The sequence below is a fragment of the Hufsiella ginkgonis genome (genome assembly GCF_009834915.1).
GTDB classification, from domain to species: domain Bacteria; phylum Bacteroidota; class Bacteroidia; order Sphingobacteriales; family Sphingobacteriaceae; genus Hufsiella; species Hufsiella ginkgonis.
In genome coordinates, this window is sequence record NZ_WVHS01000001.1 from 864,270 (window position 1) to 1,594,936 (window position 730,667).

Annotated in this window: 613 protein-coding genes, 3 tRNA genes, 2 pseudogenes and 1 riboswitch (1 of these 619 only partly in view); of the genes and pseudogenes, 334 read left to right on the forward strand and 284 right to left on the reverse strand. The window is 51.0% G+C overall.

Translation table 11 applies throughout. The annotated features are described in order from the left end of the window. The 3 genes from GS398_RS03685 to GS398_RS03695 form a co-directional block, all read left to right on the forward strand. On the forward strand, positions 1-264 hold the 3' portion of the coding sequence (locus tag GS398_RS03685) for a M61 family metallopeptidase (RefSeq protein ID WP_160905360.1). Its footprint begins 1,581 nt before the window's first position; only the last 264 of its 1,845 coding nucleotides appear in the window; the start codon falls outside the window, past its left edge; its stop codon occupies positions 262-264. A 186-nt stretch (positions 265-450) separates the two neighbouring features. Continuing rightward, the gene (locus GS398_RS03690) at positions 451-1,233 is read left to right on the forward strand and encodes a pentapeptide repeat-containing protein (protein WP_160905361.1); all 783 of its coding nucleotides are present in this window, start codon (positions 451-453) and stop codon (positions 1,231-1,233) included. Positions 1,234-1,380: 147 nt separating this feature from the next. Beyond that, the gene (locus GS398_RS03695) at positions 1,381-1,758 is read left to right on the forward strand and encodes a hypothetical protein (protein WP_160905362.1); all 378 of its coding nucleotides are present in this window, start codon (positions 1,381-1,383) and stop codon (positions 1,756-1,758) included. 180 nt (positions 1,759-1,938) lie between these two features. Here the strand turns inward: GS398_RS03695 and GS398_RS03700 are convergent, their stop codons facing one another. Beyond that, on the reverse strand, positions 1,939-2,517 hold the full coding sequence (locus GS398_RS03700; protein ID WP_160905363.1) for a hypothetical protein: 579 nt from the start codon (positions 2,515-2,517) through the stop codon (positions 1,939-1,941). Positions 2,518-2,634: 117 nt separating this feature from the next. Between GS398_RS03700 and GS398_RS03705 the strand changes: the two genes are divergently transcribed. After that, positions 2,635-3,372 carry a membrane or secreted protein gene (locus GS398_RS03705; RefSeq protein ID WP_160905364.1) on the forward strand — a complete coding sequence of 246 codons (738 nt, stop codon included), beginning with the start codon at positions 2,635-2,637 and terminating at the stop codon, positions 3,370-3,372. Between the two features lie 45 nt (positions 3,373-3,417). Here GS398_RS03705 and GS398_RS03710 read toward each other — a convergent pair whose 3' ends face one another. Next, positions 3,418-4,380, reverse strand: a complete 963-nt coding sequence (locus tag GS398_RS03710; RefSeq protein WP_160905365.1) for a ligand-gated ion channel — start codon at positions 4,378-4,380, stop codon at positions 3,418-3,420. Positions 4,381-4,893: 513 nt separating this feature from the next. Here GS398_RS03710 and GS398_RS03715 point away from each other — a divergent pair. From GS398_RS03715 to proC, 10 genes are all read left to right on the forward strand, one after another. Continuing rightward, on the forward strand, positions 4,894-5,586 hold the full coding sequence (locus tag GS398_RS03715; protein ID WP_160905366.1) for a GNAT family N-acetyltransferase: 693 nt from the start codon (positions 4,894-4,896) through the stop codon (positions 5,584-5,586). A 78-nt stretch (positions 5,587-5,664) separates the two neighbouring features. After that, a complete protein-coding gene (gene argG, locus GS398_RS03720; RefSeq protein WP_160905367.1) occupies positions 5,665-6,870 on the forward strand; it encodes an argininosuccinate synthase in 1,206 nt (401 codons plus the stop codon). Between the two features lie 69 nt (positions 6,871-6,939). Beyond that, on the forward strand, positions 6,940-7,305 hold the full coding sequence (locus GS398_RS03725) for a cupin domain-containing protein (RefSeq protein WP_160905368.1): 366 nt from the start codon (positions 6,940-6,942) through the stop codon (positions 7,303-7,305). Between the two features lie 10 nt (positions 7,306-7,315). Continuing rightward, complete coding sequence (argC, locus tag GS398_RS03730) at positions 7,316-8,350, forward strand: N-acetyl-gamma-glutamyl-phosphate reductase (RefSeq protein WP_160905369.1); 1,035 nt, start codon at positions 7,316-7,318, stop codon at positions 8,348-8,350. Positions 8,351-8,363: 13 nt separating this feature from the next. Further along, positions 8,364-9,494 (forward strand): aspartate aminotransferase family protein, encoded by a 1,131-nt coding sequence (locus GS398_RS03735; RefSeq protein WP_160905370.1) that lies wholly within the window; start codon positions 8,364-8,366, stop codon positions 9,492-9,494. Between the two features lies 1 nt (position 9,495). Next, the gene (locus tag GS398_RS03740) at positions 9,496-10,101 is read left to right on the forward strand and encodes a hypothetical protein (RefSeq protein WP_160905371.1); all 606 of its coding nucleotides are present in this window, start codon (positions 9,496-9,498) and stop codon (positions 10,099-10,101) included. Then, the gene (locus tag GS398_RS03745; RefSeq protein WP_160905372.1) at positions 10,098-11,057 is read left to right on the forward strand and encodes a Rossmann-fold NAD(P)-binding domain-containing protein; all 960 of its coding nucleotides are present in this window, start codon (positions 10,098-10,100) and stop codon (positions 11,055-11,057) included. The genes GS398_RS03740 and GS398_RS03745 overlap by 4 nt, the downstream gene beginning before the upstream one ends. 94 nt (positions 11,058-11,151) lie before the next feature. Beyond that, positions 11,152-11,766: an FMN-binding negative transcriptional regulator gene (locus GS398_RS03750; protein WP_160905373.1), complete on the forward strand. Its 615-nt coding sequence runs from the start codon at positions 11,152-11,154 to the stop codon at positions 11,764-11,766. After that, on the forward strand, positions 11,763-12,551 hold the full coding sequence (gene argB / locus GS398_RS03755; RefSeq protein WP_160905374.1) for an acetylglutamate kinase: 789 nt from the start codon (positions 11,763-11,765) through the stop codon (positions 12,549-12,551). The genes GS398_RS03750 and argB overlap by 4 nt, the downstream gene beginning before the upstream one ends. Before the next feature lie 28 nt (positions 12,552-12,579). Then, positions 12,580-13,398 (forward strand): pyrroline-5-carboxylate reductase, encoded by an 819-nt coding sequence (gene proC, locus GS398_RS03760; protein WP_160905375.1) that lies wholly within the window; start codon positions 12,580-12,582, stop codon positions 13,396-13,398. 11 nt (positions 13,399-13,409) lie between these two features. Here proC and GS398_RS03765 read toward each other — a convergent pair whose 3' ends face one another. From GS398_RS03765 to GS398_RS03775, 3 genes are all read right to left on the reverse strand, one after another. Beyond that, positions 13,410-15,848: an outer membrane beta-barrel protein gene (locus GS398_RS03765; protein ID WP_160905376.1), complete on the reverse strand. Its 2,439-nt coding sequence runs from the start codon at positions 15,846-15,848 to the stop codon at positions 13,410-13,412. 61 nt (positions 15,849-15,909) lie between these two features. Beyond that, entirely contained in the window at positions 15,910-17,751 is a 1,842-nt protein-coding gene (locus GS398_RS03770) for a M56 family metallopeptidase (RefSeq protein ID WP_160905377.1), read from the reverse strand. Between the two features lie 19 nt (positions 17,752-17,770). After that, entirely contained in the window at positions 17,771-18,154 is a 384-nt protein-coding gene (locus GS398_RS03775; RefSeq protein ID WP_160905378.1) for a BlaI/MecI/CopY family transcriptional regulator, read from the reverse strand. Positions 18,155-18,765: 611 nt separating this feature from the next. Here GS398_RS03775 and GS398_RS03780 point away from each other — a divergent pair. The 14 genes and pseudogenes from GS398_RS03780 to GS398_RS03845 all read left to right on the forward strand — a co-directional run bounded on the left by GS398_RS03780 (position 18,766) and on the right by GS398_RS03845 (position 32,069). Beyond that, positions 18,766-18,903, forward strand: coding sequence for a hypothetical protein (locus GS398_RS03780; protein WP_160905379.1), 138 nt, complete (start codon positions 18,766-18,768; stop codon positions 18,901-18,903). Positions 18,904-18,930: 27 nt separating this feature from the next. Next, positions 18,931-19,221 (forward strand): hypothetical protein, encoded by a 291-nt coding sequence (locus GS398_RS03785; RefSeq protein WP_160905380.1) that lies wholly within the window; start codon positions 18,931-18,933, stop codon positions 19,219-19,221. Beyond that, positions 19,199-20,116: a DUF8426 domain-containing protein gene (locus tag GS398_RS03790; RefSeq protein ID WP_160905381.1), complete on the forward strand. Its 918-nt coding sequence runs from the start codon at positions 19,199-19,201 to the stop codon at positions 20,114-20,116. Before GS398_RS03785 ends, GS398_RS03790 begins: the two co-directional genes overlap by 23 nt. Before the next feature lie 47 nt (positions 20,117-20,163). Continuing rightward, positions 20,164-21,183, forward strand: coding sequence for an McrB family protein (locus GS398_RS03795; protein WP_160905382.1), 1,020 nt, complete (start codon positions 20,164-20,166; stop codon positions 21,181-21,183). A gap of 16 nt (positions 21,184-21,199) precedes the next feature. Continuing rightward, a pseudogene (locus tag GS398_RS03800) lies at positions 21,200-22,470 on the forward strand (McrC family protein). A 227-nt stretch (positions 22,471-22,697) separates the two neighbouring features. After that, complete coding sequence (locus tag GS398_RS03805; protein ID WP_160905384.1) at positions 22,698-25,775, forward strand: type I restriction endonuclease subunit R; 3,078 nt, start codon at positions 22,698-22,700, stop codon at positions 25,773-25,775. Continuing rightward, entirely contained in the window at positions 25,772-27,388 is a 1,617-nt protein-coding gene (locus GS398_RS03810) for an HsdM family class I SAM-dependent methyltransferase (RefSeq protein ID WP_160905385.1), read from the forward strand. The genes GS398_RS03805 and GS398_RS03810 overlap by 4 nt, the downstream gene beginning before the upstream one ends. Next, positions 27,378-29,372 carry a restriction endonuclease subunit S gene (locus tag GS398_RS03815; protein WP_160905386.1) on the forward strand — a complete coding sequence of 665 codons (1,995 nt, stop codon included), beginning with the start codon at positions 27,378-27,380 and terminating at the stop codon, positions 29,370-29,372. Before GS398_RS03810 ends, GS398_RS03815 begins: the two co-directional genes overlap by 11 nt. Positions 29,373-29,388: 16 nt before the next feature. Next, entirely contained in the window at positions 29,389-29,739 is a 351-nt protein-coding gene (locus GS398_RS03820) for a hypothetical protein (RefSeq protein ID WP_160905387.1), read from the forward strand. A gap of 264 nt (positions 29,740-30,003) precedes the next feature. Beyond that, a complete protein-coding gene (locus GS398_RS03825) occupies positions 30,004-30,474 on the forward strand; it encodes a JAB domain-containing protein (RefSeq protein WP_160905388.1) in 471 nt (156 codons plus the stop codon). A gap of 234 nt (positions 30,475-30,708) precedes the next feature. Further along, on the forward strand, positions 30,709-30,912 hold the full coding sequence (locus tag GS398_RS03830) for a hypothetical protein (RefSeq protein ID WP_160905389.1): 204 nt from the start codon (positions 30,709-30,711) through the stop codon (positions 30,910-30,912). 2 nt (positions 30,913-30,914) lie between these two features. Next, on the forward strand, positions 30,915-31,520 hold the full coding sequence (locus GS398_RS03835; protein ID WP_160905390.1) for a hypothetical protein: 606 nt from the start codon (positions 30,915-30,917) through the stop codon (positions 31,518-31,520). 11 nt (positions 31,521-31,531) lie between these two features. Then, the gene (locus tag GS398_RS03840) at positions 31,532-31,735 is read left to right on the forward strand and encodes a hypothetical protein (RefSeq protein WP_160905391.1); all 204 of its coding nucleotides are present in this window, start codon (positions 31,532-31,534) and stop codon (positions 31,733-31,735) included. Then, complete coding sequence (locus GS398_RS03845; RefSeq protein WP_160905392.1) at positions 31,692-32,069, forward strand: type II toxin-antitoxin system VapC family toxin; 378 nt, start codon at positions 31,692-31,694, stop codon at positions 32,067-32,069. Before GS398_RS03840 ends, GS398_RS03845 begins: the two co-directional genes overlap by 44 nt. Here GS398_RS03845 and GS398_RS03850 read toward each other — a convergent pair. Both GS398_RS03850 and GS398_RS03855 read right to left on the reverse strand, forming a co-directional pair. Then, on the reverse strand, positions 32,033-32,230 hold the full coding sequence (locus GS398_RS03850; RefSeq protein WP_160905393.1) for a hypothetical protein: 198 nt from the start codon (positions 32,228-32,230) through the stop codon (positions 32,033-32,035). The genes GS398_RS03845 and GS398_RS03850 overlap by 37 nt on opposite strands. A 303-nt stretch (positions 32,231-32,533) precedes the next feature. Then, the gene (locus GS398_RS03855) at positions 32,534-33,940 is read right to left on the reverse strand and encodes an MBL fold metallo-hydrolase RNA specificity domain-containing protein (protein ID WP_160905394.1); all 1,407 of its coding nucleotides are present in this window, start codon (positions 33,938-33,940) and stop codon (positions 32,534-32,536) included. Positions 33,941-34,118: 178 nt separating this feature from the next. On the opposite strand from GS398_RS03855, the gene GS398_RS03860 reads away from it, so the two are divergent. Both GS398_RS03860 and GS398_RS03865 read left to right on the forward strand, forming a co-directional pair. Beyond that, positions 34,119-34,493: a BlaI/MecI/CopY family transcriptional regulator gene (locus GS398_RS03860; RefSeq protein WP_160905395.1), complete on the forward strand. Its 375-nt coding sequence runs from the start codon at positions 34,119-34,121 to the stop codon at positions 34,491-34,493. Next, positions 34,493-35,908, forward strand: coding sequence for a M56 family metallopeptidase (locus GS398_RS03865; RefSeq protein ID WP_160905396.1), 1,416 nt, complete (start codon positions 34,493-34,495; stop codon positions 35,906-35,908). Before GS398_RS03860 ends, GS398_RS03865 begins: the two co-directional genes overlap by 1 nt. Before the next feature lie 121 nt (positions 35,909-36,029). On the opposite strand, the gene GS398_RS03870 is transcribed toward GS398_RS03865, so the two are convergent. The 3 genes from GS398_RS03870 to GS398_RS03880 are packed head-to-tail and all read right to left on the reverse strand — an operon-like array spanning position 36,030 to position 39,593. Next, positions 36,030-36,800 carry a succinate dehydrogenase/fumarate reductase iron-sulfur subunit gene (locus GS398_RS03870; protein ID WP_202405945.1) on the reverse strand — a complete coding sequence of 257 codons (771 nt, stop codon included), beginning with the start codon at positions 36,798-36,800 and terminating at the stop codon, positions 36,030-36,032. 43 nt (positions 36,801-36,843) lie between these two features. Beyond that, positions 36,844-38,778 carry a fumarate reductase/succinate dehydrogenase flavoprotein subunit gene (locus GS398_RS03875; protein WP_160905398.1) on the reverse strand — a complete coding sequence of 645 codons (1,935 nt, stop codon included), beginning with the start codon at positions 38,776-38,778 and terminating at the stop codon, positions 36,844-36,846. Positions 38,779-38,801: 23 nt separating this feature from the next. Then, positions 38,802-39,593 carry a succinate dehydrogenase cytochrome b subunit gene (locus GS398_RS03880; RefSeq protein WP_160905399.1) on the reverse strand — a complete coding sequence of 264 codons (792 nt, stop codon included), beginning with the start codon at positions 39,591-39,593 and terminating at the stop codon, positions 38,802-38,804. 277 nt (positions 39,594-39,870) lie between these two features. On the opposite strand from GS398_RS03880, the gene dacB reads away from it, so the two are divergent. Further along, positions 39,871-41,286, forward strand: coding sequence for a D-alanyl-D-alanine carboxypeptidase/D-alanyl-D-alanine endopeptidase (gene dacB, locus GS398_RS03885; protein WP_160905400.1), 1,416 nt, complete (start codon positions 39,871-39,873; stop codon positions 41,284-41,286). 157 nt (positions 41,287-41,443) lie between these two features. Here dacB and GS398_RS03890 read toward each other — a convergent pair whose 3' ends face one another. The 11 genes from GS398_RS03890 to uvrB form a co-directional block, all read right to left on the reverse strand. Further along, complete coding sequence (locus GS398_RS03890; RefSeq protein WP_160905401.1) at positions 41,444-42,385, reverse strand: lysylphosphatidylglycerol synthase transmembrane domain-containing protein; 942 nt, start codon at positions 42,383-42,385, stop codon at positions 41,444-41,446. Continuing rightward, on the reverse strand, positions 42,354-43,310 hold the full coding sequence (locus GS398_RS03895; protein WP_160905402.1) for a glycosyltransferase family 2 protein: 957 nt from the start codon (positions 43,308-43,310) through the stop codon (positions 42,354-42,356). The genes GS398_RS03890 and GS398_RS03895 overlap by 32 nt, the downstream gene beginning before the upstream one ends. Further along, on the reverse strand, positions 43,307-44,905 hold the full coding sequence (locus GS398_RS03900) for an ArnT family glycosyltransferase (protein WP_160905403.1): 1,599 nt from the start codon (positions 44,903-44,905) through the stop codon (positions 43,307-43,309). The genes GS398_RS03895 and GS398_RS03900 overlap by 4 nt, the downstream gene beginning before the upstream one ends. Continuing rightward, positions 44,902-46,956, reverse strand: a complete 2,055-nt coding sequence (locus GS398_RS03905) for a TonB-dependent receptor (protein WP_160905404.1) — start codon at positions 46,954-46,956, stop codon at positions 44,902-44,904. The genes GS398_RS03900 and GS398_RS03905 overlap by 4 nt, the downstream gene beginning before the upstream one ends. A 34-nt stretch (positions 46,957-46,990) precedes the next feature. Further along, a complete protein-coding gene (locus GS398_RS03910) occupies positions 46,991-48,310 on the reverse strand; it encodes a PQQ-dependent sugar dehydrogenase (protein WP_160905405.1) in 1,320 nt (439 codons plus the stop codon). A 133-nt stretch (positions 48,311-48,443) separates the two neighbouring features. After that, positions 48,444-49,736, reverse strand: coding sequence for an ammonium transporter (locus GS398_RS03915; protein WP_160905406.1), 1,293 nt, complete (start codon positions 49,734-49,736; stop codon positions 48,444-48,446). 343 nt (positions 49,737-50,079) lie between these two features. Further along, the gene (locus GS398_RS03920) at positions 50,080-50,886 is read right to left on the reverse strand and encodes a murein L,D-transpeptidase catalytic domain family protein (RefSeq protein WP_160905407.1); all 807 of its coding nucleotides are present in this window, start codon (positions 50,884-50,886) and stop codon (positions 50,080-50,082) included. Between the two features lie 152 nt (positions 50,887-51,038). Continuing rightward, positions 51,039-53,522, reverse strand: coding sequence for a YfhO family protein (locus GS398_RS03925; RefSeq protein WP_160905408.1), 2,484 nt, complete (start codon positions 53,520-53,522; stop codon positions 51,039-51,041). 562 nt (positions 53,523-54,084) lie between these two features. Continuing rightward, positions 54,085-54,339 carry a DUF4834 family protein gene (locus GS398_RS03930; RefSeq protein WP_160905409.1) on the reverse strand — a complete coding sequence of 85 codons (255 nt, stop codon included), beginning with the start codon at positions 54,337-54,339 and terminating at the stop codon, positions 54,085-54,087. A 61-nt stretch (positions 54,340-54,400) separates the two neighbouring features. Continuing rightward, positions 54,401-54,595, reverse strand: a complete 195-nt coding sequence (locus GS398_RS03935) for a YwbE family protein (RefSeq protein ID WP_160905410.1) — start codon at positions 54,593-54,595, stop codon at positions 54,401-54,403. Continuing rightward, positions 54,592-56,628, reverse strand: coding sequence for an excinuclease ABC subunit UvrB (gene uvrB, locus GS398_RS03940; RefSeq protein ID WP_160905411.1), 2,037 nt, complete (start codon positions 56,626-56,628; stop codon positions 54,592-54,594). Before uvrB ends, GS398_RS03935 begins: the two co-directional genes overlap by 4 nt. Before the next feature lie 117 nt (positions 56,629-56,745). Here uvrB and upp point away from each other — a divergent pair, with 117 nt between their 5' ends. From upp to GS398_RS04005, 13 genes are all read left to right on the forward strand, one after another. Continuing rightward, positions 56,746-57,390 carry a uracil phosphoribosyltransferase gene (upp, locus tag GS398_RS03945; protein ID WP_160905412.1) on the forward strand — a complete coding sequence of 215 codons (645 nt, stop codon included), beginning with the start codon at positions 56,746-56,748 and terminating at the stop codon, positions 57,388-57,390. A gap of 3 nt (positions 57,391-57,393) precedes the next feature. Next, positions 57,394-58,089 carry a YjjG family noncanonical pyrimidine nucleotidase gene (locus GS398_RS03950; RefSeq protein WP_160905413.1) on the forward strand — a complete coding sequence of 232 codons (696 nt, stop codon included), beginning with the start codon at positions 57,394-57,396 and terminating at the stop codon, positions 58,087-58,089. A gap of 323 nt (positions 58,090-58,412) precedes the next feature. Further along, positions 58,413-59,393, forward strand: a complete 981-nt coding sequence (locus tag GS398_RS03955) for a DUF6427 family protein (RefSeq protein ID WP_160905414.1) — start codon at positions 58,413-58,415, stop codon at positions 59,391-59,393. Between the two features lie 205 nt (positions 59,394-59,598). Then, the gene (locus GS398_RS03960; RefSeq protein ID WP_160905415.1) at positions 59,599-60,339 is read left to right on the forward strand and encodes a type III pantothenate kinase; all 741 of its coding nucleotides are present in this window, start codon (positions 59,599-59,601) and stop codon (positions 60,337-60,339) included. Continuing rightward, positions 60,332-61,642 (forward strand): BamG family beta-barrel-assembly machinery protein, encoded by a 1,311-nt coding sequence (gene bamG, locus GS398_RS03965; RefSeq protein ID WP_160905416.1) that lies wholly within the window; start codon positions 60,332-60,334, stop codon positions 61,640-61,642. The genes GS398_RS03960 and bamG overlap by 8 nt, the downstream gene beginning before the upstream one ends. 2 nt (positions 61,643-61,644) lie before the next feature. Beyond that, entirely contained in the window at positions 61,645-62,208 is a 564-nt protein-coding gene (gene lptC / locus GS398_RS03970; protein WP_369410220.1) for an LPS export ABC transporter periplasmic protein LptC, read from the forward strand. Positions 62,209-62,323: 115 nt separating this feature from the next. Next, on the forward strand, positions 62,324-64,417 hold the full coding sequence (locus GS398_RS03975) for a peptidylprolyl isomerase (protein ID WP_369410221.1): 2,094 nt from the start codon (positions 62,324-62,326) through the stop codon (positions 64,415-64,417). A 110-nt stretch (positions 64,418-64,527) separates the two neighbouring features. Beyond that, a complete protein-coding gene (locus GS398_RS03980; protein WP_160905418.1) occupies positions 64,528-65,049 on the forward strand; it encodes a DUF2480 family protein in 522 nt (173 codons plus the stop codon). Between the two features lie 54 nt (positions 65,050-65,103). Next, on the forward strand, positions 65,104-65,883 hold the full coding sequence (locus GS398_RS03985; RefSeq protein ID WP_160905419.1) for a DUF3108 domain-containing protein: 780 nt from the start codon (positions 65,104-65,106) through the stop codon (positions 65,881-65,883). Next, entirely contained in the window at positions 65,880-66,440 is a 561-nt protein-coding gene (locus GS398_RS03990) for a DUF3109 family protein (protein WP_160905420.1), read from the forward strand. Before GS398_RS03985 ends, GS398_RS03990 begins: the two co-directional genes overlap by 4 nt. Positions 66,441-66,465: 25 nt before the next feature. Continuing rightward, positions 66,466-67,353, forward strand: coding sequence for a dTDP-4-dehydrorhamnose reductase (gene rfbD / locus GS398_RS03995; RefSeq protein ID WP_369410235.1), 888 nt, complete (start codon positions 66,466-66,468; stop codon positions 67,351-67,353). 11 nt (positions 67,354-67,364) lie between these two features. Next, on the forward strand, positions 67,365-68,258 hold the full coding sequence (gene rfbA, locus GS398_RS04000; RefSeq protein WP_160905422.1) for a glucose-1-phosphate thymidylyltransferase RfbA: 894 nt from the start codon (positions 67,365-67,367) through the stop codon (positions 68,256-68,258). Positions 68,259-68,399: 141 nt separating this feature from the next. Further along, positions 68,400-71,297 carry a DEAD/DEAH box helicase gene (locus GS398_RS04005; RefSeq protein WP_160905423.1) on the forward strand — a complete coding sequence of 966 codons (2,898 nt, stop codon included), beginning with the start codon at positions 68,400-68,402 and terminating at the stop codon, positions 71,295-71,297. A 1-nt stretch (position 71,298) separates the two neighbouring features. On the opposite strand, the gene GS398_RS04010 is transcribed toward GS398_RS04005, so the two are convergent. From GS398_RS04010 to GS398_RS04025, 4 genes are all read right to left on the reverse strand, one after another. After that, a complete protein-coding gene (locus GS398_RS04010) occupies positions 71,299-72,258 on the reverse strand; it encodes a tryptophan 2,3-dioxygenase family protein (RefSeq protein ID WP_160905424.1) in 960 nt (319 codons plus the stop codon). A 5-nt stretch (positions 72,259-72,263) separates the two neighbouring features. Beyond that, positions 72,264-72,635 (reverse strand): fluoride efflux transporter CrcB, encoded by a 372-nt coding sequence (gene crcB / locus GS398_RS04015; RefSeq protein ID WP_160905425.1) that lies wholly within the window; start codon positions 72,633-72,635, stop codon positions 72,264-72,266. A 115-nt stretch (positions 72,636-72,750) separates the two neighbouring features. After that, positions 72,751-74,043, reverse strand: a complete 1,293-nt coding sequence (locus GS398_RS04020; protein ID WP_160905426.1) for an HAD-IB family phosphatase — start codon at positions 74,041-74,043, stop codon at positions 72,751-72,753. 33 nt (positions 74,044-74,076) lie between these two features. Continuing rightward, positions 74,077-74,997 carry an SDR family NAD(P)-dependent oxidoreductase gene (locus GS398_RS04025; RefSeq protein WP_160905427.1) on the reverse strand — a complete coding sequence of 307 codons (921 nt, stop codon included), beginning with the start codon at positions 74,995-74,997 and terminating at the stop codon, positions 74,077-74,079. Positions 74,998-75,066: 69 nt separating this feature from the next. Between GS398_RS04025 and GS398_RS04030 the strand changes: the two genes are divergently transcribed. Together GS398_RS04030 and GS398_RS04035 are read left to right on the forward strand one after the other, a co-directional pair. Next, positions 75,067-76,248 (forward strand): formimidoylglutamase, encoded by a 1,182-nt coding sequence (locus GS398_RS04030; protein ID WP_160905428.1) that lies wholly within the window; start codon positions 75,067-75,069, stop codon positions 76,246-76,248. A 127-nt stretch (positions 76,249-76,375) separates the two neighbouring features. After that, complete coding sequence (locus GS398_RS04035) at positions 76,376-77,524, forward strand: TlpA disulfide reductase family protein (RefSeq protein ID WP_160905429.1); 1,149 nt, start codon at positions 76,376-76,378, stop codon at positions 77,522-77,524. 163 nt (positions 77,525-77,687) lie between these two features. Here the strand turns inward: GS398_RS04035 and purD are convergent, their stop codons facing one another. Next, entirely contained in the window at positions 77,688-78,962 is a 1,275-nt protein-coding gene (gene purD, locus GS398_RS04040) for a phosphoribosylamine--glycine ligase (RefSeq protein WP_160905430.1), read from the reverse strand. A gap of 147 nt (positions 78,963-79,109) precedes the next feature. On the opposite strand from purD, the gene secA reads away from it, so the two are divergent. From secA to GS398_RS04075, 7 genes are all read left to right on the forward strand, one after another. Continuing rightward, positions 79,110-82,418 (forward strand): preprotein translocase subunit SecA, encoded by a 3,309-nt coding sequence (secA, locus tag GS398_RS04045; protein WP_160905431.1) that lies wholly within the window; start codon positions 79,110-79,112, stop codon positions 82,416-82,418. 117 nt (positions 82,419-82,535) lie between these two features. After that, positions 82,536-82,898, forward strand: a complete 363-nt coding sequence (locus GS398_RS04050) for a response regulator (protein ID WP_160905432.1) — start codon at positions 82,536-82,538, stop codon at positions 82,896-82,898. Positions 82,899-82,968: 70 nt separating this feature from the next. Beyond that, positions 82,969-84,156 carry a M20 metallopeptidase family protein gene (locus GS398_RS04055; protein ID WP_160905433.1) on the forward strand — a complete coding sequence of 396 codons (1,188 nt, stop codon included), beginning with the start codon at positions 82,969-82,971 and terminating at the stop codon, positions 84,154-84,156. Next, complete coding sequence (locus GS398_RS04060) at positions 84,153-85,079, forward strand: hypothetical protein (protein WP_160905434.1); 927 nt, start codon at positions 84,153-84,155, stop codon at positions 85,077-85,079. The genes GS398_RS04055 and GS398_RS04060 overlap by 4 nt, the downstream gene beginning before the upstream one ends. A gap of 73 nt (positions 85,080-85,152) precedes the next feature. Next, entirely contained in the window at positions 85,153-87,105 is a 1,953-nt protein-coding gene (dnaG, locus tag GS398_RS04065; RefSeq protein WP_160905435.1) for a DNA primase, read from the forward strand. Between the two features lie 60 nt (positions 87,106-87,165). Then, positions 87,166-87,531 (forward strand): YraN family protein, encoded by a 366-nt coding sequence (locus GS398_RS04070; protein ID WP_160905436.1) that lies wholly within the window; start codon positions 87,166-87,168, stop codon positions 87,529-87,531. Positions 87,532-87,647: 116 nt separating this feature from the next. Next, positions 87,648-88,700: a glutaminyl-peptide cyclotransferase gene (locus GS398_RS04075; RefSeq protein WP_160905437.1), complete on the forward strand. Its 1,053-nt coding sequence runs from the start codon at positions 87,648-87,650 to the stop codon at positions 88,698-88,700. A 36-nt stretch (positions 88,701-88,736) separates the two neighbouring features. Here the strand turns inward: GS398_RS04075 and pgi are convergent, their stop codons facing one another. Beyond that, positions 88,737-90,386 carry a glucose-6-phosphate isomerase gene (pgi, locus tag GS398_RS04080; RefSeq protein WP_160905438.1) on the reverse strand — a complete coding sequence of 550 codons (1,650 nt, stop codon included), beginning with the start codon at positions 90,384-90,386 and terminating at the stop codon, positions 88,737-88,739. A gap of 115 nt (positions 90,387-90,501) precedes the next feature. Further along, positions 90,502-92,553 carry an LruC domain-containing protein gene (locus tag GS398_RS04085; protein WP_160905439.1) on the reverse strand — a complete coding sequence of 684 codons (2,052 nt, stop codon included), beginning with the start codon at positions 92,551-92,553 and terminating at the stop codon, positions 90,502-90,504. Positions 92,554-92,972: 419 nt separating this feature from the next. Here GS398_RS04085 and prfB point away from each other — a divergent pair. Continuing rightward, a protein-coding gene (gene prfB / locus GS398_RS04090; protein WP_202405946.1) for a peptide chain release factor 2 occupies positions 92,973-94,050 on the forward strand; the annotation gives its coding sequence in 2 pieces (ribosomal slippage) (positions 92,973-93,032 and positions 93,034-94,050; 1,077 coding nt in all). Between the two features lie 50 nt (positions 94,051-94,100). On the opposite strand, the gene GS398_RS04095 is transcribed toward prfB, so the two are convergent. After that, positions 94,101-95,450: a M28 family peptidase gene (locus GS398_RS04095; protein ID WP_160905440.1), complete on the reverse strand. Its 1,350-nt coding sequence runs from the start codon at positions 95,448-95,450 to the stop codon at positions 94,101-94,103. A gap of 133 nt (positions 95,451-95,583) precedes the next feature. Between GS398_RS04095 and GS398_RS04100 the strand changes: the two genes are divergently transcribed. Together GS398_RS04100 and GS398_RS04105 are read left to right on the forward strand one after the other, a co-directional pair. Next, the gene (locus GS398_RS04100) at positions 95,584-97,206 is read left to right on the forward strand and encodes a M28 family metallopeptidase (protein ID WP_160905441.1); all 1,623 of its coding nucleotides are present in this window, start codon (positions 95,584-95,586) and stop codon (positions 97,204-97,206) included. Between the two features lie 99 nt (positions 97,207-97,305). Further along, positions 97,306-98,376: a M20 family metallo-hydrolase gene (locus tag GS398_RS04105; protein WP_160905442.1), complete on the forward strand. Its 1,071-nt coding sequence runs from the start codon at positions 97,306-97,308 to the stop codon at positions 98,374-98,376. 108 nt (positions 98,377-98,484) lie between these two features. Here GS398_RS04105 and GS398_RS04110 read toward each other — a convergent pair whose 3' ends face one another. After that, entirely contained in the window at positions 98,485-99,549 is a 1,065-nt protein-coding gene (locus GS398_RS04110) for an acyltransferase family protein (RefSeq protein ID WP_160905443.1), read from the reverse strand. Positions 99,550-99,735: 186 nt separating this feature from the next. On the opposite strand from GS398_RS04110, the gene GS398_RS04115 reads away from it, so the two are divergent. Next, positions 99,736-100,530 carry an SDR family NAD(P)-dependent oxidoreductase gene (locus GS398_RS04115; RefSeq protein WP_160905444.1) on the forward strand — a complete coding sequence of 265 codons (795 nt, stop codon included), beginning with the start codon at positions 99,736-99,738 and terminating at the stop codon, positions 100,528-100,530. A 279-nt stretch (positions 100,531-100,809) separates the two neighbouring features. After that, positions 100,810-102,045 carry an ABC transporter permease gene (locus GS398_RS04120; protein WP_237488077.1) on the forward strand — a complete coding sequence of 412 codons (1,236 nt, stop codon included), beginning with the start codon at positions 100,810-100,812 and terminating at the stop codon, positions 102,043-102,045. A 12-nt stretch (positions 102,046-102,057) separates the two neighbouring features. Here GS398_RS04120 and GS398_RS04125 read toward each other — a convergent pair whose 3' ends face one another. Further along, the gene (locus tag GS398_RS04125; RefSeq protein WP_160905446.1) at positions 102,058-103,092 is read right to left on the reverse strand and encodes a LacI family DNA-binding transcriptional regulator; all 1,035 of its coding nucleotides are present in this window, start codon (positions 103,090-103,092) and stop codon (positions 102,058-102,060) included. Between the two features lie 269 nt (positions 103,093-103,361). Here GS398_RS04125 and GS398_RS04130 point away from each other — a divergent pair, with 269 nt between their 5' ends. From GS398_RS04130 to GS398_RS04165, 8 genes are all read left to right on the forward strand, one after another. Beyond that, positions 103,362-106,580 (forward strand): SusC/RagA family TonB-linked outer membrane protein, encoded by a 3,219-nt coding sequence (locus GS398_RS04130; RefSeq protein ID WP_160905447.1) that lies wholly within the window; start codon positions 103,362-103,364, stop codon positions 106,578-106,580. A gap of 21 nt (positions 106,581-106,601) precedes the next feature. After that, positions 106,602-108,428 carry a RagB/SusD family nutrient uptake outer membrane protein gene (locus GS398_RS04135; RefSeq protein ID WP_160905448.1) on the forward strand — a complete coding sequence of 609 codons (1,827 nt, stop codon included), beginning with the start codon at positions 106,602-106,604 and terminating at the stop codon, positions 108,426-108,428. Positions 108,429-108,449: 21 nt separating this feature from the next. Continuing rightward, positions 108,450-110,057, forward strand: coding sequence for a DUF5123 domain-containing protein (locus tag GS398_RS04140; protein ID WP_160905449.1), 1,608 nt, complete (start codon positions 108,450-108,452; stop codon positions 110,055-110,057). Beyond that, positions 110,057-111,478 carry a pectate lyase family protein gene (locus GS398_RS04145; protein WP_237488078.1) on the forward strand — a complete coding sequence of 474 codons (1,422 nt, stop codon included), beginning with the start codon at positions 110,057-110,059 and terminating at the stop codon, positions 111,476-111,478. The genes GS398_RS04140 and GS398_RS04145 overlap by 1 nt, the downstream gene beginning before the upstream one ends. A 47-nt stretch (positions 111,479-111,525) precedes the next feature. Further along, a complete protein-coding gene (locus tag GS398_RS04150) occupies positions 111,526-112,290 on the forward strand; it encodes a rhamnogalacturonan acetylesterase (RefSeq protein ID WP_160905450.1) in 765 nt (254 codons plus the stop codon). A gap of 68 nt (positions 112,291-112,358) precedes the next feature. After that, on the forward strand, positions 112,359-113,360 hold the full coding sequence (locus tag GS398_RS04155) for a pectinesterase family protein (RefSeq protein ID WP_160905451.1): 1,002 nt from the start codon (positions 112,359-112,361) through the stop codon (positions 113,358-113,360). Then, the gene (locus tag GS398_RS04160) at positions 113,342-114,976 is read left to right on the forward strand and encodes a glycoside hydrolase family 43 protein (protein WP_160905452.1); all 1,635 of its coding nucleotides are present in this window, start codon (positions 113,342-113,344) and stop codon (positions 114,974-114,976) included. Before GS398_RS04155 ends, GS398_RS04160 begins: the two co-directional genes overlap by 19 nt. Positions 114,977-115,082: 106 nt before the next feature. Continuing rightward, positions 115,083-117,776: a PQQ-dependent sugar dehydrogenase gene (locus tag GS398_RS04165; protein ID WP_160905453.1), complete on the forward strand. Its 2,694-nt coding sequence runs from the start codon at positions 115,083-115,085 to the stop codon at positions 117,774-117,776. 21 nt (positions 117,777-117,797) lie between these two features. On the opposite strand, the gene GS398_RS04170 is transcribed toward GS398_RS04165, so the two are convergent. The 4 genes from GS398_RS04170 to GS398_RS04185 form a co-directional block, all read right to left on the reverse strand. Beyond that, positions 117,798-118,289: a lipocalin-like domain-containing protein gene (locus tag GS398_RS04170; RefSeq protein WP_160905454.1), complete on the reverse strand. Its 492-nt coding sequence runs from the start codon at positions 118,287-118,289 to the stop codon at positions 117,798-117,800. Positions 118,290-118,381: 92 nt separating this feature from the next. Next, on the reverse strand, positions 118,382-119,161 hold the full coding sequence (locus GS398_RS04175) for an exodeoxyribonuclease III (RefSeq protein WP_160905455.1): 780 nt from the start codon (positions 119,159-119,161) through the stop codon (positions 118,382-118,384). After that, the gene (locus GS398_RS04180; protein ID WP_160905456.1) at positions 119,161-119,889 is read right to left on the reverse strand and encodes a peptidylprolyl isomerase; all 729 of its coding nucleotides are present in this window, start codon (positions 119,887-119,889) and stop codon (positions 119,161-119,163) included. The genes GS398_RS04175 and GS398_RS04180 overlap by 1 nt, the downstream gene beginning before the upstream one ends. Before the next feature lie 15 nt (positions 119,890-119,904). After that, complete coding sequence (locus GS398_RS04185; RefSeq protein ID WP_160905457.1) at positions 119,905-120,243, reverse strand: hypothetical protein; 339 nt, start codon at positions 120,241-120,243, stop codon at positions 119,905-119,907. A gap of 166 nt (positions 120,244-120,409) precedes the next feature. On the opposite strand from GS398_RS04185, the gene GS398_RS04190 reads away from it, so the two are divergent. The 3 genes from GS398_RS04190 (at position 120,410) to GS398_RS04200 (ending at position 124,285) form a co-directional block, all read left to right on the forward strand. Further along, a complete protein-coding gene (locus tag GS398_RS04190; protein WP_160905458.1) occupies positions 120,410-120,757 on the forward strand; it encodes a hypothetical protein in 348 nt (115 codons plus the stop codon). 77 nt (positions 120,758-120,834) lie between these two features. Continuing rightward, a complete protein-coding gene (locus GS398_RS04195; protein WP_160905459.1) occupies positions 120,835-123,150 on the forward strand; it encodes a TonB-dependent receptor in 2,316 nt (771 codons plus the stop codon). 121 nt (positions 123,151-123,271) lie between these two features. Further along, positions 123,272-124,285 carry a mechanosensitive ion channel family protein gene (locus GS398_RS04200; RefSeq protein WP_160905460.1) on the forward strand — a complete coding sequence of 338 codons (1,014 nt, stop codon included), beginning with the start codon at positions 123,272-123,274 and terminating at the stop codon, positions 124,283-124,285. An 84-nt stretch (positions 124,286-124,369) separates the two neighbouring features. On the opposite strand, the gene GS398_RS04205 is transcribed toward GS398_RS04200, so the two are convergent. Genes GS398_RS04205 through argH form a run of 3 tightly spaced genes read right to left on the reverse strand, consistent with a single transcriptional unit; the run spans position 124,370 to position 127,988 of the window. Next, positions 124,370-125,356, reverse strand: coding sequence for an esterase-like activity of phytase family protein (locus GS398_RS04205; protein WP_160905461.1), 987 nt, complete (start codon positions 125,354-125,356; stop codon positions 124,370-124,372). A 1-nt stretch (position 125,357) separates the two neighbouring features. Then, complete coding sequence (locus GS398_RS04210; RefSeq protein WP_160905462.1) at positions 125,358-126,614, reverse strand: pyridoxal phosphate-dependent aminotransferase; 1,257 nt, start codon at positions 126,612-126,614, stop codon at positions 125,358-125,360. 39 nt (positions 126,615-126,653) lie between these two features. Continuing rightward, entirely contained in the window at positions 126,654-127,988 is a 1,335-nt protein-coding gene (argH, locus tag GS398_RS04215; RefSeq protein ID WP_160905463.1) for an argininosuccinate lyase, read from the reverse strand. A 255-nt stretch (positions 127,989-128,243) separates the two neighbouring features. Between argH and GS398_RS04220 the strand changes: the two genes are divergently transcribed. From GS398_RS04220 to GS398_RS04285, 14 genes are all read left to right on the forward strand, one after another. Next, positions 128,244-129,023, forward strand: a complete 780-nt coding sequence (locus GS398_RS04220; RefSeq protein ID WP_160905464.1) for a hypothetical protein — start codon at positions 128,244-128,246, stop codon at positions 129,021-129,023. 111 nt (positions 129,024-129,134) lie between these two features. Further along, positions 129,135-130,928: a sensor histidine kinase gene (locus tag GS398_RS04225; protein WP_160905465.1), complete on the forward strand. Its 1,794-nt coding sequence runs from the start codon at positions 129,135-129,137 to the stop codon at positions 130,926-130,928. Position 130,929: 1 nt separating this feature from the next. Then, the gene (locus tag GS398_RS04230; protein WP_160905466.1) at positions 130,930-131,685 is read left to right on the forward strand and encodes a LytR/AlgR family response regulator transcription factor; all 756 of its coding nucleotides are present in this window, start codon (positions 130,930-130,932) and stop codon (positions 131,683-131,685) included. Positions 131,686-131,730: 45 nt separating this feature from the next. Next, on the forward strand, positions 131,731-133,182 hold the full coding sequence (locus tag GS398_RS04235) for a TlpA family protein disulfide reductase (protein WP_160905467.1): 1,452 nt from the start codon (positions 131,731-131,733) through the stop codon (positions 133,180-133,182). 139 nt (positions 133,183-133,321) lie between these two features. After that, positions 133,322-135,088, forward strand: a complete 1,767-nt coding sequence (locus GS398_RS04240; RefSeq protein WP_160905468.1) for a sensor histidine kinase — start codon at positions 133,322-133,324, stop codon at positions 135,086-135,088. Between the two features lie 154 nt (positions 135,089-135,242). Next, positions 135,243-137,486, forward strand: coding sequence for a GH92 family glycosyl hydrolase (locus GS398_RS04245; protein WP_160905469.1), 2,244 nt, complete (start codon positions 135,243-135,245; stop codon positions 137,484-137,486). Between the two features lie 333 nt (positions 137,487-137,819). Further along, positions 137,820-140,843, forward strand: coding sequence for a SusC/RagA family TonB-linked outer membrane protein (locus GS398_RS04250; protein WP_237488079.1), 3,024 nt, complete (start codon positions 137,820-137,822; stop codon positions 140,841-140,843). Between the two features lie 23 nt (positions 140,844-140,866). Then, the gene (locus tag GS398_RS04255) at positions 140,867-142,354 is read left to right on the forward strand and encodes a RagB/SusD family nutrient uptake outer membrane protein (protein ID WP_160905470.1); all 1,488 of its coding nucleotides are present in this window, start codon (positions 140,867-140,869) and stop codon (positions 142,352-142,354) included. Then, complete coding sequence (locus tag GS398_RS04260) at positions 142,338-145,097, forward strand: hypothetical protein (protein WP_160905471.1); 2,760 nt, start codon at positions 142,338-142,340, stop codon at positions 145,095-145,097. Before GS398_RS04255 ends, GS398_RS04260 begins: the two co-directional genes overlap by 17 nt. A 45-nt stretch (positions 145,098-145,142) precedes the next feature. After that, positions 145,143-146,432 (forward strand): SGNH/GDSL hydrolase family protein, encoded by a 1,290-nt coding sequence (locus tag GS398_RS04265; RefSeq protein ID WP_160905472.1) that lies wholly within the window; start codon positions 145,143-145,145, stop codon positions 146,430-146,432. Next, complete coding sequence (locus GS398_RS04270; RefSeq protein WP_202405947.1) at positions 146,429-147,805, forward strand: alpha-L-fucosidase; 1,377 nt, start codon at positions 146,429-146,431, stop codon at positions 147,803-147,805. The genes GS398_RS04265 and GS398_RS04270 overlap by 4 nt, the downstream gene beginning before the upstream one ends. Before the next feature lie 29 nt (positions 147,806-147,834). Continuing rightward, the gene (locus GS398_RS04275; protein ID WP_160905473.1) at positions 147,835-149,202 is read left to right on the forward strand and encodes an SGNH/GDSL hydrolase family protein; all 1,368 of its coding nucleotides are present in this window, start codon (positions 147,835-147,837) and stop codon (positions 149,200-149,202) included. Between the two features lie 120 nt (positions 149,203-149,322). Further along, a complete protein-coding gene (locus GS398_RS04280) occupies positions 149,323-151,743 on the forward strand; it encodes a TonB-dependent receptor (RefSeq protein ID WP_160905474.1) in 2,421 nt (806 codons plus the stop codon). 71 nt (positions 151,744-151,814) lie between these two features. Next, complete coding sequence (locus GS398_RS04285; RefSeq protein WP_202405948.1) at positions 151,815-152,810, forward strand: FAD:protein FMN transferase; 996 nt, start codon at positions 151,815-151,817, stop codon at positions 152,808-152,810. 258 nt (positions 152,811-153,068) lie between these two features. On the opposite strand, the gene GS398_RS04290 is transcribed toward GS398_RS04285, so the two are convergent. From GS398_RS04290 to GS398_RS04300, 3 genes are read right to left on the reverse strand one after another with little or no spacing between them, the layout of a single operon-like run. Further along, positions 153,069-155,264, reverse strand: a complete 2,196-nt coding sequence (locus tag GS398_RS04290) for a PepSY domain-containing protein (protein ID WP_160905475.1) — start codon at positions 155,262-155,264, stop codon at positions 153,069-153,071. Between the two features lie 14 nt (positions 155,265-155,278). Then, positions 155,279-155,773: a DUF2271 domain-containing protein gene (locus tag GS398_RS04295; protein WP_237488080.1), complete on the reverse strand. Its 495-nt coding sequence runs from the start codon at positions 155,771-155,773 to the stop codon at positions 155,279-155,281. Next, positions 155,773-157,365 carry an ankyrin repeat domain-containing protein gene (locus GS398_RS04300; RefSeq protein ID WP_160905476.1) on the reverse strand — a complete coding sequence of 531 codons (1,593 nt, stop codon included), beginning with the start codon at positions 157,363-157,365 and terminating at the stop codon, positions 155,773-155,775. The genes GS398_RS04295 and GS398_RS04300 overlap by 1 nt, the downstream gene beginning before the upstream one ends. A gap of 231 nt (positions 157,366-157,596) precedes the next feature. Here GS398_RS04300 and GS398_RS04305 point away from each other — a divergent pair, with 231 nt between their 5' ends. Together GS398_RS04305 and GS398_RS04310 are read left to right on the forward strand one after the other, a co-directional pair. Then, entirely contained in the window at positions 157,597-160,389 is a 2,793-nt protein-coding gene (locus tag GS398_RS04305; RefSeq protein ID WP_160905477.1) for an outer membrane beta-barrel protein, read from the forward strand. 191 nt (positions 160,390-160,580) lie between these two features. Further along, a complete protein-coding gene (locus tag GS398_RS04310) occupies positions 160,581-160,976 on the forward strand; it encodes a hypothetical protein (RefSeq protein WP_160905478.1) in 396 nt (131 codons plus the stop codon). A 66-nt stretch (positions 160,977-161,042) separates the two neighbouring features. Here the strand turns inward: GS398_RS04310 and GS398_RS04315 are convergent, their stop codons facing one another. Both GS398_RS04315 and GS398_RS04320 read right to left on the reverse strand, forming a co-directional pair. Then, positions 161,043-161,885, reverse strand: coding sequence for an SDR family NAD(P)-dependent oxidoreductase (locus GS398_RS04315; protein WP_202405949.1), 843 nt, complete (start codon positions 161,883-161,885; stop codon positions 161,043-161,045). A gap of 87 nt (positions 161,886-161,972) precedes the next feature. Then, positions 161,973-162,878, reverse strand: a complete 906-nt coding sequence (locus GS398_RS04320; RefSeq protein ID WP_160905479.1) for a helix-turn-helix domain-containing protein — start codon at positions 162,876-162,878, stop codon at positions 161,973-161,975. A 722-nt stretch (positions 162,879-163,600) separates the two neighbouring features. On the opposite strand from GS398_RS04320, the gene GS398_RS04325 reads away from it, so the two are divergent. The 9 genes from GS398_RS04325 (at position 163,601) to GS398_RS04365 (ending at position 180,615) form a co-directional block, all read left to right on the forward strand. Then, complete coding sequence (locus GS398_RS04325) at positions 163,601-164,167, forward strand: NUDIX hydrolase (protein ID WP_237488081.1); 567 nt, start codon at positions 163,601-163,603, stop codon at positions 164,165-164,167. 99 nt (positions 164,168-164,266) lie between these two features. Continuing rightward, positions 164,267-164,986, forward strand: coding sequence for a LamG-like jellyroll fold domain-containing protein (locus GS398_RS04330; protein WP_160905481.1), 720 nt, complete (start codon positions 164,267-164,269; stop codon positions 164,984-164,986). Between the two features lie 101 nt (positions 164,987-165,087). Then, positions 165,088-166,086, forward strand: coding sequence for a polysaccharide deacetylase family protein (locus GS398_RS04335; protein ID WP_160905482.1), 999 nt, complete (start codon positions 165,088-165,090; stop codon positions 166,084-166,086). Between the two features lie 12 nt (positions 166,087-166,098). Then, entirely contained in the window at positions 166,099-168,069 is a 1,971-nt protein-coding gene (locus tag GS398_RS04340; protein WP_160905483.1) for a sialate O-acetylesterase, read from the forward strand. A 299-nt stretch (positions 168,070-168,368) separates the two neighbouring features. Beyond that, positions 168,369-171,458 (forward strand): SusC/RagA family TonB-linked outer membrane protein, encoded by a 3,090-nt coding sequence (locus tag GS398_RS04345; protein ID WP_160905484.1) that lies wholly within the window; start codon positions 168,369-168,371, stop codon positions 171,456-171,458. An 18-nt stretch (positions 171,459-171,476) separates the two neighbouring features. Beyond that, a complete protein-coding gene (locus tag GS398_RS04350) occupies positions 171,477-173,300 on the forward strand; it encodes a RagB/SusD family nutrient uptake outer membrane protein (protein WP_160905485.1) in 1,824 nt (607 codons plus the stop codon). A gap of 22 nt (positions 173,301-173,322) precedes the next feature. Then, positions 173,323-174,999: an endo-1,4-beta-xylanase gene (locus tag GS398_RS04355; protein ID WP_160905486.1), complete on the forward strand. Its 1,677-nt coding sequence runs from the start codon at positions 173,323-173,325 to the stop codon at positions 174,997-174,999. Between the two features lie 198 nt (positions 175,000-175,197). Further along, positions 175,198-179,355 carry a hybrid sensor histidine kinase/response regulator transcription factor gene (locus GS398_RS04360; RefSeq protein WP_160905487.1) on the forward strand — a complete coding sequence of 1,386 codons (4,158 nt, stop codon included), beginning with the start codon at positions 175,198-175,200 and terminating at the stop codon, positions 179,353-179,355. Positions 179,356-179,844: 489 nt separating this feature from the next. Continuing rightward, entirely contained in the window at positions 179,845-180,615 is a 771-nt protein-coding gene (locus tag GS398_RS04365; protein WP_160905488.1) for an SDR family oxidoreductase, read from the forward strand. Between the two features lie 84 nt (positions 180,616-180,699). Here the strand turns inward: GS398_RS04365 and GS398_RS04370 are convergent, their stop codons facing one another. Beyond that, positions 180,700-181,830, reverse strand: a complete 1,131-nt coding sequence (locus GS398_RS04370) for an FAD-dependent oxidoreductase (protein WP_160905489.1) — start codon at positions 181,828-181,830, stop codon at positions 180,700-180,702. A 102-nt stretch (positions 181,831-181,932) separates the two neighbouring features. Between GS398_RS04370 and GS398_RS04375 the strand changes: the two genes are divergently transcribed. Continuing rightward, a complete protein-coding gene (locus GS398_RS04375) occupies positions 181,933-182,886 on the forward strand; it encodes a helix-turn-helix transcriptional regulator (protein WP_160905490.1) in 954 nt (317 codons plus the stop codon). A gap of 40 nt (positions 182,887-182,926) precedes the next feature. Here GS398_RS04375 and GS398_RS04380 read toward each other — a convergent pair whose 3' ends face one another. Both GS398_RS04380 and GS398_RS04385 read right to left on the reverse strand, forming a co-directional pair. Next, positions 182,927-183,337 (reverse strand): hypothetical protein, encoded by a 411-nt coding sequence (locus tag GS398_RS04380; RefSeq protein WP_160905491.1) that lies wholly within the window; start codon positions 183,335-183,337, stop codon positions 182,927-182,929. A gap of 174 nt (positions 183,338-183,511) precedes the next feature. Next, the gene (locus GS398_RS04385) at positions 183,512-185,644 is read right to left on the reverse strand and encodes an ATP-binding protein (protein ID WP_160905492.1); all 2,133 of its coding nucleotides are present in this window, start codon (positions 185,642-185,644) and stop codon (positions 183,512-183,514) included. A gap of 229 nt (positions 185,645-185,873) precedes the next feature. On the opposite strand from GS398_RS04385, the gene GS398_RS04390 reads away from it, so the two are divergent. Continuing rightward, positions 185,874-186,200, forward strand: a complete 327-nt coding sequence (locus GS398_RS04390) for a hypothetical protein (protein WP_160905493.1) — start codon at positions 185,874-185,876, stop codon at positions 186,198-186,200. Positions 186,201-186,202: 2 nt separating this feature from the next. Beyond that, positions 186,203-186,850, forward strand: a complete 648-nt coding sequence (locus tag GS398_RS04395) for a hypothetical protein (RefSeq protein ID WP_160905494.1) — start codon at positions 186,203-186,205, stop codon at positions 186,848-186,850. A 72-nt stretch (positions 186,851-186,922) separates the two neighbouring features. On the opposite strand, the gene GS398_RS04400 is transcribed toward GS398_RS04395, so the two are convergent. The 5 genes from GS398_RS04400 to GS398_RS04420 all read right to left on the reverse strand — a co-directional run bounded on the left by GS398_RS04400 (position 186,923) and on the right by GS398_RS04420 (position 190,930). Next, positions 186,923-187,174, reverse strand: a complete 252-nt coding sequence (locus GS398_RS04400; RefSeq protein ID WP_160905495.1) for a hypothetical protein — start codon at positions 187,172-187,174, stop codon at positions 186,923-186,925. Between the two features lie 270 nt (positions 187,175-187,444). Beyond that, positions 187,445-188,584, reverse strand: coding sequence for a hypothetical protein (locus tag GS398_RS04405; protein WP_160905496.1), 1,140 nt, complete (start codon positions 188,582-188,584; stop codon positions 187,445-187,447). Beyond that, complete coding sequence (locus GS398_RS04410; RefSeq protein WP_160905497.1) at positions 188,577-188,921, reverse strand: hypothetical protein; 345 nt, start codon at positions 188,919-188,921, stop codon at positions 188,577-188,579. Before GS398_RS04410 ends, GS398_RS04405 begins: the two co-directional genes overlap by 8 nt. Before the next feature lie 564 nt (positions 188,922-189,485). Further along, positions 189,486-190,466 carry an FtsB/FtsL family cell division protein gene (locus GS398_RS04415; RefSeq protein WP_160905498.1) on the reverse strand — a complete coding sequence of 327 codons (981 nt, stop codon included), beginning with the start codon at positions 190,464-190,466 and terminating at the stop codon, positions 189,486-189,488. A 95-nt stretch (positions 190,467-190,561) separates the two neighbouring features. Then, positions 190,562-190,930, reverse strand: a complete 369-nt coding sequence (locus tag GS398_RS04420) for a hypothetical protein (RefSeq protein WP_160905499.1) — start codon at positions 190,928-190,930, stop codon at positions 190,562-190,564. A gap of 491 nt (positions 190,931-191,421) precedes the next feature. Here GS398_RS04420 and GS398_RS04425 point away from each other — a divergent pair, with 491 nt between their 5' ends. The 4 genes from GS398_RS04425 to xth all read left to right on the forward strand — a co-directional run bounded on the left by GS398_RS04425 (position 191,422) and on the right by xth (position 193,814). Continuing rightward, positions 191,422-191,922 (forward strand): VOC family protein, encoded by a 501-nt coding sequence (locus GS398_RS04425; RefSeq protein ID WP_202405950.1) that lies wholly within the window; start codon positions 191,422-191,424, stop codon positions 191,920-191,922. 181 nt (positions 191,923-192,103) lie between these two features. Next, on the forward strand, positions 192,104-192,475 hold the full coding sequence (locus tag GS398_RS04430) for a SpoIIAA family protein (protein WP_160905500.1): 372 nt from the start codon (positions 192,104-192,106) through the stop codon (positions 192,473-192,475). Between the two features lie 24 nt (positions 192,476-192,499). Continuing rightward, positions 192,500-192,979 (forward strand): DUF4385 domain-containing protein, encoded by a 480-nt coding sequence (locus GS398_RS04435; protein WP_160905501.1) that lies wholly within the window; start codon positions 192,500-192,502, stop codon positions 192,977-192,979. 46 nt (positions 192,980-193,025) lie between these two features. After that, a complete protein-coding gene (xth, locus tag GS398_RS04440; protein ID WP_160905502.1) occupies positions 193,026-193,814 on the forward strand; it encodes an exodeoxyribonuclease III in 789 nt (262 codons plus the stop codon). On the opposite strand, the gene GS398_RS04445 is transcribed toward xth, so the two are convergent. The 7 genes from GS398_RS04445 to GS398_RS04475 all read right to left on the reverse strand — a co-directional run bounded on the left by GS398_RS04445 (position 193,792) and on the right by GS398_RS04475 (position 204,296). Then, positions 193,792-194,496 (reverse strand): RibD family protein, encoded by a 705-nt coding sequence (locus GS398_RS04445; protein ID WP_160905503.1) that lies wholly within the window; start codon positions 194,494-194,496, stop codon positions 193,792-193,794. The two genes, xth and GS398_RS04445, sit on opposite strands and share 23 nt — an antisense overlap. A 14-nt stretch (positions 194,497-194,510) precedes the next feature. Then, positions 194,511-194,717 carry a DUF2188 domain-containing protein gene (locus GS398_RS04450; RefSeq protein ID WP_160905504.1) on the reverse strand — a complete coding sequence of 69 codons (207 nt, stop codon included), beginning with the start codon at positions 194,715-194,717 and terminating at the stop codon, positions 194,511-194,513. A gap of 724 nt (positions 194,718-195,441) precedes the next feature. Then, entirely contained in the window at positions 195,442-195,891 is a 450-nt protein-coding gene (locus tag GS398_RS04455; protein WP_160905505.1) for a hypothetical protein, read from the reverse strand. Between the two features lie 7 nt (positions 195,892-195,898). Further along, the gene (locus GS398_RS04460; protein WP_160905506.1) at positions 195,899-199,588 is read right to left on the reverse strand and encodes a DUF6443 domain-containing protein; all 3,690 of its coding nucleotides are present in this window, start codon (positions 199,586-199,588) and stop codon (positions 195,899-195,901) included. Position 199,589: 1 nt separating this feature from the next. Continuing rightward, positions 199,590-200,039, reverse strand: a complete 450-nt coding sequence (locus tag GS398_RS04465; RefSeq protein ID WP_160905507.1) for a hypothetical protein — start codon at positions 200,037-200,039, stop codon at positions 199,590-199,592. 6 nt (positions 200,040-200,045) lie between these two features. Beyond that, positions 200,046-203,537, reverse strand: a complete 3,492-nt coding sequence (locus GS398_RS04470; RefSeq protein ID WP_160905508.1) for a DUF5977 domain-containing protein — start codon at positions 203,535-203,537, stop codon at positions 200,046-200,048. A 687-nt stretch (positions 203,538-204,224) separates the two neighbouring features. Then, positions 204,225-204,296 (reverse strand) — tRNA-Gln (locus tag GS398_RS04475). A 116-nt stretch (positions 204,297-204,412) separates the two neighbouring features. Here GS398_RS04475 and GS398_RS04480 point away from each other — a divergent pair. After that, positions 204,413-205,003, forward strand: a complete 591-nt coding sequence (locus GS398_RS04480; protein ID WP_160905509.1) for a hypothetical protein — start codon at positions 204,413-204,415, stop codon at positions 205,001-205,003. Here the strand turns inward: GS398_RS04480 and GS398_RS04485 are convergent. The 4 genes from GS398_RS04485 to cphA all read right to left on the reverse strand — a co-directional run bounded on the left by GS398_RS04485 (position 205,000) and on the right by cphA (position 209,987). Then, a complete protein-coding gene (locus tag GS398_RS04485; RefSeq protein ID WP_160905510.1) occupies positions 205,000-205,911 on the reverse strand; it encodes a hypothetical protein in 912 nt (303 codons plus the stop codon). The two genes, GS398_RS04480 and GS398_RS04485, sit on opposite strands and share 4 nt — an antisense overlap. A gap of 54 nt (positions 205,912-205,965) precedes the next feature. Then, on the reverse strand, positions 205,966-206,553 hold the full coding sequence (locus GS398_RS04490; protein WP_160905511.1) for a 5-formyltetrahydrofolate cyclo-ligase: 588 nt from the start codon (positions 206,551-206,553) through the stop codon (positions 205,966-205,968). A 6-nt stretch (positions 206,554-206,559) separates the two neighbouring features. After that, entirely contained in the window at positions 206,560-207,120 is a 561-nt protein-coding gene (gene efp, locus GS398_RS04495) for an elongation factor P (RefSeq protein ID WP_160905512.1), read from the reverse strand. A gap of 245 nt (positions 207,121-207,365) precedes the next feature. After that, positions 207,366-209,987, reverse strand: coding sequence for a cyanophycin synthetase (gene cphA / locus GS398_RS04500; RefSeq protein WP_160905513.1), 2,622 nt, complete (start codon positions 209,985-209,987; stop codon positions 207,366-207,368). Positions 209,988-210,249: 262 nt separating this feature from the next. On the opposite strand from cphA, the gene GS398_RS04505 reads away from it, so the two are divergent. From GS398_RS04505 to GS398_RS04515, 3 genes are all read left to right on the forward strand, one after another. After that, on the forward strand, positions 210,250-211,158 hold the full coding sequence (locus tag GS398_RS04505; protein WP_160905514.1) for a cyanophycinase: 909 nt from the start codon (positions 210,250-210,252) through the stop codon (positions 211,156-211,158). A gap of 48 nt (positions 211,159-211,206) precedes the next feature. Continuing rightward, complete coding sequence (locus tag GS398_RS04510; RefSeq protein ID WP_160905515.1) at positions 211,207-212,055, forward strand: isoaspartyl peptidase/L-asparaginase; 849 nt, start codon at positions 211,207-211,209, stop codon at positions 212,053-212,055. 125 nt (positions 212,056-212,180) lie between these two features. Continuing rightward, on the forward strand, positions 212,181-213,500 hold the full coding sequence (locus GS398_RS04515; protein ID WP_160905516.1) for an MFS transporter: 1,320 nt from the start codon (positions 212,181-212,183) through the stop codon (positions 213,498-213,500). 7 nt (positions 213,501-213,507) lie between these two features. Here GS398_RS04515 and GS398_RS04520 read toward each other — a convergent pair whose 3' ends face one another. Continuing rightward, a complete protein-coding gene (locus GS398_RS04520) occupies positions 213,508-215,469 on the reverse strand; it encodes a heavy metal translocating P-type ATPase (RefSeq protein WP_160905517.1) in 1,962 nt (653 codons plus the stop codon). A 46-nt stretch (positions 215,470-215,515) separates the two neighbouring features. Then, positions 215,516-215,932, reverse strand: coding sequence for a Fur family transcriptional regulator (locus tag GS398_RS04525; RefSeq protein ID WP_160905518.1), 417 nt, complete (start codon positions 215,930-215,932; stop codon positions 215,516-215,518). Positions 215,933-216,153: 221 nt separating this feature from the next. Here GS398_RS04525 and GS398_RS04530 point away from each other — a divergent pair, with 221 nt between their 5' ends. From GS398_RS04530 to GS398_RS04545, 4 genes are read left to right on the forward strand one after another with little or no spacing between them, the layout of a single operon-like run. After that, positions 216,154-217,554 carry a TolC family protein gene (locus GS398_RS04530; protein ID WP_160905519.1) on the forward strand — a complete coding sequence of 467 codons (1,401 nt, stop codon included), beginning with the start codon at positions 216,154-216,156 and terminating at the stop codon, positions 217,552-217,554. A gap of 9 nt (positions 217,555-217,563) precedes the next feature. After that, positions 217,564-220,848, forward strand: a complete 3,285-nt coding sequence (locus GS398_RS04535) for an efflux RND transporter permease subunit (protein ID WP_160905520.1) — start codon at positions 217,564-217,566, stop codon at positions 220,846-220,848. Between the two features lie 8 nt (positions 220,849-220,856). After that, positions 220,857-221,969 (forward strand): efflux RND transporter periplasmic adaptor subunit, encoded by a 1,113-nt coding sequence (locus GS398_RS04540; RefSeq protein WP_160905521.1) that lies wholly within the window; start codon positions 220,857-220,859, stop codon positions 221,967-221,969. 3 nt (positions 221,970-221,972) lie between these two features. Continuing rightward, on the forward strand, positions 221,973-222,917 hold the full coding sequence (locus GS398_RS04545; protein WP_160905522.1) for a helix-turn-helix domain-containing protein: 945 nt from the start codon (positions 221,973-221,975) through the stop codon (positions 222,915-222,917). Between the two features lie 87 nt (positions 222,918-223,004). On the opposite strand, the gene GS398_RS04550 is transcribed toward GS398_RS04545, so the two are convergent. Then, complete coding sequence (locus GS398_RS04550) at positions 223,005-223,367, reverse strand: DoxX family protein (protein WP_160905523.1); 363 nt, start codon at positions 223,365-223,367, stop codon at positions 223,005-223,007. 102 nt (positions 223,368-223,469) lie between these two features. On the opposite strand from GS398_RS04550, the gene GS398_RS04555 reads away from it, so the two are divergent. From GS398_RS04555 to GS398_RS04570, 3 genes are all read left to right on the forward strand, one after another. Beyond that, on the forward strand, positions 223,470-223,850 hold the full coding sequence (locus GS398_RS04555) for a winged helix-turn-helix transcriptional regulator (RefSeq protein ID WP_160905524.1): 381 nt from the start codon (positions 223,470-223,472) through the stop codon (positions 223,848-223,850). Positions 223,851-223,954: 104 nt separating this feature from the next. Further along, entirely contained in the window at positions 223,955-226,615 is a 2,661-nt protein-coding gene (locus GS398_RS04560; RefSeq protein ID WP_160905525.1) for a glycoside hydrolase family 2 protein, read from the forward strand. A gap of 169 nt (positions 226,616-226,784) precedes the next feature. Further along, positions 226,785-227,237, forward strand: a complete 453-nt coding sequence (locus GS398_RS04570; protein ID WP_160905526.1) for a DUF2147 domain-containing protein — start codon at positions 226,785-226,787, stop codon at positions 227,235-227,237. Between the two features lie 15 nt (positions 227,238-227,252). On the opposite strand, the gene GS398_RS04575 is transcribed toward GS398_RS04570, so the two are convergent. From GS398_RS04575 to GS398_RS04585, 3 genes are all read right to left on the reverse strand, one after another. Next, positions 227,253-230,030: an outer membrane beta-barrel protein gene (locus GS398_RS04575; RefSeq protein WP_160905527.1), complete on the reverse strand. Its 2,778-nt coding sequence runs from the start codon at positions 230,028-230,030 to the stop codon at positions 227,253-227,255. A gap of 168 nt (positions 230,031-230,198) precedes the next feature. Next, positions 230,199-232,220, reverse strand: a complete 2,022-nt coding sequence (locus tag GS398_RS22740; RefSeq protein ID WP_160905528.1) for an HRDC domain-containing protein — start codon at positions 232,218-232,220, stop codon at positions 230,199-230,201. 89 nt (positions 232,221-232,309) lie between these two features. Next, complete coding sequence (locus GS398_RS04585) at positions 232,310-233,386, reverse strand: sensor histidine kinase (RefSeq protein WP_202405951.1); 1,077 nt, start codon at positions 233,384-233,386, stop codon at positions 232,310-232,312. 380 nt (positions 233,387-233,766) lie between these two features. On the opposite strand from GS398_RS04585, the gene GS398_RS04590 reads away from it, so the two are divergent. The 6 genes from GS398_RS04590 (at position 233,767) to GS398_RS04615 (ending at position 242,802) form a co-directional block, all read left to right on the forward strand. Next, complete coding sequence (locus GS398_RS04590) at positions 233,767-234,654, forward strand: dienelactone hydrolase family protein (RefSeq protein WP_160905529.1); 888 nt, start codon at positions 233,767-233,769, stop codon at positions 234,652-234,654. A 341-nt stretch (positions 234,655-234,995) separates the two neighbouring features. Further along, positions 234,996-235,358 (forward strand): BlaI/MecI/CopY family transcriptional regulator, encoded by a 363-nt coding sequence (locus tag GS398_RS04595; RefSeq protein WP_160905530.1) that lies wholly within the window; start codon positions 234,996-234,998, stop codon positions 235,356-235,358. Between the two features lie 4 nt (positions 235,359-235,362). Then, on the forward strand, positions 235,363-236,688 hold the full coding sequence (locus GS398_RS04600; protein ID WP_160905531.1) for a M56 family metallopeptidase: 1,326 nt from the start codon (positions 235,363-235,365) through the stop codon (positions 236,686-236,688). 140 nt (positions 236,689-236,828) lie between these two features. Continuing rightward, a riboswitch (SAM riboswitch) is annotated at positions 236,829-236,939 on the forward strand. Positions 236,940-237,179: 240 nt separating this feature from the next. Continuing rightward, on the forward strand, positions 237,180-240,296 hold the full coding sequence (locus GS398_RS04605) for a SusC/RagA family TonB-linked outer membrane protein (protein ID WP_160905532.1): 3,117 nt from the start codon (positions 237,180-237,182) through the stop codon (positions 240,294-240,296). 10 nt (positions 240,297-240,306) lie between these two features. Beyond that, positions 240,307-241,785 (forward strand): RagB/SusD family nutrient uptake outer membrane protein, encoded by a 1,479-nt coding sequence (locus GS398_RS04610; RefSeq protein WP_160905533.1) that lies wholly within the window; start codon positions 240,307-240,309, stop codon positions 241,783-241,785. Positions 241,786-241,788: 3 nt separating this feature from the next. Next, positions 241,789-242,802: a TlpA disulfide reductase family protein gene (locus tag GS398_RS04615; protein ID WP_160905534.1), complete on the forward strand. Its 1,014-nt coding sequence runs from the start codon at positions 241,789-241,791 to the stop codon at positions 242,800-242,802. Positions 242,803-242,958: 156 nt separating this feature from the next. On the opposite strand, the gene GS398_RS04620 is transcribed toward GS398_RS04615, so the two are convergent. Both GS398_RS04620 and GS398_RS04625 read right to left on the reverse strand, forming a co-directional pair. Then, positions 242,959-243,978, reverse strand: coding sequence for an alpha/beta fold hydrolase (locus tag GS398_RS04620; RefSeq protein ID WP_237488082.1), 1,020 nt, complete (start codon positions 243,976-243,978; stop codon positions 242,959-242,961). A gap of 152 nt (positions 243,979-244,130) precedes the next feature. Then, positions 244,131-244,865: an AAA family ATPase gene (locus GS398_RS04625; protein ID WP_160905535.1), complete on the reverse strand. Its 735-nt coding sequence runs from the start codon at positions 244,863-244,865 to the stop codon at positions 244,131-244,133. Positions 244,866-244,905: 40 nt separating this feature from the next. On the opposite strand from GS398_RS04625, the gene GS398_RS04630 reads away from it, so the two are divergent. Next, entirely contained in the window at positions 244,906-245,073 is a 168-nt protein-coding gene (locus GS398_RS04630; RefSeq protein WP_160905536.1) for a hypothetical protein, read from the forward strand. Positions 245,074-245,343: 270 nt separating this feature from the next. Here GS398_RS04630 and GS398_RS04635 read toward each other — a convergent pair. Next, positions 245,344-245,416: transfer RNA gene (locus GS398_RS04635), tRNA-Phe, on the reverse strand. A gap of 74 nt (positions 245,417-245,490) precedes the next feature. After that, on the reverse strand, positions 245,491-245,862 hold the full coding sequence (locus tag GS398_RS04640) for a helix-turn-helix domain-containing protein (RefSeq protein ID WP_160905537.1): 372 nt from the start codon (positions 245,860-245,862) through the stop codon (positions 245,491-245,493). Positions 245,863-246,114: 252 nt separating this feature from the next. Here GS398_RS04640 and GS398_RS04645 point away from each other — a divergent pair, with 252 nt between their 5' ends. Beyond that, the gene (locus GS398_RS04645; RefSeq protein ID WP_160905538.1) at positions 246,115-246,885 is read left to right on the forward strand and encodes a TspO-related membrane protein; all 771 of its coding nucleotides are present in this window, start codon (positions 246,115-246,117) and stop codon (positions 246,883-246,885) included. Here the strand turns inward: GS398_RS04645 and GS398_RS04650 are convergent. Beyond that, on the reverse strand, positions 246,857-247,609 hold the full coding sequence (locus GS398_RS04650; RefSeq protein WP_160905539.1) for a DUF3667 domain-containing protein: 753 nt from the start codon (positions 247,607-247,609) through the stop codon (positions 246,857-246,859). The genes GS398_RS04645 and GS398_RS04650 overlap by 29 nt on opposite strands. 83 nt (positions 247,610-247,692) lie before the next feature. Between GS398_RS04650 and GS398_RS04655 the strand changes: the two genes are divergently transcribed. Next, positions 247,693-248,229, forward strand: a complete 537-nt coding sequence (locus GS398_RS04655) for a pyridoxamine 5'-phosphate oxidase family protein (RefSeq protein WP_160905540.1) — start codon at positions 247,693-247,695, stop codon at positions 248,227-248,229. Positions 248,230-248,254: 25 nt separating this feature from the next. On the opposite strand, the gene GS398_RS04660 is transcribed toward GS398_RS04655, so the two are convergent. Both GS398_RS04660 and GS398_RS04665 read right to left on the reverse strand, forming a co-directional pair. Continuing rightward, positions 248,255-249,565 carry a M20/M25/M40 family metallo-hydrolase gene (locus GS398_RS04660; protein ID WP_160905541.1) on the reverse strand — a complete coding sequence of 437 codons (1,311 nt, stop codon included), beginning with the start codon at positions 249,563-249,565 and terminating at the stop codon, positions 248,255-248,257. A 99-nt stretch (positions 249,566-249,664) separates the two neighbouring features. Continuing rightward, positions 249,665-250,504: an alpha/beta hydrolase gene (locus GS398_RS04665; protein WP_160905542.1), complete on the reverse strand. Its 840-nt coding sequence runs from the start codon at positions 250,502-250,504 to the stop codon at positions 249,665-249,667. 11 nt (positions 250,505-250,515) lie between these two features. On the opposite strand from GS398_RS04665, the gene GS398_RS04670 reads away from it, so the two are divergent. Beyond that, positions 250,516-250,992 (forward strand): DUF6526 family protein, encoded by a 477-nt coding sequence (locus tag GS398_RS04670; RefSeq protein ID WP_369410222.1) that lies wholly within the window; start codon positions 250,516-250,518, stop codon positions 250,990-250,992. 2 nt (positions 250,993-250,994) lie between these two features. Here the strand turns inward: GS398_RS04670 and GS398_RS04675 are convergent, their stop codons facing one another. Both GS398_RS04675 and GS398_RS04680 read right to left on the reverse strand, forming a co-directional pair. Next, a complete protein-coding gene (locus GS398_RS04675; RefSeq protein ID WP_160905543.1) occupies positions 250,995-251,852 on the reverse strand; it encodes a bestrophin family protein in 858 nt (285 codons plus the stop codon). A gap of 14 nt (positions 251,853-251,866) precedes the next feature. Next, positions 251,867-253,366 (reverse strand): glycoside hydrolase family 10-like protein, encoded by a 1,500-nt coding sequence (locus tag GS398_RS04680; RefSeq protein WP_369410223.1) that lies wholly within the window; start codon positions 253,364-253,366, stop codon positions 251,867-251,869. Between the two features lie 259 nt (positions 253,367-253,625). On the opposite strand from GS398_RS04680, the gene GS398_RS04685 reads away from it, so the two are divergent. Beyond that, a complete protein-coding gene (locus GS398_RS04685; RefSeq protein WP_160905545.1) occupies positions 253,626-254,558 on the forward strand; it encodes a DUF8428 domain-containing protein in 933 nt (310 codons plus the stop codon). Positions 254,559-254,616: 58 nt separating this feature from the next. Here the strand turns inward: GS398_RS04685 and GS398_RS04690 are convergent, their stop codons facing one another. The 3 genes from GS398_RS04690 to GS398_RS04700 all read right to left on the reverse strand — a co-directional run bounded on the left by GS398_RS04690 (position 254,617) and on the right by GS398_RS04700 (position 258,150). After that, positions 254,617-255,192, reverse strand: coding sequence for an RNA polymerase sigma factor (locus tag GS398_RS04690; protein ID WP_160905546.1), 576 nt, complete (start codon positions 255,190-255,192; stop codon positions 254,617-254,619). A 163-nt stretch (positions 255,193-255,355) separates the two neighbouring features. Further along, on the reverse strand, positions 255,356-255,997 hold the full coding sequence (locus tag GS398_RS04695; protein ID WP_160905547.1) for a hypothetical protein: 642 nt from the start codon (positions 255,995-255,997) through the stop codon (positions 255,356-255,358). A gap of 41 nt (positions 255,998-256,038) precedes the next feature. Further along, positions 256,039-258,150 carry a TonB-dependent receptor gene (locus GS398_RS04700; RefSeq protein WP_160905548.1) on the reverse strand — a complete coding sequence of 704 codons (2,112 nt, stop codon included), beginning with the start codon at positions 258,148-258,150 and terminating at the stop codon, positions 256,039-256,041. Between the two features lie 73 nt (positions 258,151-258,223). Here GS398_RS04700 and GS398_RS04705 point away from each other — a divergent pair, with 73 nt between their 5' ends. After that, positions 258,224-260,671, forward strand: coding sequence for a T9SS type B sorting domain-containing protein (locus GS398_RS04705; protein ID WP_160905549.1), 2,448 nt, complete (start codon positions 258,224-258,226; stop codon positions 260,669-260,671). A gap of 49 nt (positions 260,672-260,720) precedes the next feature. On the opposite strand, the gene GS398_RS04710 is transcribed toward GS398_RS04705, so the two are convergent. Genes GS398_RS04710 through GS398_RS04720 form a run of 3 tightly spaced genes read right to left on the reverse strand, consistent with a single transcriptional unit; the run spans position 260,721 to position 266,196 of the window. Continuing rightward, a complete protein-coding gene (locus GS398_RS04710) occupies positions 260,721-261,500 on the reverse strand; it encodes a DUF4397 domain-containing protein (RefSeq protein ID WP_160905550.1) in 780 nt (259 codons plus the stop codon). Between the two features lie 11 nt (positions 261,501-261,511). Beyond that, the gene (locus GS398_RS04715) at positions 261,512-263,098 is read right to left on the reverse strand and encodes a RagB/SusD family nutrient uptake outer membrane protein (RefSeq protein ID WP_160905551.1); all 1,587 of its coding nucleotides are present in this window, start codon (positions 263,096-263,098) and stop codon (positions 261,512-261,514) included. An 11-nt stretch (positions 263,099-263,109) separates the two neighbouring features. Beyond that, entirely contained in the window at positions 263,110-266,196 is a 3,087-nt protein-coding gene (locus GS398_RS04720; protein WP_160905552.1) for a SusC/RagA family TonB-linked outer membrane protein, read from the reverse strand. Between the two features lie 197 nt (positions 266,197-266,393). On the opposite strand from GS398_RS04720, the gene GS398_RS04725 reads away from it, so the two are divergent. Beyond that, positions 266,394-267,161 (forward strand): DeoR/GlpR family DNA-binding transcription regulator, encoded by a 768-nt coding sequence (locus GS398_RS04725; protein ID WP_160905553.1) that lies wholly within the window; start codon positions 266,394-266,396, stop codon positions 267,159-267,161. Between the two features lie 34 nt (positions 267,162-267,195). Here the strand turns inward: GS398_RS04725 and GS398_RS04730 are convergent, their stop codons facing one another. Continuing rightward, complete coding sequence (locus tag GS398_RS04730) at positions 267,196-268,326, reverse strand: AI-2E family transporter (RefSeq protein ID WP_160905554.1); 1,131 nt, start codon at positions 268,324-268,326, stop codon at positions 267,196-267,198. Between the two features lie 254 nt (positions 268,327-268,580). Here GS398_RS04730 and purN point away from each other — a divergent pair, with 254 nt between their 5' ends. From purN to rodA, 7 genes are all read left to right on the forward strand, one after another. Continuing rightward, entirely contained in the window at positions 268,581-269,162 is a 582-nt protein-coding gene (gene purN, locus GS398_RS04735; RefSeq protein ID WP_160905555.1) for a phosphoribosylglycinamide formyltransferase, read from the forward strand. Positions 269,163-269,201: 39 nt separating this feature from the next. Further along, entirely contained in the window at positions 269,202-270,728 is a 1,527-nt protein-coding gene (gene purH / locus GS398_RS04740; RefSeq protein WP_160905556.1) for a bifunctional phosphoribosylaminoimidazolecarboxamide formyltransferase/IMP cyclohydrolase, read from the forward strand. A 195-nt stretch (positions 270,729-270,923) separates the two neighbouring features. Further along, positions 270,924-271,946, forward strand: a complete 1,023-nt coding sequence (locus tag GS398_RS04745) for a rod shape-determining protein (RefSeq protein ID WP_160905557.1) — start codon at positions 270,924-270,926, stop codon at positions 271,944-271,946. 94 nt (positions 271,947-272,040) lie between these two features. Next, a complete protein-coding gene (gene mreC / locus GS398_RS04750) occupies positions 272,041-272,880 on the forward strand; it encodes a rod shape-determining protein MreC (RefSeq protein WP_160905558.1) in 840 nt (279 codons plus the stop codon). Positions 272,881-272,912: 32 nt separating this feature from the next. Beyond that, on the forward strand, positions 272,913-273,392 hold the full coding sequence (mreD, locus tag GS398_RS04755; protein ID WP_369410224.1) for a rod shape-determining protein MreD: 480 nt from the start codon (positions 272,913-272,915) through the stop codon (positions 273,390-273,392). After that, positions 273,392-275,311, forward strand: coding sequence for a penicillin-binding protein 2 (gene mrdA, locus GS398_RS04760; protein ID WP_160905560.1), 1,920 nt, complete (start codon positions 273,392-273,394; stop codon positions 275,309-275,311). Before mreD ends, mrdA begins: the two co-directional genes overlap by 1 nt. Before the next feature lies 1 nt (position 275,312). After that, on the forward strand, positions 275,313-276,572 hold the full coding sequence (rodA, locus tag GS398_RS04765) for a rod shape-determining protein RodA (protein WP_160905561.1): 1,260 nt from the start codon (positions 275,313-275,315) through the stop codon (positions 276,570-276,572). A gap of 7 nt (positions 276,573-276,579) precedes the next feature. Here the strand turns inward: rodA and GS398_RS04770 are convergent, their stop codons facing one another. Next, positions 276,580-277,665, reverse strand: a complete 1,086-nt coding sequence (locus GS398_RS04770) for a DUF8457 domain-containing protein (RefSeq protein WP_160905562.1) — start codon at positions 277,663-277,665, stop codon at positions 276,580-276,582. Between the two features lie 97 nt (positions 277,666-277,762). Between GS398_RS04770 and GS398_RS04775 the strand changes: the two genes are divergently transcribed. Further along, the gene (locus GS398_RS04775) at positions 277,763-278,335 is read left to right on the forward strand and encodes a thymidine kinase (protein WP_160905563.1); all 573 of its coding nucleotides are present in this window, start codon (positions 277,763-277,765) and stop codon (positions 278,333-278,335) included. A gap of 18 nt (positions 278,336-278,353) precedes the next feature. On the opposite strand, the gene GS398_RS04780 is transcribed toward GS398_RS04775, so the two are convergent. The 3 genes from GS398_RS04780 to GS398_RS04790 form a co-directional block, all read right to left on the reverse strand. Further along, positions 278,354-281,209 carry a S8 family serine peptidase gene (locus tag GS398_RS04780; protein WP_160905564.1) on the reverse strand — a complete coding sequence of 952 codons (2,856 nt, stop codon included), beginning with the start codon at positions 281,207-281,209 and terminating at the stop codon, positions 278,354-278,356. Between the two features lie 248 nt (positions 281,210-281,457). Further along, on the reverse strand, positions 281,458-282,531 hold the full coding sequence (locus tag GS398_RS04785) for a lysylphosphatidylglycerol synthase transmembrane domain-containing protein (protein WP_160905565.1): 1,074 nt from the start codon (positions 282,529-282,531) through the stop codon (positions 281,458-281,460). Next, positions 282,521-283,948 carry an alkaline phosphatase family protein gene (locus GS398_RS04790; RefSeq protein ID WP_160905566.1) on the reverse strand — a complete coding sequence of 476 codons (1,428 nt, stop codon included), beginning with the start codon at positions 283,946-283,948 and terminating at the stop codon, positions 282,521-282,523. Before GS398_RS04790 ends, GS398_RS04785 begins: the two co-directional genes overlap by 11 nt. Positions 283,949-284,089: 141 nt before the next feature. On the opposite strand from GS398_RS04790, the gene GS398_RS04795 reads away from it, so the two are divergent. Genes GS398_RS04795 through GS398_RS04810 form a run of 4 tightly spaced genes read left to right on the forward strand, consistent with a single transcriptional unit; the run spans position 284,090 to position 288,722 of the window. Further along, positions 284,090-284,788, forward strand: coding sequence for a L,D-transpeptidase family protein (locus GS398_RS04795; RefSeq protein WP_202405952.1), 699 nt, complete (start codon positions 284,090-284,092; stop codon positions 284,786-284,788). Further along, a complete protein-coding gene (locus GS398_RS04800) occupies positions 284,788-285,567 on the forward strand; it encodes a hypothetical protein (protein ID WP_160905567.1) in 780 nt (259 codons plus the stop codon). The genes GS398_RS04795 and GS398_RS04800 overlap by 1 nt, the downstream gene beginning before the upstream one ends. A gap of 27 nt (positions 285,568-285,594) precedes the next feature. Continuing rightward, entirely contained in the window at positions 285,595-286,533 is a 939-nt protein-coding gene (locus tag GS398_RS04805) for a sugar phosphate isomerase/epimerase family protein (protein WP_160905568.1), read from the forward strand. After that, a complete protein-coding gene (locus tag GS398_RS04810) occupies positions 286,530-288,722 on the forward strand; it encodes a sensor histidine kinase (RefSeq protein WP_160905569.1) in 2,193 nt (730 codons plus the stop codon). Before GS398_RS04805 ends, GS398_RS04810 begins: the two co-directional genes overlap by 4 nt. Here GS398_RS04810 and hisS read toward each other — a convergent pair. Next, positions 288,719-290,122, reverse strand: a complete 1,404-nt coding sequence (gene hisS, locus GS398_RS04815; RefSeq protein WP_160905570.1) for a histidine--tRNA ligase — start codon at positions 290,120-290,122, stop codon at positions 288,719-288,721. The genes GS398_RS04810 and hisS overlap by 4 nt on opposite strands. A gap of 314 nt (positions 290,123-290,436) precedes the next feature. Between hisS and GS398_RS04820 the strand changes: the two genes are divergently transcribed. Beyond that, on the forward strand, positions 290,437-291,573 hold the full coding sequence (locus GS398_RS04820; protein WP_160905571.1) for a PepSY-associated TM helix domain-containing protein: 1,137 nt from the start codon (positions 290,437-290,439) through the stop codon (positions 291,571-291,573). Here GS398_RS04820 and GS398_RS04825 read toward each other — a convergent pair. The 5 genes from GS398_RS04825 to GS398_RS04845 form a co-directional block, all read right to left on the reverse strand. After that, a complete protein-coding gene (locus GS398_RS04825; RefSeq protein ID WP_160905572.1) occupies positions 291,539-292,000 on the reverse strand; it encodes a low molecular weight protein-tyrosine-phosphatase in 462 nt (153 codons plus the stop codon). The two genes, GS398_RS04820 and GS398_RS04825, sit on opposite strands and share 35 nt — an antisense overlap. Positions 292,001-292,015: 15 nt before the next feature. Next, positions 292,016-292,831, reverse strand: coding sequence for a S1/P1 nuclease (locus tag GS398_RS04830; RefSeq protein ID WP_202405953.1), 816 nt, complete (start codon positions 292,829-292,831; stop codon positions 292,016-292,018). 11 nt (positions 292,832-292,842) lie between these two features. After that, entirely contained in the window at positions 292,843-293,331 is a 489-nt protein-coding gene (locus GS398_RS04835) for a fumarate hydratase (protein ID WP_160905573.1), read from the reverse strand. 5 nt (positions 293,332-293,336) lie between these two features. Then, positions 293,337-294,734, reverse strand: coding sequence for a class II fumarate hydratase (gene fumC / locus GS398_RS04840; RefSeq protein WP_160905574.1), 1,398 nt, complete (start codon positions 294,732-294,734; stop codon positions 293,337-293,339). A 303-nt stretch (positions 294,735-295,037) separates the two neighbouring features. Further along, positions 295,038-296,486 carry a DUF5723 family protein gene (locus GS398_RS04845; protein ID WP_160905575.1) on the reverse strand — a complete coding sequence of 483 codons (1,449 nt, stop codon included), beginning with the start codon at positions 296,484-296,486 and terminating at the stop codon, positions 295,038-295,040. A gap of 191 nt (positions 296,487-296,677) precedes the next feature. On the opposite strand from GS398_RS04845, the gene GS398_RS04850 reads away from it, so the two are divergent. From GS398_RS04850 to GS398_RS04860, 3 genes are all read left to right on the forward strand, one after another. Beyond that, positions 296,678-297,892 carry a serine hydrolase domain-containing protein gene (locus GS398_RS04850; RefSeq protein WP_160905576.1) on the forward strand — a complete coding sequence of 405 codons (1,215 nt, stop codon included), beginning with the start codon at positions 296,678-296,680 and terminating at the stop codon, positions 297,890-297,892. A 119-nt stretch (positions 297,893-298,011) separates the two neighbouring features. Further along, positions 298,012-298,407 (forward strand): response regulator, encoded by a 396-nt coding sequence (locus GS398_RS04855; protein WP_160905577.1) that lies wholly within the window; start codon positions 298,012-298,014, stop codon positions 298,405-298,407. Positions 298,408-298,486: 79 nt separating this feature from the next. After that, complete coding sequence (locus GS398_RS04860) at positions 298,487-298,777, forward strand: YbaB/EbfC family nucleoid-associated protein (RefSeq protein ID WP_160905578.1); 291 nt, start codon at positions 298,487-298,489, stop codon at positions 298,775-298,777. 116 nt (positions 298,778-298,893) lie between these two features. Here GS398_RS04860 and GS398_RS04865 read toward each other — a convergent pair whose 3' ends face one another. The 4 genes from GS398_RS04865 to polA all read right to left on the reverse strand — a co-directional run bounded on the left by GS398_RS04865 (position 298,894) and on the right by polA (position 305,679). Further along, complete coding sequence (locus GS398_RS04865; RefSeq protein ID WP_160905579.1) at positions 298,894-300,156, reverse strand: glucose-1-phosphate adenylyltransferase; 1,263 nt, start codon at positions 300,154-300,156, stop codon at positions 298,894-298,896. A gap of 10 nt (positions 300,157-300,166) precedes the next feature. After that, positions 300,167-301,579, reverse strand: a complete 1,413-nt coding sequence (locus GS398_RS04870) for a glycogen synthase (RefSeq protein ID WP_160905580.1) — start codon at positions 301,577-301,579, stop codon at positions 300,167-300,169. Positions 301,580-301,674: 95 nt separating this feature from the next. Beyond that, the gene (locus GS398_RS04875; RefSeq protein ID WP_160905581.1) at positions 301,675-302,718 is read right to left on the reverse strand and encodes a toxin-antitoxin system YwqK family antitoxin; all 1,044 of its coding nucleotides are present in this window, start codon (positions 302,716-302,718) and stop codon (positions 301,675-301,677) included. Between the two features lie 162 nt (positions 302,719-302,880). Beyond that, positions 302,881-305,679, reverse strand: a complete 2,799-nt coding sequence (polA, locus tag GS398_RS04880; RefSeq protein WP_160905582.1) for a DNA polymerase I — start codon at positions 305,677-305,679, stop codon at positions 302,881-302,883. A 211-nt stretch (positions 305,680-305,890) separates the two neighbouring features. Between polA and GS398_RS04885 the strand changes: the two genes are divergently transcribed. Further along, positions 305,891-306,442, forward strand: a complete 552-nt coding sequence (locus GS398_RS04885) for a pyridoxamine 5'-phosphate oxidase family protein (RefSeq protein WP_160905583.1) — start codon at positions 305,891-305,893, stop codon at positions 306,440-306,442. 48 nt (positions 306,443-306,490) lie between these two features. Beyond that, entirely contained in the window at positions 306,491-306,718 is a 228-nt protein-coding gene (locus GS398_RS04890) for a hypothetical protein (protein ID WP_160905584.1), read from the forward strand. Between the two features lie 146 nt (positions 306,719-306,864). On the opposite strand, the gene GS398_RS04895 is transcribed toward GS398_RS04890, so the two are convergent. Together GS398_RS04895 and GS398_RS04900 are read right to left on the reverse strand one after the other, a co-directional pair. Then, entirely contained in the window at positions 306,865-308,118 is a 1,254-nt protein-coding gene (locus GS398_RS04895; protein WP_160905585.1) for an FAD-dependent oxidoreductase, read from the reverse strand. A gap of 407 nt (positions 308,119-308,525) precedes the next feature. Next, the gene (locus GS398_RS04900; RefSeq protein ID WP_160905586.1) at positions 308,526-308,915 is read right to left on the reverse strand and encodes a YtxH domain-containing protein; all 390 of its coding nucleotides are present in this window, start codon (positions 308,913-308,915) and stop codon (positions 308,526-308,528) included. 98 nt (positions 308,916-309,013) lie between these two features. Between GS398_RS04900 and GS398_RS04905 the strand changes: the two genes are divergently transcribed. Together GS398_RS04905 and GS398_RS04910 are read left to right on the forward strand one after the other, a co-directional pair. Beyond that, positions 309,014-310,687, forward strand: a complete 1,674-nt coding sequence (locus GS398_RS04905; protein ID WP_160905587.1) for an amidase — start codon at positions 309,014-309,016, stop codon at positions 310,685-310,687. A 47-nt stretch (positions 310,688-310,734) separates the two neighbouring features. Beyond that, complete coding sequence (locus GS398_RS04910) at positions 310,735-311,271, forward strand: YfiT family bacillithiol transferase (RefSeq protein WP_160905588.1); 537 nt, start codon at positions 310,735-310,737, stop codon at positions 311,269-311,271. Positions 311,272-311,300: 29 nt separating this feature from the next. On the opposite strand, the gene GS398_RS04915 is transcribed toward GS398_RS04910, so the two are convergent. From GS398_RS04915 to GS398_RS04935, 5 genes are all read right to left on the reverse strand, one after another. Next, positions 311,301-312,110 carry a hypothetical protein gene (locus tag GS398_RS04915; protein ID WP_160905589.1) on the reverse strand — a complete coding sequence of 270 codons (810 nt, stop codon included), beginning with the start codon at positions 312,108-312,110 and terminating at the stop codon, positions 311,301-311,303. Next, a complete protein-coding gene (locus GS398_RS04920; protein ID WP_160905590.1) occupies positions 312,110-312,631 on the reverse strand; it encodes a heavy-metal-associated domain-containing protein in 522 nt (173 codons plus the stop codon). The genes GS398_RS04915 and GS398_RS04920 overlap by 1 nt, the downstream gene beginning before the upstream one ends. Before the next feature lie 85 nt (positions 312,632-312,716). Further along, complete coding sequence (locus GS398_RS04925) at positions 312,717-313,064, reverse strand: heavy-metal-associated domain-containing protein (RefSeq protein WP_160905591.1); 348 nt, start codon at positions 313,062-313,064, stop codon at positions 312,717-312,719. An 85-nt stretch (positions 313,065-313,149) separates the two neighbouring features. Beyond that, complete coding sequence (locus GS398_RS04930) at positions 313,150-313,533, reverse strand: HYC_CC_PP family protein (RefSeq protein ID WP_160905592.1); 384 nt, start codon at positions 313,531-313,533, stop codon at positions 313,150-313,152. Positions 313,534-313,640: 107 nt separating this feature from the next. Further along, the gene (locus GS398_RS04935; protein WP_202405954.1) at positions 313,641-314,324 is read right to left on the reverse strand and encodes a YiaD family glycine zipper/OmpA-like lipoprotein; all 684 of its coding nucleotides are present in this window, start codon (positions 314,322-314,324) and stop codon (positions 313,641-313,643) included. Positions 314,325-314,549: 225 nt separating this feature from the next. Here GS398_RS04935 and GS398_RS04940 point away from each other — a divergent pair, with 225 nt between their 5' ends. Beyond that, entirely contained in the window at positions 314,550-315,626 is a 1,077-nt protein-coding gene (locus GS398_RS04940; protein ID WP_160905593.1) for a sensor histidine kinase, read from the forward strand. Continuing rightward, on the forward strand, positions 315,623-316,372 hold the full coding sequence (locus GS398_RS04945; protein WP_160905594.1) for a LytR/AlgR family response regulator transcription factor: 750 nt from the start codon (positions 315,623-315,625) through the stop codon (positions 316,370-316,372). Before GS398_RS04940 ends, GS398_RS04945 begins: the two co-directional genes overlap by 4 nt. Here GS398_RS04945 and GS398_RS04950 read toward each other — a convergent pair whose 3' ends face one another. The 8 genes from GS398_RS04950 to nagB all read right to left on the reverse strand — a co-directional run bounded on the left by GS398_RS04950 (position 316,373) and on the right by nagB (position 326,344). Then, positions 316,373-317,158, reverse strand: a complete 786-nt coding sequence (locus tag GS398_RS04950) for an SDR family oxidoreductase (protein ID WP_160905595.1) — start codon at positions 317,156-317,158, stop codon at positions 316,373-316,375. Position 317,159: 1 nt separating this feature from the next. Further along, positions 317,160-317,861, reverse strand: a complete 702-nt coding sequence (locus GS398_RS04955; RefSeq protein WP_160905596.1) for an ABC transporter ATP-binding protein — start codon at positions 317,859-317,861, stop codon at positions 317,160-317,162. Between the two features lies 1 nt (position 317,862). Beyond that, positions 317,863-319,341, reverse strand: a complete 1,479-nt coding sequence (locus GS398_RS04960) for a DUF5687 family protein (protein ID WP_160905597.1) — start codon at positions 319,339-319,341, stop codon at positions 317,863-317,865. 68 nt (positions 319,342-319,409) lie between these two features. After that, entirely contained in the window at positions 319,410-319,814 is a 405-nt protein-coding gene (locus GS398_RS04965; protein WP_160905598.1) for a DUF3052 family protein, read from the reverse strand. Positions 319,815-319,823: 9 nt separating this feature from the next. Continuing rightward, positions 319,824-322,643 (reverse strand): M16 family metallopeptidase, encoded by a 2,820-nt coding sequence (locus GS398_RS04970; RefSeq protein WP_160905599.1) that lies wholly within the window; start codon positions 322,641-322,643, stop codon positions 319,824-319,826. A gap of 18 nt (positions 322,644-322,661) precedes the next feature. Next, positions 322,662-323,075 carry a DUF2059 domain-containing protein gene (locus tag GS398_RS04975; RefSeq protein WP_160905600.1) on the reverse strand — a complete coding sequence of 138 codons (414 nt, stop codon included), beginning with the start codon at positions 323,073-323,075 and terminating at the stop codon, positions 322,662-322,664. Between the two features lie 76 nt (positions 323,076-323,151). After that, the gene (locus GS398_RS04980; protein WP_160905601.1) at positions 323,152-324,294 is read right to left on the reverse strand and encodes an acyltransferase family protein; all 1,143 of its coding nucleotides are present in this window, start codon (positions 324,292-324,294) and stop codon (positions 323,152-323,154) included. Between the two features lie 127 nt (positions 324,295-324,421). After that, the gene (nagB, locus tag GS398_RS04985; protein WP_160905602.1) at positions 324,422-326,344 is read right to left on the reverse strand and encodes a glucosamine-6-phosphate deaminase; all 1,923 of its coding nucleotides are present in this window, start codon (positions 326,342-326,344) and stop codon (positions 324,422-324,424) included. A gap of 104 nt (positions 326,345-326,448) precedes the next feature. Between nagB and GS398_RS04990 the strand changes: the two genes are divergently transcribed. The 5 genes from GS398_RS04990 to GS398_RS05010 all read left to right on the forward strand — a co-directional run bounded on the left by GS398_RS04990 (position 326,449) and on the right by GS398_RS05010 (position 331,211). After that, complete coding sequence (locus tag GS398_RS04990) at positions 326,449-327,336, forward strand: PepSY-like domain-containing protein (RefSeq protein ID WP_160905603.1); 888 nt, start codon at positions 326,449-326,451, stop codon at positions 327,334-327,336. Positions 327,337-327,490: 154 nt separating this feature from the next. Then, a complete protein-coding gene (locus GS398_RS04995; protein WP_160905604.1) occupies positions 327,491-327,907 on the forward strand; it encodes a hypothetical protein in 417 nt (138 codons plus the stop codon). Between the two features lie 78 nt (positions 327,908-327,985). Further along, positions 327,986-328,672 carry a response regulator transcription factor gene (locus GS398_RS05000; RefSeq protein ID WP_160905605.1) on the forward strand — a complete coding sequence of 229 codons (687 nt, stop codon included), beginning with the start codon at positions 327,986-327,988 and terminating at the stop codon, positions 328,670-328,672. A 35-nt stretch (positions 328,673-328,707) separates the two neighbouring features. After that, entirely contained in the window at positions 328,708-330,036 is a 1,329-nt protein-coding gene (locus GS398_RS05005; RefSeq protein ID WP_160905606.1) for a sensor histidine kinase, read from the forward strand. Between the two features lie 2 nt (positions 330,037-330,038). Further along, the gene (locus GS398_RS05010) at positions 330,039-331,211 is read left to right on the forward strand and encodes an anhydro-N-acetylmuramic acid kinase (RefSeq protein ID WP_160905607.1); all 1,173 of its coding nucleotides are present in this window, start codon (positions 330,039-330,041) and stop codon (positions 331,209-331,211) included. Positions 331,212-331,220: 9 nt separating this feature from the next. Here the strand turns inward: GS398_RS05010 and GS398_RS05015 are convergent, their stop codons facing one another. Next, positions 331,221-332,117: a TraB/GumN family protein gene (locus tag GS398_RS05015; RefSeq protein ID WP_160905608.1), complete on the reverse strand. Its 897-nt coding sequence runs from the start codon at positions 332,115-332,117 to the stop codon at positions 331,221-331,223. A 191-nt stretch (positions 332,118-332,308) separates the two neighbouring features. On the opposite strand from GS398_RS05015, the gene GS398_RS05020 reads away from it, so the two are divergent. Both GS398_RS05020 and pruA read left to right on the forward strand, forming a co-directional pair. Further along, entirely contained in the window at positions 332,309-333,379 is a 1,071-nt protein-coding gene (locus tag GS398_RS05020; RefSeq protein WP_160905609.1) for a fatty acid desaturase, read from the forward strand. 35 nt (positions 333,380-333,414) lie between these two features. Further along, positions 333,415-335,046: an L-glutamate gamma-semialdehyde dehydrogenase gene (gene pruA, locus GS398_RS05025; protein WP_160905610.1), complete on the forward strand. Its 1,632-nt coding sequence runs from the start codon at positions 333,415-333,417 to the stop codon at positions 335,044-335,046. 149 nt (positions 335,047-335,195) lie between these two features. Here pruA and GS398_RS05030 read toward each other — a convergent pair whose 3' ends face one another. The 3 genes from GS398_RS05030 to GS398_RS05040 form a co-directional block, all read right to left on the reverse strand. Continuing rightward, positions 335,196-335,459 carry a helix-turn-helix domain-containing protein gene (locus GS398_RS05030; protein WP_160905611.1) on the reverse strand — a complete coding sequence of 88 codons (264 nt, stop codon included), beginning with the start codon at positions 335,457-335,459 and terminating at the stop codon, positions 335,196-335,198. A 259-nt stretch (positions 335,460-335,718) separates the two neighbouring features. After that, positions 335,719-336,603: a flavin reductase family protein gene (locus GS398_RS05035; RefSeq protein WP_160905612.1), complete on the reverse strand. Its 885-nt coding sequence runs from the start codon at positions 336,601-336,603 to the stop codon at positions 335,719-335,721. A 45-nt stretch (positions 336,604-336,648) separates the two neighbouring features. Continuing rightward, positions 336,649-337,644 (reverse strand): fumarylacetoacetate hydrolase family protein, encoded by a 996-nt coding sequence (locus GS398_RS05040; protein WP_160905613.1) that lies wholly within the window; start codon positions 337,642-337,644, stop codon positions 336,649-336,651. A 343-nt stretch (positions 337,645-337,987) separates the two neighbouring features. Between GS398_RS05040 and GS398_RS05045 the strand changes: the two genes are divergently transcribed. The 4 genes from GS398_RS05045 (at position 337,988) to GS398_RS05060 (ending at position 342,654) form a co-directional block, all read left to right on the forward strand. Beyond that, positions 337,988-339,145, forward strand: coding sequence for a homogentisate 1,2-dioxygenase (locus tag GS398_RS05045; RefSeq protein WP_160905614.1), 1,158 nt, complete (start codon positions 337,988-337,990; stop codon positions 339,143-339,145). Positions 339,146-339,212: 67 nt separating this feature from the next. After that, a complete protein-coding gene (gene hppD, locus GS398_RS05050; RefSeq protein WP_160905615.1) occupies positions 339,213-340,340 on the forward strand; it encodes a 4-hydroxyphenylpyruvate dioxygenase in 1,128 nt (375 codons plus the stop codon). A gap of 84 nt (positions 340,341-340,424) precedes the next feature. Continuing rightward, entirely contained in the window at positions 340,425-341,720 is a 1,296-nt protein-coding gene (locus GS398_RS05055) for a 4Fe-4S dicluster domain-containing protein (protein ID WP_160905616.1), read from the forward strand. A 142-nt stretch (positions 341,721-341,862) separates the two neighbouring features. Further along, entirely contained in the window at positions 341,863-342,654 is a 792-nt protein-coding gene (locus tag GS398_RS05060) for a (Fe-S)-binding protein (protein ID WP_160905617.1), read from the forward strand. A gap of 308 nt (positions 342,655-342,962) precedes the next feature. Here GS398_RS05060 and GS398_RS05065 read toward each other — a convergent pair whose 3' ends face one another. Beyond that, the gene (locus GS398_RS05065; protein ID WP_160905618.1) at positions 342,963-343,430 is read right to left on the reverse strand and encodes a hypothetical protein; all 468 of its coding nucleotides are present in this window, start codon (positions 343,428-343,430) and stop codon (positions 342,963-342,965) included. Between the two features lie 50 nt (positions 343,431-343,480). Here GS398_RS05065 and GS398_RS05070 point away from each other — a divergent pair, with 50 nt between their 5' ends. Then, positions 343,481-343,966, forward strand: a complete 486-nt coding sequence (locus tag GS398_RS05070) for an ABC transporter ATPase (protein ID WP_160905619.1) — start codon at positions 343,481-343,483, stop codon at positions 343,964-343,966. A gap of 9 nt (positions 343,967-343,975) precedes the next feature. On the opposite strand, the gene mtgA is transcribed toward GS398_RS05070, so the two are convergent. The 4 genes from mtgA to rpsF form a co-directional block, all read right to left on the reverse strand. Next, positions 343,976-344,704, reverse strand: coding sequence for a monofunctional biosynthetic peptidoglycan transglycosylase (gene mtgA, locus GS398_RS05075; protein ID WP_160905620.1), 729 nt, complete (start codon positions 344,702-344,704; stop codon positions 343,976-343,978). A 221-nt stretch (positions 344,705-344,925) separates the two neighbouring features. After that, the gene (gene rplI / locus GS398_RS05080) at positions 344,926-345,369 is read right to left on the reverse strand and encodes a 50S ribosomal protein L9 (protein WP_160905621.1); all 444 of its coding nucleotides are present in this window, start codon (positions 345,367-345,369) and stop codon (positions 344,926-344,928) included. Between the two features lie 15 nt (positions 345,370-345,384). Next, positions 345,385-345,648, reverse strand: a complete 264-nt coding sequence (gene rpsR / locus GS398_RS05085) for a 30S ribosomal protein S18 (protein ID WP_160905622.1) — start codon at positions 345,646-345,648, stop codon at positions 345,385-345,387. Further along, positions 345,648-346,013: a 30S ribosomal protein S6 gene (gene rpsF / locus GS398_RS05090; RefSeq protein WP_160905623.1), complete on the reverse strand. Its 366-nt coding sequence runs from the start codon at positions 346,011-346,013 to the stop codon at positions 345,648-345,650. Before rpsF ends, rpsR begins: the two co-directional genes overlap by 1 nt. A gap of 123 nt (positions 346,014-346,136) precedes the next feature. Between rpsF and GS398_RS05095 the strand changes: the two genes are divergently transcribed. Then, a complete protein-coding gene (locus GS398_RS05095) occupies positions 346,137-346,766 on the forward strand; it encodes a hypothetical protein (protein ID WP_160905624.1) in 630 nt (209 codons plus the stop codon). Between the two features lie 34 nt (positions 346,767-346,800). Here GS398_RS05095 and GS398_RS05100 read toward each other — a convergent pair whose 3' ends face one another. Further along, positions 346,801-347,397, reverse strand: a complete 597-nt coding sequence (locus tag GS398_RS05100; protein ID WP_160905625.1) for a porin family protein — start codon at positions 347,395-347,397, stop codon at positions 346,801-346,803. Between the two features lie 156 nt (positions 347,398-347,553). Here GS398_RS05100 and GS398_RS05105 point away from each other — a divergent pair, with 156 nt between their 5' ends. Continuing rightward, entirely contained in the window at positions 347,554-349,332 is a 1,779-nt protein-coding gene (locus tag GS398_RS05105; protein ID WP_160905626.1) for a DNA polymerase III subunit gamma/tau, read from the forward strand. Positions 349,333-349,343: 11 nt separating this feature from the next. On the opposite strand, the gene GS398_RS05110 is transcribed toward GS398_RS05105, so the two are convergent. Continuing rightward, positions 349,344-349,766, reverse strand: a complete 423-nt coding sequence (locus GS398_RS05110; protein ID WP_160905627.1) for a hypothetical protein — start codon at positions 349,764-349,766, stop codon at positions 349,344-349,346. A gap of 320 nt (positions 349,767-350,086) precedes the next feature. Between GS398_RS05110 and GS398_RS05115 the strand changes: the two genes are divergently transcribed. Genes GS398_RS05115 through GS398_RS05125 form a run of 3 tightly spaced genes read left to right on the forward strand, consistent with a single transcriptional unit; the run spans position 350,087 to position 353,910 of the window. Continuing rightward, the gene (locus tag GS398_RS05115; protein WP_202405955.1) at positions 350,087-351,676 is read left to right on the forward strand and encodes a flavin monoamine oxidase family protein; all 1,590 of its coding nucleotides are present in this window, start codon (positions 350,087-350,089) and stop codon (positions 351,674-351,676) included. A gap of 25 nt (positions 351,677-351,701) precedes the next feature. Further along, positions 351,702-352,886, forward strand: a complete 1,185-nt coding sequence (locus GS398_RS05120; RefSeq protein WP_160905628.1) for a pyridoxal phosphate-dependent aminotransferase — start codon at positions 351,702-351,704, stop codon at positions 352,884-352,886. Positions 352,887-352,914: 28 nt separating this feature from the next. Continuing rightward, a complete protein-coding gene (locus GS398_RS05125) occupies positions 352,915-353,910 on the forward strand; it encodes a Hint domain-containing protein (RefSeq protein WP_160905629.1) in 996 nt (331 codons plus the stop codon). 58 nt (positions 353,911-353,968) lie between these two features. Here the strand turns inward: GS398_RS05125 and GS398_RS05130 are convergent, their stop codons facing one another. After that, entirely contained in the window at positions 353,969-355,339 is a 1,371-nt protein-coding gene (locus tag GS398_RS05130; protein WP_237488083.1) for a DNA recombination protein RmuC, read from the reverse strand. 110 nt (positions 355,340-355,449) lie between these two features. Here GS398_RS05130 and GS398_RS05135 point away from each other — a divergent pair, with 110 nt between their 5' ends. From GS398_RS05135 to GS398_RS05145, 3 genes are all read left to right on the forward strand, one after another. Beyond that, the gene (locus tag GS398_RS05135) at positions 355,450-356,805 is read left to right on the forward strand and encodes a Gfo/Idh/MocA family protein (protein ID WP_160905630.1); all 1,356 of its coding nucleotides are present in this window, start codon (positions 355,450-355,452) and stop codon (positions 356,803-356,805) included. A gap of 2 nt (positions 356,806-356,807) precedes the next feature. Continuing rightward, positions 356,808-357,866 (forward strand): DUF6807 domain-containing protein, encoded by a 1,059-nt coding sequence (locus tag GS398_RS05140; protein WP_160905631.1) that lies wholly within the window; start codon positions 356,808-356,810, stop codon positions 357,864-357,866. A gap of 174 nt (positions 357,867-358,040) precedes the next feature. Continuing rightward, a complete protein-coding gene (locus GS398_RS05145; protein WP_160905632.1) occupies positions 358,041-358,736 on the forward strand; it encodes a zinc metallopeptidase in 696 nt (231 codons plus the stop codon). A 79-nt stretch (positions 358,737-358,815) separates the two neighbouring features. Here GS398_RS05145 and apaG read toward each other — a convergent pair whose 3' ends face one another. After that, positions 358,816-359,202, reverse strand: a complete 387-nt coding sequence (gene apaG / locus GS398_RS05150) for a Co2+/Mg2+ efflux facilitator ApaG/CorD (protein WP_160905633.1) — start codon at positions 359,200-359,202, stop codon at positions 358,816-358,818. A gap of 46 nt (positions 359,203-359,248) precedes the next feature. Then, the gene (gene dusB / locus GS398_RS05155) at positions 359,249-360,241 is read right to left on the reverse strand and encodes a tRNA dihydrouridine synthase DusB (protein ID WP_160905634.1); all 993 of its coding nucleotides are present in this window, start codon (positions 360,239-360,241) and stop codon (positions 359,249-359,251) included. A 68-nt stretch (positions 360,242-360,309) separates the two neighbouring features. Here dusB and GS398_RS05160 point away from each other — a divergent pair, with 68 nt between their 5' ends. The 3 genes from GS398_RS05160 to GS398_RS22805 are packed head-to-tail and all read left to right on the forward strand — an operon-like array spanning position 360,310 to position 363,100. Then, on the forward strand, positions 360,310-361,248 hold the full coding sequence (locus GS398_RS05160) for a CPBP family intramembrane glutamic endopeptidase (RefSeq protein ID WP_160905635.1): 939 nt from the start codon (positions 360,310-360,312) through the stop codon (positions 361,246-361,248). Next, positions 361,245-362,051, forward strand: coding sequence for a phosphatidate cytidylyltransferase (locus tag GS398_RS05165; protein WP_160905636.1), 807 nt, complete (start codon positions 361,245-361,247; stop codon positions 362,049-362,051). Before GS398_RS05160 ends, GS398_RS05165 begins: the two co-directional genes overlap by 4 nt. Beyond that, positions 362,048-363,100 carry an energy transducer TonB gene (locus GS398_RS22805; protein ID WP_160905637.1) on the forward strand — a complete coding sequence of 351 codons (1,053 nt, stop codon included), beginning with the start codon at positions 362,048-362,050 and terminating at the stop codon, positions 363,098-363,100. Before GS398_RS05165 ends, GS398_RS22805 begins: the two co-directional genes overlap by 4 nt. A gap of 104 nt (positions 363,101-363,204) precedes the next feature. Here GS398_RS22805 and GS398_RS05175 read toward each other — a convergent pair whose 3' ends face one another. Further along, positions 363,205-363,990, reverse strand: a complete 786-nt coding sequence (locus tag GS398_RS05175) for a hypothetical protein (RefSeq protein WP_160905638.1) — start codon at positions 363,988-363,990, stop codon at positions 363,205-363,207. Between the two features lie 118 nt (positions 363,991-364,108). Between GS398_RS05175 and rplM the strand changes: the two genes are divergently transcribed. From rplM to tsf, 4 genes are all read left to right on the forward strand, one after another. Next, complete coding sequence (gene rplM / locus GS398_RS05180) at positions 364,109-364,552, forward strand: 50S ribosomal protein L13 (RefSeq protein WP_160905639.1); 444 nt, start codon at positions 364,109-364,111, stop codon at positions 364,550-364,552. Positions 364,553-364,566: 14 nt separating this feature from the next. Beyond that, positions 364,567-364,953, forward strand: coding sequence for a 30S ribosomal protein S9 (gene rpsI, locus GS398_RS05185; protein ID WP_160905640.1), 387 nt, complete (start codon positions 364,567-364,569; stop codon positions 364,951-364,953). Between the two features lie 18 nt (positions 364,954-364,971). Next, on the forward strand, positions 364,972-365,829 hold the full coding sequence (gene rpsB / locus GS398_RS05190) for a 30S ribosomal protein S2 (protein ID WP_160905641.1): 858 nt from the start codon (positions 364,972-364,974) through the stop codon (positions 365,827-365,829). Positions 365,830-365,959: 130 nt separating this feature from the next. Next, the gene (gene tsf, locus GS398_RS05195) at positions 365,960-366,799 is read left to right on the forward strand and encodes a translation elongation factor Ts (RefSeq protein WP_160905642.1); all 840 of its coding nucleotides are present in this window, start codon (positions 365,960-365,962) and stop codon (positions 366,797-366,799) included. 52 nt (positions 366,800-366,851) lie between these two features. Here tsf and GS398_RS05200 read toward each other — a convergent pair whose 3' ends face one another. Then, entirely contained in the window at positions 366,852-367,382 is a 531-nt protein-coding gene (locus GS398_RS05200; RefSeq protein ID WP_160905643.1) for a DUF3575 domain-containing protein, read from the reverse strand. 131 nt (positions 367,383-367,513) lie between these two features. On the opposite strand from GS398_RS05200, the gene nagA reads away from it, so the two are divergent. Both nagA and pyrH read left to right on the forward strand, forming a co-directional pair. Beyond that, positions 367,514-368,623, forward strand: a complete 1,110-nt coding sequence (gene nagA / locus GS398_RS05205; RefSeq protein ID WP_160905644.1) for an N-acetylglucosamine-6-phosphate deacetylase — start codon at positions 367,514-367,516, stop codon at positions 368,621-368,623. Between the two features lie 123 nt (positions 368,624-368,746). After that, on the forward strand, positions 368,747-369,451 hold the full coding sequence (gene pyrH / locus GS398_RS05210; RefSeq protein ID WP_160905645.1) for a UMP kinase: 705 nt from the start codon (positions 368,747-368,749) through the stop codon (positions 369,449-369,451). Here the strand turns inward: pyrH and gldD are convergent, their stop codons facing one another. The 4 genes from gldD to GS398_RS05230 all read right to left on the reverse strand — a co-directional run bounded on the left by gldD (position 369,452) and on the right by GS398_RS05230 (position 373,068). Continuing rightward, entirely contained in the window at positions 369,452-370,066 is a 615-nt protein-coding gene (gene gldD / locus GS398_RS05215) for a gliding motility lipoprotein GldD (protein WP_237488084.1), read from the reverse strand. Next, positions 370,054-370,833: a shikimate dehydrogenase family protein gene (locus tag GS398_RS05220; protein WP_160905646.1), complete on the reverse strand. Its 780-nt coding sequence runs from the start codon at positions 370,831-370,833 to the stop codon at positions 370,054-370,056. The genes gldD and GS398_RS05220 overlap by 13 nt, the downstream gene beginning before the upstream one ends. 7 nt (positions 370,834-370,840) lie before the next feature. Beyond that, positions 370,841-371,602: a phosphosulfolactate synthase gene (locus tag GS398_RS05225; RefSeq protein WP_160905647.1), complete on the reverse strand. Its 762-nt coding sequence runs from the start codon at positions 371,600-371,602 to the stop codon at positions 370,841-370,843. A 62-nt stretch (positions 371,603-371,664) separates the two neighbouring features. Further along, positions 371,665-373,068 (reverse strand): tetratricopeptide repeat protein, encoded by a 1,404-nt coding sequence (locus GS398_RS05230; RefSeq protein ID WP_160905648.1) that lies wholly within the window; start codon positions 373,066-373,068, stop codon positions 371,665-371,667. A 210-nt stretch (positions 373,069-373,278) separates the two neighbouring features. Here GS398_RS05230 and amaB point away from each other — a divergent pair, with 210 nt between their 5' ends. Beyond that, positions 373,279-374,820, forward strand: coding sequence for an L-piperidine-6-carboxylate dehydrogenase (amaB, locus tag GS398_RS05235; RefSeq protein WP_160905649.1), 1,542 nt, complete (start codon positions 373,279-373,281; stop codon positions 374,818-374,820). Between the two features lie 36 nt (positions 374,821-374,856). Here the strand turns inward: amaB and GS398_RS05240 are convergent, their stop codons facing one another. After that, a complete protein-coding gene (locus GS398_RS05240) occupies positions 374,857-375,549 on the reverse strand; it encodes a response regulator transcription factor (protein ID WP_160905650.1) in 693 nt (230 codons plus the stop codon). 27 nt (positions 375,550-375,576) lie between these two features. Beyond that, positions 375,577-377,667 carry a sensor histidine kinase gene (locus GS398_RS05245; protein WP_237488085.1) on the reverse strand — a complete coding sequence of 697 codons (2,091 nt, stop codon included), beginning with the start codon at positions 377,665-377,667 and terminating at the stop codon, positions 375,577-375,579. A gap of 149 nt (positions 377,668-377,816) precedes the next feature. Between GS398_RS05245 and GS398_RS05250 the strand changes: the two genes are divergently transcribed. After that, positions 377,817-378,731: a T9SS type A sorting domain-containing protein gene (locus GS398_RS05250; RefSeq protein WP_160905651.1), complete on the forward strand. Its 915-nt coding sequence runs from the start codon at positions 377,817-377,819 to the stop codon at positions 378,729-378,731. Between the two features lie 89 nt (positions 378,732-378,820). Here GS398_RS05250 and GS398_RS05255 read toward each other — a convergent pair whose 3' ends face one another. Further along, positions 378,821-379,186 (reverse strand): DUF3127 domain-containing protein, encoded by a 366-nt coding sequence (locus tag GS398_RS05255; RefSeq protein WP_160905652.1) that lies wholly within the window; start codon positions 379,184-379,186, stop codon positions 378,821-378,823. A 60-nt stretch (positions 379,187-379,246) separates the two neighbouring features. Between GS398_RS05255 and GS398_RS05260 the strand changes: the two genes are divergently transcribed. Together GS398_RS05260 and GS398_RS05265 are read left to right on the forward strand one after the other, a co-directional pair. Then, positions 379,247-380,413, forward strand: coding sequence for a THUMP domain-containing class I SAM-dependent RNA methyltransferase (locus GS398_RS05260; RefSeq protein WP_160905653.1), 1,167 nt, complete (start codon positions 379,247-379,249; stop codon positions 380,411-380,413). A 126-nt stretch (positions 380,414-380,539) separates the two neighbouring features. Next, positions 380,540-381,184: an HD domain-containing protein gene (locus GS398_RS05265; RefSeq protein WP_160905654.1), complete on the forward strand. Its 645-nt coding sequence runs from the start codon at positions 380,540-380,542 to the stop codon at positions 381,182-381,184. Here the strand turns inward: GS398_RS05265 and GS398_RS05270 are convergent. After that, complete coding sequence (locus GS398_RS05270) at positions 381,181-382,494, reverse strand: carboxypeptidase-like regulatory domain-containing protein (protein WP_160905655.1); 1,314 nt, start codon at positions 382,492-382,494, stop codon at positions 381,181-381,183. The two genes, GS398_RS05265 and GS398_RS05270, sit on opposite strands and share 4 nt — an antisense overlap. Before the next feature lie 58 nt (positions 382,495-382,552). Next, a complete protein-coding gene (locus tag GS398_RS05275) occupies positions 382,553-383,131 on the reverse strand; it encodes an RNA polymerase sigma factor (protein WP_237488086.1) in 579 nt (192 codons plus the stop codon). Positions 383,132-383,228: 97 nt separating this feature from the next. Here GS398_RS05275 and GS398_RS05280 point away from each other — a divergent pair, with 97 nt between their 5' ends. The 3 genes from GS398_RS05280 to GS398_RS05290 all read left to right on the forward strand — a co-directional run bounded on the left by GS398_RS05280 (position 383,229) and on the right by GS398_RS05290 (position 386,943). Next, positions 383,229-385,124, forward strand: coding sequence for a vWA domain-containing protein (locus GS398_RS05280; protein ID WP_160905656.1), 1,896 nt, complete (start codon positions 383,229-383,231; stop codon positions 385,122-385,124). Positions 385,125-385,340: 216 nt separating this feature from the next. Then, a complete protein-coding gene (locus GS398_RS05285; RefSeq protein ID WP_160905657.1) occupies positions 385,341-386,093 on the forward strand; it encodes a DUF4197 domain-containing protein in 753 nt (250 codons plus the stop codon). Positions 386,094-386,208: 115 nt separating this feature from the next. Continuing rightward, positions 386,209-386,943, forward strand: a complete 735-nt coding sequence (locus tag GS398_RS05290; RefSeq protein ID WP_160905658.1) for a DUF4197 domain-containing protein — start codon at positions 386,209-386,211, stop codon at positions 386,941-386,943. Between the two features lie 6 nt (positions 386,944-386,949). Here GS398_RS05290 and GS398_RS05295 read toward each other — a convergent pair whose 3' ends face one another. Further along, entirely contained in the window at positions 386,950-388,740 is a 1,791-nt protein-coding gene (locus GS398_RS05295; RefSeq protein ID WP_160905659.1) for a DUF885 domain-containing protein, read from the reverse strand. A gap of 125 nt (positions 388,741-388,865) precedes the next feature. Beyond that, positions 388,866-389,282 carry a Holliday junction resolvase RuvX gene (gene ruvX / locus GS398_RS05300; protein WP_160905660.1) on the reverse strand — a complete coding sequence of 139 codons (417 nt, stop codon included), beginning with the start codon at positions 389,280-389,282 and terminating at the stop codon, positions 388,866-388,868. 111 nt (positions 389,283-389,393) lie between these two features. Here ruvX and GS398_RS05305 point away from each other — a divergent pair, with 111 nt between their 5' ends. The 12 genes from GS398_RS05305 (at position 389,394) to GS398_RS05360 (ending at position 405,684) form a co-directional block, all read left to right on the forward strand. After that, positions 389,394-390,536, forward strand: coding sequence for a DNA polymerase III subunit (locus GS398_RS05305; protein WP_160905661.1), 1,143 nt, complete (start codon positions 389,394-389,396; stop codon positions 390,534-390,536). Positions 390,537-390,539: 3 nt separating this feature from the next. Next, the gene (locus GS398_RS05310) at positions 390,540-391,958 is read left to right on the forward strand and encodes a PSP1 domain-containing protein (protein WP_160905662.1); all 1,419 of its coding nucleotides are present in this window, start codon (positions 390,540-390,542) and stop codon (positions 391,956-391,958) included. Further along, the gene (locus tag GS398_RS05315) at positions 391,958-392,434 is read left to right on the forward strand and encodes a gliding motility lipoprotein GldH (RefSeq protein ID WP_237488087.1); all 477 of its coding nucleotides are present in this window, start codon (positions 391,958-391,960) and stop codon (positions 392,432-392,434) included. The genes GS398_RS05310 and GS398_RS05315 overlap by 1 nt, the downstream gene beginning before the upstream one ends. 65 nt (positions 392,435-392,499) lie before the next feature. Then, the gene (locus tag GS398_RS05320) at positions 392,500-393,225 is read left to right on the forward strand and encodes a phosphoadenylyl-sulfate reductase (RefSeq protein WP_160905663.1); all 726 of its coding nucleotides are present in this window, start codon (positions 392,500-392,502) and stop codon (positions 393,223-393,225) included. 27 nt (positions 393,226-393,252) lie between these two features. Further along, positions 393,253-394,146, forward strand: coding sequence for a sulfate adenylyltransferase subunit CysD (gene cysD, locus GS398_RS05325; RefSeq protein WP_439649212.1), 894 nt, complete (start codon positions 393,253-393,255; stop codon positions 394,144-394,146). 91 nt (positions 394,147-394,237) lie between these two features. Further along, positions 394,238-395,479: a sulfate adenylyltransferase subunit 1 gene (locus tag GS398_RS05330; RefSeq protein WP_160905665.1), complete on the forward strand. Its 1,242-nt coding sequence runs from the start codon at positions 394,238-394,240 to the stop codon at positions 395,477-395,479. Positions 395,480-395,552: 73 nt separating this feature from the next. Then, positions 395,553-399,140: a DUF4175 family protein gene (locus tag GS398_RS05335; RefSeq protein WP_160905666.1), complete on the forward strand. Its 3,588-nt coding sequence runs from the start codon at positions 395,553-395,555 to the stop codon at positions 399,138-399,140. Between the two features lie 2 nt (positions 399,141-399,142). Next, entirely contained in the window at positions 399,143-399,574 is a 432-nt protein-coding gene (locus GS398_RS05340) for an ATP-binding protein (RefSeq protein WP_160905667.1), read from the forward strand. Further along, a complete protein-coding gene (ybeY, locus tag GS398_RS05345) occupies positions 399,574-400,005 on the forward strand; it encodes an rRNA maturation RNase YbeY (protein WP_160905668.1) in 432 nt (143 codons plus the stop codon). Before GS398_RS05340 ends, ybeY begins: the two co-directional genes overlap by 1 nt. 138 nt (positions 400,006-400,143) lie before the next feature. Continuing rightward, positions 400,144-401,991: an ABC-F family ATP-binding cassette domain-containing protein gene (locus GS398_RS05350; protein WP_160905669.1), complete on the forward strand. Its 1,848-nt coding sequence runs from the start codon at positions 400,144-400,146 to the stop codon at positions 401,989-401,991. 62 nt (positions 401,992-402,053) lie between these two features. Beyond that, positions 402,054-403,916 (forward strand): tRNA uridine-5-carboxymethylaminomethyl(34) synthesis enzyme MnmG, encoded by a 1,863-nt coding sequence (gene mnmG, locus GS398_RS05355; RefSeq protein ID WP_160906001.1) that lies wholly within the window; start codon positions 402,054-402,056, stop codon positions 403,914-403,916. A 133-nt stretch (positions 403,917-404,049) separates the two neighbouring features. Continuing rightward, the gene (locus GS398_RS05360) at positions 404,050-405,684 is read left to right on the forward strand and encodes an Ig-like domain-containing protein (protein WP_160905670.1); all 1,635 of its coding nucleotides are present in this window, start codon (positions 404,050-404,052) and stop codon (positions 405,682-405,684) included. On the opposite strand, the gene GS398_RS05365 is transcribed toward GS398_RS05360, so the two are convergent. Then, positions 405,671-406,186, reverse strand: a complete 516-nt coding sequence (locus GS398_RS05365; RefSeq protein WP_160905671.1) for a gamma carbonic anhydrase family protein — start codon at positions 406,184-406,186, stop codon at positions 405,671-405,673. The two genes, GS398_RS05360 and GS398_RS05365, sit on opposite strands and share 14 nt — an antisense overlap. 67 nt (positions 406,187-406,253) lie before the next feature. Here GS398_RS05365 and GS398_RS05370 point away from each other — a divergent pair. After that, positions 406,254-406,326, forward strand: a tRNA-Gly gene (locus GS398_RS05370). 69 nt (positions 406,327-406,395) lie between these two features. Here GS398_RS05370 and nadA read toward each other — a convergent pair. Further along, positions 406,396-407,388, reverse strand: a complete 993-nt coding sequence (gene nadA / locus GS398_RS05375; protein ID WP_160905672.1) for a quinolinate synthase NadA — start codon at positions 407,386-407,388, stop codon at positions 406,396-406,398. A gap of 412 nt (positions 407,389-407,800) precedes the next feature. Here nadA and nadB point away from each other — a divergent pair, with 412 nt between their 5' ends. The 5 genes from nadB (at position 407,801) to thiL (ending at position 413,435) form a co-directional block, all read left to right on the forward strand. After that, positions 407,801-409,387 (forward strand): L-aspartate oxidase, encoded by a 1,587-nt coding sequence (nadB, locus tag GS398_RS05380; protein WP_160905673.1) that lies wholly within the window; start codon positions 407,801-407,803, stop codon positions 409,385-409,387. A 45-nt stretch (positions 409,388-409,432) separates the two neighbouring features. After that, positions 409,433-410,659, forward strand: coding sequence for a dicarboxylate/amino acid:cation symporter (locus GS398_RS05385; protein ID WP_160905674.1), 1,227 nt, complete (start codon positions 409,433-409,435; stop codon positions 410,657-410,659). Between the two features lie 269 nt (positions 410,660-410,928). Continuing rightward, positions 410,929-411,645, forward strand: a complete 717-nt coding sequence (locus GS398_RS05390; RefSeq protein ID WP_160905675.1) for a hypothetical protein — start codon at positions 410,929-410,931, stop codon at positions 411,643-411,645. Further along, entirely contained in the window at positions 411,642-412,352 is a 711-nt protein-coding gene (locus tag GS398_RS05395) for a L,D-transpeptidase family protein (protein ID WP_160905676.1), read from the forward strand. Before GS398_RS05390 ends, GS398_RS05395 begins: the two co-directional genes overlap by 4 nt. A 33-nt stretch (positions 412,353-412,385) precedes the next feature. After that, on the forward strand, positions 412,386-413,435 hold the full coding sequence (gene thiL, locus GS398_RS05400; RefSeq protein ID WP_160905677.1) for a thiamine-phosphate kinase: 1,050 nt from the start codon (positions 412,386-412,388) through the stop codon (positions 413,433-413,435). Positions 413,436-413,443: 8 nt separating this feature from the next. On the opposite strand, the gene GS398_RS05405 is transcribed toward thiL, so the two are convergent. Together GS398_RS05405 and hpt are read right to left on the reverse strand one after the other, a co-directional pair. Then, positions 413,444-414,100: a phosphatidylserine decarboxylase family protein gene (locus GS398_RS05405; RefSeq protein WP_160905678.1), complete on the reverse strand. Its 657-nt coding sequence runs from the start codon at positions 414,098-414,100 to the stop codon at positions 413,444-413,446. Positions 414,101-414,138: 38 nt separating this feature from the next. After that, complete coding sequence (gene hpt / locus GS398_RS05410; protein ID WP_160905679.1) at positions 414,139-414,690, reverse strand: hypoxanthine phosphoribosyltransferase; 552 nt, start codon at positions 414,688-414,690, stop codon at positions 414,139-414,141. A gap of 84 nt (positions 414,691-414,774) precedes the next feature. On the opposite strand from hpt, the gene GS398_RS05415 reads away from it, so the two are divergent. After that, on the forward strand, positions 414,775-415,545 hold the full coding sequence (locus tag GS398_RS05415; protein ID WP_160905680.1) for an ABC transporter ATP-binding protein: 771 nt from the start codon (positions 414,775-414,777) through the stop codon (positions 415,543-415,545). Between the two features lie 6 nt (positions 415,546-415,551). Continuing rightward, entirely contained in the window at positions 415,552-417,252 is a 1,701-nt protein-coding gene (locus GS398_RS05420; RefSeq protein WP_160905681.1) for a hypothetical protein, read from the forward strand. Between the two features lie 20 nt (positions 417,253-417,272). Here the strand turns inward: GS398_RS05420 and GS398_RS05425 are convergent, their stop codons facing one another. Beyond that, positions 417,273-419,447: a biosynthetic peptidoglycan transglycosylase gene (locus GS398_RS05425; protein WP_160905682.1), complete on the reverse strand. Its 2,175-nt coding sequence runs from the start codon at positions 419,445-419,447 to the stop codon at positions 417,273-417,275. 152 nt (positions 419,448-419,599) lie between these two features. Between GS398_RS05425 and GS398_RS05430 the strand changes: the two genes are divergently transcribed. The 3 genes from GS398_RS05430 (at position 419,600) to GS398_RS05440 (ending at position 421,751) form a co-directional block, all read left to right on the forward strand. Then, positions 419,600-420,691 (forward strand): Mrp/NBP35 family ATP-binding protein, encoded by a 1,092-nt coding sequence (locus GS398_RS05430; RefSeq protein ID WP_160905683.1) that lies wholly within the window; start codon positions 419,600-419,602, stop codon positions 420,689-420,691. A gap of 54 nt (positions 420,692-420,745) precedes the next feature. Continuing rightward, positions 420,746-421,024: a NifU family protein gene (locus tag GS398_RS05435; RefSeq protein WP_160905684.1), complete on the forward strand. Its 279-nt coding sequence runs from the start codon at positions 420,746-420,748 to the stop codon at positions 421,022-421,024. Between the two features lie 85 nt (positions 421,025-421,109). Beyond that, entirely contained in the window at positions 421,110-421,751 is a 642-nt protein-coding gene (locus GS398_RS05440) for a peptidase associated/transthyretin-like domain-containing protein (RefSeq protein ID WP_160905685.1), read from the forward strand. Positions 421,752-421,768: 17 nt separating this feature from the next. On the opposite strand, the gene def is transcribed toward GS398_RS05440, so the two are convergent. The 3 genes from def to msrA form a co-directional block, all read right to left on the reverse strand. Further along, positions 421,769-422,338 carry a peptide deformylase gene (gene def, locus GS398_RS05445; protein WP_160905686.1) on the reverse strand — a complete coding sequence of 190 codons (570 nt, stop codon included), beginning with the start codon at positions 422,336-422,338 and terminating at the stop codon, positions 421,769-421,771. Between the two features lie 62 nt (positions 422,339-422,400). After that, a complete protein-coding gene (locus GS398_RS05450; RefSeq protein ID WP_160905687.1) occupies positions 422,401-423,633 on the reverse strand; it encodes a M16 family metallopeptidase in 1,233 nt (410 codons plus the stop codon). Positions 423,634-423,751: 118 nt separating this feature from the next. Next, entirely contained in the window at positions 423,752-424,399 is a 648-nt protein-coding gene (msrA, locus tag GS398_RS05455; RefSeq protein WP_160905688.1) for a peptide-methionine (S)-S-oxide reductase MsrA, read from the reverse strand. Positions 424,400-424,597: 198 nt separating this feature from the next. Between msrA and GS398_RS05460 the strand changes: the two genes are divergently transcribed. The 4 genes and pseudogenes from GS398_RS05460 (at position 424,598) to porD (ending at position 428,002) form a co-directional block, all read left to right on the forward strand. Next, positions 424,598-425,500 carry an outer membrane protein assembly factor BamD gene (locus tag GS398_RS05460; protein ID WP_160905689.1) on the forward strand — a complete coding sequence of 301 codons (903 nt, stop codon included), beginning with the start codon at positions 424,598-424,600 and terminating at the stop codon, positions 425,498-425,500. 11 nt (positions 425,501-425,511) lie between these two features. Beyond that, positions 425,512-425,838, forward strand: a complete 327-nt coding sequence (locus tag GS398_RS05465) for a DNA-directed RNA polymerase subunit omega (protein WP_160905690.1) — start codon at positions 425,512-425,514, stop codon at positions 425,836-425,838. An 80-nt stretch (positions 425,839-425,918) separates the two neighbouring features. Then, positions 425,919-427,109: pseudogene (gene coaBC, locus GS398_RS05470) on the forward strand (bifunctional phosphopantothenoylcysteine decarboxylase/phosphopantothenate--cysteine ligase CoaBC); the annotation flags it as partial. After that, entirely contained in the window at positions 427,106-428,002 is an 897-nt protein-coding gene (gene porD, locus GS398_RS05475; protein WP_160905692.1) for a type IX secretion system protein PorD, read from the forward strand. The pseudogene coaBC and the gene porD, both read left to right, overlap by 4 nt. A gap of 11 nt (positions 428,003-428,013) precedes the next feature. On the opposite strand, the gene GS398_RS22650 is transcribed toward porD, so the two are convergent. The 6 genes from GS398_RS22650 to GS398_RS05500 all read right to left on the reverse strand — a co-directional run bounded on the left by GS398_RS22650 (position 428,014) and on the right by GS398_RS05500 (position 433,299). Beyond that, a complete protein-coding gene (locus GS398_RS22650) occupies positions 428,014-428,154 on the reverse strand; it encodes an EcsC family protein (protein WP_255494182.1) in 141 nt (46 codons plus the stop codon). A gap of 11 nt (positions 428,155-428,165) precedes the next feature. Beyond that, on the reverse strand, positions 428,166-428,756 hold the full coding sequence (locus GS398_RS05480; RefSeq protein WP_255494184.1) for an EcsC family protein: 591 nt from the start codon (positions 428,754-428,756) through the stop codon (positions 428,166-428,168). A gap of 70 nt (positions 428,757-428,826) precedes the next feature. Further along, complete coding sequence (gene rfbB / locus GS398_RS05485) at positions 428,827-429,879, reverse strand: dTDP-glucose 4,6-dehydratase (RefSeq protein WP_160905693.1); 1,053 nt, start codon at positions 429,877-429,879, stop codon at positions 428,827-428,829. A gap of 89 nt (positions 429,880-429,968) precedes the next feature. Beyond that, complete coding sequence (gene galE / locus GS398_RS05490) at positions 429,969-430,997, reverse strand: UDP-glucose 4-epimerase GalE (RefSeq protein ID WP_160905694.1); 1,029 nt, start codon at positions 430,995-430,997, stop codon at positions 429,969-429,971. Positions 430,998-430,999: 2 nt separating this feature from the next. Next, positions 431,000-431,989, reverse strand: coding sequence for a UDP-glucuronic acid decarboxylase family protein (locus GS398_RS05495; RefSeq protein WP_160905695.1), 990 nt, complete (start codon positions 431,987-431,989; stop codon positions 431,000-431,002). After that, positions 431,986-433,299 carry a UDP-glucose dehydrogenase family protein gene (locus GS398_RS05500; protein WP_160905696.1) on the reverse strand — a complete coding sequence of 438 codons (1,314 nt, stop codon included), beginning with the start codon at positions 433,297-433,299 and terminating at the stop codon, positions 431,986-431,988. The genes GS398_RS05495 and GS398_RS05500 overlap by 4 nt, the downstream gene beginning before the upstream one ends. 170 nt (positions 433,300-433,469) lie before the next feature. Here GS398_RS05500 and GS398_RS05505 point away from each other — a divergent pair, with 170 nt between their 5' ends. Next, entirely contained in the window at positions 433,470-434,729 is a 1,260-nt protein-coding gene (locus GS398_RS05505) for a 3-deoxy-D-manno-octulosonic acid transferase (protein WP_160905697.1), read from the forward strand. On the opposite strand, the gene hemH is transcribed toward GS398_RS05505, so the two are convergent. The 8 genes from hemH to GS398_RS05545 all read right to left on the reverse strand — a co-directional run bounded on the left by hemH (position 434,719) and on the right by GS398_RS05545 (position 443,191). Further along, positions 434,719-435,729, reverse strand: coding sequence for a ferrochelatase (gene hemH, locus GS398_RS05510; protein ID WP_160905698.1), 1,011 nt, complete (start codon positions 435,727-435,729; stop codon positions 434,719-434,721). The genes GS398_RS05505 and hemH overlap by 11 nt on opposite strands. 272 nt (positions 435,730-436,001) lie before the next feature. Then, positions 436,002-436,664 carry a fatty acid desaturase gene (locus tag GS398_RS05515; RefSeq protein WP_160905699.1) on the reverse strand — a complete coding sequence of 221 codons (663 nt, stop codon included), beginning with the start codon at positions 436,662-436,664 and terminating at the stop codon, positions 436,002-436,004. Positions 436,665-436,673: 9 nt separating this feature from the next. Beyond that, the gene (locus tag GS398_RS05520) at positions 436,674-437,537 is read right to left on the reverse strand and encodes a 4-hydroxy-3-methylbut-2-enyl diphosphate reductase (protein ID WP_369410226.1); all 864 of its coding nucleotides are present in this window, start codon (positions 437,535-437,537) and stop codon (positions 436,674-436,676) included. Positions 437,538-437,627: 90 nt separating this feature from the next. Continuing rightward, positions 437,628-438,275 (reverse strand): carotenoid biosynthesis protein, encoded by a 648-nt coding sequence (locus GS398_RS05525; protein WP_160905700.1) that lies wholly within the window; start codon positions 438,273-438,275, stop codon positions 437,628-437,630. Further along, the gene (locus GS398_RS05530; protein ID WP_160905701.1) at positions 438,248-439,339 is read right to left on the reverse strand and encodes a glycosyltransferase family 2 protein; all 1,092 of its coding nucleotides are present in this window, start codon (positions 439,337-439,339) and stop codon (positions 438,248-438,250) included. Before GS398_RS05530 ends, GS398_RS05525 begins: the two co-directional genes overlap by 28 nt. 3 nt (positions 439,340-439,342) lie before the next feature. Beyond that, positions 439,343-439,966, reverse strand: coding sequence for a lysophospholipid acyltransferase family protein (locus GS398_RS05535; protein WP_160905702.1), 624 nt, complete (start codon positions 439,964-439,966; stop codon positions 439,343-439,345). Between the two features lie 17 nt (positions 439,967-439,983). Continuing rightward, positions 439,984-441,459, reverse strand: coding sequence for a 1-hydroxycarotenoid 3,4-desaturase CrtD (gene crtD / locus GS398_RS05540; protein ID WP_160905703.1), 1,476 nt, complete (start codon positions 441,457-441,459; stop codon positions 439,984-439,986). Between the two features lie 19 nt (positions 441,460-441,478). Beyond that, positions 441,479-443,191, reverse strand: a complete 1,713-nt coding sequence (locus tag GS398_RS05545) for a M28 family peptidase (RefSeq protein WP_160905704.1) — start codon at positions 443,189-443,191, stop codon at positions 441,479-441,481. A gap of 106 nt (positions 443,192-443,297) precedes the next feature. Here GS398_RS05545 and GS398_RS05550 point away from each other — a divergent pair, with 106 nt between their 5' ends. Then, positions 443,298-443,993, forward strand: a complete 696-nt coding sequence (locus tag GS398_RS05550) for a proline and serine-rich protein 1 family protein (protein ID WP_160905705.1) — start codon at positions 443,298-443,300, stop codon at positions 443,991-443,993. Between the two features lie 89 nt (positions 443,994-444,082). Here GS398_RS05550 and GS398_RS05555 read toward each other — a convergent pair whose 3' ends face one another. The 5 genes from GS398_RS05555 to GS398_RS05575 form a co-directional block, all read right to left on the reverse strand. Then, positions 444,083-444,268 carry a hypothetical protein gene (locus tag GS398_RS05555; protein ID WP_160905706.1) on the reverse strand — a complete coding sequence of 62 codons (186 nt, stop codon included), beginning with the start codon at positions 444,266-444,268 and terminating at the stop codon, positions 444,083-444,085. A 122-nt stretch (positions 444,269-444,390) separates the two neighbouring features. Beyond that, complete coding sequence (locus GS398_RS05560; protein WP_160905707.1) at positions 444,391-445,620, reverse strand: multidrug effflux MFS transporter; 1,230 nt, start codon at positions 445,618-445,620, stop codon at positions 444,391-444,393. 6 nt (positions 445,621-445,626) lie between these two features. Further along, positions 445,627-446,598: a Gfo/Idh/MocA family protein gene (locus GS398_RS05565; protein WP_160905708.1), complete on the reverse strand. Its 972-nt coding sequence runs from the start codon at positions 446,596-446,598 to the stop codon at positions 445,627-445,629. Between the two features lie 12 nt (positions 446,599-446,610). Then, positions 446,611-447,291, reverse strand: coding sequence for a pseudouridine synthase (locus GS398_RS05570; RefSeq protein WP_369410227.1), 681 nt, complete (start codon positions 447,289-447,291; stop codon positions 446,611-446,613). Next, positions 447,288-448,778, reverse strand: a complete 1,491-nt coding sequence (locus tag GS398_RS05575) for an aminotransferase-like domain-containing protein (RefSeq protein ID WP_160905710.1) — start codon at positions 448,776-448,778, stop codon at positions 447,288-447,290. The genes GS398_RS05570 and GS398_RS05575 overlap by 4 nt, the downstream gene beginning before the upstream one ends. 78 nt (positions 448,779-448,856) lie before the next feature. On the opposite strand from GS398_RS05575, the gene GS398_RS05580 reads away from it, so the two are divergent. Further along, entirely contained in the window at positions 448,857-449,255 is a 399-nt protein-coding gene (locus GS398_RS05580) for a GNAT family N-acetyltransferase (RefSeq protein ID WP_160905711.1), read from the forward strand. A gap of 96 nt (positions 449,256-449,351) precedes the next feature. On the opposite strand, the gene GS398_RS05585 is transcribed toward GS398_RS05580, so the two are convergent. Then, a complete protein-coding gene (locus GS398_RS05585) occupies positions 449,352-449,768 on the reverse strand; it encodes a winged helix-turn-helix transcriptional regulator (RefSeq protein ID WP_160905712.1) in 417 nt (138 codons plus the stop codon). Between the two features lie 92 nt (positions 449,769-449,860). Here GS398_RS05585 and GS398_RS05590 point away from each other — a divergent pair, with 92 nt between their 5' ends. After that, the gene (locus GS398_RS05590; protein WP_160905713.1) at positions 449,861-450,502 is read left to right on the forward strand and encodes an NAD(P)H-dependent oxidoreductase; all 642 of its coding nucleotides are present in this window, start codon (positions 449,861-449,863) and stop codon (positions 450,500-450,502) included. A 42-nt stretch (positions 450,503-450,544) separates the two neighbouring features. Next, positions 450,545-451,483 carry a Smr/MutS family protein gene (locus GS398_RS05595; RefSeq protein WP_160905714.1) on the forward strand — a complete coding sequence of 313 codons (939 nt, stop codon included), beginning with the start codon at positions 450,545-450,547 and terminating at the stop codon, positions 451,481-451,483. Positions 451,484-451,637: 154 nt separating this feature from the next. On the opposite strand, the gene GS398_RS05600 is transcribed toward GS398_RS05595, so the two are convergent. Together GS398_RS05600 and GS398_RS05605 are read right to left on the reverse strand one after the other, a co-directional pair. Continuing rightward, positions 451,638-453,995, reverse strand: a complete 2,358-nt coding sequence (locus GS398_RS05600) for a S9 family peptidase (protein ID WP_160905715.1) — start codon at positions 453,993-453,995, stop codon at positions 451,638-451,640. 50 nt (positions 453,996-454,045) lie between these two features. Continuing rightward, complete coding sequence (locus GS398_RS05605) at positions 454,046-454,468, reverse strand: DUF2147 domain-containing protein (protein ID WP_160905716.1); 423 nt, start codon at positions 454,466-454,468, stop codon at positions 454,046-454,048. Positions 454,469-454,511: 43 nt separating this feature from the next. Between GS398_RS05605 and GS398_RS22235 the strand changes: the two genes are divergently transcribed. Both GS398_RS22235 and GS398_RS05615 read left to right on the forward strand, forming a co-directional pair. Then, positions 454,512-455,141, forward strand: a complete 630-nt coding sequence (locus GS398_RS22235; RefSeq protein ID WP_202405956.1) for a hypothetical protein — start codon at positions 454,512-454,514, stop codon at positions 455,139-455,141. A gap of 192 nt (positions 455,142-455,333) precedes the next feature. Further along, positions 455,334-455,708, forward strand: coding sequence for a hypothetical protein (locus GS398_RS05615; RefSeq protein WP_160905717.1), 375 nt, complete (start codon positions 455,334-455,336; stop codon positions 455,706-455,708). Between the two features lie 44 nt (positions 455,709-455,752). Here GS398_RS05615 and GS398_RS05620 read toward each other — a convergent pair whose 3' ends face one another. Both GS398_RS05620 and GS398_RS05625 read right to left on the reverse strand, forming a co-directional pair. Beyond that, entirely contained in the window at positions 455,753-456,259 is a 507-nt protein-coding gene (locus GS398_RS05620; protein ID WP_160905718.1) for a DinB family protein, read from the reverse strand. A gap of 81 nt (positions 456,260-456,340) precedes the next feature. Beyond that, positions 456,341-456,808 carry a YdeI/OmpD-associated family protein gene (locus GS398_RS05625; protein ID WP_160905719.1) on the reverse strand — a complete coding sequence of 156 codons (468 nt, stop codon included), beginning with the start codon at positions 456,806-456,808 and terminating at the stop codon, positions 456,341-456,343. Positions 456,809-456,946: 138 nt separating this feature from the next. Between GS398_RS05625 and GS398_RS05630 the strand changes: the two genes are divergently transcribed. The 12 genes from GS398_RS05630 (at position 456,947) to GS398_RS05685 (ending at position 470,604) form a co-directional block, all read left to right on the forward strand. Next, entirely contained in the window at positions 456,947-459,661 is a 2,715-nt protein-coding gene (locus GS398_RS05630) for a family 78 glycoside hydrolase catalytic domain (RefSeq protein WP_160905720.1), read from the forward strand. A 192-nt stretch (positions 459,662-459,853) separates the two neighbouring features. Further along, the gene (locus GS398_RS05635; RefSeq protein WP_160905721.1) at positions 459,854-460,231 is read left to right on the forward strand and encodes a BlaI/MecI/CopY family transcriptional regulator; all 378 of its coding nucleotides are present in this window, start codon (positions 459,854-459,856) and stop codon (positions 460,229-460,231) included. Positions 460,232-460,234: 3 nt separating this feature from the next. Beyond that, entirely contained in the window at positions 460,235-462,262 is a 2,028-nt protein-coding gene (locus GS398_RS05640) for a M56 family metallopeptidase (RefSeq protein ID WP_160905722.1), read from the forward strand. A 172-nt stretch (positions 462,263-462,434) separates the two neighbouring features. Continuing rightward, positions 462,435-464,093, forward strand: a complete 1,659-nt coding sequence (recN, locus tag GS398_RS05645) for a DNA repair protein RecN (RefSeq protein ID WP_160905723.1) — start codon at positions 462,435-462,437, stop codon at positions 464,091-464,093. Positions 464,094-464,149: 56 nt separating this feature from the next. Next, positions 464,150-464,962 carry an enoyl-ACP reductase FabI gene (locus tag GS398_RS05650; RefSeq protein WP_160905724.1) on the forward strand — a complete coding sequence of 271 codons (813 nt, stop codon included), beginning with the start codon at positions 464,150-464,152 and terminating at the stop codon, positions 464,960-464,962. An 83-nt stretch (positions 464,963-465,045) separates the two neighbouring features. Further along, positions 465,046-466,236 carry a carboxypeptidase-like regulatory domain-containing protein gene (locus GS398_RS05655; RefSeq protein ID WP_160905725.1) on the forward strand — a complete coding sequence of 397 codons (1,191 nt, stop codon included), beginning with the start codon at positions 465,046-465,048 and terminating at the stop codon, positions 466,234-466,236. Positions 466,237-466,254: 18 nt separating this feature from the next. Continuing rightward, positions 466,255-466,890 (forward strand): O-methyltransferase, encoded by a 636-nt coding sequence (locus tag GS398_RS05660; protein ID WP_160905726.1) that lies wholly within the window; start codon positions 466,255-466,257, stop codon positions 466,888-466,890. Between the two features lie 5 nt (positions 466,891-466,895). Beyond that, positions 466,896-467,603, forward strand: a complete 708-nt coding sequence (locus GS398_RS05665; RefSeq protein ID WP_160905727.1) for a glucosaminidase domain and LysM peptidoglycan-binding domain-containing protein — start codon at positions 466,896-466,898, stop codon at positions 467,601-467,603. Between the two features lie 36 nt (positions 467,604-467,639). Next, positions 467,640-468,473, forward strand: a complete 834-nt coding sequence (locus tag GS398_RS05670) for a glucosaminidase domain-containing protein (protein WP_237488088.1) — start codon at positions 467,640-467,642, stop codon at positions 468,471-468,473. A gap of 57 nt (positions 468,474-468,530) precedes the next feature. Continuing rightward, the gene (locus GS398_RS05675) at positions 468,531-469,286 is read left to right on the forward strand and encodes a carboxypeptidase-like regulatory domain-containing protein (protein WP_237488089.1); all 756 of its coding nucleotides are present in this window, start codon (positions 468,531-468,533) and stop codon (positions 469,284-469,286) included. Beyond that, complete coding sequence (locus GS398_RS05680; protein ID WP_160905728.1) at positions 469,283-469,603, forward strand: hypothetical protein; 321 nt, start codon at positions 469,283-469,285, stop codon at positions 469,601-469,603. Before GS398_RS05675 ends, GS398_RS05680 begins: the two co-directional genes overlap by 4 nt. Beyond that, positions 469,588-470,604 (forward strand): DUF3078 domain-containing protein, encoded by a 1,017-nt coding sequence (locus GS398_RS05685; RefSeq protein WP_160905729.1) that lies wholly within the window; start codon positions 469,588-469,590, stop codon positions 470,602-470,604. Before GS398_RS05680 ends, GS398_RS05685 begins: the two co-directional genes overlap by 16 nt. A 331-nt stretch (positions 470,605-470,935) precedes the next feature. Here GS398_RS05685 and GS398_RS05690 read toward each other — a convergent pair whose 3' ends face one another. Further along, positions 470,936-473,374 (reverse strand): DUF5916 domain-containing protein, encoded by a 2,439-nt coding sequence (locus GS398_RS05690; RefSeq protein ID WP_160905730.1) that lies wholly within the window; start codon positions 473,372-473,374, stop codon positions 470,936-470,938. Between the two features lie 166 nt (positions 473,375-473,540). On the opposite strand from GS398_RS05690, the gene GS398_RS05695 reads away from it, so the two are divergent. Beyond that, positions 473,541-474,521, forward strand: a complete 981-nt coding sequence (locus GS398_RS05695; RefSeq protein WP_160905731.1) for a hypothetical protein — start codon at positions 473,541-473,543, stop codon at positions 474,519-474,521. A 93-nt stretch (positions 474,522-474,614) separates the two neighbouring features. Here GS398_RS05695 and GS398_RS05700 read toward each other — a convergent pair whose 3' ends face one another. After that, on the reverse strand, positions 474,615-475,481 hold the full coding sequence (locus GS398_RS05700) for a glutamate--tRNA ligase family protein (RefSeq protein ID WP_160905732.1): 867 nt from the start codon (positions 475,479-475,481) through the stop codon (positions 474,615-474,617). 93 nt (positions 475,482-475,574) lie between these two features. Between GS398_RS05700 and GS398_RS05705 the strand changes: the two genes are divergently transcribed. Further along, entirely contained in the window at positions 475,575-476,813 is a 1,239-nt protein-coding gene (locus GS398_RS05705; RefSeq protein ID WP_160905733.1) for a S41 family peptidase, read from the forward strand. 28 nt (positions 476,814-476,841) lie between these two features. Here GS398_RS05705 and cysM read toward each other — a convergent pair whose 3' ends face one another. The 4 genes from cysM to GS398_RS05725 all read right to left on the reverse strand — a co-directional run bounded on the left by cysM (position 476,842) and on the right by GS398_RS05725 (position 482,691). After that, positions 476,842-477,714 (reverse strand): cysteine synthase CysM, encoded by an 873-nt coding sequence (cysM, locus tag GS398_RS05710; protein ID WP_160905734.1) that lies wholly within the window; start codon positions 477,712-477,714, stop codon positions 476,842-476,844. Positions 477,715-477,716: 2 nt separating this feature from the next. Then, a complete protein-coding gene (locus tag GS398_RS05715; RefSeq protein ID WP_160905735.1) occupies positions 477,717-478,535 on the reverse strand; it encodes a serine O-acetyltransferase in 819 nt (272 codons plus the stop codon). A gap of 80 nt (positions 478,536-478,615) precedes the next feature. Then, positions 478,616-481,510: a M1 family metallopeptidase gene (locus GS398_RS05720; RefSeq protein WP_160905736.1), complete on the reverse strand. Its 2,895-nt coding sequence runs from the start codon at positions 481,508-481,510 to the stop codon at positions 478,616-478,618. A gap of 50 nt (positions 481,511-481,560) precedes the next feature. Beyond that, positions 481,561-482,691 (reverse strand): helix-turn-helix domain-containing protein, encoded by a 1,131-nt coding sequence (locus GS398_RS05725; protein WP_160905737.1) that lies wholly within the window; start codon positions 482,689-482,691, stop codon positions 481,561-481,563. Between the two features lie 70 nt (positions 482,692-482,761). Between GS398_RS05725 and GS398_RS05730 the strand changes: the two genes are divergently transcribed. Continuing rightward, positions 482,762-483,112 (forward strand): VOC family protein, encoded by a 351-nt coding sequence (locus GS398_RS05730; protein WP_160905738.1) that lies wholly within the window; start codon positions 482,762-482,764, stop codon positions 483,110-483,112. Between the two features lie 11 nt (positions 483,113-483,123). Then, positions 483,124-483,660: an STM3941 family protein gene (locus tag GS398_RS05735; protein WP_160905739.1), complete on the forward strand. Its 537-nt coding sequence runs from the start codon at positions 483,124-483,126 to the stop codon at positions 483,658-483,660. Positions 483,661-483,669: 9 nt separating this feature from the next. Here the strand turns inward: GS398_RS05735 and GS398_RS05740 are convergent, their stop codons facing one another. Beyond that, entirely contained in the window at positions 483,670-484,326 is a 657-nt protein-coding gene (locus GS398_RS05740; RefSeq protein WP_160905740.1) for an NAD(P)-dependent oxidoreductase, read from the reverse strand. Positions 484,327-484,597: 271 nt separating this feature from the next. Between GS398_RS05740 and GS398_RS05745 the strand changes: the two genes are divergently transcribed. After that, a complete protein-coding gene (locus tag GS398_RS05745; protein WP_160905741.1) occupies positions 484,598-485,545 on the forward strand; it encodes an alpha/beta fold hydrolase in 948 nt (315 codons plus the stop codon). A gap of 33 nt (positions 485,546-485,578) precedes the next feature. Here GS398_RS05745 and GS398_RS05750 read toward each other — a convergent pair whose 3' ends face one another. After that, the gene (locus GS398_RS05750) at positions 485,579-486,790 is read right to left on the reverse strand and encodes a glycosyltransferase family 2 protein (RefSeq protein WP_160905742.1); all 1,212 of its coding nucleotides are present in this window, start codon (positions 486,788-486,790) and stop codon (positions 485,579-485,581) included. A gap of 120 nt (positions 486,791-486,910) precedes the next feature. Between GS398_RS05750 and GS398_RS05755 the strand changes: the two genes are divergently transcribed. After that, entirely contained in the window at positions 486,911-487,126 is a 216-nt protein-coding gene (locus GS398_RS05755; protein ID WP_160905743.1) for a hypothetical protein, read from the forward strand. A 69-nt stretch (positions 487,127-487,195) separates the two neighbouring features. Here the strand turns inward: GS398_RS05755 and GS398_RS05760 are convergent, their stop codons facing one another. From GS398_RS05760 to GS398_RS05775, 4 genes are all read right to left on the reverse strand, one after another. Continuing rightward, entirely contained in the window at positions 487,196-489,400 is a 2,205-nt protein-coding gene (locus GS398_RS05760) for a sensor histidine kinase (protein WP_160905744.1), read from the reverse strand. 80 nt (positions 489,401-489,480) lie between these two features. After that, complete coding sequence (locus tag GS398_RS05765; RefSeq protein ID WP_160905745.1) at positions 489,481-490,398, reverse strand: outer membrane beta-barrel protein; 918 nt, start codon at positions 490,396-490,398, stop codon at positions 489,481-489,483. Positions 490,399-490,459: 61 nt separating this feature from the next. Beyond that, positions 490,460-491,674: a family 16 glycosylhydrolase gene (locus tag GS398_RS05770; protein ID WP_160905746.1), complete on the reverse strand. Its 1,215-nt coding sequence runs from the start codon at positions 491,672-491,674 to the stop codon at positions 490,460-490,462. 38 nt (positions 491,675-491,712) lie between these two features. Continuing rightward, on the reverse strand, positions 491,713-493,536 hold the full coding sequence (locus GS398_RS05775; RefSeq protein ID WP_202405957.1) for a glycoside hydrolase family 30 beta sandwich domain-containing protein: 1,824 nt from the start codon (positions 493,534-493,536) through the stop codon (positions 491,713-491,715). Positions 493,537-494,384: 848 nt separating this feature from the next. On the opposite strand from GS398_RS05775, the gene GS398_RS05780 reads away from it, so the two are divergent. Next, a complete protein-coding gene (locus GS398_RS05780; RefSeq protein ID WP_160905747.1) occupies positions 494,385-495,290 on the forward strand; it encodes an Abi family protein in 906 nt (301 codons plus the stop codon). Positions 495,291-495,598: 308 nt separating this feature from the next. Here GS398_RS05780 and GS398_RS05785 read toward each other — a convergent pair whose 3' ends face one another. Continuing rightward, positions 495,599-496,168 carry a hypothetical protein gene (locus GS398_RS05785; protein WP_160905748.1) on the reverse strand — a complete coding sequence of 190 codons (570 nt, stop codon included), beginning with the start codon at positions 496,166-496,168 and terminating at the stop codon, positions 495,599-495,601. A gap of 9 nt (positions 496,169-496,177) precedes the next feature. Further along, positions 496,178-496,789, reverse strand: a complete 612-nt coding sequence (locus GS398_RS05790) for a nucleoside triphosphate pyrophosphohydrolase family protein (RefSeq protein WP_160905749.1) — start codon at positions 496,787-496,789, stop codon at positions 496,178-496,180. A gap of 138 nt (positions 496,790-496,927) precedes the next feature. Between GS398_RS05790 and GS398_RS05795 the strand changes: the two genes are divergently transcribed. After that, a complete protein-coding gene (locus GS398_RS05795; protein WP_160905750.1) occupies positions 496,928-497,293 on the forward strand; it encodes a very short patch repair endonuclease in 366 nt (121 codons plus the stop codon). A 959-nt stretch (positions 497,294-498,252) separates the two neighbouring features. Here the strand turns inward: GS398_RS05795 and GS398_RS05800 are convergent. The 6 genes from GS398_RS05800 to GS398_RS05825 are packed head-to-tail and all read right to left on the reverse strand — an operon-like array spanning position 498,253 to position 506,733. Next, entirely contained in the window at positions 498,253-500,013 is a 1,761-nt protein-coding gene (locus GS398_RS05800; protein WP_160905751.1) for a hypothetical protein, read from the reverse strand. Between the two features lie 35 nt (positions 500,014-500,048). After that, on the reverse strand, positions 500,049-501,098 hold the full coding sequence (locus tag GS398_RS05805) for a DUF4407 domain-containing protein (protein ID WP_160905752.1): 1,050 nt from the start codon (positions 501,096-501,098) through the stop codon (positions 500,049-500,051). Then, complete coding sequence (locus GS398_RS05810) at positions 501,095-502,906, reverse strand: hypothetical protein (protein WP_160905753.1); 1,812 nt, start codon at positions 502,904-502,906, stop codon at positions 501,095-501,097. Before GS398_RS05810 ends, GS398_RS05805 begins: the two co-directional genes overlap by 4 nt. A 17-nt stretch (positions 502,907-502,923) precedes the next feature. Further along, positions 502,924-505,194, reverse strand: coding sequence for a hypothetical protein (locus GS398_RS05815; protein WP_160905754.1), 2,271 nt, complete (start codon positions 505,192-505,194; stop codon positions 502,924-502,926). Beyond that, positions 505,181-505,756, reverse strand: a complete 576-nt coding sequence (locus GS398_RS05820; protein WP_160905755.1) for a toll/interleukin-1 receptor domain-containing protein — start codon at positions 505,754-505,756, stop codon at positions 505,181-505,183. The genes GS398_RS05815 and GS398_RS05820 overlap by 14 nt, the downstream gene beginning before the upstream one ends. Before the next feature lie 8 nt (positions 505,757-505,764). Next, on the reverse strand, positions 505,765-506,733 hold the full coding sequence (locus GS398_RS05825; RefSeq protein WP_160905756.1) for a caspase family protein: 969 nt from the start codon (positions 506,731-506,733) through the stop codon (positions 505,765-505,767). 392 nt (positions 506,734-507,125) lie between these two features. Here GS398_RS05825 and GS398_RS05830 point away from each other — a divergent pair, with 392 nt between their 5' ends. The 6 genes from GS398_RS05830 (at position 507,126) to GS398_RS05855 (ending at position 515,075) form a co-directional block, all read left to right on the forward strand. Beyond that, on the forward strand, positions 507,126-507,557 hold the full coding sequence (locus GS398_RS05830; protein ID WP_160905757.1) for a hypothetical protein: 432 nt from the start codon (positions 507,126-507,128) through the stop codon (positions 507,555-507,557). 666 nt (positions 507,558-508,223) lie between these two features. Further along, on the forward strand, positions 508,224-509,027 hold the full coding sequence (locus GS398_RS05835; protein WP_160905758.1) for a sensor histidine kinase: 804 nt from the start codon (positions 508,224-508,226) through the stop codon (positions 509,025-509,027). A gap of 2 nt (positions 509,028-509,029) precedes the next feature. Next, positions 509,030-509,716 (forward strand): response regulator transcription factor, encoded by a 687-nt coding sequence (locus GS398_RS05840; RefSeq protein WP_160905759.1) that lies wholly within the window; start codon positions 509,030-509,032, stop codon positions 509,714-509,716. A gap of 161 nt (positions 509,717-509,877) precedes the next feature. Continuing rightward, positions 509,878-510,468, forward strand: coding sequence for a hypothetical protein (locus GS398_RS05845; RefSeq protein WP_160905760.1), 591 nt, complete (start codon positions 509,878-509,880; stop codon positions 510,466-510,468). A gap of 3 nt (positions 510,469-510,471) precedes the next feature. Further along, the gene (locus tag GS398_RS05850; RefSeq protein WP_160905761.1) at positions 510,472-513,792 is read left to right on the forward strand and encodes an FtsK/SpoIIIE domain-containing protein; all 3,321 of its coding nucleotides are present in this window, start codon (positions 510,472-510,474) and stop codon (positions 513,790-513,792) included. Between the two features lie 308 nt (positions 513,793-514,100). Continuing rightward, entirely contained in the window at positions 514,101-515,075 is a 975-nt protein-coding gene (locus GS398_RS05855) for a GNAT family protein (RefSeq protein ID WP_160905762.1), read from the forward strand. Between the two features lie 910 nt (positions 515,076-515,985). Here the strand turns inward: GS398_RS05855 and GS398_RS05860 are convergent. Beyond that, on the reverse strand, positions 515,986-516,399 hold the full coding sequence (locus tag GS398_RS05860; RefSeq protein WP_237488091.1) for an HPF/RaiA family ribosome-associated protein: 414 nt from the start codon (positions 516,397-516,399) through the stop codon (positions 515,986-515,988). A gap of 16 nt (positions 516,400-516,415) precedes the next feature. Here GS398_RS05860 and GS398_RS05865 point away from each other — a divergent pair, with 16 nt between their 5' ends. Continuing rightward, a complete protein-coding gene (locus GS398_RS05865) occupies positions 516,416-516,916 on the forward strand; it encodes a hypothetical protein (RefSeq protein ID WP_160905763.1) in 501 nt (166 codons plus the stop codon). A 63-nt stretch (positions 516,917-516,979) separates the two neighbouring features. Here GS398_RS05865 and GS398_RS05870 read toward each other — a convergent pair whose 3' ends face one another. The 4 genes from GS398_RS05870 to GS398_RS05885 all read right to left on the reverse strand — a co-directional run bounded on the left by GS398_RS05870 (position 516,980) and on the right by GS398_RS05885 (position 521,697). Next, entirely contained in the window at positions 516,980-517,618 is a 639-nt protein-coding gene (locus GS398_RS05870) for a PAS domain-containing protein (protein WP_160905764.1), read from the reverse strand. Positions 517,619-517,708: 90 nt separating this feature from the next. After that, the gene (locus tag GS398_RS05875) at positions 517,709-519,256 is read right to left on the reverse strand and encodes a carboxypeptidase-like regulatory domain-containing protein (protein ID WP_160905765.1); all 1,548 of its coding nucleotides are present in this window, start codon (positions 519,254-519,256) and stop codon (positions 517,709-517,711) included. Between the two features lie 35 nt (positions 519,257-519,291). Beyond that, entirely contained in the window at positions 519,292-521,247 is a 1,956-nt protein-coding gene (locus tag GS398_RS05880) for a hypothetical protein (RefSeq protein WP_160905766.1), read from the reverse strand. A gap of 183 nt (positions 521,248-521,430) precedes the next feature. Then, on the reverse strand, positions 521,431-521,697 hold the full coding sequence (locus GS398_RS05885; RefSeq protein WP_160905767.1) for a hypothetical protein: 267 nt from the start codon (positions 521,695-521,697) through the stop codon (positions 521,431-521,433). 127 nt (positions 521,698-521,824) lie between these two features. Between GS398_RS05885 and GS398_RS05890 the strand changes: the two genes are divergently transcribed. Then, entirely contained in the window at positions 521,825-522,211 is a 387-nt protein-coding gene (locus tag GS398_RS05890) for a hypothetical protein (RefSeq protein ID WP_160905768.1), read from the forward strand. A gap of 41 nt (positions 522,212-522,252) precedes the next feature. Here the strand turns inward: GS398_RS05890 and GS398_RS05895 are convergent, their stop codons facing one another. Beyond that, positions 522,253-522,720, reverse strand: a complete 468-nt coding sequence (locus GS398_RS05895; protein ID WP_160905769.1) for a DinB family protein — start codon at positions 522,718-522,720, stop codon at positions 522,253-522,255. A 372-nt stretch (positions 522,721-523,092) separates the two neighbouring features. Here GS398_RS05895 and GS398_RS05900 point away from each other — a divergent pair, with 372 nt between their 5' ends. From GS398_RS05900 to GS398_RS05910, 3 genes are all read left to right on the forward strand, one after another. Then, positions 523,093-523,800, forward strand: a complete 708-nt coding sequence (locus GS398_RS05900; protein WP_237488092.1) for a uracil-DNA glycosylase family protein — start codon at positions 523,093-523,095, stop codon at positions 523,798-523,800. A gap of 108 nt (positions 523,801-523,908) precedes the next feature. Continuing rightward, complete coding sequence (locus GS398_RS05905) at positions 523,909-525,471, forward strand: M28 family peptidase (RefSeq protein ID WP_160905771.1); 1,563 nt, start codon at positions 523,909-523,911, stop codon at positions 525,469-525,471. A gap of 141 nt (positions 525,472-525,612) precedes the next feature. Beyond that, positions 525,613-527,562: a carbohydrate-binding domain-containing protein gene (locus GS398_RS05910; RefSeq protein WP_160905772.1), complete on the forward strand. Its 1,950-nt coding sequence runs from the start codon at positions 525,613-525,615 to the stop codon at positions 527,560-527,562. A gap of 225 nt (positions 527,563-527,787) precedes the next feature. Here the strand turns inward: GS398_RS05910 and GS398_RS05915 are convergent, their stop codons facing one another. Then, complete coding sequence (locus GS398_RS05915; RefSeq protein ID WP_160905773.1) at positions 527,788-528,168, reverse strand: hypothetical protein; 381 nt, start codon at positions 528,166-528,168, stop codon at positions 527,788-527,790. A gap of 248 nt (positions 528,169-528,416) precedes the next feature. Between GS398_RS05915 and GS398_RS05920 the strand changes: the two genes are divergently transcribed. The 11 genes from GS398_RS05920 to GS398_RS05970 all read left to right on the forward strand — a co-directional run bounded on the left by GS398_RS05920 (position 528,417) and on the right by GS398_RS05970 (position 538,475). Continuing rightward, on the forward strand, positions 528,417-528,794 hold the full coding sequence (locus GS398_RS05920; RefSeq protein ID WP_160905774.1) for a GxxExxY protein: 378 nt from the start codon (positions 528,417-528,419) through the stop codon (positions 528,792-528,794). Between the two features lie 125 nt (positions 528,795-528,919). Next, on the forward strand, positions 528,920-529,534 hold the full coding sequence (locus tag GS398_RS05925; RefSeq protein WP_160905775.1) for a TetR/AcrR family transcriptional regulator: 615 nt from the start codon (positions 528,920-528,922) through the stop codon (positions 529,532-529,534). A 78-nt stretch (positions 529,535-529,612) separates the two neighbouring features. Beyond that, on the forward strand, positions 529,613-530,875 hold the full coding sequence (locus tag GS398_RS05930) for a TolC family protein (RefSeq protein WP_202405958.1): 1,263 nt from the start codon (positions 529,613-529,615) through the stop codon (positions 530,873-530,875). Between the two features lies 1 nt (position 530,876). Then, positions 530,877-531,023 carry a hypothetical protein gene (locus GS398_RS05935; RefSeq protein WP_160905776.1) on the forward strand — a complete coding sequence of 49 codons (147 nt, stop codon included), beginning with the start codon at positions 530,877-530,879 and terminating at the stop codon, positions 531,021-531,023. A gap of 10 nt (positions 531,024-531,033) precedes the next feature. Continuing rightward, on the forward strand, positions 531,034-531,984 hold the full coding sequence (locus GS398_RS05940; protein ID WP_160905777.1) for an HlyD family secretion protein: 951 nt from the start codon (positions 531,034-531,036) through the stop codon (positions 531,982-531,984). 55 nt (positions 531,985-532,039) lie between these two features. Continuing rightward, positions 532,040-532,996 carry an ABC transporter ATP-binding protein gene (locus GS398_RS05945; RefSeq protein WP_160905778.1) on the forward strand — a complete coding sequence of 319 codons (957 nt, stop codon included), beginning with the start codon at positions 532,040-532,042 and terminating at the stop codon, positions 532,994-532,996. A gap of 2 nt (positions 532,997-532,998) precedes the next feature. Continuing rightward, positions 532,999-533,739, forward strand: coding sequence for an ABC transporter ATP-binding protein (locus GS398_RS05950; RefSeq protein WP_160905779.1), 741 nt, complete (start codon positions 532,999-533,001; stop codon positions 533,737-533,739). Then, a complete protein-coding gene (locus GS398_RS05955) occupies positions 533,732-534,844 on the forward strand; it encodes an ABC transporter permease (protein WP_160905780.1) in 1,113 nt (370 codons plus the stop codon). The genes GS398_RS05950 and GS398_RS05955 overlap by 8 nt, the downstream gene beginning before the upstream one ends. Then, complete coding sequence (locus tag GS398_RS05960; protein WP_160905781.1) at positions 534,841-535,959, forward strand: ABC transporter permease; 1,119 nt, start codon at positions 534,841-534,843, stop codon at positions 535,957-535,959. The genes GS398_RS05955 and GS398_RS05960 overlap by 4 nt, the downstream gene beginning before the upstream one ends. Positions 535,960-536,073: 114 nt before the next feature. After that, complete coding sequence (locus GS398_RS05965) at positions 536,074-536,913, forward strand: glycoside hydrolase family 16 protein (protein ID WP_160905782.1); 840 nt, start codon at positions 536,074-536,076, stop codon at positions 536,911-536,913. Positions 536,914-537,089: 176 nt separating this feature from the next. Next, on the forward strand, positions 537,090-538,475 hold the full coding sequence (locus GS398_RS05970; RefSeq protein ID WP_160905783.1) for an alpha-L-fucosidase: 1,386 nt from the start codon (positions 537,090-537,092) through the stop codon (positions 538,473-538,475). 9 nt (positions 538,476-538,484) lie between these two features. Here the strand turns inward: GS398_RS05970 and GS398_RS05975 are convergent, their stop codons facing one another. The 3 genes from GS398_RS05975 to GS398_RS05985 form a co-directional block, all read right to left on the reverse strand. Beyond that, on the reverse strand, positions 538,485-538,877 hold the full coding sequence (locus GS398_RS05975) for a (deoxy)nucleoside triphosphate pyrophosphohydrolase (protein WP_160905784.1): 393 nt from the start codon (positions 538,875-538,877) through the stop codon (positions 538,485-538,487). Beyond that, a complete protein-coding gene (locus GS398_RS05980; RefSeq protein ID WP_160905785.1) occupies positions 538,864-539,376 on the reverse strand; it encodes a YdeI/OmpD-associated family protein in 513 nt (170 codons plus the stop codon). Before GS398_RS05980 ends, GS398_RS05975 begins: the two co-directional genes overlap by 14 nt. Positions 539,377-539,517: 141 nt before the next feature. Beyond that, positions 539,518-540,846, reverse strand: a complete 1,329-nt coding sequence (locus GS398_RS05985; RefSeq protein ID WP_160905786.1) for an APC family permease — start codon at positions 540,844-540,846, stop codon at positions 539,518-539,520. Positions 540,847-540,914: 68 nt separating this feature from the next. Between GS398_RS05985 and GS398_RS05990 the strand changes: the two genes are divergently transcribed. From GS398_RS05990 to GS398_RS06010, 5 genes are all read left to right on the forward strand, one after another. Then, positions 540,915-541,304, forward strand: a complete 390-nt coding sequence (locus tag GS398_RS05990) for a hypothetical protein (RefSeq protein WP_160905787.1) — start codon at positions 540,915-540,917, stop codon at positions 541,302-541,304. A gap of 4 nt (positions 541,305-541,308) precedes the next feature. After that, a complete protein-coding gene (locus GS398_RS05995) occupies positions 541,309-541,686 on the forward strand; it encodes an SRPBCC domain-containing protein (protein ID WP_202405959.1) in 378 nt (125 codons plus the stop codon). Positions 541,687-541,700: 14 nt separating this feature from the next. Next, complete coding sequence (locus GS398_RS06000) at positions 541,701-542,573, forward strand: PfkB family carbohydrate kinase (protein WP_160905788.1); 873 nt, start codon at positions 541,701-541,703, stop codon at positions 542,571-542,573. An 83-nt stretch (positions 542,574-542,656) separates the two neighbouring features. Further along, positions 542,657-543,145, forward strand: a complete 489-nt coding sequence (locus GS398_RS06005) for a DinB family protein (protein WP_160905789.1) — start codon at positions 542,657-542,659, stop codon at positions 543,143-543,145. Positions 543,146-543,175: 30 nt separating this feature from the next. After that, the gene (locus GS398_RS06010; protein ID WP_160905790.1) at positions 543,176-544,018 is read left to right on the forward strand and encodes a sulfurtransferase; all 843 of its coding nucleotides are present in this window, start codon (positions 543,176-543,178) and stop codon (positions 544,016-544,018) included. A 72-nt stretch (positions 544,019-544,090) separates the two neighbouring features. Here GS398_RS06010 and GS398_RS06015 read toward each other — a convergent pair whose 3' ends face one another. After that, positions 544,091-545,431, reverse strand: a complete 1,341-nt coding sequence (locus GS398_RS06015; protein ID WP_160905791.1) for a sensor histidine kinase — start codon at positions 545,429-545,431, stop codon at positions 544,091-544,093. Positions 545,432-545,589: 158 nt separating this feature from the next. Beyond that, on the reverse strand, positions 545,590-546,945 hold the full coding sequence (locus GS398_RS06020; protein ID WP_160905792.1) for a sigma-54-dependent transcriptional regulator: 1,356 nt from the start codon (positions 546,943-546,945) through the stop codon (positions 545,590-545,592). 445 nt (positions 546,946-547,390) lie between these two features. Between GS398_RS06020 and GS398_RS06025 the strand changes: the two genes are divergently transcribed. Then, positions 547,391-548,647, forward strand: a complete 1,257-nt coding sequence (locus tag GS398_RS06025; protein WP_160905793.1) for an efflux RND transporter periplasmic adaptor subunit — start codon at positions 547,391-547,393, stop codon at positions 548,645-548,647. Between the two features lie 14 nt (positions 548,648-548,661). Here GS398_RS06025 and GS398_RS06030 read toward each other — a convergent pair whose 3' ends face one another. After that, complete coding sequence (locus GS398_RS06030) at positions 548,662-549,048, reverse strand: four helix bundle protein (protein ID WP_160905794.1); 387 nt, start codon at positions 549,046-549,048, stop codon at positions 548,662-548,664. 103 nt (positions 549,049-549,151) lie between these two features. Between GS398_RS06030 and GS398_RS06035 the strand changes: the two genes are divergently transcribed. The 8 genes from GS398_RS06035 (at position 549,152) to GS398_RS06070 (ending at position 565,298) form a co-directional block, all read left to right on the forward strand. Continuing rightward, on the forward strand, positions 549,152-549,829 hold the full coding sequence (locus GS398_RS06035; RefSeq protein ID WP_160905795.1) for an ABC transporter ATP-binding protein: 678 nt from the start codon (positions 549,152-549,154) through the stop codon (positions 549,827-549,829). Between the two features lie 117 nt (positions 549,830-549,946). Next, a complete protein-coding gene (locus GS398_RS06040; protein ID WP_160905796.1) occupies positions 549,947-552,337 on the forward strand; it encodes an ABC transporter permease in 2,391 nt (796 codons plus the stop codon). Positions 552,338-552,435: 98 nt separating this feature from the next. Further along, complete coding sequence (locus tag GS398_RS06045) at positions 552,436-554,910, forward strand: ABC transporter permease (protein ID WP_160905797.1); 2,475 nt, start codon at positions 552,436-552,438, stop codon at positions 554,908-554,910. Positions 554,911-554,953: 43 nt separating this feature from the next. Further along, on the forward strand, positions 554,954-557,371 hold the full coding sequence (locus GS398_RS06050) for an ABC transporter permease (RefSeq protein WP_160905798.1): 2,418 nt from the start codon (positions 554,954-554,956) through the stop codon (positions 557,369-557,371). Between the two features lie 152 nt (positions 557,372-557,523). Beyond that, positions 557,524-559,881 (forward strand): ABC transporter permease, encoded by a 2,358-nt coding sequence (locus GS398_RS06055; RefSeq protein WP_160905799.1) that lies wholly within the window; start codon positions 557,524-557,526, stop codon positions 559,879-559,881. A 138-nt stretch (positions 559,882-560,019) separates the two neighbouring features. Next, positions 560,020-560,367: an ABC transporter permease gene (locus GS398_RS06060; RefSeq protein WP_202405960.1), complete on the forward strand. Its 348-nt coding sequence runs from the start codon at positions 560,020-560,022 to the stop codon at positions 560,365-560,367. After that, positions 560,360-562,771 (forward strand): ABC transporter permease, encoded by a 2,412-nt coding sequence (locus tag GS398_RS06065; protein ID WP_160905800.1) that lies wholly within the window; start codon positions 560,360-560,362, stop codon positions 562,769-562,771. Before GS398_RS06060 ends, GS398_RS06065 begins: the two co-directional genes overlap by 8 nt. A gap of 112 nt (positions 562,772-562,883) precedes the next feature. Next, on the forward strand, positions 562,884-565,298 hold the full coding sequence (locus tag GS398_RS06070; RefSeq protein ID WP_160905801.1) for an ABC transporter permease: 2,415 nt from the start codon (positions 562,884-562,886) through the stop codon (positions 565,296-565,298). A gap of 378 nt (positions 565,299-565,676) precedes the next feature. Here GS398_RS06070 and GS398_RS06075 read toward each other — a convergent pair whose 3' ends face one another. Then, the gene (locus GS398_RS06075) at positions 565,677-566,177 is read right to left on the reverse strand and encodes an anti-sigma factor family protein (protein ID WP_160905802.1); all 501 of its coding nucleotides are present in this window, start codon (positions 566,175-566,177) and stop codon (positions 565,677-565,679) included. Next, positions 566,174-566,743: an RNA polymerase sigma factor gene (locus GS398_RS06080; protein WP_160905803.1), complete on the reverse strand. Its 570-nt coding sequence runs from the start codon at positions 566,741-566,743 to the stop codon at positions 566,174-566,176. Before GS398_RS06080 ends, GS398_RS06075 begins: the two co-directional genes overlap by 4 nt. Before the next feature lie 215 nt (positions 566,744-566,958). On the opposite strand from GS398_RS06080, the gene GS398_RS06085 reads away from it, so the two are divergent. Then, a complete protein-coding gene (locus GS398_RS06085; protein WP_237488093.1) occupies positions 566,959-567,330 on the forward strand; it encodes a DUF6249 domain-containing protein in 372 nt (123 codons plus the stop codon). 39 nt (positions 567,331-567,369) lie between these two features. On the opposite strand, the gene GS398_RS06090 is transcribed toward GS398_RS06085, so the two are convergent. Beyond that, positions 567,370-567,879, reverse strand: coding sequence for a DinB family protein (locus tag GS398_RS06090; RefSeq protein ID WP_160905804.1), 510 nt, complete (start codon positions 567,877-567,879; stop codon positions 567,370-567,372). Next, positions 567,860-569,092 carry a sensor histidine kinase gene (locus GS398_RS06095; RefSeq protein WP_160905805.1) on the reverse strand — a complete coding sequence of 411 codons (1,233 nt, stop codon included), beginning with the start codon at positions 569,090-569,092 and terminating at the stop codon, positions 567,860-567,862. Before GS398_RS06095 ends, GS398_RS06090 begins: the two co-directional genes overlap by 20 nt. Before the next feature lie 67 nt (positions 569,093-569,159). Between GS398_RS06095 and gltX the strand changes: the two genes are divergently transcribed. From gltX to GS398_RS06110, 3 genes are all read left to right on the forward strand, one after another. Continuing rightward, entirely contained in the window at positions 569,160-570,680 is a 1,521-nt protein-coding gene (gene gltX / locus GS398_RS06100) for a glutamate--tRNA ligase (protein WP_160905806.1), read from the forward strand. Between the two features lie 126 nt (positions 570,681-570,806). Next, the gene (locus tag GS398_RS06105; RefSeq protein ID WP_160905807.1) at positions 570,807-570,998 is read left to right on the forward strand and encodes a PLD nuclease N-terminal domain-containing protein; all 192 of its coding nucleotides are present in this window, start codon (positions 570,807-570,809) and stop codon (positions 570,996-570,998) included. Between the two features lie 16 nt (positions 570,999-571,014). Then, positions 571,015-571,227: a PLD nuclease N-terminal domain-containing protein gene (locus GS398_RS06110; protein ID WP_160905808.1), complete on the forward strand. Its 213-nt coding sequence runs from the start codon at positions 571,015-571,017 to the stop codon at positions 571,225-571,227. 9 nt (positions 571,228-571,236) lie between these two features. Here GS398_RS06110 and GS398_RS06115 read toward each other — a convergent pair whose 3' ends face one another. The 9 genes from GS398_RS06115 to GS398_RS06155 all read right to left on the reverse strand — a co-directional run bounded on the left by GS398_RS06115 (position 571,237) and on the right by GS398_RS06155 (position 582,272). Continuing rightward, positions 571,237-572,559 carry a TolC family protein gene (locus GS398_RS06115; RefSeq protein ID WP_160905809.1) on the reverse strand — a complete coding sequence of 441 codons (1,323 nt, stop codon included), beginning with the start codon at positions 572,557-572,559 and terminating at the stop codon, positions 571,237-571,239. Beyond that, positions 572,559-573,245 carry an ABC transporter ATP-binding protein gene (locus tag GS398_RS06120; RefSeq protein ID WP_160905810.1) on the reverse strand — a complete coding sequence of 229 codons (687 nt, stop codon included), beginning with the start codon at positions 573,243-573,245 and terminating at the stop codon, positions 572,559-572,561. Before GS398_RS06120 ends, GS398_RS06115 begins: the two co-directional genes overlap by 1 nt. Before the next feature lie 191 nt (positions 573,246-573,436). Beyond that, the gene (locus GS398_RS06125) at positions 573,437-574,132 is read right to left on the reverse strand and encodes a LytR/AlgR family response regulator transcription factor (RefSeq protein WP_160905811.1); all 696 of its coding nucleotides are present in this window, start codon (positions 574,130-574,132) and stop codon (positions 573,437-573,439) included. Positions 574,133-574,156: 24 nt separating this feature from the next. After that, positions 574,157-575,746: a sensor histidine kinase gene (locus tag GS398_RS06130; protein WP_202405961.1), complete on the reverse strand. Its 1,590-nt coding sequence runs from the start codon at positions 575,744-575,746 to the stop codon at positions 574,157-574,159. 159 nt (positions 575,747-575,905) lie between these two features. Further along, positions 575,906-576,445, reverse strand: coding sequence for an AAA family ATPase (locus tag GS398_RS06135; protein ID WP_160905812.1), 540 nt, complete (start codon positions 576,443-576,445; stop codon positions 575,906-575,908). After that, a complete protein-coding gene (gene pnuC / locus GS398_RS06140; RefSeq protein WP_160905813.1) occupies positions 576,427-577,041 on the reverse strand; it encodes a nicotinamide riboside transporter PnuC in 615 nt (204 codons plus the stop codon). The genes GS398_RS06135 and pnuC (GS398_RS06140) overlap by 19 nt, the downstream gene beginning before the upstream one ends. Beyond that, positions 577,035-579,080: a M13 family metallopeptidase gene (locus GS398_RS06145; protein ID WP_160905814.1), complete on the reverse strand. Its 2,046-nt coding sequence runs from the start codon at positions 579,078-579,080 to the stop codon at positions 577,035-577,037. Before GS398_RS06145 ends, pnuC (GS398_RS06140) begins: the two co-directional genes overlap by 7 nt. Before the next feature lie 130 nt (positions 579,081-579,210). Continuing rightward, positions 579,211-581,679, reverse strand: a complete 2,469-nt coding sequence (locus GS398_RS06150; protein WP_160905815.1) for a ligase-associated DNA damage response DEXH box helicase — start codon at positions 581,677-581,679, stop codon at positions 579,211-579,213. Positions 581,680-581,681: 2 nt separating this feature from the next. Continuing rightward, complete coding sequence (locus tag GS398_RS06155; protein WP_160905816.1) at positions 581,682-582,272, reverse strand: porin family protein; 591 nt, start codon at positions 582,270-582,272, stop codon at positions 581,682-581,684. Positions 582,273-582,398: 126 nt separating this feature from the next. Here GS398_RS06155 and GS398_RS06160 point away from each other — a divergent pair, with 126 nt between their 5' ends. The 3 genes from GS398_RS06160 to GS398_RS06170 all read left to right on the forward strand — a co-directional run bounded on the left by GS398_RS06160 (position 582,399) and on the right by GS398_RS06170 (position 585,534). After that, a complete protein-coding gene (locus tag GS398_RS06160) occupies positions 582,399-582,614 on the forward strand; it encodes a hypothetical protein (RefSeq protein WP_160905817.1) in 216 nt (71 codons plus the stop codon). A gap of 201 nt (positions 582,615-582,815) precedes the next feature. Continuing rightward, positions 582,816-584,522, forward strand: coding sequence for a S41 family peptidase (locus tag GS398_RS06165; protein WP_160905818.1), 1,707 nt, complete (start codon positions 582,816-582,818; stop codon positions 584,520-584,522). A 49-nt stretch (positions 584,523-584,571) separates the two neighbouring features. Then, complete coding sequence (locus tag GS398_RS06170; RefSeq protein WP_160905819.1) at positions 584,572-585,534, forward strand: hypothetical protein; 963 nt, start codon at positions 584,572-584,574, stop codon at positions 585,532-585,534. Here the strand turns inward: GS398_RS06170 and GS398_RS06175 are convergent. The 3 genes from GS398_RS06175 to GS398_RS06185 form a co-directional block, all read right to left on the reverse strand. Then, positions 585,509-586,123 (reverse strand): rhomboid family intramembrane serine protease, encoded by a 615-nt coding sequence (locus tag GS398_RS06175; RefSeq protein WP_160905820.1) that lies wholly within the window; start codon positions 586,121-586,123, stop codon positions 585,509-585,511. The genes GS398_RS06170 and GS398_RS06175 overlap by 26 nt on opposite strands. A 6-nt stretch (positions 586,124-586,129) precedes the next feature. Continuing rightward, positions 586,130-587,869 carry a M14 family metallopeptidase gene (locus GS398_RS06180; RefSeq protein ID WP_160905821.1) on the reverse strand — a complete coding sequence of 580 codons (1,740 nt, stop codon included), beginning with the start codon at positions 587,867-587,869 and terminating at the stop codon, positions 586,130-586,132. Between the two features lie 100 nt (positions 587,870-587,969). Beyond that, positions 587,970-588,323 carry a helix-turn-helix domain-containing protein gene (locus tag GS398_RS06185; RefSeq protein WP_160905822.1) on the reverse strand — a complete coding sequence of 118 codons (354 nt, stop codon included), beginning with the start codon at positions 588,321-588,323 and terminating at the stop codon, positions 587,970-587,972. A gap of 357 nt (positions 588,324-588,680) precedes the next feature. On the opposite strand from GS398_RS06185, the gene GS398_RS06190 reads away from it, so the two are divergent. Next, positions 588,681-589,016 carry a LiaF transmembrane domain-containing protein gene (locus tag GS398_RS06190; RefSeq protein WP_160905823.1) on the forward strand — a complete coding sequence of 112 codons (336 nt, stop codon included), beginning with the start codon at positions 588,681-588,683 and terminating at the stop codon, positions 589,014-589,016. Between the two features lie 6 nt (positions 589,017-589,022). Here GS398_RS06190 and GS398_RS06195 read toward each other — a convergent pair whose 3' ends face one another. From GS398_RS06195 to GS398_RS06205, 3 genes are all read right to left on the reverse strand, one after another. Then, a complete protein-coding gene (locus GS398_RS06195; protein WP_160905824.1) occupies positions 589,023-590,207 on the reverse strand; it encodes an MFS transporter in 1,185 nt (394 codons plus the stop codon). A gap of 20 nt (positions 590,208-590,227) precedes the next feature. Then, positions 590,228-591,199, reverse strand: coding sequence for a glycoside hydrolase family 43 protein (locus GS398_RS06200; protein ID WP_160905825.1), 972 nt, complete (start codon positions 591,197-591,199; stop codon positions 590,228-590,230). Between the two features lie 95 nt (positions 591,200-591,294). Further along, a complete protein-coding gene (locus GS398_RS06205; RefSeq protein ID WP_160905826.1) occupies positions 591,295-592,119 on the reverse strand; it encodes an MBL fold metallo-hydrolase in 825 nt (274 codons plus the stop codon). Positions 592,120-592,330: 211 nt separating this feature from the next. Here GS398_RS06205 and GS398_RS06210 point away from each other — a divergent pair, with 211 nt between their 5' ends. Then, entirely contained in the window at positions 592,331-593,392 is a 1,062-nt protein-coding gene (locus GS398_RS06210; protein WP_160905827.1) for an NADH:flavin oxidoreductase/NADH oxidase, read from the forward strand. Positions 593,393-593,396: 4 nt separating this feature from the next. Here the strand turns inward: GS398_RS06210 and GS398_RS06215 are convergent, their stop codons facing one another. Continuing rightward, entirely contained in the window at positions 593,397-596,033 is a 2,637-nt protein-coding gene (locus GS398_RS06215) for a TonB-dependent receptor (protein WP_160905828.1), read from the reverse strand. A gap of 196 nt (positions 596,034-596,229) precedes the next feature. Between GS398_RS06215 and GS398_RS06220 the strand changes: the two genes are divergently transcribed. After that, entirely contained in the window at positions 596,230-597,123 is an 894-nt protein-coding gene (locus GS398_RS06220; RefSeq protein ID WP_160905829.1) for an aldo/keto reductase, read from the forward strand. Positions 597,124-597,164: 41 nt separating this feature from the next. Here the strand turns inward: GS398_RS06220 and GS398_RS06225 are convergent, their stop codons facing one another. The 7 genes from GS398_RS06225 to GS398_RS06255 all read right to left on the reverse strand — a co-directional run bounded on the left by GS398_RS06225 (position 597,165) and on the right by GS398_RS06255 (position 606,813). Then, positions 597,165-598,439 carry a replication-associated recombination protein A gene (locus tag GS398_RS06225; protein ID WP_160905830.1) on the reverse strand — a complete coding sequence of 425 codons (1,275 nt, stop codon included), beginning with the start codon at positions 598,437-598,439 and terminating at the stop codon, positions 597,165-597,167. Positions 598,440-598,454: 15 nt separating this feature from the next. After that, complete coding sequence (locus GS398_RS06230; protein ID WP_160905831.1) at positions 598,455-601,304, reverse strand: M16 family metallopeptidase; 2,850 nt, start codon at positions 601,302-601,304, stop codon at positions 598,455-598,457. 167 nt (positions 601,305-601,471) lie between these two features. Further along, complete coding sequence (locus GS398_RS06235; protein WP_160905832.1) at positions 601,472-602,092, reverse strand: ABC transporter ATP-binding protein; 621 nt, start codon at positions 602,090-602,092, stop codon at positions 601,472-601,474. Between the two features lie 49 nt (positions 602,093-602,141). Further along, the gene (gene lpxA, locus GS398_RS06240) at positions 602,142-602,921 is read right to left on the reverse strand and encodes an acyl-ACP--UDP-N-acetylglucosamine O-acyltransferase (protein ID WP_160905833.1); all 780 of its coding nucleotides are present in this window, start codon (positions 602,919-602,921) and stop codon (positions 602,142-602,144) included. Next, positions 602,918-604,327: a bifunctional UDP-3-O-[3-hydroxymyristoyl] N-acetylglucosamine deacetylase/3-hydroxyacyl-ACP dehydratase gene (locus GS398_RS06245; protein ID WP_160905834.1), complete on the reverse strand. Its 1,410-nt coding sequence runs from the start codon at positions 604,325-604,327 to the stop codon at positions 602,918-602,920. Before GS398_RS06245 ends, lpxA begins: the two co-directional genes overlap by 4 nt. Positions 604,328-604,338: 11 nt before the next feature. Next, positions 604,339-605,388 carry a UDP-3-O-(3-hydroxymyristoyl)glucosamine N-acyltransferase gene (lpxD, locus tag GS398_RS06250; RefSeq protein WP_160905835.1) on the reverse strand — a complete coding sequence of 350 codons (1,050 nt, stop codon included), beginning with the start codon at positions 605,386-605,388 and terminating at the stop codon, positions 604,339-604,341. A 198-nt stretch (positions 605,389-605,586) separates the two neighbouring features. Beyond that, positions 605,587-606,813 (reverse strand): HD domain-containing protein, encoded by a 1,227-nt coding sequence (locus GS398_RS06255; protein WP_160905836.1) that lies wholly within the window; start codon positions 606,811-606,813, stop codon positions 605,587-605,589. A 208-nt stretch (positions 606,814-607,021) separates the two neighbouring features. On the opposite strand from GS398_RS06255, the gene porX reads away from it, so the two are divergent. Next, on the forward strand, positions 607,022-608,575 hold the full coding sequence (gene porX, locus GS398_RS06260) for a T9SS response regulator signal transducer PorX (protein ID WP_160905837.1): 1,554 nt from the start codon (positions 607,022-607,024) through the stop codon (positions 608,573-608,575). Positions 608,576-608,717: 142 nt separating this feature from the next. Here porX and GS398_RS06265 read toward each other — a convergent pair whose 3' ends face one another. Beyond that, positions 608,718-608,945 carry an FUSC family protein gene (locus GS398_RS06265; RefSeq protein WP_160905838.1) on the reverse strand — a complete coding sequence of 76 codons (228 nt, stop codon included), beginning with the start codon at positions 608,943-608,945 and terminating at the stop codon, positions 608,718-608,720. A 37-nt stretch (positions 608,946-608,982) separates the two neighbouring features. Here GS398_RS06265 and tsaE point away from each other — a divergent pair, with 37 nt between their 5' ends. The 3 genes from tsaE to GS398_RS06280 are packed head-to-tail and all read left to right on the forward strand — an operon-like array spanning position 608,983 to position 611,392. Next, a complete protein-coding gene (gene tsaE / locus GS398_RS06270) occupies positions 608,983-609,435 on the forward strand; it encodes a tRNA (adenosine(37)-N6)-threonylcarbamoyltransferase complex ATPase subunit type 1 TsaE (protein WP_160905839.1) in 453 nt (150 codons plus the stop codon). A gap of 52 nt (positions 609,436-609,487) precedes the next feature. Continuing rightward, complete coding sequence (locus GS398_RS06275; protein WP_160906011.1) at positions 609,488-610,699, forward strand: alanine dehydrogenase; 1,212 nt, start codon at positions 609,488-609,490, stop codon at positions 610,697-610,699. A gap of 18 nt (positions 610,700-610,717) precedes the next feature. Then, entirely contained in the window at positions 610,718-611,392 is a 675-nt protein-coding gene (locus GS398_RS06280; protein ID WP_160905840.1) for a M15 family metallopeptidase, read from the forward strand. Here GS398_RS06280 and GS398_RS06285 read toward each other — a convergent pair. The 3 genes from GS398_RS06285 to GS398_RS06295 all read right to left on the reverse strand — a co-directional run bounded on the left by GS398_RS06285 (position 611,389) and on the right by GS398_RS06295 (position 613,342). Further along, positions 611,389-612,546 (reverse strand): mechanosensitive ion channel family protein, encoded by a 1,158-nt coding sequence (locus tag GS398_RS06285; protein WP_160905841.1) that lies wholly within the window; start codon positions 612,544-612,546, stop codon positions 611,389-611,391. The two genes, GS398_RS06280 and GS398_RS06285, sit on opposite strands and share 4 nt — an antisense overlap. A 65-nt stretch (positions 612,547-612,611) precedes the next feature. Beyond that, positions 612,612-612,962, reverse strand: coding sequence for a 50S ribosomal protein L19 (gene rplS / locus GS398_RS06290; RefSeq protein WP_160905842.1), 351 nt, complete (start codon positions 612,960-612,962; stop codon positions 612,612-612,614). A gap of 113 nt (positions 612,963-613,075) precedes the next feature. Continuing rightward, positions 613,076-613,342, reverse strand: a complete 267-nt coding sequence (locus GS398_RS06295) for a hypothetical protein (RefSeq protein WP_160905843.1) — start codon at positions 613,340-613,342, stop codon at positions 613,076-613,078. A 133-nt stretch (positions 613,343-613,475) separates the two neighbouring features. On the opposite strand from GS398_RS06295, the gene GS398_RS06300 reads away from it, so the two are divergent. Continuing rightward, a complete protein-coding gene (locus tag GS398_RS06300; protein WP_160905844.1) occupies positions 613,476-613,826 on the forward strand; it encodes a hypothetical protein in 351 nt (116 codons plus the stop codon). Positions 613,827-613,830: 4 nt separating this feature from the next. On the opposite strand, the gene trmD is transcribed toward GS398_RS06300, so the two are convergent. The 10 genes from trmD to GS398_RS06350 all read right to left on the reverse strand — a co-directional run bounded on the left by trmD (position 613,831) and on the right by GS398_RS06350 (position 622,821). Continuing rightward, positions 613,831-614,505, reverse strand: a complete 675-nt coding sequence (gene trmD, locus GS398_RS06305) for a tRNA (guanosine(37)-N1)-methyltransferase TrmD (protein ID WP_160905845.1) — start codon at positions 614,503-614,505, stop codon at positions 613,831-613,833. Between the two features lie 35 nt (positions 614,506-614,540). Then, positions 614,541-614,741 (reverse strand): helix-turn-helix transcriptional regulator, encoded by a 201-nt coding sequence (locus GS398_RS06310; RefSeq protein ID WP_160905846.1) that lies wholly within the window; start codon positions 614,739-614,741, stop codon positions 614,541-614,543. Beyond that, the gene (locus GS398_RS06315) at positions 614,738-615,586 is read right to left on the reverse strand and encodes a hypothetical protein (RefSeq protein ID WP_160905847.1); all 849 of its coding nucleotides are present in this window, start codon (positions 615,584-615,586) and stop codon (positions 614,738-614,740) included. The genes GS398_RS06310 and GS398_RS06315 overlap by 4 nt, the downstream gene beginning before the upstream one ends. A 69-nt stretch (positions 615,587-615,655) precedes the next feature. Then, positions 615,656-616,183, reverse strand: a complete 528-nt coding sequence (gene rimM / locus GS398_RS06320; RefSeq protein WP_160905848.1) for a ribosome maturation factor RimM — start codon at positions 616,181-616,183, stop codon at positions 615,656-615,658. Between the two features lie 164 nt (positions 616,184-616,347). Beyond that, a complete protein-coding gene (locus GS398_RS06325; protein WP_160905849.1) occupies positions 616,348-616,872 on the reverse strand; it encodes a 30S ribosomal protein S16 in 525 nt (174 codons plus the stop codon). Between the two features lie 110 nt (positions 616,873-616,982). After that, positions 616,983-618,782: a M2 family metallopeptidase gene (locus GS398_RS06330; protein WP_160905850.1), complete on the reverse strand. Its 1,800-nt coding sequence runs from the start codon at positions 618,780-618,782 to the stop codon at positions 616,983-616,985. Position 618,783: 1 nt separating this feature from the next. After that, complete coding sequence (gene pfkA, locus GS398_RS06335) at positions 618,784-619,767, reverse strand: 6-phosphofructokinase (protein WP_160905851.1); 984 nt, start codon at positions 619,765-619,767, stop codon at positions 618,784-618,786. 82 nt (positions 619,768-619,849) lie between these two features. Next, positions 619,850-621,517 (reverse strand): protein-disulfide reductase DsbD family protein, encoded by a 1,668-nt coding sequence (locus GS398_RS06340; RefSeq protein ID WP_237488094.1) that lies wholly within the window; start codon positions 621,515-621,517, stop codon positions 619,850-619,852. A 54-nt stretch (positions 621,518-621,571) separates the two neighbouring features. Then, complete coding sequence (locus GS398_RS06345; RefSeq protein ID WP_160905852.1) at positions 621,572-622,036, reverse strand: protein-disulfide reductase DsbD domain-containing protein; 465 nt, start codon at positions 622,034-622,036, stop codon at positions 621,572-621,574. Positions 622,037-622,044: 8 nt separating this feature from the next. Next, positions 622,045-622,821, reverse strand: a complete 777-nt coding sequence (locus tag GS398_RS06350) for a biotin--[acetyl-CoA-carboxylase] ligase (RefSeq protein ID WP_160905853.1) — start codon at positions 622,819-622,821, stop codon at positions 622,045-622,047. Between the two features lie 43 nt (positions 622,822-622,864). Here GS398_RS06350 and rsfS point away from each other — a divergent pair, with 43 nt between their 5' ends. From rsfS to GS398_RS06365, 3 genes are all read left to right on the forward strand, one after another. Continuing rightward, complete coding sequence (rsfS, locus tag GS398_RS06355) at positions 622,865-623,239, forward strand: ribosome silencing factor (protein ID WP_160905854.1); 375 nt, start codon at positions 622,865-622,867, stop codon at positions 623,237-623,239. A 122-nt stretch (positions 623,240-623,361) separates the two neighbouring features. Next, positions 623,362-625,455 carry an ATP-dependent zinc metalloprotease FtsH gene (ftsH, locus tag GS398_RS06360; protein ID WP_160905855.1) on the forward strand — a complete coding sequence of 698 codons (2,094 nt, stop codon included), beginning with the start codon at positions 623,362-623,364 and terminating at the stop codon, positions 625,453-625,455. A 171-nt stretch (positions 625,456-625,626) separates the two neighbouring features. Then, the gene (locus GS398_RS06365) at positions 625,627-626,265 is read left to right on the forward strand and encodes a LutC/YkgG family protein (RefSeq protein WP_160905856.1); all 639 of its coding nucleotides are present in this window, start codon (positions 625,627-625,629) and stop codon (positions 626,263-626,265) included. Here the strand turns inward: GS398_RS06365 and GS398_RS06370 are convergent. The 5 genes from GS398_RS06370 to GS398_RS06390 form a co-directional block, all read right to left on the reverse strand. Beyond that, the gene (locus tag GS398_RS06370; RefSeq protein ID WP_160905857.1) at positions 626,262-627,269 is read right to left on the reverse strand and encodes an inorganic phosphate transporter; all 1,008 of its coding nucleotides are present in this window, start codon (positions 627,267-627,269) and stop codon (positions 626,262-626,264) included. The two genes, GS398_RS06365 and GS398_RS06370, sit on opposite strands and share 4 nt — an antisense overlap. Before the next feature lie 12 nt (positions 627,270-627,281). After that, positions 627,282-627,929: a DUF47 domain-containing protein gene (locus GS398_RS06375; protein ID WP_160905858.1), complete on the reverse strand. Its 648-nt coding sequence runs from the start codon at positions 627,927-627,929 to the stop codon at positions 627,282-627,284. A gap of 60 nt (positions 627,930-627,989) precedes the next feature. Next, the gene (locus GS398_RS06380) at positions 627,990-629,015 is read right to left on the reverse strand and encodes a sensor histidine kinase (RefSeq protein WP_160905859.1); all 1,026 of its coding nucleotides are present in this window, start codon (positions 629,013-629,015) and stop codon (positions 627,990-627,992) included. Between the two features lie 61 nt (positions 629,016-629,076). Beyond that, complete coding sequence (locus GS398_RS06385) at positions 629,077-629,466, reverse strand: hypothetical protein (RefSeq protein WP_160905860.1); 390 nt, start codon at positions 629,464-629,466, stop codon at positions 629,077-629,079. 94 nt (positions 629,467-629,560) lie between these two features. Beyond that, positions 629,561-632,092: an ATP-dependent Clp protease ATP-binding subunit gene (locus GS398_RS06390; RefSeq protein ID WP_160905861.1), complete on the reverse strand. Its 2,532-nt coding sequence runs from the start codon at positions 632,090-632,092 to the stop codon at positions 629,561-629,563. 201 nt (positions 632,093-632,293) lie between these two features. Here GS398_RS06390 and ettA point away from each other — a divergent pair, with 201 nt between their 5' ends. The 4 genes from ettA (at position 632,294) to GS398_RS06410 (ending at position 637,012) form a co-directional block, all read left to right on the forward strand. Further along, positions 632,294-633,973: an energy-dependent translational throttle protein EttA gene (gene ettA, locus GS398_RS06395; RefSeq protein ID WP_160905862.1), complete on the forward strand. Its 1,680-nt coding sequence runs from the start codon at positions 632,294-632,296 to the stop codon at positions 633,971-633,973. Positions 633,974-634,020: 47 nt separating this feature from the next. Further along, the gene (ffh, locus tag GS398_RS06400; protein ID WP_160905863.1) at positions 634,021-635,364 is read left to right on the forward strand and encodes a signal recognition particle protein; all 1,344 of its coding nucleotides are present in this window, start codon (positions 634,021-634,023) and stop codon (positions 635,362-635,364) included. A 16-nt stretch (positions 635,365-635,380) separates the two neighbouring features. Then, positions 635,381-635,851: an NUDIX hydrolase gene (locus GS398_RS06405; protein WP_160905864.1), complete on the forward strand. Its 471-nt coding sequence runs from the start codon at positions 635,381-635,383 to the stop codon at positions 635,849-635,851. Positions 635,852-635,935: 84 nt separating this feature from the next. Beyond that, positions 635,936-637,012 (forward strand): PAS domain-containing sensor histidine kinase, encoded by a 1,077-nt coding sequence (locus tag GS398_RS06410; protein WP_160905865.1) that lies wholly within the window; start codon positions 635,936-635,938, stop codon positions 637,010-637,012. A 19-nt stretch (positions 637,013-637,031) separates the two neighbouring features. On the opposite strand, the gene GS398_RS06415 is transcribed toward GS398_RS06410, so the two are convergent. Next, on the reverse strand, positions 637,032-638,561 hold the full coding sequence (locus GS398_RS06415) for a hypothetical protein (protein WP_160905866.1): 1,530 nt from the start codon (positions 638,559-638,561) through the stop codon (positions 637,032-637,034). A 258-nt stretch (positions 638,562-638,819) separates the two neighbouring features. Between GS398_RS06415 and GS398_RS06420 the strand changes: the two genes are divergently transcribed. The 8 genes from GS398_RS06420 to GS398_RS06455 all read left to right on the forward strand — a co-directional run bounded on the left by GS398_RS06420 (position 638,820) and on the right by GS398_RS06455 (position 647,819). Beyond that, positions 638,820-641,267 (forward strand): glycoside hydrolase family 3 N-terminal domain-containing protein, encoded by a 2,448-nt coding sequence (locus GS398_RS06420; RefSeq protein ID WP_237488095.1) that lies wholly within the window; start codon positions 638,820-638,822, stop codon positions 641,265-641,267. Between the two features lie 34 nt (positions 641,268-641,301). Beyond that, positions 641,302-642,174, forward strand: a complete 873-nt coding sequence (locus GS398_RS06425; protein ID WP_160905867.1) for an AraC family transcriptional regulator — start codon at positions 641,302-641,304, stop codon at positions 642,172-642,174. 85 nt (positions 642,175-642,259) lie between these two features. After that, entirely contained in the window at positions 642,260-642,589 is a 330-nt protein-coding gene (locus GS398_RS06430) for an L-rhamnose mutarotase (RefSeq protein WP_160905868.1), read from the forward strand. Continuing rightward, positions 642,586-643,356 carry an SDR family NAD(P)-dependent oxidoreductase gene (locus GS398_RS06435; protein ID WP_160905869.1) on the forward strand — a complete coding sequence of 257 codons (771 nt, stop codon included), beginning with the start codon at positions 642,586-642,588 and terminating at the stop codon, positions 643,354-643,356. The genes GS398_RS06430 and GS398_RS06435 overlap by 4 nt, the downstream gene beginning before the upstream one ends. 10 nt (positions 643,357-643,366) lie before the next feature. Next, on the forward strand, positions 643,367-644,221 hold the full coding sequence (locus GS398_RS06440; RefSeq protein ID WP_160905870.1) for a fumarylacetoacetate hydrolase family protein: 855 nt from the start codon (positions 643,367-643,369) through the stop codon (positions 644,219-644,221). 40 nt (positions 644,222-644,261) lie between these two features. Next, entirely contained in the window at positions 644,262-644,825 is a 564-nt protein-coding gene (locus GS398_RS06445; RefSeq protein ID WP_202405962.1) for a DUF2911 domain-containing protein, read from the forward strand. 72 nt (positions 644,826-644,897) lie between these two features. After that, positions 644,898-647,333 (forward strand): outer membrane beta-barrel family protein, encoded by a 2,436-nt coding sequence (locus tag GS398_RS06450; RefSeq protein ID WP_160905871.1) that lies wholly within the window; start codon positions 644,898-644,900, stop codon positions 647,331-647,333. Positions 647,334-647,336: 3 nt separating this feature from the next. After that, positions 647,337-647,819: a MarR family winged helix-turn-helix transcriptional regulator gene (locus GS398_RS06455; protein WP_160905872.1), complete on the forward strand. Its 483-nt coding sequence runs from the start codon at positions 647,337-647,339 to the stop codon at positions 647,817-647,819. 66 nt (positions 647,820-647,885) lie between these two features. On the opposite strand, the gene GS398_RS06460 is transcribed toward GS398_RS06455, so the two are convergent. From GS398_RS06460 to pepT, 7 genes are all read right to left on the reverse strand, one after another. After that, positions 647,886-650,816, reverse strand: a complete 2,931-nt coding sequence (locus GS398_RS06460; protein ID WP_160905873.1) for a TonB-dependent receptor — start codon at positions 650,814-650,816, stop codon at positions 647,886-647,888. 148 nt (positions 650,817-650,964) lie between these two features. Further along, complete coding sequence (locus GS398_RS06465; protein ID WP_160905874.1) at positions 650,965-653,775, reverse strand: outer membrane beta-barrel protein; 2,811 nt, start codon at positions 653,773-653,775, stop codon at positions 650,965-650,967. A gap of 97 nt (positions 653,776-653,872) precedes the next feature. Next, on the reverse strand, positions 653,873-656,677 hold the full coding sequence (locus tag GS398_RS06470) for a TonB-dependent receptor (RefSeq protein ID WP_160905875.1): 2,805 nt from the start codon (positions 656,675-656,677) through the stop codon (positions 653,873-653,875). Between the two features lie 152 nt (positions 656,678-656,829). Further along, entirely contained in the window at positions 656,830-657,783 is a 954-nt protein-coding gene (locus tag GS398_RS22240) for a hypothetical protein (RefSeq protein WP_202405963.1), read from the reverse strand. Between the two features lie 108 nt (positions 657,784-657,891). Beyond that, positions 657,892-658,617: a LytR/AlgR family response regulator transcription factor gene (locus tag GS398_RS06475; RefSeq protein WP_160905876.1), complete on the reverse strand. Its 726-nt coding sequence runs from the start codon at positions 658,615-658,617 to the stop codon at positions 657,892-657,894. Then, positions 658,614-659,759, reverse strand: coding sequence for a sensor histidine kinase (locus GS398_RS06480; protein WP_202405964.1), 1,146 nt, complete (start codon positions 659,757-659,759; stop codon positions 658,614-658,616). The genes GS398_RS06475 and GS398_RS06480 overlap by 4 nt, the downstream gene beginning before the upstream one ends. Before the next feature lie 105 nt (positions 659,760-659,864). After that, positions 659,865-661,118, reverse strand: coding sequence for a peptidase T (gene pepT, locus GS398_RS06485; RefSeq protein WP_160905877.1), 1,254 nt, complete (start codon positions 661,116-661,118; stop codon positions 659,865-659,867). Positions 661,119-661,161: 43 nt separating this feature from the next. Here pepT and GS398_RS06490 point away from each other — a divergent pair, with 43 nt between their 5' ends. Beyond that, positions 661,162-661,866 (forward strand): hypothetical protein, encoded by a 705-nt coding sequence (locus GS398_RS06490; RefSeq protein ID WP_160905878.1) that lies wholly within the window; start codon positions 661,162-661,164, stop codon positions 661,864-661,866. Here the strand turns inward: GS398_RS06490 and GS398_RS22655 are convergent. Together GS398_RS22655 and GS398_RS06495 are read right to left on the reverse strand one after the other, a co-directional pair. After that, on the reverse strand, positions 661,857-661,991 hold the full coding sequence (locus GS398_RS22655) for a hypothetical protein (protein WP_255494187.1): 135 nt from the start codon (positions 661,989-661,991) through the stop codon (positions 661,857-661,859). The genes GS398_RS06490 and GS398_RS22655 overlap by 10 nt on opposite strands. Positions 661,992-662,334: 343 nt before the next feature. Beyond that, positions 662,335-662,553, reverse strand: a complete 219-nt coding sequence (locus GS398_RS06495; RefSeq protein WP_160905879.1) for a hypothetical protein — start codon at positions 662,551-662,553, stop codon at positions 662,335-662,337. A 305-nt stretch (positions 662,554-662,858) separates the two neighbouring features. Between GS398_RS06495 and GS398_RS06500 the strand changes: the two genes are divergently transcribed. The 3 genes from GS398_RS06500 to GS398_RS06510 are packed head-to-tail and all read left to right on the forward strand — an operon-like array spanning position 662,859 to position 667,669. Then, positions 662,859-664,928 (forward strand): tetratricopeptide repeat-containing sensor histidine kinase, encoded by a 2,070-nt coding sequence (locus GS398_RS06500; protein ID WP_160905880.1) that lies wholly within the window; start codon positions 662,859-662,861, stop codon positions 664,926-664,928. Positions 664,929-664,985: 57 nt separating this feature from the next. Beyond that, positions 664,986-666,182: a DUF1501 domain-containing protein gene (locus tag GS398_RS06505; protein WP_160905881.1), complete on the forward strand. Its 1,197-nt coding sequence runs from the start codon at positions 664,986-664,988 to the stop codon at positions 666,180-666,182. Between the two features lie 5 nt (positions 666,183-666,187). Then, the gene (locus GS398_RS06510; protein WP_237488096.1) at positions 666,188-667,669 is read left to right on the forward strand and encodes a DUF1800 domain-containing protein; all 1,482 of its coding nucleotides are present in this window, start codon (positions 666,188-666,190) and stop codon (positions 667,667-667,669) included. A gap of 94 nt (positions 667,670-667,763) precedes the next feature. Here GS398_RS06510 and GS398_RS06515 read toward each other — a convergent pair whose 3' ends face one another. The 9 genes from GS398_RS06515 to GS398_RS06555 all read right to left on the reverse strand — a co-directional run bounded on the left by GS398_RS06515 (position 667,764) and on the right by GS398_RS06555 (position 679,137). Beyond that, the gene (locus GS398_RS06515; protein WP_160905882.1) at positions 667,764-669,056 is read right to left on the reverse strand and encodes an amidohydrolase; all 1,293 of its coding nucleotides are present in this window, start codon (positions 669,054-669,056) and stop codon (positions 667,764-667,766) included. A 105-nt stretch (positions 669,057-669,161) separates the two neighbouring features. After that, positions 669,162-669,632 carry a hypothetical protein gene (locus tag GS398_RS06520; protein WP_160905883.1) on the reverse strand — a complete coding sequence of 157 codons (471 nt, stop codon included), beginning with the start codon at positions 669,630-669,632 and terminating at the stop codon, positions 669,162-669,164. 35 nt (positions 669,633-669,667) lie between these two features. Then, on the reverse strand, positions 669,668-670,705 hold the full coding sequence (locus tag GS398_RS06525; protein ID WP_160905884.1) for a glycosylasparaginase: 1,038 nt from the start codon (positions 670,703-670,705) through the stop codon (positions 669,668-669,670). 94 nt (positions 670,706-670,799) lie between these two features. After that, positions 670,800-672,545, reverse strand: coding sequence for an aspartate--tRNA ligase (gene aspS, locus GS398_RS06530; protein ID WP_160905885.1), 1,746 nt, complete (start codon positions 672,543-672,545; stop codon positions 670,800-670,802). Between the two features lie 123 nt (positions 672,546-672,668). After that, positions 672,669-673,340: a leucyl/phenylalanyl-tRNA--protein transferase gene (gene aat / locus GS398_RS06535; protein ID WP_160905886.1), complete on the reverse strand. Its 672-nt coding sequence runs from the start codon at positions 673,338-673,340 to the stop codon at positions 672,669-672,671. Between the two features lies 1 nt (position 673,341). Continuing rightward, on the reverse strand, positions 673,342-677,049 hold the full coding sequence (locus GS398_RS22815) for a sensor histidine kinase (protein WP_160905887.1): 3,708 nt from the start codon (positions 677,047-677,049) through the stop codon (positions 673,342-673,344). Between the two features lie 6 nt (positions 677,050-677,055). Then, positions 677,056-677,937, reverse strand: coding sequence for an ACP S-malonyltransferase (gene fabD, locus GS398_RS06545; protein ID WP_160905888.1), 882 nt, complete (start codon positions 677,935-677,937; stop codon positions 677,056-677,058). A 125-nt stretch (positions 677,938-678,062) separates the two neighbouring features. Beyond that, complete coding sequence (gene folE / locus GS398_RS06550) at positions 678,063-678,701, reverse strand: GTP cyclohydrolase I FolE (protein WP_160905889.1); 639 nt, start codon at positions 678,699-678,701, stop codon at positions 678,063-678,065. A 22-nt stretch (positions 678,702-678,723) separates the two neighbouring features. Continuing rightward, a complete protein-coding gene (locus GS398_RS06555; RefSeq protein ID WP_160905890.1) occupies positions 678,724-679,137 on the reverse strand; it encodes a 6-pyruvoyl trahydropterin synthase family protein in 414 nt (137 codons plus the stop codon). 88 nt (positions 679,138-679,225) lie between these two features. Between GS398_RS06555 and mqnB the strand changes: the two genes are divergently transcribed. From mqnB to rfaD, 3 genes are read left to right on the forward strand one after another with little or no spacing between them, the layout of a single operon-like run. Then, positions 679,226-679,897, forward strand: a complete 672-nt coding sequence (gene mqnB / locus GS398_RS06560; protein WP_160905891.1) for a futalosine hydrolase — start codon at positions 679,226-679,228, stop codon at positions 679,895-679,897. Positions 679,898-679,919: 22 nt separating this feature from the next. Beyond that, entirely contained in the window at positions 679,920-680,771 is an 852-nt protein-coding gene (locus tag GS398_RS06565) for a menaquinone biosynthesis family protein (RefSeq protein WP_160905892.1), read from the forward strand. Continuing rightward, positions 680,768-681,733 (forward strand): ADP-glyceromanno-heptose 6-epimerase, encoded by a 966-nt coding sequence (rfaD, locus tag GS398_RS06570; protein ID WP_160905893.1) that lies wholly within the window; start codon positions 680,768-680,770, stop codon positions 681,731-681,733. The genes GS398_RS06565 and rfaD overlap by 4 nt, the downstream gene beginning before the upstream one ends. Positions 681,734-681,791: 58 nt before the next feature. Here rfaD and GS398_RS06575 read toward each other — a convergent pair whose 3' ends face one another. Both GS398_RS06575 and GS398_RS06580 read right to left on the reverse strand, forming a co-directional pair. Next, positions 681,792-683,018 carry an FtsX-like permease family protein gene (locus GS398_RS06575; protein WP_160905894.1) on the reverse strand — a complete coding sequence of 409 codons (1,227 nt, stop codon included), beginning with the start codon at positions 683,016-683,018 and terminating at the stop codon, positions 681,792-681,794. 107 nt (positions 683,019-683,125) lie between these two features. Next, positions 683,126-683,764 (reverse strand): MBL fold metallo-hydrolase, encoded by a 639-nt coding sequence (locus GS398_RS06580; protein ID WP_160905895.1) that lies wholly within the window; start codon positions 683,762-683,764, stop codon positions 683,126-683,128. A gap of 65 nt (positions 683,765-683,829) precedes the next feature. On the opposite strand from GS398_RS06580, the gene frr reads away from it, so the two are divergent. Then, the gene (gene frr, locus GS398_RS06585) at positions 683,830-684,393 is read left to right on the forward strand and encodes a ribosome recycling factor (RefSeq protein ID WP_160905896.1); all 564 of its coding nucleotides are present in this window, start codon (positions 683,830-683,832) and stop codon (positions 684,391-684,393) included. 185 nt (positions 684,394-684,578) lie between these two features. Further along, a complete protein-coding gene (locus GS398_RS06590) occupies positions 684,579-686,345 on the forward strand; it encodes an ABC transporter ATP-binding protein (protein ID WP_160905897.1) in 1,767 nt (588 codons plus the stop codon). Positions 686,346-686,397: 52 nt separating this feature from the next. Here the strand turns inward: GS398_RS06590 and GS398_RS06595 are convergent, their stop codons facing one another. The 10 genes from GS398_RS06595 to GS398_RS06640 form a co-directional block, all read right to left on the reverse strand. After that, the gene (locus GS398_RS06595) at positions 686,398-686,889 is read right to left on the reverse strand and encodes a GNAT family N-acetyltransferase (RefSeq protein ID WP_160905898.1); all 492 of its coding nucleotides are present in this window, start codon (positions 686,887-686,889) and stop codon (positions 686,398-686,400) included. After that, entirely contained in the window at positions 686,886-687,452 is a 567-nt protein-coding gene (locus GS398_RS06600; RefSeq protein WP_160905899.1) for a thiamine pyrophosphokinase, read from the reverse strand. Before GS398_RS06600 ends, GS398_RS06595 begins: the two co-directional genes overlap by 4 nt. Positions 687,453-687,460: 8 nt before the next feature. Further along, complete coding sequence (locus tag GS398_RS06605; RefSeq protein WP_160905900.1) at positions 687,461-688,096, reverse strand: thiamine phosphate synthase; 636 nt, start codon at positions 688,094-688,096, stop codon at positions 687,461-687,463. Positions 688,097-688,182: 86 nt separating this feature from the next. Continuing rightward, positions 688,183-689,823: an alkaline phosphatase PafA gene (gene pafA, locus GS398_RS06610; protein WP_160905901.1), complete on the reverse strand. Its 1,641-nt coding sequence runs from the start codon at positions 689,821-689,823 to the stop codon at positions 688,183-688,185. A gap of 70 nt (positions 689,824-689,893) precedes the next feature. Continuing rightward, positions 689,894-690,991: an acyl-CoA dehydrogenase family protein gene (locus GS398_RS06615; protein WP_160905902.1), complete on the reverse strand. Its 1,098-nt coding sequence runs from the start codon at positions 690,989-690,991 to the stop codon at positions 689,894-689,896. Between the two features lie 56 nt (positions 690,992-691,047). After that, a complete protein-coding gene (gene pnuC / locus GS398_RS06620) occupies positions 691,048-691,662 on the reverse strand; it encodes a nicotinamide riboside transporter PnuC (protein ID WP_160905903.1) in 615 nt (204 codons plus the stop codon). 1 nt (position 691,663) lies between these two features. Continuing rightward, positions 691,664-693,844, reverse strand: a complete 2,181-nt coding sequence (locus GS398_RS06625) for a TonB-dependent receptor (RefSeq protein ID WP_369410228.1) — start codon at positions 693,842-693,844, stop codon at positions 691,664-691,666. Between the two features lie 314 nt (positions 693,845-694,158). Next, entirely contained in the window at positions 694,159-694,362 is a 204-nt protein-coding gene (xseB, locus tag GS398_RS06630) for an exodeoxyribonuclease VII small subunit (protein ID WP_160905904.1), read from the reverse strand. Then, positions 694,355-695,692, reverse strand: a complete 1,338-nt coding sequence (gene xseA / locus GS398_RS06635; RefSeq protein ID WP_160905905.1) for an exodeoxyribonuclease VII large subunit — start codon at positions 695,690-695,692, stop codon at positions 694,355-694,357. The genes xseB and xseA overlap by 8 nt, the downstream gene beginning before the upstream one ends. Positions 695,693-695,712: 20 nt before the next feature. Next, on the reverse strand, positions 695,713-695,937 hold the full coding sequence (locus GS398_RS06640) for a CDGSH iron-sulfur domain-containing protein (protein WP_160905906.1): 225 nt from the start codon (positions 695,935-695,937) through the stop codon (positions 695,713-695,715). Positions 695,938-696,042: 105 nt separating this feature from the next. Between GS398_RS06640 and GS398_RS06645 the strand changes: the two genes are divergently transcribed. The 8 genes from GS398_RS06645 to GS398_RS06680 all read left to right on the forward strand — a co-directional run bounded on the left by GS398_RS06645 (position 696,043) and on the right by GS398_RS06680 (position 702,237). Continuing rightward, positions 696,043-696,741: an HAD family hydrolase gene (locus tag GS398_RS06645; protein WP_160905907.1), complete on the forward strand. Its 699-nt coding sequence runs from the start codon at positions 696,043-696,045 to the stop codon at positions 696,739-696,741. Next, positions 696,738-697,583: a phosphoribosyltransferase family protein gene (locus GS398_RS06650; protein WP_160905908.1), complete on the forward strand. Its 846-nt coding sequence runs from the start codon at positions 696,738-696,740 to the stop codon at positions 697,581-697,583. Before GS398_RS06645 ends, GS398_RS06650 begins: the two co-directional genes overlap by 4 nt. Next, positions 697,573-698,127, forward strand: coding sequence for a TerD family protein (locus GS398_RS06655; protein ID WP_160905909.1), 555 nt, complete (start codon positions 697,573-697,575; stop codon positions 698,125-698,127). The genes GS398_RS06650 and GS398_RS06655 overlap by 11 nt, the downstream gene beginning before the upstream one ends. A 12-nt stretch (positions 698,128-698,139) precedes the next feature. Beyond that, a complete protein-coding gene (locus tag GS398_RS06660; protein ID WP_160905910.1) occupies positions 698,140-698,754 on the forward strand; it encodes a TerD family protein in 615 nt (204 codons plus the stop codon). A 33-nt stretch (positions 698,755-698,787) separates the two neighbouring features. Further along, the gene (locus tag GS398_RS06665; protein ID WP_237488097.1) at positions 698,788-699,888 is read left to right on the forward strand and encodes a toxic anion resistance protein; all 1,101 of its coding nucleotides are present in this window, start codon (positions 698,788-698,790) and stop codon (positions 699,886-699,888) included. A 4-nt stretch (positions 699,889-699,892) separates the two neighbouring features. Further along, positions 699,893-700,855: a hypothetical protein gene (locus tag GS398_RS06670; protein WP_160905911.1), complete on the forward strand. Its 963-nt coding sequence runs from the start codon at positions 699,893-699,895 to the stop codon at positions 700,853-700,855. A gap of 8 nt (positions 700,856-700,863) precedes the next feature. Then, positions 700,864-701,679 (forward strand): TerC family protein, encoded by an 816-nt coding sequence (locus GS398_RS06675; RefSeq protein ID WP_160905912.1) that lies wholly within the window; start codon positions 700,864-700,866, stop codon positions 701,677-701,679. A 96-nt stretch (positions 701,680-701,775) separates the two neighbouring features. Continuing rightward, positions 701,776-702,237, forward strand: a complete 462-nt coding sequence (locus GS398_RS06680; RefSeq protein WP_160905913.1) for a phosphatidylglycerophosphatase A family protein — start codon at positions 701,776-701,778, stop codon at positions 702,235-702,237. A 38-nt stretch (positions 702,238-702,275) separates the two neighbouring features. Here the strand turns inward: GS398_RS06680 and GS398_RS06685 are convergent, their stop codons facing one another. Then, positions 702,276-703,274, reverse strand: coding sequence for a LacI family DNA-binding transcriptional regulator (locus GS398_RS06685; RefSeq protein ID WP_160905914.1), 999 nt, complete (start codon positions 703,272-703,274; stop codon positions 702,276-702,278). A gap of 465 nt (positions 703,275-703,739) precedes the next feature. Here GS398_RS06685 and GS398_RS06690 point away from each other — a divergent pair, with 465 nt between their 5' ends. The 10 genes from GS398_RS06690 to GS398_RS06735 all read left to right on the forward strand — a co-directional run bounded on the left by GS398_RS06690 (position 703,740) and on the right by GS398_RS06735 (position 722,576). Continuing rightward, a complete protein-coding gene (locus tag GS398_RS06690; RefSeq protein WP_237488098.1) occupies positions 703,740-706,883 on the forward strand; it encodes a SusC/RagA family TonB-linked outer membrane protein in 3,144 nt (1,047 codons plus the stop codon). 11 nt (positions 706,884-706,894) lie between these two features. Next, entirely contained in the window at positions 706,895-708,478 is a 1,584-nt protein-coding gene (locus GS398_RS06695) for a RagB/SusD family nutrient uptake outer membrane protein (protein ID WP_160905915.1), read from the forward strand. Positions 708,479-708,500: 22 nt separating this feature from the next. Further along, entirely contained in the window at positions 708,501-709,265 is a 765-nt protein-coding gene (locus tag GS398_RS06700) for a hypothetical protein (RefSeq protein ID WP_160905916.1), read from the forward strand. 70 nt (positions 709,266-709,335) lie between these two features. Further along, complete coding sequence (locus GS398_RS06705) at positions 709,336-711,789, forward strand: glycoside hydrolase family 2 protein (protein ID WP_160905917.1); 2,454 nt, start codon at positions 709,336-709,338, stop codon at positions 711,787-711,789. A 100-nt stretch (positions 711,790-711,889) separates the two neighbouring features. Continuing rightward, positions 711,890-714,241: a PDZ domain-containing protein gene (locus GS398_RS06710; RefSeq protein WP_160905918.1), complete on the forward strand. Its 2,352-nt coding sequence runs from the start codon at positions 711,890-711,892 to the stop codon at positions 714,239-714,241. Next, complete coding sequence (locus tag GS398_RS06715) at positions 714,238-716,814, forward strand: glycoside hydrolase family 95 protein (RefSeq protein WP_237488099.1); 2,577 nt, start codon at positions 714,238-714,240, stop codon at positions 716,812-716,814. The genes GS398_RS06710 and GS398_RS06715 overlap by 4 nt, the downstream gene beginning before the upstream one ends. Positions 716,815-716,824: 10 nt before the next feature. Then, entirely contained in the window at positions 716,825-718,006 is a 1,182-nt protein-coding gene (locus GS398_RS06720; protein ID WP_160905919.1) for an alginate lyase family protein, read from the forward strand. A gap of 27 nt (positions 718,007-718,033) precedes the next feature. Then, positions 718,034-719,914 (forward strand): alpha-L-fucosidase, encoded by a 1,881-nt coding sequence (locus GS398_RS06725; protein ID WP_160905920.1) that lies wholly within the window; start codon positions 718,034-718,036, stop codon positions 719,912-719,914. Continuing rightward, on the forward strand, positions 719,911-721,131 hold the full coding sequence (locus tag GS398_RS06730; RefSeq protein ID WP_160905921.1) for a glycoside hydrolase family 88 protein: 1,221 nt from the start codon (positions 719,911-719,913) through the stop codon (positions 721,129-721,131). The genes GS398_RS06725 and GS398_RS06730 overlap by 4 nt, the downstream gene beginning before the upstream one ends. 44 nt (positions 721,132-721,175) lie before the next feature. After that, positions 721,176-722,576, forward strand: coding sequence for a polysaccharide lyase 6 family protein (locus tag GS398_RS06735; protein ID WP_160905922.1), 1,401 nt, complete (start codon positions 721,176-721,178; stop codon positions 722,574-722,576). Between the two features lie 13 nt (positions 722,577-722,589). On the opposite strand, the gene GS398_RS06740 is transcribed toward GS398_RS06735, so the two are convergent. Further along, entirely contained in the window at positions 722,590-725,481 is a 2,892-nt protein-coding gene (locus GS398_RS06740; protein ID WP_160905923.1) for a tetratricopeptide repeat protein, read from the reverse strand. Between the two features lie 138 nt (positions 725,482-725,619). Between GS398_RS06740 and GS398_RS06745 the strand changes: the two genes are divergently transcribed. The 4 genes from GS398_RS06745 (at position 725,620) to GS398_RS06760 (ending at position 730,269) form a co-directional block, all read left to right on the forward strand. Further along, entirely contained in the window at positions 725,620-727,038 is a 1,419-nt protein-coding gene (locus GS398_RS06745; protein ID WP_160905924.1) for an alpha-L-fucosidase, read from the forward strand. 30 nt (positions 727,039-727,068) lie between these two features. Next, positions 727,069-727,989: a hypothetical protein gene (locus GS398_RS06750; RefSeq protein WP_160905925.1), complete on the forward strand. Its 921-nt coding sequence runs from the start codon at positions 727,069-727,071 to the stop codon at positions 727,987-727,989. Between the two features lie 205 nt (positions 727,990-728,194). Further along, a complete protein-coding gene (locus GS398_RS06755; RefSeq protein WP_160905926.1) occupies positions 728,195-729,733 on the forward strand; it encodes a YifB family Mg chelatase-like AAA ATPase in 1,539 nt (512 codons plus the stop codon). A gap of 62 nt (positions 729,734-729,795) precedes the next feature. Then, positions 729,796-730,269 (forward strand): hypothetical protein, encoded by a 474-nt coding sequence (locus GS398_RS06760; RefSeq protein ID WP_160905927.1) that lies wholly within the window; start codon positions 729,796-729,798, stop codon positions 730,267-730,269. The last annotated feature ends 398 nt before the right edge of the window (positions 730,270-730,667 follow it).

The following is a 730,667-nucleotide window of genomic DNA, read 5'->3' on the forward strand; positions in this document are numbered from 1 at the left end:
CTGTTTGTAAAGATCAACGACATTAACGTTACTTCCGCCAACATCAACGATATCTGGGAAAAGTACTTCCAGGCCAATACTACAGAGCCGGAGGTGAGTTTAACGATCACCCGGAACGGGGAAGCCAAAATATTAAGCGGCAAGCTCGATACCGGCTACTTTAAAATGAAGAACTACCTCGCACCGGCGGAATCTAAAACCGACGGGCAGGATTACCTGCTCAGGCTGATCAGCAACCGGCCGATAGAGGTAAACGGCAACTAGCGTACTACCTGTCCCGTTAGCCCTTCGGCAAGCTCCAGGATAACGCACTGCATGGAGAATCAGGCCGATCCATGCCGACGCACAGGCCGCTTTTATTTATTTCATTTTTTTGTGCAACAAAAAAGAAAATGGTGTCGTCTTATAATCAGCAACAGCAAACGACACTTAACTTTAACCGCATACCAGATGAAAAAGCTCATCCAAATACTCCTCCTGCTTACGCTTCCCGCTATCACTTTCGCGCAAAGCAGTGTAAAAGCAACGGATATCGTTACCAGGATCAATAAAGGAGAAGCCGTTACTTATTCCAACGTTCGCGTAGAAGGCGACCTCGACCTCACACAGCTAAGCAATAAAAAATTAGAGAGCAAAAAAATTTCCGGCATCGGGACTAAAAATTACGTCAGCACCGTAACAGCGCCGGTTTCTTTCACCAACTGCACATTTACAGGTAACGTACTGGCTTACGTATCGCCCAACAACGGCAAGGTCTTTAACAACAGCAACGAAGTGTTTAATACCGACTTCGAGAAAGATGTAACGTTTGCAGGCTGCACCTTCGAAAACGAGTCGGCCTTTAAATATTCGCATTTTAACGGAAAAGTATCCTTCGCGGGAAGCATCTTTAAAGAGGAAGCGCTTTTTAAATACAGCCAGTTCGCCTTTGCCCCGAATTTCTCCAAAGCGCGGTTCGACGAAACCGCTACGTTTAAATATGTGAACTTCCCGCAAGGCACCAGCTTCAGCGCCGCCTCGTTTAACGAACATGCGGATTTTAAATACGCCACCTTTCAACAGGGAGCCGACTTTGGAACATCCAGCTTCCTCGGGCTGGCAGATTTTAAATACAGCTCCTTTAACAGCCCCAAGTTTACGGGCGCCGAATTTAAAGGCAGCGGCGACTTTAAGTACACCAGCCTGAGCGGCGATAAGACGTTCAGCGCCGAAATCAGGGACCGCATCAGGTAACTGCTTATTACTTAAGCTATTTCTTACACCATTTCATCGCACTATTAAGGGGGTTGGACGCTTTAACAGGCCACGCTATTGCCCGGTCTGAAGGGTTGATCTACCTTTGTTCTATCAAATAAAGCAAATACAAAGAAATTAAATATCATGAAAAAGTTCACTACCATCGTTACCGCACTCGTTATCCTCATAGCCACCAATACTTTCGCCGACGATAAAAAGGGCAAAGGAGGCGATAATCCAAAAACAGCATGGGTGATCGAATCGCCGGAATTCGTTTGGGGCGATCCTTCCGAAGTCGACTTCGAACAACCGGAGATCAGCTTCGAAGCAGTTGACCTGCCGGATTTTGAATGGGGAAACCCTGCGGAGATCAGCCTCCAGGCAGAAAACGCACCAGCAGCGGTATTCCTCGGCACTCCTGAATTCGTTTGGGGCGATCCTTCTGAAGAGATCAGCATCACCGGGCCCATCAGCCTGCGGGCATTTGTTTGGGGCGATTCATCCGGCGTAGTGATAGAATAAAAGTTTAGTTAGTTAGTTAGTAATCTGTAGTTAGTTTTAGCAAGTGAGGAAGGCTTCCGGTGGGGAAGCCTTTTTTTGTATGAAAATTCTCATTTCCGTCGGCCTCCGGGTGGATTGCCGGCCAGGCGGTCTTTTAACCGCCCGCATCTACCCGCTAATCCAGGCCACCGGGGAACGGAACTATTTATAAAGGATCACCAGGTAATCCCAATCTGCCGGATTGCCAAACCCTACACTGGGTGTGTAAGCTACCAGGCCGATCTTTTTACCGGCCTGCAGGTATTGACCAACGATCCTGAGGTTAGAAACCGCTTTCCAGATATCGGTATAATCCTTAGGAAGCGCTTTAAATTCCTGCATATAATATACGAACCGGCTATTGCCCGGGTAGCTGATAGCCTTCCCCGACGGGTAATTTGCAGCAGGCTTAAAAGCGGCAGGATACGTAATGGCGCCTTTTCCCATCCAGATCATGGTACCGCTGAACAAGAGCTTATCGTCGGGTTTGAAATACAGGGCGATGCTCCCAAAATCACCCGGCGACTTGTAATCGATGCGGAGCGGGATGCTGTCTGAGGGCGACGAAACCGCCATGACCGATTGCTCGGTACCTCCTTCAAATTTCCTGGTGAGGTAATCAACCTTTAACAACAATACGCTGCTTCCCGCAAGTGCGTCGCCCGGGTTGCCTGCATCGTCGCCTGGCGCACATCCGGCAAACAGGAAAATAATACTCAGTAAACAAAGGATATTCTTCATTATATTGATAATTTTATTGGTCGGCTGTACCAGGTCAGGCATATGATAATACGAAAGCCGGCGTGCAAACGCTACAGCCGGCTAAAAAGCGTTAGTTAAAACTTAAAATAAACCCGTATGAAAACCAAATTTAGCACCCGTTTATTCATCACAACCGTGATCCTGCTGTTTTCTTCCTTGCGAATGATGGCCATCGACTCTAAGGAGCTTGTGGGCGCCTGGGGTTACGGCCCGCCGGAAAACCGTACCGTGATGATCGCCACCGACAAGATCTTTTCGGTGGCCAATTACGACGTCCCGGGGAAAAAATTGCTGGCCACCTACGGCGGCACGTGGCGGATGGAAGGCGATAAGCTCATTGTAAAAATAGAATGGCACTCGGTGAAACCCGAAGTGGCGGGCAACGAATACCCTTACGACACCAAAATAGAGGGCGGCAAGCTCAAAATACCCCAAACACAGGAGGTGTACGATCGCCTCGACGACGGCAAGCCAGGCGCACTGGCCGGCGCATGGATCATTACCGGGAACTACGCGAACGACAAAGTTTCTAAACGCCCCGCACCCTTCTTCCCGAGAAGGACCATGAAAGTGCTCTCCGGGAAGTACTTCCACTGGATCGCATACAACGTAGAAAGCAAGCAATTTATGAACGCCGGCGGAGGCACCTACACTACCGTGAATGGCAAGTACACCGAAAATATCGAGTTCTTTACCAAAACCGCCGAAAGCGTGGGCAAAAGCCTCACCTTCGATTACTCTTTTGTAGATGGCGACTGGCGGCATAAGGGCGAAAAGTCTACCGGCGGCCCCATGGATGAGTGCTGGTCGAAAAGGGAAACGCTGGAGAAATAACGCGCATTGCGGGATCGATCACGGTAATAACTTATCCGGACAGCGTTAGCTTGCCGTAGCCTGCCAGATAAACCACGCGTTCAGCAACACGTACGTTACCAGGAAAATTTGCCCGGTGAACACATCAAAGCGCGTTGCCCGTTTAACCTCTCCGCGTTTGATCATTTTCAGCGACCAGGCGGTAGCGATAATAATGCCCAGGATAAACAGCAGCGTAATGCCGTGCAGCGAATCAACCAGTGTAAAAGCGGTTGATTCCGGCAAGGCCGATTCGATGATATATTTATTGCCGATAACGGCGAAAAGAGCACCCACGCTCAGGCCAAAACGCGAGTCGATACTGTCTGCATGAATATAAAAGCAAACATACGAGATCAGGAACGCCACGTACATCCCCAGGAACATTTTCCAGAAAAGCCCCATGGCGTCGCGCACGATGCCGATGCGCACCCGGTAGCTGCTGTACTCGGTATGCGGCGTATCGATAGAAGCATCGCCAAAGGCGGTTTCGTATTCCTTTATCCCGCTGGATATATTGAGGCTGTCGATCGTCCAGCCGCGTAAGGTGAACCGCGGATCAAAGTGCTTCCCGGGCGTATCGGCCGCAAACACCAGGGCGCTCGCATCATATTGCGAATTTTCAATAGAAAGACGGAGCTTTTGGCGGTCGAAGGGGAAATTATCGATCACCCACGAATCTTTCATCACGCACTGCAGCTTCATCAGCTGGTAAACCTGCCCGCCGGTAGTATCTGTTGTAGAAAACGACTGTACCACTGTTTTGGCGGCCGGCACTTCCAGGTTGTGCAGGAAATCGAAATCACGGTTCTTATATTTGAGCCAGAGCCAAAAGGAAATGGTGTACTCTTTCTGCTTAAAGTCGATATCGTGGATAGAAGTGATGTAGATCCCCGTGCGCACCGTATCAGGCACGCGCGACTGCGGCAACGCGCTGCCCGTAAAAATGAAAACGAATAGAAAAATAATGCCGGCCGCTTTCCTGTACATGGTGTTTTTGCAAGTAATATTACGCGCAGATCTACCCCTAAAATACAAAATACTGCCCGATTGTTTTAGTTTGCACACGCGTTGACAAGCCTGTAGTATGCCCTTCAAAAATGTGCAACTGCGTACCTTCCGGAAGGGCCCCCAACCCGATTTTTACATTTTATCGAAAAAACCTGCTTGCAATACCCAAAAATTATTAGAACTTTTGCACCTTCAATTAGTAAGATAATTCACTGTAAGTCAAACCATGATGAACACATCTGCTTACATACCTGCTTCGATAGTAACGGCCCGCACCGGGTACGTGCTTGTTGCGGCCTGTTGTGAAACATCACAGAGTGAAAAGCTGGTATTGAGACAGCGACGACCATTCATGCCCAGGGTTTGATTACCGGCATTTCCCCAAACACATTCCGCATTCGGCGGTTCCTGTAGTATAAGCAATTAATTTGATCACAATAAAAGACTAAAAGCGTAGTCTTTTCCGCCTCAAAACGGATTTTCTATACGAAGATGGAAGAAAACAATTTTGTTGTAATTCCTGCAACAGAACAACATACCGGTTACGCGCAGCAGATCGTTGATGAAATGGAAGAATCTGCAAAAGCCCGCGGTACCGGGATCGCACGCCGTTCACCCGATTACGTGGCGCAAAAAATGCTCGAAGGCAAAGCAGTGATCGCACTTCATAACGACGGCAGGTGGGCAGGCTTCTGCTACATCGAAACCTGGGGACACGGTGAATTCGTTGCCAACTCCGGCCTGATCGTTAACCCGCAGTTCCGCAAATCCGGCCTTGCCAAAGCCATCAAGAAAAGAATATTTGCGCTTTCGCGCGAAAAATATCCCGACGCCAAGATCTTCGGTCTTACTACCGGCCTTGCCGTGATGAAGATTAACTCGGAGCTGGGTTACGAACCTGTTACCTATTCGGAGCTGACTACCGACGAGAACTTCTGGAAAGGGTGCCAAAGCTGTGTTAACTTCGATATACTTACCATGAAAGAGCGCAAAAATTGCCTTTGCACCGCAATGCTCTGGGACCCCGTTGAAAAACAAAAGGAGATCGAGGAGAAAATACGCCTTGCCGAAGAAGAAAAACGCCGCATCGCCGAAGAGCTGATGACCAAGGTTTCGAGAAAACAGACACTGCTCGAACGCGTGGAGGAGAAGCTCCGCGATTCACTGAAACTCATGCTTACCTAATCATAATTTTATAACCCGGCTTAACCGAGGCTTGCCAATCCGGGCTTGCAGGAGAAAGCCACCAGCCATCAGCTAGTAATGAAGAAAAAAGTTGTTCTCGCATTCAGCGGAGGTTTAGACACCTCATTTTGCTGCATTTATTTAACACAGGACCGCGGGCTCGAGGTGCATTCCGTGATCGTAAATACCGGCGGCTTTTCCGAAGAAGAGCTTAAAACCATTGAAGAACGTGCTTATGCTTTGGGTGTGGCCTCTCATTCGGTGGTCGACGAAACCGAAAGCTACTACCAGGACTGCATCCGCTTCCTGGTGTACGGCAATGTGCTAAAAAATGCCACTTACCCGCTTTCTGTTAGTGCGGAACGTGTGAGCCAGGCTACCGCGATTGCCGGCTATGCCAAAAAGATCGGCGCGGAATACGTGGCCCACGGCTCCACCGGCGCCGGGAACGACCAGGTTCGTTTCGATATGATCTTCAATATCCTGATCCCCGGGGTAGAGATCATTACGCCTATCCGCGACCTCAAACTGAGCCGCGAAGCTGAGATCGAATACCTTAAAAATCATGGGGTAGAGTACAGCGCCGAGAAAGCGCGTTATTCCATTAACAAGGGCATCTGGGGAACTTCCGTAGGCGGAAAGGAAACCTTAACCTCGCATGATACGCTCCCGGAAGAAGCCTGGCCTACGCAGGTAAGCGAAACCGAGCCGCGTAAGATCGAGCTGTCGTTCGAAAAGGGTGAGCTCGTGGGCCTCGACGGAGAAGCGATGCCGCCGGTAAAAGCCATCCAGCAACTGCAGGCCATTGCACAGCCGTACGGCATCGGCCGCGATATCCATGTGGGCGATACCATTATCGGCATTAAAGGGCGTGTCGGTTTCGAGGCAGCTGCCCCGGTTATCATCATTAAGGCACACCACACGCTCGAAAAACACACCTTAACCAAATGGCAGTTAAGCTGGAAGGACCAACTGGCCTCGTTTTATGGCAACTGGCTGCATGAGGGCCAATTCCACGACCCCATCATGCGCGATATCGAAGCCTTTTTAGCCAGCACGCAGGATAAAGTGAGCGGCAAAGTATTCGTAAAGCTGATGCCTTATCGTTTCCAGGTACTTGGCATCGAATCGGCACACGACCTGATGTCGGCCAAATTCGGCAGCTACGGGGAAATGAACAATGCCTGGACCGGCGAAGACGTAAAAGGGTTTTCCAAGATCTTCGGTAACCAGGTAATGATCTGGCATAAAGTGAACGCGGATAAAGCGCAGGCGGAAGATTGATGGATTTCGCTTACGGGTGCATGATATAAAATAAGTTCTTTTTCATAACACATACGTGCTTTCTGCTTTATGGTTTTGCCTGAAAATGTATTTTCCACTGCTACCGTCATCCCCTATAAATGGGGAGCTGATTGCCTCGGCTGGAACTTTATACAGCAGCCCGGCGCAGCGGTAAAACAGGAGCGCATGCCGCCGGGAACCTCAGAAATACTGCACTACCACGAGTTCGCGCAGCAGTTCTTTTTTATCCTGGCGGGAACTGCGGTTTTCGAGGTAGATGGCATCGAAACCATTGTTGGAAAACAGCAGGGATTCTCCGTCCTCCCGGGAGCGAAACATAAAATAACGAACCCGGTAAAGGAGGAATTGGAATTTATCCTGTTCTCTTTTCCTTCTGCGGACGGCGACCGGATTGAATGCGGCGAGCCGCTTTAACTTAAATAAAATGAACACGATCATAAAAGCCGGGATCATTGGCGGCGCTGGTTATACCGGTGGTGAGCTGCTGCGGATCCTGGTAAATCATCCGCAGGCTGAAATCGCTTTTGTGAACAGCAACAGCAATGCCGGCAACTATTTATACGATGTACATACCGACCTGCTGGGCGATACCGACCTAAAGTTTACGGATAAGATACTGCAGGATATCGATGTACTTTTTCTTTGTGTGGGACACGGTGACGCAAAAAAGTTGCTGGCCGCCCACCCGATAAACCAACGTGTCAAAATAATTGACCTGAGCCAGGATTTCAGGCTATCCCCCGCGGTCTTTCATCAACCCGGGACTGCGGTGGGCGATACCGCCGGGGACAGGAATTTCGTATACGGTCTCCCCGAGCTGAACCGCCACGCGATTAAAGAAGCCGCTAATATTGCCAACCCGGGCTGTTTCGCTACCTGCATCCAGCTGGGCCTGCTGCCACTTGCCGGTAAAGGATCGCTAACCGCCGATGTCCACATTAACGCAACTACGGGATCTACGGGGGCCGGACAAAGTTTATCTGCAACCTCGCATTTTACCTGGCGTAACAACAACCTTTCTGTTTACAAAGCCTTCGAACACCAACACTTGCGGGAGATTAAACAGTCGCTGAACCAATTGCAGGCGGGGGCTTATCCTCCTTCGGAGGACGCAGGAGGATTAAACTTCATCCCGCAGCGCGGAGATTTTACCAGGGGGATCCTGGCCGCCATGTATACCGAAAGCTCACTCACCTTACAAGAAGCGGAGAAACTGTACCAGGATTTCTATGCCAGCCACCCGTTCACTCACATCAGCAAGAAAAACATCGACCTTAAACAGGTGGTAAATACCAATAAGTGCTTTATTCACCTGGAAAAACATGGCGATAAGCTATTCATCATCAGCATCATAGATAACCTGTTAAAAGGTGCGAGCGGCCAGGCGGTGCAGAATATGAACCTGCTTTTCGGGCTGGAAGAAACCATGGGATTGAAACTGAAAGCACCCGCTTTCTAGAAATTAACTAAAAATGAAACTCTTCGACGTATATCCACTCAACGATATTGAAATTGTAAAAGCCCTCGAAAGTACAGTCTGGGATGCTGATGGCACCGACTACCTCGACCTCTATGGCGGTCATGCGGTGATCTCCGTCGGGCATACCCATCCCCACACGGTGAAACGCTTAACCGACCAGCTTCACCAGGTGGGCTTTTACTCCAACTCGGTGAAAATTTCCCTGCAGAACCAGCTGGCTGAAAAGCTCGGACAAGTTTCGGGAAAAACCGACTACCAGTTATTCCTGGTCAACTCAGGCGCAGAAGCAAACGAGAACGCGTTGAAACTCGCCTCGTTTTATAACGGCCGCAAAAAAGTGATCGCATTTAAAGGGGCGTTCCACGGGCGCACCTCGCTGGCTGTATCGGCCACCGATAACCCGAAGATCATTGCGCCGGTTAACGAAACAGAAAATGTTATGTTCCTGCCATTTAACGACATCGGTGCATTGGAGAACGCATTCGCGGAATCTGGCAGCGAGATCTCTTCCGTGATCATAGAGGGAATCCAGGGCGTGGGCGGCATCAGGGAGGCTTCTGCCGCATTCCTGCAAACGATCCGGTCGCTTTGCGACCAGCACGACGCGGTGTTTATTGCCGATTCCGTGCAATGCGGCTACGGCAGAACGGGTTTATTTTATTCGCATGACGTTGCAGGCATCAACGCAGATATCTATTCCATGGCTAAGGGCATGGGTAACGGGTTCCCGGTAGGTGCGATCTCTATCGCCCCGAAGTTTAAACCGTGGTATGGTATGCTGGGCACCACTTTTGGCGGCAATCATTTAGCCTGCGCCGTTTCGCTGGCGGTACTCGAGGTGATTGAACAGGATAACCTGATGGCAAATGCGGCATCGGTAGGAGACTACCTCATCACGGAACTGAAAAAATTTGACAAGGTTAACGAAATACGCGGACGGGGGCTGATGATCGGCATCGACCTTCCCGATGAGCTTGCATCCGTGAAAAAGAACCTGCTGTATAAGCACCATATTTTCACCGGGGAGGCGAAACCGAATGTGATCAGGCTGCTCCCGGCCCTAAATTTAACGAAAGCGAATGCAGACAGGTTCCTGGAAGCATTAGCGGAGGAACTAAAGTAATATGAAAAAATGGATCGCCATCGTGCTCGGATCGCTTTTTGCGAAGGCGGGCATAGCGCAGGAATATTACGTAACTATGAAAGGCGATACCGTTCGTGGCGAGATTAAATCATTCGACAAAAATGGGATCAGGTTCAAGCCGGAAGACGGCCCGGCTGCCCAAAAAGTGCCGATCGGGGATGTGAAAGCATTTTACGATAAAAAAGATAAAAGCGTATACTTCAGGCAATACCTTCCCGACGTTAAAGACGATGTTTTTGTGAAGCTGCTCGAGGACGGCAGGATCAGGTTATACGAACGCCTGGATCTGCAAATGCGGTTTGGTGCTCCCACTTTTGGTTTCGGAGGGATCAGTGTGGGGGGAATGAACCAATCTAAACAGAAAAATTGGTATGCTTCCAAAGACGGCAAACCCCTGGAAGAAGTAAAAACCAGCGAACTGCTTAAATCCAAGTCCCGGTCTGAACGTAAGGATTCTTTTTACAGCCTGTTTGACGACGACCCGGATATGATGGAGGTCGTAAAAAAGTCGGGGCAATTTGGCTTCGACGATATCAGGAAGTTTATTAAACAGTATAACGAACTCAACCCGGTTAAATCAAAATGAAACTATTCTCTTCTGTGAACGACGTTGCGAACGTTAGGCAGCTTGTGCAGGAAGCCCTCGATCTTAAGAAGTCGCCGTTTGCTTACCAGGACCTCGGCAAGAACAAAACGATCGGCCTGGTATTCCTGAACCCCAGCCTTCGCACGCGCCTGAGTACCCAAAAAGCCGCCATGAACCTCGGTATGAGCGCCATGGTAATGAACATGGACAAGGAGGGCTGGGCGCTCGAAACCCGCGACGGCGTGGTGATGAACGGCACCACCGTTGAACACATCCGCGAGGCCGCAGCCGTAATGGGCGAATACTGTGACATTTTAGGGTTGCGTTGTTTCCCCAAGCTGGAAGACCGCGGGGAGGATTACAGCGAGGACCTCTTTAACAAGTTCGTTAAATTTTGCGGTATCCCGGTGGTGAGCCTGGAAAGCGCGACGCTGCATCCGCTGCAAAGTCTTACGGACCTGGTTACGATCACCGAAACCTGGAAAAATCCCGCCCGCAAACCAAGGGTAGTTTTAACCTGGGCGCCACATGTTAAGGCACTCCCCCAGGCCGTTCCCAACTCGTTCGCCGAATGGATGTGCCGGGCACAACGAGACAACATGGTCGACTTTGTGATCACCCACCCCGAAGGTTACGGGCTGGCAGAGAAATTCACCCCGGGTGCGGCCATCAACTATAACCAGGATGAGGCACTGGCCGGGGCCGATTACGTGTATGTAAAGAATTGGTCTTCGTACCAGGATTACGGGAAAGTGATCCCCGTAACCGGGAACTGGATGATGGACCTTAACAAGCTCAGCCTGACAAATTCCGCGAAAGTAATGCATTGCCTGCCGGTGCGGCGCGATATCGAGCTGTCTTCCGAGATCCTTGATAGCCCCCACTCGCTGGTTGTCCACGAAGCCGGTAACCGGGTCTGGGCGGCGCAGGCGGTGTTGAAACAGATGCTTATGTAGTTTCCAGTGATCAGTTGCCAGTTCCGGCGAGGCGTTTTAAAGGACTGATCACTAAAAACCGATCACTGAAACTGACAACTCAAACCCTGCCACTATGTACATTCCCAAAAACTACCTCCTCACCGATTTCGCTGCGATCACTTCATTTATGCAGCAATACAGTTTTGGCACGTTGGTATCGAATCACGAAAATATACCGGAAGCAACGCATATTCCTTTCGTGATAGAGGTGATTGGCGACCAGGTGCATATTTCTTCGCACATGGCACGGTCTAACCCGCAGGCCGCCCGCATGGAGAACCAGGAGGTGCTTATCATCTTCACAGAACCGCACGCCTATATTTCGCCCCGCCATTATGAGAAAGAGCAGAACGTGCCCACGTGGAATTACCTCGCTGTGCATGTTTACGGGCGGGTACAGGTTACCAACGATCCGCAGCGTAAGCAGGAACTTCTCGAAAAAATGATCGGCACCTACGAAAAAGGCTATATGGAACAATGGAAACGACTACCCGAACAATTCAAAGCCAATAACATCAAAGGTATTACGGCCTTCGAAATCGAAATAACGGATATCCAGGCGAAGAATAAACTAAGCCAGAACAAAACAGAAACCGAGCGAAAAAGCATAATTTCGGAGCTCGGCAATAGCGGCGATACCAATGAACGGGATATCGCCCGCTATATGTCGCAACTGGAAATCCGATGAAAACGCTTTACGTAATAAAAATAGGCGGCAATGTGATCGACAACTCCGCCAACCTGCATGCATTCCTGGAAGTTTTTTCTGCGCTGGAAGGTTCAAAGATCCTGGTGCACGGAGGCGGCAAGATGGCTACCCAACTCTCGAAAACGCTGGGGATCGAACCGAAAATGGTCGATGGGCGCCGCATTACCGATATCGAAACCCTCCGCGTGGTAACCATGGTGTACGCCGGGCTCATCAACAAAAACATCGTGGCACAATTGCAGCTGCATCACTGTAACGCCATCGGGCTTACGGGAGCAGACGGCAACCTGGTCCGCGCGCAAAAGCGTCCCGTAAAGGAAATCGATTACGGCTATGTGGGCGACCTTCACGAAACATCCGTGGCGTCGAAGAAACTGGGCGCCCTGCTGGAAGAGCAACTGGTGCCGGTATTTTCCGCTATCACGCACGACGGCAACGGGCAACTGCTCAATACCAACGCCGATACCGTCGCTTCGGCGATCGCCGTGGCCATGTCGGCCGATTACGAAACCAGCCTGGTATATTGTTTCGAAAAAAAAGGCGTGCTGGCCGATGTAAATGATGACGCCTCGCTGCTGGCCGAGATCCGTTCCGGCGATTTTGAGGCTCTTAAATCGGAAGGCATCGTAGCCGATGGCATGATACCCAAGCTCCACAACGCTTTCGAAGCTATTAAGAATGGCGTAAAAGACGTTTATATCGGCAAAGCCGGCGATCTCGCCGAATTAGCGACACAATCTTTTGGAACAAGGCTCTTAAGCTGATATCTAACTGACACCTAATTATAAATCCATGGAAACCAACACGCAGATCGCCATCATCGGCAGCGGAAATATCGGCTTATCCCTCGCAAAAGGATTGGTGAAAGCCGGGATCTACCAGGCATCGCAGATCACCTTAACGAGGCGCAACGTCGCTGCCCTGCAATCCTACACCGACAGCGGTTTTATAACCACCAACGACAATGCGGAAGCGGTTAAGAACGCCCGCATCGTAGTGATCGCCGTTCTGCCGCAACAGCTTAACAAAGTACTCGCGGAAGTTAAAAGCGTGGTGCAGGCCGACAAGCAGCTGTTCATTTCCGTGGTTTCCGGCGTAAGTTGTGCCGATATCCGCCGCGAGCTCGAAACAGATTCGCAGGTGGTTCGCGCCATGCCGAATACCGCCATCGCCATTGGCCATTCTATGACCTGTATTGCCAGCGACGACGCTTCGGAAGAAAATGTGGAAATCGTTAAATCGCTGTTCGATACGGTGGGCGTAAGCATCCGGATCAACGAAGAGCTGATGACCTCGGCCACGGCTTTATGCGCCTGCGGGATCGCTTTCTTCCTGAGGTCTATTCGTGCGGCATCGCAAGGCGGAACAGAGATCGGGTTCCATGCCCACGACGCGTTAAAGATGGCGGCCCAAACCGCGAAGGGGGCCGCAGACCTGCTGCTGCAGCTGGCATCGCATCCCGAGCAGGAAATCGACAAAGTGACTTCGCCGAAAGGCTGCACGATTGCCGGGCTCAATGAAATGGAACATAACGGGTTTAGTTCGGCAATGATAAAAGGGATCAGGACATCGGCGAAAAAAGCGGGAGAATTGTATACGAAAAGCGAGTAGCGCCTGCCGCATTAATTTTTCACCCTGCTCTGTTCCGCTTCCGCGCCGTTCGCATCATGGTTCCGCTGGTTAGCGATCGCCTTTCCAAAGCGGTACGATAATGAGAGCACTACCGTGCGGCTATCGTTTGCGTTCGTCCAGTTTGCATCCGTACCGGCCAGGTTATTAATAATACCGTTGTTCTTGAAAGTATAAAACAGGTCGTTCCCCACCAGGCGTACACTGGTAGAGGCCGAGAGCTTTTTGGCGAATGCCAGGTTCACCCTCCCTCTAGCCTTGCTGATGAACTGCGCATTGGTTACGTCAGACTGGTATCCGCCGTCCAGCTGAGCCGTCCAGTCTTTGGGGAACTTGAACGAGAAAACCGGTCGTAAGAAAAAATAGGCGCCCGCATTGTCAAGTTTCCCGGTATAAAAATCGCTCACGGAATGGATCTCAGACACGCGACCGAATAACTTAAAATCGAGCCACGAAACCGCCGCGAACCCGGCATCGAACGCCAGTGTTTTTACGGTCGTGCGGCCTATGTTACCCGGGCGGCTATAATAGATCCCGTCAACGATCTCGATCGTTTCGTTCACTTCGTTATTGGTGCGGTTGTAGCTAAGTGTAACGTTGAGATGGCTCTTGTAGGAATACGTAAGCTCCACGTTATGCCCGAACGAAGGGCGCAGGAAAGGATTGCCCGTATAATAAGTGAACTTATCCAGCGGCGACAGGAACGGGTTCAGGTCCTCGTAATAGGGACGCTCTATCCGGCGGCCGTAATTCATGCGCAATTGGTTGTTTCCCGCGCTGTCAAGCTTGTACTGAACATACGCCGTGGGGAACAGGCTTGTATATGACCTGCTAAATACTGAATCGGGCTTGACCGTATTCCCTAGCTGATGGCCTTTCGAAAACGTACTTTCCATGCGTAAACCACCCTGCACCGAGATCCGTTTGCCTTCCCTGGAAAAATTGGCATACGCCGCATTAATGGTTTCACGATAGATGAAGTGGTTGGTTTTTCCATAGTCGGGGTTGGTGGCACCATTGAGGGTGTAGAAATAATCGGCGATGTTATTCGTGCGGGTGAAGCTCGATTTCAACCCGCCTGAAAGCGAGATGCCTTCTGCCAGCGGGTGATCGTAGTCGGCCTTTGCCGAATAGATATCGATCTTGGCCGGGAGCCCGCCAGATAGTAGATCGCTGATCTTTAATTGGTTATTTGAAGCGTAACTCTTGTTATCGAAGATCTGGTCTTTGTCAGAACTATACCGCAGGTAATCGGCGTCTGCCGCAAGCTGCCGCCGGCTTTTGCCGAAGTGGTACCGGTAGTTCAGGTTCACCCCGCCGTTTTTCGAGGCGCTGTGCTCCTTGTTTTGAGCCACGATGGTAGAATCCAGCGTTCCCGACGGTTTCTGGAAACGGCTGTTCACCGGCGAGTTTACGTTCCTCGGGCTAAATGAACCGGTAAGATTGATACCCCATGTGCTATTTTCCGTAGCGTAATAGTCGAAACCCAGCCGGGTGGAGTAATTCTGACCCTTCCTGCGGATGAGGGAGTTCTGGATAAAATCAGAAGTTGGCGTACCGCTGTTATCGCGGAAATGCCTGTTGATAAGCAGGTCGTTAAAGCCGTTATTGTAATTGAAGCCTGCATTGCCCGTAAGGTTCATCTTCCCGGAGCGGTAGTTAAAATTAGCGTTATCGTTCGTTTTGGCATATTTACCTTGCGTATAAGCGAGATTTATCGCCCCGTTAAACCCCTTCGCTTTGCCGCGTTTTGTGCGGATATTGATCACGCCGCCGTTCCCCGAGGCATCGTACCTGGCCGGGGGGTTGGCCATCAGCTCCAACTGGTCGATGGCAGCGGCCGATAAGGAACGCAAATATGTTTCCAGTTCGGTGCCCGACAGGTATGTGGGCTTGTCGTCTACAAAGATCGTTACCCCTTTGCCGTTCAGGCTGATAGCCCCGTTCGGGTCTACGATCACCCCCGGGGATTTTTCGAGCACATCGAGTGCCGTACCGCCTGCATTGCTGATCAGCGCGTCGGGGTTCACCACCGTGCGGTCGATCTTCTGCTCGGCGAACGGCTTTTGCGCAGTGATGGCTACTTCGCCTATGGCTTTAGCAACCCGCTCGAGGATAATGGTGTTCCATGCCAGGTCGGCGGAAACTTCCGTTGCAGGGCTGTGGTACTCCCGGTAACCCAATGCCTGCACCTGCAATGTGTATTTCCCGGCATTCACCTTTTCGAACGTGAAAGTGCCATCCGTAGCAATGATATTCGTTTTCACCAGCACCGAATCCGGGAACCGGAATAATAAAACGCTCCCGCCGTCTACCGGTTTTTGGTCCGTATCCACCACCGTACCGGTGATCTTTATCGGTTGCTGCCCATATAGAAAAGTCGGGGCAAAAGAGATCCAGGCAGCTATGACAGCCGCAAATTTTAGTTTCATAATGATTCAAATAATGGGGTTACCGTATCACCAGCCGGATGCCGGTCGTTCGCTTTAACGTTTAAAAGTCTTTCACTTCAGTCTTAGAGTCGAAATTGTAATACCAGGCCCATGTTCCCTTTTTGCCTTTTTCGATGGGTTTCACATAAGCCTTTTTATAGCGCTCATAAACCGGTTGCGGCATCCGCCGGCCGTTTACGATAAACTCTTCCGTGCTGAGTTTGAACGACGTCAAGCCGGAAGGCGATTGGATCACCCCATCGCTCACCAGGTCGGCGACCAGCCTGTCACGTTTTGTCCTTTCGTCGGCTTCTTCCTGGTACACGTCACTTCGCGCCTGGTAATTGGCGTGGTAGCCGGCATATGGCTCCCGCGAAGGATAGTTGAGCGGGGTGGTCAGTGTGCCCAGGGAAGCCGTATTTGCGGCAGACAACTGCGATAGCTGGGCCTGGGATTGCAATATTTGGTCGATCCGCGACAGGTGCGGACCGTATTCTGCCGGGGCGATGGTTTTCGCATTTACCTGCATCGACGCGATCCGGTCATTTAACCGGTTCACCTGGTACAGCGTCCCGTCTAATTTTACCACAACGGTTTGCATGTTACCGTTCGCGCAGCTCACCGTAGTATTGTCGCGAAGGTCGCCGGGGTTAAAGATCCTGATCTTTGCGGCCGACTCCTGTGAAGGAACTGTATCCCGTTTCGCTTCCGGCGATGCGGGATCCGGCACCGTTGCCGGCTGTACGTGCGGGATCAAACTTCCGGGTGCCGGTTTGTCTGCGGGCGAAACCACCTTGTTCAGTTGCCTTTCCCCATGGGCCAGGCTTTTTCTCCCGCTTATTTTCGATCCGGCAGCAGGACCGCCCGAAAAAGCGACCGTCAGCACACAAACCATCAGCAGGCATGCAGCCATTACACCTTTTTCAAGACCGTTCAGCGATTGGTTCCTGTTCGAAACCATCCGTTTTACACGGCTAAGCAATACGTTATTTTTACCATGCAGCTGCATCGCGAAAGCGGGAGCCGGCGACTGGTACTCCTGGCAGGCCACCAGCGCCCGGATATAATCCTTTTTATCCGGTACCCGGCGCAGCACCATATCATCGCAGCAGTTCTCCCGTTCATCGCGGATCAGGGCCGAGATCCAGTGTACCGCCGGGTTAAAGAAAAACAGGATCTCCGCCAGGCTCATGAGGAGGTTCGCCAGGTAATCGCGGCGGTAAATATGCGCCAGCTCGTGGAATAATACCGCTTCCGCCTCCGCGGTGGAAAGCGACGACAATAACCCTACCGGGACAAGGATCAGCGGCTTCAGGTAACCGATCGCCATTGGCGCCCGTGCCAACCCCGATTCCATCACACGGACCACGCGGTTGACGCCCATCTCATGTGCCATCCGGGCGAGGCGGCCGTTCCATTCCTGGCTAACCGCGAAAACCAGGTGGCGCCGAAGCCGGTAAACGTCCTGTAAACCCACTCCCAGTTGAACAATACGCAGCGTAACCACCAGCAGCCAGGCCAGCACGAAAACGGTACTGTAGCGTTCCACGAAACCGGATAAGAAATTGCCGGCCTGGTCGAAACTAAGGCCGGAACCGGGCGCCTCGATCTTCGCCGGAGCATGGTTTCCTGTAATATGCACTCTTTTAAGCTCCGAAACGGGGTTACTGGCTGCGATCTTCATAACCCCGGTGCCCAGCGTAACCGCGAACGCCAGCGTATAAAGCCCCAGCAATAACAGCAGCGCGTTATAGCGCGCCGCCGCCCGCGCCCTGCGGGTAACCACTACCACCAACCCCGTGGCAATGGCCAGCAGGATACCTTGCCATAACGAATGAAGCAAGGCTGAACATAAAGCCTTCACCAGGCTGTCGGGCAAACTATGTGTGTTGAAAAAGTCCATGTTATAGTGGGTAAATCAGTTAATCGCCCAGTCCTTTCAATATATTTTTGATCTCGTCCAGTTCCTCCTTCGAGGCTTTGCCGTTGCCGAGCAATTGCATCACCAGCTTACTTGGCGACCCCTGGTACATCGAATCCACGAACTTATCTAACAGGTGAGCCTTGGTTTTTTCCTCCTCCTCGGCCACGCTGTACACGTGTTTCATTTGGCGTTCATCGCGGGTTAGTATGCCCTTTTCGGCCATGATCTGCATGAGCTTGAGGGTGGTGGTATAGTTTACGTCCTTCTTTTTTTGAAGCTCGTCGTTCACGGCGCGTACCGTGGCAGGGCCGGTTTCCCAGAGGACCTGGAGAATTTCCAGTTCGGATTTGGTAGGGTCGGAGGGTTTGGTTTTTTCTTCCATAATGATTACGAAACCAAAGGTAGGAACTTTTTCGTAGGATGCAAATTAAATGTAGGAAATTTTTCGTAGGTTTTTATGGGGTAGGGGAACCCGTAAAAAATATCTCCGGCGACCTGGTATTTTTCTTCCCGGGTATTGAAACTTTTCACTTTTAGCTAATTACCATACATCCTTCATTTAACGAAAGAACGTAATGAAGGATGCCGTAAAGGAGACACCGGCAAGCTGATAGCGAAAGTGTGAAAGTAATAACAAAGATTTTATCTTAGCAAAACAACGTTCTCAATAGAAGAAAATCATTTTAAAACCGAGCTGCTTTTCATAGCCGGCAAGTCTATCTTGATTCATAAGCTAAGGACCGATAATCACTACCTGGTTGATCACCTGAATAATTTGCCAGCGGCACAGCTCGAACAAATCACGGAGAAATACCAAAATAATCCCGGCCCTGTAAACCAGGTCAGGTACGGATCGTATCCGATATAAAATCCGGGCTGCTTACGTTACCTGGCCTTCAAAAATATTATGATGATAATAAGGACAACTTCGCGCCATACAAGGATCTTTTTTCGCTTGTATATACCTTTATTACAGACCATGATAATACCAGGGTGAGGAATTTCCTGCAGTCGCTGGCAAAAGATATCCAGAAAGACCTCGGCATACGTGACGACACTAAAATTACGAAAGCGAACACTTTTGCCGGCGCGAGAAATATCGGCGATGAACATGCCTGGTTTGCGATTTAGAACAACTCCCATCCGAAACAACACACGGTGAAACAACTATTTTTTTCCGTATACGATGGCGGCATTCAGTTCTCGCTGTATGACCGAAAGACAGGCAAGCAGGATAACAGCCCGGTCTCCCCTGCCCATGTTACTTATAATGATATTGTTGCATATTTCGAAAGTGTTAAACAACGGGTGCTGGATGATGTTCCCCCAAAGGTGACAGTAGAGCAGCAAATCCAGGATTTGCATGCTAAACTGAGCGCGGGCAGGATTAAGGCGTGGGTAGTCCGCCCTGGGCTAATGCCTATTTATGGCAAAATTCCAGGACGATGAGGCATTTTATATCGGTTGGGAGGACGTAGTTAAAGACCTGCGTGCTATGCCTGGCTTTACAGAAAACGATGTTACCGGGTTAATTATTGAACGGTACGGTAGTGCCACGGGGAACCCGTTCAACAGCAAAAAAGCGATCGTAGATTTTTTAACGCGGGTGTCGCCGGGCGATTTGATCATAGCATGTAAGGGTCGCCGGGAAATCCTGGGTATTGGCATTACCGACGGAGGCATACAATATAATGAGGAGGAAGACGAGTATTACGGTTACCGGAACGTTGATTGGTTACTTAAAACCACCCCAGAAAACAATAAGAGCCCTTTTACCCTGGCGGTAAAAACCATCACTCCCCTGGCTTCCCCCTATGCCATCCAGGTTTTAAAAGGTCTGCTGGGCGAAACACTAGAAGTAAAAGGCCACCCGTTCCCCGAAACTAAAGAAGAAACGAATTTGCCATTAAACCAGATCTTATACGGCCCGCCGGGCACAGGCAAAACCTATTGTACCATTAACAAGGCACTGGAGATCATTAATCCGCTCGGGTACCAAAAGCTTACGGAAGCTGGCACAGATGAAGAAACCACCCGTATAGAACTGAAGAGGCTTTACACCCGGTATATCGACGACGGCAGGATCAGCTTCTGTACCTTCCACCAAAGCATGAGCTATGAAGACTTTGTCGAAGGCATCAAGCCCATTACCGAAGAAGATGACGATGGCCGCAAGACGATCGGTTACGAAATCGCGGACGGCATCTTTAAGCAGGTGTCGGTGTTAGCCTCATATAAATTACTCACAGCTGCGCAACCAACAAAGCAAGACCTTGCATCTTCTAAAGATGGCAATTTGAGGAACGGTGGGATGCATTGCTTGTTCACGTTGAAAAGTTACTAATAAACCATCAATCAGTCCCGCTGCAAACAAAGGCGGGGACGATCTCGGTGGTCGCCATTTCCGATAAAGGGAATGTCATCCTGAAACACGACGTCCATGGCGCTCTGGCCTATACTGTATCCTTTAACCGGCTCAAGGCACTCTATGAAGGCATCGGTACCCGCGATAAACTTTACGCGCTGACGAACATCAACACAACGATCCGCACCATTATCGGCGGTTGTAACACCACTGCATTTTACGCGGTGCTCGACCAACTTTTCCAGCAAACACCGCAAGAGCAGTCCGAAGAGCCCGGCGAGCTTAAGGACCCGGCCTACGCCGAACAAAAAGACCTGCTGGAGAAAAGCGGGTACCAGTTCCCGCATTCTTTACAGGAAGACATGGAGGCGGAGTGCTATGTACTGATCATCGACGAGATCAACCGGGGCAACGTTTCACAGATCTTCGGCGAACTCATCACCCTCATCGAGGAAGATAAGCGGTTGGGAAATAATGAATCGCTCCTGATCCATTTGCCCTATTCCAAAAAGAAGTTCGGCGTGCCCTCCAATCTTCACCTGATCGGAACGATGAACACTGCCGACCGCAGTGTTGAGGCACTGGATACCGCATTACGCCGGCGCTTCAGTTTCACAGAAATGCAGCCCAACGGTGAGCTGCTTAAAAATAACCTATTTCCTGCCGATTATACATTGGCCGATTTATTGGATACCATTAACGATCGCATTGAATTATTGCTGGACAGCGACCATAAGATCGGGCATGCATATTTTATCAATGTAGGTTCAGAAGAAGACCTGTACAGCGTATTCGCCGCTAAGATTATCCCTTTGTTACAGGAGTACTTTTACGACGATCGTGGCAAGATCGGCCTTGTTCTGGGCGAGGGACTTTTCGAAGTCATACCCGCCGCGACATCCCGGAAGACAAGTCTTGCAAAGTTTTTCAACTACGACACTGACGCTATCGAGTTCCGGGACCGGTATAAGTTGCGGATGCCAGGTAAAGAACCTGGCGCACTTGGAAAGGCATTGAAAATTTTGCTTTCCCTTTCTCCCAATTAGTCAACAGCAACAACCGATGGATCCGGGCAAACCTGAAAATCTGTTCCACCTCGTCGTGTTTGAGCACGAAGTGGTGCGCGTAGATACACGAAATGCACGGAATAAGCAGCTTCAGCGCGCATGTTATGAAGCGCTCTGTGCGTTTCACGGCGAAAATGGCGTCCCTTATTTCCGGTTGGTGCATAATGGTGTCAGGTTCTGTGAATACGTGGGGGTACTACAGGTTGGCCGCTTTACGATCGAGGTACTACCAAAAGCAGATAAAAACGGCGATAACTCTTCCGAAACCAAATGGCAGCGCATCCTGATCCGCATGCTTCGCGAAAGCGGCAATTTCCCGGTGGAAGCTCCAAGTAGTTCAAACCTGAACTTAAAAAGCAATTCTATACTCGATCTATATATTCGTTCGTTCCTTGACCACGTGAATACGCTCATTCACCAGGGCTTGGTAAAAAAATACCGGAAAACCGAAGGAAATATGGGAACGTTGAAAGGGAGGCTCCTGTTTAATCGTCAACTTCAACGCAACCTGGTGCACGCCGAACGCTTCTATACCGCATACAGCGTTTACGACCGCGACCATATTTATCATCAACTCCTCTTTAAAACCCTGAAGCTGATCGCCGGAATCGCCCCGCATAACTTCGCCGGCGAAGCCAGCCGCCTCCAGCTATCGTTTCCTGAACAGGATGACATCCGCGTTACCGAATGCACTTTTTCCCTGCTCAGGACAGATCGAAAAATTGCCCGGTATGCACCTGCGCTGAAGATCGCCCGCCTGCTGTTGCTTAACTACCACCCGGATGTGGCAGGCGGAAGAAATCACGTACTCGCATTGCTATTCGATATGAACAGGGTGTGGGAGGCCTGCGTGCTGCACAAATTCAGGAACTATCACACGAAAATTCGCATATCCGCGTCAGCGGACAAGAAAGCGAAACATTCTGGAATGGCCGCAGCATACGTCCGGATATCGTGGTCCGCCCAACCGGTCATACCCCGATCGTTATCGACACTAAGTGGAAAGCAATTTCCGACCCCGAGCCTTCTATCGAAGACGTACGGCAGATGTATGCATATAACCATCATTTTAAGAGTGTTAAGGCAGTATTGCTTTACCCTGACGTGTACGGGGTGGAGGGTCAATCCGGAAGCTATTCACTGGATAATCTTCACGCGGATGCGGAAGTGAAAAGCCATAAGTGTGAGGTTTTCTTCCTGGGGGTGGGTGCGAATTATGATGACGTGCTGGTTAAGTTAATGAGGTTGGTGGGGGGGAAATTATAATGAATTTCCGGCCATGAGGATGATTGACTCTCTTGGGTAGGTAAAGAACACTTGTTATAGTAATGCCACCCGATCAAAACTTAAATTACTTTCGCGATTCTTGGCTTGAAACCATACTTTTGAATATTCCCACAGTTTGGCGAGAGAAGTACCGTAGCGATTATATCTCTTTAGTGCGCACTCTTGCCTGGGGGTGTCAAACAAGATGTATAAACCAGCTATTCCCAATGGCCTTCAACGAAGATTCAAGAGTAAAAATACCTGCCTTGCTTCATCTGGTTCGGCTGGGATACCAATACATCCCGCGGAAGGCACAAACATGCGCGGAAGAAACCAACATCTTTCCAGCCATCTTTAAAGAAAGTATACAGCGAATAAACCCAGGTTTTACCGACATTGAAGTCGAACAGCTATTAGGAGACTTAACCCTAAAGCTTGATTACGATGACTTGGGTCGCGATTTCTATAAAGCGTTAACAGCAACCTCCGGTATCAAATTAATCGACTTCAAAAACTTTGCAAACAACAGTTTTCATGTTACTACCGAACTGACCTGCAAAAACGGCGATGAGGAATTCCGCCCGGATATCACCGTACTCATCAACGGAATCCCATTAGTGTTCATCGAGGTAAAGAAGCCCAATAACCGCGAAGGCGTATTAGCAGAACGGACCCGGATCAACAGGCGTTACAGCAACCGCAAGTTCAAGCGCTTTGCCAACATCACCCAACTCATGATTTTCTCCAATAACATGGAGTACGAAGACGGCGTAATAGAACCTGTACAAGGCGCTTATTATGCCACCTCCGCTTATGGGGATTTGCATTTCAATTATTTCAGGGAAGAAGATAACCTGGACCTCAACAAAATTTTGCAACCTGAAAACGAAGAGCTTGAGAACGACATCCTAAAAGACAACAACGTTGCGGCGATAAAGTACACCCCTGAGTTCCATACCAATAAGCATTATCATACCCCAACACATCGCATATTAACCTCGCTGCTAAGTAAAGACCGGCTGACGTTCATTCTCCGGTATACGCTTGCGTACGTGGAAGAAAATACCGATGGCATTACTTCCAGGCAAAAGCACGTGATGCGGTACCCGCAGCTATTCGCTACGAAAGCAATAACCATGAAACTGGATGCCGGGCTTAAAAAAGGCATTATCTGGCACACCCAGGGCTCCGGTAAAACGGCGCTCGCTTACTATAACGTTAAGCACCTTACAGACTATTATCAAAAGCAGAACAAAGTCCCTAAGTTTTATTTTATAGTCGACCGGATTGACCTGGCTATACAGGCTGCCTCCGAATTCACTAACCGCGGCCTGCGTGTAAACACCGTAAATTCCCGTACCGATTTTGTAAACGACATCAAAACCGTTGGCGCCATCCACAACGATAGTGGAGAGGCCGAAATTTCGGTCGTAAACATCCAGAAGTTTACGGAAGAAGCTACGGTAACCATCAATCCGGAATACGATATCAACATCCAGCGCATCTATTTCCTGGACGAAGCGCATCGCTCCTACAATCCCAAAGGCAATTACCTGGCTAACCTGATCAATTCAGACAAGCAAGCCATCAAGATCGCCCTCACCGGAACGCCCTTGCTCAAACAGGTGGTGAAGGAATACGATAGCAAGGAACTTTTCGGCGGCTACATTCATAAATACTATTACAACCAGTCGATTGCCGATGGGTATACGCTGCGACTGATCCGCGAGGGCATTGATACCACCTATAAAATGCAGATGCAGGAAATCCTGGAGCAGATCAACATTTTACAGGGGGATATCAAAAAGTCGCAGGTGTACGCGCATCCCAAGTATGTGGCGCCGTTGCTGGATTACATCATCAACGACCTGCAAAAGTTCCAGTTACAGGATCCGTCATTGGGCGGCATGGTGGTTTGCGATTCGGCAGAACAAGCCAAAGCGTTATTCGAACATTTCGAAGCGCGGTTCGGGGTACAAGAAACATCGGCTGCCAACCTCAACCCGATTGGTTCAACTGATACACACTCCAAGAGCTCAACCCGGCCACTTACTGCTGCGCTTATCCTACATGATGCGAACGACAAGAGCGTCCGTAAAGACCTGATCCAGGCATATAAGCACAGCAAAATTGATCTCCTGTTTGTATACAATATGCTGTTAACCGGGTTTGATGCTAAGCGGCTGAAGAAGCTCTATCTCACCCGGGTCATCAAAGATCATAATCTCCTTCAAACCCTCACCCGGGTAAATCGCCCGTACAAAAAATACCGATTCGGGTACGTGGTCGATTTTGCCGACATCACCTCCGCTTTCGATAAAACAAACCGCCTGTACTTCGACGAACTAAAAGCCGAACTGGGCGATGAGATGGAAAGCTACAACCAACTCTTTCGCTCGGCGGAAGAAATTGAAGCCGATATCGCCCAAATCAAGGACGTTCTCTTCCATTACGAAACCACTAACGCGGAGGTATTCCGGCAGCAGATCGAGCAAATCAGGGACCGTGGCACTTTACACGAACTTATTAAGGCGTTACAAAACGCCAAAGAGCTGAAAAACATCATCCGGCTCGAAGGGTTCGACGAATTGCTGCAACGGCTCGACTTCGTAAAGCTGAACCAGTTACTGCGCGAGGCGGAAGGCCAACTGGAAAAGCTGAACCTGATCGAAGCCATCAACAACGATGCCGACACCACCAACCTGTTGAACACCGCGCTTGAGGACGTGATCTTCCTGTTCACCAAGATCTCAGAAAGCGAACTCATCCTTGCCGACGAGCTCAAAAACCAGTTACGGCAAACCCGCGAAGCCCTGCAAAGCAATTTCGACCAACAGGACCCGCAGTTCGTTACCCTGAAAGAAGAGCTCGAACGAATATTTAAGAAAAAGAACCTGGACGAAGTAACGCAGGAGGATATGAAAGAGAACATCTTCTTGCTGCGAGCCATTTACGACAAGGTGAAAGAACTGAACCGCAAAAATGACCTGTTGCGAGCCAAGTACGACCAGGATGAAAAATACGTGCGGGTGCACAAACGGCTGGTAGAGAAAGGAACCCTAACCATTAAAGAAGCTCAACTCCACGATGCATTAAAAGTGATTAAACAACAAACAGACGCGCAGTTGCTCAAAAGCAGGCAACTGACCGAAAATGAGGCATACTTTAAAGACTTCTTGTTAAAACTTGTAGTAAGAGAGGTGAAACAGGAACAAAAGATGGATCTCGATTTTGCTACCACATCAGCGATTAACACACTAATCGTAAACGAATACCTGCAGCTACATAACAACTACGCAAGATGACAGATATAACCTTTATCACGCAGACCAAGCAATTAATAGACAGCCTGAAGAGCGTCTGCGCTAATTATGGGTTAGGGAACGATGGGAATGAGTTTAAGATCATTACCCAAATGTTTTTGTACAAGTTTATTAACGACAAATTCAGTTTCGAAGCAAAAAAACAAAACCCTAAGCTTGAAAAAGCCGGCAACTTTCATGAAGCATTAAAGGCGCTGAACGATGACGAATTCCAGTTCCTCACCGCGTTAATCGGTGCCGGGGTCCCGAAGCTGAAACCAGAGCAGATGATTACGCACTTGTATAACAATCAGAACCAACCCGATTTCGCAGTTTTGTTTGATGCCACCTTGCAGGCCATCAGCGTAGACAACGCAGATATTTTCTCTGTAAAATCAGCCAGCGGTGCGAAAGACAAAATGTTCGACCAGCTGAGCCAATTCATTACCGATCCTTCCCAGCGCGATGCGTTTTGCCGGGCCCTGGTGAACAAGCTATTCGAATTCAGCTTCGAGCGGATGTTTAGCGAGAAGTACGACTTCTTCGCTACTATTTTCGAATACCTGATAAAAGACTACAACACCGATAGCGGTGGTAAATATGCAGAGTACTACACCCCGCACGCGGTAGCACGTATTATGGCTGCCATTATGGTACCCGAACCGGTTGAAAACGTGACCTGTTACGACCCCAGCGCAGGATCCGGCACCCTGCTCATGAACATTGCCCATGCCATAGGGGAAGATAACTGTACGGTGTATTCTGAAGATATCTCTCAAAAGTCCTCGAATATGCTGCGGCTAAATTTGGTGTTGAACAATCTATCACGATCGATTCCAAACATCATTAAAACCAATACGATTTCAGAGCCGTATTACTTAGGTCGCAAATTTGACTATATCGTTTCCAATCCTCCGTTCAAGCTTGATTTTTCTGACTTCCGAGAGACGCTAGAGAAAGATGCTTATAAAGAGCGTTTTTTTGCAGGCATCCCGAAGGTGCCAAATAAGGAAACAACAAAGATGCCGATTTACTTATTGTTCATTCAGCATATCATGACCAGCCTTAGTAAAATGGGGAAAGCGGCGATTGTAGTGCCGACTGGATTTATAACTGCACAAGGTGGAATAGAAAAGAGGATTAGGGAGCAAATGATTGAAGGTAAAATGCTTAAGGGGGTGGTTAGTATGCCTAGTAATATTTTCGCAAGTACCGGCACAAATGTGAGTGTAATATTCCTGGATCGAGAAGCTGACAGCCAAAATATTGTATTAATAGATGCTTCTAACCTAGGCACAGTAGTAAAAGAGAACAAAAATCAACGAACAGTACTTGAATCAATCGAAGAAGAACGCATAGTTTCTGTGATAAATAGCAAAGAGAGTGTTGAAGATTTCTCCGTTGTATTAACAACGGACCTTATCCGAGAGAAAAATTACTCATTTTCGGCGGGGCAATACTTCAATGTAACAATTGAACACGTCAATATTACCCCCACAGAGTTTAAGCAAAGGATTAATACTTATACAGAAACATTAAACCGACTAGCTTTTCGGTCAAATCAGCTCGACTATGAGATTAAAGTGCAACTGAATGGCCTTGGATATGAAAACTGAATTTACAGATAAGTTTATAGAGGAATTATTAGTAAATGAAAAAGGCGCACTCATTTCCGGGCCATTTGGCTCTGATATAAGTAGCAAATTTTTCACACAAGTTGGTGTACCCGTGATTAGAGGGAACAACCTAAGTAAGGAGAATATTAAATTTATTGATGATGGCTTTGCGTTTGTTTCCGAAAAAAAAGCAGATGAACTAGACGCATATGCGATAAAAGATGACATTGTATTCACTGCAGCTGGTACAATCGGGCAAGTTGGGATAATAGACGAAACCGCGAGATATAGCAAATACATAATATCTAACAAACAGATACGGGTTAGATTGGATAAAACCAAAGTTCTTCCTTTATATGCTTACTATTGGCTATCAAGTCCTTGGATCGTTAAGAACTTAATTGCAAAAAATACCGGCAGTACAGTTCCTCTGATAAATCTAGGTGTAATTCGTAAGCTGAACATTAGGATTCCGAAACAGAAAATCATTGAAGAGAATATCGTCCGAATCCTTTCATCAATAGATGATAAAATTTTATTGAATAGAGAAATCAGTACTAACTTAGATGGAATCGCGAAAACGGTGTACGATTACTGGTTTCTGCAGTTCGATTTCCCTAATAGCGTTGGTAAGCCTTTTAAGTCTTCTGGCGGAAAAATGACCTACAACAGCAAATTAGGGTGTGAAATACCAGAAGATTGGACTGTTACGAGCATTACTGAATGTATCGATCATGACAAAAGTGGAGATTGGGGGAAAGAATATCCAGAGGGCAACAATAACTTAGAGGTAGCTTGCATTAGGGGTGCCGACATAAATGGCTTAAATGGAGTCGGAGAGATAAAAGCACCGGTTCGATTCATTTTGAGCAAAAATTCACACAAATTATTAGAAACTCATGACGTAATTGTTGAAATTTCTGGAGGAAGTCCAACGCAATCAACGGGGCGATTGGGTTTCGTAACAGAAGAAACACTTGAACGTTTCGACAAACCTCTTATTTGTTCTAACTTTTGCAAAGCCGTTTCTTTGAAGAACAAAAAACAGCTTTTTCACTTTGCTCAATCATGGAATAATGCCTACCAAAATGGTGTGCTGTTTGGTTTTGAAGGAAAAACTAGTGGTATAAAGAACTTGCTGTTCGATTCATTCGTAAACTCTTATCAGATTGCCGGTCCGCCAGATCACTTGATTGAACAGTTTTACAACCTTATTCTACCCTTTCATAAGCAACAGCAAAATTTGCTTAAGCAAAATCTGGAACTCGCTCAGTTAAGAGATTGGTTGCTTCCAATGCTAATGAATGGCCAAGCTACCGTAGGTGAGAATGCGACAATCACTGAAAACCAGGTTAATCAAACCTCGCAAAACGACACGCTCTGCATTGCACCGGCAAAACAAGGCTTCGCCAAACAAACCCTCGCAGGCAACATCATTTCCCTTTTCAAAGACGATCCCCACTTCACCGATATCAAATTCCAGAAAGTCCAGTTCCTCGCCGAACATATCGCTGAAGCCGACCTCAACCTAAACTATTATTACCAGGCCGCCGGCCCGTATGACAATAAGTTTATGCACACTATTCACACCGATCTTAAGAAAAACCAATGGTTTGACAAGGTCGGGAAGAAGTACGTACCGCTTGCCAAGCAAAATAAAATACAAGAATACTTTCAAGGTTATTTCGCTCCGGCCCAGCAAAAGTTGAACACGTTATTCGGTCTCTTACAGGATACCACCGAAGCAGAAGCAGAAATCATCGCCACAACCTACGCAGTTTGGAACAACCGGCTTATAGAGAAAAGAACCTCCCCTGATAACGAACTCATTGAAGACTTTTTCAAGTGGAGCGAGCGTAAACAGCAATATTCAGCAGAGCAGGTGAAATGGGCGCTGCATTGGTTACGCGAAAACAAGTTTGAGCCAAAGGGATTTGGGAAACTGATTAAGAAAGCAAAAAGTAAAAGCGGCGCGACCGCATAATCAACGTTTATCGATCATGAGTGGCTACAAAATGAATGCATCGGCTACCCAACTACCTGAAAGCAGGTTATGGGATGAATTAAGCCGGAAGCTGGCAGGTACAAAAAGCGTTACGAGTGTAAACGGCATCATTTATAAGTTGGAGAATATTAATAATGCGGAAGTCAGCTATTCCGTCGAATCCCGGAATGGTGGTGAATCTGAACCAATAAGTAAAGAAGATTTCCTTTCTGCAATAAGTCTCCTTAAAAAGATGCGATCATTTAATACCTCGACTATCAAACCGTATTTTTCCGGCCCGCTTTATAAGAAACGGTCACCGCTATTTGCGTTGCTTTTGGCCGCCGGCTTTATTGACCGCGAATAAATTTTAGATGTTCAAATGTAGAAGCCATATAGGTTAGGAAGTTGTGATTATGTTCATGCCAAGCGCCACTTGTCAAAATGATTAATTAAGTATTTATTTCTTTTAAATTAAAAATATCGTTCGCATTTTTATAGTGCGTTACACGCCTGGTCTCATACTCGGTGTCTATTATTAACAACATCCCAGGCAAGCAGGTGTAAGTCCTCGCACTCTTCCGGTAACTCGGCGTGTAACGCGGTGACCTGGGTATTTAAACATTTCGATATGCGTTACACGAAAAAACACCCCCTCAAAGAAGCCGAGCTCCACCTCTCCTTCAAACCTCCCACCAACCCCATCAAAATTTCCAGCTGTACGGATGCCGAACGCGCCTTCCGCTCCATTTGGGATACCCCCCTGCTCCCCATCCAGGAACAGTTCTACGTGATCTACCTCAACCGAGCCAGCCACGTATTGTGCTGGCGCTGCCTCCACACTGGCACCTGTACAGGCGCCACGATAGACATCAAACTGTTATTAGCTACCGCCTACGGATGTTTGGCGCAAAGTGTGCTCATTGCGCATAATCACCCGTCCGGGAGCTTAAAACCCTCCAAAGCCGATCTTAAGCTCACTAACACGATCGATCTGGCGTGCCATTATAATGAGTTGATGCTGCTGGATCATATCATCCTCAATCAAAACAGCTTTATGAGTTTCGTTGATGCGAGGTTGTTATCAGGGTATGACAAGTGATGGTTAAAACGGGTTTGGGTTTCTCGCGCCTTGTCTAAATAGCTTATTTTCAATGGAATACTTGGTTAATAACGCTTTCATGCTGATCTTTGTCATTCTATCGGGATCGTAGCCTTTATCAATGGAGGCACCTGGATACGGTCCCGTTATTTTAAATTCGCCTGTTTCTGCAACCATCGCTGGTAATGGCCGCTACCCGGGCAACATTGTTAAACTTTTTAATACAACCAGATTATGGTAACTTTGAACAACCACTCATTTATGACCGTAGAGGAACAACTTGAAGTACTGGAGGCCGGCTACCGCAAAGTAACCGTATCGCCGGAAGCCGCGTTGGAGTTTCTGAAAAGCTCCGGTCTGCTCGAACTATCTGAACAATCGCGACGATACGACGAGATTGAAGCAGCCCGGCAGAAGAAAAAGCATAAAACTTCCTGATCATGACTCCTTATCAACCCTCGTATCTCATAGGCTACCACGCCTGTGATAAGGAAATTGGCATGCGTATTTTGCAGGGTAATGACGACTTAAATAGCAGCACTAACCCTTGGGACTGGCTTGGGCATGGTGCATATTTCTGGGAACAGGATGTAATGCGGGCCGCTCAATATGCTTATGAAACAGCTGCGGGGATGCAGCGAAATAAGAATGGAATAAAGGTGCCATTTGTTCTTGGTGCGATCATTGATCCCGGGAACTGCTTGAACCTGGTAGAGTCCCGTGCAATGCCAGTGTTAAGCCGTGCTTATGAAATGATAAACAACATCTATCACTTATCCGGCAAATTGCTGCCGACAAATAAAGAGAAGATCCGATTCCTGGATTGTGCAGTGATGAACTATGTTCATGTGATGAATCAGCAGGAACATAGGCCTCCCTACGATACTATACGCTGTGCATTTCCGGAAGGGGAAGCCATTTACCCGGGCTCAATGATCAGTTCCCGGTTACATATACAAATTTGTGTTTGTAACCCTGCTTGTATCAAAGGTTTCTTTGTGCCGAGACCAATTACGGAGTATAGTTCGCATTTGAAAACGGCTTAGCACAATGATATATGGCAAAAGCGATTAAAGTTAACCTATCGGTTACCCGTACTGCGCTGGATAAAAAACTGGAGAAGCTGGAAAAAAAGCGGAAGCCTATCGACCTGGACAAATATGCCGGGAAGGTGAACTTCGGCGTAGATGGCCTGGAATACCAGTTGAAAGTCCGCGATGAGTGGCGATCAGGTAGTGGTCGACACCTCCCTGATCATTAATCTCTTTAATGGCGTACAGGGAGTTCAGCAACTGATCGAAGGCCGGAGCCTGTTCGTATCTGTTGTATCCGAAATCGAAGTGCTTAGCTTTCCTGCGTTGACAGCCACGGGTAAACGGCTGATTAAAGATTTTCTTGCCGAATGTTATGTCGTTGATCCTGAACCAGCTATAAAGGAGCTTACGATTGATATCCGCTCGAAAACCAAGGTAAAACTGCCAGACGCCATCATTGCAGCTACAGCAATTTATTTCGACTTACCGTTGTTTACCATGGATGGTGGTTTTAACCGTGTGAGTCAATTAAGCGCGGTGGTGTTTTCTTTCAAGAAATAGTTGGCAAACCTCCAACCAACCTCATCAAAATTTCCAGCTGCACGGATGCCGAACGCGCCTTCCGCTCCATTTGGGATACCGCCCTGTTCGCTATCCAGGAATAGTTCTACGTGATCTACCTCAACCGCGCTAACCAGGTATTGTGCTGGCGCTGTCTCCATACCGTCACCTGTGTATGCTGGATCATATCATCCTCACTCAAAACAGCTTTATGAGCTTAACTTCGTTGAGGGCTTCGCCGTTTGTTGATACGGGGTTGTTACCGGGGTATGACAAGTGATGGTTAAAACGTGCTTGAACTACCTGTTCCTGCAACCATCTTGGTAATGTCCGCAGCCATGGGTGAACCCCAGGTTAAACATTTTCTTGCCGAATGTAATTGCCGCCCCCAATACTCCCCGCCTTATCTAATGGCATTACCGGTCAACAGGAGAACAACCACGGTATAGCTATAGGCTATCCGGCTAAATATCAATCTTCTGATGCAGCTGCGGGATCTCGATATGGGCAAACCCTGCATCCTCCAAATGCTGCCTGAACCGCGTTTGTACCTCGTACTCGCCATGTACCAGGAAAATCTTCCTGACCAAGGCAGGATCCTGGCACGACATGAACTTGAGCAGATCCTCATAATCGCCATGCGCGCTCATCGATTTGATCGATTTTACTTCCGCCTTCACTTGGTGCTCTTCTCCGAAAATGTACACGACCGGTTGCCCCGCCATCAATTTTCCGCCGAGCGAAGAGGGCTCGCAGTAACCTACCAGCAGGATCGTATTTTTTTCGTGGCCGATGGTATTGCGGATATGATGTTTCACGCGTCCTGCCTCTGCCATGCCGGAAGCGGAGATGATCACGCAGGGACGCGGGTCTTCGTTCAGCGCGCGCGACTCTTCCACACGCTCAATAAACCGGAGCCCCTTAAAAGCGAACGGATCGGCATCGGTCTTCATCACTTCCTTTACGCCATTGTTATATACTTCGGGATGGTCTTTCAGCACCTGTGTGGCTTTTCCCGAAAGCGGGCTATCTACGTAATAGGGGATATCGGGTAACGAACCTTTTAGCTCGAGGCCGTTCAGCGCATACAGGATCTCCTGGGTGCGGCCAACGCTAAACGCAGGGATCACCACCTTTCCTCTCCTGAGCACACAGGTCTGGTGGATGATCTCGTACAGGGCCTGCTCTACCGGCCCAAGGTCCTTGTGCAGCGAATCGCCGTAGGTCGACTCCAGGATCACGTAATCCGCCTGGTCGAAACGCTGGGGGCTTTTTAGCAGGAGGTCGCCGTAACGCCCTACGTCGCCGCTGAACGTGATCCGCGTATATTTTCCCTCTTCGAGGATGGTAAGGTGCACGGCCGCGCTCCCGATAATGTGCCCGGCATCGGTAAACCGGCAGGTAACGCGCGGACCGATCTCAAAATCTTCGTTATAATCCACCACCTTGAAAAGACCGAGGGCCGTGATCACATCTTCCTCGGTATAAAGGGCTTCGATCTCGCCGTCGCCATGCGGGGAGTGATGCTTGCGGCGTTTTGCGTACTCGGCGTCCTGGGCCTGGATCTTCGCCGAATCCAGGAGCAGGATCCGCGCAAGATCCATCGTAGCCGGTGTACTGTAGATGTTACCACGGAACCCTTCCGCCACCAGGCGCGGAACCAACCCGCAATGGTCTATATGTGCATGCGAAAGCACCAGGTGATCTACCGTAGAAGGCTTAAAGCCAAAATAGCCGTTTAACTCATCCGTTTGATCGCCCATCCCCTGGAAAAGTCCGCAGTCTAACAGGATGCGCGTCCCATCGGTAAGTGTGAGCAGGTGCTTGCTTCCCGTAACGTTGCGGGCCGCACCATGAAAAGTGACATTCATTATGGCTATTTATCCGTTAGCATCTGTATAGGTACATTTAACTATATAATAGCTTTTGTGTTTCGAAATAAAATTGTAATGTGCCAAAACCCGCTTTAAATTATTTATTTAAAATAACTAAAAATTTAGTTGCAGAACTAAATCATTAGTTATACCTTTATCTTAACGACCAACGATCATGGAATTTAAAGAACTTACCCGGGCAGAAGAACAGATCATGCAAGTGCTATGGCAGCTTGAAAAGGCTTTTGTGAAAGACATCATCGATGAGCTCCCGGAGCCAAAACCTGCGTACAATACGGTGTCTACCATTATCAGGATTCTGGAGACCAAGGGATTTGCGGACCACGAGGCATTCGGGAAAAGCCATCGCTACTTCCCGCTTACCAGCCGGGAAGCGTACAAAAGCTTCGCCACTGAAAAATTGCTGAGCAACTATTTCGAAAGCTCGGTAGAGAGCATGTTTTCCTTCTTTGTAAAGGAGAAAAAGATCGACCTCCAGGAAGCTGATGAAATATTGAAACTGATCGAGAAACTTAAAAACAAAAGGTGATGAAGGGCTTTCAATATCTCCTCCAGGTTAATTGTTATATCATCCTTTTCTATGGATTTTATTTCCTGCTGCTTCGCAACGAGACATGGTTCCGCTTAAACCGGCTGTATTTGCTGGCCACTATGCTGCTCTCATTCCTGATCCCTGTACTGCGGTCAGACTGGATCCAATCCCTGCTGGTAACTCAACAGGTAAAACATGTTACCCACGTGATGGGTACCGCCCTCTACCAACGCGCACCCGGCATTAAGGCAAGCGTGGCAACTGTTACCCCGTTTTCCTGGCGGATCCGGAGCCTGGCCTTAACGGTATACCTTACCGGCGCTGTTTTCTTCCTGTGCCGGTTTATACGGTCCTTGGCCATCATATATTTCTCTAAACCAGGCAAGGCGAGCCAGGCACACTCTTTCTTTAAAAGGATTGTGGTGCCGGAGTCGGTAAGCTCCCGCGATACGGTTATGAGCCACGAGGAAGTTCATGCCCGGCAATGGCATTCCGCAGACGTGGTCCTGTTTGAGATAGTTATGATTATTAACTGGTTCAACCCGGTTATTCATCTTTCCAGGAAGGCCATCAGGCATATCCACGAGTTTATTGCCGACGAAGAAGCGGCGCGTCACCAGCCCAGTAAGTCAGACTATGCCCTATTGCTGGTAAGCAGCACATTCGGGGTGTCGCCGTCCCGCCTGTTGAACTCCTTTTATACAAAATCACTATTAAAAAAACGAATCGTTATGCTACACAAAACCAAATCAGGGAAGATCGCCTTACTCAAATATGGCCTGTCGGCGCCGTTATTTGCCGGGATGCTGGTGTTTTCTTCCGCAGCGCCTTATGCAGGGCCGATCCGCACTCTCACAGAGAAATTCGACGCATCCGAAACACCTGCGTATGAACTCACATCTTTTAGAAAGCGGAATTCACAGGTGCGCTATAATGTTCCTCCCGTGCCGCCCAAAGCTATCACCAGCGCACCGAAAGCATCGGCAGCGAATAACCACGATGGCGTAGTGAAACTCAGCGAAGTAGTCGTCCGCGAAAACACTACGCATCCGGCCGATACCTTTAAGGTAAGCAAAGAAGACAATTCGGTTCATTCATTTGCATCCATCGACACCTCCCCGATGTACGGAACGAGCTTTCGCGACGTTATTACCTATATCACGAACAATTTTAAATATCCCGAAATTGCTAAAGCAAATGGTGCAGGCGGCAAAGTAATCGCTAGTTTTATCGTGGAGCGGGATGGTAGCTTAACCCAGGTAAAAATAGTCAGGGGTCTCGGAATGGGCATTGACGAGGAAGTTACCCGCATTTTACAGCAAATGCCGCACTGGAAGCCCGCAATTTCTGACGGAAAATCGGTCAGGGTGGCGTTTACCCTCCCAATTGCCATCGAACCTGTAAAAAACTAAGCTGAAAATAAAAATTTAGCAAAAAAACTCACCGAATAGCTATTTTTTTTAAGCACAAAGGCCCCGGAAAATTAATTCCGGGGCCTTTTGTGTAGTAGTCTCCTTGCCTCGTGCAACAAAATTAACGAATTTCTTCCTCTTTAAAGAATTTTGCACTGAAAAACTCCCGGTTCATGCGGGCGATGTTTGTCAGGGAAATTTCTTTAGGGCATTCGGCCTCGCAGGCGCCGGTATTGGTACAGTTACCAAATCCTTCTTCGTCCATTTGCGCTACCATGGCCTGTGCACGCTGGTAACGTTCCTGTTGTCCCTGCGGGAGTAATGCCAGCTGGGATATTTTCGCCGAAACGAACAACATAGCCGACGCATTTTTACAGGCAGCCACGCAGGCGCCACAGCCAATACAAGTGGCGGAGTTAAATGCCTCGTCGGCGATCACCTTAGGGATCGGGATTTCGTTAGCATCCGGAACACCCCCGGTTCCAACTGATACGAAACCACCGGCTTGCTGGATGCGCTCAAAAGCGGCACGGTTGGTGGCCAGGTCCTTAATTACGGGGAAAGCGGCAGACCGCCACGGTTCGATCGTGATCGTTTCGCCGTCGCTGAAGCTGCGCATGTGCAGCTGGCAGGTAGTAATGGCGCGCTTTGGCCCGTGGGGACGTCCGTTAATGTATAACGAGCACATCCCGCAAATCCCTTCGCGGCAGTCGTGATCGAAATAGATCGGGTCTTCACCTCTCTTTACCAGGCTTTCGTTCACTACGTCCAGCATTTCCAGGAATGACATGTCTGGCGAAATATCAGTCGCTTTATAGGTGATAAATCCCCCGCGGTCGTTCTCGTTTTTCTGTCTCCAGACCTTCAGCGTTAAATTCATGTGTCCGCTCATCTTTTTTATGTTATTGCCACAAGCTATAGCTGGCGGCTGATAGCTATTTATAACTTCTTTGTGCCAGTTTAATGTTCTCGAAAACCAATGCCTCTTTATGCAGCGCTTCAGCAACGTTATCACCCTTGTATTCCCATGCGGCTACATAAGCAAAGTTTTCATCGTCGCGCAGCGCCTCCCCTTCTTCGGTCTGGCTTTCCACGCGGAAGTGCCCTCCGCAGGATTCGGAACGATTTAACGCGTCATCTACCATCAGCTCCCCCAGTTCGAGGAAATCGGCTACGCGACCTGCTTTTTCCAGCGACTGGTTCATTTCATCGTTCGTACCCAATACGATGGCGTTCTTCCAAAAATCGGCACGGAGGGCACTGATCAGGCCTTTTGCCTTTGCCAGACCTTCGGCCGTCCTGGCCATGCCGCAGTACTCCCACATAATGAGACCGAGCTCGCGGTGATACTCATCTACCGTTTTGTTACCCTTTAATGAGAGCAGCTTGTCGATACGCTCCTTTACGGCTTTCGTGGTCTCGGCAAATGCCGGATGGTTGGCATCAACCGGTTTCGGACCGATGGTGGCCAGGTAATCGCCCACAGTGGCGGGGATCACGAAATAACCGTCGGCGAGCCCCTGCATCAATGCCGACGCCCCGAGGCGGTTAGCGCCATGATCCGAAAAGTTAGCTTCGCCCAACGCATATAAGCCCGGAACGGTAGTTTGCAGGTTATAATCCACCCACAGGCCTCCCATGGTATAATGCACGGCCGGGTAAATACGCATCGGGTGCTTATAAGGGTTCTCGTCCGTGATCTGGTAATACATATCGAACAGGTTACCATATTTTGCACGCACGGCATCTTCGCCAAGGCGTTTAATCGCATCGGCGAAATCGAGAAACACAGCGATCCCTGAGCCGCCTACGCCACGACCTTCATCCACGGCTTCTTTCGCATTGCGCGATGCCACGTCCCTCGGCACCAGGTTACCGAATGCCGGGTATTTGCGTTCCAGGAAGTAGTCCCGGTCTTCTTCTTTCAGGTCTTCTACTTTTATTTCGCCTTTGCGCAGCCGCTGAGCCAGCTCGGGAGTTCTCGGCGCCCAAACACGGCCGTCGTTACGTAACGATTCAGACATCAGCGTAAGCTTCGACTGGTGATCGCCGGTAACCGGGATACAAGTTGGATGGATCTGGGTATAACATGGGTTCCCGAAGAAAGCTCCCCGTTTATGGGCCTTCCATGCTGCCGTAACGTTACAGCCCATGGCATTGGTAGACAGGTAAAACACGTTACCATAACCACCTGTGCACAATAATACGGCATGGCCGGCATGGCTTTCGATCTTACCGGTAACCAGGTCGCGGGTAACAATGCCCTGCGCTTTTCCGTCGACCACCACCACATCCAGCATCTCGTGGCGGGTATATGATTGCACCGCGCCCTCGTTTATCTGGCGGTTAAGCGCCGAGTAAGCGCCCAGCAGCAGCTGCTGACCGGTTTGCCCGCGTGCATAAAACGTCCTGGAAACCTGCGATCCGCCGAAAGAGCGGTTATCCAGCAAGCCACCGTATTCGCGCGCAAAGGGAACGCCCTGCGCTACACACTGGTCGATAATATTTACAGAAACCTCCGCCAGGCGATGCACATTGGCTTCCCGGGCACGGTAATCGCCGCCTTTGATGGTATCGTAAAATAAACGGTGTACACTATCGCCGTCGTTGCGGTAGTTCTTGGCTGCATTGATCCCGCCCTGTGCGGCGATCGAGTGCGCTCGCCTCGGGCTGTCCTGGAAACAAAATGTTTTTACGTTGTAGCCAAGTTCTGCGAGAGAAGCGGCGGCCGAGGATCCGGCAAGCCCTGTACCTACTACCAGGATGGTGTACTTACGTTTGTTGGCCGGGTTTACCAGCTTCAGGTTAAACTTGTGTTTAGACCATTTTGAGGCTAACGGCCCTTCAGGAATTTTAGCATTCAGCTCCATTTCCGATATTTATTTAGTCCTCGCTAGGAGAATGTTTTGAACAGAAAAAACAAGGGCATTGCTGCAAAGACGATAGGAATAAGCAATCCAAATCCCCATACACCGATGAAACGGATCAGCGGAATGTACTTTTTATGGTCCCATCCGAGTGTTTGAAAAGCGCTCCTGAACCCATGGATCAGGTGAAAAGAGAGTGCGGCCATCGCCAGCACGTAAAATGCCACATATAACGGCGATTCAAACGCGTTCTGCACGATAAGGTAAAGGTCTTTGGCGATCACGACACGGCTGCCGCTCTGCAGGTCTACCGCATCGGTATGTACCGGCTCTACGCTGCTGATGGGCAGGTCAGTAACCTGCACGTGCTCGGGATTTTGCAGCTCGATCACATATTTCTTGTAAGGAACACCGCCCCAATGGTATTTCGCCCAGAACGTATTCATATGGATAATGATAAAAACCAGCAATACCGTTCCCAGGATCCCCATATTGCGTGACGTCCATGGGCTGTTCGCCTTCCCGTTAGTAACCGCATAGCCAATGGGGCGCGCCTTCTTATTCTTCATGGTAAGCACCAGCGCGTAGATGGCGTGCAACACGATGGAAGTGTACAGCAGGTACGACACCACTTTGATGGGCGGAAAATGCGTCATAAAGTATGCATACGTGTTAAACGCCAGGCCGCCGTCGTGCTTAAAAAGCTGAAGGTTACCTACAAGGTGTACAACCAGGAAAGAGCACATAAAAAGCCCCGTAAGACTCATAACCAGCTTTTTTCCCAGCGACGACGAGAATGTATTTGAAAAATTACCCATTATCTTCGTTAATTTTATTTGCTTCGGGAGGCAAAAGTATCTAATAATAACAAAAACTAAGTACCCTCACGGCTGCAGATCACGATTTTGAGCTATTTAGAAACGTTCTAAATTTTGCCGGAATAATTGCAGCGGGGTACACTATCTTCGGCTGAAAGCCGGGCGGAAAAAGCTCCGGTGACCTTCAGAAAACAGGGATGAAAAGCAGCTTACGGGACCCCCGTTATGCTGAAAGTTTCGTTTTAATTTTCTAAGTTGAGCCGTTGCTTTAAATCTCATGAAAAAGAAATTATTAAAGACCTGTCTTCTTTTGCACATGCTGCCGGCCGTGCTTGTCGCCCAGCCTTTAGCTACCCGGCTTAGCGCTGCCTGGCAAAAATTCGAAGCAGATCCCCAGTTGAAATATGCCAGCATCTCGTTAACGGTATTAAACACCAACACGGGCGAAACGGTCTTCACCAAAAATGGGAACACCGGCCTGGCACCTGCCTCTACCTTGAAAACGATCGTTTCGGCTACCGCGTTTCATGTGTTGGGGCCGGGTTTTACCTACCAGACCACCCTGGGCTATAGCGGGTCGATCGATGGCAAGGGCACCCTTACGGGCGACGTGATCATCACCGGCGGCGGCGACCCTACGCTCGGGAGCTGGCGATATACCGCATCGCGCGAGCAGGCGATCTTAAAACGATGGACGGAAGCCATCAGGAGTGCCGGGATCAAAAAAATCGCCGGCCGGATCATCTCAGACGACCGGCTTTTCGGCACACAAACGCTGCCTCCCGGTTGGATCTGGCAGGATATCGGGAATTACTATGGCGCAGGGCCTGCTTCGCTTACCTGGCGCGAGAACCAGTTCGACCTGGTATTTAGCCCGGGAAGCAAGGTCGGCTCACCTGTTTCGCTGGTGAAAACCGACCCAAAATTTCCTTACTTAACCATTGTGAACGAGGTGATTACCGGTCCCGCTGGGAGCGGAGACAATGTATATGCCTATTCTTCGCCTTATACCAATATCATTTACCTCCGGGGAAGCTACGGCATCGACCTCAAAAAGGTGATCTCCGCGTCGGTGCCTGATCCAGCTTTAGAGGCAGCCGGGCGATTGATGGACACCCTTAGCCTGGCCGGCATCCCTGTACAGTCCGTTACTACTGCAAGGATCTTGTCTATGGAGAAGAAAAGTTTCGTTCCCCCTGCCAGGCTGGTAGATACGTACACCTCACCAACCCTCGCGCAGATCATTTACTGGTATAACCAGAAGAGCATCAACCTGTATGGAGAACACCTGGTGAAGGCCATTGCACAACAACTGGGGAAAGAGATTACCACCCCGGCGGGTGCTTCGGCAGTAGTGGCATTCTGGAACACCAAACTCGGTATCGACAAAAATGCATTGAATATGATAGATGGCAGCGGCCTCTCGCCCGGCACCCGGGTTACTACCACCGCAATGGCGCAGATCCTCGCTTCTGCAAAAAAGGAGCCCTGGTTCGCCAGCTATTTCGAAAGCTTGCCGACCTATAATAACATGAAAATGAAGAGCGGCAGCATTAATGACGTGCTGGCTTACGCCGGGTACGAAACCAATAACGGTACGCCACTGGCATTTTCGTTTATCATAAACAACTATAATGGCAGTAGCGCGGCGGTGAAACAAAAGATGTTCAACGTGCTCGACCTGTTAAAGTAAGAAGCGGTTGATTTGGGAAGGGTGGTAGACCATGAGCGATCAATGGTCAGCATCCGGCAGACCGTTCTTCGGCAGGCCCGGGCACCTGGGGGGCTTTCGAAAATTCACGTTAAAACCGTGTAAGTAACCGCTCCTTTACCAACATTCTTTTACAGTGTCAATCTTTCGCCTTCCCTTCAATCAACCGGTCATCAGCTTGTTCCTCGAACGCTTTCGCTTCCTTTTGTTTAGGAGGTGGCGCAAATTCCGTAGAGCGGTACACGTACCAAACGCCGGTTAAAGCGGTGAGCGTAGAGATCACGTAAAAGGTGATGGACATAAACACGGCCAGTCCCTGGTCGATATGAAAATAACCTGCGGTATGTGTCATGGCATATTCACGAAGGCCGATACCTCCCGGGAGGCCGGCAGGAATGTTTGCAGCCAGCGCCGAAAGGAAGTAACTGAACAGGTAAGGAGCAAATTTACCATTGAAGCTTTGCGATAGCAGGATGCAAACAATGGCCGCGAGCTGCAGCGCCTGCACTACAATGGCCTTGCCATGCGTTGATAAAAAATACGTGGTATAATCTTTAAAGAACCGCCGCATCACCAGGTAATAGATAACGGTGCCGGCAACCAGTACCGCGATCGGTATGCCCGCATGGATATCGATCTGGGGGATGAGGATGATCAGCGCCACGGCGAGGAGCCCGATGGCCCATAAACCGCTGAGCCGGTCGAAGAACATGGCGAGAAGGATGCGTTTGGTGGGCAACTCGTATTTTTTCCGCAGGATGTAGATCTTGTAACCGTCGCCGCCGACCCCTCCCGGCAGAAAAACGTTGTAAAACATGCCGAGCATGTATAGCCGGAGGTTGAAACCGGCATCGAGGTTGATGCCGATGCTGCGTATGAGCCCGAGACTCCGCGACGACGACACCAGCTGTGAGCAGATATATAATACCAAGGCCAGCAGGAGATACCATGGATTGCTCCTTAACAGGTACGTTTTAAGCACCCGGACATCGATCTTCTGAAAAACGAAGTACAGCAACGCGAACGTAACCGCTGTTTTGAGTACGATCTTAAGAATGCCCCAAAGTTTCTGCCTGTCCATTGAAAATACGCCTTACCTGGTAAGTTTTGCGGTTGGTTCCTTCAAAATACGTACGAACATTGATTTCTGCAAGTATCCCGATGGTGATCAGCTGGATGCCGCCGAGTAAAAAGATCAGGCCGAGGATCAGCATCGGCTTTCCGCCGATACTCTGCCCCAGAATCTTAAGTGTAAGCAAATAAAGGTTGATGAGTATACCCATGCCCAGCGAGATAAAACCAATAGTGCCAAAGAGGTGCATCGGTTTTTGAATATACTTTCTGAAGAAAATCATGGTGACCAGGTCGGCCATTACCTTAAACGTGCGATTGATCCCGTATTTTGACTTCCCGAACTGGCGGGCGTGGTGCTTTACATCCATCTGCGTGATCCTGGCTCCCTGCATTTTGGCGAGCACGGGGATAAAGCGGTGAAGCTCGCCATAAATACCCAGGTCTTCGGCGATCTCGCGTTTAAATATCTTGAGTGTGCAGCCGTAATCTTTAATGTAAACACCGGTAAATCTCCTGATCAGGGCGTTGGCAATGCCTGAAGGGATCTTGCGGAGCAACATGCCATCCTTGCGGTTTGCGCGGTTACCGGCTACCACGTCCCAATCTTCGTCTTTAAGCCGCTGCAGTAATACCGGGATATCGGTGGGGTCGTTTTGAAGATCGCCATCTAGCAAGGCGATATAATTGCCGTTAGCATGATCGATACCGGCAGTCATTGCAGTACTTTGACCGTAGTTTTTGCGAAGCTCCACCAATACCGTGCGCTCGTCGGCATGTTTCTTAATCTCGGCGCGGGTGCCATCGGTAGAACCGTCGTCTACTAAAATCACTTCGTAATCCATCCCGTCCAGTGCCGCCCTGATCGCGCTTACCAGCGGAGAAATGTTCTCTTCTTCATTTAGAACGGTGACGATAACAGATAGCTCTCTCATTTTATTTCAAATAACTTGAGTCCCCGGTACTCCTTCAGCAGCAAAGCTGATGGGTTTTTTAAATCGCGGTCAAAGGTAAAATAATAACCCGGCTTAATATCCTGTTCGGTAAACTCTACTTTCTTCATACGTGACCTTTCAATGTAAAAGATCAGCCGGTCGTGGAACGGGATGGTAAGCACTTCGGGATGATACTGGTAAAAATAGAAGGGTTTATTGCGGCTGAGGGTGCCCATTTCCGTGGCTGCATGGCGAAAGTAAACGGCGTCACGCCGCTGGAAGCGCTCGGGAAGTACGAACCAGCTGAAGCCCAGCCTCGCCACCAGCAACAAGCCGGCAAACGCTACGATCTTTGCTTTATCCAGGCGGTAAATGAGCCAGGTAAAGAATGCGGCCGACACAAAAATAGCCGCGGTTTTAACACCCAGCAGCGGTACGGCCTGCTGCAGGCCGGCAAATAAAGTCGACGGTACCGCCAACGTGATAATACATGCAATAGCCAGCAGGATATGATTAAATACGCGGTTGGTTTTAGGAAGCGAATCCCGGTAGGTATAGTAGCCGTAACTGAACGTAATGAGCAGCAGCGGGTAGAGCATAAGCAGGTACCGGGGCCGCGTTTCGGGCGATAACCAGTAGATCCAGATATTGGCCAGGAAGGTAATGAGCAGGAACCGGAGAAACGGATGCCCGAAGATCTCTTTCCGCGACGAGCGCTTTACGCAAAACAGTAGCAACAGGCTTGCTGGCAGCAAGTGCACGAGGTGTTCGAACGGAAAGGTAAGCACGTAACCGAACGTTTTCCAGAGACCGGCTCGCACAGCGGTGCGCTGGCTGCTCTGGTCCCAGATGGTGGCGAAATATCCGCCGAGATTGGGATTATACCTCGAGTAATTATAAAAATACGCGCCGATAATAAACACACACAACAATCCCGGTAGGATGTGCTGCCAGCTGAACAGCTTTTTAAGGTTACGGGTATACGCGAGGAGGGCGATCAGCGTCATCCCCTGGAACACGATAGACGGCAGGCCCTTGCACAGGAACGTAACGGCCGTAATGAGGTACGAAAACAGGAATACCTGCAGCCATTGCTCCTTGCGGTAAAAGTGGAAGATCAGCATGAAAGAGCCGAACGTGAGCCACGAGTAAAAAATATCGATATGCCCCAGCATCGAATCATAAAGCAGCATGCGCGAGTTCACCATGAAGAGAATGGCGCTTAACAGGGCGATCCGTTTATCGCGCAGGAAGCAGGCCACGGCTAACCAGATCGTAACGGTAAAAAGGAACAATGGCACAATGGCGGGTAAACGGGTAGCGAACTCCGAGAAATTACCGCTTAACAGGTAGGTAGCGGCAAGTATCCAGTTGTAAAGGGGCGGTTTATTGTAATAGTATTCTCCGCCGATGGTTGGCACCGAATAATTCTTACTGAGGATCATCTCCAGGGCTACGTTCGCACGGGTGGGCTCATCGGCAAATAAAGGCAACAAGCCAAGGTTCACGAAAAATGCGGGAATAGCCAGCACGAGGAGAAAGATAAATGCCTTCCCGGGATCCCGCTCAATAAATTCGTCAAGTTTGCCGATCATAAACCAACGCTAACGCCTGCATAATAATTTCGCCCGGGCGAAGGGTTAAAATACCTTCCGCCGAAGGCGTTGAGGTCATTGCCGAGGCTGTATTTTTCGTTGAGGAGGTTATCGGCGCCGGCATACAATGACAGCGTATATCCCTTTTGCTTCCGGAATCTCCAACCCGTTTTTACCTGGAGGAGGTCAAACTTGTCGGCATAAGCTGTGCCGGCATCATTTAGCGGGATCTTACCGGTGTAGTTATGCTGGCCGAAAATATATACCTGGCCGGGGAAACTAACCTGCAGACTTGTTACCAGCACATCAGACGGCACCCCGGTCAATTTATTACCCGAATAATCTGCCGCCGCATTTTTATAGTCGCTAAACAGGAAATTGCTGTAGGTATAGCTGTTCCTGAGCTCCAGCGCTCTTACCAGCCCGTGTGTTCTTGGTGCGATCACCAAAAAAGAGACTTGCGATTCGACACCGGTTTGCCTGGTACCACCGGCATTAATGTAATACTCCTGGTCGCTGGCGGTAACGCGCCTCACAATGGCTTGCTGCATTTTGTACCTGAATACACTCGCATCGAGCGAAAAGCGGCTGGTGCGGTAGCGTAAACCGGTTTCGTAATTCCAGCCGGTCTCGGGCTGCAGGCCCGTATTAATTACATTATCTGATGCCCGGATCTCGGCAATGGTAGGCGGCGAGTAACCCCTGCTAACAGAAGCCCTCCAGGCGAAGGCCGGTGAGATGAGAAACGACGAGGCCAACCGGGGCATCAGCTGGTTATTTAGCCGCTTTACCACGTTGCCTTTTATGGCAGGGAAACTGCTGCTGTAGCCGAATGAATAAAGGTTGATACTGGCCGCGCCCTCGATCACCAACCGGTTAAACAGGTCGAGAGAAAGATGGGTAAAAGCAAAGTCCTGGTTGGCACGAAGTTTATCTGCCGCCATCAGGCTTCCCTTTATGCCCTGGTTATTGGTATAGTTTTTAAAGTCGGTGTTGGTTTGCTGCGCCTCGAGGCCGGTGTTCCAAAGAATTACAGTACTCCCGGTAGTATCCTTTAGCTCGGCATACGTGCGGAGGCTCCAGGTGTTCTCTTTCCGTGTTTCATAATTTGTAATAAATGGATTTTTGAAATCGGTAAGGAAACCCGATAACGAGATCACATGCTTCCAATTTCGGGTGATGGCGATCTCATGCAGCACACCGCCGAGCACGGTTTTATTATAGATGGCCGCTTTCTGGTCGGCGGCCCCGGGCGCAGTGCCGGCCGGCGGACGTGCAGCTTTTGGATCTGCGGCAGACTGAACGGCGGTGAGGCCGCCCGGCGTTTGATAATCCAGGTCCGAGAAAAGCAGCACTGCCCGTATATTTGCGTTCGGCCTGTATTTCCATTGCTGCGAGAGGTTGGCATATTTACGGTGCAGACCGCTGTTTTGCCGGTAACCGTCCGAACGCTGGTACGCCTGGTTAACAGAAAAATTATATTTGCCTGACCGTTCCTGGAAAAACGCCCGTTCCTGGAAAAGCCCGAAAGAACCGCCGCCAAGATCGATCGAGAATGATTCCCCCGGGCTACCATAGCTTCGCGGGTTAAGCAGGATGGCGCCGCCGGAATTGGCGCCGAAAACGCTTCCTTCGGGGCCTCGTAAAAACTCGATCCGGCCGGTGCTGCCCGCATCAAGCAGGTTCAGGTAAGTATTTCCACCGGCATCCGTTAACGGGAACTCGTCCAGGTAAACCTTCAGGTTCCTGATCCCGAACGGAGACCGCAGAAGACTTCCCCTCACCGAAAGGCGATAGCTTCCCGGCGAACGTTCTTCCATGCGGATACCGGGTAACGCGTTAATCGCCGAAACCAGTGAAGCATTGGGCTGCTTACTTAATTCTGCGGCGCCAATTACGGCCGCCGATGCCGGCGACCTCAGCAAGGGTCGGTCTGAAAAGTACCCTTTTACCTGGACGTCCTCCATGCGAACAACACTATCAGCGCCTTGTTGGGCGAAAAGGCTTCGGGTTAACAGGAAGCAAAGCGCAACGAAGGCAAACTTTTTCATAGCGCGAAATTAGGATTAATAAGCGGAAAGCTTACTATTTAGCCTTCACCAACCACACCGTGCCGCCCGCATCGTCGGCCACCAGGAGCGCGCCTTCGGGGGTAACCGTTACCCCAACAGGGCGTCCGTAAACCTGGCTTTTCTCCTTATCGGCCACAAACCCAGTAAGAAAATCTACGGGCTCGCCAAACGGAACGCCATTTTTAAACGGCACGAACAGCACTTTGTATCCAACCAGCGCCGACCGGTTCCACGACCCGTGCTGGCCCACGAAGGCGCCGTCGCGATAAGGCGCGGGAAAGGCCGTTCCCCTGTAAAACGCAAGACCTAGTGATGCGGTATGGGCGCCTACCGGAACATCCGGCACAATGGCCTTTTTAACCAGTTCCGGATTTTCGCCCTTGCGCCGCGGATCTTCATGCTGCCCGAAATAAGCATACGGCCAGCCATAAAAGCCCCCTTGCTTTACGCTGGTGATGTAATCGGGCACAAGGTCGTCGCCAAGCTCATCGCGCTCATTTACCGCGGTCCAGAGTGTTTGCGTGCCGGGCGCCCAGTCCATCCCCACAGGATTGCGTAAACCGCTGGCGTAGATCCTCTCGCCCGTCCCATCCGGGTGCACTTCCAGGATATTTGCACGCCTTTTTTCGTTCGCCATGCCATGTTCTGCCACATTGCTGCCTGAGCCCACGGAAATATAGATCCTCGAGCCATCGCTATTTGCCAGCAGGTTGCGTGTCCAGTGGTTGTTATAGCCGCCGGCCGGAAGGCGAACGATGGTCTCGCCTTTCCCGGTGATTTTAGTTTGACCCTCCTGGTACGGAAATTTCATCACGCCATCGGTATTGGCTACGTAAAAGGCATCACCGATGATGAGCATCCCGAAAGGCTGTGCCAATCCGCCAAGGAAAGTTTCACGTACTTCGGGCACACCGTCCTTATCCGCATCGCGGAAGAGGATAATGGTGTTGGCGCTATTGCCAGCAGTTTCGGACTTGGATTTACCGGAAATGAGCCCGGCGATCTTTTCCTTTGCCGACCGCTCGGATTGCGAAAGCACCACCAGTATATCCCCGTTAGGTGCGATGTAAATGTTCCTGGGATTCCTGAGGTCCCCGGCAAATTTGGTCACGGTAAATCCGTCTGGTGCGACGGGTGTCTTTCCGTCGGGCCAACCGATCACATTGCTAAAGTTCTTGTGTGATTGCATGGTATCCGGTTCGGGGAGCTCCACCACTTTACTGGCAGGAGTACCCACCGTATCACCGGGTGGTGGCGGATTATTGTTTCCCTGGTTACAGGCTGCACACACCGTGATCATAATTGCGCTTAATAATGATGCATTCTTTTTCATAAGCCGTAGATAGTAGTATTATGAACAAGCCGGTACAGAAACTGTTTAGGCGGCTCATGCGATAGCGCCATAAAAAAACCGCCTCATAGTTAATCTATGAGACGGCTTTTTACAAGGTTAAGGATAAGTAAGGTTACAGGGCTTCGTCGTGCTGGGTAGCATCAAGACCAAGCTCTTCTTCTTCCCTGCTAACGCGAAGCGGGCTGATGATATCAGTCACTTTTAACAGGATAAACGAACCGATAAAGGCGAAAGCCGATACAGACACAAGCGCAACCAGGTGTTTAACGAACAGGGCGGTGTCGCCGAAAGCGAGGCCTTCTGCGCCGGCACCGTTTACGCTCTTAGTGGCGAAAATACCGGTCATTAACATACCTACCATGCCACCCACACCATGACAAGGGAATACGTCGAGTGTATCATCGATACCGGTTTTTGAACGCCAGATAACCACCAGGTTACTTACCACTGCGGCAATGATGCCGATAACAAGCGCACTTGATACGGTAACGAAACCGGCAGCAGGCGTAATGGCCACAAGACCTACAACCGCACCGATACAAGCACCCACAGCGGATGGCTTTTTACCTAACAGGATATCAAAGAAGATCCACGACATGGCGGCAGCGGCCGAAGCGGTGGTGGTAGTAGCCAAAGCGGTTGAGGCGAGCTCGTTAGCTCCCAGCGCAGAACCGGCATTGAAGCCGAACCATCCGAACCAGAGTAACCCAGTACCCAGGATCACATAACTCACACGTGCCGGCGTATGCTCGGGATTTGTTCTTTTCTTCAGGTACAATGCGGAGGCAAGTGCAGCCCAGCCGGCAGACATGTGTACCACCGTACCGCCTGCAAAGTCGAGCACCCCGTATTTGAAGAAATAGCCTTCCGGATGCCAGGTAGCGTGTGCTAAAGGAATATAGATCACCACGATAAATAGCGTGATAAAGATCAGGTAAGAGTTGAAACGGATACGTTCTGCGAAAGCACCCGTGATAAGCGCAGGCGTGATCACCGCGAATTTCAACTGGAACATGGCAAAAAGTACTACCGGGATAGTACCCCAGGATACGCCAAGCGTATTCTGCATCATAAAGAAGGTGGATGGGTTACCAAGAAAACCATATCCGCCAACATCCTCTCCGAAAGCCATGCTAAAGCCGAAAACAACCCAGAGAATGGTAATGAGGCCCATACAAACAAAACTCTGGAGCATGGTAGAGATTACGTTCTTTTTGCGCACCATACCCCCGTAGAAGAAGGCCAGGCCAGGCGTCATTAACAGTACCAGCGCGGTAGAGATCAGCAACCAGGCAGTGTCGGCCTTGTCGATCGCTCCTGCGGGCACTACAGCTTTAGCTCCCGGGTAGAGCAACCCGAGCACTACAACAATAACCAGTAGTGAGAAAGGAAAGATTTTTTTCATTGTGTGATTTAGTTTAGGGTTAAAGGATTGTTTTATGTAATTTATTTAGTACTTAAACTCATTCTATAGGATTGGTATGCAAATTCTGGTTACTTATTGACATTGATCGTCAATTTTGATTTAAAAAGTGTGTTTTGTTTTGTAAATTTTAAATAATTTATTTAAATATCCAATTAAAATAATAAAAATGTAAAAATTAATCGTGATTTATATATAAATAATAAAAATACAGGCTAAACATAAACCTATTTTTTCTAAGTCACGGTGATATTGCGAAATAGCTAAAACGAAAAAAGCCAGCAATAAGAATTGCTGGCTTTTTGTATGAGAATGAGTATTTAACCTAGATTTTTGCCTGTAATGTGGCCACTGTTGGTTGATTAAAAGACGAAAGCGCCTTATCCTGGTCAAGAAATGCTGAATTATACCGTAAATCCTGCCCGTTTATAAAAATAACGCTCTTTCCTTTAACTACGCCGATGATCTTATTGGTGAGATCTACCGGGATGGCGGGACATCCGTAACTTCTTCCCAACCTGCCATGCTGAGCGATAAACTGTTCGCTAACATATTCCGCCCCGTGCAGTACAATAGCGCGATCGCGGGCATTGGAGTTGTAGCCGTTGTCTACGCCGTTAAGCCGCAGCGAGAGACCGTGCTTACCGATATAGGTATCGTCGGTTACATAGAACCCGAGGCTGCTCTGGTGGGTTTCCGCTACGTTCGAAAAACTCTGCGCCATGTCATCGCCACTGCCCTGGCCATGTGCCACCAGTGAATTAAACAGCAGTTTTTTGTCGTCGAGGTTTACGATCCAGAGACGTTTTTCGCGGCTCGAACGGGTAAAGTCTACGATGGTGAGCAATGGCTTCGATACCAGGTTACCCTGTTTTAGGTTAAGGTAACCAGTAACCGCTTTACGGAAGGTGTCGAAATCCAATTTAGTGCCGGATAAACCCGCCGACTCATAGATGCTGGTCACGTACTCTTCAAACAAGGCCTTCCCCGAAGAGGAGCCTGTTGTTACCGCGGCACTATCCGTACCGGTAACTTTGCTGGTTAACTGCGTGTCGGGCGTCCAGCTTAATAATACTGAACCTGCCATCATTACCGCGGCGATCCCGCTTACAATAAAAGAATGTTTTCTCATAATCCCCTCTCTCCTTACCTTAAACGTTAAAATAACAGATTATTGTAATGCATTAATTTTTCTTCCACAAAGATACCAAATACCACCATACGAATTATCTTATAAATGTCAGGTTTTAAGTTATTAAGCAACAAATAAAGCCATTTAATTATTTACGCCATCGCAGGAGTTGATTTCTTTCTGCTTTCCTGGTAGATCCCAAAGCCCAGTGCGAGTACCAGGAGGATCGAAGAGACCAGCGAGATCTTCTCGCCCGTATAATAAGAAGCGGGCTCGAACTTGAACTCAAGCTTATGATTTCCACCCGGAAGTTCAGCGGCACGCAACACATAGTTGGCTCTTACATAACCGATCTTTTTGCCATCTACGTAGGCATTCCAGCCTTTATCATACCAGATCTCGGAGAACACGGCGAAAACATCCTTTCCCGCCGAGTACTCATACGTAAGGTGGTCCGGGTGATAATTTACCAATTTAATAAAGTCATTCGGACCAGGGGCGCCAAGGCGGGCCGCATCAAGCGACGATTTAAATTCGCTGCTGACAAAAGCTACTTTCCTGGGATCGAAGCTGTTGATCGCTGCCATTTCTTCATCAGCATTTTTTACGTAAGTGATCTGCGGAACAAACCACGCATTGCCGGCGGCTGAGGCCCTGTTTTGAATCCGCTGCGACTGTCCGCCTGTTTGCTCCTGCGAATTGGTGATCACATACTTGGTGTTCAGCATGTCGAGCACATCTTCGTTGATGGCGCCGTTAAACTGTTTGAGCAACAGCTCGTTAAAGCGTTTCAGCTTTGCTGCGTGGTAGCCACCCACGGTATTGTGAAAAAAGGTGGCGGTGGCAGATTGCGACCAATCGGGGCTCGTTAAGTCCAGTACGCGATAATCCGGCGACGTATCGCGCATGATCAGCTGGTCAACCTCCCTGGGCTGGTACTGCGCCTTCAGCTGCGTGTCTTCCACGAAGTTATCGTTATTCAGGTAGCGGCGATCGAGCATCCAAAGGTCGGTAAGAATGACCAGGCCAAGCACGATAAACGTAAACTGTGCGGCCATCTTTTGCCTGATCAGCGCCCACATCAGCCCTGCACCCACCAGTACGAAGAACAGGGAGCGCAACGCGTCCATACGGGCGATACTGATCCTGTCTGCAACGAGCGCGTTACCGATAGCCTCGGCAAAATTGCGGTCGCCTACATATTGTACCAATCCTTGTACGAACTGTTCGTGCGTTGATGATTTAAAGCTGAAGAACAAGGTAGGGACAAGCAGCACGATTAACAGGATCCCGCCGGTAATATAGAGTGAGTAAAGCAGCTTTTTAATAAGCGTCTTAGGGTCGGCAGTGTGAAACGCCACCTCTTTTACGGCCAGGATTGCCAATATAGGCACGAGAAAGCCTGCGATGGCGAGCACCGATTCCACTGTCCTGAACTTATTATAAAGCGGGAAATAATTAAAGAACAGGTCGGAAATAAAAGGCAGGTGCCTTCCGAAAGAAAGAAAAAGGCTCAGCACGGTGGCGATCAGGATCCACCATTTAAGACGATCGCGCACAATGAACAAACCGAATATAAAAAGGAAAACCACGATGGCGCCGAAGTAGAAAGGGCCGCTGGTAAACGGCTTCTCTCCCCAATACGTAGGCATCTGCTGTGCAAATCCCAAGGCCTGGTCTGCGGGGACCTGCCGTGCTGTCAGCACTTTTTCAACCTCAGAATCCTTACCCACTTTAGTAGACCGGCCGCCGCCGTAAGCATCGGGAACGAGGAAGGTAATACATTCACCCACTCCCTGGCTCCAGCCATATGCATAATCACGGTCTACGCCACCATTGGACTGCGCCTTATCTGTGGTAAGATTCGACTTACCGCGAATGGATTCCTGTCCGTATTCGTAGGTAGTCCATAACGTGCCCGCATTTACACCGACAGCGATCACCGCCGCCGCGGCCAGCCACCCGATCGACTTCATGAAATCACCCAGCGTTTTCCCCCTGACGGCATGAAAAAGCTCGATGAGGATAAAGATCAGCAGGGCGATAAACAGGTAATAGGTCATTTGCACGTGGTTACACCTGATCTCTATCGCCAGCGCAAGGGCTGTAATACCCGCTCCCATGATATAGTTCTTACGGAAAACCTGGATGAACCCGGCCACGATGGGCGCAAAAAACGCGATGGCAAGCGCCTGGTTGCTGTGACCCGCCTCGATCAGGATAAAATTGTATGAAGTGAATGCGAATGCAACGGCTCCTGCCGCGGCCAGCCATGCGTTCATGCGCAGGGTATAAAACAGGAGGTAGGCGCCCAACATATATAAAAGCACCGTATACAGCGGGTTGGGCAATACCGATGAGAAAAACGAGATCACATACGTGGTGATGTTGCTGGGATATCGTGCCCAGATCTGGTACGCCGGCATACCCCCAAACATGGCGTTGGTCCACAAAGGCGCTTTCCCGTCTTTGTCTTTAAACTGCATGATCTCCCGTTGCATGCCTTGTGCCTGCTGCACGTCCGATTGAGGAAGTACCAGGCCTTTTATCACGGGACTGAAGTAAACAAAGCAGAGCACGAGAAAAATTCCTACCACGGCAAGGTGAATACCATTGCGTTTGAACCAATTAGCCATTGATGTTTATTTTATTGAATGCCAAAAATAGAAAAAGGAAGTAAATTATCGGGGGTTATTTGGTGGGGAAAAACGAAGCTGACAACAGGAGGTGAATGTACAGTTTAAAGAAACTGAGACATTACAATTTTTCTGGTTAATTAACTAATTTATTAATTAATAAATTTCATTTATATTACGCGGGAATTATACTTGTATATTAATAAGTGGGAAAGATGGATCGAGCTGAATTTCTGGGGAGTAGTTTTGGCTGTCAGCTATCAGCATTCAGCCCGTAAGTATACCTTATAAGATAAGTAATTGACGTTGAGCTATTCTAAGTAGCATTCCAGTTTGACAGTGTAATCAAAGCTGATCGCTGAAAGCTAATAGCTCCCAAACTTTTAAGCCTGATCCAGAAAGATGAGTCACCATGATTTTTTGGTCATGCTTGCAGAGATCCTTAGAAAACGGGACATCCAGGCGGAGATAAATGATACGGTTCGTTCAGGATCTCCCTGCCGGAAGAAACGAGGGTGCGGAAGGAAACGGCGGCGATACCGGCCGGGAACCGGGCTGAGTCTTACTTCAGCTCCTCGTAATCAATAAATTCACCCGCCTTGTCTGCAGCTTTTGCTTCTTTATCCTTGGGAGGAATAAAGTCTACCCGGATAGAACCTTCCTGGCTCCGGGTATGCTGCTGCCGGTATTGCTGGCCTGCCTGCTGCTGCGCCTTATTGATCACCCGCTGAAAAAGCATGGGGAGTAATAACCTCACCAAAAGCCTGATAACATATAATACAGTGATCGCAATTAATAAAAACCTGATTAGTCCCATAGTTGTAACGATACAAATATAGACGATATATTAATTAAAATGTTTCAACGCCACTTAAACCTTACAATGGAATAAAGCAGACCCTGCCTACCCGGCCATCCTCCAGCCTTACCTTAATCCCGCGGGAATGATAAGATGCGCTGGTTAGAATATCCTTTACCACACCCGCAGTGCGCTTACCGGAGCGCTGATCTTTTTTGAGAATGATCTCTACCTCCATACCAGCGCTGATCTCGTCCCTGTATTGCCCGCTCATACTTTCTTAAATCGTTCTTCCATCATTTTTTCGAGGGCAAACATTTCATCACGCAGTTTTGCGGCAGTAAGAAAGTCCATATCCTTCGCCGCAGCCAGCATATCTTTTTTCGTGTTATCAATCGATTTCTGGAGTTCTGATTTAGACATATACTGCACGATCGGATCGGCAGCGATACTCATCGCCATTTCTTTTTCCACGTAAGCCTTTTGCACGCCGCCTTTAAAATCCATCACCGAGGTCTGCTCGATGATCGCCTCGCGCGATTTACCCACCGTTTTTGGCACAATGTCGTGCTGAAGGTTGTAAGCGATCTGTTTATCACGACGGCGATCAGTCTCCTCTATGGTGGTTCGCATACTGTCTGTGACCGAATCGGCGTACATGATCACTCTTCCCCGGTCATTCCTGGCGGCACGGCCAATGGTTTGGATCAATGAGCGCTCGGATCGAAGAAATCCCTCTTTATCTGCATCCAGGATGGCCACGAATGAAACCTCCGGGAGATCGAGGCCTTCGCGCAGCAGGTTTATTCCCACCAGTACGTCGAACTCTCCGAGCCTCAATCCACGTAAGATCTCTACCCGTTCCAGCGTTTTCACCTCCGAGTGGATATAGCGCACCTTGATACCCAGCCTGTCCATGTACTTGGTAAGCTCTTCGGCCATTCGCTTTGTGAGCGTGGTCACCAATACACGGTCGCCTTGTTTCACGGTCTTTTCCACCTCCTCCAGCAGATCATCTACCTGGTTCACCGCCGGGCGGATCTCGATCCTGGGATCCAGCAGCCCGGTGGGACGGATCACTTGTTCTACCACCACGCCACCCGATTTTTCGAGTTCGTAATCTGCCGGTGTGGCACTTACATATAACGTTTGCGGCGCCAGGCGCTCAAACTCATTGAAGTTCAGCGGCCGGTTATCGAGCGCGGCGGGCAACCTGAAGCCATATTCCACTAACGACATTTTCCTCGACCGGTCGCCACCATACATCGCCCTGATCTGGGGAACGGTCACGTGACTTTCGTCAATCACCATGAGGTAATCATCGGGGAAATAATCAAGCAGGCAGAACGGCCGCATCCCCGGTGTACGCCCATCAAAAAACCTCGAATAATTTTCGATCCCGCTGCAATAGCCCAGCTCCCGGATCATTTCCAGGTCGTAATTCACCCGCTCTTCGAGCCGCTTCGCTTCGAGAAAGCGTTTTTCATCAATAAACTGCTGCTTCCTGGTCTCCAGTTCCTCCTGTATGGCCCATACCGACTGGTTGAAGCGCTCTTTCGGAGTAACGAATAAGTTCGCCGGGAAAATCGCCATATGGGTCATCTTTTCGATGGTTTTCCCGTTACCGGGATCAATGGCGCTTAGCTCCTCGATATCGTCTCCGAAAAATGACACCCGGTACGCGAAATCCATATAGGCCGGGTATATGTCTACGGTATCTCCTTTTACCCGGAAGGTCCCGCGCTTAAAGTCGGCTGTCGTGCGCGAATACAGGATCTCCACCAACCGGTGCAGGAACGCATTCCGGCTGATCCTCGTGCCTACCGCAAAGCGGAATACCGAGTTGGAAAAATCTTCGGGATTACCCATACCATATATACAGGAAACAGACGAAACAACGATCACGTCCCTTCTTCCCGACATCAGGGCCGAGGTTGTACGAAGCCGCAGCTTTTCAATCTCCTCGTTGATCTGCAGGTCTTTCTCTATGTAGGTATTGGAAGTGGCTATGTAAGCCTCAGGCTGGTAATAATCATAATACGATACAAAGTAATTAACCGCATTTTCCGGGAAGAACTGCTTGAACTCGCCATAAAGCTGGGCGGCAAGCGTTTTATTATGACTAAGTATCAGCGTAGGCTTCTGTGTTTGCTGGATCACGTTGGCCACCGTAAAGGTTTTGCCCGACCCGGTCACTCCAAGCAGGGTTTGATAGTTATCGCCGCCGTTAACGCCTTCCACCAACTGGCGGATCGCCTCTGGCTGATCGCCGGTGGGGACATATTCTGATGTTAATTTAAATGACATACCTATCAAAGGTACAAACTTATGGAGCAATGGTTGCGTTTAAAAAGAATGCCGCGCTACGCGGATGCGGCACACTTTTAATTAAATTGATACTTTTGAGCAATCCTAATCCTCGTCATGATGTTTGTTTTAAGCGATACCCCCACCGTCGGTAACCATTTCCTGGCCGAGTTGCGTGACGCCGGCATTCAGCAGGACACCATGCGCTTCCGGCGAAATATGGAACGCCTCGGCGAAATTTTTGCCTACGAGATCAGTAAGTCCATGCAGTATGTGGAAACAGATTTCGAGACCCCGCTGGGTACCGCCACTGTCCCGGTACTGGAAGAACAACCGGTACTGGCCACCATTCTGCGCGCAGGGCTTCCCCTTCACCAGGGATTGCTGAATTTCTTCGATAAGGCCGATTCCGCGTTCATTTCCGCCTACCGGAAGGTAAACAAGGGCGGGGGATTCTCTATTCAAAGCGATTATGCCGCTACACCCGACCTCGATGGCAAGATCCTGGTGATCTCAGACCCCATGCTGGCCACCGGCATGAGCATGGTGCTTTGCTGCAAGGAGCTGCTTGGCCAGTATACTATCAAGGCGGTGCACATCGTTGCCGTTATCGCCAGCGCCGAGGGTATCAACTATGTAAAAGCTAATCTCCCCAAAGCGCATTTATGGATCGGCGCCATCGACGAAGAAATGACCACCAAAGCGTATATCGTGCCCGGTTTGGGCGATGCCGGCGACCTCGCCTTTGGCGTAAAAATTTAAGCCGTGAAAAAATACCGTCACTTGTTTTTCGATCTCGATCATACGATCTGGGATTTCGACAAAAATGCCGAAGAAACCCTGCACGAACTCTATGGCCGGTATGCCCTTGGGGAGCTTGGGCTGCGGTCGGCCGATATCTTTATCGAAACATATACCCGCAATAACCACGCCCTTTGGGCTGAGTACCACCTGGGGAAAATCACAAAAGACTACTTGCGCGAAACCCGGTTTAGCAGAACTTTTATTGAGCTGGGCTTATCGCCCGAAGTGATCCCGGTTGCTTTTGAAGATGATTACGTGCGGATCTGCCCCACCAAAACAAACCTGTTCCCCGATGCGCATGAAACGCTGACGTACCTGCAGGGCAAATATGTGCTTCACCTGATCTCGAACGGCTTCAAGGAGTCGACCGAGCTCAAGATCGCCAATACCGGGCTCGCAGCTTATTTCCAGTCGATCACCATCTCCGAAATTGTGGGGATCAATAAACCCGATCCTGCTATTTTCGAGTTCGCGCTCGGGCGGGCAGAGGCACAAAAACACAAAAGCCTGATGATCGGCGACAGCCTGGAAGCCGACATCCGCGGTGCGCAGGATTTTGGGATCGATGCCATCTATTTCAACCCTGCCAATAAAGAAAAACCGGCGGATGTGAGCCGCCAGATCCATAGCCTGTGCGAGCTGATGGACATCTTATAAACCGGAAAAAAACTTAACATCTAACTAACATTTTGCTTATCTGTATGTTCCACCTTTGGTTATCGGTTAGCGGTGATCAGCAAGATGTTATGAACACACGGCGTGTGCATAATTTACGCTGGGAACCGGCCGCCGCTCACTGAAACTAATTGGAAAATATGGACCACATCATCCCTGTAGCAATCCTGCTCGTACTGGCCGCACTGGTAGTAATCTATTATTACAGCCCATACGAACTTTCGGTAGAAGAAGAAGAAGATTAGTCTGATCCTTTTTTGAGCCGCTTTTAGTAATATTGCCGTGTTTATACGGCAATCGAGTTCATGATCAACCAGTTCAGGACGCTTAGTCCCCTTAATCTTGCTATCCTGGCAGTTGCCACGCTCGTTTTCCGTATCGGGTTATTTTACCACTTACCCGGGTCTCTCCCGCTTCATATCACCGATCCGCTCGAAAAACTGATGATCCGGGTGCCGGGAAGCCTTTCGGTTTCGGCCACGTCTAATATTCTGATTGCAGCGGCCATCACCTTTTGCCAGGGATTACTGGTGAATAAAATGGTGAATGATTACAACCTGATGGGGAGACCTTCTTTTCTTCCCGCATTACTTTATGTCACCGCTGCCAGCCTGCTAACGCCGTTTCTGACCTTAAGCCTGCCCCTGATCGGTAATTTCTTCGTGATCTGGATCGCCTATAAATTCCTGAGCTTATACCGGAGCGACAGTGCCGGCCCTGTAATGTACGATCTCGGCATGATCGTTGGCGCCGCTACCCTGGTATATTTCCCGTTCATTGCCATGGTACCCCTACTATGGATCAGCCTCATTATCTTCCGGCCGTTTAACTGGCGCGAGTGGTTTGCCGTATTGATGGGGTTCATCACCATTTACTTTTTCCTGGGTTTTATCTATTACTGGAACGACGTTACCGAAAAGTTTTACCGCATCTGGTTGCCGCTCACCAATAAGTTCACACTCGGCATCCAGCTAAACCTCTATGATTATATCGTATTTATCCCGCTACTAATCATTTTTGCCTTGTCGCTGCTCACCATACAGCAAAAGGTTTTTCGCGGATATGTACAAACCCGCAAATCTTTCCAGGCTTTGTTTGCTATGCTCATCCTCGCGATAGTATCATTTTACCTCGAACCGGATTCCGGGATCTCCCACTTCCAGCTCGCCGCCGTTCCCGTTTCCGTATTCCTCGCTTACTACTTCAGCCACGCCAGGATCCGCTGGTTTTACGAAGCCCTGTATATGCTGCTGGCAGGCTGCGTGATCTATTTCCAGTGGTTTTAGGGGGTGGAACGTTATTCGCCGGATATCCCGCATTATACGTTATACGTTTCCGGGAGCGCAGCTGCGCTTTTTTAAGGAGGCGCAGGAACGTACCACCGTTAAACCTAATTAACCTTTTTTAACACTTCCCGCGTTCCCGCAGGGCAAAATTTAGATAGTTTTGTGACATGAAGTATGGGGTAGTACTTTTTATCGGCGCCTGGGGATGAACCTGGTTATTGACAAAGGCAATAGCTCGGCCAAGATCGCATTATTTGAGGAGCGGGCAATGGTGCGAAAAGAGGTATACCCAACGCTTTCCGGCGAAGTGATCGGCCGTTTTCTTGCCGGGCAGCACGTAGAGTTTTCGATCATCTCTACCGTGGCCGGTCTGGCGCCGGAAACGGAGGATTACTTAAACGGTTCGGGTCATTTTATCCGGTTCCATACCGGGCTGAAAACTAAGGTGGTTAACCGTTATGCTACGCCGGAAACGCTTGGTCCCGACCGGCTGGCAGCGGTAATTGGTGCACAGGCGTTGTTCCCAGGCAGGAACGTGCTGGTGATCGACGCGGGTACGGCCATTACCTACGACCTGGCAAGAGCCGACCGCCGGTATGATGGCGGAAGCATCTCGCCGGGCTTGTCGATGCGCTTCCGCGCATTACAGACTTTTACAGGTAAACTGCCGTTAATAAACGCAGATCCGGGTTACGATACAGGATACGGTTACGACACCAGGACCGCTATTCTTTCGGGGGTGCAGGATGGAATTGTGTACGAAGCGATGGGCTTTATCGGGGCATACCGGGCGCTTTATCCTGATTTACAGGTAGTGCTATGCGGAGGTGACGTTAATTTTTTTGAAACCCGTATGAAAAGTAGCATCTTTGCGCCCATTGTCAAAACCGAACCCTCACTGGTGCTTATTGGTTTAAACGAAGTTATTTATCAGTATAATGATTAAAATTTTCAAGTATATATTCCTTGTTATTCTTTTACCGGCAGGCTTCGCGGCTACGGCTCAAACCACCAGCAGCTCGCCCTATTCAAAGTTCGGGCTTGGGAATATCAAGGGTCCTATCCTTCCGCAGAATCGCGCGATGGGCGGTATCAGCACCGGCATCCGCAGGATCGGCGCCTATAACAATGTGAACCTGCAGAACCCGGGCTCTTATTCAGACATCCGGATGACTACCATCGACGTAGGCGCGTTTGGCGGCATTACCAGCCTGAGCAATAACACCACCAAACAGGGAGGGGTGTTTAATGCGGCGCTTAGCCATATCGTGTTCGGCATCCCGGTCAGCAAGAACTCTGCGCTGAGCTTCGGCCTGGTGCCTTATTCCGACCTTGGTTATAATTACACCATTCCCGGTAAGATCGACACCAACAACGTAAATTATAAGTATTCCGGCGAAGGCGGTCTCTCGCAGGGATATATCGGTTATGGATTTTCGCTTGGCAAGCATTTCAGCGTGGGCGCAAACGCCTCCTATATTTTTGGTAAACTTGAAGAAAGCGCTACCACCGATTTCGACGTTTCTACCACCTTTACCAATTCAAGGACCTCCCGGAGCAGGGCCATCGGCGGATTGAGCCTCGAATACGGTGCACAATACTTTACCAACCCTAAGCCTGCCACCAGGCTCATCATCGGGTATTCGGGCACCTCAGGTAATAAGATCAATTCTACCGCCACCAACCTCACCACCCATTTTGCCAAAGTATTTAACCAGGATACCGGTGACCAGGACGAGCTCACCGCTTCAGATACCACTTTCTTTTCCGAAGGTGCAAAATCGAAATTACGCCTGCCTTCAAAAAACAGCCTGGGCTTTACCCTGGAAAGTGCCAACAAATGGCTTATCGGCGCCGATGTAACGGCTACCAACTGGTCATCCTATCGTGACGGCGCCACGAATCCCGGTCTTAACAACAGCTTTACCGTGAACGTTGGCGGGCAGCTCACTCCCGACTTTACTTCGGTAACCAACTACCTGAAGCTTATAGATTACCGCTTCGGCTTTAAATACGATAAGACTTACATCAACATCAAGAATACCGATATCCGGGATGCCGCGGTTACTTTCGGGCTCGGGCTGCCGCTGCCATCCAATCGCGGCGTGTCGTTCTACAAGATCAATTTCGCCACTGAGCTGGGCCAGCGCGGCACATTACAGAACGGGCTGGTGCGGGAGCGGTATGCCAATTTCTACATCGGAATTACACTGAACGACCAGTGGTTCCAGAAATTTAAGTTCGACTAAGCGTGTCGCCGGCCGCCAAATACCTGCTGATCGGCTCATTCGCCGGCGCCCTGCTAGTTACCTCCTGCGAAAACGAGCTGAAGGACGTTCCAAAGGTTTCTTCCAAAAAGGTTCCGATCCTTGTTGACAAGTCACTGGGGGTAGAGATCATTTACAGCGACTCGGCCGTGGTAAAGGCGAAAGTATTCGCCCCGCTGATGCTGACCCACAAAACCACCAATCCCTATTACGAGATGCCCAAAGGGGTAACGGTGATCTTTTACGATGAGAAACTGGAGGAAAAGAACCGGGTAACCTCCGATTACGCCATCCGTCGCGAAAATGAAAAGATCATCGAGTTACGGAAAAATGTAGTTATCCGCACAAAGACCGGCGAAACCATCAAATCCGAAGAGATGTTCTGGAACGAAAACATCCGCAGGTTCTACTCCAACCAGATGGTTACCATCACTTCGCCGCGCGGCGATATCGGTTATGGCACCGGCTTTGAAAGCGACGAAAACTTCAATTACACCCTGAGAGGGGGCAACGGCATCTTCACGGTGCCCGAAAAGGCCATCAAATAACCGCTTAAAACACCCGGGGGCGCCCCTAAAAAAATTCTGTTGTAAATTTTTCAAAAATTGTATCTTGCGCCCTCTTTTTAAAGTATATATAAAATAAAGTAGTAATATGGGAATAATGAGTTTCCTGCGAGAACGGGCAGGATATATCATCATGGGAGCGATTGGGGTAGCAATACTGGCCTTCCTTGTAGGCGACGGCATCCGTTATGGCCAGCCTTTTTGGTCACAACAACAGAACGTAATAGGTGAAGTAGCCGGGGAAAGCATCAAGTATGATGAATTCAGCAAAAAGATCGAGCGTGCCGAAGCCAGCTTCAGGCAGCAGATGGGTGGAACTTTAAACCCCCAAATGGCCGCTTACGTACAGGACAACACGTGGAAACAGGAAGTGTCTACCATCCTGCTGCAAAAAGAGGTGAACCGCCTTGGACTGGTAGTTAGCAAGAGCGAGCTGAACGACCTGGTGAACGGCCAGAACCCCGACCAGCAGATCATACAGAACTTCAGTGATCCTAAAACCGGTCAGTTTAACCGGAGCCAGCTCACCAGCTTCCTGCAAAACATCGATACCCAGCCGGCGGAGATGCAGGCGCAATGGAACCTGTTCCTCGAAGGGATCAAAAACAACCGCCTTTCGCAGAAGTACATGAACCTGGTGAAAAACAGTGTGTACATCACCTCACTGGAAGCGCGCGAAGATTACTCGCAGCGCAACAAGCTTGCGAATTTCAGCTATGTACTGCTTGATTACGCATCTGTAGACAACAGTAAGGTTAAACCAACAGATGCCGATTACCAGGAATATTACAACGAAAATAAAGCGACTTTCAAAAACGAAGAAGAAACCCGCACCGTTGATTACGTGGTATTCGATGCCAAACCGTCCAAAGCAGACAGCGCGGAGATCAAATCGAACTTCGACAAATTAGCCGCGGATTTCAGGGCCTCTACCAACGATTCGATGTTTGTTAGCATCAACTCTGACGCTAAAATGCCGATCTCGTACATACATAAAGGACAGCTCGATCCGGCACTGGACTCGCTGGTGTTTAAAGCTGCTCCGGGCGCCCTTGTTGGGCCGCTCCTCAGCAACGACAAATACCGCATGGCAAAGGTGCTCGATAAACGCAGCAGCCCTGATTCCGTAAAAGCCAGCCACATCCTGATCAACCCTGCTACAGAAGGCGGTGCCGACAAAGCAAAAGCGAAAGCCGATTCTATCGCCAACCTGATCCGCAAAGGGGCCAGCTTCTCTGATCTCGCAAAACAGTTCGGTACCGATGCAAGCAAAGACAAAGGCGGCGACCTGGGCACATTTGGCCGCGGCGCCATGATCCCCGCTTTCGAAGAAGCGGTGTTCAACGGCAAACCAGGAGAGCTTAAAGTATTAACTACCCAGTTTGGCACGCACGTAATCCACATCGATTCGCAAAAAGGATCATCAGTGGTGGCTAAAGTAGCCCTGGTAGAAAAAGGCGTTACAACCAGCAGCAAAACACAAAACGACGCTTATACCCGTGCATCCGCATTCCTGACCTCGGTAAAGGACCCGGACGAGTTTGACGCCGCAGTTAGTAAAGCCGGCCTTAGAAAACTGACTTCACCAGAGCTTTCCGGCGGCCAGGCAAGCATCCCGGGAATTGAAAATCCCCGCAAGATCGCCCAATGGGCATTTAAAGCCAACGAAGGTGACGTAGCGGAAGAGATCTTCTCTTTCGATGATAAATATGTGGTGGCAAAACTTACAGATATCCGTAAAAAAGGCCAGCTTCCCTTAGAGAAGGTAAAGAAATCCATCGAGCCGATGGTGATCAACTACGCCAAAGCAAAAATGCTGAATGAGAAAGCAACGGCCGCTCTTTCAGGCGCAGCCAACCTCAATGCGGTGGCGAGCAAACTGGGTAAGCAGGTGGTTCCGGTACAGAACATCGTTTTTGCGAACCCGATCATCCCGGGCTTGTCGCAGGAAAATAAGGTGATCGGTACCGTGTTTGGCCTGAAACCAGGAAAAATGTCTAAAGCCATCAACGGTGAAGCCGGTGTTTACGTGGTAAGTGCAGCCGGGTTTAACGAGCCGCCTGCACTTACCAATACCTACAAACAAAAAGAGCAGATGATGCAGATGCTTGGCCAGCAGGTTCCTAACCAGGCATTTAAAGCGTTAACCGACAAAGCAAATATTAAAGATAACCGCGTAAAATTCTTTTAAACGGTTATTCAACAGGAATCCGGGAGCCACCGCTCCCGGATTTTTTTTGACCCTATTCTTACAGCATTACGCAACAGATTCCCGACCTTTACTTAAAGAATTCGTTTCAGATGGAGATCCAGGAGAATTTCGTAAATAAAGTAGCGCAGAGCGGATTGATCAGTTTTGATCTCGCCGACCTTTATCCCGCAGGAGAAAGAGTAGAGTACGATATCAGGGATAATCTTTTCCATGGGCTCATGCTTCGCGAAAAGGATTTCAGGGAATTTATCAAAGAACATAACTGGGCGCAATACGCCGGCAAGCATGTGGCCATCACCTGCTCGGCAGACGCGATTGTACCCACCTGGGCTTATATGCTGCTGGCTAACCGGATGACACCTTATGCGGAAACAGTAGTATTTGGCAACCTTTCCGGGTTGGAGAGCGTCTTGTTTAAAAGGGAACTGGATAAACTCGATGCCGGAAAATACCGGGACCAACGGGTGGTGATAAAGGGCTGTGGCGATATTCCCGTACCTGTTTCTGCTTACGTAGACCTCACCGCCAAACTTACCCCCGTGGTGAAAAGTATCATGTACGGCGAGCCTTGTTCTACCGTCCCGGTATTTAAAAGAAAAGAACAGGCTTAAAAGGTATCTTATCCTCATTAAAGCAATAGGGCTATTTTTGTGTTATAACAGGATATGGGAAAATTATATTTGGTAATCCTGCTTTGCCTGCTTACGGGAAGCACTTTCTCGCAGGAGCTGGAGCCCCGTAAAAATGGCGCCTTCCAGCCCGGGGAAAAATTGACCTATAAGCTGAAATATGGCTTCCTCACCGCCGCGGAAGCTACCCTCGAGGTGCAGGAAACCGATGTAAAGTTCGATAACAAGCCAGTTTTTCACCTCGTAGCACAAGGAAAGACCTCGGGTTCATTCGATATATTTTATAAAGTACGCGACCGTTATGATTCTTATATCGACAAAACGGAACTAACCCCGTACCTGTATACAGAAAACATTCGCGAATCCAACTATCGCCGCACGGACCATGTACGTTTTTACCAGGAACAGAAAAAAATAGTCGGCGAGAAAGGCACCTTTAAGGGTGTGAACCCCACGTTCGACCTTATCTCGGCGTATTATTTTGCCCGCAGCCTCGATCTCACCAATATCTCTCCCGGCGATAAGATCAGGATGAACTACTTCCTGAAAGATGAAGTGTCACCTTTCGAGATTCAGTATGTCGGTAAAGAACGGATCAAAACACCGCTCGGGTATTTTAACTGCCTTAAGTTCAGCCCGACCATACAGGCCGGAAGGATCTTTAAAAAAGACAGCAAGCTGTACCTTTGGATCACCGACGATGGGAACCGTATCCCCGTAAAGGCACAGGTAGAGATCCTGCTGGGTTCTGTTACACTGGAGATCCAGGACGCCACCGGCATGAAATACCCAAGTACCGCAACAGACAAAAAATGATCGAAGTACAGCATACGCTTGTCCACGAAGACGTGGTTTCCGAAAATTTCGTTTGCAACCTCGATAAATGCAAAGGCGCCTGCTGTGTAGAAGGCGATTCGGGCGCCCCCCTCGAAAAAAGCGAACTACGCGTACTCGAAGAGATCTACCCGCTGGTAAAGCCCTACATGACGAAAAAAGGAATTGAAACCGTGGAAGAAGCGGGCACCTGGGTAAAAGATTTCGAAGGCGATTATACCACCCCTTGCGTAGATGGCCATAAAGAATGCGCGTACGTAACCTGGGTACACGGCATCAGCAAGTGCGCCATCGAAATCGCGTATGAAGAAGGAAAGGTCGGCTGGAAAAAACCCATCTCCTGCCATTTGTACCCGATCCGGATAACGGCTTATCCAGAATTTGACGTGCTGCACTACGACCGCTGGAACATCTGCAGCCCCGCCTGCTCCTTCGGGAATTCGCTGAAGGTACCCGTTTATAAATTCCTGAAGGAGCCGCTGATCCGCAAATATGGCCAGGATTGGTACAAAGAGCTCGAAGATCACCTGGCCGATTAAGGGGTAGCGGATTCATCGTTTATTAATTGAATTCGTATTTTCGTCGTCAATGAGCAACATAATCGTATTCGGCGCCGCCGGCCAGTTGGGTCAATGTTTAAAACGGGTATCCGAACAAAGAGGGACAACCCTGGTATTCCCCGCGGAAGCCGAGGCAAATATCCTGGACACAACCTCGCTCGAAGCCGTTTTCGCCAGGTATCAGCCAAAGTTCTGCGTGAATTGCGCAGCCTATACCGCGGTTGATAAGGCAGAGGACGAGGCTGACCTTTCTGCCATGGTAAACGAAACCGGTGTGGAGAACATCGCTCGGCTCTGCGCTAAACATGGCACTACGCTTATCCAGATCTCTACAGATTTCGTATTTGAGGGGAACGTGATCAAACTGCTTACCGAAGAAGATCCGGCTAACCCCGTAAATGTTTACGGGCTTACCAAGCTTCGCGGGGAGCAGGTGATCGGCAAATACACGTCCACCTACTTCACCATTCGCACCAGCTGGCTTTATTCCGAATATGGGAACAATTTCGTAAAAACGATGCTTCGCCTGGGGCGCGAAAAGCCTGAGCTTAACATCATCGCCGATCAGGTAGGCACGCCAACGTACGCCATCGACCTCGCCGGCTGCATCCTGGACGTGATCGCGTCAGGCACTGCCGGATACGGCATCTATCACTATAGTAATGAAGGGGTTACTTCCTGGTTCGATTTCGCCCGGTCGATATTCGATATTGCAGGCATAACCGTAAAAACAAACCCGGTACCTACCTCCGCCTACGTTACGCGGGCAAAACGTCCGCAGTTTTCGGTGATGGACAAAACAAAAATTAAAAGTACTTTCGGAATGACGATTCCTTACTGGCGCACCAGCCTCGAGAAATGCGTTGCGAATTTAATGGCAAATGAGCTATAAAACAGTATAACATGAAGGGAATTATCCTCGCCGGCGGATCCGGCACCCGCCTCCACCCGCTCACGCTCGCTACCAGTAAACAAATGATGCCAGTTTACGATAAACCGATGATCTATTACCCGCTGTCGATCCTCATGCTGGCGGGCATCAGGGAAGTACTGATCATTTCTACTCCGCATGATTTACCGAACTTCGAAAAATTGCTGGGCGACGGATCACTGTTGGGATGCAAATTCAGCTATGCGGTACAGGAGGTCCCCAATGGACTGGCACAAGCTTTCGTGATCGGGGCTGATTTTATCGGCACCGACAGCGTGGCGCTGATCCTGGGCGATAATATCTTTTATGGCGACAGCATTTCCAACCTGCTGCAGGATCTCACCGAGCCGCAAGGTGGTGTAGTGTTCGCTTACCAGGTTTCTGACCCGGAACGCTACGGCGTAGTTGAGTTCGATGAGGATAACAAAGCGATCTCTATCGAGGAAAAGCCGTTGGAGCCCAAATCAAATTTCGCTGTTCCAGGCCTGTACTTCTACGACAACAGCGTGGTAGAAATCGCTAAAAACATTCAGCCCTCGCCGCGCGGCGAATACGAGATCACCGATGTAAATAAGGAATATCTCCGGCAGGGAAAGCTCAAGGTAGGCGTATTAAGCCGTGGAACCGCCTGGCTCGATACCGGCACGTTCAATTCGCTGATGCAGGCAGGCCAGTTCGTACAGGTAATTGAAGAGCGCCAGGGGCTTAAGATCGGCTGTATAGAAGAAGTAGCCTATCGGATGGGGTTCATTACTGCCGAAGAGCTTAAAGCGGTAGCGCTCCCGCTGGTTAAAAGCGGCTACGGGCAATACCTGATCGGGCTGCTGAAAAGGCAAACAACAGCCGGTTTAAAGTTGGGAGCTTAAAGCTAAACTTTCAACTTTAAACCTCTAAACCCTAACCCTTTAACAAGATAGTTACTCACATTTTTTGTTTCCCCCCTTTTTCTAATTAAGTTTAAAATTTTTTAGTGAGGTAACTTGCTAAAATTTTATGCTTATCCCTTGATGTTACGTGTCGACAGTTCGAAGCCCTGCAAGTTAGTGTATGCCATTTGTAAGCACGAGTACCTTGGTTTTTTGATCGAACCACATGTGGTTCAGCTAAATCCCGACGGTGATTTCTCGCTTACCTATCAGCGGCTGTTTTCTAACACCGCCAGGGAATTTCATCGCATGCTCGATGAAAACGACTATAAGCTCATCAAAATACTTGAAGAGACCGAACAGGGACACATCATTCGCCGCTTTTATAAAAAGCCCATCAGGCCTTTCGAATTTTTTAGCAAGGTCTTCAATGAGAAGCTGTATGAAGTGATCCGCCCGAAGATCGAGAAAAAGATCAATGAGGCCATGGTCCTGCTTCGCGACAAAGCACTTTACCTGATGAGTAAAGAAGGGTGGCCCGTGGAACGCGAGGTGCATTTTGCAGCCGAACCGGCATCGATCCTTTTCCATTTCCGGAGAACGCCCGAGGAAACCCGTTACTTCCCGACCATCAAGTACCAGGGCATGCGTATCGAATTTATGTTTAAAGAAGCACAGGTGATCAGCAACCTGCCGGCATGGCTGCTGCTGGATGAAGTGCTGTATTACTTCGAAGACGAGGTGGAAGGGAAAAAACTCCAACCATTCCTTAATAAACGGTATATCTCTATCCCTAAATCGTCGGAAAAGACTTATTTCGAGAAATTTATTGCACCACTGATCGAGAAACATCATGTGTATGCCGAAGGCTTCGAGATCAAAACCGAGAAATACCAGGCGTCGCCGGTGTTGAAAGTGCTTTATATACAGGGCGGGACATCGCAACTGCAGCTATATTTCAGGTACGATACGTACATTTTCCCTGCCGGGAACGACAAACAGGTTTCCGTGCGTATGGAAAAACGGGGTGATGAGTACGTTTTTCATCGCGTAAAGCGGTCGATGACCTGGGAAAAAAATAAGATGGATGAGCTTATCGCGATGGGATTAAGGACCTCGGGCACACTGTTCGCCAACCTCGAAGCGGGTCACGATGGCAATACGGAGAGCGATGCTTCCTTCAGCGTGATCGATTGGGTGAACGCGCACCACGACGAGCTCTCCGAAAAAGGATTTACCTTCGAACAGCCCGATGGACAGAAGCGTTTCGTGTTCGGCAACAGCAAGATCGACCTTGAATTCAGGGAGGGGAACGACTGGTTCGACATCCATGCCGTAGTACATTTCGGGCCATACCGCGTGCCTTTTCTCCAGCTCAAACACCATATCCTGAACCGCATCCGGGAGTTCCAGCTGCCTTCGGGCGAAATTGCAGTGATCCCGGAGCATTGGTTCTCGCAATACGGCAACCTGATGAGCTTTAGCGAGGGCGATCAGCACTTAAAGCTAAAGAAACATCATATCGGGCTTATCAGCGATTTTGCCAACAGCGAGCTGGCAGGAATTACCATCGACCGCAAATTGCAGCAACTTGCCAACTTTGAAGAGATCGAGGACATCGACGTGCCGCAGCACTTTAACGGCACCCTACGCGCTTACCAGAAAGCGGGCTATAACTGGTTTCATTTCCTGAGGACCTACAACTTCGGCGGATGCCTGGCCGATGACATGGGTCTCGGTAAAACCGTGCAAACACTCGCCTTCCTTCAAAAGATCAAGGAAGAGAATATTGCGGCGGGCACGGCTAGCACCTCGCTCATCATCATGCCGACTTCGCTTATCTACAACTGGCTGACCGAAGCGCAAAAGTTTGCTCCCGACCTGAAATTACTGGTACATACCGGCACCTTCAGGAACAAAGACGTAAGCCGGTTTATGGATTATGATATCGTGTTTACCACGTATGGCGTTACCCGCGTAGATATCGACCTGATTAGTACGTTATATTTTGGATATGTGATCCTCGACGAAAGTCAGAACATCAAAAACCCGTCATCCAAGGCTTATCACGCAGTAAAACTGCTTAAGTCGAAACACAAGCTGATCCTGAGCGGCACACCGGTGGAGAACTCCGTAAACGACCTGTGGACACAAATGTCATTTATCAATCCCGGGTTGCTTGGTAACCAGCATTTCTTCCAGGGAGAGTTCGTTACGCCGATCGAGAAGAAAAAGGACGAGGAAAAAGCGCGCCGCCTGCAGGCCCTCATCAAGCCTTTTGTGCTGCGGCGCACGAAATCGCAGGTGGCTACCGAGCTGCCTCCTAAAACCGAACAATTGTTCTATTGCCAGATGAGCGAAGAACAAGCCAAGTATTACGAAGAAGTGAAATCCGAATACCGGAACGAGCTGCTGCGCAGCCTTGAGGACGGCACCTTCAATAAATCGCAGGTACAGGTACTGCAGGGACTGATCAGGCTGCGGCAGATCGCCAATCACCCGGGTATGATCGATGAAGGTTACGAAGGCGATTCGGGCAAGTTTGAAAACGTGATACATACCTTGCAAAATGTGCTTTCGCGCGGTCATAAAGTGCTCGTCTTTTCCCAGTTCGTAAAGCAGCTGAACATTTACCGCAATTATTTCGACCAGGAAAATATTGCGTACGCTTACCTCGACGGCTCTACCCGCAACCGCGGCGAGGTGGTAAAGGAGTTCCAGGAAAACGACGGCATCAAGCTGTTCCTGATCTCCATCAAGGCCGGTGGTGTGGGACTAAACCTTACGGGCGCCGATTACGTGTTCATTCTCGACCCATGGTGGAACCCCGCGGTAGAACAGCAGGCCATTGACCGTACCCATCGCATCGGGCAAACCCGGAACGTGTTCATCTATAAGTTCATCACCAAAGACAGTGTGGAAGAGAAGATCCTTTCCCTGCAAAACAGGAAACGGGTGGTGGCAGAGTCGCTTATCACCACGGAAGAAAGCTTCGTGAAATCGCTATCGGCGGAAGATATCAGGGAGATATTGAATTAGGTTATTCCTTCGGCAGGCTTAACACCTCTTCCACCCAACCTTTTCCCCACTCCTCCATTTCTTTTTGCGTCCATAGCTCCGGGTAAAAAATGCGTTTCCGGAAGCGTGGCGGCAGGTATTTCTGCCAGTTGGTGCCTCCCGTGGCCGGGATTTCATGGGGCTGCCGGTGCAGGTAACGCACCGCCGATTTATAGTGTGCCAGCGGCCAGTTCACGTTTACAAACTGGTCAAGCTTGCGCAGCTCCTCTTCAAGCGCGGTGGTATCGTCGCCCGATTGCCTCAGTATGCTAAACAATGCACGGAAGTTCAGCCTTTCGCACGATTTCGCTAACCCGATCAGCGTGGCCGCATATTTATGCTCGAACTGTTTTAACGTAAGCGTTTTATTCCCGGTAGCAAGCTCGGTAGCGCCCGACTTCCAGTAGATGAATTCGAACTGCTCCTCAATCGTGGCATCAGCCATTTCTGCCCGCTTGTCCTGCGCCACCAGGCGGATAAAATCGGTAGCGTAGATCTCGATCATGCGGTATTGCCCGGATTGGAACCCGCTCGCCGGCAGCAGCGACATCCGGAATTTGAGGAATTGCTCCTTATCCATACCGTCTACCATGATATCAAAGGAGCTTACAAGCGCCCTGAAATAGGAGTTGATCCGCTTCAGCCTGGCCACGAAGAAATTCATATCAACCGGCCGCTGTGCTACCAGTTGCTTACATTCATGCAATACCAGTTTAAAATACAGCTCCGTAACCTGGTGATACATAATAAAGATCTCCTCGTCGGGGAAGGGCGTCTTCGGGCTCTGCAGGCTTAGCAGGGTATCCAGGTGAATATAGTCCCAATACGTAAGGTAATCTGCATACAGCAAGCCATCCAGGTACGATACCATGTCCTGCCCCATTGCCCCATACTTTTCCTGGAGCTGCTTTAGCTTTGCCTCAATTTCGGGGGTGATCTCCATAAGTTTCAGAATAATTTCGCTACTAACATGCCCAGGTAAAATGCGGCTACGCTCAGCACGAAATTTAACACGATGTTTGCTAAGGCCATCCCGGTCTTCCCCGACGAGAACAGTCCTACCGTTTCGTAAGTAAATGCCGAGTAAGTGCTAAATCCGCCGCAAAAACCGGTGAGCAATAGTAATTTAGCCGAATCGCTCATGGCCAGTTTTTGCGCAGAAAGGCACACCACGATCCCAAAAACAAAACAGCTCAGGAAATTAGAGGTCAGCGTGGCCAGCGGAAATACCGGCTTCCATTGCAGGTACGCCTTCCCCACCAGGTAACGGGCGACGCTTCCGGTCCCGCCACCGAAAAAGACGATAATGATGTTTTTCATTTCTGGCTGGTTATAAGCTAATAGTAATAGCTGTCAGCCGCTTGTAATTGCGACTATGCTCCGGCCAAAAATAAGCACCCGCTAAACGTCATACAAGAGCTGATCGCTGCCGGCGTTAATAAAGCACCCTAAACTTAATCGTATGCTCGATCTTTTTCAGTTCCTTTAACACCTGCTTGTCGTACTCCGCGCTTACATCGGTAATGGCATAGCCGATCTTCGGGTTCGTCATCAGGAACTGGGCGACAATATTTATGTCGTGGTGTGCAAAGATCTGGTTAATGCGCGCCATAATTCCCGGCACGTTCTGGTGAATATGGATGAGGCGATGCGCGTGATCAACTTTCGGCAGCTGCAGGTTCGGAAAGTTGCCGCTCATATAGCTGTCACCTTTGTTGATAAAACCCGCCATGCGCACCGGGATAAAACGCGCATTCCTAGGGTTTGATTTCGGATCGTCGAACAGCACGATACCCATCGCCGTACATAATTCATGCGAAACCCTGTTACGGCTATTACCCAGGTAACCAATCGTTTTGAGCTTTACCGCGCGTGCGAGCTGCCCGTCGGGGACCCGCTCGTCGCTCGCCAGCAGGAGCATGCCCACATCGGCCACATATTTTTCCTCGAAAGAGGTTTTATGCCGGATGGAAAACCCGTCTTTTTTTAACACCTGGATGGCTTCATCCGGCACATTCCCGATAATGAGGCACAAGATCCGGTTCTTGGGGTATGAAATGGCGCGTGGCAGGTTATTCACATACAGGAACTCGTCGAAGCTTGGCGTTACATGGTCGGCCTTCTCCGCCACCGCTTTGCGCTCGATGTTCTCGGTATACGCAAAAAACTTCCTGATCAGCCCCGACTCTTTCAACTGGAAATCCGAATGCCCGTCGCCGATGCCATAGATATCGCCGTCCAGGTTCATGCTGCGCAGAAGCTTCACCTTTCCGCCTTCATTCGACAACGGGTTTTCGGCATCATAGCCTATGATCTTCCCATCCTCGTCGAAAAGGAAGGTATTTGCATAAATATTTTCCTTTTTAATATGGTAAGGCAGCACCACCGGGGTGATAAACTCCTTGAATCCCCCGGAAACGATCAGCACGTCGTCTGCATGTTTTTCAAAGAAAGTTTTATTGCGCGAGAACGAGGACGATACCTTTTTCTTAAGCCTGCTTACCAGTTGTTTTAGATGGTCGCGGTTGGCTTCCAGCAGCTGCACTCTTTTAGTTAAGCTTTCGCGGAAGGAAAGTTTCCCTTCCATGGCGGCATTGGTGAGGTCTTCTATCTGTACATAGATCGCTTCCCGGTCCGGGTGTTTTCTTAAGGAAATACGGGCCAGCTCGTCCAGCGCTTCTACCTGGGTAAACGTGCTGTCGAAATCGATGATAAAGGTTTGCTTCAAGGTATGTAATTGTAGGTGTAAAAATAGGCCGCGTTATACCAGTTCAATACAAGTTTCGTTAACCACTTCGCTAACCGGCCGGAAAACAATGCCCGGAAGTGCTTCATTGATCTTTTCGGTAGAATACAAATGTTGTTTGGTAAGGCTGTGAACCACGCTCCTGTTCACCAATGCCAGTTTCAGCATCCATGGCCTTACCAGGATGGAAGGCGCGCGGTTGCCGAAAATGGCCGCTGCCTGGGTAAAAAGTTCTTTAATAGAAAGTGTGCCTGCATTTAAGATAAAGCGCTGCCCGGAAATGTCGCTGTTCATTAAGGCGATCATAACACGCGCTACGTCAGCTACGGCAATTAATCCGATACTTCCTCCTGTATAAAAGGAGGTTCCCCGGCGTGCGGTTTCAAAGATCCTGCCGCTTCCCTTATCGCCGGCAGCTCTCCCGATGATCACCGCCGGATTCACGATCACCGCCGTAAGGCCTTCGGCGATACCGCGCCACACTTCCATCTCTCCTTCGTACTTGGAGATCGAGTAACCGTGCTGCAGCCCGGTATATTCCAACAAGTCTTTTTCGGTAACGGCCTGTCCTGGTTTGCCTTCGCCGATGGCGGCCACCGAGCTCACATGTACCAGCTTGCCGATATTATTTTCGAGGCAAAGATTTACCACGTTCGCCGTTCCTTCCGCATTTACCTGGTGCAATCTTTTCCGGTCGGCGGACTTAAATGAGATCATGCCCGCGCAGTGGTAAACCTGCCGCACGCCTTCAAAGGCTGCTTCGAGTGCAAAATGGTCGAGGATATCCGCCGTCACCCATTCTACCGGTTTTCCCTGTAAAATCTTCGGAATCGCTGAACCTTCGCGCTTTATGGCACGAACCCGGGCACCATTCTCAAGCAGCTGATACACAAGCTCCGAACCCAGGAAACCGGTGGCGCCGGTAATTAATATCATCCTAATTTTTTAAAATGCCTTCAAAAGTAATGGATTAAAGTGGATATTTGAACACGTTTACCGATGGCCATGTCCCTGATAGATTTTTTTTCTCCCGTAGATCTGCATAAGATCATGCCCCAGGCAGGGTTCTTTTCCAGCCAGATGGGGAGCCGGACATACATGTTTGTCGACACGTTTCCCGACCTCGACCATGCAATGGTGGATATCGCCATTTTTGGCGTGGCCGACGATCGCAACACCATTGGCAACTCCGGTTGTGCACTCGCCCCCGATCATATCCGCGAACGTTTCTACAGCCTGTACGAAGGACCGTACCTTTCGCGCATCGTCGACCTCGGGAACATCCGCGCCGGCAATACCGTGGCCGATACGTATTTTGCGGTAAAAACAGTGGTGGCCGAGCTCGTTAAAATGGACATCCTCCCCATAATACTCGGCGGCGGCCAGGATATTACCTATGCCCAGTATGCGGCGTACGAGTCGCTCGAAACAAAAGCCGATCTCGTAGTGATCGACTCTCATTTCGATCTCGACGATACTACCGAAACGTCGGTGGAAACTACCTCCGCCTCATACCTCAACAAGATCTTTTTACATGAGCCGAATTTCCTGTTCAATTACAGCAACATCGGCTACCAGACTTATTTTGTGAGCCAGGACAGCCTGCGCTTCATGGAAAAACTGTATTTCGATGTGCACCGGCTGGGAGATTTTACCGGTAAGATAAGCGCCACCGAGCCAGTTATCCGCAATGCGAGCCTGGTGAGTTTCGATATTTCGGCCATTCGTTCTGCCGATGCCTGCGGGAATGCGAACGCCACCCCCAACGGATTTTACGGCGAAGATGCCTGCCAGATCTGCCGCTACGCGGGAATGAGCGATAAGCTCACCTCTATCGGCTTCTACGAGTTCAATCCCGCTTTTGATCAAAATGGCCAGACCGCTATTCTCCTTTCTCAAATGCTCTGGTATTTTATCGACGGGTTTTACAACCGGAAGAAAGATACCCCCCTCACGCCGAAATCGCAATACATGATCTACCGGGCTGCTCTCAAAGAAGACTCGCACGAGCTGGTGTTCGTAAAAAGCAAAAAAACCGACCGCTGGTGGCTGCAGGTGCCGTATCCCGCAGGGACTTCACAGAATGAACGGTTCCACATCGTGCCTTGTACCTACGAGGACTACCAGACCGCCGTATCAGGCGAAATGCCTGATCTTTGGTGGCGAACATACCAGAAGCTGGTTTAAGGATACTTTCGGCATATGCCGATCCCCCTTTTAACAATATTTTAACAATTCTACCCTTCATACTACTGATTTTCAAGGAACAGAACACTATATTTGGTTTATTGAAACCCCAAATACTTAATATATTATGAAAAAATTAATTTTAACAGCAGCACTGGCTCTCCCCGTTATGGCCATGGCGCAGGAAACCTTTACCGTTAGCGGTAAGGTAGGCACCAAAAACGCACCGGTAAAGGCATTCATCTCTTACCGGGTTGGAGCAGATGCTGTTTCTGACTCTGTTGAAATAGTAAACGGCGCCTATAAGTTTACCGGTACCGCTCCAAAATACACGTCGGCATTTGTTACGGTGAAATACCCGCCTGTTCCGGGAGCTGACCCGAAAAAACGTACGCCGGCGGATGCGTTCCAGGTATACCTCGATAAAACGATCATCCTCAACTCTGCAGATTCCATTAAAAAATCGACCGTTAGCGGCTCCAAAGTAAACGAGGAAAATTTCGCGTTTAAAGCGCTGCTCGCTCCTGCAAATGCGGGCATGGCCGCGCTTAACGCGGAATATACCAGCAAAACGCCTGAAGAACGCAAAAACCAGGATTTCATCAAGTCGCTGAATGACCGCGCCGGTGTTCTTAACAAACAGACAGCAGACATCAATAAATCCTATTGGGAGTCACATACCAATACCTATATCGGGCTTGTGGCTTTCCGTTCAGCTATCGGCTATAACATTAATGATGAAGTGGTGCAGCCGCAGTTCGATAAATTCACCGCCGATATAAAGGCGACCGAGCTGGGCAAGAACATCAGCAACATGATCGAGGCCGCCCGCAAAACCAAAATAGGCGCCATGGCCATGAATTTCACGCAAAACGACGTGAACGATAAACCGGTTAGCCTCTCTGATTTTAAGGGCAAATATGTGTTGGTTGATTTCTGGGCTTCATGGTGCGGCCCGTGCCGTGCAGAAAACCCGAACGTAGTAGCTACTTATAACGAGTTTAAAGATAAAAATTTCACCGTATTGGGCGTTTCGCTGGATCAGCCGGGAAAGAAAGAAGAATGGCTAAAAGCAATAAAAGACGACAACCTGAACTGGACACAGGTTTCTGACCTCCAGTACTGGAATAACGCCGTCGCCAAACAGTGGGGCATTAATGCCATCCCGGCCAGCTTCCTGATCGATCCTGCAGGCAAGATCATCGGTAAAAACCTCCGCGGCGACGAGCTGAAGAAAAAACTGGCCGAGGTACTGGCTGCACAGGCGCCGAAATAGTTTTGAGTGATCAGTGCTCAGTTTTAGCGCTCAAAATAATAGACTGGTATAAAAAGAAAGAGGCGGGAATAACACCCGCCTCTTTCTTTTTAACCTGATATCACTATTATCTTATACTACACACCCCTCAAGCCGATCATTGGTTACCGAAACTGGTCACTCTTTACAACAAATCAAACCCGATATCTGTCCTGAAATAACGCGCGTCAAAATAGATCCTTCCCGCATCGGCGGTAGCTTTCTGAACGGCGTCGAACAGGGTATCCTGTAAAGAGGTGATGGCCAGCACACGCCCGCCGGAAGTTTTTACTTCCCCGTTCTCCAGGGTAGCGCCCGCGTAAAATGCATTCGAGTGGCGGAGGTTTTCGACCCCGGTTATTACCTTTCCTTTCAGGTATTCGCCCGGGTACCCCCCGGCCACGATCATGATGGTAACAGCTGTTTTGGGAGAGATCACCAGGTCTACCTGGTCGAGCGTACCTCCTGCAACCGCCTTAAACAGTTCCGCAAGGTCGTTCACAATACGGGGCAGTACGCTTTCGGTTTCCGGATCGCCCATGCGCACGTTGTACTCGATCACGTAGGGTTCGCCGTTCACGTTCATCAGCCCGATAAAGATAAATCCCTTGTAAGGGATATTTTCTTTTGCCAGGCCCTGCATGGTCGGGATCACGATCTTACGCTCTACTTTCTCCAGGAACTCCGGTCCGGCAAACGGGACCGGCGAGATAGCGCCCATCCCGCCGGTGTTAAGGCCCGTATCGCCTTCGCCGATGCGCTTGTAGTCTTTTGCGGCAGGCAATATCTTATAATTCTTCCCATCGGTAAGCACGAACACAGATAGCTCGATCCCTTTCAGGAACTCTTCTATCACAACCGTTTTACCGGCTTCCCCGAACTTGGCATCCTGGAGCATGGCACGCAGCTCAATTTTCGCGTCTTCCGTTGTTTCGCAGATCAGCACGCCCTTGCCGGCCGCCAGCCCATCCGCCTTTAATACTACCGGCAGCGGATGCCGGTCGAGGTAGGCAAGACCATCCTGGAGGGTACTTTCCGTAAAAGATGCCGAAGCGGCGGTGGGGATCCCGTGGCGTACCATAAACCGCTTGGAGTAATCTTTACTGCCTTCCAGCTGCGCGGCTTCTTTCTGCGGACCGATCACCGGGATATGGCGCAGCTCCGGCTGGTCGAGGAAAAAATCGTGCACGCCTTTTACCAGCGGCTCTTCCGGGCCAACCACCACCATGTTTACCCGGTTATCGAGGGCAAACCTGCCAAGTGCAATGAAATCTGTTGGGCTGATAGCCACGTTCGTCCCAAAAACAGCCGTCCCGGCATTACCCGGAGCGATAAACAAATTTGTTACCTGGTCACTTTGCGCGAGTTTCCAGGCGAAGGCGCTCTCCCTGCCGCCAGAACCGAGAATGAGAATGTTCATGCGGCAAAGATAGACTTTGCACGAGAACGATTCCTGCTTCTTCGGCAAAAAACGCTAAATTAGCGCCCCGCACGACCCTGTCAATTTGACTTGTATAGGTTGGTGGCTTAGTTGTTGATGATTAGTGATTTTATTTAACAAAATTCCATGTTAGGTTTCTTAAGCAAGATATTCGGTAGCAAATCGGAACGCGATATCAAACATATTCTGCCCCTGGTAGAAAAAACGAAGGAAGTATACGCCAGGCTTTCCGCTCTTTCTAACGATGAGCTGCGTGATAAAACGCTCGACTTTAAGGCCCGCATCGCGACCGCGCTTGCAGATATCGACCAGGAGATAGCCGGTCTGAAGGCTAAGGCCGAATCTGATGAGCTGGATATCCATGAAAAAACCGGCATCTTCGAAGAGGTGGACAGGCTGGGAAAAGACCGCGACAAACAATTGGAAGTGGTGCTTATGGAGATCCTCCCCGAGGCCTTTGCCGTGGTAAAGGAAACTGCCCGCCGCTTCACCGAAAATAAAACCATCGAAGTTACCGCCTCCCCTTTCGACCGGGAGCTCGCGGCGAAAAAGGCCAACGTGGTGATCTCCGGCGATAAAGCCATCCACCACAATACCTGGAAAGCAGCCGGCGTAGACGTTACCTGGAACATGGTGCACTACGATGTACAGCTGATCGGCGGGGTAGTGCTTCACGAAGGCAAGATCTCTGAAATGGCGACCGGTGAAGGTAAAACGCTCGTGGGTACCTTGCCCGCTTACTTAAACGCGCTGGCCGGACAAGGCGTACACATCGTTACCGTGAACGACTACCTGGCACGCCGCGACTCTGAATGGAACGGTCCCCTGTTCGAGTTCCACGGACTGAGCGTAGATTGCATCGATAAGCACGAGCCAAACTCCGAGGCACGCCGCAATGCCTACCTCGCAGACATCACTTTTGGCACGAATAACGAATTTGGCTTCGACTACCTGCGTGACAATATGACACTCAGCCCGGAAAGCCTCGTACAACGGAAGCTCCATTTTGCCATGGTAGATGAGGTGGACTCGGTGCTGATCGACGATGCACGTACCCCGCTCATCATCTCCGGACCTATCCCGCGCGGCGACGAGCACGAATTTTACGACCTTAAACCGCGTATCGAACGTTTAGTAAATGCACAGAAAAACTATGTGCAGGGCTCGCTTAATAATGCGAAAAAACTGATCACTGATCAAAAGCCAGGCGTAGACGACGGCGGCCTCGCCCTCCTCCGCGCTTACCGCGGCCTGCCGAAAGCGAAAACGCTCATCAAGTTCCTGAGCGAAACCGGCATGCGCCAGCTGCTCCTTAAAACAGAGAACCACTACATGCAGGACCAGAGCAAAGAAATGCCGAAAGTAGATTCGGAGCTTTTCTTTGTGATCGACGAAAAAAACAACCAGGTAGAGCTTACCGAAAAAGGGATCGAGCTGATCACCTCTTCGGGCGAAGATCCGCATTTCTTCGTGATGCCCGATGTGGGCACCGAAATCGCGGAACTGGAAAAATCAGGCTTGTCTACCGAAGAAAAAGTGGCAAAAAAAGATGCCCTGATGCGCGATTTCTCGATAAAATCTGAACGTATTCACTCGGTAAACCAATTGCTGAAAGCATATACCTTATTCGAAAAAGATGTGGAATACATCATCGATGAGGGCAAAATCAAGATCGTAGATGAGCAAACAGGTCGTATTATGGACGGTCGTCGTTATTCTGATGGTTTACATCAGGCGATCGAGGCCAAGGAAAATGTGAAAGTAGAAGACGCTACCCAGACTTACGCCACCATTACGCTGCAGAACTATTTCCGTATGTACCACAAACTTTGCGGTATGACGGGTACGGCAGTAACCGAAGCCGGCGAGCTCTGGCAGATCTATAAACTGGACGTGGTAGAGATTCCTACCAACGTAAAAACCCAGCGTAAAGACCAGGAAGACATGGTGTACCGCACCGTGCGCGAAAAATATAATGCGGTAGCCGATGAGATCACCAAATTGACCCAGGCAGGAAGACCGGTATTGGTAGGTACTACCTCCGTAGAGATCTCCGAGTTATTGAGCCGCATGCTTAAGCTTCGCGGCATTAAACACAACGTACTGAATGCCAAGCTTCACCAGAAGGAAGCGGATATTGTGGCCGAGGCCGGACAGGCCGGAACCGTAACCATTGCCACCAACATGGCCGGTCGTGGTACCGATATTAAGCTGGGCCCGAACGTAAAAGAAGCCGGTGGTTTGGCCATCGTAGGTACCGAGCGCCACGAATCGCGCCGCGTTGACCGCCAGCTGCGCGGTCGTGCCGGGCGACAGGGCGACCCGGGATCTTCCCAGTTCTTCGTATCGCTGGAAGATAACCTGATGCGTTTATTCGGATCTGAAAGGATCGCGAACATCATGGTGCGTATGGGCATCGAAGAAGGTGAAGTGATCCAGCATTCGATGATCACCAAATCGATCGAGCGCGCGCAGAAAAAAGTAGAAGAAAACAACTTCGGTATCCGCAAGCGCCTGCTGGAATATGATGACGTGATGAACTCGCAACGGTCCGTGATCTATTCGCGGCGTAAAAACGCGCTGTTTGGCGATCGCCTGGCCGTTGATATCAACAACACTATTTTCGACGTTACCGAAGACATCGTAACCGAATACAAAGAGCAGTCGAATTACGAAGGCTTTGTGCTCGAGATGATCCGGATCTTCTCGGTAGACCCTGAGATCAGGGAAGACGAATTTGCAGGTACTCAGCTGTCAAAGCTGATCGACCGTACATTCGGGTCGGTAACTGAATTCTACGCGAGAAAATCCGACGGCATTGCCAAGCAAACCTTCCCGGTACTGCAAGGCGTGATGCGCGAGCGTGGTGATTACGTAGAAAACATCATCGTGCCATTTACTGATGGGATCCGCGGCATACAGGCTAATACCGACCTGAAAAAGGCGGTAGAAACACAAGGCCGCGAAGTGTTTAAAACCTTTGAGAAAACCGTAGTGCTGGCCCTGATCGATGAGGCCTGGAAAGAACATCTCCGCGAGATGGACGAGTTAAAGCAATCCGTTCAAAACGCGGTTTACGAGCAAAAAGATCCGCTGATCGTATACAAGATCGAAGCTTTTGAATTATTCAAACAGCTGCTTGCTACCGTAAATAAAGATGTGGTAAGTTTCCTCTTTAAGGGAGGGATCCCGGCACAGCAGGCAGAAGACGTAAGAGAAGCACGTCCGCAGCCGCGCCAGGACCTCAGCAAACTGAAGGTCTCGAAGCCCCAATTGGCTGAACCGTCTGCTCCCGGCCTTCCGCCGATGGAAGATACCCGCGAGCTTCAGAAAACGCAGCCGATCCGGGTAGAAAATAAAGTGGGCAGAAATGACCTTTGTCCGTGCGGAAGCGGCAAAAAATATAAAAACTGTCATGGAGCAGGCGCGGAATAATCGTACAAACACCTGATTTGTAATTATCCTGCAACAAAAGTTTTAACTTATAGGATATTACCTATATTAGCACGGTTTAGATGAGTGAAGGGGCGTCTGTTTCCAACCACATCCAGTATGGGGAAAAAAGTTTTTATTGCAGATGACGATCCGGCGATAGTGGACGTAGTGACCATTATACTTGAAGATGCCGGCTATGAAGTGAGTAGCACCGTACATGGCGAAGACCTGATGGTGCTCAACCATGCCAGTTTGCCTGATCTTTTCCTGCTCGATATCTGGATGTATGGTAAAGACGGGCGCGATATCTGCAGTCACCTGAAAAATAACGAACGCACCAAACACATTCCGGTGATCATCGTTTCCGCCGTACGTGATGTAGACCGCATTGCCCGCGAATACCATGCAGATGGTTTCCTGGCTAAGCCATTCGAAATGGATGAGCTGCTTGCACTGATCAGGCACCACCTCCCTGATTAATTTAACTCCCGGATTTCTGTCCTGCAATCTGCGCAAATCGGTAACTTGCGCTTTTTAACCCCTGCCATTTATGTGGAAAGAGAAGATCCAGCACCTTGCTAAAGAAATTGAACCTGAAGTGGTCCGCCTGCGCCGCCACCTGCATTCGCATCCCGAGCTTTCTTTCAACGAATACGAAACTTCGGCCTTTGTGAAAGCGAAGCTGACGGAGCTTGGCGTTCCGTTCCAGCCCATGGCTGATACAGGCGTAGTGGGTCTTATTACCGGCGAACAGCCGTCGGACAGTATCGTCGCCCTGCGTGCCGATATGGATGCGCTGCCCATCCTGGAAGCCAACGAGGTTCCTTACCGCTCGCAAAACACGGGCGTGATGCATGCCTGCGGGCATGACGTACATACCTCCTCGCTGCTCGGCGTGGCTACCATACTTTCCGCGATGAAGGACCAATTTGGCGGCACCGTTAAACTGATCTTCCAGCCGGCCGAAGAAAAACTACCGGGAGGCGCCAGCCTGATGATCAAAGAAGGCGTACTGGAGAATCCCAAACCCGGTGCGGTGATCGGGCAGCACGTAATGCCGCTGATCGATGCGGGCAAAGTAGGTTTCAGGGAGGGAAAATACATGGCTTCAACCGACGAGATCTATGTAACCGTACGCGGCAAGGGCGGGCATGGTGCCCAGCCCCAGCAAAATATCGACCCTGTGCTGATCACCGCGCACATGATCGTAGCGCTGCAGCAGATCGTTAGCCGCGCCGCAGACCCTAAAATGCCTACCGTGTTGTCTTTTGGAAAAGTGCAGGCCAACGGGGCAACCAACGTGATCCCTAACGAGGTTTACCTGGAAGGAACTTTTCGCACGATGGACGAAGAATGGCGCGCCGAAGCACACCGCCGAATGAAAAAAATGGCCGAAGGCATTGCTGAAAGTATGGGCGGAAGCTGTGAATTCAACATCGTGCGGGGCTACCCGTTCCTGGTGAACGAAGAGAAATTAACCGCGGAAGTACGCAGCTACGCCACAGAATACCTCGGCGACGAAAACGTCCTGGACCTCGACATCTGGATGGCGGCCGAAGATTTTGCTTATTATTCGCAGGCGGCAGACTCCTGCTTTTACCGGCTTGGCACACGCAACGAGGCCAGGGGAATCACCTCATCGGTACATACTCCCACTTTCGATATAGAAGAAAAGGCGCTGGAAACGAGTATTGGCCTGATGTCGTACATTGCTATCAGGCGATTAGGTAACGCATGAAAAAGCTTGCCTTCGTTTTCCTGCTACTGGGCCCCTATGCCGTATTCGCGCAAAACACGCGGTACAACCCCGATACGGTAAAAACCATCGTGATGGATCCGCTCGCCATCACCGTTTCGCGCTTAACCGCCGAACGGTTCATCCGGGAGATCCTCTCAGACACCAGTTTTTACGACGCTTTCCGCAACATGAAAAAATACCAGTTCACCGCGGAGAACTCGCTCTTCACCTACGATAAAAAGAACCGGGTGGAAGGACGTCTTTATCGTAAGATATTACATCACACCCGGGGAAGTAAAGTACAGTATCTCGCCAAAAGCGACAGCGGTAAACTCTTTAAAAAGAATGGCAAATATGACCTGTATACACTGGAAATGTTCGATTACATTTTCATGAATGCCTACCAGTCCGATTACTCCGCCACCAGTTCGCCGGTTAAGAAGGGCGACAATAACTCAGGTTATAAAGCAAAATTAAAAACATTGCTGTTCTCCCCGGGACGGCCCGTTAAAGGGATCCCGCTGATAAGCGGTAAGACGGAGATCTTTACCCCTAACATGCGCCAATATTACGATTACCGGTACTACAGCGGCACTTATCTCGACTCTATCCCCGTTTACCGGTTCAAAGTAACACAAAAAGAGGACCTTTCCGGGTGGACAAAAAGCGGGATCATGATCAAGGAGCTAACCACCATATTCGATAAACGGAACATGCAGATACTGGGACGATACGTAGACATGAAGTACAGCAACATGCTTTTCGACTTCGATATTAAAATGAACATTGAGCTGGGTTATTTCGATGGCGGCGATGTGTTGCTTCCTACGAAAATATCCTACCAGGGTAATTGGGACGTACCCATGAAAAAAGAAGAACGGGCCAGCTTTTTAATTATGCAGAAAGGCTATAGGAGAGAATAGAAAATAGGGAATAGACAAATCTGTTCTCCATTTTCTATTCTCAATTCTCTATATAACCAACTAGTTTTGTACCATGATCCCTAAGGAAACCAAAGAACGCATCATCGAAACCGCCCGGATTGAGGAAGTGGTGGCTGACTTTGTGAACCTTAAGCGGCGGGGCACGAGCCTGATCGGTTTATGCCCGTTCCATAACGAGAAAACCCCCTCTTTTAACGTTTCGGTGGCTAAGGGGATCTATAAGTGCTTCGGCTGCGGCAAAGGCGGTGATTCCGTTCAATTTGTAATGGATCACGAAAAATATTCGTATCCCGAAGCCCTTAAATACCTGGCCAACAAGTACAACATTACCATCGAGGAGGAAGAGCTCAGCCCGGAACAGCTTATCGCCGACGATCGCCGCGAACGCCTCTACACCCTCTCGGCACGTGCCGGGAAGTTCTTCCAGGAAACGATGTGGGAAACGGAAGAAGGCAAAAGCATCGGTCTCAGCTATTTTAAGGAACGCGGTTTCCGCGACGACATTATCCGCAAATTCGAGCTCGGCTATTCGCCCGACGACTGGGACGCCCTGAGCGGCAAAGTGATTGCGGAAGGCTTTAAAGAAGACGTGCTCGAAGCAACCGGGCTTGCCATCCGTAACGACAAAGGTAAACTCTACGACCGCTTTCGCGGGAGGGTGATGTTCCCGATCCATAATTTCACCGGTCGGCTGATCGGCTTTGGCGGCAGAACGCTGAAAACGGAGAAAAGTGTTCCCAAATATGTCAACTCTCCCGAAAGCGACATCTATCATAAGTCGAACGTACTGTACGGCCTGTTCTTTGCACGCAAGGCGATCCGCGACGAGGACAATTGCTTCCTGGTGGAAGGATACGCCGACGTTCTGTCTGTACACCAGGCAGGCGTAGAAAACGTAGTGGCTTCTTCGGGAACATCCTTAACGACCGAGCAGATCAGGCTGATAGGCCGCTTTACCAGGAACATTACCATCCTGTATGATGGCGACGCCGCGGGGATCAAAGCGTCACTCCGCGGGTTAGACATGATCCTGGAAGAAGGGCTGAACGTAAAAGTGGTATTGTTTGCAGACGGGCACGATCCCGATTCGTACGTAAAGCAGTATGGCGGACCGGCGCTTAAGACTTATATCGAGCGCAACCTCCAGGATTTTATCCTCTTCAAAACAACCATGCTGCTCAAATATGCCGGTAACGACCCCATTAAACGTGCCGGTGTGATCAGGGATATCGTAGAAAGTATCGCGAAAATACCGGACGGGATCAAGGCCTCTGTTTTCGTTAGGGAGTGCAGCTCTCTGATGCAGATCGAAGAGCGGGTACTTATTTCGGAGCTCAACAAGATCCGCCTGGCCAAAAGCAAAAAAACAGATCAGTCATCCGCCCGGAAAAACCCCGATTTCTCCGATTACCCCGGGCAGCTGCACCCGCCGGATGAACCCTTACCACCCTTCGCCCCCGCGGAAGAAAAAAAAGACACAGATGAGTTCCAGGAAAAAGAGATCATACGCCTGCTGCTCAACTACGGCCACGAGCTGGTGCATTGGGATGGCATTACCGATACCTACATTGCGCCTTACGTAATCGCCAACCTTGGCGATGTGGTATTCGAGCACCCGGAAAGTATTAAAGTGATCGAAGAGTACCGGCAGCGGCTGGAAAAGGGAGAGCTGCCCAACGAGCAGGATTTTATCAGGCACGAGGATAGAAATATTTCTGAGCTTGCCATCGCGCTGGTTTCTTCGCCCTACACCTTAAGCGAAAACTGGTATGCCAAACGCAAGATTTACGTACGTAACGAGAAAGAAAATCTCCGTGCAACCATTCTTGGCGGTATCTTCCACCTTAAAAAACGAAAGGTCGACCGCATGCTGAATATCATACGGGCAGAAATCCAGCAGGAAACTGACGCCGATAACCAGGCTATCCTCATGCAGCGCTACCTGCGGGTTAAAGAGGTAGAAAAGGGCATTTCGAACTTCCTGGGTTCGGTCATTATAAAATAACTAAATAAAAATTTAACTAAAAGTTATTTTTTAGTACCTTCCCCGATCAAAAGGAAGCGGATGGCAGCACATAACGACTTAGGAAGAAAAGGCGAGGAAATCGCGAAAGACTATCTCGGCTCGAAGGGGTACAAGGTAATTTGCCGGAACTGGCGCCGCAGCCAGGCGGAAGTCGACCTCATCGCCGAATTCGGTCAGCGCTTTATATTTATCGAAGTAAAAACACGCACCGGGACATTCTTTGGCGAACCGGAAACGTTCGTAGGCGCCGCAAAGCAACGAAATATGCAGTTCGCAGCCGAAAAATTCATCGAAATAAGAGATCACCAGGGGGAGATTCGGTTCGACATCATTTCTATTTTGTTCGGGAGCTACGGAAGTTATAACTTGCGGCATATTGAAGATGCGTTCTGGCCTGGATTCTAGCGGACAGCAGTGAGCTATCAGCTATGCCCGGCACCCCTTATTTGAAATTAACAGGTTAATTAATACAAACATGCTGAAAGCTGATGGCTATAGCCGACAGCTGGTAGCTGACGATCATGAAAAAGACACTACTTCTCTTACTGTCCGCCGCACTTCTCGCGTCATGCGATCCTCATAAAAGCGGGGATGAAGCCACTATCCTGTTCCCGGAGGCCGGAGCAAGAGTGCATACGGGAGAGGAGCTGCTGATTGACGTGGACTTTAAAGACCTGAAACCCGATTCCGTTGTTTACCTGCTGGATAACGCCGTAATCGCGCGCAAAACAGACACTACTGCCGTCAGGGTGCCCACGGCCGGCCTTCCGATGGGTTATCGCTTAATCACCGCAAAGGTGTATTCCGGGGCGGCACCGTTAGAGCTTACTTCGAATATCGTGCTGCTTGCCGCGAAGGCGCCCGCCTTTATCAATTTCCAGGTGGTGAAAACTTTCCCGCATGATACCTCTTCGTATGTAGAAGGACTGGAATATCACGACGGCCGGTTATATGAAAGTGACGGAGGCAAGGATTCAACCTTCCATGGCGGCTCGAGCCTGCGCCTGGTAGATTTAACAACCGGGAAGGTGCTAAAAAAGATACAGCTTAACACCATGTTCATGGAAGGTATTACGGTAATAGGCGATAAGATCGTGCAGCTTACTTACCAGGAAAAGCTGATGTTTATATACGATAAGAACAGTTTCAAGAAACTCTCGGAGCTTCCTTACACGCTGAGCAACGAAGGCTGGGGATTAACTTCCGACGGAAAACACATCCTGGCCAGTGACGGCTCCTCCACCGTCCGCTTCCTTAATAAAAACACTTACCAGCAGGAAGGATCGATTGATGTTTACGATGAAAACGGCGCGGTTAACTCCGTAAATGAGCTGGAGTATATTGACGGGATGCTCTATGCCAATCTCTATAACCCAAGCGGCCAGGTCCTGGTGATCGATCCCGCCACGGGCGAAGTAAAAAACAAGATCGACCTCAGCACCTTGTGGCCGCAGGCTCACCGCGGCGACCTTGACTACGTAGCGAATGGCATAGCCTGGGACCAGGCCGGAAAACGACTGTTTGTAACCGGCAAACTCTGGGATAAACTATACGAGATAAAGCTGCTGAAGTAGCGTTTCAATAGGTCTTCTCCGCAACAACCAGACACGCTACGCCTTCCAGCTTTTATAGAGGTTAATGAGCGCATTGGTAGAATTATCGTGCGAGTGCACCGGCCCATCTGCCTTTAGTTCCGGTAAAATTTTATTGGCGAGCTGTTTACCGAGCTCAACTCCCCATTGATCAAAGCTAAAAATGTTCCAGATGATTCCCTGGACGAAGATCTTATGCTCGTAAAACGCGATCAATGTACCGAGCGTTCTTGGCGTGATCTTTTTTACCAGGATCGAATTGGTGGGGCGGTTGCCTTCGAACACCTTAAACGGCGCCAGGGAAGCGATCTCTTCTGCCGACTTGCCGGCTTTTACCAATTCATCCACTACCTCACTTCTTGTTTTACCGTTCATCAGCGCTTCCGCCTGGGCGAAAAAGTTCGACATCAATAATTCGTGGTGCTGCCCGATCGGGTTATGTGACTGCGCCGGTGCGATAAAGTCGGCCGGGATCAGTTTGGTCCCCTGGTGAATAAGCTGGTAGAACGCGTGTTGACCGTTAGTGCCAGGTTCGCCCCAGATCACCGGGCCTGTTTGATACGTTACATGATCGCCGTTACGGTCGACCGACTTCCCGTTACTCTCCATATCTCCCTGCTGGAAATAGGCGGCAAAACGGTGCATATACTGGTCGTAAGGCAGGATCACATGGCTTTCTGCCGCGAAGAAATTATTGTACCATATGCCCAGTAAAGCCAGGATAACCGGCGCATTCTTTTCAAAACTTGTTTCCTGGAAATGTTTATCGGCAGCATGTGCGCCGCCGAGCAGCGCCTTAAAGTTATCGAACCCGATAGCGAGACAGATCGACAGGCCGATGGCGCTCCACAACGAGTACCGGCCGCCTACCCAGTCCCAGAACCCGAACATATTGGCCGCATCGATGCCAAACTCGGTCACCGCTTTTTCATTGGTGGAAAGCGCCGCAAAATGGAGGGCGATATCTTTTTGCCCGGCGCCATGCCCCAGGAACCAGTTGCGGGCAGTATGTGCATTCGCCATTGTTTCCTGCGTGGTAAAGGTTTTGGAAGCTACCAGGAACAGCGTAGTTTCCGGGTCAGTTTTCTTTAGCGTTTCCGCGATATGTGAGCCATCTACGTTAGAAACAAAATGCAGTTTCAGGCGGGTGCCGTAAGATTTCAGGGCTTCGGTAACCATTACCGGGCCGAGGTCGGATCCTCCGATACCGATATTTACCACATCGGTGATCTGTTTCCCGGTATGTCCTTTCCATTCGCCGGAGATTACAGAATTAGAGAACTGTTCCATCTGCGCCAGTACCCGGTTCACCTCGGGCATCACATCCTGGCCGTCTACCATCACCGGCGTATTACTTTGATTTCTCAGGGCGGTATGCAGCACCTGCCGCCCCTCTGTTTCATTGATCTTTTCGCCGGAAAACATGGCGGTGATCGCCTCTTTTAACCCACATTCGTTGGCAAGCCCGACAAGCAGCGTACGGGTTGTTTCGTTGATGCGGTTCTTTGAATAGTCAAGCAGGATCTCTTCAAAATGGATCGAAAACTTATTGAACCGGTCCGGATCTTCACTAAACAGGTCGTGAATATGGCTTTCGGCGATATCGGCAAAATGCTCGGAAAGCGAAAGATAAGCGTCGGTTTCGGTGAAGTTGATACGGGGAAGCATAGCGATTCTATTTGGTCACGAAGATAATGTTCTTCACGATTAGAAAGCCCATCAACAAAAAAAGTGTGCCGCTTATGCCACACACTTTTTTAAATGTTCACGATAGCCGGTTACCTCACTTGTAAATATATTTAGTATCACGGTAACCACCTGCGGTATTGCTGTACCAGTCGGCATAGGCCGAGCCGCCCGATTTAATCCAGTCGTTAAAATGCAGGTACGCCTTCGAGATGCTGGTACCTTCTGTTACATAATCATATGCTTCGGCGAAGCTCAGCGCCCAGGGCTGGTTCTGCCTGCCCAGGTAGGTTTTGCCGGTAAGCGGGTTATAGTCATCGTCGCCCGAGTTAAACAGCTTATTATCCGCTACCGAGGTAGGCGGCGTACCTGGCAAATGCACCTCTATTCCTCTTTTTACATTACTGATAATAAACGGGTTGAACGGAGCCTCGCCCAAAGCCGACTGCGTAATAGGCGATACGAAAGTTACCACCACAACTGCGGTTGTACCGGATACCTTACCTTTGTCAGGATTGGTATTGATCAGCGTAGTGCCCGCCAGCGGTTTAATCAGGTTCTTATAATTGTCGAAAGGAATGATTACCGCGTTCGCCTGTTCCGCCTCGCAGCCGTTGCCCAGGTGCCTGGTGTACCCGGAGGTGACGCTCTGCCCGCTAACCCTGGCAACCTGCGCCGGTGCAAACGGGAACTGTACCCCAAAACCGTCGTCATAGGCCGCACCGGCCGCCACCACGCTGTACTCGCCGGTAAGCTCGATAACGTCATTTTTGGCATTGCTCACAAAGGTGTACCGATAGTTCACCACCACGTCATTAAGGTCATAATCGCCGTTGTTTGGCCAAAGGTCTTCGAACGCCAGGGTCGCCCAGCTGTCTTTTGAAGGGAAATACGTGATAAAAGCTTTAGCTATATCCGAAGGAAATTCGTCGAAAATGTCTGCTACGCCGTCGTTATCAAAATCAGCGTTCGAGGGCTCATCTACCGTGGCCACGTTATCCGGCCCAATGGCCGATGCCGGGTTTGCCGAGCAATAGAACACTACGTCGTTAAAGTCCTGGTCTGCTTCCGGGTTGCTGCGCTTCGATCCGGCAAAGCCGAACATCCAACGATTATCGCCTTTGTCGTTTAATAACACAGAATGTCTTTTAAGCAATTCGTCTGTTTCTGGGTTCAGGGCGTCGCTCGAATAATATTTCTGTACCGCAGGATTTACTTTTTTGCCATCCCAACCATTTTCAAAAAGTACGAAGCCGATGGAAACACCCGCATCAAAGCTGCCAAGCTTTACTCTATCGCCCGAGATCATCTCGCCACCCGATCCTTTGCCCGAAGCATTGGGGAACACGTAAAATACTTCTTTAATATCGTCGGCGGTTTTAGGCGCACTCCCGGTGGGATAAGTGTAAAACCCGATCGTGTTCAGGTTCTCAGAACCTTCGGATACGAAGGTCACCCAGATATCCGATTTCTCCCTGATCGTCAGGGTGTTCACCGTCGTTTTCTTCAGGTCGTCGGGGTGACGAACGGCTACGTCTTTATCTTCCGGCAACGAGATATTTGAGTTCAGCAGGAACTCCCCGCTGATCGCCTCCAGCGTGGCATCGCGGTTGCTCTCAGGCCTTCCGTTCTCGCTGTAGGTGCTCAGGTAAGTGTATTTGGCTTCAGCGATGGTGGCAGGACCGGCTGCGCTCAATATTTTATTTCCCTGCGCTTTAAGTACCACGTTTCCGCTCATCCCGGTGGGCCCGCCAATGACGCAGGAAACCACGCTATTATTAAGATACACCTTTACGTTTTGGCTTAATCCCACATAAGCCGGGTCAACCACCAGCGTATCCATATAAGCAGGCAAATTAAACGATCCCTTTACGAAACCATTGCCATCGCTGATCCCCTTAAACAAAGGCTTCGCATGTTTCTTGTCTTTCACACCGTACAATTTCACCGGAACGCCTTTAATCCCGATTCCGGTGTTTGTTAGCAGGCGGATATTGAGCTCCGCTTTTTTGGAAGTTGCATAAGTAAATCCATCGGGTGCTTTGGCAAGGATACCGTTATTTTTGGCATCCGGCGTTTCCGATTTCCGGCAAGAGGCCGCGGCAAATAAGCAAGTAATAATTACCAGGGAGTAAAAAAATGATCTCATTCTTAATATAAATTAAACGCGGATATCAGTATCTGATCATCACATGATACTAAAGTCGTTCCAAACAGTAAAAATGATCTTTTAATTCAATTCAGCAAGGTTTAATTAGCTATTAGTACTAACACGGGCCCGCTTTGCGGGAAAATCGGGGAGAAATGACACAGGGGAATTATGGGGCGGGGAAAAAACTTGGCAGGAAGCATGAAGTGTAGGATAATCAGGCAACGGGTTAGGATTAATTGATCATAATTGAGTAACGGCGCATTTCCTTAAAGATTGAGTTTGCCTGCTAATTAACGGAATGAAGAACTGCGGTGGGCTCGCGAATAGCTGAATAAACTGGATACACAAATCGCTGTGCGTAAATATTAGCGTCGCTGGAAACGGCCAAAAGCCATTGTCTTTATTAACTTTGCGCCATGACTAAAGAACAATTAGCAGATTTAAGGGACAGATCGGCGGCCCTGAGGAGGCATCTTTGACATCGAAACCAAACTCGATGAGCTGCACCAGGAAGAAGAGCTTACATTAACTCCTACCTTTTGGGACCATCCTAAAAACGCCGAAAAGGTATTACACTCCATTAAAAGCAAAAAGGTTTGGACGGAAGGGATCAAGCAGGTAGACGCTGCGGTGGAAGATACTGCCGTGATGTTCGAATTCTACCAATCCGGCGATGCCACAGAACAGGAGCTAAAAGAACAATACGAAGCGGCCCGCACGATACTCGGCGAACTGGAGTTTAAAAACATGCTTAGTTCTGAAGAGGATCAGCTAAATGCGGTATTGCAGATCACCGCGGGCGCGGGCGGAACGGAAAGCTGCGACTGGGCGGCCATGCTGATGCGCATGTACATTATGTGGGGCGAGAAAAACGGCTGTAAAGTAACCGAGCAGGATCTGCAGGAAGGCGACGTCGCCGGCGTAAAGTCAGTTACCCTCCAGTTTGAGGGCGAATTCGCCTACGGGTACCTGAAAGGCGAAAACGGTGTACACCGGCTGGTGCGGATCTCGCCTTTTGATGCCAATGCCAAGCGACACACGTCATTTGCGTCCGTTTACGTATACCCGCTGGTTGACGATACGATCGAGATCGAGGTGAACCCGGCTGATATCGAATTCGAAACCTTCCGCTCAGGCGGCGCCGGCGGTCAGAACGTGAATAAAGTAGAAACGGCTGTGAGGCTTTATCACAAACCTTCGGGCATTATTATTAAGAACCAGGAATCGCGGTCGCAGCTGCAGAATAAGGAGAATGCCATCCGCCTGCTTAAGTCACAGCTTTACGAAGCCGAGCTGCGCAAGCGCATGGAAACCAGCGCCGCAATCGAGGGCAATAAAAAGAAGATCGAATGGGGATCGCAGATACGCAATTACGTGCTTCACCCGTACAAGCTGGTAAAGGACCTGCGTACAAACCACGAAACGTCAAACGCACAAGCGGTACTTGACGGTGATCTGAACGAGTTCCTGAAAGCGTACCTTATGGAATTTTAACGTTTAACGCAGTAGGTTCGGCGTGAGACGCGGAACCTACTACGTTTAACTTACTGCCTTCCCGGCCTCGGAATAACCACCAGGCTCTCGTGCCCTTCCGCATCAACAGACTGCACGCCAAAAAAGTAGTTGTCCTTCGAGTAATTCAGGGTCGCTGCGGGCTCCGTTACAAAGAATTTCTTCTCCCAAAAGGCGCTGGTAGTTTCGCGCATCACCACATAATACCCGGCCGGTTTTTCGCCTGCCGGCGCTTCCCATTTAATGGAGGTTTTATTGGTAAGACCAGCGGTGAGCATGGTTACGTTAACAGGCTCGCGCGGCGCCAGCGCCAGGCTCGCTAAGGTGGCGAGGTTCATCCGGGCTACTTTTTGAGTGTAATTATAATCTACAAAATCGGGCAGGTCACCGTAGTCTACGCCATTTTCTTTGCGGAGGGTCTGGTGCTGCCGTTCAAAGTTTTCGTTCATTTCGGTTACCCGGATGGCCGCAAAACCTTGCTGCGAAAACGGGGTATGATCGCCGCCGCGCAGGTAGCGGTCTTTTCGATAGATCAGTTTCACGTTCAGCTGGTCCACGTAGCGTTCGCCAACTTCTTTCATATAACGGGCAAACTGCCGGGCGGCGCCGTCGTTCTCCGAGCCGATACTCGACCGGGCGGTCGCCTGTTGTGGTGTTTCCACTGCCGAAGTACCCTCACTAAACACGCGCACGCTGCTGTTGTCTTTCAGGTCCGTTTCCATCCCGTACGAGTTTCCAACAATATCGTTCGTGATCATGCCGGCTACGTTCCAACCCGCTGCCCTGGCCCGCTTGGCCAGGTTCTGGGCGCCGTACAGACCTTGCTCTTCGGCCACCATGGCCACGAATATCAGCGTACAATTATAGGTTCCCTTGCTCATCACACGCGCCAGCTCCATCGCGGTAGCCGTACCGGAAGCATCGTCATTGGCGCCGGGGGCGGTAATTTTTGCGTCCATCACATCGCTGGCGCGCGAATCGTAATGCCCCGAAACAATAAACACGCGATCATCGGCCGGGTTGGAACCGGGGAGGATGGCCAGTACGTTCTTCATCGGCGTTGGATTGGGCATGCGGTTGCCGGCCGGTACCACGAACGAGTCGAACTCCACCTTCAGCTTACCGCCCGAGGCTTTAGCGTACGTCTCCAGCTCGGATTTTATCCAGTTTCTTGCCGCCCCGATCCCTGTTTTCGCATCCAGCGTATCGCTCAGGCTGTGGCGTGTCTGGAAGCTTACCAGCTTACGCACAATGGCCTCGATGTTCTTTGCCGACACTTCGTCGACCATCTTTTTGACATATGGGTCCTGTTTAATAATGTCCTGCGCGTGGATGTTAAGCGACAAGAAAAATGCGGGAATAAGTAGCTTAAAACGTTTCATATCTAAATATGCATTAAACTGGCGCATTTTATATCCCATTAAGCTGCTGTAACAACTTTGTTAAGCAAATGGAAGCTGATTGAGGGGTCAAATTGATAAGTTTGATCATCATAACATTTAAACATTAGAGGAAATGAAAAAAAACTTACTCTTTTCTGCATTCTTCGCAATAGGTGCGGTGTCGCCGCTATTTGCGCAAGAATCTTTTGACGCAGCCGCGGTCCAAAAGATCCGCGACGAAGGAATGAACCGTTCGAAAGTAATGGAAACGGCGTTCACCCTTACCGACGTAACGGGTCCCCGTTTATCCGGTTCGCCCGGTCTGCGTAAAGCGCAGGAACAGGTAGCCGCACAGATGAAGGCGATGGGCCTGCAGAACGTGAAGATCGAACCATGGGGCGAATTTGGCAAAGGCTGGCAGATCGACAAGTCGTACACCGCCATGACGGCTCCTTATTATGATGCGCTCATCGCCTACCCTAAGGCATGGTCGGGCAGCACCAAAGGGGCGGTAAAGGGCGAAGTAGTGATTGTTAAGGCCGACTCCCTGCCTGATCTCGAGAAATATAAAGGCAAACTAAAAGGAAAGTTTGTAATCTATGATTCACAGACTACACAGGCCGCAGGTGACATTTTCCAGGCAGACGGAAGCCGCAACACTGATGCGCGTTTAGCCGAAATGGCTGCTACACAACCCGTAACTCCGGGTGCAGGCCCGGGGGGAAGACCAGGCGCGGGACGTCCGGGTGGTCGCGGCGGCGCTTTTGCAGCCATGGCTTTCCGTCCGAAACTGGCGGAATTTTTAGCTTCTGAAGGTGTCGGCCTCATCATCAACATGGGTCGCGGCACCGATGGAACTTTATTTACCAGCAACGGTAACTCGAGGGCAAAGGATGCGCCAAAGGCAGGCCCTGAAGTAGAAATGTCGGGCGAAGATTACCTGCGTTTACTTCGCCTGGTGAAATCGGGCGCCAAAGTAGAAATGGAAGCCGATATTAAAACGAGCTTCTACACCAAAGACCTGCAGGAATACAACGTAGTAGGCGAAATCCCCGGCAGCGACCCAACCCTGGGCAGCGAACTGGTGATGCTGGGCGCTCACTTTGATTCCTGGCATTCAGGCACCGGCGCAACCGACAATGCCGCCGGAAGCGCCGTGATGATGGAGGCCATGCGCATTATCCAGGCTACCGGCCTGAAGCCGAAACGTACCATTCGCATTGCCTTATGGAGCGGCGAAGAACAAGGCCTGCTGGGCTCCAGGGGTTACGTTACCAACCATTTCGCCAGCACGGCAGACATGGTGCTGAAACCGGAGCATTCCAAGCTTTCCGCTTATTATAACCTGGACAATGGTACCGGCAAGATCCGCGGCGTTTACCTGCAGGGCAACGCAGCAGCAGGGCCGATCTTCCGGTCGTGGCTGGCACCGTTCAACGACCTGGGCGCAACCACTGTAACCATCAGCAATACTGGCGGTACCGACCACCAGTCATATGACGCGGTTGGCCTGCCCGGCTTCCAGTTTATACAGGATGGCATGGACTATAACACACGCACCCACCACAGCAACCAGGATACTTACGACCGGTTAAGCGCCGACGACCTTAAGCAGGCAGCTACCATTATTGCCGCTTTTGCCTATAACACTTCGCAGCGCACAGAGAAAATCCCGCGCAAAGCATTACCGGCCGCAAGACCGCCGCAAACTCCGGGAGGAGCAGGCGCCGCAGGAACCGCTCCTGCAAGGAATTAAATTAGCTGATGGCCGATAGCCGATAGCCAAAAAACTAACTCTTAAAGCCGGTAGCTCCTTAGCTGCCGGCTTTTTTATTTTAGCTATTTTTATCGCAGAATGGCAACTACAGAAATCCTGGCTCATCAGGCGATCGCCTTACTTACCCAATTGATCGCCACACCCTCGTTCAGTAAAGAAGAGGACCAGACCGCACAACTTATTGAGCGGTTCCTGCAGGAAAGTGGCGTACTTACCCACCGGCTTATCCACAATATATGGGCCCGCAACCGCTATTTTGATGCCTCGAAGCCTACTATTCTTCTTAACTCGCACCACGATACCGTAAAGCCGAACCCGGGGTATACCAAAGACCCTTTCAACCCGGTAATAGAGGATGGCAAGCTCTACGGCCTGGGCAGCAACGACGCCGGCGGGTGCCTGGTATCGCTTATAGCCGCCTTTTTGAACTTCTTCCAGCGCCGGGACCTTGCGTATAACCTCGTGCTTGCCGCCACGGCCGAAGAAGAGATCTCCGGTAAGAACGGCATCGAGTTATTGGTTCCGCAGCTGGGCGCGCTCGACTTCGCCATTGTAGGCGAACCTACGGGTATGCACCTGGCAATTGCCGAAAAAGGCCTCATGGTGCTCGATTGCACAAGTTACGGCACCGCAGGCCACGCAGCCAGGGAAGAAGGCGACAACGCCATTTACAAAGCGATTAAGGACATTGAGTGGTTCCGCACATACCGGTTCCCGCGGGAATCGGAAAGTTTCGGCCCGGTGAAAATGTCGGTAACCATTATCCAGGCCGGAACGCAGCACAACGTGGTGCCGGCTACGTGCAGCTTTACGGTGGATGTTCGGGTTACCGATGCTTACCGCAACGAAGAGGTCCTGGAGATCATCCGCTCAAACGTTTCCTGCGAAGTAAAACCCAGGTCGACCAGGCTTAAGCCCTCATCGATCTCCAGGGACCACCCTATAGTACTTTCGGGACTGAAACTCGGAAGGGAAACCTACGGCTCTCCCACTACCTCAGACCAGGCGCTGCTGGATATTCCTTCGCTAAAGGTCGGTCCCGGCGATTCGGCAAGGTCGCATAGCGCGGACGAATACATCCATATTGCCGAAATAGAAGAGGGGATTAAACTTTATATCCGGTTGCTGGAACCATTGTTAAACGCGTAGAAGCGCCTGTTGTAACCTGCTGCTAAAAACACGCCAGCAACCCGAATTCGCCTTGCTGCGCGATGAACACCACCGGCGGTACTTTCCTGCCAAACCTTACCGCCCGTATTAGGTCGTTTTTGCCGGATGCAGTCGCTTTCTCAGCCTGCCGAGCGGCTTCTCCACGGTGTAGTAGCACAGCATGGAAAGCAGCGCCGAGATCACCACCGCGCCCACGTAAAATTTCACCAGCTGCCCGCTGAGCAGGAACGAAGCCAGGGCCGTAAATACCAGGCTGTGGAACAGGTAAATGGAATAACTCAGCTTACCGATATACACGAGCGGTTTCGCCGAAAGCATGTTATTTAACCATTGATACCTTTCAGACTGAACTATTGCCGGTATCAGCACGAACAATGCGCCCCCTTGCAGCGAAAACCGGATGGTATTCCTGAAAGTCTCGTTCCTGATCACCAGCGTTGCCATCATCACCAACAACGCGGTTATAAAAAGCCACGGGCTGGAAATCACGGGTAAGATCTTTTTCGAACGGTCATGGTAAAGCAGCACGCTGGCCAGGCATCCGTAAAGGATGGAATCAAACCGGGTATGCGTGGGGTTATAACAATAAAGCATGGCCCGCTCGGGATCATCGTACATCGCATTCCCGATATACCTTAACACCAGCGGCACCGCCAGCAAAAGACCGATGGCGATGGTCAGCTTACGCGGCGACCTGGCCAGCAGCAGGAAAATAAACGGAAATACCAGGTAAAAATGTTCCTCGACCGCCAGCGACCAAAGGAACAGCAATACCTGTTTACTCTCCGTGCTGTAAAAATTATAGTAATTTACGTAGTAAAACAATGCGGCATACAGTTCCTGCCACGTAAAAGGCAAACCGGTAACCAGGATATAAACCACCAGGAAGCAAAGCATGAACAGCAGCGGCGGGTACAGCCTGAGCAACCGGCGGGCGTAAAACAATTTAAGGTCTACATGGCTGCGCTGCGCGTATTCGGCGAGCAATAAGTTAGTAATAAGGTACCCGCTGATAAAGAAGAACACGGTAACGCCTAGTCCGCCGGGCACGATCTTGTCGAACCCCAGGTGCGCCAGGAATACAAGCATAATAGATAGGGCCCTTAAACCATCGAGGGCGGGGATGTAGGAAGCGTTTGCCGTTTTTGCCATGCGAAATATCTCCGAATATAGGATAACTGCGGGGTGTGCACAAGTGGCTTACACCGGATCGCAGATCATGTTGTTGAACCGTTTTTGCGCGCTCCGTAATCCCAAAATCATAAAACACCGGAACAGCCCATACTGGCCAACAATTGCCCGTGATTGCTGATTATTGTGTGAAACTATTGTTTTAAAATGGATCTTCAACTACAAAATAAGACCGCGTTCGTAAGCGGTTCTACCGCCGGTATCGGCTATGCCATTGCCAAACAACTGCTGCAGGAGGGCGCAACTGTGGTGATTAACGGGCGCACCGCCGAAAGGATCGATGCCGCCATCGCCCGGCTACAGGCAGAGATCCCGGGCGCCGATGTTTCGGGCATAGCCGCTGACTTTTCGAATGCGGAAGAGATCTCGCGGCTGCTGCAGCAACTCCCCGAGACAGACATCCTGGTGAACAATGCCGGTATCTTCGAGCCCACGCCGTTCACCGATATTCCCGATGCAGACTGGTTTCGTTTCTTTGAAGTGAACGTGATGAGCGGCGTGCGGCTCTCCCGGCATTACCTGCCCGGCATGCTGCGGAGGAACTGGGGACGGATCATTTTTATCTCCAGCGAATCTGCCATCCAGGTGCCCGAAGAAATGATCCACTACGGGATGACAAAAACGGCACAGCTTTCTGTAAGCCGCGGACTGGCCGAGCTTACCAAGAAAACCAATGTTACCGTTAACTCTGTACTCCCAGGGCCTACACGCTCCGAAGGCGTAGGCGGCTTCCTGGAAAACCTCGCCCGGGCCGGCAACAAAACCGCGGAACAAGTGGAAGGCGAATTCTTCCAGACGGCCCGCCCTACTTCCATTATCCGGCGGTTCCTGGAAGTCGATGAGATTGCGAACCTGGTTGCATACGTGGCCAGCCCGCTGTCGTCGGCTACTAATGGTGCTGCGCTGCGTGCGGATGGGGGATTGGTGAAAACAATCGTATAAGGATAATATCCCCTATTCCCAGGCGCTGCGAGATAGCCGGATCGTCGCCCATCGCGCATCTTCATCTCGACGGCAGGTGACGGCGTTTCGGTTTACGGAAGGTTTGTGACCGGGCTGCAAAAGTGCATAGCAACAGCTAAGTTTACATATATTCTGATGATAATCGTCCCATGTTTTCCATAAGATCTTCTCCACGTTTTTAGAATAAATCTGTAACAATTTACCTTTTGCTGCCGTCAAACCGACCTTACTTCTTATTTTTATACCATGGCCGTACAAATGAGCTTTCCTGAAAATATCAAGTTATCGCTGCAATCCATCAGCAGCAATAAATTGAGAACGTTTTTAACCGCGCTCATTATCGCCATCGGTCTTACCGCGCTGGTAGGGATCCTCACCTGTATCGACGCCATCGAGAACTCCATCACCGATGCGTTCTCCAGTATGGGCGCCAACTCGTTCACCATCCGCAACCGCGGAACGGGTATCCGCATCGGCGGAAGCGGCCAGCAGCCTAAACGCTGGAAGGCGATCAAATACCAGGACGCCATGGCTTTCAAGGAGAATTTCAAGTACCCTTCGCGGGTTTCTGTAAACGTATTCGCCTCATTCGGCGGAACGGTTAAATACGGCAACCAGAAGACCAATCCAAATATCGCCGTACTTGGCGGAGATGATAATTTTGTATTTACGGGTGGCTATAAGCTTGCCGAAGGCAGGAACTTTTCGGCATCCGAGCTCGAGTTCGGCAGTAACGTGGTCATCATCGGCTACGAGTTGAAAAACACGCTGTTCCCCAAGATCAGCCCGATCGATAAGATCATCAACATAGGCGGCGATAAATACCGGGTAGTTGGCCAGTTCGCCGAAAAAGGGTCGAGCATGGGTCCGGGCGGCGGCGATAAGATCTGCCTCATTCCCCTGGTAAAGGCACGTACCATCATCAGCAATCCCAACCCCTCTTACACCATCGCGGTAATTTCTGATGATGCGGCAAAGTCTGACATCGCCGCGGGCGAAGCCACTTCCGTTTTCAGGAACATCCGCGGGTTAAAGGCCGGTAAAGAGAACAACTTCGAGATCACTAAAAGCGACGCCATTGCGCAAACCATGGTTTCCCAGCTCAATGCCGTCAGGATAGGTGGTATCGTGATCGCGGCGGTAACGCTGATCGGCGCCGCCATCGCGCTCATGAACATCATGATCGTATCGGTAACCGAACGCACCCGCGAGATCGGCATCCGCAAAGCGATCGGCGCCACACCGAAAGTGATCAGGCGCCAGTTCCTTTTCGAGGCCATCGTGATCTGCCTCATCGGCGGGTTTGCCGGCATCCTGCTGGGAATTACGGCAGGCAACCTGCTTTCCTTCGGGATGGGCGGCTCCTTTATCATGCCGTGGGTATCAACCATTATGGGGCTGATCATTTGCGTAGGGGTTGGATTGGTTTCCGGGATCTACCCGGCATTGAAGGCTGCCAAACTGGACCCGATAGAATCGTTGCGGTACGAGTAAACTGCGCCGTGCTTAGCTAACGGCTACCACCTTGTTTTTAATGATCATCTCCGTATCCAGCACCCGGGTCTGGAAATCCGTTACGGGCCTTTTGCTTTCGATCAGCTCGATAAGAAGACTGGTGGCGATCTGCCCCATCTCAAACGCCGGCTGACGCACAGACGTAAGCGACGTAGCGAAAAGCTCCGTGAGGTTCGAATTGGTAAAGCCGGTGATCTTGATACTGGATGCCACCGCCGGATCCGATTTCTTCAGCGCCAGCAGGCAACCGGTGGTAAGCTTATCATTTGCGGCAAAAATAGAATCCGGCTGGTTTTCGAGTTCTATCAGCGAGTTCACCGCCCGCTCCATCTCATCCTGGATCATGCCCCCATGATTACAGTACTGTACGTACTCTTCCCGGAAGGGAATGTGATACTTCCTGAGCGCCTCCTTATAGCCGTCCAGGCGCTCCTTGGTGATAGAAAGGTGCGCCGACGCGGTAAGATGTGCAATGTTCCTGCAGCCCGAATTAATGAGATATTCGGTGGCGTCAAAAGCGCCTTTAAAATTGTTAGCGATCACCTTATGGGTATAGATGTCGTTAGTCACCCGGTCGAAAAACACGATGGGAAGCCCTTTGTCATGCAGCTCCTTAAAATGCGAGATATCGTTCGTTTCCGAAGAAAGCGAAACCAGCAGACCGTCTACCGAGCGCGAGGCCAGGTGCTTCAGGTTGATGACCTCCCGCCCCGCCGACTCATGGCTTTGCGTGATGATGACGTGGTAACCGCTGTTATAAGCGATGGATTCGATGCCGTTAATGGCCTGCGAAAAAAAGTTGTTGGCAATCTCGCAAACGATCACCCCGATGGAGTGACTGCGCCGCTCTTTCAGGCTCAATGCGATGGGGTTGGGCTGGTAGTTGATCTTTTCCGCGTACTCCAATACAATACGCCGGGTTTCGGCACTGATCTCGTACCCGTCCCTCAGCGCCCTGGAAACAGTTGAGGTAGACAGACCCAGCGCCTTCGCGATATCTTTTATGGTGATCGGCTCAAACTTCATCTTCCCGCAAGGTAACTAAATTTAAAGTGGCGTACAAGAGCCGTCCTGTACAGTTATGTCCATCCTGTACTGTCCGGCAACGTTCCCGGCAACGATTGCACAAATTTTTAAGGCGGTACAACACCCCATTAAAGCATTTTTATAATAAACTTGCTATACAATTTACACTAACCATTATACTATTTTACCTAAAGGTCAGTTATTTTCATGTAAGTGTGAGAGATGCTGCTGACCAGAACATTAATAACCAATTTAAAACAATACCAGACATGAAGAGAATTCTACTTCTTTTATCTGTGTTACTTTGCGGCCTTTTTTCGGTCAGGGCGCAAACGAGACAGATAACAGGGAAAGTGACAGACAAGGCAGACGGGCAGCCGGTTATCGGCGCCAGTGTAACAGTAAAGGGCGCTACACAAGGTGCAAGTACGGGCGTTGACGGTACTTTCCGGCTAACCGCGGCTACCGCCGGAAACGTGGTGCTCGTAGTTAAATATATCGGCTACAAAGAACTGGAAGTAACGGTTCCGACGAGCCAAACGGTAGTTAATGTAGCCATTTCAGAGGAATCGGTTATGCTGAACGAAGTAGTGGCCGTGGGTTACGCTACCGTGAACCGCAGGGACCTTACCGGTTCCGTGTCGTCGGTGTCGGCTAAACAACTCAAAGATATCCCGATCAACTCTACCGCCGAAGCATTGGCAGGCCGCCTTGCAGGGGTCCAGGTAACCGGCACCGAGGGCACGCCGAACGCCGAATTCCAGATCAGGGTGCGCGGCGGCGGCTCCATTACACAAGACAACTCGCCGTTATACGTGGTTGACGGTATCCAGGTACAAAACGCTTTGTCGGTACTCTCGCCACAAGATATCGAGAGCATCGACGTGTTGAAAGACGCCTCTTCTACAGCAATTTATGGCGCACGCGGCGCTAACGGTGTCGTGATCATCACCACCAAGGGCGGCAAGGAAATGAAGTCGACCGTTACTTACAACGGGCTTGCCGGGATCCGCCGCCTGGCAAACAAGCTGGAAGTGCAGGACCCTTACCAGTTCGTGCTTTACCAGTACGAACGCAGCCGAGCAAGCAGCGCCGACCAAACGTCGTTTTTAAACACCTACGGTGATTTTGGTGATATCGACCTGTACAAAAGCGTTGCTTTCGCCGACTGGCAGGACAAGCTGCTGGGCGATAATGCGCTGATGCAAACCCACAACCTCGGCCTCACTGGCGGAACAGCTACTACCACTTTTAACCTGAGCGTAACATCGAATAACGAAGACGGCGTGCTTATGGGGTCCGGCTTCGACCGTAAACTGGTGAACTTTAAATTCGATCACAAGGTGAATGACAAGCTGCGTGCCGGGTTTAACGCCCGTTATAACAACACCATCGTGGACGGGGCAGGAACTTCCGATCCGGGCTCGGCATCACTGAACAGGTTACGCCAGGTAGTAAAATACCGCCCACTGCTGGTTAACGGGCAGGATGACAGCGCTTACGACCCCGCCTACGCGTTAGAAACCAACAGCAACAGCTTATCGCTCGTAAACCCGATCCTGCTAAACCAGGCGGAATATAAAAAAACCACCAGCGGAATTGCCAATTTCAACGCGTACTTCTCCCTGAAAGTGCTGAAGGAACTCACCTTTAAAAGCACCCTGGGTTATGATGTGACCAACCGCCGCGACAACGTATTTAACGACTCCATTACCAACGAGTCGAAGCTGAACGGTTCCGGGCAACCTATGGCCTCTATCAGCACGGTTAACCGCCGCACCATCAACAACTCGAACGTGCTTTCTTACACCAATTCCGGCTCAAAGTCCGACTTTGCCAAGATGCATAAGATCGACGCCTTGCTCGGGCAGGAGATCCTGGATGATAAAGACAAGACCTACTATCTCCAGAACCGCCTGTTTCCCTTCGGCATTTCGCCGGAAAGGGCATTCGCAAATATGTCGCTCGGCACTACGCCTGCGGGCGGAAGTACCTCTACCGAATCACCGCATGTACGCACGGCATCGTTCTTTAGCCGGGTGAACTACGCGTACAACAGCAAGTACCTGTTATCGCTGTCGTTAAGGGCCGATGGGTCCACCAAGTTTTCCAAAGGCAACCAATGGGGGTATTTCCCGTCGGGCTCGTTCGCATGGCGCATAACCGACGAGAAATTTATGGAAGGACTGAAAACGACGGTTAACGACCTTAAGCTTCGCGTAAGCTACGGCGAAGCCGGTAACAACCGCATCAGGGACTTCCTGTACCTGTCGCAATTCACGCCTTCCGCTTATTATGACATTAATAACCAGCTGATCACCACCTTTAACTCACCAACGCTATCCAACAACTCGTTGAAATGGGAGACAACCATTTCTAAAAACCTGGGCCTCGACGCGGGGTTCCTCAACAACCGTGTTCAAATCTCGATAGATGCTTACAAGAACAAGACGCGCGACCTGCTGGTAGATGTAGCCATTCCAACTACCTCGGGTTATACTACCCAGATCCAGAACGTAGGCTCCACCAGTAATAAGGGACTGGAATTCCAGTTAAACGGTACCCCCGTGGCTACCAAAAACTTCCAGTGGACCGCCAACTTCAACATATCATTCAATAAAAATAAGATCGAAAGCCTGGGGCAATACCAGAAATCTTTCCTTCAATCGTCAGGCTTCGGCGGCTCTACCGTGCCGGCGGATTACCAGGTGATCGTAGGCCAGGCGGTAGGTAAGATCTACGGCATGGTGACCGACGGTTTTTACACCATCGACGACTTTACCTATAACGCGGGCGTTTATACACTTAAACCGGGAGTGGCCAACAACAGCTCCATCACGGCAGTGGCCCCGAAACCAGGTGTATTAAAATTCAAAGACCTTAACAGCGACGGGCTGGTGGACCTCGACCACGACCGCCAGATCATCGGCGATGCCAATCCGAATTTCCTGGGCGGGCTAAACCAATCGTTCACTTATAAGAACTGGGACCTGAGCGCGTTTGTGAACTTCCAGGTAGGGAACGACGTGCTGAATGCCAACAAGCTCGAGTTTACCAACGGCTACCAGCCTAACTCGAACATGCTGGCCGTCATGAACGGCCGCTGGCGGAACGTGAACGACCAGGGCGTGGTAGTTACCGACCCCACAGCGCTGGCTGCACTCAACGCGAACGCCACCATCTGGTCGCCGCTTACCAGCTTCAGCTCGTTTTATGTACACTCCTGGGCGGTGGAGGACGCCTCTTTCCTCCGCATTAACAACCTCACCCTGGGGTATACGGTTCCGACTTCATTGTTAACCAAAATAAAAGTGAGCCGCTTAAGAGTTTACGGTACGGTAAATAACCTGGCAGTGATCACCAATTATTCGGGTTACGATCCCGAAGTGAGCACCCGCCGCAGCACCGGCCTTACACCGGGCGTGGACTATTCCGCTTATCCCCGGAGCCGGGCGTTTATCTTCGGCGTCAATTTATCCCTGCAGTAAAACCAGTTAACGATTAAAGACATGAAAACACCAATTTTTAAAAGATATACCGGCACGTTACTGATTGCCATCGCAATGATGGGTATCACCGCCTGTCAGAAATACCTGGAGGTTTCGCCGATCTCCTCGTTCGGCCCGGACTATACGTTCAACAGCGTAACCAACGCGCAAAAAGCGGTATTGGGCGCTTATGCCGCCCTCACGGGCGATGCTGGTTACGGTATCCGTTTAAGTATGTACTACCCGTACGACAACGACGAGATGATGGGCCAGGGCGCCACCCCATACCCGGATGGCGAACGCCGCGACATCGCCCATTACAACACGCAGCCATCCAATTCGCAGTTAGCGGGACCGTTCAACCAGCTTTACCACGGTATCGAAATGGCCAACCTGTGTATTTACTACATTCCAAAAATGGAACAGTATACAAGCGGCTCGGCGAGCGACCAAAAAGCGTTGAAGCGCCTTTATGGCGAAGCGCTCGCCCTGCGTGCCCAGTTTTATTTTGAAGTGATCCGCAACTGGGGCGATGTTCCCGCGAGCTTCCAGCCATCGAGCTTTGAGAGCGATCTCTTTAAGGCCCGCACCAACCGCGATACCATTTACAACCGGGTACTCGCCGACCTCGCCACTGCAAGCAACCTCGTTCCATGGAAAACTGAAGACCCATCGGTTACCAACGAGCGCATAAACCAGGGCGGCGTACGTGCGTTACGGGCCAGGATCGCTTTATTCCGTGGCGGCTTTTCACTGAGACAGAGCAAAACGATGGAACGTCCCGCCGACTATAAAACCTATTACCAGATCGCCAAAGACGAATGCGCAGCCATTATGGCCCGCAATGACCATAGGCTGAATGCCAGCTACCAGGCGGTATTTAAAGACGCGCTGGACGCACATGCCAAAGACCCGGCAGGAGAAATTATCTGGGAGGTGGGCATGACCGGCGGGAGCAGCGGCGTAGGCGACAGCAAACTGGGTTACTACAACGGCCCGAGATTGAACGGAGCAACCGGGAACGGCGCGCTGACGATCCTACCTAGCTATTTTTACTCCTTCGACCCGAACGATACCCGCAGGGATGTTACCTGCGCTCCGTACAACATCAGCTCCGCCGGCATTATCCAGCCGCGTACGCTGGTGACCATGGTCGACGGGAAATTCAGGCGCGACTGGATCTCCAACCCGTCTGTGCTAACCTCTACGGCCCAGTATTTCGGGATTAACTGGCCGGTGATACGCTATTCGGACGTACTGCTGATGTTTGCCGAGGCCGACAACGAATTGGCCGGCGCTCCCTCCGCTGCGGCTAAAGCGGCCTTCGAACAGGTAAGAACACGTGGATTCGGCGGTAACGCCACGCTGATAGGCACCACACCTGCCGATAAGACTGGTTTCTTTAACGCGATCGTAAAGGAAAGAGCGTTCGAATTCGGCGCTGAAGGAATCCGCAAGTACGACCTTATTCGCTGGAACCTGCTTAAAACCAAACTCGATGAAGCGAAAGCTCAAATGGCGGAGATGGCAAAACCAGTTGCCGACCGTATTTTACCGTACAAGAATTACCCGCTGAACATGTATTTCCAGGCGAATGCTACTTCGGTGGTGCCGCTTAATTCTTACTATCAGCCGGAACCGGCCACCGCGCCTGCAAATTCCGTTACGGTAGCCTGGGTCACTGCACCTACGGTATCGGGCACCACTACTACCCCGAGCACCATCACGAGTACGCTGCTTACCTATTTTGCCATCAACTTTACACCTAATAAGAGCGAGCTGCTCCCGCTTCCGCAGCAAACCGTTGAAGCGAACCCCATCCTTGGCGGCCAATGGTACGGCTATTAACCTGATATGAACATGAACAGCATGAACACAATAGTTACAACCGGCAAGCGGATCGTCCTTCCGCTGCTGCTTATTATCCTGGCGATCGCGTCCTGTACAAAGGACGAAGACGATACCACCACGCTGCCGAGGCTATTCAGGCCCGGGGCCATAAAGATCACCACTGCGGATACGCAGGTAAAACTGGAATGGAACGCTTCCCTGTTTACCACCCCTAAAGCGGTGAAATACACGGTAGAAGTGTACAAAGATCCCGCATTTACCGGTACGCCCGACTTTACCGGCGTTACCGATACATCAGGATTGGTAATAACCGATGCCAAGCTTTCTATCAAGCAAAAGTATTATGCACGCGTAAAAGCGAACGCCACCGACGTATCCGCCGAATCGGCATGGGTAGCAAGCGCAGACTTCACCATCCCGGGGATCCAGCTGTTTTCTGCGGTGCTGGCCAGCGAGATCATCGACGGCGCGGCCATCCTCCGCTGGAAGGTTACGCCGGGAATTACCAGGCTGGTACTTACCCCGCAACCCGGCACCGCGAAAGACATAGCGCTGGTTGCCGCAGATATTGCCGCCGGCCGGAAACTGGTGGATAACCTCGTGCCAAACACCACGTACATTGCGGAACTTTTTATCGGTACTAAAACCCAGGGAACGGTTACCTTTAAAACGAAGGTATCTACCATCTCCGGCAATATCGTCGATCTGCGCGCCATTACCAACCGTCCGAACGTCCTGGCGGATACGCTGCCGAAGATCCCTTCCGGAAGTACCGTGATCCTGAAAAGAGGACTTACCTACAATATCCCGGTAGCTCAAAACCTTGATCGCACCGTAGTGATCCAGAGTGGCGACGACCTGCTGACGCCAACCATGGCCACTATCTCCATGGTGTCGAACTTTAACATCTCCGCCAGCAGCTCCATCGATTCCATCGTGTTCAGGAACGTAACGCTGCGCAGCGACGGCTACGCATCCAAATATGTTTTCAACGTAAGCAATGCCTGTACCGTCGGAAAGCTGAGCTTCCAGTCGTGCAACGCCGCGGTGTTCAGGGGTATTGTCAGGCTGCAAACCGCGGTGATCAACATGACCGATTTCGTGGTCAATAACTGCATCGTAGACAGCCTCTCTAACTATGGCCTGATCACGGTAGATAACGTGAACTGTAAAGTGAACAACTTCGTGCTCACCAATAGTACTTTTTACAAGTGCGAGAAGATCATTACCAGCCGCCAGAACGCGGTGACCGTAAACATTGCCAACTGTACCTTTAACGAAACGCCCTGGGGCAACGGCGCCAACTACCTGGTCGACTTTAGCACATCGGGAACGAATAACGTAACCGGGGGCATCAAGATCAGCAACAGCATTATGGGCCCCGGCTGGCTCAATGCGGGAAGCACCGTGGTGCGCGGGCTTCGTTACGGTACCGCAGTGGTAGACGTAACAGGGACTTACAATACGTCCGACTACTCGGCGACCGCCAATACGATTCCGAACATGACGTTGTACAACAAGCTGTCGACAGAGCTGTTCACCGATCCGGCCAACGGAAACTTTAAGATTAAAGACACGGCTTTCCCGGGCAAGAGCAGCACCGGGGATCCGAGATGGAGATTATAATGAAACGATCGCTATTGATCCTTATTCCTTTTATTGCCTTAAACGCCTGTGCGGTGCCGAAGAACCGGCCCGCACAAGTACTTAAAGCGGATACCCTTCCCATTGCGTTCCCCGGTGCGGAAGGCTTCGGTAAATATACTACCGGCGGCCGCGGCGGTCGGGTGGTTCGGGTAACCAACCTTGCCGATGCAGGACCGGGGAGCTTCCGGGAAGCCGTGAGTCTGAAAGTCCCGCGGATCGTGGTATTCACCGTGTCGGGGACCATTCACCTGGAAACGCCGCTGACCATCAGGGGTAACATCACCATCGCAGGCCAGTCTGCACCGGGTGATGGCATCTGCCTGGCGGACCACCCTGTGAGCCTCGGGGGCGACAATATCATTGTGCGTTTCCTGCGCTTCCGCATGGGCGATAAAAACCAGAAAAAAGGAATGGTAGACGGAAGCGGCAGCGACGATGCCTTTGGCGGCACACGCCGGAAGAACATCGTAGTAGACCACTGCAGCGTGTCGTGGAGCACCGATGAGCTGATGAGCATTTACGCGGGCGACAGTACCTCGGTACAGTGGAACATCCTGTCGGAGCCGCTCAACTACTCCTACCATTTTGAAACGGGCGACAAGGGCTTCGAGAAACATGGTTATGGCGGGATTTGGGGCGGCAGGCATGCCTCGTTCCATCACAACCTCATTGCGCACTGTAATAGCCGCACACCCCGGTTTGACGGGATCCGCAATGCACCGGCCGAAAATGTTGACCTCAGTAACAACGTGATCTACAACTGGGGCTCCAACAACGTGTACGCAGGCGAAGGAGGTAACTACAACATCGTAAATAATTACTATAGGTACGGCCCTTCGACAAACGAAAAAGTGCGGAAACGTATCGCAAACCCCTATAAGCTGGACCAAAAAATCCCCTACGGTAAATTCTTTATCGAAGGCAACTACGCCGATGGATTCCCGGATGTGACGGCAAATAACTGGAAAGGCGTAGACATGGAAAAAGGCACCGAAGCAGATGCCGTTAATGCAAAGGCAACTACTCCTTTCCCCTCGGAAGAACTCACTGCGCAGCCTGCGGCGGAAGCTTACGAACTGGTACTCCGGTTTGCAGGTGCCATTTTCCCTAAACGCGACACGCTGGACCAGCGGATCATAAACGACGTAAAAAACCGCAGCGGCCGTTTCATAGACGTGCAGGGCGGATTCGCACACGGCACTGCTTATGAGAAAACTGTAAATGCGTGGCCTGCCCTCAAATCCATTCCGGCGCCCATAGATACCGACCAGGACGGAATGCCGGATGATTGGGAAAAAGCCCGCAAACTAGACCCGACAGTAAATGACAGTCAAGGGTTTTCATTAAATAAGAAATACACTAATATTGAGCTGTACCTTAACCAATTGATAAAGCCATAACATACGCATGGATGGCGCATCGTTAGCAAAAAAAAGGGGAAACCCACATGAAAAAGCTTAACTTATTACTGGGCTCCTTACTTGGCATGTTGGTGTTATGGGCGTTCGCGCCGGCGGAAGACAAACTAAAGATCTACCTGATCGGCGACTCTACCATGGCCAACAAGCAGCTGCGGGCGCTCCCGGAAACCGGCTGGGGAATGCCCTTCAGTAATTTCTTCGACGGATCGGTAACGGTTGACAACCGCGCCCAGAACGGACGAAGCACCAAATCGTTTATGGCCGAGAACCGCTGGAAACCGGTGGTGGACAGCCTGCAGCCTGGCGACATAGTGCTGGTACAGTTCGGACATAACGACGAGGTAAAAACCAAAGCCACTTACACTACTGAAGAGGAATTTAAAGCCTACCTCCATAAATACGTGAGCGATGCACGCTCGAAAAAAGCGCTCCCGGTATTGATCACCCCCGTGGCGCGGCGCAACTTCGACGGCAACGGCAAGATAGCCGGTACACACGAGGTATACGCGGAGATCGTGCGGACCGTAGCACGCGAGAACAATGTGCCCCTCATAGACCTCGACCAGGAGAGCCAGGCACTATTGCAGTCCTTCGGCGTAGAAAACTCGAAATTACTGTATAACCACCTGCTGCCCGGCGAACACCCCAACTACCCGGACGGCAAGGAAGACAATACACATTTCAGCGAACTGGGCGCCCGCAAAATGGCGCAGATCGTACTGGCCGACCTGGTGAAGCTAAACGTTGGCAACATCAGTGCGCACGTTTACAAACCGCCAGTAAAGAAATAAAGAAGTCTTTGCGGCTCTTTGCGTGAGTCCCTTTTCGCAAAGGCGTGAAGAAAACCCATTTAGTAACAATGAAAAAATTACTTGCATTTTTACTGCTTACCTTCTCTCCGTTTGCCGGTAGCGCACAGCAAGCCACCTATCCATCCACCTTAACGGTTGCACAGGACGGCAGCGGAAACTACAAAACCATCCAGGAAGCGGTCAACTCCACGCGCGACCTTGGAGCCAAAGTGGTGAAGATCTTCATAAAAAATGGTACTTACCACGAAAAGCTGATCATTCCTTCGTGGAAAACCGCCATCTCGCTGGTGGGGGAAGACAAGGAAAAAACCATCATTACCGGCGACGATTACTCCGGCAAGAACGTACCGGGAGGAAAAGATGCCTACGGCCGCGATAAGTTTAACACCTATACATCCTATACCATGCTGGTACAGGGTAACGACTTTTCGGCCGAGAACTTAACCATCCGAAATACCGCCGGGCGGGTTGGACAGGCAGTGGCGCTGCATGTGGAGGGCGACCGTTGCCGGGTCACCAATTGCCTGATACTTGGCAACCAGGATACGCTTTACCTGGCGTCGGCCAATAGCAGGCAGCTGTACACCAATTGTTACATAGAAGGTACCACCGACTTTATCTTCGGGGAAGCGACCGTGATTTTCCGGGGATGCACCATTAAGAGTCTCACAGACTCGTACGTTACCGCTGCCGCCACCACGCCGCAGCAGCGGTACGGGTTCGTGTTTTTCGACTGTAAACTGGTAGCCGATCCTTCCGTAAAAAGGGCTTTCCTGGGAAGGCCCTGGCGTCCGTATGCAAAAACTGTATTCATTAACACCGAGATGGGCAGCCACATCCTGCCCCAGGGTTGGGATCCCTGGAAAGGTGATGCCATGTTTCCCGACAAGGAAAAAACCGCATTCTACGCCGAATATGGCAGTACCGGCGCCGGCGCGGGCCATACGCGTGTAACATGGGCGAAGCGGCTGACAAAAAGAGAAGTGAAATCCTTGTATACCTGGTCGAAAATCTTCTCTAAACCGAACACATGGGACATCGTTCAATAACATTTCCGGTCCTGCTGGTCCTGCTTGGCATTAGCGCCATCGCGCAGCAAAAGGTGTCGCAGGTTTGGGTAGCCGACCAGGGGAACGGAACTTACAAAAACCCGGTGCTGCACGCTGATTATTCAGACCCGGACGCGATCCGCGCAGGCGACGATTTTTACCTGGTCTCTTCCAGTTTTGAAGACATTCCCGGGCTGCCAATACTGCACTCCAAAGACCTGGTGAACTGGACGATTATCGGCTATGCCCTGAAACGGCAGCCGCCATTCGAGGTATTTGCAAAGCCACAACATGGCAACGGGGTTTGGGCGCCTGCTATTCGTTACCATAACGGCGAGTTTTATATTTATTACCCGGATCCGGACTATGGTATTTACCTCGTGAAAGCTGCCAACCCGGCAGGCCCGTGGAGCGAACCGGTACTGGTAGAGGCGGGTAAAGGACTGATCGACCCCTGTCCCCTTTGGGATGACGACGGCAAAACCTACCTCGTACATGCCTACGCCGGCAGCCGTGCAGGCATCAAAAGCATCATCGTGGTAAAACGGATGAATGCGGCAGGTACCACGGTGCTGGATGAAGGCAAGCTGGTATATGACGGTCACGACACCGACCCAACTATTGAGGGACCGAAAGCTTATAAAAAGAACGGCTATTATTACCTGTTCGCGCCGGCCGGCGGTGTGGCTACAGGCTGGCAGCTGGTGCTCCGCTCAAAAAACATCTACGGTCCTTACGAACGTAAAGTAGTGATGGACCAGGGAAAATCACCAGTAAACGGCCCGCACCAGGGCGCCTGGGTGACCACCCAAACGGGTGAAGACTGGTTCCTGCACTTCCAGGATAAGGGCGCCTATGGCAGGATCTTGCATCTCAATCCCATGAAATGGGTGAATAACTGGCCCGTGATAGGCATCGATAAAGACGGCGACGGCGTAGGAGAACCCGTGCTTACTTATAAGAAACCCAATGTGGGCAAAACCTACCCGGTTGCCACGCCGCCAGAAAGCGATGAATTCGACGGAAACACGCCGGGGCTGCAATGGCAATGGATGGCCAACGCCAAAGCAACCTGGGCGTTCAGCAACCCGGCCAAAGGACAACTAAGGTTATTTTCTGACAAGATACCGGAGGGCGCTAAAAACCTTTGGTGGACACCCAATGTGCTGCTCCAGAAATTTCCCGCCGGGGAGTTCATGGTGACCACGAAACTTACCTTTACCCCCAATCCGAAGCTAGAGAACGAAAAATCCGGCCTGGTGGTAATGGGCTACAGCTACGCCGGCGTTTCGCTTAAGAGCAAAAAAGACGGTATTTACCTGGTTTACACGCATTGCAAAGACGCGGACGGCGGCAAGCCTGAAAACGAATCGACGCTTGGGAAAATAACGGTTCCCACCGTTTGGTTCAGGGTTAAAGTAACCGCCGGTGCAGCATGCCGCTTCAGCTACAGCACGGATGGCACGCAATTTACCGATGCCGGCGACGAGTTTACGGCAGAGACCGGCCGCTGGACCGGCGCCAAAGTGGGATTGTTTTGCACACGCGAAACCCAGATCAACGATTCCGGTTACGCTGACGTAGATTGGTTCAGGGTAGAACCAGTGAGATTTTAACGTCTTCCTGTACAAATCCGGCAATACTGAAAATCGATCGGTCATAAATGGTAACTTTAGCTATATTTATGTGTCATCGATTAGCTAACCATCGCCAGATTCCTGTATGTATCTTCGTTCTGTCGTTAAAGGCGTTTGCCTGCTGTTTTTAACCGCTGCCGGTTCACCCGCATTTTCGCAGGCGCTTACCAAGCCCGCAGATAACCGTTTTACCAAAGTGGTGCTCGTGCAGCGCCTGGAAGAGCCGATGCAATTCCAGGTAATGAAGGACGGGCGCGTAATATACGCCGAGCGCAAGGGCAAGATAAAGGTTTACGATCCGGCTACCGGGCAGCTTACGCTGGTGGCACAATTCCCGGTGAGCACCACCTATAAGAACAAGCAGAGAGAAGTTACCGAGGGCGAGGACGGCTTGCAGGGTATCATTCTCGACCCGGACTACGATACCAATCACTGGTTGTATATTTATTATTCCCTTGCGGGAAACGATCCCAAAAATGTGCTGGTGCGTTACGAATGGTATGGGAAGGAGCTGATAGCCGGCTCGCGGAAAGTAATGCTCGAAGTGGTCACCCAACGCGAGGAATGCTGCCACGTTGGCGGGGGAATGCTTTTCGATAAGCATAAGAACCTGTTCCTGACCACCGGCGATAATACGTTTTCCCGTGCCTCGGATGGTTACACGCCGCTGGATGAGCAGCCGGGACAGTCGCCGCGCGATGCGCAGAAGTCCTCTGGAAATACCAATGACCTTCGGGGGAAGATCCTCCGCATTCACCCCGAGCCCGACGGCACCTACAGCATCCCGGAAGGCAACCTTTTCCCAAAGGAAGAGCCGCTTACCCGGCCGGAAATATATACGATGGGTAACCGTAATCCCTGGCGGCCAAGCATCGACAGCAAAACCGGCTGGCTTTACTGGGGGGAAGTAGGACCCGACGGTTCCGACGAAGACATGGAGAAACGCGGTCCCCGTTCACACGACGAATTTAACCTGGCGAAAAAACCGGGCAATTATGGCTGGCCTTATTTCGTAGGGAACAACAAACCATACGTAGATTACGATTTCGCGACAAAAACTTCCGGCAAACCGTTCGATCCGGCGCAACCCGTGAACGATTCACCAAACAATACAGGCAGGAAAGCGCTTCCGCCGGCAGTTCCGGCCCTGGTGTGGTACTCGAAGAACATTATGCCCGAGTTTCCGCTGATGGAAAGTGGCGGCAACAGTGCTGTAGGCGGGCCCGTCTTCCGCGCCGGCGACTTCGGGAACGCCAGGCGCGTGTACCCTGCCTATTACGAAGGAAAATGGTTCATTACCGATTGGGTACGCGGATGGCTCAACGTAGTGGAAGTGGATGAACAGGGAAACTACAGGGGAATGGAACGCTTTCTCCCCGGCTTGCACCTGAAGGGGCCCATCGATATGAAATTCGGTCCCGAAGGCGATCTGTACGTGCTCGAATACGGGAACGGCTATTTTAAAGATAACCCGGAGGCAGAGCTGATCCGCATCGAATACAACGGCGGCAACCGCAAGCCTGAAGTGCAGGCGGCGGCAACCAAAACGGCGGGCGCGGTTCCCTTAAAAATCAGTTTGTCTGCCGCAGGCACAAAAGATTACGACGAAGGGGATTCACTGCGGTACGAATGGAAGATCACGCGGAACGGCGCGGCTTTCAAAACCATGAAGCAGGCCACGCCGTCTGTTACCTTCACCGCTCCGGGAACCTACAGGGCTACGCTAACGGTTACCGATAGCAAAGGCGCAAAGAACAGCAAGTCGGTGGAGATAAAAGCGGGAAACGAGCCGCCAGTGGTTGGCTTAAAGATCACGTCGGGCAACTCCCGCTTCTTCTTTCCTGGCAAAACGATCACCTATGCCGTAAGCGTTACCGACAAAGAAGATGGCAGCCTGGCCAACAAGCGCATAATGCCTGCACAAGTATCGGTAAGCGCGAATTATCTCTCGGAGGGCTACAATCCCACCGTGATCGCCCAGCAACAATTAAGTTTTGATGCCGCGGCCCAACATGCCGGCGCGCGCTCGATGATCAATAAAAGCGATTGTAAGGCCTGTCACCAAACCACCGGTAAATCGCTCGGGCCGGCATTCACCGCTGTGGCGCTTAGGTACAGGAACGATGCCGCCGCGGTGGAAAAGCTGGCGAAGAAAGTGATTTCCGGCGGCTCAGGGGTGTGGGGCGATGCACAAATGCCTGCACATCCCGCCTTATCCGCGAGTAACGCGCAAGCCATCGTTAAGTATGTGTTGAGCCTCGGAACGCCCGCCAAAGTGGTACGTTCCCTGCCGGTTACCGGCGCCTATACCACCAATATCCCACAGGGGGAAGGCACCGAAGGCAGCTTTATTATCCGCGCCGCTTACACTGACCGGGGAGCGAAAACGATCTCTGCACAAACCGGCGAAAAGGTCGTCGTACTTCAACCGCCAGTGCTTAAACCGTCGAAAGCAGACGAGGCCGGTGGATTTACCTTTAACGCCGACAGCACGCTGGCTACCGTACGCGATGCAGGCGGTTATCTTAAATTCAGCAAGCTCGACCTTACCGGGATAGGGTCCATCGCAGTCATCACCGAGGCAGGCTCCCGGCAGGCAACAGGGAAAATGATCGAGGTACGTTCGGGATCGCCGGAAGGGCCGTTATTGGGAACGATCGATGCGAAACAGGGATCACCGGGCACGGCCATTACCGGGAACCTGGGAACCGCGGATCTTTATCTTGTTTTTCCGGGCCCGATGAGGATAAGATCTGTCCGTTTAGGACCGGCGCACTAGCGGCACGAACCTTGCCTAAGGCTATTTAACCCGCTTATAAACCGGGAGCAGGTTATCTGCCAGGCATGATTCGGCGGGGCCACAAACATAAATGAGCTTAAGCCCGCGACCCTGATCTGAAAACTGAATGGTGACTGGCTTCCGCGTAAGCGGAGCGACGGTAATAATCGGAATTAATTTATCAATTGGAGCATACGGCTCTTTTGAACCGTCGTTTATAAGTTGAGCGAGGTTACTGTAGGACAGCTGGTCTCCTTTTACCTTGTAATTGCCGGTGGTAAGCGAGGTATAGCCCAGCAGATCACCGGATTTAGCTACCACGGAAGTCGTCTCTTTAAACGTACCGTCCTGGTTAAAAAGAAGCTCGCTTCTGTGCACGCTTCCATCGCTGCCCAGTTCCGCGTTATCATATGACCACTTACCTGCAAGGTTCGATTGATAATCTGACTCTTTATCGCATGCAGTTAAAAGCATAAAGGGCAATAACAAGATGAGGATGATCTTCGGTTTCATTTCGTATTATAATGTCGTTAGTGATCGTTTTAGAATCTATACGCCGCTTTTTTCAAAATGAAACAGTTAACGAAAATTATCCAGGGATGAGATTAGCCCGGTTCCCCGTCATGCAGCTCCACCAGTACCGGGCAATGGTCTGAATGCTTCGCTTCCGGCAGGATTACGGATCTTTTCAGTCTTGATTCCAACGGGCCGGACACCAGGCAATAGTCGATGCGCCACCCCAGGTTCTTGCTGCGTGCATTAAAGCGGAAGCTCCACCAGGTATAATGATGCGGCTCCGCATTAAAATACCGGAACGAGTCGATAAACCCCGAGTTCATAAAGCTCTCCATCCATGCGCGCTCTTCCGGCAGGAAGCCTGAGGAATTGGCATTCGATTTAGGGTTATGGATATCGATCGCGCGGTGACAGATGTTGTAATCTCCGCAGATAATAAGATTCGGGTAGGCCACTTTAAGCTTATCGATATAGTTCCTGAAATCATCCAGGAAAGCGTATTTAAATCCCTGGCGGTGCTCGCCGCTGGATCCGGATGGAAAATAAGCGCTCATTACCGAAAAACCGTCGAAGTCTGCGCGGATGATGCGGCCTTCCTTATCGTAGTCGTTAACGCCGCAGCCGTATTCCACGTATTTGGGAGTGCGCCGGGTCAGGATGGCGGTGCCGCTGTACCCTTTTTTCTCTGCCGGGTACCAGTAATGTTCGTAGCCAAGCGCTTCGAGCAATGGAAGATCGGTGAGCTGCTCGGGCGACGCCTTAATTTCCTGCAGGCAAACGATATCAGCATCGGCCGCCTTCAGCCATTCCAGCCAGTTCTTGCTCAGCGCAGAGCGGATGCCGTTCACATTGTAGGTTATGATCTTCATTATTTGGCAGGGCTCATCACCAGCTTGCTTTTGAGAGGATCGTTACGCATCGCTTTTTCCAATTTCTTCGCTTCTTTCTTCTTCAGGATGGTTACGGTCATCTTTACATCTTCCAGCGGCCGGTTCTGCGGATCTGTTTTCACGGCCGCCACCGCATCCACCATTTCAAGGCCCTGCACGATCTCGCCGTAAACGGTATAACCCATGTCGAGGTGCGGAATGCCGCCAAGGGTTTTGTACACTTCGCGTTTCCACACAGGGATCTTTTGCCCCTGAAGCCTGGCTACCTCGAGGCGGTCGAGCTCTTCATCCGTAAAAGTCTTACCCTGCGCGAGGTAGAACTGGCAGGAGCTGGAAGCCTTTTCGGGGTTATTATCCCTTGCCGCGGCAAGCACGCCTTTTTTATGGAACAGGCTGTCGCGAAACTCCGCATCTACCTTGTATCCCAGGTCGCCGTTGCCCAGCAATTGCCCGGGTTTGGCGTTCTTCGAATCCACATCGCCGCCCTGGATCATAAATCCCTGGATCACCCGGTGAAACAAAGTACCGTCGTAAGTATGGTTTTTGGCAAGCTTCAGGAAATTATCACGATGCTTGGGGGTCTGGTTATAAAGCATGACCACGCACTCGCCTTTGCCGGTTTTAATGCGGACATAACTATGGGTTGGTTTTTTTGCGGAAGCCGACAAAGCAAGTGTCAGCATGAATAAGGCCAGGATCTGTTTCATGAAACGGGTTAAAAACTAAATATCTTCAAAGTAACTTACAATCAATGATTTCATCAACATTTCCTGTTCAAGTAAGGTGTAATTGGGCAAAGTTTTTACACGTTTCCAATGCGGCCAACCGTCCTGGTCAACACCCTCGAGCTCATAAAAACCCAATTCACTGAACAGCCGGCAGTTAGCGATGTGCATCAGCTCTTCTTTCTGCCGCTTGCTAAATTTTCTTGGTCCTTTGCCAAGTTCCTGCACGCCGATCAGGAACAGCATCACCTTAATGTCGGGGATATCGGTATCAAACTCGGTAGCGATACGTTCCTGTAAGGCTTTCCATTTAGTGTTTACTTCTGAGGGAGTCATTTATTTTTAAGCTATCAGCCACCAGTTGCCGGCCATCAGCCCTGTTATAGCCGTAAAGGAGCTGAGGGTTGATAGCAGGCTGCTGATAACTCCCCAAATGTATGAGTATTGCCATTGTTACACTTTGATGCGTTAACTTTTTTTCATTTACGTTACTTTTGCGAAGATGGCTCATCCAGGAAGATCATACGGCAAACTTATCAGCGCAATGCTGCTGCTGTGTTTTTCGGTGACGGTACTGCCGCTCGACCTGCTGCACAAGCACAAGGCGCAGCCGGTTTGCCAGGAGGCGGCCATGGGAAAGCAGGCGGCCTGCCATCATAAGCTGCACGTTTCAGCCCGCACTCCTTACTGCTGGGTGTGTGCCATTCATTACGACAAAGCGTTCCTGGGAACCGCCGTTTACGCAACTACCGTTACTGCTGTTACCGCTCCAGTTTTTACGGAGATCCACCTGGACGGCTTTTTTACAAAGCTGATCGCCACTTCGCTTAGGGGTCCTCCTTTGGCTTAACATTTTCCGCACCCTTTTTAATTTTTGGGGAATGTTCCTGTAAAGGAATGCCCCGGTATTTTACTTATTCAATCCATATGAAACTAAAATCCATAGGATGTATCGCTGTACTGGTGATGCTTATCCACTATATATCTTTCGCGGCCCTGCCGAACTATTCCGGTAAAGTAACCGATGCGAACACGAAGGACGCCCTGATAGGCGCCACTGTAACCATTCCCGATCTTCGGATCTCGGTATCAACCGACGTAAATGGCGAGTTTACCTTCAAAAATGTACCGGTAAAGGGAAAGTTCCTGGTACAGGTTTCTTACGTAGGCTACAAGACCCTCACCGCACAGGTAGATGTTGCAGGCATCGGTCCGGCCGATTTTGCACTGCAGCCCACTACCATTGAAGCACACGAAGTGGTGGTTACCGGTTCGGGGTTTAGTTCCGATACCCGGCGCACGAGCGCATCGGTGAGCGTGGTTTCCAAGGCCGACCTGATCACCAGGCCGTCATCAAACTTAATTGACGCGGTGGCGAAAGTTCCCGGGGTTTCACAGATCACTACCGGCAACGGAATTTCCAAGCCGGTGATCCGCGGCCTCAGCTATAATCGCGTGGTAACCATGGCCGGCGGCGTAAAACAGGAAGGACAGCAATGGGGCGACGAACATGGTATCGAGATCGACCAGTTTGGCGCCGAGAAGGTAGAAGTGCTGCGTGGTGCTTCCAGCCTCCTTTACGGCTCGGATGCGCTGGGCGGCGTGATCAACGTGATCGATCCCCTACCCGCACCCGAGGGCACACTTAAAGGCGAATTCATTACCAATTACAGCACCAACAATGGGCAATCGGCCTCCTCCCTCATGCTCTCCGGTAATAACAATGGCTTTGTTTACCGCGCAAGGGGCACCTATAAAAATGCTTATTCGTTTAAAACCCCTGATGGATATTTTCCTAATTCAGGACTCAATGAAACGGATCTGAGCGGGCAGATCGGTCTTAATAAATCGTGGGGCTTTGCACACCTCGATGTTTCGTCGTTCCGTACAAAGCTGGGATTTTATGAGCCGGCCACCAACGCCTCCGGCGAGTTTGTAGACGATAACGGCGATACCTTCAGCGACTCACAGCTAAAAGACCGTTCCCTGGCCTACCCCATGCAGGATATCCGGCACTATAAAGCCGTGCTCTCAAGCAACCTGTTACTGGGTTCCGGGAGCCTGAAATCCACCATCGGCTACCAGCACAACCAGCGCCGCGAACTGTCGGAGCCGGCCGCCGACCCGGAATTGTTCCTCGATCTTAACACCTACAGCTACGATGTTAAGTATTACTTCAAAGAGAAGAACGGCTGGGAGCCATTACTTGGCACATCCGGGCAGTTCCAGAGAAGCGACAATACCAGGGGCGAAGAAGCCCTTATCCCAAGCTACCAGGCCGATAGCTTTGGCGCACTGTTCTATATAAAGAAATCGTGGACCACCAATACATTTAACACCGGGATCCGCGTAGACACCCGCAAGATCACCGGCCGCGGCCTCAATGACGGCGCCACACCGGTATTCACCTCTTTCGATAACAGCTTCACAAACCTTAGCGGCGCATTGGGCTTTACCCACGAGTTTTCTGAAAAAGTAGGCTTCAAAGTAAATGCCGGCACCGCTTTCCGCGCACCGAACATCGCCGAGCTCTCCAGCAATGGCGTGCACGAGGGAGCATTCCGGTACGAGATCGGCAACCAGGATTTGAAACCGGAGCGAAGCTACCAGCTGGACGCTTCCCTTTCCTACGACACGGAACCCCTCAACCTCAGTTTCGGCGGGTTTGTTAATTATGTGAACGATTTCATTTTCTACCGCAACACCAATGGCGAAACGATCGTTTCGGGTGGCGACGTTTACCCGGTATTCCGCTTCCTGCAGGATAACGCCTTTTTCAGGGGGCTGGAGGCGTCGCTCACGCTGCATCCGTCGAAATCCATCCATTTCGAAAACACCTTTGGATACACGGTGGCCACCAACAAAACTACCGGCAACCCGGTCCCGTTTATCCCGGCCGCTTCGCTCCGGAACGAGCTGCGGTTCGAGCCCGCGTCGGCAAGCAAAAAGTTCACGAAAACCTATCTTTCCGTCGGACTCGACAACTATTTTAAACAAACACGGGTCGATGATTTTGAGACTACCACAAGCGGCTATTCGCTCGTAAGCGCCGGCCTTGGCACCACCGTAAAGCTGGGCAAAAACCCGCTCACCCTGTATGCGTCGGCCCGGAACCTGCTGGATAAAAAATATTACGATCACTTAAGCCGGTTCAAGCCAGGCAGGCTCGATGAAACGGATCCATCATTCGGCATCTATAATCCCGGCCGGAACGTAACAATGGGCGTATACCTCAGTTTTTAAGATCCGACGCCCGGACAGCAAGGAGGCCGGAAGCGCGATGCATTACCCTATGCATCCGCCCCGGCCCTTCTTTACGTGGTAAACTATTCTGTAACCTGCGTGTTTTGATGGTATCGTTATTATGGATATCAAGGATAATCAAGCACTATCGGCCCCCGCGCCCGGTATTGCAACCCCTTCGCGCGCAGCGCATACCTGGTTTATCAGCAGCTATACTTTCCTGGCGCTGGGCTGTATTGTGTTTTATTTTATTTTGCGGCTGGACATCCTGAGCCTGGAGAAGCGTTATACAACGATGTTCGCTAAAATCTCGCTCACCGGTTTTTTCGTGTTTCTTGTCCTCGTGCTTTCTAAACTGGCCGAGAAACTGATCGACAAGAATACTCATTCGCTGTCTGTGCGCTACAACATGGTGCGGGTAGTGTGGCTGGTCACCATCCTGCTGATCTTCTTTATCCTCGTTTCTTTCTTCAACTCGAACTGGTATACCGCGGCGGTATCGCTGGGATTGATCTCGCTCATCCTGGGCTTTGCCCTGCAAACGCCTATCGCCTCGCTGATCGGCTGGCTTTACATCGTGATCCGCTCCCCGTACAAAGTTGGCGACCGGATCCAATTGAGCGATTTTACCGGCGATGTGGTGGAGATCGGGTACCTCGACACCACTTTGTGGGAGTTCGCCGGCAATTACATGACGAACGACCTCCCCAGCGGGCGGCTCATCCGTTTTCCTAACAGCCTTGTTTTCCAGGGGCAGGTATATAACTATTCCTGGAACAAATTCCCGTATATCTGGAACGAAATCCCGTTTCACGTGGCCTACGAAAGCGATCTCGGCTACATCGAGCAGGCAGTTCGCCGAATCGCCAAAGAAGAGATGGGCAATGAAATGGAGGCGCGTGTAAAAGAGCTCCGCCAAATGATCGAGCAGACGCCTGTCGACGAGCTTGAAATTAGAGAATACCCTTTCGTGCAGTTCCGCACAAACGCCAACACATGGGTGGAAGTACTGCTGATCTACCTCGTGGAGCCCAAGCTCTCCGGGTCGGTACGAAGCAGGCTCATCAAACGCGTGTTACAGGAGCTCGGCAAGGAACCCGACAAGGCGATGTTCCCGAAAACGAATGCGAGGTAGGGTTGAGGGACAGGGTTGAAAGTTTGGACTTCAGGCCCTAAAGCTCCCTGAAATAAATCCGGCTGGTTTCAAAGCCGGCAAGCGTTAGAGCCTGAACCACTTCAGCACGCTTCCGGGATGTTCATCAGTGATCATAAACACCCCTTTCCTGTACAGCAGAATTCCCTCCCAGTTTTCGCATTGAAAGGTGATCCCGCGTACTTTCTTCCAGCTTACCCGCTGGTTTTTTACGGTAAGGCGGACAATCCGGGTATAGCATGTTTGCCGCAGGCTCTTGCCGTGCAGGGCGGGATCATCGGGGATGCTGTCGTTCCCGATGTACTCGCCATATTCTTTACCGCCCTTATAGTGTAAGTTGATGCCATACAGGCCATTCTTCTTCCCATCGGTGGTCACATCGGTAATGCGGTACATCAGCGGATCGAGCGGGTACGAGGTAACGGAAGTGGTAAGAGAGGTATCGATCACCAGTGCACGGGGCTGCGCATCCGGCTTGTTGTATTCAAAAAAAGCGACCAGTTTCCGTTCGGATGGCAGCCAGGTCATACTCTCGAAACCAGCGTTACTTAACCGCTTGAATTTTGGCAGGGTGAGTATCCTTGCGGGATCGAGCACGATAGACGTACCGTATAGGGTGCCGCCAACCAGGTAACAGTCACCATTTTCGGCGCCTGACTCGATGGCGAAAAAGATGCGGTCGCCCACCACGGCCGTCGCCTCGAAACCCTCGTAGGTCGACCCGATCTTTTGTTTAACCTGGCCAAGGTTCGCAAGTTTATAGGCGACAGCTTCACGGATTGCCGAGTGATCGCTGATCGCCTGGTCAAGCAACCCATCGGCTATGCCATAGATCTCATCTCCAAAACGGTCGGGGTATTGCGGCACCAGCAGGAGAACATCCCGGTAATGAGCCAGCGACGAAAACTCCAGCTTGCTGCTTCTCAATTTTTCGGGCAGCAGCACTTCCAGGCCATCGTCTGCCACGGGAACCCTGTATCGGTGGCTGCCGCAGCATAGCTGAACCAGCGCAACAATCACCAATAGGGAAACCTGGAGGGTCCGGTTCCGCATGTTAGCGCAGCTGGCCCAGGGCCTCCCTGATCCGTGGTATAATGGCTTCGATATCGGCCAGGGTACTGGCGCCCACGGAAGCGCGGAACCAGTTCATTTCCGGACCTGTACCGAATGCCGAAAATGGCACCAGCGCCAGGCCGGCTTTCTTGATCAGGTAGAAGTTAATGTCGGCGCTATCTTTAAGAACGGTTCCTTCCGGGGTGGTTTTACCGGGATAGTCAAGCTTAAGTGTAAGGTAAATGGCGCCCATCGGCTCGATGGCATCCACCGCAAAACCTTCTTCTTTTAGCTGTTTGAATCCTTTATAGAGGGCTTCCAGGCTTTTCTGAATATTATTCTTCATCTCCGAAAGGAAGTTGTCGACTTCGGTATGCTGCTTCAGGAACTCAGACATGGCCACTTGTTCCGCCTTAGGCGCCCAGGCGCCCATATGGCCCACGATGGAGCGCATGCTGGCGATGATCTTTTCGGGACCGAATCCCCAGCCCACCCGCACGCCGGTAGCGGCAAAGCATTTGGAGGCGCCGTCGATATACAGCACGTATTCCTTCAGCTCAGGGCGAAGTGAAACGGGGTCGTAATGTTTGTGGCTGCCAAACGTAAGCATGGCATAGATCTGGTCGTACAAAAGATACAACGGCTTCTCACCGGCTTTGCGGCCTTTATTTTCTTCGATCACCAGGTCGCAGATCTCCTCGAGGTTCGCCTTAGAGAACATAGTACCTGTGGGGTTGAGCGGAGAGCACAGCGCAAGTAAAGCAGCCCCGCTTAAATGTGGCTTAAGCTCGGCTGCGGTAGGCATGAAATTGTTTTCGGCACGCGTATCTACCGCGACGCCCTGCGCACCGGTAAGGTCGCAGTAATGGTTATTATTCCAGGACGGTGCGGGAAAAACCACCTTATCGCCCGGGTCGACCAACGCAAGGAAAGTGGCATAAATGATCGGACGGGAACCACTGGAGATCAGCACCTCGTTAGGCTTCAGCTCCAGCCCGTGGCGGGTCTTTAAAAAACCGGCTACGCTCTCGCGCAGGCTGAGCAACCCGTCTGCCGGCGGATAATTGGTCTGGTGCGCATCATACGCGTTTTTTATGCCGGCTGTTAATGCGTCGGGGATCGGGTAGATCGCCGAATCGAAGTCGCCGATGGTGAGGTTGGCAATTTGGGCGCCGTTTCTTTTTAACTCGTTGATCTCACCGGCGATCTTGATGATCTCCGATCCTTTTAAATTTTGCGCCAGTACGGATAAGCTCATTCCCTTATTAGATTAGTTTTCAAAGATAGGTTAATGTGGTCACTCTGCAAGCAGCGATGCGATGGCGGTATCCACTTTCGCGAAATTAAAGCCCGCCACCACGTTGTTAAAGGCTTCGCGGATCTCTGCATTGCGCAGGTCGCCGATACTGCCTTCGTGGGTATGTTTGATCTCTGCAGGCATTTTAAAAATTCCCTCCTCAATCTCGCGGCCGACGTTTCTATAGGCCTCGCGGAAAGGGACGCCGTTTAATACCTGCTCGTTTACCGCCTCCACGCTAAAGAGGTAGAGGTACTTCGGATCGTCGAGAATATGATCCTTTACCACGATATACTGCAGCATAAAGTCCATAATTTCCAGGCAATCCGTAAGCGATTGGAACGACGGGAACAAGTTCTCCTTCAGCAGCTGCAGGTCGCGGTGATAACCGGATGGCAGGTTGGTGGTCATCAGGGCGATCTCGTTAGGCAATGCCTGGATCTTGTTGCACCTCGACCGGATCAGCTCGAACACGTCCGGGTTCTTTTTATGGGGCATAATGCTCGAACCGGTGGTCAGTTCCTCGGGAAAGCTGATAAAGCCAAAATTCTGGTTAATAAAGAGGCATACATCCATCGCGAATTTCGCAAGCGTTGCCGCAACAGACGACATGGCCTGGGCCACGATCCGTTCGGTTTTACCGCGGCCCATTTGCGCGTATACCACGTTATAGTTAAGCGATTCGAAACCTAGCAGCATGGCGGTCATCGTCCGGTTTAACGGGAACGAAGAGCCGTAACCTGCCGCCGAGCCCAACGGGTTTTTGTTGCAGATCTTCCAGGCGGCCAGCATCAGCTCCATGTCGTCGGCCAGGCTTTCCGCGTATGCGCCGAACCAAAGCCCGAAAGACGACGGCATGGCAATCTGCAAATGGGTATATCCCGGCAAAAGCTTATGCTGATGTTCCTCACTAAGGGTGATCAGGCGATTAAAAAGCTGCGTAGTTAACTCCACCATTACACGGATCTGGCTCCTGAAGAAAAGCTTAAGGTCTACCAGTACCTGGTCATTACGCGAACGGCCGCTATGGATCTTTTTCCCGGCTTCGCCGATACGCTCGGTAAGCATGAACTCTACCTGCGAATGCACGTCTTCCACTCCTTCGGCAATGGAGAAATTCCCGGCAGCAATTTCGCGATAGATGGCTTTCAGCTCCTGCTGGACCAGCTGCAGGTCTGCTGCCGTAAGCAAGCCTATCGACTCCAGCATCCGGGTATGCGCCAGCGAACCAAGTACATCAAAGGCGGCCATCTGCTCGTCGAGCTCGCGGTCTTTACCTACGGTGAAGGTCTCTACCTGTTTGGAAACGTCTTTATCTTTCTGCCAGATCTTCATAACGGTTGCTTGTGGTTAAGAAAAGGCAAAGATGAAAAATTATATCTTAATCGCCCCTCCCGGTAACGATCGGTAAAGTAATTGATGCTTATAATACCGGTTCGCCGGATGCGCCGCCATGTCCTTCGAAGTGAAATGTCACATTCATTCGAACTGGCATTATCTTCCTGAAATAAAAATACCGGATAAAATATTCGTTATTACGAAATATTCGTATATTTACGATATATTCGTATTAAACTTAATCTTACAGTGATGAACCTGCTAAAAAGCTCCCTGACAGTGGTACTCGTGCTGCTTATTCACCCGGACCTTCACGCCCAGAAACTCCCCGGCGAACAAAAAGACGGGCTATATGCCCCCACCAACGTAAAAGCCGATGGTAAAGCGATAGAATGGGGCAACACTTTCCAGGCCTTTAACCGCGCCACCCAGATTTTTTATACGATGGCCAACGACGACGAAAACCTTTACCTGGTGATCCAGGCCGACCAGGAGCCGACCATCGCGAAGATCCTGAGCGGCGGCATCACCCTTTCTATAAAAAGCCGGGTAAATGACAAAAAAACACCCCCGCTTACGCTGATGTACCCCATCATATCCTATCTCGACAAATACACCATTACCACGCCGTTGAGGGAGATCACGAATGTTGAAAAAATGATGACCAAAGTTAACGAGCGATTGCCGCTTGTAGCCAAGCAGATCCGGATCTCCGGGTTCAGTGAAATCACCGACCCCGACATCTCCATTTATAATGAGCTGGGAATTAAGGCGGTATCGCAGGTGGATGCCAGGCGCGCCTATACGTACGAACTGCAGCTCCCGGTGAAGTATTTCCGGCACCTGGTTGACGGGAAGGGCGCGTTCGACTACAACGTGACGCTGAACGGAGTGGTAGACCCACCCGGAACCGTAGTGGTTGGCGGCAGACCGGCTGGCAGCCCTCCCATCACCGGCAGCGACGGCGTACCGGTATTCGACATGTTTAGCCCGACGGATTTTACCGCTACGTATATCCTGGTGAAAAAGTAGTATTGACGGGCCCTCGCTCCTTTCCGGATCCTAAGTATTTCCTGCCAAATTCTCGGTCGCTATTGGCGACAGCGCCGATTTGCCGCATGTTTGTGTCGTAATCGTCACCACATGCGCGTAAAGCTTAAATCGATCCAGGATCTTATCGTCCCACCGTTGCGGGACAGGGCCGGTCAACCGGCCGCATGGTGGCTGATGTGCATCGTGTTTTTAGCAGCCGTTTCGCCGGCATGGGCGCAAACCGGCAACGGCAACAAATTCGGGAACTCCTTTTTTTTCGATATCGTGGTTACCAACAAACGTACCATGGTGAAAGAGCCCGTGTACCTGCCGGTAAGCGATACCGCTGTTTACCGGGTCTTCGACCGGTTTAAGAGCCATGGTAACGACGGGTTCCTGCATACCGAGCCGAAAAGCCCGGTGTTGCTGGGGGTGAAGCTCAACCCCTCGCTGGTTAAGTACTTCTCCGCCTCGGTCCAGTCTATTTCCAAAGAGTACCAGGTATTTGTGATCTCCGACAGTTCAGACGCCGTGCTTGTGGCCCTCGGCATTAACCGGGAAAATGCCGGCGACTTCAGGTACCATGTAGTAGAAAATGACAGCATTGAACGGATACGCTGGTCGCCGATACCACGCCTGGAGAAAAACTATGGGGCTAAACAGCCTTATGGTTTCCTCGGAAAATACAATGCGCCAGGAAAACGCCTTATGGTGGAAGTGATCAACACAAAAAACTACGGCATCCGCGAAGGCGTGATCTTCGATTGGCGTATAAACTTTAAACCTATTGTAAACCAGCTAACGCTGGCGGTACCGGGCGGCTATTTCAATGTTGCCTACCGCGATCTTAATCATGGCTATGCCACCCGGTTCGACAAGGCGACCGGGCTGCCCGCTAACCTTGCGTTCCCGGTAGATAGCGTGCTAAACATGACCTTCCAGTTTAAGAAACAGGAAACGCTGGTACACTCGGTTTACCTGGTGAAAAACATTGCCGGCAAAAAGGATACCGCGTGGCTTGATTTTGTGGACCACTACGGTTATTTCCAGGTAAACAAAGACCGGTTTAGCGAGGCCGGCCATTACGAGCTGGTGATACAGCGCCAGGAGAAATTCCCCGAATGGGATAATGCCCAGCTGCTGCGTATGCCGTTCGATGTGCTGGAGCCGGTCACACGTCTTACCTGGCATGAGCTGGCGCCCTACGCCGCGGCCTTGCTGATCGTACTGATCGCCGCCATTGCCATTTCAAGGTTATATGCAAAGCGAAAAATAGAGCATGCGGAACAGGAACGGAATACCGTTCAGCTAAAACTGCGGTCGATCCGGTCGCAGCTAAACCCGCATTTTATGTTCAATGCGCTCAGCTCCATTCAGAACCTGATGAATAAAAACGAGCTGCTGGAGGCTAACCGCTACCTTTCCAAATTCGCCGCGCTTACGCGTACGGTGCTAAACACCAGCGAACAGGAAATGATCAGCCTGGAAGATGAGCTCAGGATAGCGAACGACTACCTGCAGATGGAACAGCTGCGCTTCGGGTTCCGTTATACGGTGAACGCGGCCGCGGACCTCGATACCGCCAATATCGACATCCCCGCTATGCTGCTGCAGCCTTTTATCGAAAACGCGGTAAAGCATGGCGTTGCCACACTTAAAAAGAGCGGCCTGGTACAGGTTAACGCTGCGCGTGAAGGGCGAACGCTGGTGCTTACCGTTACCGATAACGGGGCCGGCTTAAACCCTGGGCACCAGGAGCCTTCGGGCACAGGGTTCGGTCTGAAGCTAAGCGAACAACGTATCCGCCTGCTAAACCAGGTGCACAGCCACCGGCCTGCGGAGCTAAATATCCGGTCGCTGCCATCGGGCACACGGATCACCATCACCTTAACAAACTGGATCTGATATGGATATCCGCTGCGTTCTTATCGACGATGAGCCTAATAACCTCGAAAACCTGGAAGGAATGATCACCCGGTGGTGTCCCGGTATTGCGATAGTTGGCGCGGCCACAAATGCAGGAGAAGGCCTCCGTGTCATAGAAAAGGAAAACCCCGACCTGGTTTTCCTGGACATCCAGATGCCCGGGCAATCGGGTTTCGATCTGCTTAAAGCATTGAACGAAGTTACGTTCGAAGTGATTTTCGTCACTGCCTTCGATCATTACGGCATCCAGGCGATCAAGTTCTCGGCGCTTGACTACCTGCTTAAACCCATCGACGTTACCGAGCTTCGCCAGGCGATCGAGAAAGCAAGGCTGAAGCTCGCTGCCAAACAGCAAAACCTGAGTATCCAGAACCTGCTGAGCTTTATCAGGAGATCGCAAAAGGACCTCCCTAAGATCGCGTTACCCACCATGCAGGAGACCCGGTATGTTAAGGTAAACGAAATCGTTCGCTGCGAGGCGCTGGACAACTACACCCGCTTTTTTATGCATAACGGCGACAAGGTACTGGTGTGCAAAACCCTGAAAGAATTCGCAGAGCTGCTGCGTCCCTACGATTTCTATCGCACACACCAGTCGCACCTGGTAAACTTTCACTATGTAAAGAGCCTGCTGAAAGAAGACGGCGGGATGCTGCTGCTGGACGATGGCAGCAAAATACCTATTTCGAGACAAAACCTGGAGGCAATAAAAAAAGCGCTAAACAACATGACCTAGGGCCCCGGGACGACAAAGATCCAATCACGTTTAATTATTAATCACATGAAAATTCTATCACTTTTTGTGGTGGCGGCACTTGCTGTGTCCGCTGCCTTCGGTCGCCAGGCCGCAGTAAAACAAGTAACTATTACCGGCAACATGATCCATAAAACCCCATCGACGCCAGAGGTACTCCGCATCCATTTTTTAAACCCTTTCCAGAAACACTCCCCCAGTGTGAAAACGGATGCCGCGGGGGCTTTCATCGCCAGCGGCGAAATGCTGTTCACCCAGAACATGACTGTGCAGTATAACAACACGTTTATTAACCTGTACGTGGCACCCGGGGACTCAGTACACCTTACCATTGATGCGGCGCTGCTAAACAGTCCCGATTTTGCATGGCTAACCATCACCGGGGATCACGCACGCATCAGCACGGAGCTGAATAAGTGCCATTATTTTCTCAGCCAGCTGCCCTATAAAAAATATGATTATTCGGTATCGGTACCCAACATGCGCGCCGCAATACAGGCCGATTACGACCGTTACCTGGCCGCCCTTACCACCTACGCGGAGAGGCACCAAACAGACCCGGTAGTGGTCGCGTTTTCGAAACGCGACATTATCTACGGCATCTCCAACTGGATGAACGATTACGTAAAACTTGGCAGCCCCGAAACCTCCACGATGGCAGAACGCATCGCCCTATTTAATGATCCGCTGTTTGAAGTACACGATGCCGCCAACTTTCAATCGATGATGTTCCCCTATCATCTCAGCGCCTATTCGTTGTGGGTTACGCACGGGGACAGCACCGTGTTAAATGCCGTGAAACAGGAAAGATGGAAAGACGCTGTACACGGCGGCGTCGCGCTGCTGCTTAAAGAGCCCGCAGGAATCAGCCGCGATTACCTGGTGTTCTCATTCCTGCAGGGCCTCGCGGCCATCAATCCGGCCCTCCTGGACGAAATGCCCGAAATAAGCCGCTATTTCACTCAACCGCTTACCTATGAATACTTAAAGAAAGAAATATCGCTGGCGGGCGAAGTATCTTTTCCATCGGCGGTGCTCAAAGGAGTAAGCTACCTGGCGCCCGGCGGCGTGACGAAAGCACTGCCCGGTACCGACGTTTTTAAACACCTCGCGAAACGACATCCAGGTAAGGTAATTTTCGTGGACGTTTACGCCACCTGGTGCGGTCCCTGCCTGGCGGAGATGAAATTCGCACCGGCCCTGCACAAAGAATTCAGTAATAAGGGCGTGGTATTTGTAAACCTTTGTCTTCAATCCGGCCTGGAGGATTGGAAAAAGCTGGTAAAGACAGAGCGCCTTGACGGCGAAAACTACTTCCTGGATACGGATGCGTCGAAGCTTTTTATGGGCAACTACCGGTTGAGCGGCTATCCATCTTACCTGCTGCTGAACAAACAGGGCAAAATTGTGACTGCGCAGGCACCGAGACCGTCGGAGGTAAGGGTACTTAACCGCACGATCGCACAGTTGCTCAAATAAGCCGGTTAAATTTTCGCACGAAGAAACATCCCGGAATCTTTTATGTTATCAAGCAACGACCTCGCTTTCGCTGGTTACCGGAAGTCCGACCAAACTTGCCGGTAACTACGTTTCATTTCTTACTTAAAAGTCCCGATTGATGAAAAAACCTAACAAACGGCTACTTTATGCGATCGAATTATCGGCCGTAGCCCTGGGTATTTTTCTTTTTGGGACTTACGAAAGCATCAGACGTGCCGAAACCATGGAACAATGGGTAGCTCATACCCATAATGTGCTGCTGCATACCGGGAGGATCACCCTTCTTTCCGTGGAGAACGAGATCAATGCGAGAAACTTTATGTTAACCGGCTATGAGAAATATACGGAGCAATTTGACCGTACCCGCGCTGCCGCTCAATGGGAACTGCGGGTGATCGGGGCATTGACCTCCGACAACTACCACAACCGGCTGCTATTTGATTCCGTGTCGTTGTATGTGACTAAGCGGGCTGATTTCTCCGCGCGCATTATCAGCATGCGCCGCGCATACGGGCTGGATGGCTCCGTTAAGCTGGTCCAATCGGGGGAAGGAGAAGGCTATGCCGAAAAGGCCCTCACGTTCATCAGGCGGCTGGAAAAGAACGAAAACCTGCTGCTTGCCGAACGCAGGGCCGGTTCAGACCGCGCTTCGGCCACGATGAATACCAGCATCACGATCTCCATGCTTTTTGTGATCCTCCTGGTAGGCATGCTGCTTTATCGGGCACGAAAAAACTCGGTGCGCCGGGGGGCGCTTATCGAAGAGCTCGAACGATCGGAAGCGAACCTCCATACCATATTCGACCATACCGACATGAGCTATGTGCTGATAGATGCCGAAGTGAAGGTGGTGTCGTTTAATAAACCGGCAATGGCCTATTCCAAGGAGCAGAATCACAAGACGTTGGAGGTGGGCCAATCGGTAATTGACTATTTCCCGCCTTCCAAGCGGCAGGGGATCCGCGAAACGCTTAAAAAAGTGAGCGAAGGTGCAACCATCCGTTACGAATACAGCCTGCTCCAGGCCGACGGATCGTTAAAATGGTTTGAAGTAAAATGGGTGAATGTAACGGGCATCAACAAACAACACCGCGGATTTATCCTGGCCAACAAAGACATTACGGAAAAAAAAGTGGCTTCGCTGGAGCGCGAGAAGATCATCACCGACCTGATTGCCCGGAACAAGACCATGGAAGAGTTTACGTATATCGTGTCCCATAACCTGCGCGCGCCGGTGGCTAACATTATCGGCCTGGGCGAGATCCTGGAGATCCTCGATGCCGATTCCCCGGACAGGGAAGCGGTGACCGGCTACATTTTATCGTCGGTAAACGACCTCGACCAGGTCGTAAAGGACCTTAACCAGGTGCTGCAGGTAAGGGAAGAAGTGAACGAAAAGAAAGAGGCGGTGTTTTTTTCCGACATCGTTAACGAGATCCGGAGCAGCATTCCCCTCATAAGCAGTAAAAACACCATCATCGAATGCGACTTTAGTGAAGCCGACCATATGCACACGCTGCGCAATTACTTGTACAGCATTTTTTACAACCTCATTATCAACAGCGTGAAGTATAGCCGCAAAGATGTTACGCCCATGATCCGCCTCAAAACCGCCCGTAAAGACCACCTCTTAGAGATCTCTTTCGAAGACAACGGAAAAGGCATCGACCTTGAAAAAAACCAAAGCACGCTTTTCGGCCTCTACCGCCGTTTTGACTACAGCGTTGAAGGCAAAGGAATAGGCCTGTTTATGGTAAAAACCCAGGTTGAACTGCTCGGCGGGAACATACAGGTAAAAAGCGAGGTGGATAAGGGCACGGAATTTCGCATCGTGCTGCCTGTTGGTGAGCTTGAGAAGCAATTGGTTACAACAGGCGCCCGGTAGCTTATTCGCGTGCCCGAACATTTTGACGCCCGCCTCTTAACCGGTTTTGATGCAGGCTGCTGCGTTAATCATCTGTTAATCTTTTTTTAAGCGGCCGATTATTCCTTTAAGGTTTTTATCACCTGGTGACGCGCCGGGTAATTCAAACGACCGCATGAACTTAAACTTCTTCAAAACCATTCTTCTCCGTATCGCTTCCGTACTGTTTGTAAGCCTTTTTACCACAGCCATCCAGGCCCAGCAGCTCACCTCTTTCGTGGATCCTTTTATCGGTTCGGGCGGACACGGGCACGTATTCGTCGGCGCCAGCGTACCGTTCGGCGCCGTTCAGCTCGGGCCGGATAACTTCTACAAAGGCTGGGACTGGTGCTCTGGCTATAATTACCAGGACAGTGTGATCCGTGGTTTCGCACATACCCACCTGAGCGGCACCGGCATCGGGGACCTTTCGGATATTATCGTAATGCCGTACACCGGTGAGATCAAAACCGACAAAGGCCAGGAGAAAATTCCGGGCAGCGGATATGCATCGCTCTTCTCCCATAAGAACGAACAGGTAAAACCGGGTTTTTACTCCGTTAAGCTCAACAACGGCGTGAAGGTGGAATTAACCGCTTCCGAGCGGGTAGGCTTTCACCGCTACACCTTCCCGGCAGGAAAAACGGCAAGGGTGATCATCGATTTGAAAGAAGGCATTAACGACCAGGCGTCCGACACTTACATCGAACAGGTGGACGACTATACATTTAAGGGTTACCGCATCTCTTCCGGCTGGGCAAAAAACCAGCTGATCTATTTCGCCATCAAATCGTCAGTACCCGTCAAAAACTTCGGCGTTTACAATAACAACACCCTCCTCCCCGGCAAAAGCGGCAAAGACAAAGCCATTAAGGGGCTGATCAGTTTCGGGCAAGCCCCCGCAACGCTCCAGCTAAAAGTGGGCATTTCGCCGGTAAGCTCAGAAAACGCGCTTGCCAATATCCGGGCAGAAATCCCCGGTTGGGATTTTGCTCGCGTGGTAAGCCAGGCGAATACCAAATGGAATACCGAGCTCTCCAAACTCACCGTTGAAACACAAAACCCGGTAGACAAACGGATCTTTTATACGGCCATGTACCATACCATGATCAACCCTTCGCTGTTTAACGATCACAATGGCGATTACCGGGGTACAGACAGTAAGGTATACGAAAAAGCGCCGTTCGCTAACTTCAGCGTGTTCTCTACCTGGGACACCTATCGCGCGGCACACCCGCTTTTCGTGCTCACGCAGCCGCAGCGGGTGAGCGACATGGTGAATACTATGCTCGCCATCAACGACCAGCAGGGATCGATGCCGGTCTGGCACCTGGCGGGTTACGAAACCGGTACGATGGTGGGCATCAGCAGTCAGCAGATCGTTGCCGAAGCGTACCTGAAGGGGATTAAAGGTTTTGATGCGGAACGTGCGTTTACAGCGCTAAAAACAACCGCCATGTCCGATGCACGCGGGCAGCGCTTCCTGCGCGAACTTAAGCCGCTCCCGTCCGACGCCGGAATTGGCCGCCCCCTTGCACAGGCGCTGGAGCTCGGCGTTTCCGATGGCAGCATCGCGCTGATGGCGAAGGCCATGGGCAAAAAACAGGACTATGAATACTTTAAAAAACGCGGGGAGAACTATAAACTCTATTACGATAAAAGCGTGGGCTTTTTAAGGGGCAGGATGAGCGACGGAAGCTGGAACCCTAACTTCGATCCGCTGAAATCTACCAGGCCTTACGGAAGTGATTTCGCCGAAGGTAACTCCTGGCAATACCTCTGGCTGGCGCCGCAGGATGCCCGGGGCCTCATCGACCTCCTGGGCGGCGATAAACCCTTCGCCGAAAAGCTGGATAAATTTTTCTCTATCCCCCTGGCGGGCGACCTGGTGGACCTTACCGGCGGCATCGGCCAGTACGCACATGGTAACGAGCCGAGCCACCACATCGCCTACCTGTATTCGTATGCCGGCGAGCAATGGAAAACGGCTGAAAAAGTGCGTTACATTATGAAAGAATTTTATCATGATAAGCCCGACGGCATTATCGGTAACGAGGATTGCGGGGCGATGTCGGCCTGGTACGTGTTCTCTGCTATGGGCTTTTACCCAGTCTTCCCCGCTTCGGGCGCGTACGTGATCGGCAGCCCGGTGGTACGCAAAGCGACCATCAACCTGCCTGGTAACAAGAAATTCGTAGTGCAGGCGGTGAACAACAATAAGGATAACATTTATATTCAAAGCCTCATGCTAAACGGGAAACCGTATCAAAAAGGGTATATTCTGCATAGCGATATCGTGAAGGGCGGTACCTTAACGATGGTGATGGGCAATAAACCAGGCGCCGGTTTCGGAAAAAACCCGGAGAACAGACCGCAGTAACAATCATGGGCCGGCGTGTGTTGAACGCAAACCAAGGCAAATTACACTGGGATCTCACTCCGGCCTCCTGGCCCGATGAAATACTGATCGTCCCCGCCGGCGCGTTTCACAATATCCGGGCATATCTGCCGTAAGCTCCACGTAAAGAGCAAGGTGCCGGCCATATCAAGTTCAAAGAACCGTATCCAAGCCACCCAAACAACCAATGGGAACCTATTTGGGACCGTTCCCGGATAGTGGGACCGCTCCCACTCACGTTTATTCGCATTAAGCACTAAGTTGGGCCGGCTGGGATAATAACTTTACTGCCATAACCAATATAAGCTTGATCTTATGATAAAAAAGTTTACCTCTTGGGTAAGTACCGCCTGCATGGTACTCATCCTCTTTATCTCGGCGACCGCCGGCGCCCGGCAGGGCATATCCATCACCGGGCACGTAACAGACGAGAATAATCAACCCATGGTTGGCGTTACGGTAAAAGTGAAAGCCTCTTCTGAAGGTGTATCGACCAATGCGAGCGGCGTTTACGCTATACAGGTGACAGACAGCAAAGCCGTGCTGGTATTTTCCTACCTCGGGTACACCACCAGGGAGGTGGCGGCTGATGGCCGTACTACTCTTGATGTACAGCTTACCCCGGATAAGGCGGCCCTCACAGAGGTGGTGATTGTGGGCTATGGCTCCCAGCGGAAGGCGGCAACTACCGGCGCCATCAGTACCATAAAAGCGGCCGAGCTTACCCAGACTCCGGTAGCCAACCTGGCACAAGGTCTGCAGGGACGCGTGGCAGGGCTCGAAGTAATACAAAACTCGGCAGCGCCGGGCGGCAACTCGAGCGTACGCATCCGCGGCATCAACTCCATTAACGGGACCTCCGAACCACTGTACATCATAGACGGTGTACAGGCGGCTAGCGGCGAAGGCACGGTGCTTACCATGAGCCCGCTTTCGGAGATCAACCCGAACGACATCGAATCCGTCGAAGTACTGAAGGACGCCTCCTCTACGGCCATCTATGGCGCACGCGGTTCCAATGGAGTGATCCTTATCACCACCCGCCATGGCAAAGCCGGTAAAAGCGTGATCAGCTATGACGGATATGCCGGCACGCAACGCAACTCGAAAACACTCGATGTAATGAACGCCGCCGAATTTGCCGTACTCGAAAACGAAGTATATAAAACCACCCTGTATCCCGACCCGGCTTCGCTCGGCGAGGGCACCGACTGGCAGAAGCTGATCTTCCGCAATGCAGGCATCCAGAGCCACCAGTTATCCGTAGCCGGCGGGAACGAAAAAACACAGCTGGCGCTTTCGGCCAACTATTTTGACCAGGACGGGGTGATCCTCAATACGGGCTTTAAACGCTACTCGTTCAGGGTGAACGTAGACCACAACGCCACTAAAATACTGAAAGTTGGGGCGAGCATCTATTCGTCGGTCTCCGGCTATGATGGCGTGGATACGGCGCCTACCAATACCGATGCCGGTAACCAGGGCGTACTTAACGCAGCGCTTACCGCGGCGCCGATGCTGGTACCTTACCGCGATAACGGCAGCCTCTTCCCTTATACCGAACAGTTCAGCGGCCGCTACAAAGAAGCCAGGAGCCCGCTTGCGCTCCTGGCGCAGATGCGTAAAACCACGTCCAACAACACCACCGGTAACGCTTATGCGCAGTTTAACCTGGCAAAGGGCCTTACCTACAAGGCTTCGTTTAACGCAGTGATCGGCAACGGCCTTTATGATTATTACTCGCCGGCAAACTTAGGTCAAACCGACCTTACCGTGGCCGGCGGTGCCGCAGAAAAGAACAATTCACGCAGCCAGACGCTGCTTCACGAGAGTATAGTGGCCTATAACCGCACATTTGGCGAAGACCACAACATAGATGCTACCGCCGTTTACGGCACACAAAGCAATACCACCAGCGGCAGCTTTATTACCGCCAGCAACTTCCCGAACGACGCCACCAAAAATGACGCACTGCAGCTCGCGGCTATTCACAGTGTATCGAGCGTTAAAGCGCGTTCGCGGCTGGATTCTTACGCCGGCAGGCTGAATTACGGCTACAAGAACAAACTGTTCCTAAACCTGACCGGCCGCTTCGACGGATCGAGCAAATTCGGCGCAAACCACAAATGGGGCTTCTTCCCGGCGGTGGGTTTGGCTTACCGCCCGATCGAAGAGAAGTTCATGGAAAATGTTTCCTTTATCTCAGACCTCAAGATCCGCGGCAGCTGGGGCATCACCGGTAACGCCGGAGCCATCAACCCGTACGGTTCGCTGGCCCTGGTATCCTCGGCAGGCAACTATTATTTCGATCATACCAACAAAACCGGTATCAGCCCTGCAGGAATTCCCAACGCCGACCTTCGCTGGGAGCAGGCTAAACAGGTGGACGTGGGTCTCGATATGGGCTTCTTCCGCGATCGCCTGAGCGTGGTGGTCGACGTGTACCGGAAAAACACCGACGGCCTGCTGTTCACCAAGTCGCTTCCGGTATCCTCCGGGAACGCTTCGATCACAGGCAACTACGCCGGCCTGCTTAACCGCGGGGTCGAAGCGTTTGTAAGGGGCAACATCGCCAACGGACCGCTTAAGTTCGATATGTCGGTAAACCTGAGCGTAAACCGCAATAAGGTGACCGGGCTTGACGGGTTTACCCAGGAGCTTTCGGCCTCCAACTACAGCGTGATCCGCGTAGGCGAACCGCTCGGCATGTTCAAAACCTATGTGTATAACGGCATCTACCAAACCGGCGAAACCATCCTTCCGGGATCGGGCAGCCGAATCGGCGGAGTGAAGGTAAAAGACCTGAATAATGATGGCAAGATCGACGCCAGCGACCAAACGCTTACCGGCAACCCGAATGCGAAATATACGCTTGGCTTCTCGCCCCGCCTGCAATACAAGAATATCGACCTGAACCTGTTTGTACAGAGCTCGCAGGGCCGCGACGTATTTAACGTAACCCGTTTTAGCCTGGAGAACCCGCTTGGCGGACGCAACGTTATGCAGGGACTGGTGAACCGCTGGTCGGCTACCAACCCGGGCAACGAGTTTGTAAGCGGTAACCAGGGCGGCCGTAACCCCATTACAGACCGATACGTAGAAAACGGGTCGTTCACCCGGTTCAAAAACCTGTCTGTGGGATACACGGTTCAGAAGCTGAAATACCTCTCGCGGGTAAGGGCCTACCTCAGCGCCAACAACCTGTTCACCAGCACCAAATACAGCGGTTACGATCCTGAGGTGAACGTAAACGGCAGTTCTAACACCCTGCTGGGCGTAGATAACGGTGTTTACCCCGTAGCAAAATCTTATTTGCTCGGCCTGCAGATCACCCTATAACCAACCAACTAAAGAATACGAACATGAAACGACATATAAGGATCCTGATCGCTGCTGCCTGCGTTGCTGTTGGCGCCGGCTCATGTACCAAACTGGAGGAAACCCCGTACTCCACCATCTATACCACTAATTTTTACCAGACGCCGGCAGATGCCGAGGCGGCATTAACCGCATCGTACGCTTTTATCTCGAGCGTGTACAACATCACGGGCACCACGCTTTCTGACTGGAGCGCCGACCAGCTATACCCACGCGCCGTGGTGGGTCGCGACGTGCTTACGCTGATGACCTACGACCCCAACTTTACCGCACAGCGGAGCCTGGGGCGCGTAAACGAATCGCCCGCACAATTCTGGATCAACTGCTACAAAGGGATCGACAAAGCCAACTGGGTGATCGAAAAAGTGCCCGGCATTAACATGGATGCCACGCGCCGCACACAGATCGTGGCCGAAGCTTATTTCCTGCGCGCCTATTTCCACTGGCTGCTCACCAAAAACTTCGGCGATATCGTAGTACGTACCAAAGCAAGCCAGACAGAAGAGGACGCCCTGGCAGGCAAAAGCGTAAAAGCCGACGTATACAAACAGATCTATGCCGACTACCAGGCAGCCGTAGCCGGTCTGCCTTCGCCGGGATTTGCGGCTACCTCCAAAGGCCGCCCTTCCAAAGAAGCCGCGCAGGCGCTGTTTGCCAAAGCCGCCCTCTATAACGAAGACTGGACCAAAGCCCTAAGTCTTGCCAAAGAGGTAATTGCCTCAGGAAAATACGCCATGCTTACCAACTATAAAGATGTATTTGATGTGGCCAAAGAAGACGCCGCCCGCCAGGAGAACATCTGGGCTTATGAAGGCGAAAGCGGTACGCCCTCTAACTACACACAGGTTGGGTATTTATCGGCGCCAACGGGAGCGGTCCAATATTCGAAGGCCGGATCGGGCTCGATGTATGTATACCAGTCGTTTTTCGACTCGTTTAACCCCATCGATACCCGGCGCCAGATGCTCGATACCACGTATATAACCGCTACCGGTGCCGTGGTTAAACAAGCCAGCATCACCCCTATTACCACCAAAGGCGTATTGCTTAAAAAATACCAGGACCCTAACTCCGTGGGCGCTAACCATGCCAATAACATCCCGCTTATCCGCATGGCGGATGTGTACCTCATCGCCGCAGAAGCAGAAGCGCGTTTAAACGGCGGTTCCACGGATGCGTATACTTACGTTAACCTCGTTCGCAAACGTGCCAACCTGGGCAACCTTACCGCCGGTCTCGGCAAAGACGCCTTTATTGATGCCGTACTCCAGGAACGCTCATGGGAGCTCTTCGGCGAAGGCGACCGCTGGTACGACTTAACACGCACCGGCAAATTTATGACCGTGATCCCGCTTGCCACCAACAACGTATACCCGGTGCGTACGGTACAGCAAAAGAACAGGTACTTCCCGATTCCCCAGGAAGAAATCAACGCAAACCCGAAACTCACACAGAATGATCCCTGGAAGTAAGTCGACCGCTTTTTTCCTGGCCCTGTTGCTCATCGCAGCAGGATTTCCTGTTAACGCCGCGTTCACCTGGAAACTAAATAAAGACCGCTCCGTTACCTACAGCACCGATGGCGGCAGAGCTTTCACGCTGTTTCCGAAGTTTACGGTGCTCTACCGTACCGACGATCCTAAACTGCATTACGAAAACTCTACCGGCCCGCTTAAGCAATTCGCCGATGGCGTAAACCTCCCCTGCTGGAATGGCGTCGCCGGCTCGCCTATGACGGCGAACTACTTCGAAGCAGGACTCAACCTGCAGGCCCTGGCCGTGTCGGCAGCGGCAGCCGGCGACAGCGTGACCTGGAAATTCGCACCGCAGCCGCTGTTCGAGCTATCGGCCAGTCTCAGCTTCGCGGGAACAGGCAGCGAGCCGGTGATCAGGTTTGTACTAACCGCTAAAAAAGAAGGCTATTTCTCCGTCGGCTATGCCGGCATGCCGGAACTGAAACCGGCCCTGGCCGATGCCATCTGGCAACCCTGGATCTGGCAGGAAAAAAGGTTCCCGCTCAATTCGTACCTGTCCATCGACGAAATGTGTCCCCTCCCCTCCACCATGGTGGAAAAAGATGGGTGGACCTACGGGCTGGTAACCGATCCGAAGGAGATTCCGTTCCGGCTTCCTTCGCTGGCTGCGGGCACCATCCGCTTTGGCGTGCTGCTGCGCAACAAGGCGGGTAATGCACAACCCATGGTGTTTTCGCCGGTGCTGGGCAACGCCGAATCGAAGCTGCAGCCTGGTGCTGTGTACGCGTTCCGTGTGCGGGTATTGAACCACCATGCCAGCCAGCTTGAAACACATCGCTATGTGGCCGAAAAGATCTTCGCCTTCGGTGATTATCGCTCGAACGTATTCAATAACCTGAATCAAACGGTAGAGAACATGGTGCGCTATGGAATGGACGATGTAACCAGCGGCTGGAACCCCGAACTGAAGGGCTTTGACTACACCGCCGATGTGGCACAAACCGTAAAGGTGGTGTCGGGCATGCATCCGCTGGCGGTTTCGTTCATTACCGACGACGAAAATATTTATCGCCGCCGGGCGGTGCCCATGACCGAATTCAACCTTTCGCGCGAGCGTTTTCTATTTACTATCAACAAAGGGGTAAACGGGCAGAATGCTTCCGGCAAACTGATCGGCCCGGGGGTGGAAGTTGCCGAGCTTGCGGCGCTCAATACTTTTTTTGGCGGACAATCACCCATCTTCCGGTATTTTGCCGATAGCCTGAAGAACACTGAACGCATCCTTAACCTGAAGGTAAAAAGCCCGGGCAACTCCTGGAACAACCTGCTCGGCCTTTACAAAATGAATGGCGACAAAGCGCTGCTGCAGGAAGTCATGCGCAAAGCCGACGAATATATTGCACAACGGGTTAACACGCGGCAAACGGATTTTAAGCTTACCGGCGCCAATGCCGACGGCAGCCTCTCGTCAGAGCTCTCCTCGCAATTCTGGACCGATTATTCGCCCATGTGGATGGAGCTGCTCGACCTTTACGAGGTTACCGGGCAGCAGAAGTACCTGGATGCGGCGGTAACCGGTGCTAAGTTGTATACGGAATACGTGTGGTTCAATCCTGTTATTCCCGCAGGCTCGGTGAACGTGAACGGGCAGCCCGCAGAAGCCTGGCGGGTATCGCAGATCGGTATGACGCCCGAAGCGTCGAACACCTTTAACTGGAACCCGGCCATTTTCCTCACGCATTTTGCGGCACATATGCTGCGGATCGCGCATTACACCAACGATCCTTATTTCAGGAACATCGCCCGCTCGGCCGTCATCGGGCGTTACTCTAACTTCCCGGGCTACCAGGTCTACCGGCAATACAGCGTAAACCCGGCCCGGCCCGATTACCCGTACAACCTCAACTACCACGGCCTGTTCTACTTTAACCACATCTGGCCGCAGATCGCCCTGCTGTATGACTACCTCGTAAGCGATGCATTTGCGCAGTCGAAAGGCGCCATCAGCTTTCCCAACCAGTTCGTGCCATCATATGCCTATCTCAGGAGCAAAGCGTACGGCTATGAGCCGGGCAGTTTTTATACCGACAAAGGGGTTTACCTCTGGATGCCGGCACAGCTGCTTAAATTGTCTAACGAGCAGGTAAACTACATCAGCGGCTACGGCAACAATGCCTTTTACATGGCGCTTACCAACCAAAGTAAAGCCGAAGTACGTACCGAGGTGGCCATTAATCCCACGCTGGTGATGCTGGATCGTAACAAAAACTATTCGGTGCGGGTATGGCGGGATAACAAACCTGCCGAACGGCTTACGCTTACAAACGGAAAAGTGAACGTGGTACTGTCGCCCGGCGGGATTACGGCGCTCGCCGTAGATTCGCTGCCGGTAAATACGCAATTCCACAAAAAGATCTTCGGCACTGCCACGCAGGCAGCGTCTGCCGCATCGTATAAGTTCGGCGACACGCCCTTCGGGAAGCTTTCTGGCGCCATTATCGGCCTGGGAGGCGAGATCAATACCGCGTATATCTGGCTCAACGCGCAGAGCGACAGTTTCCAGGCGGTGAACCTTTCGTACCGGGTGGCGGGCGACGAAAAATGGACCGTCACCAGTGATTCCAGCTACCCGTTCGAGTTCAGCATCCCCTTCGGTAAAAATGCCATCGAATACAAAGCCGATTTTCTGAAAGACAAGGAAATAGTACATACAACAGGTACTTTTACATTGAGGCGTTAACCAATAGCGATCCCGGGGTAAAGCAGCCGCGGAACAGAGCAGCAAATGAATAAGCGCATACGTACAAACAGCCAATTTTATGTCGCCGGAACAAGTATAGCAGCGGCGGCCCTCTTATTTTTCTGCCTGGCGCTTAGGCCGGTACAGCAAGTAACGCCCCAGGCGTGCATCCCGCGCAGCGGATTACCTGGTTTTTTCAGGAAGCTGGAAAAAGGAAAGCCGGTAACCATCGCTTATCTTGGCGGGAGCATTACAGAGGCGCCGGGATATCGCATTCAAACCGAAGAATTTATCAGGAAAACCTACCCCTCAACGAAGCTGAAAACCATTAACGCAGGTGTTGGCGGTACGGGCTCGTATCTCGGCGTGTTCCGGCTGGGGCCTGACGTGCTGAGCCAGCGTCCCGACCTGGTATTTATTGAGTTTGCGGTGAACGATGCCAAAGGCGATTCGCTGAAAATTTGCAACGCGGTTGAAGGCATTATCCGCCAGGTACGCCGGGCGAACAAGCATACCGATATTTGCTTCCTCTATACCATTTACGAACCGATGATTGCCGATTACCGGCGCGGGGTCCTTCCCGCTTCCGTGCGGTACATGGAGCAGATAGCGAAACATTACCAGCTTCCCTCCATCAACCTGGCCTATGATGTGCTGGGGAAAATGAACAACGGAACGCTTGTTTTCCATGGTGAAAAAGATAAGAACTATGGCACGCAGGTAGTTTTCACCCTGGATGGCACACACCCGACTACAGATGGGCACCGGGTATACACGGCGACGATCGCCACGGCGTTCGGACAGCTGAAAAACAGGAAGGAAAAGTCCCGGAAAAATATCCCTCCCTTGTACGCCGGCAACCTGGACCGTACCAGCGTAGTTGCGGCTGCGTCGTTTACCCGCTATGGCAACTGGCGGCCCGGGACGGAATTGCCCGAGCTGAAACCGTTTGTAAAAAGTTTCCCTGACCTGGTGTACACCACCAGCCCGAACGACAGCCTGGTGCTCGAATTTACCGGCGACCGGCTGGGTATCAGTGATGTGATGGGCCCATCGTCGGGAACGGCGCTCTTAAACATAGATGGCAAACCCTTCGCGCGGCAGCGCTTTGATGAGTTTACCACCTATTACCGCCGCAGCTTCTTCTTTATCGACTCGCTGGGCGGGGGAAAGCACCGCCTCACATTGAAACTGGGTAACGCACCGATCGATAAACTAAAAATGCTGCGTCCGGGCGATCCCGGCGAACGCACCCGCTACCAGCGTTACGAGCTGTACGTGGGCAACGTAATGCTCACCGGCAAAGCACTTATTAACCCTGGCACTAAAAAATGATGATGCACCGAACGCTCAGAGCCGCCCTCGTTTGCGGCACCCTGGTCCTCCTTTGCGGCACGGCAAAGGCCCAGCTCCCGGCGGAAACACCCGGGCAAAAAGAAAGCCGCATGAAGTGGTGGACACATGACCGGTTTGGCATGTTTATCCATTGGGGGCTTTACTCCCTCCCGGCCCGGCACGAGTGGGTAAAGAACTTCGAGCGGCTCACAGACAGTGCCTACCAGAAATACTTCGATAATTTTAACCCGGACCTGTACGATCCCGACGAATGGGCCCTCCAGGCTAAAAAAGCAGGCATGAAATACGTGGTGCTTACCGCGAAACACCACGAAGGCTTTTGCCTGTTCGACTCGAAATACACGGACTATAAATCTACCAACACGCCCGTGAAAAAGGACCTGGTGAAACTATATGCCGACGCCTTCAGGAAACAGGGTATCCGCGTAGGATTTTACTATTCGCTGATCGACTGGCATCACCCTGATTTTACCGTAGACCGCAACCACCCCATGCGCGACAATGCCGAAGCCCGGAAACTGAACGCCGGCAAAGACATGAGAAAATACCAGCAATACCTCAAAAACCAGCTTACGGAGCTGCTTACCCAGTACGGGCAGATCGATGAGCTTTTCCTCGATTTTTCGTACCCGGGCAAAGACGGGAAAGGACGCGATGACTGGGATTCGGAAAACCTGCTGAAACTGGTCCGCAAACTGCAGCCCCGGATCATTGTGAACGACCGCCTCGACCTGGCTGCCGTGCCCGGCGGATGGGACTACCAGACACCCGAACAATTTATGCCGCGGGAGTGGCCCGCCATCAACGGTCAGCGCGTACCCTGGGAGACCTGCCAAACGTTCTCCGGCTCGTGGGGGTATTACCGCGACGAATATTCGTGGAAAAGCACTAACCAGCTAATAGCGATGCTGGTAGAAACAGTAAGCAAAGGCGGCAACCTGCTGCTGAACGTGGGCCCAACCGCGCGCGGCGTGCTCGACGAACGTGCACAGGAACGCCTCCAGGGAATAGGCGATTGGATGCGGTTTAACAGCCGCGCTGTTTATGGCTGTACCCAGGCTCCTGATGAGCTTGAAAAACCTGACAATTGCCTGCTCACCTATAACCCGGAAACGCGCCGCCTCTACATCCACGTGCTCGAATGGCCGTTTAAATCGCTTTACCTGAAAGGGTATGCAGGTAAGATCAAATACGCCCAACTGCTCAAAGATGCCTCGGAGATAAAGTTCCGCACTAACACCACCCCCGGGAGCCACACCACGGAAAATACGGCCGCCACCGACGTGATCCTCGACCTGCCGGTAAATAAACCCGATACTGCTATCCCCGTGATCGAAATCGTGTTAAAATAACCAGGGTTATGCGGTCCGGATCGTATTCTATGCTTAAAATTCTCTTCGCAGCAGCGCTCTTTGCCCAAGCCCCGTTAACCCGTGTACTGGCTCAGAACGTTTTTAAAAAGGACGATGTGGTGGTTTTCGTGGGCAACAGCATCACCCAAAACGGGGAATTTCACCACCAGGTGGCGCTGTTTTACGCTACACGATTCCCACAGGAAAAGATCAGCGTTTACAATGGCGGCGTGGGCGGTAATACCTCGGCCGATGTGATGCGCCGGATGCCATATGATATACTGGTACACCGCCCATCATGGTCGGTAGTTAAGCTGGGCATGAACGATGTAAACCGGGAGCTTTACCTTCCGGAAAAGCAAAAAGACCCGGGACTTAAAACAGCAAAACAGCGGATGTTCGGCATTTACAAATCGAACGTAAAGCGCGTGATCGATACGCTGCTCTCCGCCCATAGCCGCGTGATCCTGCAAACACCCGGCATTTACGACCAAACCTCTACGATGCCCGCGCCAAACCTGAAAGGCCGTAACGATGCACTTGGCGACTACAGCAAATTCATCCGCCGAGCCGGTAAGGCCTACGGCTTGCAGGTGATCGATTACCGTACCATTCTTACCCGCCTCAATAAAAAACTCCAGGCAAAAGATCCTGCAGCCACTATTATCGGGCCAGACCGCGTGCATCCCGGGCCTGTGGGGCATTTCGTAATGGCCTACCAGTTCTTAAAAAGTACGGGGGCACCAAAATTCGTATCCCGCCTTTCGGCGGATGCGCGGACGCTGACCGGACAAGCGGAAAACGCCGATCTCACCGATTTAAAAGGCGACCGGCGCAACCTCACGTTTACCAGCGCCGAAAAGTCGCTCCCCTTCCCGGTTACCGCCGCCGTAGGGCCTGCGCTGCGGCTGGTCCCTTTTGTAAGAGACTTTAACCAGGAGATCCTTTGTGTTAAGAACCTCGAAAAAGGGACATACCGTTTATCCATTGATGGCATCACGATCGGCTCGTTCACTTCGGATGCATTGTCCAAAGGCATCAACCTTGCACAGCTGCCATCAACTCCCCAGAACCGGCAGGCGCGGGAAGTGCTTCGCGTAAGCCAGGATTACTGGAAAACAGAGGCCGACCTCCGTGGGATTGCCAGTATGGAGTATAACCAGCTGCGTTCGCGGGAAAAACTCACGCCAGCTGCGGCCGCCACCCTGTACGCGCGCCTGCTGAAAGAGCCTGCCCGCGATTCGGTATCATACCGCACGCTGGTAAACCTCCAGGCTTCCTACCTTAACCTGAAAGCCCGCGAGCCTCAGCTTGAACAGGGGTTAGACAGTTTGCGGAACGAGATCTACCGCGCAAATCAGCCGGTAAGGCATACTTTCAGCATCAACGCCTTATAGGCCCGGGCGGTTATACGGTTATGTATCCAAATTTTTATTTAAAATAATTCTAAATAGTGTGTGAAAATATGGATCACATTCCTACTTTTGCCTCAATTTGTAATTAATCTAAATAAAGACATGAACCGTTTCTACAAAACCTTATCCTGGTGCTTTACCATCATCCTGGTATTGATTGGTATACACACTAATGCCCAGACCCCTGCCGGTTCCATTTCCGGAACCATAACAACCAGCGATGGAAAACCTGCATCCAACGTAACCGTGGGTATAAAAAACGAGAACAAAACAACAGCCACTAAGGACGATGGCTCCTTTATCATTAAAAGCATAAAACCGGGCACTTACACACTAAAGATCTCTTCCGTAGGGCTTACCCCGCAGGAGAAAGAAGTGACCGTAACAGGTGGCGGTAAAACCGATGTCTCTTTCAAGCTCACCGAGTCGCTGGCCCGGTTAGACGAGGTAGCCATCACCGGCTATAGTGCACCCAAGCGGCAGCCGCTAGCGGTAGGTAAAACCGGGATCGCACCAAGAGATCTTCCTCAGAGTGTGCAGACCTTCGGCGCCGAAGTAATTGCCGACCAGCAGGTAAACCGCCTTGCGGATGTGCTGAAGAACGTAAACGGTGTGGCATTAGCCGAGAACCGCGGCTCCGTAAACGAGACATTCGTGGCGCGTGGTTATAGCCTGGGTACCAATAACGTACTCAAAAACGGCGTACGTGCCAACGGTGGCGGTATTCCCGAAGCCAGCACCTTAGAGTCGGTAGAAGTATTAAAAGGCAGTGCCGCCCTGCTTTACGGTGGTGTTACCGGCGGCGCAATAGTAAATATGGTGACTAAAAAGCCTAAATTCAACTTCGGTGGCGAAGTAGGGTTCCGTACCGGGAGCTATGATATGTTAAAACCTTCCGTAGATGTTTATGGCCCCATTTCTGACAAGGTGGCCTACCGCGCTATCGTGACCACGGAGAACGCCAACAGCTTCCGCGATGACGTAAAAACCCGCCGCGTGTATGTTAATCCCTCGATGTTATTCAAATTAGGCAAGAAAACCGAGCTGCTCGCCCAGGGCGATTTTCTGAAAAGCAACTATACCCCCGATTTCGGGATCGGCACGGTAGCAGGTAAGATCGCGAATATCGGTCGCGATGCTTACGTGAATACTGTTTGGGCGTATAATAACACTACTACCTCTACCATGCAGGCAAATATTACCCACCAGTTTAACGACACCTGGAAACTGAACACCATATTTGGCTACCAGGGATATCACCGTAACTATTTCTCCGCAGAGCGCCCTTTCGCCACACTCGCCGACGGGATCGCCGCCCGTAACCTTACCCGTTCAAAGTCACAGGAGTTTACTTACAATCAACAAGTTAACCTGACCGGTGCATTTAAAACCGGGTTTGTTAAACACCAATTCCTGTTTGGCGGGGATGCGGACCAATCCAGGACCACCGCTTACAGCTTTAAGTACGATAACAATACCACAGCCTATTCTTATGGCAACATCAACCTGCTGAACCCTGCTACCTATAATACCCGCACCGATATTCCGAATACAAAGATCGTATCCGATACATTTACGCCGGTTTTCCGCATGGGCTCGTTCGTATCAGACTTGCTTACGCTAACCGAAAAGTTCAAAGTGCTGGCCGGTATTCGTTATACCTTCCAGAAACAGCCGCGGTCCATTCTTCACAACTACGAAACGGGCGCCACTACGCTGTCTAACAACAACATCAACAAGTCGAAAACGGAAGATGCCTGGTCGCCGAAAGTCGGCCTGATCTACCAGCCGATCAAAAGCAGCTCCGTGTATGTAAGTTATGCCAACAACTTTACCAGCAATTCCGGCACCGATGTGAACCTTATCCCGATGACCCCGTCTGTTATCGACCAGTACGAAGCGGGTATCAAAAACGACTTCTTCGGTGGCAGGATGTCGTTTAACGTAACCTGGTATAAAATTGTGAACGATAAATTCGCGCAAACCGCATTGTTTAAGGCAGACGGCGTAACCCCGAATGCCGATGCCAACATCAAAGAATTCAGCGGCGCTACCGCCAGCGATGGTCTTGAATTCGATGTTACCGGCAAACTGGCCAAAGGCTTAAACTTCCTCGCGGGATACAGCCACAACTATTTCCGATACACTAAAACGCTTCCGACCGGCATCACCGAAGGTGAGCGCATCATCGGCAGCACAGAGCATACCGCCAACGGCACGCTATTTTACACGTTCAGCTCCGGAAAAGCAAAAGGCTTGAAACTCGGAACTTCCGCATTTTACACCGGCAAACGCAACATGGGCTTTAACACGCTTAAAACCGGTTTACAGCGTGGCCAGCCGGTTGAAGTGGGTGCGTTTACTACCGTAGACCTGTCTGCAGGATACACCTACAAGAGGCTTTCGGTATTAGGCAAGCTGGCTAACGTTACCGACGAGCTTAGCTACTTTGTACACGAAAACTACAGCGTGAACCCGATTCCGCCAAGAAGCTTTATGACCACATTCAGCTATAAGTTTTAACCATACTTAACGTTTAAGTAAACAGCCGGACCAATAACGTCCGGCTGTTTGTATGTTTGCAAAACCCGTTCATGAAAAAAACAGTGCTGCTCCTATTTATGCTCACCGCGTTAACCGCCGGCGCGCAGGTGCTGAAAAAACGCACCACCAAACTGATGGGAAGTCGTTGGGACATCACGCTGGTAGCTCCCGATTCGCTCACGGCAGTACGGCATATCGATACCGTTATTGCCGAAGTGAGCCGGATCGAGCACCTGATATCCGACTGGATGCCCGGGACCCAGATCTCGCAGGTAAACAAGAACGCGGGGATTCGTCCTGTTAAAGTCGACAAAGAGGTATTTGAGCTTACCAAACGGGCACTGAACCTTTCGCGGCTAACCGGCGGCGCTTTTGATATCAGTTTTGCTGCGATGGACAGGATCTGGAAGTTCGACGGCTCGATGACCGTGATGCCTTCGGCAGAAATGATCCGCAAGTCGGTAGAAAAGGTCGGGTATAAGAACATCATTCTGGACAGCGCCCGGTCTACCATATTCCTCAGGCTGCCCGGCATGAAGATCGGCTTCGGCGCGCTTGGCGAAGGATATGCCGCGGATAAGAGCCGCGAGCTGATGCTGGCGAAAGGCATCAAAGCCGGGATCGTGAACGGATCAGGCGATATGAGCACCTGGGGAAAACAGCCTGACGGCAGCGATTGGGCCATCGGGATTACCAACCCGATGCGCGAGGATACGCTCCTGGCGGTAGTTCCGCTTAAGCAGCATGCAGTAGTTACCTCCGGCAGTTACGAGAAGTTTGTGGTGTTTAACGGCAAGCGCTACGCGCACATCATCAATCCCGCTACCGGTTACCCCGCTACGGGGCTTTGCAGCGTGACCGTTTTCGGGCCGAGCGCCGAAACGGCTAACGGGTACAGTACATCGATGATGGTGCTGGGAGAAAAACGTGCAATCGCCTTTATCAGGCAATTTCCGGCTTACAGCTACATTATCATTACCGATAAGGGGAAAATCGTTTCATCGCCGGAATTGGAATTTAAAAGAAGAAAAGTAATTACTAATTAGTAATTTATTTCTAATACATATTTAATACTTTGAAGAAATATGGATGGTAAATTTGTCATCTCATAATATATATGGAAGAGCAACAATTCACATGTATTAAAAAGCGCTCATGCCATCGAAGTCAGCATTCGGATTATAGATGCATTCGTCAAACTTCGTGAGATGCTGATTAGCCAACGTGAGACGCAATCAGAACTCGCGGACATCAGGCGCAGGCTGGATGAACATGATGCGGGCTTTGGACCAAGCCTAACCTCCTCAATAACAATCCGTCCTCACCTGGTTCCTCGACTGGTAAAAGCTCACGCCTCTGCCTGACTGCTCCATACAAATCGCGTCAAGCAGTTCCATCACATCTTTTTGCATTGCCAGCGAGCCGCAGATCATGAGGATCCCGCCGTTCTCGAAAAGCCTGGCTAATTTATCGCCATCTCGTTGGATCAGGTGGCTTACATACTGTTTATTTCCCTCGCGGGAAAAGGCCGTATGAATGGCTGCCAGCTTACCCTCAGCGGCGCTTTGCTCAAGGAAATCCTGGTACAGGTTATAAGTGAGCCGCTGCCTGAAGCCACAATACAGCTGGACCGGTATCTTCTTCCTGTTCTGGCTGATCATCCCGAGGAAGGGAGCGATACCTGTTCCGTTCGAGATCATCACCACCTGCGGCACACCACCCGGAAAGTGAAAATGCTCATTTTTAACGATGCGGGCGCGGATCTTTTGTTCGACGGTTAGACCGTGCAGGAACCCTGAGCCCAGTCCCTCCGGGTGAAGCCGTACGCTTAAGCGGATCTCCTTGCCCACCACCCCGATAGAATAGAGCCGCTCCCGGTGGTCATTTGCCGGGTAAATAGCCAGTAGGTCGCCGGACCGTACACGCAGCCTGCTCCCGATCTTAAATGCCATGGTAAAGGTTCCGCCGGCCTGCGCTGCAGGGGTGATCTTTGTGACGGTCAGGCTTTCCATTCGCGCATTCGCGGCAAGGTCCAATCCTGTGAGCATCGTTACCGGGATGCCCGACTGTTGCGACCAGGCTTCGGCCCAAAGGCCGAAATGCTCCGGTGATTTATCATCGACGGTATGAATATCGGTCAAGGCCGTCGCCCACGCCTGGTGCGATAGCAACCGGTTCACCTCGAACGCGTATTTGCAAAAATCCGGGTACGCATGCGAGCCAAATCCAAGTACCGAATAACTTATAGGTTGCGATTGCGGATACCTTTCGAGCAGTTTTGCCAGGCGCGTGGCGTTGGTAGGAGCATCTCCAAGTCCGTAAGTGGCGGTCATCACCACCAGGTGCTCCGCTTTCGGAAACCGGGCATAGTTATTCAGTTCCGTTACGAACGATTTCTCGCCAGCCTTCAATAACTGCTGGTTCAACGCCTGCGCAAAACGGAAAGTGCTTCCATTTTCTGAACCAACCAGGATAATGAACCGGCTTTCCGCTGCGGTGAATTTATTCCTGGTACGGTTTCCCAGGCGCTTAAAAGTGATGGCAAAGCCCGAATAAATAAAAAACAGGATGTTGCCCGATGCCAGTGCCAGTATGATGGCCCATACGCTGCTGCCGCGACCGGTATGGAGATCGAGGCTCAGGTTAGTGTAAAACACCGCGGCGGGATATTTCACTTCGCCAAGGATGTCGCCGGTAACCTGGTTCACGGTAACTTCGCGATCCCTGAGCTTCAGGGTATAGTAATCCTCCACATCTTCTGAGAAAGGAAATTCGATCGATTCAACTTCAGAGAGCTTTGTTTTCTTAAAAATGGCGAACTCCGCAGGGCTCTTTACAGGTTTGGCTTGGATGACGTCAAAATCTACCTTCGGCGACACGTGCGCCGTATCAAAAAACCCGAAACGTGCCAGCGATAGGTAAGTTCCCGTCAGCGCAATGATCATGATCGGGATGAGCGACCAGCGTCCGAGCACCACGTGGTAAAACTGCGCGAAGTTTTCCCGCACGATCGGCGTAAAAAAGCGTTTTAACCCGCGTTGCCGCTGAATGACAAGCATCGTTCCCGACACGGTGATGAGCAACAGCAGGAATGCGGTAAGCCCGATAAAGAACCGGCCCGCTTCATGCAAAAAAAGTGAGCGGTGCAGCGCCGTTACCCATTGAAAAAATTCGTTCTCTTCGCCGGGATGGCCGAGAACTTTCCCGGTTAGCGGATCGACGTAAACGGAAGGGTTCTTTTCACCTGCACCGGTACCTTTTGCCTGTACGAACTGGTTCACGTCCACCGAAAGTGCCGTAATGCCCGGATACCTGGTGCGAAGTGCCGGAAGTGCCTGCGCGAGCGTTACATCGCTGAAATTGTTTACCCGGTAAGGCTGCATTTTCTCGGTCACGGGGCCGAAAGCGAGTATGATACCGGTAAGCGCTGCGAGAGACAGCAATAAAAAAGAAGATACAGCCAGTGCTAAGTGGCTGTATCTCCAAACTGAAATTGTCATGCGCGCGGGGGGCGTTAATTAGGGCTAAAACGTACGTACCGGATATATCCCCCCGCGCCTTCGGTCTTTGCCGAGAGGCTCTCTGTCGTTAAAGGGATCTCGATATCCTTTACATTGTACTTTTTATCTTCTACCGCAGCTTCGAACCGGATCTTATACCCGGCGTTAATCTTCGAGTTTTCGAGCTCGATCACATTTACGCTGCGGTCGCCGCCGGCTACAGAAGCACCGGTAATGGCGCTGATATCGGTACGTTTTTGCTTGTAAAAGGCGAACCAATCTTTCAGGGTGTTGTACCATTTTTTGTCGGAACCCAGCACATACAGCGTTTTCTCATATCCTCCTTTGGGGTTGATGAGTGAGATCACCACATAAGCTTCTTCGCCCATGTAGCTGGTCATCTGCACCATACACTTATATTTTGCGGTTTGCGCCCGGGAAACGGCAGGAGCGGCAAATAACAGGGCCAGCGCTAAAAGGCCTGCTGAATAAAATTTAGATAGCATCATTATTTGAGGAAATTAACAGATACATTATTTTTTGTGAGCACTTCGTTTTCGCTGGCGAGGTCGAACGCGGTCTCTTTAAAATTGGTGACGGCATCTTTCTTCGCACCGATAGACAGCAGGTACTTTAAGATCACATCGTCTTTAGAAACCAGTGCCGCTTTGTGCAGCGCGGTAAGACCTTCCCTGTTTTTCGCATTTACGTCGATACCGAGACTCTCCAGGCGTTTCAGCAGCGGGAGGCTGTTTTTGGCTGCGGCTAAATGTATCAGCGTATTTCCGTCGGCCTGCGGGGCGGTAACGTTAAGGCCTTGCTGTTTGAGGATGTTTAGCTTATTATCAAATTCGATTCCGCTTGCCGCAACTGCGGAACCACCGCCCTGACCGGCACCCGGGCCGCCACCTTGTCCTTCACGTCCGCCAGCGCCCGGTCCGCCCTGAGCCCCGGCGCCTCCGCCACGCGGACCACCGCCACCCATCACAGACATAGGCGCTTCCAGCACATAGTAAGCCAGGTTGTTCCCTTTTTTATCGAGCACATTCACTTTCGCCCCCTTGTTAACCAGGAAATTCACTACTTCAGAAGAGTTGCCGCGCACCGCCATGGTAAGCGCGGTAAGGCCCAGCTGGTTCGCCTGGTTGATATTCTTAACCGCAGGCAGCAGCAGGGCAAGTGTAGCAGTGTCGCGGTTTGACGCCGCCGCATTCATAAATACGGTGTTGCCGTCTTCGTCTGCTTTGTTAACATCCGCACCCTTTGACAGGAAATACTTGATCAGCTCTGCCTGTCCCGGACGACGAACAAGTCCATGCAGCGCATTTTCGCCGGTTTTGCTAACCACGTTCGCTTTGATCCCCAGGCTCTCCAGATACTGGAACAGCTCTATGGCGTTGGCAGTTAAACGTCCGCCCTGTGCAGCCATTAAAATGGCATTGGGATTAGGTTTCACCCCTTTCTCCAGTAATTTCTTTAACAGCTCTATGTTACCTGAACGGGCAGCGTAACCGAAGGCGTTGTTTCCTTCTGCGTCTACACTATTCAGGCTCATTCCCTTAGAAATGAAGTAGTTGGTGAGGGCAAAGTCCTTGTCTGCAGCGATAGACGCCAGCAGCAGGTTGGCGCCCGTGCTGTTAAGCTGCTTTTTCAAGTCGACACCATGTGCAATATAAGCTTCATAAACCTTCGTGTTTTGCTGAGATCCGGCGCCAAAAAACAACGGAGTGGTACCGCGGCTGTCCTGTGCGTCGATCTTTGCGCCTTTGTTAAGCAGGTATTCTACAATTTCCACATTGCCCCGGCTGGTAGCCCAATGCAGGTAATTACGACCGTCGTGCGTTAATTTATCAACGGGGTTACCGGGCTGGCCGAGCAAATAAATGATCGAGGCGTTAGGCGCAGAAGCATTTATAGCCAGTGTTACCGGGTCGAAACTGCTTCCGTTCGGCTGGGAAGGGCTGCTCCCTTTATCGATTTCAGCTTTTACGGCTGCAACATCAGGCGAACTTTGCCAGAACGCGCTTTCTAACAACCTGTTCTGCTGCGCCCCGGCTTGCAATGAAATTAAGGCTAAAACAGCGAATATTAATTTTTTCATGCGATTAATTTTTTATAAAAGCTTCACAAAACGAAGCGCACGAAGTTAATAAGAATTAGTCTAAATAAGAACACCTCGGTTTAACTTGCATAAAAAAAATGTAGGTATGCTATTTTGGAAAGTATTAACCGCAAGAAAATATTCGAATTTAAGGCCGTTAGCGAGATATACCCTGTTAAATGGTGCAACAGAATATTTTAACCCGCGTCTTGTAATTACCTAATCCTTCGTATGAGACGTACCATTATCTTCCTGCTTTGCATTGCTATTTTCGCCTTCTTAACCCCTACACGCGGTTTTTCGCAAGATGCCAAAGGTGTAATTTCAGCCACTATTATTGATTCCGCAACCCGCAAGCCTGTTACGTATGCCAGTGTAAGTGTTTTCCGCGCTGCGGACACGGTGCTGCTTACCTACCGGCTGAGCGACGATAAAGGCGGTTTCCGCATTCCATCGCTCCCGGTGGCAACCCGGCTCAGGCTTGTGGTTACGTTCATCGGCTATGCCGTTCACCGCAAAGAGTTCCAGCTCACTGCTGAACAACCGCAGCTGAATTTGGGAAATATCGCCTTAAACCCTTCATTGCTGAGTCTCGACGAGGTGATGATCCGTGCGGAGCGCCCCCCGGTAATGGTACGGAAAGATACCATCGAGTTTAATGCCGCCTCGTTTAAAACGCTGCCCGATGCACTGGTGGAAGACCTGTTGCGGAAGCTCCCGGGTGTGAACGTGGATAAAGACGGCAATATCGTTGTGAATGGGCGCCGGGTTTCCACCATCTATGTAGACGGGAAGGATTTCTTCGGTGGTGATCCGAAGATCGCTACCCGCAACCTCCCGGCAAACACCATCGAGAAGGTGCAGGTAAGCAATGACCAGGAAGCCCTGAAGGTGAATCCTTTCCTGCCGGAAGCAGAGATCCCGCAAGTGATCAACCTGAAGCTGAAGCCCGGAATTAAAAAAGGAGCGTTCGGGAAACTTTATGCCGGCGGTGGCGTGAGAGGCAAAGCGGAAGCCGGCGGTTTGCTCAATATATTCAGGGATACTACGCAAGTATCGCTGCTTGGGTACGGCAATAACCTCAACAAGGCCGGATTCGCCTTTGCCGACCTGCGTACAGCCGGGGGCTTCGGACGCAGCGGCTGGGGGACCGCGAACGGCAACGGCGCCGGCGGGCTGAACATCGATGGCGTTCCGTTTGGCGGGTACGGGTCCGGCGTAATCAGGTCGGGCGGCGGCGGCGCCAACTTTAATACCATGCTCAGCAAAAAATTGAGTTTTAGCCTTAACTATTTCTATGGGGTTACCAATTCCGATTACGATGAACTGCGCAACACCTTGCAAACCTACAGCGATACCTCGCTGAACACGCGCCGAACCATGACGCAAGGCTCGAAAGTATATGGCCATATGATCGGGACAAAAGTAAAATACCAGTTTTCGCCGCGGGTAACGCTCGAGTTCCGGCCGTCGCTGTTGCTGAACGGCGAGAATACCGGCCAGGTAAGCTTTACCAATTCTATTTCGAGCATAAAAGGACTCGCAAGCGAAAGCACCAATAACCAGCGCAGCGATAACGACGGGTATGTATACCGCCACGTGGCTATTCTGAACGTCGACTTTAAAGAAAAAGGTCGCCGTTTATTCGCTTTCAATTTCATGAATGCTGACGATTCCGGGACCGACCAGTATAACCTGGCCGATAACCGCTTTTATGAGCCGGTTACCTCTTATACGCTCAACCAGTTACGCCGGACGGACGCACACAACCTGAACAACCAGGTATTGGCCACGTACACCGATCCGCTATCGAAAACCATTACGTTCAATGCGAGTTTCAGCGGCGCGTATTTCAGCAACCGCAATAATGTCGGCACCTACACGCCGGGTCCGGGCGAAGAATATACCGTGCTGCTCCCCGCGTTTTCACAGGATTTCATGCGCAAAGGCGTTCGCGTCAACCCGGGGGCTTCCGTGCGCTGGAGCATTAACAAGCTCACGATCACTCCCGGCATCGGCTTCCAGCTGCTGACCGCCGACAATCATTTCAGCAGTTCGCCGGTGCTCACACAGCGTTTCTTTTACTGGCTCCCGCAGTTGGATATAGCCCGCGGGATCCTGTCGGCAAGCTACCAGCGCCGCTTTTCTGAACCCGCCGCCGCGAACCTGCAGCCGGTGGCCAATAATACCAACCCGTTACTGGTCCGGCAAGGCAACCCAGCGTTAAAACCGATGCTTTCTGATTACCTGACGCTTGGCCTCCGGAAGTACGATACGCAGCGATTGGCCACTTATTACGCGAACGTAAACGCCACGTTCAATAACAATGCAACCATTCTTTCGCGCACGGTAAGCCAATCGGGAGTGCAGACTACCTACCCAATTAATGCCGGCGGCACCTGGGCGCTGGGATCTAACCTTTCGTTCCAGAAGGATAAAAAGTTTAGCGAAAACCGGCAGTTCTCGCTCATCGTGTCGAACAGCTTAAGCTTCAACCGCTCGCTCGTGCTCCTCAACAGCGTACGCAGCGACTACTCCGTGCTCAATTTGCGTCCTTCCGGCGAATTCCGCCTCAACCTGAACGATAAATTCGAACTGAATGAAGCCTATAGTTTCACCCGCTATAACAGCCGGTACGAGAGCGCTGAGTTCTCCAGCCAGTCGTTAACCTACCACGATTCGCGCAGCGAGCTTATCCTTCGTCCCGGCGCCGGCAATTTTGTATGGGAAACCACGATGGATTACCGCTACAACTCCAACGCCATACCAGGCCTGCTGAAAAGCTATTACCGCTGGAATGCCGCCGTTACCTATATCTTCCTGAAGGGCAGGCGCGGGCAATTGAAGCTGGCGGTAAACGATATCCTTGACCAAAACATCGTGGCCTCGCGCGTCGTCCGCGAAAACTTAACGGAAGACATGCAGGGAAGCACGATCAGGCGGTACGGGCTGCTTACGTTCACCTATAACATCCGGAGTTTCGGGGAGAAGGTTGGAGGCAGGAACCAGTTATTTAAGTTCTGAGGCCGGTTTGACAAGTGATGCCGTAGTTTGGCGGGATACCGTACCGCCATAAGTTACAATCACGAAGTTGACGTAATAAAACGCTGATTCTGTAATGCAGGAAAGCCTGACACGCACTCATACATGTTGCCTGATGCCTTATAAAAGCAAACAATCACAGCTTTTCCGCCTTTATTTCTTTAAACGTTACCGTGAAAAAAACATTCGCCTGCCTGCTGCTATCGCTGAGCCTTACCGCCTTCACCTGCTCGAAGCAAACCTACCGGTCTATGCTGAAGGGCCGCTGGAACCTGTACGATCAAAAGGGCGGATTCAGGATCCAGCCCCACCCCATGCCGGTGCTGGCCCTGGAGTTCTCCGGCGAACGCTACAAGAAATACCTGGATGACCGGCTGCTGGATTCCGGTACGTGGACTATCCCGGAGGAGCAATTATCCGGCGATACCCTCCGCGGAAAGATCCTGTTAAAAAATCCAACCGGGGAGGAAAACCACCGCATCCGCGCCATAGGCAAAGACGCATTTGTACTGGACGAAGATGCGCCCGCTTATGACGGCATCGCCTACTACTACCGCAAAGCGAAATAGCAGACTGCTTTTGAACTTGCCCGGATCTCCGGGGGATCACTGAAAAGATCCGTGCTATCAATACAATTAAAAAGCGGTAGCCGTAGCCAATGCTTCGTTCGCGTTCAGCTCGCGCTCGATCGTTGCGATCTTCAGCCTCGCCATAGCGTACGCGTCCTGGCCCAGGAACAGGTGTAACGGAGGCGTATCACTTTCGGCCACCGCCATCAGCACGCCGGCTGCCTTCTCCGGGTCGCCAGGCTGGTTACCCCGGACCTGCTGCTCATGGATCAGTTCTGTCTCGCGGGCAGCGGTGTAGGCTTTTATGGTATGCTCCGGCAGGCTAAGCGATCCCTGCGACAGGAAATTAGTGCGAAAGTAACCCGGGTATACCGCCGTGGCTGTAATGCCGAACTCCTTTGCCTCGGCGGCCAGCGCTTCGGTGAAGCCGATCACGGCAAACTTAGTGGCGCAATAAATGCCCCAACCGGGAAAGTTACCCGCAAAACCCCCGATAGACGAGATGTTAAAAACCGCACCCGATTTCTTTTCCCTCAAATACGGCATCACCTGCCTGATCACGTTGAGCGACCCGAACACGTTGACATCGAAATTTTTGCGTGCCTCCCCGTCACTAAGCTCCTCCAGCGTACCCAACTGTCCATACCCGGCATTGTTCACCACCACATCGATGGTACCGAACGCGGCGATCGTGGCGGCGATCGCACCCGCTACACTTTGCTCATTCAGCAGGTCTGCCTGCAGCGGAAGAAAGTTGCTGCTGGCCTCGCCGGCACCCTGCACCAGGCCTGCGGCGTTCCTGGAAGTTGCCGCTACCCGGTAACCCCTTTCTAATAGTTTTTTAACGAGGACAAGTCCCAGCCCCTTAGAGGCGCCGGTTACGAACCATACTTTTTTTGTGTTTATCATCTTCTTTGTGTTTGTGATTGAATGGCACAAAGGTAACCCCGGCGGGCTGGCATGATATTACGAGAAGCAAACCGATAATTGCAAAAATCAAACCATCGCCTCGCGGCGGAAGGATTTCGGCGTAAGCTGGGTATACTTCCTGAAAAAGTTAACGAAATGCGGTGGCTCCTCAAAGCCCAGGCAGTAACCCACCTGTGCCACCGTCCAGTCGGTATGAACCAGCAACGCCTTCGCCTCTTGCACGAGGCGTTCGCCGATGAGCCGGGAAGTAGTTTTCCCCGTAGTTTCTTTCAGCGACCGGTTAAGGTGATTTACGTGCACCGACAGCTGGCCGGCAAAATCGACGGGCGACCGCAGCTTGATGCGCTGGATGGGCGATTCGATGGGAAACTGCCTCTCCAGCAGTTCGGTGAATAACGACGAGATCCGGGTGGCGGCATTCTGGTCGGAATACAAAACCGTTGCCGGCTGCATCTTTTGTGCCAGGTGGATCATTTCGAGCACCAATGCACGGATAGCATCATACTTATATAGGTAATCAGAATCGATCTCCGCGAAGATCTTTTCGAAGATCTGCTTTACGCGCAGGAGTTCTTCATCGGGTAAAAACAGCACCGGGTTACCGCCAGGCTTAAACACCGGGTATTCTTTAACGTTACCGAAGTGACTGAAGAACGTATCGGTAAAGATGCAGAAGAAACCTGATTGTTCCGGCCCGCAATACTCCCAGTTATAGGGGATCTGCGGGTTGCCGAAAAACAATGTCTGCTGATCGATCTCCACGGTTTTATCGGCATAATGCACCCGGTTCTTACCAATAATAAGGCTGATCTTAAAAAAATCCTTGCGGTTATACGGAGTAGACTGCGCATACGTAGCCACAAAATCCTCCAGCCTGAACACGTTGAAATGTCCCATTTCCTTTCCAAGGTTCCCGGGCAGCCAGTTAAGCTTAAGGTGGTAAAAGTCTTCGAGGGTTTCCGTTCTGTTCATCGTTCGGATCACGATTAAAAGTTAGGCAGAAGTGTCCGCCGCCTTCGGCGCCCCTTGCCTGGGGGAGACAGAATTCGTGGCGCCATGACGGTAAAATCTAAATAAGATTCCCAACCTGGTAGTAATAAGCATGCCTGTCCTCCTTCGGAGGAGGTAGCTGAAGGTCGGAGGAGGAGGAACAACTGTGATTGTTCCCCGGGAGTATTGCCTGATCCCATCCTTCGAAGTTACGAAAATCAAACGGTAGGCGCAAAGCAAAACGGGAGCCCATTCATGCGAATAGCTCCCGTTTCCGTTCTTCACCGCCATAGCGGGATAAAGAATCAACCTACAACATCTTAACCGACCGGTATCCTTTCCTCGCGGATGCGGACCTGCGTCTCCCTCCTGCCGCTGCTTTACCCATAGGTAGTGCTGTGCTCTGGTGGTGCCTGGGAGTTCATTCGTTGTGCCTGTCGCCATCAAAAGCAACCGGAAGCAATTTATCACTCACTTTAACCGATCCACGGTAACCAATTGTCGGCACTAATGCTCACTTGGATACTGGTGTGGAGGTTTCAGGCTGTCAATGAACGTTGTTGTTAATGGAATAACATGGCGCCGGATAAAAAGTTTTAAAAGCTACAAAAAAAGTAAATGGAGCACAAAAATGCCGGTTTAAATAAGCCTGGAGGTTAAAGCTTGATGTACGATTACCGTATTTTTAACGCAGCTAAATGAATATGAATACTAAAGAATGGAAATTGCTGTCGAAAGAAGACATTTCCCCAAGTAAATGGTTTCCGCTGGAACGGCATCATGTACAACTGCCTAACGGATTGGTTTTAGACGACTATTATCTTTCGCCCCTGGGCGACGTGGTGATGGTACTTGCGCTCACGGCAGATCAGGAGGTGGTATTGGTTAAACAATATAAGCATGGTTTAGGGCAACTATTGCTCGAGCTTCCCGGGGGAATGCGCCAGGGGCAGCAAACGCTCGTCCGTTCGGCTTTAAATGAATTGGAAGAAGAAACGGGCATCCGGGCGGCAGAAACCGACCTCGTGCCGCTTGGAAAATTAGCCAACAACCCCACGAAAACCAACCAGGTGACCTATGGCTACCTGTTATTCGACGCAAAATTTAACAGCGTACAGCGATTAGACACGACGGAAGATATCGAGGTAGTAACCTATCCGGCACCGCGGGCATTGGAAATGGTACTCAACGGGGAGATATGGGTAACGGATTCCGTGAATTTCATCTTAAAGGCGGCGCTCAGGTACCCGGAAATCTTTCAGCGTAATTGATTTTAATTTGTCTACTTTTTGATCTATATTTATAATTGACGCAGCGTCACCTTTTGCTGACGTCTAAACCAGATCATTCGCGTTATCAAATCAATTACTATGCGAAAAATCCTTTTGCTGCTATTAGCGATTGCCGTGGCAGTTTCCGGTTGTGAAGAGTCAGCCACAACGGATCAGCCCTCCACAGACGGGTTAGTGGGTTGGTGGCCGTTCGATAATAACAGCAACGACCTGTCGGGAAAAACGAATCATGCCGTTTTAAGAAACGGAACAGCTTATGCGCCGGACCGCAACGGGTTATCTACCGGTGCGGTTATACTGGATGGGGTCGACGATTACGTGAGCTTCCCGTCAGGCAGCAGCTCTTCGTTAAATATTACCGGCGATTTTACCGTGTGCTTTTGGGTAAAGACCATTGATAATTCGGCCGGCCTTGTATCTTTTGGCGATAATGTTAGCAATGCGCCCCTTGCGGCCGGGTACCTGTCTGCCTTAAATGGAGGGAACGTGGGCAACGGCAAACTGGGGATCGGCTTACGCGGATCATGGAACACGCACCCCCCGGTTATTGCTGATGACAAGTGGCACTTTATAGCTTACGTTTTAAGAGATAACCGGATGGGCATCTATATGGATAACTTTTACGGTTGGGAGTTTCCGGCTATCCAGCCCCCTTTATCATGGAATGGCAACCGCGTTGTTGGCTGCAGGAACGACCTGATCATGGGCGACACCTGGAACTATAAGGGAGCATTCGACGATCTGAGGGTTTATAACCGGGCGCTTACCAGCGGCGAAGTGCTCGCGCTGGCGAAGTGACGGACGATTTTTTAAGATCCGCCCTCATTAAGCTAAAATTAATCGTTTGTTATTGCCGCACACTTATTTTCACAAAAATAATCCGCGGGAAGACAAACAGAATGAACGCACGCTTTTTTTTCCTGCCCGGTTTCTTCTTCATGGCGGCATGCTTCCCTGCCTGGGGGCAGGAAAGTTCTGACAGCACGGCTGCTTATATCGCCCGGTTTAAAGACGATCGTAAGGCGGCGATCAGTTATACTTTCGACGACGGCATAAAAGACCAGTACGAACTGGCCCGCCCGATGCTGAAGAAGAACGGGTTTAAAGCTACCTTCTTCATTATCCCCTCCCAGGTGGTACCGCGGGAACCGGTAAATGCGGCGCAAAACAAGTACGCCGGCAGCCGCATTACCGAACCGCAGCTAAAAGAAATGGCTGATGAAGGGATGGAGATCGGAAACCATAGCTGGTCCCACGCTAAAAGCCTGGTCCAGGCAACCGATGCGGAGCTCCTTGCGGAGATCGTCAAAGCAGACAGTGCCATTTTAAAGATGACCGGGGTGAAGCCCATTTCGTTTGCTTACCCCTGGAACGCCTTTGATGCCCGCACACAAGCTGCCGTGCTAAAAGACCATGTTGCCGCACGGGAGACACAATTCGGAGTGGGTACCCGGTTTACCGCGGCAGCCGGAAACGCATGGATAGACGGGCTGATCCGGAAAAGGACCTGGGGAACGGCCATGATCCACGCCATTTCGTTTGGATTCGATGCCCTGGAAAATCCCGGTGTGCTATCAGACCACCTGCAGTACGTAAAACAGCATGAGCGCGATATCTGGGTGACCACTTTCGGCGCCCTGGCACAATACCGGCTGGCGCGCGAAGCAACGGTACTAAATGCAGTCATTAAAGGCAACACGGCAATGATCAGGCTCACTCAAAAGGCCCCGGGCACTTTTTTACACGTACCTCTTACCGTTGTTCTCCCGGTAAAGGGAACGGTTCGGCGCGTAAGCGCAAAGCAAGGCCGAAAGTCAATCCCCGCAAGTTACAATAATGGCTGTTTACTGATAGACGCACTACCCGACGGGCGTGAAGTGCGGGTACAATGGAATTAACTAACGATGATCATGCACTCTCTTTCTTTTCGTTCGCTGTGCTTACGCACGATATTGTTTGCCGTAGCTACCGGTTTCATCCCCGTAAGCGTCGCCGCAAAAATTCGCTTACCGGCGTTGGTAGGCAACAATATGGTACTGCAACGGGAACTTCCAGCACCGGTGTGGGGTTGGGCCGAACCCGGCGATACCGTTTCTATTTCGTTTAGAGGCCGCGCGTATAAAACCATTGCGGCGGCCAATGGCAAGTGGGTCACCCGTTTGCAAACCTCGAAAGCGGGCGGTCCTTTCGAAATGGTGATCAGGACCCGGCAGGAAGAGGTGGTGATCAACAATGTGCTTGTCGGCGATGTATGGTTGTGTTCCGGGCAGTCGAACATGGTGCTCGATTTCAATAACAGCAGGGTGAAAGCCTTGTATGCCGACGATATCGCCGCCTCGGCAAATAGCCAGGTCCGGCAAATCCTGGTCAATCGTACCTACAGCTCGTTTCCGCAGCAAAACTTTAAAAGCGCCGGCTGGAAAGAAGCAGGCCCCGCAAACCTGGCCGCTTTTTCTGCCGCAGCCTACTTTTTCGCTACTAAATTGTATCAAAAATACCATGTGCCTATCGGACTGATCAATTCGAGCGTTGGCGGCACCGTGGCAGAGGCGTGGACCAGCGAACAGGGGCTCCGGAAATTGCCGCAGTTTGCCAATGACCTGGCCTTTCTCAAAGATACGATCGCTTTGCGCCGAAAGATCGAAGCCTCCAAAACGGCTATCGATGAGTGGGACAAGCTCGTCCGCGAAAAGGATAAGGGCAGTGATAGCTCGCCCGGAAAGTCCATGCCGCATCCGGGTTTCTGGAAACCGTCGGATTTTGAAGGAAATTATGGTGTGGTCTATTTCCAAAATGAAATCAATATTCCAGCAGGTTTTACCGGCGACGCCAAACTCTTCCTCGGCCAGATCGACGATGCGGACATTACCTGGTTTAACGGAACAAAGGTGGGCGAGAGCACCAATCGCGATGCGGTGAGAAATTATGTAGTACCGGCCGCGCTGATCAAACCCGGAATAAATAGCCTGACCGTCCGCGTGCTCAACTATAACGGCACGGGCGGCTTTTTCCCGGGCAAATCCTTATCGATCGAAATCGGCGGCAATCTCCTGTTACTAAACGATGAATGGAAATACAAGGACGGCTTTGTAACGAAAAACGTTCGCCCGGGAAATTACGGCCCTAACAACCTCCCTTCAGCGTTATACAACGCCATGATCGCACCCCTGGTACCCTACGGCATTAAAGGAATGCTATGGTACCAGGGCGAGTACAATGCATCCCGCGCAGCGGAATACCGGCAACTGCTGCCTGCGTTGGTTACAGACTGGCGTACAGCCTGGGGGCAGGGCGATTTCCCGGTAGTCATCCAGCAATTGCCGAACTTTAAATCCCCCAGGGATAACCCGGCAGACAGCGAGTGGGCAGAACTTCGGGAGGCACAGGCGAAAACGGTCGCATCGCTGCCTGATATGGCGCTGTCTGTAGCGATCGACATCGGCGAGGCCGACGATATCCACCCGGTGAACAAAAAAGACGTTGGCTATCGAATGGCGCTGGCGGCGCAAAAGATCGCCTACCACCAACCTGGAACTGTTACTGCCGGGCCGGAATTTCAAAAGATGAATATCCGGGGAGAACGTATCGAGCTTGCCTTCGGCCAGGGCGGGGGGTTGACAACGACCGACGGCAAAGCGCCCACGAACTTCGCCATTGCCGGGGCCGACCGGAAATTTGTATGGGCCAGCGCCAAAATCAAAGGTAAAAAAGTGATCGTATGGTCGCCCGATGTGAAACAACCCGTATCTGTACGATATGCCTGGGCCGATAACCCCGGCGGATGCAACCTGGTTAACCGCGAGGGGCTTCCGGCATCACCATTCCGTACCGATGATTGGCCGGGGATGACGGAAGGAAAGCTCTATCAACCGGGTAAATAGGTCCCGGACTTCCGTCGCGTCAAACTTTGGTCTAAAAAATCTCCGCGAGCGTAATTTCATGAAAAATCGTATTTACCCGTAAACCGGGTGGTGAACGCGCGCGCCCGTCCCTGAACATTTCATGCAATTCTTATAAACATGACCGATAGAGATTTGCACAATTTTGATACCGGCGCTCGCTAATCATTACCACTTTTACAATCGCTAACCAATTAACTGTAGCACCCGGCGGCGGTCTTCCTATGACCTTTACCGGACTGCGTAACCATGATGACCAATTACCAACTAAACCAAGCAGTATGAAACAAACCCGACCCATTTTTTTCAGGACGGCTATCGTCACCCTGTTGCTCACACTTTCTTTTGCCGCGTCGCTGTATGCGCAATCGATTGCAAGAGGCAAAGTGGTGGATAGCCAGGGAAAACCTGTTCCCGGCGCCTCCGTTAAAGGAGTGCCTAGCGGAAGCGCCACCCTTAGCGATCCTAATGGAAATTTCAGCCTCAATACACCTGCCGGCGACTCTACGATTACCGTCTCCTTCATCGGCTATCAAACCCAGCAGGTACGTATCGGCCAAAACCTGACGGTGACGCTTGCCGAGCAGGCGTCCACGCTCCAGGAAGTAGTGGTTGTGGGCTACGGCACGCAGCGCCGGTCTGACGTAACCGGTTCGGTCGCTTCGATCAAAGGCGATGACCTGCGATCGGTCCCCGCGCCAAATGCGGTGGCCGCACTCCAGGGGCGCCTGCCGGGCGTAGACATCGCCCGTAACAGCAGCCGCCCGGGAGCGGGCGGACAGATCCGCATACGCGGAACCCGTTCGCTGAGTAACACGAATGACCCGTTCATCGTGCTGGACGGGATCCCGTTCAGCGGAAGTATTAACGATATCAATCCAAACGATATCGCCAGCATCGATGTATTGAAAGACGCCTCTTCTACAGCCATTTACGGCTTCAGGGGCGCCAACGGGGTGATCTTGATCACCACCAACCGCGGGCGAAAAGGCAAACCGCAGCTTAACTATAATGCATATACCGGCCCATCAAACGTGATTGCCCAGTACCGGCTTTTCAACGGACCGGAATTTGTCGCTTTCCGCAGCGCGGCGTCCCCTGCTTATACAGCCGGGTATTCACCAACCGAGCTGGCCGGCATAGCCAACGGCACCTCTACCAACTGGCAGGATTACCTGTATCGCACCGGTACCGTGATGGAACACAATATCGGCGTGAGCGGCGGCTCGGAAGGCGTTAACTACGCACTCTCAGGCGGCTATTACAATGACAAGGGCGTGATTAAGGGACTCGGCTTCGAGCGGTATTCCCTGAACAGCAGCATCGACGCTACCATCAACAAACACGTGAAAGTTGGATTAACGACCCGCAATATCCTGAGCTACAATAACGGGCAGGGCGTAAACCCGCTTTATGCCACGCTGAGGATCACGCCGCTCGCTCCCGCGTTTAACGCAGACGGAAGTATGTTCCTGAAGCCGCAGCTTGGAACGGTCGACGAAACCGAAACCCTGCACCCGCTTACGCTTAACGATACAGATAATATCGTAGACCGCAACCGGAGGATCCGCACGTTTAACCAGGTTTACGGCGAGGTAGCTATCGTGCAAGGACTTAAATACCGGGTTAATGTAGGCCTGGATTTTCGCCAGGAAAACCGCGGCACCTGGTTCGGCCCTAACACCATTATCCGTCCAAACGTAGCGCAGGCTTCGGGTGGAACGTCATCGTTATCAAACGGTGAGGCATGGACGGCCACGGTAGAAAACATCCTGACCTACGACCGCACGCTATGGGAGGACCACCGCATCTCGGTCACCGGCTTATACAGTTTCCAGCGCGACCGTGGTTTTACCAATGCGTTCAACAATGCCTCGGGGTTCCCAAGCTCGGAGATCCAATATTACAACTTCGGGTTGGCGGCCACACCTGCCATCGCGCAGGACGGGGGCAGTACGGGGTTTTACCGCACCGGGCTGCAGTCGTTTATGGGACGCCTCAATTACATCTATAAGGACCGCTACATGGCCACCGTCACTTTCCGCCGCGACGGGTCCAGCGTTTTCCCGGTTAACCCCTACCTTAACTATCCCGCCTTCGCCCTGGGCTGGAATATTTCTAACGAGTCGTTCATGGACAACGTTACCGCCGTCAGTAACCTGAAGCTGAGAGCCACTTATGGTGTTACCGGTAATCCCGGCATTCCGAACGATGCCACCCGCGGTTCGCTGTCTACCAACCGGTATACTTATGGCTCGCAGAACGTTTCGGGCTACTACATCACCAGTCTCCCTAACCTCAATCTTCGCTGGGAAAGCACCAAACAATACAACCTGGCGCTCGATTACGGGTTCCTCGCCAACCGCATTTCCGGAAGCATCGAGGTGTATAAAATGGACACCGAGGACCTGATCATCTCCAAACAGCTTCCGCGAAGCAATGGCGTGAACAGCTACTATACCAACGCTGCCGCTACCAGCGGGAAAGGTGTCGAGTTCAGCATCAGCTCGGTAAACATCGACAACAAAAAATCGACGTTTAAGTGGACCACCGATTTTAACTTCGGAATTAACCGGAGCAAGATCGAGCGGCTCGCAGACGAGACCACCGTGCGCGATATCGGTAACGGTTGGTTCGTAGGGCAGCCGATCGACGTGATCTATGACTACACCAAGCTGGGCATCTGGCAAACCTCCGAAGCGGTAGAAGCCGCCAGGTTCGGCGCTATCCCCGGGCAGATCAAGCTGGCGGATATCAGCGGACCGGCCGGGATACCGGATGGGGCGATCACCGATGCCGATCGCAGCATTATCGGTACCTTCCAGCCGGATATTGTGATGGGGATGGCGCAAGGTATCTCCTTCAAAGGATTTGATCTTAGCGCAGTAGCGGCCGCACGCCTCGGTAACAAGATCGCGGTGCCGTATTTGTCGACCAACGGAAGCGGCACCGGTTATTTCGCCATCCTGAACGGGCGTGTAAATATGCCGAAGGTAGATTACTGGACTCCGACCAACCCTACCAATGATTTCCCGCGCCCGGCCGGCGGTGCGACCAACATTCCGTACTCGAGCACCCTTACCTATTTCGACGGTTCGTTCATCAAAATGCGCAGTATCAACCTGGGTTACAGCGTGCCTGCCAAATGGATCAGCAAGATCGGTGCAAGCGCCATCCGCGTATACGCCAGTGCCGTGAACCCATTTATTATTTATTCCCCGTTCGTACGCTCCGGTTACGGCATCGACCCCGAGGGAACAGGTACCGGCGGAACGGTAGACACACAGGCGGTAAATGCCAGGGCGATCACCGTTGGCCTGGATGTGCCCAGCACCCGCCAGTTCTTATTTGGAGTGAACGTGAGGTTTTAACATTACATAGAAAACACAATGAAGAAATTTAGAAATATACTGATCTGCGGGGCAAGCCTCCTCATGCTGATCGTGCCCGTGTCGTGCAAAAAAATGCTCGAATCCGAATACCGGTCCAATCTTGGTCCCGAGTTTTTTCAAACCCCCGACGGTTTACGGAGCGGTATCGCCGCCAGCTACTCGATCATGCGCTACTTCTGGGGAAGCGAAGGCTTTACCACCTCGGCCGTGGCGGGTACCGACGAAGTCATCCGCGGAGGCGATGGCGACCAGGTCTTTCATACCTACCAGGGATTAAATTCACAGAACGGTACCATCGGCGGGATCTGGAACAACGGGTACAACGCGATCAACAACCTGAACGGGATCCTCGAATTCGGCCCCAATACGTCACTTTCCGCCACCGAAAAAGTGGCCTTGCTGGCGGAAGCGAAGTTCCTGCGCGGATTCTTTTACTTCCTGCTGGTACAGAACTTCGGCGACGTTCCCCTGCAAACCAGCTTCAATTCCACGCCGAACACTACGGCGACACGGGCTCCGCAAAAAGATGTGTATGCAGCTATTATCAAAGACCTAACCGAAGCGTCGAACGAGTTGCCGAAGTTAACGGCTGTCAATGCCACCAAGGGTCATGCGTACCAGGCGGCGGCGCTCGCTCTTCTTGCCAAGGTATACCTCACAAAAGGGTGGAATGCCGCAGCGCGGGAAGGTGATGGCACGGCCGATTTTACGAACGCCTATAATACCGCCAATAACCTGATCACGAATAAAGCATCCTACGGCGTGGACCTGGAGGCCAACTACGGCGATATCTTTAAAGAAGGCAATGAATATGGGAAAGAAGTGCTGTTCGTTTCCGACCGCAATACCGACCCGTTATTCTCCGAAAGCGGCTACAATGCAACTACCGCAGCGGTCGAAAATAAGGATAATGGACTAAACCGCTTCTGGGTATGTTTTTACACCCTCAACCGCAACGTAAATGAGGGAATTACCGGGGCGCCGGCCGACTCTAAACAGATCATGGTGCGCGATGTAGTGAACGGACGTCCTTACCGCCGCTTCCGTCCCACCCCCTATACGTACGATGCCTTTAACAATACCGGCACCGCCGCCGCCGCGAATACGGCGTTCGATTCGCGCTATGACAATACCTTCCAGAAGGAATGGATTTGCAACACCCCCTCTACGCAAAGCAATACGGTGCAAACAACCTTAAGCTCCCCGTTAACCACCAGGCGCGGCGGCAATACCGTTACGCTCACCCCCGGTGTAGATGCAGCGATATTGATGCCTGGCAGAGAGGTTACGGTTGCCGAGCGTGAGGCTTTTAAAGGGGTGATCATCGCGCCGTCGCAGTACGATGCGGAGTGGTTCCCGACCATGAAAAAATGGGCCGATGCTACGCGCCCGCATTTTAACGACCCTTCAGACCGCCCGGTGATCCTGATGCGCCTTGGAGAAGTTTACCTTACTGCCGCCGAAGCCGCCTTCAAGCTGAACAACCTCGCCAACGCAGCCAATATGGTGAACGTATTGCGTACCAGGGCCGCGTTCCGCACGTCGGGCCAGGCGGCAGGAGCCGTTGCCGGGATGCAGGTAACCAGCGCAAACATCACCCTCGATTTTATCCTGCGTGAACGCACCCGGGAAATGTACGGCGAAATGACCCGCTGGTACGACCTGGCGCGTACCGGGACGCTGGTGGATCGCGTAAAGCTGTATAACTCCCAGGGCGGGCCAAACATCCAGGCTTTCCATGTATTGCGGCCCATTCCTACCGGCTCGCAGCTGGACCTTTTAACCAACAGGAACGAATTCCCGCAGAACCCGGGCTATTAACTACTAAAAGACAAAATTGATTATGAAATCGAACGCGATATTTACAGGCATATTCATTGCCGCACTCATGGCCGCATCGTCGTGTAAGGTCGATGACCTGGACGGCGGCATGAAAAATAACGGGAACTTCGCCAATACCGACGGGTCCCTGAAGGGAATTAAATCCTTCCCGGTAGGCTTCGCCGTAGTGGCTTCGGATATGGCAAACGCCAAATCCTGGGACATAGTGAAACAGCACGGGAATGCCATTACTTTTGGTAACGAGTTAAAGAACGGTTCCGTGGTGCAAGCCGATGGAACGCTCAACTTCACCGCTGCAGATGCCATGTACAACACGGCGAATGCGGCGGGGATCGAGGTATTCGGGCACACGCTTGTATGGCATTCGCAACAGCGGGCCACCTGGTACAATGCCCTTATCGGCGGCGGCGGGCCAGTGGGCGGCGCATCGAACGTGCTCACCAATGGCGATTTCGAGACTTCGTCTACCGCAGCCGTTCCTTTTAATGGCTGGGCCCAGTTCAACGCAACAGCGGGCAGCTCGTTTACCGCCGCGGCGGGAGGAGACGTGCGTACGGGCACGGGTGCACTTAAGATCGTAACTGCGCAGGACAACTCCGGTGGCGAGTGGCGCGTGCAGCTTGCCAGCCCGCTCTTCAATACCACGGTTGATAAGGTGTACAAGGTTTCTTATTGGATAAAAGCGACCGCCCCGATGAGTGCAACCGTGCGGTTTTCGACCGCGAACACCTCCGGCGGTAACGCCCAATATCCACAGGCCAACCAGAACGTAACAACAGCCTATGAGTTGAAAGAGTTTACATTTACCGCTAAGGATGCGCAAACACGTATCCTGATCGATGCCGGCGCCAAGGCGAATACCTATTTTATAGACGACATTACCATTGTGGATAACAGCGTTGTTCCGCCTCCTTCGGGCGCACAGCAAATGCAGCTGGTAGACGACGCGATGAAGAATTACATCCAAGCGGTGGTGACCCGTTATTCCGGGAAAATCAAAGCCTGGGACGTGATCAACGAGCCGTTCAGCGATGGAGGGGCGCTTCGCGATAACACCAATACCCCGGCGGGCACACGCAGCGACATCTTTGTGTGGCAGCACTACCTGGGTCGCGGTTACGCAGCCAAAGCATTTCAATACGCACGTGCCGCTAATGCCACTGCCGACCTGTATATGAACGATTATAACCTCGAAAGCAACACCACCAAATGCGACAATTTTGTGACACTTGCCAAGGAGCTTAAGGCAGCTAACACGGGCATTACCGGTGTGGGGACGCAAATGCACATGATGCTTACCGATTCCTACGCCGGCATTATCAGCATGATGCAGAAACTGGCATCGACCGGGCTGAAAGTGCGCATCTCGGAACTGGATATCCGTATTAACCCGGGCGGCACCAATCCCACCGCCGGCTACGTACCCACCGCCTACGACCTGCAGCTGCAGGCAGCCATGTACAAATTCGTAGTGGCCACGTACATCAAATATGTACCGGAAGCGCAACGCGGAGGCATCACCCTATGGGGCGTAGATGATACCACCAGCTGGATAAATACCACCACCAACGTAACAGCCAACAAACTGGATTACCCGCTGCTTTTTGATAAGAACTTCCAGAAAAAACCAGCCTTCTCCGGCTTCCTGCAGGCACTGCAGGGCAACGGAGAAAATTAGGTTTAAAATCTTTGCGGCCCTACGTGTTAATAGCGCGCTATTAACACGTAGGGCTACAGAGGTTCCGGCGATCGGCAAGCTAACAATCCCGTTTTCCTTCCTCCGTAAACATTCTCGTTACTCTTCTGCACAAATCACGTAGAAATAAAAGCGTAGCTTCGGTTATATTAGCTCCTGCTAACCACTTACCTGCTGCCCATGGAACGCTTCCCGCGTGTGCGAAATTTTGCCGGTCCCCTATTTAAAACGCTTTCCGTTATCCTGTTCGTGTTTTTTTGCGCGTATGCACATGCACAAAACGACCTGAACTTTACCACGCTCAGCGACCGCGACGGCCTCTCGTCCAATACCGTAAATGCGATCCTCAAAGACCGTTACGGATACATGTGGTTTGGTACAGACGATGGGTTAAATAAGTTCGACGGCACAAACCTGGCTGTGTACCGCCATGACCCCGAAAACCGGTCGAGCATTGCCGCCAGCGGGGTAGTGGCGCTTCACGAAGACCGGGAAGGAAATTTATGGATAGGCACCAGCGAAGGGTTCGTTTCCCTTTACGATCGAAAAAAGGATTCGTTCATCAACTATAAAAGCAGCAGCAACACCACCGCGCGGTCTATTTGTACAGACAAGTACGGGAAAGTCTGGCTTGCAGGCTATAATGGGTTAAGCGTACTGGATCCTAAAACCGGCCGCATAAAAAACTACTCGCCGCAGCCGGGCAAGACGGGAAGCCTCCTTTCTAAAACCATTACCTGCGTATTTTACGACAGCAAGGACCGCCTGTGGGTAGGAAGCAATGCCGGCCTGCATCAATTCGACGAACGCACCAGTACCTTTCGCCCCTTCCTGCATAAAGAAGGAGATCCCGCAACCATATCCGACAACGTGATCAAAGCCATTGCCGAAGATAAAAAAGGTAATACCTGGTTCGGTACCCAACGCGGGCTGAGCATGCTGCGTACCGATGGCGGCGGATTCTTGAACTACCGGCACGACCCCGCCGATCCGCGTTCGCTTAGCAGCGACAGGATATTCGCCATTGCGGCCGAGGAAGGAAAATTATGGGTAGGTACCGAAGAGGGCCTTAACATTCTCGACCTGGCTAACGGGCAGGCGCTGCGGATCACTAAAGACAGCCGGAACCGCTATAGCCTGGGCGCCAAATCGGTACGAAGCGTGTTTATCGACGGCCTGGGTCTGTATTGGGTAGGCACATACCTCGGGGGCGTGAGTAAATACGATAAAAACCTGACGTTCTTCAACCTTCGGCAAAGCAATCCCTTCGATCCCATCGGCCTCAATGCGCCGGTGGTTACCTCCTTTTCTGAAAAGAACGACGAGGAGATCTATGTAGGCACTGATGGCGGCGGCTTAAACCTGTTTCACCGAAAAACAGGCTTGTTTGATCATATCGGGCTGCGCGACCGCGGGGGAAACACCGGTTTGTCCATACTGACGATGGAACGCACCCGCGACGAGCTCTGGATTGGCACTTATCTCGAGGGGCTATACCGGCTGCAGATCTCTTCCGGCACCGTCCGGCACTATGTGAAAGGCAAAGGGCCGCACGACCTGGCAGGAAACGATATTTTCGCCGTTCGAAAGGATAGCCGGGGAAACGTATGGCTCGGCACCAACGGCGATGGGGTGATGGTATACGATCCCGGCAGCGATGCCTTCCGCAAGTTCAGGTCGACCACGCAAAAGTATGGACGGGACAGCATTCCTTTTAACGGCTTTATTCGCACCATCGAGGAGGACGAAGCCGGTAATATCTGGATCGGCTCGTACGGAACGGGAGTAGCCGTGTACAATCCCTGGCGAAATACGGTGAAAGTTTATAACCGGTTTAATAACGGGCTGCCTATAGACCAGGTGCTCACCATCCACTCGGCACGGAACGGACAACTCTGGGTAGGTACGGCAGGGGGCGGCCTCTGTCTTTTCGACCCGGTGCGCCAACGGTTCACCACTTACTCCGAGCGTAGCGGTCTCGCCAACGGTGTGATCCACAAAATCCTGGAAGATAATAACGGCAAGCTGTGGGTCAGCACCAATAAAGGGATCAGCAGTTTCGACCTCCGCAGCCGCAAGTTTACCAACTATTCCCATTACAACGGCCTGCAGCGCAGCACTTTTATCCAGGGAGCCGGGCTGAAAACGAGCAACGGCGAATTGTTCTTCGGAGGCCTGGACGGGTTTAACTTCTTTAGCCCCGAAAAACTGAATTTTAACCGGAATGTTCCATCGGTTGTATTTACCGATCTCCGCATAGCTAACAAAAAGGTAACGGCAGACGAAAATTCCCCGGTTACGGAAGATATTTCGGTTGCCTCCGAGATCCACGTCGACTATAAACAGAATTTTTCACTCAGCTATGCCGCACTCAACTTCACCGCTCCGCAGGAAAACAGCTATTCCTACAAGCTGGAAGGTTTTGACAAAGACTGGAACAACGTGGGTAAATCCAAAACAGCGGTGTATACCAACCTGTACCCGGGCGAGTACACCTTTCTTGTACGAGCCAGCAGCGCCGCCGGGAACTGGACGACCCCGGTGGCATCCATCAGGATCCACGTTGATCCGCCGTTCTGGCTGACCATTTATGCCTTTATCGCCTACGGATCGGCGATATTGCTTCTTTTATGGGGGATACGCTATCGCGGCATCAAAAAGTTAAAGGCAAAATTCGCATTGGAGCAAGAGCGCCTCCAGGTGAAACAACTGATGGACCAGGAACGCCGCGAGGCGGAACAGCTCCACGAGTTTGATACGCTTCGCATTAAATTCCTTACCAACCTGAGCCATGAGTTCCGCACGCCGGTTTCGCTGATCGTCGGTCCCGTAGAGCGTTTGCTGAGCCAGGAATCAAATATCGAAAAGGCCGGGCAGCTGAACCTCGTTAAACGTAATGCCCGGCGCCTGCTCAACCTGGTGAATCAATTGCTCGACTTCAGGAAGCTGGAAGAACACGAGCTCAAACTGAACTTATCCGAAGGGGATATCGTATCGTTTGCGCGCGATGTGGCCGAGTCGTTTAAGGACCTTTCGGAACGGCGGCAGATCCATTTCACGTTTCGCACGTCGCTCTCAAGCTACCCGGCGCATTTCGACAGGGATAAGCTGGAAAGGATCCTGTTTAACCTGCTATCGAATGCCTTTAAATTCACCTTGCCTAATGGCGAAGTGCGCCTGGAAATCGACAGCGACCGGTCGATGTCAGGCGTCAGGCTGAGCGTTTCGGACACCGGGGTAGGTATCTCGCCCGAGGAGCAGGACAAGATATTCGAACGTTTTTTCCAGGCCAATACCCCCAATGCGATCCTTAACCAGGGCAGCGGTATCGGTCTTTCCATCACCAGGGAGTTTGTTGAAATGCATGGGGGGTCGCTGCACCTGGAGAGTGTGCCCGGCAGGGGCTCCGTGTTTTCGGCCATCCTGCCGCTCAGGCCCATTGAACCGGCTGCAGAGATCGCAGCAGTACCAGCCCAGGATGAAATCGGCCCCGAAGTGTCGGATTATGAACAGGATCTCGCCCACTTGGCCATCGGCACCGAAAAATTGACGGTGCTGCTGGTTGAAGACCACGAGGATTTCCGGTTTTACCTGAAAGAGAACCTAAAAAGCAGCTATACCATCGTGGAAGCGGCTAACGGCAAAGAGGGATGGCAGAAAGTGCTCGCCTGCCATCCCCAGGTGGTGGTAAGCGACGTAAGCATGCCCTATATGGATGGTATTGCCTTGTGCCGCAAGATCAAAACCGACAAACGGACCTGCCAGATCCCGGTGATCCTGTTAACGGCGCTGGCAGCCGAGGCCGATCAGCTAAGAGGCCTTAAAACGGGCGCCGCCGATTACCTCACCAAGCCGTTCAACTTCGAGATCCTCGCCCTCAAGATCAGGAACCTGTTCGTGCTTAATCAAAGCCTGAAGAAAACTTATTCTCGCCGGGTGAAGGTGTTAGCGCCGGAAGTGGAAGTGAGATCTGAAAATGAAAAGCTGATCAACAAAGTGATCCAGTACATCGATGCGAACCTGAGCGACCCAAAACTGTCTGTTGAAGACCTCAGTAAACATGTGGGCGTTAGCCGCGGAACGCTTTATCACCGCATCGTGGAGATCACCGGGGAGACGCCGATCGAATTTATCCGGTCGGCAAAATTAGAGACAGCAGCCAAATTGCTTGAAAAAACGGATATGCGTATTTCTGAAGTTGGCTACGCCGTAGGGTTTGGTACGCCAAGCTACTTTGCCCAATCATTTAAAGCGAGGTTTAACGTACTGCCCTCCGAATATGCCGAAAGCAGGCGGAGTAAGCTGACCCGGCGTGAGAACGCATCTCCGCAATATTAAACCATTAAGGGGCTGAAAGCCGTCAACAGCTCGCTGACGTTAACTAAATGACATTCCGCAGGTTCGTGGATAATTCGTGTGCGGAAGATCGTCATCTTAATTATTTTGAGCGATCCAGCGGAGGTTCGGTGATCTGCTCACCATCGCCTTTTCCTCGCTGGCCCACCCTGGAAAATTCCGGACGCCGGAGACAAAGACCTTCAGCTTTTACGGCCTCCATCAACTTTGGCGGAAAATGATCCGCATGGGCGTTTTGAAAGGAACGGCCCGGGCTTTGTGATCGCCGCACCTGCGGCCTGTTTATCGTTGTTTCGCGCAATGTAAGCGGGGATGCCGCACTGCGCCTCGCCGCGCCCCTATTCTCCTTGATCCAGATTGGTGCGAAACGACGAGAACACCGGAAGAGGCCAGCCTCATGAAAGGACCGACTGTGCTCTTTTAAAGAAAACCTTAAACCGATTACCCGGTTAAATAAAATCATCACTCGCTATGGAAACATCAACAAAAACAAAACACCCTTTTGCGGCCGAAAGCCTGGAGGGAAAAAGAATCCTGATCACCGGGGGAACAACCGGCATAGGCAGGGCTGCTGCCCTCATGCTGGCCGCGCAGGGCGCCAATGTACTTATTTGCGGCCGGCATGCACCCGAACTGAACGACACGCTTGCCGACGCGGAAAAATTAGGATTGAGTGAGCGTATTACCGGCGTGATTGCTGACCTGGGAACGGAAACCGGTATAAAAAAAATATTCAGCAGCGTAGAAGATCGATTCACGGGACTGGATGTACTGGTAAATAACGCAGCCCTCGCCTTTGACGGTATAGAGGAAGGAAGTTATAGTGACTGGCAATATGTGCTAAATACAAATCTTTTAGCACCGCTTGCCTGCACCAACGAAGCAGCCAAGCTAATGAAAGCAAATGGCGGCGGACATATCGTAAACATCGGATCGATGAGCGCAGTGTCGCGGGGCAAGGACAGTTCCGTTTACGTGGCCACCAAGTCGGGCCTCCAGGGATTCTCCGCATCCGTCAGGAAAGAGCTAAACCCCGACGGGATAAAGGTCTCGCTCATTGAGCCGGGACTTGTAGATACTGATATGATCCCCGGAACGCCGGAAGAACACGAGGAAAAAAAGAAAAAGGGCGAAATGCTGGTTGCTGACGACATTGCCCGCTCGATCGTCTATGTCCTTACGCAAACAAAGAATACGGCGGTGATAGATCTGCGGATCAGGCCGCTTATGCAGGAGTCATAGTTAGATATCGCTTTTGAGACAGCCCTCATGAAATAGCCCGGCTCGGACAGTTTTCGAGCCAGTGAAGCGGAATTGCAAGAACCGCTACTTGATTAGCCTTTGAAAAGAAAAACCGGGGTCGCGCATCTCTAGCTCGTTTTCGCTGGATTCACGTTGCGCCGCCGCGGCATATCCAAACATTTGCTTTTCATAGTCCCTGATCGCATCTTCGATGGTTCCAAATTCACGGCCAACAAGGTTATCGGATAGGATCATCGCATCCACAAGCCCGGTATTTACCCCCTGACCCGCAAATGGGGGCATCAGGTGGGCGGCATCGCCGATCAGCGTTACCGGCAAAGGACGATCATTTTTCCAGGGGTTATTCAATGGCAATTTTCTCGTTGGCAAACCCACAAAAAGTGACGTTGAGTGGAATAATTGCCTGAAACGGTAATCCCATTGAGCGAACCTGCTTAAAAGGAACGCCACTACATCGCTGGTATTTTGAAATATTAACCCGCTATCGTGAGCCCATTCTCCTGGTTTTCTAAAAATGAGGCCGTATGTTAATACACCGTTGTTATAAGGGTTTGCAACTAATAAATTGCCCTGGCAGGCGGTCATTAACCGGTTCCCCTCACATAACTGATAAAATTCAGGGCATCTTATTTCGGGTTGAGGCACATCGCCTTGTATAATAAAAGTCCCGGTTTCTTCGACTTCAATGTCCGTTACGTAGTTTCTTACTTTGGACATTCCACCGTTCGCGCCAATGACCAGATCTGCCACCGCATCCTGTTTATTTTCAAAATGCAACAGCCATTCCCCCTGGCGTTCCTCTAATCCTATACATTTGCTGTCCCAGGTCACCGCACCAGGAGTAAGGCTGTCAAGTAATATTTTCCGTAAATCGTTCCTGTTAATTTCCGGGTTATCGTATTTGTTCGCGGGGGTAAGCTTTTTCGTGAACAATAACTCGCCTTGCTCATCGGTAACTTTCACGCCAATAGGTAAGGCTGATGCATAATAGTTTTCCAGCAATCCCGCCCTTTTCATAGCTTCCTGCCCTGAATTTTTATGCAGGTCGAGCGTGCCGCCCCATATCCTCGCATGGGGGTCTCTATCTCTTTCATAAACGGTTACGTCAATTCCCTTTTGCTGTAAAAGCCTGGCCATGGTCAGGCCTACGGGCCCGGCGCCGATAATGGCTACTTTCTTATCTTTAAGTAACATGATCTTGTAATGTATAATGACGATACAAAACTGCCAGCTACGCACGGGATAAAATAACTATATTTGACTTAAAAATAGTCGCAAAAGACTTTTTAGTGAATAATGAAACGGCAAACTATACCCAATATCCTGTTAAATTTTGCCGATTTACTGGGGACAACAGTAAAAGATAACCGGTTGGAAATTCCCGGGAAGTTTGGCAGAGGCTACTGCGCCGGATTCATGTTAAATGAGCATATCCGGATGCTTATCAGTAATTACGAGCTAAATGAGCCTTTAACCATTAATAACCCGGACATCGATACCACACGGAAAATCATATTTTTTAAATTTCAAAATATCTTCCCTAAAGCGAAATCCGTATTATCCGAAAAGCCGGTAATGCAAACGCCTTCCGTTCTGGTTGCGACCAGCCGTATAAATACAGATGAGCTTATTTCGGTACACACGAACATCGCTACTGTTACTATAGAAGTGGATGCAACGTATTTAAACGGGCTTTTTACCCTGCCGGAAGAATCGCACCTCCTGCAAAGCCTCCTGGAAAATACGCAGCCCTTACTGTTCGAACAGCTCATTCATCCTTCGCTACAAAAAATTGTGCATGAAATGGTTAATGAGCCGATTAATGGAACCTTCGAGTCGTTTTTCCTGAGAGTAAAAGCAGAGGAGCTGATCTGCAGGCTGTTAACGGAATTGGAAAAGCGGGATAAAAAGTACTTATATCCTTTAAACGGCGGCGATATTCAGGCCGTCTACCAGGTAAGGGACCAATTACTGGAACACCTTGAAACTCCACCGGTCATAACAGCACTGGCAGTTGGTGCCGGTATGAGCCCCACTAAGTTGAAACGTTTATTCAGCCAGATCTTCGGAAACAGCATTTTTAATTATTACCAGGGATTCAGGATAAAGGAGGCCGCCCGGCTGCTGAGAGAAGAGAAGTTATCTGTTTCAGCCGCAGGATACAAGCTCGGTTATACCAATCTGAGCCATTTTTCAAGAGTGTTTGAGGAACATATCGGCGTAAAGCCGAAAAAATATTCGGCCATGTGAACCTCACCGCTGTCTCACATAAATAATAACGTTATCCCACTCACTTAAACAATCCTCCTAAGCCGCCTAACGAGCTTTGAATGCTTTCTGGAGTGACGCTATTATCATTGGGATCATTGGCTTTATGCGCGAATTTTTGAAGAATTCCCGGAAGGGCGCCGGCAATAGCACCTGTTACGGCGGGCGGTAAACCGAATTTGCTCGCCAGGCTTGCTGCTAGTCCGCCGGTAATCGCATTAGTGACGTTGCTGCCGGAACCGAGGCTACCCGCAAGCGAAGAGAGCAAGCCGCCTACGCCTCCCTGTGCCGCCGCCTCCTGTTTGATCCCGTTATCGATGTGTGCGGCCACTTCCGTGTGAATGGCGTCCTCCTCCTGGGGAGGGATAGCTGATTTAACCTCCGGGGTATTGTCCAGTTGGTCCTTAACCATTTTTACAATTTGATCGAACATAGTTTAAGATAGATGTATTTGTTCAACACAGAAAGGCAGCTGATGTTTCGTTCAATGACAAAAGGGCCTGCGATAATCTGCGGGGCGACATACGGGTGACAGGCTTTAGGTTGCTAAGGCCGCTTGTACGTCAATGTCAGCCTGGTCATCGCACGATACCAGGTTCCCGGGTGATCATGACTGAGCAGGCAGTATTATCCTGAACGTCGTGCCTTCTTCGCCCGCCAGCTCCAGTTTCCCGCCATGTCCTTTTACCACGATGTCGTAACTAAGTGACAAGCCGAGGCCGGTTCCTTCACCGGTCGGCTTCGTAGTGAAAAAGGGCTGGAAGATCTTGTCGCGGATGTCTCCGGGAATGCCGTGGCCGTTATCTTTCACCCGGATCTCTACGCCCGATGCCGTTTGAGCGGTCGTTACTTCCACCCTCGGCTTATACAGATCGCCGCTGCGTTTAGCCTGTTCCTGCGTGGCCTGGAAGGCATTGTTGAATAAGTTGAGGAGCACGCGGCCCACGTCCTGCGGGATTACGCTGACCTTCGGCAACGCCGGATCGAAATCCGTGACCAGCTCCGCATTGAAATTCTTATCCTTCGCCCGCAGACCGTGATAGCTGAGGCGCAGGTACTCGTCCGCGAGCGCGTTCAGGTCTGTCGGCTCTTTTGTTCCCGAGCTCGCCCGCGAATGCTGCAGCATGCCTTTCACGATGCTATCCGCCCTTTTGCCGTGGTGGCTGATCTTGCTAAGATTCAGCTTCAGATCGCCGAGAACATCCTTCACTTCTTCCCATTCCTCATTCTCTATTCCCTCTTCCGCTTCCTGTACTAATTCTACGCTCACCTCCGAAAAATTATTCACGAAGTTCAGCGGGTTCTGTATCTCGTGGGCAATACCCGCCGTGAGCTCGCCGAGCGAAGCCATTTTTTCCGACTGGACCAGCTGTGCCTGGGTTTGTTTCAATTCTTCCAGCGATCGGTTCAGGCTCGCGGTACGTTCGGTCACCTGCTCTTCCAGCACAATATTCTGTCGGGCCAGCAGGTGCTGTTTTTCCTGCTCTTGCTGCAGGGTTTTTGCCGAAAGCGTTTCAACTTCCGCCAGCTTCTTTTCCAGCGTCCGGCTGGTAGCGGCAAACTTTATGGCCAGCACGACCGACATGAACACCGGCACCACGACGGCCGAAAGTGAGAAACTAATGTTGTAGAGCAGGTTCGGCCCGGCGATAACGAGGTAAACCAGGGAGAAGAGCGAGAAAAGAAATACAGGGACGAGTCCCGCGAGCAGCACGTTCGCTCCCGGCATTTTCCGGCGATAGGCCCAGAGCGATACGCGGAAGGACTCGATCACCATGAGCAGCGGGATGCTGTCGGCCACGCTGGACTGGATCCGCCTGGTGGCGTAGTCGGTTATACTGATCACGATCATCAGCAGCGCCACCACCGTAAGCGAAACCCGGTTGCGGTAATTGAACAGTTGGTAAACCGTGAGCACGAAGAAAATACAGCCGAGATACGATGCGTTCATCAGGTCGATGAACAGGATACGTGCAGCGAGGTCGTGTGCCCTTTCGAGCGAGATCGATATAACGAGCCCGATACCGGTTATCGCCATAAAAATGGCGTACCAGATGTTCGTGCGGTCGTTAGGGTAATACAGGAAGAAGGCGAGGTGCAGGAAGAAAAGAATGGCGAATACACCGCTCAGGATAGTTTGAGGCAACCTGCTGCGGATGTTCGCGGCGTATGCTTTTATCGCATCGGGCAAGGCCCTTAATCTTGCTGAAAACTGGCCCGGTTGGTAGCGCAGGTCCGGCTGCTGCACGCATCGGATGGCAAGTGTATGAACCTTTCCCGGCGTGCAGGGAAGGGCCAGCGGCTCGCCCAGCGTGTTCCAGGCGTTAATGTGCGCGGGATCGGCCCCGATCGCTCCATAACGGGCTATCCGCTGGCCGTCAAGGTAGATCTCCGATGCGAAATACTGGTTACAGACCAGGGCGAGCGTGCGTGCATCCGCCGCATCGTTCACCCTGAACCGAAGCCTCAGCCAGGCCCGTGCTGATGGGTTGCCATTCAGAAGCTGGTACAAGTTTACGATCGAATCCTGTATAGCCCAACGGCTATCGTCAAAATCGGTTCCGGCCCAGGAGATATCGTCGCCCGCGTGAAATTTCCAGCCATGCAGGAGGATACCCGGCGGAGGCAGGACGCCGATATCGGTAACGCCGGAAGCTTCCATATACCGGGGGGCCGGCATCGCAGCCTTGGCCGCGATGAGCATGACAGTGAGCAGGAACAGTCGTAACGAAACGGACATAGTAATGTCCTGGAAAGATAGAAAATATTAAGGAAAGGCGTACTGCGGATGGGCAAGTTCATACATCCCGCAACTTTGCGGCTTTGCGCGAAATAAGCAGTTGCTGCCAGTAGGACATTCGACGAATTGCTGTTCGACATAACCGCTTAAATTGAGTACAAAGGATTATTTATTGTCAAAAAAACCGATGGAATATTAATATTACTTATTTTAGATTAAAAAAATATATATGACAATTATTGCCCCTCCATTAGCTGATCCGCAGGAAATGGAAAAATCGGATCGTCTTTCATTTGACGGTATGATCGAATCACTTGAGTACAGAGACCTTAAATTGAGTGCTAACGAAATATTTGAGCTGAGAAACTTCTATACAAGCGGTACCGCTAGGTTAGCTGACGATTCCGCAGATTTTGAAAACTATAAGGACCTGTTGAGTTTTCACACAGGAGAGCTGGTCGACAGCATTTTTATAAGAAAAGCAGATATACCTAAATTCGGAAGTTTTCGCGACTTTCTACGGTCGCTTTGTCCAATATATCCATTTTGCATATAGTTATGGAAGAGCGGCAGAAAATGGCATTTGAGTTTGCTGCTGATTATACAAAGCAGCTTATTACCCTCGCAACCGGAATATTAGCATTTACGATCACTTTTCTAAAGGATATTCACGATCCGATCACTGGCCAGTGGTGGTTGGTATTTGCATGGATTGCGTTCGGTTGTTCGATTGGATGTGGCATTTGGGCTCAAATGGGAATGACTGGAACGTTAGGTTCGGTAAAACCGAATGGTTCAAAGGCTGACATCAAATTAACAACAGGATCCGACACCCAAGTGACTTTGAAGGAAAACGCAACGATAGAACTTGCAGGTGGTGTTGCTATTAGTACTCATACCCTTCAAGCAGGGGATGTCATGGTTTTAGAGTCGTCTGTAACTGTTACCATTCCTACAGGTTCTAAAGTACTGATTCCTGCAGCTCTGTCGCCGAGTATCGCCGGGAATAATATGCGGTTTCCTGCATTGTTACAAATTACTCTGTTTTTAATAGGAATAATCTTATCGATCGTTTACGGATATAAGAATTTCTCAAGACCTGTGAAAAAATCCGGCAATCATGCTGGAATTACTGTGCGAATCAGGGAAACGAATACACAGACAGGTAAAATCATATTAATCGATACCTTAAAGGCGGCAAAGTAATGTTCACTTCGATGCCTGGAAGCCACATCCCTTGCAATGGAATGATTAAAGACAGGTTTATAGCTGCTGCCATCACCCAGGAAGCGATTCCAGCTTCTCCGCTATCGCCTTTAACAACCCATAACTCAATTTCGCCGCCTTTCCTTCCAAGTGTTCCGTGCTCACCAGCGCCCGGTAGCTGCGTTCTTCGTCGGGTTCAAAAAGCACAGGAATTTTATTAATAATGATCTCGATCTTATGCACGTAGCCCTGTGGCAGCAGGCGGCCTTCGAATTCGAGGATTTCGCCGTTATATTTAACCGGCAGTATGAAGTAATCTTCCATTGGGGCGAAGATAGGGGTAATACGATCAGGTGTCGATCATGCCAACGTAATAAGCTAAGTTTCTCATGAGTAAGTTCTGCAGGAAGGTCCGCATTAGGGCCTACCTGGAAAGATCCATATCGGCCGGATCCCGTTTGATAATCAAGGACATTGGATTTTTAACGGGGACGTGTTCACGGTAACAGAGCAAGAGCAGCTATACCGATTCATTACGGGTTATGTGGGACGAAAAGAAGACGAAGCGTAATAAACTCTGAACAGAAAAACCGGTTATGAACCCGCCCCTGTGTTTTGGAAAACTTTCGATCTAAGATACAAAAATTCCATGCCCTGCGGATGTGTGTGAAATGCTTCGGCGAGCAGCAAAGCCATGCCGCGTTCCTGTGGATCATTCGGATCCTGGATATAGTTAACATAGTTGAGTAATTTTAAGAGGATATCTTCTGGCAATGGAAATCGTCCGTTCATCCCGTAAAGGTCAACTTGCCATTCGTTGGCTTGCCGCTCGCAGAGTCGAAGCATCAACTGGGCGCGTAGGATCATCTCGCGATCTGCATCCACTTCAAAACCGGCATCACTGCTTGTTTTTTCCGTACTTTGAAAATCCACCAGGTCGACTAACCCCTGATTGCCTTTAAAAGTTTTCTCGGCAGAACGGGCGAGCGTGAACATGGTGGCATAACATGAATATCCGAATGCGGTGAATCGTAAAAACGATTGCCTGTCTGGATCAGCAACGTTTGCAGCTATAAGGGACAAGTAAAAGGCGGCAATATCACAATGGCATTCCTCAAGTAATGTTGGAGAAAGTAATGGCTTAAACTCTTCAAGAACTGGAATAAATGTTTTACCAAATTGATCGGTCAACTCCTGCCAGAACCGGGGATTGTGATCTATATAATAATGACCCATCTCGTGGAACATCACCAGTTGCCCCATTATATTGGAAGCTTCTGTTGCAGTCCGGGAAAAAGCCGAATCCTCTTTAATCCGTTCGAATACAGGAATCATGCGAAACTGCTCGTAAACCAGCGTTTCAAGCAGGATAGCTCTCGAAAAGATCGTATTACTTTTGTGAAAGAGTTGTTCGGCAAAATACTTCTTGAAGTTGTATTTCAGCAGGGCCGATACCTTTTGATCGGTGGGTTGGATATCGTTTTCGAATTCATACAGCACAGCCAGCGCTAGATTGTACGCGAATGAAGACAGGTAGGAATTACTGATCATTACAGGCCCGGCGCTCGAGGTGAAGACGTTGGAGCCTATATTTTCGTCGTAAAGGCTGACATAATAAAAGCCACGCCCGATTTCAGCTTCCGGTGTAAGAAACTGGTCTGTGTGACTAACTACTACGAATTTGGCATGCGGGCGTTTGGCGAAAATCAGTCGGCGGATGTATGCCTCATTCATCCTTTTTGAGTTTATCCAGCACCTTATCTATGTTTCCGCTTTCAATCATGTCTTTAACCTCCGATGCCGAAAATCCCTCGAAACTTACTTCCTCTTTGCCAATTCTCACTTTTGCGCTTTGTAAATCTTTCCGATGGTTCTGCCAAACCGTGAATGCTGTACGAATAGCTAATTGAACACTGGATAATATTAATACCCCGATAGTAAGTTTCCCCAAAAATGACTTGGATCGCATCACTTCATCGCTTTTAAATGATGTAGCGATGATCTCTTCTAATTCTGGCGAAGGTTCAATGAATTCAAAATAAAGGTCGGGGATTTCCTGTAATGGGTCCATGGGATTTTTAAAACTAAATTAATAAAACTTGATGTACCGGCTATGCTTTATTCAAGACATTTGAAATCCCTTACACTTTCATTTAACGGCGTGATCAGGGGAGAGGCCTCGGGCAGCGTTTCGGCAAAAGGAGCGGTGGTGATGGCATAACCCTGCCCGCCGGCCCTGGAAAAAAGCATATTGCTCGCTTCCGGTATAACCGCCCGTTCCTGTTAAGGCTCCCGGCCGGTAAGACCCTGCCGTGCCCGGGGAAGTGGTATAAGGCAGGTATTTTTTTAAATTCGCTGCCATATGCATCGTACTCTATGGGTGCTTTTCGCCGACTACGTTATGATCATGTTGCGGCGGTACATCGGGCCGTAAACTGCAGTGTCCTGGAGGGTCTCGATCCTGTCTTAAGTGCGCTCACGTTGGGCGAGGGCGGGATCACGTTATCAAGCACAGGAGTAAGGGTGGCCTGGGCAACTGCGTGCGGCGGCGCAAACGCGGTGACATTAGGCCAAGGAGAGTCACTACCCGTAAAAATGGTTTAAGCAGCATAGAAATCATCTAGTTGAGACGCGGTTAGTTTATCTTACTTTCCAGTTTCCGGAGGCGTTCTTCCAGGGCCTTATTTATAGCCTGCTGATCCCCGAGCTTTTTGTTTTGTGCGGCTATCTCTTTATCCTTCTCGATCATATACAACGTCAGCTCCTCCACCTTCTGCAGCAGCCTGATGTTCATCTCCCCCAGCTGCAGCCCACTGTTCCGCATCTCCGCCGCAGGGGCGATCTCCGGCAGGTGCTTGTTCTCTTTTACGAACTTTTCTACCTCGGCCAGCGGCTTTAAGGCGTAATCGTCGGCGAACACGAAGTCGGCGCCCACCACCGCCGTAACGATCACCTCCGTGGAGTGCACTTTACCGTTAACGGTGAGCTTTTCGTCGGGGTTAGCAGTGCCGATGCCAACTTTTCCGCTGTTCAGGATAGTCATTATTCTCGCCGAGTTTAGGTCAAATCCCATTATACCCGATGCCCGTGGCTGAGAAAAAATAAAATTACCGGTGCTCGCTTCAGAGTAAATTGCAGCAAGATTAGTTGTCCCGCCTGCGTTAAATCTTAATGCGGCATAATCTCCAGGGTTTGTACCGGAGGTTCGTACCTGCAACCCGACATTTCCGATGCCAGAAATGGTGATGTAATCGGTGCTGGATGTACTGCCTGTGTAAGGGTTAGTACCTGACACCTGGAAATTTGCTGACGGGGTTCCTGTACCGATCCCGACATGTCCGTTTGGTAAAATGGCCATCTTCTCGTTACCATCCGTGAAAAACCGCAGCGGTAGTTCGCTCCCGGCATACAGATTCATACCGTTTATATCGCCCCATACCTGGCCCTTTAGCACGCCATTTTGCCTGAAATCTATAAAACCGCCATAGGTGGCATGGTTGAGCGTAAGGCCTGAATAGGTAGACCCGGTCGTTGTAGTGGGCGACAAGGTTCCGATGCCGGCGTTGCCGGTAGCCGGAAACGTATTTGTTACTTGAGAAAAAAGTGGCAGGGCCATACCCTGGCATATAAGTGTAAATAATATTTTTTTCATTTGTTGTAGGACTTTTGATAGTGCAGGATGTGAAACGCCAGCGGTGATATTTGGTAAACTTACCGGATACCGTTGTTATGTGCGGCAGTGTCAATAATGGCGTAAGGCGAACCCCGCTTCTTAAGACTATAAGAGGTAAGCTCCTGTGTAGATAAAAGCTCTCTGAATTCGGACCGCAACTGCCTTTTTAAGGCCTCCATTTGTTGTGTGGTAGTAGTTGGATTTGCCATTGCGGAGGAGATCGCTGCTTCTTCTTTTTGAAAATAAGCCGTTAGTGCGGCTTTCCTGGTTTCAGAAAGGTTGACTACCGAGGAAATGTCCTGAACTTTGATAATTACAGCCATAGATGGCGTTGACGGCGTTTCCTGTGACCGCGCGGAAACGATGAACAGCGGTAACGCTGCCAGTGTTGCAAAGAGTGATTTCATGAGTTTAGGGTATGAATTGTAAACTTTGTTAAGATACATAGGTCCTGATGATGAAACGTTATATTTTCCACAAGATTTTTCCCACAAATTCAGGAGATTTTTCCACGCTTTCCTGTGTTTTTTCTTCTAAAATAATGAGAAAAAGCCCACGAAATCAGGAAAAAAAACCCAAGATTTAACCTTAATTCATTCGCTTCACTATTCTTCCTATTAGTTAAATTCCCCCGCCTGTCGTGACCGTTTCCAGTGCCATCAATTACGACGCCCTCCCAATCGGGTTGCTCGGCGTCTGCCACATAGGTACAGGAGATATGATCAAGTGTCCTCACAGAGCAAACGGGTGATCGTCTCCGCTGCTATTCTTGCGACTGCCACTTCAATTGTTTCGGTGCTATGGCTGATTTGATTTCTAAGCTCATTGGCCCGGCGTGTACTTTGCATGATCTAAGTTAGCAGGTGAATTAGGTATCTTTAAACATAAACTTCAAGTCATGAAAAAATCACTGGTATGCGTCCTTTTGGTCGCAGCATTTATGCTTGGTTATGGGTTCAGCCGATTGACATCTCCTATGGATGATGTTCCGCGGGTAACAGGCATCGGCGGCATTTTCTTTAAAGCGAAAGATCCGGCGGCACTCAAAACCTGGTATAGTACCAACCTGGGTATGCGTATGGTGCAGAGCGGTTCTAATTTCCAGTGGTACCAGGGTGCCGACAGTACCAAAAAGGGTTTTACGCTCTGGGCTCCCTTCCGGGAAACGACCAAGTACTTCCTCCCGTCAGAGAAGCAGTTCATGATCAACTATCGTGTGGTTAAGCTCGATGCGCTGCTGCTGAAATTGAAAGCCGCCGGTATTTTCCCTGCCGACACGGTAGAGAGCGCCAGCTATGGCCGCTTCGTTCACCTCATGGATCCCGAAGGGAATAAAATCGAGCTTTGGGAACCCAATGATGTGGAGTATGCCAAACTTGGGACGATAGTAAGTAAATAGAGCGGACGATAGTCCAATTCCTCCACGGGTGCAGTTCAGCTCGCGTTGTTTTAAATTCACGTTCAAGTTAGGCCGCCGCGTATTTGAAAAGTTAAGAACTATTCAAGCAGCGAAACTTAACCGGGCTAAACTTCTGCAGCCCGATCTTGTTATGATCATACACCATCATGACCGACTACCTATGATAGAACTAATTAGCGGCCTGCCATCTGACGTTGCCGGCTTCAGGGCAACCGGCGAAATAACTAAAGACGACTACGAAACCGTAGTATTTCCCGAGATAGATAAACTGATCGAACGCACCGGTAAGATCAGGTTTTTGCTCGTTATCGATACCGGGCTGAAAAATTTCACCATCGGCGCCTGGTGGGAAGATCTCTGGTTGGGTTTGAAAAACTTTACTAAATGGGAGCGCATAGCGATCGTGAGTGATTCCACGATCATCAACCGTTTTTCAGACGTGTTCGCAACGATCGTTCCCGGGGCCGAATCGAAGGGGTTTGATAAATCGGATTTTGCTTCGGCGAAAGCCTGGGTAGCGGCTGATAGTTAAACTGACGCTTTAGACGCCCTATCGATGACCAAACCTTCCTATTTAAACTTCAACTCAGAGACCTATCGCTGGAAACCAGGTATCGATTACCGCAAACACCCGGAACAATATCGCGTAGGCAAAGGCGAACAAGGCGTGCTCATCTGTGAGCCTTACAAAAGCGAGGTCGGCAAACACTGGCGTTTTAAAACTGTCGACATCGCTAAAACAAGTTGTGAGGAGATCTATCGGCTATTTCTGGCGTACCTGGACCAGGCCGATTTCGTCGGCGCAGACATGGCCCGTAAGTTCCTGCAAATGGGTTACACCCGCGCACGGCGGTATGCCAACTATAAAGGCGGCAAAAAGTACGACAAGGAAAACAGTTACAAGCCTCTTGAGCGTGGCACTGGTGAAGAGGAGAAGGCCAAAGCCGCAGCTATCTTCTACGAGAAATGGAAAGCAGCGGAAACCAATGAACAGTATGCAACGCAAAAAGCAGCATGGAAATCGGAAAAAGGATGAGCGGTAAGCCATTAACTGCCAAGTGTATCACCTGTTTTACCGCGCTATGAAGATCGCTACCTACAACATCAACGGCATTAACGGGCGCCTCGAAATCCTGTTGCGCTGGCTAAAGGAAGCTGATCCGGATATCGTATGCCTCCAGGAATTGAAAGCCGAAAGCCGAAGCTTCCCCGAACAGGAGATCAATACCGCTGGCTACAATGCAATTTGGGTAGGCCAAAAAAGCTGGAACGGCGTAGCTATCCTGTCGAAAACGGAAATCAAAGAGCTTCACCGCGACCTCCCCGGCGAGGATGACGAGTTCACCCATAGCCGCTACATCGAAGCGTTTACCGGCGGCATCGTAGTCGGTTGCCTCTATCTTCCTAACGGGAACCCGGTTCCTGGCCCAAAGTTCGACTATAAGCTGCGCTGGTTTAAGCGGCTGGCCAAACACGCCAAAAACCTGGTGGACCGCGAGCTGCCGGTGATACTGATCGGCGACTACAACGTAATGCCAACCGATCTCGACACTTATAAGCCTGAAAAGTATGTGAATAACGCCCTTTTCCAGCCGGAAGTGAAAAAAGCGTATGCCCAACTTGTTAAACAAGGATGGACGGATGTTATCCGAAAGCTGTATCCCGACGAACCTATCTATACCTTTTGGGATTACCTCCGAAACGCTTACGAGTGGAACGCCGGTTTGCGGCTCGATCATGTGCTGCTTAATAAGCATATCGCCCCCAGGCTGGTATCAGCAGGCGTCGACAAACATGTGAGAGGCTGGAAAGATGCCAGCGACCATGCGCCGGTTTGGGTAACGCTTACTAGCCCGGGAGCAAATAGGTAAGCCAAAGTACGTCATCTTTGATCTTCCTCACTTTTTCGAGCTTAAGCAACGTGGCGCCGTGCTTTTTCGATTCTTTATCGATCTCGAAAAGTGCAGGAGCGCCAGCCGTGCCATCGGCGATCGGCAGCAGAACCTGGTGAAGCTCGTTAATAAGCCCTTGGTTCAGGAAGCTTCCGTTAATGTGCGCACCACCTTCCAGCATCAGCTTTTCGATACCGAAGAGTCCGCGCAGTTTTTTCAGCGCCACTTTAAGATCGATTTCTTTAATTCCGGCGAACAGGTAGGAAACGCCGATGTCGCGCAAATGGGCAAGGTAGGCATCAGGTACCGACTCAGTCAGCACGGTGATCACATGATCGCCCTGCATAAGCGGCTCGTTCCAGCCCAGTTTACCATGACCGTCGATGGCGATCGCGTATTTACCAGGTTCATGGTCGGCCACGAAATCCTCCCTGCTCACTTCCTGGTGTCCCCTTTTTAGCACCGGTTTGGCGAAGTCGGTAAAATCTTTCTCCATCGTGGTCCGCCCCACTATCCAGGCGGTTATACCGATCTTTTCGTGGATCTCTTCAAACTTGCCCTTCAGCTTTTTCACTTCGGGGCGATCGCCCCAGTTATCTGTTAATATCCGGCCATCGAGACTGGTCATCATCAGGCAGATCACATAGGGTTGTTTTGTCATAATGAATAGTTGAGTTAATCTTCTTTAGCCGATTCGTCCGCGAAACCTTCATGTTCCGCAAGCCCGGGCTCCTTCCTGGCACGTTTCAGGCCGGTAGCAATGGCGATGCCTTCGTCATGACTTTCTTCCAATATGGCATTGGCGATCTCCACGGCCCGATCCCGAAGTTCGGGCCGAAGGTTTTTATAGGATGGCGGGTAGTCTCCTTGGTACCATGGCATAGTTTTCTTGTTTTCAGGTCTTGTATAGATGGTAACCTGCAAGATGGAGGAAGGTTTATCGAATTGTTATTTCTCACCCACCTTAACCCAAGCTTTGATCCCATGTCTCTGAACTCTTTAATGAATGCTCCTTAAACTCTCCGTGCCATTTCGGCGAATGCGATTTCAAACCGGCTACAGAAAACCGGCTCGTCTTGTACAGCTTCATCAATGTCGTCTGCGAGATCGCTAAGAACGGGTGCGCAGAAGAATCTGGACCTGAAAACCAAACAGGACACGAAGTTGAATGAGGAGCCTGAACAGAGTCTGAAGATCCACTAACCCCTATCAATTAATTTTTCGCCCTTTAATAACACATCTTATGAATGCAGAGAACTTAAAAAAGGTACAGGAAAAAGCGATCAGCCTTGGTTTCGACAAGAAGACAGCCAAAAAGCTGGAGAACAGGGTAAAAAGCCCGATGGAGTACATCAACATCTAAAGTGTCGTTCCGTGACCTCAGCCAATCATAAATCCAGGGAAGCCCTCGTTGTATCTAGAAAAATCGTCCAGGTCATAGTTAATATCGTTGATATTAATGCTGTCGACTATGCTAAAATCAGGGCAATAATATAACGTGAAAGTATTTTTGAGCAATAGGATCAGCAGCATAGGAATCGTTACTTTAGCCCAAGTTGCATGGTAAACTTAGTATATTGTATTCCCTCTTAGCGGCATTGCTTCATCAAGCCTTTTTATACAACTCTGGGTGCTTATTTTTCCAATACTTTTCAAATTCAGCCACTCTTATTTCATAATTATCACTACTAAAAAAATCATTTATCAAATTATAATTCTCAAAAATTACTGATGATATATGAGCTAATTGTTTTCTATGCCCTTGTTCGATGTTTTTTTCTTTACGAAAATATTCTGATTTTGGGATTTGTGTATCACCTTGCCTCAGATATTCCAATAAATTAAAAAGATTTATTTCACTATCAGGCTTATTTATTTTATACAGAGTTGCATAAAACTCTCGAAAATACTTTTCAATTTTAATCACAAAATCGCCTGAACTATATTCAATCATATAAGATTGCTCTTCGTTCAGTTCTTTTTTTATCTTAAAGCCATACATTTCAACAAGCCCTTTAAAAAACTCGCAGATGTATTTTATAAAACTCTGTTCCATATCAACTCTATTTTTTTATCATTCTTGAAAAATCGTCAGTCCATGAATAGCCATGTCTTTGCAAATACCTAATCTCTTGTCCAAGAACTGAATTGGGATCAAGCTTTAAGGGATTATATTTCCCAGAGAATATAATATCATCCCCTCTTTTTACAACCTCTTGCAAAAATTCCACGTTCTTACGCATCGTCCATGCCTCATCGGTTACATTAAGGAAATTGGCGCCTATCTTTTTAGCAAATTCCCTGTAAGTAGCCCTTGGCCCTATCACGCTTACCCCCTTAGCAGCCAGCCCTTGTTCCACCATCCTCGCCCCATCATCCAGAAACTCTCCCCCATGCGACGCGTAGTTAACTGCCCTGTTGGCCCCAATACCTGCCGCTTCTTCTGCCGCTATTCTTTGGACAGCCCTGCCGGCAATATACCTGGCCCCTGCCATATATCCGAGCCTGCCCAGCATGTAAACGTCCCCTGCTCCCCAGGCAAGCATACCCACGTTAAACATATCGACCAGCGGATCGCGGCTTGCATTAAAAGCTATCCGGTAATCGCGATAGGAATCGCTAACATATTTCAGCCGATAGTCAGTTTTCCCATTCGTAAACCGGTAAAGGTCTTCCCCGCTTAAACCGAGGGCCGCCCGAAAATCGTACCGCTCCCACGGGCTCATTTGGTTTGCATGGATCGGTACTACCGATAATTGCAGCATCCCGAAGAGGAAGTTATCATCGCCTACATACTCCCATCCTGCAGGGATCGGGGTGCCGTCCGGTATCCATTTCGCCTTCCAGATCGATTCTCCTTGCGGCTTGATCCAGGGATTTAGCTTCATACCGAACATGCCGCTGGGATCTACCATGTTCACCGGGTTGTTGTATACATAATTATAGGGCGACTGACTTTCATAGCCGTCAGGCATCGGGTCGACCACGTTCCACCGCGCGGTTTCAGGATTATAGAACCTGGCGCCATAGTCGTATTCCTTTAGCTCCGGCTGGTACTCTTTACCGTTGTATAGGTAGAAGTTATTGAGGGAGACAGGTTCTACGGGACGACGCTTCCCAAAGGGATAATATTCGTCTTCCTGCATCCGGGTGGCACTGCCATTATTAGGGTCCTTGCCAAAGGTAACCCGGACATTGCCAAGATGATCCGCAAGATCGTACAAGTATTTACCATCGCTTACCCGGTAACGGCCTTCGCTGGTATGAATGAATTCGATGTTAGCGTTGGTATATTGTATTCCGCTGATATAATCTACCGCGGTTGAGCTTTGTTTACGGAGCATGCCGCCAAATGCATCATAGGTGTATGTGATACTTTGGCTCCCGCTTATCGTTTGAGGGAGATTAAGCATGTTGTAGCCGACGTTCACATTAACCTTCGAGCCATCGTACACTGTATTGCCATTAAGGTCATACTGGTAAGTGGCTGTATTGAGGCCTCCTCCCGATACCGAGCCTAACCGGTTTGTGCCTGATAGATAATTATAGCTTAATGTGCCTCCGTCGCGGTTCATCGACAGGATGTTGCCAGCCTTGTCATAGCTGATATTGCTCTCGTAGAACCCCCTGCTGGCGCTGCCCGCAGTAAGGCGGCCAAGCTTATCATAACTGTAACCCACCCATTGAGCGCCTGTAGAAGGCATCGTATACTCCTGTTCCGAGAGATCACCATTATAACGTGCCGTCGAGCCATGCTGGGGATCGTTATAACGCATTTGCTCGGTGAAAAGACCGGAGGATACTGATGTCATCCAACCCCGTTCGTTATACCCATAGGTTATACTATGCAAAAAGTTTGTACCACTATCTTCGGAGTGAAGTTTCTTGGTTCGTAACTGCCCCAGATCGTTATATTCGAACTTTGAAAGTATGATTTCAGGGCTGTTATTCGTTTTCTGTTTGGTGTACACATTACGGCCCTGCGCATCATATTCAAAGTCCTGTTTGATAATGGCCGTCGTACCCCAGTTAACTTTATGTGCTCTACTGGTACCTATTACCTGCCCTATAAAACTATAATTGACGGCAGTTTCGTCATAATTCCCTTCGTTTAACAGTCCACCGAGGTAATGCTGGTTTATGCTTTTTACCACGTCGCCCTCATCGTCATAAACAGAAACGCTCCATAAATAATGCGACAAGTTATTAAGAACAGCCCTTTTTGAGGCGGTTGGAAGGCCCGAAGTCCGGTTGCTGGATGCTAAAGCTGCCTGGCTATAGGTACCTGGCAGCCCTGGTATGTTGTAATCATCGTAATAACTTACTTCCAGGTAAGCCGAAATATTGGCTTGTGGAACGGTTCGGTTGCTATAGCCTTGCGTTCCACCGCTGCTGCGGTATTCGTAAGCATAAGTTTGGGTATATGCTATCTCCTGCAGCAAGGCCCGTATTGAGTTCGCCGGTGCGCTTATATTTGCATCAGCGGTACTACCCGGATGCTGGTATATACCGGTCATCAGCTTGCGTCCCAAACCATCATAACGGGCAAAGGTCCATTCCTGCGGGGACTTGTTCCGCTGTACGGCATCCTGGGTCATTACCGTCTGACCTATGGAATTATAGACGATATATTCCCAACCCCGCCCAGGCACTTTCTTTTCCACCACCCGGTTACGTTCATCGAACCGGTACTGGTAGCAAAGATCGTCTAATACTGCCTGGGTAATCGCGTTGTCGTTATCTGGTTCTGCCTGCGGCGGAATCAGGTAACATAGATTGTTGTATTCATCGTAAACGTAGTACGTGGACAGCATCTGTATCTGTCCGTTAGGCAGCTGGTTATAGATACGGTTAACGAGCAGTCTGCCGGCTTTATCATAGTATTGTTCCACGGTGCCTGCGCAGCCCGACTGCCAGTTTTCATCTTTTTTTACTGTGACGTAAAGGCTATTATCATCATAAATAGCTGTGCCGCCCGCCCGGTTTAGCGTACGGGTACCATTGGTGTTGGTGGATGCCCAATACTTTGCCACGCGCCTGCTACCTGTGCTAGTAGACGGGTTTAATACCGTATGATCGTTAACCAGGAACGAAGACTTAACGGTATGCCCGCCCGACAGCTGCCATGGCGTTCCTGGTGCTGCCTGCTCTACCTGTCGTGAAAAGGGTGAAAGGTCGTAACGGGTATCGGCGAAAGGCGCGGCTGTACTTGCTACGCCTGTCGGAGCAGAATTGTAGTAGCTGGCCTGCTCTGCAAGCGCTGACGGGCGGAAGCCCCCATCGTTACCATTTACCGTATAAGGAAGGTAACTTCGGGGCGTCCGGCCAAAATTATCATAGTAGTTAGGCTGAACTATATCCTTGCCAGTCGGACTTGCCTTAGTGGATACCGTTTGGATAACCCGCCCCAGCCCGTCGTAGTATTGGACACCTTCGCTCACTTCGCATGTGCTGGCAGAAGTTAACTGCGCAGGCAACGTAAAGCCGGGAGCAAGCACAGATCGTGATAGCGTAAATGTTGTACTCAATGATGGCTGAGACTGAAGTGGAATACATACATCGGCGACAGAACTGATATAGGCCCGAAAGGTCGAACCTGCAGTGATAGTAAATCCGGGCAAAAGAGTGATGCTTTGACTAGCCTTAACCTCCGCCTGGCCACTGTAAGTGTTAAGCGACACATGTTGCTGTGCGGTGCTTTTAAATGCGGCTGCTATAAATGCGACGCATACAAAAATTTTATTGATGTTCATGTTACGGTATAGGATGATATGAAACACCACGATCATTTACTTCTTTTAACGTTGCTCCGTTTAGCGGACGCTGTATTTCTTTTAGCATTTGCTGTTTATGCTGCTGCTTTTCTGCCTCAGAATGGGTGATCTCCCGCTGCAGCATCGCAAAAAACCTCTCTTGCTGCGCCGGGGAAAGAAGCTGTTTTAACCTTGTCTGCCGTTCGGAACTGATGGTCAGCAATCGTTGCTGTAAGTCGCTTTTACTGATGGAAGTATCGTTTTTGGCGACGGTAACGAGCTGTCTGTACTCATCAAAAATTCGGACCATCTCCTCCGCTTTGAGCGGTTCGACGGCAATATTCTTCACCAAATAGGAGATACGCTCCGACTTTGATGGTTCGCTACTTTGCGCCTGGGAGCTAAATCCGGCAAATGCCGTTATGCATAAAATTAAATTGATGATTCTCATGACGTTTTATTGGATGAGGTATTTGCTTCCAGGATATGTAAGAAGCGAATATGTGTTAGCGCTGGATTCGGTTATTGTATGATTCGCATAGGTTGAGAAAAACTCACGCACCCATGATAGCGTAAAATTGCCCAAAAACACGGAAGAGTTATTGGCATTTACGATGTAAACCACCTCGTAATCGTTCGATGATGACCCATACTCGTCAGTGCTGAAATTACTAATATTGAGTTTAACATCAGTAGCTACCGGCATTGAGGCAGGCGTGGTGAAGGAAGCGTTTGTGTAAAATCGAACATATATGTCGGCGGTTTCCACGGTGGTATGATCATTGGGATCGCCCTGGTAATTCGTCGAGTTGTTTACTATTTCAAGACGGGCAAATACTCCGCAGTCACCCGCCTGGTTCGCAACTGCCTGCCCGTTCTGTGCGAGGTCGGCTGTTGCCTGCACATCTGCGTCCTGCTGGCTGGCATATGAATAGTATAAACCAATGGGAATGGTATAATTGAATGGTATCCCTACTCCCCCAGCACAGTCATTTTTCGAATAAGATGCAGTTACTTCCGCATTTAAGTAGACTTCATCAACTGGCTTAGTGTGATAATAATAACCCTGTTGTTTAAGTATGTTGCCCTTCTCATCCCGAACAAGCGTTAGGCGGTTAAAATCATCATAACTAAACCGGGTTATCTTCGCCTTGTCGTCTGTTACAGAGCTGACACCCTGTACCGCATCATAGGTATAGCTCACCATTGCAGACTCGTATGGAGCCACGCGAACCTGGTCAATGGCATCCCCGGCAGTTAAACTTGCAGATGTGCCGGTATAAGGCACATAGCCGGAAAACCGCCATGTTCCATTCTCACGATACCAATAAGACAGCTTGTGAGGGCCGATTCCCTGCGGCGTAAAGTTTAGCGTATAGTCTCCCGCCCAATACTTGTCGCCCGTGAAGGCGTTCAGCGACGTTGCGCCAGGCAATGTTTCGAAGTCTTCAAAAAAGACGTCAGTTAAGGCGGCATTCTGACATTCCGCTACAGGCGCTAAATGATAGCTATCCCAGACGGTTGTCATTCTTGACCCCCCGGGTACCGCGGCCTGCATAACGTTTCCAAATTCATCATACTTTTCAAACCGGGTAGTTTCCCTGACCCCTCTTCCATCACCTTCATAAATTACTTCGGGTAACGTGAGCTGCCTGGAATTGATGGTTACAGTTTTGAACCCAGTCTTCTTTATCCCGGTGGTAAGCCCGTTGTTTATTTGAGTTTGTTCCAGCAGAATACCATATCTTCCATTTGCATATAGCTGGTTCGCGCCATCGACATGGGCCTGTTCCGTGTACCCAACCAGCGATTTATCGATCACATATTTGTAGTTTGTAGAAGAAACCAACCCATCACTATTAGTAGACTCGAGCTTTGTTACCAGCGCAGGAATGGCGGCATGATAGGTATAAGCCGTGCCTGTTTCCACCATGCCGTTCCCAGGGAGAAAGTGTTCTTCCTTGGTGCTTATGAGCAGCAGGGACTTTGATACGTGAAAATAATAACCGATGTTAAAATACGTATTGGTATAGGTTTGCCAGTTGCTACCATTAAAAACGCTGATCTTTCCAATAGCACACCTTAGTGCACGCACACTATCCGCCAGGCTATGAAATCCATAAGTATTTGTAACCCGTTTTAGAAGCACTGACCGACTGTCATATACCAAACTTTCTTTTAGCTTGCCACGGGCGAAAGCATAGGATGTGGCCGGGGTATAAGGGCTCGCATTCGGCAACAGGCGTTTTACAACGTTATAATTGTGATCAACCCGCATTTGACCTGAGTAATCAGGGTAATCGTCAACATCAGTAAATTTATTGACTGTTTTACCCTCTTTGCCGTTATCCACCGTTACCTCACTATAACCTACTACCGACCCATCGGTATCAAATAAGTTATTCAACGAGATATTGGATTGTATAATAAAGGGACCGTACATTGTTGAGCTAAAGGAACTGCCTACACCCATAAAATTAGCCAGGGTGGTGCCAACTATCGCCATTAGGTTAGACTTCATCGGCACAGGGTAAACCAGGCAACCTTTCTGCTGACTTACAATCGAGTAAATAGTTTGATTAGGTGCGAAAACCGGTTCAAATATCGCCGAGTTCAAGTATGGAAGCATACTTTGGTCATGATCGATGTATTGTGTATAAACCGGCAGTTGATTGAGCAGCATTCCTGTGGATTTCCCTGAAGCGTCAGTGTACTTATAGCGGGCTACTACGGGAGGAAGCGCTAATCCGGGCACGTCAATTACCAATGCTACCCTTAGGCCGCCCGCATTGGCAGTTATATTGTTCTGAAGGTCGTGGTACTGATTGAGCTCAAACACAAACTTTTTGTAACCGCCGGCAGCATAGGTTATGCGCTCGAGCATACTTCCCTGCGCTCTTTCCGGCGTCGGCTGCCTGATGAGTTCATCGGGAAAGTTCGGGAACGGGTTCCTGTTGGGCTGCCCGTAATAATTGTAGTAACCCCAGTGGTCCATTTCGACCGAGGTCCTCGTGGGTAACACGGTGCTATTGTATCCAAACCGGTATAATGGAAGCAGTTGGCTTTGAGAAGACAAAGTGCATATGCTGTCGAGCCTGAGCCGGTAAAATTCCGGTGGAGGCACCGTTGGAGCCTGCGGCGATATGAAATACGTTTGAAATAACTTATAGGTATTTATCGTTTGATTGAGGTTATTACGCAACTCTATTTTCTCGAGCACACGCCCGTTTAACAGGTCCTTCCGGTCATTTGCAGACAGATAGGAAAAATAAGCTGACCGGTCAGAACTTACAATAGAAGAAAGATATTTTGGCTCAGCGATCGTCACATCGATATTATTATTCCAGACGTGCGTGTCTACAAAGGAGTGGTCAGAAGCGGTGGAGCTTTGAATGATCGGCATACCCAGGAAATATAGCCCCCTGTTAAATGTTGAAGTTATCCTGGACCGGTACTTCTTTAAGAACCGGTAGTTTGTGGTCGTTATCTGGCCACCGGTTTCATAGTTATAGGTAATGGTTTCCCTTCCATCTGAGGTGATGATGTTTCGCAACATCCAGCTCGAATTGTACGTGGGTAACGTTTGGTTCGTGTTCTCACCATGAATGACCGTGGATTCAGCTTCAATGCTGCCTGCGTCAGTTCCGAAAAGAAAACGGTTGCCCGCCAGGTCGCTAAGTATCCATCCGTTCACACCTAACTCCTGCTTAAACGGGCTGTTCAGAATTTTAACCCCGTTGTCAGGCAACATAACCGGATTTTTGTTCTTATCAAACACAAACTTCCCGGTCATGCCATTCATGGAAAAATAGAAGAGGTCTGGCTCCGCGTCTTTGGTATTGTCTATAATGCTATATATTATGGCCGGTGTTAACGTTCCCTCAATTTGCGCACCCATTGTACTTCCGAAATAACCGTTAGCGTCTTCGTCCGGCAATCCTCGTACCATGCGAGTGACCATGGAATTGCAGCTTAGGCTCCACCCTAATCCCGTTGGTGAAGCAATATCCTGCACCTTGATACCGGAAGACTGATAGGAAAGAGATATGGGAATACTGTAGCCGCGCGCGCTGACGTTACAGATCTCTGCTCCGATAATCGCTGTTCCATTGTACATATTTACTGGCGTATTTCCCGCCCGCATAATTGCCGAGGCGGTCGGCGACGGCGGTGAACTGGATACCCTTTCATCAAATTGGCAATAAACACTGAGACTGATTGAGAAAAACAATAGGGTTAAAAGCTGCCGTTTCATCTATATTATTCCTTGTAATTATTCGCATTAAATTAACTAAAATAATAAAGCGAATTTCAACCGAATTTAAACCGAATCTGAAATTTATCTGTAAGTTATAACAGCATTTGTGAATAGATGAGCAACAAAAATGATATATGGGAAGAATGTTCATAAATAGAAATCTTCCAATAACTTGGTCGACTATTAGCAGCTATTCACATACCAACCAGCCGGAAACAATAAACGGGCTGGGTTAGCAGTTAGCGCCATGTATAGTGATTAAGATGCGCTTATGGCGGCTGCCAGAGTTAGTGCTTCGCACCATCAACAGATTGCAAACAAATAGCCACCTTCGAATAAATCAAAAGTGGCTTTAAATAGATGTTTAAACATCTTCCGTAGTCCTGCCTGGATTCGAACCAAGATCAACAGAGTCAGAGTCTGGTGTGGTAACCATTACACTACAGGACTGGCGCAAAGATAGAAAATTTTGAAAACAGGGGTAGCAAAAAATCACAATTCACAATTGTGCATAATTCACAACTTCCCGCGGCGTTATTCGTTATAATTGCTGATACGGATACACCATGAAGAAACTTGCCATCTACAGCTTCGCAGTGCTGCTTTTAGCGGCGTGCGGGATAAATAAACAGGTAAAACAGATCAAGGCGCTGGAGGACTGCCGCTACACCATCACTTCCGTGGACAGCATGTTCCTCGTACGTACCGATGTTACGCAGCTGATCAAGGGAAAATCGTTCGACCTTAACCGGATGCCGGGACTGGCCATCGCCCTGCTGCGTAAAGACATTCCCTTCGAGGCCCGCGTTAACCTGCAGATCAGCAACCCTACCGCTAACATCGCAGCGGTTAACCAGTTCGAGTACAAGGTGCTTATTAAGGATACCGAACTGGCCACCGGCTTTGTAAACCGCAAGATCACGGTAGATCCGGGTGGCTCCGTGAACGTGCCCGTACGCGTTAATTCGAACATTTATTCCTTCGTTTCCAACGGGAAGACGCTGCAGGAGATCACCGACTTCGTTTCAGGGGATAAAGAAAAAAAAGGGGTCGTCACAATTAAGTTCCGACCCACTATCGCCTCGGGCAACAAACTCATCAAGTACCCGGGGTGGATTACGATTGATAAGGAGCTCAGCAGCAAGATCCTCTTTTAAAACTCATACGTTTCTACCATTTCCGGCAACGGCTTCGAATAGGAATACGAGGTGGTTCTCCTTACAGGATAGCCGTCGGCTCCATACACGTAGGTGTAGAATTCTACCGGGCTGCTGCTGTTGAGGAACCGCTTTTTGCCGGGATTATTTACAAAGAAGTTAAGCGGCTGCAATACGCTGCCAAAGGTGAGCGAGTGTTTAAGGGACGGCTTATCGTCGAAATCCGAAAACTGCAGCTGAGTGGCCTGCATATATTGTTTGGTGGCCGCATTATAGTACTGCTCGCTCCACAGCACAAGGTTTCCGCGGGTATCATAAGTAAGCTCCACGCGTCTTTCCGGCAGCTCAGATCCGTCGCCGTTATCTTTCGAAGAATTAAATATCACCAGCTGTTTCTTTTGATTAAAAAAGAACTCGTATGCCCGGTAAATGCTATTGTCGGGCGCATACGTGATGGCCTTGTACAGCACGCCGTTCCGGTTGCTGTAAACGGTACGCAGGTTATTGTCCTCGATCATGCCGGTAAGCTCTCCTTCGGCGTTATAGGTAAAGTTGTAGCCGAACTTTGACACGATATTGGTTCCCTGCACACTGTTATACTGGGAGTAATAACGGATGATGCGGTCCTGGTTATCATAGTTAAAGATGCGGTAGTCCAGCAGCGAATAAGTGGCTTTACGCAGCATACCCGCTTTTTGAGGGAGCGGCTGCGGCACTTCGGTTCCCGGGAGCCCCGGTGTTGGAATGGTGGTAGTGTCAACCGGCGGATTGCTGGCTCCGGGAGGCAGCGGGCTGGGAGTTTTTACGGTATCCGTTTCCGGCAGGGGGAGGTTTTCTACCTCGCAGGCGGTGAACGCCAGCAACGTAGCGGCAAACAATATAATTTTAACAGGCTTAAATGAGTTCATATTATTCAATTTTGAACCCAAGACGTTTACTTTGCGCAGAAAGTAACAGCCGTGTTACAGCAAATTACCGCGTCGGAAATAAATCACCCTTTTGGGGTGAATACAGAGGTCGAGCGGCACATCGAACGGATCGGCGTCGGTAACCAGCTCTTCGGGCGGGAACCAGGAGATCCCCGCTTTCACCACGCCGGGCCGGCATGAAGCCAGGAAGCGGTCGTAAAACCCTTTCCCGTAGCCCACGCGGTTTCCGTGCGTATCATAAGCCAGCAGCGGGATCAGTACCAGGTCGATGGATTGCGGATCAACGGCTTCGCCCTGTTCGGGTTCCGTAATTCCCCAGCGGTTCATGGCTAGGGGCGTATCTTCGGTCCACAAAATATGGGTGAGGGTATGCATATCCAGGTTGCTTTTGGGTAGCACCAGCCGGATACCGGGATGTTCTTCGCGCAGGTAATTAACGATCCGAAGCGAATCCGGCTCTATCTTACCGGGGATGGGATAAAATACATGAACCACCCCGATCCCCTCCAGCTTGATTTGGGCAAACCGGGCGACCAGGGCGGTATTAAGGTCGTTTATTTCAACGGGCGACAGCTGTTTCCGTTTTGCGAGGTAGCGCTTCCGGAGTTCAGCCTTGTCCATAGCGTATTATTTTACGCGCTCTACGTAATCGCCGGTGCGGGTGTCTACTTTTACACGGTCGCCCTGGTTCACAAACATAGGCACTTTAATTTCTACGCCCGTTTCAACCGTAGCGCTTTTCAGGGCATTGGTAGAAGTATCGCCTTTAACGGCAGGTTCGGTATAGGTAATTTCAAGCTCAACGCTCGAAGGCATCTGCGCCATAATAGGCTCTTCGCTTTCAAAAGCGATGATCACGTTCATCCCTTCCTTCAGGAATTTCGCCGCATCGCCGAACAGGAACTTAGGAATGTTAAACTGCTCGTAGCTGGTATTATCCATCACCACGAAAAAGTCGCCATCATCATACAGGTACTGGTAGTCGCTGGTTTCCACGCGGCAGATCTCCACCTCTTCGTCGGTACGGAACCGGTACTCCACTAATTTGCCACTTTTCACGTTACGCATTCTTGCCTGGTAAAAGGCACGCAGGTTGCCGGGAGTGCGGTGAATAAATTCTTCAACTGTAACCAGTTCGCCGTTAAAACGCAGGATGTTCCCGTTTTTGATGTCGGATGCTTTTGCCATTATTGTTGGTCTCTTGTTTTGAAAGAGGGAGGCAAATGTAAGGAGATTTAGACTTGGAAACAAGTTCGTGGTTATCAGCAATCAGCTATCGGCAGTCAGCTATCAGCTTCGTTATAACGCCGGCACAAGCTGGAACTAATTGCCGGAGCGCTCCCGTAAAACGCGATACCGGAAGCTGACTGCCGATAACTGATTGCTGACGGCTGATTGCTGATAGCTGACGGCTGATTACTGACAACTGACCACTACAAGATCCCTGCCTCCCTGTCCTGGTACCTTTGCACCGTATCTACTGCGTGGCTTACCGAGTCGCTTACAATGGTGAGCTGCCAGTTTTCTTTCATGTGTTCGATGGCGTATTTCAGGGCATCGTCGCCTTTCGGGATGATCTTGATCCCGATCTCCGGCTTCACCTCTTTAATTCCTTCCAGTAGCAGCTGGATGATGTTATCGTACGTTCTCCCGCGAAGGTATTTCTCCTGGCAGATGATAATATCGTCGAACATCTCTGCGCTGATGCGCCCAATTTCGCGGATGTCTTCATCGCGCCGGTCGCCGGTACCGGAAATAATGCCGGTAAAATGCTTCGCATCCATGGTTTTAAGGTACTGTTGCACACCGCGCAATCCGTCGGGGTTGTGGGCATGATCTACCAGGATCTTAAAATCTTTAAAGTGGAAAAGGTTCATCCTGCCGGGCGTTTGCGCGGCAGAGGGGATAAAAGTTTCGAGCGCAAGGCGGATATCTTCGGTCTTAAATCCCCACAGGAACGTAGCCAGCGTGGCGGCGAGCGCGTTCTGCGTCATAAAGCCCACGGAACCGTTAAAGGTGATGGGAATGTGGGTCACTTTCTCGATACGGATCTTCCAGTCGCCTTTTTTGATGGTAAGAAAGCCGTTTTCGAATACAGCGGCTACGCCGTTGTTGCGGCAATGCTCCACCACCACGGGGTTGTCTTCGTTCATGGAAAAATACGCCACGTTGCAGTGAGTGGTTTTTTTGCCGACCCGCACGCAATGGGCATTGTCGGCATTTAATACTGCCCAACCATCTTTCTTAACAGAGTCGGTGAGGATAGACTTTACACGGGTAAGGTCTTCCAGCGTGTGGATGTCGGATATCCCGAGGTGATCTTCCTGGATATTGGTGATCACGGCGATGTCGCAGCGACTAAACCCGAGACCTGCCCTCAGCATCCCGCCGCGGGCGGTTTCGAGCACGGCAAACTCTACCGTGGGATCTTTAAGCACAAATTCGGCGCTTACCGGTCCCGTGGTATCGCCCTTAAGCAGCATCGAATTCTGGATGTATACCCCATCCGACGTGGTATAACCCACCCGGTACCCGTTATTTTTTATGATGTGCGCAATTAAACGTGTGGTGGTTGTTTTCCCGTTGGTGCCCGTTACCGCGATAATCGGGATTCTTGCCGATTTCCCGGGAGGATACAACATATCGATCACCGGGGCGGCTACGTTCCTTGGCAATCCTTCGCCCGGTGCGAGGTGCATACGAAAACCGGGGGCCGCATTTACCTCCAGCACTACGCCGCCCGTTTCAGAAAGCGGCTCGGTAAGGTTATGCGCCATAATATCGATCCCGCAGATGTCCAGGCCGATCACGCGGGCAATGCGCTCGCACATAAATACATTATAGGGATGCACCATGTCGGTAACGTCGATGGAGGTGCCACCTGTGCTCAGATTGGCGGTCGATTTGAGGAATACTTCTTCGCCTGCCGGCGGAATGGATTGCAGGGTATATCCTTTCTTTTCGAGCAGGTCGAGGGTATCGCGGTCAACGGTGATCTCGGTAAGCACGTTCTCATGCCCGTACCCGCGGCGCGGGTCCTGGTTTTCGATCGTGATCAGCTCCTGCACGGTATGTGTACCATCGCCTTTTACATGTGCCGGTACGCGCTGGGCGGCGGCCACCATGCGGTTATCTATCACCAGGATACGAAAATCGTAACCGGTAATGAATTTCTCGAGGATCACTTTCCGCGAATATTTCTGCGCATGCGCGAGGGCTGCAACCGCCTCCTCATGGGTTTTTACGTTTATGGAAGCGCCTTTGCCGTGGTTCCCGTTCAACGGCTTAAACACCAGCGGGTAGCCCGTGCTTTTAATGGCCCTCTCCAGTTCGTCGAGGTTCGAAACCGTAGCGCCTTTGGCCACCGGGATGGCCTGTTCCTGGAGCATGCGCTTGGTTTCTTCCTTATCAGATGCGATATCAACCGCGATGCTGCTTGTTTTATCGGTCATGGTTGCGCGAAAGCGTACCTGGTTTTTCCCGTACCCCAGCTGTACCAGCGAGCTGCTGTTGAGCCGGATAAATGGGATATCGCGCGCTACGGCCTCGTCTACGATAGAGCCGGTGCTTGGTCCGAAACGCTCGCGCTCGCGCATCCTGCGCATCTCGGTAATGTCTTTTTCAAGGTCGTACCCGGCGCCAACGATCAGCGCTTCTGCTACCGCCACGGCGGCATTGGCGGCATACACCCCTACTTTTTCTTCTAAATAGGCAAATACTACATTATAAATCCCGGGTGTTTTCGTTTGCCTGGTACGGCCGAAGCCGACATCCATCCCCGCCAGGGTTTGGATCTCGAGGGCAATATGTTCCACTACATGCCCCATCCAGGTACCGGCGATTACACGCTCAAAAAAACCTCCCTCGTGGCCCGGCGAGCAGCGATGGGTATACAGGCTGGGTATCAGCGTTTCCAAACGCTCTTTAAAACCGTCGATCTGGCTGGTAGGTTTATGCTCCATCTCGCCAAGATCGAGGCGCATCTGGATTAATTTTTTTCGGCGGATAGACCATATATTAGGTCCCCTCAGAACCTGGATGCTGATGATTTTCATGGCTGATTTCTTTCTTTGAGCGTCGGCTTTACGCTTTCCCCGACCGCATAACGTTGGAGCAATTTAGAAAGTTTTTGATAAATGAGCTAAAGCTGAAAGCATAAAGCAGATAGGACGATCCTTATATCAGGTGAAACGTGTTTGAGGGCGGCAACCATGCCTTCTGCCTTAACCTGCCGGCTTTTGCCCCGATGTTGTCAATTATGCTTGATCATTACCCGATCTTTAATATATTTGGCCATAATGCACGAAACTCGCGGATATGGTCCCTAAGGGAAAACTTGTAATTATTGGCGGAGCGGTTGATCTGGGCAGTACCTTAAGTTACAACGAAAACATCAGTCACCCGCATTATATCAAGTTCTTTGAGCGCGGTATTCTCCGTCGCATCATCACCGAATCGGCCAGTCACGGGGATCCCAGCGTGGAAGTGGTTACCACCGCTTCCCAGATTCCCGACATCGTGGGCGCCGAATACATCAGCTCTTTTAAACAGCTGCAGGTAAACAACGTACACACGATCGACATTAAGTCGCGCGACGACGCCAACAAACCCGAATACCTCGAGCGCATCCGCAAAGCGGACGTGGTAATGTTTACCGGCGGCGACCAGCTGCGGCTTAGCGCCATCTTCGGCGGCACCGAATTTCTCAAGATCCTGCGTACCCGGTATGTCGAAGATCATTTCGTAGTGGCAGGCACCTCAGCTGGGGCGGCAGCGGCCTCCACCAACATGATCTATCGCGGCAGCAGCAGCGAGGCCCTGATTAAAGGAGAGGTACAGATCACCGGCGGACTAGGCTTTATAGACGGTGTGATCATCGATACGCATTTCGTACAACGTGGCAGGATTGGCCGGTTATTATACGCGGTGGCCAGTAATCCAGGCATGCTCGGTATCGGGCTGGGCGAAGATGCGGGCCTCCTCATTACCGAGGGCTCGTGCATGGAAGCCATCGGATCGGGCCTCACCATGCTGGTGGATGGCCGGTACATCAGTGAAACCAGTATTTACGATGTAGAAATGGGATCGCCGGTTTCTATCGACAACCTGAAAGTGCATGTGATGTCGATCTTCGATAAATACGACCTGCATAAACATAAGCTGATCATCAACAAAGCTATTAAAGTAGAAGAAGATGTGTACCTGAAGGTGAAGGACTATGATTAGTTATCAGTTGCCAGGAGCCAGTTTGGCAGCGTTGTAAAATGAAGTAGAATGAAACCAAAACTGATCATACACGGCGGTTTTTTCAGCGAATCGGCAACCAACCAGGAGGTAAAAGCCGCCAAACAGCAGGCGTTGAAAGACGCTGCCGCAAAGGCGCACGAATACCTGCTCCGCCATACCGCCCTGCAAACCGTTATTTACGCCGTGGAGCTGCTGGAAAATTGTGACCTGTTTAACGCCGGCACCGGCTCCCAGATCCAAAGTGATGGAAAGATCCGTTTAAGTGCTTCCCTGATGGATGGCGACACGAAAAAGTTCTCGGGCGTGATAAACATCGAAGAAGTAAAAAATCCCATCCGCATTGCGGAAAAACTGCTCTCTTACGAGGATAAAGTACTAAGCGGCAGCGAGGCACAGCATTTTGCCCGCCAGATCGGCTTCGGATATTACAACCCCGAGATCAAACAGCGCCGCGGGGAATACCTGCAAAAGCTTAACGATTCCATCCGGTTGGGTACCGTGGGCTGTGTAGCACTCGATGCGGAAGGCAAACTGGCAGCCGCTACGTCCACCGGTGGTAAAGGTTTCGAAATACCCGGCCGCGTAAGCGATTCGGCTACGGTAGCCGGTAACTACGTCAACGAATTTGCCGGCATTTCCTGCACGGGCGTGGGCGAAGACATTGTAAGCGGCGCCCTTGCCGCGAAAATTGTAACCCGCGTAACCGACGGATTTTCGTTAAAAGATGCTTGTGAAAAATCGTTTAACGAGTTAAAATCGTTTAATGGTTTTGCAGGAGTGATTGGGATCGCTGCTAACGGCGATGTTTACCACACCGATTCGCATCCTTATATGGTGTGGGCGGCGTTTGACGGGGAAGTAACCGTATTCGAGTAAAAACCTGTTAACCTCCTATTTGCGCGGCAACTGTTCCCGGTACGCCGCTCTCCTTACCCGGAAACGAGATTTCTCAAACAAATCGGGATGACGGCCGGTAGTTTATTCGACACTTCGCTTGCAGCATGGCCCTCACCACATTCGCCGCCTTCCGTTCACGCAACTACCGTCTCTATTTTGCCGGGCAGTCTGTTTCGCTTATTGGCACCTGGATGCAGAAAACGGCCGTAAGCTGGGTGATCTACGCACAAACGCAATCGAAGTTTATGCTCGGGCTTACGCTTTTTGCGAGCTTGTTCCCTTCGTTCGTATTCTCGTTCCTGGGCGGTGTTATGAGCGACCGGTACAACCGCTACCGGCTGTTGCTGGGCACCCAGGTGGCTTCTATGGTACAGGCTGTGCTGCTGGTAACGGTAATATGGGCGTTTGAAACGAACCTGGGCGCGGGAGGCGCGCCGCGCGGCGGGATGACGGTGGTATGGTGGGTTATCGCCTTGAGTGCGGTGCTTGGATTTATCAACGCCTTTGATGTGCCGGCAAGGCAATCACTGGTGTATGAGCTGGTTGACGATAAAGCGTTGCTGCCCAACGCGCTGGCGCTTAACTCATCCATGGTGAACCTTTCGCGGCTTATCGGCCCTGCGCTGGCAGGCCTGGCGTTGGAAGGATTGGGCGATGTGTTCTGCTTTGCGCTCAATGCAGCTAGTTTCCTGGCGGTGATCGCATCGCTGCTGGCCATGCGGCTCCCGAAACAGGTAGTGAAGGAACATTCCAGGAAGCTGGGCCAGGAACTGAAGGATGGCCTGGCCTACATCCGCAATACGCCGGCCATCAGCTATATCCTGGTAATGCTGGCCCTGGTAAGCCTGCTGGTGCTGCCTTACAGTACCTTAATCCCGGTTTACGCGCGCGATATTTTTAAGGGCAGCGCCTCCACCTTCGGGGTTATCGATAGCGTCATCGGCCTTGGCGCTTTCTCGGGCGCCCTGTTCCTGGCATCGCTTAAACCCGGGCGCGATCTTCGGAAGATATTGGCTGCCAACACCCTGGTGTTCGGCGCGGGGCTTGTACTGTTCTCGCATACGGAGCTTTATTGGCTGGCGTTGGTATTCGCGGTAATTACAGGGTTCGGCATGATGTCGCAGATCACCATCAGCAATACGCTCATTCAAACTACGGCGTCGCCGGAAATGCGGGGAAGGGTGATCAGCTTTTATGCCATGGCATTCTTTGGTATGCAGCCCCTGGGCGGGCTGCTCATCGGGTCGGTTTCGCAGGTGATCGGCGTGCCCAACACAGTTATGGCGCAGGGGATTGCCGCGTTATTGATAGGCGGTCTTCATTTCCGGTTCCTGAAAAAAGAACGGGTAAAAAAATTGGAAGAGCTACGCCGGGCAAGGGGCATGCGGGTGTTAACAGACGATGCGCCCGTGGTGGTGAATTGAGCTCCGTTTACCCGCCGGGCTTTTTTCCCTGGATCCTTACCGCATTTAAGATCGCCAGCAGCGCAACCCCCACATCCGCGATCACCGCTTCCCATAGATTGGCTACGCCGCTGGCCCCCAACACCAGTACCAGCACCTTGATCCCCATGGCCAGTATAATGTTCTGCCAAACGATGGTACGGGTGATCTTCCCGATCTTTATCGCCGAAACGATCTTTGAGGGTTGATCGTTCTGGATCACGATATCGGCCGTTTCAATGGCGGCATCGCTCCCCAATCCCCCCATTGCAATGCCCGCATCCGCCAATGCGATCACGGGAGCGTCGTTCACGCCATCGCCGGCGAATGCGATTCGGTAGCCCTGGTCGCGCAACTCCTGCACCTTTTCCACTTTGCCTTCCGGAAGAAGATCGCCGAAAGCCCGGTCGATGCCAAGCTGCCCGGCCACATCGGTTACCACGCCCTGTTTATCACCAGAAAGCATTACCGTTTTTATGTTAAGCGCATGCAGCTGCTTTATTGCCTGCGCCGCATCTTCCTTCATTTCGTCGGCTATAACGAGGTAACCGGCATACACGCCGTCTATGGCCACCAGCACTAAGGTTTGCGCAATTGCGTCGATGGCTGCGGGATAGCTCACGGAAAACTTCTTCAGTAGCCTGGCATTGCCGGCAAGTACCTCCCTGCCCTCTGCCATCCCCTTTAATCCATGGCCTGCAATTTCTTCTATCTTGTCGGCCTTGCCGGAAATGTTCCCGCCTGCATACGCTGTAACGGCACGCGCAACAGGATGTGTGGAGTTAGCCTCGAGCGTGGCAGCCATGCGCACCAATTCCTTTTCATCGGCATTTGCGGCAACTACTTGCTGTACCTTGAAAACGCCTTTGGTAAGCGTGCCTGTTTTATCCATCACCACCATGTTCACCCTGGTAACCACATCCAGGAAATTACCCCCTTTAAACAGGATCCCGTTTCGCGATGCGAGGCCAACTCCGCCGAAATATCCCAGCGGAATGGAAACCACCAGCGCACACGGGCAACTGATCACCAGGAATACCAGCGCCCGGTAAAACCATTGGTTGAACACGTAATCGTCCACGAAAAAGAACGGTACCAGGCAAACCGCCAGGGCAAGGAAAAACACGATCGGCGTATATATCCTGGCAAACCTGGAGATAAACAACTGTGTTTGAGATTTCCGGGCGGTGGCGTCCTGCACCATTTCCAGGATCCGGCTTAGCTTACTATCCTTAAACAGGGCGGTAACCTTTATTTCGGCCAGCAACTGGAGGTTGACCATCCCGGCCAGTACCTGCTCGCCGCCCGCTTTGGTATCAGGCTTGCTTTCTCCCGTAAGGGAAGCCGTATTAAACGTTGCTTTCGGCGAAACCAGCGTGCCGTCCAGCGCAACCTTCTCACCGGGCTTTACCTGGATGATCTCACCGGGCTTCACCTCCGACGGATGAACTTCCAATACCTGGCCGTCCCGGGTTACGCTTACCGTATCCGGCCGGATATCCAGTAACGCCCTGATATTGCCCTTCGCCTTATTTACCGCAGCGTCCTGGAACCACTCGCCGATGCAGTAAAACACCATAACGCCCACTCCCTCGCTGTAAGCGCCAATGTAAAAGGCGCCCAGGGTAGCGACAGACATCAGCACGAACTCGTTAAACACATCACCTCTTTTCAGTTTCCGGAAAGCCAGGTCGAGCACCCGCCATCCCGACAGCAGCCAGGCGATACCATAAATAACCAGGTTAACAAATGAAGTAAAAACAGTATGGAAACCGTATTCCAGGGTAAGCATTATCGCCAGGATCAGCATCGCGGCGAGCAGGTCCCAGTGTGATCGCCAGCCCGGGCCGCCGTGATCATGGTCATGATCGTGTTCCTCCTGCGGCTTGTGTTGGTGTGTATGTTTCTGGCCATCATGGCAGCAATCGCCATGAGGTTGACGCTTATTCATTTCCATGTTACAAAGGAACGCATATATGCCATGCAATGGGATTGCATTATGCCTGGCAGGCGGCACAGGTGCCTTTTACCACCAGGTTTACTTCCCGGGCGGTAAAGCCTCCCGGCAGGGATACCTCCGGTATAACAGACTTAGGCAGGCAAAAAGTTTCTTTACAGGCGCTGCAGTAAAAGTGAACGTGTAAATCGTGATGCGCACCAGCATTGCAATTTTCGTGACACAGGGCATATTTCGGAGAACCGGTACCATCTTCAATGGAATGGGCGATTCCGTTTTCTTCAAAGGTTTTGAGCGTACGGTAGATCGTGATCCGGTCGGCCGGCGCCAACCCGCGCTCAATGTCGGAAAGACTCACCGCTGCCGGTTGTGCTTCCAGGTAATCCAGTACCAGCAACCGCATCGCCGTTGGCGTAACGTGCCTGGATGTGAGCTTTTCTTCGATGCCGCGCGTCATGTACCGTATTGATCTTGAGGTAAAGGTACGCAATGAAAGGCAGAGGTATGGTTCCGTCCCCTCGTTATTGAACACCCGAATGTAAAAACGTTTTTACACGAATTCTTTGATCCGCATAATTTTTCGTTTGAACACCATAGCGTGAATTGTATCTTCGCCCCTACCTTTGCATTGTTAAATTAGCAATATGCTACATTTATCGATGTGATTTTAATAAGGATATGCCTGATAGATTAAGAAAAAAACTACTCCCGGTATTACTGGTGGTTTCATTTTCGGGCGGTAAAACGACCGCACAGGTTATGAAATTGAAAGAGGTGGTGAACCTCGCCATAGAGAATTACCCGCTCATACAAGCAAAACGATCTTATGTAAACGCTTCGAAGGCTGCCGTTGAACAAACCAAACGCGACTACCTGCCTAATGTAAGTGTGGCAGCCCAGCAGGATTACGGCACCGTTAACGGCCAGAACGGGCCGCTTTACGGTTTCGGGGGACTGGGAACTGCCTCTTCCGGGCCTGCCCTGCCTTCGCAAAACTGGAATTCGGCGTTCGGGGCGCTGTATCTCAGCAACGTAAACTGGGACTTCTTCGCCTTTGGCCGTGTAAAACAGCGGGTGAACGTAGCCAGGGCGATACAGGAACGCGACCAGCTTGACCTCGACCAGGAACTTTTCCAGCAAAAAGTACGCGTGTCTGCGGCGTACCTCAACTTGCTGGCCGCCAAACGCCTCACGCTTACCCAGCAGCGCAACCTTGGGCGCGCCGTTACGTTTAAGAACACCGCGGTGGTACGTGCCGCGAACGGGCTTATTGCCGGCGTTGATTCGTCGCTGGCTGCCGCCGAAGTATCCAACGCGCGTATTTCGCTAAACCGTGCAATTGAGTTCGAACAGGAACAAGCCAATCGCCTTGCCCTTCTTTTGGGAAAAGAGGCGACAGATATTTCGCCCGACACAGCCTCCTTCTCCCGCCTGCCGGTCAAGTTTTACGAAAACCGCTTGCTGGCAGAAAACGAGCATCCCCTGCTCAAATTTTACCGGCAGCGGGTACAGGTAAGCGAATCGCAGGAAAATTATTTCCGCAAGTTCTATTATCCGACCTTCTCGCTGTTCGGGGTGGCACAGGGCCGCGGATCAGGTTTCAGCGACCATTACGTCCTGGATCAAAGCGCCTTTACGCGAAACTATTTCACCGGCGTTAACCCCGTTCGCGGCAATTACCTGCTGGGGATCGGCGTAAGCTGGAACCTCACGTCTATCCTCCGATCGGGTTCGCAAGTGCGTTCGCAGAAGTTCACCACCGAGGGGCTCCGGCACGAGTACGAGCTCGCCGATGTGCAATTAAAGGGACAGCTGGACCTCGCCGACAAACGGATCCGCACATCGATGGCCAGCTACGCCGAGGCGCCGGTACAGGTGAAGGCCGCATCGGACGCCTACCTGCAAAAAACCACGCTTTACCGCAATGGCCTCACCACCCTGGTCGACCTTACACAAACCCTCTACACCCTTAACCGTGCCGAAACCGACCGCGATATCGCCTACACCAACGTATGGCAGGCGCTGCTGCTCAAGTCGGCCGCGCTGGGCGATTTCTCCATTTTTATCGATGAGTTTTAACGATCTGCTATGAATTTAATCCGCTTTGCACTTCGCAAACCCATTTCCATATTGGTGCTCGTAGCAGGCCTCTTTTTCTTTGGAGTAGGGGCCATCCGCGATATCAAGGTCGACATTTTACCCAAAATGAACCTGCCGGTGATCTATATCGCCCATCCTTTCGGTGGATATACGCCCACCCAAATGGAATCTTATTTCGGGAAACAATACGTAAACATCCTCCTCTTCGCCAATGGCGTAAAAAGTATCGAAACACGAAATACACAGGGGCTTATGCTCATGAAGCTCACATATTACGAAGGAACGAATATGGCGCAGGCCGCTTCAGAGCTGAGCGCGCTTTCGAACAGGGCGCAGGCGATATTCCCGCCCGGATCGCAGCCGCCTTTCATTATCCGGTTCGATGCTTCGTCGCTCCCGATCGGCCAGCTGATCCTGAGCAGCCCTACGCGCACCAATAACGAGCTGCAGGACCTTGCCAATACCTATGTGCGCTCTTCGTTCACCGCCATCCCGGGTTTACTGGCGCCGGCGCCTTTTGGCGGAAGCCCGCGCACCATCGAAATCAACGTAGACCCGGAAATGCTCCGTTCACATAACCTCACGGTTGACCAGGTGGTGGAAGCAATCAAGCTTAACAACCAGACCGCGCCGTCGGGCAACGTCCGCATCGGCGATAAAAACTACCTTACCCCTACCAACTACACGATAAAAAAGGTAAAAGAATTTGAAGACATCCCGTTGTTTAAGGGCAGCGCGCAAAACCTGTACCTGCGTGACATCGCCGTGGTGAAAGACGGCGCCGACCTCACCGCCGGGTACGCACTGATTAACGGTAAGCGGTCGGTATACGTAAGCATCGCCAAATCAGGCGACGCTTCTACCTGGGACGTGGTGAAGAAACTAAAGGAGAACCTTCCCAACATCCAGAGCACCCTGCCCGAAGACGTGAAGCTGAGTTACGAGTTCGACCAGTCGGTATACGTGATCAACGCAGTGAAGAGCCTGGTGAGCGAAGGCGCCATCGGGGCGATCCTCACCGGATTGATGGTGCTCCTGTTCCTGGGCGACCGCCGCGCGGCATTGATCGTGATCCTGACCATTCCTACTTCGGTTATCGCAGGAGTATTGTTCCTCAAGCTGTTCGGGCAAACGATCAACATCATGTCGCTGAGCGGATTGGCACTGGCCATCGGCATCCTGGTAGATGAGTCGACCGTAACCATCGAGAATATTCACCAGCATTTCGACATGGGCAAGCCCAAAGCGCTGGCCATCTGGGATGCCTGCCGCGAGATCGCGTTCCCGAAACTGCTCATCCTGTTCTGTATCCTGGCGGTATTTGCACCGGCCTTTACCATGTCGGGCATCCCGGGAGCGCTTTTCCTGCCGCTCGCACTGGCCATCGGGTTCTCCATGATCGTATCGTTCCTGCTGTCGCAAACCTTTGTGCCCGTAATGGCCAACTGGCTGATGGTGTCTCACCACGAGAAAAAGGGAACCCCGCAGAAAGGGATCGGCGAAGATGAAGCCATCTTTAACGCAAGCGGCTTAACTATAGAATCAGAACACGATACCATCTTCCAGAAAGAAGCACTGGTAGAACGCGAAGATTTTAACAACGATGGAAAAGTAACGAAATTCGATAAATTCCGCAGCGGCTTTATGCGCATGCTGGATGGCCTGATGGGTGCACGCAAGCTGGTAACCGTGGTTTACCTGCTGGTAGTTGCCGGTCTTGCCGTTGTGCTGCTGCTTACCATTGGCCGCGATGTGCTGCCCCATGTAAACTCCAGCCAGTTCCAGCTCAGGATGCGCGCACCCGACGGCACCCGCCTGGAACGCACCGAGGAACGTGCCAATAAAGTGCTGGCAGAGCTGAAAAAGCTGGTGGGTGAGGACCATATCGCTATTTCGAGCGTATACGTGGGGCAACACCCGGCATTGTTCTCGGTAAACCCGATCTACCTCTTTATGGCCGGGCCGCATGAGGCCGTATTCCAGATCGCGCTGAAGGATTACCACGGCAACATGGATGAGTTCCGCGACGAGTTCCGCGACCATATCCACCAGATCATGCCCGACCTGCGCCTGTCATTCGAACCCATCGAGCTTACCGACAAAGTGTTAAGCCAGGGATCACCCACCCCGGTGGAAGTGCGCCTGGCGGGAAAGAACAAGAAAATCAACGAAGAATTTGCCGAAAAAATGGTCGCCGAACTGAAAAAGGTCCCTTACCTGCGGGACGTACAGATCGCGCAATCCATCCATTACCCGGCGCTAAACATCAACGTGGACCGGGTACGGGCTGCGCAGCTGGGTGTTGACATGAGCGATGTGAGCCGTTCGCTCATCGCCTCCACCTCCTCGTCGCGGTACACCGAAAAGAATGTATGGGTAGACGAAAAAGCCAACCTTGCCTATGGCGTACAGGTGCAGGTGCCGCTGAGCAAAATGGCTTCCAAAGAGGATATCGGCGAGATCCCGCTGCTGCGGAACAACGCACGTCCGGTGCTGAGCGACGTGGCTACCATTACACCCGATACCACGTATGGCGAAAACGACAACCTGGGCGCCATGCCTTATGTATCGGTTACCGCGAACCTTAACGATACCGATCTCGGAACGGCCAATAAAGCGGTCGGCAAAGCGATAACGAACCTTGGCGAGCTCCCAAGGGGCCTTTTCGTACAGCAGATCGGTCTCGGCAAGGTGCTCGACGAAACCCTCAGCAGCCTGCAAAACGGGCTGTTTGTAGCCGTGGTAGTGATATTTTTGATGCTGGCCGCCAACTTCCAGTCGTTTAAAGTACCGCTGGTGATCCTGGCAACGGTACCCGCCGTGGTGCTGGGAGCGCTGCTGCTGCTTACCCTCACGGGATCGACGCTAAACCTGCAGTCGTACATGGGCATTATCATGTCAGTGGGTGTTTCCATAGCCAACGCGGTGCTGCTGATCACCCATGCCGAGGAGCTGCGCCGGAAAAACGGGGACGCGGCAAAATCAGCCCGCGAAGCGGCTTCGCTCAGGCTCCGCCCGATCATTATGACCAGCGTGGCCATGATCGCCGGGATGCTGCCGATGGCCATCGGCCATGGCGAGGGCGGCGACCAGGTTTCGCCGCTCGGGCGTGCGGTAATCGGCGGGCTGCTTGCCTCCACTTTCGCGGTATTGATCATCCTGCCGCTGGTATTTGCCTGGGTACAGGGAAAAACCTCTACCGATTCCATTTCACTGGACCCTGAAGATAAAGAGAGTAAACATTTTATTACTGGTTTGCCAACTCATCATTAATTATTGCTATGAATTTTAATCCATTCAACCTGTCGTATAAACTTAATGCCGCCCTTTTTGCGGGCCTGCTCATTACGGGATGCAGCTCCTCTCCCAAAGCACCCGCAGAACCGGAAAAGAAGCCGGAGAGCCCAGGCGTAGAAACATTCAGGCTCGAGAAACAACCCATGGCCACCGCCCTGCACCTTCCCGGAGAATTGCTGGCCAACCAGCAGGTAGACATTTATGCCAAGATAAGCAGCTTCGTAAAGAAATTGAGCGTGGACATTGGCTCGGAAGTGCGTAAAGGCCAACTGCTGCTTACCCTGGAAGCGCCCGAAATGAACTCGCAGCTGGCAGGCGCCGAGTCGAAGCTAAAATCGGCCGAAGCCATTTTAACGGCCAGCAAAGCGAATTATAACCGCTTGTACGAAACAAGTAAAACCCCCGGCACGGTATCCAAAAACGACCTCGACCAGGCAATGGCGAGACGTAATTCTGACGAAGCACAGTACGAAGCGGCACGCGCGTCCATCAAAGAGCTCGGCTCTATCCGCGATTACCTGGAGATCCGCGCACCGTTCGACGGCGTGATCTCGGCCCGCAACGTAAACCCCGGCGCTTACGTGGGCCCTTCGGGGAAGGGCTCGGAATTCCCGTTGTTCACCCTCCAGGAACAAAAGAACCTGCGTTTGTCTATTTCCATACCTGAAGCGTATACCGGCTATATCCATAACGGCGATGCGATCAGCTTTACCGTAAAATCACATCCCGCCGAGGTGTACAACGCCAGGGTAACGCGCATGTCGGGCGCCCTGGATGCCAAACTGCGGTCGGAAAAGATCGAGATGGATGTAAAAAACCCGGGATCGCTGCTGCCGGGCATGATCACGGAAGTGAATATTCCCCTTCCTTCGCGTGCAGCTACGTTCGTGATCCCTAAAAAAGCGCTGCTCGACACCAGCGAAGGCTTGTTCGTGATCCGGGTGACCGATGGCAAAGTGCAGAAAGTGGCCGTGAAAAAAGGACGCGAAACCGAGGAGAAAATAGAGGTGTTCGGTGAATTGGCTGAGAACGATGTATTGGTAAAAGAAGCGAGCGAGGAAATGCGGGACGGCAGCCCGATCCGGGTAAAAAAATAATTTATGCAAGTACGGTTAAACGAAACGGAAGCGCCGGTAAAGAGCGAATCGTTACACGACTTCTACCGGATGTTTACGGCTAACCGCCCGGAGATCAGCATTCCCAGCCTCGAGCTGGTGAGCGATATCGGGCATTTTAACGTGTTCCGGCGCTCGGGGTTTTGCTCCGTGAACCCATCGCCCTATAACCGCCGCGATTATTATAAGATCTCGTTCATTATCGGTACGGGCACGCTGTATTACCAGGAACGCCAGATCGAGATCAACGGCAAGGCGCTGCTGTTTACCAACCCGGAGATCCCTTATTCATGGGAAGCCTGCTCGGAAAAACAATCGGGGTTTTTCTGTCTCTTTACCGAAAATTTCATCCGCAAACGGAATGACGACGTCCGCGACCTGCTGCTGCTGAAAACACGCGATAACCCGGTGATCTTCCTGGAGGATAAGGACCTCGACACCTTTAATCACCTGTTTAGCCAGATGATGCGCGAAATGGATGCAGCGTATTCTTATAAGTATGACCTGCAGCGTAATTACCTGGGACTGATCTTCCACGAAGCGCTTAAGCTCCTCCCGGCCGGGCCGGAAAAGCAATATAAAAATGCGTCGCTGCGGCTTACCTCGCAGTTCCTGGAAATGCTGGAAAGGCAATTCCCTATCGACTCCACCGATCATATCCTGGGATTGAAAACGGCCCATGATTTTGCTGCGCGGTTGTGCATCCATGTAAACCACCTCAACTATGCGGTTAAGGAGGCAACGGGCATGACCACTTCCGAGCATATCTCGCGACGGATCACTAACGAAAGTATTGCGCTGCTTCGCCACACAGAGTGGAATATCGCGGAGATCAGCTATTGCCTGGGATTTGAATATCCCGCCAATTTCAACATCTTTTTTAAACGGCAAACGGGGGCTACGCCGAGGTCGTTCCGTGTGGCGAAGTAGTGCGGTTAGCCGTCCCGCGAAGACGCAACGTTTCGCGGTTTCTTACGATGCGACAAAGCCCGAAACTTGCGTGCTCTGCGAGACGATTTAAGCCTTTGCCTTTTTGTGATACATTACATACGAGGTAACCAGCAAAGCCAGTAACACCAACGGCATCACCTTCGCCGAACCCGGGTCGCCGGAAGCGGTATGCGCAATAACCGCCGAAATAAAATTGATTCCAAAAGCGGCATATACCCATTCTTTCACCCGGGGAGGCACCGGGGCGAGCAGCAATACCGCACCGATTAATTTACCGATGGCCAGCTCAACCCGGAAATATTGCGGAAAGCCCAGGTGCTGGAAAGCAGCCGCCATATCAGGGTTGGTAAGATAAGCATAGGCCGAAAAAAGCATCATAAGCGCTACAATTCCGGTAGTTGCCCAGTACGTAATTTTTATTGTCTTCATTGTTCTGTTTGATTTTGGTGCAAACATACTTACCTTTACTTTCTAAAGGATATCACTATCCAAAAAGATAGCAGTATCCTGCTGGATAGTTATAAAACAACGATGGACGTAACGATGGTGCACAACAGCGAGACCTGCAATGCCAAAACACTCGCCGTAAAAGATGCCTTATATGTATTAAGCGGCAAGTGGAAGCTGCCGCTGATCGTAGCGCTGATGGATGGCCCTAAACGGTTTAACGAGGTCCAGCGGGCGCTGCAGGACATCACGCCCAAGGTCCTTTCCAAAGAGCTGCGGGAGCTGGAACTGAACGAATTCGTAGAACGCAAGGTGTTTTCCACCACGCCGGTAACGGTAACTTACGAATTAACCCCCTACAGCATGACGCTGAACAGCGTGCTCATGGAGCTCGAAAAATGGGGCACCCAGCACCGGCAGCGGTTGATTAATAACCGAAGGCAGGTATCCATTCCCGCATCGTAGTGGCGATGTAATGAACGGACAAAAAATAATCGGGATCGACCTGCGTGCAATCATCGGCGCCGCGGGGTTGTACTATCACCATTTCAGCCTTAATCCTTTCAGCTATGAGAAAGCTTCTCCTTCTTGCCATCTTTTTTGCCACGCACGCATTCTCCCAATCCAGCCAGCAAAATTTCAGGCTGCTGCTCGGCCAGGGTTGGAAAATGCAGTCTGCCGTTACCGATCCCGCATCGGCGGAAGCCATATCCAAAGAAAACTATGACGTGCGCAGCTGGTATCCTGTTTCGGTACCTACCACCATTATCGGCGGGTTGCTGGCTAACAAAGTATATGATTTCGACCCGTTCATGGGCCGCAACTTCGAGAGGCTGGCCGACCCCAAACTGGACCGTCCCTGGTGGTTTCGCCGGGAGTTTACGCTGCCCGCTTCAGAGAACGGGAAACAGGTGGTGCTCACCCTTCACGGCATTAATTACAAAGCCAATATATGGTTAAACGGGATCAAGATCGCGGATTCGACCGAAACAAAAGGCCCTTTTCGTATCATCAAACTGAACATTACCAAACAAATAAAAAATAACGGCGTCAATGTACTGGCCGCCGAAATCCTGAGACCCTTTAACCCGAACAAGAGCAATGGCGACCTGGCCATCGATTACGCTGACTGGATCCATTACTCGCCCGATTACAACGGCGGCATTGTGAACAACGTCGAAGTAAAAACCTATCACCAGGTAGGCGTGGATTTTCCATTGGTGACCACGGGTTTCGACCTCCCGTCGCTGGCTGTGGCCCACTTAACTGTCGACGCGCAGGTAACCAATTATACCAACACGGAACAGGATGCCGTAATAACAGGAAAGATCAACAATGACATCGACTTTGAAAAGAAGATCCGTTTGAAACCGGGCGAGGTAAGAGACATTACCTTTTCCCCGGCGGAATACGCGCAGCTGAACATCAGAAATCCCAGGATCTGGTGGCCCTGGCAATACGGTAAACCGGAACTGAACCGCATCACTCTTACAGCCGAAAGCGGCGGCAGGCTCAGCAATACCTTGTCGGAGAATTTCGGTATCCGGCAGGTAAGCTCAACGCTTATCGACAATAACAAGTCGCGCCTGTTCTTGGTGAACGGCAAACCCATTATGTTACGCGGCGGCGCATGGTCGCCGGATATTTTCCAGCGCCGGTCTGCAGAACGGCAGGAACAGGAGGTGCAGCTGCTGCGGGATATGAATATGAACCTGATCCGCTCGGAGGGAAAATTTGAAGACGACCATTTTTACGACCTCTGCGATAAATATGGCATGCTGGTAATGACCGGGTACATGTGCTGCGGCAGCTGGCAGCACCCCGAAAAATGGGACAAGAATGAACGCAACGTGGCCTTCGAGTCGAACATCGGCCTTATATCATGGCTGCGCAACAAGGCGAGCATTATGGTGTGGCTTAATGGAAGTGACATGCCGCTTACCGACACCACCGTAGAACGCGGTTTTTTAAACACACAGAAAGCGTTAAAATATCCCAACCCGATCCTGGCCACTGCGGATGGCACGAAATCCAGGGTTTCGGGATTCAGCGGCGTAAAAATGCTCGGGCCTTATGAATGGGTGCCACCGATCTATTGGGAAATGGATTCGATCAGGAAATTCGGCGGGGCATGGAGTTTCGCCACGGAGATCTCACCCGGGCCGTCTATTCCGCCCTATGAAAGCCTGGTTAAGTTTATCCCCAAAGATTCGCTGTTCACCACTTCCGCCGACTGGCGATACCATTGCGGCACCATGTCGTTTGCCACCACGCGCATCTTTGATGAGGCCCTGGACGCACGCTACGGCAAATCGCTGTCGATAAAAAACTACGCGGCAAAAGCGCAGGCACAGAATTACGAAGCGCACCGGGCCATGATGGAGGCCTATGGGCTGAAAAAATACAACACCGCCACCGGCGTGGTGCAGTGGATGGGCGCAAATCCCTGGCCAAGCCTTATCTGGCATACGTACGATTATTATCTCTACCCGGCGGGAACTTATTTCGGCATGAAAAAGTCGATGGAGCCGCTGCATGTGCTTTATTCGTATAAATCGAACGAAGTGGGCATTATAAATTCGTATCCCGCAGGCTTCGAAGGGCTTAAAGTAACCGCTTCCGTTTACAACCTGGACGGTACGCTAAAATACTCGAATTCTGTTACCACCTCAATTGCCGCCGATGCGGCAAAAACGGTTTTCAGTATGCCAGCCATTACCGGGCTGTCTGAAACCTATTTCGTGAAATTGGAGCTCACCTCTGCAAAAGGCACTGTACATTCTATAAACTGGTATTGGCTTTCTGCCAAAAAGGACGAACTGAACTGGAAAAAATCCAATTGGTTCACTACTCCCCAAACCGCATTCGCAGATTACTCTGCGATGCAAACTATGCCGAAAACGCCGCTCAGGCTCGCTATAACCCGGGCAGCAAAAGACGACAGCACCATGCACCGCGTTACGATAACCAACACCGGTAAAGCCGTTGCTTTTTTTGTACATCTGCGGGCGTTAAAAGGAAAAGGCGGTGATGACATCCTGCCAGTGATCTTTAACGACAATTACCTGCTGCTGGCGCCGGGCGAGTCGCGGGAGATAACCTGTACTTACCGCAATTCAGACCTTAAACAGGCCACACCTTACTTCCTGACCTCGGCGTGGAACCTCGATACCGTGAAAAGTACCGGCAGCGCAAACATCGCTTTTGAAACAGGAATGCCGGTCGACTGATGCGTTTATTCGTTACCTTGCCCGGGATTAAAACGAAACGCCGCCATACCCGTTAACCTGTTATGAAACACAAGACCAAATCTTTGCGCCCCATTACCGGTGCACGGAATTTCGAAACCTCGCGCAGCTTTTACCGCGACCCGGGAAAACCCGAACTTACCGGCTCCAGATGAATTTTAAAGCCCTCGTATGCTTTATCCTGCTGACACGGGTTTTTGACAGTGTTCAGCCCCCGGTCCGCGAAGACCGCATCCTCGGAAAATGGATCTCCGCACAAAAGAACGTGATCGTGGAAGTATACCGGAAAAACAACGACTTTAAAGCGAAGATCGTTTGGTTTGATGATTCCGATGACCCTTCACGCCCCATGAACGTTCGCCTGGACCACCGCAATCCCGATCCGGTACTGCAAAAGCGCAGGGTGATCGGCTCAGAAGTATTACGCGGGCTCGCGTATAACCCCCAAAAAGATTGCTGGGAAAACGGGTTCATCTACGATGCCAAATCAGGCCGCGAATGGAACTCTGCGGTATCGCTTTCAGGCGACGACGTACTCAGCGTAAGAGGCTACTGGCACGTAAAGCTCCTCGGAAAAACGCTGACGTTTAAGAGGGTTAAGTAATTCACCGCCTGCTCTTTAAAACCCGAAGAACCGCTCTTTCCCGCCAACTTTCCCGCCAAAATTCTGTACGTTGTAGGTGAGCGTAAGAAGCGCGTACCGCCCCAGGTTGTTCGATTGCACGTTCCTTACCAGGTTATCGGTAATGTATGCGTAACGCCGCACGTTGGCGTTCAGCAGGTCGTTTACCGAAAACTTGAGCTGCGCCCGGTTATTCTTCATAAACAGGTAGGTTAACCCCGCGTTCCAGAGCCTGATGTTGTTATTGTAACCTGCAATTGACTGGTTGTTGATCTGCATGCGGTAAGTGGTTTCCCAAACGAACTTCGACGGCAGCCGCAGGATGAGTTCCGATTCGGTGTTGTGCGTAAGAAAGTTCCGGTCGTGGAAAAAATCATCGTCGTAAGTAGTTTTGTTCACCGAAACACTGTAGTTCTGGTTAATTTCCAGCTTGTCATTAAAGTTGAGCCTTACGCTTCCGCGGGGCGAGAAAGACAGGTTTTTTGCAAAGCTCTCGTTCGAATTCACGATCACCACCGTGCGCGAATAGTTGGTCCAGAACCCCGTACCCAACGTGATCTGGCGTTTATCTCTCTTGATATCCTTGTTTACATTCGAACCGAGATAAAACTGCATAAAACCATCGGCGTTTACCGGGTTGTTTACCTGGACACCGGTGCCGGAAATTGTGCGCGACATAACGATCGCATCGTTCCTGTAGCTTCCATTCATATACAGGTTATAGTTAAGCGCGTGCTTCACGTCGTTCTTGTACAGGTTCATGCTCACCTGGTGCGCTACGGCCGGTTTAAGTGATGGGTTGCCATTCTGGATAAACAACGGATCGGTATTGTTGGCCACCGGCTGTACATACTGCACATCGGGCTCGGTGAACGAAGGGGTATAATCTACCGAGAGCGCCTTGTACACAATGTTCATCGTGGGTGCAAAGAACACATAATCCTGGCTTAACCGGGGATTCGTGGTAAACGTATTCTCCAGGTTAATGGTATTAAACACCATACCCGGACGGATCGCCAGGTCTTTGGTCGCTTTCCACCGCAACCTCGCTCTTACACTGCTTTTAAAACCGGTTTGCTTAACCGTTTCGGAGAGGGTGGGGATGGCTACGTCGTATTCGTCGCCGGCCGTGTTCTTGTAAAAGGTCGACAATGCATTCTCATTCGAAAGGTAAATACCGATCACGTTTGCCGAAAAGGTAAGCTTCTTATTGATCGGCTCCGAATAGTTGGCCGATAACGAGCTTCGCATATTGCGGATGTCGTTATCGCGCAGCTGATCGATCGAGGTATTGACCGACGTGGCGTAGAATGTACTCAAGGATGAGTTGTAATAATCGTTCAGGTTGTTGCGCTGGGAGGCATTCAGGCTCATGTTAAAAGAACGCCCGGCTTTCTTAAAATCTTTCCAGTAATCTGCGTAGAGGTTAAAATCCAGGTTGGTACCGTTTTGCCGGGTGCTGGTCACCGCTTTGTTAATGGGTATATTGCTGCTGTTGGAGCTTGTTTTATCCATCAATGCCCGGTTTCTGAAGGTGCTGATGGTAATGGTGGGATTAAAATTAAACGTGGTAAGCGAGTCGATCTTCCACTCCATTTTTCCACCGATATTATGAGTATATGATTTATTGTTATTATTGGCGATGCTGTAGCCGATCAGGCGGTCGGCTCCCAGCGTCTGGTCGTCGTTGGTAAGCTGTTCCGCAAGGCTGCTATTCAACCCGAAGAAGTATTTTCCATTAAGCTTGATCCCCCCTTTGGTGAGGGTATTAAGGTTAAAGCCGCCACCTGCTGTTTTCTGCAAGCCGTTGCCGAGGCCGCCAAAAGAGATGTTGTCAAGCGCGAACCCGCCCTCGCTGTTCGTCATCCAGGAATTTACGCCCGCCCGTGCGAAGCCGCCGATCCGCTGGATGTCGCCGATGGTAAAGCCCGGCTTGTTTACGTTGTTGCCGTACGCCAGCGCGCTTACCTGGGTGGTATCACGAAAGACGTTAAAAATGGCGCCGCCCTCGTAGTAATCCTTCGGACCGCCGCCTCCATAAAGTTTGCCGAAAGCGCCTTGCTTTATCGCCTTCTTAAGCTTCAGGTTAATCACCTGGGGGGTGTTGGCGGCAATCAGGTCCGGGTCGCGGCGTTTGGCCTCTTTGTCTTCGGTAACCTGTACACGGTCTATAATGTTGGCGGGCAGGTTCTTGGTAGCGATCTGCTGGTCGCCGCCGAAAAATTCCTTACCGTCTACCAGGATCTTGCTCACGGTTTTCCCATTTACCTGTATCGATCCATCGGCGGCGATAGTTACCCCTGGAAGTTTCTTTAGCAGGTCTTCTACCACGGCGGTCGGCAGCGTTTTAAACGAACCGGCGTTAAACTCGATGGTATCTTTACGTACTACGATCGGCGGACGCTCGGCTACCAGCTCGATCTCGGCCAGGGTGTTGTTCTTTAGCGAAAGAAGTAAGTTGCCAAGGTCCGCGTTAGGGCGATCGTCCGTTAGCGTGAATACTTTGCGGTACACTTTGTAGCGGAACGCATTGATGACAAGCCGGAGCGGAATGCCCGTTGGCAGGTTCCCCAGCCTGAACGCCCCTTTATCATCAGACAATTTATAACTGATCAGGCTGCTGTCGGCTGCCTTGTAAACAGAAACAGTGGCATACGTAAGTGTTTCTTTAATATTTACACTATCGAGCAGGATACCCGATACGGAACCGCTTTTCTGAGCAACGGCAGAGAAACAAAAAACGACGAAAGAAAGTAACAGGATACGGGTTTTCATGCAAATGGGGGACAAGGTTTTCTGCAAAGTAGACGCCCACCTCCCCCGAATGTTGCACTCACCGCCGGGCGATAGCGAAATATTTGCGTGATGTATCCTGTATGTTACTTAAGCCGCGGGTATGGCGCTGTCGGCTATGTACAGGTCGCTATTTCGCGATCGGTCAACTTAAAACAAACTCCCCTGTTCCGTTTCCGTTCCCTGTATCTCCTGCTGGTAATTCCTGATCATGGGGATGAGCGCAGGCCCGTAGGCGGCGGCTTTGGCCTGGCCGATACCTTTCATGGCGCCCAGCGTTTTCATCGTAGCCGGCAGCTTTTCCGCGATAGCGGCCATGGTTCGTTCTGTTAATACCATGTCGGGCAATACTTTTTCGCCTTCGGCGATCGCCTTTCGCCACTGAAGCAGTCGCTCAAAAAGCGCCTCGTTGGGTTTCGCATTCAGCGCTTTTACATACGAGCGCGACTGATCTGCCGCCGCCGAAGCCCGTTTCTCTTTTTTTAACTCCAGGTAAGCAGACGAGGTAAACGGTGCTTCCGCGAAATGCGACATCAGCTCCATCCTGGTCATTAGCCATTGAATGAGCTGGTCGGCTTTGGCCGCTTTTTTATCCGGGTCGGCGGATTGACTGATCAGGTCTGACATGGCAGCGTGCAGTACAGGAATAACACCTTCCAGTTTCTGCCGGAACCAGGCAGCCGCTTTTTGCACGCGCCCTGCCGGATGCTGTGCAATCTGCCGTACGAACTTCTCCGCCACTTCGCTCACCTCGTCCCGGAAACCGGGTATAAGCCCTTCAAAACCGGCAGCTTTACCTGTCAGCTCATGGAAGTTGAACAGTTCTGTAAGCAGGAATTCCCGGTAAAGCGCCTGGTCACGGTGCAGCCGTTCCGCATCGGGCGCCGCACCGGCTTCCGCATTGTACTTAGCCACCACCGGGTCGCCTATCACGTTTTCGGCCGATACCGGGTTCCTCAACACCATCCCCGACAGGCTCCGGCAACGGCTAAGCGCCACGTATGCCTGCCCATGGGCGAAGGCCTCGCTTACATCAATAATGGCCTTATCGAACGTAAGTCCCTGGCTTTTATGGATGGTGATAGACCAGGCCAGTTTCAGGGGAAGCTGCGTAAAGCTGCCGGCATTGGTTTCGCTGATCTGCTGGTCGTCCAGTTGGTACCTGATATTGGTCCATTCCAGGGCGGTTACGGTGATCTCGCGCAGGTCCGAGCCGCATTGCACAAAAACTGTGTCGTCGCTTATGCGCGTAACGGTACCGATTTTCCCGTTATAAAAAAGCTTTTCTGCCGAAGTGTCGTTCTTTACGAACATCACCTGCGCACCTTCCTTCAGCCGGAGGCTGGTCTCGGTGGGATAAGCATCCTGCGGGAATTCGCCGCGGATAGCCGCTTTAAATTCGAAAACCCTTCCCGGGAGGGCCTCCAGGTACTCATTATTAAGTTGTTGGGCGATGCGGTTATGGGTGGTGAGGGTGATGTAGGGATCGTTAGCCGGGGGATAAAATCCCGGTCGGTAACGCGCATTGAGCAGTGCAAGGCTTTGCGCACTTACAGACTGGTTGCGTATTTCATTCAGCAGGTCCACAAACGCCTGCTCCTTTTGCCTGAACACCTGCTCGAGGCTGATGCGCACATACGTAAGCTTTTGCAGTACGAGGCTGCTGAAGAAATAGGGCGTTGAATAATACCGCCCCAAGATAGGCCATTCGTCTTCGCGGATGATGGGGCTCAGCTGGGCCAGGTCGCCGATGAGCAGTAATTGCACGCCGCCGAAGGGATGGTTGTTGCCATTCAGGCTGCGGAGAACGAGATCGATCCGGTCCAGGATATCGGGACGTACCATACTTACTTCGTCGATGACCAGCAGCTCGAGGTTGGTAAGCAGCTCCTTTTTTTCGTCGCCGTAGAATACGTCACCCAGGGAGCGTGCGGGCACCAGCGGACCGAACGGCATTTGGAACAGCGAGTGAACGGTCATCCCACCCGCATTGATGGCCGCAACACCGGTTGGAGCGGCAATGGCCATCCGCTTCTTTACATGGGTACGGATATGCCGCAGGAAAGTGGTCTTACCCGTTCCTGCCTTTCCCGTGAGGAAAATGATGGAATTGGTGGTTTCCACGTAATCGAGCGCCAGCTGCATGGCGGGGGTGAGGGGGGTGGGCTCCAAAAGAAAAAGGTGCTAGTATTTTTAGCAAAAATAGGTAAAATTTCGTTAGCTACCCTTATATTGATGCGTTAATAGCTTGCACGATCTGTTCACGGAGCGACGTCATCTAACCGGATCACCATCCTTAACTTAAACACCTCCTCTTCATGATTTACCTCCAGTGTATGCCGCCCCGGGTAAAGCAGCGCTAATCGTTGGGCCAGGTTTGACAGGCCGATGCCCGCATGTTTGACCTGCGCAGCAACGGGCGGCGCATTATTTTCAATGCTGAAAGACAGCGTATCAGCCCCGATATCCACCCTGATGTGCAACCACGCCGCATACAATACTTTGCTCACCCCGTGCTTAAAAGCATTTTCCACCAGGGGAAGCAGCAGGAAGGGCGCGATGTGCTTTCCGAGCGGATCGCCGGAGATCTCAAGCCGGATATCGGCTTGGTTACCCTGGCGCAGCTTCTCCAGGTCGAGATAGTTCCGGAGGTAATGGAGCTCCCGTTCCATGGCCACGAACGGCTCCTGGCTCTCGTAAAGCATGTATTCCATCATCTCCGAAAGCTTAAGCACCATCTCCGGCGCAAGGTCGGATTTTTTGATCGTGAGCGAATACAGGCTGTTAAGCACATTGAACAGGAAATGCGGGTTCACCTGCGCACGCAGGTAGTTGATCTCAGCCTGCATTTTTTCGATCCGGGTGCGCTGCAGTACACGGTTCTGCTCGTACCAGTCGATGCTGAGCTTCAGCGCTATACTTAAAGTAACATACCAAACGGTATTAAACGCATTAAACAGCAACGCCCTCCACAGGCCGGGATCGTTTACCGCGCCCATCACATAACCAAACAGGTACAGGTCGTACACGCTCTGTATCAATACATAAGCGATAATAAGCAGCACAACGAGCATGAAATACGTTTTGTACTTCCTTTTCAGCAGGTAAGTGCCCAGCAGCCAATAACTATTGGCATACGAGACCGCCACCAACAGCCCCATTCGCACGGTTACGCACTCCACGAAATACGGCAGGTTATGCTTGCGCCAGATGTACGATCGTTCGAAAAGAAACGCCAGCGTAACGATCACCCAATAAGCCAGGTGCAATACGGTTTTCCGGCGCGCAGCAGGCGGCCGGCTTATCATCCAATCGGCTTGCTGAACAGGTAGGGCCATAAGCTAAAGGTATGGGCGGCGTACGGTATTCACAACTCCCTTCGTCTAATTTTCGGGCTGTTTATCTACTATATTTCGCAGAAAGGCGTAATTGGGGATATTCATTATGCACCTGATCAAGGGCTTATTATTCTGCTCATTACCTGCGGAAGCGCTTTTGCGCAACGGGCATCTCCATTACTTCTCCAGGGCACGGCAATCCTGATCCTGTTCGTTGTTATCCTGATCCTGGCGAAGAGGTCACAGGCGACGGCAACCTTTCCCGAATCGTTACTCCTCCGGCAAGCTCCGCATGAGATGCAAGATAACCATGATAACTCACTACATTTCTCCTGTTAACGGTAATTATTTATAAATTTGGTTAACCATACTTGACCAATATGACCCAGATCAAAAAAGAAGACATTAAACAGGAAGTGTTTGACCTTTACGACGCCTACGCACATAACCGCCTCGACCGGCGTACGTTTACGCAAAAACTATCCGCCTATGCGGTTGGCGGCCTTACAGTGTCCTCTTTAATGAGCTTTATGATGCCCGATTACGAAGGCGCTATCCAGGTGAAGGCGGATGATCCGAGGTTAAAATCCGAATACATCAATTACCCTTCGCCTAAAGGCGGAAAAACGATCAAGGCGTTACTTTCCCGGCCGGCTGATGCGAAAAATAAGCTTGGCGGAATCATCGTGGTACACGAAAACCGCGGACTGAACCCGCATATTGAAGATGTGGCCCGGAGAGCTGCCCTGGCGGGATTTGTTTCGCTGGCGCCGGATGCCTTAACCCCGCTGGGTGGTTACCCGGGCACCGACGACGAAGGCCGCGCCATGCAAAGCAAACGCGACCCCAAAGAAATGCAGGAGGACTTTATCGCCGCCTACGAGTACCTGAAAACCAACAAAGATTGCAACGGCAAGATCGGTGTAGTAGGCTTTTGCTATGGCGGTGGTATTGCCAACATGATGGCGGTACGCATCCCCGGCCTGGCAGCAGCCGTGCCTTTTTACGGAGGGCAGCCGGCCCTTGCCGATGTGCCCAATATTAAGGCTCCGCTGCAGCTGCATTACGCATCGCTCGATACCCGCATCACCGGCGGCTGGCCTGCCTACGAAGCCGCCTTAAAAGAAAACGGTAAGAAATACCAGGCGTTTATTTACGAAGGAGCAAACCACGGCTTTCACAACGATACCACACCCAGGTACGATAAAGCGGCTGCAGAACTGGCGTGGCAGCGTACGATCGGGTTTTTCAAGGAGAATTTGAACTAGCCGGGTTACTTCATACCACCGGGAATACTATTCTCCGTTCCCGTCATTCCCTACGGTATCGGTGATATTAACTTGGACGATTCAGCCTCCTTCCGGTCTGCCGTATCCGCTCACCCATCATCATGAGCAAGAGATGCGACAAACCAGGCAGGCTGATCAACAAACCCAAACTATTAGCGATCCGGGCTTTCCTATTACTACCCGTAAAAGTATCTAATGAACACATTACCTAGATTAGAGCACGATTAGAATTAAAAATAAAATCCGGGACGCCTATCTTCTACCTGTACCGGCACTTTAGGTTTTGAATAAATTATTATATTTACGAACTATTCGTAAATATGGAGAAGTTGTCACAACAGGAAGAAGAGGCCATGCTCGCCGTATGGCAGGTAGAAAACGGTTTCATAAAGGATTTTATGGATGCCATGCCCGAGCCTAAACCACCCTATACTACGCTGGCCTCCACCATTAAAAACCTGGAGAAAAAGGGCTATTTAAAAAGCGAGCGTTATGCCAATGCCAACCGCTACAGCGCCCTGGTGAAAGAGGCGGAGTATAAAAAACGCTTTATGTCTGGCTTTGTAAACAATTATTTCAAAAGCTCTTATAAAGAACTGGTCACATTCTTCGCGAAGGATAAAAAGATCAGCGCCGAAGAACTTAAAGAGATTATTAACCTGATCGAGAAACCGGAAAAATAAAACGATGCCGCAGCTGTTCATCATCCTGTTTAAGATTAACCTGGTGCTGCTGTTGTTTGCCGCGGCTTACTATGGTGTGCTGCGAAGGCTGACCTTTTACACGCTCAACCGCTCGTTCCTGGTTTTCGGCATCGTGTTTTCATCGGCGTACCCGTTTATCGATCTTACCGACCTGTATCACCGGTTCTTCCCGGCAAACGACCAATTGGCGGCTTACGTGCCTGAGCTGAACCAGCGGGTGACCGGGCTTACGCCCCCGGCCCTCTTAACCGTAAACTGGGAACTGATGATGATCGTATTTTATGCCGGCACAGCGGCGATGGCATTGCGGTTGATCATTCAGCTTGTATCCTTGTATGGGGTACACCGCCGGTCTGCACCAGGGTCGGTTGCCAATCACCCGGTAAGGATCTTAACCGAAGCCATGGGCCCTTTTTCCTTCTGGCGGAACGTGTATATCAACCCTGCCCTTCACCGCGAAAGCGAGCTGAGGACCATTCTCGAACACGAAAAGATCCACATCAGGCAATGGCATACGGCCGATATCCTGCTGGCTGAGCTAAGCATCGTGTTCTACTGGTTTAACCCCGGTGTGTGGCTGATCAAAAAAGCGGTGAAGGAAAATCTGGAGTTTATTACCGACGAAAAGATGCTTACCCGGGGTGTCGACCGTAAAACCTACCAGTACAGCTTATTAGCCGTTGGCAACCTGGCGCCGGCTACCACGATAGCTACCAATTTTAACCTGTCTGACCTGAAAAAGCGGATCCTGATGATGAACTCCCGCCGGTCGTCGCGGTTAACGCTTGGCCGATATGTGCTGGTGCTGCCGGTGTTGCTGCTCATCACCCTAGCGTTTACCGTCTCTGACAAAGAAATACAAAAACAACTAGCGCCACTGCAGCAGGTCTTTATTAGGCCCGGGGAAATTAAAGAAGCTTCGGTGCTGCCTGCAGCAACTACCAAAAAGAATATCGCCTTTAACGCTACGGGTCGCGCCCGAACTGCAGCCATGACAGAAATCTCGATCGTTGAGCCGACGAAAGCTGCCGAGATCGACCCGGCACAGATCGGGTTCGCGGGTGTAGATCCCCTCCCGGTAACCTCTCCGCCGCTGCCGGCCGAACCGGTAAAGAAGCTCCAGCTGAGGTTACGCACACCCGGTATCATCGTTAATACACCCGCCGAAAATAGCGGGGACGACAAGGTGGTCACCGTAGTGGGCTATAGCTCCAGGTTAAAGTCATCCGCCGATACCACGAATCGCGCATTCGGTACCATACGTATTAACGGGAAGCAATTACAAGGCGTAATCGTAGCCAAGCCATAGCCAGGAATCACATTTCGTAAAATTTAATCGCTGATTTAAAGGTAGTAACCTAGAATTTTGATTTAAAAATAATATAGTCTATAGTTTTAGTAGATATTGTATTACATTTGTCCCGGTAAACGTACCGTTCTTTAATTTCCTGCTTATCCAGAAAGACGGAGGGAAAGGCCCTGTGAAGTCTTAGCAACCTGTAAACGCCATGTTATCAAGGTGCTAATTCCTGTTTCGAAGCAATTCGGAAAAGATAAGTTAGTTTATGTTCCGGCCGGAAAAACTCGCTCATCTGCCGCCCTGCTCCACCTGTTCTGTTGATAAGCCCGGTAGTTTACCGAAACTATTAACACACCTAGAACATGAAATTTTTTACCTGCTTATCCGCCCCATTGGTCACCGCATCGATGCATTGTTGTTGAATTTGCCTGCCGTGCGGGGAGCTGCGGCCGCCCCGCGATAGCACATTTTCGATCATTCTATTAGCCTTTAATCACAACATGAAAACAAAATTACTTGCCTGCCTGGCGGTCCTGCTGGCACTCGTCAGCCACAGCTATGCGCAGGATAAACGGGTTACCGGCACGGTAACCCAGGAAGATACTCAACAGGCGCTGGCCGGCGTCAGCGTACTGATAAAAGAAACCGGGAGAAGCACTTATACCGATGCCGACGGTCGTTTTGCCATCCTGGTAAAGCCGGAAGAGCGTACGCTTATATTTACCTATGTAGGGTTCGATAAACAAGAGGCTGCTATTACCGATGCCCCGGTAAACATCTCCCTGAGATCAGCCAGCAATACCCTCAACGAGGTACTCGTGGTGGCTTATGGCACTGCGAATAAAACAACGTATACCGGCTCCGCATCCGTGGTGAACGCCGAACAGATTCAGCGGCAGCAGGTTTCGACCCTGAGCCGTAGCTTGCAGGGGTTGGCGCCTGGTGTACAATCAATAGCCTCTGCAGGCCAGCCGGGCAGCGACGCTACTTTACGTATCCGCGGCATCGGTTCGGTAAATGCTTCGAGCACGCCGCTTTACGTAGTGGATGGCGTGCCGTTTTCGGGAAACATCAATGCCATCAGCCCCAACGATGTACAGTCTATCACCGTACTCAAAGATGCGTCGGCCAGTGCGTTATACGGCTCGCGCGGCGCGAATGGCGTAGTGATCATTACCAGCAAACAAGGCAAACTGAACACTAAGCCGCAGGTATCGCTCAATGCCAGTACCGGGCTCTCCAGCCGCGCGGTGGCCGATTACGGCTTCGTAAACACGCAGCAATATTTCGAGCTTGAATGGGAAGCCTTGCGCAACAACCAGCTCGACCAGGGGAAAACGGCAGCGCTCGCTGCACAATACGCTACTAACGAGCTGGTGAGTACCCTCAAGATCAATCCCTTTGGCACGGCATACCCAAACCCGGTAGGGCTGGATGGCAAACTGGTGGCCGGCGCCGTACCCCTCTGGAACGACGACTGGGCCGAATCGCTCTCCCGCACCGGTATCCGCAATGAGCTCAGCCTGGGCATCAGCGGCGGCAGCGCCGACTCGAAATACTTCGTTTCCGGTGGTTACCTGAGCGATAAAGGGTTCATCGTAGCTTCGGGTTTCCAGCGCTTTAATACCCGCGTAAACTACAATACCCGGGTAAACAACTGGTTCGAAGCCGGCCTGAACGTTACGGCCTCGTCTACCAGCCAGGATTCGCCGCCGCAAACAGACAGCAGCCAGGGGAACTTCGCCAACTTTCCCCGCCTGGTATCCAATATCTACCCGGTATACGAACGCAATGCCGACGGCTCTTACAAACTCGACGAGAACGGCAACCGTATTTACGATTTTGGCAACTACCGCCCAAGCTCGGCGGCTACCGGCAACAACCTGCTGGGCGGCGCCGACCTGAATAAGTACAGCAGTAAGAACGATGCATTAACCTTTCGCGGCAATATCCAACTGAACATTGCCAACGGGCTGAAGTTAAAGAGCAGCCTCAATGCGGATTATAACAGCCGCCTCGGTCACTCTTATACCAATCCCATCCTGGGAACAGGCGTAAGCGGCGGCGGCTCGGTAAGCAAAAGCAGCGCAAGGGGCCTGGGATACACTTTCAACAACCTGCTTAGTTATACCTTCGATCTCGCCGCCAATCATTTCGACCTGCTTGGCGGCCAGGAAGTGTATAACTATAATACCTCGTCGCTCTCCGGCTCGCGCAGCAACTTCGGCTTTGCCGATAAGGACGAGCCGGCAGCGGCATCGCTCCTTAACAGCTTCAGCGGCAGTTCAGACAACTACAAGCTTGCCAGTTTCCTGGGAAAGATCGACTATAACTTCGATGGCAGGTACTATTTCTCGGCGAGCTTCCGCCGCGATGGCTCGTCGCGTTTCAGCGCGGATTCGCGGTGGGGTAATTTCTGGTCGTTCGGCGCTTCGTGGAACGCCAAATCCGAATCGTTTCTCCAGGACGCCGGCTGGCTTAACAGCTTGAGCTTCAAAGGCAGCTACGGCGCACAGGGGAACGATAACCTCGGCAGTTACTACGCTTACCGCGGCTTATACAGTATTTACAACAGTCTCGGCAATGCCGGACTGATCTCTTCGCGCCTGCCTACACCCGGCCTGAAATGGGAAACCAACCTCAACCTGAACATCGGTACTGACTTTGCCCTGTTCGATAACCGCCTGAGCGGGTCGTTCGAAGTGTATAACCGTAGCTCCAAGGACCTGCTGTTCAGCCGGCCGCTCTCTCCATCGCTGGGCTTTACTGATATCGACGATAACATCGGCTCGCTGAAAAACACCGGGTTCGAGGGCAACCTCCAGGTGTCGCCGGTGCGGAACAAGGTATTCCGGTGGGACCTTGGCGTAAACTTCGGTCATTATAAGAACAAGATCACCAAACTGCCGCAAAAGGAGATCATCGCGGGTGCTATCGGGCAGCTTGGGTCGACCAAGAAGCTCACCGTGGGCAGCTCGGTGTACGATTTCTACATTCGTGAATGGGCGGGCGTAGACCCTGCGAACGGAAAACCGCTGTGGTACAAGGATGTGATCAGCAGCGGGCAGGTTACCGGCCGTACCACGACCAGCGTGTTTGCCGATGCCAGCCAGTACTTCCAGGGAAGCGCCCTGCCAGATCTGTATGGCGGCGTAACCAACAACTTCCGCTACCGCAACTTCAGCCTGTCGGCCGTGCTGGCTTACAACCTGGGCGGCAAGATCCTCGATCTCGACGAGGTGATGATCTCCCACAATGGCGAAGGCATCGGCCGCACCTGGAGCGCCGATATCCTCGACCGCTGGACACCTGAACACACCAGCACCGATGTGCCCCGCCTCAGCACCATCGCTACCAACTGGAACAGTATTTCTACACGGTTCCTCTACAACGCTACGTATGCACGCCTCAAAAATGTGAACCTTGGTTACGACCTTCCGGGAGCCCTGGCGAAACGCATCGGCGTTAAAGACGTGCGGGTATTTGCCAGCGGCGAAAACCTGGTGACGCTTTTCGGGCACGACGGACTGGACCCGGAACAAGCAGTGGACGGCGTAACCTTCTACCGCTACCCTGCCCAGAAAACCTTTTCATTCGGCCTAAATCTCTCTTTTTAAATCAGAAAACATGAAATCTCTAAAAACTATCCTCTATATACTGCTCGCCGGGCTGGCGCTTACCGGCTCCGGCTGCAGCGACGAGTTTTTCGATACGGCCCCTTCTGGCGACCTCACCGATGCCGAAGCGTTCGCCTCTACCAAAAACATCGATGCACTGGTGAACGGAACGCTCCGCTACCTGATGGAAACCAGCACGTCGCAGGACAATCCCGGCTATGGCGCTATCCTGCTTACCCGCGACGCGATGGCCGACGATGCGATCCCCCGCGACGGCGTATATGGCTTCCGCGATTCCTACCCGTACAAAGACCCGTTTGACAATACCACCCGCCGTGCGCTGTTTTTCTGGAGCTTCCAGTACAAGGTGATCGATAACGCAAACAATATACTGGCCAAAACAGACGCCGCCGCCGGCACGGATGCCGATAAAAAGTACCTGAAAGGACAAGCTTACGCGCTCCGCGCCTTTGTGTACCTGAACCTGGTACGCCAATACCAGTTCACTTACAGCAAGGATAAAACAGCCAAAGCCGTACCTATTTATATCGAGCCGTCCACTCCCTCTACAGCCGGGAAGCCACGCGCTACCGTAGAAGAAGTTTATAGCCAGGTAATTGCCGACCTCACCCAGGCCGAAACGCTGCTGGCAGGCTTTAAGCGTTCGGTGAAGAACCGGCCGGATGTAAACGTAGTGAAAGGATTGCTCGCCCGCACTTACCTTACGCAGCAAAAATGGGACCTCGCCGCGGCAAAAGCCGCCGAAGCACGTTCGGGCTACCCGGTGATGGAAGCCTCCCAATACCTGCAGGGCTTTAACGACGTAACCAACCCTGAGTGGATCTGGGGACACCCGCAAAAGGCCGATCAAAACCTTGGAGGCGCCTCTTTTTTTGCCTATATCGATGTAACACCGGCTTCGGGCTACCGCAGCATCATGCCTGATCCGTATTTCCGCGCGCTGTTTGACAATGCCGATATCCGCAAATCGCTGTTCGAAGTGGTTACCACCGCTTCCGACCCAATGTACCGATGGATCAAGTACAAAAAGTTCGTAGACAAAACGGACAAGTCGGGAAACATTCCGCTGATGCGCTCCTCGGAGATGGCATTGATCGAAGCAGAAAGCAAGGCCCGCCTGCACGACCTCGCCGGTGCGGTTACCGCCCTGAACCTGGTACGCGTAAAGCGTAACCTCCCCGCGGCGGCGGCAGCTAACTTTGACGAAATCGGGCTGATCGACGAGATCATCCGCGAGCGCCGGCGTGAGCTTTGGGGTGAAGGTTTCCGGCTCGACGACATCCTGCGCCTGCAGCAGGCCGTAGTGCGTAAGGAGACCACCGAAACCGTGAAGATCGGCACCGCTGACGTGCTGCTTAAAGGACATTACGTACGCGTGTTCCCGGATAACAGCCCCCTCGTGGCAAATAGTCCCTATTACCTGTTCCCTATTCCCGTTAACGAAATAAACACCAACCCCAATCTCTAAAGTATGAAAACGTTAAAATCTGTCATCGCACTGGCGTTCGGCGTAGTCGCCGGAAACGCCGCTTTCCCGCAGGCGCCCGCTACTCTTCAACTTGACGGCCGCACGCCGGTAACCGGAAAAGTGTATCTCCAGAAGTTCCAGAACAAGATGTTCAGCACGATCGATTCCTCGAAAATCACAAACGGCAAGTTCCGGTTTGCTACCCCGGTACAGCTGCCGGAACTGTATGGGCTCACGTTCGACAAAGACAAAGCGCCTTATTTCCTGTTCCTCGACAACCCGAAAGCGGAAATCTCGCTGGACTCGGCGAAGTATTTTGCAAACACTACCGTGAAGGGATCTGCAGCGCAGGACCTGTTTAGCCTTTATAAAACGCAGCGCGGTGTAAAGATCGACGAGTTTATTAAAGCACAACCTGCCTCCATCGTATCGGCCTACGTGTTGTACCGCGATTTTTCCTACCGCCTTACGCCGGAGGAGATCGAAAGCAACGTAGCATTGCTGGACAAATCGCTGGCCGGCACGCAATATGTGCAGGTGCTGAACGGGCTGCCGGCCGTACTCCGGAAGGTAGCCGTCGGCAATAAAGCGCCCGATTTCACCTCTACGGATGTGAACGGCAAATCCTTCACGCTGTCGCAAAACCTTGGCAAATACATCCTGCTCGATTTCTGGGCCGCCTGGTGCGGCCCATGCCGGAGGGAGAACCCGAACGTAGTGAAAGCTTTCGAGAAATATAAAGACCGCGGTTTTACCGTGATAGGCGTATCGCTGGACAAGAGCAAGGCGGCCTGGGTAAAGGCCATCAAAGACGATGGGCTTAACTGGACGCAGGTTTCGGACCTTAAATATTGGGACAGCGAACCGGCTAAGCTTTTTGCCGTACGCGCCATCCCGGGGAACTTCCTCATCGCGCCCGATGGCACCATTGTGGGCCGTAACCTGAGAGGCGCCGAGCTGCAGCAGAAGCTGGAAGAGCTGCTCGGGGCAAGTGCGGCTAACGCGGCCGGGAAATAGCGGCAAGTTCACTTGATTTTTCTCGCGCAAAGGACGCCAGGGTGTCGCGGTGCTTTGCGCGAGAATTTATGCGCGACCTTTTCCACGCAGAGAACGCAAAGCTGCGCAGTGCTTTTGCGGGCAAATAAACACAGGGGTTAAGCAGAGACCAGAGAGTTACCGTTCCAGGAACTCCAGCAGCGGCCCAATGAATCGCCCGAATGCCTCGATATGCGGCAAATGGCCCACATTATCCAGTTCCACAAGCTTTGCCCCGGGGATGGCTTGCTGCGTTCTTTTGCCGAGCAGTTGGTATTGGCCCATGGTTTCCTGCGTGACTTTATCTGCGCGCTCCTTACCGATGGCCGTACGGTCGCGGGTGCCGATGATCAGCAGCGTCGGGCATTTGATATTCCCGAATTCGTAGACTACAGGCTGTGTGAAGATCATGTCCGACGTAAGTGCGGCGTTCCACGCTACCACGGGGTAATCGGTGTGAAGTGTCCAGCCTGCCAGCAGGTTTAGCCAACGGTCGTAACCCGGTTTCCACTGGTTGTTATAGTAATATTTCAGCTGATATTCGCGGTAGCTTTCGGGTGTGTTTTTTAGTTCCGCGCGATAAGCGGCGTCGGGCGTTTGGTAAGGTACCAGCGCTTTGTAATCCTCAAGCCCCAGGGGGTTTTCGAGCACCAGTTTTTCCGTCATGGCGGGATACATCAGCGCAAAGCGGGTGGCCAGCATACCGCCCATCGAGTGACCGAGCACAATTACCCGGGTGAGCTTTAGCGTGTCGAGGATCGTCCGGGTATTTGCGGCAAGCTGCTGGAAGCTGTACTGGTAATGCGCGGGCTTGGTTGACTTGCCGAACCCCACCTGGTCGGGCGCAACTACCCTGAAGCCATGGCGGGTAAGCTCGCCGATGGTTTGCTCCCAGTAGGCGGCATTAAAGTTTTTTCCATGCAGCAGCAGGATGGTTTTGCCGTTTGGCTGCGATGCAGGTACATCGAGGTAAGCCATTTTTAATTCAGCTCCCTGCGAAGTGAAATGGTGAAACTTTACCGGGTACGGGTACTTTACGGCAGCCAGTTCTTTGTCGAGCGGTACCGGTTTTTGCTGGGCGAAGCCACGGACAATACCAGCAAACAAGAATAACAGGAGCAGCAGGTTTCGCATAGCATAACGTTTCTTACTCAACATCCGGGCTTGCCGGTAGTTTTAAGCGATGACGTTTTTGTGGTACTGGACCAGGCCTGGCCGCAATCCGTGGTGATAGCCGCACCGATCTACGGTTTCCCGGGTTGATCCGCCAACCCGGGAGGCGTTAATCATTAACTACCTGCCGGCGCCAATCACTCCATATGCCTCAAATACCTATCGGGATTATTCAGGAAATCTTTCGAAAACCGGTAATGCTCGGTATCCTGGTACTTAACTTCAGGCATTCCGTGTTCAACCGAGAAAATAGTCGCTCCAGGGTAGCAAAGCAATATAGGCGAATGTGTGGCAATAATGAATTGAGCCCGTCCGCGGTCCTCCAGTTCGCGCAGAAGCATCATAAAAGCGAACTGCCGGCTGGGCGAAAGCGCCGCCTCGGGCTCATCAAGCAGGTAAATACCCCTGGAGAATTGGTTGGTGAACAGGCTAAAAAACGATTCGCCGTGCGATTGGTGATGCAGCGACTTACCACCATATTGGTCAAGGAATCGCTCATCCACAATCCCGAACTCGTCTTTCGCTATTTCGTCGATATAACTGGCAAAGTTAAAAAAGCTTTCGGCCCGCAGGAAAAAGCCATTGGTCACTTTCGAGGGCCTCCACACCAGCTTCATGGCCGACGAGAGGTTTTGAAGGCCCTCCTCTGCGGGAAACCGGTGATTTCGTCCGCCCCCGGATAAATTAAAGCCGCAATTATCAGCAATTCCCTCCAGGATGGTCGACTTACCGGAGCCGTTTTCGCCCACCAGGAAAGTTATATTCGAATCAATATCCAACTCGATCCCATCTTTTATAGCTGGCACATTAAACGGGTAAACATCGGCGGGGTAGCGGGCCGGATCGGTAATAATTTTAGTGAGAAAGGGCATGTGTTGTATATCTCACTAAGATAGCAAAGACTTATATTTTATGGTAAGTAAAACGGGTCTTCTATGTAAAGAAAACGGCGCAGTATGGGACTGCATCCGGCTGGCCGTCCAGTTGCGCCAGGTAACGGCTACCCTGATCAGTAAGATTCAGAATAACGGTGTCGGCCCCCTGGTGATCGAAAAACTCATGTTTACAAATGTTCGCTAAGTAGCGATAGTTGCGGAGCTCAGTCGCCCGGTCAAATAGCTGCCTCCCGTACCGGATGCAGCCGTAAAGTAGTGATGGTTTGGAGACCGATTTAGTTTTCACCGGATTTGAAACCCGGAGCGGCGCGGCATCGCCGTTTTTGCGGGCTGATACGGCTGAGCGATTGCCGTATCGGGCCGAAATTTCAGGAAGGGTTTTTGCGGAAAACGGGAGGGTACCAAACGAAAAAAGGCTACACCGCTAAGGGCGCAACCTTCTAATTTTTGTTTGTGGTACCACCTGGATTCGAACCAGGGACACAAGGATTTTCAGTCCTTTGCTCTACCAACTGAGCTATGGTACCGCTCCCGTTGGGGACTGCAAATGTACGGTCTTTTTTGGATACCCGAAATTTTTTTGAAAAAAGTGAAAGCTGGGTTAGTTTAGCTGGAAACCGAGCTGCTCGGCCGCCATGCGGACCCGCTTTAGCATCTCGGGCAGCTTACCGGATTGGTCCTGATCGAACGTAAGGCTTAAAGAAACGGTCATCAGCTCTTTACGCGGACGGGTATATACGGAGGACGGATCCTCGGCAAGGGACTTTTGCTTGTCGTCAAGAAGGAAGAGCTGTACAAAATCGTAGTCCATTGCTTTCGAGATCTTGGTCAGCTGGTCGATGCTTATATCGTCGCGCTTAAACAGGTATTGTGCGTTGCGTTTGGTCATGTGCACGCGTTTGGCAAAGAAATCGATGGTCCATCCTTTCTCTTTAAACACCTGGTAAATCCGCTCTCCGACATGAATCTGCATTGAACAAATTAAACTAATCTGTTTCTATTGACAATCAGCGCATTATGAATATTTATGGTATAAATGGAGAAATTAACCTGAATATATGCAATGCATTAGTTTTAAAATTACTTAACATTCCCTAGGTGGATGGTGTATTTAAATTGAGATTAAATTATTCTACCCATTTCACCATGAAGCGGTTTTACAGATCCTGACCAGGGAGCGTACCAAATGCCGGAATTTGCTTAAAAAAAGCTATGTTAGGGAACGATGACCCGTAGCCAATCAACCCTACTCCGCCAGGCCGTGCTGGTGGTGATATTACTGAATGTCGCCTTTAATTATATTTACGACAAGCTGCCTGGTGCGGTAAGCATCGCGGAAGTGAGCCGCAGCTATCACGACCTGTTTACGCCCGCAGGTTATGTTTTTGCCATCTGGGGCATTATTTACCTGTCGTTTATTATTTATGGGATCGTGCAGTTGCGCCGGGCCAATCGCGAAGTAGCCTATTTTGATTCGCTCGGGGTACCGCTGCTGCTGGTAAATGTGTTGGGCTCCGCATGGATCGTGGTTTTTACGCAAGGCTGCATGGCGCTGAGCGTGGTCATTATTGTTGCTACGCTGCTGTTGGGTTTGCGACAGTTTTTGCTGGCAAACGCATCGGTGAACGGCGGGGCGAGCCGCTGGCTGCTGGTTCCTTTCAGTTTGTTTTTCGGGTGGATCTCGGTAGCGGTCATCGCAAATATCACGGTACTGCTGGTTTCGGTGGGATGGAGCGGGTTTGGGCTTGCCGCTTCTACCTGGGTTACGGCGCTCATCGCGGTAGCGGCCGTACTTGGTGGGGTAATAGGGGCCAATTTTAAGAACTTCATTTATCCCGCGGTAATTTCCTGGGCGTTAACGGGCATCGGTTATGCCCGGCGGGCGGATTTCCCCGAAGTGGCTAAGATCGCCTGTATCTGGGCGGGAATCCTGGCGCTGATGGTGGTGGCGCTGCTGGTACGCAGTTTTAAACATACCCCCACATCACGATCATAATGGCGCCTGTCCAGATCAGCAACAACGAAAGGAACCGTATAATAAGCGTCTTTGTAATGGTAAGGAACCAGTTGTTATGAAACAGTTGTCGGTTCCCGATAGAAGTATATACCAGGAGAAATAATTGTATGGCGCTATTAATCGCGCCCGCCAGGTGATGATCTGCCAGCACCAGCAGCGTAGCCACCGCGATAAACAGCACATAGGGCGAAAAAACGACCGTGTTGTAAACGAGGTGCTCGGCAAAATTGAGCTTGCTGCGGCGAAAAAACAACCACGTAAACAGCGAATTGATGGGCAAAAAAGAGAATACGAGCATTTTGCCGTGCGAAGTCATGAGCTCATAGGCAAGTTGCTGCTGCACCTTCCAGGGATTTTTGTCGCCCCAATGCATAGGCGATGTGTTCAGTATCTCGTAATAATGAGAAAAACCTACAGACAACGTAAAGATCGCGGTGCACAGCACGAAGAAAGTGAACAGGTTGAAATAACGCTGCCGTTTTCCGGCGAAAAGATCACGGGCTACTTCGCCGGGACGCATTAAGATCTGCCATAAAAATGTAAGCGCGCTGCGATCGGTATGGGTAACGGAATGGAACACTTCATGCAGCACATGCCTCATGGTATACCGGTGAATATGAGCCGCTTGTCCGCAATTCTGGCAGTAATTGCCCCCCAATAACGAATTGCAGTTCTTACAGTTTCCGTGGCCGTGCGTATTCATCTCCCTAAGATACCCATCGGGCCTATCACAAACAAATTTCACCGGGCATTGTAGTTTAATGGCACTTACATATCTATAAAAACATGGACAGTATCAATAAAAATCAACCGGAAGACAATTTCGAAGGCCTCGAAGGCGCCGAAGCAATTAAGAAGATCAAGGACACGGTGGCTAAAACAGACACCTGTTTTTTCTGCACCAACATCAAAACCGGCCTCCCTTTTTCGGTAAGACCGATGTCGGTACAAAAAGTAGACGACGAGGGCAATTTATGGTTCCTGAGCGCCAAAGACAGCGTTCATAACCAGGAGATCGGCCAGGACCCGTTCGTGCAGCTGCTTTTCCAGGAAAGCCCCCATGCCGGTTTTCTTAATGTGTACGGCATTGCCGAGATCACCGATGATAAAAGCAAGATCGAAGAACTATGGACCCCCATGGTTAAAACCTGGTTCACCGAAGGAAAAGACGATCCCCGCATCTCCGTTATCCGGGTAGAGCCCAGCCAGGGTTACTATTGGGATAATAAGCACGGCAAAGCGGTTGCGTTCCTCAAAATGGCCGTGGGAATGGTGATGGGGAAGACGCTGGATGATTCGATCGAAGGGAATCTGTCGCTGTAACTTTTTTGTCGGAATAACTAACAGGTTACCGTTTCCTCGGTTCCAGTTTCGGGATCCGCTTGGGTGTATCTGTTCCGGCTACGATAGTGCGGGAGCTTAACGCGATGGCCTGGATGGTGGCCACGATGTTTTTCACGTCGAGGGTCTCGTATTCATCGTCTACTGTATGGTAGAATTTATCGATATCGATCTTATCGGTGGAAATAGTATGTGCCGGTACACCGAGGGCGGCCAGTGTGGCGTTATCGCTGCGGTAAAACAGGTTCTGTTCGGGATACGGGTCCGGGTGGAACTTAAAACCCGTACCTTCCAGGTTCTTTTGCAGGATCTGGCCGAAGTCTGACCGATCATAGCCGGTAATAAACGCGGTATTCGGCCCGAATTTCGAATCCTTCCCGATCATTTCGATATTGAACATAGCTACCACGTCATCCGGGTTCAGCCGGTTAGAAAAATAACGGGCGCCATACCCGCCTACTTCTTCGCCGGTAAAGGCCACGAAGATGAGGGTGCGCTCGTTATTATTCAGTTTTTTATAATATTTCGCGAGCGAGATCATGGCAGTTACGCCTGATGCGTCGTCGTCGGCTCCATTGGCGATAGAGTCGCCGTTTACCGCAGGGCGGATACCCAGGTGGTCATAATGACCGGAGAAAACCACCAGTTCCTTTTCTTTGGATTTTCCTGGCAGCATGCCCGCTACGTTAAACAATGGAAGCTTTTCGGTTTTATTGGCAAAGTTAACACGAAAGGATTTTCCTTCCTTCACCCCGGCGATGAGCACGACGGGTGGCTGTTTACCGGGCTCAGGTGTCATGCGTGCACGGCCGGCCGACCTAGAGCGGCGTTGTTTCATGGTTGCAGCCTGCGAATCGTCGACGTACACGATGGTCGGCTTCGCGATCTTCAGGATATCCGTGTACCGCTTGGAGAAGTCCTCACCCGCTTTAATGTATTCAACCTGTACTTCGGGGTTTGTATTCCAGTTGAGGCCCGGCTGGTCTGTGATCACCCAAATGTTATCGGGGTTAATGGCGTTGCCATCCACGGTAGCTTCTACCAACGTTGGTTTGATCATGTACATATCCGGGATCACCTGCCGAAACCCGCTTTCGCCCTGGAGCGGCTGGAGACCGATCTTAGCGAACTCGCTTTCGATAAATTTCGCAGCTTTATCGATACCGGGTGTAAAAGTGCCGCGGCCCTGCATATCGTCGGCGCTCAGCGTGCGGATGATCCGCTCCACATCCGCGTTTTTTACCAGGGAAGAGGGCTTTTGCGCCGCGCATCCCGCAAGCAGCAGCAGGGCCAGGGAATAATATTTGTTGATTTTCATTTGAATAATTTGTTTTTTAACGGTTATGAAGCTATCATATGCCACCAGATTTATTCGTCCCGGTTCGTTTGGTAATGGCATATGATGGTTTCATTCTGTTTAGTTTTTGCTTTTAAAATAGTGCGACATAAATAACAATTGGTAATCTACCGCATTGCGCCAGTATTCCCATGTGTGGCCGCCGGGGCGGACGATATAATCATGCTGGATCTTATTTTCCAGCAGCTTGGCATGAAACTCGTTGTTTACCTTGAAAAAGAAGTCGTCTGTACCGCAGTCGATGATCAGCGAAAGCGAACCGGGTTTAAGGAGGCCGATGAGGTTTACGGCCGTGTTCTCGTCCCAGCGTTCGGGAACATCGGCGTAAGCACCGAGTCTTTTGGCAATGTCCCAGTTTTTGGGGAACGGACGGAAATCAACGCCGCCGCTCATACTTCCGCCTGCGCCGTAAACGTCCTGGTGCCTAAAGGAAAGATACATGCCGCCATGTCCGCCCATGCTCAGGCCGGTAATCGCGCGTCCTTTACGATCGGCAATGGTACGGTAATGCTCGTCGGTCCATTTTACCAGCTCTGCAGCCACATAAGTTTCATATTTCCAGGCGGGGTCCACCGGGCTGTCGAAATACCAGCTGGTTACATTACCGTCGGGGCAAACGATCAACAGGTTATACCGGTCGGCCATTTCTTTAAGCTCGGGCACTTTTTTTATCCAGTCGTCCTGGTGCCCGCCCGCGCCATGCAGCAGGTAAACTACGGGGTATCGTATGTCTTTGCTTTCTTTCTTTTTATAGCTGTCTGGAGTGATCACTACCGCCTTGATCTCCTTATTCATGGCGGCGCTAAAGGTTTTTACGGTATCGACGGTGGCGGCGTGCAGCTGCCCCGAAAAGACGAAGGCGATCAACAATGCAGGAATGGCTCTTAAACAGGTCCTCATAAAAATAAAATGTGCAGACTAAAGTAGTACTTTCGGTAAAATTGAATGCTATGAAAGTGCAGAATTACGGCAACCATGCCAAATACTATGCGGCGCACCATTTCGTGTTTTACCCGCTGCTGGTCTTTTTTATCGGCTGTACCATTCACCACGCGATAAAGGATCCCGAACGTGCCCCTGAATTCTGGGCGATCACGGTAACGCTGGTGATGATCGGCTGGTTGTCTTTTATGGTGCGGCAGCATTATGCGCTGGGCAACCAAAATCGCATCGTCAGGCTGGAAATGCGGCTGCGCTATTACCAGCTTATGCACGAACGGTTCGAGCCGCTGGAGAGCAAGCTCAGCTTCGGCCAGATCGCCGCCCTACGGTTTGCCGCGGATGAGGAGTTGGTGGCCCTGGTCAAATTAGCGGCCGAAACGGGTTTGTCATCCCGGGAGATCAAAAGGGCGGTTAAAAATTGGGAGCCGGATCACATGAGGGTGTAGTCTTACCCCAGCAGCTCTCCCACATGTTTTTGAATGTTCGAACAGATCTGGTCTACCGGCAGGTCGTTGGCATCATAGCCGAACGGGTCTTCGATCTCTTCGGCGATGAGCTCCAGGCTGGCCAGCACATAGAGCACGAAAGCCACCAACGGGATAACGAGATATCCAAGGGTAAACGACCAGCCGAACGGCAGCGTCATCACGAAAAAGAAGATGAATTTCTTGATGAACACGCTGTAGGAAAAAGGGATGGGCGTGTTCCGGATGCGTTCGCAGGCGCCGCAGATATCGGTAAGGGCGGTAACGTCGGGGTTGATCATGATCAGTTGCTCCGCAGTTAGTACGCCGTCCTGATGCAGCTTATATATCCGCTCAGTAATGTGCAGCGCGACCTGGTTGGGCAGGTGATGGGACGGGTTGAGGGGCACCGGCAATGCCATACCGGGGAACTGTTCATTCCGCAAGTGATGTTTCAGCACCATGGCAAACAGGGGGATGGTATTGCTGAAAAACGCCCGCTCCACGGGGCTTTTCACCAGCGAGCTGATCTTGATCGCCAGGTTCCTGGAAGTGTTTACGAGGCTGCCGAGCTGCCGGCGCGCTTCCCACCACCTGTCATAAGCGGTATTGGTGCGAAAAACCAGCAGTGTAGAGATAACGAAGCTTAGGATGGTATGCACCAGGTTGATGTTTTTCAGCTTACTTTCATTGCCAAGCTGGAAGATATTGATCTCCAGGTATGCGATACAACCCGAGTAAACCGCCACTGCCGCGAGTAACGGGGCAAGCTTACGGAACGTATCGGCTTTATGGATCCGGAAAATAAAAGTGAACCATTCTTTCGGGTTGTAGTTGATCATAAGTATCCGTTAAATCATTCTTTCCGTTTTCCTATTTCGGCTACGACGAGGTTGGTGGGCATGCTTTCGTTCTTCAGCCTGTCTAATGCGGTAACCGCATACACATAGCGAACCTCGGGGCGCACAGACTCGTCGGTATACGAAGTAGTGCTTCCATCGTACGATACCCTGAGAATGTTACGCGGGTTCTGAAAGTTTACCTCTTCGCCTTCATTAAACCGGTAGACCACGTAGCCATAAGCCGTTTCGCCATCGGCAGCTTTTAGCGGCACGTTCCAGTTGAGGGTGATCCTGCGGGCGGCCACGCTGCTTACCAGCACACCCGGCGCGTTAGGCGGCACCGGGTCTATCCAAAGCATGGGCGGTACCAGGGCCTGGAACTTATAAAAGTCGAAGCGCAGCGAATCGCGCACGCCCCCGAGATTGTTGATCACCGATTTAGAGCTGAAAAACACGCTCCCCTGTACGCGGGGGTTCCGCCTCAGCGCGCGCAGCTGGTTGGGGATGGTTTTCCTATCGTTCCAGCCGTACCTTAGCTCGGCCGCCCGGTAAGCGCCCTGGCCGATATAAAGGTGACGGTTGTAGGTATTGTTGCTCCACCATTCGAGCAGGTTCTCGAAGGGCGCGGGGCGATAACCGAATGTCCAGTAAAGTTGCGGCGTAATGTAGTCCACCCAGCCTTTGGCGACCCATTTGCGCGAATCGGCGAATTGTTCCAGGTAAGAAGAGCCGCCGGCGCTTTTGGAACCGAGGGTGTCCTGTCCATAATTTTTCCAGATGCCGAACGGGCTGATGCCAAACTTAACGAAAGGCTTAGTGGCCCTGATGCTATCGGAAAGCACGTGAATGAGCGTATCGACATTTTGCCGGCGCCAGTCGCGGATATCCGAAAAGCCCTTTCCGAAAGCCTCGAACGTTACTTTATCCGGGATTGGGGTATTATAGCGGTCCTTGTAAGGATAAAAATAGTCGTCGAAATGGATGCCGTCTACATCGTAGTTACGCAATACATCCAAGATCACCTGCACGATGTAGTCGCGCACCTGCGGGATCCCGGGGTTAAATTGTTTCCTCCCATCGTACGTAAAAAACCAGCCTGGACGTGTTTGGGTGATGTGATCCGCAGAAGTATGCGTGGGCAGCAGGTCGACCGTTGCGCGGTAAGGGTTAAACCACGCGTGCAGTTCCATGCCGCGTTTATGGGCTTCGGTAATAGCAAATTCGAGCGGGTCGTAAAACGGATCGGGGGCTTTTCCCGGCTTTCCAGTAAGGTAACGGCTCCATGGTTCGCGGCCTTTTGCGTAGAAGGCGTCGGCAGCGGGACGGACCTGGAAAACGATCACGTTCATGCCGGTGCGCTGCTGGTCGTCGAAAATCGCGGTAAGCTCATTCTTTTGCTGCTCGGTGGTAAGCGCCTGCTTAGAAGGCCAGTCGATGTTTCCCACCGTGGCCACCCATACTCCCCGGAACTCGCGTTTGGGACTATAATCTGCAGTTTGAGCGGCTAATCGCACAGCTAGAAACAAGAAAACCGCGGTAAATGTAAACTTGCAGGAAAATGATGTACACATGAAAACGCTTTTTAGGAAGACGGGCAAAGATAACAGTAAACTTTAATGATGATGCTGGTGTTATAACGACAGTTCGGCAGAAATTTTATATTTGCCTTACTTTATAATGACAATAAATACATTTTCGGGCAGTTATTTATGTTAGTGCTGGAAGCCCAAAGCAGAAAGCCGGCCCCTGTCAGTTATCCAAATAAGAGATTACATGGAAGAAAACAAACCACGTGAACAGCAGCCCCGGATAAAAGATTCGAACGCCATATACTTCCTGGTTATCGTAATTATCGCGCTCCTTGGCACTAATGCGTATTTATACTACCGTGAAAAGAAAACCAACGACCGGGTAGTAAACCTGAACGACCAGCTGCGCGATGAAAAAACGCGCATGGAAACCGAGATCGATAAGATAGAGGCCGAGCTCGACAATGCCAACAGTACCAATATTAAGCTTACCAGCGACATGCAGAACGAGCAGGAGCTCGCCCGCCTCAAGATCGCTTCGCTGCGCGAACAGCTCCGTAAGAACAAACTTACCATGGGCCAGCTGGAACAAGCGCAAACAGACGTAAAACAGCTCCGTTATTTCGTGACCAAGTATACCTCAGACATCGGGGAATTGCGAAAGCAGAACTCGGCCCTCACGGTTGAGCGAGACAGTCTCAAGAATACCGTGAATGACGTGAGCGCGCAGGCCGATGAGCTTGCCAAACAGAATGAAGAATTAAATTCGAAGGTAAAAGAGGCCGCCGCCTTAAAGGTGCGCACCATTTCGGTTACCCCGATGCGCGTAAAAAACAATGGCAAGGACGATGACGTTTCGAAAGCCGGCAACGCAAAAAAACTGCGGATAAGCTTTAATATCTCCGACAATACCATCGCCTCCAAAGGCATGCACGATATTTTTATACGCATTATCGATCCAAGCGGTAACCTCATCATTGCCGATAACAGCAGCATGTTCACTGCTGATAACGAGGATATGCAGTATACCTACAAAACGGCTATCGAGTTCGGCAACGAGGGCAAGCTATATGAAGTGGATTGGACCAACCCCGCTAAGTTCCAGAAAGGTACGTACACCATCGTACTATATTCAGACGGGTACACCATGGGGAGAACGGGGGTGAAGCTTAAATAGGGTTACAGGCTTAGCCTGACAGGGGTTACGCGGCTTCAGCAAGCAACCCGTTCCTTGCCTAGCAGGCTGCTGCAAGTTTGCTTATTCTTACTTCCCTCCCGGTGATGGATTGACGCAGGATCTCGCGCGCCCGGCAAAGGCTGGTACGCGAAGCGAGCTCGGTCATCCCGGTGATGCCGGCAATTTCGCGATGCGAGTAACCATCAATGGCGTAGAGGTTAAATACCGTCCGGTAATTTCCGGGTAAGCGGCTGATGAGGCCGATCATTTCTTTTACCTCCAGGGCGGCGCCGTTATCTGCCTGGGGCAGCAGGGTACTCATTTCAGAAATATCTTCTACCAGTTCCGTGCGCCGGTTCTTACGGTAGCATTCAATGCCTGTGTGTACCATGATCCTTTTGATCCATCCCTCCAGCGAACCTTCGTTACGAAAGCTGCCGATCTTTTCGAATACACGGATAAAGCCGTTCTGGAGAATATCTTCGGCATCTTCGCGGTTCCTGCCGTAACGGAGGCAAATGCCGAACATGGGCGATGCAAAAGCGCGGTAGAGTTGTTCCTGTTGTTTCCTGTCGCCCCGCTGGCACCCTTCTACCATCTGCTGCAGGGAAGTATGTTGTTGTTCGATTTTCATCACTGTTGGTTTCATACCCTTATGCCAAAGGAGTGCCACCGGGATAAAAATGGCCTTTACAGCGCTTAAACGCCTATCGGGTAAAAAACAAGCCGCAGTAACTGTTCGCATCCGAACAGTTACTGTGCGGCATCGGGCGCTGCGGCGCGCATAAATGAACCGGTTATTTACACTGGGACAGCAGGGTAAGACAACGCTTTTCGCCCCAGGCAGGCATCAGCGCAGCGGTGGTTTTAACAGCCGCATACTTAGCGCCGGCGTTCTCGAGCATCGTTTTTGCCGCCTTTTTGCCGCCGCCAAATGCTTCGGGTGTGTAAAAGGTATTCTGGCCCTGCACAAACCATGGACGCGGGTTGGCAGGATCGAGCGTTTTCGCTTTTTCGAGCGAGGTATTGGCAGCGCTCATCAGCGCCATGCGGCTCATGGGGTCGATGCTCATTTTCATAAACTGGACGTAGCCTTTCACCGTCCAGATCTCGCTGTTATCGGGCGAGAGGGTTTCCGCCTGCCCGATTTCCAGCAGCGCTTTGTCGAGCAACTGGTCCTTTTGCCTGTTATCGGCGGTAACCAGGCCGGCCAGCAGGTTACTGTAAGCGGCATAATAGGCCGGCAGCCATTCTTTGGCGGCCACCGCCGAGATCCGCTCGAACTGGTTGGCAGTGCCGATAAAGCCGGCCGACGTTTCTGCCGAATCCAGCGAGGCCAGCGCTTTTTGCATGGCGGTTTCATACTTCCCGCCCTGCGCGAAAACAGTGGCAGCCATGGTGATCATTAACAAGGTAAAGGTGAATTTTAACGTTTTCATATTACTGGATTTATGGTTTCTAACGCTGTTGTTTGCCTACGTTACCGCACGAACGTATTGTCGCCGAGGGTCATCAGCAGCCCGATGAACAGGTCGCGCCGGGCGGGAGGGCCTATCGCTTTGCGCATTTGCCCGTTGGCAGAATATTGGTAACCGTACACATTCCTGAAGCCGGGGACATTGTTTGCCGCCACATACACTACCGTAAATTGGCGTAGAATATGGGTGAGGTAGCTCGCGGTAAGGCTCAGGTTATTAAAAGCCCTTGTTTTATCGGCCAGGTAGGCCGCATTGTTTGGGTTCACGTAAGTACGACCGGAGGCGAAGGTGTACGTAGTGCTTAGCTGTGTTTGCAGCTTATCGATAAACTTTTTGTACACCACGCTCATGGTGTGCTTAGCCGCGAACGGCGGCGTGGCGCTTATAGGGTAGTCCCTGAAATTACGCCTGGTATCGAGAAACGAATAAGAGATCCAATAGTCCGAGTTCTTTAACGTTTTTTTGTCTCTCCAGAACAGGTCGATGCCTTTGGCGTAGCCGTCGCCGGTATTTTCGGGTAGGGTGCTACCGGTTTTTACCAGCCGGTCGTAGTTTTTATAGTAAGCTTCCGCGCGGAAGATCCGCCCGTTGCCCATGTATTGGTAGTTGGCCAGGTAATGGTCGGCTTGCTCGAAATCCAGCGGCTGCAGGATCAGGTAATCATCCTCCGGGTTCTGGTAGAACCGGCCATAGGCTACGGATACCTGGCTGTGAGCCCCGGTTTTATAACCCAGGGAAGTACGCGGCGCCAGGTTGAACAGCTGCATATACGACGAGTACTCGGTGCGCAAACCCAAACGGGCCACCAGCTTCGGGGTAAAAAAGAGGTCCGTTTCCGCGAATGCGGCGCTAAGCTGATCGTGGTACTTGTGCGACCGGCCGCCAAGGCCCTCATTACGACCGGTATACATGGTTTCAACGCCTGCTTTAATGGTAGATAAGCTGCCGGTATAGTTGGTAACTGTAACCCGGCCCTGCAGGTTTCGATCGGTGCGGGTGTAGTTCTCTGCCGATTGCAGTCCTTCATCGTGGTTGCTGCTGTAAGCTACGCCCCCCTGTAACTTCCATTTGCTGCCCAGGTATTCCTGGTAAGTTGAATTGAGGTACACATTTTTGTTATCGTTGTCGAAATACTTCTTTGCGGCCGGATCATCCAGGTTGGAAGTGTACAGGCTCAGCACGGAGCGGCTTAGCTGCGCGAATGCTTTAAACATGCCCGTTTCGGAGGTATTGAGTTTATAATTAAGTGTACCGCCGTATTGCTCGGGCATTTTGTCCCAATCGGTTTTTTGTTTAATAATGGTAAATGCGGGTCTCAGGTTGTAGTAGAAGGTTTCTGCGGCGAGGGAGCTGTTCTTAAAGCGCTGCGTATGGTCGAGCCCCAGGCCGGCCGAAAGCAGGGAAACCCCGGTGGTGGTTTTCTCGGCCAGGTCCTTGCTTTCGAGCACCAGCGCCGAGGATAGCGCCTGCCCGTATTGTGCGGAGTATGCTCCGGCGGAGAACGAGGTGCCTTTGAACAGGAACGGCGAAAAACGCCCGCGGGAAGCCTGGTCAGGTACCTGCGTGTTAAACGGCGATTTTACCAGCATGCCGTCGAAAAAAGTCTTGGTTTCCGCCGCAGCGCCACCCCGAACAAATAAGCCGTTTTCGGAGAACGATGTCTGCGTGCCCGGAAGCGTTTGCAGCGCCGCGAAGATGTCGGCGGTAGCGCCGGCGGTGGTAGCTACATCGAGCGAGTTGAGCACAACGTTCTTTTTGTTGTCGCCCGCCTCGAAAGTACCGGCGGTGATGCTTACCACGTCCAGCTCGGTCAGCTTTTCGTCCAGTACCAGTTTCAGCTCATGCGTTCCGCCGGCGAGGTCGGCCTGCAGGCTGTCGGCGCCGAACCCGATGGCGGAAAACGTGATCACCTGCTTTCCCTTCTCGCTGGTGTTAAAAGAGAAACGGCCGGTACTGTCTGACGAAGCTCCGTCGAATGTATTCTTTACCGCGATGCTGGCATTGGGAATGGCAACCCCTTTAGCGGTTTTTATCGTCCCGGTGATCCGGGTGTCCTGGGCCAGGGAGCAGGTTCCGCAAATGAGCAATAGCAGCAGGGTCAGGTAAGTTTTCATATCGCAATCGGTTTGACAAAACGAAGGTGCAATGCGATACGTTTTTTTCTAAGCGTTTTCCGATGAACGGTTGATGGCAGGAGATGAATGGTGCAATGCCCCGCCATCCGACCACAATGACAAACAGAAATCGTACTTTCGAAACGAAGTGGCACATCTCCGAACCATATGTATGCTGGTGCTGACCTTGTTGTGCCAGCGTGCGCATAGCGAAACCATACCCGTTACCACCGCTAACGACAGCGGCCCGGGTTCCCTTCGCGCCGCACTTACGCAGGCGGCGGCCAATGGCAGCGCCGACTGGGACCTGGTGAGCTTTAACCTGCCCGGAGCGCCGCCTGACTGGGTGATCTTCCTGCTTTCGGCGCTGCCGGCCGTAAGCGCTAAAGTAGTGATCGATGGTACTACACAGCCCGGCGTGCTTAATCCGGGCCCGAACGCCAGGATCTCGCTGGTGAGAAGCAGCACGGATTTTTTCCACGGATTGTTCTTAAACGGCTGCCGCAACGTTGAGATCTATGGAATGATCTTCCAGAATTTCAAGTCGGGACCGACCAGGTTTGGCGGCATCTGTCTAAAAAATGCCTACGAAGTGGTTATTGGCAAACCAGGCGGCGAAAACGTATTCATCAATAACGGGGTCGGTATTTACTCATCGGAGGATTTTGGCGACACGGGAGCCAATATCAAAATCGCCGCTAATTATGTGGGCGTAACCGCCGATGGGGCCGCAGCATCGCCGAACCAATCGGGGATCGATCTTTCCTGGCTGGAAAACGTAGTCATCGGCGGCGCTGATCCCCGGGAGGGGAACATAGTATGCGGCAATACGGTGATCGGGATCGGCTGCGGGGGGTTTACGGGCATTAACCTGGTCGAAAACAACCTGGTGGGCGTAAGCCGGGACGGCACCCGCACCTATCCTGTTGATAAGGCCACCGGCATTTTCGTGTCGGGCGCGGCAACCTTCAATATCGTAAAAAACACGGTAGGCGTACAGGAGAAAGGCATCCTGCTGCAGAACGTGAGCAAACCCTTCCGGGTGCAGCGAAACCATATCGGCACCGGTCCTTCAGAAAATGAGCCGCTTGGCAACAAGCTGTATGGTATCCAGGTGCTCAATTGCCCGACGGGGGTTATCGGCGGACCGCTGCCGGCCGACAAAAATGTGATCACCAACAACGACTACGCCATTTACCTCGAACTGGATGTATCCAGGGTAACGATCACGCTGAACAGCATCTTTTGCAATAAAAAAGACGCGATCGTTTTTAACCGCGCGTTGACGGTGCCCCCGCTGGTTACGCTTGACAGGATCACCGCAACAGGGGCCAGCGGCACTTATCAGCCGGGCGCCCTTATCGAACTTTTTTATGACGACAACTGCCCAAATTGCGAGGGTAAAACCTATATAGCCACCGCAACGGCGGATGCGGCCGGCAGGTGGTCGTACACGGGCGCGTTAACGGGCAGTTTGCTGGCTACCGGCACCGTCAACGGGTCGACCAGCGCTTTCTCCAAGCCGACATTCGTGGTAAGCTCCGCGCAGATCGGCCCGGCCTACTGCAACGGCAGCACCGGGTTCATACGGAACATCACGGCAACCGGGGCCACTCAATTCGAATGGCGAAACGCACTAAACGAGATAGTGGCCACCAGCCTGGCGCTGGAAAACGCGCCTGCAGGAACTTATTACCTGCGGGCCGGCCAGCCCGGCGGCTGCCTGCTCGAAACACAGCGCTTCGTGATAGACCAAAAGGTCATCAGTTATGAAATAAGCGGGACGAACATTGTCCCGGCAAGCTGCTTCAAAAATAACGGGCAGGTGGTGATCACCGCATTTAAAAGTGATACGCCGCTTTCATACAAATGGCTTAACAGTGCGGGCGCGCAAGTGGGTACGGGCAGAGACCTTAAAGACGTCGCCGCAGGCGAATATACCTTGGTATGCGGTAACATGAACGGCTGCGAAAACGTTGCCGGGAAGTTCACCGTTCCGCAAGCCGGGGCGCTGGATATCAGCCTCGCCAATATCGTTAAAGAAGTAAGTTGCGAGGGCAATGTGAGTCTTCGCGGCATCCGGGTTTCCGGCGGCGGCACGCCTTACAGTTATGCCTGGAAAAACGAGGCCGGCGCCACGATCGGCACTGCCGCCGACCTGCCTCCTTCGCCCCCCGGCGCCTATTTCCTCACAGTTACCGATACATATGATTGTACGGCATCCTCCGGCGAGATCCGGTTAACGGGTAATGACGGCGCGGGTATTAAGGTCCCCAATAATTTTACGCCTAATGGCGACGGCATTAACGATACCTGGAACATTACCGGGGTGCAGTTCTATCCCTCCGGGTCCTTTAAGCTTTTTAACCGGTACGGGGAACAGGTATTTTCGTCTAAAGGCTACGCCACTCCCTTTAACGGCACATTAAACGGCAAGCCGCTTCCCGTGGGAACCTATTATTACCTCATCAAACTAAGCAGTTGCCCACCGCTTACGGGGCGCGTTACTATTATGCGATAATAAAAAACCGCCCCGGTTAAGGGCGGCTTTTTAAGGATTACTCACCTGACTAGTTATTAGCCGTATTATCCATAAACGGCCGGTTGGTGGCGGTGCCGGTAGCCGAGACCGTCATGTCGCCGCGGGTGGTAATGGTATAAACCCTTCCTTTTACAAAGGATACGGCGGTGCGGGTAAACACGATAGCTGTCGGGGTGGCAGTATACCTGATATTCAGATCATACACACCCTGCGGAACCTTTACGAACTCTGAGGCTGCTTTATAAGCGATCCCGGTAGCGATGGTAGGCTCGGCGCCGCCAACGGTGTTTTTAATAGTGAAGTTCAACGCTCCGGTCCCGTTAGGAATGGTGTTCACTAACCGCACATAAGCGGAAGAGGTATCCTGCGCGGGAATTTTATCTTCCACGATAAAGGCGTCGCTGGTTTTAGCGGTGGCGTTGTAAAAGCCGCAGAGGTACAGCGAGTAAAACTTTCCTTTTTCGATGGCGCTGCTGGTATTAGAGATCGCCAGGTCTTTATCTGTGGCGGCCGCAATCTGGCCTTTAAACGCGTAAGTGCCGGCAACCAGGCTTGCATAAGTGCTTGCAGGGCCTACCGATCCATAACTTACCCCGGTGGTTGCCTCTGCCCCGGTGGCCGAAACGGTTGCCGTTACCTTAGTAGTATTGGCGTAAAAATTCACAGAAGGTGCATTGATACCAAAATTGAAGAACTTGATCTGTGCACCGATTTCACGGCCGTCAATCACCTGGATACTGTTTTTTTCGCAGGCGCTGAATCCTGTTACGAAAACCATGGCTAGTATATATAAATAGTTTCTTTTCATCGGTTTAAAGTTTAAGGTTGAAGGATCCACAACGGCTTGATATGATAATCAATCGCTAACGCACCGATCAGGTCGAGGTTCGCACGGTTCCAAACATATTCGGAGTTGTACCTTGGGCGCAGCCGCTGTACCGGTTTTCCGCCGTTATCATCATACAAGGTGGTAGGCAGTGCAAAACCAACGTATACAGATTTAGTGGTTGCAGGGTCGGCATCGGTGTAATGGAACCTGCGCATATCCATCCAGGTTTCCATATGTCCCCATGCCCACAGGGCGATGTATTTCTGGCACATGATGTGGGTAAGGGTAAGCTGGGCGGGATCGGTCGGTACGATATTGACGTCGGAAAGGAACGCTGTTTTCTCCGCCGCACTGATCTGCGAAGGCAGCTGGCCGTTGTCAGAGTTACGTGCATTCACAAAATCGATGTGCGAGGAGATCCCGTTCTTATAAGCGGTAAGCGCGGTAGTCTTGTCGTTCATCCTGAAAGCCGCTTCAGCCTTAATGAACTGGAGCTGTGAATAGGTGATGGCCGGGATCTTCGACTTGTCATCAAAGATATACCGGGTAGGTACGCCGGCTGAAACCGCACCTGCATAACCGTGCAGGTTATAGGGCTGTTTCGCGGCGGCGAGTGCGCCGAAGTTTAGCACGTTGATGTCGGTACCATTGTACGTGCCGTCAGAAGAAGGGGCCAGCATCCTGGACATGCGCGGGTCGACCACGTTATTAAACGCCGTACCGTTCATCAGGTTAACAATAAACTGTGTCTGCCTGTAGCTGGTGGTAGAGGTAACCAGGTTGCCGCGACGGGGACCGAAAAAGTTGGTATCATCATTCGCGGTGTTGGTGTACGTAAGCAGCGCATCATCGGCATTGCTGGCAAACGATTTATCAACAGCGGCGATCACATCGGCCGGTTTATATAATGTGGGCTTATTGCTGTAGTGGCTCAGGTTAACTGCCAGCAGGGCGTATGCATATTTAATCCACTTGGTCCTGTCGCCGTTATAGATCTTATCGCCTACGGCAAGGTAAGCGGTGTTGCTGTTACCCTCGGTTTTTTGCAGGTTGGCGATGGCCAGGCCCAGCAACCGCTGAACTTCCTGGTAAGCAAACTCCTGTGAGTCGTAGCTGAAGGAAGTTTTTGAAGGGTCGATGGCTTCTTTAATGGTAATCTCGCCATGAAGGTCGGTGAGGCTCTGCCAGCCCCATGCTTTCAGGATCTGGGCCACGCCAAGGAGGTCCCAGCGTTGCTCGGCCTCGGCTTTGTTGGTCATGTCAACCAGGTTCTGGCCAAGGCTCCAATATACGTCGCGCCAGATCTCGGCGGCGTTGTCTGAAGCGGGATCGTAACCCATCTTTTCCCAATTGTTAATAACGGTGGCCCCCACCAATTTCCAGTTCTGGGTGTAGCGGCCCACGAAACGTCCCTCGTAAAGCGGCGCTGTTACCATCCAATGCAGCATTGGCGCCAGGTAAAGGTTGGCTGCTACCTTTTCAGGTGCGTTCGGATTCGTGTTTACGTCGAGGTATTTTTTACAACCCGAGCTTAGAACAAGCCCGCTTGCAATTAACAGTATATATAATTTTTTCATGATCGTTCTTTTTAAAGGCCTATTCTAATTCCGAAGTTCAACCCGATAGGCATCGGGAAGTTACCGAAGTCGATACCGGCAGCGCCGGAACCACCCACCGCGGCCGTGTTACCGTTAACTACCGGGTCGAGACCGGTATAGTTTGTGATTAAAAACAAGTCTGTACCGGTTACAAATACGCTGGCATTTTTTACGAAGTTCTGGCGGCTAAGCAATTTTGCCGGTAACCGGTAGTTCAGCGTTACGTCTTTTAAACGGATCCAGTTGATATCTTTCTCGATGTACAGCTCTTCGCTGATCCCGGTGTAGTACCCATTGCTGTAGAATGGCGTCACCGCGATGTTGTTGCGGGTTGGGTTAGCGGTATTTTCTTTACCGTCCTGGAAAACGCCGTCGATAATGCGTGGCTCCATACGGTCGAGCGTACCCATGCTCAGGCCCTTGGTGGCCAGGTACTGTTCGGTAGCATTCAATACATCGCCGCCTTTACGGGTATCGATCAGGAATGACATGGAGAAATCTTTGTAACGGAACGTGTTGGTAATACCCATGGAGAAATCGGGCTGGCGGTCATACCCGGCATCAAAGAACACGGTAGAGCGCAGGGGTAAGCCGGTAGACGGGCTGATCAGGATCTGTCCCTGGTTATTGCGCAGGTAATATAAACCGGTGAGCGAGCGGGTAGATTTTCCAACCGTGTTACCGTTTCTTACGTTACCGTACAGCCAGGTGTCAGAAACATACGACTCGGGCAGCGCATTTGGCAGCGCCAGCACTTTGCCTTTGGCGGATTCGAAGTTCACCAGGAAATCCCAGTTAAAGCTCTGTTTCTTTACCGGTGATCCTTTAAGCGAAATCTCGATACCCTGGTTACGCGTAGAAGCACCGTTCAGGTTAAACAGGATGTAACCGGTAGAGTAGCTTCCGCGGATGTCGTTTACGATCTGGTCGGTTGTTTCTTTCCGGTATACGGTCACGTCAACACCCAGGCGGTCGTTAAGGAATGAAAGCTCGGTTCCGAATTCGTACGACTTGGCGAACTCCGGTTTCAGGTTCAGGTTAGGCCCGGTAAACCCGTAGCCGTAACCGCCGCCAACGGTTGCTTTAAACTCGAGCGAGGGCACATACGCATAAGGACGCGCATCGCGCCCTACTTCCGCGTATGCGGCCCTGATCTTACCCGACGACAGGAATGCCGGGAGACCTTTAAACGCATCGGTAAACACGAAACTTCCCGAAACAGACGGGTAAAAGAAGGAGTTGCGGTCTTCGGGAATGGTGGAGGTCCAGTCATTCCTGCCGGTAGCGGTGATGTATAAATAATCTTTGAATGATACGGTAGCGGTTCCGAACACGCTCATCAGCCTTCTCTGTGAGATGGTGCTCCGGGCGTTCCTGATATTGGTATTGTTTACCGAAATGAAGTCCGGGTCAAGGAAGCTTTCGCCATAAGTGGCATCAACGTTCGATTTCAGGTCCTGGATAGAGTTACCCAGCGTTCCGTTGATGGCGAAGTTTTCACCCAGCGATTGTTTATTGATATTTAACAGGTTCTGGATGTTGATGTTCCGCGTAACGTCGTTCGCGATATCCAGGATCCCTTTAAAGGTAAAGCCGGCAGAACTCTGTGGGTGACGCACCTGCAGGTTCTGGTTGGTGTACGTATCTACACCGATGTTCGACTTTAAATACCCCCATTTAAACGGCGTGATGGTTAAACCGAGGTTAGAGATCAGGCGGTTTGTTTTTGCACCGATCTTGTTCTTGTTGATGTTAAAATAAGGGTTGTCGATCTCCGCCGCGGCGGTACCGGTAGTAACCTGCCTGCGAAGGCCGCCCGGGGTAAGATAGTTGGTGGCATCGTCTGTTTGCGGCCATAAAAGCAAACCGATGAGCGGCCCGTTAGTGCCCTTTGAAGGCTGCACGTTGTTGGAATAGGTATACGCCAGGGAAAGGTCCGTTTTTAACCAGGAGTTTACTGTTGCCTGGCTGGCGCCGGTAAGATTTATCCTGTCGTAAATTGAATTGGGAACCACCCCGTTCTGGCCGGTATAAGAGGTAGCTACGCGATAAGTTACCTTGTCGCTGCCGCCACTCATAGAGAGGTTGTGTTTCTGGGTCATCGCGGTCTGGAAAAACTCGCTGATATTATCGTAAAACTTGGTGCCCTGCGGATAGGCAGGGCCGAAATAGCTAAATGAGGTAGAAGTGCTGAATGGCGCACCGCTCGCCCCCAGGCCGTATACCTGCTGGATCTCCGGTTGTGCCCTGGTTTTTTCAAGGCGGAAGCTGTTGCTGTATTCTACCGAGCCGGCTCCTGCTTTACCTCTTTTGGTGGTAATCACGATCGCGCCGTTCGCTGCGTCGATCCCGTAAAGCGCTGCCGCTTCAGGGCCTTTTAACACCACGAGGGTTTCGATGTCCTCGGGGTTAATATCTGCCGCCCGGTTGGTGTAATCCGTGCTGCGGTTAGCCTGCGAGGTGGTCGAGCTGATCTCGGAAAAGAAAACCGAGTTACTCAGCGTTTTATTGTCAACGGGTAAACCGTCAACGATAAATAACGGTTGGTTGCTTCCGCTGATGGAGCTTACCCCGCGAATGGTAATGGACGAAGATGCGCCCGGTACACCCGAAGTATTGGTCACTTCAACACCGGCGATCCTGCCCTGTAATGCGTTGATAAAATTCTCGCGCTGTGTCTCGGCAATTGCAGCTCCTTTTACGGTTTGCTGCGAGGTACCCAGGGCACGCTGCTGAACTGTATTTCCCAACGCCGTTACCACTACTTCGTTAAGAGTTTTGGAATCCGATTTCAGCACCACGTCGATCACAGAAGCGGTGCCTACGGTCCTTTCTTCGGTCACCATTCCCAGGAACTTGAAAACCAGTACCTGGCCCGCAGACGCCCTTACGGAATACGTGCCGCTGGCGGTGGTCGACCCACCCTGGGTGGTTCCTTTAACAATCACCGAAGCGCCGGGGAGGGGAAGGCCGTCTTCAGCCGAAATAACCTTTCCGGTAATTACTTTTTCCTGCGCAAGCGCACTTGCCGCAATAAAAAGGATACCCAAAAGTGTCGTGAGTAGTCGTTTTTTCATATGTTAATTAGTTTGGATTGAGTAAGCAAAGCCGCGTCCAACCGCATGGTACGTTACGCTAACACGACCGAACACCGGATGGATAAGCTAAAGTTATATAGTTTATTTTTAAAAAGCGCAAACTCTCGCAATAATATTTTTAAATCCCGCAAAAAACCGCAACTTTATCATTCAAACATAAACAAACCAAATCTCCGATGCTTACCCCAACGGTCAACCTTTTAAAGAAAGAACGCCACGCTTTTATTATAAAACAGGTAAACCTTCATAATAAGGTACTCTCTTCTGACCTGAGCCAACAGCTTAACGTATCGGAAGACACGGTAAGGCGCGACCTTAACGAACTTGCAGAAACCGGCAAAGTATTAAAAGTACACGGAGGGGCTTTGTCCCGGTCGTTCCATTTTCCTTTCCGGGATAGTGAAACCTATGCGCTCGACTCGAAAAAGGAAGTGGCCCGCAAAGCTCTCGGCATGATAAAGGATGGAATGGTGATCCTCACGGCAGGCGGCACCACCATGATCGAGCTGGCCCGTATGGTCCCCGACGACCTGCGCGTTACGTTTTTCACCATCAGCCCGCTGGTAGCGCTGGAGCTTAACGAGCATGCGGGTGCGGAAGTGATCCTGGTAGGCGGCCAGCTGTCGAAAAACTCGCAGGTGAACATCGGCTCACAAACCGTGAGCTTTTTACACGAGATCCAGGTAGATATCTGTTTCCTGGGCACCAATGGCGTCTCGGCCGGTAAGGGCATTACCGATTCCGACTGGGAGATCGTACAGGTAAAGAAAGCGATGATCAAGTCGGCCAACCGCTCCGTGATCCTGAGCATTTCTGAGAAGCTCGACTCGGTACAGCCCATGAAAGTATGCGGGCTTAACCAGGTGTCGGCGCTGGTTACAGAGCTCGACCCGCAGGATAAACAGCTTGCCGCTTACAGGAACGCTTCGGTGCAGTTAATCTAAGACCGGGTTGTCCGTCCCGGTAGGTTACAGGAGCCTATTTGCCTGCTACTTTTTCGACCACTTTTTCTGAAACGGCTTTTTCGGGGGGCGCTTTTTTGGCTTTTCGCCTGAAGGGGTTCCGGCGCTTGGTGGGGATTTCGTCGCCCAGCAGTTTTCCCCATGGCTTAAGTTCATCTACCCGGTCGAAAATGATCTTGAGAATAGCCACGAACGGGATGGTGAGAAACATCCCGGCAATGCCCCATAACGCACCGCCAAGCAGCACGCTGATGATAGAAATAAGTGCGTTGATCTGTACTTTCGACGATACGATGCGCGGTACCAGAATATTATTATCGATAAATTGGATGAGCATGTAGGCACCGATCACGCCCAGCTGGGTGGAATAACCGTCTTTGGTAACCGTAGCCATCAGCACCGGCAGGGCGATGGCGATAAGCCCGCCAATATAAGGCAGCATATTGAGCAGCGCACCGATCACCCCTAGCAGCACGGCATATTCCACGCCCAGGATCAGCAACGCGGCAGAGTTCATCACCGCTACGATGAGCGCCTCGAGCAGGAGCCCCACCATGTAGCTTTGAATGGCCATTTTGGTTTGGCTGAGCACCTCGGCTACTTTTTTCTCATGCTCGTCTGCAAACACCTCGTACAGGAAATTCAGCACGAGCGGTTTATATAACAGGAACATGAACACATATACCGGCACCAGGAAAACCAGCGCGAGCGTACCAAGCGCGGAACCAAGGGTATGACCTACCATCGCGCTGCCGCTGTTAATGGCGTCGCTGATGAGCTGCTGCTGTTTCTCGAACGAAACTCCGAAATCGCGCTGCAATAATTTCCGGGTATCGTCAAGCACCGTCGTGAATTTTGCCTTGAGCAGCGGAAATGCATCGCTGAAATGCGCGATCTGCGACGACAGGAAATAGATCACGCCCGATACGATAACCAGCGCGATGAGCATCGATGCGGCGATGGCAAGCGCGCGCGGCATTTTTTTCTGGAAACGATTCACCAACGGGTTCAGCAGGATGGCGATGATCAGCGAAAACGCGATCGGCGACAAGATATCCTTCAGGTTAAGCAGGGCATACGACAAAAGGGTCAACCCGAATAACACCACGGTGCTCTTAAGGTAAAAAGGATATTCTTTGGGTTTCATGGGAGGTAGTCAGTTTTCAGTGATCAGTGATCAGTTCCGGCAGGATTTAATGTAAGCCGGTATTCGCGCCTGACAACTAACAACATAACAATCAGCTTTCAGTTTTAATTATCAGGGATTACTTCCTGTAAAGCGCCGCACAGTAAACTGATCACTGATCACTGATCACTGATTACTGATTACTGATTACTGATTACTAAAGTATTTTCCCCGCGATTCGGTATCTTTGTTACACATCCAACCAGGTTCCCGCTTTGAAAAAACGTATTGCCATTTTTGCTTCCGGATCGGGCTCGAATGCTCAGCGGATCATGGAGCACTTTAAAAGGAGTCATGATGCCGAGGTATCTATCGTCCTTACCAACAACCCGGAGGCCTACGTGCTGCAGCGCGCAGACAATTTCGAGATCCCCAGCCACGTGTTTACCCGCCACGAATTCTACCACACGGCAGATGTGGTGAACCTGCTCATGAACCTGCAGGTAGATATTATCGTGCTAGCAGGCTTTATGTGGCTTATCCCGGAGAACCTGCTAAAAGCATTTCCCAACAAGATCATCAACATTCACCCGGCGCTGCTGCCCAAGTACGGAGGCAAAGGCATGTATGGCGACCACGTGCATAAAGCGGTACTGGCCAATGAGGAAGAAGAATCGGGCATCACCATCCACTTTGTGAACGAGCATTTCGACGAAGGTGAAATCATTCACCAATCGCGGTTCCGCATTAACAAAGGCGACGACCTGGAAATGATCAAGTTCAAGGGTCAGCAACTGGAACATCTTCACTATCCTAAGGTAGTAGAAAGCTTGCTGAAGAGGATGAAGAGCTTGTGAAAAAATCATACCTTTGCACCTTCAAAAATTTCACCCCGCATGAGTCAGCCCGTTAAAATCAAAAACGCCTTAATATCTGTCTATTACAAAGATAATCTCGAGCCGCTGATCCGTCAGCTGCATAGCTTCGGGGTAACGTTATATTCAACGGGCGGAACGGAAAAATTCATCCGCGACCTGGGGATCGGCGTAGTAGCGGTAGAGGACCTTACCGGCTATCCCTCTATCCTGGGCGGGCGGGTAAAAACCCTGCATCCGAAAGTTTTCGGGGGGATTCTTACACGCCGCGGACTGGAGACCGACAAGGCGCAGATTGCAGAATACGAGATCCCGGAGATCGACCTGGTGATCGTAGACCTGTATCCGTTCGAAGAAACCGTAAAAGCGGGCGGTACGGAACAGGAGATCATCGAGAAGATCGACATCGGCGGCATTTCGCTCATCCGCGCTGCGGCTAAAAACTTTAAAGATGTGGTGATCATCGCCTCCAAAGACGATTACCAGCCGCTTCAGCAGATCCTGGAAGAAAATGCGGGTTATACCATGTTGGCGCACCGCAAGGCTTTTGCCAAAAAGGCGTTCCATGTATCGTCGCACTACGACACTGCCATATTCAACTACTTTAACCAGGAAGAGCCCATCCGGGTGTTCAAGCAAAGCGAGGAAAAAACCACCGTGCTTCGTTACGGCGAAAACCCGCACCAGCAGGGCATATTCTACGGCGACCTCGACGCCATGTTCAAACAGCTGTCCGGTAAAGGGCTTTCTTACAACAACCTGGTCGACGTAGATGCCGCCGTGGCGCTGATCGATGAGTTCACAGAGCCAACTTTCGCGATATTAAAACATACCAACGCCTGCGGCGTGGCTTCCCGCGCCAACCTCCTCGATGCCTGGAAAGACGCGCTTGCCTGCGACCCGGTTTCCGCATTCGGCGGCGTGCTGATCTGCAACGGCGAGGTTGATAACGAAACTGCGCCCGAGATCAATAAGCTCTTTTTCGAAGTGCTTATCGCGCCCTCCTACACCCCGGAGGCCATTGCCACCTTTGCCGGGAAGAAAAACCGCATCATCCTCGTGCGCCGGCAAACCAGCCTCCCGGCGAAACACTTTAAAACGCTGCTGAACGGCGTGATCGAGCAGGATAAAGACAATACCATCGAAGGCCCCGGGCTGATGACACCGGTTACCGATCGCAAACCGACACCGGAAGAACTTAACGACCTCTTTTTCGCGAACAAGATCGTAAAACACACCAAATCGAACACCATCGTGCTGGTAAAGAACGGGCAGCTGCTGGCAAGCGGCGTGGGACAAACCTCCCGGGTAGACGCGCTGAAACAAGCCATCGTTAAGGCCGGGTCCTTTGGCTTTAAGCTTGACGGATCGGTAATGGCTTCCGATGCCTTTTTCCCGTTCCCAGACTGCGTGGAGATCGCCGCCGATGCCGGCATCACGGTAATATTACAACCCGGCGGTTCTATCAAAGACCAGCTATCTATCGACATGGCGAACAAAAAAAATGTGGCGATGGTGACGACGGGGGTGAGGCATTTTAAACACTAGTTTTCAGTGATCAGTAATCAGTGATCAGTACCTGCAAATCGCCAGCTTCTATTCTCATACAAGCAACTTTATGTTTAGCCCATTCACTTCAAATGTTACCCAGATCCCGAAAAACTGACAACTCATTACTGATTACTGATTACTTTAAAGTACCTTTGCATACTTTTTTTTACACACATTTAAACTCCATATTTGATGGGATTATTTAACTGGTTCACACAGGAAATAGCAATCGATCTGGGTACTGCAAATACCCTCATTATACATAACGATAAAGTGGTGGTGGATGAGCCCTCGATAGTGGCGTTTGACCGTACCACCAACAAGGTGATCGCCATCGGCAGGCAAGCCATGCAGATGGAGGGTAAGACCCACGAGAACATCCGCACGGTGCGGCCGCTAAAGGACGGGGTAATTGCCGACTTTAACGCCGCCGAGCACATGATCCGGGGAATGATCCGCATGATCAACAACGGCAAAGGCTGGTTTTTCCCGTCGCTGCGGATGGTGATCTGTATCCCTTCCGGTATCACTGAAGTGGAAAAACGTGCCGTGCGCGACTCCGCGGAGATCGCCGGCGCCAAAGAAGTTTACCTTATCCACGAGCCGATGGCTGCTGCCGTAGGGATCGGCATCGACGTGGAAGAGCCGATGGGCAACATGATCATCGATATCGGCGGAGGGACCACCGAGATCGCGGTAATCGCCCTTTCGGGGATTGTTTGCGACCAATCTATCCGCGTAGCGGGAGACAATTTCGACAGCGACATCGTTCAGTATATCCGCCGCCAGCATAACATCATGATCGGTGAGCGTACTGCCGAAAAGATCAAGATCGAAGTTGGGGCTGCGCTGCCTGAGCTTCCCGACCCGCCGGCAGATTTCGCCGTACAGGGCCGCGACCTGATGACCGGCGTGCCCAAACAGATCACGGTTTCTTATACAGAGATCGCTCATTGCCTGGATAAGTCCATTTCCAAGATCGAAGAAGCGATCCTGAAAGCGCTCGAGATCACACCTCCGGAGCTTTCCGCAGATATTTACCAAACCGGTATTTACCTTACCGGCGGCGGCGCTTTGCTGCGCGGACTGGACAAGCGTGTAGCCGCAAAAACGAAACTCCCGGTACATGTTGCCGAAGATCCGCTTCGCGCCGTAGTTCGCGGTACCGGCATCGCGCTGAAGAACATCGGGAACTTTAAATTTTTGATGCAATAAGGAGCTATCAGCTACCAGCCACCAGCTATCAGCCCCGTTAAGGCGCCGAAACAGAGCTGAAGACTGATAGCTGACTGCTGATAGCCACAAGATTATGCGTAACCTTTGGATTTTCCTCAGCAAGTACAGCGCATTTTTTTTCTTTATTATTTTTTTCGTGTGTTCGGTTACGATGGTGGTAAAGAACAACTCCTACCAGCATGCTACTTTCATCAACTCGTCGGCTACCGTAGTGGGCGAGGCGTATGCGCGCATCAACGGCTATAAAAGCTACCTGAACCTCAAAGAAAAAGCGGACCTGCTGGCAGCAGAGAACGCAGCCCTGCGGCAGCAGCTTAAAACGTCCTTCTATTACGACTCGGTTACGCAGCGCACCGTAAAAGACACCCTCACCAAACAGCAATACACCTATATCGTGGCCCGGGTGGTAAACAACTCGGTGAACCAGAAGGACAACTTCTTGACCATCGACCGCGGAACGCGACATGGAATTGGCAAAGACATGGGCGTGGTTACCGCCAACGGCGTAGTAGGCATTATACGTAACGTAAATGAGCGCTATGCTACCATCTCCTCGCTCCTGAACAGCGAAACGCACGTCAGCGCCACCGTAGCCGGTACTAACGCGTTCGGATCGCTGATCTGGGGAATTGGCAATTCAGACCCGACCATCGCCATCCTCCAGGATATTCCCAACCACATTATCGTTAAACCGGGGCAAAAGGTGGTAACCACCTCGCAGTCTACGCTGTTCCCCGCAGGGCATCCCATCGGCACCGTTAAACGCATAAACCGCAACAGCGGAGGCAGTTTCTGGGACATCGAAGTAAAGCTGTCTACAAACTTTGCTACGCTCGAATACGTGTACGTGGTGAATAACCTGTTCGCCGCAGAGCAAAAACAACTGGAAGCAGAAAATAACAAGGTGAAATGAGCCGGGTGATCCTCATAAATATGATACGCTTTATGGCACTCCTGTTTTTCCAGGTGTTCCTGTTAAAGAATATGGGGTATTATAACCTGGCTACGCCGTTCCTCTATATCCTGTTCATTATGCTGCTGCCATTCGGTATTCCCAATTGGCTGCTCTTCGTCCTTGCTTTTATTACCGGTTGTACGGTCGACGCTTTTTATGATACCGCCGGCGTAAATGCCGCGGCGTGTACCGTACTGGCCATGGTGCGGGTGATCTTTATCAGTATTACCGTGCAGCGCGAGGGGTTTGACAATGAGCCAGAGCCTAATCTCGCCGTTATGAACTTCCGGTGGTTCTTTTTCTACACGTTTGTACTTACAATCTTTCACCATACCACACTTTTCCTTCTCGAAACCTTTAATTTTGATGAAATTCAATATACCATCACGCGGATCCTGCTAAGCTCTGCGTTTACTATAGTATTGATCCTGGTATACGAATTCATATTCTCTACAAAGAAGGCGCGGTAATGAATAGTTTTTTTGCGAGGCGGTTCGTGGTGCAGTCCATATTCATCGTGGTAACGCTGTTGCTGCTTTCGCGGCTGTTCTATATCCAGGTGATAGATGACAGCTATGTGCTTTCCGGCAAGAACAACGTGTTGCGGCGGGTGATCAAGTTCCCCGCCCGGGGTTCTATCATGGACCGTACGGGTAAGCCGCTTGCGCAGAACGAGCCCGTTTACGACATTATGGTGATCCCCCGGGAAGTAAAAGCGTTTGATACGCTTGAGTTCTGCCGGTTGCTCAACATCGACAAAGAAGGCTTTGACAAGCGAATGAAAAAGGCGCGGACGTACTCCCCCAACCTGGCCTCCCCTTTCGAGAAATTGATCTCGGCACGTGACTTTGCCGCCATCCAGGAAAAGCTATCCGACTACCCGGGTTTCTTTAAACAGAGCAGAACGGTGAGGGCCTACCCGGATTCGGTGGCGGCGCACTTCCTTGGCTATACGCTTGAAGCTAACCAGGCCATTATAGAAAAGTTCGGGGGATACTATCGCCCCGGCGATTTTATTGGGATCGCGGGCGTGGAGAAGTCGTACGAAGAACTGCTTCGCGGCCAGCGCGGCGTGGAAAACGTACTGGTAGATGCACGCGGCCGCCCCAAGGGTATTTTTGCAGAAGGTAAATACGATACCGCCGCGGTTGCGGGCGACCGCCTCAAATCCTCTCTCGATCTCCGTATCCAGAAACTCGGGGAGCAGCTCATGGCCAATAAGGTGGGCAGTATTGTGGCCATCGAACCGGCAACGGGCGAGATCCTGGCTTTTGTGAGCAGCCCCTCGTACGATCCTAATCTAATGGTAGGACACGACCGCGGAAAGCATGTAGCCGCATTAAATAAAGACCCATATAAACCCCTCCTGGTACGACCGGTGGGCGCCTGGTATTCCCCGGGTTCGTCTTTCAAGCCGCTCGACGCATTAATTGCCTTACAGGAAGGATTGATCACTCCCTCTACCACTTTTTTTTGCCCGGGATATTATATGGCCGGTAATCACCGGGTAGCCTGCGAACATACCGACGGCACTACGGACATGACCAAGGCCATTAAAATGTCGTGCAATACCTATTTCTGTAACACGTTCGAGAAGCTGATCAATAAGAACGGGCCTAAGAGCACGCGTAATTCGTTTATCGACTGGCGTAAACGTGTAGCCGCTTTTGGTCTCGGCGACAAGCTGAATGTCGACCTCCCTTTTGAAAGAAAAGGAAATGTGCCAACCGATGAGCACTATGACAAGGTTTTCGGTAAGAACCGGTGGAGGGCCAGTTCGGTGATGTCGCTGGCCATAGGGCAGGGCGAACTGCTGGCTACTCCCCTACAGTTGGCCAATATCGAGTGCGTTATTGCCAACCGGGGATACTATTATACGCCGCATCTTATTAAGTCGATCGGCGAAAAGGAGATCGTTAAGCCCGAATTCAGGGTAAGACACAATGCCGGGATAGACGCACGGCATTTTGAGCCGGTAATTAACGGGATGCAGCAGGTAGTAGAAAGCGGCACCGCAGCAGCCGTTAGGATCCCCAACATTATTATGTGCGGCAAAACAGGCACGGTACAAAACAACCGCGGTAAAAATCACTCGGTATTCGTGGCCTTCGCGCCGCGCGATAACCCGAAGATCGCCATTGCGGTGGTGGTAGAAAATGCCGGGTACGGCTCGTCGTACGCGGCGCCGATCGCCAGTTACCTGGTAGAATTATACCTTACCGGCAACATCTCCAGGCCGAAATCTGAAGTAGATTGGATGAAACAGGCGAACCTGATGCCAGCACTAAAGGGTGTACCGGCCAAAAATGCTAAGCCCGCCAACAGCGATAGCCTTGTAAGAGACAGCATTCGCAAAGGATTAAAAACCGTAACCGCCAAAACCCGTTGACGTGAATAACCAGCGCAGCCTTTTTTTTAATGTAGATTGGGTGACCGTATTGCTCATCTTTGCGCTGATGTCTATCGGGCTGCTAAATATTCATTCGGCGGTGTTCGACCCGCTGCACCCCGACTTGTTCGATTCCCGCACCAGCTATGGGAGACAGTTCATATTCATTATTTCGTCGATGGTGATCGGCCTCGTGATCCTCCTGCTCGACAGTAAGTTCTTTAATGCCGCCTCTCCCATTTTTTACGGCATCACCATCTTTATGCTCGTACTGGTGCTGCTCATCGGCCGGAATATTGGCGGTAACCAGGCGTGGATCTCCATTGGCTCCTTTGGTTTGCAGCCCTCAGAGTTCGCCAAGTTCGCCACCTGCCTGTTGCTGGCCCGTTACCTGAGCGCCAGCACCACCAAGGTGCAGGACCTTAAAACGCAGCTTTCGTGCGCCGCCATCATTATCGTACCGGTGGTCCTGATCCTTCGCCAGCCGGATGTGGGCTCGGCGCTGGTATTCACCTCGCTTATTTTTGTGCTTTACCGCGAAGGGTTACCAGGCTATTTCCTGGTGGCCGAGCTGGTGGCCATTGTTTTATTCGTACTCACTTTATTATACAATAAGTTTTTTGTACTGGGCGGGGTAGTGGCGTTGGCGGCGTTCCTGTTTTACCAGTTTAAGAGGGCGAGAGTGCTGAGGATGCGGCTCATTATCGGGACGGCCCTATCCATCGGCTATGTGTTTTGTGTCGACTTTGCGTACACCAACGTACTTCAGCCGCATCACCGGAAACGCATCGATGTCATCCTCGGGAAAATAAACGACCCGCGCAACGAGGGATACAACCTCAACCAGTCGAAGATCGCCATTGGCTCAGGCCAGCTTTGGGGGAAAGGCTATATGCAGGGAACGCAAACGCGTTACGATTTCGTGCCTGAACAAAGTACCGACTTCATTTTTTGCACGATCGGCGAAGAGTGGGGCTTCGCGGGCTGTTTTGTGGTAATGGGGCTGTACGTGTTCCTGCTGATGCGTATTATATTCATCGCCGAGCGCCAGCGATCGGCATTTACGCGGATCTATGCTTATGGTGTGGCCTCCGTCATTTTCTTCCATTTTTTCATCAACATCGGGATGACGATCGGGCTGGTACCCGTTATCGGTATTCCGCTGCCGCTCATCAGCTACGGAGGGTCGTCGTTATGGGCGTTCACCATCCTGCTTTTTATTATGCTCAAGCTGGATTCGAACCGGATGGGCGTACTCTGAGGTCTCCCTACGAAAAACGCCGGGTAATGATCGCGTACAACTTATCAACGGTAGCCTGTTTCGCCGACCATTGATTTTTCCCGCCATAGTTGGCTTCCAGGAACTTCACCGCGGCGTCATAACTTCCCGCCCGGTTGGCCATATCCATCGCTTCGCTGTAAGCGAGACTATAGCCGTTAAACAGGTCTTTAATAAAGAGCAGCTTGTCGTTCAGGTTCACCGCCGACTTAATGTCGCTTACCGGCTGTGTATACTGGGCCGCAGTAGCCGATGTTTTTAGCCCGGCCGATAACAGCTCATTAATAGTGGGCGCTTTTGCAGGGGCTTCAGCGGGCCCGGGGAGCGTATCTATGGCTACCGTTCTTTCACGGATCACTACCTCGTGCACTACCGGCCCGGCAATTGCGGGCGCCGGCTCAGGCGCTTTTTCTTCTGCCACGGGTTCCGGCGCCTTAACTGGTGCTGGATCTACCGGTTCCGGCTCGTTAGCGGATCCCGGTTGTGCTTCTTCAAGGTTTTCTTCGCGTTGCGGCGGCTCCACGGGCTCATCCGCTGTTTCATCCTCTTCTTCCGGCTCAGTTGCGGCTTCTTCGGGCGCGCTATCCCCAATGGCTCCGTCAGGCGCTTCTTCAGGGTCCCCGTCTTCTATCGGTTCCGCATCCAGGAAATGGCGGGTAACCGTCCCGGGCGCTTCTGCGGCACTTTCCGGTTCCTCGCCCTGCCCTGGTTCCGCATCGGTTTTAAGGCTTTCCTTAATTGGCTCGAATACCCATTCCCGCGAGGGTTGCTGCTCTTCTTCAACGGCTGCTTCCTGCACCGGCTCCTCCTTTTCCGCTGCCGCTGGATGCGCGGGTTTTTCGCTTTCCGCCACAGGCGAAGGAGGCTGGACGGCCGGGGTTGGGGGAACCGGCGCCGCCTGGCTAAACCGGTGAAGGATCTCGATATGGTCGTTTAGAAAGTGAGTATTCGCTCTTAAAAGTTCGAGCTCGAACTCGTTCAGGCTTTCGGGATTTTCGGCGAGGAATTTTTGCTGATCATGCAGCTCAGAAATAATTACACCAATCTTTTTGATTATCTCTTTGGTATTCATCATAAAGCAGGTAACAGCTAGTTGCGCAGGATGTTGGTAAGTCGCTTGTCAAAAATAGGATTTAATTCTGATATTGCCCGGCAAGCCCAAGCCTAAGAAAATGCTATTCAGTGAACATACCTTTATAAAACGGGAACGTCCTACCGGCAGTATCGAAGTCATCTGCGGGTCTATGTTTTCGGGCAAAACCGAAGAACTTATCCGCCGTTTACGCCGCGCGCAAATTGCCCGGCTGAATGTCGAGATCTTTAAGCCGCGCACCGATACGCGTTACGACGAAGTTGCCGTGGTATCGCACAACATGAACTCGATCCAGAGCACCCCGGTAGAAAATTCCTCTTCTATCCTGCTGCTGGGCGCCAACACGCAGGTGGTGGGCATTGATGAGGCCCAGTTCTTTGATGCGGAGCTCCCCGATGTGTGTGTAAGGCTGGCTAACAATGGTATCCGCGTGGTGGTGGCAGGCTTAGATATGGATTTCCAGGGCAGGCCGTTCGGGCCGATGCCTGCGCTTATGTCTATTGCCGAGGAGGTAAGTAAGGTGCATGCTATTTGTGTACGATGCGGTAGCCCCGCCACTTATTCGTACCGTACGTCTGCCAGTGAAGCCACTATCCTGCTGGGCGAAAAAGACAGCTATGAGCCAAGGTGCAGGGAGTGTTTCTTTGAATAGCGGGCGATAACTGATTACCTATTTCGCTACCATCATCTTCAGCGCCTTTTCTTCCCCGCGGTATTTGATCTTGTACATGTAGATCCCGTTTTGCAGGTCGAATGAGCTGATGTTCAGCGTATGCACGCCGGCGGCAAGAAATTCGTTAAGGTAGGTTTTCACTTTCCGGCCCACGAGGTCATAAAGCGCTACCGACACCTGTCCGCCTTCGGGGATAGAAAACTCAACCGTCGTTTTCTCCGTCACCGGGTTAGGAAAATTCTGGCTCAGCACCAATGTGTTGGCAATGGGCGGCTCTTCCGGTGAGATACTGATATACTTAGCCTGGGCGGCGGCGGCGCTGGCCTGGATATCGGCCAGGTTATCACCGGCCATAAACGCGAACGCTATTTTTACAGAACCTTTAGCGGGGATCTTTAACGGCCCGTAGCCGCTTACAAATTGTACGTCGTATCCGTTTGAAGACTCACCGAGACCGGAAGCCTTGATACCGGACGACAGCGTGGTAAATTTCTCCGCAGCACTAAAGTTATCGTCTGCCAGCGGATCGCCTGAAAGCATGTACGTCATCGGGTAATAAAGCGGGGTGGGCGCAGCGTTCAGCAGCTTTATACCGGCATAGGGAAACGAGCCCGTCTTCTTGAAAACGTACGCCAGCCGGGTATTCGCATCGTACTTGGTCACGTCTGTGCTTCCGCCATCGATATCAAAGTCTGTGAGGAGACCCGCATATACGCCGCTCATATCTGCGGTGGTGGTGTTAAAGATCTCATATTCAACGATCGTATACTTGTCATCCGGCACTGCGGCGTAGGCGACCTGGCGGTGTTTTACGTAAATATTCAGCGGGGAGGGATTCCCGCTGTCATCGAACTCCGAGGCACCTTCGAACGCAGCCGTAGTGGTGGCTGATTTGGTAGCCCTTACCCGTTTCACAAAATGGTCGTTGAAAGTATTGGTTGAAATCCGCGCATTATCTGAAAGCTTGTTAGCCGAGGTACCGATCATGAGCGAGGCTTCGTACAACAAGTTCTGGTTATTGTAAATAAACCCCTGGCCATTGGTGGCCGAAGGGCGACTGTACCCTACACGGCCGTTACTGGTCATGGTAGTCCACACCTTATTTACCTGGATATTCAGGTAATCGAGGTTCACGGTAGTGGTAAAGGTTTCTGATTCCGTGTACGCACCGCCATTGGCCGTATACTGCAGCTTAAAAATAACCGTACTGTTATCGGGCGTAGTTGGCTTAATGTATACTTTAAACGGGCCCACGTTATTGGCGGTACCGTCTGTAACCAACGAGGCCACCGTTTGGTCGGCACCGGTAACCGTTACGTTTGAATTGGCGCTCGACAGTTTTACCTGCAGGTTAGTTACCGGCGAAAGGAAGTTTTTGAGGTTAAAATACAGCGTTACAGTATCGCCTGCCGGGATGTTCCCGTTGCTTTTATCGGCGAGCGTAATTTTCTGGTAGCGGATAGAGGGCGGCGATTCCGTTAACGCCCTATACACGTTCAACCTCCCCTTACCCAGCATGCCTGCATAATTGGGGTTTTTGGCATCGATATTATCTGCGGTGGCCCTCAGGCGCTCGCCGACCTGCTGCATGGTAAGTGACGGAACGTACGATTTCAGGAGGGCGGCGGCGGCGGCAACCATCGGCGACGACATAGAGGTACCGGTAAGGCTTGTGTAGGTACTGTTATAATAAGTATTAAAGATCGATGTACCCGGTGCCGATAAGGCCACGTGCGGACCGTAATTAGAGGAGCCGCTCTTCACGTCCGTATTGGTGGTATTGGCCACGGCGAAAACGCCGGGATAAGCCGATGGGTAATCTGGGGTGGTAGTATTGTCGTTCCCGGCGGCCGCAATGATCAGGCAATCTTTCGCCAGGGCATAATTAATGATATCGAGGCCGTACGAACCGCCGCCGGGCCCGCCCCAGGAGCAGTTAATGATCTTAGCGCCATGGTCGGCAGCGTACTTAATACCGTCATAACCCCGGTAGATGGATGAACCGTTGTTATCCGCGCCGCATTTAACGATCAGCAATTTCGGGTTAAAGGAAATGCTGGCTACGCCGATGCCATTATCGGTAACGGCACCCGCGATGCCGCTTACGTGCACGCCGTGGCTGGTACTGTCACTTTTAACGGCGGGGTCATTGTCTTCCCTGATGTTGCTGCCCGAGTTTCCAACCAGGTCCCACCCCTTAAAATTGTCGATGTAACCATCACGGTCGTCGTCCACCCCATTTACAGGGTCGGCGGTATTGGTATAGATGTTAGCGGCGAGGTCCTGGTGGGTGAGGTCAGAACCCGAATCGACGATGCCGATCACGATATTCGATGAGCTCCTGATCAGGTTCCACGCTTCCGGGGCTTTTACTACGGTGAGGTATGCCTGGTTGGTAGCGAACCGCGGGTCGCTGGGGTCGTAATTTACATGGTAAACATAATCGGGCTCGGCGTATTCAATCCGCGGGTCGAGCAGCAGCTCGTTCACCAGGTCTTCAATCTTACCACCGGTGAACTTCACTTCATAGATCCGGTCGAGGCCATTGTCGGCCGCAGCTTTAGAAATAGTGGCCGCGCCGCCGGAAACCGTTTCGGCCGGAAACTTGCGGGTAACCGAAACCACCTGGGCACCGGTAAGCCTGATCTGCGGTGTCGCCGGTGTGTTTTGCACCTTGGCTCCGGAGGTGGTTACCGGCTTAAACTTTACGATGAGTATCCCCGGACGATAATCCCGGGTGGTAACGCCGGCGGGCAATGTGAATTTATACCCGGATTTTTTCTGCGTTGCAGCATCCTGCGCAAACACACCACCCGACAGCAACGTTAAAAATAGGAGTAAAAGTTTCTTCATGTACAACACACCAATATTCAAAACTAATGAAAGTTCCGGATATTACTTGGAAAAAAGGTTGTACGTTTTATGTTATACGTTTGACGTCCGGGCATTTAGCCACACCTTGTAACAGCGGGATAGGAAACGTGCAACGTCAAGGCGTGGAGAAGAGCTTCTCCTGCCGTGTTCTTAAGTTGTTTAGTCGTTTGTTCCGGGTCCTTCATGCTTTCGCTCCGCCTTGGATGACTGCCGGCCGGTTTGGACGTCTAACGTTTAACGTCCAACCCCCGTCCCGCCTGTCTTTTCAGCAAACTGATCACTACATATGCCCCGATCATGGAAGGAAAGAACAGCAGGAACGAGCGCTGCAGCAGCGTAAACACCGGAAGCAGCGCGCCCGGCACCATCTTTCCGAACAATACCGAAATGCCCACTTCGGCAAAACCGCTTCCACCGGGACTTGGTGCAAAATAGATCATAAACTGGATGAGCACCTGTACCGAGATCACCTGCGCCAAGTTGGCGTTAATGCCCAGCCCAAGCAGGATCACGTATTGCAGCACATACTTATTGAGGTAAAGCACGGTAGTGATCAGCAGGCTCAGCGGAAAAAGGAACGGGTGTTTACGGATGATCACCACGCAGGTTTGCTGGTAAGTGGCGATACTGGTATACGATTTTTCGGCCCAGGCGAGCAGTTTTTCTTTCCGCGCCGGGAAGAGGTTGCCTAACCCGCGCGCAAGCTTCCTGATAAGGTCGCCCATTAGTACCGGCCTATAAAATGCCAGCAGGAACACCAGCAGGAAAATAAAAAAGAACCCGAAGCCATATTTAAGCATCCCCGGAATAATGCCGCTTACCGCGCTGGTATCCATCAGCATAATAGCCGCAAATCCCGCCAACGGCATAAAAACCAGGGTAGCTCCCCAGTTGATGAGGCTAACGGCAAATGCGTCGACAAAGCTTACCCCGTTGCTGGTGTATACATACACCTGCGCCGGACCTGCGCCGCCATGGGCCGGTGTAACGGCCCCCATAAATACGTTGGCCACATTGGCCCTAAAGCTTACCCAATGTGATAATTCGGGATTGAGCTTACGGATATAAATATGGTTCCGCAAGCTGCCCAGCATCATATCTGCCAACAGCATTACGCCGCAGATCAGCATATATTTCCATGAAATATGGGCGAGTGCGTTAAGGGATTTTCCCCCGTTACTATAAAAGAACACTACCGCCAGGGTAGCGATGGTGATCAGGGCCAGCCACAAGCTGCCCTTAATGATCATGTTCTTGTTAAAGATAGACTTAACGTCCTGTTTATCGTCCTTAATCGCCATCGATCAAACTTTCTCCTTCCGAAGGGATGCCGGTGATCCCTTTCCATTGTAAGATAGTGCTGAATACGTCGGCGGTGCGCACCTGGTGTGTTTTCCAGTTTTTCTGGTTGTAAATAAGCGGCACGTGGATATGCGATTTATGCAGCGATCCGTGTGAGCCTTTGTGCTCCGGGTATTCCCAGAAATCGCGGAGATCGTAGCCGATGCTGGCGCTCACCACGAAATCGCCGGCACGTACGCTTGAAAACAACTGGGTGATCTGCACCAGCGAGTCGGGGTATTCGCTGTCGAAAGTAGCCTCCAATGCTTCGCGATGGCCCGCTACTTCAAACGCTTTGCCGAGCTTTAACGGGTCGGAAGTTCCCGGATCGTAGCCGTATTTGCCGTCGATGTGGGTTACGGTTCCCTGGCCGTCTTTATTCTGGACTATAAAGGTGTTTTCCTGGTCGCCACGGTAGGCTATAAAGTCGATCGCCTTCTCGTTGAGGAATTTCGTAAGACGCTCCCCGCCCATCAGGGCCTTGAGCGCTGTTTCGCGCAGCACATGGTCGCCTGTATGGTTAAGCAGGTGTACGCTGCCAAAGGAGTTCCCGGAGATCATTACCACCGATTTAGGTTTGCGGCGCCATATCACCGGGTAGGTGAGGCATTTCAGGCCGTTTTCAGTAAGCCAGTCGCCAATATCGAGGTGGTGTTGGGTAGCGGTAAGGCCGTGGTCGGAAGTGAGGATGAACAGGGTATCGTCCCACCAGCCCTTCTTTTCCAGTTCCCCGCGTACCTCGCCGAGACTGTTATCTGCGATCTGGTAGGCGGCAACCGTTTTTTCATCACGTACATCGAACATGTGCGAGTCCCAGTCGACACTTGGAAGCACAAAAAATATAAAGTCGAAATCCTTGCCTGATCGCAGCATCGTCATCAGCCGGCGGTGGCTTTCCTCATCCACGTTGTGGTGTTCCTGGAAAAAATGCGCCCGTATATACAGCTTGCTTTTCCCTTTAGCCATCAGGTCGCGTTCGGCGGCTACGCCACGGGTCACCATGCTGTTGAGGTTATAAGTTTCGCCGAGCAGCTCGAAGAGGGTCTTTTTCTCCGCCGGCATGTCGGTATTAAACCAGGCCGCTTCGGGTCCGCAGTACGAGCGCATGGCGTATTTATTGAGCCGGGTACGTTTAAATTCTTTTTTGTCGAACCAGCGGATCCCGGTAACTCCCATACTGCCCGGAAAATGCCCGGTAAGGAACGGCAGGTACGCCGAACCCGTGGTAGAAGGAAAACAAGTGGTGGCCTTTCTCATGGTACCCTCGTCTACGATCCGTTTTATATTCGGTAAAAGCCCTTTCTCCAACAGTTCAGGAAGTACCTCACTATGTGCACCATCAACCAGGTAAAATAGCACACGTTTTTTCCCTTGCATCTGTCTATATGGATTTTCTATTTGGGCCGAAGGTCGTGAATAATTTTAATAATTGCGGATGGTAACAATACTTTCACGAAAGGCTGGTCTGCACCCTGCAGCAGCGCCTTGCGAACCAAATCTTTGTTAACTTTATCGGGAATGAAACTTCTTGTAATACTTTTCTTGCTGCTGATTCCCGCGGCTTACCACGCCACGGCGGCCAACCGCGAACCGGGCGCAGATACTGCCCAGGTGCTTCTCAGCGAGCAGGGGAAACCGCTCCGTTTTCATCAATACTTCCCCATGCTTTACGGCGGCGATTACTATCTCGAAATTAACAAAGGCAAACGCACGGTCCGCCGTTACCCCGACAGCCTGTTAGCCAGCATCCGTCAATACCGCAACCGGCAGGACAGCATCACCAGGGCAAAAAATGTTTTTTACCGTTTATCACGCGCCGAGAAAGTGGTGGTGGTTAAAAGCAGCCGCAAGCTGTACGTTCAGCGAGATGGCAAGAACATTTTTACGTTCCCGGTAAACCTCGGAAGGAACCCCATCGGCCATAAGCAAAGAGAGGGCGACGGCCGCACACCTGAAGGCAGGTATACCCTCGACCTGAAGATGTGGACTTCCCAATATTACAAGAATTTCCGCATCTCGTATCCTGATTCCAACGACCTCCGCACCGCAAAGCGAAATGGGTACAAGCCCGGCGGAGATATCATGATCCACAGTACGAGCGCCCGGCGGAGTAAACTTAAAGACTGGACAAACGGCTGCGTAGCGATCTCTAACGCGCACCTGGATACCTTGTTTAACTACGTGGCCATCGGCACCGAAATCGAGATAATAAAGTGATGCCTGGTAAAATAACGATCCGCCCGGGGATGTGCGCGGCGCTGTGCATGCTGTTGCTTACCGGCGTTTCCGCATACGGACAGTCGCCGCCGCCGCCACCGCCGCCGCTCTCCAGGGTAATATTTCCCAAACCCGTTAAGGTAGCCGCCGACAGCCTGTTTTCCAGGCAACTGTTGGGCAACATGGTCAGCAACAACTTGGAAACGGGTTTCTACCAGTTTTCTGTTAAAGCGCCCGGCGCAAAGCCGATGAACGTTTTTGGCCGCGACTCGCTGGTGTTTTACGTAAAAGGACGGGCATACCGTGAAGGCGAATCGGGACAGATCGACACTTCCTTCTTACATAATGGTACCACTAAATACGGGTGGGGACGCGCTATGGATTACCAATTTGCCGACAGTACTATCCGCGGCGACCGGACGGTGATCTGGTATGGCGAGCCACCTCCCTACTCGCAGCGATACCTGGAAGTTCAGCGCCTCAAAAAGCAGTTCGTAAATAAAACGGTGGCGGGCGTAGTAACTGGCTATACGTATAACGCCCGCAGCAAAACTGTGATCGACGGATTCACATTCGAAACCGGTACTGTTACGTTCCGGGTTTTTATCCGGGTCGACGAGGCAAAAAGGCTGGTTAAAAATCTTTTCCCGGGGGATGTGGTACTCATCAATACAGAGGGCATCTACAATTGGTCGGATACAGAAGGATTGCGCCTGTCGCCGAATACGTTGATAAAAGACGGCGAGACTCTTGTGTTTAACGGAACGGTGCAGATCTGATAGCGATAAAAAACCTATTTTTACTACATGCCACACACCCGACGTCACCTTCTTAAGTCGCTCACCCTCGGTACCGCCGCCGCTGTTTTACACGAACCGCTGGCGGCATCGGTATTGCCAGCCAAACCTAAAATGTCCCCGTTTATCTTCTCGCTTAACATGAGCACCATCCGCGGTCATAACCTCGGTTTCACCAGGGAACTGGAAACGGCGTCGAAGGCAGGTTTCCGTTCGGTAGAGATCTGGATCGACTCTTTACAGGCTTACCTTCAGCAAGGTGGTACGCTGGCCGAGGCACGAAAACGCGTCAGCGACCTCGGGCTTACCATCGAGAGCGCCATCGGCTTTGCCCGCTGGATGGTAGACGATGCGCCAACGCGCGAAAAAGCTGTTGCGCAGCTGCGCCGGGAAATGGAGATGTTGGCCGCTATCGGCTGCAAACGAACAGCTGCGCCGCCGTCTGGCGCTACAGGACTGCCGCTGATCCCTTTAAACGTGGTCGCGGAACGCTACGCCGCCATCCTCAACCTGGGCGAACAACTGGGCGTGACGCCCCAGCTGGAACTGTGGGGCGGCTCAAAGAACATGAATAAGGTAAGTGACGTATTGTATGCCGCCTCGGCCAGCGAGCGTAAAAGCGCCAGGATCTTACTGGACGTGTTCCATTTATACAAGGGTGGCTCTAACATCAGCAGCCTGCACTGCGTAGGGAAAAACGCATTAGAGATCTTCCACGTTAACGATTACCCGGCCGGCATCGGGCCCGCCAAGATCTCCGAGCCCGACCGCATTTACCCGGGGGACGGCATTGCCCCGATCAAAGAAATATTAACCATCTTAAAGAACCCGGAAAAGCCGCTGGTACTGTCGTTCGAGGTATTTAATAAAAGCTATTACACGCAAGACCCGGTGCTGGTGGCAAAAACCGCATTGGCTAAAATGAAGGCCGTTGCCTATTCCGTATGAAGATTTTATACCACCTGCTGAAACTACCGGCGCTCTTCCTTTTGTTTACCGGAAGTACGGGCAGCTACGCGCAGCAGCATTGGCCACCGGCGTACCAGCTAACGGCCGACACCGCCCGGGTGGTACGCCTCCCCGATTCTAACTGGCAAATGCTCGCCGACCCAGGCGGGAAGCTCACCATTAATACGGTAAACGACCCGGTAAACACTACCCGTTTTCACCTCAACAATACCAGCGAAAAAGGATTCAGCTTCGATATCAACACCTATTGGCAGCGATACCAGTTACGAAGTACCCTCCCGAAGGATACGCGGATCGCCATCCCCGAAGGGACTACAGACGCAACCGTCTATTACTCGGTGAACAACGGACCATGGACCGCCATGCGCACGGGCGCTATTGTTCCCTATAGCCAGCGCGACGGTTTAAAGGAGATGTCGGCGGTGATAGTGCCTGTTCCCGCCGGAAGCACGGTGCGCATTTATGAACAAAATCATTTCAACTACGCTTTCAGTCAATCAAACAGGCTGGTTGCGATGTTCAGGTTTGCCGACCAGGTCATAGCCGATACCTACATTGACAACGCCGGCCGCGAGTCGGTCCTTATGACGGAATCGTTCCTGATGGGTATCGTGCTCTTCGCGGTTGTGCTTAACCTGTTCTTCTTTTACTCGATCCGCGAACGGGTATATCTTTTTTATGGCATCCTGCTGCTGGCGGGCGGGCTGCGGATCTACAACGGCTTGTTCATGCCTGCCTACCGCGAGAACCCGGTGTTTACCCATTACTGGTTCATCTTCCTCTTCGTGATCCAGTTCTTTTCGTTCATACAAACCAACAGGCATTTTGTAAAACTGGGTAGTTTTTATCCACGGTGGGACAAGTTCCTGTTTACGCTGAGCTTCTTCCCGGTGATTTTGTACCTGGTGGCCAACCTGGTTCTTCCGCAGGTTAAGCCCGGCTGGATAACGCCCGGAAATACATTATACGGCCTGGTTTCCTTTATAGTGATGATCTGTATGGCGGTTACGCTGGCGCTTTTTATTCCCAGGAAAGACACCAACTCCCGGCAATATGTGATCAGCGTGCTGCCTCTTACGTTCTGGATCCTGGCGGGCCACATTATCAGCGTGTTTCCGCGGTGGCCCTTCAGCCTATGGGCGGCTAAGTGGAACCAGGTGCTCAATGCCCTCTGCATAGGCTGGCTGCTGCTCATCTTTACCTGGGCGCTGATCCTGCGATTCAGCAAGCTTCGCCAGGAAAATGCGCAGAAGGAGATCGAAAAGGAACGCCTCGCCCGCGAAAAGGAGCAGGAGCGCAACGAGCTTATCGCCCGGCAAAAGATCGAGCTGGAACAGCAGGTACAGGAGCGCACCGCAGCGCTCAAAGAATCGCTCGTGAGCCTTCAGACTACGCAATCACAGCTGATCCAATCAGAAAAAATGGCCTCGCTGGGAGAGCTTACGGCCGGGATAGCCCACGAGATACAGAACCCGCTTAATTTTGTAAATAATTTCTCGGAAGTAAGCATCGAGCTCCTCGACGAGCTGCAGGAAGAGGCCGAAACCGGGAACAAGGACGAGGTGATCGCCATCGCCCACGACCTGAAACAAAATTTAGATAAGATAAACCACCACGGTAAACGGGCAGACAGCATTGTAAAAGGGATGCTCCAGCACTCGAGAAGCGCCGGCGGCCAAAAGGAGCTTGTGAATGTGAATGCCCTTGCCGAAGAGTATTTCCGGTTGAGCTATCACGGTATCCGCTCGAAAAATAAGACTTTTAACGCACGGCTGGAAACAGACCTGGACGAGGCTGCGCCGAAGATCGAAGTATCGCCGCAAGACCTTGGACGCGTGTTCCTGAACCTGTTTAATAACGCTTTCTACTCCGTAGGAAAGAAAAAAGACGGCGATGCAAACTACGATGCGGTAGTTAAAGTAACCACTTCCGCCACCGGAAAACACCTGGAGATCCGGGTTTACGACAACGGACTTGGCATCCCCGACGCCATTAAAGACAAGATCATGCAGCCCTTTTTTACCACTAAGCCTACCGGCGAAGGGACAGGGCTGGGACTGTCGCTCAGTTACGATATCATTGTGAAAGGCCATGGCGGGCAATTGACCCTAAACACCGTTGAAGGAGAATTCGCAGAATGGGTGGTATGGTTACCGGTCCGGCATTAAACACCGGCGTCTGTCGTCTGTTTAAAATACATGAACAGCTGTTCAGCCCTCACCTTCGCCTGCTCACCCGTTTTCATGTTCTTTACTGATAGCAGCCCCGACTGCATTTCCTCACTGCCGATCAGCACCACGTAGGGGATCTTCTTATCATCCGCATATCCCAGCTGTTTTTTCAGCCTGGCGGGCGACGGGTATACTTCGGCCGAAATACCTTCGCTGCGTAGCTTCCGGAGCAGCGGAAGCGCGAACTTCTCCGCCTCCGTATCGAAATTGCTGAACAATACCTGCGTGGTTAGCGAAGTGCGTTCCGGGAAAAGGTCCAGCTCCTGCAGCACATCGTAAATGCGGTCGGCGCCAAATGAAATGCCGACCCCGGTAAGGCCTTTTAACCCGAACATACCGGTAAGGTCGTCGTAACGGCCGCCGCCACCGATACTGCCCATAGGCACTTCGTTGGTTTTTACTTCGAAAATAGCGCCGGTATAGTAGTTGAGACCGCGGGCAAGGGTAATGTCGACTTCTACGTTGGAGGTTTGCGATTCAAACAAGCTCACATATTCGAGTATCAGCTCGAGCTCGGCAATGCCTTTCAGCCCCGTTTCGGAACTGGTAAGTACCGCCTTTAACTGATCGATTTTCGACCCGTTCGTGCCCTCGAGCAGGATCACCGGCTTAAGCCGCTCGATATCGGCCTCCGTAAAACCGCGTTCCAGCAGTTCTTTTGTCACGCCGTTCAGCCCGACCTTGTCGAGCTTATCGATGGCTACCGTCATGTCGACGATCAGCTCCGGTTTGCCGATTATTTCGGCTATGCCGGACAGGATCTTGCGGTTATTAATCTTAATGGTGAAATCTTTCAATCCGAGGTTGCTCAGCGCTTCCTGGTAAATAAGCACGAACTCCGCTTCGTTCAACAGGCTCTCTGACCCTACAACATCGGCATCGCACTGGTAGAATTCGCGGTAACGGCCTTTTTGCGGACGATCGGCACGCCACACGGGCTGTACCTGGAAACGCTTAAAAGGCAAGGTGATGTCGTTCTGGTGCATTACCACATAACGGGCGAAAGGAACTGTGAGGTCATATCGAAGAGCTTTTTCGGAAACCGCGGGAAGCAGTGTTTTGCTACTCCATTCGGGGTTGCCGGCTTTTTGGTTCCTGCGTTCTGCTTCCGCCCAAAAATCCCCGGAGTTGAGGACCTTAAAGATCAGCTTGTCGCCCTCGTCGCCATATTTACCTGTCAGCGTATCCAGGTTCTCCATGGTGGGAGTTTGGATCTCCTGGTATCCATATTTCTTAAAAACAGTCCTTATCGTATCGAAAATGTAATTGCGTTTCACCATTTCTTCCGGTGAAAAATCGCGCGTTCCTTTCGGGATAGCTGGTTTGATCGTAGCCATGCGCAAAGGTAAGATTATCGGGCGGAGGCAGAAATGTTAAGAATTGAGAAAATAGGTATAAAAGTCTTCGGTAATTTCATTTATCATAACAATATCCTCTCGCCGTCTACCCGGAGTCACGACCGCGGCCCTAAGTTCAGGTAAGACAAATATGGGGCGGACCGAAATCTATACGGAGCCGGCAAACGTTTATGCCCACCCCGATATAAGCGTGGTTTGCGGGTTAGAAGATGAAAATGTAAAGATTCCCCGCAAAAGCCTTAGCCTGCATAAAAACGGCGAGGCTCTTTAGGCGAATTGTTATCTTGCGAAGCATGCAACTTAAAAAGATAGTCCGCTTTGTTCACCTCTGGCTTGGCCTTAGCACCGGGGTCCTGGTTTTTATCATCAGCATTTCCGGCTGCCTGTATGTTTTTAAGGATGAGTTTTCTGAAGCATGGTATGCACGCGTATTGTTTATCGATCATCCCGGGAAACAACCGTTACCGGTCAGCTTACTGCAGCAAAAAGCACAACGGGCGCTGGGCGATCGATACACGATATCGGCCATTACGACCTACGGCGATCCGTCAAGGACCTGGTCGTTCTCTACTTACGCGTCCGACCCGGAGGCGCTTACGTATTTCGGGCAGGTAAAAGACGTGCGGCTGGCTTATCTCGACCCGTACACAGGTAAAGTGGCCGGGATCATCGATTATAAATACGACTTCTTTATGCTGGTAAAGTCGCTTCATACCAGCTTATGGTTGCGGGGAAGCATCGGCCGGCCGGTAAATAGCGCAGCTACCCTGGTGTTCGTGGTAATGCTGGTCAGCGGCCTGGCGCTTTGGTGGCCCGGCAGTACACAGGAAACCGCGGTAAAGCAACGTTTTACCATCCGCTGGAACGCTTCATTTAAACGCGTTAATTACGATCTGCACAGCGTGCCCGGCTTTTATGCGCTGCTTATCTCACTCGTTATCGCGCTGACCGGTGCGGCAATGACCTATGGCTGGCTTCGCAGTGCGGCGTATTCAGCAGCCAACGGTTTCCGGGAAAGACCGAAAGCCGCAATGGCTTCGTTACCGGCGACCCGGAAGATAGCGGCTGATACCCATTTAACCCCTATGAGCAGGGCTCTTGTTTTTACCAGGAAACTGTATCCCGGGGCGTTCTCCATCGCGTTGTACCCGGCGGCTCCTGCCGATTCGACCTTGTACGTATACGCGAATGCGCGACACGGAACGATCTACCGGTTCGACCTGCTTACGTTTAACAACTTCACCGGGGAACCGGCGCAGCAGCTCAGGCATGCCGACAAGAATCCCGGCGAAAAGCTTAATGCCATGAATTACGATATCCATACCGGCGCCATCGGGGGATTGGCCGGCAAGGCCCTTGCATTTATCGCCAGCCTGGTAGCAGCAAGCCTGCCGGTTACCGGGTTCCTGATCTGGAAGGGTCGCCGCTGAAATCGGCTATGATCCGCTTACACGCCTTTTCTATCATTACGAAAACGGGGTCGAATAGCGCATTGTCATAATAGGGATCCGGCACGATGTCGTTTTTAAGCAGTAGCTGGACCTTTTGCCGGTCTCCATCGTTCCGCGCAAGACGAAGCACGTCGGCCAGGTTGCTGCGGTCCATTACATAAATGCGGTCGTATTCGTCGAAATCCTTTACGTTAAATACGCGGCAGCATTGCGAAGAGATGTCGATCCCGTAATTTTTCGCTACGGCGATGGAGCGGCGATCGGGCGGTTCTCCAACGTGCCAGTTGCCGGTCCCTGCCGAATCAACATCCCAATCGAGGCCTGCTTTTTTAACTTCGTGTTCCATAATTCCATGGGCAAGCGGCGACCGGCAGATATTGCCAAGACAAACCATCAATATTTTCATAACAGGTAATTAACGTTAGCCGCCGAAGACCTGGTTTAGTAATCCCGCCAAATGAACGCCGCCTTTTAACAACTGCTGGTTCAGCAGCGCCAGGTGATCAAAGTTATAGCGATAGCCCAGCTTATCGTCGGGCTTAACATCGGTGTACAGTTTCTCTACGATGATATGCGAATCATATATCCACTTGGTGAGGTCCTCTTTCCATAATGAAGCGCGCTCTGCCGGTGTGGTAAAATTTATCGCCCTGGCATATTCGGTATAGCTCAGCTGCTGCGACTCGATCAGCTCTGAATCCCACAGGCTGTGCATATTGATCGGCTTGTTAAACCAGTTCACCTTAAACCCGTTCCCACCCTGGTCATCGGTGTGTCCAACGTGAAAAGGCTGGTGAATGTCTTCAGCGATATGGATCAGCAAACGCAGGTACATCACTTTTTCACTTTGGGAGATGCCGCTTTTTTTAAGCTGCGCGGTTAAAAAGTTGATGCGCGTATACGCGTTTGTGCTGGTGTCGCTTTTCAGGAACGCATGCAGTTCCGGGTAAGTGTATGGTTTGTCGAGGTCTACGTAATGCCAGTTACTCAGGTAGGCGTACGAACGATCAGATTTAATAAAATCTGCCCAGTTGCTCGCCATCGCGATCGATTCGTTTCCCAGGATAGCTTTAATCTTTGCCCTGGCTTTCGCAGTCAGGTAGCTGTCGGCGATCTCGCCGACGATTCGGTGTCCCAGCATGCCCCAGGCCATCGCCCTGGTTGGCAGGAAGAGGAAAAGTCCCAGGAAGCACATTTTCTTGAAAGTTGTCCCGAAGGCAATTAACCTGTTATTCATATCAGTTGGAGTTAGTGACAAACTATTTTCTCTTTTAGATCCATCGTTATGGGCACGTGCTGCATATTTAGCAGCCGGAGCGTGTCGGCACTGTGCTTCTTTATCAAAAAAGCCTGCAGGTACTGCCCGATCCGGTAACATCCCGACAACTTCTGCTTAAAGCTGGCATGGGTGAAGGTCGCGTTGATGTAAAGCGTATCATTGCGCACCAGGTACTTGCCTTTTGCATATTCTGTCCAGCTGCCATTGCTGAAACAACTGTCGGGGTAAGGGTTCACCCTGGCGGTCGTTTTCAATACCGCGTAAAAAGAATCGCAGGTAAACGTAAACGTATGCCGGGTATATTGCAGCAGCTGGTCCTGGTAAGCCGCTTTTTCTTCGGTCCACACCCCCTGGAGGTAAGCAGTTCCTTTTCCCCGAACGTTAGGGTTGAACTTGCAGGCCGTAATGCCAAGAAACAAGAAACATCCGAAAAAAACGACCTTACCTGTAAAACGCATCGGTGTTATTTTAATCCGCCGATCATATCTTCAGGGCGTACCCACTCATCGAACTGTTCGTTAGTTAACAAACCGAGGCCGATGGCTGCTTCGCGGAGCGATTTATTTTCCTTAAGGGCAGTCTTGGCAATCTTTGCGGCGTTCTCATAGCCGATATGCGGGTTGAGGGCCGTAACCAGCATCAGTGAATTTTCCAGGTGCTTTTTAATGCCATCGTAATTAGGCTCGATCCCGGCCGCACAGTTTTCGGTAAACGACACACAGGCATCACCGATCAGGCGGGCGGATTGCAGGAAGTTTGCCGCCATTACCGGCTTAAATACGTTCAGCTCGTAGTGACCGTTGGAGCCCGCAACGGAGATGGTTACATCATTACCCATCACTTGTGCCGCCACCATGGTAACCGCCTCATTTTGCGTAGGGTTAACTTTGCCTGGCATGATCGAGGATCCCGGCTCGTTATCAGGGATATGGATCTCGCCAATTCCCGACCGTGGTCCGGAGGCCAGCAGGCGGATATCATTCGCAATCTTCATCAGCGAAACGGCCACTCGTTTCAACGCACCGTGGGTTTCCACGATCGCGTCATGTGCCGCCAGCGCTTCGAACTTATTTTCCGCTGTGCGGAAAGGCAGCCCGGTAAAATCCGCAATATATTTGGCCACGTTTACATCATATCCTTTGGGGGTGTTGATGCCTGTTCCAACAGCTGTTCCGCCGAGGGCGAGCTCTGATAAATGCTCGAGCGTGTTCCTGACGGCTTTAAGACCGTGATCGAGCTGGGACACGTATCCCGAAAATTCCTGGCCCAGCGTAAGCGGTGTAGCATCCATCAGGTGAGTACGACCGATCTTTACCACGTCTTTAAACGCTTCCGATTTCGATTTCAGCATGTCGCGCAGCTTCTCGATCCCGGGGATGGTCGTTTCAATCACCATCTTGTAGGCCGCAATGTGCATCGCGGTGGGATAAGTATCGTTGGACGACTGCGACTTGTTCACGTCGTCATTCGGGTGGATAAATGTTTTACCCTCACCCAGCGTATTGCCGTGCAAAACGTGCGCGCGGTTAGCGATCACTTCATTCACATTCATGTTCGACTGGGTACCCGAACCGGTTTGCCAGATCACCAGGGGAAATTCTGCGGCCAGTTCACCCGCCAGGATCTCGTCGCACACGGCGGCGATCAGGTCACGCTTTTCAACGGGAAGGATCCCCGCATCGGTATTGGTGAACGCCGCGGCCTTTTTGAGGTATGCGAAGGCTTCGATGATCTCTTTCGGCATCGAGGCTTCAGGCCCGATCTTGAAGTTATTCCGCGAACGCTGTGTTTGCGCGCCCCAGTACTTATCCGCAGGCACCTGCACATCGCCCATGGTGTCGTGTTCAATTCTGTATGTCATGTCTGAGTTAATGTGTTCCGGCGGCAAAGGTAATAAATGATACAAATGAATAACGGGTAATCAGCAATGAATAATCCGGGTCCCGATGTGAATAACCGGTTCGGCATGGCATCCACGCCATCAAATTTGCGGCATAGGACTACCGCCTCAAGCCCATGGACATCGGGGAGCCGAAGACCCCGATGGTCGATTTTATCCGGAACGGCGCAGATCTGTCCCCGAAGAGCACCTTGCCTGTTCAACGAACGTTATATGTAAAGATAGGCGAAATTGTATATTGCGCGGTTGCTACACCCTATACCGTTACCTGCCCGGTGCAAACTTGTCGTATTTGTTTTTTAGGATGCCAATGTGCAGTCCCAAAAAAATGTCGGCTTGTTTTGAAGATCCGGTGAGCGCACTGATCAAACTGCCGGAACCCAGCGTGAGGGGCCCCATGCGTACCCCCACCCCGATGTTGGTTTCGGTGAGCGCGTTAAAGTTGACCGGCAGGAACAATCCGAAAACGCTGGTTTCGATCCTTGGCGTGAGGGTAAAGCTATTGTAATACTGCCCGTTATAAACAGTGCTGGAATTACTGCTAAGCGCCAGTTGGCCGCCCGCGTTGATATACAGCATTTTGGCTACATGGTAATCAGCGTCGATCTGCAGCGTGGTAGGCAGGCTCACCGAATACTTCCCTTCAGATTCCCCGGCAACCGGGGTGAAAGCGTTTGGCTGGCTGTTAAACTTGCTTTTGTAACTATCCAGGTCAACGTCTTCCAGCTGGCTGAAGTAATATCTCTCACCCGGGCTGTTGATTGCGATGTCGTATGCCCCGCTCCGGTTTACATCGCGTGTAAAGCTGATCTTACCGGCATCCAGCAACGAAATGCCCAGGCGGAATTTATAGCCGGGACGGTTGCGGCCCAGTTTCATATCGGCCGAATCGGCGATGCCTTTAGTGCTTTTCCATTCGTAAACAAGACCGATGTCGGCACCCACGCCGCTGCCGTTAAACTTGGTAAGATCGCCGGCCTCGAAATCTGAAAAGTTAACCCCCGAAAAGCCGAGCGCTAAACGGCCGGTGGTATTGTTCAGGTAGGCATCCTGTAACACGTTATCGGCGTTAATGGTACCGTTCAGTTTGCCGATGTTCACATAACTATTGGCGATCCCGGCCAGGTACTTCACGGTAATACCTGCTCTCAGGCGCTTTCCGGCGCTGTTAAACACCTCACGCGCGGCCGTTAAACCGAACTCAGACCAGCCACTGATGTTTACCAGCATATTGTCATTCGAGGCGACGGTATAAGGCAGTTCGGGATCATTTTCAAAATCTTCGGTGATCTTATTCACCAGTTTGCCGTTCAGGCTATTGATGTTGGCAAGGACCCGCGCCCGCGAGGTGAGGGCGAAACTCATCTTAGGCCCTGCGTTAAACATCACCGATGGCAGGTTCAACGAAATATTGGCCAGGCCATTGGCGGCCCCGGCGTTTTTACCGAATACCTGGTCAGAAAAACTGTCGCCGCTTATTGAGCTGGTGAGGTCCTTCATTTTAAAGGAAGCCTGGTCGTTACCGGCCAGCACATGGGCAGAAAATAAGTTGAGATCGAAACGGTACGGACTTGCCGCAATATTGGCAGGATTAGAGAATGCGCCATTCACACCGCTGTAATTGCCGGTGCGCAAACCGGGGAAGTCCTGTGCTTTCGCATTTTGCAGTGCGCATATCGTCGCCAGGAGAACGAGAGAGAGCGTTACTTTCATAATTGGTTAAGGATTAAGGTGTTAACAAATATATCTTATCGGTCCGGAAAAATGACTTTCCCAAAGAAAATAAATATTCGCTAAAAGAAAACAGAAATTCTTTCCATGACTTTATATGTTTAAAAATATTAAAGGGAGATGTCGCAATAATTTTCAAGTTTTGCCGATTCTTTTACACACACCTCTGAGAAATGACCATACCTGCCAGGAATAGCCTCCTTGTTTTCGCGTTTTTTATACTCATCTGTTCCTGCCGGTCGAACGACAAAAGTCCCGCAGCTTTTACCCGTACGGTAAGCGACGACGAAAAGGACAGCTTATTGCTGCTATATAACCCGAAACATGCCGATAAACGCATCGACGCCTTTATGCAGCACCTGCACAAAGTGAGCGGCTTTAACGGCAACGTGCTGGTAGCAAAAAAGGGAAAGATACTGTACGAGAATTGTTTTGGCTGGGCGGACCATCTCCGGCGCGACAGCCTGAAGATCGATTCTAAATTCGAGCTTGCCTCCGTTACCAAAACCATGACGGGCACCGCCGTTCTCCTGCTGCAGGAACGCGGCAAATTGCGGCTCGACCAGAACGTAAAAGAGTTCTTTCCTAATTTCCCGTACGATAACATTACCATACGCCTGTTGCTTACTCATCGCTCGGGCATGATGAACTACGTGTACTTTGTAGACAAGCTCTGGAAGGCCGCCCATAAAGACGAGCGGAAAGGGATCACCAATACTGATGTGATGAACCTGATCGCTGAGTATAAACCGGCTCCCTATATTCAGCCCGATAAAAAGTTCCATTACAACAACTCCAACTACATGGTACTTGGCGCTATTATCGAAAAGATAACCGGTATGAGCTATGCCGATTTTATGGCACAGAACGTATTCAAACCGGCCGGAATGAAGCATACCGCTGTTTATTCTAAAGCGGTGTACGACAAGATCCCTGTCGACGTAGTAGGTCACGACCGTAATAGCTGGAGATACTCCGTGGCACAGAACTTCCTCGATGGCCCGGTAGGCGATAAAGGCATCTACAGCACCGTAAAAGACCTGTACCTGTTCGATCAGGCCCTCAAGTCGGGCCGGCTGCTCAAAAAGGCAACCCTGGATTCGGCCTATACCGGTCGCAATCCCCTCGTGCGCGGTCACTTTAACTATGGTTACGGCTGGCGCATCTTCGAAAGTCCGGGGCAAAAGGTGGTTTACCACACCGGCTGGTGGCATGGATTCAGGCATATTTACCTGCGCGACCTGAAGAACGACGTCACCATCGTATTACTTGGCAACCTGGTGAACGGAAGCTTACTCAACCTCGATGAGTTATTCAATATTACCGGCATGCCAGTAGTGCGTAAGGGGGCATATACCGGCAGCGGTGACGCCACAGATGACCAGTAAACGCTACCGATTGCATTACTAAAAATCTTTTCTCATATTTATTTCGTAAACGAGACAGGGTTTTTAGCAGCGTCGTTCGTATTACGTAACCAGATACACCCGCCCAAGGGCCCATATACATGAGCAGAGTATTTATTATCGATGACGACCAGATTCATCAGCGTATCGCACAGATAATGATCGAAAAGCACCTTATTTTCGATCAATATACCAGTTTTACCGAAGCAGACAAGGCACTTGAGTTTCTGAAACTTAATGCAGAAGATGATTCGGCAATGCCCGACGTGATCCTGCTCGACCTGAATATGCCCGTGTTTGACGGCTGGGACTTCCTGGATAACTTCGGCATCGTGGCTCCCTGCCTGCACAAACCACTACGTATCTATATCGTTACGTCCTCCGTCGACGAAAAAGACCGCATCCGCTCCCAAACTTATCCTTATGTAAATGGTTTCATTTCTAAACCATTGTCGCCGGACATAATCCGGTCGACCAGGAACGAGTTTATTTCTTAATGCAAACGTTTGTTGTTACGAAACGTCTTTGCGCTAATAAAGGATCATCGGTAAGGAATCATTAACTCAACACAACATCATGTTCGACAAGTTATTACAGGCCCAGCAAATTGCCGGCGACATCAAGAAACGCCTCGACAATTTATCAGTTACCGGCGAAGCCGAAGGCGGTAAGATCCGGGTAACCGCAACCGGCAATAAACAGGTTACGGCGGTGGCCATCGACCCGGATTTTTTCGCTTCCGCGGACAGGGAAGAACTGGAGGAATTATTGGCCGTTGCCATAAATAAAGCCTTGGAACAGGCGGAAAACATTAGCCAGGCAGAAACGCAGGCGGCTACGAGGGAGATGTTTGGAGGAATGTTTTAATCAGTAGCGATCTACTGGTTAAAGGCTGGAGGCTGAAGTTAAGTTGGCTGGCCGGATGCGCCATTTCAGCACAGGTAAGCTCCCCATCTTAACGTTAAACCTCCAACTTCAAATCCCTAAATTACCATTCCGTTTTCCAATACCGCTTCTTTCTTAATTACCACGATACCGTCGCGAACCACGTATTTCTCGAAATCGCCGTCCGCGAGATGTTCGCCGCCGTTTATGCGCACGTCGCTGCCGATGTGGCAGTTTTTGTCGAGGATCGCATTTTTGATGTAGCAGCGTTCGCCGATACCCATGATCGGTTTGCCGGACTCTCCCGCTTCTTTTAGCTGATCGAGCGTTTCGTAATAGTCGCTGCCCATAATGTAACTGCACACGATGGTGGTACCTTTGCCGATGCGGGTACGCACGCCGATCACCGACCGTTCCACACGGCTGGCGTTAATGATGCACCCATCGGCAATGATGGTTTTCTCCAGCGTCGTGCCCGAGATCTTAGAAGGCGGAAGCATGCGCGCACGCGTAAAAATGCTCCGTTTATCAAACAGGTTAAACTGCGGGATATCATCGGTAAGGCCGATGTTGGCCTCAAAAAACGAAGGGATGGTACCAATATCTGTCCAATACCCGTCGTACAGGTAGCTTACTACTTTGTGGGTGTTGATGGCGCCAGGAATAATCTCTTTACCAAAGTCGGTATGCGGATCGTTGTTCAGCATGTCGTACAACACCTTGCGGTTAAAGATATAGATCCCCATCGAGGCCTGGTAAATGCGTCCCTGTGCTTTCAGGTAGTCGCTCACGTCAGACGTCCAGCTTTCGAAATCCTTTTTAGGCTTTTCTACAAAGGCGGTAATATTTTGCGCTTCATCAATTTTCATGATCCCGAAGCCGGGTACCTCTTTTGCCGTAACGGGGATGGTGGCCACAGAAATATCTGCGCCGGCAGCCTCGTGGTTCTTAATCATGTCGTCGAAATCCATCTGGTAGAGCTGGTCGCCGGAGAGGATCAGCACGTATTCGAACTCGAACGGCGCCAGGTGATGCAGCGATTGGCGGACCGCATCGGCTGTGCCCTGGAACCAGCCGGCATTACCGGGCGTTTGCTCGGCCGCGAGGATATCGACAAAAGCAGCGCTGAAAACGTTGAAGTGGTACGTGTTTTTAATGTGTTTGTTTAACGAGGCCGAGTTGAATTGCGTGAGCACGAAGATCCGGTCGATGCCCGAATTAAGGCAGTTTGAAATGGGGATATCGACCAGGCGATATTTTCCGGCAATAGGGACAGCAGGCTTGGAACGGGTGGCGGTTAGCGGATGAAGGCGGGATCCCTGTCCACCTCCAAGAATCACCGAAATTACTTTCGAGTTCATATAGGAATGATTAATAAAGACTGTTGTATAGGTTTATATATTGGTTTGCAGATTGATGCCATGAAAAATCGAGCCCCATCATTTTCTTCCGCAGCGTCCCGGTACGTGCCGTATCGGGATATAAGGCGACCGCGCGGTCAATCGCCGCACAGATCCCGGCAACGGAGAGACTCGTAAATGTGATGCCATAGCCTTCAGGCGTTTCTATATCTATCACAGTATCTTTTAACCCGCCTGTGCTTCGCACGATGGGCATTGTACCATAGCGCAGCGAGTATAATTGGTTAAGTCCGCAGGGTTCTACGCGCGAGGGCATCACCAGGAAATCAGCGGCGGCATAGATCTTATGCGAGAGCACCTCGTTATACCCGATGGTGGCATGATACCTGCCCGGAAATAACTCGTTAAGCTCACGCAGTTGATCTTCTATTTCGGCTTCGCCTGAACCGAGTACCAGGAAATTCAGCCCCGGATTTTTCTCCAGCGAAAGACGGATGGCCCCGGGAAGGAGGTCTGCGCCCTTTTCATTTACCAGGCGACCGATAAACGCCACCAGCGGTTTCGATGGATCGAGGCCAGATGCCCCCGCAAGCGGCTCTTTGTTAGCTTGCTTACCCGCAGCTACCGAACGCACGTTATATTTCCTGGCGAGCATCGGGTCGGTCTGGGGATTCCAAACCTCCGTATCGATGCCGTTAATAATGCCCTGGCCTTTGCCGCTCTCGGCTGCAAATAAATATTCGAGCCCGTTGGAGTTGTGCGAAAGCTCGGCCATGTAACTAGGCGATACTGCAGTGAAACGCCAGCAGCACTTAATGGCTGCAGCGAGGGGGTTTATCACTCCGTCCCAATCCAGCAGTCCTTTTTTAGACAGGTCGATCTCGGGGAGCAGGTCGGCTTTGTCCCAACTCATCCAGCCCTGGTACTGCCCGTTATGCACCGTAACTACGGTAGGGACGTTGGCCAACGACCGGTAACGGTACGAAGAGGTGATTAAAAAGGGGACAAGTCCCATGTGATGATCGTGGCAATGCAGGATATGCGGACGTTCTTCGCGCTGCACGATCCAATCAAGGAACGCGACCTGGAAGGCCAGGAATTGCTCCGACTCGTCGTTGTAACAATATACTTCCGGCCGGTCGAGCAGCCCGGGGATCCGGATAAGGTAAAGACTAAATCCCAGCTGGTTGGTAATCTCCTTTAATACCGTAAAATGGAACGGCCTGTTACCCAAGGTGCTGCTTCCTTCGTAAACGGTTTCGAACCGGTTATCACGGGTAAATTTACGATCGTAGAACGGCATCACTACCGAGGCATTTACCCCTGCAAGGCACTGGTATTTAGGCAGCGCTCCCACTACGTCGCCCAGGCCACCAACCTTGGCGACAGGGTAACACTCGGCACTTAAATGGATGACGTTCATGAAAATGGGCTTGTCAGACAACAACAATAAATGTGCGTATAAGTTAGCAACAATATGCTATTAATTCGCTTTCCCGGGGCTTTTTTGGCCGTCGGCTATTTCCCGTTCCTGCGGCTAATAACCGGCATGGTAAACTGCGACCGGCCCCTGTCGTCGATATACAGATCGGCGGTAATCGTGAGTACATCCGAAATGGTTTTACCGTCTTTTTGCGAGGGTATCCAGTAACCTATCCTGCTGATCACCTCGTTATACAGCAGCCTGTCGCCGGCTGCACCAAACGGAGTTTTCACGTCGACGTTACGGGGGCGACCCCTGCTGTCTACGTCCAGCCTGATCAGCATCCGTCCCGCAGTAATTCCCGCAAAACGTACGGCAAAGGACGAGAGCAGCGACCTGTTCAGTTTTTCAGACAGGTAGGTGGTAAAATAAACCTGGTCGTCTACCAGGCATGGCATCGACAATAGTTTCTCCGCGTTGGTATAATACTGCGTAGGCGTAAACAATAGGCGCTCTACAGACGCGGGCACAAGTTCGGGGGGACCTCCTTTATATAAATATTCTACTACCGGTATGCTTGCCAACCGGTTTCCGTCCAGTTTGTAGCGGTAACGGGTGGCGTAATAGCCCTTTTCGTTGAAGCCGTATGCCGGGTCCTCGAGCTCGAATTTGCCGGTTCCCTGCGTTACCACGTGTTTACCTTTCAGGTCCCATTGTTCTTTAACCAATACCTGTTCCCCGCGGTATTCTACGATCAGCCAGGGTCTTCCGTCGCTATAGTAATAATCCCAGGTGCCGGTTCGCTTGTCGTTAACGTAGTCGCCGCTCCATTGCAGGTACCCGTTTGGGAAGAAGCCCTTAAAAGTGCCGGATTTTTTGCCGTTTGCATAAGTTCCGGTCATCAGGGTAACACCGTCTTTTGTGTAATCGGTGAAATCGCCGGCAAATTGCCGGGATTTTACATCGAACCCCGAAACACGCCTGATCGCAAAAAAATCGCACGCTTTGTCTACCAGCATGTATTGCTCATTCAGGTAAAACTGTACATGTGTGCTGTCCAGCCGCTCCAGGAAGGTTTCTTGTGCGGTTAGTTTTCCGGCGAGCGGAACCAGGAAAAAAAAGACCAGCAGCATTCTCATTATCATGGCAGTTTAATTTCCGTTTACCGGCCGATCACGGGAATTGCAAAAGAGGCATCATCCTATTTATACAGCCTGGTACAGACGGTTACAGTAAAAATACCAGAAATTGGCTTATTTTCCTGCTAGTTACGAAAACCAAGGCAATAGCTATCAGCCGTTTCAATGCGCTTCCAGCCAGTTTTTCCCCTGTCCGATCTCGATGTCGATGGGCACAATGGTCTTGATGGCGTTTTTCATCCGGTCGGTGATGATGGCTTTCACCTGTTCTTCCTCGCCCGACACCACATCGAACACAAGCTCGTCATGCACCTGCATGGTCATTTTCGATTCGAGTTTTTGTGTCGCCAGATCACGGTGGATGTTTATCATCGCGATCTTGATCAGGTCGGCCGCCGATCCCTGGATAGGAGCATTAATGGCATTTCGCTCTGCAAACCCGCGAACGGTGGCATTGGCCGAGTTGATATCGCGCAGGTACCTTCTCCGGCCCATGATCGTTTCTACGAAGCCGTTCTCGCGTGCGAAGTTCATGGTGTCGCTCATATACCGTTTAACACCCGGGTACTGGTTAAAATACTGCTCGATGATGTCGGCGGCTTCCCTGCGGGGGATGTTAAGATTTTGAGAGAGCCCAAAGGCCGACTGCCCGTAAATGATGCCAAAGTTCACTGCTTTCGCATTGCGGCGCTGCATCGATGTTACTTCCTCCAATGGGATGCCGTATACCTTTGCCGCGGTGGCGGTGTGGATGTCGAGATTTTTTGTGAACGCATCCATCATGTTCTCGTCCTTACTGATCTCGGCGATCAACCGGAGCTCTATCTGCGAGTAATCAGCCGAAAGCAGCGTATGGCTTTCACTGCGCGGGATGAAAGCCTTACGCACTTCGCGGCCACGCTCGGTACGGATCGGGATATTTTGCAGGTTGGGGTTATTGGAGCTTAGCCGCCCGGTGGCCGCCACTGCCTGGTTATACGACGTGTGAATCCTGCCTGTTTTGGGGTTGATCATCAACGGCAGCGCATCTACATAGGTCGATTTAAGCTTCAGCAATTGCCTGAAATCCAGGATATCTTTGGCAATGTCGCTCTTGTTCGACAACCAGGTGAGCACATCCTCGCCGGTTTGGTACTGGCCGGTCTTGGTTTTCCTGGCTTTGGGGTCCAGCTGCAATTTTTCGAACAGCACTTCTCCAAGCTGTTTCGGCGACGAAATATTGAACCTTACGCCAGCTTTCTCATAAATGGTCTTTTCCAGCTCTACCAGGTCGCGCTGCAGCTCCACCGAAAAATCGGCCAGCGTATGCTTATCTACCAGCACGCCCTCACGCTCCATATCTGCCAGCACATAGATCAGCGGGTTTTCGATCTCCATGGCCAGTTTCTCCGCATTCACCCGTTTTAGCGACGGTTCAAATATATTCTTGAGCTGGAGCGTGATATCGGCATCTTCGGCTGCGTACTCTTTGATCTGTTCCAATTCCACATCGCGCATGCTTCCTTGGTTCTTACCCTTGGCGCCGATGAGCGAGGTAATGGAAACCGGCGAATATCCCAGGTAGTTCTCGGCCAGCACGTTCATGTTATGCCGTGTATCGGGGTCGATAAGGTAATGCGCCAGCATCGTATCAAACAGTACGCCTTTCACATCTATGCCGCACCATTTCAGCATCAGGATATCGTACTTGATGTTTTGCCCTATCTTTTTGATGTTTTCGTTTTCAAGCAGCGGTTTAAACTCCTTCACAATTTCGCTGCACTGGGCTTGGTCGGCGGGCACGGGTACGTAATACCCTTCGCCGGGCGTTACAGAAAAGGAAAGGCCTACCAGTTCGGAGTTATTGGCATCTGTCCCGGTAGTTTCCGTGTCAAAACAGATCTCTTCCTGCTGGCTCAGCATGGCGATCAGCTCCGCCCGTTTTCCGGGTGTATCAACAAGGTGATACGTGTGTTCTGTATTGTTGATATTTTTCCCGGGCACCGCCGGCTCAACAACCGTAGTTTTCTCCACGGTCGTAACTTCCACGGGGTTTCCGAACAGGTCCATTTGCCCTGAAGTTTGCGTAACGGTTACTTCGGTTACGTTAAATTCTTCGCCAAATACCCGGCGGCCGAAGGTGCGGAACTCTAGCTCGGCAAAAAGCGGCTCCAGTTGCTCACGGTCAGGATCGGTAATGGTTAATGCTTCGATATCCAGGTCTACGGGAACATTTAGCAGGATGGTGGCCAGCTTCTTGGAGATCAGTCCCTGCTCGGCGAAGTTTTCCACGTTCTCGCGCTGCTTGCCCTTTAGCTGGTGACTGTTGGCAATGATGTTCTCCATCGAGCCATATTGTTTTATCAGCAATTTCGCGGTTTTTTCACCGATACCGGGAATGCCGGGGATATTATCCACCGCATCGCCCCAAAGTCCCAGGATGTCTATCACCTGGCAGGGGTCCTCGATCTCCCATTTGGCCAGCACTTCGGGCACGCCCATGATCTCTACATCGTTGCCTAAACGGGAAGGCTTATAGATAAAGATGTTGTCAGACACCAGCTGGGCGAAATCTTTGTCCGGCGTCATACAGAACACGGTGAAGCCCTCTTTTTCGGCTTTCTTAGCCAGGGTGCCAATGATATCGTCGGCCTCGAACCCGTCCGAGGTGATCACGGGGATATTAAAACCGCGGATCAGCCTCACCACGTAAGGGAGCGCGAGCGAAAGGTCTTCGGGCATGGCCTCCCGGTGTGCTTTATAATCGGCAAACTCGATGTGCCGCTCGGTAGGCGCATCGGTATCGAATACCACCGCCATATGCGTAGGCTTCTCTTTCCTGATCACTTCGAGCAGCGTATTGGCGAAACCCAATACCGCCGACGTATTTAACCCAAAAGAGGTAAACCGCGGATTCTTGCTTAAAGCGAAGTGAGCCCGGTAGATAAGGGCCATACCATCGAGGAGAAAGAGCTTTTTCATTGAGTAATCAGTTTTCAGTGGCCAGTTACCGGTTCCTGCAAGGCGCCATACAGGCACTGATCACTCAGAACCGATCACTGGCAACTCAAGCAAACTTATCAATTTTTGGTTGAACACCTCAATGGCGGCAGAAAATTATGCAGGTAATTCCCGGCGATGCGTCTTATCTTTGTGTAGATACGCGACCGCTCATTTATCTTAATATACCAGTATGGGAAAGTTTTTTGACATCATCGAAGATTCGCACGTCAGCTTTATTAATAACCAGAGAATGTTCTTCGTGGGAAGCGCGCCTCTGAGCGGCGACGGGCATGTGAATATCTCGCCGAAAGGACTCGATAGTTTCCGGGTACTGTCGCCATCACGCGTAGCGTACCTTGACATTACCGGCAGCGGTAACGAAACCTCGGCACATATCCTGGAGAACGGCCGGATCACCTTTATGTTCTGTGCGTTCGAAGGCCCGCCGAATATTCTCCGTTTGTATGGAAAAGGAACCACTATTTTACCCGGCAATCCCGAATGGGAAGCGCTCATCGCCCTGTTTGCCCCGCATCCTTCTACCCGCCAGATCATTACGGGCGAGATCCATAAAGTACAGACTTCCTGCGGTTTTGGTATCCCGTTTTATGATTACATCGGTGAACGTGACTTTTCCGAAAAATGGGCAGAGAAAAAAGGCCCGGAAGGAATTCTAAAGTACCAGGCAGACAAAAACGTGGTCAGCATAGACGGATTGCCTACGGCGCTGGCAACTTTATAGAAAAACAAAACCTCGCGGGACTTGATTTGTCTTTTAAATACACCAATCATGAAAACCATGGAACAGCAACAAAATCATCCCGACAAGAATTCGAATGAACAAAACAATAACGGAACCATCGGCCAGGAAGTAGAAGAGGAAAAGGGCGACGACCCGCGGTCTCATTCAATTCCCAACCCCAATGGTGTTGCAGAAAACGAAGAAGACCACCACGTGCGGATTACCGCTGATGACGAAGATCCCCGCGATACCGTTAACGATTCTTCCGCAGGGTAGTTTGTCATCCTTGCCGAAAGAAGTAACATGTAAAAAGTCTTGGTATTTACGATACTCCTTCGGCAAGCTCAGGTTGGCAAACTAATAGGGTACGGGGCGTGAAGAGGGATTGACCGGTGTGAATCGCGGTGCCTGCGGTAGTTACCTCAGCTTCCTAAATTCCCGTTCAGGTTTACGCGCACCTCGTAGGGCTTCATATAATATTGCAGCAGGATGGCGAATTCCCTGCGGGTTATTACGCGGGTAAGGTCATATGTACCGGAAAAGTTGAACACTTCTTTCCAGTTTTTCTGCAGTTCTTTGTCCAGCTCGTTGCCGCGTACGGCGGTATATTTTATGAGGCTTACCATATCGCCGAACGTGAACTTTTCGATCTTTTTATCGGCGAACCAGATCTGGCTGCGAGAATAGTACTGGCGGATCACCGGACGGATCTCTTCGGAAGAGACCGTAGTATCCGGTTTAAAATAAAATGCCCCGTTTACCTGCACCGGTTTTAGCACACCTGTGAGACCGGTGTATTGGATCACCTGGAAGTTTGGATCGCTAAACTTGATGTCAGCGTAAGGCACCATCCACGATTTGTAACTGAACAGCTCGCTCTGGATCTGCCTGGTACGCATGGTAAGCGCCATGTTTTTTGTCGATTCGTCGAAAAATGCAAAGTAAGAGGCGCCTGCGCCGGCTGCCTGCCCGGTAAACATGGCATCGGCTGAAGACTGGTTCGCGGCAAATTTGCCAATAACGAAGAAATTATCGACTCCGCCACCGGCCATCAGTGCGCCGAGCGGGACCATATATGACTCACCGGTTTTTGTATCAGTGCCGATAGCTACGCTGGTGCGGTAAAGTTGGCTTTCGTAAGGTTTGGTTAACGGAACAGGTTGAATGATGGTACGCGGAAGCTTTGTTTTGGGATCCATAAACACGCCGGCCGTTACCGCCAGGATACCATTAGGAAGTGCATCGATAGCTACATTGGCCTTGATCGTGGCTTTATCCTGCAGTTTGATCTCCCAGCCGCGGCCCGATTTTTCGATCCGGGACCAGGTGGCATTATACCTCACCGTGAGGTTTTTAATGGAATCCGTCCATGATTTAAGTACTGTGGGGGTACTTACCGCATCCGGTTGGGCGTTAGAATCTTTCTTTGCTGCACGTGTTTTTTTCAGGAACTCTGACCATAAACCACCTTCAAATGCCTTTGAGCTGGGAACGATGTTACCGCCAAGTTTTCCGGTTTCTTCTACCAACAACGTTTTTACGCCCGACCTCGCTGCCTGGATGGCCGCGGCAATCCCCGCCGCATTGCCGCCAAATACCACGACATCTGTTTTAATGGTTTGGGCATACGAAGTACAGGCCAATAAGCATAGGAATGCAACAAGGATCCTTTTCATGAACTAATTGAAATTAAGCAACTACTGTTATGTGGTTTAATAAGCAATTGAACGAAAAACCCGGGTTTTAAGTTTTGGGAGGGCTGAATTTAACAAAATTTAACAAGTCCGCGCGATACACGGAAGGTATGAGGAGTCAAATCTTTTCGACGCCCTGCTAATGTTTATTTCCTTTTATGATCAGGAAAAGGATGGCCAAAGCAGTAATTGGCAACAGGAGCCAGATCCATAACGGATTTGAACGCCCCTGATGTAGAAAGTCAAAGTTGCCCATGGTAATAATCGCAGGTAGATAATCAGTGCGGACAGCTCACACCTGTCCGCACAATAATATATTTACCCGGGCAAAATTGTTTTAAACAACATAAAAACACGTATAAATACGTGTCGCTTACGCAAAACCGGGATTATATATCCTGGATTGCATCGTTCGCATCGTCGGCCGTGGTTTTTATCCGGGCGCGTGTCTTGCTGATGGCTGCCTGTTTTGCTTCGTTAAAGTCGCTGGCTGCCGCGCGGACCTTGCTGCGGGCGGTCGATTTTACTTCCTCTTTCAGTTCTTCGAGTTCTTCGGCATGCGTACGGAACTTATCTTTAAGGGATTGGAGCCTGTCTTCGAGGTCGCTGGTAAGATCTTGCGCTTTCCGCGAAAGCTTTTTGCGTGTGTCTTTACCGCTTTCAGGTGCAAGCAGTACTCCTAACAGGGCGCCGGCGGCAAGGGCGGCAAGCAATCCTGCTACGGTTCTGCCTGGGTTTGATCCGGAGTTAATACCGGGTAGTTGCTTTCTGATATTCATAGCGTGATGTGTTTATAAAGACAACATCAAAGGGGGGATTGTGTTTCGCTTTTGTTTCCGCCGATCTTTCGCTACTTTAGCGGGTAAGCCCTCCGTTTATGAAAATCACCTTAAAAAAATCGTTGTATTTGTTGGTCCCATGTGGTGTAAGCTTTTTAGCGGGATCGCTGCTCGCCGGCCGTCCTGATCCGGATACGCTTACGGTTTCCATTGTCAGCGAAGCGGCTAAGGTAACAGGCATCCCTTTTACGGGCGCCGAAGCCGATTCGATGCTGGGAAGCCTTAATGACCAGCGAAATGCGTATGCCGAGCTGCACGCGTTAAAGATGTCGAACGCTATTTCGCCTTCCCTGTCATTTAACCCGATGCCGCCGGGATATCGGTTTCCCGACAAACTGGATAACTTTAAGCTGGCTCCGGCCGCCGCGGTAACTTTACCCGCAAATCGCGACGCGCTGGCGTTTTATACGGTACGCCAGTTAGGTGAGCTGGTACGTACCAGGAAGATCTCATCGCTCAAGCTTACAAGATTCTTTATCGCACGGCTGAAGAAGTACCAGCCGCAGTTGTTGTTTGCGGTAACCATTACCGAAGAGCTGGCGCTTAAGCAGGCCGCAGCCGCGGATGCCGCGATTGCCGCCGGTAAATATCGCGGACCTTTGCATGGAATCCCTTTTGGGGCAAAAGACCTGCTTGCGGCGAAGGGATATAAAACCACCTGGGGATCCGTAGCCTATAAAGACCAGGAAATTAACGAAGATGCCACCGTGATTAAACGGCTGGAAGATGCCGGGGCGGTATTGGTAGCCAAAACCACGCTGGGCGAACTGGCGCAAGGCGACGTATGGTTCGGCGGGCGGACAAAAAATCCGTGGAACGTTACCCGCGGCTCCAGCGGATCGTCTGCGGGCACCTCCTCGGCGGTTTCGGCAGGCTGCATTCCTTTCGGCATCGGGTCAGAAACCCTGGGCTCGATCGTGTCGCCGTCTACAGAATGCGGGGTAACCGGCTTGCGACCCACATTCGGCCGTGTGCCCAAGACCGGTGCTATGGCCCTTAGCTGGACCATGGACAAGCTCGGCCCCATCGCCCGCAGCGTAGAAGACTGTGCGCTGGTGTTTAACGTCATCAAGGGAACCGATGGCCAGGACCTGAGCGCCATAGATGCCCCGTTTGATTATAAACCGTTTACCACCTTAAAAGGGCTGAAGATCGGTTATATCCAGGCCGACTTCGGCGCCCGCAACCGCAACCGTGCCAACGACTCGCTGACCCTTGCAAAGCTAAAAGAACTGGGGGCCGAACTCGTCCCGATCGAATTACCGGCACTTCCTTATGGCGCCATGCGTATCATGCTTACCGCCGAGGCAGGCTCTGCCTTCCAGGAACTGGTGCTAAGTAACCGCGACGACCTGCTGGTGCGACAGAACAAAGGCGCGTGGCCTAACACGTTTCGCGCCGCGCAGCTCATTCCAGCTACGGAATACATCAATGCCAGCCGCGCCCGCACGTTGCTTATCCGGCAGCTGAATGATAAGATTAAAGGCCTCGACCTGTATATGGCGCCCACTTCCAGCAACAACTTAACAGCCACCAACCTGAGCGGCCACCCATGCGTAGTGCTTAAAAACGGCCTCAACCGGCAGGAGCTGCCTGCCAGCATCACCTTTATCGGTCAGCTGTTTGGCGAAGGGAAACTCCTCGCGGTAGCACAGCTCTACCAGGAAAAGACTGATTTTTATAAGAAGAATCCCGTGTTGAGTTATCAGTGACCGCCATTACTGAAATGATAACCGATACCTGACCACTTGTAACTCATATGACTACCCAACCCGACCTCCGCTATCCCATTGGCAAGTACGTATCGCCTGCACAAATAACACCCGAACAGGTAGATAACTGGATCGCTGAAATTGCAATGCTGCCGGCAAAGATGCACGATGCAGCAGCCGGTCTCACAGACGAACAGCTGGACATGCCCTATCGCCCCGGCGGATGGACATTGCGGCAGGTTTTTCACCACGTGCCGGATAGTCATGCAAATGCATACATCCGCTTTAAGCTTGGTATAACTGAAGACCGCCCAACTATCCGCCCGTATTTCGAGGATCGCTGGGCCGAGACCGAAGACGGCAAGTTCGCTCCCGTACAGGTTTCGCTTAACCTGCTGGATGCGCTGCACCAACGTTGGGTGCTGTTCCTGCGGTCGCTAACGCCAGCCGACCTGGAACGCACCTACGTCCACCCCGAACATGGCAAGACCTTCGTGCTTAAAGACATGATCGGCATGTATGTATGGCATGGGGAGCATCATTTGCAGCAGGTGATGGAGATGAGGAGGAGGAATGGGTGGTGAGGAGATCGATGATCACTAATCACTGCCAACTAAAAGATATTATACAAATTATATTCCACCCGCACCAGGTACTTGTTCTTAACTGTTCGCCGCATATTGTTCCATAGCTGCAGCTGCCGGGAAGCATCCACCCGCACCTTGCTGCCGAAGATGAATTGCACGGCAGGTGCAACGTCCATCAGGTGCTGGTTTTTTCCGGGATTCGACTTCCCGAGAAACTCGAGGTATAAATTCATATTCGTTTGCTTGTAATCTTTATACACCCTGGGGAATACCAGGTAGCCGGAAGAAAATGTGTAACCGATGCTTTCTGAAGGGTAGCCGTGAAGCGCATGGTGTGTATCGTTCACATCCAGCATACGGGTATAACTTGCCGAAGCAGACAATGCCAGCTTATGCAGTAGCTGGGTGACGATCAGCCCGCCCTGGATGCCGGTATTATCGCCCTCCAGGCTGATGTCGTCGTTCACCATCAGGTTCTTGCTTGAGGTATACCTGCCGAAAACGGCGCTGCGGGTATGGCGCTGTACCCTGTCGGCCGACAAAAACCGGTACTTGGCGTAAAAAGAAACGGCCTCCAGGCGTTGTTGCTTCCTGTAATAGTCTGACAGATAAGCGCTTGCATGCACCATCAGGTTCTTGGTGACACCAGTCATCAGCTCCAGTCCCGTGCGTGTACGGATCTCTGAGCCGAACATGCCTTCGTTCATTAACCGGATGCCCAGGCCGCCGCGCGGCATATTGCTGGCTGGCTCGGTAGATACATAAAGCTCCTGCGCAAAGAGGTCCCCGGCCGGCAGCATGGCTGCGACCAGGAAGATCTTTATCATCCGTTTCATCAGATGGTTACGTGAACAACTTTATCCTTACCCATCACACCGCTCTTGTAGCATGAATAGGTGGTTTGCGCGGCATACTTTTTAAAATCGCCGGCCGGGATGAAGTCCTTGTTGATCACGGTTAGCTTTACTTCGCCATCGAGCGTTTTCTCGGCGACATTCATAAAATGATAGAGCTTGCCCTCGTAACGATAGTGAAAGTTGTTACTGATGGCTACCTGATCAAAGCTGAGCGTTACCACCAACTTGCTTACCGAAAACCCTGCCGATTTAACCTTTGACTTAATCTGGTCGAGGTCAACCGATTGGCCTTTCTTAAAGATTAACGTGTACACACCCGTATTCAGGTTTGGCTTAATTTCGCCGATAAAGCCGAGGGTTTTAAGCGATTTCTCTGTAGCCAGCTGGCACATAGAGCAAGTAAGCCCGCTCACCTGCACTTCGGCACGGGTTTGCGACCAGGAAGTATGAGAGGCTATGAGAAGTGCAGCGATTGCCGCTGCTATTTTGAAGATTTTCATCGTGTTTGGATTATAGTGAACTTGATTGGGAAACAGAGAATGGCCAGGCCATACCTGGCCATTCTTTGTTTCTATTCTCTACACATTATTGCACAGGTGCGCGATCATACCGGCAGCATTCGTCTAACTCGCTGTAAGCTTTGTCGTTAGCACGAACTTTGTCGGTATCGTAACCGGCTGCGGCCACTTTCTGGTGGATCTGCCCGAGCTTGATCTTCTGGGGATCGTACGTAACGGTTAGCTTCTTGGTGTCTTCGTTCCACGAAGCTTTGGTTACGCCATCAGTTTTAAGCGCGGTTTCGATGTGTTTTTTGCAGGCGCCACAGTTACCATAAACTTTAAAAGTGGTGGTTTCCGGCTTGGTATCCGCAAAAACGGGAGATAGCGTGATAAGGAGGAATAAGGTTAAAAAAGAAATTTTCAATGTTTTCATGATTTGATTTTTTGTGATTAAATGTAAACACCTGCAGCAACGGTCCGCAGCATAGGCATTAAAGCCTGGAGAAAACGGTCAATCATCAAATCCTGAACACGCAGTTCCGGATGGTAAGGGGTACCGGGGCTACGGGTGGCGAGTGCGCGGCCGAAACGGCTTGCCAGGCGTGCATCGAAAACTGTGCGGAAAAACAGCTCAAAGTAAGTACAAACAGATCGATTCCCGTTGGTACCGGCGCTTTCGCGATCATTCCGGTAGCATGTTCATCCGCTATGCGAACGGTCACCTTTTTGTTCTTGCAGCATTTATCTTCTTTCTCCGAAAGTGCCTTGCAGCACGATTTTGCCGCCTGGTTAATAGAAACCTTCGAAAGCTTCTTTCCGCAGAAATGCAGGCTCATGGCGAACCCGGTCGAGGTGACCAGGTAAATACACAATACCATAATTGCTGCAATGCGCTTTGCCATTATGCAAAAGTACGATGATTTGATGCAGAAAGTATCATCGGCGTATCAAAAAAAAAATCCCGTTATGTTTAAACATAACGGGACCCGTAGATATATGATGGAGTTAATTATTGTCCGGCACTTGCTTTTGCTTCCTGCTTTAACTGGTCGTTGGCAACGATCACGATCTCAACGCGACGATTCTGTGCTTTCCCGGCCGCAGTGGTGTTATCACCGATAGGCTCAGATTCGCCCTTACCCACAGTAGTTAACCTTGCACCGGCAATTCCCTGCGTTACCGCATAGTTTCTAACGGCATTGGCACGTGCTTCTGAAAGGGTTTGGTTATATGCATCGGTACCATCGCCATCGGTATGGCCGATCACCAGGATATTGGTTTCAGGGTTATTTTTCATGGTAGTGGCCAGGTTGGCGATATTGGTCATCGCATTGCTCTTCAGGTCGGATTTGTTGGTGTCGAACAGGATCCCGGAGTCGAATTTCACGATAAGGCCTTCGTCGGCCGAGATCACTTCTGCACCGGGAACGGTTTTGCGGATCTCTTCGGCCTGGCGGTCCATCTTACGGCCGATAAAAGCGCCGGCTGTACCGCCGATCGCACCACCGATGATGGCGCCAACCGCCGTGTTACCTGCTTTTTTACCGATCAATGCGCCCAATGTACCACCGGCCGCAGAACCGATCACCGCACCTTTTTGAGTTTTGCTTAAACTGCTGCAACTGGTACCGATCATGGAGGCGGTAGCCAATGCCACACAGGTTATCGCTATTTTAATTTTCAACGTTTTCATAATAATATTCTTTAGTCCGGTAATTCCAATTAGGATGCCAAACGTATATATACGTGTCACAACACTGTATCACAAGGATTTAACCGCGACGCAAGTTCCCTTCTCGCGTCATCATGACCATTTTTTAGTACATATCACAGCGGGAAATGCACCATTCGTCGCCAAAATCCGTCCTCCCGTCGGTATTTTTATACTGTATTACCGCAATTCGGATATCTTCGGAACATGCAAAAGGAGTTGTCGTTTTATAACAGGTATAGCTGGCTAAGGATCAACATCAAGTATGGCTTGCTGCTGGGTTTGCTTATCGGCACACTGCTTTGCATATTCCGTTCGATCATCCAGGGGCAGATCATCCCGGGGAGGAGCATTCTTTATAACATGCTTTTTAGCGTGGTAATTTCGCTAAGTATTTGCAACAGCACGTGGGTGATGGAATGTTTATGGAAACTCAGGTCCGGGAAGTACTGGCAGTTTATCGCGCTTTATTACATTGGTTGCCTAGCGGGAATGGTGATCGGGATCGAGCTGACGTATGTGCTGATCTCTTTTATTTTCCACACGAAGTATGTGTTTCTCAGTCACCCCGCCGATCTCATGGCAAGCTGCTTCATTGTCCTGCTGGTATGCACTATTATATACACCTACAAATCTCAGCGGGAAGCGCTGTATAATAAGATCAAAGAAAAAGAGCTCGATATGGCAAAGCTCAGCCAGCTTAAAACGGAGGCCGAGCTGCAGGCGCTGCAGTCGAAGATCAACCCGCACTTTTTGTACAACGCGCTTAATTCCATAGCGGGACTGATCCACGAAGATGCCGGCAAAGCGGAAGACATGACCATAAAGCTCTCCAAGTTATTTCGCTACAGCATGAACGCTAAACACGAAAACTACGCTACCATCGAAGAGGAGCTGGAGGCAGTGAACACCTATCTCGACATTGAAAAGGTACGGTTTGGCGGCAGGATCAATTTCGAAGTACAAGTGACCGAAAAGACCTATGGCGTACGGATCCCGCGGTTCCTTATTCAACCGCTGGTGGAAAATTCGCTTAAGCACGGCCTTAACAACGTAACAACAGGCGGAAAGCTTTCCGTAAACATTTATCGTGCTGACCACGGGATCGTGATAGAGGTGGCAGACAACGGGGCACCCTTCCCCGCGGAGTTAACCGCAGGCTACGGGCTGCAAAGCACTTACGACAAACTGAACCTGTTGCATCCGGACCAATACGAAGTGCAGCTGATCAACCACCCAGACAAAAAGGTCCGGATCGCTATTCAAATCAACCAGCCGCTATGATAACCTATAAAACACTGCTGATCGACGATGAGCCCCTTGCCAGGCAGCGATTAAAGCGCCTATTACAACCATTCGGGCAGTTCGACATTGTCGGCGAAGCCTCCAACGGCGAAGAAGGCCGTGTGCTGGTGGATGAGCTGCAGCCCGGGCTTATATTTCTCGACATCGAGATGCCTGTTCTCAACGGGTTCGAGATGCTGGCTGTCATCCGCCATCAGCCCAAAGTGATCTTTACCACGGCTTACGACCAATACGCCATCAAAGCGTTCGAGGAGAATTCGGTAGATTACCTCCTGAAGCCCATCGAGCGCGAGCGGCTGGAGAAAACCGTGAAAAAGCTTCAGCACACAGACGCCGGGCAAAACCTGGACGACCTGCAGCACCTGATCGAACAACTGAAGCCGAAGAAGGAGGTCAAAACCCTAACGGTAAAGACGGGCGACAAGATACTGCTTCTTAAGCTCGACGATATCTGTCACATCGAAGCCGAAGATAAATATGTTTTCCTTCGCACGGCGGATGGAAACAACCACCTGACAGAGTTTACCTTATCGGTGCTGGAAGCAAAACTGCCTGAGAACTTCATCCGGATCCACCGCGGCTCCATTATCAATACCGATAAGATCCGTGAAATCAGGAAAAGCTTTAACGGTGCACTGGTTTTTGTAATAAACGATAAAAACGGGAGCAAGGTCACCTCGAGCCGCTCATACGGTGAGGAGCTGAGAGCAAGGTTTGACATTTAGCTACAGGGAAGGCGTCTTTCCTCCATCCACCGGAACATTAATCCCGTTGATATACCTGGCAGCAGGCGTTGCAAGAAATGCGATCGCTGCGGCTACGTCTTCCGGTGTGCCGATATATCCTGCAGGAATTTCTTCGATCATGTCATTCTTCACCTCTTCCGCCGTTTTCTGCTGCTTTTCTGCGCGGCTGTCTATCAGCGATTGCAGGCGTCCGGTCATCGCAGTGCTTGGCAATACGTTGTTTACCGTGATCCCGGAAGGGCCCAGTTCTGTTGCTAGTGTCTTCGCCCAGCTGGCCACGGCGCCCCGGATGGTATTGGAAACCCCCAATCCCTTAAGCGGTGTTTTTACGGAGGTAGAGATCACGTTAATAATGCGGCCCCAGCCGGCTTCGATCATCCCCGGTGTTACGGCCTGAACAAGTACGTGGTTGCAGATGAGGTGATTGGAAAAAGCCCGGGTAAACTCGCCGGGCGCTGCATCTATGGCCGGCCCACCCGCAGGCCCGCCGGTATTGTTAACGAGAATATCTATGCGGTGGTTCGCCAGGTATTCATCTATTACCGTTTTTAACTTCGCGGGATCATCAAAATCGGCCACCAGGTAATGGTGCGATTCCGTATCGTCGGCCGGAAGATGCACCAGTACCTCTTTCAGCTTTCCTTCGTTGCGGGCAACCAGGGTAATACTGGCGCCAAGCATAGCCAGCTCTGCCGCAGCAGCACGCCCGATACCCTGGGTGCTTCCGCAAACCAGGGCCCTTTTTCCGGTCAGGTCTGTGATCATATTATTGCATAACAGAAAAATATTCTTCCAGTTCTTTCAAAGTATTCGCATCGGTGTGGATGTCTTTGATGATCTTTCCTTTTTCCATCAGGAGAATACGCTGGCAAACTTCGGTTACGTGGCTCAAATCGTGGCTGGAGACGATAGTGGTCATATTACCCGAAGCGGCGGCATCTTTAAGAATGGATTTAAGGCGGATCTGCGTACTTGGATCGATATTGGCAAAAGGCTCGTCGAGCATCAGCAGCTCCGGCGACTGAAGCAGGCAGGCCGCTACGCCCACCTTGCATTGGTTGCCTTTAGAAAGGTCGCGGATGTACTTACGTTTGTTAAGGATCTCCCCATTAAAAAACTCCGTCAGCGTACTCAGCTTTTCGTCGACATGCGCACGTGTAAGCTGGTGCAAGCTGCCCACGAAGTAGAAATATTCTTCCGGGGTGAGATAATCGATCAGGAAACCTTCGTCGAGATACGCCGCGGTATAATCCCGCCAATTTTCGTTTTGCACTACGTTGGCGCCTTTAGAGAGCACTTCCCCGCCATCGCTGCGGATAAGGTCCAGGATCATGCGGAACAGCGTAGTTTTACCTGCGCCGTTATTGCCGATCAGGCCAATGGTTTCGCCCTTGTTAATAACGAGTGCCGGGATGTTTACCACGCGTACACCGCTGTAACTTTTTGTGAGATTTTGTACTTCGATCATGTTATTCGTTCCTGAAGCCTTCGGCTATTTTATAACGCTGTTTATTAAACCGTTTCGTCAGCAGGTCGATCCAGGTCTTCCTGGTAAGCAGGAAAACCATCCCGATGAGCCCGAGCACCACCAGGCCGAGTGTCTGCTGGTGTAGCAGGTTAAAGGGCAGAAATATGAGCAACGGGGTAACGAATAGCGGGATACTCAACAGGAACTGGCTCGCGCCAACACCCTCCCAGTTAAACGAGGCTCCTTTTGAAAGGTTTATCTTTTTGTAGTTGTAGGTGGCAAACCAAAGTACGATGAACGAGCTCACCCCCATATTCCACAGGTACATAGCGGTATGCGCGTAAAGGATGTGCCATCCGAAATAGGTGTACGGCGTGCTCAGGATGTAGGCCACAGTGGAGGCTATAGTGAACATCAGGAACTTGGCGGCAAAAAAATCGCGGATGCGCACCTTACTAACCAGGATCCCGTCAAAATGGCTGCTTTGCCAGCTGAACATAAACTGGCCGTAATTGATAATGAAGATGCCGGTGATAAAGGTTCCGCAAAAAATGGGCGCCCAATAGATCGTGGAAGTTTGCGGCTTTGTATAAAAGATCAGTCCGTAGAGCAGGAAAATAAAGCTCATCGTCAAGGTCGATTTCGGCCGCTTATTGCGCAGGATGAGCTTCACCTCGTTGGCAACAAGATCACCGACAGCCCCGAAGCGGTCAAGGAAAGGGATCTCGGTGCTTGATTTAACCGCCGATGATGAGGCCCTCAGCTCATCGAGGTAAAGATTACTTTTCAGGAACAGGTAGTTTACGTAAAAACAGCCGACAGCGAACGCCAGCACGGCCAAGGCAAGCGCCGGGGCGGTAATGATCGAGTTAAATAACCACGATGATGCCGCCGCAATGGAGATCACATGCCATTTAAAATCCAGGTAGCTCACCAGGCCTATCGCGCCCAGGAAAAGCAGCATCACCCAGCCGTTCAGGTTTACTTTTCGCTTAATGTAAAGGCTAAAGAAATGATTGAATAGGGTGAGCCCGAGCAGCGACAGCAGTATCCCGGTGAAAGCCAGCCCGCCCTTCTGTGGGAGCACCACTTTCAGTAAAAACGGCAGCGAGAGAATGAAAGGACTATAGTTGAACGTAGTACTTAACGACGACAACGAAAGATAATTAACGATCTGCTTCTTCCTGATCGGTAAGATCAGGTAAGGCTGAACGCTTAGCGTGGGCAATTCCTGCAACTGGAAGCGCATAACCAGGTCTAACAGGAAATAATAGAGTATAAAGCCGTTAAATGACGCGATCACGTCCTGTCCCGGGAAAACTTTTCCCAGGATCTTGTCCATGGCGAACGACAGCACCAAAAAGATCGCCACAAAATAGAGGATGAGCAGCCATAACACCACGCGTATCGCGATGCTCTTACCGGTATTTTTCGATCGCCAGAAGGATTTCCATTGGTGATCCAGGAATTGAGTGGTCATGGGAGCTAAGATATGATTTCTTGTTTACTGTTAGACGCGGGTCGAACGTTTTACACTCTTTAAAGATATCACCTGTTCTCTGTCCGCCACACGATTTTCAACCCCGACCAGGTTTCGTCGACGGCGCACACTTTCACATCGACTAACCCCATGGCGAGGGCGGTATCGCGCACCAGGTTTTCGCTCATGTCTGATACGATGCCCGAAGTCTTCTTCGGCCACGATACCCATATCGTGCCATTCCTTTTGATCTGCCCGCTGGCCGAAGTCAGCAATGGTTTTACTTCAGCCGCCGATCTGATAAACAGGTGTACCAGGTCTGGTTGACTCTCCGGGTTGTTCCAGTTCACCCGCTCGGGGAGGTCGGTTAACAGGTCCCGGAAATGCGCCGGCTCATTTACCGTGAACACCGAAAACCCGGCTTTAATACCGAGTTTTTTTGCGAGCGGGGTTTGAGAGTATCCGGAAGACATCCACCTTCCCTACTTCGTTTCCGGCAAAAGCTGGAACCTGATATAATTTTCTCCGCCCCAGTACTTGTTGGCAGCTTCCTTAAGCCCCTGGATCGTGATCTTTTTCAGGTCATCCAGGTAAGAAAGCACTTCCTTAGGGTTCTCATTGTTCTGGTATTTTCCCGAAATGTAGCTGAGCCAGAAATCATTTTGTTTCAGTTGGGTTTCCGTGGTGCGTTGTTCTTCGGCCAGGAACTTATCGAGATCGGCCTGTTTCGGGCCATTCTGGCGGATCTTATTCAGCTCATCGAACGTGGCAGCGACAAGCTTATCCACGTTTTCGGGCGCGCAGCCGAAGGTGATGGTGAAATTGTACCGGCTTCTCGGGTTTTTAGAGTAAGCGGCGCTTACGCCCGGGCTATACACACCGCTTTCTTCTTCGCGCAGGCGCTGGATGAGCGTAATCTGGAGGATCTCTTCCAGGGCGTCTACCTGGTTGTTATTTTCTTCGCTATAAACATAGTCGCCGCCGATCACCATCCGTACCGAGGCTTTGGGCTCTTTGCCTTTGTTCACCGTTTTGGTGACGCGGCCTTTTGGCGGAATGATGCCCAGGTCGCGGGCTTCTTCCTTCCGTCCCGCGGAGGGAAGTGCACCGAGGTATCGCTCCAGCAGCGGTTTCAGCGCTTCCACCTCGAAGCTTCCTACGAAAGTAAATGTAAAGTCGCCGGCATCGGCAAAGCGTTCCTTGTAAATATCGTAGGCGCGGTCAAGGTTCACCTGGCTTATTTTTTCCAGGGAAGGGCCCGTACGGCGTACGTTGTAGTTGCCCATTACGGCCGCAATCGTGTCAGAAAAAACGCTGTTGGGATCGCTCCCGCGATTGGCCAGGCTTGCTTTTGAGCGCGAAATCGTCCCCTGGAAGATCTCGGGATCTTTGCGCGGTGCGGTAAAATACAGGTATAACAGCTGCAGCGCCGTTTCCAGGTCGCGGGGCGCCGCAAAGCCGTTTATTCCTTCAAACCGCTCAGAAATATAAGGAACCACGAAAGCCTGCTTACCGGTAAGGTATTTCGTTAACTGCACCGACGAATAATCGCCGGCGCCGCTTCTGCCGATCAGCGAAGCTGCGCTGGCAGCCGATTGGTAGTCGGCGTCGCTGTACAAGGAGCTGCCGCCGGGGCTAAAACTGGTAAACTGGATCTCGTCGTTTTTATAGTCGGTAGGTTTCAGCACCACTTTAACGCCATTGCTCAGGGTAAGTTCGGTGATGCCCAGTTCGGCAATCTTTTTCTCACCGGTAATTTTCCCGGCAGTTGGCTTCACAGGCAACAAAGGCTTAGTATTTACTTCATCTTTGTATGCTACGATGTTTTCCTGCTGCACGCTTTTGATCCAATCGTTTACCCGCGCTTCGCTGGGAAGTGTGGCCGCATCTTTTTCAGGGCCCATGATGATCACGTCGCGGTTTACATCCACCAGGTATTTTTTTGCGATGTCGTTCACTTCCGCCAGGGTGATGCCCTTTACGTTTTTCTGGTTGAAGTTGTATTCGTATTCTATGCCCGGGCTTGCATCGCCATTGAGGAACAGCTGGAGATACTCCTGCACATAATTCTCCGAGGAGGTTTTACCGCGTTCCTTATAAGCCGATTCGAGGTTGGTCATGTAAGAAGATTTGGCCCGCTCGAGCTCCGATTCCGTGAAACCGAATTTCTTGACACGTTCCGTCTCGGTTAACACCGCTTTGAAGCCTTTTTCGAGCTCACCGGGACGGGCGACGATAAAGGACGATGCGGCGTCCAACCCGGCAAGAAATCCGCTGATGTTATTTCCGCCCTGGATGTACGGCGGGTTGGCCTGTTTGCCCAGCTCGCTGAACCGGGCGCCGATCATCTGGTTGTACAGCGACCGCACGATAGAGTTACGCAGGTCGGCGGTAGTTTTGATATCTCTTCCCGGGTGCTTTACGATGATCTGCATCACGGTCGACGGCATTTCGGGGTCGGTAACTGTTATAAACTGGTTCTTCCCCGTTAGCGGGATAGTGTATTTGGTGCGCGGCTTCGGCGCTGCCGGGTTCTTCAGGTCTGAGAACCTGGTCTTGATGAGTTGTTCTACCTGGTTCACGTCAATGTCGCCCACCACGATCAGCGCCTGCAGGTTTGGCCGGTACCAATCCTTGTAAAATTTACGGATGGTTTCTGGCTTAAACGTTTTCAGCACTTCCTCGGTACCGATGGGAAGGCGGTTGGCGTAACGGGAATTGTTAAAGAGCATGGGGAGATACTTGTTCTGCATCCGCTCGTCGGCGCCCTTGCCCAATCGCTTTTCCTCGAGCACCACGCCACGTTCTTTGTTGATCTCCGAAGGGTCAAGCAACGCTTCCTGCGCCCAGTCGCGCATGATCTGGAAGCCGTTCTTCAGGATCGCAGCGTCATCCGTAGGCAGCGGCAACTGGTAAACCGTTTCATCGAAACCCGTGTAGGCATTCAGGTCGGCGCCAAACCTAACGCCCGATTTCTGCAGGTAATCTACCAGGGCGTTCTTCGGGTAATGCGTGGTACCGTTAAAGCTCATGTGCTCCATAAAGTGGGCGAGCCCCTGCTGTTCGTCTGTTTCCAGGATGGATCCCACCTTATTGGCCAGGTAAAGCTGTACCCGGTTTTTGGGCTCCACGTTTTTGCGGATATAGTACGTAAACCCGTTGGCAAGTTTGCCGGTGCGCACGGCCGCATCGAGCGGAAGCGCTTGTGTTGCCGCCGTTTTAGACGGAGCCACCTGCGCATTGGCAAGCTGGTACCCGGCTGCCGCAGCCAGCAGGATAAGGGTTAAGAATTTCGATTTCATAGTAGTACGTAGAAAGTATTAGTTAAAATATTTTGCGATGATCGCCTGCATCTCTTTGGGATGATCTTTCACCAGCTTCTGCCCTACCTGTATACTCCTGCTCGAAAGGATGGTTGCTTTATCGATGAACTTTCTGCCTGAAGGCGTTTGGTAAAAGCGGCTGATATCTTTTAATTCCCCTTCGGTAAATTCCTCCATGTAAATATCAACGTATGCCTGCTTCATTTTCTCCCAGGTGGCGTACTTCTCCAGGAACTCCCGCATGGCAGCGGTAAATTTCTGCCGCTGCATTTCGGGTATCGCGGCTGTTTGGGCGCTTACCGCAGCATCTATGGTGCTCTTAAAGTTCGCCTGCAGCTTCATGGCGGTTACCAGTTCTTCGGCTGCCCGGTAGTGACTGCTTTTCTGCTGCGCATGGGATGCGAGGAACATACAACAAAGGGAAAACAATAAAAAGGAACGTTTCATCTCGATCTGTTTTCTGTTAGACGACTTTTAACGCCGGATGTTAAACCTTTATGATGATCTTTTTCGAATACATCCACCAGAGGATCCCCAGCCAGAACAGGATGTTCGTGATCGCCCAGGCCAGCGAGGCATTGATCGGCGAAAAATGCGGCACAAAGTAACTGCTGTACAGCCATGTCTTAAAACTGACCTCTTTGCCTTCTGCCTGCACCATATACAGGTTCATAGACCGTGCCAGCAAGCCCGAAGCTACAAATACCACGATGGCGTTTACGCCATAAACCACGAACGCGGTGGTCCATTTTTTATACCCCTGCACGTCAACGATCCAGTAGAGCAGCGCCAGGCCCATCATGGCCAATCCGCCGGAATACAGCACATACGAGCTGGTCCACAGGGACTTGTTTATGGGAAACTGCAGGTCCCAAAGCAGCCCCAGCATCACCGCAAAGATCCCGGTCACGAATAGCCAGGTCACCTTCGTAGCTTCATCCCTGTCTTTTCTTTTGAGCCAGGTCCCGGTAAGCACACCGAACAGTCCCGTAGAAACCGCAGGCATGCTGCTCAGCAGCCCCTCGGGATCCCAGGTTACCGCCGATTTCCACAAATGCGGAGAAGTGATGAGGGTACGATCTAGCCATGCCCCGAGATTGGTTTCCTTCTCGAGGTTTGGATAGCCCACGCCCGGAACCGGTACGAACGTCATCAGCGCCCAATATGCGATCAGCACGGCCACCAATACCCGGAGCTGCGTTTTGGGCCCCGTTTTAATAAATAATACGGCTGTGACGAAGTACACCAGCGCGATCCGCTGCAGCACGCCGGGGATCCGCACCGTGGCGAACGAGCTGACCGGGTCGGTAAAAACCTTGGGAAACAGCGACATAAAGAGGCCGAGCCCAAATATGATCAGCGCCCTTTTCAGCGAAACCAGGATCAGTTTGTTGTGGTTCCCAGTTAGTTCTTTCTTCTTCCCCAGTGCATAAGAAACCGAAACTCCCACAATAAACAGGAAGAAGGGGAACACCAGGTCGGTAGGCGTACACCCGTTCCATTCCGCGTGTTCCAGCGGAAGATAGATCCTGCCCCAATCGCCCGGGTTGTTCACTAGAATCATCATAGCGACGGTGAGTCCACGGAAAACGTCGAGGGAAAGTAACCGGATGGGCGGGTTGGACGTCATACGCCGGACGTTATGCGTTTTTAAAAGATTTCATTTATAAAACTAATAAATAATCTTGATGACGGCACCAGGGCGAGTCCCATAGTTATGAAGATCTTACTTTATCAAGATTTATCTGCATGGCGCCTCACAGCCTATACCTCACAAACGCCTCCATCGCCTCGTACTCCGCCAGTCCCAGCCGGTCGTAAATATGGGCGGTTTCGCGGGTGCGTTCCTCGGCCCGTACCCAGAACTCGCGGGCATCGTCGCCGGGGAAAACAGGGCGGTCTTTCTGTGACTGGTGCTTGAAGATAGCGAAGCGCTTGCGTTCCACTTCCTGGGGAGAGAGGGGAACGGCCATTTCGATCTCGTGGGTTTCAAATTCATGCCAGGCCCCGCGGTACAGCCAGATCCAGCAATCATTTACCCAGTCTTCCGTTTCCTTCAGGCGTTTGAGGGCCGACAATAAGATATCGAAACAAACCTGGTGCGTGCCATGCGGATCGGCAAAATCGCCCGCAGCAAATACCTGGTGGGGTTTTACGGATTGCAGTAATGCGATGGTTTTCTCAATGTCGTCTTCACCCACCGGGTTGCGCTGTGTTTTACCACGGTCGTAGAACGGGAGATCGAGGAAGTGGATGTGGGCATCGTCGAGGCCGGCAAAACGCGCGCCTGCAATGGCTTCGCCTTTGCGCACAAGGCCTTTAACGGTCTGGATCTCCCTGGTATCGGCCTGGTTCGGTTGTTTGGTGGCCAGGAACTGGCGCATGTCTTTATAAAGCTGGTCGAGGGTTTCGGTATCAGACCCCTGGCTTTTGCTGAAATCGATGGCGAACTCCACGAAACGCAGCGCATCGTCGTCCCATACCGCCGTGTTGCCCGAGGTCTGGTAAGCCACGTGCACGTCATGTCCCTGGTCGGCGAGGCGGATAAAGGTACCGCCCATCGAGATCACGTCGTCGTCGGGATGCGGCGAAAAAATGATCGATCTTTTTTTTGCGGGCTCGGCGCGCTCCGGGCGACGCGTGTCCTCCTCTCGCGGTTTACCGCCCGGCCAGCCGGTAATGGTGCGCTGTATGGCGTTAAATACGTGGATATTAATAGAGTATACCGGCCCGTGATCTGTTGCCAGCTGCGCCATGCCATTGTTATTGTAATCTTCTTCGGTGAGCTTCAGGATCGGCTTTCCCAGCGAGCGTGCCAGCCAGATCACCGCCTTGCGTACCATCGACGCGTCGTTCCAGTTACAGTCTTTTACCAGCCAGGGGATATCGAAACGGGTAAGCTCAGAAGCTGCATCCTCGTCGAGCACAAACTCCACGTTCTCCGAAAGCTGCAGGTAGGTGGCCGGAACGTCCGAGGATATTTCGCCTTCTACCGCCTTTTTTATGATAAAAGCTTTCTTTTTATTCCATGCCATCAGGACGATCTCGCGCGCTTTAAAGATGGTGCCGATGCCCATGGTGATGGCTTTGGTAGGCACGTTCTGCTTACCGCCGAAGTCGCGGGAAGCATCGCGGCGGGTAAGGTCGTCGAGCGTAACCAGGCGGGTGCCCGAGTTGGGTGCAGAGCCCGGCTCGTTAAAGCCGATGTGGCCGGTACGGCCTATCCCCAGGATCTGCAGGTCGAGACCCCCGTAGGCACTGATCTTTTGTTCGTAATCGAGGCAGAAAGCGGCAATATCTTCGGGCGCCAGCGTACCGTCGGGGATGTGCACGTTGGCCATATCGATGTCGATCTGGTCGAACAGGTTCTCCTTCATAAACGTCACGTAGCTCTGTGCCGCCGAGGGCTTCATCGGGTAATACTCATCGAGGTTAAAGGTTACCACACCCTTAAAGCTCAAACCCTCTTCCTTGTACAGGCGAACAAGCTCTGCATATACACCGATCGGTGTTACCCCAGTGGCCAACCCGAGCACGGTAGTTTCACCCAGCGCTTGTTTTTTCCTGATAAGGTTGGCGATGCGCGCGGCGATCTGCCTGGAAGCAATATGCTGATCCGGGTATACCGTAACCGGTAACTTCTCGAAGCGGGTTTCCTCGAGGAGGTTTAATCGTGCCATAGGAGCTTTTTTTATGAATGAGCGACAAATATAAAATTAAAACCATTTTTCATGTTCATTTCATCTTCCTGTAGGAGATTCGTAGGGTGATTCAGCAAATGATAATGAAAACGATTACAAGAAATCGCATCCTGCTGCTCCTGTCGGCGATCCTGTTTGCAGCGGCGTCTTGCAAGAAAGAGAACACCACTACTGCAGGCGAACAGATCAGCCTGCCCTCGGGGGCGATTGCGGTAACATCTGGCACCGCAACCGAGGATGCCGTATACCTGGTGAACACCTGCCCTAAAGGCGGAAAACTGGATTCGGTAGCATTTAGCGCGCTGCCCGCCGCTACTGTTAGTTACCTGTCGGCAAATTATACCGGCTATACCTTCCAAAAGGCGTTTAAAGCAAAATCCGCCAATGGCGCGGCCGATAGTTATGTGGTGGTGATCAGCTTCAACGGCAAACCGGTAGGCTTAAAGTTCGATACCGCCGGCACTTTTGTAAGCATTTTCGAACAACGTGAGGCCCGCGACCTGAAGAACAAAGGCTGGCACCCCGGCGGCCGCTTTGATATGCGCGATGGAAGATGCCGCGACACCCTGGCACTTTCAGCCCTGCCGGCAGCTGTAAAAACATATTTCACTACGAATTTTGCGCAGGATACCCTGCTGCACGCCACTACCACCAAAGACGGGAGCTTCCTGGTGATCAGCGCCAGCAAAGGATTATTCATATCGGCGTTCAGCCCGGCGGGCGTATTCGTAAAACGCACGGCTATTACCGAACCCGCCAAGCGCAGCGAAGTAGCGCTTGCAGCCCTACCCGCCGTGGCCCGCACCTATTTAACGAACACCTTTGCAGGCTATGTTTTCAATAAGGCTTATGTATTAAAAACAGGCACCGCGGTGAAAGGCTACACGGCCCTTATCGATGCCAGCGGAACAAAATATGCGGTCGCCTTTAACGCATCGGGCGACTGGATCAAGACAGTGACAGTGAGGTAGAGTTAGATGTGAATCCTGTGAAGCGAGGCAGAGCAGCGGCAGCCGGTAAGTTTTGGGAGAGGCTTACTTTGGGCTGCTGCTGCGAAACCCGCTGTTAAACGTACACGTCAAACCCTATTAGTTATTATATAAGATTGTACGTAGATTTGTATTAATGCGCACCCCCCTTCTATATATTTTCCTGCTTGCACTGCTACCCATGGTATCGGCCGCTAAAACAGTAGGTATTGAGGGGGGCGGGGCTGTTTTCGCCGGCCGGCTGATAGATACCACCATGCTGGCAAGCGCATCAGACACCACCCGTTCGCGCACACCGGACCCGCGCGACGAGGAAAAGATCAAGGAAATTGCACGTCCCAAAAGACAGTTCAGGCCCGAAAAGATCGACGACCAGAACAGCCAGGGTTCCCGTCCCGGTAGCCCTGTACCGTCAACCATGCCGTACCCCGGGCAAAGGCCCGGCACCGTGCAGCCCGGTCGCCAGCCAGGAATGAACCCCGGCAGGCAACCCGTAAATAACAACGGCCGCCCGCAAACCACCACTCCCGGCAGCAGCAGGCGTCCCGGCTAACAATCGCTGGCTGCACACAAACCATTTTAGTTTCTGTTAATTGCTGACAGCTGATTGCTGACAACTGATACTACCACGATGAACGTCCTGATCGTTGAAGACGAAAGAAGCCTGGCCCGGGAAGTAGAAACTTTCCTGAAAAAGCTGTTCTATACCTGCGAGATCGCCTTTACCGGAAACGAAGCCTCCGAAAAGATCGCGGTAAACCTGTATGATTTTATCCTGCTCGACCTGGGGCTGCCTGATTACGATGGCCTCGACCTGCTCTCTGAAGCAAAAAAGCACAACCCCGAGGCGGCCTGTATCATTCTAACGGCCCGCGGAAGCATCCAGGACCGGGTAAAGGGCCTCGACCTGGGCGCCGACGATTACCTGCCCAAACCATTTTCATTGCTCGAGCTGCAGAGCCGCATGCAGGCCATCGCGCGGCGAAAGTTCGACCTGCACAGCCCCCTTATCGCCCTTGGCGAGTTCTCGCTCGATCTTACCCGGCGCATCCTGAGTCATCATGGCACCGAGATCACCACTATTACCCGGAAGGAATTCGACCTGGTAAGCTACCTCGTGCTTCATAAAAACCGTACCTTAACCCGCATGCAACTGAATGAGCACATCTGGGGCAGCCTGATCACCGACGACTACGACTCCAACTACATCGATGCCCACATCAAAAACATCCGGAAAAAACTGGGCGTTTTTGGAAACACCGACTGGCTCGAAACGGTTAGGGGAGTGGGCTACCGCATCCGCATCGGCCAGGGATAGGCCGATCAATGACAACCTGAAAGCTGACGGCTACTATGAAGCTTCACACCAAACTCACGCTCTTCAACACCCTTTCCAAGCTCGTTATCGTGGTGCTGTTCGTGATGCTTATCCCGCTGCTCACCCGCAAGATCAACCAAAGCTTTATCGACAACCGGTTGCTGAAGCAAAAAGACAAGGTGATGCAGGTGATCGACAGCCTGGGCATACGCTACTATATGCCCGACGATTCGAGTTACGGCAGCTATACCATGCTGAAGGAGGAATACATCGCGCTCGACCGCTACAGCTCTCCGGTTCAGCTGGATACCATTGCCAACGAGCGGCGTATGGTGGAACGCGACACCATCGAATACCGAATCCTGAGCCACACCTTTAAGGCCGGCAACAAAGACTACCTGCTCGAGATCGGCAAAAGCGTGAGCACCATTGGCGAAACAAGCAGCCCGCTGCAAAGCATCGCCCTCCAGGTGCTGCTGGGAATGGTGCTGCTTACCATCGTGGCCGATTTTTCGTATGCCAACTACATTCTTCAGCCGCTGGACAGGATCATCCGTGCGAAACTCCTCGGCAAACGCTTCCCGCTGGTGGGCACCTACCCGCGCATAAAAACCAGCACCTACGATTTTAAATACCTCGATGAAAGTATCCACGAGATGATCTCCCACATCGAGCAGGCTTTTCAGAAAGAACGCGAATTTATTTCCAATGCCTCGCATGAGCTGATGACCCCCGTTTCTATCCTCCAGAACAAGATCGAGAACCTTTTCGACCGCGAGGATATCACTGACGACGTGCAGATGCAGCTCATCGCCATGCAAAAAACCCTGAATCGCCTGAAAAGCATCGCCCAAACATTGCTGCTCATTTCGCAGATCGAGAATGACCAGTTTATCCGCGAAGACACCATACAGGTAGAAGAAATCCTTAAAGAAGTGTACGAGGAGATCGCCATCCGCATGCAGGACAAAAACCTCGGCTTTACCCTCGATGTGCCACCCGACACCAAACTGGTGAACGTAAACCGGTTCCTGTTATTCAACCTGTTCTTCAACCTGGTTAACAACGCCATTAAGTACAATGTGCCCAATGGCGCCATCCGCATCACAGGGAGTATGGTGCACGGGAAGTTCCAACTGGCATTTACCGATACCGGGAAAGGCATCCCCGCCGAACAGATCCCGCTGATATTCGACCGGTTTAAAAAGTTCAGGCAATCTTCGCCGCAGGAGAGCTTCGGCCTGGGCTTGCCTATCGTGAAATCAATTGCCGGGTTCCATAATATTTTAATAAAAGTTGAGTCTGAAACTGGAAAAGGAACTACGTTTACGTTAACATTTCCCAGCGAACTGTTACCTGCATAACTATGGCCCTTTCAGACATCCGGAAGCTGCTTGCAATCGCCGAAAAACCTTCCAGGCTCGTGATCGGGCTCATGTCGGGCACCTCGCTCGACGGTCTCGATATCGCCCTGTGCCGCATCAGCGGAAGCGGGGCCCGCACCCGGGCAGAAGTACTCCGGTTCGAAACCACGCCATACCCGAAATCGTTCAAGGAAGACGTCCTCGGCATCTTCGCCAGGTCGCAGGGCGATACCGAAAAGCTCACGTTATTGAACGAGGTGATCGGAAGCACACATGCGGGTTATATTTTAGCGGCGCTGGCGAAATGGAACGTCGACCCGCCAGCCGTCGATTGCATCGCGAGCCACGGGCAAACGATCTATCACGCGCCTAAACGGCTTCACCAGCAAGAGAATTATCCCAATGCCACGCTCCAGATCGGCGATGGCGATCACATCGCGGTAAAAACGGGCATCATTACGCTCTGCGATTTCAGGCAGAAACACATCGCCGCAGGCGGAGAAGGTGCGCCGCTTGCCCTGTATGGCGATAAACTGCTTTTTTCATCCGCAAAAGAATCGCGCGTACTGCTTAACATGGGGGGCATCGCCAACTTTACGTTCCTCCCGCAGGGCGGAAACGGCCCGGTAATTCTCTCTACCGACACGGGGCCGGGCAATACACTGATAGACGCCGCAACGCGCAACTATTACCAGCAGGATTATGATGCCGGCGGGCGTTTGGCAGCATCCGGCAAAGCCGACGAAGAATTGCTTGCCGCATTACTTTCCCACACGTTTTTTGAAGAGGCCCTGCCAAAAACCACCGGTCCCGAGCTCTTTGGCGAAACTTACCTCGCAGCCGCCCTGGAGAAGGCCGGCAGGCGCAGCATCGCACCGCAGGACCTCCTGGCCACCCTCTCCAGGCTGACCGCCGTTTCCATTGCAAACGCCATAAAAAAAGTAACAGGTCCCGGGGCGGCCGTTTACGTAAGCGGCGGTGGCTGCCATAACCCGGTGGTGATGAATGCCATCAAAGAAGCATTACCCGGGTTTGCCATACACAATTTCGCCAAGCTTGGCATTGATCCGGATGCCAAAGAAGCCCTGCTTTTTGCCGTCCTGGCGAACGAAACGCTGGCGGGGGATCCCGGCATCGACGAAATTACGATGGGCAAGATCTGCTTACCGCGATGACGACGGAAGTTACCTGGTTGACATCGGCTTAACGGTGTAGCCTGCTTTTTTTAGCAGGCTGAGCAGTCCTTTTTCTCCCGGAAGGTGACCGGCGCCAACCACGAAGAAAGTTGGGCCTGCCTCCATTACCCCGGGTACTTTTCCAGCCCATTTTTTGTTGCGGTCGTATAGTATGTCGTTCAACTCAGCTGTGGTATAATCCTCGTAACCGCTAAGAGATTTTTCAAGGGCTTCCAGGTTTGCCGCTTTATAGGCATTAAAAAGCTGGGCGCTCTCTTTGCGGCACTTATCTATCTCACGCACGGTTTTGAGCAGCTGCTCCTTTTGGCGGGCAATCGGCGTATTAAATAAAATAGCGCTCTGCTCCTCTACCGTTTCAAGGCCGCGGATCATCTTACCCGTCCGTTTAGCCTCATCCTGGAAATATTGGTCGAGCGCAGGGTTCGACTCCGTTACGTTATTCGGGGCGACCATCCCAGCGATGGTCACCTGTATAGCAGCGGGCTTAAGTGTTTTAAGCATGTCGAGTTTAGCGGCGCCGGGCAGTTTTTGTAACGCCTGGTCTACTTCGGTGTATTCTTCAGCGGTAAGCACGTCGGCAATCGTACCTTTTTCCATGGCAATGAACGGAAACACCTTTTGCATCAGCGAGGCAGCATCGGTGAGCACGATCTCGCCCATAACTCCCGAGGTTTTATTAAACGCCTCCAGCACTTTCGGCAGCGTGTCGATAAAGTTTTTTCCCGCAAGGTGGTAGCTCCCGAAAATATATGACGGCTGCTTTAACCCGTTACCGCTTACCTGCCATAACAGGGTGTTGTTTCTTTTCGCGGAAGTTTGCGCATACGAACCAATGCCTGGAAGCAGGAAAAAGAAGAGGAGAAGCTTGAGATTTTTGGGGAGCATGGGGCGGGGGGTTCAGTTGTCGATACTCAGTTTGAATAGTACAAATTAATGGATTTTTGGTAACTTCCTTGTTAAAACCTAAACCGGTTCCTAACACGCCTAAAAACTGATCGCTGAAAACTCATAACTGATCACTATCTTTACCAACAACCAATCAGCGGACCTCACCCTATGCTGACCAATCCGGTATTATGGCGCTGCTCGATTACGTACTACAGGAACCCGCCTACGGCTGGAAAGATTCTACCGGTAACCTCGTTAAACCTACCGTCGGGGAAATCTTAAAAGAGTTCTTCTCGCGGCTGAACATTGTTAAGGACCGCAAAAACTGGCTGCCTTTTTTCAGCTGGCTTAAGGTGGTATGCCTTATCCCGTTCTTTTTCCTGTTCGTGTTTAAGTTCTTCAGCCTGGGAATGCTGGCAGCGGCATTCATCTACAGCATGATCATTATGGGTACCCATGGCACTATCTGGCACCACCGGTATTGTACACATGGCGCTTACCGTTTCCGCAATGCATTTTGGCGTTTCTTTACCCAAAACCTTACGATTAATGTAATCCCGGAAGAAATTTACGTGATTTCGCACCACGTGCACCACGCCAAGTCAGACCAGCCCGGCGACCCTTATAACGCGTCGGCCGGCTTCCTGTATTGTTTCCTGGCGGATGTGAATCACCAGCCCATCGCAAAATACCTGTCTGAAAACGATTATCACCGTCTTACGCTATTGATGCAGCATACCGGTATCAATCCCAATACCTATGTACAATACAAAAAATGGGGCTCCCTCGTTCATCCCGGGAGGGCGGTTTTAAGCTGGGTGCTTAATTGGTCGTTCTGGTATATGGTGTTCTGCTTGCTGGGCGGACATGCGCTGGCATGTACCCTGTTTGGCGCTGCCGGTTTCTGGGCGGTGGGTGTACGTACATTTAACTATGAGGGACATGGCAAGGGCGGGGACAAGCGCCGTGCGGGCACAGACCATAACCTCAAAGATATGTCGGTGAACCAGCTTTGGCCCGGCATCGTAGCCGGCGAATGGCACAATAACCACCACCTGTTCCCCAAAAGCGCACGCAGCGGCTTCAAAGCGCACCAGGTCGACCTTGCATTTTACTATATCCGCCTGATGTACGCGCTCGGCGCCGTGTCTGGCTACCGCGATGACAAGAAGAACTTCGTGAAACAATATTATGAGCCGTATTTGGAAGGGAAAGCAACGAGAGACCGGCTATTGCGCCATAAAAGAACGGATAGCTGACGGCTGATAACTCATAACTCCCTATCTTTGCCGCCATGATCAAAGGATTCTTTAACGTACCTGCTCCCGTAAACGAGCCGGTATTGAACTACGGCCCGGGAAGCAAAGAACGGGCACTTTTGAAACAGGCCCTGGCCGATGCGCGTTCGCAGGAGCTGGATGTGCCTATGTATATCGGCGGCAAAGCCGTACACACGGATAAAAAATCGGCGCTTCGCCCGCCTCACGACCACCAGCATGTGCTCGGTCGTTATTCGCAGGGCGACAAGACCCATGTTGCCGACGCCATTAATGCCGCGCTTGCCGCGAAAGCCGCATGGGAGAACCTTTCATGGGAACACCGCGCAGCAATCTTCTTAAAGGCCGCCGACCTGATCGCCGGTCCCTACCGCTATAAGCTCAATGCCGCAACGATGCTTGGCCAATCAAAAAACGCGTACCAGGCGGAGATCGATTCGGCCTGCGAGATCATCGACTTCCTGCGTTTCAACGTAAAATACATGAGCGAGATCTATGCGCAGCAGCCTCCTGTTTCGCCGCGCGGCGTATGGAACAGGGTGGAACAGCGGCCGCTGGAAGGCTTTGTGTTTGCCCTTACGCCTTTTAACTTCACCGCCATAGCGGGTAACCTGCCAACCTCGGCCGCCATGATGGGCAACGTAGTGGTATGGAAACCGGCTAACACACAGATCTATGCCGCCAATGTGCTGATGGAGATCTTCATAGAAGCCGGCGTACCGGCAGGTGTGATCAACCTGGTGTATGTTTCCGGTCCCGATGCCGGCGAAGTGATCTTTAATCATCCCGATTTTGCGGGGATCCATTTTACCGGCTCAACCGGTGTGTTCCAGGATATCTGGAAAACGATCGGCAACAATATCCACAAGTTTAAAACCTACCCGCGCATTGTGGGCGAAACCGGTGGAAAAGATTTTATCCTCGTACATGGATCCGCCGATGCGGACGTGTCGGCCACGGCCATTGTGCGCGGCGCGTTCGAATACCAGGGTCAGAAATGTTCGGCAGCCTCGCGCGTGTACGTAGCGGCTTCGATCTGGCCGGCGGTAAAAGAAAAGATGCTGGCAGACCTGGCTACCTTTAAAATGGGACCGACGGAAGATCTCGGCAACTTTATAAACGCCGTGATCGACGAGAAATCGTTCGATAAACTGGCGAAATACATCGACGCCGCTAAACAGGATGCGGGTGTAGAGATCATTGCAGGCGGCAACTATGATAAATCAACCGGCTATTTTATCGAGCCCACGGTAATCGTTACACAGGACCCATCCTACGTAACCATGTGCGAAGAGCTTTTCGGGCCGGTACTGTCTATATATGTATATGATGATGCGGATTTCGACGGCATACTAAAAACCATTGACGAAACGTCTATCTACGCACTCACCGGCGCCGTGATCGCGCAGGACCGCTACGCCATCGAGCAAGCGTGCCATGCCTTACGCAATGCGGCCGGCAACTTCTACATTAATGATAAATGTACCGGCGCGGTGGTCGGCCAGCAGCCCTTCGGCGGAGCACGCGGTTCGGGCACCAATGATAAAGCAGGCTCAATGATCAACCTGCTGCGGTGGAGCTCGCCGAGGGCGATCAAGGAAACGTTCGACCCGCCGAAAGATTACCGGTACCCGTTTTTGGAAGAATAAGCTATCTATAATACAATCATGTAATTACATGGGCATCGGTGCGGCGTATAACGGGAGATAGACGGGAATAAGGTGCGCTAAGCGGAAACAGACGGAAATTGAAATAGTAAGCAGCGTTTAGCGGAACGAAACGGTGCAAAGTAAAATCACTACGATGCGGCCACCGATCTCAGCTGCACAAGATCTCCCGTTTCGGTGTTGATCACATCCATCATCTCTACTTCAAGCAGCATGGCGATGTGAAATAAGCGGCTCAGCGTGATCTGGCAATAACCCAGCTCGATCTTGCTGTAAGCATTTTGCGAAATTTCCAGCTTGGCAGCCAGGTATTCCTGCGTGTAGTTTCTAAATTCTCTGATCTTCCGGATGTTCGAGGCTACTTTCTTAGCTTTAATACGTGATATCTCCTTCATGAGGCAAATTTTTTGGCGGTTGGGCCGTCGCATTATTAGATATACCTCTACTAACGATGTTTTTTGCCTGATGGATTTAAGAAGTCGAAAATGACCCGGCCATACTTATCCTGGACAAAGCCGCCTCGGCCCTGGATTCTGATTCGGAACAACATGTGCAAAAGCCATCAGCATCCTGCGCGAGCAGGAAAAAACCATCGTAATTATCGTCCACCGGCTGAGTACGGTGATGAATGCAGACAAGATCGCCGCCGCCAGCTTACGCCAGCAGTACCTTCCACGCATTTTCTACGTCATCGTTTTCGAGCAGCCGTTTTGCCAGCATCGTGAGCTGTACTTCGCGGCTGTACTGGTCGCCGATGGTGGCGTCTAAAATGTCTTTAACTTCCTCGTACAGGTGCACTTGGGCAATTTCCAGGTCTGCGGGCAGGGCCGAAATGTTGCCGAGCTTACCAAGGTCGTTCCCGGTCAGGATGCGCGAGGTACGGATCCGGGCCGGGATGGCATCTACGCCGATACCGATGGAAACCAGCGGCTTAGCCACCTTAAACAAGCTTTCGGGGGTTACGCGGCAGTACCAGTCGCCGCCCAGCCGGGCTACCAGGTCGAGCTTTGCCTGGTTGATCGTACCGTTTTCAAGGAGATCCTCCGCCAGGTGGATCCGCTTGACCTCGGCCAGCACCAGGTTGCCTGCCCCGGGGCCGTCGCCCAGCGCGATCACGTTAGTTACCACGCACTCGAACTGTACCGGCGATTCGGCTACGCGCGGCGGACGAATGATCTCTGAAGCGATCTCCGTAAAACCGGCTTTCACAAACTCATTCACCTCTCCCGGGTATTCGGTGCTGGCCAGGGATGTTTGCTGTACCATCGGGTAATTTACCACGTTGATGGCTACTTCGGGCACCTGGCGGATATTTTCCAGCGTATGTTTAATGGTATTGTCGCGCACCCGCCTCGAAGGAGAAAAGATGACCACCGGCGGGTTGGTGCTAAAGATATTGAAAAAGCTGTAGGGACTGAGGTTTACATTTCCCGCAGCGTTAACCGTAGAGGCGAAACAGATGGGGCGCGGCGCCACCGTGTATTGCAGGTAACCGTGCAGCTCTGTAATGGAAATCGCCGTAGGATCAATCGTTTTCATTGTAATAGGATAGTAAACAGGATAGGTCCCTGAAGCTCTATCTGGTTATTTTTTTAACGCCAGCAACGAAAAATCCGTACCTGCCCGCCGGATCGTATTGCCCAGCACGCCTAAACCGGTTACCTCCATTTCTACCAGGTCGCCGTCTTTAAGCCATTGGGTTTCATAATTGGGATCGTTTAGCAGCCCGGTGCCGTTCAGTTCCAGGAAACAGCCCGTACCCACCGTTCCCGATCCGATCACATCACCCGGGTAAATATCCGCGCCATAGGCGCAGCGTTCTATGATCTCTGCAAAGGTCCAGTCCATATCGGCCATGGTGCCGGCAGATACCTCTTCGCCGTTTACGTGGCAGGTCATTTTCAGGTCGTAGGCGTTACCTGTATGGCCCGGTTTGGCCGCCACCTTATAAGGCTCAAGTTCGTCGGGAGTAACCAGCCAGGGCCCGATCACGGTCGAAAAGTCCTTACCCTTCGCCGGGCCCAGGTTCAGCAGCATTTCCTCCATTTGAAGAGTCCGGGCGCTCATGTCGTTCATGATCATGTACCCGGCAATGTAGCTGTCAGCCCCGGCAGCGGGGATGTTGCGGCCCTTTTTTCCAATCACTACGGCCACTTCCAGCTCGAAGTCGAGCTTCTCGAAATGGTCGGGCATACACCAGATCTCACCCGGCCCGTTAATGGCATGGTGGTTGGTAAAGTAAAACACCGGGTACTGGTCGAACTCCGGGATCATCTCCGCTTTCCGGTTGCGGCGTGCGGCGGCAACATGCTGGCGGAAGGCGTAACCGTCGCGGCACGAAGCCGGATGCGGTACCGGCGCCATCAACTCGTAGAACACTTCCTCGCGCGCTTTGAGGCCGCCCGACTTAATAGCCGAGTTTACTTTGCGGGCATGCTCCATGATCTCTTCGCCTTCCTGCAAAAACTGGTTCATGTTATCGGGGATCAGCTTGTCGCACGAATGCAGGTTGTAAATATGGCCGTTAATAAATAGTCCGAGGTGTTCGCGGTCTTCGGTGCGATAGGATACTAGCTTCATAGTAAATCTTGGTTAGTGGTGTAAAACTACAAGTTTGGCAATGATAATGTACAGCGATATAAATTATTCCCCATTGCATTGCACTTATTCAGCTAAACCCGTTACCTTTATGACATGTTCGCGAAGCTTACACTAACCATCCAGCAGCTCCGGCTCGTATCCCGGGAGGTTATCGCTTCGTTCCGCTATTCCCTGCTGTCTAAACTGGTTTTTGCGCAGTACTAAGTACCTGCCACGGACATGACGCTGAGCGCCAGCTACATTTCCAGGCGCAGAACGTTCAGCGTTTAACGTCCAACCAATTGCGATTCTTATTGTTAACCAATTACTTAACCAACCAAGTATGCCTGTATACCATAAACTGGGCAGTATCCCTCATAAACGGCACACGGTTTTCCGTAAACCCGGTGGGGAGCTTTACGCCGAAGAGCTTGTGTCAACCGAGGGATTTTCGAGCCTGTATTCGCTGGTTTACCATTGCTATCCGCCAACCATTGTGAAGGCCCTTGGCGAACCGTATTCGGTGGAGCCAAAGGTCGCGAGAGAAAAACACCTCAAACATACCAGCCTGCTCGGGTTTAACGTCGCGCCCGAAGACGACTATCTCCAAAGCCGCAAGGCCGTACTGGTGAACAGCGACCTCCATATTTCGCTGGCCGCACCGCGCCGGTCTATGACGGATTATTTTTACAAGAACAGCCAGGCCGACGAGGTTATTTTTATCCACCAGGGAAACGGCACCTTAAAAACCGGCTTCGGCAGCATCCGCTTTGGCTACGGCGACTACCTGGTGGTACCCCGCGGCACGATCTACCAGCTTCATTTTGACGGAGCAGACAACCGCCTGTTCATCGTCGAGAGCTTCAGCCCTATCCGTACCCCCAAACGCTACCGCAATCAATACGGCCAGCTGATGGAGCACTCGCCCTATTGCGAACGCGATATCCGCCTGCCCGCCGACCTGGAAACCTTTGATGAAAAGGGAGACTTTAAGGTCCTCATCAAAAAACAGGGAATGATCTACCCCTATACCTACGGCACGCACCCTTTCGATTTTATCGGATGGGATGGCTTTCACTATCCCTGGGCTTTTTCCATTCATGACTTCGAGCCCATCACCGGGCGCCTGCATCAGCCGCCTCCCGTACACCAGACATTCGAGGGGCATAATTTCGTGATCTGCTCCTTCGTTCCGCGGAAATATGATTATCACCCGCTGTCGATCCCGGCGCCTTACAACCACAGCAATGTGGATAGCGACGAAGTGCTATATTACGTAGACGGTGACTTTATGAGCCGCAAAAGCGTGGTAAAAGGCCAGATCACGCTGCACCCGGGAGGCATCCCGCACGGCCCGCACCCGGGAACGGTGGAGAAATCAATCGGCAAGGAATCAACCGAAGAACTTGCCGTAATGATCGATCCGTTTAAACCGCTGATGATCACGGACGAAGCGATCCGGATAGAAGATCCCGGCTATTATAAAAGTTGGGAGGGTTAACCAAGCCTGTCCCCCTCAGGAGGGAAAAAACCCCGGCTAAACATCCTGTAAACAAAAGACTACGATTATGAACACGCAAACCATCTCAAATACCAATATCAACACCCCCGACTTTCTCCCCCTAAACGGCACCGATTACGTCGAATTTTACGTCGGCAATGCCAAGCAGGCTGCACATTTCTATAAAACGGCATTTGGCTTCCAGGACCTCGCTTATGCAGGACCCGAAACCGGCATACGCGACCGCGCCTCGTACGTGCTGCAGCAGGGGAAGATCCGGCTGGTACTTACCACACCGCTTCGCTCTGATCACCCCATCTCCGAACACATTAAAAAACATGGCGACGGCGTGAAAGTGCTCGCCCTCTGGGTAAACGACGCCTACGATGCCTACGCGCAAACCGTAAACCGCGGCGCAAAGCCCTTCCAGGAGCCGCAAACCATTAGCGACGACCATGGCGAAGTACGCACCAGCGGCATACGGCTTTACGGCGAAACGGTGCATCTGTTCATCGAAAGGAAGAATTATCACGGTGTTTTTCTCCCGGGATATAAAGAGCATACCACAAGCTATCGCCCCGCGCCCACGGGTTTACAGTATGTAGACCACTGCGTGGGAAATGTCGACTGGCATAAGATGAACGAGTGGGTGAGCTTTTACGAAGATATTATGGGCTTCAAAAACATCCTGTCCTTTGATGACAAGATGATCTCGACCGAGTACTCCGCATTGATGAGCAAAGTGATGAGCAACGGGAACGGCTATGTGAAATTCCCGATCAACGAGCCGGCGGAAGGAAAAAAGAAATCGCAGATCGAAGAATACCTGGAGTTTTACGAAGGCGAAGGCGTACAGCACCTCGCGCTGGCCACCAATGACATCGTAGATACCGTAACTAAACTGCAGGAGCGCGGCATCGATTTCCTCCACGTACCCACCACATATTACGATGAACTGACGGACCGTGTCGGTCGTATCGACGAAGACCTCGAACCGCTAAAAAAACTCGGCATCCTTGTTGACCGGGATGATGAAGGTTACCTCCTGCAGATCTTTACCAAACCGGTGGAAGACCGCCCCACCGTTTTCTTCGAGATCATCCAGCGCAAAGGCGCCCGGTCCTTCGGCGCAGGCAACTTTAAGGCCCTTTTCGAAGCCATTGAACGGGAACAGGAGTTAAGGGGAAATTTATAGCTTTAAGTTTAAGCGATCACTAAATTATGCATGCATAGCATTTTATCCCTTATTTTACTACTTTAGCTTTTCTAACCACATCCTATGATCGCACAGGTCCTGTTTCTATTGCTGGCGGCTGCATCGGTTGGGCTCTTCACATTCAATGTGAAAAAGATCATCCGGAACATCCGGCTTGGCCGGCCGTTAGATCGCTCCGACCGCAAAGCGGAACGGTGGATGGTATTGTTAAAAGTAGCTTTCGGGCAAACGAAAATGGTGGTAAGGCCAGTACCGGGCATCCTGCATTTACTAATCTACGCCGGCTTTATCATCATCAACATGGAAGTGCTCGAGATCGCCATCGACGGGATTTTGGGTACCCACCGGGTATTTTCCTTCGCAGGCATGCTGTACAGCATCCTAACCGGCACCTTCGAATGGCTGGCCCTGGGTGTACTGCTGGCCTGCGTAGTGTTCCTTATCCGCAGGAACGTGATCCGGCTTAAGCGTTTCACCGGTACGGAAATGACTTCCTGGCCGCGCTCGGATGCCAATTATATCCTCCTTACCGAGATCCTGCTCATGACCGCTTACCTCACCATGAACGCCGCCGACCGCTCCCTGCAACTAACCGGTGCTGAACATTATAAAGTTGCAGGTGCGTTTCCGGTAAGCGCCTGGCTGATGCCGCTGATGCCCGCAAATGAAAACACGCTGGTATTCGTAGAGCGTGCATGCTGGTGGTTCCACATCACCGGGATCTTTGCTTTCTTAAATTACCTGCCGTATTCCAAACACTTCCATATCATTATGGCGTTCCCCAATACCTGGTATTCAAACCTGGAACCGAAGGGCGAATTTACCAACATGCAGTCTGTTACAAACGAGGTGAAGGCCATGCTGGATCCTTCTTTTGTGCCCGGTACGGCTGCCGAAACGTCACGTTTTGGCGCCAAAGATGTAACCGACCTTAGCTGGAAAAGCCTGATGGATGCTTATACATGTACCGAGTGCGGCCGCTGTACGTCAGAGTGCCCGGCCAATATTACGGGCAAGCTGCTGTCTCCCCGTAAAATAATGATGGATACCCGCGACCGGCTTACCGAGGCGGGCAAACACCTCGATAAAGGCACGGGAGAACCGGATGGCAAGTCGCTGCTCGACGATTACATTACCCGCGAAGAGATCTGGGCATGCACCACCTGCAATGCGTGCACGCGCGCCTGCCCGGTTAATATCGACCCGCTTTCTATCATCGTAGAGCTTCGGCGCTACGCCGTAATGGAGGAATCGCAGGCCCCGGCCAGCATTAATAACATGTTTGGCAATACAGAAAATAACGGGGCGCCGTGGAAGTACCCGGCATCTGACAGGTTTGCGTGGGCAAATGATACTTAGGGGTTTTGACGTTAAACGGCGTACGTTCGGTGAAACGCCCTCAAAATAAAATAAAGTCAGTTGATAACCATACGCTATACCATAAAGCTCCCCGGCGCTTTGCCGGATGTATAACGTATAACGTAAAACGTATAACTCCAGAATGACTAAACCACCCACCATGGCCGAAATGGCCGCTTCAGGCCAAACTCCCGAGATCCTTTTCTGGGTAGGCTGCGCTTCCAGCTTTGATGAACGCGCACAGCGGATTACACGTGCCATTTGCGGGATCCTGCAGCATACCGGTGTGAATTTCGCGGTACTTGGCACCGAAGAAAGTTGCACCGGCGATCCTGCCAAGCGCGCAGGTAACGAGTTCCTGTTCCAGATGCAAGCCATTGCTAACATCGGGGTGCTGAACGCCTACCAGGTAAAAAAGATCGTAACGGGCTGCCCGCATTGCTTTAACACCCTCAAAAACGAGTACCCGGGATTGGGCGGCAACTACGAAGTGATACATCACTCACAGCTCATCCAGCAATTAATAGACGAAGGGAAGCTCCGCGCCGAAGGCGGCGAATCTTTCAAAGGAAAAAAAATCACTTTCCATGATCCCTGCTACCTGGGGAGGGCAAACGATGTATATGAAGCGCCCCGAAAAACCCTCGAGCTGTTAGACGCCGATCTTGTGGAGATGAAAAGATGCCGCGCCAACGGCCTGTGCTGTGGTGCCGGCGGCGCGCAAATGTTTAAGGAGCCAGAGCGTGGCCGGAAAGACATCAATGTTGAACGCGTTGAGGAAGCCATGCAAACCCAACGGGATATTATTGCCACGGCCTGTCCGTTTTGCATGACCATGATCCGCGATGGCGTGAAAAGCCTTGAAAAAGAAGATACCGTAACCGTTCTCGACATTGCGGAACTCACGGCCCGTGCCAATGGGCTTAAAAGTTAAAAGCGATCCGGGGAAGATCGCTTTTAATAACACACACATTAAAAATTTGTAGAAGAGAGTCCCTGCCTCACCAGGCAGCGGGTTGTCTAAAAGTCGTGATATTTATCGCTTATTACCGTTAAAAAGCCGGAAGATTTTTCCCAAAAAAACAGGAGATTTTTCCCACGAAATAGCGGGTTTTTTCCCATAAAATCATGTGTTTTTTCCCACGTTTTTATGTGATTTTTCTCCTGGATCCAGGGTTTTTTCCCACGTTTCCCGGAGAAAAAACCCGTGAAAACGTGTGATTTTTTTCTAAGAACCAGGTGTTAATTTTTTACCTTCAACAGCATTTCAGAAATGCTGTCGAGCTGAGTCGTTTCTATATTTTTTAACGGAAGGGGCAGCGCACCGGCCATCGAATCGATGTTCCCTTTCCTGTCGTTATAGGTCTGCACGATAATGTCGGCGCCGGCGGTTGTGAGTAATAACGTCCCGGAAATGGTGTCGCCGAGATAACTGATATCTTTCAAACGCCGCAGGTTAAAGGAGAAATATTCCTGCTTGCCGTTGGGAAAAAACTTCCGTAGCCTGAAAAAGCCTTCGTCGGTAACATGCAGTTCGAACTTTTTTAACTTCACGTCCGCCCCGGGATTAAAGTACCGCTGCAAACGTTGCTCCAGCCAGGGAAGCGAAACGTCGGCTGCACGAAACCCGGGTAATATCGGAAGCACTGCCATCAGCACCAAAATCTTCCGGATACTGCCGGCGAAGTAATTTTTACATTGAGATCGCATAACATCAGAACTAAAAATAGCTTCCAAAAGTATAAATTGTAATTTTGTGTATGAATATTTCCGAAAACTCCCGCGTATGGATCTACCAGTCGAACAGGCAATTGACCGGTCCGGAGGTAAAGCAACTGGAAGAGGTGCTGGAGTCATTCACCGGTCAATGGCTGGCGCACGGACATCCGCTGGCGGCACAGGCTGCGGTACGTTACGCGCGTTTTATCATTCTCGCCGTCGACGAAAGCCGGGCGGGTGCTACAGGCTGCTCTATAGACAAGTCGGTAAACCTGATGAAAGAGATCGAAACCGCATTCAGCATCGATCTTTTTGACCGGTTTAACATTGCCTACCGGGATGGGGAACAGATCGCATCCTGCGGAAGAGCGGCGTTTGAAACCCTGATCGCATCCGGTAAAATAACCGAAGACACTATCGTTTTTAACAACCTGGTTCAAACGGTAAAAGGGTTAAACGAGCAATGGGAAGTACCGTTTAAAGAAAGCTGGCACCAGCGTGTTTTCAGTCTTCCGACACGGGTGTAACACCGGGTATCAGATCTTCGCTTTCTTCAGTCTTCGCATATTACGTAAAATAAGGCCCTGCTTATAATAAATATACCTCGTTGGATTAGCCGGCGACCATTTGCGCGGGTTGGGTAACACCGCCACGATCAACGCCGCCTCAGACCGGTTGAGGTCCTGCGCCTCTTTGTGAAAATATACGCGGCTGGCCTCACTTACGCCGTAGATGCCGTCGCCCGTTTCTATTACGTTCAGGTACACCTCAAGGGTACGCTCTTTACTCCAGAAAACCTCGATCAATACCGTAAAGTATACTTCGAAACCTTTACGGATCCATGAACGGCCAGGCCAGAGGAACACGTTTTTAGCGGTTTGCTGGGTAATGGTGCTGCCTCCCCTTATCTTTTTGCCTTGCTGGTTTTTTTCGTAAGCCTGTTCGATCGACTCCACATCGAATCCCCGGTGCTCCAGGAACTTGGCATCCTCTCCCGCCATTGCGGCGATCTTTAAATTACGCGGAATGCTGTCGTAATCCAGCCAGTCTTTCCGGATCAGCCAGGGTTTGCCGTCGAACTTGCGCTCAAAACCGCGGGATACCATCAGCCACGTAACAGGCGGATTAATAAAGCGGCAGGCAATTACCCAAAAAATGGTCGCTCCGAAATAGATAAGCATCACTCTTTTAGCGATCTTCCAGGCACGTCGCCAGCTGATACCACTGCGTGAGGCTCTTTTGGAAGTACTTTCATTTTTGGGCATACCTTGTAAAAATAAAAAAGTGGGTGACTCCGGCAAAATCATGTTAACCAGGAACGCGGTTAAAAGGGCTCAGGCAAAATAATTGGGGACCGGGATTATCGTCTCCATAACTTTCCGTACTGATCCGTTAAAAGCATGCCCGGTGCGGAGTTACACGCAAACAAAAAAAGCGTCCCGTAACGGAACGCTTTTAAAAGATAACCGGTAAAGCCGGTCTTTAATTATTCAGCCACTACTTCGAAAGGAACCTGAACTTTAACCTCTTTGTGGAGGTTAAGGTTGGCAACGTACTCGCCAACAAATTTAGGCTCGGTTTCGAAAGTGATCCGGCGACGGTCGACTTCAAAACCTTCCTTCTTCAGGGCATCAGCTACCTGGATGGTGTTTACAGAACCGAAGATCTTGCCGCTTTCGCCAGCTTTAGCGCCGATAGTAAGCTTTACACCTTCTAATTTAGCTGCGGTGGCTAACGCGTCATTCTTGATCTTATCCTGTTTAAACTGTGCTTGCTTTAAGTTTTCGGCCAACACTTTCTTTGCAGAAGGAGTAGCTAAAGTAGCAAAGCCCTGGGGGATAAGGTAGTTACGACCGTAACCTGGTTTTACATTTACTACATCATCTTTCTCACCGAGATTTTTGATGTCTTGTTTTAAAATAATTTCCATTGCGCTTATCCTCCGTTATTTTAATGAATCGGTTACATACGGCAACAGGCCGATGTGACGTGCACGTTTGATCGCCTGGGCTACTTTGCGCTGGAACTTCAACGAAGTACCTGTTAAACGACGCGGAAGAACTTTCCCCTGGTCGTTTACAAATTTTAACAGGAAGTTTGCGTCTTTGTAATCGATGTATTTGATACCGTTCTTCTTAAAGCGGCAATACTTTTTGCGGTTATCCTCCACCTTGGGAGCGGTAACGTACTGAATTTGCTCTTTAGCCATTAGTTTGCTACCTCCACTGTTGTAGGTTTGTTCTTGTTGAAGGCGCCGCTGCGTTTCTTGTCGTTATAAGCAACTGCGTGTTTGTCGAGGGAAATGGTAAGGAAACGTAAAATACGCTCATCCCTTTTAAACTCCACTTCAAGCTTGTTAATTAATTCACCGGGAGCTTTAAATTCGATGAGGTGATAGTGACCCGTAGTCTTTTTCTGAATCGGGTACGCTAGTTTTTTCAAACCCCAATTATCCTCCTGGATAATTTCGGCTCCGTTATCGGTTAAGATCTTTACGAATTTGGCTACTGCCTCTTTCGCAACGTCTTCTGATAACAACGGGGTCAGAATGATCACTGATTCGTACTGCTGCATTTGTAAGTATTGATTATTAATTGTTTATCCGTTACAAAACGGGACGCAAATGTAAGAAGAAATATCTTTTTTTCAAAGTGAATAATACTGTACCTTGAACGACGCTTAACAGCTGGTATTTATATGGTTAATAAAGTAATGAACAACCTGTTTCTTTGTTTCTGTGTGTGGGCGTTTTGTACAGGCCTGTCATTCGCACAGGACACGCCGATGGGGCCTGCGGAGAAAAAAATGACCGATAGTGTTTGTAAGTGTGTGAACCTGGTCGATTTAAAGAAAATATCGACCCGCGAAGAGGCAATAGCCGCTTACACGAACTGCATTACTAAAAACGCCGACATCATGATGAGCCTGGTGGATGAACGCAAAGCCGACATCAACGACAAAGCGGCGATGACGGTTATCGGCGTCGACCTGGCAAAGAACCTGCTTAAAACGGGATGCGAAAACTTCGCGCAACTCTCACTCCTCACCACCAAAGGCACGGGAGCCGAAGCCAAAAGCGTAACAACGGGTACTTTTAAACGGATTGATGTGAAAGGGTTTAACTATATCGTGCTGAAAGATGCCGCCGGAAACGAGCAATCCTTTTTATGGTTGCGGCAATTTCCCGGTTCGGAACAATTTGCAGGAAGCACTTTAAAACTGGCGGGAAAACCACTAAAGGTAACCTGGCAGGAAATGGAAGTGTACCTGCCTGCTGCCAAAGGGTATTATAAGGTGAAAGAGATCACCGCCATAGAAGGCCTGTAAAGGGCGGCTTTGGCTTCCGCCCTTTACCAGAGCTTTAAAAAATAAACCCGGTACTTACCTGTATCGACTGGCTCTTCCACTTGTCGCCCGAGCTTACGTCGTTTAGTTCAGACAATCCTACCACATAGCGGCCGCCCACATGAAGTCCCAACACCGGCAGCTTCCACTGGAAACCACCCGCCATAGAGAAATCTCCTGATTTGAATGCTTCCTTGCCATTCTGGATCAGGGAATTATCCTTATTGATAGCGATGCTATACTGCGGACCTAATTGCAGCTTCAAGTTATTCCCGTAGCTAAGCAAGATGGGGATAGTAAGATAATCGAGCTTTACATGCTTGTTGGCCGGATCGTTCGCATCAAATGGCTGGGAGACATCATCGGAAGCGGTAGTTTTGCTTTGAACAAACAGCACTTCCGGCTGCAGGCCCAGCTTGCCGGAAAGGGGCACCTGGAGCAGGCCTCCAAGGAGGTAGCTGTAAGTAAAACCATCCTTGAACGCTACACCATCGATCTTGTTTCCGTTTACCCCAGCTTTAATACCGAGGTGTAAGCCGCCTTTTTGGGCAAAACACGGCGATGCCAGAAGTAAACCGGCTGCGAAAATAAATACATTGATTTTTTTTAACATAACCTTCAATTTAATCCGGGCCCCAATGCCCGCATTTTGCGGAACAATTATCCGCGCATAATGTTATGACGGTTTTGCAGGCCAAACGGTTGCTTCAACAGCCATTTTATAAACCTCCCGAATGAAATATGGCATCTTCTTCCTATTTTCGCACCGATGGAAAACTTCATTGTATCGGCCAGGAAATATCGCCCCGCAACATTCGAAAGCGTTGTCGGTCAGCAGCATATCACCAATACGCTAAAGAACGCCATTAAGAACAACCAGCTTGCGCAGGCATTTTTGTTCTGCGGACCCCGGGGCGTGGGGAAAACCACCTGCGCCCGTATATTGGCGAAAACGATCAACTGCCAGAACTTATTGCCCAATACCGAGCCTTGCGGCGAATGTGAATCGTGCCGTTCGTTTCAGCAGGGCAACTCGTTCAGTATTCATGAGCTGGATGCGGCGTCGAACAATTCGGTAGACGATATCAGGAGCCTGATCGAGCAGGTGCGGATACCGCCTCAAACAGGCAGGTACAAGATCTACATCATCGATGAGGTGCACATGCTTTCGCAAGCGGCGTTTAACGCTTTCCTGAAAACGCTGGAAGAGCCTCCAGGCTATGCGATCTTTATCCTGGCCACTACCGAAAAGCACAAGATCCTCCCCACGATATTGTCGCGCTGCCAGATCTTCGATTTTAACCGGATCAGGGTTGAAGACATGGCCGCGCACCTGGCAAACATAGCCTCTAAAGAACAAGTAGCGTATGATGCAGACGGGCTACACCTTATCGCCCAAAAGGCGGATGGCGGATTGCGCGATGCCTTATCGATGTTCGACCAGATCGTTAGCTTCTCTAACAGGAATGTAACGTACCGGTCGGTGATCGAGAACCTGAACATCCTCGACTACGATTATTATTTCAAGATCACGCAATTGCTGCTAGAACAAAATACCCCTGAAACCTTGGTGGTGTTTGACGATATCCTGGCGAACGGTTTCGACGGCAACCATTTTATTAACGGGCTGGCTTCGCATTTCAGGAACCTGCTGGTGGGAAAAGACGCCGTTACGCTGAAACTGCTGGAAGTAAGCGAGGGGATCCGGCAAAAGTACCTGCAGCAATCGCAGGCAACATCGGTTTCATTCCTGCTTTCGGCCCTGAGCATTACCAACCAATGCGACCTTAATTATAAGATGAGCAAGAACCAACGCCTGCAGGTAGAGCTGGCGCTCATCAAGCTTTGTCACATCGCTTCGGCGCTCAATCTTTCAGAAAACCAGGTAACTGCCGAAGACGGCCAGACTAAAAAAAAAACTGAACCCATAGCGGTAGAGCCGCCGGAGCGACCGGCCGCTGCACCGGCGATGCCGGCTATACCCGCCGTCCCTGCGGCACAACCCGCGCCGGTGGCGCCAACCGCACCTGCACCAGTTATTACCGATGCCCCGCCCACGCCAAAACCGTTCATTAAGCCGGGCCTGGTTGCGTCTGCCTCCCTCATCCCCAATTTAAATGACCTGGAAGGAGGAAAAAAGGAAGAGGAAAAAAAGCCTGAATACCTTTCGGGCGAAAGCCGGAAGCCTTTTACCAATGATCAATTTCTCCGCGCATGGAATGAATACGCCGAAAGAGCAAAAAGAACGAGCAAGATGAACGTTTTTACGCTGATGACGGCCAACGCGCCGCGGCTCCTGGAAAACTTCCTGGTCGAAGTGCTTGTCGAAAATAAAGCGCTTGAAAACAACCTGATTCTCGAAAAAATCGACCTGCTTAACTTCCTGCGGTCTAACCTGGAGAACTTTTCCATCGATATCGTTTCGCGCCTGGTAGAGCAAACACAGAAAAAAAGGCTTTACACCTCCACCGAGAAATACCAGCACATGGTGCAGAAAAATCCGGCGGTGGAGGAGTTTAGAAGAAGATTTAACCTGGGTATCGAGTAAATCGACCGTAGTTATACGGTATCATTTTTCGGGTATCCTTCTTCGTCCAGGTCGTCCCGGTCGTCTTCCGGTGTCTTTGCAAGCTCTTCGTCTATCGGGTCGAGCTGGACGATCTTGCCATTATCTATATGCATGGCCAGTTTCTCCGTATCGGTTTCGAGCGACGCTTTCTTGCTATACTCGTCGCCCACATACAGGTTGGCTTCGTCCCAGTCAGAATTATCGTCTTCGCCATTGGGTGCGGCGGTTTCGTAAGGATCGGGGTGGTCGTAATCGGGATCGTCGCCGGTTACATCAAGCTCATAGCTTCCGGCTTCTTCGTTATATTTCAGGTTGGTAAGATCGGTGGTTGCGCCAAGGTCGTCCTTTAAGGTCTGGTCGCGGTCCGAGTTATCGTCGTTAAGCTCGGGGTAGTAGTTATCTTTAGTTTCCATAATAATGGTTTTAAATGATAAAGGATCAAACCCCAAAAAAGTTCTGGGAAATACCGCCCAGCGAAACAGGTTAGTCCCGCAAAACGAAAATCCCCTTACGACCTTCTTTCCAAAGACTGTACTTTGTGGGTAGTAAAGGACCTGTTTAAATCCCCCGATTCTTTTTATCGAAAGACCAATTATTGCCAAAACCCTGTCCGCTTGATATATATTTTTCAAAAAATGTATCATTTATGAATAAGTATGACAAATATTTGGCTTAAGCGGTTCATTTTTTTACCTTCATAGCAGTTTATTATTAAATTTTTTACAAAAACCAGTTGAAAAATATATCCAGGAGAGATTTTATACAAAAAAGCACCGCCCTGGCAGGCGGAAGTTACTCGTTAATGCTGGCGTTAGGATTATTACGCCCTGTTGAAGCCCACGGATTTGAGTTAGAGGGCAGCGCCGGCGGGCAACATGTGATTATTTTAGGCGCGGGGCTTTGCGGAATGACCGCAGCTTATGAGCTGGCAAAACTGGGTTATAAGTGCACCATACTCGAAGCGCGTGATCGCACCGGCGGAAGATGCTGGAGCCCAAAAAAAGGATCCGCTTCCGCCGAAATCGGTAAAGCTCTTCAAATTGGGCAATTCGACGAAGGGATGTATTTTAATGCCGGGCCTTCGCGGATCCCGCACAACCACGCGCTAACCATGCATTATTGCCGGGAACTGGGCGTACCTATCCAGGTTTATAACAATGTGAACGAGGGGGCTTATTACTTCAGTGAAGGAAAGGGCCCGCTATCCAATAAGAAGGTCCGTGTGCGCGAGGTGCATAATGACATGCGCGGGTATACCACCGAGCTGCTGGCAAAAGCCATGGACCAGGGCAAGCTCGACCAGGCCATGACCAGGGAAGACGCCCAAAAAGTGATCGAATACCTACGGGCGGAGGGCGGTTTGGATATCGACAAGCTTTACAAGGCCTCTGCCCGGCGCGGTTACACCGAAGAGCCCGGCGCCGGTAATAAAACCGGCAAGATCGCCGACCCGCACCGGCTTACCGACCTGGTGAGCTCCGGCTTGCTCGACCCCGACTTTTACAACGTGGCCGAATATACCTACGAGCTCCAGATGACCATGTTCCAGGCCGTTGGCGGGATGGAGCAGATTGCCAGGGCACTCGAAAAAAAGGTGGTTGCCCAGTTAAAAACGGGCAGCGAAGTAACCCATATTCAAAATACCGATACCGGTGTTAAAATAACGTACAAGGATAAACTCGGCACACACGAGCTTGCCGGCGATCTTTGTATCTGTACCATCCCGCTTCCTGTATTAAGTAATGTGAACCATAATTTTTCTTCGGATGTAAGCCGGGCGATCGACTTTACGCCTTACATCTCAACGGGGAAAATCGGGCTACAATTTAAACGCCGTTTCTGGGAGGAAGATGAGCATATTTTCGGCGGGATCACCCATACCAACAACGAGCTCACCCAGATCTTCTACCCATCCAATGATTACCTCGGTAAAAAAGGCGTCCTGATCGGGTATTACAACTTTAATGAAAAAGCGAAGCTGGTAGGAGATTTGTCTATCCCAGATCGCGAGAAGCTTGCGCTTGCCAAGGGAACGCTCATTCATCCGCAATATGCGGATGAATTCGAAAAATCGTTCTCGGTAAGCTGGCATAAAGTACCTTACAGCATGGGCGGCTGGGCTTTGTATACGAGCGAAACACGTAATTCGCATTACCAGGCGCTGATTAAACCCGACAAGCAGGTTTATTTCGCCGGAGAGCATACATCTTATTTAAATGCCTGGATGGCCGGCGCATTTGAATCGGCCAGAAGCGTGGTTTCGGCCATTCACGCACGGGTGAGCGGGCAGCGTTTAACATACCCGGTAACAGGAAAAGGTTAATTATTAAAATACTAAAATAAACAACATGGCAAATCAAATGGATCGCAGAAGCTGGATCAAGTCCAGCGCATTCCTGGCTGGAAGCGTGGCTTTCTTTTCAGGATCATTCAACACCGCAGCAGCAAAAACCCGTTCGCTGCTCATGCCGAAAGGTTTTACTGCGCTTTCTGACTTTGCACAGGAAGAACAGGAATTATTGAACGCTCCCGCAGAAATCACTGCACGTCTCAGCTCTAACGAGAACCCGTTTGGCCCGTCGCCCAAAGCCAAAAAAGCGATCATGGAAGGAATTGACGGCAGCTTCCGCTACGGATTCGGCGGCACCCGCCAGCTAACCGCCAGGATCAGCGAATTTGAGGGCCTTGGTCCTGGAATGGTTAGCCTGAGCCCGGGTTCATCGCCGTTCCTGAAAGCAGGCGCGGCCCATTTCTCGAAAGGCGGCGGATCCATCATCACCGGCGATCCAAGTTACGATGACCTCACCCGCACCGCGGCAGGAATGGGAGCCAAAATCGTAAAGGTGCCGCTTACCGCCGATTACAAGCTCGACCTCGACGCGATGGAAAAAGCCATCGACGGCAGCACCAAACTGGTGTATATCGTAAATCCAAATAATCCCACGGCAACCACCGTCGACACGGCGAAGCTGAAATCATTCATCGAGCGGGTTTCTCCTAAAGTAACCGTGTTTGTGGACGAAGCCTACATAGATTATGTAAAAGACCCGAAGTCTGCTACCACCATCGATTGCGTAAAAAAAGGCATGAACGTGGTAGTGATCCGCACCTTCTCTAAACTATATGGTTTTGCCGGTCTCCGTATGGGTTATATGGTGGCCCAGCCGGCGATGATCCAGGCGCTGGGCGAATATACCGACGGCGCATTTTCCATTTCGTCGCTTTCCGTTAACGCCGCCGTCGCCAGTTACCAAGACCGCGATTTTATGACCGATGCGCTGGCGAAAACAGCGGCATCCAAGCAATTTTTGTACGATACGCTCAAAAAAGAAGGGTACGAGTATATTCCGTCAGACGCAAACTTCGTGTTGTTCCCGGTTAAAATGGAGGCGAAGAAGTTTACCGAAGAGATGTCAAAACGCGGCGTTCAGCTGCGAAACTGGAAATTTAGCGGCAAAGAATGGTGCCGCGTAAGTATCGGCACCATGGACGAAATGAAAGCCTTCGCCGCTGCATTCACACAAATCGCTTAACGCGAACTAATAACGAACCTCAAATAATATGTTAAAAGTAACGTCAACACTACTGCTTCTTTTTATCACAACCTTTTCATTGGCGCAGGAAACACCCAACCCGCGCCCGATGACCATGGCCGAGTATCAAAAAGCGAAAACCTTTTCGATCGCTAACCTGGACAATGACACGTATGTGAAGTTCGAAAACGCCTATATTCTCGACCGGTATGAAGCACGGAAGCCCTATTTTATCACCGGCGACGACGGCCAGAAAAAACGCATCGACCTGTACAAGCTGATCGCCAGGGAGGGTATGCAGGAGCTCGGCCTCTTCATTTTTTATACGAACGAGCAGGGCAAGGTATTTAAGGCATGTATGCCCAATTTCACCGCAGATGCAAAGGTTTGGGAGCAGTACTTTAACGACATCGACAACATTAATAAGGTTGAGAAAAACTATGTGCTGAAACTTTCTTACATCTTGTCGAAAGAATTGGGATTCCAGCTCTATAAAGCCCTTAACCAGGGTAAAGACCTGTCAAAGGAGTCGGCCACGTATGGCAACGATGTTTGTTTCCCCGGCGACGAGGAAGTTACCATGGCCGATGGCAGCACCAAACAACTGCACGATGTAAGGCCCGGAGATCTGGTGATCACGGTAGACGCCCGGACCCGGCAGAGCACCGCCGTTAAGGTAAGAGCGCTTTCTGTGCACGATGCAAAGAACTACGCAATCACAAGCCTTACGCTGGTTTCGGCAAAGGAAACGTTGCTGAACGGTTATAACCAGGTAGCGCTTTCTGCCAAGGTATTGAGCGCTACGCCCAATCACCCGATGAGAACCAGTACCGGCGACCGTAAGATCGGCGAGATCGCCGAAGGCGAAAACGTACTTTGCCTGGACGAAAAAACAGGCAAGTATGAGCCATTTGTGGTTCTTGGAAAGAAAGAGTTTGCCGGGGGAACGCAGAAGGTATACAATATCGTAGCCGAAGGCGGCGATACCTTCCTGATGAACGGCGTAATGGTGAAGCAAAAATAAGCGGTAAACAATCCATAAAAGTCAGGCAGGGTGGATTACCATCCTGCCCCTCTTTATGCTATTCTTCCAGCAGCCGCTTATCCAGTTTCTTTTTCACCCGTGCGCCTAGTTTTTCGAGGTTCTCTGCGCGCTTCATCAGGTTCCCGTCGCCCGCAGAGAGCTTGCTGAAGGCATTGGTATAATGGCGTTTGGCCGTGTCGATACTGCTGCCGATACTCTCCATGTCTGTCACAAACCCCACGAACTTATCATACAGCGCTCCTGCGCGCGTAGCGATTTCGAGCGCATTCTGCGTTTGCTGCTCCTGTTTCCATATGGAGGCAATGGTGCGGAGCGTAGCCAGCAGCGTAGAGGGAGTAACTATCACTACTTTCCTGTTCCAGGCATACTCAAAAAGCTCCAGGTCGTTCTGTATGGCTACCGCGAATGACGACTCGATGGGTACGAACAACAGGACAAAGTCCGGCGAGTCGATCCCATACAGGTCCTGGTAGTTTTTGTTCCCGAGACCTGCCACATGGCTACGGACCGAAGCCAGGTGATCACGCAGGTGCAGCTTACGTTCCTCGTCTGTTTCGCCATTTACGAGGCGTTCATAGGCCACGAGCGAAACCTTCGAGTCTACGACTATGTGTTTTTTGTCGGGCAAGAGGATCACCACATCCGGCTGTAACCGTGCGCCGTCTTCCCCGGTGTAGGTTCCCTGCTTCTTATAGCTTTCGCCCGCTACCAGGCCCGACGCCTCGAGGATCCGGTCGAGCACTACTTCGCCCCAGTTGCCCTGTTTTTTGCTGTCGGCTTTCAGCGCCCTGGTGAGGTTTCCCGCTTCTTCGCTGATCTGCCGGTTTAGCTCCATGAGCTTGGAAATTTCTCCTTTCAATACATGTCGTTCATCGGATTCCGCTTTATATACCTTCTCTACCTTATCCTCGAAGGTCTTGAGATTTTGTTTGAGGGGCGACAGCAGCAGATCGAGGTTCGCCCGGTTGAGATCCGTAAATCTCACCGATTTATCTTCGAGGATCTTTGCAGCAATAAGCTCGAAATCTTTGGTCAGCTTTACGTGCATCTGGCCGAGATCTGCCTTCTGCTCTTCGATTTTCTCCTGTTGCGCGCGGTAATAGGCCTGGGAGCTTTCGAGCGACCGGTTCGCGCGGGCAAGTTCTTCGCGAAGGTCCCTGATCTCGTCATTCAGGCGCTGCCGTTCGTCACGGGAGGAGGTCAGCTGCTTCTCCCTATCATCGGTAAGTAAGCCCACTTTCTCTTCATGACGCGCCAGGCTGATCTTTAAGTGCTCATTTTCAACACGTAATATTCGCTCTGCGGCTCCGCCTGATTTCCCCTTCCGCAGGATGATCAGTGTAAAAATTGTTAAAATAAGTAGTATGATAATAATGATCTGCGGCTCCATTGCTAATTTATTTATCAAAAATAATGATTTTCCAAGCGTCCGTAACTAAATTTTTATCGAAGGATTGGGCCGACAGGTAGGTAAATTATCCATTTTATGTACCTTTAAACCAAACAAACCAATTATTCATGGAAAATTCACGCCGCAAATTCATCAAACAATCCGCCATCGCCGGGGCCGGGCTACTGGTATCAAAGACCGGTTGGACCGCCCAGAGTTATAAAAGGATCATCGGGGCCAACGAACGCGTACGCGTAGGCGTTGTCGGGTATTCCGACAGGCATAAGAGCTCGCACATGCCTTGTTTCATGAACCATTATAAAGAATTGAACTTCGACCTGGTAGCTGTTTCGGATATCTGGAGCCTGCGCCGCGAGGAAGGCGCCGCTGCCTGGAAAGAAAAAATGGGTCACGACGTGGTTGCCTGCCGAAATAACGAAGAGATGTACGACAAAAAGCTGGTTGATGCTGTATTTGTAAGCACGGCCGATTTCCAGCACGCCACCCACGCCGCCGAAGCCGTAAAGGCCGGTTGTGACGTGTATTGCGAAAAGCCTTTCGCCGAAACGATGGAAGACAACCGCAATGCCCTGAAAGTGATCAAAGGCTCCGACCGCATCGTACAGATCGGTTCGCAACGCCGCAGCGGCCAGAACTACCACATCGCCAACGACTATATCCGCTCCGGGAAATTTGGCGACATTACCATGGTAGAGCTTACCTGGAACGTAAACCAACCAGGCCGCTGGCGCCGGCCAACCGCCGTACCGCTGCTAAAAGAAAAAGATACCGACTGGAAGAGATACCTGCTCAATCGCCCGTTTGAGGCCTTCGATCCGCGCAAATATTTAGAGTTCCGTCTTTTCTGGCCCTATTCTTCCGGTCTCCCGGGACAGTGGATGAGCCACCAGATCGATACCGTTCACTGGTTCACCGGCCTGAGCCATCCGCGCAGCGTAGTCGCCAACGGCGGAATTTATATGTGGAAAGACGGCAGAAGGAACTGGGATACCATTTCGGCGGTGTTTGATTATGGCCCGCTGAACGATCCTTCGAAAGGCTTCCAGGTAACATTCTCTTCGCGGATGCACAATGGCGACGAAAACCCGGCAGAGATCTACTATTCGAATGGCGGCGAATTGAACCTGAACACCAATAAAGTTTCTCCTGCCGGCGGGTTAACCGACAAAACGGCCGCGGTAATGGGAATGAAGGGCTTCCTGCTGCCTGAGTCGAGCCTTTCACCCATGGAAAAAGTGATCGCTTCGGCTAATACCGGTGGTGATAAGCTTACTTCGGCACACGTAAGGAACTGGATGGAATGTATCCGCAGCCGCAAACAGCCAAACGGCCCGGTTGAGGCAGGTTATAACCACTCTATTGCTACCATTATGACCAACGCAGCGGTGCATACCGGGCAGAAAGTTACATTCGACGAAAAAACACAGGAAGTAATGGCGGGCGGCAAACCGTTCAAATTTTAGATATGATTGGTGTATTACCGGGTAAAAAGTGCATCGCTTTATATGTGATGGCTATAATGTGCGGCACAACAGCTTTGGCGCAAAAGAACGATGACGTGCGCGTAGTAAAAGACGGCACCAAAAATAAGATCGACGTATGGATCGGGAAAAAACTGTTCACCAGTTTTCTCTATCCCGACACGCTCGAGAAACCGGTACTCTACCCGGTATTTACCGCCTCGGGGAAAGACGTAACACGCGGATTCCCGATGAATCCTAAAGCGGGCGACCCTACGGATCATCCGCACCATATCGGGATCTGGTTTAACTGGGAAAACCTGAACGGGCTGGATTTCTGGAATAATTCTTATGCCATCCCTGCCGATAAAAAGAAGCAGTACGGCTGGGTGAAAACCGACAGGATCCTGCAATCTGCCGGCGGCAAAACCGGCGTACTCTCTTATCACGCCAATTGGACCAACCAGCAAAACGAAGTATTAGTAGAAGAAACCACCCGGCTGGAGTTCAGTCAGCAAGGCAGTAAACGGATCATTGACCGTGTAACGGATCTAAAAGCGGTAGTGGAGGCGACCTTTACCGATGCAAAGGACGGGATGTATGCAATCCGCCTCGCGCACGAGCTGCAGATCCCCTCATTAAAGGATGAAAAATTTACCGACAGTAAAGGGATCGTCACCGTTGTAAAAGGCGGAACAGATAAAATAGCGAACGGCAACTACGTAACCAGCGAGGGCGCTACCGGCGATGCTGCCTGGAGCACCCGCGCAAGCTGGTGTAAGGTTTACGGTAAAATGGACGGGGATTCGGTTAGCGTGGTCATCATCGATCATCCTAAAAACATCAATTACCCCACTTTCTGGCATGCCCGTGGTTATGGGCTTTTTGCCGCTAATCCACTGGGGGAAAAGATCTTCACCAATGGCAAAAGCGAAAAGAACCTGAAATTGAAACCCGGCGAGACGGTAAGCTTCCGTTTCAGGCTGGTGGTAGACGAGGGGGCTAAGGCTACTTCATCTACAGATATTAAAAAGCTGGCGGCAGATTTTTCCTCGAAAAAGTAATAAAACACCCGGAAGCGTGCTGAGCTGCAGCACGTTTTTTGTCGGCGACAAAATTTCAGGTGCGATCAGGTTTTCGTGCAATTTTGACACCACCGGCTTCCTTCCCGTCCCGTCATCCCTGCATTTACAAAGCGGAATACTTTTTGGTATACCGATAAGAAAAGAAAGATAACTATGGGAATCCTGTTAATTATAGCCGTTGCGGTACTAAGCTTTATTGTACAATGGCGTTTTAAGAGCAAATTCAAGTTATACGCCGAAACGCCGATCCATTCGGGTCTTACCGGCCGGGAGGTAGCTGAAAAAATGCTGCGCGAAAACGGGGTTTACGATGTGCGTATCATCGCCGCCGCCGGTCAGCTTACCGATCATTACAATCCCTCAGACCGTACCGTTAACCTGAGCCCGGAAATATACCACGGCCGGAGCATCGCCGCGGCCGCCGTCGCCGCACATGAATGCGGTCACGCCATACAACATGCCAAAGCTTATGGCTGGCTTACGTTCCGCACAGCCATCGTACCGGTAGTAAACATTGCGTCGAACCTGATGCAATTCGTTTTTATGCTTGGTATCCTTATGTATGCTGCCATGCAAAGCCCGTTGTTGCTGCTCATCGCCTTTGGCGCAACGGCGGTGATCACCTTGTTCAGCCTCGTTACGCTGCCCGTTGAATTCGATGCCAGCAACCGTGCCCTGGCCTGGTTAAACAATAACTACGGTGTGATACAGGGCAGCCAGGAACACGCAAAAGCAAAAGATGCCCTCTGGTGGGCCGCCATGACCTATGTAGTCGCCGCACTTGGCTCTATCGCCCAGCTGCTGTACCTGGCCATGATGCTGTTCGGCGGAAGACGAAGTGATGACTAAACAAAATCACGAAAGAAGTTTAATAGAAAGAGGCCCCGCAGGATGATTGCCGGGGCCTTTTTTATTCGTCGTAGTTAGCTTAATTCAGCTTATAAGGAGCTACCAGGTAAAATTCGGGGATGGTTACTTCGAACTCCTCGTTATCGATGAGGCGCTTCACCTGGTACGACCCTTTCATGGTTCCGATATCTGTTTTAAGGTTACAGCCCGATACGTATTCGTGGTTTTCTCCCGGTTCTATCACCGGCTGTACACCCACTACACCTTCGCCCTCTACTTCGCGGTGGGTGCCGTTCGAGTCGAAAATGAACCAGTGGCGGCGCATCAGCTGCACGCTATAGCGACCAAGGTTCTCTATACGTACCTTATATGCAAACATAAAATGTTCGCTTCCGGGGTTAGAGTATTCCGACTGGTAGATCGTTTCTACCGACACTTTCACGCCATCTGTTATTTCGGTCACCATGACTCAATTTTTTTCCAAGTAAGGAATTATTTCATATAATTCAAAATCAGGCCGGTACAAAATCTATTTTCTCTTTTATTTCGTCGAGCACCCCGTAAATATCCTGTACATCTTCCAATGAAACGAGTAGCATCCGGTAATGCTTAAAGTCGGGCACGCCCTTAAAATAGTTTGAATAATGCCGCCTCATTTCAAAGATGCCGGTCCTGCGGCCTTTCCACTGGATCGACTTTTCGAGGTGTGTACGGCAAACCTCCACGCGCTCGGCGATGGTAGGACCTTCGAGGTGCCCGCCCGTTTTAAAAAAATGCTTGATCTCGCGGAAGATCCAGGGGTAACCGATCGCGGCACGGCCGATCATGATGCCGTCGACCTCGTATTCCATGCGCCAGTTGGCTGCTTTTTCTACGCTGTCTACATCGCCATTTCCGAATACCGGGATCCGGATCCGCGGGTTTCGCCTGATCTCGCGGATCAGCGTCCAATCTGCGCTTCCTTTATACATCTGCGCGCGGGTGCGGCCGTGGATAGTTAGCGCCTTAATACCGACATCCTGTAACCGCTCGGCGACTTCACGTACATTTTTGGTGTTATCGTCCCAGCCCAACCTTGTTTTTACGGTAACCGGGAGGTGGGTAGATTCTACCACCGCTTTCGTCATCGCCACCATCTTATCGATATCCTGCAGCAGGCTCGCGCCGGCGCCACGGCAAGCCACGTTCTTTACAGGGCAACCATAATTGATGTCGATCAGGTCGGGATTTACACGTGTGGCGATCGAGGTAGCTTCGCGCATGGTCTCGATGCTGCTGCCAAAGATCTGGATGCCAATGGGGCGCTCATACTCGAAAATGTCTAATTTTTGTACACTCTTGGCGGCATCGCGGATCAATCCTTCCGAAGAGATAAATTCGGTATACATCATATCCACGCCATTTTGCTTGCACACGTAGCGAAAGGGCGGATCGCTCACATCCTCCATCGGCGCCAGCAGGAGCGGGAACTCACCCAGGTCTATATTTCCAATCTTTACCGTCATTTGAACTGTTCAAAATAGTATTTTTGCGCACCAATTGCGGGTGCAAACTTACAAATAATTGGATATCAATGCAGAAAACCAAGTCATCTGATCGCCATCCTTTCGAATTGCTGGTGCTGCTGCTGGTACTGATCCTGCCGGGAATGATCATTTCGATGGTGGCGGCACTCTTCCTGTCGAAAATACTTTACGGGGTTCCCCGTTCGGTTATGCAAATGGATATCGACTTTGCCGCCTACCCGGGACCGATGCGTGTGATCCAGCTGGTTTCTTCGATCGGCACGTTTGTGATCCCGGCGCTTATCTGGGCAAGGATCTGCAGCCGGCGGCCTTTTGCTTTCCTGAAGATGAACAACACGGCGCCAATCACCTTGTTTGCCATTGCGGCGTTACTGCTGGTACTTTCCGGGCCATTGCTGCAGCTTACCGTACAGCTTAACCAGCAAATGAAGCTTCCAGGGTTTCTCAAGGGCATTGAAGATTGGATGCGTACCCAGGAGGACCAGATGATGGAGATCACCAAACAGTTATTGGTGATGAAAAGCTTTCCGATCCTCCTCATTAACCTGCTGATGATCGCGGTGATCCCCGCAATCGGCGAGGAACTTATCTTCAGGGGCGGGATGCAGCAGATGCTGACGCGGTGGACGAAAAACCACCATGCGGCGATCTGGATAACGGCTATTACGTTCAGCGCCATTCACATGCAGTTCTATGGCTTTCTTCCGCGAATGCTGCTTGGGGCGCTGTTCGGCTACCTTTTTGTTTGGGGGCGTAGCTTGTGGATCCCCATTACCGCGCATTTTATTAACAACGGCGTAAGCGTACTGGTTGCTTATGTTTACCAGCAAAAGGGACTGCCCGTCGAAAAGTCGGATGAGCTGAATACGGGTGGCTGGCAGCTATATGCGGTAAGCTTTCTTTTTACGGTGCTCTTACTTGTGTCGTTCTATTTCATTTCAAAGAAAGGGTCTTTGAAATCAACTTCTTCCAGTAATACTTTATGAAAACCAGGGCAATTACAGGTGTGTTTTTTGTTGCGGTAATGCTCGGCTCCGTGTTGCTCGGCGATTATGCGTTCACGTTTTTTTTCCTCTTATTAAGCCTGTTAAGCCTTGACGAGTTTTACCGGCTGGTACGCACCGGGTCCGTAAAACCGCAGCGACAGCTGGGTATTGCACTCGGCTTGCTGGTTTACCTGCCTGTGGCATTTCATTTTTTCAGGGGTACGCCGCTGGATTTCCTGCTGGTGGTCGTTCCGGCGGCCGTGCTGGTTTTTATCGCCGAGCTTTACCGGAAACACGAAAACCCTTTTCACAATATCGGTTACACCTTGCTGGGAGTGATCTTCGCGGTGCTGCCTTTCAGCTTTTTCCATGCACTGGCGTTTCTCCCGGGCGATTACCGTTTCCACCTGCCGCTCGGTTTTATGCTGATGCTTTGGGCCAGCGACACCGGCGCGTACCTTTTCGGGATGAAGTTTGGCAAAACGCGGTTGTTCGAACGCCACTCACCCAAAAAATCCTGGGAAGGCTTTGTCGGCGGCATGCTTACCAGCTTCCTGGTATCGGTGGTGATCAGTTATTTTTATAGCGAGCTTTCGGCGGTAGAATGGGGCGTTATGTCGCTCATTATCGCCACTACCGGCACGCTTGGCGACCTTGCCGAATCTATGCTGAAGCGCAGCCTCGGGGTGAAGGACTCCGGCTCGCTCCTGCCGGGGCACGGCGGCCTGCTCGATCGTTTTGACGGCTTGCTCCTCTCCGCCCCTCTCGTTTTTGTATATTTATATTTTATTCTCGCCCGGTGAAAATTAGACCTGTAGATTCCGACGACGATAGCGATTCATCCAAAGGACCGGAAGACCGGTCGCATATTTACATGGCTGTTACCCTCGGGGTGATCATCCTGGTAATGGGCTACCTGACGCTGTTCGTAGACGATCCGTGGAAGATCTTTAAAAAAGAACACCCGGCCATAAAACTTACCGAAGACCGCTCTGAGCTGCTAAGCGAAACCGGAGCCATGAGCGATGACGAAGTAAAACTCTCGCTTGTGAAATTTATCGAAGCCTTCTACTTCGACCAGCGGCGCGGTTATTTCGATCCGCCAAGTTACTTCGCGCCCATTACCGAAACCTTTTACAATTACCATAACCTTAATTATACCCGGCTGAAAGAGGTTTACTGGCGCCGCCGCCACGACATGGAAAATCTTAAGCGTAACTGGATCGTGTCGTCGCTCGATTTCAGGCGGGAGGGAACACGCATTATCGCCACCTACATTTCTTCGGAAAGCTATTACCGGCCTTCGAAAAAAACGCAGGAATCGGCCGACATTAAATATGAGCTCATTACCGACGAGTTCGGCAAGATCGTTTCGCTGCGGGAACTGGAAGTAAACAACTTCTTGTCGTACCCGATGGGCGATTCCGTAGATTCTACCGACTCGATATACGCCGACCCGATCGAGCCGGACGGCACACAACCTCCCGTCCCGTCCCCGCCCATCCCATCCGCGGAAGCGAACGACCAAAAGATCTATGACATTGGCGGAGTAGAAATACCTCCCGAATTCCCCGGGGGGCAAAAAGAACTGGTAAAATTTCTTAACAGGAATTTGAAGTACCCGCCGCAGGCCCGTTCAAACAACGTGGAGGGTAAGGTATTTACCGGTTTTGTAGTGGAAAAGAACGGCACGCTCTCTGACTTTAAAGTGCTGCGCGGCATAGGCTCCGGGTGCGACGAAGAAGCGCTGCGCGTGATCCGGATGCTCCCCGCCTGGAAACCGGCGATGGTGGACGGAAAGCCGGTGAGAAACTCGTACGTGTTATCGGTTACTTTTAAGATCAGCGATTAGCTGTAAAGGCATACAAGCGGGCTTAATAGCTCGCTTACGACCGATGAGCCTACCCCTGGTTGACCCGGTAGTCCTGTTCTGCGTAAGCGCCGGGTTAAGCCGCTCTAAAACCGGAACCCTGCATCGATCCGGCTAACCCCGCTTTGCTGAAGTACGAAATAGATCTTGTTCCACTGAACGTACGCGGAGCCGAACATCGTTGCCGACCGTTCAAAAAAACGGTCGGCAGGCGCTGCAGCAGTTCCCTGGTAAGGGTATTTCTTAAAACTTGTAGCTATCCCCAGCCTGATGGCATACTGCTGATTGCCCGATTTGCGGGAACGCTGCGCGACTTCGGTACTTAGCGCCGCCGAGAATATTGAAGTACCGGGAATGGTATAAAAATCACCGGCGGTAAGTACCTGCTTCCGTAACGCGGCAAAATCGCCCGACTCTTTGGTATACGAAACGTTTAACCCGATCAACCGGAAGTCGGTATACCGGCTACTCACGAAAGTATTGATCCCCGATGCCGCCTGGAAAGCGGAAAATGTTTTCCGCTTGAAGTAGTTTGGATTGGCCTGGTCGATCTTGTTTGTATAAAAGTTCCCGAAGAAGGCGCTTCCGCCATAGGAGATGTTCAGGTGCTTCATTACGTGTCCCCGCGAATAATTTAAGCCACCAAACGAAGTGATCTCTCCGGTGAGAGACTCCTCCCTGCTTCCGATAAAGCCCGAAACATAATTGGCCGTGTGGTGCAGGCTATCCTGCGAAATCGGGCGGGGCTGGTATGCCTGATCACCCCGCAGCAAGGGCGGCCGTACATAATGCGTGAGCACAGCGCCTATACCACAGCCGCAAAACGCCTGGGCTAAAAAAGCCGGTATAAGCATTTTTAAGCTGTTTCGCATATCAATCGGCTGACGGTCAATTTTATAATCCTCTTTGCAATATAAATATAATCTTCTATCTTTGCAGTCCCAATTTAAGGGGTATAGTATATTGTTTAATTAATTTAATATCAAGCAAGTGAATACGTTAAGTTACAAAACTGTCTCTGCCAACAAAAAGACGGTCAACAAAGAGTGGATAGTTGTTGACGCTGAAGGAGAGATTTTGGGGCGCTTGTCTTCTAAGATCGCGATGGTGATCCGTGGAAAACACAAGCCAACATTCACCCCAAACGTAGACTGTGGAGATAACGTGATCGTTATCAATGCAGACAAGGTAAAACTGACCGGGAACAAACTGAGCGACAAGACTTATGTTCGCTACACAGGTTATCCAGGTGGTCAGCGTTTCATTTCTCCTAAGGAGTTATTGGCGAAACATCCGGAGCGCATCGTTGAAAAAGCGGTACGCGGGATGTTACCTAAAAATCGTTTGGGCCGTGCATTGTACAAAAACCTGCATGTATATGCGGGCGGAGCTCATCCCCATGAGGCACAAAGTCCAAAAGAAGTTAAACTTTAATTAAAGAGAAAGAAATGCCAACTACAAACACTTCAGGAAGAAGAAAAACCGCAGTTGCCCGTATCTATTTAAAGGAAGGCAGCGGCACCCTTACCGTTAACGGTAAAGACTACAAAGAATATTTCCCCACCTTGCCGCTTCAGTACATTGCTACGCAGAGTATCGAAGTTTCGCAGAACGCGGGAAATTATGACGTAAACGTAAACGTAGCCGGCGGCGGCGTAAAAGGACAGGCAGAAGCCGTTCGTTTAGCCATTGCCAAAGCGATTGTTGAACTGGACCCTGAAAAGAAATCAGCGCTGCGCGCGAAAGGTATCATGACACGTGACGACCGTATGGTTGAGCGTAAGAAACCAGGACGCAAGAAAGCAAGAAAAAGATTTCAATTTAGTAAACGTTAATTTCAGGAGGATCAGACAATGGCTAGAACAACATACCAGGATTTACTGGACGCAGGTGTACACTTTGGTCACCTTACCCGCAAATGGGACCCGAAAATGTCACCGTACATTTTCATGGAGCGTAACGGTATCCACATCATCGATTTAAATAAAACTTTAACAAAGTTAGAAGAAGCTGCAGCGGCGATCAAACAGATCGTTAAATCAGGGCGTAAAGTACTGTTTGTAGCAACAAAAAAACAGGCTAAGGACATCCTGGCCGAACAAGCGAAAAACGTGAACATGCCTTACGTAACCGAACGCTGGTTAGGTGGTATGTTAACCAACTTCGCTACTGTGCGCAAGTCGATCAAGAAGATGACCAACATCGACAAGATGACCAAAGACGGGACTTACGACGTATTATCAAAAAAAGAAAAGCTGATGATCCAGCGTGAGCGTATCAAATTAGAAACCCTTCTCGGAGGTATTTCTGACCTGAACCGCTTACCTGCGGCACTGTTCCTCATCGACGTAAAGAAGGAGCATATCGCCGTTACTGAGGCATTGAAGCTGAACATCCCTACTTTCGCGATGGTTGATACCAACTCGGACCCTTCGAACATCGACTTCCCGATCCCGGCTAACGACGACGCTACCAAATCGATCCTGCTGATCACCGACGTGATCATCAAAGCGATCCAGGAAGGTCTCGACGAGCGTAAACGCGAAAAAGAAGACGAAGCGGAAAAAGAAGCTGCAGCGGCAAAATCCAAGATCGATGCGCCTGAAGCACCTGCGGAAGCTCCTGCACGCCGCGAACGCAAAGTAGCTGCCGAAGCCTCTGCTGAAACTGCTACCGCGGAAGCCGAAGCGCCTGCCGATACCGAAGAATAATAATATTTAGTTGAAAGGTTGAAATGTTGGATCGTTAAAACCTTTCAACTTTTCAACCTTTTTTAATTCCCATACATTAGTAATAACCCCAGCTGACAGCTGATAACTGACAGCTGATAACTAAAAAAACATGTCAACCGTACAAATTTCAGCTTCAGACGTAAACAAACTGCGCCAGCAAACCGGTGCCGGTATGATGGATTGCAAAAAAGCACTTACCGAGGCAAACGGCGATTTCGAAGCCGCTATCGATTATTTACGCAAAAAAGGCGCTAAAGTAGCTGCCAGCCGCCAGGACCGCGAGTCGAACGAAGGTGTGGTTATTGCAAAAACCAGTGCTGATGGAAAACGCGGAATTATTGTGGAAATCAATTGTGAAACAGATTTCGTGGCTAAAAACGCAGATTTCGTATCCTTCGCAAACAGCATCGCCGACATCGCGATCAGCGAAAGCCCTGCAACCCTCGAGGAGTTAACAGCCCTTGACCTGAACGGCACACGGATCTCTGACCAGATACTTGACCAAACCGGTAAGATCGGCGAGAAGATCGGTGTTTCCAAGTACGAGTCGGTTACCGGCGAAAAGGTGATCGCTTATATCCATGCCAACTACCGCCTTGGCGTATTGGTAGCGTTGAGCGCTGATGCCGAAGGTGTTGAAGAGGCAGGTAAAGACGTATCTATGCAGATCGCTGCCATGAACCCTGTCGCCATTGATAAAGGTGATGTCGATGCGCGCACCATCGAGCGTGAGCTCGAGATCGCCAAAGACCAGATCCGTGCCGAAGGCAAGCCCGAAGAAATGGTTGAGAAGATCGCCGCAGGTAAGCTGAACAAATTTTATAAGGACAATACCCTCCTTAACCAGGAATTCGTGAAAGATTCGTCGAAGAATATCGCACAGTTCCTGGATAGCGTATCAAAGGGGCTGACCGTTACCGCATTTAAGCGGGTGCAGTTAGGAGCATAATTAAAGTTGCCGCTTAACAACAAAATCCCCTGGCGCATAGGGGATTTTGTTGTTAAAAACGGAAGCTATACGCTGCCTTCCCCCCCAAAAAGCCCTTGAACCGTACCCTATTGTAGTCGATGCGCAGGTAATTTACGTCGACAGCCAAATTAACGGCGTGGTGACGGCTTATCGGGAAAGTGTACCCAATGGCTAGTGTTCCGCCAAGGGAAATATCCATAACATCCCTGTCGCCCGCAGAAAAGCAGAGATTAGGTCCTCCTTCAAGAAATAAATTGTGGAACATATATCGCCGGTAGTGGATGCCCAATCCGACGTAGCCCACAAAATTCCTGCCTGCGCGCTCATCGTCAATTCGGTAGGCCGATTTTGGAATAAATCGTTCCATGTCTCCTATTATTGACAGTGCAGACCGATCGGTTATCTTTACGTCCGTATGCAGGATTAAGCCCGTAGCGGCCTCAAACATCGCTGTAAAAGGTTTGTTGATTCCTGTGCCAAAGCCGATCCCGCTTCTCGCCTGGCAAAATGATGGCTGCGTGAAAAAAACCAACGCAATGAGAAGAATGGCATGTTTGATCATGTTATTTTGATATCTAAGGAGTATAACGACATTTATCTCTCGTTACGTTCTGATTCGTCGAAATGAAACAGGTAACACCTTTTTCATGCAAATAACGAAACTCAACTTTATGAAGAAACTTTCCTGATTTTATGATAACGCTGGTAAATATGGTGATCATTTCAGCCGGTACCGAACAACGCGGTATGGCGCTGCAGGTGAAGGACGGAAAGATCGCACGAATAATTCCGCATAACGAAGTCTCGGACGACGAAACGGTTATCGACTTGCAAGGCAACTTCCTCGCCCCGGGCCTTACCGATCTCCAGGTCTACGGCGGTGGGGGTGAATTGTTCGGCGGCACTCCGTCTGTTGAGGCACTGGCCAAAATGGAAGATGACCTGCTAAACCAGGGCACTACCGGCTTTTTCGCGACTGTTGCCACCAATTCACCGGAAATAGTGGTCCGTGCCATCGAGGCCGCTAAAGCTTACCGGCCGCAAGCAAAGGGAAACTTCCTTGGTCTTCATCTCGAAGGCCCCTACCTCAACGCAAAGCGGAAGGGTGCTCATCCCGCCGGGTTCATAAAAAAAGCCACGATAGAGGAAATAAGGAACTGGGTCGACCTGGCCGGCGGCGAGATCAGGATGGTCACGCTGGCGCCCGAATTACAAGACCGGGAAGTGCTGGATTACCTGGATAAACAAAACATTGTGATTTCCTGCGGCCATAGCGACGCCACGTTTGAAGAAGCCTTGAGGTTTTTGACCAACGCGGTGCCCGCCGTCACACATTTGTACAATGCGATGCCGCAAATGCATCACCGCCAGCCGGGCCTCATCCCCGCCATATTTGAAAAGAAGCCATACACAAGTATCGTGGCGGATGGCATTCACGTAAGCTTCCCGATGATACGCCTGGCGAAAACGTTGCTGGGTGAAAAGCTCTTCCTTATCACCGATGCCGTGACCGCCACCAGCAAAGGCATCTACCCGCATGTGTTTACCGGCGACAGGTACACCATGCCCGACGGAACGTTATCCGGCTCGTGCCTTACCATGCTTAAAGCGGTAAAAAATTGCGTGGAACAGGTGAATATCGGCCTCGCTGAAGCGATCAACATGGCCTCGCTATACCCGGCTCAGTTGAGCGGTTGGAGCACAAAGGGGAAGATTGAGGCGGGGTATGATGCTGATTTATTGGTGTTTAACGATAATTTCGAGGTAAAAGGCACCTACCTGTCGGGAATAAAAGCAAGATAAAATTTTAACACTGGCTTTATTTAGATACTTTTGCGCAATCTTCGAAAATGAAATTTGACTGCCTGCATATATCTTCTTCCCGTTTGCAGCAAATAGTTCACCGTTCTCAAAAATCACATCCCGATGAAATATAAAAGAATCCTACTGAAACTAAGCGGAGAATCGCTCATGGGCGATCGGCAATATGGAATTGATAACAACCAGGTATTGCAATATGCTAAGGACATTAAAACCGTTTTCGATGCGGGCGTAGAAGTTGCGCTGGTTGTTGGCGGCGGTAATATCTTCAGGGGATTAAGCGCAGAAAAATCAGGAATGGAACGGGCCCAGGCCGATTACATGGGCATGCTTGCCACCGTGATCAACTGCATGGCGCTGCAAAATGCGCTCGAAAGCCTGGATGTGCCCACCCGCCTGCAGTCGGCCATTAAGATGGAGCAGATCTGCGAGCCATATATTCGCCGTCGCGCCATGCGCCACATGGAACTGGGCCGCATCGTGATCTTTGGCGCCGGGACCGGTAACCCATATTTCACCACCGACACCGCGGCGTCACTGCGTGCCATCGAGATCAAAGCCGATGTGGTATTGAAAGGCACCCGCGTGGACGGCATTTACACCGCCGACCCGGAGAAGGATCCTACCGCGACACGCTACGAAAATATTTCTTTCCAGGAAGTGTATGACAAGAACCTGAACGTAATGGACCGCACCGCCTTCACATTATGTCACGAAAACAAACTTCCCATCATCGTATTCGATATGAACAGGCCCGATAATTTCCTGCGTGTTGCCAAAGGAGATAATATCGGGACCCTCGTAAGTTAATTAGTTGGCTTTCCAGCGGAATGACCTGATCATTACGTCGATGTCTTTTTTCACGAAATCGAGTACCGGTTGGATCGAATCCAGCCTGGGCTCCTCACGAAAGTAAAGAGCGCCGCGGATATAGTGCCGGCTGCTGTCTGTTAGATAAAATTGTACAGACGAGGCGGTGTTGCCTTCGATGTGATATAACGCCCCGTAGACATTTTTGGAGGGATAGTTTATTTCCTGCCGGTCGATACCGGTCGATTTAGCCACATGTTTATAGGCGAGCTTGTAGGCGTCTTCCACCAGCTCGTTTAACCGTTCCCGGTTTGCCACCTCGTAATAGCTCAGGTGAATACGCCCGTTAAACTTCGGGAACAGCAGGTTCGGCGAACAGGCCTTGCTACCCCCCATGCTATCCGGCACCACCTTCGAATACACCGGGTAATCAAACTCGAACGGACATTCGCCGCTATAGGCCTGGTAAGCTTTTTCGGGCAGGTCGATCTTAAAGTAGCCCCGTGGTTTCGGCGCATAATCATTACCGCAAGCGTATACCATTAAACATAAACAGGTGCTTATAAAACGTCCGGTATTCAGCGTCCAGCGTTTAACGTTCCCTACTCGTTCCATATTTCCCACGATTTCTCCGCCTGCAGGTGCAGCATCTCCATCCCGTTCTTTATGGCAGCGCCCTGTTCCTTGCCACGGCGTAAAAACTCCGTCTCTTCCGGGTTATAAACGAGGTCGTACAGCAAGTGCTTACCGGTGAGGTATTCGTAAGGGATTGCGGGGCAGGTATGGTAATTAGGCGACATCCCCAGGGGGGTGGTATTAATCACCAGCGTGTGCTCGGCCATTACCTGTTTATTCAGTTGTTCGTAAGTAATCTGCTTGCGCACCGGGCGACGCGACACCACGGTAAACTCGATATGCAATTTTTTGAGCACATAGATCACCGCCCTGGTTGCGCCGCCGTTACCCAGCACCAGCGCCTTTTTATGGTGCTTTTTGAGCAAAGGCGCCAGCGAGGTTTCGAACCCGTAAGCGTCTGTGTTATAGCCATGTAAATTTACCTGCATAAAGGAGATCTCTCCCGAGAAAAAAGATTCCATAGGCTTGTTATTCAGGATCTTGATGCAGTTAACCGCATCGATCTCCTTCGCCGCTTCGTCCACTTTATCCAGGTAAAACATTACCCCGATCTTATGAGGGATGGTTACATTGAGCCCGCAAAGCCCCGGCTCCGAGCGAATAAGCGCCTCCAGCTGGTTGATATTAGGAAGCGGGTAAAGCTCATATACATGATCTTCCAGTCCCTCTTCTTTAAATTTCTTTGTGAAGTACTCTTTCGAGAAAGAATGTGAAAGTGGGAAACCGATCAGTCCGAATTTTTTCATGCTGTTATTACTTATCCAGGAACAGGCTGAACGTATCGCCCCGCAACCCGAGCCGGATGGTTTCCAGCGAGATCACCTCGGAGGGGGCGATATTCCCCAGGTTAACATTAGTACCGGCCAGCGAAATGAACCATACCTGCTGCGCTTTTTGCGGAGCTTCCCAGATAATACGCTCCTGCGGGATCTGGGTAAGGATCTCGTCGATCAGTCCTTCTCGCACTTCGCCGGAATCACGGTAGATGCCCGCGTTACCGCCTTCACGCGCTTCGGCAATTACCTTCCACGAACCGGCTTCTATCTCCGCCCGCATCAGGTTGATCCACTTATAAGGGGCGAAGATCTTCTGTGCATCTTTCGAGCCCACTTCCGAGATCACGGTAACCTGCCGGCTTAATTTGCTGATATACTCGCATTTTACTGCATGGTCGATATCGATCGAACCATCGGAGATCTCGGCATATTCCATACCGTAATCGTCGAGCACACGGCGGTAGTCATCAAACTGCCCGCGAACCAGGAACGCTTCGAACAATGTTCCCCCGAAATAAACGGGGATCCCGGCATTTCGGTAAATATTCAGCTTCTCTCTTAAGTTTGGGGTAACGTATGATGTCGCCCAGCCAAGCTTGATAATATCGGTGTAGGCACCGGCTACTTCGAGAAAATCTTCGGCTTCACGCAGGCTCAGACCCTTATCCATCACCATAGTAAGGCCGCTTTGCCTGGGTTTTTGGGTACGGAAGGGAATCTGGTTAAGTTGATAGTTCATACTTGTTCCGCAAATATAGGATTTTCGCTAATCGCTGGATGCACGAAAAGAGTCCTGATTTGCTATCGCATGTACCGGTTGATGATGTCGACAATGATCTTGTTCTCCTGCAGCTGGGGCAGGTATTCGAAAAGGATGGGGTGCTTTTCCGGGTCGGCGTTTAATGCGGTTTCCAGGTAGATCAGCGCCTCGTTGTACTGGCCATCGGCAAAAAGATAGGCCACCATGCGGTAATAGAGCTCTGCGGCATCGGGAATATGCTTTATCGCGTCAGACATGGTTTCTATCGCCCCCCGCAGGTTCTCCTGTTCATACAGCACAGAGGAATAGTCGAGCCACGCTTCCATGTCCATCGGGTTAAGCTCCACCACTTTCTCGTAAGCCAGTACCGATTCAGGCAGGCGTTTCAGCTTGTACTCCGCATCGGCAATGGCGAACCAGTAATCGGCGTTCTTGTCGTCGAGGTCGAGCGCTTTCTTGTAAAAATGAAGGGATTCGAAATGACGTTCTTCGAAATCAAGCGTTACACCGATCCCGAACCAGGCATCGGCGAGCTTAGGGTCCTGTTTCACCGCTTTTTTATAGTAGTGGCGTGCATCTTCCATCTGCTCGAGCTTTTCGTAGCATTCGCCGATGGCGCAATACGTATCGGCGCTTGGCGGCTCGTATTCGAAGGTTTGTTTGTACACGTCGATGGCATCGTTAAAACGATCCAGGTGTACCAGCGAGTTCCCTTTATTAAAATACGCCGAAGCGAAATTATCCTTGATCAGGATAGCATAATCATACGCATCGATGGCCTTTTCGAACAGGTTCATCTTATTGTAAGCGTTACCGAGGTTGTACCAGGCGGCATACGAATAAGGCTCGTTATCGATATATTGCTGGTAAAACATGATGCTTTCTTCCTGCTTATCGAGCACATCATAGCAAAATGCAAGCTCGTAGAGCGCATCCTGGTTTTCCATATTCTGTTCGAGACACGATTTAAGGTACGTTACCGCGTTCTCATAATCGCCCATGTTCTGGTAAACATACGCCAGGTGCAGCAGGATCTCGTCTGTACTTTCGGCGAGCTTCAGGGCTTTATCATAATTGAGGATGGCTTCCTCGTGGCGCTCCATACCTTCGTAAATATTACCGCGGATGGTGTAGATGTCGGCTTCTGATGATTCCAGGATCTCCGCCTTGTCGAGCGACTCGAAAGCACGGGTCAGCTGGTTGGTCACCACGAACAGCTGTGCCTGTTTGATACAAAATACTACCGCGAAGGGATGCTGGCTAAGCGCGTAATCCACTACCTGCAGCGCTTTGATGGGGTCGTTCTTTTCAATATAGTAATCAATGATGTTTTCAAATGCCTGGGCGTCGAAAAAATACTGATCGTGGTTACGGATCATTTCTTCATAACGCTCAACCGAAAACCTCGGGTCCTCGGAAAAATCAAATTCGAATTCTTCTTCCATGAAATTACGTTAAGAACGCTGGGCGCGGGTGGATGTTTTACCCCGGCCTGACTGTATCAAAATAGGGCTATATTTTATTATCCCTCGTATTAAGTTTTCCACATACCCACAGCGGGTACGTAAATGGTTGGAAAATAATGATTTCGTGATTTACACCTCCCGGGACCCCGCCTGCCAGATATTATTAACTTTACCAAAAATACGAAAAACATGTTACCTGACATACATTCGATCCTTGAAAAACTTGGAATAGGACCTGAAAATGACGCCTGGAGCACCGGCACGATTTCGGGGAAAGGCAACGGCGCAATATTAGAAAGCACCTCGCCGGCGGACGGAAAAGTAATAGCGACAACAATGTTGATAACTGAAAGCGACTACGATACCGTTGTAGAAAAAGCCGCTGAAGCCTTCGCCGGATGGCGGAAAGTTCCGGCACCCAAACGCGGTGAAGCAGTGCGACAGTTTGGCGAAGAGCTGCGCAAGTTTAAAGACGAGCTGGGCACCCTGGTTTCGTGGGAGATGGGTAAAAGCCTGCAGGAAGGCCTCGGCGAGGTGCAGGAGATGATAGATATCTGCGATTTTGCCGTCGGTTTATCACGCCAGCTATACGGCTTGTCCATGCATTCTGAACGGCCCGCCCACCGGATGTATGAGCAGTGGCACCCGCTTGGAATAACGGGGATCATCAGCGCGTTTAATTTCCCCGTGGCCGTATGGAGCTGGAACAGTGCGCTGGCATGGGTTTGCGGCAACACCTGCATCTGGAAGCCATCCGAAAAAACACCGCTCACCGCCATCGCCTGTCAGCGACTGGTAGCACGGGTATTTAAGGCGAATAACGTACCGGAAGGTGTTTCGTGCCTCGTGATCGGCGACCGCCATACCGGGAAGCTGATGAGCGATGATCCGCGCATCCCGCTTATTTCCGCCACAGGATCTACCCGCATGGGCAAGGCCGTAAGCGCGGCCGTGGGTGCACGCCTGGGCCGCAGCATCCTGGAACTGGGGGGCAATAACGCCGTCATCGTTACCCCAAATGCCGACCTGCATATTGCCATTACCGGCAGTGTGTTCGGCGCTGTAGGTACCGCGGGACAAAGATGCACGTCGACGCGCCGCCTTATCGTACACGAAAACATCTACGAAACATTTAAGCAAAAACTCGTAAGCGCGTACCAGCAGCTCCGCATTGGCAACCCGCTGGACCCGGAGGTACATGTAGGCCCGCTGATTGATACCGGCGCCGTACAAAACTACCTGCAGGCCATTGAACGCTGCAAAGCGGAAGGCGGCAGGTTTATTGTAGAAGGCGGACAGCTAACAGGCGGAGCGTATGCTTCCGGATGTTACGTGAAACCTTGTATAGCAGAAGTGAACGCCGGTTTTCACATCGTGAAGGAGGAAACTTTCGCGCCTATCCTCTATCTCATGAAGTATAAAACGCTGGAGGAGGCCATTGCCATCCAGAATGATGTTCCCCAGGGACTGTCTTCGGCAATTATGACGCTGAATCTCCGCGAGGCAGAGCTTTATCTTTCTTGCGTAGGGTCCGATTGCGGCATCGCCAATGTGAATATCGGAACTTCAGGTGCCGAGATCGGCGGCGCTTTTGGCGGTGAAAAAGAAACCGGCGGCGGCCGCGAGTCGGGCTCGGATGCCTGGAAAGCGTATATGCGCAGGCAAACTAACACGATCAATTACTCGAGCGAGCTCCCGCTGGCCCAGGGAATTAAGTTTGAGCTGGATTGATAAGAGTTGCCGGGGAAGTTCTTACAAGCAAGCCGGCTAATTCACCAGCAACTTATACCCTTTGCCATGTACATTTACGATCTCTACCGCGGGATCATCCCTCAGGAACTTCCGCAGTTTGCTGAGGAACACATCCATACTGCGCCCGTTAAAATAGTTGTCGTCGTGCCAGATGCTCAGGAGCGCTTCCTCTCGGGTAAGCACCTCGTTTTTCTTGATACACAGTAACCGCAGCAGTTCAGCTTCTTTTGTCGATACTTTCTGCTGGTCACCATCTTTGCTGATCAGCTGTGCGGTATAATCGAACTGGTATTTACCGATGTTGAACTTGGAGGGCTGTTCGTCGGTGGCTTTCTCCTGGTTCGACAGGCGTTTCAGCAAAGCGTTTATCCGCAGCAGCAATTCCTCGATACGGAACGGTTTGGTGATATAATCATCTCCGCCAAGGCTGAAGGCTTCTACTTTGTCTTCCATCATTCCCTTCGCGGTAGCAAAAATGATAGGCACTTTTTCGTTGATGCGCCGGATGTCTTTTCCCAGGGTGAACCCGTCTTTTTTAGGCATCATCACATCCAGGATGCAAAGATCGTAAGTATCCTTGGTAAAAGCCCGCAACCCTTCTTCGCCGTCTTTGCAAAGCACTACGTGGTATTTCCCCTTTAGTTGGAGATAATCCTGCAGCAGCATGCCCAGGTTTGGATCGTCTTCAACAAGTAAGATTTTTTTCATAGTGAGTTACTTTATGGGAGTGAGTAGTTAACGCAAATCCTGCGTGGCGGCCAGCGGCAGGGTGATCTCAAATTCGGATCCCTTATCTTTTTCACTTTTCGCCTTCACCGATCCGTCCAGTTTCTTTACAATGTTGCTCACGTAGCTCAGGCCAAGGCCGAATCCTTTTACATCGTGCAGGTTGCCGGTAGGTATGCGGTAAAACTGCTCGAATATCCTGGTGAGCTGGTCGCGGTTCATCCCGATACCCTTATCGGCCACCCGGATCAGCAGGTTTTTGCCTGTATTCAGCGTGGTGATGGTAATTTCCGGGTCGTCTTTGCTATACTTAATGGCGTTATCTACCAGGTTAAAGATCACGTTGCTCAGGTGAAGCTCGTCGCCGTTGATCACCGATTTCTGCGCATCGAGGTTGAGTGTCAGCCTGGCATTTTTCTTGTTCAGCTGCAGGCCCATGCTATCGATCACGGCCGACACCAGGTCATTCATTTCCACCGGCTTATGCTCCAGCTTGAGGTCTTCTTTGTCGATCTTGGCGATGTTTAACACCCGCTCTATGTGGTTGCCCAGGCGAACGTTTTCGTCGTAAATAATGCCTGCCAGGCGACTAATGCGGTTGCGGTCCTCGGTAATTTCCGGGTCTCTCAACGCCTCACTGGCGATCATGATGGTGGCCACGGGGGTTTTAAACTCGTGCGTCATGTTGTTGATGAAGTCCGTTTTCATTTCCGAGATCTTCTTCTGCTTCAGGATCGAGTGGATGGTATATCCAAAACAGAACAGCAGCACCAGCAGCAGTGCACCCGAAGAGCCCATCATGGCACTCATCTTCGAAAGGATCACATGGTTTTTATCCGGGAAGGCGATAGTGAGCAGGCCGCCGTCGCCAACAATATCTCCCGGGAAAAGCTTGGTTTGATACGTATTTTGAGGAATATACGGTTCCTTGTTCGATATCTTGGTAAAGATCATGGAATCGCTCTTTGCCGAAGCCACTTTAAAGTTATAAGCGATATTGATGTCGCGGCTTTTCAGCTCCGACCGCAGCAGCGAGTCGAGCAGGTTCTTTTTAACACGTTTGGCCAGCGGAACATTCACATGCTCGAAATCGGCCACCAGCGCCTGGAAAGCGTTGCGGTTACGCTTCTGCTTCACAAAGTTGCTCACGCGCGAAACTTCTTTGGGACGGTTCTTCTGGTCTTCCTCCAGGATCGGAAGGCTTACCTGCGAGATCCTCGGCTTGGTAAGAAACAGTACCCTTGCCTGGCCATGGTCCATGGCGATATATTTGGCGAGCGAGTCCCTGCGGGGACCAACGCGAATGGATTCCCGGGTGATGGCCACGGGTGGCGGAACCACGCGCGTTTCCTGGTAAACCCTGCCGGTAGCATCTTCTACCTGGAACACATCCATGCGGAAATTTACTTTCACTTCCTCGTCTTCGTTATCCGGCGCCACGTCCATTTGCGAGCTTACCACCGGGAAACGGCTGCGGATAATACTGTCGGAGATCTTGAATAAGCTATCCGATTTAAATTGCTCATACTGCAGCAACCGGGCATATCGTTCTCCCGAAACGCCGTTCCTGAAGGTAATGTTCTTCCCCGTCAGCGCGCTGAGGTTTACCCGCGCCGGCATGTTGCGTACCATCGAAACACTTCGCGTACCGGGTTTAATGATCCCAGATCCCGTTGCCTGGCGCAGGTTACTAAGCCCCAAAAGAATATTGCGGGTGGCCGGCAAAAGATTTCCATAGCCTGTTACACGTACAAGGGTAGTGTCCGGCGGGTAAATGCGACCCGTTGCCGGCTGTACCGGGTCGCTTACCGGTTCAGCTTTCAGTACGGGCCTGTTCTTAGAGCGTACCACCTGCAAATCCATCGCTTTGCGGTCGAGCACCATCTGGCGCTCCTGGCGCTCTTTACTGTCGAGGAAGCTAAACACGTCCTGTTTCTCCAGTTTGGTGACCACGTTGGCCAGTGCGCCCTTCACCGATTGGTTAAAAAGCGCTGTCTGCAGCTGGTATGACTCGCGCATGAAATACACCTGCATAGCCATCACGCCGAGCAGTGCAATACTCATTGAGCCAATGATCAGACTGATACTTTTCGTTTTCATCCAGTTACAAAAATACGTAAGCGCTTAAATGTCAGCAGATGTTTAACACTTTTTAACAATCCGTTAACATGTGAGGAAAACGGGGGCTTGTAATTTTGGGTTTAGGTTTGATGTTGGAGGACGTCAAATCGCTAACATAACGAACGAATATGAAAAAGATCACATTATTAGTCGGGGCCGCCATTATGATCCTGTATTCAGGCGCCCACGCACAGCAGAAAAAACCGGTGAATAAGTATATCATCATCGCCAATGGCGACACCATCATCAATGGAAAAGATGTGGATAACCTAAGCCTCGAAGAAAAAAAGGCGCTGCTAAAGGATTTCTTCCATGCAGACAACGGCCACATCGAGATCGGCGGAACGGGGATCATCGTGCAGCGCGACGGCAGAGATACCCTTCTGCTCCGCGGGCTCCGCAACCGGCCATACATTAGCCGGTTAAACCGCGACAGCCTGTTTTCGCGCTTTAAGGACGACAGCCTGCGCAAACGTATCTACGCTTATATAGATACGATGCGCAACGGCGCGCATGTCAGCGTAATTCGCCCGGGTGATACCGGCGACCGCATCCCGAACATGATCAGGCCGGGTGATCCGCGCGTTTACGCTTATCGCTCACCCATGCCGCGTGCCAATGACCGAGTAACCGGCGGTTCCCTGTTCGCACCGGGCGGCAGTAATACACAATCTTTCACTTACCGCAATACGGATAAAAACGGGTATAGTACTTCTGTAAATTTCCGTATCGGCGAAGCCCGGAAAGAACTGGCAGACAAGATCACCGGCAGTACAACGGCCAATACCACGCTCGATGTAACCGATCTTACGCTGTTCCCTAACTTTTCTTCGGGGAAGATCACCCTGTCTTTTACCCTTTCGGGGAAGGGCGCAACCGAGGTAAAACTGCTCGATACCGACCTCCAGCCTGTTTATACGGATAAGCTGGCTTCGTTTACCGGAACTTACGCAAAACAGGTAAACATGCCCAAAAACGGCTTGTATTATCTTGCGGTAAACCAGGGAGGAAAATGGTTTGTGAAAAGGGTAGTGAAGGAGTAGTCAGTTGTCAGTAGCCAGTGATCAGTTCCTGTCCCCGCGCTTAAACGTTTCGCAGGAACTGACAACTGATCACTGGCTACTGACAACTGTTAAAACGGCAAATCGTCGTCTTCACCCGGGGCGGCGCTAATGTCTACCGGGGCGGCATATTCTGGTTGTGAAGCCGGGGCGGCTCCGCTCAGCACATTGATGCGCCAAACCACCAGGGTGTTAAAGTAGGAGGTTTTTCCGTTCCGGTCGGTCCATGGGCGGCCGCGAAGGTTAAAAAACACTTCAACCTGGTCGCCTACTTTTAACGGGTCGAACAGGTTCACTTTATCCTGGAGTGCTTCAAATTTGATGAATTCAGGATATTGCGGGTTCTCCGCATATTCTATGATCAGTTCTCTTTTTTTAAATGTCTCGCTTACATTGGCAACTGCCGCTATCTCGTGTACTTTTCCTTTTAGTTCCATGGCTGTATCGGTTTAAAAATCAAATCTCCCAAATTTTATTGATTAACTTCGCACATTCTTATGCAAGTTTTCCACAACAAGAGCAAAATCATCCTGACCTGTAACAAACGTTTATCCGCCTACCTGGCGGAGGAAGTGACGGCGCTCGGGTTTGAAATAAAACGCAGTTTCGGCACCGGCCTGGAGCTGGAAGGTACCGTAACAGATACCATTCCGCTAAACCTTAACTTACGGTGTGCCAGCCAGATACTGTACTCTATCAAGAGTTTTACGGCCGAAAACCCGGCCCGTTTATACAAGGAGCTGATGGAGATCCCATGGGAAGAGCTGATCGATGTGAACGGCTATTTTTCGGTCACTTCCAATGTGGATAACGAGACGATCACCACCCCGTTGTTTGCCAATGTAAAAGTGAAGGATGCCATTGCCGACCGGTTTAAGGAAAAGAAAGGGATCCGCCCGAACAGCGGCCCCGACCAGAATAAAACCGTGATCCACCTGTACTGGAAAGACGACTTTGCCGAAATATTTCTCGATACCTCCGGTGAGACGCTCGCCAAACATGGCTACCGGAAAATTCCCGGGAAGGCGCCCATGCTGGAAGCCCTGGCAGCTTCCACTATTATGGCAAGCCGATGGGACCGCAACTCGCCATTCGTAAACCCGATGTGCGGGTCGGGTACGCTGGCCATCGAAGCCGCGCTGCTGGCCACCAACCGGGCGCCCGGGCTTTACCGCATGAACTATGCGTTTATGCACATCATCGGTTATGAAGAACAGGCCTTTTTTACCGAACGCCGCAAGCTGAAAGACCAGGTACTTAAAACCGCGGCGGTAAAGATCGTTGCCAGCGACCTTTCTGAAGACGCCGTGGAGGTGGCACGCAGGAATGCCAAAACCGCCGGCGTAGACCAGCTGATCGACTTCCAGGTCTGCGACTTTGCAGATACCATCGTACCCGAAGAAAGCGGTACGATCTTTTTTAACCCCGAATACGGCGAGCGCTTAGGCGTACACACCAAGCTGGAGGCCACTTATAAACGCATGGGCGATTTTATGAAGCAAAGCTGCAAAGGATATAACGGGTACATTTTTACGGGCAATCCCGACCTGGCTAAAAAGATCGGGCTGAAGGCATCGAGAAAGATCGAATTTTATAATGGTAAGCTCGACTGCCGGTTACTGGAATACGAATTGTATGATGGAACAAGAAGACCTATAGAATGAAACTCCTCCTTACTCTCATCTGTTTTGTGCTGACCGGCTTTACCGCTACCCCTGGAGGCCGTAGTGCTCCCAACCATGTACTGCTTATATTACCAAAAACATCGGTTACCAATTGAGATAATACGCATGGACCTTATCTCACAGACTATTTCTTTCGTAAAAAGCAGCCTTAAAAACGCCGAATCCGGCCATGACTGGTGGCACATAGAACGTGTATGGAAAAACGCCAGGCTCATCGCGCAAAGCGAAAATGTAAACCTGGTAGTTGTTGAGCTTGCCGCTTTACTGCATGATATCGCCGACAGCAAATTCCACGACGGCGACGAGGAGATCGGCCCGGAAACCGCGGGGAAGTTTCTCCGCTCTATCGGCGTCGAAGCCGAAACGATTACGCATGTGCAGCAGATCATCCGCCACATGTCGTTCAAAGCAAGTTTCGGCGAACGCCTCTTTAGTTCTAAAGAGATGGAGGTAGTACAGGACGCTGACCGTTTAGATGCCATCGGCGCCATCGGAATTGCCCGTGCCTTTACGTATGGCGGCTATAAAAACCGGGAGCTCTACGATCCCGGGATGCCCCCCAACCTGGATATGACCAGGGAGCAATACAAGCACAACGCCGCTCCTACCATCAATCATTTTTATGAGAAGCTCCTGTTGCTGAAAGACAAAATGAATACACCGGCCGGCCGCAAAATTGCAGCGTCCCGGCATCAATTTATGTTAACGTACCTGGAACAGTTTTACGCAGAGTGGAACGGTGAGGTTTAAAACTTAACGGTAACCGTTACGGTTTCGGGCTTGCCAGACCCTGCGGGGTTCCAGCGCGGACCTTCTTTGATAAGCCGGATGGCTTCGGCATTGCAGGCGTCCGTTAACCCGCGAATGATCTTGAAGCCGCTTAAGTCGCCATTGTTTCCTACCAGGAATTCCACACGTACGTTTCCGGTAACCCGATCCTGCCCGGCGGGTTTACGGAGGTTCTCGCGGAGGTATTTTTCGTAGGACGCCCCGCCAGGCGCCGGTGCAGCAGGCCCGGAGATCCCGGATATGCTGCCTGTCATTTCCTGCTTTTTCTGTGTTCCGAATCCCACAGCTACCTCCGAAAGCGATCTGGGATCCGCCTTTAATTTCACATCCACCGGTTTGCCCGGTTCGGCGTTCACCTCGTCACTTTCATAACCTATATACGAAATCCGGAGCTTCGCTTTAGTGACGCCATTGATGGAGAATTCGCCCGAAGAATTGGTGGTTACTCCCCGGTTGGTCCCTTGCACCCGTACAGAAACACCGGGAAGCGGTAAGCCGTCGCCGGCGTCTACTATCCGGCCAAAAATCCCGCCACCGTCTATCATCACGCCTGCAACCCTGCCCTTAAGCGCCTGGTTTAGCACCGGCTCCTGTTTTTTGGCGAGCAGGGATTCGGCCAATGCCAGCCTATCGGCTTCTGTGGTATCTTTTTTTAAGGGAGGAGCCATCGCCGGCGATTGCGTGATGGCAAAATCGGCCATACCTTCCGGGGATTTCGTTTCAGCTTTCTTTTCTGCGAGCTTATTGACGCTTTCTGGTGAGCTTGTCCCGAACGCCACTACCGCATTTTCGGTCTCCGTGCTTGCCGCAATTACCGGTTGTGGCTTTGGCGCGCGTGCTTTTAGCCTGGCAAACGCCGCCTTTCTTCCAGGCGCCGCATTGCCGTTAACCGTACCGGCAGCAGTAACCGGCTCTGTTACCGAAACATGGTCGGGCGCTGCCGGAAGTGGCGTTATTACCGCTGCCGGCGCTTTAGCCATCCCGCTGCCCGTCTTTTGGGTTGCCGCCATATTATTTGCCGGCGGTTGAGACCGCATCCAGAAAAGAATACCTACCGTGATAAACATCAGGCCCGCGGCGGCGGCGATGCTCAGGCGCTGCCAGCTAAAGAAAAATACGTTCTTCTCTTCCTGCTGCGCAGCGATCCTTTCTTCCAACTGTCGCTGAAGGATGCTTAGCTGGTGGTCTATCTTTTTGTTCGCGAAGCTATAGCCCTCTATGGCATCGGCCAGGAACGGATCGTCCAGCGCCTCCCGCTCAAGCGCATGCATTTGCTTCGCATCGAGTTTGCCCTCAAGATACTGCTGAATTAAAATTGTATTTATCCCTTTATTCTCCACTGTTCTTCTCCATACAAATTTTAAGGTTCCGTTTACCGTTTTGAATATAGCTCTTCACCTTGTTCATATCAAAACCGGTTATTCCGGCCACTTCTTTATAACATTTCTGCTCCAGGTAAAACAACCTGATGGTGAGCTTCTGTTCCTGGGGCAGCGTTTCTATACACTTTTCCATCTGCGATAACTGCTGCTCGCGCCCCGGATCTATATCATGATGCAAAAATGCATCATTTTCCATAGAATGTTCGTCTAATGAGGAAGTTGGATGCTTTTCCGACTGCCGGAGCGCCATCAAACAATGATTACGGGCCAGTGTATACAGCCAGCTTTTAAAATTGGATACTTCATGTACGCGCAGTTTGTTTACCAACTGTTCGAAAATCTGCATCACTGCATCCTTACTTTCCTCTTCGTCTTTAAAATATTTGAGGCACAGGCCATATACCAGCGGCATATACTTCTCATACAGCGCACCCAGTAACTTCAGGTCGCCGGTACGACGGTACTCTGCCAGCATCCATGGCTCGTCTCTTTGCTGTTTATCGGGCGTATTCTTAATAAATTTCAATGCGGCGGCTGTCCAGTAATCACAAATCAAGTATAAATAATTTATCCGGATTTATGGAAATCACAGAACAGCCACATCCGATAAGAAACGAAGAACTATGAAAAAGCTTATCTTACTGCCTCTTTTACTGATTCTTACCGTCGTGGGTTTCGGACAGGGGCAAACCCGTACTGTTTACGGAACCGTTACCGATGCTAAGGATGGATTGCCGCTGCCGGGCGTTTCCATATTAATTAAAGGGACCAGGACCGGGGTTAGCAGCGGTGCCGACGGAAAGTATACCCTTACCGTGCCGCAGAAAGGAGCTAAACTGGTGTTCGCGTTTGTGGGTTACATTACGCAGGAGGTTGCCGTTTCGAAAAGCGACAGCATTCATGTCTCGATGAAAGCAAGTGACGTCTCCCTCAGCGAAGTGATCGTGGTGGGATGTTGCACACAGCAGAAGCAGGCCGTGGTTGGAGCTGTAAGCAATATTCAGATCCGCGGATTTTCGGTGATGCCCATTTCCGGTGATGTGAGGGCCTACGACCTCGTACAAAATAACGAATCATACGGAAGCACCGGGGAGAATCGCTTCCGCGATGCGAAAAAACAACCGCTTTCTACCTTCGGGATCGATGTAGATGCAGCCTCCTACAGCAATATCCGCCGTTTTGTAAATAGCGGGCAGCTTCCGCCGGCCGATGCCGTGCGTGTAGAGGAAATGATCAATTACTTTAACTACGATTACCCGCAGCCGGAGAATAGCGAACCGTTTTCGGTAAATACCGAGATTTCCACCGCACCATGGAATACCAAACACAAATTGGTAAAGATCGGCCTGCAAGGCAAAAAAATAGATGAAAGCAAGCTTCCTGAATCGAACCTGGTGTTCCTGGTAGATGTTTCGGGCTCGATGAGCGCGCCGAACAAGCTGCCGCTGGTGCAATCGTCGCTGCGGATGTTGACGGACAAACTGCGTCCCAACGATAAAGTGGCGATCGTAGTGTATGCGGGTGCAGCGGGTATCGTGCTCCCTTCTACCAAAGGTGATGAGAAACAAAAAATTAAAGATGCACTGAACCGGTTAAGCGCGGGCGGATCCACAGCCGGCGGCCAGGGTATTGCGCTGGCCTACCGCACCGCGCAGGAAAACTTCATAAAGGGCGGCAACAACCGGGTGATCCTGGCTACCGACGGCGATTTTAATGTGGGCGCTTCCAGTGATAACGACATGCAGAAGCTGATTGAGGAAAAGAAAGAAAGCGGCATTTTCCTTACCGTTCTTGGCTACGGGATGGGCAACTACAAAGACAGCAAGATGGAGATCCTGGCAGATAAAGGAAACGGCAATTATGCATACATCGATAATATCAGCGAAGCGAACAAGGTGCTGGTGAACGAGTTTGGCGGCACTCTTTTTACCATTGCAAAAGATGTAAAGCTGCAGCTCGAGTTTAACCCCGCCAAAGTAAAAGCGTACCGGCTCATCGGCTATGAGAACCGCCTCCTGCGCAAGGAGGACTTTAACAACGATAAAAAGGATGCCGGCGATATGGGGTCGGGCCATACGGTAACTGCTTTATACGAAGTGATCCCTGTGGGCGTAAAAAGCGAGTTCGCAACGGAAGCAGACGACCTGAAATACCAGGAGGAGCAACCCGTAAAGCTAACCAACAAAGCAGCCGCCAACAGTAACGAGCTTTTTACCGTAAAGCTTCGCTACAAGAAACCTGATGAGGCCGGAAGCAGGCTGATAGTAAAAGCGGTGATCGATCAAAATATTTCGTGGAACAAAACATCAGATGATTTCCGGTTTTCGGCCGCAGTTGCTGGTTATGGCATGTTGCTTAAGAAATCTGACTTTAAACAGGAGGCTACGTTCGACAAAGTGATCGAATGGGCACAAGCCGCAAAAGGCGCCGATACGGAAGGCTACCGGGCCGAGTTCCTTAAAATGGTGAAATCGTCGTCGCTGATGGCTAAAGACCAGCTCGCTGCGTCGAAAGAATAATCGTATGACTAGGCGCGGCAGCCACCGTTTTTTGTGACGCGGAGGACGCAAAGTTTCGCGGTCTTTCTTTGTTTGCTTTCAATGAAAGTGACGTTTGGCCCGTTTTCCTTTTTTAATTGTGGGCTTTTTATTAAAAATTTGAACCGGAGATATACGGGTACGGGCAATAATTTGCCGAAAGATATGTTATCTTCATCTGGTACTAAATCTAATTCGATGAAACTTTTCAAATTACTATTAATAGCCGCCGCCTTATCATCTTCGTTCACGTCGAGTGCACAGTTTAAGCTCGGTGATGCTTTAAAAAAGGCCGCATCCTCGGTAAGCAGCCCATCGGCTACGGAGATCGGCGCCGGGTTAAAAGAAGCCCTGGAAGCGGGCGTTTCGGCAGGCGCCGACCGTTTGTCGGCAAAAGATGGCTTTCTTGGCAACGCCGCGGTAAAACTTCTTTTTCCGCCCGAAGCACAAAAGATCGAAAAGACTTTGCGCGGACTTGGAATGAACAAGCTTTGCGACGATTTTGTAACGAGCATGAACCGTGCCGCCGAAGAAGCGGCCAGGGAGGCAAAGCCGATCTTTATTTCCGCTATTAAACAGATGAGCATTAAGGATGCATCGAACATCCTGCTGGGGGGACAAAAAGATGCCGCAACCCAGTACTTCAAAAACGTAACCACCAGCCAGCTTAAGGCGGCATTTACGCCCGTGATACAGAGCAACCTCGAAAAAACCGGCGCAACCAGGTATTGGGCTGATGTAACTGCGGCCTATAATAAAGTGCCGTTGGTTAAAAAAATAAATACCGATCTTACCGACTACGCCACTCAAAAATCGGTAGACGGATTGTTCCACGAAGTAGCCGAAGAAGAGCTGAAGATCAGGACCAGCAGCGGCGCCCGCACTTCGCCACTGCTGCAAAAGGTGTTCGGCTATGCCGATAAAAGCAGTAACGGCGTAACGATCAATTAGTACGGATTCGTGGATAAAATAAAAAGGCTGTCACCAAAAAGGCAGCCTTTTTTATTGACGGCAATTTGCTCTTAAACCTTTATCATCCATTGGTGTTCAACAAAAAAAGAGTCTCATGAAAATCATCATCCGTACCACCTCGCTGGTTTGCATTCTACTGTTCGCCAGTTGCGAAACACTTAACCAGGCCGCCGGCGTGCTTTCACAGGCAGGCATCAATCCAAGTGCCACCGAGATCGCGCTGGGTTTAAAACAGGCCCTGGAAGTAGGTACCGGCAACGGCTCCGACCGGTTATCCGCCAAAGACGGGTTTCTTGGTAACCTGGCCGTAAAGATTCTTTTCCCGCCGGAAGCACAGAAAGTAGAAAAAACTTTACGGAGCGTAGGACTTGGAAGCCTCGCCGATAACGTGATCACCAGCCTTAACCGCGCAGCCGAAGATGCGGCCACCGAAGCCAAACCGATCTTCGTTTCGGCCATTAAGCAAATGACCATAAACGATGCGGTAAATATCCTCCTGGGGAACCAGAACGATGCCGCCACTCAATATTTTAAACGCGTAACCAGTGCGCAGCTAGCCGCTAAATTTAATCCGATAATTACCAATAGTCTCGGCAAAGTGGGCGCCACTAAGTATTGGAGCACCGCTATGACGAGTTACAACAAGATCCCGCTGGTTACCAAAATAAACCCCGACCTTGACGATTACGTTACCCAAAAAGCGATCGATGGGTTGTTTTACGAAATAGCAGGGGAGGAATTAAAGATCCGGACCAATATTTCGGCGAGGAGCACCACGCTGCTGCAGCGGGTATTTGGGTATGCCGACCAGAATAAAGCGAAGCAATAGTTTCGGCTACTGTTTCTTTGCCCAATCATCCATTTTCCTTTCAACGATGGCGAGCGGCATGCAGCCGTCTTTCAACAGCTCGTCGTGGAAAGCGGCGATCTTAAATTTCGGCCCCAGCTCCTTTTCATATTTTGCGCGCAGTTCGCGGATCTTTAATGCGCCGATCTTATAGGAAAGCGCCTGTCCAGGGATGGCCATGTAGCGCTCGATCTCGGCGGTGGCGCCGGCTTCGTCGATCGCTTCATTATCGGTCATGTATTTTATAGCTTCTTCGCGCGTCATGTTTTTTGTATGCATACCTACGTCGACCACCAGGCGGATGGCCCGGTGCATCTCGTCGCCCAACGCACCCAGGTATTGGTACGGGTTGGTGTACAAGCCCAGTTCCCTGCCTAGTGACTCGCAATACAGTGCATAACCCTCGCCATAGGCGCCATACCAGCTAAACCGGCGAAACCTGGGAAGCCCGGTATTTTCCTGCTGAAGCGAAATCTGGTAATGATGACCCGGGATCGCCTCGTGCAGGAACAGTGATTCCATGCCCGAGGTGATGTTAAATTTGGCAGCATCCAGGATCGGCACGTAAAAAATGCCCGGTCTCGAACCGTCGGGTGCGCCGGGCATGTACTCTGCGCTGGCGGATGCCGCGCGGAACGCCTCGGTTTGCCGGATCTCGAAGGGTGATTTAGGTACGCGGCTATACATTTTCTTCAAACTTGGCTCCATGGTTTTATGGATGGCACGAAAAGCATCGAGCACTTCTTCCGGTGTTTTGTATGGCATCAGTTTCCGGTCGTTCCTGATAGACGCAAAAAACGACTGCAGGTCGCCCTGGTAGCCCACGGTCGTTTTCACCTTTTCCATTTCCCGGCGGATCCGCTTTACCTCGGCCAGGCCGGTCTGGTAAATCGTTTCCGGGGTTTTATCGGTAGTGGTCCAGTATTTAACCAGGTAAGCATAGATCTCCGCGCCGTTGGGTTGGGCCGATTGACCGGTAGTTGGACGGGATTTTACCAGGTATTCAGTTTTCAGGAAATCCGCAAGCTGCTTGTAGGAAGGCACTAACTCGGTGAGGATCGATTGCCTGTAAGCTTCCGTAAGCCTTGCTTTGTCGGCGGCGCTGATTTCTTTCGGAAGCTTATTAATAGGTCCGTAAAAAAGGCTTTTCGCCGGATCGGTAACCACCATCGCTTCCATTTGCGGGATCATTTTTTCCACCAGCGCCCTTGGCAGTACCACGCCCCCCGCCATCCCTTTGCGAAAATTAACGATCGCCGAGTCCGTCCACAACGAAAAGGCTTTTACTCTTTCCAACCAGTTTTCGTAATCCTTTACTGTTTTAAAGGGCTGCGAGCCCTCGCCCGAGCCCAGTTGCCCCATGGTGAGGGGCAGTCCCCAGAATTGCTGGAACGGGATCATGTACGAAGTTTGCGGCCCGTCGCCCTGGTCTGTAAGGCCTAGCGATAGTCCTTTCAGCTTCATTTCCATCGTGTATTTAAAAATGTCGAAGCTGATCCGGTCGTTTTCATTAAGCTCTTCGCGGTTATATTCATTTACCTTGTCGAGGGATTCCTGGTAAAAGCTTTTCAGCGAATCGCGGAAAACCGCGGTCTGGTCGTTGGGCAAAAGGTTGTTGTACCGGTTATCGCCCTGTGCGGTGGCGTCAAGCGGGTACAGGCGCGAACGGGTTTCCCAATACTTGTCGAACAAGTCATTTAGTTGTTTATCAGGCATGGCAGGTTTTTGTTTGCAGGCGGCCAGCGCGAAGAGCGCCCAGGCAAGGTGCTTCAGTTTCATTGCAAGATCGGTTAGGCGGCTAAACTAGGTAAAATCTATTTATCAAGGTGTAATAATGGGGTAATACATGTCCTCCATTCAGTCAGCAAAATATTGCAAAAACGCCTTTTTTATCCAGCAAAAATTTAAAATTTTCTTGTTTCCATATAGGTTTGCAGGATAATTACAGCCGAAACGGTGTCAACCAGCGCCTTATTCTTCCGGTCGGATTTTTTAAGGCCGCCTGCCAGCATGGCTGCGGAAGCCATTTTCGAGGTAAACCGCTCGTCGGCCATATCGACCGGGATGGCCGGGAAGTTCTTTTTAAGTAACGTCACAAATCCGCGTACATGCTGTGCCGATTGCGATTCCGTACCGTCCATCTGCTTTGGTTCGCCCACTACAAACCGTTCTACCGGCTCGGCAAGCAGGTACTTTTTCACGTAGTCGATCACATCTTTGGGATGCACCGTTTCCAGCCCGGTAGCGATGATCTGCAGGGGATCGGTTACGGCGATGCCGATGCGTTTGGTGCCGTAATCGAAGGCCATGAGTCGGGGCATAATTTTTTGGTTAGGAGGTCAGTATTCGGTGATCGGTCTTTTTACGGCGCCATAAAGGTACTGATAACTGTTCACTGGCCACTGATAACTTTTTTTCCCTATTTTGCGGCTATGCAGTTTCGTGAGATCATTGGACAGGAGGAAACTAAGAAACACCTTATCCAAACGGTGAAGGAGAACCGGGTAAGTCATGCCCAGTTGTTCCTTGGTCCGGAGGGAAGCGGTAGTTTGCCGCTCGCGGTAGCGTATGCGCAATATATTTGCTGTGAGAGCAAAGGGGAGAACGATAGCTGCGGCGAATGCGGCTCATGCCGGAAATACCTGAAGCTGATCCACCCGGACCTTCATTTTTCGTATCCTTTTTTTGCGAGGCACAAAGATGATACCGCCATTACTTTTCTCGCCGAATGGCGAAACGTTTTTTTGGAGAACCCTTACCTGGGCATTGATGACTGGCGCAACCAGTTCGACGCCGAAAATAAGCAGGCGAACATCAATATCGCAGAATGTCACCAGATCATTCATAAACTGAGCCTCAAGCCCTTCGAGTCGGAATATAAGGTGCTGATCATGTGGTTGCCGGAATACCTCGATAAAGAAGGCAATACGCTGCTGAAGGTAATTGAAGAGCCGGCACAAAAAACGTTGTTCCTGCTGGTGGCGCAAAACAGCGACCAGATATTGAATACCATCCTGTCGCGCACGCAGCTGGTGAAGATTAACCGGCTGGAAGACCGTGTGATCCGCGAGACGCTGGTGAACCGGCACCACGCAGACGAAAACCGTGCCGCGCGGATCGCCTACCTGAGCGAGGGAAACTACCAGGCGGCTTTGCGGCAGCTGAACGAAGAGGTGAACAATAACTTCGATCTTTTTATAAAGTGGCTGCGCTTATGCGTGTCGAACCAGGTTGCGCAGGTAATAGACCACGTAGATGTGATCGCTAAGCTTGGCCGCGAAAACCAGAAAGGCCTGCTGCGGTATGGCATCAAGCTGATCCGCGAAAGCATCATGATCCTCTCTGGAGCAAACAGCCTTGTGCACCTTACTTCAGAAGAGCTGGAGTTTGTTACCAGGCTGAGTAATGCCATTAACCTCGCCAAGGCCGAGGCGCTGATCGTTGAAATGGAACGGTCGCATTATCACGTTGAGCGAAATGCGAACCCGAAAATTCTGTTTTTAGATGTATCTTTACTTTTTGTTAAAATTTTAAAGTTTAACACGCTCCCGAAAGGGACTCAATATATAACCTGAATTATGGGATGCGGAAGTTGTTCAACAGGCGGATGTACGCCTGCAGGCTGCAAAAGTAACGGCTCGTGCCTTACTAATGGCTGCAGTAAACTCGATGTATATGATTGGCTGTCGGATATGGACATGCCATCCAATTATAAAGCTTTTAACGTCGTTGAAGTTAAATTTAAGGGCTCGCGCAAGGATTTTTACATCAACCACGAACATATTTACCTGGAACAGGGTGAGTTGGTGGTAGTAGAAACCACTACGGGCGGCTATGATATCGGCCATATTTCCCTTACGGGCGAACTGGTACGCATGCAGATCCGCAAAAAGCACCTGAAACTGGAGGATGTTACCAAAAAGATCTATCGCCGTGCCAGCCCGGCCGACGTAGATAAATGGAAAGCCGCAAAAGATGCTGAATGGGAAACCATGCACCGTGCCCGCAAACTGGCGCTTGAGCTGGGTCTTTCGATGAAGTTAAGCGATGTGGATTACCAGGGCGACAAAACGAAAGCTACTTTCTACTATACGGCAGAAGGACGGGTCGACTTTCGTGAGCTGATCAAAAAAATGGCAGAAAACTTCCGTATCCGGATAGAAATGCGGCAGATCGGCATGCGGCAGGAAGCAAGCCGCCTCGGCGGGATCGGCTCCTGCGGGCGTGAGCTTTGCTGCTCCACATGGCTCACCGATTTTAAAACGGTATCTACTTCTGCCGCGCGCTATCAGAACCTGTCGCTGAATACGCTTAAGCTCGCCGGCCAGTGCGGGAAACTGAAGTGCTGCCTGAACTACGAGCTGGATACCTATATGGATGCCCTCAAAGACATTCCCGATAATGTAGACCGGCTGGAAACAAACATCGGGACCGCCAGGCTGCAGAAAACCGACATCTTTAAAAAACTGATGTGGTTTAGCTACCCGAACGACGAAAACTGGATCCCGCTGAAGATAAAACGTGTAAAAGAGATCCAGCAAATGAACAAGGAAGGCGTAAAACCCGACGACCTGAAGGAAGAAGCGGCCGAAATAAATACACCTGTTGTTGCCAAAGTACTGGACTACGAAAACGTGGTTGGGCAGGACAGCCTTACCCGACTCGACGAGAAAAACCGCAACAAGAACAGGAATAAGAGCCGCAATAAAAATAAGGCCGGGCAAGGTAATAACCGTCCCGGCGGGCAGCCTGAAAAGCAACCGGGAGCCGGTGTGTCTGAAATGCCGCCGCGCCAGCAGCAACAGAATAAGCCACCGCAACAAAACAGGCCGCAGCAGCAGCGCCAGCAACAACAACCGCGGCCACCAGAACAACAACCGGGAGCACAGGCACCCCGCGATCCGAACGGCCCTGAACGGCAAGGCGGAAGTAACAATCGCAACCGCAATAACCGCAGAAATAAAAATAATAACCGACAGAAACCACCAACCGAGTAATGCGTAACCGGCGAATGCTGCACCTGGCCGGCCTGCTGGCTTTTTTGCTACAGGCCGCTTCTTGTACCGATAGTGCACTGGTCGACACCAACAAACCGATCAGCAACCGTAATTGGAGCTATATTAATAAGATAACGGTACCGGTGACCATCACAGATGCGTCAAAAAATTACCAGGTTTCGTTTAATCTCAGGCATACCTCCGACTATAAATACTCGAACATTTTTATCGTGTTAAGCCTTACCGGGCCGGGCTTGACTCCCTATAAACAACGAAAGGAATTTCAGCTCGCCTGGCCCGACGGCGAATGGCTTGGAAGCGGATCCGGCAACCTGTATAGCTACCAGATGCCGTTAACTGAAACGTTCCGCTTCCCCGCAAAGGGCACTTATACCTTTGTGATCGAACAAAATATGCGGGATAACCCGTTGCGGGAGATCAGCGACGTGGGCCTGCGTGTAGCGCCAATTGAATAGTAAATAATTTTCAACATCTCAACATTTTCCCTACTTTTACCCTATCTTTTCTATAGACTAAAAGAATGGTGGATAACGGACCCGGTCAATTACATGCAAAGCTCGACTCGCTGCACTCCTTGGCGGTATTACCCCCGCATGAATGCCTCGCCGTGCTGGCGCATGAGTTTTCGGGGAAGATCGTATTCTCCACCAGTTTTAGCTGGGAAGACCAGGTGATTGCACATATGATCCTTGCAGCGAAGTTACCCGTGAAAATCTTTACGCTGGATACGGGTCGCCTGTTCGAAGAAACCAACTACGTATGGAGCCGCACCAACGAGCAATACCAGACACGCATCGAAGCTTATTACCCCGATGGAAAATCTGCCGAAAGCTTTGTAAGCGCTCACGGTCCTAATTCTTTTTACGAAAGCCTCGAAAACCGGAAAGCGTGCTGCTATATTCGCAAGGTAGAACCGTTACGCCGCGCACTGGCTGGAAATGAGCTCTGGATCACCGGTTTGCGTGCCGAACATTCTCCCGAAAGGGAAAACCTGCCCCAGATTGAATGGGATGAGGGAAACAACATTATTAAGTATCATCCCATCCTCCACTGGAGCACAGAAGAAGTTAAAAGTTTTATTTACGAACACGGCATCCCATACAATACCCTGCATGACAAGGGCTTTGTAAGCATCGGCTGCGCACCCTGCACACGTGCGGTAAGACCGGGTGAGGATTTCAGGGCCGGCCGCTGGTGGTGGGAAAATAAAGAAACAAAAGAGTGCGGTTTACACGCACATTCATGATCGTTAAAATACATGGTTCCTTTTAAATTGGATTACTTAGATCTGCTCGAATCAGAATCTATACATATTATGCGGGAAGTAGCGGGTCAGTTTGAACGGCCGGCCTTGCTGTTCTCCGGCGGTAAAGACTCCATTACCCTGGTACAACTTGCGCTTAAAGCCTTCAAACCCGGGAAGATCCCTTTCCCGCTGGTGCACATCGACACGGGGCATAACTTTCCCGAAGCACTTGCATACCGTGACAGGCTGGTGGCCGAAACCGGTGCGAAATTGATCGTTCGCTACGTGGAAGATACCATTAAAGCACGCGGCCTGAAAGAGCCTGTGGGCAAGTTTGCTTCACGGAATGCGCTGCAGGCTTATACATTGCTCGACACCATCGAGGAATTCGGCTTCGACGCCTGTATCGGCGGCGCCCGGCGCGATGAAGAAAAAGCCCGCGCCAAAGAACGGATATTTTCTGTGAGAGATGAGTTTGGGCAATGGGACCCGAAAAAACAACGCCCCGAACTCTGGAACCTGTACAACGGTAAGATCCACAAAGGAGAAAACGTACGCGTATTCCCTATAAGTAACTGGGTGGAAATCGACGTATGGAATTATATAAAACGGGAAGGCATCGACCTTCCTGAAATTTACTTCTCCCACGACCGCGAAGTACTGGTGCATAACGAACACCTGGTAGCGGTTTCGCCGTTCATCCGGATAGATGACGGAGACGTGATCGTTACCAAACGCGTGCGCTATCGTACCGTGGGCGACATGACCTGCACCGCGGCGGTGGAGTCGACCGCAACCACCATCGACGATATTGTGGCGGAAATTAACCTCACCAGCATCAGCGAACGCGGCGAAACCCGTATAGACGACCAGGTTTCGGAAGCGGCAATGGAGGATAGGAAAAAGAATGGATATTTTTGAGAGTAATCAGCTATCAGCCGCCAGCTATCAGCTCCTTTATGGTGCTAACAAGAGCTGACGGCTGATAGCTGATAGCTGATAACTTAAAAAAATGGATTTACTCAGATTTATAACCGCAGGCAGTGTTGATGACGGCAAAAGTACCCTCATCGGTCGCCTGTTATACGATACCGGCTCGATTAAGGTCGACCAATTGCAGGCGATTAAAAAACAAAGCAAAAACAAGGGCGAAGGCGAAATCGATCTCGCATTGTTTACCGACGGGCTGAGGGCGGAGCGCGAACAGGGAATTACCATCGATGTGGCTTACAAGTATTTCTCTACCGGGAAAAGAAAGTTCATTATTGCAGACGCACCGGGACATATACAGTATACCCGGAACATGGTTACGGGCGCGTCCAATTCCGAACTGATCATTATCCTGGTAGATGCCCGCAACGGCGTGGCTGAACAAACCCGCCGGCATACCATTATCGCTTCACTGCTTAAAATCCCGCATGTGGTGGTGGCGGTGAACAAGATGGACATGGTGAATTATTCGGAAACGGTATTTACCGGTATCGTGGCCGACTATAGCCTGATGGCCCGGCAGCTCGGGCTGGGCGAGGTAACTTTCATCCCGCTCAATTCATTGGACGGCGATAATATCGTAACCGCATCTGCTAAAATGCCGTGGTATACCGGGGTTACGCTGCTCGATTTCCTGGAAAATGTAAACGTGGTAGAAGATATCAATTTTACCGAACCGCGTTTCCCGGTACAGTATGTGATCCGGCCGCAATCAGAAGACCTGCATGACTATCGGGGCTATGCGGGTAAGATCATCAGTGGGACCTATAAAAAAGGCGACCGGGTAGTGGTACTGCCGGATGAGCTTTATTCGGAGATCGACGTGATCGAGATCAACGGTGAGGAAGTGGCCGAAGCTTTCGCACCGCAAAGTGCCGTACTGCGCTTAAAGGACGATATCGACATCGCCCGGGGCGATGTGATCGTAACGCATGATAAACAACCGGTAACCACCCGCGAATTTGAGACCACGCTCTGCTGGATGGGCAGCAAACCCCTCGCCGAAGGCAATAAATACCTGCTGCAGCTCCATAGCCGTGTGGTGCGCTGCGTAATAAAGGAAATCCTCTATAAACTGGATGTAAATACGCTCGAAAAACAAACCAACATATCGTCTATCGGGTTAAATGATATTGCCCGCGTATTGGTTAAAACCGCCGATCCGGTTGTTTTCGACAATTACAGCGAACTGCGTGTAAATGGAGGAGCTATCCTGATCGATGAAACAGCCTATACCACGGTAGCCGGTTGTATGCTGGGCTAACTCACTGGGATTGTCGCACATACAACTTTTCGTAAAATTTCGTTAAGTTTAATGAATTTTAAAGGAGGTTGGTATGCATGTTTCTACTAATTATGACCGTCTGATTGGTAAAATCGACGAATTCATCCGGAAATACTACCTGAATAAGATCGTTCGGGGTAGTATTTACCTCGCAGCATCGCTTTTCGCGAGTTATATTCTTGTTACATTGGCAGAATATTACGGAAATTTCAGCCCCCTGGTAAGAACATTATTATTCTACTCCTTTATCGGGTTGAATATTTTTATCCTGGCCCGGTGGATCGTTATCCCGGGGCTCTCCTATTTCCGCCTGGGGAAAAGTCTCTCGTACGACCAGGCTTCTGCCATCATCGGTACAAACTTCAGTAATGTGCAGGACAAACTGCTGAATACCCTGCAGCTTAAAAAACTTGCCGGCGAAAATCCCTCAAGAAGCAGCCTGATCGAGGCAGGGATCGACCAGAAGATCGCGGAGCTAAGCCCTGTACCATTTGCATCGGCTGTAAAGCTGAAAGAAAACCGGCGATATATTAAATACGCAGCCGTGCCTTTCCTGGTGATACTGGTAATTGCCTTTACCGCTCCCTCTATTTTTAGCGAAAGTACCGAACGCTTGCTTGCCTACAACAAGAAGTTCGTTAAAAAAGCGCCTTTTAGCTTTGTGATCCTGAATGACAAGCTTTCTGCCGTACAAGGGGAAGATTTCGTACTGGAAGTAAAATTAACCGGCAACGAGATCCCGCGTGATATTTACGTGGAAGACGGTCCGAATACTTTCAGGCTTGATAAAGAATCGATCGTAAAATTTTCTTATACGTTTAAGAACGTACAGCAAACCAAGAACATCAGGCTGCATGCGGGCGAGTTTTCCTCGGATGATTATACCCTGAACGTAAAAAAGCGTCCGTCGCTGATGAATGCCGACGTGTACCTGGAATATCCCGCTTATCTCGGAAAACAAAACGAAACGGTAAGCAATGCCGGCGACCTGATCGTACCCGCCGGTACCCGTATCAACTGGACCTTTAAGACCCAGAATACCAGCTCTATACGCCTGGGAATCAGTGATAGGATAGTAAACCTTCAGCCGTCAGGCAATAATGGGTTTAAGTTTGGCTACCGTGCCATGACATCGGGAAACTACTTCATCCTTCCGGAGAATAACGAGGTAACGAATTCTGATTCGGTATCTTACAAATTAGATGTGATCCCTGACCTTAGTCCGGTTATCGAGATGAATGAGCAGGCGGATTCGGTGAATACCAAGGTGCTTTACTTTGTTGGCCAGGTAAACGACGACCACGGTTTTTCCCGGCTTAACTTTAATTACCGCGTACTAGATCCTTCGGCCACTACCAAAAATAACGTAAAGGCTGTGCCCTTTCAGAAGAACGGGCTTCAGAGCAATTTCTTTTTTGCCTGGAACACAGGCGACATCCAGGTTAAACCCGGGGAACAACTGGAATACTATTTCGAGGTATTTGACAACGACGGGGTAAATGGCCCTAAATCGAGCCGGACTGCGGTAAAAACCATGCGCCTGCCTACCGAGGCTGAAATGCAGAAGGCGATCGAAGCATCGTCTGAAGCCGTGAAAAACCAGATGGAACAGGCGATCAGGAAGGCTTCGCAGATTGAAAAGGATGCCAAAAAGATTAACCAGGACCTGATGAACAAAAAGGAGCTTTCGTTTGAAGAGAAGAAACAGATCGAAAAGCTGCTCGAAAAACAGTCAGAGCTGGAAAACCTGGTGAAGAACATCCAGAAAGAAAACAAGCAGAATAACTTCAACCAGCAAAATCAGAACCGGGAGCAAAGCAAGGAATTGTTGGAGAAACAAAAGCAGATCGAAGACCTGTTTAATAACGTGCTTGATGAAAAAACGCGCGAAATGTTGAAGAACATTCAGCGTATGCTGGAGCAGAACAACAAAAACATGACCCAGCAGGAGCTTTCCAAAATGCAGATGGATAATAAATCGCTGCAGAAGGAGCTCGACCGTATCCTGGAGCTTTATAAGCAACTCGAGTTTGATCAGAAACTGGCCCAAACCATCGACCAGCTGAAAGAGCAAGCTAAAGAGCAGAAAAAGCTGAGCGAGCAGTCCGCGCCAAAAGATAAAGACGGCACGAAAGATAAAGATGCCGCAAAAAATAAGGATGAATCTGGCAAAAATCCTCAGGATCAGGCAGATAAAAATAAAAACCAGGAAAAACCTGACTCGCAGAGGCAAAAAGAGGCCGATGCGCAAAAGCAGCAGAACCAGGACGCACAGAAGCAACCAAATGCCGATCAACAAAAGCAAAATGCTGCACAGGAACAGAAAAAGTTAACACCTGAAGAACAAAAGCAAAAACAGGACGAGCTAAATAAGGCTTTTGAGGACCTTAAAGAGCAGTTGAAAGAACTTGAGAAGAAAAATGAAGAGCTGAGCGACAAGGGAAACTTTAAAAATCCAGAAAACCAGCAGGAAAAGATCCAGCAACAGCAACAGCAAAGCTCAAAGAATCTCGAGAAAAAGGACATGAGGAAAGCTTCGGAAAGCCAGGAAGATGCGGCCGAGGAAATGGAGAAACTCTCCGAAAAGCTCGAGCAGATGCAACAAGAGCAGGAAGAACAGGAAAACGAGGTAAATATGCAGGACCTGCGCGAAATTCTCGATAAACTGGTGACCTCTTCCTTCGACCAGGAAAAAGTGATGCAGACGCTTAAAAACACCCGTACTGGCGATCCCAGCTATGTTAACCTAACTCAAAAGCAGAAAGACATCCTGGATAACCTCAAATCGGTACAGGACAGCCTGTATGAGCTAAGCAAGAAAGTGCCGCAGATACAGTCGGTGGTAAATAAAGAGATCAGGGATATTAACCTGAATATACAATCGGCATTGAGCCTGCTGGCCGAGCGTCGCACACCGGAGGCAAGCAGCGCCCAGCAATATGCCATGACGGCCATTAACAACCTGGCATTAATGCTAAGCGAGGCCCAGGAGCAGATGCAAAATGCGAAACAGCAAAAAGGAAAGCCAGGCAAAGGAAAGAGCAAACGGCCAAGCTTATCGCAATTAAGCAAAATGCAGCAGCAGTTAAATCAAAACATGCAGAAAGCCCGTGAACAGATGCAGCGTGAAGGGCAGCAACCGGGTCGCCAGCCAGGGCAACAACCAGGGCAACGTCCCGGACAAGGACAGGGCCAGGGTAACGGGCAGATGAGCGAGCAACTGGCACGAATGGCCCGGGAGCAGCAAATGATCCGCCAGGCATTGCAGGAAATTAACCGGGAGCAAAATAAAGACGGGAAAAACGGGTTGGGAAATCTTGATCAAATGGCCAAAGAGATGGAACAATCTGAAACGGATCTCGTAAACAAGAGAATTCAGCAGGAAACGCTAATCAGGCAACAGGAAATCCTTACCAAGCTGCTTGACGCAGAAAAAGCGGAACGCGAAAGAGAGGAAGATAATAAGCGCGAAAGTAAAGAGGGTAAGGATATGGCTCCGAACTATAAACTGGTGCTTGAGCAATATAAGAAGATTAAACAACGCGAAACAGAATTATTAAAGACGGTTCCGCCATCGTTGAACTCCTTTTATAAAATTAAAGTTGGCGATTATTTTAAATCTTTAAATTCAGGTAAATAGGTATGATAGAAACACGGATAGCTCAATTACCGGATACGGATTTGTATACTCTTCAGCTTCCTTCTAAGTCAGAGAGCCTGGTTACCGTGGAAAACTTCATCGAAAAGATCAAAGATCGGTATTCGATTGATGAAGACACCTACGCCAACATACTTACCTGCCTTAGCGAAGCGGTAATTAACGCCGTTATCCACGGTAATAAAGAGGACCCCTATAAAAAGGTCTTTATGAACCTCGAAGTACAACATAAAAAGCTCATCATTACCATTGCTGACGAGGGTCCCGGGTTTGATTATCACAATATCCCCGACCCTACCGACCCGGAGAACCTCGAAAAACTTACCGGTCGTGGAGTTTTCATTATTAAGCAGCTTGCAGACCAATGTATTTTCAACGGTCCCGGTAACGAGTTAGAGCTTCACTTTAAGATTTAATGGCGGTTCAAAAGATCAATTTTTTCCAGGAGGAGATAAAATACCCGGTTAAAGACAAAGCGTTATTGCGCGCATGGATCACTGACACGCTGCGTGCCGAAGGAAAATCCTTAGGCGATCTTAACTTTATCTTTTGTACAGATAGTTACCTGCTTTCTATCAACCAGCAATACCTGGACCACAACACGTATACAGATATTATCACGTTTGATAACGGCGGGATTGAAAACCAGGTGGCCGGCGATATATTCATTAGTGTAGACCGTATCCGCGAAAATGCATCGTTGTTCGGCGTCTCCGAGCGCGAGGAGCTGCACCGGGTGATCATCCATGGAACCCTACACCTGGTAGGTTATGGTGATAAGTCAGTTAAAGACAAAAAACTGATGACCAGCAAGGAGGATCAGTACCTCGCATTACGCACATTTTAACCAGCCATCCCTATACTTCTTTATATTAAACAAGCTCTGCCTGTTCTACAGCCTTTACACTACAATATTTGTGTATTTTTGCGTTTTGTTTAACACCTGCAGGGTTCTGTTTCCTGGTACCTTGCATTTTATAAGATCATGAGCAGTATCCTTTCTACCGAGCAACTCGGACATTCATTTAACGACACCTGGCTATTTAAAGACCTGACTCTTGGGCTGGCAAAGGGTCAGCGTTTTGCGCTGGTAGGCTATAACGGCGCCGGTAAATCTACTTTGTTAAAAATACTTGCAGGTAAGTTGGCGCCCGTCCTTGGGAAAGTAGTACAGGAGCGCGATATTAAAATAGGCTACCTGGAACAGGATCCTGATTTTGCCGGCCAGAAAACAGTAGGCGACTTTATCTACAGCGCCGATAATACCCAGCAACTGCTCATTCGCCGTTACGAAGAGCTATTGGAACAAGAACATCCCGACGAGGACCTGCTTCAGGAATTAACCACCGAGATCAGTGAACAAAATGCCTGGGAATATGAACATGCCATTAAAACGATCCTCGACCGGTTATCCATTAACAAACCTGACCAGCTGATTGGCAGCTTATCGGGCGGGCAACGCAAGCGGTTAGCATTGGCCAAGTTGCTGATCGATGATCCCGATGTTTTCATACTCGACGAGCCAACCAATCACCTGGACATCGAAATGATCGAATGGCTGGAAAGTTTTCTTACTACCGGCAAAAAAACCATCCTGATGGTAACGCATGACCGGTATTTCCTGGATAATGTATGTACTCAGATCTATGAGCTCGAGTTTGGGAAACTCTATGTGTACCGCGGCAACTATAGTTACTTCCTTGAAAAGAAAGCAGAACGTGAGGCAGAAAATGCCACTGCACTTCAAAAAAATACAAACCTGTTAAAGAAGGAGCTGGAGTGGATGCGTCGTCAGCCGCAAGCCCGTGGTACCAAATCGAAATCCAGGATAGATGCGTTCTACGAGTTGGAGGACAAGACGAAGAATCAGAATAACAAATCACGGGTAGAGCTAAGTATTACGGTAGCACGCCAAGGTAACAAAATCCTGGAGCTGGAACATGTAAACAAAGCTTTTAACGGTGTAACAATAATAAACGATTTTAATTACGTATTTAAAAAAGGTGACCGTATCGGCATAGCCGGAAGAAATGGTTCCGGGAAATCTACGCTGCTTAACCTGATCACAGGAAAATTTTCACCGGATACTGGTCAAATCATAAAGGGTGAAACTACTATTTATGGGTATTACAGCCAGGGAGGTCTTTCGTTTAAAGAGAATGAACGCGTATTAGATATCGTAAAGAACGTTGCAGAATATATCCCGATGGCTGATGGAAAAACCATTTCCGCTTCCCAGTTGCTTACACATTTCTTATTTCCGCCATCCAAACAATACGGAATGGTTAGCAAACTCAGTGGCGGGGAAAAAAAACGTCTCCATTTAATGCGTGTGTTAATGACGAATCCCAATTTTCTAATCCTGGATGAGCCTACTAATGATCTTGATATCGATACATTGAATGTACTCGAGGAGTTTTTGGAAAAATTCACAGGTGTTTTATTAGTGGTATCGCATGACAGGTACCTAATGGATAAGTTATCTGATCAGTTATTCATTTTTGAGGGGGCTGGTCATATTCGTATTTATTCAGGTAATTATTCTGAATATAGGTATGAAAAAGAGAACATCAAGACAGATGCTAAGCCCAAGGAAATACAAGTAAAAACAGCACCATTACCGGTAAAAAATAAGCTTAGCTATAAAGAACAAAAAGAATTAGATACGTTGGATGAACAGATCGGGAAGCATGAAGCGATGATAGCCAGCCTAAATGACCGTATGTTAATGCTTACCGATGCCAATGAACTCATCGCGGCAGCTAATGAAGTATCCGCTTTAAAAGAGAAGTTGGAAGAAATGACAATTCGTTGGATGGAACTTAGCGAATAAAATTATAACGTTCCACGTGGAACATAATAACGTGTTCCACGTGGAACATGGATAGAAATACCATGTTTGACATATATGATGTAATTGTTGTGGGAGCCGGACATGCCGGTTGCGAAGCTGCTGCTGCTGCTGGGAACCTGGGTTCGAAAGTGTTATTGATAACCATGAATATGGGGACAATTGCACAAATGAGTTGTAATCCCGCTATGGGTGGTGTAGCGAAAGGGCAAATTATACGTGAGATCGATGCTATGGGCGGATATTCAGGTATTATTGCAGACAAAACGAGTCTCCAATTTCGCATGTTGAACCGATCAAAAGGCCCGGCTATGTGGAGTCCGAGAGCTCAAAATGATCGCATGCGGTTTGCTGAAGAATGGCGTCTCACATTGGAAAGTATTTCCAATGTTGATATGTGGCAGGATACCGTGATCTCCATCCTTACCGACGGCGACCGGGTGATCGGCGTTAAAACATCATTAGGTATAGAGATCAAGGCCAAAGCAGTAGTATTAACAAATGGAACATTTCTTAACGGTGTGATCCATATTGGTGAGAAAAAATTTGGGGGCGGACGTACCGCAGAAAAAGCTGCAACAGGTTTAACAGAACAGTTATTAACACTGGGTTTCGAAGCAGGGAGAATGAAAACGGGTACTCCCCCACGCGTAGATGGTCGTAGCCTCGATTATACTAAAATGGAAGAACAATGGGGAGATGAACAACGCGGACGTTTCTCTTATACCGATGTAGACCTTCCAAAAGAACAAAGGTGCTGTTGGATCACTTACACAAATACGGCAGTACATGAAACTTTAAAAGAAGGCTTCGAAAAATCACCGATGTTTACCGGGAGAATAAAAGGACTTGGACCAAGATATTGCCCTTCTATCGAAGACAAAATAAACCGTTTTGCCGAACGCGACAGGCACCAGATCTTTGTAGAACCGGAAGGATGGAATACCGTTGAAATCTATGTGAATGGGTTCTCTACCTCTTTACCTGAAGATGTACAATACCGGGCGCTAACCAAAATTCCCGGCTTCGAAAAGGCCAGGATGTTTCGTCCCGGCTACGCTATCGAATATGACTTTTTCCCACCAACCCAACTGTACCTGACATTGGAAACTAAACTGGTAAAAAACCTTTTCTTCGCCGGGCAAATTAACGGAACCACCGGCTACGAAGAAGCTGCAAGCCAAGGCTTCCTTGCAGGTATTAATGCCCATCAAAAAGTAAACGATCTCCATGAGCTCATTATGAAACGCTCAGAATCGTATATCGGCGTACTGGTGGATGACCTAGTAACTAAGGGCACGGAGGAACCTTACCGCATGTTTACTTCACGTGCCGAACACCGGCTATTGCTAAGACAGGATAACGCAGACGTTCGACTCTCTCCAATCGGGCATGAATTAGGATTAATATCCGATGAGCGGCTGACTAAAGTTAAGGATAAAGTTCGCGGCTCAGCTGATATCGTAGCTTTTACTAAAGCACATTCCATAGATCCGGCATCTATTAACAGTTACCTGGAAACCCTGGACACTTCAGCCCTGTCGCAAAACATCAAATTATTTCAACTCATTTCAAGACCCCAAGTAGGTTTAAACGAATTGAGCCAGGCATATCCCGCGCTCGCTGCACATCTTCAAAACTTTTCACCGGAAACAATTGAAGATGCCGAAATCGCTATTAAGTATGAAAGTTACTTTGAAAAAGAACACGAAATAGTAAGTAAGATGAAAAGGCTCGAAGACCGGGAAATAAAGCAGGAATTTAACTACCATTCGTTAGTATCCTTGTCGAAAGAAGCCCGGGAAAAATTGATGAAAATTAAACCCAGGACTTTAGGGCAGGCGTCGAGAATTTCGGGAGTATCACCATCTGATATTTCCGTTTTAATGGTACATCTCACCCGGTAAATAATTAAATAATTGACTATCAGATAGTTAGTTGTTTAATTTAATGAACGTAAATAAAGCCGCAAAACACATTATTTTAAAATAAGAATCATCTATGTCATCCAAACTCAAAAGTTTGTTAAAACGCCTAAAAATGGCCAATTTTCAAAGAGACAACTTAGAGTTAAATTTATTTATCGCTTTTTTTTTAATAATATCATTTCTCGCGGCATGTGCAAGCATTCAACAACCCACAGGTGGTGCGAGAGACCGGACGCCGCCTAAAATTCTTAAGGAGTATCCCAAAAACCTGAGTCTCAATTTTAGCGCAAAAAAGATCGAGATAACTTTCGACGAATATTTCAAGCTCGCTAACGAATCAAAAGAAATCAGCATTTCGCCGGCACTCGACAAAAACCCCATTTTTAAAACTAAGGGAAAAACACTCGTCATAGATCTCCAGGACACGCTCGAAAGGAACACGACCTATACCATCAACTTTGGAAAAGCGATAGTAGACTATAACGAAGGAAATATCCTAAAAAACTATAGCTACGTTTTTGCGACAGGGAATGTAATCGATTCACTTAGTATTTCAGGAACTGTTTATAATGCGGTTACCAAGAAACCCGAAATGGAAACCACCGTTTTACTTATCCCGATTAAACAAGACACTATTTTTGGAAAGAGACCGGCGAACATATTTTCCATCACCGATTCTTCGGGAAATTTCTCACTCAAAAATCTTCGCGGAAATACTTACAAGATCTACGCCCTTAAAGAGCAAGGTGGCGACCGCATTTACAATTCAACTAACGAGCTGATCGGTTTCCGAAAAGACTCCATCGTACTCAAAGAAAATATCACCGGTATTAAGCTCGAAGTATTTAAAGAGGATCCCGTTAACTTCCGGATGGATCGCAAAATGCAGCCCGACGGCCACTACCTGTTCACCTTTAACTATCCGCTTAAAAAACCGTCCGTCACGCTCCTTAAACAACCTGAGCTCGACCGGACAAAATTTGCAGAATTCAACAAGCCGGGGGATTCACTGAATCTCTGGCTACCTAAAATAACTTATGATACGCTCGACGTAGCTTTTTACGACCAGGGTAAAGGACTCGATACCATCACGCTTCGACGCAACGAAAAAGACAAATACAACTACACCGTTAATATTTCCGATAACGTAGAAAACGGCAAGATCAGGCAGCGACGCGATATCTATCTTACCCTATCCGCTCCCATCTCCGCGGTAGACGATTCCAAAATTTCCGTGCTCGAAGATTCTATTCCACTTGCAAACGTGGAGTTTAATAAAGATACGTCTTCCATACGCCGGTACAGCCTAAAATATAACTGGCGTAATAAAAAGAAGTACGTTCTTAAAATTGAAGAAAATGCCTTTACGAGTATTAACGGCGGAAAAAACAAAGCATATAAAAAAGATTTTATAATGGATCCCGACCTTAACTATGGTGATTTAATATTCAATACCAGGTTGCCGGATAGCATCTCCTCTTCATTTATCGTTCAATTGATAAAGAATGAGAAAGATATCGTTCGAACGAGTATCGTTACCAAAAGCTCAAACATCACTTTTGCGGGCCTGGCGCCTGATAGCTACACTGTTCGTGTTATTTATGACACCAATAACAATGGCAAGTGGGATACGGGGAAAGTGAAAGAAAAGCTCCAGCCGGAAATGATCTGGAACTATGATAAGACCATGACGGTACTTGCTAACCGCGACCTGGAAGAACCGCTCACAATTCCTAAGACTCCATAAACCACCCGGAATACATGATGTAATTATCCGGTAACCTGATCAGCAACTTGCATTGTTCTTCGGTTAACGGCTTAATTTTTCGTGCCGGTGTACCTGCATAAAGATACCCTGATTCGCAGAGCGCATTCTCCAGCACTACTGCGCCTGCCGCTATAATACAAAAAGGTTCCACCACGGCATTATCCATCACGATAGCACCCATTCCTACCAACACGTTATCATGCAACGTACAGCCATGTACAATAGCGCTGTGACCGATCGATACGTTATTGCCTATCACCGTAGCTGCCGCCTGGTAGGTGCAATGGATCACCGCATTATCCTGGATATTGGTATGATCGCCAATCTTAATGTAATTTACATCCCCACGTACTACCGCGTTAAACCAAACCGAGCACTTTTCGCCCATCGTTACATCGCCAACAATTGTCGCATTTGGCGCAATAAAGCACTCGGTCCCGAAAACCGGGGATTTATCTTTTACAGGTAAAATAACAGCCATGTGGTACTTCAAAAATCAATTACATATTATTACCTTAGTCGCCGCAGAACAATTTTACCTGTAACCTGCAGCAATAGCTCAGCTGGTAGAGCATTAGTTTCCCAAACTAAAGGCCGCGGGTTCGAATCCCGTTTGCTGCTCACTGTCCGGCTTAATTAGCAAAACTGCCAGGTCTGTCCCTCCGGGTATGACCTGGCAGTTTTATTATATTACAAGCCCAGCCTGGCCGATATCTCCAGCATCCTTTCAATCGGTACCCGTGCACGTTCTATAATATCCATTGGCACAGTAACTTCCGGCAATTCATTCTTCATACACAGGTAAAGCTTCTCGAGCGTATTCCGCTTCATATGCGGGCAATCATTACAAGCACATAAATTGTTCGGCGGCGCCGGGATAAACACCTTACCGGGATTAGCCTTCTCCATCTGGTGAAGTATACCGCTTTCTGTAGCTACGATGAACTCCTTTGCCGGGTGATCCATCGTGTACTTCAGCAAGCCGGTGGTGGAGCCGATATAATCCGCCATCTTTAATATCACTTCCTCGCATTCGGGATGAGCGATAAATTTCGCCTCCGGATGCCGTTCCTTCAGCTTTACGATCCTTTGCTGCGAGAATATTTCATGCACCATACACGCGCCGTTCCACAATACCAGGTCGCGCCCGGTTTTCCGGGCAACATAAGCGCCCAGGTTGCGATCGGGACCAAAAATGATCTTCTGCTCCTTCGGAAGGCTTTCTACAATTTGTACCGCATTCGAGGAAGTACAAACGATATCGCTCAAAGCCTTCAGCTCTGCGGTACAATTTACGTAGGTGATAACGAGATGATCCGGGTAGTTCTCTTTAAACTTTGCAAAGAGGTGCGGCGGGCAGCTGTCTGACAATGAACACCCGGCCTTAACATCAGGCAACAGCACCTTTTTGTAAGGTGAGAGTATCTTGGCGGTTTCGGCCATGAAATGAACGCCGGCGAAAACGATAATGTCTGCATCAGTTTTCGCCGCTTCCTGCGAAAGCCCGAGACTATCGCCAATGTAATCGGCAATATCCTGTATATCAGGCTCTTGATAATAGTGCGCAAGAACAACGGCATTCTTTTCCCTTTTTAATTTCTCAATCTCATCAAACAGATCCAGGCTTGGATCGATGGGTTCCTCAACAAAACCCTTGATATTTATTTCTGCTAAAGTATCCATTTCCCAACGATTCAATAATTACAATATCTTTTAAAATATCCTTTATTAAGAGTTATTAGCGTGTTAGTAATGTGAAGAAAGTGACTGTTTAAGTTTTGGTTTTTTTGTTTTGAGGAATTTATCCACAGGAAATTAACATTTTCGTTAGGTTATCGCATTGATTACCAATTCTTTTTTATTTGCAACAAAAAACTATAAAACTTATATGTGCAATGAATGTTCGGGTGTAAAACGTTAATATCTTTGTTTTTCGTGCTCAAAACTAATGTATAAAACGTGGTAAAAAGGGAGAAAAACGGTACTTATACACATCTTGACATTTTATTAAACTTCTATCAATACAAAATTAACATCTTTATACCGGTTATTAACAGTGGCGCGGTAAGCTGAATGTTATATTATATATTTTTCCATGGAGCATGTTGATTTCTTAGTTGTAGGTTCGGGAATAGCCGGACTTAATTTTGCCCTTAAGGCAGCAAAACATGGTAAGGTACTGATAGTTACAAAAGCAAATGCCGATGAATCTAACACCAAGTACGCGCAGGGGGGCGTAGCTGTCGTTGTGGATAAAGAAGATTCTTTCGACAAACACATCGAAGATACCCTGGTGGCGGGCGATGGTTTATGTGATAAACACGTAGTAAGCATCGTTGTGGAAGAGGGCCCGGCCCGCATCCAGGAGATCATCGACTACGGTACCAATTTCGACATGACCAACCAGGGGCTTTTCGACCTGGCAAAAGAAGGCGGTCACTCAGAACACAGAGTGCTTCATTATAAAGACATTACAGGTTTCGAGATAGAGCGTGCCTTGCTGGAACAGATCAACAGCGATCCTAATATCTCCATTCTCACCCACTATTTTGCCATAGAGCTGATCACGCAGCACCATTTAGGAAAATTTGTGGATAAAAGTTCCGGGGACATTACCTGTTATGGTATTTATGCCCTTAATACACGGAATAACTCTGTGGAAAAGATACTGTCGCGGGTAACCGTCATGGCTACCGGGGGCGCCGGGCATATTTATTCGAACACCACCAATCCCATTATAGCCACGGGCGACGGGATCGCAATGGTTTACCGCGCTAAGGGAAAAGTGCGCAATATGGAATTTATCCAGTTTCATCCTACCGCACTTTATAACCCGGGCGAATACCCTTCTTTCCTGATATCCGAAGCGGTAAGAGGTTTTGGCGGCGTGTTAAAAAGACGCAACGGCGATGAATTTATGCATTTATATGATGAACGGCTTTCCCTTGCCCCCAGGGATATCGTTGCACGTGCCATAGATTCGGAAATGAAAATTTCCGGCGATGATTTCGTTTACCTTGACATCCGGCACCGTTCGAAGAAAGATATCCTTTCTCATTTTCCTAATATTTATGCAAAATGCCTCAGCATCGGGATTGATATGACCCGCGATATGATCCCCGTTACGCCAGCCGCTCATTATATGTGCGGAGGCATTATGGTGGATGAGCATGGAAGATCGTCTATCAGGAGAATGTACGCTTGTGGAGAATGTTCTTCCACCGGCTTGCATGGAGCAAACAGGCTCGCTTCCAATTCCTTACTGGAAGCTACCGTTTTTGCACACCGCATTTTCGAAGATGCCGTTATGGCATTTAAAGATTATGAGATCCCGTCTGATATACCCGAATGGGATGAAACAGATACCCAACTGCTGAATGAAGATATCCTGGTTACCCATAACCTGCGCGAAACACAAAAGATCATGAGCGACTATGTGGGTATTGTACGGTCAGATTTCAGGCTCGAACGCGCCATGCGGCGATTGGGTCTTTTATATGATGAAACTGAATCCTTTTATAAAAAGACCAAGTTATCTGTAAAGCTTTGCGAACTGCGGAATGTGATCCAGACAGCTTACATTGTAATAAAATCCGCGATGTTAAGAAAAGAAAGCAGGGGATTGCATTTTACCACCGATTATCCTGATCACCGGGAGGACCCGAAGGATACGATATTTTAAAAAAACGGATCCTGATCGTTTTTCTAAATTGTTAATAACTCTTTAATGGCCAGGTTTCAATTCTATAAAAGCTACAGCAGTATTATCTGGTTATTAACAGGCATTGCAGCGGGAAGTATTGTAGGCTTGTTATTTGGAAAAAAAATTGAGGTGATAAAACCCCTGGGCGATATCTTCCTCAACTTGCTTTTTACAGCCGTTATCCCTTTGGTTTTCTTTGCGGTAGCGTCGGCCATTGCCAATCTCGACAGGTCAAATAAGATCAGCCGGGTAATGGGGATCATGACACTGGTTTTCCTGGGCACCGTGTTAATATCTGCATTCCTTACCATTGTTGCAACGTGGGTATTTCCCATCCACCAAACTATTCCCAACACCGGGTTACCCGGAGAAATCCACACCGTGGATAACTTTGGAGACCAGCTTACTACCTTGTTAACAACCAGCGAGTTTTTCAACCTGCTGTCGAGGAAAAGCATGCTTTCTTTACTTATATTTTCCACATTAACGGGTTTCGCCTGTTTGCATGCGGGAGAAGGCGGAGCTTCATTCCGGCAGTTCCTGGTATCTGGCAACGAAGTAATGAAAAGCCTGGTGGTTATTATCATGAAACTGGGCCCACTGGGTTTAGGATCTTACTTTGCGTACCAAACCGGGGTGTTTGGTCCTGAGCTTTTTGGAACCTATGCCAGGTCGATGGCGTTGTACTACGGTTTTGGGATCTTTTATTTTTTCGTGTTCTTCAGTTTATACGCTTTTATTGCCGGGGGTGTGGACGGAATAAAAAAATACTGGCGAAATAACATCGTCCCGTCCGCCACCGCGGTAGGAACATGCAGCAGCATAGCCACTGTTCCGGCTAACCTCGAAGCATCGAAAAATATGGGAGTGCCACCGTACATCGCCAACATCACCGTCCCCTTGGGCGCCACGCTGCATAAAGACGGATCGAGCATCAGTTCCATCGTAAAAATGGCTGTCGTTTTCGGCATGTTTGGCAAGGATTTTACAGGAGCCGACACGATCCTCATCGCCCTCGGGATTACCGTTCTGGTGAGTATTGTAGAGGGAGGCATTCCTAACGGCGGTTATATCGGCGAACTTCTCATGATCTCTGTTTACGGCTTTCCGCCGGAAGCATTGCCGCCGGCTATGATCATCGGTACACTGGTAGATCCGTTGGCGACTTTACTGAATTCAACCGGCGATACGGTGGCCGCAATGATGATCACCCGGTTTTCGGAAAAACGCGTATTACCACCCGGTGACTGACCGACGAATAAAATGAAATATAGGCTTACTCCGTTTTTCGTGCTTTTTATCCTACTCTTCCTGTACGGCGTTAGGTTTTTTGTGCTGCAAACTGACGTTAAAGGCTTTGGCAAACTTTTCGGGGCGATTTACATCACCTTAGCCATGGTGCTCTTTATTTCCGACAGGTTAATGGCAACGAAAAAAATGGAGTATAAAAAGTTAATCTTATCCCAGTTCGTCTTATTGGCGATTATGGCCGTGATCACCTTTTTTGTGTTTAAAAACTCATGAAGATCTCCGGGTTAATCGGCGTTGTTTGTATGATCGTTAGCGGCGGAATGACTACGATTGCGCAGCCGCCGCATTGCGGCAAGATGGTCAGCATAAAAAAGTTTTATCTTTTTTATGACGAAAATCCTTACAAAAGTGATGCTTCGCTAAAAGACATATCCCCTGCTTTTTCGGAGGTAGATTCTTTCGCTAACGACCGGCTGGTACAAAAAAAGGAGGTCAGGTCTAATTCAAACGACCGCAAAATAACCTACTTCTACAACAAAAAAGGGCTCTTGGTAAAAGAGATGAGCAACTGGCCGCATGATATGCGATGGGATTCTATTGTATACCAGTATGATGCACAAAACCGGATGACCCGCCGTTATGTATACGCAGAAGATATGCCGATGGAAAATAAATATGCGTACAACGGCGGTACCCGGTACGAAAGCGTGTACGTTGGACCGGGTAAACCGCTGGTGTATACCAGGATAAAAGATCCAAAGAATGCTGATACTACGATAGATACATTCACAGATACCAATGGCAAACCTGGAAAGATCATTCGCATCACCGACAAATACGGAAATGAAGTCTATTTCTCCAGTTCCGCCTCAACGCTGGTTTACCAGAATGTGTACGATGCCTGCGGAAATCTTATTATAAAAAGAACCGTGGATAACGGGAAAGTACTGTTTGTAGAAACCTGGGAAATTAAGTACGAACCATGATCAGCTTCTTCTTAAGCGCAATTCTCGCTTTAATTACGCCGGCGGCGGAAAAGGCTTTGCCGGCGGCATGCGAGCAACTGGTCGTTGTTAAAACCGGCGATTGGAACCACACCCGGGGAACACTCAGCGGTTATTACAAAGTGAACGGTAAATGGGAAAAAGCCTTCACTTCTTTTTCCATTGTTGTTGGCAGAAGCGGGTTAGCCTGGGGAAACGGCCTTCAGCCGGAAAGCTGGACAAAAGGAAAAATAAAGAAGGAAGGCGACGGAAACGCACCCGCAGGAATTTTTCCGCTTACCCGGTTGTTCAGCTATGCCGGGATCACCTCGAAACTGCGTTCGATAAAGGTAGATGACCATACTTTCTGCGTCGACGATACGGCTTCGGCCAATTATAACCGAATAGTAAATACCGACACGCTTTCTAAAAACTGGACTTCCGCAGAAACCATGCGCCTCAAAACCGATGGGTATAAATATGGTATCGTGGTGGCTTACAATACCGAAACTCCGGTGGCCGGTAACGGTTCGTGCATCTTTATGCATATCTGGAAAGATAACGCCAGCCCCACGGCGGGCTGTACCGCCATGACCGAAAGAAATATGCTCCGGCTGATCGCGTTCCTGGATAAAACCAAGTACCCGTTGCTGGTGCAGCTGCCGGCGCACACCTATAAAAAGTACCGTGGCGAATACGGTCTCCCTTAAATTTCGCAACTTTGTACCTTCATAAAAAAACCTATGTTTGAAAATAGCGAGCGCACCGATCTGAAAAATCTCGGCGAATTTGGCCTGATAGAGCACCTGACCAAAAATATTAAACTGTACGATCCCAGCACCACCCGTGGTGTGGGCGATGATGCTGCAGTGCTGGATTTTTCGGGAAAGAAGACGTTGGTGTCGACAGATCTTTTGTTGGAGGGCATTCACTTCGACCTCGCTTATACCCCCTTAAAACACCTGGGATATAAAGCGATCCAGGTAAACCTGAGTGATATTTATGCCATGAACGGCATTGCTTCGCAAGTTACGGTTTCGTTAGGCTTGTCGAGTAAGTTCCCGTTAGAAGCGGTCGAAGAACTATATAGCGGGGTGCTTCTTGCCTGCGATCAGTACCAGGTAGACCTGGTAGGCGGCGATACTTCCGCTTCTAAACAAGGACTCGTAATTAGCGTTACCAGCATCGGCTATGCCAGCGAAAAAGACATTTGTTACCGCAATACCGCGGGAGAAGGCGACCTGCTTTGCGTTTCCGGCGATCTCGGCGGCGCTTACCTGGGGCTGCAGCTGCTCGAACGCGAAAAACAGATCTTTTTAGAAAATCCTAACATCCAGCCAGATCTTGAAGGAAAAGACTACATCATCGAGCGTCAGTTGAAACCGGAGGCAAGGAAAGACATCGTAAAATTGCTTGCCGACCTGGGAATTAAACCTACCGCGATGATCGATGTTTCCGACGGCCTTGCTTCAGAGATCCTGCATATCTGCAAACAGTCTGGCAAAGGATGCACCCTTTACGAGGAAAAGATCCCCATCGATCCCATGACCTACGAAACCGCCCGTGAGTTTGGCATTGACCCCACCGTTTGCGCGCTCAATGGCGGCGAAGATTACGAACTGCTCTTCACCATTGGCCAGTCTGACTACGAAAAGATCAGGAACATGCCCGATATTTCGGTCATTGGCCATATAACCGATAAGGCGTCGGGTGCAAACATGGTCTCAAAATCCGGAAATTCGCACGGGATAAAGGCGCAGGGATGGAACGCGTTTAAGAATAGCCACTCATAACTCCTCAGTTACAATTCTGCGATCACCGTAATCCCTCCCTTTACCACTTCACCGATCTCTACGTTGATCTTGGTGCCGATAGGGAGAAAAACGTCTACACGGGAGCCAAATTTAATAAAGCCGAACTGGTCTCCTTGTTCCGCTTTATCGCCTTCCTTTACATACCATACGATCCGGCGTGCCAGCGCACCTGCAATTTGCCTGAAGAGCACCGTAACGCCCTGGCTGTTTTCTACCGCAACAGTGGTACGCTCATTTTCGGTAGATGACTTAGGATGCCATGCTACAAGATATTTCCCCGGGTGATACTTGAAATATTTAACAATTCCCGATACCGGGTGCCGGTTTACGTGTACGTTTATGGGCGACATAAAAATGGATACCTGGATCCTCCTGTCCTTTAAATATTCGGTTTCCGTGGTTTCTTCAATCACCACTACTTTACCATCGGCCGGGCAAATCACGTGTTTTTCGTCCTGCGCTACCTTTATAAAAGGGCTTCTGAAAAACTGGACGATGATAACGAACAGGACAAAAGACAGCGTATACAAGATCCATTGGATCGCCGGGCTATCCGGCAGGTAATAATGCGCTACGGCATTGAGCACAAAAATTACGAGGATGGTAAGGGCGAGCGAGGTATACCCTTCTTTATGGAACGTCATCAGTTAGGTTTTATAGATCAATAGGTTAATTACTGGTATTATGTTTCGCTGGGCACGGCAACGGCACGGTAAATATCTTTCAGGTTGCGGCCAAGCCCGTTGTAATCGAGGCCGTAGCCTACCACGAAATCGTTCGGAATTTCGAAAGCCACGTAATCGAGCTCTTCTATTTCATGCTGCATCGATTGTGGTTTTACCAGCAGGCTGCATACGGCAATGGAAGCAGGTTCAAGCTGCTTTAGTTCAGTTAACAGGTGATCCATCGTGATACCGGTATCCACGATGTCCTCAACGATAATCACATCGCGTTTACGCAGGTCTAGCTCCAGGCCGATCACTTTTTTTACCCTGCCGGTAGAAGAATCGCCCTCGTAGGACGACACCTTGATAAAAGTGACTTCAGAAGCGATCTCGATCTCCTTCATCAGGTCAGCCAGGAAGAGAAAGCTGCCGTTTAACACCCCGATGAACACCGGCACGCGGCCCTCATAATCTACATTAAGTTGGATCCCGATCAGGCGTATCCGTTTTTTGATCTGCTCATATTCAATCATGAGCTCGAATTCTTTATCGTCTACCTGTATCTTCATATATGATTGGTAAAATTAGGGAAAGAATAGGGGAAGGCAATACTTTCCCGGTAAAAGACAAAAAAAAACCATAATATAGACGTTATGACAGTCCCCATTATCCAGATCCGTAATCTCGGCAAATCGTATGGTACCAAGCAGGTACTCAAGAATATAAACCTCGATGTTTCCCCCGGGCAGATCATCGGCTACATCGGTCCCAACGGCGCCGGGAAATCCACCACCGTGAAAATCCTGATCGGCCTCATCGCCGATTTTGAAGGCGAGATCCTGATCTCCGGCAAACCGCTCCGCGAAAATGTGATCGATATCAAACGCACCATCGGCTATGTGCCCGAAAATGCGGAGATCTACGAGGTGCTTACCCCCATGGAATACCTTGATTTTGTAGGAAAGCTGCAGGGAATGGATGAAAGCCTGATCCGGCAGCGCGCAACTAAGATGCTGGAAAATTTTGGCCTTCGGCCGAATATGGATCAGCGCATGGACACGTTCTCCAAGGGGATGCGCCAGAAAGTGATGCTGATCTCGGGCATCATTCATAACCCGCAGATCATTGTGCTCGACGAACCGCTGTCGGGGCTCGATGCCAATGCCGTTATCATGGTTAAAGAGATCATTTCGCGCCTTGCGAAGGAAGGTAAAACGATCTTCTACTGTTCACACATGATGGACGTGGTAGAAAAAGTGTCAGACCGTATCGTGCTCATTAACAACGGCGAGATCATCGCACACGGCACCTTCGAGGAGCTGAAACAAAACAGCGGGCAGTCGCTCGAAAGTATTTTCGCACGCCTCACCGGGAAAGAAGATATCGGCGATTCTGCCGGTGCATTTTTAGACGCCTTCGAGTAGCACCGTATGAATAAGCTTATAATCAATTTTATTATGCTGTTTAAGCCGCTGTTCACGAAAATGGGTGTGGATACGCAACAGCTCCGCGTGATCCTTGAGGTAAAGCTCCTCATGGACGACCGCCGGCCTTACAACCAGATGCGCCGGGCGCATAAACAGAAAAAGGACACCAAAAACACCTCGCTGTTAGCCATGTTTTTCCTTGCGCTGATGGGATGTTTCATGATCTTTCTCCTCACCATGGGCAACCCACTGCTGGGGCATACCTTGTATCTCAGTATGTTCATGATCATGATGGCCCTTACGCTGGTGTCTGACTTTACCAGCGTACTCATCGATGTGCGCGATAACTTCATCATCCTGCCACGGCCGGTGAACGACAGTACCTTTACCACTTCAAGGATCCTGCATATCACCGTGCACGTGTTTAAGATGCTGATCAGCATCGGCCTGCCCGGGTTGATTTACGTTGTTATCACAGACGGCCCGCTGGGAGGCATCGCTTTTTTTGTCGAGATCATCGCCACTACGCTGTTTTCCATCTTCGTGGTAAACATGATCTACCTGCTGGTATTAAAAGTATCGTCGCCCGAAAAATTCAAGAACTTTATCTCGTATTTCCAGATCTTCGTTTCCATCTTCGTGTTTGCCGGTTACCAGGTGCTGCCACGCATCAGTACGCGTATGGACCTGCATGGTATCAACCTCCTGGCGTATAAGCTCGCTTATGTGTACCCGCCGGTTTGGTTTGCGTCGTTTTACGATACCATTAGTCACCCGGAAACATTCGCTGTCGCCAAACTGGTAATGGGTGTCATTGGGATCATCGTCCCCTTTGTAACTATTTTTATCGTGGTAAGGTACCTTGCACCGGGTTTTAACCGCAAACTTTCGGCTATCGCCGGAAGCGGAAGCGAGCCGGAACCGCAGCTTGTTACAACTACAGGAGCCGCAGCCGTTAAAGAGCCGGCGACTTTTGTAAGCAACCTGTCCAAATTTCTTTGTAAAGATCCCGTGGAGCAGGCCGGTTTTAAACTCACCTGGTGGTTAACTTCCCGCTACCGCGATTTTAAGGTGAAGGTGTACCCCTCATTCGCCTATGTACCCGTGTATTTTGTGTATTACGTATTTTTGGGAAAAGGCAGCGGCCGAAATGATCCGCGGTCGCCGGAAATCACAGAAGGCCAGGGCTACCTGCTCCTCACCTACCTCACCAGCTTTGTCATTCTGACCGTACTTAGCCAGATCTCGCAATCAGAAAAATATAAGGCTGCCTGGGTGATGTTTTCCACACCGCATAACCGGCCGGGGAAGATCGTTTCGGGCATGTTCAAAGCAGTGATGTTGAAATACTTTGTGCCGTTCTACCTGGTAGTGAGCATCTTCGGATTGTTTTTGTGGGGGCCGGTGATTATTAACGACCTTGTGCTGTCGTTTTTCAACATCCTGGTGTACGGTGTTATCCTGGCAATTATTAATGTTACCTACCTGCCGTTTTCGCAGCCCGCAGTTACCGAAGGAGGTAAGACCTTCGCCAGGTTCCTGGTGATGTTCGTGATCTTTATCCTGGGCATGGCGCACTATGCGTTAAGTCGCTGGGAGTGGGCGATCAATACCGGCGCAGTATTTTCCATTCTCCTTTTTTGGGTGCTTTTCCACTATTTCAGTAAACGGGATTGGAAAGCGATGGAGGCAGATTACGGGTAAACGCTGCGTGGGCAGTTAAATCAGGGATTGTTTTTCTTTTCGAGCTCCTTAAGCCTTTTCTTTTCTTCTTTTTCCTGCTTCCTGGCATCGCGGCGTTCTTTCCGTTTTTGAGCGCCGGTTTTAACCGTGTCTTTGGGCGCCACTTTTAATTTATCGAGATCATGGATGCTAATGGTATCCATCTTCTTTTCCGGGTTCAATACTCTTTTCAAAAAAGACTCGGGATCTTCGTCCCGTTCATCCGCATTGTTAAACAAGGTAGAGTCGCTCGCGGTCGAATCTGCCGGCGCGATCAGCGTGCGCAAACTTTCTTTTAAACGTACGTTATAGAAACCATAACCGGAGGTATCCGGGGCAGTAAGGCCCCTGCGTGCCATCAGTCCCCCGATCATCCTGAAATAACCGGCCAGTCCGGGACGAAGGCTGCCATCCGGCTCGAAAAAGTATAGCCCTTTTTTTGGTTTGGGTACGATGCTCGCCAGGAAAATACTTTCGCCGAGCGATAGCTGGGAGGCGTGTTTACCGAAGTAGTAATTAGCCGCTTCACCGATCCCATACACATTGCGGCCCCACTCGATCAGGTTCAGGTAAGCCTCAAGCATTTTGGATTTGGTAGTTACACGGTTGTTCTCGATCAGCCAAACGATCAGCGCTTCATCAATTTTGCGGAGCAGCGTTTTTTGGCGACTGAGGAACACGTTCTTTACCAACTGCATCGATATGGTGCTTCCGCCTTGCTTAAACGCCTTTTTCTTAAAATTGGTGGCGATCGACCTGCGGAAAGCAAGCTCCACAAAACCGTGGTGACTAAAAAAGGAAGGGTCTTCGGCTGTCAGCACCGCATTGCGAAGGTCGGGCGCAATACCCTCAAGCGGTATAAAGTTCGGGTTTTTCGGACCGATCTCGATATCGCGCATCGGTTTTCCATCTTCATAAGGCGTATATACGAACGGGCTGTTGATCTTTTGGAAATTCGTTTTACCCCATTTTATGATCTTAAAATCGCGCTTGTTCAGCGAGGAATTAAATTGAACGCTATCCGGAAGCGCCCCGTCGAGGTACAGGCTCAGGTCATATTGTAGCTGCCCTGATACCTTGATGCCTTCCAGCGTCTCAAATAAGCCCGGGGGGAAAGCGTTGAAAATCTCCTGCGCGTCCTGGTAGCCGGTATGCAGTTTCAGTTCGTAGATCTTTTTCCTGGTAAGCGTGTATTTTAAGTATGGGTTGGCACGAATGTTTTTTAACCGGATCACTGAGGAACTGTCAAGTGCAACAAAATTTTCGCCCACGGTGAAGTTCGCGTCGATAGCGCCGGTTGGCACCAGGATATCGGTGGACGATAATTTCGGATGGTTCACCACCAGGTTCCTCACTGCCCAGGTTCCCGAAACATGCAGCTCGTCCCCATCACGCTCCGCTTCGTTCAGCCGCACATTAATGGTGTCGAAACTTACCTTCAGCTTGTATTTCTTTTCGATAACCGGCAGCGACACTTTCTTCCCATCGGCAAACAGGCGCAGGTCGAACAGCTTTTGATCAGGCTCTGCGGGGCCGTCGAGATGCCAGGTAGCTTCGCCCTTGTTCAGGATGATGGTCGACTTCAGGTATCCGTCATCAATCACCGCGCCGGGGGTAAAAAAACGCAGCGTATCTTTGTCGTCGCGGAATACGAAATCGAAATTCTTGATATCCAGGTCGTCAGGTACCTTGTTCAGCACCGTGTTGAGGAGGTTATCGGCCAGATCGGCCAGGCTCGAACGGCTGCTCTCGCTGGTATTTTTCTTTTTCCTGCGAAAGAGGAAATCGTAATTGCTTACGCTATCCTTCTTAACGAGGTTGATCTTTCCCGACGCTAATTTCAGCTCAGCAAGCTTTACTTCCCCGAACAAAAGCGGCATCAGCTTAACGCCAACGCGCAGGTTCCGGATCAATGCCAGGCTGTCCCGCTGTGCCGGAACTGCCGAGATCTCGTCGAACAATACCACGCTCAGTCCATCGAAACGTGGATTTTTGATCTGTACGTCCAGGTTATAGTCCGCCTTCGCTTTGCGAATGATGCGGGCAACGGTCGATTGCAGGATAGACTCGCGTTTTACGAAGATGACGGTTACGCCCACCAGCATCAAAAAAAACAGCACGCCAATAATTATACCGGTAATTTTCAGGACTTTAGGCGGAACTCGGGGAATATGCATGGAGGTTGTAGGTAATTACTCAATAACTGCTTTGTTAAAAAAACGTTTTATGAGCCAGAATTATTTCCAGAATGTAAATATCTGCAAAAACATAGGGTAAACAAGTTCTTTACAGGGAGGGTTTAGTAAATTTGCGTTTTCACTCATATAAAATGATCACAAAGGAACAGGTTTTGCAGGCGCTGAGTCACGTGGAAGAACCGGATTTAAAGAAAGACCTGGTTACGCTAAACATGATCGAGGGGATAGAGATCAACGGGAACAACATCCGCTTCTCGGTTATTTTAACTACCCCGGCCTGCCCGTTAAAGGCTATGATAGAAAATGCCTGCCGCAACGCCATCGCATACTTCGTGAGCAAAGAGGCGGAGGTCATCATTAATATGACTTCGCGCGTTACCACCCGGGCCAACGCTACGCTGCCGAATATCCGGAATATCATTATCGTTTCTTCCGGGAAGGGCGGGGTAGGGAAATCGACGGTTTCTGCAAACCTGGCATTGGGACTTCAAATGACCGGGGCGTCGGTAGGTTTGATCGATGCCGATATTTACGGGCCGTCTATCCCCACCATGTTTGGCCTCGAAGGGGAGCGCCCGTTATCCGTACAGGGGCCTGACGGTAAAGCGCGCATCCTCCCCATCGAGCGTTTCGGGTTAAAACTGTTGTCCATCGGTTTCTTTACCGACCCGGAGCAGCCGGTTCCCTGGCGGGGGCCGATGGTTTCTACTGCCGTGAAACAACTTTTTAACGATGCCGATTGGGGCGAACTGGACTACCTGGTGGTCGACCTTCCTCCGGGCACGGGCGACATCCACATCACGCTTACACAAACGTACCCCATCGCGGGAGCGATCATCGTAACAACACCGCAAAAAGTAGCCTTGTCCGACGTGCGTAAAGGGATCGGGATGTTTATGATGAACGCCATTAATATCCCGGTACTGGGCATCGTAGAAAACATGTCGTACTTTACTCCTGCAGAATTGCCCGGCAACAAGTATTATATTTTCGGAAGCGGTGGCGGGCAAACGCTGGCCCAACGGTATGATGTGCCGTTCCTGGGCGAGATCCCGCTGGTTAAAAGCATCAGCGATGCGGGCGATGCAGGCCGTCCCGTGATCATGGAAGCGGGCAACCCGATGGCCGAAGCATTTAAAGCGCTCGCCGCGAAGGTGGCCCAGCAGGTGTCGATCCGGAACTTGGAAGTGCGGCAGATGAATCCGGCGCCGGCGGCGATATAATTGCGCCGAAACTTTGTATATTCGATTTATGTATATTTGTAAAATTTGATTATTATGGATTTGTTGGCCAGAGTTGAAGGTGCATTGGATACGATCCGACCATATTTAGAAGCAGATGGTGGTAACGTCTCTGTGGAAGAGATCACGCCCGGTAACATCGTGCGCCTGAAACTGCTTGGGGCTTGCGGCTCCTGCCCCATGAGCTTCATGACCCTGAAAGCGGGGATCGAAGAAGCGATTAAGCGTTCGGTACCCGAAATAGAAGGCATCGAAGCAATAAACCTTACAGACGCAGACGATCCAAATGCGGTGATGCCTACCCGGGTGGGTTAATGGCGTACCTGTCGACGTAACAACGTTAACATTTAACAGTTTTTAACGATTGGCTAGCATGGTTTTTGATAGTTTTACGGCGTAAATGAAACGGATATTCCTTTTTCTTCTTGTTCTCGCCGGCTTCGCCGGATCCTCCCATGCGCAGGAGAAGAAACTGGTACAGGTATCGGGGATCATTTATAATGCGGATTCTATCCAGGCAATTGTGCCATATGTAACGGTGATCAATAAGTCGCGGAATAACCAGTCGTTCCCGGCCAATTACCAGGGGTATTTTTCTTTTGTAGCCAGCGAGGGCGATACGATCGTTTATTCGGCTATCGGGTACCGCAAAGAAGCGCTGGTGATCCCGGCCGGTTTACCCGACATGAAGTACACCGTACTGGTTAAAATGAAACCCGAATCCATTACATTGCCGGTAGTAAGCGTTTATCCCTGGGCAAGTGTCGATGAATTTACCCGTGCATTTATGACGCTGAAGCTGGCAGACGATGACCTGCTGATCGCCAAAAAGAATGTGTCGGCGGCAAGCCTGGCAGCGCTCTCTAAATCGCTTCCGCGTGATGGGCAGGAAATGAATGTGTTTAACTTCCAGAACAACCACATCAACTTAACGAATAAACACATGAACCAGCGCGGCGCCAATCCGCTGATGAACCCGTTTGCCTGGGCAGCGTTTATTCAACAGATCACCCAGGGCGATAAAAGCCGCGGGGGTAATTAATCCCACCCTGTTTTCTCTTACCGCTTTCTTTTTTGCGCGGGGAACCTCATTTTGTACTCTACCTTTATCAAGCCTTTCGAAATGGAATCGAGGCGGCTCTTAAGCATCGTTTTGCGTAAAGGGGATAGCTTGTCGACAAAAAGTTTTCCTTCAATATGGTCGTATTCGTGTTGAATTACGCGGGCGGCGAGGCCGGTATAGGTTTCTGTGTGCAACGCAAAGTTTTCATCGAGGTAAGAAATGGTCACTTTCGATTTCCTGCTGATGTCTTCACGGATATCCGGAATGCTCAGGCATCCCTCGTTAAAATCCCAGTTTTCGCCGCTTTCTTCGGTGATCTGCGCATTGATGAATACTTTCTTGAAATCTTTCAGCTGTGCATCGTCTTCCGCAAATGGCGAAGCATCGATCACGAACAGCCGGATAGCCAGCCCTACCTGGGGTGCGGCTATACCAACACCATGTGCGGCGTACATAGTTTCGAACATGTTGCCGATCAGCTGTTGTAAACCAGGATAATCGCTGCCGATGTCTTCGGCTTTTTTTCTTAAAACGGGATCTCCGTAGGCGATAATGGGTAATTTCATAACGAGAAGTATTCAAACACAGAACGTTAGTTCTGGCGTTAACAATCGGCAAAGATAATATTTTACTCTTTAAGGGGATCGAAAACCAGCGTAGTAAACCGTTCCGGATCGAACACCTCGTTGGCGATTTCCAGCAGCTGGGGAGCTGTAACGGCGTTCACGCGGTCAAAAACCTCCTCCAGCGAATCTACGCGACCGTAATCCACCAGGCTTTTCGACATCGAGATCAGGAGGCTCATCCTGTTCTCTTCGCCCAGCGCGATCTGCCCGATAAACCGCTTTTTCGCCTGGTGAAGCTGCGTAACTCCCAGACCCTGTTCACGTAATTTACGAAGCTCGCGCTGCACCAGTTTCAGCGCTTTATCCTTTTTCTCCGGGTCGGTGCCAAAATAAACGGAGAACATGCCGGTATCGCTAAAAGGCGCATAACTCGACTCGATGGTGTAGGCGATGCCATATTTTTCGCGGATCTCCAAGTTTAACCTCGAGCTCATGCCGGTTCCGCCCAGCAGGTTGTTCAACAGTAGCAAGCCGGTTTTGTTCTTGTGGTGCAGGTTGTAGGCGAGGTTGCCGGTTACGCAGTGAGACTGTGAGATCGGCTTCTTTTCGTGGTACGTGGCAGGACGGTACAAAACGGGCGCTATCCTGTTTTTGGAGGTATCATTTTCCTTTACGGCGCCAAACAAGCGGCTCACCAGTTTTTTAAGCTTTTCTAACGGGTAGTTGCCCAGTACGCCGATCACAATGCCGTGGGTATTGTAATTAGCTGAAAGGAAGCGCAGAATATCATCGCGCGTAAAGCGCTGTACACTTTCGGTTTTACCCAGGATGTTGTTCCCCATCGGGTGCCCTTCATAAACAAGTCCGTCGAAATCGTCGTAAATGGCATCTTCGGGTTGGTCCTGGTAAGAAGCGATCTCGTCGAGTATTACCCCTTTTTCTTTTTCCAGCTCATCCTCCGGGAAAACGGAATGAAAAACGAGGTCCTGGAAGAGGTCCAGCGCACGTTCCAGGTGTTCCTGTAAAAAAGAAGCGTGTATGCAGGTATATTCCTTGGTGGTATAGGCGTTCAGGTCTGCACCCACCAATTCGAGGCGGTTGAGGATCTGGTTGGTGTTGCGGCGTTCGGTACGCTTGAAAAAAAGATGCTCGATAAAATGGGCCAGCCCGGGATCGCCCTCTGCTTCATCTCTCGACCCGGCATTGATGAGGATGCATGCATGCGCGATGTTGGAGAGCGCCGGCTTGTGTAATAAACGGATCCCGTTGGGCAGGGAAAAAACTTCATAATCCATCGGGCAAAGGTAGGGAATCAGCGGTCAGCTTTCAGCAATCAGCCGCCAGCAATCAGCCGTAAGCGTTCAGCCGTCAGCTTTGTGATAGCGACATAAGGAGCTGATTGCTGGCCGCAGATCACTTCTTCTTCATCGTCAGCTTACACTCCCTTTTAAATTTCTCGAAGCGTGGCATCGAAACGGCTTGCACGTATCCCTGGCTCGGGTTGTATTGCACGTAGTTCTGGTGGTATTCTTCTGCGCGGTAAAAGGCGGTAAGCGGTGATATTTCGGTAACGATGGCACTTTTAAAGGTCGGTGTGTATTTGCGTACCGCCTGTTTGGCGAGCTCGCCTTCTTCTTTAGTGAGGTAAAAAATGGCGGAGCGGTAGGAGGTTCCCCTGTCTGGACCCTGGCGGTTCAGCGTAGTAGGGTCGTGCGACGTAAAGAAAGCATCCAGCAACTGGCTGTAAGAGATCTTTTTTGGATTATAATATACCAGCACGGTTTCGGCATGGCCGGTTGTTTCAGAACATACCTCTTCATAGGTCGGGTTTTTTGTTTTGCCGCCGGCGTAACCGGATACGGCAGAATCAACCCCGGCCAACTCCTCGAAAATATGCTCCGAGCACCAGAAACATCCTTCGGCAAATGCCGCGATCGCTTTTCCCTGCGGCGCCACGAGCTTTACGGCGTACACCTTATTTTTATTTTGTACTAACAAGCTCCACGAAGCGAGCAGCAATACCGCCGCGATAACAGACAGGTAAAAAACAGACTTTTTCATATCACAATCTTTAACGCAATTTACGCAACAATATGGCGGGTGGTTTGTCCATTGAATGTAAAAACGCCGAGCGCATTACTAATGCGTTAAATGTTAAACTCTGTTAAATTTAACGCCCCTCTCCCGGTAAGATTCTACCTTCGCCTGTCCCTCAATAATGTGATTGACGGATACACGTAATTAACTTATCTTTGCAGGATGTTTAAAAACAAGCAGTTAGTTTTATTGGGCCTGATCGTTTTATTTCTGTCGGGCGCTATCGGCTGTAAAAGTAAATTCGAGAAGCTGCGCACGGGCACGGATGTACCGAAAAAGTACCAGGAAGCAATTCGCCTGTACAATAAAAAGAAGTATTCCAAGGCGCTCTTGTTGTTCGACGACCTGATGCAGCGCTACCGCGGGATGTCGGAAGCCGAAGACCTTTCCTACTACTTTGCATATACCAACTACCGGCTGCGCGATTATACCACCGCCCGTTACCAGTTTAAGGTTTTTGCCGATACCTACCCGGGAAGCTCCAGGGCCGAAGAGTGCCGGTTTATGTCGGCTTACTGCTACTACCTCGAGTCGCCGAACTTTTCGCTCGACCAGGAGAACACCCAGAAAGCCATCGAATCCCTCCAGCTCTTTATCAACCTCTATCCCAAAAGCGAGCGGGTGGCCGAGGCCAGCAAGCTGATCACCGATCTTCGCGACAAGCTGGAAGCGAAAGCCTACGCCAACGCGAAGCTATATTTTACCACTGGTGGCTACAATCCTGAAAATTACCGGGCCGCCGTGATCGCTTTCCGCAACGTATTGCGCGATTTTCCGGATACGCGTTATGCCGAAGAAATGGAACTGCTGGCCATCCGCTCGCAGTACCTTTACTCAAAAAACAGCTACGAAACCAAGCAGGAAGAACGGTTTAACGAAGCCATTACCATGGCAGGTGATTTTGCCGACAAACATCCGCAGAGTAAATTGTTAAAAGACGTACAGGAGGTGAGCAAAGATGCCCAGGCAGGTATCGTGGCGGCTAAAAAGTTCATCGCCCTGCAGGAAGCCGAAATGAAAGCACGCATGGCAGCACGTGATACTACTGCCAGGAAAAATAAGTAAACAACGAAATTATGAGCAATACCAAAACTTCGACCACCCCTACATCAACCGTAACACGTGATGTGCGCCAGCTGGATAAAGAAACCGGCAATATTTACGAGTCGATCGTGATTATTTCAAAACGCGCGAACCAGATCGCCAACAATATGAAAGAAGAGCTTCATGGAAAGCTGTCTGAGTTCTCATCGTCGAACGACAACCTGGAAGAGATTTTTGAAAACCGCGAGCAGATCGAGATCTCTAAACATTACGAGCGTTTGCCAAAACCTACGCTGGTAGCGGTTGACGAGTTCCTGCACAAAAAAGTTTACTACAGGAACCCTTCGAAGGAAGCATAGTAGTACCGGTTATCAGTAGTCAGTCATCAGTTCTTGTATGACGCTTTAACGGAACCGGCTGCTGATAACCGACCACTGATAACTCAATGAACATTATCCTCGGCATCTGCGGAAGCATAGCCAGCTATAAAGCGGCCACCCTGGTACGTTTGCTGGTGAAATCCGGTGCCGCGGTGAAGGTGGTAATGACCCCCGACGCCACGCATTTTATTACCCCGCTTACCCTTTCTACCCTTTCTAAAAACCCGGTGCTGGTTGAATATGCCAACGCTCAAACCGGCGAATGGAATAACCATGTTGAGCTGGCGCTGTGGGCCGATTACCTGGTTATCGCCCCGGCCAGCGCAAACACCCTCGCCAAAATGGCCAACGGGCTTTGCGATAACCTCCTTACGGCGGTATACCTTTCTGCCAAATGCCCGGTGTATGTCGCTCCCGCAATGGACCTCGATATGTGGAAACATGCATCTACCCAGGCAAACGTGGGTCGCCTGCAATCCTATGGCAACATCCTCATCCGCCCGGGTTACGGCGAGCTGGCCAGCGGCCTCACCGGCGAAGGAAGAATGGCGGAGCCCGAAGAGATCGCGGCGCTTCTTGATGGCGAAATAAGAAAAAAACTGCCGCTGAGCGGTAAAAAAGCCCTGGTTTCTGCCGGGCCTACATACGAAGCGATAGACCCGGTACGTTTTATCGGAAATCATTCTTCCGGGAAAATGGGTTACGCCATCGCGGCGGAATTGTTGCGGAACGGCGCGGAGGTCACGTTGGTAAGCGGACCGGTATCGATAACCGCCGAACCGGGAATAAAGGTGGTCCGTGTTACCTCTGCCGCAGAAATGCTGGAGCAGATGAGCGCACATTTCCCGGCCGCCGATATTACCATTATGAATGCCGCGGTAGCAGATTACCGCCCGGCCACCGTTGCCGGGCACAAGATTAAAAAGAACGACGAAGAGTTCTCGATCCCCCTGGTTAAAACCACGGATATTCTTGCGAATTTGGGGCAGTTGGAACGGGGGAACCGTTTACTGATCGGCTTTGCCCTCGAAACAGAGCATGAAGAGGAGAATGCCATTAAAAAGATCCGGAAAAAGAACCTCGACTTTATCGTGCTCAATTCGCTTCAGGACGAAGGAGCTGGGTTTAAAGGCGATCAGAATAAGATCACGATCATAGACCGTGAGTTGAATAAAGTAACCTACGGGCTTAAATCGAAACAGGAAGTGGCACACGATATACTCATAAAAATTCTGGAGGTAATGGCATGATCAGGCGATTCGTGATGTTCGTTTTCGTTTTTTTGACAGCCGCGCAGCTCCGGGCACAGGACCTTAACGCCCGTGTGCAGATCTTGTCCACCCAGATCCAGAATACCAATAAGCGGTCGTTCGATGCGCTCGAAAGCACCATCCGCGAATTTCTTAACAACCGCAAATGGAGCGCCGACGCGCTGCAGCCCCGCGAGCGGATCGATTGCAGCTTCGTGATAAACATTACGTGGTACGATGGCTCGTCGCAGTTCCTCGCCGATGCGCAGATCCAGTCGAGCCGACCCATTTACGGCACCACCTATAACAGTACGCTGCTAAACATCAGCGACAAGGATTTCGGCTTTACGTATGCCGAGGGACAGCCGTTAGACTACTCTGACCAGAACTTTATTAATAACCTGAGCTCCCTGCTGGCTTTTTATGCCTACACCATCGTAGGAATGGATTACGACAGCTTTTCGCGCTATTCAGGCACCCCTTATTACGTAAAAGCGCTGGGTGTGGTAAACAACGCGCAAAATGCCTCCTTCCCCGGCTGGAAAGCCTTTGAGAGCCTTAAGAACCGGTACTGGCTTTCGGAAAACCTCAACAATAAAGCATTTAACCCGATCCGCGAGGTGCTGTATGATTATCACCGAAATGGGCTCGATATCATGGCGGGTAACCAGGCAAAGGGACGCAAGGAGATCATCGGCCTCTTGCCGCAGCTGCAAAAGATCGATAAACAGAAACAGGGCGCTATGCTTAACCAGGTTTTCTTTACCGCAAAAGCAGACGAGCTGGTAAACATTATCGGCTCCGCCGACCCGCAGGATAAAGTGAAAGCCTATAACCAGCTGGTGGAGCTCGATCCGGCCAACCTTGCCAAGTACCAGGCGCTAAGAAAGTAACGCCGCCCAGGCTAGCCGCCGCCGGCCGGCAGCCAGCGGCTTTCCAGCCTCATCCGGTAACAGTTCATGGCGGTTTCTCCCAGCTTATCTACTAGTTTATAATTCGCTATAGCGCCAACGGCAGCACCGATCACCGGGATCAGTTGGGCCATTTTAGCCAGGTCTATATAATCGCGGTATTCCTGCTGGAAAGTGCGCCAGTCGAATCATCAACATTTTCTGGCAGCGTGGCAGCGTAGGCATCCCAGCCGGCTATATATTGCTTATAGATCGCGTTTCGCCGTTCCTGGCTCGAAAAGGCCAGTTGGAACACGTAGAGAATATACACGCGTTCTTTATATTCCTTTACGTCAAACCCGTACAGCGAGGCTATCTCGAACAGTAATTTAAGCTTAATTCCCAGCAGCAGCGGGAAATCTGCCAGGCCCCACAAAATGCCGCCCGCGCCCGTAAGCGCTCCTTCCGCGGCTGCGGTATGGCGATAGTTTTCGATCTTGCTGCGCACCAGCGCCTCCGTAAGCTCGGGCGAGCTAACTTTCGCCGGCCTCGCCGTGAGGTGCTTCGACCCGAAAAGCACCAATTGGACCATCTTCCGGATGGCAACCGTAATGGCGTGGTGTACCTTACCAGGGATAAGGTTATTTACCTTGTTCTGTACGCCCCTGGAAATGCGGTCGCCCAGGGATGGCTTCCGCCGCATTTTTTGCTGCCATTGGCGGAGGGCCGCTTGTACGAGGGAAAGGTAAGTGATCATGGGTTATCAGTTATTAGCCTTTTTGTAAGACGTTTTAAGGGACTGATCACTGACAGCCGGCAACCGGGCACTACCTGTTCGTATATTGTTCTTCGTAATACGATTGATAATGGCCGGAGGTCACATCGTTTAGCCACGCCTCGTTGTCGAGGTACCATTGCACGGTTTTCTCCAGGCCCTCTTCAAATTGCAGGCTTGGGGTCCAGTTCAATTCGCGTTGAAGTTTCGACGAGTCGATCGCATAGCGGAGGTCGTGCCCGGCGCGGTCCGTTACAAAAGTGATCAGCTTTGCGGAAGTTCCCTCCGTTCGACCCAGCTTCTTATCCATTACGCGGCAAAGCAAATGGATAAGGTCGATGTTTTTCCACTCATTATGACCGCCGATATTGTAGGTATCGCCGGCTTTAGCGTTGTGAAAGATCACATCGATGGCACGCGCATGATCTTCTACCCACAGCCAGTCGCGGATGTTTTCGCCCTTGCCATATACCGGCACCGGCTTATCGTTCCTGATGTTGTTTATTGCCAGCGGGATCAGCTTCTCGGGGAAATGGTACGATCCATAATTATTGGAACAGTTGGATATCACGTTATTCATGCCGTACGTATCCTGGTAGGCCCGTACAAAATGATCGGAGCTTGCCTTCGAGGCTGAATACGGGCTATGCGGATCGTAAGCCGTTGATTCGGTGAACATGCCGGTTTCGCCTAATGTGCCGTACACCTCATCGGTAGAAACATGGTAAAAGCGTTTGTTATCGTAATCGCCTTTCCAGCTTACACGTGCGGCATTCAGCAGGTTTACGGTACCCACCACGTTGGTCATCACAAAATCTACCGGGCTGGTGATCGAGCGGTCAACATGCGATTCGGCGGCGAGGTGGATCACCGCATCAAAACCCTCGTCCTCAAACAACGCGTCGATAAAAGGTGCATCCACGATGTCTCCTTTCACAAAGTGATAATTCGGGCTGTTCTCAATATCCTTCAGGTTCGCCAGGTTACCGGCGTAGGTAAGCTTATCGAGGTTTACGATGGTATAATCAGGGTAGGTGGTTACGAAACGGCGCACCACGTGCGAGCCTATAAAGCCGGCGCCCCCGGTGATGAGGATTTTTTTCATAGCTTTTAGTTATCAGTTGCCAGTTATCAGTTGTCAGTTCCTTTACGGCGCCATACCGGCACTGATTACTGACAACTGATCACTGATGACTACGTTATCGGGTTCTCCTTAATATACTGCTCCCATTTCCAGGCCGAGCTCATCATTTCAGGCAAGCCGTAAGCAGCTTTCCAGCCTAATACCTGTTCGGTTTTGGTTACGTCGCCCCATACCTGTTCTACATCTCCGGGACGACGCGGACCGATCTTATAATCGAGCTTTACGCCGGTAGAGGTTTCGAAGGCGTTTATCACTTCCAGTACCGAGCTTCCGGTGCCGGTACCCACGTTAAAGGCCTCGTAGTTCGATCCGGCGCTTTTTTGTTCCAGGCGCCGGATGGCGGCCACATGCGCTTTTGCCAGGTCGACCACGTGAATATAATCGCGGATACAGCTGCCGTCGGGCGTGTTATAATCATTACCGTAAACGGTGATGGGCCCCCGTTTGCCAATAGCGCTTTGGGTAATAAACGGTACCAGGTTTTGTGGTACGCCGATAGGCAGTTCGCCTATGGTGGCAGAATCATGCGCCCCGACCGGGTTAAAGTAACGCAGCGAAATAAAGCGGTAATTGGCGTTAACTTTAGCGGTATCCACCAGGATCTCTTCGCAGATCTGCTTGGTATTGCCATAGGGCGACTCTGCTTTTTTTACAGGCGCTTCCTCGGTTACCGGGAGGCGGTCCGGTTGCCCGTAAACGGTGCACGACGAAGAGAAAACCAGGTCCACATCACGGTTAGCGAAAGCGGTTAACAGGTTTATTAACGAGTAAAAGTTGTTCCGGTAGTACTTTACCGGGTACTGTACCGATTCGCCTACCGCTTTGTAGGCGGCGAAATGGATCACTCCGCTGATGCCTTCGTGCCGTGCCACAAAATCGATCACCAGCGCCTCGTCGGCCAGGTCGAGTTGTTCAAACTGCGGACGAATACCGGAAATAGCCGTGATCTGGTCGAGAATGCCGATACTCGAATTGGAAAGGTTATCGATGATCACTACATCGTACCCGGCTTTTTGTAGCTCTACTACGGTGTGTGAACCAATGTATCCTGTTCCGCCCGTTACCAGAATTGTGTTCATAGTTATTTGTTATACGTCGTAAAATCTTTATGGTCGATCTTATCAATCAGTTCCTGGGGAAGCGACTTAAAATATTCGTAAGTGATCTTTAATCCCTCCTCCCGCGAAACCTTCGGCTCCCAGCCAAGAATGGTACGTGCCTTGGTGATATCGGGGCGGCGTTGTTTCGGATCGTCAGTAGGAAGTTCCTTGTACACCATTTTTTGTTTCGTTCCGGTAAGCTTAATGATCTCCTCGCCAAACTCTTTAATGGTGATCTCGCTCGGGTTACCGATATTTACGGGGTAAGCATAATCACTTAACAGGAGGCGGTAGATCCCTTCAATAAGGTCTGAAACATAGCAGAATGAACGTGTTTGCGAGCCATCGCCGAAAACGGTAAGATCTTCGCCCCGGATCGCCTGGCCGATGAACGCGGGCAGTACGCGTCCGTCGTTAAGCCGCATACGCGGGCCATACGTATTAAAAATACGCACAATACGGGTTTCAACGCCATGGAAGGTGTGGTAAGCCATGGTAATAGATTCCTGGAAACGCTTAGCCTCATCATAAACGCCGCGCGGGCCTACGGTATTTACGTTGCCCCAGTATTCTTCAGGCTGCGGGTTAACAGAAGGATCGCCATAGATCTCGGAAGTAGAAGCGATAAGCATCCTGGCTTTTTTCGCTTTCGCCAAACCTAACAGGTTATGTGTTCCCAACGAGCCTACTTTCAGGGTCTGGATAGGGATCTTCAGGTAGTCGATCGGGCTTGCGGGCGAGGCGAAATGCAGGATGTAATCCAGCTCCCCGGGTACGTGTACGAACTTCGATACATCGTGGTGGTAGAATTCGAAATTTTCCAGTTTAAACAAATGCTCTATGTTGCGGAGGTCGCCGGTGATGAGGTTGTCCATCGCAATTACATGGCAATCTTCTGCAATAAACCTGTCGCAAAGATGCGAACCCAAAAACCCGGCGGCCCCGGTGATCAAAACACGTTTTCTGCTCATGATGTTATCGTCTGACGTCCAATGCTGTTGTAGTAGTATCCGCGGTCTATCATTCGCTGCAGGTCGTATAAGTTCCGGCCGTCAAATATTACGCGCGCCTTAAGGGCGTTTTCCATGCGGTCGAAATCCGGGGTCCTGAACAGCGGCCACTCGGTAACGATAATGAGGGCGTCAGCGCCCGCCAGCGCATCGTACGGGTCTTCTGCATAACCGATCATATCGCCTTTGGCGCGGCGTACATTTTCGATCGCTTCCGGGTCGTAGGCTACCACCTGGGCGCCTTCTTTCACCAGCTCATCAATAATATAGAGCGCCGGCGCTTCGCGGATGTCGTCGGTATCGGGCTTAAATGCCAGTCCCCACAACGCGAACTTTTTGCCTCCGAGGCCTTCTTTATAGTATTTCTTCATTTTATCAACGATCACCGTTTTCTGGCGCTCGTTCACCTCCATTACAGAGTTAAGGATCTTAAAGTTGTAGTCGTACTCGCTCGCCGATTTTGCCAGCGCCTGTACGTCTTTCGGGAAACAGCTTCCGCCATAGCCAACACCCGGGAAGAGAAATCGTTTGCCGATGCGCGCATCCGAGCCGATGCCGCGGCGCACCATGTCTACATCCGCATTCACCAGCTCGCATAAATTAGCGATCTCGTTCATGAACGTGATCTTGGTGGCCAGGAACGAATTGGCTGCGTACTTGGTCAGCTCCGAAGAGCGCTCGTCCATAAATATTACCGGGTTGCCGGATCTTACGTAGGGCGCGTAAAGTTCCTCCATCAATTTCCGGGCGCGGTCACTGCGGGTACCCACTACTACGCGGTCTGGTTTCATAAAGTCATCTACCGCTACGCCCTCGCGCAGGAATTCGGGGTTCGAAACCACGTCGACCACCACTTGCGTATGGGCTTCGAAAACGGCTTTCACTTTATCGGCCGTGCCAACGGGAACGGTAGACTTGGTAACTACCACTTTGTAATCTTTTACCAGCTGGGCGATGTTTTTAGCGGCGCCGAGTACGTAACTAAGGTCGGCGGAGCCGTCGCCTCCCGGCGGAGTGGGCAAGGCCAGGAAGATGATCCTGGCTTCTTCGATCGCGCCGGCAAGCTCCGTGGTAAACGTAAGCCGCTTTTGCGCGATGTTTCGTTGAAAGAGCAGATCGAGCCCTGGCTCGTAAATAGGGATCTCTCCCTGTTTCATCTTTGCCACTTTCTCTGCATTTATATCAACGCAGATCACATCGTTCCCGGTTTCGGCAAGGCATGTACCAGTCACTAAACCCACATAACCAGTTCCTACGACTGCAATTTTCATTTGTATAATTTGTTTTTAGGGATAATAAGCTTTTATAGATAATTAGCACGTTACGTGAAACAAAAAGGATTGTTCCATAAATAATCCTGGTGCGGCTTTTTCCGATGTTAATTCGCAGGCGAGAAGATTAAACATAACTTTGGCGAATATAATTAATTAAGCAAATAGGAATGCTGTTTTTTTACAACCTGGGAATTGCACTTTATACCGCGCTGCTTTGGGTCCTGCAGTTTTTTAACCCAAAAGCGAAAAAGTGGGTAAAGGGCCGCGAAGGGTTGTTGCCCGCTATCGCGAAAGCGTTGCAAGACGCCCCGCCCCGGTCGACCCTCTGGTTCCATTTTTCCTCGTTGGGCGAGTTTGAACAGGGGCGCCCCGTGCTGGAGCAAACCCGGCAGGTCATGCCGCAGAAACGGCTGGTCGTTACCTTTTTCTCCCCTTCGGGTTACGAGATCAGGAAGGGCTACCCGCTGGCCGACCACGTGTTTTACCTGCCCACCGATACCGAAGCACATGCGGAGGCGCTTCTCAGCCTGCTCGATCCGGAATTCGCGGTGTTCACTAAATACGATTACTGGTACCATTATTTTAACGGGCTCCGCCGGCGCGGGATCCCGTTATATGTGATCTCTGCCATTTATAACGAAAAGCAGTCTTTCTTCCGCTGGTACGGTTTTTTTTCCCGCCGGATGCTGGCACTCGTTACCCATATTTTTGTGCAGGACCAGCAGAGCCTCGCGCTGCTAAAAACCATTGGCATCAACCAGGTTGCCGTAAGCGGCGATACCCGTTTCGATCGCGTAGCGCACCTGGCGCAGGCCGCCAAAAGCTTCCCGGCGGTACAGGATTTTGCCGGCGGCTCCCCGGTACTTATCGCCGGCAGCACCTGGCCCAAAGACGAAGAGCTGATCAAATCGGTTGTTTCATATCTTCCTGGCTGGAAGTTCATAATCGCCCCCCACGAGATCGGTGAAAGCAGGATCCTGGGCATCGAATCCCTCTTCGCCGGTTACGGCACCATAAAATTCCAGGAACCGGATAACTCCAATGCCAGCGTATCTATAAACACCCGACGTCCAACGCCTAACGTATTAATCATCAATAACATCGGCCTCCTGTCTTCGCTCTACCGATATGCCTCGCTGGCGTATATCGGTGGCGGTTTCGGCGCAGGCATACACAATACGCTGGAGGCTGCTACCTTTAACCTGCCGGTGATCTTTGGCCCGAATTACCAGCGCTTCCGTGAAGCGAGGGACCTGGTTTCTCAGAAAGCCGGGTTTTCTGTCGCCACCACCGAAGAGCTTGCAGCCGTGATCGAAACCCTGAAAGAGCCCGCGACCCGCATCGCCGCAGGCAAAAAAGCAGGCGATTATGTACGCGAAAATACGGGGGCGACAGCGGTTATTTTAAAACACATCCTCACCCCTTAGCCAGCGCTGCCAGCCCCTCTATCCACGTCGGGTGATCGTTAAGGCTTTCCACCAGTTGTACCTCTTCGCCGCCAAGGTGCCTGAATTCATCACGGTATTCCACGCTTACCTCGTAAACGGTTTCCAGGCAATCGGCCACAAAAGCCGGGCAGAGCACCAGCAGGCGTTTCACGCCCTTTTTAGCAAGCTCGGCAAGCACTTCGCTGGTATATGGTTTTACCCAGGGATCATTGCCCAGGCGCGACTGGAAGCACACGGTGTAGCGGTCGCGGTTAAGGCCGAGCTTTTGGGCAATGAGCCTTGCGGTATCGTACGACTGGGCCGAGTAGCAAAATTTATTTTCGTTGGTAAGGGCATCGCAGCAATCGGCCGACTTGAGGCAATGCCGTGCAGAATAATCGGATTTAGCGAGTTGCCTTTCGGGCAGTCCGTGAAAGCTGAACAGGACATGGTCGTACGTTTCTGGCTGGTATTTAAGCGCGTTTTCGGCAAACGTGTCTATCATCGGCGCCAGGTCGTGAAACGAGTTCACAAACGAGATCTGCGGGATGGTGAGCCATTCGGAAACCAGCTTCATCACTTTTTCGAGTACCGAGCCGCTGCTGGCCGACGCATACTGCGGGAACATGGGGATCACCCGGATGCTTTCTACCAATCCCGAGCGTAGGTTGGCCAGCGCCGTTTCGATGGAAGGGCTCTGGTAGCGCATGGCCAGTTCTACCTGGTACCCGTCGCCGAGCCGCTGCTGCAGCAACTCTTTCTGCCGGAGGCTGTAATAGAGCAAGGGCGAACCTTTTTCGGACCAGATCTCTTTGTAAAGTTTGGCGGATTTCGGTCCGCGGAAGGGCACGATCACACTTTTTACCAGCAACGCACGCCCCACGGGGTTAATATCGAGCACACGCGCATCCATTAAAAATTCATCAAGGTACTTGCGTACATCGGGTACAGAAGGACTATCGGGTGTGCCGAGGTTAACGAGGAGGATTCCTTTTTTCATTTATTTTTAGCTGTCAGCTATCAGCCGTCAGCTATCAGCTTCTATCCCGGCGCAAGGAATGCGCAGATAGCTGACGGCTGCGGCCGATAGCCAGGATTCAAACTAACCCCGAAAGCCGGCAAATATTGTCGCTTCACAGGCTATAATTTCGTTTAAAATTACCAGATCGTTTGATAATGTTCACCGGACGATCCCGCGGCAAAGGTAACTTTTATTAATGACGACGTTGACCCGGCCTATGTAAGCGATCCCTTTTTACTGGCCGATGACGGTTACGCCTTAAGCTTCCACAGTTGCCACCAGGGCACGGCGGGTTGTTCGTGGTGCTCCAGGTGATAGCCAAAGAAATAGCAGGAAAGAAAGGCGGCCAGGTGATTTTTCCGCTGGGTGCGCGAGTGATGTTTGTTTTCGTGCTCGCCATGGTGCGGCAGCCAGGTGCCGAAATAAAATAGCTGCAGCGTACTTAATAACGACGGCAGCACCCAGAATAATAACAGGTTTTTTTCAGGAAACCATACTTTAAGCAGGTTGAACAAGACAGCCATTGCGGCTATCTGCCACCACGAAATATAGGACGCGATAAAACCGGCATACCAGGGCCAGAACTTTCCCGGGTGATGGTCCGGGTCGTCGCCGGTATGTACATAACGGTGGTGTTCGTGGTGTTTGCGATAGAGTTTCCGGTAGGGAAACAGGGCGTACAAAAGCGTGCATAACTGCCCGGTAAAACTGTTTATTGCGCGGTTGGACGAAACTGTTCCGTGCATGGCATCATGTGCGGTAATAAACAGGCCTGTATAAAGGTGCGCCTGTATGAGCACCGCGGCATATACGAGCGGGTCGGTCCACGAGAAATCCCGTGTGAGCAGGAACGCCAGGCTGAATGCCCAGGTACTTACCAGGAGTGTTGCGATGAGCAGGCCCTGATACTTCATCTGTTACGGTTAAAAGGCTTCGAGGGCATCCTTTACTTCCTGCATCAGCCACATGGGCGTAGAGGTGGCGCCGCAGATCCCCACCTTATCATAGGGCTTAAACATCGAGCGGTCGAGCTCGGCTGCATTAGAAATAAAGCAGGTATTTGGATTGTGTTTCAGGCAAACTTCATACAGCACTTTGCCGTTGGAGGATTTTTTACCCGAAACAAATACGATCTTATCGAAATCTTTCACGAAATCCCGCAGCTCTTCGTCGCGGTTCGATACCTGGCGGCAGATCGTGTCGTTGGCCTTTACCTCGTAACCGCGTCGGATCAGCTCCTCTTTAATGGCATAAAACTTCTCCGTGCTTTTGGTGGTCTGGCTATAAAGCGTAAAGCTTTCGGGGAGCTGCGCTTTGTCCAGTTCCGAAATGTCCTGGAACACCAGCGCCTGGTTGTCGGTTTGCCCCTGCAGGCCGATCACCTCGGCATGGCCATGTTTACCAAAGATCAGGATGTTCTCCTTGCCTTCGTGCGAGTTCTTGATACGGTTCTGCAGTTTAAGCACTACCGGGCAGGAGGCGTCTATGAGGGTAATGTTGTGTTCCAGCGCCAGGCGGTAGGTTTCGGGGGCTTCGCCGTGTGCACGGATGAGTACTTTTTCGTGGCTCAGGTTCTTCAGGTCGTCGTGCGAAATGATGCGCAGGCCCTTGGCACGGAGGCGCTCCACTTCCTCGTCGTTGTGCACGATGTCGCCCAGGCAATACAAGTAACCGTCTTCTTCCAGGATCTCCTCGGCCATATCGATGGCGTACACCACGCCGAAGCAAAAACCGGAGGAGCTATCGATGGTAACCTGCAGGTGATGGGATTGGTCGGTGGTGATCACGGTAGTTATATGATTATTAAACGCAAAAATACGAAAATGTTTTGGGGATGGGTGTGGAGAATGTATGGTCAAAAGAAGGGCATTCCAAACTTAAAATTTTGCCAGCGCTGCAAAAAAAACCAGTTGCACTAAATATAGCGTTGCCGCCGCCAGGTTCCTTGGTTGCTGCACTAACCGTCCCCATATCACCAGCATGATAAATGAAACCACCAGCCAGGCCACATAATTTTGCACCGGCACGTGGTTATCCTCCCAGCGCCAGTAATTATATTTAACCGCTACGGGCTCGATCAGGCGGTCGAGTGCAGCCAATAGCATCGCCCCGGCAAATGCCGCCAGCCACCTGTTCTTTATCCCGAGATAAGCCGTTACCGCGCCCGCGCCGCAAACCAGCAGCACCCAGTTCAGCCCGATGAGCAGCGGCACCCCGCCTGCCTTAACGCCAAGCGTGCTTCCATAGGCATAGTGACCAAAAATAACGCCCGTTTTAACGCCGGCAAGCTCTACCAGGAAGCCCCCGGTGTATACCAGACTTACGGCCCGCCAGAAACGGTGGTTCCGCTCCCGTTGGTCGGCGATCAATAAACCTCCCATCAGCAGCAGGTGAAAAGGCACGATCGCGAGGAACAGGCTCTCGGTATCCGCAAGAAGGAAGCCCGCTAGTCCTACCGCATGAAACAGCACCACCAATGCGGCCGCACCATATCTTTTCACGAAGCGATCTTGCGGCCTTTCCATGTGGCTGATCGGGATAAATGATGTTTTATAGATAATATGGCGATGACGAGCAATGCCACCATCTGCAGCGGGTGCAGCAATACGTTCAGTGCCAGGTTCTGCCCGGCGCTGAGCGATGAGAGGATGCGCGACAGCACGATCAGCGTAAGCGCAAAGAACAACAGCGACAGGTCGAGATATATAGCGATAAAAACTGGCCCGGCCATTACCAGCATCAGGTAGATCAGCAAGCCGGGAATACTGTTAGAAAACCCCGCCAGCAGGTTTTTGCTGAACCCATTCAATGCCTCGAACAGGCCGGTGTACATGCGGCAGGAAATATGCCCGTTGGCAAGTAACGCTTCCCCCCGCAAACCACCGGCTTTTACGAGGCGCATGATAGCGATGTCTTCGGCCACCTGCTGTTTTACCTGCTCATGCCATTGGTGACGATGATAATCGCTTGCCTCAAAAAGCATGAACTGGCCGCTGGCCGCAGCGAAAGCAGGGTTTGCCGACAACCTTACCAATCTTAAAGGCAGCAGGTTAAGCAGGATAAAATGCATCAGCGGTACCACCAGCCGTTCGCCCGCCGTAACCATCACCTGGTTGGTGAACAGGCTTAGCAGCGATAAGCGAAGCAGCTTGATGCGGTGTACCGAGTGATTGATCAGCCCGGCGCCGACGGTTTCATCCGCGTCCAGGAACAGGAGGTACTTTCCACGCGCCAGGCCGGACAGCTGGTGGCAGGCGTAGTTTTTCCCGAGCCAGTTTGCTGGAAGCGGTTTCCCGGGGATCACGGTAATGCGGGGATCGTGTTTTGCAAATGTTTCGCAAACAATGGCAGTTTGGTCGGTAGAGCCATCGTCGAGAATCAGTACCTCGAAATTTTCGTAATCCTGGTCGAGCAGGGATTGAAGCAGCCGCCCGATGTTCTTTTCCTCGTTGCGTACGGGAATGAGCACGGAAACAAGGTCATGGTACTGCCTGGGCGACCCCGTGAGTTTCGGGTTAGAGATATAATTGAACAGCGTAACGGTGAACCGCAGGATCAGGAAAAAGAAGATAATATAAAAGAGGACCATTATTTACACCGTGATTTTCGCTTGTTGCAGCCGTGCATTTTCGTAATGCTTGTTATATGCGTCGTTGATCAGTGCCAGGCTTGTCTCCGTTGCAGGCATCCATTGTTCCAGGTAACAGGTAACGGACGGCTTACGGTGCTGGAAATAATCAACGAACAGCGAGGCAAAAAGGTATTGAAAATTTGCGGCCGAACGACTCACCAGTTGTAACAATCCTTTTTCAAACCGGATGTGGTGCGCGTGACCCGAATGCAGTTTCCCCTGCGGGAAAATGAGCACGAGGTTTTCCGGGTCATCCAGCAGCCGGGCCGCAAACTCCAGTGAAGTGAGGAGATCTCTTGATCGCTTTTTCACCGAAAATGCCCCGAGATACTTAAAGAACCACACTTTCCGGTGATTTTCTTCGGTAACCATCACATGGAATTTTTTATGAAGAAATTTTTTATTGAGGTGAAAGATCACGAAAGCATCCCACCAGGAAGAATGGTTAGCCAATAAGAGAACGGCACGACCGGGTTCCAGCGTTATTTCTTTAAAAACCACCTGGTGAAAATCGGAACGGATGATCCTGGAAATGTACCAGGAAAAGAAGGTGTAAACAAGGTTATTGGTGCGGGGACTAAGCATGCAGGTCTAAAGTACGCTTATCGTTTAACCTGCCGAAGCATTCCCGCTACAATCTTTGCCGAGAGCAGCGCCAGCGGGATCCCACCGCCGGGATGCACGCTTCCGCCCGCAAAATAAAGCCCGTGTACGGTCGCCGACCGGTTGGCATGCCGGAGGAACGCCGCATATTTACTGTTGGAGCTCGTACCATAAATGGACCCGCGGTACGACGAGGTGTTTTTGCCGATCCCCCTCGGGCCGAGCACGGATTCGGATACGATGGCCGAAGCGACATCTTTTCCGAGGTTCCTGGAAAGTTTGGTTAAAACGTGCTTCCTGGCCTCGTTAGTCAGCTGTTCCCAGTCCTGTCCCGAATCGGCCGGCACGTTAATCATCACGAACCAGTTTTCACAGCCCGGGGGTGCGTCTGCTGCCTCAAGCTTCGCGCTGATGTTCACGTAAACGGTGGGGTCTTCGTAAATGCGCTGCGCTTTCCAGATGGCGTTGAATTCGGCGGCATAATCCTCGCTAAAGAAAATATTGTGGAGGTCGAGCGACTCTCCCACCGCACCGCTAATCCCCCAGTAAAAGATCAGTGCCGAGCTGCTCCGTTCCTGGCGAAGTATGTGTTTTGGAGGCCGGATTTTCTTAAGCAGCCGCGTATAGGTAAAATAAACGTCCATGTTAGAAACTACCGCGTCCGCGGGATGGAATTGCCCCCGGCTGGTAATGCCGGTAACCTTACGGGAGCTCAGCATAATTTCTTGTACCGGGGCGTTGTATTCGAACGTCACCTGCAGTTCTTCGGCTAACCTTACCAGCGCCCGGGTAATGTTGTACATGCCGCCTTGCGGGAACCAGGCGCCGAAATGGTGCTCGAGATGAGGGATCACGTTGAGCGTGGCGGGCGCCTGGTAGGGGTCGGACCCGTTGTACGTGGCGTACCGGTTAAAAAGCTGGATGGTCTTAGCATCGCGGAAGCGGCGGCTGTTTGCCTCGTTCATGGTGCGGAAAGGGTCGATCGCCGGCAGGCGAAGCAGCGACCGCAAGGTTTGCAGGTTCAGGTAGGAACGGACCTTGTGCAGCGACCGTTCCAGGAAAACCGGCGATGTGATCCCGTAGATCTCCCCGCTTTTGGCCAGGAATTTTTTTACGGCGACGGCATTATCCGCCGTATGTGCGGCTACTTCCCGGGCAAACCGGTCGGCGTCTGCCCATGCGGAAATCGACGTACCATCTTCGTAGAAATAGTTGCAAACGAGGTCCAGTTTACTGCAGGTAAAATAATCCCGCGGATTTTTACCTGCCAGCAGGAACAGCTCATCCACGTATTGCGGCATGGTGAACAGGCTCGGGCCTGCATCAAAGCGGAAACCATTTTCCCTGATCTCGGCAAGCTTCCCGCCAGGATAACTGTTTTGTTCAAAAACCGTCACATCGTATCCTTGGACCGCTGCGCGTATGGCGGTCGCGATACCTGCAACTCCGGCACCAATAACGATCAGCTTTGGCATACAACAACCCGCGCGGGTACTAATTCCAGTTAAGTGCGTCGTAGAAATCCTTCAGCGACTTCTTTTTCGCGGCAATGCCGGCTTTTACATCGCCGGAGGAGCCGCCGGTCTGCAGGTCGTTCGTGGTATCCAGCGCTTTATCATACCACATCCACCAGGCCTCCACAATGTGCTGCTCGTCGGCCAATGCCCGCCCGCCCTTAACGGCCGCTTTGCTTAGCTTCAGTTCGGTTTCCAGCCGGGATTTGGCAGCCTCAACAATTTCGTCGCCTATGGCACCCGCCGTAACGGCGTCCGCACTTACCAGGGTATAGGCGGTCACCAGGGCGCTCACGCCTACATTCTTCAGGGTAGTTTTAGAAACGTTTTCGATCCGGTCGCCGTCGGTATGGTAATACACATCGGTAAAGTGCCACATCAGCAGGCCTGGGATTTTTGCGTTCAGGAAGGGGGTGTGGTCGCTGCCTCCTTCGTAGGGGTTGCTGTTCACTACCCAGTTCGCAAACTTTCCTTGTTCTTTACACCGGTTAATTACAAAATCGTTAAAGTAATGCGGGAACAGGTCGTTCTCTTTTACTTCTGAAGCGCCCCATTCGGTATGTTTGTCATCACCTCGGGTCCATACGGCCGAAGGGTCTTTCATCTTTTCGATCAGGAAGGTGCCGCCGGTCTTTTCCGTGTCTTCGCCCACCATGTCGAGGCTCATGCCCCATTTAATGCCTTTTGCGCGTTCGGCATCGTCGGTGATATACCGCCGGGTAGACACGATCTCGTCTCCCCATAAAAATGTAAGGGTGCGCATGGGCTTCAGCTTGCCAGATTTTACGAGCTGCGCGGTCACGTTCGCCATTTCGGCAAGCGCTCCAACGCCCGATGCATTGTCATTTGCGCCCGGTTCCTGCACGTGCGCGCTAAATACAAAGCGCTCGGCCGGCTTTACGTTCCCGCGCACATTGGCTACGATGGTGAGCTCTTCCGATGGATATGAACGTGCTTTGGCCATCATGTTTACGCTTACTTCGCCTTTGGCCAGCGCGGCTTTTAACCGCTCCTTTGCCTGGTATGATAGCAGGAAGGCCACCACCTTAGCCCTGCCAGAAACGGAGCTGAACTGGATGGAGTTGGGGTGCTTTTCCGGCTGGGTGTATGCGGGCAGGTTGTACGCCAAAACGCCAGCGCCGCCCTTTTGCCCGGCAAGGTCGGCTAAACGGCCGATGGATCCTTCGCCAAATAAGATCTTTCCCTGCAGGTCTTTGCCCTCAAGCTCGGCGGGAGTGCCGCGGCCCACATATACCACGCTGGCCGTAAAACCGCCGTTTACTGTAGAATCAGAATTGATAGCCAGCATATTGCGGTTGGTCTTAAGCTCCAGCAACGGTTTTGATTCGCCTTTGATGGTGAGCGACGCACTAATGGGCTCCCAGGTAGGCCGGGTCATTTGCCGTTTTTCGATGCGGTAGGTGAGCGGCCCGTCGGCCTCGCCTTGCTTCTCCGGCACATAGCCCGCTTTTTTCAGGGTTTCCTCCACATTGCGGATGCTCTCGTCAAATCCCTTGTTGCCCGCTATCCGGAAACGCTTCTCAACGAACGATACGGTATTATAGGCCCGATCGGCATTAAATGCGGTGCGGGTTAGCTCGTAATAGCCGGCAGTAACGGCTTTTATATTCTGTGCGGTGGCCGCGCCCATCGCCGAAGCGGAGACCAGCAGGAAAACAAGGGATTTTCGCATAAGGGATTGTTTGGGTAAAGATAAGAATTTCATTGCGGCTGCGTTATCCTGCAACCTTCGCGCATCCGGGCGCGTCATAAAAGTATTAAACAGAAAGGAGCAAGTCATGAGAATATACATTTTACTGGCAGTTTTATTCAGCCCGATAGCCGCCAGGTGCCAGGTCACTACCAGCGATGCGGAATTATTCATTGCAATAAAAGAAACCGGGAAATACGAGATCTCGGTCGACGATGAGTCGATCTCCTCCCGTGCGGGCCGGTTCCGGTTTTTCGAGCTCGAGCCGGGCAATGCCCTGGTTACCATTAACGTAGCCGGTAAACAAGTCTTTCGCCGCGAAGTATCCCTTAAAGCAGGCACACGTACCATGGCCTCTTTTAGCACGGCTGATGGGTTTAAGCTGAACGACGAGTTGCCGATGTATGCCGATGGCCGTTATGCGCTCGATAATTGGAATGGCGGCATCGTGAGAGAGGAAGAACGCCCCGGCGGAAATAACCGTCCTTTCTTCCGCGAGATGCGCCCCGAAGAGTTTGCCGGGCTCTTTAACTCTTATAAAAAGGAAACGTTCGACGATGGCAAGCTGCGTTTTCTCCAGGTCACGCTGCGCAACAACCGCCTTTCCGTGAACCAGCTGATACAGTTACTGCAGCGCATCACCTTTGATGATAACCGCCTGGTTGCCGCCGTTAACTGTTACCCGGCTGTTTACGACCGCGGTAACTTCTTTAAGATCAGGGATATATTTAACTACCGGATCACAAAGGATAAGTTCGATGCGTTCCTGTTACGGCAGGGTTAACCGCCTGGGGCTTAGCTTCGAGGGCGGTTTCCACGGATTTCCTGACCCAGTTCTTTAAGCTTGAACTTCTTGCCGTTAATGTCGCTACGCTAAAGGGCGGATCTTTTCGCCGGTAGTAAAATAGGAAGACTCGCGGGGGCCTGGGCATGTTTGCGAATGGCGTTCGCGGTCTTCGGCCGTTTTTTCATGATCATGTGCACGAACTCCGTGCGCCCGGTATCGGCGGGTTTGCCCATCAGCTTATAGTCGCCGCTGCGCATCATGAACTGCCACACGGCATAAGGAAGCCGGGCGCCCGCCGAATCGGTAACTACCGAAGATTCATTAAGAACGATGCGTGTAGGTTGCGCGCTGGCGAAGACGCTGATCCCGCCAGGAGGAAAACCGGGATGAGTTTTTAATGGACATAAGGGCTTGGTTGATCGCTGACCCCTAAAGATAGCGATTTAATCTTTTTACGCCCTGTTGCCAGTATAACGAATGCCGCCAGCGACGTGCCGAGCATAATAGCTACCATGGGCACTGCCGACCGTACATCAAACAACCCCACCATCGCGGAAGCGAATGCCCCGAACGCCATTTGCAAACAGCCGAGCAGGGCTGATGCGCTGCCTGCATTTTTCGTAAAAGGCGACATGGCAAGCGCCGAAGCGTTCGGAAAGGTGAAACCCACACAGAACAGGTAAAAAAAGAGCAGCACAAGGGTTGCTTCGAGCCCATACCAGCCCGCCATCGTGCCCGCCAAAAATACGATGGCCACCACCAGCTGCACCGCCAGCGCACCGAAGATGAGCTGCTCGCTGGTGTATTTGCGCAGCAGCAAGGTATTTACCTGTCCCGAGCCGATAAAGCCAATGGAAAGAACGGCGAAAATTATTCCGTACGTTTTAGGGCTTACGCTGAAAATATCCATAAACACCATAGGCGAGCCGGATACGTACACGAACAACCCCGCGAAGGCGATAGCCCCGGAAAAGGCGTACGTATAAAATGCAGGCTCCTTAAGCACCGACAGGAAACCGGAAAGAATAGGGCCCGGTTTGAGCGAGAACGCCGGGTCGGGCGCATAACTTTCCGGGAGCCATAGCGCCGCTGCCGCGAGGATAAGCGCACAAATGACAAGCAGTAAGATAAATACCGAGTGCCAGCCATAAGCGGTAATGAGGTAGCCCCCGGCTGTGGGGGCGATCATGGGTGACGTGCCTACCACCAGCATCAGCAGGGAAAAAACCTTGGCGTTGTCCTTTACCGGGAAAAGGTCGCGCACCATGGCGACGGCTGTTACCGATGCCGCGCAGCCGCCCACGGCCTGTACTAGCCGCCACGCGATAAGCGCACCGATGCTGTGGGCGGTCATACAGGCTGCCGACGCCGCGATGTATATGAGTAAGCCGGCGTAAAGCGGTTTTTTCCGGCCGAAACGGTCTAGCAACGGTCCGTATAAAAGCTGGCCTGCGGCGATGCCGACAAAATAGCTCGACAAAGAAAGCGACACGCTGGCGACCGTGGTGTGCAGGTCTTCGGCAATGACCGGGAACCCCGGCAGGTACATGTCGATAGAAAACGGGCTGAGCGCCGTTAAGGTGCCCAGGATAAAAACGAGGAAATAATATCTTTTTTTCGTCATGCTATGTTATTTCCCGGTGAAACGGTCTATGATGGTTAATACTTTAATACCCGCTTCTGCGGGACAGGGATTTTCTGCCGCCTCTCCCGAAAAGTAGCGTACCACTTCGGCGATCATGGGCTGCTGAATGTGCTGGGGGTGTTCGAACCGGTGGACCGCCACCTCGCCGCCAGTATGAAGGCTTACTTCGTTTCCATGGAACGGGAAAACGATCTTGCCAAGCGAACCGATAATTTCACACTCATCCGAAGCAAATTCTTTAGGGACATTGAAACACCATGCCCCGGTGCAAAACACTTCGCCGGGGAAAACCAGCTGCCCCATCACGATATCGTCGGCGCGGTTCATTTTCGCCTGGTTGGCAGAATGGCCGTGTATACTGAGCGGCTCGCCAAAAAAATAAAGCATCAGGTCGATGTGGTGCGGCGCCATATCATGAAAGAGCCCGCCGCCCGAAATCGCCGGATCGACCCGCCAGTTTTCTTCGGAGTTGGCAACGAGCGCCGATGCTTTCGGTTGGAAAAAGCGGATCGTCACCAGGCTGACATCGCCGATCTCGTTTAGCAGCGTTTTTACTTTCCGGAACATGGGTAATGCCCGGCGATAATGCGCCACGGTGAGTTTCGTGCCGGTTTGCGCGGCTGCGGCGGCCATGCGCCGGCAGCTTTCGGCATCCAGCGACATCGGTTTTTCTACGTAAACCGGTTTGCCTGCGGTTAGCGAAGCGATGGTATACTCTTCATGGGGTCCGGGAGGCGTGGCTACGTAAACGGCATTGATACCAGGGTCGTTTATCAAATCCTGTGCATCTCCGTAAAACGAAGGCACCTGGTGACGGCGTGCGTAATCGGCGGCCTTTTCTTTGTCGCGGCGCATCACCGCCGAAAGCACAGAGCCGTTGATCTTATTAAAAGCGGGACCGCTCTTTATTTCATTCACGTCGCCGCAGCCGATAATGCCCCAGGAGATGGTTTTCATAGCCATTATTTTTTACCAGTTCATAATTTTCATTACCCGCTCAAACTCTTCCTGGATAGGTGCTTCAATGGCCACGGCTTCCCCGGTAACGGGATGTTTAAATGCCAGGTAAGCGGCGTGCAGGAGCAGCGTGTTCATCCCCCATTTTTCGTTGAACAGTTTATTCTGTTTATTACAGCCATGCGGACGGTCGCCGATGATGGGGTGCAGGATATGTTTGAAGTGTTTTCTCAGCTGGTGCATCCGGCCGGTGCGGGGACTGGCCTCTACCAGCGAATACCTCGACGTAGGGTGCTGCCCGAAAGGAACGTCCAGCTCCGCGCGCCGCAGCGTTTGGTAAACCGTAAAAGCCTCCTGCAGGGCGCCGTTCTCTTTGGCCAGCGGGTAGTCTATTTCCTGTTGATCTGGCGTAAAGCCGCGAACGATGGCCAGGTATTTTTTAAGCACCTGGTGCGCGGCGAACTGCTGCTGCATTTGTATTTCGGTGTCTTTATCGAGCGCGAATAACAGCACCCCGCCCGTCTTCCGGTCTATGCGGTGTACCGGGTATACGCGCTGCCCAACCTGGTTACGGAGCAGCTGGATAGCGAACTCGCCGGCATCGGCCGCAATAGGCGAGCGGTGAACGAGCAGGCCATGAGGCTTATTGATGGCGATCAGTTGTTCATCGCGGTAGAGGATCTGCAAACTCACGGCGACAAAGGTAAGGATTGAACGGCCGATGTGATGATGTTTATTGCATCTTCCGTTTCCCATGGCGAAAGGGAGGCAAACCCGAACCGCATGGCGTTGTATTGATGCCGGGGCGTGTCAAACAACGCACCGCTGCTCATATGCAGTCCCCTGGTAGCCGCGATCCCAGCAATCGTTTTCAGCGGGAACGCGGGCTGGAAGCGGAGCCAGACGGCCATACCGCCGGCCGGTTTTTCGTAGCTTACCACCTCTTTCAGGCGGCTGTCCAGCAGGCCGCAAAGGTGATCGCGGCGCTCCCGGCAGATCTTGTTCGCTTTGCGCAGGTAGCGGCCGAGGTCGCCATTGGTAATCAGCGTGGCGAGCGCATCTTCCATCAGGGTATCGCCCCTAAGCTCGATCATCCGCCGCAGGCGGGAGGCCTGTTCCACGAAATCGGGTGCCGCCACCATAAATCCAATACGCACCGATGCCGCCAATGACTTTGCGAACGAACCGATGTATACCACCCGTCCGCCGTGATCGCTACTGGCCAGGGGCAGGTATGGCGACGAAGTATAATGGAAATCATAATCGTAATCGTCCTCTATGATCGCGAAATTGCAGGTTGCGGCAAGTTCGAGCAGGTGCATCCTGCGTTGGGGGCTCAGCGTAACGGTAGTAGGATGGTGGTGGTGCGGGATCACATACACCAGCTTGGGGCGGGCGTTCCTGCAGGCTTCCGCCAGGGCGTCAGTGTCCATTCCGTGTTCGTCTACCGGTACTTTCAGGATCTTCGCCCCCAGTTGTGCAAAGCTATAACTGGCAACGGGATAGCCAGGCTCGCCCACCACTACCAGGTCGCCTGGTTTTACCAGCAGGCTTGCCGCGAGGAAAATACTCATTTGGGCGCCGTGTGTAACCAGCACGCCGGGCAGTCCGGTGCGGATGCCGCGGGTGTTATAAAGGTATCCCGAAAGCGCTTCGCGCAAGGCGATGGAGCCCGCCGCCAGCGTGCCCGAAGCCTGCCTGGGCGCATATTGGTTGGCAAGCCTGCTGCGGTATTCACGCAGGAGCAGCGGCAAGGGAGCAAGGCGTGGATCGGGGAAACCATCGTCTATTACCAGCCGGGGAGGTGTTTTGCCCGGTTCATAGGTGAGCACCCCGCTGTTGATAACGCTGTTGAAAGGTACAGGCATGCTGGCCTGGTGCAACTCCTTTACCGGCCTTTTCCACGGCTGCGGCTTTAGCTCGGGCAGGCTCCCGGCAACGGTAAAACCTTTGCGGGGCGCTACGGTGATCCAGTTTTGTGCGTACAGATCGTTGTAAGCTGCAATTACGGTTTTGCGGTGCACCCCCAATTGCCTGGCCAGCTCGCGCGTACCCGGCAGCCGGGTGCCGGGCTGTAACAGGCCCGACCGGATGTTGCGGACCAAACTAGTGGAGATCTGCAGGTAAACGGATGTTCCGGCAGCCTTATCGAACGTAATAAGCGTAGTATACGGTAGCATGTGGACTACTTGAATTGTTAAAACTGGAGGATAAAGATAGTCCAGCCCGCCGGTACTTTTGGGAATAACTTTAAGACCATGGAAATTACTTATCGCACCGACCGTGTGCCGGCCGCGCAGCAGGTGATCGGCCTGTATAACGGCGCCGGGCTGAGCCGCCCGACACACGATGCCGCACGAATTGCTAAGATGTACGAAAACTCGAATGTCGTTATTTCCGCCTGGGATGGCGATCGGCTGGTTGGCATCTCCCGTGCGCTGACAGATTTTTGCTACAGCTGTTACCTTTCAGACCTGGCGGTGCTGCCCGATTACCAGAAAACGGGCATCGGCAAGGAACTGGTACGGTTAACCAAAGCGCACATCGGCGACGAATGTATGCTGCTCCTGTTAGCTGCGCCAACTGCCATGGAATATTACCCGCGCATTGGCATGGATACGGTCGTAAACGGGTTCATCATTAAGCGGGAAAAATAAAAGATACGAAGGACGGGGAAGGTGGAAGCTCATTGTGCGGTGCCGTCTTGCTGTTAGCCGTCGCTTTGCTGCCTGATATGGTAGGTGACCGAACGGCTAATTTAACTTAAACCGTTCTCTTGCTTTAAAAACCTCCTCCATATTCTCCGATGCCCAGTTACTGAGGCTCATGATCTGGGCGACAAGACTCCGGCCAAGCGGGGTAAGCGCATACTCTACCCGCGGTGGGATCTGCGGGTAAATGGTACGCGTTACAAAGCCATCTTCTTCCAGCGTGCGCAGGGTGACGGTAAGCATGCGCTGAGAAATTCCCTCTATCTTTTTTTTCAATTCAGTAAAACGGAGCTTTTCGGCCTTGCCAAGCGAGATGATGGCGTGCATCGTCCATTTATCGCTGATGCGGCATAATACATCGGTAACCGGGCAATCTTTTGTCGGCCGATTGTCAGAAAAATGATTGACTACTTTCTCAATAGTGCCTAATTGGGCTGTTTCGCCATTGGTTACTTTCATATAACTGAGTAATTAAAAAATGCCGTATTGTGCGGCCCAAAGTTACTAAATAGTTTTGAGTTACTAAAAGTAACTAATATATCAAAAATATTATGGATATCCTATCATTATTGAACTGGCGCCATGCTTCAAAACGCATGAACGGCGCTAAAGTACCCGCCGAAAAAGTAGACACCATTCTCGAAAGCATTCGTCTTTCGGCATCATCTATGGGATTGCAGCCCTATAAAGTGCTGGTGATCAGCAATCCCGAACTGCTGGAGAAGATCAGGCCGCTGGCCAACAACCAACCGCAGATCACAGAAGCATCGCACCTGCTGATTTTCGCAGCCTGGAGTAAGGTAACGGAAGAGCGTGTGCAGGCTTATATCAGCAACATGGCAGCGGTGCGCAAGGTGCCCGAATCGTCGTTCGATGTATTGAAAGGTTATGGCCTGCATTATGCTTCGCAAAGTGCCGAGCAAAATTTTAACTGGACATCCCGGCAGGCTTACATTGCGCTGGGCACGGCTATGGTGGCCGCGGCATCGCTGGAGGTGGATTCGACCCCGATGGAAGGCTTTAACGGCGCCGCCGTCGACGAGTTGCTGGGCCTGGAAGAGCTCGGCCTGCGCAGCGTTGCTTTCTTAACACTTGGCTACCGCGATACGGCTAACGATTGGCTGGCCTCCCTGCCCAAGGTACGTACGCCCAAACACGAATTATTTATTGAAGACGGGCAATTGGTGTATTGAAACCCTAACTTTGCCGCCGGTACCGGACTTAAAATAATTGAAATGATCAGGCTAGGGGATTTTGTGCGTTTTGTGGACGAGAAGATGGAGGGTTATGTAACCCGTATCATCGACGATAAAACCGTGGGCGTTACCACCGAAGATTTCGAAATCCCGGTATTGCGCACCAAGATCACCCGGGTATTCGGCGAAGACCAGGCCGGGAGCGCTGGTGAAGCGGTAACGGTTTCGCGTCCCGTGGCTTCTTTTAACGAAAACGTGATTTTCCTGGCCGTGGTAAGTAACCCGAAACAGCCGGCGGTGGTGAATTTCTTCATCGTAAATACTACGAGTTATACGCTTGCGGCGGGCGTGCATGGCGAACGTTCGGGAAAGGTGAGGGGCGAGTTTTCGGGAGAGGTGGCGCCTGGATCGTCGCGGCAGGTGTTCACCGCCTCGCTCAGCGAAGTGAGCTCGTGGCCGCGCCTGCTGGTGCAGCTGCTGTATTTCACGGCCGAAAGCAGGGATGCACTTAAGAAACCGGTGGAGTTTAACGAGAAGTTTACCGCGAAGGATTTTTCCGGGTCAAAAAAGCAGATCCCGCTGATGGACCAGCCCGGCTGGGAGTTCCGGCTCGATCCGCAACCCGTAATTATCGATGCACAGAAACTGAAAGAAAGCTTTTTCCGGGCGCCCGAAACGCAGGCCGCAGTGGCGAGACCGCTGCCCGAGGTGGACCTTCACATCGAAAAGCTGCGCGACGATCACCAGTTTTTAACAAGCTCCGAGATGCTGACTATTCAGCTGGCCGAGTTCAGGCGGAACCTGGAAGCCGCCGTGGTGCATAAACTATCGTCGGTGATCTTTATCCACGGCGCCGGCAACGGAACGCTGCGGCACGAGATCCATAAAGCCCTCGGCAGGCACCCGGGCGTAAAAACATTTATGGATGCCCGTAAAGAAAAGTTCGGATTTGGCGCCACGGAAGTGTTGTTAAAGTAGCGCTTATCCGCAGGGATAGCCAACAGAACGATCAACCAAAGGTTACCGGCACCGCCCCGGGCTCTTGGTCCGGGAAGCCTGGTAAAAACCCATGAAGAAGGCAATATCCTGTAATACCCGGCGGGATCCGGCCTGCCGGGCGAAATAACATACGCTAGGAGCCATTCCTGGGATCGGTACCCGTTTTCATCTGGTATTCTTTCGGCGGCGTAGCACCCATCAGGTGCTGGACGAAATAGTCCCAGCGCTTGCGCATCATATAACCCGAATATTCCCCGTAACCATGACGGCTGTTTGGAAATATCACCAGGTCATAATCCTTATTGGCCTTTTCGAGCGCTTCGATCACCAGCAGGCTGTTATAGGGCGGCACATTATCGTCAAGCAGGCCATGGGCGATCATTAACTTTCCTTTCAGGTTTTTTGCATAGTTCTGGTTGGCTTGAGGCTCGTAATTATTGGTGCCGTCTGCGTTGGTGGTCAGCAGGCCGATATAACGTTCGCCCCAATCGTCCTCGTAGTTGCGGTTGTCGTGGTTCCCTGATTCGGCGATGCCCACTTTAAAGAATTCGGGATAACGGAACATGGCCGCAGCTGTGGCGAAACCGCCGCCGGAATGTCCCCAGATCCCTACCCGGTTGAGGTCCATGTACGGATATTTTTGCGCCAGCTGCTGCATGCCGGTAACCTGGTCCGGCAGCGTATTGTCGCACATATTGCCATAACAAGCATCGTGGAAGCTTTTCGAACGTAAAGGGTTGCAGGTGCCTTCAATAGAAACCACCACAAAGCCGAGCTCAGCAAGGGCCTGGTTATCGCCGCTGGCATCAGAAAAGCCCCAGTTGCGTACGCTGCCGCCCTGCGGGCCGGGGTAAATGTAGTTTACCACCGGGTATTTTTTCCGGGGGTCGAGGTTAGACGGGGTGTACATCAGGCCGTATAGCTCGATCTGCCCGTCGCGCGCTTTTACCATGAACGGTGTAGGCGCTTTCCAGCCGGTGGCGGTAAGGCGCGAAATATCGGCTTTCTCGAGTATTTTCACCAGTTTACCATCAAAGTTGCGTAAAACGGTAACGGGCGGAACGTCCTGCTTAGAGTAGGTATCTACAAAGAAGTTCCCGGAAGGAGAAAGCGTCACCTGGTGATTGCCTTCTTCCGGCGTGAGCGCCGTAAGCTTTTTACCGTCGAAACCGATCTTATAAAGGTGCGCGAAATAAGGATTCTGCCCCGGTTCGCGGCCACCCGCCAGGAAATAAAGCATGCGGTTTTTTTCGTCGACCCTGACCACCCGGGTAACCACCCACGGCCCCCGGGTGATCTGGTTCTTTACGTTCCCTGTTTTGGCGTCGTAGAGGTACATGTGGCCCCAGTTATCGCGTTCAGAGTACCAGAGAATTTCGTTGGTGTTGGCAAGGTAATGCCAGTTAATGGTGCCCCTGCCCGATTCGAACTGGGTAGCTACCGATTCTTCAAACACTTCGCGCACCGCGCCGGTTACGGCATCCGCTATGCGGAACTTTTCCTGTTTATGATCGCGCGAGGTAGATACGAAAGCGAGTTGGGTGGCGTCGTCGTTCCATTCAACGTCGTCGAAAGCCGCCCCCGTGCAGGAAATATCGTCGCATTGCGTACCGCGGTGGGGATCGGCCTTTACCTGGATCCGGATCACTTTGGGCGATTCAACCTCGATGATCACGCGTTCGATCATGGCCACTTCCTTGTCGCCGGCCAGCGGGTATTTCCACGACTGCAGGGTCGGCTTGCCTACGTTGGTAGTTACCAGGTACATGTCGCTTACATTGCGCTGGTCCTGTTTAAAGGTGGCGATCTTTTTGGAGTCGGGCGACCAGGCGAGCACGGGGTTGTCACTTTTGGTCCAGCCGGCGTTATCGGTGGCATAGCCGAAATCCTTAATTCCGTCTGTAGTGAGCTGCGTTTCCTTGTTGGTGCCGGTTTCACGTACCCACAGGTTATAATCGCGGATAAATGCCGTGCGCTTACCATCCGGCGATGGGGTACCGCTGGCCGCCCCAAAGCCGCCGCCGCCCCTGCGCCCGCCGCCGCCGTTCCTCACCGGGGTGGCAGATCCGGTAAGCTGGTTAGTGGACAGGTCATAGTTCCAGGCTTTCTGCGCTGCCGCGAAGGTTACCGCCCTGCCATCCGCAGCAAAGCTGATGTTTTGAAAAGGAAGCGCTTCGGCTGTAAACGTCGTTCCCGCCTGGGCGGAAAGTGCGGCAGCCAGTTTCTGGTGGTCGAATGCCGGGCCGCGGGTACCTTTTACGGGGTCTACCAGCACGTATTCGCTGCCTGTTGCGGTAAGCACGCGGTACCAGAAGCGGCCATCAGGTAACCAGGTTGGACGTACCGACGCGCGGTCTACCAGCGGCGATGTATTGAAAGAGAGCGCTTTTTCTGCACGCTCGTAATCTTTGGCGGTAAGCACAGCCGGCTGCTGACCGACCGCCGTCTCTACAGCGGTAAGAAATAATACAGGGAGTAAGAGTTTCTTCATATAGCATGAAAGTATAATTGTGTAATAATCTAAAAACCAATTGATCGCCGCTATTTCACCCGCGTCCACAGTTCCGTTCTTCCCAGTAACGGGGTGCCTATAAAGCCTTGCATCTGGAGCTTATCGCCGATCAGTTCCAGCCGGCAGTTAAAATCTTTGGCGGTTTTGGGTTCGTATACAAAACCGTCTTCGAAAACGCCGTTGCCTTTATCCACCAGGTCGTGGATGATCTCCAACCCCTGGATATGTCGTTTCTGCAGCTTCGGATCCGGGTTGTTAATGTCCATTTTTGGGGTCCCATCGGGCAGGTTGGGCTCCTTCAGCCAGTAAAGCTTACCATAAAATTTGTTGTTTCGGGTGATGATCTCCATACGGCCATCGCCTTTCGGGTTTTCCCATTTTCCCAGTACCGGGTTCTTTTTCGGGGCGAAAGAGGTTAGCAGTAGCACCAACAGGAATAAAGATCGTTTCATACGCTAAAGATAATTCCATTTTTTTTAATGATTTTCACCCCACATGAAAAAGATCACCCCCTTTACCAGCAGCGATGATGCCGGAACCGTGCTCGATAACGGTGGCCGCTTCTATAACCTGATGACGAAAGCCGGCGATGGCATCATCTCCGGCCCCGAGCTTGCCCGTGCCGCAGGTGTGTACAAAGATAAACAATCAATGGTGCTGTTTTACGCCATGGCAACGGCCGCGCTCGATGAACCTTCCAAACTGGCCGTAAGAGCTGCCCTGTCAGACGACATGAAACAGGCCTATAAAGAATATTGCCCTCAAACGCTTCTTCCATCGGAAGCGGAAACCAAAGGAATGGTGCAGTCGGCGGCCATTATTACCGGCATCCCCAGGCAGATCGACTCGCGGGTGGATTTTAAGGGCTTTGTAATGATCCCCGTGATGACGGGGAAAGTTATGGTAATGGTAATGTCGCCCATCCTTGACCGGTACGATGTTTACGAGATCTGGGACGACGAAGACGGCGAAGTATTCCTCATCGCCCATGCCCGCGGCGCAGAAAAGCTGCCGGCCCGCAAGATATCCGTGGGCGGCATATTAAAAGAAATGAAGCTGGAAAAAGGCGAAGAAGGGCCGGCGAAAAAGTTCCTGGAGAGTTTATATTATAGCGAGTTAAGCTGATCCGGGATAACGGTTTGCAAGCTCACTTTTCATAATCCGGGTTGCTCTAATGCCAACTTTAGAGATAAATGCAATAATCTCTCCTTATGACAGATCATTTCCATCCAAGTAGAGTTAAATTCACCTGTATTATGTACTAATTTTTCATAGTGTTCTCTCTGTCAGTGAGATAAGATTGCTGAAATTAGTGATATGAACATTCATATTGGAAAGAAAATAAGAGAGGTTGCGCAAGAAAAGCACATTAAAGCGAAAGAGATCGGGGAGGTAATTGGAACGGTACCGCGCAACATGTACACCATATTTAACGATGACGACATCGGTGTTCAGCGTTTATGGAAAATTTCCGAATTGCTGAATTTCAACTTTTTCAAGCTTTTTCATCCCCCCATAAAGGAGAAACGCTCGGTGCTGGAAGAAGAGAACGAAGCGGCAGATTACCAGGAAGCGAAGATTTCGTTCAACATGCAGTTTAAACACCCCATTAAAAAGATCACTAACGTGGGCGCTTTTATGAAGCAGGTGCACGATATGGCGAAAACAATGGGGATCGAAATAGTGGAATAAAAAGAGCACCCGGGATACCGGCGCTCTTTTTATCGCCGGCATGCTTAGCTGCGGTCCCAAAATGCGGGCGGCTCTATGCCCAGGGCACGCAGGTACACAAACCCCTGGCCGCGGTGGTGAATTTCATTGTCGATAAAATAAAGGATGGTTTCGTACAAAGGGGCTTCGTATTGTCCGAAAGCCACCACGGTTTCCTGGAAGCGTGCAGCGTCTATCTGCGGCCAGTAGAAATTTACCTGCTCGGTAATATCATCCCAGCGCTTCAGTAATTCTTCTTTGGTGCCCTGCTGCGCCTGGTGGTCCTCCAGGGCGTTCCACTCGTTGGTGGCGGCGCCTTTTACGCCGGGGCCGGCAATGACGATCAGCTCTTTTACCATTGCAGCGAACGTACGCATACCTCCCAGGGTGAAGCTGAATAACCCCACCTCCGGGAAAGCTTCAATGGTCCTTCGTGTAAGCCGGCGATGAGCCTGCCAATGGTTTAATAATACTCCGGAATTAATTACAGGGGCGTTGCCTGTTTGCCCGGATAATAAAGTGCTGGTTTCCATGTTTTGGGTTGTTTGTTTGTTGAAACAAAATAAATGTACGCCACTGACAGCCCTATGGCAGTGCGAAAACCGGCTGTAAAATTATTTTCCGATAAGCAGCCGGTCGATGCTTTCGGCTATGCGCGCAACCCGGTGGTCGTCATTCTTAGCAGCCGATATCCAGTCGGTCATGGTCTTTTTTGCTTCGGCGGAGAGCTTGTTAAACTTCTTTAGCGCCTCGGGCTCGTCCTGCAGGCAAAGCAAAAATTCCTGCCCGCTATCGGACGCAGGGTTGCCCGCTGCGTACAGCACGAGGCGTACGGTTTCGCCGGCCTCCTTATTTATCGCTTTGCGGATTTCGGCCTTTACCGGGAGGAACAGGTGCCCGTTGCTCATGGGCATCAGGCTCTTATTTACCAGCCCGAAGCCGTCAATGGTTCCGTTTACTTTTACATGGTTAAACCACGCACGCTTGTCGGGCGCGATCTCCGTGATCTCGATATAGGTCCAGCCGCCCTTCACGGGCATTTTGCGGAGGAGATAGTCGCGGTCTATTATCGGCTCGTTCATAATGCAGGCAGGCTAATATCGTAAATATCGGCGCATCCTTCGCTCAGCATAGTACAGGATGACTCACATTTCGCCAAATCTTACTTTTGGCGATGGCGGCCGTAAGGCCTGTCATAACCAACCAATTAACCCCGAACAATGACCTTATCACACAGATTGCTGATCCTGCTGTATATTTTACTGCCCTTGGCGGCCAGCGCAACCGCACCAAAGCCGCCCAGCCGGTTGCGCACCAGCGATAAGCCGCATCCTGTTGGTACAGACCAGCAACCGTATTTCGGCTGGTATGTAAACGATGCCGACGCCAACGAGATACAGACAGCCTGCCAGGTATTGGTTTCTACCACTGCTGCCGGCCTCATTTCCGGCAAAGCCGATGTATGGGATAGCGGTAAAATCCTGTCTCGACGCCAGAACTATGTATATTATGCCGGTAAACCGCTGCTGGCGGCTACCCGGTATTATTGGAAAGTGCGTACCTGGGATAAAGGTGGTGCGCAGGGCGCCTGGTCGGCCGTGTCGTGGTTCGATACCGGCCTGTTCAGCAGTGCCGACTGGAGCGGCGCAAAATGGGTAAAGCGCGATTCGAGGGACCCCGACGATTATACTTACTACCGCAAAACCATTACACCGGGTACAAAAACGATAAAGCGTGCCATCGCGTACCTCGCCGTAGGCCATACTTACGAGTTTTTTGTGAACGGAAAACCGGTAGGTAAAGGCGCTTCCTTTCACTACCCGCAATACGCGTACTACCAGGCTTATGATATTTCGGCGGGTATTAAGCCCGGAACCCCCGTTACATTCGCCGCGCTTACCCATTGGTATGGAGGCGGCCAGGGACGCGCGCCCGGAAGCCGCGGTTTCCTTGCGAAGATCGTGGTGGAGTACACCGACGGTTCGCGCACCATTACCGGTACCGATGCCGGCTGGAAGCAAAAACAGGCGGCCTGCTGGGTAACCGGTCAGCGGCAGCGCGGCGGCGAAGGCGTTGGGTACATCGAACGCATCGATTCACGCAATTTCCTGCCGGGATGGAACCTGCCCGCATTTAACGATACCGCCTGGGACGCCGCCGTAGAAATTGGCTCACCACCGGTTGAACCGTGGACGGGCGACCTTCAGCCGGACCTTACCCGCCCCATCGAGCGGGAAATTAAGCCGGTATCGGTAAAGAAAGTTGCCGGTAACTATGTTGTTGACCTGGGGAAGGTATACGCAGGCATGCCAAAGATCACTTTTACCGGCGGAACCCCGGGCGATGTGGTAAGCATCCATGGCGCGTACCTGCTTAATGACGACGGATCTGTTAACCAGCGCAGTAACCAAAGCACCAACCTCGATTATTTCTTTATCCTTAACGGGAAAAAAACCGTTTTTGAGCCGATGGTGTATTTCGGGTACCGCTACCTGGTGATCCGAAACTCGCCCAACGTACTCACCGCCGAAAATGTGCGCTTTGTTACAACCCATTATGAGCTGGATGCCTCCAGGGCCGGCTTCACCTCTTCAAACCCGGTGCTTAACCAGGTATGGCAGCTAATGGCCCGCACCCTGATTGAGGGTACCCACGAGGATTTCCTGGATACGCCTACGCGCGAAAAAGGCTCCTTCCTGGGCGATGCCGGTTACCAGGGGCCTCCCGCCATGACCACCTTTGGCGATCGTACCATGAACCTGCGCACACTGCTGGAATTCCTCGACTCGCAGGACCAATACTGGCCGGACGGCCGGCTCAATGCCGTATACCCCAATTCTGACGGTAAACGCGACATCCCTGATTATACGCAGGCCTTTTTAATATGGATCTGGGATTACTACCTGCAAACCGGTAACAAGGCTTTCCTGCGCGATAACTACGCAAAGCTGAAAAAGATAGCCGATTATGTAGATAACTACCGTAATCCCTCAACCGGTCTCATCGATAAACTGGCGGGCGGCAGCGGCGGTTATGCGTTTGGGATCATTGATTGGCCGGCGTCGATGCGGTATGGGTATGACATGACGCCTGAATCGCGCACCGTGATCGACGTCTACGCGTACCTCGATTTCGATTACGTTTCCAGGATCGCCGCGGTATTGGGAAACACCGCCGACCAGGAAACTTATCACGCGAAAGCGTTGGCCATGAAAGCGGCAATAAACAGCAAACTGATCGGCCAGAACGGAATGTACGTCGACGGGCTCCGCGCCGACGGTTCGCAAAGCACCCATGCCTCGCAGCACGCAAACGCGTTCGCGCTGGCGGCGGATATTGTTCCCGGCAAAAACCAGGGCACGGTGATTAATACCGTTAAGGAACAAAAGATGAGTATGGGCATGGTAAGCGTGCGTATGCTTCCCGAAGCGCTGGGTCGGGCCAACGAAGGACCACACCTGCTGGAGCTTTACACCAATGCTTCGTGGGACGGCTGGGCCCGCACCGTGTCGCTGGGCGGTACCATGACCTGGGAAGACTGGAACTCGAATACCAGCGGCAACAGCATGTCGCACCCCTGGGGAGCTATCGGTTTGCTTGGTATCCAGCAATACGTCCTCGGCGTTACCGTGCTTGAGCCGCAGCATGACCTGGTACAAATAAAGCCCCTCGACTTTAAGGGCAAACTGGCAAGCGCCGCCGGGAAACTGCCCACAGACAAGGGCGATATCGCGGTAAGCTGGAACCGCTCTGCAACAACCTTTACGCTCACCCTCACCTCCCCGGTAAATGTGGCAGCCAAGGTATACGTGCCTAAAGGCACCAAAACAGGAAACCGCGTTACCGTTGACGGCGTTACCGTGCAGGCTACCGAAGAAGGCGAGTATTTATTGGTAGGTACGATCGGCTCAGGGAAGCATACAATAACCAGGTGACTAAGGCGCAGCGTAGCGGTAAAATATGTCGTCCCTACAGGATTAGAGCGACCTGGAATAACAGGATCGCTCCCCGTTTTTGCCCTCCCCTTTCTTTTTTTTAAGCCGGTCCGTTAAAAACCGTTAAAAAGATTTGCAATTACGAAATCATTCGTATATTTGATTACGAAACAATTCGTATAAGCAATTCCGATGGATATTAAACCAACCGAAAGCGAGCTCGAGATCCTCCAGGTACTCTGGTCAAAAGGCGCATCTACCGTTCGCGAAGTAAACGAGCAGCTTGCACAGCAGCGCGGCACCGGGCCGGGCTATACTACTACGCTAAAGCTGATGCAGATCATGCATGACAAGGGGATTGTAAGCCGCGATACCACCACACGTACCCATGTGTACACCGCGCTCCTTTCGGAAGAAAGCATCCGCGAGGGCATGGTCGATAAAATGATCAACACCATATTTAACGGCTCTGCTACCGAACTGGTGATGCAGGCGCTCAATACCAAGCGGTCGTCTGCAAAGGAGCTGCAGCTTATACGCGACCTTATTAACCAACTCGATAAAAAGTAAGTTATGTCACCAGAGCCTGTTTTCATCGCCTTAAGCAAAACGCTGTTCGAGTCCTGCATCCAGGGACTGTTAGTCTGGCTGCTTATCCGGCTAACGATCCTGTTTTCGCGAAACCTGACCTCGCATACCCGTTACCGCCTGCTTTACAGCGGGCTGGTCCTTATTTTCGGGAGCTTTGTGGCCACGCTCATGTGGCACATCAACCAGGTAGCCGTGCCGGTTACCGGGGTGGAGCTGGTTTACCCGGTTAACCCGGCGGCATTTCCGGCCCGGATCATCTCGCACAGCTATTTAGACCGGGGCGAATACCTGGTGGGAACCTATGCACGCTGGATCGCGCTTTTTTACCTGGGCGGCCTGATGGTTAACGGGGTGCGCCTGATGATTGGCTATACGCAAGTGCGGAAAATGGCCGGTGCGGCGCCCCTCCACCAGGATCTTTTCTGGGAGAAACGGCTTGAGCAGCTAGCAGGCCGCCTCGGTATAAACAGGAAAGTAAACCTGTATTTCAGGGAACTTACCGAGATCCCGTTTACGTCGGGCTACCTTAAGCCGTTGATATTTTTTCCCATAGCGGCTGTAAACCAGCTTACTACCGCCCAGGTAGAAGCCATATTGGTACACGAACTTGCCCACATTAAACGAAACGATTACCTGTTTAACCTTTTACAGCAGGTAATGAAAAGCTTTCTCTTTTATAACCCGTTCGCCTGGCTGCTTAACCGCGACATCCTGCGGGAGCGCGAATATTGCTGCGACGATATGGTGGTTCTGCAATCCGGTAACCCGGCCGAATACGCCACCGCCCTGCTGCACCTCGAAGAAAACCGCCGCAGTGTTCCCGCCTTTGCGCTGGCTTCCAACGGCAACCATAAATATCCTTTACTAAACCGCATAAAACGCATGATCATGAAAACGCCCGATCCATCACCCGTACAAAAAATATCTATCCTGCTGGCAACCGTAGCCATCTGCATCTCTATTGCTTGGACCATCCCCGAAACCGGGATGCGTAAAGCCATCGCATCCATAAAAAATAAAACTGTTCCCCAAAAGAGCGCTTCCGCTTTTAAGACCGCCGCAGAGAAGATCTCGGCACAACACGGGTCGGGCAAAAAGACCGCCGTGGCCGGAAGCGATGCGTTGTTTTACGCAACTGCCGATACGGTGATCAAATCAAAATCGAAGGTGAAAGTGATCATCGAAGACGAAAAAGGAAATAAGAGAGAGTATAACTCGGTCGACGAAATGCCCGAAGACGTAAGAGAGGAATTTTACGCGAAAACCTTCGGCGACAAGTTCAAGAACTTAACGGACACCGCCTGGAGCAATAAGATGCAGAAATGGGGGCTCGAAATGCAGCAAAAATTTAGCAGTCCTGAGTGGAAAAAACAACAGGATGAGATCGCTAAAAAGTTCAGCGCCATGGGAAAGGACTGGGAAAAACAATTCAACAGCGAAGCCTGGAAAAAACAGCAGGAAGAGTTCACGAAGATGTTCTCCAGCCCGGAGTGGAAAAAACAACAGGAGGATATAGTGAAACTTTTCACAGGCCCTGAATGGAAGAAACAACAGGACGCCATGATCAAGCTGTTCTCCGGCCCCGAGTGGAAGAAACAGCAGGAAGAAATGACGAAGTATTTCAACAGTCCGGAAATAAAAAAACAAATGGAAGAGGTGCAGCAGCATTTTAACAGCCCCGAGTGGAAACACCAGGTGGAAGAGTTGATGAAGCTTTCGAACGGTGAGCACCTGATTTACGTTACCGACAGCCTTAAAAAGCTTACCGACGAGAAAAAAAGCCTGGAGAGACAGCTGGAGAAGAACCAGCAGGAGATTAAAAAAAAGGAAAACAAGAACCAGGAGAAAAACGACGATAAGAATAAGAAAAACGACGACAGGAAGAACGACAACCGTGCCTCCCTTAAACGGGCCGCCACCCCGGCTGTCGCCTTCCGCTCTTTTACGACCGCCGGTGAAGCCGCAAAAGCGGAAGCTTTTAGGGAGTTCAGCGGGTTTATAGGATCGTAGCGCGCAGTTTCCCCGTGCCGCAAAATGAGCAGGCGGCCGCTGGTCCTTGCTATCCCGCTAACGGTCGCCGGCTACAGCAACCCGCCGGAAGAGGCGATAGAGAAACTGCTGAATAAATAAGCGCCTTGGCCCTATTTTCTTAATTTAGCGTTTTAAACCGATTCGCTGAATTATGCTGAACAGGCTTTCCATACGCAACTACGCATTGATCGATAACCTGGATATTTCATTCTCCGGCGAGCTCAATATCCTCACCGGGGAAACGGGGGCAGGAAAGTCGATCATCCTCGGGGCGCTTTCGCTGATCCTGGGGCAGCGTACCGATAGCCGTTACTTTTTTAACCAGCAGAAGAAGTGCGTCATCGAGGGTTTTTTCCGGGTGAGCAGTTATGGACTTATACCGTTCTTTACGGAAAACGACCTCGATTACGAGGAGGAAACCGTGCTGCGCCGCGAGATCTCGGCCGACGGACGGTCGCGGGCATTTATTAACGATACGCCCGTAACGCTGCCCGTGCTCAAACAGCTGGGTGAGCAACTGATAGACATCCACTCGCAGCACGCCACCCTCGAAATAAACGACGAAGCGTTCCAGTTACTGGTAGTCGACGCGCTTGCCGGGCACCAGGCCCTGCTGGGCCAGTACCAGCAAACCTATAAAGATTATCGCGCGGTTACCGCGCGCTTAAATACGCTGGTGGCGCAAAGCGATCAGTCAAAATCAGACCTGGACTATTACCAATTTCAATATGATGAGCTCGACAATGCCCGCCTGGCCGACGGCGAGCAGCAGGAACTGGAAAAAGAGCTGGATATCCTGGCCCACGCGGAAGAGATCAAACGGAATTTAACCGGCGCCATGTTCCTGCTGAGCGACGGCGACCAGTCGGCCCTGCCAAAACTAAAGGAAGCCTTGCAGGCCCTGCAGCAGGCGGCGAAATACACCCCCGGGGCAGGGCAACTGGGCGAACGCCTGAACAGCAGCTATATCGAGATTAAAGACATCGCCGCGGAGATCGATCACATCGACAACCAGGTAGTGGTGAACGAGCAACGCTCTGCCACGATTAACGATCGCCTGGCTATTTTTTATAACCTGCAGAAAAAACACCGGGTAAACAGCGTAGAGGAGCTGATCGTTATACGCGAAGAGATCGCGGCCAGGCTGGACTCTATCCTTTTCTCGGACGCGGAGATAGAGAAACTTAAAGCCGAAAGCGAACAGTTGAAGGCGGAACTAACCGTATTATCTGATAATCTTTCGGCCAGCAGGAATGAAGTGATCCCGTCTATCGAGCAGAAAGTAAGAGAAATTCTCGTAGAAGTAGGCATGCCGAATGCACTCCTCCGTATCGGGAACCAGTTATTGCCCGACGGGCAGTTTAATGCCAACGGAAGAAACCTGGTGCGTTTCCTGTTCTCGGCCAACAAGGGACAGGAGCCCGCCCCGATGAACAAGGTAGCTTCTGGTGGCGAGCTTTCGCGGCTGATGTTAAGCATTAAGTCGCTCATCTCGCGTCATACCGCGCTGCCTACCATTATTTTTGATGAAATAGATACCGGCATCTCCGGCGAAACCGCCCTGAAAGTAGGTACGATCATGGAGAAACTGGCGGGGGGGATGCAGGTGATCGCTATTACGCACCTGCCGCAGATCGCCAGTAAAGGAAAAGCGCACTACAAAGTTTACAAGGACGATGCAGGGGAGCGAACGCTTACCAATATCGCCCTGTTAAGCGGGGAAGAGCGCGTTAAAGAAGTGGCCACCATGCTTAGCGGCGCCAATCCCGGTGAGTTTGCCCTCCAAAACGCCAGGGAGCTATTGGGTTAATACGTTTCACTATAACTGATTAGTTTCCTTAATTTAGCCCGACCAAATAAAAAACTATGGCTTATAACTTATTAAAAGGCAAGAAAGGGATCGTTTTCGGTGCATTGAACGAGCAATCGATTGCCTGGAAGGTGGCGCAGCGTTCGGTAGCGGAAGGCGCAGCAATCGTATTAACCAACGCACCGATCGCGTTGCGAATGGGTGAGCTGAATAAACTGGCCGAAGAGTGCAATGCACCCGTTATCTCTGCCGACGTAACCAGCAACGACGAGGTAAAGAACCTGTTCACCAAAACCCTGGAACATTTTAACGGCGGCGTAGATTTCATCCTGCACGCGCCGGCCATGAGCATCAACGTGCGCAAAGGCCTCCACTATACAAAAAACAACTACGAGTTTACCCATAAAGGCCTCGACATTTCGGCGCTAAGCCTGCACCGCGTGCTGCAAACCGCCATGGAGCTGGACGCCATTAACGAATGGGGCTCGGTAGCTGCGCTTACGTACATCGCCGCGCAGCGCATTTTTCCTGATTATAACGACATGGGCGATAACAAAGCCATGCTCGAAAGTATCGCCCGCAACTGGGGATACCACTACGGTGTTAAAAAACACGTGCGGGTAAACACCATCTCTCAGTCGCCAACCCGCACCACCGCCGGCTCGGGCGTAAAAGGGTTTGATGGCTTTATCAACTACGCCGAAAAAATGAGCCCGCTGGGCAATGCCACTTCAGACCAGTGTGCGGATTATGCCGTAACCCTCTTCTCAGACCTCACCCGCATGGTTACCATGCAGAACCTGTTCCACGACGGGGGTTTCTCCTTTACCGGAGTTACCCAGGCAGTGATCGAGCAGATGGAGAAATAGGTAAAAGCTCCAGGCTTAAAGGGGGAAGCTCAGGGTGCCGGTAAAGCGCTTTGAGCTTTTCTTTATATTAGGAATTATATCGCATGAAGAAATACGTACTGGTCCTGCTCCTTTTCATGTACGCCTTAAACGCCAGCTCCCAAACCGGCACCATCACCGGCAAAGTTACTGACGCCAAAACGGGCGAGGCGCTCTCTTTTGTAAGCGTCTTCCTGGCCAACGCTACCCGCGGTACGCAAACAGATACTACGGGCAGGTTTACGCTCAGCGCCATAAAGGCCGGTCAATACGAGTTGGTGGTAAGCATGATCGGTTATAATACCTTCAGCAAACAGGTTACCGTGAACGGCGATAAACAGGAGTTCCAGGTAGTGCTCGACCAGAAGAACATCCAGCTGCGCGAGATCCGTGTTGGCCCCGATCCCAACTGGCTGCGCAACTACGAGGCGTTTAAAGCCAGCTTCCTGGGCAACTCGCCCAATGCCGCTCAGTGTAAGATCCTAAACCCCAGATCGGTGCAGGTTTCGTTCGAAAACCGGCTGCTGGAAGCGTATAGCGATGAGTTTATCGTGATAGAAAATAAGGCGTTAGGCTACAGCCTCAAATACCTGTTAAACGAGTTCCGCCGCGACTATACAACGGGCATGATCTATTACGAAGGCCGCGTACTGTTCGAAGATTTACCCGGCAGCAAAGCCGAAAAGAAGCGCTGGCAAAAGAACCGCCAGGATGCTTATTACGGCTCGGCCATGCACTTCTTGCGTACCTTAAAACAGAATTCCAGCGAAGATGAAGGATTTGCGATCCGCCGCCTGGTGCGCAAACCGAATCCCGAACGACCTCCGGACTCGCTTATTAAGGCAAAGCTGCGCACGTTTGGCATGTTATCGCCTGCGGCGGACGGGGATTCAGCCAGGGCGTGGTCGGCTAAGTCGGGCCTTCCCCGCATTATGCAGTTCCTCGAAAAACAACCGGTGCGCAGCGCCGAGGTGGCCCGCATTACGGATAAACCGGGTACTTTCGCACTCACCTTTAACGATTACCTGTATATAACCTACGACCGTAAAAAGGTGCCTGCACACAACCCGACCCCTTACCCGCTGGATGTGGCCGAAACCCGCCCGGTAAGCATTGTACACCTTACAGAGCCTTACGCGTTTTTCGACGCAAACGGCATCGTGATCAACCCGCGCAGCCTTATTTACGAAGGCGTTTGGACGGAATTCGTAGCCGAAATGCTGCCGAATGATTATGAGCCGGAACCGTCCGACTAACTTCACTATCTTTGCCTAATGGAGATCCTGTCACCGCAACTGCAATCCTACCTCGATAAGCATACCGACGCGGAATCGCCGCTCCTGGCGCACATTAACCGCGAAACTCACCTGAAGGTGTCCATGCCCCGCATGTTATCTGGCCATTTCCAGGGAAGGCTGCTGAGCATGTTCAGCCATCTGACGCGCCCCAGGCGGATATTGGAGATCGGCACCTATACCGGTTACGCCACCTTATGCCTGGCGGAAGGACTTCCGGACGACGGCCTGATCCATACCATCGACATCAACGAAGAGCTGATGGAACGGGTACGCGGGTACTTCGCACAGTCTGCTTTTAACGACAAGATCGTGCAGCATACCGGTAACGCCCTCGACATTATTCCTACGCTTGCAGACCGCTTCGATCTCGTTTTTATTGATGCAGATAAGCGGAATAACGAAAATTATTACGACCTTGTGATAAACCTGCTGAATCCGGGGGGCCTTATCCTGGTAGATAATGTGCTCTGGAGCGGCAAAGTTGTTGAGGAGAACAACGATAAAGATACTTTAGCGATACTGAAATTTAACGAGAAAATAGCCAATGATCCACGCACCGCGAAACTGATCGTCCCGGTTCGCGATGGCTTATTTGCTATCCGTAAACTATAAGTAGTATGTTAAAACGATTGATGATGCTGAGCCTGCTGCTTACGGCGGGTACAGCTTTCGGGCAGTCGGCGGCTTCCAAATATATCGAGCTGTATAAGGAAGAAGCCATACGTAAAATGAACGAGTACGGAATTCCCGCCAGTATTATCCTGGGCGTAGCCATGCACGAATCGGGAAGCGGCACCAGCCGGATCTCCAAGTACCTGAACAACCACTTTGGCGTGAAGGGGCAAAACGATAAACGGATCCGCTCTTCTTATAAAGGATACGATTCGGTTTCGCAATCCTACGATGATTTTATCTCTATTTTAAAAAAACACGTACAGTTCAGGAATCTTTTCGAAATATACGGCCCTGCCGATTACCAGGCCTGGGCTAAAGGGATCCAGAAAGGAGGGTATGCACACAGCCGCAGCTGGTCGGCGCAAGTGCTGGCTATTATCAACAAATACGAGCTGTACCGGTATGACCAGCCGGCAGCGCCGTCACAACCGGGTGTGTTGCTTTCTGCTTACGAGCCTCCCGCGCCGCTGCAACCGGTGCCTGTAAAAGAGTCGCCGGCCAAAGAGCCAGCACCCAATATTTACAAGGTGAAGCGGGGAGATACCCTGCTGGCCATCGCAAAGAAATTTGGAACAACGGTTAAAACAATCCGCATAAAGAACAGGTTAAAAAGTGCAAACCTGAGTATCGGACAACGTTTAACGCTATAACACGCTACCCCCTGCTTAATGAAGAACTTTTGTTTGATGGCACTCCTTGCCTGTATGCTCGCGTCCTGCAGCTCCAAAAAACAGGTAGTTAAAAGTACCCCTCCCGCGGCGTCGCAGCCGCCAAAAAGGACAAACGAAGTGATCAGGCCCGCACAAAACATCAGCGAAAACATCCTTGTAAAAAAGTATACCGCGCAGGAATATATCGAGCGGTTTAAAGCCATCGCCATTACCGAGATGGACCGGTACGGGATCCCTGCCAGCATCACGCTCGCCCAGGGCCTGCTGGAATCGGGTAACGGCAACGGCACCCTCGCCCGCGTGGCCAACAACCATTTCGGCATTAAGTGCAATACCGACTGGCAAGGCAAGATCATTTACCAGGAAGACGACATCAAAGATGATTGCTTCCGGGTATATAATAGCCCAGAGGAGTCGTTTCGCGACCACTCCGAGTTCCTGAAAAGAAAGCGCTACGCCTTTTTGTTCGAACTGGATAAGAACGACTTTACCGGGTGGGCAAACGGCTTAAAACAGGCCGGTTACGCTACCAACCCGCAATATGCCAACCTCCTGATCAGCCTCGTACAGCGCTACCAGCTCGACCAGTACGACCGCAAGGAGCAGCTTGCCGACAAAGAAAAACGCGAGGATAAGGTGCTGGCCGAGATCGCCAAAGAGCTTCCCCAGGAAATAAAAAAGGAAACCGCCAAAGAACCCGTTGCCATGAAGATCTACGAGGTGAAAGCCGGCGATACACTATACGCCATCAGCAAACGTTTTGGTATCAGCGTAGACGATATTAAGATCCTGAACAACATTTCGGCTGCCGACATTAAGCCGGGGCAGCTGTTATTGGTATCTAAATGATGTTAAGTAATGTTAAAATGGTTTGCGTACTGCCGCAAAATAGTAGTTTTACCACCCTTGAAACGATTAGTCACCCTCATACTGTTTTTAACTGCGGTTGTTTCGCGGGGGTTTGCCCAGGAACAACAGGTCCAGGGTATCGTGTTTGATAAAGACACCAAGCAGCGTATTACCCGCGTATACATCTATAATACGCGTACCCACAAAGGCTACTACAACAATACCAAGGGCGAATTTACCTTTCCCGCCCAGCGCGGCGATACATTGGTGGCCGCCTTACAGGGTTACGCTATAGATACCACTACCGTGAAGGCGCAAACCACCTTGCTGGTGTACCTTAAACGCACCAGTATCCTGCTAAAGGAGATCGGCATTAAAGATACGCTCGAATCGCCCGCCGAGCGGCTGGCACGCAACAAGGAAGATTACGGCTCTACCCTCAAAAAGGGCGACCCGGGCAACCTCCTGAACGTCGGCGGCAACGGCGGTATCGGGGCTGGCCTCAGCATCGACGCGTTGTGGAGCCTCTTCAGCCGTGAAGGCAAAAATGCCCGCTTCCTGCAAAAGATCATCGAGCGCGACTACCGCGAAGCCATGATCGATTACCGCTACACCAGGATGCTGGTAGCCAAAACAACCGGCCTTAAAACGCCTAAGCTCGAGGATTTTATGCAGCAATATCGCCCGGCATACTATTTTATCGTAGAAGCGAATGATTATGCACTTATCAACTTCATCCGCCAGAGCTACCAGAGTTACCTCAGAAACCCGGCAGCTTACCGGCTTCCGGCTTTAACGCCGGTTAAAAAATGAGATTCCCGGTAATCTGCGTACCCTCGTTGCCCGCACAGGGAATGGCGCTCTTTCCGTTCATCCTCGTAAAACGGCCGCAATTAAAGACCGACCAGGTAATAATTAACCACGAAACCATACACCTTATGCAGCAGGCAGAAATGCTGGTGCTGCCCTTCTATGTATTTTACCTGTTAAATTACCTGTTTAACAGGATGAAAGGGCAGAAACATTTCCAGGCGTACCGTAATATTGCGTTCGAGAAAGAGGCTTACGCGATGGATCGCCAGCTTAACTATTTAACCCGGAGAAAATTATGGGCATGGACAAGCTTTTGAAAACCGTTTTCGTTTTAGTACCTTTTTTATTGACCACATTTGCCGCATCCGCGCAGGAGCCCAAAGAACAAAAGGCCGTGGCCGATACCAGCCTGCTGAACTCGCTGAAGCAATACCCAAAAAAAAATACGCTGCCGGTGCGGCAGCCGGTTATGCAGATCCAACCGGTGCAGATCCCCGTTTCGGAGCTTAACCTGAAAGTAGATTACTGGAAACGGTGGATCACCTTTGGCATTAACCTTAACCAGGCGGCATTTAGCAACAACTGGAGCGGCGGCGGGGTGAACTCAATTGCCCTTGGTTCCCTTTTTAACTATAAAACGGATTATACCAGGGGCGATAAGAACTACGTATCGGAGGTGATCCTGCAATACGGCAAGCTAAAGAACAAGAACCAGCTGGAGCGCAAAACCAACGACCGCGTGTTTTGGGACAACAAGGTAGCGCTAAAGCTTTCCAAGAACTGGTACTTCTTCGGATCGCTAAACTTCGAGTCGCAATTTGATGCGGGCTACGCTTATTCGAAAGATAAATCGGGCCAGGAAGTGCGTACCCGCATCTCCGAGTTTATGGCGCCCGGTTATTTAACGGAGTCGCTCGGTTTCGAGTTTAAGCCGAATAAAACTTTCTTCCTGCGCATCGGTACCGGCACGGCCCGCCAGACCTTTGTGCTCGATACTTCGCTTTACCGCGCCATCCCCAAAAATTACGGGGTGAAACCCGGCGGCCGGTTCCGCAACGAGCTCGCTTTCCAGGTGGTTTCAAGCGTAGACAAAAACCTGAACGAGAACCTCAACATCAAAAGCCGCTATACGCTTTTCGCCAATTACGAGAAGCTGAATAATATCGACCAGCGGCTCGACGTTACCTTTACCTCCCGCATTACCCGCCTGGTTAACGTAACGCTTTCCGGTATCGCCATTTATGATGATGATGCAAGCAACCGCATCCAGGCGAGCCAGGCTCTGGCGTTGGGGCTGGTGTATAAGTTTCCAAAATAGGTACAACTACGGGTTTGTTAGAAGTAACATGTTTCTGTCAGGCTGAGCCTGCCGAAGCCCCAAACAAATAAAGCCGTCCATGGGGGACGGCTTCTATATTCATTAAACCCAATGTTGGATGTCAGACTAAAAGTATATTAGCGTATGAGAAAACCTTTACCTGAATAAAGAACGATTGCTTGTTATCCTTCCTGTTTTTAATGACGGCCTTTCGTGTCGTTAGTCTATAAATCTACTCGGCTTTAATTAGACGCAAAGATTCTTCAATATGTTTCAGAAATGTGTTAAAAAACTGTTAAAGATTTTAGTGTAACGGGTATGTTACGTTTAGTTAACGTCCTTTTCTTTTCAACTGAAGGTAATCGATATAATATAATACTTTAACAGACAAGCTATTATTCTGCGGCGAGCCAAGTATCCTGTCGAAGTTGCGCCCATAACCCGGTCTTACAAAGGTTTCGCTCAGTTCGGAGGCGTCTTTATACACCACGCTGAACTCGCTCCCCGGCGAAAATATCCATGAGTACACCATATCGATGTTAAACGTGTTATATGAACGGTTAGCCTGGGCATTTACATAGGTGGAATTTTTTACCAGGTCGCCGTTGTCGGCGAGGGTGTAATAGTCCCTATTATCCAGGTTCGACCAGTAATGACGCACCACGAGCGTAAGCCCCATCGTATTGCTGAACGTGTATTTGGCGTCCATCGAGTTTTCTATGGTTTGCCGATCGCGGCGCGAGAAGACCACTTCGCTGGTAGCGTTGTTAAAACCGATCCACCCGGCGTAGTTAGTGCGTGGCTGGAACAGGATATCGTTCCCCAGCGAAAGCTTGTTACTAATGCGCAGGTTATGATAGAAATAAAGATCGTAGCCATAACCGTCGAACAGGTCGCGGTCGCGGTAAAAGAAGCCGCCCCCGCCATTGTAGCGTTTGGTGCGGTTGGTAGAGATGTCGATACCTGCACCGCGGCTGGCGGTTTCGCGGTACACCCTTCCGCTGCGGCGGGGCTCATAAAAATCGTTTGATTCGGGCTGAACGTTGATGTTCATGCTCACCTGCAGGAAGTTCTTCAGCTCGGTAAAGCCGCCCGCGCTAAATGCTAAGCTCTGGTAAGCTTTTGGCTTAAAGCGCTGCGAATGCTCTATTTCGCCCCAAAGCTCGTATTTGTTATACCATTTACCGGCCTTGGGTTTGTTGTAACCAAGGTAGAGCGAATTATCAAAAAAGTTGTTGTTAAAGAGGATCCCAAGGTCATTGGGATCGAACTTATCGTCTGTTAAGCTTTGCGAAAACCGGTAGCTGAATTTCCCGCTCTGCTTGCCCACGCTCCAGTCATAACTATACCCGGTGGCGTTGGGGTCGTTATTGGTCAGGTAGGTCATCCTCCCCGACCCGCGGAAGTTGTAGGTGTTCTTTTTGTCGTTAAAGCTAAATACCAGGCCGCTGGCATTGGCATCGTAGGTATTTCCTTTACGCAGCACGTTGGTATTGATGAACGTTACATAGGAGTTGTTTTTTAGCGACTGGTCGAGCACCAGGATGTTGTAGTTGGTAAGCGGCTGCGTTTCTATCAGCCGCCGGTTCCCGGCCGCATCTTCCACTTCGGCGTCCATCCTGCGGGTAACGGCATTAAAGACCCCGATACCGAGCCCTTTGGTGGTACGGCCAGAAACCTTGGTGGCGTTTACCAGCCGGCTTTCGGAGGGGTTGCGCACAATGTGCTCGCCGGCGCGGAGGCTGCCCTGCACATCGTAATAGTTAACAGGCGTACCGCCTACGCGCCGTGAATAGAACAGGTCGCCCTTGCTGAAGAGCTCCGTACCTTCCGTAAAAAACGAGCGGTTTTCGTTAAACTGGATCTCGAATGGCGTGAGGTTTAACACGCGGTTGTCAGACTGTACCTGCCCGAAGTCGGGTACCAGGGTCATATCCAGTGTAAAGGCGTCGTTAATGCCGTATTTTACGTCCATTCCCCCGTTAAATGAGCCGGTGGTATTTTTCACGTCGGCTATGTTATAAGGATAGTGATTCACATAACTCGAAATATAGGGCGAGAACGACAAACGTACCGGCGGGTCGATGTTCTCGATGCCTTCGAGGGTTCCCTCCTGGTTCATGAGGCCGTTTTTGAGCGGGTCGAGCGGGTTCCAGAATAGCTGTTTCTGCGAAAAGCGACGCATCCGGATAAGATTGAGCCCCCAGTTCTGGACATCTTTTTTGGAAAAACGAAGCGCCGAGTAAGGGATTTTTAGCTCCGCGGTCCATCCCTGTGCGTCAACCTTTACTTTGCTGAACCATACCGCGTTCCAGGCTTCGTCCTCGTTACCGCCCAGCGAATATTTGGCATCAAACTGTACGCCGGCAGCCGTTACAAAAAAGCCGCTGCCGTTGATCTTATCCTGGTAAGTATCTAAAATAATGCCGATGAAATCGGAGTTTCCGGTGTTATCCCGCGAAACCAGTTCACGCGCTACGCTGTCAATAGTTTTTTCGTACATGCGTGCACTTACGTACACGGCGGTATTGTCATAAAGCAACCTGACCTCGGTGCGGTGATCGCGGTCCTCGTGCAAGCCCGGCTTGGGACGCAGCTCGATAAAATCGACGGCCACATCGGCTTTTTTCCACACGTCGTCGGTTATATCCCCATCTATATCGGGAGCGATATCTGTTCGCACGGCTTTCATTTTCTTGGAAGCAACCTGCCCGAAAGAGCAAAGCGAAAGCAGGCAAAATATAACACAAAGTGAAATTCGGGGACCCATACGCTGGTTTTAGGTTTTTACTTAAGACGAGAGTTCCCGGATTTAGTTGCAAAGTATTTTGTTAAATCTTTGCCACGCATCAAAAACTTACCCGGAGCTATACAACTTCCGGGTTACAACCCGGGAAAGTATTCAGCCGTAAGCGGCATATTCTTACCTTTAGGGGATGAACCTGCTACCGCGATTGATCGGCCGCTTCTTTTTTATCGTCCTTACGGTTGTATTGCCGTTAAACGTGTTTGCCCAGGACGTCCTTCCGGATGTTCACGGGCAAAAGCTGGCAGGGCTCTTAAAAGCCGAGCAAAAAGCCGGGGGCGAACTGTTCACATTAAAAACCACGTTTATACCAGAAAGCGGCGTGGCGCAGCCGTTCGTTTTTCGCCGTAAACAACGCAACCTGCCCGATCTGCTTATTTATTACTTTTTCTTCAAAAGAGATTCCGCCATCCGCTACGTGCTGTACGAATGGGATGGCGCCAATTTCGGGGGATATGATGCCAAAGCGCCCGCTCCGCCCGCCACAGTAACCGCTTTTTTGAACAAGTATAACGAGCTGGCAACGCGTATTACCCGCACTTATGGTATTGGAAAAACCGAAGGAGACCTTACCGGTCTTTCAAAGAATCCCGCGGGGCGATACCAGCGAAGCGACGAATGGAAGCCGAACGACAGCACTCGGGTCCTGCTCTCCAGCGTACTGTCGGGCAAGTACGAAAAACGGGGCAACACCGAAGAAATTCCGGCCTACCGGATCCGGCTGTACCTTTGGAATGAAAGTGCCAGGAATGAAGAAACAAGCACCGGGCCGCCTGACGCTGAAAAGGTCGCCAGGTTAGATGCTGTTTTCAGGTTATGGCTTGCTGCCGTTAAAAGTAAGAACTTCGCTGCCTCGAAAGCATACTTCTCCCCGGCACTGCGTAAGCTGGTTACAGATGTGCAGCTGGCTAAGGTTGGCGAAAGTATCAGGTTTGATGAGGAGCTCGTAATTTTCTTCTCCGGTGTACAGCTTACGCTGGACGGGACGGCATACCCCATGATCCAGTATAAGTACAAAGCGGACGGATCGAGCCCGCCGCTGGAGCTGATCAAGGTGATGTTCGACCACAACGGTAATATAGCGGTGCTGCAGCCGGTAAAAAGGAATTAGGATAGCTTACAAAACTGCGTGCAGTGATCTTGCCGAGCCGGGTATCTTTTCACAGGAAGTGTTTTCTTAATTGGTTGCGTAGCGGCATGATCATTACAGCGGAAATGCCAATCCCGCGGGATCGGCACTTTTAATCGCCATTTCCAGGACCTGTTCCCGCGTAAATCCCTGTTCGCGCAGGTTCCGGATGGCGGTATCGCCAGCCGATTTGGAGAGCTTTACACCTCCCGGCCCATTTACCAGCGGATGATGAACAAACTTAGCCACGGGGAACGTCTCTATACCAAGCAGGTTAGCCAGGTATACCTGTGCGAGCGTTGATGGCCATAGGTCATGGCCGCGTACAACCAGGTCGATGCCGAAATCTACGTCGTCTACCAGCGAAACAAGCTGGTAAGACGGCAACCCGTCTTTTTTACGAACGATAAAGTCTTTGACCGAAGCCGGCAAAACGTGTGCCGATACGTGTCCGTCGGGGTTGTTTATGCAGACCGTTTGCTGGTGATCAGTCGCAATGCGCCAGTTCGTACCCGGGGTATCCAGGGCGATCTTCCGTCGCCGGCAATCGCTCACGCAGCCGCTTTCAATCCCTGCGCGGTGAAGATCCGCCCTGGAACAATCACAGGCAAATGCCGCTCCCGTTCCTCTTAACTGCCTGAGCACCTGCTGGTAACGCGCCAGCCGGTTTAGCTGCGACCAATCCCGGTAGTATTCTTCCGCTGTGCGGGGGCCTTCATCCCACGAGATGCCGAGGAAATGCAGGGTATCGAACAGGTCGGTCACATACTCCGGCTTTACACGGTCCCGGTCGATATCGTCGATGCGCAGCAGCATCGATGCCCCGGTGTGTCGGGCCATTGAGCGGGTGATGATAAAGGAAAAAACATTCCCCAGGTGCAGGAAACCGCTCGGCGTAGGCGCCATACGGGTTTTGTAACACCTGGGGAACAACTGGGTCATTGCGCAAGATAACGCATTTCCATTTCTTACTTAATGGCTTTCATGCAACCAAAGCAATTATCTTTACGTCATAATAACCTGGTTCAGCACATTATGTATCGATTAATACCGGCATTCGCTCTCCTGCTCTCTTGTTTGGTCGCCTCTGCGCAATACGATCCAAGGGCCGACGTAGACCACCTGCATGCCACGCTGCGGAAAACGCACTCTTACCGCGACCAGGTTAAGGGTGCCAAAAAGACGGCGTATGAAGCGCTCGTAACGCAGGTAACTTCCCGGCTGGCGGTCGCCAAACCGGGATTCGATCGTTTTTACATGTTGTCTCAGCTGCTTCTGCCCATCAGCGACAACCACCTGTATTTTTACCAGGCACGTGAGGCGATCACGGAAAAGATGCTCTTTGATAGTGCTTACGTTCAAAAGTACCGCACGTCTGAAGCATACCGCACATTTCCAAGGGTCCGTATCTCCCTGGATTCGCTCGAAGCCGCCCTGCGCCCGAAATCGCGCGACAGCATCGAAGGTATTTACCAGTATTCGGGAATGCTTACCGTGGGTATTTACAGGACCATCAAACGCGACAGCCTGGTTGCGGTGGTGCTGCAATCGCGTATTCCTACGTGGCAGCGCGGCGATCTTTACGAAGTATTGAAAGAATACCAGCCCAACCGTTTCCACATCTGGCGGGCCGAAATGCTCTACCGCACCTTTGGCCTGATGCGTGCAGAGAAGCTGCAGAACGGCCGGCTGCCCAAATCCCAGCTCACGAAACTGCCGGAGGGTCCTGCCTTTTATGATCCGCCGGCCGGTACCCCGGTCTTCCTGTTCCAACGACCCGGCCCGAATACTTCTTATGTACGCATAGGCACCTTTGCCGGCTTTACCCTCGAACAACGGCGCCAGGCGCGCGAGTTATTCGGAAAAGTGCGCGATTCCCTTTCCGGCAACCTGGTGATCGTCGACCTCCGCAACAACGGCGGCGGCGCCTCTTCCTCTTCCGATCCCATCCTGGAACTACTCAAAAAGTTTAAGGGTGATATCGCGGTTCTCGTTAACGGCAACACCGTGAGCAACGCGGAGCAATTTGCCATTGAGCTGAGCCGTCTTAAAAACACCCGCACGTTCGGGGAGGCTACCCACGCCATGATCACGTACGGGAGCAACTACGGCAACCGCGAGAAGCTGCCCAGCGGCGAATTCGAGCTGTATATAACAGATATGAGCGACAAAGGAAATTTTGCACCGTTTGAAGATGAAGGGCTTAAGCCAGGGGTGTTGCTTAATAACGACAGGGATTGGGTAGAACAGGTGCTGAAGTTGTATAACAGGTAAAAGCGGTCGGGAATTTCGGAAACTGCTTTTACCCAAACAGCTCACTGCTCAGGTACCGGTCCCCCCGGTCGCAGGCGATAAACACGATCACTCCCTCTTCCAGCTCTTCCGCCAGCTGGATGGCTGCGGCACAGGCGCCTCCGGTGCTCATCCCCGCAAATACGCCCTCATCCTTCGCCAGTTTCCGCGCGAGCCCGGTTGCCATTTCTTCCGATATGTCTATTACGCGGTCTACCCGCCTGGGGTCAAATATCTTTGGAAGGTAAGCTTCCGGCCAGCGCCTGATCCCGGGGATAGACGAGCCTTCCGTTGGCTGGCAACCCACGATCTGTATGCGCGGATCCTGCTCCTTTAAAAACCGCGAGCAGCCCATAATGGTGCCTGTGGTACCCATCGCGCTCACAAAATGCGTAATTGTGCCCCCTGTATCCCGCCAGATCTCGGGACCGGTACTTTTGTAATGCGCCAGGTAATTATCGGGGTTGGCAAACTGGTTTAGCAGGAAGTAGCCGCGGGAAGCGCCTTTTTCTTCCGCGTAGTCGCGGCAGGTTTCGATGCTTTCCAGCAATGTCACTTTTGCGCCGAAGGCCTCCATGGTCAGCGTACGTTCGCGGGTGGAGTTTGATGGCATCACCAGCTCGATCTCCAGGCCGAACAGCCGGGCGATCATCGCCAGCGCGATCCCCGTGTTGCCGCTGGTAGCTTCGATCAGCGTAGTGCCCGGTTTAATTTCGTTCCGCTCTATGGCGCTGCGTATCATGTTAAGTGACGCGCGGTCTTTTACGCTTCCCCCGGGGTTATTGCCTTCCAGCTTTGCAAAAAGCTTCACTTTGGGGTTGGGATTAAGCCTGGTGAGCGCTACCAGCGGTGTATTCCCTATGAGATCAACGATGCCTGCCATAATCAATAAGGTCTTTTTTCGGTGGTCTTTTGTACGGTGATCATGGGGGTATGGTACACCGTAGAATAGGGTGCGATGCTTTCGGTAAGCCATACATTGCCGCCAATCACGCTGTCGTGGCCTATTACGGTGTCGCCCCCCAGTATCGAGGCGCCGGAGTAGATCACTACGCGGTCTTCTACCGTAGGATGACGCTTTACGCCCGCCATATTTTTGCGCACGCTTAATGCGCCCAACGTTACGCCCTGGTACATTTTTACATGCTGCCCGATGGTGCATGTTTCGCCGATCACGATACCGGTGCCATGGTCTATGTGAAAGTATTCGCCGATCACGGCGGAAGGGTGGATATCTATGCCGGTAACCGAATGGGCGTGCTCGGTTAGGATGCGCGGGATTACGTCTACATCCAGGTTTACCAGCAGGTGGGCGATGCGGTAAAAGCAGATCGCATAAAAGCCGGGGTAAGTGCGGATCACTTCAAATTCGCTGCGTGCAGCCGGGTCGCCGGCATAAATGGCCTGGATGTCTGTATTTAGCACCCGGTAAAGTTCTGGAAGCCCGGCAAAGAAATCCGCTACTACCTGTTTCCCGGGGTCCTCCTCCTTACCGCAGCAGGAACCAATAATGCCGCAAAGTTCTGTTTCGAGCCTGGCAACGGTGCTCTTTAGCTCTTCGATACCGGTGAGCCCGGTTTTCGAATGTTCCGGGTACAGCAGGTTGATCACGCTCAGCGCCCAGGCAGCAATAGCGGTATTCGGCGGAATGCGTTTAACACCCCGCTGTTTCTCAAACAGGTGCGAGTAAAAGTGATCGTTCATAAAATCCGGATGTAAATGTAACGTCCGCGGCGCTCGAAAGTGTCGGTTGGGCGTAAATATCGAATATGCCGGGTCGCGTTTTACTCCTTACTAACTTTCACGCCGATATAAAACCGCTCTTTATCTACGTCAAACTGTGCGGCGGTCATATTCTTTAAAAGGATAGAGGAAGGCTTGTCGGAAGGATAAATAAATCCAAACCGGCCACCGGCTACCGTAACACGGGCCGGCATCTTAAATCCCGCCGCATCTGCTGTCCACCAGGAGGTAACCAGCAGGTTGGCGCCTTTTTGCTGCAGCTTCACTTCCAGCACGGGGATACGGGTATATTCCAGGTATTGTTTAAAAAACGGGGTATAATCCTGTTGCAGGTAATTATTAATAAAGCCGATAAGCGACGCCGCCGACAGCGTTTGGTACCTGAAGCTGTTTTGAATGGCACGGAGCAGCGCGGTCCATTTGCCGTCGTTGGCCAGCATATTGCGAAAGGTATGCAGCATCAGGCTGCCCTTCGAGTACATATCGCCAATGTCGTAGTGAATGTGGTTTACATTGTACACACCGGTAATGGGCTCTTTGTTGCCGGCTTTTTTTTGCTCTTCGAGCATGTAGTTGTACGCCGGCTCTTTGCCGAAGATCTTTTCGGCGACCATTACTTCGGCATAGGTGGCAAACGCTTCGTGGATCCACATATCGGCAATGTCTTTGGCGGTGATGGCGTTTCCCCACCATTCGTGTGCCGATTCGTGCCACAACAACGGGTTGATCTGGGTGGCGTTCTGCTCCGTGATGCGCCCTATACATACGCCGCTCTGGTGCTCCATGGGGTACAGGCTTTCTACCAGCGTAAATCCGTCGCGGTTAAAGGGGTATGCCCCGAAATTGTCTTCAAATACCTTCAGCATTCCGGGTACGCCGCTAAAGAGTTTCCTGGCCCGCCCGCAGTTGTAGGGCATTACGTAATAATCGATAGTGAGGGGGTTCACACCGGCGAAAGATGCGGTATAATGGTCGTACATGCCAATGTTAAACGTTACGTTGTAATTGTTTATGGGGTAGCTTACCGCCCACTCGTAGCGCGTACGGTTGCCCGGCATGTTCGTTTTACCGGTGAGGCGCCCGTTAGAGATCTCGGTGAACTGCGAGGGCACGGTGATCCAGGTTTTCATGCTGTCGGGCTCGTCGCTCTGGTGGTCTTTGTTGGGCCACCACAGGCTTGCGCCCGAGCCTTGGGAAACTACCTGCGCCCAGGTGTTGCCCAGGGAATCGGTATCCCATAAAATACCGCCGTCCATGGGGATGGCGCGGTTGGGTGTTTTGGGCACGCCGTGGTACCAAACCTTCAGCTCTGCTAAATCGCCTTTGGCCAGCTCGTGCGGAAGGTCGATAAATACGGCGTCAAATTCGCGCCGGTAAGTGAGGGGCTCAGAGCGGTATACGATGCTGTCGATCACCATATTTTGATAAAGGTCCAGCTGCATTTTGCGGAAGGGCGACACGGTTTTAAAGCGGATGAGGTTATTGCCGGATACGCTTCGGTTCCCGGGGTCGACCGCTACATCCAGGTGATAAAAGGTAACATCATAGCAGCTGCGCAGCGGGCTCAACGTTCCCCGCAGGGTATCTGCCCGGGTAAAGCCGTTCTGCCGGTTGGAGTAGCGCAGTGGTTTTACGGTGCCGGCCGGAGGCGCCACCGGTACCGGCGCGGCGGGTGCAGGCAGGACGTCGGCTCCCTGTTTCAGGATGTTATAGTTTTCCCAGAAATCGTCGTTATAGTCGCCGCTGTTGAGGGTGCTGAAAGGAGTGTCCTTATCGCCGATGTTACCCGACTCTATCGGCTTTGCCTTTTCGGTGGAGATACCGGTTACTACCAGGTCGATATCTGTGGTCCACGGGCGCTTAAACATATTGCGTTTTTCGCTTTCTACCAGGATCTCCCAATGGCGGGTAACGCGATCCAGGTACCATTTCCCCCGGAAGGGTTTATAGGTAACGGTGCCGGTAAATTTATGGTAATCCAGCGAGGCGCCGAGAAACTTCGACATTATGAAATAGCCCAGTTTCTTGTTTTTGCGGCTCGTTTCGCGCACACCCGCCTCGGTTAACGCGTAGTCGATGCGGTGGATCACATAGGTGTCTTCGTCCAGGTAAACGTCGAGCTCCAGGATCCCTTTGGCCGACCGTTTTTTTGGGGTTACGTGCACATGGGCCAGTGTTTGTGTGCCGTTTTCTACCGATCCGGCATATTGGAAGGCGTAGTACCGGTAATTCTCGGGGTTAAGGGGGTTGTTCTCGGCTTGGGAATACTTCAGGAGATCGTCGCCCAGGCTGCCTCGCGCGCCATTAGAGATACTGCTGATCCAATAGTAAAACTGGGCATCGCGCCCGTAATCGATCTTTTTCTTGCGGCCTTTTACAATGCGCATCTGGTCGTTGAGGGTTTTGCCGGCGGCGAATACCTTATAGATATCCAATACCGCTTCGTTGTTCGATAATTCGAAATCGCCAAGCGAGATCTTTTCGCGGTAGAAGGCATTTAACCGCCGGGCAGTGGTATCGTAGTTGGCGGGTATAGCCGCCAGTGCCTTCTTTACCAGCCCGAGCCCGCTGCGGCTCTTCAGGGTGATCTCGTCTGCCAGGATAGACGAAGGCTGCAGTACAATAACGGTGTTGGCAGGCAGGCCAGCCACCGGCACCTTTAGCGGAACATAACCCAGGCACGAGATCACTACCGTATCTTTCAGCTGTTCTGCCGGGACCTTAAGCAGGAAGGCGCCCAGTTCATTGGTAGCTGTGCCGGCATTGCCCGAAAGAAGGTACACGCTGGCCAGGGCTACCGGGCGCCGGGTGGCATTGTCGGTAACTTTGCCGGAAAGCCGGATCATGGATTGTTTTACGGTGGCAGGCGCCTGGCCGCGGGCGGGAAAGACGGCGCCGCCTAACCCGAAAAGGAAAAATAAGGAAAAGGATCGCATCGCGTTTTTTTGACAAAGCACGCATAGAACGCATTACCTATCTGCTCAAATCAGGATTTGAGAGCTACTTTTCCTTTCTCCGACAGGTATTTGCTGGGCGTCGTCCCGGTTACACCTTTAAACACCCGCTGGAAAGTAGCCTGCGAGTTAAATCCGGAGCTGAGCGCAATACCCGAAATGGTAAGGTAATTATGCGCCGGATCGCCCAGCCGCTCCTTGACCTCGCGTATGCGGTATTTGTTCACAAAATCATTGAAATTGGTATGCTGGTATTGGTTTAGCAATGCAGAGATGGTGCGTGCGCTGATGCCGGTATGCCCCGCCAGCTTGCTCACGTTCAGCTCGGGGTCGAGGTACAGCCTGGCCATTTCCATGGCTTCTTTGAGCTTTTGCATTTGTTCGTTTGGCATGGCATACGGCCCGGGTAATGCGCGTGCCGGTTTGGGCGTGATCTGCCGGGTAAAGTAATAGCCCGACATGGCCAGCCAGTAAATGAACAGTACCAGGCCCAGTTCGATGGGGTAATAATGAGAGCCCGGGATGTTAAAGAAATAAGGAACGATCAGCGTAATCGGCCATGCGATACCCACCAGCACGCACCCCGTAAGCAGGTTCTTTAACCAGTTATCCAGCGCCTTGCGCGATTCTTTAGAGTACGTACGGGAGAGCACCTCGCTGTTGCGGCCCCGGAACAGGCGGATGGCGGGTAAGAGGTAAGCCAGGTACCAGAGGGCGCTGAGCGGCTCGGCATAATAATCGTACCAGCCCGCCAGCAAGCCCGAATCCAGCCTCGTGTTTATCAGTTTATTGATCCAAAGCAAATGGTACACTATGATAAAGCACCGGGTAACGAATTGTATCATTACCGGTAAATAATGCCGGCGTGTGTGCCGGATGGGCAGTTCCCCGGGCCGGGTAACCGCGCGCACGTATAAGTACAGTGATGGCCCGATGGCGTAGATCAGGATGTAGCTGAACAGGTCGAAGAAAATCCAATACCTGTCCAGACCCGAGCTCCAGTTAAACGTTTCGAAGCCGTTATAGGAAAGTACGAACAGGAAAAGGGCAAGATAACGTGCCCCCGGATGCTGCCGGTTAAAAAGCAAAATGATACCGAAGATCAGGCCCTGCAATGCGCCGAAGAGGATGAGAAGGTTTATCCAGTTAAAGCTGAGCTGCATATCAGGAGTAAAGATAACGAGTATATTGTTTTTCTATTCCTTATCTCTCTTATATTTGCTAAACCATGCTATGCTAAAGGTCTCTACTCCCATTCTTGCCTCGCTTAACGAAGTAAAAACAATTGATTTTTATACGAAGCAACTCGGCTTCGCCCACCGCGGCGGGCATGCTGGCTATCTCATTTTTGAACGCGACGGTGTGATGGTGCACCTGTATGCCTGCAGCGTACCAGAAGTACCGGGCTATACAGGTTGCTATTTTTACGTGACTGATATTGATGAGTGGTACGCCCGATGCCAGGAACGAAAGCTGGTGCATCCGAACGGAGAGTTAAAACTGATGCCGTTTGGATTGCGGCAATTCGCAATTGTAGATAATAACGGGAATATTATTTATATAGCGGAACATAAGGAACAATAATATCAGTCAGGATGGAAATCAAGCTGTACCGGTCGCCATGGAAGGCGCTAAGGCTCGTCGCACTTTGCACTCCATTTGTTGCGATCGGTTGCTGGGGCATCCGGTCGGGAGAAATGTCCGCATACTTAGCCTGGACCTTGCTCCTGTTTTTCGGATTGGGGTACCCGGGAGCCGCTTTCATGTTACTCGACCGTCGCCCGCAGATCATTATCTCCGAAATTGGCATTTTCGACCGGACTACGCACCGCGGGTTCATCAACTGGGAGATCATTCATAACGCTTACCTGGTAACCATTCACGGACAGCCGATCATCTGCTTGCTGGTAGACGAAGCGTTTAAACCCTCCCGGAAAAAGGGGCGGTGGGCACAATCCTTAAGCCGGCTGAACGAAGGCCTGGGCTTCCAGGAGCTGAACCTCTCGCTGGGGATGGTGGATGTAAACGCGGAACGGTTCCTCGATTTTTTGTTAATGATGAGCAGCGCCTCGCAGGAAAAACGGGCGGGGTTGATTACGGGACGGCTGGGAGAAGGGGCGAAGGTGTTTTAGTCCCGCTTCTTACTGGAATATTACCGGCATTTGGCGGGTATACCGCGCATCGCCAACCAGGTCTGCCATAAAGCGTGCCACACTTTGCCTGGTTACCAGTAGTTTTGGTTTGGGTATGTTACCCAGCGACACGTGCACATCTTTGCCGTTGCCGCCATTTGTTAACCCAACAGGCCGTACGATCACCCAATTCGTTAGCGCCGATGCTTCAAACAGTCGCTCCTGGCGTTCGTGGTCCTGGTATGCTACGCCGATGTTACTGTGCGCTATCAACCAGCGAAACCATCCCGGGAGATCGTTCCGGGTGTGCGATGTTCCCCAGGCAGAACAGATCACCACTCGTAAGCCGGGTGTATCTGTGCAGGCGCGGATCAGCGCTTCGGCGGTGCCGGACAACAAACAGGGTGGTGTTCGGAGTTTCGCCCACGGCCAATCAGACAGGCGGGAAACGTTGAGCGCGGAAATGACGGCCGCACAGCCCTGTATCGCATGGCGGAGAAGGTCTTCATCGCGTACGTCGCCCTCGTAAACTACTATACCTGGTTGGGTGGGGAGTTTCGATTTGTTGCGCACAATAACATGTACTGTGTAACCGCGCGAAAGCAGTTCGGTGAGAATACAGGATCCGAGACGGCCGGTTGCGCCAAGTAATAGAATCGGGTTCATGTGCATGGATACCTGTGCGGGTTTAAGAGCACAGGCAGGATAAAAGTGCGAAAATTTTTCGCACAGGACAATCTTATATGATTACATCAGGATGCCAGCCCGCAATCTTATCCTTCTTTGGTGGAGGTGGCTGCAGGCCGGGGGAGATAGCAAATCTTACCCCGTTACCCGGGAACGGGTCTGCGATGGAAACGAACAAGCGCGATGTTGAGGGAGCATGAATTGACTGGTAATATTTTCTTCTATCTTAGCCTGTATAACCTCTTCCGCTATGCGCTGCACGACCCTCATCCTCGTCTTACTCCACTCCCTTCTCTACGCCCAAACCGTCAATTCCGAAACCGACGGCAAATACTACACCGTTAACGGCGCCAAACTTTGGGTCGTCACCGTTGGCAAAGGCGATCCGCTCGTTCTTATAGCCGGCGGCCCCGGTGGCGCTCATCCCGGCCTGCGCAGTTTCGATCCGCTGGCCGCCAGCGGCCACCGGCTCATCTATTTCGACGCTTTCGGCCGCGGCAAATCCGACACCGCAAAAGCAGTAACCGAGTACACCCTTCAACGCGACGTCGACGACCTCGAAGGCCTCCGCATCGCCCTCAAGCTGGATAAGATCAGCGTGCTGGGCCATTCGTATGGCAGCCTCGTTGCCCAGGGGTACGCCGTAAAGTACGGTGCGCATCTCAGCCACCTTATTATCGCCAACGGCTTTCACAGCTTCGTGATGTGGCAGGAGAACGACGATAACTACAACCGGGAGATAAAAACCAATTATCCCGAAGTATGGGCAGAGCTGATGCAGGTCCGCGAAAAAGGCGCCGTTTCCAGCGACCAGCAGCACCAGGACATCTACGGCCGCATACCTTACGGCTTCCTGTACGCGTACAACCCCGAAAAATTCGTCCCCACCGGCAAAAAGCCTTACCCCAATTCGTTCAACACCAGGCTTTATTACCAGATGGTAGGCAAAGACGGCGATTTTATCGTAGGCAACGACATCGGGAACTTCGACTACCGCAAACAGCTGAAGGACCTGGAAATGCCGGTGCTCATCATCGCCGGGCGGTACGATCGCGTGGCGGTGCCGTGGATGCAGGTGAAATACAAAGATTATTGCCCGCAGGCACAGTTCGTGATGTTCGAAAAATCGGGGCATAATCCGCAGGTGGAAGAGCCGGAAAAAGAGTTTGAGGTGATCAACGGGTTTTTGAAGAAGTAACGTTTCCTTTTATCCCGACACGTTCCTGCAAATTCATCGCCCTTTTAGCTCTTTTAACCCGTAAAAACTCCCCCGCCACCAGATTCCGCCCTGCCATAGCGTGATCACCATCGACTTAACTATGATCCACGCCATAAGCCCCCCGGCGAACCACATAAGCCCCCCGTTCCATTTTCCGTCGCCTGGCCGGAGTGCTACTATTAGCACCTGGCATAACAGGATGGCGGCACCTAATACGCGGCAGGCATCATCGGGCCAAAGCAACCCGAGCGGTACCGGCAGGCAAAAGATCAGCAGCGCAGCCATAGCGCCGGCGGTAGCGAGCACCGGGTTATAGTTCGACACTGCGAAAGTATTTTTCATCAGCCCATCGATAAATTCGCGAAGGTTGCGGTACCACTCCAATTGGACCATGCCTTCGCCGTTCACTACGTCCTGCCGGAACCCGGCGGCTTTGATGAATTCACCCAGCTTAAGATCGTCGTCGGGCCGCATACGCAGGGCGGGCACTGCTGCTGCTTGCGCATATACGCTGCGGCGCACCAGGTTGAACGCTCCCACGCCGAAGGCCGCCTTCGATTTCGGGTTGCGCACCGCCCAGGGCCGCACTTTAAGCTCGAGCATGACGGCGAAGGTAGACAGTACCCGGTTAAGCAGCGCCGAACGCGACCGCACGTGCGGCAAAGCCGTGAGATGGTCGAGCTGTTGCCGCTGCACAACAGCCATCGCTTTGCTAAGCGTTTCGGGGTGGAACACAATATCCGCATCCGTAAACAGCAGCCATTCCGCCTGCGAGGCGAGGAAGCCCTGGTAAAGCGCATGGTTCTTGCCCAGCCATCCCGGCGGAAGCTCCTGGACGGTATGTACTATGATCGGGAGGGTTTGTGCAAGCCGTTCGAGGATCTGCGGGGTGCGGTCGGTAGAGCGATCGTTCACCACTACGATACGGTAACCAGGGTAGCGCATACGGGTAAGGCTCGAGAGCGCTTGTTCCACGTCGTTTTCCTCGTTGCGCATGGCCACCACGATGTCCACTGCGGGCGTGCGGGCCATGGCGGCGTCGCAATCGCGCAGGTGGCTGATCCGGCGGCTGTTAGCCACCAGGTAAATGGTCATGCCGATCCAAAGCAATAAACAAGCGAAAAGATAATAAAACATGGGCCAGGATGAGGAGGCAAAGGTAGCATGATGATCGTATTGCACAAACAACCCGCGAGCCAATGCGTTGATTGGGCATACTTTCAATGTTTATGTATTCACTCAAGATCATCTCTTCTGCTACGACCATGCTGAAGGAGTTGCTGAGGTGGACGAGGGGGCTGGAGATGATCAGGAAAGAACCCTGACACCTGTTTCTCAACTAGTATGACACCCTACAAAAGTAAAAGCGGCAAACCTTCAGGCGTAACGGCTTATGAGACCGGCGGGAATTTCATTAAAGTCGAATTCAATCACGCCCAGGTTTATACTTATAGCTACCGCAGTGCCGGACGGCAAATGGTTGAAGAAATGAAAACCCGGGCGCTGGCGGGACAGGGGTTAAGTACGTTTATCAGCCAGAATGATCCCGGGTACGTTTAAGTCACTGCGTTGTAAATGCATACTGGTTGCCGCCCAGGTTTAACGCGAACCCTGTAAGAAAATCTATTCCTATTTCACCCCGACCACAAATACCGCCCCTCCGCCATCCCTGTTCTCCACGCCAATCGTCCCCCCATGCCCCTTCGTTACGATATCATAGCTTAGCGACAACCCCAGCCCCGTTCCCTCCCCCGTAGCCTTCGTCGTAAAAAACGGCTGAAAGATCTTATCCTTTATCCCATCCGGGATCCCCGGACCATTATCACCTACCCGGATCTCAACGCCGCCGGCTACCTGGCGCGTCGTTACCGTTACCTGTGGATGGTATTGCTCCCCTTCCTGGAATTTCTTCTGCTGTGTAGCCTGGAACGCATTATTAAACAAGTTCAGCAACACCCTCCCGAAATCCTGCGGGATCACGTTCACCTTCGGCAGCCCGGCATCAAAATCCGTTACCAGTTCCGCGTTAAAGCTTTTGTCCTTCGCCCGGATGCCGTGATAGCTCAGCCGCAGGTATTCCTCGGCCAGCGCGTTCAGGTCCGTAAGCTCCTTTTGCCCCGTGCTCGCGCGCGAATGCTGCAGCATACCCTTCACGATATTATCCGCCCGCTTGCCGTGGTGCGTGATCTTTTCCAGGTTCAGCTCCAGGTCGTCTGCAATGGCCGAAACATCCGTCCATTCCCTGTTTTCTATTCCCTCCTTTATCTCTTTCACCAGCTCCGCGCTCACCTCCGAAAAGTTATTCACGAAGTTTAACGGATTCTGGATCTCGTGCGCGATCCCCGCGGTCAGCTCCCCCAGCGACGCCATTTTTTCCGACTGGATCAACTGGTTTTGCGTTTGCCGCAATTCCTCCATCGACCGTTTAAGCTCCGCCGTCCGTTCCTCCACCTCCTGCTCCAGCTTTACTTTTTGGGCCGCTATCAGCTCGCTGCGTTCCGCATCCCGTTCCCGGGCCATCCGTTCGGCATCCAACGCACGCTGCGCGTTTTCGTTCGACACCCTGCGGAAGCGATCGAAGAGCGACCAGGACATCACGCTAATTCCCCAGAACAGGGATCCGGTCATGGCAAGCCTGAACAGCCAATTGGCGGTATCCAGGATGGCTATATTTCCAGCGACTGCGCCGATAATTATACCAGCGAATGTCAGCAGGAATGGGCCTAGCGCCAGCGCGAAAATGCGCGCCGACGCATCTTTTTTTACTAATACAAGCACCATCGTTACGGCGATGGCGGGTACCATACCCAGTAACAGGGAAGCTGCCACCGTATCGGCATACAATATTCCCTCTTTCCAAAGGGGGGTGATCACCATACGCTCCAAAACTATGATGGCTATCGCTACAATACTGGTCACGTTTAAGATCTTGTTCCACCGGGGATAATGTTTTTTGATGTTAAGGAAGTACCTTATTGTATAAAGGAGCGTATAAAGCATGACGACACTCACCAGCGAATAATAACCCACCACCCCGGGTTGATCGCGCACGATAAATGTGAGTGCCGCATGGCGGGTCGTAGTGAGCAGCAACGCCAACAGGAACACTGCGTAAATGACATAGATCCGTTCTTTGATGGCGAAAAAAACGAACAGGTTAAATAACGCTGCAAATAACAGGAAGCCGATCATCGTCCCCTCGAAAATGCCGATAGTAAACCGGGCGTCGTTATCCACGTACTGTTCACTAACCACCCGGTCCCTGAATCCTATCGCCACCGCGACAGACAACAACCCCACCTCTACGTAATTCCGTTCGTACACGGTAAGCTCGCCGTGCGCCGGAATTACCAATACGATGTAGCAGATCTGTTTAAGCCCGCTCCTTTCGCGCCAGGGCACCCTCTCGCCGGTTACGTACCGGACCCATTTTCCGCCGTTTATGGAGGCGTTCACCTCGGCCCGGTCGATTCCATTTTCTGCGATGGCGATGCTCACCGGCCGGTCTAACGCGTTTCTTAGCCGGTAACGCAACCATAACGTATGCAGGCGCTTAGGGAACTCCCTGTTCGCAACCGTATAATTGAACAGCTTGCGTTTGGCCGGAGATAGTACGTCGTTCAGTTTTAACCCGGCATCGTTGTCGCCAAGGTATTGCCAATACTTGTGGGAGAGGTTAACGGTGTCGGCAGTGTCGGTAACGACCACATAGGGTGGCGGAAATTTGTCCTGGGCGAAGGAGAAGCTGGAGAAAAGGAGGAGGAAGATAAGGATTGAGGCTGATCGGACGACGCAGTCAGGCAGGGCCGTAAGTTTGTGATGGGTGGAGGGCATGAGATATAAGGCGGCTAGAAAGCTAAGATAATAAACGGCGAGCAGCTACTTTCTAAGGAGCGAAATTTTGCGTAAGGTCCCTAAAAACCCACCCGAACCCCCAATCCAATCCACCCCCCTTTCCCTTTCACCTCGTTTAGCCGCGTGTACAGGCTGCCGCCATCCGCCAGGAATAATTCATCGGTTCCGGCTGCCGTAACTGAATAAAATGCCATCGCCTCCGCAAATACCGATAGCGTTTTGTTAACAGCTTTACTTGCTATGACCTTCGATTTTAACACGTACCCTTTTGCCTCGTGTTTAAAGCTCACCGGGTGAGCGAACGCGTCTATCCTTTTCCAATCCGCTTTGGCGGAAAAACTCGCCTGGCAATAATTGATGTCCAGCTGCAGCCTGGCAGTAGACGGCCTGCCGGTTTCGATCTTCAACCCGGCGTAAGGGCCTGCCCAGGATGTTCGATAGGTGCTGTTAAGGTCGGCGTCGCCTGTCGTGATTTCATTACTTAGTATGATTAACGATTGCCTCGTATCTTCAAAACCGGCAAAGCCGGAGAGCCGGATCTTTTTGCCGGTAAAAAACCGGTACCCGGCCCCGGCGGCTAAATAGGAGGTGTTGCCTTTGGTTTCCAGGGTCGCCTGGTAGGAAGGCATCGTGCGGTTATCCTGCTGGTAGTCCGTATCGTTTACTTTGCCAGAAGAAACCGTGCTTCGATCATAGGACGCGGTTAACATAATCCGACCCCAAATACCGAACGCAACCGAGGTGCCGATACCCGGACCGCTCACCTTCTTCCACGCCAGTTCGGAATATATATTGGGATTTTGACCCTGCAAATTCCCGGCGATAGACCACCGGAGATCTTCCTGTTTGTAAAACGCATGGGTTTGTATGGATAACCTTTCATTTTTACTGCCGCTCTCCTGGGCGCGGGCCGTAGTGCTCAAAAGCACGATGGTGCATACAAAAGCCAAAAAATCCCGGTGGTACATCAGCATCATAAGAAAAAGCCCGCTCAAAGTATTTCATTCGAGCGGGATGTAAATTTATAGGAAGATAGGATTAAAAATAGCTGAACGCCTCCCAGCCGCTGATAGACGTCCGGTTACAGGTCATGTCGGCGGTGCCGTTTTCCGACGAGATATACCTCCCGTTATTCCCCCGCAGGGAGATCTTTCCGTCGGCATTCACCACCCAGTCGAATTTTTCCCAGTCGCCAATGCTGGTACGGTTGCAGGTGATGGCCTGGGCGCCGTTTTCCGACGACACATATTTCCCCATACTTCGCAACGCGATCTTGCCTCCCCCGGCATCAATTACGGTGTATCGTTCCCAGTCGCCGGCGGCGGTTTTATCGCACCGCATGGGCTGCGTTCCGTTCTGGCCGCATACCAGCAGGTTGTTATTTCCGCGCAGCGAGATCACTTGCCCGATAGGCGCGCTGCCGGATGTTTCCACCGCGTTATATACCCTTACGTAATCTACGTACATGCTGGCGGGAAGCTTACCCTGGTCGATGGTCTGGCCGGGTAAATTGCCGCCCACGGCCATATTCAATAAAATGAAGAACGGCTTATGGAATTCTTCGGTGCTGTTGATGTTATTGGCGATGTTGGCCGTATGAAATTGCACCCCGTCAACGAACCAGGCGATGGAGCTGGAATTCCAGTCGATACGGTATGTATGATAATCCCCGGGGCTGGTAGTCGTATTTCCGCCATATTGCGAATAACCGTTCGGGCCGTTCCAATGTATAGTGCCTAAAACACTGGTTGAAGTATTTACATGTTCCATAATATCGATCTCCCCGGAAGCCGGCCAGCCCACGGAACCGATATTGGCGCCCAGCATCCAGAATGCGGGCCACAATCCCTGGCCCATCGGTAATTTCATCCGGGCCTCGATCCGCCCGTACGTAAATTGTCTTTTCCCGGCGGTTTGCATCCTCGCCGAAGTATACTGATTGCTGCCCACGGTTTGTTTCCTGGCCGTTATCACCAGGTTGCCGTTCGCTACGGAGGCGTTCGACGACTGGTAATATTGCTGCTCGTTGTTCCCCCAGCCCCCGCCGCCGGTTTCGAAGTTCCAATTTGCCGTATTTACCGATGAGCCGTCAAACTCGTCTGCCCATACCAGCTGGTAGGTTAACGCACGGGGTGCGGTAGTGGTTAACTCCTCCTGCGGCGACACCGTAGTACTTTTTTTACATGCAGCAACTATCAACAATAGTCCGCAGGAACAGGCAAGCAACTGTTTGCCTAACGCTTTTGATTTCATAAGTTCTGTAATTAAATGGTTTATTGAGAGCGCTTAGGTTAGTTTAAACTGAAGGCTTCCCACCCCGAAATAGAGGGCCTGTTGCATTTCATCACATCGGTCCCGTTTTCCGAACACACGTACATACCGTTATTACCACGTAAGGAGATCTTACCGTCGGCATTTACCACCCAGTCGAATTTCTCCCAGTCGCCCACTGTCGTCCTGGTACAGGTCATGCCCGAAGCCGCCCCGTTTTCGGAGGACACATACTTGCTCATGCTTCTTAAAGCTACTTTCCCTGCACCGGCATCCACTACGGTGAACCGTTCCCAGTCGCCGGCAACGGCTTTGTCGCATCGCATGGCCTGTGTGCCGTTCTGGCCGCAAACGAACTGGTTATTAATGCCGCGTAAGCTGATCACCTGGCCGATCGGAGCGGTAGTACCCCCGCTTGATTGCGTACCTGACCATTTAAACGTCGCCGTAGCGCCCGCCGGGAGTGTATACGTAAACGACTGTGATCCCCATTTCACCTTAAATGTAACGGCCGAGCCCCCGTTGTTCCCTGCCAGCAGCACTTTCGTTCCGTCCGAATTTTTAAACGCTACGTTCTGGATGCTTCCCGCGATGTTCGAATTAATGCGTACCGCCCCCGGTTTAACGAATTTCGAAAGATGGGCGATAATGTAATAGGCCACGTTGCGGGTATAGCTCGTGCTGCTGTTAATGGTAATGGCGCCCAGGCATTGCGTACAGCCTCCCGGGGTGCGCGGACCCATACTGGTATTATTGGCCAGGTTCCATTCAAAAACCGCCTTCGCCCAGTTTCGGGAGGCGCCAACCGTAATATTCTGCGTATGCCAGGATAAGTCGCCTCCAAAACTTCCCGCAGAAGAAGTCCATTGCTCCGTAAAATACACGTTTTTGTTCGTGGCGTTTTTCACGGTAGTCATGGCAGAAATATTTCCCAGGTAAAGATGGAAAGCGCTGCCGTCTACGTAAGAACTGCCGTTAGCCACCGTGGTGGGATAATTCGTATTGTCGCAATTATGGTCGAACGCGATAATTTTAGTGTTATAACCCGCCCCCCGTATGCGCGGGCCGAGATGGTTGTTGATGAAATTAAGCTGTTCGCCTGCATCCATCAGCATACTCGGCTCGTTACCGCCATTTTCCGGCTCGTTCTGCGGGGTGATGCCCCAGATGGTGATGCCCTGGGCCTGCATCGCGTTTAAGTAATCCACGAAATAGGTGGCGTAGTCCCCATAGTTACCCGCATTCAGCCGGCCACCAACCCAGCCGCCGTTCGTTTTCATCCACCTGGGTGCACTCCAGGGGGTGGCCAGGATCTTGATCCCGGGATTAATGGCCAGCACCTTTTTGATCATGGGGATGAGGTAGGTCAGGTCCGGGCCCGCCAGGCTAAACGAGGCGCCGTCGCGGTAAGAGTAGCTGGAATTGCTAAGGTCGGAGGCGCCGATGCTGATCCGTATGGCGGAGATCCCGATCCCCCCGGCACTGAAAAGCTCGTTCAATAAGGCATCCTGCTGGGCCGCGGCTAACCCGCTGATCACCTGCGCGCTGCCCTGGGTTAACGTAAAGCCGTACCCGTCGATGTTTTGAAACGACGAGTTTTCGTCTACCGTCACCGTGGTAGCGTTGCTCCCGGCATCGGCGGCAAAGGTTACGTTTCCCTGCTGCTGCAGCAATTTGCTTTTATCGCCGGTGGTCATCCAGATACTCACCGATTCATTGGCCCGGATAATGGTGCCCGCAGCATTTTCTCCTGGATGAGGTACGCCTGTTTCCTGCTTACAGGCGTGTGTAAGCGGGAGTAAAAGCATTAGTACCGCGCATTTAATACCGTTCGTTTTTTTCATATTATAGTTGGTTAATTGGTTGCAGGAGCAGGCTAATAGGGCAGGTTTAAGGCGAAGCTTAGAGCATACCGTACTACTTATTCATTTGCGGAGAGCGGAAGGTTTATACCCTGTTTATTTGACGGAAATTGGTCAGAAAAACGGTGTTAATTCCTTGGTTAGTTAGGCCAAAGTTACCGGATTAGAAATCATATAATCAAATTTTTTTGTCATAAATGTTTGATTATCGGTTACTTATGAAATTGTTGAACCGTTTCCATGCCGTTAGGGAAAAGGTGTGAAGTGGCTTGTATTCACTTGGAAACGGGGACTTATTTGTTTAACCGGGAGTGCAAAGTGATACGGTTGGTTACCGGGGGGATTAAGGGGGTTGCCGAGGTAAAATACCTGGGAATCTGGCGGAATTTGGAAGATATCGATGGTTGCTGATCCGATGAGCTTCACAAGGACTCTGCGCTTATATGTGTTTACGGGCGAAACGTTGGCCCGATGGGTTTGAATAACGGGGCTTGCCCGGTTGAAAAGCAAGGCTTGTGCTGCTATCTTCCGATAGTCCCGCTGTACGGTCGCGGGAGCTCCCTGCCATCGGGTTTAGGTAACCTGGAGCAGTGCAGGGGAACTTGCGGCAGTTTTGAGGCGTTACCAATCCGTATCCGCTTTCAACAATAGTAGGGTGTAAGCTTAGTATGTCTTTTCTTTTTTTTAATTTTTTTTAAACAACCGCCGCGGCAATCCGTATCTTTGTACTAACAGTACTCGCCACGCTACCCGTAAGATCAGCGTCCCAGGGCGAGTCTTTTTTTTTAAAGATATTTTGAAGCCCTTTTCGTGAGGGCTTTTTGTTTATTATGTACTCGAAAAACGCGACTAGTATTAACGAGCAAATTGATCAGCTCATTGCCAGGGGACTTGAGATCCCTGATCGAGCCGTTGCGGCACACTACTTGGCCAACATTAGTTATTACAGGTTGGCGGGATATTGGTGGCCTATGCAAGCTGATAAAGTTTCACATACGTTTAAGCCCAGCAGCCAGTTCGATGCGGTAATTGCTTTATACAATTTTGATCGCGATCTGCGCCTGCTTGTATTTGACGTGATTGAACGCATTGAGATTGCGCTTCGTACACGCCTTATTTATCACCTGTCGCATGAGTGCTCGCCGTGGTGGTTTCAGGATACTTCCTTATTTATCAATGTGCGCGAGCTAACCAAAACGCTCGCCAGCCTCGAAGAAGAATTAGAACGATCTAAAGATGTGTTTATTAAGGAGCACCTGAAGAAGCATAAGGACGACATGCGTTTTCCACCGGCGTGGAAGTCGCTCGAAATCACCAGTTTTGGCAGCCTGTCTAAGCTTTATGGAAATCTAAAGCACACCATTAAGTCGAAGGACCTTATTGCCCAGGAATTTCAAACCGCAAACCACACCTACCTGCCGAGTTGGCTCCAGGCGATTGCGCAAATCCGGAACATCTGCGCCCATCATGGCCGGTTGTGGAATAAGAACCTCCCGGGAACACCAAAGTTGATGAGCAAACCGCCTAAGCCGTGGATAGCCGATGTACCAACCGAACACGAGTTTAAGAACCTGTATATTCATCTTTGTTGTATGCGTTACCTGCTTAATGTGGTTAATCCGGGTAATAGCTTCTCGATTAGTTTACAGTCGCTTTTTACGAAATACCCAACGGTTGATGAGATGGCGCTCGGCATGAAATCCGGCTGGCGTAATGAGGATTTATGGCGTGTGTGATTATAGTCCGCTTCTACCTGAGCAAATAGGTGCCTAATCTCTGCCAGGTCGTTAGTAATGCTGAAACATTTCAGCCGAAAGGGTGAAACCTAGCCATTACACATCACTAACCCCCCACTCAAAAACTCAAACCCATTATTCCCAGCAATCGTAATCAACGGTTTCAACCGATCCCTAAACCCAGCTTTCGTAAACCTCCTGAAACCTCATCCGTACCTCGATGTTCGAAAATAGTGTGAGGTAATTATCTAGAAACGGGCTGTTATATGCTGCGCAGAAGCCGGGAACGGCGCCGGAGTAAACCGTGATTAAAACAAGGTGCTAATATCTTTAATAAGCGTTGCCAATAAACATATTGCCCCGATATATAGCGACAAACGCACGAGCCTTTTCATGGGGAGCAAAAATTCCTTCCGATATTGTACCTGCTGCCATTCATCGTCATTGTTCCTGATGTTTACCGAAACGTACCTGTTATTGATAAAAAAGAAGTTTAACAGGCCATGAGCCGTAGCAAAAAGAATAGCCTTTCCAATAGTATGATCACCCGGGATAAATACCCTTGCCTCACCTTTACCCGTTAGGGTGGCAACTGTGAACGCTATGCAATACACAAGATAAGCTGCAAGAGTAACCAGTGGAAGTATTGCGTTGATATTGAACAGCAGCGATTTGTTTTTTATTGCCTTATTAAATTGCAGGGCCACATAAGTATGCACCAAAATAACAACTACTAAATTGATAACCACCGACAAATTGAAAACAGCCAGGCAATCATGATATGTCAACCCGGGGAACCCATAACCCAGCAATATGAGTCCCGCTACTCCAGGCGCGAACAGGAGATTGGTCCTCCATCCTTTTAACACCAGCCACATAATATTTGATTATTCATTTGCTTCGTCAGACCGCTCCTGTGTACCAAACTTGATGCCCGACCCGCGGAAAAACGTTTTCAGCAACCCAAATTTTTGCTCGCATGTTTCTCCTTCCTGTATCCGGCGTGAACTAACCTTGCGGCGTTGGCACTCGAAGCACAACTCGATGTATTCCAACACACGCCCCTTCGCATTCATAAAAAGAATACCATTACGCGGATTGTAGCAGCTGGCACCGGCGTCGCCCATCGAAACTCGGAGACCACTCACCGGCGTGCGCCCGTAATTGAAATAGATATCGGTAAGCGCATCCACTTGAGTGTCGGTTAGCCTGGTGATTTCCTTCACCTGGGCACGGTTAAGCTTGCCTTTTTTAACAGGTATAGAAATTCCAAGATCTGCTGCCGGATCGTGGAACGAGATGATCCAGATTTCTGCGGCTTTGTTATACGGATAAAAGGAGCGTCGTTGGGCGGCTGTATAATTTTCCTTGTGGAGGCATTGGTAATTGAGTTCGGATAACTGACCATCTTCTGCGGTGAATGGCTGTAGCGCAGTGTATTTCGGGGAGCAGCTAAAAAGAAATAGCGCGGTAGCGAAGTACCAAGACGAGCGAAGCATGGTACAAGATATGAATTAGAGGGTGGATATGAAAACGGTATTGGCAGTGGAGGAGAACTTCCGACAGTTTTGGGGCGGGAGCAGTATCATGCACCTGCTCCATAGAAACTCTTCCGCCAAATCTCCGTTAATTTGTACATGGCCGATGTGCATTCTAAAGAAACCCGTTCCTACAACATGTCGCGCATCCGCGGCAAGGATACCAAGCCCGAACTGCTCGTGCGCCGCTTCCTGCATAGCCATGGGTTCCGTTACCGCCTGCATGTAAAAGATTTACCCGGGAAACCCGATATCGTACTGCCGAAATACAAAACGGTGATTTTTATTCATGGGTGCTTTTGGCATGGGCACGAAGGATGTAAGTATTATGTGGTGCCGAAAACGAGGACGGAATGGTGGTTGGAGAAGATTGGGAGGAATGTGGAGAAGGATTGGGATTCGGAAGAAAAGTTGTCAGAAATGGGCTGGAAGATCATCAATATCTCAAAACAGCAATTGTGTTAATTAACGGATCTTCCTCCCGCGGCTGCTCCACCCCCTCGGAAAGAGGACAGGATCCCGGTTCACCAATTAGTTCATTTATTAAATCAAGACCATCATGAAACATTAACAGAACCCGATACTACCCTTAACAAACTCACTCCAAAGCCCTATTCGGCCGATCGTTACAAGGATGACGATCCTATGGATCTTCCGGCTTCACCACGCCGTTAGCGTCACCATTTCGGCCTTGGCCCGGGCACTGCCCGTCTCCGTTGAGGTGGAAACGGATCTTGCAGCAATGCTGGAATCTGCCACCCATTTCGCACCAAATTGGAGTTGCCCTCAAGAGGAATATTGTCGAGGAAAAGCGGTTGTTCGCGGTGTTAATGGATGCGGCAGATATTACCTGCTGCCACAACTGGGGGAAATTTACCGAGGAGGAAATTCTATCCCACAGGGTTGCACAGCGACCCTATTGGATAACGTAGAAAAAACGTACCGTTCCGTAAAAAGCGTACGTTGAAGGTGATTGAATAACGGGATGTGCGCGCAGGTTTTGGCGATCCGTTTGCATGCTGCCTATACATTCTTACGCAAACAACACATTTACTATTCCCAAATATTGGCTTTCTGACTGGTCCGTGCGCTTGATAGGACATCACGCACCTTACTGAAAGCATACATAACTAAAGGTTACCGCAGAACAAATAAGGTTATTGCAGGTTTGGGTTGCTTTTTCGTGTACGCGTAGAAAAAGCGTACAAGACTAATAAGAAACGGAATTAAAGTAGTACACGATGCGTCTCCTATCGGCCTGTTGATAGAGTCTGCCGGCGCTGAACCCGGCGTTGCCCACCAGTATATTGAAAACGGATTTCTTTTAAACCGATTTCGGTTGAAGTCATATTGTCTTCCTAATCTATGAAATCAACGGAAGGCAATATGGTGATAATCGGGGTTGAGCCTCCTCACGAATTCGCTTATCTCGCATCACCCACATTTCCCGCCCTGGAAAAAAGGGCCCCGCCCGACACCATATAGCTAAGGCCAATTGCAGGAAACAGCCATGGAATTGGACCGATACCAAACAATTCCAGTAAAAAAAAGCTGATCGCCAGCCCGCCATGAATAAAGCTATAAGATTTGAGTTTTTTAGCCTGCGATATACGTAACTCACTATAATATGGGTTATTGCTGCCGAAAGCAGGTAGGTAACGGCTAACGAGCATCCAAACGGGTGCCAATACACCAATATTAATCAACGGGATAACCGAAAGATTCAGCAGTAATGATATCTTCTTGCGGAAAGCTTCGGATTGCTGCTTTGGCAATTCGTCTACCTCTGTGATTATTGTGCTTAATGAACCGAGGGCAACTTCCAATTCCTCCAGTTTCTTGCTCAGCTTATCGCGCTTCAGGTAGAATTGCATAGCGATATCAGAAGATACGGTTTCTTTCGCCGTCAGGATCAACAGTTCGGTGGCTTCGATATGGCGTATAAATGCAGTAAGCGGAACGCCAATGTGCAGTGAAGAGCGAATCTCCCGCTCAACATCATTGAGGAAAGGTTGTTGTTTGTTAAGGAATCTCTCCTGATCATATTCGTCGAAAACGCCCAGGGCGAAATAAAGGTCGCGGCCTATTGGGTCGAGTAGTTTCTCTTTGTTTTCGGTCATTTTTGTGAGTTCGCCTGCATTGAACCTGATGGCGTTGAGGATTTGTTCGAACACGGGTTCAAGCAGCAGAATAAACGCTTTTAATTGAGAAATATCCTCCCCGATCTCCGTCATGCGCACGCTCATATTATTACGTATATTATCTATTTCAATGGGGTCAATTAAATGCCGGTACTCGTAGTTAAACTCCGTTGACCGGGTCAAAAAGCGATCTGCTTCCGGCTGGTATTCAACGCAAGTGTTGTGCGGGAGACCGTTAAGGCACTGCCGGATAGCTGCGAGCAGCACTTCATTTAACTTATAGCAGGAATGGATCAATCCGGCTGTTTGGATCAAGCCCTGCCGAAGCGGGGCCGGATAGCGGGAGAAAATCATTTCCGTTTCGTCGTTCAGCTTTTTAAAAATCTCTGTTGCAGCGCGTTGGCTTTCAGTCCCCCATACACGATCATATAAAAACACATATACTTTCTTAGTGAGAAACCCAAGCATGAAGCCTGAGAAGGGGTTGTTTTTGTTATGGATATGGTCATAAGCCAGCTGTTGCAGCTTGCCCAGCACGGAGAGGATATCCTGGTCGAGCGCGGGCGTAAGGTCCTGCTCTTTTTGCTGAACCTGTTCTTCAAGCTCTGCCCGTTTTTCGTTAAGCCGGGAAACGGCGTCTTCGTAGCGTTCGCGGGCACGATTGGTTTGATCAACGAGGCGGTTATGGAAATCGACCTGGTTATTGTATTTAGTTACTTTCTGATTGTAGCTATCTCTTTCCTCAGCGGTCATATTTCCCCAGCTTGGGGGCGCACTTCCGGGACGTTCACGCCGTTCTTGCGACGAGAGTGACTCGAAATCGCTTTCTGTTTGCCAGACCCGCTCTTTGAACGATAGAAGGGTTTGCTCACAACGGTCACGGAATTCGGCGATTCGCTGGAGCGCGCGCTCATACGCCTGGCCGTTGATCATTGCCGCGAGCTCGTGATTACTATAAGATTTACTGAGGTCGTTTGGACGCATGAACAGATCTACGTCCATAAAAGGAGAGACCTGTGAGTGAATACGGGGAAGATTTTGCATGTTATGGTGATTAGAGGTTTGGTTCGGAGATGTTTTTAGTCGGATTGTGAGAGTAGCATTTGTTGTATTCGTCGCGGATTTTCAGACTGAAGCTCTTCCGCTGACTTGATATTATACTCAGAAGTGGCTTCTTCGTAGATGGCCACGGCCGACAGAATATTTAGCTGCCGGCGCTTTTCGATGAGAACGTCATATTCCGTTTTGGGTAGTAAGAGCTTTACAATACAAGGAATGGTTTCAAAGAGGAAGAAAAGAACAGTGATACCCCAGCTTGTGCGACCTGCTGAGCCGGTGCTGTCTTCCTTTTTTACTTTGCCGAGCGCGACGCTTTTAGATAGGAAGTCGTAGGATTGCGTCGCTTTTTTATTCAGATAAACAGTGTCTTCTTTAATTTCCGCCTCCTTAAGAGCCAGCCTCAACCGGGTAAGGTCACGGTCGCAAATGGCAATATTGATTTCTTCGCTCTTAACGTTTTGATCGGCCAGTTTATAAGCTGGTCCATCGCCCGCCCGCCCGGTTTGCAACGCCCCGGCCTCCCCTGTAAGCTCCGCCTGGCGGATAGCGATCCAGCGATCCCTGTTTCGCATAGCTTGCAGGCGCTTATTCTCGGTACTATCTAATAATGTGATTATTCGTTCGGTATTGCCGGTTAGGCGATCAGCCAAAGGCTTATTTACTTGCCTGTCTTCTTCCTGTAAACGCGCCACCAGCCGTGCGTCGAACAACTGCATCTCTATTGGTGTAGATACGATTAAACTGATGATAATTGCCAGCGGAAGTCGAAGCAACGCTGCGATCTTGTTAGAAGCCGATACAATTTCGCGATCAATCGCTACGATGAATATACAATAAACGGTGCCGAGGATTGCTGAGTAAAACCACCCCATCGGCATCATCGCCGGCTGCCCTGTACCGGCATCTTCCCGGATGAACATGTTGGATATCGCGTATGTTCCGGAGACAAGGGCCATCGTGCCGGTAAGCAAGACGAAAAATCCAAGAGTTGCCTGTATGTTTTTGGTTATTGCCGTGCAATGCCGAACAATTCCCTGATCGGTTTTGGACAGAAAGTAGAATAGGTTCATGGTTTTTCCTCCCTGTTCTCTGCATTATTGCTGGCTAGCAGGAAATCATTGGTATTTGATCGCGTAACGAATTTCTCTTTCGAATACTTGCTTTCAGCAGATAGCTGGTTGATCTCCTCCGTCAGGGCTTTGATCTCGTCTTCGTATATGGTGGCATCTTTCATGTATTCATGCCGTTTTTCCAATGCATCGGTCAGCCGGCGGGTTCGATCGAAACGGAGAAGGTCATTTTGGGTGGCACTCTCTTTAATATCACGCTGGTGCTCCTCGTTGATATTGCGCTCTTCAAGGCTTGCAGTTTCTTCGAAGTCATGTGTTTCGATTATCAGCCCGAATTTCTCGGCAACTCTTTTCGCAACTTTTGCAAACTCCTGTTTGATGAATATGCCATCGATCCTGTCGTCGCGCCTGAACGACACCGATGTCATCCAGCGCTCGACCATTTTCCCGATATCCGAAAGCTCTTCCTGTGAGTCGCTGTAATCATTCGCACGAAAGCGGTACCATCCTTCTTTGGCTACATTGATCACGCGGAAAGCCAGTATAAAGTTCCGTTCATCGAAATTTGCGCCAAACCGTATTTCGAAGGGTCGCGCCTGAAGCCGGTCAAAACGGGCAGAAAGATTAGATTCGAGGATGTTTATGTTGACGTTCAGATCGATAAAGCCGTATCGCACTTTCATCGCTGCTTTAACGGTTTCGATAAGGTCGATCTCCAATTGGTTAAACTCGAGGAAGCATTCTTCCGGGTTTCGCAGGTTAGCAAATGAACGTACGGCTGCGATGGCGTCGCTCTTCATAGTGGAGATAATATCAGACCCGGCTTCGATGTTTTCCTTGGTTATAGGTGATTCCAGGTCCAACTTTCCCTCTACAATGATGTTTAATGCGATTTTAAACTTCGGGTCCTTGGTGTTGTATTCACGTTGTGTACCGGGGTTATTGTCTGCTGTTTCGAAATAAAACTTCTCGTTATCGAATCCTGGGGCCGAAATAAGCTGTTTGAGCTCATAGCCTACCAGGATCGCTGCTTTAGTCATCGGCACCTCGATCAGCTTCTTGTTCATGTCAAAAAGCAGTTCTGCATATTCCATATCTATCACTACGTTAGAGGTGAACTGATCGAGCTTAAGCTTTGCCCAGTTCTCAAGATCATCAATGCCCGACAATGCGAACCTTACTTCATCAACCAGGCTCAAGGCAAGCGCATGCTGGATAGCCACCACCTGCCCATCGCGCGTTCTTGCCTGTACTGTATGCTGGCAAGGCACGAATTCCCTTGGCTTTATAACTGGCACGGGTAAGTTCAGGCGGATGTAAGGCGTTAGATCCAGTCCCACGCGTGCTGCCTCCTCTACTAACAGGTCGGTAAGGGGAGATTTATGTTCATTGAAATTCGTAGCAAATTCTTTGTGTTTAAAAATATACGAATGAATAACCTGCTGTAGCCTGGCGTTTAAGATCGCGATAGGAGGTTCGGGTTGATTAAGGAATCTCACAAGCCGGAATGACCCTTTTGCATTGATCCTTGCATCGTAATTGAGGGTTACTTTCAACCGGTCGGGCAGGTTTTCATGATTGATAGCCAGGGCCGGACCTTCTGCGTTGAATACGATGCCATTCATCCTTAGCTCGAAATACCGGAGTTTTTTTAGTGGTATGATGGGTTTCTCGTGAAGAATTTCGTCACTTTTTGCGTCGATAATGATTGTTTGCAGCTCACGGCCCGAGCTTGTCTTTTTGTATTCGGGCAGCTCGCGAACAATGGGGTCTAATGTAACAGACAGTGGGGCGTTATTTTTTTCCATTTGCGTGAGAAGTTTTATCAGAGTTTAAGGAGTGCTATTGCGCTTTCTCTTTTCGCGGTAATCCATGCCAGGTTATCCCGGCTCATCCGTTCAAGCTTCGCTTTCTCGAGCCTGCGGTTGAAATGGACCGCTGCTTTTTTGAGTGCAGTCTGGATCTTGTCCGGGGGATAGGTGGATTTTACCAATCGGATCACGTCAGCCAGGTGGCCGGGATCCCGGGCCAGGCGTTTTTCCGCATCATCGATCGGGTTATTCAGGTAATAATGCCATTGAAGTAATACCAGGGCAATGGAAACGTATAGGTCTTCTTTCATCACTTTTTCCTGTATCCTCTGTTCCGGGTATTTTTCCAGGTAGTCGCTTTGATAAACAGACCTAAAAGCGTCTTCCACATCTTCGATTAGTACAAATCGGGCAAGCATTAAGAGTTCGCTCGTGCTATCATTAGTATTACATTGCAGGAAGAGTGCGCGCGCTATGCTGTTTTTGTTTCCTTTCCAGGTCCATTCCCGTTCGAATATGTCGAGAAACGCACATTTCGTAATGTGGTAGGCGGTGAGTGATTTTTCGACTTCCAGCGTTTTCCAGGTAGTTATTTCTGAGAAGAGCACCGGTAAGTTTTCCTGGTGATGCGCCGCGATCCTTGAGATAGCCTGGAAATTATTTCGCAATTCACCTTTACCGATATGCTGAAGATGGTTATTAAGCCGGGCGAGGTTTTCTAAGTGATCTGCAGTACAGTTGTGAGAAAGAATGGCCGCAAGAATGTTTCGTCTATCGGCACCTTCTTTCATCAGGTCATAAAAGATGTCAAGGTATTGTTTCAGGTCGCCTTGTTCTTCCCAACGGCGAATGAAACGCTGAAGGATTGAAAAGACCTCTTTATTTACCCGCCCGCGGTCCTCCACTTTTGTGTCGAGGAGACGGTCGGTCAGCTCGGTACAAAAATGAACAAGAAACCGGATGGGGCTTACCGCCGCATTTTCCAGCGCCAGGGTGAACCAGCCTTTGAGAATAGAAGCGGGGTAGTTTTCATATGCTGTAAGTAGCTTCTGTTCAATTGCTTCCAGTCGTTTATTAAGCGAATGCCGATGTCGTGATCGCAGCTGTGCCAATACCTGCTCTTTTTGCAGCGGATGAGTAAAGCGATATGCTGTATTTTCCTTGCCGGATGAGAGTACAATGTCGAGCCCGCAGTCGGCCAATACTTGATCTGAAAACGCCTCCCATTGCCATGACATTTCAGCTGCCCGGTTATTTAATGCTGAACCTGGTGCACCGGTATCGAGCTTCGATATTAACAGTTTTATGAGCGTATCGAATTCGTTGATCGTGATGTCATCAAAGTAGGTGGCAATGAACATGACGAGACTTTTGAGCGGGTCAGACAGTAACAACTGAATTTCCTTAAGTTCCAGGCTTTGTTTTACACCATTTTCGTAGTCTTCCGCCTCCTCTTTGAAACGGCCCTCCCTTATCAGTCCGGTCCAGGTAGTTATCTGTACCTGCTCTGGCAACGCAGCCAGCCACCCTTTCTGGATGCACACTTTCCGGGCTTCCCGGTAATACTGTACAGCCAGGCTGTATGAAAGCGTGCACTCGCAGAACGCCGTGATGGCAGGATGAACCAGGAGCAGGGCCGCGTGCGGGTGCGGGGTTTCCCTTGCATCGAATGCCTCAGCATCGCGACACAGGTAAATCAGGAAAAGCTGGTTTTCAGCGAGTTTAGCCGTCGCCATATCGGCCGCCCCTCCTTTAAGGCTTATGGTGGAGAGAAAACGACGGAACTCGTTGTTTTCCCGTTCTTCAAACACTACCATCGCATGTCTTTTCTCTTTACGCAGCAATGAGCTAGTAGAGAAATCACTAATCAGCTTACTCAGCGTGAACGGGGCTTCCAATTGAATCGTACAACATACTGGCTGAAGATTATCTTCTATCAACCCGGAATAGAGCAATTGCTCCACTACCGTCATGGCTGCTTGTCTCGATTCGATGTGGTGATTAACGATCAGCATCCGTGAGCTCCGGAACTGTGCGATAATATCGTCATCGGTAAGGGGGACGGGCTCGGAGTAATACTTCCTTTCCAGGAGTGCGAATTCTATCCGTTCCGAAGCTATTTCTCTGCCGAAGTAATTGGAAGTCTGCTCGATTGAAATTACGCCCTCGTGTTTCTTTATGTTTAGATCGAGATTGTTTTCGCTCGTGATCGATTGGGTGACCGGGGCTGCTACGGTTGGTGCGGACTCGGGCGACTCAGGAACGTCTGTGTTATTTTCCTCCATAATTTTGAGTGTTATTGGTCACTTGCGAAATGTTCCCGATAGTTGATTCTTTTTCGATTTTAAGCAGTTGCTTCGAGGCTATCTTTTGAGTGATCTTATTCAAAAGTTTACATTGTGTATCGTTATTTGGCGGATCCAATTTTTTTCCGAGCATTTTCTTCATGATCTTAGCTATTCGTTTAGGGTCGTTATTCCAATCGATGAAGCCCAGTTCTCTTAACTGCGGGTAGCTGGAGAGATCGGTATGGGTAAGGCAAATGGGGATGAGGTAAACCTCTTCCGGGTTTTCAGAGATGCGCTTTATCATTGCCCCTAATTCAATTTGGGTATAACGCTTTTTAAAATACGTAGGCGACAGCAATACTGCGGCGAATCGCGCTTCGTGGAAATACAGTTCGCAAAGTCTTTTGTCGAGTGAATGACCGGCCGTCTCCTGCAGGTTTTCGGCGTAGTAATAGGGATTAAGGCCTTTGGCCTCCAATGCCAATGCCAATGCCACTGCGGCATTTCTATCTTCTTCCGCAAACGAGATCGCTATATCGTAGGTATAATTCATCATCATCAACCTGTTTAAATTTTTTCTGCTTTTACCAGGTTCCAGTAATGGTGTCCCAGGGCGGTGAGGCTGCACGATTTCGACTCCATTGCGGCGAAGAACATATGCCTTGTATCATTCGGGACCACTAAACCAACACCTTCGAGTTGCTGGAGCTCCCCAAACCTGCGCACGTTTTCGGGAGTGGCGTAAGGTTTTGTTATGTGGGGTGTAGCGTCTTTTACATTCGTTTTTTCGAATGACGGATCAAGCGCGAACTTATCCTGGGGCGCGGTAAAGTACTCGGTTAGCCTGCGTAATACGTCGAGCGGTATGGGCGGGTTGATCTTACGCAGGGAAATGAACTGGCTGACATTCGTTTTGAACACTGGCCGTTGACCCCATTCGCCCAACGCCTGGTCGATGTGTGCATAAACGCTACCAGGGGTAATATGTCCTGTAAGGTCGGCCGCGCCGCCGGAGAGTGCATGTAATAACAGCCGGGTAAAGATGCCATGACCATCCCGTTCCATCGATGGTTCATTGTCACGACAGGCCGTAAGTATGGTAACCCCGGATCCGATCTGTGTTATTACCTGGCCTAATGTGGCCGGAGTGCCGAATGCCCCCGAATGACAACAATCCAGGATAATTACTTTATTCCTGATAACCGACTTATTAGCCAACACGAGTATGGCATCCATAGAAACACCCTCGTCGTATCTTTCGAAATCGGGAGTGACCAGGTAACCACCTGTGGCATCGGTGTATCCATGGCCGGAGAAATAAAGAAGAGCGGCTTCGCTGTCGCCTTTAAAAAGCTCTTCGATCAGTGCCTTTAGCTTAGCTTTTGTTGGAACATCCGTCTCAAGCTTTACCGCAAAATTAGGCGAACCGTCGCCATGCGTTTTCAGGTATGAACTCACCTCGGCCGCATCATTTATGCAACCGTTTAATGGGGCTCTGGGGTAGTTATTGATCCCGACTATTAGCGCTTTTTTCATTTTAGTTGTTTTCTCCTTGCATACATTGTTTTAATCCGATCCCCGGGAATCATGCGGCTTACCGGAGCGTTTTTCGATTCAAATCTATTCCTAGCCTCCCGGAGTAAAAACCTGTAACTTCGGAGTAAAACCCTGTTTTTATATTTCGTGATTATTGGCTTCGTTTTGGCTCTTTTCGCTTAAACCAGAGAGCCGAAATGCTGCCGTTGTATTCCGGCCGTTAATGTTCAGTAAGGATTTTTCCTGAATTGACCAGGGGTTTTTCCTGAGTTCAACGAGCCGTTATAGCGGAAACAGATTAACTGGTCGGGCATTGGCAGGTCGAGGTATTGATGCCGCCTCATTACGGTTGTACACTTGCCGTAGATTTATTAACCTTCAAAAAAAACGTCATGTTACAACAAAACGATGCACAGCCGCTCCCATACTTTTTTGTAGGGGGTACAGTAACCAATCAACGGAAAGCAAGATTCCGGGCAACCAAATATCCGCTGCTTGCCGCGGCCATCGGGAAACCGGACACGCGGTCGGTGTGGTACTCGCGGGAACACATTGAGAAACTATTGTGGGAAATGAACCACGCCGATGCCGACGGGCTTCGTGTTTATTTTGGGGCTTACGCCGCGACCGATACACATAGCGACCAGCTTTGCCTGCTGATGGTTATGACGGTACCAAACACATCGACCGGCGGTCACACAGACATCACGATAGAGGATGCTGCGGATTATAGAGATAGGGCGATAGATGAAGAAACGCCCCGGGACTTCAATGTGGGCTCACCTTGTCCACCGGCTTGCGATGATGATATCGGATGTCATTAATAAAACCGTACATTTCGGTATGCCGAAGTTTGTTCAATTTCTTTACCTGATTCCACTTTTTGCCTGTGCAATAGTCAGCATTAAAGCTTTCACACAGAAATGGTTAAGTCCATACCGATTGTTTTCGCTGTTTATCTGGGCCTCAGGCTGCACAGAGCTTTTTGCGGTAGGCTGGAAACTCTATTTTCATAAAACAGGTTATTGGGATCTTCCTCAATCAAATCTTTGGATCTATAATTTGTGGATCGTTCCTCAATACCTGTTTTATTTTTTATTTTATGCTAAGCTGCCCGAATTAAAGAGTTTAAGAGTGATGAGTAGAGTAGTAATACCTCTTTACCTGGTTTTTTGTGTAGTCAACATGGTCTTCATCCAGTCGATTTCCACACTAAATACGTATACCATTGTGATTGGCAATCTAATCGCTTTGTTAAGTTCGGTCATATATTTCGTGAATGAAGTAAACCGCAGGGAATATATCCGAGTAACAGATCAGCCCCTATTTTGGATCTCATTGGGTGTGTTCACATTCCATACCGTTAGTCTTCCATATTTTATATTAATGAATTATCTAAATCTAATAAACGTGAAAATGTCGCTGACGTTATTACATATTCTGATATTTCTAAATATATTGATGTATTCGTTTTATCTAATTGCTTTTCTATGCAAGAGACCTTTTCACAGGACCCCTACCTGACCGTTATTATTTCTACCTTATTGCTTCTTTTTTTTGTATGCCTATTGACTTATTTTTTCTTTAGGCAGCAAAAAAAAAGATTTCAGCATGAACAGGAAGTCATTGAGCTAAGGGAGTCATTTAATCAAACTATTCTCCAGTCAAAGCTGGAGATCCAGGACCGCACGCTCCAACATATTGCTGAAGAACTGCATGCCAATTTCAGCCACTTGGTGTCACTGATCAATATCAACTTATCAGCAATTTTGCCGCAAAGCTCGGGAGATGTAAAAGAGCATATCAGCGAAACAAAAGCATTGGCCAAGCAGCTTATGACGGAAGTAAAGGCCTTAAGCGTATCGCTAAATTCGGATTTTATCATGAAGACCGGTTTTGTAAAAGCGCTGGAGAACGAACTTGACCGGCTGGCGAAAACCCGTCAATACGAAGTGTCACTTACCAAAAGCGGAAGCCTGGTAAAACTTCCTCCCGGGCAGGAAGTTGTGCTTTTCAGGCTTTGCCAGGAAATATTAAACAACGTAGTAAAACATGCGGAGGCTACGAAGGTGGAGGTTACGCTCAACTATGCTGACCACTCGCTAACTGCCCAGGTAAAGGATAATGGAAAGGGTTTCGACGTGAAAGAAGCCAGTGCTAAGAGTGCAGAAAAAGAAAGTACCGGTTTATTGAATATGGCTAATCGGGCGAGGCTTATCCAGGCGGATTTTGAGTTGATGAGTAATCCGGGATCCGGAACTGTAGTAACTGTTGTTTTACCGCTTAATCAATAACTATGCAGCGCAAATCACCGCTTAAACTAGCGATCGTGGATAACCATAATTTATTCCGTAAGGGCCTTATTACCCTTATTAATCTGGCGGACAAGCACAATTACCTGGTTGTTTTTGAGGCGGAAAACGGTCGCGATATGATTAAGAAGCTTGATTCTAAGGCATTACCCGATATTATCTTGCTCGACCTTGATATGCCGGTGATGGACGGGTTCGAGAGCATGTCCTGGTTGCGCGATCGTCATCCTGAAATTGCTGTCCTTGTGATTTCAATGGTTGAAAGTGAAGAAGCGGTGGTCAGAATGCTTAGGTTGGGTGTGAAAGGTTATCTTTCGAAGGATATAGAAGTGGAAGATATTCATCAGGCATTGCAAGCAATACATTCAAAGGGATTTTATTATACAGATTTCCTGACAGGTGTACTTATCGGCAACCTGAGCCAGGGAGCACACAATGAGGCCGATCCTGCAAGCGAGAAAAGTCCCGCTTGGAAAAATCTTACAGAGAACGAGCGAAAATTCATTACGCTGTCGTGCTCTGAGCTTACTTACGAACAGATCGCTGATAAGATGTGTCTGAGCCCTAAAACGATCGATGGGTATCGCTATACCTTGTTCAATAAATTCAATGTAAAGAACAGGGTTGGCCTAGTACTGTTTGCAGTAAAAACCGGGTTGTTTAAGTTGTAATAACCATCGCCATTTCTATGATATTTAATCTTTAGAGTCCCGTGATTCAGGATGCAATTTGGGGAAGGGACACTTATGCCTAATTTTTAATTTCAAATAGTAATATCTATCGATCAGAGACAAAATATAACATAGTTTCGATAATCACTTAATTGTAATACATGAAAAAAATTGATTTTACAGACTACTTTACAGATAACCGAAATTCATGGCCGCAGGAGAGCAAACCGGGGATTGAAACAGGAATAAAAGACAACGCTTATCACATTTATCATAATCGATCTGATAGTAGCTATGCCATGTATCTAGGGTTTCACTACATTATTCGTGAAAAAGCCTTTAGTCTCCAATTACGTATGAAAACATCTGGGGACCCGGACATTGCTGCAGCACAATCAGGTATACTGTTCGGGTTAATCATAGATGATCAGAAACGATGGACTTATGACCTGTTTTCGATCAGTTCTTCAGGGTTCTTTGTCGGGACCCATATAGGAGAAGACGACCGTTGGGAGCCTGAGGTTAATTGGCTCGAACATCCGGCTATTAACGTCGGCGCCGGACAATCTAACCTGCTTCGTATTGAAAAATTCGATCGAGAAATTGATCAAAGCTGTTACTACTTTATTAATAATGAACTAGTACACCAATCGAAGTCATTGCCGCTTCGCGGCTTTCTCCAGGGGATTTGGGTGTCCGGTCAAATCGACGTTTCATTCGATTTGTTTAATGTATCCTATTTATCAATATAAATTATGCAACGTACTGAATTAGAAAAAACTGTTGCCTTAACTGTTAATGCCCCGGATAAGTTGGAACAGCTTTCCAATGAATACCTCCAAACAGGCACGGAGTTGAACAGCAATATGCTTGCCCTGGATGCTGAAATAGAGCGTGCGATCCGGCAGCATGAACAAACCTTGAATTACTACAAGAGTAAACATCGGCAGCAAATTGCAGACAAACGGGCTCCGCTTGATTCGGGGGAGTTTGTTTACCGGTTGGTCGATGATCTCGAGAAGCAATTTAGCGAGGGTGAAAGGAATCTTTATTATGCAATGGTCGTTTTTATTATCATTGGCATGTTCTGCTTTTTTGGAGGAGAGTTTGGGACCGGTTTATTCATCGGAGGTATCGGGGGGGGAATTTGTTATAAATTGGCGCAGCGAAAATCGCGCAAACTGGTAAATCTGCGAAATGCATGCAGGGATGTGTCTGCTTTAAAGGATGTTGGAAAAACGGACGGGTTTACAGCACAAAAGCAACAGGAATTACGAAAGGCATTCCCGAGACTCGGCACAAGTATAGACGCCGCCAGAAAACTTATAATGAGCGAGATAGAATACTTGGACGAGAAGTTGACAAAAGATTATAATGATAGGGAAAAAGCAGAAAGGGAGCGTTATATAAGCAGAAGAAGGGAAGCAGAATACCGATGTAATGCGCAAGCCGCTGATCTTTGTGTGGCGGCGAAAACCTCGGCAGAAAAGATCAACAGTTTTGTTAAAGAACTGAATGCAGCGTTGAACAGGTTACCCGAAACCTTCGACCCCAAACAGATCGGGTGGGACAACGCATCGATCTTTAAAGAGAAAGATCAGCTGCTGCCGATGGTCAGGTTAGGAAGTTATTCCCTGAGAATTACGCTCGACCATTTTCGTCACTTAGAGATAGCAGAACGTTCGACGCTTGAAAATATTCATTTGACATTACCGCTTATTGTTCCTTTTCCGGGCACCTCCGCTTTGATGGTGAATTTTTATAATCATGATAGTATGCAGGAAGCCGTAAGGATGACACATAACCTGATCGCCCGGATGCTGTTATCGTTATCGGCCGGAAAGGTCAGAATCTCTTTTGTCGATCCGCTGGAATTGGGTGGAAATGCCGCTCCATTCCTTCCACTGTTAAGGGAGATTTATGGTGGCTCTGTCCATACTCAGGGCAATGATATTGACAACCAGCTTTCGGCTTTGATCCGTATTATAGAAAATATTATTCAAAAGTACCTTCAGCATGAATTCAAAAATATCTCAGAGTATAATGCCAGGACAAAGGAGGTTCCTGAGCCTTACCGCTTTTTGGTTATTTATAATTTCCCGAGCGGCTTTACGGAAGCTACTGTTTCGAAACTAATGAATGTAATTAAAAGTGGCCCGAAAGCCGGCGTGTACACCATTTTGGTATCGGATCGCATGGAAAAATTCCCGGGTTATAACCTGACATGGGAAGATGTTGAAAAGGCCTGTGGTACCTTTGACATCGATATGCCAACCTCATTTGCCGATGAAACGGAGATGGACGAAGTACTGCCATATAATAAAGTGGTGGAACGCGTTAATCTTAAGTATCCTAATGCAGCTACAATCAAGGTTCCCATAACAAAATATGTGTGGCAACCGGATAAGTGGTGGCAAGGAAAGGCAGCCAGAAGCATCAGGATTCCGATCGGCCGCCACGGTACGGAACTGCAGTTCCTGGAATTTGACAACGATGACAATAATCAAGCCTTGTTAATCGGCAAACCTGGCTCCGGTAAGAGTAATTTAATGCATGTTATTATCTCAAATGCGATCTGGCTATATTCACCTGATGAGTTAGAAATTTATCTCATAGATTTTAAAGGAGGAGTTGAGTTTGCCGTGTATGCTGAAAAACATATACCCCATATACGCACGATCGCGATAGAATCGGACCGGGAATTTGGTCTGAGCGTACTGGATGCAGTGGAGAAGGAGTTGCTTCGACGCGAGACGGTATTCAGTTCAGCTGGTGTGCAAAATCTTGAGCAGTACCACCAACTCCCCAATCGTGACCGTATGCCGCGTATCATGCTGATTGTAGATGAATTCCAGGAGTTTTATGCAGAAGATGATAGCATTAAACAGGCTGTTGATGACAAACTGGACCGTATTATTCGAAAAGGAAGAGCTTTTGGTATCAATACTTTGTTTTCGTCGCAGACCCTTGCCGGAAACTCCATAAAAAAGAGCACCAAGGAATTAATCGGAATTCGTATCGCCCTCATGTGTTCTGAACTGGATGCCCTCCAAATACTGGATGACAGAAATTCGGCTGCCCGGGACCTTACCAGGCCGGGTGAGGGAATTTATAACGCGGACGGTGGAAAGAATAGTGGTAATCGGACTTTTCAGTCATTGTTTGTAGATCGCAGTGCTTCTAACCAGATCATTGACCAGGTTGCCACGTTTGCCCGGAGCAGAATTCGGGAGCCATTCCGACAGATCATTTTCAGAGGTTCTGAAAAAGCCAGGATAGAGAGAGCGGACCATCCGATTATTAAAATTAAGGCAGCCCTGTCGCACAAGGCCCTCCAGATTTGGGTGGGAGAGCCTGTAACAATTGCAGACGATATCGTGGTAACCTTGCGTAAACAAGGCGGTGGAAACATGCTTATAGTTGGCTATGATGAGCAGATGGGACTAAGAATAATGACTAGCGCCCTTATCTCAATTGCAGCACAGCATTTGATCGGAGCTGTACGGTTTTATGGATTTAATTTTCAAAACGTGGATTCCGACTACGCAGAGCTTCCGCAGGATTTATTTGAGCAATTATGTCAGCCGTACGAATTTGTAGCACCCCGCGATGTTGAGGAAAAACTGGAAGAGGTGAAGGCCATTATTGACAGTCGTATTTACGAAAGTAGTATTCCGGCTGAACCTGTTTTTCTTACCTTTTTCTCCTTTCAGCGTGGCAGGAGCTTTCGTAAGGCTGAATATTCCATGAGTGCAGAAGCCGGTCTCCTTGCATTTATTCTTAAGGAAGGTCCTGATGTTGGCGTACACGTTCTGCTTCAGGTCGATTCATTAGAAAGCCTTTCTAAAAGCTTAGACCATAACTTATTGCGCGAATTCTCTCAACGTATCGTTTATCAAATGAATGCAGATAGCTCAACACGCCTCATTGGGAACTCTTCTGCTGGCCAATTAGGACAGAACAGGGCGATCCATTACGATGACAATGAAAATACCATGATCAAATTTAAACCGTATGAGATTCCAGCCTTATCGTGGGTTACTCAGTTGCGGGACGGCTTTATCACACTTAGCTAATCGATTAAATATCTATAAACGAAGAATATATGTCAGATGTACACGGCAACCCTAACGAGATGCGCGACTTTGCATCGCACTTAGGTAGGCTTTCCCATGAATTCAGATCGCTACGGGACTCAACAAGGGCAAAAATGAACCACTTAGGGCAAACATGGAGAGATAACGAAAATGCACAGTTCGCGGAAATGTTCGAACAGGATCTGCGACCTCTGGAAAAATTAATCTATGCGGCAGAAGAGTATAGGACATTTTTATTGCGAAAGGCCTCTACGTTAGATGTTTATCTGAATACTAAAAAGTAGGTTGTGGGAAGCAGTGCTTATATTAGAAGTATTCCGTCGCTGAGGCAGCTTAGCAGCGCTATTGCACAATTTTGCGCAGACAACGATTATTGTCTCTCTGCAATAGACCAGCATATTCAGCAAAAAATATCGCATATGGAAGAGATGGGAGACACGATCCGTAAGCGGGTGCAGCACGCACAGGCGGAGTTGAGTATGGCGGAAAGTGCCCTGGACTCCTGCCAGTCTCAGCGAACCAGAGATAGCAATGGCAATGAGGTGCGACCCGATTGCAGCAAACAAATTGCAGAATTGCAAAGATGCCGTCGGGTATATCAGGAAGCCCAGGATAAATATCAGCGCTATGAATGCGAGATAGGTAAGGTAAGGCAAAATATAGCGACGTACCAGGTTGCCCATTCAGCATTTAAAGGTCGGTTGGTTTCCTTACGAATTGGTGCAACCAGCAGTATGAGCCAGTTAATAAACGGTGCTGAGAACTACCGGGCCGTACAAACACAAGGTGTAGCGCCCGCTTTCTCCGCCTCGGAAAAACAGGTGCCGTTGTCGGGATTTGGAGCTGTAAACGGTTCTTATGGCTCGAGACCTGGCGGGGATGTTAAGATTGACCAGGAGTGGTTTGAATGCCGGGGAACAAATGGTGTACTAATTAAACTGCGTAATTATTTGTCGGCGGGGGTGATCCGGTCGATGATGAAAGTGAATGGCGGAGATTTTACGTGCTCTGAGCTGAGGATCGTTCGCAAGGGGGGTAAAAACATGGGGCAGATCCTCAAAATCAATATTCCCGATGAACTTAAAGGAGAAGAGGTCGGAAAACATTTTCTCAGTAACATGGAAGATATTTCCCGGGCGAATCAGTGTGATGAGATCAACGTATGGGCCAGTTTGGCAAATCTTGATTTTTATAGGAACTTGGGGTATAAAGAGAGAAATGAGCGATTCATGACCGGAGGAGAAGTGTTTAAGAATCTTTAAAGATCTAACAATGAGTTTGACAAGCGATCAACTAACTTTAGATGCAATCCTGGCGAGACTTCAAAACCAGGCGGCTATTACGAACGATTGCTGGAATGATCCTGTTCAGCGTAGGTTCTACCTCGAATTCATAGATCATGTTCCTTCAGAAGTACGTTCTCTTACCAATTTATTAGCACAGCTCTCAACGGCGATCTCACAGGCGGAAGACACTATACAATCATTGTTATAGGCGCTAAACCCCACTCATACTTATCTCATTCCTCCGCTATTGTAACATCCTCAGCTTTTCGGAGCTGATAGCCGATGAGCCGCAGAACGTAAGCGATTATTATTATTACAACTCCAGCTCTGTATCACCTGATGGACACCCCTGCAAAACCCATTGACACCTTCACCGGGTGCCTCCGATAACATAACCCTTCTTATCACCAGGTTAGCGGTCAGCTATCTCATGGTCTTAAGATTTGTTTCCGTTGCTGTCTCTTTTTACTTTAAAACAGTGGATTAATCGAGAATGAAGACTAGCTCACTGCCTGATTTTAGCTGGTGCCGCCCACCTATCCTAACGATGTAATTGGTTAATACAGCGTTCGAACAGGGCCGTTTCCCGCATCTCCTGCTGCCGCAGCAATTCCGTTATCAGAAAAGTTAGCTTTCCTGGCTTTGGTGATCTCTTATCGGGACAGTTGAACAGCACGGGACTGGTGCTTATTAGGTAGCTTTGATTGAGTAGTTAGAGATAATTTTCGAGGATGGGACGGGAATTCCCACAGCGGAGCGAAAAAGTTTCGGTAGGTACCCAATACCAGGATTGTCCGGGAAATATCCCCGACTACGCCTACGGTATAAACACCCGAAAGTTGATGATATTGCAGTTACAGGTCGTTTCGCGCCGTGAACGCCTTGCTTACCTATAGTGGTCGGTCAGCTTGCCCACCACCGTATCCAGCGCCGCCTTCAGCTTTGCTATGGCAGCGTTTATCGATTGCTCTACTTCTGCGGCGTGTGCGGTTACTACCACCGGCTGGTGGCCGACGAGATGTGCTTCGAGCAGGCAGCGTTTATCGTCGTCGCTGTTGCGCTGGCCGTTTTCGTCGCCCAGGTGTGCCTCTACACGAGTAATGCGGTTAGAAAAACGATGGAGTGAAGTTGTCAGTTTTTCTTCAAGATAGGCATGGAAGCGCTCGTTACCGGGGATGTTTTTATCGGTGTTAGATAGTATTTGCATGGTAATAGTACAAGTGGCGGGTAATAAGGTTTCATTGCGGCTCGCAGCGGCACCCGCAAATCCTGCCCTGCCTGCCGGTCTTGTTAGATACATTCGTTAAATGTAGCTTATGAAATTACTGGTTACCCTAGCGCTCAGCCTGGTTGTTGCCTGCACATATGCCCAGGATACCGACACCGTCCTGGTGTATCTCCAGGTTAAACCGCAATCAGCGCTTACCCTCGGTTATAATTACAGCTTCGCCGAACCGAATGAAAGGAATTTTCATCTGGCGGAGGTGCGGGTAGAGCGGGGACGCACGGATCCAAGGCACGGCGGCTTTGGCGTACTAAGCCTTGGAACGGATATCGGGTTAAATACAAGAAAATTCCTGGCCGGTCCCCGTGCGGGCGTGCTCGCCGGGTTTATGGGGATTTGCCTGGGCGCGGACCTCGACTATTATACCGATTTCGAACAGGGTACGCTGCGGCTCGTCCCCATAATAGGTATAGGCTCAAACAGGATCCGGCTTTCGATTAACCCGCATGTGCGCTTAACGAACAGGTATTTTGAGCCCATAGACCGGGGGCATATTAATTTAACGGTTCGGCTGCTTACGCTGCGGAGATAAAAACGGAAACGGCAAATGCTGGCACATGAACTGCACGGGCAGAACATGGGTACAGGAGTTATTTTAACGGTTTTCGGGCTCAGGTACCCGTATTTTATTCACGATGCGGGTGATCACACCGTCCAGCTGCCTGCTGCTTTCGCCTAACATGGCGAGCAGGGGAGCAATGTCAGCGCCCGGTTCCATGGAGTTGATGATATCCACCAGCCCCATGATGTTGGCCAGCGGCGCCCTCACTTCGTGCGATTGCTCGAAGGCGATGGTGCCGAGCAGCTCGTTTTTAGTGCTGAGGTCTTTATTGATCACGGTCACGGATTCCTTCGCCTTTTCGTATTCCGTAATATCGTGCCCTAAGCAGAACACCCCTGTGGGCATGCCATCACTGTCGCACATTAGGGAGAACTCCCATTGCGTAATGATGTACTCGTTGTTGCCGTTATGCTTGCGGATAACCACGGGGAAGAGCTTACCTGGATTTTGGTAACAGGCCTGGCCGGCCGCAGTAACAGCCGGAATATCGTCCGGGTGCATGGTGATGTAAAAGGGCTGGCCAATAAAGTCGGCGGATACATGCTTAAAATTATTGGCGTACCGGTTGTTAATATAAGCGTAACTGCCATCGGGAGCCACGCAGATCATGTAGTAATAAGCGGAGTGGTGGAACAGCTCCTTCATAGCAGTGAAATCGGTGGCTGGATGCATAGATATACTACGTTTAAGAGCGGGGAATGTTTAAAGTCTCCGTCCAACTCAATATCTTTTTAGATATCCCTCCACGTCTGTCGTAAGCGTTTAATGTAAATCCAACACCATTTGTTCCGTAAGCTCCTCCATCGTGGTTTTGTTATAACGTTTTGTTGTTTCGTCTATAAGACCGGCTATCTGCTGGTGGCGGCCAATGGAGCCGCATTTATATTGCACAGATGTCCACTGATTACGCGTGGCGGGTAGTACCCCGCGCTGGAAGTCGCTATTAATATCAGCCTGTATGATGGACTGGTCGATAACCTGGTTATAATTCCAGTCGATTTTGCCGCCTGCGGCAATTGGGGGAACTAACACGCGGGCGGGTGAGAGGTATTGTATAAAGTATCCTTTTAACAGGGATGGCGCTTTTAAGCCCTCGGTCTCGTTTAAATTACGCTCATCAAGCGGGGGTAACGAAAACGGCTGGTAAATGTACCGGTGTTCGTCGTTTAATAATACGCCGGATATTTGGTAAGCATAGTTCATCACGCTGATGTGATTGGGTTTGTAATTAAGGTCGTCTGTGTCGCCATGCCGTAATCCAAGATTATGCCCGAGTTCATGAATAAAAGTGCCGGTCTTCTGGTCATCGGTGCCTCCGTCGCCATTGTTCCATAAGCCGAGGGTAACTACGAAATCGGATCCGCCGATTGACATGGCATTGCCGCTGGACGCACCGCCTTCGTAACCATCGGCCCAAACCATATAATGAAATACGCTTCCTTTATTGGGGTCAAAATATTGCCGCTTAATGTCTGCGAATGCGTCGGCGAGCGGAGACAGGTCGCCTTTGTGCGGAATTTCGTTGCCCAGGACAAGGTGAATATTAATGCCATTTATCCCGTCGGGATTGTTAACGGGCGCATTGGAGAAGCTTTTCTCGATACCTTTAACCACATTCGTATTGGGGCCAAGACCATTTTTCGCCGTGGCCCGGGTCATATAATCCATTTGCACAAAAATGTCCTTGTGCAGCGGCGACGCGCCGAAACTTTTTAGATCCATGCCATTCACCACGCCAACTTCCCACCCGTCGTATAATGCGTCACCATCGGTGTCGGGGTTGTTTTTATCGGTGCCGATATTTTGCTCGTCCTGGTTGGTTAAACCGTCGCCATCCGAATCCGTCGCCGTTACCTGGAGCTGGTTATTACTCCCTAGGCCGGCGGTGCCGTTAACGGGTAGGGTTGGATCTGACGAGAACCTGGTCTTTGCATTTTTGCTGTAAGCCTGCTTGGTATTAAGGATCTGCAGGTTATCTTTTGTTGTTTTAAGATACTGGGCTTCTGTAAGTTCTGTAAGCGCGGGAGAAGCGTTGAGCCGCAGCGTAAGATCGCTTGATGTTATCCTGAATTGTAAAGGGGCAAAACCGTTATAGGAGACCACAAGTGTTTCGTTAAGTTTTGCATCTATTTTGAATTTTCCCTGTGTATTTGTTGAAGTGCTTTTGTTGTGCCCTTTTACTGTTATTGTAGCACCGGCTACGGGCTGCTTACTTTCATCCAGTAATACGCCGGTAATAGATTGCTGGGCATAGGCTGTATAAATGATAAACAAGCAAACTGTTGTGAGTATGATCGATTTGAATTTCATGAGATTTTCTATTTAAATGGAATTAACTGTAAGGCTTATTTTTTAATAGACGACAGGTTGTACGTAATGGCGGCGAACCACCCGTTAAGCTTTATTTTATTAACCGTGGCCGGCGAACTGGATGAGCTGTATGCCAGGGGCACTTCTTCGAGCGAATTATAAACCCGCTGCTTGCCGTCATAATAAAATTGCTTGTTTTCGGCAGATAGCATGGTTTGTTGCCCGAGCGCCAAACCACCTGAAATGCAAATTCGTTTGGTGTTATTACCAAGCATGATGGTTGGGCCAACCAGCCCCTGTAACTGCGCCGAATTTAAAAATATACCTGTGGCAAGCCCCACGTTGAGGGCCGCGCCCGTGCGGAAATAAGCATGGGCCAGTACGCCCGAGCCGAAGGAATTGTTGGGGTTTTTGTAAATCACGTTGCGCGAAGAATCTGCCAGTTTACCGGTATAGGTTGTTTTGATATCTCCTGTTGAAGGATCAACGGTCTTAATCGCTTCCTTGTATTGAAAATTCTTTGCCCCGATCACGAAGGCATCATTGCCCAGTGAAGAAAAGAAAGCGCCGCTGCTGAAGTCGATCTTGAACCCCGACTTTACGCCGAATTGCTTGGACGATATGGCCTGTTTCCCCTCTTTGGTATGAATTTGAACATTCAGCAGGTCAACGTCGGGTACCATCATTTCCTGTGAGAAAATGGTGTATTTAACACGTTTATTAATCGCCAGGTCGTACAGCTGTTGTATGTTACCGGCATGATCGCAAAAATCCTGGTAGTATTTCTTCGGCGTATTTTTTGCAATGACCTCGGCAAGGATAATGGCGGCAAACTCCTCCCCGTCTTTAGGCGTTCGGCTGAATTTTTGGCGGATCACATTTTTTATGCAAGCAAGGGCCGTATAATAATCCTTTTCCCTGAAATCGATATCGGCGAATGCAAGATTAAAGGCTTCAAGCCCGTCTTCAACGGCCACGACGGTTTTCTTAAGCGCGATGTAGGGAGCCGGCTCGGCGATCTTGCCGCCTGGGGACGATTCAACCCCCTTACTGGCAGTATCTGTTTTTGCGGTAGCGGGGGCCGTTTTTTCGGGCGTGATCTGCTTTTCATATTCCGGCTCTTTTTCCATGTATTTGGTTTCGGTTTCTACTTTAGCCATATAAGTAGAATCCTTTTCGCCGATCACTTTTATGATGATGCTTTTTCCCGCTGCTGGCCTGAACTGCCGCTTGCTCACCTGAATGTATTCGAACCCTTTTTTCTTATCGCGTTTGAGTTTGAGGATGTCGAACTGTAGTACAGCTCCCTGGCGAATTTGGTATAAAAGCAGGTAGTTTGTAGTGGTAGCATAGGTTGGGTGAAGGCTATCGAGCAAGTACCGTTGGGGAAAGCGGAAGGGAACGTGATTTTTTTCGCCGGTATAGTTAACCGGGTTAAAGCAGTACGGAAAAACGGAGTCTGCTTCGCCTGGTGTTATCGTTAGCCTTTCCTGTGTGTTTCTTTCGTCGGCTGTTAGCAGATCGCAGATGTTTTTAACAACGGCAACGGGCCTTGTGGCTGCGGCCGGTTTTATCTTAGGCGCAATTTTTACATAAAACGCCCCCTGCTTATTTACAGGTATCGTCACGTCATTATCCAGTAACCACTGGCCAATGGCGATCAGCTTTCCGTTAGAGAAGGTGAAATCAAGCCTGGGCGATTGTACGGCGATCCTGGTCTCTTTTTGTTTCAGACCAGGAGCGTCATAGGTTAGTGTTACATCTTTCGTGGTGTCGTTATTACTAAAAATCACCACGTAATTATAGAAGTCCTGCGGAAGCTCGAGGGTCAGCTTACCAGGCACCTTCGCGATGAGGATTTTGTCGCCCGGTACGTTTATTTCGCTCACCGATTTCAGCGTTTTTCCATCGGCTACAATTTTTGTGGGCTGGCTGCGTGCCGTGAAGGCGATGAGTAAGAGCAGCAAGAATACGTGTGTTTTCCTGTTCATAGCGGTAACGTTAGGCAGGTTGAGTGGTGTAACCCGCTGTGTTTTAGTTGATTTGAGTTGGAATAAAGTTACCGCTGGCAATGATGGATAGGCAGCGTGTTTTCACGGTATTCGACCGTGGTTTTAACGGGGCTTTAATTAAGGTGGCCAGGCAATGGCACGGAGTTTATGCGGGTGAAATCTTTAGTCAAACACTCCCGTGAGCTTTAAAATACTGCACAACCCTACCAGGATCCCGATAAGCAGCGCCAAATTGGCCCAGAAAGTTTTCTGCGCAATGTGCATCATTTTTTCCGGGAGGTCGGCGTTACGCTCTTCTGCCAGGCTGAGCCGTTTATCCAGGCTGGTGAGCTGCTCGTTTATGCCATCATCGCCCATGTGTTGTCCCCTTGCTTTTTGAGATCTGCCGGCTGCCATATCTTCTCCCTGTGAAATGTTAATAAGTAGCATCTTTTCAAGCAAATTTATGAATTTTTTGTTCAACTATTTCGTATATATGGTGGTGTTAAGAAGTTTTTGTGCATAAAATATGAACCAGTGAATCCACTGTTCAGGGCTTTATTCATGATTTTTGATCATGGATATCCATATAGGCAAACGTATAGAGGAGATTGCAAAGAAGAAACGCCTGACCATGCAGGAAATAAAGGATGCCCTGGGAACCGGTAACCGGAGCCCCACCTATACCTACAAAAAGAAGAGCCTGCCCGTAGACACCCTGTGGCGCATCAGCGAAAAAATGAACCATAACTTCTTTGCCGACCTGCACCCGGTAACAGTCGACGAAACGCTGGCCGACCGCGAAGAGCTCGAAAAGCGATATAGACAGGAGAAAAAACTCGAGCTCGCTATCCGTGTGGAATTTCCCGTAAGCCTGGTAAAAGACTTTAGCACCTTTTTAATGCATGCCAATGCATTGGGGTTAAAAATGGGATTTAAGGTGGGAGAAGCGCCTGCGAAGTGAACGCACCCGTCGGCTCGTGGTGCAGGCAACAAAGCTTTAACTTAGCTTTTTATCAACTTCTTTAATATCATTAACTGGCCCAGGTGGTAATGGATATGCTCTACGGTACCCTGCAGGCTTTTATATACGGATGATGGTCGCCCGGGCACGATGGGGTCCCAAAGCCGCTCTTCATCGGCTTGCAGGATGGCGTCGGCCAGCTCGCGGGCCGATAAAAAGTAATCGGCTGCCAGGGCGGCCCAATCGCGGTCATTGTTTATGGCAGGCACATCGAACCCGTTTATTTCCGGCACCAGTACATCAATACCGGCCAGGCGTTGCTTCATTACCCGGTTCCAGTAAGTGAGGTGGTGTACCAGGGCGGCGATGGTATTGGGCGAGGCAGCGGTCACCGTGCTTGCTTCCCGGTAGTCGAGGTTTTGTAATGTGGCGGCCAGGTCAACTTCGGTCCAGTTGCCGCCGTTGCTTACCTCGAGCAGGTGGCGGGAGAGGTGTGGTAAGATATTCATAACAAATAGTGGATAAGCCGAACAAATAGTGGATAAGCCGGATATTAGACAATCAGTCCGGGAAAAAGTTCTCCCGGGTGTAGTACCCGTAAGTACGCTAACGGAGTGCCTGGCGCCGGGCTATCCTGGACACCGATGCATGGGCCGATATGGTTTACGGCTGGTAGTATATTGACCACTACCCGGACTTTATTCACAGATCACGCTGCAAATCATATTATGCTCAGGAGTGACGTTTCGTTTACCAGGCTGAAGATGATCGGTTAATTCATTTCGTGGTGTCCGTGCCTTCGGCTCATCGAAGGAGTATCCGGTAGTGTCAGCGCTTTACCTGGATGTCGCCCTGTACCCGCAGAATGAATACCTTTGTTGATGACTTTCGCCGACCGTGTAATCCAGTTTAACGAGCAGCTTACCTATACCGGTAATGTGCTGCCCGCAGGTATCCGCGTCATGAACCCCTTTCGCGAATCGCCCGAAACCGGGGTGATCGCCGCACAGTTTTACCGCAAGTATTACAGTGACGATGCCGTGCGTTACCTCATCCTTGGTATTAATCCCGGCAGGTTTGGCGCGGGGCTAACCGGGATCCCGTTTACAGATCCCAAGCGGCTGGTGTCCGAATGCGGTATCGCGTATTCGGGTAAAGTAACGCACGAGCCGTCGTCGGTATTTGTGTATGAAATGATCCACGCCTACGGCGGACCTGGGGCATTTTACGAACAGTTTTACATCAACTCGATGTGCCCGCTGGGTTTTACCACGGTAGATGAGCACGGCAAAGAAAAGAACTACAATTACTACGACAGCCGCGCGCTGACCGAAGCCGTACGGTCATATATGATCGGCAACATCCGCAAACAGATCGCCCTTGGTACACGTACCGATGTATGCTTTTGCCTCGGTACCGGCAAGAACGAGCAGTTCCTGCGCAAGCTGAATGAGGAATATGCTTTTTTCGGAAAGATCATCGCCCTGGAGCACCCGCGATTTGTAATGCAGTACAAAACGGCTACCAAGCAGGTATATATCGACAAGTATGTGCGGGCGCTGCGCGATCCGGCCGCGTTTACCGGTTAATAAAAAAATCTGCTCCCTTTGCGAAATTTCCCCGCGCTGTTTGCGTTAACCTATTCCACGTGTGTTTAGCAACTTCGCTAACCGGTTTACAATCCCTATCTTTCCATTATGAAACGATCTTTACTTTTCTCCGGCTTTCTTCTCCTGGCCACGCAGTTGTTGGCACAGGAAGATCCCAAAGTCGTAAAATATGCCGGGTTGATCGCTCCTGCCTCGGCGCGGAAGCACCTTACTATCCTGGCTTCCGACGAGTTCGAGGGCCGCGAAACCGGTACGCCCGGCGCAGAAAAGGCCGCCCAATACCTGGCGGACGAGTTTAAAAAGCTTGGCCTGGGTGCGCCGGTAAGCGGATCGCACCTGATGCCCGTACCGCTGGTTGAGAATAAGTTGTCTATCAATTTCAGCGTGAACGGCAGGACCCCTGACCGCTCGCGCGAGTATTATATCCCCGATGTAACTACCAGCCGCGATATCAAGACCGACGAAATTCTCTTCATAGGATACGGCTCTGACGTGGAGCTGGGCGATGCCGATATCCGCGGCAAGGTAGTGCTGTGGATCAATGAAGACATTCCGCTGATAGATGGGCGGGCGTACACAGGTTTCGCGCAATCGCCCGACAGGGCGGCACGGCTGAAGTCGCTGATGCGCAAAGGACCTGCCATGATACTGGGGGTAAACCGGGAGTTGTCTGACATCCTGAAAAAATACGGGGAGGCCCTGACCGATGACCCGATGACGGTCAGGTCGAAATCGGTGCAGCCGCTGTCAAAAGATCCCGTTGTGGTGTACGTTACCAATGAGTTCGCGGATAAGTTGGTGCAGCCGGCAAAAAAAACATACGTACAGCTGCGCAGAACGGCGGCAGGAAAAGGCAACATTGTAACCCCCGTTGCCGCGTCAGTACAAATGAAATACGACGTAACCGTGCGCGACCTGGTGGCGAACAACATACTGGGCTACCTCGAAGGTAGCGATCTGAAAGAGGAAGTGCTCGTGTTTTCGGCACATTACGATCACATCGGCCTCACCGGGAAGGAAGATGATAAGGTATACAACGGCGCCGACGACGACGGATCGGGTACCACCGCCCTGCTGGAGATCGCCAAAGCTTTTGCAGCCGCTAAAAGCGAAGGGAACGGCCCCAGGCGCAGCATCCTGTTCCTGGCCAATGTGGGAGAGGAAAAAGGATTGCTCGGGTCGAAATATTATACGGACAACGCGTTGTTCCCCCTGAAAAAGACCGTGGCCGACCTCAATATGGACATGATCGGCCGCGTTGGGCCCGATTATGCCGGCTTGCGCGACTCGGCCAATTACGTTTACCTGGTAGGCCCGAGCATTATGAGTAAGGACCTTAAACAGATCAGCGACGAGGTAAACTCGCGGTACGATCAGCTGATCCTGGACTACAAGTACGACGATGCCACCGAACAGGAACGCATTTTCTTTCGTTCTGACCATTATAATTTCGCCAAAGAGGGAATTCCCGTAATTTTCTATTCAAATGGCGAACACCCCGAGTACCACAAGGCAGGGGATGAAGTAGGTAAGATCAACTTCCCGCTGCTGGTAAAACGCGCCAGGCTGGTTTTTTACACCGGCTGGGAACTGGCTAACCGCGATAAACGGCCGAAAGCGGAGTCGATTAAGAAGTTGAAGGAGTATTAGGAGTCCTTCAGCAACAGCATGGGTACTTGTATCGCCGCAGTATCCATTCATCGACTCAATTTTGCCGTTTACGGATACCTTCGCCGGTAAATAGCCGTACTTCCCTAACATTGTTCCATAATATTTACAAGAAGAAGAAAGATGGGACGATTAAAATTTTTACCGGTATTGACAATTGCGGCAGCGACTCTTACCCTTGCTTCCTGCAAAAAAACCAAGATAACCGAAGACCCGGCTACACCAGCTACCGGGACAGGAACTACGGTAGTGGTAGACGAGACTTTTGTTACCAATACCAAAGACACCACCGTTGCCAACGCCGTGGTGATCGCGTTTTCAGACACCAGCGCCGTAATTACCAACCCGATGACGGCTGCCGGCGTTACCGTTACCCGCACCAAAGGCGATGTAACCATTAAATCGACCACCACCACCACCGAGATCAACTACGTGGTATCGGGCAAGGTAAAAGACGGTCAGCTGAAGATCTACAGCGATTATAAGTTTAACTTGTTCCTTAACGGTACCAGCATCGTAAACGCCGACGGTCCGGCGCTTAACATCCAGTCGGGCAAAAAAGTAACCATTACGCAGGTAGGCGGCACCAACAACCGTTTTATAGACGGTACCGCTTATGCCACCAGCACCGAGGACCAGAAAGGCGCTATCTTTAGCGAAGGCCAGCTGATCTTCCAGGGAAACGGCAGCCTGCAGGCACGCGGCTACTATAAACACGCCATAGTAAGCGATGATTATATCAGCGTAAAAAGCGGCACCCTTACCGTAACCGGCACGGTAAGCGACGGCATACACGCCAATGATTATTACCAGCAGGATGGCGGCACGGTTACCGTCACTTCTGCCGGCGACGGCATCGAGGCGGAAGAAGGCTACGTAAAGCTGAATGGCGGCACGTTAACCGTAACCAGCGTCGACGACGGCATTGCGGCATCGTACGAAGGTACCGACAAAACCATCGACAAAACCGTGTACGTAAATGGTGGTACCATCAACGTAACCACCACAGGCTCCAAAGGCAACGGATTTAAGAGCGAGGGCAAGATCGTGTTAAACAGCACGGGGCTGATCACTGTAAAAACTTCGGGCACCGGCGCAAAAGGCTTTAGCAGCAAAGGCGATTTTAATATCACCAATGTGAACGCTAACATCAGCACCACCGGCAACGCGTTTTACGATACCGCCGAAAAAGATATTTCTTCGGCGGCAGGCATTAAAACCGCGGCTGACTTTACCATGGCCAAAGGAACACTGGTAATAAGCAGCACCGGCACCGGCGGCAAAGGCATCAACGCCGACAGCACCCTTACCATTAACGGGGGAACCATTAATGTGACCACCACCGGCGGCAAGTTTACCTATGGCGCCGACGACACTTCGGCAAAAGGCATTAAAAGCGACCTCGCCCTGGTGATTAACGATGGCACTATCACCGTAAAAACCTCGGGTACCGAAGCGGAAGGCATCGAAGGGAAAACCACGGTAACCATTAACGGCGGCACCATAGAGGTGGAAGCCAATGACGATGGCATAAATGCCGCCACCAACATCACCATTAACGGCGGCAAGATCTATACTTACAGCGCCACTAACGACGGCATCGACTCGAACGGAACGATGACCGTTACCGGCGGGGTGATCATGTCGTCGGGATCGACGGCGCCTGAAGAAGGATTCGATTGCGACAACAATACCTTTAAGATCACCGGCGGGATCCTCATCGGCACCGGGGGCGCTACCAGCAATCCCACTGCGGGCGTAAGCACACAACGGTCGCTGGTATATGGTACCACCGCCACTGCCGGTCAGCTCATCCGCATCGAATCTACCAGCGGCGGGGCCGAAGCGGTAACCTTTAAAGTACCACGTACCTACAGCTCCAGGATGACGCTCCTGTTTAGCAGCCCGGCAATGGCGGCCGCCACAGGATATACCGTTTACACCGGCGGCAGTGTTTCGGGCGGCACCGATTTTCACGGATACCTGGCCGGAAGTACCTATACCAAAGGAACCGCAGCCGTAACCTTCACCACCACGTCGATGGTGACCACGGCAGGCACAACAGGACGATAGCCTTATCCGGGAGTTGCATCCCGGGTTGTTTTCATAGTTAGTAGTTAATAGTTTAACCCGCTTCGCCCATCGAAGCGGGTTTTTTTGACCGGGATTTATCGCCACTCATTACATGTCCAACGGGCCTGCGGATCCCCGCGGAAAAAGCGAAGTCCATAGCACCCGGCAACCATACAAAGACAACGTGACGGGCATGATCAAATGCCGGAAAGGCGAAGACATAAACTAAAGCTCGTCCGGCCCGCGTTCGTAGGCGAGCTCGCCGGTTAACACGGTTTCGCCGGTTTCGAAGTTCTTAACGTCGAGGTCTATTTTCATGCGGGTGGCGTCGGTGTGATCGATGTCGGCACAGGCGTTAAATACCCCAATCATGTAAACAGCAGTAAAGTGGCCGTTGCCGTCGGCATTTACGGTAATGGAGCGCTCGTCGACGCTGACGTTGAAAACGCGTTCGCGGGATTGAAAGTGGTAACTTAACAGGAGTGCTTCGAGTTTTGCAATGCCTGTAGTGAGATCTTGTAAAAGGGAGGCGGTTGCTTGCCCGGAGTTTTCCAGGATGTGTTGTATGGTAGGTGGGGAAAGAAAAATAGTGGTGGATTCTTGCATGGAGATATTCTTATGATATTTTAAGATATTTAATTAATTTTATAGAAATAGCGGGAATTGTGAATTTCAAGGTAACGCAAAGGACGCAAAGATTTTCGCAAAGGGGCGCAAAGAGTAATATTTGAGAAAGATGACGGAGAATGAGGTGGCAAATAAGTGATTGGGTGGGCAATAAAGTGTGATTTCTAAGGTAACGCAAAGGACGCGGAGAATTTCGCAAAGGGCCGCAAAGAGTAATATTTAAGAGGATGACGGAGAATGAGGTAGCAAATAGGGTGATTGGATTGGCAATTAAAGTGCATATGGCGCTTGGACCGGGGTTGTTGGAAAATGCATATAAGGAATGCTTGTATTATGAAATTTTAAATGCCGGGTTAACGGCGGTTAAAGAAAAACCAGTGCCGCTGGTTTACGAGGAGGTTAGGCTCGATTGCGGATACAGGATAGATATTTTGGTGGAAAATAAGCTCGTTATCGAACTTAAATGTGTTGAGCTACTAAGCCCGGTGCATCTCGCTCAGGCGTTAACCTATCTAAAAATAGGAAATTACAAACTTGCCCTCCTGATGAATTTCCATGTAACACGTTTAAGAGATGGGATCAAACGCATCGTCAACGGTCTTTAGCAATAAAACTCCGCGCCCTTTGCGAAATTCTCCGCGTCCTTTGCGTTACCCCTAACCACCCAAAAAACACTTGCATTTCCCAAAAATGTATTTTACCTTTGCCATTAACCAACTGGTTAAATTACATGGTTAATCTCCCTGCCGATCAATCCACCGAGCAAAAGATCCTCGAAGCCGCCAAGAATGTCTTCATCTCGAAAGGGATGGCAGGCGCGCGTATGCAGGATATTGCCAACGAGGCAGGCATCAATAAAGCGCTCCTTCACTATTATTTTCGCAGTAAAGACAAATTGTTCGAGGTGATCTTCCGTGAAGCGATCCAGCGCCTCTTTCCCAAAGTGGTGGGGATCCTCGCTTCAGAGGCACCGTTATTCGATAAGATCAGGTTGTTTTGCCGCGAATACATTACCATGGTGATGGCTAATCCTTATATCCCCTTGTTCGTGGTGAACGAGATCCATAAACAGCCCGGTACTTTTATGGAAGCCATCTGGGGAGATAAGCGTCCCCCGGTAGAACTGTTGTTCGACCAGGTACGGCGGGAAGCCGAAGCAGGGATTATCAAACCTGTTCCGCCGGAACAGCTGGTGCTTAATATGTTATCGCTTTGCGTCTTCCCGTTCATCGGTAAACCGTTGTGGCAAAACATATCCGGCACTACCGACGAACAATTTATGGCCATGATGGAGGAGCGGAAAAGCCTGGTGCCCGAATTTATTATCGAATCGATCCGTATTTAAAATATCGGCGGGCGTTGGTCGTCTGCCCAGTTATTACTCAATTCTTTCGCAATTATGTTAACTAGTTGGTTAAATAGAATGGTCAAGTCAGCGGTAATGGCTCTTATTTGTTCGCCGTTTGCCGGGTTCGCGCAAGGGGCGGGCACCCTATCGCTGGATGAAGCTTATCACCTGGCGGAGCATAACTACCCCATGATCAGGCAGCGCGACCTGGTAAAGCAAACGGCCGATCTTACCATCCAGAACCTCTCCAGGGCATTTTTGCCGCAGGTTACCCTCAACGGGCAGGCCACCTACCAGTCGGCGGTTACCAGCGTGCCCATTTCCCTCCCGGGATTTTCGATCAGCACGCCGGATAAGGACCAGTATAAAGCTACCGCAGACGTCACCCAGTTGTTGTTTGACGGCGGCGTTACCGGCAGCCAGAAAGCACTACAGCAATTAAATGCCGAGGTAGAATCAGAAAAAGTTACCGTCGAACTGTACAAAGTGAAAGACCGCATTAACCAACTTTACCTCGGCGTGCTCCTGCTGGATGCACAGCTGGAACAGGTACAACTGGTGGAAGATGATATACAAACCGGCCTGAAAAAGACCGAAGCGCTGGTAAATAACGGCGTGACCTTCCGGTCGAACCTGGATGTATTAAAAGCGCAGTTTCTTCAAACAGGGCAACGCAGGATCGAGCTGAGGGCTTCCCGTAAAGGCCTCATCAATGCGCTTTCACTGTTTACGGGACGGCAGCTGGACGAGCGCATTGTGCTGCAGCAACCGGCAGCCGCAACGGCGATTTCTGCGGCCGTTACCCGGCCCGAGCTCACGCTTTACAACAAACAATCCGCCCTGCTTGAACAGCAAAAGAAAACTTTGCTGGCGCGTAACCTCCCCAAAGCCAGTTTGTTCGGGCAGGGCGGGTATGGCAAACCCGGCCTCAATATGCTCGATAATAATTTCGACTGGTTTTACCTCGCAGGCGTGCGGCTCAACTGGTCGCTGGGCGGCTGGTATACCTACAAAAAGGAACGTAAACTGGTCGACATCAGTAAAAGATCGATTTGTGTTCAGCAGGAAACGTTCCTGCTGAACACAAATTCGCAGCTCATCCAGCAACGGTCGGAGATCGATAAGCTGCAGCAACTGGTTACTTCAGACCGCGACATCATCGCCTTGCGCGAAAAGGTAAAGCTCGCCGCCAGGGCACAGCTGGAGAACCAGGTGATCACGGCTAACGATTACCTCCGCGAAGTGAACGCCGAAGACCAGGCGCGGCAGGCGCTGATCCTGCACCAACTGCAATTGGTGCAGGCACAAATAAATTATAAAACGATAGCAGGAAATTGATATGAAAACTCACCCCTCCCAACCCACCCCGAAGCCCAAAGCCGGGAGCCCGAAGCTTACGGAAGTAAAAACGCTTTTTTACGATATGTTAAAGTATACGCTTTCGCGGTTATCCGCCGAAAAAGAGACGCCCTCCTTAACCCACTAAACATTGTCTGATGAAATATTTACCACTTGCAGTTGTGCTCCTTGTTTTAGCTTCGTGTTCCCGTAACGAAAACCAGTTCGATGCTTCCGGCAATTTCGAGGCTGACGAGGTAATAGTTTCTTCGGAATTGGCAGGCAAGATCACTTCCTTTACCGTTGAAGAAGGACAGGTGCTAAAAAAAGCGCAGCAGGTAGGGACCATCGACGCGGCAAACCTGGTACTGCAAAAGGAACAGGTGCAGGAGAGCATCAGGGCGCTGGGAGAAAAAACCGCCGATGTAAACCCGCAGATCGCCTTGCTGCAAAACCAGCTGGCGGTACAGCAGTCGCAGCTGGGTAACCTGCAGCATGAACAAAAGCGCACCGGGAACCTGGTGAAACAGGATGCCGCCACCGGCAAGCAGCTGGACGATATCAACGCAGCCATAGATGTGCTGCAGAAGCAGATCGCGGTTACGCGTCAGCAGATCAACGTACAAAAAAGCAGCATCGGCACGCAAAACCGCAGCGTACTGAGCGAAGCCGCCCCGCTGCAAAAACGCGTGGAACAGATCGATGACCAGATCGGCCGTGCCCTGTTAACCAGTCCCATTAACGGTACCGTGATCACGAAATATGCCGAAGAAGGCGAAATAACTTCTCCAGGGAAGGCGCTGTACAAGCTCGCCGACCTCTCTTCCATCACGTTGCGCGCCTACCTCAGCGGAAGCCAGCTCTCTGAAGTGAAGCTCGGCCAGCAGGTAAAGGTGCTGGTAGACAAGGGTAAGGACGCCTACAAAGAGTTTACCGGTACCATTACCTGGATCTCTGATAAAGCGGAGTTCACCCCCAAAACGATCCAGACCAAAGACGAGCGCGCCAACCTGGTTTACGCCATGAAGGTAAAAGTGGCCAACGATGGCTACCTTAAGATCGGGATGTACGGCGAAATACAGTTCCAGCCAATAACCAATAACCGGTAGCTATCAGCCAACAGCCATCACCCATCAGCCAACAGCCAGGAACCATCAACTACCAATGAAATCTGTTACCGCACAAGACCTTGTTAAAACCTACGGAACTAAAAAAGACGTGGTTACCGCGTTAAATAACGTATCGTTCGAGGTTGAGCAAGGCGAGCTTTTCGGGATCATCGGCCCGGACGGCGCCGGCAAAACTTCCCTGTTCCGGATCTTAACTACGCTGCTGCTCGCCGATTCGGGCCGGGCCACGGTAGATAACCTGGATGTGGTGAAAGATCTAAAAGCGATCCGTAAGCGCGTGGGGTACATGCCCGGCCGTTTCTCGTTGTACCAGGACCTTACCGTAGCCGAGAACCTGGAGTTTTTTGCCACCATTTTTGAAACGTCCATCCAGGAGAACTACGACCTGATCAAAGACATTTATCAGCAGATAGAGCCCTTTAAAGACCGGCGCGCGGGGAAGCTCTCCGGCGGCATGAAACAGAAACTGGCGTTAAGCTGCGCATTAATTCACCGGCCAGGCGTGCTTTTCCTGGATGAGCCCACCACTGGGGTGGATGCGGTTTCGCGTAAGGAATTTTGGGATATGTTGAAAACGTTAAAACGGCAGGGGATCACCATCCTCGTTTCGACCCCTTATATGGACGAAGCCAGTTTATGCGACCGTGTAGCATTGATCCAGACCGGGAACATTTTATCTATCGATTCGCCGGCCGGAATTGTAGATAACTTTAAGCCCACGCTGCTAGCTGTTCGTGCTAACCAGATGTACCCGCTGCTGCTGGACCTGCAGCGTTATGAAGGCGCCCGGGATGCCTATGCTTTTGGCGAGTACCACCACCTGGTACTGAAAAGCGGTTTTAACGAGGCCGGCGTGCGCAGTTACCTGGATAGGTCGGCACATGAAGGCGTTGAAATCAAACCCTCCCGTCCTGTTATCGAAGATTGTTTTATCGCCTTAATGAAGCAGCCAACCGGCGCGGCAGCCGATAACCACCAGCCATCCGCTTAAATATGCAAGACGCCATCACCACCCGGAACCTCACTAAAACATTCGGCAGCTTTACCGCGGTAGATGCCATTACCTTCCATGTAAAGAAGGGCGAGATCTTCGGCTTTCTTGGCGCGAACGGCGCCGGGAAAACTACCGCCATGCGGATGCTCTGCGGCCTTTCGTTCCCTACTTCGGGTAAAGCTACGGTAGCCGGGTTCGACGTAGCCACCGAAACCGAGAAAATTAAGCGCAGCATCGGCTATATGAGCCAGAAGTTCTCGTTATACGAAGACCTCACGGTACGGGAAAACATCCGCTTTTATGCCGGAATTTATGGAAAAAGCCGCGCCTTTATCCGCGAGAAAACCAGCCGTGTATTGCAGCAGCTCCGCCTGGAGAATGAGGCCGATAAACTGGTAGGTGCGCTGCCGCTCGGATGGAAGCAGAAACTGGCATTCTCGGTGGCGATCTTCCACGAGCCGGAGATCGTTTTCCTGGATGAGCCTACCGGCGGCGTCGACCCGGTTACACGGCGGGAGTTCTGGAACCTGATCTATGAGGCGGCCGGAGATGGCATTACGGTATTTGTTACCACGCATTACATGGACGAAGCGGAGTATTGCGACCGCGTATCTATTATGGTGGATGGCAAGATCGGTGCGCTGGATTCGCCCAAAGGGCTGAAGGAAACGTTTGGTGTAAACTCGATGGATGAGGTTTTCTTAAAGTTAGCGAGGGGGGCGAAGAGATCCGATGGGTAAAAGCCAGTTTCTATCTTTCATAAAAAAAGAATTCTACCACATCCTCCGCGACAGGAAAACCTTGTTTATCCTCCTCGGCATGCCTGTTGTACAGATCGTGATCTTCGGGTTCGCGCTTACCAACGAGGTGAAAAACTCGGCGATCGCCGTTCTCGACCAGTCGAAAGATGACGCAACGGCTTCGTTAACCGGGGAGCTGGATGCCAGCCGGTATTTCGAGATCGTTGCCAGCCTGAAGTCGGCCGCCGAGATCGGGCCCGCTTTCAGGAAAGGAAAAGTAAAGATGGTGGTGGTGTTTCCGCCGGGGTTCGGTAACGACCTCAAACACCTGAACAATGCACAGGTGCAGTTAATTGCCGACGCGTCTGACCCGAACGTAGCCAATACCCTTACCAACTACGCCAACGCCGTTATTATGGGTTACCAGGACCGCGTGAACCAGGGCCTGAAGCTTCCTTATACCATTAAAACCGAATACCGTATGTTGTATAATCCGCAGCTGAAAGGCGCGTACAGCTTCGTTCCGGGTGTGATGGCCATGGTACTTATGCTGATCTGCACGATGATGACCGCCATCACCATCGTTAAGGAAAAGGAGCTGGGCACGATGGAGGTGATGCTTGTTTCGCCGGTACAGCCGCTCAAGATCGTGGTAGCCAAAGCGGTGCCTTACCTGCTCCTCTCGTGCGTGAATATTGCCAGTATCCTGCTCCTTAGCGTATTTGTGCTGGATGTGCCTATTAACGGGAGCCTGCCGCTGCTGGTGGCGGAGAGCATCCTGTTCACGCTTACGTCGCTGAGCCTTGGCCTTCTTATTTCGTCGGCCACCGGCTCCCAGCAAACAGCCATGTTTATTTCCCTCACGGGAATGTTCCTGCCCACGGTGATGCTCAGCGGGTTTATGTTCCCGGTAGAAAATATGCCGTTGCCGCTGCGGGTGATCTCGAACGTAGTTCCGGCCAAGTGGTATTACATTATCGTGAAATCTGTCATGATCAAGGGTGTGGGTTTTGGAGCGGTGTGGAAAGAAACACTGGTACTGGCCGGGATGACCGCCTTCTTATTGTTAATAAGTATAAAAAAATTCAAGATCCGGCTGTCATGAAAATCCTATGGTTCCTACTCGAAAAAGAGTTCAGGCAGATCTTTCGCGACCCGGGCATCCTCCGCGTTATTTTTATCATGCCGGTAATGCAGCTGATCCTGCTGCCCAACGCGGCCGACTACGAGATCAAGAACATCCATATCACCGTGGTAGATAACGACCACTCTTCTTATTCGCGCCAGCTTATCTCGAAGATCACGGCATCAGGCTATTTCAAGCTGGAGCACTACAGCACGAATTATCCCGGCGCCCTGGAAGATGTGGAAAAAGACCGCGCCGACCTCGTGCTGGAGATCCCGCCGAAGTTCGAAAAGCAGCTGGTAAAGGAAGATGAAAGCACCGTTTTTATGTCGGTAAATGCCATTAACGGGGTAAAAGCAAATATCGGCGGCGCATACCTGCAAAGCATTGTCGAGGATTTTAACCGGGAGGTCCGTTTAAAATGGGTCCAGTTTCCGCGGTTTAATCCACAACCCGTCATCCAGGTAACGAGTGCCAACTGGTTTAACCCGTTAATGAGTTATAAACAATTTATGGTGCCCGGGATTCTCGTGATACTGGTCACCATGGTGGGCTCTTTCCTCGCCACGCTGAATATTGTGAAGGAAAAAGAACTGGGCACCATCGAGCAGATCAACGTAACCCCGATCAGGAAGTATCATTTTATCCTGGGCAAGCTGATCCCCTTCTGGGTGCTCGGCCTGTTGATCTTTACCATCGGGTTGCTCATTGCCCGCGTTGTTTACGGCATCGTTCCTGCCGGACATCTGTTTGTGATCTACGTTTTTGCGGCGGTTTACCTGCTGGCCATCCTTGGCCTGGGGCTCCTGATCTCTACGTTTACCGCTACCCAGCAGCAGGCCATGCTGATCTCTTTTTTCCTGATGATGGTGTTCATCCTGCTAAGCGGCTTGTATACCTCTATCGACAGCATGCCAGCTTGGGCGAAAATGATCACCCGGTTTAACCCGGTTACCTATTTTATCGAGGTAATGCGAATGGTGGTGCTAAAAGGCAGCGGGCTGAGGGATATTTCGGGGCAGATCTTTACCGTGCTGTTGTTCGCGGTATTTTTAAATGGCTGGGCCGTGCTCAGTTACCGGAAAAGAGCTTAACCGCATCTCCGCGTCCTTCGCGCCAAACTAAGCGCCGGGGTTTTACGCAAGCTTTTCGGACGCAAAGAAAATGTGCCGGAGAGTTGCGATATTAACCGAAATATTAGCTGCAGTATGAAATATCTTTTCGCTTTTCTCCTCATGTTAGTGTTGCCCGGTCCTGCCAGTGCACAAAAGCTTATTAACGAAACCGACGGCGGTTATAAACTCGTATGGGCCGACGAGTTTAATACCGACGGCGCCCCGGATCCGAAGAACTGGAAATTTGAAAAAGGCTTCGTGCGCAACCACGAGCACCAGTGGTACCAGGCACAGAACGCCTGGTGCAAAAACGGCCTGCTTATTTTTGAAGTAAGAAAGGAACACTTCGTTAACCCTGTGGCCAACCCGCAGGATACGAGCTGGAAGTCCAGGCGCCCGTTTGTGGAATATACCTCCTCCAGCATTAACACGCGTGGCCTGCAGTCCTGGCAATACGGCCGGTTTGTGATGCGCGGGAAGATCGACGTGGATGCCGGCTTATGGCCCGCATTCTGGACATTGGGCGTTTCTGGCCGCTGGCCCGCAAACGGAGAGATTGATATTATGGAATATTACCGCGGTAAGATCCTCGCAAACATCGCCTGCGGTACCGACAAGGCTTATAAGGCGCAATGGTTTAGTAACACCAAAGCGCTTACGGCATTTACCGACCCGGACTGGGCTAAAAAGTTCCATACCTGGCGCATGGATTGGGACGAAACCGCCATCGGCCTTTTCATAGATGACGAGCTGCTGAACCGCGTACCGCTCGATCAGCTGGTAAATAAAGATGGCAGCAACGTTAACCCGTTTAAGCAGCCGCAATACATCCTGTTGAATCTTGCCCTGGGGGGCGATAACGGAGGCGATCCTTCGGCCACTGTTTTTCCTAAACGGTTCGAGGTAGACTATGTGAGGGTTTACCAGAAGTAGCGCTTTGCGCTTTCTTTGGGACCGATTGCATTCACTTGTCGCGGTTTAATGAGGCCATGCCGTAGTTAACTTTCGGATACAGGCAGGGGAGCAGTATATTAGGCGTAGAATTTAGCCTGAACGGTTGCCGTGTACGTTGGTGGCTGTTCCCGGGTTCCACGTAATCAATATAAACCATGAAATCGCTTTACCTTTCTGCAGCGTCGTGTTTGCTGTTCCTTACCGTTTCCGGTCAGCCGCGTTACGCCGCCAACTGGACGTCCATCGACAGCCGCCCTATCCCGGAGTGGTATACCGACGCAAAATTCGGCATCTTCATCCATTGGGGATTGTTTTCGGTGCCCTCGTACGCACCTGTTGGAAAAGATATCCCGGTATATTCCAAGTATGCCGAATGGTACTGGTTCCGCTGGCAAACCGATAGCGGTAAGGTAGGTAAAGCCTACCGGGAATATCACCTCAAAAATTATGGTCCCGGTTTTAAATACCAGGATTTCGCAAAGTCGTTCACCGCGGAACTATTTAATCCCGACCAATGGGCGGAATTGTTTAAAACGTCGGGGGCGAAGTATGTAGTACTTACTTCTAAACACCATGAAGGTTTTACGCTGTGGCCAAGCAAAGAATCGTGGAACTGGAACAGCGTGGATGTAGGCCCGCACCGCGACCTCGCCGGCGATCTTACCAGATCGGTAAAAGCCAGGGGGCTGCATATGGGCTTTTACTACTCGCTGTACGAATGGTTTAACCCGCTGTACAAGGCAGATGTGACCAAGTATGTAGATGAGCATATGCTGCCGCAAATGAAAGACCTGGTAAACCGTTACCAGCCGGATGTTTTCTGGACCGACGGCGAATGGGAGCACCCCAGCGACACCTGGAAAAGCACCCGGTTCCTCTCCTGGTTGTATAATGACAGCCCGGTGAAAAACTCCGTAGTGGTAAACGACCGCTGGGGGAAGGAAACCCGCAGCAAACACGGTGGCTTTTACACCACCGAATACGACCTTATCCATGATGGCGACGCCAAAAATGTATCCATTCCACGTCCGTGGGAAGAGTGCCGCGGCATAGGCGGTTCTTTTGGCCTCAACCGCAACGAGAACCTGGAAGATTATTCGACCTCGGCGGAGCTTATTGGTATTCTCATCGAAAAGGTAGCCCGGGGCGGTAACCTGTTGTTAAATATCGGGCCTGCTGCAGACGGTACTATTCCAGTGATCATGCAGCAGCGCTTAACCGACATGGGCGGCTGGCTAAAGGTAAACGGCGACGCGATTTATGGTACGCAGGAATGGAAGGAAAGACCCCAAGCGAAAATCGAAGGCCGGTATTTCACCCGCAAGGGCAAAGATTTATACCTGATCACTACTAAATGGACGGATAAGCTGGATTTTGCCGGGCTTACCCGCAAACCTGCCTCGGTAACCCTGCTTGGTTTGAAAGGCTCGGTTAAAAGTAATGTTTCAGGAAGTAAGATCAGCATCACGGCTCCTGTGGTAAACCCGGGTAACATGCCGTGTAATTATGCCTGGGTGTATAGGATTGCGGATTGCTTGTAGTACTCCGGGTTAGCGGCCCGTATACTCCCTAACTACCGCTACGTCGGCCGCCGCCCAGTCGAGCAGCAACAGCTCCGCATGCGTAAACCAGCCGAGATCGGCATGTTCGTGCAGGAAGATCTCCCCTGCGGTAATTTCTGCAAGGAAAGGGATCAGCCTGATGGTCACCGTTTCGTAAGCATATTCGCGGGGCCGGAGCTCGCCCGTAATGCGGATGCGTACCTGGAGCTCCTCGCCTATTTCGCGGGCCAGGCAGGCTGCCGGGGTTTCGCCCGGCTCTACTTTTCCACCCGGGAACTCCCATTTTAGCGGCAGCAGCATTTTCGCGCTGCGTTGCACTACAAGTGTTTTGCCTTCCGGTGAAGTGATAATGGCACAGGCAACGTCCTTAACGTTTGTCATCACGCATCCCCCTGATCATGGCGCCGTAATCGAGCCCTCTTTGCATGGCATTTACCGTTGCCGCAATGCGTTTTATACGCGTAGGTTCGGTTTTGGCACTGTCGATCCATTTAATAAAGTAGTTGCGGTGCGACCGCGCCAGCTTGTAGAAAGCATCCAGCGCGCCCGGTTCGTCACCCAGGCATTCCTCCAGGTCGGCCGGCATCTCAATGCTGAAATGGAGGTCTTCTTCAAGTTGTACCTGCAGCATCGCGCCTTCGCCTTTGCGGATGCCCTTGCGCAGGTCCGCATTCAGCGGGAGGATAAAATTCCCGTCGCCCATAGGCAGCAAGGCAATACCTGCAAAAGGGAACCGGTCCAGGAAGCCTTTTGCCCTGAATGTTTGCCGGTTACCGGGCTTCACCTGTGCGGCAACGTCTGCCGGGATCACGATATACGTCCAGCCGGTTTTCTCGCCCTTTGAGTCGAACTTTAAGATAAGGGTAGTGTACTCAACCATAGTTCAAATATAATGGGTGATGTGCATGTTAGGATGAACTTTCCACCAGGTTTGCCGTGGTTAATGACAGGTAAGTTAAGCAAACCCGGGCCTGCCGGGGCATCGCTGCGGTGATACCGGCACTGGCGGCATGTTGGGATGTTAGTTTATCCGGCGGGTTGTTTTCGCCACCACGTAATACACCGGTAACGCCGCTACCAGCAATACCATGGCATAGATACTGTTCTGTGTGTCCTCGATAAACAGTCCCACGATAATAGCGAACGTTACCGCGATCATCAGGAGGGCCACCACCGGGTAGGCAGGCGCCCGGTAGAAATTTGCTTCGGAAGGTGCTTTTTTACGCACGGCGATGATGGAGGTATACACGGCAAGATCGACCAGCATGGCCATCATGGAGGCAATGGCCATTACCACCTTAAACAAGCCGATGGATGCAAACGCAATTGAAACAGCGGTGGTAATGATCAGTGCGTTGCCGGGGATCTGATGTTTGTTGATCGCCGATGCGGATTTAAAGAATAACCCCGCCCGCGAAACCGCCAGCAGGATCCTGGGACATGCCAGGAAATACGCAAACAGGATCCCCACAAGGGAAAGAACAGAAATAATGGTCACTACCAGCTTGCCTTGTCCCCCGAAAATAACCTGTGTCGCATCTGCTGCCGGAAGCACCGACGTGGCCATCTCGTGCAGCGGAAGCACGGCCATCAGGCCCAGGTTTACCAATACGTACAGGGCGATTACGCTTACCACACCCCATTTAAGTGCGGCGGGAATATTTTTGCGGGGATTGGTGTCTTCTTCCGCGAAGTACACAGGTGTTTTCCAGCCCGTGTAGGTGTAAAAAACGGCGCGAAGCGAGAGGATGATCACCGGCAGCGCGGGTATTTCATGGGAGGTACTGCCGCTTACGGCGCCGGCAACCGGGCTTTTGCCGCTCAGGAAGTAATAGTAGCAAGCGCCTACCAGCACCAGCAGGCCCAGCGCTTTTAGTACGCTTATGGTTTGCTGCACGCCGCTGCTCACCTTAAGACCCTGCCATTGCAGCACACAAAGCACCATGAGCAATACCCCCGCGATAAGGCCGATGGGGTAATGGGTGCCAAGCAGCAGGTTAGTGTATTCGCCCACCGCTATGGCGAAAGAAGCCACGGCTGCGGCAATGGTAATGTAATCGCACCAGGCCACGGTAAATCCAGGCAGCTTCCCAAAAGCATGAGTGGCGTAGATGAACGGGCCGCCGGCTACGGGATAACGCGTGCTCATTTCGGCGTAAATGAACGTGCCGGTAAGGGAGATAAGCCCGCCCGCGATCCAGCACCCGATAAAAAAATACGGATTTTCGGTATACTGGGCAAGAATGGCCGGCATCCGGAGTATCCCAAGGCCGACCATGCCTCCTACCGTTACCGCCAGGCCAAAGCCGATGCCTACGATGCGCGATAAGTGGTTCGGGGTTTTGTTCATGGGCGTGGCGAAACAGGGGCTGAGCCATAAACTTACTTAATCCGGGTAAATAATCCTATTTTCGCTGTATGCATGTACTTTTCGAATATGAATTGCCGAAGGCGATGGCAATTTGCTGCCTGGCGATAATGGTTTTCCGGGCGTGGGCGCAACAACTGCCGGACGCACAGGAGAACGGGATGCGGGTACCTGCCTGGTTAAAGATCGATGGTAAAACCGCCGGATGGGATACGCTATTCGGGGCATTTAACAAAAAAACGGAGCTATTTTACTCCATAGCCAACAACAAGGAAAATATCTACCTCGCCGTGAGGTGTTCGGAGCTCTCAGTGATCAACAAGATCATTGCCGGAGGTATCACCGCGATCCATGTTTTCAAAGATGGCCCCGGGGGTATGGACTTCCAGGTACTGATGAGCGCTACCGACTTCCGGGGAAAATATGTACCCGTAAAATAATATCATGACTTACAAGAAATACCTCCCCCTCCCCGTTACCCCCGGGGAAGTTTACCTCGCTCTTACCAAAGACATCAGCATCCGGTTATGGACCGGTGCCGCCGTGGAGTTTACAGAACAGGCCGGTACGGAGTTTTCTTACTGGGATGGTGATATCGTTGGCAAAAACCTCGAGTTCGAATACGGTAAAAAGATCGTGCAGGAATGGTACTTCGGCGAGCGGGATGCACCCTCCATCGTTACCATTAAGCTGCATCCCGATAAGAAAGGTACCTCGATGGAGTTCGTGCAAACTAACATCCCCGAAGAAGATTTTACCGAGTTCACTTCAGGGCTAGAGGAAAATTATTTTAACGGGCTGGTGGACTTTTTCGGGGAGTAGTTATATAACCGCGCATGTTCGATATCTGCTGTATTGGTCACCTTACGCTCGATAAGGTAGTTACACCTGGTTCCACCGTTTACATGGCGGGCGGCACCTCGTTCTATTTTTCGAACGCTGTACGCCATATGCCCGTCAACTACTGCCTGGTGACGTCGCTAGCCGAAGCTGAAATGCGGTTTGTCGACAACCTTCGCGAAAAAGGCACGGAGGTAACGGTATTACCCAGCCGGTATACCGTTTGTTTCGAGAACATTTATTCTGCTAACCAGGACCACCGTACGCAGCGGGTATCGCAGCAGGCAGACGCTTTTGACGTAGCCGGGATACGGGATGTCAATGCCAGGGTTTTCCACCTCGGTCCCCTGCTGGCGAACGACATTTCGCCGGAGCTGATCCGTTCACTGGCCGCCAGGGCGAACGTATCCCTGGATGTACAGGGTTACCTCCGCGACGTGCGCGACGGGCAGGTATATCCTATTCAATGGGCGGCAAGTGCCGGCCTGCTGCCATACGTCCACACCCTGAAAGCGAACGATGCCGAGCTGGAAGTACTGACGGGCGAAACCGATCTCCGCCTGGGTGCAAAAGCCATCGCTGCACTGGGCGTGAAAGAAGTGGTGATCACTTTGGGAAGCCAGGGCTCGCTGATTTACGAGAATGGTAAGTTTCACGAAATAGCGGTTTATATGCCAAGGGTGGTGGCCGATGCCACCGGCTGCGGCGATACGTATATGGCCGGGTACCTCTCGCGGCGCCTCGCCGGGGCGGGGATCCGGGAAGCGGGTGAATTCGCATCGGCGATGGCAAGCATCAAGATCGAATCATCAGGCCCCTTTACCGGTACGTTTGAAGAGGTGGCCGCCCGCGTCGCCGGCGCGCGTTGAGTACGTACTTCGGCCAAAGAAAATGGCTTTTGGCTGATTGAATATTACCGGCGGAACCCTCATCTTAGCCAAAATAAACAGCAATGGATCAACAAGAGTTATTCGTAAAAATGGCGGTTCACGCCTGGAACGTACAGATCGGTCGGGCAGAAAAAATGTTCAACGCGTTTAGCGACGACGATTTTTATCGTGAGATCGCCCCTGGCAAAAACAGGATCATTTACCTGTATGGCCACCTGATCGCCATTCACGATGCGATTAAAGATATCCTGGTGCTTGGCGACCGCCGCCATGCGGATATGGACGACCCATACATCAAGAAACCGGAGGATAAAAGCCTCACTGTGCCTTCGCTCGCAGAGATGAAGCAGTATTGGGCAGAAGTACACGCGGAGCTGGCAGCACTTTTCCAGGCATTGCCGGCCGCGGAATGGTTTACCCGGCACAAGGCGATGAGCGACGAAGACTTCGTTAAAGATCCATCGCGTAACAAGCTGAGCGTGCTGATGAACCGTACCTCGCATGTGGCGTACCATTTAGGGCAGATCGTGCTGGTGAAACCCAACTCATAAGCACCGTTATTCACTATATTGTTAAGTATTATGAAACCAATTATTTCTCCCGGCGAACTGACCGCTGCCATGCAGAACGAAAACCTGGTACTTATCGACGCACGTACCGGTGCAGGTATTAAAGAAAGCTACCTCTCCACTCATTTAGAAAGGGCGCAGCATGTAAACCTTGAATACGACCTTTCGAAACCCACAGACGACGCTGCCGATGGCGGCCGGCACCCGCTGCCTGCTATCGACGATTTTGCGGCGCTTCTCGGCAAGCTTGGCATTTCTAAAGAAAGCCACGTGGTAGTATATGACGACAAGCAGGGCGCCAATGCCGCCGCCCGTTTTTGGTGGATGTTAAAGGCGGTGGGCCATGAACAGGTGCAGGTGCTCGACGGCGGCCTGCAGGCGGCACTGAGCGCCGGTGTACCCGCCGGTTACGGCGAAGAAGCTGCTGTCGCCGCGGCAAGTCCATACCCGGTAACGAACTGGCTGCTGCCGATGGCGGATATAGCCGAAGTAGAAAGGGTGGCGACCGACCCGGACCATGTGGTGATAGATGTTCGGGATGCTGCCCGGTATCGCGGGGAAACGGAGCCGATCGACCTGGTAGCGGGACATATCCCGGGAGCCATTAACATCCCGCTAACGGAAAATGTAAATGCGGAAGGGTTTTTCCTGCCCGGGGCAGCGCTGAAGGCGAAATACGGCGCAGCCATCGGCGACCGCGATGCCGGGCACGTAATTGTGCATTGCGGATCGGGGGTTACGGCTTGCCATACGCTGCTTGCCATTGCGCAGGCGGGGTTGGAGCTCCCCAAGCTGTATGTAGGATCGTGGAGCGAATGGTCGCGCACAGGCAGGGAAATAGGGAAGGGCTTGTAACCACGGGTCCTGTCCCTCTCCCGGGAGGAGGATAAGTTGCGTAAGCATTCTGGTACGGTTCGTATACCCGAACTAAAATTGAAGCACGAACGCCGTTCCCTCCCCTTCCCGGGATTGTACGCGGATATTGCCGTGGTGCAGCATCATGATCTGTTTGCATAACGTGAGACCGATACCGCTCCCGCTTTTTTTGGTGCTGAAGAACGGAACGAAGATCTTGTCGAGCAGCTCCTCGGGCATACCGGCGCCATTGTCGGCTACTTTGATCTGCACCTTATTCGCGGAATTGAGGCCTGCCGACAGCACGATCCGCGGGTCGTTGCGGTCTTTAATGGCGTCGATGGCGTTTACAATGAGGTTGATGAGCACCTGTTCGATCAGGCTCGTATCTGCATCGAGCACCAGCTGGGGATCTTTAAGAATGATCTCCATGTCGATGTTTTTAGATTGAAGCGTAGGCTGCATCAGCTGGTGCAGGCTCTCGAACAGGTCGCGCGCGAAGATCTTCTTAAGGTTCGGGTTGGTGATCTTGTTAAGGCTGCGGTACGTTTCGGCAAATTTCAGCAGGCCTTCGCTGCGGCGGCGGATGGTATCTATCCCCAACTCGAGATCTTCCAGCGAGCCGTCGTTATATTCTTCCGGGATATTGATCGTTTTCAGCCGGTTCTTTAGCGTATCGGCGAGCGAAGAGATCGGTGCGATGGAGTTCATGATCTCGTGCGTAAGCACGCTCAGGAGCTTCTGCCACGCCTTGGCTTCCGTTTCATCCAACGCTTCATTTACGTTCTGAAAGGCTACGAGGCGGTATTTTTTTCCATCGGTATGGAACGCGGTGGCAGATAGCAGGATCTTATAATTATTCTGCTGGATATCTATCGACGCGATGCGGCTTTCACCCAGTTTGAGCAGGTTTAATTCGTTGTACAATTCACCGTTCCGTTTGTTCAGCGAGTGAATGGTTTTGAGGTAGGGCAGCTGGAGCATTTTTTTCAGCGTCTCGTTCATCCAGATCACTTCCCCTGACGACTCTTCATAGGATATGATCCCGGTATCTACCAGCTCCAGTATCTTTTGAAGATACAGGTATTGGGTTTCTTTTTCGCGCGAGATCACTTTAAAGGTATTGTTGATGTCGTTAAACCCCCTCCGGAGGCTTTTTACCTCCACCGAAGCATGTTTTTCATCAAAGTACCTCGAAAAATCACGGTAGTGTACCGATTCCACAAACTGGTTCAACTCGTTATGCGCCTTCAGTTGTAAGCGGTAGATCAGCACTACCTGGTACAATATTACGGCGATTAACAGGAACAGGTACAGGAAATATCCTTTCAGGAACAGGAATGCTCCTGCAGTGATGGTGATAATTAACAGTATCACCTGCAGCAATATGCGCCAACCGACTTTTTTGAACATGTGTTTAACTATTGGCTGCTGGCCATTGGCCGCCGGCTTGGTGCAAACCTGCGGCAATAGCTGCAGCTTAATGTTTCTATAATACTTTCTAACCGCTACTTAGCCGCATCTTGTTAGGCAATCATCAGGCTATCAGCTAACAGCCAATAGCCATCAGCTTAAATATCATACTTACTCAGCCTCCGGTACAACGCCATCCGCGTAATACCCAGTTCCCTGGCAGCCTTGGTGATATTGCCGTTATATTTTTCGATCACCTTGAGAATGGTATTTTTCTCGATATCGCTCAGTTTCATCTCGTCCATTTCCAGGTCGGGCGGCGGCAGCGTTTCGATGGGAGAAAATATCAGGTCTTTCGACTGCAGTACCGGGCCGTCGGCCATGATCACCGCACGCTCGATGGTGTACTGCAGCTCGCGGATGTTCCCGGGAAAATGGTACTGCTTCAGTTTTTCCATGGCGCGTTCGTCGAAATCAATGGCCGGCTTCAGGTACTTATCGGTGTAGATCTTGCTGAAATGACGGGCCAGCAGCACGATGTCGTTTCCGCGTTTGCGCAATGGCGGAACAAAGATCTCTACGGTGTTGATGCGGTAGATCAAGTCCTTGCGGAACCGGTTTTCGTTGGCCAGCTCCTGCAGGGGCACGTTGGTGGCGCAAATGAGGCGAATATCAACGGGCACCGCATCATTGCTGCCCAGTCGCGTTACCTGGCGATTTTGTAATACGCTCAGTAGCTTGGCCTGCTGCTGGAGCGAAATATTGCCGATCTCGTCGAGGAAAAGCGTACCGCCCGACGCGGATTCGAACCTTCCCGCACGATCTTCGCGCGCATCGGTAAAAGCGCCTTTTTTATGACCGAAGAGCTCACTTTCGAACAGGCTTTCGGTAAGGGCGCCGACATCCACCTTCACAAAAGGTTTATTTGCCCGGAGCGACTGCCGGTGAATGGCCTGCGCGATAAGCTCCTTCCCGGTTCCGTTCTCGCCGAGGATGAGGATATTGGCATCGGTAGGCGCAATTTTTTCTACTTTATAAAAGATGTCGTTCATAGCGTCCGACTCCCCCAACAGGTCGATGGACGCATTTAATTCAAGCGAGGTTTTCTTTTGCGACGGAGTGCGGTCCTTGTGCGCCAATGCGCCGCTGATGGTTTCCACGAGCTTCTCGTTGTGCCATGGCTTCACCACGAAATCGGTGGCGCCGTCCTTCAGCGAGCGTACGGCAAGATCGATGTCGCCATAAGCCGTGATCATGATCACCGAGGCTTCAGACTTCAGCTCCTTGATCTTCCTGAGCCAGTACAGGCCCTCGTTGCCCGTGTTAATGGCGCTCTTAAAGTTCATATCGAGCAGGATCAGGTCGTACTTGCGCGACGAAAGAATGGCGGGAAGGTTCTCGGGGTTCTTTTCCGTCACCACATCTTTGGCCTGCGTTTTAAGCAGCAGCCGTACGGCCGTAAGTACGTCGGGATCATCGTCTATCACGAGGATGGAGGCGTTTTTGAGGAGCATGCTTTTTGGTTGTCAGTTATCAGTTGCCAGTGGTCAGTTTTTATTTACGGTGAATTACCTGTTCAGTTTTAATCCGGTTTTAACCAGCAGGGAGCATATTATGCTACATGCAGGAGAACTGGCTACTCACAACTGATCACTGATCACCACCAACCCCACAAGTATACCACTTAATGCAACACCCTGTAAATCAAATCTTCCTATTTTAGGGGAACCGGGGCGGTGTAACAGGACCGTGCAGTAAGTGTTCGTTTTCGAACAGCGGGTTTGCGGGCAGTTCGATAAATAGCGCTTATTATCAATAGGTTATGCGGTTGGCACATGGTTGTATAATAGCTGGTGGCTGGTAGCTGATGGCTTGCGGTTTGCAAACGGTCTTAAAACAAAGACTTTTGGTTTGCCAAAACATGCCATCAGCCAATAGCTACCGGCCAATAGCTATAAAATGGACAGAGTTATACCAAAAAAGAAATGGAATTCGAAACGCCTTGCTACCATCGGCGGCGCTGCAGCAATACTGGCACTGATCGGGGCAAGTGTTTATTTTACATCCGGCAAAACGAAGGTGAATGTAGATACCGGGAAGATCACCGTCAGTGAAATTAAAAAAGGCCCTTTCCAGGAATCGATCCCTGTAAATGGCATTGTGATGCCGATCACCACCATCTACCTGGATGCGATGGAAGGCGGCCGCGTAGAAGAGAAATTCGTGGAAGACGGCGCTTTTATGAAGAAAGGCGATCCCATCATGCGCCTCTCTAACACCGACCTGGAGCTAAGCCTGGTAAACCAGGAAACGCAGGTGTTTAACCTGCTTACCCAAATGCAGATCTCTAAAAACGCGGCGCGGCAAAACACCATCGGTAAATTAAACCAGATGGCCGAAGTGGCCAGCTCTTTTACCGAAGCGGAACGGGTGTATAACCTCAATAAAGACCTGTACCAGAAAAAAGCCGTCGGGTTGCAGGAGTTCCGTAAGTCGCAGCTGGAGTACGAGTACCAGGTAAAACGTAAAAAGTTAACGGAGCAGGTGCTTCGCCAGGATTCTGTGTCAACCCGGGAAGAACAGGACCAGGCCACGCAGGGCTACCAGCGTACACAGGCTGCCCTCGCGCTGATGCGCAAAAAGGTAGGCGACCTGGTGGTGCGCGCGCCGGTGGACGGCCAGCTCACCTCGATGGATGCGGAGATCGGCCAGAACCGCAGCCCGGGCCAGCGCCTCGGCCAGATCGACGTGTTAAGCGGTTTTAAAGTGCGTGTGGATGTTGACGAACATTACATCACCCGCATTTTTACCGGTCTTAAGGGCGACTTTACCCTTGGCGATAAAACCTACAACCTGGTGATCAGGAAGGTATATACCCAGGTAACTAACGGGCGTTTCCAGGTGGACATGGCCTTTGCCGAAGGTACGCCGAAAGACATCCGACGCGGACAAACCCTCCAGATCCGCCTTGCGCTAAGCGACGAAACACAGGCAATACTGGTGCCCAAAGGCGGCTTCTACCAGCAAACCGGCGGAAACTGGATCTTTAAAGTAAGCGAGAACGGCAAGACCGCGTATAAAGTAGACATACAGCTCGGCCGGCAGGACCCGGATTATTACGAAGTACTGGAAGGATTGAAACCCGGCGACAAAGTGGTAACCAGCAGCTACGAGAATTTCGGGGATATACAGGAGTTGGTGTTGAAGAAGGAGTAGCGCGTGATCAGTTGTCAGTGATCAGTTCCGGCTAACTGCCAATGATTTGTACTAAAGCTTTTTGATATAGGAAATAACATTTTTCGGATTTCGGTTACTTCAGCGTTCATTATGATAAATAACGGTTCATCAATGTATTTAAGATCTTTTGCAAGAAGTAGTTGGTACTCTAATTCTGAGCAGGAGCCGGTAGAGATTACCAAAAATCTTTTCAGCTCTGCATCGCTGTTGCGGCCACAACCTTCTGCAATATTGGTTGGTATAGACGATGACGATCTCCTGACTTGTGAAGAGAGCCCGAATATTTCTTCTCTCGGAAACATATTCTTAGTAACCTCATATATTTTTAACGTGAGCTCGTGACTCCTGCTCCACATGGATAGGGTTTTAAAATCCTTCATATTCAAAGTAACGAAATTAAAACAACTAATAATTAATAAAATAATTCAGGTTGCCGCTCAGAACTGACGACTGATTACTGACAACTGATAACTCACAACCCACATGATCAATATCACCAACCTCCAAAAATTCTACCGTACCGAAGAAGTAGAAACTATCGCGCTCAACAACCTCTCCTTCGGGATTAAGGAGGGTGAATTTGTAGCCATTATGGGCCCGTCGGGCTGCGGCAAATCGACGCTGCTGAATATCCTGGGCTTGCTGGACGACCCCGATGACGGCAGTTACCTGTTCAATGGCATCGAAGTAGCCAAGTTTAACGAAAGGAAACGTTCCGACCTGCGCAAACACAACATCGGTTTCGTGTTCCAGAGCTTTAACCTGATCGACGAGTTAACGGTGTTCGAAAACGTGGAGCTCCCGCTGATCTATACCAAGGTAGGCGCCGCGGAGCGTAAACGCCGCGTAGAAGAAGTGCTCGATAAGATGCAGATCATGCATCGCCGCAATCACTTCCCGCAGCAGCTATCGGGTGGGCAGCAGCAGCGTGTGGCGGTAGCGCGTGCCGTGGTGAACAATCCCAAGCTGATCCTCGCCGATGAGCCTACCGGTAACCTCGATTCGTCTAACGGTAACGACGTGATGCAGCTCCTCACCGACCTGAACGAGCAAGGCACTACGATCATCATGGTAACCCACTCTGAACACGATGCACGCTATACGCACCGGATCATCCGGATGCTCGACGGGCAAGCGGTAACGGAGAATATCCTGGTGTAACGGACCCCGGGGGGTTGGACGTTTGACGTTCTGCCTTACCCGTCCGGCATAAGCGTAAAGGATGAGCACGATTTGGCTGAAGGTAAATCGCTAACGTCTAACCGTAAACAAGAAACTATGTTAATTAACTACATAAAAATCGGCTGGCGCAATTTCACCCGTCACCGTTCGTTTGCCGCCATTAACGTGGTCGGGCTGGCATCGGGTATCGCCTGCTGCATTCTCATCTTTACGCTGATCTCGTTTCACCTCAGCTTTGATACGTTTCATACCAGGAAGGACCGCATCTACCGGCTGGTGACCCAATGGCACGACGATGGTATTGGCTACTCGCCCGCGGTGCCGCAGCCGCTGGGTAAGGCGTTCAGGGAGGATTTCGATTTTGCGGAAAAAACCGCGCGCATTGTAGATTACCAGAACATCCTCATTTCCGTAAAAAACGGCGGGGAGCTAAAGAAATTTTCTGAACGGTGGGGGATCGCCTATACTGAACCGGCTTACTTCGATATTTTCGATTTCCCGTTACTCAAAGGCGATCGGGCAACCATGCTGAAAGAGCCCGGTACCGCGCTGGTGACGGAGAAGCTTGCAAAAAAATATTTCGGGGATAAAAACCCGATGAACCAGGTGATCCGCGTGGATAACCGGTTCGATTACAAGATAACCGGTGTGCTGCGCGACATCCCGGAGAATACCGACCTGCGGCAGGAGATCTACCTGTCATACATAAACCTGAAGGATTGGAACCCCTGGATTGCCGGCAACGACAGCTGGGGCGGCGTTTACAGCGGCTGCAAAGCCTACGCCTTGCTTAAACCAAACGTAAACAGTAAAAAAGTGGCGGCGGCGATGCCGCTCATCAGCAAAAAATACTTTAAAGGCCGGGACCAAAAGATCTGGCGGTTCGCGCTGCAGCCCGTGGCCGATATGCACTTTAACCCGGATTACGACGGTTATGCCGATACCAAGTATTTATGGGCGTTGTTTTTTATCGGCGTGTTCCTGATCGTTACGGCCAGCGTGAATTTCATCAACCTCGCCACGGCCCAGGCGCTCAACCGTTCGCGCGAAGTGGGTATCCGCAAGGTGTTGGGCAGCCTGCAGTCGCAGGTTTTTTGGCAGTTTATTGCCGAAACCGCCATTATCACCGCATCTGCCATCGTACTTGCGGTGGCCATCTCCGCAGTGGGGCTGCCGTGGCTTAACAACCTGTTCGAGTCTGAAATGTCGCTGCACCTGTTCAGCAACGGGCCGCTGCTGGCGTTCCTGGTGCTGCTGGGCGTAGTGGTCACCTTTTTGTCGGGCTCGTATCCCGGGCTGGTACTGGCCCGCTTTCAGCCGGTGCTGGCCCTTAAAAGCAAACTCTCCCAACGGCACATTGGCGGCTTCTCGCTTCGGCGGATCCTGGTAGTGGCGCAGTTTTCCATCTCGCAAATGATGATCATCGGCACCCTGGTAATTGCCGGCCAGATCCGCTATTCACGTACTTCCGACCTGGGCTTTAACAAAGATGCCGTAGTAATGCTGCCATTACCCGACAACGATAAGGTAAAAATGACCGCGCTCCGCAGCAGGCTGCAGGAATTACCGGGCGTACAAAACCTCTCGCTTTGCTGGCAGGCGCCCGCCGCAAGTTCTAATAACACCACCGGCCTTATTTACGAGAACCGCGCCGAGGAAGAACACTGGAGCGTTAACACCAAGAACGCCGACGACCAATACCTGAAAACGTTTGGCCTCACGCTGGTGGCCGGTCGTAACCTCTACCCGGCCGATACCGCGCGCGAGTTCCTGGTGAACGAAACTTTCGTGAAGAAGCTGGGGCTTAAATCGCCGAAGGAGGTGATCGGTAAACTGCTCACCGTGAACCGCACCGTTAAAGCCCCTATCGTGGGTGTGGTGAAGGACTTCTATAACTATTCGTTCCGCAGCGAGATCTCGGCGGTATGCATCAGCTCTGATTGGGGGAACTATGGAAACTGCGCGGTAAAGATCGACATGCGATCTGCGAAGACCACGTTGCCGGCATTCCAGAAGATCTGGAACGAAACCTACCCGGATTACCTGTACGAATACCAGTTTCTCGACGATAGCATCGCCGGGTTTTACCGGATGGACAACATCATGCTCAAGCTTACACAAGCCTTTGCGGGGATTGCGGTGCTGATAGGGAGCCTGGGATTATATGGACTGATTTCGTTCATGGCCGTACGTAAAACCAAAGAAATCGGGTTGCGCAAGGTACTGGGCGCCACCATCCCGGGTATCCTCTGGATCTTCGGCAAAGAATTTTCGCGCCTGCTGGTGATCGCGTTTTTAATTGCGGCGCCGCTGGCCTGGTGGGCCATGCGTAAATACCTGGAAGAATTCCAGTACAAAATGGGCATTGGCCCGGGCATCTTCCTGCTGGCGATAGGGGGTACATTCGCCATAGCGGCGGTTACCATCGGCTACCGGTCGATCAAGGCGGCGCTGGCCAACCCGGTGAAGAGCCTGAGGACGGAGTAAAAGCTCAGTGAAGTATTATAACAGAAGCAGGAACATTAAATATAACATCAATCATGTAATACGTAAAACGTCTAACGTTCAACGTCAATCCCGATATCATGCTACGCAACTACCTCCACATCGCCCTCCGGAACCTCCTTAAAAAGAAAGGTTTCACCTTTATTAACATAAGCGGCCTGGCCATCGGGATGACTTGCGTGATCCTGATCTCGCTGTATGTAAAGAACGAGCTGAGCTACGACCGTTCGTTTAACGACAGCGATCGCATTTTCCGGGTGAACATTAACGGGAAAATGGGTGCCGAAGAGTTTTACGCCGGCTATACTCCGCCTACCGCCGGATCTGCCCTGCTGCGCAATTTCCCGGAGGTGGAAAGCTTCGCGCGGATCTATCGCCCGGGCGAAAAAGTGATCCGGTACAAAAAAGGCGGCGACGACCGCCTGTTCACCGAGAAAGGAATATTCGGCGTCGACTCTAACTTTTTCGAGGTATTGAATTACCCGCTGAAGCAGGGCGACCAGGCAACGTGCCTCCGGGAGCTCAACTCCATCGTGATTTCTGAAGAGATAGCGAAGAAATATTTTGGCGACGCCGATCCCCTGGGAAAAGAGCTGTTATATGACGTGGACGGCTATCCTTTCGTGGTAACGGGTGTGCTGGCCAAACAAACAAACCCGGTGTCGCTGCAGTTCGACGTGGTGATGCCGGTTAACAACTTTCGTGATGTACACCGCTTTAGCTGGAGCTGGGTATGGCTTAATATGGCCACCTATGTAAAGCTGAAAAAGAACGTACCCGCCGATGCCGCCGCCATCGCCAGGCTGGAGGCGAAGTTCCCCGCCATGATGAAGGTGGAAGCCGTGAGCGCCTTTGCGCGGATCGGGCAGCCATACGAGGAGTTTTTAAAGAAGGGCGGAAAATGGGACCTTCATTTACAGCCGTTAAAAGATATTCACCTGCGTTCGGGCGCCGTGCAATCCGGCGTGACAGACCAGGGCGATATTAAGTATGTGTATATCTTCTCGCTCGTGGCGCTGTTCGTGGTGCTGCTGGCCTGTGTTAATTTCATGAATCTTTCTACGGCCCAGTCGGCCAAAAGAGCGCGGGAAGTAGGCGTCCGTAAGGTGCTTGGCTCGGCCAGGAAACAGCTTATCGGCCAGTTTTTAGCCGAGGCGTTCCTTTTTAGTGTGATTGCTTCTGCCATTGCGCTTATCGCCGTAAAGCTTACCCTGCCATGGTTTAACCAGCTGGCCGGGAAGTCGCTGGTGTTCAGCTCGTTTTTTACGAATGGCACCTGGCTGATCCTGGTGCTGCTCATCCTGTTCAGCGGTTTTGTGGCCGGCAGCTATCCCGCATTTGTACTTACGTCGTTTAACCCGGTAACGGTATTAAAGGGGACAGGGCTCCCGGGCGGGCATCGGGGAAGCAGGAACTTGCGCAGCGGGCTGGTGGTTTTCCAGTTTACGGTATCCACCGCACTGATCATTTGCACCATGGTGGTGTATAACCAGCTGCATTATGCGCAGCACCGCGACCTGGGGCTTACCAAAGAGAACGTGATCGTTATCGCCAACAGCAAGCGGCTGGGCGAGAGCGAGAAAGCATTCAGGAACGAAGTGGCCCAACTGCCGCAGGTGCTCAATGCGAGCATCACCACGGGTGTTCCCACGAAAGATGCTTTTGGTGATTTTTATGTGCCCATTGCGGGCGATGAAGATAAGCAGGTAGCCAAGGACCTGACGTTGAACTCGTACATGGCCGACGATGATTTTATATCGTCCATGGGGCTGAAGCTGGTCGCCGGCCGTGCATTCTCCAAAGAATTTAAAGATTCCGCATCCATCATACTCAATGAAACGGCTGTAAAACAGATTGGCTGGAAGAAACCCCTCGGTCAGCTGATCAGGTACCCCGGCGGCCATATGGAATCGTATAAGGTGATCGGGATCGTGCGCGATTTTAACGTGGAGTCGCTCCATTACGCGGTTACACCGTTCGCGTTGTTCCACACTTCCTCTCATACGTACGATATCCGGAGTTCCTATGTAGTGGTGCGCGTAGCGCCGGGCGATCCTTCGCACGTGGTGAAGGCGCTGCAGGATAAGTGGCGGGTGTTTTCGCCGGCCACACCGTTCGACTATAGTTTTCTCGATACGGATTTCGATATGCTGTATCGTGCCGACCAGCGCATTGGCGCGGTGTTCGGAACCTTTACCGGTCTTTCGATCTTTGTGGCCTGCCTGGGATTATTCGCGCTGGTGGCTTTTACCGCCGAGCAGCGCACCAAAGAGATCGGGATCCGCAAAGTGCTTGGATCGAGCGTAAGCGGTATCGTGCGGTTGTTATCAAAGGATTTTATTGTATTGGTGGTCATCGCTATCGTGATCGCTTCGCCTTTGGCGTGGTGGGCAATGCACTACTGGCTGCAGGATTTTACTTACCGGGTAACTATTGGATGGTGGGTATTTGCAGGTGCTGCCGCGGTGGCTGTGTTTATCGCGCTGTTAACGGTAAGCTTCCAGGCGGTGAAGGCGGCCATGGCTAACCCGGTGAGGTCGCTTAGGAATGAGTGAAGGGAATAGCGGATAAAGAGTAGAGAATAGTAAATAGAAAGGTATGGGACATAATTTGAAAGCGATTTATCGCAACATGCTGAAAAACAAGCTGTATACGTTTTTTAACGTGGCGGGTATGGCGGTGGCGTTTGCGTGCAGCATACTCTTGTTTTTATCGGTTTACCAGGATTTTTCGTTCGACAAGTTTCACGTAAACGGGGATAAGATCTATAAGGTCTACAGTTTTTCGAACGCCGCCAACGGGCCCGAACTGAGCGAAGTGATGGCTTACCCGGCCGGTCCGGCGTTAAAAGCCGACAATATCGGGATCACCAAATTTACACGTGTGCGTTACGGCGGCGGCAAAATTCGCTATAAGGCCAAGGAGCTGGAGCTTACCACGGTGCTGGTGGATCCCGATTTCCTCCGGATGTTCTCCTTCAGGATATTACAAGGGAACCGGGTGAACCCCTTGGCCGATTTGGGGAAGGTAGTGCTGAGCGCAAATGATGCGGCAAGCCTTTTCGGCAGCGAAGACCCGGTGGGCAAGACCGTAGAGACGGAGATCAGCGGCACCTGGAAGAGCCTGGAGGTATCGGCGGTGATCGAAAATCCGCCGGTTAATTCTTCCATCCAGTTTGGTGCCCTGGCACGTACCGAAACTCATGGCCATTACCCGGCTATTAAAGACGAATGGAATAACCAGCATCACCCGGTGTATGTGCAGCTGGCCGAAAATACCACCCAAGAATCGACGGAAAACAGGCTCCGTTCTTTCGTTAAAACACATATGCCGCCAAACATCGGACTAATGAAGGCGCGTGGCTACCGGGCCGATGCTAAAGGCGACTTTTCGGGCTTGAAATTATTGCCGCTTGCCGATGTGCACTTTAACCCGGAGATAGGCACCGGCGACCGGGTGAACCGCTCTTTCCTCTACATCCTGGTACTTACCGGTGTGGTGGTCCTTGTGATCGCCTGTTTCAATTTCATCAATCTCAGCATCGGGCTTTCTTTTACACGTACCAGGGAAATGGGCGTGCGTAAATGCCTGGGCGCAGGTAAGGCCAATATATGGACGCTGGTTTGGGGCGAGGGCTTTGTTACTACCCTGGTTGCTATGGTGATCGGGGTGGCTGCCGCGGTACTGCTCATTCCATCGTTTAACCAGCTGTTCGTGGCGAAGCTGGAAACTTCGCTGTTATATGATCCGGTGATAGGGCTGTTACTCCCGGGCATCCTGTTGTTTGTTTCGCTGTTTGCGGGAAGCTACCCGGCACTGGCCATGACGAAACTTAAGGTGGTGGAAGTATTAAAAGGCAAAATCGCGCTAAAAACCAACGGGTTGTTTCGAAATACGCTGGTGGCGTTCCAGTTCATTATCGCGTGTGTGCTCATCAGCACCACCATGGTGATCTACCGGCAGTTCCGGCATTTACGGTCGGCGCCGCTTGGCTATACTACCACGTCTATGATCAGCATCCCGGTTTACGATCAATCTAAAGGAAAGGAACTTATCCGGACGATGCGCCTGCAGCTAGCGTCGCAACCCGCTATCGTGAGCGTTTCCGGTTCTTCCTTTAACCTGGGGATCGGCAAAGACCGCAACACCGGGAAGTGGTCGTCCAACTTCGGCTATAAAGGCAAAGTGGTGCGCACCAACTGGATGGAAGCGGATTACGACTTCCTGAAAACGCTTACTATCAAGCAGGTAGAAGGACGGGATTTTTCTTCTGCCTACGCATCCGATTCCGTCAATGCGGTGATCGTTACCGAAAGTATGGCCAAACAGCTCACAGACGGGCACGCGGTAGGAATGGAATTTTTCGCCGATTCCGCTCAAGCGAAACTGCATATAGTGGGCGTGATCCCCGATTTTCACCTCTATTCGATGTTCGAAGATAAGGAGCCGATCTCGATCATGCTGAAGCATGAAGAGTCGATGGCTTACATCCTGGTAAAGGTAAACACCACCAATCCCGCCGCCACCATGGAGCTGGTAAAAAAGACCTACGCAAAGCTCGAGCCCGGCAAAGAGTTTAAGGGCTCGTTTGTAACAGAGAATATCGAGCGGTGGTACGCCAAAGAGAAGCGGTTGTCGCGGCTGTTCTCCATCGCCGCCGGCGTGGCCATCGTGCTCTCCTGTATGGGCCTGTTTGGTATCAGCCTGATCGTGGTGCGGCAGCGGCTTAAGGAGATCGGTGTGCGGAAGGTGCTTGGCGCTTCTGTTTCGCGCATCGCCGCCATGATCTCGAAAGACTTTTTAAAACCGGTGCTGCTGGCCATCGTGATCTCTGTGCCGCTTTCCTGGCTGATATTGAACAAATGGCTGCAGGATTTTTCGTACCGCATCACCATCGGCTGGTGGATGTTTGTATACATGGGCATGGCTGCGCTCCTCATCGCCCTGGCCACCGTAAGTTTCCAGGCGATAAAAGCGGCTTTGGCAAACCCGGTAAAGAGTTTAAAGACGGAATAACAAGAGGGTTTGACGTGCGACGTTTGATGTTGTACGTCCCCCCGGGGGAGCCCAGGAAGCAGTTGACAGGAAATAAGACCAATAAAAATAAATGCGAACCAGGCCGACGTTAAACGTCCGTCGCCGAACCTTCAACCAATAAACCCGAAATCATGCTCAAAAACTATCTCAAAGTAGCTTTTCGTAATCTCTGGAAAAAGAAAGGCTTCTCTTTTATCAATATTACGGGTCTTTCTATCGGGATGGCCAGCGCGGTACTTATCCTGTTGTGGATTTACAGCGAGATCAGCTTTGACCAGTTTCACGAAAAAAGCGAGCGCATTTACCAGATGTACAACCGCTCGGTATTTGATGGAAAGCTCTGGTGCTGGGGCACTACTCCAAAACCGATGGGCGCTGCGCTGCGGAAAGACTATCCACAGGTAGAGAACGCAGCCAGGGTAACGCAGGGTACGTTCCTTACCTCCGTGGGAGAGAAACACCTGAACAGTTCGGGGTACCTCACCGATCCGGACTTCCTGAAGATCTTCAGCTTCCCGCTGCTTAAGGGCGATGCGGCCAGGGCCCTTGGCAAAGCAGGCTCGATCGTGATCACCGAGAAACTGGCGCAAAAGCTATTCGGTGAGGCGGATGCGTTCGGAAAAGTGATCCGTATAGACAGCATCGCCCAGTTTACGGTTACCGGCATAATGAAGGACCTGCCTGCCAATACCCGTTTCGATTTCGAATTCCTGCTCCCCTGGTCGTACATGAAGACCATCGGCTGGGACGATAACTACTGGGGTAACAATTCGGTGCAAACTTACGTGCTTTTAAAGCCCGGCGTAACCGAGGCCATGGCTAACAATAGGTTTAGGAACATTACCAAATCGCACTCTGACACAAAAGACATCGAGGTGTTCGTGCACCCGATCACCAAGTGGCGCCTGTATTCTAAGTTCGAGAACGGCCAGATCGTTGGCGGGAGGATCGGGGTGGTGCGGCTGTTCGGTATTATCGCCGGCTTTATCCTGCTGATCGCCTGCATCAATTTTATGAACCTGAGCACGGCACGGAGCGAAAAACGGGCAAAAGAAGTAGGGATCCGTAAAGTAGTGGGCGCACAAAAAGGACTGCTGGTATCGCAGTTCCTGGGCGAATCGATACTGATCTCGCTCCTGGCCGGGATGGTGGCGATGATCATTGTACAGCTAAGCCTTTCGGGATTCAACGAGCTTACCGACAAGCATTTATCCATTCCATATGGTAGCGTGTTATTCTGGCTGGCGAGCCTGGTGTTCGTCATGCTGACCGGCATTATCGCGGGCAGCTACCCTGCGTTTTACCTGTCGGCCTACAAACCGGTAAGCGTGCTGAAGGGTACTTTTAAAGCCGCCCATGCGCTGGTTACGCCGAGAAAAATATTGGTGGTGATGCAATTTACTTTCGCTATCGGGCTTATTATCTGCACCATTATCGTTAACCAGCAGATCCGGTATGCCCAGGCCCGGGAAACCGGCTACAAAAAAGATAACCTGGTGTACACCTTTATCCAGGGCGATGTAGAGAAGCATTATACGGCGATCAGCAACGAACTGCTGAATAGCGGCGCGGTAACCTCCATCACCAAAACCAGTGCGCCTATTACCCAAAAATGGAGTGATAGCTGGGGCTATAGCTGGAAAGGAAAAGATCCCAATGCGAAACTGGACTTCTGTATTTATAACGTCGACGGCAATTTTGCGAAGACCACCGGGTTACGCATCCTGCGCGGGAGGGACATAGATGTAAAAACCTACCCTACCGACTCGAATGCCATGTTGCTGAACGAGGCCGCGGTTAAGATCATGGGTTTTAAGGACCCTATCGGGCAAACCGTTACTAATGGCGACGACGGTAAATGGCATGTAGTTGGCGTAATACCCGATTTTATCCTTTCATCGCCTTACGAGCCGGTATCGCCCATGATCGTGCAGGGACCGAAAGCCTGGTTCAACGTGATCCATCTCAGGCTGAACAGCGCACGCGCTACCAGCGATAACCTCGCTAAGACCGAAGCCATTTTTAAGAAGTACAACCCGGATTACCCGCCCGCGTTTAAGTTCGTAGACGATGAATACGGTCATAAGTTCGCCGAAGAAAAACGTATCGGGACACTTTCAGGCCTTTTCGCCGGCCTCACCATTGTTATTTCATGTCTTGGCCTTTTTGCCCTGGCCACGTATATGGCAGAGAACCGGATCAAAGAGATCGGTGTGCGGAAGGTATTGGGAGCCTCGGTTTCCAGCATTACTACGCTGCTCTCCACCGATTTTCTCAAGCTCGTATGCATTTCCTTCGTGGTGGCCGTTCCGCTTGCCTGGTGGGGCATGCATACCTGGCTGCAGTCATATACTTACCGGGTGCCGATCAGCATCTGGGTGTTCGCAGTAACGGGCGTGATCTCGGTGTTCATCGCAGTAGCCACCATCAGCTACCAGGCGATAAAGGCGGCAATAGCGAACCCGGTGAAGAGTTTGAGAACAGAGTAGGGAACGTGAGACGTTGGACCTTTACGTTGCCCCAGGTGGCCATAGTGTAGTGAATAGGACAAAAACCAGTGAACATAAGTACAATTAAGCAGCACATCCCATGTCGAACTGTTAACGTCCAACCTTAAGCAAACAGTTATGATCAAGAATTATTTCAAAATTGCGTTCCGTAACCTGGTTAAGTACAAGTTTATTTCCGGCATCAACCTGTTTGGCTTAACGGTGGGCCTTACGTGCTGCCTGCTCATAATCGCTTATATTGTCAACGAGCTGAGTTACGACAAGTACAACGATAATGCCGGTAACATTTACCGGTTGGAGCGTACCTTCTTAAACCCTGGCACCCATGCGAAATCGTTGGAGCTCGGCGCCGTTGCGCCACCATTCGCGCAGTTCCTGCTCAATGATTTTAAGGAGATCAAAGGACTTACCAGGATGCTGCCTGCGAATAGAATAATAATTTTAACCAGTACAGGTCATGTTTAAAAACTATATCAAAACATCATTAAGAAATCTCTGGAAACGTAAGCTGTTTACTTCCATTCATATCATCGGGCTTGGCGTTGCTTTCGGGGCGGCTATTTTGCTGTTCATTGTAGCCGCCAACCAGCTTACGTTCGATGATTTCCACATCAATAAACAAACCATCCACCTGCTCTCCCTGGAGCAGCACCGCGCACAAAAAACGGATTTTTCCGATAACATGCCGGTGCCCATGGCTCCGGCGGTAAAACGGGAACTGAGCGGCGTAACGGCCGTTACCCGGGTAATGGGTGGCATGGTGGCGTCGCGGCAGGGAAGTAAGGAGCTGGACCTCGGCATCAACTACGTGGATCCGTCTTTTTTGCAGATGTTCAGCTTCCCGCTGATCAGCGGGAACACCAGGCTGGCGCTGAGCGGCCCTGAGCAGGTGGTGCTAACGGAAAATGCCTCGCAAAAGCTGTTCGGCACCACGGCAACCCTGGGAAAACCGGTACAGTTGAATGCCGACGGCGTGTGGAAAACGTTCGTGGTGTCGGGGATTTTAAAGGATCTTCCTAACAATTCGAGCATCCGGTTTGATGTACTGGTGCGTTTCGAAAATGCGGGTAACTATCGCAGCAACGCAGATCAATGGGGAAATTTGAACCATAACGTATTCGTGCAGCTTAGGGAAGATATGAACCCGCAACGTTTTGAACAAAGCAGCCACGCATTTATCAACAAATACTTCGCCGAAGATATTAACACTTTAACACGTGACGGCGGTAAGCCGGGGCCTGATGGCCAGGTGATCAGCCTGCGGCTCATCTCTCTTCCCGACATGCACTTTAATAAGACCACCAGCATCGGCAATGCTACGAGCATCGTTTTTCCATGGCTTCTTATCGTGCTCAGCATCTTTATCCTGTTTATCGCCAGCACCAATTTTATCAACCTGTCGCTGGCCGGATCGTTCACCCGCTCGCGGGAGATCGGGATGCGTAAAACCCTGGGCGCCGGGCGCGCACAGATCCTTACCCAGTTGTGGGGCGAAGCGCTTATCACCTGCCTGTTTGCGCTGACGCTGGGCGGTCTTCTTGCACAGGTACTGCTCGGCTACTTTAACGCCGAAATGCGGTCGGTGCTCACCTTCTCTGTTTTGTTTTCGCCCAAGGTGCTTGCCTGGTTCCTGGTGCTTTTTTTAGCCGTTACCGCTTTCGCGGGAGGTTACCCGGCTGCTGTAATGTCGAAATTCAATACCATCCTTACGCTCAAAGGCGGGTTGAAAATGAATTCGAAGAACAAGCTGCGCAACGTGCTTATCAGCACCCAGTTCGTGATCGCCATTTTGCTGATCACTTCTACCTTCATTATCAGCTCGCAGATGCGTTACCTGCGCAGCAAGCCGCTGGGTTATAACAAAACGCAGGTGATCAGCATCCCGGTTGGCACCGGGCCCGACGGCGAAAGCGTGTTGAAGCTCATGCGTGCAAAGCTGGCGGCAGTTCCCGGCGTGCTCGCTGTTTCGGGCACCGATAACAACCTGGGACGCGGAAAGGACGGTTCCTCCCGTACGTCTGTGATAGGTTTCGACTACCACAACCGCGAGATTAAAACACACTGGCAGCGGGTAGACTACGATTATCTCGAAACACTTGACATCCCGCTGCTCGCCGGCCGCGATTTCAGCCGCGACTTTGACGATAGTGCCTCCGTGCTCATCAACGAGAAAATGGCGCAGCAGATAGGCGGGAAAAACCAGGTAGGGACGCTGCTTCCCATCGGCGACGGTCATAACCTGGTGGTGATCGGGGTGGTGAAGGACTTTAACTTCAAGTCGCTGCATAAAGACATCGAGCCGCTTACCATGTCTATCCGCGCGGAAAACGCTCCGCAGTACATTTACGTAAAAGTAAAGCCCGACGACCTCGCCGGCTCCATGAAAGCCGTAACCGCTGTATGGAAGGGCGTAAACCCGTCCGCCAAAGCGGACCCTACTTTCCTCGAAGAAAACACCAACCGGCAGTACCGGAACGAAGAGATGATGACCACCATCTTTACTTCCGGTGCGATATTGACTATCCTGATCAGCTGTATGGGCCTGTTTGCCATCGCCTTGTTTATTATGGAGCAGCGTACCAAAGAGATCGGGATCCGTAAGGTGCTGGGCGCCAGCGTGCCGGGCATCGTGCAGCTGCTGTCGAAAGAATTTGCCAGGATGGTGGCGGTTGCTTTCCTGTTAGCGGCTCCCCTTTCGTGGTGGCTCATGAACCTATGGCTGCAAAACTTCGCTTACCGCATACATCCGCAATGGTGGATGCTGCTTACCGGCGGCGCTATCGTGATGGCGGTTGCCATGTTAACCGTGGGTGTACAGGCGGTAAGAGCGGCACTGGCGAACCCGGTAAGGAGTTTGAAAACTGAATAAGGAAACGTTTTACGTTCCTGCCATTGCTTTAAAAAATTGATACCATAAAATTAACCGGAACCAACTAATACGTTTAACCTCCTGCGTTTAACGTCCGATAAAATATACCGTTATGCTAAAAAACTATATCAAGATCGCTTTTCGTAACCTGGTTAAGAATTCGACCTTCTCCGTTATCAACATCGTGGGCCTTACGGCCGGAACACTTTGCTGTCTTTACATTCTTATTTATGTGAAAGACCAGTACAGCTATGACCAGCATCACGCGAAAGCGGGCAGCATTTTTCGCATCACTTCGCTGCTCGCATCAAAAGGCGATACGGGCAACCCGATGGGGACCACCTCGCCGCCTGTTGGTCCCGCACTTAAAAGAGATTTCCCGGAAGTGGAGCAATACACCAGGATGGTGATCCCGCCCGGTGTAAAAAAGCACCTGTTCAGCTACCGCGATAAGTCTTTTTATGAAACAGAGGGCGTTTTTGCCGATTCCACCTTCTTCCAGCTATTCGATTATCACTTTGTGTACGGTAATTCCGCGGCGGCTATCCACGACCCGTACAGCATCGTGCTCACCCGCAAAACCGCCGAAAAACTTTTCGCGGGTAAGAACCCCATCGGTGAAGTGGTGCAGATCGATAATTCTTTCGGTAAACATGGCTTTAAAGTAACCGGCGTGGTCGACGATCAGCTTGGCAAGTCGCATATCAATGCCAATTTCTTTATGTCTATGAACAGCGGTGGTATTGGTGAGTTTGTGCGAAATGACAATACCTGGATAGGAAACAATTTCGTATACGCTTACATTCGCCTTGCGCCGACATCGGCCGCGGAAGCATTTACAAAAAAGCTGCCCGCTTTCCTGGATAAATATGCCGGCGATCAGCTGAGAGCGCAGGGGCGCCGTAAGGTATTAAACCTGCTTCCCGTTCCGGCCATTCATACCTCGCCGGGTTATGGCGCCAATTCAGATAAGCCCGTGAGTACGCAATTCCTGTCTATCCTGCTGGTTATTGCGGCATTGGTCCAGTTTACGGCATGCATCAATTTTATGAACCTTTCTACCGCACGCTCGGCCAAACGCGCCAAGGAAGTAGGGGTACGGAAGGTGGCCGGAGCGGCAAAGGGCGATCTGGTGCGGCAGTTCCTTGGCGAATCGCTGATGTTGTCTGTTTTCGCGATCTTGCTGGCCCTGCCGCTGCTCTGGCTGCTGCTGCCGTTTCTCAACCAGCTTTCGGGCAGTGCCATTACACTTTCGTTTTTTAAGCAAACGTCCATCTGGCTGATGGTGACAGGTTTGGTATTGCTTACCGGGCTTTTAGCAGGCAGCTACCCGGCCTTTTACCTTTCGGGATTTAACATCACCAGCGTGATCAAGGGGAATTTTTCCAGCCACGTATCGGCTGCGAATATCCGCAGGGGCCTGGTAACCATCCAGTTCGTGGTGGCCGTGGTACTCATCAGCGGGATCCTGGTGGTTAATTTCCAGCTTAAGTACCTTGCTGGGAAAGACCTGGGGTACGCCACTACGCAGCGCATCATTATCCCGTTCAATACCCCCGAATCGCGGCAGCATCTTACCGCGTATAAAAACCTGGTAGCGGGCATGCCGGGCATCACCTCCGTAAGTAACGCAAACAATTACCCGAGCCAGTTTATATTTAACGACATCCGGATGTACGGGCAGGGGCAGCAGCCACAGGATGCTTTCTCTATCCAGTACATGGTAACCAACCTCGGCTTCGTTAAAACGATGGGTATTAAACTTATTAGCGGGCACGATTTTACCGGGGCCGATGAAGGACGCGTGCTGGTGAACGAAGCCACTATCCGCGAACTGGGCATCAGGCCCGAAAATGCCGAAGGTGCGCGGATGTACCGGGCAGACGGCGATACGCTGGAGATCGCCGGTGTGATGAAAGATTTTAACGTAGCCTCGTTACACGAAAAAGTGAACCCGTTTATGCTGCGGTATTCGTCGCAGGACGCAGATCTCCCCAATGTTATCGTGGCTACCGGTGCGACGGATTACCAGCAGCTGCTTGGCAGGCTCGAGGCATCGTGGAAGCGGGTGGTGCCCCTGGTGCCGTTTGAATATAATTTCCTCGACGAACAGGTAAGCAAGCAATATGAGTCTGAGATCACGCTCGCACGGATCATCAATGCGTTTACCGGCGTCGCCATCCTGATCTCCTGCCTGGGATTGTTCGGGCTCTCTGCCTTTACCGCCGAACAGCGCGCCAAAGAGCTGAGCATCCGCAAGATCCTGGGGGCGTCTGTGCAAAGCCTGGCCGGCTTGTTATCGAAAGAATTCTTGAAGCTGGTCCTCCTGGCGTCGCTCATCGCCATCCCGATCGCGTGGTATGCTACCAGCTTATGGCTGCGGAATTTCGAATACCGCATCAGCCTCACGTGGTGGATGTTCGCATTGGCGGGATTGGCAGCATTGATCGTGGCGATCATTACGGTGAGTTTCCAGTCGCTGAAAGCGGCGGTGGCAAACCCGGTAAGCAGGATCAGGTCGGAGTAGGGCGCTTTAGGGTCCACGCTCTTTGCGTGAAATTTTTGGGATCAAGCTGAATTTCCGGGGAGTAAGATTTGGCTGTCAGCTATCAGCATTCAGCCCGTAAGTATGCCTTTACAAGATAAGTAATTGACGTTGAGCTATTCCTGAGTAGGATTCCAGGTTTGACGGTGTAATCAAAGCTGATTGCTGACAGCTAATAGCTCCCAAACTTTTAAGCCTGATCCATTTTTTGCCTTCGCCGGACGTGAGTCATAAAATAAAGAGTCCCGAACAAATGCCGGGACTCTTCAACCTAAACCTTATCACAATTAAACCAATTATCTTGGTTCATTAGTATAAACGATTTCGCCGGCCAAATAGTTTTTAATTTTTTTAATTTTTTTAGTCCGGCTGTTTCACGGCTCTTTTGCGGAGTAGCGTATCGATGAAATACAAGCCCATGATCACTTCCAGCAGTGCAAATCCCTGCAAGTAAACAGGGTTCTGCGGCAGCGAAAGTTTAACGGACGACAGGGTGCCTGTCCCGGGGCTCGCAGGTGTGCCCTGCGACCAGTTTACGTTTAATAGTACATAAGCGAGTCCGCCCGCCATGGTGAGCATAAAAAAAGCGGCGATACCATAAATAATCCGTTTGTCTACCAGCGAGCGTACCGTGCCGGGTGCAGGCGCCAGGCTAACCTGCTCCATTACGTGGCGGGTAAAGCTCATGGAGGGCTCATCGGCCTCCATGCCGTTAAGCGTATCATTCAAAGCGGAAAACTCTTTGAACAGGGCCGCGTACTCCGGGTCTTCCGCAATGAGGCGCCGCATCATCTCCTGTTCTCCGGGGGGCAGCGTGCCATCGAGGTAATCCCATACCTGCTGTTCCTTTATTTGCTTCATAGTAGTTCATTTACTTCGTGTTTCAATAACTGCCCGAGCCTGGTGCGCAGCCGCTGACGTGCCCGGTGCAGCTTTACCTTTGCCGTATTTGTTTCGATGTTAAGCGTTTCAGCGATTTCTTCCAGCGATAGCTCTCCTAAATAGAACAGGGTGATAATGGCCCTGTCATCTGGTAACAACTGACCGATCGCCTGGTTTACATACACCGAGCGGGAACGCTGCTCCGTGATGTCGGCATCGAAAGAAGCGATCTCCCATGCGCCCGTATCCTGTGTCGTATCGTCGATCGAATGCGTATCCAGTTGTTTTTTTCGCAGGAAGGTCATCGATGTGGTATATACAATGCTGTAAAGCCACGTGGTAAATTTAGCCGTTCGCTTAAAAGTATGCAGAGAGCGGTATGCTTTTACGAAACAATCCTGTGCGATCTCTTCGGCATCTTCGCGCTTGCGGGCAAAACGCAGCGCCAGGGTGAATACAAAACGCTGGTGACGCCGCACAAGCTCCGCATATGAAGCCTGTACGCCCGAAAGTACTTCCTGTATCAATTCCTGGTCCGAACGCATGTTACAGGTTGTTTGACGCGGGTTGTTGATGGCAGGTTACACGTTATTAGCTGATAGGTGTTGGCTGATAACGATTAGCTGATAGCTGACAGCTGCTGGCTGATAGCTAATAGCATAAGATGTCTTGCCCATAATGTGAACAGGAGGGTGTAACCTCTTTCATTTCTATGTTGTCATAATCCCCAAATCATATTAACCAACTAAAAAGTAACGACATGCACGAACATGTAAACAGCGTACCCGAAGAATTAATCCCAATCCTGCTCGGGATCGGGTTATTTGCAATGATCTTTGGATTGCGGTACCTCAGCAACAAAGAAACGATGGCCATGATCCAGAACGGCATGGACCCCAAACTAAACAAAGCGACTCCTCAACCCTATAAGAACCTGAAATGGGGATTACTGCTGATGGGCGCCGGCATCGGCCTTTTCATCGCGTTTATGCTGGATAACGCGTTCTATACCTTTGCGGATTCATCGCGCGACAACGATAACGTATTTTTCCTCTATGTTTCTCTCCTCAGCATCTTCGGCGGATTGGGGTTGTTCATCTCTTTCCTTATGGAGAAGAAAGCGCTTTCGTAGGCTATCAGCCATCAGCTATCAGCTAGCTGCTATCATCAGCTACCTGAGATACCGTTCCTCCAGTATTCCCCGGTGATGGTTCACGTGCCCGGCTATTACGAACAGCATGGCCCTCACGGTAATGTCGTAAGTGCTGGCATTGCCTGCCTGGGATAATTCTTCTTCGGTAAATGACCGGAAGAGAAACAGGTTGGCTTTCCGGAGCAGTTCGAATTCGTCGGCGAGGCTTTCGAGCGAACGTTCGTGGTAACGGGAGTGGCGGGCATAGTCGTTCTGCTCGAATCCCGCCAGCGGGGTTTTGTCCTTCCTGGCGATCCGCAGGGCGCGGTAAACAAAGATGCGCTCGGTATCTATTACGTGACCGGTCATTTCTTTGATGGTCCATTTCCCTTCCGCATACGCGAAATCGCCTTTTTCGGCGGGGAGGTTCCTTAACAGGTCCGGGAAGGTAAATGCCTGTTCCTCCAGTTCGTGCAGCACATCGTCCTTTGTTTTGTTGATGTAGGTGCGGTAAAAAATGGCTGATTCTTCAGGTTGTGGCCGGTTCATATTGTAAACTGCTTTTTAGTACGATGCGGATCACGCTGCCTTTGCCGGGCTCGGAATCCTTCACAAATATTTGTCCTTTATGATAACTCTCAACGATCCTTTTAGTGAGCGAAAGACCTAACCCCCATCCCCGTTTGCGGGTGGTATAACCGGGTTGAAAGATCGTTTCGAATTTAAGCCTGGGGATGCCTTTTCCACTGTCGCAAACATCGATAAATACCTGTTCTTTTACCAGGTTCTCGGTGATCCTGATCTCGATGCGCCCCGGGCCTTCGATGGCGTTCACCGCGTTTTTCATCAGGTTTTCGAGCACCCAGTCGAATAGCGGTACATTCATGAGCGCTTCCACCTGGTTATCGCCGCTTACCAGGAAATCGATCTTGTCGCTGGTGCGCACCTTAAAATACTCCACGTATTGGCTGATCACATCAAATACGATATTACTTTGCAGCACCGGCTTCGAGCCGATCTTGGAGAAACGGTCGGCAACCATTTCCAGTCGGCGCACATCGTTTTCCATTTCCATCATCAGCGGGTCCTGGTCAGCATCGAACTTGGATTTCAGCAGCTCGATCCATGCCATGAGCGACGAAATAGGTGTGCCCAGCTGGTGCGCTGTTTCTTTTGCCATGCCTACCCAGACCAGGTTTTGTTCCGATCGCCGCGACGAGCTGAACACGGTATAAGCAATAAGCAGGAAAATGCCGATCACCGTAAGCTGGATATACGGGAAAACGCTTAGCTGGGTAAGCAGGTCAGAATCCTTATAATACACAAACAGCTGATCGGCGTTTGGCATTGTCATGGCGATCGGTTCGTGCCGGAGCTTCATTTCGGCGAGCTCCTTTTTGTAATATCGCGGATCGTATTTTAAACGCGAGTGCGAGCCTGCGGCATCATCCGGCGGTTTGATATAGGTTTTGGTGCTGTCGAGCCCGCGGCAATAGTAAATACTGTCCCGCGAATCGGTTACGATGCAAGGCAGCGAAAGACTGTCGCGGATGGAGTACACCAGTGTAAAAAGCTGCTCGTTGGCATCGGGCAGCGAAATGATCTGCTCCTGCGTTTGGGCCCATACTTCGGCGCGGGTCCGCTCTGAGGCGGCCAGGTTTTTAATCAGATAGTCGGTGTACCACAACGAAGCGCCTGCAATAATGATGGCAAAGGCCAGCAAGAGGAATTTATACCGTCGTTTCTGTTCGTAGGGGTTCATGTTTCAGCCCCCAAAATACGAATCATTCACCTTAAACGCGCACCCATTCCTTATCTTTGCCCCTTCTATGACTACTCCATCAAAAAAAGTAAGGGTCCGTTTCGCCCCAAGCCCGACGGGCGGGCTGCATCTCGGCGGTGTGCGTACCGTTTTATTCAATTATCTTTTTGCCCGCCGGCACGGGGGCGACTTCGTGCTTCGCATTGAAGATACCGACCGCACCCGCTACGTGGAGGGCGCAGAACAATACATTATCGATTGCCTTACCTGGTGCGGGTTAAACCCGGATGAAGGTCCGCATGTGGGCGGTCCGTTCGCCCCCTATCGCCAGAGCGAAAGAAAAGAGAATTACCGCGCTTATGCGGAACAGCTGGTGAATAGCGGACATGCCTATTACGCCTTCGATACCGCCGAAGAACTCGACCAGCTGCGCAGAGCTTCCCCTAATTTCCAATACAGCCAGGCCACGAGGTACGGGCTGCGCAACTCCCTCACCTTAACGGGTGAAGAAGTGCAATCGCTGCTGCAGGCCGGCACTCCCTACGTGATCCGGATCCGGATGCCCGAAGACGAAACCGTTTCGTTCGAAGACATGATACGCGGTTTCGTGAGCTTTGAAACCGGTTTGTCTGATGATAAAGTGCTGCTTAAAGCTGATGGCATGCCCACATATCACCTGGCCGTGGTGGTGGATGACTACCTGATGAAAATCACCCACGCTTTCCGCGGAGAAGAATGGCTGCCCTCTGCGCCCGTACATTTACTGTTGTGGGAATATCTTGGCTGGAAAGCCGACATGCCGCAATGGGCGCACTTGCCTCTTATTCTTAAACCCGACGGAAACGGCAAGCTGAGCAAACGTGATGGCGATCGCCTCGGCTTCCCGGTGTATGCCATGAACTGGACGGACCCTAAAACGGGCGACCTTACCCGCGGTTTCCGCGAACTGGGCTTCCTGCCCGAAGCGTTCGTAAACATGCTCGCCCTGCTGGGTTGGAACGACGGCACCGGCCAGGAGATCTTTACACTGGAAGAGCTGGTGCAGAAATTTTCGATCGCGCGGATCAGTAAATCAGGCGCTAAGTTCGATTTTGAAAAGGCGAAGTGGTTTAACCATGAGTGGATGAAGAGGTTGGACGTTGGACGTTTAACGTCGGACGTTTTGAAGGTGCTGGATGAAAATGGAGTGCAGGGAGTCGACGATGCATACGTAACGAAGGTGATCGGGCTGGTGCGGGAGCGGTTAACGTTTGTAAGCGATTTCTGGGGACAGGCGTCTTTTTTTTTCGGCCGCCCGGCCAGCTACGACGTGAATGCGGTTAAACCGAAATGGACAGCACAGAAAAAAGCGTTTTTCGAATTATTCAGCCATTCATTGGCCTCATTAGAAAGCTGGCACGCGGTGAATATCGAACTGGTATTTAAATCTCTGGCAGAAACCGAAGCCATTAAAGCAGGTGAGCTGATGCTGCCCTTCCGGATCATGCTGGTTGGCGGTAAATTCGGGCCGCATGTGTTCGAAATCGCCGAACTGCTTGGAAGGCATGAAACCACGGAACGCATCAGGATCGCGTTAGCGGAGTTTTAAGCGTTGAATAACCCACCAAACAATATCCATACCACAGGTAGCCTGCGATAAACCATTAAGGGTGAAAATAAAGCGGCTTTTCTTTGATTCACACGTAAATGTATATCTTTAATAAACCTGTAGGCTATGTTTTTGGGAATACTTTTTATACTGCTGCCATTGTTGCTGATCCTCTACAGCATTGTCGACATCCTGCGCGCCGAGTTTAAAAACGAAAATTCGAAGCTCCTTTGGATCATCATCGTACTGGTAGCACCGGTGCTGGGTTCTATTATTTACCTTGGTGCGGGAGATAGCTTTAAAGTACCGAGATACTAACACTAATCATTAGTTTATGAATCCTTTCCTTTTCCTCGGTTTGGGCATGAGCGAGAGCCTGATCGGTATCGCGATAATGGCCCTCTCTATTTACTGCATACTCGATATCATTAAATCGGGCATGAACAGTACTAACAAGCTGCTGTGGATCATCATTATATTGATCGCACCGTTTATCGGCGGAATCCTTTACCTGTTTGTCGGCAGGAAATCAAAAGGAATTATCTGATCGCCGGAGTTATTGTCCAAGCACCTTCCCCTGGTAAAAGTCGAGGATCTTTTTCCGGAGAATAAAATCATATCCCGTAGCCACGAAATTTAGCCGGGCGCGTTCCAGGTTGTTCTTTGCAACAAGGTAGTCCACCGAATTGATCACGCCGGCGTTAAAGCGGATCTCCGCCGTGCGGAAGGATTCGCCGTATGCATCTACCTGCTCCTTCAGGGCGGTATACTTATCTCGGGCGGCCACCATGTTGGCATACGCCTGCCCGGTGATCTGCCCGATCTGGAGCCGCGTGTTTTCCACCACCACGCTGCTTTCGCGTAAGCTCAGTTTGGCCAGCGACACAGCGTTTTTGGTGCGGAAAGCGTTAAACAGCGGGATCGAGATGCCCACCCGGTACGAGCGGTACAGGTTATCTTTAAACTGGCCGAAATAGCCGGTCGATTCGCTGCCTGAGTAGTTGCTCGAAAGGCCGGCGTCGAAAAAAACAGCGGGATAAAAGCCGCCCCTGCTGGCCTTCACAAACATGGCTGCGCTTTGCTGCCTGAGGGATGCGGCTTTGAGGATAGCGAGCTTGTCGATGGCCTGGTTATACACATCGGCGGCGGTGGCCTCATAAGTGGTGGAAAACGATTGCGCCGACAGCGGCTGCAGCCTGGGTAAGCTGCTTACCGGGATGCCCAGGTAGGTGGCTAGCTCGATCCGCGAGTTGGCCAGCGAATTGATAGCGCCCGCCAGTGAGAGCTTATCATTGGCATATTGTCCCTTCAGGTCGTAATACTCACCGGGCGACACGTTGCCGTTTTTGTTAAGGATGTCGAGGCGTTCGGCTTGCTGAAGCGTGACTAGCTGCTGGGCCCGCGACAAGGAGAGCAATTCTTCGTTAGTGAGCACCTGCAGGTAAGCCAGGGTAACGGTAATGCTCAGGTTATCTTTTGCCTGTTGCTCATCCTGTACCGATGCCTGGTAGGCCAGTCCGTATTGTTTTATTATGTTTTGCAGCGCCATACCGTTAAAAAGGAGCAGCGAGCTGTTCAGGCTCTGGCCCGAATACTTGTTCGACTGGTTGATATAGTCGTTGGTGGTAGGGTCGATGCTTCGTCCCTGGTTGATCCCAAAGCTCAGGCTGGCGTTCAGGTCCGGCAGCATTTTGGAGCGTTGCTGCTGGTAATTAACCTTCGCCCTTTCGGCAGCGATGGCGGCCCGGTTAGTTTCCACGTTGTTTTTAATCGCCAGTGCGATACACTGGTCGAGCGTGATCACAGAATCTGCGGCATTTTGCGCCAACGTAAATGTTGGGATAGACGCGATGAATAAAAGATAGATCAGGCGTTTCATTATACTTTCGCGGGGATTTCGATCTGTTCGATACGCCCGTCGAGCAGGTGGACGATCTTTGAAGCATAGGCGGCATTTTTTTCGGAATGGGTCACCTGTACGATGGTTACCTTATCACGCTCATTCAGTTCTTTAAAAAGCTCCATGATCTCTTCGCCTTGTTTGGAGTTGAGGTTCCCAGTAGGTTCGTCGGCCAGGATCACCTTTGGTTTTGCCGCCAGCGCGCGGGCTATACCCACCAGTTGCTGCTGTCCGCCGGATAATTGTGACGGGAACAGGTCTTTTTTTCCCACAATGTTAAAGCGGTCCAGGATGTCGGCCACTACGGCGCGGCGCTCGCTGCCCTTCATGTCCTGGTAAATAAGCGGTGTTTCGATGTTCTCGTAAACCGTCAGCTCATCAATGAGGTGATAAGCCTGGAATACGAAACCGATATGCTGTTTGTACAGCTGCGAGCGCTGTTTTTCCTTCAGTTTAAAAACCGGCTGCTCCAGGAAGTTGTATTCACCCTCATCAGGGTCATCCAGCATGCCCAGGATATGCAGCAAGGTCGATTTCCCGGAACCGGAAGGCCCCATAATGGAGATAAACTCTCCTTCTTTAATGTCAAGGCTAATGTCTTTGAGAATAAAATTGCGGGTACCGCCGGTTTGGTACCATTTAAAAATATGCTTGAGCTCGATCATGGTTTAATTTTTTAGCAATATACGGCGTCAGGGCCGGAATTGCCTGCTGAATGCCATGAACACAAGGGAGACCAATTTGATAAATATCTGAAAATCAGATTTTTGATGCAGATTTCGAATCCGGTGGTGTTCGTTTTCGAGCAGTAATTGTTCGCTGGCGTGCAGTGTGAGGCCACAGGGGCGGCAGTGGGTTATACGAAATTTAGCCTCGACCTGATCTCTGCCAGCTGCGTTTCATAGGAGCTCCCTACCGGGATATTCTTGCCGGCCACCACAATTTCCTGGCGGGAGATCTTCTCGATCTTATCGATGGCTACCGCATATGAACGATGAATGCGCACGAACCTGTTTGCCGGCAGTGCGGTAAGCAGCTCCGTTACCGACTGGCGGGTAAGCACCTGCCGCTGCGGCAGTACGATGGTGATGTAGTTGCCATCGGCTTCGAGGTAAAGAATGTCGCCGAGCATTACTTTCTCTTCGGCGTAGCCTGTTTTTACGAACAGGTAAGGCACAGGATCTGTATTGCGGAGCGATTTGCTTTCGGCGGCCCGGTTACAGGCCAGCGTGAACCGGGCCAATGAAAAGGGTTTTAGCAGGTAATCCAGCGCCCGCAACTCGAATCCTTCTACGGCGTATTGGGAATAGGCCGTGGTAAATATCACCATCGGCGCCACCGGAAGGGAATTTACCAGTTCGATACCCGAGATATCCGGCATCTTGATGTCGAGGAACAGCAGGTCTACCCGCTTGGTTTGCAGGTACCCGATCCCGGAAAACGCGTTGGTAAACGTCTTTTCGAGCGTAAGAAAAGGCACTTTGGCGGCATGCATCCGGATAAGTTCCAGTGCATCCGGCTCATCATCAATGGCAATGGCGGTGAGGTTCATGAAAGGGCAATTTACAATTTAACGCTACCAGTACATAAGGGTAAGCGACACGAAATAATCATGCGCGGTTTCCTGGATCTCCAGCTGGTGCCGGCCGGGATAAATAAGCTCCAGTCTTTTCTTCACGTTTTCGAGGCCAACGCCAGAGTGTTCCTCTTCCGGGTCGGCCTCGTGCCGCGGGTGTACCGAATTCTGGACCCTGAAGTAAAGCTTTGTATCGTCAAAAGACAGGTTGATCATGATCCACGACGGGCGCAAGTGACTGATGCCATGTTTAAACGCGTTTTCCACGAACGGGATCAGCATCATGGGGGCAATGTGAAGATTATTTACGGGCGGCTGTATATTTACCTGGATGTTAATGCCCTGGCTTTCGTCTATGCGGATGCGCTGGATCTGGATATAGTTATGCAGGTATTCTGTTTCTTTTTCGAGCAGGATGCGGTCGCGGTTATTCTCATGCAGCATAAAGCGCATCATATCGCCCAGCTTCTGGATCCCGTCCGCTGTGCGCTCACTGCCTTCTTTCAGCGCGGCAGTATACAAACTGTTGAGCGCGTTAAACAGGAAATGCGGGTTTACCTGCGACCTCAGCGATGCCAGCTCTGCCGATTTTACCGACACCTTCCGGGCAAGGCTCCTGTTTTCGGCATACATTGATTGGCGCAGGTAGGCTGTCACCAGCGAAGCGACCGAAACACCAACGGCTGACATGATCAGCATTTTCCCGTTGAGATACGCAAACTTGTTTGCGGCGCCACAAAGAGCCAGGCTGCCGGTCAGGCAAATTGCTACGTAACCGGCAAAACTGCCAAACCATTCCGGCGACTGCTTCCGCTCTGCGAAGGGCATGAGCGAGGTGTACAGGATCGACTGCAAAATGACCGTTAAAACGGCCGCACCCATCCAGAAAAACCAGGTCCCTGAGCTGTGGCTCCACAACGCAATGGGAAGCGGTGCCCCTATTGTGGCGAAAATCCCTATCGCGGTAAGCAGCAGAACAAGTAACAGGTAAGCATTATTAAACCCGTCTTCGCTATCTCCAGCCGGGGCTTTAGCAGGCTGAACTTTTTTGATCACCAGGTAGCAGGCCTGCGAAAGCAGCTCGTACACCCCGAACAGGACCAGCAGGGCGATCACGTCGCCCAGCACGGTCTTCTTCCGGTAGAGGGAATACACCACGAAGCCGTCGATCCTTAACAGCCCATGCGCCTGGACGCTAAAACCATGCGAATACCGCACATATTCCCGGAAGGCATAAAATATAAATACCCCTGCAAAGAGCAGCGCAAGCATGGTAACGGTGTATACCAGCCCGTAGGAATCGATCCGCATGTCTTTGATGCGGTCGTAAACATAGAAATGGAAGATGAGCCAGGCGCCGAGCAGCAGCACGGTGGCGGTAATTACCGGGAACATCGCGTTCTGCTCGTGCGAATAATCTTCCAGGTTGGAGAGCACCGTTTTCCAGGGGATATGGTACCGGTAATGCCCGGCGAGCACCAGGTCGTCGAAATCGGCCGCTAGGGTAAACAGCTGCCGCACCATATAAATGATCACAAAGGTACAGACCGCTATCCCTTCTGCGTATTTAAGTTTCTTCAGGTTGTGCATAACGTTTAAGTATGCTTCAAACTTAGGGAACAGCGCAATGTGTTGGGTGCAATTGATGTGAATGGGGCAAAGTATGATGTGAATTGCCGCAAAAGAAAAGGGACTGCCGAACGACCGTCCCTTTTCTTTCTTAAAAACTTAAATTACTTAGTCATTGTATTACGCGCCGGCCCCCGCTTTCCAGGCGTCGATCGCCTGTACGGCGGATAGGAACCGATCATCGCTTAACCCGGAAATGACTTTGTATGTGGCGCCCAACGCCTGCAGTTCGCGGTGCCATACTTCCATAAAATGATCCCTGAGCTGGGGGAAATCGCGGAGCGGGTCGTCTTCCCAGGGCAGGTCGATGTCCATTAGCAGGTAAAGATCGTACGTATGCCGGGGCAGGGCATCCAGCACTTCCCGGGGCGAGCGGCCGAAGATATGGTCGCTCCAGATCTTTACGGTGATGAAGGTAGTGTCGCAGATCAGCAACCCGTTGGCAAGCGGCGCCAGCTCTTTTTCCAGCTGGAGCTGACCGTTAAACATGTTGATCTCATCCTGCCAGGTGCAGGGAGCGGTAAGCTTCCCGCAATACCCGCGCGCAAATTCCGGCACCCAGATAGTTTCGTAATGCCGTGCAAGCAGTGCGGATAAGGTCGATTTTCCTGTTGATTCCGGGCCTACAATGGCGATCTTTTTTACCGTGCCTGTTTCCATGATCTTCTCCAGTCGATGTATCCCAGGGTGGCCGGGCCGAGGAATACGAAGTATAGCAATGCGGTTAAATAGAGGTCCTTGTAAAGGTACAAGGGAATGTAGCAAATGTCGACGATGATCCAGAGCAGCCAGTTTTGCATTACTTTTCGGGTCATGAGGAATTGTGCAACGAAGCTCATCGCGGTACAGAAACCATCGATGTACGGAACCGTTGAATTGGTAAAATGCGCCAGGAAGAGGCCCAGCACCACAGCCAGGAGCAAGATTGCGCCGACGGTGAGCCCCCACTCGCGCGAAGAAAGGCTTGCCACGGGTTTTTGATGCTCCTGTTTCCGCCTGATCCAGAAATACCAGCCGTATACGGCAGTTCCGAAAAAGTATACCTGCAGGAAAGCGTCGCCAAAAAGCCCGTACTGGTAAAAAAGTATCGCGTAGGCGCCTACGCTGAGTATGGAAATGGGCCAGTTAAGAATGTGCTGCTTCGCCGCAAGGTACACACACAGGAAACCGGTAATGGTACCAAACCACTCCAGCAACGAGGTTTGGCGGAACTGGTCGGCGACATGCTGCAGGAAAGACACGGCTGATCCTACCATACCCTCACCCTATCCTTCTCCTCCCGGTACATTTTATCACCCGGCTTAACGCCGAATGCCTTGTAAAATTCGGACATGTTGGAGAGGGGGCCGTTTACGCGGTACATCTCCGGCGAGTGCGGATCCTGGCTGATGCGCATACGCATCAGCTCGTCGCGGTTTTTAATGCGCCACACCTGTGCGAACGAGAGGAAGAAGCGCTGATCGGGCGTGAAGCCGTCGATTTTAGCGCTGCTTTTACCCTGCTCGGTATTCTTAAAGGCCTGGTAGGCGATGGCCAGGCCCCCAATATCCGCGAGGTTTTCGCCTAAGGTGAGGCTGCCATTTACGTGGAGGGTCTTCAGCACCTCGTATTTATTGTATTGGTCGGTCACTACCTGGGCTTTTTGGGTGAACTTGGTGGCATCTTCTTTTGTCCACCAGTCGCGCAGGTTCCCGTCCTTATCGTATTGCCGGCCCTGGTCATCAAAGCCATGGGTCATTTCGTGACCGATCACCGCGCCGATCGCCCCGTAGTTCACCGCATCGTCTGCGTTAAAGTCGAAGAAGGGGAACTGCAGGATCCCGGCCGGGAATACGATCTCGTTAAAGCTCGGGTTATAATAGGCGTTTACGGTTGGCGGGGTCATTCCCCATTCGTTTTTGTCTACCGTCTTGCCGAGTTTGCCGGTCATTTCCGCGTAGTTGTGACGGGAAACCGATTGCATATTTTCGTAATACTTGTCGCGGCTGATCTCTACATCGTCGTATTTCTTCCACTTGTCGGGGTAACCGATCTTTTTGGTAAAGGCATTAAGTTTTTCGAGGGCGCGTTCCTTGGTTTCGGCGCTCATCCAGTCGAGGCCCTCAATGCGCTGGCGGTACACCTCCTGTAAGTTGTCCACCAGCTTTAGCATACGCGCTTTTGCATCGGCAGGGAAGTACTTCTCTACAAAAACCTGGCCCAGCAGCTCGCCGAGGCTGCCGTCTACCTTGTCTACCATTTGTTTCCAGCGTTCCTGCGGCTGTTTCTGGCCGTTCAGCACCTTACCGAAAAAGGCGAACCGCGCATCGCGGAAAGGCTGGCTCAGGTACGGCGCAGCGCTGTTGAGCGCTTCGAAACGAAGTTTGCTCTTCCACACTTCCAGCGGTTGCGAACGGATCAGTTTATCCAGCGCGATATAATACTTCGGCTGGCTAACCAATACGGTATCTGTTTTAACGTCGAGCTTCTTAAATACATTAACGAGGTTCAAACCGGGCACCTGGCGGCTAAATTCGGCGAACGAAAGCTTGTTGTAGTTTTTTACAGGGTCGCGCAGTTCTACCGGGGTGAGGTGCGAGCCGGCGATCTGGGTTTCCAGCTTTAAAATGGCATCGGCCTGGGTAGCGGCTACGGTCGGATTGCTGCCGGTTAACGTGAAAAGCTTTACGATGTAGTTCACATATTCGGCGCGGACCTTTTTAGAGGCAGAGTCCTGTTCGAAATAATATTCCCGGTTGGGCAATCCCAGCCCCCCCTGGGTAAAGTTGATGGCGTTTTTAGTACTGATGCGATCGTCGGGGCCCACGTAAAAATCGAAAAGAAAGCCGTCGCCGTCCTTAAAGCTCGCTGCCGCGAAATCAACCAGCTCGTCGGCGCTCTTTATGGCGTCGATCTTTTCCAGCAGGGGTTTTACCGGGTCATAATTACGTTTATCGATAGCAGCTGTGTCCATGCCGCTGGTATAGAGGTCGCCGATCTTTTGCTCGTTGCTGCCTGCTGCCTGCCCGGCCGAGGAAAGTTCGTCGAGGATCTTGCGCAAATGCTTCTGGTTGTCTTCTTCCAGTACATAAAAGGATCCCCATCCGCTTTGCGATGCCGGGATCTCTGTGTTTTTTAGCCAGGAACCGCTGGCGTACCGGAAGAAGTTCTCGCCGGGGGAAACGGTGGTATCCATCCCGGTTTTGTCGAAGAAGACGGTTCGTGCTGGTTCCCCGGACGACGAATTGCTGCCGTTTTTACAACTGATAGCTAATGCCAGGGAGAGGGCTAAGAGGATGATGTTTGAAAGTTTCATATCGATTTGAGTTGTGGTAAATGTCAGATTTTTAACGTAAAGGGCGCAAAGAGTTTTCGCAAGGCCACAAGTATTTCTTAGCGTACTTAGCGCGGATCTTAGCGCCTCTTGCGTACCTGATCGCCGGCCATTAATCCCACCGTTCATATTTTAACGCCATTTTGGCCACGCGTTCCTCCAGCGTTTCCGTGGTCATTTTTTCGCGCAGCCTGTCAACCATGATGGGGAAGGCAAATGGGGTAGGCCGCTCGCATTCGGTGATCACGATCTTCAGCGTGTTGATCCGCCTCAGCGCTTCCCGCAGCCTGAACTCCTCCAGCTGGAACTGCAGCGCCTCGTTGTATGCCTGCCTTACCAGCACGTTGTCGCTTTCATATTCGCTGAACACGTCGAACAGCAGCGAGGTCGAGGCCTGTAAATGCCTGCTTTTCATTTCCTTGCCGGGAAACCCCGTAAATACCAGTCCCGCTATGTGGGCGATATCCCTGAACCGGCGCCGCGCGAGCTCGATCGCGTTCAGGCTTTGCTGGATGTCTTCGATCAGGTTTTCAGTGGAGAACAGGTCTCCCCTGATGGCTTCTTCGAGGGGGATCTCGTCGTCGGTAAGGAGTTCGAAACCGTAGTCATTCATCGCGATCGAGAAGGTAGCCGGTTTGATCTTCCCGATGCGGTAGGCAAAAAGGGAGCCCATGCCTTCGTGTACCAGTCTCCCGTCGAAGGGGTAGAAGAATACGTGATGCCCGTCGCGCGAGGTAAATTTTTCGACCAGGAATTCGTTGCGCAAAGGTAGGTGTGAAAGCTCGGCCTGCAGGTTAAATAAAGGGCGCAGCGTGGTTACCTCGATATCTTCTTCCAAACCTAGCGCAACCTCGTCAAGCTTTTCGCGAAACATGGCAGATAACTGCGACGATAATGGCATACGCCCGCCCTGCCAGCTGGGGATCCTGCCTTTTTGCTTGGGCGATTTACGTACAAAAGCGGTCATGTCTTTCACCTTCACCAATTCGAGGCTTCTGCCGGCGAACCAGAAATTGTCGCCCACCTTCAGGCTGGAGATAAATCCTTCCTCGATAGAGCCGAGGTAGCCGCCCGAGAGGAACCTGATCCGGATGTTCACGTCGCTTACGATGGTTCCCATGGTAAGCCGGTGACGCATGGCCACACGCCGGCTATTTACCTTGTAAATGCCGTTTTCCACCTCCACTTTCAGGTATTCATCGTAAGCGGAAAGCGTTTTTCCGCCTTTGGTAATGAAGTCGAGTACCTGGTTATAGTCTTTTAGTTCCAGGTCGGCGAAGGCGAAGGTTTTCTTTACTTCCCCGAAGATCTCCGCGGGGCGGAAGCCGTCGGAAACGGCGAGGGTAACCAGGTATTGCATCAGCACGTCCATGGCGAGCAGTATGGGGTCGCGGCTCTCGAAAATTTCGCGTTTGATGGCTTCTTTTAACGCAGCGCCTTCCAGCAGCTCCATGGAGTGGGTAGGTACAAACCACGCCCTCGAGGTAGCGCCGGGGTGGTGCCCGCTGCGGCCTGCCCGCTGCATAAACCGGGAAACGCCTTTGGGACTGCCGATCTGGATCACGGTATCTACCGGTCTGAAGTCGACGCCCAGGTCGAGACTTGAGGTGCATACTACCACTTTAAGCGCTTCGGCATGCAGGGCCTCTTCTACCCAGTTGCGTAGGTGATTGTCGAGCGAACCGTGATGCATGGCCATCACGCCCGCGTATTCCGGGTATTTATCCAGGATGGCCTGGTACCAGATCTCTGATTGGGAGCGGGTATTGGTGAAGATCAGCGTGGTACGGCTTCGTGCAACGATCTCCATTACCTGCGGCAGCAGCTTAATGCCAAGGTGACCGGCCCAGGAGAATTGCTCGATATCGGGCGGAATGACCGATTCGATCACCAGTTTTTTGTCTATATGCGCGCGGATCAGCTTCACCTTCCCAGGAGGTGCATCGGAGCCAAGAAGTACTTCGGCGGCTTGTTCGAGGTTGCCGATGGTGGCGCTGATCCCCCAGATCCGCAGGTTGGAGCTGGCAGGGTCTTTCAGCGCTTTTACGCGCGAAAGGCCCAATTCGAGCTGTACGCCGCGTTTGGTGCCGAGCAGCTCGTGCCACTCGTCGGCCACGATGACCTGTAGTTTGCCGAACAGCTTAGGATATTCCTTTTGTGCCAGCATCAGGTGCAGGCTTTCGGGCGTGGTAAGCAGTACCTCGGTAAGCTTCTTTTTGAGGGCCTGCTTCTCTTTAGCGGGCGTATCGCCGGTTCGGGTGGCAATTTTCCAGGGGAGACCGAGGTCGTCGGCCACAGACTGCATCGCTTTGCGAATGTCGTTGGTAAGCGCACGCAGCGGGGTGATCCACAGCATCAGCAAGCCATTGTCTTCGCGGGTCTGGTACGTATCGGGATACCTGTCAATGTAGTCGGCCAGGAAAGGAAGGAACAGGGCAAAGGTTTTCCCGCTCCCGGTAGGTGCGTTTAACAGGCCGGAGTAACCCGCTAAAAAAGCAATTTCCATCTCTTTTTGAAATGGAAACTGCTCCCAGCGCCTGGTTTCGAACCACGCGGAAATGATCTGCTGACCCCTGGTCACATCTACAGGATCTTATAGCCCAGGCTGATATGCCACAAGTTTGATTTTTGTTCGTACTGGTCGCTCTTGTTCAGGTTGCTCACACCCACCTCGTAGCGTACATCGAACGTAAGTTTCGAAATATCGATCCCTGCGCCGCCCTGTACGCCCCAGGCATTGTCTTTATAATCGCGGAAATTCTTTACATTCTGTGAAGCGGTAGCGACCGGCTCATCCTTATTCACTACGAAAGAAATGATCGGCCCTGCCATAAAACGTACGTTTACCGGTCCTACCCCTACCTTGCTTCCAAGCAGGATGGGCAGATCCAGCGTGGTAAAGCTGATCTTTTCGTCGCCGGTAACTACGCCGGAGGCGCTGGGGAATTTACCACCCTTGGAGCCAAGATAGAGCTCTGGCTGCAGGTAAACGCCTGCCGCACCTACCCGGGCAAAAACACCCACCTGGTAACCGAGACGATTTTCTTCCTCGGCGAGGTCGCTTTTCAGCTCTGCAATGTTCAGCCCGGCCTTTAGACCGAAGTTAAACGATTGTGCGAACGAAGCCGTCCCCGCGACGAGGAATAAGGCGCTGAATAAAATGATCTTTTTCATGATTCTTAGTTTAGTAATAATGGTTGAAGGTATATAACCGATCAGATCCGAAAATGTTGTTCAGGCGATTTAATCGGCATTGCAAAGAAAAGCCTTTAATTGTTACTTTTGTCGCAAATAAATTGTATGTCAGAACTCAGTATCAGCGCCGCAGACTGGAATCGCCTGAAGTTGAAAGTACAGCGCAAATATAATCACCTTACCGAGGAAGACCTTTCTTTCGAACCCGGGCAAGAGGAAAAACTCATCAGCCACCTGATGCAGCGCATAAAACGAAACCGCGAATACGTTGTTTTTACCTTGAAAAAAGGGCTGGCTAACATCGGGACGAACCGGTTGTAGTCATAGTAGCCAGTGATCAGTTGCCGGTGATCAGTTCCATAGGTAAGCTAAGCGGTTGACTGTCACAATAATGAAAGCTGCGCTCTCATCATAAAACACTATTTTAGGCGTTAAGTAAAACTGGTGCCCGGAAACTGATCGCCGATAAACGATGTAAGCGCTAAGCAGGAACTGATCACCTACAACTGATTACTGAAACTCATGAAAACATTCACCTTAAAAAGGATCGTCCTCGGCACCTGCCTGGTAGCGGGCATCGGTTCATTTGCTTTCCGCGAAGACCTGTTCCTGGTATCCAAGAACCTGGAGATCTTTGCCTCGGTTTACAAGGAGCTGAACATTAACTATGTAGACGATATTAACCCGGCCGCCGCCATGAAAACCGGTATTGATGCCATGCTGGACGAGCTGGACCCATATACTGAGTTCGTGCAGGAATCAGATATCGAGGATTATCGCATGAAATACGTGAGTACGCAGTACGGCGGCATCGGTGCAACGGTGGCTAACCGCGATGGGAAGGTGATCATTACCGATCCGTACGAGGGTTTTCCTGCGCAGAAGGCGGACGTAAGGGCCGGCGACGAGATCATCCAGATCAACGGCATCCCGATGAAAGGCAAGAACGGCGACCAGGTGAGCTCGCTGCTGAAAGGCTCGAAAAGCACGAATATCAAGTTGCTGATCAACCGCCCGGGCGAGCCGAAGCCCATCGAAAAGAATTTACTGCGTGAGGAGATCACGCAGCTGAACGTTCCTTATTCAGGAATGCTGGCCAATAATATCGGGTACATCAAACTCGACAAGTTTCTAGAGAACTCCGCGCAGGAAGTAAAAGACGCTTTTTTAAAGATCAAAAAGAACAATCCTTCCGGGATGGTGCTCGACCTTCGCAATAACGGCGGAGGTATCGTACAGGAAGCCCTTAAGATCGTAAACCTTTTCGTGGGCCGCGACGTGCTGGTGGTAACTCAAAAAGGCAGGAATGCAGAGAAAACGATCGCTTACCGTACAGTCGCCGAGGCTATTGACGCCGAGATCCCGCTGATCGTTCTGGTGAACAGCCGCGCCGCATCGGCATCCGAGATCGTGGCGGGCTCGCTGCAGGACCTGGACAGGGCGGTGATCATCGGCCAGCGAAGCTTCGGCAAGGGCCTGGTGCAGCAAACCTTTAACCTGCCTTACAACAGCCTGGTAAAAGTAACGGTGGCTAAGTACTATACGCCTTCTGGCAGGTGTATCCAGGCGCTTGATTATACACACCGCACGGCGGAAGGCAACGTAGAAAAAGTGGCCGACTCGCTGATCACCGAATATAAGACACGCATCGGCAGGTCGGTATATGATGGCAGCGGGATCTTCCCGGACATGTTCATCAAGCCCATCAAATATAGCCTGATCACGCAAACGCTGGTGAATAAGAACCTCATTTTCGATTACGCTACAAAATACCGCAGCACCAAACCCACCATCGCCGACGCAAAAACTTTCAGCTTATCGGATGCCGATTACGCGGATTTTGTAAGCTACTTATCCGATAAGGATTACAACTATAAAACAGCCTCAGAGCGGGTTATGGACATCTTAAAGGCAGAGGCCGAAAAGGAAAAGAAACTTGCCGAGATCAAACCGGAGTACGATGCCCTGAAAAATAAAGTATCATACAGCAAGAAGAACGACCTTACCCAGTTCAAGACAGAGATTAAGAGAATGCTGGAAGGCGAAATCGTAAGTCGTTACTACTTCCAGAAGGGACGCACAGAATACAACTTCCGCGAAGACGAGGACCTGAATGCGGCCATCAAACTGATCGGTAACAAAACGACCCTGGCCTCCATCCTGAAAGGCGAGGGAACGTATAAAACGATCGGAAAGCCGGGAGAGGACTTTTCGGCAAACTCTAACTGATAATCTGTACTATCAAAGCGTTATACGTTATCGTATAACGTAAACCCATATGCCCTACAATCCCTTCCCGCGCCTCGATTTTAACGACCGTACCTGTTTTCTTTCCGGCGACACTTCAGATATTACGCGTTTAACGGTGTTCCCGCAATGGATCCTGGATGCTTACCAGTTAACCGGTAAGCCTTTTAAGCTGCTGGACGAGAGCATGGTTACGTACGATGGTATTTCCGTGCCTTGTTCGCCCGGCACGCTGCTCTCTTTAACCGCGCTGGAGAACCGGATCGAAGATGCGTTTAACGGCGGGTACGGGCAGGTGAAGGAGCTTTCGCAGGAGGAGCTTTTCCACTGGATCGGCAAGATGGTGTACGGGATCATGTACCACGAGATCCGTACCGGTATGCGGCAGCAGGCGATGATGGGCGAGCGGATGAACTTTTCGCAATCGCTGGTACATAAGTTCAGCCACTTCCTGCTGATGCTTCAATCGGTAATCCAGCCGGTGGTGTTTGAAGGGGTACTGCCGTGGACGGTCCTGGTTTTCCCGGTAGAGAATGAGCCGGCTGCGTTTAATTACCGCGACGAGATCAACACGCTTACCTTCTCACTGAGCATGAAAAACTTCGGGATCATCGCTTGCCTGCAGGATAATGGCGCAAATGCGGCCTACCACGAAGAGATCCTGCAAAAGGTAGCCGGCCAAACCCTGCAGCCGATCCAGTTCGAGGAGCTTTGTGCACGTTTCTTTTATTCATCGTACCTCTTTAACCGGCTGCCGGAATATACGGTATTAACCATGCCTGAAGCCACTTACGTGGAGGCGATGCCGTTACGGGGGATCAGTAATAAGCCCTTATTTGATGCCTGGCAGGTGAAGGTTTACGGGCAGGTGCTCGAAAACTTCTGGAAGCCATGGGGCTATTTGCTGCTGGAAATCATAAAAGATCCCGAACACCCCATGAGTTTCCTGCTGGATGAGTATGGGGATTTCAGGAGGTCAGGCCTACCTCGTTAAGGAAATGCGGCACCACGCCCGGCTGGAACATGATGGTGATGATGATCCCTGCAACGGCGCCGTAAAAGTGCGCGTCATGATTGATGCGGCTTTCTTTATTGGCGGCGTAGGCGCTGTACACCAGGTATAAGGGACCGAATATATAGCCGGGGATGTTGATTCCCGGCAGGAATATGAGCCCGATCCCTGTTTTGGGCGCGAAGAGAATATAGCTGAAGATCACTGCCGATACCGCTCCCGAAGCTCCCAGGCTGTTGTAGCCGTAATTATCCTTATGTTTTACGATGGTGCCGATATCGCTTAACGCGAGGCTGGCTATATATAGAGCGCCGAACTGCCAGTGGCCCAGCTCCAGCTCCAGCGGGAATGCAAATGTAAAAGCGATCATGTTAAACACCAGGTGCATCATGTCCAGGTGGATAAGCCCGCTGGTAATGATCGAGTAAACGCGTTCATTCCGGCTTACCGAATACGGGTTAAGCATGAATTTATGGTAGATCTCATCGTTGTAGAAGGCATACAGGCTGGTGGCGATGGTAACCAGGAAAATAAAGGAAGCGACCGGTGTTTCGGTAAGGTATTGTTCCATTGCAGGTTAGTAAAGGTTGAGGCCGGCAACCGAGGCCAGCCTTCCGACCGGGTAGCGCATAGCGGTTTTTTCGGAATATACGGAATTTTGGTAGATAAACTCCAGTTGCGCATCGGCACTGTTAGCCAGCGCGGGGTTTTTCGCTTTCTCGTCTTCCAGCTTCTGGCGGAGCGCTGCGTCTGATTTTAACAGGGCTGCTGCTACATCTTCAAATACATAGTCCGAGTAATGTTCTTTTCTTCCCAGGATGGGGTCGAAAAAGTTCCAGGTGAAATACGAATCGCCGCCTTGCGGCTCGAGACATTCTACGATGTAGCGGTTGCCGGGTTGATTCACCATCACCACGTAATCGCCTTTATAAAAAGTTACCCGTTGTTTGGTGGTAGTAAGCTGTAAGCCGTTGTGGGTATAATGCCCTTCAAAGGGACGGGCGGCTGTTTTATAATCGCCGACCAGGTACATGTCCGCGTCGATGGCAGTGGTGGCGGTTAGCCGCTTAAGCGCGATGCCGTTCAGCTTAAGCAGCCTGATCACTTTTTCCCATGATTGGGGGATGACGTACGCGAGCGGTTTTTCCACAGACAGGGCTGGCTCGAAATGGTCCCAGACTTTGATTTTTCGTTCGAAAGGACTGTTCCGGTCGTAATAAAGACGCTGGAGACCGCTTACGTCGCTCGGTTTATGTTTCGCCTCGAATCCCTTGAAGCTAAACTCGGTTACGGTATTCCTGTCTAGCTTCCAGTTGAGCGGGAACGTGGTTTGTGTGCTTACCTGCTCATCCGCCCTGCGTTTGTTCTCGCCTATAAGCGCAGCGTCGCGTTTCACCACGGCGATCATATGCTCCATAAACGTGTAGGTGCCCTGTACCCGCTTGTCGAAGGATTTGAGCATGTGTGTTTCCGGCATAAAGCCGATGCAGTTATGCAGCGCGGCATACCCGGTGCTGTAGCGCTGTGTTTCGAGAAAGCCGGTGATGCCGGATTCAGGGGTTTCGCCCACGCTGTTCACGTAAGGAGTGAGCTCGAACCCGGAGCTTTTCATTTTATCGTACAGGTAAGGCACGAGGGTACCGGTCATGTACCCGGATAAGATCGGGTTCAGTTTATCCTTTTGTGTAGGGATAAGCGTCATGATATACTGGTAGTCAGACCCATTGCTGGTATGATTGTCTATAAAGATCTCAGGTTTCCAGGCGTTAAATAATGCCTGGAAAGACAGGGAATTCTTCGAGTCAGTTTTAATAAAGTCCCGGTTGAGGTCCAGGTTTTGGTAGTTGCCCCTGAAGCCATAGCTTACCGGGCCGTTCTGGTTCACGCGGGAAAGGCCGCGGTTAAGGCAACCGTCTATGTTATAAACCGGCACGATACAGATCACCAGGTTATCCGGTAGCTTGTTGCCTTCCAGCAGGTCGCGGGTTAGCATCATGGTAGCGTCTATGCCTTCCGGTTCGCCCGGGTGGATCCCGTTGTTAATAAAGAGTATTCTTTTGCCTTGCTTTTTAAGGGTTGCTGCGTCGAAGATTTTATTTCGTGAGAGCACCACCAGGTGAAGCGGCTCCCCGATGTCGGTTTGGCCCCCGGTGAAGAGCTTCATCTGGTCATATTTCTTATCCAGGGCGGTGTAGTAGCTCATCACCTGGCTGTAAGTGGCTGTTTCGGTTTTATTGCTCAACTCGTACGGTGTTTTCTGCGCATACACCGCGATCGCCGAAAACGTAAGGAACGTGACCAGTAAAAGGACCTTCATATGGATTGGGATTCATGATTGATCCTGCAAATTAAGAATTAATTATCCTTAACCGGTAGTGAGCGACTGTAAGAATAAGCAGATCAGGCAATGAAAATACCTATTTAGCCGCCGAGCGTATCACCCTGATGAGTTTGTTATTCATTTTTATGATCCTGCTGTTCTGTTCTTTCATAACGGCCAGTTTGTCGAGCAGCTGGTCGCGGAAAGAGATGGCGCCGGCAATTGCGGGCAGCTTAGTTGGCGGGGGCTGCATCTCGTTTGCCTGGAAAAAATCCAGGATGCTGATCTGGTACACCTCGCACAGCGACCTCAAACGGCTCAGCGTGAGCTCTACCTGGTTGTTTTCCCATGCCATGTAAGCGTTTCGGCTAACTCTCAAAAGATCGGCTACATGCTGTTGGGTATACCCGTTTTGTACCCTTAATTTTCGAATGATGTTTCCTGCGTCCATATAATCTTATTAATTAATTATTTGAATATATATTAAAAATATTAATGCATCCAAACGGTATAGCATGAAAATGTAAATATGACAAGCTACGCTTGGCATTAAATTATTGCTATAGTTAATTAATGAAATGTGTTAGGTTAATGTTAACTAATTAGTCGCACGTTGGTATAAAATTTACACAGGAAACGGCCCGGGAGAAATTACCGGCGATTGATAGAAGAATATCGTGCCGGTTAACACGTGCGGGAAAGTTCACCGGTTTTGCAGGTATGTTCACCGATCCGTGTCCGGCGGTCGCCAGTTTAGCCTTCCCATGGGGAGCGGGCGCATATATATTTGAATCATAATCTTTAACACATGAACGCTTTACACCATAACGCACAGTCGGGCAGGTCAATGACCGGGATGGTCCTCGTAGCTGCCGGTTCTTTATTATTGGCTTTCCATTTGGGAATGTCCATTCCATCGTTCCTGATCAGCTGGCCTATGCTGCTCATCGCTGCGGGGCTGGTAAGCGGCGCGAAACACGGTTTCCGGAAACCTAATGCCTGGTTTGCCATCGGCATCGGCGCGTTCTTTTTATTGAAAAAGTTCTTTTTCCTTTGGCTCAGCTTTTCTATGCTTTGGCCGGTGACGCTGATCGGGGTAGGGGTATGGTTGGTGGTATCGACGGGTGGGAAAGCAGTAAATTAATGACCTTTACAGGCCCGGTTGCGCGGTAGTTTTACCCGGGTACTTCACCACCAAATACCCCAACGCCGCTCCTCCGCCCCCTGCAACCACCCAAAGGATCACCGGTATCATCGTTACATCCGTAGTAAACAGCGCTCCCGCAAGCAGCGCGCCTAACCCGATCCCGGCTTCCAGCGCAATATACATCGTGGCCATCGCCTTGCCGCGGTACTGCGGATCACCCAGGTCGCTGGTCCAGGCGCTTACGGCGGGCGACATCATGCCTGATGAGATGCCGTAAATGGCTCCGCCCGCCAGCAGTACGGTCCCGGATCCGGCAAGGCCGATGACGAGCAAAGCCATCACCATGATCAGTAATGAGATCTTGAGAATGAGCACGCGGCCGTAGCGGTCGGAATACTTCCCGGTGAGGAAGCGGATAACGATGGACGCGATGGTGAACACCACATAAAATAAGCCTTTGTTCTTTACGCCCAGGCTGGCGCCCCAACCTGGAATAACGGTAAGCAGCGCGCCGTATGCAAGGTAAGCGAGCAGCGTAACGATGGCTGCGGGCAGCACACGCTTCTCGAAAATATCGCCGCTCCGTATATTGAGCAGGGATAAACGGAACCGCTGTGTGAGGGGGAGCGTTTCTTTCATCCGCCAGATAATTAAAATGGAGAGTAACGCAAACAGCGATGAGCAGTAGAACAGTGCGTTGATAGACCAGTAAGCGGTGATCCCGCTCCCGATAGCCGGGCCGATGGCCAGCCCCGTGCTGAAAAACAAGCCGTGAATGCCCATCGCCTCTCCCCACCTGCTCTGCGGTACGATATCAGCCACATATGCGGCGGTGGCGGTGGGTTTAAAACCGGTGGAGAACCCATGGATCAGCCGCAGGAAGAGAAACCCTGCCACGCCGCTCATCACCGGGTACAGGATGCCGCACACCATGCACACCAGCGAGCCGATGGCCATTACAGGCACCCGCCCGATGGTATCGGTGAGCTTGCCGCTAAAAGGACGCGAGATCCCGGCTGTAAGCGTAAACAGGGCGATGATGAGACCCTTGTATTCCGGGCCGCCCAGGCTATCGAGGTATCCCGGTAGCTCCGGGATAAGCATGTTGAAACTTGCGGAGAACAGGAACGAGCTGGTGCACAGTAATACGAAATGACTATTGCGTAGGGAATAGGATGGGATTGACATCAAAGCGGTTTACCCCCAGGCTACTTCACCTTGCTGGCCGTTACACCTTCTTTAGTGATCTTTACCGGCAGGATCAACCCGTTGCCGTCGAATTCCATGAGATCTATACAGGTTTCGCGGTTGTTGGCTTTTGTTTCACCCAGCGGCCGGCGATGATATACCATGTACCACCTGTCTTTACCGGGAACATGTATTACCGAGTGGTGGCCGGCCCCGGTTGCGATCTTAGGATCCTGCTGCAGCACGGTACCGATCCGTTTAAATGGCCCGAACGGCGAATCGGCCATGGCATAAGCTACCTTGTAGTTGGGGCCGGTCCAGCCGCCCTCCGACCACATAAAATAGTACTTGCCATTGCGGACGAACATAAACGGCCCTTCCACGTAATCCTGGGGCGTAATTTCTTTAAACGTATTGCCGTCGGGGAAGGGAATAAAACCGGTGAAATCATCTTTTAAGCGGGCAATGTTGCAGTGTTTCCAGCCGCCATAGATCAGGTAATATTTTCCGTCCTGGTCCTTAAATACGAACTGGTCGATGGGCTGCGCACCGTTGTGGAACTTATCGATGAGCGGTTTGCCCAGGTAATCTTTAAACGGCCCGCCGGGACGTTTGGAAACGGCTACGCCGATGCCGCCGCCTCCATCTTTCTGAATGTCGTTCGCCCCGAAAAACAGGAAGTACTTGCTGCCCTTTTTAATGACGGAAGGCGCCCACATGGCTTTTTTGGCCCACTTTACGCCGCTTGTATCCAGCACCCGGGGGTGTTTGGTCCAGGTAACCAGGTCTTTTGATGAAAATGCGTCCATAAAAACCTGTTCCTCGTAACGTGCCGAATACGTGGGATAGATCCAGTATTCCTTGCCGAACAGGATTCCTTCCGGGTCGGCATACCAGCCGGGAAATACCGGGTTGCCGGATCTTTTCTCCGGTGTTTGTGCGGTTGCCTGGTTTGCTATGATCATGCAGCAGGTGAGGAGGAGGAGTTTCATGGTTGTAAGTTATCAGTTGTCAGTGTCAGTTTCAAGTGTGGAAATCGATTTAGCCATGGGATCGGAGCTGATGACTCACAACCGATCCCTGCCGCTTAAAACAACGATCCCTGGAGCACTTGTCGTATACTATATTCGCTTTCGTGTAATTGTGTATTCCCGATCCTTAATACGGGTGTTTCTTCGTACCGCGATGCCACGGTGATCTTTGTCCCGTTGGCGTGACGTGTAAATAATTCATGGACGAGCCCGGGGCAATTATTGTCTTTTGAAAGATGTGCCAGCAGCAGGTGCGTCATATGTGCGGGCTTATGTGCCAGGAAAAGCTCAAGCGCCTGCCGGTTTGATAAATGTCCTTTGCCACCGCGTATCCGTGCCTTCAGGTGGTATGGGTAACGGCCTTTTTCGAGCATCTCCTCGTCGTAATTTGCTTCCAGGAAAGCGGCGTGGCATTGTTTAAAATGCAGCACGAGGTGCTCGCATGCCGCGCCGATATCGGTAAACACCCCGATGGTAATTCCGTTGCTGCTCACCACAAAGCTGTGCGGCTCTGAGGCGTCGTGGAATTTCGGGAACGCGGTGATCAGCAGTTCCCCGATCCTCACAGGCTCGTAAGCGCGAAAAGCGAACACCAGCTCATCCTGTAGGGTCTGCCCGCCGCGCTGCAGCGTGCCCGGTGTGATGTATACCGGGAGGCGGTATTTTTTTGCCAGTACCGGGAGGCCGCGGATGTGGTCGCTGTGCTCGTGGGAGATAAAGATCGCCCGCACTTTCTTCATGGAAAGTCCCAGGCGCTCCATCCTCTTTTCGGTCTCTTTGCAGGAGATCCCGGCATCCACCAGCACCGCATCCAGTTCATTACCAATGTAATAACAGTTGCCGTTGCTTCCGGAATTCAGGGAGGTGATAAAAAGTGACATGGACTTACAAAGAAACCATATTTTACCTGAAAACAGGTTCAAAAAGCGTATAAAAAGGTAGTGGCGTTTTTTTTGAAACCGTTTACGGGAAAGCCGCTGAAAAGTCATCACGGATTTGATGGATAAGCGCCGATACCGCAAATTCTGACATTCCCACAACTTCTTACTTCCCGATAAGCCCGTACTTTGTAGCGAACCAAGTAACCGCCCTATGTCAAAACTATTCGAGCCCCTGGCTATCCGTTCAGTAGAGTTAAAGAACCGCATCGTGGTTTCGCCCATGTGCCAATATTCCAGCGAAGATGGATTTGCCAACGACTGGCATCTCGTGCATCTTGGCAGCCGTGCCGTTGGCGGCGCAGCGCTAATTATCACGGAGGCAGCGGCTGTTTCCCCTGAAGGGCGCATCAGTGCCCGGGATCTTGGGATCTGGAAGGATGCCCATATAGAAAATCTTAAACGCATTACCGCTTTTATAGATGCCAACGGTGCTGTTGCCGGGATCCAGCTCGCGCACGCAGGACGGAAGGCGAGCGTGGCGCGTCCCTGGGAGGGCGGTAAACCCGTGCCGGTATCGCAGGGCGGATGGCAGCCGGTAGCGCCAAGCCCGGTACCGTTTTACGATAACGACGCGGCCCCGCATGAGTTAACGCCCGGTGAGATTAAAGAAGTGACCAGGCAGTTTGCAGCGGCCGCGCGCAGGTCGCTCGAAGCTGGGTTCCGCGTGATCGAGCTCCACGCAGCTCATGGTTACCTGGTCCACCAGTTCCTGTCGCCGCTGGCAAATTTCCGGAAGGACGAATATGGCGGGAGCTTCGAAAACAGGACCCGGTTGCTGCTCGGCATTTGTGACGCCGTGCGTACGGAATGGCCGGAAAGTCTTCCTCTTTTCGTTCGCGTATCTGCTACCGACTGGGCCGAAGGGGGATGGACCCTGGAGGAATCTACCCGGCTGGCTGCCCTCTTAAAAGAAAAAGGTGTAGACCTGATCGATAGTTCATCGGGCGGACTGACCCGGCACCAGCAAATAAAAACAGGACCGGGTTACCAGGTGCCTTTTGCGGCAGCGATCCGGGAAGGCGCAGGAATAAAAACCGGGGCAGTGGGCCTTATTACCAGTGCAGAGCAGGCAGAACAGGTCCTGGAAGATGGGCTCGCAGACCTTATTTTACTCGCGCGCGAGTTTTTACGGGATGCCTATTTCCCGTTCCATGCGGCAAACCTACTCGACCACGATTTAAAATGGCCGGTGCAATACGAGCGGGCGAAGTAGCGGGTTAACGCCGGCCCCCGAACCTGTTCAGCTGCATATTCAGTCCCACGACCACGTAACGGGTAATGTATTTCGAGTTGTTCTCGATAATGGAGTTGCCTGAAATAATGCGGGAAAGGTTGCTGCCCTGGTTCAGGATGTCGTTTACCTGTACATTGAAGCTGCCCATGTCATTTTTTAAGAATGAACGTGACGCCGAAGCATTAATCATAAGCGGGTTATTATTTTGAACGCCCCGGTAGCCGCTCGTGATCGATTTGGATGCATTTGAGCTCACATTGAATTTTTTTACCCGCAGGTTCACGTTCGAGCTGAACTGCCAGCCGGTGATGCGCGTTTCCGGCCGGGTGCCCAGCGTGTAGGTGTTCATGTTATTGCTGTAACGGGCAGAGACTCCGCCGCTAAATGTTTTTGTGAACACGTTGGTAGACAGGGATTGGCCGATATTTAAGCCTTTCGAGAAATTCTTCACATTGTCGGACAACGAAATTTGTTTGGCATATGACAAGTTTCCCGTAAGACCGATGCTGTATTTTTTGCCGGCAATTTTGTAAGGGATGCTCAGGGAGTAGTTCGACCCTACGTTATAAGCGCCGTTCACGTTTTCGTACCTGGTTTCCTGTTTCAGGCTGTTGAGCGTGTCTTTCCGGAGTATCGTATTGCTAACGATCTGGTTTTGCGTGGTTCCGCCGTTCAGTGAAATTGAGAACGTATTGCCCTTCTTAATATTGGTATGCCGGTAGTTTACGCCTCCCCGGTGACTGAATGCCACCTTCAGGTCGGGGTTTCCCACGATCACATTCTGAAGGCTCCGGGTATCGCGCACCGGCTGCAGCTGGTAAACAGAAGGGGCCTGGCTGCTGCCGCTGTAATCCGCCGAAAATGTGGTAGCGGTAGACGCCAGGTAGCTCATGTTAATGCTGGGCGAAAAGTTATTGCTGGTATTTTTTACTTTCCCGGGACGGTTAGAGTACTCGCCGTTTACTACGCCCGGGCTCAGCCGGATCCCGGCGGTGGCATTAAACTTTTTACCGCCGATGCGGTAAGAGAGATTTATCCGGTGAGAGATATTGGAAGTATTGCTGAAATTGCTCAGCGAATCCACCTTTTGCAGCGGCTTTAACCCGGCGATTACACCGGTGTTGAGGTCGTTCTTGTTTTTGTTCCCGTTAAAACCATAAGAGAAGTCGACAGACATTTTTTTGTTAATTGGCTGGCTGAAGGAAAAGTTCATCCCGCCGCTTAGCGAACGGTTATTGTTGTCGATAACCCGGTGGAGGATAGAATCTTTGGCCGGCAACCCTTGCTCATTATAATAGCGGATGTTATCGTTCACATCCTGGTCGCCGGCGCCCCTGTTAGCGTTTATCGAAAAGTTTAGTGAAAATACCCGGCCTTTCTTGCCGATTTTGTGGCCCACTGTCATCCCGAGTCCGAAACCCCGGTTATCGTTCTGGTTGGCGTTTATCGATTCGAGGTCCTGGTGGATCACACCTGATTGCGCCGAACGCGTCAGGAAGTTGGCCGTATTGTCCGAAAAATTAAATGACGGACTGAGACTGAGCATGGTTTTTTTTCCCCGGTAGTTGAGACCGAGGTTGGCGGAATGGTTATTGTTCTTCGATTCTGAATTATTCCCGCTCCGGTTAAATATGGTCCCCAGTGTGTTTACCGTTTCTATATAGGTGTCGTTGCTGCTGGCGTTGCGGCCATTTCCGAAGTTGTAGTTTGCCTGGATATTAAGATTTTTCCCCCAGTTATCAGCATAGTTGACGCCGATATTGCCAGAAGTATTGGTACCCACGGAATTATTGGCGGTGTTGTAACCTGAGCTGGCGGCGATCTGCCTGTCGGTACGCCAATAGTTCCCGTTTACCGACGCGCCGTAGCGATCGTCTGTACCGCCGGTTAGGGAGCCGTTACCAAATGTGCCGCGGTCCATGCCCGGTTTCGTTACCAGGTTAAGCATTTTACGCGGCTGCCCGTTCCTGATCCCGGTGAATGCCGCTTCGTCACCATAATCGTCAATTACCTGGAGCTTGGCAAACATGTCTGCAGGAAGCTGTCTGATAAAATCTGTTACGTTTCCGCTAAAAAAGTTCTTCCCGTTAACGCGCAAAAAAGTGATGTTCTCGCCGTCCGACTTAATGTTACCGTTCTCATCCACTTCCAGGCCCGGGAATTGCCGCAGTAAGTCGATCACCTTATCGCGGTCCGTGACACTAAATGCCCGGGGATCATATTCAATGGTATCACGTTTATAGGTGACGGCTTGTACGGGGGCTTCGATTTTTACTTCGGTTAACAGCCGCGAAGCGGGACGCAGTACCACCGGCGGTATCTCCATTTCGCTTTGGCCGGCATCCGGCGTATAGGCTCCCTGGAAGGGAAAATAACCCAGGTAGTTCACCATTAAGGTAAACGTACCCGGTTTCAGGTTAATATGGTAAGCGCCGTCGGCGTCGGTTGCCGAGCGGACCGTATCTTTCCCGCTGATAATACGAACGGATGCCCCGTCTATCCGGGTACCCGCCGTATCCTGCACCACCCCTTTAACGGTAAATAACGCCTGGGCTGCTGCCTGCCCGGCGCATAACATCACCAATAGAAATAAGGCGAATGCTGGGTGTTTCCTGGTCATTATTAACTGGCAAGATCGGGAGAACGAATATAACTAATTATTTAGTTGTACGTTTTTTTGTTTTCACGGCATTATACGGCAGATTATCTTTTTATGTATAATCCATAAATGCGATACTTGTAACTCGGAGCTGCCGGTAATTGATTACCGGTAACTGATAACTGATCACTGACAACTGATAACTGACAACTCAACAATGGAAAAGATCTACCTCAGCGATTCCGGACCGAAAGTGTCGCCCGCCGTTTATGGCTTTTACCGGTGGAACGAACCGATGGAAAATCGTGCCGCTGCCATGGAGCGCATTATCAACCTTTGCCTTGAACTTGGCATTAACACGTTCGATCATTCCGAGATCTACGGCGGGTACCAATGTGAAGAACTTTTTGGGGAAGTAATCAGCCAAAGATCCTTCAGGAGAGAGGACCTGGTGTTATTCACAAAATGTGGATTAGTGGTCCCAAATCCCGGCAAGCCTGAGGTACGGGTAAAACACTATAATACATCGGCCAGCCACATCCTCCAGAGTGTGGATAACTCGCTGAGGAAGCTGCGGACGGACTATATCGACATTTTCCTGCTGGATAGCCTGGACCCGGTTTCTAACCTCGAAGAAACGGCGCTGGCTTTATCGCAATTAAAGCGATCTGGCAAGATCCGGAATATCGGTGTGGCGAATTTCCGGGTTTTTCAACACCAGCTGCTGGCTTCGTACCTGCAGGTGCCGATCGTAACCAACCACATCGAGCTGAATCTGCTCAATACTTCCGCACTCGATAACGGGCAGATGGACTACATCAAGCAACGGTATATGCGCCCGCTTGCCGCATCGCCGCTTGCCGCCGGCCGGATCGCCAACGGGCAGGATATACAAGCGGTAAGGGTGCGCGAAAAGCTGACGGAGATCGGGTTGAAATATGAAGCAGACATGGAATCCATCGCGATCGCATGGCTGGTAAAACTGGGTGCGCTGCCGTTGATCGGTACTACCAATGAACAGCGGATCCGGAATATTGCGAACTCCTTTTCGATCGATCTCGATCTGCAGGATTGGTATGAGCTGTACCACGCATCAAAAGGAACAGAATAGTCTTCGCGCTATTTGCGAAAAAAGAGTGCTTAACTCCCGGGTTAATACCCGTATTTTTCCTTCCAGAGAAATTTAAGACGTTCGCGGAGCTTCTGTTCCGCAGCGTTATTGCCGGGGTCGTACAACTTTTTCCCGCTGACCTTTTCGGGCATAAATTCCTGTTGAACAAAGTTGTTTTCGTAGGAATGGGCATATTTGTAGTCCTTCCCGTAACCGATATTTTTCATCAGTTTGGTAGGCGCGTTGCGGATATGCAGGGGAACGGGCAGGTCGCCGGTTTCGGCTACGAGTGCCTGTGCGTTTGCGATGGCCTCGTAACTGGCATTGCTTTTTGCCGATGAGGCGAGATAGGTTACCGCTTGCGATAAAATGATGCGCGATTCGGGCCAGCCGATCAGGTTCACCGCCTGGAAACAATTGGTGGCCAACAGAAGGGCGTTGGGGTTGGCGTTGCCGATGTCTTCGGAGGCGAGAATCACCAGTCGCCGGGCAATAAATAACGGATCTTCCCCCCCGGCAATCATCCTGGCCAACCAGTAAACTGCCGCGTTGGGGTCGCTTCCGCGAATAGATTTGATGAAAGCGGAAATAATATCGTAGTGCTGCTCGCCGGCTTTATCATAGATCGCCATGTTTTGCTGAACCTGCTGCAGCACCAGTTCGTTGGTAAGCGACTGGCTGCCGACGGCGTTCACTACCAGCTCCAGGATGTTCAGCAGTTTCCGGCCGTCCCCGCCCGATAATCTTAGCAGCGCTTCGTGTTCTTTTATAATGATGCCGCGATCTTTGAGGTACTCATCGGTCTGCAGGGCATGCTGCATGAGCGCGACCAGCTCTTCTTCCGTAAGATGCTGCAGGATATATACCTGGCACCGCGAAAGTAACGCCGAGATCACCTCGAAGGAGGGGTTTTCCGTGGTGGCGCCGATGAGCGTCACCAGGCCACGCTCCACCGCTCCCAGCAGCGAGTCCTGCTGGGATTTTGAGAAGCGGTGAATTTCGTCGATAAATAATATAGGCAGCTTTTGCCCGAACTCCTTTAGCTTCGCTGCTTTTTCGATCACGTCGCGTACGTCTTTCACACCCGAATTGATCGCGCTAAGGCTGAAAAAGGGACGGTCGAGCTGCCGCGAAATGATAAACGCCAGGGTAGTTTTCCCCACGCCTGGCGGGCCCCATAAAATAAGCGATGGAAGGTTGCCGCTTTCTATGGCGCGCCTTAAAACGGCTCCCTTACCCACCAGGTGCTGCTGCCCGAAATACCCGTCGAGACCCGTGGGGCGCATTCGTTCGGCAAGAGGAGGCAGGGTCGGCATGTTTAGTTAAATCGTTTAACCTTTGGGATTTCCATCGGCGTCGAGCTCGACGATATCGTATCCTAATTTCTTTAAACCTGGCATCACGAGGTCCTTATCACCAACAACGAGGATGATCATCTTGTTCACGTCGAGGTATTTTTTTGCCAGCGCGTCGATCTCGGCTTTGCTGATGCTGTTCCTGATTTTACTTTGCTCGTCTACGTAAGTGGGCGCCAGGTCGTATTCCAGGATCCGGGAAAGAAAGCCTGCCTTCTGTGCGTTGGTTTCGTAGCTGCGCGCGGTGCTCTGCCCGATAGACGATTTCATAAAAGTAAGCTCTGCCGGGGTAATACCGGTTTTGGCGTAGTTAGAGATCTCTTTCATAAACTCGACCACGGAACTGTCTGTGGCCGAAGCCCTAACACCGGCTGAGGCCGTAAAGGTGCCGCCATATTTCCCGGAAGTAAATGTTGAACGTGCACCGTAGGTCCATCCTTTGTCTTCGCGAAGGTTGAGGTTGATCCTGCTGCTGAAGGCGGCGCCGAGGTTATAGTTCATCAGGCCCGCACGGTAATATTCGCCGCTGGCATCATAATTCATCCCGGTGAGGTTACCTATGCGGATCTCCGATTGAGCCGCTTTGGATACATCGACAAAGTAAAGGGTAGTTTTGTTAAATGTTTTTCCGCCGGCAGGTTTTGGTACGCTGAGTGCTGCGCCGCCTTTCCATTTGTCGAGAAATGCCAGTTTCGGTTTGATGTCGGTTTCTTTAATGTCGCCGATCACCACCACCTGGCTTAACGAAGGCACTACGTAGGTATCATAAAAGGCCTGGACATCCGCTAACGTAATGTTCGGGATGGTTTTTTCGGTACCTGAGCCTGCAATTACCCGCAAGTTGTCATTTCCGTACAGCAGTTTGTTATACACGTTCGAGGCGATAAAGGCAGGTTGCGTTTTCGCCCTGCGCAAGCTGGTGATGGTTTGCTGTTTAATGCGGTCCAGTGATTCCTGCGTAAATTTAGGGTTGAACATCCTTTCCTCTAACAGGGCAAGCGTTCTGTCGAGGTTTTTGGTCAGCGTAGACGCCTGGAACGAAAAACCGTCGCTGCCGCCGCCGGCGGAAACGTTGCTGCCGATCTTTTGTAATTCAGCGCTGAATGCCTCGGAGGTGAAATTCTTGGTGTCTTCGTTCAGCATGCGCCCCACGATACCGGCGAGACCGGCTTTTGAAGCCTCTTCAAATAAGCCGCCGCCATCTACCGAAACGGAAATGGATACCGACGGGATCTCGGTGTTTTCTGAACCGATGATCTTAATACCGTTGGCTTTTTTCGCCGTCCAGTATTTAGGTACCGAAGCCACCACGGGGTTGGTGCCGGTTGCAGGAGTCGCTTTACGGTCGAATTTATCCGCGCCCTTTACATATTTAAGACCATCATAGCCGTAATCGGGGGCTTTGTAATTGGATTTATCGGGAGTATAATTGTCGGGTGCCACGCGCATATCGCCTTTCCCTTTCGGGAGAACGCTGAGTACCACGGCATTTTTATCCTTTACATAGGTATTGTACACGCGCATCACATCCTCTTTGGTAACCGACTGGATGGCTTTTAGCCGTTCCTTGATCTGGTTGGGATTGCCGGTGAAGGTTTGTGCCGCGGCGAGCTGCGAAACTTTCCCCGACACGCTCGAAAGGGAGTTTACAAACTGCGATTCGGCGCCGCCTTTTAAGCGTACCAGGTCCTCATCCGATACGCCTTTTGCTTCAAACTCCTTAAGGGACTGGTTTACAAGTGCGTACATGTCCTGCATAGTCTGGCCCGGGAACGGGATCACGGTAATGCCGATCTCTCCTGCCAGCTCTGAGCCGTAGGCCGACATGGATGCCTGGCTGGCCTTGCGCGGTTTGGTGAAATTCTTGTAAAAGATCGAGTTGTTACCCCGGCCGATCAGCTGGGCCATGATGTTAAGCGCCGCCTGGTCTTTGTCGTACGCCGTTACGCCCGGGTAGGTGATCGAAAGCATCGGCTGCTGTGCATAATTATCTTCGTAAGAAACGAAACGGGTTTTATCCAGCACGGGTGCGGGATATTTCACGTTTTTAACTGCAGGGCCGCTTGGCACCGAGCCGAAATATTTTTCGATCCACGCTAATGTTTGTTTTGGGTTAATATCTCCGCCAATAGTAATAGTGGAGTTGTTCGGCCCGTACCAGCGCAGGAAGAAGTTCTTGAGATCGTTCACATTTACGCGGTTCAGGTCTTCGATATACCCGATGGTAAGCCATGAATACGGGTGCCCATATGGGTAAAGCGCTTTGCTGGAGTATTCGCTGGCAAGGCCATAAGGCTGGTTATCATAATTTTGTCCCCGTTCATTTTTGACGGTCGCACGCTGGATCTCGAACTTTTTCTGGGTAACGGCATCGAGCAGGTAGCCCATACGGTCGGCTTCGAGCCAGATCATTTTTTCTACCTGGTTGCTGGGTACGGTTTCGTAATAATTGGTACGGTCTTCATTGGTGGAGCCGTTCAGCGTGCCGCCAGACTCGGTAACGATCTTAAAATGCTCGTCGTCGGCCACATTATCGGATCCCTGGAACATCATGTGCTCGAAGAAATGTGCAAACCCCGATTTCCCGATCTCTTCGCGGGCCGAACCCACATGGTAGGTTACGTCTACGTGCGCCACCGGGTCGGAATGGTCCTCGTGCAGGATCACGGTGAGGCCGTTCGGTAACACGTACTTTTCGTAAGGAACCACCAGCTCGTTGCCGGTTTTGGTCACTTTCTCTACGAGGCGCGCCTTAGACGGCTGGGCCACCTGGGCGAATGCGGGGGTAATGAGAACAGATAACAAGGGAAGCAGTAATTTTTTCATGTTGTAACGGTTATAAGGTTTGGGAGTTTTCAGCAGTCAGTAATCAGTAATCAGCTATCAGCAGTCAGCGATCAGCAGCCAGCTTTCGGCATATTGGGCGTAAACGTTTGTTTCCGGATCAGGCTCACAACTGATTGCTGGCAGCTGACAATAACAAATATATCCAACTAAGCCTTAAAATCGGTTACCTGCAGCCTGTTTTTGCAAAAATGATATTCAGGCTCCTGGTTAGAACCGATGATAAGCAGCCTCCCGGGCGAAAATTGCGTAACCAGTTGGTGGTACCAGGCGAGGCCGGCTTCGTCGAGGTTCGACCCAGGCTCGTCAAGCAGGATCAGCGGGGTGTCGGCGCAGAAGGCGAGGGCCAGTTTGGTACGTTGTTTCATGCCCGACGAGAAGTGCCGGATCATTTTGTTGGCCTGCGTGCCGAATCCGAGGAGACCGATCACTTTTTGGGCGTCAAATCCTTCGCGGTAGTTTTTAAACCGGAAATGGAAGTCGACCAGTTCCCGGAGGGTGAATTCTTCTACCAGCTCCAGGTAGGGGGCGGCCAGGCTTAGTTGTGCGAAAACCTGTTCATCTGCAACGGGTTTTTCATCGTCACCATAGCGGATAGTTCCCTGCGAAGGCGTAAGCGACCCGGCGATAACCTGCAGCAATGTCGACTTGCCTGATCCGTTCGGGCCGAGCACGGCATACGAATCGCCTTGGGTGAAGGTGTAATCGATGTTCTTAAAGATCCATTCCCGGTTAAAGCGGCGCCCGATATTTTGGAGTATAACATTCATAAAATAACGAACCGGCGGGAATAACTGCCCGGGGCAGGTAAATGGATGGCTAGGCGCTAAAACCTTTCATGATCCCCCTGTTCGAGTTGCGGATGAAATCAAGGATCTCGTCGCGGATCTCGGTGGGCTGACGTTCAGCTTCGATGATGTCCAGGGCGGTAGAAATGTTGAACTTCTTCACAAAGATCGTGCGGTAAATGTCCTGGATCTCGTTGATGTCTTCGGACGTGAACCCGCGGCGGCGCAGGCCCACGGAGTTGATGCCAACATATGAAAGCGGTTCGCGCGCGGCCTTCACATAGGGGGGCACATCTTTACGCACCAGCGAACCACCGGTGATAAAGGCATGTGAGCCCACCTGCACGAACTGGTGGATGGCTACCATTCCCGCCAGCACCACGTAGTTCCCGATGGTGATGTGGCCGGCCAGCGTGGTATTATTAGAGAAGATGCAGAAGTCGCCCACTTCGCAATCGTGCGCAACGTGGCAGTAGGCCATGATCAGGCAGTTCTTGCCGATCACCGTTTTCCAGCGGTCGCGGGTACCGCGGTTAATGGTCACGCATTCGCGGATGGTGGTGTTATCACCGATCTCTACGGTCGTTTTTTCGCCGGCATATTTCAGGTCCTGCGGGTTCCCGGAGATCACTGCACCCGGGTAAATGCGGCAATTCTTACCGATCCTGGCGCCGTCCATAATGGTTACATTGGGCCCGATCCAGGTACCTTCCCCGATCTCTACGTCTTTGTGAATGGTGACAAAAGGTTCGATCACCACGTTATCCGCAATTTTTGCGTCGGGGTGTATATAGGCTAAGGGCTGGATCATGCGTCGAGGTTCTTAACTTTTACGATTTGAGCCATCAGCTCTGCTTCCACCACCACTTTTTCGCCAACCATGCCCACACCCTTCATCTGGGCGATGCCGCGGCGGATGGGTGCGATCAGGTCGCAGCTGAAAATAACGGTATCGCCGGGTACAACTTTATCTTTAAACCGCGCATTCTCGATCTTCAGGAAGAGGGTTAGCCAGTTTTCCGGATCGGGTACGGTATTTAATACCAGGATGCCGCCGGTTTGTGCCATGGCTTCGATCTGCAATACCCCGGGGAAGAGCGGTGAACCGGGGAAGTGACCCATGAAAAGGTCTTCGTTCATGGTTACGTTCTTCACGCCCACCACATGCGTTTTGGTGAGCTCGATGATTTTATCGATCATCAGGAACGGCTGGCGGTGCGGCAGGATCTTCATGATCTGGACCGTGTCGTACACCGGCGGGGTATTGGGATTGTAAACTTTCAAATTTTTCTTGCTGCGCTCCTTTTTGATCTGCGCTTTAATTTTCCGTGCAAATGCCACGTTTGCGGCATGTCCCGGGCGCGCGGCCATGATATGTCCCTTAAGCGGCGTACCCACAAGGGCGAGGTCGCCGATCATGTCGAGGAGCTTATGGCGGGCGGGTTCGTTCTGGTGGCGGAGCTCGATATTGTTCAGGATCCCCTCTTTGGCTACGTCGATATCCTCGCGTTTAAAAAGCTTGGCAAGGTGCTTAAGCTCATCTTTACTCACCTGCTTATCCACCACTACGATGGCGTTATTAAGGTCGCCGCCTTTGATCAGGTCATGTTTGAGCAGCATTTCCAGTTCGTGCAGGAAGCAAAAAGTACGGCTGGAAGAAATTTCCTTCTTAAATTCCGACAAGTTGGTGATCGCAGCATGCTGGCTGCCCAATACGGGCGAGTTGTAATCGATCATGCAGGTGAACCGGTATTCGTCTTCCAGCGGCATAGCCACCATTTCTACCTTGCGGTAGGGCTCTGAATAGTGAATATTGTACGGGATGGAGTAATATTCGCGGGTTGCCTCCTGCTCCTTAAACCCCGCCTCTTCGATGGCATTCATAAAGAGGATGGAGCTTCCGTCCATAATAGGCGTCTCAGGTCCGTCGAGCTCGATCAGCACATTGTCTACTTCCGACCCTACGAGGGCCGCCAAGACATGTTCTACGGTACTTACACTTGCACCGTTTTGCGAAATTGTGGTTCCGCGTGAAGTATCGGTCACATTGTCTACATCGGCATCTACTACGGGCTGGCCTTCAAGGTCGATCCGTTTAAATTTATATCCGTGATTTTCGGGAGCAGGTTTGAAGGTCATGGTAACCGGCATCCCTGTGTGCAGGCCAAGTCCTGCTATTTTAACCTCAGACCTGATCGTTCTCTGTTTTACATCCATTTTTTTCGTGCCTACTTTTGTTCAGGCAATTGGGTTAATTCCTGTATCCTGCGCTGCAGTTCCTCTATTTTACGTTCCAGCTCGGGCAGGCGCTGTAATACCACCTGCGCCCTCATGTGGTTGGTATAATTTGTGGCGGGCGCTCCCGCCCATTTCTTTCCTTCTTCTTCTATCGACCGGTTGATGCCGGATTTCGCCTGGATCTGCGATCCTTTGGCGATGTTAATATGTCCTACGATCCCAACCTGCCCGCCGATCACCGAGTTTTCGCCCACCTTAGCACTTCCGGAAACACCGGTCTGCGATGCGATCACCGTGTTGGCGCCGATCTCTACGTTGTGCGCCACCTGGATCAGGTTGTCGAGCTTTACGCCGCTGCGGATCAGGGTCGACCCGATGGTAGCCCGGTCGATAGAGGTGTTCGAGCCTATTTCTACGTCGTCGCCTATCACAACGTTGCCGATCTGGCTCACTTTTGTATAAGTGCCATCTTTCTGCGGTGCAAAACCGAAGCCGTCGCTGCCGATCACTGCGCTGGAATGCACGATCACGTTGTTGCCAAGTACGCAGTCTGAATAGACCTTTACACCTGAAAATAACGTGCAATTGTCGCCAACCTGTACATTGTCGCCAAGATAAACATGAGGATACACCTTGCTGTTGTCGCCTACTACCACATTTTGCCCGATATACGCAAAGGCGCCGATATATACTTCCTTACCTACTTTCGCCGAAGGGTGGATATAGGATGGCTGCTCGATCCCTTTTTTGTCGAGCTTTATGGTGTTGTATTTTTCGAGGAGAACGGAGAAACTGCTGTAGGGGTCTTTTACCCGGATAAGTGTGGGAATAACCGGCTGCGTTAACTCCAGGTCGTTGCTGATCACCACGATAGAGGCCATGGTATTATACAGGTAGGCCTCATATTTGGGATTGGCGAGAAACGTAAGCGAGCCCTGGATGCCCTCTTCAATCTTGGCTAATTGATTTACTGTTACACCAGGATCGCCCTCTAGGGTTCCATTTAATAAGATTGCTACCTGTTGTGCAGTAAATTGCATTCGGCAAATTTAGGTGTTATTAGTTAATGAACAAATTATTAAGTTTGAGTAGCGGGTAGCGGGCAGCAATCAGCCGTCAGCAATCAGCTTCTTTATAGCGCTATAACGGAGCTCAAGGCTGACAGCTGATCGCTGACAGCTCCTGTTGCGCTATAACGGAGCTCAAGGCTTACAGCTGATCGCTGACAGCTCCTGATCCTACTTCAGCTGCTTATCATAACATAAAATATACTTCTTTACCGTTTTCGCTAATGCTTCCAGGTTAGCGTTATCAGACGCTTCGGCAATATCCCTCACCGATCCGTCTTTCATCAGCAGGTTGATGTTCCCGTTCCCGGTAAGATAGGCATTATTCTTAATGGTGTCGGTAAACACGAAATACGACGCTTCGTCCTCGTCTACGTGATAGCGTTCCATGGCTTCCGCCGCCAGGGCTTCCACCAGTTCCTCAGGCGGGGACGTGTTGGTGATCTCCACCTGGTAAAGTTTCCTGTTAACCAGGTTGTTACAAAGTGTCGACAGGATCGGGTCACTTTCACGGGTCCATACCTTCACGGAAGTGTAAATATCAAAATCATCCAGCCTGGCGAAGCATTCAAGATGCACCGGGTCTGAGTTGAAGTCGCGCCGGGTGATGGAATGATACAGGAAATGCGCAAAATCGGGCGTGGCGAACAGGTGCGTACCGGCCGACGCAAGCTCGCGGGCCCGCTCAAGTATTTTTACCAGCAGCTGTTCGGCAGCGATCACCGTTTTATGAAGATAAACCTGCCAGTACATCAGCCGGCGGGCAATGAGAAACTTTTCGATGGAATAGATGCCTTTTTCTTCCACCACCAGGTGATCGTCTTTTACGTCGAGCATCTTAATAATGCGGTCGAAGCCGATCACACCTTCAGACACGCCGGTAAAAAAACTGTCGCGGTTCAGGTAATCCATGCGGTCGATGTCTAGCTGACCCGAAACCAATTGGTACAGGAATTTCTTCGGGTGCCGGCGGGCGAAGATCTCGATCGCCATGGTGAGGCGCCCGTTAAATTCTTCGTTAAGCTTTTTCATCAGCAGGGAGGAAATATGCTCATGCGAAATTCCCTCCACGATGGTATGCTCCAGCGCATGCGAAAACGGCCCATGACCGATATCGTGCAGTAAAATGGCAACGGTGGCGGCTTCCTCCTCCTCTTCGGAAATGTCTGCCCCCTTGCTGCGCAGCGTTTCGATAGCAAGGCAGATCAGGTGCATGGCGCCCAGCGCGTGGTGAAAACGGGAGTGAATGGCGCCCGGGTAAACAAGATAGGTCATCCCCAGCTGTTTGATGTTACGCAAACGCTGTACGTAAGGATGCTGAATAAGATCGAAAACCAGTTCGGAAGGGATCGTGATGAACCCGTAAACCGGATCGTTAATTATCTTTTTCTTGTTCAAATTTCACCATTTTATGATCGCAGCAAAAATTGTTAAATAAACTGATACAAAAAACGGTCTTCGTTGTTAAGTGGTCAGTTTTCAGTGTTCAGTAGCCAGTTCTTTACGCGGCGCTTACTATTAAATACCGGTCTCTATAAATATTGAACTAATATTGCGGAAAGTCGGGCACTGATTACTGACAACTGATAACTGAAAGCTAAACACCATGCAAGAAACCACCATTCTCTGGGCCGATGATGAGATAGATCTTTTAAAACCGCATATACTTTTTTTAAGTGAGAAGGGCTACACCGTAAAAACCGCGACGAACGGGAGTGATGCCGTGGACCTGTTCAAAAATGGCTATTACGACCTGGTTTTTCTGGATGAGAACATGCCTGGCCTCACCGGTCTTGAAACACTGGCGGAGATTAAGAACCTGAACCCGGATGTGCCCATCGTACTGATCACCAAGAATGAAGAGGAATACCTCATGGAGGATGCGATCGGGTCGAAAATAGACGATTACCTGATCAAACCGGTGAACCCGAAGCAGATCCTGCTCACCATTAAAAAGCTCACGGAGAACAAGCGGTTGGTGAGCGAGAAAACCTCGATGGCTTATCAACAGGATTTCAGGAATTTGGGCATGATCCTGAATGACAACCTGAACTTTAACGAGTGGGTGGAGGTTTATAAGAAACTGGTCTTTTGGGAGCTTTCGCTGGAGAACCTGGAAGATGCCGGGATGCACGAAATATTGACCATGCAGAAAGCGGAAGCCAACGTTCAGTTCTCCAAATTTGTAGAGAAGAATTACCTCTCGTGGTTAAAAAACCCGGGCGACGCGCCAACGCTTTCGTTCGAGCTGTTCAAGAAAAAAGTGTTCCCGGCGCTCGAAGCCAACAAGCCCACATTCTTTATACTGGTAGATAACCTGCGTTACGACCAATGGAAGATCATTAACCCGGTGATCACCGAGTATTTCAGGCTGGATGAAGAAGAAACGTACTACAGCATCCTGCCTACAGCTACGCAATACGCACGTAATGCCATTTTCGCGGGACTGATGCCGCTGGATATGGAAAAACGTTTTCCCGGAATGTGGCAGAACGACGAGGATGAGGGCGGGAAGAACCTGTATGAAGAACAGTTCCTGGCCGATCATATCCAACGGGTGATGCGGAAGGATTGCAAGCACTCGTATCATAAGATACTGACTTATGAACAGGGCCGTGAGATCACCGAAAATATTAACAATTTGTTGGGAAACGACCTGAACGTGCTGGTGTATAACTTCGTGGATATGCTGTCGCATGCGCGGACGGATATGGCCATGATCCGCGAGCTGGCGAATAATGAGGCAGCTTACCGTTCGATCACGCTTTCCTGGTTCGAGCATTCACCGCTGCTGGAAACGCTGAAGAAGCTCTCGCAGAAGAATGTGAAGATCATTATCACCACGGATCACGGAACGATCAAGGTGCGTCATCCAAGCAAGGTGATCGGCGACCGGAATACCAACACCAACCTGCGTTATAAACAGGGTAAGAACCTCAATTTCGCGCCGCGGGAAGTTTTCCACATTAAAAATCCGCACGAGGCGATGCTGCCGAAGTTGCATGTGAGCTCGAGCTTTATTTTCGCGAAAGAAGACAGCTATTTCGTTTACCCGAATAACTACAACCAGTTTGTAAATTACTATAACGAGACTTTTCAGCATGGCGGGATCTCGCTGGAAGAGATGATCGTGCCGTATGTGACGTATAGTCCGAAGTAGGTGCTGTTGCGTTTCCAGTAAATCAGCCGGGTTGCTCACCCGCCTTTAATATGCTATATTTTCCAGGAGTCGCGGGTCCGATTGGCTTCGGTTAAGGAGTTCCAAAAAAGTACAAAAGGGTTCCCGGGACCCGTCTTCCAAGTTACTTCTTCTCTAGTTCCTTATCATTTTTCGAATTCTTAAATGCTTTGTAAATAAAAAACAGAGGAACCAGGATAAAAAATCCCCAACCGTTTTTTATAATGCTGTAAATAACGATCCCAATCATCACACCGGTGAATACTGCATTAGTGATGGAAGCTGATTTTGTCTTTTTCCTTTTACCTGATAATTCCTGCTCACTTAATTCCGCAGGTTCCGTTTGCTTCATTTTTTCTTTCGTTTAGATGTGTTTAGGCCGTAAAAATATGCAATTCATCAAAAGTGCTAACTTTACCCACGTGTTCCAGGCAATTACCACTCTTCACGACCTCACCTCGCCCGCCAAAGCCCTCCTTCGTTTTGCCGGCGATCAAAAGATCTTCCTCTTTTACGGGGATATGGGCGCGGGGAAAACCACCTTTATTAAGACGATCTGCAGCGAATTGGCTGTGACCGACCGTGTTTCGAGTCCGACGTTTTCAATTGTGAATGAGTATGAGTCGCCCGCCGGCCCCGTTTATCACTTCGATTTTTACCGCCTGAAGCGCGAAAGCGAGGCGATGGACCTTGGATTCGAAGATTACCTGTATTCCGGGAACTATTGCCTTATCGAGTGGCCCGAAAAAGTAAGCGGCCTGCTTCCGCAGGAGTATGTTGAAATTACCCTGGCGCATGTCAGCGATCAGGAACGTAAGCTTACGGGCAGGATTTTACCTTAGCTCTTTCCGCTTTTTTTCTGTAACTTCAAACTCTTTAGATCGACAGGAAATGATGAGTGAATTGTCTGACATTGCCAGGCAGGCTATGATGCAGCCGCAGGAAGCAATGCTCGAAACCAAAACGAGGAAAAACAGCCTGTATATAGGCATCCCCAAAGAAACTTCGTTCCAGGAAAACCGGATCCCGCTTACGCCGCTCTCGGTAGCGTTGCTGGTGCAGCATGGGCATGAGGTGGTGATCGAGTCGGGTGCCGGTGTCGCCGCCAATTTTCTCGACCATCATTACAGCGAGCAAGGTGCACGGGTAGTGTATGATAAACATGAGGTTTATCGCGCCGATATTATCATCAAGATCGCCCCGCCCACGGCCGATGAGCTTAAGATGATGAAAAACAACCAGGTGCTCCTCTCCATGCTGCAGGTTTCTACGTTAAAGCCGGAGTGTTTGCACGAGATGATGCGGAAAAAGATCACCGCACTGTCTTTTGAGTATCTCCGCGACGAGGGCGGTATTCTAACCGTGGTCCGCGCCATGAGCGAAATAGTGGGAGCCACCTCTATCCTGATCGCGGCGGAGTACCTGAGCAACGTTTTCGAGGGCAAAGGCCTGATGCTGGGCGGTGTTACCGGGGTTCCTCCTACCGAGATCGTGATCCTTGGAGCGGGCACCGTGGGTGAATATGCCGCGCGTACCGCCATCGCGCTTGGCGCAGAAGTAAAAGTGTTCGACAGCTCGATCTATCGCCTCCGCAGGCTGCAAAACAATATTGGGAGCAGGGTATTCACTTCCGTGATCCAGCCTATCGTTTTACACAAGGCGGTTACCACCTGCGATGTGGTGATCGGCGCCATTCGTGCAACCAACGGGCGCAGTCCATGTATCGTTTCTGAGGAAACCGTAGCTAAAATGAAGCCGAACTCCGTGATCATTGATGTGAGTATCGACCAGGGAGGCTGTTTCGGAACGTCGAAGGTAACCAACCATACTCAACCGGTGTTCCGGAAATATGATGTGATCCACTATTGTGTGCCCAATATCGCTTCGCGGGTTTCGCGTACCGCCACGTATGCGTTAACCAATATTTTTACGCCTATCCTGCTCGATATCGGCGAAATGGGCGGTATTATGAACGTGATCTGGGAGAAACCAGGTGTTCGGAATGCCATTTACCTGTACCAGGGACAGTTAACGAATAAAGACCTGGGAGAGCGGTTCAATATCCAGGTTAAAGACCTGGATCTACTGGTGGTGTCGCACCGGTGAAGGGAGGTTGAGGTCGACATGCAAAAACTACTTTGCCTCCTCCTCTTATTCTTTACCAGGGCCGCTTACGCCCAACAAAACCCTTATAGCCTTAAGATCATCAGCACCAAAGAGGCTTATACGGCTTCTATCTCTGCCGACAGCAACAACCGCCTCGTTGAGATCAGGAAGGCCATTCCCTCCATTCGTCTCGACATCCGCTATGCGACGAAAAACAACTTCACCCGGAGGGTAATGTACCCCGAGGCGCGGGCATTTGCCCGCCTCCCGGTGGTTAAAGCGCTCAGGGTCGTTCAGCAGGAGCTGAAACCGCTTGGGCTCGGGCTGAAGATCTTCGACGCGTACCGCCCCTATGCCATCACATTAAAGTTCTACGAGGTTGCTACTGATAAAGCTTTTGTGGCCGATCCGGCCAAAGGGTCGAAACATAACCGCGGGTGTGCGGTTGACCTCACCATCGTTGATCTTAAAACCGGGAAAGAAATTCAAATGGCTACCGGTTATGATAGCTTTTCGCCCAAAGCGGCAGCCGCTTATCCTAACGTGCCTGAAGAAGTGAGGAAAAACCGCGACCTGCTGATCTCGGTCATGGAAAAACATGGTTTCCGGGTGATCGAAAATGAATGGTGGCATTTCGATTTTACCGGCTGGAAGAACTACGACCTGATGGATGTAAGCTTTAGAGAAATTTAATCGGTAATAGCCGCGGCATTCCCGCTGTCGGCGTTCTCATGGATGATCTTACGGGTCGGGTAGGCGAAGCTCGCATCGTTGCTGCGTACAATTTCCATGATCTTGTAGTTGATCTCTTCCTTGATCTTCATGTATTCGCCGTAATCCATCATCTCGATAAAATACAATACCTGGATGTTGATAGACCATTCGCCGAAGCTGTCGAACGTAATGATAGGGTCGTCGCTGATCTGAGCGCGGCTGATGATGTACTCCGAGATGTCGCCGGCAATTTTCCGGATCGTTTCAGGCGCGGTATCGTAGGTGAGCCCGATGGTGAACTTCATCCGGCGGTAATTGCGGAGTGTGAGGTTTTCCAGGGGACCGTCGATCATTTTTTTATTGGGAAAAGTGACGATCGTTTTATCGGTGGTGCGGATCTGCGTGCTGCGGAACCCCACTTTCTCCACGGTCCCTTCGTAACCCTCTACGCGGATGAGGTCGCCCACCACGAAAGGCTTGTCCATAAAAATGGTGAACGAGCCGAGCAGGTTCTCGAGGCTTTCTTTGGCAGCTAAGGCGATGGCGATACCGCCGATACCAAGTCCGGCGATAATAGTAGCTACGTTCAGGTTAAAAACGGAGCCCAGTATTACGAAAAAACAGAGGATGACGGTAACGATCTTCGACAGTTCGCGCAGGAAGAGCACGATCTGGTCGTCGGATTTGGATTCGGTAAGCGAGGCTTTATACGAGAATACATGGGCCACGAAATCGATCATCCGAAGCAGGATCCAGAACAGGGAAGTGATGATACAGAACAGGAAGATCTTGTCGAACACATCGATGAGGGTGACCGAGTACAGCTCTTTTTTGTTCCCCACGGTAACCATCCGGCTAAATATCACCTCGTTGAGCGGGTAACTGAGCTGGTTGATAGCGAGATACAGGGTAACGAGGAGAATCACGATCTCCACCGGCCTGACAAGCAGCGCGACAAATACTTCCGCTTTTACCTCCTGCCCGAACCTGCCGAATAAAGTATACAGCAATTTGCTTAGCAACCGCGAGAGTATCCGTTTAAAGATGATCCCGGCAATAATGATCCCTGCGAACAGGAGGTACGCTTTTACGGAATTGCCCAGTATCACCCGGTCGAAAAATGCTGCCGTCATAAAGTGCCTAAAATAAAAAACCTCCCCCGGTTAAACGGAGAAGGCCATAATGCTGTATAAATTGGTTATACGCCTCTTTTGGTTTTGATACGGGCAGCTTTGCCGGTCAATTCGCGGAGGTAGAACAGTTTCGCCCTGCGAACTTTACCAATGCTGTTTACTTCGATTTTATCGATGTTAGGAGAATTCACAGGGAAAATACGCTCAACCCCGATACCGTTCGACACTTTGCGTACTGTGAAAGTTTCTGTTGACCCAACACCGTTACGCTGAATAACAACGCCCTGGTAGATCTGGATACGCTCTTTGTTTCCTTCGCGGATCTTGTAGTGTACGCTTACGGTATCACCAGCCTTAAAGGTAGGAACCGTCTTTTTTTCTATGGCCTGTTCTTCAACAAATTTTACTAAATCCATGATTTTAAGCTATTAAACCGATCTTTTACCCGAAAAAATCGGAATGCAATATTAGGGATTTCTTTTCACTTATAAAAATCGAATTTGAAAAAAGATTGCAACCCGGATGACTCTCACCCGGTATCTTCATTCAGCAATTGTGAAATGTGTTTGCATTCTATTTTAAAGTTGTCGAGCTCACCGTGATTTAGCCCGAAGATCTTTTCGAGGATCAGTACTTTTTGATGCGGAATATCTCGTTGATCGGCCAGTTTTATGTTCCGGTAATTTAAGAACGTATTGAAAGATACACCAAGCACCTTGGGAATTACTCTCATCGCCTTGTTGAAGTCTTTCTTCGGGAGGTTGTCAAGCAGGTCGTGAAGGCGATACTTATACATCGTTACAAAATTTTGTATTATTACAGTAAAATTTTGTTTTAGTTAACCAATAATTTGTATTGGCGAATTTTAATTCACAATAATTACGAACAAAATTAAAATAATTAGTTAGATGCAAATTATTTTCCGTTAGATGTTAAAAGAAATAGTTTACAAACTGCTTAAAGAGCAGGACCGGCCGCTGGGATGGCTGGCTACGGAAATGGACATGACGCCCGACGGATTGAAGCTGAGCCTCACCAACGAGTCGATGAAATACACGAACCTAAAATTAATGGCGACGGTACTGAACGTAGCTCCCGAATATTTTTTTAGCGGCGTAACCGCCGAAATCGCCGCAGCCAATATCGTGAACGATGAGCTTGCCGCTTTCCAGCATCTCAAACAAGAACTTGCCGCCTCTAAGGAACTGGTTGAAACGCTAAAAAGCCAGCTGCGGGATAAAGACCGGATCATCGACCTGCTGGGCAAGGCGAATAATTAATGATTTATTCAAGCAGGTCGGGCCTTCGCTCCCGGGTACGTTCGAGTGCCCGCTCATGGCGCCAGTTATCGATCGCAGCCTGGTTGCCGCTTAGCAAAACAGGCGGAACTTCGAGCCCGTTCCAGTTGGCGGGCCGGGTGTATACGGGCGCGTCGAGCAATTCTCCCTGGAAGGAATCTGAAAGCGCGGATGTTTCGTCAGACAGCACACCGGGAAGCAAGCGAACGATCGCGTCCACCAGTACCGCTGCCGGAAGCTCGCCGCCGGAAAGCACATAGTCGCCAATGGAGATCTCGCGGGTAACAAAAAGATCGCGGATACGCTGATCGATCCCCTTATAATGCCCGCAAAGAATGATGACGTTCTTTAGCGATGAAAGCTGGTTGGCGGCTGTTTGTGTAAGCACCTCGCCGTCAGGGGTCATAAAAATCACCTCGTCGTAATGGCGTTCTTCCTTCAGCTTACCGATGCAGGCGGCAAAAGGACCGATAGACATCACCATGCCGCTGCCGCCGCCGTAGGGATAATCATCCACATTTTTATGTTTATTGTCGGCGTAATCGCGGAGGTTATGCACATAAATCTCTGTAAGCCCTTTTTTTTTAGCACGTTGAAGGATGGAATGTGCAAACGGGCTTTCCAGCAATGCCGGGAGGACGGTGATGATATCGAAACGCATGTGCGAATATACGGATAACGTACCACGTCCAACTCTCAGTCACTGTCCTCTAACTCAAATATCTCCTCTACCGGCTTCCCGAACACCTTCGCGATTTTAAGGGCGAGTACAGCAGATGGTACGTAACGGTTCGACTCGATAGTATTTATCGTTTGCCGGGATACTTTGATCAGTTCGGCCAAATCGGCCTGGGTGATGTTTTTAATGGCACGTTCTATTCTCAGGTTGTTTTTCATATGGCGAAACCTCCTAACAACTGTTTTTCTTCTTTTAACCTGTTCCGCATAGAATAGTAACTGAATAACACGACGAAAATCAGCAGGGTGGAGATCAGGTTAATGACCAGGATGATAAGAAAACTTAAGCTGTATACGGCATAAGTTGCTACCAGTAAGAGCGAGTAGTTGATGAGCACGGCAAGGTACATGCTATCCAGGCGATGCTGCATGGTCAGCTCATCTTCGAATGAATTAAGCGAATAGGTCCACACCAGCAGCGACCCGAAAAGTGTATAGTAAATTACGTCGAGCATGCCTTCGGATATAAGGTTGTATTCGAATACGGACGACAGGATAATGACGAGCAGACTTACTATGGCGACTGCAACCGCGAGAATCCGCCAGGGTTTATAAGGCAGGAACCGGGGAGTGTTGACAACGAACGTATCTTTTTTGAAATGCAGCAGGTAGTTAAATCGGATGATAAAGATCAGGATGGGCGTACAAATATTATAGTTGATGAGGTCGGCATCACTCACCAGTCCAAGGACGAAATAAATAAGGCTGTTGATCAGGATGCTCCAGTATAATGCATCCATCCTGAGCCTCGATACCAGTTCATCCTCGATTTTTCTTTTGGAAAACGCGACGAAGATCAGCCCGAAAATCACCATCGTAATGGCTGCCTCGTCGGTGAAGTTGAACGTACCTGGCGCGATAGTGCTGGTTTCGGGCCGCCCCCATTGCAGGAAGCTGAACCTGAAGTTATGTTCGACATTTAAATACCCGAGCACCAAACCCGGTAACGCCAGGATCCAACCGATCACTTTGAAAACGGGAGGAAATAAAAATCTACTTTTCATTTGTCAAATTGTTTTGATCAAATGTAAAGTAAAGTTTAATATATGTCAAGTTTATTTTACATTTTTTCTCTATTCTCCTAAATAAATCCCGATCAATCCCTCCGGCAGCGTCACATGTAGGATCCCTTCCTCATCGTCAATCTCTTTAATGATCTCGTCGATCAGCGGGAACATGATCTCCCGGGATTTATAAGGTACTACCGCGATGTATTGCTGCGGGTATTCGTGGATCTCTATGATCTCACCAAGCTCGCCATGCGCTTCATCATGTACGATGTAACCTTTCAGGTCGGTAATCAGGAACTCGTCCTCATTTTTTTCTGGCATCTTGTCATTAGGCAGGTAGATCTTTTTCCGGATAATGGCTTGCGCCTTTTCGATGGTATCGACGTCATCAAAAAAGAAATTACCGGTTTGGTTTGCCTGCAATTTATAAGAGGAGGTAAAATAGGGCACCAGTTTACCGTTTATCTCGATAAAAACCGAATCGAGGTCAAGCTCCTCCGGCTCGCCGAACTCGAAAAACACCTGTACTTCGCCTTTAAGGCCTTTGGTTTTGGTGATGTAACCGAGGTAGAAACAGTCTGTGATATTCATATTGGCTGTTAGCTGTCAGCGATCAGCTGTCAGCCTGGTTTTTAGGTTATCAATCATGTCGGGAATTATCTTCAATTGCTCAAGCTGACCGCCGGCAGCTATAAAGCAAAATAGCGAAGTACTTTCTCACGGTACTTCGCTATCAGTTAAAGCAGTATGGCTGATTATTCTGCAGCAGGTGCTTCAGTTTCTTCAGCAGCGGCTTCTTCAGCAGGCGCTTCTTCAACCGGAGGTGTATTTTTCGCGGCGATAGCGGCGGCAATTTCCTCTTTCTTTTTAGCTTCAGCAGCCAGGGCAGCTTTACGGGCCTCGTCTTTAGTTTTAGTCAGGCTATCTTTTTTGCCTTCGATCTTGCCGGTTTTACCTTCCATCCAGGCAGTGAATTTGGTATCTGCCTGCTCCTGGGTTAATGCGCCTTTCTTTACGCCGCCTTCAAGGTGTTTTTTGTAAAGTATACCTTTGTATGAAAGGATTGCGCGAACAGTCTCTGTAGGTTGTGCACCTTTGTTTACCCAATCTAATGTGCTATCGAAGTCGATATCAATGGTTGCCGGGTTGGTGTTCGGGTTGTAAGAACCTAAACGCTCGATAAATTTACCATCTCTTGGTGAGCGTGAATCTGCTACTACCACGTGATAAAAAGGTTTTCCCTTTTTACCGAATCTTTGCAATCTGATCTTAGTTGCCATCTCTTTGTGTTATGTATTCAACATATTCCCGGAGTCCATCTGCGGGGCTGCAAAAGTAGGAATGTTTTTTTGAAAACGGAAATGAAATAGGGAACCTCTTCCCTATTCTCCTAAATTGTTTCAGGCAACGTATACTTCCGGCCTTTGTTCTGCACTTTCAGCCACTTCATGAGGGGTTCGAAATAGTCGAGCATAGGTTTTGCAGTAAGCTCCGAGCCGGTATTTTCTTTAAGTACCATGTTCCAGTCTTTGCTGGCGCCGGGATACATGATCTTGCGGAGAAAGTCGCCGACCGCCTTATTGCCATAGTAGTTGGTTGCTTTCGGGTCCTGGTGAAGGATCTCTTTCGCAATATGGTCATGCAGCTGGAACAGGATCACGTAAGATAGCGCATAATCATAGTACTGGGCAGCGTCATCATTGATATGCGTTTTTGAGGCTGCATCACAATAGATCTCCCCACGATCTGCGGGCGGCACGATGCCCTGGTATTTTTTGGCAAGCTCCCACCACTTCCGGTTGTATTGGTCCTGCGGAAGATTACCTGCATAAAGCTCTTTTTCGAACTCGGTCATGGTACCGGCAGAAAAAGGAATGAATACCACGTAGTTGAGCGCCTCTTTTAACAGCGCCTGGATCTCATCGGTCCTGGTGCCTTTGGCGATCAGGCCTTTATTTTCAAGGAACGGTTTTTGCGCGGCTGCCAGGCCCATCAGGCTGCCCATGGCCTCGTGGTATGCGCGGTTAGCGCCTTCGCGAAGCAGCGGCGGCACATCCTTGTTGGTATAGGTCATGTAATAGAAAATGTGGCCCAGCTCGTGGTTGGCGGTTTCGTACCATTCTGAGTTAGGTTCTACGCTCATGAGGCTGCGAACGTCTTTATCAAGGTCCATATGCCAGGCCGAGGCATGGTTGTTCTTTTTGTAACCGGCATTAGCCGGGGCGGGATACAGGCTCGATTTTTTCCAGAACGAGGCGGGCAGTTCCGGGTAGCCGATGCTCTTATAAAAATCAGCGGCATCCGTTACTATCCACGCGGCCGGCTTGGTTTTGAGTACCGAGTCGGTATTCATCCCCCGCACCGAAACCATGGCGCTCCAGTCTTGCGCCCAGCGGTTTGGAAGCCAGTGTGCAGGCAGGTATTCCGGTACTTCCTGCACGTGGTATTTTTTTGCCAGCTCGTAACGCGCATACGTGTGCAGCTCGCGGTACAGCGGACGCAGCTCGCCGTTGATCTTCTGGATCAGCGCCATCATTTCGTCGGTGTTCAGCCCGTAGTCAGATACCTGGTAGCTGAAAAAATCCTTGTAGCCTAATGCCTGTACCGTTTTGTTGCGCAGCTCGCGCAGGCTGGTAAGACCCGTTTTTAGTCCTTTTCCTACCTCTTTGCTCGACTCCCAGGCCGCCTGCCGTTTGGCCAGGTCGGTTTCATCTTTCAAAACGGCGTCGATCTCGTTGGTGGAAACCGATTTCCCGTTAAGTTGGAAATCGAAACCGAACAACTTCTCCGTCTGCGCGTTCTCCGCCTTGATCCTTGCTTTTACCACGTCTGAAACGGTTGCAGGATTATTTGCCGCGGTATAAAGGATCTTATTTAGCTGTTTTACCTGTAGCCCGGTGAGGTCGGATTTTGTTTCCAGCAACTTTCGTGCGCGCTCAATATTCTCTTTACTCCCCGTGAAATTGGCAAAAGCCTCGCCCGTTACCTGCACCAGGTGGGCGTTGGTGGTATCGCCTTCCACAATTTTGGTATTGGATGCCCATTGTGCTTCAGACGATGCCGTATACAGCTCCAGGTATTCGGTGGTATAAGCGTCTATAAACGACTGTGCTTCGGCTTGCTTTCTTTCATTGCTTGCGCACGACGAAAAGAGCAGCAGGATGAGCACCGGGAAGCAGCGCTTTTTCATATTATAAGGATAAAATTTCCACGATCTTTAACAGGCTTGGGTTCACTTCGTTGATGTGTTTAATGGCGTTCCGGAACGGGGTGTAGTAAATATCTCCGTTCACCAGCCCAACCATTTCGCCTTTGCGGCCTTCCATCAGCTTTTCTACTGCAGCTACCGCAAGACGGCTGGCCAGCACACGGTCCATACAGGTTGGACGGCCGCCGCGCTGGATATGCCCTAAGATGGAGACCCTGGTGTCATACTGCGGGAACCGGTCTTTCACCGCGGCGGCAACTTCGAATGCGCCACCTGCATCGTCGCCTTCGGCCACGATCAATATTTTCGACGATTTATCTTTCCGACCCTTCTCGAGGCGCTTAAATAAAGCGTTAATGTCCGTTTTCGTTTCCGGGATCAGGATCGCTTCCGCACCCACGCCAATCCCGCTTCGCAAAGCGATGAGGCCTGAGTCGCGACCCATCACTTCCACGATAAAAAGCCGGTCGTGCGATTCCGCCGTGTCGCGGATCTTGTCCACCGCATCCACTACCGTGTTAATGGCCGTATCGTAACCAATGGTGAAATCCGTTCCCGCCAGGTCGTTATCGATAGTTCCCGGCAAACCGAGTACGGGGATACCGAATTCTTCGATGAAAATATTTGCGCCGGTGAAGGTCCCGTCGCCGCCAATCGCTACCAGCGCATCAATGCCGTGTGCCACCAGGTTGTCATACGCCTTTTTCCGGCCTTCGGGCGTGCGGAACTCGTCGCTCCTGGCGGTTTTAAGGATCGTTCCGCCGCGCTGGATAATGTTGGAAACCGATTTCCGGTTCATGGGCAGGAATTCCCCGTGGATCATACCGTCGTAGCCGCGCATAATTCCGGTAACCTGTAAGTTATAATAAAGTGCCGTTCGTACCACTGCACGGATGGCGGCATTCATCCCCGGGGCATCCCCGCCGGAGGTAAATACACCTATATTTTTGATCTTTGATTTTGACATGTGTGTGTGTTGTTAGTAGTTATCAGTAACAATTACCGGCTTCCGCCCTGTGCAGGACTGCTTGCTGACAACTGGTCACCGGTTACTTCCTGAAGGCGGCAAGCCCGCTATCCAGGAAGCGAATATAACTCTCTACGTTAAAATCTGCACCAGATGGCTGCACCATTTTCTCACCGGACGTATTGGCGAGCACGTAAAATGGCTGAGCGATCGTATTAAAACGGGTGGCTTGCAGGTGTTTGAATTTCTTTCCGACGCTATTTACCTGTGTTTTTAGGATCGCTGACTGAAAGAACTCGCTTTCGGGGAGTTTTTCCTTGCTGTCAGTGAAGAGCGAGATCACCACATAGTCGTTCTTAAGCCTCTTTAACACTTCGGGGTTCGACCATACGTCCTGTTCCATTTCACGGCAGTTTACGCACTGCTCGCCGGTAAAATCAAGGAAAACGGGTTTATTTACCGATTTCGCATAGGCCAGGCCTTCGTCGTAATCATAAAAGGCATCGATGCCGTGCGGGGTATATTTATGGAACAAGTCGCTGTATTTTTTAGAGCCAGGGTGAGCCGCGGATGCGCTGCCTGTTCCCCCGGCCGTAAGCACGAAGTCCTGTGTGCCCATGGCGGGCGACAAGCCGCTGATCACCTTGAGCGGCGCACCCCATAACCCGGGAATAAGGTAGACGGTAAACGCGAACACGATCACGCTGAGCAGAAGTCTCGGGACCGCCACGTTTTTAAGATCGCTGTCGTGCGGCAGCTTGATCTTCCCCAGGAGGTAAAAGCCTGCCAGTGCCGAAAGCACGATCCAGATTGCCAGGAATACTTCGCGATCGAGAAACTCCCAGCCGAAAGCGAGATCGGCGCCTGATAAGAATTTAAGTGACAGCGCCAGCTCCACGAAGCCCAGTATCACCTTTACGGAGTTAAGCCAGCCTCCCGATTTTGGCAATGATGACATGAGCCCCGGGAAAATTGCAAACACCATGAAAATAAGTGCCAGCGTACCCGAAAAACCCAGCATGGCTACTGCCGGGCCCATAACGGCGCCATTGGCCACGTTCAGGATGATCCCGCCGATCAGCGGGCCGGTGCAGGAGAACGATACCACCGATAAAGTAGCAGCCATAAAGAAAATACCCAGGAGCCCTTTTGACTCCGACTTGGCATCAAGGCTATTCACCAGCGAGCTTGGCAGGTTTATCTCGAATGCACCGAGAAACGAAATTCCGAAAATGACCAGTACCGCGAAAATAAAAAGGTTAAAATACCCATCGGTCGACAGTTCGTTGAGCGCTCCCGGCCCGAAGAGCGCCGTAATGAGCAAGCCGAGCGCAACATAGATCACTACGATAGACAAGCCATAGATCACCGCGCCCTGGATGCCCTTGCCTTTCGTTTCGGCCCTTTTGGTGAAAAAGGAGATCGTTAACGGTACCATCGGGTAGATACAGGGCATAAAAAAGGCGGCAAGTCCGCCGATAACACCCAGGATAAAGATACCCCACAACGACCCGTCTCCCTGGCCGGAGGCACCGGCCGGCACCTGCGGTGTTGTCGGCACAACGGCGGACGTATCTTTATTAAGGGAGTCGGTCGCGGTAACGTTGTCGGTAGCTACAGGTTCACTTTCGCCAAACACAACACCTTCTGTCGACACGGTATCTGTTGAAGTTTGCGCGCCCGCCTGCCCGGAAACCAGGATGATCACGGCAAAAAATATTACCCTAAAAAAAGTCTTGATCTTCATCATAAAAAAACAAAAGGCACAATGGTGAATTGTGCCTTATATACAGGTTTAAAAAGTTTATTTGGCAGCCGGTTTAGCGGGAACGGCGATACTAAAATTCAGCTCATCGGGAGGCAGGCAGGTGGTATCGTTACAGGTCATATATTCAAAACTGCCTTTTACCACTGCCGCAGTACCGGCTTTAACCTTCACCTTCTGCTGAAAAACCACCTCGTTTTCGAAATAGCTAACATTCGTTTTGAAAGCCTTTTCATATTTAGTGATCGGCTTCGGCTCGATGGTGGTGCCAACTAACGTGTAAGCTTTCGACGCCGGGAACGTGAACGTAGTGGGGTTCGGCCCTACCACCTTTTTTTGCGAGTAAATATGCCAGCCCTCATCGATGGTAGCTTTGATAAAAACCACGGCCTCGGTTGCGCTCAACCGCTTCGATCCGTAGGTCCACGTAACCGGGTTTTCCAGCTGCGCAAAAGCCCCGGAACCGATCCCAAGCAGCGCGATAAACAAGATTATTTTTTTCATGATGTTGTTTAAACGTTTAAAAATTCAATTTCTTTCAGCGAATAGTCCTTCTGTGCCCCTTCATGGTCTAGCTGTAAGATGCCTTCGTCGGTCACATTAGTAATGGTCCCGGTAAATTCTTCACCCGTCTTCATCACCCGGTAACGGTGCGGCTCATTCAGCCGGTAAAGCTTTTCCCGGTAACGTCGGGAGATCTCTTCCCGGTGCCCCGATTTAAGCCGCAGGTACCACCCTTCTATGTGGCTGCAAATTTCAGACAATAATATCGTTAAATCATAATTGCTTTGTAAGATTTTAGCAATCGAGGTAGCGTTACGCAAGCTATCCGGGAATGCTTCCTGGTTTACGTTCAGCCCAATGCCAATTATGGCATATTTCCACTGGCTGCCGCGAATAATATTTTCGATAAGCATGCCACCCAGTTTGCCGCTGCCGAAATAGATGTCATTCGGCCATTTGATCGCTGCCTTATTGCCGAGGATCCGCTGCAAAACCTCGTTTAAAGCCACGCTGATGCACTTATTTAAGATAAATTGGTCGGCCGGGTTGATAAAGCCCGGGCGAAGCAAGAGACTGAATGTTAAGTTTTTTCCGGGCTCGCTATGCCAGGTATTTGTTAATTGCCCGCGCCCGGCCGTTTGTGCCTCTGCCATTATTACAGTCCCTTCGGGCAATGGCGCAGATTTTGACAATTCATCCCTGAGATAATTGTTCGTCGAATCGATCGTTTTTAATGAGATGATATTTTGACCAACAAATAATCCTGAAAAAGTGTTATTTTGCAATTGTCTGTTAATAAGAGTTATTTTTCAAAACTAAATTTTTTTAATGGTTAAAAATAAAACGATCAGTGAATCGTCATTCTTATCAGAGCTCAGCATCCACGGGATGCAGGAAAAGAAAGGGAATGAAATTGTAAGGCTGGATCTAAGAAATATACACAACTCGGTAGCCGATTATTATGTGATCTGTCATGCCGAATCATCTACCCAGGTAAAAGCCATTGCCAACAGTGTTGAGGAAGAGATTTATAAAGCGTTGCAGATCGAGCCGGTCCGTAAAGAAGGGCTGCAATACGGGGAATGGATCCTGCTCGATTATGTTGATGTGGTGATACATATTTTTAAAACGGAGAAGCGGCACTACTACGGGATCGAAGAATTGTGGGGAGATGCTGAACTTAAAAATTATAAAAGCGCTTAATACGTTTACGTCGGACGTAGATACGTAGCAGCAATAGGAACCAAGATTGAACGGGCGGCTTCACTCAGGCGCCTGGTAGGAAACGTCCGACGTAAAAACGTCGGACGTAGAACGTAAAACACATGAAAGATAATACCCCAGATAAAAGAAAAACCATCAAGAAAATTCCTGGTAAAAAGATAGTTCCCAAACCGCCAAGGTTCAATGTGATGTGGCTGTATGCGGCGATCATTATCGGGCTTTTTGCGGTGCAGTACATGTTTAACGATAACAGCGCCAAGCCGATCACTTACCAGGAGTTCGAAACAAAATTTTTGAAAGCCGGCGACGTAAAGAAGCTGGTGATTTACAAGTACGGCGATCTTTATAACGTAGAAGTTTACATAAAGGCCGACAGGCTCGGGCAGACGAAGTTTAACGATGTGCGTAAGAAGACGAGCTTCAGCATGTCGGGCGCTAACGGTCCGCAGTATTACTTCACGCAATCAACTGCCGAAGCCCTCGATAAACGGATCGGCGAAGCGGAAAAAGATCTTCCGGCTGATCAGCGTACACCCATCGTGGCCGAAACGAGAGAAAGCTTTTTTGGTACCTGGTTCGTGCAGTTACTAATCCCGATGCTGCTGCTGGTGGGTTTCTGGATCTTTATTATGCGCCGAATGGGTGGCGGAGCCGGTGGTGGCGCAGGTGGCCAGATCTTTAATATTGGCAAATCAAAAGCTACGTTATTCGATAAAGAAGCGCAGGTATCCGTCACTTTTAACGATGTGGCTGGCCTTGAAGAAGCCAAGCAGGAGGTAATGGAGATCGTCGATTTTCTTAAGAACCCTAAGAAATATACCAACCTCGGCGGAAAGATCCCCAAAGGCGCGTTGCTGGTAGGCTCGCCGGGTACCGGTAAAACGTTGCTTGCCAAAGCCGTCGCCGGCGAAGCGCAGGTGCCTTTCTTCTCGCTGTCAGGATCCGATTTCGTAGAGATGTTCGTGGGCGTGGGTGCTTCGAGGGTCCGCGACCTGTTCCGCCAGGCGAAGGATAAAGCGCCATGTATTATTTTTATCGACGAGATCGACGCCATCGGCCGTGCCCGCGGTAAGAACAATATTGTAGGCGGCAATGACGAACGCGAAAATACCCTGAACCAGTTGCTGGTGGAGATGGATGGATTCGGGACCGATTCCGGCATTATCATCATGGCCGCTACCAATCGTCCGGATGTACTGGATTCTGCGCTGCTGCGCCCGGGCCGTTTTGACAGGCAGGTTTCTATCGACAAGCCCGACCTGGTTGGCCGCGAGCAGATCTTTAAAGTCCACCTGAAACCTATTAAACTGGCGGAAGGCGTAGATGCCAAGAAACTGTCTGCACAAACTCCGGGCTTCGCAGGTGCGGAAATAGCCAACGTATGTAACGAGGCCGCCCTGATCGCGGCGAGACGTGATAAGCAGGCGGTGGATATGCAGGATTTCCAGGATGCCATCGATCGCGTTATCGGCGGACTGGAAAAGAAGAACAAGATCATTTCTCCCGAGGAAAAAAAGATCGTGGCCTACCACGAAGCCGGTCACGCTATTGCGGGATGGTTCCTCGAGCATGCGGACCCGCTGGTAAAAGTATCCATCGTGCCGCGTGGGGTGGCCGCCCTTGGTTATGCGCAGTACCTGCCGAAAGAACAGTTCCTGTACACTACCGAGCAGCTTACCGACGGCATGTGTATGACGATGGGCGGTCGGGTGGCCGAAGACCTGATTTTTAACAAGATCTCTACCGGCGCGCAGAACGACCTCGAGCGGATCACTAAACTGGCTTATGCCATGGTGACCATCTACGGGATGAATGATAAAGTAGGCAACGTTTCGTTTAACGGACAAGAAGGCGAATACCAGTTTAACAGGCCTTACTCTGAGAAGACCTCCGAGCTGATAGACCAGGAAGTAAGGCTGCTGATAGCTGAAGTATACGCGCGTACCAAGCAACTGCTTATCGATAACCAGGAAGGCCTGGAGAAACTGGCCAGGAAACTGTTGGAGAAAGAGATCCTGTTCCAGAGCGACCTCGAGGAGATCCTCGGAAAGCGCCCGTTTGATACCCGCACTACTTATGATGAGTTTGTGAACGGGATAGAAGGCGGCGACCAGGAGAAAGCGGCGCAGGGCCTGCTGCACGACGGCGTTGGCGATAACTCCGGCGCGCTGAAAGCACAAAGCGCAGCCGAATAGCAGATCATGACATTTATTGAAGGTCCTTTCTTAATACGGAGGGACCTTTTACATTTACAATTAAAGCCGGAAGCCCAAAGCCGAAAGCGCATAGCGGGAGCCCGGTACCGGGCACTTGCTGACGAAAGAGAAACATGCTTAAGCTGTAAGCTTAAGCTTTATGCTCAAAAAATGAAAGACAATACTTCCTCCCGTGAAAAGATGCTGAAGAAGATCAGGAAAGCATTGCTCGAAAAGCGCGATAACCCTTATCCCAACCTCGAAGAGGCCCCGCTTTACGAGAGTTATGACGATTATCCCGACATCCTTTTCGCCGAGCAGCTGACCATGGCGGCAGGGAAATTCGTTTTCTGCGAAGACGAGATCCAGTTCATAGAAAACCTGCTGCTAATGGCCGATGAAAAGAACTGGCGGAAGATCTATTGCTGGGAACCACCCTTGCAGGAGATGCTGGATAAGTACGAGTTCCCCTTTTACAGCACCGATACCGACTTTATGCTGGCGGAAGTGGGTATCACCCTGTGCGAGTCGCTTATTGCACGTAATGGCAGCGTAATGGTGTCTAACGGCAGTGCTGCAGGACGAAGGTTAAGTATTTATCCCCATTACCATATTGTGCTCGCCTACACTTCGCAGCTGGTGCCCGACCTGAAAGACGCGTTCAAATTGCTGAAAGCCCGGTACGGGCAAAACCTGCCTTCCATGACTTCGGTCATTACGGGGCCCAGTCGTACCGCCGACATCGAGAAAACGCTGGTATTGGGCGCACACGGCCCCAGGGAGCTGATCGTATTTTTGATAGAAAGTTAGTTAAATACGTTGATCACCAGGTAAACGACTGCGGCCAGCAAGGCCGATACCGGGATGGTTAATATCCAGGCCCATACCAGGTTAATAGTAACCCCCCATCTAACGGCAGAAATACGCTTGGTCATGCCTACGCCGATGATCGAGCCGGTAATAGTATGCGTAGTTGAAACCGGGATCCCGAAGTGTTCTGTAATGCCTAATGTAACTGCACCGGCAGATTCCGCGGCCACGCCCTCCAGCGGCGTAACCTTGGTAATACGTGATCCCATCGTTTTAACAACCCGCCAGCCCCCGGTCATGGTGCCGCCGGCGATCGCGATGTAACACACGAGCGGAACCCAGCCCGGCATTTCGGTTACGTTGGGAACCTTCGCCGCCAGGATGGCGACATAAATGATTCCCATTACTTTTTGCGCGTCATTGCCGCCGTGCGTAAAGCTCAGCGCAGCAGACGAAAGCAGCTGAAGACCTTTAAACCACTTCTCGGCAGTGTGCGGCCGGACATTGCGGCATGCGTTAATAATGATCAGCGCGATGATCACGGAAAATATAGACCCTATTATCGGCGCAAGTACAATAAATGAAACGATCTTGATCACATACCCGCCGTTAATGGCGGCGAGCGGGCTGGCACCCATCAGCAATGCGTTGGTGATCCCCGCGCCGGCAAACCCGCCGATGAGGGTATGTGAAGAGCTTGACGGGATCCCATAATACCAGGTGAGCAGGTTCCAGCAGATAGCTGCGATAAGTCCTGCCAGGATCACGTGCAGCGTAATGAAGTTTTCGGTAACTGTTTTAGCTACCGTATTGGCCACTTTATGGTCGGTGAAGTAAAAATAAGCGGCGAAGTTAAAGATCGCAGCCCAGAGTACCGCCTGGAAGGGACTAAGCACCTTGGTAGAAACGATGGTAGCGATAGAGTTTGCTGCATCGTGGAAACCATTGATGTAATCAAATGCGATAGCAAGAATAACTACTATAACCAGTAATGAAGTAACCATAGATCCTGTATTTTAAGCGTTCTTAACCAGGATCGACTCCATTACGTTGGCAGCATCCTCGCACCTGTCTGTGGCCGTTTCGAGGGCGGCAAGTACTTCTTTGTATTTGATAATGGTTTTGGCGTCGTCTTCGTAATCAAAGAGATGGGCAACGGCACGTTCAAAAACGTAATCGGCCTGGTTCTCCATGCTGTTGATGCGTACACACGAATCGGTAATGATGCGAATGTTCTTCAGGTTCTTTAGCTCGCGTACCGCTTTATCTACGTCGATACAACCCTGGTGTACCAGCTCTGCCAGCTTTACGATCGGGTCGGTCATTACCGTAACGTTATAAAGCTCCATCCGGTTGGCCGAGCCCTGGATGTAATCAGCTATGTCATCGATCGCTGAAGCCAGCGAATGGATATCTTCACGGTCAAATGGCGTAATAAAATTCTTGCTCAGTTCCAGGTAAAGCTGGTGGGTGATCTCATCGCCTTTATGCTCCAGGTCATTGATTAGCTTAAAAAGCTCGTTCCGGCGCTTGAGGTCGCTGGTTTTTACGGCTTCAACCAATGTTTCGCCGCATTTAATAAGGTTAGCGCTCGCCTGTTCAAATAGCGGGAAAAATACCCTGTCCTTTGGAACGAAATACTTGAAAATGTTATTTAAGGCCATATTTATTTAATTGTGACAAAGCTACGATCCATATGTTAATTTAGTGTTAACTTATTGTGACTACCCCTTTCCAAGGGTGAATCCAAACGTGGACCCGATCCCTTCCGTGCTTCGAACGGAAATGGTTTGCTGGTGCGCCTCGATGATATGTTTTACGATGGCCAGGCCGAGGCCCGATCCGCCGATTTCGCGCGACCTGCTCTTCTCCGTGCGGTAAAACCGTTCGAAGATCCTGGGCAGGCTTTTTTCTTCTATGCCCGGACCGTTGTCTGTTACTTCCACCAGTACCTGGTCAAAAAGCTCGAAGATCTTGATAAAGGTGGTGCCAAACTCCGAGCCGTACTTAAACGAGTTGTCGATCAGGTTTACCAATACCTGCCGGATCTTTTCACGGTCGGCGTTTACCATGACCGGGTAGTTGTATTTGTCTTTAAAGATGAGCGAGATCTTGTATGTTTTTGCCTTGATCTCCAGGGTATCGAATACCTCGCGGATCAGCACCGAGAGATCGAACCGTTCGAAGGTGACGGGCACTTCGCCGCTTTCCAGCTTGGAGATGGCGTCGAGGTCCTTCAGGAGATAGCTCAGCCGGTCGATGTTTTTCGACGCCTTGTCCAGGAACCGTATAGCCAGCTCTTTGTCTTCAAACTCGTCGTCCCTGATGGCTTCGATAAAACCCTGGATGGCGAATAAGGGTGTTTTAAATTCGTGCGATACGTTGGCAAGGAACTCCCTGCGGAAAGCTTCCTGGTTCTTGAGGGTTTCGATCTCGCTTTTCTTATCTCGTGCCCATTCTTTTACCTCCTGCTGCACGTCGTTGATCGGGTCGCTGCTGAACATATGCTCGCCGAGCGCGTCTTTCAGGTCCTTGCCCAGTTTGAGGTTGTGAATGAGTTTATAAATGATCTTGATCTTGCTATACACGTAGCGTTCGATAAGGTAATAGAATACCACGAAGCTAACGATCAGGCTTACCAGGAAGGTAATGGCAAGATTGTACCAGTTATGCTGAAAGTAAAAGTTCAGTATTGCGAGAGACAGTGCAACAGCCAGGGCATTAATAAATACCAGGACAGAAAATTTCATAAGTAAACATAGTAAAAGTGTGCCATACCCCGGGGTGCAGCACACTTTTATTAATCGAAACTTAATACGATTCCACCAGCACCACCTTGATCTTTACCGATCCGGGAGGTGTGATCACTGTTTTCCCGTCAGATGCCTGGATCTCCAGGGCCACCTGGCCTACCCGGTGCGTGAAGCTATAGGCGATGCCGTTGTACACTTCCGGGACCTGCTCATATATGTTGGAGCCGAAAGAAGCATATACCAGCACAGCGCCGTTCTCATTAAAGTAGCCGTCGATCTCGGGCATGTCGATGGCTGCCGTATACGTTTTGCCGCCATTGGAAGAGATCCAGCTTCCCGAGCCAAGATTTACGATAATGGTACGGTTTGGAGTTACGTATTCTCTTTTCTCGCAGGAGGAGATTAAAAATAAGATGGGTAATATGAGTAACAAGGTTGAACGTTTCATAATCTTCAGAATTAATATACAGGTCAGACGAAATAAAAAGGGCCGCGGTTGCAACCGCGGCCCAATATGAGAAGTTTGTTAAAAGGAGAAGAAACTACTCCTCTTTCTTTTCTTCATGTGCTTCTTTATCGGCCGTTTTACGGGTAACCCTGATCTCGTCGGCCTCTTTGTCGTAGCTTACTTCCATCACGTCGCCATCGGTAAGGCCACCTTTCAGGATCTCCTCGGCGATAGGATCTTCGAGGTATTTCTGGATGGCCCTTTTAAGCGGACGGGCGCCGAAGTTAGAATCATATCCTTTATCGGCAATAAATTCTTTGGCGCTTTCGGTCAATGCGATGTCGTAGCCAAGGCTGCTTACCCGTTCGAACAAGGCTTTAAGCTCAATATCGATGATCTTAAAGATCTCGTCTTTACCCAGCGAGTTAAACACGATCACATCGTCGATGCGGTTCAGGAACTCAGGTGCGAAAGCACGCTTTAACGCGTTCTCGATCACGCTGCGCGAATGTGTTTCGCTTTGCAATGCCTTGGCGCTGGTGGTAAAGCCAACACCCTGGCCGAAATCTTTCAGCTGGCGCGCGCCGATATTCGAGGTCATGATCACAATGGTATTCCTGAAGTCCACTTTACGGCCAAGGCTATCGGTCAGCTGACCTTCGTCGAGCACCTGGAGCAGGATGTTAAACACATCCGGGTGTGCTTTCTCGATCTCGTCGAGCAACACCACCGAATAGGGTTTGCGGCGTACCTTTTCTGTAAGCTGTCCGCCTTCCTCATAGCCAACATATCCCGGAGGCGCGCCCACTAACCGTGATACCGCGAATTTTTCCATGTACTCGCTCATGTCGATCTGGATCAGCGAATCCTCGCTGTCGAACATAAAGCGGGCAAGCTCTTTTGCCAGTTCAGTTTTACCGACGCCGGTGGGACCGAGGAAGATAAACGAACCGATTGGCTTTTTAGGGTCCTTTAACCCGGCGCGGGTGCGTTGGATGGCGCGTGTCAGTTTCTTGATGGCGTCTTCCTGCCCGATGATCTTGCCGGAGATCTTGTCTGGCATGGCCAGCAGTTTCTGGCTGTCCGTCTGGCCCACCCGTTGTACGGGGATTCCGGTCATCATAGATACAACCTCTGCCACGTTATCCTCGGTAACGGTATAACGTTTAGTCTTGGTTTCGGCCTCCCATTCAGATTTTGCGCGTTCAAGTTCCTCGAGCAAGTGCTTCTCGGTATCTCTCAGCTTGGCGGCCTCTTCGTATTTCTGGCTCCTCACTACACGGTTCTTTTCTACCTTGATCTCTTCGATCTTCTGTTCAATGTCGATGATGGTTTGCGGTACATGGATGTTGGTCAGGTGTACGCGCGAGCCCGATTCGTCGAGGGCATCGATCGCTTTGTCAGGTAAGAACCGGTCGGTAATGTACCGGGAAGTAAGCGCCACACAGGCGTTTATCGCTTCTTCGGTATACGTTACGCCATGGTGTTCTTCATATTTTTCCTTGATGCGGTTCAGGATCTCGATGGTTTCTGCCGGTGACGCCGGTTCTACCATCACCTTCTGGAAACGGCGGTCGAGTGCGCCGTCTTTTTCGATGTACTGGCGGTACTCATCAAGCGTGGTGGCGCCAATGCACTGGATCTCGCCCCGTGCCAGCGCCGGTTTGAACATGTTCGAAGCATCCAGCGAACCTGAAGCGCCGCCGGCGCCTACGATCGTATGGATCTCGTCGATGAACAGGATCACGTCAGGCGACTTCTCCAGCTCGTTCATCACCGCTTTCATTCTTTCCTCGAACTGGCCGCGGTATTTAGTGCCTGCTACCAGCGAGGCAAGATCGAGCGTAACCACCCGTTTGTTAAACAGTACCCTGGATACTTTACGCTGCACGATGCGGAGCGCGAGTCCTTCTGCGATGGCCGATTTACCTACGCCCGGCTCGCCGATCAGGATCGGGTTATTTTTCTTTCTTCTCGACAGGATCTGCGAAACACGCTCGATCTCTTTCTCACGGCCCACGATCGGGTCGAGTTTTCCGTCTTCCGCGGCACGCGTTAAATCGCGGCCGAAATTGTCGAGAACGGGGGTTTTAGACTTAATGTCAGATACCTTCTTTGGCTGGCTGAATGATTCTTCTTCGCGGAAATCATCGTCGCCTGCGGCTGAGCCCGGCGCTTCATCCTTAAAACCGTCTTTATTCTGCTCAACCTCAGCTTTAAAAATATCGTAGTTAATATTGAACTGCAATAAGATCTGGGAAGCGATGTTGTCGTCGTCGCGCAGGATCGACAATAGCAGGTGCTCCGTACCGATCACTTCGCTTTTGAATATTTTAGCTTCCAGGTAAGTGATTTTCAGCACTTTTTCTGCCTGTTTGGTTAACGGGATATTTCCCAGGTTAACGGTGGTACTGGTGGTCCCTTTTACCGCGTCCTCGATGGCGCGCCGTAAACGGGGTGTATCAACTCCCAGGGCCTTTAATATCTTAATGGCCATGCCATCGCCTTCGCGGATGAGGCCCAATAATAAATGCTCTGTGCCGATATAATCATGTCCCAGCCGCAATGCTTCTTCCCTGCTATAGGAAATTACGTCTTTGACACGTGGTGAAAATTTAGCTTCCATGTATATACCTTTCTTCGTGTTGAACGCCCTAATCTATTAAAATGTTTTCAACTAAACCAGTGCGATGTGTGATATCGTAAGTTATCAACAATTACGCCATTTAGGCGCAAATAGTATCTATGGTGTTCAAGATAATAAAAATTACTAAAAGGTGACCAATTTGGCGATATTTGCACCCTCATTTCACGAATTAACGAAAGAATGGCAGACGAGAAGATCATATTTTCCATGGCGGGGGTAAATAAAACCTACCCTCCCCAGAAGCAGGTTTTAAAGAACATTTACCTCTCCTTTTTCTACGGAGCGAAGATCGGTGTGATCGGCTTGAACGGTTCCGGTAAATCGTCGGTGCTGAAGATCATCGCGGGCATTGATAAATCGTACCAGGGGGAAGTGGTTTTTTCGCCGGGGTACAAAGTGGGCTACCTGGAGCAGGAACCGCAGCTCGACCCGGAAAAGACTGTGCGTGAGATAGTTGAGGAAGGAGTGGCGGAGATTACCCAGGTACTCAGGGAGTACGGGGAGATCAACGAAAAGTTCGGCCTGCCGGAGGTGTACGAGGATGCCGGTGCCATGGATACGCTGCTGGCGCGCCAGGGCGAGCTGCAGGACAAGATCGACGCCACCAATGCATGGGAGCTCGACTCGCGCCTCGAACGTGCGATGGATGCACTTCGGTGCCCGGAGCCGGATACAAAAATTGCCACTTTGTCAGGAGGAGAGCGCAGGAGGGTGGCGCTTTGCCGCCTGCTGCTGAGCGAACCGGACGTATTGCTCCTGGACGAGCCTACCAACCACCTTGATGCCGAGAGTATCGATTGGCTGGAGCAGCACCTGAAACAATATAAAGGCACTGTGATAGCGGTAACCCACGACCGTTATTTCCTCGATAACGTAGCCGGCTGGATCCTCGAGCTCGATCGGGGCGAAGGTATCCCGTGGAAAGGAAATTATTCATCGTGGCTCGACCAGAAAGCCAGGCGTCTTGCGTCGGAAGAGCGGTCGGAAAGCAAGCGCCAGAAAACCCTCGAGCGCGAGCTGGAATGGGTGCGGATGGCGCCCAAAGCGCGTCATGCCAAATCGAAGGCACGTTTGGCCAACTATGAGAAGCTCGCTTCCGAAGAAACCAGGGAGCGCGAGGATAAGCTGGAGCTCTTTATCCCGCCAGGCCCGCGATTGGGCAACGTGGTGATCCAGGCGCAAAACGTAACGAAAGCTTACGGCGATAAGATCCTGTTCGAGAACCTGGAATTTTCGCTCCCCCCGGCGGGGATCGTGGGAATTATCGGGCCCAACGGGGCGGGTAAGACTACGCTGTTCAGGCTCATAACCGGGCAGGACCAGCCCGATGCGGGCACTTTCCGCGTGGGCGAAACGGTTGCCCTCGGTTATGTGGACCAGCTGCATGATGACCTCGACGCAGGAAAATCCGTTTGGGAAAATATCACCGACGGCCAGGAAACGATCCTGCTGGGCAACCGGCCGGTGAACTCGAGGGCGTATGTGTCGAAATTCAACTTCAACGGCGCTGATCAGCAGAAAAAGGTGGGAGTACTATCGGGCGGTGAACGTAACCGCGTGCACCTGGCCATTACGCTGAAGAAAAGTTCGAACGTGCTGCTGCTGGATGAGCCTACCAACGACATCGACGTAAACACCCTACGCGCGCTGGAAGAGGGCCTCGAAAGCTTCGGCGGCTGTGCGGTAATTATCTCCCACGACCGCTGGTTCCTGGACCGGATCTGTACCCACATTCTCGCTTTCGAGGGAAATTCGCAGGTTTATTTCTTTGAAGGTAACTACTCGGAATACGAAGAGAACCGCAAAAAGCGGACGGGCGATATTACCCCGCACCGCATCAGGTATAAGAAATTGGGGTAGTGGCAAAAATAAACGTAAATTTGCTGGCTTTTTAAGAGAGGATTACCATGTTTGAGAATTTACAGGATAAGCTTGACCGCGCGTTTAAGGTACTTAAGGGCCAGGGAAGCATCACCGAGATAAACGTCGCCGAAACCATGAAGGAGATCCGCAAGGCCCTCCTCGATGCGGACGTTAATTACAAGACTGCCAAGGCTTTTACAGACGACGTGAAGGAGAAGGCACTTGGGCAGAACGTGCTTACTTCTGTTTCTCCCGGTCAGCTGCTTACCAAGATCATGAATGACGAGCTTGCCGGCCTGATGGGCGGTGAGGTGGTAGAAGTAAATCTCTCGGTCAACCCGTCCATTATCCTGATCGCCGGCCTGAACGGTGCCGGTAAAACCACCTTCTCCGGTAAGCTTGCCAACTACCTTAAGACCCGTAAAGGCAAGAAGCCGCTCCTGGTAGCGGGCGACGTTTACCGCCCGGCGGCCATCGACCAGCTGGAAGTGCTCGCCGGCCAGATCGGCGTCAGCGTATACACCAACCGGGCCTCCAAAGATCCTGTGGGTATTGCCCTCGAAGGGATCGCCGAAGCAAAAAAGAACGGCCAGAACGTAGTGATCATCGATACCGCCGGTCGGCTGGCCATCGACGAGGAGATGATGAACGAGATCGCGCAGGTGAAAACAAGCACGAAACCGAACGAGATCCTTTTCGTGGTAGACGCTATGACCGGGCAGGATGCGGTAAATACCGCCAAAGCATTTAACGATCGCCTGGACTTTACCGGCGTGGTGCTTACCAAGCTGGATGGCGATACCCGCGGCGGCGCCGCCCTTTCCATAAAATCGGTGGTGAACAAGCCCATCAAATTTATCGGTACCGGCGAGAAAATGGAAGCGCTCGACGTGTTCTATCCGGAGAGGATGGCCTCCAGGATCCTGGGGATGGGCGACGTGGTGTCGCTCGTTGAGCGTGCCCAGCAACAGTTCGACGAGAAGGAAGCTGCCGAGCTTCAGAAGAAGATCCGCAAGAATAAATTCGACTTCAACGATTTTATCGGCCAGATCCAACAGATCAAAAAGATGGGTAACATGAAGGACCTCATGGGCATGATCCCCGGGGTGGGTAAAGCGATCAAAGACATTGATATCGATGACAATGCCTTCAAGCCTATCGAAGCCATTATCCGTTCCATGACCCCGTATGAACGCGAGAACCCCGACGTGATTGCGCAGAGCCGCCGTGTCCGCATTGCGAAAGGCTCGGGCACCGATATAGCCGAGGTGAACAAGCTGATCAAGCAGTTTGATGATATGCGTAAGGTGATGAAGCAGTTTTCAAATCCTGCCGCCGCAGCCAAAATGATGCGCGGAATGCCAAAAATGCCGTTTGGAAAGCGGTAAATAATTTAAACTTTCGATGCAGAAAAAGAGCGCGGGGATCGTATTGTACCGGTTTTTTTCAGGTATCCCTGAGTTTTTGCTGGTGCACCCCGGTGGCCCGTTCTTTGCCAAAAAAGATGCCGGCGTGTGGTCGGTGCCTAAGGGCGAGTTCACAGACGAAGAGGATCCATTAACCGCAGCTATCCGCGAGTTTGAAGAAGAATTGGGGTTACCGCTTACGCGTGAAGGCGATTTCTTAGAGCTGGAGCCCGTTACCATAAAGTCCGGGAAACGGATATTCGCCTGGGCCACCCGCGGCGACCTCGACCCCGCTAAAGTGAAAAGCAACACCTTCCCGATGGAATGGCCGCCGAAATCGGGTAAGATCAGGCAGATCGAGGAGGTAGATAAGGCGGCGTGGTGCAGCCTGGAGGAGGCCAGGATCCGGTTAAATCCCGCACAAGTGCCCCTTATAGAAGAACTTTACGCGCTGCTATCAAAACGATGATCATATTTCTTCGCGGTTGCAAATCAAAACGGCCATTTTTTTGTTTTGTGTCAGAGCGTTTAAAAATGCGTTTATTTTACCGGTTTGCTTACTGAATTTACCTTCCTGAAGACATTTTCCGATGAAACCGGGCAAATGATCTTTGCTTACGATCCTTCCCTTAAACAATTCGTATACGCCAATCCTGCGTTCAAAAACTTTCTCCGCAGGCTGGGCGTAACCGATACCAATCCGGGTACCATTTTTAAAATGGTACATGACGAGGATAAGGTATTCATGAAAGAAACTTTCGATCAGGTAGTGGCGGGAATTATCAAGCTCGACCTGGAGTTCAGGCTTAACCTGCCCGGGCAGCAGGAGATCTGGCTCTGTTTATCGCCTTATTTAATACAGAATGGGGGAACCCAGGTGATCCTGGCGAATGCGTCAGACATTTCCGAGGCAAAACGCAATACGGAAATGCTTCATAAATTCGCCAGCCGCAAGAACGCGATCATGCATATTATTTCTCACGAGTTGGCAGGCCCCCTGGCGATCATGAAAACACTCTCCTCGTCGCTGCAAACATCGCTCGAAGCGCTCAGTGATCCGGGATTGCTCCGCATCGTATCGATGATCAGGGAGATCAGTGAACAGAATATCAACCTGTTAAATGAATTCCTGCAAGCCGAATTCCTGGAAGCGGCCGACACAGACCTCATGCTAAAGCGCGTGAACCTGGCGAAACGGGCCGAAGACATCGTGCGCCAGTACCAGGATATGGACGGTACGGCCGGCAAGGCGTTCCGCTTCCATTCCCCGACGAATGAAATTTTCGCGATGCTTGATGATGCTAAGTTTATGCTGGTGATAAACAACCTGGTGTGGAATGCCATCAAATTTACGCCTGATGATGGAGAGATCAAGGTATCTGTACTGGAAGAGCCTGATGCGGTAGTGCTGCTCGTGACCGACACCGGGATTGGCATCCCGGAAAAATACCACACCGCATTGTTCGATAAGTTCACACCGGCTAGGCGTCCGGGTTTGAAAGGCGAACCCACCATCGGCCTCGGTATGTCGGTGATCAAAACGATCGTGGAGTGGCACCATGGCAGTATCAGCTTTACCAGCCGCGAAAACGCAGGAACAACGTTTAAGGTGACGCTCCCGAAACCGTGATACGCCGGGCGTACTGCGTTTAACGCTTACCCTTTCTCGCCATCAGCTGCGCCATATACAGCGATTTGGGCGTTAACCCCTTTTTGTTCTGCCCTTCCCAGGTCGCTTTGTTGCGGTCGGGTATGGCGCCAGGCGCGATTTTGCCCTGGGTGCCGATGCTGTAATTCCGGGCAGATACCCACGGGTCCTGCACGGCGGCGCTGGCTACGGTGCAGTTCCACATCACCTGGTTGGCACCCGACCAACCATGGCCGCTGCCCATTTTACCGCGGTCCTGCACGTTGATCTCGCCATCGGTTACAATGTTGTCGAACAAGGTGCCGGTTGCCCACCGGTGGTGCGGGCCGATATCGGCATGCGTATTTTTTGCCGTGCAATTGTAAAACACGTTGGGCCCCGTTACGCGGGCGCCGGTTACATAATCGTGGCGGCCTTCCGTGGCCTGGCAATTCATGACCAGGTTCAGCTGGCCGTCTACATTAAAGGAATAACGCCTGCTGCCGGTGATCACCGACTTGGCATCCAGGCATTTGGAATCGGTTACGGTGATGTATTTGGCGGTGCCGCCGATGCTTACGCACGAGTTGCCGAAATACCTGGAGGTGATGTTCCTCGCCCACCCGTTTTCGGTTTTACTGAACTGTACGGCAGTCCAGCCATGGTCCTCGTCGATATCCCCGGCGTAGGCCGATTCGAAGTATAGGTTTTCCACGCCGCATTCCGCCGAGCGTCCCGCGAACGTATATTTGCAGAGCTCGCCGCCGCCATATTTGGTTTCCATCTCCATTACCACGGGATTATCGAGGAATATCTTATTGCCGGTTATTTTTGTGATCACCCGTTCATATTTCAGGTCGTACTCACCGGGTTGCCATTGTTTGGTGCCTTCGCGTGCATCGATCTGGTCCATCTTAAGGTCGTGGATCCAGTTTTCTGTACCTGGGCGGAAAAGTACTACCGGGTCGCCCGCCTTAAAGCCGGCTGCCGATGTTACGTTAAACGAAAATGCGCCGACCGGCACAAACGGGTCGGTGATCTTTACCCGCGAGCCCCTTACTTCGGTTAATGTGCCGCTCCCGGTAATGGTAAGCAATGTCCGCTGGCCCTTACCGGCAGCCACGAGCCTCGTCCCCTGCGGAGTATCGCCCTCGCCGCGCAGCACGATGCCGCCCGCGTTAACCGTGATGGTGCCTGGAATGAGGTAGGTGCCTTTTTTTAACAGGATAGCCCCGCGGAAACCTTTTGCGTCGGGCGTGCGGCGGGCTACCTCGTTGATGGCATCCTGGATCATTTGCCGGCTATCGCCGGACGCGGCAGGAGAAATGGTTTTTACCACGGGAACGTCCGGGATGGGTTGGTCGCCCTGGTGGTACCCTACCCGGCTGAAATCAGGAATGATGTTTCCTTTCTCATCAGGTACATAGGTAAGCGCCCCGTCTTTGCTGATCTTTACGTACCTGGACTGCCATCCGGGCTCTTCCAGGCGAAAAGCGGAAAATACCAGGACAGGTAACAGGAGAAACGCGGCGGTGCGGCTGATTATTTTCATGGGCTGACAATAACTGGTTGGCACAATGGTAGCCTTTTTTAAAGCCTGCTCCGGGAATTTAACCAAATTATTTACGCAAACGTTTCCGTGTTAAATCTCGCCCGTTCAGGGCGATAATTCAGCTATAATACCCTGGTTTACCAGAACAGATCGTGTTTTATGCCAATCTGCATAGCATTAATAAAAATAATGCCTAGTTTAGAAAGCGCAAAAATTATCACTTGCCAGGTAAGCGGAACTAACTAATATAACTATCGAATGATAAAACAGGTCATGCTGTTACGTGGTATTGCAGCAGGAATTTTGATACTGCCTTCATTGAGCGGGCTTGCCCAGTCGGGTAAGCCGGTGGCGGACGGCCAGGTAAAAAACATCTACCAGAAAGGCTGGATCGATTTTAATAAGAACGGCAAAAAGGACGTATTCGAAGACCCGGCGGAACCGGTGGAAAAGCGGGTAAGCGACCTGCTTTCGCAGATGACGGTGGAGGAGAAGACCTGCCAGATGGCTACGCTCTACGGCTACGGCCGGGTATTGAAAGATGAAATGCCTACGGCCGGGTGGAAGAACGAGATATGGAAGGATGGGATTGCCAACATCGACGAAAACCTCAATTCGCTGGCGTACAATGCCAAGGCCAAAACAGCTTACTCGTTCCCCTTTAGCAAGCATGCCGATGCGATTAATACCGTGCAGAAATGGTTTGTGGAAGAAACGCGGATGGGAATCCCGGTAGACTTTACCAATGAAGCGATCCATGGCTTATGTCATGACCGGGCGACGCCGCTTCCCGCACCCATCGGCATGGGCAGCACCTGGGATAAAGAGCTGATCAGGCAGGCAGGACGCATGATCGGCCGTGAGGCCAAAGCATTGGGTTACACCAACGTGTACGCGCCGATACTCGATCCGGCCCGCGACCCGCGCTGGGGCCGTGTGATAGAATGTTATGGTGAATCGCCGTTTCATATCGCCGAAATGGGCAAACAGCTGGTACTTGGCATCCAGGAGCAAGGTGTAGCATCTACGTTAAAACATTACGCGGTGTACAGTGTGCCTAAAGGCGGCCGTGACGGCAATGCACGTACTGATCCGCACGTGGCGCCGCGCGAAATGCACCAGTTGTACCTATACCCGTTCAGGCGGGTGGTACAGGAGGCAATGCCGATGGGCGTAATGAGCAGCTATAACGATTGGGATGGCGTGCCGGTTACCGGGAGTTACTATTTTCTCACGGAGCTGCTGCGCCACCAATTTGGATTTGGCGGTTACATCGTGTCTGACAGTGAGGCGGTAGAATACCTGTTTTCCAAGCACCATGTTGCCGACACCTATAAAGAAGCCGTGCGGCAGGTGGTGGAAGCCGGGCTAAACGTGCGAACCAATTTTACCCCGCCGGAGAACTTTATCGGACCTTTGCGAGAGCTGGTAAAGGAAGGCAGCATTTCGATGAAAACGCTCGATGAACGGGTAGGCGACGTATTGCGGGTGAAATTTAAGCTCGGCCTGTTTGATCATCCCTACGTAGCCGACCCCAAAGCGGCCGATAAACTGGTGCATACGCCGCCGGATGAAGCGCTGGCGCTCGATATGAACCGTAAGTCGATGGTGCTGCTTAAAAACGCCGGCAACCTGCTTCCCCTCGATAAAAGCAAACTGAAAAATATCCTGGTCACCGGCCCGCTGGCCACCGAAATGAATTATACCACCAGCCGTTACGGTCCGTCTAACAACCCGGTAACTACGGTGCTGGACGGGATAAGAACCTATGCGGGAACGAATATAAACGTCGCCTTTGCGAAAGGTTGTGAAGTGGTGGATGCCACATGGCCCGAAAGTGAGATCATCGAAGAGCCGCTTACCCGGGAAGAACAGGCCGCCATCAGCGAAGCTGTTGCCGCAGCCATGAAAGCCGATGTAGTTATCGCGGTAGTTGGCGAAACAGAAAAACAGGTGGGCGAAAGCGTGTCACGTACCGGGTTAAACCTCCCAGGAAGGCAGCTGCAGCTTATCCAGGCGCTTCAGGCTACCGGCAAACCGGTAGTAATGGTGATGATAAACGGGCAACCACTTACCATTAACTGGGAGAACAGGTATGTTCCCGCCATCCTCGAAGCATGGTCGCCAGGCCCGCAAAGCGGAACGGTGATCGCAGAAACGTTGTTCGGCGACAACAATCCCGGTGGCAAGCTCACCGTAACATTCCCTAAAAGCATCGGCCAGCTCGAGTATAACTTCCCGTTCAAGCCTGCATCACAGGCCGGGCAGCCGGCCAGCGGTCCTAACGGCTACGGCAAATCGAGCGTGAACGGCGCCTTGTATCCCTTCGGCTATGGCCTGAGCTACACAACGTTTGCCTATAGCAACCTGGTTGTCAGTCCCGAAACGCTCAAAGCCCAGGGAACCGTTAAGGTGACAGTAGATGTAACGAATACAGGCAAACGCACGGGCGACGAAGTGGTACAGCTTTACCTGAAAGACCAGGTAAGCAGCGTAACCACCTACGATTTCGACCTCCGGGGTTTTGAACGCCTTACCCTCGCTCCCGGCGAAAAGAAAACGGTAACCTTTACGCTTGAGCCTGACCACTTCGCGTTGCTGGATAAGAATATGAACTGGACAGTAGAACCCGGTAAGTTTACCGTGATGGCGGGCGCATCGGCGGAGGACATTAAATTGAAAAAGGAATTTACGATCACGCAATAGGGTTGAACGTTCAAACCCATAAGATTTAGCCTGAATGAAACCCCAGCTCCTCAAGATCTCTCCCGGCCCCGCGCAATCCTTTAGCGTACGGCAGGACCTGATGCCTATTAATAACAGGTGGCATTACCACCCGGAGGTTGAACTGATCCACATTAAAGAGGGCGACGGCACGCGTTTCGTGGGCGATAATATCAGCGTTTTTCACCCAGACGACCTGCTGATGATCGGTACACAACTGCCCCACTATTTCCGGTTCGACGATGCGTATTATAAAACGGATTCGGGTACCCGGGCCGACGTGCGGGTGTCACACTTCACCGAGAACTTTTGGGGAGATCACTTTTTGAACCTTCCGGAGAACAAGCCCATTAAAACGGTGCTCGAAAAATCACGGTACGGGTTGCTTATAACCGGCGATACCAAACGGCAGGTGGTAGAGCTGCTGGATAAAATGCTGCATTCCGAAGGACCGGAGCGTGTGCTAAACCTGATCCGGATCCTAATAGCGGTGTCGAAAGGTAATGATGTGAGCACCATATCATCCATCGGCTTTAAAAACAAATTCGAAGAATCTGAAAAAGAACGGATTAACGAGATCTACGAATACTCGATGGCTAACTTTAAGCGTAAGATCCAGCTGGAGGAAATTGCCGCAATTGCCGGGATCAGCCCGAATTCCTTTTGCCGCTACTTTAAACTGCGTACCCGAAAAACTTATTCCCAGTTCCTCATAGAGATCAAAGTAGGGCACGCCTGCCGCCTGCTGATAGACAACCGGTTGAGCATTAAACAATTGTGTTATGAGAGCGGCTTTAACAACTTCGCCAGTTTTCACAAATATTTTAAGATCATCACCGGCAAGAGCCCGTTAAATTACCAGCGGGAGTTTATCAATGGCAGAAATTAATTAATATTGGCCGGTCAGCCACAGTCATCAGCCTCGTTTAAGGCGCCAGGTATGACTGAAAACCGACCGCTGACAACCAAGAAAAATGAAACGATATTGTTTAGCGCTCGACCTGGTAGACGACCCGGCTTTAATTGCCGAGTACGAGGATTACCACCAGGCGATCTGGCCCGAGATCAGGAAAAGCATCCTGGATGCCGGGATCACTAACATGGAGATCTACCGCATTGCTACCCGGCTGTTTATGATCATGGATACCGACGAAACGTTCGACCCCGTACGTAAACAGGAAGCAGATGCCGCCAACCCCAGCGTGGCAGAGTGGGAGCAACTGATGTGGAAATACCAGCAGGCGCTTCCGCAAGCCAAGTCGGGCGAAAAGTGGCTGATGATGGATAAAATATTTCAACTATGACCTTATTCAGTTTAGCAAAAAAATCCGCGGTGATCACCGGTGGCGGAAGCGGGATCGGCCGTGCCATTTCGTCGTTGTTTGCCAGCCAGGGCGCCCGTGTTCATATTATCGAGCTGAATGCCGATGCGGCCGCGCAAACGGTAAACGAGATCGTAGCAGCCGGCGGGGCCGCCAAAGCATACAGCTGCGACGTAAGTAACCAGGAACAGGTTCTTGCTATTTTTAACGAGATAGGAAATGCGGATATCCTGGTAAATAACGCCGGGGTGGCGCATGTAGGTAAGGTGGAGAATACCTCGGAAGCTGATTTTACCCGCATCTTTAACATTAACGTAAAGGGCGCCTATAACTGCCTCTATGCGGCGCTTCCGCGAATGCGCGAGCAGGGTGGCGGTATTGTGCTGAACATGGCTTCGATCGCGGCCCTGGTGGGTATTACCGACCGGTTTGCCTATTCCATGAGCAAAGGCGCTATTTATGCCATGACGATGTCTGTGGCACGCGACTATTTACATGACAAGATCCGCTGCAACAGCATTTCGCCCGCCAGGGTGCATACCCCGTTCGTAGATGGCTTTATCGCGAAAAATTACCCCGGGCAGGAAGAAGCGATCTTTGAGAAACTGTCGAAAAGCCAGCCGATCGGCCGGATGGGAAATCCTTCCGAGATCGCCTCCCTGGCCCTGTATCTTTGTTCTGATGAAGCGGGCTTCATTACCGGCTGCGATTACCCGATCGATGGCGGATTTGTAAAACTAAACAACTAATATAGTACACATGAAACTGATACGATGGGGTCAGCCGGGGCAGGAAAAAACCGGTGTGATCATAAACGGCGTAAAGCTGGATACTTCCGCTTTTGGCGAAGACTATAACGAACAATTCTTTGAAACAGGCGGCCTCGGGCGCCTAAGCGCTTTTGTTGCCGGAAACGAAGGGCGGTTACCTGCCATAGACGATGGTGAACGGCTGGGATCGCCCATTGCGCGTCCGTCCAAGATCATCTGTATCGGGCTGAACTATGCCGACCATGCGCGGGAAACCAATGCGCCAATCCCCGCAGAGCCCGTGGTGTTCATGAAGGCTACAAGCTCGCTGACCGGCCCCTTCGATAACATCGTGATCCCTAAAAACTCGGTTAAAACCGACTGGGAAGTGGAGCTGGCGGTAGTGATCGCAAAAAAAGCGAGCTATGTAGAAGAGGCAGACACGGCAGGCTTTATCGCGGGCTATGTATTGCATAACGACGTATCGGAGCGTGAGTTCCAGCTGGAGCGTAATGGCACCTGGGATAAGGGAAAAGGTTGTGATACTTTCGCTCCGCTTGGCCCGTTCATGGCTACGGCCGACGAAATAAGCGACCCGGACAACCTTCGCCTCTGGCTTACCGTGAACGGCGAGAAGATGCAGGACGGTAATACATCGAACTTTATTTTTAACGTGCCATACTTGATCTCCTATTTAAGCCGGTTTATGACGTTGCTGCCGGGTGATGTGATCTCTACCGGAACTCCGGCAGGCGTAGGCCTCGGTTTTAAGCCGCCGGTCTATTTAAAAGCGGGCGATGTGGTGGAGCTTGGGATCGACGGGTTGGGAACATCGAGGCAGGAAGTGGTGGCGTACGGATCTTAAAGATTTTTTGCTACCTTAACCCCATATAATTAACTCGATTATGAAAATATTTAAGAAGAATCAGGGCCGTATCGCCCTGGTATGTATGCTGTTCACGGCGGTTTTTGCGGGTGAAGCCAGCGCGCAGAAAGCGCCTGCGAGCCCGCCGGCCAAAGATTCGGTGGTTATCGGTGGAAAAGTGATCTCGGTAAAATATGCCGCCCCTTCAGTAAAAGGCCGTGATATTTTCGGCGCCGGTGGCTTGCTCTCCAGGGAAAAGAACTTCCCTGTTTGGCGTGCGGGCGCCAACTCGGCCACTACTTTCCACACCGATGCGGATCTCGAGATCGGGGGATTAAGTGTTCCGAAAGGCGACTATACCCTGTATGTTTCGCTCGTTGACCCGCAGCACTGGGAGCTCATCATTAATAAACAACTTGGCCAATGGGGCTTAACCTACGATCAGGCACAGGACCTTGGCCGCGTGAAAATGACCATGGGTAAAATTGACCCGCCCGTTGAAGTACTGTTCTATAAGCTTACACTCCCCCAGCCCAATAAGGTGAAAATTGCACTTACATGGGAGAAAATGACGGCGTCTGTAGACGTAAAAGTTAAGAAGTAGGAAAAGGGGAAATATTTTTTCCCCCCTGCAACTTTTCTCCTTTCCGGGAGTCTTCTTCTAAAATCACTTTTGATGAAAACGAATCGGTTTAAAAGGATCGCCGTGCTTATATATGTAAGCACTTACATAAATATCGGTTTTGCGCAGACGGGCCCCTTCACTATTAAAGGCAGAATGGTTGCGGAGAAGAAGATCAGCTTTAAAGAAGTAACGCTGCAGTTGGTCAGGGCCGCTGATTCGGCGCTGGTTAAGACGGATATCGCGGATGAATCCGGGAATTTCGCGTTCGAGCTGGTCCCTGCCGGCGATTACCGGGTGCGGATCTCACATATCGGGCTGCAAACCTATCGCTCTGCGGTGGTGAATGCGGCCAAAGCCGACCTGGGCACCATCCAGTTGCGGGAGCGTACCAGCGAGTTAAAGGAGGTGGCCATCACGGGGCAGAAGCCGTTCATCCAGCAGCAATTTGATAAAACGGTGCTGAACGTAGAAAGCAGTATCGTGTCTGCCGGGAGCACCGCTATGGAAGTGCTGGAAAAGGCGCCGGGAATTACCGTAGACCAGAACGATAACATTAAAATGCGGGGCAGGCAGGGGGTGCAGGTAATGATCGACGGGAAACTGGTGCCCATGTCGGGCGCAGAGCTGGCGACCATGCTGCGGGGCATGTCGAGCAACGCCATCGAGAAGATCGAGCTGGTGACCAATCCTTCTGCCCGGTATGATGCTTCGGGTAATTCGGGAATCATTGATATCAGGTTAAAAAAGGACAAGCGCAACGGCACGAACGGAAGCTTGTCGGCCTCCCTTTTACAGGGAAAATACAACAAAGCCAATTCCGGGTTGACATTGAATCACCGTAATAAGAAAGTGAACCTGTTCGGATCGTACAATTACATCTTTCGGCGCGAGTTTACCGACCTGGCCATTTACCGCGATTTTGACGAATCCGGGAATTTTACGGGCGCCGACGACCAGGCCAATTACTTTAAAGCGCGGTACAACACCCACAACTACCGGGCGGGGCTCGATTATAACGTATCGGCTAAGACCACCGTTGGGTTTACTGCCAACGGATTTAACCTCAACATAGACCGTAACGGCGATAACCAGTCTACGCGCATAAACGCGCAGCATACAGCGTCATCGTACGCGCATACCGCTTCTAACAGCACAAACGGGCGGTTTAACCCGGGTCTTAACCTTAACCTCCGCCAGCGGCTGGACCAGGCGGGTAAGAAAGAGCTTTCGGTCGACCTGGATTATGCACGTTACAATACCAACGATGACCAGAACTATGTAACCACGTACCGTACGGCGGCCAACACGCAGGAAAAGCCCGACTACCATTTGTATGGCGACCTGCACGGTCACCTCAGCATACGGTCGGCAAAAGCCGATTACGCTCAACCCCTTAATAAAACGGCGCGCCTGGAAGCCGGCTTAAAAAGCAGTTGGGTAAGCGCCGATAATAACCTTTCCTTTTATGACCGCAGCAACGGCAACAATATATTAGATATGTCGAAAAGCAACCATTTTTTATACCAGGAGAATATCAATGCCGCCTACGTCAATATCTCTTCGCAGCAAAAGAAATGGACGCTGCAGGGAGGTTTGCGTATAGAGAATACCAATTCGGAGGGCGAGCAGCTAAACGGGGGCGATTCCTTCGACCGCTCGTACGTACAGTTGTTCCCAAGCGGGTATGCGGGCTACAAGTTTAACAATAAACACGAACTGGGTATTTCGGTAAGCCGCAGGATTAACCGGCCTACTTACAACCAGCTTAACCCGTTTAAGTACTACATTAACGCCAGCACCTATAATTCCGGCAATCCTTTCCTCAAGCCAGAGCTCACTTATTCGGTGGAGGTTACACATACCATTAACCAAAGTATTACCACGAAGTATAGCTACAGCCACACTACCGACAATATGATCTCGGTATTGTCGCCGGATAAATCGCAGGCAAACCTGGTGATCCAGACCGACCGGAACCTTGCCAGCCTCAACTATTATGGGGTGAGCGTGTCTGCACCGGTGCACCCCGCTCCCTGGCTTACCAGTACCAACAACCTCAATTTTTATTACGGGCTTTACAGCGGCAACCTGGTAAATACCCATCTGCACAGCGGCACGCCAACATTCGGTATTAATAGCAGCAATGCCATTACCATAAACGCTGGCCTCACGGCCGAAGTGGCGGGTGTTTACCAGACCAAAGAAGTGTATGCCTTTATGACCGTGCGGCCCATCTGGTCGGTTTCGGCGGGATTACAGCAACAATTATGGAACAGGAAGGCCAGTGTGAAGCTAAACCTGGCCGACGTTTTTTATACCAGTAAAACGAGGGCGGTTACCCGTTCCACCGGCTATGTAGAAAACTTTTACCAGCAGCGCGATTCGCGCGTAGCAACGCTTAACTTTACCTACCGGTTCGGGCGCAGCCCATCGTCGGCACCGCGGAGAGTTTCCGGCGCCGAAGACGAGAAAAGAAGAGCCGGCTGACATATGGATTTTATCAACAGCCTGGGTGCTTTAGCGTTAGCAACAAGGCTTAAGCGTTTGAGCGACAAGCTTGGCCAGGACGTGAGCCGCGTGTACAAAGAACAGAACCTGGATTTTGAGTCCAGGTGGTTCCTCGTGATGGCTTTGCTGGAGAAGAAAGGCACGTTATCTGTGGTGGAGATCTCGGACTCATTAAAGCTGAGCCACCCGGCTATCGTACAATTTACGGCGCAGATGCATGAGCGCGGCCTGATCGTTTCTGTTTACGACCAGTTCGACGCCCGCAAGCGCCTGATCTCTCTTTCTGACGAAGGAAAGCAGCTGATGACGAAATTGAAGCCGTTACTTGCCATCATTAAAGAACAGAACGAGGCCTGGCTGAGTGAGGCCGGAAGCGATTTCCTGGCATTGATCTCGCGGCTGGAAGATTCGCTCGGGTTTAAAAGCATGTATGAGCGTGTAACGGGGGCGATCAACCAGGAGTAATATTGGTCCATAAAAAAATGCGGCTGTCTCCGAAAGTGACAGCCGCATTTTATTTCCGGTCCTGATTTAGTTTCCCGTTCCCGGCGGACGGTTGCCGCCACCGAAGCCGCCTTCTCTCCGGCGATCGCCGTTGTTCTGGTTCATATTGTCAGGCGCGATGGAGCCGCTGGCAAATTTCTGAAGCCGCATGGTGAACGTCATCATGAAATAGCGTCCAAGGCGGTTGTTGCGGGTTTCGGTACGTGCCCCCGTGGTGCTGATCGTACTTGAAATGCCAGTGTTTTCGTTAAACAGGTCATATCCCTGGAAACGTAAAGTGGCTCTTTTATCCTCAAAGAATTGTTTTTCCAGGTAAGTGCTCAGGATCTGCGGGTTGTTGGCCACCGAGCCGCTGTAACCGGAGTTGATGTTCTTGTTGTAGTCGATCCCTACCAGCATGCTTTTGGCAAAGAAGAACTTGCCATCGGTGCTCATCTCCCAGGTTTGCAGGTTATTGTTGGAGTTGGCGAAATCGGATAACGAGTTTTTAGTGGCATTGTAAATATAACGCACCTGCGGGGTCAGCTCGAACCTGGTGGAAGGATTGATCTGCAGCCGTACGCGTTGTGAAGCGATGGTGTTCTTGCCGATGTTCTTCTCAGAGTCGGCATAAGAGATGTTGTTGTTGTAGTTAAGCGATCCGCCGAAGGTTAAGATGTACTTACGCTGCGCCATCGGGATAGAATACGTATAGAAACCAAACATGCTGTAGTAGCCATCTGCGTTCAGGAACCGGGTTTCCTGGGTGATGATCTTGTTCTTAATCACCCTTACGGAGTTGTTCACGATCTTGTCATTGGTCATGTTTAAGTTAAAGTTAGCGAACAACGTTCTCCCGGTAGTGAACTGCGTATTGTTAAACCGGATGTTAAAGCTATGGTTAAACTCCGCATTCAGGTTAGGGTTACCGATAATCGGGTTATTCGGGTTAGAGCGGTCGGCCACCGGCTGGATCTGCTGGAAACTTGGTTCGTTGTTACGACCGAAATAGTTTACGTTAAACTCCTTGGACCGTGAGAATTTGTAGGTGAACCGTGCGATCGGGACGAAGTTAAAACCCGTACGGCGGGAGGTGACGCCCCGGCTTATCGATTCGCCTTCCAGCAGCGACGGCTGTCCGCTTATCCCGATCGAGTAGTTGTACTTTTTCTCGGTAAACCGGTAAGTTAAACCGAAGTTGTTGGTGGTAAACGAGTAGTTATAAATATTACTCAGCGAATCTACGCGCACGTCGCCTTTATTAAGATCGAAAGTTTCGCGGGCGTTGTCGTAGTTTGCACGGCTGTAGTTCCAGTTCGCTTCCAATGACGCACGCTTGCCGATAGGTTCGATATAGAGGAAGCGGGCCCCGCTGCTTACACTTTTATTGTCATTGTGCAGGCGCTGGTTCAGCGTCGAATCTTTTACCACGTTATTGGTAGTTACGTCCCTGTAGGTCCCGATAAAGTCTGTTTCCTGGTCTGAGTTGGTATTGTTGCCGTTAATGTTTAAGAATAACGATACGTTACGTCCCTGTTTGTGGAAGCGGTGGTTCAGCAAAATATTGCCTCCCCAGTTAGGAGTTTCGTTAGAGGTAAGGGCGCGGGTATTTTGCGTAGAACTGTTAATGATCGAGTTTCCCTGCTGGGCAAGCTGTGTATAGCTGTTGCCGTTGCTTTTGCTGTAGCTAAAAGAAGGGGAGAACTTAATGTAGTTCATGCTGTCGGGCGCAAATTCCAGGTTCCAGTTAAACCGGTGGTTCAGGGTAGAAGTAAGCGCATCGGTTTTGATGTTATTGAGCACGTTACCGTTGGTAGGGTATGGATCTTCGCGGAAAGTAGTGCTTACGCTGTTGTTATCCCTGTTCGAGAAGCTGTAGCTACCATAAGTGGTTACGCGTTTGCCAAGCTGGTCGCGGTAGTTAAAACCAACCGCACTAGCGGAAGAGATACCGTCGTTACCGCCGCCGCGCCCGTTCAGGCTGTTTCCGCCTCGCGGCTGACCACCGTTGTTGCCACCACCGCCGCCGCCATTATTACCACCGCCGCCGCCGTTGTTGCCTCCGCCACCGCCGTTATTACCACCGCCGCCACCATTGTTGCCGCCGCCACCGAAGTTGAACAGGTTGGCGTTAGTATTGTTGATGTTTCCGAGGATGTTCATTTGCCGTGTATTGTTAAAATAGTTGGCATTGGCCGAAAGCTGGTGCCGTTCGGCTTCGGGGGCGCCCGCATCCTGCACGTCGCGACCTGCGCCGGCTACAGCGTTCCCGAAAAATCCTTTGTTTTTATCCGGGCGAATAGTGATGTTAATGATCTTTTCCGAGTCGCCGTTGCGTGAACCCGTCAGGTTTGCCTGGTCGCCATAATCATCGATGATCTGGATCCGCTCGATGAGGTCGGCCGGGAGGTTTTTCGTGGCTGTTTGCAGGTCGCCGCCAAAATAGTCTTTACCGTTTACGCGTACTTTGGTTACGCTTTTGCCCTGGGCGGTTACGGCACCGTCTTTATCCACTTCCAGCCCGGGAACTTTTTTCAGCAAGTCTTCGGTGGTAGAGTTCACGGGTAATTTATAGTCAGACGCACGGTACTCGATGGTGTCTTCCTTAATGATCACCGAGCGTACCGTGGTGATGTTTACGGTGCCCAACACCTGCGATTCCTCTTTCAGCACGATGGGCTCGAGCACGATGGGCTCTGCGCCGTCGTTATATGCGTACTTACGCGTTTGCTGGTTGTAACCCAGGTTAGAGATGGTGAGTACGAACTGCGACCTTTTCACGTTATTGAACGAGAAGGTTCCATCAGTTTTACTGCTCATTCTGAGGGTATCGGTACCGGCAACCAGCTTAATGGTGGCGCCAATTACCGACTGGCCAGTGGTGTCTTTCACCACGCCGCTAACTTGCCGGGGCGTTTGCGCGTAGAGCGCGCCGGAACAAAGCATCAGGAAAAAATAGAGATATAGCGTTTTCATCATAATCGTATTACAACTTCCGTTTTTTTAAGGGAGCGCAAAAATAATTCCTATAGTGTTATTTATCGCCGCTTAAAAGGGGGGTTATCAACATTGTTACCGTTTTCCACACTTTCAGGAGTAATAAGCCGGGATTGTAACGAAACAATCACTATTGGATAAAGCTGCCATCACCCCTGCGCGGGCCTGCGGTGCGGCGGCTGCCTGAATACTTAGCAGGACGCCAGGTCATGGAGACCAGGAAGTAACGGCTGTTCAAGTTGCTGGCGGTCACGGTAGATCCGAGATCGGTAACTTGCTTGTTTGCGCCATTATTCTGGTTAAGAAGGTCGGAACCGCTCACCTGTACCGAGGCGTTTTTTCTTTTCAGGAATTCCATACGAACATAAGTATTGATGATAAAGGGGTCTTTGGTGACCGTAGGATTTAGGCCGCTCACGAAGTTTTTGCCAAGGTCGTAACCGAAAACGAGACGCTGTTTGGCGATCACGCGGCCGTCCACCCCCAGGTCCCAGTTCTTGGTACGGCTATCATTTGAAATGGGAAGCGATAGATTGATCTTCCGGAAGGTATGGTTAATATTGGGGTTGATCTGCAGCCATTCCCTGGGCTCTATTTGCACGTTGAAGCGTTCGACAAAAGTCCAGGTGGTGCGGATATTCTCAGTTCCGTTATTCATTGAAATACCCCGTTCGGTGCCAACCTGGCCGTTTAGCCGGAAGCGGAGCACCTGGCTGCTGGTGCTTTTGTTTAAGCTGTAGTTGCCAGAGATCGTACGGTTGCCGCCATCGAGGTTAAAGAAGCGGGTTTCCCGGGTCCTGTAGAGGTCTTTGTTCTGGATAGAGTTGGTTACCACCTGGTTGCGGGTGGTGGTATAAGAGCCAGAAGCATTAAACGTGATGCGCGATGCCGCGATATAGTTATTAAAATTAGCGGTTACGTTATGCCTGAAAGAGGCTTTCAGGTTAGGATTTCCATATACAGTTAACCCTGCGGTCGACACATCCGGCACGTCCTGGATCTGTGTATAATTCGGTTCCTGGGGATCGCCGTTGTAATTCAGCGTAAACTGTTTTTGGCGTGTCCAGCGGTATTGGAGGCGTACCACGGGCACCATGTTAAAGCTTTCGCGGCGGGTGGTATTCCCGAGGCTTTGCGACTCGCCCTTCAGCAGGCCCGGAACCCCGCTGATTCCCAGTGAATAATTGAATTTGGTGTTATTGTTACCACGACGGAAATTGAGCGTTACCCGTTTCTCCGTAAAAGAATAGTTAAACAATTTGCTGAGCGAATCTACGACAGACTGTTGACCCCGGGTGTTGAGGTTGCTGGTGGTCTGGTCGTTGTCATAGCCACGGTAACTTAACCGCGCATTCAATTCAAGCTGGATGGTTGCGCCAAGACGCTGGGCGAAGGTAACGCTGCCCCGGTAGTTGGTGTTGCCGTTATCCGTCAGCCTGATCCGGTTCACCAGCGAATCCTTGTATAGGCTGGCCGGATCGGAAGTAGCGAAATATTGGAGGTTTGAATAAGACGTATTATCAGACTCGTTGTTCGACCGGGCGCCGCTTCCCTGGAAGGAAATGGTTGATGCCTTCCGCTTGCCGAAATAGCGGGCATAGTTTACGGTAAGCCCGTAGTTAGGCGATGACGATGAGCTGTTTGTTTTGGTTTTGGTATCCTGGTTAATGCCGCCCCGCTGTACCCGGTTTGTATTGTTGTTGTTCGAAGATCCGTTGGTGCTGAACGTCGGGGTGATGATCATCCTGCTCGAACTGTCGGGGGTGAACTGGAACCGGAGATTAAGATTGTGGTTATACCCGGTATTGTCGGTTCCTACGTCGCGTGTGGAGGTTACCGTTTCGTCTATGCCGACGTATTTTTCGGTACTCACGGTGTTCTGGTCCTGGTTCCTCGCATTCAGGTTAAACCCGTAGGTGGCTTCTACATTTAATTTGCGGTTAATGCGGTCGTTATAAGTAAACGTTGCGCCGCCGGTTTTAGAGTTACCGGTGCCGCCGCTACCGCCGAAGTTCCCGCCGCCACCATTACCTCCTCCGCCATTACCTCCTCCGCCGTTCCCGCCGCCTGCAACGCCAAGTACCGAACGATTGCCGTTCATCCTCACATTCATTTGCTGGTTGCCATTTAACCGCTCCAGGGTGGTATTACCGCTGATGCGCCCGGTTGTTCCCTTGGAGCCGTTAAAGTTCGCCCGGTTCATTACAGACTTGTCTTTACGGGTGACAATATTCAACACTTTTTGGGGATCGCCCGATTTCACGCCCGACAGAGCCGCTTCATCGCCATAATCGTCTATCACCTGCACTTTCTCCGCAATTTCTGCGGGAAGATCGCGGATAACGCCGGCAAGATCGTTGCCCCCATAGTTTTGGCCGTTGATGCGCGCCCTGGTAACGGCAATTCCCTGCGATGTTACGTTGCCGTCTTTATCTACTTCTATGCCTTCCATCTTCTTGAGGAGGTCTTCCATGGTCGCATTTTCCCGAACTTTGTAGTCGGCGGCCCGGTACTCCACGGTATCTGTTTTATAGGTGATAGTGGGGGTGCCGTTAATGGGGATATCTGTGATCAGGATACTGTTGGTCTTTAAAATCACCGGGTCGAGTACCAGCCGCGCACTGGTATAGGTGTAAAAGAATTTCTTGACGTAAGGTTCATAACCCAACGATTTCACCGTAAGGGTAAATTCCGGAGACTGGATCTTCTTCAGCACGAATATCCCTTCGGCATTGGTGCTTACTTTAACGGTGTCGCGCGGGGAGGTGAGGGTAACGGTGGCGCCGATGACGGCCTGGTCGGTGGTATCTTTAACAATGCCGCTAACCTCGCGTACGGGGAGCGGTGCCGCGGGCTGTGCAGGCCGACGGGCCGGGGTCTGAGCAAAAACGGTACAGGCTAAAAGAATGTGCAGGGATAGTAATATGCAGATCTTTTTCATTATAGTTGGTTATGAGTAAAAATCTCCCGCACATTTCAAGAAGAACCGGCAAAATATAAAAGTGCGTCCCGACTTCCCGCAGGACGCACTTCACTTATTAGTTGACGAAGCTGCCATCGCCGCGGCGGCGGATCTGCTGCCCGCCACGACCCTGTGCACCAGTCCATTTCTGCAGGTAAACGCCCAGGTTTACCATGAAGTAACGGCTGTTGGGGTTGGTTTTGGTTTCGGTGAAACCGTTGCCATTAGAGGTAACGTTAATAAAGTTGTTCTCGTTAAGAATGTCGAACGCCCTCAGCTGCAGCGTGCCCCTGTTTTTAAGTACGCGGGTCTGGAGGCTGGCATTGATCACGAACGGGTTACCGGCCACGTTGTTGGTGGTGCTGTGGATAAAGTTCTTGCTCAGCGCATAGCCGAACTGCCATGTTTTAAGGAAGTAAACGTTACCATCCAGGCTTAATGCGGTGGTATTTGTTTTAATATCCCTCAGGGTGGGCAGCGTATAGTTGGTCTTGTTGAAATCGTAAGACACGTAAGGGTTAATTTCTAACCAGGTAGTAGGGTTAAGCCTTGGGCCGAAGTTTTCTTTGAAACCCCAGGTAGTGGCCGTCTGTGTTTTCGAATCTGTTTGCGAAGTACGGTTGTTGTTGTTAACGCTTCCCGAGAAGGACAGAGAGATCCTGCGGTCGTTCAGCTGTTTTGCTATCAGGTAATCGGCATTGTGCTGGTAAGATCCGCCAAGGTTAATGTAACGCACCTCGTTCCTGAAAACACCCGGCGAAGTGATCTTTTCCACCACGTTGGTAGTTACCTGGTCTTCTATAAATGAAGAGTTAGCGTTTAAGCTGAGATTTAGCTTCGAGTTGGCGATGTAGTTGCTGTACTGGCCAAAAATGGTGTGGGTAAAGGCCACTTTCAGGTCGGGGTTACCCACTATCACGCTGTTCGGGTTAGATACATCCCTTACTGGCTGGATCTGGTCGAAAGAAGGCTCGCTGGCCCGTCCGTTATAGTTTACAGAAAGCTGGTGCGAGCGGGAAAATTTGAGCTGGAACCGGGCGATCGGGATGATCTTAAAGTACTTTTGATCGGTGCTTGTTCCAAGGCTCGCTTTCGTGCCTACCAGCGAAGTGTTTACCGCAGTTAAACCTAACGAGAAGTTATAAGTGCCTGCATTGTTGCCGTAACGATAGTTTAACGAGTTGCGGTACTGGGTAAACGAGTATTCGTAAATGTTACTTAAGCTGTCAACACGGTTTGTGCCTTTGATCAAGTCGCCGGTGAGGCGTGCGTTATCATAAGAACGGCGTTCTACGTTCGAGTTAAACTCCAGCCTCGCCAGTTTGGTCAGCGGCTCCGCAAAGGTTAAGCTGGTGCGGTAGCTGTTTTGGTGGTTGTCTGTGGTAGTGCGGTAGTTGTAGGTTGAATCGGGACGCAGTCCTTTATAATCAAAGTCTACGCGCTGGTAGGTGGTGCCTTCGTTTTTCTGGCTGCTGGCGGTCGCCTCGATGGAGAAAGAACGGGAAGGTTTGCTGCGCCATACGTGCTGGTAAGCAACCGTTGCGCCTACGTTGGGTGTAGAGCTGTTGTTATTGTTATTGTTCACCTGGTCCTGCAGCATCCTGCCGGTTTGTGAGTTGGTGGTAAAGCCGGTATTGTCCGAGCTGTTCAGGGTGATATACGGCCTGAACTGCATGAAGTTCGCACTATCGATATTATATTCTACCTCGAAGTTGATGTTATGCGACCTGCTATCGTTATTGGTGATGGCTTTGCGGGTCGAATAAGTAGCGCCGAACGTGCTTGCCATTTCCGAATAAGTTTCGGTAACCGCATCGTTGGAGTTATAGTTGAAGAAGTAGTTTGCATTAAACTCTACTTTCTTTCCAAAGCTGTCGCGGAAAGTAAAAGCAGGGTTTAGTCGCGTGTTGGTTCCGCCGGATGCGTTGCCGCCCGGGCTGCCGAAGGTGTTACCGGTACGGCCGCCACGGTTTTGCGCGCCGCCTAAGCGGCCAACGCCGCCACCGCCGCCGGCGATCCCGTTTGGCGTTTTGAAGTAATTGCCGTTTAAAGTAATGGTTTGGTTGCCGTTAATACGGGTTAAGTTGACGCTGCCTTCCAGCTGATCCACGGTACCTGCACCTCCGTTCAGGCGTAACTGGTTACCTACCGATTTATCCACCCGTGTGGTAAGGTTCAATACTTTAGACGGGTCGCCCTCTTTTACGCCTGTTCTTTTCGCTACGTCGCCATAGTCGTCAACCACCTGCGCTTTTTCGATAATTTCTGCAGGGAGGTTCTGGATCACCGAGGCCACATCGCCGCCATAAATATCTTTTCCGTTCAGCCTGGCTTTACCAATGCTTTGGCCGTTGTAGGTAACGGAACCGTCATTACCCACTTCCATGCCTTCCATCTTCTTTAAAAGCTCATCTACCGTTGCGCCGGCTCTTACTACGTAGTCGCTTGCCCGGTACTCCACGGTATCCGTTTTATAGGTGATGGAGGGCGTGCCGTTGATGGCGATCTCGTTAAGGAGCTTTGCTTCGTTCCTTAAAATGATCGGGTCCATGGTGAGGCGCGGGGTAGCGTCGTTATATTTTCCCTTGACGGCTTTGGTACGGTACCCCATGCTGGTTACGCTCACGGTGAACTCCCATGATTTTACTGCCTTAAATACATAGATCCCATCGGCATTGGTGCTGGCTTTGAGGGTATCGGCCCGCGAAGTAAGCGTTACGATGGCGCCGATAACGGCTTCATCCGTACTGTCTTTTACGATGCCGCTTACTTGCCGTAACGGGATTGGCTGTGCAGGCGTTGCTGCGGGTCGCTGCTGTGCCCTGGAGCCGAATATGCCAGAGATCATGATCGCGGCAAAGAGGAAGAGGAGTTTTTTCATTGTTTGAGGATTGGGCGGCCAGCTATCGCAGCCGGCGGTTTGAGGGTGTTATTTGTTTGTGTTATCCGGGGTTTAGACAAAGCGTCCTTGCCCCGGTATTTTACCGAACTTATCGGGTTTAAATTGTTAACTAAAGGTTCAGGAGCGTTCTGTTATTTTTTGGCGAGCGTGTATTTGGCCCAAAAGTCTGTCGGGGTGAACATCGCCTGGCGATCGTCGTTTCCGCCGCCGCCGCCACCACCGCCACCTGGACGGTTCCCGCCTCCGAAGCCGCCACCACCTCCTCCTCCGAAGCCGCCGCCACCTCCGCCGAATCCACCGCCACCACGGTTTCCGCCGTTGTTGCCTCCTCCGAAGCCGTTTCCGCCAAAGCCGCCGAGGTTCAGCCCGTTCACACGAACGTTATAGGAAAACTCTTTGCTGTCGGGTTTTAACCCCATGGATTCGAGCGGAATAGAAAGCTCGTAAGTGAAAAGGCCTGCTTCATCAAATGAAGCCGAGGCTTTAACGCCATATTCGTTGTAAATGGAAATAACGCTGTCGGTAATGTTTTTGAAACCCAATACCTTGATCTCTTTCACACCGGCAAGCTCTGTTTTATGACGTGCAAGCGTCGCCGAGTCGCGTTGCGCCTGGCTCATTTGCGGGCCGCCCGGACCGCCGAATCCGCCACGGCCTCCTTGTCCGCCCTGGCCTCCAAATCCTCCGCCACCCGGCTGACCCTGGCCCCTGCCCTGCTGCCCGCGTGTACGGGTTACCAGCGGGTAAGTAACTACGTAAGCGTCTTTCAGTTTCTTCTTGTTATCGGTATTAATCGCCAGGCTGATGCCGCCCAGCATGATCTTGTTATTGGTCTGGGCGTCGTTTGACTGGATCACCAGGTAAAGGTTCTTGTCGTCGTTAGCCAGCGTGTACATTAGCTTGGTGGCTTTGTTGGTAGCCTGTAGTGCCTGCCATTCTGCCGACTTGCCGTCTACTTTTACCGCCGATGCCCAAACGGGGGCGGCCTGTACATCCTCTTTTTGCGCGACGGCTGTCATGGTGAAGCCTGCAAGCGCAAGAGTGCCTATGGTTAATTTAATCCGGGTTATCAATTTCGATTTCATATTTTTTACAATGAACAATTTTAACTATCTCTATTTGCCTGCTAAAATGAATGATACAAGCACGTGTGTAAATTGCGACCAAAAGGCCTTTTTTAGCTATTTTAACATTTATTCCTGGTGGCCGATATAAGCCATCAGGTTATCCCGGTAATTGTCGCTTACGGGGATCTCGTCCTGCTGCACCATGATCCTGTTTTTCTTAAATGCCGAAATCTTATCAAGTGCAACGATATACGATTTATGCACCCGCATAAACTTCGCCGGCGGCAGCTTTTCTTCCATGTACCGCATGCTTAAACGCGTGATCACGGCTTTTTGTGTATCGGCCAGGAAAATCTTGATATAATCCTTCAACCCTTCGATGTAACGGATGTCGTCGATACGTATACGAACGATCGAATAATCGGCATTTACAAAAAGGTGATCCTGCTCCGGTTTGGCCACCGGCGTTTTTACCGGTTCTTTTTGCTGTTCGCGAAGTGAGAACAGCTCCCATGCCTTGTTCACCGCTTTCATAAAACGTTCGAAAGGAACGGGTTTAACGAGGTAGTCCACCACGTCGAGGTTAAACCCATCGAGTGCATATTTCTCATACGCGGTTACCATGATCACCATTGGCGGGTTGGTAAGGCTGCTTAGGAACTGCAATCCCGACAGCCCGGGCATCTGGATATCCAGGAAGATCAGGTCTACGGGCTCCTTACGTATCAGCTCCATGGCATCCATGGCATTTTTGCATTTGCCGGCCAGCGAAAGGAAAGGCACCTGGCTCAGGTTATCTTCCATGAGCTCGAGCGCAAGCTTTTCATCGTCCACTAACAGGCAGCGCATCATGCTAATTTGATTTTAAGATCTGCCACAAAAACACTGCCTGTTTGCATAATATCCATGTTAAAATTGTCTTTGTACAGGAGCTCCAATCGTCTTCTTACGTTCACCAGGCCAATGCCCGAGCTTTTATCTTTCGAGTCCTGCTGCGGAGCGATGGTGTTCATTACCTTAAAATCGAGCCAGCCGGTTTGTTCGTTGATGGTGAGCAGGATGTTTATCTGGGGGTTTTCTACCATTCCCACACCGTGCTTAAAAGCATTTTCCACAAAAGGTGCAAGCAGCATAGGCTCGATGGTTATACCCCCGGTATTTTCCGGCGGGTTAAAGGTAATAGTTACATCGTCACCAAAACGCAGGAGCTGCAGATTGATATAGCTTTTAAGGTAACTGATCTCCTTATCGAGTGTAACTTTTTCGTCATCATTCTCATAGAGCATATATCGCATCAGATTGGAGAGCTGGATGAGCGAAGGCTCGAGCAGGTCAGACTTTTTCCGCGCCAGCGAAACCATGTTATTGAGGATATTGAAAATGAAGTGCGGGCTCACCTGCGACCGTAAAAAGCTGAGCTCGGTTTTTAGGTTTTCGTTTTCTTTTTCCTTCCGGATCTTAGACTGGATAGAATTATCGAGCTGCAGCCGGTAGATAAAACTACTGCAGACCACGAAGAAATACGGGAGCAGCCTGAACCACAATTCGCCGATCTTCCACCAAATCCAGATAAACATACCTGAATCAGGTCCGGGACCTCTCGGTCCGCGTCGTCCGCCCCGAGGCCCCCCCGGGCCTCCCGGCCCCTTGCCCTCATGCACTTCCCTTTCGAACTTGTCGAAATCCATCTTGTCTACGAGCTCCGAGATCAGGTCAGACAAAAAGTAAAGTATCGCGATACTGGCGATAACCGTCACCACGTACACCAGCATCCCCCGCTGGCGGTAGATCACGGGATAAAGGTAGTACGTGTTCAGGTAAAAGAGTATGGCGAGGATCACCTTATAAGCCATTACCTTGTACTGCCAGTCTGTAAATCCCTTCCACGTTTCGGTATTCCTGAAAATGTAAGGGGAGAAGATAATCAACCCCCAGAACAGGATGTGCAGCAGCGGTTGAATATATCTGTTTGAATAAAAATTTTTCAGGTTCATTGGCACGAAAGTACCGGTAATACTAACCCTGATCAGACATTATAGCCAAAGCGTAACTTTTCAGCGACGAAAGTGCCCGTTTTAGCGACATTGCTTACGTACGTATCAGGCGTTTTCTTCCCACACTTCAGCCAGGTGAACGATCGTTTTAACGGCATATTCCATATCCTGCACCGATATCCATTCCTGTTTGCCGTGAAATGCGTGTTCGCCGGCAAAGATATTCGGGCAAGGCAGCCCCATAAACGACAGGCGAGAACCATCCGTACCACCACGGATCCGCTGTGGCCGGGGAATAAGGCCGGCACGTTCGATGGCCGTAACCGCATGTGCAGCCACGTGCGGATGGTTGCGCAGTATCTCCTTCATATTGCGGTATTGTTCGGTTACCCGCAGCTGGTACGAGGAGTTGGGAAAATGACGCATCACGTCGTCGGCTATCGCTTCCAGCAGCCGCCGGTGTGCAGCCAGGCCTTCGGTGGCGAAATCACGAAGAATAAACTCAATGGTGGCTTCTTCCACGCTCCCCGAAATACTTACCGGGTGAATAAAGCCCTGTTCGCCTTCGGTGCTTTCGGGTGAGAGTTTTTCGACCGGCAGGTTTGCCACGATGGCCGATGCGATCTTGATAGCGCTTTCCATCCGCCCTTTGGCGAACCCGGGATGCGCGCTCACACCGGTGATGGCCAGGACTGCCCCATCTGCAGAAAAGGTTTCATCTTCCAGCGAGCCCAGTGTTTCTCCATCTACCGTATAGGCATAGTCTGCGCCCAGCCTTTCGAGGTTCACGAGGTTCACGCCCCTGCCGATCTCTTCATCAGGAGTAAACAGGAGGCGGATAGTTCCGTGCTTAACTGCAGGATGACTGACGAGGAAGTTGGCGGCATCCATTATTTCGGCGAGCCCCGCCTTATTGTCGGCGCCCAGCAGCGTTCTCCCGCTGGCGGTAATGAGGTCGTTACCTAGCTGGTGCGGCAGATCAGGATGCTCGGATTTACGGATCACAACAGCGGGATCATCGGGCAGCACCAGGTCGTTGCCCTGGTAGTTGGCATGGACGATGGGTACTACGCCTGCGCCGCTGCAATCGGGCGAAGTATCCATGTGCGAGCAAAAACAGATCACCGGAACATTTTTAGTGGTGTTGGAGGGGATGGTGGCATATACGTAGCCGTTTCCGTCTACCGCTGCATCGGTAATTCCCATTTGGTGAAGCTCGTCTGCCAGGATGCGGGCCAGGTTAAGTTGTTTTGCTGTCGACGGACAGGTTGCCGAGGCGGGGTCAGATTGTGTATCGACCGTTACATAGCGTAAAAAACGCTCTTTGGCCGTAAAAGTATATTGATCGAAATAATCCATAGGAATAATATTTAATTCTTAATTAATTTAATTATCTTCGTGTGTGAACAAGATAGTATTGATCATCCTCCCGCTGTTTTGTGGCGCCGTACAAATATCGGTTGCCCAGGTTAACTATTACAAGTTAAACGTTGACGTTCGAGATGGTTTTACCCGGGCGTATGCCGACGTAGATTCTTACACGCCGTTAAAAAATGCTTCGCTGGCCTCTTTCGGCATCCGGCTGAGTCCCTATTTTACGTTAGGTACGGAGCTTCAATACGGTATGATCTCTGCGGGCGACAGTATCCGTGATCCGCACCAGCGATTTTTTCGCAATGCCTATTCGGCGGTAAACATGTTCGCGGTTTTCTATCCTTCCTGTTTTTTTGATGAGCGACGCATGCCTCTTACCAGGAAGATAGAGCCCTACCTGCGCCTGGGCGCCGGGGTGGTGTACAACCGGATCACCAGCATCAAGCGGTCAAAATTGAATGCAAACGGGGCAAGGTATGTCTTCCCGGGCGATCAACAAAGCGTTGAACCTTGTTTCCCCGTGGAGGCGGGATTGGCACATTTCTTTACAGATGATTGGGGTTACCCCCGTATCGGTATCAAGGTCGCTTACCAGTTTACGGTAACTATGGCCGAAGGGCTGGACGGGTATGCCGATCCGGCCGCGTTATTCAGGAACAAGAGTCCCGATATGTATGGATTAGCTTCCATTGGGCTAACCATACTTTTCGGTCCTGTTGGCTTTCACTGGTGACCGGTTTTTTTCCTGATCACCAGGTTTTTGTTTTGTGCTTTTGCCACGGCTTCCATAAATTGCTGCATTTCGGTGTATTTGGCGGCGGGGATGACGTGTGCGCTGAATATGAACTTGTTTATCACCTTAACCTGGTTTTTTCCGCGTCGTAAGCGTAGGTGGCATCGTAGGCGCCGCAGGTGAACTTCGTGCTGGTATTCCCGACTGTCTCGGCTACGAATCAAAAGGGGGGTTGATCAATGGATTTACCGCGAACGGCGCGAAGATATCCGGCTTGAAGTAAATGTAGTCGCCATCATTGTTCAGATCCTGTTTAAAGTCGACAGCTGTGTTGCCTGAAGCATATCGATATCTGCATTTTCAAACTTCCAGCGCGGAGATCTTTATAGTTGGATCAACGTTTTTCAATTGATCCTTATATCTATCCCCGGTGGTGGATTTGAAATCCCGTGCCGACTCAAACGGTGATCAATTCACTGTACCTGATCTCCGGTTTCCATTCACCAGGTTGATGGTTTGCGCCTGTACCACATAAATGTTTTCGGAACGGCCGCCGGTGTAGCATTCTATATGGATGCTGGCCTCATCTTTACCTTTATCGTTAAGGATTTTAATGCGTTTCTGTCGCTCCGTAATAATACCGGAATCGATATCATCATACACGTCGGCTTTATCAAAAAGCAGCATGGCGTTGGCGTCTTTTTCAAAGTCACATTTTTTAGTTCGAGGTCGGCGACTTCCATTTTTCCAAAAGCACCGGTATTGGTTTGCGCGGGCGTAGCGGTTGTCGTAAAACATAAGAGAGCAATTAAACGGACGAGCTTATTCATGAATAGTAGTTCAGGTTGGAAATAAGATAGAAGAAATCTGCATTAAACCCGCGTTTTCAGAATAAATCAACCCGTATGCGCGGTGTATTTCTTACTAATTTAACGTGGTGGCGCGGTTGCCTGTTATTTTGCTATCTTTAAGCTCTAAACCTATTTCCCTTAATGAGTTGCCTTACCGACGCGGTTTATCGGTGTTCTTACGTATTAGTGGTCCTGTTGCTGGTAGTCGGCAGTTCATGTGATCGCACTCCTGGTAAGGCAAAGGTCAAAGATCCGTTTGCAGGCTATATCGCTACCGCCAATAAGCACGTGGGTGAAGACCTGGAGCGCGTATTCCGCTATGTAGATTCGATGTACCGCAGCACGCCTGACCACACGGTACTTGAAAAACTCGGCTACTACAATTTCTGCAGTGCCAACTACTTCAACGTATTTCATGACAATGCCAGGGCTGTAGCCTATTCAGACAGTATGGTGGCCATTATAGAAAAAGATAACAACCAGGAAAAATACCCGGAACTGGCAGTGCTCGGCTACATTTCCAGGGGAGAAACCAACTTTGCCGCGGGAAGGTATAACGTAGCCTACAACGCTTTCTTTAAAACGAAGCTTTTGGTAAGACAGACCCTGGACTCTTGCGCACTGAGCGATTACAACTATCGCCTCGGCATGGTGCTCTACAAACAGCAGCGTTACCATAAAGCTGCGGCTTATTTTAAGGAAGCATTTGATGGTCTGGGTACTTGCCCTGATAAAAAAGCGGTGTTCTGGCGTCGCCAGGAGATCCTGAACAACACCGCTTTAAGCTATTCGAAAACGGAACTCATCGACAGCGCTTTTCTTTACTATGACAAGGCGTTGGCCTTTATCAGCAGCGGGGTATCTCTTTATGACGATCCCTTTATGATCAACCTCGGGAAAGCGGTAATGTATGGCAACCAGGGCGATGTTTTCCTGAAAAAGGGAGATAGCCTTTCGGCCGAAAGGCTGTACCTGAAAAGTGCGAAGATGAACTCACAACAGGGCTACGAGGTGAACGACATGATGTTTACCCGCATTAAACTGGCCCGGTTGTACAAAGAGGAAGGACGTAAAAACGACATGTACGTCCAGTTACAGCTGGTACGCAATACGCTGGATACGCTGGACAACCGCGAGGTGCGTACCCGGTGGAACGAGTTGATGAATGATTACTACTCGTCAGTAGATCAGCCGGCGAACGCCTATCCTTTCCTCAAAGAATACAACCGGCTGAAAGATTCGGCCAGGATAAGTACCCGGCAACTGCTGAGCGGCGATGCCAACGTGCAGCTGCAATCGCTCGAAAAACAATATGAGATCGACATCTTGAAAAAGAACACGCAGCTGCAGCGCCTTTACCTGCATATCGTGATCACCATCTCGGTGCTCACGCTGGTGATCCTGTTCCTGATCTATAAATATTGGCGACGGTCTAAGGAAAACGTAAAATCCCTTGCTTCGCTTAACGAAACGGTAAAGCAGCAAAACGAGGCGCTGGGCAATACCCTCGCGGCCCTGAAGCTGAGCAGCCTGGAGAAAGACCGCATCCTTCGCGCCGTGGCGCACGACCTGCGCAACCCGATCGGCGGTATTGCCTCCGTAAGCGAACTGATGCTGAGCGAACCCGATGCGCCACTTGACCAGCGCGAAGAATTGCTTGGCCTGATCAACAGTACCTGCACCGATTCCCTGTTGCTGATTAACGAGATCCTCGAAGCGGCCAACACACAGGATGCGGGTAATATGCCGCTGCAGCCGGTAGAGATCAACACCGTGATTACCAATTGTATAGAGCTGCTTCGGTTTCGCGCCGCGGAAAAGGCGCAGGACCTGTCGGGAAAGCTCGGCGTTGAACCGCTCGAATTACACATCAACCGGGAAAAGATCGGGCGTGTGGTGAACAACCTTATCAGCAACGCGATAAAGTTCAGCCCGCGGGGAAGCACCATCGTGGTGAGCACACATAACCAGCCGCACAAACTGCTCATCTCGGTAAAGGATAACGGCATCGGCATCCCAGCCGAGATACAACCCAAGATCTTCGACATGTTTACTTCCGCCCGCCGTAAAGGTACCACCGGCGAAAAACCCTTTGGCCTGGGGCTTTCCATCAGCAAACAAATCGTGGAAGCACATAAAGGCCGCATCTGGTTCGACAGCGAAGAGGGAAAAGGGACCACGTTTTTCGTGGAACTAAGAAAGAATCATTGATACGCTTTATAAAAACAAATCGTTTAATTAGTTGGTACCTATTTAAAGCGGTAACCTATGAAACGCAGAGAGTTCCTGAAAAACACAGCGCTGGTTTCGGGCGCTTGGATGATCCCTTCCTTTCTGAAACCTTTTGAGGCGATGGCGTTCGATGCGCTGCCGGGACATAAGAACCTGGTGATCATCCAGCTTTCGGGAGGTAACGACGGCCTGAACACCGTGGTTCCGTACGGCATGGATGCCTATTACCAAAAGCGTAAAACCATCGCGATAGCGCCGGCAGCGGTGATTAAGCTGAACGAGGTCCAGGGACTTAACCCAGAAATGGCCGCTTTGCGCGAGATTTATGACCAGGGATGGATGAACGTGATCAATAGCGTGGGCTATCCCAATCCGGACCGGTCGCATTTCAGGTCGATGGACATCTGGCATACGGGCAGCGATGCTAACCAGTTTCTTACCACCGGCTGGATCGGGAGATATCTTGATTCTAACTGCCAGACATGCAAGTTCCCGTATACGGCCATCGAGGTTGACGATACCCTATCGCTCGCCATGAAAGGCCTTACTAAAAAAGGCATTGCTGTAAGCGACTACGGGCAGCTGTATCGCAATACGCGCGAACCGTTTTTTAAAGACCTGGTAAAAGAACACGGCGATAACCTGACGGAAGACAACATGGGCTACCTCTATAAAACCATGATCGAAACGTATTCGTCGGCAGATTATATTCAAAATACCGCCAAAACCTACCAGGCGAAGGGCGTATACCCGCAAACAGGATTTGCTAACCAGCTAAAAACGGTGTCGCAATTCATTAACGCGGGGCTGCAAACGAGTATCTATTATGTATCGCTGGGCGGGTTCGATACGCATTCGGGGCAAATAGCGCAACAGGGGCGCCAGTTGAAAACTTACGCAGAAGGCGTGGCGGCCTTCCTGAAAGACCTGCACCAAACCGGTAAGCTGGATGAAACGCTGGTGCTCACTTTCTCGGAATTTGGCCGGCGGGTGGAGCAAAACGCCAGCAACGGCACCGATCACGGTACCGCCAACAACGTGTTCGTTTACGGCGGCAAGCTCAAAAAAGCGGGTATTTACAATGATGCGCCCAACCTGACCGACCTGGAAGAGAACGACCTGAAATTCCAGGTGGACTTCAGACAGGTTTATGCCACCGTACTCGACAAATGGCTTGCAGTGAACAATAGCGATATCCTGGATAAAAGCTTTAAAGGACTTGATTTTATTTAAGCGTTATGATGCCCGATCGCGTAAAAAATAGTGTAAAGCTAAAGCACCTGTATGCCAGGGCCGGCTTTGGGATTACGCCTGCGGACCTGAAGAACCAGGAACACTGGCCGGTAGGTAAAACGGTGAGAAGCCTATTTGAGAGTTCTGAGCGTTTCAGCCCCATTACGGTAGTGAATGAAAATACCGACCTGGTTTATAATGGTCAGCCGATGATGGCCGCCAACGTGAATATGACGGGAGGAATGACCGGCAGTTCCGGCGGCATGATGGCTTCCCAGGCAGACGCCATGCGCAGTGAGGAAACGAAGCGACTGATCCAGGAAACACGTAACCGGCAGGAACGCGACCTGAATATTGCATGGATGACCTTGATGAGCACCACACAGGCTCAGCTTCGCGAGAAGATGACGCTTTTTTGGCACAACCATTTTTCGTGCCGCGTGGGTAATTTCATGTATATGCAGGACCTGAATAATATCCATCGCAAGCACGCCCTGGGCAATTTCAAGACGATGCTGACCGAGGTTGCGCAAACGCCGGCCATGCTGCAGTTCCTGAACAACCAGTCGAACAATAAGGTACACCCTAATGAGAATTTTGCCCGGGAGCTGATGGAATTATTTACCATCGGGAGGGGAAATTATACGGAACAGGACGTAAGGGAGTCGGCACGTGCCTTTACCGGCTGGCAATATGATGGTAAAACTTACCAATATTCATTTCGGGAAAAAAGCCACGACGATGGCACCAAAACCTTTTTTGGCAAAACCGGGAACTGGCGTGGAGAAGACATCATAAACATGATCCTGGAAAGAAAGGAAACAGCGCAGTTTTTGAGCCGTAAACTATACCGTTACCTGGTAAATGACGTGCCCGATGAAGTGCATATCCGGGAAATGGCCGACGTTCTTTACCGGTCGGGGTACGAGATAAAACCATGGCTCGAAAAAGTACTTACCGCCGGTTGGTTTTACGAGCCCCAAAATATAGGTAACCTGGTAAAGTCGCCGGTTGAGTTCCTGGTGGGGCTGAACCGCCAGTTCTATATCACCTATGAAAATCCCGGTGTGCTGATACAATTTCAGCGCACCCTGGGCCAGGTGCTTTTTAATCCGCCCAACGTAGCAGGCTGGCCTGGCGGCCGGAACTGGATCGATAGCTCTTCGCTGATGCATCGCCTCAAAATGCCGTCGCTGATCCTGAACGCGGGGTTGATCGAGTTCGCCGGCAAAGCTACGCCCGAGGAGGAAGCGTACATCGCCGCGATGCGGAAACAACAGGACAGCGTGATAAAAAGGGTGCAGGCAAAAGCCGATATCAATAAGTTTATTGCCGGGCTGCCGCCAAAAACCTCGAAGGAAGAGATCGCCGGATTTATGCTGGAGCCGCCCGTTAACCCGTCCATGCTTGCCGAAGCTGCTAACTCGCCGGATATCAAAACGCTGCTGATCCGGCTTACCTCTACGCCGGAATACCAGTTGTGTTAAACCTGGAATCAAATATAAATCGGGGAGAAGCGCAATTCTCCTCCCTCCGCCCTTTTCCCCTTCGGAACTGCCGAAGGCGCAGAAGGACGATCAGTTACTTAACCTGCATATAATCAAGGGTCAGGTTACACAGCGCTTTTACACCCAGGGTGAACCCGCTTTCATCGATAAAGAAATCGGGGGTATGGTGCGAGGGTGCTTTTAGCGGGTCCTGGCCTTTGGGCATCCCGCCGAGAAAGAAAAACAGTCCCGGCACTTTTTCCTGGTAGAAGGAAAAATCCTCGGCCCCGGTTACCGCCGGTTTGAGCACGGTATTGCTGATACCGGCGGTGGCCTGCAAGGTTGGGAGCATTTTCTCCGTGAGGGCGGGATCGTTGTACGTAACGGGGTAATGCACGCTGAACGGGATCTTTACCTCCGCTACGGCGCCGGCGCTTTCTGCCGTTTTGGTGGCCACCTCCTTTACACGGGCAATGATCATTTTCTCATCTTCGCGGCTCAGCGCACGGAGTGTACCCATCATTTCTGCCTGCTCGGGGATAATATTGGAGCGGTTGCCGGCATGGATGGAACCAACGGTTACGACACTCGGGTTCTGTGTGATATCGAGGTTGCGGCTCACCACGGTTTGTAAGTTATTGATGATCTGGGCAGCCACTACGATCGGGTCTACAGACGACCAGGGATAAGCGCCGTGTGCCTGCTTCCCTTTTACGATGATCTGCATATCGTTCACGGCTGCCATGGTTCCGCCGGGGCGATAAGTGATCTTGCCCACCTCGGTCTGCGAATTTATATGGAGGCCGAAAATTACGTCTACCTTCGGATTTTCCATCACGCCTTCTTTTACCATCAGCTCTGCGCCGCCTTGTTCGCCAAACGGGGGACCTTCCTCCGCAGGTTGGAAGATGAATTTTACAGTGCCTTTCAGGTCGTTTTTAACGGACGACAGTACCTGGGCCACACCCATGAGAATAGCCATGTGCGAGTCGTGCCCGCAAGCATGCATGGCACCTGCTTCCTGGTTGTTAAACGTGGTCTTTACTTTAGACGCGAATGGCAGCGGTGTACGTTCTACTACGGGTAAGCCGTCCATATCCGCCCGCAGCGCCACTACCGGACCGGGCTTACCGCCCTTTAAGATCCCTACCACCCCTGTTTTGGCTACCCCGGTTTTTACCGCTATACCCAGCGATTGCAGGTATTTGGCAATGATAGCCGCGGTACGGTCTTCGTGGTTGCCCAGTTCCGGATGTTCGTGGAAATCGCGACGCCAGGCGATTACCTGCTGCTCTATCGCATCGGCTTTTTTCGAGGTAAGCTGTTTAACGGATTGCGCGTGTACGGCCGCGGTGGCGAAAAGTAGAATAGTAAGTAGTTTCTTCATAATAGCGTTGGCTGATAGCTGTTGGCTGATAGCTGATAGCTTTGATTCAACCCTAAATATAAGAAATATACTCATACCGGGTATTCACAAGCCAACAGCCGGTAACTACTTACACGGTGCCGGCTTAAATACCCTGTCGAAGCTTGAGCCGTCGTCCAGGTATTCTTTCCCGGTGGCCTGGTCGATAGCGTAGCTTCGCTGAAGCACGTTATTGCCGGAGATCTTAAATTCGACCTCCAGGGAATCGCTCATGCCTTCCTGCGAAAAGGTCCATATGCCGCGGATGAGGTCGCCTTGCCGGGTACCCCGGATCATGCCTTTACGGGCGTCCTTTTCTTTAGGGATCCAATTCAGCTCCCCGGTAACTTCATCGTTGTTTATCACCAGGTGCAAAGCGGTTACGTCGGTGCTGTCTGTTCCTTCAAGATGTTCGAAACAAGAGTTGATCTCTTCATGCTTTTTTACCGCATTTTCGGTGTTATCGGCAATGGCTGTGCTATCGTTGGCCGGGTTGGTAGCTGAATTGGTACATGCCGCAAAAAGCAGCATGAGAACCAGTAGATACGGTTTTTTCATACTCCATTAACGTAATTGAGGAAAGTTTGTTGATCTTATCGGATGGCGCTCTTGCTTTTCACCAGCAATTTCTGGTCGTTATTATCGCATACGGCAAAGCTAAATCCTGTCTGGATTGCAAAAGCGCCGTACTCTCCTTTTTTATTGAGGGCGATAAATCCTACCTGGATGTTTTTGGTAAGCTCAGGCTTCTTTTCCATGATGCGTTTAACTGCTTCGCGGCAGGCATTTTCGGGATTAAGACCCTGGCGCATCAGTTCTACCACGAGGAAACTGCCAACGCTGCGCACCACTTCTTCGCCTACCCCGGTGGCGGCTACCGCACCTACCTCGTTATCAACATATAAACCGGCGCCGATAATGGGCGAATCGCCTACGCGTCCATGTAGTTTATAGGCCATGCCGCTGGTGGTACAAGCGCCGGAAAGGTTACCGGCTGCATCCAGCGCAAGTATGCCGATGGTGTCGTGATTTTTGCTGTCGCCGGGCATGGAAGGCAGCCCGTTCTCGCTGTTGATCACGGGTTTGTATTCCGATTTGATCAGCCACTTTTTCCAGGCGGCTTCACTTTTTGGCGTAAGCAGTTTTTCTTTTTTAAATCCCTGGCTCAGGGCGAATTGGCGGGCGCCATCGCCTACAAGCATTACGTGCGGCGTGTTTTCCATCACCTTGCGCGCCACCGAAATGGCATGTTCGATGTCTTCCAAACCGGCAACACTCCCGCAGTTGCCTTTTTCGTCCATAATGCAGGCATCGAGCGTTACGATACCGTCGCGGTCAGGTAGCCCACCCTTACCCACGCTCTGGTTAGAGAGGTCTGATTCGGGAACGCGTGCACCCATTTCCACGGCATCCAGGGCACGTCCGCCGGCTTTCAGGATCTTCCAGGCTTCGGCATTTGCCGCTACGCCGAAATCCCAGGTGGAGATGACGATCGGTTTGCCCTGCGCCGGTTCAGTCTCCTGTCCTGTGGCGAGGGAGGATGCTTTTAATTCTTTATCGCCCAGCAGCACCGAAGCGCCGGCCAGGGAGGTAGCTTTAAGGAATCGACGACGGTTGAATAATTTTTTCAAGACAACGTAAATTAAGAAAAATTCCGGTACACCGGCGCGAATTGTATGTAACGAAAATAGCGATTAAACGCTTAGGATTTGATGTAAACCTTTTCTACAACGTCGTCCTGATACTCAGCTCCGCCAGCTGTTTATCATCTATCGTGGACGGTGAATCGATCATTACGTCTTTGCCGGAATTGTTTTTCGGGAAAGCGATCACATCACGGATAGAATCCAGCCCGGCGAAAAGCGAGCAAAGCCTGTCGAACCCGAACGCGATGCCGCCATGTGGGGGAGCGCCGTATTCAAAAGCTTCCATCAGGAAACCGAACTGCTTTTGTGCTTCTTCCGGCGAAAAGCCGAGGTGTTTAAACATCAGCGACTGCAGGCCGCGGTCGTGGATCCGGATAGATCCGCCGCCGATCTCGGTACCATTCAGTACCATATCATAGGCGTTGGCGCGAACATCGCCCGGGTTGGTATCGAGCAGTGCGATATCGTCCGGCTTGGGGGATGTAAACGGGTGGTGCATGGCATGATAACGGCCGGATTCTTCGTCCCACTCAAGCAGCGGGAAATCAAGCACCCATAACGGGGCAAACGTGTTCTTATCGCGAAGCCCGAGCCTGTTGCCCATTTCCAGGCGAAGCTCACTGAGTTGTTTACGGACCTTATCGGCTTTGCCGGCAAGCACCAGTACCAGGTCGCCCGGCCTGGTGTTAAACGCCGCCGACCATTTCCGGAGCTGTTCTTCATCGTAAAACTTGTCGACCGAAGATTTTAATGTTCCATCGGCATTGTGGCGGCAATAGATCATACCGGTGGCGCCTACCTGCGGGCGTTTCACGAACTCGGTAAGCTCATCCAGCTGTTTGCGGGTGTATTCTGCACAGCCTTCGGCATTAATGCCCACTACCAGTTCAGCCTGGTCGAATACCGGGAAGCCCACGCCTTTTACTACGTCGTTCAGCTCCACGAACTGCATGCCAAAGCGGGTATCAGGTTTATCGGAACCATATAAGCGCATGGCATCGGCATAAGTCATTCGTGGAACTTCGGCCAGGTCGACGCCTTTTACGTTTTTAAACAGGGCGCGGATCAGCCCTTCGAACACGTTCAGGATGTCTTCCTGTTCGATGAACGCCATTTCGCAGTCGATCTGCGTAAACTCAGGCTGCCGGTCGGCGCGCAGGTCCTCATCGCGGAAGCACTTAACGATCTGGAAATAACGGTCGAAGCCGGAAACCATCAGCAGTTGCTTAAATGTTTGAGGCGATTGCGGGAGTGCATAAAACTCACCCGGGTTCATCCGGCTGGGCACCACGAAATCGCGGGCGCCTTCGGGTGTCGATTTAATCAATACCGGTGTTTCAACTTCGATAAAGTTGAGGCCGTCTAAATATTTACGGGTTTCCTGGGCCATTTTATGGCGCAGCACCAGGTTGTTGCGCACCGGGTTACGGCGCAGGTCGAGGTAGCGGTATTTCATGCGGAGATCGTCGCCGCCATCCGTTTCGTCCTCTATCAGGAACGGCGGCAGCTTGGCCGGGTTCAGTATTTCCATGCCGGATACCTTGATCTCGATCTCCCCGGTGGGGATCTTCAGATTTTTGCTGGTACGCTCGATCACCTTGCCGGTTACCTTGATCACAAACTCGCGGCTCACTTCACGGGCGGTGGCCCTGAGCGCGGCATCATCGTCGGTATTAAACGTAAGCTGGGTGATGCCGTAACGGTCGCGCATGTCGACGAAAGTCATACCGCCGAGGTCGCGCGATTTTTGTACCCATCCCGCCAGGGTAACTTCTTTCCCGAGGTCGTTAATGTTTAACTCGCCGCAAGTGTGTGTTCTATGCATAAAAATCTGTTAAGAGGGGCAAAAATAGGATTTTTGGTCGTTAACTCGGAGACTGATTACGGCAATGGTTAAATTTCCGGTTGTGATGACTTCAACGGTTCTTACCGCCCGTAAGGGAGCATATTATGTCGCCCCGACACGGTCCGGATCCGTGGCGCGCGTGTTACCGTTCAGGATATCCATGTATTCCTTCCTGCTGATCATTTGGGCGCCGAGGCTCTCCAGGTGTTCGGTATACGTCTGGCAATCGATGAGCCGGTAGTTTTTTTCCCTGACCAGGGTGATGAACGCAGTTTTCGAAGCGTTGCTGCGCTGGCTGAACATGCTTTCGCCGCAAAAGACGCCGTTCATTTCGACGCCGTAGAGCCCTCCTGCCAGCCTGCCGTTTTCCCAGGCTTCCACAGAATGCGCGAAACCTTGCTGGTGGAGGCATATATACGCGTTCTGCATGTCGCCGGTGATCCAGGTTCCGTCCTGCCCGTTGCGTTTACTTGCCGCGCAGGCACGGATCACCCCGGCAAAATCCTGGTTAAAGGTGATGGTGAATTTACCTGACCGCAGCACATTCCGCATGCTCTTGCTCACCTTTAATTTTTCGGGGAACAGTACAAAGCGTTGATGCGGCGAGTACCAGAGCACGGGCGTATCATGACTGTACCAGGGAAAAATGCCGTTGCGGTAGGCGGTTAGCAGGCGTGGTATGGAGAGGTCGCCGCCCACTGCCAGCAGGCCGTCTTCTTCGGCCAGTTCCGGTGAGGGGAACCGGGTGTCGCCGGGATCCAGTTGAAAGATCATATCAGGCCAGCGGAAGCGTAATGTAAAAGGTTGTGCCGACGTCGTGCTCCGTTTTAAAATGGATGGAGCCCAGCATGTTTTCGATCGCCTGTTTTACAAAGGCCAGGCCGAGGCCGGTACCCGAGCTTTTGGTGGTGAAGTTGGGGTTGAAGATGCGTTCGCGCAGGCCGTCGGGAATTCCCTTGCCGTTATCGCTGATCTCGACAAACACCTTGTCATTGCGTTGCGCGATGGAGATGCGGATCAATCCTTTGCGGTTTTCGGGGATCGCTTCGATGGCGTTCTTGATCAGGTTGTTAAAACAGCGGAGCAGCTGGTCTTTGTCGCCTTTTACCATTTTGTCATAACCCAGCTGGTCATCGAGTACCACCGAGGTATGTTCCAGTTTGCTGAACACCTCGATTGAGCGTTCGACCACTTCGCGCAGGCGTACGCTTTCCAGCGATGTTTCGGGCATCTTGGCAAAGTTTGAAAACTCGTTGGCGATATGCGCCAGGCTTTCGATCTGTTCGATAAACGACTTGCTGAACCGCTCGAACTTTTTATTAAAGTTGGGATCGTTCTCTTTCCATGATTTGTCGAGCAACTGTACGCCTAATTTTAGGGGAGTTAACGGGTTTTTGATCTCGTGTGCTACTTGTTTGGCCATTTCTTTCCATGCGGTTTCGCGTTCAGAACGTGCCAGCCTGCCGGCGCTCTCTTCCAGCGCTTCGATCATGGTATTGTATTCGCGGATCAGGCTGCCGATCTCGTCGTTCCTGTGCCATTTTATGGCCTCGTTCTTACGGCCGATCTTGGTGAGGCGCAGGCTCTTCTGGATGATGGTAAGCGGGTAAGTGATGCGGTTAGCCATAAAAACGGCGAAGAAGCCGATAGATACCAGGATGAGCGAAAAAACATTGATCAGCGTGTTTAGGAACTGCCCTTTATGTTCTTCCAGCTCGTGTTTGTTTGAGAAATACGGCAAGGTGAGGTACCCTATTATTTCGTGACGGCTGTTCCTTACCGGGCGCGAGCCGGAAATGAACAGCATACGCCCTACATTGTCCTCGGGGTTAAAATATTCCGACCGGTGATACCGGCTCAGGTAGTTAAAGGTAATTACGTTCAGCTTGCGCGCGATGAGGAACGAATCATAGATCTTGGGTTGGGTGGAATAGATCAGCGTACCGTCCGCTCCGTAAAAGCTGAGGTCTGCCGAATTTACGTCGGCAAAATTATTAAACGACTGGAAAGTGATATTCAGCTGGTCGTTTTTAAGCATCTGGTTCTCAAATGCCGTGGTGATCCTGGCAATGCGCTCGGTGATCTGCTGTTCCTGCTGCTTGCTGTACTGTTTACTGATGCTGTAGTAAGTGATCACTCCCACCAATACCAGGGTAGTTACTACCGCGGCCACGATGGAAGCCTGTATCCTTGTTTTGTACAGAATGTGCCCGCCCGAAATAAAGTACTTCCATGCCGCCAGGGTACTTTCCTGGTGCGTGCGCACGAAGTTTTTCCAGCTCCAGTTAACCAACACGCATACCAGCGAGAAGGTAAGCAGCACCAGGAAGAGGAACGATACCGACCCAAGCTCAATTAACCAACCCTGCACCGGTACGCTTACCACGATAAGGTTGCGGTTGTTGGGCCGGTACACCAGGTGATCGTACCCGCGTACTCTCCGGTTTTCGAACTCGTTCTTTACTTCGGTGAATTCGTTGTTTCCCAGGTTGTACACAAACTTGCCATATTTGTCTACCAGCCTGTTGTCGCGGTAAAACGCGAAAGAATAGTCGCGGATAATGCCGGTTTCATCCGCCCTTCCCTCTGCCAGTACCTGTGGAAAAGCATCAGGCTCATCAAAGGTTTTGGATTTGAGCTCCACTACCAATGTTCCCAGGTCGCGGTTTTTTGCCGACATCGGCAGGATGGCGAAATAATGCCGCATCCCGAAAGTATTGTTCACCCGGTAAAAATATTGCGAAACCTTGATGGTCCCCGTTACCACGAGCTCGCGGAACTGGTCGATGGTATTGCTGGTGTCGCCATCCATCGAGTTGCCGGCAGGGTCGTATTCGCTGGTGCTAAGGTCGTAACGTGTCAGGTAGCCATCAAAATAGAATTTCTGAAGCTTGTTTTTCATCAGGCTTCGCTCGGGTTTGGTATGGTCAAAGTACCCGGTTAAGTCTTCGTCCTGTACCAGGTTCGATTCAAACTGGTTGAAGTAGGTAACGGCGTTCTGGTCGTCCGATAGATCCAGCCGATGCGCCCATACCCTGCGCGCTTCCCGGTCCTTAATGAACTGGTAACGCGAGAGCTTGATGGAAGCTATGGTGGCGAACAGGAGCACGGTGGCTACTAAGATCACGAGGTTGAACTCATTGTTTTTGCGGTAGATGGCCCATCCCCGCAGGTATACCACCAGGGCGAACAACAGGAAAAATATATCGAAATTTTGCTGTACCAGCTTAACGATCGCCGTGAACAACACCATCGCCGCAAAGGCGGCAAACCGCTGTTTATCCGACAGGGGCAGGCTGCGGCCGATGATGAGCAGGATCTCCATCAGGAGGTACAGGTTAAGAAACGCGATGCAGAGGACCAGGATTCCCAGCCAGCTGAACGGGTTGAGGTCGATAATGAGGCTTGTGATATCGAACCGGATGCTTGAGTTGAGTACCAGGCCGTGCAGCGAGTTGTTAAGGTGGATAGCTGTGAGCGATAGTATAGCTCCCATCCCTATAAATACCGCGATGCTTAACGGAGTGCCGGCCTGCCCCGGCGCCAGGCGGATGCGTGCCCGGTATTTATACGCAAAGCAAAGGCACCAGGTAGCCGCGATACCGTTAAGCAGGAAATCGCCCATGGACGGGTAAAAGAACCCTGCGCCATAAAACTGGGGATCGAAAACCGGCTGGTTGAAATGCGATATAAACCAGTCGGAATGTAGCCCCCACAGCCGGGTAAGCAAAAACCAGCCGCATAAGCCGGCGATACCTGCTTTAATGTACCCGCGGTCTGCCAGCCATGAGCAGAGCAGGTTAACAAGGATACAGCTTAATAGTACGGTTGCCAGCCACGCGAAGGCTTCGGCACGCGAAAAATAAGTATTGTTGGTAACTGGTTTTAGCTTTAATGCGAAGAGGTAGCGGCTGTCGATGCTGCTGCGGATATTGTATACCTGCTCGTCGCCCAAACCGGCGATGTCCAGGTTATCGGTTTGGATCAGCGTTTTTGCGAATACGTTCTGGAGGTACTGGTTCTGGATGGGATAGTTCGCCTTGATGGGGATGTAGCAAACCGCAGAGAACTTGCCATCGGTCCGCTTGATGGCTTCGTACCAGCCATTCTGCCAGTTCACCATGTTGCTGCCTTCCTTAAGGCCTGCGTCTGTTTGGGGCGCTATGCGGTTAGCGCCCCAGAAGACAAGCACATTGCTGTTATAGGTAAACACGTACACGGCGCGTGCTATCCGGAACTCCGTGAGGAATTTTTCGGCCAGTACCGCGTTGGTGTCGAGCGTTTTCAGCGACTCGAAATCCGCGCGGTTATGCAGGAATTCATTAACGAACTGCTCCTGTTCGTGCAGGTTTTTTTCCAGCTCCTGTGCATCCGTTTTCAGGACGTCCTCCCGGTGATAGGTGAGCCTCAGCGTGAGCGCCGTGATCACGAAGCTCAGCGTAAGCAGGAATAACAGCAGCCGGATCTTAAAACCTGTAGCCACGGGTGTTTATACTGATGCGCTCCGGGTTTCCATGGCGCGGTTCACTTTTTTAACGAGTCCCTGTAATACATTTCCGGGGCCTACTTCTGTAAAGGAAGTAGCGCCGTCGTGGATCATTGCTTCGATGGTTTGCGTCCACCGCACAGCGCCGGTAAGCTGTGCCACCAGGTTATGCTTGATGGCTTCCGGGTCGGTATAATGTTTTGCGTTTATATTCTGGTAGATCGGGCAAACGGGCGCTTCGATCCGGGTGTTGTTGATGGCCGCTTCGAGCTCCACGCGTGCCGCCTCCATCAGCGGCGAGTGGAAGGCGCCGCCTACATTAAGTTTTAGGGCGCGTTTGGCGCCGCGTTCGAGCAGCAGGGCACAAGCTTTATCTACCCCTTCGATACTGCCGGAAATAACCAGCTGGCCCGGGCAGTTATAATTTGCGGGTACCACCACCTCGCTCACCAGCCGGCAAACATCTTCTACCGTGAAATCATCGGCGCCAAGGATCGCCGCCATCGCCGAAGGCTGAATCCCGCATGCTTTTTGCATAGCAGTGGCACGGATATAGACCAGCCTGAGGCCTTCTTCGAACGACAAAGCCCTGGCCGCAACCAGCGCAGAAAATTCACCCAGCGAATGACCCGCAACCATGCCGGGTTTAAAGCCGTCGCCCAACGTTTTGGCGAGGATCACCGAATGAAGGAAAATCGCAGGCTGCGTTACCCGTGTTTGTTTCAGGTCCTCGTCTGTGCCATCGAACATAATATCGGTGATCCGGAAGCCGAGGATCTCGTTGGCCTGCTCAAAAAGGCTTTCGGCGGCTTCGGATTTCTCGTACAGGTCTTTTCCCATCCCGGGAAATTGCGCCCCCTGTCCGGGGAAGATATAAGCGTTCATATAGAGTCAGTAATAATTATCATTTGGCTGGTAGCTATTTAGCTAATAGCCTGATAGTGGTTAATGTTTTATATTACCATCTTTATTGTGGTGAGCTGTCAGCCGTCAGCTATTGGCTGGGCCGGTTATGCCAATTTCGCCGTAATCAGCCTTAAAAACTCCGCTCTTGTTTTCTCATGCACGAATTCGCCGGTAAAAGCGGAAGTGGTGGTTACGGAATTTTGTTTCTGGATCCCGCGCATCGCCATGCATAAATGGCGGCATTCTATCACTACGGCAACGCCGGCCGGCTGAAGGGTGTCCTGGATACAGTCGCGGATTTCGTTAGTGAGGCGTTCCTGCACCTGCAGGCGGCGCGAGTAGGCGTCCACTACACGCGGGATCTTGCTCAGGCCCACAATATGCCCGTTAGGGATGTAAGCAATGTGCGCTTTTCCAAAAAAAGGAAGGAGGTGATGTTCGCACATGGAGTATACCTCGATGTCTTTTACAACCACCATCTGGCTATAATCTTCTTTAAACATGGCGCTCCGCAAAAGCCCGGCGGGGTTAAGGTCGTACCCATGTGTGAGGAACTGGAGGGCTTTCGCCACTCTCTCGGGGGTCTTGAGCAGCCCTTCGCGCGCCGGGTCTTCGCCCAGGTCCTTCAGGATGTCGCTATAATGAGAGGCTATGCGGTCGACCTTTACCTGGTTATACCGGTTTGACTGCACGTAGCCAAATTCGTTTTCGTCGGCGGTGAAGCCGGTTTGTTCGTTCTCCATTGAAATTGTTTAAAACCGGCGCTTATTCGCCAAAGTAATCAACATAGTTGTTTTCTGTCTCCCAAAGCCTCACCCTGTGTAAAAATGCGCCGTTTGCCTCTACGTGAGGCTTAAGCTGGTTAAATATTTCCACCGCCAGTACTTCCGTGGATGCCATCTTTCCTTTCATAAAGTCTACATCCAGGTTAATATTACGGTGGTCGAGCTTATCGGTTACATAAACGCGTGTGAGACGCTTTAGTTCTTTAAGGTCCATAACAAAACCGGTAACCGGGTCAATTTCGCCTTTAACCGTAACATACAGGTAATAATTATGCCCGTGCCAGTTTGGATTGGAGCATTTTCCGAAGGTTTCGAGGTTCCGTTCGTCGGTCCATTCTTCTTTAAAAAGTTTGTGGGCCGAATTAAAACTTTCCCTGCGGGTGATGTAGATCATATCTTTACAATTGAGTGCGCAAATATAGGGAAAACTGTAGTCACGTGAATTTGATAACTTTGAGCGGCCACCAGTTAAATATCATCCCTTGAAAACACTAATAGTCGCTGCTACATTACCTGAAATTTCGCCGCTAATGGCATCCATGGCCCTCAACGAAGGTGTTAATAACTACCGGGAGCATGTAGTGTATGTGTTAATAACTGGTGTGGGGATGGTGGCGACAGCTTATGCATTAGGATATCACCTGGGCAATTTTAAATACGACCTCGCCATTAACCTGGGTATCGCAGGCAGTTTCGACAGGTCGATCGCGTTAGGAGAAGTGGTCCATGTAACACGAGATCATTTCGCTGAACTTGGCGCCGAAGATGGCGATGGATTCCTAACGATAGATGAGTTAGGGTTTGGCGCGTCGGCGGTCAGCCATCAGCTATCAGCCGTCAGCAGCCAGTTATCAGCCGGCAGTCGTGAGCCGGATATTCGAACGGTAACAGGGATCACGGTAAACCGGGTCCACGGAAACGTGCACTCCATTGAGGCTACTGTTAGCAGGCTCGCGCCGCATACCGAAAGCATGGAAGGTGCGGCCTTTTTTTACGCCTGTAATTCGGCGGCGGTCCCGGCTATGCAGCTCAGGTCGATATCAAATTACGTGGAACGCCGCAACCGCGAAGCCTGGAATATAGGTCTGGCCATCAAAAATCTCAATATCTTTGCGGAGAAATTTATTACGGACCTATTAAAAGCCGGCAGCTAATGGCTGATGGCTAGCCGCTACCATGAAACTAACACTCGGTTTTTCGCCCTGCCCCAACGATACGTTTATTTTTGATGCCCTTATACACCACAAGATAGATACCGAAGGCCTCGACTTTGAAGTATATTTCGACGATGTGGAAACTCTCAACCAAAAGGCCTTTCGCGGTGAGCTAGATATCACTAAGCTCAGCTTCCATGCCTTTGCCTACGTAGCCGGCCGGTACGTGCTGCTCGATTCGGGTAGTGCACTGGGTTTTGGGGTGGGCCCGCTGCTTATTTCAGCCAACGGCGATCGGCCTTCGGCCATCAGCTCTTTAACGGTAGGTATCCCCGGCAAATATACCACGGCCAATTTCCTGCTTAGCCTGGCCTACCCGGAGCTGCAGAACAAGAAAGAAATGATTTTCTCGGATATCGAGAACGCCCTGCTCCGGGGGGAGATAGACCTTGGCCTCATCATCCACGAGAATAGATTCACCTACCAGCAAAAAGGATTGAAAAAGATCGTGGATCTTGGCAAGTTCTGGGAAGACGAAACCGGCTGTGCCATCCCGCTGGGCGGCATCGTGGTGAAACGCGGCCTCCCGGAAGAAGTAAAACATAAAGTGAACCGCGTGCTTCGCAGGAGCGTGGAGTTCGCCTTCGCTAACCCAAAGTCGGGGATCGGCTTCATCCGCGCGCATGCACAGGAGATGGAGGAGGCGGTAATGTACCAGCACATCGAACTGTATGTAAACCAGTATTCGCTCGACCTGGGAGCAGAAGGCCGCAATGCCGTCAACCTGCTGTTTGAAAAAGCGGCGGAAAAAAAAGTGATCCCCCAAATAAATAAAAACCTATTTTTAACCGACCTAAACGTCCAGTCACTATGATCATCATCACCGGCGCCGCAGGATTTATCGGAAGCTGCCTTATACATAAACTTAATTCGGAGGGATATACAGACCTGGTATTGGTCGACGATTTCAGCGATGCCGCGAAAAACAAGAACCTGGATAACAAGAAATTTACGCTGAAGGTTGACCGCGAAGATTTTATTGCCTGGATACCGCAGCACCAGCTGCATATCCAGTTCGTTTTTCACATCGGCGCCCGTACGGATACCACGGAGTTCGACCGCTCGGTACTCGACAAGCTTAACCTCGACTACACCAAAGAGGTTTGGAACGCCTGCGTGGAGTTTGGTTTGCCATTAGTTTATGCGTCATCCGCCGCTACCTACGGCCTTGGCGAAGAAGGATATGATGACGACGAGCAGAAGATCCCCTTGTTAAAACCTCTTAACCCTTACGGTGATTCTAAAAACGATTTCGACATCTGGGCCCTGCAACAGGAAAAGAAACCATATTTCTGGGCAGGCCTAAAGTTTTTTAACGTGTACGGCCCCAACGAATACCATAAAGCAAGGATGGCGTCCGTGATCTTCCACACGTTTAACCGGATCCGTGAAACGGGGGAAATGAAGCTCTTCCAGTCGCATAAACCCGGTATAGCCGATGGGGAGCAGCAACGCGATTTCGTGTACGTAAAAGATGTGCTCGACGTGCTTTATTTCCTGATGCATCACCGTAAAGATTGCGGAATTTATAACCTTGGGTCGGGTAAGGCGCGTACGTTCAGGGATCTCGCAAGCTTAACTTTTAACGCGATGGGACTCGAGCCCAGGATCAGCTTCATCCCGACACCGGAAGATATCAGGGACAAATACCAGTATTTTACCGAGGCGACCATGGATAAGCTGGCTTCGATAGGCTATCACAAGCCGTTTCACACGCTGGAAGAGGGAATTAGCGATTACGTGAAGAATTATCTTACTCCCGGGAGGTACCTGTAATTATCCTCCCCCGCCTGCGGCACCCATCAGCTTAGCGGTCCTGCCTGGTTAGGAGGATTTACAGATCCTTTTTCAATTCCACCAGATGTTTAACGCTTAACCTCGACGACACTGCCGAAGTGATGGTCGAGATAATGGTCACCGTGGCAAAAACCAGCAGGAAATCCTGCCATTTCAAGCCAACCGGGTACGAGTCGGTGATCATGTTTTCCGCATTCATTTTTACGAAACCATAATGCATCTGCAGGAGACAGAAGCCCAAACCGGCGACCATGCCCGAAACACATCCCATCATGGAGATCATCATACCTTCGGTAAAGAAGATGTTGCGGATCAGGCGGCTGTCTGCGCCGATGCTGCTCAGGATGGCGATATCCTGCCGCTTATCGATCACCAGCATGGTAAGTGACCCAATAATGTTAAATATGGCGATAATAAGCACAAAGGTGAGGATCAGGTAGATCGAGAATTTTTCCACATTGAGTGTTTTGTACAGGTTTTGGTCCTGCTGCATGCGGTTTTTCACGATAAAATCGGAGCCGATGAGCTTGATGATCCGCTGCTGCATCTTATCCACGTTGTTTTTATTCTTTAGGGTGATTTCTATAGCCGATACATTGGTTTGTTCTTCGAGTAATTCCCGCGCAAAGCGAAGGGGCACGATAATGATCTCGTCGAACTGCTGTTGTACCGAAAATACGCCCGCCGGATGGATCTCCTTTACATTGAACGGATCGGTGGAGTTTAGCTTAGCGGCATCGCCCTTGCGGGGCGAATAGATCTCGAGGTCGGTAAAATCATCATTGACGTTAATACCCAGGTTTCCCTGTACGGCGGCGCCCACCACGGCAAAGTCGTGTTTTTTATCGTGCAGGGTAAATGCGCCGGCGATGATGGTGCTGTCGAGCATTTTCCCCTCCAGGAACTTGTCGTCGACCCCTTTTATCAGCCCGATATATTTGCCTTTGCGGTAACCTACCAAGGCTTTTTCCTGCAGCACCTCGGCAAAACTGCGTATCTCAGTATCCTTTCTCAGCACGGTAAAATAAGGCGCCGAAGGATCGAAGGTTTTCCCCAGGGCCGGCTCGATCCTGATCTCCGGCGTAAAAGTATTGTACATGGAGAGGATTACATTCTCAAAACCGTTAAACACCGAAAGAATGATGATCAGCGCCGCACTGCCTACGAACACCCCGAGCACCGAAATCCCCGAGATGAAGTTGATCGCGTTAAATGATTTCTTGGAGAAAAGGTAACGTTTGGCGATGTAGAAGCTGGTATTCATGGGGTTGGACGTTAGGCGCTGGACGCCGGGCGTCTCCGGCATGGCGTATGATCAGGTCCTGGGATAGTATTAATCATGATTGTTTCTTTTCAGGAACGTTTAGCGTATTACCTAAAAAACGGGTTGTGCCTTTTTTCGTACGCTATCGTCGTTTCCGGTCCGTGTCCCGGATACACAACTACATCCCCCGGGAGCGTAAACAACTGAGTTTCGATACTGTTGATCAGTTGGTCATAATTTCCGCCAGGGAGGTCGGCACGGCCGATGCTGCCGCGAAAAAGTACGTCGCCACCGGCCAGGACCTTGTCAGCTTTGCTGTAAAAGCATAGATGTGCCGGTGAGTGGCCGGGCGCAAATATCAAATCGAGTGTGCTGCCGCCAAAGGTAACGCTGCCGGATTCGGGGAGGAAGGTTTCGGGCATCGGCGAAACTTCGTAACGGATCCCCATTTCGGGCGCGTATGCCGGAACGGCTGCCAGCAGCGCCGCTTCGCCTTCGTGGAACTGTGGGAGTAGGCCGTACACGTCGTGCACAAACTTATTTCCGAGCACGTGGTCGATGTGGCAATGGGTATTTAACAACAGCACCGGGGTTAGTTTTTCCTGCCGGATGAAGCTCACAAGGCGGTTTTCGTCCTCCCCGGAGTACATGCCCGGGTCGATAATGGCGCACTCCCCGGTTTCATCATAAAACACGTATGAATTTTCCTGGTAGGGATTCCATGAAAAGATTTGCACTTTGATCATGCGGTAAAAGTAAACATCTGTAACATCGAAATTTTTATATTTTTGCACATTAAAGCAGAATCTACATGAGCGAGCTTATTAAAAAACAACTGAACGACTCCAGGGCTGTGATGGATAGGGCCATCGAGCATTGCGAAAGCGAATTGTTAAAAATACGGGCCGGCAAAGCGATGCCTTCCATGCTCGACGGCATTTTCGTAGACTATTATGGTGCGGCGACACCGCTGGCAAACGTAGGTACGGTGAGCACGCCCGACCCGCGCACCATTACGGTGCAGCCATGGGAAAAAAATATGCTCGTGCCTATCGAACGGGCCATCCAGGAAGCCAATATCGGCCTGAACCCGCAGAACGACGGCCTCATGATCCGCCTCAACGTTCCGCCGCTTACCGAAGAACGCCGCCGCGACCTGGTGAAAAAAGTGAAGGAAGAAGCGGAACGCGGGCGCATAACGATCCGTAACATCCGCAAAGACGCGAACGAGAAGATTAAAAAACTGAAATCCGAAGGCGTTTCTGAAGACGAAATTAAAGCCGGCGAAGGTGAAGTACAAAAACTGACCGACGCCTATATAGTAAAAGTCGACAAGATCGCCGAGATCAAGGAAAAAGATATCATGACGGTATAGCGTAAGCTGTGTGTCATTTAAAAGGGAATCAGGGAATTAGCTGGTTCCCTTTTTTATTTTTGCGTAGGGTGATCAGTGATCAGTGGTCAGTGATCAGTACTGCACAGCGCCGTCCGTGGTGGCTGAAACCTTATCTCTTACACAAATCCAAAACTGATCACTGACAACTGATCACTGACAACTCCATGAAACTACTCCTCAACTACCTCAAAAACTATAAAGCCCTGATCGGCCTTGCCCTGGTGCTTGCAGCCATTAACCAGATCTTTTCCCTGCTCGACCCGTATATCTTCCGCAAGATCATCGATACTTACGTAACGCCGTTTGCCACACACCAGAAATCATTTACCACGGGGGAATTTTTTAAAGGTGCGGGCCTGCTGATCCTGGCCGCGATGGGGGTCGCCATGGTGTCGCGCATCGCGAAAAATTTCCAGGATTATTACGTGAACGTGATCACACAGCGCCTGGGGGCGAAGGTGTATGCCGACGGTTTGGCCCATTCCCTGGAGCTTCCTTACCAGGTATTCGAGGACCAACGCAGCGGCGAAACACTGGGTATTCTGCAAAAAGTACGACTGGATTCGGAGAAGCTGATCATCGCTTTTATCAATATCCTGTTCACCTCGCTGGTAGGCATCGTATTTGTTTTCTGGTATGCGATCGCCATCCACTGGTCTATTGCCGTGGCCTATATTTCTATCATTCCTATCCTGGGCACTATCAGCTCCGTATTGAGTAAGCGCATCAAGGTCATCCAGAAAAAGATCGTTTCGCAAACCACCGCCCTGGCCGGGTCCACTACTGAATCGCTCCGGAACATCGAGCTGGTGAAAAGTCTCGGGCTGGCCCAACAGGAGATCAAGCGACTGAACTCTACCACTGACAGTATCCTTAAGCTCGAGCTTCAAAAAGTAAAGTACGTACGCAGCCTGAGCTTTATCCAGGGAACGCTGGTGAACCTGCTGCGGAACGGCATCCTGCTGCTCATGTTGTACCTGATCTTTGCAGGGAAGATCACCGTGGGGGAATTTTTCTCCCTGTTTATTTACTCTTTCTTTATTTTCGGGCCTTTACAGGAGTTGGGTAACATCATTAATACCTACCGGGAAACGGAAGTGTCGCTCATCAACTTTAAAAAGATCCTCGATACACCCAAAGAGGCGAAGCCGGCCAACCCGGTACTGTTGCCGCGCATCACTCGTCTCGACTTTAACCAGGTAAGCTTCAAACACCTAACCGCAAGGCGGAACGCGTTGAACGACATCACCTTCGGGGTGAGCAAAGGCGAAACCATCGCTTTTGTAGGCCCTTCGGGTTCGGGGAAAACCACGCTCGTGAAACTGCTCGTGGGATTGTATCACCCGATGGAGGGCGAAGTATTGTACAACCAGATTTCGGGGCACGATATCGACCTCGACCAGCTTCGCGAAAAGATCGGTTTTGTGACACAGGATACGCAGCTGTTTTCGGGTACGATCCGCGAAAACCTGTTGTTCGTGCGCCCGGGCGCTACCGACGAAGAATGCCTCGAAGTGCTTCAGAAAGCGGCATGCCAGAGCTTGCTTGAACGTGCCGAGAACGGGCTTGATACCATTATCGGCGAAGGCGGCGTAAAAGTATCGGGCGGCGAAAAACAGCGCCTTTCCATTGCACGTTCACTCCTGCGCAAGCCCAATATCCTGGTGTTCGACGAAGCGACTTCGGCACTCGACTCCATTACCGAGGAAGAGATTACCCGTACCATCCGTGATGTTTCGGAAATGCACGACCACATTACCATCCTCATCGCGCACCGGTTATCGACCGTCATGCACGCCGACCGCATCTATGTGCTCGAAAAAGGCGATGTGGCCGAATCCGGTAAGCATTATGACCTCCTGGAAGAAAAGGGCTTGTATTACGCGATGTGGAGGCAGCAGATCGGGGAACGGGTGGAAGAGAGCTATTAGCCGTTGGCGATCGGCGATCAGCCGTCAGCAATCAGCGATCAGCCGTCAGCTATTAGTCGTCGGCGATCGGCTTTCTCATTACATAATCATTTAACTCGAACTGGTAATACGCAATATCTACCGTCTGATAGATCTCAAAGCCCAGTTTCCGGTAAAATCCCCGGGCCGGGTTGTCGCGCTTAACGTTCAGCTCGAGGATTTTCGCCCCGGCGGATCTCGCTAGGTCTTCTATATGGCCGATCAGCGCTTTCCCGCTTCCTTTTCCCTGTTCGGAGGGCAGCAGGTAGATCTTGTGAAGCTTGTAAACCTCCGGTTCGGTGAGGGAACAGCCGGCGAAGGCTACAGGTTGGCCGTCGCGTTCCCCGATAAGGAAAGTTATTTCGTCAAACTGCGCCGTAAGCGCGTCTTCGGAGTACATGTTCTCCAGCATAAAGCGGAGTTGTTCGGCCGGCATCAGCTGCCGGTAAGTAGCGGGCCAGATCTCGGCGGCAAGCCGGTGGATAACCGGAACGTCGGAAAGGGTGGCGGGGCGTATACGGATCATAAATCTTCGCCCACAAAGATAAACGGCTGGTCGAAAACAAGCATATAAAAGCCGTCTTTCCCGGTTTCCATTACCTGGCCGGTCGTAAAACGTAAACCGGATGCCTGCAGGTTCCGCACATCATGCATCAAATAAACCTGTTCGCCGGCTTGTTTCCACTTGCTGAACCCGGAGCGTACCGGGAAGATCTTTTTGTCAGGCGTAAAGATCACCAGCCCGATCAGGTCTGCAAAGAGGGCAAAATCCTTAAGGCTGAAAGTATCGGTCACTACGTTTACCGTGGGGTATTGTTCGCCAACCAGGTACTTCAACCCGTCTTCGAGCGGCGACGCAGTGGTATGGATACGCCTGGTGGACGGCTGGAAATCAGGCGTATCGCCGGAAGTGATCACGGCATCGATCTTTATGCCCATGGAATCGAGGGTTTCATAGAGCGGCCCGTCGGCGATCACCGTAGGGCTCCATTCCAGCAGCTGGCCGAGATGCTCGCGGTCAAAACCATCAAGACTGGTGATGAGCAAAGCGGGCTCCTGTTTTTCGCGAACGATGTGGTGAGAAGACATGTTTAAAGTTACAGAACCTTCCTGTAAATTTCTTTAATCATAGCTCCTGGTTCCGGCGACAAATTAACGGCCCCCGAAACAGCCACCCCGAAAACTCCCGTTGCCAGTACCTGTGTAACATTGGCCGCGTTAATGCCGCCAACCGCGATCAACGGGAGATCGATGCCATCCGGGATCAGTTGCTGCAGGATTCCCTCATAGCCGATCGTGCCAAGTGGCGGGAAATTATTGGGTTTGGTTTGCGTTACCGCGAAGGGTCCGCAGCCCACATAATCGGCTGCACCGCTGATCCAGTGCCGCCTGATATCGTCGATGGAATGGGCAGAGCAGCCTAGCGTTTTATCTTCCCCGATCTCTTTACGGATAGCAGCAAGGTCGGCAGCCATATCCTCGATATGCACTCCCTGTATATCTGCCAGGTGTACCAGGTGTACGTGGTTGGTCACGATCAGTGTAGCGCCCCAGTCGTCGCAAATGGCGGCCACCTGGTGAAGCTCTTCAAGCAGGGCTTCATCCGGTTTCGAGAGGCAGCGGTATTGGATCCAGTTCGCCCCCGCTTCACACGCGATCTGCACCTGTTCCCTGTGCGTACGGTGAGGCAGGTCCTGTGTGAGATAATGGAAACGGGAGATGTATTTTTTCATTATCCTAAAAGCTTAAAGCCCGAAGCCCGAACCGCATCCCATCCATCTGGTCTCCAATCCTTAAGGCTTAAACCTTTAATTTTCAACTATTTAATCACCTCCGTGATCGGTTCCCCGATACATCCGTTCGGCATCTGGATATGCAGCAGGGCTGCCAATGTAGCCGAGATGTCGGTCATATGAGTGGTCTTGTTCGTTTTGCCGTGGTTTATACCCCAGCCCATAAACAACAACGGGATATGTGCGTCATATGGGTTCCAGGTACCGTGGCTGGTGCCGGTCCGTGCCGAGCTGAACCATCCGGGTTTTAGCATGATCTGGATCACGCCGCTGCGTTCGGGGTTGTACCCTTTCACGATCATATCCCGCAGGTACGCAGGCACACTGGAGCTTTGCACATCTTTCACGTCTACGGCGAAGGCGACGCCCGGTTTCCCCTGGAAAAATTTAACGCAATCGGCACGGATGGCCGCTTCGTCGAGCTTGTTCGCGGCGATTGCGGCATAGTTCAGGTGTGCCTGGTAGTTTAAGAGGCTGAGCACCAGCTTGTCCGTATTGTATTTAGCTTTCAGCGAAGCGTTTAGTTGAGTAAGTAACTGGGCAGACGGCCATGATCCGGCGGGAAGATTGTTATCGGTCAGGAAAGTGGGGTTGTGTGCCGCACCATGATCCGCCGAGAGAAATACGGTATAATTTCCTTTTCCAATTTTCGTGTCAAGATACGTAAAGAAATCACCCAGGTCGCGGTCGAGGCGAAGGTAAGTATCTTCAACCTCGATGGAGTTTGGCCCGAATTGGTGGCCCACATAATCCGTCGATGATAAGCTTACCGCCAGGAAATCGGTTACCGGGTCCTGCCCCATTTTCTCGTTTTCCATGATCGCTTTGGCGAAATCGAGCGTAAAGGTGTTGCCATACGGCGTAGAACGGATGGTACCGAAGCCTTGACCGATCAATCCCGACGTCTTTACCGGGAACGTGGGGGTTTGAGAATTGCTGAATTTTCCTTCGTAAGAATTATTATCAGGCGAACTTTGCAAGTAGCTGTCGATCGGGTACAGCGTGTTCCAATCCTGTTTGAGGTATGTCTCCGGCAGTTTCCGGGCGTTGAAAGCGGTTGCCCATGACGGTAATTGCTTCATATAATAGGTACTGGTGATCCAGTTCCCGCTGGCATCGTCGTACCAGTAAGCGGCATCGGCTGCATGCCCTGCCGGCAGGATGCCGCCCCGGTCTTTCAACGCCACCCCGATCACTTTCGAGCGGAAATTGGTCGCCAGTTTCAGCTCGTCGGTAATGGTAGAGGCCAGCAGGTTTTTAGGCGACATCTTTCCTTCAACCGATGCGCTGCCGATCGACTGTACGGTACTGTCTTCCGTGCAATACATCGTTTTCCCCGTTGCCTGGATAATGAAATCGTTCCCCGCAATGCCGTGGATAGCCGGAACTGAACCTGTATAAATGGTACTGTGCCCGATGGCCGTTACGGTGGGCACATAATCGATCAGCGTATTTTCGCAGGTGAACCCCTCGTTTAGTAAGCGTTTAAACCCGGTTGATCCGTAGCGCTCGTAATAACGGTACAGGTAATCCCAGCGCATCTGGTCGACCACCAATCCTACCACCAGCCTGGGCCGCGGGAGGCCGTTATTTACCACGGGTTTCTTCTGTGCCGACGCAGCTAGGGCGAGGAATGCGGGTACCAACAGGAAAAAGCTTCTTTTCATAAGATCACATTAAGCAGCAAAGATGCACGAACCACCATAAAATTTATGTAAAAATTGTATGAAGTGTAAACTACTCCGGGAAAATAAGCAGCGTATGCTGGCTGGCTGTATGCAGATCCCGCCATACCCGGTTAATTTCTGATGAAGGATCTGCCGCGGCCAGTCCGCAAAAAGGGTATAGCTTTTCTGCAAAGCGGCGTACTTTGCGGGCCAGTACACGGCTTGCGGCACTCACCCCGGTCAATAGCGGCGACGGTACGTCAAGGCCCTGGTCTGTATACGACCACGACTGATCGATCACCCGGTAAAACTCAGCCCGGCGTTTGGAGGTACCTGACCTGCAGCGGCTCAGCAGGTCCGAAAGGTATTGCTTCTGCTCTGCGGTAAACGATTTACTTTTCATTCTTTCGTTAAAGCTGGCTTCGCACAGGTCCATAAAGTGGACCGCCATCCCGCTGATATTTGCGGCAAGCGTAGCCTCCGCCAGTTGAAGGAACGGGTAGGTATACGAGGGCCCGGGTGTTTTTACCGTCGCGGGCGAGATCTCGAACTGCCGCTCTGCGGGAACGGCGAGTGCGTTCACTTCAAACGAATGGCTCGCGGTGGCCACCAGTCCCGAGGTTTGCCAGTCGGCTGACACCGTAACCTCTTCCCGCTTAAATATAAAAGGGCGCATCAGCGACTTGCCGCCGGCGTCTTTTAACACGTTTCCGTGTTCGGTGAGCAGGCAATTTGCCGTGAACCAGGTGAGATGCGGGGCGCCGGTGGCATATTTCCAGCTGCCGTTCACCACGTAACCTTCGGGGGTACGCTCGGCAGTGCCGGATGGCGCGCCGCTTCCGCCGAGACAAGCGGTTTTTTCGTCAAATACCACTTTCGCCAGCGCGGGATCGAGGAAGCCCGCGAACCAGGCCGCGCCGCTGCATAACGTAAGCGTCCATCCAAAAGCGCCATCGGCCCAGGCAAAAGCCTCTTCGAGCCGGACAGCTTCCGGCAGCGGCAGTTGTAACCCGTTCAGCGAAGCCGGAACGAACAGGTTGAACCAGTTCTGCTGGTAAATGAGGCCAAGCTGTTCCGGTCGAAGGGCGCCGAATTTCTCGGCATCTGCGGAATGGTTACGTATGATATCGGTCCAACGGGGTTGGAGAAGCGCTGAAGGATGTTCCATTATTTCCTAACTAATATTTCTTTGCGTAAAACCTTAGCGCAAAGGGAAAAGCGTTATTATGCTGAAAGTTGTTGTCGGTATTTTCTTTTCCAATCGAAATACCCGAAAACAGCCACTACGAACAGGAAGGCGGTAAGCAGTCCGAACATCGCCAGGTTCTTGTGAAACAGCAGCGGAATGGCGAACAGGTTCGAGATATTCAGCAGGATCCAGTTCTCGATCTTTCGCCGTGCCAGCAGCCACATGCCCGCCCAGGCCGTGGCGCTGATCCATGAATCGGCCACCGGCACGGTTGAGTCTGTAAAATACCGGAGTGCCAGGTAAAGTACGCCCCAGCCAATAAATACGATAGCGAGGGTGATCTTCCATTCCTGTCTGGTGGAATAGGATATCTTAATAGGAGGCTCATTCTTTTTCGTTATCCAGTGCATCCAGCCATAAACGCTCATTACGATGTAGTAACCGTTGAGCAATGTTTCGGCGTATAGCCCGCTTTCGGTAAGCAGCATCATCGAGATGGCGGTAGCCGCAATCCCGGCGGGGTACAGCCAGACGTTGTTTATGCGGGCAAGCAGCACCTCGGTAACGCCCAACGAAACCGCGATCCATTGAAGGACCGTAGTTTCTTTAAGCTGCCCGGTAAGGATCCCGAACCAATGTTGGAGGTCCATGTTAAAATTTGAGGCTTAATGCCGCCAGGAAATTACGGGTGGCCTGCGGGTAATAGCCGTTGCCGCGGTAAACTACGCCGCCGCTGAGACCGCTGTAAGTGTACCCGTTATTTTCATACAGCGTGTTAAACACGTTGTTAACGGACAAGCTGATGCCGATATTCTTAATTCCTTTAAAAGAAGCCGTGCGACTCAGCCTCACGTCATTCACAAAGAACGAAGGCAGGATCCTTGTTTCCGAAGCAGTATTATCCAGGTATTGTTTGCTTACATATTTGCTCAGGAGGGCGACCCCGGTCCCGTTAAATATCGTCCAGCTCAGCTCGCTGGAGCCAATAAATGCGGGCGAGAAGGCGAGGTCGGTGTTTTTGTAGCCGAAGGTTTTTACGATGGGGGCCGCATCGTCATTAATGTACTCGGTGTAATTACGCACCTTGTTGCGGCTCAGGGACGCAGTTGCAGCCCACGATAAACGTTTGGTTACCATCCACCTGCCGTCGAGCTCGATGCCTGCCCGGTAACTATGCGGCACGTTCTGGCGGGTTTGTGCGCCTACGTCGTTCAGCTTGCCGGTTACCACCAACTGGTCTTTATAAAACATGCCGAACGCGTTTACGCCCGCCGAAACCTTCGTCCCGGCCAACCGGTAACCGGCTTCGAGGTCGTTCAGGTGTTCGCGGTGCGGACGGCTGTCGGGGGTAGATTCCGTGTAATCGTTCCGGTTAGGTTCTTTGTTCCCTACGGAGAACGAGGCGTATATATTCGAGCGTTCATTTAACGCATACGTAGCACCGAGCTTGGGGTTAAAGAAGTTGAGGTCAGCTTGTTGCTGGATGTTGTTCTTGTTGCGGTCGAAACCGAGGAATGAATACGTGATGCGGCGGAACTGCAGGTCGGCAAACAAGTCCATGCTCCCGATGTGGTAACTGATCTTGCCAAAGGTGTTGAAATCGGTTTTCACCGCATCATTGTCGTTATAGCGGTGGCGGGCCGAGGTGCTTGCGTCGTAGTTGGCGTATTGCGCCCAGGTGACCTCGTCAAAGTGCTTTCCCTTATACTCGTTGTAACCGCCGCCCAGGGTGAAAGCCAGTTTTGTACCGAGCGTGTAGTTAAACGAATAAGTGAGGCCGTAAAAGTCGTTGTCCAGCCAGAGGCGCCGCACGAGGTCGGATCGTGTAACGGTGGTGCCGCCAACCATCACCGGGTTGATGCCATAGCCTGCCAATGTTTGATCTTCCTTGTACTCTTCGTAGTACCCTTCACCATGAGTGTAATGCAGCGCGAAATTTGAGGTAAATTTATTGGAGAAAGTATGTGTGTGAAACAACTGGTAATGATCCTGCGAGTAGTTGTCGGTCTGGTTTTCGTACGTAAAATCGTTATGGGTACGGTCAGTTTTGAGCAGTTCTTCGGCTACGCCGTTCCATGCCTGGTAGGTTTTTTCGGTGCCGGAGAATACGTTCGCCCGCACCAGGTCGCGTTTACCGTAGTAGGCGCCGCTCATAAAAAACGATTTCAGGTTAGACGATGCCCGGTCGATGTACCCGTCTGACCTGATCCTCGAAAGCCTCCCGTCAAACGTAAACCGGTTATTGATCAGGCCGGTGCCCACGTTTACGGTATTTTTCCAGGTGTTGTACGATCCGAACGTGTTGTTAAGCTCCGCATAGGCCGAATCGCGCAGCGTGGTGGTCTGGATGTTCAGGCTGGCGCCGAAAGCTCCGGCTCCATTGGTGGAAGTGCCTACGCCGCGCTGGACCTGGATATTGTCTACCGACGAGGCAAAATCAGGCAGGTTGATAAAAAAGCTGCCCTGGCTTTCGGCGTCGTTAAGCGGGATGCCGTTAATGGTCACATTGATCCGCGAACCGTCGCTTCCGCGGATGCGAAGACCGGTGTAACCCACGCCCGCGCCGGCATCGGAGGACACCACCACAGAGGGTGTTTGGTTAAGGAGGTAGGGAAGATCCTGGCCGAGGTTGTTCTTAGCGATCTCCGCCTTGTTCATGTTCCTGAACGTGGTGGCCGAATTAACGGTTGCCCGGGTTGCTTTAATGGCTACCTCGTCGAGGTCTTTCATGGTTTTCAGGGTGTCGCGGACGTTCATTCCCGCAGGTGTTTGCGCCCGTAACGATACGTGCAATGCCATCGTCGTAAGGGCGATCAAGAGAAATTTCTTCACTGTTTTTTGTTAATGCGTTAAAAAAATCTGCATGCGGGGAACGTGCAGTTCCGTTAACTTACCTCCCTACGCCGGCATTATCCGGATCAGGTGCTGGTAGCGATCAGTTAGTAGCCATTAACTGTCAAGCGGAGATTCACGTGGTATGCATGAAACCAGGCTGATAGCTAAAGCTGAATGCTGATAGCTCCATGGGTATAATCTCAGCCCGTTTTTGTGTTTGCAAGAAACAAGGCACCCCTATGTGATGGAGCAAAGGTAGGATAATTTGGGAAAGTGTTAACAGGCGAACAGAAATAAACGTAACGAGTCTCTTATTCTCCCGTTTCCAGGTCCTTCAGGATCGCAGAAACATCCGCTTCCGTCGAGGTGAGCTTGGCCCGGCAGATCTTGATCAGTACCGTGGCTCTTTTTACTTTTTCCGAAAGCGTATCAACGGTGATCTTGCCGTCTTCAATTTCCGCTACGATGTGCTGCAGCTCTTCGAAAGCCTCGGCATAATTGGGGGTTTCATTCATGGTTATTTGCTTTAGCCTGTTGCACGGTGCTGGTTACCGTCCCGTCTGCGAGCTGCGTAAGCAGTTGGTCGCCTTCCTCCAGGCCGGCCACACCCGTGGCGATCTTCCCGTTTACGAAGGTAATGCTGTAACCGCGCTTTAACACGTTGGCGGGGTCCATAATGCGGACATTTTTTTCCAGCCCGCTAAGTTCCCTTGCCTGTGCGGCGAAATGTTCGGCGGCATTCTCCTTCAAGGCGTCTCCCAGCCCTGCTACCTGGTCCCGCTCCCGCGAAAGGATGAACCTGCACTGCCGCGAAAGCCCTTCGGATAATTGGTCGATCACCGTACTTCTCCCGGCCAGGAGCCGTATGGCCGCCAGCCGGAAGTAACGGGTGGTGTGTGCGAACTGTACATTTTCGTCGTCCAGTACACGCCTGGCACGGTCGGCGATCACCTGCCCGGCCCGTTGTACAGGTACGGAGAAGTTATGGAACTGCTGAAGCAGGAAATCCGCCAGCTCCGTGGGCGTTATGGCATTGCGGAAGGAGATTTGCTCGGCCACGGTCTCGTTGGTGGAATGACCAATACCTGTGATCACCGGCAGCGGGAACAAGGCGATTTCGCGCGCCAGCGCATAATTGTTGTACGACGACAACCCCACGTCGGCCCCTCCCCCGCGAATGAGCGCCACCACATCAAAATGTGCGGCTGCCTTTTTGATCCTGCGTAGCTGGGCGATAATGGAATCCGGCGACCGGTCGCCTTGCAGCAACGCCGGGAACAAGTGACAGTAGAACCGGTAGCCCCAGGAATTGTAGTTGATCACCTTCAGGAAATCTGAATACCCCTTGCTGGTTTCCACCGAAATGACGGCGATCCGCTGCGGAAGCAACGGAAACCGGAGGGATTGGTTACGCCGCAGGATGCCCTCCACGGTGAGCCTGGTCACCGTCTCAAGGCGTTCGCGCTCCAGTTCGCCGAGGGAAAAAACCGGGTCGATATCGGTGATCCGCAAGCTGAGGCCATGCACCGGGTCGAAAGTAATGGCCGCGCAAAAAAGAATGGTGATCCCGTCCTTTAGCGGCTCGTGAAGGATCTTCATGAACCGCCCGTTGATCTCCCGGAAGTCGTTTTTCCAGAGGACCGCCTTCATTTGCGCGATCACGCGGCCATCGCGCTTTTCGACCATCTCCGGGTAGCAATGCCCTGAATGCGAATAGTGGTTCAGCTTATGGAGCTCGGCTTTAACCCAAAAAGTGCTCTTGTAGCGGTCCGCAATGGTGCGCTGTATGCTCGAAAGCACTTCGGGCAGCGAAAAGATCTTTTTACCAGGGGTGATTTCCGGCACGGAGATTGGGTTGGCGCGCGTTAAACTTTCTTCGGCGGCAGGTCAAAAGCCACCGCATTGTGCTCAAAATGCCCTTTGTGCGCACCATCACAGAAGGGTTTGTTGGCCGACAACCCGCAGCGGCAGATAGAAACAACGGTACGTCCCTGTAATCCATAAACATTTCCCTGCGCATCAACGATCTCGAAATCGCCGTCAATTTTTACTGATCCGTTATTGTTAATCGTAAGCTTCGTAGTAGCCATGTTAATTTATTTTGAAGCAAAAGTAATCATCTCTTCCAGAATAACACGTGTGCCGGAAAATTCGGATATTAGTAACAATTTGCACATACTAACTTCTAAATAAGGATGTATCTCTACCGGCATTATTCTTTTGATCTATGGCTGACACTGATCCGATCGAATCCTTTCTTTAAGGACGAGCGCAGTAGTTTTTTTCATAAGTACTTCAATTACAGGGACAAAACACTCCAGGAAGTACAAGCCATCTTTAGGCAGGTGGACCTGATGTGTAACGCCATCAACGAGTGTACCGGCAAGAACATCGACGCTATCGAGATGTACCTGATGGTGATCAGCATGGTGAACGACCACCAGGCAGATCTCGCCGCCATTGACCAGGCGAAGCTGCAATCTGACATGGACGACCTTGTGTTCAGTCATCTGCCGGTAATATACTGTACGGACACCCCGGGCGTGATCGAACAGCTGAAACAGGCAGGCCAAAGCTCCGTGAGCATCCTCAGCAACACCGGGTTCATCAGTGGTAAAACGCTGCGAAAAGTGTTGAAAATACTTGGGATAGATCACCTGTTCGACTTCCAGATCTATTCTGACGAAACCGGGCTTTCGAAACCCAACACACAGCTGTTCAGGCAGATGATCAGCCAGGTTTGCCACACCCGCGGTTGCGAGGTAGACAGGGCCGATATCATTCACATTGGCGATAACCCGCGTGCAGACGCAGGGGGCGCCACCGCGGCGGGCATCCGCAGCCTGCTGATCAATTCCAATCACCTGACCATCTCCAGCCTCATCGCCCAATGAACCATTCTTACTCCCTGCATAAAATTACGGATGCAAGCAATTTTGCTTTTTGTCCCGATGCGTACAGCCGGTTCAAGTTTGGTGATAGCGCGGTGGCGGAATCATTCGGCATCGCTTTGGCGGAAGGCTTTATCCGCGAGGTGCTTCAGCAGTCGCCCATCCGCACACAGGTGGTGGTGATCAGCAGTCCTTACGCGTTTATTCCGACGGCTACCTTTGCCATGAAGGACCATTTTGTGTACCGGCTGAACCGTTGGCTCGCCGATCACCACCTCCCCATCGTACAGGAAACGAAAGTGCACCGCACCATCACTTATAAGGAGGATTACGGCGCCCTGAATGCCGAAGAGCGGCTGCGCCTTATCGGGAACGATTCTTTTCATGTCGATAAACATTTCCTGGAGGGAAAAACGCTCATTTTTCTCGACGATATCAAGATCACCGGGAGCCATGAACGTATGATCATGAAAATGGTGTCAGAATACCAGCTTGATAATGAAATTTACATGCTATATTTCGCCGAGCTCATAAACAGCGAGATACACCCGAATGTGGAGAATACGTTAAATTATCATGAAGTTCGGCGTATCTTTGACCTGGAAAGGATCATCGACTCGGGCAGGTTCTGTTTTAATACCAGGGTGGTTAAGTATATCCTGAATTATGAGCCGTCCGGCTTTCACCTCTTCCTGGAAGGCCAGACAGATCAGTTTATTAACCAGTTATACAACATGGCGCTGGGGAATGGCTATCATACCATAGAAGCTTACGCCGCCAACCTGAATTACATAAAAGACTACTTATTTTCAACCAATAATAAATTAATAGAATATGGCAATTAACCTTCAGAAAGGACAGCGTGAAGCCATCGACGCGCCGAAATTTACCATCGGGCTGGGCTGGGATACCAATAGTTCGTCGACAGGCAGCGCTTTCGACCTCGACGCTTCCATCTTCGTGATGGGCGACAATAAGAAACTGGTATCTGATGAATATTTTGTGTTTTATAACAACCTGAAAACACCCGATGGCAGCGTAGAGCACACCGGCGATAATCTTACCGGCGACGGTGCGGGCGATGACGAGCAGATCCTGGTGGACCTTTCCAAGGTCGATCCGCGCGTTTCCGAGATCTGCATAGTGGTTACCATTCACGATGCCGAAAACAGGCGTCAGAACTTCGGGCAGGTACGCAATTCCTTTGTAAGGATCTTTGATACGGTTACCAATGCAGAGGTGCTGAAATACGAGCTGGAAGAGGACTTCTCCATCGAAACCGCCGTAGAGTTCGGCAGGATTTATAAGAAAGACGGTAAATGGAAGTTCGAAGCCGTTGGCGTGGGGATGAAAGGCGGCCTGCAGGATTATTTAACCAAATACAACTAATCCGGAAAGATCATGGCAATTAATCTTCAAAAAGGACAACGCATTAACCTCGAAAAGAGCAACGGCAGCAAGCTTCAGAACGTTTGCGTAGGCATTAACTGGGGGGCGATTGAGAAAAAAGGTATGTTCGGCTTCGGCTCGAAAAAAGAAGCGGTTGACCTTGACGCCAGCTGCGCCTTGTACGACGACGGCAAGAACATGCGCGAGGTGGTATACTTTGGCAACCTGAAATCGAAAAATGGCTCGGTAAAACACAGCGGCGACGACCTGACAGGGGATATGGGCGGCGATGACGGCCTGGATAACGAGGTGATTACCCTCGACCTTGGTGCACTCGACCCGGCGATCTCTTACGTGGCTTTCGTGCTGAACAGCTTCCGCGGACATGATTTCGGCACCATCCCCTTTGCCTCTATCCGGATCTATGAAGGCTCTCCGAAACGGGTGAACGAAGTGTTCGCTACGTACGACATCGCCAACGGCGCCGGCTTCGCCGGCCACGTGTCTATGGTGATGGGCGTCTTTTACAAGAAAAACGGGGAATGGAAATTCAACGCGATCGGTGAGCCTACCAAGGACCGCAAGCTTGAAGAAACCGTGCGTACGGTAACTGAACGATACCTGTAACCTGTGCTAAACAGATAGTCATAAAAATACAACATGGAACCTGGTTCAATGAATAACCTGCCGGAAGCGCCCGGCGTAAAGGTGGATAAAGACGGTAATGTCGATCTTTCGGTGATTACCCAGGAAGATAAAAGCAAATACGGGCAGCTTAGCAAAGACCTGAACCCCGCCGACGTGAACTCGATCCTGAATTACGGGGCCGAGGCGCAAAATTCGATGGAGAAATACAGCAACGAGTTTCTGTCCTCCGTACGTACCTATAACTCGGGCGAGGTGGGTACCCTGATCACCGAGCTGCTTACCGAGCTGAACTACATCGATGTAGACGAGCTGCAGCAGAACGGCTTCACTAAGTTTATTTCGGGTATCCCGTTCCTGAAAAAACTGGTGTTCGATACCAAAAAGCTTTTCCAGAAATACGATACCGTGGTGAACAACATCGACAAGATCACCCAAAAGATCAAAGCTGGGAGGCTGAATTCCATCAAAGACAATGCGTCGCTGCAAACCATGTTCGACAGCAACGTATCGTACATTAAACAGATGGAAGCGCTCATCATTTCGGGACAGCTGAAGTATACCGAACTTTCGGAGAAGCTGGCAGAGATGGAGGGTCGTCCCGCCGATTACAACGACTACGAGATCGCTGACATGCGCGAGTTCGTGAACCGGCTCGACAAGCGCCTGGCAGACATGAAAGTGGTACGGTTTATCATGATGCAGTCGCTGGCGCAGATCCGCGTGGTGCAAAACAACAATACCTCTATCGCAGAGAAGGCGCAGTCCATTATTTCGACCACTATACCGGTCTGGAAGAACCAGCTCACCATCGCGGTGGCGCTTAACCGGCAGAAAGCGAACGTGGAAATGCAGAAAAAGGTATCCGACGCTACCAATACCATCTTGCAAAAGAATGCCGACCTGCTGAAACAGAACAGTATCGACGTTGCGCGGGCGAACGAAAGCACCGTAGTATCCCTGGATACGCTGAAAAGTACCACCGCATCACTGATAGAAACCCTGACGGAAGTGAAACGGATCCACGAAGAAGGGACAAAGAACAGGAGAGTGCTCGATACAGAATTACAAAACCTCGAAACTCAGCTGAAGAAAAATGTAACAAACACGAACTGACCGGATGGAGGAAAACCTCGCAGCCATATTAAAAGAATCGAACAGGATCATGAACAAATTGCAGGTCCTGTCGGCGTTCTTTGAGGATGAGGTGCTCTACAAGATCTACCTGCGGAGCCAGGTGATACACAGTTTGTTTGCCCATAACCCGGAGCTCGATGCCAACAAGCTCGAGCTCTTTCATGTCCAGTTTACCGAAACATTGATCGGCCTGCTAAAGGAGATCAAGAAAGCGAACGAAAAGAAAGTGACGATCCTTTTTGATGAGATCCAGCTGAACGACGACCTGATCGCACAGGTAAAGTCGTCGGCTTTTTCGGAGGAGCGCTTTCATAGCGAGAAACAACGGCAGGCGCTGCGCATCAACAATTCACTGCGAAAGCTGTACCAGGTACTTTCGGAAGATTCGCAGGAGAACCCGTTTGCGAAAAATATGCATACGTTCAGCGCGCGCTTCGCGGAAGAGTTCTATGACCCCATCGAGCCGGAAATGCTGGACGCGCTTACCCGCTACGACCAGAAGGAGGTGTACGCCAACGCCTATGCCATTATTGGCCGGAAACTGATGGGCGCTTTATGCAAATACGACTTCAAGACGGAGTTCTTTAACGGGCTGAAGGCCGGTGATGTGCTGCTGGAGCTGTACAAGTTCGTAAATAACGACCGTTATTTTGTTTATCTCCCATCGCGCAACCTGTTTCTTTTCTGCGATGTTTCGCAGATCACGCATATCGACTGGACCGATAACCGCTCGAAAAAAGAGCGGATCGCGCAGGAGCTGCAGCAAAAGAACGAGCAGATAGAAAGCCGCATCAGCGCGATAAAAACGTATATTCCTCCTCAGATCAGGCAGTTGCTGGCAGAAAACTATAAAAAGATCTCGGATATTGATTTCCTTCAGAATATGAGCAACTTTGAGATCCAGGCGAACATATTGAAAACCATGCTTAATACCCTTACCCTATAACAATCACAATGGATATTTTACACACACTTTTAGGCGACGACATCCAGGCCGGGCTGCTGATCATTTTAAACCTCATCGTTATAGAAAGCTTGCTTTCGGTTGATAACGCCGCCGTACTGGCTACCATGGTGATGGACCTTCCCAGGGAACAGCGCGCTCGGGCACTACGTTACGGTATTATCGGCGCCTATGTTTTTCGGGGGATCTGCTTGCTGGTGGCTGCCTGGCTGGTAAAGATCTGGTGGTTAAAGCCCCTGGGCGGTTTGTACCTGCTTTACCTGGCCTTCAGCTATTTTAAAGGTAAAGGCGAGAGCAGCGGCGGCGGTGAAGAAGAAGTGGATAAGAACAAAAGCTGGTTATATAAATCGACCGTTGGCGTGATCGGGACCTTCTGGGCGACCGTGGCCTTGGTGGAAGTGATGGACCTCGCCTTCTCTATCGATAACGTATTTGCCGCGGTGGCGTTCACCGATCACCTGTTCCTTATTTATACGGGGGTATTCATCGGGATCCTGGCCATGCGTTTCGTGGCGCAGGCATTCGTAAAGCTGATGGAGAAATTCACCTTCCTGGAAACCATTGCCTTTATCGTGATCGGCGTGCTCGGTCTCAAGCTTACGGCTTCGGTGTACAGCCATTTTTATGAGGGCTCGGAGATTGCCGGGGCACTGGAAAGCGAAAAAACAGACCTGTTCGTATCGATCTTTACCGTAGCCATCTTCGTGGTTCCCGTGGTGACCTCCCTGCTGTTTAACTTCCCGAAAAAGACTATCGCCGATACCCCCGCTTCTGAAGCAGCAGAGGATGTGCTGGATAAAAGCTAGCCAGGTTAAATCTTAGACGTTGAACGTTTTACGTATCGGGCGGGCGGTTAGCTGTGCCATGTATACGCAGGACGTACGATGTTAACGTTAAATGTGATGCACAAATTAATCACCTCCATCTTCGGCATCGGTTATATTAAAGGCGGCGGCACCATTGCAGCCGCCGTTACCTGCCTGGTGATCTACTTCCTTCCTGCAGGAACGATGACACACCCCCTGGCGGCGGCGTTCAGTACATTGCTGATAGTAGGACTTGGCGTTTACAGCTCAAACCAGGTAGAGCAGTATTGGGGAAAGGATTCTTACCGTGTAGTGATCGATGAGGTTGCCGGTATGTGGATCACCTTATTGTTTGTGCCGGTAAACATTACCACGCTGCTTATCGGGCTGGCATTGTTCAGGTTCTTCGATATCGTTAAGCCATTGTATATCAAGAGAATGGAAGATCTTCCGGCCGGGTGGGGCGTTATGTTCGACGATGTGCTGGCCGGGATATACGGTTGCGTCGTATTTCACCTGCTGTTACTGCTCTTCCCCGCTATCGGTACGGGGGTGTAAGGAGAAGCATACAAGGACTGTGGAGGCCTCCCCCGTTCCTAATCGCAGCTGGTAGATTTGCGCCGGATAAGATCTGCACGGATCGTGATCGTTCGCTCGTCGATCTCCTGTCCCTTAATCAGCCTGAACAGTTGTTTGGTTGCGGCTGCACCCATATCGAACGCTGATTGGGTGACCGTAGTAAGCGGCGGGTTAAGCAGCGACGCCGTTTGCAGGTTCGAAAAGCTTAGTACTTTTAAATCGCCAGGGATGTTCAGCCCCAATTCTCCGCATACATAATACGCAGCAATGGCCAACCGCTCGAGCGAGGCGAACAACGCATCAGGTTTTTGTTCGCGGATACAAGTCTTGATCAGCTGATAGGTTTCTTCTTCATCGATCGAACAATCGAGCACCATTTCCGGAAGCCCGTGTTTATTTATCGCGTCGAGGTAGCCCTGTTTGCGTTTATCGGAGATGGACATTTGCCTTAAAATAGACACATGCACGATCTTTTTGCAGCCGCATTGAATAAGGTGTTCGGTAGCCCTGAAGCTGCTGTCGCGATCGTCTGTAATGATCTTGGGTACATCCAGCTCATCCGGCGTGCGATCAAAGAACACCAGCGGAATATTCTTTTGCATTAGGTCTTCGAGGTGGGTAATGCTTTGTCCAAGCCCCGATACCGACATCAGGATGCCGTCTACACGCCCGTTCGATAACTGTCGTACAAATTCCACCTCCTTCTCGGTTTTCTCGTGGGTAAGATAGATCAGTACATGAAAGCCTTTCTCGGCCGCGATGGATTCGATCCCGTCGATCACGAGCGAAAAAAAATTGTTGGCTACTTCGGGAATAATGAGTGCGATCGTTTTAGTGCGCTGCTCGCGCAGGCTGCTGGCGTGCGGGTTGGGCTGGTAATTTAGCTGACGCGCGAGCTCGAAAACCTTTTTCTTGGTGGAATCACTGATCTCGTGGCTGTCTCTTAAAGCCCTTGATACGGTGGAGATCGATAAGTTAAGTTCCCTTGCTAAACGCTTAATATCAACTTTTTCCATGCGGTGTTTACTGGGAGCGGTCCCAAATATACTGTTTCTACGAAAACGTTTCCGTAAAAAAATAGGGGCCTTTAATACAAACTACTGATAAATTAATGAAATTTGAACAGCTGTTTTCAGAATAACCATTTAAACCAAGCACACTATTTATTACCTGTCCCGCTAACACGGGGCAAAAAATTAAGAAAAACTTATAGCGCTAACAAACATCCAGTTTATCCTATATTCACTAAATTGAATAATTTTCATCATAATAAGCCAATATCGCTGAATTTTAAAGCTTGAGGCTGCTAATCAATCAATTCTCAATAACTAACCACCAACTAAATTATGCTCAGGATCTACAAACAACGACTTCGCAGCTAAGGAACTATTCCGGCTCAATTAATAGTCCTGTTTAGCTAAACAGTTACTATTCTGTAATTAATAACTAACCACACAACTTAACTTCTCTAAGAATTAGTTATGAAAAAAATCTTTACACAAAATTCTGAATTATATAAATATGTAATGGCGGGGCGGCAGCTGGCTGCGCTTTGCCTGTTAATGCTGTTTTCGGCCTCGGCGTTTGCCCAAACAAAAAGGGTAACAGGGACGGTGAAAGACAGGAAAGGCGATGCGCTGATCGGCGTAAGCGTAAAAGTAAAATCTTCTACCACAGGGGTATCTACAGACGTCGACGGCAAATTTGCGCTTGACGTGCCGGTAGGCGGAACATTGGTGTTTTCCTATATCGGGTATACCACTTTTGAGGAAGTAATAACGGCAAGTACAGGTGCCTTGAGTATCGTGCTGCAGGACAACACCAGCAACCTGGAAGAAGTGGTGGTAACCGGTTATGGCGGCACCGCTAAAAAGAGTGATCTTACAGGTGCAACTTCGTCGGTTACCGCCAAAGATATCGAAGAGCGGCAGCCTATTAATATATTCGATGCCATCCAGGGTAAAGCAGCCGGCGTATTGGTGGTAAACGATACGGGTGGCGAGCCGGGAGCGGAGGGCACTATCCAGATCCGTGGTGTTTCGTCGCTCAATGCAGGCGGATCCCCGCTGTACGTAGTGGATGGAATTATCAATCCCAACGGGAGAAGTATCAGCCCGATGGATATCGAGAACATCGAGATCCTGAAAGATGCCGCTTCGGCGTCTATTTATGGAGCCCGCGCAGCGAACGGCGTTATCCTGATCACCACCAAGAAAGGCTCGGAAGGGAAACCAAGGATCAATACGCAATACAAGCATTTGTTCGGTAAGCTGGCGCATAAGCTTCCGCAAAGCAACTCTGCGGAAGTACGGTTATTCAGGAGACTTCAGACCGCTTCGCCGACTGGTTCAACCGGCGGAAGTACCGACTCTCTCAACCCCAGCTATAACTCAGATAACGATCTCCAGGAATTGCTCCTGGGAAATACCGGCAACCGGGATGAAGTTAACTTTAACGTGAGCGGCGGTCAAAAAGGCCTTGTATACTACACCAGCTTAAACTTCCAGAATGATAAATCCATCATCCTGAACAGCTATTCGAAAAATATCCAGTCCCGCCTGAATATTTCATACCAGGTTAGCCCGAAGGTAAAGTACTCCAATAACATCTCCTTTTATTGGCAGGATAAGAACGGGATGGATATGAACAACGTAGTGCGGCCACTTTTCGAGCGGCCTTCACTATCGCTCATTTACTACCCCGATGGATCGCTGACGAGCTATATCAACTCAAAGCGAAACCCCGTTGCAAACGCCATCTACGAGACGCGTGAAACAGAGCAATACAATACCCAGGTGAACAACCAACTGGAGTTCGAGTTAGCAAAGGGCCTGCGATTTACCAACGCGTTTAATGCGATCCTGAACAATTCTGAGTATAACTACTTTGCTCCCCGTTACGTATTAAACGCCGCCAAAAATATCAACGAAGGCACCAATAACACCGCGCGGGATTTTAAATGGGAGTTTCAATCGTACTTAAACTACAATAAGACGATAGCGAACGACCATTCTTTAAGCGGAACGCTGGGGGTAAGCGCCGACAAAAGGACCTATAAATTTTTCAACCTCCAATATAATAACACGGTGAGTGAGGCCATTACCACGGTGTTCCCGGCCTATATAAACAGCTCGCTGAGCCGCACATCGGGCACCCGTAACGCAAGCGCCAGCTTGTTCGGCCGGGCTAATTACAGTTACAAGGGCAAGTATATCGTACAGGGTGTTTATCGCCGCGACGGCTCCTCGCGGTTTGGCGCCGAAAACAAGTTTGGTAATTTCTATTCCGGATCCGCTCTTTGGCGCTTCTCCGACGAGAAATTCATGGACTGGGCGAAAAACGTGCTTTACAACGGAAAGCTGAGACTGAGCGTAGGCCAGGTAGGTAACGACCAGATCGGTGATTTCGCTTCACAAACCCTTATCGGGTTTAATGGCAGCTACAATGGTGCAGGGGGCGCGTCCGCAAACCAGATCCTGGGAAATCCCTATATCATGTGGGAAACCGTAACCACCAAAGACGTTGGCGCAGATCTTGAATTTTTCAGCGGAAGATTAACTTTCACGACCGACTATTACATTAAAAACACTTCGAACCTGCTCTACACAAGCGAGCTTCCAAAAGAAACCGGTTTCGGAAATATCTCCGTAAACGTAGGCAAGATTCAAAACAAAGGCCTGGAGCTTGCAGTTTCTGGCAACCCCGTTAACAGCAATAATTTCAAATGGACCACTTCTGCAAATATCACTTTCGAACGCGGGAAAGTACTCCGGTTGTCGGGTGGTGCGCCGTTCGTAGCGGGCAGTAGCTGGTATGTGGAGGAAGGCGGTCGCATCGGTAATTTCTTCGGGTGGAAAAACCTTGGGGTTTACCAGTGGGATGAGTCAAATGCATACAACAATAGCTGGGAAAAGCTGACCGTTGTGCTGGGTACAGACGGCAAACCTTTGTATGAGAACGGTAAACCCGTTTACAACTTCAACGGTCAGCGTTATACAGGTACCGTACACAACCTGTACGATCCTGCCGGTAAGTATAAAGGTGGTGATACCGAATGGAAAAACCTGAATGCAGACAGCCTGATTAACGATGCGGACCGCCATGTGATAGGTAATGCGCAGCCGGATTATTACCTGGGCATTTCTAACCAGTTATCTTATAAGAAGTTTTCGTTGTCGTTCCTGTTTAATGCTTCTTTTGGCGGGCAGGTTTATAACCAGTTGCAATACGTGGCCAACAACCAGTCGAACACGGGCGCCGGCAGCCCTGATGTGGTTTATAATTCCTGGCTGAAACAGGGAGATATCGCGAAATATCCCTATTACCCAACGAAAGATGCCCGTGGCAGCGTAAAGAACAACGGCAATAGTATTTACCTGGAAAATTCATCTTTTATCAGGCTGCAGAGCATGCGGTTTACGTATTCATTACCACAGGGCCTGCTGAAAAAAGTCTATATCAAGGGGCTTAGCGCGTACGCATACGGCACCAACCTGGTTACCTGGACCAACTACCGGGGCTTCGATCCGGAGTTTTCCAATAGCAATGCGCTGCAGCCAGGTTACGATATCGGCAGATATCCAAAGCGCCGTGAGTTCGGCTTAGGTTTAAACGCTAACTTTTAAGGAGATAAAACATGAAGAAGATACTTTATATTTCAGCGCTTAGCATAGCAATAACGTTGTTAGGCAGCTGTAAGAAATTCCTCGGGCTGGAACCGTTAGATCAGATCTCCGTGGACCAGTTCTATAAATCAAAATATGATGTGGATGCCGCAATGGCAGGCATGTATTCTGCTTTCCAGGTGGCGATGTACGGTAACAATGCCGTTGCAGGTACCGGGTCAGAACAGAATGACCGCTATCATTTTTGGGGTGAATTCCGCGCGGATAATTTCGACCGGAACGGCGTTTATTCGACCACTACTACAGACCAGGTCGTAATGAACGGCTTAACGCCGGATAACGAATTTACCAACTGGAGCACGTTATACACGGTGATCAGCCGTGCGAACAATAACATCGAAAAGATCCCGCTGATCACGAGCGACCCCGCGGTAACTGCCGCCGTGGTGAACGACGCGTTGATGCAGTCGTACGCGATGCGTGCCATGTGCTACTTCTGGATCGTGCGCATTTGGGGAGACGCGGTAATCTTTAACGAGTATTACGACGGCGTGTCAGTTCCGGCAGCCAGGCCAAGGTCATCGGCAGATAAGATCCTGGATGAGGTGATCATTCCCGATCTCAAGAAAGCGTACGGCCTGGCGGTGAAAAACCAAAACGGCTCTACGTTCCTGATCAGTGAGTCGGCTATCTGCGCTACATTGGCGGACGTGTACATGTGGAAAAAGGACTATACCAATGCTGTTATATGGTTCAATAATCTTTTTGCGTCGAAGAATCCTACGGGGTTGGTTTATGGAACCACTGATGCCAGGCTCCAGCCAACCGCCTCCTGGAAGAGCATTTTTACTACTCCCACCGCCAGCACCGAAACGATCTGGTTCCTGAACTGGGACGACGCAAAAAATGGCTGCTCCTGCACGACACCGGGCTATTCAGCCAATAACAAAAGGATGCGGGTCGACCCGCTCCTGGTTACCAGTTATTTCGATCCGATTAAGTTAACTCCCAATACGGGCGACATACGGCCTAAACAGACCATAGACCTTTACCAGCGCACGAACGCTATCGGTTACCGTTTCGTGAAATGGTATAACTCACCGGTAAATCCGACAGCCCTGGCGGCCACCGATGCCGCTGAGACCGCTGCGGTGAACGTTTACTATAACCAGGCCGCGCCGGTTTACCTGCCAATGTACCGCCTTACCGACATGTTCCTGCTTTACGCGGAAGCGCTTAATGCATCAAATAACCCTACCGGCGCGCTTACTTACCTCAACTATGTACGCAAACGGGCCAACGTTGCCCAGTATGTGATCACCGATCCGGCGGTATCAACCAAAGCAGCCATGGAAAATGCCATTCTCCGCGAAAGGCAGGTCGAACTGATCGGCGAAGGCAAACGGTGGTTCGACCTGGTACGCACCGGGAAAGTGAAAGAAGTAATGGACCCCGTGCTTAAATCGCGCCAGGCCGCGGCAGGCGATCTTAATCCCGTCGGCTTCCCGGATGTGCGTAAAACCCTGTTCCCGATTAACAGGAGTGTGCTTAACTCCAATAAATTATTAGTTCAAAACCCTTCTTACGGAGATTAACCAGCTAGCTGACATGAAATACATGACGAATAATATAACCAAACTGTTTCCCATACTGGCAATCACTGCGCTTTTATCAGGTTGCTCGTTATTCGGGTTAGACGTGCAAAAGGATTACGATTATAAAAAAGTGACCCTCGATCCTCACATTAATGTATCCGCTAAGCAATTTATGGACGAGCGTGCCAATGGTACCGGCGCGACAGCCCAGGGTTCTGCAGACACTATTTTCCGTTGGATGAAGAAAGGCCTCGAATATGCAGGTATCGACCTGGCAGAATACGAAAAGTCAGGGAGGACCTTTATTTTTCTTACCAACGACGCTATTCGTGTTCGTAACGCTACCACTGGCGTTATTACCGCCGGCTTATGGTTTACTTACCCGATTGTTGATACCGTTGACCCGCTTACCGGTTTACCTAAAACCACCCACCCGGCCAGGAGCTGGAGCGAATACACCCAGCAGGATGTGAAAAATATGTTCCTCTACCTGATCGGCAACGGCGAGTACAATTTTGAGCAATTGAGCAATCTTAATACAAAGGTGCAGTCGCTACTGCCCGCAGCAAGTGTAATGTCTACAAAGTCGACATTTGGTTATACCAACGCGGGTAAGGTATTCGATCAAGCAGGCGTGTTTTACCTGAAACTTCAAACCAACGCTGACTTAACGCCGATAATTATCAACAATGGTAATACCAGCCGCAGCGCCGGTTACATTGCCACCAACGGGCCCGTACACGTATGGGGCGCATACCCTACCATGGCCGTTGTTGGTTTACCATAAGCAGTACCTGCGTTAATGGCATTAGCAACCCCGGGGCCTGTATTTACAGGCCCCTTTTTTAGACTTCTCTATGAAAAAACTGATCGCACTTATCTTAGCCGCTACGTTGTCTCTTCCGCTGGTCGCCCAGGTTAAATCGAGGCTTAACAACAATTGGGAGTTTCTTCGCCAGGACCTTGGCGGGATCTGGGAAGCTGTGCGCCCCTACACCAAAGGTAACCCGGAAGAAGTGCCCCTGTGGCAGAATGTTACGCTTCCTCATTGCTTTAACGCACTCGATGGCGTGGACCCCGATGTTAATTATTACCAGGGACCAGGCTGGTACCGCACCCAGCTTGATGTGAAAAACCCGTATAAGGACGGCAGAACGGTGCTGCATTTTGAAGGCGCCGGCCAAAAAACCGAAGTGTACGTGCACACCACCCGCGTAACTTCACATACAGGCGGGTATGACGAGTGGACGGCCGACATCACGGACGCCATAGAAGCGTTTAAAAAAACGGAAGCTTTTACCAAACAGTTTAAGGGCAAGGTGCCCGTTTCCATCCGCTGCGATAACTCCCGCGACCTGGAGATGATCCCGTCGGATCTTTCGGACTTTAATATTTATGGCGGTCTTTACCGCTATGTGAATCTGGTTTACACCCCCGCACTCTCCATCGAAAAACTCTTCGCTTTCGCGGAAGTGGATAAGGAAGGCAAAGCAGGGAACTTATCCGTTAATGCCAGGTTATACAACCCCCTGAAGCTGGTGAACGCCACCATTACCGTAGTAATACGCGACCCCCAGGACAAGGAAATTAAAAATCAGCAGGTCGACTATAAATCTACGGAAGATGACGTAGCGCTGTTGTCGTTTAAAGTAACAAAACCGCTGTTGTGGTCGCCGGAAAAACCGCAGCTGTATACGGTGCAGGCTACCATAAAATCGGCTTCGGGCGAGTTTACACAGACAGAGAAAGTGGGTTTCCGCAATTTCGAATTCGTAGAAAAAGGCCCGTTTATGCTTAATGGTAAACGATTATTGCTGCGGGGCACGCACCGGCACGAAGACCATGCAGGCGTGGCTGCTGCGATGACGGAAGATATGATGCGCAGCGAGATGAAACTCATGAAGGAAATGGGCGTAAACTTCATTCGCCTGGGGCATTACCAGCAATCGCGCGTTATTCTCGATCTCTGCGACAGCCTCGGCATCCTTGTCTGGGAAGAAATTCCATGGTGCCGCGGCGGCCTGGGCGGTAAAACTTACCAGGACCAGGCGAAGCGCATGCTCACCAACATGATCGAACAGCATTATAACCACCCCGCGGTGATCATCTGGGGGCTGGGTAACGAAAACGACTGGCCCAACGATTTTCCCGGGTTCGACAAGGAGAAGATCCGCACCTTTATGAAAGAGTTGAACGACTTGTCGCATAAACTCGATCGCTCGCGCAGTACCGCCATCCGCCGTTGCGATTTCTGCGCAGATATCGTGGATGTGTATTCTCCCTCCATCTGGGCAGGCTGGTACCGGGGCATTTACACCGAATACAAACAGGCGTCGCTCGACGAATTTAACAAAGTAAAACGCTTCCTCCACGTGGAGTGGGGAGGTGATAGCCATGCACGTCGTCACTCCGAAAACCCGGATAAAGCATTAAGCATCGTAAAAACCGGTGGCGGCGCCGATGAGCGTGCCGGAGATGCATCGCTTTTCGGCGGTGCGGCGCGCGTGTCTAAGGACGGCGACTGGAGCGAATCCTACATCTGCAACCTCATCGACTGGCACCTGAAAGAACAGGAAACCATGCCCTGGCTTACCGGGACCGCACAGTGGCCCTTTAAAGATTTTTCGACACCGGTGCGGCCAGACAACCCGATCCCTTACATGAACCAAAAAGGGGTGGTAGAACGCGACCTCACCAAGAAAGAGGCATTTTACGTGTTCCAATCCTACTGGACCACGCAGCCGATGGCCCATATCTACGGCCATTCTTGGCCCATACGCTGGGGCGATGCCGGCGAACAGAAAATGGTAAAAGTATACTCTAATTGCGATGAAGCAGAGCTTTTTGTGAACGGCAAAAGCTACGGCACCCGTAAACGTAACAGCCAGGATTTCCCCGCATCCGGTTTACGCTGGCAGGTGGAATATGCCGCCGGTAATAACCACCTGAAAGTGGTGGCTAAAAAGGGGAAGGTTGCCGTCACCGACGAGATAGACCAGGCTTACCAGGTGGAGAAATGGAGCAAACCCGCAAAAATGGTACTCGAAAAGGTTTCGCAGGAGGGAGATAAAGTAACTATTCGCGTGAAGCTGAAAGATGCCAGGAACGTAGATTGCCTCGATGCCGTTAACTGGGTGGAATTTGGCCTTACCGGCGACGGGCAAATGATCGACGACCAGGGAACCTCGTCGGGCTCACGCAAGGTGCAGGTGTATAATGGGTATGCTATTATCAGCATCCGGTTAAATAAAGGAAAGAGCGTGGCGAGTGTGAAGTCACAGGGGATGGAGACGGTGATGTTAATATTATAAAATGAAGAAGGACGCTTGTTTTAGCACAGAGAACAGGGGGTATTTACAACGGGCAAGGAGTTTGACGTTTAACCCTGTGTCCCCTGTGAAAATACCCGCAATGTCCTCTGTCATAAAAACCGCCATCTTTCTTTTAATCATACTCTTGTCTTCCACTACGTCCCCTGCTAAAAACCTGTATGTTTCCCTTACCGGCAACGACAAAAATCCAGGCACCTTACGGCAACCTTTCCTTACCCTCCGGAAAGCAGGATCCGAAGCCCGCAAGTGCACTACGTCCGTTACTATTTACATCCGCGGCGGGACCTATTATTTAGAAGTCCCCCTTATATTTCCCGGTACCGGCCTAAAAGCCGGCAATTCCCTTACCCTCCGCCCCTATAAAAATGAAAAAGTAACCATTAGCGGCGCCCGTCGCCTCAGGCTTAAGTGGCGGCCTTTCCGTGATCGGATCTTAAGAGCGCCTGTTCCCGGCGACCTGGTTTTCGACCAGCTATATGTGAATGGAACGTGCCGGCAGATGGCACGTTATCCTAATTATCGCGAAGGAATACGTCCCTATGGAGGCACTTCCGCCGATGCGATAAGTCCCGGGCGGGTTAAAAAGTGGCAAGATCCTGCGGGTGGTTTTATCCACGCAATGCATACCGGTCAATGGGGCGACATGGCGTTCCGGATCACCGGTAAAAATGCCGGCGGTACCTTGGAAATGGAAGGAGGCTGGCAGAATAACCGTCCTTCGCCTATGCATAAGCAGTACCGTTTCGTAGAGAATATTTTCGAGGAGCTCGACACGCTGAACGAATGGTTCTATAACGCCGCGGAAAAGATGCTGTATTTCAAGCCATCGCCGGGGCTGGACCTCAAAACCGCAATTATCGAGGTTCCGCAGGCAGAAACGCTGATCGGGATTACGGGATCTTCGTCTGCGCCTGTAACACATGTTTTTATCGAAGGTATCCGCTTTACACAGACCACCCGCACTTTTATGAAAACACGCGAGCCGTTATTAAGGAGCGACTGGGCCGTTTACCGGTCGGGCGCAATCCTGTTAAGCGGTACGAAGGACTGCCGGGTCAGAAATTGCACGCTCGACAATATAGGTGGCAACGCCGTGATGGTCAGCGGGTTCAATAGCGGTTTTAGTATCGAACGGTCACATATCTATAACATAGGCGGCAGCGCCATTTCTTTTATAGGAGATCCATCGTCCGTAAGGTCGCCTTCATTCAGGTATGAGCACTTTGTAAAATATGAAGACATGGATAAGCTTCCCGGCGAAAAAGGCCGCGACTTCCCGGTTTCATGCCGCGCCGTGGATAACCTCGTCCATCATATCGGAACGGTTGAAAAACAGGTAGCCGGCATCGAGATCTCCATGTCGCAGGCCATATCCATAACCCATAACACCATATATGAGGTGCCCCGCGCCGGTATCAACATCGGCGATGGGAACTGGGGCGGCCACCTGATCGCTTATAATGATGTGTTTGATACCGTGCTCGAAACCGGCGATCATGGTGCCTTCAATTCCTGGGGCCGCGACCGCTTCTGGCACCCGAAAAGAGCCACTATGGATAGCCTGGTAGCGGCAAGGCCGGAACTGATCGGGTTGGACGCGGTGAAAACCACCTTCATTTTAAATAACAGGTTTCGTTGCGATAACGGTTGGGACATCGACCTCGACGATGGGTCCGGAAATTACACCATTGCCAACAACGTATGCCTGAACGGCGGCATTAAGCTTCGGGAAGGCTTTGGCCGGACGGTAGAAAACAATATTATGCTTAACAACTCTTTTCATCCGCATGTATGGTTTAAGAATAGCCGTGATGTTTTTCAGCGCAATATCGTTACCACGGCCTACCAGCCCATCCGCATCAACGATTGGGGAAAAGCCGTAAATAACAATCTATTCCCGGATAGCATAAGCCTGCTTAACGCGAGAAAAAATGGCACAGATCAATCCTCCATATATGGCGATCCGCAATTCGTCGATCCTGTAAATGGCAACTACCAGGTAAAGCAGGGTTCTCCGGCATTAAAAACCGGGTTTATAAACTTCCCGATGGAGTTTGGTGTGCGCCCGTCCCACCTGCGGGCCCTGGCCAGGAAAGTGGTATTTCCGCAGCTGGCGGTGGTTTCGGCAGCGGCCGATGACCAGCTATACGATTTTATGGGCATGAAAATCAAGAACCTTCATACGCTTGCCGAGCGCTCCGCAACCGGGATGGCCGGTGAAACCGGTGTGCTGGTGAGAGAAATTGCACCCACCAGTATTCTCGCCCCGCAATTGAGGCCCAACGATGTAATTCTCGAATACGCCGGTAATCCCATCGCAAGCGTGAAGGACTTATTCCAGGTGCGTGCCACCGTCCAATCGCGGCGGGTGGTGCCGGTGACGATTTTCCGCGACCAGGCAAAAATGACCCTTACCCTAACTATAAAATGATGCAGATAAGTCAACGGGTTAACACGCTCCTGGCTGCGACGATGCTGTTAAGCGGCGGCAAAGCCCTGGCGCAGGAGGCCGGCGGCAACCTCAGGCTTTGGTATAATAAACCGGCCAATGTTTGGGAGGAAGCGCTTCCCCTCGGAAATGGCAAAACCGGAGCCATGGTTTTCGGGCGGGTAAATAAAGAGCGTTACCAGCTGAACGATGCCACCTTATGGTCGGGTTACCCGGAACCGGGAAATAATCCCAAAGGCCCGGCAGCACTTCCGCAGGTGCGCAAAGCGGTGTTCGACGGCGATTTTGAAAAGGCCGCCGATCTGTGGAAAAACAACCTGCAGGGACCGTATTCTGCACGTTATTTGCCCCTGGGCGATCTCTGGCTGGATTTCCGGCTGAGAGACAGCACGGTAACCAACTACTACCGCGACCTGGATCTCGCAAATTCTACCGCAACCGTGTCGTACACCATAAACGGCGTGACCTATCGCCGCCAGACATTCATGAGCTTCCCCGACAAGGTGATGGTGATCCGCATTACCGCCGACAAAAAGGGTGCGGTGAGTTTTACGGCCGGCCTTTCGAGTAAGTTGAAATTCAACGTACTCAAGCCGGTTGGCAACACCCTGGTGATGAAAGGAGTGGCGCCCTCGTTCGTAGCTAACCGTCCCAGCGAGCCCGGGCAGGTAAAATACAACAGCCCTGCGGGCGAAGGCATGAAATTCGAGGTTCGCCTAAACATTAAAACCACCGGCGGGAGGATCAGCAGCGGCGCGGGCTCGCTCGAAGTGCGCCAGGCGGATGCCGTTACCCTGGTACTTGCGGAAGCTACCAGCTTTAACGGGTTCGATAAATCTCCGGGCCTGCAGGGGAAGGATCCCGCAGTGGCCGCCGCCGGTAACTTGACCAACGCGTTAATACTCAGCCCTGAAGCATTGCGGAAACGCCACCTGGCCGACTATCAGCGCCTGTTTAACCGCGTGAGCCTGAACCTGGGCAGTGATCCCGAAGCGCTGAGGCTTCCCATCCCCGAACGAATGCTGCGCCTTAACTCCGGCAAGGCCGATAACCAGCTGCAAACTATCTACTACCAGTTTGGCAGGTACCTGCTTATCTCGTGCTCGAGGCCCGGTTCGCCGCCGGCCAACCTCCAGGGTATATGGAACGACCTGGTGCAACCGCCCTGGGGCAGCAATTACACCACCAACATTAATACGGAAATGAACTATTGGCTGGCAGAAAATACCAATCTTTCGGAGTGTCACCAACCGCTGTTCGATTTTATGAAAAGCCTTGCGGTAAATGGCGCGGTTACCGCCAAAACCAACTATGAGATAAACGAGGGCTGGGTAACGCATCATAACTCGGATATTTGGGCCAAAACCTCGCCACCTGGCGGCTACGATTGGGACCCGCGGGGAGCGCCACGTTGGTCGGCATGGCCCATGGCGGGCGCCTGGCTTAGTACGCACCTGTACGAACACTACCTGTTTACCGGCGATAAACGTTTCCTGGAAGCCGAAGCCTGGCCGTTGATGAAAGGCGCCGCAGCGTTTATGCTCAACTGGCTGATTACAGACCCAAAAACGGGTAATCTGGTTACCAACCCGTCTACCTCGCCGGAGAACACCCTTAAAAAAGACGGCAAGGAGTACCAGGTAAGCCTGGCTACCACCATGGACATGTCGATCATCCGGGAGCTGTTCACCAACTGTATTCAAACAAGCACGGTCCTGGGTGTAGATGCTGGGTTCAGGCAAAAACTGGTGCAGGCGAAAGCAAAGCTGTACCCCTATCATATCGGCCAATATGGCCAGCTACAGGAATGGTATGGCGACTGGGACGACCCGAAAGACACGCACCGCCACATCTCCCAGCTTTTTGGCCTGTTTCCCGGCAACCAGCTTTCTCCGGAATATACACCGGAGCTTGCCGCCGCCGCCAGGCAGTCGCTTATCCACCGGGGAGATGTAAGTACCGGCTGGTCTATGGCGTGGAAAACCAACTGGTGGGCAAGGCTGTACGATGGCAACCACGCCTACGCGATCTTAAAAGCGGGGCTCACCTACATAGATCCGAACAAAGAAAAAGCGCAAATGAGCGGCGGGGGCGCCTACCCGAATTTGTTCGATGCACACCCGCCATTCCAGATCGACGGCAACTTCGGCGCTACCGCCGGAACCACCGAAATGCTCCTTCAAAGCCATACCGGCGAGCTGAACTTACTGCCTGCGCTGCCCGATGCCTGGCCCGCCGGCTGGATCAAAGGCATAAAGGCCAGGGGCAATTTTACGGTAGACATCGACTGGAAAAACGGTAAGCTGGTTTCGGCACGGATCTATTCCGCGCTGGGAGGGAATTGCCGCGTACACAGCAAGGTGCCTGTTAAAATAGTGGGTGTTGCCGCAGCCATGGTACGGGACGGCAATCCTAACCCGCTGAATGTGCTGCCCGAAAAACAGGCGTTCGGGAAAAATACCAATGTAAAGCTATTGGAGTGGAACCTGGATAAGGGATATACCATCGATTTTGAAACCTTAAAAGGCAAGGTGTACCTCGTTGAGGCGTTATAAATTAACAAGTATGGAAAAAGTAATCTGGTTAACGGTCTTATTGCTGTTGCCGCAAGGTGTCGGCAAGACCGGGAGTGCTACACAAAAGCGGGCCGCATATAAAAAAGAAGTGACGGCGACCCTGCGTAAACATATTTTAGAAGAGGCATCGTGGGCGCTGCAGCAACAGCCGGTTACGGTTACGGCACAGTCGTCGCCCAGGAGTGCCGGAGGCAAACACGATTTCTTTTCGGAAGGCGACTACTGGTGGCCCAACCCGGCAAGCCCGGATAGCGCCTACATCCAGCGTGATGGCATGACCAACCCCGATAATTTTGTGGCCCATCGCCTGGCGATGATACGTTTTAGTAAAGTGATGGGCGCGCTGGCTTCGGCGTACGTAATTACAGGAGACCAGAAATATGTTAAGCATGCCCGGCTGCACTTACATGCCTGGTTTGTAAACGGGGAAACGCTCATGAGCCCGCACCTGCTGTACGCACAAGCCATAAAAGGCCGGTTTACCGGGCGGGGCATTGGTGTGATAGATACCATCCAGCTTATGGAAGTGGCCCAGGCGGTAATCGTATTGCAGCAGGCGCCGGGCTTCGATAAAGCCACGCTTGCGGGGATCAAAAAATGGTTCGCCGACTACCTGGCCTGGCTCACCACGCACCAGTACGGGAAAGACGAAATGAACGCTAAAAATAACCATGGCACCTGCTGGACCATGCAGGTGGCGTCGTTCGCTAAGCTGACGAATAATACCAGGCTGCTCGACCTTTGCCGGGAGCGCTACCAAACCGTGCACCTGCCAGGGCAGATGGCTGCCGATGGAAGCTTTCCGCTGGAATTAAAACGCACCAAACCATACGGCTACTCCATTTTTAACCTCGACGCCATGACCATGCTCTGCCAGGAATTATCGGACGAAAAGCATGATCTCTGGCATTTTACGCTCGCCGATGGCCGTTCGATGGAGAAGGGCATCGCCTACCTGTACCCGTTTATTGCCGACAAACAAAGCTGGCCATTTCAAAAAGATGTAATGTACTGGGAAAACTGGCCCGTAGCGCAGCCCGCATTGGTATTCGGCGCCGCCGCATATGATAACAAAGACTGGTTTACCACCTGGCAAAAGCTGGACCATGACCCGAAAGTGGAAGAGGTGATCCGCAATTTGCCGGTGCGTAACCCGGTGATCTGGTTTTAAAGGAAGGAACCGGTGAGAACTATAACCATGAGACCACGAAAAACCACATTCTTACTCGCTTTTCTCCTTTTAACCTGCTCCATTGTAAACGCACAGGACAAAGGCGACGAAGACAAAACCATGTCGAACTCCGCCGGCAAGGCCCGCGACCAGGAAGAGATCGATGAAGCCATGAACGGTTGGTGGAAAGCATCAATGCAAACGCACGACCAGCGCATCGCCTGGTGGCGCGAGGCGCGTTTCGGCATGTTTATCCATTGGGGTATTTATTCCCTCCCGGGAGGAGAATGGAAAGGCAGGAAAGTGAGCGGGTATGCCGAGCACCTCATGCGCAAAGAGAAGATCACGCGGGCAGAATACCTCGAGCTCGCCCACCAGTTTAACCCGGTAAAGTTTAATGCCGACGAATGGGTGCGCGCAGCAAGAAATGCCGGTATGAAGTACCTGGTGATCACCGCCAAGCACCATGACGGCTTTGCCATGTATGCTTCCGGCGTTTCAGACTTCAACGTGCTGCAGCAAACACCCTGGAAACACGACCCTATGGCCGACCTTTCCGCCGCCTGTAAAAAATATGGCGTCAAATTCGGGTTCTACTACTCGCATGCCTTTGATTGGGAACACCCCGACGCTCCCGGGAACGACTGGGAATATAAAAACCCGGGCGGCGACCTGAACTTGTTCGGCGGCCGCGACTGGTACGATGTGCATCCAGAGCTGCTCCCCAAGGCCGTAAAATATGTAAACGAAAAGGCGATTCCCCAGATCAGGGAGTTGCTCACCAAATATCACCCGGATATTATCTGGTTCGACACCCCGCAAAAACTGCCGCTGTCTGAAAATATCCGGATCCTCAAGGCCATCCGCCAAACCGACCAGCACGTGGTGGTGAACGGACGCCTGGCACGTTCGGCTAACGCGATGCTGGGCGATTACCAGAATACCGCCGATCGTCCCGCAGAGTTTTTTCCCGCAGAAGGCGACTGGGAAGCGATCCCTACTACCAACGAATCGTATGGTTATTCCAAGTTCGACGACAGTCACAAGCCTGCCGGCTTTTTTATCCGCCTGCTGGCGAAATCGGCATCCCGCGGGGGAAATTTGCTGATGAACCTCGGCCCCATGGGCGATGGCGCTTATGACCCCAAAGACCTCCGCATCCTTAACGGTATAGGCAGCTGGATGGCAAAAAACAGCGAGAGTATTTATGCCACCACCAGGTCGCCCCTGGCCTTACAAAGCTGGGGCGTAGTTACGGCAAAGCCGGGTAAGCTTTACCTGCACGTATTTAACTGGCCCGCCCATGGTAAGCTGGTGGTTGGCGGCTTAAGCTCGGGCGTAAAGAACGCCTACCTGCTGGCCGATGCGAAAAAGAAGAGCCTTGCATGTAAACTGTTGCCGCACGATGTGAATATTATGCTCCCGTTAAAAGCGCCAGACACCATTAATACGGTGATCGTGCTGGAAACTACCGGGCCCCCGGCCGCCGATCAGACCCGGTTGCTGGATGCGGGCCAACCTAACCGGCTGCTGGCATTTGACGCGGACCTCGGGGGTAAAGGTCTCACGTATGGTGATGGCAAAATGGCTAAATATTTTGTCGAGAACTGGAAATCGACCGACCAGTCGATCAGCTGGAATTTCCGGCTCAACGAAGCTGCCAGGTTCCGCATCGTAATAAAGTACGCCGCAACTCCCGAAACCGGGGGCAAGTACCAGCTCCGGTTTGATGACGTAACCAAAGAAAGCAGTACTTCCCCTTCCGCCGCAGGCGAAAAAACGGTAAGCACAGGGCTGGGAGAGATTACGCTGCAACCGGGTAAGCACCGGTTACGTATCTTGCCGGCATCTATCGCCAAAACAGAATTAATGAAGCTCTTTGAAATACAATTGATCCCTGTAAAATGAACAAGAAATTTTTTCCTGCCCTGGTCCTTTCCCTGGTGATTTCGGGCTGCTTCGCACAAAAGCAGTCGCTGACCAAAGTTTTTGCCGACGCCGAAACACAAACGCTGCAGTTGCTGAAAGAAGCGGCTGCCACCGAAAAGTCGGCCGCCACGCCCGGTGTATTCACACCGAGGACACTTGAAAACGGCAACCTCAGGAATGTGGCTTCCCGCGACTGGACCAGCGGGTTTTTTCCCGGCGTATTGTGGTACCTCTATGATTTCACCGGCAAAAAGCAATGGCTCCAAGAGGCGAAAACCTATACCGCACAGGTGGAAAAGGAGAAAACGAACGGTACCACCCACGATATGGGCTTTAAAGTATACTGCAGTTTCGGCAACGGTTACCGGCTTACCAAAGACCCGGCCTACCGCGAAGTGATCATCCAGTCGGCCAGGACGCTGGCTACCCGCTTTAACCCAACGGTGGGCGCCATTAAATCGTGGGACCATCACAACGATGTGTGGCCTTTCCCGGTCATTATCGATAATATGATGAACCTCGAGCTGCTGTTCGAAGCCACCAACCTTACCGGCGATTCCACCTACTATAAGGTAGCGGTAGCGCATGCCAACACCACCATGAAGAACCATTTCCGCCCGGATTACAGCTCGTACCATGTGATCGCTTATGACCCGGCAACCGGTAAAGTGCTAAAAAAGAACACACACCAGGGTTTTAGCCACGAATCGGCATGGGCCCGCGGACAAGCGTGGGCATTATACGGCTACACCCTTTGCTACCGCGAAACCAGGGATAAAGCCTACCTCGCACAGGCGGAAAACGTAGCGAAATTCATTTTCTCCAACCCGCATATGCCCGCAGACCTGGTACCTTACTGGGATTTCGATGCGCCCGGTATCCCGAACGAACCACGCGACGCCTCGGCGGCGGCGGTAATCGCTTCCGGCCTCTATGAATTAAGCACCTATTCGTCCGCGGGGAAAGACTATGTGGCAAAGGCCGATAAGATCCTGGCAAGTTTAACAGGTATATACCGTTCGCCGATAGGCGGGAACAAAGGGTTTATCCTGGGACACAGCACCGGTTCAAAACCATCGAACTCCGAGGTGGATGTGCCATTAAATTACGCGGATTATTACTACCTCGAAGCGCTGCTCCGCCAGAAAAGATTGGCAGAGAAGAAATCCGTAGTGGAACTGAATAAGAAGAATTAAGCGAGAGCTCTTTCGGGCACTAATAGGTGACCGCACATCATGTCATGAGAAAAACACCGTTCCATTATAACCTGTCAATCATTTTTTGCCTGTTATTAATAATCACCAGGTATACCTCACAGGCCGCCACCACCCGCGTTTCGTCGCTCGCCGGCCTGCAGAAAGCCATTCAAAATGCCAAGCCCGGCGATAATATCGTTCTTGCCAGCGGCAGCTACCCCGCCGCCGCCGATATCGCGGTTACCGTACAGGGCACCAAAGGCAACCCGATCACCATTTCATCGGAGAAGACCGGTACCGCGATCATAGACGGGAAAGGCGGCTTTAACCTCGGAGGCAACGCCTCGTATATCGTGATCCGCGGCTTTAAGTTTATCCATGCCTCCTCCCGCGCAGCGTCGGGCCCCGAAACGAGCTTCTGCCGGTGGACACAAAACTCATTTCAAAACGCCGGTCCCGGCGAAAACCTTACCATTGCCGGTAACAACCACGAGATCGACCATAATACCTTCCAGGATAAGGATGCGATGGGAAGGTTCCTGGCTATCCGCGGGAAAGGAGTACAGATTGCCCAAAACCTTTGGATCCACCACAACTACTTTGTGAATTATGCCGGCCAGGGAGGCGCTAACGGGGCCGAAGCCCTCCAGTTCGGGCTGAGCGGTTTCAGCATGTCGATAAGCAATAGCGTGGTGGAATATAACCTCTTCGAAAAATGTGCCGGCGAAGCAGAGCTGATCTCGGTAAAAGCCGGTGGGGTTACGCTCAGGTACAATACCATTCGCGATTGTCCCGCGCAATTCACCTTACGCCACGGTAACAGGAACGAGGTATACGGCAACTATTTCTACCGCACCCCGGGATTACGCATTTTTGGCGACGATCACCGGGTATACAGCAATTATTTCGAAAATTGCATCCCCGCCATTACCATCGGCAATGGGGACGGCGAGGTGGCCGATGGCGCGAAACTAACCGTGCATGACCGTCCGGACCGCGTGCTGATCGCATTTAATACGCTGATAAACAGTAAACAAGGAATTGTGCTTCCCGCCCGGAAAGACGGCATGGGCGCTACGCTCATCACCATTGCCCGCAACATCATCAGCGGCGGCGAAGTGGCAGTGGCTATCCAGGGCGAGCTTAAAGGCGGCAAATGGCAGGACAACCTGGTGTTTAACGCCAAAGATGCAGGAAATATCCCGGTTACCGGTTACCAAACTACCTACCCGATGCTGGTGCGCAGTCCTGCCGAAACAAGCGCTTTTCACCTGCAGGGAAGTAGCCTGGCCATCGATGATACGCCTGTAAACGCCTATCCGATGGTAACGGTCGATATGGATGGCCAGAAGCGTACCGGTAAGTTCGATACCGGTGCAGATGAATGGAGTACCGGAAAAGTGACCGCCTCGCCGCTTTACGCGGATAAGGTGGGTGCGTGGTAGTGGTCGCGGCAGGCTATAATCCGCCACCTGTAATACCTGCTGCAAATAGCTCCCGGGTTTTCTTCAGCTCGGCTATCTTGCCGGCTTGCTCAAGCTTTGAGTAGTATTGCAGCAGCAGGTTATAAGCTTCCTGGTGACCGGGATTTAACCGGATCGTGTCTTCATATTTCCCGATAGCCGCGCCGATGTTCCCGGTAGCTTCTTCAAATTTACCCTCGGTAAACACGTAATCGGCATTATACAGCTTACCGCCGCTTTCGGGCAGGGTGACAAATAGCTGCGAGGCATTTTCCGTTTTGCCCATCCCGATCAGCAGGCGGACGTAACGCAAACGGTCGTCGTTAGGCAGGAACCGGTCGTTAAAGTTGGCCGGCAGGTATTGCTGCACCGAGTCTTTTTTGCCAAGGGCGAAGTAACATTCGGCCATCCTCAAGGCAAAGCCCGGGCGCGAGTTGCCGGCCGACTGCAGGATGCGCTGCGCTTCTTTCAGGGTGCCGATGGCTTCGTTATACCTGCCGGCATTTGCCAGGGCATCGGCATATTGGTTGCGGAAGTCGTAATTCTGCGGACGTTGTTCCACCAGTTTTTTCAGCACACCCACTTGTTCCGGATACCCCAGCGACGATTTGAGCGACGCCACATATGCCACCGCATCTTCTTTCACGTCGCGCAGGTACGTTGAGATCACGGGCGCCGTTTTAATGTAGGCTTCCGCTACGGCGATAGCTTCCGCCATCATGCCGTTGGTGCGGTAAAGCTCGCGAAGGTCTTCGCTGATGCCTGCGCGTTCCTGGTAATCGTCTTCCAGCTTAAGCGCTTTTTTCAGGTAAGCGGCCTGTTCTTCAAGGGATTTATCGGTATCGATGTCGCCGTTTCGGAGACGTGCGCCGCTTAACGACGCCAATGCGGAGTAGATCGGGGCATAATTACCGTTAATGGCTTCCGCCTTTTTCAGCCAGCTTTCCGCGGCAGCGAAGCTCTTCTGGTCCTGTTCCAGCCTCGCGAAGGCGAGATAAGCCGGGAGGTATTTCGCGTCGTAGGTAAGTGCGGTGTCGAGCAGTTTTTTGGTTTCTACGGGGTTGCGCCTGGTGCGGCCAGCCAGGTTTACATATACCTGGGCCCAGTTGCTGGCCATGGCCTGTTTATCGCCGGCGAGGTAGGCACGCTCTTTTTTTACCAGCTGGTCTATAAAGGCGTACATGCCCGGATCTTTGCGGCGCAGGTCGGAAGTGGTGTTCATCGATTTAAAATCGAGCGGGTGCACCTTCACCGGCTCGAAATATGCGGGGTACGTTTGCGCGAAATATTCTGATTCGTTATTCTGCGAGTAATAATCCAGCGTGCGTTTCTCTTTCATCGCCTGGTAGTATAGCGCGCGGATCTTCCGGCTTTCGGCATCGGTCATTACCCGGCTATGGAAAAGATGTACGTATTCGTGCAGGATCACATTTCTTTCCAGGAAGGCGCCGCGTTCCACGTATTCTATAGCTGCCGCACCGCTGCCCACCCCGCGGATGTCCATCCACTGCCGGTTGTCGAACGTAGTGGTGTACCTGAAGCTTGGCGAGTTCATGGTAATGGCGAGGTCGTGGTGCAGGGGCGGGATCCGGAAGGCGTTATCCTGCCGCGAAAGGAACGGGAAATAGGCCACTGCAGAATAAAGCTGGTTCCACACCATCGCTTTGGCGGTTTGGCCGGGGTAGTAACTCACGTCGGGGAATACCCGGGTAAAGTTTTTCATATCCGTGATCGCCGGCTGCTGCAGTGCCGCTGTTACCGAATCGTACATGGCCAGGTAGCGCAGCCGCTTTGATTTCAGTACTGCCGAAAGTCCGTTATGTGCCGGCCCGTAATGTTTCTTCACGGCCAGGACGCTCTTAAAGATCCGCTCTGCGGAGTCGAGCCTGGCGTGCCAGTCCGTATCAAACGCCGAGTAAAAAATAGACGCCCGGTGCATGAGCGGAAGTACAGACGACGGGTATTTCGCGCCGATCCTGCGGGTATGCTCCAACGCCTCGGCCACCCTGTTGTTGCGGAACAGGGCATCGGCCTCTTCCAGTTCACCGCGCACCTGCTCGTCGTCCGCCTGTGCGTAATCCGCATAAGTGAGGTTAGTATGGCCGTTTCCCCAGTGCCAGTGGGTTTGGTAGTGCAGGGGATTAACCGCCAGCGCGATCTCCCACTGCGCGGCCATCGCGTTAAGCTGTGTGGCGTCCACCCTTCGCCAGATGGCATAGCCGTAATTAAAGCGGGCATCGGCATTAAGGGGGTTAATAGACAGCGACTTTTTTAACGGCGCCTCCGCCAGTTCCGGACGCTGGTCCCAGAAGTAAACGTCGGCCTCCAATAAGTAGGCGTTCGCATTTAGCGGGTTTTTGGCGATCAGTTTCTTCGCCAGCGCCAATGCCTGCGGGTAGTTCTTTTGCAGCAGCAGTACCCTGCCCAGCATTACTTCGAGGTACTCATCGCCCGGTTTTTTAACCAGCGCGTTCCGGCAGGTGGCGGCAGCCTGCGGAAGTTTCCACGCCTGGATCTGTAAGAACGCTTTCAGGCCCGCTGCCCGGGTATGGTTTGGACTTGCCTTTAACACCTCGTTCACCAGCATTTCGGCTGCGGCATACTGGTTTTGGAGGATAAAGTAATCCGCCCGCAGCAGCTTATACTCCCGGGCGCGCTGATCTCCCTTGTTAATCCAGGCAAGCGCTTCATCCCACATGCCCAGCTGCAGCATGGTGGAAATGAACGGCGCCTTATTATCAATCACCGGTATCGATTTATGGAGCGACTCACGGAGGGTCTGGAGCCGTTTCATCGCCTGTACGGTGCTGTCTGGAGAAAGTGCCTGCGCCGAAGCCGTATGAATAAATAAGGAGGATAGGGTCAAAAGAGTAAATAATCTTTTCATAAGAACGAAAAATACGGAGAATTTAGGGGATGTCAGAATAATTGAATAGAAAGGCTACAGGGTTGCAATGAATCCCGGGCACGAAATAATGATTAACAGGGATTGTAAGTAAATTAGTAGTCGCAAGAACTATCAGTTATGAAACGAATTGAAACGGTTATTTTAACCTGCATATTCCTTACCGGCAGCGCCTCCGCGCAGCGGCCCGACCGCATGACTTGGTGGCGGGAAGCGCGCTTCGGCATGTTTATCCACTGGGGGGTATATGCCCAGCTCGCCGGGGTGTATAATGGCCACGAACAGCTGAGAGGCGGCGCGGAATGGATCATGAACCGCTCCAAGATCCCGGTAGCCGAATACCAGGCTTACGCAAAAGTATTTAATCCAGTGAAGTTCGATGCGGGGGAATGGGTGCGTGCCGCGAAAGATGCGGGCATGAAATACATCGTAATCACCGCCAAGCACCATGACGGATTCGCCCTGTTTAAATCGGCAGCCAGCAAATGGAATATCGCCGATGCCACCCCTTACGGGAAGGATGTGCTGAAGCCGCTGGCGGAGGCCTGTAAAAAATACGGTGTTAAACTCGGCTTCTACTATTCACAGGCGCAGGATTGGAACAATCCCGGCGGTGCCGCAGCGCGGAAGGTTGCCGCCGAAGGTTGGCTGAACCCCGATTCGGCAAAAATTGATGCCTATACCAAAGAACACAACGGCCATTGGGATCCTGTACAGGAGACCGCCACTTTTGCGCAGTATATAGATGAGGTAGCGGTGCCGCAGGTAAAAGAACTGATGACCAACTACGGTGATGTAGCCGTTTTATGGTGGGATACCCCTACCAACATGACAGACGACGCCGCACTGAAGCTGCAGGCGCTGCTTAAGCTGCAGCCGGACATCATTACCAACGACCGGCTGAAACGTCCGAATTTCCCGGGCGACACCAAAACGCCGGAGCAAAAGATCCCCAACCTGAGCGAGCTCGATGGGAAGGACTGGGAAACCTGTATGACGATGAACGGTACCTGGGGCTACCGTACTTCGGATAACAATTGGAAACCGGCAGAAACGCTGATCCGCAATTTATGCGATATCTCCTCCAAAGGCGGCAACTACCTGCTCAATGTAGGACCGAAACCGGATGGCACCTTTCCGCAGCAAAGCACTGATGCGCTCAAAGCCATTGGCAGCTGGATGAGAGTGAACGGCGAAGCGATCTACGCCACTAAAGCGAGCCCGCTGCCCGAGCTGGCATGGGGCAGATGTACCCGAAAAGACGATAAAACCAGCACCACGTTGTACCTGTCGGTTTTTGAATGGCCAAAGGATGGTAAACTGGTAGTGCCGGGTATTACGTTAGCCGCAACTAAGGTGACGCTGCTCGCTGGTGGAAAAGTGCTGCAGTCGCATGATAACAACGGCCAGCTGGTGATCGATCTCCCGGCGCGCCCGCCCGGTAAGCCCGCTTCGGTAGTTAAAGTAACCCTCAAGGGCAAGCTGGGAACCAGGTCCGCGGAAGCGAAGGAAAAAATGAGGACCGGCGCGATAGACTGACCGTGCTGATAATTTTCGTTATTTTGTAGGGTGAATGAACCTTACCACGCTTTTTTAAGGAAGTTCCCTGCGATAACCTGCGTGCTTTTTACGCTGCTGTGCGGAACCTCTTTTGCGCAGGGTGTGAGCCTCGCCGGCATTTGGGAAGGGACACTTACACATGGCATTCATCCCGTTACCATGACGTTGTACCTCGAGCAGGGAGCGGATAAGGTTTCCGGTACCATGCGGCTCATGACCGGCGAAGCTAAACAGGTGGTGGTTTATACCATTAAGGCTACGGTAACCGGCGGCAAGATCGTAATGACCGACCTCGAAGTGAACAACGAGCTCAATGCTACGCCATTGCTGAAGTCGAAAAAGGTGTATACCGGAACCGTTAATTCCAATAAGGATTCTACCTATATTAAAGGTACATGGGCGGCGCAGGCACAATCGGGGCCGTTTACGTTGCGGCGTACGTCGTTGGGCACACCCGGGCAACCGGTTACACCCGGTGCGGGGAAGCTGTCGGCAGGAGAGCCGGTAATTCCAAAACAGCCTGTAGCATCCGCACCGGTACCTGTACCTAAAGGCACCGTCGCACCGCCAAAAAACGATACGCCCGTGAATGCCGGTAACGTGAAGCCTGCGCCTTCCAAACCGGCGGGGCGCGCTCTTCGCCTGATGGTTACCGAAGCCGGCCTGGCAGACGGCGACCGGATCAGCGTGTATTTTAACGGCGTATTAATGGCCGATAACGTCCTGCTTACCAGGAACGCTATATACATTGACGTACCGTACGTCCCTGGCAAACTGAATAAGCTCGAGATCGAATCGAAAAGCAGCGGTAAGGACGACAGGAGCACCGTACTGCTGTCATTCTATGATAAGACACGGCACCAGCATCACCAGATCAGGGCCGATTGCAGGGCGGACCAGCGGCGCTCGTTGTCGATGATCATTTATTGAGCTTGCTTTCAATCGCTTTCAGCCAGTCTTCCCGCAGGATATTGATGGCTTCTGGTCGGCCGGTTGATTATCGCCGGTAAGTGCGTACCGTGAAAGGTGTGTTCTCCCCGGCGTGCTGCTCGTAAGTGATACTGGTGATATTTAATCTTAAAGATATTTTTATCTTACTTAAGAAATAATTAATTTCACAGGTTAATTATTCATTATGCCAGTTAAAACATACGCCTCTGCCGTTTTCGGTATCCAGGCCATTACCATTACCATCGAAGTGAATATTAGCGGCGGCACTAAGTACCACATCGTCGGCTTGCCGGACAATGCGGTTAAAGAAAGCATGCTGCGGGTGGAAGCGGCCATGCAATCCTGCGGTTTACGAATGCCCCGGCAAAAGATCGTGGTTAACCTGGCCCCGGCCGATATCCGGAAAGAGGGATCAGCGTATGATCTTGCCATCGCCATCGCGATCCTTGCGGCGTCCGGGCAGGTAGCTGCCGATAAGCTGGAACAATACCTGATTATGGGAGAAGTTTCGCTCGACGGGGGGCTGCAGCCGGTGAAAGGCGCCCTTCCGGTTTCTATCCAGGCGCGGAATGACGGATTTAAAGGGTTACTTATTCCTAAACAGAACGCCCGTGAGGCCGCTATCGTAAATGATCTCGAAGTATATGGTATCGAAAGCCTGCGGGAAGTGGTGGCGTTCCTGGAAGGGGACACAGCGATCGAGCCGACTATCGTAAATACCCGCGATGAATTCCTGCGCGACATTAACAATTATGAAAGCGATTTCTCGGAAGTAAAAGGCCAGGAAAACATCAAGCGCGCGTTAGAGATCGCTGCTGCGGGCGGGCACAATGTCATCCTGATCGGGCCGCCGGGAGCCGGTAAAACAATGCTTGCCAAAAGATTGCCCACGATCCTCCCGCCACTGAACCTGAGCGAAGCGCTTGAAACCACCAAGATCCATTCCGTTGCAGGAAAACTCGCGGCCAGCGATTCGCTGATGACAGTAAGGCCTTTCCGTTCACCGCATCACACGATCAGCGACGTGGCGCTGGTAGGCGGCGGCGTAAACCCCCAGCCGGGCGAAATTTCACTCGCTCATAATGGGGTACTTTTCCTCGACGAGCTGCCGGAATTTAAAAGAACGGTGCTGGAAGTAATGCGTCAGCCCCTGGAAGAACGGCGTGTCACTATTTCAAGGGCGAGGTTCACGATCGACTACCCGGCTTCATTTATGCTGGTGGCCAGTATGAATCCGTGTATCTGTGGTTTCCATAACCATCCTTCGCGCGAATGTACCTGCGGTCCGGGTATGGTTCAGAAGTATTTGGGCCGCGTATCCGGCCCGCTGCTCGACCGCATCGACCTGCACGTGGAGGTTACACCGGTCGATTTTAATGAGTTATCTTCCAGTCGCTATGCCGAAAAGAGCGCTGCCATCCGCAGCCGTGTGATGGTAGCACGCGAAGTTCAGGAACACAGGTTTTGCGACCGCCCGGATATCCATTGCAATGCCCAGATGAGCCCCGGGCTGGTACGCACCATTTGCGCCATCAGCGAAGCCGGTCAGCTGTTGCTTAAAAACGCCATGGAACGGCTCGGGCTTTCTGCCCGGGCTTATGACCGCATCCTGAAGGTTTCGAGGACCATCGCCGACCTCGCAGGCGCGGAAGAGATCGGGAATGAGCACCTGGCGGAGGCGATCCATTACCGCAGTTTGGACCGGGATGGGTGGGCGGGATAATAGAACAGGCGTAACTCTTTTGCTTCAGCCGCGTCTTATACCTGTCCCGTTAATCATTTCGCATGCAACAGCCCGCTATTCAATCTGTCCTGGTGCTTTCCTGTAACTACCATCTCGGTGATAACTATGGCATTTACCCCGACGCTACCTACGTAGGTCATTCCCTTTCGCTCCCGCTTTCCTGTACATGGCTCGATCATACTAAAGAAACTGTCACGTTTATTTTCGAAACCTGCGGCATCGAAACCTGGGGAAACTGGAAAGGGCACCAGGTTTGCCTCGGCGCCACCGATCCATATACCAATTTGACCACCGAGATCGGCCGCCTGAAAGACCCGGCTAATGAGTACGGCGACCAGGAGCACTTTGTCATCGACATTCCCATGCCCGTGTTTAAACAATATGTCCGTCCCACCAATAATTTTTACCTGACCATTTCACTCGACCGGCAGCCGCATGCCGTAGGAATGTCTGACGATTTCCTGTGGACTTGCTTTAAAACGGTAAGCTGCAGCCTTAAAATTGGCTGGACTTAATTCACAAGGGCCGGATCGAAATATATCCCTTTCCCCAGGTTACGCTTCCTGCCAACTTCCCGCATTTTTTTTTAAAATAACCGGCTGGTAATTAGGAAGTAAACGTTAAACCTCCTCGCTCCCTCACAATATTTTTAAAGATTAATTTGACGGTATCGATTTACTTTCTACCTTTGCAGCCCCAACAAAAAGGAACGGATTTCTGATCCGACCGCGAGTTGGAAACCGGAAGCGCAAGGCTTCGGAAAATTGAAAAGAGGGAACAAAAAAACTTTAAAAAAGTTCTTGCAGTTTTGAAAATAACTTCTCATCTTTGCAGTCCCAAAACAAACGATAGCGCGACGCTAAGTTTAACAAAAAATGAATGATTCAGTCTTTGTAAAAAGACAAAAATTATA

Excerpts from the sequence above, each read along its gene's own strand:
- GS398_RS03690 (WP_160905361.1), top strand. The coding sequence starts at position 451 with ATGAAAAAGCTCATCCAAATACTCCTCCTGCTTACGCTTCCCGCTATC.
- GS398_RS03695 (WP_160905362.1), top strand. The coding sequence starts at position 1,381 with ATGAAAAAGTTCACTACCATCGTTACCGCACTCGTTATCCTCATAGCC.
- GS398_RS03700 (WP_160905363.1), bottom strand. The coding sequence starts at position 2,517 with ATGAAGAATATCCTTTGTTTACTGAGTATTATTTTCCTGTTTGCCGGA.
- GS398_RS03705 (WP_160905364.1), top strand. The coding sequence starts at position 2,635 with ATGAAAACCAAATTTAGCACCCGTTTATTCATCACAACCGTGATCCTG.
- GS398_RS03710 (WP_160905365.1), bottom strand. The coding sequence starts at position 4,380 with ATGTACAGGAAAGCGGCCGGCATTATTTTTCTATTCGTTTTCATTTTT.
- GS398_RS03715 (WP_160905366.1), top strand. The coding sequence starts at position 4,894 with ATGGAAGAAAACAATTTTGTTGTAATTCCTGCAACAGAACAACATACC.
- argG (WP_160905367.1), top strand. The coding sequence starts at position 5,665 with ATGAAGAAAAAAGTTGTTCTCGCATTCAGCGGAGGTTTAGACACCTCA.
- GS398_RS03725 (WP_160905368.1), top strand. The coding sequence starts at position 6,940 with ATGGTTTTGCCTGAAAATGTATTTTCCACTGCTACCGTCATCCCCTAT.
- argC (WP_160905369.1), top strand. The coding sequence starts at position 7,316 with ATGAACACGATCATAAAAGCCGGGATCATTGGCGGCGCTGGTTATACC.
- GS398_RS03735 (WP_160905370.1), top strand. The coding sequence starts at position 8,364 with ATGAAACTCTTCGACGTATATCCACTCAACGATATTGAAATTGTAAAA.
- GS398_RS03740 (WP_160905371.1), top strand. The coding sequence starts at position 9,496 with ATGAAAAAATGGATCGCCATCGTGCTCGGATCGCTTTTTGCGAAGGCG.
- GS398_RS03745 (WP_160905372.1), top strand. The coding sequence starts at position 10,098 with ATGAAACTATTCTCTTCTGTGAACGACGTTGCGAACGTTAGGCAGCTT.
- GS398_RS03750 (WP_160905373.1), top strand. The coding sequence starts at position 11,152 with ATGTACATTCCCAAAAACTACCTCCTCACCGATTTCGCTGCGATCACT.
- argB (WP_160905374.1), top strand. The coding sequence starts at position 11,763 with ATGAAAACGCTTTACGTAATAAAAATAGGCGGCAATGTGATCGACAAC.
- proC (WP_160905375.1), top strand. The coding sequence starts at position 12,580 with ATGGAAACCAACACGCAGATCGCCATCATCGGCAGCGGAAATATCGGC.
- GS398_RS03765 (WP_160905376.1), bottom strand. The coding sequence starts at position 15,848 with ATGAAACTAAAATTTGCGGCTGTCATAGCTGCCTGGATCTCTTTTGCC.
- GS398_RS03770 (WP_160905377.1), bottom strand. The coding sequence starts at position 17,751 with ATGGACTTTTTCAACACACATAGTTTGCCCGACAGCCTGGTGAAGGCT.
- GS398_RS03775 (WP_160905378.1), bottom strand. The coding sequence starts at position 18,154 with ATGGAAGAAAAAACCAAACCCTCCGACCCTACCAAATCCGAACTGGAA.
- GS398_RS03790 (WP_160905381.1), top strand. The coding sequence starts at position 19,199 with ATGGCAAAATTCCAGGACGATGAGGCATTTTATATCGGTTGGGAGGAC.
- GS398_RS03805 (WP_160905384.1), top strand. The coding sequence starts at position 22,698 with ATGGCCTTCAACGAAGATTCAAGAGTAAAAATACCTGCCTTGCTTCAT.
- GS398_RS03810 (WP_160905385.1), top strand. The coding sequence starts at position 25,772 with ATGACAGATATAACCTTTATCACGCAGACCAAGCAATTAATAGACAGC.
- GS398_RS03815 (WP_160905386.1), top strand. The coding sequence starts at position 27,378 with ATGAAAACTGAATTTACAGATAAGTTTATAGAGGAATTATTAGTAAAT.
- GS398_RS03820 (WP_160905387.1), top strand. The coding sequence starts at position 29,389 with ATGAGTGGCTACAAAATGAATGCATCGGCTACCCAACTACCTGAAAGC.
- GS398_RS03825 (WP_160905388.1), top strand. The coding sequence starts at position 30,004 with ATGCGTTACACGAAAAAACACCCCCTCAAAGAAGCCGAGCTCCACCTC.
- GS398_RS03830 (WP_160905389.1), top strand. The coding sequence starts at position 30,709 with ATGGTAACTTTGAACAACCACTCATTTATGACCGTAGAGGAACAACTT.
- GS398_RS03835 (WP_160905390.1), top strand. The coding sequence starts at position 30,915 with ATGACTCCTTATCAACCCTCGTATCTCATAGGCTACCACGCCTGTGAT.
- GS398_RS03840 (WP_160905391.1), top strand. The coding sequence starts at position 31,532 with ATGGCAAAAGCGATTAAAGTTAACCTATCGGTTACCCGTACTGCGCTG.
- GS398_RS03845 (WP_160905392.1), top strand. The coding sequence starts at position 31,692 with ATGAGTGGCGATCAGGTAGTGGTCGACACCTCCCTGATCATTAATCTC.
- GS398_RS03850 (WP_160905393.1), bottom strand. The coding sequence starts at position 32,230 with ATGGAGACAGCGCCAGCACAATACCTGGTTAGCGCGGTTGAGGTAGAT.
- GS398_RS03855 (WP_160905394.1), bottom strand. The coding sequence starts at position 33,940 with ATGAATGTCACTTTTCATGGTGCGGCCCGCAACGTTACGGGAAGCAAG.
- GS398_RS03860 (WP_160905395.1), top strand. The coding sequence starts at position 34,119 with ATGGAATTTAAAGAACTTACCCGGGCAGAAGAACAGATCATGCAAGTG.
- GS398_RS03865 (WP_160905396.1), top strand. The coding sequence starts at position 34,493 with ATGAAGGGCTTTCAATATCTCCTCCAGGTTAATTGTTATATCATCCTT.
- GS398_RS03870 (WP_202405945.1), bottom strand. The coding sequence starts at position 36,800 with ATGAGCGGACACATGAATTTAACGCTGAAGGTCTGGAGACAGAAAAAC.
- GS398_RS03875 (WP_160905398.1), bottom strand. The coding sequence starts at position 38,778 with ATGGAGCTGAATGCTAAAATTCCTGAAGGGCCGTTAGCCTCAAAATGG.
- GS398_RS03880 (WP_160905399.1), bottom strand. The coding sequence starts at position 39,593 with ATGGGTAATTTTTCAAATACATTCTCGTCGTCGCTGGGAAAAAAGCTG.
- dacB (WP_160905400.1), top strand. The coding sequence starts at position 39,871 with ATGAAAAAGAAATTATTAAAGACCTGTCTTCTTTTGCACATGCTGCCG.
- GS398_RS03890 (WP_160905401.1), bottom strand. The coding sequence starts at position 42,385 with ATGGACAGGCAGAAACTTTGGGGCATTCTTAAGATCGTACTCAAAACA.
- GS398_RS03895 (WP_160905402.1), bottom strand. The coding sequence starts at position 43,310 with ATGAGAGAGCTATCTGTTATCGTCACCGTTCTAAATGAAGAAGAGAAC.
- GS398_RS03900 (WP_160905403.1), bottom strand. The coding sequence starts at position 44,905 with ATGATCGGCAAACTTGACGAATTTATTGAGCGGGATCCCGGGAAGGCA.
- GS398_RS03905 (WP_160905404.1), bottom strand. The coding sequence starts at position 46,956 with ATGAAAAAGTTTGCCTTCGTTGCGCTTTGCTTCCTGTTAACCCGAAGC.
- GS398_RS03910 (WP_160905405.1), bottom strand. The coding sequence starts at position 48,310 with ATGAAAAAGAATGCATCATTATTAAGCGCAATTATGATCACGGTGTGT.
- GS398_RS03915 (WP_160905406.1), bottom strand. The coding sequence starts at position 49,736 with ATGAAAAAAATCTTTCCTTTCTCACTACTGGTTATTGTTGTAGTGCTC.
- GS398_RS03920 (WP_160905407.1), bottom strand. The coding sequence starts at position 50,886 with ATGAGAAAACATTCTTTTATTGTAAGCGGGATCGCCGCGGTAATGATG.
- GS398_RS03925 (WP_160905408.1), bottom strand. The coding sequence starts at position 53,522 with ATGGCTAATTGGTTCAAACGCAATGGTATTCACCTTGCCGTGGTAGGA.
- GS398_RS03930 (WP_160905409.1), bottom strand. The coding sequence starts at position 54,339 with ATGGGACTAATCAGGTTTTTATTAATTGCGATCACTGTATTATATGTT.
- GS398_RS03935 (WP_160905410.1), bottom strand. The coding sequence starts at position 54,595 with ATGAGCGGGCAATACAGGGACGAGATCAGCGCTGGTATGGAGGTAGAG.
- uvrB (WP_160905411.1), bottom strand. The coding sequence starts at position 56,628 with ATGTCATTTAAATTAACATCAGAATATGTCCCCACCGGCGATCAGCCA.
- upp (WP_160905412.1), top strand. The coding sequence starts at position 56,746 with ATGATGTTTGTTTTAAGCGATACCCCCACCGTCGGTAACCATTTCCTG.
- GS398_RS03955 (WP_160905414.1), top strand. The coding sequence starts at position 58,413 with ATGATCAACCAGTTCAGGACGCTTAGTCCCCTTAATCTTGCTATCCTG.
- GS398_RS03960 (WP_160905415.1), top strand. The coding sequence starts at position 59,599 with ATGAACCTGGTTATTGACAAAGGCAATAGCTCGGCCAAGATCGCATTA.
- bamG (WP_160905416.1), top strand. The coding sequence starts at position 60,332 with ATGATTAAAATTTTCAAGTATATATTCCTTGTTATTCTTTTACCGGCA.
- GS398_RS03975 (WP_369410221.1), top strand. The coding sequence starts at position 62,324 with ATGAGTTTCCTGCGAGAACGGGCAGGATATATCATCATGGGAGCGATT.
- GS398_RS03980 (WP_160905418.1), top strand. The coding sequence starts at position 64,528 with ATGGAGATCCAGGAGAATTTCGTAAATAAAGTAGCGCAGAGCGGATTG.
- GS398_RS03985 (WP_160905419.1), top strand. The coding sequence starts at position 65,104 with ATGGGAAAATTATATTTGGTAATCCTGCTTTGCCTGCTTACGGGAAGC.
- GS398_RS03990 (WP_160905420.1), top strand. The coding sequence starts at position 65,880 with ATGATCGAAGTACAGCATACGCTTGTCCACGAAGACGTGGTTTCCGAA.
- rfbA (WP_160905422.1), top strand. The coding sequence starts at position 67,365 with ATGAAGGGAATTATCCTCGCCGGCGGATCCGGCACCCGCCTCCACCCG.
- GS398_RS04005 (WP_160905423.1), top strand. The coding sequence starts at position 68,400 with ATGTTACGTGTCGACAGTTCGAAGCCCTGCAAGTTAGTGTATGCCATT.
- GS398_RS04010 (WP_160905424.1), bottom strand. The coding sequence starts at position 72,258 with ATGGAGATCACCCCCGAAATTGAGGCAAAGCTAAAGCAGCTCCAGGAA.
- crcB (WP_160905425.1), bottom strand. The coding sequence starts at position 72,635 with ATGAAAAACATCATTATCGTCTTTTTCGGTGGCGGGACCGGAAGCGTC.
- GS398_RS04025 (WP_160905427.1), bottom strand. The coding sequence starts at position 74,997 with ATGATATTAATTACCGGCGCCACCGGTTTCCTGGGTTCGGAGCTTGTG.
- GS398_RS04030 (WP_160905428.1), top strand. The coding sequence starts at position 75,067 with ATGTCCCTGATAGATTTTTTTTCTCCCGTAGATCTGCATAAGATCATG.
- GS398_RS04035 (WP_160905429.1), top strand. The coding sequence starts at position 76,376 with ATGAAAAAATTAATTTTAACAGCAGCACTGGCTCTCCCCGTTATGGCC.
- purD (WP_160905430.1), bottom strand. The coding sequence starts at position 78,962 with ATGAACATTCTCATTCTCGGTTCTGGCGGCAGGGAGAGCGCCTTCGCC.
- secA (WP_160905431.1), top strand. The coding sequence starts at position 79,110 with ATGTTAGGTTTCTTAAGCAAGATATTCGGTAGCAAATCGGAACGCGAT.
- GS398_RS04050 (WP_160905432.1), top strand. The coding sequence starts at position 82,536 with ATGGGGAAAAAAGTTTTTATTGCAGATGACGATCCGGCGATAGTGGAC.
- GS398_RS04055 (WP_160905433.1), top strand. The coding sequence starts at position 82,969 with ATGTGGAAAGAGAAGATCCAGCACCTTGCTAAAGAAATTGAACCTGAA.
- GS398_RS04060 (WP_160905434.1), top strand. The coding sequence starts at position 84,153 with ATGAAAAAGCTTGCCTTCGTTTTCCTGCTACTGGGCCCCTATGCCGTA.
- dnaG (WP_160905435.1), top strand. The coding sequence starts at position 85,153 with ATGATCCCTAAGGAAACCAAAGAACGCATCATCGAAACCGCCCGGATT.
- GS398_RS04070 (WP_160905436.1), top strand. The coding sequence starts at position 87,166 with ATGGCAGCACATAACGACTTAGGAAGAAAAGGCGAGGAAATCGCGAAA.
- GS398_RS04075 (WP_160905437.1), top strand. The coding sequence starts at position 87,648 with ATGAAAAAGACACTACTTCTCTTACTGTCCGCCGCACTTCTCGCGTCA.
- pgi (WP_160905438.1), bottom strand. The coding sequence starts at position 90,386 with ATGCTTCCCCGTATCAACTTCACCGAAACCGACGCTTATCTTTCGCTT.
- GS398_RS04085 (WP_160905439.1), bottom strand. The coding sequence starts at position 92,553 with ATGAGATCATTTTTTTACTCCCTGGTAATTATTACTTGCTTATTTGCC.
- GS398_RS04095 (WP_160905440.1), bottom strand. The coding sequence starts at position 95,450 with ATGAAACGTTTTAAGCTACTTATTCCCGCATTTTTCTTGTCGCTTAAC.
- GS398_RS04100 (WP_160905441.1), top strand. The coding sequence starts at position 95,584 with ATGAAAAAAAACTTACTCTTTTCTGCATTCTTCGCAATAGGTGCGGTG.
- GS398_RS04105 (WP_160905442.1), top strand. The coding sequence starts at position 97,306 with ATGGCAACTACAGAAATCCTGGCTCATCAGGCGATCGCCTTACTTACC.
- GS398_RS04110 (WP_160905443.1), bottom strand. The coding sequence starts at position 99,549 with ATGGCAAAAACGGCAAACGCTTCCTACATCCCCGCCCTCGATGGTTTA.
- GS398_RS04115 (WP_160905444.1), top strand. The coding sequence starts at position 99,736 with ATGGATCTTCAACTACAAAATAAGACCGCGTTCGTAAGCGGTTCTACC.
- GS398_RS04120 (WP_237488077.1), top strand. The coding sequence starts at position 100,810 with ATGAGCTTTCCTGAAAATATCAAGTTATCGCTGCAATCCATCAGCAGC.
- GS398_RS04125 (WP_160905446.1), bottom strand. The coding sequence starts at position 103,092 with ATGAAGTTTGAGCCGATCACCATAAAAGATATCGCGAAGGCGCTGGGT.
- GS398_RS04130 (WP_160905447.1), top strand. The coding sequence starts at position 103,362 with ATGAAGAGAATTCTACTTCTTTTATCTGTGTTACTTTGCGGCCTTTTT.
- GS398_RS04135 (WP_160905448.1), top strand. The coding sequence starts at position 106,602 with ATGAAAACACCAATTTTTAAAAGATATACCGGCACGTTACTGATTGCC.
- GS398_RS04140 (WP_160905449.1), top strand. The coding sequence starts at position 108,450 with ATGAACACAATAGTTACAACCGGCAAGCGGATCGTCCTTCCGCTGCTG.
- GS398_RS04145 (WP_237488078.1), top strand. The coding sequence starts at position 110,057 with ATGAAACGATCGCTATTGATCCTTATTCCTTTTATTGCCTTAAACGCC.
- GS398_RS04150 (WP_160905450.1), top strand. The coding sequence starts at position 111,526 with ATGAAAAAGCTTAACTTATTACTGGGCTCCTTACTTGGCATGTTGGTG.
- GS398_RS04155 (WP_160905451.1), top strand. The coding sequence starts at position 112,359 with ATGAAAAAATTACTTGCATTTTTACTGCTTACCTTCTCTCCGTTTGCC.
- GS398_RS04160 (WP_160905452.1), top strand. The coding sequence starts at position 113,342 with ATGGGACATCGTTCAATAACATTTCCGGTCCTGCTGGTCCTGCTTGGC.
- GS398_RS04165 (WP_160905453.1), top strand. The coding sequence starts at position 115,083 with ATGTATCTTCGTTCTGTCGTTAAAGGCGTTTGCCTGCTGTTTTTAACC.
- GS398_RS04170 (WP_160905454.1), bottom strand. The coding sequence starts at position 118,289 with ATGAAACCGAAGATCATCCTCATCTTGTTATTGCCCTTTATGCTTTTA.
- GS398_RS04175 (WP_160905455.1), bottom strand. The coding sequence starts at position 119,161 with ATGAAGATCATAACCTACAATGTGAACGGCATCCGCTCTGCGCTGAGC.
- GS398_RS04180 (WP_160905456.1), bottom strand. The coding sequence starts at position 119,889 with ATGAAACAGATCCTGGCCTTATTCATGCTGACACTTGCTTTGTCGGCT.
- GS398_RS04185 (WP_160905457.1), bottom strand. The coding sequence starts at position 120,243 with ATGACTCCCTCAGAAGTAAACACTAAATGGAAAGCCTTACAGGAACGT.
- GS398_RS04190 (WP_160905458.1), top strand. The coding sequence starts at position 120,410 with ATGGCTCATCCAGGAAGATCATACGGCAAACTTATCAGCGCAATGCTG.
- GS398_RS04195 (WP_160905459.1), top strand. The coding sequence starts at position 120,835 with ATGAAACTAAAATCCATAGGATGTATCGCTGTACTGGTGATGCTTATC.
- GS398_RS04200 (WP_160905460.1), top strand. The coding sequence starts at position 123,272 with ATGGATATCAAGGATAATCAAGCACTATCGGCCCCCGCGCCCGGTATT.
- GS398_RS04205 (WP_160905461.1), bottom strand. The coding sequence starts at position 125,356 with ATGCGGAACCGGACCCTCCAGGTTTCCCTATTGGTGATTGTTGCGCTG.
- GS398_RS04210 (WP_160905462.1), bottom strand. The coding sequence starts at position 126,614 with ATGAGCTTATCCGTACTGGCGCAAAATTTAAAAGGATCGGAGATCATC.
- argH (WP_160905463.1), bottom strand. The coding sequence starts at position 127,988 with ATGAAGATCTGGCAGAAAGATAAAGACGTTTCCAAACAGGTAGAGACC.
- GS398_RS04220 (WP_160905464.1), top strand. The coding sequence starts at position 128,244 with ATGAACCTGCTAAAAAGCTCCCTGACAGTGGTACTCGTGCTGCTTATT.
- GS398_RS04225 (WP_160905465.1), top strand. The coding sequence starts at position 129,135 with ATGCGCGTAAAGCTTAAATCGATCCAGGATCTTATCGTCCCACCGTTG.
- GS398_RS04230 (WP_160905466.1), top strand. The coding sequence starts at position 130,930 with ATGGATATCCGCTGCGTTCTTATCGACGATGAGCCTAATAACCTCGAA.
- GS398_RS04235 (WP_160905467.1), top strand. The coding sequence starts at position 131,731 with ATGAAAATTCTATCACTTTTTGTGGTGGCGGCACTTGCTGTGTCCGCT.
- GS398_RS04240 (WP_160905468.1), top strand. The coding sequence starts at position 133,322 with ATGAAAAAACCTAACAAACGGCTACTTTATGCGATCGAATTATCGGCC.
- GS398_RS04245 (WP_160905469.1), top strand. The coding sequence starts at position 135,243 with ATGAACTTAAACTTCTTCAAAACCATTCTTCTCCGTATCGCTTCCGTA.
- GS398_RS04250 (WP_237488079.1), top strand. The coding sequence starts at position 137,820 with ATGATAAAAAAGTTTACCTCTTGGGTAAGTACCGCCTGCATGGTACTC.
- GS398_RS04255 (WP_160905470.1), top strand. The coding sequence starts at position 140,867 with ATGAAACGACATATAAGGATCCTGATCGCTGCTGCCTGCGTTGCTGTT.
- GS398_RS04260 (WP_160905471.1), top strand. The coding sequence starts at position 142,338 with ATGATCCCTGGAAGTAAGTCGACCGCTTTTTTCCTGGCCCTGTTGCTC.
- GS398_RS04265 (WP_160905472.1), top strand. The coding sequence starts at position 145,143 with ATGAATAAGCGCATACGTACAAACAGCCAATTTTATGTCGCCGGAACA.
- GS398_RS04270 (WP_202405947.1), top strand. The coding sequence starts at position 146,429 with ATGATGATGCACCGAACGCTCAGAGCCGCCCTCGTTTGCGGCACCCTG.
- GS398_RS04275 (WP_160905473.1), top strand. The coding sequence starts at position 147,835 with ATGCTTAAAATTCTCTTCGCAGCAGCGCTCTTTGCCCAAGCCCCGTTA.
- GS398_RS04280 (WP_160905474.1), top strand. The coding sequence starts at position 149,323 with ATGAACCGTTTCTACAAAACCTTATCCTGGTGCTTTACCATCATCCTG.
- GS398_RS04285 (WP_202405948.1), top strand. The coding sequence starts at position 151,815 with ATGAAAAAAACAGTGCTGCTCCTATTTATGCTCACCGCGTTAACCGCC.
- GS398_RS04290 (WP_160905475.1), bottom strand. The coding sequence starts at position 155,264 with ATGACAATTTCAGTTTGGAGATACAGCCACTTAGCACTGGCTGTATCT.
- GS398_RS04295 (WP_237488080.1), bottom strand. The coding sequence starts at position 155,773 with ATGATGCTATCTAAATTTTATTCAGCAGGCCTTTTAGCGCTGGCCCTG.
- GS398_RS04300 (WP_160905476.1), bottom strand. The coding sequence starts at position 157,365 with ATGAAAAAATTAATATTCGCTGTTTTAGCCTTAATTTCATTGCAAGCC.
- GS398_RS04305 (WP_160905477.1), top strand. The coding sequence starts at position 157,597 with ATGAGACGTACCATTATCTTCCTGCTTTGCATTGCTATTTTCGCCTTC.
- GS398_RS04315 (WP_202405949.1), bottom strand. The coding sequence starts at position 161,885 with ATGATAAACACAAAAAAAGTATGGTTCGTAACCGGCGCCTCTAAGGGG.
- GS398_RS04320 (WP_160905479.1), bottom strand. The coding sequence starts at position 162,878 with ATGAACAGAACGGAAACCCTCGAAGACTTTTACCACCTTAAGCTTAAC.
- GS398_RS04325 (WP_237488081.1), top strand. The coding sequence starts at position 163,601 with ATGAATACTAAAGAATGGAAATTGCTGTCGAAAGAAGACATTTCCCCA.
- GS398_RS04330 (WP_160905481.1), top strand. The coding sequence starts at position 164,267 with ATGCGAAAAATCCTTTTGCTGCTATTAGCGATTGCCGTGGCAGTTTCC.
- GS398_RS04335 (WP_160905482.1), top strand. The coding sequence starts at position 165,088 with ATGAACGCACGCTTTTTTTTCCTGCCCGGTTTCTTCTTCATGGCGGCA.
- GS398_RS04340 (WP_160905483.1), top strand. The coding sequence starts at position 166,099 with ATGCACTCTCTTTCTTTTCGTTCGCTGTGCTTACGCACGATATTGTTT.
- GS398_RS04345 (WP_160905484.1), top strand. The coding sequence starts at position 168,369 with ATGAAACAAACCCGACCCATTTTTTTCAGGACGGCTATCGTCACCCTG.
- GS398_RS04350 (WP_160905485.1), top strand. The coding sequence starts at position 171,477 with ATGAAGAAATTTAGAAATATACTGATCTGCGGGGCAAGCCTCCTCATG.
- GS398_RS04355 (WP_160905486.1), top strand. The coding sequence starts at position 173,323 with ATGAAATCGAACGCGATATTTACAGGCATATTCATTGCCGCACTCATG.
- GS398_RS04360 (WP_160905487.1), top strand. The coding sequence starts at position 175,198 with ATGGAACGCTTCCCGCGTGTGCGAAATTTTGCCGGTCCCCTATTTAAA.
- GS398_RS04365 (WP_160905488.1), top strand. The coding sequence starts at position 179,845 with ATGGAAACATCAACAAAAACAAAACACCCTTTTGCGGCCGAAAGCCTG.
- GS398_RS04370 (WP_160905489.1), bottom strand. The coding sequence starts at position 181,830 with ATGTTACTTAAAGATAAGAAAGTAGCCATTATCGGCGCCGGGCCCGTA.
- GS398_RS04375 (WP_160905490.1), top strand. The coding sequence starts at position 181,933 with ATGAAACGGCAAACTATACCCAATATCCTGTTAAATTTTGCCGATTTA.
- GS398_RS04380 (WP_160905491.1), bottom strand. The coding sequence starts at position 183,337 with ATGTTCGATCAAATTGTAAAAATGGTTAAGGACCAACTGGACAATACC.
- GS398_RS04385 (WP_160905492.1), bottom strand. The coding sequence starts at position 185,644 with ATGTCCGTTTCGTTACGACTGTTCCTGCTCACTGTCATGCTCATCGCG.
- GS398_RS04390 (WP_160905493.1), top strand. The coding sequence starts at position 185,874 with ATGACAATTATTGCCCCTCCATTAGCTGATCCGCAGGAAATGGAAAAA.
- GS398_RS04395 (WP_160905494.1), top strand. The coding sequence starts at position 186,203 with ATGGAAGAGCGGCAGAAAATGGCATTTGAGTTTGCTGCTGATTATACA.
- GS398_RS04400 (WP_160905495.1), bottom strand. The coding sequence starts at position 187,174 with ATGGAAGATTACTTCATACTGCCGGTTAAATATAACGGCGAAATCCTC.
- GS398_RS04405 (WP_160905496.1), bottom strand. The coding sequence starts at position 188,584 with ATGAATGAGGCATACATCCGCCGACTGATTTTCGCCAAACGCCCGCAT.
- GS398_RS04410 (WP_160905497.1), bottom strand. The coding sequence starts at position 188,921 with ATGGACCCATTACAGGAAATCCCCGACCTTTATTTTGAATTCATTGAA.
- GS398_RS04415 (WP_160905498.1), bottom strand. The coding sequence starts at position 190,466 with ATGGCCCTGCCACTTTTTTCTCAAGTAACAAATACGTTTCCGGCTACC.
- GS398_RS04420 (WP_160905499.1), bottom strand. The coding sequence starts at position 190,930 with ATGAAATCACTCTTTGCAACACTGGCAGCGTTACCGCTGTTCATCGTT.
- GS398_RS04425 (WP_202405950.1), top strand. The coding sequence starts at position 191,422 with ATGAAAAAATCACTGGTATGCGTCCTTTTGGTCGCAGCATTTATGCTT.
- GS398_RS04430 (WP_160905500.1), top strand. The coding sequence starts at position 192,104 with ATGATAGAACTAATTAGCGGCCTGCCATCTGACGTTGCCGGCTTCAGG.
- GS398_RS04435 (WP_160905501.1), top strand. The coding sequence starts at position 192,500 with ATGACCAAACCTTCCTATTTAAACTTCAACTCAGAGACCTATCGCTGG.
- xth (WP_160905502.1), top strand. The coding sequence starts at position 193,026 with ATGAAGATCGCTACCTACAACATCAACGGCATTAACGGGCGCCTCGAA.
- GS398_RS04445 (WP_160905503.1), bottom strand. The coding sequence starts at position 194,496 with ATGACAAAACAACCCTATGTGATCTGCCTGATGATGACCAGTCTCGAT.
- GS398_RS04450 (WP_160905504.1), bottom strand. The coding sequence starts at position 194,717 with ATGCCATGGTACCAAGGAGACTACCCGCCATCCTATAAAAACCTTCGG.
- GS398_RS04455 (WP_160905505.1), bottom strand. The coding sequence starts at position 195,891 with ATGGAACAGAGTTTTATAAAATACATCTGCGAGTTTTTTAAAGGGCTT.
- GS398_RS04460 (WP_160905506.1), bottom strand. The coding sequence starts at position 199,588 with ATGAACATCAATAAAATTTTTGTATGCGTCGCATTTATAGCAGCCGCA.
- GS398_RS04465 (WP_160905507.1), bottom strand. The coding sequence starts at position 200,039 with ATGAGAATCATCAATTTAATTTTATGCATAACGGCATTTGCCGGATTT.
- GS398_RS04470 (WP_160905508.1), bottom strand. The coding sequence starts at position 203,537 with ATGGTACGAGGATTGCCGGACGAAGACGCTAACGGTTATTTCGGAAGT.
- GS398_RS04480 (WP_160905509.1), top strand. The coding sequence starts at position 204,413 with ATGAAGAAACTTGCCATCTACAGCTTCGCAGTGCTGCTTTTAGCGGCG.
- GS398_RS04485 (WP_160905510.1), bottom strand. The coding sequence starts at position 205,911 with ATGAACTCATTTAAGCCTGTTAAAATTATATTGTTTGCCGCTACGTTG.
- GS398_RS04490 (WP_160905511.1), bottom strand. The coding sequence starts at position 206,553 with ATGGACAAGGCTGAACTCCGGAAGCGCTACCTCGCAAAACGGAAACAG.
- efp (WP_160905512.1), bottom strand. The coding sequence starts at position 207,120 with ATGGCAAAAGCATCCGACATCAAAAACGGGAACATCCTGCGTTTTAAC.
- cphA (WP_160905513.1), bottom strand. The coding sequence starts at position 209,987 with ATGAAAATCATCAGCATCCAGGTTCTGAGGGGACCTAATATATGGTCT.
- GS398_RS04505 (WP_160905514.1), top strand. The coding sequence starts at position 210,250 with ATGGTCCCTAAGGGAAAACTTGTAATTATTGGCGGAGCGGTTGATCTG.
- GS398_RS04510 (WP_160905515.1), top strand. The coding sequence starts at position 211,207 with ATGAAACCAAAACTGATCATACACGGCGGTTTTTTCAGCGAATCGGCA.
- GS398_RS04515 (WP_160905516.1), top strand. The coding sequence starts at position 212,181 with ATGGCCCTCACCACATTCGCCGCCTTCCGTTCACGCAACTACCGTCTC.
- GS398_RS04520 (WP_160905517.1), bottom strand. The coding sequence starts at position 215,469 with ATGAATAAGCGTCAACCTCATGGCGATTGCTGCCATGATGGCCAGAAA.
- GS398_RS04525 (WP_160905518.1), bottom strand. The coding sequence starts at position 215,932 with ATGACGCGCGGCATCGAAGAAAAGCTCACATCCAGGCACGTTACGCCA.
- GS398_RS04530 (WP_160905519.1), top strand. The coding sequence starts at position 216,154 with ATGCCTGATAGATTAAGAAAAAAACTACTCCCGGTATTACTGGTGGTT.
- GS398_RS04535 (WP_160905520.1), top strand. The coding sequence starts at position 217,564 with ATGAATTTAATCCGCTTTGCACTTCGCAAACCCATTTCCATATTGGTG.
- GS398_RS04540 (WP_160905521.1), top strand. The coding sequence starts at position 220,857 with ATGAATTTTAATCCATTCAACCTGTCGTATAAACTTAATGCCGCCCTT.
- GS398_RS04545 (WP_160905522.1), top strand. The coding sequence starts at position 221,973 with ATGCAAGTACGGTTAAACGAAACGGAAGCGCCGGTAAAGAGCGAATCG.
- GS398_RS04550 (WP_160905523.1), bottom strand. The coding sequence starts at position 223,367 with ATGAAGACAATAAAAATTACGTACTGGGCAACTACCGGAATTGTAGCG.
- GS398_RS04555 (WP_160905524.1), top strand. The coding sequence starts at position 223,470 with ATGGACGTAACGATGGTGCACAACAGCGAGACCTGCAATGCCAAAACA.
- GS398_RS04560 (WP_160905525.1), top strand. The coding sequence starts at position 223,955 with ATGAGAAAGCTTCTCCTTCTTGCCATCTTTTTTGCCACGCACGCATTC.
- GS398_RS04570 (WP_160905526.1), top strand. The coding sequence starts at position 226,785 with ATGAATTTTAAAGCCCTCGTATGCTTTATCCTGCTGACACGGGTTTTT.
- GS398_RS04575 (WP_160905527.1), bottom strand. The coding sequence starts at position 230,030 with ATGAAAACCCGTATCCTGTTACTTTCTTTCGTCGTTTTTTGTTTCTCT.
- GS398_RS04585 (WP_202405951.1), bottom strand. The coding sequence starts at position 233,386 with ATGGCCCTACCTGTTCAGCAAGCCGATTGGATGATAAGCCGGCCGCCT.
- GS398_RS04590 (WP_160905529.1), top strand. The coding sequence starts at position 233,767 with ATGACCCAGATCAAAAAAGAAGACATTAAACAGGAAGTGTTTGACCTT.
- GS398_RS04595 (WP_160905530.1), top strand. The coding sequence starts at position 234,996 with ATGGAGAAGTTGTCACAACAGGAAGAAGAGGCCATGCTCGCCGTATGG.
- GS398_RS04600 (WP_160905531.1), top strand. The coding sequence starts at position 235,363 with ATGCCGCAGCTGTTCATCATCCTGTTTAAGATTAACCTGGTGCTGCTG.
- GS398_RS04605 (WP_160905532.1), top strand. The coding sequence starts at position 237,180 with ATGAAAACAAAATTACTTGCCTGCCTGGCGGTCCTGCTGGCACTCGTC.
- GS398_RS04610 (WP_160905533.1), top strand. The coding sequence starts at position 240,307 with ATGAAATCTCTAAAAACTATCCTCTATATACTGCTCGCCGGGCTGGCG.
- GS398_RS04615 (WP_160905534.1), top strand. The coding sequence starts at position 241,789 with ATGAAAACGTTAAAATCTGTCATCGCACTGGCGTTCGGCGTAGTCGCC.
- GS398_RS04620 (WP_237488082.1), bottom strand. The coding sequence starts at position 243,978 with ATGTTGAGTAAGAAACGTTATGCTATGCGAAACCTGCTGCTCCTGTTA.
- GS398_RS04625 (WP_160905535.1), bottom strand. The coding sequence starts at position 244,865 with ATGCCCTTTCTCACTAAAATTATTACCGATCCGGCCCGCTACCCCGCC.
- GS398_RS04630 (WP_160905536.1), top strand. The coding sequence starts at position 244,906 with ATGGTAAGTAAAACGGGTCTTCTATGTAAAGAAAACGGCGCAGTATGG.
- GS398_RS04640 (WP_160905537.1), bottom strand. The coding sequence starts at position 245,862 with ATGCAGATTCATGTCGGAGAGCGGATTTACCAGGTGTTTAAAGAGAAA.
- GS398_RS04645 (WP_160905538.1), top strand. The coding sequence starts at position 246,115 with ATGACCCGTAGCCAATCAACCCTACTCCGCCAGGCCGTGCTGGTGGTG.
- GS398_RS04650 (WP_160905539.1), bottom strand. The coding sequence starts at position 247,609 with ATGAATACGCACGGCCACGGAAACTGTAAGAACTGCAATTCGTTATTG.
- GS398_RS04655 (WP_160905540.1), top strand. The coding sequence starts at position 247,693 with ATGGACAGTATCAATAAAAATCAACCGGAAGACAATTTCGAAGGCCTC.
- GS398_RS04660 (WP_160905541.1), bottom strand. The coding sequence starts at position 249,565 with ATGAAAATCAACAAATATTATTCCCTGGCCCTGCTGCTGCTTGCGGGA.
- GS398_RS04665 (WP_160905542.1), bottom strand. The coding sequence starts at position 250,504 with ATGAGGACCTGTTTAAGAGCCATTCCTGCATTGTTGATCGCCTTCGTC.
- GS398_RS04675 (WP_160905543.1), bottom strand. The coding sequence starts at position 251,852 with ATGATCAACTACAACCCGAAAGAATGGTTCACTTTTATTTTCCGGATC.
- GS398_RS04685 (WP_160905545.1), top strand. The coding sequence starts at position 253,626 with ATGGAAGAAAACAAACCACGTGAACAGCAGCCCCGGATAAAAGATTCG.
- GS398_RS04690 (WP_160905546.1), bottom strand. The coding sequence starts at position 255,192 with ATGAAAATCGAACAACAACATACTTCCCTGCAGCAGATGGTAGAAGGG.
- GS398_RS04695 (WP_160905547.1), bottom strand. The coding sequence starts at position 255,997 with ATGAAAACGTTAAAATTCACCTTTACCTTGTTAATGATCACCATGGCT.
- GS398_RS04700 (WP_160905548.1), bottom strand. The coding sequence starts at position 258,150 with ATGAAAACTTACCTGACCCTGCTGCTATTGCTCATTTGCGGAACCTGC.
- GS398_RS04705 (WP_160905549.1), top strand. The coding sequence starts at position 258,224 with ATGGCAGGAGATGAATGGTGCAATGCCCCGCCATCCGACCACAATGAC.
- GS398_RS04710 (WP_160905550.1), bottom strand. The coding sequence starts at position 261,500 with ATGAAAAGAAACTATTTATATATACTAGCCATGGTTTTCGTAACAGGA.
- GS398_RS04715 (WP_160905551.1), bottom strand. The coding sequence starts at position 263,098 with ATGAAAAAATTATATATACTGTTAATTGCAAGCGGGCTTGTTCTAAGC.
- GS398_RS04720 (WP_160905552.1), bottom strand. The coding sequence starts at position 266,196 with ATGAAAAAACGACTACTCACGACACTTTTGGGTATCCTTTTTATTGCG.
- GS398_RS04725 (WP_160905553.1), top strand. The coding sequence starts at position 266,394 with ATGCTTACCCCAACGGTCAACCTTTTAAAGAAAGAACGCCACGCTTTT.
- GS398_RS04730 (WP_160905554.1), bottom strand. The coding sequence starts at position 268,326 with ATGAAACCCAAAGAATATCCTTTTTACCTTAAGAGCACCGTGGTGTTA.
- purH (WP_160905556.1), top strand. The coding sequence starts at position 269,202 with ATGAGTCAGCCCGTTAAAATCAAAAACGCCTTAATATCTGTCTATTAC.
- GS398_RS04745 (WP_160905557.1), top strand. The coding sequence starts at position 270,924 with ATGGGATTATTTAACTGGTTCACACAGGAAATAGCAATCGATCTGGGT.
- mreC (WP_160905558.1), top strand. The coding sequence starts at position 272,041 with ATGCGTAACCTTTGGATTTTCCTCAGCAAGTACAGCGCATTTTTTTTC.
- mreD (WP_369410224.1), top strand. The coding sequence starts at position 272,913 with ATGGCACTCCTGTTTTTCCAGGTGTTCCTGTTAAAGAATATGGGGTAT.
- mrdA (WP_160905560.1), top strand. The coding sequence starts at position 273,392 with ATGAATAGTTTTTTTGCGAGGCGGTTCGTGGTGCAGTCCATATTCATC.
- GS398_RS04770 (WP_160905562.1), bottom strand. The coding sequence starts at position 277,665 with ATGATGAATACCAAAGAGATAATCAAAAAGATTGGTGTAATTATTTCT.
- GS398_RS04775 (WP_160905563.1), top strand. The coding sequence starts at position 277,763 with ATGCTATTCAGTGAACATACCTTTATAAAACGGGAACGTCCTACCGGC.
- GS398_RS04780 (WP_160905564.1), bottom strand. The coding sequence starts at position 281,209 with ATGAAGAAACTTTTACTCCTATTTTTAACGTTGCTGTCGGGTGGTGTG.
- GS398_RS04785 (WP_160905565.1), bottom strand. The coding sequence starts at position 282,531 with ATGGCGATTAAGGACGATAAACAGGACGTTAAGTCTATCTTTAACAAG.
- GS398_RS04790 (WP_160905566.1), bottom strand. The coding sequence starts at position 283,948 with ATGCAAGGGAAAAAACGTGTGCTATTTTACCTGGTTGATGGTGCACAT.
- GS398_RS04795 (WP_202405952.1), top strand. The coding sequence starts at position 284,090 with ATGAAACTTCTTGTAATACTTTTCTTGCTGCTGATTCCCGCGGCTTAC.
- GS398_RS04800 (WP_160905567.1), top strand. The coding sequence starts at position 284,788 with ATGCCTGGTAAAATAACGATCCGCCCGGGGATGTGCGCGGCGCTGTGC.
- GS398_RS04805 (WP_160905568.1), top strand. The coding sequence starts at position 285,595 with ATGCCACACACCCGACGTCACCTTCTTAAGTCGCTCACCCTCGGTACC.
- GS398_RS04810 (WP_160905569.1), top strand. The coding sequence starts at position 286,530 with ATGAAGATTTTATACCACCTGCTGAAACTACCGGCGCTCTTCCTTTTG.
- hisS (WP_160905570.1), bottom strand. The coding sequence starts at position 290,122 with ATGGCTACGATCAAACCAGCTATCCCGAAAGGAACGCGCGATTTTTCA.
- GS398_RS04820 (WP_160905571.1), top strand. The coding sequence starts at position 290,437 with ATGCAACTTAAAAAGATAGTCCGCTTTGTTCACCTCTGGCTTGGCCTT.
- GS398_RS04825 (WP_160905572.1), bottom strand. The coding sequence starts at position 292,000 with ATGAAAATATTGATGGTTTGTCTTGGCAATATCTGCCGGTCGCCGCTT.
- GS398_RS04830 (WP_202405953.1), bottom strand. The coding sequence starts at position 292,831 with ATGAATAACAGGTTAATTGCCTTCGGGACAACTTTCAAGAAAATGTGC.
- GS398_RS04835 (WP_160905573.1), bottom strand. The coding sequence starts at position 293,331 with ATGCGTTTTACAGGTAAGGTCGTTTTTTTCGGATGTTTCTTGTTTCTT.
- fumC (WP_160905574.1), bottom strand. The coding sequence starts at position 294,734 with ATGACATACAGAATTGAACACGACACCATGGGCGATGTGCAGGTGCCT.
- GS398_RS04845 (WP_160905575.1), bottom strand. The coding sequence starts at position 296,486 with ATGAAAGTAACGCTCTCTCTCGTTCTCCTGGCGACGATATGCGCACTG.
- GS398_RS04850 (WP_160905576.1), top strand. The coding sequence starts at position 296,678 with ATGACCATACCTGCCAGGAATAGCCTCCTTGTTTTCGCGTTTTTTATA.
- GS398_RS04855 (WP_160905577.1), top strand. The coding sequence starts at position 298,012 with ATGAGCAGAGTATTTATTATCGATGACGACCAGATTCATCAGCGTATC.
- GS398_RS04860 (WP_160905578.1), top strand. The coding sequence starts at position 298,487 with ATGTTCGACAAGTTATTACAGGCCCAGCAAATTGCCGGCGACATCAAG.
- GS398_RS04865 (WP_160905579.1), bottom strand. The coding sequence starts at position 300,156 with ATGAACTCGAAAGTAATTTCGGTGATTCTTGGAGGTGGACAGGGATCC.
- GS398_RS04870 (WP_160905580.1), bottom strand. The coding sequence starts at position 301,579 with ATGAACGTCATCCATTTAAGTGCCGAGTGTTACCCTGTCGCCAAGGTT.
- GS398_RS04875 (WP_160905581.1), bottom strand. The coding sequence starts at position 302,718 with ATGAGAATGCTGCTGGTCTTTTTTTTCCTGGTTCCGCTCGCCGGAAAA.
- polA (WP_160905582.1), bottom strand. The coding sequence starts at position 305,679 with ATGAAAAAGCTCTTTCTCCTCGATGGTATGGCCCTTATCTACCGGGCT.
- GS398_RS04885 (WP_160905583.1), top strand. The coding sequence starts at position 305,891 with ATGGGAAAGTTTTTTGACATCATCGAAGATTCGCACGTCAGCTTTATT.
- GS398_RS04890 (WP_160905584.1), top strand. The coding sequence starts at position 306,491 with ATGAAAACCATGGAACAGCAACAAAATCATCCCGACAAGAATTCGAAT.
- GS398_RS04895 (WP_160905585.1), bottom strand. The coding sequence starts at position 308,118 with ATGAAAAGGATCCTTGTTGCATTCCTATGCTTATTGGCCTGTACTTCG.
- GS398_RS04900 (WP_160905586.1), bottom strand. The coding sequence starts at position 308,915 with ATGAATATCAGAAAGCAACTACCCGGTATTAACTCCGGATCAAACCCA.
- GS398_RS04905 (WP_160905587.1), top strand. The coding sequence starts at position 309,014 with ATGAAAATCACCTTAAAAAAATCGTTGTATTTGTTGGTCCCATGTGGT.
- GS398_RS04910 (WP_160905588.1), top strand. The coding sequence starts at position 310,735 with ATGACTACCCAACCCGACCTCCGCTATCCCATTGGCAAGTACGTATCG.
- GS398_RS04915 (WP_160905589.1), bottom strand. The coding sequence starts at position 312,110 with ATGAAACGGATGATAAAGATCTTCCTGGTCGCAGCCATGCTGCCGGCC.
- GS398_RS04920 (WP_160905590.1), bottom strand. The coding sequence starts at position 312,631 with ATGAAAATCTTCAAAATAGCAGCGGCAATCGCTGCACTTCTCATAGCC.
- GS398_RS04925 (WP_160905591.1), bottom strand. The coding sequence starts at position 313,064 with ATGAAAACATTGAAAATTTCTTTTTTAACCTTATTCCTCCTTATCACG.
- GS398_RS04930 (WP_160905592.1), bottom strand. The coding sequence starts at position 313,533 with ATGGCAAAGCGCATTGCAGCAATTATGGTATTGTGTATTTACCTGGTC.
- GS398_RS04935 (WP_202405954.1), bottom strand. The coding sequence starts at position 314,324 with ATGAAAACGTTGAAAATTAAAATAGCGATAACCTGTGTGGCATTGGCT.
- GS398_RS04940 (WP_160905593.1), top strand. The coding sequence starts at position 314,550 with ATGCAAAAGGAGTTGTCGTTTTATAACAGGTATAGCTGGCTAAGGATC.
- GS398_RS04945 (WP_160905594.1), top strand. The coding sequence starts at position 315,623 with ATGATAACCTATAAAACACTGCTGATCGACGATGAGCCCCTTGCCAGG.
- GS398_RS04950 (WP_160905595.1), bottom strand. The coding sequence starts at position 317,158 with ATGATCACAGACCTGACCGGAAAAAGGGCCCTGGTTTGCGGAAGCACC.
- GS398_RS04955 (WP_160905596.1), bottom strand. The coding sequence starts at position 317,861 with ATGATCGAAGTACAAAATCTCACAAAAAGTTACAGCGGTGTACGCGTG.
- GS398_RS04960 (WP_160905597.1), bottom strand. The coding sequence starts at position 319,341 with ATGACCACTCAATTCCTGGATCACCAATGGAAATCCTTCTGGCGATCG.
- GS398_RS04965 (WP_160905598.1), bottom strand. The coding sequence starts at position 319,814 with ATGTCTTCCGGATACTCTCAAACCCCGCTCGCAAAAAAACTCGGTATT.
- GS398_RS04970 (WP_160905599.1), bottom strand. The coding sequence starts at position 322,643 with ATGAAATCGAAATTCTTAACCCTTATCCTGCTGGCTGCGGCAGCCGGG.
- GS398_RS04975 (WP_160905600.1), bottom strand. The coding sequence starts at position 323,075 with ATGTTCCTCGCATCCCATGCGCAGCAGAAAAGCAGTCACTACCGGGCA.
- GS398_RS04980 (WP_160905601.1), bottom strand. The coding sequence starts at position 324,294 with ATGACGTCCAACCCGCCCATCCGGTTACTTTCCCTCGACGTTTTCCGT.
- nagB (WP_160905602.1), bottom strand. The coding sequence starts at position 326,344 with ATGGCACGATTAAACCTCCTCGAGGAAACCCGCTTCGAGAAGTTACCG.
- GS398_RS04990 (WP_160905603.1), top strand. The coding sequence starts at position 326,449 with ATGAAAACGATTACAAGAAATCGCATCCTGCTGCTCCTGTCGGCGATC.
- GS398_RS04995 (WP_160905604.1), top strand. The coding sequence starts at position 327,491 with ATGCGCACCCCCCTTCTATATATTTTCCTGCTTGCACTGCTACCCATG.
- GS398_RS05000 (WP_160905605.1), top strand. The coding sequence starts at position 327,986 with ATGAACGTCCTGATCGTTGAAGACGAAAGAAGCCTGGCCCGGGAAGTA.
- GS398_RS05005 (WP_160905606.1), top strand. The coding sequence starts at position 328,708 with ATGAAGCTTCACACCAAACTCACGCTCTTCAACACCCTTTCCAAGCTC.
- GS398_RS05010 (WP_160905607.1), top strand. The coding sequence starts at position 330,039 with ATGGCCCTTTCAGACATCCGGAAGCTGCTTGCAATCGCCGAAAAACCT.
- GS398_RS05015 (WP_160905608.1), bottom strand. The coding sequence starts at position 332,117 with ATGCTCCCCAAAAATCTCAAGCTTCTCCTCTTCTTTTTCCTGCTTCCA.
- GS398_RS05020 (WP_160905609.1), top strand. The coding sequence starts at position 332,309 with ATGGCGCTGCTCGATTACGTACTACAGGAACCCGCCTACGGCTGGAAA.
- pruA (WP_160905610.1), top strand. The coding sequence starts at position 333,415 with ATGATCAAAGGATTCTTTAACGTACCTGCTCCCGTAAACGAGCCGGTA.
- GS398_RS05030 (WP_160905611.1), bottom strand. The coding sequence starts at position 335,459 with ATGAAGGAGATATCACGTATTAAAGCTAAGAAAGTAGCCTCGAACATC.
- GS398_RS05035 (WP_160905612.1), bottom strand. The coding sequence starts at position 336,603 with ATGAAAACGATTGATCCTACGGCGATTTCCATTACAGAGCTGCACGGT.
- GS398_RS05040 (WP_160905613.1), bottom strand. The coding sequence starts at position 337,644 with ATGAAGCTAGTATCCTATCGCACCGAAGACCGCGAACACCTCGGACTA.
- GS398_RS05045 (WP_160905614.1), top strand. The coding sequence starts at position 337,988 with ATGCCTGTATACCATAAACTGGGCAGTATCCCTCATAAACGGCACACG.
- hppD (WP_160905615.1), top strand. The coding sequence starts at position 339,213 with ATGAACACGCAAACCATCTCAAATACCAATATCAACACCCCCGACTTT.
- GS398_RS05055 (WP_160905616.1), top strand. The coding sequence starts at position 340,425 with ATGATCGCACAGGTCCTGTTTCTATTGCTGGCGGCTGCATCGGTTGGG.
- GS398_RS05060 (WP_160905617.1), top strand. The coding sequence starts at position 341,863 with ATGACTAAACCACCCACCATGGCCGAAATGGCCGCTTCAGGCCAAACT.
- GS398_RS05065 (WP_160905618.1), bottom strand. The coding sequence starts at position 343,430 with ATGCGATCTCAATGTAAAAATTACTTCGCCGGCAGTATCCGGAAGATT.
- GS398_RS05070 (WP_160905619.1), top strand. The coding sequence starts at position 343,481 with ATGAATATTTCCGAAAACTCCCGCGTATGGATCTACCAGTCGAACAGG.
- mtgA (WP_160905620.1), bottom strand. The coding sequence starts at position 344,704 with ATGCCCAAAAATGAAAGTACTTCCAAAAGAGCCTCACGCAGTGGTATC.
- rplI (WP_160905621.1), bottom strand. The coding sequence starts at position 345,369 with ATGGAAATTATTTTAAAACAAGACATCAAAAATCTCGGTGAGAAAGAT.
- rpsR (WP_160905622.1), bottom strand. The coding sequence starts at position 345,648 with ATGGCTAAAGAGCAAATTCAGTACGTTACCGCTCCCAAGGTGGAGGAT.
- rpsF (WP_160905623.1), bottom strand. The coding sequence starts at position 346,013 with ATGCAGCAGTACGAATCAGTGATCATTCTGACCCCGTTGTTATCAGAA.
- GS398_RS05095 (WP_160905624.1), top strand. The coding sequence starts at position 346,137 with ATGGTTAATAAAGTAATGAACAACCTGTTTCTTTGTTTCTGTGTGTGG.
- GS398_RS05100 (WP_160905625.1), bottom strand. The coding sequence starts at position 347,397 with ATGTTAAAAAAAATCAATGTATTTATTTTCGCAGCCGGTTTACTTCTG.
- GS398_RS05105 (WP_160905626.1), top strand. The coding sequence starts at position 347,554 with ATGGAAAACTTCATTGTATCGGCCAGGAAATATCGCCCCGCAACATTC.
- GS398_RS05110 (WP_160905627.1), bottom strand. The coding sequence starts at position 349,766 with ATGGAAACTAAAGATAACTACTACCCCGAGCTTAACGACGATAACTCG.
- GS398_RS05120 (WP_160905628.1), top strand. The coding sequence starts at position 351,702 with ATGGCAAATCAAATGGATCGCAGAAGCTGGATCAAGTCCAGCGCATTC.
- GS398_RS05125 (WP_160905629.1), top strand. The coding sequence starts at position 352,915 with ATGTTAAAAGTAACGTCAACACTACTGCTTCTTTTTATCACAACCTTT.
- GS398_RS05135 (WP_160905630.1), top strand. The coding sequence starts at position 355,450 with ATGGAAAATTCACGCCGCAAATTCATCAAACAATCCGCCATCGCCGGG.
- GS398_RS05140 (WP_160905631.1), top strand. The coding sequence starts at position 356,808 with ATGATTGGTGTATTACCGGGTAAAAAGTGCATCGCTTTATATGTGATG.
- GS398_RS05145 (WP_160905632.1), top strand. The coding sequence starts at position 358,041 with ATGGGAATCCTGTTAATTATAGCCGTTGCGGTACTAAGCTTTATTGTA.
- apaG (WP_160905633.1), bottom strand. The coding sequence starts at position 359,202 with ATGGTGACCGAAATAACAGATGGCGTGAAAGTGTCGGTAGAAACGATC.
- dusB (WP_160905634.1), bottom strand. The coding sequence starts at position 360,241 with ATGACGGTAAAGATTGGAAATATAGACCTGGGTGAGTTCCCGCTCCTG.
- GS398_RS05160 (WP_160905635.1), top strand. The coding sequence starts at position 360,310 with ATGCAGAAAACCAAGTCATCTGATCGCCATCCTTTCGAATTGCTGGTG.
- GS398_RS05165 (WP_160905636.1), top strand. The coding sequence starts at position 361,245 with ATGAAAACCAGGGCAATTACAGGTGTGTTTTTTGTTGCGGTAATGCTC.
- GS398_RS05175 (WP_160905638.1), bottom strand. The coding sequence starts at position 363,990 with ATGCGAAACAGCTTAAAAATGCTTATACCGGCTTTTTTAGCCCAGGCG.
- rpsI (WP_160905640.1), top strand. The coding sequence starts at position 364,567 with ATGCCAACTACAAACACTTCAGGAAGAAGAAAAACCGCAGTTGCCCGT.
- rpsB (WP_160905641.1), top strand. The coding sequence starts at position 364,972 with ATGGCTAGAACAACATACCAGGATTTACTGGACGCAGGTGTACACTTT.
- tsf (WP_160905642.1), top strand. The coding sequence starts at position 365,960 with ATGTCAACCGTACAAATTTCAGCTTCAGACGTAAACAAACTGCGCCAG.
- GS398_RS05200 (WP_160905643.1), bottom strand. The coding sequence starts at position 367,382 with ATGATCAAACATGCCATTCTTCTCATTGCGTTGGTTTTTTTCACGCAG.
- nagA (WP_160905644.1), top strand. The coding sequence starts at position 367,514 with ATGATAACGCTGGTAAATATGGTGATCATTTCAGCCGGTACCGAACAA.
- pyrH (WP_160905645.1), top strand. The coding sequence starts at position 368,747 with ATGAAATATAAAAGAATCCTACTGAAACTAAGCGGAGAATCGCTCATG.
- gldD (WP_237488084.1), bottom strand. The coding sequence starts at position 370,066 with ATGGAACGAGTAGGGAACGTTAAACGCTGGACGCTGAATACCGGACGT.
- GS398_RS05220 (WP_160905646.1), bottom strand. The coding sequence starts at position 370,833 with ATGAAAAAATTCGGACTGATCGGTTTCCCACTTTCACATTCTTTCTCG.
- GS398_RS05225 (WP_160905647.1), bottom strand. The coding sequence starts at position 371,602 with ATGAACTATCAACTTAACCAGATTCCCTTCCGTACCCAAAAACCCAGG.
- GS398_RS05230 (WP_160905648.1), bottom strand. The coding sequence starts at position 373,068 with ATGGAAGAAGAATTCGAATTTGATTTTTCCGAGGACCCGAGGTTTTCG.
- amaB (WP_160905649.1), top strand. The coding sequence starts at position 373,279 with ATGTTACCTGACATACATTCGATCCTTGAAAAACTTGGAATAGGACCT.
- GS398_RS05240 (WP_160905650.1), bottom strand. The coding sequence starts at position 375,549 with ATGAAAAAAATCTTACTTGTTGAAGACGATCCAAACCTGGGCATGCTG.
- GS398_RS05245 (WP_237488085.1), bottom strand. The coding sequence starts at position 377,667 with ATGAAAACGAAAAGTATCAGTCTGATCATTGGCTCAATGAGTATTGCA.
- GS398_RS05250 (WP_160905651.1), top strand. The coding sequence starts at position 377,817 with ATGAAAAAGATCACATTATTAGTCGGGGCCGCCATTATGATCCTGTAT.
- GS398_RS05255 (WP_160905652.1), bottom strand. The coding sequence starts at position 379,186 with ATGGAACTAAAAGGAAAAGTACACGAGATAGCGGCAGTTGCCAATGTA.
- GS398_RS05260 (WP_160905653.1), top strand. The coding sequence starts at position 379,247 with ATGCAAGTTTTCCACAACAAGAGCAAAATCATCCTGACCTGTAACAAA.
- GS398_RS05265 (WP_160905654.1), top strand. The coding sequence starts at position 380,540 with ATGGACCTTATCTCACAGACTATTTCTTTCGTAAAAAGCAGCCTTAAA.
- GS398_RS05270 (WP_160905655.1), bottom strand. The coding sequence starts at position 382,494 with ATGCATGCGCTTGAGCGGGAGGCGCTGGACGATCCGTTCCTGGCCGAT.
- GS398_RS05280 (WP_160905656.1), top strand. The coding sequence starts at position 383,229 with ATGAAAAAGCTTATCTTACTGCCTCTTTTACTGATTCTTACCGTCGTG.
- GS398_RS05285 (WP_160905657.1), top strand. The coding sequence starts at position 385,341 with ATGAAACTTTTCAAATTACTATTAATAGCCGCCGCCTTATCATCTTCG.
- GS398_RS05290 (WP_160905658.1), top strand. The coding sequence starts at position 386,209 with ATGAAAATCATCATCCGTACCACCTCGCTGGTTTGCATTCTACTGTTC.
- GS398_RS05295 (WP_160905659.1), bottom strand. The coding sequence starts at position 388,740 with ATGAAACTGAAGCACCTTGCCTGGGCGCTCTTCGCGCTGGCCGCCTGC.
- ruvX (WP_160905660.1), bottom strand. The coding sequence starts at position 389,282 with ATGCCCCGACTCATGGCCTTCGATTACGGCACCAAACGCATCGGCATC.
- GS398_RS05305 (WP_160905661.1), top strand. The coding sequence starts at position 389,394 with ATGCAGTTTCGTGAGATCATTGGACAGGAGGAAACTAAGAAACACCTT.
- GS398_RS05310 (WP_160905662.1), top strand. The coding sequence starts at position 390,540 with ATGGGATGCGGAAGTTGTTCAACAGGCGGATGTACGCCTGCAGGCTGC.
- GS398_RS05315 (WP_237488087.1), top strand. The coding sequence starts at position 391,958 with ATGCGTAACCGGCGAATGCTGCACCTGGCCGGCCTGCTGGCTTTTTTG.
- GS398_RS05320 (WP_160905663.1), top strand. The coding sequence starts at position 392,500 with ATGGTGGATAACGGACCCGGTCAATTACATGCAAAGCTCGACTCGCTG.
- GS398_RS05330 (WP_160905665.1), top strand. The coding sequence starts at position 394,238 with ATGGATTTACTCAGATTTATAACCGCAGGCAGTGTTGATGACGGCAAA.
- GS398_RS05335 (WP_160905666.1), top strand. The coding sequence starts at position 395,553 with ATGCATGTTTCTACTAATTATGACCGTCTGATTGGTAAAATCGACGAA.
- GS398_RS05340 (WP_160905667.1), top strand. The coding sequence starts at position 399,143 with ATGATAGAAACACGGATAGCTCAATTACCGGATACGGATTTGTATACT.
- ybeY (WP_160905668.1), top strand. The coding sequence starts at position 399,574 with ATGGCGGTTCAAAAGATCAATTTTTTCCAGGAGGAGATAAAATACCCG.
- GS398_RS05350 (WP_160905669.1), top strand. The coding sequence starts at position 400,144 with ATGAGCAGTATCCTTTCTACCGAGCAACTCGGACATTCATTTAACGAC.
- mnmG (WP_160906001.1), top strand. The coding sequence starts at position 402,054 with ATGTTTGACATATATGATGTAATTGTTGTGGGAGCCGGACATGCCGGT.
- GS398_RS05360 (WP_160905670.1), top strand. The coding sequence starts at position 404,050 with ATGGCCAATTTTCAAAGAGACAACTTAGAGTTAAATTTATTTATCGCT.
- GS398_RS05365 (WP_160905671.1), bottom strand. The coding sequence starts at position 406,186 with ATGGCTGTTATTTTACCTGTAAAAGATAAATCCCCGGTTTTCGGGACC.
- nadA (WP_160905672.1), bottom strand. The coding sequence starts at position 407,388 with ATGGATACTTTAGCAGAAATAAATATCAAGGGTTTTGTTGAGGAACCC.
- nadB (WP_160905673.1), top strand. The coding sequence starts at position 407,801 with ATGGAGCATGTTGATTTCTTAGTTGTAGGTTCGGGAATAGCCGGACTT.
- GS398_RS05385 (WP_160905674.1), top strand. The coding sequence starts at position 409,433 with ATGGCCAGGTTTCAATTCTATAAAAGCTACAGCAGTATTATCTGGTTA.
- GS398_RS05390 (WP_160905675.1), top strand. The coding sequence starts at position 410,929 with ATGAAGATCTCCGGGTTAATCGGCGTTGTTTGTATGATCGTTAGCGGC.
- GS398_RS05395 (WP_160905676.1), top strand. The coding sequence starts at position 411,642 with ATGATCAGCTTCTTCTTAAGCGCAATTCTCGCTTTAATTACGCCGGCG.
- thiL (WP_160905677.1), top strand. The coding sequence starts at position 412,386 with ATGTTTGAAAATAGCGAGCGCACCGATCTGAAAAATCTCGGCGAATTT.
- GS398_RS05405 (WP_160905678.1), bottom strand. The coding sequence starts at position 414,100 with ATGACGTTCCATAAAGAAGGGTATACCTCGCTCGCCCTTACCATCCTC.
- hpt (WP_160905679.1), bottom strand. The coding sequence starts at position 414,690 with ATGAAGATACAGGTAGACGATAAAGAATTCGAGCTCATGATTGAATAT.
- GS398_RS05415 (WP_160905680.1), top strand. The coding sequence starts at position 414,775 with ATGACAGTCCCCATTATCCAGATCCGTAATCTCGGCAAATCGTATGGT.
- GS398_RS05420 (WP_160905681.1), top strand. The coding sequence starts at position 415,552 with ATGAATAAGCTTATAATCAATTTTATTATGCTGTTTAAGCCGCTGTTC.
- GS398_RS05425 (WP_160905682.1), bottom strand. The coding sequence starts at position 419,447 with ATGCATATTCCCCGAGTTCCGCCTAAAGTCCTGAAAATTACCGGTATA.
- GS398_RS05430 (WP_160905683.1), top strand. The coding sequence starts at position 419,600 with ATGATCACAAAGGAACAGGTTTTGCAGGCGCTGAGTCACGTGGAAGAA.
- GS398_RS05435 (WP_160905684.1), top strand. The coding sequence starts at position 420,746 with ATGGATTTGTTGGCCAGAGTTGAAGGTGCATTGGATACGATCCGACCA.
- GS398_RS05440 (WP_160905685.1), top strand. The coding sequence starts at position 421,110 with ATGAAACGGATATTCCTTTTTCTTCTTGTTCTCGCCGGCTTCGCCGGA.
- def (WP_160905686.1), bottom strand. The coding sequence starts at position 422,338 with ATGAAATTACCCATTATCGCCTACGGAGATCCCGTTTTAAGAAAAAAA.
- GS398_RS05450 (WP_160905687.1), bottom strand. The coding sequence starts at position 423,633 with ATGGATTATGAAGTTTTTTCCCTGCCCAACGGGATCCGTTTATTACAC.
- msrA (WP_160905688.1), bottom strand. The coding sequence starts at position 424,399 with ATGAAAAAGTCTGTTTTTTACCTGTCTGTTATCGCGGCGGTATTGCTG.
- GS398_RS05460 (WP_160905689.1), top strand. The coding sequence starts at position 424,598 with ATGTTTAAAAACAAGCAGTTAGTTTTATTGGGCCTGATCGTTTTATTT.
- GS398_RS05465 (WP_160905690.1), top strand. The coding sequence starts at position 425,512 with ATGAGCAATACCAAAACTTCGACCACCCCTACATCAACCGTAACACGT.
- porD (WP_160905692.1), top strand. The coding sequence starts at position 427,106 with ATGATCAGGCGATTCGTGATGTTCGTTTTCGTTTTTTTGACAGCCGCG.
- GS398_RS22650 (WP_255494182.1), bottom strand. The coding sequence starts at position 428,154 with ATGGCCCAACTGATCCCGGTGATCGGTGCTGCCGTTGGCGCTATAGCG.
- GS398_RS05480 (WP_255494184.1), bottom strand. The coding sequence starts at position 428,756 with ATGATCACTTACCTTTCCCTCGTACAAGCGGCCCTCCGCCAATGGCAG.
- rfbB (WP_160905693.1), bottom strand. The coding sequence starts at position 429,879 with ATGAAAAAAATCCTCATCACCGGGGGCGCCGGCTTTATAGGCTCGCAC.
- galE (WP_160905694.1), bottom strand. The coding sequence starts at position 430,997 with ATGAACACAATTCTGGTAACGGGCGGAACAGGATACATTGGTTCACAC.
- GS398_RS05495 (WP_160905695.1), bottom strand. The coding sequence starts at position 431,989 with ATGAGCAGAAAACGTGTTTTGATCACCGGGGCCGCCGGGTTTTTGGGT.
- GS398_RS05500 (WP_160905696.1), bottom strand. The coding sequence starts at position 433,299 with ATGAAAATTGCAGTCGTAGGAACTGGTTATGTGGGTTTAGTGACTGGT.
- GS398_RS05505 (WP_160905697.1), top strand. The coding sequence starts at position 433,470 with ATGCTGTTTTTTTACAACCTGGGAATTGCACTTTATACCGCGCTGCTT.
- hemH (WP_160905698.1), bottom strand. The coding sequence starts at position 435,729 with ATGAAAAAAGGAATCCTCCTCGTTAACCTCGGCACACCCGATAGTCCT.
- GS398_RS05515 (WP_160905699.1), bottom strand. The coding sequence starts at position 436,664 with ATGAAGTATCAGGGCCTGCTCATCGCAACACTCCTGGTAAGTACCTGG.
- GS398_RS05525 (WP_160905700.1), bottom strand. The coding sequence starts at position 438,275 with ATGGAAAGGCCGCAAGATCGCTTCGTGAAAAGATATGGTGCGGCCGCA.
- GS398_RS05530 (WP_160905701.1), bottom strand. The coding sequence starts at position 439,339 with ATGGTCCTCTTTTATATTATCTTCTTTTTCCTGATCCTGCGGTTCACC.
- GS398_RS05535 (WP_160905702.1), bottom strand. The coding sequence starts at position 439,966 with ATGCTTAGTCCCCGCACCAATAACCTTGTTTACACCTTCTTTTCCTGG.
- crtD (WP_160905703.1), bottom strand. The coding sequence starts at position 441,459 with ATGCCAAAGCTGATCGTTATTGGTGCCGGAGTTGCAGGTATCGCGACC.
- GS398_RS05545 (WP_160905704.1), bottom strand. The coding sequence starts at position 443,191 with ATGCGAAAATCCCTTGTTTTCCTGCTGGTCTCCGCTTCGGCGATGGGC.
- GS398_RS05550 (WP_160905705.1), top strand. The coding sequence starts at position 443,298 with ATGAGAATATACATTTTACTGGCAGTTTTATTCAGCCCGATAGCCGCC.
- GS398_RS05560 (WP_160905707.1), bottom strand. The coding sequence starts at position 445,620 with ATGACGAAAAAAAGATATTATTTCCTCGTTTTTATCCTGGGCACCTTA.
- GS398_RS05565 (WP_160905708.1), bottom strand. The coding sequence starts at position 446,598 with ATGAAAACCATCTCCTGGGGCATTATCGGCTGCGGCGACGTGAATGAA.
- GS398_RS05575 (WP_160905710.1), bottom strand. The coding sequence starts at position 448,778 with ATGCTACCGTATACTACGCTTATTACGTTCGATAAGGCTGCCGGAACA.
- GS398_RS05580 (WP_160905711.1), top strand. The coding sequence starts at position 448,857 with ATGGAAATTACTTATCGCACCGACCGTGTGCCGGCCGCGCAGCAGGTG.
- GS398_RS05585 (WP_160905712.1), bottom strand. The coding sequence starts at position 449,768 with ATGAAAGTAACCAATGGCGAAACAGCCCAATTAGGCACTATTGAGAAA.
- GS398_RS05590 (WP_160905713.1), top strand. The coding sequence starts at position 449,861 with ATGGATATCCTATCATTATTGAACTGGCGCCATGCTTCAAAACGCATG.
- GS398_RS05595 (WP_160905714.1), top strand. The coding sequence starts at position 450,545 with ATGATCAGGCTAGGGGATTTTGTGCGTTTTGTGGACGAGAAGATGGAG.
- GS398_RS05600 (WP_160905715.1), bottom strand. The coding sequence starts at position 453,995 with ATGAAGAAACTCTTACTCCCTGTATTATTTCTTACCGCTGTAGAGACG.
- GS398_RS05605 (WP_160905716.1), bottom strand. The coding sequence starts at position 454,468 with ATGAAACGATCTTTATTCCTGTTGGTGCTACTGCTAACCTCTTTCGCC.
- GS398_RS22235 (WP_202405956.1), top strand. The coding sequence starts at position 454,512 with ATGAAAAAGATCACCCCCTTTACCAGCAGCGATGATGCCGGAACCGTG.
- GS398_RS05615 (WP_160905717.1), top strand. The coding sequence starts at position 455,334 with ATGAACATTCATATTGGAAAGAAAATAAGAGAGGTTGCGCAAGAAAAG.
- GS398_RS05620 (WP_160905718.1), bottom strand. The coding sequence starts at position 456,259 with ATGGAAACCAGCACTTTATTATCCGGGCAAACAGGCAACGCCCCTGTA.
- GS398_RS05625 (WP_160905719.1), bottom strand. The coding sequence starts at position 456,808 with ATGAACGAGCCGATAATAGACCGCGACTATCTCCTCCGCAAAATGCCC.
- GS398_RS05630 (WP_160905720.1), top strand. The coding sequence starts at position 456,947 with ATGACCTTATCACACAGATTGCTGATCCTGCTGTATATTTTACTGCCC.
- GS398_RS05635 (WP_160905721.1), top strand. The coding sequence starts at position 459,854 with ATGGATATTAAACCAACCGAAAGCGAGCTCGAGATCCTCCAGGTACTC.
- GS398_RS05640 (WP_160905722.1), top strand. The coding sequence starts at position 460,235 with ATGTCACCAGAGCCTGTTTTCATCGCCTTAAGCAAAACGCTGTTCGAG.
- recN (WP_160905723.1), top strand. The coding sequence starts at position 462,435 with ATGCTGAACAGGCTTTCCATACGCAACTACGCATTGATCGATAACCTG.
- GS398_RS05650 (WP_160905724.1), top strand. The coding sequence starts at position 464,150 with ATGGCTTATAACTTATTAAAAGGCAAGAAAGGGATCGTTTTCGGTGCA.
- GS398_RS05655 (WP_160905725.1), top strand. The coding sequence starts at position 465,046 with ATGAAGAAATACGTACTGGTCCTGCTCCTTTTCATGTACGCCTTAAAC.
- GS398_RS05660 (WP_160905726.1), top strand. The coding sequence starts at position 466,255 with ATGGAGATCCTGTCACCGCAACTGCAATCCTACCTCGATAAGCATACC.
- GS398_RS05665 (WP_160905727.1), top strand. The coding sequence starts at position 466,896 with ATGTTAAAACGATTGATGATGCTGAGCCTGCTGCTTACGGCGGGTACA.
- GS398_RS05670 (WP_237488088.1), top strand. The coding sequence starts at position 467,640 with ATGGCACTCCTTGCCTGTATGCTCGCGTCCTGCAGCTCCAAAAAACAG.
- GS398_RS05680 (WP_160905728.1), top strand. The coding sequence starts at position 469,283 with ATGAGATTCCCGGTAATCTGCGTACCCTCGTTGCCCGCACAGGGAATG.
- GS398_RS05685 (WP_160905729.1), top strand. The coding sequence starts at position 469,588 with ATGGACAAGCTTTTGAAAACCGTTTTCGTTTTAGTACCTTTTTTATTG.
- GS398_RS05690 (WP_160905730.1), bottom strand. The coding sequence starts at position 473,374 with ATGGGTCCCCGAATTTCACTTTGTGTTATATTTTGCCTGCTTTCGCTT.
- GS398_RS05695 (WP_160905731.1), top strand. The coding sequence starts at position 473,541 with ATGAACCTGCTACCGCGATTGATCGGCCGCTTCTTTTTTATCGTCCTT.
- GS398_RS05700 (WP_160905732.1), bottom strand. The coding sequence starts at position 475,481 with ATGACCCAGTTGTTCCCCAGGTGTTACAAAACCCGTATGGCGCCTACG.
- GS398_RS05705 (WP_160905733.1), top strand. The coding sequence starts at position 475,575 with ATGTATCGATTAATACCGGCATTCGCTCTCCTGCTCTCTTGTTTGGTC.
- cysM (WP_160905734.1), bottom strand. The coding sequence starts at position 477,714 with ATGGCAGGCATCGTTGATCTCATAGGGAATACACCGCTGGTAGCGCTC.
- GS398_RS05715 (WP_160905735.1), bottom strand. The coding sequence starts at position 478,535 with ATGAACGATCACTTTTACTCGCACCTGTTTGAGAAACAGCGGGGTGTT.
- GS398_RS05720 (WP_160905736.1), bottom strand. The coding sequence starts at position 481,510 with ATGCGATCCTTTTCCTTATTTTTCCTTTTCGGGTTAGGCGGCGCCGTC.
- GS398_RS05725 (WP_160905737.1), bottom strand. The coding sequence starts at position 482,691 with ATGCAGCTCAGCTTTAACTGGATAAACCTTCTCATCCTCTTCGGCGCA.
- GS398_RS05730 (WP_160905738.1), top strand. The coding sequence starts at position 482,762 with ATGCTAAAGGTCTCTACTCCCATTCTTGCCTCGCTTAACGAAGTAAAA.
- GS398_RS05735 (WP_160905739.1), top strand. The coding sequence starts at position 483,124 with ATGGAAATCAAGCTGTACCGGTCGCCATGGAAGGCGCTAAGGCTCGTC.
- GS398_RS05740 (WP_160905740.1), bottom strand. The coding sequence starts at position 484,326 with ATGAACCCGATTCTATTACTTGGCGCAACCGGCCGTCTCGGATCCTGT.
- GS398_RS05745 (WP_160905741.1), top strand. The coding sequence starts at position 484,598 with ATGCGCTGCACGACCCTCATCCTCGTCTTACTCCACTCCCTTCTCTAC.
- GS398_RS05755 (WP_160905743.1), top strand. The coding sequence starts at position 486,911 with ATGACACCCTACAAAAGTAAAAGCGGCAAACCTTCAGGCGTAACGGCT.
- GS398_RS05760 (WP_160905744.1), bottom strand. The coding sequence starts at position 489,400 with ATGCCCTCCACCCATCACAAACTTACGGCCCTGCCTGACTGCGTCGTC.
- GS398_RS05765 (WP_160905745.1), bottom strand. The coding sequence starts at position 490,398 with ATGATGCTGATGTACCACCGGGATTTTTTGGCTTTTGTATGCACCATC.
- GS398_RS05770 (WP_160905746.1), bottom strand. The coding sequence starts at position 491,674 with ATGAAATCAAAAGCGTTAGGCAAACAGTTGCTTGCCTGTTCCTGCGGA.
- GS398_RS05775 (WP_202405957.1), bottom strand. The coding sequence starts at position 493,536 with ATGAAAAAAACGAACGGTATTAAATGCGCGGTACTAATGCTTTTACTC.
- GS398_RS05780 (WP_160905747.1), top strand. The coding sequence starts at position 494,385 with ATGTACTCGAAAAACGCGACTAGTATTAACGAGCAAATTGATCAGCTC.
- GS398_RS05785 (WP_160905748.1), bottom strand. The coding sequence starts at position 496,168 with ATGTGGCTGGTGTTAAAAGGATGGAGGACCAATCTCCTGTTCGCGCCT.
- GS398_RS05790 (WP_160905749.1), bottom strand. The coding sequence starts at position 496,789 with ATGCTTCGCTCGTCTTGGTACTTCGCTACCGCGCTATTTCTTTTTAGC.
- GS398_RS05795 (WP_160905750.1), top strand. The coding sequence starts at position 496,928 with ATGGCCGATGTGCATTCTAAAGAAACCCGTTCCTACAACATGTCGCGC.
- GS398_RS05800 (WP_160905751.1), bottom strand. The coding sequence starts at position 500,013 with ATGCAAAATCTTCCCCGTATTCACTCACAGGTCTCTCCTTTTATGGAC.
- GS398_RS05805 (WP_160905752.1), bottom strand. The coding sequence starts at position 501,098 with ATGAACCTATTCTACTTTCTGTCCAAAACCGATCAGGGAATTGTTCGG.
- GS398_RS05810 (WP_160905753.1), bottom strand. The coding sequence starts at position 502,906 with ATGGAAAAAAATAACGCCCCACTGTCTGTTACATTAGACCCCATTGTT.
- GS398_RS05815 (WP_160905754.1), bottom strand. The coding sequence starts at position 505,194 with ATGGAGGAAAATAACACAGACGTTCCTGAGTCGCCCGAGTCCGCACCA.
- GS398_RS05820 (WP_160905755.1), bottom strand. The coding sequence starts at position 505,756 with ATGATGATGAATTATACCTACGATATAGCGATCTCGTTTGCGGAAGAA.
- GS398_RS05825 (WP_160905756.1), bottom strand. The coding sequence starts at position 506,733 with ATGAAAAAAGCGCTAATAGTCGGGATCAATAACTACCCCAGAGCCCCA.
- GS398_RS05830 (WP_160905757.1), top strand. The coding sequence starts at position 507,126 with ATGTTACAACAAAACGATGCACAGCCGCTCCCATACTTTTTTGTAGGG.
- GS398_RS05835 (WP_160905758.1), top strand. The coding sequence starts at position 508,224 with ATGCAAGAGACCTTTTCACAGGACCCCTACCTGACCGTTATTATTTCT.
- GS398_RS05840 (WP_160905759.1), top strand. The coding sequence starts at position 509,030 with ATGCAGCGCAAATCACCGCTTAAACTAGCGATCGTGGATAACCATAAT.
- GS398_RS05845 (WP_160905760.1), top strand. The coding sequence starts at position 509,878 with ATGAAAAAAATTGATTTTACAGACTACTTTACAGATAACCGAAATTCA.
- GS398_RS05850 (WP_160905761.1), top strand. The coding sequence starts at position 510,472 with ATGCAACGTACTGAATTAGAAAAAACTGTTGCCTTAACTGTTAATGCC.
- GS398_RS05860 (WP_237488091.1), bottom strand. The coding sequence starts at position 516,399 with ATGTATCTAACAAGACCGGCAGGCAGGGCAGGATTTGCGGGTGCCGCT.
- GS398_RS05865 (WP_160905763.1), top strand. The coding sequence starts at position 516,416 with ATGAAATTACTGGTTACCCTAGCGCTCAGCCTGGTTGTTGCCTGCACA.
- GS398_RS05870 (WP_160905764.1), bottom strand. The coding sequence starts at position 517,618 with ATGCATCCAGCCACCGATTTCACTGCTATGAAGGAGCTGTTCCACCAC.
- GS398_RS05875 (WP_160905765.1), bottom strand. The coding sequence starts at position 519,256 with ATGAAATTCAAATCGATCATACTCACAACAGTTTGCTTGTTTATCATT.
- GS398_RS05880 (WP_160905766.1), bottom strand. The coding sequence starts at position 521,247 with ATGAACAGGAAAACACACGTATTCTTGCTGCTCTTACTCATCGCCTTC.
- GS398_RS05885 (WP_160905767.1), bottom strand. The coding sequence starts at position 521,697 with ATGCTACTTATTAACATTTCACAGGGAGAAGATATGGCAGCCGGCAGA.
- GS398_RS05890 (WP_160905768.1), top strand. The coding sequence starts at position 521,825 with ATGGATATCCATATAGGCAAACGTATAGAGGAGATTGCAAAGAAGAAA.
- GS398_RS05895 (WP_160905769.1), bottom strand. The coding sequence starts at position 522,720 with ATGAATATCTTACCACACCTCTCCCGCCACCTGCTCGAGGTAAGCAAC.
- GS398_RS05900 (WP_237488092.1), top strand. The coding sequence starts at position 523,093 with ATGACTTTCGCCGACCGTGTAATCCAGTTTAACGAGCAGCTTACCTAT.
- GS398_RS05905 (WP_160905771.1), top strand. The coding sequence starts at position 523,909 with ATGAAACGATCTTTACTTTTCTCCGGCTTTCTTCTCCTGGCCACGCAG.
- GS398_RS05910 (WP_160905772.1), top strand. The coding sequence starts at position 525,613 with ATGGGACGATTAAAATTTTTACCGGTATTGACAATTGCGGCAGCGACT.
- GS398_RS05915 (WP_160905773.1), bottom strand. The coding sequence starts at position 528,168 with ATGCAAGAATCCACCACTATTTTTCTTTCCCCACCTACCATACAACAC.
- GS398_RS05920 (WP_160905774.1), top strand. The coding sequence starts at position 528,417 with ATGACGGAGAATGAGGTAGCAAATAGGGTGATTGGATTGGCAATTAAA.
- GS398_RS05925 (WP_160905775.1), top strand. The coding sequence starts at position 528,920 with ATGGTTAATCTCCCTGCCGATCAATCCACCGAGCAAAAGATCCTCGAA.
- GS398_RS05930 (WP_202405958.1), top strand. The coding sequence starts at position 529,613 with ATGGTCAAGTCAGCGGTAATGGCTCTTATTTGTTCGCCGTTTGCCGGG.
- GS398_RS05935 (WP_160905776.1), top strand. The coding sequence starts at position 530,877 with ATGAAAACTCACCCCTCCCAACCCACCCCGAAGCCCAAAGCCGGGAGC.
- GS398_RS05940 (WP_160905777.1), top strand. The coding sequence starts at position 531,034 with ATGAAATATTTACCACTTGCAGTTGTGCTCCTTGTTTTAGCTTCGTGT.
- GS398_RS05945 (WP_160905778.1), top strand. The coding sequence starts at position 532,040 with ATGAAATCTGTTACCGCACAAGACCTTGTTAAAACCTACGGAACTAAA.
- GS398_RS05950 (WP_160905779.1), top strand. The coding sequence starts at position 532,999 with ATGCAAGACGCCATCACCACCCGGAACCTCACTAAAACATTCGGCAGC.
- GS398_RS05955 (WP_160905780.1), top strand. The coding sequence starts at position 533,732 with ATGGGTAAAAGCCAGTTTCTATCTTTCATAAAAAAAGAATTCTACCAC.
- GS398_RS05960 (WP_160905781.1), top strand. The coding sequence starts at position 534,841 with ATGAAAATCCTATGGTTCCTACTCGAAAAAGAGTTCAGGCAGATCTTT.
- GS398_RS05965 (WP_160905782.1), top strand. The coding sequence starts at position 536,074 with ATGAAATATCTTTTCGCTTTTCTCCTCATGTTAGTGTTGCCCGGTCCT.
- GS398_RS05970 (WP_160905783.1), top strand. The coding sequence starts at position 537,090 with ATGAAATCGCTTTACCTTTCTGCAGCGTCGTGTTTGCTGTTCCTTACC.
- GS398_RS05975 (WP_160905784.1), bottom strand. The coding sequence starts at position 538,877 with ATGACAAACGTTAAGGACGTTGCCTGTGCCATTATCACTTCACCGGAA.
- GS398_RS05980 (WP_160905785.1), bottom strand. The coding sequence starts at position 539,376 with ATGGTTGAGTACACTACCCTTATCTTAAAGTTCGACTCAAAGGGCGAG.
- GS398_RS05985 (WP_160905786.1), bottom strand. The coding sequence starts at position 540,846 with ATGAACAAAACCCCGAACCACTTATCGCGCATCGTAGGCATCGGCTTT.
- GS398_RS05990 (WP_160905787.1), top strand. The coding sequence starts at position 540,915 with ATGCATGTACTTTTCGAATATGAATTGCCGAAGGCGATGGCAATTTGC.
- GS398_RS05995 (WP_202405959.1), top strand. The coding sequence starts at position 541,309 with ATGACTTACAAGAAATACCTCCCCCTCCCCGTTACCCCCGGGGAAGTT.
- GS398_RS06000 (WP_160905788.1), top strand. The coding sequence starts at position 541,701 with ATGTTCGATATCTGCTGTATTGGTCACCTTACGCTCGATAAGGTAGTT.
- GS398_RS06005 (WP_160905789.1), top strand. The coding sequence starts at position 542,657 with ATGGATCAACAAGAGTTATTCGTAAAAATGGCGGTTCACGCCTGGAAC.
- GS398_RS06010 (WP_160905790.1), top strand. The coding sequence starts at position 543,176 with ATGAAACCAATTATTTCTCCCGGCGAACTGACCGCTGCCATGCAGAAC.
- GS398_RS06015 (WP_160905791.1), bottom strand. The coding sequence starts at position 545,431 with ATGTTCAAAAAAGTCGGTTGGCGCATATTGCTGCAGGTGATACTGTTA.
- GS398_RS06020 (WP_160905792.1), bottom strand. The coding sequence starts at position 546,945 with ATGCTCCTCAAAAACGCCTCCATCCTCGTGATAGACGATGATCCCGAC.
- GS398_RS06025 (WP_160905793.1), top strand. The coding sequence starts at position 547,391 with ATGGACAGAGTTATACCAAAAAAGAAATGGAATTCGAAACGCCTTGCT.
- GS398_RS06030 (WP_160905794.1), bottom strand. The coding sequence starts at position 549,048 with ATGAAGGATTTTAAAACCCTATCCATGTGGAGCAGGAGTCACGAGCTC.
- GS398_RS06035 (WP_160905795.1), top strand. The coding sequence starts at position 549,152 with ATGATCAATATCACCAACCTCCAAAAATTCTACCGTACCGAAGAAGTA.
- GS398_RS06040 (WP_160905796.1), top strand. The coding sequence starts at position 549,947 with ATGTTAATTAACTACATAAAAATCGGCTGGCGCAATTTCACCCGTCAC.
- GS398_RS06045 (WP_160905797.1), top strand. The coding sequence starts at position 552,436 with ATGCTACGCAACTACCTCCACATCGCCCTCCGGAACCTCCTTAAAAAG.
- GS398_RS06050 (WP_160905798.1), top strand. The coding sequence starts at position 554,954 with ATGGGACATAATTTGAAAGCGATTTATCGCAACATGCTGAAAAACAAG.
- GS398_RS06055 (WP_160905799.1), top strand. The coding sequence starts at position 557,524 with ATGCTCAAAAACTATCTCAAAGTAGCTTTTCGTAATCTCTGGAAAAAG.
- GS398_RS06060 (WP_202405960.1), top strand. The coding sequence starts at position 560,020 with ATGATCAAGAATTATTTCAAAATTGCGTTCCGTAACCTGGTTAAGTAC.
- GS398_RS06065 (WP_160905800.1), top strand. The coding sequence starts at position 560,360 with ATGTTTAAAAACTATATCAAAACATCATTAAGAAATCTCTGGAAACGT.
- GS398_RS06070 (WP_160905801.1), top strand. The coding sequence starts at position 562,884 with ATGCTAAAAAACTATATCAAGATCGCTTTTCGTAACCTGGTTAAGAAT.
- GS398_RS06075 (WP_160905802.1), bottom strand. The coding sequence starts at position 566,177 with ATGAAGCAAATAAAGGAACAGCAGGTATGGGATTACCTCGATGGCACG.
- GS398_RS06080 (WP_160905803.1), bottom strand. The coding sequence starts at position 566,743 with ATGCGTTCGGACCAGGAATTGATACAGGAAGTACTTTCGGGCGTACAG.
- GS398_RS06085 (WP_237488093.1), top strand. The coding sequence starts at position 566,959 with ATGCACGAACATGTAAACAGCGTACCCGAAGAATTAATCCCAATCCTG.
- GS398_RS06090 (WP_160905804.1), bottom strand. The coding sequence starts at position 567,879 with ATGAACCGGCCACAACCTGAAGAATCAGCCATTTTTTACCGCACCTAC.
- GS398_RS06095 (WP_160905805.1), bottom strand. The coding sequence starts at position 569,092 with ATGAACCCCTACGAACAGAAACGACGGTATAAATTCCTCTTGCTGGCC.
- gltX (WP_160905806.1), top strand. The coding sequence starts at position 569,160 with ATGACTACTCCATCAAAAAAAGTAAGGGTCCGTTTCGCCCCAAGCCCG.
- GS398_RS06105 (WP_160905807.1), top strand. The coding sequence starts at position 570,807 with ATGTTTTTGGGAATACTTTTTATACTGCTGCCATTGTTGCTGATCCTC.
- GS398_RS06110 (WP_160905808.1), top strand. The coding sequence starts at position 571,015 with ATGAATCCTTTCCTTTTCCTCGGTTTGGGCATGAGCGAGAGCCTGATC.
- GS398_RS06115 (WP_160905809.1), bottom strand. The coding sequence starts at position 572,559 with ATGAAACGCCTGATCTATCTTTTATTCATCGCGTCTATCCCAACATTT.
- GS398_RS06120 (WP_160905810.1), bottom strand. The coding sequence starts at position 573,245 with ATGATCGAGCTCAAGCATATTTTTAAATGGTACCAAACCGGCGGTACC.
- GS398_RS06125 (WP_160905811.1), bottom strand. The coding sequence starts at position 574,132 with ATGAACCTCACCGCCATTGCCATTGATGATGAGCCGGATGCACTGGAA.
- GS398_RS06130 (WP_202405961.1), bottom strand. The coding sequence starts at position 575,746 with ATGCACAACCTGAAGAAACTTAAATACGCAGAAGGGATAGCGGTCTGT.
- GS398_RS06135 (WP_160905812.1), bottom strand. The coding sequence starts at position 576,445 with ATGGAAACAGGCACGGTAAAAAAGATCGCCATTGTAGGCCCGGAATCA.
- pnuC (WP_160905813.1), bottom strand. The coding sequence starts at position 577,041 with ATGGTAGGATCAGCCGTGTCTTTCCTGCAGCATGTCGCCGACCAGTTC.
- GS398_RS06145 (WP_160905814.1), bottom strand. The coding sequence starts at position 579,080 with ATGAAACTTTCAAACATCATCCTCTTAGCCCTCTCCCTGGCATTAGCT.
- GS398_RS06155 (WP_160905816.1), bottom strand. The coding sequence starts at position 582,272 with ATGAAAAAGATCATTTTATTCAGCGCCTTATTCCTCGTCGCGGGGACG.
- GS398_RS06160 (WP_160905817.1), top strand. The coding sequence starts at position 582,399 with ATGTCAGAACTCAGTATCAGCGCCGCAGACTGGAATCGCCTGAAGTTG.
- GS398_RS06165 (WP_160905818.1), top strand. The coding sequence starts at position 582,816 with ATGAAAACATTCACCTTAAAAAGGATCGTCCTCGGCACCTGCCTGGTA.
- GS398_RS06170 (WP_160905819.1), top strand. The coding sequence starts at position 584,572 with ATGCCCTACAATCCCTTCCCGCGCCTCGATTTTAACGACCGTACCTGT.
- GS398_RS06175 (WP_160905820.1), bottom strand. The coding sequence starts at position 586,123 with ATGGAACAATACCTTACCGAAACACCGGTCGCTTCCTTTATTTTCCTG.
- GS398_RS06180 (WP_160905821.1), bottom strand. The coding sequence starts at position 587,869 with ATGAAGGTCCTTTTACTGGTCACGTTCCTTACGTTTTCGGCGATCGCG.
- GS398_RS06185 (WP_160905822.1), bottom strand. The coding sequence starts at position 588,323 with ATGGACGCAGGAAACATCATTCGAAAATTAAGGGTACAAAACGGGTAT.
- GS398_RS06190 (WP_160905823.1), top strand. The coding sequence starts at position 588,681 with ATGAACGCTTTACACCATAACGCACAGTCGGGCAGGTCAATGACCGGG.
- GS398_RS06195 (WP_160905824.1), bottom strand. The coding sequence starts at position 590,207 with ATGTCAATCCCATCCTATTCCCTACGCAATAGTCATTTCGTATTACTG.
- GS398_RS06200 (WP_160905825.1), bottom strand. The coding sequence starts at position 591,199 with ATGAAACTCCTCCTCCTCACCTGCTGCATGATCATAGCAAACCAGGCA.
- GS398_RS06205 (WP_160905826.1), bottom strand. The coding sequence starts at position 592,119 with ATGTCACTTTTTATCACCTCCCTGAATTCCGGAAGCAACGGCAACTGT.
- GS398_RS06210 (WP_160905827.1), top strand. The coding sequence starts at position 592,331 with ATGTCAAAACTATTCGAGCCCCTGGCTATCCGTTCAGTAGAGTTAAAG.
- GS398_RS06215 (WP_160905828.1), bottom strand. The coding sequence starts at position 596,033 with ATGACCAGGAAACACCCAGCATTCGCCTTATTTCTATTGGTGATGTTA.
- GS398_RS06220 (WP_160905829.1), top strand. The coding sequence starts at position 596,230 with ATGGAAAAGATCTACCTCAGCGATTCCGGACCGAAAGTGTCGCCCGCC.
- GS398_RS06225 (WP_160905830.1), bottom strand. The coding sequence starts at position 598,439 with ATGCCGACCCTGCCTCCTCTTGCCGAACGAATGCGCCCCACGGGTCTC.
- GS398_RS06230 (WP_160905831.1), bottom strand. The coding sequence starts at position 601,304 with ATGAAAAAATTACTGCTTCCCTTGTTATCTGTTCTCATTACCCCCGCA.
- GS398_RS06235 (WP_160905832.1), bottom strand. The coding sequence starts at position 602,092 with ATGAATGTTATACTCCAAAATATCGGGCGCCGCTTTAACCGGGAATGG.
- lpxA (WP_160905833.1), bottom strand. The coding sequence starts at position 602,921 with ATGATCCAGCCCTTAGCCTATATACACCCCGACGCAAAAATTGCGGAT.
- GS398_RS06245 (WP_160905834.1), bottom strand. The coding sequence starts at position 604,327 with ATGGATGTAAAACAGAGAACGATCAGGTCTGAGGTTAAAATAGCAGGA.
- lpxD (WP_160905835.1), bottom strand. The coding sequence starts at position 605,388 with ATGCAATTTACTGCACAACAGGTAGCAATCTTATTAAATGGAACCCTA.
- porX (WP_160905837.1), top strand. The coding sequence starts at position 607,022 with ATGCAAGAAACCACCATTCTCTGGGCCGATGATGAGATAGATCTTTTA.
- GS398_RS06265 (WP_160905838.1), bottom strand. The coding sequence starts at position 608,945 with ATGAAGCAAACGGAACCTGCGGAATTAAGTGAGCAGGAATTATCAGGT.
- tsaE (WP_160905839.1), top strand. The coding sequence starts at position 608,983 with ATGCAATTCATCAAAAGTGCTAACTTTACCCACGTGTTCCAGGCAATT.
- GS398_RS06275 (WP_160906011.1), top strand. The coding sequence starts at position 609,488 with ATGAGTGAATTGTCTGACATTGCCAGGCAGGCTATGATGCAGCCGCAG.
- GS398_RS06280 (WP_160905840.1), top strand. The coding sequence starts at position 610,718 with ATGCAAAAACTACTTTGCCTCCTCCTCTTATTCTTTACCAGGGCCGCT.
- GS398_RS06285 (WP_160905841.1), bottom strand. The coding sequence starts at position 612,546 with ATGACGGCAGCATTTTTCGACCGGGTGATACTGGGCAATTCCGTAAAA.
- rplS (WP_160905842.1), bottom strand. The coding sequence starts at position 612,962 with ATGGATTTAGTAAAATTTGTTGAAGAACAGGCCATAGAAAAAAAGACG.
- GS398_RS06295 (WP_160905843.1), bottom strand. The coding sequence starts at position 613,342 with ATGTATAAGTATCGCCTTCACGACCTGCTTGACAACCTCCCGAAGAAA.
- GS398_RS06300 (WP_160905844.1), top strand. The coding sequence starts at position 613,476 with ATGTTAAAAGAAATAGTTTACAAACTGCTTAAAGAGCAGGACCGGCCG.
- trmD (WP_160905845.1), bottom strand. The coding sequence starts at position 614,505 with ATGCGTTTCGATATCATCACCGTCCTCCCGGCATTGCTGGAAAGCCCG.
- GS398_RS06310 (WP_160905846.1), bottom strand. The coding sequence starts at position 614,741 with ATGAAAAACAACCTGAGAATAGAACGTGCCATTAAAAACATCACCCAG.
- GS398_RS06315 (WP_160905847.1), bottom strand. The coding sequence starts at position 615,586 with ATGAAAAGTAGATTTTTATTTCCTCCCGTTTTCAAAGTGATCGGTTGG.
- rimM (WP_160905848.1), bottom strand. The coding sequence starts at position 616,183 with ATGAATATCACAGACTGTTTCTACCTCGGTTACATCACCAAAACCAAA.
- GS398_RS06325 (WP_160905849.1), bottom strand. The coding sequence starts at position 616,872 with ATGGCAACTAAGATCAGATTGCAAAGATTCGGTAAAAAGGGAAAACCT.
- GS398_RS06330 (WP_160905850.1), bottom strand. The coding sequence starts at position 618,782 with ATGAAAAAGCGCTGCTTCCCGGTGCTCATCCTGCTGCTCTTTTCGTCG.
- pfkA (WP_160905851.1), bottom strand. The coding sequence starts at position 619,767 with ATGTCAAAATCAAAGATCAAAAATATAGGTGTATTTACCTCCGGCGGG.
- GS398_RS06340 (WP_237488094.1), bottom strand. The coding sequence starts at position 621,517 with ATGATGAAGATCAAGACTTTTTTTAGGGTAATATTTTTTGCCGTGATC.
- GS398_RS06345 (WP_160905852.1), bottom strand. The coding sequence starts at position 622,036 with ATGAAAAAAATAATCTTGTTTATCGCGCTGCTTGGGATCGGTTCCGGG.
- rsfS (WP_160905854.1), top strand. The coding sequence starts at position 622,865 with ATGGTTAAAAATAAAACGATCAGTGAATCGTCATTCTTATCAGAGCTC.
- ftsH (WP_160905855.1), top strand. The coding sequence starts at position 623,362 with ATGAAAGATAATACCCCAGATAAAAGAAAAACCATCAAGAAAATTCCT.
- GS398_RS06365 (WP_160905856.1), top strand. The coding sequence starts at position 625,627 with ATGAAAGACAATACTTCCTCCCGTGAAAAGATGCTGAAGAAGATCAGG.
- GS398_RS06370 (WP_160905857.1), bottom strand. The coding sequence starts at position 627,269 with ATGGTTACTTCATTACTGGTTATAGTAGTTATTCTTGCTATCGCATTT.
- GS398_RS06375 (WP_160905858.1), bottom strand. The coding sequence starts at position 627,929 with ATGGCCTTAAATAACATTTTCAAGTATTTCGTTCCAAAGGACAGGGTA.
- GS398_RS06380 (WP_160905859.1), bottom strand. The coding sequence starts at position 629,015 with ATGAAATTTTCTGTCCTGGTATTTATTAATGCCCTGGCTGTTGCACTG.
- GS398_RS06385 (WP_160905860.1), bottom strand. The coding sequence starts at position 629,466 with ATGAAACGTTCAACCTTGTTACTCATATTACCCATCTTATTTTTAATC.
- GS398_RS06390 (WP_160905861.1), bottom strand. The coding sequence starts at position 632,092 with ATGGAAGCTAAATTTTCACCACGTGTCAAAGACGTAATTTCCTATAGC.
- ettA (WP_160905862.1), top strand. The coding sequence starts at position 632,294 with ATGGCAGACGAGAAGATCATATTTTCCATGGCGGGGGTAAATAAAACC.
- ffh (WP_160905863.1), top strand. The coding sequence starts at position 634,021 with ATGTTTGAGAATTTACAGGATAAGCTTGACCGCGCGTTTAAGGTACTT.
- GS398_RS06405 (WP_160905864.1), top strand. The coding sequence starts at position 635,381 with ATGCAGAAAAAGAGCGCGGGGATCGTATTGTACCGGTTTTTTTCAGGT.
- GS398_RS06415 (WP_160905866.1), bottom strand. The coding sequence starts at position 638,561 with ATGAAAATAATCAGCCGCACCGCCGCGTTTCTCCTGTTACCTGTCCTG.
- GS398_RS06420 (WP_237488095.1), top strand. The coding sequence starts at position 638,820 with ATGATAAAACAGGTCATGCTGTTACGTGGTATTGCAGCAGGAATTTTG.
- GS398_RS06425 (WP_160905867.1), top strand. The coding sequence starts at position 641,302 with ATGAAACCCCAGCTCCTCAAGATCTCTCCCGGCCCCGCGCAATCCTTT.
- GS398_RS06430 (WP_160905868.1), top strand. The coding sequence starts at position 642,260 with ATGAAACGATATTGTTTAGCGCTCGACCTGGTAGACGACCCGGCTTTA.
- GS398_RS06435 (WP_160905869.1), top strand. The coding sequence starts at position 642,586 with ATGACCTTATTCAGTTTAGCAAAAAAATCCGCGGTGATCACCGGTGGC.
- GS398_RS06440 (WP_160905870.1), top strand. The coding sequence starts at position 643,367 with ATGAAACTGATACGATGGGGTCAGCCGGGGCAGGAAAAAACCGGTGTG.
- GS398_RS06445 (WP_202405962.1), top strand. The coding sequence starts at position 644,262 with ATGAAAATATTTAAGAAGAATCAGGGCCGTATCGCCCTGGTATGTATG.
- GS398_RS06450 (WP_160905871.1), top strand. The coding sequence starts at position 644,898 with ATGAAAACGAATCGGTTTAAAAGGATCGCCGTGCTTATATATGTAAGC.
- GS398_RS06455 (WP_160905872.1), top strand. The coding sequence starts at position 647,337 with ATGGATTTTATCAACAGCCTGGGTGCTTTAGCGTTAGCAACAAGGCTT.
- GS398_RS06460 (WP_160905873.1), bottom strand. The coding sequence starts at position 650,816 with ATGATGAAAACGCTATATCTCTATTTTTTCCTGATGCTTTGTTCCGGC.
- GS398_RS06465 (WP_160905874.1), bottom strand. The coding sequence starts at position 653,775 with ATGAAAAAGATCTGCATATTACTATCCCTGCACATTCTTTTAGCCTGT.
- GS398_RS06470 (WP_160905875.1), bottom strand. The coding sequence starts at position 656,677 with ATGAAAAAACTCCTCTTCCTCTTTGCCGCGATCATGATCTCTGGCATA.
- GS398_RS22240 (WP_202405963.1), bottom strand. The coding sequence starts at position 657,783 with ATGAAATCGAAATTGATAACCCGGATTAAATTAACCATAGGCACTCTT.
- GS398_RS06475 (WP_160905876.1), bottom strand. The coding sequence starts at position 658,617 with ATGATGCGCTGCCTGTTAGTGGACGATGAAAAGCTTGCGCTCGAGCTC.
- GS398_RS06480 (WP_202405964.1), bottom strand. The coding sequence starts at position 659,759 with ATGAACCTGAAAAATTTTTATTCAAACAGATATATTCAACCGCTGCTG.
- pepT (WP_160905877.1), bottom strand. The coding sequence starts at position 661,118 with ATGGATTATTTCGATCAATATACTTTTACGGCCAAAGAGCGTTTTTTA.
- GS398_RS06495 (WP_160905879.1), bottom strand. The coding sequence starts at position 662,553 with ATGCTGCTTTTTGATAAAGCCGACGTGTATGATGATATCGATTCCGGT.
- GS398_RS06500 (WP_160905880.1), top strand. The coding sequence starts at position 662,859 with ATGAGTTGCCTTACCGACGCGGTTTATCGGTGTTCTTACGTATTAGTG.
- GS398_RS06505 (WP_160905881.1), top strand. The coding sequence starts at position 664,986 with ATGAAACGCAGAGAGTTCCTGAAAAACACAGCGCTGGTTTCGGGCGCT.
- GS398_RS06510 (WP_237488096.1), top strand. The coding sequence starts at position 666,188 with ATGATGCCCGATCGCGTAAAAAATAGTGTAAAGCTAAAGCACCTGTAT.
- GS398_RS06515 (WP_160905882.1), bottom strand. The coding sequence starts at position 669,056 with ATGAAGAAACTACTTACTATTCTACTTTTCGCCACCGCGGCCGTACAC.
- GS398_RS06520 (WP_160905883.1), bottom strand. The coding sequence starts at position 669,632 with ATGAAAAAACCGTATCTACTGGTTCTCATGCTGCTTTTTGCGGCATGT.
- aspS (WP_160905885.1), bottom strand. The coding sequence starts at position 672,545 with ATGCATAGAACACACACTTGCGGCGAGTTAAACATTAACGACCTCGGG.
- aat (WP_160905886.1), bottom strand. The coding sequence starts at position 673,340 with ATGATCTTTCAACTGGATCCCGGCGACACCCGGTTCCCCTCACCGGAA.
- fabD (WP_160905888.1), bottom strand. The coding sequence starts at position 677,937 with ATGAACGCTTATATCTTCCCCGGACAGGGGGCGCAATTTCCCGGGATG.
- folE (WP_160905889.1), bottom strand. The coding sequence starts at position 678,701 with ATGGAGAACGAACAAACCGGCTTCACCGCCGACGAAAACGAATTTGGC.
- GS398_RS06555 (WP_160905890.1), bottom strand. The coding sequence starts at position 679,137 with ATGATCTACATCACCCGCAGGGAAAGTTTTAATTCGGCCCACAAACTT.
- GS398_RS06565 (WP_160905892.1), top strand. The coding sequence starts at position 679,920 with ATGAAACTAACACTCGGTTTTTCGCCCTGCCCCAACGATACGTTTATT.
- rfaD (WP_160905893.1), top strand. The coding sequence starts at position 680,768 with ATGATCATCATCACCGGCGCCGCAGGATTTATCGGAAGCTGCCTTATA.
- GS398_RS06575 (WP_160905894.1), bottom strand. The coding sequence starts at position 683,018 with ATGAATACCAGCTTCTACATCGCCAAACGTTACCTTTTCTCCAAGAAA.
- GS398_RS06580 (WP_160905895.1), bottom strand. The coding sequence starts at position 683,764 with ATGATCAAAGTGCAAATCTTTTCATGGAATCCCTACCAGGAAAATTCA.
- frr (WP_160905896.1), top strand. The coding sequence starts at position 683,830 with ATGAGCGAGCTTATTAAAAAACAACTGAACGACTCCAGGGCTGTGATG.
- GS398_RS06590 (WP_160905897.1), top strand. The coding sequence starts at position 684,579 with ATGAAACTACTCCTCAACTACCTCAAAAACTATAAAGCCCTGATCGGC.
- GS398_RS06595 (WP_160905898.1), bottom strand. The coding sequence starts at position 686,889 with ATGATCCGTATACGCCCCGCCACCCTTTCCGACGTTCCGGTTATCCAC.
- GS398_RS06600 (WP_160905899.1), bottom strand. The coding sequence starts at position 687,452 with ATGTCTTCTCACCACATCGTTCGCGAAAAACAGGAGCCCGCTTTGCTC.
- GS398_RS06605 (WP_160905900.1), bottom strand. The coding sequence starts at position 688,096 with ATGAAAAAATACATCTCCCGTTTCCATTATCTCACACAGGACCTGCCT.
- pafA (WP_160905901.1), bottom strand. The coding sequence starts at position 689,823 with ATGAAAAGAAGCTTTTTCCTGTTGGTACCCGCATTCCTCGCCCTAGCT.
- GS398_RS06615 (WP_160905902.1), bottom strand. The coding sequence starts at position 690,991 with ATGGAACATCCTTCAGCGCTTCTCCAACCCCGTTGGACCGATATCATA.
- pnuC (WP_160905903.1), bottom strand. The coding sequence starts at position 691,662 with ATGGACCTCCAACATTGGTTCGGGATCCTTACCGGGCAGCTTAAAGAA.
- xseB (WP_160905904.1), bottom strand. The coding sequence starts at position 694,362 with ATGAATGAAACCCCCAATTATGCCGAGGCTTTCGAAGAGCTGCAGCAC.
- GS398_RS06640 (WP_160905906.1), bottom strand. The coding sequence starts at position 695,937 with ATGGCTACTACGAAGCTTACGATTAACAATAACGGATCAGTAAAAATT.
- GS398_RS06645 (WP_160905907.1), top strand. The coding sequence starts at position 696,043 with ATGTATCTCTACCGGCATTATTCTTTTGATCTATGGCTGACACTGATC.
- GS398_RS06650 (WP_160905908.1), top strand. The coding sequence starts at position 696,738 with ATGAACCATTCTTACTCCCTGCATAAAATTACGGATGCAAGCAATTTT.
- GS398_RS06655 (WP_160905909.1), top strand. The coding sequence starts at position 697,573 with ATGGCAATTAACCTTCAGAAAGGACAGCGTGAAGCCATCGACGCGCCG.
- GS398_RS06660 (WP_160905910.1), top strand. The coding sequence starts at position 698,140 with ATGGCAATTAATCTTCAAAAAGGACAACGCATTAACCTCGAAAAGAGC.
- GS398_RS06665 (WP_237488097.1), top strand. The coding sequence starts at position 698,788 with ATGGAACCTGGTTCAATGAATAACCTGCCGGAAGCGCCCGGCGTAAAG.
- GS398_RS06670 (WP_160905911.1), top strand. The coding sequence starts at position 699,893 with ATGGAGGAAAACCTCGCAGCCATATTAAAAGAATCGAACAGGATCATG.
- GS398_RS06675 (WP_160905912.1), top strand. The coding sequence starts at position 700,864 with ATGGATATTTTACACACACTTTTAGGCGACGACATCCAGGCCGGGCTG.
- GS398_RS06680 (WP_160905913.1), top strand. The coding sequence starts at position 701,776 with ATGCACAAATTAATCACCTCCATCTTCGGCATCGGTTATATTAAAGGC.
- GS398_RS06685 (WP_160905914.1), bottom strand. The coding sequence starts at position 703,274 with ATGGAAAAAGTTGATATTAAGCGTTTAGCAAGGGAACTTAACTTATCG.
- GS398_RS06690 (WP_237488098.1), top strand. The coding sequence starts at position 703,740 with ATGAAAAAAATCTTTACACAAAATTCTGAATTATATAAATATGTAATG.
- GS398_RS06695 (WP_160905915.1), top strand. The coding sequence starts at position 706,895 with ATGAAGAAGATACTTTATATTTCAGCGCTTAGCATAGCAATAACGTTG.
- GS398_RS06700 (WP_160905916.1), top strand. The coding sequence starts at position 708,501 with ATGACGAATAATATAACCAAACTGTTTCCCATACTGGCAATCACTGCG.
- GS398_RS06705 (WP_160905917.1), top strand. The coding sequence starts at position 709,336 with ATGAAAAAACTGATCGCACTTATCTTAGCCGCTACGTTGTCTCTTCCG.
- GS398_RS06710 (WP_160905918.1), top strand. The coding sequence starts at position 711,890 with ATGTCCTCTGTCATAAAAACCGCCATCTTTCTTTTAATCATACTCTTG.
- GS398_RS06715 (WP_237488099.1), top strand. The coding sequence starts at position 714,238 with ATGATGCAGATAAGTCAACGGGTTAACACGCTCCTGGCTGCGACGATG.
- GS398_RS06720 (WP_160905919.1), top strand. The coding sequence starts at position 716,825 with ATGGAAAAAGTAATCTGGTTAACGGTCTTATTGCTGTTGCCGCAAGGT.
- GS398_RS06725 (WP_160905920.1), top strand. The coding sequence starts at position 718,034 with ATGAGACCACGAAAAACCACATTCTTACTCGCTTTTCTCCTTTTAACC.
- GS398_RS06730 (WP_160905921.1), top strand. The coding sequence starts at position 719,911 with ATGAACAAGAAATTTTTTCCTGCCCTGGTCCTTTCCCTGGTGATTTCG.
- GS398_RS06735 (WP_160905922.1), top strand. The coding sequence starts at position 721,176 with ATGAGAAAAACACCGTTCCATTATAACCTGTCAATCATTTTTTGCCTG.
- GS398_RS06740 (WP_160905923.1), bottom strand. The coding sequence starts at position 725,481 with ATGAAAAGATTATTTACTCTTTTGACCCTATCCTCCTTATTTATTCAT.
- GS398_RS06745 (WP_160905924.1), top strand. The coding sequence starts at position 725,620 with ATGAAACGAATTGAAACGGTTATTTTAACCTGCATATTCCTTACCGGC.
- GS398_RS06755 (WP_160905926.1), top strand. The coding sequence starts at position 728,195 with ATGCCAGTTAAAACATACGCCTCTGCCGTTTTCGGTATCCAGGCCATT.
- GS398_RS06760 (WP_160905927.1), top strand. The coding sequence starts at position 729,796 with ATGCAACAGCCCGCTATTCAATCTGTCCTGGTGCTTTCCTGTAACTAC.